A 919,386-nucleotide genomic window follows, 5' to 3' on the forward strand; every position below is an offset into this window, starting at 1 on the left:
ACGGTGAATGGCCGTCGACTCGGCAGTCGAATCCTGGTCATAGCGGTTAAAGACCCACCGGTCGTAGGCGCTGGAGTAATAGAGCTGGAACGCGCCGACCTTCGCACCGTTTTGGTTGAGGACAGTCGCAGTCGAAGACTTCGAGTCGAGCTTGGCCCACGCCGAGACGGCAAAGCTCTTCGTGGTGTCGACCATAGGGCCCGAAGTGGCGGCGGTCGCCGTGCCGTCGGCCTTGAACCCGGCGCCGTTGCGTGCCTTGGCCGTCCATGCCGCCTTGCTCAGACGCAGAGCGTTGCCATCACCTGCGGCATTCGCTGCTGTGGTCCCGCTGTTCTCGTCGAACTTCCATACACCGACCGGATCAGCCGCTTTGGCGACGTTGAACAGGTAGTCCGTGGTGCTGCCGGCGTTACCTGCCGCATCGAAGGTCTGCACTCGCAGTGTGTTGGTGAGCCGTTTGTCCGGCGTCACTTTGACGTCGTAGACCGGCATGTTGACGGTGAACGTCTTGCTGCCTGCCTTTACCCCGTTCAGCCACCAGTCGTAGCGACGCACATCACCGGAGCCTGTGATCCGGAATGTGCCGGTCATCCCGACACTGCCGTCCTGGGCGTCTCCCTCGCAGGTATCGCCGACGCACTCGGTGTAGACACTCGAAGTGATCTTCGGCGCGGCCGGGCCGTGTGTGTCAGCCCTGAAGTAACAACTGCTGGACCAGGGGCCGTAGAGGTAGTCCGTCTTGCCGCCGTAGCTGTACTTGTACTCCGTGCGGGCGCGGAACCGATACGTGGTGTTCTCGGCAAGGGCCGAGGTGACCACGGTGCCGGCTGTACCACTGGCCGTCCACGCCGAGGGCTTGAGCGTGGTCGCCGTGGAGCTGCCGTCCTTGTACAGCTCGAAGTTGGGCCTCAGAGTTGCATTCGATCCATCGGCCGAGGTCGGAGTTGCTGTCAGTCGCGGCGTTGCGTCCCTGATCATTGCGGGGCTTCCTGACGCCGAGCAAGACACCTTTGGATCGGACATCTTGACTGACGAAGGCTTCGCGGTCGGCACCGAAACATAGGTGATCGACAGGCGGGGCTTCTTCGACGACGTCGCGTCCTTGTCGGTCGGCGACATGAACTGTTTCCACGCGATCGGGTCCGACTCGCTGGCCCGCAGGCCGAGCGTGGTCAGCGTGGCTTTGGCCTTGGCCGTGTACGCCACGGCAGACGTGGCATCGAACTCCACATCGCCGTCCGGACACGACGAGGAGTGGCCCTTCGCGGCCGAGACGGTGTCCACCTCCGACTTCCACGAGGGCTGGTCGCTCCAGGTGGTCGAGCCGTAGATCTGCCCCGTACGCCACAGTTCGACGTTGCGCTTGTCGCAGTTGGCGGACCAGATCTCGTACGCCGTGAACGTGGCGTTGATGATCTTTTTCCCGGACACCTTGCGGGTGTCGAACTGGAAGAACGAGCGCGCCTTTTTGTTGTCCACATAGGCGTCGTAGCCCACCCCCAGCGCGTGGGAGGTCTTCCAGAAGCTCGTTTTCGGGGAATCGGACCACACGGTGGTCCAACTGGTCAGCGTCGCCTTGACCGCAGGCGGATCAAGCACCACCGGAAAGACCCGCTTCTCGTCGGCCAGGAACTGCTGATCCGGCACGACAGTGAGGGAGTCATCCGCAATCGTCACATCCATGACCTCGGTCCGGGAACCTGCACCGGCGCTCAGCGCGTCGGTCGTAGCACCAGTGGCCGCGCTGGACCGCAGGGCCTTGAGTGGAGCCGGAGAAGGAGGAGTAGCGGGAGGCGCGGCCGAGTCCCACATCAATGCCGCACCGCTGTGCACCACAGGCCGGCCGCCCGAGTCGACGAACGCGGCGGACCCTTCCGACGTCGCACGGGACGAGAGGCCCTTGGCCGTCACGGGGAACTTGACGGACTTCAACTCCGCATTGGCCGCTGCCTTCCGGGAGTGCACGACCAGGTGATACGTGAAGCCATCGGAGGTGACCGTCACGGCAAGGTCCACGTCCGGCAGCACGGAGGCATACACCGCGGTCGCCCCCTGAACTGTCGGCTTCGGCAAGTCCCACGGCGCAGAAACCGCAAATTCCTTGCCGTTGGCTGCCAGCCGGGCCAGTGGCTCGCGAGTGCCGCCACCGGACAGTTCGATGTCCTCGCCCGCTCGCGGGGCGAGAGAGCCGTCTTTGCGCTCGATCAACGTGGTGTCGATCGGTACCCATGCATCGCCCTGACGGACGCGCTCCGGTTCGGCAGACGCCTCCACCGTGAATGTGCCATCAGGATTGGCGAAGAGCTGACTCGTTGCCGTGGTCAGCGACTTGACCTCAGCGCGCTGCCCTGAGGAGACGGCAGCCCGAGACGCCTTCTGCTCCTCGGACACGGGCGGAAGCCCGTCATCCTCCCAAAACGCCTTGCCGCGATGCGCGGCGTCAGCGGGATCGCGCGAAGCCGGCTCCGCGGCCTCCGCTCGCTCATCGGCGGCACTTGCCGCAGAAGCCGCGCCCATTGCGGCCTCCCCGGTGAGTCCAGCCAGCGCGAGCAACGCCGCGGCCGTCACACCCCGCGACGCTCCCCAACGGCGTCTTCGCCGTGCCATGTTCCCCCACAATCTGAGAATTTAATGAAGATCACTCGAAGATGTGAAGATATCTGGGAGGATGGGTCTAGACCAGATGCCAGTTTGTGGATCAAGGGATGCGGAGGGGGCCATTCCGGACACGTGGTCCGCGTGACGTGCACCACGGTCGTATATGCAGGCGGATGTCTGACGTTTTGGTACGCGCGGCCACACTGCCGCCATCGGCGTCGTCGCGCGTGACTGACCCTGGCAGCGCTGGAAGTGGACGGTCAACTGACGTCTCCGCGTCGAGTCCTGCGGGGGTCGATTCCCTGAGGTTCCCGCTCGGTCCCGGCCATCGGCCGCGAAGAACGCGAACAGCAGTCGGCCGGGCCCGCCATGCATCCCGATGCCCAAGCTCAGGACTTGATGGCGGCAAGCGCCCGTCCAGCACTACCTCAGCACCGGCGCTCCGTAGTTCTTCCGCGGTGCTGCGCCCTGTGGCGACCGCGACGATCCTGGACGCCGGCGTCCATCTCTCCCGCGACGTCCGCCGTTGTATGCCCAGCGACACAGCACGCTCAGGCCTGGTGGATGAGCGTGCCAGGGCCACGCGCAGCAATTCCTCCGGCGTGACCGACGAGGGGTAAGGGTTCATTGGGCCTGTGCAGGCAGTCCGCCGTTACCTGCGGCGGGTGTGTCTGGGTGCGCGTGGATCCAGGACAGGCCACCGAGGTCGAGGCATCTCCGGGCTCGGGTGACGGCGACATAGGCGAGGCGGGCTTCGTCTTCGTCGATCGGGCCGGGCAGAGGCTGGCCTTGGTCGTCGCGCTCCTGGCTGTCCTTGGGCGGGGCGAAGTCGTCTGCCACTTTTACCTCTGCCCATTCGCGGCCCTTGGCCTTGTGGGCGGTCGAGACGGTGACGTCTGCCTGCTCCTCGGGGGTGAGCTGGGCGACGGCGGTGAGGATGGCTTCGGGGCCGTGGGTGTCGATGAGGTCGACCAGTGGCTGTAGGTCGCCTCCGGCTGGGTCGTATGCGGCGTAGTCCTGCAGTTCGCCCCAGCAGCTGAACAGGACTAGTTCGGGGTGGCCGGTGCGGCGTCCTTCCTTCAGGTCGCGGGCGGCCAGGGCTAGGGCGCGCAGGCCTTCTCCTCCGCCGACTAGTGCCACGCGGTGTCCAGCGGTCAGCAATGTCATCACTTCGGCCAGGGCGCCGACGTTGGTGCGGCACAGCACGGCGTCGGGCCGCGAGAGGGGGCCGAGTTCGGTGGGAACGGTGTCAGTGCCGGTCAGACGGATGGGGGCGCCGACGATCTGGAGCCAGCGGTTGGCTTCGGCGGCGAGGTGAGGGCCGAAGCGGAAGGACTGCGACAGGGTCAGGGCGGTGCCGTCGAAGCCGGTCATGACGTCTTTGGCGCCGCGCCAGCCGTAGATGGCCTGAGCAGAGTCACCGACCATCACCAGCTGAGCGTGACTGCGCTGGTTGAGGAAGACCTGCTCGACGACGGGGTTGGTGTCCTGGGCCTCGTCCAGGAGAAGGTAGTCGGCGCTCAGGGTGGGCTGGGTGAGGGCCCAGATCTTCAGGTAGTGGTCGTGCTCGAAGCGGACCACTCCGTCGTCGGGATGCTGCAGGTCGGCCCAGGCTTTGCGGGCGAACGGCACGATCGCGTCCGTGAGTTGGGCGTGGTGGTCGGGGTCCTCCAGGCCTCGCAGGCGGGGTACGTGGTGGCGGGTGATGGCCGGGTCGGCGGAGTGGCAGAAGCGGGTGACGGTGCGCAGGGTGGCGTAGGAGAGGGTTCGTGGTGTCACGTCGCGCTCTCCCAGGCGGGTCGGTTTGGTGATGCCGAGGGCTTGGCCGATCTGTCCGGCGGGGCGGCGGGGCGCGTTCAGGCGTCGGGTGTAGCGGTGTCCGAGGGCGGCGTAGGCCAGGGCGTGGGCCGTCTTGCAGGTGACGGTGGGCGGGAAGCGTGTGGTGGCGTCGCGGGCGATGGCACGGTTGTAGGCGAGGTAGCGGCCGCGGCGTCGGGTGGCCTGGGCAAGCAGGGTCAGGGTGGTGGTCTTTCCGGTTCCGGCGCCGGCCTGCAGGACCAGGTGGTCCCCGGCGTGGAAGGCATCAGCGGCGGCAGTCTGCTCGTCGGTCAGGGTCAGCACGGCGGTGCTCCGGGGTGAGGTGAGGCGGGCGGGAACGCCTGGAGTTGAGGGTTGTTGGCAGCGCTGGGGCATGTCGCGTGTCCCGCGGTCGAGAACGGCGGGGTTCAGGCAGTGCTGCCTGCAGTGGGCGTGCGGTCTTCACCGGGTCAGCGGGGCCGGGCAGGCCAGGAGGGTCTTGAGGGCTCGCGGCACTCCCCCGCCGTACGGCGGCCGCTGGGCGGAGGCGCGGGCAGGTGGGTGTGGATGAGGTGGTGGTGCAGCAGAGGGTCGAAGACCTGCCATGTCGTCAGGGCGAGGTCGGCGGCGCTGTGGGCGGTGGCATGTGCGGGGCAGCGTTGGGTGCGCCAGCGCAGTTGTTCGATGTAGGGCAGGTGGCTGAGGTCGTAGATGGCCATGAGCCCGTCGGCCAGGGCGAGTTGGCGGCGGGTGGAGCGAGGGTTGGCGGGCAGGAGGGTCCAGGCGCCGGCCGGGGCTGTGGGGTCCAGGATGGGGTGGGGGCAGCGGTGGCGGGTGCGGGTCTGGGCCACGCACCGGATGGTGTGGAGCGGGTGGTCGGCGAGGTAGCGGGTGTAAAGGAGCTGGACGACCGGTCGGGTGATGTGGCTGTCCGGGGCCGTTTCGCGCGGGGTGAGTGTGGGTGCCGGTGCGGGTGGGGTGAACAGACCGGTGTCAATCAGGGTGCGGGTGCGGACGGCGAGTTGGCGACGGACGTTTTGCAGGTGGGGTGTGAGGCGGGTGGTGATGGTGCGCCGTGGGCACAGGATGGCGTGCGGGGTGCGGCACCAGGCGCTGTGGTCGCTGTGGCGGTAGGCGATGCCGCCGCTGAGGTGCCACCGGCAGGAGTCGGGTACGTCGGTGTTGGCGAACTCGGTCGGGTGCAGGGCGATGGGGCGGTGGTTGTTGCGCTGGTACCACTCGATGCGGTTGCCGCATGTGTGGCAGCGGCTGTGCTGCCCGGTGCGCAGCAGTCGGCTGGGGCTGGTTGCGGACACGCGTAGGGAGCGGTGGCGGCGGGTGGCGAGGGGGCTGCCGTCCCAGTGGCGGGCCACGGTTGGGGGGTGGGGATGCATGGGAGGGAACGTGCCAGGCGGCGCGCCGCGGACCTGGGGGCGGCGGTGGTATCTCCTGCGAATGGCCCAGCGGATGGGGGCGGGTGTACGAGATGGGGAGTGTTTGTTCTATTGCGATTGCCCGTTTGGGTGGCGTCTTGACGGCTCCGGCCAGGGCGGGGGGCCAGCCGGGAGGTCAGGTGCCGGGTGGGGTGTGGTCGTCGCAGAGGGTGCCCAGTAGGCGGTCGACGGGGACGTCGAGGGCGTGGGCGAGGGCGTGCCAGGTCTTGAGGCTGCCGATGGTGCGGCCCTGCTCGATCTCGATGAGGGTGCGGCGGGCCAGGCCACTGCGTTCGGCGAGTTCGTCGTAGGTGAATCCCCGCTCGGCCCTCAGGCGTGCGAGTTCCAGGCGCAGCGCGGTGAGGTTCGGGTCGGGCGGGAAGATCGTCACTCCACCATCCGAAGGTGCAGCACCCTGCCCTGTCAGTGCAGACCTCTGCCCTATTTCCGCAGGTCGGCACCTCTGCAGCAGGGCAGAGGTCTGCACTAGCGTGTGCGCTCGTCATCCGATGGCGGCGCGATCAGGCGGGAGGAGCGCACCCAATGAGGCTCTGCACGACGCATGTGAGGGTGCGGCGCATCTGGAGCGTGGAGCTGCGGCCCGGGGCAGGCGGGCCGGTACTGGTGTGCCCGCACTGCCCCCATGACTCGCGGCCCCTTGCGGCCGGCTCGGCACGCCCGGCAGTGCTGGCTCATCTGGCGCGGCACGCCCGGCGTGACGTGCTGCCGTCGCATCTGCGGACCTGCCAGTGCCACGAGCGGGGCTGTCGGTGGCATCCACGCCATCGCGGCTGCTCCGGCTCTGTACGACTGGTGCTCACACGAGCCCAGGGCGGGCGCCTGTGGCGCCTGGCCGATACCTGCGCAGGGTGTGCGGGCGCGACTGCGCAAGCCGCGGTGGTTCCCGACGCCTTGCTCTCCGCCGCCCCGCCTGTCACGGTCTCTCCCCCGCCGCGTGGGCGTTCGACCGCCCCGTCACCGGGTGCTGACGCGCGCGTGCGCGTAAAGGAGATGCTTACCTATCTGTCCGCAGCGCTGCCCCCCTTCTCCTCCCCCACGGCTCGCCTTCTGGCTCTGCAGTGTGCACTGCGCTCCGACAGCCAAGGACGCGTTGATCTGCCGGCCGGGTTCCTGCGCAGCATGCGCCTGGCTTCCCACGCCACTCCCTGGCATGAACTCGAGCACGCCGGATGGCTGCGCTGCACCCAACGCGGTCATGGATCCGCCGAGGCACAGCTGCTGGACGTAACGGTCCTGGCTCAGGCGCCCGGCCGTGAGCGGCGGGCACGCGCCGCCCACTGGGCACTACACCCCATTCCCCTGGCGGCGCCTCGCCGGGCTCCCCCGTCTATCCATCTGGCCGCCCTGGCACTGGCGGCGCACACCGAGTCCCGCAGCGGGAGCGCCGATGCCGAGGTCCTCACCCGGCTCTGCGCGACCGCGCCCCTATCCCTTCAGGACCTTCTCGACCAACTCGTCCGCACCAGCGCTTTGGCTTCTTGGCGCCCCGACATCGAGGCGGGCGAAGTCTGCTGGCAACTACCGGAGCAGGCCTGAGCGCGGTCACCGGATTGCCGCGGACATTCTGCCCCCGGTGACCGCCCACGAGCCCGTCCCACTAGCCGGCCCGGAAGCGACAGCCAGATGTCACTCCATGAGCGCAGCGGACGGGTCCTGCGGCGGTCACCGGAGGCGGGAGGGGTCATCGGGCTTTAGAGGATGTCGTCGTTGGAGTCGAACTCGTGCTCGTCGGGGGGGAACTCGTCGAAGTACACCGAGTCCGTCTCTCCTGTCAGGACGGACAGGAGGAAGGGCACGCACTGGGTCGGGTGGTGTTCCCATTCGGGCCCTCGTCCCTCGTTGAACAGGACCGTCCACTCCTCAGGGCTCTGCCCCGGCCTGCGCAGCCAGTACAGCATGGCGCCGCTTCCCTCGATGTAGGCCCAGGGCAGAACCTCGGCCCCCTCGTCCTGCAGAAAATGCGGCTTGGATCCCACCTGCCACAGCTTGGCAAGGATCTCCGCGCTCTCCTTGGCCTGGTCGATGAGGTTGTAGCCCGGTCGAGGGCATGCGGGGTCCAGGAGCCAGACGGTCTCGTCGAAGACTCCGCCCCCGTAGGTGTCGACGAGCTCCTTGTAGTCCTGTGGCAGGGCAGTGCCCAGCTGCTCCTCTACGGCGGCCCAGTCGCGTGAGCGTTGGGGACCGGCCGGAGGGACGAGTGCGGTGAGGCGAACTACAGCGGAGTGCATCCGGTTCGGTGTCCTTGTCTCTTCGGTGTCAGGTGGGCTTGGCGACGTTCAGGATGGTGACGCTGTTGGTACTGCTCCCGCCTTCATAGGGGGTGAAGGAGAAGCCGCGGTTCCCCTGCGCCTCAAGGTGGAGACCGAGTGGGGTGACGTCGCTGGGGTCATTGGTCCGGTAGATGGGCGTGACCTTGTAGTCGATTTTCTCACCTGAGTCGACTGCCCTTCTGATCTGCTCTTCGACGTGCTTCATGACCGGCGTGTTGGCGTTTCGGTGCATGGTGACGAAGTTGCGCAGGTCCTTGTTGGAGCCGCCGATCTGAGCTCCCAGCAGATGCGTTTTGTGTAGTTCTTTGTACTTCTCGTAGCCAGGGATCCACTTGGGGGGCTTCGTTCTCCCTCCCGTCATGTCGGACTCGAGCCGGGCTTGCATGCCGGTGGCCCGGCCGCCCGGGCCAGGTGCGCCGTACTGGACGCGGCCGCCCCAGGTGACGTCGGCCTCGTCGCAGGGCGAGAGCCCGAGCGGATCGCACTGGGTGTTCGGGTTGTCGACGTAGGTGGCCGGGTTCGGTGCAGGGTCCACGCCCAGCGGGTCCAGCGTGAGGTAGCGACCCGTCTCAGGGTCGTAGTGCCGGAAGTAGTTGTGGTGCAGACCGGTTTCGGGGTCGTAGTACTGGCCCGGGAAACGCAGCGGGGTGTAGGCCGTCGCGTCCTGGTTCCAGGCAGTGGTACCCCAGAGCGTGGCCCGGGCCCGCCAGGCGACGTGGCCGTCCTCGTCGATGAGTTCGGTGGGGGTGCCGATCTGGTCGGTGACGATGGCGAAGAACCGCTGATCGATGACGTGCTGCGGCGCCTCGGCCAGGGACTTTGTCTCTGTCTGGGAGAGGGGCGCCAGGCCGTCGTGGTCCCAGGTGAGAGTGATGAGTTCGGTGGAGCCTGCGACCTGGGTCGACTGCTCGGTGAGGGTGCTGCCGTCCCAGGTGAACCGGGTGTCCTCCTCGACACTTCCGTCGGTGGCGAGCCGCTGTTTGGCCAGGCGGCGTCCGAGCGGGTCGTAAAGGTAGCGCCACCGGATACCGTCTGGGGTGGTGACGAAGGTGAGGCGGTCCTCGGCATCCCACGCATAGCGCCAGATGTCCGGTTTACGCGAAAGGCGGTGCTTGCGCCGCTGGATGGTGCGCCCTGCCGCGTCGTATTCGAAACGGGTGTAGCCGGCGTTTGTCAGGCGTGTTCCCTGGTAGGTGCGCTCGCCGCGGGACTGGCCTGCGGGGTGCTGGTCCGGCCAGGAGGCGTGAACCTGATTGCCCGCCTCGTCGTAGGCGTAAGTCTCCCTCCAGTTCGCCGCACTGACGGTGGTGACGCGTCCGGCCTGGTCGAGTGTGAAGGTGCGGTGGCCGGTGTCCTGGTCGGTGATGGCGGTCAGGTGCCCGTCTTCGCGGTGGGTGAAGGTCCGCTGGATCCGCGGCCGGACGGTGCCGGGGACGGTGAGGGTCTGGCCGGCCAAGTGGTTCTGCCCGTCCCAGGCGAAGGCGAGCGTGAAGCGGTCGCCGAGGCTGCGCTGGATTTCACGGCCCACGGCGTCGTGCTGGAGGGAAAAGACACGGCCCGCCACAGTGAGGGCGTCATAGTTGCCGCAGGTGTCGTAGGAGTAGGTAGTCGTGATGCCGGCGGGCGTGGTGCGCCGGGTGCGGCGTCCCGCAGCGTCGCAGGATGTGGCGAGAGTATGGCCGTTGACGGTTTCCGCCACGAGGCGGCCCACAGCGTCATAACGGAACTCGAGGACGGCCTCAGGGCTGGCGGCCCGCAGCAGGCGGCCGCACAGGTCGTTCTCGAACACGGTGACCTGACCGTCGATGGATTTCTCGACCATCTGACCGATGGGGTCATAGCGGTAGGTGACGGTCTGCCCGGCGGCGTTGTTGTTCCGGGTGAGCCGGCCGCCCGCGTCGTATGCATAGGCCCTGGTGTGACCGTCGAAGTCGCTCTCCCCGACGAGTTGCCCGGCGATGTCGTAGTGGTAGGCCCAGGTCAGTCCCTGCGGGTTGATAACGGCGGTCAGCCGCCGCTCGGTGTCGTAGGTGAAGGTGAGGCGCGTGCCGTCCGGTCCGGTCTGGGCCGTCAGCAGGTCGAAGTGGCTGAACTCGGAGCGGACCGTCGCACCGAGCGGATCAGTGTGGCGCACGCAATTGCCCTCGCCGTCGAAGGCCCAGGTCTCAGTCGTGCCGTCCGGGCGGGTGCGGGACAGGAGCTGGCCCTCGACCGACCACGTCAGCCGGGTCTGCCCGCCTGCTGGGCCAGTGGTGGTTACGACCCGTCCGAAGGCGTCATAGGAGTGGTGGCTGACCGCGCCGGCGGGGTCAGTGACCCTCACAGGCAGTCCGGCCGCGTTGCTGATGGCCTCCACACGCTCGCCGAGCGGGTTGGTGACGGCCTGCACCGAGCCGCGGGGCCCGATGGTGTAGCGCGTGGTGTCCCCGTTGGGGTCGGTGAGGGCGGTGCAGTTTCCCGCCTCGTCATAGGTGTACTGCCATATGGTGCCGTCGGGCAGCTGGACGGCGGTGGTGAGGTGGAGGTCGTTATAGGTGAAGCGGGTCGTGCCGCCATCGGGCCGGGTGACCTTCACCGGCATGCCCAGATCGTTGTTTTCCAGTCTCGTGGTGTACCCGAGCTGATCTGTCGAGGCGATCACGTGCTGGTGGGCGTCGTACTCCGTGATGACGGTGGCACCCAGCGGATCGGTCTCAGCCACAACCAGGCAGTCGTCGTTGACCACGTACCGCCAGGTGGCGCCGCCGGAAGTGGTGACGGCGGTGGTGCGGCAGTCCGGCCAGCCCTCATCGATTCCGTCATAGGTAAAGGTGTTGGCGAGGTGACCGGCCTCCCCGCCCTGGGCGACGCAACGGTCCTGCTCGTCGTAGCGGTAGTAGTAACGGCTGTGGTTGGTGTCCTCCCACGATGTGACCCGCAGACGCTCGTCATAGGTCAACTGCAGCGGCAACCCGGCGGAGTTGGTGACCTCGGTGAGGTTGCCGTCGGTGTATCCGTACCGCTTGATCACGGTGTCGGAACCGTCCTCGCCCGCACCCGCCAGGCTCAGGGCAGTGACCCGTTCATCCTCGACTGCGAGGACCAGGTGGTAGCCGCCACTGTGGCGGATCGCTAGCGGGGTGCCCTCGGCGTCGTAGTCGAAGTCAACGGTGTTGTGGTTGCGGTCGGATATTCGCCTCAGGAACGCCACGTCGTCAACAGGTGGCGCGAAGTAGCGGCAGTGGCCGGCGACGGGGTCGGTGAGGCGGTAGCCGCCGTCGTCGAGACGCTCCAGCGGCCATCGGGGACCGCCGTCAGGCAGTACGGATGCATCCGAGCCCTCAGCATGGGGGTAGGCCAGGAGCATGCCGTCCTCGGTGACGAAGACGACGCCGTCCTCGTCGACTTCGAGGCGCTGGTCGAGGGTGGAGGTCCAGGTGGGGCCGAACCAGCCGCCGCTGCGGTAGCCCGAGGCGACCCGGCGTGTGAAGACCAACGGCAGGGTGCCGGGCAGCATGACATCGGCCGCGGCCAGGAACATCTGGCCGGTGGCCACGTCCACCGGGTCGCCACAGCCCTTGACCTTGCTCTTGACCCGGCTGTACGCGCCCTTCGCACCGTCCTTCAGCGCGGTACGGGCCGACTTGAAGCCCTTCAGCCCACCCTTGAGACCCTTCAGCCCCTTGCCGAGCTTGGCGGCGGTAGTCAGGCCCTTCATGCCGGGAACGCAGTCCAGGGCGGCGAATGCGACATCCATCAGGCCTGCTTGGCCTTTTCGGTACTTGTTGAGGGTGTCGGCCAGGACGATGGCTCCGGCGACGATGACAATCGCGGCGAGGATCGGCCCGCCAACGATCATCGCGATGATGCCGACGACGGCGACGACGACCTTGCACACCGCAACGATGGTGTCCCAGTTGTCGGAGACCCAGTCCCCGACCTCCTCCCACCACTTGCGGTTGGGGATCCCCGCGTCGGACGCTTCGTCGATCCTCCGCTTCGCCGTCCCGGCGGCCTCCTGACGCATCGTGCGCGCGTCCTCGGCCATCTTCTTCGCCGCGTCCAGCGAGCTTTTGGCGGCATCCACATCACCCTGCGCCGACTTCTGAGCCTTCTCGGCGGAGGCCGCGTTGCGGGTAGCGGCGCGGACCTTCGACTCATCCGGCTTCGGCACATCCTTGCCCGAGCCCTTGTCGTCCTTGTACTTGTCGGCCTCTTTGCCCGCCTTCTCCACCCAGGAATCAGCCGACGACAGGCTGGACTTGGCGGAGGCGAGATCGGCCTGCGCCTCGCGTCCCTTCACCAGCGCCTTGTCCGCCAGGGCCTGGGCGCGCTCCAGCTCCGGCCAGTACGCGGCCAGCGCGTCACCGGCCATCCCGTAGGACTTCTTGAGCTTCTTCAGCTTCTCCGGCGCCTTCTCGAACTTCTCCGTGAAAGCGTCGGCCGTCTTGCCCGCCCACCGCAGGATCGCGTCCTCGCCCGCCATGCCCTTGATGTCACGCAGCACCTTGCCGACATCATCGGAGAAGTCATGCAGATCCTTGGCCAGCTTGCGCACCCGGTCGGGATCACCCGGCGTCGGATCCTTGTCCAGATCCAGGACATGCCAGTCCTTCGGGCGGTGTGCCACGTGCAATCCCCCGTTGTATCAGCCCTTTGCGATCAGGGCACCTGCTGTGGTGATGTCAGTTCAGCGGTTGATGGACTGGATTTCCTGGACGTTGATGTCCTGGGTGGCCTCGAAAGTGCCGTTGGGCAGGTCGCCCTTCGCTCCCCCGGTTCCCCTCCAGGAAATTTCCCAGGTGACGGAGGCCTTCAGCTGGTAGGGCTCACCGCCAGTGGCGCGGAGGTAGGCGATACCGCACGGCGGTTCCTGCTGAGATGCACCCTTGGTGTAGGGGGCGCCGACGGAGCCGTCCTCGTTGACCGGACAGTCGCCGGAGGCAGGAAAGGTCTTCGCGTCACTCGTGCCCGGATCCAGATGCAGCGTCACCGGCTTGGCAGTCGTCACCGCATACAGGTCGGTGTGGGGCAAGGAGGCGCGCACTGTGACGTCCTTGAAGACGGCCTTGTCCAGCCACACCCAAGTGGGCAGGTTCACCGTCGACTTGCCCTGCGGCTTGAGCTCCACTTCGGTGTCCGGGACCCGGATCTTGTCGTAGGCGTAGGCCGCGAGCACTTCGGGGGTGGGGGCGTTCGGGTCGTCGGGGACGGTGCCGGCCTTCTGCCAGAACAAGTTCTTCGAACAGTCCAGGATTTCTGGGTCGTTCGCGCGGTCCTCGCGGGCCACTGCCCGCCAGAACATGCCCTTCTTGCCGACGTTGTAGTTCTTGGTCGGAGTGTCGGTGAAGGTGGCATCGCCTTTGTCGAACGCGTCGACGAGGAGGTCCTTGCCCCAGCGGCGCCCGAAGTTAACGGAGAACAGGTCGCCTTTGTTCATCTTCTCCGTCGCGTCCTTGAGCTGTCGCGAGGTGGCAAGCGGTTCGTACCAGCAGGCCGGGGGCTTCCAGTTAGGGTCGACAGCGGTCAGTCCGCCAGCGGACGGCTTAACCGTGCCACCGCCGGACTGCGTGACGACGATGCGGGTGCGGGTGACCTCGGCCCCCAGTTCCGTTCCGCTGGCCGTGCCCTTGGCACTGTCCTTGGCGGGCGGTTTGGCGCCCTCTCCCGGGTCCGTTCCCCAGGCGAAGGCGGCCGATGGTGTAAGCAGCGTGATCGCCAGGGACGCTGCGGTGAGCGTCACCGCGCGAGGGGGCGGCGTCCTCACTTGCAGGCTCCTCGCTCCGTCTGAACCATCGTGGTCTTCCAGACGCCGTCCTTGGTCTTGCGCAACTTGGTGCGGTAGAGCACAAGGGCGTCATCGGCGAGGGTGGCGGTGACCTTGCCGGTCTTGGTGTCCTTGGTGGATCCCTTGCCCTCGTCCACGCAGTAGAAGAGCGTTCCGGAACCGTCCGGGCTGATGCGGGGCTGCGGCTGGAAGACCCGGCCCTTGCCGATCAGGACGAGGTTCTTGTCCGTGAACCCCTTGATCCACTCGGTGCCGGTGCGCAGCGCGTCGCTTTCGCTGTAGAAGGTGAAGGCGTCGTCCTGCGGGTCCTTGTTGTTGATCGCGGCGTAGGAGGCACGGAGTCGTTCCTTGCCGTCGTTCAGGATGGCCTGGAGTTTCGGATCGCTGTTCGTCCAGCCGTCGAAGGTGACTTGGAAGGCCTTGGGCAGCGTGATGTCCGGTCGCTTGGCTGCACCCGGCTTCGCCGACGGGCCGGCGGATGCCGAACTGTCCGTGTCTGCCCCGGCACCCTTGATCTTGTCGGGTGCGTCGTCGTCACCGTCGCCCGAGCTGCAGCCGGTCAGCAGCAGTGCGGTACTCGCGGTGATGGCGACCGCAACGGACAGGAAACGGCGAGTCACGTCTGAACTCCTGGGAGGTGTGGGGTTTGTGGGTAGCTGACGCTACCTGCGGTGCAGATGGTTTCACGAGGGTTTTCCCCCGCCCGAAGCCGGGGTCGCAGAGTGGCCGAGAACCGTCGCGTCCCAAGTGCACAACCCGCTCATCACCACTCGGACGGGACAACAACGTTCCAGAAGCGAACGACTCAGCAGGCCGTGTCAGTGAGAACCGGGCGAGACCGGCTGACGATCTGGTAGCGGTCGTCCTGCGCCCACTCGGTGGTGCTCGCCTCGGCGGGGACGGGCCGTCCGGCCAGGCGGGAGTGGCGGAAGATCTCTCCTGTGCCGGTCCACTTCACCGTGGTCCGCCAGCCGTAGTCCATCCAGCGTTCGGCGGCCTTCTCGTAGCGGGGCCGGTGAAGCCGTCACGGCGCGGAGCCTCCTCGATCCGCCGGTCGGTCTCCAGACGGGCGGCACGGGGCCGACGGCTGTTCTCGGGTAGAAGTGGTACCCACCAGGGCCTGTTCAAGACTCATCAGACCGGCCGGCCCAAGCTCCGCCGACTCCGGTTCCTAGCCCGGCGACCTTCCGGCGGTGCTTCTCTCCTAGCCTTATCCGGCACATTCGCTCCCTCGCGTCGGTCACTGTCCCGCGGCTCTCGCCCTTGCCTCACGCACGAGGTCTTAGACACGCCCCATGGATCTCCCCCACCTCGGAGGCGCCTGTCTTGCCGCTACTCTCCATGATTCACATCACGCGGGGGCAGTCGGCGGGTCAGCCGCTACAGCATCAACGACCACGGCAGGCAGCCTCCCAGGCTGACCAACACCCCAATACACGCTCGGAGTTGATGTTGAATCCCCTGGAGCGGAACCAGCCACTGCTCGGCGCACGTGCCGCGATCATCCTGCTGCCCGGTGTCCTTGCCGGACTCGGTGCGGGCATCCTGACCGTCCTGGACAGGAAGAGTCCCGTCCACGGCGTCCTCGCCGACGGAGCCGCCTTCGCCGCAGCGGATCCCATGCAGTACTTCTGGGAGCAGTTCTAGTGAGACCACGCGAAGGCGATCTGGTATCGCAGTTCCAGCGCGTGGCCCGGGCAGCGGGGCGGGTCAACCCCCCGTTGCCCGGGGCTGCCCTGCGAAGCTGGGACGAAGTGGTGAAGCTGTGCACGGAGGGCTACGACCTCGACGTATCCGAATACCTCAACGACCTGTCCATCCGCGAGCTGCTGCAGCACGTCATCGATGACCCGGTCGTGCGGTCGCTGCCTGAGTACTCGTGGTTCTCAAACGAACTCTCCCGTATCGACGAGGGGTTTCGAGCACTCTTGCAAGATGGCCCGTCGGTTCGGCCCAATGAGAGCCGCTGGTGGTTCCGCTCACTCCCAGCACGGGGACAGCAGGAGTTCGCGGACGATGTGCTGGAGCGGTACGGCGTCGAGCTCGAAGTGATCGAACCGGACGGCTGAAGGCCTCTCTGTAGGCATCCGTTTGACGGCCGCGGGCGGGATACTTCTGCCCGCGGCCGTTGTCTTCCGGCATACGTCAGACCGCCCGCTTCTTAGGAAAGCTCCCAGGGCAGCAGTCAGGCCAATGAGCTGTTGGCATGTAGTCAGCGCGGGCGCCAGGTGCGTACCTCGAGGTGGTTGATGTGCGCGTCTGGGTTGATGCGGCCGCTCTCCGCGAGCCATTGGTGGACCGCAGCGGTAACGTCGCCGCCTGCCGCGTCCACCCGCCGGGCGAAGTCGGTGGCGTCGAAGCCGCCGGTGGCGGCTGAGCCGTAGGAGCGTTCTTCGGTGTGGTCGGCGCGCTGGATGACGTCGCGGCGGATGCCGGGTGAGTCGGTGCGGCTGCCCGAGGCGTGGAGGTAGCCGGTTTTGGCGAGGCGGACGGTGAAGGCCAGGCGGAGGTTCTGGCGGGCTGCTTCGGCGATCAGGGGGCGCAGGCGGGTGGAGCCGGAGGCGATGGCTTGGGCACCGACGCGGCCGGTTCCGGTGCCGGTGGGGGTGATGAGGACGGCTTTGGTGCGCACGCGGGCGCGGTTGCCGGAGGTGGTGGTGCGGCGGGTGATGTGGGGTGCGGCGAGGGCGGCGAGTTCGTTGGTGTCGGTGATGCCAGCGGTGTGTACGGCGGTCAGGACGTGGGTGAGGGCGGGGACGAAGGCGGCGCCTTTGTTCTTTGTGTAGAACTGGGAGACCAGGGAGGGGTCACGGTTGATGATGCGGGCGATGTCGCGTTTGGTGTAGCCGGCGGCTTGGAGCTGGTCGGCTAGTTGGGCGGCTTCGTTGAGTTGCCGCGGAGGGCTGGGGCGGCGGGTGCTGGGTGGCATCAGGCCCCCGTGGTGGTGTGGGTGAGGGCGGTGCGTCCGGCGTCACGCAGCGCGAGGAGGTCTTCTTCGCTGGTGGGCGCGGTCAGGGGGCCGGTGAGGTGGCCTTTGAGGAGGTAGTCGCCGGGCTGGTGGTGGTAGGGCCAGTTCTGGAGCTGGGTGAGGTAGAGGGCGTCGGTGCGGAAGGCGATGACGCTGCCAGGTGGGGCGTGCAGGGCTCCGGCGTGAGTGTTGTCGTCGCGGTGGCGTTGGGTGAGTAGGGCGGCGCGGGCGCCGGACCAGATGGCAGCTGCCCATTCGGGGTGTGCGTTGGGGTCGCGGGAGAACCCGGTGGGCTTTTGCCAGGTGATCAGGTCGTCGTCGAAGCCGATGATTTCGGCGTCTGCTGGGACGTCGCGCTCCAGGTGGCGGGGAGTGGTGCCGGTGACCGTGCGGGGGCGTTGGGCGAAGGAGCCGATGCCGTACAGGAGGATGGCGCGTACGGCGCGGGAGGCGAGGTGGGCGGCGCGGGATTGCTGGGGGTCGGTGTGGAAGTGGGCCTGGGTGGCGAGGTTGGTCCAGGCGTCTTTGAGTTTCTTGGCCCAGTCGTCCAGGGGTTTGCCGTCGTCCCACAGGATGCCGTCGAGGATTTCGACCTTCCATGGGGTGAGGGGGTTGGTGAGGGCGGTGTGGATTTCGGGGCCGCCGGCCCAGGTGGTGAAGGTGGTGCCGGGGGCGGCCGGGTAGTGCCATGCGCGGTCGCCGGGGGCGGGCGCCGGGAGGAGGCCGACGTGGTTCCAGCCGTCGGGGACGGTGACGCGGACGTGCCAGTGGCCGCATCCGTACAGGGCGCGCATCTGTTCCTTCTCGCTCCAGGCGGCGAAGGTTGGGGCGGTGATGCGGCGGGGGGTGCCGACGGGGGATTTCCAGGTGTGCTTGGCGTAGGCGAAGGTGCGGTCGTACTCGACGAGTTGGGGCAGTTGCTCAGGGACGCGGGGCGGGGTGAGCAGTTCGTTGCGTCCCTGTCCGGCGGTGGTGTGCAGCAGGCCGCGCAGTTCCTCCGACAGCACGGGGAAGCCGTCGGACCACTGGCCGCGGGTGGGGATGGTGCGCGTCCACAGGTCGCGGCCGGTCTGCGAGGGGGAGCCCATGAGGACGGCGTCGCTCCAGTGGCGGCGCAGGGCCTGCCACAGCAGCACGAATGCGTCGCGGACGGTGTGCGGGTCGTCTCCGTCGATGTCGAACCACTCCCCCACCGAGCGGATCTCCACGTGGCTGTCGCCGATCTCGCGCTGGTAGCGGCCGACGGGGTTGCGGGCGTGGACGAAGTGGCCAGCCATCCGGTCGCGGCCGCGGCCGGTGTCGGTGCGCCAGCCCGGTGTGGGCGCGTTCAGCCAGGCGGCGACCGCGTCGCGCAGGTAGGGGTAGCGGTCGGTGTCGCGGTGCCAGGGGTCGCCGGCGGTGATGTAGATCCGTTCCACGCCCTTGGGGAGGGTGTGGAAGACGGCGGTGAGGATGTCCGCGGCGGAGGCGGCGCCGAGGTCCAGGTGGTGGGTCTCGTTGCGGTGGACCAGGATGCCGGTGTTGGTGTCGAGGAAGACGGTGGAGCGGGCCTGCTGGGTGAAGTTCGGCCGGGTGGATGCCAGGCCGGGCGTGTGGGTGAACCAGGTATCGCCTGCGGTGCCTTCGGCAATGGCGGGCAGGCTGCGTGGCGTCTGGGGTTCTGCAGGCGGAGCCGGGGCTGTGGCTTCGGCCGGGGTTGGTGAAGCAGGGCGGGGATGTTCGGTGCTCTTGGCGGGCGCTGCGGCTTCGGGTTGCGGGGCTGGCTTGGGGCCGGTCTCGTCGGCGGCCGTCGTGATCGCCTCGGAGGGGGCCGGGGACTGCGGCGCGGTTTCGCTGTCTGCTGCCAGGCGGTCGGGGGCCAGTGCCGGGGCAAGGGTGACGACGTCGGCCACGCTCAGCCCGGACGCCGGGGCGATCCGCTCCGCCTTCGCCTTCTCGTAGGCGGCCAATTGGACGACTCGCTTGTCCCGGTCGCTCTCCAGTCTCGTCAGTTCTGCCCGGGCCTTTTTGATCGCATCCCGCACGGTCCGCAGCTCGGTGAGGGCGGCGCTGTAGCTGTGGGCGTCCATCGGGGCTTCCTTGTCCGGCCGGTTTCAGTCGGCGGTGTGCGTGGTGACGTAGGCGATGGCCCCGCCCGATTGAGAGGCGAGCCGGGTGCCCAGGAGAAGTCCGGCGAGCCGGCGGTCGCCGTCCTGGCCAGAGGTGATCACTGTATGCGGGGCGGCGAGGTCGGTGACGTATCCGGCCAGGCGGGCATCGGGGAAAGCGTGGCGGCCATCGGCGTTCTTCTCCCACCGCTCGAGCCCGGTCAGCACGGCTACCACATAGCCGGACAAGGTGACCGGGAGTACTCCCCCGGCTGCGACGCTCGCCGCGTCGCACCGCCACCAGCCCCGCAGCGCCTTGATAAGGGCATCGGGGGTGAGGCTGGCTGCGAAGCCGATCCAGTCGCGGTCGGGGTCCTCGGAGGGCTGGGCGGTGTCCACGCGCAGGACGGCTATCTCCCTGGTGTCCAGTTGCTGCAGCGGGGCAGTGCGGCGTGCGCTGAGGGCCTGGACCGCACTGAGGGGAATCATGACTCGCACTCCGCGGCGGGACAGCCCGGGAAGCAGTCCGGCCCGCACAAGACGTCTGAAGGTCGTGATGGCACAGCCGAGTTCTTCGGCTGCCTGCCCGGTCGTCAGCAGCAACCCCTTCAACCTCCATCCCTCATCTGATATCTGATTTGGCATGCAGGTTACTCAGTGGGTGAGGGGGCGTCAAACCGCTACCGGCAGCGCCGCCGCAGAACACGCACCGGGCGGACGGTTCGGCCTGGCCGCCTGCTAGCGCTCGTCAAGGCCCGCAGGTGCGGCCGCCGACCGCGGCGGCCGCACCGACGACGGTGGCGACGCCCCTGCCTGATGCGAGGATGCGAACCTCGTCACTCCAGAGCAGCCCGCCGGCGTCCACCACCCCTGGGGCAAAGGTCACCACTGCGGCGACGGGGAAACCGTCAGGGCGTGAGGCCGCAGGAGCCGGCGGCCAACGGTGGGGCTGACCTCGCTGTGGCCGGCCCGCACAGCGCATCGAGCGGATCTTCGCCAGATCTTCCCCGCCCCTCCGAGGGGGCGGCCGGGTGGTGCAGCAGGCCGGGCGCGCGCCCGCAGCCGCGCCAGTGCGTCCTATCTGATTTTTCACGCGGCAGCAGACGGTGTATCAGAAACCTTTCAGGCAGGACCGATCATTTTCGATCACGCCTGGCCGCCTTTCGGCTTTGGGCAGGCTTATTCGAGCAGATCCTTGCATTCCAGGGTTATTTCGCACATCGATACGGCTGGATCTTCGGTTAAGGCCTCACTCTATTGGCCGCGCGATCCATGAGCACGCTAGGGTCACGGCGAGATAGGGGCCCTGGACCAAAGGATGGCACCAGCAGACCAGGACCCCTTCGCATTTTGACCAGCCGTCAATTCTGTAAAGGGAGAACGATGACTGACCCCAATGTCGCCCGGGGCACCGTGGTGTCCGGGACGCGTCTGGACGGTAGCAATGCCGACCGGCATTACGCACGCTTGCGTGCCCTGGTTGTCACGGTCGGCCTGGGCCCCGTCGTGGTGCTGGCTCTGCCCTTTGTCCTGCCATCCGCCGGCCAATGGACCGCTGCCGCATCTGTGGCGTTCGCCGCGGTCGCGGCGGGAGCAGCGCGCACTTCGCGGGTCGAATTCCTCTGGGCACGACGGGACTGATCTCCATTCCGGGTGGCCGGCCTGCGAAAGCCGCCGTCGGCCACCCGGAGCCCGGTGTTCAAAAGCGTCGGCGGTGCGGTCCGCCCGTGGGGGATACAGGAGAGGGGTTTCGAAGGTGCCTACTGATCTGTCGCAGCCGGAGCGGTGTCCGGTTTGTGAGGGCCCGATGGTGCAGAACACCGGGGCCGGGCGGCGCCGCCGCTATTGCAGCACCGCCTGTCGTCGGCGGGCCCAGCGCAATCGGCAGGCACGCAAGGCTCCGGTCGTCGCCGTGCAGGGGCCTGTCGGCACCGCGGTGGCGGCCGAGGTCCGCAGGCTGGCCCAGCAGTTGCTGGACAGCGAGATGCGCCAGGAGGAGCTCGGCACGCTTTTGGAGAGAGCCGAAGCAATCCGCCGGGAGCTGGATATCTATACCGCGGCTGCGGTGCAGGACGCCCGCCACCGGGGTGAGAAATGGGAATCGGTAGCTAAGGCCGCACACGTAGCTCCGGAGACAGCACGGGCACGGTGGGGACCCGAGCGGGTGGCCCGGATGATGGATCTCCACGCCAACGAAAAACGGGCCGCGCCCGCCCGGTGGCGTGGCTTGCAGACTGCCCGGCCTGCCGACGGACCCGAGGACACGGCCGACGACCTTGGCGGTGAAGTGGTCTCCCCCGCCAGCCAGCTGGCGTCAGCCCTGACGCAACTGCAGACGGTCAGCGGCCTGACAATCCGGGAAGTGGCCGACTCCACGATGCTCTCGCCGTCGTTCATCTCCCGCGTCCTGTCAGGAGACCGGCTGCCCACCTGGGACCTGACATGCTCTCTGGCGATCCTCTTCGGTGCTGACCCGGCCGAACTGCGCGTGCTGTTCGAAGCGGCCCACGGCATGACGGCGCACGGGCGCCAGCCCGTTGCTGCCGCCATCGCGCAGTTGCACGCTGCCGTACGCGGGCTCTACCTGGCGGCCAAGTCACCCCCTGCGGAACGGATCGAACGCCTCAGTGCGAAAACGGTGAGCGCGCTGCAGGCGCGTCGCGTCCTGGCGGGCATCGACGTGCCGGAATGGGAAGTGCTGGCCTCCCTCGTGTGCGTGCTCGGGGGCCGTCCGCTCGATTTCAAGCCGTTGTGGGAGGCAGTGCATTACACGTTCCTGATGTGCGACGACCCCCGCCTGCCGGAAGGCAGAGCGCACATCGTCGTACCGGAAGAGGAGCCGTGAACGGGCCCCGCCCTGTCGACCGCTGCCCGGAGGCGGCAGCGGTCAGCGCAGGGCCGCACACCCGTATTCGCCCGTCACAGGACCGGACCCAGCGCACCGCGCTGACGGCTTATACAGCCTTCCGTGAACGCCACTACGAGCCGTATCTGCAGTACGCGGCGCTGCGCATCGGCCGGAGCGCCGCGGCCGAAACGGCCGTCCTCGCGGCGTTCACCGAACTGGCGGTGTCCTGGACCGCGATCCTGGGCGGCACCGGCCCCGCCGCCGCAGCCTGGCGCATTCTGCACGACCACGTCGACCGCGCCCTGGGACGTGGCCCGGCCACCGTCCCGGCCAGTCAGCTTGTCCAGACACTGCAGCACGATGCGCACTTTCTGCACGAGCAGATGCAGCTGAGCCCCGAGCGCATCGCCGAGGTGCTCGGGGTACGCCCGGGCGACCTTCCTACTCTGCCGCCGCGCTCCCCGCAGGAGTGAGTTCCGGCCGTTGCCCAGCGTGCCTCCGCGGCCTGTCCCTACACTCCGTCGATAAGGGAGCACGCCCTGAGGGCGTGTGGGGGCAGGAGGGAATGCGCGTGAGCTTGCCGTACGGGGTGGACGTGACGATTCCGAGTGTGGCCCGCATGTACGACAGCCTCCTGGGCGGGCAGGACAACTACCCCGCGGACCGCGCGGCCTGCGAAGAGCTGCTGCAACACGTGCCCAGCATGCGGGAACTGGCCTTGAACAACCGGGAGTTCCTGCGCCGCGTGGTGCAGGTGCTCGCAGCTGAATACGGCATCCGGCAGTTCATCGACCACGGCTCGGGACTGCCTACGCAGGACAACGTCCACGAGATCACCCAGCGGGTGGACCCTGCCAGCCGGGTGGTCTACATCGACAGCGACCCCATCGTCCGCACGATCGGCGGCGTGCTGCTGGCGAGCAATGAGAACACCGCTGTACTCCAGGCGGACATGCGGGATACCGACGCCATCTTCTCCAGCGAACCGGTGTGCCGGCTCATTGACCCCACCCAGCCGGTAGCGGCGCTGTTCGTGTCAGTGCTGCACTGCATCCCGGACCGCGACCGGCCGGCGGAGCTCATCGCCCGGGTCGCCAACCGGCTGCCGCCCGGCAGCATGATGGTGGTCTGCCAGCTCGTCAGCGACTCCGCCCAGGTCCGCGACTTCGTCAGCCGTTTCATGGACGAGCAGACCCAGGGCCACTGGGGCCGGGTGCGGGAGAAGAAGGACGTGGCCGACTTCTGCGCACCTCTGGAGTTGATCGAACCGGGCCTGGTGGAGGTCTCCACATGGCGCTCCCGCCCGGACGACGTGCCCGCCCAGCTCAGCTGGGAATGGGAGGAGTACGGCGGAGTGGGCTTCGTCAGGCGCTGAGCCGGGTCGAACGCAAAGCTGGCCTGCCGCGCGTGGGTGTCAGCGCCAGGAAGCCAGTGCCTGTTCCAGCAGCGCCGGTGTCTGTTCGGCCGGGTTGGCCACGCCGCACAGGTTGTTCAGGATGGCCTGGTAGCGCTCGGACTCCGAGGGTTTCTCCCGGTAGACGGCTCCTTCGTACTGCTCGAGGTAGACCAGGTCGGGCAGGTATTCCGGGGTGAAGAACCGCAGGTGTACGACCGGGTGCCCGATGGCCCCGGCGGCGCCCACGCTCAGCGGTGCGATCTGGAGATGAAGCTGATAGGGCAACTCCTCCAGCAGTGCGAGCAGATGCTTGATCTGCCGGTACATCACCCCTGGCGTGCCGACCTGGCGGCGGAAAACCTCGGAGTCCATCACGGCCAGCAGGACCGGCGGTGTCTCGGCGCGGCGCAGCATCTCGACACGCTGCATCCGCAGGGCCACCCGTTCGGCGATGTCCCTGGCCGGCTTCGTCGGGTGGGCGGCTCGGATCACGATCTCGGCGTACTCCTCGGTCTGCAGCCAGCCCGGCACCAGTTGAGGTTCATAGGAGATGATGCGGCGGGCGGCCGGTTCCATGGCCAGCAGCGGACGCAGAGCCGGCGGTGCTGCATTGGCGTAGGGCTGCCAGACCTCCGGTTTGGCCGCTTCCTGGACCAGGTCGGCGATCCTGGCGCGTTCGAGCGGATCGCTCACGCGGTAGGCGTCGAGGAGCTGCTCGACCTCTGCTTGCTTGAAGGCTATCCGGCCGGTTTCCATGCGGCTGATCGTCGCTTCAGAGGTGTGGATGCACCGGGCGGCCTGTCGGGGCGCGATCCCGGCGTGGTCTCGGCAGCGGCGCAGGTGCCCGGCGAGCGCCTTGCGATGTGCTGCAGGCCCCCACTCCGGGCGGTGCTGGAATCCGAGGATCGACGGCGCCTGACGGTCGGCTGCCATACGGGCACTCCTATGGGACTGTTGAGAGCCTTGAGTATGGCAGCCGGAACTCACCCCTGTCAGCGAGTGGCCATATCTCTACTGTCGGTCACGCAAGGGTGAAGTCGAACTCGCCGTCCTTGACTCCACCGAGGAAGGCCTCGATCTCCCCACGGGTATAGACGAGGACCGGACCGTCGGGGAACCGGGAATTGCGCATCGCCACCTGCCCGCCGGAAAGACGGGCTACTTCCACGCAGTTGCCGTTTCCGCCGCTGCGACGGCTCTTATACCAGCGCGCCCCTTCGATCACGCCTGCACTGACACCGTTTTCCAACCGTTGCATATTTCACCGTGCCCCTCCGAGCCATACCCGACGCCGACAGGCACTCGTCCGTCGCGGTCGACAGCCGGGCCGACTGTCTGTACGAATATCCGGGCTCTGCAATTGCAGAGCCGCGCTTGCAGGAACGAGGAGCGGGCCGGAATAGTGACGGGTACGACGGCACGTCGTGCTATCAAGCACGGCACCAGTTCCGGGGGACGGACGATGACGCCACCACACGAGGGCACATTCCAGCCACAGTCCACACCTGCCGCGCACGAGGGCCGACGACGGCAACTGCTGTTCCTCGGCGAACCACTGGCCCCCACGCCCAACCTCGCCGTCCGTTCGGGCCTGGGCAGCACGCCCTTCGCCGCCCGCCGCATTCCCGTCGCCTCCCACCACTGCTGCTACATTGCGCGGCAGTTCACCCGGCAGACCGTGCGCCGCTGGAACCTGCACAGCATCTGCGACGACGCGGTCCAGATCGCCTCCGAGCTCGTCGCCAACGCCGTGCGCCACGGCCGGCCAGACACGGCCACAACCGACAGTGAGCAAGCTGGGGTATGGCTGGCTTTCACTCTGCGTCCGCGCACCCTGCTGTGTGTCGTACGCGATCCCAGCCAACTCAGCCCCAGACTCACCTCTCCTCAGCCATTGGCCGAACGCCACCGCGGACTGCCCATCGTGAACGCCCTCAGCCACACCTGGGGCTGGACCACAGCCCCCCAAGCCCAGGGAAAATCGGTCTGGGCACGCGTGGCACTGCCAGCGGCATAACGGGCTGGGAGTCAGCCCGGCACATCGGGGTACCGAAGACCGTCACGTTGTCAGGCCCCAGGGCCGAGGAGTTACGTCTGGGAGCGGTAGCGCGCCAACCGCTGGCGGAAGGCAGCGGGGCGGCCGGTGGAGCAACTGGCCCAGGCGCTGATGTCGCTGGCCGACAGTCGGGTCAGCGCCCGGGCCCGCCATCAGGTGCAGATCGAGCCCGGCGGAAGGCCAACTGGCGGTGCAGGCCTGCGCGCAGTGATCAGCCGGTGGCGGGTGCCGTCGGAGCGGTGGCGGTGTGTGCCTTCCACGGGCTGCGGACCTCGACGGCCCCCGGGCTTCTTGTCCCGATCGTCCCGTGCGGTGAGGATTTCGTATCCTCTGGGCCTCAGCAACCGGGCTAGAACTTTCTTGAGAAGCCACCCACGCAGGGCAGCCTCTATGATCGCTCCCGGACCTTATCCGCCTGGCGGCAGCGGCCCGTTGCAGGCACGCGAGGCCCCTGAGCTTGGTCCCTGCCTATAAAGACGGCCGCCCTACACCAGCTCTTGCTGTGGCGGCCTCGGAGGTTGACCCCATGGCTGTTGCCGTTGAGCCGCCTATCGGCATGCAGGGCACACGTTGTCGTCGTTGTCCTCGTATGGAATGTCGGACGGAGCAAGGTGGGTGGTTCGGCACGAGGTGCACAGGTCTCCCCCGCAGCTGCGACAGCCCACGTAGCGCCCGCCCGCGTACTCGTAGCGCCGCTTCTCGATATACGGGTCGTTGCAACTCTCTTGAGGTTCCGGGGCGGCCTCGGGGTATAGCGCTGCTACTTCGTAGGTGTCCTTCAGTTTGACCTGGCCCAGGTCTCGGCCTTCCCGGAAAGCACGTCGCCACTCTCCTTGCAGGTGCAGCTCGGCAGTGCCGCACACCCGAACGAGCGTCAGACCTTCGGTGTGTGCGTTGTAGGCCTTGGACCACAGATTGGCGAAGGCTTGTGAGCGGATGATGTGCATCCAGTCGGGGCGGCGCAGACCCCTGTTGAAGGCCGAATCACCTAGGGCGGAGACGAACTTGACGTACAGGGCCTTGACATACTCCAGTGTGACGGTGTCACCGTCGCCGAGGGCGCGGGCCCGGGCATCGCGCAAGGTGGTGCGGAACTTGTCAAGCAGGTTCTCGGTGGATCCGGACGTGTAGGACTCGTGGATAACCGGCGGGTCGCACAGCGCGTGCCGGGAACTCGATAGGCGCAGCAGGAGACGCAGGGTGGGTTCAGTGATCCAGACAGGTCCGGGCTCAAGGCGCGGGCCGAGGGGGTTTGGCAAGTAGGTGCCGTGTTCCCAAGCTGGCGGGGTGATGAGGTGGAGACCGGCACGACGCCGGTCGTGACGGCAAGGGTCAGCGGGTTGGAGCTGGCCGAGCGGAAGATGAGTCTTGAAGGCGGCCAAGTAGGCACCGCTGACGTCGAGTGCTGCCACCGGGTCCTTCTGTTCTGGCGCCTGCGGGCGCTGCCACTCGGGGCGCGCCTCCCAAATGCGGTCAGGTGCTTGCGGGGACAGCTTGCGGAGTATCTCGGGTAGTGCAGGGTGGCGGACAATGTCGTACCGGGCACCGACTCGGCACGCCTCGAGCAGACGCAGCGCGTCGGGAATTGCGCGTGCGGTAAGTGCTGCGATGGCTCGGCGCTGATCTCCGTCGTGGACAGTCAGAGCCGCGGCGACCGTCTCCCCGATCGGGTCCTGGCGGGTGCTGGAGTGTTGCGAGGCGCCTGAGCTTGAGTACGCGATAAGGCGCTCGGGTGTCGCGTCGGACCGGGGAGGACTGTGGGCCGGCGCGGTGGTGGCTGCCTCGGCGCACTCGGCAGCGGTGAGGTGTTGCGGATAGCCGTCCACTTGTTGGGTGGCCGGGCTTCCGCACAGCACGCAAGAAGCTTGCGGTGGCGAGATTTCGGTGGAGGTGTCGGCTGCCGGTTGGTTGGTGGGGTGCGGCTCGGCGGCGGCGCAGGTGCAGGCGCGAGAGAGGAAGTAGGCGTAGGCGTCGTGGGCAGCTCCCTGCGGTTCGGCGTGTCCCTCTTCCCACGCATGGAGCGTGGCGGGGCTGACACCGAGCGCGTGGGCTACTGCATCAGCAATGAGGTCGAGGCTGGTGCGCAGACGCCTGCGTTCAGCTGGCGCGGGCAGAGGACGGCGCGTGGCGAGGAGGTCGTCGATCGCGGGGTATCCGCTCATCATCTGGTCTTTCTCGATACAGCGGGGCGGCCGGGTTGCAAGGAGTGTTGGTGGCGTGGGCGGTGCCGCCCCTGTCTCAGGTCATCACCCGGAATCTCTTGTCGGCGCCGCTCACCAGGACTCGTCGGTGGTGCTGGTCCACCAGGGCGGGTCGGTGTCCGGGGCGGGAGGTGCTCGCCGAGGACTCGGACGAGGTGAGGTAAACGGGCGCGGCAACCAGGGAGTAGATGGTCTATGGCCGGGGTAGCCCGCCTCGCTGGCTTCTATCGACTTCCTCGCATTGTTGCCGTCGCGTACAGCGCTGCCAGGGGCGAATCTGTCACGGGGTAGTGAGCCGGCGTGTAGGCCAAAGATGAGGGCCAGGGCCGCGGTAGCGGCCTTGGTGCCCATCGGGCGGACGTGTCAACGCACGTACGGATCCGACGTGCCCTGGCACGGGTGACGTGTCGAACACGTCTCGAATTTAAGGCGGCTCGCAGTGCACCGTGATCCTTTCGGTCATTTGCCCGCATGGAATTGCCGGGACTCAACGCGTGTAGCACGACGTCATCCGCCGTCTGTCTTCCGGTTGCCGGGCCCTTGTCGGATGTCCGTCTCGCCGTTGGCCACCGGCGGGATGTTCGCCTCGTCGCGTTGCTTGCAGCACCATCGATGCAGGTTGCAGCACTCTTTTGCCGGGCAGGCTGCGAGCTCAGGCCCGCGTCTTCGCGGAGGGGCCGGGGCACTGTAGGGGCAGGGTCTGACAATGCGGCCGCGCGCGGCTGGTGCGGCGAGATGGCGTGAAGTTTCGGCTACCGCTCGGTACCAGACTGGACGCCGCATGCACTGCCCGGCAGGTGAGCCAGGATGCGTTCATGAGTCTCACCTCGTGCCTCAAGGACCCGATGTCGCCGATGTCGCGGTTCCTCACCGAGCATCTGCCGGACGTCGATGGTCTGTTGTCCGACTACCGCAAGCGCCTGGCCCGCTATCCGGCACCGGTGCACCCTCCTACCAGGGCGGGGCAGCAGCCGGAGTACCGCATGCTGGGCCACACGATCGACCACCGGCTGCGGATCAGCCTCGGAGCACCCACCGGCCAGCCGATCAAAGAAGGCCTCGTGCGGGCGGTCATCGACGACGGCGGCTGGCCGGACCCCGATGTCATCGACACGGTGCAGGCAGCAGGGGCGGTACTGCTGAAAGAACTGGAACAGTACGAAAGCAGCGACGGTCTGCCGTTGGCGCTCGACTCCGAGAGGGAGGAGCGTCTGGTACGGCTGTGTCACGTCGCCTCGAGCTTTGAGGCGATCTTCCGCCACGTGGGATGGGTTCGGGGCAACAGCCTGGGCTCCAGTCGGCCCGGAGCGACGCTGGACGAAATCGTCGATGCCGTGCCGCCCTACGTCACCGACGACATTGGCCAGCAGAAGGCGTTGGCGGCGCATCCCGGGCCCTTCGACGGCCTACGGCAGCTGCCCGCCGCGCAGCGCGTCTGCGGGCCCGTCTTCGACGGCAGCCCCCATGTGGGAGGAGCCGATGCCGACTTCATCCTCCGCGGCCAGTTGATCGACTGTAAGGCCACTATCCGCCCCGAGCGGATGGGCCGCGCTGAGCTCTACCAGCTTGCTGGCTACCTTTTGTTGGACTACAGCGACAGCTACTCCATCGAATCCGTGGGGCTGTATTTGTCCCGCCAGGGCGCCCTCATCGACTGGAACGTCGCGGACTTCCTTGGCTTCATGGGCGCACAGCTCGAGCTGCCCAATCTGCGCGCTGCTTGCCGGTACGCGCTCACTGACGGCGCGGCCGGCACACCCCCACCGCCGGAGGACCAGCGTCGACCGCTCCCCCGCTCGCGCACTGCACCGCCAGTCCAAGACACCCTCTTTGGCGACCTGGCCTGATCCACTGCGGGTACTCCAGCTGACCCTACGGCAGCTGACCAGCATGAATGGCAGCGAGTGGAATGGCCCTTGCCTGCCTCCCGTGAACGCTCAAGCCGACGGCCGTTGCACGACAGGAGCTGCTGGGCGCCCGGTCCAGGACGAGGAACTCACGAGAGCGAATGCCTTGGCGGGCATGCCCCATCGAGTGACGCGCAAGGTCCGTCACGAACGGTGTTATGCCGTGCTCAGAACTCATCATGTCTGATCCTGCTCCAAAGGCCGCGGCCGGTATGCGGCTGAAGGAAGGCACCACTGCGGCAAAGGCGATTGGGCGCAACCTGCAGCCGATCAGACGGAAATCCTGCCCGGTGATCCGGGCGGCGACAGCGCTCCCATCGGTGATGGCGCTGGTGCCGCTCTGCTTCCGCCTTCGTGTAGCCGCGCGCCTTGTTGGTGTGAGCGTGGCATGCGAGCCACGGCTCGCCGTCGCGGGTCCGACTGACGTCTCCACTGAGTGTGTTCACACGCCTGTCCCGCCTTCCAAGCGGTGCCCTTTGTTCCGATCGCCCCTGCATACATGAGAGTTGTTAGTGATCCCTCTGTCTTTCGAAGCACACCAGCAAGCTGATTCCCCACCGTCACTGAGCATCGGTCGTCGCTTCGCTGATCCGGCGCACATGACCGCACGGTTCATCCGCCCCGACGGCACCGAGTATGAACTGCCCTGGCTGGAGACAGCTGGAGAACAACGGCTGGAGGAGTGCCTGCCGGTACGCCGGTTCCCCGTCTGCAAAGGACGGCGTTCGGCGCCGGGTTGGTACTGGTCCGCGACCGACAGGCGCCTGGTGCACCACGGGTTCAAGGCCATGCGCACACAGCTCATGATGCTAGACCACGATCCGGTGGTGACGGCTCTGGCCTGCCGGCCGGTGGAGCTGACGTGGCGCGGCCGGGGCGGCAGGGCCGTGTCGCACGCGCCGCACCTGATGGCGCGTCTGGCGGACGGCAGCGGACTACTGGTGGACTGTGCGAGCCGGTTCGGGGCGGGACGGCGACTGGTTTGGCGGGCCGCCCACCTGGAGGTTGCTGCGGCCGCCGCAGGCTGGGCCTATCGTCTGATCGGACCGCCGCCGCCGGTGGTGGAGGCGAATGTGCGCTGGCTTGCCGGTTATCGGCATCCGCGGTGCGCGCAGGACCGGTTGCCGGACGTGGCCGAGTGTTTCCGGACGCCGACGGCGCTGGCCGAGGGGGTGCGGCTGCTGGGTGATCCGATCGCGGTGTGGCCGTCGGTGTTCCACGCGCTGTGGGTGGGCGTGCTGAGCGTGCCGCTGGAACGCCCGCTGCACGAGCGGACCGTCGCGGTGGCATGCGCGGAGGACGGGCGGTGAGCCAGCACCTGCTCAGGCCCGGCACCGGCGTGCGCTTCGGGGGCCGGGAATGGACCGTCACGGGTATCGAGGGAACCTCGGTGTCCGGTGCGCGGATCTGGCTGTCCGGGACGGAGAAGAAAGACGGGCAGGACACGCTGGCGGTGTTCGGGCTGGCGGAGCTGCTCGACCATGCGTCGTTCGAGCTGGTAGGAGGGCCGCCGCGTCTGCGGGTACCGCAGATGGGCCTGCTGTCGACGGTGTCCGAGGGCGAGCAGCGGCGTGCGTTCGAACTGGAGCGGCACGTCCGTGAGGTGGAGACGGGGCGCCCCACCCCGGACGGGACGGCGTCGGTGAGACCTGAGTACGATCCCGCATCCACCACGCTGGCCCAGCGTGAGCAGGCGAAGGCCGATGAACTGGTCGGGCAGGGCTGGACGGACGTGAGCCGGGCGACGGTGCGCAGGTGGCGTGCGCGTTACCGCGCCGACGGGGTGTGGGGGCTGGTCAAGAAGCGTCGCAGATCGGCGCGGCTGGTCCGCGCCGATCCCCGGGTGGTCGAGGCGCTGCGCGTCCTGCTGTCTGTGGAGGCTTCCCGCTCCCGGTCGCGAGGGTGGAAGACGCGGATGCGGGGGGAGGTGCAGTGGTGGCTGGACGAGCGCCACGGTGAGCCCAGCCAGCGGACGGTCGAGGTGCCGCCGCAGTCCACGTTCAACAGGCTCCTCGACACGGTGGAGGCATCCCTCGGGTTGCAGGGGACGGTGGCGCAGCGGCGTGCCCGCGCCGCCCGTCCGGTCCCGCCGTTCACCCCGACGCTGGCGCTGCGTCCGGGTGAGATCGTGATGCTGGACAGTTCGCCGCTGGACGTGTTGGTGGTCCTGGACGACGGGGTGGTGGGGCGGCTGGAGCTGACCATCGCCGTGGATGTGGCCATGCGCGGTCTGTGGGGGGTGCTGCGGCCGGTAGGGAGCAAGCTGACGGACGTAGCGGTGTTGCTGGCGCAGATGATGACGCCGATGGTGATGCGGCCCGGCTGGTCCGCGGCGCTGTCGATGGCCTCTTCGGTCGTGCCGTACGAGCGGCTGACCGGCATCGACGAGCGGGTGAAGGACGCGGCAGCCCGTCCGGTGATCCTGCCCGAGACGGTCGTGGTCGACCAGGGCAAGGTGTTCGTCTCCCCCGCTACCCGGGCCGCGTGCGAGAGCCTGGGGATCTCGCTGCAGCCGGTGCCTCCGGCCAACGGACCGGCTAAGGGCCATGTGGAGAGGCCCTTCGGTTCGATCAATTCGCTGTTCTGCCAGTGGCTGCCCGGTTACACCGGCTCGAACGTCAGCGAGCGCGGTTCCAAGGTCGAGCAGGAGCCGCTGTGGAGTGCGGCTGAACTCCGGGCCCTGTGGGAGGAGTTCCTCGTCCACTGGCACCACCGCCCGCACGCGGGACTGCGGCATCCACTGATGCCGAAGAAGGTTCTCACCCCGAACCAGATGTGGGCGGCGCTGCTGCCCGTCGCCGGATACGTGCCGGTGCCTTTGTCGTCGGACGACTTCGTGGAGCTGCTGCCGGTGCGCTGGCAGCCGATCACCGATGCCGGTATCCGGTTCGACTACCGCACCTACGACGGCAACTGCCTCAACGGACACCGCGGGCAGCACTCCGAGGTACTGGCGCAAAAGGGCCTGTGGGAGGTGCATTACAACCCCTACGACCCGGTCCGCATCTGGGTCCGGCTGCCGGAGGGCTTCCGTGAGGTGGCGTGGATCCACACCACCTCGGTCGCCCTCCCGTTCACACACCACGTCTGGGAACACATCTGCAAGGTGGTCGAGCGCACCGGCTCACGTGAGGAACACGAGGCCGAACTGGCCCTGGCCCTAGACGCCTTCCTCCGGCGGGCCGCAGGTAAAGAGGAACTGTCCACCGTGGAGCGGCGGGTGATGGCGAAGTCCCGCGCCTCTGAGACCACTGTGCCGGTGCCCGCGGGAGAGATCAACGTACTGGACGTGCTCGCCCCGTCGTTCGGGCTGGCCGGCGTGTACGCGGCGCCCGATCCCGACGACGAGACCCTGCCGGACGAGGACGAGGACGAGGACGAGGACGGGCTGGAGGCCGGCCATGTCCCGGGAGGGTCTCTCGTCCTCAGCGACCAGGACCTTGAGGAGGACCAGTGGCTGCCGTAACTGCTCTCGTAGGCGGCGACTTCTCCGACGGCGATGCCACTCCCGGCGCGGTCACGGACTGCGTCCGGTGGCAGGAGTACGTCTGCCATCTGCGAGTAACCGCCGCGCCGGTGGAAGACCCGTCCTGGAACCGTACGAGGCTGCTGGATTACCACTCGGAGTTCGTCACCCTCAAGACGCCCTCCATGGAGCGGGCGATGGCGGAGCTGAGAGTCACGCTGCTGGTGAACAACAAGCAGCCGGGCACCGCCCGGCGCGGATTGATCGTGTCCGGCCCGCCGGGGGCGGGAAAGTCGACCACGCTCATGGAACTCGGCCGATCCTTCGAACTGAGCGAACGGCGCCGCCGGCCGGGACTGGAGGGCTCCATGCCCGTGCTGTTCGCTTCCGTCCCGCCCACCTACACGCCCAGGAACCTGGCCAAGGTCCTCGCTCGGTTCGCCGGTATTCCCGTCCACGACCGGATGACCGAACACACCATCACCAACGCCGTGTGCCACGTCATGTTAGAGCGGGGTACCCGGCTGGTGTTCATCGATGACGTACACCTGCTCAACACCCGTACCCGGCCTGGCGCTGACACCTCCGACCAGGTCAAGACCCTGATGGAACGAGTACCCGCGACGTTCGTGCTGGCCGGTGTCAACGTGGAGGACTCACCGCTGCTGACAGGGCCCCGCGGTGCCCAGCTCGCCGCCCGCTGCAAACTCCTGCGCACTCCCCCGCTGCTCAACGGCACCCCGGAGCAGAAGAAGATGTGGCACTCGCTCCTGGGCGACATGGAGGGGGCGCTGCGGCTGGCCCGCCACCGGCCCGGAACCCTGGTGCGCCACGCCGCCTACATCCATCTCCGCACCGGCGGCGTGATGGCCAGTCTCTCCCTCCTCGTCAGGGAGGCCGCGATCCGTTCCATCCTGGACGGAAACCTCGCGATCACGAAGAAACAACTGTCGCAGGTACTCCTCGACGTCCAGGCCACGAACGCGGCGCGCGCCGCCCTGCGGCAACGCCCCGGCAGATGACCGGCGTGGCGGAAGGCCCCGCCCATGCCTCCCCGCCACGGGCCAGCCCAGCCCCCTGCCCGTGCCGACGGGCGCTGCTCCATGACCGTGCTCCATGCCCCGCCTTCACCCCCCACACACACCAAAGGACGATGCCGGTGCAACCCTCCGCCTCCACGCTTGTTCGTATCCCTCCCGTGGCGAGGGAACTGACCGGCTCCTGGTTCCGGAGGATGGCCGCCCCTTACGGTCTGCCCGCGCAGGACTTGCTGCGGGGCATCCTGAGCGGCGCGCACCGGGTGCAGGTGAGGGGCACCCCGGGCAAGGGACTGGAACTGTTCCTCAACACACCCGCGCGAACAGCCCTGGCCCGCTCCACCGGTCTTCCCCTGACCCGGCTCACCCGCCTGCTGCCCTCTCTCGCCGCCCCACACGGACGGCTCGCAGATGACGAGAACCTGCGGGCGGCCTGGTACATGCCAGGCGAGGCATGGGTGGGGACCTGTCCTGCGTGTACCGGGCGGGCCTGGCGGCCCGGACGACCGGTGCTGGTGTACCCGGGAACGGCCGGGCACGTCTGCCGACGTCACCGGCGCTGGCTCCTCGCACATCCCGGGAGGCCGGCGAGCATTCCGCTGGAGACTCTGCCCGAGGTCCTCACCGCTCACCGACACCACTCCGCGCTCGCACGGGCCCATCCGCACGCGGCGGACGTGGTTGCCCTCGCCGCGGCGGTGGTGTGGTCGTGGCAAGTACAAGGGTGGAGATCCGAGACGGTCTGGCAAGACCGTGTACACCGGCTGGCCGCAGCCACGGGATCCATACCGACGGCGGTGGTACCACACGCGCTGGTGTCCTACCCCGAGACGATCGCCGTGGCCCGGCTGCTCGGCGCTCGGCACTGGCAGCAGCAGTTGCGCCAAACCGCCGCAGCCAAAGGGGTAGGCGCCGCAAGAGAATTGCTGCTCCAGGAAATCAGCCGCCGGGCCGACAGGCCATGGCTCGCGGACTGGCTGATCGCCTACACCCGCACCAGGCCCAGGACAGCCGCACAAACCGATCCCCTCGAACAGTGGCTGCGCAGGCTCACCGCTGCGGACAGCCCCGAAAGCAACGGCTTGTGGGCGGTGCACGGGACAGCTGTACGGCCCAGCGAATACAGCCACCGCGTCGGCTTCCTCACCGACCGCCGCCCCCGCAGCCTCTGCGAAGAGGCCGGGGCGGCCTTCCTCACCGGTGGCTGGGAACCGGTGCCCTTGCCACGGCCCGAGCCGGCGCCCTGCCCGTGACATCTCCTCAGCGGAGCGGTCGCCCCGTCGGCCTGCTCGGTGACTCGTCCATTGTCTCTATCAGCGATTTCAAGGAGCTGTGCCTCATGTGGCTTTCACTCCAGGCAGCACACCAAAGGCTTGCCGACCTCACCCACCACACGGCAGTCCCCGCCTATCTGGATCATGTGAACCGCTACACGTTCTCCGCTACCAGCCACGTGCTCATCGGTGATATGGCCGTGCCCGGCTACAAGTACCGGCAGCAATGGCGCTTCCTTGACCGGGACATCCAGAAGTCCGGCAAGCGGCTCGCCGGACTCGAGATCGACCCCGGCGACCTGGTCGACGCCGGTCTGGAGGCCAGCGAGCCGCACACCTGGCGCTCTCGCGTCTGGCAGTGGATCTCTCAGGCCACCTATGAGTCCGAGCTTCCTCGGATGCAGGGCCCTGGTGTCCTATCCAAGAATTTCACCGGGCAGCAGCTGCCCGAAGCTTTCACTCAGCGGACCATCGCGAGCACCCGGCCGTTGCCGCTGATGGTCTGGTCGGGGAAGGAGTGGCTGGTTCCTCGCGCCTATGCTGCTGTGCTGGACCGGGCCGAGGAGGTCGAAGCCGGCCTCGCAGCGCAGGACGACGTGTGCAGCGGCTGCGGAACGCCGGCCGGCAGCAAGCAGTGGCGTTCCTCCAGCGCCTCAGGATTCGTCGTCCTGTGCCCGTCGTGTGCTGCCCAGGCCGCCAGGCCCTACACCGGCCATCTGCGAGGCCGCCAGTACACGAAGGCGTTCGCCAAACGCTCTCCCGCCGAGGCTTTCCTGTGCCGGATGTGTCCTGAGCCTCGGCGAGCCCTGTACTGGGACCATTGCCATTCCCACGGTCTGTTCCGCGGGCCGTTGTGCGTGAAGTGCAACAACTCCGAGGGCACTCGTGGGTTCATCGACCGTCCTGGAGCGGTCGATCACCTTCTGCAGTGCACGGACTGCCGCGCTCAGCGGACCCTCCCCCTTCAGCACCACGCCGACATCGTCCGCTGCCTTGCCGTATTCGAACCACACGCGGCATGCACGCACGAGCTGTCCTGGAGGTGGTTCTACGTCGAGGACGACGGATCGGTTTTGGCCCGGTTCCAGTGCTATCAGCATCAGCCAGAGCTTGTATGGTCCGTCACCGTCCCATCGGACGAAGTGAAGCTTCTCGTACGCCAATTCATCGACGAAGTCATCGGCCCCGGCCTGTAGCAGGGACGTCGGGCATGTTGTTCGCGGCCGCCACCGGAGGCGTCTGGAAGTGGCGCACGTCCAGCAACAGCGGCTACACCGCCCTGTGCCCTACGTGCGCCTCCTCCATCGCCCACCCCTCAGGTGATTGGCCCCGCAGTCGGTGCACAGGTCTCCACTCCTGTTTCTGCAGCCGACGTATCGACCGCCGTCGTACTCGTAGCGTCACTTCTCGATCCCTGGATCGTCACAAGCCATATTCAGTCTCACTTGCGTCAAGATCGTCTCTACTTGGCCCAGCTCAACGAGTACACCCATGGGCGGTCACACGGTCTCGGGGCTGGATCCGAGGTCCTGGGATGGTTCGCCGGAACCCCATCCTGAGCAAGCCGGACAATCCCGCGTAACTCTGTCTCGCAGCCTGTACACCGCAGGCGATACTGCCGAGGGTGCGTGGAGCCAGCAGGACAAGGAGCAATGATGAGCGAGCGGACCATCCACCTCGATGCCGACCAGCGTGACTGGCGCTGCCGCAAGATCCGTATCCGGGCACATCGCTGGTACGCCCGGGTCGAACTCGAGCGTGACGGGTACGTGGACGCCGTGTCCTCACGAGGCGACACCGCAGAGTTGCCCACTGCGTACACCGATGTTGTCGAGAAGGTTCAGGACGCGGCCGTCGACCGCCTCTGGTACGACGGCTACCCGGGCAGCTTCACCTGGAGCAACGGGAGTCGCTGGGTCACTTTACCCGTTCCGTTCACGGAGGTTGAGGCTGCGGTCGGAGCGCTGCGTGAGGCGGAACTCCAAAACGACTACAGCGGGCTTGCGGCACTGGCCGGTCGGCTGACGCTGCCTATAGAGGACTGGCTGGCTCCGGGCGAGCGGGAGTTGCTGCGTGGAGTGGACTTCCATTCGCCGCCTGCCGTGTTTCTGCGGTTCCTGCGGGGCAAGGCCAGGAGCAGCGGGCTGCGTCTCAATGGCCGGGCTACGGCTGGGAGTGTGTGGGTGCGCCCCACACTGCCGACGGCCGAGAAGCAGCTGCGGGAGATGTTCCCTGAGCAGTATCCGGGTTGGGTGGACCGGTGGAGCGGTCATGTCGACTCGGGCGACACGCTGCACCGGCCCTGGGTGGGAGGCCGCGACCAGGACCTCAGTCAGCATGCCGCCCCCGTCCAGTTCCGCCTGCTGCAGCTTTCACTCGATCATGAGTGCCGGTGCGGGTACCGGGGGCAGAGCGGCAATGACGGCCGTGAGCACGCCGGCCACCACGCGACATGGGCGCTTGGTGTGCGGGTTCCCAAGAACCTCTCCTGGCCGGGTGACCTGGCCGTGGTGACGGCTCAGTCCCCCATCGCGTGGCGCAGGCTCGCCTACAAGGTGGCGGGGATGCCGCAGAGGGAGAATCACTACGACTTCCGCTCCTGGTCTCACCTCGGCGAGCCCGAAGAAACAGAAGACAACGTTCGGGCGTACTTGCTGAAATCGAACGGGCACGTTGTCGGCTACTTAGCAGCCCATGACACCGGTCACCATCGGCCCTGGGACCTCGTCGACGAATCCCCGCTCGGCGACGCAGACGACACCCTGCGGCCGCGGATCGACCTGATCTGGGTGGCGGCCAACTATCGGCGCCAAGGGGTGGGTGCCATGCTCGTCCAGGCGCTCGCCGACGACTTCGGCTCCCCCGTCGCTGAGGTGTCCTGGTCTACGCCGATCAGCCGGTCAGGGCTGCAGCTCGCGCGCCGCCTCTCGCCCGACGGCATCTGGGTGGGCTGAACCGCGCTGGCGAGCGCGTGACGGCGAAACCCAGGAGGCGCCTACTTGTTAGTTCTGCTGCTGGTCATGGTGTCGGTGGGGGAACGTAGGCTCTGCTGTTTCTCGTGGGGCTCCACGGGGCTGGTGCATCACAGACAAGGGGGCGGATCGGTTGTCCGGGGAACACGGGGAGGCGCAGTCGGTGGAGGAGAGGCTGCGGGAGTCGGTGGCCTGGGGGCGGCAGAGGCTGGAGGAGATGGAGGTCTTCGCAGCCGAAGACGGTCTGCGATGGGCTGCTGCTCATGGGCTGGTTCTGTCGGTGTGGCGGAACGGGCCGATCGAGGACGCGCACGCCGCACGGCCCACCAGCCGCCGCAAAGGCCTCTCGGACGGGGCGATGTTCGCCCGGAACACATGGCTCACGCGGCAGGCGTTCGATGTCCTGGGATCGGACGACCGGTACCGGCTGTACAAGCTGGAGGATCTGATTCTGGACCGTGAAACTGTCTGGCCGGGGTGTGGCGGAACGCTCACGGACTTCGGGTGGGGGTTCCTCGGGGAGATCCAGAAGCATGTGAAGAAACGAATCGACCAACTCGCCTACGTCGAAAAGGAAGCGGGGCCGGAAGACTTCCTGGTCTTCGCCGGCGCTCCCCAGATCGGCACGCATACCGATCACTACGGGATGCCGCTGTGGCCAGCATGCGTGGAAGCGGCCCTGCACCGGTTGCGGGGCGGGGACGCGGAGTTCTGGCGTGAGTGGGGTGAGCTGATGGAACGTGTCGGACCGGCCCCGGACAGCATCACCGCAGATCTCGAAACGGCAGGCAAACTCATGCTGGAATCTCCCTGGGAGCTCGGTTCCGAGGTTCTGGGCTGGTTCGCCTGGAACCCCATCCTGAGCAAGCCGGACACGACAGCCTAGCCATCTCCGCAACCAGCCCGGATTCTGACGGCGGCTACGCGCCTCCGTCAGAATCCGGGCACGGTCGGAAGTCTCATGCGCTCACGCACACCGGCGCACGGTGCCTGTCGTCGAGAACTCGTCCTCGTCTATCGCCATGCTTCCGGATCCGCCTTGACCGCGTCCCGAGCCGCCTGCAGGAATGCCTCTGTCTGCCGCTGAACGGAGCCCGGTCCCAGCGCGCTCAACGCCGCCTCGCCCCCAACCGCGGCCATGCGCTGATGCATCTCCACAGATGCCGACATGGAGTCCACCTCCAGGGCGTCCGTGAACTCCGCGGGCACGTCGCGCACGTCCTGGATCACCAGAACGAGCCGCTCCCGGGCGTAGCCTACGGTGCGGACCCGCCATCCGAGTTGGCGTGCCGCACGCCGCATCGCGGCACGGATCAGTTCCATACCTCCCAGCGCCTGGGCGTCCGCAGGGTGAAGACGGGCCTCCAGAGTCCCGCCGTAGCCGCCGGCCCCTTCGGGGCAGCTGGCCTGAAGCACCGGCGTCAACGCTACGGCCAGAGCAACACACCGCGGGTCCTTCGACAGAGCAGGCCGTTTGACCGGCACGGGTTCGGCTGTCTCCGTTGCGACGGCGGCCGGCTCGGCTCCGGAAGGGGTCCGCTTCGGCACCAGGTCGCCAAGGTTCTGCCGCAGGACGACCAAGGCCAGCTGCATGCCGGCATCGTCGAGCCGGGTCGGGAGAAGTCCCGCCTCGCTGCAAGCGATCACATGACTCAGAGCCTTCTGATAGGCCATGGGCTGGGCAGAGGCGAAGGCCCGGGCCAGGCGCGTGCGGTGAATACGACCGGACATCACGATCCCATCAAGGCCCGCACCATCGGATACACCCCACCGCACTCCGTACCCAGCAGGCCGTGGACGTGAAAGGTCAGATCCGAGCCGGAGTACATCACTGTGGTCCTGGCGGCGGCCGGGTTCACCCAAGGCGGTGGCCCTACGGGGTGGCATGCGCCCACAAGCGCAAAGCCAGTATGCCACCCCGGCTTCCCCTGCCGGGTCGATGGGCGCGCAGCGTTGTCTGGTGCTGATCTCGCGCGCCCAGGGCGGGACTCACGTTGTGACGTGGTGGACGGTCGGCACGTGTCCTTGGGGGTTGGTTTGCCGTTGCAGCAGCAGGGGGCTGAGCGAATGGGCAGGCGCATGTCGTACGGATACGGTGGCGGGCGGTCCTGGCCGAGATCCAGACCCGGCGGCGGGCTGAGGAGGACGCGGCCCGCGCGTACCGTGCGGCTGCGGCTGGCCGTGCCACGGCTGGTCGCTGGCAGGAGGCGTTCGAGGCTCCGGCGGTCCGGTTCGGGCGGCGGCTGAGCGTGGTGGCGCCGAGCACCGTGACGGTGGCCGGCGGTGTTCGCGCGGTCTCGGATGTGCCGGTCCAGAGTTTCGGCGAAAGCCTCGCACGCCGAGGAGGTCAGCAGGTGCTGCCAGCATGGCGCAGCGGCCGCAACACGCCAGGACCCTCGCAAGGGAGAGTCGCGGTGCCTCGGTCGGGGCTGCCGGGAGCGCGGCGGGCCGTACAACTGCCGGGCCGGGGCATGTCTCACACTGTCGAGGAGATGTGCGATCCGGACCAGGCATCCAGAATTCCGGCGACGCGGCCAGTGTGGCTCGCGAGACCTTCGTGCAGAAGGCGGGCGTCCGCCTCGGAGAAGTATGCGTCCAGCAGCCCGTAGAGCGGTTGGTGGAGCGACAGTTGCTCGTGCACGTTCCGTAGCGGCACGTAGTGGACCAGGGTGTTCCTGAAGCCGCCGTGGGCTTTCAGGATCAGACCCGTCATGGGGGCGTCGAGGATCTCATTCAGCACAGAGCGGTCGGGCAATCGAAGGCTGGCTCCGTACTGCTCATTGAGCTTGCTGAGACTGGAGAGCACATGGTGGAGCGTGATGTAGCGCAGTTTCCACAAGCTGACCGCTGAAGACTGCTCGGGCTCCTCGGCCAGGAGGATATCAAGGGTGTTCAGCGCGCAGGTCATGGCGGTCAGGGAGGCCTTGACCTCCTCAGGCAGAGAGGGGGCGAAGCCTCCCCGGTAGTGCTTCTTCGCCCGGACATTGTTCGCTGTCAGGTCCGGCTCGGCCACCGTGTCGAGGAAGGAAGGGCCTTGCCAAGGGAATCCGTCGGCCATGGTACTCACGTAGCGGCTCTGTTCCACTGCGATGTCGTATAGCACCGGGCCCAGTACTTCGGGTTTGAGGGACCGGGGGGGAAGGGCGAGGAAGAAGCTGACTGTGTGGGAGGTGGAGATGAGCTTGCCGCGGAAGCGCCAGAGGGCGAGGTCTGTCTCCAGTGGTCGCGCCAGCGGCAGCCACGTGTTGTTGAGATGCTCATGCCGGTGCTGCTCGATGATGCGCCGGAACTCAGCGCTCACCGCCACTGGCGTCTTGGCCTTGTCGTCGTAGAGCTTGACCGAGTTCCGTGCGCGCTCGATCGCCGGGGCGTGGTTGTAGGCGAGTGCGGCCGCGAGGTCGGGATCGATACGGCGGAGAGCCTTGTGGGACTCGTGGATGATCAGGCACATGTAGTTGTACAGGCAGAAGATCGGGACGACGGCCCGGTCTTGTGAGGTGGCGACCGCTTGGAAGAATCGTCGCAGGAACATGAGGTCCTGCGCGATCAGCTGCAGGGCGATGTCGTTGCCGGACGGGCGCGTGGTCATGAGTGCGCTGTACTCCCATTGCGTGTCGGGGGTCGCCTTCTACGGCATGCCAGAACCCACGCAGTCGAGAGCCAAGCAGTCGTTCCGAGGCATCGTGTCAGCAGTCCATGCCGGCGTACACCTGGTTTCTCGCGAGCATGAGTGGTGGCTGGTGAGGAGTTCGCCCCAGTGCACGGGCGGAGTGATGAAGTACTCCAGCCAGGTGGGGGTGTCTCTCACAACGCAGGCCGTCGGCCAGGTGTGGCCATCGATGTTGTCGAGGTTAGGGCTCCTCCTCCGGCAGTGACGTGCCGATGCAGGCCAGCTGGGGCACCCTCCGACCACCGAGACCCCTTACTCAAAACTACTTCTCGCACGCTCCGCGCCCGCAAGGACTGCCCTACGGCGCCGCGGTACTCATCCAGTGGCTTCTGCCGGCACCACCGCCCCGCCGGACGAAGAAACTGCGTCCCGTACACCGTGCCTCCCTGGCCCCCCACAACGTGCCAGCCGGCTGCGATGCGGTTTCGACCACTACACCGACGGCTCGGTAAAGCTGCGCAGCGTCCGCTCTCTGTGAGCAACACAGGCTGTACCAGCTCACAGGTCACAGAACGCAGGCCAACGGCACCACGTGTAACTCCATCGAAGGCCAGTCGAGGCCACCGCCAAGAACTCCTACCTAGGGGGTGCGCTCACAGACGTTGAGCAATGCCCAGCTCGGATTCCCCCACCTGCTCACCTTCACCCGAGCCGCCACAGCGGGCGCCGCGTCCGCCGCCGACATCGACGCGCTGTGCGAGCAGGGGCTGGGACATGCCGTGGGGCCGCTGCGCGCGGCTGATCGTGTGGGGCTCGACGTGGTGCACCAGGCACTCAGCCACCGTAGCCACACGGGCGGTGGAGGCGCCTTCGCCCCGCCGCCCGTGCTGACAGAGCTGGTCCGTGCCGGCCGTCTGGGACGCAAGTCGGGCAGTGGCTTCCACGACTACACCGCCACCGGTCCTGTCGCAGCAGCGCATGCCGCGTCCCCGCCAATCCCAGGAGATGTCTCCGCCCTTCCGGCAGAAGGCCCCGGTCGCCGATGAGCGAGGACACCCGCTACGACGCGGAGCGCATCCGGCGCCTGCTGGCGATGGACGGACTGGCCATGGTCTCCTCACTGATCGCTGACGGTGTGCCGCACTCACCGTTCACTGCCGGACTGTCGATGACGGTGACGGACGTCCGTCGTGGCCGGGTGGAGATGACGCTCGTGGCGCAGGAGCGGCACACCACGCATTCCGGGATCGTGCACGGCGGAGTCCTTGCCACGCTGTGCGATTCCGCCTGCGGCTACGCGGTGCAGTCCCTGCTGCCCGCGGGCCAGTACGCCCTCGGTGCCGACCTTCACCTGCGCTTCCTGCGGCCTGCCCGCACCGGTCCCGAACCGCTGCGGTGCATCGCCACGGCACGGCAACCGGTGGGGTCGAGCATCTTGGCCGAGGCCGAACTACTGGGGCCGCAAGGGGCCCTGCTGGCCCACGCGACCGCCACCATCCTGCCCCGCCATCCGGGGACGAACCCGGCCTGAGGGCCGCCGCCCCTGAGCCGAAGGATTCCCTGAAGTGACCACAGACGCCCTCCCCTTCCCGTACGCCGTCACCGGATCAGCAGTGGAACTCAGCGACCCTGTGCCGATTGCCGCATGGGCCGAGCAAGCGAAGATCCCCCACCGCAAGCACCCCGGCACCACCCTCGACGGTGCTCAGATCGAGGGAATGCTGGGAGTGCGGTCCAAGAGTTGGGACCGCGAACGCTTCGCCGGTCTCGGCGCGGTCAGTGACACCGCACGCGAGGTACTGGCAGCGACCGCGGCGGCACCCGCCGATCTAGACGCCGTGTTCGTCGTCACCTGCTCGCCACACCAGGTGATGATGGACCAGGACGCCTTCACCCTGATGCGCACCCTCGGCATCCCTGACCACATCCCGCCCCTGCAACTGGGCGCGGGCTGCGCCGGAGTGGCCCGAGCAGCCGCCCTCCTGGCCCGCTCCAAGGCCGACCGCGCCCTGATCCTGGCCTACAACCTCGCCAGCACTCACACCACCGACGCCGAAGGACAGGTCCGCCCCCATTACCTGCACAACGACCGCCACCCCTACGGGGCAGGTCTGTGGTCCTCACCCGCCCTCTTCTCCGACGCGGCCGCGGCGATGGTGCTGGAACGCGACGAGAACGCCGACGGCGTCCTGATCTATTCGCGTGACAGCCAGCACTTCGGTGACGGCCCGGGCCTGAGCGACCCGCTGGTGCACTACCCCGGGGGCGGCGCGGGCATCCCGCCGGGCGATGAGGCGGCAGCCGACATGTCCTGCTACGGAATGAACGCCAAAGACATCCGCCCCTACTACACCAAAGCCATGACTCTCAACCACCACGACCTCGAACACGCCCGGCCCGGTTATCTCGACCAGGTCCGACGCCTCTACACCCACCAGGCCAATCCTGCACTCGTCGCCACGTTCCACGACTGGCTCGGCCTGGGGCCGGACAAAGCGCCGAGCAACGCCGCGCGGCTGGGCAACACCGTCTCGCCCTCCACCATCGCGCTTCTCCAGGAGGACTGCGCCAACAGCGCTGTAGAGGACGGAGACCTCGTGTGCTTCTCTGTGGTGGGCTCCGGGCCTGAACGCGGGGCCTTTCTCGCTCCGGTCCGCCTGTCGGCACCGGCGCGCTGAGAGGTCTTTCTCAGCTGATCTGCTCCGCCTCGTCCATCTCGCGACTATCGCGCCACGCGGCGCTGCTCCGCCGGTCCGGGTAGTCCCACAGTTTTGCGACAGGCCGTGCCTGGGTGGTGCCGGGCGAGCGCGGCGCACAGCTCGGCGAGCGTCTGCGGGCCCTCGTGCGCCTGAAACGCACCGCCCGGCTGACGTGGCACCGATAGCGTCTGGGGCTCGGGCCTGCGCCGTACGCAGATGGCATAGTTCCGTGGCACGGACAACAGGTCTGCGTCCGACCGCACGCGCGTTCCAGCTTCCGTCCACGGAGTGGTCCGCCATTGAGCGTCTGTATGGACGCCTACGCGGTGATCTTGGCTCCGGATGGTCAAAGGTGGTGTGGGGACGGGAGATCGTCAGCGAGCGGGCGCACGGGGTGTCTACCGGTGGGGCGGTGATGCCCGGCAACCCGCGGCGCTGTCTCTGGCTGTGCGGCCCTTGACCCCGTTCGCCCTGGCCGAGGCGCTCCGCTCCGCAGATCGCGCTGATACGCCGTTCACGAGGACGGCTGCGGGCGTGGGAGGGGTCCCAATGCGGTGCCGAGCGCATGTGCGGCCCGCAGAACGAGGGCGTCGTGGTGACGGGCCCCGATGAGTTGCAGGCCGATGGGGAGACCTTCGTCGTCGAGGCCGCAGGGCAGGGTCGCGGCAGGCTGTTGGGTGAGGTTGAAGGGGTAGGTGAAGGGGGTCCAGCCCAGCCAGTCGGCGTGCTCGGTGCGCTGTGGCACGTCCGTGCCGGTTTCGAAGGCGGTCAGGGGCATGGTGGGGGTGACCAGCAGGTCGTATGTGGTGTGGAAGTGACCCATGCGGTGGCCCAGGTCGTGGCGGGCTTCTTCCGCTTCGAGGTGGTCGAGCGCGCTGAGGCCCGCGCCGCGTTCGGCCGCCTCACGCAGCCCCGGATCGAGCAGGGCACGCCGTTCGTCGTCCAGGTGGCGTGTGGCCCGCGCCGAGAAGCCTGACCACAGCGTGCGGAACGCGTCCTCCACGTCCGGGATGCCGGGGTCGGTCTCCTCGACCTGTGCACCGAGACCCGCCAGGTGTTCCACCGCGCTGCGGACTGCCAAGGCGACCGTCGGATCCACCGCCGCCTTGCCCCCCAGCGAGGGTGAGTAGGCGATCCGCAGACCCTGCACACCCCGGTCCAGGCAACCCGACACGGGCGGAACAGGGCCCATCTGGGTGCCGTCGCGCCAGTCCTCGCCGCTGATCGCGTCCAGGAGAAGCGCCGCGTCCGCCGCGTCGCGTGCCATCGGTCCCAGGTGTGCCAGAGCGCCGTAGGGGCTGTGCGGGTGGATCGGGACCCGTCCATAGGTCGGTTTGAGTCCAAGGACACCGCAGAAGGAGGCGGGGATGCGGATCGATCCGCCGGCGTCCGTACCCACCGACAAAGGACCCGCGCCCAGCGCGACGGCGGCACCGCTGCCCCCGCTGGAGCCACCGGATGTACGTGTCAGGTCATAGGGGTTGCGGGTGAGACCGGTCAGCGGCGAGTCGGTGACCGGCTTCCAGCCGAACTCGGACGTCGTCGTCTTTCCCAGCAGCACCGCCCCCTGGGCACGCAGCCGTGTCACACAGGGAGCGTCCTCGTCCCATACCTGCTGCGGGGAAAGGGTGCGCGAGCCGCGCAGGGTCGGGCCGCCCGCCTGAAGCAGCAGGTCCTTGACCGAGACGGGCACTCCGTCGAGCAGCCCCTGCGGCTCGCCCTTGCGCCAGCGTTGCGTGGACGCCACAGCCATGCCCAGGGCTGCCTCGGCGTCCACCCGCACGAACGCGTTGACCAGCGGCTGCATGCGCTCCATCCGGTCCAGGACCGCGCGGGTCACCTCAAGGGGGGAGAAGTCGCCGCGCCTATACCCGGCCAGCAGCTCGTGGGCCCTCAGGTCGGTCAGCTGTGTCGGCTCACTCATGTGACGAGAGGTACCACGTGGCACGGCCGCGTACGCTCCGCCGGGCGTGGCCACCCGGCGCCGTGTCAGTCTCCGGCCCCCCCCCGGCCGACGCCGCACCGGTGTGCGAGAGCCTGTCCGAGGCGGCCATGACTGTCGGTCATCTTCCTCGGGACATCGCAGACGTCGAGTCGCGGAAGATCTTCTCGCGGGTCCGAGCCGCCACGAATGCCCCTCGTGGCCCGGTCCAGCATGAAGTCACAGTCCTTCGGCGGCATGCCCTGTGGTTGAGCCGCCCAGGTGGTTTCTACGGTGTCTGCGGCCGGCCCCGCATCCTCCGGCGCGGGCGGGTTGTTAGCAGGGCCCGCTGTCTGGTTCGGGTGGCGGCTGCAACGGGTGCGTGGAGGTTGTCGGATGGGTGTGTCACGGCGTGCGCTGCTGCTTGCCGGCGCGGGAACAGCTGCCGCAACGACGGCGGGTGCGGCCGGGGCTGCGAGCCGTTCCCTCGCGGCTCCGGCTGCCGAGGGGGCGGGGCGTTCCGCCGGGGCGGAGCAGGCCACGGAGGACGACCTCTCGGACCGCTATCCGGATGAGCGCGGCTGGGTCAATGACCGCATCCGGCGGATCAGGGCTCTTACGTACGAGCCGACGCCGATGCTGGAGCTGGAGTTGCCGGGGCGCCTGCGTGGATCGCGGCTGCTGGTGAAGAACGAGTCGGTGCACCCCTCGGGGAGTCATAAGCACCGATTGGCCGAGGCGCTGTTCCTCAACGCGCTGGCCAACGGGTGGCTCAAGCGCGACAGCCCGGTCGTGGAGGCCTCCAGCGGGTCGACGGCCATCTCTGAGGCGTGGTTCAGCAAGTTGCTCGGCATCAAGTTCGTCGCTGTGGTGCCCTCGGGCACCACAGCGGAGAAGAAGCAGGCGATTCGCGAACTGGGGGGCGAGATCGTCGAGGCGACCGGCGCGACCATCTCCGAGCGGGCCAGGCAGGTGGCCCGCGATCGTCGCGGTCACTTCATGGACCAGTTCACCTACGCCGAGCGCGCCTACGACTGGCGCGGTGACCACGGAATGGCGGGCGAGATCCTCAGCGAGACGGACCCGGACTGGTTCGTCATGGGAGCCGGGACCGGCGGCACCGCGGCCTCGCTGGCCCGCTACGCGCGCTACACCGGGCACCGGGTGCGGGTGTGCGTCACCGACCCCGAGGGCTCCGCGTTCTTCCCCGGCTGGCGGGACAACAACCGTAAAGCGACGGCGAAGGGCTCTCGCATCGAGGGCATCGGCCGGCCCACCGTCGAACCTTCTTTCCTCTTCCCGCTGGTCAACCGGATGATCCGGGTTCCGGACCCCTGCTCCATCGCCACCATGCGCGTGGCCCGGGAGCGGCTCGGCCTCGCTCCCGGAGGCTCCACCGGCACCGGGCTGTACGGCGCTCTGAAGGTCCTGCGCGGACTGCACCGGCGCCACGAGAGCGGCACGGTCGTCACGGTGCTCTGCGATTCCGGCCAGCGCTACCTCGACACCTACTACAACGACGCATGGCTCAAACAGCAGGGAATCGACTTCCGTCCCTGGATGGACACCGTCGAGCGCTTCCTCGACACCGGTGACTGGACCCCGCCCAGATCCTGGAAGAAGCCCTCCGCGCCGCGCGGCCTCATGTGGAACATGTGACAGGCCCAGCCGTAAGCGCTCCGGGTACGGGTCACGGTGGGTGTAAGCACCACCATCGCGGCGTCGATGCCGCACGGAGGGCGAACTGCCGCCTCACGAGCGGTCACCCAGGACCGTATGGTCGGCCTGGTGCCGGTCGTGGTTGTGGTCTGCCGGGTGGTGAGGGTGATCGCTCCATGCCGCAGCCATGCCGTTGAGCTCTTGGCTTGTCATTTATGGTCCGACGTTGCACGCGACTCTAACTTGATCGGTGTTTTGGCAGTTCAGCGGACATGTAGGCGGCCTCCGTCTGATCCTGTGCTCCGTCGGTCGGGGCTTCTGCCCGGGTGGGTGCGCCGCCTCGCCGGACCATGTGACCAGAGTGCTCCAACGGCTGCGCCGCATCGGGCGCTCACGGCCGTCGGTGTCCTTCGCCCGGTGGCGCGGAGGAAGCGAGCGTACTTCGCCAGCTTGCCGGCGAGTTCCTCGGCCGTCTCGTGGCAGTTGTCGGCCTCGATGAACAGCAGCGGCACCCGGTCCTGCGGAGCGGTCACGACGGTGCCGGCCTGACCGCCGCCCTTGCCGGGCTTTCCACATGCCGGTGGCGGGCAGCGGTACTTCGGTCCGTACACGCGGTGCCGTTGGAGTGGCGCAGTAGTGGGAGGTGGCGCAGTACCTGGCCGACCAGTTGGGGTCGGGGCGTCTCGGTGCTGGCGGGGTACGGCGAGCGGGACGGTGGGGCCCGCTCACAGGCCGGGATGCAGCAGGACTGCGGTTGGAGCTGGGCGGTATGGCGCCAGACTCTCGGGGGCCGCAGCCGGGCACCTGGGCGCAGCTCCTCCCCGAGCAGCAGGAACGACTGACCAGGCTGGGCGTCAAGCCGCTTGAGGAGCCGTCTGCCGCCCGGCGGCCGAGCGCGCGGTGAGGACGCGCATGCCGAGCGCGTGCACCTTGACGATGGCGCCACGGTGGACTGGAACAGCCTCTACGGCTTCCCCGGCGAACGCGAGCAGGACTGCCGGCCCATCCTTCAGCAGATGCCGGCCCTGGCCCACCTCCAGCCGCCCGCGGACGCCACCCGTTGTCGCGCTGGAGCGGTTCAGCCCCTACTTCGAGCGCCCGGAACTCGGCTTCCCCCACCGCACCCCCGCCAGCCTCTACCAGCACGTCTACGACCTGCCCGAGGCCGAACCCGCCGCTGTCGCCTACCTCTTCGACACGCCCGCACAGGGCATCACCGGCCGGACCGAAGCAACGCTCCACGAGTGCGTGCGGCAGTGGCGAGCCGCCCTCCCCCCACTCAAGCCTGCTGCTCGCCGGCCAGGACACCGACCGGTACGTCATCCACGACCGCCGACACGGATGGCCCGAGCGCGACCACACACTCACCGGCTGGTAGGCCGCGGCCTACCACCTGCTAGAGCCCGGCCGCACACCCGCTGCCCTGACCCGCGCTCTGGCCGACGCCGGTCACCCGGCCCCCGACCAGGACACGAGCGCCTGGCTGCGCCGCATGCTCCGCCACGGCCTGGTCTTCGAAGACGGCAACCAGTACGTCACTCTCGCCCATCCCGCCACACCCGTACGCGTCCGGCCCAACGTCCCCGTCCCCGTCCCCGGAGGGGCCAGCCCATGACCCACTCCTCCCCCAGCCTCGACCACCTCACGGCCATGGCACGCGCCGCCGGCCTCACCGCCCGCCCGCGCCCCGCCGTAGGCCCTCACCGGCACAGCCGGATCTCGGTCGCCGCCGGTATCACCATCGGCACCGGCAGTGCGCCTCCCATCAGGTCGGCGTCGACTGGTCCTGCCCACCCGCCGCCGATCTCACCGGCCCCGCCCTACACCACCTCCCGCCTCCCGCAGCCCCTAACCACGCCAAGGCCCCGGACCCGCACGACACCTGGCGTCAACGCCACCGCTACGGCCTGTGCTACTTCCGCCGCGGCCCCGGCTGCGTGTCCGTCAAGGACTCGCGTGCCCCCGACGCGACTGCCCACTTCACCCTCGACGATCCCGGCCTGCGCACTGGCTTCCTGCACGCGCTGACCCCGCGGCCCGCACACCACCTCACGCCGCGCCAGCGCGAGGCCGCCCGACTCCTTGTGCACGAGAACCTCCTGTGGCAGTCCCCCGGCGGCCACCTCGTCACCCTGCCCACCAGGATGCTGCGCTGGCCCATCCCCGCCACCGCCGCCTGACCGCCACCTGTCAGGCCACCCCCTGTCTTTCGCGTGGATGGCGACGGAGATGGGTAGCTGCCGTGGGGACGGAGCTTGTGCGGTTCGTTCTTGTGAGCCCCCGCCGTATCTCAGAGGGGATACCGGCGCCGCTCTGCCAGCAGCAGAGCAGTGGCCGAACCGGGCCCGACGATCACTACAGTCCGGTCCCATGACGACGATTACGACGCGTCCGGTCGAGTATCCGGCCGACGGCCTGACGATGATCGGGCACCTCGCGCTCCCGGCCGGTGCCGACCGCCGTCCCGCGGTGCTGATCGGACCAGAGGGCATAGGGCTCAGCGATGTCGAGCGCCGCCGGGCCGACGCTCTGGCCGAACTGGGTTGCATAGCGCTGGCCTTCGACCTTCATGGCGGGTGCTATGTGCGCGACCCCGAGGAGATGCTGGCCCGGTGCCTGCCGCTGCTCGCTGATCCCGACCGGATGCGGGAGATCGGCCACGCGGCGCTCGACGTGCTGCGCGCCGAACCGCGGACCGACCCCGACCGGATCGCCGCGATCGGCTACGGCACCGGGGGCGCCATCGCCCTGGAACTCGGGCGCGACGGCGTGGACCTGCGCGCGATCGGGACAGTCAACGCAACGATTACGGGCCGACCGGGCGAGGCAGCACGCATCCGCTGCCCGGTGTGGGCCGGGGTCGGGTCGGAAGACCCGATCATGTCGCCCGCGCAACGGGAGGCGTACACCGCCCAGATGCAGGCCGCGGGCGTCGACTGGCGTCTGACGGTCTACGGCGGCGCCCTGCACGCCTTCCACCACCCACCGGTCGACCACACTGTGCGTCCCGGCGTCGGCTACCACCCGCGGCACGCGCGACGAGCCTGGCGCGACATCCTCGACCTGCTCACCGAGTGCCTGCCCGTGACGGAGGGGCTGGAGGCATGACCGCGGCCACGGCCTGGAACTCGTCCTTCCCTGCCTCCTGGACCAGATGGGCGCAGGATGAACCTAAGTCTCGTAAAACAAAGAAGTCCGTACACGCTGTGCGCGTACGGACTTCTGATCGAGCGCCGGGCAGGCCTTGCACCTGCATTTCCCCGCAGGAAGCGGGGCGTCTTTCCTTGGACCACCAACGCAACGCCGGTACCCCTGTGTTGGGGCGACCAGTTCAAGATCTACTGTATCCCATGATGGGCTGGGTACGGACACCGAGTGGTGCTGGGGTGTGCGGCCGGCAGGGCGGGTGCCGGCGGTCGCCTTCTCCCGGCGTACAACAACCGCTCCTCCGGTCGCGGTTTGCAGCCACACGTACTCCGGCAGCGGCTCGCGGCCGCCCCGGTCGCCGATCGTTCCGATCGGTGGTGTGATGCTGTAAGGACTCAGCCGCGCGCTGTGCGCGCCCGGCCGCGGATACCGCGGACGTCGATGTGCGGCCCGTGACCATAGCGCTCGCTTCGAATGAGCGGTGCAAGGCGGGGTATTCGAGCGCCCACGTAGCGGTTCGTACGGCATGAGAGGTCAAAATGAGCGAGCAGACCCCATCACAGGCTGAGGGCGAACGAGAGCAAGACACGCCGACGGAACAGTCGGCGTCTGACACCTCTGAAACACCCCGCACCACCCCCTCGCAGACAGAAGGCGAAGACACGGAAGAGGAAAGCCGCGACGCCCCGGAGCAGGACTGAGGGCGGGAGCCACAGCACCACGTCCACGCATACGAGCATCCAGCACCGGACGGTCGAGCAACCGGGGGGCAGCGCCAGCAAAGAGCGCCCCTACACATCCCCACCCCCGCCGTCCCCGGCGACCACCGGGTAACGCGCTGCTCGGGGTGCCGCTGAGCGGTTACGACCGTGCACGCGACCTGTTCGGCCTCAGCACTTCCGCAGCTGTGAGCAGAGCCGAAGCCGCCATGCTGACCGGTGTGCTCCTTTGCGTCGCCGCTGCCTGCGTGGCGGTGCGACGCAAACGGCAATGAGGTCGCCCATGGATGAGCCGCTCATGGATAAGTCGCCCATGAATGATGAGAGGAGGGGAGCTGCGGGTGGGAGGCCGGTTGAACGCGACAGGCGCCGCATCGCCCCGTGACGGCACCGGGGCCGCCGCAGAGCACCGGCGGGGGAAGCTGCCCGGAACCTGGCCGGTCTCCATGGAGGCCACATTCCGCCTGGTGGCCCGGCTGCGCGGGGCCCCGGCGCTGCATCCCCGGGGGCTGACGTGCACGGGCGATCTGGACGTCGTGGATGACGGGGGCGGGCCCTGGGATGTGCCATGGCTGGATGACGCACGCAAGCGGTACACCGCGACGGTCCGCCTCTCGCGAGGAGCCGGCCTGCCCCGGCGCATGCCCGACGCGCTGGGGCTGGCCGTACGGGTGGAACAGGTCGACGGCCCCGGCAGCCTCCTTGACCTGCTCCTGACGAGTAGCGGCCGGGGCCGGGTCACCCGCCATCTTCCGCTGCCGCGCGCGGATGCCCTCGGCGGTCCCTACTCCAGTCTGCTCACCTACCGGGTAGGTGGCGCCAGCCGCACCCTGGCCGCCTTTCCCCGTCGTACCCGCCAGGCGTCCGTTCACGGCGACCCCGAGAGTCTGGCCGAGGCGCTGGCCGCCGGGCCACTTGTCTTCGACCTGTGCGCCGAGACCACCGACCGGGCCTGGCGTCGGTTCGCCGTGCTCACGGCACGTACTCCGCTGCCCGTACCGCAAGAACAGAGCCTCGGCTTCGACATCTACGCGCACAGCGCTCCCGGATTCACACCGGGCAACGCCTTGGCCGCCACCCGCCGCGCCGCCTACCGGGGCTCACGCGCAGGCCGCCTAGGAACGTCCAGCCCGCCCCCTCGCGTTCCCTGACGGGGCAAACCCGTGGTCACAGCGTGCGGCAGTCCGCCACGCTGCTGCCGACCGACGCTGCCGCGCCGGAGCAGATGGAGGTCGCGCGATCGTCCGACGGCCCCCGGCGCCATGCACCGCGCGGCGGCCTCCCGTGCCACGGCCGTGACCAGGCCGAGCGGTACGGAGCCGCCCGGAACCACCTCGCCGAGCAGCTCCTCACCGGCCTCGAACTGCGCGCCACCCACCTCACCGTGAAGGTTGCCGTGCTCGCGCGTGACGCCGACGCTCCGCGCGGCCCGCTGTCTGCGATCTGCGCGCCGAGGCCCGTGACGCCGGTAGCACCGCGGATTCAGTTCGTCCTGCCCTGGCCTTCCACCACGGCGTCCTCGGTGAGGTGAGCGGGACACGGTCCGCGCCCTCATCGACCGCCCGCACGAGCTCGCGCCACCGGGCGATTGCGCCTACTACGCCGACATCGCCCGCTACACGGGCGGCCCGCCGGTAGTGGCGATGACCGTCACCTCGGAGTGGCCGGCCGCGTATTGGCAATGTGCCGCCGCCCAGGTGGCGTGCCGGGCCACGGCCAGGGCAGCCGAGAGGTCCAGCCCGAGCACGGTGACGCCCGGCATCGCGGCCAGGTGCTCCGCCTGCCCGCGGCCGGGCACGGCCGGTTTCCGCGAGCGCGCACGCTGGGGCGTACAGGTGCCAGCCGGCCTGGGCGGCATGGGGATAGCCGCCTCGCCAATCGCGAGCTCGGTGACGACTGGTCTAGACATTCGAACACATGCTCTATTGACGGCATGGTGCACAACAACCACTCCCCCGAACTCGTACAGACCCAGCGCGACTGGACCCGCACCTACCAGGCCCGCGCCGACCGCAACACCGTCCTGCGACGGCGGCTCATCGGCCTCTCCCGCCGCCTTGTCCAGGACGTACCGCGTGCCGAGCAGGCCGACCTGCGCCGCCGCGCCCAGGAGCCCTCATGACCCGCCGCTCCTGGACCATCACCGCCCGCCAGAGTTCGGTCCTGATCTACGGCAACAACGCGGGCCCGACCAGGCATTTGGTCCCGCTGCCGCTGTCCGTGCGCCGGGGTGGCTCTCACAGTTCGTCGCGCGTCACTCTCCGTCGGGCCAGACAGCCCACTCCCCAGATGACCGCGAAGATCGCCACTGTCCCCAGGCCTGCTGGCTTTCCGGCCACGGTCAAGGCGAGGCCGGAATTCAATGTGCCCCCGGGCTCACGGTCGAAGCCCACCGGCCGAGCCGCCGAGGCCTGCCCTCGACCGCGACGGCACCGAAGACGGCGAGAACAACTAGGGCTGGGCCGGGCCCCGGCCGGCTTGGTGACCGGGGCCCGGGAGTGGCTCAGTCGTCCTGGCTATTCGCGTGCCGAGGCAGGCAGAACATCAGCACCCACATCAGGGTCAGCAGGCCGCTGGCCCACCACAGCACGGTGACGAACGCGTCGCGGTTGACCGTGGCGTCGGGAGAGCCGCCGGTGATGGCGAAGAACAGCACGGCGGTCAGCGCGGTGCCCAGTGCGATACCCAGGTGAATGGCGGTGTTGAACAGGCCCGAGGCCGAGCCGGCGTCCTCGTGCGGGACTCTGGCCAACGACAGATCGGCGAGCGGCCCGGAGACCATGCCCAGGCCGAAGCCGATCAGCGTCACCGGAGCGGTCATCGCCAGAAGGGTCAGGTCCCCCTGGTGGCTGCCGACCTGAAGCCCGTAGGTGACCATCGCGGCGGTCGCGACGAGGGCTCCGGCCTGTGGCAGGCGGCGGGCGAAACGTCCGGCGGTCTTCGCCGCGACCGTCGCGCCGCCCAGTTCTCCCACGGAGAGCAGCACGAAGGCCAGGGCCGCGTGGAACGGGCTCATGCCCAGTCCGTTCTGCAGGTACAGCGTCCAGGTCATGAAGAACAGGCCGCACAGCAGGCCGTGCAGCAGGTCCGCGGCCATGCCCCCGGAGAACTGCCTGAGCCGGAAGAGGGTCAGGGTCACCAGCGGGGCATTGCCCTGCCTGCGCCGCTGGTGACGCAAGAAGACACCGAGGACGAGGACGCCGGCGGCGAGCACGACGAAGCACCACAGCGGCCACCCCTGAGCGGGGCCCTCGGTGAGCGGGAAGAGGACCAGGATGATGGCCAGGCCGGACAGCAGCATGCCGGCCACGTCAAGCCGGTCGGCCCTGCGGACGGTCGATTCGGGGACATATGTGCGTCCGAGGAGGAGTACGGCCAGTCCGACGGGCACATTGACCAGGAAGATCGGCCGCCAGGACAGCCCGAGCAGGTCGGCCTGGGTGAGTACGCCGCCCAGGACCGGGCCCAGGACGTTGGCGATGGCCAGGACGGCCCCGTACAGGCCGAACGCCTTGCTGCGGTTGTGGCCCTCGAAGGTGACATGCATGGTCGCCAGGACCTGCGGGATCATCACGGCCACGCCGACGCCCTGGAGCAGACGGGCGCCGATCAGCATGCCCGGGCCGGTGGCCAGACCGCACAGCAGCGATGCGGCGGTGAACACGACGGTGCCGATGAGCAGCATCCTGCGACGGCCGTAGATGTCGCCGAGCCGTCCGCCGGTGATCAGTCCGACGGCGACGGGCAGGGAATAAGCGGTGGTCAGCCACTGCACCGCGACCGGCCCGGCGCCGGTCGACTCCTGGATCGCGGGCAGGGCGGTCAGGACGACCGACTGGTCGAGCATGTTCATCAGCTCGGCGGTCAGCAGCGCCAAGAGGGCGATCCAGGCCGGCAGGGCCATTTTCGGCCGGTGAGGTGCTGGGTGTGGGTGAGGGCTTTGGGTGGTGTGCTGCGGCTCGTTGTCGAGCGCGGAGGAAGACACGACGGGAAACTCCTGATCCAAAGGAATCGGGGAGCCCTGCCGACAGCCGCACCGGGGCCGGAAGACACCAAAGCCCGGGGCAGACGGCAGAGCTGCACCCGGGAAAAGAAGACTGCGGGGATGGGTGACGCAACTCAGACCAAGCGCGACGTCCGCCCCCGGACACGTGCGACAACACAGCACGTGGGGAACACGGACGACTACATGGCCTGGTTGATAAGACGTCACCTCAAGATCGACACAGCGGGAACAGGGAGTCCGGTTCGCTGCCACCGACACGTCGGCACAGGAACCGAACCATCATACTCCGAGCCAGCCTTCGTCGCCGGCTCCGGAGAGCTTGCGGCGTAGGCCCGGTGGGCCTCCGGCCGGGCTTGCCGTCGGGGCTGCGCTCGGTGTCACCCGTCCGGAGCCCATGTGTTCGCCGTTCGCGTGCCCGGAACGCAATCTGACCATGGACGGGCCCGGGCCGACATGTGAGGGCCGAGTCTCACCGTGCAGCGGAGGAAGCCGGACGACTCAGTCGCAGGACGGGGCGCCCGAGGCAGTCCGGCGAGCCGCGGCGGCAGCCGACGCGGGGCGAACGGAGGAAGCTCGGAAGCTGCTCGGGGCAGCGCTCGCCCAGGATCGTGACCATGAGCCGGCCTGGCTGTGGCTGGCCGCGCTCGTCGACGACGACAGTGAGCGCCGCTACTGCCTGGAGCGGGCGGTGCGTGCCAATCCGGAGAGCACCGCCCGCACCCAGCTGCACGACCTGCGCCGGGTCGAGCCGCACCCGCCGGATGAGGCCGCCCCCTTCGCCGACCCTCCTCTGCCGCCCGACCCCGTCGGGCGGCGGCTCCCGTGGCGGCCCTGGCGCTCGCGCTGGGTCATGGCGCTCCTCGCCGCCGCCGTCACGGCGACCGCCGTCCTCGGCGTTGCGGCTGCTGGATTCAGGGGAGAAGCCCGTTCACATCGCCGTGGTGACGAGCACCAGCCCGTCCGGCGCCACCGGTGGGCAGGAGGTGTTGCAGGGCGTTCGCTTTCACGTGGACCGGATCAACGAGAACGGCGGCGTCGACGGCCATCCGATCGAACTGCTGATCTACGACGATCACGACGACCCGGGCAGAGCCCGCACGGTGGCACGTGACATCGTCGACGACGGTCGGCCGGCCGTCGTCATCGGACACACCAGCAGCGACACCTCCATCGCGGCCGGTGAGGTCTACCGGAACGCCGGGCTGCCCGCCATCACGCCCACCGCCACCGCCGAGAAGATCACCGCGGGCAACCCGTGGTACTTCCGCACGGCCTTCAGCAATCACGCACAGGGCACCTTCATCGCCGCGTACCTGCGTCACGCGCTGGACAAGTCGAAGGCCACCGTCATCAGGGCGGACACCGACTACGGCCGCAGCCTCGCCGACGGGTTCACCACCGCCTTCGACAAGACCGGCGAGGTACACCGGACACTCACCCTGGACGACCGGTCCGCGGACCCCGCGGAAGTGGCGCGGGCCGTGCGGGCGGCGCGGTCCGATGGTGCCGCGGGCGCCGTCGTACTGGCCCTGAACGAAAAGCCGGCCAAGGCCGTCCTGCGCGGTCTGCGTACAGCGGGGGTACGGGCCCCGGTGGTCAGCGGTGACATCCTGAACAGTGACCGTTTCGCCGACGTGCTCGCCCGAATATCGCGGCGGGAGCGGCCGCGAGTCCCCCTGACCGGCGGGTTCTACGCGGCGTCTCCGTTGATGACCGACAGTCTCAGCGGTGCCGCGCTGGAATGGGCGCAGTCGTTCCGGTCCGAACACGGAAGGCTGCCCTCCTGGCGGGCCATGGCCGCGCAGACCGCCGCCGATGTCGCGGTGCGGGCCCTCGCGCGCTCCGGCATGGACGCCTTGCGCCCCGACGCCCGCGAGCGCGACGCGGTCCGTGCCGCCTTGGCAGCGATGGACAGCCCGGCCCACGGGGTCCAGGGCATCCACGGCACGGTCTACTTCGATGCCACCCGCTCGCTGCGGCAGCCCGTCACCATCGCCGTGGCGGAGGACAACGCCATGGTCTCCGCCCCGCTCCAGCTCCAGCCCTACGCCGGTGATCCCGGCGTCGATCCCAAGGCGGAGGTCGCCGCCGGACGGGCGGTGGACTTCGACGGCCAGGTCCTGATGCGTCAGCAGATCGTGTCCACCGGCATCAACGTCAATGAGGTGAATGCCCTCGAAACACGCGCACGGACGTATCAAGCCGACTTCTTCCTGTGGTTCAGGTATTCCGGCAGCGACGACGTGACGGAGGTAGAGTTCGCCAATTCCATCGACCCGGACCTGGACAAAGGAAAACCGGTGCGGTCATCGGACGAGAACGGCATGAAGTACCGGCTCTACCGGGTCACCGGAACCTTCAAGGTCACGCTGGACTTCCATGACTTCCCGTTCGATCGACAGCACCTGACCCTCGCCATGCGCAACCGCTCCCTGCCCGACTCCCGCGTCATCTACACGATCGACCGCCGCCTGCTCGAACTGGACCTGAAAACTTCTCTGCGCAGCGGAAGCGACACCAACGTGTGGGCCGAGCGGCTGCCGGGCTGGACCGATCGGCCAGGGCACTCCCGGCATCGACTACGACCAGTACACGGCCGACATGACCATCGAGCGGGACGTCGCACCCTTCCTGGTCAAGAACCTGCTGCCCCTGCTCCTTCTGGTGCTGGTGACCTACATCCCGCTGTATTTGCCGCGTAGTTCGGGATACACGGGCGTCAGAGTCGCCTCCGGCACCACCGCCATCCTGTCCACCGCGGTACTGCTCACCACCGTCACCAGTTCCTTGCCGGATGTGGGCTACGGCGTGGCCATCGAATGGTTACTACGCGTTCATCCTGCTGGCCGCGCTCTGTGTGCTGCTCGCCCTGGTCAGCGGCCGGCTCGCCGAGGGAAACAACGTCGTGGGCTGGCGCAACCTCACCTTGGCCGCTCGGATCGCCTACCCGCTCTACTGTGCCGTCGTCGTCCTGATCTACGTATGGCGGTACTGCTGAGCACCGCTCGCAGGGGCCCCTTCCGGATCTTCCAGCAGGTGCCCTGTCTTACGGTGGGCCGATACCGGAGAAATAGTGCACTGCTGGGTCTTTGCGGTCAGCTGACGAGCACTCACTCCCTAACCGACACACCGGGCAAGTGACTTAGCATCTGCCCTGCCCTGGATCAGGCACTCAATCAGGTAGTCGCCCGTGTCCTCATCGATGGTCACGCCGTGGGTCTCGCTGCGGAAGCCCGGGAAGCGGCGGTCGAAGGACTCCAGAGCGGTGAGATAGCGCAGCAGCGGGCCGTCGGGTGCGCCGATGGACTCACCCGGCATCAGGACCGGGATGCCAGGCGGGGTAACCGTCACCATGGCGGCCGCCACCCGGCCCGCCGCCTCCGAGATCCGGACCCGCTCGGTGTCACCCCGCACCAGCCGCTGGTAACAATGCTGAGGTGGTGCCACGGGCTGTGGGAGCTGCTGGAAGGCCGTGTCCAGAAGCTCCACCAGGCGCGCTGAGCGCAGTTGCTCGTGCATCTCCTGGCACAGCCCGCGCAGGGTCAGACCCGCGTACCGGCGGGGATGAGCGGCGACGGCCTCCGGCAGGACGCGCTCCAATGGGGCGTCGGCGTCGTAGAGGGCCTTGAAATCCGTCAGGGCGTCCAGCAAGGTGCCCCACTTGCCCTTGGTGATGCCCATGGAGAACAGGATCAGCGTGGTGTAACTGTCGGTCTTCTCCACCACAATCTTCCGGGTGGCCAGATAGGCGGTGAGCACCCGGGCCGGGATGCCCTCCTCAGCCATCTCGCCGGTGGCGCTGATCCCCGGACAGGTCAGCGTGACCTTGACGGGGTCCAACATGCAGTGGTCCTCGGTCAGCCCGGGAAACCCGTGCCAGTCGGCGCCGGGCTCCAGCAGCCAGCAGGACTGCTCGGTGCGCAGCAGCTCCGGCGGGGCCTTCTCGAACGGCAGCCGTTCGCCGGTCGCCGGATCGGTGACCGTGTCCGGCTGCCACACCCCGAAGAACCACGGCGGCCGGTCCCCGGCGCTCTCGATCCGCCGTCGTAGGCGCACCATCTCCTGACGGAAGCGGATCGCCTCGGTCACCGCCTCGTCGATCAGCCACTCGCCCTGCGGGCCGTCCATCATCGCCGTCGCCACGTCGAGCGAGGCGATCATCGGGTAGAGGGGCGAGGTGGTGCCGTGCATCATCAGCGCCTCGTTGAACCGGCCATGCTCAACCGGTGCCCGCGGTGCCGATCGCATGTGCACCATCGCGCTCTGCGACAGCGCCGCCAGCAGCTTGTGCGTGGACTGGGTGGCGAACACGGTCGGGCGGTCCGGGCCGGGGAAGTTGACCTCGTCCACCGACATGCCGTAGCGGCCGGCGTAGAGCGGGTGGAAACGGGCGTACGCGAACCACGCCTCGTCGAAGTGCACCCGGGGCGTACTGGCGGCGAACGCGCGAGCGGTGGCTACGGCGTCGTAACTCAAGCCGTCGTAGGTGGAGTTGGTGAACACCGCGTACTGCGGGTGCGGGGACACCGCGCCCTCGGCGAGCGGATGCGCGGCGATCCGGGCCGCCACCGCGTCCGCGGCGATCTCCGCCGGGGGCAGCGGTCCCGCCAGGCCGTAGCCGTTACGGGTGGGGACCAGGTAGACCGGCCGGGCACCCGAGACGACCAGGCCGTGCAGCACGGACTTGTGGCAGTTGCGGTCCACCAGCGCGATCTCGTCGCGGGTGACACTGAAATGACCTACCAGGCGATTGCACGTCGAGTCGCCGTGCAGCACGAAGTAGGTGAGTTCGGAGCCGAACACACGGGCCGCGTTGCGCTCCGCCTCGCCGATCGGGCCGGTGTGCTCGAACAGCGAACCCAGCTCCTCGACCGAGATCGACAGATCGCTGCGCAGCAGCCGCTCTCCGAAGTAGTCGTGGAAGGCGCGGCCCGCCGGCGACTTGAGAAAGGCGACACCGCCGGAGTGGGCCGGGGTGTGCCAGGAGTATTCGTGGGCGTCGTCGAAGCGGCGCAGTGCCCGGAAGAACGGCGGCAGCACGGATTCCCGGTATGCGTGGGCGGCGGTGGTGATACGGCCCGCGATGAAGCCTGGGGTGTCCTCCAGCGGCCAGACGTAGCCCACGACCGACTCGGACACCCACAACGGAAGGTCCCCCAGGCCCTCGTCGGCCATCACCAAGAAGACGGGCAGGTCCCGGAACCGGTGCCCAATCCGGCGCAGCACAGCGCCGCCGCCCGGGGTCCCGTCGAGGGTGCTGCCCGGCCGGGCGAGTGTGCCTCCCGGCGCGGCGAGCGCGGCGCCGGGCCCGTCACCGGCGACCCTGGGGAGGTCCCAGGCCACCAGCGCCGCCGCCAGACCAGCCTCGGTGCGCAGTACCGCGTCCGCGTCCTTTGCCGTTACCGCCCACCGAACTTCGAAGCCGCCCGCCTCGATCGCATCCCGGATCTTCCGTAACTGCTGGGGTCCGGCGCCCTCTCCCCGGGGGTGTTCCGGTACCGCGACCAGGACCCTGCTGTCGGCCATGCGCTCTCCCGCCCTCCACGGCGGCGCCCCCGCCGCCCCCGCCAGTGTTCTGGCTGCGCACAGGGCAGAACGGCGGCCGGGAAGGCAAACCACCGTTATGGCGGAAACAGCCGTCTCGACGTTGACTTTCGCAACACGCCCAAGAACCCCCGCCCCCGCATCCGTGGCCCCATCCAGCCCGCCGAGGCCGAGGTCCTGCTGCGCGTCGGGAGCGACGGCGGCATCAACCCAGACGACGCCGCCCGGCGACAGGCCCTCCAAAACCTCGCAGCGATCCCGCTGTCATAACTTTGCGCACCCCGCTGACATCTACTCTGCGCATGACAGCCGCCGCATGGCCCCGGCCGTGCGTGAGGCACTCATGACGGTGACCGCGAGCACGCCGGCCCGGGCGACACGCAGGCGGCCGCGTGGCTGGACGCGCTGAAAGAACCCGGTACGTACGTCGAGGATGTGTGGGCGGGCTGACGTTCCCTCTTAGGACGGGGGCCGGTCCCCGCTTCGTACGGTGCGAAGATCCCGCGCCCGGTGATCGCCGGGCGCGTACCCGCTCAGACGGCGGGGCGGCGGGACACCTCCGGGGTGCCGCCGGCCAGCGCGACGGTGCTCGACAAGCACCTGGAAGCAGTGCCGTTCGGTCTCCCCGGCGGGGAGGTGAGTCCGTCGAAGGCGCCGAGGAAATAGGGGGCGACGACGACCCTGGCGCGCACCAGGCGGTGCCCCGTCCGTTCTGCGACCTCTTCGATCAGCGTGACGTCACCACCTCCACCTGATGGTGGTGGCTGTGCACAACAACTCGCCACCGCCCTCTGGATTACGGCCCGCGACAGCCCGCTACCCAGCAATCCCCCCACGAACGCGGCCTGTTCGCCCCTGGCCACCCGACGCTGCACGCTCTGGACGCTCTGGAGGCGGTCGACGAGGTACTGCGTGAGGGCGCACTGTACCGACCTGGTCGGTCGAAAAAGTCAGCCGCTCGGCCGGCAGGCGCTCAGGCCGTCCTCGCGGATTCTTACACCGCTTTGTCGTTGCTCTGCCGTCGCTGTGAAACGGGCCCGGCAATGTCGTTCTCGCAGCCGCGGGGCCCGTCCCGAGGCGCAGGAACCACAGCGAGCAGGAGCGGACATGACGTACACGAACAAGAAGACGGGGAGGCGGGCGGGGTTGGCCGTCGCGGCCACCGCACTGCTGGCCACCGCCGCGACCACCCTGCCGGTGAGTACACCTAGGGCCGCCCCGGTGGCCGCTTCCCGGACCGCGAGCGCCCCCACGTGGTGCCCCACCGTCCCCGGTCACCGGGTCGACTGCGATGCCCTCGACCGCCCGCTGGTCGCCGGCGAACCCGCCCTCGGCAGGGTTCAGGTGAGCTACGCGGTCGTACGGCACAGCGGCGCAGGCCCCGCCAAGGGCACGGTGGCCGTCAACACCGGCGGCCCCGGCGAGGTCGTCATCGACCGCGCCCCCGTCTTCGGTCACGCGCTGGGCGACCTCCTCAAGGACCACGACCTCCTCCTCGTCGACCCCCGGGGCGCCGGCCGCTCCGAACGCATCCCCTGCGGCGTCACGGACGCGGAGTACCGCTTCGGCACCCGCGCCCAGCAGCGCGCCGCCGTCGAGCGCTGCGCGGAGAACCTCGGGCCCAGGGCGGCCGGCTACACCAGCGCGGCCACCGCCGACGACATCGACGCCGTCCGCGCCCGCCTCGGCGTGCCCCAGCTCTCCCTCTACGGTCTGTCCTACGGCACCTACCTGATGCCGGTGTACGCCTCCCGGCACCCGGAACGGGTGCGCTCGATCGTGCAGTCCGGGGCCTACCCCCTGGGCTTCGACCCGCTGTCGCGCCCTCAGGCGCAGGCCGTCTCCCTGTCCCTGCACCGCGTCTGCGGGCGCAGCCCGCGCACGGCCTGCGACGGGAAGCAGGCCGTGAACGACCTCAGGACCGTCGCCGCCCGGCTGCGGACCCGGCCGATGACCGTGCCGGTGACCACCGGGCACGGCACGTACTCCGTACGGTTCACCGAGGGCAAGCTCGCCAATCTGCTGTACGAGGCGGCCAGCCGCGAGGTCGGGGCCGCGCCCGGCGAGCCCTCGCTGCTCGGCCGGCTGCCCGCGGCTCTGTCCGCGTTCACCCGTGGTGACACCACTCCCCTGCGCACGCTGGTCCAGGAGGACGGGGCGTCCGGCAGTACGGAGGACCAGGCGCCGTACATCGGGGTGGTGTGCAACGACTACCGTCAGGCCTGGTCGGCGAAGGCGCCGGTGGCCGAGCGATGGCGGCAGTACCGGGCGGCGCTGGCGGGTGCGGGACGCGGCGAGCACGGCGCGTTCAGTGCCGAGGGGTTCAACGAGGGGCCCACGGACGGCGGGGACGTCTGCATCGGCTGGCCGCGCGAGAACACCGCGCCGCACCGGCAACCCACGCACCCCAAGCTGCCGGACGTCCCGGTGCTCGTGCTCTCCGGCGACCTCGACGCCAACACGCCGGATGCCAACGGCATCCGGGCGGCACGCCAGTTCGACGACAGCAGGTTCTTCTCGGTGCGCAACACCGGGCACGTCCCGGAGTGGGAGCCGACCGGCTGCGTGACCGGCGTCTCGACCCGTTTCCTGCGCACCGGCGGCCCCGGTGACACCTCCTGTTTGCGCGGCCTGGAGCCGATCGCCGTCGAGCCCGTGCGCGAGTGACCACCACAGAGGGCCGGTACGGGCAACCGGACAGTCCCGTCGCAGTGGGGCGGCCCGACGCCGTGGCCAGGCACGGCACCGGTGAAGATGATCACATGAGAGACGCAACGGAGCACCCCCGCACGGTGCTCGTCGCCGAGGACGACCCCGGAGTGCGCAGCACCCTGGACCAACTGCTGCGCTTCGAGGGCTACAAGGTCCTGCTGGCCGCCGACGGCCTGGAGGCCCTCGGCCTCCTCGAAAGGGAGCGCCCCGACGTGGCGGTGCTGGACGTGGTCATGCCGAACCTGGACGGTCTGGGCCTGTGCCGGATGCTGCGCAGGCGCGGAGAGCGGCTGCCCGTACTGGTGCTGACGGCACGACACGAGGTCGGCGACCGGGTGGCCGGTCTCGACGCGGGCGCCGACGACTACCTGGCGAAGCCGTTCGCCACGGAGGAACTCTTCGCGCGGATACGGGCGTTGCTCCGCCGCGCCGAACCCGCCGAGGCCGGCGGAGCCCTCTCCCTGGGGGACCTGACCCTGGATGCCGAGGCACGCCAGGCCTTCCGGGGCGAGCGCCGACTCGACCTCACCAAGACCGAGTTCGACGTGCTGGAACTGCTGCTCCGCCACCCGGGCGTGGTCCTCACCCGCTCCCAGATGTACGAGAGCATCTGGGGCTACGACTTCGACACCACCTCGCGCTCCCTGGACGTCTACATCGGATACCTCCGCCAGAAGACCGAGCAGGCGGGCGAGCCCCGGCTGATCCACACCGTGCGCAGCGTGGGCTACACCCTGCGGGCCGCCTGATGGCACGGACACCGTGCCGGGCACGCCGCACGCTCCGTACGAAGATCACCGCGGTCGTGGTCGCGGCCGCCGCGCTCGCCGTGACCCTGGCGGCGGCCATGTCGTACCGCGGGGTCAGCGACCTCGTGGGCGAGGAACTCGAACGCGGCCTGGAGGACCGCATGCACACCGTCCACACGCTGGTCGCGGCGGGGCTGACCCCGCCACCCCAGCGGGGCGGCGCCGACCAGGTGGTGTCCGGTCAGGGGGCCGTACGCCGCCTTACCCCGTCCGGTCCGCGCCTGCCCGTCTCGGCGGCCGCCCTGCGAGTGGCTCGGACGGGGAAGGGCGGGCACCGGGAGGACCTGGTCGTCGACGGCACCGAGTACGGGGTGCTGACCCGGCCGCTGCCCGGCGGGGGCGCGGTGATGGTGGCCCAGAGCTACGAGGGGGCGGCACGGGTCGACGACGCGTTCCTGTGGCGCGTCACCGGCACGACGGCCGCCGCCCTGGCCCTGTCCGCGCTGTTGAGCTGGTTCGTCGTGGGCCGGGTGCTGCGGCCGGTGCGCAGGCTCGCGCGGACGACCGCGCACATCACGGCCACCCGGGATTTGACCACCGAGCTGCCGCCCGCCGGTTTTGACGAGGTGGGCCAGCTCACCCGGAGCTTCGCCGCCATGCTCGCGGCGCTGCGCCGCTCCCGGGACCAGCAGCAGCGCCTCGTCCAGGACGCCAGCCATGAACTGCGCACCCCGCTCACCTCGGTGCGCGGCAGCGCCGAACTCCTGCAACGGGGCCGCGGCAGACTCACCGCCGAGGACGAGGAGCAGATCCTGGGCACCCTGGTCACCGAGACGGCCGCCCTCGACTCCCTGATGCGCGAACTGGTCGAGCTGGCCACCGACCGGTACACCGACGAACCCCCGGCGACCGTCGACCTGGCGGTCCTCGCCGAGGACACCGCGCTCCGCCACCGTGCCCGTACCGGCCGCACCATCGCCGTCACCACGCAGGCCCCCGTCCCGGTACGGGCCCGGCCCGGGGCTCTCCAGCGCTGCGTGGACAACCTCGTGAACAACGCGGTGAAGTTCAGCCCCGCGGGCACCCCGGTCACCCTCCACGTCGAAGGGTGCCGTCTGTCCGTCCGCGACAGGGGCCCCGGCATCGACCCAGCGGACCGCGAGGCCGTGTTCGACCGCTTCTACCGGGGCTCGCGCACCCAGTCCACGCCGGGTTCCGGCCTCGGCCTGGCGATCGTGCACGACAGCGTCACGGCCGACGGCGGCACGGTGTTCGCGGCGGACGCCGAAGGGGGCGGAGCGGAGGTGGGCTTCGTCCTTCCGCCGGCCGAGCAGGCTTCGTACGCACCGCTCGACAGACGGCGGCTCCGGAAGGGGCCGAAGTCACATGCCCAACCAGTAGCTCGACCAGCACAACAACCAGACCACGGACCTGGACGGCCGATCCTGTGACTCGAAGGACCGCGTGACCGTGGGGGACTCCGTACGTTTCAGCCGAGCCACCGGACCAGGCAGCGGTGCTCCGCTGTAAGCCAACCCGTTCGGCTCGTGCACCCCCGACAGGGGCCATCGTAGTCCCGCGCCTTGCGGCGGGCGTTCATGCACCAGTCGATCGTACGCTCGACTATCCAGCGGCGGGGTAGACCGACGAGGCCCTTTGCGCCCTTGGGCGGAAACGATGAGCAGACTCAGCCGGAGGCGGTCGCGGGCCCAGTCCACGAGTTCGTCGGCGTAGCCGCGGTCAGTCCAGACCTGGGTCATCTGGTGCAGTTCGGCACCGTGGCCAGCATCCCGAAGGCCGACTCGTATGGCTGACCCATGCAACTGAAGTCGTGCAACGTCTGCGCCACGGATAAGCCCGCGACCTCCGCCATCATCGGCTTCTTCACCATGCTTCGAGTTGTCAGTGGTGATGATTCAGTTCCGTGATTTCGACCGTCAGAAGCGGAGTTGGATGAGAAATGCGGTCCTCTGGGTCCTCGTCCGCGACGGATGGACGGAGCTACACGTTCGCCCCGCTCACCGCTCTCACTGCTCTTGACAAACAGCGTGAGGAATCAGTCAGGCTGGCGCCGGGCGCCCCCAGTGACGCTGTGACGGAGCGGTGGGAAGCACCGCCGACGGTGCCCTCACTCCAAGGTGTCGAGGACCTCTTTCACAATGCCGGTGGTGGTGTCGGGGTGCAGAAAGACGAGGCGGGCCGCCGTCTGTCCCTCCCACCGGGTCGGGCATACGAAGGCGATCTGCCGGGCCAACAGGTCGGCACACCACCTCCGGTGATCGTCGGCGGACCAGCCGCGACGGCGGAACAGCACCACGGACAGCTCCGGTTCCCGTAGAAGCTCCAGCCGTGGATGTTGATGGATCAGGTCGGCGGTGTGCCGGGCGAGCCGGGATTCCGGCCTCCACCGCCCTGGCGTAGGCGTCGGTGCCGTGTACGGCCTAGGGAGAACCACAGTGGCAGTCCGCGGGCGTGTCGGCTGAGGTGGTGCGCGTAGTCGCTCGGGTTCCAGCGGACTGTGTCGTGCGCGTGGAAGATGTCGAGGTATTCGGCGTCCTGAGCGTGCACGGCCCGGGCGAGTTCCGGGTTGCGGTAGAGCAGGGCGGCGCAGTCGTATGGGGCCATGAGCCACTTGTGCGGGTCGACGACGAGAGAGTCGGCGCGTTCGATGCCGGCGAGCCTCCTCCGTACGCTCGGCGCGAGCAGGGCAGCCGCGCCGTAAGCGCCGTCCACGTGGAACCACATGCCGTGCTCCTGGGCGATGCGGCCCACGCCGTTTAGGTCGTCCACGATGCCGGCGTTGGTGGTTCCCGCGCTGGCCACCACGGCGATGACCGTGCCGGTGTCCCGTTCCGCGGCATCCAGGGCGGCACGTAGGGCGGGGCCGGTGAGGCGGTGGTCCTCCTCGGTGACGAGCAACGAGTCGAGGTCCAGCAGGCGGAGGGCGGACATGATCGAGGAGTGCGCCTGGTGACCGACTGCGACGCGCATCGGAGCACCGGTGGTGGGCCGGTCGCGCCTTTCTCGCGCGGTCTCCCGGGCGACTGCGAGCGCCGAGAGGTTCGCCGCGGTGCCCCCGCTGACGAAGCAGCCGCCGGCCTCGCGCGGCAGACCGGCCAGCCGCGCGAGGAGCGCCAGGACCTGGTTCTCCGCTGCCACGGCACCGGAGGCCTCCAGCCAGGACGCGCCCTGGACGGATGCGCTGGAGACCACCATGTCGAAGAGCACAGCGGCTTTGGTGGGGGCGGCCGGCATGAGGGAGAGGTAGCGGGGACTGTCGCAGGAGATCACCGCCCGGGACAGGTGCTCGTCGTAGATGCGCAGCACCTCGGCCGCGTCATGGCCCTGTGCCCCGATGAGTCCTGCGAGTCGGCCATGCAATGCGTCCTCACCGACAGGCTGGTCCAGCGGCACCGGGTCCAGCGTCAGCCGCTTTCGCATATAGGCGAACAGTAATTCCGCCAACCAGGGGTCGTAGGAGTGCATGCTCGGTCCATCTCCTTCCGAAACATTCGGCTAAGGCATTCGAGCACGGACGATCCCCTGCTACCCGGGTGACTCGCGCCCGCCCCACTGAACTTCCTGACTCGCCACAGGAGACAATGCTCCATTCCGTATGCCCAGAACGCTATGGTGCTGACCGCGCGCAGGGGAACGGAGGAGAAACCACTTCCCTTTCTCCACCTGACCGCGATCGACGATTACCCCATTCGCCGCCGCCGAAGTCGTTGGGCGACACCATGCTGACATCACACATCGAAGACCAGCAGCCCGTCACCGTCTGCGCCCGAGCGCTCGTCGTGGAGGACGGGTTGGCCTTGATGGTGCGCAACCACGCCCCCGAGATCGGCTACTGGTACGTCCTTCCCGGCGGAAAGCAGCACCGTGGTGAACGTCTCGACGAGACGGCGTGCAGGGAGACCCGTGAAGAGACCGGCATGAGTATCCGTGTAGGGGCGTTGTGGTGTGTCTGGGAATATCTGCCCGAGCGGAACACCATGCCGCACGGACAGCCCGATCAGCAGATCCACTTCGTCTTCCATGCCACCCGCCACCGGCCGTCCTCCTCACTTCCTGCGCGGGGGGCCGCTGTCTCCTCCCGCCCGGATGCACGGCAACAGGCGGTGGAATGGGTGCCATTGCGTGACGTGACCGCGGCTCAGCTGTATCCCGGCGCCCTGGCCGCGCGACTGCGCGAGCCGGATGCCGTCACCCGCGAACACGTCTACTTGGGGGACATGTGCTGAACCCCGTAGCCACCGCCTCTCGCCGATCCCGCGCCAGACAGCTGGGCAGACCCTCTCCGAAAGGCAGATCACTCACATGACCCGCACCGACGACTCGGCGAATCCTGCGCAACTCGTCCTCTTCAGCGGGGGCAGGGACAGCACACTGGCCGCTGCCTCCCTGATGCTCCAGGGCATCCCTGTCCATCTCTTCCATGTGAGCAGTGGACCGCCGGGCTCCACGCTGACCGCATTCCGCGTGGAAGAGCTCCGCCAGCGTTTCGGGGACCTCGTCGAGAAGTTCTTCATTGCGGATGTCGAGGGCACTTTCCGCAGCTTGGCCATGGAGGACCTCGAACAGGACATTCTCACCCATCGCAAGAATCTGATCCTGCTCGGCGACAAGCTGGCCATCTACGTGCACGCCGTCGACTACTGCACACGCAACGGGATCAGCGTCATCAACGACGGAATCGTCCGCTACCAACAGGATTTCCCCGAACAGCGCAACGTGTCCCGCGAGTTCTTCGAAAAATTCGTCGCGAGTTACGGCATCACCAGCCACAGCCCCATCTACGAGTACGCAACCTCGCAGGACCTCGTCAAGTACCGGCTGATGCAGCTGGGGTTGTCCACAAAATCCCTTGAGGAGAACTTGCTGTTCGGCGACTGCGCCTCCACTCCTTCTGACGACGTGGTCCAGGCATATCTCCGGCAGAAGGAGCCGAAGGCGAGAGACATCGTCGATTTCCTCATGGGAAAGCACATGTCGGCCCACACGCACGCACGTTGAAGTACAGCTCCACCGAACCGGTGGGAGCAACAGGCCCTGCCCGCCATCCGCACCGCGGAGGTTCGCGCGCAGGTGGCTTCGACGGTGAAGGGACGGCAACAGCCATGCCCCAGGACGGCCGCACGCCGACAGGAGGCGAAGGCCCGCAGACGGAATCGTCACCGGGGAGCGATCCAGGACATCTTTCGGCTCCCCAGCGACCGCAGGACGAGAGCACCGTCTTGCGGAGCCTGTGCGTGTTCTGCGGCGCCGGCACCGGGGCACGCCCCAGCCACGCACAATTGGCGGCCCAACTCGGCCGCACATGCGCAGGGCAGGGCATCCGCGTCGTCTACGGCGCCGGCGGTGTCGGCCTCATGGGCGCACTGTCCGACGCCGTGCTGGCGGAGAAGGGAAAAATCGTGGGGGTGATCCCGCAAGCGCTGATGGACCGCGAGTACGGCCGCACCGACTTGACCGACCTGCGCATCGTGCAGTCGATGCACGCCCGTAAAGCCCTGATGCACCGCTTGAGTGACGCCTTCATCGCGCTGCCCGGGGGCTACGGCACCCTGGAAGAACTCTTCGAGATCACCGCCTGGGCACAGCTCCGGTTGCATCAGAAGCCGATTGTCCTGCTGGATTGCGACGGATTCTTCGAACCGCTGCGCCGCATGCTCGATCACGCCCGCGACGAAGGCTTCATCTCCCCCGCCGACCGACTGCTCGTCCAGCATGCCTCCACGGTCAAGGACGCTCTGCGCAAGGCGGCCCAACTGCCGTACGCGTCCGCCGCGGCGGAGGGAGCACCGAGGCTCACACTCGACCAGACGTGAAGCCCTACGTCGTTGCCCTGCCCCCGGAGTCGGCACCAACTTCGTCTCCGACGTCATCGGCGGAACCCGCAGGTCGTCAGGCGGGCAGACCCCGTCAGAGGCGCCCTGCCACGGGCCGCGGCACGCACCGGCATGGCTACACGCACTGCCGTCGGTGATGACGAATTCGGTCCGCTCAACCTCCAGCCCCGGCTGGGCCGGCAGTGGGCCGAACAGGAGCGGAGTCAGTTGAGGGATGTGGTTGCCGTGACGGTGCCACGGCAGACGCAGGCGTGCTTTTCTTAGCGCGTGGTGACCGACCTGAACTGCTTTAATTCGTTGATCGCCCGTTCCGCCGAATTCCGTGCCCGGGAGCGGGGGCCTTGCCGAAGCCAGTGCACATCTCCGTGAGCGCGGTTCTCTCCCATTTCCCTGAAGGGGACGGCGGCTCCGCATCCCACACCTCGATGGTCAGACCTGCAGTATGAGTGTGCCCGCCGCTCGTGATATCCAGGCCCGGTCTCGCGCGCAGGACCGAACCTGCCTCCCGCCCCTCGGGAAACGGGACTGGAACTCACTCCATCCCCCTCCACGTGGTCGCCGGCAACCTACCGAGGAGGACCTGGGGTGCCCTCGGTCCGGTCAGGAGGCTGCTACGAGCCGGCCACCCGGCGTGGCCGGGTCAGCCGAATGCTGATCTCCTGCTCTGTGGAGAAGGGCACGACAGGCTGAAACATCCGCGAACAGCCTGTACTTGACCGGCAACTCCGCCACCATCCTCGATGATGGGGACCGCCCACGGCAACAGACCAAACAACGCTGGAAGGTACGCACATGACGGTGGATGCCGACACGCAGCAGGAGCGCGTCGCGGGACGGGTGTGGACGGTACGCCTGGACCCCTACGGCCGTCCCTCCGCCGGCACGGTCCGGCTCTCCTGCTCCCGCCCGGCCTGCCCCGATCAGCGTTTCACCGACGGCGCCGCCGCGGCCCGCAAAGCCGCGGTCGCCCACGTCAACCTGCACCTGGCCCGCATTCGCGCGGGCGGCGGGCCGCGCGACGAGGCGTGGTGCGCCTGCCGCGCCGCCGACTGCGCCTGGCACACCCCCGATGCGGCCGTTGGACCGCGCGGCAGCACACGGCCGACGGCCGAGTCGGGGACAGCACGGTGCGGCGGCCCGGTGGCCCTGACCGTGTACGCGGACCGGACCGGAAGGCTGTGGCGGATCGCGGAGATGTGCGCACGGTGCGCGGCCGCCATCGGTGACTGCCGTGTCCTGGACACCGCCGTACCCCCGGCCCGCACCATCCCGGCCGGGACGGACCAACCGGCACCGACACCGGCCGCCACGACGGGCGGTGGGGTGGCGGCGGTCTTCTCCGACCACCACCGCTCCCCCGCGACCAGTGCCTCCCCCGCCGCCACACCGGTCCCCTGCGCCCGCACCACCTCACCGGGCAAGGCGCCCCGGCGGGCGAAGAGATGGGGGAAGATCGCGCAGCGGATCGTGCCGCACGACCTCGAACCCGACGTCCTGCGCCTGGAACTCATCGACCTCGGGGACGCCTTCCGCGCCTACCAGAAGCGCACCGAGCCCGACCTCGCCCTCCTCGCCGACCTCCACGAGCGCAAGGCCCGCGCCTTCCGCCTGTGGGCCGACGCCAGCGGCGACGGCTCCCTGCGGCACGAAGCAGAACGAGCCGAGAAGGCCGCGCAGACCACCCGCGAGATGCACGCCAACCGTGGCGGCTGGCCCGCCGACGCCACAGCAGACGACGCCGGCCCGGTGGTGGAACGGCTGCTGACACGGCAACAGGCCGTGCATGCCCGTGCCGTGCTGGACTACGCCCAGGCGTATGCCCCGCGCCCGGAGGCCGAGGTGCACCTGGCGGTGCTCATGCTCACCCTGCGGGCCGCCCGCGCCGGCGTCGGGAACATCACCGGCCAGGACCTCACCGGCTGGCTCCAGGACGATGCCGAGCGGGTGCTGCAGCAGCTGGTCGACGCCGACTGGCTGCGCCTGCCCGGCACGGTCCCCGAGGTGATGGCCTCCCGCCCCGAGAACCCCGTCGCGGTCACCGTCCCCACCCTGCTGCCCGACCAACCTCGCCCTTTCACCTTCGGCAAGATCACCCGCGCGAGGATCTCCGGCTGGGCCCAGAAAGCGGCGGGCGACCGAAAGCTCCGCAAGAAGAAGGCCAGCGCGGCGACCCGGCTCCTGGCGCTGTACACCGCCGCCCACACCCGCCCCGGCGGACACCTCGGGCACGCGGAAGACGGAGGACTCCACCTGGACAAGGCCGCCGTGTTCTGCGCCCTGCCAACCGAACAGGTGGGCGACCACGTCGAGTTGCTGGTCGCTGCCGACTGGCTCGCTGAGGTCGACATGTCCGAAGGACGGCTGCGTGGACAGCTGGCCGAGCGCGTCCTGCCGCTGGCAGGACTCCTGTAGTACGCGCATCGGGGTCGGTCAGCCGTGTGAGCGACCGGATCGTGTGGGCTTCTCATGGTGGGGGCGCGAAGTCGGTGAAGCGTGCGTAGTGGGGCTGGAAGGCAATGCCGGCTGCGATCGTAGGCCGGGAGTTCCGTGCCTTTGCGACCACGAGGTCGCCCTCCATGGGCCGAGCCGTCCGGCGTACGCGTCCTCGCGGTGGACCAGGGCCGGGCCACGCTGTCCGTGGTGAAGGCGACTCCATGCTGTCCCATGGCCCTGCAGCTACGCGACCAAGAAATGAGCCTGCGCGACACATCAGGAAGCGGCTCGTCATCGCCACCGGAGCCGAGAAGGGGCAGCATCACTCCCCGGCGACCGTGCCGAGGATGTTGCGCGAGCACGACGAACACGGCGCAGCGATCTTGGCACCGCAGTAGACCCGTCAGTCGCCCAAGAGCTCTGAGGAGGACGCCGGGGGCCCACGTGGACATGTCGAAGGTGTACTCGAAAGGCTCCACCGCGCGGTACGGGCCCTCGGCCCGGACCGTGAATATGTAAACGCTCGGAAAACCGGTCTTCCACCGGTCGTGATCGTCGAATAGGAACGTCAGCGCCTCCCTGGCGGCATCGGGATGGGATGAGTCAGCACTCGCTGGAGCATTTCGGCCGACTCCCCCACCGCCCCGGGTCGCCCCCGAAGTCCGGGCCCAGACACCGGGGGGCAAGAAACCCGCCGGTAGTTCCGGGACTCCGCATACGCCGTGTACGACAGCAGTTGTAGCCGCCGCGTGCCTACCGCGCTGGTATGACTCCAAAGCCAAACCAGTGCGGGATGACGTCGCGCGAGGCCTATCGGTAGCTTCCTGGACCAGTACGACCACGGGCCGGCCGACCGCCGGCCGTTGCGTCCCGGAAGGAAACGGCACTCATGAAGATGCGTACGACCTTTGCCGCCGCCACTGCGGTGATCGCTCTCGGTGGCGGGTTGGCCCTTGCCCCCGCGGCCTCTGCCGCCTCCGCCGACGAAGTGGGCGCCCAAGCCATGTCGTGCTCGACGACGAGGATAAGCGACTATCGCGCGTCCGGCTGGTGCTCGGGTGGCAGGGACTGGCGTGTGGGCGTCAAGTGCACCGACGGTCAACACTATTACTCCGTGGTCAACAAGATCCGCGGAACGAAGTACGCCGCGTGTGGCAACGGAAAGATGACCCACCGGTGGATCGACCAGTGGTGACGTAGCACTTCGCATTCGCTCATGGCGACGAGATCCCGTCCGATCTGAATTGTCGGACGGGATCTCGCCGCTGTTGAAGCGGTAGCTCCTGATATTCAGTACACCGCGGGGACTTTACCGCCCCGCCACGGCATGCAATTCCTCGCCGGCGGGACAGGCCGTTTGGCCCCACGACAACCTAGACCGCGCGGCCTGCCGCCTACGCCACAGCCCGGGACCAGGCCGAGCAGCACGATAACGCCGGCGAGCGCGCCACCAGCCAGACCCAGCGCGTTTTCGTCTTGGCCCTCACCGACCCGGATGCCGCCGACGAACGCTCAGGGCCCTGTCTGCGCCCGGGTGCCGGAGCCGCCTTCAGATCTGCCGAGCCCACCAAGGCGCCGGCGGGTGCTCCGGGCGTCAGTGTCACGGCGTCAGGTTCAGGACGCGGACCGGCTCGCCGATCCGCCGGTCGGGGGCGGGGGTGGCGATGACCGCTCCGTCGGGGCGGGCCGGGGGGGCGGTCGGTCCGCGTACTGGCAGTGTGCTGCCGCCCAGGCCTCGTGCCGGGCCACGGCCAATGCCCCCGAGAGGCCCAGCTCGGGCGCGGTGACACCCGGCAGCGCAGCCAGGTGCTCCGCTGAACGCAGCCGGGCGGGGTCGGTTTCCGCGAGCGCGCACGCGGGGGCATACGGGTGCCAGCCGGCCTGGACGTGCGCGCTCGTGGATGAGGCGGGAGGCGAAAACGTTGCCCGGCCGCGGCCATCGCGGTGTCGTCCAGCACGAGGTGCGTGGCGTCGCTCGCCGGGGGCCGTCTGGGCCAGGCGGCGGTCCAGCTCGCTGCCGAGGTCCTGCTCCTCAGCATGGGTGGGCGCGTAGCCGTCGCACTCCTTGAGCGCGGCCCGGGCCTGCTCGGCCCGCGCGGCAGCTCGTCAGGAGCGAGGTGGGTCTTGGCGAGCCGGGCCAGGTAGGCGCGCAGCGACATGCCCTCCGCCGCTGCCAGCGCCGCGAGCCGGTCCCGGGCTGTCTCGGGAATGCGGGCCTGGGCGCCGGACACCACACCTAAGCACGATGCCCGTTTGCCTATAAGGCGTAGGTAGGTGCATGCTGCCCGTAGGCAACTCGAAAGAAGGTGATGGTCGTGGTTCGGGCGGGACTGACCCCGGAGCGGCTGACGCTCGCTGGTGCGGAGCTTGCCGATGAGGCCGGTTTCGGCGAGGTGACCCTGTCCGCGCTCGCGCGGCGTTTCGGCGTGAAGCCGGCGAGCCTGTACGCGCACGTGAAGAACTCACACGATCTCAAGACCCGGATCGCGCTGTTCGCGCTGGAGGAACTCGCCGACCGGGTCGCCGACGCCGTGGCCGGGCGCGCGGGGAAGGACGCCCTGACGGCCTTCGCGAACGCCTACCGTGACTACGCCCGGGCGCACCCCGGCCGGTACGAAGCAGCCCGCTACCGGCTCGACCCGCAGACCGCCGCGGCCAGCGCCGGCGTCCGGCACGCGCAGATGACGCGGGCGATCCTGCGTGGCTACGAACTGGCTGAGCCGGACCAGACACACGCGGTCCGCATGCTGGGCAGCGTCTTCCACGGCTACGCCTCCCTGGAGGCAGCCGGCGGCTTCGACCACACGGACATCGCCGCACAGCAGTCCTGGGCCTGGACCCTGGACTGCCTCGACACCGCGTTGCGGAGCCGGTCCGCCTCCTGACCTGTCGCGTCACCCGCGACGGCTGCTCTGTACCGACCCGGCAGCACCCCCACCCCAGAATGACAAGGCTTGAAGGCAATGAGCACCGAACAGAAGCTGATCACCACCCCCGTCACCGCCGACTTCCTGCGCGGGCACCTCGACGTGGAAGAGACCGCCCATGGCCTGCTGCCCCACCGGCTGCCTGCCCGGGCGCGCCGCCAGATCCCCGACGACCAGCTGGCCGTGGCCGAGGCCCAGCCTTCCGGTGTCCGGCTGGCTTTCCGTACCAACGCCACCACCATCCACCTGGACACCCTGCCCACCAAACGCGTCTACCGGGGCTTCCCGCCCCCGCCGGACGGCGTCTACGACCTCCTGGTCGACGGCCGACTCACCGCCCAGGCCACCGTGGACGGCGGGAACCTGCGCACCGTCACCGACATGCTGACCCAGACGGCGGAATTCACCCCGGGCCCGGTCGGCACCGCCCACTTCACCGACCTCCCCACCGGCGAGAAGGACATCGAGATCTGGCTCCCGCACGCGGAGATCACCGAGGTCGTCGCCCTGCGCAGCGACGCCCCCGTCGAGCCGTCCCCGGACCAGGGGCGCCGAGTGTGGCTGCACCACGGCAGCTCGATCAGCCACGGCTCTAACGCCGCCACCCCGAGCACCACTTGGCCCGCGCTGGCCGCCTCCGCAGGCGATGTGGAGCTGATCAACCTCGGCCTCAGCGGCAGCGCGCAGGTCGACCCCTTCACCGCCCGCGCGATGCGCGACACCTCAGCGGACCTGATCAGCCTCAAGCTCGGGATCAACGTCGTGAACGGGGACACCATGCGCCTGCGCGCCCTCGCCCCCGCCATCCACGGCTTCCTCGACACCATCCGCGAAGGCCACCCCGAAATCCCTTTGCTCCTGGTCTCCCCCGTCCTGTGTCCGACCCACGAGAACACCCCCGGACCTCTCATGCCGGACTTCTCCAGTGGAACCCTGAAGTTCAAGGCCACCGGCGATCCGGAGGAGACCGCCGCCGGACGGCTGACGCTCTCGATCATCCGCGACGTCCTGGCCGACATCGTCAAACAGCGGGCCGCCGAGGACCCCAACCTCCACTACCTCGACGGACTCGACCTCTACGGCGAGAGCGACCACGAGGAGTTTCCCCTGCCGGACGGGATACACCCCTGCCCCGAAGGACACCGCCGCATCGGCGAGAACTTCGCCAAGCTCGTCTTCACACACAACGGGCCCTTCGCCATCACGACTGGCTGAGCCAGAAACCTATGGCCGACAGGGAGAGGGCTCCGGTCGACCGACGGCCACGGCGCACACGTATCTCAGGAACCTGCGGGCCCGCCAGCCCCACCCCCGGAATCAGCCCAGGGCGGTGAGGTGCTTGATCCGGAGCAGTCGGACGAGGTGGCTGACGCCGTACCGTTTTGTATCCGTCGGAGCGGCGCTCCGGCTCGTCGAGCAGGCCGAGGTCGTGGTAGCGCCGTACGGCCCTGAGGCCGGTGCCGGCCAGCTCCGCCGTCTCCCGGGTGCTCCACGCCATGATCGGTGTCTCCCTCGCCGTCCGGTGCCGTCGGCGCGGTCGCGCCAAGGGCCCATGGAACCGTGACGCAACGGCAGACCCGTACAGGGGAGGGCGTATCGGCCGCGCTCGGCACGCTCTCGGTGATGGGTGCGTACGACGCCCACCGGAGCCTTCACCCAGTTCAATGGCCCGCTGCGGAAGCCAGTACGCAGTAGTGGAGATCCAGGTCGCGCACTCCTACGGGCCGAACACCGAACGCTTGCTCGCTGTGAAGTCCGCGGTCGACCCGGACTTCGTCTTCGCCGCCACTCCGCTCCCCGTCGGGAACGCCTACGCCGGTTCCATGCCTGGGTGAGGCGCAGCCGAGATCGCGGCCCCGCGCAGCGCCACCGCCCTCCTGACCGTGATGTCGCCTCGGTCAGGAGGGCGGCCGCCCGCTGTCACGGGTGATGCACGGAGATCAGGACGGGTCGCCGTACTGGAGGCCGCGGCCGTTGGTGCCGATGTAGACGCGGCCGTAGGTGTCGGGGTCGCCGGTGATTACGCCCTGGCTGCCGATCGCGCCCCACTGGTGGGCCTTGTCGTTGACGCGGGTCCAGGTGGCGCCCTTGTCGGTGGAACGGAAGACACCACCGGTGATGCCCTTGACCGTGCCGATCAGGTACAGCGTCTGGTACGAGGCGCGCGGCGCGGCCTTGCCGAAGCCGACCGCCGAGGCGGATGTCACCGAGGTGAGCCGGGTGAACGTGCCGCCACCGTCCGTGGAGTGGAACAGGCCCTTGCCGCCGGCCGCGATCCACAGGTCGCCGGCCCGGCCCGGGAGGGCCTTGAGGCGGCCGTCGGCGGGCAGGCCGGTCGCGCGGGCGGTGAAGGTCGCGCCGCCGTCGGTGCTGGCGTAGAGGGTGCCGCCGGTCAGGGAGTAGAAGGTGCGGGCGGAGGAGCGGTCGGCGACGACCTCTGCCCCCGTGCCGAGCCCCCGCACCTTCGACCAGGTCGCTCCCTTGTCCGTCGAGCGGTACGGGGACTGCCCGGACTGGGTCCACACCAGCGTGGAGCCGTCCGCCGCGAGGGCGATACGGCCGCTGTGGGCGTCGGCCACCGGTTCGGTGGCGAAGCCCCGCCAGGTGACGCCGCTGTCGGTGGAGTAGGCGCCGTCCTGCTTGCCGCCCGTACCGACCCGCGCCATCACCGACGGCTTCGACGCGGCGTAGTCGATGTCGGTGCTGTTGCTCATCAGCGGGTCCTTCATCCGCCCGGACGGCACCCGCGTCAGGTCGGTGTGACGGAATCCGCCCTGGTCGCCCATGGCGGTCAGGACGGTCGCGCCGCCGGGCGGGGCGATGGCGTCGAGGATCGCCGTCTCCTCAAGTCCCTTGGCCCCTGCGGTCCAGTGGCTCGTCCCTGCGTCGGCGTCCTCGCTCCGCCAGATCCCGTTGCCGGTGCCGTACAGCACATGCCCGGAGTCGAACGGGTCGATCGCGAGGGCCGTCATCCAGTGACCGGTGTGGGTGCCGACGTACGGCGCGCCGGAGGCATCCCGTACCGACTTGCCGGCGAGGGCCTTCCAGGTCGCACCGCCGTCCGTGGTGCGGTAGATCTCGTCCTCGGGGTACCAGCGGCCCAACGTCGTGACCATCACCGTGGACGGCTTGCGCGGGTCGACCGCGAGCCCCGAGAAGCCGTACGAGCCCTGCGAGGGAGATATGTCCTTCCAGCCCCCGCTGCTCGGCGTGTACTTACGGACCGAGCCGCCGGTGACGCCGTTGGGTCCGAGGTTGTCGGTGTACGTCACATACAGCGTGCCGTCGCCCGTGACGACACCGTGCTGTGGCAGCTGGCCGGTCGGCTGCCCGGCGACCGGCTGCCATGTGGCACCACCGTCGGTCGACCGGTAGAGGGACCGGTTCCTGTCGGCGACGCCGACGTACACGGTGCCGCTGCCCTTCGGCCCGTACGTCACGAAGGAGATGCCGGCACCGCTGCCCGCCCCGTCCTTGACCGGGAAGGACTCGACCTGACGCCAGGTCGCACCGTAGTCGGTGGAGCGCCACAGGCCGTTCTTACGGGAGCCGAGGAGCAGGGTGGAGTGGTTCGACGGGTCGATGACGAGGCGTTCCCCGGCGCCGCGGCCGTCTTCGTTGCCGCCGAGCTTGAAGGGCAGCTCGGTGCGCTTGAAGGTGCGGCCGCGGTCGGTGGAGCGGAGGATCGCGCCGTTGCCCGCCCAGTCGTTGGTGTACGTGCCCGCGCCGAGGTAGAGCCGGTCGGGGTCGACGGGGTCGGTGGCGAGGGAGTCGATGCCGAGCAGGTTCCAGTCCTTCTCGCCGAGCCAGTCGGTGAGCGGAATCCACTTCTCGGCGCGGGCGTTCCAGCGGTACGCGCCGCCCATGTCGGTGCGGGCGTACAGCAGGCCCCGCTCACGTTGGTTGAAGACGAGGCCGGAGACGTAACCGCCGCCGACGACCTGCGCGTTCTGCCACTTGTACGGTGCTGTCGCGGACGTCGGGGCCTTCGCGGCCTGTGAGTCGTCCTGCGTGAGGACCAGGTACGGCACGGCCGCGGCGGGCACCGCGAGCAGCAGGGCGATGGCGCCCCGGCGGCGGCGGTGCAGACCGCGCCGCCGGGAGCCCGTGCGGGTGGGGGGTGAGGTGTTCATGGAGGGGACTTGTGCTCCTGGTACGTGATGGGCCGGCTGTGCGCGGAATTGCTCAGCGCTTCAGGGTCAGAAGGCCCGGCCGGTACGGCAGCGCGTCGTAGGGGGCGTCCGACTTGGGGTCCTTGCCCTGGTAGAGCAGTTGGAGGTTGCACGGGTCGACGGTCATGGTCTGGTCCGGGTTGGAGCGGATCAGGTCACCGTGGCTGATGTCGTTGGTCCAGGTCGCACCGCTGTTGGCCTTGCCCGCGAAGGGGTTGGACTCGGTGGCGGCCTGCGGGGTCCACGTACCGTTCAGGCTGGTCGCCGTGAAGGAGCGGAAGTAGCGGTTCTCGTTGGCACCTCGCGCCTCGACGATCATCAGGTACTGGTTCTGGCCCTGGACCTTGTAGACCTGCGGTGCCTCGAAGAGGTTCTTGACCGTGTCGCTCATGACCGTCGTGTACGACGAGCCGAAGTTGCCGGGGAAGTTCCCGATCGGCATGGACGCCCGGTAGATCTTGCCGTTGTCACCGGCGAAGAAGAGATACATGTTCTTGTCGTCGCCGATCAGCGTCTGGTCGATGGGACCGGTCCGGGAGTCGGGCAGGCTGCCGGTGAACAGGGGCTTCGGCGCGGACCAGCCGTTGGGGTCGGTCGGGTCGGCGGAGGTGCGGTAGCTGAAGGGCGAAGCCCCCCACTGGTAGGTCAGCACCCAGATGTTCTTCGGCGCGAAGTAGAAGAGGGTGGGCGCGACCGCGTTCTGGCTCATCTTCGTCTGCTTGGCCGCCCCCATGCCGGACCAGTCGCTGAACGGGGCGAACGCCATCGAGCCGTACGAGGTGCCCGTCGACATCGAGCCGTAGACGAGGTGCTTGCCGTTGTATGTGGCGTGGGTGAAGTCCTTCAGCGAGGCCCAGCCGTTCGCGGGCTGCGCGAGGGCGCCGGTCGAGTTCCACTTGTACGTGGACGGCAGCGCGCACGTGCCACCGGCCGACCCGGAAGGGGCGGTCCATTTCTGGTTGCCGACGTCGGCGCAGGTGTACAGCTGGAGCTTGGTGCCGTTGGACGTGTCCGCGCCGATCGCGTCCACGCACTTGCCGGACTCGACGCCGGAGATCGAACCGTTGGTGTTGATGTTCCACCGCTGGTTCGTGCCGCCGTTGCAGTCCCAGATGACGACCTCGGTGCCGTTAGCCGTGCCCTTCGCCTTCGCGTCCAGGCACTTGTCGCCGAGCACCTTCAGCTGCTTGCCGGCGGTGTACGTCCAGCTCTGGTTCGACTGCCCGTCGCAGTCCCGCAGTTGTACGCGAGTGCCGTTGGCGGTCGAGGAGTCGGGGACGTCGATACAGCGGCCGGAGGGCACGCCCTTGATCTCACCGGTGCCGTCGCCACGGTCGGCCGGGGTCGTACCCGATCCGGCGCCGAACGCTCCCTTGACGGCGTCGTATGCGGGCTTCGGCTTGCCCGCCGCGTCGAAGAGCAGCGGCTTCTCGTCCGCGCGCCACGAGTCGCTGTCGCGGACGCCCCACACCGTGATGCCGGTGCAACGCCGCACGCCGAGGCAGGCGTTGACCGCGCTCGCGTAGTGCCGGGGGGACGCCTGGGCGATGTCCAGCTCGGTGATCTGCACGTCGACGCCGAGGGCTGCGAAGCTGTCGAGGGTCTTCTTGAAACTGGCCGGCGGCCCGCCCGCCCCGAAGTGGCTCTGGAAGCCGACGCAGTCGAGGGGGACACCGCGCGCCTTGAAGTCCTTCACCAGGCGGTACACACCCTGGGTCTTGGGGGCCGACCAGTCCTCGATGCTGTAGTCGTTGTAGCAGAGCTTCGCGGCCGGGTCGGCCGCGCGGGCGGTGCGGAACGCCTCCTCGATGAAGCCGCTGCCGAGCACCTTCTTGAACACCGACTCGCGCAGCGCACCGCTGCCGCCGTCCTGGAAGGCCTCGTTGACGACGTCCCAGGCGTAGATCTTGCCCTTGTAGCGGCCCATCGTGGTCTTGATGTGGTGGTTCGTGACGCTGCGCAGCGTGCCCGGGTCGTTGATCGCTTTCACCCAGTCCGGCAACTGCGAGTGCCACACCGTGGTGTGACCGCGCAGCCGCTTGCCGCGCTCAAGGGACCGGTTGACGATCCGGTCCGCGGCATCGAACCGGAACGTGCCGCGGGACGGCTCGATCGCGTCCCACTTCATCTCGTTCTCCGGGGTGATCATGTTGAACTCCCGGTCGGCGATCGTGGTGTACGTCGCGTCGCCGAGCCGCCCCGCGGCTATCGCGGTGCCGAAGTACCGGCCCGACGACGATGCCTCGGCCTCCAGGCTCGCGGCCCCGGCGGAGGTGGGGAGCAACGTCACGACACCGGCCACCAGTGCCGAGGCTGTCACGCCGATCGCCAGTGCCCGGCGGGGCCGACGGAGGCGGTGCAGACCTTTGCGGGGTTCGTCGGTGTGTCTGGTCATGGGGAGTGGCCTTCTTCAGGGGACAGGTCAGTGGGGGACGCCCGTGAAGGGGCACCCCTGAAGAGGAGGCTGGCGAAGGTGGGACGGCGTAACGAAAAATGTGCGCGCCCGCGCAGTGAGGGATCTCGCAGCGGAAAAACGTAATGCGGGGGGTGGTTGTGAAGTCAGCGGGTCCCCGCGCTCACCTCTGCGGCGCGCGGACGACGAAAGAGGCCTGGCCGGTGAAGGTACGTGTGCCGTTGAAGCCGTCGAGGCGGATCGATCCGTCGCGGGGGCGCAGGGCGGAGCCCGGGTAGTTGTGCGCGTGCAGGGTCACCGATCCGTCGACCGTCCCGGGACGCGGGCAGAAGGTGGCGTCCTCCCGGAACAACTGGCTGCCGTCGTCGGCGCTGAGGCGCAGCCGCAGATAGTGGTGGCGCAGATACCGGCCGTCCGGTGCCCGGAACGTGACACACCGGCTGTCGGCGAGCCCCTTGCTGACGGTGAAGGTGGCCGCACCGCTACTGAGCGTCGCGAAGTCTCCTTCGTACGTGAGGAATTGGCCGGGCCGGTCCACGGATTCGAGGGAGCGCACGCCCAACGGGACCACGGCCGGGTCCGACGGTGACGGCGTGACCGACGGAGCCGGGGTAGTCGATGGGGCCGGTGTGGCGGAGGGAGCCTGGGTGGCTGACGGAGTCTGAGTGGCCCAGGTGGTCGTACCGGCCGTCGGGGCGGCGGCGACACCGGGCGCCCGGGGTTCCGGTTCGGGCCAGGCGACGTACGTGGCGGCCCCGGTGACGAGCACCGCGCCGGTGGCGAGGGTCGCGATCGGATGGGCGGCGACCGCGTGGAGCTTGCCGAGCAGAGCGCCGCCCCCTGCCGACGTACCCGTGGCGCTCGCGGTCGCTGCTGCCGTCGTCACCGTCGTAGCCGTCATACCCGACAGCAAGCCCTTCGCGACCAGCGCGCCGAGCAGCGCCGTCGGCACCGCCAGCGGTGTGAGGCCGGACAAGAGCAACTCGGCCGGTACCCGATCGGCCGCCGTCGCCGTACATGTCGCGCAGTCGCGCGTATGCCGAGCGATCCGCTTGCGCCACACGGACGTTCGCGCACCGTCCCAGCCGGAGACGGTCGCGCTCAGCCCCGGACAGCGCGGGTCGGCCGCCAGCGCGGTGACGATCGTCCGGCTCAACTCCAGCTGCTCGCGCATGCGTTGCAGGCGAACCCCTGTGTGGGAGACGCCGAGGCCTGTCGCATCGGCGATGTCCTGGCGGCTGAGCAGCCCGGCGCACTCCTGCCACCACAGCGAAAGGAGCACCCGGTGTTCCGGGTCGAGCCACCGGCTGGCTTCGACCGCCTGTCCGCGCTCGTCCGACATGCGCAGCCGCAGGATCGTCGTGTCCTCCAGAGGGGCGGTGGTGTCCGGCACCGGGAGCGCCTCGTCGAGGAGCGTGGTCCGGTCGGCGAGTGTGCGCTGCCGCTGCCAGTACGTGTTGACCTGCCGGAGCGTGATCGACACCAGCCAGGAGCGGAAGCTTTCCGGGGCGCGCAGGGCGGGCAGGTCGCGCACCGCGCGCAGCAGCGTCTCCTGGACCACGTCGTCCACGTCGGCATGGCCGCTCAACGCCCGTCCCACGATGTTGTACAGCAACGGCAGGTACGCGGAAACCAGCTCCTCGCGCGCTCGCTCGTCACCGCGCTGCGCCGCGACGACCAGCCTTACGTGATCCGCGTCCATGAGCCCCAGTCCCATCTCTTCAGGGGAGTGATCCGCCGAGTTCGGCGGATCACCCTAACCGTGGGGAGCACGAGGTCATCCCCAGGGGTGACGATCGCGTCCGCCCGTGGCGGACAGGGAGTGGCTCTGAGAGGCCGGGGTTCGGGGGCGAGCCATGCAGTCAAAGACGTCCACGCCCCAACTGGCGCTACGGCGTTCGTCCACGCAAGAACTGCGGGCTACTGAGGCAGCGCAGTCGCGACCGGGTGGGCGTCTGTCCGGTGTGTTGTCCCACGGTACGGCGCCGATGTAGGCGCGGTCAGCAGGGATCGGGACGCCTTGGCCCCACGGTGCAGTGGATCAGAACGTCCTGGACGAAGCACTCCAGGGGCGGTGCGGCTGCTACCCGCAGGAATTCGGCGCCTACGGGGTTCCTGGTGTCACCGGTGCCGTCTTCCTTCGCCCAGGTTATCCAAATGTCCGAGCGTGACGGTTTTAAGCCGTACGAGAGCGAGAGGGACTTGCGCCAGGTCGGACTCAGTTTGCGCGACGAGGGCGATCGGCTCCGGGTGCTGGCACGTGTGGAGCCGTTGTTCGGATTGCCGCCGCGCCCGCGGCGGCCGCCGGCAGTGTGTCTGGTCCCGGGGCAGCGGGTGCGTTGGCAGTTGAACTATCGGTTCAGTAGTGCCGCCGGGATACGGGACTGGTCGTACTGGCTCGACACGTACAACGTTGCTTACGGGCCCGTCGACCCGAACGTGTTCCTGTCGGAGCCGACCGTTCTGGTCGATGAGTGTGGCCCTGTTCGATAGCCGTCCGTCAGTGATCGGCTGGTCATGGGTTCGACACGCAGACGCCGGAACCTCACTCGACGTGCTGCGCGACCTCATCGATCACGGCGGCCCCGCACAACTTAACCTCGAGGTCGTCGGCCGTCACGGAGCAGACTCCCCGTGCTTCCCGCCGACCTACGAACAGCGGTCGGCAAACCGTCTATTTCGGAGGCTGCACCGAACCCTCCTACGTCAGCCGGCGGTCACACCTGCCCGATCCGCTTCCATTGCTCCGGCTGCGGCCTCTACCGCCCCGACCCGTCCCACCGGTCATCGACAACAGCACCGCTCAGATCACCTCGTATGGGGAGGCCTCCGAAAAAATGCGCAAGCACAGGGTCGGCATACCGCATGACGAACGTGCCGAGCTGTAAAGAGCCGCTACGGCCCTCGCCGGGCCCGGGCTGGTGACAAGCGCAAAATGCTGCGCCTGACCGTGATCCAAGGGTCGTCCTCAGGCCGGGCACATGCCCTCGGGTTCTCGACGTGGGACTGGACGCACCAAACGTGCTCCAGCGGACCGTGGATGACGAGGCGGCCATCCCGGTTGACGCCCGGGGCCGTCTCGCCGATGCCGCTCGATACGGACCGCCGGCGTTTCCGGCGGCCAAGGGCAGCGCGGTGAGGACGGGGTACTTCAGGTCTCCGAATACCACCCGCCCGAGGCACACGCTTGACACCCGAAGAGTATGAGTGGTTGAGTACTCACATGGAGATGGAGCGACGCCGCCAACTGTCCACGGCCGACGAGCGCCGGGAGACAGTCCTGCGCACCGCCATCGGAGCCTTCGCGGCCCGGGGGTATTTCGGGACCACCACGTCCGAGGTGGCCAAGGCCGCCGGCATCTCGCAGGCGTACGTCTACCGCCTCTTCCCCAACAAGGAAGCCCTGTTCACCGCGGTCGTCGAGTACTGCTTCGTCCGGGTGCGCGCCGCGCTCGAAAGCGGCGCGGCGAAGGCCGAGAGCAGCGCGCCCGAAGCGGTGCTCGCCTCGATGGGCGACGCGTATGCGCACCTGATCAGCGACAACAACCTGATGCTGGTCCAGCTCCACGCCCAGGCGGCCGCCGTGTCCGAGCCGGCCATCCGCGAGGCGGTCCGGGCAGGGTACGCCAGGACCGTCGAGTACGTCCGCAGCGCGTCGGGAGGCAGCGAGGCGCAGGTGCAGGAGTTCTTCGCCGTGGGCATGCTCTGCCATCTGCTGGTCTCCATCGACGCCGGGGCCGTCTCGGCGCCCTGGACCCGCACCCTGACGGCCGGCATCATGCATTACTGATCCGGCCCCCCGAAAGGCGGCCGCCCAGGTCTGCGTACCAGCGGTCGCCTCTTTTGGCCCCAAAGAGTGAGTGGCTAACCACTCATACACTACCGTTGTTACTTCTCACGAACTTGAGGTGCGTGATGACGAGCAAGCCCTACCTGACCGGCCACTACTCCCCCGTCGCGGACGAGATCACCGCGACCAGGTTGACCGTGGAAGGCAGCCTGCCGCCCGACCTGACCGGTCGACTGATCCGCAACAGCCACAACCCCAAGCCCGGCATCGCCCCTACCCACTGGTTCAAGGGCAGCGGAATGGTCCACGGCGTCCGCCTCAGCGAGGGGCACGCCGAGTGGTACCGCAACCGGTGGGTCCACACCCCCGCGCTGGAGGGCGCCCCCTACATGACCGAGCGGGGACCGGATCTGACGGTCAGCACTGCCGGCACACACATCATCGAGCACGGTGGGCGCCTGCTGGCCCTGTCGGAAGCGGCCCTGCCCTTCGAGCTGACGGCCGACCTGGAGACGGTCGGCTCCTACGACTTCGGCGGCAAACTCACCTCCGCCATGACCGCCCATCCCAGGGAGGACCCGGCCACAGGCGAACTGCACTTTTTCGCCTCCTCGCCCTGCCCCCCGTACCTGATTCACCACGTCGCCTCCGCCGACGGCCAGGTGCTGGACAGTCAGGAGGTGCCTGGCGCGAGCGCCGCGCTGAAGCACGACTTCGCGATCACCGAGCACTACGTGGTCTTCCTGGAGGGCTCGGTCACCTTCGATCCCGCCGAACACTCCGGAATTCCGTACGGGTGGAACGACGCGCAGGCCAGCCGTATCGGCGTCATGCCGCGTGGAGCGGGCGGGGCCCGGCAGATCCGCTGGTTCGAGATCGGTCAGGGCTACGGCATGCACTTCGCCAACGCCTATGAGGACACCCGCGGACACATCGTCGTCGAGGGCCCCACGGTGGGCCGCGTGGGCTGGCAGCGGTCCTGGAACTGGTGGGTCGGCGCTCAGGACCGGGGCGCCGAACCGAACTCCGGTTCCCGCGGCCGTCGTTGGACCGTCAACCTGGCCGCCGGAACCGTCCGCGAGCAGCAGACCGACGACCTGACCGTGGAGTTCCCCACGATCAACGACAACTTCACCGGCAGCGAGCACCGCTTCCAGTACGCCCTGTCGTTCCCCGATGACCTCGGTGTCGGCAACCACGCCCTGGTGAAGTACGACCGCGTCACCGGCGGCCGCCAACTGCTGCCCTTCGGCACCGGCCAACTCCCCAGCGAGGCGGTCTTCGTCCAGGCGGACGGCACCACCGGCGAGGACGAGGGATACCTCCTGACCATCGTGAGCGACCTCAACACCGGCGCCTCGAAGATGCTCGTCCTCGACGCCTCCGACCTCACCGTGGCCCCCATCGCCACGGTCCACCTCCCCCGACGGGTACCCGCCACGATTCACGGCTCGTGGGTCCCGGACACCGCCCTGTGACCTTCCCTCCGCGCCCGATCCGACCCCGTACCGCCTTCCCCGCGACAAGGAGCTTTCCCATGAGCGACTCCCCCGCCCACACCCCCGTCTTCGCCTCGACCGTCACCGAAGCGGTGCTGCCGGGCGTGGTCGGCCCGGAGGGCATCCAGGTCCGCGTCCGGCCCGCTCGTCCGGCCGGCCCCGGCCAGGTGGTCCTGGCGATGGAGGCCACTGGAGTCTCCTTCGCCGAGCAGCAGATGCGCCGCGGTAAGTACTACGACCAACCGCCCTTCCCCTTCGTCCCCGGCTACGACCTCGTCGGACGGGTCGTCGACGTGGGAGAGGGCGTCCCCGGCGAACTGCTGGGGCGTCGCTTCGCAGCTCTGACCAAGATCGGGGGGTGGGCCGGCCACGTCACCGTCGACGCCGGCGACCTCACCGAGATACCCGAGTCCGTCGACTCCGCCGAGGCGGAGACCCTCGTGGTCAACGGCATCACCGCCTGGCAGATGCTCCACCGTCTCGCCGAGGTCCAGCCCGGCCAGGTCGTCCTGGTGCACGGCGCGAACGGTGGCGTCGGCTCCACCTTGGTCCAACTCGCCCGCATCGCCGGTGCCCGGGTCGTCGGCACGGCCTCGGCCAGGCACCACGACGCCGTCCGGGCGCTGGGCGCCGTCCCCGTCGACTACCGTGCCCCCGATCTGGTGGACCAGCTGCGTGCACACGCTCCGCAGGGCTATGACGCGGTGTTCGACCACGTCGGAGGCGAGGGGGTCGTCGCCTCGTACCGCCTGCTCGCCGCTCAGGGCACTCTGGTCTCCTACGGCACCGCCTCGACCCGCGACGTCCGGGGCTCGTCGAAGGCGCCGGTCCTCAAGTTGTTCACCCGCCTGATGTTGTGGAACGCGCTCCCCAACGGCAAGAGCGCCCGCTTCTACAACATCTGGGCCGGGCGGCGCCGACTCGCCCCTTTCCGGGCCAGGCTCCACGCCGACCTGGCCCAGGTCTTCGCCCTGCTCGCCGACGGCGCACTCCTCCCCCAAGTCGCCGCGCGCGTGCCGCTCACCGAGGTCGGCGAAGCGGTACGGCTCGCGGAGTCCGGCACTGTCGTCGGCAAGGTGGTCCTGGTGCCGTAGCACTATGGCGCTCGTAGCCACCGCCCCCTGGGGGGTTCGTCATCGCAGGCCAGGCGGCGGTGAGGTGTCAGCCGTCTGTTCCACCGGCCCAGGCGGCACGTTGCGCAGCCGTTCGCTCTCTGGTCACCGCTCTGCGGGACAGCACTATGGACAGCGCCGTCACGGCGGCCCATATCGGGCCCATGAGGACGTGCAGGAGCCCCAGCCAGGCGACCTCTCCCCAGTGGTACAGCCACACCTGTGCGGCCAGGCTCGCCAGACTCACCAGGGAGATCAGCATCGTGATCACCGCGTAGAAGCGGTGCAGTTTCCGGTGGGAGCGCCACTGCGATGGCCCGCCGACGATCCGGTTGGCCACCAGGCCGGCCAACGGTCGGCCGGCTACGAGCGACAGGAGGCACGCCGCCGTGGCAAGGGCCGGGAGCAGCATCGGCAGCAGGAAGAAGCCACGTGTCTGTCCCGTCCCGGCGGCGACTGCCGCACAGGCTGTGGCCAGCAGGGCACCGACGATGGCCTCCCGGACCTGCTGCCGGGCTCGTAGCCGCCAGGCGAGTACGAGCAGCGCGGTCAGGGTCGTGGCGGCGACCGCTGGCAGCAGGCCGCTGACCTGGTTCACGCAGAGGAACACGAGCGTGGGGGCCGCTGCCGCCACAGCAGCAGTTGTGGACGTCCCGCTTGGTGTTCTCATCGCTCGTTCCTGTCCGCGCCGACTGATGGACGCCGGCCGGTGACCTTGCGGGTGTGGAGGCGACCGGCCTTCGAGGTGTCGGTGAGCGTGTCGCCGCCGTCGCCAGTGAGACGAACGCCAACTCCAGGGGCACGATGACGCCGACGACCGGATTCAACCCGGCGGAAAACGCCACTGCGAACGCACATATGAGAAACCTTCGTCGGACCGTCAGGGACGGGGAGCCGACGACCGCCGGTTCCCGGTCCGACGCTACGAGCCAACAGGCGGGGCGTTCATAGGCGTAAGCGACACGTTGTGACGGGATCTCGCCATGGTGTGCCTCAACGGGCATGCGGGCAGCCCTTCCTACCTGTCGCCGAGACCGACGTGGAACCGTTCGCGGATGTCGGCCGTCAGCCCCGCAAGGGGTCAGCTGAAGGTGCGGCGATAGGTGTGGGGGCTCACACCGGTGGTGCGTTTGAAGCGGTCGCGGAAAGCTGTGGGTGAGCCGAAGCCGACCTGGGCGGCGATGCGTTCGACGGAGTGGTGGGTGGTCTCCAGGAGGTGTTGGGCCTGGCGGATGCGGGCCCGGTGGAGCCACTGGAGCGGGGTGGTGCCGGTCTGTTCGCTGAAGCGGCGTATCAGGGTCCGGGTGCTGAATCCGGCCCGGGCGGCAAGGTCGGCGAGGGTGAGGTCGCGGCCAAGGTTGTCCTGCAGCCAGGTGAGCAGGGGCTCGAGGGTGGAGCCCTGTGGAGTGGGCGGGTGGTCGTGGACGATGAACTGTGCTTGCCCGCCTTCGCGTTCGAGCGGCATGACGGACAGGCGGGCGGCGTCGGCGGCGACGGCTGAGCCGTAGTCGTGGCGGATCATGTGCAGGCACATGTCCAGGCCGGCGGCGGCGCCGGCCGAGGTGAGGATCTGCCCATTGTCGACGTACAGGACGTCCGGGTCGACGTCGACGTCCGGGTGTGTGGTGGCCAGAAGCTCCGCTGCGGCCCAGTGGGTAGTGGCCCGCAGGCCGTCCAGGAGTCCGGTGGCGGCCAAGGGGAAGGTGCCCGAGCAGATGGAGGCGATGCGCGTGCCGCTCTCGGCGGCTGCTCGCAGCGCCTCGCAGACGCTTGAGATGAGCGGGGCCGATGGTGTCGCGGTGCCGGGCACGATGATCGTGTCCGCGCCGCTGAGCCCGTCCAAACCCCAGGGCGCGCGCAGGGTGAAGGCACCGGCGTCGATCTCCGGTCGTTCGGCACACACGCGGATCTGGTAGCCGGGGCGCCCGTCCGGAAGCCGGGTGCGGGTGAAGACCTCGATCGGCGTGGAAAGGTCGAACGGGATCACCTGGTCCAGCGCGAGAATGGCGATGGTGTGCATGGCCGGACCATACCGCCCCGCAGGGCGCCAGATCCGGCCCTGGGTTCGCCCAGAACCCCACTTCGCCGCAGGTCAGCGACGCCACCTCCGCATTGGCACTTTTCCGTTGAAGGATGTCACTTACGCCACTGGGTGACGGGGCAGGAGCCCACTACGTTCGAAACGTATCCGGCGACCGGCCGGACCTCCCGGACCCCGAAGGGCCCCCTCAATGCACGTCCAGATCGTCTTGTTCGACGGATTCGATCCGCTCGATGTCATCGCTCCCTACGAGGTGCTGTACGCCGGCGGCACCGCGTCCGCAGGTGCGGTGAGCGTGGAACTGGTCTCCGCCGAAGGGCCGCGCGAGGTGGTCAGCGGCACCGGCGGGCTGGCCCTGCGCGCCACCGGCGCTCTCGACCCCGGGGTTGCGGGACTGGTCCTGGTCCCCGGCGCATCGGGCCGCATCGGAGAGCCCGGCGACGTCCCTGACCATGACGCGGGGGACGGGGAGTGGCAGCGGGACGAATCCATCCCCGTACTGCTGGGCCGCACCCTGACCACCGAGCTGCCCGTGATGCTGAAGGCCGCAATGGAGAATCCCGAAGTGACGGTCGGCGCCGTCTGCGGTGGCTCACTCGTCCTGGCGATGGCCGGCCTGCTGGAGGGTCGTCATGCCACCACCCACCACATGGGCCTGGACATGCTCGACGCCACCGGCGTCCACGCGGTGAACGCCCGCGTCGTCGATGACGGCGACCTCGTCACCGGCGCCGGCGTCACCTCCGGGCTCGACCTCGGCCTGTACCTGCTGGAGCGCGAGGTGGGCCCTCGGATCGCTCATGCCGTGGAAGGGCTGTTCGCCCATGAGCGCCGCGGCACGGTCTGGCGCAACAGGGGGCCGGTGCCCGCCCGGTTCTGATCTGATCCGACCTGACGCCCCCCTCCTGAACTGCCCTCTGTCACCAAACCCGTTAGGAAGAGCAGCAACATGTCCGTCGAAGGCACCTGGGATCTGTCCATCTCCACCCCCATCGGCAGGATCAAGGCCGTGACCGAGTTCCGACGTAAGGATGGTGTCCTCGTCGGGACTGCCCACGCGGCGGGAGAGGAGGTACCGCTCAGCGACGTCGTCCTCGACGTCGACCGGCTCACGTGGAGGCAGGCCACCACCAAGCCCATGCGGCTGAACCTGGCCTTCGCCGTCACGATTGACGGCGACACTCTGACGGGCGTCTCCAAGGCCGGACGTCTGCCCGCTTCGAAGGTTACCGGGGAACGCCGCAGCCTCCGCCAAGCGGGGACGGCGCACTGACCAGGGCGAATCTCTCTTCCTCCTTGCGCCTCCCGGCCGCCGGTGTGGCGCGGCGCGGCGCGCGACTGGGGCACCTCTCGAACCTTGCCCGGGTCCCACCGTCTCGGTCGGCTCGCCGTTCAGCAAGGGGCACATCGCTCCGACTGCCCGGCTGACCCAGCTCCTGGACATCCCGTACCCCTCCGTCCAGGACATCGGCGCCATCACCAACAAGGACCTTCGGCGCGAGCGCCTGCGGGACGGGGGCGTGGAGTCGGGGCGGGTTCGCGAGATGGCCCGGGTGGCGTACGTCGGTGACGCCCCTCGACCCTGTCGGACTGCCCGCGATCATCAAACCCACCACCGGCGCCGCCAGCAGCCACACCCTCTCGGCCGCCACCGAGTCGCAGTGCACCGCGCCCGTCGCCGCGCTCCTGGCAGACGACCGAGCCGGCAGCCCCTCGGCGCCAGCGACCACCATCGTCGAGTAACTCCTTGCCGACCGCCTTGTGGAGGCACCCTGGGGCCACTACCTCGCCGTCGACTGCCTCACGGCCGGCGACGACGTCCGCCCCGTCTCCGTCACCGGCAAGTTCGCGCTGGCCGAGCCCTACCGTGAGAGCGGCGAGTACGGGCAGCCATCCACCGTGCCCGCGCCCGAACTGGACGCCGCGCGTGACCACGCCCGCACGCCCTCGGCATCCGCACGGGCATCACCGACGTCGAACCGAAGCTGACCCTCGACGGCCGAGACGGCGCGCGAAGTCGGCGCGGAGCCGGAGCGCCTCGGGGTCGCGGCCCGCAACAACCACGCGGTTGGTCGCCGGATCGCAGGCGGGAGCAGAGGTGTCCCAGGCCCATCAGCACGCTCGGGCCGGTCGGCCGCCGCATGCCGCACGACGTCATCCAGTACCTGCTCGAGTCCGTCCGCCACGGTGTACACGCCGAGGTCGCACAGCAAACCACGCTGGTGCAGGCTTTCGATCAGCGCGACGAACGGGGGTTCCACGCGTGATCCAGGTGCACCAGGACGAGGGGGCACGCTCAGGACGCCCAGGACCTTCATGGAGATCACTTCGAGGACCTCGTCGAGCGTTGCCTAACCGCCGGGGAGCGCGGCGAACCCGTCGGCCGCCTCGACCATGCGCAGTTTGCGTTCCAGCAGGTCACCGGTGAAGACAGCCACTGTCCGGCAGTTCGTCCGCCGCCTGCTCCCGTACCTGGACGAAGTCCGGTATCAGTCCGATGATCGACCCGCCTTCCCCCGCGCCCACCAGAGGCCACCGCTCCCAGCAGGCCGCCCTTTCCGGCGCCGTAAACCATTCGGTGGCCGCGTCGGCCGAGGGTGCGCCGAGTTGTCCGGCCGCCCCCAGGTACCGAGGTCCCGCCCCGGGTGAGAAGCCGCAGAAGACGCAGATGGAGAGGGAGGCACTCATCGGTTCTTTTCACGCAGCGGCTCGCTTCCGTACGGGAGTCAAACGGAGGCTTGGCACCCCTCCTGCTCCGAGATTCCTCCGTCACTGTCACACCCGGCGCCTACGCTGTTCCCGACACTTGATCAAGGAGCAGCGCAGTGCGAATAGAGCGTCATCGAGTGGACCCAGCCGTCGTATCGGCTGCGCGCGAGGACTTCACGAACCGGATCGGTGGTCTGGTGCGGTCCATGTCGCGGGCCGACCGAATGGCCACTTACGAATGGCAGATGATTGCCGAGGAGTTCCTCGACTACCTCGGCGCCCTCTCCGTCGAGACACCCGACCTCGATACTCCGGAAGCCAGGGCCGCGCTCAAAGACGCCGCCGAGGCCGCGGTCGGCGCCGTCGCCTACGCCGCGTATCACCCGCACTGCACCTTCCAGGTCACCTTGCGATACGTGAACTTCGGCATGAGCTACGACCCGGGCGTGGACGCCCCAGCGGAGAGCGTCACGCCCTGGGAGTGGATCGACGCGCTCTGCTTGGCCGCGCTCGGGGACAAAGCCAAGTGGCACGGTGAAGCCTTCCACTTCGCCCGGCAGAAGTTCGCCGAACAGATGAGGGGAACGCCTGCTGGTGAGCTTGCCACCGGGCTGACGGCCGTGGTCCTGGGCGACACCGGCGACGACGAGGAATACCCACCGAGTGCCCAGGCCACGCTGGACGCCGTCGATGCGGCCCTGGCTCGGGTCCGTATCCGTGCAGAGGAAACCGACGAGCCGCTGATGGACCGGCCGGACAGCGTGGCGCTGCGTGCGTTGCGCGCCTTGGCCGCGGTGGACCGGGATGCCTTCAATGGCGCGCTCTACGAACTCCTGGTCAAGCACGCCTCCCTGCACGGCCCGTCGACCTCACCGAGATCATCCGGGTCACCAAGGTCACCAAGGACCCTTCTCCCGCTGGTTCCCCTCGCCCTTGCGGCGCTGGCTCACCGGACCCTGAGCTGGGCGCCTGCCGTTGACACCGACTACCTCCCGCACGCCTTGCTCACCGGCTTCGCGACCCGAGGGCCGCGAGTCGCGGGCTTCGGCCGTGGCCGGCGCCCGGACGCGGTCGCCGCGCTCGCCGTCGGCGCCCTGGTGGTGGAACGGCCGGACTGTGAGCGGACCGTGGACCCGGAGACCGAGGCCATGTATGAGGAGGAACTCCGCGAGGCGTTCACGTCCGCCGAAGGAAAGCCCCTTGACGTCTCGCAGCTCGCCTGGGCCCTGAGCGATCAGGAATGCCTGTTCAAGTGGCGCGCGGGTGACCCCGGCGGCGGTGTCACGGACGCCCAGCTCGCGACCTTGCGGCTGGCTTCCCAGACGGGGGCGGCGCTCTTCCGCATCGCCCTGGCGGAGCCGGGCACCGAGGTAGAGGTGACGATCGACGGCCGTACGTTGCGTTATCCGGCCGAACGGGGCGAAGAAGCCGGCGCCCACAACTGGCACAGAGCCACCGCCCTCGCCCTGATCACAGGGGTACGTGAGGACCTGGCTCCGCTGGTCCTGACCGGACCCGCCTTCGTCCGGCCGGACGGCTCCGCCTTCGCCGCGTACCGTGAGGCCCTCCACGCCTATCTCAAGGGCACCGAGCCCGAAGCGGCCGCTCGGCGGGCACTGGAGCAGGCGGAGAACGCGGAAGACTGGGGCTTCGCCATGCCGCCGGCCGTGCTTCTGTCGCAGCTCGTGGAGGGCGACGAGGAGAGCTTCAACCTGGCCTTGGCCGACGCGCTCGAAGCCCACCGCGACTACTACGAGGTCGCCGACCGCGCCGACCGCCCGGATGTCTCCATCAACCTCGACATCCTCGCCCTGACCTGCCACGCGCGTCGACGCGGATGGGCCATCCGCGTCGAGTCCCCCTATCTTCCGCAGAGGCTCCTGCGGCTCGCTCAGCCCCTTTGACACTCCAGCCACACGTCGTGATCTTCATGTCTGATTCGTCGTTTCTGATTCGCCGTTTTTCGACGGTAACGGCTGACGTGGGCGCGAACCTGGGCGCAGCGTCACCAGGCAGAGAACGGTGCCGGCACATTTCCTGACCCATGAGTGTGGCCGTGGCCTCCTGCAGCCATCGCCCGCGGAGAACTTGGCAGGGTGCCGCATCGCCAGACCCAACAACCCTTGGGGGTGTACGTGCGGACCGCTCGGCCCGATAGCCGTTGGCGCTTCGCAACGCGGGTATATCCGGGCCGACATCGGGGATGCCGCTCGTGTGCTGCAGCAGCTGCCGCACGGTGATGTGGCTGCCGCCGTTGCCCCGGACCACTCTCGGCAGCCACTAATCCACTACTCGACGGTGTCTTCCCGGGATCGTCATCCTTCGCCGACGAGTTGCAGCACAACTGTGGCGGTGAAGGTTTTGATAACCCTGCCGATCCGGGAGCTGCCGGTCCCTCCGCCAGCGTCGGCCTCCTTGTATTCAACGCCGCCGTCCCGGCGTACGCGTTTCAGGGACCGCCAGGCTGTGGCCCGACAACTAGGTCACACCCTGAACCGACAGTCGACGGCCATCCCACCAGCGGAGGGGGGATGCTGGGCCTCCCCCGGCCGGCCCCCGACCCGCAAGGTCACCCTCGACGGCTGGTGAGCGGGATCAGCACTCGTACGGTGGGAGGTCCCGCACGGTCAACAGCCCCCGAACGGAGCCCATCGCGTCCCGCGACGCCTCCGTGAGTTCATCGACGACAACGCTGCAGCCCAACCAGGTGGCACCGCACTCCTCGACCATGCTTCGAACGGCCGTAGCCTGGCTTCCGGTCTCGATCCAGTCGTCAACCAGAACGACACGGTCTCCCGGCGCCAATGACGAACGTTGGAGCCGCAAGGTGTGCCGAAGGTTTCTGTAATCAGGGGTAGATTTCCGCAACGGCAGCGGCACCACCCAGCAGAAATCCCCGCGACTCGATACCCGCAACGGCCGTGACCTGCTCGTCCCGGAACGATGCAGCGAGGGCCGTTACCACCACGGCCAGAGCCTCGGCGTCCTGGAAGATCGCCCACACATTCGCGTGACCGCCGATCCAACGGAAGTGCTGAAGCGCCAGATCACGTGCCGTCGTAGACATGAGCGGCAGTCTTGCGGTCGGCCGAGCATGACAGCAAATCGTTATCGAGCGTCAAAAACCCGGCGACGTCAACGGTCATCCCCGGGATACTGGTCGCCCGTGGATGAGGTCAAAGTCGTCGTCGCCCATTCCGAGCGCGCGACCCTGCGCGTCGGTGATGTGTTTCTGAAGGTGGACGCCGATCAGTCGCGCATCGACGTCGAGGTCGAGGCGATGTCCCTGGCGCCGGTCCCGACCCCGGAGATCCTGTGGCGCAAGCCGCCCGTGCTCGCGCTCGCCGCACTTCCGGGGACGACGCTCGGGCGCCTCGGTGGGCCGTCGACCGGGTCGCCGGCGGCGTGGGCCGCGGCAGGTGCCGCCATCCGGAAGCTCCACGAAGCGCCCCTGCCGCCCCGGCCGGGCCGAGCAGGCCGGAGCATCGCCGCGCTGGCGGCGGAACTCGACGCCGAGTGCGAGCTGCTCGTGACGAACGGTGTCCTGCCCGTGGACCTGGTCACCCGTAACCGCCAGGTCGCCGAGGCCGCACTCCGGCCGTGGACTGCGGCGTTCACGCACGGCGACCTGCAGATCGCACACGTCTTCGTCGCCGGCGACGAGGTCACCGGCATCATCGACTGATCCGAGGCGGGCCGAGGTGACGCCCTGTACGATCTCGCCACCTTCACGCTCGGACATGAGGAGCACCTCGAGGACGTCCTCGCCGGGTACGGCACCGACATCGACCTCGGTGTGATCCACGCGTGGTGGTCGCTGCGATGCCTGTTGGCGGTTCGCTGGCTGATCGAGCACGATTTCGACCCGTTCGCGCCGGGGTGCGAGGTCGACGTGCTGCGATCCCGCATGTGAGACGACGCGGACCTCCCACCTGCTGCGAGTGCGATCTGACGCATCGAGCAGCACCCCATCGACCGCCGTATCTCCTGCCGTGCGTCACCCGCCCTTACTCTGGAGGAAGTGCGGTGGGGAGCGTACGGCTCCGCACCGCGGAAGACCTAAAGCCCGTCCCACAGCGCGGCGGGCGGCAGCGAGCGCCCTCTGGAGCCGCCACGCCTCCAATTCCCTCACCTCGCCCGTCGCCCAGGGGCGGCGACTTGCTACCACGTATGCGGCGAGTGCGAGGACGCCCTGACGGCCCTGACGTGGGCCGCCACGACACGGGCCGCCACCGAGTGGCGCAGCCGGGCGCGATAGTTTCATGGCCGTGACGACGAACTCCCGCAGGCACACCGTGGATTCCGCCGACCATCCCGCCATATCCGCAGGCCAGGGGCGCACCGCCCGGGTGGCCGCCGATGTCACCGTCGCGCTGGCACCTGTCGTGATGTTCGCGGTACCCGTGGTCCTGGTCCGGGCCGAGGTGATCAGTGACGCATTTCTCTTCCTGAACATGGTGTCGCTGTTCGTCAGCGGCCTGGTGGCGGCCTATGCCCATATGGGCTGGCACGCCGGCCCGCACGACGGCGACCTCCTCTCCGCCCGTACCCTCACCGGCCGGCACACCGTCGACCTCGCCCGGCTCACCAAGGTCGGCCGCCTCGAAGTGCCGGGCCAGACGCGCACGGATGACCGGCTGATCCTGACGGACGCCCACGGCGTGCGGCTCATCCTGAACAACCTGCGCGGCGGAGACGACACCGTCGACACATTGGTACGCAACGCGCTCCTGAAGCGGCCCCCAGGTGCGGGAGTGGTCATATCGGACCGAGCCGCCGAACGCCTCGACCTGCAGGCCGAAATGGACCGCCCACACGGCCGCTTCCGGAGGGGCCGCAAGATCCGCGAGGGGCTCATCGGCTTCCTGCCCCTGCTGTCCGTCTTCGTGGTGGCCCCGGTGGCCATCGGCCTTCTTGCTCTGGCCCTGACGCTTGCCGACGTCATCTGAGCCGGGGCAGCACGCGCAGCGGGACCCGTGCCTGAGGGAGGGGTGGAGGTCGTCTGACCCAAGGCTTCCAAGAGTGAGGTGCGTTGCTACATGAACCTCACTCCACCAGAGCCGCACGGAGGAACTCGAGGATCTCGGCCTGTGGTTCCATGCCGTGGTCGACGTTACGGAGACGATGTTCGACTACGCCTCGATGGCGGAGTACGCGTACACCCCCACCCGGGCTCTGCCGCTACTGCGGTTCTTCCAGCAGCTTGGATACCCGGGCGTGAAGCACGGGTTCCTCGCCTTGCCCGGAGGTACAGATGCCTTGACATTGCATGCCGGGTCGTCGGCGCGCAGTCCTCGGGTTACGAGACGGCAGGGCTGGGCGCGGCGTCCGGCGACTCCGCGGAGAACACCTTCGGTGAGGTCGCTGCGTCGCGCTGACCCGCTTACCCGCAGGCCCCGGGTTCTCCGATCAGCACGCCGCCACCCTCCCTGGTTCGACGGGGGGGCACCCCACCGCCCCACACATGTGTCCATGCACGCTGCGGAGGTCTCAGGTTTCCACAGCGGGCCGCCGCTCCGTTCCGCTCTCTCCGCGCAGCCGACGGCGCAACGCCGCGAGCCGCGGGTAGCGCTCGCTGCGCTCCGCCGAACTGCGGTCCAGCTCCTGCATGAGACGCTCGGTGCGCTTGTCGAGGTCCAGTTCGTCGAGGATGCGGTCGACCTCCGCGAGCAGCGCGCCGTGCAGCTGCCACTGCCTGGGGTGTTCCTGTACGTCCTCCAGCAGCATCTCGGCGACCCGGTCACGGGTGGCCCGACTCGCGGACAGGGCGGCGGTCAGCCGCTCCTCGGCCTGCTCCGCGTTGGCGGCGACCTGGGTGGTGATCAGCCGGGCGAAGCTCTCGATGGCGTCGGCCAACTGCTCGAACAACTCCTGCAGGCCCTCCGACACGTCCGGCGGGAACAGAGACTCGTTCGTACGGAACTTCGCCAGGTCGGTCAGGCTGCGGGTCAGCACCCGCAGCACCACCGCGCAGATCTCCAGGGTGTCCAATCCCGTCCGTAGCACCACCCGGGACAGCAGCCCCTCCCGTACGCGCGGGTTCATCCGCAGGCTGTCCTCCGCCTGCCGCAGTGAGGCGTCGACCTCCACGATGTCGTGGTCCAGCCGCCGCGCCTCGTGCAGCCGGGCCGCAGCGTGCGGGAACGGGAGGTGGCCCTTGGCGATGTCCGCGCCCATGGAGCGGAACATGCTGCCCATCCCGCGGGCCAGCCCGTCGATGGATGCCCCCGCCGGCTGCGTCCACACCGGGGGCGCGAACAGCAGATTGAACAGCAGGCCCACCCCGGCGCCGATCAGCGTCTCCAGGACCCGGTGCCAGGCCGCCGATGTGGCCTGGGAGACGCCCAGGACCAGCATCGCGCTGATCGCCACCTCAGGAACGAACTCGTTCACCCGTACGAAACGACCGATGATCAGCGAGGTGAAGATGGTCAGCCCCAGGCTCCACCAGGTCAGCCCGACCAGGGCGGTGAAGCCGATGGCGATGAGGACACCGACGACGACGGAGTTCACGCGCCGGATACCGGTGGTGAGGGTCGCGTACAGAGTGACCTGCACGACGAGGAGTGCGGTCAGCGGGGCCGTCAGAGGAGCGGGTTGCGCGGGCAGGACCATCAAGGCGACGCTGAAAGAGATGACGGCGGCGGCCGTGGAACGCAGCGTCTGCACCGCGACGGGCTCGGTGGTCCGCCGCACCAGTTTGATTACGGGGGCTGATACATCCGGCATCCCATTCAGGTGCCCGATCATGAGCCCCTCACCACACTTCAGCCCCAGGAACCCCTCGAACGCCGTTTCGCACCACCCGTCACGTGTGGTCACGGCCAGGCGACGGCCGACACCTGATAGCCGGCCGCCCCCGGCCTCCTCACCACGGAGGCACGAGAAAACCGCCCGTGGGCCAGGGCGCCGCGGTGCCCCTTGATGCATCTCCTCCACACGCATCCGGCGCAGGCCCCGGGCCGAAACCGACGCCGAGCCCTCACATGTCACGTCGGCTCCGGCCCGAGGCGGGAACACCACGATCTGGTCCTCACGCCGGCAAGGAAGATGGCCGACATGGACATCCACGGAAGCCGGCCTCTCGAAGACCTCGTGCACTGGAATGGCGACCTCAGCGAACTCACCCGAAACACCCGGAGCGCCCGCCATCGCGGCGCCACTCCAATGGTCACCTTCCGTCGTGACCACGCCGTGGCCGCCGTGGAGAAGGTCCTCGCTGGACTTGCCAATCCGAGCCAGCTCGTCGATTGGGCGCAGGCCGCGCACTTCGAGGATCAGATGGATGTCGAGGAAGAGCACCAGGACCTGCTGACCCAGTTCCTCGTCGAAATTTCGACTCCGGAGCTGTTCGTACCGGTCACCCGTGAAGTCTGCCGGCGATGGCTGCACGTCCTACAGGCATCAACAGCTTTCGGTCGCGGGTCAGCCCAGGATGCGCTCGTCCGCCCACCTGCGCGGCAGGACCACGCGGTGGCCCGTACGCCTCTCCCGCCACGGTGAGCGGCGCTGCGGATGCCGCGCACGGCGGCGCGTAGGAGCATGACGCATTGGTTCAGGCAGTGCGTGGAGACGTCACCGGCCGCGGCTGACACCTGACTCCTCCGACCGCGGTCTCGCAATGTGTGAGCGCCGATCCTGCCGTGTGGGAACGGTTCGCCGCACACTGGGAAGGCCTGGCGACAGATCCGTACGCGGCAGAGAAAGGTACGCGCCGTCTCCGGTGTTACGGACGGTTCCTGCTGTCCCGGGCCGGGGGGGGCACGCCCTCGGACCACGAGACGTTCGCGCAGCCCGAGAACAGCAACCCCCTTCACATGGATGTCGACCCCGATCGTCGGTACGGCAACGGACGGGTCGCAAGGCGGTGGGGATACGTTCACGCCGTCCAGCATCGCGACAACACGGCGCCGCAGGGGCCGCCACGCGCATACAGGCATGGTGACGGCTTCTGCCGGCCGGGGGACTACTTCGTGCGGTGGAAGCCCGGCTCGATGTCCTCCTCGCGGCGGACGCTTGCGGGTCGTCATCGCTGGTGACGACCCACAAGGGCGCGCCGCCTAGCGTGTTCTACGTGATCGGGGGCGCCCGGTGGCGGCCTCGCGTTCAGCGGCAGCCCCGGCCTTCGGCGGGCATCCCGCCTTCCGGTCGCTCCCTTCACGCCGACACGGAGACCCCGCAGGCACATGACCAGATTTGGCATGCTCAGAACACTTCCAGGTCCGGTCGCCCCGGTGGCCCCCACCCTGCTGCTCGGCCTGTGGGGGATCACGCGCGAGAACAGCATGTGGCGCGACGAGGCTGCGACGTGGCAGGTGGCCCACAGGACCGTCCCCGAGATCTGGCATCTGCTGCACCAGGTCGATGTCGTCCATGGCCTCTACTACCTGTTCATGCACGGCGTGTTCACTGTTTGCGGAGACAGCCTCGTCGCACTGCGGCTGCCCTCCGTCCTCGCCACGGCCTGCGCCGCGGCTCTCGTCGCCTCGCTGGGCGCCCGGCTGGCCGGCCGGTGCGCGGGGCAGGCCGCGGGCCTCGCCTTCGCCCTGCTCCCGGCGGTCCAGCGGTACGCGCAGGAGGGACGGTCGTACGCTCTGGTCACGGTCTGCGTGGCCGCGGCCTGCTGGCTGCTCGTCGCGGCGGTCGACAGTCCGGGCACGGGCCGCTGGGCGGCCTACGGCGCGGCGGTGCTCGTGGCCGCGCTGCTCAACTGGTTCTCGCTCCTCGCACTGTGCGCCCACGCGGTGACGATCGCTCTCGCCCGGCCGCCCCGCGCGACCGTCCTGCGGTGGGCCGGCGCGGCCTCCGCCGCCGTCACCGGCGCGCTGCCCCTCATACTCGTGAGCGGGCAGCAGTCACAGCAGGTCGCCTGGATACCCCCCATCAGCCGCAGCACACTGCTCGGGCTGTCGCTGACGCTGCTCATGGGCGCGCTCTGCGCCTGGGCCGCACGGCGAGGACTCCGCCCGCCCAAGGGCACACGGCTCCCGCTCACCGCGCTCGCCCTGCCGCTGCTCGCGCTCCCTCCACTCCTGCTGCTCGGCGCCTCTCTTTCCCGCCCCATCTACCTGGACCGCTACGTCCTGTTCGCCCACCTCGGCCTCGCTCTGCTCATCGGCGCGGCCTGCCAGACACTGGCGTTGCGCCTGCGCACCCACCTGCCGCCCTACCGAACGACCGCCGTGCTCGTTACCCTCGCCTTTCTCGGACTGCTCCCCTCTCAGTTGTCGCTGCGCGGTGCGAGCGGCCGGATCGACGACGTCGTATCCACGGCCGAGAACGTCGCCGCGGTCCGGCGAGCGGGCGACGCCGTGCTGTTCATCCCTGCGGCCCGCCGCGACACGGCCCTTATCTCGCCGGGCGCCTTCACCGGCGTTAAAGACGTGGCCCTTCGGCACCGCCCTGTGGAATCCGGAACCTTGAACGGACAGGAGGGCACCCCTGACCAGATAACGCGCGCCCTGCTCACGGCAGGCCGCGTCGTGGTCATCAGTGACGCGGGCGCCGCATCGGCCGCCACGTCTCGCGACCGGGCCAAACGGCGCGCACTCGATGCACACTTCGTCCGCTGCGCCCAAACCAGCGAACGCGGGCGAACGGTGACGGTTTTCGAGCGCCGCGACAACAACCTCCCCATGAGGACTCATGAGGACGAGGGCGCGCACATCACTTCACGGAGCGTTCGTTCGGTCCGCGTGCCGCCTTTCCCATACGGGTGATCTCTGTGCACCCGAATGCCTCCCCGCCGGAATTCCCGCTGGTGGCAGTGGTGCTGGTCAGCGGGCGTGCCATGCCTTCGCGACCGACCTCGGCGGGCCATAAGTCTGTTCATCACCGCGCATGGCAGGCAGTCACTCCTGACAGCATCCGTGCTGCCGATGACGCCGCGCCGACCCACCCGAGGAATTCCCCATGGAGCGAAAGCCGCCGACTCAGGGGCTGAGCGAAGTCGGCCTTACCGCTCTCTGGGTCCTGCATCACCGCAGCGTGTACCTGCACGACCCCGTGGCCGAGCGCGTCCTGCGCAGCATCGAGGGCAGACAGGAAACCCTGGGGCCCGCCATGGGCGGTCGTACCGCGACCATGACCCACTACTTCACGCAGCGCGCCGCGCTCTTCGACGCCGAAATCCGACAATTCGCGTCCCTCCATTCAGATCCCCAGGTCATCGCCTTGGGAGAGGGGCTGGAGACGCAGTTCTGGCGGGTGGACGACGAAAGGCTGCGCTGGATCAGCGTCGACCTGCCTGACGTCATCCGCTTGCGGCAGACCGTGATGCCACCCTCGGAGCGGATCACCCACGTGGCCTGTTCCGTGCTCGACACACGCTGGATGGACCAAGCCCGGTGCGACCGGCCGCTGTTGATCACCGCCCAAGGGCTATTCATGTACCTGAAATCTCGTGAGGTCACGGAGTTGCTCCGCGCGTGCGCGCACAGGTACCCCGGTAGCACTTTCCTTTTCGACACCTCGCCGTGGTGGTTCCTCGCCCTGTCCCGGGTCGGCGGAGTGCGCTGCGGGCAGTTCCGCATTCCCCCCCTGCGCAGCAGCCTGTCACCGGCCGGCCTGGCGCGGCTGCGGTCACGTCTGCCTGCCGGCACTTCCGTGACGCATGTACCCGCGCAGAAGAGTCGTGGCCCCTTCCGGGTATTTCACCGCCACGGCCACCGAATTCCCCTCGTCAGTGGGTGCGTACCCGCGACCGTACGCATCAGATTCCCGGGAGTGTGAGGGATAAGGGGGGTGGGGCGTCCACTGTGGTCAGGCCGGTGCACCGCAGGTTGCCTGTGCGCCGGACTCAGCAGCACAGCCAGGTGCCCGCTCAACTCCCGTTCCCGCGCGGTCGCCACTTCCCATTGCCGATACGGCAACAATGCGATTGACGCCGCAGTGTCGTTCCTGAACCATTCTCGGCCGTGACGACGCACACCGTTCATGACGAATCCGCCCACGGGCAGAGTCCTTCTGCCGACCGCCCGCTCGCCCTGATCACCGGGGTGGGCCGCACCGTCGGTATCGGCGCGGGCATCGCTTGCCGGCTGGCCGCAGCGGGCTGGAACATCGCCTTCAGCTACTGGACCCCCTATGACGACCGTATGAGCTGGGGCAGCGAGCCGGGTGCGGCCGAAGTGATCAGCCGCACTCTCGCCGGACACGGCGCCTCCACCACCGCGATCGAGGCGGATCTCGCCGACCCGGAGACCCCGGCACGTGTCTTCGACGAGGTCGAGCAGCGGATGGGCGGTGTCACCGCGCTGGTGATGAGTCACTGCGAGTCCGTCGACTCCGGCCTGCTCGACACGACCGTCGAGAGTTTCGACCGGCACTTCGCCGTCAACGCGCGCGCCACCTGGCTGCTCATCCGCGAGTTCGGACGCCGCTTCGCAGCAGAACGGGGCACCGGCCGAATCGTCGGCCTCACCAGTGATCACACCCTCGGCAACCTGCCCTACGGGGCCAGCAAGGGGGCCATGGATCGCATCACCCTGGCCGCCGCCCACGAACTCGCCCACCTCGGCGTGACCGCCAACGCGATCAACCCCGGGCCGGTCGACACCGGCTGGATGCCCGAGGACGTCCGGGAACACTGCATCCGCAGCACCCCGCTCGGCCGACTGGGCACTCCACAGGACACCGCGCACCTCGTGGACTTCCTGTGCTCCACAGAGGGCCAGTGGATCAACGGTCAGCTCTTGATGAGCAACGGTGGCCTCGCGTAGCAGGGCCGGAACAAGGGCCGTACGTGTGTGCCTGTGTGCCTGCGTATCGAGCGCGTGTGGGTGGTCGGTGGCCAGGCCCACACGCCCTTCAGTGCCCTTCAGCACGTCTTCCTGTACGGGACTTCCGGAACGTACGTCTTCCAGTCGGCGGCCGGGACACCCCCGCCGGAGCGCTCGCACACGGCCTTGGCGACGAGACCGGGCTCGACGGGATACGTGTGGGGCCGGGTGTGCGTGCCGCGCGCCGTCAGGGTTCGTCCGTCGTCACTGAAGGTGAGGGACGTCGCCGTGTCCCCTGTGGTGAGCAGGCCACCGCCCAGGGGTTGGGTCGATGCGGTGTCCCAGAGTTGTACCGTGCTGCCGGCCGCGACGGCCAGGATGCGGCCGTCGGGTGAATAGGCCAGCGCGGAGATCGGCCGGGGTCCGTCCTGCCCCGCGTCGTCGGGGGTTCCGGCGAACATGCTGAGACGTCGTTCGACCGCCCGGTCCCAGAGCGTGACCCAGCCCGTCTCATCCCCGGTCGCCACCCGGTCGACGGTGTCCGGGCCGACCGCGACGGAGGTCAGCCGGCCGTCGGACAAGTTGCCCGCGCCATGGCGTGGGGGTGTGGTCTTCTTGTGGGCGAGGCTCCGCCAGCCGGGGTCCAGGGCGTCTCCGAGGTGGAGGGTGCGCGCCACCGAGGCCGAGGCGGTCTGTCGCTCCATGTAGCGGATCATCCTGCGGTTCGGGTCCAGACGTACCTCGTTGACGCTCCGGCCCTTGAGGGGGTATCGGTAGACCGGTTCGGCGAGGTCGCTGACGCGTCGTACGAGGATGTGCCGGTCGTCCACGGTGATCAGGAACTTCCCGCCGGGGGTGATGTGGAACGACCCGGTCTTCGGAACGGACGGCAGCTCTGTTCGCGTGGCCAGGTTCCAGGTCCGTATCCGGTCATCGAGGACGATCATCAGGGTGTCCCTGCTCGGGTGGAGAGGGAGAGGGGGGAGGGACGGTGCGCTGGAGGCATCGGCGTCCGCGCGGTCCCGTGGGCCGCAGGCGAGGCGGACGACGGAGGCCCACCGCCCGGTGGTGCGCAGCCGTCGGGTGCTGCGGCCGTTGACGACTTCCAGTTCACGCGGACCCGTGCAGACGGCGCGGAGCCGGTCGCCGGGGTGGTCGGCGGAGCGCAGGGCTTCTTCGGTCTCGCTCCGGGAGAGCTTGCGGTGCCGCCGCAGGTCCCACAGCCCGGTCCGACGGCTTTCGGACCAGAGGCTGAGCGTGTCGGTGGTCGGTCCGAACGTCACCCCGAGGTCGGAGAGGGAGGCCGGGAGACGGGTCGACGCGCCGGACGTCACGTCCAGCAACTCCCACCCGGCGTGCGAGAACAGCAGGAGACGCCGGTTGTCGGAGGAGACGCCGAACACGCCCTGCTGCCTCTTGATGCGTGCCGTGCCGGTCAGTTGCCGGGTGTCCAGGTCCCACACGCGTACCCGCCCCGAACCGCCAGAGACCATCGTGCGGCCGTCCGAGCTGAGCTGGCGGAGGTCGGCGGCACGTGCGCCGGGTTCGGCGAAGGCGTCCTGTTCGCGCTGGGTCATGGCGCCCATGAGCGCGGCTCGCGCCTCCAGCGTGGGGCTGATCCGCCACGCGGCGACGCTCAGGCGCATGGCGGTCAGCGGATCGGAGTAGCGCATGCTCTCGGCGGCCGACGCGAGACGGCGGGACGTGGCCTCGGCGAGCCGCTGCTCGCCGTCCTGGTTCCGCTGCCATGCCACCGCCCCCGCGAGTACGGCGAGCACGGCTGCCACGGACAGGGCCGCACGCAGTCGGCGCAACCGTCTGACCGTACGTCCTGCCAGGTGCTGCTCCTGAGCGCGCTGAGCGATGCCGGCCCTGAGGAACTCCCGCTCCACCGGCGTCAGTTCGGACAGGTCGAGCTGTTCCTCGGCCATGGTCAGACGGCTGCCTCGGTACAGCGCGCCCGGGTCCTTGCCGAGATCGGCCCAGGCCTCGGCCGCCTCGGTCAGCCTTCGGTGGACGCGCAGGCGTTCGCGGTCCCGCTCGATCCAGTCGCGCAGCCGGGGCCAGCCGGTGATCAGCGCCTCGTGGGCGAGGTCGACGGTGTCCTCGTCGAGGATGATCAGGCGGGCGCGGGCCAGCCGGTCGAGGACGAGTGGGACCTCGCCCGGTTCGTCGGCCAGGTCGAGTTCGGCCCGGGCGGCGGGGCGGCGGGTGTCCGGTGTGCCCTCGCCCGGGGTGATCAGCCGCAGCAGAATCCTCCGGGCGCACTCGGCCTGCCGGTCGGAGAGCTGGGTGCAGAGGTCGTCGGCGGTGCGGGCGAGGGCGCCCTGGATGCCGCCCGCCGCCCGGTAGGCGGCCAGGGTGAGCGCGCGGCCCGTGCGGCGGCGCCAGGTCTCCAGCAGGGCGTGGGACATCAACGGCAGGCCGCCCGGTGTGTCGCCGACGTCGTCGGTGATCCTCGCGGTCAGTTCGCGCTCGACGATCAGCCCCATGGCGGTGGCCGGTCTGACGACGGCCTGGCGGAGTTCGGCCGGGCTCATGGGTCCGACGAGTACGGTGGCGTCCCGCAACACCGCGGCCAGCGCGTGGTGTTCGGCGCAGCGGCCGAAGAAGTCGGCCCGCACCGCGAGGATCACCCGCAGCCGACGGGCGGGTTGCGCCGCCTGTACCAGCAGGTCGAGGAAGGCCGTGCGCTCACCGAGGTCGGCGCAGAGGGTGAAGAGTTCCTCCATCTGATCGACCACGACGACCGTGTCCCCGGGGCCCTGGGCTGCCGTCATCAACCCGGCGTGGGCGGCGAGAGGGTGAGGTCCCGGAGTCAGGATTCTGATGGCCGCCGGTCGGCGGTCCGGGGAGTCTTCCTGCTGCAGGGCGGGGATCAGTCCCGCGCGGAGGAGGGAGGACTTGCCGCTGCCCGAGGCCCCGACGACCGCGACCACCCGGTGGGCGCGCACCCGTTCGACGAGTTGAGCGACCAGCTGGTCGCGGCCGAAGAACAGTTCCTGGTCGCCGGGTTCGAACCGTGCCAGCCCTCGGTACGGCGCCCGCGCTTCCTCACCATGCGGGGGCTCCGCTGCCTTCTCCTCGGCCGCCGCGTGCCAGCGCCGCTCCCACTCGGCGGCATCCGCGTCACACGCCCGTACGTAGGCCAACGCGACCGGCAGGGACGGCAACCGCTCCCCGGCGGCTGCCCGCGACAGCGTGGCGACCGAGTAGCCCGTGCGCCGGGCCATGTTCCGGTATGTCAGCGCCCCGGCCTCCTGGCGCAGCTTGCGCAGCTCGAACGCGAAACGCTGCACCGATCCGGCCGCCGGGTCCAACTCGCCTTCGCGACGCCCCATCTCGACCTCCCCCGTGGTCAATACGCGCATGAGAGCGAGCGGCCACCCTCCCACCCCGTGCGGCCGGCCGCAAAGCTCTGAGCAGCGTGTTCCAGCCTATTGCGGCCGGTGATCGCGGGCGCCGGCTCTTTGTTGCACACGGCGCGAGGGGGCTGCGCAACAACGAACCTACGGAGAAACCTGGTGCCTGCCTCCCCGGATGCCCCAGGGAGGAATCCGTCAGACACGGGGGACGCCGTTCGTCTCCGCGGCCGCGATCCCCGCGTCGATGAGAAGGAAAGAGGAGAACCATGCGCTCTCACAGGAAGATCGCCACGGCTCTGGCCGTCGGCACTCTGGCCGCAGGTCTGCTCACCGGCGGCGCCGGTACGGCCTCGGCGGACGTCTCCCCGATGGCCTGCTACGACGGGGCGAAGAACTTCAGCACGACCAACAAGGTCTGGCCGGCCTACCCCAACTGGGCGACCACCACCACTGCCTGCGCCGACGTCAACGTGAAGGCGACGATCGGCGCGAACGTGCAGGCCTGCTTCTACCAGGGCGAGGGCGTGCCGCACAAGTGTTACCCGCAGCGCTGGCTCTCGCAGGGCGTGTGGGACACGGCCGTGACCGACGTGGCGAACGGCAAGAAGTTCTACCTGAAGTTCGACCGCAACACGAGCGGCAAGATCGCCTACTGACACACCCGGGGTGAGGGCTGTCGCGCGGCGGGCATGCGGCCGCGCGACAGCCTGCTGCGCGCGGCCGAGGATCCGGCCGCGCAGTCGGCCGAAACCCGCGGCAAAGCCGGTCAAGGCCCGCCGCTGTGGCCCCGGTTGGCGTCAGGCCGGGTGGCCGGCGGTGATATCGCCCGCGTCGTGCAGCGTGAGAGCGGCCTGGACGCTCTGGTCGTCCGCGGCCGCCTTGGTGTGGGCGGCGATCGGGTCGAGGACGAAGGCGACGTGGTCGCCTCCGTCGTACCGGTCGTGGATGCGCCCGGTGAACCACGCGAGGGCATCGGTCAGTACGAGGGCCCCCTCTGGGCCTTCGCGCCACGCGAGGCCGTCGAACTTGTCGGTTTCGGCGCTGCAGAGGGAGCCGAAACGCGTGGCGAGGTCGTGGCGGTTGCGCGGCAGCAGGTGGACGGTGAGACTGCGTGCCGCCAGGGCGACGCGATAGGTGTGGTTGGCCTTGGAGAGCCATACGGCGAACCGCACGGGCTGCAGCGAGCACTGGCTCGCGAAGCCGACCAGGCAGCCGGCTCGCTGTCCGTCCGCGGCCGCCGCGGTGACCACGTACACGGAGGGGTCCGCGAGTGCGGTGAAAGCCGCCATGTCCTCGTCGTCCATGTCCACCTGTCCCAAGGGTCGTTTCCGCCCGCCCGCTGACGGGCCGTTCACCGCCTACGATCTCAGCGTCCGCACGCCGGCGACGCCTGACACCCTTGTCACTCGGCTCACGTGGACGCTGGTGAAAGACGGTTGCCCCGGTCAGGCGTGGTGATGCGTACCGATCCGACAAAGGCGCCCCTCCCCAGGACGCAGTCGGACGACGTCATGTCCGGCGCTTGCGCGCCGAATCCGCGCCTCGCGGCGGTGTACGGGGCTATCCGGGAGGGCCCTGAGGGAAGCTTGACTCGTATTGACCCCTGTTGCGGCAGAGTTACTGCATTAGCATTTGCTTCATGAATGAATTAGATCTGCGGCAGGTTGAACGGAGGTACGGTGGTGCGACCGGTGCTGGATCGGCGCACCCGCTTGATTCGGCCAGACGTTGCCGCAGGGGTGACGAAATCGGGTCGGGCATAAATCCGCGATGTTCCCCGCCCTCTGCCCGCGACGGACGGGATCACTGCACGTGCCTGCGGGTTTTTCTCGTGGACAAGTATCCGGCCTTCCGGGCCGGAATTCGCGTCGGGATGGAGAGCGTTCCCGACATGGATCTGACGGGCGAGGCGCCGACCGGTGAACAAGCGCTGCGTGCGCTCGAAGACGACCCTCGGCTGCGGCCCGACGTGGTCCTTGCGGACCTCCAGTCGTCGGGCATGACGGAGAGCGCATTCCTGCGGGCCGCGGGTGAGTTGTCGGTCAGCAGCCCGATGCGTCTCCTGGTCCTCTCCGGCGAGGGAACCGATGATTCCGTGATCACCGCCATGAGCGCCGGCGCGCACGGAGTCATCGGGAAGACGGCACCGTGGGACGAGTTGATGCGGGCGATCCGGCTGGTCGCGGCAGGTGGAGCGGTGTTCGGGCCGGTCGTCGCGGCACGGATGCCGGTGTACTTCTCCGCCGTGCGCGAGGTGTGCGGGCAGTCCGCCTTCCCGGAGCTGACCGCACGGGAAAGGGAGGTACTCGACCTGCTGGCGCGCGGGCACGGGAACCGGGAGATCGCCCGGAGGCTCGTCCTCTCGGAGAAGACCGTCCGTAATCATGTGACGCATATTTTCGCGAAACTCCAGGTGCACGACAGGGCAATGGCGGTGGCTCGGGCGCGGAGTGCGGGCATGGGGCAGTAGTCCGCCTTCCGGCCACCGGTCATTTCCGCCTTCGGACACCGGAAATTCCACAGGAGGAAGTATGGCCGCGCAGGATCACAGTCGGCGACGCGCTCTCCAGATCTGCCTGGGAGCAGTCGCCCTGTCCGGGTATGCGACCGGTGGCACCACTGCTTTCGCGGCGGGTCGTCACCCAGAAGGGCATCACTTCCCCGAGGTCCCCGGAATGTCCGGTGACCGTCGGGCGAACGAACTGTGGTACCGGTTCAATGTGGCGACGCTCTATGAACAGTCCGCCGACGTCAAGGAGGCGTACGCCCAGATCAACGGTCACTTCGGCGGAAACCTCCCGGTGACCCTGCGCGAGAACTGGGCCGCCATGTACAAGGAACCTGAATATCCCCGCAACTACGCCGCTTTCATGGCGCCGGTGACACGGGCGCTGCGGATACTCTCGCGGGTGCAGCTGGAGGTCTTCGACACGTACTACCCGCACAGTCGGCGCTTGGTGGGGGCGTTCTCGGACTTCGGGCAGGGAACTTTGTTCGACCCGAGGGAGCGCCCGGGGCTCAGGGTGCACACCATGGACGCCCGCCCGGGCCAGGCACCCACGGCGTACCACACCTGGTATCTCTTCATGCGCGCGATGATGCTCCTCGGCGTCGACGTCGACCGCTGGCGGAGGACGGCCCCGATGCTGGCGTTCGCCTGGGCGGTGCAGAACACCGCCCTTCCGGCCATGGACGAGGTCAACCCTCCGCTGCCCGTGAACACCTTGCGGCGTCTCGCACGGACCTGGCTGCCGACCGGTTCCCGGCAGCTGGACGCGGCCTTCCAGTCGTTCCCCGCTCCGCCGGAGACGGTCCCGCGGCCCTGACCCGTCAGCCGGCCCGGCCCGGGGCGCCGCCCGCACGCGGCGACGCCCCGGGCCGGTGCCACGCCAGGAGGTCGGCGTCGATACGCCGCACACCCCGCGGCAGCCAGGAGGCCGCCACTTGTGCCACCGTCTCGCGCGGGAGGGGCGGGTTGACGGTCCGTGTGTCCGGTCTGGCGATCAGCTGGAGGGCCCACGCGAAACCGTTGACGGGGATCAGCGCCGTCCAGAACCGCCGGTCGATGTCGAGCAGGACGCTCGCGAACTGGTAGGCGTGCCAGGTGTGGTAGGCGAGAGGCGGGTCGCCGTTCATGGTGTGCACCTCCGACTGGACCGGTGCCCGGCGCGGGTCGAAGAGCACGCCCTGCGCGAAGTCGGACATCGCCCCGAAGATGCGGTCGTAGCGGTGGCCGTAGAAGAAGCGGAAGACCTTCACCTGGGCGTCGGAGATCACCCGCAGCGGGTCGCGGACCGGCCGCAGGAAGGCGGCGTAGGTCTCGGGGTATCCGGCGGTGGCCGTGCCCGTGCGGACCCAGGCGTCGCGTACGCCCGTCAGCGGATTTCCGCCGACGTGGGCGGCGACCGCCGCGTAGGCGTCCTTGAGCTGCGGCGTCTGCTGGAAGTACGTGGCCTCGTCGAACTGGTACCAGAACTCATTGGCCACCCGGTCCCCCAGCATCCCAGGGACGTCAGGCAGCCCGTCGGCGCCCGGGCGGGGAACCGCCGCCCGGGCGAGCGGGCCGGGTGCCGCCAGCGCCGTTCCGGCCGCGCCCGCGAGCCCGAGCGCACTTCGCAGCGCCCATCGGCGCCCGTACCGGTGGGGCGTACACCCGTGGGGCCCGTACCCGTCGGACCCATTGAGCCCACACCCGTCGGTCCCACGCCTGTTGGGCGGCGCAACGTCCATGGAAAGGTCCGTCCTTCCGGTCCGGGGGGAGGCAGCCCACCGGCCGCCGTGGCCATGCTGTGGTCGCCGCCTGTGCCGTGTCCACGCCGACGGCAGATCCGGGACATGGTCGGGACCGCTGACTCAGGCGTCCGGGACCGGCCGCCCCATACATTCGTTCGGCCTGCCGGGGCGCTGAACGTGGCGTGCCTGACGGCGTTCTCACACCGTTGCCGAGAGGAAGGGACAGGGAAACCATGAGCGACGACACGATGTACGAACCGCCGGCCCTGGTAGAGGTCGGGGACTTCGCGGAGATCACGCTGAGCCGTGGCACCTGGGGCTGGGACGACTTCAATCAGTGCTGGTTCCTGGGCTGCTGATCTCGTGGTGAAGGGTCCCTCCCGCCGTCGCTGACGGCCGCTGGAGGGAGGAGCCGTGTGTGTGGGGCGACGTCCGCGCCGCCCAGCACACACGGATTTCCTTGAGGAGTTCCGTCGTTCCGGCCAGTGGGGGGCAAGTGGAGTTCGTCGTTCTTCCCGACAACCAGGACGGTGCGGCGGTGGGCCGCGCGCTGCTTCCGGACCCCGAGCAGGCGAAGGTGGTCACCCACGCTTCCGGGCGTCCGTGGATCATGGGGACGTGGGGTGCCGAAGACATACTGACGGTCTCGCTCGGCCGCAGGAACCTGGTGCTGCTCGGCTGCTTCACCACGACCTCGGCGCAACTCCTGCGCTCCCTCTCGGGCAGCGGCGACGTCACCGCGCTGGACGTCTTCCTCCGGTCCGTCCCCGGAAGCCACCACTCGATCGCCTCCTTCGACGGGGAGATACGTGTGCAGGGTGCCCTGTCCGGTGTACGGGAGGTCTTCTACGCCACGATCGACGGTGTCACGTGCGCGGCCGACCGCCCGGACACCCTCGCCGCCGGGATCGGCGGTGACGTCGACGAGCGGACCCTCGCGGGACACCTCCTGTCGTACCGGCCCTGGCCGCTGTCCGGACGCCCGGTGTGGCGGGGCGTCGAGTGCCTCGCCCCAGGCCACTACCTGCGGATACGCCCCAACGGCAGCCACAGGGCGATGCGTTGGTGGGCTCCTCCCCCCGCGGAGCTTACGCTGGCGGAGGGCGCGCGCCGGGTGCGGGGCGCGCTGGACGGCGCGGCCACCGCGCGCACCAGGAACAGCCCGACCCTTGGCTGCGACCTCTCCGGCGGCATGGACTCCACGAGCCTCGCCTTCCTCACCTACCGTCAGGAGGGCTGCGGGCGGTTGGTGACGGTGCGCAGAGAGGCTCTGGACGCCGCCCACGACGACGCCCGGTGGGCTCAACGCGCCGCCGCGTCGATGCCGGACGCCGAGTCCGTCGTACTGGCCGCCAAGGAGCTTCCCCTGTCGTTCACCGGCCAACTCGCCTACGACGACGACCTGGAGGCACCGTACCCGTGGAGCCGGGTGAAGGCGGTCGCCGCCCACGTCGCACGGCAGCTGGCCGACCACGGCGTGTCACTTCAGCTCACCGGCCACGGGGGCGACGAACTCTTCAGCCCGGCGCCGTCGTTCTACCACGCGCTGGCCCGCAGTGAGGGGCTCCGCTCCGTGCGGAATCTGCGGGCAGCCCGCAGCATGTACCGCTGGCCGCTCGGCGCGATGGTGCGCAACCTGCTCCGTGCCCCGTCCTACCCCCAGTGGCTCGCGACGGCGTCCACATCTCTGACGCTGCCCGTCGGCGGGCCCACCGAGCCCTTCACCGGCTGGGGAGCCCATCCGAGGCTGCCGTCGTGGGCGACCCCCGAGGCGGTCGAACTGGCCGCCGGTCTCCTGCGGGAGGCTGCCGCCGGGAAAACCTCGCCGTACGCTCCGGAGGCCGTGCAGCACGAACTCTTGGAGGGCGTGCGGCAGTGCGGGGCGAAGATCCGCCTCACCGACCGGCTCACCTCCCGGTCCGGCGTGGCGTACCACGCCCCCTTCCTGGACGATCAGGTCGTGGACGCCGCTCTGTCCGTGCGTCTCGCGGACCGCGTCAGGGTCGAGCGCGCCAAGCCGGTCCTCGCGGCCGCGATGCGGGGTGTTGTGCCCGACCCGCTCCTGGACCGCACCACCAAGGGCGAGGCCAGTGCCGAGGTGTACGCAGGGGTCCGGCGCCACAAGGCCGAACTGCTCGCGCTGACCGAGGACATGCGCCTGGCCCGGCTCGGCCTGGTGGACGGCGCCGCCGTGCGCGCCGCGCTGCTGACGCCGCACGCCATGTCCCGCACGTTCATTCCCGTGGTCGCCACCCTCGCCTGCGAATCGTGGCTGCGCTCGGTCGAAGCGGCGCGGACACGTGTGCGCCGACAGCAAGGAGCCGCATGAGCTACTCACTCGCCCCGCATGTGACGGCGGCCGACACCGACGACGGCATGGTGCTGCTCCACGAGACCACCGGCCGGTACTGGATGCTCAACGCCACCGGAGCCGCGGTCGTACGGTCCCTGCGGGAGGGCAAGGGCATCGCGGAGGTCGTCGACGAACTCGGCGTCCGCTTCTCCCAGGACACCACGCGTCTGACCGCCGACGTCAACAGATTGCTCGAACACCTCCTCAAGGCAGGGCTGGTGACGGCATGAGCTTCTCGGTCGTACCGGAGCGGCGGACATGTGTCCCGCTCACCACACGTCTGCTCGCCCGAGCCGCCGTGACCGCGGCGTGGTTCCTCATCAGGCTCTCGCCCGCCAGGCTCCGTCGCGCCCTCGGCACCGCCGCGCGCGGGGCGCGTCCCGCCACCCAGGTGGAGGCGTTGCGCTGCCGCCAGGCCGTGGTGTCCGTGAGCAGCAAGTGCGCCGGCCAGGGCTGCCTGCAGCGCTCCGTGGCCACCGCGCTGATGTGCCGTGCCGCAGGGCACTGGCCGGACTGGTGCACAGGTGTGCGTACGCAGCCCTTCCGTGCCCACGCCTGGGTCGAGGTGGCCGGCCGGCCCGTGGGCGAGGGTGAGGACATCCAGTACTTCCGGACACTGATGCGGGTGCCCGCCCCCAGCGGGAACCGGGGGGACGCATGACGGACGAGCGAGAAGGCCTCAGGTTCGGCGTCACCCTGGCCACCGACCGGCACCCCGGTCAGTCGCCGGCCGAGGTCCTGGCCCGTACCGTGGAGGTGGCACGGCGGGCGGAGGAGCTGGGCCTGGACGACGTATGGGTGACCGAGCACCATTTCCTCGACACGGCCGTCAACCCCTCGGCGCTGACCCTCGCCGCGTACCTGCTGGCCAAGACCGAAACCCTGCGTGTGGGCACCGCGGTGACAGTGCTGCCGCTGCACTCGCCGGTGCACACGGCTGAACAGGCGGCGCTGCTGGACCAGTTGTCCGGCGGCCGGTTCTCGCTCGGCGTGGGTCGCGGCTTCCCGGGCGTGGAGTACGACGTGCTGGGCCCTGGGCTCGCGGCCTGGCGGGCGGGGCTGGCCGGTCCGCTGGACCGCCTCTTGGGCGCGCTGCGCGGCGAGGTGTCCGCGGACCCGGCCCTGAGTGCGGTCCGCCTCACACCTCCCGTGCACACCTCGTCAGGCCCTCCGGTGTACGTGGCGGCCGGCTCCCCCGCGTCGATAGAACTCGCCGCCGACCGGGGACTTCCCCTCATGCTGTTCTTCGACAAGAGCGCCGAGGCCAAGGCGGAGATGGTGGCCCTCTACGAACGCCGCCGGCTGAGCGGCGGACACCCGAAACCAGCGGCGGGTCACGCGTTCGCCGTGTTCACCCAGGTCTGCGACGCACCCGAGAACGCCAGGCGGCTCATGCGGGACCGTGCGCGCTTCATCCTCTCGTTGAACAACCACCCCAGCCGCCTCCTGGGGGACGCCGTTCCCGCACCGCCACCGGTCTCCGCCGCGAACATCGAGCACCTCGCGGACACACTCCTGTCGACACACCCCGTCGGCTCCGCCGAGACGTGCGTCGAACGGTTGGCGCACCACATCCGCACCTCCGGCTGCACGCGGGTGATGTGCCAGGTCGAGGCCGCGGCGGACACCGGAGACGTGCTGCACAACCTGGAGCGGCTGGCCACCGAGGTCTTCCCGGCCGTACGGCACCGGGTCGGCGCCGCCCGCGCCCGGATCACGGTCTGAGGTCCGGTCACCGTGACCACACACGTACGTGACACGGCGCCTGGTCCCACGAGGGCGGCGGCGCGACCGACGCCCGTACCCGCTCGTCTGACGGGCCGTGTGCTGCTGGAACACATGCGTCCGCACGGCCGACGTATAGCCCTGGGCGGGCTGCTCGGGCTCGCCGGGGCGGCGGCGGTCCTCACCCAGCCGCTCGCGGCGAAGGCGCTGATCGAGGACCTCTCACGACACGACCAGGTCGCGGGCACACTGACCCTGCTGACCGCGCTCGTCCTGCTGGGCGCCGCACTCAGGGCGCTCAGCCAGTACGTCCTCGCCCATACCGCCGAGTCGGTGGTGCTGCGGGCCCGCCACCAGCTCATCGGCAGGCTGCTGCGCCTGAAGGTGCCCGACTTCGAACGCGCCGAGCCCGGTGACCTCCTGGCCCGCGTCACCTCGGACACCACGCTGTTGCGGCAGGTCACCACCCAGTCGGTGATCTCGGCGGCCAACGGCACCCTCACTCTCGTCGGCGTGCTGGTCATGATGGGCCTGCTCGACCCCGTCCTGCTGTGCGTCTCGGTCGGCGTGACTCTCTTCGTCAGCGCGGTGGTCACCACGGCCATGCCCCGCATCTCCCGTGCCACCGTCCGGGCGCAGACCGCGGTGGGCGCCATGGGCTCGGCACTCGAACGGGTCCTGGGGGCGCTGCGGACGGTGAAGGCCTCCGGGGCGGAGGAACGCGAGACCGCCGCCGTCCGCCGGGCGGCCGACGAGGCGTGGCGGCACGGCGTGCGGGCGGCCAAGTGGCAGGCGGTGATGGGCACAGCGGCCGGGCTGTCGGTCCAGCTCTCGTTCCTGTCCGTCCTGGGAATCGGCGGAGCCCGGGTCGCCTCGGGTGCCATCGACGTGTCGACCCTCGTCGCCTTCCTGCTCTTCCTCTTCTACCTGACGGAACCGGTCTCCCAGCTCATCCAGGCGGCCACCCAGTTCCAGGTGGGAGCGGCGGCCGTCGCCCGACTGCGCGAGGTGGACCAGCTGGCCTGCGAGGGCGATGCCCCGGTGGCGTACCGCGGGCCGACCACGACCGCGGCGGCCGCCGTGACCGGTGCCCCGGTGGCCGTCGTCTTCGAGAAGGTCGTCTTCCGCTACCGGCCCGACCTGCCCGACGTCCACCGCGGCGTAGATTTCGCGGTGCCCGGCCGAGGCATGACCGCCGTGGTCGGTCCTTCCGGCGCGGGCAAGTCCACCCTCTTCGCGTTGCTGGAGCGCTTCTACGAACCCACCTCGGGCAGAGTGCTCCTGGACGGCAGGGACATCCTGGACATCCCGCTGCCGGAACTACGCGCCCGCATCGGATACATCGAGCAGGACGCCCCGGTGCTCTCCGGCAGCCTGCGCGACAACCTCGTGCTCGCCGCACCCGACACCACCGACGAGAAGATATGCGACGTTCTCGTCCGCACCCGCCTGGACATGTTCGTACGGTCGCTGCCGCAGGGGCTCGACACCCCGGTAGGTCACCGGGGAACGCGGCTGTCCGGCGGTGAACGCCAGCGTGTCGCCATCGCGCGGGCCCTGCTCCGCGGTCCGCGACTGCTCCTCTTGGACGAGGCCACGTCCCAGCTGGACGCCGCCAACGAGCAGGCGTTGCGCGATGTCATCGTGGAGGTGGCGCGCGAGACGACGGTCCTCGTCATCGCGCACCGCCTGTCCACCGTGACCAAGGCCGACCGCATCGTGGTCATGGAGTCCGGCCGGGTACGTGCCACCGGCACCCACGAGGAGCTGCTCGTCCAGGACACCTTGTACCGACGTCTCGCGGGCACCCAACTGCTTGTCTGATCCGTTGTCGGCCTTCCTCCTCACGTGCCTAGCGGACGGCGACGATCAGTATCGTCACCGCCGCCGCCAGCATCACCACGCCTGTGGCGCGCATCATCACGTACCCGGCGTGGGAGGGCTCGGTGGCGTCGTAGTCCTTGACGAAGGGGGCCTGGAGGGGCCGGTTCATCCTCCACAGCCACTGCGGCTTGACGACCTGCACCAGCCCCATCACCACGAACAGACTCAGGAACACTATGGTCAGCGCGCTCATCGAAGGTCCCCCATTCTCGCTCAACTTTCTTCCCGTATAACCAGGTTGAGCAGAACGCATGCCTCCGAAGGTTGGCTGGTTCTGTCGGGTGCCGGCTTCTGGGCACGCCTACCCGCTGTCGAATGGCGGGACTTCACCTACCCGCCCACCGCCCGGTGCGGCTCGATGTCGCCGGACCGGGCGTGGGGCGCCTGCCGCGGGTCAGGTGCCCGGCTTGCGGCCGTAGACGAAGACCTCGTCGCCCTTGCGCAGCGTGTTCCAGTACTTTACGGCGTCCTTCTTCGTCATGTTGACGCAGCCGTGGGAGCCCGGCGGGGACCATACGCTGATGCCGACCGAGTGGAAGGCCTGGCCGCCGTCGAAGAACTGGCTGTACGGCATCGGGACGTCGTACAGGCTCGACACGTGGTCGATGTCCCGCCAGTAGACCTTCTTGAGGCCCGTACGGGTCTCGTGGCCGTTGCGTCCGGTGCGTACCGGGACCGGGCCGTACTTGAGGTTCTTGCCGTCCTGAATCCAGCTGAGCTGGAGCGTCAGGTCGACACAGGCGATGCGCCCCTTGTCGGTCGGGCACTTGCCCGCCTTGTTGGGGTTGTCGCCCACCGCCTTCTGCTTGTTCATGAGGTCCATGACGCCCCAGGTGACGGGGCCCGCGTACCCGATGTTCGGGGTGATCTTGTGTGTCGTCTGGAAGGCCTTGATGGCCTTGCAGTCGGCCGCCGACTGCCTGCCGTCCACCGGGCGGCCCAGGAACTTCTCGATCTGCTTCTGGTACGGCCCGGTCTGCGTCGAGCACGACGCGGCCTGCGCGCTGCCCGCGCCGAGCGCCACCGTGAGCGGGGCCACCAGCGCGGTGATCCCCAGGGCCACGGCTCCTCGTCTGCGTATGTCCCCCACTGCTGCCTGCCCCTCGTTCGTCATTCATCCGCGGGTCGATCCCGCCTGTTGGACAACGAGTACCCACGGTTCGTTGCGCGACAAATTGAGACAGGTGTGTAACGGGGGCGATTTGCCGCCAGGCGCCGAGGACCGCATCGGCCGCCGGCCGTACCGGGGTCCGGCCACGCGTTCCGGCCCCGGGCGACCACGCGTAGCGACCTTGGTCGAACATGTGCGCTCCGGCCTGTGTCAGAACGCCCGCTTCCGCGCTCACCCGTCCTGTCCGTCCGCTGCCCACGGCTGTCGGCTCGGGTACCAAGCGACGACCAGCACCCCGACCGCCACCACCAGTACGGCCAGCACGCGCATCGCGGTGTCGAGGGCGTCCGTAAAGCCCGTGACGACGGCGTGCCGTAGGCCGGGCGAAGTCAGCCCCTGCGCGGCCAGGCGCTGCTCGGCGGCGGGAACGGTCGTCGGCGCTCCGGGCCCGCGCAGGGATGCGGGGAGGCCCGCGGTGAACGCCCCGGCCACCACGCTGCCGCTGACCGCCACGCCCAGCGCGCTGCCCAGCTCCCGCGCCAGGCTCTGCAGCCCGGAGCCCACCCCGGCCCGGTGCGTCGGCAGCGCGGACATCATGCCGTGCGACAGCAGCGGTGTCGCCAGGCCACAACCGGCCGCCGTGAGCGTCACCCCGAGCGCGTACAAGGAGTACGGGGTGCTCGGGCCGACCAGCGACACCGTGCCCAGCCCGGCCGCCAGCACCGCCAGTCCGAAGCCGAGCGTCCCCCGCGCGCCGGCGCGTCGCTCCAGGGCCGCCGTGCAGCGCGGCGCGAGCAGCAGCGCACCCGCCATCGGCAGCAGCCGCACCCCCGCCCCCAGCGGGGAGTAGCCCTTGGCGTACTGCAGATACTGCCCGTTGACGTAGAACAGGCCGAACATCCCGACGAACGCCAGTGCCATGCCGACCGCCCCTGCCCGCACCACCGGCACGGTGAACAGCCGGGGGTCCAGCATCGGATGCTCGCGCCGCAGCTCCCAGCCGGTCCAGGCCGCCAGCAGCACCACCGCCGACCCGAACCCGGCCAGTACGCGCGCGCTGCCCCAGCCGGACTGCGGACCGGAGACGATGCCCGACAGCAGCGCGAGGAACCCGGCCGTCAAGAGGCCCGCGGACACCATCGACACCGGCCGGTCATGCCGCGGTGGCGCCGGGGAGAACACCACCACCAGGATGAGTGCCGCCACCGACAGCGGTACCACACACCAGAACAACGCCCGCCACGAACCGAGCTGCACCGCCGCCCCACCGCCGACGTTGCCCAGCACGGCCGCCACACCTGTCATCGACGCCCACACCGCCACCAGCCGCGGCCTGCGGTCCGCCGCCGCACCGCCCACCATCAGCGCCAACGTCGTCGGCAGCACCGCCGCGGCACCCACGCCACTGACCACCCGGCCCGCGATCACGGTGCCGATACCCGGCGCCACGGCACACAGCATGCACCCGGCGGTGAACAGGCCCATGCCCGCGGCCAGCACCGGTTTGCGGCCGAGCCGGTCGGCGAGCGCGCCGCCCGGGATGAGCAGGCACGCGAAGAACACCACGTACCCGTCGACCACCCACATCACCGACTCGGCCGACGGGTGCAGCGCGCTGCGCGACAGCGCGGGGATCGCGAGGTTCACGGCCGAGACCATGCCCACGACCAAGGTGACGCACAGACACATCACGGCGACGGTTGACGGGCCGGGGCCTTGATGTGCGGGGTGTTGGGGCTGGGGGGTTTGGTTGCCGGGGGCGTGGTGGGCGGGGTTCTGGTGGACGGGGTTCTTGTGGGCGGGGGCGGGGCTTGCCGTGCCTTGCTCCGTAGGTTCGACGGGACCGGGCGGCGCCCCGCCTGTGGTCTCGGGGTCGGGATTCACCGTTCGGTTCCTGTCTGCCGTACGGCGCCGTTCTCCGGGGCGGCGGCGCGCACGAGTTCGGCGCGGAACGCCAGCCGGTCGCCGCGGATGCGCAGGTACTCCAGGTCCACCGGACGCCCGTCGGGCAACCGGGTCAGCCGTTCGACGGTGAACAGCGCCGAGCCGGCCGGGATGCCCAGCAGCTCACACGTGTGCGGGTCACCGCCCACCGCGTGCACGGTGACGCTCGCCGAGCCGAGCCGACCGCCGGTGGACTGCTCGATGAGTCCGAACACGTCCCGTCCGGCCAGGTCGGCGGCGAGCAGCGGCTCCCCGATGTCCGCGGCCAGGTAGGTCAGGTCCAAGGAGAGCGGCACGCCGTCCAGCAGCCGCAGCCGTTCGATGTAGACCACTCGTCCGCCGTCGGGTACGTGCAGCTTGCGCGCCACCTCGCCGGGCGGACGCATCAGGTTCGCGACCCGCACCTGATTGACCACCTCGCCATGGGTGCGCAGCGTTTCGGCCAGGCCGGTCAACCGCTCCAACGTGTGCTCGTAGGGCCGCCGCACGATCACCGTGCCCACACCCTGGCGCCGCTCGATCACTCCTTCGTCGCGCAGCACGCCCAGCGCCTCGCGGACGGTGTTGCGGGAGACCGCGAAGTCGGCGATCAGCACCCGCTCGTTCGGCAGCAGGCCTGCGGCGAAGGCTCCGGAGGCGATCTGCCGGCGCAGCACCTCCGCGACCTGCCGGGCGCGGTCCGCCCGGGTGCGTCGCCGGTTCTCCGGTGCCGAACCGGGCGCGGAGCGGCCGCTCTTGTCGGTGCCCAGAGGCGCGGGCTCGGTGGGCGAGGCGTTCATGGGACCTCCCTGCGCGTCGGGGCCGGGGACGGACGGGAGAGCACGCCGGGGCCGGTGCCCCTCGGCATCCGCCGGCCGTACCGGCCGGGCGTCCGGGATCGTGCCCGTACTCGGGGTGAAGCAGCATGGCCGACGGGACGGTCCGTCTTCGGCGGAGGGCCCGGCCCGTTCGGCGTCCGCTCAACCTAGGGCGCCGATGTTTCCTGGAAGTTACGCCACCCATTCTGACCTGCGGCGATGCTCGTGACGTGCGGCGCGGCACGCTACGCGGACCCGTTGCGCCACCCAGCCGCCACGTCGGCGCCATGGAGTGTGGCCGGTCAAGCGCTCGCCTCGAACCTCGCCCTCCATTTCCTTGTGTCGAAACTCTTGTTCCGCTTCCCGGACTTCACTTAGGGTCGGCGCCCCGGCTCGGCCGCCCGCGCGGCCGGGCCTCACCTGTGCGGAAACGAAGGAGCGTGCGGTGGTGCAGGAGGCGTGGCACAACGGGCGGTTGGACAAGGACGCGAGGCAAAGGGCCCAGGCAGCGGGCACAGGAGAGCCGTCGTCGACTGACACGAGATGCGGGAGCCAAGGGGCGGGTTCGGGACGGGGAGGCCAGGCGGTGGGCGCGGGGCCGACGCCCCCCGACTTCGAAGCGGCGGACGCGGAGGCAGGGGCGGGCGTGCGGCCGGAGGTGGAACGCGCGGATGGCGGGACGCGGGGCCTGGGGCGTCGCGGCTTCGTCGTCGGGGCCGGGCTGGCCGGGGCCGGCGGTCTACTGGGCGCCACGGGGGCAGCACCGGCGGCCGCCGCTGGAGGAGAACGTAAGGGCGTTCGCGAAGGTCGCGCTGACCGCAATGGTCACGGCGATCGCTACGCCCGTGGCGACGACGGCGCCCGTGCCGACGGCGGCGATCACGCCGACCAAGGCGCCTTCACCCCGGAGGACTTCCGTGCCAAGCGGCTGCTGCTCGTACCGGATGTGGTCCTGCTGCCGGAGGGCCCGGTCGAGGGCCGTGCGGTGCTCGTCCAGGACGGCACCTTCCGGGCCGTCGGGCCGGTCAGCAAGCTCACCGACGCGCACCGGGACGCCCGTACGGTACGGCTGAAGGGCCACCTGCTCATGCCCGGCTTCGTGGATGCCCACCACCACCTGACGCAGAGCTTCGGCAAGGCCCAGGCGTTCGGGCAGCCGTCGGAGATCTTCAAGACCGTCTGGGAGCCGCTGGAACACGCCCTGGACGAGGAGAGCGCCCATCTCTCGGCGAAGCTCGCGGCCTTGGAGGCGTTGCGCGGCGGGTTCACCACCGCCGCCGACGCGGGGACCCGCGCACCCGTCGACGTGGGCGTCGTCGCGAAGGCCACCGAGGAGGCCGGGTTGCGCTGCGTGCTGTCAAAGGTCGTCTCCGACGGCGAGGGCGGCAAGGAGCACCTGGAGCGCTTCCACGGTTCCCGGCTGATCCATCCCTCGCTGGCGATACCCGTCCCCGAGAACGCCACCGCCGAGGTGCTGAAGAAGACAGCCGACCTGTGTGCGGACGCCGGCGCGGTCTTCCAGATCCACGTCAACGAGCACCTGGCCTCCGTGGAACGCTCACTCAAGAGCGTGGGCCGCCGCCCGGTGTCCTATCTGCACCACATCGGCGCCCTCAACGCGCACACCCTCGGCGCCCACGCCACCCTCCTCACCCCCGATGAGATGCGCATGCTCGCCGACACCGGCGCGGCCCTCAGTTACAACCCGGTGGCCAGCGCCTGGAAGGGCAACGCCGTCGCACACGCCCTGATGTGGCGGGCCATGGGCATCCGCTTCGGTACCGGCACCGACGGCACCCGCGGTGACGGCTTCCGCCTGGTCGACGCCGCGGAGAGCACCCAACGCCTGGCCTACGGCATGATGTCCGGCGATTCCTCGTGCGGCGCCGGCAGTACGTGGCTCACCCACGCCACCGGCCTGAGTGCCGACGCCCTCGGCCTCGGCGAGGTGACGGGCGAGGTCGCCGTCGGCAAGGCGGCCGACTTCCTGCTCGTCGACCTCCGGGTGCCCGAACTCACGCCGTCCTACGACCTGTCATGGGAACTGGTCCGGCTGGCCGGCCGCGACCAGATCACCGCGGTCTTCGTGGACGGCAAGCTGCGGCTGTGGAACGGCTGGCCCACCGACTGGGACGGGCCCGCACTGGTCCGCGAGGCCGCCGAGGTGGGCCCGAGAGTCGTGCGGCGCGCCCGCATCCAGCGGGTCGACCCGGACCCGGACGGCACCTCCCGCCACCCACGGAGCCCCCGCCCCTGACGCTGGCCCCCAGCCTGGCCCGGCCGCCGACGCCCGCCTCGGCGACGCCCAGCCGGGCGAGGATCGTTGCCGTGTCCCGCCGAAAAATTGTCGCGACAGTCGGAGACCCGGCACGCTAACGTCCCCAGGCATGACCCCTGCACTTGAACGCCCTCCTTTTCATGCCGACGAACGCACCGCACTCATAGGCTGGCTGGACCTCCAGCGGCAGATTCTGCGATACAAGTGTGAGGGGCTGAGCGAGGCGGATGCGCACCGCTCCGTCGTACCGACCTCGCCGGCAATGACGATGGCCGGGCTCATCAGCCACATGCGATGGGTCGAGCACACCTGGCTGGAGGTGCTGTTCCTTGGTGGCGACGAGACGCGGAACCCGGCCTTCGACGAGACGGATGAGGACGCCGACTGGCGTACCGACGACGGCGTCACGCTGCAGCAACTACTGTCGGAATACGAGGTCCAGTGCGCCCGAAGCAACGAGATCGTGGCCGCGGCCTCCCTGGATGACATCGGTCGCCACCCGGGCTACCGCTCCGCCAACGCCAACCTCCGCTGGATGCTCATTCACCTCGTCGAGGAGACCGGACGGCATGCGGGGCATGCGGACATCGTGCGGGAATTGCTCGACGGCACGAAGGGGTACTACTAGGCCGTGTCCGGTGGGTCAGGGGCGGGCGTGCTCCCGGATCGTTCTGTCCCACATGGGGCGGGGCGATCTGACAGACCTGGAGTGGGTTCGACTGGAGCCGCACTTGCCGAAGAACGCAGGACGGGGCGGGCGGTGGAAGAGTGTCGCGTACCACGCCCGGCCGGCGGTCATCCTCGCACTCGGCGCGGCTACCTGAGCGTCGACAAGGCGTACAGCTCCCGCCGCAACCGACGTCACCTGCGCCGCCGACACATCAAGCACACCATTCCCGAGCGCCGGGAGCAGCGCACCCATCGACAGAAGCGTGGCAGCAAGGGCGGGAGACCTGCCGGGTTCGACCGGGCCAGTTACGCCCGCAGGAACGAGGCAGAACGAACGATTGATGCCCTCAAGGGATCACGCGCCGTAGCGACACGCTTCGACAAGCGCGTCTACGTCCTCCACGGCACGGTCACTGCCGCAACGATTCGGCTCAGGCTCCATTGACGACGCTCAGTCGAGAAGACGCATCACATGCCCGGAGCCAGCAGCCCGTCCGCGGTGCCGAAAAGCAAAGGACTGCCCTTCCTCCAGGGCAACAGGCCGTTCAAGCGTGATCGTCACGTCACCCCGGTGGAGAGGATGCAAGACATCCAATCTCCCGGCAAGCATCACGTCACCCGCTACAGCGGCGGTGCCGAAGTGGAAACGGAGTCGCTCACCAGTGCGAACTTCAGCAGCAACATGTTCGTCGGACAAGAGCGTGATGTCCGCAGCAAAACGGGCGTGTCCACTGATTGAACCAGGTGCCGCCAGCACCTGCCCCCGCTCCACCTCGCCGAACGCCGTCCCACGTATCAACAGGCCCACACTCATGCCTGCACTCGCCTTGTCGACATACCGGTGAAAAGCTTCGATCTGTTCGACGGCGACGAGTGCGGTCCCACCGAAACCGACGATCTCCACCGCATCGCCCTTACGAACCCGCCCGCGCTCGATCAGGCCGGTCAGTATGACCACCCTGCCCTGGCTCTGCCAGAAGATATCTCCGATATGCATCAGGAACGGCTTGCCCGGCGCTTCCATCTGGGCTCCCTTCCCAACGACCAGCCATCAACGGACTGCCGAGGCTAACAGCGATCAGCGGCCACCCTGTGCCCGATCGGCGCTGCGTCCCATCGGGCAGGCCCTAGCAACGACACACCGTGTGCGGCGCGTTCCGCGCGGCATGTCAGACCTCGGGGCCGCCTTCAAGCCCGTACAGGTAGGCCGCAGCCTCAGGAATCTGGTCCTCGCTGGAGGCCCGCACACCCGCCCGCGCGAGCAGCGCCGTGGTGACGCCGCGGCCGGGTACGCGCGTTCCCGCGAAGCTTCCGTCGTAGACCCGGAGGCTTCCGCAAGAGCGGCTGGATTCCTTCAGCAGTGCGACACGTACACCGGCCCCACGCGCCGCATCCAGCGCCCGGTGGGCGCCACGGACGAAGTGCTCGGTGACATCCGAGCCGGTCTCGGTGAGCACCCGGGCGATACCGTCCAGCACCGCCGAGCCGTCACCGCCGCCGATCTCCGCCGGCGGGCGCGGCACCGGCAGGCCGCCGGACAGGCACGCCTGGCAGCCAGAAGCCAGGAGCTGCACGGCAGCACACCAGGCAGGCAAGAGCATCTGTTCGCCTGCGGGCGGATCAACGCCGCGCGTGCCCCGCTAGGACGCGTCTCGCGGGGCACTCCTGCCCGGTGCGGGGATCGTCAGCCGGTCTTCGGCGTGACGCGCATGCCTACGTACACGCACCGCGTGCCGTCGGTGAGGGTGGAGAAGACGACCGGCATGTGGGCCCCACTGAACGCCGGACCGGCCCCCGCTCCCGCGAAGACCGTCTCACTGACCGGTATCAGTTCGATGTCGAGCGGCGGTGACATGTCCTTCATGCCGTCGACGAATTCGTACAACAAGTGGAGGCCCCCGTCCTCCTTCTGGCTGACCGTCAACAACACGCCTGCCCGCTGATACGTGCCCACCAGCGGCGCCATGTCCACGACGGGCGGGTGCGCGGCCGGTGCAAAGTCGTCCGGCATGCGTACGTCGGCCAGCTCGGCGAGGAGTTCCCGCAGCAGGTCCGCGTAGAGCATGCGGGCGCCGCCTCCGTTGGTCAGCAGCGCCACGGCGACGCCCGCGTGCGGCACGATGCGCAGGTAGGACTGCTGGGCGACGGCCGAGCCGTCATGACCGTAGCCGGTGATGCCGTCCCAGTCGTACAGCGTCCAGCCCAGGCCCCAGCCGTCGGAGCTGACCGTCCACTTGTCCGGGCAGTCGACCTCGCGGTGCTGCATCGCCGCGACCGACTCGGCCGACAGGATGCGGGTACCGTCGGGGGCGGCGCCGCCGTCCAAGTGCATCCGGGCGAACCGGACCGCGTCGCCCGCGGAGTAGATCACACGGCCGTACGGCCCCGCCGAGCGCGGCATGAAGTCCCAGACCGGCGCCGGGTCGGGGTCGACGCCCGGGTCACCCAGATGCCCCATCGCCACCCGGAACCGCAGCGCCTCCTCGGGCAGCGTCATGGTCTGCGCAAGGCCGAGCGGGTCCAACAGCCGCTCCCGCAGGGCCTCGTCCCAGGTCTGCCCGGTCAGCACCTCGATGAGGCGCCCGAGGACGACGTACCCGAGGCTGCTGTACGAGATCGCCGTTCCGGGCGGGCAGTCGAGGGCGACGCCCCGGGCGGCCTCGACGTACTTGGCGAGGCAGTCGTCGCCGCGTCCGGAGTCGTAGGTGAAGTCACAGGTCAACCCGCTAGTGTGGCTCAGCAGTTGACGTACCGTGATGGCTTTGGTGGCCTCCGCGTCCGGGGTGGCGAACTCCGGAACAAGGTCCGCGACACACGCGTCGAGGTCCAGTACACCGGAGTCGACGAGCTGCATCACCACCGTGGCGGTGTAGACCTTGGCGACCGAGCCGCTCAGGAACACCGAGTCGGTCGTGGCCTCCACTCCGGTACCGCGGTGCAGGACTCCACTGGCCAACTCGTGGACCTCGCCGCCCGTGAGTACGGCAAGAGTCGCACCCGGTACGCGATGAGTCTCGCGCAGCTCGTCGAGACGTGCCTGCCAACGGTCGAGCGAGAAGCCCTTCCCGCCCGAACCCGCGGTCCCCCAACCGCCCTTCGCCGTCCAGTTGCCCTCGGAATCCCAGCTGACATTGCTCGACAAGACGTCCTCCGCCGTGTTGCACATTCGGTCGAGACCGATCCTTGTCTGCCACTGGCAAGCGATCAACAGAGTTGTCGACAAAGTGGGAGCCGCGGACACCTGCCCACGGTCGGAGCCGCGGGAGTCGGCGCCGACGTATATGCGGGGGCTGATCGCTCCGTGGACGCGAACAGGCCGCCCCTCCGGGAAGGAAGGGCGGCCTGGAAGCGGGAAGCGTGCTGCGGGGTCACTTGCTCGGGCAGGTCTCCTGGGTCACCTTGCCGCCCGACTTGCCGGCGGTGGCCGGGTCCATCGACAGGCACAGGCCCGTCCAGTTGTTGACGAACTTGTAGGCCTGCTGTTCACCGTTCGAGGTGGTGACCTTGACCGGGACGATGTTCCACATCTGGCTGCCGGAGAACCAGCGGGTCTCGCAGTCCCACCAGAACATCTGGGTGCCGGAGCCGGGCGGGGTGCCGTTGTTGTAGGGCACGGTCAGGCACTTGCCGTTGCTCGCCTTGATCCAGAAGTGGCCCTTGTTGTCGAACGAGGAGGGCTTCTCGGCCCCCCACTGGTGGCTGCTGGGCGGGCTCGACTGGCACTCGCGCTGAGTGACCAGACCGCCGGACGTGGAGTCTTCGAACTCGGGGCCCCGCACCATGCAGCGGCCGTACAGCGTGTTCACGTAGGTCTTGTCGCCCTTGACCTGCCAGAGCATCCGGTTGCCGCTGCTGCGGGCATCGTCCTTGTTGTGGTCGATGATCGCGTTCACCAGGCCCCAGCCGGGAAAGTCCATCATGACGATGCCGACGCGGCCCTGGGTCTTGTTGAGGTACTTCATCAGGTGGTAGTTCACCCCCGGGACCTCGGTGCTGACGCCGCTCTGGACCTTCGTGTAACCGCCGGCGTAGTGACGCGGCGACCCCCCGCCGGGGACCTTGTTCGCGGACGTATACGTCACGTACAGGCCGGAGGTGGCGGACATGGCCTCGTCGACGTTCTTCTTGACGTAGTTCCACTTCTCCGTGATGTCCGAAGCGTTGTAGTGGTCCTCGTTGTGGCCGTTGAAGCCCGCGAGCCCGTAGTTCGAGTCCTCGACGCTGTCGAAGCTGCCCAGGACCAGCTTGCCGCGGACCTCCCCGAGCCTGGGGATCTCCGCCGGGCCGCTGCCCGTGATGGAGGGCGCCCAGAACAGGCCGGCGTATTCACTCTTCTTCGCGTAGGCGGCGAAGATGTTTTTGACGTCTTTCGGGGTCATCGAGCCCGGGTCGTGCTTGCACTCGTGCAGCGCGGCACCCGAGTAGGGGCACTCGGACTTCAGTCGCATCACGACCGTCTCGGTCGGGTGCGCCTTGAGGAAGGACTGCGTCTTTTCCAGGACGTCGTCGAAGTTGGCGTTCTGGTAGAACGCGGCGTGGTGGATCGCGAAGTCCTGGCCGCCGTTGACGACGCGGACCCGGATGTCGAGGGCGCGGATTCCGCGTTCGTACTGGGCCGCCAGCGTCTTCGCGCTGTCGCCGTAGTCCTCCTGCGTCTGCACGGCCGAGCCGCCGTGGAGGGAGAGCGTGTCATGGGTACCGGGGATGGACATCGCCGACAGCCGGGTCTCGCTGGCGACGCCCGACATCCACTCGGCCCGGTCCGGCTGCCCGAGGTTCTCGAAGGCGTCCCTGTTGGTCGACCCGGCCGCCCCTGCGGTCGTGGGCGTCAGAAGTGCCGCGCCCAGCGCGACACTGACCGTGATCAAACCTGCCAGTGTGCGGGACCGTCTGCGCGATCCCGCGCCGGCGGCGCGGGGGGTGGGGCTGGGCATGGGACTCCTGTCAGAGCGGGACGATATGTGCCCAGCTTCAGCCCTGCCGCTCACGTTTCTCTCATGTTTCGCTTACGTCCGCCTCAGAGATCCTCACAACGACGTCAAACGTGTCTGTGTGATGAGGAACGTGGCGAGGCCGAGCAAGGCCTCGTGGTTGTCATCGCGTCGTACTCGGCGAATCCGTAGGCGGCGGAAGCCGTGCCATCAGGCGGTGGTTCTCTCGCCGACACGTCGTCCAGGACCTCATCCGCGTCCCACTCGATCCGGTTCAGCATCCGCTGGATACGGTCCCGGCCGTCGTCACCGGCCTCCTCGGTCGGCGTCCAGCCGTTCTTGCGCTCGAGCGAAGCGACCGTTGCGGTACTAGTCTTCTGAGTCAGGAATTCTGTTCAGATATGAGGCGAGGCGTTCGAGGATCTCGTCTGCGGTCTTGGTCCAGATGGAGGGCTTGGGGTCGGTGTTCCATGCGGCGATCCAGGTCCGGATGTCCTGCTCCAGGGCTTGGACGGTCTTGTGGACGCCTCGCCGTATCTGCTTGTTGGTCAGCTCGGCGAACCACCGCTCCACCAGATTGAGCCAGGACGAACCGGTCGGTGTGAAGTGCAGGTGGAACCTGGGGTGGGCCAGGAGCCAGGTCTTGATGGCAGGGGTCTTGTGGGTGGCGTAGTTGTCCAGCACCAGGTGGACCTCGAGGCCGGCCGGGACTTCCTTGTCGAGCTTGCTGAGGAACTTCTTGAACTCCTCGGCCCGGTGGCGCTGGTGCAGTGAGCCGATCACCTTGCCGGTCGCGACCTCCAGAGCGGCGAACAGGGTGGTGGTGCCGGCCCGGACGTAGTCGTGGGTGGTCCGCTGCGGGACTCCGGGCATCATCGGCAGCACCGGCTGCGAGCGGTCCAGGGCCTGGATCTGTGACTTCTCGTCCACGCAGAACACCAGGGCCCGCTCGGGCGGGTCCAGGTAGAGGCCGACGACGTCGTGGACCTTGTCGACGAAGTACGGATCGGTCGACAGCTTGAACGTCTCCGAGCGGTGCGGCTGCAGGCCGAACGCCCGCCAGATCCGGGACACGGTCGACTGCGACAGGCCCAGTTCCTTCGCCATCGAGCGCGTCGACCAGTGGGTTGCGTTCTTCGGGGTGGACTCCAGCGTCCTGGTGACCAGTGCGGCCACCTGCTCGTCCGTCACTGTGCGAGGACCGCCCGGGCGGGGCATGTCGCCCAGGCCGGCGATCCGGTGCTCGACGAACCTCGCCCGCCAGCGGCCCACCGCGTGGGGAGTCGAGCCGAGGCGAGCCGCCACGTCTTTGTTTGAAGCACCTTCGGCGCAGGCCAGGATGATCCGGCACCTCAAGGCCCACGCCTGCGGTGTGGAACGGCGCCGCACCCACCCCTCGAGGGCGGTCCGTTCCTCACCCGACAGGATCAATTCGGCCTTCGGCCGCCCGGTACGTGCCACAGGCCAAGCTTATACATCTGAATAGAATTCCTGACTCAGAAGACTAGGGGGTGTCTGATAATTCCGGTCTGATCAGCGAGATTCGGCTGAGCTGGCAATCCGGAGGTGCGCCGATCGGCTGGGGGGATTGGGCAGTGGCTACGAACGGCGGGCCAGTAGATGGGCGTCGAGGAAGCCCCGGTCAGAGGATGGATCGTGGAGCAGCCGGGCGAAGGGATCGAGCCCAGCATCGCCCAGCAGTTCGGCGAGGCGATCCACCGGCCAGCTGTAGGCGGGCGCCACCTTGTGGTCGAACCGGACCGGTTCTTGTCCGTCGGTCCCGAAGAAGGAGACCAGGAGCAGACCGTCCGGTGCCAGGACGCGTATCTGTTCGGCGAGCAGCTCCGGTAGTTCCCCCGGAGGGGTGTGAATCATTGAGTAGTGGGCCAGTATGCCGCCGAGCGCGGCGTCCTCGATCGGCAGGGATTCCATCCGCGCCTCTTGGAAGCGCAGCGCCGGATGGGCCTGCCGGGCGTGGTCGACCATGCCGGGGGCAAGGTCTAGTCCAAAGGCGTCCAGGCCGAGTTCGTGCAGCATGGCTGTCAGATGTCCGGGCCCGCACCCGACGTCCGCTGTCCGCAGGTTGCCCGTCGCGCGCACCAGTTCGGCGAAGGTGCCGATCATCGCCCGGGAGAAAGGCTGTGTTTCCAGCCGGTTTGCGAACAGCGATGCGTACAGCTCGACGACACCGTCGTAGGCCGTCCTGGTCTCGTCCTGATAATTCGCCACGGGCAGGACTCTATAGCCGGTCTGATAATTGATCTTGTGGCAGGTCGAGGTGAGTTGACGGATGCGGCATGGAGGCGGATAGAGCCCCTTTTGCCTCAGGTGGACGGACGGGGCCGTCCGTGGCGTGATCACCGGCAGGTGGTCAGCGGGGTGCTGTGGCGGCTGCGGACCGGGGCTCCGTGGCGGGATCTTCCCGACCGGGTCGGGCCGTGGCAGACCGTCTACGAGCGGTTCGCCCGCTGGGAGGCGGACGGCACCCGGGCACGGTTGCTGGAGCACGTTCAGGTCCGCGATGACGCGGTGGGCCGGGTGGAATGGACCGTCTCCGTCGACTCCACCATCAACCGAGCCCACCAGCACGCAGTCGGCGCCCGCAAAAAGGGATGTGAACGGGGACGAACTGGAAGATCCGGGCCGCTCGCAGGCGCGCCAGGCCCTCGGCCGCTCCCGAGGCGGACTGACCACCAAAGTCCATCTCGCCGTCGATGGCCGGGGCCTGCCCCTGTCGATTGTGCTCACGCCCGGCAACGTCAACGACGCGACGGCGTTCGGCCAGGTCCTCGACGGCATCCGCACCCCGCGCCTCGGCACGGGCCGCCCGCGCACGACACCGGACCGTGTGCTGGGTGACAAGGCGTATTCCAGCAGGTCCATCCGCCATCTGCTGAGGCACCGGGGCATCGCTGCCACGATCCCCGAGCGCCGCGACCAGGCGGCGAACCGCCACCGACGCGGAGCCCTCGGCGGCCGGCCGCCGGCCTTCGACAAGGTCACCTACCGCGACCGCAACGTCGTCGAACGATGCTTCGCCCGCCTCAAGCAGCTCCGCGCGATCGCGACCCGGTTCGACAAGCTCGACGACCGCTACCGTGCCGGAGTTGTCCTGGCTTCCTTGATCCTCTGGCTCCGCGAGTCCACGGGGTAATCATTTGTCAGACAGGCCCTAGTCCCTGCGGTACTGCGCGGGCGACCTCTTCGTCCCCTCGTCCTCGTACGAACCGGCCTTGCCGCGGTCCACGTGGAACTTCGTCAGCGTCGTCACCGGGGAGTTCGGGTCGCGGCGGTCGCCGATCACGCGCATGTGGGTGGTGAAGCGCTCGGGCGTCACCTCGTACACGTCGTAGCCGTACCGGTTGCCCTCGAAGTACTTCAGGTGCGGGTTGGCCTTGCCCATGAGGGGGCCGTTGGCCGTGTTCCACTCGGGCGAGTACGCGCCGGAGGTCACCGAGTGCGCGGTGAACTCCGTGCCCACCAGCGGCGAGTCGGGCTGGTCGAAGTCGGTGCGGACGTCGTCGACGAACGCCGAGTGCCAGTCGCCGGTGATGACGACCAGGTCCTCCAGGCCGCTCTTGTGCACGTGTCCCAGGACCTCCTTGCGCTCGGCGAGGAAACCGTCCCACTGGTCGGTGAACATGTATGAGCCGCCCGGCCTCCCCCGCAGCTGGCTCAGCATGATCGAGTTGGCCCACACGTGCCAGGAGTCCGGGGCGCGGTCGACGGTGCGCTTGAGCCAGGCCTTCTGTTCGGCGCCGAGGATCGTGCCGTCGGGCAGGTTCTGCGCGGAGCGGTACGAGCGTAGGTCGAGGATGCTCAGTTCCAGCAGATCGCCCCAGCGGCGTACGCGGTGGATCTCGGGGTCGGGCAGGGCCATGCCGCCGAAGGAGTCGCGGTGCGGCATGTGCTCGAACCACGCCTGGTAGGCAGCTGCCCGGCGGCGCATGAACGGGGCTCCTCCCCCGGTCCCGCTGTAGTCGTTGACGACCTCGTGGTCGTCCCAGGTGAGGAACCACGGGTGGGCGGCGTGTGCCTCGCGCAGCGACTTGTCGCCCTTGTACAGGGCGTGGCGCTTGCGGTAGTCGGCGAGTGTGAGGATCTCCGGGCCGTCGTGGTCGCGTACGTGTGTCTCCGGTACGCCGCCGACCTGACCGTGCTCGTAGATGTAGTCGCCGAGGTGTACGACGAAGTCCACGTTCTCGCGGGCGATGCCGCGGTGCGCGGCGTAGTAACCGTCGTGGAACGCCTGGCAGTTGGCGGCGGCGAAGGTGACCTTGGAGACGCGGCCGCGCGGCGCGGTCCTCGTACGGCCGACGCGGCTGGTCCTGCCGAGTGCCTTGAACGCGTACCAGTAGTGGCGGCCGGGCGCGAGGCCGTCCACCGGCACGTGCACGCTGTGGCCGAGTGTCGCGGACGCCGGGGCGGTGCCGCGGGCGACGACGTGTCGCAGCCGGGCGTCCTTGGCGACCACCCAGTCGACCTCGACGACCTCGGGAAGTCTCTGCTCGGCGGCGAGGGGTTCGGGGGCGAGTCTGGTCCACAGGAGCACCGAGTGGGGCTGGGGGTCTCCGGAGGCCACCCCGAGGGTGAACGGCGCCCGGTCGTACTCCGCGCCCAGGTGCTCGGCGGCCTCCCGGGCCTGTGCGGGGGTGAGTCCCGCGGCCAGCGGCCAGGCGAGGTTCAGCGCGCCGGCGGCCGCGGCGGCCTTCAGCAGATCACGGCGGTTGACGGTCATCGGTGGCCTCCGTCGGCGTCGAGGGTGAGGGAGAGGGCGTCCGCGTAGCCGTCGTTGGAGGTGCCGCCGCCGCTGCGGGTGAACACGAGGAGGAGCCGTGCCGAGCGGGCCGTGGGCGGCACCGCGGCCTCGGCGGTGCGTTCCAGCAGGCCGGTGCGGCCCTCCCGGTCCGCGGCGCCGACGGGGCCGAGCACGCTCAGGGCGACCGGCGTGCCCTGGGCGTCACGGAACTCCACGGAGAGCCGTGCGCCGTCCTCCTGCCCGGCGTAGCCCCCGAGCCAGGCGGACAGGGTGTAGCGCACCCGTCCCGCGTCGACGGCCCGGCGCCCGGTGGGGCCGGTCCTGGGCAGGGAGATGTCCTGGACCAGGGCGGTACGCGCGCTGTTGCCGCCCGAGAAGAAGCGGCTGCCGCGCCGGGCGGGCCCGGGGTCCGACGCGGTGGGGTAGCCGCCGCCGAGGCTGTAGGCGACGAGCGCCGGGGCTCCCTGGGCGACCTGCCAGCCGCGGACCTCCGCGACGGGGTCGGCGGTGCCGCCCGCCCCGCTCTCCGCGTCGCCGTTGACGACCAGATTCACGCATGCCTCCTGTGATCGTTGGGGTGAGCGCGGTCAGCCCACCAGCCGCGCGTGAACCAGGAGAAGCGTTTCGGCGAATTCTGTTACGTACGCACTCGCGACGGCGGGCGGGCAGCCCTCCCCCCTAGGGCTTCACACCCGGACTCGTCCGTCCTGGCCTCGCCGTGCACCCAAGCCCCGCAGACGGCCTCCCACCCTCTTGCGCGCCGGCCACCTGCCCTGGCGGCGCCGCCAGTTGCCTCTTCCTGATCACGATTCCGCCCAATTCCCGGCGCCTGACAACCTCCACGCTTCGGCGCGCCTCCTTAAGGTCAACGGCTCTCGCTGACTGACCACCTGACCGGAGAGCCGAGGACAAGGAGGGGAACTGTGCGTACGCACAGATGGAGAAACGTCGCTCTCGCGACCGGTATAGCCGGGGTGCTCGCGGCCACGGGAGCCACGGCCATGGCCGAAGCCGACACCCCGGACGCACCGGCCCAGGTGCCCGATCTGCGCGCCGACGTGAACCGGGACGGCGGCGTCGACGTGGAGGGTACGAGCGACGCGGCGGGCGAGAACGCCTGGACGGCGCGGCGCGGTGCGATCGTGCTGCCGAACGTCGACGACGACGCAAAGCGCTGCCCGGTCAAGGACGCCCGTGGCAGGCCGCTGTCGGACAAAAAGCTGGCCCAGTGCAACGACGGGTCCGACACCAAGATCAACGGAACGCGTGACGCCGCCGACCTGGCCCGTCTGCGGACCGTGCCCCTGGCCGGGACTGCGGCGGGCAGCCACGGCACCGTCAAGGCGATCGGCGCCGGTGTCCGAGCCGGGAAGGCGCGCCTGTTCATCAAGCGCGACGGCCGCTGGTCCCTGCTGCGGCCCACCGACCGGTTGTCGGCCGCGGAGCTGCGTACCGGTGTCGAGTTGGGCGTCGAGGCCACGGACGTGGTGCGCGACGCGCGGAAGTGGAACGGCGAGGTGAAGGTCCGGTTCACGGTGACCGGCGGCGGCACGTCCCGCTCCGACGACGTCGTGCTGCGCACCGCGCCCGTCCTGACCCACCATCACCTTCAGCGGGCCGAGGAGGTCCTCGTCACCAAGGTGAAGGGCGCCGGTTCCTACGGCCGTGACCAGCGCGCGTTCGTCAAGGAACTGGCCGCGCAGGTGAAGGACGCCGGCATCGGCAAGCCGCTGACGACCTTCACCGAGTACGGCGACCCGTGGGCGCAGGACTTCGTCGAGCCGGCCTACGCGAGCATGCCGGGCCCCGGCGGGAAGCAGCACACGATGCGGGTCATGATCCGGTCCGCGCAGCCCGACCGTCCGGCGGGCCGCGAGCTGTTCGAGAAGCTGCGCGGCCCGGACGTGGGCGTGGTGCAGGTCGGCAAGCCGGCGGCGAACGAGGAGTGGACGCTCAACTCCATGGGCAACCTGGAGACCATTCCGCCGTACACGCTGAACGGCAAGAGCTACCCGGCGGGCCGCATCATCCAGGGCTACCGGGCGGACTCCGGAGCCAAGCCCGCCAAGTCGATGCGTACGTTCCTGTCCTCGCAGGGGGTGCAGGCGCCGCTGCTGCTCGACACGTCGTGGCTGTCGGTCGGGCATGTGGACGAGTTCGTGCAGTTCCTGCCCGCCGACACCGAGCGCGGCTGGCGCATCGGTGTCGCCGACCCGACCGCGGGGATGGAACTCCTGCGCAAGGCGAAGCGGGACGGGCACGGCGCCACGAAGATGTTCTCCGTCCCGCGCGGCAGCGACGTCCCCGCCCCGAAGGAAACCATCGACCAGGTGCTCGCCAAGGCCTCGTTCCGCTCCGACAACAAGGTGGCGGCCGAACGCATCGAGGCCAACCTGGCCATCCTCAAGCGGGAGACCGGCGTCACCGACGCGGAGATAGTGAGGGTGCCCGGCCTGTACACGCGGGACTCCTACGAGAGCGAAGGCCTCAGCGGCAGCCGCAAGCTGCGCCGCATGGGCCCGCAGACCCTGGAGCAGTTCAGCCAGCTGCGTGGCGCCGACGAGGCGCGCGGCGGCCGGGGCTCCGCGGACGGTGCCAGGGGCGCCGCCGCCGTCCGGCCGAACAGCGCCTATGTCCCCGGCGCGGTCAACGGCGTCCTGTTGAGCCCGACCCGCTATCTGGCGCCCAAGCAGTGGGGGCCCGTCGTCGGCGGCAAGGACATCTTCACGGAGGCGGTGAACTCCGTGTACGCGAAGGCGGGGTTCACGACGGCCTACATCGACGACTGGTACACGTACCACCTCGGCATGGGTGAGGTGCACTGCGGCACCAACACGCTGCGGGACGCCCGGGCCCCGTGGTGGCCCACGGCGTAACACCTTTCGGCGGGGCCGGTACACCGACATCGACATGGTTACCGGTCCCGCTCCAGCTGCACGGCTATGGGGCAGGTGTGTAGCCCCGGGTGCGGACGATGTCGTGGGTGAGCTGCGTGAAGGCGCGGGTGGCAGCGCTGCGGTAGGCCCCTTCACGGTGCTGGAGGGTGACGGTGCGGGCGGGAAGGGGCGGATCGAGGGGGACAGGGGTCAGGTGGGGGTGGTCGTGGGTGATGGCGTCGGGCAGAACGGTGGCCAGGCCGGTCCGCTGGACGATCTCGGTGAGAGCCTGGATGGAATTGGCCTCGACCGTGATACGTGGGGTGGCCCGGTGGCGGGTGAAGTACGCGTCGATGTGACCACGTGTGGCGAAGTCGCCGCTGAGCAGGGCCAGTTGCCGACCGGTGAGTTCCCTTACCGGTAGCGGCGAGGCGGAGTCGGCGCCGGGCTGACGGGTGCCGGTGACCAGTGTGAGTGTCTCGGTGAACAGCGCGGTGGCCCCGATGCCGGGGAGGTGGGGGCCGGCGAAGGCGATGCCGAGGTCGAGGTCGTCGGCGAGCAGGGCCGCTTCGATGCGGTCCTGGGTCGTCTCCACCAGGGAGAGGCTGACGCCGGGGTGGCGGGTGTGCAGCTCGGCGAGGAGTGGGCCGATCAGATAGGCGGTGAACGTCGGGGTGACGCCCAGACGCAGGTGGCCGCGGGAGAGATCTTGGACGTCGTGGACGGCGCGTTCCGCGGCGGCCAGGTCACGCAGTGCGCGCCGGGCATGGTCGGTGTAGACGACACCGGCGTCGGTGAGCCGCACCGTGCGGCCGGTGCGGTCCAGCAACTGCACGCCCAGGGACCGCTCCAGCTGCTTGATCTGCTGGGAGAGCGTGGGCTGGGAGATGTGCAGCTCTTCGGCGGCGCGGGTGAAGCTGCCGTGTTCGGCCACGGCGAGCAAGTAACGCAGGTGACGTAGTTCGAGAGCAGCCATGGACTCGACTATAGATGGGGTCGATGACTTCCATGCCCAGCATCTCTTGGACACTATAGACCCAGGTCATGCAAGGTGGTTGCACCGGCCCAGACGGGTCGGCACCACCCGAGGAGAGTGACCATGCAGGACCTCACCGAGGGCGTCGCCCGATTCCAGCGGGAAACCTTCCCGGCCAAGGCGAAGCTCTTCACGCGTCTGGCCACACATCACACCCCCCACACCCTGTTCATCAGCTGCTCCGACGCCCGCGTCGTCCCCGAGCTGATCACCAGCGCCGAGCCGGGCGACCTGTTCGTCATCCGCACCGCCGGCAATCTCGTGCCCGCCTATGCCCCCGGCGCCGACGGTGTCGCGGCGAGCATCGAGTACGCCGTCGCCGCGCTGGGCGTCAAGGACATCGTCGTCTGCGGTCACTCCGCGTGCGGCGCGATGACCGCCCTCGCCGAGGACCACGACCTCAGCGGTGCCCCGGCGGTCGCCGACTGGCTCCGGCTCGCCGCTGCCTCGGTCGCCCGTACCGCCGCGGACGGCGGCGTTCCCGCGCTGGTGCGACAGAACGTGCTCGCCCAGCTGACGAACCTGGCCACCCACCCCTCGGTCGCCAGGGCCCTGGCGGACGGGAAGGTGGCCTTGCACGGCTGGGTCTACGACATCCCCGCGGGCCGCGTCGACGACCTGACCGCCGCCCACGCCGCGTCCGCGGCCTGACCCCTCCCCCACTCCAGCACTCGTACCTGAGTGACGTTCCCCCGAAAAGGATGTATTGATCATGGTGCAGGCACAGTTCGAGCAGACCGCGCGTGAAGCCCTCGCCGCCGAGGCCGTCGCGGCGAAGACCCGCAGGAACCTTTCCTGGAAGCAGATCGCGGAGGCCTCGGGCCTGTCGGTGGCCTTCACCACCGCCGCTGTCCTCGGCCAGCACCCGCTGCCGGAGAAGTCCGCCCAGGCCGTCGCCGAGCTGCTGGGCCTGGACGACGACGCGGTGCTCCTTCTCCAGACCATCCCGGTGCGTGGCTCGATGCCGAACCGGATTCCGACCGACCCGACCATGTACCGCTTCTACGAGATGCTCCAGGTCTACGGCACCACCCTCAAGGCCCTGGTCCACGAGGAGTTCGGCGACGGCATCATCTCCGCGATCAACTTCAAGCTCGACGTGAAGAAGGTCGCCGACCCCGAGGGCGGCGAGCGCGCCGTCATCACGCTGGACGGCAAGTACTTGCCGACCAAGCCCTTCTGACTCGCGAAGCCGCCTGCCCTACTCTCCCCCGGAGGACCCCCATGGACTTCGTCCAGCGCACCATCGACATCGCCCGCCAGAACGTTGCCGAGGGCGGCCGCCCGTTCGCGACCGTCATCGTCAAGGACGGCGAGATCCTCGCCGAGAGCCCGAACAGGGTCGCCCAGACCAGTGACCCCACCGCGCACGCGGAGATCCTCGCCATCCGCGAGGCCTGCACCAAGCTGGGCACCGAACACCTGACCGGCACCACCATCTACGTCCTCGCACACCCCTGCCCGATGTGCCTGGGCTCGCTGTACTACTGCTCGCCGGACGAGGTCGTCTTCCTCACCACCCGTGACGCCTACGAGCCCCACTACGTCGACGACCGCAAGTACTTCGAACTGGACACTTTCTACGACGAGTTCGCCAAGCCCTGGCAGGAACGCCGGATGCCGATGCGCCACGAGGAGCGCGAGGACGCCGTCGAGGTGTACCGCCTCTGGCAGGAGCGCAACGGCGGCGAGCGCCGCGTGGCGGGCACTCCCACCGCCGCGTGACCCAGGTGATCGGGGCCGGGCGCCCACCGTCGTTGCTCGCGCGGCAAGCCACGCCAAGAGGCGATGAAGGGCATCCAATTCGCCAACAGGTCGAGATCAGCGGCGGAGAGGGGGTCCGGGAAGTCGAGAGCGAGCTGGAGTTCGTAAAGATCACTCATGCGGCAAAGCTACGTGTCGCCACCGCCATGAAGGGCTCGACACCCCCCGTACGCCCGCCGCCGAGCCCCGTCCCGTGAACACCACATGTCGCTCGGATCACAGACGTTCCCCCACACTTCACTTGGCACCGGAACAGCAACCTCCGTATCCCACTCGCGCACCGGTTCGTCGGAGAAAGTTGGCTTGCTCGTCCCTGCCCCTGCCCGGCCGGGGCCCCTACGGTCCCTGTGACCAGTCGGCGACGCCCGTCAACTCATCGTTCGTTTCCCGGTGTAGGAGTATCTGTGGACCGTCGCAACTTCCTGCGTGGTGCGGTGTTCGGCACCTCTGCCGCCGTCTTCGGAGGCACGCTCATGCACGGCGCCGCCTACGCGGCCCCGGCTCAGAACGGCCCCGGCCCCTACGGCGGCCTGCTGGCCGCCGACAGCAACGGCATCATGTTGCCGTCCGGCTTCACCAGCCGTGTCATAGCCCGCTCGGGCCGGACGGTTTCCGGCACCTCGTACACGTGGCACGGAGCCCCTGACGGCGGCGCCTGTTTCGCCGACGGTACGGGCTGGATATACGTGTCCAACTCCGAGCTCGCCACGGGCGGCGGGGCGAGCGCCGTCAAGTTCGACTCCTCCGGTTCCGTCACGAGTGCCTACCGGGTCCTGGCCAACACCCGCAACAACTGCGCGGGCGGGGCCACCCCGTGGAACACCTGGCTGTCGTGCGAGGAAGTCAGCCGCGGCTACGTCTACGAGACCGACCCGTGGGGCACGAAGGCCGCCGTCCGCCGGAGCGCGATGGGCCAGTTCAAGCACGAGGCGGCGGCCGCCGACCCGGTGCGCAAGGCGATCTACCTGACCGAGGACGAGTCGGACGGCTGCTTCTACCGGTTCACCCCGACCACCTGGGGTGACCTGTCCTCCGGGACCCTCCAGGTGCTCGTCGCCGGCGGCGGCACCTCCGGCTCCTTCACCTGGGCGAACGTGCCCGACCCGGACGGCTCTCCCACCTACACCCGCGACCAGGTGTCCGGCGCCAAGATCTTCAACGGCGGCGAGGGCTGCCACTACGCCTCCGACACCGTCTGGTTCACCACCAAGGGCGACAACCGCGTCTGGCGGCTCAACCTGCGTGACAGCACGTACGAACTCGCCTATGACGACAGCCTCGTCACCAACGGCAGCGCGCCCCTGACCGGTGTCGACAACGTCACCAGCAGCTCCTCGGGAGACCTGTTCGTCGCCGAGGACGGCGGCAACATGGAGATCTGCGTCATCACCCCCGCCGAGACCGTGGCCCCCTTCCTGCGCGTCACCGGCCAGTCCAGCTCCGAGATCACCGGCCCGGCCTTCTCCCCCGACGGCAAGCGGCTGTACTTCTCCAGCCAGCGCGGTACGTCCGGCAGCTCCTCCGGCGGCATCACCTACGAGGTCACCGGCCCCTTCCGCACCACCGCCTGAGCGGCCCCGCGCCCGGGTCAGCGGACGCGGCGGATACGGATCGGGCCACGGGCGTCCGCCGGGTCCACGGCCTGACCCCGCTGGGTGATCTCCACCTCGCCCGCGGTGACCAGGCGGCGGGCGGCGCGGCGGGCCGGCTCCATGAGGGCGCGCCAGCCGTCGCCGTCCCCTTCGTACACCGCCCGGGCGGCGTCGGAGGGGCAGATCGTCGCGGTGGGGCCGCGACGCGCCAGCAGCTCCAGGATGGCCCGTTCCAGGCGCCGGTCCGTCTGCCGCTCGCTGACCGTCTCGTTCACCTCGCCCGCCCCATCCGTCTCGTATGTTCCACCTGTCACGTCTGCCAGGGTACGAGCACCGTCGGCCTCGCGCCGCCGGTGTTCCGTACCCTGGCGGCATGCGTATGCGTCCCACTCTGAGCTGGACCCCGGACGAGGATCTGCCGCCGGGTACGACGGATCTGGAGCCGGTCGTCGAGATGCTGGGCGGCGGCGGGGTGCTGGTGCTCAGCGGGGCGGGCATCTCCACGGAGTCGGGTATTCCGGACTACCGGGGTGAGGGCGGAAGCCTGAGCCGGCACACCCCGATGACCTACCAGGAGTTCATTGCGGCCCCTGAGGCCCGGCGGCGGTACTGGGCCCGCAGTCACCTCGGCTGGCGCACCTTCGGCCGGGCCCGGCCCAACGCCGGGCACCGCGCCGTGGCCGCGTTCGCGCGGCATGGGCTGGTCGGCGGGGTGATCACCCAGAACGTCGACGGTCTGCACCAGGCCGCGGGCAGTGGGGAGGCCGTGGAACTTCACGGCAGCCTGGACCGGGTCGTCTGCCTGTCCTGCGGCGCCTTCAGCCCGCGCCGTGAGCTGGCCCGGCGGCTGGAGGAGGCCAATCCGGACTATGCGCCGGTGGCCGCCGGCATCAATCCGGACGGCGACGCCGACCTCACCGACGAACAGGTCAAGGACTTCCACGTGCTGCCCTGCGCGATCTGCGGCGGCATCCTCAAGCCGGACGTGGTGTTCTTCGGCGAGGCGGTGCCGCCCGCGCGGGTCGAGCGCTGCCGCGAAGCCGTCCGTGAGGCGGCTTCGCTCCTGGTCCTCGGCTCCTCGCTGACGGTGATGTCCGGGTTGCGGTTCGTCCGCCAGGCGGCCGAGTCCGGCAAGCCCGTGGTGATCGTCAACCGGGACGCCACCCGGGGCGACCGTTACGCCGTCACGCGGGTCGCGCTGCCGCTGGGCCCGGCGCTCACCTCCGTGGCCGACCGGCTGGGCGTCTCCGTCCCCGGTCCGGCCTGAAGAACGGGGCACTGAGCGGCGGGGCGCTGAAGGGCGGGGCACGGAAGAGCAGGGCGCTCCGAGTCGTCGGCCCGCCCTGCTCTCTGCCCGCGGGGGCGCTTCGGATCGGATTCAGATGACGCCCTGCGCGGACATCGCGTCCGCCACCCGCTCGAAGCCGGCGATGTTCGCGCCCGTCACGTAGTCGCCGGGGGTGCCGTAGCGCTCGGCGGTCTCGTGGCAGGTGCGGTGGATGTCGTTCATGATGCGTGTCAGTTCTTCCTCTACGCGCTGTGCCGGCCACGACGTACGGGCGTGGTTCTGGGCCATCTCCAGGGCGCTGACCGCGACGCCGCCGGCGTTGGCGGCCTTGCCGGGCCCGAAGGAGACACCTGCCTGCCGGAAAAGGCGTACGGCCTCGGGGGTCGTCGGCATGTTGGCGCCCTCCGAGACCGCCTTCACGCCGTTGCGGATGAGAGTGGCGGCATCGTCGGCGTCCAGTTCGTTCTGGGTGGCGGACGGCAGCGCGATGTCGGCCGGTACCTCCCAGACGCGCCTGCCGGGCACGAAGCGGGCCGAGGAGCCGCGGCGCTGGGCGTAGGTGTCCACCCGGGCGCGTTCGACCTCCTTGACCTGCTTGAGGAGCTGCAGGTCGATGCCCTTCTCGTCGACCACGTAGCCGGAGGAGTCCGAGCAGGTCACGGCGTTGGCGCCCAGCGCGGCCAGCTTCTCGATGGTGTAGAGGGCGACGTTTCCGGAACCGGAGACGACCGCCGTCCGGCCTTCGAGGGCCTCGCCGCGCTCGCGCAGCATCGCCGCCGTGAAGAGGACGTTGCCGTACCCGGTCGCCTCCGGACGGATCAGCGAGCCGCCCCAGGTCTGGCCCTTGCCGGTGAGGACGCCCGCCTCCCAGCGGTTGGTGATGCGCCGGTACTGGCCGAAGAGGTAGCCGATCTCCCGGCCGCCGACGCCGATGTCACCCGCGGGTACGTCCGTGTGCTCGCCGATGTGCCGGTACAGCTCGGTCATGAACGACTGGCAGAAGCGCATGACTTCCGCGTCGCTGCGGCCGCGCGGGTCGAAGTCGCTGCCGCCCTTGCCGCCGCCGATGCCGAGACCCGTCAGCGCGTTCTTGAAGATCTGCTCGAAGCCCAGGAACTTGATGACGCCGAGGTTCACCGACGGATGGAAGCGCAGGCCGCCCTTGTACGGGCCGAGCGCGCTGTTGAACTCCACTCGAAAGCCGCGGTTGACCCGTACGTGGCCGTGGTCGTCCTGCCACGGCACCCGGAAGATGATCTGCCGCTCCGGTTCGCACAGTCGCTCGATCAGTCCGGCTTCGGCGTACTCGGGGCGCGCCGCGATGACCGGTGCCAGTGTCTCCAGCACCTCGCGGGCGGCCTGGTGGAACTCCGGTTGGGCCGGGTTGCGGTGTTCGATCTCGGTGAGCAGCTGCGAGAGTGCCGGCTGCGCTGTCTTCGTGTCGGGTCGCGTGGTCAAGGGGGACCTCTCTGGCACGGCTGGCACCGGCGATCCGGTACGGGGCGCCGGTCGCCTCTGGTGCAGCCCAGGTGGGCGCTCGGCGCCGTTGCCGTGCGCGGGACGCTCAAGCCGCAAGTATGACGCGCATGTGAACACAGTGACCAGCCCTCAAGTCCAGAGAGCGCCCACTATGCGAGATCCGGCTTCCGCACGGCGACGCGGGCGGCCGGCTCGGCCGCCTCCGGAGCCTAGAGCCGACGCGCCTGGGGGCGGGCGCCGGACACGCTGCTCGTCCGGACCCGTGTCACCGTCGCGCCACCTGGGCGCGCAGTGCCGTCGCGGTCCAGGTCAGCGCGGGTGCCGGACTCTCGGGCGCGGGCCAGTCGTTGACGATCGCGAGCAGGGAAAGGTAGTGGTCCCGGCGCGGATCGTTCATCTGGTCCAGCCGGTCCGCGAGGCGGAGGCGAAGGTCATCAGGGTTCCGCGGGGCCGCGTCGCCGAGGATGTGCGCGTAGTGGGCCGCGAGGGCCGTGATGACCGGTGCCGCCTCGGGTGCGTCGGGCGCGATGCCCTCCGCGAGCGCCGGAGTGGCCTGTGCGCGGACCGCTTCGGCGAGGAGCCGGGGCAGGCCCAGGGAGTCGTCCGGAGCCCAATCGGCCGCCAGGTCCCGCGCCACGCCGTGCAGCGTGGTGCGGAAGTCGGCGTCCCGCATCAGTTCGGCCAACTCGACCCACGCCTCTATCTGTTCCGGTTCCGGTTCGTCCGGCAGCAGCGGGGTCAGCGAGCAGGTGACCGCCGCGAAGGCGGGATGCCGTCGCAGGCCACCGAACACCGAACCGAGGAAGTCGTCGACCAAGTGCTGCCGCTCGGCCTCGGACAGGCCGGCCAGTCGGTGCATGGCATCCATCTCCTGGGGGGTGGAGCCGCGCCTGGCCACGGCCGTGAGCACCGCGCGGCGGTGCCGCAGAATGCGGATCTGTACGTCCAGGGCCTCGGCGTGCGTCGCCGCGACGCGCGCCAGGGAGGCCTCCTGGGCCACGACCTGGCGGACCGCGTCCAAGCCGATGCCCAACTCGCGCAGCGTGCGCACGAGTTCGAGGCGGGCGGCGGCGTCGGAACCGTACAGGCGGTAGCCGGCCGCGGTGCGTTCGGTCGGTCGGTGGCACGATTCCCGTGTCGGAGTAGAACCGGATGGCCTTCACCGTCAGTCCCGTCCGCCGGGCCAGATCACCGATGGAGTAGAGCGTCGTCTCGCCGTTCATGCCCCTAGCCTCACCTCTCCCCCGACAGGAGACTCAAGTCCCTGCGGGGGCGGCACGGGTGCGGACCCGTGCTTCAGGTCTCTCCCTCACCGGCCCTGCGCCGAGCACGGTGCTGCCGGACGAGAAGGATGACGTACGCGGCGAGGGCGGCGGTGAACAGGGCTGCGGCCACGGTGTGCGCCGTGAACCACACAGGGCCCGAGAGATGCCAGATGGCGTCGATGAGATACAGCAGGACCGCCAATGAGAACGTGGCCCTCAGCCGGTTCTTCGCTCTGACTCTCGCTCTGATCCTCGCTGCGGCGATCTTGGAGGTGGGCATCGCGCGGCGATCCGTTCGACACATCGGTCGAGTATGACCGGCCCGGCCCCGGCGGTCAGCGGTGCGGACCGGTCGTTGTGGCCATCGCTCCTTCGCTGTACCGGACCGCTCGGCGGACCGATTCGGCGGAGGCGGCCAGCAGCGGCAGGCGAACGGCCGGGCTGAGGATGCGGTTCTGAGCGTGCAGAACTCCCTTGATCACCGTCGGGTTCGGTTCGGCGAAGAGTGCGGTGGACAGCCGGGCCAGCTCGGCTCCGAGGCTGCGGGCGGGTGCGGCGGAGCCGCGGCGCCACAGCGCGATCATCTCGGCGAAATCGGCGGTGCGCACATGGGCCGACGCGACGATTCCGCCGTGGGCGCCCGCCGCGACGAGCGGCGAGAGGACGACGTCATCACCGCCGAGCAGGGCGAAGCCCGGCGGGGGCGAGCCGAGCAACGCCATGGTGGTCGCGTCGATCGCGCCGGTCGCGTGCTTGATGCCGACGACCTCCGGCAGGCGGCCCAGTGCGGCGATGGTGTCGGCGCCGAGGGTCTGCCCGGTGCGATAAGGGATGTCGTACACGATGAGAGGGAGGCCGCCGTGCTCGGAGAGCGCGGTGAAATGCGCGAGGGTCCCGGCTTCTCCGGGGCGGATGTACGGCGGCGCGGGAACCAGCGCGGCGGCGACATCGCCTCGGTCCGCCAGTTCTCTCAGTGACGTGATGGCGGCGGCGGTGTCGTTGGTGCCGACCCCGACGATGAGCGGCGCCCCGTGGGCCCGGCAGGCGGACGCGCAGACGCGTACCACCGTCTCGCGCTCCTCCGCGCTCAACGTGGCGGTCTCGGCGGTCGTACCGAGGGCTACGAGGCCGGAGGCGCCGGCCGACAGTGTCTCGTCGGCGAGCCGGGCCAGCGCGTCGGGAGCCAGGCGCAGGTCGTCGGTGAACGGGGTCACCAGGGGGACGTACAGGCCGCTGAAGATCGGTTCGGGGTTCATGGTCCCACCCTGGACCACCTCCACCCGGTAGTTCCATTTCAGATTTCTGCCTTCACACCTAAGCTGAACTTATGCTTGATGTCCGTCGTCTTCATCTGCTCCGCGAACTGGACCGGCGGGGCACCATCGCCGCCGTGGCCGAAGCGCTGACCTTCACCGCGTCCGCCGTCTCCCAGCAGCTCGGGGTGCTGGAGAGGGAGGCGGGCGTGCCCCTGCTGGAACGCAGCGGCAGGCGCGTGATCCTCACGCCCGCGGGCCGCTCCCTCGTGGCGCACGCCGACGCGGTGCTGAACCGCCTCGAACAGGCGGCGGCCGAGCTGGCCGGTGCGCGGGACGGCATCGGCGGACCGCTGCGGATCGGGACGTTCCCCTCCGGCGGTCACACCATCGTTCCCGCCGCGCTGGCCGAACTGGCGCATCGGCACCCGGCGTTGGAACCGATGGTGCGGGAGATCGACTCCGCGCGTGTCTCCGACGGTCTGCGAGCCGGTGAGCTGGACGTGGCCCTTGTCCATGACTACGACTTCGTGCCCGCGACCCCGGATACGACCGTGGACGAGGTGCCCCTGCTCGAAGAGCCGATGTACCTCGTCTCCCATGCCGGGGGCGAGGCCATGAGCGCAGGCGATGCCGAGGCCCTGCGTACAGGCGGGGCCGAGGCTTTGCGTACAGGCGGGGCCGCGAAGTCCGGCTCGGGGGACACGCTGGCGGCGCTGCTCGGGCCCTGCGCCGAGGTTCCGTGGATCACCGCGCGGGACGGCACGACCGGTCACACGATGGCCGTACGCGCCTGCCAGGCCGCCGGGTTCCAGCCCAGGATCCGCCACCAGGTCAACGACTTCCGTACCGTGCTGGCTCTGGTCGCCGCCGGACAAGGGGCCGGGTTCGTGCCGGAGATGGCCGCCGTGCCGAGCCCCGCGGGTGTCATGCTGACGAAGCTGCCGTTGTTCCGTCGTTCGAAGGTGGCGTTCCGCGCGGGCGGTGGCGCCCATCCGGCGATCGCCGCTTTCGTGGCGGCGGCGACCACGGCGGTCGACGCCATGGCGGGTTCAGGAGGTCGGGTGAGAAACCCTGCGTGAACCGGCCGACCTCCGGGAACGTGTGTGCCGGGGCCGCAACATCCGTGCCCAGCTGTTGACGTCCGAACGAGAAGGCGATTTTCCGCGATGGCCGATGACGCATACCTGTTCCTCCTTCCTGACCGGCACCCTCGACTGGGAGCGGCCCTCGCTTCCGTCGGCGCCCCGGAACTCACGGAAACCCCTGCCGTGCACGGCTGGCTGCAGGCCCACAACGTCTCCGCCTCCTCCGAGCAGGTCAGGATTCTGCCCGCCGAGGCGGAGTCGCTCATCCCTGCGGACGCCGAGCGGTTGCCGGTGCCGTTGAGCGAGGAGGAAGCGCTGAAGGTGCAGCAGGAGTGCGCGCCTCAGGCCGTCACGGACATGGAGAGCGAACTGCTCGACTTCCGGGAGACGACCCAGGACTGGGAGGCTCTCGTCCACCGGGCCCTGACGGCGGGGATCGCCCCGCAGCGCATCGCCCAGCTCACCGGCCTCGACCCGCAGGAGATCGGCCGCCTGACGGCATGACCGGCTGACCGGTTGGCGGGTTGACCGGCTTCGGTACAGGTGGGCCCGGCCTGTGGTGCGAACGCAAGGCGAAGGGCGCTCGGCAGCCGCCCTTCGCCTCCGGAACCGAAACCGCCACTCACGAGCGTGTGGCGGTTCCGCACCCCGCTTCGCCGGCCTTCCGCTCGCGCGCGTCCATCGACGTGCTCCGGTCGTACGGGTCGACCTCTGGGCCCTTGCCCGAGTCTGCGGCAGCGCCATCCGCGCCGAACTGGGGGTTGAAGTATCCGGTGACGGCGCCGCAGCCGCCGTTGGTGTAGTCGACCTTGTACGAGGCAAGGGAGAACGTCCCCGGCTTGATGGCCACCTTCGCCGGGTCGTCCCAGCTCATCACGATCTCGCGGCGCGCGATCGTACGGGTGACGTCCTCGCTGCCCGCCTCCGCGCGTACGACGGGGTAGACGAAGGTGACGTCGGCGGTCACCTCGACCGCGCCGCGCTCGCCTTCCCGGAACGTGAGCCGTCCGCGCGTCTTGACCACATCTCCGTTGAGCCGCGCCTTCGACTTCTCGAAACGGCTGAACAGCAGCAGCGGATCGTTCTTCCGGCTGGGTGCGCGGAACGTGGCGGCCAGGTAGCCCTGGACGTCCTCCTGTCGCGGATTGATCAACGCGATCGCCTTGTCGGGCCGCTCCCCGCGCAACACTCCGGGGTCCAGACTGGACGCGGCGAGAAAGTCCCGGGACCGGTCGAGGGCCTGCTCGACCTGCGTACGGCTCATCCATCCGGTCGCTCGCGCGGCCGGCAGATGGATTCCGTCCACGCCGTCACGCCACCGCGCGGCGGGCGATCCCCTGAACGGCTCGTCCAGCGTGGGCCGTTGGGCTGCCGACATCGCCGGAGCCTGCCTCGGGCGCTCCGACTCGGCAGGGAGCGACGTGCCCCCGCCGCTCCCGCCGCCGAACCACCCCGTCACCCTTCCCGGATTCAACGCCACCACCAGGAGTCCGACCGCGACCAGCAGACCGACCACGTACCGCGCCTTGCCCCGTCGCCGCTGGGCCGGTCGGTACGTCCGCCACCCCTCCGGCCGATCCGGCTCGTCCCGCAACCGCCGCGCCACGAACCGGGCCCGCGCCGAAGGCTCCTTGGGGGCGCCCTCGGTTCCGGCCTCGGCTTCCTTCAGAAAGCGCTCCCACTCCTCGTCCGATATGGACCCATCCTTACCCACGCCGCGTTCCCGCCCCTTCTTCTGCGTCCGGTCCCTCCCGGGCCCAGACCGTCGTCACTGCATCATCACACAGCTCAACCGCACGCTTGTGCGGGCCAAACGGGGGGCAGAGGCGTCGGCGGCAACCGGAGTGACCCTGTGGGTGAAGGCGGCCAACAGGATGCCGTCCGAGGCCTTCAACGGCCATGTCGGCCAGCGGTCGTCGTGCCGCAGGAACGTGTCAGGACTGGGCGTCCAGCCATTCCTGAAAGGTGGGACCGGCGAGCTTGGCGTGCGGGCCGGGCAGGAACCCACCCGCCGCCGCGATCTCGGCATCGGGTACGCCGGAGCCGTCGACCTCGACGACCTTGACGCCCCGGCGGGCCCCGAGGAGTCCGGCCGCGTCGGCCATGGTCTCCCTGCGCGGCCCGGCGACCTGGGGAATCGGCGTTCCGGGGCTCGGCCGGGCGGGCGCGTCGGGGTCGGTGGCCAGGTCGACCAGCGTTTCGGCCACGGTGCGGCACGCCACGAGCTGGGTGGGCAGCGCCGGGACATAGGCGGTGTCGCCGTGCCGCCAGTCCAAGAGCTGCCCGACGAACTCGTGGAACTGCGCGGCGCGCAGGATGCGAGCGGGCAGCGGGCCGGACAGGTGGGCCTCTTCGTGCACCTGCTGGGCCGCGACGAACCCGGCGGTGGCCTTGTCCGCGCCGATGATGGACACGGCGACGATCCGGTCGACTCCCGCCTGTCGGCCGGCCTCGTGCAGGTTGCGAGTGGCGGTGCGGAAGAACTCCGTGGCGGCCTCTTGGTCGGAGGCGTGCCATGACGCGACGTCAAGGATGACGTCGACCCCGGTGAGCGCCTCGGCCAGGCCGTCTCGGGTGACGATGTCCACGCCGGTGGCCCGGGACATCGGCACGACCTGGTGCCCTCGTTCCGCGAGGACGTCCACGACGTGACGCCCCAGCCGCCCGGTCGCTCCTGCCACCGCGAACTTATAGGTGCTCATGCTCATGCTCGCGGGCATGCCCATGTTCGTACCTTTCGTAGGTGCTTACGTCTGCTACGGGCGCCACGGGGGGTTCGTTCCTTCGGCGCCCTGACGACCACGAGACGCCGCCGCCCCGCCACCCGTAACAGTCACCCGCGTGTGACACAGGCCACTGCGCGCGGGTGTTACGGAGCGGAGAGGGCCGGCGTCTAGTGCGTGGGACAGGGCCAGGAAGGAACGGGCAGGAGCCGGGCATGAGCGAGTGCGGCGAACGAACCACGGGCACAGCCGAACCGCTTGACTCTGCCGCCCGCGAGCAGGTCGACCCCGCCACCGAGGTGTTCGTCGCCCACCGCAATCTGCTGTTCACCGTCGCCTACGAGATGCTCGGTTCGGCCGCCGACGCCGAAGACGTCCTTCAGGAGACCTGGCTGCGATGGGCGGGCGTCGATCCGACCACCGTGCGCGAGAAGCGTGCCTACCTGGTGCGGATCGTCACCCGGCAGGCACTGGACCGGATGCGTGCGCTCGGCCGGCGCAAGGAGTCCTACGTCGGACCATGGCTGCCCGAACCGTTGCTGACCGCGCCGGACGTGGCCGAGGACGTCGAACTCGCCGACAGCATCTCGATGGCGATGCTGCTGGTGATGGAGACACTCGCACCGGTCGAACGGGCGGTGTTCGTGCTCCGCGAGGTGTTCGACCTCGGGTACGACGAGATCGCCGAAGCCGTGGGCAAGAGCCCGGCCGCGGTCCGCCAGCTCGCCTACCGGGCACGGGCACACGTCGCCGCCCGCCGACCACGCGGTGCCGTCTCCCCCGCCCAGACCCGGGCCGCGCTCCAGGCCTTCCAACGAGCGGTCGAAACCGGGGAGTTTCAGACCCTGGTCGACATCCTCGCGCCGGACGTCGTCGCTCTCAGCGACGGCGGCGGAGTCAGACACGCCCTGCTGCGGCCCATCGTGGGCGCGGACAAGGTGGCCCGCCTGCTGGCGGGCGGCTGGTGGCAGCGTGAGGCGGAAAGGTCCGTCGAGCCGGTGCAGATCAACGGCGGTCCCGGACTGCTCGTCCGCGTCGACGGTGAGGTCGACGGTGTCGTGGCCGTGCGGGTCGAGAACGGTTACGTCACCGGGGCCTACCACGTCCGAAACCCCGAGAAGCTGGCACGTGTGGCACGGGAGACCGCCGTCAGCCGCTGACTCCACTTCATCAACCGGTGGCGTCACTGGGTTTCGCCGCCCGCGTGCCCTCATCGCCGGCCCCCCGTAGAGGCGCTCGAACCCGGTGCCTAAGTTGCGGCTGCCGGCAGGAGCGCCGAGGAGTCGGGTTCCAGGCCCGTGGCGAAGCCGCCGAGGACGGCGAGCCGGTCCAGGTCGACGACGGCGATCCGGTTGGCGCCCAACAGGGATACGTAGGCCAGGGGCCGGGTCGGGTGCAGTGACACGGCGGCGGGGGTTCCGTCGAGTTGCAGGGAGCGGATGCGGCGCAGGTCGGTGCTCCAGACGGTGAGGGTGTTGCCGGCGATGTCCGTCACCAGCAGCCGTTCGTCGTCGAGGGTGTAGACGCGCAGGGGGTCTCCGCCCACGTCGCGGCGCCGCCGGATCTTCAGGGTGCGGGCGTCGAGGGCCACCAGCGAGGAACTCTTGCGCGCTCCGACGAACAGCGTCTTCTCGTCCCGGCTCAGGCAGCTGCTCTCGGGCAGCTGCCCCGGAGTCGCCAGGAGCGGCGGGGCGGAGGTGTCATGGGGGCGTACGAGGCTGACCGTGTGGGACAGGAGTCCGGTGACGTAGGCGCGTTCGCCGTCGCGGCTGAGTGTGAACAGGTGGGTCTTCACGCCGTGCGTGGGCACCGCTCTGGTCGGCCCTTGATCGGTGGCCGGGTCGTCGAAACCGAGCAGTACGGCCTTCTCCTCGCTCAGGGCGTACAGCCGGTCGTGTCGGTCCATGCACATTCCGTGGACGCGGTTGAACGGCCGGGTGTCGATGGTCCGGGCGAGGGAGCGCTCGGCCAGGTCGATGACGAAGACCGCGGCGCCGCCCTCACCGACGGTGGAGGACATGCGTACGCCGTAGTGCCCCACATAGGCGAACCGCCGGCGCGTGTCGACGACCATCTCGTGCGGGTGGTCGGGCAGGGGCACGGTCCGCAGGCGCTGTCCCGACGTGGTGTCGTAGAAGCTGACCGCGTGGCCGCTCTTCTCCACCACCACCAGGACGTCGGCATGTGCCGGCCGCGAAGCACCCGTCGCGTCCGCCGCACCGGCGGCGGGCGTGGTCAGGCCGCCCGCCAGGGTTCCCGTACCAGCTGCCTTGATCACCGTTCGACGTGTCACCACAGCCCCACACCTCGGTTTCTCGACAGTTCGCCGTCGCCGCCTGCACCGCCATGCCCCCCCGCCTCGAAGTGCGGTGGAGCGGGCCGGGTGAAAAGAATAGGGAGGGCGGGGCCGGCGTCGACAGGAGATGAGGAGCAGCGTGGAGATCGGTTACAAGCTGGCCGCCGAGGCGTTCGGGCCGGCGGAGCTGGTGAGGCAGGCGGTTCTCGCCGAGGAGGCCGGCTTCGACTTCGTCGAGATCAGCGACCACTACCACCCCTGGCTCGACAACCAGGGCCATTCGCCCTTCGCGTGGACGGTGCTGGGCAGCATCGCGGCCAAGACCTCCCGGATCGGGTTGGCGACCGGCGTGACGTGCCCGACCGTGCGCTACCACCCCGCGATCATCGCGCAGGCGGCCGCGACGCTCGCCCTGGTGTCGGACGGCCGGTTCGTGCTCGGTGTCGGTTCGGGCGAGCGGCTGAACGAGCACGTGGTCGGCCAGGGCTTCCCGGACTCGGTGCGCGTCCGGCACGAGATGTTCAGGGAGTCGCTGGAGATCATCCGGCTGCTGTGGAGCGGTGGGTACCGGTCCTACGACGGCACGTACCTGCGGCTGGAGGACGCCCGGGTGTTCGACCTGCCCGAGGAGTTGCCCCTGATCGCGGTGGCCGCCAGCGGCAAGGCGTCCGCACGGATCGCCGCCGAGCTGGGCGACGGCCTGTTCGCGACCGAGGACAAGCCGGAGATCGTCCGGCACTACCGCGACGCCGGGGGCAACGGCCCGCGCTACGCGGAGGTGCCGATGGCCTGGGCACCCGACGAGCACACCGCGGCGAGGGCCGCGCTGGACACCTCCCGGTGGGCCGTGACCGGCTGGAAGGTCATGAGCGAGCTGCCCAATCCGGTCAACTTCGACGCCGCGACGACGACCGTGCGCGAGGAGGACATCCTGGAGAAGTTCGCCTGCGGCACCGAGCCCTCCCGGTATCTGGAGGTGGCGCGGAAGTTCGTCGACGCCGGCTTCGACAGGCTGGTCATGCAGAACGCGGGGCCCGATCCGGACGGCTTCATCGACTTCTACAAACGCTCGCTCGACGGCCCCATGCGGCAGCTGAAGCCGGACAGCACGGAGAGCTGAGCCCCGCCGCTGGGTCTCGCCGGCGCATGGGGTCACGGGGGCGCCGGTCGGCGCGCCGCACGCATGCGGTACGAAGTCTTCTGTGAACGAACAGATTCAGCCCGCGACCGTTCGTGTGTTCATCGCCCTGGCCCCACCGGACGAGGCGAAGCAGGAACTGGCGCGGGCGCTCGGGCCCGCCTGGGACGACCATCCGCGGATGCGGTGGAACCGCATCGAGGACTGGCACATCACCCTGGCGTTCCTGGGCGAGGTCCCCAGGGCGGTCGTGCCGTCGCTGTGCCCGCCGCTCGCGGACCTCGCGGCGGCGCGTCGTCCGCTCACCCTGTCGCTGCGCGGTGGCGGGCACTTCGACGAGCGGGTGCTGTGGAGCGGGATCGACGGTGACGTCGAGGGGCTGCGCCTGCTGGCCGCCGACGTGCGTGCCGTGGTGAAGGGGTGCGGGGTCAGTCTCGTGGAGCGGGAGTTGCGTCCGCATCTGACGTTGGCCCGGGCCCGCCGGAACACTCCGTCGTGTGCGGTACGGGCGGCCGAGGGTCTCGCCGGGTTCACCGGCCGCCCGTGGCGTGCGGAGCGGCTGCATCTGGTCGCCAGCAACTTCGGCCGCGGGCCTGGGCCCATCCGCTACCGCGACGTCGACGCCTGGCGGTTCGGCGACGGCGCCGGGCGTTCTGCCGGCTAGGGCCTGTCTGACAATTCCCGTCGTCGCCCGGAGGGCGGCCTCGCGGCGTCAGGTGCGTGCTCTCGGCGTGCCGGGCGTAGGGCCTCGTACTGGATGTACTTGGCTCTGCGCCCGGTGCGGCGAGTGGGGGCACCCCCTGCTCGAAGAGCTCGGGGGAGCGTGCATGGCGTCGCGAGGCAGACGGGAATTGTCAGACAGGCCCTAGTCTTCTGAGTCAGGAATTCTGTTCAGATATGAGGCGAGGCGTTCGAGGATCTCGTCTGCGGTCTTGGTCCAGATGGAGGGCTTGGGGTCGGTGTTCCATGCGGCGATCCAGGTCCGGATGTCCTGCTCCAGGGCTTGGACGGTCTTGTGGACGCCTCGCCGTATCTGCTTGTTGGTCAGCTCGGCGAACCACCGCTCCACCAGATTGAGCCAGGACGAACCGGTCGGTGTGAAGTGCAGGTGGAACCTGGGGTGGGCCAGGAGCCAGGTCTTGATGGCAGGGGTCTTGTGGGTGGCGTAGTTGTCCAGCACCAGGTGGACCTCGAGGCCGGCCGGGACTTCCTTGTCGAGCTTGCTGAGGAACTTCTTGAACTCCTCGGCCCGGTGGCGCTGGTGCAGTGAGCCGATCACCTTGCCGGTCGCGACCTCCAGAGCGGCGAACAGGGTGGTGGTGCCGGCCCGGACGTAGTCGTGGGTGGTCCGCTGCGGGACTCCGGGCATCATCGGCAGCACCGGCTGCGAGCGGTCCAGGGCCTGGATCTGTGACTTCTCGTCCACGCAGAACACCAGGGCCCGCTCGGGCGGGTCCAGGTAGAGGCCGACGACGTCGTGGACCTTGTCGACGAAGTACGGATCGGTCGACAGCTTGAACGTCTCCGAGCGGTGCGGCTGCAGGCCGAACGCCCGCCAGATCCGGGACACGGTCGACTGCGACAGGCCCAGTTCCTTCGCCATCGAGCGCGTCGACCAGTGGGTTGCGTTCTTCGGGGTGGACTCCAGCGTCCTGGTGACCAGTGCGGCCACCTGCTCGTCCGTCACTGTGCGAGGACCGCCCGGGCGGGGCATGTCGCCCAGGCCGGCGATCCGGTGCTCGACGAACCTCGCCCGCCAGCGGCCCACCGCGTGGGGAGTCGAGCCGAGGCGAGCCGCCACGTCTTTGTTTGAAGCACCTTCGGCGCAGGCCAGGATGATCCGGCACCTCAAGGCCCACGCCTGCGGTGTGGAACGGCGCCGCACCCACCCCTCGAGGGCGGTCCGTTCCTCACCCGACAGGATCAATTCGGCCTTCGGCCGCCCGGTACGTGCCACAGGCCAAGCTTATACATCTGAATAGAATTCCTGACTCAGAAGACTAGCGCGCCCCCGCCCGCCTTGGGCGACCACCGTGCGTGATCGCGCTACGTCCGCGCCGCGTGCGTCTCGGTCACGCGGCGGCGTACGGAGAAAGTCGGCTGTCGGTACTGACCATGGGGCAGTGGGGGCGGGAGAGTTGAGTTACGAGCTGAGGGCAGTGATCGCGGAGAGCGCTCTGCTGGCCTCGGTGACCAGGGGTATGGACGCCGCTCGCGTTGTCGTTCTGCGGCAAGGTCTGGCGCTGCTGCCCATGTCTGCTGCCTTGTCGAAGGCGGTCACCGATGCCGCCCAGGCTCGTCGTGCCGACTTCTGGAATCTGCCGGCCGGCTTCGACCGCGTACTGGCCGACTGGTCGGAAGAAGGCCCCGTCGCCTATGTCGAGTCCGAGTACTTCGGTGGCGTGGGCGAAGAGAACGTGGCGGTCTGGCGCGACGGGCACCTCACTCTGGGACCGCTTCACCTCCTGGAGGATGAGCTGATGCCGCCCGAAGGCACCCCGGTCTGCCGGGCCTTGCGTGCACTCGGTGCCGTCGCCGGTGCCGGGGGCGATGAGTTCACGAGCGTAGGCCTTGGCGAGCACCGGTGGACCGAGAAGTGGCCGACATGACGGCCTGAGCGTTGCGGCTGCCCCGGTCCGGGTCGATCTGCCCTGCCGCGCCCGCCGTCCCCCGCAGGAGGCGTTTGTCCCCAAACCCTCGCGGATTTGTCCGTGATCGGTAACGAACGGAGCCCTCGGCCACCCCACCTCGTCCTGACATGTGGTCGCAAGGTGACCGGGGATCAGCGAGGGAATGCGCGAAAGGGGCGGACATGGCACGGCACGGTGGCGGGCGGAGCTGGTACGGCAAGGTCATCGGGGCGGCGCTGGGGGTGACGGTGCTCGCCACCGGTGCCTCGGTGTGGACCGCGCAGGCCGGCCCGGAGAGTGACTCCTCGTCGAAGGCGACCGCGCCGGCCAAGCCGGGCGGTGACGTCGAGCCGGTCGCGGCGACCATCGCGCACGCCTCGGAGCAGGGGAAGCGGGGCGTCAACATCACCATCGACGACGGCCCCGACCCCGTATGGACTCCTCAAGTGCTCGACGTGCTGCGGGAGTACGGGGTGAAGGCCACGTTCTGCATGGTGGGGACGCAGGCGCAGGCCCACCCCGACCTGGTGAAGAAGGTGGTCGCGGCCGGGCACCGGCTGTGCGACCACTCGGTGTCGCACAACACCGCCATGGACAAGGACACCGAGGCCTATCAGTCCCGGCAGATACTCGACGCCGAACGCATGATCACCAAGGCGTCCGGGGGTGTGCGACCCATGTATTACCGGGCGCCCGGCGGTGCCTTCACCCCGCACAGCCGCAAGCTCGCCGCCTCCCGTGGCATGCGCCCGCTGGGCTGGAACGTGGACACGAAGGACTTCGAGCGTCCGGGTACGGACGCCATCGTCGCCACCGTCGAGCGGGAGTTGCCCAACGGGCCGACGCTCCTCTTCCACGACGCGGGCGGCGACCGCACCCAGACCGTCGAGGCCCTGCGCCGACTCCTCCCCCGGCTCAAGGGGCAGGGCTACTCCTTCGGCTTCCCGGTGCGCTGAGCCAAGCCCTGAGCCCCGGCCGTGGTCGGCCTCCGCGAGCCCCGCGAGTTCCGTCCTCGCCCGACGGCATCCATCAGACGCGGGGCCCGAGGCACAGCAGCACGACCCGACGCCGGGTTGAGTATGCCTGCTCATCACGGCCTCACGAGCTACTCAACTCACACCAACACCTCGCGCTCCCACCCCACACGACCGAAACCCGGGAGCCCGCCGATACATACGTGTCAGCGGGCCGTCAGCACGAGCTGCGACGATCCGGTCCGGTTCGTCCGACGACCAGGGGTGGTCACCATGCGCAGTGGCAGTGTCCGTGCACGCCGATGGCCGCTCGTGTGGCTCGTTGTCACGGCGCTGTCCGTCGTGGCCGCCCTGCTGGCACCGCCGAGGGCCGCGACGGCCGCCCCCGCGGAGGCCGACGCGCCGGTCAACCTCCTCAACGTCCACAGCGGCAGGTGTATGGAGGTCGAGAACTCCTCCAGCGCCGACGGGGCGAAGGTCCGGCAGTGGGACTGCGACGGCCAGCCCGGCGCACGCTGGCTGCTCCGGCCCTCGGCCGCCTCCTCCGAGGCGGTCAACATCGTGAACGCCCACAGCGGCAAGTGCCTGGCGGTACGCACGGACACACCCGCGGGCGGCACGTCGGCGCCACGTGTCGAGCAGTGGGGCTGCGCCGGCTCACCGGGGATCGACTTCGTGCTGGACAGCCATGCGGAGTCCGCGTGGGTTCTCTCCCGCGCGACCACACCGACGCGCTGCCTGGAGGTGGAGAACTCCTCGGAGCGGCGGGGCGCGCCCATCGTGCTGTCGGCGTGCGCGAACCAGAAGGGGATCGCCTTCCAGCAGCGGCCGGCCCGCGCCGGCAACGACATCCGGCGCGACGACCTCTTCGCCCTGTACGGCTACGACAACGCGGCGGCCTCGCTGTTCCGCTTCCCCACGAACACGGCGGGCGGGTTCGAGCTCCCCGACGTGGCGTGGCACTCCCCCGCCAGTACGTGGAACTTCCCGCTGAGCCATGTCACCGCGGGGGACTTCAACGGGGACGGCCGCCGCGATGTGGCCCTGCTGCGCGGTCAGGGCGACGAATCGATCGCGCTGTTGACGATGCTCGGCACCGCCTCCGGCGGGTACGCCACCCCGTTCAAGTCGTGGGAGCGGCCGCCCGGCAACTGGTGGGGCGCCGCCGTGCAGTTGACCGCAGGCGACTACGACGGCGACGGCCGCGACGAGGTCATGGCGCTGTACGGCTACCACGACGGCAGCGCCGCCCTGTTCCGCTTCCGGACCACGGCCGAGGGAGCCTTCCAGGTCCCCACCACCCCCTGGAAGGTGCCTGCCGGTACCTGGAACTTCGCCCAGAGCCGGCTCACCACGGGTGACTTCGACGCGGACGGGCGCCAGGACGTGGCGTTGTTCAAGGGCACCGCGGACGGCGCCGCCGAACTGATCACCCTTGTCGGCAGGGCGGACGGCGGACTCGGTGCGCCGCTCACGTCCTGGCGGCGGCCGCCGGGCAACTGGTGGGGGGACCACGTGAAACTGACGGCCGGGGATTACGACGGCGACGGCACCGACGAGTTGGTCGCGATGTACGGCTACGACAACGGGGCGGTCTCCCTGTTCCGCTTCGCGACCACCACCGACGGCGGTTTCCAGGTGCCCACCGTGCCCTGGAGCGCCCCGCCCGGCACCTGGGCGTTCGCCCACAGCCACATCGCCTCCGGCGACTACGACCCGGACGGGCGGCGGGACATCGCGCTGTTCAAGGGCACCGCGGACGGAGCGGCCACGCTGCTCACGCTGTCCGGCACCGCGGACGGCAGGCTCACCGGACCGCTCACGTCATGGCAGCGGCCACCGGGCAACTGGTGGGGGGACCACGTGAGGCTGACCTGAACTGACGCCGTGGCCGGGATCGGTGACGTCGAGGTCGTCGTCTTCGACGTCCTGCCGGCCGGCCACGACGGGTCAGCGCTTGCCTCCTTGGGCGTGAGGGTGCACGCCCACCCCGGAGCGGCTGCCTTCGCGAGCGTGGTCCGGCTCCGGTAGGGGGTTTTTGGGCTTTCCGCCGGGGCGCAGGGCAACCACCAGCACGGCTGCCCCGCAGAGGGCGATGAGCATGATCCAGGCCGCGCCGACGTGCATGGCGTGGACAAACGCGTCGTCGGCGGCACCTGCGAGAGCGGGCCGGTGTGCTTCGGTGGCGACGCGCCTGGCCTGTTCGGCGGAGACCCGGGCCCGGTCCTGCACCGAAGCGGGCACGTGGTTCAGCGAGGGTTCGATCGCGTGCCGGTACACGATCGACATGATCGTGCCGCCCACCGCGATGCCGATCACGCTGCCGGTCTGCCGCACGGTGTTGGTGACGGCCGAGCCGGCCCCGGCGCGCTCCAAGGGCAGGGTGCTGATCAACGCCGCCGTCACCGGCCCGAGCACCATGCCGATCGTGAGCCCCTGGACCAGCAACAGGATCTCGATCCAGATGAGGGGGGTGTGCAGTCCGAACAGCCCGTACGCGCCCATGCTGAGCGCCGCCACCGTGAAGGCCGGTCCAGAGACGAGGCGCAGCGACCAGCGGCGGACCAGCCGCGCCCCGAGAGGCGCCCCGAGGACCGCGCCGAGCGCGGTCGGGAGACTGGCCAGACCGGCCTCCATCGGCGAGAGGCCACGCGCGCCCTGCATATAGAACGCGCTGTAGAAGGTGACGGCGGCGACGGCGAAGAGGAGCAGTCCGAGCGCCGCGTTGCCGCCGCCGAAGGCACGCTGCGCGAGCAGGCGGGGGTCGAAGCTGGGCTCCTTGCTGCGCAGTTCGACGAGTACGAAAGCCGTCAGCAGGACCAGTCCGACGGCGATCGGCGCCCAGACGTCCGTACGGCTCCAGGCGGTCACCTGCCCGGCGCGGATCAGTCCGTAGGCCAGCGCCGCGAGACCGCTGATCGACAGCAGCATTCCGGCCGGGTCCAGCGGCCGGGGGGCGGGGCTGCGGAAATTCGGGACCAGTGTGGCGATCCCGGCCAGTGCCAGGGCAGCGACCGGGACATTGACGAGAAAGACCGAACCCCACCAGAAATGGTCGAGGAGCAGCCCTGCGAGCACCGGGCCCGCCGCCATTCCCACACCGGCGGAAGTCGAGGATACGGCGATCGCGCTGGTCCGCGCCGGTCCTGTGAAGGTCCACATGAGGAGGGCCATATTGGCGGGCATGATCAGCGCGCTGCCCATTCCCATCGCGGCGCGAGCGGCAATCAATTGGCCTGCGTCGCTCGCGTATGCCGCCCACATCGACGATCCGGCGAAGACGAGGAGTCCGGCGACGAGCACGGTCCGATGGCCGAAGCGGTCACCCAGTGCGCCCGCGGTGAACATCAAGGTGGCGAAGGTCAGCGTGTAGGAGCCGGTGGCCCATTGCAGCTCGGCCGGGCCGGCGTCCAGGCCGCGGACCGGGTCCGCGAGGGTCTCCAAGGTGGTGCTCAGGACGGTGTTGTCCAGCCAGATGAGCAGCGAGCACAACATGAGTACGGCAAGGATCAACTGCTGCCTCGACTTCGGCAGCGTTGGAGACGCGGTCATGAATACCTTCGGGTGCGATCGGCAAAAGTGACGACTGGACCGTAGGCAATCGCCGCATCCTTGTCAATTAAAAAATTTGCGTTTCGAGTGGAGAGCTGGGGTCATATTTTTGCATCCCAGTCAATTCTCGGCGGGGCATAGTGAGGCGCCTCTGTCAATTTCTGCTCCCATTGTTTATGGGCATGAATTGCGGCGCGCTTCTTCGAGCTGGTCCTCGAGGACGATGATGCGGCAGGCGGCCTCTATGGGGGTGCCCTGGTCGACGAGTTCCCGGGCGCGGGCGGCGATGCGCAGCTGGTGGCGGGAGTAGCGGCGGTGACCGCCCTTGGAGCGCAGCGGGGTGACCAGGCGGTGTTCCCCCAGGGCTCGGAGGAAGGCGGGGGTGACGCCGAGCATGTCGGCGGCCCGGCCCATGGTGTACGCCGGATAGTCGTCATCGTCGAGATGGTCGACGGGACGGGAACGGGCAGGGGCCACAGAACCTCTCCTTCCGGAAACACGCCGACGGGCCCGGGCGCCGTACCGGCACCCGGGCCCCGGGATTTCACCGCCGTCCGCCGGCCGGTCTCGGCCGGCCTTCGTTTCTCCGCTGCCCTTCGCCGGGGGGAGACAGAGGGCAGCGGGAGGATCGCGGATGCGTGACCAGAGACCGGCACGGCAGTTCACCTCTGCCGTGCCGTCTTCGACCGGCCTCCTGACTGACTGCAAGAAAACGTTAGCCCCGGCGGAGCATGATGTCTACTGCGGCCACAGTAGATTTCCTTCACCCGGTCAGTGTTCCGCAAGGGAGTGGCCGGTCAGCAACTCAAGGCGCTGATACAGCACTTGGTGCCCTTCGGGCGTGGGGTGCAACCTGCCCTGCAGCAGTTCGGGGTGCCCCCGCAGCGGTTCCCACAGGTCGACGTGGTCGACCTGGTTCGCATCGCACCAGGCCTGGAGGCACTCACGCAGGGCCAGTGCTCCAGCGTCAGGTGTACGTCGAGGCCGCTGGCGGCGATCACGGCTTCGTCGGTGATCCGCAGCGGCCTGGTCGTGTAACCGTCCAGCGTGGCGGGGTGGTGGGGACGGCTCGGCCGAAGAGCGTCTTCTGGACGCGCTCGTCCAGCAGTGTGCCGAAGGAGAACAGGGTGTGTGAGCGAGATGCGGACACGGTGAGCCGCAGGGCCTTTCTTCAGGGAATGATCACCTCACCCTAACGGCCGGTATGTGTCGTCCCCGTTCGCGCTGCTCCATACCTGCCTACGTGTGCTGCGTGCCTGCGCATGTGTGCTTTCTGCCGAGGGCCGTCACGGCCCGGCGTGTCCGCGAAGGCCCCGCCCGACGCGCCCCCGCACCGGGTCGGCCGTAGCGTTACTGCCATGTGCTGGAGCGCGACGGCCGATCTCGTGGCGGGTGCGGGCATCGCCGCCGTGGGCGTCATCAGTACGGCCCTCGCCGTCCGGCGCCCCCGCGACCTGCCGCTGGCGGCGCTTCCGCTGCTCCTCGGCGTTCACCAGCTCGTCGAGGCAGCGGTCTGGCGCGTCGGCGGCGGTGCGGGGCCCGCCACCGTCGCCTGGGCCGTGATCGCCCTCCCGCTGCTCGCGCTGTGGGTTCCGGCGGGCGTGCTGTGCGCGGCGCCACCGGGCGCCCGCCGCCGCCTGCTGTTCCCGCTCGCCGCGGGGACCGTGACGGCGACGGCACTCGCGTACGCGCTGGCGACCCGTACCGTGACGGCCGACATCCGTGGCCACACGGTCGGGTACGCCCTCGGGCTGCCGCGGCCGGAACTGGTCGTCGCCGGTTACCTGCTCGCCACCATCGGGTCCCTGCTGCTGTCCGGCAACCGCGGTCTTGTCCTGTTCGGCGTGCTGGTCGCCGTCGGGGCCGCGGTATGCGTGGCGCTGTGGCGTCAGGAGTACATCTCCACGTGGTGCGCGTTCGCCGCCGTGTGCTCGGTGGTCCTGCTGGCCTGGGTCAGGAGACGCCGTCCGCCCGCGCCCGGGGCGTCGCCGCCTCGGAGTTACCGAGCTGCCTGAACCACGCCTGTGCCGTGGGTCGTTCGCGTTCCGGAACCGGTTGGCCCGGTGGGAGCAGACGCTCCCCGCGGGGCTCAGTCCTGCGCGGCGGCTTCGAACGTCGCCGCGCGGACCGCCTCGAACAGTGCGGTCACGTCCTGGCCGGTGAGCCCCGCCGACCGCGCCTGACGCATCCACTCCGCCAGGGCGGTCTGCAGCGGTGAGTCCGGCCCGGCCTGGGGGCGGGCGAGGGAGCGGGTGATGAAGGTGCCCGCCCCCTGGCGGACCTCGGCGAGGCCGGCGCGTTCCAGCTCGCGGTACGCCTTCAGCGTCGTGTTCGGGTTGACCTTGGTGGCCGCCGCGACCTGCGCCGCGGTGGGCAGACGGTCGCCCTCGACCAACGCACCCATGCGCAGGGCCTGTTCGACCTGCCGGACGATCTGCAGATACGTGGCCACGCCGCTGCGCCGGTCGATACGGAATTCGACCACTGTCCCCACTCTCTGCTCGCCTGCCGACACCTTACGTACCCGCTGCCCCGGCTCGCCCTAGAGGGGCCGCCGCGTCGCCCACCACAGGATAAAGACGGCCACGACGGCGGTGCCGCCGAGCAGCAGACCGGCTCCGGTCCACTGCATGCCGGGCATCTGGTCGTAACCGAAGTACTCGATGACGTTGTTGACGATGCCGTGCTCCTTGATGCAGGCGTTGGTGGCCCGCTCGGTCTGCTCGGCGCAGGTGCCCCATCCGTAGAGCTGTCCGTCCGCGGTGCCGATCCACCGGTCGGACTCGACCGCCTGGTCGAGGAAGGCCGGGCTGTCGGCGTTCAGCGGGTAGGTGAACAGCCGCGGTGTGGCCAGCCGGCCGCGGACCTCGCTCCAGGCGAGTTCGACGGCCATGGAGAAGAGGAAGGTCACCATCATCGCCGGCAGTACGCGGCGCAGGAGCATGCCGATCGCGATGCCGCAGGTGGTGAGGAAGAGGGAGAGCGCCGTCGGCATCGGTCCTGTCGAGTCGAAGACCTCGCCCTGCAGCCACTCAGCGGGGAGGGCCTCGCGGTAGGGCTCCCACCACCAGGTGAACAGCGCGCCGAGCACCGCCGTGGACACGAGCACCACCGAGAGGCAGCCGATCAGCTTGGCCGCGAGCCAGCGGCGGCGCGGCACCGACTGGGTGGTGACCAGTTGGGCGGTCCCCTGCTCCTGGTCACCCGCGATCAGCGGCGCGCCCAGGAAGACGCCGAGGATCACGGGCAGGCCGCCCAGGACCCCGGTCATGTACTGAAATCCCTTGGGGTCATTGGGGAGATGGACGTCCTTGCCGGGCCAGCCGAGCCGATCCAGCATGGAGACCATCTCGCCGCGCTGGTAGACGATCATGGCCGCGCCGAGCAGGGTCGCGGCGCCGATGAGCCACAGCGCGGTGCGGTGCTGGCGTGCGACGAGCCAGGTGACGCCGTGCAGCAGGCCCGGCCTCTTGGCGGACTTTCCGGTGCGCGGCCCGGCGGTCTGGGCGGTGGTGCTCATGCGGCGTGGATTCCTTCGGCCTCGATACGGGCGGCACGGGTGAACAGCGGTTCCGTGCCCGGTGAGCGGAGGTGGGCGAGCAGGACTTCCTCCAGGCTCGGCTCGGAGACCTCCCAGTCCGGGGCGAGCGGGCCGTGGGGCCGCAGGAGGGCACGGAACTGGCGCCCCGACACCCGGAATTCGACCACCGTGTGAGGGCTGAGGTCCGCGGGCGGCTTGCCGTCGGGCGCGAGTCCGGTCACCAGGGCGTGGGCCGGGACGAGTTCGTCGGCGTCGCCGGCCATCCGGAGTTGGCCGTCCGCGATGACCAGGAGGAAGTCGCACATGTCCTCCAGCTCGGCGAGCATGTGGGAAGACATCACCACCGTGGTGCCGCGCTCGACGGCCTCGGACAGCAGCAGGGAACTCATCTCGTCGCGGGCCACCGGGTCCAGGTCGGCCATCGGCTCGTCGAGCAGCAGGAGGTCGGGCCGCTTGCCGAAGGCGAGGGCGAACGCGACGCGGGTGCGCTGACCGCCGGAGAGCGTACCGACCCTGGCGTCCATGGGCACCGGCCCCGCCCGTACGATCCGCTCCGCCGCGGCCATGTCCCAGCCGGGGTTCAGCTCGGCGCCCATCCGCAGGGTCTCGGCGACGGTGAACCGCTTGAACAGCGGCTTGTCCTGAGAGAGGAACGCGTACCGGGGCATCGCGGCCGGGTCGTCCACGGGCACGCCGAAGACGCGGAGTTCGCCCTCGGTGGGGGTCACCAGGCGGGTGGCGAGCCCCAACAGGGTGCTCTTTCCGGCGCCGTTGGGGCCGACGAGCCCGCAGATCCGCCCGGCGGGCAGCCGGAAGGAGCAGTCGCGCAGCGCCCATCCGCGTCCGTAGCGCTTGCCCAGGCCGCGGGCCTCGAGCGCGGCGGCGCTCAAGGGGTCGCCGGCCTCGGTGATGTCGGCAGGGGTCATGTGCACCAAGCGCCTCTCTCGATTCCATTAAACAATTAATGGAATGATGATCTGTGGCGCCGTGTCTGTCAAACAGCGTCGGCAGCGGGCGCGGTGGCGGCGCACGCCTCGGCTTCCGCGCGATAGCGCTCCACCGGGCCGAGCGTCAGAAGGCCGCTTGCGGCGCCGGCCTCCTCGTCACGGGCCGCACCCAGGGCCGTCGCGGCACGCGCGGCCGTCTCGCGGTCGCCGAGGCGCACGGCGGCACGGGCGGTGAGGCACCAGAGGGCCTCCTGGAGGTGTCCGCGTGGCGGTTCGGGCGCCGCGGCGAGGGCGGTGCGCGCCTCCTCCGGCCTGTTCCGGGCGAGGAGTACGAGCGGTGCCGCCCAGGGCAGGTGCGGACCCCAGTCGTACTGGGGGTCGGTGGGAGCGGGGCGGTCGTGCAGCAGGCGCAGCCCGAGCAGGGCGAGCGGGAGGAGGCCGTGACGCAGCCCCGGCATCCCACCCGTCCTGAGGGCCTCGTCGGCGGCACGGTAGGCGGCCGCTGCCGCCGCGGCGGTGGGTCCGCCCGCTTCGGTGCTCCGGGCGGCGGTGACGCGGGCCCGGAACCACCGGGTGAGGACGGACACGAGAGGGGACTCGTGGACGGCGGCCAGCTCTTCCGCGGCGGTCGCGTGCGCGACGCCGCCCGTGAGGTCACCGCGGGCCGACGCGGACTGCATCCGTACGAGCCGACCCAGGATCGCGAAGGTCGGCAGGGCGTGGCGGGTGGCGAGCGAGACGAGTTCGGCCCCGATCTCGTCCCGTTCCTGCGCGAGCCCTGGACGCGCGAAGGACTGGAGGAACACGCCGTTGAGTGCGAAGGCGAGCAGCGCGGGATCACCCAGGTCCCGCGCCAGGGCTTCGGCCTGGTGTGCGGCTCGGCGCGCGTTCTCGGCGGCAGCTCCGTGGGTGTCCGCGCTGCGGCTCTCGACGGCGATGGTGGCGAGGAGCCGGGCTCTCAGGTCGGCGGGCCCGCCGGGGCCGAGCGCGGTGAGCGTGCGCTCGGCGGCCGACACGACGGCGCGCGACTGCTCGGGGTCGTCCGCGCGGCTCCAGATGGCGGGCACGTCGTAGGCGCCGATGACGCGGGCGGTCAGCGCGACGTCCCCGGTACGTTCGGCCGCCTCGATCGCCGCGAGGCGGTTGCGCCGGGAGAGGACGAGGGCGTCGCTGCCCGCGAGGGCGAGCGTGCGGGCGAGGTCCACGGTCGTACGGGGGCCCAGCCGGACGTCGGCGCCCGGCCAGACGCGAGGCGCCGCTTCGAGGCTCGTGGACCGGTTGAGGATGTCGGCCTCAAGGCGTCGCAGAGCGGTGCCGGGGTCGAGCCCCAGTTGCTCCACGAGCATCGTGCGGGCCCGGCGCAGCGTGGCCAGGGCGTCGGCCTGCCGCCCGGCGCGGTAAAGGGCGCGGGCGAGCAGCCCCCAGGCGGGTTCGCGCCATGGGTGCTCGGCGACGTGTGCGCCCAGTTCGGCGACGAGGTCGCAGCCCTGGCCGTCGTCGAGGAGGATGCCGGCGCGCAGTTCCACGGCCTGAAGCCGCAGCTCTTCGAGCCGGGTCCTCTCCCGCTGGGCCCATGCCGCGTCGGGCAGGTCGGCGTAGGCCGGCCCGCGCCACGGGGACAGTGCCTCGCCGAGGGCGGTCACACCTTCGGGAGATCGGCGTGCCTCTGCCAGGGCGTCCTCGAACCGGTGGACGTCCACGGCCGGGCGGGGCAGGCGCAGCGCGTAGCCCGTGCCTTCCGTGACGAGCACGCGGGGCGGGGTCCGGGGCGGCCGGTCGGGTTCGATGGCGCGGCGGAGCGCGGCGACGAACGTGCGCAGTGCGCCGAGGGCGCGGGCGGGGGGCGCGGGCCAGAGGTCGTCGACGAGGGTGTCCGCGGTGACCATCCTGCCCTCCGCCGCGACGAGCCGGGCGAGCACTTCGCGGTGCCGGGGTCCGCCGAGGTCGATCGGGCGGCCGTCGTCGTCCCACGCCCGTACCGCGCCAAGTACATCGATCCGCATGCCTCCATCGTCCGGCATCTGGTCCGAGCCGAGGCGCGGCGCTGATCGGCTGCTGATCGACGCCTCGCCACGCCGCTGCTGATCGCCGTCCCGCCATGCTGATCGGCTGCTCATCGCCGTCGCCCACCCTGAGCCCGTCAGTCACCACCCGGCTCGGGGAAAGGACCCCCACATGACACTCGGTATTCCCGGCTTCCGACACGTGCGCCTGCCCGGCGCGGACGGCGTGGAGCTGTCCGCGGCGATCGGCGGCGATGACAACGGCAGCCCGGTCGTCCTCCTGCACGGCTTCCCCCAGACACATCTGATGTGGCGGCACGTCGCGGCAAAGCTGGCCGCCGAGCACACCGTCATCTGCCCTGACCTGCGCGGTTACGGTGCGAGTGACAAGCCGGCGGCCACGAGTCCCGACGTGTACGCGAAGCGCGCGATGGCCGCCGACACCGTGTCGCTCGCGGCGGCGCTCGGCCACGACCGCTTCGCCCTGGTCGGCCACGACCGCGGTGCCCTTGTCGCTTTCCGGGCCGGGCTGGACCACCCGGAGACCGTCACACACCTCGGCGTCCTCGATGTCGTACCGACACTCGACATGTGGAAGGTGCTGCACGGCGTCTCCGCCGCCGTCGGCTACCACCTCTTCCTCATGGCGCAGCCACCGGGACTGCCGGAGACCATGATCGCCAACAGCGCGGACGCGTTCTTCGGCTCCTTCCTCGATGCCTGGGCACGCGACCCGGCCGCGATCCCGGACGGGGTGCGCGCCGAGTATCTGCGGGCGAGCGCCGCGGCCGTGCCCTCGATCGTGGCCGACTACCGCGCCTCCGCGGGCGTCGACGTCGCGCACGACCAGGCGGACTTCGACGCCGGTTCCCAGTTCGCGATGCCCGTCACGGTCATCCAGCAGGACTGGGGAGCCCGGCTCGGTTACGACGCCGCTCAGGTCTGGCAGGCCTGGGCGCCGGACCTCGATCACCGGCTCACCCGCGCGGGGCACTTCATGGCGGAAGACGCTCCCGACGAGATCGCGGAAGCGATCCGGGAACTCCTGCGGCGCTGACACCCGCTCATCCGCGCCGCCGCCGCCCGTGCACCTGCGCCGCCCCGCGCACATGCGCCCCCGTTCATATGCGTCCCCCGTTCGCGCCTTTGGTGAAGTTGATCCGGTTTTCGAACAGGCTCTACGCTTCCGGGCGGAACAACGGCTGCCGCGGGGACGCGGTGCTGCGGGGGTGGTGAGGGCATGGTCTGCGCGGAAGACGCCTGCCGGGACCGGGGGCGGCCATGACCCTGCCTCCGGCCGAGGACGGCACCGGGCAGGCGCTGCTCGGGCGGGACGACTTCCTGCGTTCGGTGCGCGCCCAGTTGGAGCGGACGCGTGGCGGTCACGGCGGTCTGCTGCTGATCACCGGCGAGGCGGGCATCGGCAAGACGGCCCTCACCGGTCGCGTGGTCCACGAGGCGGGGCGCGCGGGCATGACCGTCCTGCGCGGGGCGTGCTGGGGCGCCGACGGCACCCCCGGTTACTGGCCCTGGACGCAGGTCATACGAGGTCTGCGCAGGTCCATGCCGGCCGAGGCGTGGGAGGCCGCGCCGGAGGCCGCCCGGGTGGTGGGGCAGGTGCTGCCGGGCGGCGGCAAGGCGGAGGAGACGGGCCGGTTCGAGCTGTTCGACGCGGTCACGACCCTGCTGGTCACCGCCGCGCAGCACCGGCCGGTGCTGGTCGTGCTGGAAGACGTGCACTGGGCGGACACGGCATCGGTCGCCCTCCTGGAGTTCGCGGCGCAGCACGTATCGCTGGAGCGGGTGCTGATCGTGGCGACATGCAGGCTCGTGGAGGTCGAGCGGCCGGACCATCCGCTGCGCGACCGGCTCCGCTCACTGGTGACCCGGGCCACGACGCTCACGCTGACCGGGCTGGGAGCCGCGGACGTCGCCGAACTGATGCGCCGTACGGTGGGGTGCGCGCCGGACGGCGCGCTCGTGGCCGATGTCCTGCGGCGGACGGGCGGCAACCCCTTCTTCGTCCAGGAGACGGCACGCCTGTGGGCGGGCGGCCACCAAGTGCGCGGAATGCCGCCGGGCCTGCACGCCTCTCTGCAGCAGCGGTTGCACCTGCTGGACGGCGACGTCGCGGACTGCCTGGGGGCGGCGTCCGTGCTGGGGCGGCGGTTTCGCACCGACACGCTTGCGTCCCTGACGGGTACCTCGTCCGAAGAAGTACGCCGGTGGCTGGCTCAGGCCGCGGACGCCCAACTGGTCGCGCACGAACGCTCCGGAGACGTGCTCTTCAAGCATGACCTCGTACGTGAGACGCTCTACGGCGCCCTGGACGCGCGGCGCGTACGCCGGCTGCACGCGGCCGCCGTACGCGCGCTGCGGAGCACGGCGGTGCCGCAGGACGCCACTCTCCCGGTGGAACTGGCCCGCCACGCCCACTTGGCCTTCGAGGAGCTGGACCGCGACGAGGCCGTGGAACTGCTGCTCTCCGCGGCGCGGCACGCGGAGAGCCGGATGGCGCACGAGGAAGCGGCGGGCCACTACGAGCGCGCCATGGACCGCCTCGGCGAGGAGGCCTCCGCGCGGCGCGTGCTGCTCGGGCTCCACTTCGGTACAGCGCTCCAGATGGTCGGTGAGCACGAGCGTTCCTGGCGGGTGTTCACCGACGCGGCCGCCCTGGCGCGGAGCCTGGGCGATCCGCTGCTGATGGGGCGGACCGCCCTGACCCTGTACGGTTCCGACGGGCTCGGTGACACGACGGTGCTGAAGCCTCGTGTGCTGCGCTGGGCGTACGAACAAGGGCGCACCGCCTCTGAAGACACCTCCGAACTGCCCCTGTCGCAGACGTCATTGGCCCGGCACGTGGCGGCCGCGGTGGTCGCCGGGGCCCGCGCGGCGGGCGACGACGACACGTTGCACATCGGGTTGTGGGCGCGGCTGCAGTCGGAGTGGGGGCCGCGGGCGGCGGTCGACCGGCGGGCTCTGGCGGGTGAGCTGGTCGCGGTGTCCCGGCGCCGCGGCGACCGGTGGACGGAACACGTGGCGATGTCCATGCGCTGGGTCGCCGCACTCGAAGTGGGTGACCCGCGGTTCATGGAGGACTTCCACGCGATGGTGGCCCTGGGCGCCGCCGACGGCTCGGCCCGCCTGCGGCTGCACTCGGTGATCGACCACAGCATCATCCACGCCCTGACCGGCAGATTCGCCGAGGCGACACAGCTGCTCGACGCCTCGGAGTCCATGAACACCCCGGGCGCCAACTACTACCGGTACTTCAGCTCCCACCACCGCTGGAGCCTGCTCGTCCTGCGGGGCAGGTTCGCCGAGGCGAGGCGGCTGCTGGGCACGATGCGGGCCCAGCAGCATCCGTACGTCGACCTCGTCGAGGCCCTGACCGACCTGGAGGCCGGCGAAGGCCAGGGGGTGCCCGTTCCCCGGCCGGGGGCGGGCGCCGGCGGTGACACGGTGCTCCACCGCAGCGTCACCCCGCTGTGGCTGCGCCACCAGGCCCAGGCGGCCGCCGCGTCGGGCGACCCGGCGTGGTGCGAGACCGTCCGCGCCGCCCTGACCCCGTACAGCGGCCAGTGGCTGGTCTCCCTCTTCGGGTGGGACATCAGCGGCCCGGCGGCACTGTGGATGGGCGTCCTCGATGCCGCGCAGCAGCGGTGGGAGGCCGCGGTGCGTCACCTCACCGAGGCCCGCCGGTCCGCCGACCAGTTGCACGCGCTGCCCTGGTCACTGCGGGCCCGCCTCGAACTGGCGGCCGCGGTCTCGGCGCAGGAGGCCCACGACGAACGGTACGTGGCCGCCCTGCTGAGCGAGGCCGAGGCGCAGGCGCGCGAGCTGGGCATGACCCATCTGCTCGCCCGCGTCGGGCCCGCGGCCGCGCACCACCTGGGCGCGCCATCCGGCCGGGCCGCAGCGCCCCCCGCGTCCTCCGCGTCCTCCGCGTACGAGTTCCGCCGCAACGGCGAGGTGTGGCGGCTGACGTACGAGGGCCGCACCGTGCACATGCCCGACGCGAAGGGCCTGCGCGACCTGCACTGCCTGCTGAGCCGGCCCGGCCGGGACATCGCGGCCGTCCGGCTGCTGAACCCGGACGACGACACCGTCGCCACCGTGCACGGCATGGGGGCCGACGAGGTGCTGGACGACGAGGCCCGCAGCCGGTACCGACGTCATCTGGAGCGGTTGGAGGCCGAGATCGACCGGGCGGTCGAGCAGGGGGACGATCAGCGCGCGGCCGCTTACGACCGGGAGCGCGCCGACCTCCTGGAGGAACTGCGCCGCTGTGCCGGTCTCGGAGGGCGCCCGCGCCGCCTGGGCGACTCGCGCGAGCGGGCCCGCAAGAATGTCACGGCCCGCATCCGTGACACCTTGCGCAAGTTGGACCAGCGCCACCCGGAGCTGGCCGTCCACCTGCGCGGCGCTGTCTCCACGGGGACGATGTGCCGGTACGCCCCCGCGCGGGATCTCCGATGGCAGCTGTGACGGCCGGCCAGTCGGCCGACCGTCACGGAGGTGGCCGGGTCACATCGGTTGCCAGTCGTGCCAGGTGCTGCCCGGCTGGTGCTGCCAGCGGTGGTGTACGCCGCCGGGGTTGTTGGCGAAGATCTCCAGCCGCCCGTCGCGGTTGCGCAGGGCCTGGATGAAGTAGCCCCCGCCGCCGAAGTCCTGCCAGGTGCGCCACGTGCCCGAAGCGTCGACCTGGTAGTTGTGCTGGAGGACGTCATCGTTCATGGCGAACACCTCGATCCGCTCGTCATGCGACTCCACGACCGCGAGACGCGCACCCGCGGGACCGCCCAGCGGCCGCCACTCGTGCCAGTCACCGGCAGGCACGTTCTGCCAACGGTGGTGCACCCCGGACGAGTTGGTGGCGAACACCTCCAGCCGGCCGTCACGGTTCTTCCCCACCGTCAGTTGCTCGCCCCCCAGACCGAAGTCCACCCACTGACGCCACGTCCCCGCCAGATCGGTCTGACACGTGTGCCGGAAGATGTCATCGGTCAGCGCGAACACCTCGATACGGCCGTCCGACGCGGACCCCACGGCCAGCCGCGCGCTCGCGGGGCCTCCCAGCGGCCGCCAGTCATGCCACGGCCCGCCCGGTGTGTCATGCCAACGGTGGTGCACTCCCCCGGCGTTCGAAGCGAAGACCTCCAACCGGCCGTCATGGTTCCGCCCCACCGCCAGATGGTCTCCACCACCCCCGAAGGCATACCAGTCCGCCCACTCCCCCGACGCCTTCGTCTGGTACCGGTGCGTGAACGTCTCCGCGTTCATGGCGAACAGCTCCAGCCGTCCGTCCGGGGACGCGGACAGTGCGATCGTCGCCGACGCAGGACCGCCGAAGGCCCGCCAGCCCGACCACGCACCACCCGGCTGATGCTGATACGTGTGATAGATCTGATCGACCGCCGCGTGGAACACCTCCACACGACCGTCCGCCGACGTCCCCACCGCCAGCCGCTGCCGCCGGTCCGGCACCACGGACCCCTTCCACCAGCTCGTCTCCCTGCGGGCGCCGGCCCACGAGAAGCTGAAGTGGATGTGGTTGGTGTGCGGGTTGGCGCCCCGGTACGGCTGCCAGCCGGCGGCCGGGCGGTTGGCCATCCAGATGCGCCGGTTCCAGATCATGTACATGATGCCGAAGCGGCGTGCGAGAGCGTGCATGTTGCCGTGCCGGTCGGTGGCGTGCAACCAGTTGATCAGGTCGTCGGCCAGGTGCGCCTGCCCCTGTACGTTGACACCCCAGTCCCAGGCCCGTCCCTCCTTGTGCTCGCTCTGGCCGCCGCTGCCGCAGGCCCTGCTGATGCCCATGTCGGTCGTACCGGCGTAGGCGGCGAGTACCAGATCGCGGAAGTCGATCAGGCCCGGCTTGGCGTCGGGGTCGCAGTCGCGCTGCGGTTCGTAGGGCGCGTAGGGGTCGATGTCACGTGCGAAATCGGGTGCGGTGGGTGCCATGTCCGGCTCCTTCGGCCTGGCCCCTCGCCCGGTGCGAGAGGCGTCGTACCCGTAGGGCGCGTGATCGGAACGCGCGGCCGCCAGACGTGATCACGCGCCTGTTCCGTGGCAGGGCCCGGACAGCGGAGCCCGTGCCTCGTTCAGGTCGTCCCCGGTGCGTCCGCGCGCGGAGACGGGCGCCCACAAGGAAGGCTTCCGCCGTGACCCATCGCAGAACTGCCCCTCGGGCGGCCGTCGCGGCGACGGCCACCGCCCTGACGTTCACGGTGCTGGCATCCGCGCCGTTCGCCCCCACCGCGCGGTCCGGCCCGGCAGCGGTCGCCGAGGAGGCCCGGCGCGGCACTCCGGTCGACGCCACGACCGACGAGACGGTGCGCACCGACGCGGGTGTCGTCCGCGGCACCCGATCCGGCGCACACCGGATCTTCCGGGGCATCCCCTACGCGGGCGCCCCCAAGGGACGCCACCGGTGGGCGCCGCCCCGCCCGGTCCAGCCGTGGAAGGGCGTCAGGGACGCGAAAAAGCCCGGGCCGCTCTGCCCGCAGGTGCCGTCCGCCTACGCGCGCATCTCCAGCACGGAGGAGGACTGCCTGGTCCTGAACATCACGACGCCGCCGGTCACGACCCGGCGGCAGGCCGCGCCCGTGCTCGTATGGATTCACGGAGACGGTTCGGTGGGCGGGGGCGCCTTCTTCGACGGACGCCGCCTGGCGGAGCGGGGCCTGCTGGTCGTCACCGTCAACTACCGCCTCGGGGTCTTCGGCGGCCTCGCCCTGCCGGGTCTTGGTGGGTCCGGCACCTTCGGCCTCCAGGACCAGCGAGCCGCCCTCACCTGGGTACGGAACAACGCGCGCGCTTTCGGCGGTGATCCCGGCAACGTCACCGTGGCCGGTGTGTCGTTCGGCGCGTCCGCCGTGGCGGGACACCTGACGTCGCCCGCTTCCAGGGGCCTGTTCCACCGGGCCGTGATGGCGAGCGGTGAGGCCGTGATGGACATGCCGGCCGGTGCGATGGGGCCGGGCGTCCCGGGATATCCCTGGTACGTCTGGCGGACGGGCCGCGAGATGGAGGACATCACGGCCGAGATGACCTCCTCCCTCGGCTGCCGGGACCGCCGACCGGAGCGCACCCTCGCCTGCCTGCGGGCCCTGCCCGTGAAGACGATCCTCAAGGTGCCGCACATCATGAACGCCTTCCAGGCATTCGGATACGGCAACCCCACCCTCCCCGAGCTGCCGCCGACGGCCCTGCGCGCCGGACGTTTCCACCGCGTGCCCGTCCTGTCGGGCGCGACCCGCGACGAGCACCGGACGTTCGTCGGGATGACGTACGACGCGGTGGGCAGGAAGTTCACCGAGGCCGACTACCGGCGTGCGCTGCGCACCGCGTTCGGCGAAGCGCGGGCCGAGCGGGTGCGGTCCGAGTACCCGACCTCCGCGTTCCCGTCTCCCGCTCTGGCGTGGGCCACCGTGATCACCGACCGCATGTGGGCGCGCGGCACACACGACCAGCACGAGGCACTGGCCCGGCACACCCCTGTGTACGCCTACGAGTTCGCCGACCGCGACGCCCCGATGTTCCTGCCGCTGCCCGGCGACTTCGACTTCGGCGCCTTCCACTCGGGCGACATCCCCTACCTCTTCGAGGACGAGACGGCCGAGCCGCTGTTCACCCCGGCGCAGCGCCGCCTGTCGGCCACGATGAGCGGATACTGGGCCGCCTTCGCCCGCACCGGCACACCACGCGGGGCCGGTCTGCCCGCCTGGCCTTCGTACCGGCCGGGCCACGCCCGCCACCCGCACACCCAGTCGCTGGCACCGCGGCGGATCGGCCCGGTCGACTACTACCGGGAGCACAATCTCGGCTTCTGGCATCGCGAGCGCTGACGGATCGGGGGCTCGGAGTGGTCATGCGCACCCGTTCACCTGACGTAGGGTGGGGTTCACCGACGCGGGGTGGAGCAGCTCGGTAGCTCGCTGGGCTCATAACCCAGAGGTCGCAGGTTCAAATCCTGTCCCCGCTACGAGAACCGGCCCCTTCCGATACGACATCGGGAGGGGCCGGAAGCATCTGGTGTCCCTGATGTCCCGGCTGCGGGCTCTTCTGGTTCGAGGAACGCCGCACCCCCGAAGCCAGGTTCGCCAAGGCCATGGACCGGTTGCAGCCACTTCTTCGCAACTGGATGGCGCGCGATGGCACCTGGCGCACTCCAGGCGTCACCACCGCCGAGGTCCGGGTGGGGACATTGCTCTCAGCCCTGGGCGCGGGTGTCGGCCAGGCGGATACCCACCCCCCTGCGCGCCACCTGCTCAGCTCTCGCCCCGGTCCGCCTTGGAGGCGCGCCGTCCCCTCGTCATCGCCAGGACGCTGCCCGCGACGGCGATCACCGCGATGGCCAGGGCGATGCTGACGCCGCCCTCGGTGTCCCAGTACACGTCTTCCAGGCTGATCAGCAGCGCGGCCTCGTCGACGATGAGGGCGAGGCCCACCCCGTAGGCGAGGCCCATCCAGGCGCGCGCCCGCGCCGAGCGTTCGGCGAGGCCCGCCGCGCCCACCGCCGCGAGCAGCAGGATGCCCCACACGTAGTGGTGGAGGTGCACACCTCCGGCCTGGAGGTCCCCCACCCCGGCCACGTCGATGTGGATGAGCCAGGTGAGCAGGCGCATCCCGCCGAAGGTGAGGGCGAAGCCCCACCAGGCCAGGATGAATCCGCGGCGCTTCGGGGAGATGCCGGGCAGCAGGCGCAGCCAGGGCGAGGGGCGTTCCGAGCGCCGGGGCCGTGCCGGGTCCGACGTCGTTGAGGGCTTCATGAGGGATCTCCCAGCGTGAACTTCTCGATGAGCGCCGCCATGGCGTCCGGCGCGCTGTAGTGGGCCGCGTGGGCCGCGCCCGGAATCTCGGCCGTTCGGCCGTCCTGGACCGTACGCGCCACGCGCCGGACCCAGGCGGCGGAGGCGATGGTGTCACCCGCTCCCCGGACGACGAGCGTCGGCACGTGGACCTGGGTCAGGTTCCCCTCGAATGACTCGGCCGCGTCGCGCAGGGCGGTGCGGAATGAAGCTGCACAGCGCAGGAGCCCGGTCAGCAGGTAGTCCGTCGCGGCCAGCGGAATCAGGGAGAGGGGTTCTCGGGGCGCGTCCGCGAGAAGCCGGCCGACCTGGCGCCGCCCGGGTGTCCCCGGTTCGAGCGCCGGGCCGACCATGACCAGCCGGCTCACCAGGCGCGGGTGGCGGGCGGCGAGGGCAGCGGTCACTTGGCAGCCGACCGAGTTGGCCACCAGACAGGTCGGCCCCAGGGCCAGCCGCCGGTGCCAGTGCGCCAAGGCGTCGGCGAGCCGCTCGCCGTCGAGCGCGCGGCGCGCGGCGGCCCGGGAACGCGCGTTGCCCGGCAGGTCGGGAACCAGGACGGTCGTCCCGCTCGCGGCCAGGCGGCGCGCCAGGGGCACGAAGTACCGCCCCGAAAGTCCAAGTCCGTGTACGAGCACCACGTTCGGGGCACCGTCGCGCGGTGGCGCCCCGAACCCGCGGCTGAAAATTCCGGCGTCTATCCTTTGATCCACTCCTCCACCATCACATGGAACGCGTCGGCGTGGCCGACACGGCCCCGAGCCGGTGGACCGGCCCGCGCCCTCCCGTCCGGCTGTGGGCGCTGGCCCACCGGTTGCACCTGGCCGCGGCGGGGTGACTTCAGGCGAAGTCGACGGCGGCCAGCATGGGGCCGCCGACGGCCAGCACGTACTGCGCCCGGACCGTGCCGCGCCGGGCCGCGTGGCTCATGGCGGTGCCGGGCAGGCACAGCGCCGACAGCCCCGCGATCGCGGACAACGCCATCGCCAGCTGGGCCACGTCCACCAGGGGACCGCTCGCCCCGTCTCCGCTGTACGCCTGCCTGAGGACGATCGTGACAAACAGCACAGAAGTGACGGCGAGCAGCAGAAGGCCGAGGGCGGCGAAGACCCTGATCACTGACGTGGACGGCATGAACGGGTCGGTCGCCGCCGCGGCCGGAGCGACGCGGGAGGTGGTGTCGGGTGCGGTCATGACCACCACTGTGTCGCCTCCACACGGCCCGGGGCATGGGGGCGGGTACTCATGAGCAGAGGAACGCCGTACTCAGCGCTTCCGTGTGCTTTCGACTGCGACGCTCTGCCAGGAGGCCGTTTCGCCCAGGTATCGCAGGAACGAAACCTGTCGTGCGGTTGCCGACGACTTCGTCTGCGCAGGGCGGGGACGCTGCGGGCGGCCGCCACCAGCTCTTCTTCGGGGTGGGCGGAAGCGCTACCCGGTGGGCGTACCCGCCGCCGCGATCGCCTTGAGGTCCTGGGCCACGGCCTCGCCGAGCATCCGGGCGTCCCCCGGGCCCAGGTGGCTGACGACGGTGAGCGTGTAGGCGTCGGCGGTGTGGACGAGGCAGAGGTTCGCCGTGCCCGGCGGGGCGAGCTGGGACATGGGGACGACGCGCGAGAGGGGGCGGCCGAGGAAGTGGCTGGGACTGCCCCGCCACTTGAAGGCGGTGCACAGGCTCGTGGTCGCCTCGGGTCGGGCCAGGTTCCTGGCCATCACCCCCGCCAGCCACGGCACGGTACGGGCGATGGCCTGGAGTGTGGGCAGGATCGTGCGGTGGGCGTCGCTGCGGTGCTGGAACGCCGCGACCAGTTCCTGGCACGTCTCCAGGCGGGCGACGGGCGACTCGGTGTCGACGGGCAGCGGGACGCGCAGCGCGGTCACGCCGTTGCCGAGCCGTTGGGCGTCGGCTCGGGTACGCAGGTCCACCGGGACGGTGGCGTAGAAGGGGGTCGGTCCCGCGGGCCAGGAGCGCAGGGGGCCGTAACAGGCGCGGAGGGCACCGGCGTACGCGCTCAGCAGCAGTTCGTTGAGCGTCGCCCCGCGTCCGCCGGCCGGCTGGCAGCGCGCGGCGCGCATCACCTGCGGGTCCAGTTCGACCACGGCCACCGACGGCCGCGCCGCACCGTGGGGAACGACGGGGAGGCGCTGGCCGGGCACCCCGATGCGGCGCAACTCCCTGCCGATGCCGCTGTACTGGCCGCGCGACCGCTGCCGCGGCATCGCGGGCGGGTGTGCCGCGGCCTGGCCGGAGGCGGGGGGCGGTACGGCATCGTCCATCAGCGCCCGGAAGAGGGTCTCCAGGGACCGGCCGTCCAGCAGGGCGTGATGGGCGAGCAGCACGATGGCGTCCGGTGTGACCAGCAGCCGCCAGGGGGGTCGTCCGGGCGGCAGCGGGTGACCGACGCCGTCGGCGAACACGGATTCCAGTTCCTGGTCCGTGGCGGTGATGTGCGCGGCGGGATCGAACGGCCGGCCCACGGCCCACCGGTGGCCCAGCAGTGCCGATGGCCCGGTGGGGAGCTCGACGACCAGCCCCATCCGGTCCAGCCCGCCCCACCGCTCCTGGACGCGGGAGCGGACCTGCGCCAGGTCGAACCGCGCTCCGGGAAACACCGCGGCGATGCCGATCGTGCCGGGCAGTCCGTTGCGAAGGTGCCCCTCTTCGACGGCCGTCAGCCTCATGCTCCGCAGTCTCCTTCAGTACTCAGTCATGGGGTGCGTCGAACACGACGCAGGCGTTGTGGCCGCCGAAGGCAAAGCTGTTGCTGATCACCGGCCCGTTCGAGATCTTGCGCGGCTCAGTGGTGACGACGTCGATGGCGCACCGGGGGTCCTGCCGGGTGAGCGACGCGGTCGGCGGCGCGAGCCCTTCCCGTACGGACAGGGCCGTGATCACGGCCTCCAGCGCCCCCGCCGCCCCCAGGGCGTGCCCGGTCACCGCCTTCGGAGCGGTGACCGGCACCGCGGCGGGGCCGAACAGGGCGGCGATGGCCCGGGCTTCCGCGAGGTCGTTCAGCTCGGTGCCGGTGCCGTGCGCGTTGACGTGGGTGACGGCGTGCGCCGTCGTACCGGCGTCCGCGAGGGCCTGCTCCATGCAGACCCGGGCGCCCTCGCCGTCGGGGTGCGGTGCCGTGAGGTGGTGGGCGTCGGAGTTGCGCCCGTATCCGGTCAGGGTGGCGTGGACCCGGGCGCCCCGTGCCCGGGCGTGGTCCAGTCGCTCCAGGACCAGGAACGCGGCCCCTTCGGCGAGGACGAAGCCGCGCCGCGCGACGTCGAACGGCCGTGACGCGGCAGCGGGTTCGTCGGTCTCGGTGACCATCGCGCCGGATCGCCCGAAGGCCTGGGCCGTCGTGGGGGTCAGCGCGCTGTCATGTCCTCCCGCCAGCACGACGTCCGCGCACCCGGACCAGATCATCCGCATCGCCTCGCCTACCGCGTGCGTACCGGAGGCGCAGGCGGTGGAGAGCGTCAGGCTGGGGCCGGTGATGCCGAGCCGGGCGCCGACCCAGTAGGCCCCCGCGTTGTTCATCAGCCGGGGCACGTAGAGGACGTCGGGCCGCCCGATGCCGTCCTCCTGGCTGACCACCCCGCCGTAGGCCGTCCCGGTGACCACGGCCCGCCGCCCGGGCGGTACTTGGAGTCCTCCGGCGTCCTCCGCCGCGTCCGCGGCCGCGCACACCGCCAGCTGCGCCGACCGGTCGGCCCGCCGCACCTCCTTGGGCGAGAGGTAGCCGGCCGGGTCGAAGCCGGTCATCGCGGAGGCCGGGCCCACGACGGTGCCCTCGTCGTCGAACGTGTGCAGCGAGATCGCCGGACGGCGCGCGAGCAGGCTCTCCCACAGCGCCGCCGGAGTCGCACCGGCGGCGCAGCGGACGCCAAGTCCTGTGACGGCGACGGCCGGTCGGCGGCTCATCGGGCGAGGGGGCTGTGGGCCTCACACGCGCGCAGCCGCACGATGAGGTCGGCGACGTCGCCCACGGTGGACACCCCCGACTTGTCGGTGCCCTTGAGGGAGACCCCGAAGACCTCTTCGGTCGCCGCTTCGAGTTCGGTGATGTCCAGGCTGTCGGCGCCCAGGTCGGCGACGAGCCGGGCCTGCGGCACGACCGCCTCCAGCGGCACCGACATCACCCGCGCGCTGAGCGGGCGCAGCGCCGCCCATACGTCGCCGTGTTCCCCATCCATGCAACTGCCTCCATCCTCTGGTGCTGTCAGGGCCGGCTCAGACCGACGGTGTCTCCGCCGTCCGAGCCCATGTCTCGAATTCCGTGATGACCGCGCCGGCCAGTCGTCTCGCCTCGTCCGGGCGGGCGTTGCTCACCGCGGTGAGCGTGATCGCGTCCCCTGCCTGTACGAGGGCGAAGCCGGCGGTGCCGGGGTGCCGCAGAGGCGGCAGTCCCACCGTGCGCACGAGTCGGCGTCCCTGGAAGGTGCTCGCCCCGCCGGACCACTTCATGGCGGTGGTCGTGGTCGCCGCGAAGCATGAGCGCCGTCCGCTGCCGGTCATGAGCCTGGTCACCCATGGCCCTGACCGCCGAACCGCTTCCGCGGCGGGGAACAGCACGTCGGCGTGGACGGCGGCCCGTTGGGGGACGGTCGCCAGCGCCGCCTGGCCCGCCCTCAGCCGTGCGACGGGGCTGTCCACCCCGACGGGCAACGGAACCCGGACTGCCGTGAGGGTGTTGCCGAGCTCTCCCGGGTTGGCGCGGGTACGCAGGTCGCACGGTACGGCGGTGTAGACGGGCTGCTCGCGCTGCCGCCACCCGGGCACCGGCCCGTACTCGGCTCGCAGGGCGCCGGCCACCGCGCCGACCAGCAGTTCGTTGAGCGTGGCGCCGCGGCCGTCGGGGGGCTGTCGGCGGGCGGACCGGACCGTGTGCGCGGGCAGTTCACATACGGCCACCGAGGCGTACGTCTCCTGGGGCGCCCTGGCGGGCAGGGCCTGTCCGGTGGCTGCCATCGCCCGCAGCTCCTTGCCCGCGGCGCGCAGCCCGGTGCGGGTGAGCGGCGCCGGTCGCGCCGGTTCCCGTGTGGTCGCGGAAGTCGTGGAAGTCGCGGGAGTGTCCATCAGTGACCGCATCAGCGTCGACAGGGACCGTCCGTCGAGCAGTTCGTGCTGGGCCAGGAGCGCCAGGGCGAAGCTGCCGCCGTGCGCCGTGTCGGGCACCACGAAGAGCCGCCAGGGCGGGGCCGCTCCCCCGATCGGCCGGTCCACGCTCTGCGCCCACAGGTCGTCCAACTTGCAGGGGGCCACCTCGACTTGCACGGCCGGGTCGAAGGGTCCGGGCACGGCCCACCGTGCGCGTCCCCGCCGTCCGAGCAGTCCGCCGCGCCGCGTACCGGCGTCGCCGGGCGCGCGGTCGAGCACACAGTTCATCCGTTCCAGGCCGGTCCATCTCTCGGCGACGCGCGCCCGCGCCTGCTCCACGTCGGGCTGCTCACCGGCGAAGACCACCGCCAGCCCGATGACGCCGGGGCATCCGTTGAGCAACAGCATCTCGTCGGCACAGGACAGTCTCATGCGAGAGGTCGCCCTCCTTCCTGGGAACGAGAGCAGCCTACACGCACGGTTACCGTGCTTATCCGGTGAGTAACCTCGCTGGCGGGATGCCCGTTGTACAGGGCTGGCTCAACTGCCGCTCCGCGCCCGCGAGGTGGGATTCAGGGGCCGCTGATCCGCGCCCCGCACCTTCCCCACCAGGGCTGACCTGCCCACCGGGCCCGTCGGATCAGCACAACCGTCCGAGCCGTACGCTGCGTCGGACGGCAGAAGGGCCGCTCCGGTGGCGGCAGTTCGCGTACTCGTACTCATATGCGCGCCCGTGCGCGGTGGGAATCATGCCGCGGCCGGATTTCCGAGGCGCAGGAATTGCCCCGTACTCGGACCCCATGGATCGAGGCGCGGTGCCCATGGCAATCGGTCGGCGTGTAGTGCTTTTGGGCCCCTCCCGCGCCGAGTACGCTGCGCTTCGCGCGGTAGCCGCCTATCCTCAATTTCGCCGTTGCCACGGGGGGTTGATATGAGCAGGGGGCGGAACAGCAAACCACGGGAGTGCCGAGCGGGGCATTCCATGTCGACCGAGGCCGGAATCGACGTCCAGCAGGAGCTGGAGGACCGGATTCACGAATTCCGGACCAGTGACCCGCCGATGCCGGTCGTCGTGGTGCATGCCGAGGACGACGCGGACGACAGGGCCGTCTTCTCTCTGGTCAAAGAGCTGGCGGAGGTGCAGCGGGAGCACCGGAGCTGGTGTGCCGTGGTCGACCCCGAGGCGCGCGGGGAAGGGGACGATCCGACGGCGCGGGCGGCCTCGTTGCTGCGGGACCTGAGCGGCTGGGACCGCACCCGCACCCCCGGCCGCCGCTCGGCCCTCTACCGCCGCTACGCCTTCCCGCGATTGCACCTCATCCAGGCCATCGAGGACGCCGCCCGCAGCGAGGGCGGTGAGTGGCCGCGCGGCGAGGACGGGCGCCAGCCCCCCGAGTCGGCCGAGACACAGCGCAAGCTGCTCAAGCAGCTGGCGAAACAGCGGTGGCGCCCGGTCGCCGTGCCCGGCTCCCGCGCCCGGCTGCGCACCGGCTTCGGGCTGCGTTTCGTGGACATGGGGAACGTCCTGCCGGCGAGCGTGGTGGCCGGCCTCGGGGCGCTGTTCGCGCGCAGCGAGTGGTACGCCTCGCTGGCCTGGGGCCTCGGCATCCTGCTGGTGCTGATCCTGCTCAACCACGTGCCCGGCCGTGCGCCGCTGTTCCTCTGGCTGCGCAGGGAGAGCAAGTGGTTCCTGACGACCACCTTCCTCTCGGTGGCTTCGCGCGAGCAGCCCACGGACACGTCGATTCTGCGACCGGTCCGCTCCTGGAAGGCGATCGCGTCGCGTGCCTACGACGTCGCGGGGTGGCTCCTCGACGAGCGCGAGGGGTCCAGGATTCAGCTCTACGTCCTGGCCATGCTGGAGGATCTGCGCGACGGCCACACCCGGTGGAGCTGGGACCTGCGCGGATTCAAGCGCTCGCGTCCGCCGCTGCTGTTCCTGCCGCGCATCAGCGCCTCCAACGGGGGCATCGAGCTGATCCGGGCCATCAGCGACGTACGCAGTCGACGCAGCGAACTGGACCCGTTGCTGGTGCTGGCCGGGGTGGCGGTCCGCGACGTCGAACGCCTCAAGCCCCGCAGGGGGACCACGGGTGCCCCGGGGCTCGGGGTGGCGCGAGCCGAGGGGCTGAGCCGGATGCGCGTCCGGTACCGGGACTGGGCGGCGAGCCTGCGGAGCACTCAGTCGCCCAGCGGGGGGAGCACCCTGCCGTGGGTGCTGACGCTGCCGCTGCCGTCGCACGAGCTGCGAGTGCTGCGTGAGCGCGACCGGCACTGCGTCAAGGCGTCGAACCGCCCCACGGTGGCCCGAGTGGTCTGGGCCCTGCATTCGCTGGCACTGGTCGCGTGTGTCGCCGCGGCTCTGATGGGCTGGCGGGCCCTCTCGTTGGACAGGGAACACTGCTCCGCCGCATTCCTCACGGCGAACAAGTACACGGAGAAGAAGGAATCCGGGCGGGGCAATCAGATGGAGTGCATCGGGCTGGCCACCGGTGAGGTGCGCTTCGCCGACTGGCTCTCGGACAAGCAGGACGAGAAAGCGCCCGGGAGTGCCGGGGCCGGACCCGTCGCGTGGACCGTCGCCGAACTGGAGAAAGCCGTACGGGACGAGAACGAGGAAGTGGAGGAAGGCTCGGGTCCATTCGTGACCGTGGTGTACGCGGGCCCGCTCAGTTCCGATCCGGACGGTGCCCCTTCGCCCGTGAAGGGCATCGAGGAATTGGCCGGGGTGCATGTCGCCCAGAAGGCGATCAACGACACGTCGTCGCGCAAGCTGCGTGTCCTGGTGGCCAACGGCGGCGTGGACATGCAGCACCAGGTCACCATGGCCGACAAGATCGCCGCCTATGCGGACACCGACTCCTCCCTGATCGGGGTGGTCGGCATGGGGCGGAATCTGCGCTCCGGCAAGGAGGCCGTCGAACGTCTCGCGGAAGCCGGGCTTCCCGTGGTGTCGGGCACCAATTCCTCTTCCGAGCTGCCGAGGAAATTCGCCAACTGGTTCAGTCTCGCCGCGCCCGACGACTGGCAGGCCAAGCAACTCAGCTTGATCGCCCAGCAGTTGCGCAAGCACCGCAGTGAGCAATTCGCGCTCGTGCTGGCCCGGAAACAGCCCAACAAGGGGAACGGAACGCGCAAGGAGAGGGAGGGACGTACAGACGCCTACACACGGGACCAGGCCACATTCGGACGGCGGATGCTGGCCGACGAGGGTTTCACGATGCAGGCGACCCTCGAATACGAAGTGCCGAACGGCACGCCCCAGATGGGTGATCAGGCCGCGACCATTTGTCGAGGCCAGGAGCGAAAGGTTCCCACGGTCATCTACTTCGCCGGACGTGTCGAGGATCTCCGGTCGCTGATGAGTGAGCTGAGCGAGGAAAAGGGCTGCGACAAGGACATGACGATCCTCACCGGGGACGACCTCTCCAAGGCCCGATTCGCTCCTGACAGGGACCGGGTGGGCCCCAACGTGACGCTGTACCACGTGACCCTGGCGAAGTTGAGCGGCCGGGGGGAAACGGACTTCTACGCGGACACCGAGAAGGCGTTCCCCGAGACCTTCAGTGGCGAGGTCGACGAGAAGAACCCCCTGCTCTCCAGCGGACAGGCGGCCCTCTCGCACGACGCGACCAAGGCCCTGCACACCGCGGCCGGCAAAGCCCCGCACAACCGCGCGGCGACCTGGGTGAACCTGCGCAACGTCAGCGTGAAGTCCCTGGCCACGGGCACCATCGACTTCACCGAGGCCCCGCTGTACAAGGAACGCGAGGGGCACAGCATCGCGCTGGTGGAGGTCCGGCGCAAGAAGGGCAGCGACATGTACGACTCCCAGGAGGTGTGCAGCCGCAGTGCGGGCGACATCAGGCCGCTCACGCTGAAGCAGTGCCGCATCCCGGCGACGACGTCGCCCAAGTGATCGACACCGGAAGCGCGCGGGCCGTCTTGGATCAGGCGGGGCCGTGATGGTCGGGGCCGTGGTCAGGGCGTGTCGCCCGAGTGGTAGAGGCGGCACGTCGCCCCCGGGCCCGGCGTGCGGGGCTCGCCCGGGCGCGGGTCGTACAGCGCGCGGCCGCCGGGGAAGCGTCCGAGTTCGGTGGGCAGGGCGACGCCGTCGTCGATCTCCTCCGGCCGCCGGTCCTCGATGTCCAGCAGCAGCCCGTCCAGTGGCCCGCCGACCAGCGCGGCATACGCCCGGTCCGGGAGTGGGCCCGGGTCGTCGTCCTCATGATCACGGCCGTAGACCCGGCCGCGCAGCAGTTGCTCGTCTCCGTTCATCGCTCCAGCTTTACAGCCGCCACTGACAACCGGTCACGCGCCGTGAGCGACGGATCTCCTAGAACACCGACCAACCGGTCACCGTGGTGAAGTGGTCGAGTGCCGCCACTCCCGCCACGGAGTTGCCGTATGTGTCCAGGCCCGGACTCCAGACGCACAGGGTGCAACGGCCCGGGATGACCGCGACGATGCCGCCGCCGACGCCGCTCTTGCCCGGCAGGCCGACGCGGTAGGCGAAGCTGCCCGCCGCGTCGTACGTACCGCAGGTGAGCATGACCGCGTTGACCTGTTTCGCCTCGCGGGCGGGCAGCAGGCGCGTGCCGTCGTTGCGTACTCCATGCCGGGCGAGGAAGGCGGCCGCGAGGGCGAGGTCGCGGCAGCTCATGCGGATCGCGCACTGCCGGAAGTAGTGCTCGAGGACGGTGGTCACGGGATTGTCGAGGTTGCCGTAGCTGGCCATGAAGTGCGCGAGCGCCGCGTTGCGGTCGCCGTGCTCGGCCTCGGAGGCCGCCACGACTGGATCGAAGGCGACATCCGGGTTGCCGCTCTCCGCGCGCAGGAACTCCAGCATCGTGGTGCCCGCGTCTCCGGTGAGGCTCTGCAGCCGGTCCGTGACGACCAGCGCACCGGCGTTGATGAAGGGGTTGCGCGGGATGCCGTTCTCGTACTCGAGCTGGACCAGGGAGTTGAAGGGGTTGCCGGACGGCTCCGTGCCGACCCGGTCCCAGATCCGCTCGCCGCCTTCCGCGAGGACGAGCGCGAGGCTGAATGCCTTCGAAATGGACTGGACGGAGAACGGCTCCTGCCAGTCCCCCACCCCGTGCACCTCGCCGTTGACGTCGGCGACCGCGATGCCGAAACGTTCGGCGTCCACGTCCGCGAGTGCCGGGATGTACTGAGCCACCTGGCCGCGGCCCACCAGCGGCCGGGCGAAGGCGGCGACTTCTTGGAGAACGGCCTGGTAGTCCACAACCTGCGCTTTCTGCACGTACGACGCGGCCGATCCGACGGAAAAACCGCTGGTCGCGGGGTGGCGCCGTCGGCCGCGGCCACAGGATAGCCCCTGGCCGAGAGCTTCTTTTGTCCGGGATGTCGACTTCCGGCGTCAGGCGCCCGGCCTGACCTTCATCAGGCGGGTCAGGGCGGCGTACCCCGTGAGCGTCCCGGCGCCAAGCACGACGGCGGTCGGGCACGGGCCGCCGTCTACGTGAAGCTGCTGTGCCCTGCGCAGCAGGTGTGCGGTGAGTACGAGGGCGGCCACATAGGAGAGGGTGCAGGCCCCGCCATGCCGACCACCGCCCCTGTTCTTCTTCTGCCGGGCGGCGGTCCGTCCCGCCGGTCAGGTGGCGGCCGGTCGTACGATCTACTGGTGAATGAAACCCCGCGGCATTGGACCGTGCGCCACTTCTCGCAGGCCAACCCCGCCGGCCCGGGCTGCGACAGCGTTCCGGCGCTCTTGCGGCGGCTGGCCGATGCCATCGAGGCGTTGGGGCCCGTCGAGGTCCAGGACGTGGTGATCGAATCGGAGGCGACCGAGCACGGCCCCTGGCGGTCGGGGACCGTCTACTTCCGCCTGCCGGGAGACAGCTGAGCACCGGCCCCGGCGCCTACCGATGACCGCATCCCTGCCGCCCGGCGGTTCCGCACCCGATCCGCGCGAACTCGACGCCCGGTGGGTGGACGCCTGGCGCCCCGAGCAGGTCGCGGAGCGGTTGCGTGGGGTGAACGCGCCCTGGTGCGTCGCGGCGGGGTGGGCGCTGGACCTGTTCCGCGGGGAGCAGACGCGGCCCCACGGTGATCTGGAGATCGCGGTGCCCGCGGCGGCGTACCCGGAGATCCGGGACCGCTTCCCGGAGTACGTGTTCGACGCGGTGGGTTCCGGTCGGGTCTGGGCGGCAGCGGGAGCCGAGGCGCTGGCGGCAACGCACCAGACGTGGCTCCGCGATCCGGCGACCGGTCAGTTCCTGTTCGACGTCTTCCGTGAGCCGCACGAGGGAGGGACGTGGATCTGCCGGCGGGACGAGAGCCTGCGCCTGCCCTACGACGCGATCATCGAGCGTACGGCGGAGGGGGTCCCGTATCTGATGCCGGAGCTGGTGCTGTTGTTCAAGGCGAAGGCACGGCGGCCCAAGGACCAGGCGGACTTCGAAGGTGTGGTGCCGCTGCTCGGCCGGGCGCGGCGACGTGTGCTGAGGGAGTGGCTGGAGCGCGTGCACCCCGGCCATCCGTGGCCGGCCGAGCTGGGGACGTAGCCAGGCGAGCGCGGTGGAGAAAACGTGATCTTTCGGTGAATCTGTCCGGCGCGCGGTGGCGGCAGGACGCTGCCCGCCGCCGGGCGTCGAGACCGGTCTCGACGTACCGAAATGAGTCGAACTCCTCTACCACTGACACTTGTTCGAGGGGGCGAGATCACGACGAACTCGTCACCGGAGCGCGCTGTTCCACCTCCCCGGCCTGAGCGCTGCCCGGCATCGCTAGCATGGCGTGATGTGTGGTCCGGAAGATCGACGTCCTCTTGACGTTCCCCTCCGGTCCCGCGACCGACGCGGAGTCGGTCGGCCCGTTGTTCTCCTGCACTCAAGGACCGAGGGACCGCTGAATGTCAGTGCCTGCTCCTCCCAGCCCGCGCCGAATAGCGAAGGCGCGGCGCCCCGCGTGGACCGTGCCTCTGGTCGTGCTGGTCGTGACCGGTGGGGCCGGTGCCACAGCGGGTGCCGTCGCGCCCGCCGACGCCCGCGGCTGGACCCTGGCCTCGATCCTGGTCGGCTGGGTCTGTCTGGCCATCTGCCTGATCGTCAGTTCGTCGGCCGTCCGGCGGAGCCGTCGGACGGCCGAGGACGAGCGCGCCGACGCCGACGCGGTCAGGGCCCAACTGGGGCGCCAGGGTGCCGAGGCCGCGCATCTGGTGAACGTCACCCTCCCGACGCTCGTGAAGCAGCTTCGCGACGGCGTGGGCTCGGCTGAGGCCCTCGCGCACACCGTTGTGCCGTCGGACGCCCAACTGCGGCAGATCCTCCAGGTGTTCGCGTCCGTGGTGGAGGAGTCCGTACGGCAGGCCGGTGCCGTCCAGGCGCAGCGCGATCAGGCGCAGGGGCAGCTGGCGCAGTCCACCGAGGAGTTCGAGGAGCTCACCAAGGTCACGATGCCCGCCGCGATCGAGCAGCTGCGCGAGGGCGCCTCCGCCGACACGGTCCTGGCCGGGCTGCGGTGGCCGCGGAACCCGCTGCTGCGTGTGCCCGCCGAATCGTTCGTCCGCGAACTCGCCCACAGCGAGCGCCGCGCCGCCGCCGCGCAGGCCGCCTCCGCCAAGGCGCTCAGCCGCGTACAGGCCAAGTCGGTGAGCATGCTCGCCGACCTGCGCGACATGCAGGAGCGCCACGGCGTCGAGGTCTTCGGCGACCTGCTGCGGCTGGACCACAGCACGTCCCAACTCGGTCTGATGACCGACCGTTTGGCGCTGCTGATGGGCGGCCGGTCGAGTCGCGCGTGGAACAAGCCGATCGTGATGGAGAGCATCCTGCGCGGTGCCGTGGGCCGCATCTCCGCTTACCAGAGGGTGCGGCTGCACTGCTCGACGACCGTGGCGGTCGCCGGGTTCGCCGCGGAGAGCGTCATGCACCTGCTCGCCGAACTCATGGACAACGCGGCGAACTTCTCCCCGCCCATCGACGAGGTGCACGTCTACGTCGAGGAGCGCAGCGCCGGGATCGTCGTGACGATCGAGGACAGCGGTCTGAAGATGGCCGACGCGGCGATGCGCCGGGCGGAGGAGGCCGTCTCCGGGCAGGTGACGGACCTGGCCTCGCTCCAGGGCACCCGCCTCGGTCTGGCCGTGGTCGGCCGCCTCGCCGCCAAGTACGGCATGAGCGTCAACTTCCGCCCGTCCTCGCGCGGCGGTACGGGCGTCGTGGTCCTGCTGCCCCCACAGCTCCTCGCCCAGCAGCGCGATCCCGCCCCGCAGCAGCCCGCGGTCCGCAACGCCGGGCCGACGCCCGCGCCGCTGCCCGCCGAGCCCGCCCCGGCGGCCGAGGAGATCCCCGTGTACCCGCAGGCCAGCCCCGCCCCCGAGCCGCCGTCGGCCCCGGTGGCGCCCCCCGTACGGCCCGCCGTCCAGGCGGCCCCGCAGCCGCCGCAGGTCCGCCCCGCCGCCACGCCGAACGGCCTGCCGGTACGCGCCCCCGGTCGCACCATGGCCGAGGCGGACCTCGAACGCCGGCAGCGCAGGGCGGCTTCCGACGCGGCCGCCGCGCCCGAGGGCGGCGAGGCCGGGCGGCAGCCCCGTGACGCGGGTTCCCGTTTCGGGGCCTTCCACCGCGCGCGGCGTGCCGGTGGCGCGGCGCCCGGTTTCCCGACGGCGCCCGAAGCCCCGGCCGAGCCCGGTTTCCGCACCGAGCCCGGTCCTTCGCCCGCCGAGTAGAGCCAAGCCCCCGCACGGCGCCCGGGTCCGGCGCCGCCCCCTTCCCCCGCTCAAGATCGTAAGATTGGAGGCACGGGCCGGTGCCCGGGCATGCCCGCCACACCGCGCCCCACCTACCATGCAGACCACCGACAACAGCCTGACCTGGCTCCTGCAGAACCTTCTGAAGCGCACTCCCGGTACGCGGCACGCCCTGGTCCTCTCCCGGGACGGCCTGAAGCTGTGCTGGAGCGAACACCTGACGCTCGACCAGGCCGACCAGCTCTCGGCCATCTGCTCCGGTATCCAGGCCCTGGCCCAGGGCGCGTCCGCGGAGTTCGGCGACGGAACCGGTGGCGTCCGGCACTCCATGACCGAGTTCCACGGTGGACTGCTCTTCATCGTCGAGGCGGGCCTGGGAGCGCACCTGGCGGTCATCGCGGACGAGAACGCCGACCCGGGAGTGGTGGGCCACCAGATGACCGAGCTGGTCGAGCAGATCGGGGAGCACCTGCGTGCCGAGCCGCGCGCCCAGGACGCGGACAGCGGGGCCTCGTGACGCCGCGCAGGCCCGTGGACACCGGTGATCCGGACCGGCTCTACACCGTCACCGGTGGCCGCAGCCGTGCCGACGACGACTCCTTCGACCTGGTCACGCTGGTGGTGAGCGAGTGCGAGCCCACCGCCGGCATGCAGTCGGAGCATGTACGCATCCTCGAACTGTGCCGGCATCCGTCGGCCGTGGTCGAGATCGCCGCGGAGCTCAAGCTGCCGATCACCGTGGTGCGGATTCTCCTCGGTGACCTGCTGGCGATGGGCCGGATCACCGCTCGTCACCCCCGCGCGGCCGACTCGGTCGCCTCGATGCCCGATTCCGCCCTTCTCAAGGAGGTGCTCCATGGACTCCGCAATCTCTGAGCTGCCCTCCCGTACTCCTCTCTCCGACACGGCCGAGACCGGCTTGAAGATCGTCGTCGTAGGCGGGTTCGGGGTCGGCAAGACCACGCTCGTGCGGTCCGTCAGCGAGATCCGTCCGCTGAACACCGAGGAAGTGATGACGCAGGCCGGCGTCGGCGTCGACGAGACGTCCGAGGTGACGGGCAAGACCACGACAACGGTGGCCTTCGACTTCGGCCGGATCAGCCTCAACGAGCGCGTGGTCCTCTACCTGTTCGGGGCTCCCGGCCAGGAGCGGTTCTGGTTCCTGTGGGACCGGCTCTTCTCCGGCACGCTCGGCGCGGTGGTGCTGGTCGACACGCGGCGGATGGACGACTCCTGGTACGCGATCGACCGTCTCGAACACCACAAGACGCCGTTCCTGGTGGCGGTGAACCGGTTCGACGACGACCCCTTCACGCATTCGCTGGACGAGATCCGCCAGGCGCTCGCGCTGCCCGACCATGTGCCGCTGATCGACTGCGACGCACGGGTGAGGTCGTCGGGCAAGGACGTCCTGATCACCCTCGTGGACCACCTCTACGAACTGGCCATGGCCCAGGAGATGACACCGTGACCGAGCCGACCGGATTCCCTTTCGAGCAGAGCGCCCCACCCCCGGGGTGCCCCGCTCACGCGGGCGGCGTACGCCTGGGCGGGTTGGAGTACCAGCAGACGCCCGCGCAGTTGTACCGCGCCCTGCGCCGTGAGCACGGCGCGGTCGCACCGGTGCTGCTCGACGGGGACGTGCCCGCGTGGCTGGTGCTCGGCTACGCCGAGGTCAGCTATGTGACCAGCCATGACGAGCTGTTCGCGCGGGACTCGCGCCGCTGGAACCAGTGGGAGAACATCCCCGCCGACTGGCCGCTGATGCCGTTCGTCGGCTACCAGCCCTCGGTGCTGTTCACCGAGGGCGAGGAGCACCGGCGGCGGGCCGGGGTGATCACGGAGGCGCTGGAGGGGGTCGACCAGTTCGAACTCGCCCGGGACAGCGGGCGGATCGCCGACCGGCTGATCGCGGAGTTCGCCGGCAGCGGCCAGGCGGAGCTGATGAGCGCGTACGCGCATGCCCTGCCGATGCGGGCCGCGGTGCAGATGTGCGGCATGCCGGAGACGGGTACCGACACGCAGCAGCTCGTGGAGGACCTGCGGATCTCGCTCGACGCGGCGGAGGGCGACGACCCCGTGGCGGCGTACATGCGCGTCGGCGAGCGCATCCAGCGCCTGGTCAAGGAGAAGCGGGAGCAGCCCGGCGCGGACGTCACCTCGCGGATGCTGCTGCATCCGGCGGGCCTCACCGACGAGGAGATCGTCCAGGACCTGATCTCCATCATCGCGGCGGCCCAGCAGCCGACGGCCAACTGGATCTGCAACACGCTGCGGTTGATGCTGACCGACGACCGCTTCGCCCTGAACGTGTCGGGCGGGCGGCTGAGCGTGGGCGAGGCGCTCAACGAAGTGCTGTGGCTCGACACCCCCACGCAGAACTTCATCGGCCGCTGGGCGGTGCGCGACACCCAGCTCGGCGGGCGGCAGATCCGGGCCGGTGACTGCCTGGTGCTCGGTCTCGCCGCGGCCAACACCGACCCGCAGATCTGGCCCGAGTCACACGTCGGCCCGGAGAACTCCGCGCACCTGTCCTTCAGCCACGGCGAGCACCGCTGCCCCTATCCGGCGCCGCTGCTGGCCGACGTCATCGCCCGGACCGCGGTCGAGACGCTGCTGGAGCGGCTGCCGGATCTGGTCCTCGCGGTGGAGCCGGAGGAGCTGACGTGGCGGCCGTCCATCTGGATGCGCGGACTGACGTCGCTGCCGGTGCAGTTCACACCTGTGACGCACTGACGTCGGGCGGGGCGCCGCCCGCCGCGGATGGCAGGCGCCCCGCCCGCGGTCAGACTGCCGCGGGGGTGAACCGCACCGGCAGTGACTGCGGTCCGCGGGTGAACACGCCTTGTTCCACGGGGTCGAAGCCGTCGGCGAGCCGTACATCGGGCATGGCGTCGAGGAGTTGGCCGACGCCGATCTCCACCTCCGCCTTGGCCAGCAGGGCGCCCACGCAGAAGTGCCGGCCGAGGGCGAAGGCGAGGTGGTCGGCGGCGGCGGAGAACGCCGTCGTGGTGGTCAGGTCGTCGCGGAAGATGTCGAAGCGGTCCGGGTCGCGGTAGCGCCGCTCGTCACGGTTGGCCGCGCCGATCAGGCAGGTGACGGTGGCCCCGGCGGGGACGGTACCCCCGGACAGCTCCACGTCGGTCGCCGACTGCCGCATGATCATGTGGACGGGCGGGGTGTACCGCAGCGTCTCGGCGAACGCGCGGGCGATCAGCGTGCGGTCCTGCCGGACGGCTTCGAGCTGTTCGGGGTGGAGCAGGAGGTTGGCGAAGATACTGGCGATCGCCTTGTCGGTGGTCTCGCCCCCGGCGGCGAGCAGCAGACTGCAGAAGGCCTTGATGTCCTCGTCGCTCATGCGGACGCCGTCGACCTCGGCGGCGCACAGCGTGGACAGCAGGTCGTCGCCGAGGTGGTCGCGGCGCTCCCGGATGATCGGGATCATGTACTCGGCGAACTCCACCCGGGTCCGTTCGCCGGCCGCCGCGATCTCGGGGTCGCCCGCCAGGTTGCCGAGGAAGGCGATGACGGTGGTGTACCAGCCGTGGAACCGCGCGTGGTCGGCCTTGTCGAGGCCGAGCATGTCCGCGATGACGTTGACGGGAAAGCGGGTGGCGTACTCCTCGACCAGGTCCACGGTGCCGGTGTGCCGGAAGGTGGCGATGAGTTCGCGGGAGTTGCGCTCGATGACGGGCAGGAACTTCTCCTGCAGATCGCTGCCGCGGAAGGCGGGCGCGACGAGGGCGCGGCGCACGGCGTGCTCCCGGCCGCTGAGCTGGAGGATCGTCTTGCCGTGGACGGGTTCGATCTGCCAGTCGTAGTTGTCGGTGGTGAACTGCGCACCCTTGTCCTTGAAGACGCGCTCGACGTCCTCGTACCGCGAGATGATCCAGCTCTGTGTCGCCTCGTGCCAGAAGAGCGGTGCGCTTTCCCGCATCTCCCGGTAGGCGGGGTACGGGTCCCGGGCGAACTCGGGCGAGAGGATGTCGGGGGCCTTCTCGGGGACCTGCTGCGCGGCGGACATAGAGCTCCTTGGTCGATACAGGCAACGCGCACCAGGCTATTGATCACCACGGGGGCCAACCAGCCTTGTCCTGGCCGACTGTTGAGCACTGCACTAACGTTGGCCGAAAATCGCCCCCCGTTCTTCCCCTGCCGCTTGCCCTTCCTAGGGGCCCTAGGTTTAACCTAAGGCCCCTAGGAAGGGTGGAGTGCGCATGGTGCGGGCCGGACTGACGGCGGAGCGGGTGACGATCGCGGGCGCCGAACTCGCGGACGAGGTCGGCTTCGAGCGGGTGAGCATGTCTCAGGTCGCGCGGCGACTGGGCGTGAAGGACGCGAGTCTCTACTCGCACGTCCGCGGCCTGGAGGAGCTGCGCGGGCGGATCGCGCTGCTCGCCGCGGACGAGAAGACCCTCCGCATCGCGGAGGCGACCGCCGGGCGCGCGGGCAGGGAGGCGCTGGCCGCCTACGCGAACGCCTGGCGGGAGTACGCCCACCGGCATCCGGGGCGCTACGCGGCGACCCAGGCCGCGCTCCGGATCGACCCCGATCTGGCGGCGGCCGCACCCGGCCCGCGACGCGCGGTGGAACTGACCTACGGCATGCTGCGCGGCTACGGACTGAGCGAACCCGATCTCACCGACGCGGTGCGGTTGCTGCGCAGCACGTTTCACGGATTCGTCGCTCTGGAGGCCGCGGGCGGTTTCGCGCAGCAGCGCTCGCCGCAGCACTCCTGGGTCCGCTCCCTCGACGCCCTGCACACCCTCCTTGAGCACTGGCCCCCATCCCGAGACGGAGACTCCTCATGACCGCCCCTGCCACCGACAGCCTGCGGGTGAACGGCGCGACCCTGCACCACGAAGTACGGGGCAGTGGCCCGCTCCTGCTCCTGATACCGGGAGGGACGGGCGGCGCGGCCGCATTCGACGGCGTCGTGGACCGCTTGGCCGCCGCGCACACGGTGGTGACGTATGACCCGCGCGGCATATCCCGAAGCACGCTGGACGACCCCGAGGCCGAGCAACATGTGGCCGAACACGCCGACGACGCCCTGCGCCTGCTGGACCTGCTGTCGCCCGACGCTCCCGCGAAGGTGTTCGGCACCAGCTCGGGCGCGATCGTCGCCCTGCACCTGCTCGCCACCCGGCCCGAGCGCGTCGAACGTGTCGTGGCACACGAACCGCCGGTGGTGGAGGTCCTGCCGGACGTCGCCGCACATCGCGCGTTTCTCACACGTGTGCGAGAGACATTCCGCACGCAGGGGATCATGCCGGCGATGACCGTGTTCGCCGCAGGCCTGAAGAAGGAGAGCGACAGCACCGAGCCGGAGCCCGACCTCGAACTGCCGCCCCGGGCGGCGGCGCGCGCCGAGCGGACGGTGGGAGACCTGCCCTACTTCGTCGGCCGCATCGTGCCGAGCTTCATGGCGTACGCCCCGGACATGGACCGGCTGCGGTCTCTCGCGGACCGGATCGTGCTCGCCGGCGGCCGGGACTCGGAGGGCGAACTGCCCTGGCGCGCGACCGCGCGCCTGGCCGAACGGCTCGGTGTCCCGCTCCAGCGCTTCCCGGGCGGGCACGTCGGACTGACCACGCACCCGGCCGCGTACGGCGAGTTCCTCGCGGCAAGCCTCCGTACGCCGGTCCGAACCTGAGCGCACGCATCGCGGTCCGGCGAGCACGCTGCCCGGGAGGGGAAGTGGTCAGCTGCGCGCGGCCAGTCGGCGCAGGTGGCGGTTCAAGCTGTGCTGGACCGCCGTGGCGTGCTCGAAGAGGTAGAAGTGGCCGCCGGGGAACGGGGCCGTGCCGAGGAAGTCCGGGCAGTGGTCCTCCCAGGTGGCCATGCCGGAGGGCGGCGCGATCGGGTCCAGGGCCCCGCAGTACGCGGCGACCGGGCAGGGTGCCGGTTCGCCGTCCTCGCGCAGACTGCCGGCGACCAGGAAGTCGCCGCGCAGCGCGGGCATGATCGAGGCCAGGGTGGCGGGGTCGAGCGTCGTACCCTCCGCCATCAGGCCGAGCTGCGCCACCCGGGCGAGGAGTTCGGCGTCCGACATGCTGGCGACCGGGGCCAGTTCGGCGGCCGGTTCCAGGCCCGGGGCCCAGGCGGAGACGGCGAGGAGCGCGGGGGCGGGCAGCCCGTTCCACGCGGCGGCCACCGCCAGCCGGTAGGCGAGCAGCCCGCCGAAACTGTGGCCGAAGAGCACATACGGCCGGCCGTCGAGTTCGGCCTCGAACGCCTCAAGGAGCGCGTCCAGCAGCGGTTCCACCTCGGTGAACGGCGCCTCCCCCAGCCGCTCCTGACGGCCGGGCAGTTGCAGCGTGCGCACCTCCATGGTGGAGGGCAGGGTGGCCGCCCAGCTCTGGTAGGCCGGGGCCGTGCCGCCGGCGTGCGGGAACAGGAACACCTGGTGGTCGGCGTTCGGGTCGGCCCCGGCGGTGGCGAACCAGCGGGCCCGTCGGGTGGTGCCGGTGGGCGTCATGCGCTCTCCTGATCGGTGTGGCGGGCCGTGGACATGAGGACGTCCGCGATCTCCCGCAGGTGTGTCTCCGGTCGCAGTGATCCGATGCGGAGCACGATGTGGCGGGCGCCCGCGCGCACATAGTCGGCGAGACGCTGGGCGCAGTGCTCGCTGGGACCCCAGGCGCAGGCCTGGACCGCCGCCATCTGTTCCAGGGTGCGGCCGTGGCAGTGCTCCAGGTAGTCGTCCAGTTCGACCCTGGCCCGTCGCTCGTCCGGGCCCGGAGTGACCGTCAGATACAGGGCCGGGGTGACCACGCCCGGCCGGCGGCCCGCGCGTCGGCAGAGGTCCTCAAGGCGTCGCCGGGCGCGGCCGTAGGCCTCGGCCGAGGTGAGGAACGACAGCCACCCGTCGTAGAGGCGGGCCGTCCGTTCGAGCACCGGGGCGGTGTCGTCGGCGGCGAGCCACAGCGGCGGCCCGTCGGGCGCGGCGGGGCGGACCAGCCGGTCCAGGCCATCCGCCTGCCAGTGCCGGCCCGTGAAGCGGTGGGGCGCGCCGGGCCGAGAGCTGCTCCAGGCCGTCCGCCACAGCGCGGTGGTCTCGTCCAGCAGCTCGGCTCGGGTGGCCTGACCGGCCCCGGCGACCGCGGGGGCGCCCACGGCGGCTGTCTCCTCGTCGGTCTCCGGTCCCGGGAACCCCGGTCCCACGCCGATGACGAGCCGCCCCGAACTGACATGGTCCAGACTGCTGACCATGCTCGCGGCGACGAGCGGGTGGCGCAGCGCCGGGGCGAGGGTCGCGGTGCCGAGGAGCAGCCGTCGCGTCGCCGTGCCCACGGCGGAGAGCACCACGAGGGGGTCGAGGCGGGGGCGCGCGATGAGCGAGTCGCCCGTCCACAGGGAGTCGAAGCCGAGCGCCTCGGCCCGTCGCGCGAAGTCCAGCAGGGCCGAGACGCCGTACTCGCCGAGGATCGCCTGCTCCCGGGTCGGCAACAGGACGCCCACGCGGAACGGCTGACGGGCAGCCCCCATCGCACACCTTCTCTCTTGAATTTCTCGGGCCTCTTGGGTCTCTCGGTCTCTCGCGATGCAACCAGTGGCGCCTGACAGGTTCCTGATCGTCCGATGAAAGACGGCCGTGCACCACCATCGAGTTACTGAAAAATTGTTGATACGACGACCAAATCAGCCATGAGTGAGATCGAACGCGCCGAGCCCGGGCATGGAAAACGCGCACATTTACTGTCCGGTATGCACCCATCCACCCCGAGATCACCGACAGAAATCAAGCTTTGCCACCAGAAACGCACACTGGCGCGGAAACGACGCCTGTCGCTATGGGGCACTTGCGGCAGAGAAGGGTGCCGTAGTCAATTAAAGGAACCGCGCCAGCAGGAGGAAAAAGTGATCGCATATTCGCAGTTCGAGGATGCACGCCGGAAGAACGGTCAGAAGCGGTCGTCCGCGTCCGAGGCGCCGACCGCTTCCGGATCGACCCCGGCCTTCGCGTTCCTGGGCCCCTTGGAGGTACGTGCCAACGGCCGCACGCACACCGTCGGCGGGAACCGGCAGCGCACCCTGCTGGCGGCGCTGCTCGTGACGCCGGGCCGCCTGCTCTCCGCCGAGCAGCTGTACAACGAACTGTGGGGTGAGAACCCGCCGCCCACCTTCGAGAACTCCCTCCAGGCACACGTCTACCGGTTACGCCGGACCCTCCAGCAGGCGGCGGGCCAGGACGGGGCGGCGCCCGAGCTGCTCACGCGCTCGTCGGGGTACGTCCTGGAGCTGGGCGGCGCCGAGACCGACGCGGCGGCCTTCCGGCGGCTGACCGGCCAGGCCCGCGCGTGCACGCGGCACAGTCCCGCCGAGGCGCACCGGCTGCTCGACGAGGCGCTGGCGCTCTGGCGCGGCGCGCCCTTCCAGGACGTCACGCAGGGGCCGATGTCGCAGAGTGTGGCGCTGGCGCTGGAGGAGGAACAGCTGTCCGCCGTCGAGGACAAGCTCTGGCTGCAGATACAGCTGGCCGATCCGGTGAACATCATCAGCGAGCTGAAACGCATGCGCACCATCCACCCCTGGCGGGAGCGCCTCACCGAGATGCTCATGCTGGCCCTGTACCGGACCGGACGCCAGGCCGAGGCGGTGGAGACGTACAACAGCACGCGGCGCAGACTCTCGAGCGAGCTGGGTGTGGAGCCCTCGCTCCGGCTGCGCGAGCGGCTGCGGGAGATCCTCAACCAGGCCCCCTCGCTGGACGCGGCCGTGCCCGCTTAGCGCGCGGGGGACCGCGACGCAGGACGAGCTGCGGCAGTACGGACGAGGCTGCGGCGGTACGCCGGGAACCACCGGGGCGTACCGCCGCAGCCTCTTTCTCTGCCGCGTCAGCCGCGCGTCAGCGCGGCGCGGCAGAATATTCCACGGACAAACTCCCCGCAGAAAGTGGGACCCGAGAATAAGAAGCAGGACGGGAAGAGCTGATATCGGCGCCCCTCCTCCGTCTCGAAGAGACGTGTATTTCTCGCTGCCTTTTCTCAAGCAAACGCATCGTAGGCGTATTTGCGGCCTGCCTCGCGTGGCAGACAATTCCGCCCGTCCCAGTCGTCGCCCCAGTCGCCCCCCTGTCGAATTCCGGTCCATCAGCTGCCCTTCAGCCGTCGATCAGTCCCGCTGGCCAGGGTGGGTCACGGAAGAGGCAACCGTGAGGGAAAGGCATGACTATGGACGAGGACTTCGAGGTCGTCATCATCGGTGCCGGGATGTCCGGCCTCGGCATGGCCGCCCGTCTCAAGGAGGCCGGGCGGCACGGGTTCACGGTTCTGGAGAAGGCCGACTCGATCGGCGGGACCTGGCGCGACAACACGTACCCCGGTGCGGCCTGCGACGTGCAGTCCCACCTGTACTGGTACTCCTTCGGCGAGCAGCCCGACTGGAGCCGCACCTACGCCGGGCAGCCGGAGATCCTGCGCACCCTCCAACGGTTCGCCGCGCACCACCGGTTGGCCGAGCACATCCGCCTCGGCGTGGAGGTCACCCGGGCCACGTGGTCGGACGAGGACGGCCGCTGGCTCCTGCGCACCTCGCGCGGTGAGCGGCTGCGGGCCCGCGTGCTGATCACGGCGTGGGGGCAGCTCGACCGGCCGGCCTGGGCGCGCGTCGAGGGCGTGGACACGTTCGCCGGGACTCAGGTGCACACGGCGCGCTGGCCCGCCGACCTGGAGGTGACGGGCAAGCGGGTCGCCTGTATCGGCAGCGCCGCCAGCGCCGTCCAGTTGGTGCCCGCCCTCGCCGGGGCCACCGAGCGGCTGACGGTGTTCCAGCGGTCCGCCAACTATCTGCTCCCCCGCCAGGACCGGGCGCTGACGGACGACGAGCGCGCCGCGCTGCTCGCCGCACCGCACCGCTACGCCGCCCTGCGCGAGGACATGTACCGCGAACGCGACGGCTGGGCCGCCGGGCTGCGCGACGACGGCAACCCGGTGCGGGACGAGTTCCAGCGGGTGGCGGGCGAACACCTGGCCGCGCAGGTCGCCGACGACGGACTGCGCGACCGGCTCGCCCCCGACCACGCGTTCGGCTGCAAGCGGGTGCTGATCAGCGACGACTACTACCCGGCGCTGACCCGCGACGACGTCGAGCTGGTGACGGAGCCCATCGCCCGGATCGAACCGGAGGGCATCCGGACCACGGACGGACGGCGGTACGACGTCGACGTCATCGTGCACGCCACCGGCTTCCAGCCGCTCGACCGCACCGGCGGCGTGGAGATCGTCGGACGGAACCTGCTGGCGCTGCGCGAGGCGTGGAAGGAGGGACCGGAGGCGTATCTGGGCATGGCGGTCAACGGTTTCCCCAACATGTTCATGCTGTACGGACCCAACACCAACCTGGGGCACCACTCGATCCTGTTCATGGTGGAGTGCCAGATCGATTACGTGCTCCAGGCGCTCGGGGCGCTCGGCACCGGCGACACCGGCGGGGCCCGCACCCTGGACGTCATCGCGGAGGTGCAGCGGCGCTACAACGACGAGCTGCGGCGGGACCTCGCGGGTACGGCCTTCGCCGCCGGCTGCGGAAGCTGGTACACGACCGACCAGGGCCGCGTCGTCAACAACTGGCCCTCCAGCATCGAGAGTTACCGGGAGCGGACCGCGGTCTTCGCGCCGCAGGACTACCACGGATAGGTCGCCGTGGCTGACGAGCCACACACCAATGGCGGTGGCCCGCCCCCCTTCCGTGAGGGGGGGCGGGCCACCGCCATGCAAGCGAGCCGGTCAGCCTTTCGCGGCGGCGGCGAGTTCGTCGCGCACCGCCCGCCGCAGAACCTTCCCGCTGGGATTGCGGGGCAGCGCCTCGGCGAAGTCGTACGACGTGGGCATCTTGAAGTCCGCCAGGCGGCCCCGCAGGAACAGCAGCAGGTCCCGGGCCCCGGCCCGCTGCCCCGCCTCCAGGACCACCCGGGCGTGCACGGACTCCCCCCACCGCTCGTGCGGCAGGCCCACCACGGCCGCCCCGGCCACGGCGGGATGCCGGGCGAGGGCGTCCTCGATCTCGGCCGGATAGACGTTCTCCCCGGCCACGATGATCATGTCGTTGACCCGGTCGCGTACGTGGACGTATCCGTCCTCGTCCAGGTATCCGGCGTCGCCCATGTGCACCCAACCGTCCACCACCGTGCGCTCCGTGGCTTCGGGCAGCCGCCAGTAGCCGAGCATCCGGGCCGGTGTGCGCACACATATCTCGCCGACCTCTCCGGTCGGCAGCTCCTTGCCCTCGGGGTCCTCGACACGTATCTCGATGCCCGGGTACGGCCGGCCCGCGGCGCGCAGCAGCGGGCTGCCGGGGACGTGATCGGCGGGCGGCAGGCAGACGGCGAAGTTGCCGGTCTCGCTGCTGCCGTAGATCTGGAGGAAGTCGCAGTCCAGGACGTCGATCGCCCGGCTCAGCAGCTCCTCGCCGATCGGGGAGCCGCCGTAGACGACCTTGCGCAGCGAGCCGAGGGCGCCCCTGCCCGCGGCCGGTTCGGCAAGCATCAGCTCCAGCATGGCGGGGGCCACGATGGCGGTGGTGACCTGCTCCTCCTCGATCACGCGCACCGCGTCGGAGCTGATGAAGGCGGGCAGGGAGACCACCGTGGCACCGGCGTTGAAGGCCTGCATGCCGTAGGAGAGACCGCCGATGTGGAAGCCGGGCAGACCGATCAGGCTGCGGTCGCCGGGCCGCCAGTCGAGCCAGTCGAGGTTGTGGTCCTCCATCGCCTCGGCGACGTTGAAGAAGCTGCGGTGGGCGAGGACGACGCCCTTGGGCAGGCCGCTGGTGCCGCTGGTGTAGATCTGCACGACGGGGCTGTTCTCGTCGCCGCCCGCCGCCCCGTCCGTCGTCCCGCCCCCGGATGCCTCCGCGGTGGTCGCGGCGGACAGCGCGCTCTTGCGGGCGGCCAGGGACTCGGCGTCGGGGGCGTGGGCGTCCAGGCAGAGCACGGTGCGCAGCGTGGGCAGCCCCTTGCGCACCTCGGCGGCCACGGGCAGGTGCTCTTCGTCCACGAACAGCACCTCGGTGGTGGAGTCGCGCAGGATGTGGTCCACCTCCTGTGCGGTGAGGCGCCAGTTGACGGGGACGAGGACGGCGCCCGTCCGGGCACAGGCGAAGGCCAGCTCCCAGTACTCCACGGCCTCCTTGCCGAGGTAGCCCACGCGGGAGCCGGGCCCGGCCCCGGACGCGCGCAGCACCCGGGCCGTGCGCTCGCTCTCGCGGTCCAGCTCCCGGTAGGTGAGCGTCCGGCCGGAACAGACGACGGCTGGCTGGTCGGGACGGAGGGCCGCCTGCCGTGTGATCACTTCGTGCAGGGTCCGCGATCGCGGCGTCGCGGTCAGCGGTGCGTTCCCGGTGGTCATCGGTGTGTTGGCGGTGGTCATCGGTGTGTTGCCGGTGGTCGTCCAGGTGGTCCCGCTGGTCATCCGTGTGCTCCTGTTCGTGCCTCGTGTGCCGGTGCCTCCGCACCGGACAGCAGCTCTTCGATGTACTCGGTGAGCAGGTCCACGCTGGGCCGGTCGAAGGTGAGGGAGGCCGGCAGCGTGACCCGGAAGGCGGCCTCCAGCGAGCCGCGGATCTCGACCGCGTTGAGCGAGTCCATGCCGAGCGCGGCCAGTTCGGCGTCGGGTTCGAGGTCGTCGGCCGACTCGAAGCGCAGGACGTCCGCGAGCCGGGTGCGTACGATCGCGTTGATCCCGGCCGAGCGGGCAGCCCCGGAGGCGTCGGTCAGCGCGCCGGCGTCGGTCTGCGCCCCGTCCGCGGCAAGGGCCGGGACCAGCTCCGCGAAGAGCGCGCTCGGTGCCCTGCGGGCCACGAAGCGGTGCCAGTCGCAGTGGCCCATGAGGACGTGGGCACGCCCGGCGTCCAGCAGCTGAGGCAGCGCCGCGGTGGCCTCGTCCTCGTCCAGGAGTGTGATGCCCTGGCCCTCCCAGCTGCGGATCAGGGACGCACTGAGCTGCCGTCCGGGCTCCCGGGGCGCCCAGGGGCCCCAGTTGACGGCGGTGGCGGGCAGGCCCGCTCCGGCGCGCTGTGCCATCAGGTGGTCGAGGAAGGCGTTGCCGGCGCCGGCGCCGCTCTGGGTCGCCGCGCCGAGCAGGGTGCCTGCCGTGGAGCACCCGAGGAAGAAGTCGAGCTCGGGCAGGTGGGCGGTCGCCTCGTGCAGCAGCCAGGCGCCGTAGACCTTCGTACGGAAGACGGCGTCCAGGCTCTCCCAGGTCTGCTCGGTGAGCGGCAGGTCCCGGGCGGTCTCCTGCGCGGCGTGGATCACGCCGCCCACCGGGGGCGCGGTGTCGGCGAGTTGGGCCAGGACGCGGGTCACGTCCCGCTCGGAGCCGAGGTCGCAGGCGTGGACGGTCGCGGTGACGCCGTCCCCGAGGGCGGGCGCCGGGCCGCCGGTGCGGCTCAGCAGGGCCAGGTGGCGGGCGCCCAGGGCGGCGAGGCGGCGTGCTAGGGCCCGTCCGACCATGCCCGTCGCGCCGGCCACCACGTAGGTGCGGTCGGGGCGGACGGTGAGGGGCCGGGAGTCCGCGGGGACGGGGTCGGCCGTGCGCAGGCGGCGCACCCAGCGCTCGCCGTCGCGGTGGACGATCTCCGGTTCGCTCTCCCCGGCGGCCAGCCACTCCTCCACCAGACCGGAGGCGGTGCCGTCGTTGCCGTAGGCGCCGGGGTGCAGGTCCACGAGGGTCGTCCGGTATCCCGGGTACTCCAGGGCGAGGGCCCGGCCGAAGCCCCAGAGGGTGGCGGCGGCCGCGGGCTCGGTTCCCTTGTCGCCGGGCAGGTGTTGCGCGCCCTCGGTGACCAGCCACAGCCGCTGGCCGCGGCCGAAGCCCTTGCGGGCCAGGGTGTCCAGTACGGAGAGCAGTGTGCGGTAGTTGGCCTCGCACTCGGCGCGCAGCTGGGCCGCTCCGTTGTCGGCTGTGCCCTGGTCGGCCGCGCTCGTTCGCCACAGCCAGCACACGTCGGTGGGCGACTCGCCGTCCAGCGCGTCGGCCAGGGCCGTCGGGTCGGTGGCGACGGTGAGGGCGACACCGTCCGCGGCGGCCGCTTCGGCGAGCCCGCGAGGCAGCCGGGCCGTGTCGCCCACGACGAGGACGCGGCGCCCGTCGCGCCGCGTCTCGGGCAGGGCCTGGGAGACCCAGTGCTGCTCGTAGAACAGGCTGTCGTGCGCGCCCCGTTCGCCCTCCGGAGTCCGCGCCGCCTGCCGGGCGGCCTCGGCGGCCCGGCGCTGCGGGGTGGGCAGCCAGTACCGCTTGCCGTCGAAGGCGTACGTCGGCAGGGGGACCCGGTGCCGCGGCGCGCCCTCGTGGTAGCCGGCCCAGGAGACCGGGACGCCCGCCTCGTACGCCTTGGCGAGGGAGCGGCGGATCATGTCACCGTCGTGGTCGTCGCGGAAGGTGCTGCTCAACCAGACGTGGTCGGCGTCACCGGCCGAGGTCCTGACCAACGCGGTGAGCGCGGCGGAGGGGCCGAGTTCGACGAAGACGTGGCGTCCGCGCTGGTCGACCGCCTGGACGCCGGCCTCGAACCGCACCGGTTCGAGCAGATGCCTGATCCAGTACTCGGGGTCCGCCATCTGCCGGCCGCGCGCCACGCGTCCGGTCACGTTCGACACGACGGCCATGGTCGGCGTACGGAACTCGACGGTGGCGAGGACCTCGCGGAACGCGTCGACGATCTCGGCCATCAGCGGCGAGTGGTAGGGCACCGCGCCGCGCAGCGGGGTGACCTTGACGCCGCGTTCGGTCAGGCGTCGGCCCGCCTCCGCCAGCGACGCGTGGCCGCCGGTGAGCAGGCACTGGCCGGGACCGTTGACGGCGCCGATCGACAGGTCGGGGTAGTCCTCGACGAGGGGGGCGACCTCGGCGGCCGGTGCGCCGATCGCCGCCATGCCGCCCTTGTCGCGCACCGCTTCGCTCAGCCGTCCGCGGGCGGCCACCAGCCGGGCGCCGTCCTCGAGTGAGAACAGCCCGGCCACCGCGGCCGCGGCGAACTCGCCCAGGCTGTGGCCCATCAGCACCGAGGGGCGCACGCCCCAGGAGAGCCACAGCCGGGCCATCGCGTATTCGAGGCTGAACAGGGCGGGCTGGAGGTAGCGGGGTTCGTGGATGCGCTCGGGCGCCTCGCACTCGCCGCGGATCAGTGCACCGAGGGGTACGCCGAGCAGCGGGGTCAGGATGGCGTCGCACTCGTCGAGGGCGGCGCGGAAGACCGGGTACTGCCGGTGGAGCGAGGCGCCCATGCCGGGGTACTGCGTGCCGGTGCCGGAGAAGAGGAAAGCCACCTTCGGGACGCCGGCCGAGCCGCCGCCTCGGGTGGTGCCCGCCGTCAGGGACGCGGCGCGCCTGCCCAGCGCCCGGACGGCGTCGTCCCGGTCGCCCACGACTTCGGCGATGCGGTGACGGAAGTGCGCGCGGCCGGTGTTGGAGGTCCGGCACAGATCGGCGAGCGGGGTGTCGGGGTGCTGCTGCAGGTGGTCGAGGTAGCGCTCGGCGAGCTTGCGCAGCGAGGTGCGGCTCTTGGCGGAGAGGGTGAGTACGTCGCTGGGGCGCGCGTCGGCGGTCTCCTCGTCCGGTGCCGTGGCCGTGGCGGCCGGCGCCTCTTCGAGGATGACGGAGGCGATCGTGCCCGTGACCCCGAAGCCGTTCACCATGGCGCGCCCGGTGCCCGCGCCGGGCCAGGGGCGCAGTTCGGTCGGGACGGTGACGGGCGCCTCGTCCCAGGCGATGCGCGGGGAGGGGGTGACGAGGTTCAGGTGGGGGAAGACCGTCCGCTCCCGCAGCTGGAGGGCCGCCTTGATGAGCGAGCCGACGCCGGCCGCGCCCTCCATGTGGCCGATGTTCGTCTTCAGCGACCCGACCACCACGGGCCGGGCGTTGGTGTGCGAGTCGGCGAACACGTCGCTGATGGCGTCCATCTCGGTGGGGTCGCCGAGCGCGGTGCCGGTGCCGTGGGCCTCGACGTACTGGATGTCGCCGGGTTCGAGGCGGCAGCGGGCCAGGGCGGAGCGCATCACCTGTTCCTGGGCGGCGCCGTTGGGGGCCACGAGGCCCGCGCTCTCGCCGTCCTGGCCGACCGCGGAGCCCCGGATCAGGGCGTGGACGGTGTCGCCGTCCCGTCGCGCGTCGGACAGCCGCTTGAGGACGAGGACGCCGCAGCCCTCGGCGCGGGCGTAGCCGTCGGCCCGTTCGTCGAAGGTCTTGCACTGCCCGTCGGCCGCGAGGACGCCGCCGAGGGTCAGGATGGTGTGGTTGTGCGCGTTGTGGATGACGTTGACGCCGCCGCTCAGCGCGACCCCGCATTCCCCGCCGCGCAGGGCCTGCACGGCGAGGTGGGTGGCGGTCAGCGACGAGGAGCAGGTGGTGTCGACGGTCATGCACGGCCCGCGCAGGCCGAGGAAGTACGAGAGGCGGCCCGAGACCGCGCTGTGGGTCAGTCCCGGCGCGAGGTAGCCGTCGACGTCGGCGGGGGCGAGGTCGGTGGACTCGAAGATGTAGTCGAGGGTGGTGACGCCCATGAACACGCCGGTGTCGCCGTGCCGCAGGGAGACGGGGTCGATGCCCGCGTGCTCCAGTGCCTCCCAGGCCGTGTGGAGTGCCAGGCGCTGCTGCGGGTCGATGTAGGGGGCCTCTTTGGGCGAGACCGAGAAGAAGGCGGCGTCGAAGTGGTCGATGTCGCGTACGAAGCCGCCGGGCGGCGGGTCACCGGCGTGCTCTCCGCCGCCGGAGGCGCCGTCCTCTGCCTCGCGGTCCACGCCGTCCTGGGCCAGCTGACGGCGTTCGTCGGCGGGCAGCGGTCCGACGCCCGAGCGGCCCTCGCGCAGGAACCGCGCGAACGTGTCGACGTCGTTGTTCCCGCCCGGAACGCGCAGCCCCATTCCCACGATGGCTATGGGTTCGTATTTCTCGCGTTCCAGGGCGGCGAGCGCTTCCTCCTTTCTCCGTAGCGTTTCCTCCTTGCTCCGTAAATCGGCGAGTACGGCGGCCAGCTCGGCCGCCGTCGGGTTCGGTGCGTCCGACATTTTCCCTCCGGTCAGGAAGCGGTTCACGCGCAGAGATGGTCTATCAACTGACCGGCGGTCGGGTGACCGAAAAGAGCGGCCGTCGAAATCTCGCACTCCAGTTTCTTCTCCAGGGAAAGCTTCACCTCGCTCAGCCGAAGCGAGGTGAGACCCATGTCGAGGAAGCCCGTGTCCAGCGGGAACTCATCCTGCGGGGTCATGAAAAGAGCGCTCCTGAACTCCTCCACGACCAAGGTCTCCACGAGCTCCCGACGCTCGTGTTCGGGCAGGAGCCTCAGCTCCTCCATGGCGGGAAAATCATGCGACACCCACGTCACCGCCTCTCTGCGAATCGACTGCTGACCAAAATCGAAACAGCCGCCCCTGATCGTGACCTGATAGCCGACTGATGACGCCGGATGACGGCCGCTTCACATCCTCCGACTGGTTTATCCCTGTCGAATCGGTGTTATGTTTCCGGCATGAACGAAAATGAATTCGACTTGGTCGATGAATTAGACAGGACCCTCAAGACGCTGGGCCTCTCGCGCCATGACGCGGTCAGTGAACTCGTCGTGGACGGACAGGACCCGCTGGTGCCGTCCACCATTCGGCTCGGCTCGGCGATGGGCATCGCGCTGCTGTCCTCCGCCGTCGGAGCGGCCCAGATCTGGCAGGCCGCGACGGGCCGCCAGCAGCGGCTGGGGCTCGACCTCGGGCAGGCGCTGCACCAGCTCACGCCCTACCTCGGCGGCGGCAACACCCTGAACGGCTACGGCTCCAACATGGGCAGCGTCCTCGGGCTCGGCGGCACTCCCGCCCCCGCCCTGTGGGACCTGTACCGCACGGCGGACGACCGCTGGGCCATCCCGATCGCCTGCTACCCGCACACCCGCGACACGTTTCTCGACCTGCTCGGCACCGCGCACACCCGCGAGCACATCGGCGCGGCCATCGCGGGCCGGGTCTCGTGGGAGCTGGAGGAGGAGGCGGCCGCCCGGGGTGTACCCCTGGCGATCGTCCGCAGCCGGGAGGAGTTCCTCGCCCATCCGCAGGGCCGGGCCGTCCTCGACGAACCCCTCGTGGCCGTCGAGCGCGTGGGCGACGCCCCGCCGCGTCCGCTGCCGGCCGGTGACCAGCCGCTGTCCGGTCTGCGCTCCCTGCAGTTCACCCACGTCTTCGCGGGCACCGCGGCCGGCCGGGTCCTCGCCGAGCAGGGCGCCGACGTCCTGCACGTGTGCGAGCCGAACGCCTTCGACCACGACCTGTGCTGGAACGAGACCGGCGTCGGCCTGCGCTCGGCCCGGCTCGCCCTGGACGCCGACGGCGACGGCCGCCACGCCTTCGACCAACTGCTGCGCACCGCGGACGTCTTCGTGCACAACCACCGCCCCGCCAAGATGGCCCGGCTCGGACTGACCCCCGAGGAGTGCGCGGAGATCTCCCCCGGCATCATCCACGTATCCGTACGGTGTTACGGCCACAGCGGCCCCTGGCAGGACCGCGGCGGCTTCGACCAGCACGCCCAGGCGCTGACCGGCGTCAACTGGAGCGAACGGCGGGACGGGCGCCCTCAACTGCCCCCCGGCCGCATGCTCAACGACTACCTGGCCGCCTATCTCGCCGCCGCCGGCGTCATGAGCGCCGTCCTGCGCCGCGCGCGCGAGGGCGGCAGCTACCGGGTCCGGGTCTCGCTGGCAGGTGTCGCCAACTGGGCCTGGCAGCTGGGCACGTTCACGCGCACAGAGGCCGAGCGGCTGCTGCCCCCGACTCCGCTGCCGCCGCCCCGCCGCCTCACCCGGTCCACCCCGCTCGGCGACCTCTCCCTGGTCGCACCGCCGGTCAGCCTGAGCGACACCCCGCCCGCCTGGCGCGGCCACCTCCTGGTCCCCCGCGGCTCGTCGCAGCCGCGCTGGTACGACGACCGGGCAGCCTGACCCACCCACACCCGCCTGACCCACCCATCCCCCGCGCCGGCTCCCTCACACGCCGGCCCCTGCCAAGGAGTCCCCACATGTCCCGCATCCCGTGCCTCGACACCGAGGCCCTGCCCGAAACCCTGCGCTCCCTCAGCCAGGGGCGCGTCATCAACGTGTACCGGATGCTCGGCCACGCGCCCCGGTCGGTGACGCAGATAGCCCGCCTGGGCGCCGCGCTCTTCGCCGACGGCAGCCTCGGCGCGGTCGACCGCGAGCTGCTCATCCTCACCTACGCCACCGCTTTCGAAGCCGAATACGAGTGGGCGCAGCACGTCCCGATCTCCCGGGCCGCGGGTGTCACGGACGCGCAGCGCGAGGCCCTGCGCCACAGCCGGTACGACGCGGAGGTGTTCACCCCGGCCCAGCAGGCGCTCCTGGGCTTCGCCGCGGCCGCGGCGGCCTCGCCGCACGTGGACGACGCCCGCCACGCGGCCGTGGCCGCCCACTACACCGAGGAACAGATCGTCGAGACGCTCGTCCTGGCCGGTTTCTACTACCTCCTGGCCCGCGTCTGCACCGTCCTGGACATCGAGATCGACGCCCCGGAGACCGACGAGCTGGTCCGCATGGCGCAGACGATGCACAGTCACTGATCGTCGGGTGCGGCGCGGAGGCGGCCCCGGCGCGGGGCGGTGCGCGCGGGTTGAGTAGTTTTGTCGATCATCGACCCAGGAGACACCCGTGTACCGCCGCCCCAGCGTTCTGTTCGTGACCGATCTCGCCTATGAGGCCCGGGGGCGGCGCTACTGCGACGAGGACATTTTCCTGTCGTCGCGGCTGCGGGACGACTTCGACATCGCCTTGTGCCACCCGCTGGACGCCGCCGCGCTGATGGACGCCTTCGACGCGGTCGTGGTCCGCAACAGCGGCCCCGTGCTGCACTACCAGAAGGAGTACGACGCCTTCCGCGAGCAGGCCGCGGCACGCGGGACCCGGGTCTACAACCCGCTGTCCGGGCGGGCCGACATGGCCGGCAAGCAGTACCTGCTGGACCTGACGGAAGCCGGATATCCCGTCATCCCCACCATCGACCGGTACGAGAACCTGGGCGCGCTGCCCGAAGCCGACCAGTACGTGGTCAAGCCGAAGGCGGGGGCGGACTCCATCGGCCTCGACTTCGTCTCGCGGGAGCAGCTGGACGGCCTCGCCTACGGCGGCATCCTGGTCCAGCCCCGCGTCGACTTCCGCTACGAGGTGTCGTTCTACTACGTCGACGACGCCTTCCAGTACGCCCTCCACGCCCCCGACCCCGAGCGTCGCTGGGTCCTTGAGCCCTACCGGCCCACGGACGCCGATCTCGGTTTCGCCCGCCGTTTCATCGACTGGAACACCCTTGATCACGGCATCCAGCGCGTGGACGCCTGCCGTACCCAGGAGGGGGATCTCCTTCTGGTCGAGCTGGAGGACCTCAACCCCTACCTGTCCTTGGACCATGTCGACGACAGGACCCGAGCCGCCTTCGTCACGAGCACGACGGCTTCCCTCCACCGGTTCCTGGACGCCCCTCGCGCAGAGTGACGGTCAGCTGACGGAACGTAGTACTCTGACTTGCCGTCAGCGTCTCACCCGGGCCCGCCCCGTGGGCCCCGCTCGGAGGAAATCCTCATGCATCGCTCCCTCGTCAGTGCCTGTGCAGTGGTGTTCACCTTCGCGGCGGCCGTGCCGGCCGCCGCGGGTGGCGGGGCACAGGCTCCCCGAGCCGCCGAGTGCGGAAGCCACAAGGCGGCCTGGGCCGGGACGTACAAGGACGGGACACAGCGCGGCACCTTCGAGTTCCGGAAGAACGGCACGGCCACGCTCACCGCACGCAGCGGAGCCGCGCGCCCCTTCACGTTCCGGGTGGTCAAGTACGCGAACGACGACTGGCGCGCCCGGCTCTCGTTCGCCGACAACGGCAGGCACCTGGCGGACCTCGTCCCCCGGTGCAACTCCCGGCGCGCGCCCGCACTCGTCACCAAGTTCGACATGCTCGGCCGGGCCGACTTCGTGCGCGTCTGAGTCCGGGGCCGTCTCTTTTCGGCCCTTGCCGAATCCGGGCCACCGGGGCGGACGGCGATCGCGCAGAGTACTCCGTATGACGACACCCGCGGAGCTGCTCCGCTCCTTCGCCCGCACCCGCGCCTCGCTCGACGGTGAGGAGACCACGTACTGGTGGTGCGGAGACGTGTACTCCTGGGCGCCCGACGAGCCCTACCAGCACCTCTTCGGCTTCGAAGGGCTGAACGTCGCGCGCCTGGTCCAGGACGCCGAGGCAGGTCCCGATGCCTACCGGCTGCTCACCCGCGAGGCCGGCTTCTACCTGGACCCCATAGGCCGCGAGATCCTGGAGACCTGGCGGGACCTGCCCGTGGTGCACATATGGAACGACCCGGCGAACCAGAAATGGCGCCCCTTCCCGATCCCGACGACCGAACTCGGCGAACAGGTCTGTTTCAGCCTGGAGATACCGCTCGCCTACCCCTCACCGCTGCCGGTGGCGCAGTACCCCGTCCACTCGGCCGGTGACACGTACAAGGCCCTGGAGCTCTTCCAGTTCTTCGCCGACCGCACCGACCTGGCGGGACCGGCGCCGAGCGTGCCGGCCACCATGTCGTGGACCCGGATGTCCCCCTGGCTCCCGTGGATGGCGCGCGGCCAGCGGCCCGGCGGCCTCACCTTCCACTGCCGGGGCCGCAAGCTCGGCTCGTACGCCGAGGTCCCCGAGCGGACCCGGGCCTACGTCGCCGACCACCACCCCGAGTTCGCCCACGCGCCGGAACAGTGGAGTGAGCCGAACGAGACCAGCTGGACGTACTTCCGCAAGCTCAACCCGCCCGAGTGACCGGCGGGTTCCGCCCGCCGCCCGGCCGATGACGGCGGCTTCGCTCCTGCCTCAGGCGCGCTGCGCCCGGTCGTACACCTTCTTCGCGGTGGCGCCGAGCACCTCCGCACGCATCTCGGTCGGCGTCAGGGAGTCCAGCGCGCTGTTCACCGAGATCAGCACGCCCTTGCCGGTGGCTGCCTTGAAGTCGGCCAGCCACGGGCCGCCGCTGGAACCGCCGCTCATGTCGCAGGGGATGGCCTGCAGGCCGCTCGTCTTCTTCGCCGTGCCGACGCAGCGCAGGAGTTCCTCGCCGAGCTGCGGGCGCGTCGCGGAGTAGCCGAAGGCGGAGACCTTGTCACCGACGGGGCGGTGGAAGGCGACGGCCTGGCCGCCCACGACGTCGGTGAGCTTGCGCCCGTTCTTGTCGGCGTCGACGACCAGGGCGGACATGTCGTGGGTGGAGTCCGTCTGCCAGGTGCGCGGGGTCAGGGCCTGGCGGACGGCGAACACGCCGTGCGGCTTGTGGCCCTTGTGGTAGCCGGGGACGAACACCATCGAGCTGTTGGTGTTGTACGGGGACGAACCCCGCCGCACGCAGTGAGCCGCGGTCATGACGGCGGAGCGGTTGGCGCTCTTCACGGCGGTGGCCGTGCACCAGGTGTCGGCGCCGTTCGCGTTGACGAAGAAGAGCCGCCCGATCGTCTTGAGGGGGGTGCCGCGCCACGGCTTGGCCTTCGGTCCGGTCGGGCCGAGGTCCACGGACTTGCCGACGGCCTTCATGCGGGCGGGCGTCCAGTACGCAAGAGCGTCGCGGCGTTCGGCGACGGTGTACTTCATGACGGAGACGGGATCGGCCGCGGCGGCACGGGGGTGGCCGGCGAGGGCCGTCGCCGGGGCGGCCGGAGCGGCGAGGGCGAGCACCATGCCGGCCACGGCGAGCCCTGTGACCCGGTGGCGCGGACGTCGGGTCACGGAAGTGGGTGTCTCGGTCACAGCGAATGTCTCCTTGTACGGGCGCGGGGAGCGGACGTGGCCGTCGGGCCGCCCTGCAAGAGGAGGGAATGCGTCTGTTCGGTTCCGTTGTCGACGACCTGTGACCTGCGCGCCCGCGACTCGGTGCGCGGCTTCGGGCCCCGGCCCGTGTGCCGCCTCGGTTCAGGCTGTCCGGAGGTCGCCGGTGACGCGGAGCCCCTGCGCTCCGCCCGGTGTGACGACGGCGAGTTCGTAGTCGTGCCGAGTGCCGGGCTGCCACTGTCCGCCGGCCAGCGGCACGGTGGCGATGTTGGGCACGGGCCCGCTGGTCCAGTCGAGAGGTCCTGCGATGGTGTCCAGGCGGCTTCTGCCCAGGGCGGCGGCCACGGAGCGGCGGTCGGTGGGGTCGTCGGCGGTCGTCAGGGCGTGTGCGGCGACCTCGAACAGGGCGTAGGCGAGGCCGAGCGGCTGGAGCCACTGCCGTCCCGTCATCTGCTCGTAGGTCTCGGCCAGTTGGGCCGGGGTCGTGCCGTCGAGGGAGGAGCGGTAGGGGTGGCCCGGGGTCCAGTACACGAGGGTGGCGACATCGGCCTGGGCGGACTGGCGGCCGCTGATCGTGGAGGACGGCGGGTAGGCCAGCCAGCGTGAGCAGGTGATCAGACGGGGCTGCCAGCCGGTCTCGGCGGCCTGGGCGCGGAAGAGGGCCAGGTCCTGGCCGGTGGCCGCGCTGGTGACGACGGCGGCTCCGGCGTCCCGGAACTCGTTGATGTGCCGTCCGAGGTCCACGGCCGGCTCGCGGTAGGGCACGGGCTCCACCAGTCGGTGCCCGCGGTCACGGGCGGCCGGTGCGAAACCGTGCTCGGGGTGGCGCGACCAGTCCCCCTGGGGCCCGTCGTTCCACAGGCAGCCCACGGTCTGCCGCCCCGCGCCGCAGGCCTGTTCCCACAGGTCGGCGAAGGTCTCGGCGATGTCGTCCAGTCCCCAGCAGAAGTGGTACGTCCAGTCGAAGGGGCGCGCCGCGTCCGCTCCTCGCCCGTAGTAGTAGACCTGCCAGGGGAAGGTGCTCGACAGGCAGGGAACCCCGACGGACTCACAGGCGTCCGCGACGGCCGGCAGGACCTGTGTCCCGGCCAGGGTCACGATGATCGCTGCGTTCTCGTCCTGGACGAGTTCTTTCACCGCCTGCCGCGCGCCGTCGGCGGACGAACGGCTGTCCCGTCCCGCCAGCCGGACCCGGAAGCCGCGCGGGCCTGCCGCGGCCAGTTCGGGTGCCAGCAACGTCATGACGAAGTCCAGGGGGTCACCCAGACTGGTCAGCCGTCCCGTGCGGGCGACGACGACACCCACCGTGAGGACCCGCTCCCGCCCCACGCCCCAACCGCTGTCGCTCATGCTGCTTCCTCGCTGTGTGCGTCCCGTTCGACCCCACACTCCCCAGCGGCCGGCAGGCGCAAGAGGGCTGAACGAGTGATACATGGGGGATACGTGGGTGAGGGACGGGAGTGAAAGCGCAGGTCCTGGGCACTCGCGGAAAGAGGAAACGACGCACTGCGCGACCCCGGCGGACAACAGCCGGGGCGAGTTCCACGAGGAAAGGTGTCATCCGTGTCGCAAGTCGAGGAATCCATCGAGGTCGACGTGCCGGTCCGTACGGCGTACAACCAGTGGACCCAGTTCGAGACGTTCCCCGAGTTCATGGAAGGCGTAGAGCGGATCGAGCAGCGCACCGACAAGCTCACCCACTGGGTGACGAAGGTCGGCGGTGTGGAGCGGGAGTTCGACGCCACGATCACCGAGCAGATCCCGGACGAGCGCGTGGCGTGGACCACGGTCGACGGGGAGGCCAAGCAGGCCGGTGTCGTCACCTTCCACCGCCTGGACGATGCCCGTACGAAGGTCATGCTCCAGATGGACTACGACCCCGAGGGCCTGGCCGAGACGGTCGGCGACAAGCTCGGCTTCGTCAAGCGGCAGGTTGCCGGTGACCTGAAGCGGTTCAAGAAGTTCATCGAGCAGCGCGGCGGCGAGACCGGCGCCTGGCGCGGTGCGGTCTGACCGCTCGCCCACAGCAGAGGACACGACGTGAGGGGCCCGTCCGCGGTGAACGCGGACGGGCCCCTGTTCGAGCGCCGGGCAGGCCTTGCACCTGCATTTCCCCGCAGGAAGCGGGGCGTCTTTCCTTGGACCACCGACGCGCGTCCGGTCTCCGCGAGCCGCGGTGACCAGTGCATGATCAACTGTAGCGCATCGCCCGGCGGACGATTTGCCGCCTCTTCCGGTTCGGCCTAATTTGCGGTGATACAGCTTTTTCTCGGCCGACCAGAGGAGTAGAGCTCCATGGGGAAAGGCCTTCCGCGGGGAAAGGCCCGCCAGCCTCGTGGGCCGGAGGCGGATGCCACGCGCTCGTCACGATCGGCGACGGACCGCATGGCGCGTACGCTGCTGCGCCGCCGGAAGAAGGCGCTCAGCGCCGAGGACGTGCTGGTCTCGGACCGGCCCAAGGTGCGACGCGCGGTGACAGCCGCCGCGCTCGGCAACACCATGGAGTGGTTCGACTTCGGCGTCTACGCCTATCTGGCGGGCACGATCGGCAAGGTCTTCTTCCCCTCCAGCTCGCCCGGCGCCCAGGTCGTCGCCACCTTCGCCACCTTCGCCGCGGCGTTCCTCGTCCGGCCTCTGGGCGGCCTGGTGTTCGGGCCGCTCGGCGACCGCATCGGCCGGCAGCGGGTGCTCGCGGCGACCATGATCATGATGGCCGTGAGCACCTTCGCGGTCGGGCTGCTGCCCTCGTACGCGTCGATCGGATTCGCCGCCCCGCTGCTGCTCCTCGTCTGCCGACTGGTCCAGGGGTTCTCCACGGGCGGCGAGTACGCCGGTGCCACCACCTACATCGCCGAGTACGCGCCCGACCAGCGGCGCGGATTCCTCGGCAGCTGGCTCGACTTCGGCACCTTCATCGGTTACTCGCTGGGCTCCGGCCTGGTCACCGTCCTCACGCTGACGCTCGGGACGGACGGTATGGAGAGCTGGGGCTGGCGCATTCCCTTCTTCGTCGCGGGGCCGCTCGGGCTCATCGGCCTGTACATGCGCGTGAAGCTGGAGGAGACGCCCGCGTTCCAGCAGGAGGCGGCATCCGCCGCGGCCGAGCGGGAAGTCGTCCATCAGCGGGGCGAGAGCGACCCGGTCGAGCAGGCCCGCCAGTCCGGCCAGGGCCGCCTCAAGGAGATCTTCACGCGCCACTGGCAGGCGGTGCTGATCTGCATGGGTCTGGTGCTGCTCTACAACGTCACGAACTACATGGTGACGTCGTATCTGCCCACCTTCATGACGGTGACGCTGGGAGAGGGGCACACCACGGCGCAGTTGCTGGTGCTCGGCACCATGCTGCTGGTGGCGCTCGCCATCACCACGGTGGGCCGCAGTTCGGACCGGTGGGGCAGGCGCCCGATGTTCATGGCCGGCAGCATCGCCATGATCGCGCTCGCCGTCCCCGCGTTCCTGCTCATCCGGGAAGGCGGCATCCTCCTGCCCGCCTTCGGGTGCGTGATCCTCGGTCTGCTCCTGGTCTGCTTCGCGGGCACGGCCGCGGCGACACTGCCCGCCCTGTTCCCCACCCGGCTGCGGTACGGCGCCCTGTCGATCTCGTACAACATCTCCGTCTCCCTCTTCGGCGGCACCACCCCGCTGCTCGCCTCCTACCTGGTCGACGCCACCGGCAACACCCTGGTGCCCGCCTTCTACTTGATGGTGGCCGGCGCGATCGGCCTGGTGTCGACGTTCTTCCTGCACGAGACCGCCGGCCGGCCGCTGCGCGGCTCCGGGCCCATGGTGGAGACGCAGGACGAGGCCCGCGAGATGGTGGCGCGCAGCCGTGCGGAGGCGGGACGACACGCGCGTGACGTGTGGCTGCGGCTGTGGCATCCGCGGGGCGGGCGCGGGCGGAACGGCGGCAAGGGGTCCGGTGGGCGCGAGGAGTGACGGGGAGGGGCGGGTGTCGTCTAGCGCGGTTCGCCCGCGTCGATCCGCCATTCCTGACCGCGGTCGGGGCTTCGCTCCCAGAACTCCGCGAGTGCCGCGTCGGCGGTGACCGGCGGGCGGACCCCGAGGTACTGCCGCAGGAAGTGGTTGCTGAGCGCGTAGACCCCCGGGCTCTGTTCCTCCAGGGACCACCTCTGGTACGAGTAGCCGTCACACGTGGCCTGTTTGGCCTGGCTGCCAGGAGCGCCGTTCGTGTCCCGGGTGGCCATCAGGCACTTGTCGCTGTTCACGTTGACGATCGCCACGCTTCCACCGTCCAGCGCGACGATGCGCCAGGTCTCGTCGGCACTGCCCGAACAGGTCCGCTGCACGGCCCATTCCAGCTCCACGTGGCTCGCGTTGCGCATCCCCAGACACTTCCCGCTGGTGGAGTTCACGATCGTGGTACGCCACTCGTGCGGCGGCCTGCGCTGCTGGAACCGGATGCCCGCCGTGCCCGTGCAGCTCCACTGCCGCAGCTCCGCCCGGTCGGCCGTCGACGAGTCGGTGATCCCCACGCACTTGCGCGGGCTCGCCGTCATCGGCTGGAGCCAGGCGCCCTCCCCGCTGTCCACCATCCGGAAGTCGACGCCGGGTTCCGCACCGCAGCTCCCCTGCCGGACCGCCGCGCCGTCAGCGGAGCTGGAGTCCGCCACGGCCATGCACAGTCCGCTGGAGGGGTTGACGATGCGCACCAGGTCCGATCCCATGGGCGACTGCCGCAGCGTCCACAGAGCCCCGCGCTTTCCCGCACAGTTGCGCTGGCGCACCGGTTCGCCGCTCGCCGTGGAGCCGACTTCCAGACACATGCCGCTGTGCAGCGCGACGATGTTGATGTCGGCGTGGCTGTCGGCCGCGAGGGCGGAGCGGTCCGCGGCGGCCGCCGGGACGGACGGGAACACGGTGAAGGCCGCGAGGAGCCCGCCGACGACCCAGGCGACCATGAGGGCCCGACCGGGCGGTGACTTCCTGTGCTGCTGGTGCGTGTGCCTGCGCATCAGTGCGTCCCTTCGTCGGTTCGCCCCGGATCGGAACGACCCGGACCGACGCGGAGCGTAAGGGAGACCGTTGACGAGCCGCTGACGTCACCTCTGCCTGCGCACCGTCCTCAGGCCCGTCAGCCTCGGGCGACGTCCTCCGGTGCCGCTGCCCGGCCGAGTGTGTCCGCCACCGTCGTGCGGGCGAGGCGGGCCACGGAGCGCAGCTCGGTGTCCGAGGCGCCGGCGCGGCTCAGTACGGCCAGCGACTGGTTCACGGCGACGACGAACGTGGCGAGTTCGTCGAGCGTTCGGGCGTCGGCCGAGGGGTGCGTCAGCGCCGTACGCACTCGTTGGCGCTGGAGGTCGAGCAGGCCGCGTACCCGAGCGTTGTTCTCCTCCTTCAGGGTCGGGGACTGCGCGGCGGACTGTGCGATGAGGCATCCCATGGGGACGGAGGGGTCGGCGATGCGGCTCAGGGTGACGTCGAAGAATGCCTCGACCGCACGTACCGGATCACCGGAGTGGGCGGTCAGTGCCTGCTCGTACCGCGCGCCGTGAACCGACGCGTAGCGGTCGAGGCACTGGCGGAAGAGGGCGTCCTTGGTGCCGAAGGTGCCGTAGAGGGAGCCGCGGCCGAGGCCGGTGGCGGAACCGAGGGCGTCGAGCGAGGCGTCCGCGTATCCGCGCTGCCAGAACACGTGCATGGCCTGGTCCAGGGCCACGCCGACGTCGAACTGCTTCCGGCCGGACATGGCGTGCACCTCCCGTTTCACGGCTCGGCCCCGACCTTACCCACATCTTGGATCGATCGGTCACACTATCTTTGACCGATCGATCCAAGATGGCTAGCGTGGCGACGTGGCCCGTTCCTGAAAACCCGTCAACCACCGCCGCAAAGGATGACCGTGCGTCTGTCGTCAGCCCACCTGCCCACTCCCGAAGGGCTCGGTTCCGTCTTCGAGGCGCCCCACCTCCCGGCCGGGTTCACCGACACCTTCACCAGTCGGTACGTCGACACCGGCGATCTGCGCCTGCACGCCGTGACCGGCGGCGAAGGCCCCCCGCTGCTGCTGCTCGCCGGCTGGCCTCAGACCTGGTACGCCTGGCGGCTCCTGATGCCCGCCCTGGCCCGGGACTTCCGGGTCGTCGCGGTCGACGCGCGCGGTGTCGGACTGTCCGACAAGCCCCTGGTCGGGTACGACACCGGCACGCTCGCACGCGACATGGTGGCGCTGATGGACGCGCTCGGACATCAGCGCTTCGCCACGGTCGGTCACGACGTCGGGATGTGGACCGGCTACGCCCTGGCCGCGGATCACCCTGACCGGATCGAACGCTTGGCCGTCGCCGAGGCCGCCATTCCGGGCCTTTCCGCGACACCGCCTCTTTTCGGCAGCCGGGAGGCCAACGACCGCCTCTGGCACTTCGCCTTCAACCGCCTCGGCGACGTCAACGAGCAGCTGGTCCGCGGTCGGGAACATCTCTACTTCGGCCACCAGTTCGCCACGAAGTCCGCGAAGGCACTGCCTGACCACGCCGTCCAGTACTACGTCGACGTCCTCGCCGCCGACCCGGAAGCCCTGCGGTGCAGCTTCGAGTTCTACCGCGCACTCGATACGACCATCGAGCAGAACCAGCGGCGCAGGACCCGACCGCTGTCGCTGCCGGTCCTGGCGATCGGGGGTGCGGAGAACTTGGGCGCGTCGGTCGGCGCGACGATGCGGCTCGCCGCCGACCGCGTGGAGAGCCTTGTCCTGCCCGAGTGCGGCCATTACCCCGCCGAGGAAGCACCGGAGGCGATGCTGGCGGCGCTGACCGGGTTCCTGGCACCGTACCGTGACAGGCCGACCGCGTAGGGCTCGCGCAGACCCCCGCCAGACCCCGTATTAGGCTCCGTTGGATGCATGTAGTCGCGGTCCTCGCGCTCGACGGGGTGTCGGCCTTCGACCTCTCCATACCCTGCCAGGTGTTCGCCCTCGCGACCCGGCCCGACGGCTCGCCGGCCTATGAGGTGCGTGTCTGCGCCGACCGGTCCGTGACCGCCACGGCCGGCCCCTCAGAACCTTTCCGGCTCTCCTCCTCGTACACCTTGGACGACGCGCTCGGGGCGGACACCGTCGTCGTGCCCGGGCTCCCCGCCGAACGGGTGCCCGATCAGCGGGCGGTCCAGGTGCTGCGGGGAGCCGCGGCCCGTGGAGCCCGGATCGCGTCCATCTGCACCGGCGCGTTCATCCTCGCGCACGCCGGGCTGCTCGCGGGGCGGCGCGCGACGACACACTGGCGGTTCGCCGACGCGCTGGCCGAACGGTATCCGGATACACACGTGGACCCGGCGGTGCTCTACGTCGACGACGGGCAGGTGCTCACCTCGGCCGGCATCGCCGCGGGCCTCGACCTGTGTCTGCACATGGTCGGAGCCGACCACGGCGCCGCCGTCGCGGCCCACGCCGCGCGGATGCTGGTCATGCCACCGCAACGGGCCGGTGGCCAGGCGCAGTTCATCGAGTACCGCACCCCCGAGTGCGACTCCTCGGATCTGGGCCCCACGCTGCAGTGGATGCGGGACGAACTGAGCAAGCCTCTGGGCCTCGCCGACATCGCCGCCCACGCCATGATGAGCCGGCGCAGCCTGGCACGCCACTTCCGCGCCCAGACGGGCACCACGCCGTTGCGGTGGCTGCTCGCCCAACAAGTGCAGCGTGCGCGGGAGTTGCTGGAGACTACAGCGCTGCCGCTGACAAGAGTGGCGCAGGCGTGCGGGTTCGGTTCCCTCGAAAGCCTCCGTCACCACTTCGCCCGCCAGGTCGGCACGACGCCGTCCGCCTACCGGGCCGCCTTTCGGGCCGCCGTTCGGGGGTGAGCCGAACCCTCCCGTGCGGCCTGGCCGTCGCGCCTTGGCGCTTGGCCGTATCTTGCGCGCCTTGGGCACGCGCACCGGTGTCGTCGATCACCGGCCGCCGACAGACTGAACGCGTTCCAGCGTCCCGATGTTCCAGGTTCCACGTATCAGCGTTCCGATGTCCCAGTGGTCCAGTGTGTTTTCCGGAGGCTCCGTCGTGCCCACCCTGTCCGCGCCCCGCACATCCTCCTCGCCACCGCCGTCCGGTTCCCGCCGCTCACGGCCCCTGCGGGTGCACACCGTGCTCTATGACGGCGTCGAGGAGCAGGACTTCGCCGGTCACATCGAGGTGTTCGGCATCGCCGGGCAGGACCGGATCGCCCAGACCTTCATGACCGTGGACGGTGTCCGCCGCGTGCGAACGGCCTCCGGGATGGAGATCATGTGCCGGGCTCCGTGGGCGCCCCGTACGGCTGACGTGATCATCGTTCCCGGCGCGGGATACGGCGACGGCTCCGGGCTCCAGCGGGAGGTGCGGCGCGGTGTCCTGCCCCGCGCCCTGGCGGCGGCCCGGCGGGACGGTCTGGTGCTGGGCGCCGTCTGCTCCGGCACCATGCTGCTGTCCGCCGCCGGGATCACCACCGGACGCCCCTGCACCACCCACCACATCGCCCTGGACGATCTGCGGGCCCAGGGCGGGCGCGTGGTCCCGGGACGGGTCGTCGACGACGGCGACCTCGTCACGTGCGGAGGCGTCACGTCCGGCATCGACCTCGGGCTCTGGCTCCTCGAACGGTTCTTCGGGGCGGAGACGGCCCTCTTCGCCGAGGAGGTCCTCGAATACCAGCGCCGGGGAACCGTCCACGTGGCGTGAACCCCGCCCCGGCGCATGCCCGTTCCACCAAGTCCATCCCCTCGCGAAACGAGACGGCTTCATGAACCGACGTACTCTGCTGCGCACCACCGCGGTCCTGGGTGCCGCGGGCCTCACGACCGGCGCCTCCCTCGACGCGGCCACCGCGGCCACCGCCACCGGCACGTCCGCACCTCGACGCGGTGATCCGCTCCGCGTGCACGTCGTCCTCTTCGACGGCGTGGAGGAACTCGACCTCGCCGCCCCCTACGAAGTGCTCTCCGCCTCCGACCACTTCACCGACCGCGACGTCGAGGTCCAGTACGTCACCCTGGACGGCCGCCGCACCATCACCGCCGCCTTCGGCACCACGCTGCGCGTCGACCGGGGCTGGGCCCCGGAGAAGGCCGACCTCCTCGTCGTGCCCGGTGGCGGGTACGCCCGCAAGGAGGCCCCCGGGGTCTGGGCGGAGATCCGGCGCGGCGCCCTGCCCCGCGCCCTGGCCGAGGCGCGGCGGCCGGGGCTGACCATCGCCGCCCTGTGCACGGGCGTGATGCTGCTCTCCGCCGCCGGTGTCACGCGCGGCCGCCCCTGCACCACCCACCACAAGGCGCGCGACCTCCTCCAGGAGCAGGGCGGCGTGCTGAAGAACGCGCGCGTCGTCGACGACGGCGACCTGGTGACCGCCGGCGGCGTCACCTCGGGCCTCGACCTCGCGCTGTGGCTGGTGCGCCGCGAACTCGGCGTCGACGCGGCCCTGGGGCTGGAGGCCATGCTGGAGTACGAGGCCCGCGGAACGGTCTGGACGTCCGCCACGCGTTCCTGACCCGGAGCGGCTCCGCCGTCGGCGGAGCCGCGTACCGCGTGGTTCATCCCGTGACCGCCTCCTGGCCCCCTGGCGCACGTCCCGTTGGACGCGGCGGCCGAGCGCGACCTCGATCCGCACAAGCCCGTCGGCTCCGTCGGAGGCGAGCAACGGGCAGGCCTTTGCGGTTTCCGCAACTTCACTTGCCGTATACGTATCGCACGCGGCACGGTACGTCGTGTCAGGAACCCCACGGAAAGCATGCAGGAGGCCACCCGATGACCCTTCACGACACCGCTCGGTCCGCAGCCCGCGCCGACGGCGAGACGCCGCCCGGCAACCGTGTCCACCTGGTGCGGTCGACCGAACTGGACGGCTTCGCGGCCATCAGCGGCGGCACCGTCGGCTCCAAGAAGCTCTGGATGGGCAGGGTGGTGAACCCGCCGATGAGCGCGACGGACAACCACCATCACGGTGACTCCGAGGCGGGCATCTACGTGGTCAGCGGCCACCCCGTGTTCGTCTACCACGACGGCACCCGGGAGGTCCGTCTCGCCGGGAACCCGGGCGACTTCTTCCTCGTCCCCCCGTTCGTCCCGCACCGCGAGGAGAACCCGCACCCGACGGAACCCGCGGTCGTCGTCATCGCCCGTACCACCCAGGAGCCGGTCAAGGTGGCGGTGCCGGAGCTGTACCGGCACACGGTGGGGGAACCCGCCTAGCAGTAGCACCACCGGTCGAGGGGACGGCGCGCAACTCGACTGCCGTGGGGGCCGCCGAGGCCAGGGCCAGGACGTGGGCGTGGGGAGCGTCGGCGAGCAGGGCCGCGCAGGACAGGTCCGGGTCGGCGGCAAGGGGGGTGAGAGCGGGCAAGGCGCCACGTACGGGCGGCGGCCAGTGCTCGGGGACCGGCACCGGGCGGCGGAGGCCGCCGTCGCGGAGCCCTTGGCCGCGCGCCTTGCCGACCGCCTCTTTCTGCGTCCACAGCCACAGGAACGCCGTGGCTCTCGCGGCCGGGGGAACGCCCCTCAGCCACGTTGCCCCGGCGGCGTCCAGCCAGCGTTCGGCCAAGCGCAGGGCCGGGACGGGACGTACGGCCTCGACGGTCTCCACGTCCACGCCGACCGGCCCCGCCGCGGCGAGGGCCACGGCCCAGATGCCGCGGCCGTGACTGACGCTCACATGCGGCGGGGCGGCAGGGCCGGTCAGCCGGGGGCGGCCGCCCGGTTCGTGCGTCAGGCGGAACGCGTCGGCCGGCTTCCCGGTCAGCCGGGCCGCACCATGGAGCAGGGCGGTGTGTGCCGCGGCGCGCGCGTCACCGGCCGTGAGCCCCCACAGCACGGTCGCGCCCGCGTCTCCCACGCCGGCCTCAGGCTTCCCGGTGGATGTGTTCCAGTGCCTTGACCGCGTTCTCCGCCCCGTTCTCCCCCCGCAGACTCTCCGCCAGGCGGCGGGTGTTGGCGGCGATCTCCGGGTCGGTGAGCGTGTGCCGCACCGCCGCCACGAGCCCTTCCACGGTGAGGTCGTTGTACGGCAGGGGCGCCGGGGCGACACCGAGGTCCCGCAGGTGGTCGCCCCACATCAGCTGTTCCTTGTGGAAGGGGCAGGCGACTTGCGGGATGCCTGCCTCCAGGGCCGCGTTCAGGGTGCCGGGGCCTCCGGCGTGCACGGCGGCGCGGACCCGGGGGAACAGCCAGTCGTACGGCACGTCGCTCTCGACCAGGACGTTCGCGGGCGGGTCGGTGATGCTGATGCCTCCCCAGCCGGTGACGACCACCGCGCGCACGTCCAGGCGGCGCACCACCTCAAGCACCAGTTGCCCGGCCTCGTCCGGGTCGCCGTGGGCGAGGCTGCCGAAGCCGAAGAAGACCGGCGGCTCGCCGGTCTCCAGGAAGCGCAGCAGTTCCGCCGAGGGCGGCTGGTTGGCGGGCAGGGTCCAGAAGCCGGTGGTGTGGACCCAGTCGGGCCACTCCGGGGCCGGTTCGAGGACGTGCGGGCTGAAGCCGTGCAGGACCGGGGTGGGCCGGCCGTCGGGGCGGTGCCGGAAGTCCAGGTAGTCCTCGCGGGGCGGCAGGCCCAGCGTCTGCGTACGCCATGTGGAGATCATCTCGGCCAGCAGCGGATTGAGGGGTTCGCTGTGCGCCCGGGCGTGCTGCTCCAGGTTGTCCGGCCTGGCCTCCAGCGAGCCGAGCTGCGGGGGATAGCGGCGGGACGGGACGAGGTTGGGGTGGAGCGTGGCGAGCACGTTCGGGATGCCCAGTTTCTCGGCCATCTGGTGCATGACCTGACGTGAATGGTGCGAGTGGACGAGCAGATCGGCCCCGCCGCGTGCCGCGTCCCAGAACTGCCCGAGCAGGATCGGATACGTCCTGGGCATGAATTCGCGGAATATCGCCTCGCGGGCCTTTCGGTATTCCTCGGATTCCGGGTCCGTCGTCAGCAGCAGTCTGCGGACGTCCGGCCGCTGGAGGAGTTTCACGCCCTCGTCGGTCACCGGGGCGAATGCCACACCGTACGACTCCGCGAAGGGTGCGAAGACGCTCGGGCCGACGAGGGTGGCGGTGTGCCCGGCGCGGTTGAGGGCGTGGGCGACGGCCAGGTAGGGCTGCAGGTCGCCACGCGTGCCATGGGAGTAGATGAGCACCTTCACGCCGGTGACCTTAGGGGCGCCGGGCCGTGGCCGGCTGGACGCCGTCTGCACGCGCAAAGCTGCCTCTTGTCGGTGTCGTGGCGGTCGATGAGCATGACCGTGATCCACGTCGTCCACCAACGGAGGAGGCCGAATGAAGGCTCTGGTGTACTGCCACGGGAGCCGTGGGGACGTACAGCCGTATCTGGCCCTGGCCCACGCCCTGAATCAGGCGGGGCACTCCGCGACCCTGGTGGCGCCGAGGCTCTTCGCTCCTTTCGCCGCCCAGTACGACGTGGACTTCGCCGGTCTGGACGACTGGTCCATCACGCTGTGGCGCAGGCCCGAGGTCCGCAGGCTGCGCTGGACGAGCGACCGCCGCACGCCGGAGACGGAGCGCCGAAGGGCCGCCCTCAAGCAGGAGGCGATGGACCGCTATCCGATCATCCTGAAGGACATGTGGGAGGCGGCGGCCGACGGCGCCGACATCATCGTCCACTCGCAGGCGTCACGCGAACAGATAGCCCAGATCGCGGAGAAGCTGGGCGTGCCGAACGTGTTCGCGGTGCTCTACCCCAACTTCGTGGTCTCGCGCCGGTATCCGGCCTTCGGCCGGCTGTCGGACGTCTTCAGCGACCAGGTGGACGAGAGCGGGGCGGACCCGTACAGCTACATCCCGCCCCAGCTGATCACGGCGATCGAGCAGTGGCGGTCGCAGACGCTCGGGCTGCCGCCCCGCGAAGGGTTCCTGGACTTCCGCCACCGGGCCGACGGCAGTCCCACCCCGGTGCTGCACATCTTCAGTCCGCACGTGATCCCGCCCGCGGACGACTGGCCCGACACCGTGCACACCGCGGGCTTCTGGCATCTGCCGCCGGCTCCCGGCTGGCGGCCGCCGGACGATCTGGTGCGTTTCTTGGAGGCCGGTGAGAAGCCGGTGTTCGTGGGCTTCGGCAGCACCCTGAGCCCCGATCCGCAGGCGACGGCCAGGGTCGTCCTCGAAGGTGTCCGCGCGTCCGGGCAACGGGCCGTGGTCGTCGAGGGCTGGGGCGGCATCCAGGTCACCGACTACGGCGACGACATCCTCACCGTCAAGGACGTGCCGTACGCGTGGCTGCTGCCCCGGGTGCGCGCGGTGGTCCACGCCGGCGGGCCCGGCTCGTACAACGACGCGCTGCGCGCCGGAATCCCCCAGGTCATCTGCGCGTTCGAGACGAACCAGCGGATGTGGGGCGAGCACCTGCACCGCCTGGGCGTCGCACCGCCCCCTGTCATGCAGCGCGAACTGACGCCCGAGGGGCTCGCCGCCGACATCCGGCACGCGGTGACGGACCCGGGGATCGCGGCCGCGGCCGCCCGCTTCGGCACGCTGCTCGGCGCGGAGGACGGGCTGGGGGCGGCGGTCCGCGTCCTGGAGAAGGTGCACGCCGAGGGGGTACGGGGGCGCTGACGCCGCCCCGCCGTGAGCGTCAGGCCGCACGTCAGGCGGGCGTCCGTACCCGGTGACCTTGCAGGGACCCCCCGGCCGCCCCGCCCGTGACCGGCCTGACGCTCACGGGGAGAGCTGCACCTTGCAGTGGTCGCCGAGGACGAGGCGGTGCGTGGCGGGAGCGGCGGGGGTGACTTCCACATGGCGGCCGATGAGGGACGCCTCGATGCGGCCCACGCCGGTGATCGAGGAGCCGGGAAGCACGATCGAGGACTCGATCTCGCTGTCCTCGACGTGACACCGCTCGGCGATCGCCGTGTACGGGCCCACCCGGCATCCGGTGATCACCGTGTCGGCGCCGACGGCCACCGGGCCCACGATCCGCGAGCCGCGCACCACGGCGCCCGCCGCGATCCGCACCCGGCCGACGAGTTCCGTGGCCGCGTCCACGTCACCGGCCACCAGGGGCTCCACGGACTCCAGGGCGACCCGGTTGGCGTCGAGGAGGTCCGCGACGTTGCCGGTGTCCTTCCAGTAACCGGCGTGGGTCGTGGAGCGGACGTCCGCGCCCTGGTCGATCAGCCACTGGAGGGCGTGGGTGATCTCCAGTTCGCCGCGCCAGGAGGGGACGATGGCGCGCACCGCCTCATGGACCGCCGGGGTGAACACGTACACGCCGACGACGACGTGGTCCCCCTTGGGCGCGGCCGGCTTCTCCTCGAGGCCCCTCACCCGTCCCGCCGCGTCCAGTTCGGCGACGCCGAAGCCGGCCGGGTCGTCCTCGCGGGCGAGCAGCAGCTGCGCGGCCGGCCGTGCGCGGCGGAAATCGGCCACGAGGTCCGTGATGCCGCCGCGCAGGTAGTTGTCGCCGAGGTACATCACGAAGTCGTCGTCGCCGAGGAAGTCGCGGGCCGTGAGCACGGCGTGGGCGAGTCCCAGCGGCTCCCCCTGGGGGATGTAGGTGATGTCGAGGTTCACCGAGTCGTCGGCCGCGACGGCGGCGCGGATCTCGGCCGCCGTTCCCCCGACGACGACACCGACCTCTTTGATGTCGGCGTCCGCCACGTCGCGCAGGACGTGGAAGAGCACCGGCCGGTTGGCGATCGGGACCAGTTGCTTGGCGGACGAGTGGGTGAGCGGCCGCAGCCGCGTGCCCGAGCCGCCCGCGAGGACGAGGGCCTTCACCCGTGGTTCTCCCCGCCGCGCCGGTGCCGGGGAGTCACGTCCATGAGACCACCGTGTGGTCGTCGATGAACCCGAAGATCCCCGCCAGCGACGTGCGCCTGCTGCCGGGGTCGGCGTTGGGCTCCACGGCGTGCACATGGGAGCCGTTGAAGATGTAGACGTCTCCCGGGTGGACGTCGATCCGCCGGCACTCGATGCCCTCGAGGGTCCGGGGCGGGTACGGGGAGCCCGTGTGATGCAGGCCCAGCCGCCGCTTGGACGCGTCGTCCGGCTGGATGTTCCACACCAGCAGCCGGCCGCCGTCGCCGTTCTCCAGGCAGATGTTGAGGGCGCAGACCTCGTGGTCGACCACCCGCTGGATCTCGAAGTCCGCCTGCCGAGGCTCGGTGCACTGGGAGCGGTCCTCGTGCGGGTCCAGGGCGTACCGGCCGTCGCCGTGCCAGGAGCGCAGCAGGCCGCGGGAGGCGGCGCGTCCCCGGTGACGGGCGAGCCGCACGTCCACGCCTGCGGGGGCGAGTTCGTCGGCCAGCCCCGTGTAGAAGACGGTCAGCGGGTCGTCGGGCAGGTCGAGCACCTTGTCGAGGGCGGCGGCGGCGCGTTCGGACTCGTCCAGGTAGTGCTCGGTGGTCTTGTGGTAGTGGTACGCCCCGAGGTGGTGGCTGGGCGCCTCGGTGCTGCGCCGCTCCCGGTCCGGGCTGTCCCAGAACCGGTCGGCGAGTTCGGCGCAGAGGTCGCGCGCGACCATGCCCCGGAAGATGACGCCCGCGCGGCGGCCGCGCAGGACGTCGACGACCAGCCGGGGGCGGAAGTCGCGGTGTTCGGGGAAGCTGAAGTAATCGGCGTCGCCGCTCCAGCCGGTGACGGTGCGGCTCGGCGGGGCCTGGAGCGGCCCGTCCCCCGCCCCTGTCATCGGCCGCCCATCTGCTCGATGAGGCTCTTGGGCCGCATGTCGGTCCAGTGCTCCTCGATGTAGTCGAGGCAGGCCTGGCGGCTGTCCTCCGCGTGGACGACCGTCCAGCCGTCCGGCACCTCGGCGAAGACCGGCCAGAGCGAGTGCTGGCCCTCGTGGTTGACCAGCACAACATACCGGCCGTCAGGGTTCTCGAACGGGTTCGTCATGCGGGCACTCCCTTGGGTCTGTGTCCTGATATCGCGAGAGTCATGGAACGCGAGGGTCGTGGAACGTGATGGTCATGGAATTCGAATGGTGCCCGACTCGGGTGTGTTCCGGCTGTACCCGGCCTGTACGCGGAACTGCCGTCGAAATCCATCGACATTTCTGCCAACATGACGCTCCGGTACGGGAGTTGCCGCCCCGTGGGCTCTGCCGCCCCTCCCATTCCGCGATCAGTGCGACCGCGGCCGCGTGGAATGGAAAGGCGAATATACAGGGGAGCGTTGTGAAACTGACCACCGGCGATCTCGCGATATTCGGCGGCGTGCACGCCTTTCTGCGGCCCTTGTACGTCGGCTCCCCCAACGCGGTCGACCGTGACCGTCTGTTCGACCGGATCAGCTGGGCGCTGGACAACCAGTGGCTGTCCAACAGCGGTCCGCTGGCCGTGGAGTTCGAGGCCAGGACCGCCGAACTCGCCGGTGCGCGCAACTCCGTAGCCACCTGCAACGCGACGGTCGCGCTCCAGATGCTCTGCCATGCCTTGGAGCTGACCGGCGAGGTGATCATGCCCTCGCTGACGTTCGCCGCGACCGCGCACGCCGCGCGCTGGGTCGGGCTCGACCCGGTGTTCGTGGACGTCGACCCGCTGAGCGGTCAACTGGACCCCGCGCTCGTGGCCGAGGCGGTCGGCCCGCTCACCTCGGCGATCCTCGGCGTGCACCTGTGGGGCCGGACCTGCCGGGCCCCGGAGCTGGAGAAGGTCGCATCCGACCACGGCCTTCCGCTGTTCTTCGACGCGGCGCACGCCATCGGGTGCACGCTCGACGGGCAGCCGGTCGCCTCTTTCGGCGTCGCGTCGGTCTTCTCGTTCCATCCGACCAAGGTGGTCGCCGGGTTCGAGGGCGGCGCGATCGTGACCGACGACGACGCCCTGGCCGGGCGGTTGCGCAGTCTGCGCAACTTCGGGCTGGGGCCGGGGGCCGGAAGCCCGGCGGGCGGCACCAACGGCAAGATGAGCGAGGCCGCCGCGGCCATGGCGCTGACGTCGCTCGACGGGTTCGAGCGGGCGGTGGCCCACAACCGGTCGAACTTCGACTCCTACGCCGCGGGCCTGGACCGCGTCCCCGGCGTGCGGCTGCTCCCGCACGACCCGTCGGAGTCACGCAACTACCAGTACGTGATCGTCGAGATCGACGAGTCCGTGGCGGGGATCGACCGGGACCTCGTCCTGAGGATTCTGCAGAGCGAGAACGTCATGGCGAAGCCGTACTTCTCCCCCGCCTGCCATGAACTGGAGCCCTACCGGTCCGGCCGCACCTTCCGGCTCCCGCACACCGAACGGTTCGCCGGGCGCGTACTGGCCCTGCCCACCGGCACCGCCGTGTCGCGCGAGAGCATCCGCAGGATCTGCGACGTGCTGCGGCTGGTCGTCTCCCGCAGCGATGAAGTGACCTCCCGTTGGCAGCAGATGAAGGGACGACCCGCATGACGTCGGCACTCGATCCGCGTACCGGGGCGGTGGCGCTCTGCGCGTCCCCCGGTCACGACCCGGAAGCGGCGGCGGCCGCCGTGCGGCACCTGCTGACGGAGCGCCGCCTGTGCCCGGCGGACGAGGCGGACGGCGCCGCCGGACATCTCGTCGCCCTGGCGCGGCACTACGGCAACCGGCCGTTCACGCCGCTGGACGCGGTGCGGCGGGAACGGGGGCTTGACACCGACCGGTTCCGGCGGCTCCTCGACCTCTTCGAACGGCTTCCCGAACTGCGGGAGGCGGTGATCGCGGGCCCGTCGGGCCAGTACTGGTCGAACACCGTGCTGCCGCTGGAGCGGCGCTCGGTGTTCGACGCCGTCCTGGAGGGCGCCCCCGTCCACCCGCACATCGTGGGCCTGTACCCGGGGCCGAGCTGCATGTTCCGGTGCCACTTCTGCGTACGGGTGACGGGGGCCCGCTATCCGGTCTCCGCGCTGGCCGACGGCAACGCGGCGCTGGCCTCGGTCATCGACGAACTGCCCGCCGGTTCCGCCGAGTCGCTGTACGTCTCCGGTGGCCTGGAGCCGCTCACCAACCCCGGGCTCGGCGACCTGGTGCGGCGGGCGGCGGGGCGCGGCTTCCCCATGACGCTGTACACCAACTCCTTCGCCCTCACCGAACAGACCCTGGAGCGCCAGCCGGGACTGTGGGACCTCGGCGCCGTCCGCACCTCGCTGTACGGGGTGTCCGACGAGGAGTACGAGGCCACCACCGGCAAGCGGCGGGCCTTCGGCCGTGTGCGGGCGAACCTGCTGCGCTTCCAGCGGCTGCGGGCCGTGCGCGAGGCTCCGGTGCGGCTCGGGCTGAACCACATCATCCTGCCGGGCCGGGCCCGGCGGCTGCTCGACGTGCTCGACTTCGTCGCCGAGCTGGACGCCGCCGCGCCGGGCAGGCCGGTGGATTTCCTGAACCTGCGCGAGGACTACAGCGCCCGGCCGGACGGGGCGCTCTCGGCGGCCGAGCGCACGGAACTCCAGGACATCCTGCTCGCCTTCGAGGAGAAGGCCCGGCGCCTGACCCCCGCCCTGCGGATCGACTACGGCTACGCGCTGCACGCCCTGAAGTCGGGCACCGAGGCGGAGCTGGTGCGCATCCGGCCGGAGACGATGCGGCCCCGCGCGCACCCGCAGATCGCCGTCCAGGTCGACGTGCTGGGCGATGTGTACCTGTACCGCGAGGCGGGGTTCCCCGGCCTCGAGGGCGCCGACCGCTACATCGCCGGACGGGTGGGGCCGGGCCGTTCCCTGTCCGACGTGGTCGGGGAGTTCGTCACGGCCGGAAGGTCGGTGGCGCCGCGGGCCGGTGACGAGTACTTCATGGACGGCTTCGACCAGGTGGTCACGGCGCGGCTGAACCAGCTGGAGGCGGACATCGCCGCCGGCTGGGCGGCGCACCGCGGGCTGCTGCGCTGACGGCGAGCGGGGCTCAGGTGCCGGTCATGCGCCGCACGACCGGCACGAACTCCTTCCACCGCGCGGCGGGCAGCACCCAGTAACTGATCCCGAACCGCTCGCGGCGCTCCCGCAGCCGTGCGCAGATCTCGTCGGCGGTGCCCGCGAGGACCACGGGCGAGTCGAGCACCTCGCCGGGCGGCAGGCCGAAGCGGGGGGCGAGCCGGCGTGTGGCGTACTCCTCGGCGTCGGTGACGACCGCCGCGTCGATCAGCAGGCACTGCAGCTCCGGGGCGCGGGCGCGGCCGGCCTCGGCCGCGAACTCCCGGACCCAGCGCACCCGTTCGTCGAACCGCTCGGCGCGGGCATTGTCGCCGAGCGGCGTGTCGCGGCGGCCGGAGGAGAGCCGCGCGGTCAGCGAGACGATGTCCGCGTGTGCCACGGCGGTGCGCAGCATCCGGGGGCCGCCGCCGCCCATGACCCAGGTGGCCGGGCCCGGCCGGGGCGCGCCGATGGCGTCCACGGCCGAGCAGTGGCGGCCCTCGTAGGAGATCGCCCCCTTCTCCCACAGCTCCTTGAGGATGTGCGCGGTCTCCGCCAGGCGTTCGATGCGGATGCCGGGCGGGGCCATGGGGAGGCCGGCGCGTGCGAAGTCGGGGGGGTACCAGCCCGCGCCGAGGCCGATCTCCAGGCGGCCCGGTGCCGCTTGGTCGAGCGTGGCCAGGTCCTTGAAGAGCACGGCGGGGCGCCTCAGGTCGGCGGCGAGCATCAGGGTGCCGAGGGCGATGCGTGAGGTCCAGCCGGCCGCGAGGGCCAGCGAGACCACCGGCGACCAGCGTTCGTCCAGGTGGTCGGGGACGAGCAGGGAGGCGTAGCCCGCCTCCTCGGCGCCCACCGCCAGCGTGCGCAGGGCGTCGATGCCGGAGAGCGCCCCCGCGTACACGCCGAACCGGAACGGGTGCCGTCCGGCCGGTGGGCCGCCGGTCACGGCATGCCCGTCAGGCCGGGGCCCGGGGCGTTCACGAGGACCGCGGTGTTGCCCGCCGCGTGCCGGTTCTCGTACACCTGCTGGTGGGCGCTGCCGATCTCCTCGAAGGGGACGGTCTCGCTCAGGCAGGGATCGACGCGTCCGGCCGCCACCAGGTCGATGATCGCCCTGGTCTCGCGCACGTTGGCCGCGTGCGAGCCCTGGAGCCGCTTCTGGAACATCCACAGGAAGCGCAGGTCGATGTGGCCGAGGTAGCCGCTGGTGCCCGCGCAGGTCACCACCATGCCGGCGTTGTCGCAGACGTACACCGACGTGGCGAGCGTGTCCCTGCCCGGGTGTTCGAGGACGATGCGCGGTGAGCGGCGCTCGCCGAGGACTTCCCAGAACCGCCGGCCGAAGGAGCGCGCGCCGTCCAGCCACGCGCCGTACGCCGCCGTGTCGTCGGGGTCGGGCAGGCCGCCCCAGTGGGTGAACTCGCGCCGGTTGACCACGCCGTGGGCGCCGAGCCGCATGCAGTGGTCGCGCTTGGCGTCGTCGGAGACGACGGCGACGGGTATCCCGCCGAAGTGGTTGACGATCTGGATGGCCATCGAGCCGAGGCCGCCTGAGCCGCCCCAGATCAGCACCGGGTCCCCGGGCCGCACATGGTGCGGGTGCCAGCCGGTCAGCATGCGGTACGAAGTGGAGCCGCCGCCGAGGAAGCAGCCGGCCTCTTCCCACGTCAGCCGCGGCGGCTTCGGGTGGCACTGGTACTCGTCGACGACGGTGAACTGGGCGAAGGAGCCGTGGTTGAGTTCGTAGCCCCAGGCGCGCTGCGAGCGGGAGGCGGTGGGGTCGGTGCCCAGCCGGATGTCGGGCGCGGACTCGTCCCAGCGGACGCCTCCCACGATCACCTCGTCGCCGACTCCGTACTGGGTGACGCCCTCGCCGACCGCCCACACCACGCCGGCCCCTTCGGAGCCCGCGATGTGGAAGTCGTGCGGGTCGCCCTGTTTGCGGCGGGCCGCGATGACGTCGGCGGGCGCGCCGAGCGCGGCCCACACGCCGTTGTAGTTGACCCCGGCCGCCATCACCAGGAGCAGGATCTGCCCCCGGCCGACCGGCGGCACCTCGGTCTGTTCGATGCGGATGGCGTCGGCGGGCGCGCCGTAGCGCTCCTGGCGGATCATGGCCGCGTGCATGTACCGCGGTACCTCGCCCAGTGGCGGTATCTCGCCGATCCCGTAGATGTCCTGGCCCATCAGCGGTCCGTTCCCCTCTCGGTGCGACGCAGCCGCGTGGTGACGATCCGCCCGATCTCGGCGAGCGGCTCCGGATTCATCATGTGTTCGTGGGTGCAGCGCACCGGGTGGGCGTGCACCCGCCCTGCGACGTACGGCTGCCAGCGCTCGGCACGGCCGCGGGCGTCGGTGCCGTCGGGCAGGGCCGCGAAGAGCAGCGCGTCCCCGCGGAACACCCTTGGCACGAAGGCGTGGCGCAGGTCCACGTGGTCCTCGAAGGCCTGGAGGACCGTGTCGAGCCGGTCGGCGAGCAGTTCCATGAGCGGGTCGCCGAGGGCGCGCAGCGCCTCGGCCGCCTCCTCGCGGGTGATGGCTTCGCCGCCGGGTGCGGAGGGCGCCGCGTGCGTCACCTCCAGCAGGGCGCGCAGCAGTTCGCCGCCGTCACCGGCCTGCTGGGGCGGCGCGGTGCCGGCTTCGGCCGGGTAGGCGTCCAGCAGGGCGAGGGTGGCGACCTCGTCGCCGTCGTCCTGGAGCCGGGCGGCCACGGCGTGGGCGACGAGGCCGCCGAAGGACCAGCCGATCAGGTGGTAGGGGCCGGTGGGCCGTACCTTCCTGATCTGCTCGGTGAAGTCCGCGGCGATCTCCTCGATGTCGGCCGGCCGGTGGCCCGGCGTGCTGTAGGCGCGGGCCTGGAGTCCGTAGACCGGGTGTTCGGGGGGCAGGTGCCGCAGCAGGCCCGCGTACCGCCAGCTCAGTCCGCCGCCCGCGTGGAAGCAGAAGACGGGGGCCGCGTCCCCGGTGGTGCGCAGCGGGAGCAGGACCTCCAGGCCGCCGTTCTCGTCGGGGCCGGTGTCCGGCTCCAGCCGACGTGCCAGCGCCGCGACGGTGGGCGCGGTGAACAGCGCCTGCACGCTCAGCCCGGAGCCCAGGGTGGCGCGGATGCGGGTGACGAGCGCGGCGGCGGTCAGGGAGTTGCCGCCCAGCATGAAGAAGTCGTCGTCGAGGCCGACTTCGGGCACGCCGAGCGCGTCGGCGAACAGGCCGCACAGCACCTCTTCCTGCGGGGTGCGCGGCGGGCGGGTGCGCTCGGCCCGGTGGTCGGGGGCGGGCAGCGCCGCCCGGTCCAGCTTGGTGTTGTCGGTCAGCGGCAGCCGGTCCAGGACGACGAACGCGGACGGCACCATGAACTGCGGCAGCAGACCGGCCAGCCGCTCCCGCAGAGCGGCCGGGTCGGGGTCCGGTGAGCCGGTGTCCGGCACGACGTACGCGACCAGGCGCTTGTCGCCGGGGCGGTCCTCCCGGACGAGCGCGACGGCCTGGCCGATGCCGGGGTGGCCGGTGAGGGCGACCTCCACCTCGCGCAGCTCCACCCGGAACCCGCGCAGTTTGACCTGTTCGTCGGCGCGTCCGGCGAACTCCATGAGGCCGTCCGCGCGCCACCGGACGAGGTCGCCGGTGCGGTACATGCGGGTGCCGGGCGGGCCGTAGAGGTCGGCGACGAAGCGTTCGGCGGTCATGGCCGGGTTGTTCTCGTACCCCCGCGACACCCCGGAGCCCGCCAGGTACAGCTCGCCGACGACGCCCACCGGCACGGGTTCGAGGCCCGGGCTGAGGACGTGGGCGCGGGTGCCGTCCAGGGGGCGCCCGATGGGGACGCTCTCCGGCACGGGGTCGCCCGCGCGCATCGAGTGGCGGGTGGAGAACACGGTGGTCTCGGTCGGCCCGTACCCGGCGGTGACCACTGTGTCGGGGCAGGCGCGCAGTGCCCTGCGCACCGCGTCCGCGGGGACCACGTCGCCGCCGGTGCGGACCTCGTTCAGGCCCGCGAAGCACTCCGGGTGTTCCTCGGCGAGCAGCCGGAACAGGCCACCGGAGGCCCACAGTCCGGTGATGCGCTCCTGGACGACGAGGTCGGCGAGGGCGTCGAGGTCGAGTTTGCCGGGCGGGGCGACGACGATCTCGCCGTGGTCGAGCAGCGGCACCCACCACTCCAGGGTGGAGGCGTCCCAGGCGTGCGGGGAGTGGAAGAGCACCGTCGGGCGGCGGTCGAGCCCCCACCAGCGGTCCGCCGCGAGTTCCACGACGTTCTGGTGGGTGACGGCGACGCCCTTGGGGGTGCCGGTGGACCCGGAGGTGTAGATGACGTAGGCCAGTTGGCCGGGTGCCACCTCGATGGGCGGTGCGGTGGTGTCCTGGCCGGGCAGCCGGGGGTCGGTGTCGACCGCGACGACCCGTACGTGCGCCTCGGGTCCTGCGGTCCAGGCGGGCGTGAGGTCCTCGTGGGTGAGCAGGACGGGCGCGGCGGTCTCGGCGACGAGCAGTTCCTGGCGCCGCTCCGGGGTGTCGGGTTCCAGCGGTACGTACACGCCTCCGGCCTTCAGGACGGCGAGGACGGCGACGACGAGGTCGACACCCCGGTCGAGGAGCACCGCCACGCGGGTCTCGCGGCCCACCCCCAGCTCGCCGAGGAGCCGCGCGAGCCGGTTGGCGCGCTCGTCCAGTTCCCGGTAGCCGAGCTTCTGGTCGCCATGGCGGATGGCGGTGTCCTGCGGTCCCTGGGCCACGGCGTCGGCGAACCGGCCGTGGATCGTGGCGGGCCGGGCGGCCGCCGGGGTGAGGGCCTCGCCGTGCCAGCCGCCCAGGAGCTGTCGCCGTTCGGCCGGGCCGAGGACGTCGATCCGGCCGACGGGCCGCGCCGGGTCGCCGACGACCTGTTCCAGGACGCGTACGAGGCGGTCGAGCAGTTCCTCGGCGCGTGCGCGGGCGATGAGTTCGGGACGGTACTCCAGGCGCAGCCGCAGTCCGCCCGGTGTCATGTTGGCGATCAGGGCGAGCGGATAGTGCGCGGCCGCGCGGCCTTCCCTTGCCTTGGCCCTCAGCCCGGTCTCCTTCGACTCGCGGGAGGCGGGGGCGGGGAAGTTCTCGTAGACCACAAGGGCGTCGAAGAGTTCGCCGACGCCGGCCAGCTGCTGGATGCGGGCGAGCCCGAGCTGGTGGTGGTCGCCGAGCGCGCTCTGCTCGTGCTGGATGCGGGCCGTCAGCTCCTGCCAGGTCTCGTCGAGGCGCAGGCGGACGCGGACCGGGATGGTGTTGATGAACAGGCCGAGCATGGACTCGATGCCGGGTATCTGCGGCGGCCGGCCGGAGACCGTGGTCCCGAAGACCACGTCGTCGCGGCCGAGGAGCCGGCCTGCCAGCACCGCCCACGCGCCTTGCAGGAAGGTGTTGACGGTGGTCGCGGAGGTCGCCGCCTGCTCCTGGAGCGCCGTGGTGAGCGCGGCGGGCAGGTCACGGGCCACGTTGCGGGGCATCTCGGTCGGCGGGCCGGGCTCGGCGCCCGCGAGGAGCGTGGGCTCGCCGACACCGGCCAGGGCCTCGCGCCAGGCCGCCTCGGTCGCCGCGCGGTCCTGGCGGGAGAGCCAGTCGAGGTAGCGGCGGTAGGGGACGACCGCGGGCAGCGCGTGCCGGTCGCCGTGCCGGTAGAGCGCGAACAGGTCGCGCATGAACAGCGGCACGGACCAGCCGTCGAGCAGGATGTGGTGCTTGAGGATCAGCAGCCGGTGCTGTTCCTCGCCGAGCCTGATCAGCGTGAACCGGATCAGTGGTGGCCGGCCGAGGTCGAACCGCTCGGCGCGTGCGTCGTCGGTCAGCCGGGTCAGCTCGGCCTGCCGGGCGGTCTCGTCGAGCCCGGACAGGTCCACCCGCGTCCAGGGCAGCTCGGCCCGGCGGGGGATGATCTGGACGCTGTCACCCGCGCCGCGGTGGCGGAACCCGGCGCGCAGGTTGGGGTGCCGGTCCAGGAGGCCCTGTCCGGCGGCCCGCAGCGCCGTGGCGTCCAGCGGGCCCGTCAGGTCGAGGGTGGTCTGCATGGTGTAGACGTCGGGGCCGGTGCCCGCGAACAGGGCGTGGAAGAACAGTCCTTCCTGGAGCGGTGAGAGGGGCAGGACGTCCTCGACGCCGTCGGGTTCGGCCTCCCAGGCGTCGATCTCCTCCTGAGTGACGGTGACGAGCGGCAGGTCGGCGGGGACGAGGCCGCCGCCGGACCGCCCGGCCGCGTCGGCCAGGGCGTGCAGCGCCCGCAGCCAGGTGTCGAGCAGGTCCTTCGTCTCCTCGGCGCGGAACAGGGCGGCGGGCCAGGCGCAGCTCACGCTGAGCCGCGGCCCGTCGGCCGACTCCCTTACAGCGGCCGTCAGTTCGAGGGCGTGGGCGAACGGCAGGTCGCCGTCGGACGGGTCGACGCCGGCGGTGAGGTCCGTGCTGACCGACCATTCCGTGGGGGCCGCGTGCTCACCGTCGAGGGCGGTGCCGTTCATCCGGCCCAGGTAGTTGAAGCCGATCTGCGGGGTGCCGAGCGGGGCGAGGGCACCGGCCGTGTCCGGGTTGAGGTAGCGCAGCAGACCGAATCCCAGGCCGTTGTCGGGGAGTTCCCGCAGGCGGCTCTTGACCCGCTTGAGGGCGTCGAGCACCGCGGACTCCCCCGTCGGCGCCTGGTCCGGGTCCGGCTCGCCGGGGTCGAGCCGCAGCGGGAACACGCTGGTGAACCAGCCGACGGTGCGGGAGAGGTCGATCTCCTCGGCGATCTCCTCCCGGCCGTGGCCCTCCACGTCCAGCAGGACCGTGCGGTCGGCGTGGTCGGTGCTCCAGCCGTGCCGCTCCCGCCACTCGGCGACGGCGTGCGCGAGCCCGGTGAGCAGGATGTCGTTCATGCGGACCTGGAACGCCTCCGGTACGGAGGTGAGCAGCGTGCCGGTGAGGTCCGCGGGGAGGGTGGCGCTGACGAACTCGGCCGTGCCGCGGGTGTCCCGGGCGGGCCTCGGCACTCCCGTGCCGATGCGGGGGTCGTCGCCGTCGAGCATGTCGGCCCACAGGTCCAGTTCGGCGGCACGCTCCGGGTCCTGGGCCTCGGCCAGGAGGAGTTGGGACCAGCGCCGCAGCGAGGTGCCGACCGGGGCGAGCCCCGGTTCGCCGCCGGTCGCGGCCGCCCGGTATGCCTGGGCGAGGTCGGGCACCAGGATGCGCCAGGACACGCCGTCGACGACCAGGTGGTGGGCGACCAGCAGCAGTCTGCCCGGGCGTTCGGGTCCCGCGTCGAACCACACCACCTGGACCATCGCCCCGGCCTCCGGGTCGAGGCGGTCCCGTGCGGCCTCGCCCTCCCGGGCGAGGAGGGCGGCCAGCTCCGGGGAGGTGTCCAGGTGGGCGGTGATGTCGACCCGCCGCACGTGCTCGCGTGCCGGGACGGCGCCGCGCGGGGCGATCTTCAGGCCCCAGGTGACCTTGGTGGCGCCGCCGACCAGGGTGGCCCGCAGCGCGTCGTGGTGGTCGAGCAGACTCTGCACGGCGGTGACGAGTGCCTCGGCTCCCAGGGCGGGCACGGTCAGCAGGACCGACTGGTTGAGGTGCTTGACCGGGCCGCGCCGCTGGGCGAGCCAGCGCATGACGGGCGTGGCAGGCACCGCGCCGACGCCGTCGTCGCGGTGCCCGTCGTCCTGTGGCGCGGACTCGCGTACGGCGGCGGCGAGTTCGGCCACGGTCTGGTGCCGGAAGAGGTCCCTGGGGGTGAGGGCCAGCCCGGCGGCGCGGGCCCGGCTGGCGACCTGGAGCGCGGTGATGCTGTCGCCGCCCAGGGCGAAGAAGTTCTCGTCGACACCGACCCGGGGCACCGCGAGCACGTCCGAGACCACCTGGCAGAGGAGTTCCTCGCGGGGGTCGCCGGGGCGGCGTCCGGTGCCGGCCGTGACCGGTCGGACCGCGGGCAGGGCCGCGTGGTCCACTTTGCCGTTCACGGTCAGGGGGATGCGGTCGAGCACGACCACCGCGCCCGGCACCATGTGCGCGGGCAGGAGGTCGGCGACCCGGGCACGGATCTGCTCGGGGTCGACGTCCGCTTCGGTGCCCGGCGCCGCCGGGGTCACATAGCCGACCAGTTGCCGGCGGCCGGGCCGGTCCTCCCGTACGACGGCGACGGCCCGGCCCACGCCGGGGCAGGACGCCAACGCGCTCTGCACTTCCCCCGGTTCGATCCTGAAGCCACGGATCTTCACCTGGTCGTCCGCGCGGCCGGCGAACTCCAGTTGGCCGTCGGCCCGTCGGCGCGCCAGGTCGCCCGTGCGGTACATGCGGCTTCCGGCGGGGCCGTAGGGGTCCGCCACGAAGCGTTCCGCGGTGAGCGCCGTGCGTCCCAGGTAGCCGCGGGCGACGCCGAGACCGGAGACGTACATCTCGCCGGGTACGCCGACCGGGACGGGCCGCAGCCGGTCGTCGAGGACGTACACGCGGGCGTTCGGCAGGGGTCCGCCGATGGGCGGTACGCCCGGCACGGCGGGCAGTGGTCCGGCCATGGTGCAGGAGACGGTGGTCTCGGTGGGGCCGTACGCGTTGAACATCCGGCGTCCGGTGGCCCACTTGGGCACCAGGGAGGCCTGGGCCGCCTCGCCCGCGATGACCAGGTTCTCCACGGCGGGCAGGCTGCCGTCCGGGAGCTGGGCGAGGACCGCGGGCGGCAGGGTCGCGTGCGTCACCCCCAACTCCGCCATGAGGGAAGGCAGTTGGTCCGCCTGATCGAGCAAGTCGGCGGGGCCGAGCACGAGACAGGCCCCGGCGCTCAGCGGTGTGCAGATCTCGGAGACGGCCGCGTCGAAGCTGAGCGAGGCGAACTGCAGCGCCCGGCTGCCGGGGCCCATGCCGTACGCCCCGATCCTGGCCAGCACGATGTTCGGGATGGAGCGGTGTTCGACGACCACGCCCTTGGGCCGGCCGGTGGAGCCGGACGTGTAGATCACGTAGGCGGGGGTGCGCGGGGTGAGCGGGGCCCGCCGGTCGGCGTCGGTGAGGTCGGCGGGCGAGCGGCGCGACAGTTCCTCGGCGGTGGCCGGGTCGTCGAGGACGATCCGGTCGACGGCGGACGGCAGGCGGTCCGCGTTCGCGCGGGTGGTCACGGCGAGGACCGGACGCGCGTCGCCGAGCAGGTAACGGACCCGGTCGGCGGGGTACGCGCTGTCCACCGGCAGGTACGCGGCGCCGGACTTCAGCACGGCCAGGACGGCGACGATCATCTCCACGGAGCGCGGCACCATCAGGGCGACGACGCTCTCGGGTGCCGCGCCCCGCTCGACCAGGAGGCGGGCCAGCCGGTTGGCGCGGGCGTCGAGTTCCGCGTACGACACGGATTTCCCGCCGCGGGTGACGGCGGGGGCGTCCGGAGTGCGCGCCGCCTGCTCCTCGAACAGATGCGGCAGGAGCAGTGGGGGCAGCGGGCGTTCGGTGTCGTTCCAGCCGTGGAGCAGCCGGTCCCGCTCGGCCTCGCCAAGGATGTCCGCCGCGCCGATGGGCCGGCCGGGGTCGGTGACCACGGCTCGCAGCAGCCGGACGAAGCGTTCCGCGATCGCCGCGACCGTGGGCCGGTCGAAGAGGTCGCAGGCGTAGGCGATCGATCCGGCCAGCCCCGCCGCCTCTCCGTCGGCCGCCCGCTGTCGCTGCACCAGGCGCACGGAGAGGTCGAACTTGGCCCGGCCGGTGGACGCGGGCGGCGGCTCCACGGCGGAGGGGGCGGGAGCGTCGTCGTTCGCTGAAGCGGTGCCGCCGAGCCCGTCCGGTCCGGTCTCGGGGCGGGTGAAGTCGTCCAGGACGAGCATGACCTGGAAGAGGGGGTGCCGGGCGAGGGAGCGCGCCGGGTTGATCTCTTCCACGAGCCGGTCGAAGGGGACGTCCTGGTGGGCGTAGGCGGCGAGGTCCGACTTCCGCACGCGGTCGAGGAGTTGGGCGAAGGCGGGGTCGCCCGAGGTGTCGGTGCGCAGCACCAGCGTGTTCACGAAGAAGCCCACGAGGTCGTCGAGGGACGCGTCGCCGCGCCCGGACACGGCGGCGCCGATGGGCAGATCCGTTCCCGCGCCGAGGCGGGTCAGCAGCGCGCCGAGCGCGGCGTGCAGCACCATGAACGGGGTGGCGCCGTGCGCACGGGCCAGGTCCAGGAGCCGCTTGTGCAGTTCCGGGTCCACCTCGAAGGGGACGACGCCGCCCTCGTGTCCGGCCTCCGCGGGGCGGGGGCGGTCGACGGGCAACGGCAGCTCCTCGGGGAGGTCGGCCAGGTGCTGTCGCCAGTGGGCGAGTTGGCGGTTGAGTTCGCTGTCCGGGTCGTCTTCGTCGCCGAGCATGTCGCGCTGCCAGAGGGTGTAGTCGGCGTACTGGACCGGCAGCGGCTGCCACCGCGGGGGCTCGCCCGCCCGGCGTGCCGCGTAGGCCGCCGACAGGTCGCGGACCAGCGGCCGCACCGAACCGGCGTCCCCCGCGATGTGGTGCAGGACCAGGACCAGGAGATGCTCCTCCGGTCCGAGGGCGAGCAGTCCGGCCCGCAGCGGAGGTTCGGCCGTGAGGTCGAAGGGCTCGGCGCGGACGGCGTCGACCGTGCGCTCGGCCTCCTCGGGCCGGACCTCCAGGACGCCGAGGCGCGGGCGCGCGGTGTCGGGGTCCAGGATCACCTGGTGCGGCACACCGTCCGTTTCGGGATGGATCGTGCGCAGGCTCTCGTGGCGTGTCACCACGTCGGCGAGCGCCGCCTCCAGGGCGTCCCGGTCCACGGCGCCGTGCAGCCTGGTCGCCAGGGAGAGGTGGTAGAGGGGGCCCGTGTCGGCCAGCTTGCCGAGGGCCCACAGGCGTCGTTGGGCGTACGACAGGGGAATCACCGCCGGACGCTCCCGGACCCCCACACCCACACGCCCACCGACCACTCCCGACTCCACCCACCGGGCAAGGCCCGCCACCGACGGCGCCTCGAACACCGCCCGCACCGGCACCTCCACCCCGAACACACTCCGCACCCGCGACACCAACCGCGTCGCCAACAACGAATGACCCCCCAGAACAAAGAAATCATCCTCAGGCCCCACCACACCCACACCCAACACCTCACCGAACAACCCGCACAACACCTCCTCCACCACCGACCGCGGACCACGCCCCACACCCACACCCACACCTGACATCACCGGAACCGGCAACGCCGACCGATCCACCTTCCCGTTCGGCGTCAACGGCAACTCCTCCAACCCCACCACCACCGACGGCACCGCATACCCCGGCAACACACCCGCCACCACACCCCGCACCACCAACGGATCCACCCCACCCGACACAAACCCCACCAACCGACCCCCACCATCCGGACCCACCACCACCGACGCCACCGCACCCGACACCCCCTCAACACCCCGCAACGCCGCCTCCACCTCACCCAACTCCACCCGGAAACCACGCACCTTCACCTGACCATCCACCCGACCCACGAACTCCAGACCACCCACCGTCCACCGCACCAGATCCCCCGTCCGATACAACCGCCCCCCACCCCCACCAAACGGATCAGCCACAAACCGACCCGCCGTCACACCCGCACACCCCACATACCCACGCCCCACACCCACACCACCCACATACAACTCACCCACCACACCAAACGGCACCACACCCAACCCACCATCCAGCACATACACCCGCGTATTCCACAACGGACCACCCACCACCACGGGTTCACCGGACACCACGGGAGCGGAGGTGGACCAGACGGTGGTCTCCGTCGGGCCGTACATGTTCCGTACGGACAGCGCCCTGTCCGAGAGGCGGGCGGCGAGGGTGTCGTCCAGGGCCTCGCCGCCGACCAGCACGCGCAGTCCGTCGGCGGCGTCCGGGGCGGCGTCGAGCAGCGTCCGCCACAGGCTCGGGGTCGCCTGCATCACCGTGACACCGGCGGTGCGCAGCAGCCCGGCCAGTTCCGAGGGGTCGCGGACGGCGTCGCGTCCGGCGATCAGTACGGTCGCTCCCGAGAGCAGCGGCAGGAAGACCTCCAGCAGACTGATGTCGAAGCCGAAGGTGGTCACGGCCAGCCAGCGGTCGCGCGGGGCCAGCGGCACCAACGCGCCCATTGACGCCAGGAAGTTGTTCAGGGCGGCGTGCGGGATCACGACGCCCTTGGGGCGGCCGGTGGAACCCGAGGTGTAGAGGATGTACGCGGCGCTCTGCGGGAGGGCCGGGGCCGTGGCCGTCCAGTCGGGGCGCGGCCGGGCGTCCTCGATCAGGACCGTGGGGACGGCCGGATCGGCGGGCAGTTCCGCGGCCGTCTCGCGCGTCGCGAGCACCAGTATGGGAGCGGCGTCCTGGAGCACGAAACGCACCCGCTCCGCGGGGAAGTCGACGTCCACCGGCAGGAACGCGGCACCGGTCCTGGCGACCGCGAGCATCGCCACGACCGCGTCGACGGTCCGCGGCACGGCGAGTGCCACCACCGCCTCGGGGCCCGCGCCCCGCTCGGCGAGCATGCACGCCACGCCGTTCACCCGCTCCGTCAACTCCGCGTACGTGAGCGTGATCTGTCCGTCCGTCACCGACTCGGCGTGCGGGGTTCGCCGGGCCTGCGCCTCGACGAGCCGATGCACCGGTGTCCGCGGCACCGGGTGGGCGGTGTCGTTGCGGGTCACCAGCAGCTCGTGCCGCTCGGCCGGGTCGAGGACGTCGAGGGCGCCGAGCCGGATGCCCGGGTCGTCCGTCACCGCGACGAGCACCCGCTCCAGGCGTCGGAGCAGCGACTCGACCGTCGAGGCGTCGAAGAGCTCGGCGGAGTACTCGGCGACGCCGTCGAGTCCGGCGGGCGCGCCCTGCGCGTCGCGGCGTTCGCCCAGGGCCAGGGAGAGGTCGAAGCGCGCCCACAGGGTTTCGTTCGCCACCGCCTCGACCGTGAGGTCCGGGAGCGCCAGCTCGGCGCCGGCGCCGCTCTGCACGGTCAGGGCCACCTGGAAGAGCGGGTGCCGCGCGAGTGAGCGCGCCGGGTTCAGCTCCTCCACCAGCCGCTCGAACGGCAGTTCCTGGTGGTCGTACGCGGCGAGGTCGGTGTCCCTGACCCGGGCGAGCAGTTCGCGGAAGGTGGGGTCGCCCGAGGTGTCGGTGCGCAGCACCAGGGTGTTGAGGAAGAAGCCGATCAGGTCGTCCAGGGCCTCGTCGGACCGTCCGGTGATGGGGGTGCCGATCGGGATGTCGTCGCCGGCGCCGGTCTTGCCGAGCACGGTCGCGAACGCCGCCTGGACGACCATGAACAGGCTGGTGCCGGTGGCGCGGGCCAGGTCGAGGAGCCGCCGGTGCAGGGCGGCGTCGCAGGAGAAGGGGGCGCGGGCTCCGCGTTGGGGGCCGGTGGCGGGGCGCGGCCGGTCGGTGGGCAGTGCCAGTTCCTCGGGCAGGTCCGCCAGCGCCTCCTTCCAGTGGGCGAGCTGGCGTGTCAGCTCGCTGTCCGGGTCGCTCTCGTCGCCGAGGACCGCGTGCTGCCAGAGCGTGAAGTCGGCGTACTGGACCGGCAGCGGCTCCCACCGCGGGGCGCCGCCCTCGCGGCGCGCGGCGTAGGCGGTGGCCAGGTCCGCGCCGAGCGGGCGCATCGACATCGCGTCGCCCGCGATGTGGTGCAGGACGAGGACGAGCACGTGGTCGCGCTCGCCCAGCGCGAGGAGGGTCGCGCGCAGCGGCGGGCGGACCGTCAGGTCGAAGCCTTCCCGGGCGGCCTCGGCGACGGCTTCGCCGAGGCCGGCCTCGGTCACCGTCGTGGTGCGCAGCAGTGTGCCCGCGAGGGACGCGGGGTCGAGGATGCGCTGGCCGGGTTCGCCGTCCCGCTCGGGGAAGACGGTGCGCAGGCTCTCGTGGCGGGTCACCACGTCGGTCAGCGCGGCCTCCAGGGCGGCACGGTCCAGCGGGCCGCGCAGCCGCAGCGTGATCGGCAGGTTGTACAGGGGGCTGTCGGGGTCGAGGCGGTTGATGAACCACTGGCGGCGCTGGGCGTAGGACAGCGGGAGCGGGTCGGGGCGGTCGGCGGGGGCGAGCGCCGGGCGGGGGCCCGGGCCGGAGCCGCGGACCACCTCGGCGAGGCCCGCCGGGGTGGGCGTCTCGAAGAGGGTGCGGATGGTCAGCTGGACGGAGAAGACCCGGCGGATCTGGCTCAGGAGCCGGATCGCGAGGAGCGAGTGGCCGCCGAGCGCGAAGAAACCGTCGTCCGGGCCGACGTCATCGGTGCCGAGGACGTCGGCGAAGAGGCCGCGAAGGATGTCCTCGTGCGGGGTGCGCTGCCCCGGGGTCCGCTCCCCCGTGCCGTGGCGCGGCGCGGGCAGGGCGGCGCGGTCCAGCTTGCGGTGGGCGGTGAGCGGCAGCTCGGCGAGGACCATGACCGCGGCGGGGACCATGTACTCCGGCAGCTGCGCGGCGGCGAAGCGGCGCAGGACAGCCGGGTCCGGCGCCTCCTGCCGTCCCGCGCCGGTGGCGTCGGCGGGGACGCAGTACGCCACCAGGCGCTTGTCCCCGGGGCGGTCCTCGCGCACCGTCGCCACGGCCCGGCCGACCGTGGGGTGCGCGGCGAGCACGGCCTCGATCTCGCCGAGTTCGACGCGGAACCCGCGGATCTTGACCTGGCCGTCGGCCCGGCCGACGAACTCCAGGTTGCCGTCGGCGCGCCAGCGCGCCAGGTCCCCGGTCCGGTACATGCGCTCGCCGGGGCCGTCGGGGCCGGTGAAGGGGTTGGCGACGAACCGCTCGGCGGTCAGCGCCGGCCGGCCCAGATAGCCGCGCGCGAGCTGCGGTCCGGCGAGGTAGAGCTGTCCCACGGTACCCACGGGCGCGGGTTGGAGCGCGTCGTCGAGGACCAGGACCCGGCAGGTGCCCCGCGGCCTGCCGATGGGGACGTTCCCGTCCGGCAGGGCGTCGCCGGGCGCCACCCGGAACTCGGTGCAGTTGACGGTGGCCTCGGTGGGGCCGTAGGCGTTGACGACGGTGGCCCGCGGGTGGCGGCGGCGCCACTCCGCGAGGTCACGGCCGGTCAGTGCCTCGCCTCCGACGACCAGTTCCGCAGAGGGGGAGAAGCCGTCGTGGAGGGCGGTCAGCAGCGGAAGATGGCTCGGTGTGACCTTCATGAAGGAGGTGAAGCCCGGCTCGGGTGTCACCTCGGGTCCGGGGCCCGAGGCGCCGAAGAGATCGACGACGCGTACGCGGCCGCCGCGGACCAGGGGCGTGTACAGCGCCGTGACCGTGAGGTCGAAGGAGACGGGTGAGTGCACCGCCGCCACCCCGCGTGTGCCGGGGTGCCGGGCGGCGGCCCAGCCGACGTACTCGCGCAGCGAGCGGTGTTCGATCACCACGCCCTTGGGGCGGCCGGTGGTTCCGGAGGTGTAGATGACGTAGGCGGGGTGGCGCTCGGTGAGCGGCGCCGTCCGGTCGGCGTCGTCCGGGTCGTCCGCCGGTCGGGTGGCGAGCGCGGCGCGGGTCGCGGGCGCGTCCAGCCGGATCGCGGTGTCCGGCAGCGGCACGGTGACGCCGTCGGCGGTGACCACCTGGACGGGCGTGGCGTCGCCCAGCATGGCGGCGACGCGTTCGGCGGGCAGGTCCGGTTCCACGGGGAGGTACCCGGCGCCGGACTTCAGGACCGCGAGCAGGGTGACGACCAGGTCGGCGCTGCGGGGCAGTGCGACGGCCACCAGCCGTTCGGGGCCCGCGCCCCGGTCGATGAGCAGTCGGGCCAGCCGGTTGGCGCGGGCGTTCAGTTCGGCGTACGAGAGTGTGGTGTCGCCGTCCGTGAGCGCGGGCGCGTCCGGTGTCCGGCGCACCTGTCGCTCGAAGCGGGCGGGGAGCAGGGCGGCCGGGTCCGCGTCCTGCGGGCCGCCGTCCCCGGTGCCCCATTCGGTGAGGAGCCGGGTGCGCTCGTCCGGGTCGAGCAGGTCGAGGCCGCTGAGGGGGCGGCCGGGCCGGGCCACGGCGGCGCGCAGCAGCCGCCGCAGGCGTTCCATGAGGGCTTCCACCGTGGCGTGGTCGAACAGGTCCGCGTTGTACTGCGCGATGCCCTCGATGCCTTCTGGGCTGCCGTCGGCGCCGCGCCGTTCCCGCAGGTTGAACAGGAGGTCGAGCTTGACGGCGGCGCCCGGCAGCGGCTCGGCGGCCACCTCCAGGCCGGGCAGGGCCAGGTGCGCGTCGGGGGCGTTGTCGAGGGTGAGCGACACCTGGAAGAGCGGGTTGCGGCCGGGCACGCGGTCGGGGTTGAGCACCTCCACGAGCCGCTCGAAGGGCAGGTCCTGGTGCGCGTAGGCCGCCAGGTCGACGGCGCGCACCCGGTCCATCAGCTCCCGGAAGCTCGGGTCGCCGCTGGTGTCGGTGCGCAGGACGAGGGTGTTCAGGAAGAGCCCGATGAGGTCCTCGGTCGCCTCGTCCGTGCGCCCGGCGATTGGGGTGCCGATCGGGATGTCGTCCCCCGCGCCCAGCCGGCACAGGAGTGCGGCCAGACCGGCCTGGAGCGTCATGAAGACGGTCGCGCCGCGGGCGCGGGCGAGCGCGGCCAGGCGGCCGTGCAGCTCCGCGTCGAGCGTGAAGCGCACGGTGCGGCCGGGTGTGCCCTCAGCGGCGCGCCGGGGCCGGTCGAAGGGCAGGTCCAGGCTGTCCGGGAGGTCCCGCAGGGTCTCGGTCCAGTGGGCGAGCTGGCGGCTGACGCGGCTGTCCCGGTCGTCCTCGGTGCCCAGGTGGCGGTGTTGCCAGAGCGTGTAGTCGGCGTACTGGACGGGCAGGGGGCGCCACGCGGGGGCACGCCCCTGGCAGCGCGCGGCGTAGGCCGTCCCGAGGTCCCTGGCGAGCGGCGCCGCCGACCAGCCGTCGCTGACGATGTGGTGGGTGACGAGGACCAGGACGTGCTCGTGCGGCGCGAGGGCGAGGAGCCGGGCGCGCAGCGGGAGTTCGGCGGCCAGGTCGAAGCCGCGGCCGACGCACTCGGCCATCTCCCGGGAGAGCCCGGCCTCGTCCGTCTCGACCACGTCGAGGGCGGGGACGGCGTCCGCGGGGTCGAGGATCACCTGGTGCGGTTCGCCGCCGGTCTCCTGGAAGAGGGTCCGCAGCGTCTCGTGCCGGGCCACGACGTCGGCGAGCGCGGCGCGCAGCGCGTCCGGGTCCAGCGTCCCGCGCAGGCGGACGGCCACGGGGATGTTGTACGCGGAGGCCTGGCCGCCGAGCCGGTCGAGGAACCACATGCGGCGCTGGGCGGACGACAGCGGCACCACCTCGGGCCGGGCCACCGGCACCACGGGGTCGGCCGTTCGTTCGTCGGCGTGCGCGAGCCGCTGTGCGAGCGCGGCCACCGTGGGCGCCTCGAAGAGCGCGCGGACCGGCAGTTCGGCGCCGAGCGTGGCCCGGACCCGGCTCACCAGACGGGTCGCGGACAGCGAGTGCCCGCCCAGGTCGAAGAAGCCCTCGTCGACGCCGACCCGGGCGACGCCGAGGACCTCGGCGAACAGGCCGCACAGCGCCTCCTCCCGCGGGTCGCGCGGGGCGCGGGCGTCGCGGCTGCCGGTCAGCTCCGGCGCCGGCAGGGCCGTGCGGTCGACCTTGCCCGTGGCGAGCTGCGGCAGGGCGTCCAGGGGCATGACGGCGGCCGGGACCATGGGGGCGGGCAGCGCCGCGGCGGCGGCCCGGCGCAGCGCGTCGGGGTCGAGCACGGCTCCGGGGCGCGGTACGGCGTAGGCGACCAGCCGCCGGTCGCCGGGGGCGATTTCGTGGGCCACGACCGCGACCTGGGCGAGGTCGCCGAGGCCGCGCAGGGTCTCTTCGACCTCGCCGAGTTCGACGCGGAAGCCGCGGATCTTGACCTGGTCGTCGGTGCGGCCGAGGTACTCCACGACGCCGTCGGCCCGCTGGCGCACCAGGTCCCCGGTGCGGTACATGCGCTCACCCGGGCCGTCGGGGCCGGTGAAGGGGTTCGCGACGAACCGTCCCGCGGTCTGCGCCGCGCGGCCGAGGTAGCCGCGGGCCAGTCCGGCGCCCGCGATGTACAGCTCGCCCCGGGTGCCCGGCGGCACCGGCTGGAGCCCGCCGTCGAGGAGGTACACCCGGGTGTTGTCGATGGGGCGTCCGATGACGGGCCGGTCGTCGTCCTGGAGGGAGGCGACGAGGGAGTCGACGGTCGTCTCGGTGGGCCCGTAGAAGTTCCCGCCCAGGACGCCCGCGGCCCGCAGGTCGTGCCAGAGTGTCTCGCCGACCTGTTCGCCGCCGACCATGACGCCTCGCAGGCCCGATTTCAGGAGCCCCTGGGAGAGCAGGAGTTGGGCGTAGGTGGGGGTGACGTCGACGATGTCGGCCCGGTGGTCGGCGACGTACCGGCAGAGCGCCTGGGCGTCGCGCCGTACGTCCTCGGGGACCAGGTGCAGTTCGTGTCCGGCGATCATCCACAGCAGGGGCGGCCAGAGCGCGTCGGAGGAGAGGCCTGCGGTGTGCGCGACCCGCAGCCGTTCCCGTCCGGCGCCGGCCGCGGTGGGCGCGAAGACGTGCCGCTGGTGGCTGAGGAAGAGGTTGGTGAGGGCGGCGCGGGGCACGACGACGCCCTTGGGGGTGCCGGTCGAGCCCGAGGTGTAGTGCACGTAGGCGGCGTGGCCGGGGTGCACGGGGCGGACGAGGTGGGCGGGTCCGGGGTCCGTGGCGGCGCACCGGCCGAGGGCGGCGGCGGTGTCCGGGTCGTCGAGGAGGGTGACGGGGATGGCGGTGGCGGGCAGGTGGCGCAGCGGCCCGGACTCGGTGAGGAGCAGGGCGGGGCGGGCGTCGGCGAGGAGTGCAGCGACACGGTCCGCCGGGTCGTCGAGGTCGAGCGGCAGGTACGCGGCACCGGTCTTGAGCACGGCGAGCAGGGCGGCGACGGAGCGCGGGGAGCGGGGCAGGGCCAGGGCCACGATGTCCTCGGCGCCGATGCCGAGGCCCGTCAGGTACCGGGCGAGCCGGTTGGCGCGGGCGTTGAGGCCGGCGTAGTCGGTGCTCTCGCCGTCGTGCACGACGGCCGGGGCCGTGGGGGTCCGCGCGACCTGCCGCTGGAAGAGCTCCACGAGCCCGTCGCCGGGCAGGGGGCACGCGGTGTCGTTGAAGTCGTCCACCAGGACCCGGTGTTCGTCGGCGCTGAGCACGCCGACCCGGCCGGTGGGCAGGTCGGGGGTGTGTGCGAGGGCTTCGAGCAGCAGCCGCAGGCGCTCCATGAGGGCCTCGGCGGCGGCGCGCGGGCAGGCGTCGGGGCGGTGCTCCAGGCGCAGTTCCAGGCGTTCGCCGGAGAGCGCGGCGATCAGGCCGAGGGTGTAGTGGGTGGCGTCGTGCCCGTCGGCTGAGGTCAGCCGCACGCCGGCGACGGAGCGCTCCAGCGCCTCCCGTTCGACCAGGAAGTTCTCGGTCACCACGGTGGTGTCGAAGAGGTCGCCGTGGCCCGCCGTCCGCTGGATGTCGCCGAGGCCGATGTGCTGATGGTCCATGAGCAGCGCTTGTTCGCGCTGTACGCGGGTGAGGAGGCCCGCGAAGGTCTCGGCGGGCCGCAGCCGTATCCGGACGGGCACGGTGTTGATGAACAGGCCCACCATGCTCTGTACGCCGTCGATCTCCGGAGGCCGGATGGAGACCGTGGCGCCGAACACCACGTCGTCCCGCCCGGTCAGCCGGCCGAGGAGCAGCGCCCAGGCGGCCTGGACCACGGTGTTGAGGGTCACCCCGTGCTCGGCCGCCCGGCGCTGGAGGGCCGCACCGAGCCGGTCCGGCAGCTCCGCGGTGAGCTGCTCGGGCGGGACCGGGGGCGCCGCCTCGCGCCGGGGGGCCAGCAGCGTCGGCGCCTGGAGCCCGTCCAGGGCCTCGCTCCAGACGCGCAGCCCCCTTTCGGTGTCCTGCCCTGCCAGCCAGCGCAGGAAGGTGCGGTAGGGGGTGACGGCGGGCAGCCGCGCGGTGTCGCCCCGGTGTTCGTACAGCGCCATCAGATCGCGCAGCAGCAGTGGGCCCGACCAGCCGTCCATGAGGATGTGGTGGTTGGTGAAGATCAGGCTGTGCAGCTCCGGTGCCTCCCTGACCAGCAGGAAGCGGATGAGTGGCGGCCGGTCGAGGTCGAAGCGGGTCGTGCGCTCTTCCTCGCGCAGGGCGTCGAGTGCGGCCGCGCGCCGGCCGGGGGCGAGGCCGGTGAGGTCGGTGCGGCGCCAGTGGGGTTCGGTGCCCCGGCGCAGGTACTGGACCGCCTTGCCCGAGCCGGTCACCCGGAAGCCGGCCCCGAGGTTGGGGTGACGGCGCAGCAGCGCGCGGGCCGCGTCGTGCAGCCGTTCGGCGTCCAGGGGTCCGGCGAGGCCCACGGCGAGCTGGACGGTGTACACGTCCGGCCGCCGGTCGTCGTACAGGGCGTGGAAGAGCAGACCCTCCTGGAGGGCGGTCAGCGGCAGTACGTCGTCGAGTGCGGGCCGGGCGTCGCCGGAACGTGTCTCGCGGGTCACTTGTCGTCCTCCAGGCAGTGTCGCACTCGGCGGTACGTCGTGGTCGGGCGCACGGGCGCGGGTCCGGCCCCCGCCCGCCCGCGGTGGGCGGGCCAGGGGCCGTGGCCCAGGCGGGGTGCGGGATCAGAGGTAGGCGTTGGCGGGGTTGAAGCGGTCGCCGAACAGGCGGACGCAGCGGTGGCCGCTGATGTCGAGGTTCGAGCCGTCGAAGGTGTCGCCCGTGACGCGCTGCGGGTACACCCAGGTGTCGCCGAGGGTGTAGCGGGCGTTGACGGCCAGGCGCATCTTGGCGTTCGGCAGCGAGGCGCGGGAGCGGTGCATGCAGCGCTCGCTGAAGATGACGTACTCCCCCGCCTTCATCGGCATGGTCTGGGTGTCGCCGGGCTTCAGTTCGAAGGGCTCGGTGACGACGGCCCGCAGCTGGTCGACGTGTGCGGTCAGGATGTCGAACAGCTCGTCGAGCGAGTGCCGGCGCGGATCGACGCCCTCGTAGACGCGGCGGGTGTCGATGTCGAGGACGAGGCTGTTGTCGGCGGCGCGGGCCAGCAGCTCCTCCTTGGTCCTGATCCGGTTGCGCGGGTCGACGAAGGCGCCGGAGTCGGTGAGCTTGACCATGCGCTTGGGGTAGGCGCTGCGCTGGGAGCCCTTGACGTACTCCATCACGCCGTCGTCCTCCGACACGTCGGTCAGCGCGAGCCAGAGCGTCCAGTCCCACTCGCCGGACGAGCCGAAGGGGAAGAGGGCCGGGCGGTGGCCGCCGACCTCCTCGCCGTCGAAGTAGCCGTACTCCTGGTGCCAGTCGATCGCGCCGTCCCCGGGGTACTTCTCGAAGAGCTTAGTGCGCCAGAGGATCATCGACTCGGCACCGGTGGCGCGTTGCAGGTTGGCGAGGAGTTCCGGGGCGGTCAGCAGTTCGCGCACCTTGTCGTTGACCAGGTGCCAGTCGCGTACGGAGTACCTGTTGTAGAGGGGCTGCACGGGCGGGTTGTCGAGCATGTCCTGGTAGAACGCGGCGATCTCGGCGATCGTGTCCTCGTCGGCGAAGCGCGGGAACGGGCCCACGAAGCCGTCACGGGCGAGCGCCTCACGGGGCGTCGGGGCGGGCGAGGTCGGTGCTGACACGTGCGGTCCCTTCTTCATGGTCGAGCGGGTCGACCGGTGCGGTCTTCGGGGGGAGCGGCGATCGGGGCCGCCCGCTCCCCGGTGGGTGGCGCGTCCGCCGGGCCGCGACGGCGTTCGAGCCGGGCCGTCAGGGCGAGCCCGGGCGCCGTCAGGACGGTGGACAGGACGGCCACGATCACGAGCTGGGTGAACAGCGTCTGCGTGAGCAGCCCGGCCTCCAGGCCGATGTTGAGCGCGATGAGCTGGACGAGGCCGCGGGTGTTCATGAGGACGCCGACCCGCAGCGCCGGCAGCCAGCCGGGGTCCTGGAGCCGGGCCGCCACCGTGCAGGCGCCCAGCTTTCCGACCACCGACGCGGCGAGGAGCACGCCCACGCCCAGGAGCAGCGGGCCCGCGTCGAGGGCCTGGATCTGGGTGCGCAGCCCGGTGTAGACGAAGTAGAAGGGCAGCAGCACGCCGACCGCGAACGGCCGGACGGACGCCTCCCAGCGGGACAGCGCCTCGCTCTTGGGGAAGGCGAGGCCCAGTACGAACGCGCCGATCACCACGTGCAGGCCGAGGAACTCGGTGGCGGCGCAGGCCGCGAAGAGCAGGGCGCACACCAGCGGGAGGAAGCCCTGCCCGCCCCGGCCCAGGGAGGTCGCGAGGAAGCTGCGGAGCCCGCGGCGCACCACGGTGAACAGGAGGGCGACGAACACGGCGAAGCCCGCCACGGTGAGCAGCGGGTCGGTGTGGCCCGCCCCGGTGAGGGCGAGCATCAGCCCGATCCCCACCCAGGCGACGACGTCGTCCACGGCGGCCGCGCCGAGGGCGACCGTCCCGGCGCGGGAGCCGAGCAGCCCCTCCTCCTCGATGATGCGCGCGAGCATCGGCAGGGCGGTGACGGAGGCGACGACCCCGGCGTACAGGGTGCCTTCGATGAGGCCCTTCTCCGGTACGGCGGCGGGCTGGGCCCTGAAGACCGCGTAGGTGGCGGCGATCCCGAGTACGAACGGGGCGGCCATGCCCGCGAACGACACCGACACGAAGCGCCGGGCCAGGCCCGAGCCCCGGACGAGGGAGCCGCTGAACTCCAGCCCGACCAGGAACATGTAGAAGGCGATGCCCAGCTGGCCGAGCGCGTACAGCACCGGTGTGTTGGCGGCCGGGAAGACCCATGCCTGGGCGTCCGGCAGCACCAGCCCGAAGAGTGAGGGCCCCAGAGCGATGCCCGCCACCATCTCGGCGACGACGGGCGGCTGGCCCACGCGGGCGGCGAGCGCCGCGAGGACCCGGCAGAGCACCATCATCACGGTGGCGCACACCAGAAGGCGGGTCAGCAGGTCGCCGCTCACAGCTCCGCCTCCAGTGCGTCGATCTCGTCCTGGGTGAGGTCGACCAGGGACAGGTCGGAGGGGGTGTGTCCGCCCGCGGCCGGGTCCGCCGCGTGCCGGCCCAGCGCGGCGAGTGCGGCGAACCAGAGGTCGGCCAGGGCCTGGACCCGGGGCTCGTCGAGGAGGCCCGCGGGCCAGGTGAGCGTCGCCCGCAGCCGCGGCCCTGACGGGGTGTCATGGGTGATCGCGCTGATCTCCAGCGCGTGGGCGCACGGCATCTCCGGGTCGGCGGAGGCGATGCGGACGTCCTCGGGCGCGCCTCCCCAGCGCTCGGCACCGGCGTCCACCCGCACCCGCCCCAGGTAGTTGAATCCGATCTGCGGTGTGGCCGCCCCGGCGAGCCGGTCGGCCGACTCCGGGTCGAGATGGCGCAGCTGGCCGTGGCCGAGGCCCTTGCGCGGCACCGCGCGCAGCTGCTCCTTGACGGCGCGCAACCCCTCCCCCGCGGCCGCGGCGTCGCCCGCGCGCCACAGGACGCCGGGGTCGACCGCGACCGGGTACAGGGTGGTGAACCAGCCGACGGTGCGGCTCAGGTCCGCTTCGTCGTCCGTCACGTCGCGGCCGTGGCCCTCCAGGTCGACGAGGGCCGCGGTGTGCCGGGCCGGGCCCCGCGTGCGCGGGGTGGAGTCGTCGTCGGCCCGCCAGCGCCCGAGGGCCAGCGCGAAGCCGCTCAGCAGGACCTCGTCCACGGTGGCGCGGAGCACGGTGGGCACCGTCGTCAGCAGCGGCGCCGTGTCCTCGGCGGACAGGACGGCGGTGACCCGGCGGGTGGTTCCGACGGTGTCCCGCGCGGGGTCCAGCGGCCGGTGGCCGAGCAGCGGGTCGGGGGTGGCGGCCACCGCCTGCCAGAAGGGCAGCTCGTCGCGCACCTGGGGAGTGGGCGCCTGCTCGGCGAGGCGGTGGGACCAGCCGCGGAACGAGGTGCCGACGGGGGCGAGTGCGGCGGCCGCGTCCGCCGTGCGGTCGTGCCAGACCGACATCAGGTCCGGGGCGAGGACCCGCCAGGACACTCCGTCGACGACCAGGTGGTGGGCGATGATCAGCAGGCGGCCCTCGTGGTCCGGGCCCGCGTCGAACCAGACGACGCGCGTCATGACACCGGCGTCGGGATCGAGTTCGCGCCGTGCGGCCTCGCCGTGGTCGGCGATGATCCGGGCCCGATCGGCCTCCGCGTCGGCGGGCGGCAGCGCGACCCGGCGTACGCACTCCTCGGCGCGCACCGCGCCGACGGGCCGGGTCTCCAGCGCCCACCGCCCGTCCTGCGAGCGGGACAGGACGGCGCGCAGCATGTCGTGCCGGTCGAGGACCGCCTGGACGGCGCGGACCAGCCCGGCACGGTCCGGGGCGGGCGGTACGCGCAGCAGCAGGGACTGGTTGAAGCCGGCGTAGGGGCCGCCGCGTTCGCGCAGCCACGCCATGATCGGGGTGACGGGGACGGTGCCGACGCCGTCGTCGGCCGGTGTCCGGGCGGTGCCGACGTCCCTGGCCGCCCGCGCCAGGGCGGCCACGCTCTGGTGCTGGAAGACGTCGCGCGGCGTGATGAGCAGGCCGGCCTGCCGGGCCCGCGCCACCAGTTGGATGGAGACGATGCTGTCGCCGCCGACGGCGAAGAAGTTGTCGTCGACGCCGACTTCCGGGAGGCCGAGCAGTTCCGCGACGAGTGCGCACAGCACACGCTCACGGGCGTCGCCGGGTGCTCGCCCCACCCCTGCCGTGAACTCCGGTGCGGGCAGCGCGGCCTTGTCGAGTTTTCCGTTGCGGCTGAGCGGCAGGGCGTCCAGGCGGACGAAGGCGGCGGGGACCATGTAGTCGGGCAGCTCCGCCGCGACCCGGCGGGCGAGCGCGGCCTCGTCGAACGCGGCCGGTTCGGCCACCACGTACGCGACCAGCCGCCGGTCCCCCGGCCGTGCCTCATGGGCGACCACCACGGCCTGGGCCACCCCGGGGCAGGCGGCGACGGCGGACTCGACCTCGCCGGGTTCGATGCGGAACCCGCGGATCTTGACCTGGGTGTCGGTGCGCCCGGCGAACTCCAGGACGCCGTCGTGGCGCCACCAGACGCGGTCGCCGGTACGGTACATGCGGCTTCCGGCGGGTCCGAACGGGTCGGCGACGAAGCGTTCGGCGGTGAGCCCCGGTTGTTCGGCATAGCCGCGGGCCAGGCCGGAGCCGGCGATGTGGAGTTCGCCGGTGACACCTGGCGGCACCGGGCGCAGGCGGTCGTCGAGGACGTAGACACGTGTGTTGTCGAGCGGCCGTCCGATGGGCATGGAGCCACGCGCCACGTCTTCTGCCGTCAGGGCGTGGTGGACCGCGCACTGGGTGCACTCGGTGGGTCCGTATGTGTTGGTCAGCCGCGCCGTCCCTGCGTGGGTGAGGACCTTGCGCACGGCGGTGGCCGATACGGCGTCACCGCCCACGTAGATGTCGCGCAGGCCCGCGAAGCACTCCGGGTGGTTCTCCGCGAGGAGCCGGAACAGCCCCTCGCCGAAGAGGCCCGCCGTCACGCGGTGGGCGGTCATGGTGCGGGCCAGGGCGTCGATGTCGCCGGCCTCGCCGTCGAAGGCGATGATCCGCGCGCCGCGCAGCAGCGGCCCCCACAGCTCGTACGTCGAGGCGTCGAAGGAGACCGGCAGATGCATCAGTACGCGGTCGTCGGCGCCGTGCCCCCACCAGCGGTAGTGGACCATGTCGACGACGCTGCGGTGGGAGACGGCGACCCCCTTCGGCACACCGGTGGAGCCCGAGGTGTGGATGACGTACGCGAGCTGGTCGGGGTGGACGGGCACACGTGGTCCGGGGCTCTGGGCGGTGGGCACATCCGGTTCGTCGGCCCGGACGAGCGTGGCCTCGCCGTCCGGGACGTCCGCGAGGGTCGTGCGGTCGGCGACGACGGCCACGGCCCGGGCCGCCGCCAGGATGTGCCGCAGCCGGGCCTGGGGGCTGCGGCCATCCAGCGGGACGTACACCCCGCCGGCCTTGGCCACGGCGAGGACCGCGACGACGTGCCGGGCCCGGCTGCCGAGCAGCAGCGCCACCCGGTCCTCCGGGCCCACGCCGCGGGAGGTGAGCGTGGCCGCGAGGCGGTCGGAGCGCTCGTCCAGTTCGCGGTACGTGAGTGTGGTCGTCCCGTCCTCGAAGGCGACGGTCTGCGGGGTGCGCGCCGCCTGGGCGCGGAAGAGGTCGGGCAGGGAGCCGTCGGGGCAGGCGTGCGCGGTGTCGTTGCGGACGGCCAGCAGTTCGTGCCGCTCCTTCTCGTCCAGCACCGGGAGCGCGTCGACGGTGAGGCCGGGGTCGTGGGCGGCGGCGGTGAGCAGCCGTTGGAAGCGGGCCGCGAGAGTGGCGGTCGTGGTCCGGTCGAACAGGTCGACGGCGTACCGTATCTGGCCCTGGATGCCCTGTGCCTCGCCGTCGTCCCCGTACCGCTCCCGCAGACTGAACGACATGTCGAACCTGGCCACCGGGGCCTGTGCCCCTTCGACGTGTGCCGCCAGCCCCGGCAGGTCGACGTCCGGCTCCGCGGTGTTGTGGAGGATCAGCATGACCTGGAAGAGGGGGTGCCGGGCGAGGGAGCGCGCCGGGTTGATCTCTTCCACGAGGCGGTCGAAGGGGACGTCCTGGTGGGCGTAGGCGGCGAGGTCCGACTCCCGTACCCGCGTGAGGAGTTGACGGAAGGTCGGATCGCCCGAGGTGTCGGTGCGCAGCACCAGGGTGTTGACGAAGAAGCCGACGAGTTCGTCGAGCGCGCTGTCGGTCCGGCCGGCGGTCGGCGCGCCGAGCGGGATGTCGGTCCCGGCGCCCATGCGGGTCAGCAGTGCGGCGAGGGCCGCCTGGAGGACCATGAAGACGCTGACTCCGTTCGCCCTGGCGAGCTGGACGACGGCGGCATGCTCGGCGGGGCCGAGTCGGATCGGCACGCTGTCGCCGCGGTGGGTGGCCAGTTCGGGGCGCGGGCGGTCGGTGCGGTACTCCAGCCCTTCGGGGAGGCCCGCCAACCCCTGTCTCCAGTAGGCGAGTTGGCGGTTGAGTTCGCTGTCCGGGTCGTCTTCGTCGCCGAGCATGTCGCGCTGCCAGAGGGTGTAGTCGGCGTACTGGACCGGCAGCGGCTGCCACTGCGGGGGCTCGCCCGCCCGGCGTGCCGCGTAGGCCGCCGACAGGTCGCGCAGCATGGGTGCGTGTGACCAGCCGTCGCCGGTGATGTGGTGCATGACCAGGACGAGGGCGGCGGTGTCCGGGCCGGTGGTGAGCAGCCGGACGCGCAGCGGCGGTCGCGTGGCCAGGTCGAAGCCGGGCAGGACGGTTTCCTCGACGGCCGCTCGGAGCGCTTCGGGAGCGACCTGTGCCTCTTCGAGTTCGGGGGCGCCTGCCACCGGGTCGAGGACGTGCTGGCAGGGCACTCCGTCGTGCTCGGGGTAGACGGTGCGCAGGCTCTCGTGACGGGTGGTGAGGTCGCGCAGGGCCGCGCGGAGGGCGGGGCGGTCGATCTCACCGGTGAGACGCAGGACGAGCGGGACGTTGTAGGTGGCGCCGGGACCTTCGAGCCGGTCGATGAACCACAGGCGTCGTTGGGCGTACGACAGGGGAATCACCGCCGGACGCTCCCGGACCCCCACCCCCACACGCCCACCGACCACTCCCGACTCCACCCACCGGGCAAGGCCCGCCACCGACGGCGCCTCGAACACCGCCCGCACCGGCACCTCCACCCCGAACACACCCCGCACCCGCGACACCAACCGCGTCGCCAACAACGAATGACCCCCCAGAACAAAGAAGTCATCCTCAGGCCCCACCACACCCACACCCAACACCTCACCGAACAACCCGCACAACACCTCCTCCACCACCGACCGCGGACCACGCCCCACACCCACACCCGACATCACCGGAACCGGCAACGCCGACCGATCCACCTTCCCGTTCGGCGTCAACGGCAACTCCTCCAACCCCACCACCACCGACGGCACCGCATACCCCGGCAACACACCCGCCACCACACCCCGCACCACCAACGGATCCACCCCACCCGACACAAACCCCACCAACCGACCCCCACCATCCGGACCCACCACCACCGACGCCACCGCACCCGACACCCCCTCAACACCCCGCAACGCCGCCTCCACCTCACCCAACTCCACCCGGAAACCACGCACCTTCACCTGACCATCCACCCGACCAACAAACTCCAGACCACCCACCGTCCACCGCACCAGATCCCCCGTCCGATACAACCGCCCCCCACCCCCACCAAACGGATCAGCCACAAACCGACCCGCCGTCACACCCGCACACCCCACATACCCACGCCCCACACCCACACCACCCACATACAACTCACCCACCACACCAAACGGCACCACACCCAACCCACCATCCAGCACATACACCCGCGTATTCCACAACGGACCACCCACCACCACGGGGCCGTCGTCGAGAGGTGTTCCCGCGGGGATGGTGTGGTCCAGGCAGCCCACGGTGGTCTCGGTCGGACCGTAGTGGTTGACGACATCCGCCTCGGGGTGCGCGGCGCGCCACGCGGCCAGCTGGTCGGCGCGCAAGGCCTCGCCACCGATGACGAGTTGGGCGGTGGGCGCGAACGCCTCCGGTGTCAGTTCCAGGATCGGCAGGTGTGACGGGGTGACCTTGGCGAAGGTGAGGCCGCCGGGTACGTCCAGCCGTTCGTCGAGGTCGGCGACGTACAGGCAGCCGCCGGCGAGCAGTGTGCCGTACAGGGCGGTGAGTCCGAGGTCGAAGGAGAGCGGCGAGTGCAGCAGGGTCCGCCCGGCGAGGCCCGGGTAGTCGGCCGCGCAGTGCAGCGCGTAGTTGACCAGGGAGCGCTGTTCGATCACGACGCCCTTGGGGCGGCCGGTGGAGCCCGAGGTGTAGATGACGTACGCGGCCTCGTGCCCTCGCCCGCTCCCCCGCGGCGGGGCGTCGGGCCGCCCGGCCGGCGCGGCATCCGGGTCCGTGACGTCGGCTTCCTCCACCGCCCCCTCTGCGTCCTCCGTGTCCAGAAGGTTCTCCGTGTCCAGGAGCAGCAGCGGCACGTCCGTCTCGGTCAGCGCGGGTGTGCCGGCCAGCGTCCCAGTGGTGGTCACCAGGAGCGCCGGCCGGGCGTCCGCGAGGATCATGGCCAGTCGGGGGCCCGGCTGGTCCACGTCGAGCGGCAGATACGCGGCGCCCGCCTTGCCCACGGCCAGCATCGCGGCCACCGCGTCGGCGGACCGCGGCAGCGCGAGGGCGATCAGTGTCTCGGTGCCGGCGCCCCGCCCGGTCAGCTGCCGGGCGAGCCGCTCGGCGCGCGCGTCGAGCTGGGCGTACGTGAGGCGCAGCGGGCCGTCCACGACGGCGGGGGCGTCCGGGGCGAGTGCCACCCGCTCCTGGAACAGCTGCGCCAGCGTGGCGTCCGGCACCCGGTGGGCGGTGTTGTTGCGGGTCACGAGCAGCTCGTGCCGCTCGGCCGGGTCGAGGACGTCGAGGGAGCCGAGCCGGATGCCCGGGTCGGCAAGGACGGCCTCCAGGAGACGGACCAGGCGGGACGCGAACGACTGGGCGGTGGAGCGGTCGAACAGGTCGGCCGAGTAGCCCAACGCCCCTTCCACGCCGGAGGGTTCGCCGCGCTCGTCGTACGTCTCGGAGAGGCTGAACTGGAGGTCGGCCTTGGCCGTGTCCGGGTCGTGGTCCAGCGCTTCGGCTGCCACGTGCGGCAGCGTGAAGTCGGCGCGGGTCAGGTTCTGCAGCAGCAGCTTCACCTGGAAGAGCGGGTGCCGGTTGAGCACGCGCGGCGGGTTGAGGGCCGCGACCAGCCGTTCGAAGGGCAGCTCCTGGTGGGCGAAGGCGGCGACGTCGGTCTGCCGGACCCGCTCCAGAAGCTGCTCGAAGGTGGGGTCGCCCGCGCTGTCCACGCGCAGCACGAGGGAGTTGATGAAGTAGCCGACGAGGGGGTCGAGGGCCTCCTCGCCGCGTCCGTGCACGGAGGTGCCCACCGGAATGTCGGTTCCGGCGCCGAGCCGGGAGAGCAGCGCCGTGAGCGCGGCGTGCAGGACCATGAACGGGGTGGCACCGCGGTCCCGGGCCAGCCCGAGCAGCGCGCGGTGGGTCTCGGCGGTCAGCCGGAAGGCGACGCGGCCGCCCGGCAGCCCGGCACCGGTCGGCCGGGGCCGGTCGCGGGGCAGCGGGAGTTCCTCCGGCAGGTCCGCCAACGCCTGCTTCCAGTGCGCGAGTTGGCGGCTGAACGCACTGTCGGGGTCCGACTCGTCGCCGAGCAACTCGTTCTGCCACAGGGCGTAGTCGGCGTACTGGACCGGCAGCGGCTCCCAGGCGGGTGGCGTGCCGTCGAGGGCGGCGGCGTACGCCTTTGACAGGTCGTCGGCCAGCGGCGCCGCCGACCAGCCGTCCCCGGCGATGTGGTGCACGACGACGACCAGCACGTGTTCGCGCTCGCCCGTCCTCAGCAGAGTGGTGCGCAACGGCGGTTGCGTGACGAGGTCGAAGCCCTCCCCGGCGGCCCGGGCGATCGGCGCGGCCGGGTCCTGTCCCACGGCGTCGACGACGGTCAGGGCGGGAGCGGCTTCGGCGGGGTCGAGGACGACTTGGCGGGGTTCTCCGTCGACCTCCGGGAAGACGGTCCGCAGGCTTTCGTGGCGGGCCACCACCGCGGCGAACGCCGCTTCGAGCGCCCGCGTGTCCAGCTCGCCGGTCAGCCGCACCACGAAGGGGATGTTGTAGGTGCCCTGCGCGGTCTCCAGCCGGTTGATGAACCACAGCCCGCGCTGGACGGGCGAGAGCGGCAGCGCCTCGGGCCGCTCGCGGCGCGCCAGCGCCGGGCGGGGCGCGCCGGTCGCGCCGAGGCGCGCCGCCAGGGCGGCCGGGGTCGGTGCCTCGAAGACCGCGGCGACGCGCGCCTCCAGGCCGAGTGCCGACCGGATGCGGGAGACCAGGCGGGTGGCGAGCAGCGAATGTCCGCCCAGTTCGAAGAAGTTGTCGTCGGCCCCGACCCGGCCGACGCCGAGGACGTCGGCGAAGAGCATGCACAGCAGTTCCTCCTGTGCGGTCCGCGGAGCCCGGCCCGCCGCGGTCGGCGCTGTGGGTCCGCCGGCCGTCACCAGCGCCTTGCGGTCGGTCTTCCCGTTGGGGGTGAGCGGTATGGCGTCCAGCGCGTGCACCGCCGAGGGCACCAGGTGGTCGGGGAGGGCGCGGGCCATCGCCTCGCGGACCGCGCGGGGGTCCGCGTCGCCCACCACGTGGGCGATGAGCCGCGGGAGGCCGCCGGGGCCCTCCGTCACGGTGGCGACGGCGTCCTTCACACCGGGCTGTTCGCGCAGCCTTGCCTCGACCTCGCCGAGTTCGATGCGCCGTCCCCGGATCTTGACCTGGTCGTCCCGGCGGCCGAGGAACTCCAGCCGGCCGTCCGGCAGGTACCGCACGCGGTCTCCGGTGCGGTAGAGCCTGCCGCCCTCGCCCCCGTACGGGTCGGCCACGAAGGTGTACGCGGTCTTGGCCGGGTCGCCGAGATAGCCGCGCCCCACGCCGACGCCGGCCACGTACAGGTCGCCCACCACGCCCACGGGGACGGGCTGGAGCCGGTCGCTGAGCACGTACAGGCGGGTGTTGCGGATCGCCCGGCCGATCGGCGCGGTCGTGCGCCCTGTGTCCTGGTCGCGGGTGAGGACGGCGTGGGTGACGTCGTCGGAGCACTCGGTGGGTCCGTAGGCGTTGACGACCGGGATCGCCGGGAAGCGGGCGGACCAGCGGCGGCACAGCTCGCCGGGCAGTTCCTCGCCGGTGACGACGAGCCACCGCAGGTCCGGCAGGGCGGGCACAGGGGTGTCCTCGTCCCAGGCCTCCAGCGCGGCGCGCAGCAGCGAGGGCACCACTTCCAGGACGGTCGCCCGCTCGCGGACCACGCGCCGGAAGAGTTCGTCGGGGTCCGCCGCGACCGCCCGGCCCACGGCGAGCGTCCGGCCGCCGACGAGCAGCGGGGAGATCATCTGCCAGATGGAGATGTCGAAGGTCAGCGGGGCGTTCTGCACGACGGTGTCCGTCGCGGCGAGCCCGAGGTCCACGACCTTGGCCAGCAGGTGGTTGTTCATGCCGCGGTGGTGCACCATGGCGCCCTTGGGGCGGCCCGTGGAGCCCGAGGTGAAGAGGGTGTACGCGAGCTGATCGGCGGCCGGGGCCGCCACTGATCGCGCCGGGGCGGTGGTGGCGGCCTCGTCCGGCCGCAGGACCGTCACCGGGCGCCCGGCTGCGGCCGCGATGGCGTCGGCGAGGCCGGTGTGCTCCGGACCGGCCAGCAGCAGGGGCGCGTCCGCGTCGGTCAGCAGCTCCGCCGAGCGTTCGGCCGGCGCGTCGGTGTCCAGCGGGAGGTAGGCGGCCGAGGCCGCGAGGGCCGCCAGGAGACCGATGACGGGGAGGCGGCCGCGTTCGGCGAGGACGGCGACGTGGGACTCCGGGGCGGCGCCCGTCTCCTGGATGCGGGTGGCCAGGGCGTCGACCTCGTCGATGAGTTCGCGGTAGGTCAGGTCGCCTTGTCCGTCGGTGACGGCGACGGCTGTCGGTTGTGCGGCGGCCAGCGAGCGGACGCGGGCGACCACGTCCTGGAGGGTTTCGGCCGCGGCGGTCTCGTTCCACTCCCCCAGCACGCGTCGGCATTCCTGTGCGTCCAGGAGGGGGACATGGCCGATCCGGGCGTCGGGGTCGGCGGCCACCGCACGCAGCAGGCGGCCGTACCTGGCCAGCAGCCCTTCGGCGGTGTCCTGTTCGAAGACGTCGGCGCGGTACTCCAGGGCGATCAGCAGACCGTCCGCGGCGCCGTCGGCGGTGAGTTCGCGGACGTTGAGCGACAGGTCGAACTTGGCGTTGCCCGCGGGCAGGTCGAGCAGGCCCAGTTCCAGGCCGGCGACGGACGGCAGTGCGCGCCGGGAGCTGTCCATGGCCAGCATCACCTGGAAGAGCGGGTGCCGGGACATGGAGCGCGGGGGGTTGAGGGTCTCGACGAGCCGTTCGAACGGCAGGTCCTGGTGGTCGTAGGCGGCGAGCGCGAACTCCCGTGCCCGTGCCAGCAGTTCGCGGAAGGTGGGGTCACCGGAGGTGTCGGTGCGCAGAACCACCGTGTTGGTGAAGAAGCCCACCAGATCGGCGAGCGTCTCGTCGGGGCGGCCGGCCACCGGGACGCCGACCGCAATGTCGTCGCCCGCGCCGTGCCTGCTCAGCGTGGCCGCCAGCGCGGCCTGGAGCACCATGAACGTACTGGTGCCGGTGGCGCGGGCGAGTTCGGCGATGCGGCGGTGCGGCTCCGCGTCCAGGCGGAGCAGCAGGTGCCCCGAGGGCACGGCGCCCGCGCCCGCGGGGTGCGGCCGGTCGAAGGGCAGGTCGATGTGGTCCGGCAGCCCGGCCAGTGCCCGCTTCCAGAAGTCGGCCTGACGGGCGACGACGCTCTCCGGGTCCCTCTCGTCGCCGAGGACACGGCGCTGCCAGACGGCGTGGTCGGCGTACTGCACGGGCAGGGGCGCGAGGTCCGGCGCGTGGCCGTCGCGGCGCGCCGTGTAGGCGGCGGTCAGGTCGCGCAGCAGCGGGCCGAACGACTCGGCGTCGGCCGCGATGTGGTGCAGCAGCAGGAGCAGCACATGCCGTTCGGGGGCGAGGGAGAACAGCGCGGGACGCAGCGGGGGTTCGGCGGCGAGGTCGAAGGGGCGGGCCGCGGCCGCGGTGAGCGCGTCGTACAGCCGGTCGTCGTCGGCCTCGACCCGCGGCAGCCGCGGCCGGGACGCGGGGCCCGCGGCGAGGATGTGCTGGACCGGTACGCCGGCCCGCTCCCGGTAGAGGGTGCGCAGGCTCTCGTGGCGGTCGGTGAGGTCGCCGAGCGCGGCTTCCAGCGCGCCGGTGTCCACGGGGCCGTCCAGGGTGAGGACGAGGGGGATGTGGTAGGCGGCGCTGGGGCCGTCGAGGCGGCTGAGGAACCACAACCGGCGCTGCGCGTAGGAGAGTTCGAGGTCGCCGTCGCGCGGTACGGGCACCGGTCCGGTGGGCGCGTCCGCCGCCTTCTCCTCTCCCGTGAGCCGGGCGGTCAGCTGACGTACGGTCGGCGCGTCGAAGACCGCCTCGACGCCGCAGTCGACGCCGAGTTCGGAGCGGATCAGCAGGACCAGGCGGGCCACTTGGAGGGAGTGGCCGCCCAGATCGAAGAAGTTGTCGTCGATGCCGACCCGGTCGGTCTTGAGCACACGGGCGAAGAGGGCGCACAGGGCGCTCTCTTGTGCGGTGCGCGGCGCGGTGGCGGAGTGGCTCTCCGCGGTGAGCGGGTCGGGGAGCGCCTTGCGGTCGGTCTTCCCGTTGGGGGTGAGCGGTATCGCGTCGAGGACCGTGCAGGTCGCGGGGACCAGGTAGGCGGGGAGCAGCTCGGCGAGTGCGTCCCGTACCGCGCCGGGGTCGAGGGTGGCGCCGGCGTTCGGCACGACGTACGCGGCGAGCGCGGGGGCACCGGTCGCGTCCGGGCGTACGACGACGGCGGCCTGAGCCACGCCGGAGAGTCGCAGCAGGGCGTTCTCGGCCTCGCCGGGCTCGACGCGGTAGCCGCGGATCTTCACCTGTTCGTCCGCGCGGCCGACGAACTCCAGGTCGCCGTCCCGGCGTTGGCGCACCAGGTCTCCGGTGCGGTACATGCGCTCGCCGGGGGTACCGAAGGGGTTGGCGACGAACCGCTCGCCGCTGAGGGCGGGGCGGCCGAGGTAGCCGCGGGCCACTCCGGGGCCCGCGACGTACAGCTCGCCCGGCACGCCGGGGGGCACCGGGGCGAGCCCCGTGTCGAGCACGTGCAGGCGGGTTCCGTCGAGGGCGCCGCCGATGGGCGGCTCGCCGTCACCGGTGAGCGGGCCGCTCATGGTGGCGGCCACGGTGATCTCCGTCGGGCCGTAGGCGTTGACCATCAGGTGCCGGGCCGACCAGCGGGCGGCCACTTCGGCGGGGCATGCCTCGCCGCCGACGAAGAAGGCCATGCCCGGCGGCAGGTCGTCGCCCTCCGGGTCCAGTACGGCCAGGGAGGACGGCGGGAGCAGGGCGTGCGTGATGCCCGCCTGCCGGGTGAACGCGGCCAGCGGGTGGCCTGGCAGCAGCGTCTCCCCCGGGGCGAACACGAGCGTCGCCCCGGTCAGCAGGCTCATGCACAGTTCGAGGACCACGGCGTCGAAGCCCATGGACGCGAACTGCAGCACCCGGCTGCCGGGCCGCACCCCGAGGTGTGCGACGACGGCCCGGGTCAGGTGCGGGATGCCGCCGTGGGTGACGACGACGCCCTTGGGCCGCCCGGTGGAGCCGGAGGTGTAGATCACGTACGCGGGGCAGGCGGCGGTCAGCGGGGCCGTGCGCTCCGTGTCGGTGAGGTCGTCGGCCGCGTACCCGGCGAGCGTGGCCCTGGTGTCGGGGGCGTCGAGCACGAGGGCGGGGGCGGCCGTCCCGTGCGTCAGGGAGGCGGTGCCGTCCGCCACCACGACACAGGTGGGCGCGGCGTCGTCGAGGATGTGGCCGATGCGCTGCGCGGGGTAGCCGGGGTCGACGGGCACGTATGCGGCGCCTGCCTTCAGCACGCCGAGCGCGGCGACGGCGAACAGTTCCGAGCGGGGCAGGAGCAGGGCGACCCGGTCCTCGGGGCCGATGCCCCGGGCGGCCAGCAGACGGGCGAGCCGGTTGGCGCGGGCGTTGAGTTCCGCGTAGTCGAGGGTGGTGCCCTCGCACTCGACGGCGGTGGCCGCGGGTGCCCGGCGCACCTGCCGCTCGAACAAGGCGGGCAGGGTGGGGTCCGGCTCCCGGGCGGCGGGGAGGCGCGGCACCGCGGCCGTGCGCTCCTCGCCGGCGAGGAGGCCGACGCGGCCCACGTAGGTGCCGGGTGCGGCGCACGCGAGCGCCATGCGCCGCAGGAAGTCGACGTAGCGGTCCTGGTGGGCGGCGAGTTCGTCGGCGTCGTACAGCTCGGGGTGGACGTCGAAGTCGACCCGGATGCCGTGGTCGCCGACCCTGTCGTAGACCGATATGGCCAGGTCCTCGATGAGGCGCTGCGACATGTTGTAGGCGTCCGCCCGGCTGCCGGCGAAGCGCACGTCGTAGTCGAACGGCACGATGTTGAGCTGCGGTCCGAAGTACCTGCGGTGGTCCCTGGGCAGGCCCAGGTCGGCGCGGAGTTCCTCGCCCCGGTAGCGCTGGTGGCGCATGACTCCGCGCACGGCGGACCGGGCACCCTCCAGGAGCGCCCCAATGGTCGTCGCGGGGTCGACCGGGACGCGCAGCGGCAGGACGTTCGCCGCCATGCCGGGCGCCTTGAAGGACCGTTCGCTGGTCCGGCCGGTCACCGACAGGCCGAGGATCACGTCCGGGTTCCCGGTCATCCGGTGCAGGAACGCGGCGGTCGCGGCGACGATGATCCGGGACCGGGAGACACCGGCCCGCTCGGCGGCCTCCGTCAGGGCGCCCTGGACCTCGGCGGGCAGCTGGACGCTGCGCCGGACGAAGTCGGCGGTGGGCCGCAGCGGGCGGGGCGCGAGGGCCACCGGGTCGGGCCGGTCGGCGTACTGCCCGAGCCAGAACTCCCGGTCGGCGGCGAACTCGGGCGACCGCCGGTAGGCGAGGTCTTCGGCGAGCAGGGTGCGGACGGACTCGAAGGGCGCGGGTCCGGGGTCCCGGCCCTCCGCCAGCGCCGTGTAGACCTGCGCGACCCTGCGGACGAGCAGCCCGGCGCCCACTCCGTCGAGGAGGATGTGGTGGTAGGCGTGATACCAGTACCAGCGGTCCGCGGCGAGCCGGAAGAGCGCGTAGGTGAACAGCGGCGGCTCGGTGAGTTCCATCGGCCGGCCGAGGTCCCGCTCCATCCACTCCACGGCGGCGCGCCGCGGGTCGGGTTCGGCGGAGACGTCGACGACGTGCAGCCGCCAGTCGGGCCGTACGCCGATCCGCTGCCGCGGTCCGTCGGCGGTGTCCAGGAACGCGATGTGCAGGGTGTCGGTCTCCTCGACCACCTGGCGCAGGGCCCGTTCGAAGAGCACGGGGTCCACCGCCCCGTGGATGTCCAGGTATTCGGAGGCCCGGAATATCACCAGGTCCGGATCGACCCGCTGCGCGAACCAGACGCCCGCCTGTGCACCGGTCAGCGGGAGTTCCCGCGCATCGGCCGGCGTGAGTTCCTGCTCGGCATCGGCGAAAGACCGCGATCGATCCATAGCTCCTCGACATTCACCTGATGGAGGGGGCAACTCAAGGATGACGGGGGCTTTCTCCGCCGTGGCCACGCGCACGGTGTGGAGCGGGAATCAACCGTGCCGCGTCACGCGGCCCGGTCATTCGATTCGAACTCGCGCCGACCGGCGCCCGTCCACCCCATGACGCACTGCCGTGACACTATCCAGGGGGTGATCTGTATATCTGGACAGCCGCTATACGGATATCTGCCGCGCCGGGAATTCCACGCGGCGTTTGCCGGGCCGGGGCGTCCGGCTAGTCCGACATGGCCACCAGCACACGGCGTCGCCCGCTGTAGGGCCGACGGCCGTGTGCCGCGGCCACGTTGTCGACCAGGAGCAGGTCTCCCCGGCGCCAGTCCACGTCGACCGCCAGGCGGAGTCCGGTCTCCTGGACATGGGTGATGTACGCGGCGGGGATGGGGCTGCCGTCGGCGAACCCGACGCTCTGCGGCAGCTCCTCCTCGGGCAGCATCTCCGCCAGCAGCGCCGCTTCCTCACCGGTGCCGGCGGGGTGCCACTGGTCGGCCTGGTTGAACCACACCTCGGCTCCGGTGACGGGGTGTTCGACCGTCGCGGGCGCGGTCCGGGTGATGCGCAGCGATCCGTCGGCGCGCCACTGCCACTGGGCGCCCGTGCCGTCGAGGAACGCCTCGACCTCGGCGCGCTCCTCGGTCTCGAAGGTCGCCTGCCAGCTCTTGCCGAACCCCATCCCGTCGTGGAGGTTCTGCGTGTAGCGCACGCCGGACGCGAAGGCCGCGCGCACCTGCGGGTCCAGGGACGCGAGCCAGAGCGCCCCGTCCACGACGGGTGTGGCCCCGCCCGTCGCGGCGGGCAGGGCACAGCAGAACAGGATGCGCCGGGGCCACCTGTGGCTGTACGACATCTCGTTGTGCATGGAGATCTGGAACTCGGCCGGGTACTCGGTCGAGGTGTAGACGTTCCTGCCGACCTTGGTGCGGGGCGAGTTGCCGTGCACGTACGCCAGCCGGTTCGCCAGCAGCAGATCGGCGGCCATGTCGTACGACGCCGACTCCGCGTCGATCCCGAATCCCCGGAAGATTACGGCTTTCTCCCGGGCCAGCAGCCGTGTCACGTCCTGTCCCCGCAGGAACTCCGCCAGCCCCTCGGGGTTCGACGGCACGCCGGCGCCGCCCGGGTCCACCTCCAGGGGCCGCCAGGTCTGGGCGGTGTCGACCATCAGTTCTCCGTAGGTGTCGTTGATGCAACCGGTGTCGTGGGTGTCACCGGTGTCATGGGTGCCGCAGGTCCGCCGGGCCGCGTCGAACGGAAGGCGGCGACGGCCTGGCGGAGCCCGGGGGACCCGGCGGCCACGGTCTGGAGCGGCGCCTCCCGTTCGAGGGCGACGGCCAGCGACGGCGCGTCGGCGTTGGCCTGGAGGACGCGCTTGGTCAGGGCCACGGCGACAGGGCTGTGCGCCGCGATCCGCCGGGCCAGGCCGAGGGCGGTGGTGTGGAGTGCGTCGGGGGCCGTGACGGTGTTCGCCAGGCCGTGGCCGAGGGCCTCGTCCGCGGCCACATACCTGCCGGTGAGCATCATCTCCGAGGCGAAGCCGAGGCCGGTGAGCCGCGGCAGCAGCCAGGAGGCGCCCATGTCCCCGCCGGACAGGCCCATGGTCACGAAGGAGGCGCGCAGCCGGGCGCGGGTGGTGACGACCCGCAGGTCGGCGGCGAGCGCGAGGGAGAGCCCCGCCCCGACCGCGACGCCGTCCACGGCGGCGACCACCGGCTGCGGGATGTCGCGCAGCCCGGTCACCGCGGCCGCCTGCCGTTCGAGCAGGCCGAGCAGTTCGGCCGGGGGCAGGGCGGCGATGCGCCCCGCCTCGTCGAGGTCGTAACCGGAGCAGAAGTCGGCCCCCGTCCCGGTCAGGACGAGCACGCGCGTGCCGGTGTCCTTCCGCAGCCCGGCGCACAGCTCCGCGAGCGCCTGGAACATCTCTTCGGTCAGGGCGTTCTTCCGATGCGGCCGGTGCAGCGCGGCGACAACGATCTCCGGGGAGGGGCGGGTCACCTGGAGCGGGCCCTGTCCCTCGGTCGCGCCGCTCATACCTGGGGACTGAAGAAGTAGGTGTCGCGCCGGCGGATGAGACCGTCCTCGGCGACCCGGAAGAAGTCGGCGAACCGCACACGCACATCTTTTCCATTCTTCAGCAGACCCGCGAAATCACCGTGCACCGCGATCAGTTCGCGGTCGGTCACGACATCGCGCAGAGAATGCCTTCCGGATTCGATGACACGGTCCTTCCGGTAGAACCGCTCCAGTTCCCCGATTCCGCGCAGCGGCGGATATCCCGGCCGTTCGTACACCACATCCGCCGCGAACAGCGAAACGAGGCCGGGAATGTCATTCCGGTCGACCAGGTCGTAGTACCGCTCGACCATGTGTATGGCTTCTTCGACGGCGATCACGCGGCAAACACCCCGTTCACAGTTGTTCCACAGCAGTCGCTCCTGAAAGATGACGCGTCACGAAGGCCAGCGACGCGGGCAGCGCGCGGTTCACGAAGTCCCAGTCGTGGCCGCCCCGCCGCTCGTGGTACTCCGGCCGCCAGCCCCGCTCGCGCAGCGCGTCGCGTGTGCGGCGGTTCATCCCGAGGACGCGGGCGTGGTCGCCGCTGCCCACGTCGAGGTAGAGGGCCGGGCGGGGGCCGTCGTGCGGCCCGTCGGCCAGCCGGCGCGGGTCGTAGAACCGGCGGGTGGCGCTGCCCGGCGGGCCCCAGACCCGCTCGTGGACTTCCCGCGTGGGCATGGCGAAGCCGGGGTCCCCGCGGAACGCGGCGTACGGGTCGCCGACGCGCGTGCCCGCCTCGAAGGCACCGGCGTGCGCGGCGGCCGCGCCGAAGAGCCCGCGGTGTCGCAGCGCGAGGAACAGCGCGGCGGCGCCTCCCATGGAGAACCCGCCGACCGCCTGGCCCTCGCGGCGGCCGACCGTGTTGAACTCGTCGTTGACGCGGGCCAGCAGGTCCTGGACGAGGTAGTCCTCGTACCGCTGCCCGGCGTGGTCGTTGATGAACCAGCGGCGGCCGCTCTCCGGCAGGATGACGATCAGCCGGCTGCCCGCCAGGGCCCGGCACAGCACGGAACGGCGCAGCCAGGTGTCCCGCCCGCCGCCGTAGCCGTGCAGGAGGTACAGCACGGGGTGGGCGGGGCCGCGCTCGGTGTAGGTGTCGGGCAGCACGACGTTCACGCGCTTGGCGCGGCCGAGGGCCCGGCTCGGCCAGCACGGGGTCAGGACTCGGGTGGGCACGGCCCCTCCTCGCTCCGGGCGGCCGCGTCGGCGAGCGCCCTGCGGTCGGCCTTGCCCGTGGACGTACGGGGCAGACCGTCCACGACGGCGAAGCGGGCCGGGACCATGTAGCGCGGCAGGGTCAGGGCGCAGTGGTGGCGCAGCCGTGCCTCGTCGGCGGACGCCCCGGACCGCGGCACCACGAACGCCTCCAGGCGTACGTCGTCCTCCTCCGCCCCGACGGCCACGCAGACCGCCTCGTGGACCTCGGGCAGGGCGAGGAGCGTCGCCTCGATCTCCCCCGGCTCGATCCGGTAGCCGCGGACCTTGACCATGTGGTCGCGCCGTCCGGCGAACGTGTAGGTGCCCGCTCCGTCGGACCTGACGATGTCTCCGGTCCGGTGGACCGGGGCGGGTTCGGCGGGCGGGCCCGCGGGAGTCCAGTAGCCGAGCATCACCGAGTCGCCGCCGACCGCGAGTTCGCCCTCGGCGCCCGCTGAGTCCGGCACGACCCGGCCGTTGGCGTCGAGCACGGTGGTGGTCGCGTACGGGCAGGGGGTGCCGATGGGGGGCGGCGCGACGCGGTCGGGTGCCAGGTCGGCGTCGGTGACCCGGTGGAAGGTGCAGACGTTGGTCTCGGTCGGCCCGTAGAGGTTGTACAGCTCCGCGCCGGGGAGCGCGCCGCGCAGTCTCCTGAGGTGTTTGAGCGGGAACGGCTCACCCGCGAACAGCACCGTCCGCAGCCCGCTGGAGGCGAGTTCGGCGCTGTTGCGCGCGTCGAGCATCCGCACCAGCGCGCCCGGCACCGAGTACCAGACGCTGATCTTCTCGGCGACCACGAGCCGGTTCAGCGCCATGCCGAGGGCCTTGTGGTTCTCGGGGACGAGGACGAGACAGGCTCCGGTGGCCGCCGCCGCGAAGAGGTCGAGGACCGACAGGTCGAAGTGGACGGGTGCGTGGGAGGCGAGCCGGTCCTCGGAGGTGACGCGGAACTCCTCGACGGCCCAGTCGACGAAGGCGCGGGCGTTGCGGTGGGAGAGCATGACGCCCTTGGGGACGCCGGTCGAACCGGAGGTGTAGAGGATGTAGGCCAGGTCGCCCGGGGTCACGGGGGTGGGCCGGAACCCCGCGGGAACGGGCCGCAGGGCCGCCCGGGCCCAGCCGAGGCGCGGGAGGACGGCGGCGGGCGGTGCGGCGGAGTCCGCGGCCTGCCGGTCCACGGTGTCCACGGTGTCCTCGGAATCGCCGGTGTCCTCGGCGGTTTCGCCGTCGACGACCACGACGAGCCGTACGGCGGCCGACCAGTCCCCCGTGCCCGGCCGTTCCCCGCCCGGCCCCCGTGCGTCCGGCGCGAGCAGGTCGAGGCGGCCGCGGTCCGTGATGAGGCAGGCCACGGCGCAGTCCTTGAGGAGGTACGCGGCACGGGCCGGCGGCACCGCCGGGTCGACCGGCACGTACGCGGCGCCGCACTTGAGCACGGCGTGGACGGCCACGACGGTCTCCACCGACTTGCCCAGCCACAGCCCGACCCGGTCGCCGCGCACCACGCCCGCCTCGCGCATCGTGGCGGCGAGGGCGCTGCTGGCGCGGTCGAGACCGGCGTAGTCGAGGGAGCGGCCGCGCAGTCTGACCGCCTCGCCCGTGGGGTGCTCGGCCGCCGAGCGCGCCAGGGCGTCAACGAGCGTCGGCACGCCGCTCACCCCCGGCCCCGGTAGTGGCCGGTCGCCGCGGCGGCTGCGTGCGGCGTGCCCGGGCCGTGATGCCCATCTTCTCGGCCATCAGCACCCGTTGGAGGTCGGAGGTGCCCGAGGAGATGCGGGTGCCCAGGGCGTCACGGAGGTTGCGCTCGATGTCCGTGCCGGTGGTGTAGCCGAGCCCGCCGTACACCTGCATGGCGTCGAGGAAGGTGGCCACGGCCGCTTCGCTGGTGGTGAGTTTCGCCGCCTCGGGGGCGTACGAGGCGTCCGCGCCGCCCAGCTGCGAGGCCGCCCGGTGCGTCAGCAGCCGTGCCGCGTCCAGCCTGAGCTGCATGTCGACGATCCGGTGCGCGACCGCCTCGAAGCGGCCGATGTTCTTGCCGAACTGGCTGCGGCTCCTGGCGTACTGCACGCACTGCTCGATCTGGCGCCGCATCGTGCCGAGCAGCGGGGCCAGGATGAGCGAGCGCTCCCAGGCCATCGCCCGGGCGAGGATGCGCGAGCCCTGCTTCTCGGCGCCGAGCCGGGCGCCCGCCGGGACACGGCAGTCGCGGAGGGTGATCTCTCCCCACGGCGAGGTGCGCATCCCCGTCTTCTCGAACCGGCTCTCCACGGTCAGTCCCTCGGTGTCCCGGTCGACGAGGAACGCGGTCACGCCGGTGAACCCGAGAGCCGGGTTGACTGTGGCGTAGACGAGGGTGACGTCGGCGATCGGCGCGTTGGTGACGAACCGCTTGGTGCCGTCGAGCACATAGCCGTCCCCGTCGCGGCGGGCCCGGGCCGTGAGCGCCATGGCGTCGGAGCCGGCCTCCTGCTCGGTGAGCGCGTGGGCGCCGACCATCCGGCCGTCGCACAGCGCGGGCAGGTAGCGCTCCTTCTGTTCCTCGGTACCGAACTCCAGGACCGGGATCTCGACCGCCCAGATGTGCGCGCCGAGGGAGAGCAACAGGCCGTTGTCCCGGCAGCCGTGGCCGAGGCCCTCCATGGCGACGGCGCAGCTCAGCGGATCGAGGCCGAGCCCGCCGTACGCCGTCGGCAGGGGCAGGGCGAGGATGCCGGCCCGCGCGCACCGCTCCCAGTCGCCCGGCTGGAGGCGGTGGCTGCGCTCCCGTGCCTCGACGTCCGCGCCCAGCCGTGCGGCGCCCAGGTCGCGCAGCCGCCCGGCGAGAGCGAGTTGCTCCTCGGTGGGGCTGAGGTTCATGAGGCCGCGCCGGCGGGCTCGGTGTCCGGGAGGGCTGCCAGCGAGGCGGCGATCTGCTCGTCGGTGGCGGTGTGGTCCTTGAGCGTGCCGGCGAGGTACTGGTCGTAGGCGGACAGGTCGAGCATGCCGTGGCCGCTGATGTTGCACAGGATGACGGTGGAGCGGCGCTCCTCGCGGGCCCGCAGCGCCTCGTCGATCACGCCGCGGACGGCGTGCGCGGACTCGGGGGCGGGCACGAGGTTCTCGGTGCGGGCGAAGAGGGCGCCCGCCTCGAACGCGGCGTTCTGCCCGACGGCCACGGCCTCCATGCGCCCGTGCCGGTGCAGCAGGCTGACCAGGGGCGCGGCCCCGTGGTAGCGCAGTCCGCCGGCGTGCACCCCGGGGGCGACATACGTGTGCCCCAGGGTGTACATCTTCGTCATCGGTGTGGTGCCGGAGTAGTCGTTGTAGTCCCAGGCGTAGCGCCCTCGGGTCATCTTCGGGCAGGCCTCCGGCTCCACGGCGACCAGCCGGGTGGCCGCCCCGGTGCGCAGCTTCTCCCGGTAGAAGGGGAAGGCCAGTCCGGCGAAGTTGCTGCCCGCGCCCATCGAGGCGATGACCACGTCGGGGAACTCCCCCGCCATCTCCATCTGGCGCAGCGCCTCTTCGCCGATGACGGTCTGGTGGAGCAGTACGTGGTTCTCGCCGCTGCCGACGGCGAAGCGTCCGCCCGGCACGGACCGGGCGTGCTCGATCGCCTCGGCGTTGGCGATGGCGAGGCTTCCCTCGCTGTCGGGGGTGGCGGCGAGCAGGGCGCGGCCCGCCTCGGTGGTGCCGCTCGGGCTCGGGATCACCCGGGCTCCGTTGAGTTCCATGAGCACGCGGCGGTACGGCTTCTGCTCGAAGCTGCACCGGACCATGAAGACCGTGCAGCCGAGGCCGATCGCCTGGCAGGCCATCGACAGGGCGGTGCCCCACTGCCCGGCCCCGGTGCCCGTGGTCAGTTCCTGTACGCCCGCCTTCTTGTAGTAATACGCCTGCGCCAGCGCGGAGTTGAGCTTGTGGCTGCCGGCCGCGTTGGCGCCCTCGTACTTGTAGTAGATGTGCGCGGGGGTGTCCAGGGCCCGCTCCAGCGCGTGGGCGCGCACCAGCGGGGTCGGGCGCCAGCGCTGGTACTGCCGGCGCACCTCGTCGGGGATCTCGACGTGGCGCCTGCCGCCGACGCTGTCCCGGTACATGGACAGGGGCAGGTTCGGCGCCTGCCGGTCGGCGGCGGCCGTGGGTGCGTTCGGGGCGGGACGCGCCTTGCGCACGCCCTCGGTCGGGACGTCGAGGTCGGCCAGGATGTTGTACCAGTGGGTGGGTACGTCGCTCTCGTCCAGCAGGTACTGGTTGCGGTCCGCTGTCACGCGCCGGCCTCCGAACGGTTCTCCCGCACCTGCCGGGACACCAGGCCGATGAGGTCGCCGACGGTCTCCAGATCCGCTTCCATGACGTCCTCGTCGTCGATCTGGCCGCCGAACTCGTCCTCGACCGCCAGCAGCAGTTGCAACAGGTTCAGGGAATCGAGCTGAATGGTCGGGGAGTAGAGCGACATTCCGTCCTTGATCTCCTCCGGACTCAGCCGAAGGTCGAGCACGTCCACCATGAGCTTCCGTACGACGCCCGCCAATTCGTGGTCATTGCTTTCCATCGTGGGTTCCCTTCGCACTACCGGGCGCGGACCGAAGTCAGCCGTGCAGCGATATCGGCGACGAGTTCCGCCTGCCGATCCTGCAGATAGAAATGACCGCCGGGAAGTGAGCGCGCCGTGAATTCCGCCGCGGTGAGGTCACGCCATGCCTGGATGTCGCCGAGGGAGACCTCTGGGTCGGCATCGCCCACGTACGCCGTCACCGGAATGTCCACCCGGTGCGCCTGGGTGCGCCGGTAGTTCCGGATGAGCCGCATGTCGGACCGCAGTGAGGGAATCACGAGTTGCCGCAGGTCAGGGTCGGCGAACACCTCCTCCTCCACGCCTCCGAGGGCGCGCAGCCCCGCCAGCAGGCCCTCGTCGTCCCGCAGATGCAGGTCCTGGCCCTCGCTCCGGCGCAGCGGTGAGGCCTGTCCGGACACAAACAGCGCGACTGGGCGCATCTGGTGACGGAATATCAGGCGTAGTGCGACCTCGTAGGCCACGCTCGCGCCCATGCTGTGCCCGAACAGCGCCAGCGGCCGGTCGGCCAGGGGCAGCAGTGCCCGCGTGATGTGGTCGGCCAGCGTGCCCATCTCCGTCACGCACGGTTCGCCGAACCGCTCCTGGCGGCCCGGGTACTGCACGGCGACCAGCTCCACGTCGGCGGGCAGGTCCCCGGTCCAGGCGTGGTAGGCGCCCGCCGTGCCCCCCGCGTGCGGCAGGCAGACGAGTCGGACCCGGGGCGCCGGTACCGGCTCGAACCGCTTGAGCCAGGCGCTTTCGGAACGCTGAGCGGGAATTGCGGATGAGGACACTGGTCGCCTCTCCATCGGGCGGCAAACAACCGTCGTTCACTTCCGAATCGGCACCCTAGCCTGTTCTTCGAGCGGCGTCACCGCCCTTTGTGACAGGGGCAGTTGGCCGTACAGATTGCTTCCAGTCCCGGGCACAGTGCTCCCGTAGGCTGTCATCGCCCCGCATGGAATCTCTCGCCGGAATTCCGATTGCGGGGGCGTGTGGCGCATCCGCGGACGCGGACCGGTTCACCTTTTCGGAATTGCTTCTCCCCGGTGCCGCCCGTGCCTGCCCGTTCCGCCGCTGTCCTCTCTGTCCGCTCCTTCGACCCCGGAGTCATCGTGACCCTCCGAATGCCCCAGATCCGGGTGGACTTCGCCACGGAGATCAGCCCTTTCCGGGACCAGGTGGAGGTGAGCACCCGGGCGTTCGTCCGGCGGTTCGGCCTCGTGCCCGACGAGGTGGCCCGCCGGCATCACGAGCGGTCGCTGCTCGGCACCCTGATGGCGCGCGCCTATCCGCACGCGGGCCACACCGAACTGGCCCTGGTCACCGACTGGATCAGCTGCATGCTGGTGCTGGACGACCAGTTCGACGAGACGGACCTCGGCAAGGACCCCGAGCGGCTGCGCGCGGTGTGCCGCGAGGTGCTCGGCTGGCTCACCCCGGACGGGTCCGTCGCCGACGCCCCGCCCGGCACGGCAGGACACCCCGCGGAGCACTCGGTGATCACGGCCTTCCGCCCCGCCTTCGCCGACCTGTGGCGCCGCACCCGTCCGTATGTCTCCGACACGTGGCGGACCCGGTTCGCCGGGCACATCGGCGCGTTCTTCGACACCTGCGCCTGGGAGGCCGAGAACCGGCTCTCGGGACGCACGCCGGAGCCGGCCGAGTACATCGCGATGCGCGGTCGCGCCCTCATGCCGTACCTGGATCTCATCGAGGTCACCACCCACTTCGAGATCCCGCCGGAGATCTACCGTCTGCCGGTGTTCACCGAGTTGAACCAGTCGCTCTCCGACGCCGACCTGTGGACGAACGACCTCTTCTCGTGTGAGAAGGAGGCCCTGCTGGGCGACCCGCACAACCTGGTGGCCGTCCACCGGCACGCCCACGGCACCGGCCTGCAGGCCGCCGTCGACGCGGTGGGCGAGATGGTGCAGGACCGCGTCACCACCTTCACCGGCCTCAGCCGTACGTTCCCCGACGCGGCGCTGCGGGACTCCCTCGACCCCTCGCTGCTCGCTCCGCTGGCCCGGCACGTCACGGGCCTGCGCAGCTGGCTGACGGGCCAGCTCCAGTGGCGCTACGAGACCCGCCGCTTCGACCCCACGCGCCCCGAAGTGACCAGCGCCGCCGGAGCCACCCCGCTGTAGTCCACGGCCCCCACCACACGATCCGGATCGAGGAGCGTCATGCGGAACCGGTATGCCACCGTTGAGTACCTGCGGTCCCTCGACCCGAAGGCGGACCACGAGACGATCCACCGCACCTCCTGCGACCGGGAGTTCCCCTGGGACTACGGCCGGGGCCTGGAGGTGGCCATCTGGCGGACCTGCTGCATACCGAGCATCTCCGAACTCCTGGACGGGACGGGCGAGTTCGCGCGGCGGGCGCAGAAGCGCTACGACGACACACGCATCCTGCTCGGCGAGATCGTGCACCACGGCTACGCCTCGGAGCGGGGCCGGCAGGCCCTGCGCCAGATCAACCTCGCGCACCGCCGCTACTCGATCTCCAACGACGACATGCTGTACGTCCTGTCCACGTTCGTCTTCGAGCCCATCCGGTGGATCGACCGCTGGGCCTGGCGCCGGACCATCGAGACGGAGCGGCTGTCCGCCTTCTACTTCTACCGGGAGGTGGGGGCCCGCATGAACATCCAGGACCTGCCCAGCGAGTACACGGAGTTCGAGCGGTTCAACGCGGAGTACGAGCGGGCGAACTTCCGGCTGACCCCGAGCAGCGCACGCGTCGGTGCCGCCGTCATGCGGCTGTACTCCTCGTGGTATCCGCGTCCCGTCTCCGACCTGGTGGCCGCCACGCTGCCGTGCCGGCTCGACACCACCGCCCGGCAGGCGCTGGGCATTCGGCGGGCGCCCGGCCCGGCCCGGGCCCTGCACCGGATCGGGCTGCACGCCCACGCGCGGGCCGAACGGGCGGCGCCCGCGCTGATGGCGCGGCTCATGACGCGACCGACGGCGAGGACGTACCCGGGCTATCCGCGCGGCTACCGGATCAGCGACATCGGTCCCGAGCACACGCGGGCGCCGCACCAGGAGGGCCCCCTCGCCCTCGGCCCGGCCTCCTCCGCCGAGAACCATGAGGGCTGACCGGACCGTGCCCCACCCCCCGACTCCTCTGCTGCCCGTCCGGGTTCCCCTGCCCGGGCGGTCCTTGCGGCTGTGGCTCAAGCTGGAGTCGCTCGGCCCCTACGGTTCCATCAAGGCGCGCACCGCCGAGGCGCTGCTCGACGCGCTGGAGGAGGCCGGCCGGCTGCGTCCCGGGGACCGGGTGGTGGAGTCCACCTCGGGGAACCTCGGCATCGCGCTCGCCGGGCTGTGCGCCTCCCGCGGCTACCGGTGCACCCTCGTCGTCGAGCCCAGCACCCCGCGCGCGAGCGTCGCGCTGATGACGGAGTACGGCGCGGACGTGGTGACCGTCCCCGAACAGCCGTCCGGACGCACGCTCGACGCCCGGCTGGCAGCGGTCCGCGACATCCTGCGCCGGGACGGCACCGCCGTGTGGACCGATCAGTACGGGAGCAGCGCCAACCCTCGCGTCCACACCACCGGGACCGCCGTGGAGCTGGCCGGCGCCGCCCCTGACGCGGGCTTCGACGCGGTCGCCGTGGCGGTCTCCACGGGCGGGACGCTGGCCGGGGTGGCCGACTACTTCCGGGCGCACCGGCCCACGACCCGGATCATCGCGGTGGACGCCGTGGGGTCGGCGGCGCTGGGCGGGGCGGCGGCGCACCGCCCGGACAAGCTCGCCGGGTTCGGCTCCGGCCGTGCCTCGCGGTTCGTGGCGCGTCACCACTGGGACCGCCGGGTGCGCATCCGCGACCTGGACGCCGTCGCGGCCTGCGCGCGCATCCGGGACCGGACCGGCCTGTCGCTCGGCGGCAGCGCGGGCGCCTCGGTGCTCGCCGCCGTCATAGATGCGGCCGGGCATCCGGCAACGGCCGACGCCGCCTGCGTCTGCCCGGACGGCGGCGACAAGTACCCGCAGCTCACCGGTGTCGTGGCCCGGGACCCGGCAGGGGCCACCGCCGAGGTCGCGGCGGCACTCGACGCCCTGGGGCACACCCGCCGCGACGCGTTCGCGCACCCCGGCACATCCCCGGTCACCGAAGGAGTGGCGAAGCCATGACCGCGCATACCCCGCCTCCGATCACCTACCTCGCGAGCGCCGATGTGGCACGCGTCTGCGCCGAGTTGTCCGTCGTGGACCTGGTGCGCGAGACGCTGCTCGCCGTACGGGCGGGCAAGGCCGGGCTGACCCCCGAGGCCGCCCTGCGGTGGACCACGCCCTCGGGTGCCTCCGCCCGGAGCCTGATCCTGCCGGGCTGGGCGGGCGACAGCTACGGCTGCAAGATCATCAACGCCTCGCTGGGCAACCAGGCGCTCGGGCTGCCGCGGGCCGCGGGGCTGATCGTGCTCGACGACCCCGAGACGGCCCGGCCGCTGTGCATCATGGAGGGCGCCCTGATCAGCGCGCTGCGGACGGCCGGTGTCTCGCTCGCCGCGGTGGGCGCGGTCCGTGACCTCGCGGGGATCGGCCGGGTGGCCTTCCTCGGCTGCGGCCGCCAGGCCGAGGTCCATCTCGGGCTGTTGGCGCCCGGCGCTCCCGGGCTGCGGGAGGTGGTGCTGTACGACCGGGACGGCGCCCGCGCGGAGCAGGCCGCCGCCACCTGGGCCGCCGCGCGACCGGGGGTGACGGTCTCGGTGGCCGACCGTCCCGAGGAGGCGGTGTCCCGCGCCGAGCTGACGTTCGCGGTGACCACCACGACCGAGCCGTACGTCGAGCTCGACTGGGTGCCCGAGGGCGGCACCTTCGTCAACGTCTCCCTCGACGACGCGGCCGAGAGCCTGCTGCTCGGCTGCGACCACCTCTTCGTCGACGACTGGCAGCTGGTCGCCGAGGACGACCACCGCCTCCTGGGCGTGCTCGCGGGCGAAGGCCGGGTCACCGCTCCCGGCACGCGTGCCCCCGACGGCGGCCGGTCCGTCGACGCCGCCCTCCCCGACCTGCTCGCGGGCGCCTACCGACGGCAGGTGGGCGCCCGGGACCGCGTGGTGATCAACCCGTTCGGCATGGGCGTGCACGACATCGCGGTGGCCGCCGCCGTGCACGCCAGGGCGGTTGCCCTGGGCCTCGGCACACGGCTGCCGCACTGAACTGGACGGGGGAAAGCCATGGATGACGCGACGCCAGGAGCGGCCGGGCCCACGGGGCCGGCGGGGTGGCCCGGCCTGGCCGGGCTGCGGGTGCTGGACCTGTCCCGCCTCCTGCCCGGCGGTTTCGCCACGCTGCTGCTGGCCGACCTCGGCGCCGACGTGATCAAGGTCGAGAGCCCTGACGGCGGCGACTACGGCAGACTCGTCGACCCCGACACGTTCGCCGCGCTCAACCGCAACAAGCGGTCGGTGATCCTCGACCTCCGGCAGCCCGAGGGCCGCGACACGCTGCTGCGGCTGGTCGCGCGCAGCGACGCCGTCGTGGAGAGCCACCGGCCGGGCGTCCTGGAGAAGCTGGGGCTCGGCTACGCGCGGCTGCGCGCCGCCAACCGCCGGATCGTGCTCTGCTCGATCAGCGGCTTCGGCCAGAGCGGGCCGTACGCATCGCGCCCCGGCCACGACCTCAACTTCCTCGCCCTGTCCGGCTTCTTCGCGGTGCCGCACCGCGCGGTGGGCCCGGTGGACCGGGTCGGTGTCCGGGTCGCCGACACGGCGGGCGCGATGTACGCGGCGCTCGCCACGGCCGTGGCGGTCTTCGGGGCCCGGGCCACGGGCGAGGGCCAGCACCTCGACGTCTCCCTGCACGAGGCCGCGGCCGCCTGGGCGGCGCCGTTCGCCCTGTCGCGGCACGGTCGCGCGGGGCCGGGTGGCAACCCGCTGGTCACCGGGGACAACGACGTGTTCGTCCTGGCCTGCGGCCGGCGGCTCACCCTGGCCACCTTCGAGGACAAGTTCTGGATCGCCTTCCGGCAGCGGTTCGCCGGGCGGTTCCCCGCCCTCGCCGACGACGCGTACGACCGGCGGGCCGACCGCACCCGCGCCAAGGAGAAGGTCCGGGCGCTGCTCGCGGACGTGTTCGCACGGCACGACCTCGCGTGGTGGTCGGCCGCCCTCTCCGGTCTCGACGTGCCCTGGGCCCCGGTCCACGAGTCGGCGGAGGAGTTCCTCGCCGACGAACACGTGGTGGCCCGCGGCCTCGTCGGCACCGTTCCCGGGCCGCCCGGCAACGACCCGCGGCCCCAGGTCCGCTTCCCCGTGCTCTTCGGGTCGGGCCTGGACTCGCTGCGGGGCGCCGCTCCCGCGCACGGAGAGCACACCGCCGAGGTGCTGGCGGAGATCGACGCCGCAGACCGACGACATGAGGAGCCACAGTGACCGGCCGAACCGTACGGGCAGTGAACGGGAGCCGGCCACCGCGCGCCGGCTCGGTCCGGCGCGCGGACGGGCGTGGCCCGCTCGCCGACCGGACCATCGGCGCCCTGCTCCGGGAGACCGTGGCCCGCCGTCCGGACGCCGTCGCCCTGCGCGGCGTCCCGGACGGCGGCGGCCCGCCCCGGCAGTGGACGTACGCGGAGCTGTTCGCCGAGGCGCGGAGCGTCGCGTCCGGCATCCTCGCCCGGGTCCCGCGCGGCAGCCGGGTCGCCATCTGGGCGCCCAACGTCCCCGAGTGGCCCGTGTTCGCGTACGCGGCGGCGCTCGCCGGGGTGACCCTGGTGACCCTCAACCCGGCGTTCCGCGCCGCCGACCTGACGCACGCCCTCGGTGTCAGCGAGGTCCAGATGCTGGTCCACGCCGACCGCAGCCGCGCGTACGACATGGCGGCCGTGGTGTCGTCGGTCGCCGCCACACTGCCGCGGCTGCGCCATGTCGTCTCCCTCGGCGACTGGGACCAGCTCAAGGAGGGTGGGCCGCTGCCCGGGGAGCACGGGCCGGACCCGGCCGCGCCGGCCCAGATCCAGTTCACCTCGGGGACCACGGGCGCCCCGAAGGCCGTCCTCCTCTCGCACCGTGCCGTGGTGAACGTCCCCCGGCTCACATTCGAGGCGCTCGGGGTGCGGCCCGGCGCGACGGTCGTCAGCCCGCTCCCCATGTTCCACACCGCCGGCTGCGTCATCTCCTGTCTGGGCCCGCTCTGGCGCGGCGGCACGTTCGTGCTGCTCGAACGGTTCGACCCCAAGGTGCTGCTCGGCACGCTGGGCGAGGCACCCGGCGCGGTGCTCACGAGTGTTCCCACGGTGCTGAGCACGCTCAACGAGGCGGCGCGCGACGTCCCGGACCGCCCGGTGCTCTCGTCCGTCCTGACCGGGGCCGCGCCGGTCCGTCCGCAGCTCATCGCGGAGACCGAACGGCTCTTCTCCACCACCGTGTTCAACCTGTACGGCCAGACCGAGCTGGCCTCCGTCCTCACGCTCACCCGGCCCGAGGACACCGTCGAGGACAAGACCAGCACCGTCGGACGGCCGCTCCCGCACGCCGAGTGCAAGGTCGTCCACCCCGAGTCGGGCGCCGTGCAACCGCTCGGCGTCCAGGGGGAGATCTGCGCCCGCGGCTACCAGCAGATGATCGGCTACTACGGCGACCCGGCCGCCACCGCGGGCAAGGTGGACGCGGAGGGCTGGCTGCACACCGGCGACCTCGGATCGATGGATGCCACGGGGGCCCTGCGGATCGACGGGCGGATCGACGACCTGATCATCCGGGGCGGCGAGAACATCGCGCCCGCCGCCATCGAGGAGGTCCTCGCGGAGGTCCCCGGGGTGCGGGAGGCCGTGGTCGTGGGGGTCCCCGACGACGTGTGGGGCGAGGAGGTCGCCGCCGTCGTCCAGCCCGTACCGGGTGCGCGGCTTGGGCTGGCGGCGCTGCTGGCCCAGTGCGAGGGGCGGCTCACGCCGTACACGATCCCGGTCCACTGGTTCCTGGCGGCGGATCTGCCCGTGACCGCCTCCGGGAAGATCCAGCGGTTCCGCGTCGCCGAACTCGCCGCCGCCGGCCGCCTGGAACGTCTCGACAGCGGCGCCCCCACCGCCTGACCCCCGAACCCGGAGCCTCCCATGCGGATTTCCATGCAGTTGCGGTACGACGGCGACATCGTGGCCGCCGCCGAGCAGGTGGCGGAGCTCGAACGCGCCGGCCTCGACCTGATCTGGGTGCCCGAGGCCTACGGCCACGACGCCCCGAGCTTCATGGGGTTCATCGCGGCGCGCACCCGGCGGGTGGAGATCGGTTCGGGCATCATGTCCGTCTACACCCGCACGCCCGCGCTGCTCGCGATGACGGCTACCGGAGTCGACGCCCTGTCAGGCGGCCGCGCCCATCTGGGGCTTGGTACGTCCGGACCGCGCGTGGTCGAGGGGCTGCACGGAATCCCGTACCGCGAGCCGGTGGCGCGGACCCGGGAGACCATCGCGGTGCTGCGCGCCTTCTGGCGGCGCGAGAAGCCGGTGAGGTACGAGGGACGGGTGCACCGGCTGCCGTTGCCACCGGGCGAGGGCGGCGGTACGGGGCTCGGCACCGCCATGAAGCTGCTGGCCGCGCCGGTGCGGCCGGCCGTCCCCGTCTGGGTGGCGGCGCTCGGCCCGCGCAACGTCCGGATGACCGCCGAGGTCGCCGACGGCTGGCTGCCGATGTTCTTCGACCCCGAACGGTACGACGAGGTCTGGGGCGAGGACCTGCGGGCCGGGGCGGCGCGGCGGGACCCGGGCCTCGGCCCGCTGCGGATCTCCGCGGGCGGGCTGCTGGCGATCGGCCCGGACGCCGCCCGGGCCCGTGAGCTGGCCCGCGCCCAACTCGTCCTGTTCATCGGAGGGATGGGCGCGGTGGGCCACAACTACTACTACGACCTGGTCTGCCGGTACGGCTACCGGGCCCAGGCCGAGGCCGTGGCGCGGCTGTTCCGGGCCGGTGATCGCGCGGGGGCCGCGGCTGCCGTCCCGGCGGAACTCCTGGAGGCCACCACGCTGTGCGGGCCGGAGGGCTACGTGAAGGAGCGGGTGGCGGCGTACCGCGCGGCCGGGGTGACCGAACTGCAGGTGGTCCCGGTGCCCCAGGAGGGCCAGACGGAGGCCGGGTTGCTGTCACGGCTCAAGGAACTCTGCGGCTGACGGGCCCGCGTCGGGTCCGGACCCGGGTGTCCGCGCGGCCGTGGCCGCCGGCGCCTCTCAGCCGTAGCGGCGGCGGTACTCCGCCAGCTGTTCCGGGTCATCCTGCAGAAACGGCAGATCTGTGGGCACCATGTGACGTATCGCCAGCAAGGGCACGGGGCTCTTCAACGGGCGGAATTCCGGATTCCATAAGCCGCCCTTGGCCGGTGGGCCGTCATGGAACTCGCCTATCATCAGGCCATGCGAGACATAGTCCGCTTTCAGCAATACCTGGGTGTTCTCAATAATTTCGGCCACCCTGTCCGAAGGTAAGTCCGGAAAGAGCACGAGAATCGTCGTGTACTGCGCGGCGCCCCCATACTGGCGGGCGAGCTCGACGAACCAGTCACGGTATACGCGAAGCACCTCGGCGGTCTCCGCCGAGCTTTTCGGAGTCCCTGGTTCCACCGCGAGATAGAACAGGCCTCTGTTCATCGACGTCTTGACGAACGGACAGACATGCCCCTTTCGCCCTACTTCGGGGTGGGGTCGTGCGAGGTAGCTGGACGCCCACTCGACTATTTCACGTAGCGACTCCTCGTGCTTCCCGAGCCACGGAGGAAGATCATTTCGCGCGAGGTCGTCCAGCTCGACCAGGGCCGGCCGCGCACTGCTTTCGCGAATCAGCACCGCTGAGTCACTCCCACCCGGGCACGCCCACCCTGACGCTTCGCTTATAAGGGATCATCCAGCACATTCGATTTCAAAGCGGATCTTCGTCGTCCGCGCAGAAATATTTCCATGGCGCCCGGGCGTCCCGCTGGATAGACACTGGATGAACGATCTGCCTCTTCCGCAGCGTCGTACAGGCGTGTGAAATACCTAGCTGGAATGGGTGTAAGGAACGGCTGCTCGTCGACGGACGGGGATTTGATGGCGGTCCAAGGCGCACTGCACGACCAGACCGACGATCTCGGGGAGGTGGTGAGGGACGCGAGAGACAGAGCCCGGCTGAGTCAGCGGGTGGTGGCCGAGCGCTCCGGAATCAGTCTCAGAACACTGCGGGAGATCGAGAACGGCCGGGTCCGCATGCCGCGGCGGCACTCCATCCAGCGCCTGGCCGAAGTCCTCCAGGAACCCCGCCTGCTCGACCAGGCCGCCGCCAGGTCCCTCCTGGACGAGGACGCGTACGGCGAGGACGACCGGCTGATGATCCAGGTCCTCGGCCCGCTCAGCGCGGTCCGCGGCCGGAGCGTGCTCAACGCCGGCACCCCGATGCAGCAGAGCCTGCTCGGCCTGATGGCCCTGCACGCGAACGAGAGCGTCTCGCAGGCGGAGATCGTCGACGTCCTGTGGGGCGAGGCGCCTCCGAACTCCTTCAACCAGCTGGTCCATACGTATGTCTCGCGGCTGCGCGCCCTCTTGGCGAAGCACAGCGACCCGGGCTCGGACACGTCGGCCATAGTGCGCCGGAACGCGGGATACGAACTGCGCATCGGCGCCGACCAGTTGGACCTGCTGCGCTTCCGTGAACTGGCCACGGAAGCCGAGAACGCCCGGGCCGGCGGGGACCTCACCCTTGAGGTGCGGCTCCTCACGGAGCTGCTGGCCCTGTGGTCCGGCCCGGTGCTGCACGGCTCCTCGCCGCGCCTGGAGCAGCACCCCCTCGCGCTGGACGCCAACCAGCGGCAGATCACCGCCGCCCTGCGTCTCGCGGAACTCGCCGTCGCCTACGGCCAGTACGAGAAGGCCGTCGACCAGCTGCAACCCCTCGTACGGCACCATCCGCTGCACGAGGGCCTGCACGCCCAGCTGATGGTCGCGCTGGCCGGAGCCGGTCAGCAGGTCGAAGCGCTCGGCCTGTTCAGCAAGTTGGACCGCACCCTGCGGATCGACTTCGGCATCGACCCCGGACCCGAACTGCGCGCCGCCCAGCTCTCCGTACTCCGCGGCGTCAACCGCGCCGCGGAGGACAAGGCCGTTCAGGCCGCCCCGCCCCGGGCGGAGGCCGAGCGGCCGTACGGACTGCCGCCGGACACCCCGGACCTGGTGGGCCGCAGCGAGCACCATCAGGTGCTCCAGCACCTCACGCAGAGCAACGCGCCCGGCGGTCTGTTCGGCCCCTCGCCGGTCGCCTCCATCTACGGCCCGCCGGGCGTCGGCAAATCCGTCCTCGCGGTCCGCGTGGCGAACTCGTGCAGGCTGCGGTACGTGGACGGGGTGCTCTACGCCGACCTGCGCGGCGACACCGGGGCCGACTGCCACGCCTCGTACACCGTGCTGCACCGCTTCCTGCGGGCGCTGGGCATGGGCGAGGGCGAGATACCGCGCGGGCTCACCGAGCGCGTCGGCGCGTACCGCAGTCTGCTCGCCGAGCGCCGGGTCCTCGTCGTCGTGGACAACGTCGTACGGGACGAGCAGTTGCAGCCGCTGCTGCCCGGCGGGTTCACCAGCGCCCTGCTGTTCACCAGCCGGGCGCCGCTGTCCACGATCCCGGGAGCGCGGCACTTCCCGCTCTCCCTCTTCACCGCCGAGCAGTCGCTCCGGCTGCTGACCCGGATCGTGGGCGAGGAACGGGTGCTCGACGAGCGTCTGATGGCCGAGGAGATCGCCGAGCTGTGCGGCCATCTCCCGCTCGCCATCCGGATCGTGGGCCAACGCCTGGTCACCCGGCCCCACTGGTGCCTGTCCCGCATGGCCCACCGGCTCACCGACGAACGGGGCCGGCTGTCGGAACTGTCCCACGGCGAGCTGGACGTCCGGGCCCGCCTCGACGCGCACCTGGTCTCCCTGGCCGGGGCCTCCCGGCGGGCCCTCGCGGCGCTGGCGCGGGCCTGCGGGGGCTCCTTCACCCTGCGGGCCGCCGCCTCCTCGCTCGGCTGCAGCCTGGTGGCCGCCGAGGACGTCGCGGAGACCCTCGTCGACCACCAGCTCCTGGAGGGTCCGGACTCCGCGGGCCGCTACGCCTTCCCGGTGCTCACCAGGCTGCACGCCCGCGAGCGGTTCGCCTGACGCGCGCGACGCCCCGGCCGGCTCTCAGGCCGGGGCGAAGGCGACCGGCAGGGTGCTGAAGCCGTTGAGGAAGTTCGAGTGGACCCGATGCGGCTCTCCCGTGAGCTCCAACGCCGAGGCGTGGGTGCGCAGGGCGCCCAGGACGGCACCGACCTCGGCGCGCCCCAGCTGGGCCCCGATGCAGAAGTGAGGGCCGTAGCCGAAGGTGAGGTGGCGGTTGGCCGTACGGGAGAGCAGGAAGCGGTCGGGCTCCTCGAACACCTCCTCGTCCCGGTTGGCCGAGGTGTTCCAGAGCACGACGACGGAGCCGGGCCCGACCGTGCGGGGGCCGATCGTCACCTCCTCCAGCGTGGTGCGGCCGAAGTGCATGGCCGGGGTGGTCCACCGCAGCACCTCGTCCACGGCGGTGTCGGTGCCGACCTCCCCCGCGCGCAGCAGCCGCCACTGCTCCGGGTGCTCCGCCAGCGCGTGGACCGCGCCGATCATGGAGAGGCGGCTGGTCTCGTCGCCGCCGATGACGAGGCTGTAGCAGTTGAAGACGATCTCCTCCTCGGTGAGCGGCCGGCCTCCGACGGCGCCGTCCGCGAGGGCGGCGATGGCGCCCTCGCGGGGCGTCTTCCTGATGCCGTCCAGGAGGTCGAGGAAGTAGAGGAGGATCTCGTTGCGCGCGCGTACGGCGGCCTCCTCGGTGGCGTCCTCGTGCTCCGAGCTGAGCGCCGACTTGGTGAGGGTCAGCAGGTACGCCTGGTCGCTCTCCGGGACTCCCAGCAGGTGGCAGATCGTCCCCATCGGGATCTTCTCCGCCACCTCCGCCGCGAAGTCGCCTCCCCCGTCCACCACTTGGCGGACCAGCCGGTCGGCCATGTCGCGCACGCGCAGCTCCACCGACCGAAGGAACCGGGGCGAGAACGCCTTCAGCATGACGTTGCGCAGCTCCCGGTGGCGCTCGCCGTCGCTGACCGCGAGCATCATCCCCGCCGCGGAGTCGCCGCCCGCGAGCAGTGTGGTCAGCACGTTGCCGCGCTCGGAGGTGAAGCGCCGGTTGTCGCGGTAGACGCGCTGCACGTCCTCGAAGCGCGTCACCGACCAGAAGCCCGGCCGGTCCTCCCCCGGCTCCGTCCAGAACACCGGGTGCTCGGCCCGGAGCCTGCGCCACAGCTCGTACTGGTCGTGGTGCCGGAAGAACCAGGGATCGGCGAGGTCCACCGTGGTGCAGTCCTCCGGGAGCTCCCGCACACCGTTCATCCGCTTCCTCACGTGTCGCGTTCGTGGGCTCGATGGACTTGGGAGGCTAGCGGCGCGGGCGGGCGCGGTTCTGTCACCGGACTACATGGACAAGTGCCCCTGCGCACGCCCCTTGGGGCTGCGGCGGTCGGTGCCGCTACGTGTCCGCGCCCGCGGTGATGAAGCCGGACTCGTACGCCGTGATCACGGCCTGGACGCGGTCGCGCGCGCCGAGCTTCGCCAGCACCGCGCTCACGTGCGTCTTCACCGTCTCGGTGCCCAGGTGCAGTTCGGCGGCGATCTCCGCGTTCGTCAGGCCGCGCGCGACGGCCCGCAGCACCTGGCCCTCGCGTTCGGTGAGCGCGGCCTTGGCCAGGGCGCTGCGCGCGGACGCGTTGCCGTGGGCGACGGCGAGGGAGCGCAGCGCGGGCGGGAAGAGCAGCGACTCGCCTTCGGCGACGATCCGCACGGCGTGCACGATCTCGGTGGGCCGGGCGCGCTTGAGGAGGAACCCGTCGGCGCCGGCGCGCAGCGCCCCGTAGACGTACTCGTCCTCCTCGAACGTGGTGATGACGAGGATTCTCGGCGGGTCCGCGACCGTCCGCAGCACGGCCTTGGTCGCCTCGATGCCGTCCATCAGGGGCATGCGTACGTCCATGGCGACGACGTCCGGCCGCACCTTCCCCACCAGGGGGATGACGGCGGCGCCGTCCGCCGCCTCGCCGACGACCTCGATGTCGGGCTGCGCCTCCAGGATGGCGCGCAGTCCGGCGCGTACGAGCGCGTCGTCGTCGACGAGCAGGACAGTGATCGGCATGCGGATCACTGTAACGGCAGGCTGACGTGCACCCGCCACACTCCGTCGTCCGGTCCGTACGCGGCCGCACCACCGAGCAGGACGGCCCGCTCGCGCAGTCCGCGCAGCCCCGTGCCGCCGCCGGGGGACGCGGCGGGCTCGGCCGGCTGCTTGTTGCGCACCTCCAACTCCAGCCAGTCGTCGAGGACTTCGACGCGTACGCTCACCGGGACCGGGCCCGCGTGCCGCAGTACGTTGGTCAGGCACTCCTGCAGCATGCGGTAGCCCTCGCGCGAGACGGGGCCGGGTACGGCGCCGAGGTCCCCGCCGATGTGGGCGCTCACCTCGGCCCCGGCGCCGCGCGCCGACTCCACCAGCCGTCCGGCGTGCGCGAGCGTGGGCCGCTGCGCCGTCGGGTCGGCGTCCTCGCGCAACAGCCGCAGCACGCGGTCGAGTTCGGTGAGGGCCTCGCGTCCGGTGTCCTCGATGGCGGCCAGCGCCCGGTCGGTGAACTCCGGTGTCCCGGCCGCACGGGCCGCGCCCGCCTGCACCACGGCGATGGTGAGCGCGTGGCCGATGGTGTCGTGCAGTTCACGGGCGAGCCGGGTGCGCTCCAGCAGCCGCTCGGTCCGCGCCTCCAGTTCCGCGAGCCGTTCCGCCGGTGAGGGGCCAAGGAGCCGGGGCGCGAGGCCGGCCATCAGCGTGCCGGCGCCCCAGACGACGGCGACCAGCACGGCGCCGGACACGGGCGCGAGCAGCGGGTACCACCAGCCCCATCGCCCGGGCAGCAGCACGGGCCCCGCACCGAACGGCGGCCACAGGGAGGGCATCAGCAGCCCCAGCGTCAGCACGAGGCCGTTGAGCGTGACGACGGTGGCCCCGAAGCCGAGCCACAGCCGCAGCGTCAGCCAGACGAACACCCGCCACCGGTCGCCCCACGACTTCGAGGGCGAGCCGGCGATCTCCGGCGCCGGATGCTCGTGCGGTGCCTGCGGTCCGGGGTAGAGCAGCAGCCGCGCCTGCATCGCCTCGGCGACCCGGGTGCCGGGGACGGACGCGGCGAGCGCGAGCAGCGGGAGCGGCACGAAGAGCAGCAGCAGCCACATGCCCGCACTGGGGTCCGTGAGGCCCGGGAAGGCGACCCCGACCACGACGACGGCGGCCACCGCACCCATGAACAGGTGCAGCCACCGGGTGTAGGTGACCGCGCGCGACAGAGGCCGCACCAGCCGCCAAAAACTGCTCATGAACGCCATGGTCCCAGCGGCGCACGGGAGTTGCCTCCCCCACGTGGGGGAGGGCTTTCCCTCCGCCGGGGGAAGCGGGCACGTGGCGGCGAACGGCAGTGTCGTCACCATGACAGCCATCGATGTGAAGGACCTGACCAAGGTCTACGGGCAGGTGCGGGCGGTCGACCACCTCACCTTCTCCGTCCGGCCCGGCCAGGTCACCGGGTTCCTCGGCCCCAACGGCGCGGGCAAGTCGACCACCATGCGTCTCATTCTCGGCCTCGACCGGCCCAGTTCCGGGACGGCGACGATCGGCGGCCGGCCGTTCACGCGGCTGGCCGAGCCGCTGCGGCATGTGGGGGCCCTGCTCGACGCCCAGGCGCCGCACGGTTCCCGCACCGCCCGCAGCCACCTCCTGGCCCTCGCCGCGAGCAACCGCATCCCGGACCGGCGGGTGGACGAGGTCCTCGAACTGACGGGTATCGCGAGCGCGGCCTCCCGACGGGTGAAGACGTTCTCCCTCGGCATGCGCCAGCGCCTCGGCATCGCCGCGGCCCTGCTCGGCGACCCGCAGGTGCTGCTGCTGGACGAGCCGTCGAACGGTCTGGACCCGGAGGGCATCATCTGGATTCGCGAGCTGATGCGCGGTCTCGCGCGGGAGAACCGCACCGTGCTGGTCTCCAGCCATCTGATGGGGGAAACGGCATCCTTCGCCGATCACCTGATCGTCCTGGGCAAGGGCAGGCTGCTGGCGGACACGCCGACGAAGGACTTCATCGCGGCCCGGATCAAGCCGCGTGTCCGGGTCCGTACGACGGAGCCCGCACGGCTGCGCGAGGTGCTGCTGCGGCACGGCCACACCCCCGTCGACTCGGACGACGGCCGCATCCTGATCGACGACGCCCGGATCGAGGCGATCGGGCCGCTCGCCGCCCAGGAAGGCATCGTTCTGCTCGAACTCGCCTCCGAGGAGGCCACGTTGGAACAGGCCTATCTCGATCTCACCGCCACCGCCACGGAATTCACCGCACGCGCCCCGCAGGAGGCCTGAACCATGTCCACCGCAGCCGTACTCCGCTCCGAGTGGATCAAGATCAGGACCCTGCGCGGGACCGCGTGGTCGCTGCTCGCCGTCTTCCTGCTCACGGCGGGCTTCGCCATCGCGGCCAACGCGGCGATCGGCGACTCCGAGGCGGACAGCGCCGACTTCGACGCCCTCTTCTCCGTCTTCCTCGGCCTCAACCTCGGCCAGATCGCGGCGATCTCCTTCGGCACGATGGCCATGTCGTCCGAGTACCAGGGCGGAGCCATCCGCGCGTCGCTGACGGCGGTCCCGAACCGGGGCCTGTTCTACGCGGCGAAGCTCGCGAACGTGGCGGGGCTCGCCCTGGCGATGGGCCTGGTGACGACGTTCGTGTCGTTCCTGGGCGGCAGCGCCTTCCTGGGCGACGCGGCGCTGAGCCTCGGTGACGGGGACGCGCTCCGCGCCTGCCTGGGCGGGGCCGTCTACCTCGCGCTGATGGCGCTCTTCGCGGCCGGCCTGACGGCGGTGCTGCGCAGCGGCCTCGCCGTGCTGAGCATCCTGATCCCGTTCATCCTCATCGTCTCCATGATTCTGGGCGAGACGTCGGGTTCCCTCGCCGACTACCTCCCCGACCGCGCCGGCCAGCAGGTCCTGTACGTGGACCCGCCCAGCGACCTGGCGCCGTGGGCGGGCCTCGGGGTGACGGCGCTGTGGACGGGCGCGGCGGTGCTGGCGGGGTGGTGGTCGCTGCGCCGCAGGGACGCGTAGGTCGCGCGGGGCCCGGTCGGGCGGTCGGGCGTGCGACGCGGTGCCACACCCGCCCCGCAGCAGTGGAGACCCCATTGGTCGGAGAAGAGGATGAGCCGCCTATGGCGCCGTCGGCGTGGTCTCCGCGGGCCATCGCAACCGCACGGGGGCGAAGTCGGCTCTTCTCCCGCACATCCACCCGCTGCCGGTGAGGAGACCGACGTGACCGCCATCGCCTTCGAACACCCCACGCCCCAGGCTTTCGTGGACCTCTACGCCGCCCATTCGGCGGAGGTCACCTGGCCCGCCCCGGCCGGGCCCGAGCAGGACATGGACTACCTGCTGCCACCGCCGAACGCCGCCGAGCGCCTTCACGCCCCGATCGCCCCGCGCGATGCGCGCCGCCTGGATCTGCTCGCCGCTCTGACGGCGGCCGGCATCCCACCGCGCCCCGAGGACCGCGCCGCCATCGACCAGCTCAGCGCCCTGCCCGTGGAGATCAACGCCACCCTGCGGCGCTGGCTGCACCACACCATGTGAGACCAGCACATGCATGAGGGGCCCGTCCGCGCTGTACGCGGACGGGCCCCTGTCGAGCGCTGGGCAGGCCTTGCACCTGCATTTCCCCGCGGGAAGCGGGGCGTCTTTCCTTGGACCACCAACGCATCGCCGGCCACCGTGACTTGCTGCGACCAGGTCAAGATCGACTATACCCCATGGCCGCCAGCGGCGGCGCCCCCGGCCCCCGGCTGCCGCGGGGGGGTGTGCGCGACCACCGGCGAGGCCGAAAGGTTGTCGCCGCGACACCTCCCCGAGCGCCGCGCCCGAAGGCCCGGCTCGCTCAGTCGTCCGCCGACGCCGCGGCCGGATGCCCGCGTTGCAGCGTCAGCGTGAGCACCAGGGCCGCGACGATCAGGCCCGCCACCCACCAGAACGTGTGGCTGAAGTCCGCGGGCGTGGCGTCGTCGTGCGCCCCCGCCTGACTCGTCAGCACCACGGCGAAGAGAGCCGTGCCGAACGAACCGCCCACGCGCTGCAGGATGTTCACGGCCGTCGTGGCCCGCGGTATCGACGCCTTCGGCAGTCCGCCCTGGAAGACGGCGGCCATCAGCGGGCCGACGCACAGCCCCACGCCCGCGCCGCGCACCGCCAGCGCGGCCAGCAGGAGCCACATCGGCGGGTCGGCGGGCAGCTGCGTGTACACGAGCGTGCCCAGCGCGAGCAGGCCGAGGCCGCCCAGCATGGCCGGCCGGGGGCCCAGCTTGTCGGCCAGGGAGCCGCCCAGGAACACCATCAGCAGCAGGCCGATGCCCTGGGGCGCCACCTCAAGGCCCGCCTGGAGCGCCGAATGGCCCCTGGCCTGCTGGAAGTAGAGCGGGAAGAGATAGACCGCGCCGAAGAAGAAGCCGCCGTACACCAGCATGATCGCGGCCAGCGTCCGGAACCAGCGGGTGGAGAAGAGCCGCAGGTCGATGACGGGAGGGTGGGGGGTGGTGCGGGCGTGCACCACGTAGCCCGCCAGGAGTACGGCGCCCGCGGCGACCGGGACCAGTACCGCCGTCGTGCCGTCGGCCACCCGGGAGACGCCGAAGACCAGCAGGGCGAGTCCCGGGGAGAGCATCAGCAGGCCTCGGAGGTCGAGGCGCGCCTCGCGCTGGGGCTCGTCGGGCGGGAGGAGACGGGCCGCCAGCACGCCGGCGATCAGGCAGATGGGCAGGTTGAGGTAGAAGATCCAGCGCCAGGTCGTCGTCTCCACCAGCAGACCGCCGAGGGTCGGGCCGATGACGGAGGCGAACTGGGTGGGGATCGTCACCAGGGCCATGATCCGGCCCACCCGGGAGGGGCCCGCCGCGCGGGCCAAAACGGCTTGGGCGATCGGCACGATCATGCCGCCGCCGAACCCCTGGAGCACGCGGGAAGCGATCAAGGAAGGAGCGGACCAAGCAATTCCGCAAAGGAGCGAGGCGCCGAGAAAAAGGCCCATCGCCGTCAGCCACATGGTCCGGGCGCCGAAACGGTCGACGGCCCAGCCGGTCATCGGAATTACCGTCGCGATTCCCAGGAGATAGCCGGTGATAATCCATTGGATCGTCTCAATCGGAGTGTTGAATTCCGAACGAATACTGTCCAGTGCCAGCGAAACGATGGTCGCGTCCAAAGCGGCCGCGAACGTGCCCGCGGCCGTGAGAGCGCCCAGCACCAGCAGTGACCGGTCCAGTCGCGCATCGACCTGCTCGGAAGTGTCCGCACTGGTCACACGCGTCCTCCATTGGTCGGATCTACGGCATTGGAGCGCCGAACGGCGGCAGAATGCCGTCGCGGCGCGGCGGGCACTGGAGCTGGTGACCGCCGCGCGGGGCGCGGACAGCGAGGCGTACGCGTGGGCGGTGCAGCACGCCCGGAACATCGCGCAGACCTTCGCGTTCGCCGCCGTCGATGCTACCGACCCGGCCTCGGTGACGGCGGCGGAGCACCTCCGTGACCGGGCGATGGCCGACAACGTCGCCTGGTGGCACCGCCGGACGGGTGGCAAGGTGCTGTTGTCCGCGCACAACGGCCACGTCGGCTTTCTCTCCACGCACCCGCGGATGTACCCCAAGACGCAGGGGTCCTGTCTGCGTGACGCCCTCGGCGGGAAGTACGTGGCCATCGGCTTCACCTTCGCCGGTGGCTCCTTCCTCACCAAGGACATCTCCCTCGGCGGCGACTGGAGGAAGATCACCGTGCCGCCCGCCACGCGCGGGATGAACGAACACACCCTCGACCAAGTGCGCCACCGCGACTACTACGTGGACCTGCGCGCCGCCCCGCCCACGGCACGCGCCTGGCTGAACACGGCCCGCCCCACCTATGACGCCGGCTCGGTGTTCGAGCCCGACGCGCTGCCCACGCTCGCCCTGGGCCGGGCCTACCACGTCCTGATCCACCTGCACCGCGTCCGCGAGGCCGAAAAGCTCTGAGCGGCCGGCTCACATCCGAGGGCCGGGGCCGGTCCGCCAGACGAAGACGTCCGTGCTCGGCCCCCGTTCGGAGAACCGGCCCCGCGGGGAGGCCTGCCGCAGCAGCTCCCGCAGGGCCGCCCCGAACTCCTCGCGGCGCGGGCCGAAGAGGTGCGGGGCCGAAAACGACATACACCAACGCCTGACCGCCCGGCACGACATGGCGCCGCGGGCCGGAGAACCCCGCCCCGGTGAGGATTTCCCTCTCACCACTCGGCAGCCCCGCGTCAACACCCCTTGACCGGCCCGCCTCACCGGTCCGAGGTAACGTCGCACCAGCTCGTCGATCTCCGCGTACGGCAATGCTGGCCCACTTGTTCGGCGGGGTCATGGGCGTGGCCCACAAGACACGGTGGTCGCAGGCGGCGACCACCGGGGACCTGCTCCGGCCCGGCGGCGCGCTCGTGCACCTGTCCGATGCGAGGACCGGGTCGCGCGGCGTCGACGGGCTCCCGCACCCAGCGGTCCCTACGGGTCCCGTCAGGCCGTGGCGTGCGGCCGGTTGCCCGCGTCGGTGCGGTCGGCCTCGTCGCGGGCCAGGAGTGAGAGCAGGGACGCCACGGCCAGCCCGGACTCCGCCGGGTGACGCAGCACCTTGCTGGGGTCGATCCGGTAGGTGTTGGTGCGTCCCTCCCTCGTGTGGGAGAGATAACCGTCCTGCTCCAGGTCCGCGATGATCTTCTGCACCGCGCGTTCGGTGAGTCGGCAGTGTGCGGCAATGTCGCGGATGCGGGCGTTGTGATCGTCCGCGATCGCTGCCAGCACCCGCGCGTGGTTGGTGATAAACGTCCATCCGGTGTGTGGCTCGGGCACTCCATCCATGCCCCAACTCTAGCGACTCGCCATACGCGTTTTCAAAAACACGTACTACATTTCCGGTATTAGTTGACGTGTGTACGCCGCGCCCGGCAGCCTGGGGGCGGCGGTAGGCGATGACGAGAGGGAGAGGCCATGCCGGAGCCTGCACAGTCTGAGCGTTCCCTCGTGGGGCAGGGCGGCGGGACACGGGTGGCGCTGCCGCCGATGTCGTCCCCGTCGTCCTTCGAGACGGTGGCGGACAGTGACGACCGGATCACGCTGGCGCTGCGCGGGGATCTCGACCTGGAGGCCGGTCGCACGCTGCGGCCCGGCCTGAACCAGGCCCTCGGCAGTCCGGCCCGCGCCGTCGAGCTGGACCTGAGCGGGGTGGGGTTCTGCGACTGCTCCGGCCTGAACCTCCTGCTCGGCCTGCGGCAGCGGGCCCTGCTCCTGGGCAAGGCCGTCCGCATCACCGCCGGGAGCCCGGCGGTCGACCGCATCCTGGACCTGACCGGCACCCGTTACCTCTTCACTCCCGAGGGGCAGGAGAACGGCCCCGCACCGGCGGCGGCCGATGACCCGGACCGGGACGAGGAGTCCGGCCAGGATCTGCGGACCGTCGTCGCCCAGCTGCGCAGGGCCATGCAGACGCGGCCCACCATCGACCTGGCCCGGGGCATCCTGATGTCCTCCTTCAGCCTGAGCCCCGAGGCGGCCTGGGAGGTGCTGGTCACGGCCTCGCAGAACACCAACACGAAACTGCACCGCCTGGCCGGCGACCTGGTCGGCACCGTCCAGGGGAGCACCCTGCCGGAGGGCGTCCACCGGCAGCTCGTGGACGCCGTCAGCAAGACCCACTCGGCCCGCGCGGCGCCCGTGCCCGACGGAGCCGGCCCCTCCGTCCCCTCGCGGAACACCCGTTGACCTGCCGGCGCGGGCCGTGCCACCGCTCGGGGCGGTACGGCCCGCGTCCGACGTGTCAGCGCCATGTCAGCGCCGCCCGGCAGGCTGCCGCGCACCAGCGGGAAGGACGAGGTCCATGCGCCAGCAGCGATGGCGGTACCGGGTGTTCGCAGCACTGGCCGCGGTGTGGGGCGTCGCGGCGGCCTCGGTCGGCCTGGGCGCCCCGGCAGCCCACGCCGCCTCGGCGGTGAACGTGATCGCCGTACACAGCGGCAAGTGCCTGGAGGCCAAGGACTCCTCGCAGTCCTCCGACGCGCCGGTCCTCCAGGCCGACTGCGCGGGGCAACCCGGCGCCGAGTGGTACGTGCGCGAGTCCTCGACCGGCGGCCACACGATCCACATCGTCAACGCGCACAGCGGCCACTGCCTGACCGTGCCCGGCCCGGCCTCCGCGCGCGTGGGGACCCAGACCCGCCAGGGGACGTGTTCCGTCACCGCGGGGGCCGATTTCCGCCTCGTGGACACCGGCACCGCGTACATCCGGATACAGGCCGCCGCGCCCGCCCCGGCCCTCTGCCTCGATGTCGCCTCGGGGTCGCACGCGTCGGGCGTACCCCTGCAACTCGGCACCTGCGACGGGCAGTCCGGCACCGGCTTCGCGCAACGGGCTCCGCGCGTCGGCAACGACACGCCACTGGACCCGCTGCCGCCGGGCACTCCGACCGCGCCTCCCGAGCGGGTCAGCGTCACCTCGGGCGGCGCCCAGACGAAGCCCGCCTCCGACGCCCACGGCGCTTCGGCCGTCAGCGCGGACGGACGCCGCGTCACCTTCGTCTCCCACGCGGCGGACCTGGTGCCGGGCGACACCAACGGCTACAGCGACGTGTTCGTCCGCGACCTCCAGACCGGCACCACCCAGCGCGTCAGCGTCACGGACAGCGGCGGCCAGGGCAACTCCGGTTCGTCCGAGCCGTCCATCAGCGCCGACGGACGCCACGTCGCCTTCGAGTCCGGCTCGTCCAACCTGGTGCCCGGTGACACCAACAACTCGGGGGACGTGTTCGTACGCGACCTCCAGACCGGCACCACGCAGCGCGTCAGCGTCGCGAGCGGCGGCGGCCAGGGCGACTTCGGGGCGTCCGAGCCGTCCATCAGCGCCGACGGACGCCACGTCGCCTTCGAGTCCTTCTCCACCAGCCTGGTGCCGGGCGACGTCAACAACGAGTGGGACGTCTTCGTGCGGGACCGGCAGTCCGGCACCACCCAGCGCGTCAGCGAGACCGGAGAAGGGAACGACGGCTACGACAACTCGACCTCGCCCGCCATCAGTTCGGACGGCGGCCACATCACCTACCTCTCCAACTCGGCACGCCTCGTCCCGGGCGACACCAACAACCAGCACGACGTCTTCGTCTGGGACAGGCAGTCCGGCACCACCGAACGCGTCAGCGTCGCCGGCAACGGCAGCGAGGGCAACGGATACGCCTCCGACCCGTCGATCAGCTCGGACGGCCGTCACGTCTCCTTCGCCTCCCACGCGTCGAATCTGGTGACGGGCGACACCAACGGCAAGCAGGACGTCTTCCTGCGGGACCGGCGCACGGGCACGACCGAACGCGTCAGCCTCTCCGGCGGTGGCGGCCAGGGCAACGGCTACGCGACCGCTCCCGTGGTCGGCGGCGACGGCCGGTACGTCGCCTTCACGTCCGGCGCGACCAATCTGATCCTGCGCGACACCAACGGCGTGGCGGACGTCTTCGTACGGGACCGCGAGACGGGCGCCACCCATCGCGTCAGCACCTCCGGCAGCGGGATCGAGGCGGACGGCCTGTGCGGCTCGCCGTCGATGAGCGGTGACGGGCGCTCCGTCGCCTTCGCCTCCGCCGCGGCCAACCTGGTGAGCGGGGACACCAACGGCCGCCCCGACGTCTTCGTCCGCCGCATCGCTCCCTAGCGCCGCTGTCCGGCGCCGCCCCTTCGCCCGTCGTCGCCCGCCTCGCAGAGTCGTTACCGTAAAAGGAGTCTGGTCGTGCGTCAGCTCGTGTGGTCGCGTCGGATGCGGTTACTGGTCGTCCCGTGGACGGCGGTGGTGGCGATGGCCTCGGTGGGCCTGAGCGCTCCGCGGGCTCACGCGGCCTCGGCGGTGAACATCGTCGCCGTGCACAGCGGCAAGTGCGTGGAGACCGAGGACTCCTCGCAGTCTCTCGACGCACCGGTCGTCCAGGCGGACTGCACCGGGCAGCCCGGCGCGGAATGGTATCTGCGCGAGTCCCCCACGGGCGGCGGCACCCACCAGATCGTCAACGCCCGGAGCAACCACTGTCTGGTCGTCCCCGACCCGGGTGCCGCCGGTGTCGGCACGCGGACGCGCCAGGGCGGGTGCACCGCGGCGGCCGGCGCCGACTTCCGTCTCGTCGACAGCGGAGCCGAGCACGTCGGGCTCCAGGCCGCCGCCCCCTCCCCCGCCCTGTGCCTCGACGTCACATCGGGCTCCCACGCGTCGGGTACACCTGTCCAACTCGCCCAGTGCTACGGGCAGTCGGGCAGCGGCTTCGTCCAACGGGCTCCCCGGGCGGGGAACGAGACCGCCCTCGACGCCCCGCCCGTGCTGCCTCCCGCCACCGTGGCCGAGCGGGTCAATGTCGCCTCCGGTGGCGCCCAGACGTCCATGCAGTCGATGGACAGCGCGCCGGTCCTCAGCGGCGACGGGCGGTACGCGGCCTTCACCTCCGACGCGGCCTCCCTCGTACCCGGCGACAAGAACCTCGCGCCGGACGTCTTCGTGCGCGACCGGTCGGCGGGCACCACCGAGCGGGTCAGTCTGACCGACGGGGACGCCGAGAGCGACCCGGCCGAGTGGTCCGACGAGCCGTCGATCAGCGGCGACGGACGGTACGTCGCCTTCGAGTCCGTGGCGCGCGCCCTGGTGAACGGTGACACCAACGGCCAGCGGGACGTCTTCGTGCGGGACCGCGTCGCCGGCACCACGCAGCGCGTCAGCGTCGCGACCAACGGCACCCAGGGCAACAGCTGGTCGTTCGCCCCGTCGGTCAGCGCCGACGGCCGGTACGTGGCGTTCACCTCGGGCGCGTCCAACCTCGTGGCCGGGGACACCAACGGGGCCGACGACGTCTTCGTCCACGACCGGCAGACCAGGACCACGCAGCGCGTCAGCGTCGCGAGCGGTGGCGCGCAGGGCAACGCCGAGTCGACGACGCCGTCCCTGAGCGCCGACGGGCGGCACGTGGCCTTCACCTCGGCGGCGTCCAACCTCGTGGCGGGGGACACCAACGGGGCGGAGGACGTCTTCGTACGTGACCTGGGGTCCGGCACCACGCAGCGCGTCAGCGTGACGGGCGCCGGGGCGCAGGGCGACCGCGGCTCGTCGTGGCCCTCGCTCAGCGCCGACGGCCGCCATGTCGCGTTCTCCTCCAGTGCCGCCAACCTGGTGTCCGGCGACACCAACGGGCGCATCGACGTGTACGTACGGGACCGCCAGGCGGGGACCACGCAGCGGGTGAGCGTCGCCGACAACGGCACGCAGGGCGACGGGCACTCAGGGGGAGCATCGGTCAGTGCCGACGGACGGCACGTCGCGTTCTCCTCCAGCGCCACCAACCTCATCGCCCGGGACGCCAACGCCGTGGGTGACGTCTTCGTCCACGACCGTCAGACCGGGAAGACACAGCGCGTCAGCACCGCTTATGCCGACGGCGGGGACGGTGACCACTACTCGTCGGAGGCGTCCCTCAGCGCCGACGGCCGCCTCACCGTCTTCTCCTCCGTCGCCTCGGACCTCGTACCCGGCGACACCAACGCCACATACGACGTGTTCGTGCGGCGCAGCGTCGCCTGACATACCGGCGGTGTCACCCGCACGCTGCCGCTATCCGCTGATGGTGGCCGGGGGCGGGGTCCAGCGGCTGGTGGGCGGCACGGCACTGCTGACGCCGAACTCCTTCTTGAGCTGTTCGGGGATGGCGTAGTGCATGACGCGGCCGCGGGTCAGCGCGCTGAGTTCGAAGAGGGTGGTGAAGTGGCCGAGACGGTCCAGGGCCCAGGCTCCGAAGGGGGAGCTGTCCTCGATCGTCTCGAGGACGTTGAGCAGGGCGGGCGCGGCCTTGACCGCCGTGTCCCACGGCGTGCGGGGCACTTGGAGCCAGTCGGCGCAGGTGTCGCCGATGAGGTAGCGGATGAGAGCGCCGACGACGGGGTCGAAGAAGGTGCCGGGGACGACTTCTTCGTAGAGGTCGATGAGTTGGCGGGTGAGCTGGGCGCCTTCCTCGGACGGGCCCATGTGCCGGGTCATGTACAGATCGGAGAACTCCCTGGCTGTCCGCAGATCCTTGGGTACGTGGTCCTGGTCGATGCCGAGCATGGCGCCGACGACCCGCCAGGCGTAGTAGTAGGCGTCGGCGCCTTCGTTGCTCATGTGGATGCCGAGGCGATGCAGGGCGTCGAGGACCTGGATGGAGAACATCATCTGGCCTCCGATCATGTCCTCCTGACAGATCGGGGTGCCGAGGCCGGCGATGTCCCAGCGGCCCTCGCGCGCGAGGTGGTGGCGGATGGAGGCGTGCAGCAGGCGGACCTTCTGGGCGGCCGGGATGAAGCGGCTGCCGGCTTCGAAGGCGTCGGGCTGCATGAGGTAGACGGTGAACTGGCCCGTCTCGGCCATCCGCTTGGACGGGTATTTCAGCGAGTGGGTGGCCGACAGGAGTTTCGCGACGTGCGGCAGGACGTAGCAGGCGGGCATGGAGGCGAAGGACAGGGCGGTGGAGATGTGCACGTTGTTGTCGATGAAGAACAGCCGGGCCTTCTCCATCTCGCCCCAGTCCACCCAGGCCGGCGGCGTGCTGGTCTCGTGCAGGTACTCGCGGGCCACGGCCGGCAGGCCATCGGGCAGTTCCTGGCCGACGGTGGAGACGTACCGCATGAGGGTGTTGAACGTGCCGACCTCGCCGCGCTCGAACAACGTCGACACGGTCGCGTCGGCCAGTTCGTCGCCGGCCGACCGCAGCGCCTCCATGGATGCTTGGGTGTACGTCATCGGTGCTGCTCCCAGGGGTGCGGCGGTCAGTGGTGGCGGGCGGTGGCGAAGGTCGCCAGGCCGGACAGGGCGTGGTGCGCTTGCGCGGGCAGATTGGCGTCGGCCAGAGCCTCGTGCGCTTCGCGCAACCGGGCGGTGATCATGTCTTCGACGCGGGCGACGGCTCCGGTGCGGCGAGCGATCTGCCGGACCCGCTCCACCTGTGTCTCGCTCAGTTGTCCCTGCCCCAGCAGACGGCGCAGTTCGCGGCGTTCACCCGGGGCGGCGGACCGCAGGGTGTGGGCCATCAGGGCGGTGGGCCGGTTGCCGGACAGGTCGTCGGCGGGGTCCTTTCCGGTGCGTACCGGGTCACCGAACAGGCCCAGCAGGTCATCGCGCAGCTGGAACGCCTCGCCCAGCGGCAGGCCGTAGCCGCTGTAGGCCTCCAGCAGCCGCGGCGGGGCGCCGGCCAGGAGGCCGCCCATGTGCAGAGGGTGTTCGACGGTGTACTTGGCGGTCTTGTAGCGGATGATTTTCACCGAGGCCTCCGGGTCCGGCTCGCCGCCGGTGCCAAGGATCTCCAGACACTCCCCCGCCACCAACTCCCGGGCCAGCACCGCCCACAGCGGCCGGGCTCTGTTCAGGTAGGCCCCTGGCAGGCCGCAGCCGGTGAACAGCTGCCCGGCCAGCGCCATCAGCAGATTGCCCGTCAGCATGGCCAGGGCCCGGGCGCCAGCTTTCGGCCGCGCACGGTCGGGCAGCGCCTGGCACAGGGCGATGTGTGCGGTGGGGCGGCCGTGCCGGGTACGGCTGCGGTCGATCAGGTCGTCATGGACGACGGCGGCCGCGTGCACCAGCTCGACCGCGGCGGCGGCGCGTACCAGGGCCTCGTTGTCGGGCTGGCCGGTCCCGAGCCAGCCCCAGTAGCAGAACACCGCCCGGAACCGTTTGCCGTGCTCCGTCGCCGCCCGCAGCTGCTCGGCGACCGGCGCCAGGGAGGCGTCGATGTCGGCCAGCGCCTGTGCCTCAGCGCTGACGAACTCGTCGAGGACCTGGTCGATGCGCTTCTTCAGTAAGGCGTGCTCGTCCAGTTCACTCACGGCCGCTCTCCGCCCGGGTGCGAGCGGTGACGGTACGCGCGAGGACCTCCAGGTGGGCCGGCGGCGGGGCCGCGTACCGGGCCAGGACCAGGCGGCCGCGCGCCTTGGCCTCCTCCTGGCCGTCGGCCAGCAGATCCCCCAGGTCGGCTCGGCGCAGCAAGCCGCCGACGCCGCCGAGGGCGCTGCTCAGCCCGCAGACCGCCAGATCGGCGAGGCCGGCCACCAGAGCCGCCGCGTCTTCGGTCAGGCCCGGCTTGCGGCCGTCTTGATGTGTCACAGCACGTCCCCCTGCATGCGATGCCCGCCCCGGCTCCGGCCAGTTGGCGCGCAGCAGGGTTCCGACGGTGTTCGGCACGGTGCGCTTCGAGTGTGAGCGCCGAGCACCCCCCATGCGGCCCATATGCACTATCGAGTGATCTTTCTGCAAAAGCACCACTCTTCCGAAAATCTCAGTACCGGCAGCAGCCGTGCGCGGTGCCCACGATCCGCGCGGTCTGCTTCGGGGTGGTGCCGAGTTCCTTCATCGTCGTCTTCGCCTGGTCGGCGAGCGCCTGACCTCGGGCGGCGCAGAAGGCGTTGCCGCGCCTGAGGAGCGTGTCATCGACGAGGTCCACCATGTCCGGGCAGTGGTCCCGGATGCTCTTGAGGTAGAGCTTGGCCAGGATGCCCGTCAGCGACTTCCGCACCGCCGACCCGGCGACGCTCGCCGCCTTCAAGGAGGCCCTCGGCGCCGACCTCACCGACGACGAGTTCCGCGCGTTCCTCCTCAACACCTTCCAGGTCGACGTCCGCACCCTGGAGAGCGGCCACCTGCGCTGGCTCGTCCATCCCCGGCCGGCCGCCGAACTCCTCGCGGGGCTCGCGGAGTCCTGAGGAGGGGGGCCGGGCCGCCCGGTCGGCTAGCGGGCCTTCTTCTTGTCGAACCAGATGGTCGCCGCCGTCGGCACGAGTCCGGCCCAGAACAGGAGTTGCGGCACGGCCCGGTCCGTCCACGGGATCTCGGCGATCAGTAGGGCGCACACCATGGCCCAGCCCGCCTGGGCCAGGACGACGCGGGCCCAGCGGCCGCGGCGTACCAGGGAGCGGACGTGGAGCTGGACGCCCGCGCGAAGCCTGCGGTAGCGGCGCCATGCCCCGAAGGCCCAGATCACGGCCATGATGAACAGGAACCACAGGCGCTGGCCGACGGGGATGGGCAGTTCCGGGGCGGGCCGGTCGTCGGCGGGGAAGACGTCGACCATGGCGCCCGCCAGGACGACGCAGAGCACCGCGAGCCAGCGCGTGCCGCGCAGCAGGCGGTAGGTGGCGTGGTCCAGTTCCCGGCGCATGGACGGGGATTCGGGGTCCGCGGCGAGCGCGTCCGCGTACAGCTCGGTGGCCCGCGCGGCCCCGACGCCCGGTGCCCGCGCCGCCTTCCTCGTCTGGCGGGCGAGGGCCTCGGCGTGGTGGGGGTCGATGCGGAGGATGGCCTCGTCGAGCATGTCGGAGACCGTGCCGTTGCCGGCCGTGGCGGCGATGCGGTGCGCGATCTCGTGGGCGTAGACGTCCTCGGGGCCGAGCCGGAGGGCCTCCATCGCCAGGTCGGCGGCCTCGCGGGTGACGCGGTCGGCGGCCTCGGGGGTGAGCTGCCCGGGGCCGCTCTCGCGGGCGTACCGGACCAGCGCCTCGCGCCACACGGCGTCGGCGAGCATGGCGTGCGCGAACGAGTCGTCGGGCGCGACGCGGATCAGCTCCCGCAGCACGGGCTGGACCTTCAGCCAGCCGTTGTCGTGCGTCATCGCCTGGGCGCGCAGCCGCAGCGCGCCGTAGTCCTCGGGCGCCAGTTCGAGGGCCGCGTCGGCCGCCGCCAACGCCTGTTTCGGCTGTTCGGTGTTGAGGTGGCAGTAGCCGATCTTGACCCAGGCGCGTACGTCGCCGGGGTCCTCCGCGAGGCGGCGTGCCAGGAGGGTCCGGGCCTGGTCGTAGCGCTTGAGTTCGATCAGCGCCTGGGCCTGGTCGAGGGTGGGGTTCGTCGTGCTCACAGCTTCCGCTTCTTCTTCAGGTAGGCGACCAGGTCGTCGTACGTGCCGCCCTCGTTGGCGTACATGGCGACGTTCCGTGCGGAGGCGAACCACGGCTCCGTCGAGGGCACGGTCTGACGCGCGGCGGCGAGCAGGTCCCGCATGCCGATCATGCGGACCGTGCCGGTGCGCGCCGAGTCGAGCAGGGCTTTCTCGGCCGCGGCCTCGCACAGGTGGGCCAGGTCGGCGCCGGACAGGCCGTCGGTGGCCTTGACGAGCTTGCCCAGGTCGACGTTCTCGACGGGGCGTTCCTTCAGGTGGTAGCGGAGGATGCTCTCGCGCGCGGGCGCGTCGGGCGGCAGGACGAGCAGCGTGCGGTCCAGGCGTCCGGGGCGGCGCAGGGCGATGTCCACGTCCCAGGGGGCGTTGGTGGCGGCGAGCACGAACACACCGTCGTTGGCCGCGGAGTCGATGCCGTCCAGCTCGGTCAGGAGCTGGTTGACGGTGTTGCGCATTCCGCTGTGCTGGGTGCGGCTGCGCTTGGCGCCCAGCGCGTCGAGTTCGTCGAGGAAGACGACGCAGGGTGCCTGGCGGCGGGCGGTCTGGAAGATCTCGTGCATGTTGCGCTCGGAGTTGCCGATCCACATGTCGAGGACGTCGTTGACCGACACGGAGAGGAAACCCGCCCCGAGTTCACCGGCGATGGCCCGGGCGATGAAGGTCTTGCCGCAGCCGGGCGGCCCGTACAGGAGGAGGCCGCCGCGCAGGCTCTTGCCGTACAGCTTGCGCAGTTCGGGGTTGCGCATGGGGGCGAGGAACGCCGCCTCCAGCCGCTCCTTGACCTCCCGCATGCCGCCGACGTCCGCCAGGCGGATCGTGCCCGGGGTGTCCACGTCCCAGGCGGCTGCGTCCCCGGGGTCACCGCTGCCCTCGGTGGTCAGGGGTGCCTCGACGAAGCGGGGCGGGATCACGTCACCCACCTGGTCGGCGGCGGCCCGCCAGTCGAAGGCGCCGGTGCGGGGGTCGGGGACGGGGTGGTCCGTGGGAGGGGTGGGCGCGGAAGGCTGGTCCACGGCGGGCGCGGAAGGCTGGTCCGCTGCATGGGTGGAAGGTTGGCCCGCGGCGGGGGCGGGTGCGGGCACGAAAGCGCCCATCGCGCGGGCCATCAGCGCCCGGGCCTCGCCGTCGCCCGGCGCGTGCTGCAGCGCGACGGCCACCTCCGCGACCGCGGCGTCCGCCTGCCCGGCCTCCAGCAGCAAACCGGCCAAATGCAGCCGTAGCGGTACGTCGGTGGGGGCCGACGCAACGGCCGTGCGCAAGCTTCGTATCAGGGGGGAATCCTCGGACATGCGGCTACCTTATGTACCCGTCGTGCCTGGTCCGGAGCCGGGCCACGGGTGCCTCGACCGCATCGGCCGCGGCCCGGTCGGATCAGTCAGCGCGCCGTCAGTGGCCCCCGTCAGACTTCGGCCATCAAAGCGATGCACCGGGATGTACAGGGATGTACACGGATTCTCAGGGATGCACAGAAGGGCGGGAGTTTCGATGAGGCGAAGTACCGGTGGTGCGCTGCTCGCGGCGGCAGTCGCCGCGACGGGCCTGCTGAGCACGGCGGCCGTCCCGGCCCACGCCGGGGGCGCGACCACGGCGTGCGTCATGCGCGAGGGCAGTGCGCACACGGACTGGACGGGGATGACGTGGGACGCGGACATCCTGTGCGACAACGCGCCCGGTGACGTACGCCTCCAGTCGTTCAAGGACAGCCCGGTGGTCGGCCGGATGGTGACGACCCGCAGTTGGTTCGTCTGCTGGAAGGTCGGTGACCCGCACGCCGGGGGCAACAACATCTGGTACTACACCCAGGCCGACGAGGTCGTCTCGCGTCCGACGGCGCAGGGGTGGGGCTACATGCCCGCGGTGATGCTGGAGACGCCGCAGGACCCGGTTCCGGGCCTGCCCAAGTGTTCGTGGGGGTGACCAAGATGCCGGGAATGCCGGGGATGCCGGGGATGACGAGCGTGACGCGAAGGACCGGAGCGTCGAGCGGTGGGACGTCGGGGCCGCGGGGCCGGCTCGGCGGAGGACTCCGTGTCGCCGGGGCCGCGCTGGCCGCGGCGATGGCCGCGATGTGCCTGCCCGGGACGGCCGGCGCGGCGGACGCGCAGGACGCGGCGGGGCCGGTCTGCCACGTCCGTGAGGGTGTGCGGCACACCGACATCAACGGACGCACGTACACCAAGGACTTGTACTGCGAGAACGCGGTGGCCGACGTCTTCGCCACCCCGGAGGTCTACGGAACGGTCATCGCCAAGCTGAAGACGTCGCCGAGCTGGTTCGTGTGCTGGGAGAGCGGTGACCTGCACCAGGGCGGCAACCGCATCTGGTACTACACGCAGGGCGACGAGGTGACCAACTGGCCGCTGTGGAAGGGCTGGGGGTACGTGCCGGCGTTCCGCATCGAGACCGAGCCCGACCCGTTCCCGGGCGTACCGGCCTGCCTGCCCAGCTGACCCACTGCCCCGCCCGCCCCCGATCCGCCCATCGACTCCCAGGAGTGAACTCATGGCCCTTTCCCAGGTGATACGACGCGGCCGTACCGTCGCCGCGGCCCTCGTCCTCGCGGCGGCGGCCGCCGTGCCCGCCACCGCCCCGGCCTCGGCGGCGGCCTCCACCACCGCCACGCCGGCCGCCGACGAGGTGACCTGTGTCCTGCGGCCCGGCGTGGTCCACAAGGACACGCTCGGGAACACCTTCACCGGTGACCTGTACTGCGCCAACGCCCCGGGCGACCTGTACGGCCGTCCGGCCTTCGACGCCCCCGTGACCGGGCGCCTGAAGACCACCCAGAGCTGGTTCGTGTGCTACTCGATCGGCGAGGCGCACAAGGGCGGCAACAACGTCTGGTACTACACGCAGGGCGACGAGGCCGTGAACCTGCCCGGCATCCAGGCCTGGGGCAACATGCCCGCGAGCAGCGTCCTCACGAGCACCGACCCGTTCCCCGGCCTGCCGCGCTGCCCCTGGCACTGACCGTGGGCCGGGCCCAGCACCGGCCACGGCCGGAGGGGAGGAGCGGCACGCCGGGCGCCTGACGCGGGGGCCCGCGGCCCGTGCCCTCTGATCACCTAGAATCGGCCAATGGCGAAGTACTTCGACGTGCACCCCGACAACCCCCAGCGGCGCAGCATCACGAGCGTGGTCGACAGCATCCGCTCCGGCGCGCTCATCGCGTACCCGACGGACTCCTGCTACGCGCTGGGATGCCAGCTCGGCAGCCGCGACGGCATCAACCGCATCCGGACGATCCGCGACCTCGACGAGCGCCACCACTTCACCCTCGTGTGCCAGAACTTCGCACAGCTGGGTCAGTTCGTCCATCTCGACAACGACGTGTTCCGTGCCATCAAGGCCACCACTCCCGGCCGCTACACGTTCATCCTGCCGGCGACCAAGGAAGTCCCCCGCCAACTGCTCCACCCGAAGAAGAAGACCGTCGGGGTCCGCATCCCCGACCACACGGTCACCCAGGCGCTCCTCGCCGAACTCGGCGAACCCCTGCTGTCCAGCACCCTTCTGCTGCCCGAGGAGGACGAGCCGCTCACCCAGGGCTGGGACATCAAGGAGCGGCTCGACCACGTCGTGGACGTCGTCCTCGACTCGGGTGACTGCGGCACCGAGCCCACCACCGTCATCGACTTCTCCGGCGGAGAGGCCGAGGTCGTGCGCCACGGCGCGGGCGACGCCTCACGCTTCGAGTAGCCGGGGCCGAAGGGGTACGGGGCGCCTTCCCCGTACCCCGGCGGGACGCCCGTATCAGCGGGCGGCGTCGGCGAGCAGCTTCAGCGCGAGTGCCCGCGTGGTGGCGTCGGCCTTCTCCGGGCTCCCGGTGTCGTACGGCGGGTCGGGGTCGTACTCGACCGCGAGCTGCATGGCCTGCGCCACCTTGTCGTCGGTGAGACGGCTCACCAGGTGCAGGCCCATGTCCATCCCGGCGGAGACACCGGCCGCCGTGATGATCTTCCCGGTCTCGACGAAGCGACCCGGGGTGTAGACCGCGCCCACGTCCTTCAGGTACGGGCGGGAGGCCCAGTACGTGGTCGCGGGCAGGCCGCGCAGCAGTCCCGCCGCGCCGAGGATCAGCGAGCCGGTGCACACGGAGGTCGTCCACACCGACCGGCGGTGGATGCGGCGAATCCACGCGTGCGCGTCGGCGTCGCGCATCATCGCCTCGGTGCCCCGCTGCCCGCCGCCCGGCACCAGCAGCACATCGGCCCGGTGCACGTCCCGCATCGCGCGCTCCGCGACCAGGCTCAGCTCACCGGTGTCCGTACGCACCGGACCGGCCTCCCGGGCGACCATCGTGACGCGCGTGTCCGGTACCCGGCACAACATCTCGTGGGGCCCCACCGCGTCCAGCGCGGTGAAGCCGTCGTAGAGCAGAATCGCCACCCGCACCTGGCCCCGCCCTGAAGCGGCTCGCACCTGCCCGCTCCCTGACGCTGCCCGTGCCGGCCCGCCCATCCCGACGGCCGCGCCCGCCGCGCCCGCGGCCGTGCCGCGCAGCAGACCGCGACGGCTCGGCGCCCGCTTGCCACCATCTATGCCCATGTCCCACCAACGCCCCTCTGTTCTCCAGCGGTTGACGTCTCAGAAGTCGTGCGCCGGGGCGGCGGAGTTCCCGCCTCTGGCCGGGGCGAGGCGGTGCGGGGTGAGCGGCAGCGGACCGGGGTCGCTTCGGGCGTCGCGGGGGTACCGGCGCCGGGGGCTCAGCGGCGCCGGCGGCGCTGCGGGGTCCAGCCGGCGCCGAATCCCGCCAGATGCGTGGCCGTCAGCGTCAGGCCCAGCAGCATCAGACTGGTGGTGCCGAAGAAGAGGTTGGTGGAAGTCTCGGTGAGGTGCAGAATCCAGGCCGTTGCGAACACGACGGCTGCGCCGACAGCGAGCACGGTGACTCCTTCGGGGAGGGTGGTCCGGCACCGTGCGGCGGTGCCGGGGGGGCGGCTCACCCGGCTAGTTCCCCGGCGCGCGCCGTCCATGCTTGCGCGCCGGACAGCGCTGCACAGCGCCGTCTGAGCCGAATCGTGTTGTGCCGTGCGGCACAGTGCCGGGCCGTGTGGGACGTACGCCTTCTCGGCCGACCTTCGGGGGTGCCATGACGGTTCCGGACCCGGCGGGCTACTGTCACCCTCGGTGCCGGGGAGCGGGCCTCACCAGGGGGTCCGCGGGGCGAGGAATGGGGGTCGTCGCAGGCGACCACTGCTCGTCGAACCACGACGAGACAGCTCCTGGCACGCCCGCGGGAGAAAGAAAGCATGGCGGATCACCAACTTGTGCCCCACCCTCAGGACGAGCAGCCCTCCTCGGGGCATGAGGCGGCAGAGCGGGCGGCAGAACGGCTCGCGGCCCGGGCGCAACAGCTCCAGGAGCAGGTGTTCGAGCTGGAGGTGCAGCTTCGCGCCCGCCCCAAGATCGCGCTGGCCGAAGGGGTGCTGGTCGAGCGGTACGGCCTGCCGGACGCGGACGCGGCGTTCGCCCTGATGCGCCAGGCCTCCCAGCGGGCCAACATCAAACTCCACCAGGTGGCGGTCGCCGTCGCCCGTCTGCCGGGACCGGACCAGGGTGCCTCCCTGTGGTTCGGCGAACGGCCGCAGGAGCCGGCTCCGCCCCTGACCGGCCTCGGCGCCGGAACGCTCGACGCGCGGAACCAGGGCGAGGTGCTCGGCGCCGCCCTGCGCCGCGTCCTGGAGATCACCAGGACGCACATGGGCAACGTCCAGCTCGTCGAGGACGGCACCCTGCGCATGGAGAAGCACACCGGTCTGCCCCGGCAGTTCACCGACCACTTCGCGTTCGTCGACGGGCAGACCGCCTGCTCGCGGGCGGCCGTCGGCGGCAACCAGGTCACCGTCAGGGAAGTGGCCTCGTCGCCCGGTTTCGACGAGGTCTCACGACGCGTGATCCTCTCGGCCGGCTGCCGCGGCGTGCACAGCGTCCCCCTCGTGGACGACGCCAAAACCGTGCGCGGCGTCATCTCCTCCCACCACCCGCACCCCCTGGACGGTTTCGCCCGGCCCCAGCTCCAGGCCCTGCACCGCACCAGCCGTGCCATCGGCAGGTGGATCGACTGGCACCGGCGCACTGTGCTTCTCGACGCGCTGGAGGATCTGCATCAACTGGGCCTCGCGCGTCGCCAGGAGTAGCCGCGCGGGAGCAAGTACCGGTTTGTTGCGGAATCTTCACGCCAGAACGCCCTTGCCCGCCGGTTTGACGGGCACCCGCACCCCATCCGCAACGGAAAGGGGAGCGGCATGATCGCGGTCGCCGTCCTGCTCCTGCCGGGGCTGGCGGTTCTGCTGTGTGTGGTGGTGCGTCTGGAAGACGGACTGTACAACGCCAAAGGGCGGGATTCTTCCGTCCGTCACGCCCGGCACGCCCGTCGGCATCACCTGCGTCTGATCCCTGGCGGCAGAAGTGACGTTTCATCGGCCATGGCGCCGACACCGGCACCGCTAGCAGCAGGGGCATCCGCGTCCAAGGGCTTCGGGCCGCGGATGCGGGACAGGGACGCCGCCTGACCGCCCTGATCACCCGGAGGGCGGAGCCGGAGGCGGGGACGATACGCGGTCGGGGTCCGGACGACATTCGTCCGGACCCCGACCGCGGTCATGCCCAAGATTCCTGCCGACTTCCCAAGAGAGGCAGGGCCAGCAGCAGAACAATCAGAAGGGTAAGCCCAGGGGCACCGCAGGGACGGCCGCCGCTTTGGTGTGCGGGTGAGGTGACATGAAAGTCTACGGACATGACGATGAATGATTACGACCGCGTGCGCGCCGGCATTGAAGCCATGACGGCGTACATTTCCGGCGAACAGGTAATGGAGGAATACGTCGCGGAGAAACGCGCCGCCGACGGAAATCTCGACCAAGTCGCCGACAGCGCGACGGCGTTGTGTGCCGCACTGCTCTTCCAGATCGCCGAGATGACCGGAAAGACACAGCACGAAGTGCTGCAAGAACTGGCGCACGGACTCAACCGCAACGAGGCCGAGCAGCGGGACTGATCGGCGCCCCCGCGGGAAAGGCGGTACCTGGCGCGGAAAGCGGCCCCGACGACCGACGCGGCGCCCGCGCCGCACATGCGAGAAGGAGCAGCCCCATGGACAGTCCACCGCCGCCCACACAGGGAGCGTGCGCCGGGCTCCCCCACGGGCATGGGGCGGCCTCCGCTCCCGTGGCCGCGTCCGCCGGGGCCCGGTCGGCATGGGCGCGCAGACGGACCGCCTTGCGCCGTACCCCCATCTCGATGTGGAACGACGACATCTCGGACTGGGCCGCGGCGTTGACGTACTACGCGATCCTCGCCCTGCTCCCCGCCCTCCTCGTCACGGTCAGCCTCATCAGCCTGGTCAGTCCCGGTACGACCGAGGACCTCATCGCCGAGGTCACGGACTGGGCCCCTGCGGAGGCGGGCCGCTCCCTGCATCAGGCGCTCAGCGAGATGGCCGAGGCCCGTTCCGCGGCCCTCACGGTGGTGATCGCCGGTGGGGTCAGCGCGGTGTGGTCCGCGTCCAGCTACGCGGCGGTGTTCCGCCGGGCGCTGCACGCGATGCACGGCGTGCCGGACTGCCGGCCGGCCCTGCGCAAGGCGCACCGCGTGCTCATGACCGCGGTGACGCTCCTCGCGCTGCTCGTCGCCAGTGCGTTGCTCCTGGTGCTGAGCGGTCCGTTCGCGGAGGGGCTCGGGCGGCGCGTCGGTTTCGACGACGCGGGACAGACCGCCTGGAGCGTCCTCAAGTGGCCCGCCCTGGTCTGTCTGGTGGCGCTGCTCGTCCTGGTGCTCTTCCGCAACGCGCCGCCCGAGGCCCGCGGTTGGCGGCAGATCATGCCGGGCGGCCTGCTGGCCGCACCGCTCTGGCTGCTCTCCTCGGGCCTGTTCACCTGGTACGCCTCGGGCGTCGGCTCCTACGGCAAGCTCTACGGCTCCCTCGCGGGCGTCGTCGTCTTCCTGGTGTGGCTCTGGGTGTCCAACCTGGCGCTGCTGGCCGGAGCGCAGTTCACCGTGGAACTGGCTCGCGCGCGGGCCGCCGTGGCGTGACGCAAGCCGTCAGGCGGCGCCGTGCAGTGACGTAGGCCGCGTCAGGCGGCGCCGTCGTACGGAGTGACGCGCCGGTACGCGGCGCGCGCGTACAGCAGCCGGGCCGTCGCGGTGCCCATGAGGGCCGCCACCAGCAGGCACGCCATCCAGGCGGGGTCGCGGTGGCCCGCCCAGGAGATCTCACCGGTGGGGTGGGTGGCGAAGAAGTTGAGCAGCGCCCAGCACAGCAGCGCCGTCCCCGGTGCCGCGACGAACCGGCCCAGCATGCCGAGGACCGCTGCCAGCAGGGACAGCGCGGTCAGGGCGAGGCTGGTGCGGTCGAGGGCGCCGAGCAGGTCGAACGTGGCCACCAGCACCAAGGAGCCCCAGGAAGCCGCCGTCCAGATCAGGGGGGTGGCCATGGGTTCGGGGACCGCTCTCGCGCCCTTGGCTATGTACCGCCACTCCATCACCGTCGGTTCCTCCCCACCACCGGGCGCCGGGCAGGGCAGCGCCCCGGGCCCCTCGCAGTCAATACATCGGATGACGAGACCCCCGCACCGGTCAAGGTCACGGCCGTGGTCCGTCAGCAGATTGTCGCACCCTCCGAGAAACACCCCTCCGGGAAGGCGGTGAGGCCTCTGCCGCGCTTGGGACGCGCGGTGTGAGGAACCCGTCGCCCGCGGGCGTCGCTCACCGCGTCACCCCGCCTACATCGCCTGTATTGCACATATAGCCCACATCGCCCGCTTCGCCCCAAGACCCTTCCAGGAGGCACTGATGGCACGAACGGACCGCTACGCGAAACCGGATGAGGGGGACGTCACCGCCCACCCGCGCCGTACGACACTGTCCCCGCTCGTGCGGGCGGTGACGATGCTGGTCGCCTTCGCCACGATGGTCGCCTTCGCCGTCGTCCTCGCCCGGTTGACGTTGCAGCCGTCGGCGGCTTCCGAGGCGCTGACGCACAGCAACTTCCGGCCGGGTGACTCCATACGCGAGTACCTCGGCCAGCCCGCCTTCCGCGACACGGTCAAGCAGATCGGCGGCAACATCCTGTTGGGCGTGCCGTTCGGAATGCTGCTGCCGGTGCTGCTGCCGCGGACGCGCGGTCTGGTGCGGGTGGCGGTGGCCACAGCGGTGACCATGGTCCTGGTCGAGCTGGTCCAGGGGGCCTTCGTGACCGGCCGGACGTTCGACATCGACGACGTCATCCTCAACACGACGGGCGCGCTGCTCGGTTACCTCCTGCTGGGGCGCCGGCTCGGCCGGGCCGTGCACCCTCGCCGACGGCACTGGTGGCACCGGTTCACCCGGCGCGGCCCGGCGGGCGCCTGACAGAAGGACAGGGCGGGAGGACAGGGCGCGATGCGGCGCGACGAGGGCTTCTCAGGCCTGGAAAGGTGAATCGCCGCCGCGGATGTCACGCCATGCGTTTATGTCATCCCCTAAATGGTAACTCGCTGTAGCGAAAGCCTCGCGTGAGGAATCCTCTGCGGAAGGCAGGCACATGTCCGCAAGCATGCTGGCCGTCCTGGGCGCCGCGGTGGCGATCGTCACCGCCCTGCTGCTCGCCCGCCCGCTGAACCAGACGACCACCGACGACCTCCGGCGCCGCTTCGGTCCCGAGTTCGACCGCGCGGTGGCCCGGCACCAAGGGGATACAGAGGCAGCCGAGCGAGAGCTGAGCGAGCGGCTGCGGCGCTTCGGCGGCCTGAGGGTCAAAGGCCTGACAAGCGTGGCCCGGGAGCGGTACAGCGCCGAGTGGGCCCTGCTCCAGGCGCGGTTCGTCGAGGCCCCTGGGCAGACGGTCGCCCAGGCCAACGCCCTCCTCAACCGGCTGGCCGCCGAGCGCGGTTTCCCCGCCGAGTCGCGCGAACGCCAGGCCGAGGCCCTCTCCCTGCACTGTCCGCGGCACGCGCAGGGCGGCCGGGAGCTGCACGAGGCCGCGCTGCGCGCCGCAGCCGGCGAGATCGACACCGAATCCCTGCGCCGCGCCATGCTCGCCGGGCACGAGCTCTTCCATGAGCTGCTCGTCCCGCGCCCGCAGGACCGCAGGGCCGACGCCCTGGCCGGCCACACGCGGCCGCATCGCCCCTTCCGGGTTCCGCCGCAGCGGTCCGCGCACTCCAGCCGGTACTGATCCGGCGACAGCGCCCCTTGCCGCCGGGACCGGTGGCAAGGGGCGCCGTGCGGGCGTGACTTCACGCCCCCATACGCTGTGCGGATGTTCGTCTATATCCCCGCGGCCCTGCTCTTCCTCGTCTTCTGCTGGCGCATGCTGCGTGAGCGCCGAAGGTTCGGCAACGCGGTGATCCTCGGGCTGGCCGTGCTCTGCGGCCTGGTCGCCTGGGTGTCCCGCCTACTCCGGTCCGGTTCGACGTCCGGCCTGGTCATCGCCTTCTCGCTGCTCGCGGTGGGCGCGCTGGGGATTCTCGTTCTCACGTACCTGCTCTTCGTCAACGGCGTGCGGATGCTGCGCAAGGAGGGCAGGAGCCCGGCCAATCTGCTCTCGCTGCTGGCCGCCCTGAGCATTCTCGGCGTCATCGCCCTGGTGATCACGGCCGCCGTCGTGCGCACACCGGTGCTGCTCGGGGTGGGCGCGGCCGCTCTCGGACTGTCGGGCTACGTCTCGTTCCTCTTCCTGAGCTTCGTCTGTTACGCGTTCCTCTACGGCCGGTTGCAGGTCCGCCGCAAAGCCGACTTCGTGGTCGTCCTCGGCTCGGGCCTCGTCGGTGGTTCGACGGTGCCGCCGCTGCTGGCCAGCCGGCTCAGGCGGGCGCAGGAGGTGCACGCCCGGCTCGCCGCGCGCGGGCGTCCTCCGGTGCTCATCACCTCGGGCGGTCAGGGGCCGGACGAGGACCTGCCGGAATCGCACGCCATGGCCGACTACTTGACCGACCACGGCTTCCCGGCCGAGCTGATCGAGCGTGAGGACCGGTCGACGACGACGGAGGAGAACCTCCGGTTCAGCGCGGCCATCATGGAGAAGGCGAAGCCCGACTACCGGTGCGTCGTCGTCACGAACAACTACCACGCCTTCCGTGCCGCGCTCACCGCGCGCCGGACCGGGGTCAGGGCCCAGGTGGTGGGCGCGCCCACGGCCTCGTACTTCTGGCCCAACGCGACGATCCGTGAGTTCGCCGCCGTGCTCGTGGCCTACCGCCGGATCAACGTCTGCATCGGGCTGCTGTTCGTCCTGGGCGGGGTGCTCGTCTGGGCCGTCCGGTAGGCGGCCCGGCGCACCGCGGTCGGCGGCTACTCCGCGTGGCCGTGCCCGGCGCGCCGACGGCGCCGGTGGCGCCTTGCATGGGGAACAGCGCGGACTCCGCAGGGACGGCATGCTCCCGGCCGCGCGAAGGATCGAGGTCTGTCTCCCATGCGCGTCCGTCGTCCCACCGCCACCGCAGCCGTCTGCACCGTCGCGGCGTTCGCCTTGATGTCGCCGCGGGCGGCGGCTGACGTCGAACCCCCGGTGGAGCCGCCGGCGCAGGTCGAGGCCGAGACGGAGGACCACACCGAGGCCCGGACCGAGCCGTCGCTGTCGATCACCCCGAGCCCCGGCAGGCCCGGGCAGTCGGTGGTCGTCTCCGTCAGCGGCGGCTGCACCGCCCCGTCGGCCACCGCCCGTTCGAACGTCTTCACGCAGAACGTCCACCTGTCGACCGGCTCGGCCGGTGTCTACACGGGCACGGGCACCATCCGCGCCGACGCGCGCGCCGGCACCCACGCGGTGAGCGTCTCCTGTCCCGGCGGCGCCACCTCCACGTACTCGATCACCGTCGCCGGGGTGACGGCTCCCGAGCGGGGTGTGCGCGCGGGGGCCGGAGGTTCGTACGGCGTCGACACCGTCTGTCTGGGCGCGGGGATCGCGCTGGTCCTCGCGGCGGGCGGGTACACCGCGTACCGGCTGCGGCGTCGGCAGTACTGACGCACGCACGCCGACGGCCGGGAGGTCCGCCCTCCCGGCCGTCGGCGTTCTCCGCGTTCGCGCGTTAGGCGGCCGCGTCGAGCACGGAGTCGATCTCGCGGAGGAAGTCGTCGAGATCGTCCGGGGTGCGGGAGGTGATGAGCTCCCAGCCCTGCGCGCCGCAGCGCATGACGGACTTGTCGACCCAGGTGCCCTTGGCGTTGCGGATGTCGGTGGCGACCGAGGCGTAGGACGTCAGGGTCTTGCCGTCCAGGACACCGGCCTCGACCAGGAGCCACGGGCCGTGGCAGATCGCGGCCACCCTGCGGCCGGACTCCGCGAAGGAGCGGACCATCGCGACGGCGCTCTCCTCCAGGCGCAGGGTGTCGGCGTTGACCGTGCCGCCCGGGACGAGCAGCAGGTCGTACGAGGAAGCGTCGGCGTCGGCCAGGGTGAGGTCCGGGTCGACGGTCTTGCCGGGGTCCTTGTCGCCGACGAGGGTGCGGATCTCGTCCCTGGAGACGGCGGCCACGTCGACGTGGGCGCCCCGCTCACGCAGGTGCTGCACCGGCACCACCAGCTCGTCCTGTTCGACTCCGTAGTTGGTGACGATCGCCAGTACGCGGCGGCCGTTCAGGGTGTTCTCAGCCATGACGTTGCCCTTCCTCTCCGTCTGAGTGCTCTGCGTCTGTGTGCTCTACGTATGCGTGCTCGGCGTCTGCTGTCGCGCTCTTGCGGCGCGGCCGGCTCAGCGGGCGGACCGGCCGGTCACCATCCGGTACAGGAACAGGACGACCACCGATCCGATGACGGCCGCGATCCAGGTCGACAGGTGGAAGAAGCCGTTGATCGACTCCACGCCGAAGATCAGCTTGCCGAGCCAGCCGCCCAGGAGTCCGCCCACGATGCCGAGCAGCATGGTGACGATCAGCCCTCCCGGGTCCTTCCCCGGGGTCAGTGCCTTGGCGATCGCTCCCGCGATCAAGCCGACCAGAATCCAGGCGATGACGCCCACGGTGCTACCTTCCGTTCACTTTCGAGTCAATCGGTCGCTCCGGTACCCGCCTTCAGCATGACTACTCGGCGGGGCTCCGCCAGACGGGTCCGGCGACCGGCGTAAGGAACGGTTGCCCTGGCGGCCGGGCGTCACTCAGGACCAACGGCCCTCACGGGCGGGAAGGAAGTCCTCAGGACGTCCGCCGGGTCAGGGCAGCGGCATCAGGCGGTAGAACACGGTGGCGACGAGGTCGCGGGCGTACTGGGCGTCGAGCAGGCCGGGGCGGAAGAGGATGCGGTACATCATCGGGGCCACCACGTGGTCCATCACCGTGTCGGTGCCGGGGACGTGTTCGCCGCGCTCGGCCGCGCGGCGCAGGATCGTCTCGACCTGTTCGACGGCGTAGGCGGAGCACTGGCCCGCGTTGCCGCCGTCGGGGTCACCGGCGAGGGCGTCGCGGATGTAGGAGCGGCCCGGCGGCGAGGACATCTCCTCCAGGAAGTCCGCGGCCCAGCGCTCCAGGTCCTCGCGCAGGTTCCCGAAGTCGCCCGGAGGCGCCTCGGGGCGCAGCCGTTCCACCGCGACGTCCGCGAGGAGTTCCTGGAGGTCTCCCCATCGGCGGTAGACGGTCGACGGGGTGACGCCGGCGCGCGCGGCGATCCGGGGGACGGTGAGGTCGCCGCCCTCCGCCTGCAGTTCGCGCACGGCGGTGTGCACGGACTGCTGGACTCGGGCGCTGCGTCCTCCGGGACGGACGGCTGGTCTGGGGCTCACCGCTCCACCTTAACGCAAAGACATTGCTTGAGCTGTTGGCGCCGGGCGCGTCCCAGCGGCATGCGGTGGCGTCCCGGTGGCGTGTGGCGGCATCCCCTTCCCCCGCTCCCCCGGCTTCAGGGAGCGGGTCATCTCGTACGCGCGACCGACCCGCACCACCGTGGCCTCGCCGAAGGGTTCGCCGATGAGCTGCATGCCGATGGACAGTCCTGTGGTGTCGGCGCCGACCGGCAGGGTGAGGGCGGGCATGCCGGTGATGTTGGCCGGGGCCGACAGGCGTACGTACGCGTCGGAGACGCTCTCCTCGGAACCGTCCGGCCAGCGCATGGTCTGCTGGTCGCGGCGGGCGGCGGTGGCGGGCACCGTCGGCGCGGCGATGACGTCGACGGTCCGGAAGAGCCGCGCCCAGGCGGCGCGCATGAGCGTGCGGGACCGCCGGGCGCGCAGGTAGTCGCCCACCGGGACGAGTCCGCCCGCTTCGAGCAGCGTGCGGACGTCGTCGGCGTACAGCTCGGGGGAGGTCCGCAGGGTCCGTTCGTGGTACGCCGTGGCCTCGGGGACCATGAGCCCCCACTGGGTGGCCTGGAGGTACTTGGTCATGGGGATGTCGACGCCGACCAGTTCGGCGCCGAGTTCGCCGAGGGTGCCGATGGCGGCGCGGACGGCCTGCTCCACTTCGGGGTGGACCCGGTCGAAGTAGTGGTTCCGGGGTACGCCGACGCGCAGGCCGGTCAGGCTTTTGTCGGATGGGCGAGGGGCGGGGCCGGGCGCGGCGCCGGTGTCGGCCGCGCCGCCGAGGAGCGCTGCCAGCACGAGCCCGGCGTCCTCGACGGTGCGGGTGATCGGACCCACGTGGTCGAGGGACCACGACAGGGGTGTGACGCCGCGTGCGGGGACGAGTCCGTGGGTGGGCTTGAGGCCCACCACGCCGTTCAGTGCCGCGGGGACGCGGATGGAGCCGCCGGTGTCCGTCCCCAGGGCGAAGGTCGCCTCGCCCGCCGCGACCGCCACCGCCGAGCCGCCGCTGGAGCCACCGGCCACCCGGTCGTGGGACCAGGCGTTGCGGGTCTGGGGCGTGGTGAGTCCGTAGGCGAACTCGTGGGTGTGGGTCTTGCCGAGCAGGACCGCTCCGGCTGCGCGCAACCGGCTCGCGACCGTGCTGTCGCGGTCGGCCGCGGGGGCCGCGGCACGGACCCGGGAACTGGCCGTGGTCGGCAGACCCGCGACATCGATGAGGTCCTTGAGGCCCATGGGGACACCGTGCAGGGGGCCGCGGCGCCGCCCCGCCGCGATGTCCTCCTCGGCCCGGGCGGCCGCCTGGCGCGCGGCGTCGGCGAGGACCGTGACGTAGGCACCGAGGTCCCCTTCGACGGCGTCGATGCGGTCCAGCACCGAGGCCGCCAGCTCCACGGGCGAGAGTTCCCGCGCCGCGATCGCCCGCGCCGCTTGGGCGAGCGTCAGCTCATACGGCCGCATCGCCCCGCCCCTCCTCCGCGCCCCGCACCGGGTACGCCGACGCCGGCGCCTGCATGGCCTCAGCGGGATCGATATCGGGATCGAGGTCGGCATCGAGGTCGGCATCGAGGTCGAGATCGCGCAGTACGGCGATGACGCTCCGGATGTGGTTGGCGGTGGCCGTCACGAGGTCGAGCCGTCCGGGGTCGAGCGGAAGCCCCGCCCCTCGCGCCCACTGGGCCACCTCGTGCGGGAGCAGACGCGGATCTTCTGGGGTCGTCGCCATGGCCAAGGGAGTTCCTTCCCTGTAAAAGCTCAACATTTGCGTTAGTGGACCGTACGGCATACCGTCGCCTAAACGCAAAGAGATTGCTTTTACTTCTCCTCGTCCTGGAGGGACCGACCCGAGATGGCCCAGAACACCGCCTCCCCGCAGCCCGCCGACTGCCCCGCACCCCCGAGCTGGGCCGTGGGCGATCTGCTCGTGCACCGCATCGACGAAGTCGCGCTCCCCCCGCAGACCGGCCCCTGGCTGCTGCCCGCCGCCACTCCCGGCGTCGTGGGCGGCACCCCGTGGCTCCGGCCGGACTTCGCCACGGCCGACGGCGTCCTGCGTCTGGCCAGCCACACGTTCGCCGTCGAGGCGAACGGACTGCGCGTACTCATCGACACGGGCATCGGCAACGGCAAGACCCGGGCCAACCCCGCCTGGCACGGCCTGGACACCGACTACCTCCACCGGCTCACGGCGGCGGGCTTCGCGCCGGAAAGCGTCGACCTGGTCGTCCTGACCCACCTCCACACCGACCACGTCGGCTGGAACACCCGCTACGAGGACGGGAGTTGGGTGCCCACCTTCCCCCACGCACGCTACGTGACGTCCCGCGCCGAATGGGACCACTGGGCCGGCAGCGACCTGGAGGAGCCGCGCCGGCAGATGTTCCGCGACTCGGTCCACCCGGTCCGGGACGCCGGACTGCTCGACCTCGTCGACATGACCGGCCCCGAGGCTGAAGTGGCCGACGGCATCCGTCTGTTGTCCACCCCCGGGCACACACCGGGGCACGTCGCCGTGCGGCTCCAGGGAGGCGACCGGGACGCCGTCGTCACCGGGGACTGCGTGCACCACCCGGTGCAGATGCGTCACCCCGGCATCACCAGTTGCGTGGACACCGACCCCGGCCAGGCCGTCCGCAGCCGCCGGGAACTCCTCGCGGGGCTCGCCGGCACCGGGACGCTGCTGCTGGGCGGCCACTTCCCGCCGCCGACCGCGGGCCACGTCGTCGGGGAGGGCGACGGATACCGCCTACGGAGCGCCGCCCCTCGCCGGAACGGCGCGGCCTCGGCTCCGGACACGCGGGTCAGGAGCCGAGGCAGCGGGGCGGTGTGATGGGCCGAGGGTCAGTAGAGCTTGTTGACGGCCGTGGCGGTGGTGGTCTTGAAGTCGCTGACCTGCGCGTCCGCGAAGGTGCCCATCTGCCCCCACGTCACGAGCGTCACCGTGGTGCCGTCGCGTCCGACCGCGAACATGTTGATGTCGTTGGCCCCCCAAGAGGCGACCGTGTGGACGCCGTAGACGTGTGCGCCCTCCTCGGCGTTCACCTTGCCGTAGTACTTCTGCGAGGCGGTGATCTCGGGGTTCTGCTTCATCACCGTCTCCGCGCACCCGTCGAGCTTCTTGCGCAGCAGGGCCGCGAACTCCTTGGCCCGCTGCTCGCTGCGCTCGACCACGGTCACCTGGAGCGCCCCGGTGTCGAGGTCGGTGCGGTACGTGCGGTGCACCGAGGTCGACGGCAGGCCCTCACCGACGCACATCGGCAGCGGGTCGGGCTGCCCCGACGTCACCGGCCCGGCGTGCCAGGGCGACGACGCGTGCGGCGGCAGCTCGGAAGGCGCCAGGAAGCGGGGCGTGTCGGCCGCGGAGGCCGGCACCGTCCCGGCGGCGACCCCTGCGACGGCCACCACTGCCGCCGCGGCGAACAGGCCCTTGTTCTTGCGTACGTTCGTCCTCATCGTTCTCCCCCACATGGTTCGCTCGGTCTGCTTCGGGCAGGTCCGTCCGCCCTTCGACCTCATGCCCCATACGACCCGCGACGCCCCTGGGCCGTTGCCCTCGCGCACGTCACAGCTCTGTCTTCCATGTCACCGAACGGCAACACGCCACCTCAGGGCCTCACACCAGCCCCGTCACGGTCACGGACACCCGAGGCGGGCTGCCCACCTCCCCGCGCAGGGCCTCGGTGACGGCGGCGCGCACCGCCCGGGTCACGTCCACGGCGCGGCGGCCCCGGTGCAGGACGAGGTGCACCTCCACGTGCCACCGCCCGGTGCCGCCGAGCCGTGTCACGCGGACGCCCGAGGAGTGCGACGGCCTGCCGGTGCCCCCAGCCCGTACGCGGGCCAACGGGCCCGACGTGCGCAGGAGTTGGGCAAGGCCCGGCCGCAGGAAGGCGACCCCGGCCGTGTCGAGGACCGCCCTCGCGACGGTGTCGGTCAGGTCTCCGGTTGCGCGCTGCTCCGTCACGGCCGCCACCCTTCCACGCCGTCGCCGATGTCGTCGCTGTCGTCGGTGTCGTTCATGTCGTCGATGAGGTCGCTGATCGTCACGTCGACCGTCGCGACCGGCATGCCCAGCTCGGTGGTGGCCGCCTCCAGCACCCGCCGGCGGACGCGCTCGGCGACCTCCTGGAGGTTCCGGGTGAGGGCCACCTGCACTTCGAGGCGGATCTCGACCGGGCCCCGGGGCAGGCGCCCCGTCGGGGCGGGGGGCGCGCCGTCCTGGGGGCGGACCTCGATGCGGCAGCTGCCCGCACGGACCCCGGTCAGGGTCTCCGCCGCCGCGCGAACGGCCCGGGCGGCGGCGGCCTCCACGATCCAGGCGTCCTCGTCCTCCTCGCCGAGCGGCAGCGTCCGGCCCGGCCGCAGTTCGAGCCGGACGACGTCCATGACGCGGCCGACGAGCGCGGAGGCGTCGGCCTCCTCGGGCTCCCGCGGCTCCGACGCCCGCGCGGCGGAGACGACGTCCTCCAGATGGCGCAGTGTGTTCAGCGCCCCGGTGCAGTGCGGGCAGCCGTCGGCGTGCGGATCGGGCTCGCCGCTCTCCCGGCGCTCCCACACACTCCACAACTCCCGCCCGCACGGCAGCGGTTCCCGCTCCGCGCGGTCGTCCGCCGGGCTCTCCCCGGTGGCCGCCTCGCGCGTCTCGCCCGGTCCGGTTCCCTCGTTCACCGCCATGCGGCCATCGCCTCCGTGAGATAGCGCCGCGCCCTGAAGACGCGGCCGCGCACCGCCTCCGGGCTGATCCCGACCGACTCGGCGATGGTTTCGTAGGGAAGGCCGTTGAGTTCGCGCAGCACCCAGCACACCCGCTGTTCCGGTGACAGTCCCGCCATCGCCCTGCTCAGGTCCGCCACCGCCGCGTGCCCCTCGGCGACCCTGGCGGGCGATGCCTCGTGCTCGGGAGCCTGCGGCTCGGGCACGCCCTCCAGGTCCACGACGGGACGGCGGGCGCGCAGCACGTTCAGGCACCGGTTGGTGACGATGCGGTGTATCCAGGTGCCGAACCGGGCGTCCCGCCGGAACTCCGGCAGCTTGCGCCAAGCGCTCACGAACGACTCCTGCACGGCGTCCTCGGCCTCCGTCCTGCTCCCCAGCAGCCGCGTCGCCAGCCGCAGCAGGCCGGGCGCGTGGCGTCGCACCAGCTCCTCGAAGGCCTCTTCGTCACCTTCCCCGGCCCGTACCGCCAGCAATCCGTCCTCGCGCCGCGCGGACTCCTCCGCTGGGTCCTGCGGCGCTCCGCCCCGGTCCCCGGGCACACGCGGCTCCTCTCATCCAGGTCGTGCTCGTACGACACACGGACGGCCGCCGACGTTACGCGGCGAGGGCACGTTACCTCCCGGAACGAGCAGTTCTTCCGAGGCGCGTAACGAATCCCCGCCGTCCGTGTCAGACAAGCACGGAGCAGGGCACCCGGTCCGGGTACCGAACGCTCGGCGGAGCGGCAGGCCGCCGGACGGCCGATCGACCGTTCAGTCACCTGCCCCGCACAGGACTTCGACGACGAGGAGATGCCGGTATGGCGACTCAGGACATCCATGCGAACGTGGCCACGTCCGGTGGCAGCGACAGCGGCGCCACGGGCGCGGCCCAGAAGAGCGCGGGCATCGCCCCGGTGGCCGGGACCACCACCGTGACGGGCGGCACCGGGGCGGGCGAGCCGGCCGCGACCCGGGGGAAGACCTCCATCGCCGACGTGGTGGTCGTGAAGATCGCCGGGATGGCGGCGCGGGAGATCCCCGGCGTCTTCGACATGGGCGGCGGCCTCTCGCGGACCATCGGCGCGGTGCGCGACCGGGTCCCTGGCGGGCGCCCCAACGTCGGACGCGGCGTGAAGGTCGAGGTCGGCGAGCGGCAGACGGCGATCGACCTGGACATCGTCGTCGAGTACGGCGTGCCGATCACCGACGTCGCCCATGACGTGCGCGAGAACGTCATCGGCGCCGTGGAGCGGATCACCGGCCTCGAAGTCGTCGAGGTCAACGTCGCGGTCAACGACGTACGGCTGCCCGACGACGACACCTCGGAGTCCGCCGGCGAGACGCGGGTGGAGTAGCGGGGCAGCGGGTGCGGCCGTGACGTCCCTGTTCGCGTGACGTCTCCTTCTGTGGGGTGAGGTGAGTGGTGAGCACAGCTCTGGTGGGCATGATCGCCGGGATGGCCCTGGGGTTCGCCGGCTGGTTCGGCGGCTTCGGCGCATTCCTGGTGGTCGCCGCGCTGGGCGCGGTCGGCTTCGTCGCGGGGCGTCTCGTGGACAGCGGTACGGACCTGCGGGACTTCCTCGGCGGCCGTGACCGGGGGCGGCGATGAGCGCGACCCCCGCGGCCGAGCGCGGCACGACGACGGTGGCCGAGCGGGCGGTGCGCCGCATCGCGGAACGGGCCGCCACCGAGGCGCTGGCCCCGGGCGAGGTCGAAGTGCGCCGGGGTTCGGCCGTGGTGCGCGGCCGCCGGGCCGAGGTGGGTGTCACCGTGGCCCTGCCCTACCCGGCGGTGCTCGACGAGGCGGGTGAACGCGTACGGTCGAATGTCGCCGACCGCACGGCCCGCCTCACCGGTCTCGCCGTGCCCTCGGCGCGCGTCCGCGTCCGCGAACTGCGCGTGCGGGTGGGTGAAGAGGCCGAGGCGACAGCGGCCGGGCCGCCTGCTGCGTACGAGGCGGTGGCCGCGGGGTCAGAGCAGGCGGCGGAGCAGGTGGTGGAGCCCACGGGCGGGAACCGGGCGCGGCGGCCCTGGTCCCCGCGCCGGTTCCCCGTCGCGGCGATGGCGTTCGGCGGCGCGGCGGTCTGCGGTCTGTTCCTGTACGACGTGGTGTCCGTCCACGCGGCCGGACATCCGCCCGCACGGTGGCGCGGCCGGCTGACGGAGTGGCTGACCACGCACGGCCCGGACAGCGGCACCTGGCCCGGCGCGGCGGTGGCGGCCGCCGTCTTCCTGCTCGGCGTATGGCTGCTGGTCCTGGCCCTCACGCCGGGGCGGCGCCGTGCGCTGCCCATGGCGGGCCCGGCCGCGGGGGTCCGGGCGGTGCTCGACCGGCGGGCCGTGGCCACGCTGCTGCGGGACGCCGTGGCGGAACTGCCCGGCCTCACCCGGGTACGGGTCGGTGTCGGACGGCGCCGGGTGCGCGTGCGTGCCGGGCTGGCCTTCGGCGACCTGGAGTCCGCGCGCCGTACGGTGGCCGAGACCGCTGAGGAGGCGTTGGCCGCCTGCGGTCTGGCGAGGCCCCCGCGGCTGCGGGTCCGGGTGCGCGCCGAGCCCGCCTGGCGTGCTCCCGTGCCACCGGAAGCGGACGTACCGCCCACGGCTGCCGGTGCGAGCCCCGGGGGCACCCCGCGATGAGCCGCCTCCGTCACGGCACCAACCGCGCGGTCCTGCTGGGGGTGGGGGCGGTGCTGCTGGTCTCGGGCGCCGCGCTGGCCTCGGCGACCGGCCTCGTCCGCGACCGGCTGCCCGCGCGGTGGCCGCGGCCCCCCGCGGGCAGGACCTGGCTCGACGGGGAGGCGCTCGGCCGCTGGCGTGACCAGGGCTGGTGGCCGGCCCTGGTGATCGCCGCGCTCTGCGCCGGCGTCCTGCTGTTCCTGTGGTGGGGGTGGGCGCAGGTCCGTGCGGGACGCCTGCGCGAGATGCCGCTGGGGCAGCCGGGTGTGACCTTGTCCGGTCCCGCGCTGGCCGCGGCGATGGCCGAACGGGCGGAGGCCGTCGACGGCGTGGCCCGCGCCCAGGTGACGCTGCTGGGCCGCCCCCGGAGGCTGCGTGCGCGCGTCACGCTGGTCCTGGCCCCCGACGGCCGCCCGGAAGCGGTGCTGCGCGACCTCGCGCGGCGGGCCGTCACCGAGGTGAGGGCGGCGGCCGCACCCCGCTCTGTGGAGGTCGACGCGCGTCTGACGGTCCGACAGCACAAGGCGCGACGACTGCGCTGATGCGTTCGGGCGCGGCCACCGCCCGAACGTCCCTACCTGACCTGGGGTTTCGCGGGCGCCGTGCCTCTCCCGGGTGAGGGCCCGGAACCTGACGCGGAGTCGGGGGCCGATGACTCCGGGAGCGCGGGCCTGGCCCCTTCCTTCGCCAGGGCGTTGATGATCCTGCGGGCGAGGAGCGGGTCGGCCGGGAGGGTGTGCGAGGCGAACCACCGGGCGGCCGACGGATCGGGGGACGGTTCGACGAACTCGGCGCCCGCGTAGTCGTCGAGCGGAGGGTCGTAGACGTATCCGCAGACCACGCCGTGGTCCACGAGGCGGTCGAGGAGAACGTCGCGGTCCTCGACCAGGAGCGGCACGCGGAAGAGAGGGAGTGGACCCTCCTTCGCCGTGCGGTCGCGCAGCGCCCGGCCCGCCCAGGCGGTGCCCGCCAGCAGGGAGACGCCCGCGCAGCGCCGGGTGAGATCTCCGTCGAGCCGGTCCATCCGCACCTTCAACTGGCCGCGCACCAGGGTCCCGTGGCGTTCGCGGAAGCCATGGAGGTCGACGCGCACCCATGGCTCGTACGCCGACAGGCTCGGCGCGTGGCGCGCGCACTCCGCGAGCCGCCGCGGCCGCAGGTCCATGCGGAACGTGTCGCGTTCGAGCAGCCCGAGGTGTTGCATCGTCCGCCACACCGGGCGCACCAGGTGCAGGCCGCGTACGGCGGAACGCGCCAGGGGGCGGAGCGTGGTGGCGAGGTCGCCGTGGAGGCGGCCCGGCACGAGGAGGTCGTCGCGCAACCGCTCCATCTCGCGCCGCTCCTGGGCGTCCTCGACCGCGAGGAAGCCGCCGGCCATCCCCGCCACGTGCTTGGACAGGCTGAACGCCGCCGCCGTCCCGAAGGTGCCGATGGGCTGCCCCTCGACGCGTGTGCCGATCGCGTGCGCCGCGTCCTCGAAGAGGGGTATGCCCAACTGGTCGCAGTGGCGGCGCAGTTCGACCACGCGGTCCGGGACGCCGTACAGGTTGGTGGTCAGTACGGCGTCCACGTTCCGCCAGGTCGACTCCGGGACCGCGGCCGGGTCGATGTTGCCGTCCCACACGGAGACGGGGGCCTGGACCGGGCGCAGCCCTGCCGCGAGGACCACGAAGAGGATGACGTCGTCGTTGACCGGTGACATCAGGACACGTGCACCCGGCGCGCACCAGCGGCGCAGCGCCAGGTAGAGGGCCAGCCGGGCCGAGGGTGTGTACAGGCACGGGCGGCCGAGCCGTCGTGTCATCTCTGCGGCGAGCCGTGATCCGTACGGCATCGGCACCCTTCGCTTCCGCTGGTCCGGAGGTCGTCGCGGTGAGGAGTCGCCGGGCCCGGTCATCCGGCTCGGCGGGCCCGGGCCGACGTGCGCAGCGCGCCGACCGTCTTCAGGAGCCGGTCGGCGGGTTCCCGGAGCCTGGGGTGGGCCAGCACGGTGTTGCGCAGGCCGCGCACCGGTCTGCGCCACATGCGGTGCGCCGCGGCGACCGGGTGGGGGCGCGTCGCGAAGCCCTCGCCCACCCGCAGCTCCCGCGTCTTGAGCCAGTCCTTGTACTCCTTGTCGCCGCGCCCCAGGTCCATGGTCCGCATGCCGTGCCGCCCGGCCGCCTCCGCCATCCGCAGATGCATCAGCGTCCCGGGCGAGTAGTAGCGGAACTCGGGGTCGTACGCCGTGAACCACGCGGCGAACACCGTGCGGGAGGCCGGCCCGAAGTGGGCGGCCACCGGCCGGTCCCCGGCGTACACCGCGGAGAGCACCCCGGTGAAGTGCTCCTCGCGGACCTGGAAGAGGTGCTCCACCAGGTCGACGATCCACGGCCGCGCGAACCGGTCCATGCGGCCCGTCCTGCGGTACTGGGCGGACTTCCAGCGCATGAGGGCACGCAGCACGCGCGGGTCGCGCTCGTCGTAGACGAACCGCATCTCGCCGAGGTCGCGGACCAGCCGGCGCTCCTTCTTCAGCGTGGTCCTGGCCAGCCTCGGGTAGGCGCCGCGCAGCCACTCGGCGTAGTCGCCCTCACCGGTCGTCAGGTCGAGCACCGGTGAGGCGAACGTGCCGGTGACGTGGGCGCCGAACGGCTTCTGTTCCTCGACGAGGTGGTCGAACTCGAAGACGGAGAGCCGGCAGGCCTTCAGCAGCTCCTCGGTGTCCCACACGACTCCGGGACGGTGCACGAGCGCCTGGCAGTCGGAGAGTCCGAGGCCGATCGCCCGGCCGACGCCGAAGGAGTTGCGCTCGTACGGGAAGAAGCCGACGGGCTCACCGCCGTCCCGCAACACCGCCACCTGGGCGCCGCCGCGGAACCTGCCGACGCCCTCGGCGAATTCGGGCGCCAGGAACGGGTTGGCGTACTCGGGTGACTCGTCCATCGCCCGGTGCCAGGCCGTGCGGAGCGGGTCGCTCAGCCCGTCGAGTGTGTGGATGCTGATGTCCACCTCAGCCCGCCCGCCTTGGTACGGCGTGCGGGTCATCGCTTGTGGATCGCATGGGCGACCGCTCCCCCCAATGACGCGCTGTCGGCGTCGGCGTCCTGCCACTTCTCCGGGTTGCTCGGCGATGCTCAAAGGTCGCGAAACAGTACGCACGTGTCAAGGGTGCCGACGCGTTTCGCACGTCAACCGCGTTGTCGCACAGCCGTGTTGGAGCGATCGCCGCACACCTTGCCGATCTGTGTCAGCGCTTCCCGGAGGGTGGTCGGCCGCAGGGCGCCGCGCACCGCGGGGCCCGCCCAGCCCGGCCCGCCGAGCATGACGACGGGCCTGCCGCGGGCGCCGCGCACGCCCCAGCGGGTGTCCGCGATGTGCCGGGCCAGCGGCACGCTCGCCGTGGAGCGGGCCTGCGACCACAGGACGACGACCGCCGGGCCCGTCCTGCGGACCGCCGCCGAGACCGCCTCGACCGGTACGGCGGCGCCGAACATGCGCTGGCGGACGCCCAGTTCGCCGAGGGCCGCGCTGAGTGCTTCCAGGGGCAGCGAGTGCTGCTCGCCGGGCACGCAGGCCAGGACGAGCGTCGCCGTCGGAGGCGGGGCGGTCGCGGCGGTGTCGGTGGCGGGGGCGCAGCGGTGCAGGGTGCGGGAGACGTGCCAGGACAGCAGGTGCTCCACCTCCACGTAACGGTCGCCCGCCTCCTCCCACTTGCGGCCCACCGCGTGCAGCGTCGGCACCATCACCTCCTGCCACGCGGCGATCAGGCCGTGCCGCTCCACCGCCCCCGTCAGCAAGTCCTGGACGACGGGGGCGTCGAGGCGGACGGCGGCGCGCGCCAGGCCCCGCCGCTCCCGCACGAAGACGTCGGGTGATGCCGCGCGGGCGCCGGGGGCCTCCCGGGGCGACGGCACGCCTGGACCGGCGGGGTCGGAGCCGCGCTTGAGCGCCGTACGGGCGGCGTCGGCCGGCGGCACCCCGAGCGAGGTGAGGCGGCCCATCTCCTCGACCACCGCGATGTCCCGCTCCGACCAGCGGCGGTGGCGGCCGGGCTCGCGGGTGGCGGGACCGAGGCCGTACCTGCGGTCCCAGGTGCGCAGCGTCGTCGGCGACACGCCCAGCCGCCTCGCCAGAGCGCCGGTGGTGACTGCCGCATCGTTCATCCGCTCACGATACGACGCACAAACGACGCGGGTTGCCGGGTGCGCGAAGCTGCTCCGACTATGGCCCAGCCGTGACCCGGGCCGCGACCCGCCTGACCGATCGCCGCCTGGGGCAGAGCGGTTGACAGGGGCGACAAGGAGGTGACGGGCGTCGATGAGCACAGCGGTGCCGCATCCCTCACGAGCCGAAGTACCGGCCAGCGGTGAAGCTCCGGCCGCCGAACCGGCCCACGGCGACGAGGCGTGGCTCGCAGCGGTGTACCGGCAGTGGGCGCCCCGGGTGCGGGACCAGGCCAGGCGCGCGCTGGGGGACAACCGCGAGGCCGAGGACGTCGCGCAGCAGGTGTTCCTCGCCGCGTGGCACGGCCGGACGGGTTACCGCCCCGAAGCCGCCACTCCCGCGGCGTGGCTGCGCGGCATCACCCGGCGGAAGATCGCGGAGGCCCTGGCCGCGCGGTCCCGCGGGGCGGCCCTCGCCGAAGGCGCCGGGACGCGGTTCGCCCGGGAGCGGCCATACCGCGAGGAGGCCGACGTGGTGCTCGACCGGGTGCTGGTGGCCCAGGAGTTGGCGTTGCTGCCGGTGCCGCAGCGGACGGTGCTGTGTCTGACGTTCTACGAGGAGCTGACACAGGCACAGATCGCCGAGCGCACCGGGTGGCCGCTCGGCACGGTCAAGAGTCATGCGCGGCGCGGCATGCGTCGGCTGCGCCCGCTCTTGCGGGAGGCGGCGGGCGACGCGTAGGGCCCGCCCCTTCCGCGGGCAGCCACCCTGCGTGCCGCGCCTTGCCTGCGCCTCCTGTGCGCCTCAGCGGGGTCGGCGCCGCTGAGGACGCCGCTGTCACCCCCGAGACGGCGGCCAAAGGCCGTGGGCGGAGGACACGTCGCGCAAGCGCGGCCCCGCCCACGGCCGCCCTCGTCGACCGACCGCTCCCGGCCTCACCCGGACGTGGCCGTGTCCCGCCTCCTACCAGGAGCTGACAGTCACGTACCTCTACGGTCTGGTCCCTGTCCGCCCATGGGTCGACGCGCCCCCTCCCCCGCCGCTCTAGCCTCCTGTGACATGACCCTTTCCCGAACTCCGCTGCGCAGACATGCCGTTGTCGCCGCCCTCACCCTCGCGCTCATCGCGCCCACCGTCGGCACGGCGACGGCCCACGCCTCGCCCTCCGACGGCGCCGACCGCGTCGGCGCCGCCCGCGCCACGTCGGCCGACGCCGCGGACACGGCTCCGCTGCGTCTGCCGCGCCCCACCGGGCCCTACGCGGTGGGGCGCGACACGCTGCACCTCGTCGACGAGAGCCGCCGCGATCCGTGGGTGCCCTCGGCGGGCGCGCGGGAGTTGATGGTGTCCGTCCACTACCCGGGCCGCCACGGTGGAGGGCACCCCGTCCCGTACACCTCCGAGGAGGAGGCCCGGCTGTCGCTGGAGGCCTGGCAGGTGGACGGGCAGATGTCCCCCGCCGCGTACAGCTCCACCCGTACCTTCGCGCGCTCCGGGACGCGGCCCGCGCCGGGGCGCTTCCCGCTGGTCGTGCTCTCCCCGGGATTCACCGCGCCCCGCTCCACCCTGACCCACCTGGCGGAGGACCTGGCCTCGCGGGGCTTCGTCGTCGCCACCGTCGACCACGCGTACGAGTCCGTGGGCACGGCCTTCCCCGGCGGCCGAATGCTCACCTGCCAAGCCTGCGCTCCCGCCGAGCAGCCGGGGATGGGAAAGGTCGTCACCGAGGGGCGGGCCAAGGATCTCTCGTACGTCATCGACCGGTTGACCGGCGGTGAGTCCTCCTGGCGGCACGCCCGGATGATCGACGGCCGGCGGATCGGGGCCGGCGGGCACTCCATCGGAGGCGCCGCCGCGCTCGCCACCATGACCACCGATCCCCGGGTGCGGGCGGGCCTGAACATGGACGGCAGTTTCCACACGGGTCCCGACGGGATCGACGGCCGCCCGTTCCTGATGCTCGGAACGGAGGCCGAGCACACCCCGGGCCACGGGGACGGCAAGAACTGGGACCGCACCTGGCAGGGCCTCGACGGCTGGAAGCGCTGGCTCACCGTGCGGGGCTCCGGGCACTTCACCTTCACCGACCTTCCGGTTCTGGCCGGGCAGGCCGGGGTGGTCGACCCCGAGGTGCCGCTCTCCGGTGAGCGTTCCCAGGAGATCACCCGTACGTACGTCGGCGCCTTCTTCGAGCAGTGGCTGCGCGGCGAGCGGGAGCCACTCCTCGACGGGCCGGCCGCGCGCCACCCCGAAGTCGTCTTTCAGGGCGTCGGTCCGTCGAAGACCGGTGATTTCGCCGATGTGCCCGGGACGGGTGCGCCCGGACAGTAGCCGCTGCCAGTCATCGCGCCGTCGAAAGGATGCGACCGTCGTGCAGCAGCTCAGTGTCGAGACCCCCGGCAGCCCTCCGTCCCCGCGCAGGTCACGGCTGCGGCCGCGCCTCCTGCGGGCGTCGCTCGCCGCCTTCCTGGCCGTGGGCGGGCTGGTCACCGCCCAGTCCGGGAGCGCGGGCGCCGCGGAGAATCCGTACGAACGCGGTCCCGAGCCGACCGTCTCCAGCATCGAGGCCCCCCGCGGCCACTACGCCGTGTCCGAGACCCGCGTGCCGTCCTTGGGCGTCACCGGGTTCGGCGGCGGCACCATCTACTACCCGACGAGCACCGCCGACGGCACGTTCGGCGCCGTGGCGATCTCCCCCGGCTTCACCGCCACCCAGTCGTCCATCTCGTGGCTGGGGCCGCGGCTCGCCTCGCAGGGCTTCGTCGTCTTCACCATCGACACCCTCACCACGGTCGACCAGCCCGACAGCCGCGGCGATCAACTCCTCGCGGCTCTCGACTACTTGACGCAGCGCAGCACCGTGCGCGGACGCGTCGACAGCAGCCGGCTCGGCGTCATGGGCCACTCGATGGGCGGCGGCGGTTCACTGGAGGCCGCCAAGAGCAGGCCGGGACTTCAGGCGGCGATCCCGCTGACCGGCTGGAACCTCGACAAGACGTGGCCCGAACTGCGGACGCCCACCCTGGTCGTCGGCGCGGACGGCGACACCGTCGCCCCGGTCTCCTCGCATTCCGAGCCCTTCTACGAGAGCCTTCCCGGCTCTCTCGACAAGGCGTATCTGGAACTGAACGGCGCGAGCCACTTCACGCCGAACACCTCGAACACCACCATCGCCAAGTACAGCGTCTCGTGGCTCAAGCGGTTCATCGACAACGACGTGCGCTACGAGCGGTTCCTCTGCCCCCTCCCCCGGCCGAGCACGACGATCGAGGAGTACCGGGGCAACTGCCCGCACACCTCCTGAGAGGCTTCCAAGAAGTTTTACGTGGAAGTAACGTGACGGTCGTGGCCGGACTGACGACTGTGACGGGTCCCCTCCGGATGTACGGCCGGAGCGCTCAACTGCACGCCATCGACGCCCTGTTGACCGGCGTGCGCGACGGGCGGGGCGGAGCCCTGATGCTGGTGGCGGCGCCGGGGCTCGGCCGGACCACGCTGCTGGCCCACGCCGTCCGCTCGTTCCGTTCCCTCCGGTCGGGGACGGCGCTCAGCACGCGCGCCGTCCCCGCCGAGAGCCTGATCCCGTACAGCGGCGTCCACTCCCTGTGGTGTACGGGGGCGGCGCCGCGCCCGCTGCCGAAGGAGCCGGGGGCCCTGCTCGCCGTGGTGCGCGAGCTGGCGGGCGGGCGCCCGCTGCTGGTCTGCGTGGACGACGCCCACCTGTGGGACGCGGCTTCCCGCGCCGCCCTGGGGTTCGCCGCGCGTCGCCTCGGCGGACCGCATCCGGTGGGTCTCATCCTCTCCGTCGCCGCCCGCCGCGCGGACGATCCGCACTTGGCGGGGCTGCCCGTCGTCCACCTCGACCCCCTCGCGCCGCCCGAAGCCGCCGCGCTCTTCGACGACGTGACGCGGGGCGGCGCGGACACCGTCGTACGCAATGAACTCCTCCACGCGGCGGCCGGCAACCCGGGGGCGCTCCGCGCGCTCGTCGCCGCGCTGACGCCGGATCAGCTGGCGGGGCGGGCCCCGCTGCCCCGGCGGCTGTGTGCCGGTCCCGCGCCCGCGTACGGCGGTGTCGATCCCTCGGAACTCCCTGCGGAGACACGTGAGTTGCTGCTCCTGGCGGCCGCCGCGCATGAGCCCGGGGCGGCGGGTTCGGGCGCCGACGCGGAACTCGTCCTGCGGGCCGGTGCGGCGGCCGGGCTCGACGTGGCGGCCCTGCTCCCGGCGGAGGCGGCCGGGCTCGTGCGCCGCACGGCCGACCGGATCTGTTTCGACGTGCCGGGGCTGCGCCGCGCCCTGTACGCCGGTGCTCCGCCCGCCCGGCGCCGCGACGCCCACCGGCTGCTCGCCTCGGCCCTCGACGAGGCCCGTGCTCCGGCGCTGCCGCGTCGGCTGCACCGGGCCCTGGCGGCCACGGGACCGGACGCCCGGCTCGCGGCCGCGCTGACCGTCGCGGCGGAGGCACCGGGGGCGGCGCCGTCCCCGGCCCTGCGCGCGGCGGCGCTCTCCGCCGCGGCCGACCTCACCCAGACCGCCCGGGACCGCGCCCTGCGCCGGGCGGCCGCGGCGGACCACGCCCGGCTGGCGGGGCGGCCCGGACAGGCGCGGGAACTGCTCGCCGCCGCCGCGTCCGAGTCGGCGGACACCCGGGTGCGCGGCACCGTCGAGCTGATCCGCGGCCGGCTGGCGCTGGGGGACGGCCCGGTGGCCGACGCCCGCGAAGCCCTCCTGCTCGCGGCGGAACTCCTGGCCCCGCACGACCCTGAGAGCGCTCGGGAGGCCCGCCTGGGGGCCATGGCGGCGGCGTGGGACATGGGGGACGCCGAGGCGTACCTGGCGGCGCTGGGCACTCCCGCCGACTGCCCGGATGCCGCGCAGCCGACGTCGGCCGACGCCGGCCCGCGGGCCGAGAGGACACGGACCGAGGAGCCGCCACCCACCCGGCCGTCGCCCCCGGCCCCGCTCCCCCACCCGCCACCTCACGCGTCCCCCTCCGAAGCCTCCCCCTCCGAAGCCTCCCCCGCCGAAGCTTCCCTCGCCGAGGAGTACCGCGCCGCCATGGCCGTCGTCATGCGCGGCCGGCTCCGTGCCGCGCGTCACGGGCTGCGCGGGGTCGTGGCGCTGGGGCAGGGCGCGGAGGAGCCGTCGCGGTTGTTGCGGGCCGGGGTGGCAGCCCTGGTCGTGGGGGATCTCGCGGCGGCCTCCCGGATCAACGCCCGGGCGCTGGCCGCCGCGCGGGCCTCGGGTGCGGAGATCCACGTACCGCAGGCCCTGGAGTACCTGGCCTACGCCGAACTGCGGGCCGGGCGGCATGCCCGGGCCCGAGCCCACGCCGAGGAGGGACTGCGCGCGGCGCGCTGTACCGGCCAGCGCAACATCGCCGCGCGGCACCACGCGATCCTCGCCCTGGTGGCGTCCATGGAGGGCGAGGACGAAGCCGTCGACGCGCACGCGGCCGCCGCGGCGCGCACCGCCGACCGGCACGGCCTCGCGCAGGCCTCGACGCTGGTGCAGTGGGCGCTGGCCCGCGTGGACCTGGGCCGCGGCCGGGCGCCGGAGGCCGCCGCGCGGCTCGGCCCCGTGGTGCGCCCGGGGCCGCGCCGCGGTCACTTCGCCGTACGGATGCTCGCGGTGCCCTGCTTCGCGGAGGCGGCCGCCCTCGCCGGGGAGCCGGAGGCGGCCCGCGGCTGCGTCGCGGAGTTCGCCGCGTGGGCCGCCCAGGGCGCCGACCCGCAGGCCCCCGCGCAGCTGGCCCGCTGCCACGCCCTGCTCGCCGCACCCGAGGACGGTGACGCGCTCTACGCCGTGGCGCTCGCCCGCCACGAACTGGTGGGCGGTGACTTCGAGAGCGCCCGCACCCAGCTCCTGTACGGGAAGTGGCTGCGGCGCAGGCGCCGTCCCGGGGAGGCCAGGGGCAGGCTGCGGGACGCCCTGGTCTCCTTCGAGCGGTGCGGCGCCCGCGCCTGGGCCGAGCAGGCGCGGGCGGAGCTGCGCGCCACCGGGGAGGCCGGCGCCCCCGAGCCGCCGGGGGGTCTGTCGGGTCTGACTCCGCAGCAGCTGCGGATCGCCCGCTGCGTCGCGGAGGGCGCCACCAACCGGGAGGTGGCGCGGCGGCTGTCGGTGAGTCCGCGGACCGTCGACCACCACCTCCGCAACGTTTTCGCGCTGCTCGGGGTACGCTCTCGCGTCGAACTGTCCCGGCTGGTGGCCAGGTCCGAGCAGCTCACCGCCCACGACGAGCCGTGAGCCCGACCGGCGCCCGTCGTCGGGACCGGGATTCTTCTCGTCCGGTCGGCGGGTTTCTGTTATCCGGGCCCGGGCCGCGCGTCTCCCCTGTGTCGGAGGAGACAGGTCCCCACACAGAAAGTGGTCTCAGCGTGAGCAGCGAACGCCAAGTCGCGATGGTCAGGGCGGCGCAGGACGGCAACCAGGGGGCGCAGGACGCGCTCGTGGCGGAGTACCTTCCGCTGGTCTACAACATCGTCGGGCGGGCCCTGAACGGTCACGCGGACGTGGACGACGTGGTGCAGGAGACCATGCTCCGCGTCCTCGGGGGCCTGGACGGCCTGCGGGAACCGGAGAACTTCCGCAGCTGGCTGGTGGCCATCACCATGAACCAGATACGCGGGCACTGGCGGGAGCGCGCTTCGGGTGCGATACCCGCCGGTGGTGGTCTCGCGGACGGGTACGACGTGGTGGACCCGGGCGCGGACTTCGTGGATCTGACCATCACGCGGCTCGGCCTCTCGGGGCAGCGCAAGGAGACCGCGGAGGCGACGCGGTGGCTGGACGAGGACGACCGGGCCCTGCTGTCCCTGTGGTGGCTGGAGTCCGCGGGCGAGCTGACGCGGGCGGAGGTCGCCGAGGCCCTGGAGCTGTCCCCGCAGCACGCGGCGGTGCGGGTGCAGCGGATGAAGGCGCAGCTGGAGACGGCCCGGGTGGTCGTCCGTGCCCTGGCGGCCGAGCCGCTCTGCAAGGGGCTCAGGGAGCTGACGGCGGGCTTCGACGGCGTGCCGTCCGCGCTGTGGCGCAAGCGGCTGGCCCGGCATGCGCGTGACTGCGCGGTCTGCGCGGGGCACTGGTCCAATCTGGTGCCCGCCGAGCGGCTGCTCGTGGCGCTCGCTCTCGTGCCCGTGACAGCGGCCCTGACCCAGCGGGTGGCGTCGCCCGATCTGGTCGTGGTCGGCTCGGCCGCCCCCTCGCACGACGGTGGAGCCCCCGTCTCGGCACGGACGCTGGCCCGGCAGGAACGCGCCAGGCGCCGGCGCCGCACCGCCGGGGTGGCCGCGGCGGTCGCCGCGCTGGTCGCCGGTGGCGCGGCGGTGCATCTGCTGACGGGGCCGGAGTCGCAGGAGACCTCCCCGGCCACCGCCGCCGCCCCCGGCTCCGCCATCCCCTCGGCGGCGGAGTCGGCCTCGAAGAGCGCGTCCCCCTCCCCCAAGCGTTCGGCTTCCCCCTCGGCCAAGCCGAGCACCGACAAGAAGAAGCCGAAGAAGAAGGCGAAGAAGCAGCCGACGAAGAAGCCGTCCGCGACGCCCGTCAAGACCAGGCCGACGGCCGAGCCGAAGCGGAAGCCGCAGGCGCCCGACCCGGCTCCCGCGGCGCCGAACGGCACGGCCGAGCAGGTCGTCGCGCTGGTCAACACCGAGCGAGCCAAGGCGGGTTGCGGCCCGGTCCGCTCCAACGGCAGGCTCGCCACGGCCGCCACGAAGCACTCCGCCGACATGGCCGCGCGCGACTACTTCGACCACACCAGCCCGGACGGCACGGACCCCGGCGACCGCATCACGGCGGCCGGGTACCGCTGGAGCACGTACGGCGAGAACATCGCGCGGGGCCAGCGGACCCCGGCCTCGGTGATGGAGTCCTGGATGAACAGCGCCGGCCACCGCGCCAACATCCTCAACTGCGACTTCAAGGAGCTGGGGGTGGGCATCCACAATGCCTCCGGCGGGCCTTGGTGGACCCAGGCGTTCGGCACGGCGGGCTGACCCGCGGGGCGCCGGGCGCCGGGCGCCCGGCGCCGGCCTCAGCCGACCCGCTGTCCGTGGAACTGCTCCAGGCGGCGCTGGGCCAGCGTCAGCGTGCCGCGCTGGCGGCCCGGGACCTGACGGCGCAGGCGGATCAACGCGGGGCCGAGGGCGCGGACGGCCTCAGGGTCGCGTACGCGGTCCCAGAGGTGGTGGGCCCGGTCGGCCGCGGCTTCGACCTCCGGGGAGTCCGGGGCCTGCCCGGCCGTGAGGCGGGCCGTCGCGACCGCGAGCCACGTCTCGCAGCTGCGCGCCGGATCTCCGGCGAACCGCGCGAGGTCGGCGCGGACTTCCATCCAATGGATGACCTCGTTCGAGCCCGGACCGTGCATGCGCAGGGCGGTCTGCTCCCAGGAGGCCGCGAGCGCCGCCGCCTCGCCGTGGCGGCCCGCCTCGACCGCCGCCGTGATCGCCGCGTGCGGGTCGGTGTGCGGGTCGCTGTGCGGGATGCCGGGCTGATCCGGCCCCGGCGGGTGCACGGCCGGTGCCTGCGGGAGATGCGCTGCGGCGGCCGACGGCGGCGGTGCCGCGTGGGGGTCGAGCGCGAGGAGCAGGTCGGGGGCGTCGTCGCCGAGGGACTGGGCGGCGGCCTGCTGGTGGAGCGGGAGCAGCGGGGGGCGGTGGCCGCTGCGCAGGATGGTGGCGAGCGCCTTCATGTAGGCGGGCGCCGCCGGGGTGCGGCGCCGGGCGGGCGGGGCGACGCGGCCGTAGAGGGCGACGCCGGGCCCCGCGTCGAGCGGCTGCTCACGCAGGGCCTGCCAGCTCTCGGCGTCGGTGTGCAGGTCGGCGATGAGCGCGGTGCTGCCCGCCGGGCGCAGCCGCAGTTCCTGGGTGAACCAGTCCCAGGGGAAACCTGTGTAGCGCATGGTGGCGGGGGTGGCCCGGGCGAGCGCGAGGTGCAAGTGGCGCTGGCGGCGGTCGAGATGGACCTGCCCGACGAGGTAGATCGTCAGCGGTCCGGGCGCCATGGCGGCGGCCCGCAGCCGGGTCAGGACCGTCTGCGGGTCCAGTGGGTCCGCCAGCTCCACCACGCTCGCGGTGTCCGTGCCGGCGAGCGTGGCCGGCGCGACCGCCGCGAGCACGGGCAGCACGGAAGCCGCGTCCACGAGACGGCTCTTGGTCACGGGGGCCGCCGCGATCAGCAGCGCAGTACCGGGCACCGGCCCCTCCCTATCGATCACCACGCCAGCACCGTATCCGCTGCTCGCCCCGCGCACGACAGCATGCCGACGATCCGTACGAATTGCCCGCGCTTCTCGGAGTAGGTGGTTTTGCCGCGTTTTCAGGGAGTTGGCGCCCCGCGACCGCTCACCGAGGGACCGCTCCGCCCGTACGTCGCCACCCTCCCGACCAGCAACTACACTACGTAATCGACGTCATGGGCCCTGATCGGTGCGAGAGTTCGCTCAAACTACCGCCCACACAAGGGTACGAACGGCTCTGAGCGGGAACGATGGACATAAGACCTCGGTGCCGCCCCTGACTCCGGTGGCGTCAGGCGCCGGTCCCGGAAGGCCGCGCCACCCTCCGTCGATTACTCTCCGTGAAGGAGGCAGGACACTGCTGGACTGGGAAACGGGCACCGCCGACTTCACCTTCGGCCTGCGTCACCGCGTGGTGAACGGCACAGATGTCCTCGCGTTCTGGGGTGAGCTCGACGCCTGGGCCGACCAGGAACTCACCCCCCGTGTGACGGCGCTCCTCGACCAGGCCGGCCGCCACGTCGTGGCCGACCTGCGAAAGGTGACGTTCCTCGACGCCGGCGGCCTGCGGCTGCTGGTGCGCATCCGGCAGTACGTGGCCGCGGGCCAGGGCACCTTGTGGCTCGTGCCCGGCACCGCGCGGAACTGGCGCGTGCTCCGCATCACCCGCCTCGACCGGACGTTCACGATCCCGGCCAGCGCCCCGTACACGGGCGGGCGGCCGGGAGCCCGCACCGGGTAACCACTGACCACTGATCCGGACCGCCCCGACCGTTCGCGCGACGCGTCCCGTACGACGTACGGTGTACAGAGGGATAGACCCCGCTGCGACCTGCGAAGACGCGCACGAATCGCATAAGCCGGTATCGCGGGGGCACTTGGAAGCCATGCATCTGCCTTCGGTGACAGCGAACGGGAAGGGCCGGGCCCGGCGGGCCGCCAAGGGACGTACCGCCGAGGCGGTGGCGCGTGCCGGGTTCGTCGGCCGCGGAGTGATCTACCTCCTCATCGGGGTGCTGGCCCTGCGTATCGCCTTCTCCGACGGCGGCGGCCGCCAGGCCGACCGTGGCGGCGCCGTGGCGGAACTCGCCGACCGGCCGTTCGGGAACATCCTGCTGTGGCTGCTCGGCATCGCCCTGGCCGGGATGGCGCTGTGGCGGCTCTCGGAGGCCCTCTTCGGGCAGGCGGGGCCCGATGGCCACAAGCCGGGCAAGCGGGCACTGTCCGGGGCGCGCTTCCTCTTCTACGTCTTCGTGTCGTACTCCGTCCTCGCGTACGCGGCGGGCGACGAGGGCAGCGGCAGCGGCGCGAGCGACCGGCAGACCAAGGACGTGACCGCGAAGGTCCTCGACTGGCCCGCCGGGCAGTGGCTCGTCGCCGCCGCGGGCATCGGCGTGCTCATCGCCGGGGTGTGGATCGCCGGGCGGGCGCTGATGCGCAAGTTCCACAAGCGGCTGCGCCTGTCGGAGATGCCGCGCCGGATGCGGCAGCTCACGGATGTCCTCGGGATCGCCGGCGGAGTGGCCCGGGGCACGGTGTTCGCCGTGGCCGGCGGGTTCGCCCTCACCGCCGCGTTGCAGCACGAGCCCGGTGAGGCGAAGGGCATGGACAACACGCTGCGCTCCTTCACCGAGACCGGCTTCGGGCCCTGGCTGCTCGCCCTCATCGCGGTCGGCCTCGTCGCCTTCGGCCTCTTCTCCTGGGTGAACGCGCGCTGGCGCAGGGTCTGACGGCCGTTCTCCCCGCCAGGCCGGGGAACGCGGTGAGGGAGCGGCCTCAGACCGAGGCCGGGAACTCGTAGCGCACTCCGGTCAGTTGTTCCGACAGGTCCCACAGCCTCTGGCCGGTCCCGGCATCGGTCGCCGTGGCCGACAGCGCCACCCGCTTCGGCGCGCCCCGCAGTTCGGCCGGGCCACCGGGCCCGATGAACTCGCCGCCGCGCACGCTCGGGTCGGTGGCCGCGTACAGCTGCGGCCGGGCGCCGTCGGCCGGGCGCTGGGCGAACAGCGGGTTGCCGACGCGGCCCAGCAGGAAGCGCCACAGGCCGGTGGGGCCGTGGAGCTGCAGGTTCGTGGCCGTGTAGCCGGGGTGGGCGAGCACGCTGCGGATCGGGCTCTTCGCCTCGGTCAGGCGCAGGTGGAGTTCGTGTCCGAAGACGGCGTTGGCGAGCTTCGACTGGTTGTAGTAGGCCATGGGTTTGTAGCCGCGCTCGCCATGCGGGTCGTCGAAGAAGAGGCGCCCTTGCCGGTGGTTGACCGAACTCACCGTCACCACGCGCGGCTCGCGGCCCGCGCCCAGCAGGCCGAGCAGTGCCGCCGTGAGCGCGAAGTGCCCGAGGTGGTTCACGGCGAGCTGCAGCTCGTGGCCCTGCGCGCTCAGCGTGCGGGGCGGCGCCAGCACCCCCGCGTTGTTGACCAGGACGTCCACCCGGTCGTGGTCGGCGCGCATACGTGCGGCGAAGACGCCGACCGAGTCGAGGTCGGCCAGGTCCAGGTGGCGCACCTCCAGCTGCGCGTCGGGGTGTTCGGCGGTGATCGCCGCGACGGCCCGGCGGCCCTTCTCCTCGTCGCGCACGGCGAGGATCACCCGCCCGCCGCGGCGGGCGAGCCCACGGGTGGTCGCCAGGCCGAGACCGCTGGCGGCCCCGGTGACGACGAACAACCGCCCGGTCTGGTCCGGGACTTGATCAATGGTCCAGTGCTGCTGCGTCATGCGGCACATCGTGCACCGCGTGACACTCAGTGTCAATGCGCCTCTGAGTGTCACGCAAGGCATGGCGTGTACGATGATGAGGTGAACCGGCCCCCGGAAGTGAGCTGTCCCACAGTGAGCCGTCCAGAAGCGAGTGACCTGAGATGAGTCGCCCCGAAGTGAGCATGGCCGAGCGCAAGCGTCGCCTCGTCTCCGACGAACTGACCGAATCCGCGCTGCAGTTGCTGGCGGTGAAGGGGTACGACGGAGTCACCATCGACGAGATCGTGGCCGCGGCCGGTGTCTCCCGGCGCACGTTCTTCCGGTACTTCGCGTCCAAGGAGGACGTGGTCGTCCAGTTCCTGGTCGACATGGGCTCGGACATGCGTGCGGAACTGGCGGAGCGCCCGGGTGACGAGCCCACTTCGCAGGCGCTGCTGCACGCCGTCCGTATCCCTCTGCACGCCTGCGCCGTCGACTCCGAGAGGGCGCTGCGCGTCGTGCGGCTGATCCTGCGCACCCCCGCCCTGCACGCGCGCTTCCTGGAACGGCAGGCGCACTGGCGCAACGGTTTGACCACGCAGTTGGGGCAGCGTCTCGGGCTCGCCCCCGAGACCGAGCTGTATCCGGGGCTGGCGGCCGGTATGGCGCTGACCGCCTTCGACGCCGTGCTGCGCCGGTGGTGCGACAGCGACGGCGCCGAGGACCCGGCCGCGCTGCTCGACGAGGCCTTCGCGGTGATCGCCCCCGCGTTGGACGGCGCGGCGGGGCGGTAGCCCGCGACGCCGGGCCGGTCTCCGCGCCTCCGCGCGTCATGGGGGCCTGGCAGCGTCGGCCGCGCGCGGGCGGCCCGACAACGTCTCGCCAGGCCGCCCGCGCGACCGTCTCAGACGACCGCGCCCGTCCCCCGCTCCTTCCTCCTGCGCGCCTCCAACGGGCTGTACGCATCAGCCGCTTCGGCCCCGCGCTCCACCCGGCCGGACGGCGGCGGCGCCGGGTTGCGCCGCTCCAGAGCGACGGCGATGGGGACGGCCGTGAAGACCGTCGAGGCCATGCCGACCACCACCCCGGCGATCAGCGCCAGGGAGAAGTCCGCGAGGGAGTCACCCCCGAGCACGAAGAGCGCGCTCAGGATGAACAGCGCGCCCATCCCCGTGTTCACCGTGCGCGGCAGCGTCTGCACGACAGCCCGGTTGGCGACGGCCGCCAGGTCCGCACGCGGGTCACGGCGCCGGCCCTCGCGTACGCGGTCGAAGACGACGACCGTGTCGTTGACCGAGTAGCCGATCACGGTGAGGACCGCCGCGAGGAAGACGCTGTCGATCGGCTTGCCCAGCCAGGCGAAGAGGCCCACCACCAGCAGCACGTCGTGGACCATGGCCGACACGGCCGCCGCCGCGAGCGTCCAGCGGAAGCGCACGCTCAGGTAGACCAGCTGGGCGGCGACGGCGATGCCGAGGGCGATCAGGGCCTTCTGCCGCAGCTCGGCCCCGAGGCTCGGGCCGATCAGTTCGTCGCGCTCGACGGTGACCTTGCCGCCCGGTTCCTCCAACGCCCGCATGATGCGCCGCTGTTCGTCGTCGGTGAGCCGTTCCGTGCGTACGGTGATGTCGCCGTCGCCCGACTCCTGCACCACGGCACGCGGGAACCCGGCGTCCGACACCGCGTCGCGGGCCGTGTCGGCGTCGACGGACCTGCTGGTGCTGTACTCGACGAGACGGCCACCGGTGAACTCGACGCCGAAGTCGAGCCCGCGCAGGACGATGCCCGCGACGGCCACGGCGACCATCAGCGCACTGGCACCGAGCCGGCGGCGGCGGTGCCGCACCAGGTCCGGGTCGCGACGGGCCAGCCAGGTGCGGACGCGGCCCGTTGAGGCGATGCCGGTCAGGGCGGGGCGCCGGCGCACGAAGGGGCGGGCGACGGCGAAGTCGGCGAGGACCCGGGTGATGACGAGCGCCGTGACCATGGACGCGAGGACACCGACACACAAGGTGACGCCGAAGCCCTTGACGGGCCCGGTGGCGAAGAAGAACAGCAGTCCGGCGGCGAGCAGTGTCGTCACGTTCGAGTCGATCACCGCGCTCCACGCCTTGGCGAACCCGGTGCGCACCGGTTTGGCCAGGTCCGTGGAGCGGCCGCCGGGACGCCCGAGGTACTCCTCCCGCGCCCGTTCGAAGACGAGGACGTTGGCGTCGACGGCCATGCCGATGGCCAGGACGAAGCCGGCGAGGCCGGGCAGGGTCAGCGTCGCGCCGAGCGCGACCAGAGCGGCGTAGGAGATGAGTCCGTAGAGGGCGAGGGCGAGGGCCGCGAGGGCGCCGAGGAGGCGGTAGACGACGGTGATGAACAGCGCGGTCAGGGCGATGCCGATGAGGGCGGCCTCGGTGCTCGCGGCGATGGCGTCGGCGCCCAAGGTGGGGCCGATGGTCCGCTGCTCGACGATGTCGACGGGCACCGGCAGGGCGCCGCCCTTGATGAGCGCGGCGAGGTTCCGGGCCTCGGCCTGGCCGAATCCCCCGGTGATCTGGGTCTCGCCGCCGGTGATGCCGACATCGCACCGCACGTCGGGGTTGACGCCGGGCGCCGAGATGATCTTGTCGTCGAGGGTGACGGCGACGCGCCGCTCGGGTGCTCCCTGGGGTGCGCACGCCGCCTTGCCGGTCACGCGCGCCCAGGCGTCGCCGGCCTTGTCGCGGAAGTCGAGCGAGACGGTCCAGCCCGCCAGGGTCTGCTGGTCGAGGCGCGCCTCGGCGTCCTTGACGCCCGCCCCGGAGAGCACGGTGGGGCCGAGGACGAGGTGGTTCCCCGGCCGGTCGGGGTCGGGCAGGGTGCGCGAGCCGTCGGCCGCGGGCTTCATCCCGCCCGGTTCGGGGCGCTCCCCGGTCACCGGGTGGACCGTCAGCTGGGCGGTGCGGCCGATGACGTCGGCGGCCTTGCGGGGGTCCTGAACGCCGGGGAGTTCGACGATGATCCGCTTCTCGCCGGAGCGGGCGATGCCGGGTTCGGCGACACCGAGCGCGTCGACGCGCTGCCTCAGCACCTCCAGGGCACGGTCGGTGGACGCGGCGTCGGCTGTGACGGTGGGCGAGTCCTTGGTCTCCAGGACGATGTGAGTGCCGCCCCGCAGGTCGAGGCCGAGGCGGGCGGTCTGGGTGAGGGCGACGTAGAGCGAGAGGGCGACGACGCACAACGCGACGACGGCCCGCCACAGGGGCGCGCGGGAGACGGGCTTACGCGGCTGGGGCGCACCGGAGTTGGGCGCACGGGACATGGGTTCTCCACGATGAGGGCAGGGCGGAAGGACACGTGACCGGGCGGCGCGGTCAGCGCCGGGTCACGCGTCGGGGACGGTCTGCTTGCTCATCGGTGGGGCGGGGCCCTGGGGGCGGCGAGGTCGGCCGCCTGATGTGCCCGTATGCGGAGGGCGGTCGGGTGCGTGGCCGGGCCACCCGTGGCGCGGTGCGGCGCCGGGTCGGGGGCCGTGCGCGCGGCCCCCGCCGGGTGCGGCGCCGGGAGGTGGGTGTCGAGGCGGTGCGCGGCGACGCGCAGGGCGGGAACGTCCTCGGGCCCGGTCTGCTTGCCCGCGTGAGCCGCCACCGTGTGGTGGGTGAGCGGCTCGGGGGCAGGCGTGCCGTACGCCGTCGCGGCGGACGGCGCGAAGAGGGCGAGGACGGTGACGACGAGGGAGAGCGCGGAGGCGGCCAGGCGCGCGGCACGGCTCTGCTGCGACACGCGTGCCCTCCGTCCCCTCGTCCGCGCCCCCCACCGCTCGGTGCGGTGACCGGCGGCCATCTGCTCGGCGGCCATCTCCTCGACGGCCATCCGCTCGGCGGCCACGCGAGACGCGACCCGCCCCGCTCAACGTACGGGCGCCATGGGCGGTTCCGCCCCGCGCCGAGACTTCCGGAGTTCTGCCGCTCCCCCGGCCCGCGGGCTACCGCTACCCCCCGTACTCCACCAGGCTCGTCGGCACCACGATCTGCCGAGGCGGTGGCCCTGGGCGCCTGCTGGTGGCCGCGCCGGGTTCGGCGGTGTGCAGGCGGGTCGCGAGGAGCCGGGCGGCGGCACGGCCGAGTTCGTCGCTGTCGTAGGCGACGAGGGTGAGGGGCATCCCCAGCGCGTCGGCCAGTTCGAAGTCGTCGAAGCCCGCGAGGGCGACATCGGCGCCGCCGCAGGACCGCAGGGCGCGGATGGCGCGGAACGCCCCTATCGTGTTGCGGTTGTTGGAGCAGAACAGCGCGGTCGGCGGGTCGGGCAGCGCGAGCAGGTCGGTGGCGGCGCGCGTGGCCTCGTGGGGTTCCGTCTGGCCCTGGCGCACGAGGCGGTCGTCGACGGCGAGCCCCGCCGCGGACAGGGCTGCCGCGTAACCGCGCAGCCGTTCGATGCCGGTGTGTACGGCGGGCGGCGAGCCGAGGAAGCCGATCCGGCGGTGCCCCCGCTCCACGAGGCGGGCCGTGGCGTCATGGGCGCCGCCGAAGTCGTCGACCAGAACGCAGTCGGCGGCGAAGCCTTCGGGCGGGCGGCTGGCGAGGACCACCGGCACCCCTTCGGCCACCGCCGCGGCCAGGTGACGCTGGTCGGCCCCCGCGGGCACGGCGATGATCCCGTCGACGCGGCGGGCCACGAGGTCGGCCACCAGTTCCCGTTCGGCGTCCGGGTCCTGCCCGGTGTTGCCGATGACCGTCTTCAGTCCGTCCTGGACGACGACGGAGTCGACGCCGAGGGCCAGCCGTGAGTAGAAGGGGTTGGCGAGGTTGGTGACGACGAGCCCGACCAGGCCCGAGCCCCGGCCGAGCCGGAGGCTGCGGGCCGCCGCGTTGGGGCGGTAGCCGAGCGCGGTCGCCGCGGCCCGGACCCGCTCGCGCGTGGCGGGCAGCACCTGCGGATCGTCACGCAGGACCCGGGACGCGGTCATCGCGCTGACGCCCGCGCGTTCGGCGACGTCCCGCAGGGTGGGCTGGCCGCCCTTTCTGTACCGTTCCGTTCCGTCCAACACCCCACCGATCCCGCCGTGTTCGGCGTGTCCGTCACGCCTTCGTGCCCACCGTCTCAGGTCACGTACGCCGCCGCCCCGATCAGCGCCGCGTTCTCGCCGAGCGCGCCGGCGCGCAGCGCGACCGGTGTGTCCCCGAGTCCGGCGCGCAGGGCCGGGCGGATCAGGTCCCATGAGGCCGCCATGGCGCCGCCGACGACGAGGACCGTCGCGTCGAAGGCACGCAGGCAGGGGGCGAGGACGGCGCCGAGGAACATGAAGGTCTCGTCGAAGACCAGGCGCGCGCGCCGCTCCCCCGCCCGCGCCCGGCCTGCGATCTCCCGCACGTCCACAGCGCCGTCCAGGGAGCCGTCCGGAGCACCGTCCGGCCCACCCGGCGCGTCACCGCCGTAACGTGCCAGGATCGCGCGGCGCGACACCGAGTCCTCCAGCGGTCTGCCGCCGACCCTGAGCAGGTCGACGCGGCCCTGCGGCGGCACGCCCGGCCCCGTCCGCCGTACGTCGCCGTCGACCGCGAAGGCGGAACCGACGCCCGTCCCCAGGGTGATGCCGACGCAGCGGTGGTGTCCGCGCGCGGCGCCCGCGTGCCATTCGCCGAGGAGGAAGGCGTGGGCGTCGTTCAGGAACACCGTCTCCGCCGGGCGCGGCCACACGCCGTCCAGGAGCACGGACCGCACGTCGATGCCGTACAGGTCGTCGAACTTGCCGACGCCTTCGAAGCGGGCGATGCCCTTGTCGTGGTCGAAGGGGCCCGGCACCGCCACGCCCCAGACCTCTCCGGGTGCCGCCTCCAGGTCTCCGGCGCAGCGGACCACCGCGCCGAGGATGTGTTCGGCGGTGCCCCGGGCGTCGAGGGGCCGCCGCACGCTGCGGGCGACGGTCGCGGTGTGCGCGTCGGCGAGGGCGGCCGTCACATGCGTACCGCCGATCTCCAGGACGGGTCTCAGGGCGGGTCCCGGGGCGGGTCTCATGCGTCACCGCCGCAGGAGTCGGGCCGGACCAGGGCCTTGACGACCTTGACGGGGCGTTCCCCGATCGCCGCCAGCTGGTAGCGGCCGACGGCGGCGGGCACCGTCAGCGTCTCGGCGAACGACAGGGTGTGCCGCTCCCCCGCCGCCGTGCGCACCAGGACGCCCTCGCCCTCCACCACGTTCAGGACGTGGAAGCGGCCCGCCGTGTCGTCGTCGGCCACCGCGCCGGCGTCGAGGACGTGGCGCCGCACCTCGTAGAACATCTCCTCCAGGGCGCCGAGCAGTTCCTCGCGCCAGCCCGCGCCCCGGCGCAGGGTGCGCGGCTCCTGGACGAGATCGCGTCCGACGGCCGCGCCGCGCCGCTCGGTCTCCAGGTTGGCGAGACCGTGTTCGTACGGGAGCGGGCGGGGCTCGCCGTTCGCGTCCGGGCGCAGCCAGTCGTAGAAGCGCAGGGAGTAGAGGTAGGGGGTGGCGCTGATCTCCAGGACGACGCTTCCGGTGCCGGAGGCGTGCGGGGTGCCCGCCGGGATCATGAAGAGGCGGCCCGGTGCGGCGGGGAAGGTCATCACGTGGTCCTCGGGGTCCATCGGCACGCCGTCGTGCGCGGCCTCCTCGATCTCCTTGCGGAAGAGGTCCAGGTCGGCGTCCTCGCGCAGGCCCAGGAAGACGCGCGCGCCGGGGCGGGCCAGGGTCAGGTAGTACGTCTCGTGCTGGGTGTAGGGCCAGCCGAACCGCTCCCGCATGTATGCCTCTTTGGGGTGGCAGTGCACCGAGAGGTTGCCGCCGTCCACGGTGTCGAGATAGTCGAAGCGGATCGGGAAGGACGTGCCGAAGCGGGCGCTGACCTGGGGGCCGAGCATCGCCTCGGGGTGCAGGACGCACAGCAGTTGGAAGGGGATCTCCGCCTGCTGTCCCGGGTGGGTGCCGATGAGGACGCCGGCTTCGGGGGCGATGAGTTCGTAGCCGAGGGCGGTGTTGCGGGCCGCGCGGTCGAAGCCGAGTGCGCGTTGGGCCCAATGGCCGCCCCAGGGCGTGGAGTTGAAGTACGGGCGGGTGCGGACCGGGCGCCGGGCCAGCGCCGCGAGGGTGGCGCGCAGGCCGTCGCCCTCGATGTAGGTGGGGTGTTCGGGGTCCTGGACGTCGAGCCAGCCGTCGAGGCGGGGGGCGAGGGCGTCGCGGTGCCGGTCGAGGACGGGCCAGTCGATGTAGAACAGCCGCCTCAAGTCACCTCGTGCGTGCGGCAGTCCGAGGTTGCGTCCGGTGCCCGCGGCCACCGCGGCTTCGGCGTGGCGTTTGGGCAGGTCGGCGTACCAGAGCAGGTCGTGCGGGAGGAGGGACGCGCCGGGCCCGTGCACGAGCAGCAGTTCCTCGGCCGCGGGCGGCGTCGGATCGGGCAGGTCGTCGAAGAGGTCCCGCAGGGGGTTGTCGGCGAGCCTCGCGTAGTAGGGGTCGTCGGTGGTGTCGGTGCGGCTGCGCACGGTGTCGGGCGGGGCGTGGTGGGCGCGCAGGTCCAGGGTCCGCGCGGGCGTGCCGAGCGCGGCCAGTTCCTCGGTCAGGCGGCTGGCGAGGCGGTCCCAGTCGACCGTCGGCGGGCCGTCCACCGCGACGGTGGCGGGGCCGTGGGCCAGCAGGGCGGCGACGGCCCGCCAGCCGGTGGCGAGGACGGCGCCCGGGGCCGGGGCGTAGCGCGGGTCGAGCCGGTACACACGTTCTCCTTCGTGCGGGCGTCCGGGAACACCTGGGGAGGCCTTCAGGGGCGTACGAGAAGCAGGGCGGCCGTTCCGAGGGCGGGCAGGTCGACGCGCACCTGCCCGTCCTCCAGCGGCAGTCGGGCACCCGCCGTGCCGAGGTAGTCCGCGCGGTGCGCGGCGGCCGCCGGGAAGTGGACGCGGACCGGGCAGGACAGCGGCTCCTCGGCGAACGACTGGAGCCGCAGCAGGACGTGGCCCGGCCGGGGCGTGGTGGCGCCGACGAGGCGGACACGCGGGTCGCCGACGGCGGCGAAGGCGTGGTGGGAGGGCGCGCCGTCCGAGACCCCCTGGCTCGGACGGCGCGCAGGGGGCGGCTCCAGGCGGCGGCCGTGTGCGGACCGAGGCCGTCCGGGGTGGAGCCGCGGGCCAGGCTGTAGCGGTAGGTGAACGCGAAGCCCTGGGCGCTCGGGAAGTTGGTGTCCCAGAGGTTGTTGTGAATCCAGGAGTAGACGGTGGCGGGCTCGTCGTGGTCCATGGTCTTCGGGAACGGCGCGTACGGCAGGGCGATGGTGCCGAACTGCACGAGCGGCGCGTCCTGCGTGGACCAGGCCACCGCGAGAGCGCCGTCGTGGAGCGTCACCCAGCGCCGCACCGCCCGCATGTGCAGCGCGGAGCCCGGCACCACGGGCAGGCCGCTGCCGGTGACGCCGCCGGAGGCCTCCATGCGCACGGTCGGGTCGTCGAAGGCGAACGGGAAGGCGAAGTAGGCGCTCTCCTTGCCGAGCGTGGCGTCCTTGTCGAGGCGGTTCTCGATGTCGAGGCGGGCCACGCCGTGCGGCAGGGTGAGCGTGGTGCGCAGCCGGTTGGCGCCCACCGGGCGGGTCTCGTACGTGAGGGACTCACCGGTGGCCGTGGAGCGGCGGGCGATCAGCGCGGCGGGCGGGGCGACCGCGCGGGCGCCGAGGTGCTCGAGCCGGTCCGAGGCGGTCGTACGGCTGGAGTTGTGGTTGAAGGCCCCGGCCGTGGTGTAGCTGTCGTGGAGGTAGGCGTTGAAGCCCACGAAAGCGTCCTGGCGGACGAGTTCGCGGCCGGTCGCCTTGTCGGTGATCGAGGCGACGCAGGCGTGGGCGAGGTCGACGCGGACGGTGAGGTGTTCGTTCTCCAGGAGGGTCGGGGCGGGGTGGGCGAAAGCCGCGGCGGCGCTCTCGGCGGGGTCCTCGCGTTCGGTCCCGCCGGTCGGGTTCCAGCCGGTGGCGGCCTGCACCGTCGTGCCGTCCGCGTCCCGATCGCCGCGGTCCGGCCCGTCGGCGGTGATGTCCAGGCGCACCGAGCCGACGGGCGGCACGTCGTCGACGCGGACGAGCAGGAAGCGTCCGGCGTCGCGGTGGTCGTCGTTCGTCTGCGGCCGTTCCTCGTGGGTGAGGCGGCGGCCGTCGCGGGCGTCGCGCACGGTCACCGGGGACTGGAGCGACACGGTGCTCTCCGGCAGGAAGACGCGGACGACGTCGGTGCGCGGCCACGAGCAGGTGTTGACGACGTGGTACGAGGCGGTGGCCTCCGGCGGGGCGGTGAGGCGCTGCCCGAGGCGGGCGCTCGCGCGGGCGAGGAGGGCGTTGCCGTCGTCGTGGGCGCGCAGCGCCTGGCCGTACTTCCAGTGCCACTGCTGCTCGCCCGAGTGGCCGCCTTCGTCGCCGTGGGTCCACGGGTCGCCGGCGCCCCAGGTGTGCTCGTCGAAGAGCGACACCGCCTCGTAGACCCCGGCGGCGTCCGCGCTGTCGTCCTCGGCCCCCGTGGCGCCGAGGAGGGCGGCGAACGTGCCGGTGGTCTGGGCGTCGGCGACCACGGACTGGGCGGTCCTGGCGAGGGAGAGCGGGCGCGCGCCCGACCCGACGCCGTCGACCCACCAGTCGGTCCAGTCGCCCTCGAAGGTGCGGATGTCGTCGCCGAGCCGCGCCTCGGCGTCGGTGAAGAAGTCCTCGTTGCGGGAGAGCCGCAGTTGGGGGTGGGCCCAGGTGTCGTTCCAGCGGCGGACGGTGTCGGCGATGACGCGGCGCGGCGGCGCGTTGTCGCCGAACTTGCCCTGCACGCGCAGGTGGAGGATGTCCCAGGGGTACGGTTCGCGCTTGATCTCGGTGTGGTCCATCGCCCAGCCGAAGATGCCGCCCCGGTAGGGGTAGGGGTTCGTGGCGAGGGAGGTCAGGTAGGCGGGCAGCAGGTCGTCGACGTCCGCGTAGCTCGTGTCGAAGCCGAGCAGGGGGCCTTCCATGTAGGCGAGGCCGTGCGGGGTGTCGGTGACCCACACCAGGACGCTGTTGCCGCTGGGCGCGCGCCAGCGGAAGAGGCGGGGCAGCTTCTCGCCGCCGACGAGGTGGGGCACGGAGCGCCCGGCCCAGTTGTGCGCCACCGAGAGGTACGTGACGCCTGCCGCGGCGAGCGCGTCGACGAGCCCGACGACCGCGCCCGGCACGTCGGTCTGCATGGCGGAGGTGATGTCGACGCCGTACTCGTCGCGCACCTCGCGGGCGAGGCGCAGGAGTTCGTGCAGTTCGTCCGTGGAGCACGTCTCGGTGTGCAGGTTGAACGGCATCGCGGTCAGCTCGATGCGCCCCTCGCGGACCCGGCGCACGAACTCCGCCACCTGCTCGGCCGGGCGGGCCTTCGCCCACTGCCGGAAGGACCACAGCGACTCGACGCACCAGCGGAACCGGGACCGCTCGGGCCAGTCGTCGGTGGCGCGGGTCAGTTCCAGGCAGGAGTCGAGGAAGGACAGGTGCTCGGCCAGCACCTCGCCCTGCGGGTCGGTGTAGCCGATGTCGAGGTGGGAGTGGTGGATGAGGTGCAGGGTCCAGCGGCGCTGCGGGGTCAGTCGTACGTCGATGCCGTCCCGCCCGTCCACTAGGCCGACGGTGACGCGGGTCGCCGTGTCGACGGCGGGCAGCAGGAGCCGCACGGACCGGCCCGGCCCGGCGACGCGCTCGACACGCGGGGTGGCGCCGGATTCCGTGCGGACGCTCAATTCGGCCGGCACCGCCGAGCCGTTGGCGGGTTCGACGCGGAGGGATTGGAGGAGGGTGCCGTCGTCGGCGTGGCGCAACAAGGGCTCCTCGGTGAGCTTCAACGTGCTGCCGTCCGCCAGGGTTCCCTCGGCGCTCACCACGCCGGAGCGCAGGCTGTCGCGTATCCGGTCGTTGTCCCAGTCGGTGGTGCGGACCAGAGCCCGTGTCGTCATGCGGATCGCTCCCGGGGGCGGTGGGTGGTCGGGTCAGCGGGCGGAGGCGGTGACGCCGCGCAGGAACAGGCCGCGGAACACCAGGAAGAGGGCGAGGGTCGGCGCCGAGACGATGAGCGCGCCCACGAGGACGACGGGCGGGCCGGTGGAGGCGTAGGCGTTGTTGAGGGTGGTCAGGGCCGCCATGACCGGCTGGACGTCGGGGCTGCGGCTGAGGGTGATGCCGAGCAGCAGGTCGTTCCAGACGGCCGTGAACTGGAAGATGAAGGCCGCGCCGAGTCCCGCCCGCATCAGCGGGACGTGGACGTGCCAGAAGACGCGCCGGAAGGAGGCACCGTCGAGCAGCGCCGCTTCCGTCAGCTCGGGCGGCATGGTGGCCATCTGGTTGCGGATCAGGAAGAACGCGAAGGGCACCGCCCAGGCCGTGTACACGAGCATCAGGCCGATCCTGGTGTCGTACAGTCCGGCGTCCGCGTAGAGGCCGAAGAGCGGGGCGAGGAAGATCTGGAGGGGGAAGAGCGTGCCGGAGTAGATCAGCCAGAACCAGAACGCGGGCCGCGGGATCGGCAGTACGACGACGGCGAAGGCCGCCATGGCCGCCACCAGGACCGCGGCGAGGCCGCAGACCACGGAGTAGAGCAGCGAGGCCTGGAAGCTGTCGCCGATGCCGGCCACGTCCCAGGCGGTCCTGAGGTTCTCCCCCAGAGCGAAGCCCTGGACGGTCCAGCCGGGCCTGCCCGCGTACTCGGTGGCCGGCGTCAGGGCGTTGACGACCAGCAGGTACAGCGGGATCAGCCAGAGCACCACGCATCCGGCGACGAGGACGTTGCGCGTCAGGCGTCCCATCACGCTCCTCCCCCTCTCAGCCCTTGACCGTGCCGGTGCCGGCGCCGCTGTCGGTGTCGGTGCCGGGCATCTGGCGGCGCAGGTACATCCAGGACGAGGCGACGACGATCACCGTGAGGACCAGCGCGATCGCCGAGCCGTAGCCCACGTGGAAGAGGCGGAACGCCTCCCGGTACATGCTCAGGGCGAGGGTCTCCGAGGAGCGGGACGGGCCGCCCTTGGTGAGAATCCAGATCATGTCGAACGCCTTGAGGCTGTTCACGATGGCCATGCCGACCACGACGACCGTCACGGCGCGCAGTTGGGGCAGCGTGATGTGCCGGAACATCCGCCAGCCGCTCGCCCCGTCCAGCGCGGCCGCCTCGACGGTCTCCCGGGGGATGGCGCGCAGGCCGATCGCGAAGAGGACGACGTTCAGGCCGGTCGCCTGCCACGTACTGGCGACGATCATCGAGAGGGTGTTCTGCGGCCACTCCAGGAGCCAGGTCCGTGTCCAGCCGTCGAGGCCGATGCCGCGCAGCACTTGGTTGACGGTGCCGTCCGAGGTCAGCATGAAGTTCCACAGCACGGCGGTGGCCGTCGACGAGATCGCGAACGGCAGCACGATGACGAGCTGCACGATGCCGCCGAAGCGCATCCGGTGGGTGGTGACGGCGAGGAGCAGTCCGGCGAGGACGGGCAGGAGCAGCGTGCCGGCCACCCACATGAGGGTGTTGAGCAGCGACCTGCCGAAGATCGGGTCGTCGGCGAGGCGCGCGTAGTTGTCCAGACCGGTGAAGCGGCTGGTGAAGCCGTTGTCCTCGAAGAAGCTGCCGTAGACGCTGCGGAGGAACGGGTAGACCAGCAGGACACCGACGAAGGCGAAGGCGGGCAGCGCCCAGGGCAGGGCGGCGAGGGGGCCGCCGAGCCTGCCGCCGCCCGCTTGCGCGGCCTGATGGGGGCTGCGCACAGGCGCCTTGCGGCGGACCGGCATCCGGCGGCGTACGCGGTCCGACCGTACGGTGCCGTGTCCGGAGGCGGGGGCGGCGGTCCCGGTCATGTCTTCTCCGCCTCCCGCCACACGCGCCACGCCTCGTCGGCGCGGCCCTGCATGGTGCGCAGCGTCTCGCGGGCCGAGGAGGGGTTCAGGAGGAAGCCGGCGAGGTCGTCGACGGTCGCCTCGACGAGTTCGGGCGGGCCCTGCTCCCAGAAGCGGTTGAGCAGCCACAGCTTGTCGCCGCGGACCTTCTCGGCGAGGGAGCCGATGACGGGGTTGGCGGCCGCCACCCGCGGGTTGGGGCAGCCGTCCTGGAGTGCGTGCGAGAAGGCCTTCATGACGGCGGGGTGCAGCCAGGTGCGGGTGGCCCGCAACGCCTCCGCGCGGTCGGGTCCCTTGACGGTGGCGACGAGGGCGCTGGACTCGAAGATGACGCTGGGCCGCGCCTTCGGGTCCGCCATCGGGAGGACGAACGCGGCGAGGTTCTCGCCCGGCCTGCCGCCCGCCGCCGCCAGCGTGGAGCCGAGCCAGGTACCACAGGGCACCATGCCGATGTCGCCGTGCAGCATGGCGGCGGCCGCGTCGGGGTGGTTCATGTCCATGGGTGTGAACCAGTCCTTGTCGAAGAACGACTGGAGGGTGCGCAGGGCGCGTTCGGCGCGGGGGTCGGTGTACCGCTCGCGGCCGTTCATCAAGTCGTCGTAGAACGTGGGGTCCTGGCGGCTGAGGATCTCCTGGAACCAGATGAAGGCGGGCCAGCGGCCGTCGGCCGTGCCGTGCAGCGGGGTGACGCCGCCCCGCTGCAGACGCGTACAGGCGGCGAGGAAGTCGTCCCAGCTCTCCGGGGCCTTCAGGCGGTGCTCGCGGAAGACCTCGGGGTTGTAGAAGAACACCCAGTACGCGAGGTTCATCGGCAGGCCGTAGACGCGCCGCCGGTAGGTGAAGGCCTCGCGCAAGGAGGCGTCGACCCAGCCCTTGGCGACGGCGCGGTCCCACTGCCGGGTCAGGTCCTCGATGCCGCCGGTCCGGGCGAGGTCGCGCAGGCGGTAGCCGGACCAGTACTTGAGCATGTCCGGCGTCTTGCTGGTGCGCAGCGAGGACTTCACGACCTGTTCGAACGACTCCAGTGACGGGTTGACCTCGGGGACCATGCGCAGTGCCGCCACCGTCTTCATGGCCGTGCCCGCGGCGGCCATCGGCTTCTCCCACGCCGCGCTGTCGCCGAGCACGGCGACCTCGCCGGGGGGTCGTCCCTCGGCGGTGCCGCAGGCGGTGGCGAGGGCACCGGTCGTGACGGCGGTCGCGGCGGCGAGGAGGAGGGTGCGGCGGGCGGGGGCGGCGGGCGGTGTGGCCGGCCCCGGGTGACGACGACCTGACATGGATGGCTCCCTCAGGTGTGCGTGACGCGCCCCGTGCCGACGCTCTTGTTAGCGTTAACACGGACGTCATGGAGCTTCACCGCGGGCGCCCGGGATGTCAATGGTTCGAGAGCCGCGCGTTCGGCCAACTCCCCTTCCGTGTACGGCTCGTACGGCGTTTCAGTCGCGCGGGAGCAGCCGTTCGATCTCCCGCATGACGTACTCGGCGTGTGGCTTCACCTGCGGGGAGAGTGGGCCCCAGCACTCGTGCTCCTCGCCGAGGTGGACGGCACGGGCGTGCGCCAGGACCGGGCGGTGCCGTTCGGGAAGCCGGTCGAGCGCCCAGGCTGCGGCGCTGTCCTTGGGCTTGATGTCGCCCGTGGCCAGCGTCACCCAGACGCGGGCCAGGGTCAGGAGGACGTTGCGGGTGTCGGTGTCCAGCTCGGCGAGCAGGTCGGGGACACCGGCGGCCATCGCGCGGATGACGTCATCGAACGGCACCGGGTCGAGCACCTGGCCCGGCTCCGGACCCACCAGCGGCGTCCGCCCGCGCAGCACCATGGTGACCAGCAGCGCCAGGTCGGGGCTCGGCCCGGGCCCGGGTGTCTGCCCGCGCTGGTACGCCTCGCGCAGCCACTCGCCGTACTGGAACTCGTGGCGGGGCGGGTACGTCCAGGGGCGGATGTCGCTCTGGACGGCGACGGTCACCTCGACCGGCCGTCGGGTTCCCCCGGGGCCGCCGCTCCCGGAGACGGCGAGCAGGGCGTCGGTCAGGGCCCGGCGCCGCGCGGCGGTCGTGCGCCGTCGGACGAGGACGAACACGTCGAGGTCGCTGTACGGACGCAGACCGCCGAGGACGGCCGAGCCGTGCAGATAGACGCCGATGGTGTCGTCCGGGCCGAACACGTCACGGACCAGACGGACGACATCGTCAAGCTGAGTCACCAACCCTCCTGGACGATCGCGCGGGAGCCGGGGCGGCGCGGGGCGGGCCAGCAAGGGTAGTACGGGGGAACTCCGGCCGGGAGTTCCCCCGTAGACGTACGACGGGCCCAGCAGGAGGCGGCCGTGCAGCGGTGCACGCCGGTGCAGATTCCCACGCCCCACCCAAGCACGGCCGGCCCAGCACGTGGCCCGCCGACACCGGGGTCAGGACACCGTCCGCCCCTTGCCGACCAGCCGCCGCGACAGCATGTGGGCCCCGACGGTGGCCGCCCCGGCGAGCGCCAGGCCCTGCACGGCGTCACGGGGGCGGGTGGGACGCAAGACGCCTGCGGCCCGTAGCCTGCCGCGGGCCCAGAGGGTGAAGGGGATCACCACCAACGGAGAGGTGACGGAGCCCGGTGTGTACGCGCGTACGACGGCCGCCTGGGCCAGGTGCACCACGCCGTGCAGCCCGAAGCCGTTGAGCGCGCTCTGGTAGAAGGCGGAGCGCCCGCCGGTACGGTGCCCGTCGGCGGCCGCCGCGGCGACCACGACGCCCATCGCGGCGACCGCGGCCGTGAACTCACGCCGGTCGACGGACTCCAACCGCCGCCATATGCGCTCCGGTACGCCGGGGAACCGCTCGCGCAGCCCGGGCACCCGGGCAGGGGCCCAGCCCGGCACCAGGGCCACTTCCTCCGCGTCGTGCAACGCCCACGCGGCCAGCAGCCCGAACGTCACGTAGGCACCGACTCCGCTGCCATGGACAGCCGTCTCACTTCTGCTCATGGTCAGGGAGTCTGCCAAACGCGCGGTCCTTCCCCCAGGCACATCGGGCATCTCCCGGCCTCCGAAGCCACTGGCCCTCTCCTCGCCCCCTTTGTCACACGGATGCCAAAGGGCCGCCCCGCGATACGCACTCCCGCACATAGTGGGCGGTTGAAACGTGCACTAGGTTGCCCGAGCCCTGGGAGCCCAACCCCCCACCTGCCCGGAGGAGTTCGTCCATGCGGATACCCGCACAGCATCGGACCGTCGCCGCCCTCGCCGCCGTCACCGGAATCGCCGCGCTCGGCCTCGGCGCCGGCCCGGCCGCCGCCGACGCCCCGGACCCCCTGCGTTACGTCGCGCTCGGCGACAGCTACAGCGCCGGGTCGGGCGTCCTGCCCCTCGATCCCGGGGCACCGCTCCTGTGCGCCCGCACCTCGAAGAACTACCCGCACCTCCTCGCCGCCTCCCTCGGCGCGAAGCTGACGGACGTGACCTGCGGCGGAGCCCGGACCAAGGACTTCACCACGGCGCAGTACCCGGGCGTCGCCCCGCAGTTCGACGCGCTGAAGAGCGACACGGACCTGGTCACGCTCACCATCGGCGGCAACGACAACAACACGTTCATCAACGCGATCCTCGCCTGCGGCAGCTCCGGCCTCCTCTCCGGCGGCAAGGGCAGCCCCTGCGAGGACACGTACGGCACCACCTTCAAGGACCAGATCGAGACCAAGACCTACCCGGCGATCAAGGCCTCCCTCGACCGGATCAAGGCCAGATCGCCGCGGGCGAAGGTCGCGATCCTCGGCTACCCGTGGATCGCCCCCGCGAAGGCCGTACCCGGCTGCTTCGCCAAGATGCCCATCGCGGAAGGCGATGTCCCCTACCTCCGCGATCTCCAGACCCGCCTGAACGGGGCCGCGCGACGCGCCGCGTCCGAGACCGGTACGACGTTCGTCGACATGGCGGCCGTCTCCGACGCGCACGACGCCTGCCGTCCCGCGGGCGAGCGGTGGATCGAACCCGTGCTGTTTGGTACGAACTTCGTGCCCGTGCACCCGAACGCCGCCGGGGAGGCCGGCATGGCCGCGCGGACGGCCGAGGTGCTGAACCTGCCCTGACCGACGTGACGACGGCAGGACCACCGGACGCCGCACCTCACGCTCGACGGACCGGCCCGCCCGCGGGTCGGCCGCGCGCTGCTGCGATCCTTGTCCGGTGACCGGAACCAAGTGGCCCACCAGCAAGAACCGCTCCATGCGGACCCTACGAGCCGGTGTCGGCGCCGTCCTGCTCCTCGCCGTCCTCGGGCCTCTCGCCGCCTGCTCGTCGGGCACACCGGAGCGGGACCGGTCCGGCACCGCCACGGACCGCTCCGCCGCGTCCGGCGACGCCGTCCGCCGGCCGCCCGCCGACGCGGCCTTCGACTACCAACTGGGCGGCCCCTACCGGCCCCCGGCGAAGGTACGAGCCGTCTCCCGCGACCGCACCGCCGAACCCGCCCGGGGCCGCTACAACATCTGTTACGTCAACGCCTTCCAGGCCCAGCCCGGCAAGGAGGCGGCACGCTGGTGGCAGCGCGAACACCCCGACCTGCTGCTGCGCGACGAGGACGGGCGGGCGGTCGTCGACGAGGACTGGCAGGAGCCCCTGCTCGACATCTCCACGAAGAAGAAGCGTGCCGCGCTCGCCGATGTGGTCGGCGCGTGGATCGAGGGCTGTGCGCGGGACGGCTTCGACGCGGTGGAGCCCGACAATCTCGACTCCTACGAACGCTCCGACGGCCTGCTCACGGCCGACGACGCGGCGGCCTTCGCCCGCCTCCTGGCCCGTCGGTCCCACGACGAGGGCCTGGCCATCGCCCAGAAGAACACCACCGACCTGCTGGACCGCCACCGCGCCATCGGCTTCGACTTCGCCGTGACGGAGGAGTGCGCCCGCTACAAGGAGTGCCGGGCCTTCCAAGAGGCGTACGACGGGAGGGTCTTCGACATCGAGTACGAGACGAAGGACTACGACGCCGCCTGCCGCTCCTGGGGCAAGGAGCTGTCGGTGACCCTGCGCGACCGCGATGTCCGCCCCGCGGGCGAGGCGGGACACGTGTACCGGCACTGCTAGTCGGTCAGAAGAACTCGTCGAGCAGCCGGTAGTACGCCAGCCGGTCCTCGTCGACGGTCGCCTTTCCGGCGGTCCGCTCGACGTACCGCTCCACGAAGCGCTCGGCGTACGCCGGGCCGAACCACGGGTCTTCGTCGCTCGCCAACTCCCGCAGGATGACGGCGAGATCGGCGTGCCGGTCCGCGCGGCCGAGGCGGACCACGTCGATCACCCCGGTGACCCGGCAGGTCTCCGGGTCGATCAGCACGTTCTCCGGGGTGAGGTCGCCGTGGGTGACCACCAGGTCCTCCGTGGTGGGGCGGGTGCGGCGCAGGGCGTCCAGGAGCTGCTGCCCGGACCAGCCGGCGCGCTCCTCGTCGATGTCGTCCAGATCCACGAGGCCCTCGTGGAGGGAGCGGGCGGCCTGCGCCTCCGTCACGGCCAGGCTGCGGTCGAAGGGGCAGTCGGCGGCGGGCAGTTCGTGCAGGGCGGCGGTGAGGTCGGCGAGCGCCTCGGCCACGGCGGCACGCCGGTTCTCGGGGCAGCGCGCGGCGGCCGGTGTGCCCGGCACCGCCTCCGTCACCAGCCATGCCGCGTTCCCGTCGGTGCCCCGCTCGACGACGCGGGGCACCGGGATGCCCCGTCCGGTGAGCCAGAGCAGGCGGTCGGCCTCTCCCACCAGGTCGGAGGGCGAGCCCCCGGTCGTGGCGGCGGCCACCTTGACGTACAGATCGGGTCCGGCACCGCCCGGGTCGGTGAGGCGGTGCACCTCGGCGCCCGACGCTCCGCTCGTCGCGGGGGTCCATCGATACGCGGCGTACCGCGCGCGCAGGTCATGTACGGCACTGTCCATGATCGGGATCATGGCAGGCGGGCGGGCGGAGTCCCACCGGTTTTTTCCGCCCGGGCTCCGCCGTCAGGCCCCTCCTTCCCTCTCCGGCGGTGGAGGTGGCTTCGGTGCGCCGCGCGGCGGGGCGATCTTGCCGTACGCCACCGGAGTGCCGGTCGTGGTTCCGCCCGCGGTGTCCGGGGCCCCGGTGGGCGGGAGCAGGGCGTCGCGGTGGGCGCCCGGGTCCCAGCCCGTCTCCACGACCCGCTTCTGGACGACGATCGCGCCGAGCAGGACGGCGGCGCCGATCAGCAGCATCAGGACGACGCCACCGGCCTCGCCCGCCTTGGCCGCGTAGCCGATGAGCGTGCCGAACCAGCCGAAGTCCGCGTCGCCGAACGTGGTGTTCTCCTCGCCGAAGGCGCCGAGGACCTTCAGGAGCAGCGCGGGCAGGAAGGTGATGAGGACGCCGTTGACGAAGGCGCCGAGGGCCGCGCCGCGGCGGCCGCCGGTCGCGTTGCCGTAGACGCCGGCCGCGCCGCCGGTGAAGAAGTGCGGGACGAGGCCGGGCAGGACGAGGGCGAGCCCGAAGGCGGGGTGGAAGATCCAGGCGAGCAGGCCGAGGCTGACGAGACCGCCGAGGAAGCTGGAGACGAAGCCGACGAGGACGGCGTTCTGCGCGTAGGGGAAGACGATCGGCGCGTCGAGCGAGGGCACCGCCCCGGGCACCAGTTTGCGCGCGATGCCCTGGAAGGCGGGGACGAGTTCGCCGAGGATCGTGCGGACGCCGAAGAGGATCACGGCAACGGCGATGCCGAACTGGAGGCCCTGCATCACGGAGTGCATGACGTAGTCGCCGACACCGCTCGCGCCCGCCGCGCCGTTCTCACCGAACGCCTTGAACGCGGTCTCCTTGCCCGCCTTGGCGAGGAAGACGAGCGACACGATGACGTGGATCAGCACCATGGACAGGGCGGTCGCCACCATGGAGTCGCGCAGGAACCGCAGCCCTTCGGGGAGGTTCATCTCCTCGGTGGAGCGGCTGCGGCGCCCCACGAGCCGGCCCGTCACGCCCGCCGCGATGTAGCCGGCCGTTCCGAAGTGGCCGATGGCCACACTGTCGTTGCCGGTCACGCGCTTCGTCCAGGGGTGCGCGAAGGCCGGCATCGCCACCAGGAGGATGCCGAGCAGGACGCCGCCGACGACGACCACGACCCAGGACGTCTGCCCCGAGATGGCGAGCACCACGGTCAGCAGGGTCGCCATGAACAGCATGTGGTGGCCGGTCAGGAAGACGTACCGCAAAGGTGTGAAGCGGGCCAGGAGCAGGCTGACCGCGAAGCCGAGGATCATGAGCCAGGCGACGCGGGCACCGTACTGCTCCTGGGCGATGCCGACGATCGCCTCGTTGGTGGGGATCACGCCGTGCGCTCCGGTGGCGCCCTGGATCATCTCGCCGAGCGGGGCCAGGGCGCCGACGACGAGGGTGGCACCCGCCCCGATCAGCAGGAAGCCGAGCGTCGCCTTGATGGCGCCGCCGACGATCTGCCCGGCGGACTTCTTCAGCGCGATCAGTCCGGCGGCGGTGATGAGGCCGATGAGATACGCGGGTTGGCTGAGGACTTCGTTGACGAGGAACTCGGCGGTCGACACGAGCCAGTCCATGGTGGTTCTCCCTCCTTGCCCGGGCCGTCAGACGTCGTAGGTGTCGCGCAGGACGCGGTCCGCCTCGGCCGCGCTGGTGAAGTCCTCGACGACCTTCACCGGGACGCCCACGTCGCCGAGCGTCCGGGCGATCTCCCGCGAGGTGAGGATGGCGACGGCCTCGTTCGCCTTGCCCTTGGCCGAGATGGTGTCCGTCGCCTCGACGGTGACGTACCCGCTCCACCCCCAGCGGTCCAGGACGCCTTCGAGGGTCTGTTTGAGGAACAGGCTGGTGCCGACGCCGTTGCCGCACACGGTCAGGATCTTGTGCGGGCCGTCGGCTTGGCGTACCGCCGTCCGCCGCGGGTGTGCGTCCTGGGGTTCGCCGGACAGGAGGGCGTGCACGGCCTGGGGCGTGGGCGCCTCGCGCAGGGCGCGCGCGGTGTCCGGGTCCACGAGCAGCCGGGCGAGCGCGCCCATCGCCGCGGTGTGTGCGGACGTGTCCTGCGCGGCGAGGCCGACGACCAGTTCGACGGGGTCGTTGCTCTCGTGCCCGAACTCCACGGGCTCCACGAGCCGCACCCACGACATGCCGGTGCCGAGGACCGCCGGCGAGGGCCGGGCGTGCGCGAAGGCGAGGCCCGGGGCGATGACGATGTACGGCCCGTTCTCCTCGACGTTCCTGATCATCTCGGCGGTGTACGTGTCCGTGGCGGCGCCGGTCGCGACCATCAAGTCACCGGCGCGCCGCACCGCTTCGCGCCAGTCGGCCGCCGGGACGTCGATGAGGACGGCTGCCACGGGGAGGATTTCGTTCAGCGCTGCCATGTGCGTGATTCTCGCCGACGGGCGCCGGCCGCACCTCGCCCGGCACCGCCGCGCTCACGGTGGCCCGCATCACGCAGACACGGGAGTCCGCAGCACCCGGGTACCGGAGGCGCGCGGCTAGCGGCCCTGGAGCCGGGCCGCCGCCTCCCTGATGGCGGGCAGCCGGGCGGTCAGCGCGGCGCCGGGGCAGTGCGTGGGGTAGCCGTCCGTGTGGCCCGCGACCGTGGGCAGGACGGCGTCGGTGCCTGCGGGGAACCGGCTCATGTCGTGGCTGGAGACCAGCGGCACCGAGCCGCGCGGATCGAGGCCCGCGAGGCCGAGCTTCCAGGCCGCCAGGGCCGCGATGGCGTCGGCCATGGCTCGGGGCACCGGCGTCCCCGCGGTGAACGTGCCGATCGCCGCGACACCCGCCGAGCCCTGGTTGAACCCTTGCGTGTGCGCGCCCACGACCGGCCGCTCGGCGCCGCCCGCGCGCCCCTCGTACAGCGTGCCGCAGCGGTCCACCAGGAAGTTGTAGCCGATGTCGTCCCACTTCCGGCTGCCCGCCTGACCCGCGTGCAGGGAGCGGATGATGCGCGGCGCGTCGGCGCAGGAGTAGCGGTTCGGGGAGTCGGTGTGGTGGACGAAGAGCGCCTCGACCCGTCCGGCGTAGCGGGCGGGCGGCGGCGCGGGGGCGCCCGGGGCCAGCCAGGCCTCACGCGGCACGATGCGCGGGCGCGCCGCCCGGAACGCCGTGGCCGCTCGGCGCGCGGGCACGGCGGCGGCGGGCATCACGGAACGGCGCCCGGAGACGACCGTCGGCGTGGAGGCCCTGACGTCCCCTGCCGAGGCCTGGGACGCGGCGGGCTCGATGCCCGCCGCGCACGCCAGCAGCAGCCCGACGGCGGCCGTGCCCGGCACCCAGCACAGCACGACGCGTACGGCGCCGGGGACGCGGTGCGCGGGGGCTGCGGGGAGGGCACGCATGGCACCACGCTCTCCCGGGACCGGCGGTCGCGCCTGTCGGGATGCCCCGTATGGGGCAGTGTGCCGCGGCCGGTGGGCTCACGCCGGGGCGGGGCGGTCGGCCGCGGGCAGCAGGGCGGTGAGCCACGCGTCGGCGAGCAGGTCATGCCCGAGGGCGCTCGGATGGACCCCGTCCGGGGCCAGCGCCGCCGCCCCGTGCCGCTCGGCCGCGCGGGCCATGACGAGGTCCGCGCGCACCACCTCCGCCCCGTTGGCACACGCCGCGCGCAGGACCGCTTCGGTGCGGGGCGCCAGGTCCTCGCGCCAGCGCTCCTGGTGCGAGGTGACCGGGAGCAGGAAGGGCGTGACGACGACGAGCCGGGCGGCGAGCTTCTGCGCGGTGTACGCCAGGAGGCGGTCGAGGCACGCCTCGAACTGGACGACGGGGCTGGCCAGTCCCCGGTCGTAGCGCCGCCAGGTGTCGTTGATGCCGATCTTGACGGTGACGACGGTGGGCCGCTGCGCGAGGACGTCGGTGGCCCAGCGGGCTTCGAGGTCGTACACGCGGTTGCCGTTGAGGCCCTGGTTGATGACGGCGGCGGGGGCGGCACCCGCCCGGGCGCGCAGGGCTCGCGCGATCCGCTCGACGTAGCCGTCGCCGAGCGAGGTGCCGTCGGAGCGGTCGCGGCCCGCGTCGGTGATGGAGTCGCCGATGAACAGGAGTCTGTCGGCCGAGGTGATGTTCATGTCCTTGTCCTTGCTGCTGCGGGGAGTCCCTGCTGCTGCGGGGAGTTGGCACTGCCTGGTGGCCCTGAGGCCCGGCCCGGCTCCGCGGGGCTCCGAAGAGCAGCGCGGCGCGGGCGAGCGCGGGGCACGCGGCCATGTCACCGGGACCGGCACGGAAGTACGTCCCGTACGAGCGGCAGGCGAGGCGCTGCCGAAGGTGACGGAGCGCAGCCCCAGCCTTCTCGTCGTAGGGGCACCCGCGTTCACGGGGCGTTCGGGCCCACGTCCGCCGCTGTGAGGGGACGGCGCAGCGGTGCCGCCGGCGTGTATTCGTCGGCGCCGATGTCGCGTGCGCTGCCGCGCGGGTGGCCGTCGATGTCCTCGGTGACGGCCGGGCGCGTCAGTGTCGCCCTGCCGATCGCGGGGCTGCCCGCCGTCAGCCGGAAGATCCCGTCGGCGTCCCGGCGCAGGGCGGGGTCGAGCCGGGTGTAGCCGCCGGTGGGGATGTCGCCGTCGGCCGCCGCGCCCCAGAGCATGTTGCCCTGCCAGGTGAAGCCGGTGGTGGCGCCCATGGCGACCAGCTTGCCGAAGTCGCCGACCAGCAGGTTGTCGGCGACGACGACCTGCCGCGGCTCGTGGGTCCTGGTCTCGCCGAGGAGTGTCTCGGCGTTGCCCAGCAGGGTGTTGTGAACGATCACCGCGCGGTCGCAGGCGTCGTTGCCGCGCCGTTCCTCCGCCGTCTCGCCGCTGTGGTGGTCGCGGGTGCTGCCGCCGCCGATGACCAGGGCCCGGCCGGACAGGCCCGCCAGGTAGTTGTTGGCGATGAGGTGGTCGTTGCCGTAGACGCGCAGGCCGTCCTTGCCGCCGAGCAGGTAGTTGCCCTCGACGCGGGTGCGGTTGCCGTGGCGCAGGACGATGCCGCCGAGGCTGTCGCGGACCGTGTTGTACCGCACGGTGTTGTCCGAGGACTTCACCGAGACGGCCTCGGGGTCTCCGTCGCAGCGTTCGAAGAGGTTGTACTCCACGGTGGCGTGGGCGGCGGACAGGGCGCGGGGGCTGACGCCGAGCCGGATCGGTTCTCCTCCGTTGTCCCCGGCGAAGGTGTGGTCGGAGAAGTGGTTCCGGAGGATGTGCGCGCGCTGGGCCATGGCCGTGCCGCCCGCGCCCTCGACGCAGAGGTAGACGCCGAGCGTGGTCTTGCCGTGGAAGTGGTTGCGGTCGACCTTGGTGTCGTCGGCGCGCACCATCACCCAGTGCAGGCCCGCGATGTCGGCGAGCCGGAAGTCGTTGCGGGTGAGCCGGATGCGCGAGCAGCTCGCCGGTATCTCCAGGGTCGTGCTCTGGCGGAAGGAGAACCCGCTGACGGTGATGTTGCTCGACGTGTCGAAGACGAAGCCGCGCTCACCGCGGAGTACGACGCCCCCTCGGGACGCGGCGGTGATGGTGATGGGCGCGGCCTGGATGCCGTGCTTTCCCGTGACCTTGAGGGAGCCGCCCGGCGGCACGGTGTAGTCGCCGTCGGCCAGGACGATCCGCGCGCCGGGCACGGCGCCGTCGATCGCCTTCTGGAGGTCGTGCAGGGAGCTGACCGCGGCCGTGGCGGAGGACGCGCTCTCCGCCGCGTCGGCCCTGCGCGGGGCGCCGAGCGGCACGGCGGCGAGCGCCGCTCCCAGGGCGGTGCCGGTGAGGAACGTGCGGCGTTGCATGGTGCCTCCGGGGGTGGGGGGTCGGGTCGGTCCGTGGCCTCAGCTGTCCGCCGGGCTGTCGAGGAACAGCTCGATGACGGGAACAGGGGTGTCGGGGCGCTGGACGGGGAGTTGGAGGGTGAGGGTGCCGGCGGGCGGGCCGCCCATCTCGGTGTTGAGCGCGGGCCGGCCGGGGGCGATCTCGACGCGGGTGATCTCGGACGCGTCGTTCAGGAGTTGGGCGTAGCGCACCCGTCCTGCGAGGTCCGGCAGGTGCAGGTGGCGCAGCGGCCAGGAGAAGAGGTGGAGGTAGAGCCGGTCGCCGCGCTGGGTGTAGCGGCAGTCGGCGGGCGCGGTGAAGGGCGAGGGGCCGCAGCCGCGGATCGACCGCTCGTGCAGCTCCGTCCAGCGGCCCAGTTCGCCGAGGACGGCGACGTCCCGCGGGTCGAGGTCGCCGCGGCCGGTGGGGCCGACGTTGAGCAGGAGGTTGCCGCCCTTGGACACCCCGTCGACGAGCATGCGGATGAGCAGGTCGGCGCTCTTGCGGTCGAGGTTGTCGCGGTCGTAGCCCCAGCTTCCGTTGAGCGTCTGGCACGCCTCCCAGACCACGGGCCGGCCGTCGTCGTCGTACATCGGACCGGCGGGCTGGTACTGCTCGGGGGTGAGGAAGTCGCCGGGCAGGCCGGTGCGGTCGTTGACGAGGATGTGGGGCTGGAGGCCGCGGATCAGCTCCAGCAGCTTCGGCGCGTCCCAGTCGGCGGCGCCCTTGCCGCCCCACCAGCGGCGTCCGGCGTAGGAGAAGTCGAAGAAGAGGTAGTCGACGTGTCCGAAGCGGGTCAGCAACTCGCGTACCTGGCCGTGCAGATAGCGCCGGTAGTCGCGGATGTCCCGGCCGGCGGCGGCCGCCTTGAACTCCTCGTCGTCGCGTTGCGGGTGGATGCCGTCGACGGGGAAGGACGGGTGGTGCCAGTCGATCAGGGAGTAGTAGAAGCCGACCTTGAGGCCCTCGGCGCGGCACGCCTCGACGAACGGTGTGACGAGGTCGCGGCCGTGCGGGGTGTTGGTGGCCTTGTAGTCGGTGAGGTCGCTGTCCCAGAGGCAGAAGCCGTCGTGGTGCTTGGTGGTGAGTACGGCGTACCGCATGCCGGCGGCCTTGGCCGTCCTCACCCACTGGACCGGGTCGTAGCGGTCGGGGTCGAAGTGGTCGAAGTAGACCTGGTACTGCTCGTCACTGAGCTTCTCCCGGTTCTTGACCCACTCGTGCCGGGCGGCGAGGGAGTACAGGCCCCAGTGGACGAACATCCCGAACCGGTCGGTGGTGAACCAGGAGGTGTCGGCGCGTGCAGTCATGGGGGGGTTTCCTTTCACGGCGGGGCCGGGTCAGCCCTTCAGGGCGCCGGACGCCAGTCCGTGCACGAAGGAGCGCTGGAAGAAGAGGAAGACGATGACGGAGGGCAGCAGGGCCAACAGGGAGGCCGCGAGCACCACGCCGGGGGTGACGTCGGGGTCGATGCGCAGGGTGCGCAGCGCCAACGGCAGGGTGTAGGACGAGGAGTCGGTGGCGACGAGGAGGGGCAGCAGGTACTGGTCCCAGATCATCGTGAAGCCGAAGACCCCGATGACGCCCAGCGCCGGCTTGCACATCGGCAGGATGATCTGGGCGAAGATGCGCAGGTCACCGGCGCCGTCGAGGCGGGCGGCCTCTTCGAGTTCCTTGGGTACGTCCTTCATGAACTCGGTCATCACCAGGATGGAGAACCCCCAGGCGCCGAGCGGCACGATCATGCCGGCGAGGGTGCCGATGAGGTTGAAGTGGACGACCGGCAGGTCGGCCAGGATGAGGGACAGCGGGAGGGCGAGGATCTCCTCGGGCAGCATCAGGGTCGCCAGGATCGCTACGAGGACCAGCGTCATCCCGGGGAAGACCTTGCGGGCGAGGGCGTAACCGGCCAGGACGGAGACGGCCACCTGGAGCAGCAGGCCGAAGCCGACGACGAAGAAGGAGTTGAGCAGGTAGGTCAGTACGCCCTGGTCGAAGGCGGTCCTGAAGTTGTCCAGGGTGGCGCCCGAGGGGATGACGCTCAGCTGCGTGGGGTCCTTGACCCTGCTGAAGGCGCTGACCAGCAGGGCGAGCAGCGGTCCCGCGAAGACCACGAGGACCAGCAGGTACGTGAGGGCCTTCAGGAGCCGCCCGCCCGGGCTCCTGCTCTCGGTCAGGCCGAGCGCGGTCTCGGTCGGGGCGTTCATCTACTCTCCCTGCGTCGCACCAGGTGGACGACGATCGTCAGGACCAGCGTCGTGAGGAACAGCAGGACGGCTCCCGCCGCTCCGACGCCGAGCCGGTTCTGTTCGAGGCCCAGCTTGTAGATCAGGGTCATCACGACCTCGGTGGAGCCGTCGGGGCCGCCGTTGGTGAGCAGGAAGACCTCGGTGAAGACCCGCAGTCCGCGGATCGCGGCGAGGATGAAGAGGATCGAGAACACCGACCGCAGTCCGGGCACCGCCACATGCCACACGCGCTGGAGCCGGGAGGCGCCGTCGACCTTCGCGGCCTCGTACAGCCCTCGGTCCACGCTCGCGAGCCCGGCGAGGAAGATCATCATGTCGTAGGGGGCGCCCCGCCAGATGCCGGTGACCATGAGGGAGACGAGCGAGGAGTCGGGGTCGTTGATGAACCCTGAGGGGCCGGACCCGACCAGGCCGAGGAGGGAGTTGACCATGCCGTCCTCGGTCGGGTGGTACATGATGCGCCACAGTTCGGCGACGACGGCGACGGGCACGACGACCGGCAGGAACGCGGCGGAGCGCACGAACCCCAGGCGGCGGCCCCGGCCCTCCATGAGCAGCGCGAGCGCGAGGCCGAGGAGCATGGAACCGGCGGTCTGGCCGGTGGCGAGGACGACGGTGTGCCAGGCGGCCTCGCGGAAGCCGTCGGAGCCGAGCACGGTGGCGTAGTTGTCGGTGCCGACCCACCGGTTCCCGAGGTAGGGCTGGACCTCCTGGAAGGACATGGTCAGCGCGTTGGCCATGGGGATGAACTTGAAGTACAGGAAGAGGAGCAGTGCCGGCGCCAGGAACAGCCAGGGCGTCCACCACCCACCCGCCCGCCGGTCGCGGCGGCCGGTCGCGGCCCTGTCGGCCCCGCGTCCCGTGGCGTGTGGGGCACGCCGCTCGGGCCGCGGGGCCCGCTTCGCCTGGTCGAGGCTCATGACGCGGCGATTCCCTGTTCCTCGAGGAGGGCGGCGAGCTTCTTGTCGAGGTCCCGCAGCTCGCCGCGGGTGTCCAGGTCGCAGTCGGCCATCAGCGCGTTGACGGTCTCGGCGGTGGTCTGCCGCACGGCGGACCAGTTCGGGATGGAGGGGGCGTAACGGCCGGATGAGCGGTAGGCCTCGGCGTAGGTCTGCCAGCGGGGGTCGGGGCGGACCTCGGAGATGTCGACCGTCTTGTTGACGGGCAGTTGCACGGTGAAGCCGGTCTCTCCGCGCATCCCGGTCCGCTGTCCCTCGGCGGAGACGGCGAAGTCGGCGAAGGCGTCCTGGCCCGCCCGGTTCTCGGAGCCCGCCATCAGGTAGACGGTGCCGCCCTCGGCGAGCACGGTCGCGTCCTTGGGGCCCTTGGGCATCGGGACGGCCTCGTACTTGTCCTTGCCGAGCACCTCGTCGAAGCGGGGCAGCAGGTAGGGTCCGACGGCGAACATGCCGGTGCGTCCCGACTCGAAGGTCTCGTTGGTGGGCGGGGTGTCCATGGTGCCCGCGCCGGGCTGGATGGCCTTGTCCTCGCAGCCGAGGTCGCGGAACCACTGGACGGCCTGCACCGACTCCTTCGTGCTCATGGCGGGCTTGTACGTGCCGTTCCCGGCCTCGGTGATGAAGTCGCCGCCCGCGGCCCACAGGAAGTTGGAGAAGTACCAGGAGGCGTAGCCGCGCTTGGTGGAGAGCGGGGCGGCGAGGCCATAGGTGTTCTTCTTGCCGTCGCCGTCGGGGTCCTTGGTGGTGAAGGCCTCGGCCATCGCCGTGAAGTCGTCCCAGTCGCGCGGGATGTCGAGCTTCAGCTTCTGGCGCCAGTCCTTGCGGATGAGCAGCGCGGTGGCCTGCGCCGAGTACGGCAGGCCGTACTGCTTGCCGTCCACGCTCTTTCCGGAGTCGAGCCCCTGTGCGACGAGCTGATCGCTGTGCTGGATCTCGTCGAGGTCGATCTCCCGGAGCAGGCCCTGGCCGTGCATGGCGCCGAGTTGCGTCACGTCGTTCATGACGATGTCGGGAAGGTCCCGCTGCGCGGCCCGCTGCTGGAGCTTCGTCTCGAAGTCGTCGAAGATGGCGGTGACCTCGACCTTCTGGCCGGTGGCCTTCTCGAAGGCGGCGGCGAGCGCGAGCGTGCCCTTCTCTCCCGGGCCGCCGGGAGTGGTCCTGGTCCACAGCTGGAGCGCCGCCTCGGAGTCCTGCTCCACGTCCGCTCCCGCGGGGCCTGAGGTACAGCTGGTGAGGACCAGTGCCGACGCGAGGAAACCCGCACCGATCCACCGCGATCTCCGCATCACAACTCCCGTTCCGCCGCAGGGCGGTTGGCTCCGGTAAGCGCTTGCCGGGGACGCTAACGGGCCCCAAAACCCAGGGTCAATACTCCGATGAATACAAAATTTTTCTCGCCTCTCTCCGAACAGCCGCCGCTCACCCGCCACCCCGCCCCTCCCTCGTCGGCCGCGACCGCCCGGAGCCCGAAGACACCCCCACCCGCCCTCGCATGCCCCGACGGCACGTGGTTCCGGCTGCACAGGACGTTGCCACCCCTGTTCACGTTGGTCGCGTACGATGCCGCCACCCCGCCCGGGTGACGGCCCGCGGGTGTCAACTTGCGCGCTCCCAGGGCTCTCGCAGTCATCCGATGTATGGTCCACTGCGGGCGGTTCGTCCGAAATTTCGGACGGCCGGCCACCGGACCCCGGGCACCGCTGACGGCCCGTCAGCGGCAGCAGCACTGAGCCGAGGAGAGTCATCGACATGGCCGAGACGGCACCCGGAGCCACCGCACTGCTCGTCATGGAGGAGGCCCGCAGGCCGGACGTCTATCCACCCGAGGTGCTCGCCGGCATCGACCGGCTCGTCGACCGGCAGGGCCCGCCCCTCACCCGGGAGCAACTCGACGCGCATCCCGAGGCGTTGCGCCGCGCCGAGATCCTGCTCACCGGCTGGGGCGCCCCCGTCCTCGACGAGGCCTTCCTCGCCCGGGCGCCCGCGCTGCGCGCCGTCCTCGTCGCGGCGGGCTCCGTACGACACATGACCACGCCCGCCTTCTGGCAGCGCGGCATCCCCATCGTCTCCGCGGCGGCGGCCAACGCGACGCCGGTGGCGGAGTTCGCCCTCGCACAGATCCTCCTCGGGCTGAAGCAGGCGCACCGCCTCAGCCGCGAGGTGGCGGCCGCCCGCCGGTTCCCGCGCGGGGTCGAGGTCCCGGGCGCCTACCGCTCACGCGTGGGCCTGCTGGGGCTCGGCCACATCGGCAGGCTCGTCGCGGACCATCTCGGCCGCTTCGACGTCGAGGTCCTCGCCACCGATCCCCTCACCGACGCGGGCAGCGCCCGGGAGATGGGCGTACGACTCGTGGACGTCGAGGAACTCTTCGCCACCTGCCACGTGGTCAGCCTCCACGCGCCGCTCCTGCCCGAGACCCGTGGCGCGGTCGGGGCGCGGCTGCTGAACTCCCTGGCGCCGGGCGCGACGCTGATCAACACGGCCCGGGGCGCGCTCATCGACGAGGAGGCGCTGGCGGAGGCCTTGCGGGCCAGGCCGGACCTCACCGCCGTACTCGATGTCACGCACCCGGAGCCACCGGTGCCCGACTCCCCGCTGTACACCCTCCCCAACGTTGTTCTGACCCCGCATGTGGCCGGCGCCCTCGGCCGCGAATGCCACCGGCTCGGGCTCCTCGTACGCGATGAACTGGAACGTTTCGTACGCGGCCGCCCCCTGCGGCACGCCATCGACCCCGCCCGTGCGGCGTCCCTGGCCTGAGGGCGCCGACCTGCCCGCGCCGCACTCCCCGGCCGGACGACCTCTACGCCGTCGCGCCCCGCACCGCCCGCGCATACGCCTCGATCGCCGGGCGCGGCTCGTGGCCGAGCAGGGTGCGCAGGTCGTTGCGGCCGACGGAGGTGCCGTCCAGGAAGCCGCCGGTGATCGCCCCGTACGTGCTCAGGAGCATCGGCACCTGGAAGGGCTGGGCCCGGCCCGCGCCGGAGACGGCGGCGCGGGTCGCGGCGAGGGTGGCCGGTTCGTAGGAGCCGCCGAGGGCGGCGGCCAACTCGGCGCCGCCCAGTGCGCGTTCGCCCACCAGCTCGTACGTGCGGCCCGCGTGCTCGGCGGGGTCGGCCGCTACCCGCGCCGCGACCTCCGCGAGGTCCTCGCGGGCCACGGCGGCCAGGCGTCCGGTCCCGAGCGGCGCGGTGATCGTGCCGTCCGGCCCGGGTGCGGCGATGGCGGCAAGGAACTCCGCGTACAGGCCGTTGCGCAGCACCGTCCACTTCAGGGAGGAGGTGCGCAGCCTGCGTTCGGTCCAGCGGTGGGCCAGCGCGTAGGTGAGGTGGTCGCCGTCGCCGCTGAGGCTGGTGTAGACGAGGTGGCGCACACCCGCCTTCTCGGCGGCGGTGATCGCGGCGTCGTGGCGGGCGATGACGACGTCGTCCTCGGCGGCCCCCGCCGAGATCATCAGGAGGGTGTCGACGCCGGTGAAGTCCAGTGCGGCCGGGTCGTCGAAGTCGACGCGGCGCTCGCCGGGCGCCGGGCGGCGCGTGCCGAGCACCAGGTCGTCGCGGTCGGCGAGGCGGGCCGTGACGAGCCGGCCGAGGGCGCCCGTGGCGCCGGTGATCATGAGCATGGGATGGTTCCCCCGTCGTGCGTGGTTCCTCTTGGAGCCGCTGGTCAGCGGCCCGGAACCATCTTCATCGGCGGCAACCCCGCCGCGTAAGGAGGCACTTGAATGTCAGCAGGGCACACCGCGGTAACCACTCCCCCGGCCGGGCGGCCGGTGATCGCCTGTGAGACGCCGCAGGACGAGTGCGGGGTCAGGGACGTCCTCGACCGGCTCGGCGACAAGTGGTCCGTGTACGTGGTCGTGGAACTCGCCGCGGGCGTCCTGCGGTTCAAGGAGTTGCAGCGCAGGATTCACGGCGGCATCTCGCAGCGGATGCTCACCGTGACGGTGCGCCGCCTGGAGCGCGACGGTCTGGTGAGACGCACGGTGTATCCGACGATCCCGCCCCAGGTCGAGTACGAGTTGACCGAGATGGGCCACAGCCTCACGCACCTCGTCAAGGCGCTCGCCGACTGGTCGATCGACCACCGGCCGGCCATCGCCGCCGCGCGCGCCGCGTACGACGCGGGGCGGCAGGACGTCTGACGGCGCCGGAGCGGGCCGAAAGACCGAGCGGCCCGAAAGGGCAGAGCGGACCGGAAAGACCGAGCGGGCCGGTCGGGGCGCTCCCCCGAAGGGGTGCCCCGACCGGCCCGCTCGGCGGTACGGCGGTGTCACCTGCCGACAGGCTGGAGTTCCCGGTCGGTCTCCGCCTCGGGCGAACCCGTGTCGCCGAGGACCTTGTGCAGCTTCTCGCCCTCCACGTCGACGTTCGGCAGCGCCTTGTCCAGCCAGCGCGGCAGCCACCAGGCGGACTTGCCGAGCAGCGCGAGCACGGCGGGGACGATCGCCATGCGGACGACGAACGCGTCGAAGAGGACGGCGACGGCCAGACCGAAGCCCATCATCTTGATCATGTCGTCGTTCTCCATGATGAAGCCGGAGAAGACGCTCATCATGATGATCGCGGCCGCGGCCACGACCCGTCCGCCGTGGGTGAAGCCGGTGACGACCGACTCGCCGGGGCTCGCCCCGTGGACGTACGCCTCGCGCATCCGGGTCACGAGGAAGACCTCGTAGTCCATCGCGAGGCCGAAGACCACGCCGATCATGAAGATCGGCATCATGCTCATGATCGGGCCCGGCTGGTCGACGCCCACGATGTCCGCGAGCCAGCCCCACTGGAAGACGGCGACGACTGCGCCGAGCGCGGCGGCCACCGAGAGCAGGAAGCCGAGCGCGGCCTTGAGCGGGACCAGGATCGAACGGAAGACCAGCATCAGGAGCAGGAACGCGAGGCCGACCACCAGGCCCAGGTAGGGCAGGAGCGCGTCGTCCAGGGTCTGCGAGAAGTCGATGGTCATCGCGGTCTGGCCGGTGACCAGGATCTCGGAGCCGGTGTCCGCGCCGATGTCGTCGGCGCCGGACCGGATCGTCTTGACCAGTTCCTCGGTCTTGTGATCGCTCGGCCCGGTCTCCGGGACCACGGTCATGATCGCGGTGTCGTCGGCCTTGTTGGCGGTGGGCGGCGTCACGGCGACCACGCCGTCGACCTTGGCGAGTTTCTCGCCGACGGTCTTGGCGGCGCCCGCCACCCCGGAGTCCTTGCTGACGGTGACCATCAGGGGGCCGTTGAAGCCCGCGCCGAAGGACTCGGACAGCATGTCGTACGCCTTGCGCTGGGTGCTGTCCGGTGCCGCGGTGCCCTCGTCGGGCAGGCCGAGTTCGAGGCTGGTGGCCGGGACGGCGATCGCGCCGAGTCCGACGACCGCCACGAGCAGGACCGCGAGGGGGCGGCGCAGCACGAAGCGTGCCCAGCGGGTGCCGAGCCGCGGCTTGGCGTCGGGGTCCTGGAGTTCGCTCGCGGACTTCTTGCGGTCCTTGCGGCGCAGCACCTTGCGGCCGGCGAAGCCGAGCAGCGCGGGGATCATGGTGAGCGCGATGAGGACGGCGATCACCACGGTGCCCGCGGCGGCCAGGCCCATCTTGGTGAGGATCGGGATGTTGACGACGGCGAGGCCGGAGAGGGCGACGACGACGGTGAGGCCGGCGAACACCACGGCGGAGCCCGCGGTTCCGGTGGCGCGGCCCGCCGCGTCCTCCGGGGTGCGGCCCTCGGCTATCTCCGCGCGGTAGCGGGAGACGATGAAGAGGGCGTAGTCGATGCCGACGGCGAGGCCGATCATCATCGCCAGCGTGGAGGTTGTGGCGGACAGGTCCAGGACGCTGCCGAGGGCGCCGATGGAGGAGATGCCGATGCCGACGCCGATGATCGCGGTGAGCAGCGGCATGCCCGCGGCGACCAGCGAGCCGAAGGTGACGAGCAGGACGATCGCGGAGATCGCGATGCCGATGAGTTCGGCGGTGCCGCCCATCTCCTGCTCGGCCATGACGGCGTCGCCGCCGGTCTCGACGGTCAGGCCCGCGTCGCGGGTCCGGTCGGTGGCCTTGGTGAGGGCGTCACGCGACTTGTCGGTGAGTTCGGTGGCGACGACCTTGTAGGTGACCGCGGTGTAGGCGGTGGTGCCGTCCTTGCTGACGGTCTTCGCCTTGTACGGGTCCTCGACGCCCGCCACCTGCGGGCCCTTGCCGATGGCCGCGACCATCTTCGCGACCTCGGCCTTGGAGTCGGCGGAGGTGATCTTCTCGCCCTTGGGCGCCCGGATGACCACGCGGGCGCTGGCGCCGTCGGCGCTTGCGTCGGGGAAGCGCTTCTCCAGGACGTCGAAGGCCTTCTGCGACTCCGTGCCCGGCATCGAGAAGGAGTCCTCGGGTGGTGCGGGAGCGGTCGACGCAGCGACGCCCGCACCGACGAAGAGCGCCACCCAGAGCAGCGCCACATAGCGGCGTCGCCGGAAAGCGAGGCGACCTAGTTTGTACAGGAACGTAGCCACGGCGAAAGGGACCCCCGTCGGGTTGGGCAGGCAGGAAACGGCCCCCCGCCCGCGCGGTCGCCGCGCGTCAGGGGGTCCAGCAGGATGCCTCTCCATACTCACCGCCGATCCGGGGGCGGGAGTCCGCCTGCGAGCCGGACTGTCGGCCCACGGTCGCTGTACTGCGTGCGGTGGAGTGTCATCCCCTGGGAGGAGGGCCGACGGTCCCGTCTAGTTCACAGGGTGCAGTCACGTGTCAACGCTTTCGTCGGCATTGGCGCGGAATCATCGGCTCCCCTTCACCGTGCACCTGCGGGGTGTCCCGGTTCGTCCGTCGGCACCGGTCCGCGGCCGCCCTCGCCACCGGCCCCGCACGCCGAGATGCGCCGCGGGTCAGGGTGCCGCCCCCGGCGACGAGTCCCCCGCGGGGAGCTTGCCGAGAGCCGCCGGGTGCGGTCCGGTGGCCGGTTCATCGAGGGTGCGTGTAGACCACTTCTCTGCCAGGTGGATGGCGAGTTTCAGCCGTTGGCACTCGTCGGCGGAGAGGGTGCTGAGCGCCCATCGGGCTCGCCTCCTGGTTCTCCCACGTCGTGACGCGCCCGGCGGGGCGCGTGTGTCACCGGTGGCTAGACATACGTACTGGTGGGCGGCACGCGGGAGTTGATACGTGCGCGGATGAAACATCGCGCACAGCCACGGTTCCCGACCTTGGTCACCCCGGCTGTCGCAAGCGCCGCCTGCACACCGCACACCTGCGAGTCCTGCACACCGCACACCTACGAGTAGGTTCTTCAGCATGCGCACAACACCGCCCGGGATACGCCGGGTCAGCCTCCGCGCCGCCCTCGGGGCCGGGGTGGTCCTCACCGCCGCCGCGTTCGGCGCCGGGTTCACCCTCGCCGCCGACCGGAGCGGCGACGAGGGCCCGGACGACATCGTCGTAGAGCACTCGGTCGGGTCTCGCCACGGCACCGGGAACCAGTCCATGACCGGGGGCCCGCTGCCCGACGTGTGCACCGGCCCCTCCGCGGCCATGGGGAACGGGGCCGTCATGCGGGAGGAGGCGCTCTCGACCGCCTGCCAGTTCCTCCGCGACAGCCGGGCCAAGGACAGCGAGGCCGCGGTCCGGGCGCTGCGGGACGCCGCCCGTGTGCTGGAACGGGGGCGCCGGTGAACACCCCCCGCCGGGTCACCCCGCGCCGCCTCGGCGCCGCCGCCGCGGTCTACGGCGTGTTCGTCGCGGGCTGGTACCTGGGTCAGCCCGTCACTCCCGAATGCCGCGCCGACCGAGCCGTCCTCGACCGGTTCGCCGAGGAGTACGAGCCCGAACCGTCCCCCACTCTCACGCGGATGCCGGTCCCGACGCCGGACCCGTCCTACGACCCGCGTGACGGCGCCCGCGACACCGTGACCCAGACACTCACCGCTTACGCCGCCGCCTGCACCAACGACACGAGCGAACGCCCCCGCATGCACGTGTAGTTGGACGGCCACTGGCAGTAGGGAGGCGGCGTGGCCTGGTATGTCCGCCGACGCGGGCGTTGGCCTCGGGTCGTGCGACACTCCCCGGATGCCTGCCTGGATAACCCTGCGGCGCCTCGGCGTCGTCACCACTCTGTACGCCGTCTTCCTGGCCGGGTGGTGGCTGGGCCAGCCCGTGCGCTCCGACGGCTGCCTTGAGGACCGTTCCACCGGCGGGGCAGGCGTTCGTACCGCATCGGTGGAACCGGCCGACCCCGACCGGTACTTTCGAGCACCTCGACCTCGGTCTCCTCGACTGGGCCGACGACATGGACGGCCACCGCGACGGCGAATACGGCCCCGCCGACGTCGGGCACGACCTGCGCGGCGGGCCCGACACGGGCGTCACCTCCGGCGCCGCCTACGCGACGTGCTCCTACAAGAAGCGCGCCCGCCTGCTCGCGTGGGTCAACGGCGACTGGGGCTGACCACGCACCAGGAGACGCCCGGCTCAGCGGATGGTCCGCACCGACAGAACCGGATCGACAGGCGGAACCAGCTGCGCGGTGACGACGTCCACGAGATGCGCCGGGACGTCGCCGTCGCCGTCGCCGTCTCGTATGACCTGTCCGCGCATACGGACGCGGTAGTCCGCCTCCCACGCGCCGCCCACCGCTGAGAGGACACCGATCTCATGCAGGCTCCCGTCGAGACGGTCGACCAGGTACGGTCCGCTGCCGATCCAGGAACCGCGGATTCCCGGTGGGCAGGTACGCCTCGGACGTCTGGGGCCCCGGCGCTCCGCCCCTAACCCAGGCGGCCAGCCCCGCGCCGCTCCTCCGGAACCAGGAATGCGCGCAGGTCGACCACGCCATAGCCTCTCGCCCGCACCGCGTCGAGGATCCGGGGCAGCGCCTGGGCGTCCAGCACGACGCCGTCGCCCGTGCTTCCCACATGCATCTGGATGATGGCGCCCGGGGCGAACGCGTCGACGGCCCGTTCGACCACGCGTTCCACGGTCATGCCGGCCCCCGGCCCGAGGTAGCCGTTGGTGTCGGTGGTGAACTCGATCGCCGCGTACCCGAGCCTGTTGATGTCGGCGACCGACTCCGCCGTGGTGGAACTGTAGGGGAAGCGGAAGAACGGCAGCGGCTCGGTCCCCGCCGCGGCCCGGATCGCCGTGTCGGCGCGCCGCACCTCCCGCTCCCGCTGCCCGGTGCTCAAGCCGTCGAAGTACGGGTGGCTGTAGGAGTGGTTGCCGAGCCCGTGCTCGGCGCCCATGGCCCGGACAGCCCTGGGACGGTCCCTGGCGAACCGGCCGGTCGGGAAGAACGTCGCCTTGAGCCGCCGGCGCCGCAGCTCGGCCAGGACGGTGTCGACACCGCTGTCGTCCCACGCGGCGTTGAAAGTGAGCGCGAGCACCTTGCGCGAGGTGGGCAGTCGGCGGATCTCGTGCCCCAGCAGCGAGGCGGGCGGGCGGGGCCCCACCGCCACCGCCCCGCCCCCACGGCCCCACCCGCCGCGCCGGGCACCAGCCCCGCGGCCAACAGCCCTGCCAGCACGCCCCGTCGTGTCGATTCCATCCTCCGAGTCTGCGGGGCGGCCCCCTCCCGCCTCCCTCATCCCGCGCCGTGCGCCCGGGTGATCCTGCGCCGCGAACGGCCTAGGTCGGAGGTCCGAGAGGGTCGCGTCCCGTGGTCCGTGGTCCGCCTCCCGCTCCCCCACCACACTGGTCCCATGAACACCGAACAGACCGACGCCTACCTGCGGCGCATCGGCGCCGCGCGCCCCGCCGCCCCCACCGACCAGGCGCTGCGCGAGCTGCATCTCGCGCATCTGCGCGCCATTCCCTTCGAAAACCTGTCGGTCCACCTCGGTGCGGAGATCGAACTCACCGCCGAGGCACTGGTGGCGAAGGTCGTGGACGCCCGCCGAGGCGGCTTCTGCTACGAACTCAACGGTGCCTTCGCCGCCCTCCTGACCTCCCTCGGCTTCGACGTCACGCTGATGCAGGCCCGGGTGTACGACGACACGGGGCGGCCCGGCATCCCGTACGACCATCTGGCGCTGCGTGTGGGCACGCGGGACGGCGGCGACTGGCTCGCGGACATCGGGTTCGGCGCGCACAGCCATCTGCCGCTCGCCTTCGGTGAGCGGGGCGAGCAGGCCGACCCCGGCGGCACGTTCCGCCTCGTGGCGGCCGCGGCGGGCGATCTGGAGGTGGTCATGGACGGCAGGCGGCAGTACTTGATCGACCCGCGGCCGCGCGAGCTGGCCGATTTCAGGGCCGGTGCCTGGTACCACCGCACCTGCCCCGACTCCCACTTCACCCGCTCCCTGGTCTGCTCGATCGTCACCGATGACGGTCGGGTCACCCTCAGCGGCCGCACCCTCACCACCACCGTGGACGGCGAGCGGCACATCACCGAACTGGCCACGGAGACGGAGGTGCTCGCGGCGTACGAGCGGCACTTCGGCATCCGTCTGGAGCGGGAGCCGAGCGTAGGGAGCGTACGGACAACAGGGTGACCGTGTGGCGATGAGTTCCGTGCGGTGCGACGGTCCCTCTAGAGAGAGAACGCCACAGAACGTCCCGGAGCGCCGCAGAGCGCGGACAGGCCCGGCGCGTACGCGACAGGAGAGTGCCATGCCCACGATCACACCCTGCCTCTGGTTCGACACCGAGGGCCAGGAGGCGGCGGAGTTCTACGTCTCGGTCTTCCCGAACTCGGAGATCAAGAACATCTCGTACTACGGAGAGGGCGCCCCGCGCCCGGCCGGCACCGTGCTCACCGTGGAGTTCGGGCTGGACGGCAAGGACTTCATGGCTCTCAACGGCGGCCCCGAGTTCACCTTCGACGAGGCCGTCTCCTTCACGATCGACTGCGCCGACCAGGAGGAGGTCGATTACTACTGGGCGAAGCTCTCCGAAGGCGGCGCGGAGGGGCCCTGCGGGTGGGTCAAGGACAAGTACGGCTTGTCCTGGCAGGTCGTGCCCACCGCTCTCAACGAGCTGCTGTCCGACCCGGACGCCGGGCGGGCCCAGCGCGCCATGCAGGCGATGCTCGGCATGAAGAAGCTCGACGTGGCCGCGCTGCGGGCGGCGGCCGACGGCAAGGCGTAGAGGGGGGCGCGGCGAGGGCAGGGCAGCGGGCCGCGGGCCCGGTGCCCGGCCCGAAGTGGCACACGGCCGCGGCGTGTGATTGGCCCAGCCGTGGCCGTCACCGGCCGCATAGCGTCGACGCGTCGAAACAGGGACGGCCGCCAGGCCGCCGATCCGGGGAGCGTCGTGCCGATCCGTGTCCTTCCGCCGTCGGGGGCGCCGCGCGTCCTCGCGGCCGCCCAGCTGAGCAACTCCGTGGGCGACGGCGCGTACTACGTGTCGTCGGCGCTGTACTTCACCCGGGTCGTGGGCCTCTCCCCCACCCAGATCGGACTGGGCCTCGCGGTGGCCTGGGGGATCGGGTCGGTGACCGGGGTACCGCTGGGCACGCTCGCGGACCGGTGGGGGCCACGCGCCGCTTCGGTGCTGCTGGCCGTGGCCACGGGTGCGGCCGTCGCGTCGTTCCTCTTCGTCGGGTCGTTCGCACTGTTCCTCACGGCGGCGGTCGTCTACGCCGTCGCGCAGTGCGGTCTGGCCGCCGCCCGGCAGGCGCTCCTCGCGGGGCTCGTGGCCCCGGCGGAGCGCACGGACGTGCTGGCGCACCTGCAGTCGACGCTGAACGCGGGCCTCGCGGTCGGGGCCGCCCTCGGCGGTCTGGCCCTGCGGTACGACACCGCCGAGGCCTACCGCGCGGTGCTCGCCCTGGACGCGGTGAGCTTCGTGCTCTGCGCGGCCGTGCTGCTGCGCCTGCCGGTGGTGGCGCGGTCCACGGCGGCGCGCGGTGACGGCGAGCCGCGGCTGGCGGTGCTGCGTGACCGGCCGTACGCGGTGGTCACGCTCCTCAACGCGGTGCTGCTGCTGCGGATGCCGCTGCTCAGCCTCGCCATCCCGCTGTGGACGGCGGAGCGCACCGACGCCCCGGGGTGGCTGGTCTCGGCGCTGTTCGTCCTGAACACGCTCGCGGTGATGGTCTTCCAGGTGCGGCTGGCCCGCGGCGTCACGGGCCTGGTCGCGGCCGCGCGGGCGGTGCGGCACTCCGGGCTGGTCATGTTCGGCTCGTGCGCGGTCTTCGCCGTGTCGGCGGCGCGGCTCGCGCCGTGGGTGGCCGCCGCGGTCCTGGTCGTCGGCGCGGCGCTGCACGTGGTGGCCGAGATGCGGCACTCCGCGGGGTCGTGGCAGATCGGCCTCGCGCTGGCGCCCGCCCGGCACGTCGGCCAGTACCAGGGCTTCTACGGCACCGGCGTACCGGTCGCCCGCACCCTGGGCCCGCTCCTGCTGACCTGGCTCCTGGTGGTGGGAGGCGTGCCCGGGTGGCTGGTGCTCGGGGCGGTCTTCCTCGCGGCGTCGCTGCTGATGGGCCCGGCGGTGCGGCGGGCGGAGCGGTCCGTGCGGCCCGGCGGGGTGCCGGGCACCGCGCGGCCGAGCCTGGTCTGACGACTCACCGGCGGCCGGCGGGCCCTCACACCTTGCGGGCCACCACGAGACGCCACCGCGGGCTGCCGTCGGGCCGGCGGCCGAACTCCTCCAGGGGCAGCAGCGACACGTCGAACCCGGCGTCGGCCAGGTCCTCGCGGACGCCGCCCAGGGCGAAGGTGCGGTAGTACATGACGAACCGGGGCCGCCACAGGAGGTTGCGCACCCGCATCATCCCGTCGAAGCCGAGCAGGGCCCAGTGCCACGGGGAGGTGACGGGCTGCGGCGCTCCGATCGGGAAGGCGAAGAGGCCTCCGGGGCGCAGCGCCCGGTGGACGCCGCCGAACAGAGCGGGCCGCTCGGCGGGCAGGAAGTGGCCGAACGCCCCGAAGCTGACCGCCAGGTCGAAGCCCCCGGTGAACGGCAACGCCCGGGCGTCGGCGCGCACCCACTCCACCGCCGGGCCGCCCCCGGCGCGCGGCGCCCGTACGGCCCGGTCGGCGGCGGCGAGCATCCCCGCGCTGAAGTCCACGCCGGTGACCCGCTCCCGGCACAGCGGCAGCAGCGTCCCCACTCCCGCTCCGGTCCCGCAGCACACGTCGAGGCCGGCGTCGAAGGGGCCGAGCGGGCGCAGCGCCTCGGCGGTCGCCGCCAGGAACCGGTCAGGGGTGCGGAACGGCGTGTGGTCGAATTTCGGGGCGAGCAGGTCGTAACCCCGCTCGGTGGAGGAGAGCGCCTGAACGGCCAGCTCGCGCAGCGTGGGACCCTGGGAGGAGAACATCGGCTCCAGGGTAGCCAGCTCCGGGGCGGAGGCGGCCGACGGACGGCGCGGCCGTTCGGTGCCGTGGCCGGATACCGCCAGGAGGCCTACCGGGGGGGTGGCACGGGTCGGGTAGAGGTGCACGTCCGCCTCGTATCCGGCCCTCTCAGTCCCGGAGGTGCTCCATGGCCACTGACCGGCACAGGACGGCGACCGCGTCGGGCAAGACCCGGTTCGACGACATCTACGACCAGCCGGACCCGCGCGCCTACTTCCGGACGCTGGCGCCCTACGAGTACGAGATCCCGCACCACGCCCAGGCGGTCTTCCGCCGCACGCGGGAACAGCGCTCCCGGACGGCCGGCGACGAGGGGCCCGTGACGGTCCTCGACGTGTGCTGCTCCTACGGCATCAACGCGGCGCTGCTCAACCACGACCTCACGCTCGCCGATCTGTACGCCCGCTACACCTCCGTCGCGATCACCGCGCTCACGCCGCAGGAACTCGTCGCGTGCGACAAGGAGTTCTACGCCGGGCGGCGGCGCGCGGACGCCACGCCGGTGATCGGGCTCGACGTCGCGGCAAACGCCACGCGGTACGCGCTGGACGTGGGCCTGCTCGACGAGGCGTACACCGAGGACCTCGAACGGTGCCCGCCCGGTCCCGGCCTGTGCCGCGCGGTCGCCCGCGCCGGACTGATCACCGTCACCGGAGGCACCAGCTACATCACCCACCGCACCTTCGACGCGCTGCTCGGCTGCGCCCGGACGCCGGTGTGGGTGAGCGCGTTCGCGCTGCGGACCGTGCCCTACCGGCGCATCGCCGCCACGCTGGCCGCGCACGGCCTGGCCACCGTCACGGACTTCTCGCGGACGTATCCGCAGCGGCTCTTCACCAGCGAGCAGGAGCGGCGGGACGCCGTGCGGCAGGTGATCCTGGCCGGTGAGGACCCGACCGGCCACGAGTCCGAGGGCCGCTACTACACGCGGCTGTACGAGTCCCGTCCCCGCACCGGCTGACACGCGGCCCTTCCCGGCGGGGTGCCGCGGTGCCCGGGGCTCGACCGGGGGACATTTCCGGGCATATCGTGAGAGCAATGGCCGACTCGGATGTCAGGGGGGTCGCCATGGTCGATGAGCTGCTGACAGCAGGCGCCGCGCTCGCCTCGGGCTGCTTCCTGTACGCCGTGGCGGCGGCCCGCGTGATCAAGCAGTACGAGCGCGGAGTGGTCTTCCGTCTGGGCCGACTCTCGGGCCAGGTGCGGGGCCCCGGCTTCACCATGATCGTGCCGGGCATCGACCGGCTGCGCAAGGTGAACCTGCAGATCGTGACGTTGCCCGTGCCCGCGCAGGACGGCATCACGCGGGACAACGTCACGGTGCGGGTGGACGCCGTCATCTACTTCAAGGTCGTCGACGCGGCGAACGCCGTCGTCCAGGTGGAGGACTACCGCTTCGCGGTCTCGCAGATGGCGCAGACGTCCCTGCGGTCGATCATCGGCAAGAGCGACCTGGACGATCTGCTGTCCAACCGCGAGAAGCTCAACCAGGGCCTGGAGCTGATGATCGACAGCCCGGCCATCGGCTGGGGCGTGCAGATCGACCGCGTCGAGATCAAGGACGTGTCGCTGCCGGAGACCATGAAGCGGTCCATGGCCCGCCAGGCCGAGGCGGACCGCGAGCGGCGGGCGCGCGTCATCAACGCCGACGCGGAGCTCCAGGCTTCCAAGAAGCTCGCCGAGGCCGCGAAGGAGATGTCGGCACAGCCCGCCGCGCTCCAACTGCGCCTGTTGCAGACGGTGGTGGCCGTCGCCGCCGAGAAGAACTCCACCCTCGTCCTGCCCTTCCCGGTGGAGCTGCTGCGCTTCCTGGAGCGGGCCCAGCAGCAGGCCTCCCCGGATCCGCAGCGCTCAGAGGCTGAGCACGTAGCTGCTCCCCGGGCGGCCGTCGAGCCTGATGTCGCCGGTCGCCACGAACCCGGCGCGGGCGAGGACGGCCCGTGAGGCCGCGTTGTCGTGCGTCGTCACGGCGCGCAGTTCGGTGAGGCCGTACGCGGTGGCGGCGAGTTCGCGGACCTGCCGGACGGCCCGGGTGGCGAGGCCCTGTCCGGCGGCCCGCTCCGCGACGCGGTAGCCGAGTTCGGCGCTGCCGTCCGCCACGTCGATGAGGTTGACCCGCCCGAGCACCTCGCCCGCGTCGTCCACCAGTACGTGGAAGAAGCAGATCCCGGCCTCCTGCTCGGCGAGCCGGGCGCTGTGCAGGGCCGCGAACTCCCGGAAGTAGGCGTCACCCCGGTCGGGGATGGAGGCGGCGAAGTACGCGCGGTTCTCCTCCTCGAAGGCCAGCAGGGCGGGTGCGTGGTCGGGGCGCAGGAGCTGGAGTTCGGCGTTGCTCACGTCTCGGGACATGACCGCACTCTACGTACGCCCGTTCGAGTCGCGCCACGGCCGCCGTCGTCCCCGTACTCCTGGCCGCCCCGTACCACGCCGGCCCGTGCTACTGCCTGTTCACGACCGTGCCGGTGATCACCGGACCGGGCTGCGGCTCCCAGTTCTGATCGTAGACGGACAGCTGGGCCTTCAGGGACTCGTCCGGTTCACGGGCGTTGTCCTTGATGGTGGGGACGCGTATGTCGACGCTCTTCTTGCCGGCGGGCAGGGTGAGGTAGAGCGACTCGCCGTCCACCATCTTGGAGAGCGGGCGCCCCGGCCGGGGCGACTGACCGATCTCGTCCGTCAGCCAGCGCGGGTCCACGTCGAGCGTGGAGAGTTCGGTGCCGCGATCGACCGGCAGGAAGGTGAGGCTCGCGCTGATGTCCACGTCGACGGGTTCGGCGATCTTCAGCCGCCACTTCAGCGGCTTGCCCTCGGTGACGCGGTCGGCGACGGGCTCCAGGGTGAGCTTCGGCATCGGGTCGTCGTTGCGTGCCGTCACACCGCCGTGGTGGGAGCCGACCACGGCACCGCGCACCGCCTTGACGAACGCGTCCTGCGCGAGGTCGTAGTTGTAGCGGGTGTCACCTCGGACCTCCACCGGTACGTCGATGTCGTGACCGCCCGGCCGCACCGTCACCAGGCGGGACCTGACCTCGTCCGAGCCGGGCTCGGGCGCGAAGAGCCGGACCTGGCCGCTGCCCTCGCCGGAGACGCGGACCGGAACGTGGTAGGTCCGCGCCCCGGAGTCCCCTTCGTCGACGGTCAGCCGGCCGATGTCGACCCGGGGCAGGGCGGTGGGCTTGACGTCGGGTGTGCCGGGGCGCCAGCCCCAGGCGTCCACCAGCCACACCTTGCCGGAGCGGCTGCGCGGGGTGAGTTCGAGGGTCTTCACCCGCTTGAGGTCCAGCGCGTCCTTCGCCCGCGCCGTCAGCGGCAGGCGGACCTCGCGGCCCCAGTAGGAGGCGGTCCGGTCGCTGCCCGGCAGCCCGTCGACACGGGCGGTGCCGAGCTTCGCGCGGTGGCCGGCCTTGTCGACGAGTGTCACGTCGAGCCGGGTGCCCTTGGAGTTGGGCGGCACGATCACCCGCAGCGCCACGTCCTTGGCGTCGGCCAGGGAGACGGGACTGGCGGGGCTCAGCCGGGCCGGGGTGCCCGGCCGTGTCCAGCGCATCGCCACCGCGTCACGGCCCGGCTCCGGGGAGATCTCCCAGCCGGCGAAGTGCGGTGACGCGCCCGCCGCATCGGGCGGCAGACAGGAGCGGGCGGCGTCCGGGGACACCTGGGCGCAGAGCCGGGCGCCCTTGACCGTGGCCGTGGCGTCCGGCAGGAAGGCCTCCGTGCGGCGGGCGCCGACGGCGTGGGACAGGACCCGCGCGGGGTCCGCCGAGGGAGCGCGCCGGTTCGAGCCGTCGAGGAGCGGGCGCACCCGGTCGTCACCCGCGACGAACAGCCGGGCCGCCGCGGCTATGTACGTGGCGCCCGCGGCCTGCTGCTGCTTGGCGGTGAGGCGGGTCTTCTTGCCCGGGGAGCACACGGGGTCGTTTCCGTCGGCGTGGAAGTCGTCCTCGGCGGGCGCCTTCGCCTGCCCGGGCGTCCATTCGCTGTTGAAGAAGTTGTGGTTGGCGCCGACCATGTAGAGCGCGCTGTGCAGGGCGGTGCCGCCGCCGACGCGGCGCGTCCCGTCGGCGTAGATCTCGCCCTGGAGGTCGGAGACGTCTCCGTCGCAGCCGGGCAGGATCGTCGCCGAGGGCACGTCCGGGACCGGGTTCTGCCCGAAGATAGTGGGGCCTATCAGGACGTTGCCGCGTATCTTCCAGCGCACCGGGCCGTGGTAGCCGTCCTGGTCGGCGGGCGGCGCGTAAAGGCTGTCGAGGGCGGCCCTGTTGACGCCCTCGCCGCCGCGCGAGTGTCCGACGAGCAGTACGCGCGACAGGTCGGCCGGGGCGACGGCGCGCACGGCCGCGGGGGCGTCGGCCGGCTTCTGGGCCCAGTCCGCCCAGTGGCCGAGGTGCAGTCTCACGAGGGAGGAGCGGGCCTGCGCGCCGGCGTCCTCGGCGAGGTGGTCCTGGCCGTTGATGCCGTTGGCGGCGATGGACACGGTGACGTAGCCCTGGGAGGCGAGGAGCTTCTGGGCCCGCTGGTAGCCGTCCTGACTCGGGATCGGCTTCATGCCGGCCTTGCAGGGCCAGTCCCCGTTCGCCTGGTCACCGGCGTAACAGGTGGAGTGACGGCCGTGCAGGAAGAGCGCCAGTGGCCGTTTCCCCGGCGCGTCGGCGGGCCCGACCACGTCGGCCCGCATCTCCACCGGCTCCGGATAGCCGGGCAGCCACACGGACTTGAGGGTGTACTCGCCCCTGACGGTGCGGTAGCGGCCGGGCTTGCCGGGGTCGACCGCGCCCGCGGGCGGCAGGGCCACGGGGGAAGCGGTGCGCGGGGCGGCCGACTCCCGGCCGGCGCCTGCCGCGTCCAGGCGGCGCCCGCCGGCCAGCACACGCAGCTTCTTCGGCGGGCCGACGGTGCCGTCGAGCGGCAACCGGAAGGAGCGGCCGTCCCGCGCGGCGGCGGGCCTGCCGAGGAGCTTGTCCCCGGAGTAGAACTCGACCCGGGCGTCCCCCATGGGCACCGGCTCGGGCGAGGCCCACACCAGTGCCCTGCCGCTTCCCTCACCGGTCAGCCGCCAGCCGTCGGGAAGGTCTTCGTCGCTGCTGGACGGCGCGGTCGGCGGGGCGGTGGGCGGCAGCGCGTGTGCCGCCCCCGGGGCCGCCGCCGCGAGCGCGAGTACCGCGAACGCCGTGGTCGCCACTCGTGAGACACGTCTCAAAGTGGTCCTCCTCCTCATCATTCGTCTCAGGACACAAACGAACTCATGTGCCCCTCTTGCCCCTTGGAGGACGGCAACCGGAGGCTTCGCGTTGCCTCGCCACGCCCCCTCTGTCCGCGGCGGCGGACGACCTGCCAGGATTCGGCCATGCACATCTACGAAGAGCGGTTGAGCGTGCCCCGCTCCTGGTGGGCCCTGGTCGCACTGGGCGGAGCCGGACTGGGGCTCGGGGCCATTCCCTTCGGCGTGATGGCCGCGGCGATCACGGCCGCGGTCGGCATCGCGGTGGCCGCCGCGATCGTGCACGCGCACGGCAGGGTGCGCATTCTGGTGACACCGGGCTCGCTCGTCGTCGGCGGGCGGACCATCCCGATCGAGGCGCTCGGAGCCACCGAGATCCTCGACGAGCGGGAGGCCTTCGAGTGGCGCACCGTGCGGGCCAACCCGTACGCGTTGTTGCTCCTGCGCTCCTACGTCCCCACGGCCCTGCGCATCGAGTTGCGGAACTCCTACGGTGGCGCGCCGTACATCTACCTCTCGACGCGGCAGCCCATGAACCTGGCGGCGGTGCTGGCCTTCTCCCGGAGCTGACGGCCGGCCGGGTGACGCCCCGTCACCCTTCGGCCGGGCCTGCCGCCTGACGGAGCGCGCGGCGGCAGGCGACGATCGCCGGGTGAGTGCTGCGGCCCGTGCGGACGGCGGTGAACAGACGGCGGGCCCGCCGGCCTCGGGGCAGCGGCACGAGCCGCACCGACGGTTCGCGGTCGCCCCACACCAGGTCGGGCAGGAGCGCCACCGCGTGGCCCTGCTCGACCAGGCGCAGGTGGAGCAGGAGGTCGGTGGAGTCGAAGCGCACGTCGGGTTCGAACCCCGCGGTGCGGCACAGTGTGGTCGCCCAGCGCCGGGCCGCGCTGCCGGGCGGTTCCATGACCCAGGGCCGCTCGGCGCAGGCGAGCAGCGCGGACCGGGCACCGCTCGTCCGTGGCGCGGCCTCGTCCGGCAGGGCGGGCAGGGCGAGACGCAGGGGGTCCTGGCGCAGGTCTTCCTGGTGGAGTTCGGCGAGGCGGGCGTTGGGCTCGCCCGGATACTCCTCGGCGACGACGAGATCGAAGTCGCGGGCGAGCAGGGCGGGCAGCGCGGTCTCCGGTTCGGCCTGGGTGACGTGCACGCGCAGGGCGGGGTGCTCCGCGCGCAGCAGCGACAGCGCGGTGGGCACCAGGGCGAGGGCCGCGGTCTGGAACGACGCGATCCGCAGGGTTCCGGTCAGGCCGGAGAGCGAGGTGGCGATGTCCGCCTCGGCGCGTTCCAGGCGGGCGAGGACCGCCTCGGTGTGGGCGACGAGGATCTCGGCCTGCGGGGTCAGGCGCACGCGCCGGCCGACCGGTTCCAGGAGCGGGACGCCCACCTCCGTCTCCAGGAGCGAGAGTTGTTGGGAGACCGAGGAGGGGCTGTAGGAGAGGGCCGAGGCGACGGCGGCGAGCGTCCCTCGGTGCTTCAGTTCGCGCAGCAGTCGCAGCCGGTGCAAGTCGAACACGCCCGCCCTCCCGTCCCCCGGCTCCGCAACCGGCTCCCCGTCGGCATTCATCGGCTTCTCCGAACATTACCCGTCGGAAACAATCGCTGGACCGAAGGGAGGCGGGCGCCGCAAGGTGGTCTCGTGATGGAACAAGAGACGTGCCCCGTGGCCGATTTCCCCGCCTGCCCCGGCTCCCCCGCCGCCCCCGCCACCCCCTCCTCCTCTTCGCCTCGCGTCGGCTCGCCGCTCCCCCGGCCGCCATGGTTCGCGCGGCCCGCGGCGCGGTCGTGGACCTGCGCCCCGCCCTCGGCGGACGCCCGCGCCTTCCATGCCGCGCTGCCCGGTTACACCCCGACCCCTCTCCATGAACTGCCGTCCCTCGCGGCCGAGTTGGGTGTCGCGCGGGTCTTCGTGAAGGACGAGTCGGAGCGGCTCGGCCTGCCCGCGTTCAAGGCGCTCGGCGCGTCCTGGGCGATCCACCGGGTCCTGGCGCGGCGCGGGAGCGGAGCGGCGGGGGCCGTCGACGGCCGACGGCTGTGTCTGGTCACCGCCACCGACGGCAACCACGGGCGGGCCGTGGCCAGAATGGCGCGGCGGCTCGGTCAGCGCGCGCACGTCTTCGTCCCCGAAGGCGTCCACCCGGCGGCCGTGGCCGCCATCGCGGGCGAGGGCGCCGAGGTCACCACCGTGGTTGGGTCCTACGACGCGGCGGTGCGCCGGGCGGCGGAGGCGGCCGGGGCGCCGGACGCCGTGCTCGTCCAGGACACGGCGTGGGACGGCTACGAGGAGATTCCCGCGCTGATCGTCGAGGGGTACGCCACGCTGTTCGCCGAGATCGACGCCCAACTGGCCGCGGCGGGCGCCGGGTCGCCGTCACTCGTCGCCGTCCCGGTGGGCGTCGGGTCGCTCGCCCAGGCCGCCGTGGCGCACTACCGGGGCCGGCGGCCCGCCGCGACCGCCTCCGGTGCGGCGCCCGCCGCGCTCCTCTCCGTGGAACCGGAGGTGGCCGCGTGCGTGCTGACGAGCCTCCGAGCGGGGCGGCTGACCGGCGTGGAGACCGGCGCCACCGCGATGGCGGGCCTCAACTGCGGAACTCCGTCGGCGCTCGCCTGGCCCGTGCTGCGCGACGGCCTGGACGCGGCGGTCGCCGTGCGCGACGCCGACAGCGCGGCGGCCGTACGCGACCTCGCGGAGTTGGGCGTCTCGTCCGGTCCGTGCGGCGGCGCAGCCCTCGCGGGGGCGCGCGCCGCGCTCACCGGAGCGGGCAGCGCCGGGCGCCGGGCGGAGCTGGGCGTCGGAGCCGCCTCGACGGTCGTACTGATCAGCACCGAGGGCGCGGCCGCCAACCCCGCACAAGCTCCCGAGGGCCCGGTTTAACCGCCCGAGAGCGATGATTTCCGGTCGATGCGGGTTGTCGAAAAAAGAACCAATTTCGCGACGATGCAGGTCAACGGGTCGTTGGCGTTTATACCAATGCCGATTGTCCATATGCTGGACAGGCGCCGCGCGGCCGAGTCACTGCTTCTGAGCTGCCCGAACGGCCGTACGGGCACCGTCCACCGAACGCACACATCCGGAAATCGACCATCCGCCTGGCACTCACTCTCCGCACCGGCAAGACTCCCCACCGCAGTCACCAACCGCAACCAGCGAAGGAGAGTTCACCATGCGTCGCACCCTCAGGACGATAGGAGCAACCGCCGCGGCGGCCACCTGCGTCCTCGCCGCGACATCAGGCACCGCGCAGGCCGAGGCTCCCAAGCCCACGAGCCTCTACGCGCCGTCCGCTCTGGTGCTCACGGTCGGCCAGGGCGAGGACGCCAGCTCCGCGGCGGTCGAACGCGCCGTGACTCTGACCTGCGCGCCGCGCCCCGCCGGGACCCACCCGGCGCCGGAGGCCGCGTGCGCCGAACTCACCGAGGTGGGCGGCCAGTTCACCCGCCTGGTGAGCAACACGTCCGACGTCGTCTGTACCAGGGAGTGGCAGCCGGTGACGGTGACCGTCACCGGCGTGTGGAACGGCAAGCACGTCGACTGGTCCACCACCTTCGCCAACCGGTGCACGATGAAGGCGGGTCTCGGGGAGGGTGCCGTATTGACCTTCTGACGAGATCTCACCCTGATCCACACTCAGGGGAGTCCTGGTGACCTTTCGTGGGGGAAGGCTGCCGGGATGCGGGGCGGCCCCCGGTGTCCTCGGGCACCGGGGGCCGTAGTGTTGTGCGCACGGCCGCCGTCCCGCCGCCGGCCCGCTCACGGGCCAGCTCGTCCAGTCTTCTCAGCACGCGGGAGCGCAGCAGTTCGTACTCCTCGCGGCAGCGGCGGATCTCCGGAGGCCGGACGACGGTGACGCCCTCCGTCACCGTCTCGCCCGGCAGGAACTGGCCGCGGGTGAGGTCTATCTCGAACCCCGAGGCCCAGCGGTTCCACCAGTGGTACCCCGTCCGCTCACCGTCGACGTGGACCTCGCCGAGTACCAGATCACCCCCCAGCAGGTCGTTCACCACGAGCGTGGTGACACCGCACTGGTCCCGTTCTGGATTGTCCGGCGCCCATGCCTCGCTGGACCCGGGGTCGGCCGTGTCCGCGCCCCAACTGTCCCGCAGCGCCGCCTCGATGTCGCTCAAGAGAAGTGGTGTCATGGCGATCACTCTCGCACCGGCCACTGACAATCACGCGTCGTCGCGGCTCAGGGGCGTCTCGGCCCGTACGACACCGTCCGCGACCGCCTGGGCGATCGCGTCGCCGTCGTACCCGGCCGCGCCCAGCACCTCTCGCGTGTCCGCCCCGGCTCCCCGCACCTCGGGCCGCACCCGGGCGGGCGTACGGGAGAGCGACACGGGTGAGGCGAGGCCGCGGTAGTCGCCGGACTCGACCACCAGGCCTCGGTGGCGCACCTGCGGCGCGGTCAGCGCCTCGGCCACGTCGTGCACCGGGGAGGCCGGGACGCCGCGGGCGGTGAGCCGTGCCGCGAGTTCGGCGCGGGGGACGTCCGCGATGGCCGACTCCAGCGCGGCACGCAGCTCCCCCTGGTGCCGTACGCGGTCCTGGTTGGTGCGAAAGCGCGGGTCGTCGGCGAGCCCGGGCACGCCGAGCACATCGGTGAGCGCGCCGAACTGCCGGTCGTTGCCCACCGCGATGAAGACCGGCCCGTCGGCGGCGGTGAAGGCGTCGTAAGGGGCGATGGTGGGGTGGGCGGAGCCGGTGCGCCGCGGCACGGTGCCGTTCGCGAGCCAGGAGGCCGAGTGCGGGTGGAGCAGGCTGATCGCGGTGTCCAGCAGCGTGCAGTCGACGAGTTGGCCGAGGCCCGAGCGGTGCCGTTCGTGCAGGGCGAGCAGGATGCCGGAGAAGGCGAGGATGCCGGTGACCTGGTCGACGACCGGCACGCCCACCCGCAGCGGTGGCCCGTCCGGCTCGCCGTTGACGCTCATCAGGCCGCCGTAGGCCTGGAGCACGGCGTCGTAACCGGGCTGTCCGCCGAGCGGGCCGTCGGCTCCGAAGCCGGTGACGCGGCAGTGGATGAGCGCGGGGAAGCGGCGGCGCAGTGCCTCGTCGGGGTAGCCCCACTTGGCGAGGGTGCCCGCCTTGAAGTTCTCGACGAGGACGTCGGTGTCGCGCAGCAGCGTGTCGAGGATGTCCCGCCCCTCGGGCACGGACAGGTCCACGACGATGTTCTTCTTGGCCCGGTTGAGGTTCTGGTAGTACGCGGAGGTGTCCGGCGCGACGAAGGGCGGCCCCCAGCCCCGGGTCTCGTCGCCGGCCGGTGGTTCGACCTTGATGACGTCGGCGCCGTGGTCGGCGAGCATCTGCGCGCAGTAGGGGCCGGCCAGGACCCGGGACAGGTCGAGCACCTTGAGCCCGGCGAGGGCGGGCGCGGGCGGCGGAGTCGTCATCGGCGGGACCTGGGCAGACCCGGGGCCTGCTCCTCGGTCGGCGCGAAGTCCATGGATCACTGCCCCAGTTTCGTCCATACGATCGCGGAGTCGGATATCCGTGAGGCTAGGAGCCGCTTGATCCACCGGTCAAGGCGGCGCCACGGGCGGCGCTTCGGAGAGACGGCCGTGCCGGACGCCGTAGTGGGTGGCTCCCTCCCGGGGGCGAACTCCGCCCGGTGGCAGCCCGGTAGCGGCTTCCCGCGAGGCGAGACGGAACCTAGTAAGGACGGTCGCCCGCGATCGCCACCCGTTCCGCGACGCGGCGGTGCGGCGCGTAGTCGTCGACCGCGTAGTGCTGGGTCGCCCGGTTGTCCCAGAAGGCGACATCGCCCGCCTGCCAGTGGAACCGCACCTGGTACTCCGGCACATGGGCCTGTCGCACGAGGAAGCCCAGCAGGCGGTCGCTCTCCGCCCGCTCCATGCCGACGATGTGCGTGGTGAAGGAGGTGTTGACGAAGAGCACCCGCCGCCCGGTCTCCGGGTGCGTGCGAACCACGGGGTGTGTGACGGGCGGGAAGAGGTCCTGGAGCGGGGCCAGCCGTTCGGGCCCGTAGAAGCGGGCGAAGCCGGGGATGAAGTCGTGCACGGCCCGCGCCCCGTCGATGCGCTCCTTCACCGAGTCGGGGAGGTTGTCGTAGGCGGCCGCCATGTCGGCCCACAGGGTGTCACCGCCGTACGGCGGCACCTCGCGCAGCTGCAACACGGCGCCGAGCGCGGGGCGTTCGCGGAAGGTGACGTCCGCGTGCCAGACGTTCTCGTACGTCGGGGTGGCGCTGCCGCCCTTGTCGAAGCGGACGACGTCGTCGGCGGAGCCGCGGGCGAGCAGCGGATTGGTCTCCAGCTCGCCCCAGTTGCGGGCGAAGGCGCGCTGCTGCTCGGCCGTGATGGCCGCGCCGCGGAAGAAGAGCACCTTCCACTCCAGCAGCGCGCGGTTCAACTCCTCGCGCAGGGCGGGCGTGAGAGGCCGCGCGAGGTCGACGCCGCGGATCTCGGCGCCGATGAGCGGGCCCTGGGGCACGACGTCGATCAGTTCGTACGGCCGCTCCCGCCACCCCTCGGGCAGGCGGCGCAGGGTGCGGCGGCCTTCGTACATGCCGTCGGCGGGGACGCGGGCTTCCCGCAGCGGGGCGTGGGGCAGAGCGGTGTGGTCGGTGACGACCGGGTCCGTGACAGCCATGGGGCGATGATCCTTCGGGACGCGAGGATGCGAGGACGGGCAGGCCGGGCGGAGAGGACTCCGTACGGCTGGAGAGGACTCCGTACGGCTGGAGAGGACTCCGTACGGCTAGCGGCCCGATCGCTCGCACCCGCGCCGCCACGGGACGCCGAACCTCCGTACGGCGGCGGTCAGGTGCTGGATCATGGTCGTCATTGTGCGGCGCCCCTCACCCCGGGTCAACCGCCCGGCTGATTCAGCCCCCCTCGGTGCCCGGCACCCGCAGCACTCCCCCGTATTCGTAGATGCCCTTGTTGAGTTCGGTGGCGCCGAGGTAGGGCACGAGTGCCGGGTCGACGGGCGCGAGCGGCGGCTGGTCGGCGTCGGGGCGCCAGTCGACGAGGTTCACGAGGCCCGGCTCCAGCGGTTCGAGGCCCTCGAAAAGGGCGTCGACCTCGGCGGGGGTGCGGGTCTGCCACGGGACGCCGCCGCCGGAGATGTGCGCGGTCATGGCGGCACCCCGTACGGGATCGTCCGCGACGACCTGCGAGAAGCCGAGGAGGCTGCCGGGCGCGGCCCGCTCGATGGCGGTCCGCAGCACGCGGGCCGGTCCGTCGGCGTCGGTGAGGTGGTGCCCCACGGAGAGGAAGAGCACGGCGAGCGGCTCGTCGAAGTCGATGAGGCGGACGAGGTCGGGGTGGTCCAGGATCGCCTTCTGGTCGCGCATGTCGCCGGTGATCACGGTGGTGGAGTCGTCGTCGGCGAGCAGCGCGCGGCCGTGCGCGAGGACGATCGGGTCGATGTCGACATAGACGACGCGGGCGTCCGGGGCGAAGCTCCGCGCGACCTGGTGGACGTTGTTGTCGGTGGGCAAGCCGCAGCCCATGTCGATGAACTGGCGGATGCCCGCCTCACGCGTCAGGTACCGCACCACGCGGAAGAGGAACTCGCGGTTCTGCCGGGCGATGTCGACGCACTCGGGGAACGACGGCAGCGTGGAGAGCAGGAAGCTGCGGTCCACCTCGTAGTTGTCCTTGCCGCCCAGCATCCAGCCGTAGGCGCGTGCGGAGGTGGGGATGTCGTACGGGATGGGGATGGACGGGCCGGCCGCCGCCCCGGGCTGGTTGTCACTGTGCACAGTGCGCTCTCCACCTCTCGCGCGGGTTCACCGAATGTGCGCCGTCGGCGTGTGTGCCGTCGGTTCGGACACTATCCGGTGATCCACGTTCGGGTGAACGAGCGGAGGAATTCACAACGGGCCTTTTGCGGGCGGCGGTTGAGTCGTCGGCCGGACGTCCGCCCCCGGGGCGGACAGTGGTGTGCGCCACCCGCCCGCCATCCCGGCCGCCGCATGGCGCATGATCGTGGCCAGAGCCATCCGTACCCTGAGAGGACCTTCCATGGAAGACCGCTTCGACGTCGTCGTACTCGGAGCAGGACCCGGCGGCTACGTGGCCGCCATCCGCGCCGCCCAGCTGGGCAAGCGGGTCGCGGTCGTCGAGGAGAAGTACTGGGGCGGTGTCTGCCTCAACGTCGGCTGCATCCCGACGAAGGCGCTGCTGCGCAACGCCGAGCTGGCCCACCTCTTCACGCACGAGCAGAAGACGTACGGCATCAAGGTCGACGGCCAGGTGTCCTTCGACTACGGCCAGGCGTTCAGCCGCAGCCGCACCGTCGCGGACGGCCGCGTCAAGGGCGTCCACTTCCTGATGAAGAAGAACGGCATCACGGAGTTCGACGGCCGGGGCACGTTCCTGGACGCGAACACGCTCCAGGTGGCGAAGTCCGACGGCACGACGGTCACGATCGGCTTCGAGAACTGCATCATCGCCACCGGCGCCACGCCCCGGCTGCTGCCCGGTACGAGCCGCAGCGAGCGCGTGGTGACGTACGAGGAGCAGATCCTCGCCGATTCCCTGCCGCGTTCCATCGTGATCGCGGGCGCGGGCGCGATCGGCATCGAGTTCGCCTACGTCCTGCACAACTACGGCGTGAAGGTGACGATCGTCGAGTTCCTTGACCGGGTCGCGCCGCTGGAGGACGCGGACGTGTCGAAGGAGCTGGCGAAGCAGTACCGCAAGCTCGGCATCGACGTGATGACCTCGACGCGCGTCGAGTCGATCGACGAGTCGGGCGAGCAGGTCCGGGTGACCGTCACGGGCAAGGACGGCAAGCAGCAGACCCTGGAGGCGGACAAGGTCCTCCAGGCCATCGGCTTCGCGCCGAACGTCACGGGCTTCGGTCTGGAGGCCACGGGCGTGCGACTCACCGAGCGCGGCGCGATCGACGTCGACGGCCGCTGCCGTACGAGCGTCCCGCACATCTACGCCATCGGTGACGTCACGGCGAAGCTGATGCTGGCGCACACCGCCGAGGCCATGGGTGTCGTCGCCGCCGAGACCCTCGCGGACGCCGAGACGATGGAACTCGACTACCCGATGATCCCGCGCGCCACCTACTCGCAGCCGCAGATCGCGAGCTTCGGCTGGACGGAGGCGCAGGCCAAGGAGAAGGGCTTCGACGTCAAGGTCGCCAAGTTCCCGTTCCAGGCGAACGGCAAGGCGCACGGCCTCGGCGACACCGTCGGCTTCGTCAAGATCATCAGCGATGCGAAGTACGGCGAGATCATCGGCGCCCACCTGATCGGCCCGGACGTGACCGAGCTGCTTCCCGAGCTGACCCTGGCCCAGCAGTGGGACCTCACCGTCCACGAGGTGGCGCGCAACGTCCACGCGCACCCGACGCTGGGCGAGGCCGTCAAGGAAGCGGTGCACGGCCTGGCCGGGCACATGATCAATTTCTGACGGCGCCGGACACGGCCGGGACAGACCCAGGGAAGCCGGGGCAGCCCGGGATGCCGGGAAAGCCCGGACAGCCCACGGAAGCCAGGGAAGCCGGGGCGCCCCGCCGCTGAGCGAGTGACTGAAATCGAGTGGCTCGAGTGGCGGGGCCGCCCGGACCGGCCGATGCTGGGCGGAACACGACTGTTGTGCCTCGGGGGCGAGGAGAGGCAGTAGCCGATGTTCTCTGGTCTGGGCCGATTCGTGGTTCGCCGCCCTTGGTGGATCATCCTGGCGTGGGTGGTGGCGGCCGGCGCGGTGATCTCACTGGCGCCGAAGCTGACCTCCAGCAGCGACGAGGCGAGTTTCCTTCCCGACCACTACGAGTCGATCCGCGCGGCGGACGTACAGGAGAAGGAGTTCCCGAAGCAGCAGAACATCGGCGCCATCATCGTCTTCGAGCGGTCCGACGGCGGGAAGCTGACGGCCGCCGACTCCGCCGACGTGGTCCGGGTCTCCAAGGACCTCCAGGCCAGGAAGATCGAGGACGTGCAGGGCGTCGTCCCCGGTGAGGTCTCGCCCAACAAGCTGGTGCAGACGTCGGTCGTCGCCATGCCGAGGATCACCGACCCCGAGGACACCTCGCAGCAGGACGCGGTGGAGCGGCTGCGCGAGGACCTCGGACCGGAGCTGAAGGGCACGGACCTGTCGGCCGGGATCACCGGTTCCGCGGCCCAGGCCCTCGACGAGCGGGACGCCTCCGAGCGCGCCGGTCTGCTCGTCGGGGTCGGCACGATCGCGATCATCATCGTGCTGCTTCTGGTCATCTTCCGCAGCCCGATCATCGCGCTGCTGCCGGTCGTCCTCATCGGCCTCATCTCGCCGATGGCGACCGGGTTGATCGCCTCCGCCAACAAGGCGTTCGACATGAAGGCGGACTCCTCCATCCAGGAGCTGCTGACCGTCGTCCTGTTCGGTGTCGGCACGGACTACATCCTGTTCCTGCTCTTCCGCTACCGGGAGGCGCTGCGGGCGGGCGAGAATCCCAAGGGCGCCATGGTGCACGCCGTGGAGCGGGTCGGGGAGGCCATCACGTCGGCGGCGGGCGCGGTCATCGTCGCCTTCGCCGCGCTCACGCTCTCCTCACTCGGCATGCTGCGCTCGATGGGCCCGGCGCTCGCCATCGCCGTCTTCGTGACGCTGCTGGCCGGGCTCACGCTCGTACCGGCGGTCGTGTCGCTGCTCGGCACGAAGGTGTTCTGGCCGTCGAAGTCCTGGCAGCGGGAGCCGCACGGCAGCGGTTTCGCCCGGCTCGGTACGTCGATCGCCCGCAAGCCCGCCGTGTGGGCGGTGGTCTCGGCCCTGTTCATGGGCGCCCTGACGCTCGGCGCGCTCGGCTACAAGGCCAACTTCGACCTCGCCGGGTCCTCGCTGCCGAAGGACAAGGAGTCGATGGTCGCCATGCGGGACCTGGAGAAGGGCTTCCCCGCCGGTGCCACCGACCCGACCTCCGTCTACCTCTCCTCGACGGACGGCGAGCCGCTGACGCGGGCGGAGGCCGCCGCCTTCCGCGAGCGGCTCGGCGATGTCCGGGGCGTGGGCGAGGTGGGGGCGCCCCGCCTGAACCCGGGCCGCACGACGGCCTCGTACTCGGTGGTCCTCTCGGACCCGCCCGCCTCCGACAAGGCGCTCTCCACCCTCAAGGACCGGCTGCGCCCCGCCGCCCACGACGAGGCGCCGGACGGCTCGGAGGCGCTGGTCGGCGGCACCACGGCGGTGTACGTCGACATCAACAAGGCCGTGGACCGCGACTACTCGGTGGTCTTCCCCGTGGCGGCCCTCGCCATCATGGTGATCCTCGGCCTGCTGCTGCGCAGCCTCGTGGCGCCCTGGTACCTGATGCTGTCGGTCGCGCTCGGTTTCGGCGCGACGCTCGGCGCGACCTCGCTGCTCTTCCAGCAGCTCGGCGACCAGCCGGGGCTGATGTTCATGCTGCCGGTGATCATGTACTTGTTCGTGGTCGCGCTCGGCACCGACTACAACATCCTCATGGTGTCGCGGCTGCGCGAGGAGGCCCGCGAGGGCCGTGATCCGCACGACGCGGCCGGTACGGCGGTACGGCACTCGGGTCCGACGATCGGCTCGGCCGGCGTGATCCTCGCCGGTACGTTCGCGACACTGATGCTGGCGGGCAACTCGACGCTCTCCCAGATGGGTTTCTCGCTCTCCTTCGGCATCCTCATCGCCGCGTTCGTCATGGCGGCGGTCTTCACGCCCGCCCTGACGGCTCTCATCGGACACGCCGCCTGGTGGCCGGGTCACGGCGACCAGAAGCGGAAGGGCAGCGGCGGGGCGGCCCCGCCGGGCCCGGAGGAGGAGCGGGTGGGGGGCGCGTCGCGGACGGGGTGAGCCCGGTACGAGGTCCGGGGCGCCGCCCGCGCGGCGCCCCGGGGCAGGCGGCACCCCGAAGGCACGCCGGCCCGCCCGCCGCTCCCCCGCCGCCCCCTCAGCCCCGCGCGATCCCCGTGAGCGTCCCGCTCAGCGCCACGCACACCACGCCCGCTCCCACGGCCACGCAGACCTCAGCGACACCGAACCCGGACGCCGCGGCGGTGACCGCGGCGGCGCCCAGCGGGCCGAGGGAGTCGTGCGTGGTCCAGAACGCCGCGGTGACCCGGCCCAGCAGGTGACTGGGCGTCACTTCCTGGCGCAGGGACATCGAGCAGATGCCCGCGACACCGGTGGCGAGCAGCATGCCCGCCGCGAGCGCGCCGATGACCGGCACGTTCTCGGTCAGCCCGAAGCAGGCGACGGCCACCCCGCCCAGCGCGGTGGCGCCGATCCAACTGGGCCCGAAGCCCAGCCGCTTGCGGATCCTGGTGACCATGGACGCCGCGAGGACGGTGCCGATCGTCCCCGCGCTCAGCACATAGCCCACGGTGTCGTCCCCGTGGCCGAGGTCCTCCTTCACGCGGAAGATGATGACGTCGGTCATGCCGTGCGTGAGGAAGATGAACAGGGACAGCAGGACGGTCAGCGGCCGCAGGACGGGGTGTGCCCAGAGAAAGCGGATGCCCGCGAGGAACTCGCCCCGCACACCGCCTCGTCCGGTCTCCCCGCCCTCCCCCCGCTCCTCGGCGGGCGGTGCCGGCGTCGGCCGCAGCTTGACCAGCAGCAGCCCCGCGGCGGAGAGGGCGAACGTCGCGGCGTCGACCCCGATCGCGGCGACCGGTCCGGACGCGGCGGTCACGAAACCCGCGAGCGTGGGTCCGCCGACCGCCGCGACGGCGTACGACCCGAAGAGATGGGCGTTGGCCCTGGTGATCTGGTCGGGCTCGACGATCGCGGGCACCACGGTGACGTACGCCACCCGGAAGAGCATCGCGAAGCCTCCGGCGAGCGGGACGACCGTGTAGATCAGCCACATGGGCTGCGCGAAGAGCCAGACCAGCGGGATCGTCGCGTACAGCAGACACCGCGCGACATCGGTGACCATGAGGAGCCGGCGCCGGTCCACGCGGTCGGCGACGACCCCCGCGAAGATCCCGGTGACGATGGAGGAGACACCCGTCAGGCCGGTGACCAGACCCATCTGCACGATCGAGCCGGTGCTGTGCAGCACGAGCAGCGGAATCGCGACGAAAGAGAAGGAGTCCCCGAGAGCGGAAAGGGTCTGGGTGACAAGGAACGCGCGGTAGTTGGGGTTGGCCCACAGGGCGGCCTTCGGGCTGTCGCGGCCGGTCATCGCCCCGCGGCCTCGGCACGTTCGGCAGCCAGTGCGGCCAGCGCCTCGGTGACCGCCGTGCGGCCCGCCGCGCGGAACACCCGTGGGTGGGCGTCGACTTCGTGCACCCACGCGCGGTGCACCCGCACGACATGGGCCTGCCCCGCGAGCCCTTCGCGCACACCCTCCTCCAGTGCCTCGGCGAGGTCGGCGGGCAGGGCGTCGTCGCCGAGAGGGTTGGTGAAGGCGTACGTCCCCGTCGCCCGCTCGACGTCGAGCGTGACGCGGGCCCAGCCGCCGCAGCTCGTCTGGCTTCCGGCGGTGGCGGTCCGCCGGACCGGGAGGACGGCCCGTGCCGACTCCATGGCGCGGGCGGCGAGTTCGTACTGCGTACGCCAGTCGGCGTCGGAGAAGCTGAGGACGATCCGGTCGGCCCCTGCCCGCGCGAACTCCACGAGCTTCTCGGCGGCCCGCTCCGGTGTGCCCTCGACGAGCGTGGCCGCGGCGCGCTCGGCGTCGATGCCGTAGCGGTGCGCCACTGCGTCGACCGGGCCCGCGCGGCGTTCCCCGGTGCCGGTGGCATCGAGGGTGGCCGGGACGGCGACGCTCACCCCGGGCGTGGTGTCGCGGCTCTCGGCGGCCCGTGCGCGCAGGCGCGGGACCATCCGTGCGAGATACGCCGGAGGGGCGAGGTTCGGGAACCAGCCGCCGTGCCGGACCGCGCGCCGCAGGTCGGCCGCGGACTCGCCGCCGATCAGGAAGGGCGGCCACCCCACGCGGGGCCGAAGGCTCAGTTGCGTGTCACCGACCTGCGTCGGGTACCCCACCAGCAGGCTCCGCAGCTGCTCCAGCGCCCGGTCGGTCCGCTCGTCCCGCTCTTCGTAGGGGACACCGGCCGCCGCCCACGCGGGCGTGTCCACCAGTCCGCCGCGCCACTGCGCCCAGGCGCTGCCGCCCGTGTCGACGCCCAACAACAGCCGCCCCCGGGAGAGGTATTGGAGGCTCGCGAGCTGCTGCGCGAGGGAGGCGACCTGGTGGACGGGGAGGGTGAGGACGCCGTGGCCGACCCTGATGCGGGTGGTCACCGCGGCGGCCGTGGCGAGGGTGACGGTGGCGTCCAGCATCGGGGCGCGTCCCGTCAGGTGGCCGCTCGCCCACACGGACTCGAACCCCAGCTCCTCGGCCCGGCGCGCGGCCGCGGCGAACTCGGCGGCCTGCCCCTCCCCGTCCGCCCGCAGCATGGGCAGGAACACCCCGACGTCGACAGCCACCGCCGCCCCACTCTCCCCCTGCGTCCCCGGGCTGCCCGCGGGGTGTCCGCGGGCCCGGAGATCACGCTAGTCCAGGGGCGCCGGCCGGGGCGAGGCGGTTATGCCGGTGCCGGTGGTGTTCAGACCGTCGGCTTCCAGTCGCCGAACCAGTCCGCCCTCTCCTGGGCGGCGGCCTGGGCGTCCGTCAGATGCGGGCGGTCACCGCCGGCGGGTCCGGCGCCCGGGCCCTTGTTCTTGTACTCGGCGAACCGGTCGTCCTTCCAGGAGAAGCCGCCCATGTCGGTCCACGGAGCTGTCTTGACGGCCACGCCGAGGGTGGTGTCGCGGACGGTGGTCTGCGGGTCGAGGCTCGCGTCGCCGCCCGCGTGCCAGGGGCGGCCGAGGTGGAAACTGCGGGCGGACACGTCACCGTCGACGGTCGAGCGGGTGATGAGGAAGCCCTTGCGTCCGGCCGGGGTGCTGGGCGCGGTGACGTAGCCGGCCGAGGTGCCGTTCCAGCGCTTCTTCAGGGTGAGGACGGACCTGTCGATCACCGCGGTGGCGCGGCCGAAGACGAAGTCGGTGTTGCCGATCACATAGGAGTCGGTGAGAAGGACGCGGCCCGTCCTGTCCTTGGCGGCCGTGTCCAGGAGCAGTGTGTCCTGGTCGCCGCTGATGATGAGGTCGTCCAGGCGGACCCGGTCGGCGGCGGTGCGCAGCGCCACCGCCTGCTGGCCGTCGATCTGCTGGTTCCTCGCCTCGTCGAAGTCGTTGGAGAAGGTGAGGTTGCGGGCCTGGAAGTCGTCCGCCTCCACGGCGACGGTCGCGCTGCCGCCGGTGCCGTACGTCCCGGAGCCGTCCGGCTTCGGCATCCCCGCGGCGTGGCCCTCGACGATGACGGTGTCCTTGCGGCTGCGGCCCGTGCCCTCGAACGTGACGCGGGGCTTGTTCGCCGGGACCTTGACCGTCTCGCGGTAGGTGCCGGGGGCGATGCGGATCACCACGCGCGCGGTGTTGCCCGCCGGGACGGCGTCGACGGCCTTCTGCACGCTGGTGAACCGTCCGCTGCCGTCCTTCGCCACCGTGAGGGTGGTGCTCGCAGCGGCCGGGGAAGCGGCGGTCGTCCCGATCGAACCGCGCGGCCCGGCGCCGGACTTGAGGAGCGCGGGGACGTCGGCGGCCCTGTCGGGCGTGTACGTGTAGTACGCCTTCGGGTCGAACGCCGTGCCACCGCTCTCGTTGCGGCCGCTGGTGCGGGAGAAGACGTTGCCGCGCTGCACGAGGGAGGCGGTGGCGTCCTTGATGACGGGGTCGCGCATCCCCTCGAAGTAGCTGTGCTCCAGGACCATCTTCGTCCTGCCGCGCGCGTAGTTGCCGTAGGACGAGGTGATGTCCGTGCCCGGGGCGTCCTGGAGGTAGTTGTTGTAGAGGTGGGCGTGGGCGACGTTGTCGGTCGACGGGTTGCGCTGTTCCGTCTCCCGGAACCAGTTGTGATGGATCGTCAGGTCAGCCGTGGCGTTCTCGGTCCAGCCGATGCCGAAGGTCTTGTTGTTGTCACTGAGCTTGTTCCAGGACACGGTCACATAGGTGGTGTCCTTGCGGCTGTCGATCAGGCCGTCGGCCATGTGCCGCAGGTCGTTGTGGTCGATCCACACGTGGTGCGCGCCGTCCATCTGGACGGCGTCCCAGTCGTGCTCCTTGTCGTTCCAGACGCCGTGATACGAGTCCCGGATCGTGAGGTTCCGGATGATCACGTTGTGTACGCCCCGGCCGAGGAAGAACCCGCCGCCGACGATCTGCCCCGAGGTGCCCGCGCCCACGATCGTCTTGTCGGAGGCGACCTTGATCTCCTTGCCCTTGGGGTCCATGGAGATCGTCGCGGCCACGACGATGACGTACGGCTCCGGGGCGGTCGCGTACTTCTCCAGGTCGGCGAGGGTCCGTACGGTGACCGTCCTGCCGTCCCGCCCGCCGTACGTCCCCTTCTGGCCGAGCGCGTGCACCGAGGCGAAGCCGTCGGCGGTGTCCTTGGCCCAGGACGGCGCGGCGGCGGCCGCGGCCCTCGGCTGCGCGTCCTCGCCGAACACCCCGAAGGCCGTGCCGTAGGCCAATGCGCCCGCGGCGGCCAGCGCGAGCGGAACGCCCGCCGACAGGGCCCTCTTCCTTCTGCGGTGTCGCGCCTTGCCGTGGCCGAGCAGCTCACTCATGCGTTGCTTCCCATCTGTACGTACGTGGGGGGGGGAGCCCGCGGAGGACGGGCCGCTGAGCGGTTGCCGCGCGGCCGGGAAAGGTTGCCGCCTTCACCGAGACGCCTCGGCGGCCCGGCAGCTCGGCGGCTCGGCGGCTCGCCAGGAAGCAGCCGCCGTGCCCCGATAGCATGCTGGTGACGTCCAGAGCGAGGTGTAGAGAACGCGCCGCCCGCCTGCTGCTGCCCCGAGACGGCGCGGTGACGGGTCTGCTGGCGCTGATGCTGCTCACCGAGGCGCGCAGCGCGGCCAGGACCGGGCGGCACGGCGAGCTGATCCCGCTCGACGAGCAGGACCGCGCCCTGTGGGACCGCCGGGCGATCGTCGAGGGCACCGCGCTCGTCGAGGAGGCGCTCCGCCAAGGCCCGGCAGGCCCCTACCCGCTGCAGGCGGCGATCGCGGCGCTCCACGACGAGGCGCCGAGCGCCGACGCCACCGACTGGCCGCAGATCCTCGCCCTGTACGACGTTCTCGTGGGCCGCGCTCCGGAGCCGATGGCCGAGCTCGGGCGGGTCGTGGCGTACGCGATGGTGCACGGGCCGCAGGCCGGGCTGGGCGAACTGGTGGCGGTGGAGGGCCGGTTGCGGGGGCACTATCGCCTCGACGCCGTACGGGCGCATCTGCTGGAGCGGGCGGGAGACACCCAAGGGGCGCTCGCCGCCTACCGGTTGGGCGCCAAGGGCACCTTGAGCCGCCCCGAGGCCCACTACCTTCAGATGCGCGCGGCTCGGCTGCTGCCCTGAGCGGAGCGGGCATACGACACCACAGGGCCACTCACCGCACGCCACCAAGGGCACCCTGAGCCGCCCAGAAGCCCACCCCCCTCAGACGCGCGCCGCCCGGCTGCCGCCCTGGGGCGGGGGCGGGGCGAGCGGCGCGCAGTGCTCGGCCACCGTGTCGGCGAAGGCGCGGGCCGGCGGGCTGAGCGCGTCCCAGCGGCGCACCGCCCAGCCGACCGACAGCGGCGGCAGCGCCGGGATCGGCACCATCCGGAGACCGGCAGGAGCGTCGCCGCGCCCTGTCGGCAGTGCGGGGACGACCGCGTGGCCGAGGCCCAGCTCCGCGAGGAGCACGGCGGTGTCCCAGTCGGCGACGCTGGTCCCGGTGGGCAGTGTCACCCCCAGCTCTCCGAGGTGGGCGTCGAGGAGGGCGCGGGAGGTCGAGTTCGCCGGTGGCGTGATGACCGGCCCGGCGGCGAGTTCCGCGGGCTCGACGCGGGGCCGGTCGGCGAGCGGGTCGTCGGCGCGGACCGCGAGGACCCAGGGCAGGGCGAGGACGGTCCGCTGTTCGATGCCCCGCACGGGCTCCCCGAGGGTGATCCAGGCGAGGTCGAGGTCGTTGGCGGCGAGAGCGTCGAAGCAGCCGCTGCTGGAGGCCACGGTCTGGAACTCCAGGCTGACGCGCGGACAGCGTTTACGGAAGGCGACGACGGCCTCGGCCATGAAGTGCCGCACGGTGGTGGCGCCCGTGGTGATCCGCACGGTGCCGGCTTCCCCGCGGGCCTGCTCCCGCAGCCGCCGTACGGCGAGGTCGATGCCGCCGATGCCGTCGGCCGCGGCGGCATGCAGGACGCGCCCGGCCGGGGTGGGCACGACACCGCGCGCGTGCCGCTCCAGGAGGCTCACGCCGAACTCCTTCTCCAGGCGTTTGACGTGCTGGCTCACGGCCGACTGCGTACAGGTGAGGTCGCGGGCCACCGCGCTGAGGCTGCCCGCGCGGCACACGGCCACGAAGACACGGAGATCGTCCAGGGTCACAAGGGGTGAAGCTACCGTTCAGGGTGAGGGTGAAGCCATTCCTTGGGGAGGTGCAAGGAAACCCGAGGATTGACTTGGATTTTGCCCGTACCCCAAGATCGTTGTCGGCCCGGGCGGCGACCCGTGACGGGCGCCGACCCGGGGGCATTCGGGCGCCGCGGGACGACCAGACCCCGTCGGGCGGGCCACGATTGTGCGGGCCGCGGCCGTACGGGAAGGACCGTGCGGGAAAGACCGTAGGGGAAGGGTGACGTGTGGAAGCGCTCGAAATGGCGGCCGTCGGACTCGCCGGTGTCGCGGCCGGCGGGCTGAACGCGGTGGTGGGGTCCGGCACCCTCATCACCTTCCCCACCCTGCTGGCCTTCGGCTTTCCGCCGGTGCTCGCCAACGTGTCGAACAACCTCGGCCTGGTGCCGGGCACGCTGAGCGCCGCGTACGGCTACCGCAGGGAGATGAAGGGGCAGGGCAGGCGCCTGGTGCGATTCGGCACGGCCTCTCTCATCGGCGGCCTCATCGGCGCGCTGCTCCTCCTGAAGCTGCCCGCCGACGCCTTCCAGGCGGTGGTGCCGGTGCTGATCCTGACCGCGTGCGCCCTGGTCCTGCTCCAGCCCTGGCTGAACCGGCGGCTCAAGCGGCGCGGGGAGCGGGGCAAGCGGGACGGTGGTGTGCCGATGTGGTGCGGCGTCCTCGCCGCCGGGGTGTACGGCGGCTACTTCGGGGCGGCCCAAGGGGTCCTGCTCATGGGCCTGTTCGGCGCCTTCCTCCTGGACGACCTGCAACGGCTGAACGCCGCCAAGAACGTCCTCGCCTCGCTCGTGAACGGGGTCGCGGCCGTCGTCTTCATCGCCGTCGCCGACGTCGACTGGGTGGCGGCCGGGCTGATCGCCGTCGGCTCCACGGTCGGCGGACTCGTGGGCGCGCGGTACGGCCGCCGCCTGCCGCCGGTGGCCATGCGCGGCTTCATCGTCGTCGTGGGCGTCACGGCGTCGGTGGCCATGATCGCGAAGGCGTGACGCGGCGCACTCCCACCCCCGCTCCCCCTGCTCCTCCCCGCCCCCGGCCTCCGGGACCCGCGCCCTCCGGTACCCGGTGGCACGGGAACCTCTTTTGATGGTTTATGGTTGAACATGATGTGACCCCGACCGCGATTCCCCCGTCCGGTCGGGGTCACTTCGCGTTCACGTCACCGCCTTCCGCCGTTTTCACGCGTTCGTGGGCGAATATGCCAACCACACCGCGCCCCATCCGTCCGGGCGGCATCATGCGTCCATGGACGGTGCCCAGCCTGTGCAGGTCTTGTTCACGCCCGAGGAGTACGCCTCGGTTTTGCTCCACGCGGACCGGCTCGGCATGCCGGTGGCGGAGTTCATACGCCGCGCGGTGACCGTCCACGCCGATGAGCACCCCGACCTGTGCCATGTCCCCGAAGCCCGGCGCGGGGTCAGCGTGCCGCCGGTCCAGCGGAGCATCGGGACGGACGGGAAGCCGGCGCTGCGGCGGTTCCTCGACACTCTCGCGACCTCGGGCGAGCCCAAGGAGTGAGCGCCGGGGCCTGGGGGCGGGCCGCGCCCCCGCGTCAGGACAGGGCGATGTCCGGCTGATAGAGGTCCAGCCAGAGCGCGAGGTCCAGGGTGCGCTCCAGACCGCGCCGCGAGGCCTGGGTGATCTGCGGCGCCTCCCGCTCGGCGGCCCGCGCCGCGCGCTCGCGGTCCACCAGCTCGAAGACCGGGTGGCCGGGCCGGGCGAGCAGATCCTTGACGTGCCCCTGAAGGGCGCGGGCGTACCGGGGGTCCTGCGTGGAGGGATACGGGCTCTTCACCCGCTCGTAGACCGACCGGGGCAGCAGATCGGCGGTCGCCTCCCGCAGCAGGCTCTTCTCCCTGCCGTCGAAGGACTTCAGCGCCCAGGGCGTGTTGTAGACGTACTCGACCAGGCGGTGGTCGCAGAACGGGACGCGCACTTCGAGGCCGACGGCCATGCTGGCGCGGTCCTTGCGGTCGAGCAGGACGCGTACGAAGCGGGTCAGGTGCAGGTGGCAGATCTTGCGCATCCGGTACTCGAAGTCGCTCTCGCCGTCCAGGCGCCGGATGCCGTCGACGGCCGTCGCGTAGCTGTCCTTGACGTACCCGGTCAGGTCGAGCGCGTCCGTCAGGTCGGGGCGCAGCACATCGGAGTCGTCCCCGAAGTGGTCGGCGAACCGCACCAGCCAGGGGAACGTGTCCGCCGTGCGCGCCCGTTCGTCGAAGAACTGGAGGTAACCGCCGAAGACCTCGTCGGCGGACTCCCCGGAGAGCGCGACGGTGGAGTGCTCGCGGATGGCGCGGAAGAGGAGGTAGAGCGAGGCGTCCATGTCGCCGAAGCCCATGGGGATGTCCCGCGCGCGGATCATCCTGGCGCGTACGTCGGGGTCGGCGAGGGCGTGCGCGTCCAGGACGATGTCGCGGTGCTCGGTGCCCGCCGCCTTCGCGACGTCGTGCACGTACGGCGTGTCGGGCGTGGCCCGCAGTTCGTCGGCGACGAAGTTGTCGGCCTGGCCGACGAAGTCGACGGCGAAGCTGCGCACCGTCTCGCCCGCCTCGGCCAGTTGGCGCGCGGCGAGCGCTGTCATGGCCGAGGAGTCGAGGCCGCCGGAGAGCAGCGTGCAGCGCGGTACGTCGGAGACGAGCTGGCGGCGCACGATGTCCTCCAGGAGTTCGCGCACCTTGGCGATGGTCGCGTCACGGTCGTCGGTGTGCGGCCTCGTCTCCAGCGACCAGTACACGTGCCGGCGCAGCCCCGAGCGGTCGACGGTCACCACGGTGCCGGGCTCGACCTCGCGCATGCCCTCCCACACCGCGTGGCCGGGCGTCTTGACGACGGAGAACAGCTCCCGCAGGCCGTCGACGCCGACGCGCGGGCGGGCCAGCGGGTTGGCGAGGATCGCCTTGGGCTCGGAGCCGAAGAGGACGCCGTCCGCGGTCTCGTAGTAGTAGAACGGCTTGATGCCCATGCGGTCGCGGATCATGACGAGCTTGTCGTGCCGGGCGTCCCAGACCGCGAAGGCGTACATGCCGTTGAGCCGTTCGGCGAGGGACTCGCCCCACTCCAGATAGCCGCGCAGGACGACCTCGGTGTCGGACTCGGTGGTGAACCGGTGGCCGCGGCCCGCCAGTTCGCGCCTGAGTTCGGTGAAGTTGTACGTCTCCCCCGAGTAGACCAGGGCGACGGTTCCGGTCGGCGTCTCGACCGTCATGGGCTGGCGCCCTCCGGGCAGGTCGATGATCGCGAGCCGGCGGTGGCCGAGCCCCGCGGGACCGCCGGTCCACGTGCCGCGGTCGTCGGGGCCGCGGCAGGACATCGTCTCCGTCATGGCGTCCAGGGTGGTGGACGCGGCCGTCAGGTCACGGTCGAAGGAGACCCAACCGGTGATGCCGCACATGCGCTTCCTCCTGCTTCCTCATGCCCCCGCGAACTAGATGTATCTAGCACGTATATAGCGATCGTGCGCCTGGGCTTGCGAACGGTCAACATCCCGGCAACCGGGCGGGAACCGCCACCCCGGCACTTTCGGCCGCACTTTGCCAAGGCCAGAGGGAAGCTCTCAGGCGGATACGGCCTTCAGCCGCACGAAACGAGGGCGCCCACGACCCACAGATGAAACCATTCCGGCCACGGGCAAAGACTTGTCAACGACCGTCGCCCGCCGGCCCCGTGCCCCCGGCCAGCAACCGCTCCGCGTCATCCCGCGCCTGGTCGAGCGCGTCGGGGAAGACGTGCAGGCCGTGCGCGACGAGACCGCCCTCGTGCAGCAGCACCAGGGTCCGCGCCAGGCGTTCGGCGCGGTCGGGCGCGACCTCCCGGGCCAGGTCCGTGAAGAGTGCGAGCATCCACGCCTTCTGGCCGGTGATGATCGGGTACGCGGGGTGCGCGGCGTCGCTGATCTCGGCGTGCGCGTTGACCATGGCGCACCCCTTCTCCGAACGGTCCGCCGCCCAGTCGCGTGAGGCGTCGAACACGGCCAGGACGCGGGCGCGCGACGTGGGCGCCGCCGCCAGATATCCGGCGAGGAACGACCTCCAGCGCTCGTCACGCTCGGCGAGGTACTCCACGACGATCTGCTCCTTGGAGCCGAACCGGTCATAGAGGGTCTTCTTCGTCACCCCGGCCTCGGCCGCGATCAGGTCCACGCCGACCGCGTGGATACCGCGCTCGTAGAAGAGCCGCCCCGCGGCGTCGAGGGCGCGACGCGCCGCCGGTGTCATGGCGATGCGCGGCGGCGCGGCGACCGCGCCTTCCTTCTCGTACGCCTTCTTGCCCATGAGTCCATAGTAGACCGGTCTGCATACTCGGCCCAGAGGTAAACAGATCGGTCTACTCTCGCGTCGTGTCCACTCTCTCGCGTCCTCTCCTCCTGTGGCGGGCGTGGCGGGAAGGAGCACCATGAACGTCCTGCTGTCCACCGCCTTCGTGCTGACCTGGAGCTCCGGGTTCATCGGGGCCAAGCTCGGCGCGGGCAGCGCCTCCGCGCTGACGGTGCTCATGTGGCGGTTCCTGCCGCTGGCCCTGGTCCTCGGCGCCGTCGCCCTCACCCTCACGCGCGACTCCTGGCGCGGGCTGACGGCGCGCGACATCGGACGGCAGGCGCTTGTGGGCGCGCTGTCGCAGAGCGGCTACCTGCTCACCGTCTACTACGCCATCCAGCTCGGCGTCTCCAGCGGCACCACCGCGCTGATCGACGGCACACAGCCCCTGGTGGCGGGAGCCCTCGCCGGTCCGCTGCTGGGACAGTTCGTCTCCCGCACGCAGTGGATCGGCCTCGGGCTCGGGGTCGGCGGCGTCGCCATCGTGACGGCGGCCGACTTCGCGGGCGGCGGCGACACCGCCTGGTGGGCCTATCTCATACCGTTCCTCGGCATGCTGTCGCTGGTGGCGGCGACGTTCCTGGACCGGCGCTCGACGCGCCCGGTCGGCCCGGCGGTCTCCCTGACCGTGCACTGCCTCACAAGTGCCGTCGTCTTCACGGCGCTCGCGGTGGCCGCGCGGTCCGCGGCGCCGCCGGCCGAAGTGCCCTTCTGGGCCGCGATCGGCTGGCTCGTGACGCTCTCCACCTTCGGCGGGTACGGCCTGTACTGGCTGATCCTGCGGCGCTCCGGGGTCACCCAGGTCAATACGCTGATGTTCCTCATGGCCCCGGTGACCACCCTGTGGGGCGCCGTGATGTTCGGCGAGCCATTCGGCCCGCAGACGGTGCTCGGGCTGGCGGTGGGACTCGCCGCGGTGGTCGTCGTACGGCGCGGCGAACGCCCCCGGGCCGCGGGCGCACCGGCGGGTCGGGGCGCTCCGGAGCCGGGAAGGCCCGCGGCGCAGGCGCGCACCGGTCAGTGATCTCGACGACCGTGGCGGCACCCAGCCCCGCGGCCGCGCCTACGCGCCGTCGCCAACAGGCCATTCCCTGCGGGGAGTTCCGACGCCACAGGCCCCTTTCGCACCGCGTCGGCCATACTGCCGCCCATGAACCGTCTTCGCATCGGCCTCGTGGGCACGGGGCCCTGGGCCACCGCCACGCACGCCCCCGCCCTCGCCCGGCACCCGGACATCGATCTCAGCGGCGTGTGGGGCCGCCGCCCGGAGGCCGCCGCCACGCTCGCCTCCGCACACGGGACGACGGCGTACGCGGACGTCGACGCGCTGTTCGCGGCGAGCGACGCCGTGGCCTTCGCGGTCCCGCCCGACGTGCAGGCCCCGCTGGCCACCCGTGCCGCGGCGGCCGGCTGCCACCTGCTCCTCGACAAGCCGGTGGCCACGGCGCCGGACGCCGCGCGCGAGCTGGCCCGGGCGGTCGAGCGCGCCGAGGTGGCGTCCGTGGTCTTCTTCACGCTGCGCTTCGCCACGCTCAGCTCGGCCTGGCTGGCCGAACAGACCGCCGTCGGCGGCTGGTTCACCGGCCGCGCCGACTGGTACGGCTCCTTCTACGCCCCGGACGGAACCGCCGCGTTCCCCTCGCCGTGGCGCGCGAGCCGCGGGGGCCTGTGGGACGTGGGGCCGCACGCCCTGTCGATGCTGCTGCCGGTCCTCGGCGACGTGAGCGAGGTGACGGCCGCGCCGGGACCCGGCGACACGGCCCACCTCATCCTGCGCCACACGGGCGGCGCCTCCAGCACGGCGGCGTTGAGCCTGACCGCACCGGCGAAGGGCGAGGGCCTTGCCGTGGAGTTGCGCGGTGAGCACGGCATCGCCGTGCTGCCGCCGTGGGAGGGCGCCGACGAGGCCTTCGACGCCGCGATCGACGCACTCCTCACGACCGCGCGCACCGGTACGGCCCACCCGTGCGACGCCCGGTTCGGGCTGCGGGTCACGGAGATCCTGGCGCGGGCCGAGGAGCGGATGAGGGCCGCGTGACGCGGCCGGGGACAACCACGGGCGGTCGGTACCGTGGCCGCTACGTAATGGCGAGTGACGGCACCGACCGCAGCCGGTGGACCCACGAAACCGATCCGGGAAGAAGGTCCGCGCGGTCCGGAGCTGCCCTGTTTCCAACCACACGGATCGGAATACGAACAACCGTCCCACGCGCTTCCCGCGTCGGCCCGATGGGCCTAGGGGGTACCCAATGCCGGGGAATTTCAGCCATTCTCAAGCTCCCCGGACAAGATGCCCCACAGTTGTGCCCGCGCACCCGCCGACGATCAAACCTGCAGGTCGGCGAGGTCGCGCACACCATGATGCCGCAGCGACTGATCGTTTTCTTCGGGCAATGTTTACTACCAAAGAAGATGTGAATATTTAGACTGATCACGCTCCAACTCGGCGTGTACCAAGAGGGATTACCCACCATGAACAAGACGGCGCTCCGCGCTCTGCTCCGCGAACGACGCGCCCTCATTGCCCCCGAATCGCACGGCTTCTCACGACCGAGCGGTCAGGGACGGCGGGCTCCCGGCCTGTCGCAGCACCAGGTCGATCAGTTGCTGCACCGCACCTTCGGGACGTACCACCGCCTGGAATCCGGCAATTACCCCAATCCGCCGACGGCATTGCTCCGGGACGTCGCCCGCCTCTTCGGGCTCAATGAGCAGGAGTGGGTCTCCCTCAATCGCTACGCGCTCTTGCAGGACCCGCCGGGACCGCTTCATCTGTCGTCCGGCAAAGAGATCCCCGGCGTGTGGCAGGAGGCGGTCGACGGCATATCCCATATGGCTTATGTCACCGACGCGTCCTGGGACATGCTCGCCTACAACAAGCCGCTGGCCGCCATGTTTCCCGGCGGCAATGTCCCCACCAATGTGATGCGCTGGATGGTCCTCGACCCCGACGGCCGCCGTGCCCTCATGGACTGGCACGCGGCCTGGGCGCCCATGGTCCTCCCCCAGCTGCGGGCCGCGCTCGCCTCCAGGCCCGACGACGACACCCTCCTCCAGATCGAGAAGGAGGTGCTCGCGGAGCCCGACACCGCCGAGCTGTACCGCGCGGGCGTCTCGTATCCGCACCCCGACGGCGACGAACGCCCCCTGCTGCACCCCGAACGGGGCCTGGGCTGGGTCACCATGTGCACCGCCCAGCCCATGACGGCGCCCGGAGCGCGCCTGATGATCCTGGTGTTCCACCCGGGTGAACTCCGCTCCCACCGGCGCGCGCCGATGCTGCGCGCCTGACGGCTCACCACATCTCACCGGGCTTCCACTCACTTCCGAGGGAAGACGGGTTCGTGAGGGTGAAGTACGTTGTGCCGCACCCGAACGCCGTTACGAGCCCGGTGGAGCCGCCTCATGCCCGCTCATGTCTCCAGACCCCAGACCGTCTTCGGTGACCACAAGGTCACCACCTCCGAGATAGCCGAGGACATACGCGCCCATCACGCCGGCCATCCCCGGCTCCGCGCCATCCTCCGTGTCGTCGAGAACTGCGGGGTCCGCACCCGCAACTTCACCCGCCCGCTGGACGCCCCCACGGTCTCCGGCACGGCCGACATCGGGGAGCGCGCCCGTGCCGCGTTCGCCGACGCACTCGTGATGGCCGAACGCGCCGCGCTGGCCGCCCTGGACAGCGCGGGTCTCGAAGCGCACGACATCGACGCGATCGTCACCACGCACAGCACCGGCTGGGCCGTCCCCAATCTCGACGTCAACCTCATCGCCCGGCTCGGACTGCGTCCGACGGTCCGCCGCATCGCCCTGACCACGCTGGCCTGCCCGGGCGGCACCCACTGTCTGATGCGCGCCGCCGAGCTGGTCGCCGCGCGGCCCGGCAGCAAGGTCCTCGTGGTGGCGGCGGAGGTCATCTCCAGCGTCTACCACCACTCCGACACCGGCATCGAGTCGATGATCTACAAAGCGCTGTTCGGGGATTCCGCCGCCGCCGCGGTGGTCTCCGACACCCGGCTGGGCCCCGGGCTCGTGATCGACGACTCCTTCGAGTACGTGCTGCCGGACAGCCTCGACCGCCAGCGCGGCCGGATCTCTCCCGACGGATTCCACTTCGACTCCACCAAGCAGGCCTTGACCGCCGCCGACGACGTCCTGCCCGCGCTCGCCGACTATGTCGGCTCGCAGCGCGTCGACTTCGCCGTCATCCACCCCGGCAGCCTGCGCATCATCAGTGACACCGCGGCCCTCCTCGGCCTCGACCCCCACGCCGCGCGCCACTCCACGGACACCCTCGCCGACGACGGGAACCTCGGCGGGGTGAGCATCCTGCGCGTCCTGGAACGCACGCACGGAGGGCCACCCGCCGATGGTGCGCACGGCATAACCGTCGCGTTCGGCCCCGGCTTCTCCATGGCGGCGCTCCGCTGCCGCTGGCAGGCCTGACCCCCGCGCCCCCACGTAATTCACTTGCCGCCCCCTGCCACCCCTGTTGAAGTGACCGAATGGACCACACCGCGATACTGGCCGCCTATGACCGCCAGCTTCGGCGCGACGCACGGAGCGAAGGGCCCGGCACGCGCGTCGAGCGGGTCGGTGGCGTGGTGCGCCAGACCGGCTCGGAGCATGACTGGAACGGCGTCCTGTGGGCGGACATCGACGCGAGGACGGCGGACGGCGTGATCGCGGAGCAGGTGCGCCACTTCACCGCCGCGGGACGCGCGTGCGAATGGAAGCTGCACTCCTACGACCGTCCCGCCGATCTCGCCGGGCGACTCCTCGCGGCCGGCTTCGCGGCCGAGCCGCCGGAGACGGTCATGGTCGCCGAGGCCGACGGCCTGCCCACAGGGCCGGAGTTGCCCGAGGGCATCCGGCTGCTCCCGGTGACCGACGCGGCGGGCGCCCGGCTCATGGCCGAGGCGCACCTCGCGGCCTTCGGCGAGGGCGACTCCGCGTTGAGCGAGCAGCTGGGCAAGCGGGTCCTGGCCCAGCTGACCGAGGCACCGGACGAGATCGTCGCGGTCGTCGCCATGGCGGGTGACCGCCCGGTGTGCGGCGCCCGGATGGAGTTCCGCCCCGGCACGGACTTCGCCGGCCTCTGGGGCGGCGGCACCGCTCCCCGGTGGCGCGGCAAGGGCATCTACCGCGCCACGGTGGCCCATCGCGCCCGGATCGCCGTCGAGCGCGGCTACCGCTACCTCCAGGTCGACGCCTCCGACGACAGCCGCCCGATCCTGGACCGCCTCGGCTTCACCACGCTGTGCACGACCACGCCCTACGTGTACCGGCCGTGACGCGTCGCTCCGCCCCCGCCGAGGAGCGGCGGAGGCGGATGAGCGGATACGAGGACGGGGTGCGGCCTAGCGGATCGGCATGCCCGACAGGGTCCTCGCGATGACCAGGCGCTGGATCTCGCTCGTGCCCTCGAAGATCGTGTAGATCGCCGCGTCCCGGTGCATGCGCTCCACCGGGTACTCGCGCGTGAAGCCGTTGCCGCCGAGGATCTGCACGGCCTGCGCGGTGACCTTCTTGGCGACCTCGCTCGCGTAGAGCTTCGACATGGAGCCCTCGGCCGACTCGAACTTCTTGCCGGTGCTCGCCATCCATGAGGCGCGCCACACCAGGAGGCGCGCGGCGTCGATCTGGGTGCGCATGTCGGCGAGCTGGAAGGCGACGCCCTGGTTGTCGATGATCGGGCGGCCGAACTGCGTACGCGTCTTGGCGTATTCCAGTGCCTCCTCGTACGCGGCGCGGGCCGTGCCCACCGCCATGGCGCCGACGGCCGGGCGCGACGCCTCGAAGGTGGCCATCGCGGCGTTCTTCACCCGCTCACCGCCGGACTTGGCACGCTCCCGCGCGCGGGCGAGTCGCTCGTCGAGCTTGTCCTTGCCGCCGAGCAGGCAGTGTCCGGGTACGCGTACGTCTTCGAGGACCACCTCGGCGGTGTGCGAGGCGCGGATGCCGTGCTTCTTGAACTTCTGGCCCTGGGACAGGCCCGGCGTGTGCGGCGGGACGATGAAGGAGGCGTGCCCCTTCGAGCCGAGGTCGGGGTCGACGACCGCGACGACGACGTGGACGTTGGCTATGCCGCCGTTGGTCGCCCAGGTCTTCGTGCCGTTGAGGACCCACTCGTCCTTGGCCTCGTCGTAGACGGCGCGGGTGCGCATGGCGGCCACGTCGGAGCCCGCGTCCGGCTCGGAGGAGCAGAAGGCGGCGACCTTGACGTCGTCGGCGTCGCCGTACATCTGCGGTATCCAGGTGCCGATCTGCTCCTCGGTGCCGTTGGCGAGCACGCCGACGGCGGCCAGGCCCGTGCCCATGATGGACAGGCCGATGCCCGCGTCGCCCCAGAAGATCTCCTCGGTGGCCATCGGGATGCCGAGGCCCGTCGGGTCGAAGAACTGCTGGGCGTAGAAATCGAGGGAGTAGATGCCGAGCTTGGCCGCTTCCTGGATGATGGGCCAGGGAGTCTCCTCGCGCTCGTCCCACTCGGCGGCCGCAGGGCGGATCACCTCGGCGGCGAACCCGTGGAGCCAGTCCCGGACCTCCTTCTGTTCGTCGTTGAGCTCCATGGTGAACTCGGCCATGACTCCTCCAGGACCTGCGATCAACTGCGGCGTTACCAGCAGTAACGGAAGTCTGTTACCGGTCAGTAGTCCGTGTCAACTCCCGACAACCCGTTCGATGCGCGCGGCGCCCCGGGTGTTACGTTGCGCGTGCGTCACGCAATCGCACGGGCGGGGAGAAACGCTTATGGGGACCACACAGCCGACCGATCAGCAGAGATCCGCGGACCATCGAGAGCGCCGGCGGGAGCTGCTGGAGGCCGCGGACCGGGTGGTGCTCCGCGACGGCCCCGGCGCCTCCATGAACGCCATCGCCGCCGAGGCGGGCATCACCAAGCCCATCCTCTACCGCCACTTCGGCGACAAGGGCGGGCTGTACGCCGCGCTGGCCAAGCGCCACACGGACGCGCTGCTCGCCTCGTTGCGGGCCGCGCTGGACGCACCCGCCGAGCGCAGGGAGCGGGTGGAGGCGACGCTCGACACCTACCTCGCGGCGATCGAGGCGCGCCCCCAGGTCTACCGCTTCCTGATGCACCCCTCCGAGGCGCCCTCACCGGGCGAGCAGGGCTTCGACGTCGGCCTGCACTCCGCTCCCCTGCTGCGCCGCCTGGGCGAGGAGCTGGCGGAGGTCATCGAGGAGCGCGTCGACCTGGGCCCGCAGAGCGCCGAACTCGCCCGCGTCTGGGGGCACGGCATCGTCGGCATGATGCACGCGGCCGGTGACTGGTGGCTCGGCGAACGGCCGTGCCCGCGCGAGCAGTTGGTGCGCAGCCTGGCCGACCTGCTCTGGGGGCGGCTGGCCGCCGCGGGCAACCGCGTCGGCGGGCCGGGCTTCTGACCCGAGCCCCGGCGGACCGGCCCGCGCCCCCCGCCGGACCCCGGCGTACCTCAGCTGTTCCAGGAGGCCCTGGCGGCGGCCCGCAGCACCCTGCGGCGCCGCCAGCCGGTGACGCGGTCGGTGTAGACGCCGCCGTCCAGGTGGTCGCACTCGTGCTGGAGGCAGCGCGCGAACCAGCCCGTCCCGTGCACCCGCACGGGCTGCCCGCGCAGGTCGACCCCCTCGACCACGGCGTGGTCGAAGCGCGGCGTGCCCGCTTCGAGGCCGGGCAGCGACAGACAGCCCTCCGGCCCGCGCACGGTGTCACCGTCCGCCTCGACCAGCCTCGGGTTGACCACGTGTCCCAGGTGGCGCACATCGTCGTCGTCCGGGCAGTCGTAGACGAACACCCGCCGGGCGACGCCGATCTGGTTGGCGGCCAGGCCCACACCCTGCGCCGCGTACATCGTCGCGAACATGTCCTCGACGAGCCGCGCCAGTTCGGGTCCGAAGTCGGTGACCTCCTCACAGGCCGTGTGCAGCACGGGGTCACCGAGCAGGGTCAGAGGTCGTACGCGCCCCGAGGCGCCCGGGATCGAGCCGTGTCGCATGGCGGCAAGAGTACGGTCCAGGGAGACGAGCGGCATCGACGTGGTGCCGCGGTTCGGGCTTGTCAGCGGATCTCGATAGGCTGAGCAACGAAACGATGCCGGGCAGGCGCGGCGCCGTACGCAAGGAGGATCTCGACAGATGTCAGGCAACACGGACCCGCTGTCGCCGCGGGCCAAGCTGGCCGTGACGGCGGGCAAGGCGGCCGCGGCGGTGTCACGCGCGGCGGGCCGCGGCAGCGGATCGGTGATCGGCGGCAAGGTCGCCCTCAAGCTCGACCCCGAGCTGCTGGGACGCCTCGCCACACACCTGGACGTGGTCCTCGTGTCGGCCACCAACGGCAAGACGACCACCACGCGCCTGATCGCGGAGGCCCTGCGCGCCAGCGGCCCCGTGGTCTCCAACGCCCTCGGCGCCAACATGCCCGCCGGGATCACCTCGGCGCTCGCCGGCGGCTCCGACGCCCGGTACGGCGTGATCGAGGTCGACGAGAAGTACCTCGCGGGCGTCGCCCGTGACGTGGACCCGAAGGCGATCGCGCTGCTGAACCTCTCGCGCGACCAGCTCGACCGCGCCGCGGAGACCCGCATGCTCGCCGAGAAGTGGCGCGAGGGCCTGGCCGGCACCAAGGCCGTCGTCGTGGCCAACGCCGACGACCCGCTGGTCGTCTGGGCCGCCTCCTCCTCGCCGAACGTGGTGTGGGTGGCCGCGGGCCAGGAGTGGAAGGACGACGCCTGGTCGTGCCCGTCCTGCGGCGGCGTCATGCAGCGCCCCGGGGACGACTGGTTCTGCGGCGAGTGCGGTTTCCGCCGCCCCGCGCCCAGCTGGGTGCTCTCCGGCGACCACGTCCTGGACCCGCACGGCTCGGCCTGGCCGATCCACCTCCAGCTGCCCGGCCGCGCGAACAAGGCCAACGCCACCTCATCGGCCGCCGTCGCCGCCGTCTTCGGGGTGCCGCCGCAGGTCGCCCTGGAGCGGATGTACCAGGTGCAGGCCGTCGCCGGTCGCTATGACGTCGTCCAGTTCCAGGGCCGCGACCTGCGGCTGCTCCTCGCGAAGAACCCCGCGGGCTGGCTCGAAACGTTTTCGCTGATCGACCCGCCGCCGACCCCGGTGATCCTCTCCGTCAACGCCCGAGGGGCGGACGGCACGGACACCTCCTGGCTGTGGGACGTCGACTACACCCGCCTCGCGGGTCACCCGATCTTCGTGCTCGGTGACCGCAAGCTGGATCTCGCCGTGCGTCTCGAGGTCGCGGGCCTGGACTTCCGGGTCTGCGAGTCCGTCGACGAGGCGGTGCAGCTGGCCCCGCCGGGACGCATCGAGACGATCGCGAACTACACCGCGTTCCAGGACCTGCGCCGCCGCGTCGGCAACTGACCCCACCGGCCCTTCTAGACCATTCGTAGGGACACATGAGCATGAGCGACAACAGCCTGCGGCTGGTGTGGGTCTACCCCGACCTGCTCAGCACGTACGGAGACCAGGGCAACGCCCTGGTCGTGGAGCGCCGCGCCCGCCAGCGCGGCCTCCAGGTCGAGCGGTACGACGTGCGCAGCGACCAGCCGGTGCCCACCTCCGGCGACATCTACCTCATCGGTGGCGGCGAGGACCGCCCGCAGCGCCTCGCCGCCGAGCGGCTGCGCCGCGACGGCGGCCTCCAGCGCGCCGTGGGCAACGGCGCGATCGTCTTCTCGGTCTGCGCCGGCTACCAGATCATCGGCAACGAGTTCATCAACGACCTCGGTCAGCGCGAGCCGGGCCTCGGTCTGCTCGACGTGGTCTCCACCCGCGGCGAGGGCGAGCGGTGCGTCGGTGACGTCCTCGCCGACATGGACCCGCAGCTGGGCCTGCCCCCGCTGACGGGCTTCGAGAACCACCAGGGCGTCACGCACGTCGGCCCGAACGCACGGCCGCTGGCCCGTGTCACGCTCGGCCGGGGCAACGGCACGGGTGACGGCACCGAGGGCGCGTACAACGGCACGGTCTTCGGCACGTACATGCACGGCCCGGTCCTCGCCCGCAACCCGCTCATCGCGGACCTGCTGCTGAAGCTGGCCCTCGATGTGAACGCGCTGCCGCCCACGGACGACCGCTGGTACGAGGCGCTGCGCGCCGAGCGCATCCACGCCGCGCAGCAGCCCGCGTAACCGCTCCCCGGCACCCCCGGCAGGAGCCCGCTTGACGCCCCGCCCGCACATGTGAGCGGGGGCGTCCAGCCCTCGGACGCCTGATGCGGTACGGCCCCCCGGCGCCTATAGGGTGGCGGGAATCCGGCCGGACGACGTGGTCCGGCCCTTCGGCCCACGTTGCAAAGGTTTCCCGGGCTATGCGCATTGGTGTCCTGACCTCCGGCGGCGACTGCCCCGGACTGAACGCCGTCATCCGCTCCGTCGTGCACCGCGCGGTGGTGGACCACGGCGACGAGGTCATCGGCTTCCACGACGGCTGGAAAGGCCTCCTGGAGTGCGACTACCGCAAGCTCGACCTCGACGCGGTGGGCGGCATCCTCGCCCGCGGCGGCACCATCCTCGGCTCCTCGCGCGTGCAACCCGCCCACCTGCGGGACGGCGTGGAGCGCGCCCGCGGCCACGTCACCGACCTGGCGCTCGACGCGATCATCCCGATCGGCGGTGAGGGCACGCTGAAGGCGGCCCGGCTGCTCTCCGACGCGGGCCTGCCCATCGTCGGCGTGCCCAAGACGATCGACAACGACATCGCGGTCACCGACGTCACCTTCGGCTTCGACACCGCCGTGGGCGTCGCGACCGAGGCCCTCGACCGGCTCAAGACCACCGCCGAGTCGCACCAGCGCGTCCTGATCGTCGAGGTCATGGGCCGTCACACGGGCTGGATCGCCCTGCACTCCGGTATGGCGGCGGGCGCGCACGCCATCGTCGTGCCCGAGCGCCCGTTCGACATCGAGGAGCTGGCCGCCAAGGTCGGCGAGCGGTTCTCGGCGGGCAAGAAGTTCGCGATCGTCGTGGCCGCCGAGGGCGCCAAGCCCCGGGCGGGCTCCATGGAGTTCGACGAGGGCGGCAAGGACGTCTACGGCCACGAGCGGTTCGCGGGCATCGCCCGGCAGCTCTCCCTGGAACTGGAGCAGCGCCTCGGCAAGGAGGCGCGGCCGGTCATCCTCGGGCACGTCCAGCGCGGCGGCACCCCCACCGCGTACGACCGCGTCCTCGCGACCCGCTTCGGCTGGCACGCCGTGGAGGCGGCGCACCGCGGCGAGTTCGGCATGATGACGGCGCTGCGCGGCACGGACATCACGATGGTGGCGCTCGCCGAGGCCGTCGAGACGCTGAAGACCGTGCCCGACGAGCGGTACGCCGAAGCGGAGTGCGTGCTGTAGTCGTTGCCCATTGCACTACCCGCCCCCGGTCGCGGCAGCGGCCGGGGGCGGTTCTACTCTGGTGCCGACGCACGTCGCACAATCCGCACGAATCAGGAGCCACTGGATGGATCACAGCGGGCACGGCATGAACATGGATCTGCCGCCGTTCACGCTGGGGCGAGGCCTGGAGCCCTCGGCCGACCCCTTCTTCCTCATCGGCTGCCTGCTGGCCCTCGCCCTGTACGGGTGGGGCGTGGTGCGGCTCGTGCGGCGCGGCGACAAGTGGCCGGTGGGCCGCACGATCTCCTTCGTGCTCGGCATCCTCACCGTGCTGCTGGTCATGTGCACCAAGCTCAACGACTACGGCATGGTCATGTTCAGCGTGCACATGGTGCAGCACATGGTGATCAGCATGCTCTCGCCGATCCTGCTGCTGCTCGGCGCGCCGATCACGCTGGCGCTGCGCGCGCTGCCGGTCGCGGCGCGCGGCCACAAGGGGCCGCGCGAGTGGCTGCTGTGGCTGCTGCACAGCCGGTACATGCGGATCATCACGCACCCGGCGTTCACGATCCCGCTGTTCATCGCGAGCCTGTACGCGCTCTACTTCACGCCGATCTTCGACACCCTGATGGGCTCCAAGGCGGGCCACATCGGGATGATGGTGCACTTCCTCGCCGTCGGCCTGGTCTTCTTCTGGCCGATCATGGGCGTCGACCCCGGGCCGCACCGCCCCGGCTATGTGATGCGGATGCTGGAGCTGTTCGCGGGCATGCCGTTCCACGCGTTCTTCGGTATCGCGCTGATGATGGCGACCGAGCCGATGATCGGCACGTACATGCACCCGTCGGCCTCGCTGGGCATCGACGCGCTGGCCGACCAGGAGGCCGCGGGCGGCATCGCGTGGGCGTTCAGCGAGATCCCCTCCGTGGTCGTGCTGGTGGCCCTGCTCTTCCAGTGGCGGCGCTCGGAGGACCGTGAGGCCCGGCGCAAGGACCGTGCCGCGGACCGCGACGGTGACCAGGAGCTGGAGGCGTACAACGCCTATCTGGCCTCACTGGCCGCACGCGGACGGTAGCGCCGAAAGGCCCCCGCGGGTCACGATGGTCTTCGGACCGCGGCCTCGGCGCACCCGTGCCGGAGGCCGCCGGGAGGAGGCTGAGCGATGCCCGGTTCCACGAAGACCATGGGTGGGTTCACCGTCGGAGGCCTGATCATGGTGACGGCCTACTCGGTGGCGCTGGGAAGCAACGGCTGGCTGTGGTTCGGCTGGGTCGTGCTCGGACTGATCACGCTAGGGATGGTGCTGTCGCGCGCCACATGAGCGCGCCACGTGAGCGGGCCACGTGAGCGGGCCACGTGAGCGGGCGCGGTGCCGCGCGACAGCCGGGACCAGCGGCCCGTCGACCGGTGTCAGAACCGGAAGACGTGGCCTGTGTCGACATCCATCTCGCAGGCGTTCGGGTAGGTCTTCCGCCAGCTGACCAGCCGGCCCCGGTAGGTCCCGAGCACGCTGGCCGTGACCGGCTCGAACTGCTTGGTGCAGGCGTGCGGGTCGTCGGCGAGGGCGCCGAAGTCGGCCTTGGCCCGGTGGATCGCCCGGCACGCCTTGGCCGCGTGCGGGTGGTGGCCCCCGGGCTCGGGCTCGCAGCGCAGCATCACACCGCGGACCCAGGAGTTCTCGGCGCCCGAGACGGTGAGGAAGAAACCGCGCTCCCGGGTGGGGGCCTCGCCCGCGGCCTGGGCGGGGACGGCCGTGCCGAGGGCGATCAGCGCGGCGGCTGCGACGGTGAACGGACGCATGCGGAACCTCCGGATCGAGTGACGGTGACGTGCTGTGGCGTCGGCGGCGTCGACCCGCGTACCACCGGACGCCGGGGCCCTCGCTCTCGGGACGCGGGGGCGAGGCCAGCGGACCTCCCGTCCGGGCCGGGCGTCGAGCCGCCCCGCCGGTGGATCACCCGCCCGGTGGCGCGGAAGAGCCCGAACGGGCTCTCGCGCCCGCGTCGCCGATTGGCTACTGTGCGTCGGCACCTGGATCAGGGGAAGGCGGCCGCCATGTTCTATCTACTGCTCAAGTACGTGATCCTCGGCCCACTGCTTCGGTTGCTGTTCCGGCCCAGGATCGAGGGTCTGGAACATGTGCCGGAGTCGGGCGCGGCGATCGTCGCGGGCAACCATCTGTCGTTCTCGGACCACTTCCTGATGCCCGCGATCATCAAGCGCCGCATCACCTTCCTCGCGAAGGCCGAGTACTTCACGGGCCCGGGCCTCAAGGGCCGCCTCACGGCCGCCTTCTTCCGCAGCGCCGGGCAGATCCCCGTCGACCGCTCCGGCAAGGAGGCGGGGCAGGCGGCGATCCGCGAAGGCCTCGGCGTGCTGCGCCAGGGCCAGCTGCTCGGCATCTACCCGGAGGGCACGCGCTCGCACGACGGGCGGCTGTACAAGGGCAAGGTCGGCGTCGCGGCGATGGCGCTCAGGGCGGAGGTGCCGGTCGTCCCCTGCGCCATGATCGGCACCTTCGAGGCGCAGCCGCCGGGCCAGAAGGTGCCGAACATCCGGCGTGTGACGATCCGCTTCGGCGAGCCCCTCGACTTCTCCCGCTACTACGGCATGGACGGCGAGAAGGCGGTCCTGCGGGCCGTCACCGACGAGATCATGTACGCGATCCTCGGCCTCTCCGGGCAGGAGTACGTCGACAAGTACGCGGCGGTCGTGAAGGCGGAGGAGGCCGAGCGCGCCGCGGCGCGGGCGAAGGAGTCCCGCCGGTTCCCCCGGGTGCGCCGCTGAGCCGAGCGGCTGATCCGCCGGGCCCGCGGTGCGGCGCCGCGACACTCTGCTGAGAGCAGATGTTCCGGGGCCGCACCGGGGCCGCCACGTACGTTCGCTGCATGAAGAACGCAGTGGTGATCGGCGCGACGGGACAGACCGGACGCGTGGTGGTACGGGCCCTCGCCGAGGACGGCTGGGCGGTGACGGCGGTCTCGCGGACCGGCGGGCGCGACGAGCAGTGGCCCGGTGACGTACGCGAGGAGCTGCTCGACCGGGACGACGACGCGGCACTGGCGAAGGTGGTCGGCGACGGCGTGGAGCTGGTGGTCGACATGGCCGCCTTCCACCGGGGACACGCCCGCCAGTACGCGGCGCTCGCCGACCGCATCGGGTCGGCCGTGGTGCTCTCCAGCGGGGCGGTGTACGAGGACGGGCGGGGCCGCAGCTTCGACACCCAGGACGAGCCGGACGGTTTCCCCGAGTACCTCGTGCCGCTCCCCGAGACCCAGCCGACGGTCGCGCCCGGCGACGCCACGTACGCCACCCGCAAGGTCGCGCTGGAGCGGGAGCTTCTCGCGCTGGGCGAGCGGTTGCCGGTGACGCTGCTGCGGGCCGGGGCGATCCACGGGCCGGGCTGCCGCACACCCCGCGAGCTGTACTTCGTGAAGCGGAACGTGGACGGCAGGCGGGTGCGGGTGCTCGCCCACGGCGGGCGCAGCCGCTTCCACCCGGTGAGTGTGCGCACCCTCGCGGAGCTGGTGCGCCTGGCGGCGGCCCGGCCCGGGTCCCGGGCGCTGAACGCGGGCGACCCCGCGGCGCCGACCGTGGCGGAGATCGGCGCCGCCGTGGACGCGGTGATGGGCGTCGAGACGAAGACGGTGCTGGTGGAGGGCGACCCCCCGGAGCGCGGCGTCGGCCTCACCCCGTGGTCCGTACGGCACCCGGTGGTGTACGACATGGCGGCCGCGGAGCGGGAGTTGGGCTACCGCCCGGTGACGTCGTACGCCGACTCCCTTGCGGAGACGGTCCATTGGCTCGTGGAGCAGCTGGGCGACGGGGACTGGCGGGAGGCGTTCCCGACGATGGCCGAGAACTATGATCCCAACGTCGATCTCTTCGACTATGCGGCGGAAGACGCCTGGTTGGCGCGGCGGGAGGACTGAATGAGCGAGCAGCACGCCCAGTACACGAAGCTGGTGGGACTGCTGGACGAACGGGGGGCGGCCTACCGTGTCATCGAGCACGAGCCGGAGGGCGCCACGGAGGCGGTGAGCGCGCTGCGCGGGAACACCCTGGAGCAGGCCGCCAAGTGCATCGTGGTGATGGTGAAGACCGGCAAGAAGACGAAGCGGTACGCGCTGGCCGTGGTGCCGGGCGACCGGCGCGTCGATCTCCACGCGCTGAAGGCGCTGCTCGGCGGCACGTACGCGGGCTTCGCGACGCAGGAGGTGGCGGAGCGGCTTTCGGGGAGCGTGAGCGGGACGATCCTGCCGTTCTCCTTCGACCCCGAGCTCGAACTGGTCGTGGACCCGGCCCTGTTGGAGCATGAGGAGATCTTCTTCAACGCGGCGCGGCTGGACCGCTCGCTGGCGCTGCGGACGGCGGACTACCGGGAGATCGCCTCGCCGCGGATCGAGACGATCTCCCAGTAGCGGCGGGAGGTGACCCGGTGATCAGCGGAGGCCGCCCCGCCCGTCCTGCGGGACCCGCGGGGCGGTTGTCCCGGGCAGTTCCACGGTGACGCGGAGGCCGCCGGCCGGGCGTGGGGTGAGGGTGAGGGTGCCGTCGTGTGCCTGGGTGATGGTCTTGACGATGGCCAGGCCGAGGCCGACGCCCGCGTGATCGGTGTGGACGCGTTCGGTGCCGCGCCGGAACGGTTCGACGAGCGTCGAGGCCCGCTCCGGGGTGATCGGCTCGCCGGTGTTCTCGACGGTGAGCACCACGGTCCTGGGGTGGACGAAGGTGTCGACCCGCACGGTGCCCTGTCCGGGGATGTTGTGGACGATCGCGTTGTGCACGAGGTTCGTGGTCACCTGGAGCAGGAGTGTCGGTGATCCGGTCGTGGAGGCCGGTTCGCCACTGGTCTCGATGGTGACGCCGTGCCGTTCCGCGAGGGGAAGGAGTGTCTCGGTGGCTTCTTCCGCCAGGAGGGACAGGTCGACGGTTTCCCGGGGGAAGGACCGCTGGCCGGCGCGGCTGAGCAGGAGCAGTGCGTCGGTGAGGTCGATCGCCCGGGTGTTGACGGCGTGGAGGCGGTCGATGAGTGCGCGGGTGTCGCGGTGGGGATCGCTGCGCGCCACGTCGAGAAGCGTCTTCGAGATGGCCAGCGGGGTGCGCAGTTCGTGCGAGGCGTTGGCGGCGAACCTCCGCTGTTCGGCGACGTGTTCCTCGAGCCGTGCGAGCATCGCGTCGAAGGCGTCGGCGAGTTCGCGGAACTCGTCCCTGCGGCCCGGCAGCCGGATGCGGTGGGAGAGCGAGTCGCTCGTGGCCATGCGGGTGGCGTGGGTGATGCGGGTCAGCGGGGCGAGCATGCGGCCGGCGAGCAGCCATCCGCCGAGGAGGCCGAAGACCAGCAGGAACGTCAGTACGGTGGCCGCGATCGGCGCGAAGGCGCGCAGGACGGGCAGGCGGTAGTCGGGGTGGAAGACGAGCCCGACATGGGGCACGCGGGTCAGGAACACCCACCCGGCCACGAGCAGCAGAACGCCGGCGAGCATGACGAACCCGGCGTAGCTGAGGGTGAGTTTGAGGCGCACGCTCAGCCCCGGCACCCTATCCACGGCCCTCCCCCTCATGCCCGGCCAGCGGTGGTGCGTCGATCCGGTAGCCGACGCCGGGCACCGTGGCGATGATCCAGGGTTCGCCGAGCCGTTTGCGCAGGGCCGAGACGGTGATGCGTACGGCGTTGGTGAACGGGTCGGCGTTCTCGTCCCACGCGCGTTCCAGGAGTTCCTCCGCGCTGACGACACCGCCCTCGGCGGCGGCGAGGACTTCGAGTACGGCGAACTGTTTCCTGGTCAGCGCGACATAGCGGCCGTCCCGGTAGACCTCTCTGCGGAACGGGTCCACGCGCAGCCCCGCGATCTCTCGTACCGGCGGTCTGTTGTGGGCGCGTCTGCGGTCGAGGGCTCTGAGCCTCATCACGAGTTCGCGGAGTTCGAAGGGCTTCGTGAGGTAGTCGTCGGCGCCGAGTTCGAAGCCGCTGGCCTTGTCGTCGAGGCGGTCGGCCGCGGTGAGCATGAGGATCGGCATGCCGCTTCCGGAGGCGACGACGCGCCGGGCGACCTCGTCGCCGGACGGTGGCGGGATGTCGCGGTCGAGGACCACGAGGTCGTACGTGTTGACGCCCAGCAGTTGCAGGGCGGTACCGCCGTCACCCGCGATGTCCGCGGCGATCGCTTCCAGGCGCAGGCCGTCGCGGATGGCTTCCGCCATGAAGGGCTCGTCCTCGACGATCAGCACGCGCATGGTCCGAGGCTACGAGGCCGCGCGTATCGTCGGCATATCGAAAACCGCATACGGGCGGGCAACACGGCGCCGCCTTTGCTGGCGGTATGCATCGAACCCACCTGTCAGCGCGGACAAGTACCTTGCGGCTCCGGTGGCTCGCGGTGGTCGGCCTCCTGGCCGTCACAGCGGTGATCGCCGCGGTCCTCGGCCATCTCGTGCCGGCCACCTCGTCCACCTCGGCGTCCCCTGCCGCGTCCCTGCACACGGCACGCGGTGCGCCCCGTGGTGCGCCCGGCGAGGCCGACGGGGCCGTCCCCGACGGCACGACGGTCTTCGACGACTCGCTGCCGGCCGTCGCCCACCTCGATCCGGATCTGCTCACGGCGCTCCGCCGGGCCGCGCGGGCCGCCGCGGTGGACGGGGTCGAGTTCACGGTCAACAGCGGCTGGCGTTCCCCGGCGTACCAGAACCGGCTGCTGCGCCAGGCGGTGGCCGAGTACGGGTCCGAGGAGGAGGCCGCGCGCTGGGTGGCCACCGCGGAGACGTCTCCGCACGTGTCGGGGGACGCGGTGGATCTCGGGCGCTCGCAGGCGCGGGCGTGGCTCTCCCGGCACGGCGCCGCCCACGGCCTGTGTCAGATCTACGAGAACGAACCCTGGCACTACGAACTGCGCTCCGAGGCGATCGACCACGGCTGCCCGCGGATGTACGCCGACCCCACCGAGGACCCGAGGACGCAGCAGTGACCGGCAGTGAGCGAGGACGGACGATGGTGCGGGTGGAGGCGACGGAGACCGGCCGGCGTGCGGCGGCCCGTGGCGGGGCCGGGTCCTCCATAGCCTGGCGTGCGGTTCTCCGCCGGGCGTCCACGCTCGGCTTCCGGCCGGGGGCGTGGAAGCGCGGGCGCGTGCTCTCGGCGTCGGCGCTGGTGCTGGGCCTGATCATGGCGCTGCACGCGCGGATCACGGACCGCTGGGGTCTCGGCAGCCTGGTGGAGACGTTCCTGCCGTGGTTCGGGCTGTTCATGCCGGTGCTGCTGGCCGGGGCGTTGTGGCGCCGCTCCGCCGCCGCGGTGGTCGCGCTGCTGCTGCCCGTCGTGGCGTGGCTGAGCCTTTTCGGCGGGCTGCTCGGCGACAGGTCCGGGTCGGGCGGTGACCTCACCGTGGTCAGCCACAACGTCGGCGCCGACAACCCCGACCCGGCCGGCACCGCCCGCGACCTGGCCGCCTCCGGCGCGGACGTGCTGGCGCTGCAGGAGATCACCACGCGGGCGAAGCCGGTGTACGAGAAGGCTCTGGCCGAGGCCTACCCGCACCACGCGGTGCGGGGCACGGTCGGACTGTGGAGCAGGTTGCCCCTGTCGGACACCGAGCCGGTCGACATCGCGCAGGACGTCGGGCCGCTGGGAGACGCCAAGCCAGCCGAGGCCAAGCTGGCCGACGCCCGGGCGCTGCGCACCACGGTGGCCACCGACCGGGGCCCGCTGGCGGTGTACGTGGCCCACCTGGGCTCCGTACGCGTACATCCCCGGACCGGCTTCTGGACGCAGTCGCGGGACCGCAACGCCCGGGCGCTCGGCGAGGCCCTGGCCGCCGAGCCGAACGAGCGGGTGGTCCTGCTCGGTGACCTCAACGGCACCGTGGACGACCGCGCGCTCTCCGGCATCACCTCGCGCATGGACTCGGCCCAGGAGGAGGCCGGGGACGGCTTCGGCTTCAGCTGGCCCGCGAGGTTCCCGGTGGCACGGATCGACCAGGTCCTGGTCCGCGGCGTGGAACCGGTCGGCTCGTGGGTACTGCCGGCCACCGGCAGCGACCATCTGCCGGTGGCGGCCGGGATCGACTGGTGAGCGTGGCCGGGGCAGGGACGGGGGCGGGCGGCTGAGCGGGCACCACGACCGGGGCTGCCGCGCGGAGCACTCGCCGCCCTCCTGACACGTGACGACGACATCGAGGTCGTCGCGGAGCCCGGGGCGACGGACTGATCCTCGCGCGAGCCCTGTCGTACCGCCCGCTGTGGTCGTCATCGACGTCGACGGCCACCAGGACGAGGCGCTCGCCACGGCGTGCGAGATGTGCGAGCGCCTCCCGGAGTGCCGGACGCTCCTGGCGGCCGGGGCACCGGCGCTCGAACGACTGCGCACGGTGCTGGCCCTGCGGCCGCCCGGGCTCATCGGCAAGGACGGCCCTCCCGACCGACTCCTCGAAGGCATCCGCAAGGTGGTCGACGGTCAGCGCTACGTCGCGCCCGAGCCGGCGCTGCTCGTGCTCGACGCGGTGGAGAACCAGCTGACGCCATGGGAACGGGAAGTCCTGCGGCTGGCCGCCGAGGGCGCGCCGACCCGGGAGATCGCCGACCGCCTGGCACTGTCCGTGGGGACCGTCCGCACCCACCTCTCGGCAATCACCCGCAAGGTCGCCGCCCGAAACCGCGTCGACGCGATCAGGATCGCTCGGGGGTCGGGCTGGCTGTGAAGCCCTCCCGGACCTCCGAGACCTCCGTGGCCCCCGCGCCCCTCTCGCCCTCCCCGCCCTCTCCTCCCCCGGCGCCCTCCCAGTGCCCGACCAGGTCCCGGTAGAGGGCGGAAGTGTCGCTTCCAGGCCGCGCCCGTCGGCTGCTGGGGTCGGAAACCAAATATTGGCCCCCGTGACAGGAACCAATGTGAGGCGTTGGCCCTCATGCTCCATGAGGTCCGGCACAGTACGCAGTGCGCGCCCTTCCGGGCCCGCACGGCACACCGCACGCGTGTGCCGTTTTCCGTTGAGTCGAGAACGAGGAAGCCACGTGCCCCAGTTGACGCACCGCCGTCTGGCCATGAGCGCCACCCTGATCGCCGCCCTCGCCGGCGTTCTCGCCCCCGCCACCGCGGCCTCCGCGGCCCCGGCAGCAGCCCCCGCGGGTCCCTCGGCCCCCGCCGTCCCCGCTCCCGACATGGACGGGGTGAACGCGGCCCTGAAGGCCGCCATGGCCAACGGCGCCCCGGGCGCGATGGCCCGCTTCACCGGCCCCGACGGGGTCCGCACCCGCACCGCCGGCGTCCGCGACCGGGTCTCCGGCGCTGCCATGGACACCACCGCGCGCTTCCGCATCGGCAGCGTCAGCAAGACGTTCTCCAGCGTCGTACTGCTCCAACTGGTCGACGAGGGACGGCTGGAGCTGGACGCGCCGGTCAACCGCTACCTTCCCGGGCTGCTGCCCGACGACCGCATCACGGTCCGCCACCTGCTCACCCACCGCAGCGGCCTGGCCGACTACACCGACGCCATGTTCGCCAAGACCGTGCCCGGCTTCGAGGCCGTGCGCAACCGCGTCTTCACCTACCAGGAGCTGGTCGCCCTCTCCCTGGCCGAGCCCCGCACCACCGAGCCCGGCGCGGCGTACAAGTACTCCAACACCAACTTCGTCGTCGTCGGCATGCTCATCGAGAAGGCCACGGGGACCCCGGTCTCCCAGCAGTACGAGCAGCGCATCATCAAGCCGCTGAACCTGCGGAACACCTCCTACGTCCACCCGCAGGCCCGCATCGCGGGGACACACGTGCGCGGCTACCTCCACCCCGACGAGGCGGGGGCACCGCTCGTGGACTCCACGGAGCAGACCGCTTCCTGGGCCCAGACAGCGGGAGCGGTCATCTCCAACCCGGCCGACCTGAACACCTTCACGACCGCGCTGATGCGGGGCAGACTGCTCTCGCCCCGGATGCTGGACGCCATGACCACGGTCACCCCGACCGACACCACCCAGACCCGTTTCTACGGACTCGGACTGCGCCGCTACGACCTGTCGTGCGGAACCCAGGTCTACGGACACACCGGCACCGTCCAGGGCTACTACACCTACGCCTTCGCCACCCGTGACGGCGGGCGCTCGCTCTCCGCCATGGCGAACACCTCGAACCGCGGCGCGGCGAACACGGCGCTCGGCGGGACGCTGGAAGCGGCCTTCTGCGGGAAGAAGCCCACGTCCGCCACGTCGTCGACGTCGACCAGGGCGCCGCGCACGGCCGCCACCCTGCCGGCCGAGGCGGACCTGCCCGAGCGCCGCTGAAGTCGAGGTCGGCACATAGTTGTACGGGACGCGCGTGGTGATCGACACAATGATGAACTCGGGGTGAAGAACGTAAGGTCATTGCGTTCACAACAACACTGCCGGGCCGCCCACTTGGGGCCCGGCTGTCATCCCGTGGGGGGATTCATGCGACACCGCATCCGTATCGCCGTGCTCGGCTCGGCCCTGGCCGTGACCGGTTTCGCGGCGCCCAGCGCCTTCGCCGCCCCGACCGGCGACGTGACCATCGATCAGGTCACCGTCAACGGCGGCAAGCCGATCGTGCTGGGCACCACCGCCGCGCAGACCTTCTCGGTCTCCGTGACGGCGTCGGACGACTCGGGCATCGACGAGGCCGACATCACGCTGTACGGCCCGAACTCCGCGGTGGCCCTGCCGACGGGGGCGCCCACGTGCGAGGCGTCGAGCGCGACGACCTCGACGTGCACCGCGAAGTTCACGCTCGACCCCGACACCGACTTCTACGACAACAGCCCGGCCGGTGGCTGGTACGTCGACGCGTTGGTGACGGCGAACGACATCGACACCATCTGGGTGCAGAAGGCCGGAGCCTTTAAGGTGCAGCGCCTCGCCAAGCTGACGGCGAACGCCTCGCCGGAGCCGGTCACGAAGGGCAAGACGCTCACCATCACCGGCGCGCTGACCCGCGCCAACTGGGAGACCCACAAGTACGCGGGCTACACCAACCAGTCCGTGAAGCTGGAGTTCAAGAAGAAGGGAACCTCGGCCTACACGGCCGTCAAGACCGTGAAGTCCGACACCAAGGGCAACCTGAAGACCACGGTCAAGGCCGCCAACGACGGCTACTTCCGCTGGAACTTCGCCGGCAACTCGACGACCGGCGCGGTCAAGGCCACCGGCGACTACGTCGACGTGCGCTGATCACCGGCGCGTAGCTCTCGCCACCTCTCGGCAGGTGTGGACGTCCCCGTCCACACCTGCCGTTCGCGTTGCGGAAGGGCGGCCGCCGGTCCGCGGGTGCCTGTCAGGCCTCGACGCCCATCCGCTCCCAGGGGCTGGGGCCCGTGCCGTCGCGCCAGGCTTCCAGTTCCTCGCCGTTGACGCAGACGATGCCGCACTGCTGCGCGTACTCCAGGGCGGGAGCGGTGAAGTCGCTCGTCGTGACGAGTGCGGCCACGTCGGCCTCGTGGACGGTGAAGCAGGTCCCGCCGAAGCGCTGCAGATCCTGTGAGCCGACCCTGTTGCCCTCGCCGTAGCGCTTGCACTGGATGACGACCCGCCGCCCATCCGCGGTCACCGCCAGGACGTCCGCGCCCAAATCGCAGGCCCCTCCGACGACTTCGACGGCCTGGCACGCGTCCCGGGAGCAGAGTTGCGCTATGGCCTCTTCGAAGCCGTCGGCGTCGAGCGCGGCGTAGTCGTGGTCGCAGTCGTAGGCGGCGTCGGGGGCCAGGGGTGGAGCGAGGACGGCGGTCGACTCCTCGCCGTGGCGCACCGCCCGCTCCTCCGCCTCCGCCGCGCCGAGGCTCTCGGAAGCCTGCTCCGCCGCTTCCTCCAGCACCTCGGCGGCGCGCCGCGCGTACCGGGCCGCGGAGAAGCGGCGCCACCTGGACCGGCCCAGCGGGACGGTCGCGAGCGCCACCACGACGAGTACGCCGGCCCACAGCGGTCGGCTCTCGACGATGTCCGCCGCGGTGCGGACCAGGAACGCCATGACGCACAGGATGATCGCGAGCAGGACGAAGAACAGGGCGTTCGCGCGCAGGTCGAAGCGGTCGAAGCGCCGTTCGCCGGCCACACGGGGCGCCGGGCGCGAGGGTACGGTCATTCCGCCCCTTCCTGAGGAGGACTACTGGCGTACGGGCTCCAGGGACCCCGGGGCCACAGGGACCACGCGGTGTGAAGATCACTTGATCTCCGCGTGCCCTGGATCTCCGTCCTCAAAAGATCGCCGCCGGAGACGGCGGGCGCGGACCTCTCCCGCCTACGCCGGGTCGGTCAGCTCCACGTCGGCGTGGAACAGGTTGTGGTCCGAGTACCGCGTGAGGCGCACCTCGTGTCCGACCGGGGCGATGCCCCGCAGGAAGATGTAGTCGAACTTGCTGTACCAGTCGGTGGTCACCTCGCAGGTGCCGGTGCCCGAGGCGCGGCACTGGGGATCGGCGTCCGTGGCGAGCGCCCACATTTCGGCCAGTTCCGGGGCGTCCGGCACGGCGTTGAAGTCGCCGAGGACGATCGCGCGGTCGTGCCGGGCGACGGCCGCGGCGAGCACCTTGGCCTGCTTCGCGCGAAACGCTTCCTGGCGTCGTTGGGCGAGGTGGGTGTTGAAGACCCGGACGGGCCGGCCGTCCACCGTGGTGGTGACCGCCATGTACCCGCGGTCCTCGGAACCGCCGTCGGGGTATTCCACGCTGACCGGGTCCGTCATCGGTGCCGCCGACAGGATGGCCTGGCCGAAGCCCCCCGGCCGCCACGGCAGGCCTCCGCAGCGGCTCCAACTGCGCAGGACGGAGCCGTACTTCACGTGGTAGACGAGCCCGTACTGGTACTCCAGGTGGTCCCGAATCCGCTCGACGTCCCGCACGCAGGCTTCTTGCAGGCCGATGACCTGGGGCGCGTACGTGGCGATGTCCGCCGCCCGGCCGATGTTCTGCCCGCTTTCGTTGCAGGGGTTGCAGATGTTCCACGTCATGACCCGGTTCGGCACGACGTCGTCGGGGGCGCCTGCGGGCAGCGGCCTGGCGAAGAGTGTTCCCTTCGGCGCGCTGGGGCCGACGAGCGTCATGAAGCACACGATCAGGGCGCCCGCGAGCCACCGCGTGCCTGTTCCGGTCACCATCGCCTCCTCGGAGTGGAGACACATCGCATCACATGACGGCCTCCCCACACGAGGTTCGGCACAATGTGTTCCCCGCCCCCGGTATCGAGAGAGGCACTTCTCAGTGAGCAGTGAACCGGCAGACCTCCACGACATAGACACGTCCCTCCCGCACAGCGCACGTGTGTGGAACTACTGGCTGGGCGGCAAGGACCATTACGAGGCCGACCAGAAGGCCGGTGACGCCTACAAGGAGAAATTCCCCCTGATCGTCCCGATGGCCCGGGAGTCCCGCGACGTACTGCGCCGCTCGGTGACCTGGATGGCGCGGCAAGGCGTCACGCAGTTCCTGGACGTGGGTGCCGGACTGCCCACGGCCAACAACACCCACGAGATCGCGCAGCGCGTCGCGCCGGACAGCCGGGTGGTCTATGTGGACCACGACCCGATCGTCCTCATGCACGTCGACACGCTTCTCCAGAGCTCCCCTGAGGGCGCGACCGACTACGTACTGGCGGACATGCGCGACACCGACACGATTCTGCGGGGCGCGGCGAAGACGCTGGACATGTCCCAGCCCGTCGGTCTCGTCATCAACGACGTGCTGGGCCACATCGACCCCTGGGAGGACGTGCTGACCCTGGTGCGCGGTCTGGTGTCCGGTCTCCCTTCGGGCAGCTACGCCTCGTTGACCCACTCCGACGCCGACGACGAACTGCACCGCAGCGTGCAGGAGGAGTACAACAACTCCGGTGCCATTCCCTACATCCTGCGCGGCCCCGAGCAGACGGTCTCCCTCTTCGACGGCCTCGAACTCGTCGATCCCGGCTTCGTCCCGTGGCCGCGGTGGAAGCCGGACGCGGCCATGCCGGGCTCGTTGACCATGCGGGCCGGCTGGGTCGGCGTGGCGCGGGTGCCCTGACGTCACCCGAGGAGATCGCGCAGGGCCGCGTCCAGCGTGCGGCGTACCCGCAGGGCGTCCGGGGCGACGGCGGTGACCAGGACGCCGGGTCCGGCCAGCGGTGTCAGAGCCGCCCACTCCCCGAGCGGCGCGGCCCGGGGTTTGTCCTGCCCGAACTCCGGCCGTACGACGACGAGTTGCCCGACGGCGCGGTGTCCTGCGAGGACCGCGGGGCCGTCCCAGCCGCCGGGGGCCCCGGGGCCGCACGACAGTTCCTGGTCGAGCAGGAGCGTGCCCGCGCGGCGCACGGTGAGCCGGCTGGTCAGACGGCCGGAAGCCTCGCCGGTCCGGCCGAGCACCTGCTCCTCGCGCAGCACCAGCCGGGCCCCCGCGGCGAGGTCCGCGCGCGTCGTGACCCGCAGCTCACTGTCGCGTACGGAGATCAACTGCTCCGGCAGCCAGTGCAGTTCGGCGTCCTCGGCCACGGCGAGGCGTACGTCGTAGCGCGCCGGCTCCCCGGTCTGGCCCGGCAGGGCGAGCGTGGCCGCGGCCGTGGCGATGTGCAGCGCGGACCCGGCCTGCGCGGTGGCCTCGACGGCGAGGTGGTCGCCGCCGAGGGGGCCGCTCATCGCGCCGACCAGCGTGACACGTGCCGCCGGGCCGGTCGAGCGGGTGCGGCGCGGGGCGAGCGGGCCCTCGCCGTCGAGTACGGGCAGGGCGGTGCCGCCGCGGCCGTCGGCGCGGGCCTCGATGCGGGCGGTGGCCCGCAGTCCGGCACCACCGCCCGGCGCCGCGCCGCTCCGGAGGCCTCGCACGCCGGCCGGGAGGCCCTGCTCACTGCCAGTGCCGTGCAGGCCTTGCGTGTCGCCCTGCGGAGCGAGATCGACCGTCACGCCGACGCGGTCCATGCGGCGTACTGCTCACGCACCCAGGCGGCGACCGGCCCGACGCCCTCGTCGGAACGCAACGACTGGAAGATCACCGGGAGTTCGGCGCGCTGCGCCTTGGCGTCCGCGGCCATCCGGGCGAGGTCGGAGCCGACGTACGGGGCGAGGTCGGTCTTGTTGATGACGAGGAGGTCGGCCGTGGTGACGCCGGGGCCGCCCTTGCGCGGGATGTCGTCGCCGCCCGCGACGTCGATGACGAAGATCTGCGCGTCGATGAGTCCCTTGGAGAAGGTGGCGGTGAGGTTGTCGCCGCCGGACTCGACGAGGATCAGGTCGAGCGGCCCGACCTCGTCCTCCAGGTCCTCCACGGCCTCCAGGTTGGCGGAGATGTCGTCGCGGATCGCGGTGTGCGGGCAGGCGCCGGTCTCCACGGCGGTGATCCGCTCCGGCGGCAGGACGGCCTCGCGGAGCAGGAACTCCGCGTCCTCGCGGGTGTAGATGTCGTTGGTGACGACGGCCAGGGACAGCTGGTCGCGCAGTGCGCGGCACAGGGCGGCGACGGTCGCGGTCTTGCCGGAGCCGACGGGCCCGCCGAGTCCGATGCGCAGCGCCCGGCGGCGTCCGTCGGGGCGGATGGCGTCGGCGCTGACCGCGGCGGGACCGTCGTGGGAGTGGTCGAGGTGCATGAGGGCTCCAAGGATGGGTGTGGGGGCGATGCCCCGGGACGGTGTACTGCCCTACGACGCGAACAGCCGCACGGGCCAGGCCGCGTGCGCCTCCGCCCCGACCTCCAGGAGCGGGGCCGAGGCCGCGGGCAGCGCGTCGACGCCTTCGGTTGCGGCCCGTACCGCCGCCGCGGCCGCGTCCCGCGCGACCCGGTCGAGATCGGGGGCGAGCCGCGCAAGGACCGCCGTGGCGTCGAAGGGGTCGAGGCTCAGCAACCGGACCGTGGCGGTCGCCGGGCCGCTGACTCCTTCGTACGCCGAGCAGTACGCGGCGTCGTCGGGCCCGAGGCCGGCGGCGCGGGCGGTGAGTCCGAGGACGACCGGCTGATGGGCGCCCTTGGGGAACTGCCGCGCCAGGGCGTCGAGTTCGGGATGCGGCCAGGTGGCTCGGGCGGCGCGCATCAGCTGCCGCCCGAGCCGCCGCGCCGCTGTCCGCAGGGCGGGCGAGGGGGTGCGGGCGTCGGCCGCCTCATCCAGGGCGGCCGGGTCCACGCCGAGTGCGGCGGCCGCCGCGAGGGCCGCCGTCACCAGGCCGGTGGTCTGGAGCCGCCCCCGGCAGAAGGCCTCCAGGCTCGCGGCCCCGGTGATCCGGCCGGCTTTGACGGCCGCTTCGGCCCCGCCGGAGTGGGCGTGCCCGCCGGCGGGGAAGCGGCCGTCGGCCAGGACGAGGAGTGCTGCGCGTGACATGTGATCGTCGCCAGAGTCGGCCGAGGCCGTCAGAAGAGGAAGTACCGCTGGGCGAGCGGCAGTTCGGCGGCGGGTGACGGTTCGACGAGTTCGCCGTCGATGGTGACGGCGAAGCTGTCGGGGGCGACCTCCACGCGGGGCAGCGCGTCGTTCTCGCGCATGTCCGCCTTGGAGCGGCCGCGCGTGGAGCGGATGGCCAGGAACTGCTTCTCCAGGCCGAGGCGTTCCGGGAGGCCGTCGTCCAGGGCGGACTGGGTCACGAAGTTGACCGAGTTGCGGCCGGGCGCCCGGCCGTGCGCACCGTACATGCGGCGCGGCAGGACCGGCTGCGGGGTCGGGATGGAGGCGTTGGCGTCGCCCATCTGCGCGTACGCGATCTGTCCGCCCTTGAGGACGAGCTGTGGCTTGACGCCGAAGAACGCCGGGTCCCACAGCACGAGGTCGGCGAGTTTGCCGGACTCGACCGAGCCGACCTCGTGGTCGATGCCCTGCGCGACGGCCGCGTTGATCGTGTACTTGGCGACATAGCGACGGGCGCGGTGGTTGTCGGCGCGGGTGTCCCCCGGCAGGAAGCCGCGGCGCCGCTTCATCACGTGCGCGGTCTGCCACGTACGCATGATGACCTCGCCGATGCGGCCCATGGCCTGGGAGTCCGAGGACATGATCGAGATGGCGCCGAGGTCGTGGAGGATGTCCTCCGCGCCGATCGTCGTGGGCCGGATGCGGGACTCGGCGAAGGCGAGGTCCTCGGGGACGGCGGGGTTGAGGTGGTGGCAGACCATCAGCATGTCGAGGTGCTCCTCGACGGTGTTGACGGTGTGCGGCCGGGTCGGGTTGGTGGAGCTGGGCAGCATGTTGGGCAGCGAGACGGCGGTGATCATGTCGGGGGCGTGGCCGCCGCCCGCGCCCTCGACGTGGAAGGCGTGCAGGGTGCGGCCCGCGACCGCGTCGAAGGTCGCCTGGACGAAGCCGGCTTCGTTCAACGTGTCGGTGTGGACGGCGAGTTGGGCGCCGGTCTCCTCGCACACGTTCAGACAGGCGTCGATGACGGCGGGTGTCGCGCCCCAGTCCTCGTGGATCTTGAAACTGACGGCGCCGGCGCGGAGCTGGGCGTGCATCGACTCGGCGGAGACGGTGTTGCCCTTGCCGAGGAAGCCGATGTTGACGGGGCTGGACTCCATGGCCGCGAACATCCGCGACAGGTGCCAGGCGCCCGGAGTGATCGTGGTCGCCTTGCTGCCCTCGGCGGGGCCCGTGCCACCGCCGAAGAGCGTGGTGACGCCGGAGGCGAGGGCCTCGTCGACGATGGTCGGCGAGATGAAGTGGATGTGGGTGTCGATGCCGCCCGCGGTGAGGATCTTGCCGTTGCCCGCGATGACCTCGGTCTCGGGTCCGATGACGAGGTCGGGGTGGACGTCGTCCATGGTGTCCGGGTTGCCGGACTTGCCGATGCCGGTGACGCGGCCGTCACGGATGCCGACGTCGGCCTTGACGATCCCCCAGTGGTCGATGATCACCGCGCCCGTGATGACGGTGTCGGGGGCCCCTTCGGCGCGCGTGGCGCGGGACTGGCCCATCGACTCGCGGATGACCTTGCCGCCGCCGAACACGGACTCGTCGCCGGAGCGGCCGGGGCCGCCCGCGCGGTCCTCCTCGATCTCGATCAGCAGGTCGGTGTCGGCGAGCCGGATGCGGTCGCCGGTCGTCGGGCCGAACAGGTCGGCGTACGCGGCACGGGACAGCTCAGGCATCGAGGGCACCTCCGGTCTCGCCGCGCAGGCCGGGCACGACGCGCTTGCCGGCGAGTGGAACGAGTTCGACGTCGACGGGGATGCCGGGCTCGAAGCGCACGGCGGTTCCGGCGGCGATGTTGAGCCGCTTTCCGTGCGCGGCGGCGCGGTCGAAGTCCAGACCCGGGTTGGCCTCGGCGAAGTGGTAGTGGGAGCCGACCTGGACGGGGCGGTCGGCGGCGTTGAGGACGGTGAGGCGGGTGGCCTCGCGGCCCTCGTTGAAGCGGATGGGCTCGTCGGCGAAGAGGATCTCGCCGGGGACGAGTCCCTGACCTGTGCCGTGCGTGGCGGCATGCATGAGGCGCGGACTCCCGTCAGACGATCGGGTCGTGGACGGTGACGAGCTTCGTGCCGTCCGGGAAGGTGGCCTCCACCTGGACGTCGTGGATCATCTCGGGGATGCCCGCCATGACGTCGTCCCGGGTGAGCACCTTGCGCCCCGACGACATCAGCTCGGCGACCGTACGGCCGTCCCGGGCGCCTTCCAGGATGTGGGAGGTGATGAGGGCGACCGCCTCGGGGTGGTTGAGCAGCAGACCCCGCGCCCTTCGCTTCTCGGCCACGTCCGCGGCCACATGGATGAGCAGTCTCTCCTGCTCGTGCGGGGTCAGTTGCACGCGTCCCACCTCACAGTCCTCGCTCCGAACCGTTCGGGGTCCGGCTGCCGCGGCCACCGCGGCGGGTATAGATGTAACACACAGCGAATGCGCGCGATCGTGCGCACCCTGGTTACGAAAACCCCTGGTGGCGTGGCACGGGAGGGTAGTTGGAAGGAGTTTCAACGAGGTTAACCAGCCGTTGACCGACCCATGACCGTCAACTGGTCTGCGCCATACCCAGCACTGCCGCGAGGCCCTCTTGGAGCGTGGGGGCGCTGGTCGTGGCGGCTGTGCGCGTCGGTGTCGTGGCGGCCGCGCTTGCCCGGGGTTGGCCGGGTGTTGTCACCGGCACCTGGGGGGCGGCGCTCTGACCATGGCGCCGCTCGGCAACTCGTTCTCCGGCGTGACCTCCGCACCGCGACTGCCGCCCGAACCGGGCCGCACCCTCGGCCAGTTGGTCCTCCAGGCGTCGAGGGCTCGACTAGGTGGCGTCGGGCCCGCGGTGCTCGGCCGCGATGCCGAACCTCCGGTGCTGCGAACCGGTCCCGGCGGGCGGCGCGGAACCGATGGAGGTCACGGTGCTGATCGTCTGCTCCTCCGGGGCCTGCGCGGCTTCGGCGAGCGCCTCCAGGCGCTCCAGGTCGGCGGCGGAGACCAGCGCCACGAGCGGCTTGCCGTGGCGCGTGACGACGACCCGCTCGCCGCCGTAGACGACGCGGTTGATCAGCTCGGCGAGCTCTGCCCGGGCTTGCGTCACCGGAATCTCGTAGGCCATGCCGCCCAGCTTAGTGGCTGTTCCGCGAGGTGAGCCGTGGCGCGATGGCGTACGGGCGCATCGCCGCGGCGCCCTGTCTCGGCCTGTCGGCGGGGCAGAATCGGCGCATGCCTGATGCCGGAACAGTGCTGCCGGCGGTCTGGTGCCTGCCCTTCGCCGTGGCGTGGGAGGCGTTCGGGGCGGGCAGCCGGCCCGTCGGAGCCGCGTTGCTCGACGCCGACGGAACGGTGGTGGCCTGCGGGCGCAACCGCAGGGAGGAAGCGACCGCCCCGCCCGGCCGGCTCGCTCTGCCGAGGATCGCGGAGGCCGGGCCGTGACGCCGGACGCCGGGCCGGGGCAGCGCCCCCGGACACCGCTCTCAGGCGTCGAAGTGGCGGCGCGACGCCTCGATGTGACCGAGGTGGCGGTGGGTCCATTCACACATGGCGTCGACCGTGGCACGCAGACCGCGGCCGGCGTCGGTGAGGGTGTACTCGACGCGGGGCGGCACGGTCGGGTGCACCTTCCGCTCCACGAGGCCGTTGCGCTCCAGCATGCGCAGGTTCTGCGTGAGCATCTTGTGGCTGATGCCCTCGACCTCGTCCCGCAGGGCGCTGAAGCGCAGCGTGCCGTCACCGAGCGCCTCGATGATCAGGAGCGCCCACTTGTTGGCGACGTCCGAGAAGATCTCCCGCGCCAGCGAGTCCGCGCGCCTGAGGTCCGCGTCCTCAGGCAGGCCCTTGAGCAGTTGTTTGGTCACCATCAGGTTCCCCAGTCACCGAAAAGTGCGTTCTTCCAGGTCGGCGGTCACTCTCCTACAGTTCCCGGGTAACCACAAGAGAGCACCTCAGGGAGGGGCGGACACCATGACAGCCATCGACGTCTTCGAGCACGGCATTCCGGCCGAGAGCGACTTCGGCTACGCGCAGGCGATCAGGTCCGGCGAGCTGATCCACGTCTCCGGACAGCTCTCACTCGACGAGGCGGGCGCCTTCCGCTATGCGGACGACTTCACCGCCCAGCTCCAGGCGACGTACACCAACCTGGACAAGATCCTGGGCCATTACGGCGCCACCCGGCGCCAGGTCGTCTCCCAGAACCTGTATGTGGTGGACCTTCGGCAGTACGCCACGGCGGCAGCCGAAGGCAACCTGGCCTATTTCGGCGGCCACCGTCCCGCCAGCACGGTCGTCGGCGTCACCGACCTGACCTTCCCCGGCCAGGTCGTCGAGATCAGCTTCGTCGTCGACATGCGGCTGCCCGCCTGATCGCACTCGCCTCGCAGGTGGACCTGGGCATCCCCTCACGCACCGAACGTACGTCCTGTACATTTTTGACGGAGCTGGTCTCGTCCGTCGACCCGTACAAGAGAGGCGTGCCATGTACCGTCCGTCCGCCCGTCATGTCCTGCCCGAGTTCACCGAGCGCACCAGCTCGGGGACGCGGACCATGGACCCGTACTCCCGGCTGCTCGAAGAGCGGATCGTCTTTCTCGGCACGCCTGTTGACGACACGTCGGCGAACGACGTGATGGCGCAGTTCATGCATCTGGAGTACCTCGCGCCGGACCGTGACATCTCGCTGTACATCAACTCCCCCGGTGGCTCGTTCAGCGCGATGACCGCCCTCTACGACACGATCCGGTTCGTCAGCTGCGACGTGGAGACGATCTGTCTCGGCCAGGCCGCCTCGGCCGCCGCCGTCCTGCTGGCGGCCGGCACCCCCGGCAAGCGGTACGCACTGCCCGGGGCCCGGGTCCTGATCCACCAACCCTCCTTCTCCGAGCCGATCCAGGGGCAGGCCAGCGATCTGGCGATCCAGGCCGACGAGATCGCGCGGACCCGGGAACTCCTCGAAGAACTGCTCGCGCGGCACACGGGACAGAGCCGTGAGCGGATCACCGCCGACATCGAGCGGGACAAGATCCTCGACGCCCGGGCCGCCGTGGAGTACGGGCTCGTGGACCGGATCGTCGCGAGCCGCAAGACCTCGTCCGGCACGCACGGGACGAGGTGACCCGCGGATGCTGCCACCCGAGCTGCCCCCGCTGCCCGCTCTGACCCGCGCGGAGGCCGAGCTGATCGACCGTTACCTGGAAGTCGTCGACCTGCTCGGCCGGATCAACCCCGCCCGCACCGAGCACACCTACGGCGGTCTGCGCGCCGCACAGGCCCTGGTCGGCCGGGCGACGGCCCTGCGGGACGCGCTGACCCTCATGCATCAGCGCGGCGAGAACGAGGTCCACGCCGCCACGCTCGCCCGGGCGCTGCGCGTCCTGGACGGCGAGCGGCGGGCCGGGCGGGTGGGCGTGCCGCCGTCGGCGGGCCGGTGAACCGCCCGCCGACGGCCTCCCGCCCGCGGGAGGCGGCCACCCGCTGAACGACGCGTTCCGTTCGGTAGAACGTCCGGTTCCGTTTCGAAACGGACCAGATGGGCTACCTCAGTTGGCGTATTTGGGACTCCCTTATCACGCGGCCGGGAGTTGCGCGAAACACCTACGACGAGAGCGGAATGGATCGTTCCAGTGCTGGTCGAACCGTCGTCAGACACGGCCGCGGAAGGTCGAATTCGGCAGCGTCCACCCGAACAGGTCAGTCGTGAGTAGCCTCACAAAACGTCGTTTCGACTCGGTTTTCGAGCTGTTTTCGGGTCAAGATCCCTTCCGACGACATGCCTCCGCCACAGCGGCGGGGCGATCCGGGCGGACGCCGAGTCCTGCCGCCGCCCGGATGACCGGTCGACATCGGTGCATCGGCAGGAGTGGAGGACCCAATCAAGGCGGGCCCGTCCGGAGAGTCCGGACGACGCCCTTGGGGTGAAGCCGCAGAGCATGACGCGGCCGGGCATCTTCGCCTGCCCGAACCCGACAGGTCATCCTTCACAGGCGGCTGACGAAGGGTTACGCATGACCGCGCTGAATCACGTTCCGTCGCTGCTCGGCAGGACCGGGGCCGTCTCGGCCCTCACCCTCGCCGTTGTGGGCGGCACCGTCATGGCCCCCGGGCTCACGTCGGAAGCCGAGGCAGCCACCCACGGAACGAAAGCGCTCAAGATCGCGGCGTCCAAGAAGGGCTCCCCGTACAGCTATGGAGCGGTGGGACCCCACCGCTTCGACTGCTCGGGCCTGACGCTGTACTCGTACAAGCGCACGGGCAAGAAGCTGCCGCGCACGGCCGCCGCGCAGTACAACAAGACGCGGCACATCGCCAAGTCCCAGCGGGCCCGCGGTGACCTGGTGTTCTTCCACTCGGGCCGCAACGTCTACCACGTCGGGATCTACGCGGGTGACGGCCGCATCTGGCACGCACCGAAGAGGGGGACCGTGGTACGCAAGGACAAGATCTGGAGCAAGAGCGTCTGGTACGGCCGGGTCCGCTAGCCCGCCTGCCGCGCCCGGCCGGCCGCGGGGGTCCGTGGACCCGCATACCGCGCCCGGCCGGGCACACGCCCGGCACCGTCCGCAGTGCGTCCGGCACGGCGGGCGGGGCCGCGCGACGAGAGGCCGCCCCCTCCGCGTGAGGGGGCACCCTCACGTCCGCAGGGGTGCGAGGAGCAGCGCCAGGCCCAGCGCGCCGAGCGCGGCGCCGGTGACGGCTTCGACGGCCCGTGCGGCGCGCGGCCTGCGCAGCCACCTGCCGAGCCGGTCCACCGTGAGGGCCACGACCGGGAACCACAGCAGGGCGAGCGCCACGACGACGCCCGCGAGCAGCAGCGTCCTCGGCATCGCCGGGCTGCCGTCCGGCACGAACTGCGGCAGCACACTGAGGAACGTGAGGGACGCCTTCGGGTTCAGCGCGTTGGTGAGGAAGCCCTCCCGCAGACCGCCGCCCCGCTCCATCGGCTCGTGGCCCGTGGACGGCCGCGGCCGCGTCGCGGAGCGCACTGCGCGCCAGGCGAGATACAGCACATAGGCGCCGCCGACGATCTGCAGCGCCCCGAACAGCGCGGGCACGGCCGTGAGGACCGCCGCGACGCCCGCGACCGCCAGCGCTGTGTGCACCAGCAGCCCCGCGACGACACCGACCGCGCAGGCGACTCCCGCCCTGCGTGAGGAGAGGGCGTTGCGTACGACGACGGTGAAGTCGGCGCCCGGCAGGGCGACGATGCCCGCGGCGACGCCCGTGAAGGCGACCAGTTGTGCGTCCATGCCGCCCAGCCTGCCGGGCGCGAGCCTTCAGCAGGTATGTGGAATATCCTGGGTCTGCCTTAAGCATCCGTTTAGCCCGACCCTACGCGCCCGGTCCTGTGCCCGGCCCTACGCCCGGCCCTGCCGAAGCGCGCGCCGCCGACGGGAGATCCGTATGTACGACCCCACGCGGCTCGCCGCCCTGATCGCCGTCTCCGAGGCCGGTTCGATCACCCGCGCCGCCGAGCGCCTCGGCTACACCGTCCCCGCGCTCTCCCAGCAGCTGGCCAAGCTGGAGCGGGAGGCGGGCGCCGCGCTTCTGGTGCGCCATCACCGCGGGGCCCGGCTGACGGGCGCGGGCGAGCTGCTGGCGGGGCACGCCCGCCGGGTGCTCGACGAGATGGAGCGGGCCCGGCACGAACTGGCGCGGCTCGCCGGGCTCTCGGGCGGGAGGCTGCGCCTCGGCACCTTCCAGACGGCGGGCATCCACCTGCTGCCGCCCGTCCTGTCGGCGTTCCGCAGGGCCCATCCGGAGGTGGGTCTGACCGTGACGGACCGCGAACCACCGTCCGGTGTCGCGGCCGTGGCGGAGGGCGCGGTCGACCTCGCCCTCACCCATACGTACGAGCCCGCCGACCCGGTGCCGCTGCCCGCCGCGGTGTCGGCCGAGCCCGTCCTGGTGGAGGAACTGGTCCTGGTGACCCAGCCGGGGCACGCCCTCACCAGCGGCACGTCACGGCTGCCGCTCACCGGGCTGACCGGTCAGCCGGTGATCAGCATGGCGCCCGATCACCCGCCCCGGCAGGCCGTGGAGCGCGCCCTCGCCGAGGCCGGGGCGGCGCCCGCCGTCGTGGTCGACACGCCCGGCTACGCCTTGGTCTGCGCCCTGGTCAGCGCGGGGCTCGGCGTGGCCGTGGTACCGGAGATGGTGGCGCGCACCGCCTCGACACCGGTCGGCATGCGGCTCCTCGACCCCGGCGACCTGCGGCGGACGATCTCGGTCGCGTACCGCACCGACGAGTCGAACCCCGCGGCGGATTCCTTCCGGGCGCTGCTGCGCGGGGCGTTCGGGCGCTCGGCGGCCGCGGGCTGAGCCGGCCGGGAGGGCCAGGGGCGCGACGTCAGCGGTGCCCCTGCTGGACGGGCACCGTCCAGGGCAGGGAGATCCACACGGTCTTGCCGCCCTCCGCCGTGGGGCTGACGGAGAGCTTGCCGCCGCATTCGACGGCCAGCCAGCGGATGATGACCATGCCGCGGCCGTTGTCCTGCTGGACGGCGGCCGGCAGCCGCCGCGGATGGCGTGGGTGGCTGTCGGTGACGCCGATCCGCAGCCGCTCGTCCCGGTCGAGCCGGACGTCCACCGTGAAGGTGGGCGACTGCCCTTTGGTGTGCTGCACGGCGTTGGTGGCGAGTTCGGAGACGATGAGTCTGATCGAGTCCGCCACCTCGGCCTCGCCCGGCAGGCCCCATTCCGTGAGGACGTGCGCCACGTACGCGCGCGCGGCCGAGACCGAGGCGGGATCGCTCGGCAGAGTGACGGATGCTTCCTGATGATCTGCCATGGCGACGCTGTCCCTTTCCCACCGGGGTCGGTCTCCGACTCGGAGCGGATGACTCGAGGACGGCCCCGGACTGGTGCTTCGCGCCAGCCTCCCACTCCTTTGCCGGTCACGGGTGGCGATCCACCGAGATGTGCATATATCTGTCGCTCGAAGCGGTGAACTCTGCCACGACCGACCGTATTTGGGCGCGCAGACGCCGCTTCCTCTACTGTCGCCCCTGTCCCCCGCTCTGCCGCCGGGAGACGCGACGGCTCGGTCCGGAAGGAGACGGACATGCAGTACGGCCCCGCGGTGCGCCGCCGCCGGCTCGGCGCCGAACTGCGCGCGCTGCGCGGCCGCGCGGGACTCACCAGCAGCCAGGCCGCCGCCAGGGTCGGCTGGCACCAGTCGAAGGTGAGCCGGATCGAGACGGGCCGCAGCGGCGTGAAGGCCACGGACGTGCGCCTCCTGCTGGACGCGTACGAGGTGCGGGACCCCCACCTCGGCGAGTTGCTCGTGGCGCTGGCGGGCGCCGACGACACCGGCGCCTCGGGGCGCCACCACTGGTGGAAGGCCTACCGCGACCTGCTGCCCGCCGCCTACCGCGACTTCATCAGCCTGGAGGCCCAGGCGAGTTGGTTGCGCACCCTGGAGACCTCGGTGGTCCCGGGGCTGCTCCAGACCCCCGCGTACGCGCGCGCCATCACGCGGGCCGCGGTCGCCGGGCTCCCCGACGAGCAGGTCGACGCGCTGGTGGAGGTCCGGCTCGCCCGCCAGGACGTACTGCGCGCGGAGCCTCCACTGCGGCTGAGCGTGGTCCTGGACGAGGCGGTTTTGCGCCGTTCGGTCGGCGGGCCGCAGGTCTTCGCACAACAGCTCGCACGGTTACGGGAGGTGACGCGGTTGCCCCAGGTGCGACTTCAGGTGCTCCCCTTCTCCTGCGGAGAGCATGTGGGCCTCATCGGGCCTTTCGTTATTTTGTCATTTCCGACCATTGCTGATCTGGATCTGGTCGTTCTTGACCACTTGACGAGTAGCCTCTATCTCGAACGGAAAGAAGACCTCCAGGCCTACGTGGAGGCCTTCAACTCCCTTCAGGAACAGGCGCTTTCACCCGAGGAATCAGAGGCTTTCATCGCCGGGCTCAGCGACGGCGCGTAAGGAGGCACCATGACCGCACCGCCTCGGCACGTACCTTCCAGCACCACTCTTCAGGGCGCGCGGTGGCGGCGCAGCAGCCGCAGCAACGGAATGAACAACTGCGTCGAGACCGCCACGCTCGACACGCTCCACTCCGGCGCGACGGCCCGCCTGCTGGCCGTGCGCGACTCGAAGAACACCGCGGGGCCCACCCTGCTCTTCTCCCCCGCCCCCTGGGAGACGTTCGTCGACAGCCTCCGCTGACCGCGGTCAGCGGGGTGCGGTGCGGCTGATCACTCGTACGGCGTCGGCGATCTGGTCGTCGGTGAGATCCGCGCGGGCGGTCAGCCGCAGCCGCGAGATGCCGTCCGGCACCGATGGCGGGCGGAAGCAGCCGACCGCGAGGCCCGCGCCCCGGCAGTCGGCGGCCCAGCGCACGGCCGCCTCCGGTGCCGGGGCGCGCACGGAGACGACGGCGGCGTCGGGACGTACCGCCGACAGCCCTTCGGCCGTGAGGCGGCGGTGCAGTTCGGCGGCGACTTTGCGGGCCCGAGCGGCCCGTTCGGGTTCACGGCGCAGCAGCCGCAGGGCCGCGAGCGCGGCGCCGGCCGCGGCGGGGGCGAGCCCCGTGTCGAAGATGAACGTACGCGCCGCGTTCACCAGGTGGTCGATGACCTTGGCGGGGCCGAGCACGGCGCCGCCCTGGCTGCCGAAGGACTTCGAGAGGGTGAGCGTGACCACCGTGTCGGCCGCTCCCGCGAGTCCCGCGGCGTGCGGCGCGCCCCGGCCGCCGTCGCCGAGGACACCGAGGCCGTGCGCGTCGTCGATGATCAGGCCCGCTCCGAACTCCCGGCATACGTGCGCCAGTTCGGACAGTGGCGCGGCGTCGCCGTCGACCGAGAACACCGAGTCGGACACCAGGACGGCGGGGCCCTCGCGACCGTCGTGGGCGGCCAGCGTCTTGCGGACCGCGTCGGGGTCGCTGTGCGGCACCACCTGGGTCGCGGCGCGCGCGAGGCGGCAGCCGTCGATCAGCGACGCGTGGTTGCCCGCGTCGGAGACGATCAGCGAGCCGTGCGGGGCGAGCGCGGTGACCGCCGCGAGGTTCGCCGCGTAGCCGGAGGAGAACACGAGCGCCGCCTCGAAACCGCAGAAGTCGGCGAGTTCCCGTTCCAGCTCGGCGTGGAGTTCCGTGGAGCCGGTGACGAGCCGGGAGCCGGTGGCGCCGCCGCCCCACCTGCGGGCCGCCGCGGCGGCGCCCTCGGTGACCTCCGGGTGCCGGGTCAGCCCCAGGTAGTCGTTGCTCGCCAGGTCCAGGAGGCCGCCCGCGTCGGCGGGGCGCGGGCGCAGGGTGCGGACGAGGCCGGCGTCGGCGCGGAGCCCGGCCTGCTCGTCGAGCCAGTCGAACGGCGCGCGCGGCGCGCCCGTCACGGGGTGCCTGTTTGTAGACATTGCACAGACCCTAGCCGCCGTGCCACCTGGCCAGGGTGTGGCAATACCCACACCTCAAACCGTTTCTGTTGTGCGAACTCTCCTTGGCCGGGGAGGCTGCCGTACGTAAGGATCAGCGCCATGGATCTGCTGAACACGCTGGTGGACAAGGGGCTTCGGCGCGAGCTGCCGACCCGTGAAGAGGCGCTGGCCGTGCTGGCCACGTCCGACGACGATCTCCTGGACGTTGTGGCCGCCGCCGGGAAGGTGCGGCGGCAGTGGTTCGGGCGACGGGTGAAACTCAACTATCTGGTCAACCTCAAGTCGGGCCTGTGCCCGGAGGACTGTTCGTACTGTTCGCAGCGGCTCGGCTCGAAGGCCGAGATCCTCAAGTACACGTGGCTCAAGCCCGACGAGGCGTCGCAGGCCGCGGCGGCCGGTGTCGCGGGCGGCGCCAAGCGGGTCTGCCTGGTGGCCAGCGGCCGCGGGCCCACCGACCGTGACGTGGACCGGGTGGCGCAGACCATCGCGGCGGTCAAGGAGCAGAACGAGGGCGTCGAGGTGTGCGCCTGCCTCGGCCTGCTCACGGACGGCCAGGCGGAGCGGCTGCGGGGTGCGGGCGCCGACGCGTACAACCACAACCTCAACACCTCCGAGGCGACGTACGCCGACATCACCAAGACGCACACCTACGCCGACCGCGTGGACACGGTGCGCAAGGCGCACGCGGCGGGGCTCTCCGCCTGCTCGGGGCTGATCGCGGGCATGGGCGAGAGCGACGAGGACCTGGTCGACGTGGTCTTCTCGCTGCGCGAGCTGGACCCGGACTCGGTGCCGGTGAACTTCCTGATCCCCTTCGAGGGCACGCCGCTGGCCAAGGAGTGGAACCTCACCCCGCAGCGCTGCCTGCGGATTCTCGCCATGGTGCGCTTCGTCTGCCCGGACATCGAGGTGCGCATCGCGGGCGGGCGCGAGGTCCACTTGCGCTCGATGCAGCCGCTCGCCCTGAACATCGCCAACTCGATCTTCCTCGGTGACTACCTCACCAGCGAGGGCCAGGCGGGCAAGGCGGACCTGGAGATGATCGCGGACGCCGGCTTCGAGGTCGAGGGCACGGACCAGGTGACGCTGCCCGCGCACCGGGTGAACGCGGACGCCGCCGCGGCCTGCGGCGCGCCCGACGGGGGAGGATGCGGTCCCTGCGGGTCGGGCGAGCCCGCGGCGAAGGCGGACGAGGCGCGCACGGATCTGGTGGCGGTACGCCGCCGGGGCGCGGGAACGGACCTCGCGCCCAATGCCTGAGCTTCCCCTCAGCGACCTCATCGAATTGGACCGTCGCCATGTGTGGCACCCCTACGGCCCGATGCCGGGGCGCCAGGAGCCGCTGGTCGTGGAGTCGGCGAGCGGGGTGCGGCTGCGGCTCGCGGGCGGTGCGGGCGAGCTGATCGACGGCATGTCGTCGTGGTGGTCCGCGATCCACGGCTACAACCACCCGGTGCTGAACGAGGCGGTGCGCGGCCAGCTCGACCGGATGAGCCACGTGATGTTCGGCGGGCTGACGCACGAGCCCGCCGTGGCGCTGGCGAAGCGCCTTGTCGACATGTCTCCTGAAGGTCTGGAGCATGTCTTCCTCACCGACTCGGGCTCGGTCTCGGTCGAGGTCGCGGTGAAGATGTGCCTCCAGCACTGGCGTTCGCTGGGCCGCCCCGAGAAGCGGCGGATGCTGACCTGGCGCGGCGGTTACCACGGCGACACCTGGCAGCCGATGTCCGTGTGCGATCCCGTGGGCGGCATGCACGAGCTGTGGCAGGGGGTCCTGCCGCAGCAGGTGTTCGCGGACGCGCCGCCGGACGCGTACGAGGAGACGTACGCGGATCAGCTGCGCGAGCTGATCGAGCGGCACGCGGGGGAACTGGCCGCCGTGATCGTGGAGCCGGTGGTGCAGGGCGCCGGCGGGATGCGGTTCCACTCCCCCGCCTATCTGCGCGTGCTCCGCGAGGCGTGCGACGCGCACGACGTGCTCCTGGTGTTCGACGAGATCGCGACGGGCTTCGGCCGTACGGGCGCGCTGTTCGCGGCGGACCACGCGGGCGTCACGCCCGATGTGATGTGCGTCGGCAAGGCCCTGACCGGCGGCTATCTGACGATGGCGGCGACGCTGTGCACGGCGCGGGTCGCGGACGGCATCTCGCGCGGCGAGGTCCCGGTCCTCGCCCACGGACCGACGTTCATGGGCAACCCGCTGGCCGCGGCGGTGGCGGGCGCCTCGATCGACCTGCTGCTCGGACAGGACTGGCAGACCGAGGTCAAACGCATCGAGACGGGCCTGCGCGAGGGTCTGGCGGAGGCGGCGGCCCTGCCGTCCGTACGGGATGTCCGCGTCCTCGGGGCGATCGGCGTGGTCCAGCTGGACCACCCGGTGGACATGGCCGCGGCGACGCGGGCGGCGGTGCGCGAGGGCGTCTGGCTGCGGCCGTTCCGGGATCTGATCTACACGATGCCGCCGTTCATCACGGGCGACGAGGACCTGGCGCGGATCGCGCGCGCGGTCTCCGCGGCGGCGAGGGAGGGCTGACATGACGGTGATCGTGGTGTCCGGGACGGGCACGGAGATCGGCAAGACGGTGACAACGGCCGCGGTGGCCGCGGTCGCCCTGGCGAGAGGGCGCAGCGTCGCCATGCTCAAGCCCGCGCAGACCGGGGTCGCGCCCGGCGAGCCGGGGGACGCGCAGGAGGTGCGGAGGCTGGCGGGCGAGGGTGTCACCACGCTCGAACTCGCCCGCTTCCCGGAGCCGCTGGCGCCGGACACGGCGGCACGGCGGGCCGGGATGACGCCGGTCCGCCCCTCCGACGTGGCCGAAGCCGCCGCAAAGCTGGCCACGGAGCACGACCTGGTCCTCGTCGAGGGGGCGGGCGGACTGCTCGTCCGCTTCGACGAGGAGGGCGGCACGCTCGCCGACGCGGCGCGGCTCCTGGACGCCCCCGTCCTGCTGGTCGCGTCGGCGGGCCTCGGCACGCTCAACACGACGGCACTGTCGTCGGAGGCGCTGCGGGCCCGCGGCGTACGGCAGCTGGGCGTCGCCATCGGCAGCTGGCCGACCGCCCCCGACCTCGCCTCGCGCTGCAACCTGGCGGACCTTCCGAAGTCGGCGGAGGCGGACCTCCTGGGCGCGATCCCGGAGGGCGCCGGCGCCCTGGACGGCCCCACGTTCCGCGCGGCGGCCGGGGGCTGGTTGGGCTCGGCGCTGAGCGGCACGTGGGACGCGGCCGTCTTCACGCGCCGGGAGGCACCGGGGCCGGTGGGGCGCTGAGGGGTCGGGGCGGGGGTGGGCGGTGCATGGCCCACCCCCGCCCCGCGTTCGCGCGACGGCCGGGGGCTGGCTCGGTCCGGCGCTGGGCGGGACGCGGGACGCGGGGGTTCTCACGCGGCGCGAGGTATCGGGGCCGTTGACGCGCTGAGGCGTCGCGGGGCGGGCAGGGTGGCGGCGCACGGTCCACCCGGCCCTCGTTCCGCGCGGCGACCGGAGGCCGGCCCGGTCCGGCGCTATGGGCGGCACGTGGGACGCGGACCTCTTCACGCGACGGGAGGCACCAGCGCCGCTGGCGCGCTGAGGCGTCGTGGGGCAGGCAGAGCGAGGCGGGGCACCATCCGCCCGGCCCGCCTTCCGCACGGCAGCCGGAAGCTGGTCCGGTCCGGCGCTGGGTGATACATGGGACGCGGGCGTCTTCATGCGGCGCGAGGCACCGGCGCCGTTGGCGCCCTGAGCCATCGCAGGGCGGGCAGGGCGGTGCACGGCCCACCCCACCGCCCCGCTCCCTCCCCGGCGCGACCCGTCGCCGTAGGCAGGAGGGGAATCCCTCCCACCGGGGCACCATTGCCGTATCCGCTCACCTCGCCGAGGAGGGACCGTGTCACCTCTGCCGCGCCCGCGTCCACGAGCAGCCGGGCCGGCGTCCCGCGACGCCGTGCACCACCCCGTCTTCGCCCGCTTCTACGCACGTCAGAGCGTGGCCGTCGAGCCTCTGCTCGCCGGCCACCGCAAGGAACTCCTCGCCGGGCTCTCCGGCCGGGTGATCGAGATCGGCGCGGGCAACGGGCTGAACTTCGCGCACTATCCGGGCACGGTCAGCGAAGTCGCGGCGATCGAACCGGAGCGCCTCCTGCGGAAGCTGGCCCGGTCCGCCGCCCTGCGCGCGGAGGTTCCCGTCGACGTGGTGCCGGGCGCCGCCGAGGCGCTGCCCGTCAAGAGCGAGGCGTTCGACGCGGCCGTCGCCTCGCTCGTGCTGTGCAGCGTGCGCGATGTGCCGCGGGCGCTGGGCGAGCTGCGCAGGGTCCTGCGGCCCGGCGGCGAGCTGCGCTTCTTCGAGCACGGCCGGGCCCCGGGCACCCTGATGGCGGCCACGCAGCGCGTACTGGACCGCACGGTGTGGCCCCCGCTGTTCGGTGGCTGCCACGTCGCGCGGGACACGCTGGGCGCGCTGCGCGAGGCGGGGTTCGAAATCGGCTCGTACCGCCGGGTCCTGGTGCCCGCGAAGGGGCCGCGGCTGCCCACCTCGTACTGCGTGATCGGTACGGCACGTCTCCCGGGCGCCCCGTGACGCCCGGGAGGCGTGGGTCTGTCGTCAGATCGCCTGGGTCAGGTTGACGGCGTTGCCGTCGGGGTCCTTGATGTGGGCGACGCGCTGTCCCCACGGCATGTCGTTCGGCTCGCCCGGCGCCGTGCCGCTCAGCGGCTCGACGCGGCGCAGCACGTCGTCGACGGCGTCCACCGCGACGCTCAGGAGCACCCGTCCCGGCGTGCCGGTCTCGACCTCCGTGTTCGCGACGATGCCGAGCCCCGCGTCCCCGATCCGCAGTTCCACGAAGAAGACCGCGCCGTCCTGCGGATACCGCTCCACCGCTTCGGCGCCGAGCAGGTCGCGGTAGAAGGCGTGGAGGCGGTCGACATTCGGGGTGACGAGGATCGGCTGGACGGCGGCGGGCATGGGATCTCCTTCGGCTGCCGACGGCGGGGTGGTCCAGGCTCGGGCGCGCGCCCCGGCCGGGCTGGTTGCTGGTCACCTCTGATGACCGGCCCCGGGCCCGGAACTCATCGCCCGGCGCCCGCGCGGCGGCTCACAGGCTCCACCGGCGCAGCTGCTCGGCGATGGCGTGGACGCTCGCGCCGCCCTCTTTCACCAGGCGGGCGAGATCACGCACCTGTTCGGGCGAGGTGACCACCTTCATGCCGCTGGAGACGAGATAGGCGTACGCGACGGAGGAGGCGAAGAGCGCGTTGGAGCGTTCCAGGGCGGGGAGGTGGAGCAGCAGTTGGAGGAGCGCCGCGGCCCGGTCGTGCGGGGTTTCGTAGACGGGCATGCCGAATATCTCCGCCTCGTGCCGGCTGATGGCGGCGACGAGCGCTCCCCAGTCGGTGACCTGGGGGTCTCCGGGCGTCTTGTGTTCGGCGATCATCAGGAGCCAGGCAAGATCGATTCTGGGGTTCAACGGCTCAACGACGACCTTGACCGAGCGGGCGCGCGCTCTCGTAGGGCGCGCGTACAGGAGGGGCCGTCTCGCGGACCGGGCGGGTGCCCTCGCGTTCCGTCCCGAACTCCTCGGCGAACACGGACTCGTACTGCTTCATGAAGTCGGCGGCCGCTTCGACGAACGTGTGGCCGACCTCGCCGACGTCCTGTTTCACGAGTTCCTCGATGTAGCGGTTGACGCTCACGCCTCGCGCCAGAGCGCGTTCCCGCGCGGCCCGGGCGGTGTCCTCGTCCACGCGCACGTTCAGCTGAGTCTTCGCCATTCCTTCAAGCTAGCGTCGGTGTGCTAGCACGACAAGGGTGCCGGGAGCGTGCCCCTTACATACGTCTGCGGCCCCGGCCTCAGGGGGGGGTACCGCGGGTTCGGTCCGTCCCACTACTCTCGCCGGGATTACGGGAGTTGGAACGGCCACAACCCAGGAGGCGGCCTTGCCCATACCTGATTCGGCACCGTTCACCGGCCGTTCCGGGGACGCCGGGACCGCCGCCCGCGCCCGCGGCCTGACGAAGGCGTACGGCTCGGGCGAGACGACCGTGCTCGCCCTCGACTCGGTCGACGTGGACATCGCACGCGGGCGGTTCACGGCCGTCATGGGCCCTTCCGGGTCGGGGAAGTCCACGCTGATGCACTGCCTGGCCGGGCTGGACAACGTCTCGGCGGGGCAGGTGTGGCTCGGCGACACGGAGATCACGGGCCTCAAGGAGCGGGAGCTGACCCAGCTGCGGCGCGACCGCGTCGGGTTCATGTTCCAGTCCTTCAACCTCATTCCCACGCTCAGCGCGCTGGAGAACATGACGCTCCCGATGGACATCGCGGGCCGGAAGCCGGACCAGGCGTGGCTGGAACACGTCATCGACACGCTGGGGCTGCGGGACCGGCTGAAGCACCGCCCCGCGCAGCTCTCCGGCGGGCAGCAGCAGCGGGTGGCGTGCGCGCGGGCGCTGGCGGCGAAGCCCGAACTGATCTTCGCCGACGAGCCGACGGGCAACCTCGACTCGCGGGCCGGTCTGGAGGTGCTCGGCTTTCTGCGGGACGCCGTCGACCAGCTCGGGCAGACCGTCGTGATGGTGACCCACGATCCCGGCGCCGCCGCCCACTCGGACCTGGTCCTCTTCCTCGGCGACGGCCGGATCGTGGACGACCTGGAGCGTCCGACGGCCGACGCGGTGCTCGAACGGATGAAGCGGTTCGACGCGATGCACGCGACGGCGCCGCCGGGTACATCCGGCGGGCACGGCGCCGCGTCGCCCTCCGACGGCCCGTCCGGGGCGTCGCCCTCCGACGGCCTGCACGGGCAGAGCTGAGCCGGGGGGCCGCGCGGTGCTGAAGGCGACGCTCAGGAGTTTCCTCGCGCACAAGGGCCGGCTCGTGCTCTCCGCCCTTGCCATCATCCTCTCGGTCGCGTTCGTCGCGGGCAGTCTGATCTTCTCGGACACGGTGACGCGCACGTTCGACCGGTTGTTCGCCTCCACCTCGGCCGACGTGACGGTCGGGCCGAAGGAAGACCTCAAGGAGGCGGTGCCCTCCGGGCGCACGGCGACCGTGCCCGCGAGCCTGCGGGAGCGGGTCGCGAAGGTCGAGGGTGTCGCGGACGCCCATGTCGACGCGTCCGTCGACAACATCACCGTCGTCGACCGCGACAACGAACCCGTCGGCTCGACGACCGGCGCGCCGACCGTCGCGACCAACTGGTACCCCACCGACCGCAGCCCGGTGGAGTTGACCTCGGGCCACGCGCCGCGCGGCGCGGGCCAGGCGATGCTGGACGCGGACACGGCCGACAGGAAGGACGTCGGACTCGGCGACACCCTGACGGTTTTCGCCCGCCCCGGCTCGTTCAAGGTGGAGATCGTCGGCATCGCCACGTTCACCACCACCAATCCCGGCGCCGCCCTCGTCTTCCTCGACACCCCGACCGCGCAGCGGAAGCTGCTGGGCGCCCCGGACGCGGCGACGAGCATCTCCGTGACCGCCGCCCAGGGCGTCGACGACGACACGCTCAAGCGCCGCGTCGCCGCCGAGGTCGGCGCGGGCTACGAACTGGAGACCGCCGACGAGCAGGCCGAGTCCGCCGCCGCCTCGCTCGGCGGCTTCCTGGACGTCATCAAGTACGTGATGCTCGGCTTCGCCGGTGTCGCCGTGCTCGTGGGCATCTTCCTGATCGTCAACACCTTCTCGATGCTGATCGCCCAGCGCACCCGGGAACTGGGCCTGCTGCGTGCGCTGGGCGCCGACCGGGGCCAGGTGCGCCGCTCGGTGCTCTTCGAGGCGCTGCTGCTCGGCCTGGTCGGCTCGACGCTGGGACTGGCGGCCGGCATCGGGCTGGCCCTCGGCCTCATCGAGCTGATGGGCGCGCTCGGGATGAACCTGAAGTCCACGGAGATGGTCCTCAAGTGGGTGACCCCCGTGGCGGCGTACGTCGTCGGGGTCGGCGTCACGTTCGTCGCGGCGTACCTCCCGGCGCGCCGGGCCGCGCAGGTCTCGCCGATGGCGGCGCTCGCGGACGCCGAGATCGCGGGGGTGGGGCGGCCGCTGAAAAGACGGGCCGTGGCGGGTTCCGTCGTCGCGGTGGCCGGGACGGCGGCCCTGGTGGCCTGCGCGGTCGCCGACGAGACGTCCTCGGCGGCGTCGTTCCTCGGGCTCGGCATCGTCCTGAGCCTCGTCGCCACGGTCATCGCGGGGCCTCTTTTGGTGCGCCCGGTGATCCGGGTGCTCGGCGGGGCGTTCCCCGCGATCTTCGGTCCGGTCGGCCGCATGAGCCAGCGCAACGCCCTGCGCAACCCGCGCCGCACGGGGGCCACGGCGGCCGCCCTGATGGTGGGGCTCGCGCTGGTCGGCGGCCTGTCGGTGGCGAGCGCGTCGATGACCGAGTCGTTCGACCGGCAGATCGACGCGACGCTCGGCGCCGACTTCGTCGTACAGAACGCCAACTTCATGCCCTTCTCAGCGGAGATCACGGAGAAGATCGAGGACACGGGAGGCGTGGGCCTCGTCGTGCGCCAGCGCTTCAGCCCCATCGAAGTGGCGCTCCCCGACGGCGAGAAGGCCGAGTCGACGGCGGCGGGTTACGACCCGCGGCTCGACGACGTCGCCGACATCACGTACGCCGAGGGGAGTTCGCGAGCCGCCCTCGCGCCCGGCCGCATCGGCATGGACAAGGACTTCGCGCGCGAGCACGGGGTGCGGGTCGGCGACGCGCTGGCGGTGACGTTCCCCGGCGGGCGGGAGACGAAGCTGACGGTGGGGGCACTCACCGATCAGGACGCGCCCGAGGGGTTCGGCGTCGAGGGCGGGCTCTTCCTCGGGCTGGCGACGGTCGAGAAGTACGTGCCGGACGGGCAGGACTCGGCCGTGTACGTCAACGCGGCCTCCGGCACCGATGCGGAGACGCTGCGCGAGCGGCTGGAGAAGACCCTCGATCCGTATCCGCAGGTCCAGGTGCGCGACCAGGCCGACTACAAAGAGCTGATACGGCAGCAGATCGCCGTGATGCTCTACCTCGTCTACGCGCTGCTCGGCCTCGCGATCGTCATCGCCGTGCTGGGCGTCGTCAACACCCTGGCCCTGTCGGTGGTGGAGCGCACCCGCGAGATCGGGCTGCTGCGCGCCATCGGGCTCGGGCGACGTCAGCTGCGCCGGATGATCCGCCTGGAGTCGGTGGTGATCGCGGTGTTCGGGGCACTGCTCGGCCTCGCGCTCGGCCTGGTCTGGGGCGTCGCCGTGCAGCAGGTGCTGGCGCTCCAGGGCATGAAGGAGCTGGCCTTCCCCTGGGCGACGATCATCGCCGTGGTGATCGGCTCGGTGGTCGTGGGCCTCGCCGCGGCGCTGCTGCCCGCTCTGCGCGCCTCCCGCATGAATGTACTGGCGGCGATCGCGCACGAATGATGGACTGAGGGGCGCCGTCAGCCAATCCGTATAAGCGTGGGGGGAGTTCATGGCCAGGCCGTTCCGTTTCGGCGTCAATATGGTGGCCCTGTCATCGGGGGACGAATGGCGCAAGAAGTGCCGCCGGGCGGAAGAACTCGGCTACGACGTGATCCTCGTCCCCGACCATCTCGGCGCGCCCGCGCCGTTCCCCGCGGTCGTGGCCGCGGCCGAGGCCACCGAGCGGCCGCGCGTCGGCACGTTCGTCCTGAACGCCGGTTTCTGGAACCCCGCGCTGCTCGCCCGTGAGGTGGCCACGGTGGACGCGTTGACCGGGGGCCGCCTCGAACTGGGCCTGGGGACGGGGTATGTGAAGGCGGAGCACGACGCCGCCGGACTGCCGTGGGGTGCGCCCGGCGAGCGGGTGGACCATCTGCGGCGCACCGTCGAGGAGGTGGGGCGGGTGCTCGGCGCCGAGGAGCACCAGCCGCAGCCGGTCCAGAAGCCACGGCCGCCGCTCCTGATCGGCGGCAACGGCGACCGGATGCTGAGGCTCACCGCCGAGCACGCCGACATCGCGGCGTTCACCGGGGCCAAGCCGGTTCCCGGCGACACCGGCAAGATGTTGCACCTCACGCCCGAGGAACTGGACGAGCGGATCGCCGCCTACCGCCGGTTCGCCGCGGGCCGCTCCGAGCCGGCCGAGCTGAATTTGCTGATCCAGCTGGTAGAGGTGACGAACGACCGCAGGGCGGCGATCCGGCCGGTCCTGGAGTACATCCCGCACCTCACCGAGGACGCCGCGCTCGCCCTGCCGCTCCTGCTGGTCGGCACGGTCCGGCAGATCGCCGAGCAGCTGCGCGCCCAGCGGGAGCGGTACGGCTTCTCGTACATCACCGTCCTGGAGCCGTACGCCGAGGCGTTCGGCCCGGTCATCGAGGAGCTGAACGGCAGCTGACGGGTGCCCGCGCCTGTCCGCATCCTGAAAACCCCGGCGGCGCGCCCCCGGACGGTGATGGGATGGACCCATGGATGATCTTCGGATAAGGGCCGCGGGGCCCGAGGACCTGGACGCGGTGCTCGCCTTCTGGAAGGTGGCCGCCGAGGGCACGAGCATCAGCGACGACAGGTCGGGGGTGGAGCGGCTGGTCGTGCGCGACCCCGAGGCGCTGATCCTCGCCGAGCGCGGCGGTGAGCTGGCCGGCACGGTGATCGCGGGCTTCGACGGCTGGCGCTGCCACCTCTACCGTCTCGCCGTTCACCCGGACCACCGCCGCCAGGGCGTGGGGGCGGCGCTGCTGACCGCAGCGGAGGAGCGTTTCGTACGGCTCGGGGGGCGGCGCGGCGACGCCATGGTCCTGGACCGCAACGAACCGGCCCACCACGCCTGGCGCGCGGCGGGCTACGCCCCCGAGCCGCAGTGGAGCCGGTGGGTGAAACCCCTCACGGACTGAGCCCGGCCGTGCGTCCGACGGGGGTTCGAGAGTGGTTTTGCTGATCCTTTACCATGGACGCACCACTCGTATCCGAATGAAAGGTGTGAGCGTCCGCCCATGGGCGAGCCTCCTAGTACCCGACATCGCGCATTCCTCCGGCCTCTGCACGATCATGGGACGGAGGTGACCCGATGACCGAAGTGCTCCTGCTCCTCGCGGCGGTGCTGCTCTGCGTGGCCTGCGGTGTCTTCGTCGCGGCGGAGTTCTCTCTCACGACGGTCGAGCGCAGTGAGCTGGAGCGGGCGGCGGAACGCGGCGAGCGCGGCGCCGCCGGCGCCCTCAAGGCCGTCAAGAACCTCACCTTCCAGCTCTCCGGCGCGCAGCTCGGCATCACCGTCACCAACCTGGTGGTCGGCATGCTCTCCGAGCCGTCCATCGCCAAGCTGATCTCGGGCCCGCTGCGCGACCTGGGCCTGCCCCGCTCGGCGGCGTCGTCGGTGGCCCTGGTCATCGGCACGGCGCTCTCGACGGTCTTCCTGATGGTCATCGGCGAGCTGGTCCCCAAGAACTGGGCGATCTCCTCCCCGCTCGCCATCGCCAAGCGGGTGGCGACGCCGCAGCGCCTGTTCAGCGCCGCCTTCCGGCCGTTCATCGCCCATCTGAACAACACCGCGAACCGTTCCGTACGCCGCTTCGGCCTGGAGCCCGCCGAGGAGCTGGCCTCCGCGCGCGGCCCCAAGGAGCTGATCGCGCTGGCCCGGCACTCCGCGCGGGAGGGCGCGCTGGAGGCGGACACCGCCGAGCTGTTCGTCCGCACGCTGAACCTCGCCGACCTCAGCGCGGAGAACGTGATGACGCCGCGCGTCCAGGTCATGGCCCTCGAAGCGCACGCCACCTGCGAGGACGTCGCGAACGCCACGCGGGCGACCGGCCTGTCCCGCTTCCCCGTCTACCGCGGCAACCTCGACACGGTCGTCGGCGTCGCCCACATCAAGGACGTGCTCGCCGTGCCCGCCGAGCGCAGGCCGCGGGTGTCCGTCGCCGAGCTGATGCGCGAGCCCCTGCTCGTACCGGAGTCGCTGACCGTCGACCGCCTGCTGGACCGGCTCTCCGGCAAGCGCACGATGGCCGTGGTCATCGACGAGTACGGCGGCACCGCCGGGGTCGCCACCCTGGAGGACATCGTCGAAGAGGTCGTCGGCGAGGTGCGCGACGAGCACGACCCGCACGAGACCCCCGACATCGCTCTGGCCGGTGCGGACGACCAGGGCAGGACGCTCTACTCCGCCGACGGCGCCGCGCGCACCGACCAGCTCGCGCGGGTCGGCCTGCGGGTCCCCGACGGGCCCTACGAGACGCTCGCGGGACTCGTGGCGACCGAGCTGGGCCGCATTCCGGCCGTCGGCGACAGCGTCGAGGTCGGCGGCTGGCGGCTCGACGTCACGGACGCCGCGGGGCGCCGCGCCGCGCGCGTACTGCTGCACGCCCCGCTGACCGAGGACGAGGCGGAGGACGCCCGATGATCGCCATCCAGTTGCTGATCGGTTTCGCGACCCTCGTGGTCAACGCCTTCTTCGTGGGCGCCGAGTTCGCCCTCATCTCCGTACGCCGCAGCCAGATAGAACCCCACGCGGAGGAAGGCGACCGCCGCGCCAAGAGCGTGATGTGGGGCCTGAAGCACGTGTCGGCGCTGCTGGCGGCGGCGCAGCTGGGCATCACGCTGTGCACACTCGTCCTGGGTGTCGTCGCGGAGCCCGCGATCGCGCATCTCCTGGAGCCCGTGTTCGACGGGGTGGGGGTGCCGCACGGCCTGGTCCACCCCATCTCGTTCGTCATCGCGCTGGCTTTGGCGACGTACCTGCACATGCTGCTCGGCGAGATGATCCCCAAGAACGTCGCGCTCGCCGAGCCGGTGCGCACGGCGCTGGCGCTCGGACCGCCGCTGGTGGCGCTCGCCCGGGCGCTGCGGCCGGTGATCTTCGCGATCAACGCGTTCGCCAACGGCCTGCTGAAGCTGTTGCGGGTCGAGGCCAAGGACGAGGTCTCGGCGAGCTTCTCGGACGACGACCTGGCCCGCATGGTCAGGGACTCGGGCAACGCGGGTCTGATCGACGACCGCGCTCAGGAGCGGCTGCACGACGCGCTGGAACTCGGCCGCCGGCCGGTCAGGGACGTCGTCCTGCCGCTGGAGGACGTGGTCTACGCGCGCGTGGGCGTCACCCCGGAGCAGTTGGAGAACCTCTCGGCCGAGTCCGGGTTCTCCCGCTTCCCGGTCGTGGACGGCGGCCGTCGCATCGTCGGCTATCTGCACGTCAAGGACGCCCTGGACCGCGCGCCGCGGGATCTGCCGTTCCGGGTCCCGGACATGCGGAAGATCGCCCAGGTGCGCGAGACCACGCCGCTGGACGACGTGCTGACCGCGATGCGGGGCAGCCGTACGCATGTGGCGGCGGTGCTCGGCTCCGACGGCAGGCTCGCCGGGATGGTCACGATGGAGGACGTGCTGCGGGAGCTGTTCGGCCAGCCCGTGTGACCGGGGGTGGCGGTTCGCGGCTTTCGGTGGCGCGGCTTGCGTATAGGGGCGCGGCCGCGGGGGGCCACCCTCACCGAGGGCCGCGCTCGGCGCGTTACCATCGCTTTCGCCATGCAGATGAATGCCAACTACACCAGTCTCGTCGCGGTCGGCGACTCCTTCACCGAGGGCATGTCGGACCTGCTGCCCGACGGCAGCTACCGCGGCTGGGCCGACCTCCTGGCCGCGCGGATGGCGGCGCACAGCCCCGGCTTCCGGTACGCGAACCTCGCGGTGCGCGGCAAGCTCATCGGCCAGATCGTCGCCGAGCAGGTGGACGTGGCAGCCGCCATGCAGGCCGACGTGGTCACCCTGGTGGGCGGGCTCAACGACACCCTGCGCCCCAAGTGCGACATGAACCGCGTACGCGACCTGCTCGAAGAGGCGGTGGAGCGCCTCGCGCCCTCGTGCAAGCAGCTGGTCCTGATGCGCAGCCCCGGGCGGAACGGCCCGGTGATGGAGCGGTTCCGTCCGCGCATGGAGGAGCTCTTCACGCACATCGACGACCTCGCGTCCCGGCACGGCGCGATCGTCGTGGACCTGTACGGCGCCGCCGCCCTCGGCGATCAGCGCATGTGGGACGTGGACCGGCTGCACCTCACGGCCGAGGGACACCGCAGGGTCGCCGAGGCGGTGTGGCAGGCGCTCGGATATCCGCCCGAGGACGACTGGCGGCTCCCCCTGTCGGCCGCCGTCCCGCTGAACTGGGCCGCGCGCCGCGTCGCCGACGCCCGCTTCGCCCGGCAGCACCTCGCGCCCTGGATAGTCCGCCGCCTCACCGGCCGCTCCTCCGGCGACGGGCGCCCGCCGAAGCGTCCCGAGCTGCTGCCCTACGACGGGCCCCTCCCGTAGCGGCCCCCGGGGGGGCTCTCGTAGCTTCCGACGAACGGGGGCGTGGCGCTGGCCTGCACGAATGCCCAGTAGAATCCGTACACGTGACTGCTGCGCCTGCAAAGCCCCGTATCCCCAACGTCCTCGCGGGACGTTACGCCTCCGCCGAGCTCGCCACCCTCTGGTCGCCCGAGCAGAAGGTGAAGCTGGAGCGTCAGCTCTGGCTCGCCGTGCTGCGTGCGCAGAAGGACCTCGGGATCGAGGTGCCGGACGCCGCGATCGTCGACTACGAGCGCGTCCTCGACCAGGTCGACCTGGCCTCCATCGCCGAGCGCGAGAAGGTCACGCGCCATGACGTGAAGGCCCGCATCGAGGAGTTCAACGCCCTCGCCGGGCACGAGCACGTGCACAAGGGCATGACCTCGCGCGACCTCACCGAGAACGTCGAGCAGCTCCAGATCCGGCTCTCCCTGGAGCTGATCCGCTCCCGCACCGTCGCGGTCCTCGCCCGGCTGGGCAAGCTCGCCGGTGAGTACGCCGAGCTGGTCATGGCGGGCCGCTCCCACAACGTCGCCGCGCAGGCGACGACGCTGGGCAAGCGCTTCGCGACCGGCGCCGACGAGCTTCTCGTCGCCTACCGCCGACTGGACGAGCTGGTCGCCCGCTATCCGCTGCGCGGCATCAAGGGCCCGGTCGGCACCGCCCAGGACATGCTCGACCTGCTCGGCGGCGACGCCGGGAAGCTCGCCGACCTGGAGCAGCGCATCGCCGCGCACCTCGGGTTCGAGACGGCCTTCACCTCGGTCGGCCAGGTCTACCCGCGCTCCCTCGACTACGACGTGGTGACGGCCCTGGTGCAGGTCGCCTCCGCGCCGTCCTCGCTGGCCAAGACGGTCCGGCTGATGGCCGGGCACGAACTGGTCACCGAGGGCTTCAAGCCGGGCCAGGTCGGCTCGTCCGCGATGCCGCACAAGATGAACACCCGCTCCTGCGAGCGCGTCAACGGCCTCACCGTCATCCTGCGCGGCTACGCCTCGATGACCGGCGAGCTGGCGGGTGACCAGTGGAACGAGGGCGACGTCTCCTGCTCGGTCGTGCGCCGGGTCGCCCTGCCCGACGCGTTCTTCGCGCTCGACGGTCTCCTGGAGACCTTCCTGACCGTGCTCGACGAGTTCGGCGCCTTCCCGGCCGTCGTCGCGCGCGAGCTGGACCGCTACCTCCCCTTCCTCGCCACCACCAAGGTCCTGATGGCCGCGGTGCGCGCGGGCGTCGGGCGCGAGGAGGCCCACGAGGCCATCAAGGAGCACGCGGTCGCCTCCGCGCTCGCCATGCGCGAGCAGGGCGCCGAGCGCAACGAACTTCTCGACAAGCTCGCCGCGGACTCCCGCATCCCGCTGGACCGCGCCCAGCTCGACGAGCTGATGGCCGACAAGCTGTCCTTCACGGGCGCGGCGAGCGACCAGGTGGCCGCCGTCGTGGCGCGGATCGAGGCCCTCCTGAAGGAGCACCCGGAGGCCGCGGCCTACACGCCGGGCGCGATCCTCTGACCCTGGTGATGTGAACGGCGGCCCGGGGCGCGATGCCCCGGGCCGCCGTCTTCCCCCCGTCCGCCTCCTACAGGCCCACGTCCCTGCCGCGGAAGTCCTCCAGCGACTCGCGGCGCACCAGCAGCCTCGCGTGCCCGTCGGCCACCGCGATGACGGGCGGCCGGCCCACGAGGTTGTACCCGGACGCCATCGACAGGTGGTACGCGCCCGCGACCGGGACAGCCAGCAGGTCCCCGGGGTGTACGTCGCCGGGGAGCCGGACGTCGTCGGCGAGGACGTCGCCCGCCTCGCAGTGCCGCCCCACCACCGTCACCGGTTCCGGGTCGGCCGTAGAGCGCCTGCCGACCAGGCGGGGCGCGTACCGCACGCCGTACAGCGCGGGCCGCGGGTTGTCGCTCATGCCGCCGTCCACCGCGACGAACGTCCGCCCGGACGTCCGCTTGACCGCGAGCACCCGGTAGAGCGCCACCCCGGCGGGGCCCGCGATGGCCCGCCCCGGCTCCACCAGCAGCCGCGGCACGGGCAGGCCCGCCGCCGCGCAGCTCTCGGTCAGCTCGGCGCGCACCTTGCGGGCGAGGGAGGCGATGTCGAGCGCGTCCTCGCCGGGGCGGTACGCGACGCCGTGCCCGCCGCCGAGGTCCAGTTCGGGGAGGGTGACGCCGTGCTGCTCCTTGATCCGCGCCATCAGTCCGACCAGGCGGCGCACTGCGCAGAGGTAAGGCTTCTCCGTGGTGATCTGCGAGCCCAAGTGGCAGTGCAGGCCGACCAGTTCCAGCGTGGGCTGGCCGAGGATGCGGGCGATGGCGTGCTGGGCGGAGCCGTCCGTGAGGGACAGGCCGAACTTCTGGTCGTCCGTGCCCGTCCGGATCTTGGCGTGGCCGCCGGCGGCGATGCCCGGCACCACCCGGACCATCACCTTCTGGCGGCTGCCCGGCGGGACGGCGGCGGCCAGCCGGGCGATCTCGGAGGCGCTGTCGATGACGATGCGGCCGACGCCGAGCCGGAGCGCGGCCCGCAGATCTTCGGGGCTCTTGGCGTTGCCGTGCAGCACGACGCGGTCCGCGGGGAAGCCCGTGGTGACGGCGAGTTCCAGCTCCCCGGCCGAGCAGACGTCGAGGCCGAGGCCCTCCTCGGCGACCCAGTGCGCCATCGCGCGGCACAGGAACGCCTTGGCGGCGTACAGGACGTCGGCGTCCTTGAAGGCCCGCAGATAGGCGCGGCAGCGGGCCCGTACGTCGCCTTCGTCGAGGAGGTAGGCGGGCGTGCCGAAGCGCTCGGCGACCTCGGTGAGCGGGACGCCGGCGACGGCCAGGTCGCCGTGGGCGAGCGGTGTGGTGGAGGCAGGCCAGACGGACAGGTCCGCGGCGGGGGCGGCCGCTGCCGGGACGGCGGCCGGGGGTGACACCGGGGCGGCGGCCGGGGGTGGCACCGGGGCAGCGGCCGGGGGTGAGACGGGGTCGGCGGGGCCCGGGAGCGGGGGTACGTGCAGAGTGGTCATGGCAGGTTCTCTCTCGCCTCGTCTTCTCTCTTCGCCTCGTCCTCAGCCGATCCGCAGGGTGCTCGCGCCCGACGGGGCCACCGCACCAATGACGTGCGGCACGTCCACCGGCATCGGGTCCTGGCCGCGCCACGCGGTGCCATACCGTTCGGCGGGCCGACCCGACGCCACTGTGACGGGGTGCGCGGCCAGCCTCGGGTCGAGGGTGAGGCCGCTGACGCCGAGCGGCGCCGCGAGGGCGCGCAGCGCCGGTTCGGAGAGCCTGATCCACGGCTGCCGGGCGCCGAGGGCGGCGCTCAGGCGCTGCGGGGTGGTGAACGCGACGGCGGTGCGCTCGCCCACGGGAGTGCGGAACAGGCGGGCCACGCAGCCCGCGGGTCCCGGCCGGACAGGGACGAACAGAGGTCCGGCCGGGCCGGGTTCACAGGGCTCGGGGTCCTCGTCGCACAGAAGCTCGGCCATGAGTTCCTCCAGTGGGGAGAAGGGGAGAAAACGTCCTGCCGCAGAAAAAGTCCCGCGGCACGAAGACGTTATGCCCGGCACGGAGTGCCAACCGACCCCCTATAACGCGTTGTTGACGCGTCGACGCCCCTCCCTGACGCGATACTGGCGTCCGCCACCCCGACCCTACGGGCCGCGCCGACACCACCGGGAGCGCACGGCCCGTCCGGCGGGGCGGCGCTTTTCACCCGAAGGTCTCACTCCGCAGGAGCGTTCATGATCGAGCTTCCCCTCCACCACCTGGCGACCGAGCCCCGCTGGTTCGCCGCCGGCGCTCCCGGGCCCGCGTCCCTGCACGAGCACGTCACGGCCACGGGGGTGGGCGCCTGGTGGGGCGACGACCCCCTGAGACCGCGCGCCGTGGCGGTCTCGTGCGCGGGCCACGTCCTGCTGAGCGGTGATCCGGGGAGTGTCGCCCCGGACTTCCTGGCCCCGTTCGCACACAGTCACGTCGAGGCGCCCGCCCGCTTCCTGCCGGTGCTCGGGGCCGCCTTCGATCGGGTGATTCCGGTCGAGCGGATGGTCTACGTCCACCGTGAGCCGGTGGCCCCGCCGTGTCCGCCAGAGGGCGTGACCGTCCGCCGTCTGGCGGCCGACGACGCCGCGGCGCTCGCCGCCCTCACCCCGGACGCGGCGTGGATACACGCCAGTTGGGGCGGCCCGAGGGGGCTCGCCGCCTCGGGGCACGCCTGGGGCGCGGTCGAACGGGACGGCCGGATCGCCGCTGTCGCCTGCGGCTACTTCGTCGGTGCCGCCTACGAGGACGTCGCCGTGCTCACCGTGCCCGAGCGGCGCCGCGAGCGTCTGGCGCTGGCCTGCGTCGCCTCCCTGTGCCGGGACATCGCCGCGCGCGGGCGGACCGCGAGCTGGTCCTGCGGGAGCGACAACCGGCCCAGCCGCCTGCTGGCCTGGAACTCCGGGTTCCGGCTGCACCGCGAGTACGTGCGGTACGCCACCGGAAACCCGGCCGCGCGGCCCCAGCACGCGTCGCGCGTCACCGTCTGACAGCTGGGGGGCCGGATCCCCTTCACCGCCGCCCCGATGCCGCCGCCGGCACTAGCCGCCCGCTCGTTCGAGATCAAGAGCGATCAGAAGAGGGCAAGGTCACAGCCCTTGATGGCACCGCGTGCCATGGGTTGCGCCCTAGCATCGGGGCATGACGGTCCTGCCTGACGACGGGCTTTCCCTGGCCGCCGAGTTCCCTGATGCGACCCATGAGCAGTGGCAGCGCCTTGTGGAAGGCGTGCTGCGCAAGTCGGGTAAGGACGTATCGGGCACGGCCGCCGAGCAAGCACTGTCCACCGCTCTTGAGGACGGGCTCACCACCCGCCCCTTGTACACCTCCCGTGACGCCGCGCCCGCTGTCGGCCACCCCGGATTCGCCCCCTTTGTACGGGGCGCCACACCCGGCGGCAACGCCGCCACGGGCTGGGACGTGCGGCAGCGCCACGCGAGCACCGATCCCGCTCGTGCGAACGAAGCCGTGCTCGGTGACCTGGAGAACGGCGTCACCTCGCTGTGGCTCGGCGTCGGCGCCCACGGCGTACCGGTCTCCGGGCTCACGCGGGCCCTGGACGGCGTCTTTCTGGACCTCGCCCCGGTAGCGCTCGACGCCGGCGCGGAATTCGGCCCGGCGGCGCGTGAGTTGCTCCATCTGTACGAGGTGGCGGGCGTCCCCAAGGAGTCGGCGCGCGGCACCCTCGGCGCGGACTGGCTGGGTCACGAGGCCTGCTCGGGTGAGGAGCTGGACCCGGCGGAGGCCGTCGAGCTGGCCCGGCTGTGCGGGCGGGAGTACCCGGGGCTGCGGGCCCTCGCCGTGGACGCGCTGCCGTACCACGAGGCGGGCGGTTCGGCCGCGCAGGAGCTGGGCGCCTCGCTCGCCACGGGCGTCGCCTACCTGCGGGAGCTGACGGCGGCCGGGCTGTCGGTCGAGGAAGCCTGCGCGCAGCTGGAGTTCCGCTACGCGACGACCGCCGACCAGTTCCTGACCATCGCCAAGCTCCGCGCGGCGCGCCGCCTCTGGGCGCGCGTGGCGGAGGTGTGCGGGGCGGGTGCCGCCGGTGCGCAGCGACAGCACGCGGTGACCTCGCCGGTGATGATGACGCGGCGCGATCCGTGGGTGAACATGCTGCGCACGACGGTGGCTTGTCTGGGCGCGGGGGTCGGCGGCGCCGACGCCGTCACCGTACTGCCGTTCGATCACTCGCTGGGTCTGCCGGACGCCTTCGCGCGCCGCATCGCCCGCAACACCTCCACGATCCTGATCGAGGAGTCGCATCTGGCGCGGGTGATTGACCCCGCGGGCGGCTCGTGGTACGTCGAGCGGCTGACGGACGAACTGGCGCACGCCGCCTGGGGCTTCTTCCAGGAGATCGAGCGCGCGGGCGGCCAGGCGGCGGCCCTGCGTTCCGGGATGATCCGCGAGCGCCTGGCCGCCACCTGGGCCGCGCGCGCCAAGAAGCTCGCCGAGCGGCGCGAACCGATCACGGGCGTCAGCGAGTTCCCCCACCTGGCGGAGCGGCCCGTGGAGCGCGAGCCCGCCCCCGCCGTGCCGTCCGGTGGCCTGCCGCGGGTGCGCCGCGACGAGGCGTACGAAGAGCTGCGCGCCCGTTCGGACGCCCACCTGGCGTCGACCGGCGCGCGCCCCAAGGTGTTCCTCGCCGGGCTCGGCCCGGCCGCGGCGCACACCGCGCGGGCCGCCTTCGCCGCCAACCTCTTCCAGGCGGGTGGCATCGAGGCCGTGCACGAACCGGTGACGGTGGACGCGGCTTCGGCCGCCGACGCCTTCAAGGCCAGTGGTGCGACGGTGGCGTGTCTGTGCTCCAGCGACGCGCTCTACGCCGAGCAGGCCGAAGCAGTCGCCCAGGCGCTCAAGTCGGCGGGCGCGCAGCGGGTGTTCCTCGCGGGGCGCGGTGCCTACGACGGCGTCGACGCGTACGTCTTCGCCGGCTGTGACGCCGTGGCCGTGCTCTCCTCCACCCTCGACCGTATGGGAGTGGCGTAATGCGCATCCCCGATTTCTCCTCCGTCGACCTGGGCCCCGGCGCGGACGCGGAGGGCTCGCACGAGCAGTGGCGCGCCGCGGTGAAGGAGTCCACGGGCCGCTCCGAGAGCGACCTGTTGTGGGAGACCCCCGAGGGCATCGGCGTCAAGCCGCTGTACACGGGCGCCGACCTGGAGGGCCTGGACTTCCTCGGGACGTACCCCGGTGTGGCCCCGTATCTGCGCGGCCCCTACCCGACGATGTACGTGAACCAGCCCTGGACGATCCGGCAGTACGCGGGTTTCTCCACCGCCGAGGAGTCCAACGCGTTCTACCGCCGCAATCTCGCGGCCGGGCAGAAGGGCCTGTCGGTCGCGTTCGACCTGCCGACGCACCGGGGTTACGACAGCGACCACCCGCGCGTGACCGGCGATGTCGGCATGGCGGGCGTGGCGATCGACTCCATTTATGACATGCGTCAGCTCTTCGACGGCATTCCGCTGGACAAGATGACCGTGTCGATGACGATGAACGGCGCCGTGCTTCCCGTACTGGCGCTGTACATCGTGGCGGCCGAGGAACAGGGCGTACCGCCCGAGAAGCTCGCCGGGACCATTCAGAACGACATTCTCAAAGAGTTCATGGTCCGCAACACCTACATTTATCCGCCGAAGCCCTCGATGCGGATCATCTCCGACATCTTCGCGTACACCTCGCAGAAGATGCCGCGCTACAACTCCATCTCCATCTCCGGCTACCACATCCAGGAGGCGGGTGCGACGGCCGATCTGGAGCTGGCGTACACGCTCGCCGACGGCGTGGAGTATCTGCGGGCCGGGCAGGAGGCGGGTCTGGACGTGGACGCGTTCGCGCCCCGGCTGTCGTTCTTCTGGGCGATCGGCATGAACTTCTTCATGGAGGTCGCCAAGCTCCGCGCGGCGCGCCTGCTGTGGGCGAAGCTCGTCAAGCAGTTCGACCCGAAGAACGCCAAGTCGCTCTCCCTGCGCACCCATTCGCAGACGTCGGGCTGGTCGCTGACCGCGCAGGACGTCTTCAACAACGTCACGCGGACGTGTGTCGAGGCGATGGCGGCGACGCAGGGCCACACCCAGTCGCTGCACACCAACGCCCTCGACGAGGCGCTCGCCCTGCCCACCGACTTCTCCGCGCGCATCGCCCGCAACACCCAGTTGCTCATCCAGCAGGAGTCGGGGACGACGCGGACGATCGACCCGTGGGGCGGCAGCGCGTACGTCGAGAAGCTGACGTACGACCTGGCGCGCCGCGCCTGGCAGCACATCGAGGAGGTCGAGGCGGCGGGCGGCATGGCGCAGGCCATCGACGCCGGCATCCCCAAGCTGCGCGTGGAGGAGGCCGCCGCGCGCACCCAGGCGCGGATCGATTCGGGGCGCCAGCCCGTCATCGGCGTCAACAAGTACCGCGTGGACACCGACGAGCAGATCGACGTCCTGAAGGTCGACAACTCCTCGGTGCGCGCGCAGCAGATCGAGAAGCTGCGGCGCCTGCGCGAGGAGCGCGACGACGCCGCCTGCCGGGACGCGCTGCGCGCCCTCACGGCGGCGGCCGAGCGCGGGCCCGGCCAGGGCCTGGAGGGCAATCTGCTCGCGCTCGCCGTCGACGCCGCCCGCGCGAAGGCCACGGTCGGTGAGATCTCCGACGCGTTGGAGAGCGTGTACGGGCGGCACGCGGGACAGATCCGTACGATCTCCGGTGTGTACCGCACCGAAGCAGGCCAGTCCCCGAGCGTGGAGCGCACGCGCGCGCTGGTGGACGCGTTCGACGAGGCCGAGGGGCGCCGCCCCCGCATCCTGGTGGCGAAGATGGGCCAGGACGGCCACGACCGCGGCCAGAAGGTGATCGCGAGCGCCTTCGCCGACCTGGGCTTCGACGTCGACGTCGGCCCGCTCTTCCAGACCCCGGCGGAGGTCGCCCGCCAGGCCGTCGAGGCCGACGTGCACATCGTGGGCGTCTCCTCGCTGGCCGCCGGGCACCTGACCCTCGTACCGGCGCTGCGCGAGGAGCTGGCCGCCGAGGGGCGCGACGACATCATGATCGTCGTGGGCGGGGTGATCCCCCCGCAGGACGTCGAGGCGCTGCACGAGGCGGGCGCCACGGCGGTGTTCCCGCCCGGCACGGTGATCCCGGACGCGGCACACGACCTGGTGAAGCGTCTGGCGGCCGACCTCGGCCACGACCTGTGAGCCGGTGAGCGCCGACCCATGCCTGTGACGATCGACATCGGTACGTATGTGAAGGGCGTCCTCGACGGGAAGCGCGCGTACGTCGCGCGGGCCATCACCCTCGTCGAGTCGACGCGGGCCCAGCACCGGGTGCTCGCGCAGCAGTTGCTGACCGAGCTGCTCCCGCACAGCGGGCGGGCGCGGCGGATCGGCATCAGCGGGGTGCCGGGCGTGGGCAAGTCGACGTTCATCGACGCGCTCGGCTCGATGCTCACCTCGCTCGGCCACCGTGTCGCGGTGCTCGCCGTCGACCCGTCGTCGACGCGCACGGGCGGCTCCATCCTGGGTGACAAGACCCGGATGGAGCGGCTTTCGCAGGACCCCGCCGCGTTCGTCCGTCCGTCCCCCTCCGCGGGGACGCTCGGCGGGGTCGCCAAGGCGACGCGGGAGTCGATCGTGGTGATGGAGGCCGCGGGGTACGACGTGGTCCTGGTGGAGACCGTGGGTGTCGGCCAGTCGGAGACGGCGGTCGCGAACATGGTCGACACGTTCCTGCTGCTGACCCTCGCCCGGACGGGCGATCAGCTCCAGGGCATCAAGAAGGGCGTCCTGGAGCTGGCCGACGTGATCGCCGTGAACAAGGCGGACGGCCCGCACGAGCGGGACGCCCGCTCGGCGGCGCGGGAACTGGCCGGCGCGCTGCGGCTGATGCACCCGGCCGACGCCGCGTGGACGCCTCCGGTGCTCACGTGCAGCGCCCGCGAGTCCAGCGGCCTGGACACGCTCTGGGAGCGGCTCGAACAGCACCGTACGCTGCTCGACTCGACGGGCCGCCTCGCCGCCAAGCGCCGCGACCAGCAGGTCGACTGGACGTGGTCGATGGTGCGGGACGAACTCCTCGGCAGACTGCGCGGCCACGCCGACGTGCAGCGGGTGACGCCGGACCTCGAACAGCGCGTGCGCGAGGGTACGTTGACCGCCACCTCGGCCGCCGAGCAGATCCTGGACGCCTTCCAGGGCCGGCGCCCCCACGGAACGGAGCCATCCGCACCATGAACGCCGCCCCCGACAACGCCGGCTCCGGCGACCCCGCCTCCGGCAACGCGCCCGTCCTGCTCCGCCACGAGGGCCGCGCCGGACACCTCGTCCTGAACCGGCCGCGGGCCATCAACGCCCTCAACCACCCCATGGTCCGGTTCATGGAAGAGGCCCTCGACGCCTGGGAGGACGACGCGTCGGTGGCGACGGTGGTCCTCACCGGCGCGGGCGAGCGGGGGCTGTGCGCGGGCGGCGACATCCGCTCCATCCACGACGACGTCAGAGCGGGCGGCCGGACGGCGTCGGCCGCCTTCTGGCACGACGAGTACCGCCTCAACGCCCGGATCGCGCGCTACCCGAAGCCGTACGTCGCCGTCATGGACGGCATCGTGATGGGCGGCGGCGTGGGCGTGTCGGCGCACGGCAGCGTACGGGTGGTCACCGAGCGCTCCCGGGTCGCGATGCCGGAGACCGGCATCGGGTTCGTGCCCGACGTGGGCGGCACCTATCTGCTGACGCGCACACCGGGCGAGCTGGGCACCCATCTGGCGCTGACCGGCGCGGCGGTGGGAGCGGGCGACGCGGTGCTGTGCGGCCTCGCCGACCACTACGTGCCCTCGGAGCGCCTCACGGAGTTCACCGCCGCTCTCGCTGACCGCGAGGCGTCCGAAGCCATACGGCAGTACGCCGAAGCGGTTCCGGAGGGCGAGCTCGCCGGGCGCCGCGAGTGGATCGACCACTGCTACGCCGCGGACTCCGTCGAGGAGATCGTCGCCCGGCTGTACGCCGTCGGTGACCGGCACGCGAAGGAGGCCGCCGAGACACTCCTGACGAAGTCCCCGACCTCCCTGAAGGTCACCCTCGCCGCACTGCGCCGCGCCCGCGAACTGCCGTCCCTGGAGGCCGTCCTCGATCAGGAGTACCGCGTGTCCTGTGCGGCGCTCGGCTCGCCCGACCTCCCCGAGGGCATCAGGGCGCAGGTCGTCGACAAGGACCGCAGGCCGCGCTGGTCGCCCGCGCGGCTGGAGCAGGTGACGGAGGCGGACGTGGCCCGCTTCTTCGAGGAGGCCGACGCGGAGGCTCCGGGCCGGGGCTGAGGGGCCGTCCGCTCGTCCGCTGGGCGCGCCTCAGGGCGGGTCGATCTCCGTGACCACGGCGAGGAGCTGGAAGGGCAGCTCCTTGTCCCACTGCGCGACGCCGAGGGCTATCCACCGGCCGTCCACGTGCCACAGATGCAGGTCCGGCACGGAGGAACTCAGCTGCGCCCACGGCTCCGGTATCTCCTCGGCCTCGCCCTCGTCGACGGCTCCCAGGGCGGCGTCCATCGTGCGCTCGAAGAGGCTCGCCAGGCTGAACCTCTGGGGCGGCCCCCATCGGTCGCCGAGCAGGACCGTCAGACCATCGCGCTCCGCCTCGTACTGCTCCTCGACGATGTCCCGCCGAGAGCCGTCGTCCTCCCAGAAGGTGTCGCTCGTCAGTAACTCGGCGATGTGATACCCGGGGCCTTCGGAGCCGCACTCCGACCTGCCGTGCTCCGCCGGGAACTCCCGGGAGCGCAGCAGGTCGATCACGGCGAGATGCTGTGCGGTACTCATGACGTCCAGTAAAGCGGGCCCCACTGACAACCGGTCATGCCCTGCGGCCCGCGACGCTTTTCCGGTGTCCGTGCGGCGCGGCTCACCTGGCACGATGGCGCCATGCCGGGCTTCCTGAGACCTCTGACGCGCGCGGTCACCTATACGCGGTGGCTGCACCTCCTCATGGGCTCGGCGGCCGCCTGGAGTTGTGCCGCCATCTACCCCGGGCTCTCCCGGCCCGCGTTCGGTGACTGGGTCCTCCTGCCGCTGCTGCCGGTCCCCTTGGTGGTGGCGGCCGCCATGGTGCCCGCGATGCGGCGTGCCGAAGGGCTGCAGGCACGGATGATGCTGTTCCCCGGTGCGCACACGCGCGTGGCGGACGGCGGCGCGGAGGACCCCGGCATCTCCGTGGCCCCGTCCGCCTCCTGGCGTGACCGCGGCAGGACCGCCGTATGGCTCGTCCTGCGTCTTGAGGCCGGCTGTGCCATGTCTCTGGCCACGGTGCATCTGTTCGGGCTCGCACTGGCCATGTTCGGCACCACCGAGGCGGCCCCGTGGGACGACGGGCCGGTCCGCCGCGTGGCCGCCCTGGGCTGGGCCGGCGCGCCCTTGAGTCTCCTGCCCGTGGCGGTGGAACTCGTCCTCATCGTGGTGGGCGGCCGGTTGATGGCCCGGGCGGCCCGCCGCCTTCTCGGCCCCTCCCCCGCCGAGCGCCTCGCCGCGCTGGAGGAGCGCACCGAGCAGCTCCTCGAACGCAACCGCATCGCACGCGAGTTGCACGACTCCATCGGGCACGCGCTGACCGTCGCGGTCGTCCAGGCCGGCGCGGCCAAGGCCGCGGGCGACCCGGAGTTCACCGACCGTGCCCTGGACGCCGTCGTGGAGACGGGCCGGGCCGCGCTGGAGGACCTCGAACGTGTCCTGCGCGTCCTGCGGGAGGACGGGCGCCCCGCGAGCGGCCGCCCCACCCTCACGGACGCCGAACGTCTCCTGGACTCGGCGCGCGCCTCGGGAGCGACGGTGGACGTGGAGGTCGCGGGCCCCTTGGAGCGGTTGCCCGGGCCCGTGTCCCGGGAGGGCTACCGCATGCTCCAGGAGGCACTGACGAACGTACTGCGTCACTGCGGTCCGGTTCCGGTACGGCTGGGGATCACTGTCGACGAGGCGCGGCTGGTGATGGACGTACGCAACGCGCTGAGCGGCGTGAAGGATGCCACCGCGGGCGGTGGCAGCGGACTGCGCGGCATCCGGGAGCGGGCAGCACTGCTCGGCGGGCGGGCCACCACGGGGCCGTACGAGGGTGAGTGGCGGGTGCGTGTCGAGCTTCCGCTGGGGTGATCGACGCCCGGCGGCCGGCGCCGGGGTCTGGGCCCGTCCCGTCGGGAGGGCGGCTGTGCGCAGGGCGAATGCGGGCCCGGCACTCGCCGCTGCCCGGTCCTACGAGTACGATCCGGCCATCACGCGCACGAGCTGGGAGGACGGACGTTGGGGCAGCTGACCGGCGGGGACCCCTCTCTGTTGCGGCGGATCAACTCCGCGGTGGTGCTGCACGCGCTGCGCGCCGCGGACTTGGCCACGCTCACGGAGATCACCCGGGCGACCGGCCTCTCGCGGCCCACCGTCGAGGGGGTCGTCGAGGGGCTCATCGAGGCCGGGCTCGTGGTGGAGTCCGCGGCCGAGGACAGCGGCGCCCGGCGCCAGGGGCGGCCTGCCCGGAAGTTCCGCTTCCGGGCGGAGGCGGGCCACTTGCTGGGCCTTGAGGTCGGACCGCACCGGGTGGCGGCCGTCCTGTCGGACCTGGACGGCACCCTGCTCGGGACGGCCGCGAAGGACGTCGGCGAGGACGCTCCCGCGGACGAGCGGCTCGAACGCCTGCGCACCACGGTCGCCGAGCTGCTGCGCCGGGCGGGGATAGCCCGCAGTTCGCTGCGGGCCGTCGGCGTGGGCAGCCCCGGCATCCTGGAGGCGGACGGCACGGTGCGGTTGAGCACGGCGCTGCCGGAGTGGACGGGGCTCCAGCTCGGCGAGCGACTGCGCCGCTCCTTCAAGTGCCCGGTCCTCGTGGAGAACGACGCCAACGCGGCGGCCGTCGCCGAGCACTGGAAGGGCGCGGCGACCGACACCGACGACGTGGTGTTCGTCCTCGCGGGGCTGAGCCCGGGGGCCGGGTCGCTGATCGGCGGGCGGCTGCACCGGGGTTTCGGCGGCGCGGCGGGCGAGATCGGCGCGCTGCATCTGCTGGGCCGCGAGGTCACCCCGGAGACGCTGCTCTCCACCACGGGCGAGCCGCTGCACCCACTGGACGAGCAGGCGGTCGCCCAGGTCTTCGCGGACGCCCGTGCGGGGGACGAGCAGGCGCAGGCGGCGGTGGAGCGTTTCATCCAGCGCCTGGTGCACGACGTCGCGGCCCTGGTCCTCGCCCTCGATCCCGAGCTGGTGGTGGTGGGCGGCTGGGCGGCGGGACTGGACGGCGTACTGGAACCACTGCACAGGGAGTTGGCACGCTACTGCCTGCGGCCGCCACGCGTGGCACTGTCGGTGCTCGGCGATGCCGCGGTGGCCACGGGGGCCCTGCGGCTGGCCCTCGACCATGTCGAGGAACAACTGTTCGCCGTCGAGGGCACGGTCACCGCCGGCAAGTGAGGGTGCCGGTGGCGTCGGCGGCGGTGGGGGCACGGCAGGTCAGCAACCGAGGCCGGAGAGCCACAGCCCAGCACCCGGAGCCGGGGAAGCCAAGGTCAGCAACCGGAACCGCAGAGCCGTACCCAACACCAAGAAGCCACAGCCGAGAGCCCAGGCCGGAAAGCCGTAGCCCAGCACCCGGAGCCAGGGAAGCCGAGGTCAACAACCGAGGCCGCATAGCCTCAGCCAGCAACCGGAACCGCAAAGCCACAGCTGGCACCCGCCGCCGAGAAGCCACGGCCGATGACCGCGGCCGCAGAACCACAGCCAGCAGCCGAGGCCGGGAAAGCCGAGATCAGAAGCCGGGGCCGGAAGGCCACAGCCAACACCCAAACGCCGAGAAGCCACGGCCGACGCCCAAAGCCGACAAGCCACCGCCAGGTGACCAAGGCCGGAAAGCCGGGTCAGGAAGCGCGGCGCTCCGGGCCATGGTGGATTTCGACGTTGCCCGAGTCACCGAAGGTGAGGCGGCAGGTGTCGGCGCGATACGTCGCCACCGAGACCGCTGCCGTGCGGCCCTCTGCCAAGAAGCGGGTCGTCACGACGAGCACCGGTGCTCCGGGGAGCCGGTCGAGCGCCTTGGCGTCGTCCGCGCGGGCCGAGCCGAGTTCGACGGCCCGGTCCTGCCCTTCGAGGTCGTGCCGGGCCAGTTCGCGCAGGACGACACGCGCGCGTGCGGCTCCGGAGGGTGCGTCCATGCCGGTCAGTTCGGCGACCGACGACATGGGGACGTACAGCAGCTCGGCGGCGACGGGCTGGCCCTGCGAGACGCGGGTGCGCCGCACCACGTGGACCTGCTCGTCGGGACGGACACCCAGCATGCGTGCGACAGCTGCCGGCGCGGTTGCGGGCGCGCAGTCCGCGGGCTGCCAGGCGTCACCGGCCGCGCCCGGCCAGGTGCCCTGCGCGGAGCCGACGGGGACGCCCATGCGCGGCGGTGCGACGGTCGTACCGACACCGCGGCGGCGCTGCAGCCTGCCTTCGAGTTCGAGCTGTTCGAGTGCCTGGCGGAGCGTGGCGCGGGCGACTCCGAAGCGGGCGGCCAGCTCACGCTCGTTCGGCAGGATCTCCCCGACCGCGAACTCGGAGTCGAGTGCCTCGGTGAGCACGGTCTTCAGATGCCAGTACTTCGGCTCCGGCACCGTTTCGAGCTGCGTGGTCCCCACCCTGTCCTCCGCAATCGCCGTTGACCGGCGGCTTTTAGCGCCCTTGTTTATTAAAGGTTCCTGCACTATCCCTGCGACCATAGGCCTGCACCCACCCTTGGTCAAGACCAATCCTCGATCCGTTACAGCCCGCACAGGAGTGATGCCACAGAGCATTCACACGGAGTTCGCGCGGGGCCAAGCGGGCGTAATCGGCCACGCGCGTGTGCGTAACGTGGCGGCATTCCATGGAAAGAAGCCCCCACCGCCGGGTGGGGGCTTCTTTCCATGGAATCGGGCGGTTCTGGTCGACTTCTCCGCGCCGCCCTACGGGGCGAGCCCCACGAGCTTGTCCGGATTGCGGATGATGTAAATGCGCTGGATCCGCCCCTCGACGACGTCCATCTGGAAGACGCTGTCGGGCTTGCCGTCGACCAGGAGGAGCAGCGACTCCGCGCCGTTGAGTTCGACGAAGTGGAAGTGCAGCTCGGCCCCGGGGGCAGCCACCCCCTTGGTGGCGACGCCGTGCAGGAAGCGGCCCACCTTGTCGGCGGTCTCGATGACCCGCAGCGGGGCCTTGGCCTTGCCGCCGCTGTCGCCGACGAGCCGGACGTCCGGGGCCAGCAGCGACATCAGCCCGTCGAGGTCGCCCTCCGACGCCGCGGCGAGGAACCGCTCGGTCAGGTCGCGGCGCTCGGCGGGGTCCACCTCGTAGCGCGGGCGGCCCGCCTCGACGTGCTTGCGGGCCCGCCCGGCGAGCTGGCGCACCGCGGCCTCGCTGCGGTCCAGGGTGACCGCGATCTCGGCGAACGGGAAGCCGAACGCCTCCCGCAGCACGAACACCGCCCGCTCCAGTGGCGAGAGGGACTCCAGGACGACGAGGACCGCCAGGGAGACCGACTCGGCGAGCACGGCCCGCTCGGCGGTGTCGGGCACCGTGGGGCCGAAGTCGGTGACGTAGGGCTCGGGGAGCCAGGGCCCCACGTACGCCTCGCGCCGGGACTGCACATGGCGCAGCCGGTCGATGGCGAGGCGGGTGGTGACGCGCACCAAGTAGGCGCGCGGTTCGCGCACTTGGTCGTGGTCGGCGGCGGACCAGCGGAGCCAGGCGTCCTGGACGACGTCCTCCGCGTCGGCCACCCGGCCGAGCATGCGGTAGGCGACGCCCATCAGGACGGGGCGGTGCTCTTCGAAGACATCGATCGCGCTCTCGGTGGCCACCCTCCCATCCCAGCTCACGACGCACCCTCTGTCCAGCGGAAATGGGTGCGGCGCGCAGCACATCGACGGCCGCCGCCTGCCGCGGCATCAAGGAGGGACGGTCCGCCTCTTGAACTGGCGCTCACCGAACGGTAATTGTTGCTGACAAGATGTCTAACGTATCCGAGGAACCGTCGCCCCGCGGCGGGGACAGGAGCAGCCATGGCCGCAGAGGTGTCCTTCAGCATCGCGTCGCCCGGCGGCCCGCACACCGTGACGATCGCCTACGAACGGACAGGTGCCGGCGAGCCCTTGCTCCTCCTGCACGGCATCGGCCACCACCGGCAGGCCTGGGACCCGGTGCTGCAGATCCTCGCCGCCGAGCACGACGTGATAGCGGTGGACCTGCCCGGCTTCGGCGCGTCACCCGCGCTGCCGGACGGAATGGCGTACCACCTCTCGACGGTCGTCCAGGCGCTCGGCGGGTTGTGCGAGGCGCTGGAGATCGAGCGCCCCCATGTCGCGGGCAACTCCCTGGGCGGGCTCCTCGCCCTGGAGCTGGGCCGCGAGAAGCTCGTGCGGTCCGTCACCGCGCTCTCGCCCGGCGGCTTCTGGTCGGCGCCCGAGCGCAGATACGCCTTCGGCACGCTCCTCGCGATGCGGCGGGGCGCCCAGCTGCTCCCGCCGCCGGTGATAGAGCGGCTGTCCACCAGCGCGGCCGGGCGCACGGCGCTCACCAGCACCATCTACGCCCGGCCGTGGCGCCGTTCACCGGAGGCGGTCGTCGCCGAGACGCTCGCGCTGCGCCACGCCACGGGCTTCGTCGCCACGCTGACGGCCGGGCGCGACGTCCTCTTCCGCGACGACGTGAAGGGCCTGCCGGTGACCGTCGCTTGGGGCACCCGGGACCGGCTGCTCCTGCGCCGCCAGGGCGTCCGCGCCAAGCACACCATCCCCGGCGCGCGCCTCGTGCGGCTCCCGGGCTGCGGTCACGTCCCGATGAACGACGACCCGGCGCTGGTCGCCCGCGTCATCCTCGACACCTGCCGCTGACTGGCGCCCGCGCAGGACACCGGAGCCGAGGGCCACGCCCGCCCCCACGAGCGCGCTGCCGAGGGCCTGGGCGGCCCCGTACGCGCCCGTGCCGACCAGGGGCGCCGTGCACGCCGCCGCGACGGGGATGAGGCCGGAGAAAAGGGTGGCCCGCTCGGCGCCGATGCGCTGGAGCCCCGTGTACCAGAGCACGAAGCCGATGACCGTGACGATCACCGCCTGCCACACCAGGGCGGCGCCTTCGGTGCGGTCGGGCCACCGTACGAACGCGCTGCCGTCCACGGCGACACCGACGACGGCCGACTCCGCGGCGGCGAGCGCGCACACGGTGGCGGAGAGGAGTTTCGGGCCGAGCGGTCGCACCAGGGGAACCGCGATCACCGCGAAGCCGACCTCCCCGGCGAGCGCGCAGACGGAGAAGGCGAGACCCATGCCGTCGGTGCGCCCCCACCCCTGCACGACGAAGGCACCGCCCGCGACGAGCAGCGCCCCCTGAACCACGACACGCTGAGGAGTACGCCGTTCGAGGAGCGGCACAAGGAGGGCGACGACGACAGGGGCGCACCCTACGAAGACACCCGGTACGGCAGGTTCCGCCGACCGCTCCGCCGCCAGGACGGCCAGGTTGAAGCCGACCATCCCGACGGCCGCCAGGAGGGCGAGCCGTCCCCACTGGCGGCGCGACAGCCGCCGCAGGACGGTGGCAGAGCCTCTTCCCAGCCAGAGCAGCAGGAGCAGGCACGCCACTCCGTAGCGGACGAACTGACCACCGGCGTACGGATAGTCGCCGAGCAGGCTGTTGGCGGTGAAGGAGCCACCGACGAGGAGGCAGGCGAGGGCCGCGAGCAGCGCCCCGCGTGAGGAGTTCGCGTTCATGCCCCGACGCTAGGAAGCGGAGCGGCCCCCCTTAAGGTCCACTTCCAGGTCTGGTTCGGGGACCACTTCCCCTCCCCCTCCTCCGAGGAGAAACCTGTGGGACAGCCCTCCAAGGAGAAACCTGTGGGACAGCGCCCTGTGGACGGCCCGCGCGGGCACGCGGCCTGGGAGTTGCTGCTCCCGGCGGCCGCCGCCCCGGCGCGCAGCCGGGGCCGCAGCCTGCGGTCGGCCCTGCGCGAGGCCGTCAGGTCGGGTCGCCTCGCCTCCGGCACCCGGCTGCCCTCCAGCCGTGCACTCGCCGCCGACCTGGGCGTCTCGCGCGGCCTGGTCACGGAGACGTACGAGCAGTTGACGGCCGAGGGGTACCTGCGCAGCGACCGCGGCTCGGGGACCTGGGTGGGCGGTGCGGCCCGGGCCGCCCCGCCCGTGGTGCGGGACCGCGCCCCCCGGCCCGGGCACGCGCGCGTGGACTTCCTTCCCGGTGTCCCGGACCTCTCGCTGTTCCCCCGCGCGGCCTGGTCCGCCGCCCACCGCCAGGTGCTCGCCGAACTCCCCCACCACATGCTGGGCTACCCGGACCCCCGCGGCCTGCCCCGGCTGCGTACGGTCCTCGCCGGCCTGCTGATCCGGCGCCGCGGCGTCGTCGCGGACCCGGAGCGCCTCCTGGTGTGCTCCGGTGTGGCGCAGGCGATGACGCTGCTGGCCCTTGCCCTCCGCGCGCGGGGGCATACGGCGGTCGGTGTGGAGGCCCCCGGCAGCCCCGAGCACGGGACGCTGGTCGCCGCCGCCGGGCTCACCCCGGTGGGCGTCCCCCTGGACGACGACGGCGTGGCCATAGGTGCGCTGCGGGCACGGGACGTACGCGCGGTCATCACGACGCCCGCGCACCAGTTCCCTTCGGGAATCGGCTATGCGGCGCGGCGGCGTGCCGAACTCCTCGACTGGGCGCGGTCGGTGGACGGCCTCGTCGTCGAGGACGACTACGACGGGGACTTCCGCTATGACCGCGCGCCCGTGGGCGCGCTGCAGGGGCTCGATCCGGAACACGTCGCCTACACCGGGTCGGTCAGCAAGTCGCTCGCCCCCGGGCTGCGCCTGGGCTGGCTGCTGGTGCCGGACGGGCTCGCCGAGGAGGTCGTCGAGCGCAAGCGGGTGATGGACCTCGGCAACCCGACGCTCGACCAGGCTCTCCTGGCCCGCTTCGTGGAGCGGGGTGACTACGACCGGCACCTGCGCCGCTGCCAGCGCGCCTACCGGGACCGCAGGGACGCCCTGGTGTCGGCGCTGCGCGAGCAGCTGCCGGGAGTGCGTGTCACCGGGATCGCGGCGGGTCTGCATGTCATCGCGCGGCTGCCCGGTCGCTGGGGCCCGCAGGACGTCTTCCTGGAGCGGGCCGCCGCGGCCGGGGTCGCCGTCCGGCCGCTGAGCGACTACGGCACACCGGCCGGGACCGGCGTGAGCCTGGTGCTCGGGTACGCGCATTTGCCGCCCGCCCGGATCACCGAGGGCGTCCGGCTGCTGGCCGAAGCCGTCCAGTGACGCCGGGAGCGCGGAGGCTCAGGAGTTGGACCACGCGCGCGTGGAGAGCACCAGCCGGTAGCCGTCGGGGTCCTCGACCGTGACGCCCCATTTGTTCCAGTACGGGTTGGGCGACTGGACCCGCTTGCCACCGTGCCCCTCCAGGCGGGCGATCAGCTCCTCGGGGATCTCGCCGTCGACGTACACGACGAGCAGGTCCTCTTCGGTGGGGCGCGGTTGGACCGGAGCGGCGGCCTCGTGGACGAGTTCGAGGTGCCAGGAGGCGTCCGGCCACCCGACCATCAGCAGGTCGTGCTCGCCCGGAGCGTCGCCGCCCTCGACGCGGTGGACCACCTCCAGCCCGAGTCCGCCGACCCAGAAGCGCTCGGCCGCCGCCAGGTCGCGGGAGGGGCGGGCGACGCGGATGTGGCTCTGACCGTTGACAGGCATAAGGGTCCCCCTTCGGTGCGGCACGCCGTCCGCGTGCCCTGGGCCATGAGCGTAGAGCGGAAGTGATCACGGGCCCATCGGCCGTACGTCCTGGTGCGCGGGTCCCTGGCTCTCCGCCCCGAGACCTCCGCCCCGAGACCTGCGTCCCGGGTCCCGGTCCCGGGCCCGGTGCACCGGCCCGGCCCGGCCCGGCCCGGCCCCAGGTGATCTCCGCACGCCCGTTCCCCCGCGCGCGGAGGAGTTGTTCACTTGTGGTTCGTGTGGACGCTGTGGCGCGCCCCTGGTCAGCCACCCGCACACTGGTCGCACCCGTCAACTGGAGGCGCATTCATGTCACACCGTCAGCCGAGCCCGTCCCCCCGTCGCCGCAGCGTGCTGCGCGGATCGCTGGCCGTACCGGCGGCGCTCGCCGTGCCGGCCCTGGCCGGGGCGGCTCCCGCCTTCGCCCGGTCGGGCCACCCGAAGGCCGGGTGGGGCGTGCAGGCGGGCGACGTGACCGCGCACGCGGGGCTCGTCTGGGTCCGGTCCGACCGCCCGGCCCGGATGATCGTGGAGACCTCGGCGACGGAGTCGTTCCGGAACGCCCGGCGCTGGCGCGGGCCGCTGCTCGGCCCGGGCACGGACTTCACGGGGACGACACGGCTGCGCGGGCTGCCCGCCGGTGAGCAGATCCACTACCGGGTGCTGCTCCAGGACCCCGACGACCCGCGGCGTACGGGAGAGCCGGTCGCGGGCACGTTCCGTACGACGCCCAAGGGCCGCAAGGAGGGCGTGCGCTTCCTCTGGTCGGGCGACATCGCGGGCCAGGGCTGGGGCATCAACCCCGACCGGGGCGGCTACCGCGTCTTCGAGGAGATGCGCCGCCGCGACCCCGACTTCTTCCTGTGCAGCGGCGACACCGTCTACGCGGACGGGCCGATCCAGCCCAGCGTCACGCTGCCCGACGGGTCCGTGTGGCGGAACGTCACGACGGAGGAGAAGTCCAAGGTCGCCGAGTCCCTCGCGGAGTTCCGGGGCACGTTCCGCTACAACCTGCTGGACGAGAACCTGCGGCGGTTCAACGCCCAGGTGCCCTCCCTCGTGCAGTGGGACGACCACGAGGTGCGCAACAACTGGTATCCGGGACAGATCCTGGACGACGCCCGTTACACGGAGAAGGACGTGAACGTCCTGGCGAGGCGCTCGCTGCGGGCGTTCAGCGAGTACTTCCCGATCTCCACGCTGTCGCCGGGCGACGAGGACGGCCGGCTGTACCGCGTGCTGCGCCACGGCCCGCTCCTGGACGTGTTCGTGCTGGACATGCGCTCGTACCGCAACGCCAACTCCCCGAACAGACAGTCGGACGACGCCACCGGCATCCTCGGTGCCCGGCAGCTGGCCTGGCTGAAGCGGGAACTCTCCCGTTCCCGGGCGGTGTGGAAGGTCATCGCCTCCGACATGCCGCTGGGGCTCGTCGTGCCCGACGGCAGGACGAACTTCGAGGCCGTGGCGCAGGGCGACCCCGGCGCCCCGCTGGGCCGCGAACTCCAGATCGCGGAGCTGCTGCGGCACATCAAGCACCGGAAGATCACCGGCACGCTCTGGCTGACCGCCGACGTGCACTACACCTCTGCCCAGCACTACGACCCGTCGCGGGCCGCGTTCCAGGACTTCGCGCCGTTCTGGGAGTTCGTGTCCGGGCCGCTGGCCGCGGGCGGGTTCCCGGCGACGAAGCTGGACGGGACGTTCGGACCGGAGCAGAAGTTCGTCAAGGCACCGAGCCGCGCGAACACCTCCCCGGCCGAGACCCCGCAGTACTTCGGCGAGGTCGACATCGACGGGGACAGCGGCGAGCTGACCGTGCGCCTGCGGCAGGAGGGCGGCGGCGTACTGTTCACGCAGGTCCTCCAGCCGGGGCGGGTCGGCCAGTAGCGAGGGCTCACCCGGCGAAGAGGTGTACGAAAGGGCATGAAGAGGACAGATGACCTCTTAACCCATCAGACACAAGGCGTTCGTGATCACGCAACACCGGTCCCGCACAGTGGCCGTATGCGAGCTGAGATGTCTGACGTGACACGGACCAAGCACGGCCGCCCCGTCCACCACTGGCGGCGCGACGTGGTCGAGTTGGCCGCCCTGTTCACCGCCGTCGCGGTGGCGGACGCGGTGGCGAACACGATCGGGCACGGCCCCGGCGGCCCCACCCTCCTCGTGATCTCGGCCGTGGTGCTGGTCGCCACGGCCGGGTTCCACATCTGGTGGGCACGGCGCCACAACCACGCCCCGCCGCCGGCGCACGATACCGGCCCCCGGCCGCCCGCCGCCGCGGAGCGGGGCGGGACCTCCGCCGCGGGGGCGACGACGCTGTGGCGGATGCGGACGACCGTACGGGACGAGCCGGGCTCACTGGCGGCGCTGTGCGTGGCGCTCGCCGACCGGGGGGTGGACATCCTGAGCCTCCAGGCGCACCCCCTGGCCGAGGGCACCGTCGACGAGTTCCTGCTCCGCGTCCCCGAGTCGCTGCCCGCCGCCGAGCTGACCCGCTCGATCGCCGGGGCGGGCGGCACCGGCACCTGGCTCGAACGCGCCGACGCCCACGACCTGGTGGACGCCCCCACCCGCATCCTGGGCCTGGCCACCCGCACCGCGCTCGACGCCGCCGAACTGCCGCTGGCATTGCGGCAGCTCCTGGGCCGCTGCACCATCCGGTCGCTGCCCGCCGCCTCCCGGTCGGTGCCGCGGCGGGACGAGACCACACCCGCTGCCGAGGACATGGTGCCGGTCGACGGCGTACTCGACGGCACCGTGCTGCGCCTGAGGGGCCCCGACGGTGAGGTGATCACCGTGGAGCGGCCCTACCTGCCGTTCACACCCACGGAGTTCGCCCGCGCGCGGGCGCTCGTGGAGCTGGACACGCGGCTCGGTCCGCGCGTCCCGCGCAGCCAGGACGTGCTGACGCTGCCCGAGGGCAACTCCATCACCCTGCGCCGCGCCGACACGGCCGACCTCGACGCGGCCAAGGCCATGCACGACCGCTGCTCCCGGCGCACCCTGAGCATGCGCTACCACGGCCCCGTACGGGACGCCGACCGCTACCTGGGACATCTGCTCAGCCCCCGGTTCGGCCGCACCCTCGCGGTGCAGACGGCTTCCGGCCGCATCGTCGGCATCGGCCATCTGCTCTGGGACGGCGACGAGACCGAGATCGCGCTGCTCGTCGAGGACGAGTGGCAGCGGCGCGGCATCGGCGGCCAACTGCTCGGCCGTCTCGTCACGATGGCCGTGGAGGCGGGCTGCGAGAGCGTGTACGCGGTGACGCAGGCCTCCAACACCGGCATGGTCGCGGCCATGCGCGGCCTGGGCCTGCCGCTCGACTACCAGATCGAGGAGGGCACGCTGGTGATCACGGCCCGCCTCGACGCGACGACCGTCAGCGCACCGTCGCGCGAGGGCCACACCGAACGGCAGCAGCGGGCGGAGCGCTGACCGGGCCGAGCGCCCGGTCCAGGTCGCGCCAGAGGTCCTCGACGTCCTCCAGTCCGCACGACATCCGCAGCAGGCGGTCGCTGACTCCGGACGCGTGCCGGTCCGCGACGTCCACGACGCGATGGCTGATGGACGCCGGGTGCTGGATGAGGGTGTCGACGCTGCCGAGACTGACCGCCGGGGTGATCAGCCGCACCCCGGCGGTCACCTCGTGCGGGTCGCCGCGGACCTCGAAGGCGACCATGGCGCCGCCGAGCCGCGGGTAGTGGACGCGCGCCACGCGGGGGTCCTGTGCGAGGCGCCGTGCCAGCTCCGCCGCGTTCGCCGACGCCGCCCGCACCCGGACCGGCAGCGTGGCGAGGCCGCGCAGCAGCAGATAGCCGGCCAGGGGGTGCAGCACCCCGCCGGTGGCGAACCGCACCTGGCGCAGCGCCCGGGCGAACTCCTCGTCGCACGCCACCACTCCGCCGAGGACGTCGCCGTGCCCGCCCAGGTACTTCGTGGCGCTGTGCAGCACGAGGCGCGCCCCGCTCTCCACCGGCCGCTGGAGGACGGGCGTGGCGAAGGTGTTGTCGGCGAGCAGCGGCACCTCGCCGCAGGAGTGGGCGACCGCCGGCAAGTCGAGTTCGGCGAGGGTCGGGTTGGCCGGTGACTCGACCATCACCAGGCCGGTGTCGGGGCGGATGGCGTCGGCGATGCCGGCCGGGTCCGCCCAGGTCACTTCGGTGCCGAGCAGGCCGGCGGTGAGCAGGTGGTCGCTGCAGCCGTAGAGCGGCCGTACGGCCACGACGTGCCGCAGGCCCGCGGCGCCGCGGACCAGCAGGACCGCGCTGAGGGCGGCCATGCCGCTGGCGAACGCGACGGCGCTCTCGGTGCCTTCGAGGCGGGCGAGGGCGGTCTCGAAGCGGCCGACGGTCGGGTTGCCGAGGCGGGCGTAGACGGGCGGCCCGTCGTCGAGGACTCCGTCGGCGGCGAAGGTGTCGATGCGGGCGGCCTCGGCCCGGGTGTCGTGGGAGGGGTACGTCGTGGAGAGGTCGATGGGGGGTGCGTGCAGGCCCAGTCCGGCCAGATCGTCCCGCCCGGCGTGGACGGCCTCCGTGGCCAGGGAGCGCGGCATCGAGGGCGGGCCGCCGGGGTGGGCGGCCTGGCGCAGCACTGTCTTCGTCGCCGTCTCCGTGGCTGTCGCCGTGACGGGCTCCGTGTTCGCGTCCATGCTCCCCAGGCTGAACAACAGCCGGGGTCATGGCGGAAAATCCCGTGCTACGTTCGCCCGATGGCCGACTCTGTCGCACTGGACCCGGTGGATCTCCACATTTTGCGCCTGTTGCAGAACGACGCCCGGACCACCTACCGCGACCTTGCGGCGCAGGTCGGTGTGGCGCCCTCGACGTGTCTCGACCGGGTGACGCGGCTGCGGCGCTCGGGGGTGATTCTCGGCCACCAGCTGCGCCTCGACCCGGCACGCCTCGGGCGCGGTCTCCAGGCGCTGCTCTCGGTCCAGGTGCGGCCGCACCGCCGCGACCTGGTCGTGCCGTTCGTGGAGCGGATTCGGGCGCTGCCCGAGGCCCTGTCCCTGTTCCACCTGACGGGCCCCGACGACTTCCTGGTGCACGTGGCGGTCGCCGGGCCCGCGGACCTCCAGCGGCTCGTCCTCGACGCGTTCACGGCGCGGCGCGAAGTGGCCCGCGTGGAGACGAGGTTGATCTTCCAGCAGTGGGAGTGCGGCCCGCTGCTGCCACCCGACGCCCCCGCCGACGTACTGCGCGACGCCGTCGGCGAATCCTGGTGACGCGCGCCCCGCGTTCGTACGAGGATGTGCGCATGTCAGCCACGAATAACCCGCGTCCGAACGCCGGCCCCCTGCCCCGCGAGGTCGCCGACGCGTACGTCGACGAACTCATCGCCCTCGATCCCATCACCGGCACCTATCTCGGCGTCAACGAGAGCAACGGCAAGCTCCCCGACACCTCGCCCGCGGGGCAGGAGGCGCTCGCCCGACTGGCACGGGCGACGCTCGCCCGGCTGGACGAGGCGGAGGCCCGGCCCGGCGCCGACAGTGAGATCGAGCGCCGCTGCGGACGGCTGCTGCGGGAGCGGCTCACCGCGGAGCTGGCCGTCCACGATGCCGGTGAAGGGCTGCGCTCGGTCGGCAATCTGCACACGATGCCGCACCAGGTGCGGGAGATCTTCACCGTGACCCCCATGGAGAGCGAGGAGGACTGGGCGGCGATCGCGGAGCGGCTGCGGGCCGTACCGACCGCGTTCGAGGGGTACCGCGCCTCGCTCGAACTGGGCCTGGAGCGCAAGCTGTTCGGGGCGCCGCGCCCCACGGCCACGTTCATCGAGCAGCTCACCGAGTGGGCGGGCCCGCAGGACGGGCGCGGCTGGTTCGAGGAGTTCGCCGCCGGGGGGCCGGACGCGCTGCGCGCCGACCTCGACACCGCGGCGCGGGCCGCCACCGCCTCGGTCGTGGCGCTGCGCGACTGGATGCGGGACGTGTACGCGCCCGCGATCGAGGGCTCCCCCGACACCGTGGGCCGTGAGCGGTACGCCCTGCTCTCCCGCCACTTCAACGGCACCGACCTGGACCTCGACGAGGCGTACGCGTACGGCTGGGCGGAGTTCCACCGGCTGCTCGCCGAGATGCGGACCGAGGCCGAGAAGATCCTGCCCGGCGCGGCCACGCCGTGGGCCGCGCTCGCCCACCTCGACGAGCACGGGACGCACATCGAGGGCGTCGAGGAGGTGCGCGTCTGGCTCCAGGAGCTGATGGACGAGGCGATCGAGGCGCTGGACGGCACGCACTTCGAACTCGCCCGGCGGGTACGGAAGGTGGAGTCCCACATCGCCCCGCCCGGCGGCGCGGCGGCCCCTTACTACACGGGCCCCTCCGAGGACTTCTCGCGCCCGGGCCGCACCTGGCTGCCGACCATGGGCGAGACCCGCTTCCCCGTCTACGACCTCGTCTCCACCTGGTACCACGAGGGCGTGCCCGGCCATCACCTCCAGCTCGCGCAGTGGGCCCATGTCGCGGAGAACCTCTCCCGCTACCAGGCGACCGTCGGCATCGTCAGCGCCAACGCGGAGGGCTGGGCGCTCTACGCCGAGCGGCTCATGGACGAACTGGGCTTCCTCACCGACCCGGAGCGCAGGCTCGGCTATCTGGACGCCCAGATGATGCGCGCGCTGCGGGTCATCGTGGACATCGGCATGCACCTGGAGCTGGAGATCCCGGCCGACTCCCCCTTCCACCCGGGCGAGCGCTGGACGCCGGATCTGGCCCAGGAGTTCTACGACGCGCACTGCAGCCGTCCGACGGATTTCGTGGTGAGCGAGATGACCCGCTACCTCACGATCCCCGGCCAGGCCATCGGCTACAAGCTGGGTGAGCGGGCCTGGCTCCTCGGCCGCGAGAACGCGCGCCGACGCCATGGTGCCGCGTTCGACGCCAAGGCGTGGCACATGGCGGCGCTGTCCCAGGGCTCGCTGGGCCTGGACGACCTGGTGGACGAACTGTCCAAGCTGTGACGGCTCGCGGGCGGTGGGGCGGGGCCTCCGCCGCACCGCCCGCGACGTATGCCTGTCGGATGGGCGGCGGCTCGCCCCGTCCTGGTACTGGGGAGTTGGGGGGCGCCCGCGTTCCGTCCCCCTGACTCCGCCTCTCCTCCCCGGCCCCCTCAGCAGCCGCACGCGTCCCCGTCGACAGGCGCCGTGAGCGCGTCCGGGGCCCGCTGCTCGCGGCCCTCCCATGTCTCGAACGCGAAGCCCTCACGCGCCCAGTACTCGAAGCCGCCCAGCATCTCCTTGACCTGGAAGCCCAGTTGGGCGAGGGCGAGGGCCGCCCGGGTCGCGCCGTTGCAGCCGGGGCCCCAGCAGTAAGTGACGACCGGCACCGACTTGTCGAGGAGCGCCTCCGCCTGCTCGGCGATGAGGGCGGTGGGCAGGTGGATGGCGCCGGGCACATGCCCTTGGTTCCAGGAGGCGGTGGAGCGGGTGTCGATCACGACGAACCCGGGGTCGCCTCCCCCGGCGAGCGCGGACGCCACGTCGGAGACGTCGGCGTGGAAGGCGAGGCTCGCCCCGAAGTACGCGACGGCCGCGGCCGGGGAGGCGGGCGGAACCCGCAGGACCGGATTCGAGGCGGCGTCGGCCACGGCGGCGGAGGCGGAGGAAGGGGCGCCGAGCTGCACGTTCGTAGTGTTCATGGCAGAAAATCTATGGCCGACGACCGGAAGTCTGAAGCAGTGATCCCCGGCATCCCTCTTGATCAGCCGGGGATTTCCCTGTTACCTCTCGGTCATGACCGGTTATTCCACGGACGCCACCGACTGGCGCATCCTCGACGTCCTCCAGCGGGAGGGCCGCGCCAGCTATGCCGAACTGGCGCGCGCCGTCTCCATGTCCCCGAGCGCCGTCACCGAGCGGGTGCGACGCCTGGAGGAGGCGGGCGTCATCCAGGGCTACGCGGCCGTGGTCGACCCGGAGCGGCTGGGCCTGCCGATCCTCGCCTTCGTACGACTGCGCTACCCGACCGGAAACTACAAGCCCTTCCACGACCTGGTGGAGGCGACACCGGAGATCCTGGAGGCGCATCACGTCACGGGCGACGACTGTTTCGTGATCAAGGTCGCCGCCCGCTCGATGAGCCACCTCGAAGAGGTCTCGGGCCGGATCGGCGCCCTGGGTTCGGTGACGACGAGTATCGTCTACTCCTCGCCTCTGCCGCGACGGCCGCTGGGCCGCTGACGGGCGGCCCGGCCGGCCGTGGCGCCCCGGTCACGGTTCCCGGGTCACGGTTTCCGGGCGACTGCCCCGTACATGGCGATGGCCCGGTCGTCGATGCCGTTCTGCTCGGGGCCGGGCCGCCACTTGTGGACCTGGGTGACGCCCGGGTTCAGCAACTCCAAGCCGTCGAAGAAGGACGTGGCGGTCGGCAAGTCACGCAAGGCCATGCGCATGCCCTGCCTCGCGTACTCCTCCGCCACTCGGCCGACCTCCTCCGGAGCGAAGTCCGCGGTGCCGATGGTCAGCGCCAGGAAGCTGCCCGACGGCAGCGGTTCTAGCAGGCGCCGCACCAGGCGCACGTCGTCCGGGGGCAGGATGAAGTGCAGGATGCCGATGATCATCAGGCCGACCGGTTCGTCCAGCTCGATCAGGGAGCGGAACTGGGGGCTCTCCAGGATGGCGTCCGGGTCGTGCATGTCGGCGTCGACGTAAGCGGTCGCGCCTTCTGGCGCGCTCTGCAGGAGGGCGCGGGCGTGGGCCAGCACGATCGGGTCGTTGTCGACGTAGACCACGCTCGACTCGGGGGCCACCTCCTGCACCACCTCGTGCAGGTTGGGCGCCGTGGGCAGTCCGGTGCCGATGTCGAGGAACTGCCGGACACCCTGCTCCTGAGCGAGGAAACGTCCGGCGCGGTGCATGAACCGCCTGTTCTCCAGCATGTGCACGGGCAGCGCCGGCCAGTGCCGGCACATGGCGTCGCCCGCCTCGATGTCGACGAGGTAGTGGTCCTTGCCGCCCAGGATGTAGTCATACACCCGCGCCGAGTGGGCAGTTGAGGTATCGATCCGATCGTCTGCGCCACGCATGGCCGCTCCGCTCTTCACCGTTGACACTGCGCCCCAGACGCTACGCCATACCGGTCCACGACCGGCCACCGCCTCAACTCGGCTTCCAGGAACGGCTCCAGGGAGCCGTCCGGCGTCCGTCCGTGGACACAGCTGCGCGAGGGGGGTGAGGGGCTTCGTCCCGTCGTAGGCCGCCGCAAGGCGCCTCTTCCCGCGACGTCTTGGCGAACAACTGGGCCAGCGGGAGGAGGGGGATCGGGTCGGTCACACCGAGGCCTTGGACGCGGTGCTCCTGCTGCAGTGCCGACAGCACGGCCAGGTCCCCCGGTGAGGGTCCCGTCCGGGGATGACGGCGCCATGCGTCCTGCAGGATGCGGCGCTCCCGATGTACGTCATCGATGCGCCGCCCTCTGTCCCGTACGTGAGGCTCTCGGCAGGTCGGCCACGGCTCGTACGCGGGCCACAGGAAGGGACCGCCGATCGAACTCTCCGTCGGCTTCGGCACTCCGGAGCGCGGATGGAGCCGCGTGCACGTCTTTCGGTAGCCGGACGGTTCGGGGAAGTGTGCCTCGACGTCCACCGGTCAGGCGGTACAACATCTCCGTCTCGCCTTCCTGACGGAATGGCGAGGACCTGAGAGGCGCTCTACGCCCCTGCGTCCGCAAAATTCAACACCGCAGCGGCACCACCATCAAATCAGTAACGTTGCAGCATGGACGCATTACCGGACTTGGCACCGCTGGAACGTGACCTCTTTCGTCGGTGCTGTGTCTGCCGCGAGGACTGGTGATCTGTGGCAAGGGTTGGGATAGGCGGCCGAGGGCATCGGCGCCGGTGGATGTGGCTGGGCTTCAGCGGTGCGGCGTTGCTGGTAGCCAGTCTGGTTTACGCGGTGCCGCAGCTGCTGGCTGGGCCCAAAGGCATGTCTGCTGCGGATACCGCCGGTCTGCTGGGGCTGCCGGTCGGTGTGGCGGCTCTGGTGGTTTCGGTGTCGGCCCAGCGCCACGCCCCGGAAGGTGGCCTGGCGGATCTTGCACGTGGCTGGGCGGCAACCTTGGCAGTACAGGTCAAGGAGACCGAGGAGCGGCAATGGCGGCAGCTTTTGGGTGACGACATCCAGCGCATCAATCTCGCCTTCACCGTGCAGCCGGTACCGGCTCGCGCCGCGACGGTACCTGCTGACTCGGGGCGCTTGTTCGATGGCACCCCGACCATCCCGGATGTAGTCACCTACTACCGGCAGACGCATCCGCGCCGCCTCGTCGTCACCGGTGCCGCGGGGGCCGGCAAGACCGTGCTGGTCCTGGAGCTGATGCTGGCCTTGCTCGAAGAGCGCGGTGCGGACGATCCGGTACCAGTACGCCTTTCCATGGCCGAGTGGGACACCACCGTCCCTCTGCGCGATCTGCTGGTCCACCAACTCGTTGACGTCTACGACTGGCCCGCCGCGATGGCCGGGGAACTCGTCCGACACAACCGCGTGCTTCCTGTGCTGGACGGGCTTGACGAGATGGATCCCACCCAACCGGACGGCATGCCCTCAGCGGAAGCCGCACGCGCCCTGGCAGCACTGCGCGCACTGAACACCTACCAGGAAGGCCGCACTGCCGGGCCCCTCATCCTGACCTGCCGCACCGCCCACTACGACGCCCTTACGTCTCGAATGCGACTGCTGGACGCCGCACGCATCGACATCGCCCCCGTCCCTCCACAGGACGCCTGCACCTACCTGCTACAACGCGCTGATGACCCCACGCGCTGGGCGCCGGTTCTGGAGGCACTGCGCGATGACTGGGCCGGTCCGTTGACGACCACGCTGTCGACTCCCTGGCGGCTGTGCCTCGCGGCGACCGTGTACGCCCGTGACGGCGATCCCGCCAACCTCCTCCGATACAGCACACCTGACGAGCTCGACGAGCACTTGCTGGCTCGGTTCATCCCCGCCGCCACAGCCCTCTACCCCGACCACTACGACGCTGCCAGGACACACCGGTGGCTCGCACGTCTCGCCACTCACCTCAACGCCCCGAACCCCGGACCCGACGTGAACCCGCCCCCGGACTCACGTCCGGGCACCGACCTGATACTCCACCAACTGTGGCCACTGGCCGGACGCCGACGTGTTCGTGCTGCCGACGCCCTGCTCACCACTTTCGCCGTTCTTCTGCCACCGCTCCTACTCACCCTGGTTCTCTTCGCTGTCCTGCCCGAGGAAGAGACGGCCCCTTTGCTCCTCTCTCCGCAACAGGCGGACCTCGCAGTCCCGGTCAGCGTGGCGCTGGTCTCTGTCTTCGCGGGACTTGGAGTTGCAAGGTCCAGGCAGCGCGCTCCTCGGCACATTCAGTGGTCACTGTTGTGGACACGCGACGGACTGCGGCGCTTCGCGGCAGGGCTGCGGCGTGGTCTGCTGGCAGGTGCCCTGTGGGGGTTGGCGGGCGGTTGCGCCCTCGACCTCCTGGCCTGGAGCTGGGAGGCCCTTCCTCCAGAGCAGTACATCAAGATGATCGGTTTCGGCGATTCCCCAGAGCTGCCAGGCTGGTTAGGGCTCCCCATGATCCTCCTCGCACTCGGAGTTCTGAGTGGGTTCGTGGGCGGCATCCTGAGTGGACTCGTAGACGGAGCCTCAGGTGAACCCTCCACAGCGAACAAGCCGCGCGGGATCATCCGAGGCACGCTCCCGCACGGCACTTTGGCCGGCCTGGCAAGTGGCTTCACCGGCGGGCTCGTAGGCTTTGTCCTAGCGAGCCTCATGATGCTGGTCGATGAAGATGCAAGCGGTTCCGGAGCAGGTATTGACATCCCTTTAGGGTCGATCCTGAGGCTTTTCTTGACCGGTGAATGGACGGAACTGTCGGTGGCACTGGGCGGGACGCACCCCAAGATCAACGGGGTGTATATAAACGAGGGTCTCCAGATTGCCAGCGGCTTGGTATTGGGGCTGACCGCCGCGCTCGCTGCCGGGTTGATCAGGATCGGGCTCACTCGCCGGTATCTGGTCTTCCTCATGTGCACCCGCGGCAAGCTGCCGTGGCGACTCGGTGCGTTCCTCGACTGGTGCTGCTCCGCCGGGATGATGCGTCTGTCGGGAACCGCCTACCAGTTCCGCCATCGCGAGCTTCAGCAGTGGCTAGGAGATCACCCCAGTCCCGGCGATGGCCGGGGGATCTGACAAGCGGGCCCGGAGGTCTGTTGTGCCCCGGCAGTGGCTTCGCGCCGAGGTAAGACGGCCGGGGGTAATAGACCGGGCCGGTAGCCGACGTCAATGACTGCCATCTGCCGCACGCCGGGATGCCCTGTGGTGGGACGACCGTTCACGGCTGCCTGCTCGGCATAGCCCAATCACCACCATCGCGCGTAGGCAGGGGGCGGCTACGATCAGGGTTCACATGCCAGCGGCATGTTCCGTTGATCATTGCAGGGTGATTCGGTGTGCATGCGTGGGATTCGAGGGGCAAGTGAAGATACTCAGGGAACCATCTCTGCCCACGGTCACACGTGTGGGGGTGTTTGCCTCGGACTCTTCTGCTAGATGGCGGTCCTTCACCGGCGTCCAGCTAATCGTCTCGTCTTCCCACTCGGTGCTTGCGATGGTCAGCAGTGGGTTCATTGGCGTGCCGCAGTCGCACACCACCTCGTATGGTCACTCGTCTCCCAGGTCGCATAGCCTCCGATCTTCCACCCAGGTGCCGTGGAGAGGTCAGTCTGATAGCGAGGCGCTCAGAATGCAGGGTTCAGGTACGTACTCGTCGTCACCGACCACCGCGGGGAGCGGGGGCTGTGTCAGGAGCTCACCGACTTGTGATGAGCTACGCCATTTGATGTGGATGCCCGGGGTCGCCAAATCGCCGTGTGCACTGAACGGGCACCACAGGACTTGGAGCAGATCGGCTCCCTCGGGTGCGGGGAGGCTTGGAACGTCCCGAGCGAAGATCTGTGTCAGGGGCAGCAACGGGACAGGAGCGGTGTCAGTAATCCCCGAGACGTGGTGGTGTCGCTCTAGCGTGGACAGCTGCTGGAGTTCTGCCGGGGTCGGTCCGTCACTTGCAGATCTGCGCCAAGCCGCCGCAAGTATGCGGCGCCACTCATGAACGTCTTCAACCTTTCGGCCCCGATCCCGTTCATGCGGTTCCTGACAGACCGGCCACGGTTCGTCGGCAGGCCACAGGAAGGGGCCGCCGACGGAACTGTCAGTGGGTCCAGGACTGCCGGGGCGAGGGTGAAGACGAATGCAGTCCCGTCGGTAGGATCTCAGTTCAGGGAAGACCGCTTCGATGTCCACCGGCCGGGGTGGAGTGGTCCGGGTCATTGTTCGCCTCACTTTACGGTCGGTCTACCTGGGTACAGGGATGCGTACGCCGGCGGCGGGGTTTTCCAGCGGCCGATGCAGGCTGAATCCGCGGTCACCGTGCGCCGAGATAGTGAGCCTGATAGCGCATGATCGGGGTGTTTACCGGGTTCTGCGTCAACGTGACCAGGTTTCGGTAACCGTTCTCCCCCGTTCCCGGCCCGCCGACTTTCTGGCCAGCAGGTGACCACGTACCTCGTTGAAGAGGCGACCGTCCCCGCGCCAGCCGGGCGGCCAGATGGAGGGCGCCGCTCCGGTACCGCCCTTCATTTTGTCCTTGCGGAGTGCCGCCCAAGCTCCGGTGGGGCGCCCGAGGTCGTCCAGTTAGCCAAATCGGACGCTGCCGTCCCACAGGTAGGCGTCCATGTCGAGGCATGCCTTGGGGACTAGCCCGAGCGGGTCGCTCCAGGTGTGGGGGTTGTGCGGGTAGGTGAGAGGGTTGGGGCGGGGGCAAGGCCGAGGGGATCGGGACTGGTGAAGCGGGCCGTGTCGGGGTCGTAGTGACGGAAGAGGTTGTCGTGCAGGCCGGTCTCGTGATCGGCGTGTTGGCCGGGGAAGCGCAGCGGGGTGTAGACGGACGCGTCGCGGTTCCAGGTGGTGGTGCCCCACAAGGTGGTGCGGGACTGCCCGGTGATGGAAGCCGACCTGAACAGCGCCCACATCCAACTCCAGGGCTACGCCGCCCCACCCCACAAGACCGGCATGCTGCCTCGCCTCCACGGCATACGCTGCACATCGTGCGACTCACCGGAGGTGCAGTTCACCGATGGGCCTCGTGCGGACTGCCGCGCCTGCGGAAAGCCCTTAAACACGAGGGGAGGCCACTGACCGCCGCCCCTCCGCGCGTCGCGGCGGAGGCGGAGCCTGAACCCGAGTCCGGGCCCCTTGCCGGAACCCGGGCCCCGACTAGTCCGGAAGACCCTCTGGGGGGGACAGCCGAAGGACACAGGGGCAAGGACAGTTGCGGAAAAGCAGGGATAGACAGCGGTTCGTGCGGCATCGAGGGTCTGAGCCCTCAGACCCCGCCCCGCTGGCGGACGGTAGAACCGCCCCGCCCCTTCACCACCTCCAGCTGCGCGTGCACCCGTCGTCGCAGGTCAGCGACGTGGCTGACGATGCCGACGCTGCGGTCCCGCTCGCGCAGGGAGTCCAGGACGTCGAGGACCTCGTCGAGGGTCTGGTCGTCGAGGCTGCCGAAGCCCTCGTCGATGAAGAGCGTGTCCAGGCGTACGCCGCCCGCCTCGTCCGTGACCACGTCGGCGAGGCCCAGCGCGAGCGCGAGCGAGGCGAAGAACGTCTCGCCGCCGGAGAGTGTCGCCGTGTCGCGTTCGCGGCCCGTCCACGCGTCGACGACGTGCAGGCCGAGGCCCGAACGGCCGCGCCCCGTACGGTCGTCGGAGTGCACGAGGGTGTACCGCCCCGATGACATCTGCCGCAGCCGGACCGTCGCGGCCGCCGCCACTTGTTCGAGGCGGGCGGCCAGCACGTACGACTCCAGGCGCATCCTGCGTTCGTTGTCCGCGGAGGTACCGGCGGCCAGCCCCGCGAGGCGTGCCACGCGGTCGTAGGCGGCGCGCAGCGGCGCGAGCCCGCGTGCCCCCGTGACGGTGCGGGCGGAGAGCCGGTCGAGTTCGGCGCAGCGCCCGACCGCGGCGTCGAGCGCGGACGCGGCGGCGCGCAGACGCCGGCCCGCGGCCTCGGCCGCCGCCCGCGCGCCGGGCAGATCGGCGGGGGGCCGCTGCGCGGCGGCGGCCGTGTCCGGTTCGGCGAGGACGGAGCGGACGGCGGATTCTTCGTGCCGCCAGTCGTCGATGCGGTGCTGGAGTTCGCGGTAGCGGGCGTCGTCGAGCAGGGCGGCGGCCGCGGCCTCCGGCGTGTCGAAGCCGGCGCGGAAGGCGGCGTCGGCGAGGCGCGCGTCCGCCGTCTTGAGCCGCTCGGCGGTGTCGGCCGCGGCGCGGGCGGCGTCCGCGGCCTCGGTGAGCAGTGCGGTCTGCCGCTCCAACTGGGCGGCACGGTCCGCGACGCTGCCGGTCCTCCCGCGCGCGTGGGCCAACTCGGCGCTCAGGGACTCCTGTTCGCGGTCCAGGGCCTCGCGCAAGGTGGCCCGTGACGCGGCGCGCCGCGCGGCCTCCTGCTGACCGGTGACCCGGTGGTCGTACTCACGCTCGGCCTGCGCGAGGGTTTCGCGCGCGGCGTGCAGTGCGGAGGCGCGGTCACGGGCCTCGGCGTGTTCCCGGCGCAACCCCGCGACGCGCGCGGCGAGTTCCTCGACGGTGGGTTCGTCACCCGTGAGTGCCTCGTCCGCACCGCCCCGCGCCGTCTCGGTGGCCGCCGCCAGCGATGCCTGTACGTCGCCGAGCACGCGTTCGGCGGCCGTGCGCGACTCCAGCGCGGCGCGGTGGGCGGCGAGCGCCTCCTCCTCGGCGCCCCGGTCCACGTGCCCGGCGGTCTTGCGCGCGGGGGCCGGGTGTTCCGTCGCTCCGCACACCGCGCACGGTTCGCCGTCCGTCAGGTGCGCGGCGAGTTCGGCGGCGATGCCCGCGAGGCGCTGTTCCTTGAGGGCGATCCAGTGCTCGTGGGTGGCGGTGGCGTGCTCGCGGGCGGTGAGGGCGCGCTCGTATGCCGCGGCCGCGTCCTGGGCCAGCCGGTCGCGGCGGCGGGCGGCGTCCAGACGGGTCTGCGCGGGTTCGAGGCGGCCGGCCAGTCGCTCGGCGTGCGTGGCGGCTTCCTGGGCGGACTCGACGCGGTCCTGGAGGGCGGTCCGGGTCGCCTCCCAGCCGTCGAGCCAGGCGGAGGCGTCCTGCGAGAGGTCGTCGTCGGCGCGCTCCTGCCGGTCCAGCGCGGCGCGTTCGGCGGTGATGTCGGCGAGCCGCTGTTCGGCGCGCCGGGCGGAGGCGAGGCCGCCCAGTTCCTCGGCGGCCTTGCGCGCGGCGGCGGCGAGCCCTGCCGCGCCCGCGGCCTCGAACGTCTCGGGCAGGTGGGCACGCGCGCGTGCCTCCTCCCGCGCCGCCCGGCGGTGTTCGGTCTCGGCGGCTTCACGCAGGGCGAGAGCGGGGGTGACCGCCTCGGCCTTACGGGCCCGCTCCAGGCGGTGCTCGCGCTCCCGCTGCTCCGCCTCGCGCGCGTGGAGCCGCGCGGCGCGCTCGCGCGCCTCGGCGAAGCGGACCTGCAACCGGTCGAGTTCAGCGGCGTCGGCGAGGCGGCGCTCGGCGGCGGCCTGCGCGGATTCGGCGGCGGCGAGCGCGCACTGGGCGATGGTGAGCCGCTCGCGCGCCCCGGTGCGGGCGACGGCGGCCCAGGTCAGGACCTGCGTCGCGAGCCCCGGGTCGCCGGGGGTGAGGGCGGGCAGGGGGATCTCGGTGTCCCGGCCGCCGTCCGCGGCGGCCTGCTGCATGCGGTGCGCGTCGGCGAGAAGCGCCGCGTCGCCCTCCTTGACCTCGGCCTCGGTGGTGCGCCGCTGCTCGGCGAGCCGCTGTTCGACGGCGGCGAACCTGCGGGTGTCGAAGAGGCGCCCGAGCAGCTTGCCGCGGGCCTCCGCGTCCGCGCGCAGGAAGCGCGCGAAGTCGCCCTGGGGCAGGAGCACGACCTGGCAGAACTGCTCCTTGCTCATGCCGAGCAGCTGGGCGATCTCCTCGCCGATCTCCTGGTGGGAGCGGCTCAGGTCCTTCCAGCCGCCCTCCGGCGTGCTCTCACGGAGCCAGCTCTGGGCCTTCTCCGTGGTCGTACCGATGCCGCGCTTCTTGGGTCGCTCCCATGGCGGCTGCCGAGTGATCTCCAACCGGCGCCCGGCGACGGTCAGTTCGAGGCACACCTCCGTGCGCGTGCCCTGCGGGGCGTGGTCACTGCGCAACGTCATGCCCTGGCCACTGCCCTGCCGTGCCCCCGGCACCGAGCCGTACAGGGCGTAGCAGACGGCGTCGAGCACGGACGTCTTGCCGGCGCCGGTCGGGCCGTGCAGGAGGAAGATCCCGGCAGCGGAGAGGGCGTCGAAGTCGACGTCCTGGGTGGTGCCGAAGGGCCCGAAAGCGGTGATGCGGAGCCGGTGGAGTCTCATCGGGCGACCTCGCGCAGGGTGTCTTCGGTGCGGACCGCGTCGAAGGCCGACCGCAGGACCGCCTGCTCGTGCGTGTCGGGCCCCGCGCCGCGCACATGGGCCACGAAGTCCTCGGCGATCTCCTGGTCGCTGCGTCCCTGGAGCCGCTCAGCGTACGAGACGTCCGGGTCGTCGGGTGCCCGGTCCGGGTCGAAGACGAGGCTGAGGGTGTGCGGGAAGCGCACGCAGAGGCGGGCCATGGGGTCGTCGGGCCGCACCGCGTCGGTGAGCGTGGCCTCCACCCATGCCTCCTCGTGCCGGGCGAGGGCCGGGTCGGCGAGCAGGTCGTCAAGGGTGCCCCTGATGCGGGCGAGGGCGCGCGGCACCGGGCAGTCGACACGCTCGGCCTCGATCTGCCCCTCGGGGCCGAGGTCGACCAGCCACATGCTCTTGCGGTGGTCGGCCTCGGAGAAGGAGTACGGGAGCGGGGAGCCGGAGTAGCGCACGCGCGGGCCGAGCGTCTGGCTGCCGTGCAGATGGCCGAGTGCGGCGTAGTCGACGCCTTCGAAGACGGCGGCCGGGACCGCCGCGACGCCGCCGACGGTGATGTCCCGCTCGCTGTCGCTGACCTGGCCGCCGCTGACGAAGGCGTGGGCGAGGACGACGGAGCGGGTCCCGGGGGCACGGTCGGCGAGGTCGGCCCGCACCCGCTCCATGGCGGCCGCGAGGACCGCCTCATGGCCCGCCTTGGCCACGCCGAACTCGTCCTTGACCAGGGCGGGTTCGAGGTAGGGCAGGCCGTAGAACGCCACGTCGCCGTGGCGGTCGGTGAGGAGCACGGGCTCCGCGCAGGCGGCCGGGTCGGTGCGCAGGTGGATGCCGGCGCGGTCGATGAGGCCGGCGCCGACGCCGAGGCGGCGCGCCGAGTCGTGGTTCCCGGAGATCATCACCGTGGGCACGCCGAGGTCCGCGAGCCGGTGCAGCGCGTCGTCGAACAGCTCGACGGCCGCCAGCGGCGGTACCGCCCTGTCGTACACGTCGCCGGAGACCACGACGGCGTCGACGTCGCGCTCGCGCACGGTCGACACCAGGTGACCGATGAAGGCGGCCTGGGCGTCGAGCATGTTCACGCGGTGGAACGATCGGCCCAGATGCCAGTCGGACGTGTGCAGCAGCCTCATGATCCCCGAGACTAACGGGCGGGTCGGACATCACGGGCGGCTACTCCTGTATCCGTCCGCATCCCTGGCCCCGGCGCCGCGGGGCCCCCGCGCGTCAGGCGTCTCCGTACGCCTCTCCCCCGAGCTCGAACTCCGCGCTGCCCGCCGTGACATCGGCCAGCCAGCCCCGGAAGACGTCCACGTCGGCGTCCGGGAGACCGATCTCGAGGGTGACGGCGTCGCCGTAACGGACGTCACGCACCTCGCGGCCCGCCGCCCGCAAATCGTTCTGCACCTTGCCCGCGCGCTGGTGGTCGACGGTGATGGTGACGAGGCGGAAGCGGCGGCGGGTGACGGTGCCGAGTGTGTCGAGCGCCTCACCGACCGCTCCCCCGTAGGCGCGGATGAGTCCGCCCGCGCCGAGCTTGACGCCTCCGTAGTAGCGGGTCACGACCGCGGCGACGTACCGCATGTCGCGGCGCATCAGCATCTGCAGCATCGGGACGCCCGCGGTGCCGCCGGGCTCGCCGTCGTCACTGGCCTTCTGGATCGCCGCGTCGGCCCCGATGACGTACGCGAAGCAGTTGTGGCTGGCCGTCGGGTGCTCCTTGCGGACGCGCGCGACGAAGTCCTGGGCCTCCCGCTCGGTGGCCGCGGGCGCGAGGGCGCACAGGAACCGCGAACGGTTGATCTCGGTCTCGTGCACGCCCTCGCGGGCCACTGTGCGGTACTCCTCCTGCATCACGCCAGCGTAGGCGCTCGGCAGGGGCCGCCCGTGCCGGAGGCGGCGCCGGGTGGCACAGGTCACTGTCCCCGCGCGGGCGCCGTCCGCCCGGTACGGTGATCTCTCGTGACGTCACCCTCGATACCTGTGCGCCAAGTCCCGGGATCTTCCGGCCCCTTGGCATCCCTGCTGTCCGCCGTGCCCGTCACCGTCATCGAGACCCACGATGATCCCGCCGACGCCGTCCTCTTCCCCGAGGAGGAGGCGGTGGTGGCGAACGCGGTGGCCAAGCGGCGCAACGAGTTCACCACCGTGCGGCACTGCGCGCGGACCGCCCTGAAGAGCATCGGCGTGCCGCCCGCCCCGATCCTGCCGGGCCAGCGGGGCGCGCCGCGCTGGCCGGCCGGGGTCGTCGGCAGCATGACGCACTGCGCCGGCTACCGCGCGGCGGTCGTGGCCCGTGCCGACGAGGTGACCTCGCTCGGCGTCGACGCGGAGCCGGGCGAGCCGCTGCGGGACCCCGATGTCCTTGGGCTGATCGCCGACGAGACGGAGCGTGCGGCACTGGCCGACCTGGGCGCCCGCCATCCGGGCACGCCCTGGGACCGGCTGCTGTTCAGCGCCAAGGAGTCCGTCTACAAGACGTGGTTCCCCCTGACCGGCCGCTGGCTCGGCTTCGAGGAGGCGCGGGTGGAACTGGACCCGGCCGGGAGGTTCACGGCGCGGCTGCTCGTGGCGGGGCCCGTGGTGGACGGCGTCGAGCTGAAGATGTTCTCGGGTCAGTGGATCGTCCGCGACGGGATAGCCGCCACGGCGATCGTCCTGCCGGTGCCGCCGCCCGCGGCCCGGTAGGCGTCTCGCAGGCTCAGGGCCCGGTACCGGCGTGGACGACACAGGCACGCGCGCGTGCCTGTGTCAGTGCTCCGCAAGCTCCTCCCGGGATCTGACGTCCTGATCCGTCAGGATGAGGAACTCCCGCTCATGCGCGGTGAGCACCTTGAGGAACCCCGGCTCGGCCTGCATCACGTACCCCCGAAGATCCTCGCCGCCACGCATCTCGATCCGCTCCAGAGGCACCCACGGAGTGGTGATCGTCGCGGCGCCGAGCAGCATCGCCAGACCGGCCAGCGCCACGAGATGCCGAGTGGCCCAGAAGGCGGCCCTCCTCAGCCGTCCCCCGGCCCGTACGCCGTAACCGATCCCGAGGACCAGCCCGCCGACCGCGGCCATCAGCAGCACCACCCACCAGCTGTGGAAGGTCCCCACGTACGCGACGACGGCCACGACCGCGATCAGCAGCAGCATCGCGCCCGCCAGGTCGGGCCGCTCGGCCGGCCGGCCCTCCTCCCGCGCACGGTTCCTGGCCTCCCGCAGGGCCCGCGCCTCCAGGACGAGGCGCAGGACGGCGACCGGCAGGAGGAGGGCGAGGAAGAGCACCGAGGCGAACGAGTCGGCCATCACGGTGCCGAGGACGAGGCCGATGGTGTCGTCGAGATCGAGGGTGTGGAGCACTGCGAACGCGGTGTGCCAGTCGTAGCCGGAGACGGCGAACAGCCGCAGGAGGAGAAAGGCGAACGCGGCAGTGGTCACCGTGAGCCCCGCGCCGTGCCCGTCCGTTTCGGTCTCGTGAGATGCCATGGGTGCCTGAAGGCCTTTCCTGTGCGGTGGCGGGTCGGCGGGGTTCGGCGAGGCCGCGCGGCACCACCGGACGGGTCAGTCGTCCATAGCCTGATACAGCGTCGTCCAGAAGTCGTGGATGAGCCGCGCCGGGTCCGGGGTGGACATCCCCACCTGGGTGAGCAGGATTCCGGTGAGCTGCTGGTCCGGATCGGCGTACGCCGTGGTGCCGGTGCCGCCGTCCCAGCCGAACTGGCCGACGGACGCGTAGTCGCCGCGGTAGGTGCGTACCGCCATCCCGCAACCCCAGCCGCCGTGCTGCCCTTGGCCGAACGACACATGGACGTTGTCGCGGGCCAGTGCCTCTCGTACGGTCTGCTGCTCGGGCGTGAGGCGGTTGGTGGTCATCAGCTGGACGGCCGGCCGGGACAGGACGCGCTCCGTCCCGTGCGTCCCCTGGTTCAGCAGCATCCGGAAGTACGCGTGGTAGTCGTCGACGGTGGAGACGAGCCCGCCGCCGCCCGCGGAGAACGCCGGAGGCCGGCTGTACCGTCCGCCCGCCGCCTCGTCCCACACGACGAACTCGCCGCTTCGCGGATCGGGGGCATAGCTGGGCGGCAGCCGGTCGAGCTGGTCGGCGGGCACGTGGAAACCGGTGTCCTTCATCCCCAGCGGATCAAGGACGCGTTCGCGCAGGAACTGTTCGAACGGCTGCCCGGTGACCCTGGCGACCAGCACACCGAGCACGTCGTGGCTTATGTGGTACTGCCAGCGCTCGCCCGGCTGGTACATCAGCGGAAGCGTGCCGAGGCGGCGCATCCACTCGCCCGGTTCGGGCGCGGGCTCCCCTCCCTGGCTCCAGATCGCCTGCTCGAAAATGGCGGCCTGGATCGGGGTGCCGAGCGTCGTCACGTCCATGCCGAGCCCGAACGTCGAGGTCATCAGGTCCCGCACGGTGATCGGCCGCCGCGCGGGAACGGTGTCGTCCAGAGGGCCGTCGGCACGCTTCAGCACCTGGCGGTCTGCCAGCTCGGGCAGCCAATGATCCACCGGGTCGTCGAGGCGCAGCCTGCATTCGTCGAGCAGGATCATCACCGGCGCCATGGTGACCGGCTTGGACGTGGACGCCATCCGAAAGATGGTGTCGCGGCGCATCGGCGCGCCGCCGTCATGGCGCATCGTGCCGATCGCCTCGACGTGGGTCTCGTCCCCCCGGCCGACCAGGGCGACGAGCCCGGGGATCTTCCCGGAGTCGACGTGCCGTGCCAGCACGTCACGCACTCTGCGCAGTCCTGCTGCGGAGAAGCCGCGGGTGGTTGTTGTCATCAGGAGTCTCCTTGTGCACGCATCACGGCGTGCCGGGTGCGGCGCGCGTGGTGCGGAGTACGGGTACGGGGTGCGGAGTACGGGTACGGGGTGCCGTCACGCGGCGTCGAGAGCCTCGGTGATCTTGCGGGTCATCGCGGTCATGGCGGGGGTGGGCCCACCCTTGCGTGCGCGGGAGGCCGCTTCGAGGGCGACCTCGATGGTGGCGCGGAAGTTGTCCGCCTCCGCCGGGGCCTGCTTCTTGAGCAGGTCCATGGCCGCGGTGAGGGCGGGCAGCACCTGGTCGGCGAGCGCGGCCACGGACTTGCCGTGCAGGTTCCCGATCTTCGACTTCTCGGCGAGTACGTGTCCGACCGGGCCGGTCGCGGAAGCCAGGGCGAGGGAACCGTGCGTGGCGATCTTGTGCGGCGAGCCGGCGGCGTCGGCGGCGGCCAGCAGCGAGACGGCGCCGTATGCGGCGGTCCGCAGGACGTTCTTGTCCTGGACGGAGAGGGTCAGGGGCAGGGTGACAGACATGGTGGCGTGCCTTTCGGTGCGACGAGTGGAGAGTGAGTGCGGTCCCGGGGATCCCTGGAGGGCCGATGACTCAAAGATCTCCGCCGGGCCTGTCAGCCGTCTGTCACGCCTCTGACACGACCACTGACACCGCCCCCGCCGTGTCACGCACCGCCGCGCCTCGTCTCGCACCGCCCCGCCGCGTCACGCTCCCCCGGCCGTCCTGTACGTGGCCCGGCCTGCCAGCCACGTGCCCAGTACGCGTGCGTGGCGGATCGCCATGGGGTCGAGCGCGCGGGGGTCGTCGGAGAGCAGGACCAGGTCGGCGGGGGCGCCGGGCGTCACATGCGACCGGTCGTCGGCGCCGGCCTGGTGGGCCACCCCGGAGGTGGCCGCCGTCAGCGCCTGTTCGACGGTGAGCCGCTGGTGGGGAATCCATCCCCCTTCCGGGTCCCCCGCGAACGTACGCCTGGTGACGGCCACTTGGATGCCTTCCAGCGGGAGGTGCGAGCTGACGGGCCAGTCGCTGCCGAAGGAGAGCCGCACGCCGTCCCGTGCCAGCTCGCCCATGGGGTACTGCAGGCCCGCCCGGTGTGCGCCGATCCTCGGGATGGACAGCTCGGTCTGGAGCGGGTCCGGCTGGGCCCACAGGGGTTCGAAGTTGGCGATGACGCCGAGGGCGGCGAAGCGGGGCAGGTCCGCCGGGTCGACCACTTGAACGTGGGTGATCACCGGGCGCCGGTCCCAGGCGGCGTTGCCGACGACCGCGGACTCGATGGCGTCGAGCGCCGCACGTATGCCCGCGTCGCCGATCGCGTGGATGTGCGTCTGGAAGCCCGCGGCGTCGAAGGCGCGCACGGCCTCGGCGAGCGCGTGGGGCTCCCACACGGGCATGCCGCAACTGTGCGGCGCGTCCACGTAGGGGGCGAGCATCGCGGCCGTACCGCCCTCGATGACGCCGTCGCTGAAGAACTTCACCGTCCGTGCGGACAGCAGGTCACCGCCCTCCGCGGCCACGCGCGCGCGTGCCTCGGCGAACGGCTTCAGTTGCGCACGCCACCGGTCGGGGTCGGCGCGCTGGGCGAGGTCGACGCGGACGGTCAGGGCGCCGCGCCGGGCGGCGGCCAGGTAGGCGTCCACCATCTCCGGTTCCACCCAGGCGTCCTGGACCCAGGTGATGCCCGCGCGCGCGTACGCGTGGCCGGCGCGGCGCAGCGCCTCGACGAGTTCGTCCACCGAGCGTGCCGGGACCTGGTCGAGCACGAGGTCGCAGGCATGCCATTCGCGCAGCGTGCCGAGGGGCGAACCGTCACGGCGGCGCACGATCCGGCCGAGGCGCGGCTCCGGGGTCGTCTCCGTCACGCCGGACCTGCGCAGGGCCTCGGTGTTGCACCACAGGGTGTGGTAGTCGTGGGCCCGCAGGACGACGGGCCGGTCGGGCACCGCCGCGTCCAGCCAGCGCGCGTCGAACTCGCCGTCCGGTGCGAGTGAGGGGTCGTAGGACGCGCCGACGATCCACTCGGCCTCGGGATGAGCGGCCGCCCACCGCCCGACCTCGGCGACGATCAAGTCGACCGAGTCCAACTCCTTGATCTGCGGCCCGAAGCTCTCCAGGCCCCCGAAGAGGGGGTGGGCGTGGCCGTCTCCGAAGGCGGCCATCAGCAGTCCGCCCCCGATGTCGACGACCTCGTCGGCCGTGGCGGCGAGGGCCCGGGCCTCGTCACCGAGCGCGAGAATCCGGCCGTCGCGCACGGCGAGCGCCGGGGTGTCCGTCTGAGGGTCACTGCCGGTGCGGATCGCGCCGAGGAAGACCAGGGTTGTCGTCGCCGTCATGGTCATGGTGTCGCTTCCTCCCGGTGAGGTCAGGTGCATCGCGTGCGGTACCCCCGGTGTAGGTCCGGGTGCGGGCTCAGAGGCGTTCGGCGTCCAGCGTCGTCAGCCGCTCGTAGGAAGCCGGATCGCGCCTCTTGATCCGCAGCGCCAGGGCCACGCCGGCCCCGAACAGCACCGGCAGCGGAAGGATCAGCGCGGCGTTCACTCCCGCGGAGGCTCCGGTGAGGAGATCGAGGTGGGCGCAGACCAGGACGATCATGACCGCGAGGCCCGCACAGGCGACCAGGGGCGCGGCGACGACCCGCCAGGCCGGCATGGCGCGCCGGTCGCGGCGGAAGAAGCCGTGCACGGCGAGGGCGGCGAGCGCCTGCATGAGCATCACGCCGAGGATGCCGGAGCCGTTGCTCCACAGGAACGTGACGCTGTACGGGTCGGCCCCGCCGACCACCGTCGCGACGATCACGGCGAGGGCCGTGGCCGACTGCGTGACCACCGCGGCGGCGGGCGCCCGCGTCTTCGCGGAGACGGTACCGAGGCGGGCCGGCAACAGGTTCTCCCGGCCGAGCGCGTAGAAGTAGCGGGCGGCGCCGTTGTGGAAGGCCAGCGTGGCGGCGAAGGTGCTGGTGATGATCAGCACGTGCATGGAGTCCGCGGCCCAGCCGCCGGTGAAACGTTCGGTGGCGGTGAAGACCATGTCGGCGCCGCCCTTGCCGTTCGCGACCTCTTGGGCGCGATCGCTCTGGCTTCCGTACGCGTTGATGATCATCCAGACGGTGAAGGTGTAGAAGAGCGCGAGGAACGCCACGGCCACGTAGGTGGCGCGCGGCACGGTCCGCTCGGGACGGCGGGCCTCTTCCGCGTAGATCGCGGTCGCCTCGAAGCCGACGAAGGCGCCGATGGCGAGGACGAACATGCCGCCGACCCCCGACTCGCCGAGGCGCGTGGGCGAGAGCGACCCGAGGCCGAGGCCCTGGGGGCCACCGCCGTGCGCGAGGACGCCCGCCTCGAAGGCGAGCAGCACCAGGACCTCCAGGACCAGCGCGGTGCCGAGGACTCCGGCGCTCAGGGTCACCTTGAGATAGCCGAGCACCCCGATGGCGACCAGTCCGCCCAGCGACCAGAGCCACCAGGGAACTCGGGTCCCGGTGAGGTCTTCGAAGCCCGCCTCCGTGAACCAGCCGAAGGCGGCGAGCAGTCCCACCTCGATCGCGTTGTACGAGAAGAGCGCGACGTAGGCGGCGCCCGCGCCCATGGGCCGGCCGATGCCTTTGCCGATGTAGGCGTAGAACGCACCGGCGTTGCGCACGAAGCGGCTCATCGCGGTGAAGCCCGCGGCGAAGACGATCAGCAGCAGCCCGGAGAGCAGATAGCCGAGCGGGGCCGCCCGGCCGGCCATGCCGATGGCCAGCGGGGCGACGCCCGCCATGACCGTCAGCGGGGCAGCGGCTGCCACCACGAAGAAGACCAGGTCGCCGGTACCCACGGCGCCGTCCCTGAGGCCACGGGAGGAGGCGGTGGGAGGCGGGGGCGGTGCGGAGGAAGGGGGTGCGGTCACGCGCCCGCAGAGTACGGTCCCGGCGAAGCGTCTGGGAAGAGGGCGCGGGCCTTGGCCGGACGCCCCCGCGGCACGGGCGCACGCGTACCGCGACGCGTCCGCGCCCACCACGATCACGCCTTCCGCCGGTCGGGAACTTCTCGCCCCGGCTGCTAGTTTCTACTCTGTTGTAGAAATTGGCGAGGCCGCGGTCGCACGTAAGGCGGCCGTGGTGCGCGCCAACCCCCTTGCTACATCGACCTGATACACCGATACATCGATACGTTTATGGAGTTCTCCATGGCCCTGTGGGACCGCGTCAAGGAATCCGCATCGACGATGCAGACCCAGCTGATGGCGAAGAAGAACGACCTCAAGAGCGGCGCCTTCCGCGACGCGAGCATGGCGATGTGTGCCCTCGTGGCGGCCGCCGACGGGACCGTGGACCCGGCCGAGCGCCAGCGCGTGGCCCAGCTCATCGGCACGAACGAGGTGCTGCAGAACTTCCCGGCGGACGACCTCCGGAGCCGTTTCGACGCCTACGTGGACAAGCTGACCGCCGACTTCGCGTTCGGCAAGGTGAGCGTCCTCCAGGAGGTCGCCAAGGCGAGGAAAAAGCCCGCGGAGGCCCGTGCGGTCATCCAGATAGGCATCGTCATCGGCGGCGCCGACGGCGACTTCGACAAGGACGAGCAGGCCGTGGTCCGCGAGGCCTGCTTCGCGCTCGACCTGCCGCCGCACGAATTCGACCTCTAGCCCACCGCCGCGCGGACCGGCTTTCCCGGCCGGTCCGCCGACTCCGCCCCCGACTCCATCGCCGACCCCATCGCCGATGAGCCCGCACGGCGGATCGGAGCGGCACGACGCCTCAAAGGCGGCACGACGCCTTAAAGCGGTGTCGCCGCGCGCAGGATGAGGACCATCGTCACCGCGGAGTTCGCCGACGACATCGCCGACACCACGGTGCCGAACGCCGCGCCCCACAGGGCCAGTCCCACCGCCGTGAACAGGGAGGGCCGGGTGCGGGCCGCGGGCGCCGGGGCGAGCAGCGCGGCGACCCGGCGCGGCACCGGTCCCAGCGCGGCGAGCCCCGCCAGCGTCGGCGCCGGAACGCCGCGCGAGACCAGGGCCGCCTTGCCGATCGCACGGGCGACGACCCGCCGGTCCCGCACGGCCCGCGCCGCCGCCTCGTCGGCCCACCGCTCCGCGGTGAAGGCGACGGAGGTGCGCAAGGGCCGCAGGAAGGGGTTGGCGCGGGCCGCCAACTGCGTGATCAGCAGGTGCCGGTGGTGCCGCGCGGCCAAGTGGGCCCGCTCGTGCGCGAACAGCGCGCGTCGCTCCGGCGCCGCGAGCCGCTCCAGCATGCCGGTGGTGACCACGACCCGGCCGCCGCCCCGCGTCGGCAGGGCGTAGGCGTACGACGCCTCGTCACGGAGTACGGCGACCGAGGTGCCGGGCAGCGTCGCGAGGGCCCGGCGTCCCTGGCGGCGTACCCGCGCGTGCCGCCCCACCGTCCGCGCTGCCGCCGCGCACACGGCGAGCAGCGCCGGGATCGCGGCCTTCCCCGCCACCTCGTCGTAGGGGACGGCGGCCCGCACCTCGGGGTCGGACCAGCCGTCCGGCAGGGGGTTGCCCGGCAGTTGGGCGGTCCCGACGACCATGAGGAGCGCCAGGCAAAGTGTGCTGCACACGGCCATCACGCCGGCGACGGCAGTGAGCACGCGCGTGGCGGTGCGCGGGTGGAGGTGCTGCTCGGCGAGGCGGGCGACGGGCCATGCGGTCAGCGGCAGCACGAGGGGCAGGAAGACGAAGACGCCCATCAGGCAAGAGCTCCCATCGGGCGTCAGTCGTCCGACTCGGCGCCCGCCCGCCCGAGCAGCTCGCGCAGGAGCTGCTCGTCGTCGGGCGTCAGCGTCGTGACGAAGCTGGCGAGGACGGCCTCGCGGTCGCTCTCGCCGTCGAGCACCTTGCGCATGCGGAACGCCGCGAGCCCCGCCTCGTCGGAGGCGGGGGTCCACGCGAACGACCGGCCCGCGCGCTCCCGCGCCACCACGTCCTTGGCGAGGAGGCGGGTGAGGATCGTCATCACCGTCGTGTACGCGAGGTCGCCGCCGATCCGCTCCTGCACCCAGGCGGCGCTGACGGGGCCGCGGGCGGCGTGCAGCGCGGCGAGCACCTGCTGTTCCAGTTCTCCCTGTGCGCGGCGGCGCAGCCGTGGCCGGCGCTCCTCGCGGTCGTCGTGCTGCTCCATGCCCGGGCTCCCTCCGGCCTCCTGGTGCTCCGCGGCGGTCGGGAGCGCCACATCGTAACGGTCCCGTCCCGCCCCATCTCCTTCTACACTCCTGTAGATTCTACGGAACGGGCAGGAACCGAACTTCAGGAGGACATCGTGGGAGTTTCGCTGGCCAAGGGCGGCAACGTCTCGCTCAGCAAGGAGGCCCCCGGCCTCACCGCCGTACTGGTCGGTCTGGGCTGGGACGTGCGCACGACGACGGGCACGGATTACGACCTGGACGCCAGCGCGCTGCTCTGCGACGACTCCGGGAAGGTCGTCTCCGACCAGCACTTCGTCTTCTACAACAACCTCACGAGCCCGGACGGTTCGGTCGAGCACACCGGTGACAACCTCACCGGTGAGGGCGAGGGCGACGACGAGGCCGTGAAGGTGAACCTCGCGCAGGTCCCCGCCGAGATCAAGAAGATCGTCTTCCCGGTGTCGATCCACGACGCGGAGAACCGCGGCCAGAGCTTCGGCCAGGTCCGCAACGCCTTCATCCGTGTCGTGAACCAGGCGGACGGCGTCGAGATCGCGCGCTACGACCTCTCCGAGGACGCCTCGACGGAGACCGCCATGGTCTTCGGCGAGCTGTACCGCCACGGCGCGGAGTGGAAATTCCGCGCGGTCGGTCAGGGTTATGCCAGTGGACTGCGGGGCATCGCGTCGGACTTCGGCGTGAACGTCTGACCGAAGTCCCTGACGGCACGCGGCCGCGACCCTTGAGGAGGCAGGTTCATGTACGGCGACCAGGAGACGGTGCGCAAGATCCTGACGGAGCTGGGGGACACCTGGGCCGTCGTGGGCCTGTCCGCCAACCGCGACCGCGCGGCGTACGGCGTCGCGGCCGTCCTGCAGCGCTTCGGCAAGCGCGTCGTGCCGATCCATCCCAAGGCGGAGACGGTCCACGGCGAGCAGGGCTATCCGTCCCTGTCCGCCGTGCCGTTCAAGGTCGATGTCGTCGACGTGTTCGTCAACAGCGGCCTGGCGGGCCAGGTCGCCGACGAGGCCGTGGCCGCCGGGGCCGCCGCGGTGTGGTTCCAGCTCGGCGTGGTCGACGAGGCGGCGTACGAGCGCACGCGCGCGGCGGGCCTGGACATGGTCATGGACCGCTGCCCGGCCATCGAGATCCCGCGGCTCGGCTAGGCGCGGGGCCCACGGCCCGGCTTCAGAACGGCTTCGCGGGCCAGTCGAGCAGGCGCGCGCCGATCACCGCGGTCTGCAGCGTGTAGCGGTGCACGGGGTCCGACGGGTTGGCGCCCGTCAACTGGTGGATGCGTTCCAGGCGGTAGGTCAGGGCGCGCACGCTCAGCGCCAGCCTGCGGGCGGCCTCCGCCGCGACGCAGCCCGAGTCGAAGTAGGCGGCGAGCGTGTCGATGAGCGGTTGCGCGCCGCCCCGGGCCTGGTGCAGCGGACCGAGCGTATTCACCACCAGGTCGGCCATGGCCTGCCGGTCGCGGGTCAGGACGGGGTAGACGAGCAGGTCGGCGGCGCGCAGGACGGGCTCGTCGATCTCCAGCCGCTCGGCGAGGTCCAGGGCGTTCAGCGCTTCCTCGTACGACTGGACGACGCCGCCGGGGCCGGGCTGCGGGCGGCCGATGGCGACACGTCCACCGCCGGTGGCGGCGTACGCCTGCTTGGCGAAGAACCGCAGCACCTCGTCCTGGTCGCCGGGGGCGACGCACACCAGGCGGCCGTCCTTGGTGGTCAGCAGGATGCTGCGGTCTCCGAACCGGCCGATCAGCGCGCGCTCGACCTCGCGGGGCACGGGGTGTCCCTCTTCGTAGCCGCTCGGGCCCTGCGCGACGGCGACCGCGTGCTCGTAGGACAGGCGCAGGCCGAACCGTTCCGCGCGTTCGGCGAGCAGGCCGAGGTCGCTGCGGCCGTAGAGCAGGTCGTCGATGAACTCCCGCCGGGCCGCCTCCTCTTGGCGTACGGCGAGGCGCTGGGCGCGTTCGTACCCCTCGGCGAAGGCGTCCACGGCCTGCTCGGCTGCGGCCAGCACGCTGTCGGCGCGGACCGTCCGTGAGGCGGGCCAGTGCGCGCGGGTGGCCGCGAGGTGCGCGCCGACCAGGGCCCGCAGGCCGTGCCCCGCGTCGGCCGCCCGCTCCCCCAGCGCGCGCCGCGAGTCCAACTCGTCGCGGGTCAGCCGCCGTCCCGTCGACGAGGCGGCGGCGAGGATGTGGGCATAGCCGTCGAGATACTCCTCCGGTATGTCCTGCTCCGCCATGCCCGCCCCTGTCGCCTCGATGGATCGTTGATGTCTTCAACGGTTGATGCCTTTTTAACGCATACCGGGTGGACGGGCCGAACTGGGCCGGAATAATCGGCGCACGCACGTAGTTGGGCACGGCATGCCTCTGACTGGAGATTACGAGCCCGGTACGTGGGACTGGGCGAGCAAGCAGGCCGAGCTGTACGAGAGCTCCGGCGGGACCGAGGGCACGACGTTGAAGGGCAAGCCCGTCATCGTGCTGACGTCGCTCGGCGCCAAGAGCGGAAAGCTGCGCAAGAACCCTCTGATGCGCGTGGAGCACGGCGGGGAGTACGCGGTGGTGGCGTCCAAGGGAGGCGACCCGGCGAACCCGTCCTGGTACCACAACCTCGTGGCGCACCCGCTGGTGGAGCTGCAGGACGGCCCGGTGAAGAAGGACTACCGCGCGCGGATCGCCACCGGCGAGGAGCGGCAGGTCTGGTGGGAGCGGGCGGTCGCGGTGTGGCCGGACTACAGCGACTACCAGAAGAAGACGAGCCGCGAGATCCCGCTCTTCGTCCTGACGCCCGTCGAGGCCTGAGCCGCGAGCCGTCGCGTCGGCGCCAGGCCTCCTTCTGGCGCCGACGCGCGCGGCAGGCGCGGAGGTTCGCCGCGTTGCCCCAGGCCTTCACTGCGTGCCGGACGCCGCTGTTGGCCTTGAGACGGCGGACGGGGCGGTGTGGTTCCAGGCGTACGATGCCGCCCTCACCGAGCCGAAGCGCGGCCTGCCCGGTGGCCGTCGCCCACGCGGCGGCGGCCTCTGCCGCCGGGCGGCTGTCCGACGCGCCCCGCCCCACCCACCGCCTCGACCCGCCCCGCACCCCTCCCCTCGGCCCACCGGGTCACGACGCGTCCGCCGCCTCCCCCACCAGCTCCTCGACGACACCCTTGTCCAGTGCCGCCCGGACAAGCGCCGCCGCCAAGGCCGCCGGGTCGCTGTCCCCGGCGAGGCGGACCAGTTCGGCCGGATCATCGGGGAGGCCGAGGCGCCGCGCGCCCTGCAAGGCCTTGTCGCCGAGGCGTGGCGCCACGGCCGGCCACACCCGCTGCACCTCGCGCAGGAAGATGTCGGCGCCCATGGGTCCGAGGCCGGGCACCTTCTGGAGCTGCCGGCTCAGTTCCCCGTCGTCGCCCGCCGCGTCCCGCAGGCGGCGCAGGTCGCCGCCGTAGTCCCGCAGGACCAGTTCGGCGCCCTCGCCGAGCTGGGTGGAGGTCCGCTCATCGTAGCGCCGGTAGCCGCCCCGGCCCAGCGCGTCGACGCGGGCCTGCCACGACGCGTCGGCCATGCGCCGCGCGTCGCGCATCCCGGCGTCGAAGAGCTCCCTGGCCGACGCCACCGCCACGGTGCTGCGGATGCGGGCGCTCAGCAGGACGGACAGGACGAGGAGCTGGTACAGCGGCTGCGGCGTGTCCCGCAGCCGGATGCCGGCGTCCTCGGCATAGGTGGTGCCGTGGGCGTCGAGCAGCGCCCGGACGACGGACGGGGCACGGCGGCGTCGGTCGGCCATGGTTCTCCTCACGGTCGGGATCTCCCTCAGCGTTCCGGGTCCCCCTGCCCATGATGGCCGACGTGTGCACCTCTGGCCTGCGGGTACACAGCCGCTTCGACCCCAGCAGAAGGAGCAAACGTGGCTGTACGCCAGAAGAACGTGTTCGTGATCGGTCTGGACGAGGCCAACCTGCCCACCCTGCACGCCGTCCCGCACGCGGAGGACTGCCGTTTCCACCCGCTGCTCTCGATCGAGGAGCTGCAGGGCGGCGAGGTCTCCGTACCGGAGCTGATGGAGAAGGCGCAGAAGATACTTGACGCGTTCGACGGCAGCATCGACGCGATCGTCGGTTACTGGGACTTCCCGGTCAGCACGATGGTCGCGATGCTGGGCGACCGGTACGGCACCCGCAGCACCAGCCTGGAGTCGGTCGTCAAGTGCGAGCACAAGTACTGGAGCCGCCTGGAGCAGCAGAAGGTGATCGAGGAGCATCCGCGCTTCGGCCGGGTGGACCTGGCGGCGGACACCCCGAGGCCGCCGGAGGGCGTGCGCTTCCCGATGTGGCTCAAGCCCGCCCTGTCGTACTCCTCCAAGCTCGCCTACAGCGTGAAGAACGAGGAGGAGTTCGCCGCGGCCGTGGCCAGGATCAAGGAGGGCATCGGCACGGTCGGCCGGCCCTTCGAGCACATACTCGACCAGATCGAGGTGCCCGAGGAGATGGCGGGCATCGGCGCTCAGGTCTGTCTCGCCGAGGAGGCGCTCTCCGGCATCCAGGTCGCGGTCGAGGGGTACGTCCACCGGGGTGAGGTCACCGTCTACGGCGTGCTGGACTCCATCAATTACCCGGACTCCTCGTGTTTCCTGCGCCATCGGTACCCGTCCACGCTCCCGGAGCCGGTGGTGCGGCGCCTGCACGACGTGTCGGAGCGGGTGATGCGGCAGATCGGCATGGACGACGCGACCTTCAGCATCGAGTACTTCTACGACCCCGGTACGGACGAGCTGAACCTGCTGGAGATCAACCCCCGGCACTCGCAGGCCCACGCGGAGCTGTTCGAGTACGTCGACGGCGTCCCCAACCACCACTGCATGGTCAGCCTCGCCTTCGGTGAGGACCCGAAGCTGCCGCACCGCGAGGGGCCCTGCGCGACGGCTGCCAAGTGGTACTACCGGTGGTTCGCCGACGGCGTGGTGCACAACGTGCCGACGCGCGAGGAGCTCGACCGCATCGAGAGCGAGATCGGCGACGTCCGGATCGAGGTGCTGGTCGAGGAGGGCCAGCGGCTGTCCGACGCCGGTCACCAGGACAGCTACAGCTACGAGCTGGCCCACTTCGCCATCGGCGGTGACGACGAGGAGGACGTGCGGCGCAAGTACGACCGGTGCGTGGCCGCGCTCGGCCTCACCTTCGACGAGACGGAGCCCGGCGGCCGCGACGTCACCAACGACTAGCGGCACCCGATACCCCCTGGCCCCGCCTGCCCGGCGGAGGAAGCAACCGAGAGGATGGCACGGCCCCATGCGTTACGTGGGCAATCTCCCGTACGCGACGAAAGAGGAAGAACACGTCCTCATCCCGATGTCCGACGGCGTCCGGCTGTCGGCGCGTGTCTGGCGCCCCGCGTCCTCGGACGACGCGCCGGTACCGGCCGTCCTGGAGTACATCCCGTACCGCAAGCGCGATCTGAGTTCGGTGCGCGACTCGATCCACCACCCCTACATCGCGGGCCATGGCTACGCGTGCGTCCGTGTGGACGTTCGCGGCACGGGCGAGTCCGAGGGCGTCCTGCGGGACGAGTACCTGGAGCTGGAGCAGACCGACGCCGAGGAGGTGCTCGCCTGGCTGGCGGAGCAGCCCTGGTGCGACGGCTCCACCGGCATGATGGGCATCTCCTGGGGGGCGTTCGCCGCGCTCCAGGTCGCCGCGCGACGGCCGCCGAGCCTGAAGGCGATCGTCATCTCGTCGTTCACCGACGACCGGTACGCCGACGACATGCACTACATGGGTGGCGCGATGCTGTCGGACAACCTCGCCGAGGCGGGGACGATGTTCGCGTACGCCACCTGTCCCCCCGACCCGGCGGTGGTCGGCGACCGCTGGCGCGAGATGTGGCACGAGCGCCTGGAGAGCACGCGCCCCTGGGTCGTGGAGTGGCTGCGCCACCAGCGCCGCGACGACTACTGGAAGCACGCCTCGGTCTGCGAGAACTACCAGGACGTACAGTGTCCCGTCCTCGCCTCCAGCGGCTGGGCGGACGGTTACTCCAACGCCGTGACGCGACTGCTCGGCAATCTCGACGTGCCGCGCAAGGGGCTGATCGGCCCCTGGTCGCACAAGTATCCGCACCTGGGCGAGCCGGGCCCGGCCATCGGCTACCTCCAGGAGGTGGTGCGCTGGTGGGACCACTGGCTCAAGGGCGAGGAGAACGGCGTCATGGAGGGCCCGATGCTGCGCGCCTGGATGCAGGACAGCGTGCCGCCCTCGACGGCGTACGAGGAGCGGCCGGGCCGCTGGGTCGGTGAGCCGGACTGGCCCTCGCCGCACATCGAGGAGGTCAGCCGTCCGCTGACGCGGCACCGCATCGTCTGGGACGGGGAGGCGGTCGCCAAGGACGGCTCCGGTGAGGCGATGACCGTGCAGTCACCGCTGTCGGTCGGTCAGTTCGCGGGCAAGTGGGCCTCCTACAACGCGCCGCCCGACCTGCCCTACGACCAGCGCGAGGAGGACGGCGGTTCGCTGGTCTTCGACTCCCCGCAGCTGACCGAGCCGGTCGAGATCCTCGGTTCGCCCTGCGTCGACCTGGACCTGTCGGTCAGCGAACCGGTCGCCACGGTCGCCGCCCGCATCTCCGACGTGGCCCCCGACGGGCGTGCCACCCGGGTGACGTACGGCGTGCTGAACCTGACGCGCAGGGACGGCACGGGCGAGCCCGAACCCCTGGAGCCGGGCCGCCGCTACCGCGCGACGCTCCAGCTCAACGGCGTGGCCCAGTGCTTCCCGCCCGGCCACCGCATCCGGCTCTCGCTGTCGACGTCGTACTGGCCGCTCGCCTGGCCGCCGCCGAAACCCGTCCTGCTCAGCGTGTACGAGGGCACCAGCGCGCTGCGGCTGCCGGTGCGGCCGGTCTCCGAGCCGGACAACGCGCCGCCGCGCCCCTTCGGCGAGCCCGAGGGGACGGAACCCCTGGCGACCACCCGGCTGACGCAGCCGGACCAGCGCTGGGAGGTGCGGCGGGATCTGATCGGCTACAACTCCGCGCTGGAGATCGTCAAGGACCGTGGGACCGTGCGGTACGAGGACATCGGGCTCGATGTCGGCTGCCGCGCCTTCGAGCGGTACACGTCCACGGGCGAGGACTTCACGTCGGTGACCGGCGAATCGGCCTGGACCATGCGGTTCGCGCGGGAGGACTGGGACGTGAGCGTCCACACCCGCACGGTGCTGCGGTGCGACGGGGACGACTTCCTCGTCGAGGCGGCGCTCGACGGCTACGAGGGGGAACGCCGCGTCTTCTCCCGTACGTGGAACGAGACGGTGCCCCGGGACTGGCTCTAGGCGGACATGGGGGTCAGGTCGTCCTTGCGGGCGCGGCGCACCGCGGGGGCGATCGAGACCGTCCCGACGAGGAAGATCAGACAGAGGGTGAGCCAGCCGTACGAGCCGTAGTGGATCACGAGGAAGGAGACCGCGGCCGGGCCGACGGTGGCCTGGATGACCATGTGGAGGTGGAACGCGCCCAGGTACTCCCCCCGCGCCGCCTCGGGGGCGAGTCCGAAGCCTAGGCCGAACGCGCTGGCCGACTGCCCCAGCTCGGCGAACGTGACGAGGAGGACCGCCGTCAGGGCGAACACGCCCGCGACCCAGGCCGTGGTCACGTTGCCGATGGCGAGGGCGAGGCATGCCGCCACGCTGACCAGGCCCGCCTTGCGCGCCGCGCCGACAGAGCCGTCCAGGGTCTCGGACCCCTTGGCGAACTTCACCTGGAGGAGCACGACCAGGATCGTGTTCAGCACGAAGACCACAGGGATGACGCTGCGGGGAAGCTTGTCACTGGTCACGAGCCACAGAGGGATGCCGACCATGAGGACCGCGCTGTGCAGGGCCAGCAGGCTCGACGCGCCGATGACGCCGAGAAAGGGTGTGTCCTTCAGCGCCCGGAAGCGGGACACGCGTTCCGTCTTGACCGGCGAGACGGGCGTGGCGGGCAGCCGCAGCACGAGCCCCGCCGCCAACAGGAACGAGAGGGCGTTGCCGAGGGGCAGCGCCTGCATCGCGGAGCCTCCGAGGGCGATCAGCGCCGCGGCCATCAAGGCTCCGGCCGAGAAGCCGACGTTGAACACCGAGCGCAGGGCCGCGCGTGCGCTGACCCGGTCGCCCTCCGGGACCAACTCCGCGATCAGGGTGTGGAACAGTGGGCCGCTGCCCCATTCGAGCGCGCCCACCACGCCCACCACCGCGAAGAACGCCGGCAGCGAGCCGACCGCCGGGTAGAAGCAGTAGGCCACGCCGATCGCCAGCAAGGTGAGGAACAACAGACGCCGGGCCCCGATCCGGTCGGCGGCCATGCCCATGAGCACGCTGGAGACGAACCCGGAAAGGCCCGCGAGCGAGAGGCCGAGGCCGACCTGGGCGGCGGGGAGGTCGGCGACCACGATGAAGTAGACGGCCGAACCGGAGGTGAAGATGCCGCCGCCCACGCTGTCGAGGAAGTGCAGCAGACCGAGCGTCCTGGCCGGGCCCCGCAACGAGGCGTAGTTGTTCCGCACGAAAGAAGCGATCACGTTCAACTCCGTGGCATGTCAGGCGATAAGGGGCCGCGAGAGCCCGTCCTCACGGAAGCGGGGGGAACTCGTCGTCCGGGAAGGGGACTCCCTCGGTGACGCCGACCGGTTCGATGAGGGGTTCGCCGACAGGGCGTTTGCGGGGGTCGTAGCGCGTCTGCACATCCATGTAGACGACCACGTGGGCGATGCGCGGGTCGTCGGTGAGGTTGGGCGAGGCGCTGTGGGCGGTGAGCGAGTGGTGGAAGGTGCAGTCACCCGCCCGGAGGGGGACGGTGACGCGCGGTTCCCAGACCAGCTCCGGAACGGCCCGCATCAAGTTGTCGGCGTCGCGCAGATCCTGGCGGTGCTGGCCCTCAAGGAGGTGCGAGCCGGGGATGAAGGTCATACAGCCTCGTGGCGCGGGGACGTCGACGAGGGCGACCCAGGCGGACAGGGAGTGCCGGGAGCCGAGGTGGGGCCAGTAGGGCCGGTCCTGGTGGAACTCGGTGGGAGCACCGTTGTGCGGCTCCTTGATCATCAGATGGTCGTGGTACAGCCGCAGCGGGACCCCGGCCAGGGCGGTGGCCGCGGCGGCCAGGGCGGGGCTGAGCGTGAGCTCACGGAGGGTCTCGTCCTGCTGCCACAACTGCATCAAGTGGGTGAACGTCGGATCTGGAGGAACGTCCTTGTTGCGGTCTCTGGCCGCCAGCGCCGCCTTGGCGTAACGGGCGGCGTCCTCCTCGCCGATGATGCCGGGGATGCGGACGAACCCGTCGCGGCGGTAGGCGGCTACCTGTTCTTGGGTCACGGAGTGCGTCATGCGTTCTTCCCTCGTGGGGTGGGACAGTGAAGGCGCGGGTCCTGGCCGGGGTGGTCGTGGCCGGACTGGTCGCGGTCGTCGGCGATGTCCGCGAGGCGCGGCCGGTACCTCAGGACGACAGCGCCGCTCGGACGGCTTCGAGGGCGTCGGCCCGCTTGCGGTCCCAGTGGTCGAGGCGGTCGGCGGCGAAGTGCTTCTCCAGCACCGCCGCGGCGTCCCCGGGAAGCCCACGCTTCCACTGCTTCACCAGGAAGGAGTGCCGTCTGGCCCGGAAGTTCAGGGACCGCGCGATCTCCAGCGCGGTGCGAGCCTCCTCGGGGGTGAGGTCTTCCTCCCTCACCCGTTCCGCCAGCAGCCAGCGGACATTCACCAAGGGGACGGTGACGGGGGTGTAGTCCTCCGGGTCGTAGAGGAGCGCGACCTCGCCGTCGGACTCGATGGAGCCGTTCAGGTACTGCTCGTAGACCCAGCCGCTGCCGGTCATCCCGATCGTCCGGCACTCCACGGCCCGCAGGGCCCCCATCGAGGACGCGCCGGTCAGTGGTTGCCCGGCGAACAGGAGGGCCCGTACCTCGGTCACGCTGACCGCGAGGCTCTGGCCGAACTCCCCGTCCAGCATGACGATCCTGCGGGGAGGCTCGGCGCCGATGAGAGCGGACAGGTCCTGCCGGCGGACCGGCGGGCGCAGGTCGAGCGTCCGGTTGTGCTCCTCGGCGAGCCGGCGCAGGTACGAGAGGTCCGCCGGGCGCAGCGAAGGGCCGGTGAACACCGTGACGGTGGTGGCGGCGCTCATGACAGGGGCTTCGCGAGTCCGGCCCGCACCATCTCACGGTGCAGGCGCGTGCCCAGCCGGGCGGGATCGTTGTGGTGGACCTCCAGGCCGGGAACGATCGCCTTGGTCACCGAGAAGGGCAGGCCGTCGGGGGCCAGTTCCGTCGCGAGCACCAGCGGGAGCCCGGCGCGTTCCAGCCCGGCCAGGACCACTTCGAGGTCACCGTCCGTCGTGCCGGTGCTTACGCTCCGGACCACGTCGAAGTCCGCCGCGGGCCGTCCACCGCTCCACGTCCTGTACATCTCCTGCAGCGCCTCGTAGGACGAGTGCCGGCGATAGGCCTGCCCCGTGAAGTCCTCGCGTGCGCCCGCGATGACCGCGAGCCTCGACTGGGCGGCCTCCGTCAGCGCGCGGGTCACCGCGACGACCGGATCGAGATGGCAGCCCGCGCCGCCGTTGAAGAGCATGCCGTCTCCGGCCTGGGTGTCGTCGGTCGTCGCGAAGAAGGTCGGCACTCCGACGTCGTTGACGTAGGCGAAGACCTGGACCTCGATGCCGATCCGATCGAACCGCCCGACCAGTTCACGGGCGGCGTCCGGCAGTGAGGACAGCCGGATGTGCCAACCGCTCTTCAGGGTCTCGCCGAACGCCGTGCAGTCATGCTCGATGGTTTCGAGCAGCCCGTGCAGCAAGGCTTCCTGCGGGCTGTTGCCCACGGCGAGACCTATGGTGTTCGACCGGAACATCCCGCACTCGTTCGGGAACGGGACGAAGACCGCGAGGGCGGGCACGAGCACCTCGACGTCCGAGGCCAGTTCCCGTACGGGCCACCAGCCGATGGACACGTCCTCGGTCCAGGTGTGGCCCCGCTTGAGGATCAGACGCCGCGGGTCGAGGACCGGGACACCCGCCCCGCGCAGTTCGGCGTACGAGGCCCGGAGCGGAGGTTCGCCCGCGCGCTGCTCGCACCACGTCCGCTCGATCGCCTCCATCATGGCCGACACGCGGGCCGCGGCGGGAGTCATCCCCTTGCCGCTGGTCACCGTGTTGAGGCCGGGGGCCGCGGTGGGACGGAAGCTGTTGAAGACGGGGATGCCGAGGTCGTCGAGCTCCGTGACGTCGGCGATCCGGGTGATGCCGCACCGGGTGAACGAGGCTCGGGCCAGCGCTTCTGTCTCCTCCAGCGTGCGTGTCCGCAGTGAGGTGCCGCAGGCGGTGGCGGGCGCGTCCTCGACGGGCGGGAACCAGTGGGTCCGGTCCAGGCTCGCGGGGACACCGGCAGGAAGGCCTGGGGTGAGGCCCGCGGTGGAGCCCGCGGGCACAGCTCTCGTGGGGGCAGGCGTAGGGGCGTCCGTCGGGACGTCCGTGTGCACGATCGTCATCTGACGCTGAGTTCCTTCCGTGCTGAGCGGCCGCCGAGCGTCTCGCGACACGCCCGGGCCACCCATCGGTGCCAGGCGGCGGCGTTCGCGGGCCTGAGGATGCTGTGCCTCTCATCCGGGACCAGCATGAGTTCGACGTCCACGCCCCGGGCGTCCAACGTCCGGTACATGGCGCGGGATTCGCCGACCGGTACGTGGGTGTCCTCGCATCCGTGGGACAACAGCACCTTCGTCCGGGGGGAGATCGCCTCCAGCGCGAGGCTCTCCGAACGGTAGGAGGGCGATGAGTCCACGGGGCCGTATTCGCGCAGCCAATGCCAGTGCAGGTCGCACGCACGTGACACCGCCGCGAAGTCCGCCCAACCGCAGTGGCTGACGATCAGGCGCGGTGCGCGCAGGAGTGTCCCCAGGGCCAACGACAGGAAGCCCCCGAAGCTCGCTCCCATCACCGCCACTCGATCGGCGTCGAGACGTGGATCGAGCAGCGCGTCCGCGACCTGCTCGGCGGCCACGGCGGCCACCTCGGAGGTCCATTTCCCCCACCCCCGTTCGATGGCGTCCTGGCCGTAGCCGACCGACAGGGGCGGATCGGGCATCAGCACCGCGTATCCGTCGGCCACGAACGGCCACGGGTTCCACCGCCAGGACCAGTCGGTCCAACTGAGCATCGGTCCGCCGTGGCACCAGACCAGGACGGGCAGCTCCCGGTCGACGTCCTCGGGCAGACAGAGCCAGCTGCTCCACTCGGTGCCGTCGGACGCCTTGTGGGTCAGGCGCTCCATCCGGCCTCGGGGAGTGGCGGCGACGGCCGGGGCGAGGATCTCCGCGCGGGGGGCGTCCGGCGTGGTGAGCTCGACGGTGACGACCGAGGGGGGTGAGGCGATGGTGGAGCGGACGACCAGGGCCTCACCGGCGCGGGCCGTCACGGAGCGCACCGAGCCGCCGGTGTCGATCCGCGTGACGACGTCCTCGTCGACAGCGACCCGCCACAGGTACCGTCGCCCGTCCTCCTCGCCGGTGCACAGCAGGGCCTTCGGGTCCTGCCAGGCACGCGGCTGGAGCCAGTCGCGGTGGTCCCGCCCGACCTTGCGCACGACGAGGCCGTCGCTCGACACCAGGGCCGCTTCCTGGCGGGGTGCAGTCCCGGGAACCGCGATCCGTTCCGCGGTGCAGGCGAACCAGGCGCCGTCCGGGGAGGCGATCGTGTCGCTCAGATCGTCTTCGGCCCACACCTGGCGGGCGTCGTCCGGCGCGCCGACGGAGAAGACAAGCAGCCCGTGGCGACGGTGCCCGCCGGGAAGGAAACGGACCAGTCCGGCGGCGCAGCGGCGGCCGTCGGGTGTCAGGGCGAGCTGGCCGGACAGCAGGGTGTCCTGGCCGAGGGGTGTGGGCAACAGTTCCGGTCCGGATGGGTCCTCGGCCGCGTCCAGTGACAGGCCGACGAGCTTCAGCACCTCGGCGCCGAACCGGTGGCCGGAGCGCGGCCAGAGGTCGCCGTCGAGGGTCACCGCGGTCAGGCCCTGCCGTGCCGACTCCTCCCGGAGCGCACGGTCCGAGGCGAAGGAGTCCGCCTCGGCGTGGACCCAGACGGCCGCGACCACCGTCCGGTCGGCGGCGGCGTAGCCGACCACATCGCGGGCGGTGCCGAGCAGCGCCTCCGGCTCCCGCCCCTCGCGGTGCCGCCAGAGCGACCGGCCGCCGACGGGATCCGCCGCTGGCGGACGCCGGTTCGAGAGGAACAGGTAGTCGTCGGTGCCGAGAACTGTCACCGACGAAGCGCCGGCGTGGGCGTGCCGCAGCGTCGGTTCGTCGCCGTCGAAGGAGTAGGCCAGGACGAAAGGTACGAGGTCGGGGCGGTTCTTCCGCTCGATGTCGGATTCGACGAGAAGACGGCTGCCGAGCCGGTGCGCCGACTTGAGCCGCTGCTGGGCTCGGATGAGGTCGAACAGGGCGGCCCCGGCAGCACCTTCGGTGGTGGGCTCGCTCACGGTCCTACGCCCTGCCTTCGCGTTGCCGGAGCCGCACGGCCTGCTCCGCCAGCGCTCCGCGATCGTGGCCGGTCAGATGGTCACGCAGTGCGGTGCCGAGCCAGGCGACCTTCTCCGCCGGGGACAGGAAGTGATGTGTTCCGGCGATCTCCGCCGCGGCGGGGCCCTTGAGGAACTGTGCCAGGGCCAGCTCGGCCAGGTCACGGGCCGTGGGCTGCTGGAGGGAGATCAGGAGGAAGAGCGTGTCCGTGCCGTCCGGGGCTGCCCGCCGTACCTGTCCCGGCGGAACGTACAGTACGTCGCCGGCCTGAAGGACGCTCTCAGAGGCGTCTGCGCCCTCGCCCACGACCCAGCGCGTCCGGCCGTCCACCTGCACGACGAGGGCGTGAGCGCCATCGGCCCTGGCGGGCATCCCGGCGGATCCGGCGGCGCAGAGGTACGCGTCGGTGCCGACCTGGGCACGGCACTCGCCGCGGAGCCCGTCGACCAGGGCGCCGATCCCGGCGTTCCAGTCCTCCAGCTGGCTCAGCACGAAGACGTGGCCGGAGGCGACCGCCTCCCGCACCGCGGTCGGCTTCGCGTACCCCGGGCGGGGCTTCGTCTGGATGATCCGGGTCTCCCGGACGCCCGAGGACGTGGGAGTGGCGTCCTGCCGCAGGACGCCGAAGTAGGGGGCGACCAGCGAGCCGCAGTCCAGCTCGCGCCAGACGTCCGCCATGGAGAGCAGCGCCTTCGCCGGCTCACAGGTGTACGTGGCTGTACGGTTCCCCCACACCTGGGTGAGGAACGACTCGGCGTCACCGACGAGGTCGGCGAGGGTCACGGGCGGCCGCGTGGCCGCGTCGGCCGGTGTGGTCTCGTCCGCTCGTGAGGACGTGTCGATCGTCATGGTTCAGGCCCTCCGGTTCCGCATGCGCGCCACGGCCGCGTCCACGAGTGCGTCCGGGTCCAAACGGTCCAGGTGGTCGAGCAACGCGCTCGTCACCGCCTCGGCCTTGTCCTTTGTGGAGACGCCGGGGGTGGCGGCCTCCAGCCGGTCCGCCTCGTCCCCGAAGCCCTCCATCAAGGACTCGACGAGCTCCAGAGGAGCCGGCTCCGTGAGGGTCAGGGTCAGGTGGAGCGAGGTGCCCGCGCGGGCGGTCGCGACGTGGGGCACGCCGTGGGGCAGGTAGAGGACGTCGCCCGGCTCCATGACAAAGGAGTGCGAGTGGCTGTCCGCGTCCAGTTCGGGCAGGAGCCCGCCGCGCGCGTCGACCTTGTCCGGGGCGTCGTAGATGCGCCACTCCTTGGCGCCCGCGATCTGGAGTGCGAGCACGTGGGACGGGTCCCGGTGCGGAAGCATGCCGGTGTTGTCGCACGGGGTGTAGAAGATGTAGGCCTTGAGCTCGGCGGGCAGCCGGCTCTCGATCTCGTCCATGAGTCGCCGTGTCGGCAGGTGCCAGTCTTCGAGCTGGCTCAGCTTCATCGTGGCGCCGCCGTCGAGGAGCCCACGGACCTTCCGGGCGTCGGCGAAGCCGCTCACGCCCTGGCCTCGGACGTTCCTGGTCCGGGTGAAGTCCGAGATCGCGGGCTGGACCCCCTCCTTCAGGAGCATGAAGTACGGCCAGCGGAGCAGGCCGACGTCCAATATCTCCTGAATGGCCGCCTCATCCAGCATTCCTGTGACGGGAGAGGCGTTCTTGAACAAGCCGTGTTTCTTGTTCCAGAAAGCCCCCATGAGGTCGACTTCCTCAATGAGGCGAACAAGTGGATGCACAGTTTCCACGAGAATCCTTGTCGGTCAAATGACTCCATTCGGAGACGGCCCGAAGGCCGTCTCCGAATGGCGTGCTGTCAGGCCTCGTTGATGACGCCGACGACCATCGGGCGCTCGTGGTCGGAGAGCTCCGCGACCTCGGCCTCAGCCTCGGCGATGATGACCTCTTCGTTGGTGGCGGCAAGCTTGTCATTGATGGACATAGAATTCCCCTTTGCCGTTTCACTAATCCCGCCGAGTGACGGGTCAGGAATTATTAGATAAGAAGAAGGATGGCGCGTCAAGAGGAAAGGAAAGAAGTAATTCGCTGACGCATGCCCGCCGGACCCAAACCGTGAGCGATGGAGTGCTGGCGAGATGATCCGTAGTTTCTCAGCTCTTCTTTGGCAACCCCAAGAGCGAGAATCCGGTGCGGCTCGGCGACCAAGGCGTCGGATATCTCGGTCGTCGACGTCCCCGCGAGATAGGGCTCGACCAGGACGACGGAGGCGGCCACTTGGTCGCGTACAGCGGCGCGCAATCCCTCGGCGTCGAAGGGGCGAATCGTCGCGGCATAAAGGACGGTGACGTCGAGCTGTTCGGTGGCTTGAAGAACGGAGTCGGCCAGGGGGCCCACCGCGATGACCGTGGCCTGTTTCCCTCGGCGCAGGACCCGGAATCCCGGCCCGGCACCCAGACCGTACGGCTCGGCGTTCGATTGGTTGGACAGGCGGACGTAGACGAGTCCGTCGCCCGTCGCGGCTTCGCGCAGCTGTGCCTCGGCCTCGTCCGGGTGGCCCGGCACGTGGATGGTCCAGCGCGGCAGCGTCGACAGCAGGGCGACATCGCCGGGCGACTGGTGGGACCGGCCGCTGCTCGCCATGTCGTAGGAGGCGCCGGCGCTGACCAGGACCGCGCCCACGTCCTGATGGTTCAGGTCCAGTTTGATCTGTTCGAAGGGCCGCTCGACGAGGAAGGGGGCGAAGCTGTGGGCGACCGGCCGCATTCCCGCCAGCGACAGGCCGCCCGCCACGCTCACCAGCAGTTGCTCCCTGATGCCCAGGTTGAGCACCCGATCGGGATGGTTCTTCTTGGCTGTGCCGAACAGGCCTGCGGTGAGGTCGGCGGTCACCAGGGCGAGGTTGTCGTGGGCGTCGAGCAGTTCCGTCGTGATGTCGACGAAGCGCTGACGCATGATGCCGGCCAAGGGCACTCCTCTGGATGGCTCGGGGATCGGGGAGTCAGCGGTCAGCCGCGGCACCCACGTCGGCGACGACCAGACCGGGCCGACCGGGGTGCGGGGTGGCGAAGGCCTTTTCCAGCGCGTCGTGGTCCCGGCCGTCGACCCGCTCGGTCGCCCAGCCCTCGGCCGCGAACCGCGTCTCCAGGCCGCCGGGCCAGCCCTGTGTCGCCGAGTGGTTGTCGATGACAACGGCGTTCAGCCGGTCCAGACCGGCGCGCGCGGCGTAGGCGACCGCTTCGTGGTTGGACCCCTCGTCGAACTCGCCGTCGCCGAGCAGGACCCAGATCCGGGAGTCGGTGAGGCCGCGGGCCCGCAGCCCCAGCGCCGTCCCCACCGCCAGGGGCAAGCCGTGTCCCAGAGACCCGCTGGAGATCTCGACGCCGGGGACGAGCGCGCGGTCGGGGTGGTAGCCGAGCGGTGACCGGAACGCGCCGAACATGTCGAACAGCTCGGGCCCGAAGAAGTTCTTGGCACACAGCACCGCGTAGTAGGCCTGCGGGCCGTGCCCCTTCGACAGATAGAAGCGGTCACGATCCTCGCGCATGGCGGGATCGACCCGCAGGACCCGGTCGTAGAGGACCCAGAGCGCGTCCACCGTCGAGGCCGCGGCCTCGGAGTGCTTCTCGTCCCCGGTCATCCTCGACATCAGCCCCGCCAGGTCCCCGAACCCGTAGGGGCCCGGCACCACGTCCCGTGACCGGGTCAGGTGGTCGCGCATGATCATCCTTTCGACGGCCACGCCAAAACGTACACTCATTTCGAGCAATCGCGACCGGGTGCTTACGAGTTGGCTGGATCTATTCGCCACACACGCAGTTGGCCCTTCAAAGCCGGGCGTACACTGCCGAGCCATGAAGCATCGATCACTGGGCCGCAGCGGGCTGAAAGTCAGCGAAATCGCCTATGGAAGCTGGATCAGCTATACAGAGGGATCTGCCGAACGAATCGCCCGGGAAGCCGTCGAACAGGGCATTACGACCTTCGACACCGCCGATGTCTACGGCGGAACCCGAGCGGAAGTCGTGCTCGGTCGCGCTTTGCAGAACGTGCGCCGGGAGTCCGTCGAGATATCGACCAAGGTCTTCTCCCCCATCGGTCCCGGGCCCAACGATCGGGGTTTGTCCCGCAAACACATCATGGAAGCGGCCCACGGTTCGCTGCGGCGCCTGGGGATCGATTACATCGACCTTTATCAGGCACACCGCTTCGACGAGAAGACCCCGCTCGCCGAGACCTTGCGCGCCTTCGATGACCTGATCCGACAGGGAAAGGTCCTCTATGTGGGGGTGTCGGAATGGACGGCGGCCCAGATATCCGAGGCCCTCGAACTGGCCGACCGGATGGGGCTCGACCGGATCGTCTCCAACCAGCCCCAGTACAACCTGGTATGGCGCGTCATCGAGGAAGAGGTCGTCCCGCTGTGCGAACGCGAGGGAATCGGCCAGCTCGCCTGGTCCCCCCTGGCCCAAGGGCTGCTGACCGGTAAGTACCTTCCGGGCACGCCGCCCCCCGCCGGCTCGCGCGCCACGGGCGTGGCCGCCTCCCAGTTCGCCTCGAAGGCGCTGAGTGACAACGTGCTGAAGCGCGTGGCCGAGCTCGGCGAGGTCGCCTCGGACCTGGGCCTGACCATGCCCCAGCTGTCCATAGCCTGGGTGCTGCGCAACCCGAACGTCTCGTCCGCGATCGTCGGCGCGACCAAGCCCGAGCAGATCGCCCAGAGTGCCGCAGCCTCCGGGGTCGAGCTGGACGACGAGGCCGTCGAGCGCATCGACCGCATCCTTGGTCCGATCATCGAGCGTGACCCGCGCAAGACCCCCTCGCAACCGACCGACTACGGCAGCTGACCGCAGCTGACGGCAAACGACGGCAACTGACGGCAAACGACAGAGCAGCAGAGCACCCGTGAAGTCCACGTTTATCCGCTTGATCGATCCCTCCGACGGCCCCGCGCTGGCCGAGTCGCTCTCCCGGGACAGGCAGGCGTACGCGCGCTGGCTGCCCGCGCGGCCCGAGGAGTTCTACACACCCGAGGGGCAGGCCGCGGTCATCGCGGCTCTGCTGGACTCCCACGGCAAGGGGCTCACGTGGCCCGGCGTCGTGGTGTCCGACGGTGCCGTCATCGGGCAGGTCACCATCAGTTCCATCCTGCGCGGCCCGTTCCAGAAGGGGTTCCTCGGCTACTGGATCTCCTCCCGCCACCAACGGCTCGGCCACGCCGGCCGCGCTGTCGGCCTGGCACTGCGGATCGCCGCGGGCGAACTGGGCCTGCACCGCCTTGAGGCACACACCCAACTGGAGAACCTGGCCTCCCAGGCGGTCCTCCGCAAGCACGGGTTCCGGTCATGGGGCATCGCCCATGAGCACTTCTACGCCGATGGCGCGTGGCACGACGAGGTGTTCTGGGAGCACACGCTGACCTCCGGCCGACCGGGGCATTGACGGTCTCGCCCAGCGGCGCCACCCATCCCACGGGCGCACTATGTACCTTTTGCGTAGCCTGTGGGCAAGATCAGCGTTCCCCCGCCCCGCCGGATTGACCCGGTGGGGCGGGGGAACCCGCACGATCAACGATCGTCGAGCATGGGAACAGGGAGCCGCCATGGCTGTCACACCTCGTACCGGACCGCTGCCGGGCCGACCGGAGTCCTACTGGATGGACAGCACCGGGCCGACGTCCTACCCGCCACTGGCCGAGGACATCGAGGTGGACGTCGCCGTGGTCGGCGGCGGCATCGCCGGACTCAGCACGGCCTGGGAAGTGGCCCGCACCGGGCGCACGGTCGCGGTCCTCGAAGCCGACCGCATCGCCGCCGGGGTGACCGGCTACACCACCGCCAAGCTGTCCTCCCTGCACACCCTCGTGTACGAGCGGCTGCGCAGCACACGAGGGGCGGAGGCCGCCCACCTGTACGCCCGCTCCCAGCAGGAGGCGGTGGAGCACGTCGCGGCCGTCAGCGCGGAGGTCGGCATCGACTGCCAACTGGAGCGCGCGCCCGCCTACACCTACACCGTCCGTCCCGAGGACACCGACCAGCTGCGGGCCGAGGCGGCGGCGGCCCGTGAAGCGGGCCTGCCCGCCGAGTACACCGAGGTCACCGGTCTGCCCTTCGACGTGGCGGGCGCGGTGCGCGTGGAGGACCAGGCGCAGTTCCATCCGCGCGTCTACCTCCTCGCGCTCGCCGCCGACCTGCTCGCGCAGGGCGGTGTCATCCACGAGCGCACCCGGGTGACCGGCCTGCGCGAAGGCTCGCCGTGCCGGGTGACCGCCGAGTCCGGGCACACGGTGACCGCGAAGTCCGTCGTCGTCGCCACGCACTACCCCGTCTTCGACCGCGCTCTGCTCTTCGCCCGGCTGTCGGCCCAGCGCGAACTGGTCGTCGCCGCGCCGCTGGCCCCCGGGCAGGACCCCGGCGGCACGTACATCACGCAGGACGAGGGCAAGCGGTCGGTGCGCACCGCGCCGTACGGCGACGACGGCGGGCGGCTGCTGATCGTGACGGGCGAGGGTTTCACGCCGGGCACGGGGGATGCCGCCGCCGGGTTCCGGGCGCTCGACGCGTGGATGCGGGAGCGCTTCGACGTCGGGGAGACGGCCTACCGCTGGGCGGCCCAGGACAACTCCGTGACCGACGGCGTCCCGATGGTGGGCCCCTTCCATCCCGGCGCCCGGCACACCTATGTGGCCACGGGGTTCGGCGGCTGGGGCATGAGCGGCGGTGTCATGGCCGGCGCCCTGCTGGCCCGGCTGATCCAGGGCGAGAAGTCCCCGTGGGCCGACCTGTACGACCCGCGGCGGCTGCTGACCACCGTCCGGGAGGTGCCCTCGCTGCTGGGCCAGCAGGCGGAGGTGGCCAAGCACTTCGTCGGTGACCGGCTGCGCAGTCACGTCGATTCGGTGGACGAGATCCCCCCGGGCTCGGGCGCCGTGGTCCGGGTCGAGGGGCGCCGCTGCGCGGTGCACCGCGACGAGGACGGCGGACTCCACGCCGTCTCTGCCCGCTGCACCCACATGGGCTGCCTGGTGGCGTTCAACGAGGCGGAGACGACATGGGAGTGCCCGTGCCACGGCTCCCGCTTCGGCACGGACGGTGAGGTCCTCCAGGGGCCCGCGACCCGTCCGCTGGAGCCCCGCGAGCTGCCCGGCTCATGAGGTCACCGGCGCCGCTCCCCGGCTGAGCGGCGCCCCCAGCGGGCCGGGCGTCCCGGTGGGGGCGAAGTCGGGCCAGGCGTCGCGCGGACGCCCTGGACCCCACGGGTCCCGGCATCCGCGTGCCCGGCCGGGGCGCGGTCGGCGCCGACAGCGCGTTCCACCACCTGCCGTTCCATCACCTGCCGTCCCGCCCGCCCGCGCCGGTCGGGTGAGGACGGCCCTAGCGTGCTCGGGGCACGTGACAAGCGCCCGGCGCCTTCCCATGGCCACGTGACAAGGACCCCGCCGCCGTCACAAAGGCCAACTCGCGCCCTTCTGCTCCCCCCTCCCCTCTCGTAACGTCGGCACGGCTTGTCCTGGCCATGACGAAGAAGAGGGTGCCCATGCGCAGACGCCTGCTTCATCTGGTCCTCGCCCCGCTCGTGGGCGTCGTCCTCCTGGCAACCGCCCCGGCGGGCGCGGCGCCGCCGGGGCCGGGTGACGTGTACCGCCCCGTCCGCGGCCCCGCCGCACCGGCCGAGTACCGCTACCTCCAGAAGACCGTGCCGGGTGAGCCCATCCCCCGGCACGCGCACGAGAACGCCGCCGCCCAGGCACGCGAACTGCCCACCACGGGCGGGCGGTGGAAGGCGGTCGGTCCCACGAACATCGGCGGGCGGATCGTGTCGCTCGCCCTGGACCCGCAGCGGGCCGACACCCTGTACGCCGCCGCGGCCAGCGGCGGGATCTGGCGCAGCACGGACGCGGGCCGCACCTTCGCCTCCGCCTGGCCCGACAGCTGGACCCAGGCCATGGGCGCGGTCGCGACCGGGCCGGACGGCGCCCTGTACGCGGGCACCGGTGAGCCCAACCCCGGTGGCGGCAGCATCACGTACGAAGGGACGGGCCTGTACCGCAGCGCCGACGGCGGCAGGCACTGGCGGCGGATCGGGCTGCGGGACTCCGGGGCCATCAGCGCGATCACCGTGGACCCCCGCGACCCGCGCCGCATCTACGTGGCCGCCGCAGGGTCGCTCTACAACGGCGGCGGTGACCGCGGCGTCTACCGCTCGGAGAACGGCGGGAAGACCTGGCGGCGGATTCTGTCGGGCGCCAACGAGTTCACCGGCGCGACCGAGATCATCGTGCGGGGCAAGCGGCTGTACGCCGTGCTGTGGGACCACCGCCGCACGCCCGAGCTGCGCACCTACGGCGGCGTGGGCTCCGGCGTCTTCAGAAGTGACGACGACGGGAAAAGCTGGCGGCGGCTGGGCGGCGGGCTGCCCGGGCAGGGGCCGGACGTGGGGCGGATCGGCCTCGCGGTCGCGGGTGAGAAGGCGTACGCGATCGTCAACAGGACCGGCGGCTCCTTCGAGGGCTTCTACGCCTCCACCGACGGCGGCGACCACTGGCGGCGCACCCCGGCCGACCAGCGGCTGACCGACTCGCAGTCGTCGTTCGGCTGGTGGTTCGGGAAGGTGTGGACCGACCCGAAGGACGCCGACCACGTGCATGTGGCGGGCGTTCCCCTGATGACCACGAAGGACGGCGGCGCCACCTGGAGCGCCGACGACACGAGCATCCACGTCGACCAGCACGCGATGGTGTGGGACCCGCGCAGGCCGGGACGCGTCTACCTCGGCAACGACGGCGGCGTCTACCGCTCCGACGCGAACGGCGACGGCGGCTGGACCAAGGCCCGCCACGAGCCGTACACCCAGCTCTACAGCGCGGCCCTCACCCCGCAGGACACGGGCCGCATCTCGGGCGGCTCCCAGGACAACGGCTCACTGCGCTCCTGGGGCGGGCCCCGCTTCAACGAGTACCTCGGCGGCGACGGCGAGGAGAACCTGATCGACCCCACGGACGTGGACAACGTCTTCGCCTGCTACCAGTACGGCAACTGCTTCCGCTCCACGGACGGCGGCGACACCCTCACCTACTTCGCGGACAGGACGACGTACAAGCGCCGCAACTGGTTCACGCCCGTGGTCTTCGACCCCAAGGACCCGAGCGTCCTCTACTACGGCTCCGAGGTGGTCAACCGCTCCACGGACGGCGGCGTGACCTGGCGGCCCATCAGCCCCGACCTGTCCGGCGGCCCCGGCCCCGACCCGCTCTACACCAACTACGGCACGATCACCTCGATCGCGCCCGCGGGCGACGGCCGCACGCTCTACGCGGGCACCGACGACGGCCGGGTGTGGGTCACCAAGGACCTCGGCGCGCACTGGACGAAGCTGGTGGAGGGCCGCTCCTGGGTGACCCGCGTGGTGGTCGACCCGCGCGACCCCGACCGCGTGTACGCCACCCACTCCGCCTACCGGTCGGGCTCCGGCAAAGCGTATGTGTACGGCAGTTCGGACGGCGGCAGGACGTGGCGGAACCTGTCCGGCGACCTCCCGGACGCACCCGTCAACGATCTCGTCCTCGGGCACGGCGGGCGGCTGCACATCGGCACCGACCAGGGCGTGTTCACCTCCCGTTCCGGCAAGCCGGTGTGGTCGCGCCTCGGCCGCGGCATGCCCGCGGTCCCCGTGGACGACATCGAGTACGACGCGGGACACCGGCGCCTGCTCGCGGCCACGTTCGGCAGGGGGTTCTACGAACTGGCTACGAACTGACCACCCGCTGAGGGCGGTTCACGGGCGCCTCGCGGTGGATCGGCGTCCGTGAACCGGTGAGCGGCAGGCCCGTGCCGCCCTGTCGGGCCGCGACGATCTCCGCCGCGATGGACAGGGCGGTCTCCTCGGGCGTGCGGGCACCGAGGTCGAGACCGATCGGCGAGCGCAGCCGCGCCCGCTCCTCGTCGGTGACGCCGACGTCGCGGAGCCTGCGGTCGCGGTCCTCGTGGGTGCGGCGCGAACCCATCGCGCCGACGAACGCGACGGGCAGCCGCAGCGCCTCCGCGAGGAGCGGCACGTCGAACTTGGCGTCGTGGGTGAGCACACAGAGCACCGTGCGCTCGTCGGTCGCGGTCCGCTCCAGGTAGCGGTGCGGCCACTCGACCACGATGTCGTCCGCCTCGGGGAAGCGGACGGGCGTCGCGAAGACGGGGCGGGCGTCGCAGACCGTGACGTGGTAGCCGAGGAACTTCCCGGCGCGGACCAGGGCCGCCGCGAAGTCGACGGCCCCGAACACGATCATGCGGGGCGGCGGCACGCTCGACTCGACCAGGAAGGTCAGGGCGCTCCCGCAGCGCGAGCCGCTCTCCGAGACGACGAACTCGCCGGTGCGGCCGGCCGCCAGCAGGGCGCGGGACTCCCCCACCGCCGTGCGGTCCAGCTCCGGGTGCCCGCCGAGGGTTCCTTCGTACGTCCCGTCGGTGCGGACCACCAGCGCCCTGCCGAGGAGGTCGGCGGGGCCGCGCGTGATCCGGGCCAGGGCGGCCGCCTCACCGCGGGCGGCCGCCGACAGGGCGGTGGCGAGCACCGCCCTGTGCGGCGCGTCGCGGGTCACCGGGGTGACGAGCACCTCGATGACGCCGCCGCAGGTGAGACCGACCGCGAAGGCGTCCTCGTCGCTGTAGCCGAACCGTTCGGAGGTGGTCGTGCCGTCCTGGAGGGCCTGGACGCACAGGTCGTACACCGCGCCCTCCACGCAGCCGCCGGAGACCGAGCCGATGGCCGTGCCCTCACTGTCGACGGCGAGGGCGGCGCCGGGACCGCGCGGTGCGCTGCCGCCGACGTTCATGACGGTGGCGACCGCGAAGTCCCGGCCTTCCTCGACCCACTGGTGCAGGTCGGCGGCGATGTCAAGCACCGCTGCCGCCCGCCTCGCTCACCGCACCGTCGAGCCGCCCGTCCTCGATCACGCGGTCGGGGCGGATCGGCAGGTTCCGGTGGCGGACACCGGTCGCGTGCCAGACCGCGTTGGCGATCGCCGCGGCGGCGCCGACGATGCCGATCTCGCCGATGCCCTTGATCCCCACGGGGTCCTCGGGGTCGGGGTCGTCGACCCAGTCCGCCTCGATGTGCGGCACGTCGGCGTGCGCGGCGACGTGGTAGCCCGCGAGGTCGGGGCCGACCGGTGCGCCCGACGCCCGGTCCCTGACCGCCTCCTCGTGCAGGGCCATGGACAGGCCCCAGGTCATGCCGCCGACCAGCTGGCTGCGCGCGGTCAGCGGGTTGATGATCCGGCCGGCGGCGAAGATGCCGAGCATGCGCCGTACGCGGACCTCGCCGGTGGCCACGTCCACGGCGACCTCGGCGAACTGCGCGCCGTAGGAGTGACGTTCCTTCTGCGACAGCGTGCCGAGGAGGGCGCCGGTGTCGAAGCGCGCGGTGATGCCCTCCGCCGGGATGTCGCCGCCGGGGACCAGCTTCTCGCGCAGCTCGCGCGCCGCGCCCGTGACCGCCCAGCCCCAGGACCGGGTGCCCATGGAGCCGCCCGCGATCATGGCCGGGCCGAAGTCGCTGTCGGCGATGTGCACCTTGACGCGGTCCGGCGCCACCTCCAGGGCGTCGGCGGCGATCAGCGTGAGCGCGGTCCGCGCGCCGGTGCCGACGTCCGCCGCGGTGATGCGCACGGCGAACGTCCCGTCGGCCTGGGCCGTCACGGCCGCCGTGGCCGGGCCGAGGAGCACCGGGAAGGTGGCGGCGGCCGTGCCGGTGCCGATCAGCCAGCGGCCCTCACGGCGCCTGCGGGGGCGCGGGTCGCGGCCGGCCCAGCCGAACCTGCGGGCGCCCTCGTCGAAGCAGGCCGTGAGGTTGCGGCTGCTGAACGGCAGCCCGGAGACGGGACCCACCGCGGGTTCGTTGCGGGCCCGCAGCGCGATGGGGTCCATGCCGCACTTCTCGGCCAGTTCGTCGAGCGCGGACTCCAGGGCGAACGACCCGGGGGCCTCGCCGGGCGCGCGCATATAGGTCGGCGTCGGCACGTCCAGGCGTACGACGCGGTTGACGCTGCGGTGTGCGTCGGCGGCGTACATCGGGCGGCCGAAACCGGCGCTGGCCTCGACGAACTCGTAGATGGTCGACGTCAGGCTCTGGCCCTGGTGGTCGAAGGCGCGCAGCCGTCCGTCGGGCTCCGCGCCGAGCCGCACGCGCTGCGTGGTGGGGCTGCGGTAGCCGACGAGGGAGAACATCTGACGGCGGGTCAGCACGACGCGGACGGGCCGGTCCAGGACGGTCGCCGCCATCGCGGCGCAGACCTGGTGGACCCGCAACCCCTTGGAGCCGAAGGCGCCGCCGACGTGCTCGGAGCGCACCCGCACCGAGGCCGGGTCGAGGGAGAACACCTTCGCCAGTTCGCCGGCGATCCAGGTGCTGCCCTGGTTGGAGTCGACGACGTCGAGCCTGCCGCCCTCCCACCGCGCGGTCGCCGCGTGCGGCTCCATCGGGCTGTGGTGCTCCTCCGGCGTGGTGTACTCGGCGTCCACCACGTGGGCGGAGGCGGCCAGTTCGGCCTCCAGGTCGCCCTTCTCCACCCGCATGCCGTCGGTGTCCGGCGTGTACGCGCCGGGGCGCCCGTGGGAGAACTCGATGTCGTGCGGTTCCTGGTCGTAGTGGACGACCAGGGCCTCTGCGGCCTCCCGCGCCTGTTCGGAGGTCTCGGCGACGACGAGCGCCACGGGCCAGCCCGAGAAGGGCACCTGGTCGTGCTGGAAGACGCCGATGAGCGGGTCGGGGCGGCCCAGCATGCCCTCGTAGTCGATGTCGACGCGCGGCGCGTTGCCGTGGTGCAGGACGGTCAGGACGCCGGGCATCGCGAGGACGGGCTCGGCGTCGACGGAGCGGACACGGCCGCGGGCGATCGTGGACAGCACCAGCCAGCCGTGGGCGAGGTCGGTGAAGGGGATCTCGCCGGCGTAGCGCGCCGCTCCGGTGACCTTGTCGAGGCCGTCGACGCGGGTGTGCGCGGTGCCGACGGAGCCCGTCACCGCGGTGGATCCGGTCGTCGTGGTCATCGGGCGGCCTCCTCGGTGAGTTCGGTCAGCAGGGCCACGACGAGGTTGCGCAGCAGCGTCACCTTGTACGCGTTGTGGGGCAGCGGCCGCGCTGCGGCCAGTTCGGCGTCCGCGGCGGCGGCGAACGCCTCGGCGTCCGCCGGGCCCCCGGTCAGGACCCGCTCGGCCTCCCGGGCCCGCCACGGCCGGGACGCGACGGCCCCGAAGGCGAGGCGCACCTCGCGCACGACGCCGTCGCGGACGTCGAGTGCTCCGGTGATGGAGCCGATGGCGAAGGCGTAGGAGGCGCGCTCGCGCACCTTGCGGTAGCGGGAGTGCGCGGCGACCGGGGCGGGCGGCAGGACGACGCCGGTGATCAACGCGCCGGCCGGCAGCGCGGTCTCCAGGTGCGGGGTGTCCCCCACCGGGAGGTAGAACTCGGTGAGCGGCAACTGGCCGGTGCCGTCGGCCGATTCGTACGTGACGACGGCGTCGAAGGCGGCGAGCGCCACCGCCATGTCGGAGGGGTGGATGGCCACGCAGTGCTCGGTGGCTCCGAGGATCGCGTGGTTGTGGTGTTCTCCCTCGACGGCCGAGCAACCGGTGCCGGGGGCGCGCTTGTTGCACGGCTTGCTCAGGTCGGTGAAGTAGCCGCAGCGGGTGCGCTGGAGGAGGTTGCCGCCGACGGTGGCCATGTTGCGCAGCTGGCCGGAGGCGCCCGCGAGGACGGCTTGCGCCAGCGCGGGGTAGCGGCGGCGCACCTCGGGGTGGGCGGCGAGGTCGCTGTTGGTGACGGTCGCGCCGACGCGCAGGCCGCCGTCGGCGGTGGACTCGATGCCGTCCAGGGGCAGTTCCCGTACGTCGACGAGGCGCGCGGGCCGCTCGACGCCGGTCTTCATCAGGTCGACGAGGTTGGTGCCGCCGCCGAGGTAGCGGGCGTCGGGGTCGGCGCCGAGCAGGGCGACCGCTCCGGACACGTCGTGCGCGCGCTGGTACGCGAAGTCCCTCATACCGCTTCCTCCTCGGCGCGGGCGGCCTTGGCGACGGCCTGCACGATCGACACGTAGGCACCGCAGCGGCAGAGGTTGCCGCTCATCCGCTCGCGGATCTCCTCCGGGGTGAGTTCGGGCACGCCCGCCTCGGGCCGCACGTCCTCGGTGGCGGCGCTCGGCCAGCCCGCCGCGTGCTCCTCGATCATGGCGAGGGCCGAACAGATCTGTCCGGGGGTGCAGTAGCCGCACTGGAAGCCGTCGAGGTCGAGGAAGGCCTGCTGCACGGGGTGGAGCCGGTCGCCGTCGGCGACCCCCTCGATGGTGGTGATCTCACGCCCTTCGGCGGCGACGGCGAGCTGGAGGCAGGAGACGGCGCGGCGGCCGTCGATCAGCACCGTGCAGGCGCCGCACTGGCCCTGGTCGCAGCCCTTCTTGGTGCCGGTGAGGTCGAGCCGCTCGCGCAGCGCGTCGAGCAGGGTGGTGCGGTGGTCGACGGACAGTGTGTGCTTCTCACCGTTGATGTGGAGGGTGAGGGCACTGGTCGTCGATGGAGCCATGAGCAGCCTTCTTTCGCGAATCGCTCGAACGAGGCGGTCCCGGCGTGAGGTTCGGGAGACGGTGGCGCTGTACAGGAAGAGGGAGGGCGACGCGGCGTGCGGGCTGTCCCCGGCGGCCGGTTCTGGCGCTATGGTTGCCCTAAGTGGACAGCTGTCCAGTTGCCATCAGTCGTCGAACTTAGTGGACACCTGTCCGGTTAGCAAGGCCGCTTCGGCCGCGAGGCGCGGAAGGAGAGCGAGTGGGACACCACAAGGACGCGCCCATGCGCTCGGACGCGCAGCGCAACCGCGAACGCATCCTGGAAGTCGCTCTGGTGGAGTTGACGCGGGCGAGCGACGCGCCGTTGAGCGCGATCGCGAAGAAGGCGGGTGTGGGCCAGGGGACGTTCTACCGCAACTTCCCCAACCGCGAGGCACTCGTCCTGGAGGTCTACCGCTACGAAGTCCAGCAAGTGTGCGACGCGGCCTGCCAGTTGCTCCGGACCCGCGCCCCCGACCAGGCGCTGCGGGAGTGGATGGACCGCCTCGTCCGCTACGCCATGGCCAAGGCGGGCCTGGCCGACGCCATACGCCGGGCGACCAGCGCGCTCGTGAGCCTGTCCGGCGTGGGCCACGGACCGTTGACCGAGGCCGTGGCCCACCTGCTGCGGGCGAACGAGGAAGCGGGCACCATCCGCCCGGGGGTGACACCCGACGACTTCCTGCTCGCCATCGCCGGACTGTGGCAGATCGACCCGCACGGCGACTGGCAGACGCGCGCGGGCCGGCTCATGGACCTCGTCATGGACGGGCTGCGGGCGGGCGCTCCCGGGCGCTGAGCACCTCCAGCAGGTGGGCCGCCCCGTCGCGCAGCGAGGCGGGGGCCCTGGCCCGCCGGCGCAGGCGGAGCGCGGTGGCGGCGAGCGACTCGACCGTGCGGGCCGACCCGGTGTGCGCGGCACGGTCGGCGAGGTCCACCAGAAGCTCTTCGGCGTCGCGCCAGGCCCCGGCACCCGCGAGCGCCGAGAGGAGCTCCGCGCCGAACAGGTCCCGGTACGCGGGGCCGCCGGGGGCCGTGGCGGCTGCTCGCAGGAGCGGGATCGCGCGGTCCCAGCGGCACAGCCGGGCCAGGACCCAGCCCTCGTGGCCGAGGAGTTCGGTGCCGTCGAGCCACCATGCCCAGGGCGGGTCGTGGCGCGAGACGCCGTCCAGGAAGCGGCCGCGGGCCCGGCCGATCAGCTCGGCGGCCTCGCGGTGGCCGCCGAGCAGGGCGGCGGCGTGGGCCCGCCGGATGAGGACGAGGGCGTCGATCCTCGGCGGGAGGGGGCGCGGGCCCCGTACGCGCGAAGCGGTCTCCAGGGCGGCGCGGGGGCGGCCGGTGTGGGTCTGGAGCATGCTGTGGTTCAGGAGCACGAGACGCCCCGTCCAGCGGTCGCCGCAGAGCTCCGCGAGGGCCAGCGCCCGGGCGTTCGCCCTGCGGGCCGGGCCGTGCAGACCGGCGTCGAAGAGGAGCCAGCCGATGACCTCGCACAGCTCGGCGAGTGCCGCGAGGAGGTCCCGGTCCTGACCGCACAGGCTCGCGGGCCCCCTGGACAGCTCGGGCACGCGCCGTACGGCCTCGCGCAGGGCGGGCACCACGGCCCGCGCGCCGTGCGCGGCCTCCAGGCCGAGCAGGCCCCGCTGGACACGGATGACGCCCTCTGCTCCGCGGTCCTCCATCGGTTTTTCGATACCTCCCATTGATTTCCGCATTGGATAGTTATGTCCGATCGGTCTACCGTCGAGTTGTCGCCGTACTGACGATCTGAGCACAGAACGTCAGACTCTCGGAACTCTCGGAGTGAGACCCCACATGTCGAAGATCCTTTTCGTTGTCACCGGTGCCGACCACTGGACGCTGGCCGACGGCAGTCTCCACCCGACCGGCTTCTGGGCCGAGGAGGCCGTGGCCCCCTACGAGGCCTTCAAGGCCGCCGGCCACGAGGTCGTCGTCGCCACCCCGGGCGGCGTGGTCCCCACCGTCGACCGCGGCTCCCTCGCCCCCGAGGCCAACGGCGGCCAGGAGGGGGCCGACAAGGTCGCCGCCTCGCTCGCCGCCTTCACCGAGCTGCAGGGCCCGATCAAGCTGGAGGACGTGGACCTCGCCGACTACGCCGCCGTCTTCTACCCCGGCGGCCACGGCCCCATGGAGGACCTCGCCGTCAACGCCGACTCCGGCAGGCTCCTCGCCCTGGCCCTGGAGATCGGCATGCCGCTGGGCGTGGTCTGCCACGCCCCGGCCGCCCTGCTCGCCGCCACGAAGGACGACGGCTCGAACGCCTTCGCCGGGTACCGGCTGACCGGCTTCACCAACGCCGAGGAGACCCAGGCCGGCCTCGCCGAGCGGGCCAAGTGGCTGCTCCAGGACCGCCTCGTCGAGGCCGGTGTCGACTTCCAGGAGGGCGAGCCCTGGGCCCCGAAGGTGGTCGTCGACCGCAACCTCGTCACGGGCCAGAACCCCGCCTCCTCCGCCCCGCTCGCCGCCGAACTGCTGAAGAAGCTGGCCTGAGCCATGGGCACCGACCGGCTCGACGAGGTCCTCGACGCCGCCTACGCCTGCCTGACGCGGTACGGCGCCCGGCGCACCACGATGGACGACATCGCCTCCGCCATGGGCGTGTCCCGGTCAGCGGTCTACCAGTACGTGCGCAACAAGGACGATGCCTTCCGCCGCCTCGCCGGACGCCTCCACGAGGAGGCGCTCCGGCGGGCCCGGGCCGCGGCCGCCTCCGACGCCCCGTACGGCGAGCGGCTGTACGGCGTCCTGGCCGCCAAGCTCGACCTGGTGCTCCAGCTGGCCGGCGACTCCCCGCACGCCACGGAGCTGCTCGACGGCAAGGCCCGGCTGTTCGGCGAGATCTGCACGACGTTCACCTCCGACCTGCGCGATCTCCTGACCGCGCTGTTCACCGAGGCGGGCACGGCAAGGGGCGTCGAGCCGCGCGAGGCCGCCGACATCTGTGTCGCCCTGGTCGTCGGCCTGGAGTCGATGCCCGGCGCCCGTGACCTGCTCGCCCCGGCGACCGCCGCGCTCGCGACGGGCCTGCTCGCAGCCCCCGGCACTCCCCCCACCCCCAGCAACCCCCGAGGAACCCCCTGATGACCACCACCGTCACCCCCACCGAAGACACCGCGGCCCTCGTGGCCCGGCTGCGCGCCACCTTCGCCACCGGCCGCACCCGCCCCCTGGCCTGGCGCGTGGAGCAGCTGACCCGGCTGCGCGCGCTGTTCACGGAGAACCGCGAGGCCATAGCCGACGCGCTCCACAGCGACCTGCGCAAGCCGCGCCCCGAGGCTTACGCCGCCGAGGTCGACCTCCCCGTACACGAGATCGACCACACGCTGACCCATCTGGAGCGGTGGCTCGCCCCGACGCAACTCGACCGCGAGGCCCTCGCCGGGCTGCCGGAGGGGTCCACGGCCGGTACGCAGTACGAGCCGCTCGGCACCGTCCTGGTCATCGCGCCCTGGAACTATCCGGTCCAGCTCTCGCTGGTCCCGATGGCCGGTGCGCTCGCCGCGGGCAACGCCGTCGTCCTCAAGCCGAGCGAGCTGGCCCCGGCGACCTCCGCGCTGATGGCCCGCCTCGTGCCGCGGTACCTGGACCCCGAGGCGGTTGCCGTCGTCGAAGGCGCCGTCCCGGAGACCACGGAGCTGCTCGCCCAGCGCTTCGACCACATCTTCTACACCGGGAACGGCACGGTCGGCCGCATCGTGATGCGGGCCGCCGCCGAGCACCTCACTCCCGTCACGCTCGAACTGGGCGGCAAGTCACCGGTGTTCGTCGACCGGGACGCCGATGTCACCACGGTGGCCCGGCGCCTGGCGGACGCCAAGTTCCGCAACGCGGGGCAGACCTGCGTCGCGCCGGACTACGTCCTGACCGACCCGGCCACCGCCCGCGCCCTCGCGGCCGCGCTCGCCGAAGCCGTGGAGAACATGTTCGGCGCGGACCCGCAGGCCGGTGAGGGGTACGGCCGCATGGTGAACCAGCGGCACTTCGACCGCGTCGCGGCGCTGCTCGACTCCGGGACGGTGGCGTTCGGCGGGCAGACGGACCGCGACGACGTGTACATCGCGCCGACCGTCCTGACCGGTGTGACGGGGGACGATCCCGTCATGCGGGAGGAGATCTTCGGACCCGTCCTGCCCATCGTGGAGGTGGCGGACCTGGACGAGGCCATCGCCTTCATCAACGACCGCGACAAGCCGCTGGCCCTCTACGGCTTCACGGAGAACGACACCACCCGCCGGCGCCTCGCTGCGGAGACCTCGTCCGGCGGGCTCGGCTTCGGGCTGCCGATGGCCCACCTGCGCATATCCGACCTGCCGTTCGGCGGCGTCGGCGAGAGCGGCATGGGCAGCTACCACGGCCCGCACTCCATCGCCACGTTCAGCCACCGCCGCGCGCGCCTCGACGTGCCGCTGGCCTAGGGGGAGCCGCCCCGCCCGCCGTTGCGCGCGCCGAAGGCCGCCGGGCCGTAGCGGGCGGCGGGGGTGCCGGTCTGGTGGGCCCAGTAGCGGTCGCCGTAGGACCAATGCCACCACTCTGTGGGGTAGTTGACCAGGCCCGCCGTGGCCAGGGCCGCGCTCAGCGTGCGGCGGTTGCGGCGGGCCTCGGCGGAGATGCGGTCGGTGTCGGTGTAGCAGGCGCCGTCGCTCTCCTCCGGGCTGGCGTTCACCGGTGTCCCGAGGTCGAGTTCCTCCCCGGCCGTGGTGCACAGCGTGACGTCGACGGCGGCGCCCGCGACGTGCGGGCCCACCTCGGGCGGCGAGAGGGAGCGGCTCGTCTGCCGGTGGAGGTGGTCGGCCGACCACTCGGGGTGCGCGCGTCTGAGTTCGGCGGCGTACTCCTCGAAGTACTGGATCTGCAGGTCGAGCGGGCGGTAGCCCTCGGTGACCAGCAGCCGCAGCCCCTCGGGCAGCAGCCGGGCGGCGCGGGCCAGGCGCCAGGCGACGCCCTCGCGCAGCTGGGCGTAGGCCCCCGCGGGGTCGGCGAGACGGTCGTCTACGTCGACGAAGGGCAGGTGGCGCAGGTCGACCAGGGCCTCGCCGCATTCCTGGACCGGGATGTCGACGATCCGGGGATCGCTCATGAGGATGATCGGCGGCACGCTCGGCCCCTTCGTGGCGGAAGTGACGGGCACAGCCCCGGGGGCGGGCTCCCACCCGCCCCCGGACTCCCCCTTGTGGCAGTGGCTCCGTGTCGCTGTGGCGCCTCGGGCGCCACGCGGCGACGGCCCACACGGCCGACTGTCGCGGTCGTATGGGCCGTGCTGGGCAACAGTGGCCTTCCCCCGTTGGTCCCCCGTTGCTGTCGGCCCCTTGGTGCCGCCGACCCTCAGAGCATGGCGCGGGCCGCTGCAAGTTCTCTGCAAAACCACGGCAAGAGTTCCTGAGCCGCGGCAGCGGGAGTCAGATGCCCGGTTCGTCCCGCTCCCGTGCCTCATACGCGATGAAGACCTCCCGGGCCTCGGCGCGCAGCGCGCGGGCCTCTTCCCGGCCGCCCGCCGCCTCACGCGCCGCGGCGAGGTCGCGCAGGGTGCGGGCACGGGGCAGCGGCAGGTCCAGGGCGGCCCAGAGGGCGGCCGCCTTCCTCAGATGCTGCTCGGCGGTGCCGGGGCGGCCCGCGGCCAGCTCGCACTCGCCGAGGGTGCGCAGGGCGAGGGCCTCGCCGAAGCGGTCGTGGTGGGAGCGGCAGGTGTCGAGGACGTCCCGCAGCTCGGCCGCCGCCTCGGCGCACCGACCGAGCCGGAAGCGGCACTTGGCGCGCGCCTGCACCGCGTACGCCGACATGAGCGGGTCACCGATCAGGCGCAGCGATTCCACGGCTTGGCCCGCGAGCCTCTCCGCCTCCTCGTACGCCCCGAGCGCGCGGTGCACGAGGCTGAGGGAGCGCAGCGTGAGCGCTTCGCCGCGGCGGCTGCCGAGGCTGCGGTAGGCCCGCAGGGATTCGTCGAGCAGGTCGAACGCCGCCCGGTGCTCGCCCAGTTCGAGGTGGACGGTGCCCGCGAAGCGGCAGGAGAGTCCGAGCCCCGGGTCGTCCTTGAGGCCGCGGAAGCCTTCGACCGCCCGGGTGAGGACATCCAGCGCGGCGCGCAACCGGCCCGCCTCGCGCAGGGCGCTGCCGAGTCCGGCGAGGGCGGCGGCCCGGCCGCGCGCGTCGCCGAGTTCGGCGCAGATCCCGGCCGCCTGGCGGAAGTACGCCTGCGACTCGTCGAACCGGTCCTGTTCGTAGCGGAGCTGGCCGAGGCCGATGAGCAGCAGGGCCTCGCCGGAGCGGTCCTCGGCGCGGCGGGCTGCGGCCAGGGCGGCGTCATGGCTGCGCCACCAGGCCTCGAAGCGGTTGCCGACGGCGTACGCGGACGAGCACAGGGCGGCCGCGGCCTCGCAGGCCAGGCTGTGCAGGTCGTAGGCGGCGGCCCGCTCGACGGCGGCGGCGAACGCGTCGGCCTCGGCCTCGAACCAGGCGGAGGGGTCGGCGAGCGCCCGCCGGGTGGCCTCGGGTCCGACGGGCCGCACGAGCCGGCGCATGGCGTCGGAGGCGGCGCTGACCGGGCCGCCCGAGTCCAGGAACCCGCGGTGCAGTTCGACGGCGCCGGACGGCGTGGCGGACGCGACGCGGCCGGTGAGCCAGAGCCCGGCGCCGAGTGCCCTGCCGACGGCGGCGGAGCGCTCGGCGGGCGTGTCCTCGGCCTCGGCGCGTTCGGCGGCGTACACCTGCACGAGGTCGTGCGGTCGGTAGCGGGGCTGCCCGGCGCGGTCGACGACCGTGCAGTGCAGCAGCTGGGCGTCGATCAGCTGCTCCACGACGCGTTCGGCCTCGGTCTCGCTCACGTCGAGCAGGGCCGCGACCACCCAGGAGGCGACGTCGGGCGCGGCGAGCAGGCCGAGGCGGCGCAGCGCGGTGCGGGCGGGCAGGTCCAGGGCCCGGTAGCTGAGGCCGAGTCCGGCGCGGACCTCCAGGTCGCCCACGGCGAGTTCGTCCAGGCGGTGGCGTTCGTCGGCGAGCCGCTCGGCGAGCGTGCGCGCCGTCCAGTGCCTGCGGGTCGCGAGGCGGGCCCCGGCGATGCGCAGGGCCAGCGGGAGGCCGCCGCACAGCTCGACGATGCGGCGGACGGCGTCCGGCTCGTCGCGTACCCGCCGCTCACCGGCGATACGCGCGAGGAGGCGGGCGCCGGGCTCCGTGTCGAGCACGTCGAGGTCGGTGCGGTGCGTGCACGGCAGGGCGGCGAGGCGGGGGCGCGCGGTGATCAGCACTCCGCAGGTGGCGCTGCCGGGCAGCAGCGGACGGACCTGCGACTCGCTGCCCGCGTCGTCGAGCACGAGCAGCATGCGGCGCCCCGCGACCAGGCTGCGGAAGAGGTCCCTGCGCTCGGCGTCGCCCTCGGGCGGGTCGGCGCCCAGGGCGCGCAGCAGCCGGCCGAGGACCTCACCGGGGGCCACGGGGTCGGTGGCGCCGCGCAGTTCGGCGTAGAGCTGTCCGTCCGAGTAGGCGTCGGCCACCCGGTGTGCGGCGGTGACGCCGAGGACGGACTTGCCGACGCCGCCGGGGCCCGTCACGGCGACGACGGGCATGGCCTCGCGTGGCCCCGGCCCCGTCAGCGCGGCCCGGATCTCGCTCAGCTGTGCCTCGCGTCCGGTGAAGTCGCCGATGGCGGGCGGCAGCAGGGCGGGGGCGAGGGGCGGGGGCGCGCCGTCCCCGGCGGGGGTGTCGGTGCCGGCCGGTGTGCTCCGCGCCGCGGGCAGCAGTTCCTCGTCGCCCCGCAGGATGGCCTCGTGCATGGCCCGGAGGCCCGGCCCGGGGTCGATGCCCAGCTCCTCGGCGAGTACGGCGCGGCCTTCGGCGTAGACCGCGAGGGCGTCGGCCTGCCGGCCCAAGCGGTAGAGGGCGAGCATGAGTTGGCCGCGCAGCCGCTCCAGCGTGGGGTGGGTGGCGACGAGGGCGGTGAGTTCGGCGACCAGTTCCGTCTCGCGGCCCGCCTGCGCGAGGTCCGCGGCGATCCGCTCCTCCAGGGCCGCCTGGCGGGCCTCCTCCAGTTGGTCGGCCATGGCGCGCAGGGTCTCGCCGATCCCGCCGAGGGCGGGGCCTCGCCAGAGCGCGAGGGCCTCGCTCAGGAGCCGGGCGGCGCCCGCGTGGTCGCCCGCGGAGGCCGCCTTCCGGCCCTGGGCCGTGAGCCGCTCGAACGCGGCGCGGTCGACGACGTCGGCGTCCGCGTGGATCAGATAGCCCGGTGGTTGTGTCTCGATGATGTCGGGGGACAGCGCGCGGCGCAGCGCGGACACGTACGACTGGATCAGGGAGCGTGCCGTGTCGGGCGGGTTGTCGCCCCAGATCGCGTCGATCAGGGCGTCGGCGGAGACCACCCGGCCGGGTTCCAGGAGCAGCGCCGCGAGCAGCGCCCGGGGTTTGGGGCCTCCCAGGGCCAGACGGCGGCCCTCGCGCCACGCCTCGACCGGTCCCAGCAAGCGGAAGTGCATGTCCGTGTCCACGCCCGTCTCCATGGGTCCTTGCCCCGCACCGCCCCCGCTCCCTGCTCCCCGCCGTACCCGCTCCCCTGCCCCGCCCGGCCCCCGATCGACTGGTCATGGTACGTCCGCTCGGCCCCAACTGGCCGCTGAGCACCAGGAATCAGCCACGCGTGGCACGCGCATGACGCAGAGTGGACGTCTGTGGACACCGCTACGGAAGGCAGACACACATGCGCAGCTTGTACGTCGTCGCTCACCCGGAGGCGACCCACCATGTCGAGCGTGTGGTGGGCGGCTGGCACGACTCGGAGCTGACGGCGGCCGGGCTGAGCGCGGCGGCCTCGATCGCCGGGGCCCTGCGGCAGCGGGTCCCCGAGGGCGAGGGGGTGGAGGTGGTCTCCTCGGACCTGCGCCGCGCCCGGCAGACGGCGCAGGCGGCGGCCGACCTCTTCGGCGTGCCGCTGCTCCTGGAACGCGGCCTGCGGGAGAAGTCCTACGGACAGGCGGAGGGGCGCCCGCAGGAGTGGCTGGACCGGCGGTTCGTCCCGCCGCCGGCGGCCGGGGACCGGATGGGCCACCACGAGGGCGTGGCGGGTGCGGAGACCAGGGGGGAGTGCGCGCGGCGCGTCTACGACGTCATGGACGGGCTGCTGCGCCGCCCGTGCGCCCACCAGATCGTCGTCACGCACGGCTTCGCGCTGACGTTCGTCGTGGCGGCCTGGATCAAGATGCCGTACGAGACGGTGGGCTCGGTCAGTTTCCGGGCGCCCAGCGGCAGCATCACCGTGCTGCGCGAGGACGACTTCTTCCACAACCGGCAGGTCGTCAGCCTCGGCGACACGCGTCACCTCGGCTGACGACCCGCGGCCGACCGGGTCAGGCGCCGCTCGCGTCCAGCATGTCCTCGCGCTCGACGATCTTCACGCGCTCGCGGCCCTGCGGCTCGCCCAGCGCCTTCTCGGCGGCGTCGAGGCGGTACCAGCCGTCCCACGTGGTGAAGCGGACGTTCCGCTCCTTGAGGAAGGCGTCCACGGCCTCCGGGGCGGGGGCCTCGGGGGTGAGCAGGCGGCCGTTCTCGTGGTCGTTCAGGAGGCTCGCGACCGTCTCGTTGGCGTCGCCCTTGGTGTGACCGATGAGGCCGACGGGGCCGCGCCGGATCCAGCCGGTGACGTACGTCGACGGCAGGTGCTCCCCGGTCTCCTGGATGACCCGGCCCGCCTGGTCGGGGACGGTGCCGGAGGCGACGTCCCAGGGCAGCTTGGGCAGTTCGTCGGAGAGGTAGCCGACGGCGCGGTAGACGGCGCCGAGGTCCCAGTCCTTGAACTCGCCGGTGCCCTTGACGTTGCCGGTGCCGTCCAGGGCGGTGCGCTCGGTGCGCAGGCCGACGACCTTGCCGTCCTCGCCGAGGATCTCGACGGGCGACTCGAAGAAGTGCAGGAACAGCTTGTGCGGGCGGTCGCCGATGTCGCGGATGGCCCAGTTCTCCAGGGTCTTGGCGACCATGTCGGCCTGCTTGTTGCCGCGCCGCGTGGCGATCGAGCCGTCGTCGTAGTCGATGTCCTCGGGGTCGACGATGACCTCGATGTTCGGGGAGTGGTCCAACTCCCGCAGCTCCATCGGGCTGAACTTCGCCTGGGCGGGGCCGCGGCGGCCGAAGACGTGGACCTCCCGTGCCTTGTTGGCCTTCAGGCCCTCGTACACGTTGGCCGGGATCTCGGTGGGCAGCAGTTCGTCGGCGGTCTTGGCGAGGATGCGGGCCACGTCGAGCGCGACGTTGCCGACGCCGAGGACGGCGACCTTCTCCGCCTCCAGCGGCCAGGTGCGCGGCACGTCGGGGTGGCCGTCGTACCAGGAGACGAAGTCGGCGGCGCCGTGCGAGCCGTCGAGATCGATGCCGGGTATGTCCAGGTCCCGGTCGGCGGTCGCGCCGGTGGAGAAGATCACCGCGTCGTAGAAGGTGCGCAGGTCGTCCAGGCTGATGTCGCGCGGGTAGTCGACGTTGCCGAAGAGGCGGATCTGGGGCTTGTCGAGCACCTGGTGCAGGGCCGTGATGATGCCCTTGATCCGCGGGTGGTCGGGGGCGACGCCGTAACGGATCAGACCGAAGGGGGCCGGCATCCGCTCGAAGAGGTCGATCGACACACCGGGTTCGACAGCCACCGCGGACTTCAGCAGCGCGTCGGCAGCGTAGATCCCGGCCGGACCGGCTCCGACAATGGCTACCCGCAGAGAGCGTGGCATGTTCAGGTTCCCTTCGAGCGGTGATGGGGTACTCACCGGGGAAGCCTAAGCTAAGGCAAGCCTAAGTATGTAGCCGGGTCAGGTTTATGACCCCATAAGGCGGCCTTATGAGTCCCGCGACGGCCCGGCCGGCCCTCGCGGGCCGGCCGGGACGGTCAGACCAGGTCGAACCGGTCGAGGTTCATGACCTTGTCCCAGGCCGCGACGAAGTCCTTCACGAACTTCTCCCGCGCGTCGTCGCTCGCGTACACCTCCGCGACCGCCCGCAGCTCGGAGTTGGAGCCGAAGACAAGGTCGGCACGGGTGCCGGTCCACTTCACCTCGCCCGTGGCGATGTCGCGGCCCTCGAACGTGTCCTGGGCCTCGGACGTCGACTTCCACTCCGTGCCGAGGTCGAGGAGGTTGACGAAGAAGTCGTTCGTCAGCGTCCCGGGCGTGGCCGTGAACACGCCGTGCCGTGACCCCTGGTGGTTCGCGCCGAGGACACGCAGCCCGCCGACGAGGACCGTCAGCTCGGGGGCGCTCAGGGTCAGCAGGTTCGCCTTGTCGAGCAGCAGGTACTCGGCGGGGAGGCGGTTGCCCTTCCCGAGGTAGTTGCGGAACCCGTCGGCGGTCGGTTCGAGCGCGGCGAACGACTCCACGTCCGTCTGCTCCTGCGTGGCGTCCACGCGTCCCGGCGTGAAGGGCACCTCGACGTCGAAGCCGGCGTCCTTGGCGGCCTGTTCGACCCCGGCCGCACCGGCGAGCACGATCAGGTCGGCGAGCGAGATCCGCTTGCCACCGCTCGGCGCGGCGCTCTGCGCGGCGTCGAAGGACTCCTTGATGCCCTCCAGGGTGCGCAGCACGGTCGCCAGCTGATCGGGCTGGTTGACCTCCCAGCCGCTCTGCGGCTCCAGGCGGATGCGGGCGCCGTTGGCACCGCCGCGCTTGTCGCTGCCCCGGAAGGACGAGGCCGCGGCCCACGCGGTCGACACCAGCTGGGACACCGACAGGTCCGAGGCGAGGATCTGCGCCTTGAGGGCGGCGACGTCCGCCGCGTCGACCAGCTCGTGGTCGCGCGCGGGCAGCGGGTCCTGCCACACCAGCGTCTCCTGCGGGACCTCCGGGCCGAGATAGCGGGCGACCGGGCCCATGTCGCGGTGGGTCAGCTTGAACCAGGCGCGGGCGAAGGCGTCCGCGAACGCCTCGGGGTCGGCCAGGAAGCGGCGCGAGATCTGCTCGTAGGCCGGGTCGAACCGCAGCGAGAGGTCGGTGGTGAGCATCGTCGGGGCGTGGCTCTTCGACCCGTCGTGGGCGTCGGGGACGGTGCCCGCACCGGCGCCGTCCTTGGGCCGCCACTGGTGTGCGCCCGCCGGGCTCTTGAACAGCTCCCACTCGTAGCCGAAGAGGATCTCGAAGAAGCTGTTGTCCCAGGTGGTCGGGGTGTTCGTCCAGATGCCCTCCAGACCACTGGTGATCGTGTCGGCGCCCTTGCCGGTGCCGTACGTGTTCCGCCAGCCCAGGCCCTGCTGCTCCATCGGGGCGGCCTCGGGGTCGGGCCCCACGTGGTCGGCGGGGCCCGCGCCGTGGGTCTTGCCGAAGGTGTGGCCGCCTGCGATCAGGGCGACGGTCTCCTCGTCGTTCATCGCCATGCGGCGGAAGGTCTCGCGGATGTCGCGGGCCGCGGCGAGCGGGTCCGGGTTGCCGTTGGGGCCCTCGGGGTTGACGTAGATGAGGCCCATCTGGACGGCGCCGAGAGGGTTCTCCAGCTCGCGGTCGCCGGTGTAGCGCTCGTCGCCGAGCCAGGTGGTCTCGGGGCCCCAGTAGACGTCCTCGTCGGGCTCCCAGACGTCCGCGCGGCCACCGGCGAAGCCGAAGGTCTTGAAGCCCATGGACTCCAGGGCGACGTTGCCGGTGAGGATCATGAGGTCGGCCCACGAGATGCTCTGGCCGTACTTCTTCTTGACCGGCCACAGCAGGCGGCGGGCCTTGTCGAGGGAGGCGTTGTCCGGCCAGCTGTTGAGGGGCGCGAAGCGCTGCTGACCGGCGCCCGCGCCGCCGCGGCCGTCGCTGATGCGGTAGGTGCCCGCGCTGTGCCAGGCCATGCGGATCATGAACGGGCCGTAGTGGCCGAAGTCGGCGGGCCACCACTCCTGCGAGGTCGTGAGGACCTCCGCGATGTCCCGCTTGACGGCCGGCAGGTCGAGGGATGTGAAGGCCTCGGCGTAGTCGAAGTCCGCACCGAGCGGGTTGGCCACGGCGGGGTTCTTGGCGAGGATCTTCAGGTTGAGCCGCTCCGGCCACCACTGGCGGTTTCCGCCGCCCTGGGTGGGGTGCGGGGCGCGCTGGTGCGCGACGGGGCAGCCGGTCACCTCCTCCGGCTTCGGGTCGGTGACGATCGCGTCGTGGTTCTCGGTCATGCGAATCCCTCCGGACGGGGCGGATCACACTGCTCGGGAGCTGCGGACGTCACCAAAAACGGGGCGGTGCGCTCGCCGCATGGATCGCCCGTGACCGGGGTACCCGGCTCCGCGACGAACGGACCCGTCCCCTGAAGTCACGTACTTTTCCCTGCTGTTGCCCTGTCCCTTGGCTACGGCCGGAGCCGATCCTACGATGGACCAAGTCCAAGTCAATACGGCGGACAAGCCCATGAGAAGTCAGTTGTCGGACGACGCACACGAAGGCTGGTGGCCATGAGTGACCTGCTGGAACGGCTGCGCGGGCGCGGCTGGCGGATGACCGCTCAGCGCCGGGTGGTCGCCGAGGTGCTCAACGGCGACCACGTCCATCTCACCGCGGACGAGGTGCTCGCGCGCGCCACCGACCGGTTGCCGGAGATCTCGCGCGCCACGGTCTACAACACCCTCGGCGAACTGGTCTCGCTCGGCGAGGTCCTGGAGGTGGCCACGGACGGCCGCGCCAAGCGCTACGACCCCAACGCCCACCGCCCCCACCAGCACTTGATCTGCTCGGACTGCGGCGCGATCCGGGACGTCCACCCCACCGGCGATCCGCTGAGCGCCCTGCCGGCCGCGGAGCGGTTCGGCTTCACCGTCTCCGCGGTCGAGATGACGTATCGGGGCCGCTGCCCGGAGTGCGCCCGCGCCTGAGGCACGGGCGCGGGCCGGCTGCCGCTACGGCGCCATCTCGTAGGCGCCCGCCAGCGACTCGACGGCCTGCCACACGCGCGCAGAGCGGGCCTCGTCGACGACCGGACGCCGCACGGCGCCCAGTGCCCAGCGCTGCTGCTCCTCGGTGGCGGAGTCCTTGCCGTGCAGTTCGACGGCGTGCGCGGAGAAGTCGCGTACGAGCACGGCGAACAGTTCGTCGAGGACGTCCTCGTCGAGCCCGGTCAGGCGCGCCTGCTCCAGGATCAGCTGGCCGTGCACGACCAGCGCGAACAGCTGGCCGACGGCGAGGAGGAGGTCGAGGTCGCGGCTCTGCTCCTCGTCGGGCGCGGCCGTGGTGACGAACTCGCACAGGGCGTCGGCCTGCTCGCGGAAGCGGGCGACGTTGGCCACGCGGGCGTACGCGTCGAAGGCGGGACGCCAGTCGTGGAAGCGTACGGAGCCGAGGCCGCGGGCCGGTCCCTGGCGGAAGAGGAACGCGTCGTCGGCGGCGTCGCGGCGGGTCGGCACGGGTGCGTACTCGGCCGGGTCCAGGAGGTGGTTGCGCATGAACTTGAGGATCAGCGCGAGGTTGACGTGGACCGTGCCCTCCAGCTTGGGCAGCCCCCGGATCTCGATCGCGGCCTGGGCGAAGTAGTTGTCCTTCTCGAAGCCCTTGGCGGCGATGACGTCCCACATCAGGTCGATGACCTTCTCGCCCTCCGTGGTCACCTTCATCTTCGTCATCGGGTTGAAGAGGAGGTAGCGGCGGTCGTCGGGCCCGGCGGTGCGGAAGTAGTCGACGGCGCGGTCGCTGAACAGCTTCATGCCGACGAGACGGACGTAGGCGTCGGTCAGCTCGCGGCGCACGTGCGGGAAGGCGGTGACGGGACGCCCGTACAGGATGCGGTGGTGGGCGTGGGTGACGGCCTCGTACATCGCGTGCTCGCAGATGCCGATCGAGGCGGTGCAGAGGTTGAACTTGCCGACGTTGACGGTGTTCAGCGCGGCGTCGAAGGCGGCGCGGCCGGTGTGCAGGACGTCCTGGGGGCCGACGGGGTACTCCTCCAGGCGGAACTCGCTCACGTACTTCGAGGAGTCGACGACGTTCTTGACCAGGTGGTACGCCTCGTGGCGGCTGTCGGCGGCGAAGAAGACGTACCCGTCGGGGCCCTCGACGTCGGTGCGGCGGCCGAAGACGGAGACGAGTCCGGCGGCGTTGCCGTTGCCGATGTAGTACTTGGAGCCGCTCGCCCGGAAACCACCGGCGCCATCGGGCTCCAGCAGCATGTCCGTGGAGTAGATGTCGGCGCCGTGGGCCTTCTCCGACAGGCCGAACGCGAACACCTCACCCTGGTCGAGGAGTTCGGCCGCCCGCTCGCGCGCCGCCGCGTTGTCGCTCTGCCACACCGGGCCGAGACCGAGGATGGTCACCTGCCAGGCGTACCAGTAGTCGAGCCCGTAGAAGCCGAAGATCTCGTTGAGGGCGGCGATCCGGGCGGTGTCCCACCGCTTGTCCGGGCCGTCCTCGGCCGCCGAGGCCGGGGTGAGGAAGGTCGCGAACAGCTTCTCCTTGGCGGAGAACTCCAGGAAGTCCGCCAGCCAGGCGCGGGAGCGGTAGTCCTCGATCAGCCTGCGCTTGCCGCGGGCCTCGAACCAGTCGACGGTGGCGCGCAGCAGCCTGCGGGTCTCGGGGTCGAAGTGCGTCGGGTCGTAGGTGCGGGGGTTGAACAGCAGCGCGTCGGCCATGAGGGTCCGCCTATTCCTGAGGGGTGAGGGGTACGGGGCGGCTCAGCCCTGGGGGCCGAGCCGGTGGAGGGTGTCGATCACGTCGTCGAGCCAGGCGAGCGTCATGCGTTCGTACGCGATGCCGCCGCGCAGCACGACATGCTGGAGCTGCTGCCCGGCATCGGGCGGCGCGGGAGCGTCGGGGCCGGTGAAGTCCCGCCGCTCCCCCGCGAGATAGCGCGCGAGCCGCTCGGCGTGCTCCTCTCGGTACCGCTCGACCTCGCGGATCAGCGCGACCGGGTCGTCGAAAGCCGCACCGCGGATCTTCACGGCGAGTTCGTGCCGGACGCTCTCGGGCGCGATGGGCTCGTGCAGCCACGCGGACAGGGCGGAGCGGCCGAGGGCGGTGACGGAGTACTCCTTCTTGTCCGGCCGCGCCTGCTGCTCCACCTCGCGGGCGTCGATCCAGCCGTCGCCCTCCATCCGCTTGAGGACGCGGTAGATCTGCTGGTGGGTGGCGGTCCAGAAGTAGCCGATGGACCGCTCGAACCGCCGGGCCAGCTCATAGCCGGAGCCCGGCTTCTCCAGCAGCGAGACGAGGATCGCGTGCTCTAGCGCCATGCGCCGATCCTTCTATGCAACTCGTTGCATGGACAAGAGCCACCGGCCCGGTGAGACGCGCCTCACCTGGAACGACGGCGGTCCCACGTGATGCCCCCCTCGCTCACCCCAGGAAACTCAACCGCACCCGGCGGTCCGGGTTGTCGACGTTCGTGTCGACCAGGCAGACCGACTGCCACGTGCCCAGCTCCAGGCTCCCTCCCACCACCGGCAGGGTCGCGTGGGGCGGGACGAGGGCGGGCAGGACGTGGTCGCGGCCGTGGCCGGGGCTGCCGTGGCGGTGCTGCCAGCGGTCGTCGGCGGGGAGCAGGGTGTGCAGCGCGGCGAGGAGGTCGTCGTCGCTGCCCGCGCCCGTCTCCAGGATGGCGACGCCCGCCGTGGCGTGCGGGACGAAGATGTTGAGGAGGCCGTCGCGGCCGGCCGCCGCCTCGCTCAGGAAGGCTTCGCAGTCACGGGTGAGGTCGAGGACCCGCTCGCTCGAACCGGTGGTGACTCGCAGGACTCGGGTGGTGAACGCATCGGACATACCCCCCATCATCCCTCACCCCGCCTTCCGTCCCGCGATACGGGATGTCCGGCTTTCGAGACACCGTTGACCCTGCGTACGCGATCTCGCTACGTTCTGCGGCATGTCGCGTTCAGCCCTGCTCACCACGCGCGGTCACATCGACCTGCTGCGGGTGGCCTCCTCCGCGTGTCGCCGCGGCTGCTGACGCCTCCTCATCCGCTGTTCTCTTGTGCGCGGGCCATCCGTGTCCCGTTGTCCCGCCCGACCTCACGCGGGTTCCGGGCGTACGTCGTCTGACCCGTAGACCCGGACGAGCCGGACGACCCGGACACGGTTGAGGCACGCCTGTGCCGACCGCCCCCTCCCTTCTCCCCCCACCTTTCCCCTTCTCCCTGCCGTGGAGCGCCTATGAGCGTCAGCCATGCCTCTCCGCATGCCTCGACCGACATTTCCCCCATATCCGCCGCTCCGGAACTCGAAGCCCTCGTCCCCTCCTCCAGCCGCCGGACCCGCCTCCCCCGCTGGCTGCGCCGCACCTCCGGGCCGGTCCTCGCCCTCGCCCTCTGGCAACTCCTCAGCGCCACGGGCGTGTTGACCGGCGACGTACTCGCTTCACCGGGGACCATCGCCCATGTCGCCGGTGATCTGATCCGGGACGGCTCGCTGCCGTCCGCCATGGGCGTCTCTCTCCGCCGTGTCGCTGTCGGGCTGCTGTTCGGCATCGTCGCCGGTACGGCACTCGCCCTGGTCTCCGGGCTCTTCCGGGTCGGCGAGGACCTCGTGGACGCCGGGGTGCAGATGCTGCGCACCGTGCCGTTCGTCGGGCTCATCCCGCTGTTCATCATCTGGTTCGGCATCGGCGAGACGCCCAAGATCGCCATCATCGCGCTCGGCGTCTCCTTCCCCCTCTACCTCAACGTGTACGCCGGCATCCGGGGCGTGGACGCGCAGTTGATCGAGGCCGGGGAGTCGCTCGGCCTGTCGCGCTGGGGTCTCGTACGGCATGTCGTGCTGCCCGGCGCGCTGCCGGGGGCCATGACGGGACTGCGCTACTCCCTGGGCATCGCCTGGCTCGCACTCGTCTTCGCCGAGCAGGTCAACGCCGATTCCGGCATCGGGTTCCTCATGGTCCAGGCCCGTGACTTCCTGCGGACCGACGTGATCGTGGTCTGCCTGATCGTCTACGCCTTCCTCGGCCTCCTCGCCGACTTCATCGTCCGCACCCTCGAAAGGCTCCTGCTGCAATGGCGACCGACGTTCACCGGCCGGTGACCCCGACCGACGCCACCGCTTCGCACCCCGGCCCGAGCCCTGTCCCGGGCCCCGCGTCCGCCGTACGCGTCCACGGCCTCACCCGCTCCTTCGACGGGCGCCCCGTCATCGACGATCTCCATCTCGACGTCCGGCCGGGCGAGTTCGTGGCGCTCCTCGGCCGCAGCGGCTGCGGCAAGTCGACGCTGCTGCGCATCCTCGCGGGACTCGACCGTGACATCGAGGGCACCGTCCTCGTGCCGCGCCGCAAGGCCGTGGCGTTCCAGGCGCCCCGCCTCCTGCCGTGGAAGCGGGTGTGGCGCAACGTCCTGCTCGGCCTGCCGGGCAGGCCCGGGCGGGCGGTCGCCGAACAGGCGCTCGCGGAAGTGGGCCTGCGGCACCGCACCGGCGCCTGGCCCAAGACGCTCTCCGGCGGCGAGGCCCAGCGCGCCTCCCTGGCCCGGGCGCTGGTACGGGAACCCGACCTGCTCCTGCTCGACGAGCCGTTCGGCGCGCTGGACGCCCTCACCCGCATCAAGGCGCAGCGGCTCGTCGACGAGCTGTGGCAGCGGCGCGGCTGCGCGGTCCTGCTCGTCACGCACGACGTGGAGGAAGCGGTGCTGCTCGCCGACCGGGTCCTCGTGATGGACGGCGGCGTCATCGCGTACGAGAGGCGGATCGACCTGGAGCGGCCGCGCGGCATCGCCGACCCGCGCTTCGCCGGACTGCGCGAGGAGCTGCTCCATCGCCTCGGCGTGGAGGCGCCCGCCGAGACCGCCACCGCCTGACCCCGGCCCGGCAGCCCCGCCTGTCAGCCCCGCCTGTCAGCCCCGTCTGCCAGCCCCGTCTGCCAGCTCTATCCGCCGGCCCTCTGCGGGCCCCTCCCCTCGCCTTTCCCGCATCGACCGACCGAACGGAACACGCCATGCCACGACGACCACATCACGCCCCCGCCGCCCTGCTCCTCCCCCTGGCCCTGCTGCTCGCCGCCTGCTCCGGTACCTCGTCGGCCGGCACCTCGGTCGGCGGCGCGGGCGGCGGCACCGACGGCAAGGGGTCGCTCACCCTCAACGTCGGGGACCAGCGCGGCGGTTCCGAAGCCGTGCTGCGCGCGGCCGGGGAGCTGGACGACCTCACGTACAAGATCCGCTGGTCGACCTTCACCTCCGGGCCACCTCTCCTGGAGGCCGTCAACGCCAGGGCCGTCGACATCGGCGCGGTGGGCAACACCCCGCCGGTGTTCGCGGCGGGCGCGGGCTCGAAGATCTCCGTGGTCGCCGCGACACACGGCACGGCGGCGGGCGAGGCGATCCTCGTCCCGGACGGCTCGCCCCTGAAGAAGCCGCGGGACCTCAAGGGCAGGTCCGTCGCCGTGGCCCAGGGGTCGTCCGCGCACTTCCAGCTGATCGCCTCCCTGGAGAAGGCGGGCCTCGGCATCAAGGACATCGAGGTGAAATACCTGCAACCTGCCGACGCGCTGGCCGCCTTCACCGGCGGCAAGGTGGACGCCTGGGCGGTCTGGGACCCGTACACCTCGCAGGTGCTGCGGGCGGGCAAAGGCCGGGTCCTGACCGACGGCGACGGTGTCGTGAACGGCCTGAGCTTCCAGGTCGCGGCGCCCGGCGCGCTGCGGGACAAGAAGAAGTCCGCGGCCGTCGCCGACTACCTCAAGCGGCTGCGCAGGGCGCAGGACTGGGTCCACGAACACCCTCGGGCGTGGGCGAAGGTCTGGGCGAAGGACACCGGCCTGCCCTACGAGGTGGCGCTCGACGCGGTCAAGCGCACCAACGGCACGCGGGTTCCGGTGGCCGTGGACAAGAACGCCGTGGCCTCCGAACAGAAGATCGCGGACACCTTCACCGAGCTGAAGCTGATTCCGCGCCGCATCGACTTCGGCGACTTCGTCGACACCCGCTTCAACGGCGACCTGCCGCCCTCCACCAGCAAGCCGCGCACGTACGACGAGCGCACGAACCGCGAGGAGTCCTGACCATGACCGTCCACCTGCACTGGTTCCTGCCGACCGGCGGCGACGGCCGCACCCTCGTCGACCGGCACGCCTACACCGACGGCGGCATCACGCGCTCCCGCGTGACCCCGGTCAGCGGCATCCGCGCGCCGGACATCGAGTACCTCGCCCAGGTCGCCAAGGCCGCCGAGCAGTTGGGCTTCGAGGCGGTGCTCACGCCGACCGGCACCTGGTGCGAGGACGCCTGGCTGACGACGGTCGCGCTCGCGCAGCACACGGAGCGGCTCAAGTTCCTCGTCGCCTTCCGTCCCGGTGTCCTCTCCCCCGTGCTCGCGGCGCAGATGGCGGCCACGTACCAGCGCATCACGCGCGGGCGGCTGCTGCTCAACGTGGTGACGGGCGGCGACGCGACCGAACAGCGGCGGTTCGGCGACCACTTGGACCACGACCGCCGCTACGCCCGCACCGATGAGTTCCTCTCGGTCGTCCGAGGGGTGTGGAGCGGCCGGCCGTACGACTTCGACGGTGAGTACTACCAGGTGGCGGGCGGGCTGACCGCGCTGCCGCCCGACCCGCTGCCGGAGATCTTCTTCGGGGGCTCCTCGGCGGCGGCCGGTCCGGTCGCGGCCCGGCACACGGACGTGTACCTGACGTGGGGCGAGCCTCCGGAGCAGGTCGAGCAGAAGATCGACTGGGTCCGGGGGCTGGCCGAGCGGGAGGGGCGCACCGTCCGCTTCGGCATCCGGCTGCACACCATCTCCCGCGACTCCTCGGCCGAGGCGTGGGCGACCGCGAACCGGCTGCTGGACGACCTGGACCCGGACACGATCGCCGCGGCCCAGGAGGCGCTCGGCCGCAGCGAGTCGGTCGGCCAGCAGCGGATGCTGGCGCTGCACGGCGGCTCCCGCGACAAGCTGGAGATCGCGCCGAACCTCTGGGCCGGGGTCGGCCTCGTACGCGGGCGCGGGCACCGCCCTCGTCGGCAGTCACGCGGACGTCGCCGACCGGATCGAGGAGTACCACGCGCTCGGCATCGAGCATTTCGTGCTGTCCGGCTACCCGCACCTCGAAGAGGCGTACTGGTTCGGCGAGGGCGTCATCCCCGACCTGGCGCGGCGCGGCCTGCTGGCCCGCATCCCCGCCTCGCCGCTCACCGGGGTGCCCGCGGCGAACGGCCGCCCCGCGTCGGCTCCCGGCGGTGCTCCGCTGCTGGTGGCGGGCGGACGCTGAGCGGCGGAGGGCCACCGGGAAGATCTCGACCCCCGACACAGTTAGTAGAACTGTGAACTACATCGGGGTACGAGACACGGTCGCCGCCGCGGCGGCGCACGACGTGGACGTGGTGGTCATCGGCGCGGGTCAGGCCGGCCTCTCCAGCGCCTACCACCTGCGGCGGGTGGGCTTCGCGCCGGGCCGGGACTTCGTGGTCCTCGATCACGCGCCCGGGCCCGGCGGCGCCTGGCAGTTCCGGTGGCCCTCGCTGACGTACGGCAAGGTGCACGGCATGCACGCCCTCCCCGGCATGGAGCTGACCGGCGCCGACCCCGCGCGCCCGTCCTCGGAGGTGATCGGGGAGTACTTCACGGCGTACGAGGACCGCTTCGACCTGCGGGTGCGGCGCCCCGTCGACGTACGCGAGGTGCGGGAGGGCGAGGGCGGGCGGCTGCTCGTGGAGACCTCGGCCGGCACCTGGTCGACGCGCGCGCTGATCAACGCGACAGGCACGTGGGACCGGCCGTTCTGGCCGCGCTATCCGGGCCAGGACACGTTCCGCGGACGGCAGTTGCACACCGCGGTCTACCCCGGCCCCGAGGCGTTCGCCGGTCAGCGGGTGATCGTCGTCGGCGGGGGCGCGTCGGGCACGCAGCACCTGATGGAGATCGCTCCGTACGCGGCGCAGACCACCTGGGTCACCCGGCGCCCGCCGGTGTTCCGCGAGGGTCCGTTCGACGAGAACTGGGGACGCTCCGCGGTCGCCATGGTGGAGGAGCGGGTACGTCAGGGGCTGCCGCCGCGCAGCGTGGTGTCGGTGACCGGGCTGCCGGTGAACGACGCGATCCGGCGGGCGCGGGCCGACGGGATCCTCGACCGGCTGCCGATGTTCGACCGGATCACACCGGTCGGTGTCGAGTGGGACGACGGGCGGCGCGTCGACGCGGACGTCATCCTGTGGGCCACGGGCTTTCGCGCGGCGATCGACCACCTGGCCCCGCTGCGGCTGCGCGAGCCGGGCGGCGGCATCCGCATGGAGGGCACCAGGGCGGCCGCCGACCCCCGCGTCCACCTGGTGGGGTACGGGCCCTCGGCCAGCACGATCGGCGCCAACCGCGCGGGGCGCGCGGCGGTGCGTGACATCCGTCGGCTGCTGGAGGGGGCGCCGGTCGCGGTCTGACCGCCTCGTGGCCGGGCCGGTTCTCGGGGACGGCGGGTGGCCGGCACCGGTCTCTCGACGTCACACGTGTGATGCCGGGTCACCACTCGACGAGCACCATCCCGGCCGCGGCGCCGCTGGCGAGTCCGAACAGCGCCACCAGGTCACCGGGGCGCAGCCGGGCCTGCCGCCTCGCTTCGACCAGTTGGAGGGGCGCACGGTCAGCGTGCCGAAGGCCGGCGTGAAGTAGGGGGTTGCTGACGGTGGCGGCCGTCGGCCCGCGGAGTTGGCCCTGAAGTGACCCGCAGATATCGCGCCGCGGCGTTCGTGGGTCCAGGCTGGAGAGAGAAGGTCCTCCCGGGTGTTCCTCAGCAGGTGAGCGTGGAGGAGCCATGAAAGCGACCAAGCGCGATGACATTCCCGTCGCCATCGAAGGGGACGGTGTGGAGCTGCGTGTTCAGGACATCGGCGGAGACATGTCCGTCGCCTTCGTGAGGTTTCCCGAGGGCACCGACATGGGGCCCGCCCTCAAGGGTCTGGCGGGTGACCTCTGCCCGTGCCCGCACTGGGGCTATCTCTTCAAGGGACGGCTGAAGATGCGGACGCCGGACGGCGACGAGACCTACGAGGCGGGTGACGCCTTCTACTGGTCGCCCGGCCACGCACCGTTGGCGCTCGAGGACTGCGAGTACATCGACTTCTCGCCGGCAAAGGACTTCGACAGGGTGGTCGAGCACATCAAGGCGCAAGGAGGCTGACGGGCGCGCGTCGGGCGCGCCCGCCCATCAATTCCGCCGCCCGCCCGGCCCACCGTGGGGAAAGACGCTCAGTCGAGGCAGAACTCGTTGCCCTCGATGTCCTGCATCACGATGCACGACTCGTTCTCCTCGTCGGCGGGCAGCACCTGCACGCAGACCGCGCCGAGCGCGACCAGCCGGTCGCGCTCGGCCTCCAGCGCGGCGAGGCGCTCGTCGCCCACGAGCCCGGTACCGACGCGCACGTCGAGGTGCACCCGGTTCTTGGCGACCTTCCCTTCCGGTACGCGCTGGAAGTACAGGCGCGGGCCGACGCCCGACGGGTCGCTGCACGCGAACCATGCACCCCGTTCCTCGGCGGGCAGGGAGCGGTTGTACTCGTCCCACGTCGGAAAACCCTCCGGCGGCGGCGGTGCGACGTACCCCAGCACCTCGCACCAGAAACGAGCGACGCGTTCGGGCTCCGCGCAGTCGAAGGTGACCTGGAATTTCTTGATCGAAGACATCGGCGCACCATAGCAGGACCGTCCCCAACGACCGCCTGGCACCCGGAGGTTGTTGGCTAGGGTGTGGAGCAGAGGCTCACGGCCGCCGCAGGGCGACCGGTACACCACGGGGGTACGCGTTGGATCGCCTGGGCGGAACGGCCGCGGACGTCGGTCCGGTGGGGCGCGGCGGGCCTGTGACCGGTCGGCCGACGCCCGCCTTGCTGCCGGCGCCGTTGCGCGGGTGGCTCGGGCCGATCGGGGGCCTCGCCGCCCTGCTGGTCGTCGCGCTGGGGGTCCTGTACGCCGATGACCGTCGGCCCGGCGCGGTGGACGCGCGGATCTGGGCCGCGGTGGAGGGCGTGAGGTCGCCGTGGCGGGGTGTCGCCCTGGCCACGGACTTCCTGGGAGAGCCCGTGGGCGCGGCGGCGCTGGTCGCGGTCGCCGTGACGGGCTGCCTGCTGCTCCGGTGCCCTCGCGCGGCGGTGCTCGTGGTGGTCGGCCCCGGTCTGGCCGTGGGGGCGACGAAGCTGCTCAAGCCACTGGTGGGACGCACCATCCACGGAGACGGCAATCTGTCCTACCCGAGCGGGCACACCGCCTTCCTCACGGCGCTCGCGCTCGCGGTGGCACTGGTCGCCACCGGACGGCTGGGTCTCGGAAGGATGACCGGCACCGTACTCGTGCTCGCCTCGGCGCTCGTCGCCGGCGCCGCCATGGGCTGGGCGCAGGTCGTGCTGGGCGCGCACTACCCGACCGACGTCCTCGGCGGCTGGTGCACCGCGCCGGCGGTGGTACCGGCGACCGCGTGGCTGGTCGACGGGGCGGCCGGCCGGGTCGCCGGTCGGTCGGCGGACTAGGCCGACGCCGGTCGGCCCGACCGCTCCTGACGCCACGTCACTTCAGCCGGTGCGGCGGAACACGGGTTTCACCGGCCGCCCGCCGAGCCAGGGCGTGGGGTCACCGGCGTCCAGCGCCTTCCGGTACACCGCGCACGCCTGCGCCACCACCGCGACGGTCTGATCGATGTCGGCGTCGTCGAGCGCGCTGCTCACCACGAACGACGGGGCGAGCACCCCGCCCATGAGGAGCCGGCGCAGGAACAGCGTGCGGTACGGCTGCGACGGCCGCCCGTGTTCGTCGAGGGTGGCGAAGACCAGGTTGCTGGCCCGGCCCCGGACGAGGACGTGGTCGCCGACGCCCATGGCGGCCGCCGCCTCGCGGACCCCGGCGGCCAGCCGCTCCCCGAGGGCGTGCAGGCGCGCGGTGACGCCCTCCTCGACGTAAGTGGCCTGGACGGCCATCGCGGCGGCCAGGGAGTGCGTCTCCGCGCCGTGCGTGGTGGACAGCAGGAACACCCGCTCGTGGGAGTGGCGCGGGCCGCCCCGCTCCATCAGGTCGCGGCGTCCGGCCAGCGCGGAGACGGCGAAGCCGTTGCCCAGCGCCTTGCCGAACGTGGAGAGGTCGGGGACGACGCCGTACAGCCCTTGCGCGCCCGCCTCGGACCAGCGCAGGCCGGTGATCATCTCGTCGAAGATCAGGACGCAGCCGTGCCGGTCGGCCAGCTCGCGCAACCCCGCGAGGTAGCCCGGTGGAGGCTCGGTATGGGTGGCGGGTTCGAGGATCAGGCAGGCGATGGCGCCGGGGTGGCGGGTGAGCAGCTCCTCCGTGGCGGCCAGGTCGCCGTACGGGAAGGACAGGGTGAGGTCGGTGGTCGCCGCCGGGATGCCTGCGAACATCGGTGTGGTGCCGATGAACCAGTCGTCGACGGAGAAGAAGGGGTGGTCGGCGCAGACCGCCACCCGCGGGCGGCCGGTGACGGCGCGGGCGAGGCGCACCGCGGCGGTGGTGGCGTCGGAGCCGTTCTTCGCGAACTTCACCATTTCGGCGGTGGGCACGGTCGCGAGGAAGCGTTCCGCGGCCTCGGCCTCCACGATGGACGGCCGGACGAAGTTGCCGCCGCGCCCGATCTCCCGCCGGACCGCTTCGAGCACGCGCGGGTGGGCGTGGCCGAGGCTGACCGACCGCAGCCCGGAGCCGTACTCGATGTAGCGGTTGCCGTCGACGTCCCACACGTGGGCGCCCTGGCCGTGGCTGATGACCGGGGCCAGGTGCTCGGGGTACTGGTCGTCGCCCTTGGCGTAGGTGTGCGCGCCCCCGGGGATCATGGCGTGCAGCCGCTCGTTCGCCCGCCGTGACCGGGGCAGGGCGAACTCCTCGGGCGGCGTGCCCTGTTCGGTGTTCACGTCGGCCTCAACTCTCCACGCGCTTGAGGGCCTCGGCGAGGCTGGGCGCCTCCCGGTCCCGCTGGGACATCGAGGTGACCGGCAGGGGCCAGGGGATGGCGAGGTCCGGGTCGTCGAAGGCGATCGTCACGTCCTCGGCCGGATCGTGCGGGCGGTCGATCCGGTAGGCGATGTCGGCGGTCTCGGTCAGCGCCTGGAAGCCGTGCGCGCATCCCGCCGGGACGTACAGGGTTCTCTGCGTCTCGCCGGACAGCTCGAAGAAGGCCCGGTTGCGGTACGTCGGCGAGTCCGGCCGCAGGTCCACGACGACGTCGAAGATTTTCCCGTACGAGCACCGCACCAGCTTGGCCTCGCCGGCGCCGGAGCGCAGGTGGAGCCCGCGCAGCACGCCCCGGACCGAGCGGGACAGGCTGTCCTGGACGAAGCCGGCCGGGTCGAGGCCCACCGAGCGGATCACGTCGGCGTCGAAGGTGCGGCAGAAGAAGCCGCGTTCGTCGGCGTACGGCGTGGGTTCGAAGAGGAACGCGCCCGCGATCTTGGGGACTTCGGTGGCTTTCATGGTGTCTCCTGCCGGATCTGGGCCCGCGCGGGGTTGGTGGTGGGGAACAGGGCCGCGGTCAACTGCGCGAACTGGCCCCTGAGTTGTCGTTCAGCGGTGCGGTTCCGCTCGGTGAGGGTCTGCCGCAGCTCCGCCGACCGCCGCTCCAGCTCACGGAACTGCGCGAGCAGCCGGTCGGCGTCGACCTCGCGCGCCGGGTGGCAGTACGCGGCAAGGCCCATCCGGTCCATGAGCGCGTCGCTCTTGGCCGCGTAGCTCAGCGCCAGCGTCGGGGTGCCGGTCTTCAGGGCGCAGACCAGGTTGTGGTAGCGGGTCGCCACGACGGTGTCGGCGGCCGCCGTCTCCTTCATCAGGTCGGCGAGCGAGGCGGTCTCGGCCGCGGTGACCAGCGGCGAGTCCACCGCGGCGAGGATGGCGGCGACCACCGGCGCGTCGCACGCGTCGCCGGTGAGCAGCCGCACCGGCCTGCCGTCCGCGGCCAGCGCGCGGACGAACCGGGTCGTCCCGTCGAGGTAGCGGCGGTGGATCTCCTCGGCTCGGGCGCGGTCGTCGTCACCGCCGTGGAAGGCCATGACGCCGACGCAGACCGCACCCGGCCGGCCCGGCGGACGCGGGGGCGCGCTCCCCGGCGGTGCGGGCAGGGCGAACGCGAGGTCCGGGTAGACCTCATCCCGCGCGGTGTCCACACCCATCGCCCGCATCGCGTCGCGGGACGGGGCGTCGCGGTACGACCGGTAGGCGGCCAGCCGCGCCGACCAGCGCACCAGGGTCCGGGTGGCCCGGTTGCCGATCGGGGCGGCGCCGACACCGACCAGCGCGACCCGGGTGCCGAGGAGCCGGCCGGACGCGCAGAGCAGGAACAGGGAGTACGGGAAACCCCACGGCCGCAGCGGCAGCGTGGCCTCCAGGACGCCCATGCCGGGGACGATCACCACGTCGTGCCGGCGCACCCAGGCGGCGGTGCGGACGGCGTCGACGACTTTGCCGAGGCACTTGCCCGCGAGCGCGCCCGCGCGTGACGCGGTGCGGTACTCCCCCCGGTACCAGTGCAGCCGGGTCGCGGGGATCGCGTACCGTGCCGTGACGGTCTCGGGGCCGCCGCACAGCGCGTCGACGGCCGCCTCCGGGTGTGCGGCGCGCAGGTACCCGAGCACCGCTTCGAGCGACCCGTCGTTGCCGAGGTTGCCGGAACCGAGCAGGCCGAAGAGCCCGACGCGGGCAGCGGTCACGCCTGCCTCCCCGCACGGCCTTCGCGCCCGGCGACGAGGGCGTCGACGGAGACGGTGAGCCGGGCCGGGTCGACCGGCGCGCGGTCCTCGACCCGCTCCCCGGCGCCCGGCCGGGCCCGGCTGGTCAGCCACGCGGCCAGGTGGCCGTAGCACGCGCGCCGGTCGGCCGAGGAGAGCGGCGCCCGCCGGATCGCCGAGGCGAAGCCCCAGACGTACTCGGCGAGCAGCCGGGGCGTCGGGTGCAGCGGGCCCGCCCGGCGCGGGTCGAGGTTGACGCACCGGGAGCGCTTCGAGGGGTTGGCCCGCTCGGCGCGGGTGGGGTGGTCGCGGCGGAAGTACAGCAGTTCGGGGACCTGGTGGAAGGGTCCGTGCAGGGTGATCTCGGCGACGAACGTGCGGTCCGCGTGGTGGTAGCTGTCGTGCGGTTTCACCCGGCGCAGCACGTCGGCCCGCATCACCCCGTAGAAGTCGTCGCCGCCGGGCTCGAACAGCAGGCTGCGGAAGCGCTCCGGTGCGTGTGGCGAGTCGGTGGCGAGCCCGTATTCGTAGGGGACCTTCACCTGGCCGTCGCCGTCGATGACCGCCTGGCCGCTGTGCGCGAGGACCACCTCCGGCCGCTCGTCCAGCACCTCGACGCAGCGTCGCAGCAGGTCCCGGGCGTACAGGTCGTCGTGCGAGGCCCACTTGAACAGTTCGCCGCGGCACTGGGTGAAGACGTAGTTGTGGTTGGGGGCGGCGCCGATGTTCCGGAGCAGCCGGATGTAGCGGATGCGGGAGTCGCGCGCGGCGTACTTGCGGCAGAGGTCCTGCGTTCCGTCGGTCGAGGCGTTGTCGGTGATGACGAGTTCGAAGTCCTCGTAGGTCTGGCCGAGCAGGGCGTCGAGCGACTCGGCGAGGTACTCCTCGCCGTTGTACACGGGCAGGCCGATGCTCAACCGCGGTGGGGCGGTCATGGTGTCCTCACTTCGGGAAGGGGGTTCTGGTGGTGCTCGCGCAGGGCGGCCCGCAGGTGCAGCCACCACACGGCCGAGGCGCCGAGGGTCGCGGCGGCGACGCCCCAGGCGGAGCCGACCGTGCCGGCCACGGCCGCGCCGCCGAGGCCGCCGCCGACGTAGCAGGCGGAGGCGAACAGCTGGCCGCGCAGGCTGCGGCGGGCCGCGGCGAGCGCGCGCAGCCCGGCCGCGGCGCCGGTGCCGAGGCCCGCGCCCGCGACGCCGAGCGTGGCCGGGACGATGAGTTCGGAGGCGGTGCTCCAGACGTCGCCGAGCACGAACGCGCCCGCCCGGTCCGGTACGAGGAGGAGCGCCGCGCCCCAGAGCAGTGCGGCGACGGCCTGCGCGCCGCCCAGGACGAGGCAGAACAGGCCGAGGCGGTGCGGGGCCTGCCGCAGTACGCGGGCCGCCTCCGCGACGGTGACCAGCGAGAGGCCCATCAGCACGGCGAGGAAGGGGCCGAGCAGGAGTTCGGCGCCCCGGATCGCGCCGACCGCGCCGACCCCGACGATCGCGCCGAGCCCGTAGGCCCGCAGCTGGCTCGCGCCGCTGGTGCTGACGTTCTCGGCCACGTACCGGTAGCCGAGGTCGTGGTGCGCGCGCAGCCACTCGCGGGCACCGGTCGGGCGGGGCCGGACCCGGGACTGGAGGCAGCCGTAGAGCGCGGCCACCGCGGCGGACGCGCCCCAGGCGAGCACGAAGGCGGCCACGGTGTCCACACGGGCGGCGATCACCATGGCGGGGACGAGTGCGGCGCCCCACACGAGGTCGTTGACGAACGCCTTGCGCCCGTTCCCGGCGGCGAAGAACGAGTACCGCCAGGCGTCCTGGAGCAGCAGCCCCGGCAGTACGGCGCCAAGAGCGGCGAAGGCGGGCCCCACGGAGCCGCCGAGGGCTAGCCCCGCCACCAGACAGGCCGCGCCGATGGCGCCTCCGACGCCGAGCGCTGCGCCCGAGGAGCGGGCCACCGCCCCGCGCCAGGAGGCGTCCGGTACGCCGCTGAAGCGCACCACGAGCGGGTCGGTGGCGAGGCCGCGGGAGACGCTGAGCACCACGCCGTAGGTCACCCAGGCCAGGCTGAAGACGCCGAACGCGGCTAGGCCGAGCGAGCGTGCGACGTAGATGCCCACCGCGAAGTTGGTCATGCTGGAGGCCGCCTGGTCGGCGAGGCCCCAGGACAGCCGGCCGAGCATGGCCCGCTTGGCGGCGGGCCGCGCCGCCTCCTCCCGCACCGTCTCCTCCCCTGCCGCCTTCTCCCGCCCGGTGGTCATCGGCGTCACGCCTTGACGAGTCCGGCGCCGCGCAGGGCGTCGGCCGCGGCGGTGACGGTGTCGAACGGCAGCCCGGCCCGCTCGGCGATGTCCAGCAGACTGTGCGCGCCGTCGGAGAGGCTGAGCACCCAGAGCATCGCCATCTGCGCCTGTTTCGCGTCGCTGCGGCCGCCGAGCGAGTCGTACAGCCCGCGCCTGCCGAGCTGTGGTTCGCCGTAGGGACTGAGGTTGAGGTACCGGCGGTTGCGGTCGAGGACGGTGAACGCCTCGCGGCAGACGGCGAGGGTGTCCGCCATCGCCTCCGGGGAGACGAAGTCGAGGTTGTCCGCCGACGTGTGGTATTCGGGGTAACCGGCGTACGGCGTACGGCTGAGCGAGCCCACGCCGAGGTCGAAACCGGGCGAGCAGTACTGCCGTTCGTCATAGCCGTACGGAGTGAACTCCCGTATCTCGTGCGGACGTTCGGAGGCGGTCAGTACGTGCCGCATCACCTGGTCGATCTCCGCGTCACCGCGCCTGCTCCGCTTGTACGTCAGCCGTCCCGAGTCCCCCGCGCAGGCCAGGACGAGCCCGTGTTTGACCCGTTCCACCCGCTCCTGGTTGCGGGCCAGCCAGGTGATCGCGCCGATGGTGCCGGGGGCGAAGATGAACCGGTAGGTGTAGTACGGCGTCTGCTCCGCCAGCGCCCGCGCCAGGTAGGTCGCCACCGCGATGCCCGCCAGGTTGTCGTTGGCCAGCGACGGGTGGCACACATGGCAGGAGACGATCACCTCGTCGGGGACCTGGCCGGGGACCACGTGTTCGGCGTAGGTGAGGTGTCCGTCGGCGAGGGTGGAGTCGATACGTATCTCGTACTCGCCGTCCGGCAGCGCGTCCAAGGTTTCCTGGGAGAGGCAGAAACCCCAGTCCGGCTTGTAGTAGCTGGTGCGGTACGGCACCCAGGTGGGGTGGTCCGGCAGCGTGTGCAGGTGTGCCCGCAGCTCGGACAGGGGCATGGTCTCGGACACCGGCACGCTGTAGCCGAGGACGTGCAGGCTGGACGCGGCGAAGTCGACGACCCGTTTTCCGGAGGCGTCGGCGATGTACGCGTCCCGGATGTTCCACTCCTGGGGCACCGTCCAGTCGAGCACCTGCGTCCCGGTGGGCACCTCGTGCAGCTGGAGCGGAAGGTACTCGTCGACGATCTTCAGGGTGGCCCGCACCCCGTCACCGGTGATGCTCCTGCACAGCGGGTACAACCGCTTCACCAGCGCGTACATCTCCTCACCGCAGACGGCCCCGGTCACCGGCGCCACCGCAGCGTGTCGTCGACGGTGCCCGCGTCGGACGCGGCGCGCAGCACGGCGAGCCGGGTGAAGCGCTGCTCGAAGTCGTCCTGCGTGAGGCCGAACTTCCGGTAGGCGTCGGCGAGTTCGAGTGCTCCCCGCGTGACCGTCCATGCGCACTCGAAGCCGGGTATCGCGGCGCGGAACCGGGAGAAGTCCACGCGGTAGGAGCGCGGGTCGGCGCCGGTCTCCCCGGTGATCACCACCTTCGCGCCGGTCACCGCCTCCGCGACCTGTTCGGCGATGTCGGCGACCGTGACGTTGTTGGTCTCGCTGCCGATGTTGAACGCGCGGTCGTGCACGGTGTCGCGCGGCGCGGTCAGCGCGGCCGCGAAGGCCCGCGCGATGTCGGCGGCGTGCACCAGCGGGCGCCAGGGGGTGCCGTCGGAGAGGACGAGCACCTCACCGGAGAGCAGCGCGTGCCCCACCAGGTTGTTCAGGACGATGTCGGCGCGCAGCCGGGGCGAGTAGCCGAAGGCGGTGGCGTTGCGCATGAACACCGGGGTGAAGTCGTCGTCGGCCAGGGCGTGCAGGTCGTCCTCCACGCGCACCTTGGACTCCGCGTACGGCGTCACGGGGCGCAGCGGGGCGTCCTCGCCCACCAGGTCTCCGCCGCCGGCGGCGCCGTAGACCGAGCAGGTGGACGCGTACAGGAAGCGCCGTACCCCGGCGTCGCGGGCCAGCCGGGCCAGGCGTACGGAGGCGTGGTGGTTGATGTCGTAGGTGAGGTCGGGCGCCAGCGAGCCCAGGGGGTCGTTGGAGAGCGCGGCCAGGTGGATCACGGCGTCCACCCCGGCCACGTGGTCGGCGGTGACGTCGCGCAGGTCCACCCGGTGCCCGTGCGGGTCGGCGGGCGGCGGGCCGAGGACGCAGTCGGCGAACAGGCCGGAGTCGAGGCCGACGACGTCGTGTCCGGCGGCCGTGAGGACCGGGGCCATCACCGTGCCGAGGTAGCCCTGATGGCCGGTCAGTAGTACGCGCAAGGTTCAGTCTCCCAGGTCAAGAGTGCCGAGATCGAGCGTGAGTTTGGTGACGGCGAACGCCTCGGCGTAGCGCGCGTGGCATTCGATGCCGCGAATCCGGGCGAGGCCGAGGAAGGCCTCCCGGTCGTACCAGGGCCGGTGCCGCTGTGACGGGTAGTGGTCCTGGAGCAGCCGCACCTTCTGCTCGGCGGTCCGTGGCGTCAGCGGCTGGTAGGCCGCCGGGCGGCCGAGGTCGCCGTCCCATTTGACGATCTCGTAGCCGAGCACGAGGTGGTCGCGGAACGCGGTGGGGACCAACTGCGCCAGGCCGCGGTGGTCCTGGTGCGCGTCGTCGGTGCGCGGGGCCAGGATCAGGTCGGGGTCGGTCTGCCCGCGCAGTTCCTCGACCGCGGCCTTGGCCTCGTCCCAGTGCGTCGGCATGCGGCCGTCCGGCAGTTTGAGCACGGTCAGCCGCAGGTCGGCGCCGGGGCAGAACGCGGTGAGCGCGGCCTGTTCCTCCTCTTCCCGCTCGCTGCCGCCGCCGGAGAGCACCAGCGCGTCGACGCGGATGCCGGGGTGTGCGCGGCAGAGCGTCAGCAGGGTGCCGCCGGCGCCGATGGCGATGTCGTCGCAGTGCGCGCCCACGGCGGCGATCCGGTGCAGGCGCCCGGCGCCGAGCCCGATCACGCGCTCACCCGCGCGGTGTCCCGTTCCCACACGGCCCACGGCCGGTCGCCCTGGGCGTAGGCGGCGTCGAGCGCGGCGCGCTCCTTCACGGTGTCGGTCGGCTTCCAGAAGCCGCGGTGCCGGTGCGCCACCAGGCGTCCCTGCTTGGCCAGTTGTGCGCATCCGTCGGCGACGAGGTCCCCGTTCTCCGGGATGTGGTCGAAGACCTCCTGGCGGAGCACGAAGTAGCCGCCGTTCTCCCACAGCGGCAGGTCGCTCACCGCGGTGATGCCGCCCACCAGCCCGTCCTCGCCCAGCTCCACGCAGTGGAACGAGGACTGCGGCGGCACCACCATCATCGACGCGCCGGCGTCGCGCCGGGCGAACCGGTCGATCATCTCCGGCAGCGGGGCGTCGGTGAGGACGTCGGCGTAGTTGGCGAGGAACATCTCGTCGCCGTCCAGGTGGTGCCGCACCCGGCGCAGCCGTTCCCCGATGGGGGACTCGATGCCGGTCTGCGCGAACGTGATCGTCCAGTCCGAGATGTCGGTGGACAGCAGCTCGGTCTTCCCGCCCCGCAGCACGAAGTCGTTGGACGTCGTCTCCTCGTAGCGGAGGAAGAAGTCCTTGATGTGGTGGGCGCCGTAGCCGAGGCACAGGATGAACTCCGTGTGCCCGAAGTGCGCGTAGTAGCGCATGACGTGCCAGATCAGCGGCCGCGGCCCGACCATCGCCATCGGCTTGGGCACGTCGTCAGCGGCGCCGTTGCGCATCCGCATCCCGTAACCGCCGCAGAACAGTACGACCTTCATCGCTCGACCTCGACAATGCTCAGTTCCGGGATGGGGAAGACAAGGCGGCCGCCCCAGTCGTGCACGTAGGACAGTTGCTCGACCAGCTCGGCCCGCAGGTTCCACGGCAGGACGAGGACGTAGTCCGGCCGGTCGGCGGCTATCCGCTCGGGCGGCAGGATCGGGATGCGGGTGCCCGGGGTGAACCTGCCGTGTTTGTAGGGGTTGCGGTCGACGGTGTACGGGAGCAGGTCGGGCCGGATGCCGCAGTGGTTGAGCAGGGTGTTGCCCTTGCCCGGGGCGCCGTACCCGACGACCGTCTCGCCGCGCTCGGCGGCCTCGATGAGGAACGTGAGGAGGTCCCGGCGCACCTTGGCCACGCGGGCGGAGAACTCGGTGTACCCGGACAGCTCCTGGAGCCCGGCGGCCTTCTCCCGGTCCAGTACGTCGGCGACCCGCTGGGAGGGCTCGCCCGCCACCTCGGCGGGCCGGGCCCACAGGCGGATGGAGCCGCCGTGCGTGGGCAGCAACTCGACGTCCACGAGCGTCAGTCCACCGCTCGCGAGCGCCCGGGTCGCGGAGGCGACGGTGTAGTACTGGAAGTGCTCGTGGTAGATCGTGTCGTACTGGTTCTCCTCGATCAGGGTCAGCAGGTGCTGCACCTCGATGGAGACCCAGCCGTCGTCGGCGACCAGGGTGCGCAGCCCTCGCGTGAACCCGACCACGTCGGGGATGTGCGCGTACACGTTGTTGGCCACGACCAGGTCCGCCGGGCCGTGCTCCTCGCGGACGGCGGCGCCGGTGGCCGGGTCCAGGAACGCGGTGAGCGTGGGCACGCCCGCGTCCCGCGCCGCGGCGCCGACGTTCACCGACGGCTCGATGCCGAGGCAGCGGATGTCCCGGTCCACGAGGTGCCGCAGCAGGTACCCGTCGTTGCTCGCCACCTCGACCACGAACGCGTCGGGGCCGAGCGGAAGCCTGCGCACGGCGTCGGCGACGAACGTGCGCGCGTGCTCCACCCAGGACGTCGAGAAGGAGGAGAAGTACGCGTACTCGCTGAACGTCTCCTCCGGCGTGATCAGCGGAGGGATCTGCGCGAGCCAGCAGTCGGTGCAGACCCGCAGGTGCAGCGGGTACGCGGGCTCCGGCAGATCGAGTTGGTCCGCGGCGAGAAAACTCTCGCACGGTGGCGTCGCCCCGAGATCGACGACGCTCGCCATCGCCGCCGAGCCGCAGAGTCGGCATCGTGTCATGTGCTGCCCCCCATGGTTTCCGTCCCCCTTGGTTGCGTCCGCGCCGCGATCGCGGTGCGGTACTCCTCCACCAGGCGCTCCAGCCCGACGGCCGGGCTGAAGTCCTGCTCGTAACGGCGCCGGGCCGCCCGCCCCATCCGCTGGTTGCGGTCCGGGTCGGCCGTGACGCGGCGCAGGCACGCCGCGAGCGAGACCGGGTCGCCCGGGCGGTGCAGCAGCCCGGCCACCCCGTCCTCGACCAGCTCGACGAAGGCGCCGTGGCCGGCGGCGACGGCCGGGACCCCGGCCGCCATCGCCTCCACGACCACCAGGCCGAACGCCTCCAGCCACGTCGAGGGAGCCACCACGGCGACCGACCGAGCGATGGCCCGTCGGCACTCCGCCGTGTCCAACAGGCCGACGCAGCGCACGTCGTCCCGGCCCGACGCCCAGGCGGTCACCTCACGCTCCAGCGGCCCGGCGCCCGCGATCACCAGCGGTACGCCCACACCGCCGTCGGCGGCGATCTCGTCCCAGGCGGCCATGAGCAGCCGTACGCCCTTGGTCTCCGCGAGGCGGCCGAGGTAGAGCAGATGCTCGCCGGGGGCCGATCGGCGGTCGTCGGGGGCGGGGTCGGGCACGAAGTTGTGCTTCACCGCGAGGCGTTCGCCGGGCATGCCCGCCCGTACCAGCACGTCGCGCTGCGCGGCGGAGATGCACAGGAACCGCTCCACGCCGGTCCACCAGCGCCGCCGGTTGACCGCCATGCTGACCGCGAGCGGCACCGTGGCCAGACGTGAGCCGCGGTAGCAGCCGTGCCGGACGGCGGGCAGCGGCGCCGCCGACCCGACGCACTCGGTGCACGGCCGGCCGGCCCGCTGGAGTGTGCCGGGCGGGCAGACCTGGGTGTAGTTGTGCAGCGTGGCGACGGCGGGCACGCCCGCGTCGGCGCAGGCGGCGAGGACCGCGGGCGACAGGAGCGGGAAGACGTTGTGGACGTGGACCACGTCGGGCAGCGCGGCGCGCAGCCGGGCGGCGAGTTCCGCGCGGACCGCGGGATTCCACGGTACGAGGAGCGGTACGGCGGCCTTGGCGGGGAGGGACCGGGCGGCGATGTCGTCGCTGCGCCGCTCGAACACCTCGACCCGGTGGCCCGCCGCCCGCAACAGCTCCACCTCCTGGTCGACGACCTTGTTCTCGCCGCTCGGCTGCGCCGAGGCGTAGCGGTTGTGCACCACCAACACGTGCATGCCGTGCATCCTCAGGTCATCTCCGATCTCGGGGCCCAGCGCGGGACACGTCGTCGAGGGGCTTCGGGCGTCGCCGGAGGCGGGGCCGCGGCGGGTGCCGCCAACAGGGAGGCGGCCACGGCCAGATGCAGCAGATACGGCGAGGCGTCGCCGAGCCCGGCCTCGGTGTACGACGCGATGGCGCAGTAGCCGATCAGGAAGATCGCGCAGGCCCGCGACAGCGACGGCGGGCGCAGCAGTGCGACACCGGCGAGGACGACGATGATCGCCGCCACGATGGCGGCTCCGGTCAGGCCCTGCTCGTGGTAGACGGCCAGCCAGCTGTTGTCGATCGGCAGCCCGCCGAAGGACTTGTCGCCCAGGCCCATGCCGAACAGCTGCTCCGAGGTCGTCCGGGGCGCCGCCAACAGGGCGTCCCACACCTTCTCCCGGCCGGTGAGGCTGGTGAAGTGCTCCTGGCTCTGGCCGCGCAGGAACCACGCCCGCAGCGCGGCGGCGAACCCCACCCCGGCCACCACGGCGCCCAGCACCGCCCAGGCGAAGAAGCGGCGGGCGGCGGCGCTGGTCAGCACGAGCGAGCCGATCGCGGCCGCGAGCCCGACGAGCAGGCCGAGCGTGGCCGTACGGGTGTGGGTCAGGGCGAGCAGGACGAGTGACGGCACGATGACCACCGCCGCGCTGCCCTTGTCGGTCCGGCGGCCGAGGACGAGCAGGACGGTGAGGCCGATGACGACCGCGGCGTACTGTCCGATCTGCGGCGGGGTGAGCGGCCACAGCGCGCCGACGAGCCGTCCGCCGTACAGGTCGGGCAGGGCGGCGCCCGGCGAGACGGCCAGTCCGACGGCGACCGAGCCGAGCACCGCGAAGTACATCCGGATGTGGTGCCGGACGAACGTGACGCCGCCGTCCCACCAGCGGCTGAGCAGCCACAGCGTGCCCACGAAGAGGGCGAGGCGGGCGCAGCGGAACAGCGCGCCGAACCCGGACCCCAGGTCCGCGCTGGAGATCACGCTCGGTACGAGCAGCAGGGTGAGCAGGAAGACGTAGGCGCTGGGGCGGACGCGCAGCCGGAGGTTGACCGCGAGCGCCAGCGTGAACGCGGCGACCAGCGCGCCCATGGTGACCATCTGGATGAGGGAGCGGGGCAGCGGGACGATGGTCTTCGCCCCGGTGGAGCCGAGCGTGTTGAGGACGAGCAGTCCCCAGACCGCTCCGACGGTCTTCGGCGGCGTGCGGTCCGTGTCAGGTATGGGGCCGGTGCGCATCTCAACCACCGTCCCGCGCGCGGAAGGTGCTGCCCGCGTCCTGCCGGTACGGATCGCCCTGCCACTGCCCGAAGTCGAGCACCCGGCTCGGGTCGTGGGCCACGAACTTCCAGGGTCCGACGTAGGTGTTGTCGTGCCAGCGGTTGTGCTGCTTGCGGGTGATCGCCCGGGCCACCCGCTCGCCCTGGTACGGCGACCAGTCGGGGTAGGTGCCGTAGTTGGCCAGGACCGCCATGCGGTCGCACTTCACCGTGCAGTCGACAGTCGACTTGTCGAGCACGAAACGGTTGTCGTGGATGTCCACCCGCTGGGTCTTCCACCGGCAGTCGGCGTACAGCGGCGCTTTGGCGATCGCCGGGCGCGCGCAGCGGTCGGTGTCCTTCACCAGCAGCGTGCAGTCGCCGGAGGAGGTGTTGGCCGGGCTGTTGCAGAAGCGGTCGGCGTTCTCCCACAGGGTGATCCCGGACCAGTTGTCCTCCAGCACGTTCCGGTGGATCTCGATCTTGTCGGTGCGGGCCTTGACGCGTGGTTCGCCGCCGGACTCGGACACGTAGACGGTCGCGAAGGGGAAGGTGTCGCCGCGGTCGGCGTATCTGCGGCCCTCGACCCAGTTGTTGCGCCGGATCGTGTTCTTCCGGATGACCGCGTTGTAGCTGGTCTCGTAGATCAGCGCGGCACCGTCGTTGGCCTCCAGGAGGTTGCCCTCGACGCGGAAGTCGTTGTTGTTGGTGTCCGCCCACAGCCCGGTCCCGCGGTTGTCGTGCACCCAGTTGCCGCGCACGTCGGCCCCGTCGACGGCCCAGAACTTGATGCCTCCGGTGCAGCCGCAGCCCTTGCGCCGCCGCTCCCAGTCGCCGGTGTTGTTGCCGACGATCTCGTTGCCCTCGACCACCAGGCCGCTGATCTTCCCTCTGGCCTTGTACGCGTTCATGCCGTACTGGCCGTTCTCGCGCAGGCAGCTGGCGCGGACCCGCTGGCGGGCACCGGCCATCAGCCCGGCACCGGAGTTGTACTGGATGGTCGCGTGCTCGATCACCCACCCGTCGGCCGAGTCGTGGTTGACCACGCCCTCGTCGGGCGGCGCGACGAAGCGCTGCACGGTCAGGTGGCGGATGGTGACGTCGCGGGCGGTGCCGCCGAACGCGTACTGGTTGGTCTTCCGGCCGTCGAGCACCGCGCCCGGCGCGCCGAGGTAGCGGTTGCCGTTCTTCGGGATGACCTGGGCGTAGCGGTCCGATGCGAGCCGGTGCTTGCCCGGGCGGAGCCAGAACGTGGTGCGGGGCGGGCTGTTCTTCGTCTTGGCGGCCAGGTCACCGACCTTCGCGGGGTCGACGGTCACCGCGCCCGCCGGTGCCTTCGCCGGTCCGGCGGCAGGCTCGGCGCACACCCGGGCCACGGGCGCGGCCGGCGCGGCGGTCGGCCGCGCCTTGGCGTCCGGGGTGTCCGGCGTGCGCTCGCAGCCGGCCGCCAGCAGCGCCAGCGCCACCACCGGAAGCCCCCACTTCCGCCACGTCTTTCCCACGCGTCCCCCTAGTCCCGGAACCTGAGTACGGTGGTGAATCCCTCGGCGCCGTCGGTGACACCGGTGCCCAGCAGCGTGGTGGCGGGTTCCTTGCGGCCGAACCCCGCGGAGTACCAGCCCAGCGGCGGCTCGGTCTCCCCGCGGTGTGCCCGCCAGCTCAGTTGCCCGGGCAGGTCCAGCACGGCGGAGCGGTCCTCCCCGTCCCGGTTCCAGGTGAGCACGGCCCGGTCCCCCGCCAGTTCCGCGGTGATCGCCGGGCCGAGGTGGAACGCCAGGCGCACGGAGCGACGGGGGCCGCGCACCTCGTCGATCACGCGTAACTCCCGCTGGGCAGCGGCCAGTTCCACCCGGCGGCGGTGTACGGAGGGCGCGTATCCGTCGTGCTCGGCGCACCAGCGGGCCACGGCCTGGCCGGAGGCGCCCGCTGTGTTCGCTGGGCCCGCTGTGTCCGCGGCCAGGACGCGGCTGCGCGCATGCCGGGTCCACAGGAACGGGCCACCGGAGACGGACTGGTCGACGCCGTCCAGTTGCAGCGTGTTGTGGCCGAGGGTCGACCGGAAGTACTGCCGCCACACGGGCTGCCCGTGGTAGCAGAACGTCCCCGGGTCGGCGAGCACGTCGACCCCGTCGTGCCGCACCTCCACGGACAGCGCGTCCGCGTGGGCGTGCGCGGCGATGGACAGGAAGCCGTGCGGACCGCCGTCGCAGCGGCACCAGATCTCCTTCGGGCCGCGCAGGTCCGGGCCGCGCAGGATGGTGAGCCCCGCGTCGGCGAAGTGGTCCGGTCGGCTCGCCGGGCGGGAGACCGGCAGGTGAGCGGGTTCGATGAGCGCGGCGAGCAGCGGGGTGCGTACATCGGTGCCGGTCACCTCCGGCCACCAGTCGAGACGGCCGAACACGGCGTCCCCGGTGGCGAGGAGCGAGGCCCAGCGGTCGGTTCCCGTACCGTCCAGGACCAGGCCGTGGCCGTCGTCCGCGTCCCCCTGGCGGGGTGGCCGCAACCGGTTGTCGACGACGGCCGCGAGCGCGTCGGTCATCCGCAGCAGCGTCGACCGGACCGGGGCGGGGACCGGTACGCCCGCCGCGTCCGCCTCGGCCACCGCGGCGAGCCCCAGCTCCAGCACCAGGCCGTGGTACTCGGTGGCCAGCTCGCGGTTGAGGCCCGAGGCGAAGGTGTTGCCGCCCAGGTGCCGCTCCAGTGACCGCAGCGCATCCGCCCGCCAGCGCGCCGAGGCGGGGAACCACCCGAACGCGCAGGCCGCGGCGGCCTGCCCGGCGGCCTCGGCGATGACGTGGTTGTTCGCCGACGACCCCCGGCTGGGGAAGGCGGCCAGCCAGCGCTGGTGGTGGTAGATCTGGCTGTGCGCCACCGGGTTGTCCTCGAACAGCTCCGCCGCGCCCGGCCAGCCGTCGAGCAGCCGGCGGACCCACACCCAGGACAGCAGCCGGATGCCCAGCTCGATGCCGCTGATCCAGTGCACCCCGCGCAGCGGCGCGTTCGCCGACCACCACGCGCGCAGGTGCTCGGCCACGCGCTCGGCGTACCGGTCGTTCCCGGTGACCGCGTAGGCGGCGGCGAGCACCGTGAGGTACTGGTGCCGGGACAGCTCCCAGATCTGCTTGATGTCCCCGATCACGTCCTCGTCCCGGTACGGCACGTCGAAGGCGTACCCCCACGGGGCCCGGCGTCCGGTCTTCGGGTCGTACCACCAGTCCGGGTCGGCCAGGTCGTCGCGGGCCACCCCGAAGTACTCGATGTGCCCGGCCATCAGCCGGTCCGCCTCGGCGACGAGACGTTTCGCGGCGTCCGGCGGGACCGCGGCGATCGCCCCGGCGGGCAGGACCGCGGTGAACCGGGCGCCGGTCACGCTCGGGCGGCTCGGCCGCGCCGACCGCCACCGCCGTCTGCGCACCGCGTCGCCCGCCCGGCCCGCGACCTCACGCGGGCCCATCCGGGAGAGCCGCCGCAGGTACCAGCCCGCGCTCCCCGCGCTCACGGTCATCGCGCCCTCGTCAGCGTCACCGGCGCGCCGCTCGCCAGGCCGGTCCGGACGGCGAGGGTGGCCGCTGTGGTGGCGACCAGCGACTCCAGCGGCACGGGCATGGGTCCGCCGGTCCGCACGGCCTTGACGAACGCGGCCAGTTCGGCGTTCTGGCCCTTGTCCCTGGCCTTGGGGAGCCGGGAACTGACCCACCGCTTGCGGCTGTCGTGGACGGAGGCGCGGACGAAGTCGTCGAGCCGCAGCGCGCGACCGTCCGCGACGAGGTCCAGTGTCTCCTTGGGGAAGCCGGCCGGGCCCGTGGTGACATAGCTGAGGGTGGCGGTGGACCCGTCCGGGTAGCGCAGCACGGCGTGGAGGTCCTCGTGGCCGGGCGTGGCGACCGCGTACACCGAGTCCGGGTCGGCGCCCAGCAGCCAGCTCGCCGTGTCGATGAAGTGCCCGCCCTCACCGGCGAACCGCGACCCCTCGGTGCCCTGGCGGAGGTACCAGCTGCCGTGCTGGAGGCGGCCCGCGTTGACCAGGTACCGGAGGTTCGCCGGTCCGCTGCGGGTGCCGAACCGCTGCCGGGCCTCCCGCAGCAGCGGTGCGAACCGGCGGTTGAAGCCGACCTGGAGCCGGTCGTTGCCGGACTCCTCCACGGCGGCGAGCACGCCGGTCAGTTCGTCCTCGGTGAGGGCGAGCGGCTTCTCGACGAACACCGCCTTCCCGGCGAGCAGTGCCTTGCGGGTCAGTTCGGCGTGTGAGCTGTGCCGGGTGACGACGAACACCGCGTCGATGGAGTCGTCGCCGAGGACGGCGTCGAGATCGGTGGTCGCCTCGGCGAAGCCGAACTTCCGCTTCGCGTTGGCCGCGGAGAGCGCCGTCGTGGTGACGACGGTCGACAAGGTGACGCCGTCGCGCTGTGCGAGGTGGGGCAGCAGCATCGACGTCGCGTAGTTCCCCGCGCCGACGAAAGCGACGCGTACCGGTGGCCTGGCGGCCCGTGCCGGACTCCGCCGCGCGGTCACGGCGGGCACGGTCACCGAAGGGGCCGCTGTCTGCGCCTCCCCCGTCTGTCCGGGGTAGCGGAACAGCACCGCCACCGCCTTCAAGTCGCCGTCCTTCAGGCGCTCGTACGTGGCCACCGCGTCGTCGAAGTCGGCGATGTGGGAGATGAGGGGCTCCACGTCGACACGGCCGCGGGCGACGAGGTCGAGGAAGCACGCCAGGTTGCGGCGTTCGGTCCAGCGGACGTAGCCGATCGGGTAGTCCCGTCCCTCCAGCTCGTACTCCGGGTCGTAGCGCCCGGGGCCGTAGCTGCGGGAGAACCGGACGTCCAGCTCCTTCTCGTAGTACGCGTTCCACGGCAGGTCCAGGCGGCACTTGCCGATGTCGACGACCCGGCCGCGGTCGCGGCAGAGCCGGGCGGCCAGCTCGACGGGTTCGTTGCTGCCGCCGCCCGCGGCCAGGTACACCTGGTCCACGCCGTGGCCGTCGGTCAGCTCGGCGACGGCCGCTTCCACGGCAGGCGAGGAGGGGTCGCCGCAGGCCGCGGCGCCGAGGCGCTCCGCCAGTTCGCAGCGGTCCGGGGCGGGGTCGACGCCGACGACGCGGACTCCGGAGGCGGTCAGGAGTTGCACCACGAGCTGCCCGATCAGCCCGAGGCCGATGACCAGCGCCACATCGCCGAGCTGCGACTCGCCCCGCCGCACACCCTGCAGGGCGATCGACCCGACGGTGCCGAACGCCGCGTGGCGCGGTGCGAGGCCGTCCGGCACCGGGGCGCAGAGGTTCTTCGGCACCCAGTTCACCTCGGCGTGCAGCGCGTGTTCGTTGCCCGCGCAGGCCACGAGGTCGCCGGCCTTCACGCCGTCGATCCCGGCGCCGACCTGCTCGACCACCCCGCACAGCGAGTAGCCGAGCGGCGTGTAGGAGTCGAGCTTCCCCATCACCTTGCGGTAGGTGGCGGGCACCCCGTTGGTGGCCACGCTCTGCATGACCTTCGCCACCTGGTCCGGCCGGGAGCGGGCCTTGCCCACCATCGACATGCCCGCCTCGGACACCTTCATCAGCTCGGTGCCGGTGGAGATCAGCGAGTAGAGGCTGCGGACCAGTACACCGCCCGGCTTGCACCCCGGCACCGGCACGTCGAGCACCGCCAACTCGCCGCTCTTGTAGTTCTGTACGACCTGCTTCACCCGAACTCCTCTTGTTTCCACGTCTTTCAGGGCCCCCTCAGGGGGCGGTCCGGCCGGAGCCGGAGGTCGCGCCGCGGTACCAGTGCTCAAGGGTCAGCACGTGCCACAGGTGTTTGGAGAAGTCCCGCTGCCCGGCGGCGTCCTCGGCGACCATCCGCATTAGCGCGTCGCGGCGCAGAATCCCGGAGTTGACGAGCAGGCCGTCGTGCACCACCTCGCGCACCAGGGGCGCCAGGTCCCGGCTCATCCAGGCCCGCAGCGGGGCGCTGAACAGGCCCTTGGGCCGGTACACGATCTCCCGGGGCAGGACGGAGGTGGCCGCCTCCTTGAGGACGGCCTTGCCCTGCCGTCCGGCGATCTTGCGGTCGCCGGGCACGGCGAACGCCGCCTCGACCACCTCGACGTCCACGTACGGCACCCGTACCTCCGTCGACGCGGCCATGCTGGAGCGGTCGGTGTAGGCGAGGTTCAGGCCCGGCAGGAACATCCGGGCGTCGCCCAGGCACATGCGGTTGACGAAGTCGTCGAGGTCGTTGTCGTGGTAGATGTCCGCGTGCTCGGTGAGCACGTCCTCGACCGTCCCGGCCAGCTCCGGGTCGACCAGGGCGAGCAGTTCGGCCTGGTCGTACATGGTGTAACTGCGCCGGAACGCGGTCTCCTCCGGCAGCTCGGCGAAGGAGAGGAACCGCTTCGCGAAGCGCACCGAGCGGTACCCGCGGCGGGCCGTCGCGACCGGCAGCCGGTCCACGGCCGCGAAGACACCGCGCCGCAGGGGCCGCGGGATGCGCTGGTAGCGCAGGGCGAGCTGGTTGGCCAGGTGCTTGCGGTACCCGGCGAACAGCTCGTCGGCGCCCATCCCCGAGAGCATCACCTTGACCCCGGCCTCCCGGGCGGCCGAGCAGATCAGGAAGGTGTTGATCGCCGCGGGGTCGCCGATCGGCTCGTCCAGGTCGTACGTCATCCGCGGCAGCAGCTCCAGCACGTCCGGGGCGATCTCGATCTCGTGCAGGTCGACGCCGAACCGCTGGGCCACCTGCCGTGCGTAACGCAGGTCGTCGGGCATGGCCTCGAACTTGGCGTCCTCGGCGCGGAACCCGATGGTGTACGCGGAGATGCCGGGCCGGTGGCGGGCCGCCAGCGCGGTCAGGTAGCTGGAGTCGAGGCCACCGGAGAGGAAGGTGGCCACGGGTACGTCGGAGAGCAGGTGCCGCCGGGTCGACTCCTCGACGACGGCGGCGAGGTCCGGCCGCTCGCCGCTGCGGGCCCGCTCCTGGCCCTCGGCGGCGACATCCTTGAGGTTCCAGTACCGGCCGCGCTCCACCCGGCCGTCGGCCCGGCACCTGAGCCAGCTCCCCGGCGGCAGCTTCTCCGCCTCGCGGAACGCGCAGCGCGTGTCCGGCACCCAGTAGTACAGCAGCGAGGCCACCAGCGCCCCGTGGTCGACCTCCAGCGTCCCGCCGGTCGCCGCGGCGAGCGCCTTCAGCTCGGAGGCGAACATCAGGCCGGTGCCGCGCCGCAGCAGGAACAGCGGCTTGACGCCGAGCTGGTCGCGGGCGAGCACCAGGTCACCGGTGCGCTCGTCGAAGATCCCGAACGCGAACATGCCGCGCAGCCGCGGCAGGCAGTCGGTGCCCCAGCGCCGCCAGGCCTCGAGGAGCACCTCGGTGTCGGAGGTCCCGCGGAAGCACACCCCCGCGGCGGCCAGCTCGGCGCGCAGCTCGGGCGCGTTGTACAGCTCGCCGTTGTACGTCAGGGCGAGGCCGCCCGAGACCATCGGCTGGGCGCCGGTCCCGGACAGGTCGATGATGGCCAGCCTGCGGTGTCCGAGCTGTACTTCGCCGTCGCCGACGGGGTGGTCGTACCGGCCCGCCCCGTCCGGGCCGCGGTGGGCGAGGGTGTCGGTGAGCCGGTCGGTCACGGCCTTCCCGTCCGGCCATAGGTAGGTGCCTGCGATGCCACACATGTTCTACGGGGCCTCCTGGTCGGTGTCCGGGACCCGTGCGGCCCATGTCGGCGGCCGCTTCGCCCGCGGCCGGTCCGTCCCGTTGTGCCGGGGCGGCCGCTCGGCGTGGCCCCGCGGCGCGGTGTCCGTCCCGTCCCAGAGCGTGCCGTCGGTCCGGTCACGCGGGTCGGGGTCGATCAGCACCACACCGATCACCGCGACGCGCTGGTCGGCGAGTTGCCGCGCCACGGTGTGCAGCCAGGCGGCACTGGCGTGCCCGGCACGCACGACGAGCACGGTCCGGCTCCCGAGGTACGGGAGGTCGGTCCACGCGGTGCCGGGCGCGACCGAACCGACGCCGAGCCGGCGTACCTGGCGCGGCAGGGCCGCGGCGTCCTCGCCGCTGACCACGTCCGGGTCTCCCGGCTTGCGGCGGCTGGCCGCGAGGTGCGGGCCGGGCAGTCCGTCGACGACGGCCACCGGCCCCTGTGCCGCCAGTGCCCTGGCGACGTCCAGGGCGAGCACGCTCGTACTGCGCGCACAGCCCAGTTCGAGCAGTGACACCGGTTCCGCGGAGCCGCGTACGGCGCGGGCCAGGGTCGTGGTGAGCCGTTCGCCCGCCAGCCGGGTCCGTCGGCGCCGCCACGGCCAGGCCGGCCGGCGGGGTGCGCGGCGCAGCTCCGCGATGACGGAGGCGCCGAGGTTCGCCGCGATCTCCCGGCGCAGCACGGGCCGGTCCGCCACCACGGCGCCGACCGCGGCCACCGCGAGCCCGAGGACGAGTCCGAGGAGGAGCCCGATCGCGGCGTTGGTGGCGGCCGCCTTGGGCAGGGAGTGGCGCACCGCGCGGGGGGCGTCCACGATCCGGGTGCCGGCGACGAGCCGCGGTGTGCCGATGCGCGCCTCCTCGGCGCGCTGGTCGAAGTCGGCGATGCGCGAGTTGAGTTCGGCGCGGCGGGCGAAGAGCGTCTCGATGCCCGCCGCCGCCTCCGGGTCGGCCTGTGGCGAACGGTCTCCTATCGCCTTGTCGACCTTGGCCAGCTCGTCCCGCATCCGGTCACGCTGGTCGAGCAGCGCCTTGGCCTCGGCCTTCGCGGTCTCCCGCATCCGCTGCACATGGTCGGCGACGAACGCGTCGGCCAGTGCCTTGGCCCGGGCCACCGCCTGCGCGTCGCTGTCACCGGTCACGTCGATCTGGAGCAGGTTGTTGGTCAGGCCGGTGCCCCGGTACTCCCGCATGAAGTCCTCGGACTTCTCCGGGGAGCCGAGGGACCGCAGGGCCTTGTCGGCGATCCGCGTGGTGGCCAGCAGCTCGACGTCGGTGCGGATCAGCGTTCCGGTGTCGTTCGGCTGGTCCTCCTTGTGCGCGACCAGCACCTTGGTCACCGCGCTCGGCGGCGGCGGCCGCAGCACCGCCACCGCCGCGCCGAGCAGCAGCCCCGCGAGGGCCAGGGAGCACCAGAGGCGGCGGCGCCTGCGTACCGCCACCACCAGCGCGTGCAGGTCGATGAGTGGAGCGGCGGCGGACGGCTCCGGAGTTGTCCTGCTCGTCGTCGTCATCGCGCACCTCCCCTCGCGTGGTCGCCCACCGCGGTCCCAGGGCGCGGAGAGGGGCCGACGGTCCGTGGCGTACGGGTCCGGACCGCGCAGGCGACGACGGTCCCGACGACCTCGTGCCCCGCGTCCGCACAGGCCTCCGTGATGCCGGACAGCTCCTCCGCCGTCCAGCTGCCCAGGCTGAGTACGACCAGGGCACCGGACTCGGTGTCGCGGTCCGGGACCAGCGGCCGGGACACCGGGACCTCCACCACCCGCGGCGTGGGGGCTGCTTCCCCGCTCGTAGAGGTGCGGGCCGGATCACCCCCGGACTCGGCGACGAGCTGCCCGGCTGCCCGGCGGGCGATCTCGTCGCCTTCCGGTACGACGACCAGCAGCCGCTGGGGGGCGGGAAGTTGGGCTTGGAGGCGGGCCCACACCCGTCGGTGGCGGAGCTGTCTGTCGGCCTCGTCGCCGGAGGGGCGCGGGGGTGCCGGTATGTCCCACCGGGTGTCGACGCCAAGGAGCCGACGGGTCCAGGCCCGCGGGTCGCGTCCTTGTGGCCGGTACGCGGGCCGTTCTTCGGGCACGTCGACGGTGCCGAGCAGCGTCGAGCCGAGCGCGGCGGCGGCGTCCTGTTCGGTGCGCGGTCGACGGCTCGCCCGTGCGGCGACGAGGTGGCCGATGACCGCGAGCAGGAGGAACGCCAGCGCTCCGCCGGCGATGAGGTGCGTCCTCGTCGGCGGTGCCTCGCCGGTCGGTCGGGCCGCGGGGCCCATGACGACCATGCCGGCCTTGTTGGCCGCCGGGTCGGCCTCGTCCAGCTTCTTCATGGCTTCGTGCAGGGCGGTGCGCAGCTTCTCCAGCTCGGTGCGGGCCTGCACGCTTTCCACGGTCCGCCCCGGATCGGCCGCGGCGGCCAGGTCGCTGATGCGGCGGTTGGTCTGCACCACCTTCTCCCGCAGTGTCTCGGGCGCCGCCGCCTCCTCGGAGTCGGTGGTCTCGCCCGCGATCCGCGCGGCGAAGGAGACGAACTGCCGGGCCACCTGGTCGGAGAGCCGCTGGGCGCGCTCCGGGCTGTCGGCCGTTCCGGAGATCTTGATGATGTTCCCGTCGGCGGCCTCGGCGCGCACGCGGTCCCGCAGTTCGCCGCCGCTGACGCCGCTCCAGTCGAGCGCGGCGGCCGCGCGGTCGACCACGGCCGAACTGGCCGCCACCTCCGCCTGCGTGAGCAGCTCGCGCTCCTCCCACTGCCCGGCCAGCAGTATCGAGGCCGACGTGGTGTACCTCGGCGGGAACAGCAGTGAGGCGCCGTAGCCGACGAGCGCGCCCGCCACGGCGACGACGACGAGCAGCCGCGCGCGCCGACGGAAGATCCGCCCGATGGTGGCCAGGCGTATCGGGTCCTCGCTCAACGGCGCTGCCTCCTCGGGGCCCGGTCCGGGCCGCCCGGCGCGGCCGGGGCGTCGTCACGGCAGGCGGCGGCGTAGGCGGCGAGCAGGGAGGCCTGCGAGTTCCGCCAGGAGAGCTGTCCGTTGATCCGCTCCTGGCCGATCTCGCCCATCCGGGCCCGCTGCTCGGGATCGTCCAGCAACTTCCCGATGAGCCCGGCGAATTGGGCCTCGTCGTTGGCGGGCGCGTAGACGGCGGCGTCACCGGCGGAGACCCTCGCCTCGCGGAGGTCGAAGGAGACGATCGGGCGGCCCATCACCATGTACTCCAGGACCTTGTTCATGGTCGACAGGTCGTTGAGCGGGTTGCGCGGGTCCGGGGAGAGGCATACGTCCGCGGTGCAGAGGTAGCGCGCCAGGTCGGCGTCCGGGATACGGCCGGTGAACTGGACGTGTTCCGTGAGCCCGAGCCGCCGGGACAGCTCCACCATCGCGTCGAAGGTGTCGCCCCCGCCGACGAACACGGCATGCCAGTCGGTGCGCCCGAGGTCGTCGCGGAGCTTCGCCAGGGACCGCAAGGCGTAGTCGACGCCGTCCTGCGGGCCCATGACACCGAGGTAGCAGAGCAGATGGGGCTTGCCACGCTTCAGTTCCGGCTCGGGCGGTACGGGGCGGAACCGGCCGGTGTCCGGTGCGCTGCGCACCACGAAGACGTCCTCCGGCCGCCGGCCGCCGCGGCGCACCGCGACGTCCCGGTAGCTCTCGTTCGTGGCCAGCACGACGTCCGCGGCCCGGTAGGTCAGCCGTTCCAGCGCGCACACGGCGCGGTAGAGCAGGTCTTCGCCGCGGTCGAACCGGGAGAGGTACAGCTCGGGCACCAGGTCGTGCTGGTCGAAGACGAACCGCGCGCCACGCCGCTTCAGCCACAGGGCGGGCAGGAACAGCAGGTCGGGCGGGTTGCAGGCGTGCACCACGTCGACCGGGCCAACCTTGCGGGCCAGCCGGAACGTATGCCACAGCGCCGATCCGTACTCCCGCGGGTAGCCGGCCGGGCCACCGGTCGCCGCGCGCAACGGGTAGCGGTGAATCCGCACCCCGTCGATCTCCGCCTCCGGCTCCGTGTCCCGCTTGGTGCCCCGGGGGCAGATGACGTGCACTTCCCAGCCCGCGTCGCGCAGCGTCGTGCACTCCTGCCACACCCGTCGGTCGAACGGCACCGACAGGTTCTCCACCAGGACCAGCGCGCGGCGGCCGGGCCGGTCGCCGCCGGCGGTGTCACCGGACGACGCGCCACCGGACGACGACGCGTCACCGAACGTTCTGTCACCAAGCAAGGCCCACGTACCCCGGGTCGGTCCGGCGCGCCTCGGCGTCGGGAAGGCGGATGAGGTCGACGACGACCGGTCCCTCGCCGCGCGGCAGCGCCGCGAGCACGGCCGGGTCCCTGGTCCCGACCAAACACACCTCGGCGTGGTCGAGCACTTCCTCGACGGAGTCCGCGAGCAGCTGCGCGAGGTGCGGCAGCCGGGTCTCGATGTACTCGCGGTTCGCGCCGAGCAGCCGGGAGAGGCTCACGTTCGCGTCGTAGATCTTCAGGTCGTACCCCTTGCCGAAGAGCCGCTCCGCCAGCTCGACGAGCGGGCTCTCGCGGAGGTCGTCGGTGCCGGGTTTGAAGGAGAGCCCGAACAGGCCCGCCCGGCGCTTGCCGGTGCGTTCGACCAGCTCGACCGCGCGCTGGAGGTGGTCGGCGTTGGAGGGCAGCACGTGGGCGAGGATGGGCACCGACACGTCGGCCCGCTGCGCCGCGTGGACCAGGCTGCGCAGGTCCTTGGGCAGGCAGGAGCCGCCGAAGGCGAAGCCGGGCCGCAGGTAGGCGGGGCTGATGTTCAGCTTGCGGTCGGCGAGGAACACGTCCATCACCTGGTGCGAGTCGACCCCGAGCGCCTGGCACACCGCGCCCAGCTCGTTCGCGAAGCCGATCTTGAGGCCGTGGAACGCGTTGTCGGCGTACTTGATCGCCTCGGCCGTCGGGACCGGCACCCGGAACACCTCACCGGGCAGGCCGTCGTAGAGCGCCGCCACCGCGTCGCCGCTCGCCGGTTCCAGCTCGCCGATGACGGTCTTGGGCGGGTCGAAGAAGTCCCGCACACTCGTGCCCTCGCGCAGGAACTCCGGGTTGACGGCGACCCCGAAGTCCACCCCGGCCGTGCCGCCGACGTACTTCTCCAGGATCGGCACGAGCAGGTTCAGGCAGGTCCCCGGGAGCATGGTGCTGCGGAACACGACGGTGTGCCGCCCGCCGCGCTCCGCCAGCGCGGCACCGATCTGCTCGGTGACCCGCTCCAAGTACGTGGTGCACAGGCTGCCGTTGGGCTCCGACGGCGTGCCCACGCAGACCAGCGAGACTTCGCTGTTCATGATCGCGTCACGGACGTCACCGGTGGCGCGCAACGCTCCGCCCGCCACGGCCTCGGCGACGAGTTCGCCGATCCGCTCCTCGACCACCGGGGCCTTGCCGTCGTTGACCAGGTCGACCTTCACCTGGTTCACGTCCACCCCGATGACCTCGTGCCCCTGGCCGGCCAGGCACGCGGCCGACACACAGCCCACGTAACCGAGCCCCAAGACGCTGACCTTCATGTCCCGTCCCTCCCCCCGGGCAGGCCCTGATGGCCTGCCGCCCGTGCGCCGATCGGACGACGCCCCCCACGCTTCGACAGATCACGCGTCGACGGATCGCGCTGCGACAGATCACGCGTCGACAGAGCGCGCTGCGATGCGCACATCAGTAGGCCCCCTGCCCGTGGAGCACCGCACGCAGCGTCTTCCACAAGATCACCGTGTCGAGGGCGAGCGACCAGTCCTCCACGTACCGCAGATCGAGGCGGACCGCCTCCTCCCAGGGCAGGTCGCTGCGTCCGCTGATCTGCCACAGTCCGGTGAGTCCGGGCTTGACCAGCAGCCGCCGCCGGATGTCCGGGCCGTACGCGGCGGACTCCTCCGGCAGCGGAGGCCGCGGGCCGACCAGCGACATCGAACCGGTGAGCACGTTGAACAGCTGCGGCAGTTCGTCGAGCGAGTACCGGCGCAGCACCGCCCCCACCCGGGTCACACGTGGGTCGCGGCGCAACTTGAACAGCAGACCGGCGCCGTCGTTGCGGTGGGCCAGCGCGGCACGTGCCCCGTGCGCCCCGGGGACCATGGTGCGGAACTTGAAGATGGTGAACTCGCGGCCGTCCTTGCCGACCCTGCGCTGGCGGTACAGCGCGCCGCCCCGGCTGTCCGCCAGCACGAGCAGCCCGACGAGCACCATCAGGGGAGCGAAGAGCAGCAGCAGGATCGCGGCGCCCAGGCGGTCGACGACCTCTTTGACCACCCGGCGGCCCCCGGTGAAGGTCGGCAAGCTGACCCGCAGCAGGGGTATCCCGAGCACCGCGTCGACGTGCAGCCGTGGGCCGGCCACCTCCATCAGCACGGGGGCCACGACCATTTCGGCATCGCTGCCCTCGAGGTTCCAGGCGAGCCGCTGGAGCCGGTCCGGTGACCAGTGCGGGTCCGGGGTGATCGCGACGACGCGGTAGCCGTCGCGGCGGACGTGGCCCGCGACGTCCGCCAGCCGGCCGACGACCGGCACTCCGTCCAGCTGGTCGCCGTCGAGCCCGTGGCCGTCCGCCGTGCACACCGCCTCCACCCGCCAGCCGAGGTGCGGCAACTTGCGTGCCCGGGTGATCAGATCGCGTACGGAGTCGGGGCTTCCGGCGGCCAGGACCGGTCTCAGGCAGAGCCCGTCCTTCCGCTGTCTGTGCAGCCGAAGGCGCAGCAGATACCGGGCGATCATGGTGGTGAGCGCGATCGCGGGGATCGCGACGAAGATCCAGAGTTTGATGTTGCGCGAGGTGAGGGCGATCCCGCCGAGCGCCAGTACCACGACGGCCGCGAACAGCGAGCGGCCGAGCCGGCGGAATTCCTCGGCTCCCTGGCCGAGCACGGCCGGGGCCCACGCCCGGCTCGCCGCGAGTGCTCCCAGCACCAGCAGTTCGGTGCCGAAGGCGAGGATGCCCCATTTCTCGTGCCAGTTGGCCGCGTCCCTGGCCCCGAAGAAGATGCCGATCGCCGCCACCACGCAGGCGGTGACCGCCGTATCGGTGGTGATCACGGTACGGCGGTACCGCTGTTCCCAGTCGGTCGCGGTTCTGCCGATCACCTCGTCCGGCAGCCGCCCGCGCGCCGACGGAAAAGGGCTGACTAACTCCCCCTGCTCCACAGAACCCCCCAGGTCGCCAGTGGTTCGACGCTTTCGCCTCGCACTGTCTGCTCGCCCAGGGGGCACCCCCGCCCCCCGCGCCGCGCCGTTCTCCCCCTCGGGAGGCCCCCGCCTCCCAGGCATGACATGTCCGACCGTTTCAGCGCTGCGTACGCAACGCGCCCTGGCGGCAGCCGACTCGGATGCTCCCCGCACCCGAGCCCTCCGCTTCGGGCTCCAGGAACTGATGACTGCCATGTCTGACACCGTGGACGCCCTTACCGGCCGTCCACGGCCTCGGACTCAAAGATCACCTTTTGTCGCCCCGTGTCCGCTGCGAAGCACGGTCAATCTAGACCATCGGCGCCCGCCTGGAGAGGGGATGTGTGGAACTTGTGCCCAAGATCGGGAGAGGGAATGACTGATCAGCGACTGCCCGCCGGTGCCCTGAGGCGTGGGCAAGCCTTGCGACCTGCAAGGACGCGAATTCTCCGAGCCGCCGAAACCGTCGGCCACAGGTCCACTTGGCCGGATCGCACGCCCGTGCCCACCCTCCGAGCGACCGAGACCGCTCCACGGGAAAAAGAAGCAGCGCGGCGCACTGACCCTCGGACCGGCACGGCTCGATGGCCTGACGGCCGGGGCCGCCCTCGCGGCCGCCCCGGCCGTCGGAGCACGCTTCCCACCGCTCAACCCATAAGGTGCATTCATGCATATACGCTCCTCCTCCCGCCCGGGTGCCGTGGTCGCCCTCGCGGCCGCCCTTCTCGTCGGCTGTGCCGGACAAGGGAACGGTGACAGTGGGGGGAACCCCGGCGAGAAGAGGGCCACGCCGCCCCCGTCCACCTCTCGCCCCACCTCGGACACGCCGTCCGGGAACGGCCGGAGCTGGGAACCCGACGACGCCCTCCAGCGGGCGCAGCGGGCTCTGGACGCCTACGCCGACGACGGAACCGACCCCAAGCTCGTCGACAGCGACACGTCGTACATCGCGTCCGGCGCCGACAAGACCTACGCGACCCCCGGCGACAGGCCGTACCGCCTCGACATCACCTGCGACACCCGTGGCGTCGACGAACTCACCCTCACGCTCTCCCGCGGAGAAGACGAACAGGCCTACGGCATCGGATGCGGTGACCCGGAGGCGGACCAGTTCAACATCCCGTCGGGCACGTCATTCAAGATCGGCGTCGATCCGGTGAAGGACGGCACGGGCCTGATCCTGTGGCGCCTGAGCACTATCGCCCCGGACGACGTCGAGGGATGCGACGACGACATCACGGCGTGCGAGGACTGACGATCCCTGCCCCTGCCCCTGCCCCTGCCCCTGCCCCTGCCCCTGCCGGACAAGGTCCCACTTACGGCGGCTTCGTCAACACCGCACCCGTCATTCCCTCGTGAGGGTGGCCGATCTTCCGGTCGTGTGTCTGCACGTAACTCACCCTGCGTAGGAGGCGCCCCATAGGCCGCACATGGGTAAACGCTCCGTTTCAGGACAAGGGTGTGATCCGGCGTTCTGCTTCTCGCTCTGTTCGTCCGCTCTCGCCGTCACCATCAGGTCGGCGGTCGTGTGAACGGGTGAAGGGACGAAGATGATGAGCACGGACACGGGAACTGCGGATGGCGAGCAGGCTGCTCGCCGGATCAGCACAGTTGCGGGAACAGCTACCCCAGAGGCGGCCAAACAGGGTGTGGAGCTGGCCCGTTCGACCAAGTTGAACGGGCCGTACGGGGTCGCGGTGGACCGCGACGGGACCCTCTACATCTGTGAGCACGCCGGCCATCGGGTCCGGAGGGTCACGTCTGACGGAAAGATCAGCACGGTCGCGGGGACCGGGAGTCCGGGACGTGGAGCAGAGGGGGTCTCCGCCCTTTCGGCCGCGCTGCAACACCCGCGTGGGATTGCCGTGGACAGCGCGGGCGACCTCTACATCGCCGATGCGGGTAACCACCGTATCCGGAAGGTCACGATGGCCGACGGGAAGATCCATACGTTCGCCGGGACGGGCACCGGGGCCACTGACCGCACCTTGGCCACCGCTACCTCTCTGAGCACGCCGCACGATGTCGCGGTGGACAGCGCGGGCGATGTTTACATCACCGACCACGGCAACCACCAGATCAGGAAGGTCACGGCCGACGGGAAGATCAGCACGGTGGCCGGGAAGGGCACCCCTGGCTTGGCCCCTGACGGTACCCTCGCCACCGACGCCCAGCTGAAGTTCCCGAGCGCCGTGGCGGTGGACAGTGCAGGCAACCTCTACATCGCCGATTCCGGCAACCAGCGGGTCCGGAAGGTCACGAAGGCCGATGGGAAGATCCGCACGCTTGCCGGGACGGCCACGGCCCCGTTGAACACCTCAGTGGGGATGGCGGTGGACAGCGTGGGCGACCTCTATGTCGCCGACTACGGCAGCCACCGGATCACGAAGGTCGCGGCTGACGGGAAGGTCAGCACGCTTGCCGGAACTGGCGCCCCGGGCTTCGATGGTGACGGCGAGTTGGCCGCCAAGGACGCCAAGCTGTACAACCCGTACGGGCTTGCTGTGGACTGCGTGGACTCGCTCTACATCGCCGACTACAGCAACGCCCGGGTCCGGAAGGTCACGTCGGCGAAGTTGGCGGGGCTGCCCGATTCGGGCACGGTGGTCTCCTGGGCCAACGTCCGCAGCAAACTGCGGATTTCAGTCGTGCATGAGTCGACCAAGGACGGGGCCGAGGTTCAGCAGACGCTCACCGTCCCCAGGGATCACCAGCGGTGGCGGCTGGTCGCGGCGGGGCAGGACGACGGCGACGTCCTGTACCGGATCGAGAACGTGCGCAGCGGCAAGGTCCTGGAGGTCGTGGGAGCCCACAGGGCCAAGGGGGCGGTGGTGGCGCAGCGCGCCTACGAGGGTGCTGACGCGCACCACCAGCAGTGGCGGCTGATCCCGGTGGGCCCGGTGACCGATTCCCCACGGGTGTACGAGATCGCGAACCGCAACAGCGGTCTGCTGCTGCGGGTCGACACCAACGCCCGCACGGTGATCAAGCAGTACGAGGCGGAGGGCGACCCTCGAAGCCGTCAGTGGCAGTTGCTCCCGGTATGACGCAGGAGGGGGCAGGGGCGGTCATGCCCCTGCCCCCCTTGCGACGTGAGCGCTACCGGGAACCGGATGCTCCGTCGGTGGTCGTCTCGGTCTTCTTGGTCTCCCCCAGCTTCTGCGGAGTCTCGGCGGTCGCTGGTGGCGGCTTGGCGGGCTCCGCGGCCTTGGGTGTCTTCGGCGCCTCGGGGGTCTTGGCGTATGCCGCCCTGTCCGGGTCGCTCTGGAGGCCCCCGTGCTTTTGCAGCCCGTCCTCCTCCTTCACGGTCTCCTTCGCCTTTGCCATGCCGGCGGACGCCGTGCCGGAGACCGTTCCGGCATGGGCCGAGTCCTTCTCCGTCTGGGCCGAGTCCTTCGTCGTCCGGATGAAAGAGCCGAGGATGCCCATGATGACCCGCGCTTCAGGTGACTGCTCCCGGACGACTTTTGCCCGGGAGGAAGCCCCGTGGAGATCATTGATGAACAGGTCCGCGCTCTTGTCGTCGTACGCGCCCTCTGCGACGTCCTCGAAATCGGCGTCCGCAGCCCGCCGCGAGTCGGTGGTGCCGGGCTTCACCGAGAAGAGCGCCGCGCTGTCTTCCGCGAAACCGAAAATGTTGTTGAACACCATGGCCATTGCCTCTCGTCGTCGTGGATTTGGCGTCGCGGCCCGGTCAAGGACCCTTGTGCAGGGCTCGCTGGCTGTAGACGAGGCGCTCTTCCTCGAACATCGTGTGATGGACGTCCAGGGCGGAGACGACCTCCATCCGTCCTTTCATGCGGAATCCGCCGCCGGCCAGATTGATGCCGGCGATGTCGTAGGCGACCACCTGGGCGAGCCCGGGATTTCCGGGCTGCGGGGGAGAAAGGACCGGAACCGGTACGGCGTACTGCACCGCGAGGTATCCGGCGAAGGTCACCGGGATCTCATACTCGTAGTGCCGGTGGACGCGCCGCTGCGTGGCCATGGTCTCCACACGGGAGTCCGCCGGGACCGTGCCGCCGATCTGCGATTTCGAGGTCCAACTGGTCGTCAGGGACCCGCCGACGGTGGCCGCGAGGCCCAGGGCCAGCTGCGCGTTGAGCGACGCACTGCCGGTGGCACTGCCTTGAGTCGTGAATGCCACCGAGTCCGTCACCGAGTTCGACGTGGAGTTCCCCGTCGAGTTCGTCGTGGCTGTCTCCGTGGCGTTGGCGTTGTCGACCCCGACGCTGTCCTTGCTGTTCTTGTTGGTCACCGTGTTGGCGTTCTTGTTCGCCATGTCGTTCCGCATCTGCGTGCCGAACTGCGCCTGGAGATCCATCTTGAGCTGGTTCTGCAACTGCAACTGCAGCTGCGCGCCGATGGTGCCGCCGAAGGTGAGCTTGGCATCCCCGTGAAGCGACCACGTCACCCCGTTCGACACGGTGAATTCGACCGAGTCGGTGAAGGTCATCGAGTTCTTCTGGCTGCGGTTCACGTAGGCGCGGGAGGAGAACGTGTCGGGCCGGGGCGGAGTGATGTCACCCCGCTCCTCGATCAGTGGCTCCCCGAGGTTCATGTAGGCGAGCCAGCCGCGATCGAACGCGGAGTCCGGGAAAGCGTCGGAGGATTTCTCCTTGTTGATCGAGACGCCGACGGGCCTGTGCTGCACGCCGTTGTTGTCGGTGTAGACCAGGTTGGGGTGGTTCAGGATGGCCGACAGGTCGATGTTGAGTTCCCGCAGGTTCGTTTTCGTCAGCGGATGACGCTTGAACCGTTCCAGGTTGTATGCGGTGGAAGGCATTCCCCGTCCTCGACTGATCTGTCCGAAACGCGCTCGATGGAATGGAACAGATAACCGCGCGCTTGCCGAAATTCGAAGCTAGCAGAGGCCTAAATTCCTGGGAAGACTCCCTCGGGCATCACGCTCAATCGAGTGAAAACAAATCATCGACCGCCCCCAACTCACCGCAGACTGCGGTAAGTTGAGGCACTGCCGGCCACTCGATCGATTTCTTCGCGAATTTCCGTACGCGCATGTCGTACTGGCACCCGCTTGCCGGACGGTGGCATTGGATTTGATTGCCCCCTAAAATGCCGGAACCGCGTCGATGCAGGTCGGGTAAATGTGGCGGTAATGCCGTACGGAAAAACGCTGCTTTTGTGGCTGGTTTCTCGTTCTCCACTTCGACAACAGGTGAGGTTCCGCGATGTACACCCAAGAACGCACGGCGATGTCGAACCTGGTGGTGGGCGGCCCGGTCGCGGTGAACAGCTACGACAACGCGATCGTGGCCGCACTGGTCGAGAACCGGCCAGTCATGCTCGTCCACGCCTTCAACGGAGGCTTCCTGCAGCCTGCCGAGCTGAAGGGCAGCGTCCACGACAAGGGAGTCCAGCTGTCCACCACGCTCGACACGGCCGTCAAAGAGGCGCAGGGCCACCTCTGGTACATCACCCCGGCAGGCTTCTTCGGGCAGCGACCGCTGTACTTCATCGAGAGCGCCGCGGGCCAGGAGCCCCCCAAGCCGCCCGCCGCCGGCCAGGCCGATCCGGGGCGCGGCGACGACGGCGTGCCCAAGCCGCAGCGCCGGCGGATCACCGTCCACCAGGACGCCCCCACGGGCACCACGGGCGACACCGTCCAGGTGGGCCTGCCCGACAAGGTCGGCGACCTGTGGCGCGGGAAGAACGGCGCGCCGGAGGACACGCAGATGTGGGTCGTCACGGTGACGCCGTGGGGCGGCATCACTTTCGTGCCGATCACCCACCCGGACACCATCCTCGGCTTCAAGGACCACGCGGTGACGGCCAAGAGCGAGGTGCGCGTGACCTACAACTGGGGCGGGGACTTCACCGGGACGGTCATCAACACGTTCTACCCGCGCCTGCCCAACGAGTGGAGCGTCCCCTACCACCACGTCTTCACGTGACCCGCGGCCGTCGCCCCACCGCACCTGTCCCGAGCCCCCGCCCGCACCGCCCGGAAGAGGCACCACGATGCCCGTGCCCACGCAAGAACTGAAACTGGAGATCGTCAACGCGGCCACGGGGAAGATCCTCGGCGCCAGGTCCACGCCGGGAACGGACGGGACACTGGTCGTACGCGACTTCCCTGACGGGCGCCCGGCCCCGGAGCAATGGCAGCTCACCCCCGTGCAAGCCCCGGGCGGACAGACACCAGATGAGCAGACCTACGTGATCCGCAACGCGGTCAGCAGCAAGGTCCTCCACAATCCCGCCACCGCAGACCGCGGCATCCGCCAATCGGATGCCGCCGCCGGCAACAAGGCCCAGCGCTGGCGGCTCGTCCCTGTCGAGGACGAAGCGGGCCTCTACCTCATCGAAGACGCCACCGACGGCGCCGTTCTCGACCTCGCCGACCCAGCGGCCGACGAGATCCGGGTCCTCCTGAGCGAGTACGACGACAGCGCGGCAAGCCAGCGCTGGCGGTTCGTCACGGCCGAGCCCGAGCGCACGAGCGATCCCGTGCTGCGCTTCGCGCCACTGAGCCACTGGAACAGCCGCCAGTCCTGGCGGCTTGTCCGCTCGGCCGCGCTGCGCCCGGCACCTGACGCCACCCCCTCCTTCAGCGACATGCTGCTGGTCCTGAAGCGCTTCGGAAGCGGGCAGGACGCCGGCGCCTGGCAGAGCGTCGGAGCCGGCAGCTCAACCGGCGGGCAACCGGGCGCCCTGGAGCCAGGCCGGTGGGCCGGGCTCGGTGACCGGTTCCTCGCCGACACCACCGGTGACGGCCGAGCCGACATTGTCGGGCTCAAGCCCGCGAAGGGGCCGGTGACGGCCGCCGGGCAGGGCGACGGCACATTCAAGGACGACGAGCGCGTCCTGCACCCACCCACGCCCTCCCCGAGTCCCAAAGATCTGTGGACGCTCGTGGACACCACGGGCAACGGCAAGCCCGACGCCGTCGCACTCGCCGCCGACGGTGTCCGCGTGTTCCTGCAGGACGACACTGGAAAGTTCGCACCCGCGAGCGGCGAGCCGGTCATCAAGGCGTTCGGCCACGGCCAGTCGGCGGGCGGCTGGGCTGCCGACAAGCACCCCCGCTTCCTCGCCGACACCACCGGCGACGGCCGCACCGACATCGTCGGCTTCCACGACGACGGCGTCTGGATCTCACTCCAGGACACGGAAGGGAAATTCGCCTCCCTGGCAGCCGAACCGGCTCTCCCGGCGTTCGGCCACGGCCAGTCGGCGGGCGGCTGGATCGCCGACAAGCACCCCCGCTTCCTCGCCGACACCACCGGCGACGGCCGCACCGACATCGTCGGCTTCCACGACGACGGCGTCTGGATCTCACTCCAAGACGCGGAAGGGAAATTCGCCGAGCCCCTGTGGGTCCTCGACGACTTCGGGGTCGACCAGGGGTGGAGCTCGGCCGCGGAGCACCCCCGCTCCCTGATGCCGGTCACCGGCGGCGGAGCTGTGGACATCATCGGGTTCGGCCCGCAGGGCGTCGTCGTCGCCCGGGGACGCGGCGACGGCACGTTCGAGCCCCCCAAGCTCGTCCTGAACGACTTCGGGGACGCCCAGGGGTGGACGAGCAAGAAACACCTCCGGCTCCTCGCCGACGTCACCGGCGACGGCAACCCCGACCTCGTCGGCTTCGGCGACGAAGGGGTCTGGGTGGCGCACAGCTGCGGCGACGGCCGGTTCGAGCAGGCGCAGCTGGTGTGCCGCGGCTTCGGCCACAACGACGACGCGGGCGCCTGGCGGGTCGGCCACCACCCCCGCTTCGTCGCCGACATCACCGGTGACGGCCGCGTCGACATCGTCGGCTTCGGCGGCCCAGGCGTGTACGTGGCCCGCAACCTCTTCCGCCGCTTCAAGACCCGATGAACCCCAGCGCCTCCACGGCACGGCCCAGTGGTTCTCCGTCACGTCGAGAACACGGACACCCAGCAAAGAACCGGGCCCCGGCCGACGGACCCGACCACCATGCCATCCGGCGCTCCCGCGGCGGGCCGACCACCACGCCTCACCTCGCCGCGGACAGCCGCTACGCCTTCTTGTTGAACTCCGCCACGTTCCTCTGGTGCTCCTCGAAGTTCGCCGTGAAGCGAGTGTCACCCGGCTTCACCGTCACGAAGTACAGCCAGTCCCCAGGAGTCGGGCTGGTCGCCGCCCGCATCGCCTCTTCACCCGGGTTGCTGATCGGCGTGGGCGGCAGGCCCATGCGCGCATAGGTGTTGTAAGGGCTGTTGATCTTCGTGTCCCGCTCGCTGGTGGTCAGCGTGGAGCGGTTGAGGGCGTAATTGATGGTCGAGTCCATCTGCAGCGGCATGCCCTTGTCGAGGCGGTTGTAGATGACTCGGGCCACCTTGCCCATGTCCGCCTTGGAGTCGACCTCCGCCTCGATCATGCTTGCGATGGTGACGGTCTGGTAGACGCTGACGGCGTTGCGGTCGGCACCCGCCGTCACACGGCTGTTGCTGAACTTCTTGTTCGCCGTCTCCACCATGTACGACAGGACCGATGCCGGGGTCGACTCGGAGCTGATCGGGTAGGTCGCCGGGAAGAGATACCCCTCGGGATTGCCCCCGGCGTCTCCGGGAAGCTGCAGATCAGCCTTGGGCAGGGCCTTCTTCGTGGTGCCCGCGGGCACCTTCAGGGCCTTGTCCACGGCTGCGTACACCTGACCCGAGCGCCACCCCTCGGGGATCGTCAAGGACTCGGGGCGCGCATCGTCGTCCGGGAGCAGCAGCGGCACCGTCACGGCGGCGGCCGCCACGAGAGCTCCGGTCGCGATCAGGGCGATCCGGCCCCGCCGCGTCAGTCGAATCCTGCCCCGTCGCGGAATCTTGGTCTGCATGGGGGCACGTTAACCCGTAAATACGGTTATTCCCGGTATATCCTCATGGCGTCGGCTCCAGTTGGGCGTCTCTGCGGACGAGAGCGGCGTACCGCCCGTCGCGCGCCATGAGTTCCTCGTGTGTGCCGCGCTCGGCGACGCGCCCGGCGTCCAGGACCACGATCTGGTCGGCTCCGCGGACGGTGGAGAGCCGGTGGGCGATGGTGAGGGTGGTCCGGTCGGTGGACAGGGCGTCGATGGCTTCCTGCACGGCCCGCTCGGTACGGGTGTCCAGGGCGCTGGTCGCCTCGTCGAGGATGAGGACCGGCGGGTCGCGCAGGATCGTGCGGGCGATGGCGAGGCGCTGCTTCTCGCCTCCGGAGAAACGGTGGCCGCGCTCGCCGACCACGGTGTCGTACCCCTCGGGCAGGGAGGCGATGTGGTCGTGGATCTGGGCGGCGCGGGCCGCGGCCACGAGTTCCTCGTCGGTGGCGTCGGGCTTGGCGAAGCGGAGGTTCTCGGCGACCGAGGCATGGAAGAGGTACGTCTCCTGCGAGACCACGCCGATGGCGCGCGCGAGGGTGTCGAAGTCCAGGTCACGCACGTCGACGCCGTCGAGGGTGACGCGGCCGCCCGTGACGTCGTACAGCCGGGGGACGAGGTGGCTCAGGGTCGACTTGCCGGAACCGGTGGGTCCGACGACGGCCAGGCTGCCACCGGCTGGTATCGCGATGTCGATGCCCTGGAGTGTGGGTGCCGCCTTCTCGTCGTAGCGGAACTCGACGTCCTCGAAGCGGATCTCTCCCTTGATCGAGTCGAGGCGCACCGGCTTCTCGGGCTCGGTGATGTCGACCGTCAGATCGAGGTACTCGAAGATGCGCTGGAAGAGCGCGAGCGAGGTCTGGATCTGCACGCCGGTCGAGAGCAGGCTCACGGTCGGTCGGAAGAGGCCCTGCTGGAGGGAGACGAAGGCGACGAGCGTGCCGATGGAGACGGTGGGGCCGCCCATTTGGAAGGCAAGGCCCGCACTCCAGTAGATGACGGCGGGCATGGCGGCCATCACGATCGAGATGACGGCCATCCGCCAGCGGCCCGCCATGTTCGACCGGATCTCCAGGTCGACCAGCCGCTCGGACTCGTCCGCGAAGGACCGGGTGAGGGAGTCGGCGCGGCCCATGGTGCGGCCGAGGACGATGCCGCTCACGGAGAGCGACTCCGTGACGGTCGCGGCCATCGCGGCCATCTGTTTCTGGCGCTGGGTGGCGATCTTCTTGCGCTCGCGGCCGACCCGGCGGCTGATCCACACGAACACCGGGAGCAGCAGCAGGGAGACGACGGTCAGGCGCCAGTCGAGGGCGAGCATGGCGACGACCGTCGCGATCACGCTCGTGAGGTTCGAGACGAGGGAGGTCGCGGTGGAGGTGACGGTCGCCTGCATGCCGCCGATGTCATTGGCGATGCGGGACTGGACCTCGCCCGTGCGGGTGCGGGTGAAGAAGGCCAGGGACATGCTCTGCAGCCGGCCGTAGACAGCCGTGCGCAGGTCGTGCATGACGCGCTGTCCCACGGAGGTGCTGATCAGGGTCTGGAGGACGCCGAAGACACTCGTGACCACCGCGCTGAGGATCATGCCGAGCGCGAGCAGACTCAGCAGACCGGTGCGCCCTTGCGGGATCGCGGTGTCGAGGATCTCCTTCAACAGGAAGGGCGTCGCGACCGAGACCAGGGACGCGGCGCAGACCAGTAGTCCCACGATCGCGAGGCGGCCTCGGTAAGGGCGGAAGAGCCGCAGGATGCGGCGCATCTGCCGCGGTTGCGGCTCCTCACCCGGCTCCGGGGCCGGGGGTGTCCAGGTGGGTTCGTCGTGACGCATGGGCTCCTACGGGATCTAGAGGACCTACGGACGTACGGGGCCTACGGGGCTGGCCGAGCCTGCCGGGGTCGCCGAGGCCGCCCGGTCCGTCGGGCCTGTCGGGCCCGGAGAGACCCGCAGGCTTTTCTGGTGATGATGACTCAGGGAGCATAGCTCACTGTTACCTATACTCACAATGCACAAGGTCCTGATAATGTTCCCGCATGAACACCCCGGACCCCGACGGCCTGCTCGCCGAACAGCTGCTGCGGCTGACCCGCAGGCTGCAGCGGATTCAGAAGCGCCATCTGGTACCGATCGGCATCACCCCCGCCCAGTCGCGCCTGCTGCGCACCCTCGCGCACTGCGAGACGCCGCCCCGCATGGCCGACCTCGCCGACCGTCTCGAAGTGGTCCCGCGCGCCGTGACGACGCTGGTCGACGCCTTGGAGGCCGGTGATCTCGTACGCCGTGTTCCTGACCCGACCAACCGCCGGGTGATCCGCATCCAGCTCACCGACGCGGGGCTGAAGACCCTCGGCGAGCTGCGCGGCGCGCGCCGGGCGGCCGCGGAGGACATCCTGGCCCCCTTGGACACCGAGCAGCGCGCGCAACTGGGCGGTCTGTTGAACGCTCTGTTCGATGTGCGGGACGCTCAGGAGGGCCGCCGCCGCTGCTGACCACCGGGCGCACCGCGGGCACCGTCGCCGGGTACGCCGCCGCCACCGCCGAGGAGAGCCCATGCCCCTGCTGGAGCCCGACCCGGAAGCCCTGCGTCCCACCAGGCGCGCTGAAGGGCCCGCCCCCGACCGTGTCCCGGACGGCCGGGCCGCGGGTACCCCGGAGCCGCTGAAGTCGGACCTGATCGCGCTGCTCGGGGCGGACAAGGTCCTGACCAAGGTCTCCGACCTGGTGCGGTACGCCTCGGACGCGAGCCCCTACCGCTTCCTGCCGCAGGTCGTGGTGGTCCCCGAGGACATCGACGACGTCTCGGCCGTCCTGTCGTACGCGCACGGCAAGAGCCGCGAGGTCGTCTTCCGCGCCGCCGGCACCTCGCTGAACGGCCAGGCGCAGGGCGAGGACATCCTGGTCGACGTGCGCAGGCACTGGGCGGGCGTCGAGGTGCTCGGCCAGGGTGAGCGGGCGCGCATCGGGCCCGGCACCACTGTCGTGCGCGCCAACACCGCACTCGCCCGGTTCGGCCGGGTGCTCGGTCCCGACCCGGCGAGCGCGGTCGCCTGCACGGTCGGCGGCGTCGTCGCGAACAACGCCTCGGGCATGACGGCGGGTACGACCCGCAATTCCTACCGCACGCTTGCCTCGCTGACCTTCGTGCTGCCCTCCGGCACGGTCGTGGACACCGCGGAGCCGGACGCCGACGACCGGCTGGCGCGCGCGGAGCCCGCCCTGTGCGCGGGGCTCCTGGCGATCAAGCGGGAGATCGAGGCGGACGCCGACCTGGTGGCCCGCATCCGCGCCAAGCACCAGATCAAGAACACCAATGGCTATCGTCTCGACGCCTTCCTCGACGGTGCGACGCCCGTTCAGATCCTGCGTGGCCTGATGGTCGGCTCCGAGGGCACCTTCGGCTTCATCGCGGAGGTCGTCTTCGACACGCTGCCGCTGGACCGGCACACCAGTACGGCTCTGCTCTTCTTCCCCTCGCTGCCCGCGGCCGCCGCGGCGGTGCCGCTCTTCAACGCCGCGGGCGCGCTCGCCGTCGAGCTGATGGACGGCAATACCCTGCGCGCCTCGGTCAGCGTGCAAGGGGTGCCCGCCGACTGGGCCGCGCTCCCGAAGTCGACGACCGCGCTCCTGGTGGAGTTCCGTGCACCGGACTGGGCCACACAGGAGGCGTACGAGACCGCCGCGGCCAAGGTCCTGGAGGGGCTGGAGCTGGTGGCGCCGGTGCCTTCGGTGACGAACACGTTCACCCGCGACGCGAAGACGATCGGTGGCCACTGGAAGGCGCGCAAGGCGTTCGTCACAGCCGTGGGCGGCTCCCGCCCCCCAGGGACGACACTGATCACCGAGGATTTCGCGGTGCCCCCTGGCCGGCTCGCCGAGGCCTGTGAGGCCCTGCTGGACCTCCAGACGCGACACGGCTTCGACGCCGCCGTGGCGGGTCACGCGGCGCACGGCAATCTGCACTTCCTGCTCGCCTTCGACGCGTCGCTCCCGGCGGACGTGGAGCGGTACGCCGCGTTCATGGACGCGTTCTGCCGTCTCACCGTGGAACGGTTCGACGGCTCCCTCAAAGCCGAGCACGCCACGGGCCGCAACATCGCGCCCTTCCTGGAGCTGGAATGGGGCCCCAGGGCCACCGAGTTGATGTGGCGCACCAAGCAGGTCATCGACCCGGACGGGGTGCTGGCACCGCGCGTCGTGCTCGACCGCGATGCGAAGGCCCACCTGCGAGGCCTGAAGACCATCCCCCAGGTGGAGCTGATCGCGGACCCCTGCATCGAGTGCGGCTTCTGCGAACCGACCTGCCCCAGCGAGGACGTGACCACCACACCACGTCAGCGCATCGTGCTGCGCCGCGAGATGGTGCGCCAGACCCCCGGCTCCCCCGTCGAGGACGGCCTCGTCGAGGCGTACGGCTACGACGCCGTGGACACCTGCGCGGGTGACTCGACCTGCAAACTGGCGTGCCCCGTCGGCATCGACACGGGCGCCCTGATGAAGAACTTCCGGCACGCGCGGCACTCGCCTCGCGAGGAGAGGATGGCCGCGCTCGCCGCCAAGAACTTCAAGGTCGTCGAGACGTCCGCGCGGCTCGCGGTGGCCGCTGCCGACAGGATCAGCGACCGGCTGCTCACCGCGGTGACCCGCACGGCTCGCAAGGCCGTGCGATCCGACCTCGTGCCAGAGTGGCTGCCGCAGATCCCCGGCGCGGCGGCCCGCCGACTGCCGCGCACCGCGCGCGTGGGCGCCTCGGCCGTCTACTACCCGGCATGTGTCAACCGCATCTTCGGCAGCCCGGGCGACCGCTCCCTTGCCGAGGCCGTCGTCGCCGTGTCCACGCGCGCGGGCAAGCCGGTTTGGATTCCGAACGATGTCGCGGGTACGTGTTGCGCGACGATCTGGCACTCCAAGGGGTACGCCGCGGGCACCACCCTCATGGCCAACCGCATCGTCGAGGCGGCCTGGGGCTGGACCGCGGGCGGCCGGCTGCCACTGGTCGTCGACGCCTCTTCCTGCACCCTCGGCATCGCGCACGAGGTGGTGCCGTATCTGACGGCCGACAACCGCGCGCTGCACCGCGAACTGACCGTCGTCGACTCGATCGTCTGGGCCGCCGACGAGCTACTGCCCCACCTGACGGTGCACCGCACAGTCGGCTCCGCCGTCCTGCACCCCACGTGTTCGATGCGGCATCTGGGCGACGAGGCCCACTTGCGTACGGTCGCGGAGGCCTGCGCGGACGAAGTGGTCGTACCGGACGACGCCGGGTGCTGCGCGTTCGCGGGAGACCGCGGCATGCTGCACAAGGAACTCACCGAGTCGGCCACCCGCAAGGAAGCGGCGGAGGTCACCGCCCGCCCCTACGACGCCCACCTTTCCGCGAACCGCATGTGCGAGGTCGGCATGGACCATGCGACGGGCCGCGGCTACTACTCCGTCCTCCTCGAACTGGAACGCGCGACGCGCCCTGCGGAGCCGCCGCCCCAAGGCCTCTGAAAGCGCCCCCCGTTCAGCTCCGCCGCCCACCCTCCGTGGCCGCAAGGAAATCCAAGTCCCCGACCACCTCAGCCTCTTGCATCCCCGCCGTAGCCCCATCAGGGTGGCTTCCGCCCCAGTGGTAGAGACCACCCGACATACAGCTACGGAGGTCCGATGCACGACGAGAACGCGACACCGACTCCTGACGGCGTCACCCCTGACGGCATCACCCCTGACGAAGGCGCCACCGGCTCGCCGGGAGACGGCCGTTCACGCCGTACGGTGCTGCGCACGGCGGGGCTCGCCGGGGCGGGGCTCGGGCTCGGCGCCTTCGCGAGCGGCACGGCGCACGCCGACGCCCCGGGCACCGCACCCGCCGAGGCCGCGGACACGACCGCCCAGGCGCCCGCCCGCAAGGGCCGGACGATGATCGGTGTGCCGTTCCAGCGCCGCTCCACGGTGCGGGTCGGGATCGTCGGCCTCGGCAACCGCGGCGGCTCCATGATCGACCTGTTCCTCGCGATACCGGGCGTGCGCGTCGTGGCGCTCTGCGACCCGGTCAAGGAGAAGACCGCGGCGGCGGCGAAGAAAGTCACCGCCGCGGGCCAGCCGGCCCCGGCGACGTACACCAAGGGCGAGGACGACTACGAGAACCTGTGCAAGCGCGGGGACATCGACTTCGTGTACGTGGCGACACCCTGGGACTCCCACTTCGCCATCTGCAAGGCGGCGATGCTGAACGGAAAGCACGTGGGTGTGGAGTGTCCCCTCGCCATGCGTCTGGACGAGCTGTGGGAGCTGGTCGACCTCTCGGAGCAGGCCCGTCGGCACTGCATGCAGCTGGAGAACTGCTGTTACGGCAAGAACGAGATGCGTGTCCTGCGCATGGCGCACGCGGGCAAGTTCGGCGAGCTGCTGCACGGCGCCGGCGCCTACAACCACGACCTGCGCGGCCTGATGTTCGACCCCGACTACTACGAGGGCCCGTGGCGCCGCCTGTGGCACACGCGCCTGCGCGGTGACCTCTACCCCAACCACGGCTTCGGTCCGGTCGCCAACTACATGGACGTCAACCGCGGTGACCGCGTCACGCACATATCCAGCTTCGGCACGCCCGCCCTGGGCCTGGCCGAGTACCGCAGGGCGCACATGCCACCCGGGGACCCGAGCTGGAAGGAGACGTACATCGAGAGCGACCGCACCATCAGCCTCGTACAGACGGCGAAGGGGCGGGTGATTCGCTTGGAGCACGATGTCTCCACACCGCACCCCTATAGCCGCATCAACAGCCTCGGCGGCACGAAAGGTGTCTTCGAGGACTACCCGCCGCGCATCTACATCGAGCCGGACCACACGGACGACAAGTGGGCCGACTTCTCCAAGTACGCCGACTTCGACCACTGGCTCTGGAAGGAACACGCCAACCCGCCGGGCGGCCACGGCGGCATGGACTACATCATGATCTTCCGCCTGATGCAGACCATGCAGCTCGGCCTCGTCCCGGACTTCGACGTGTACGACGCCGCGACATGGACGGCGCCCGTGCCGCTGAGCCACCTCTCGATCAAGGCGAAGGGCGCGCCGCAAGCGATCCCCGACTTCACGCGCGGACTGTGGAAGAAGGCGCGTCCGGGGATGGACTCACCGAAGCCGGAGGCGTAGCGGACAGCCGGGGGGACGGGAGGGGGCGGGTTCGGGCGAGGGCGCTCAGGTCACCACCAGCCTAGGATCTCGCTCCGAACCGCCCCCCGCTTGCGAACCTCAGCAGCGCAGCCGGTCCTCCGTCAAAGTCCCCTGGACGGTGGCCAAGGTGCGGTCGTGACAGCCACCGCCGCCGAACTGCCGGTGGCGCTCACGCGAGGTGCCCACCGCGTGCCGTTCCTCGCGCGGGACGTTGGTGAGGTAGGAGGCGTCCCCGTCGTACCGGTCGTCGATCAGCGTCCCTCCGACCCGTCGGCCGCCGTGGGTCGTGACGCTCTCGGCACGGTCGTCGAGGGAGATCTCGGTGCGCAGTCGGTCATCGGCGCCGAGCGTCGTGGTGCCGTCCATCGTGTACGTCCGGTCGGTGCGCACCGACCGGCCACCGGTCGTGACCGTCTCGCGGTCGTTCCAGGTAGCTTCGAGCGCGTCCACCGTCTCCCCCTCGGTCCATCGGTGCATGGATGTGTTGGCGAGGCTGCGCGTCACGGTCGTGGTCACACGGCCGTGCGAGGTGTTCACATGCCCGGAGACGCTCAAGCGGTGGCCGCCCTTGGTGTCGAGCCGGTGCGGGGTCTGTCCTGAACCCGGCCTGTGCCTCGACTTGTTCGAGAGGGCGCCCTCCGTGTGCCGGGTCAGCTTGCCCGTGACGCGCTCGCTCTTCTCGTCCTGCCAGACCAGGACGTTGACCGGAGTGCTCCAGCCCGTCTGCGCCTTCGGGACCCCGACGACGGAGACCTCCACGTCATGCGGGCGGCCGTCGTTGAGGATGCCCGCGAAGGGCGTCAGGTCGTACTCGATGGGCTTGACGTCGAAGGCTCGCGGGCCCGGGATCACATACCACAGGAAGGGGTTGGACCAGCCGCCGGTCCATACGGTCGGGTACGGCGCGGCGATGCCCGCCAGTTGGCCGTCCACCTTCACCTGCACCTCGCGGTAGGGGCCGTTGTCCGCCTTGCAGGAGTAGGGCACCGCGTCGGGAACCGTCATGTACCAGTACTCTTCGCAGCCGCCTCCGGAGCCGGTGGCGTAGACCTCTGCGACGATGCGTTCGCTGTTGCGCGGCGTGGTGAGCGTCGTGCCGTCACCAAGCGGAAGGACACGGTCGGGTGTCGTCCGCCCAGAGATGGGCCCAGAGGTGCCCGTCTCCGGCCCGACTGCGCTCTTCTCCCGCGCGTCAGCACCCTTCTCCCGCGCGTAGAACGTCAGCGTGACCTTGACGTCGATGACTCCGGTGTACGTGTCGTTGACGACGTTGCCGATGAGCATCTCGATCCGCTGCTCGCGGCTCAACGTCTCGCTGTAACGGGTGACATCCTTCTCCACAGACCAGCTGATGCCCTCGGGGGACGGCTGCGGCGTGGACGTGCGGAACACTTCTACGCCGCCGACGCGCAGGAAGCCGAGACGGTCGTACTGCCGCCCCTTCACCTTGCCGTCCAGCCGCAGCACCACCTTCCCCCAGCGGTCGCCGCAACCACGGGGCGGCGCGTAATGACCCTCGTACGGCGTGAAGTCCTTGAACTTCGCCTCGACGACGGTCACTTCGCAGGCCTTGGTGCGCGGCTTCGAGACTGGGGGCGCGGCTGTCACCGGGTCGTGCCAGTCCGTCCCGAACTCGGGCGGGGGTGTGGGGGCAGGTGCGGAGGGGGGCGTGGCTGCGGCTTGGCCCGCGCCGACGAGCGTGCTCGCGGCGAGAGCCACCCCCACGAGCATGGACATGACCTGTCTTCTCATGGGGGATTTCTATGGCCAGTCGCCGATCATCGCAATGGGCCCTCTACGCGGCGTGAGGCTGTGCGGCCCCGCGCGCGCCCGGAGGGGACACGGCGTCTACGCCTTGAGGTTCGCCTTGTCCCCCATCACCACGACCGGGTGCTGCTTCGGGTCCAGCGTGCGCAGCAGGTGCTGCATGCCCGACTTGGACAGGCTCACGCAGCCCGACGTGCCGCTGCCGTGGTCCATGTGCAGCCAGATGCTGCCGCCCTTGGCCTGGCCCTGGGGACGCGTCGGATCGTTCGGCGGGGTCCCCTTGGCGCGGTTGTAGTCGATGGCGATGACGTAGTCGAAGTCATGCCAGTGCGTCTTGGGCCAGTAGTGGGGGGCCTGCATGGAGTCCGACTTGGTGTACGGGAGCTTGGCGTCCGGGTCCGCGAGGACACCGCCCGCATCGGTGAGCGTGAAGAGGCCGACGGGGCTGCGCTTGTCGTTCTCGTGGTGGTCGGTCGTCCAGCCCTTCTTGCCGTTGTGCGCGGGCCAGCTGCGGTTCTTCTCCCAGGTGGCGTCCGCCTTCCCCGACTTCGTGTAGAGGACGACGGTCGACTTCGCCGAGTCCTCGTCCTCGCCGTAGACCGCGACAACCTGCCGCGAGTCCTTCGGGATCTTCGACTGGAGGCGATCACCCACCTCCGGGATGCGCTTGAGGTCGGCGGCCCGGCCACGGTCGCTCCCCGCGCCGCCCGCCCCCTTGCCGTGCCCGGCGTCGGCACCGTCGTTCTTCGCCGAACTCCCGGCCCCGCTCCCGCAGGACGTGAGAAGGACACCGCAGGCCGCTGCCGCGACCACCATTCGCACCGCACCGGCTATCCGCATCCGTCCATGGTCGCACCCGGCCCACCCTTCCCTCGTCCAGCCTTGCGTCACCGTCGAAGACGGACCGATTCTTTACCCCGGGACGGAAAATCGTTTGCTTCGTGCCACCGTCCGAGGCGAACCTTTCACGGTTTGTTATCGCCGCGCGCTCCTCCTGACCCTCGGCTTGACCGCGATCGCGCCTGACTTGCACCTGCACTGCGCTGCATCCGCACCCGCGCCTGTACCCGCACGTGCACTGCACCCATGCGCTGTCGCGCCGAGTCCGATGTCCGTGGAGCCGACGGCGCCGCCGCACCGAGTCCTGGGACGTCATGCAGATTCACGATCTTCCGTACTCCGACCCCGGCCTCCCCGACGCCCGGTCAGGTCCGCGCTTCCTGCTCTGGCTGGGCCGGAACCAGCTCGGGGGGCAGCTCAAGGCCCTCGCCTGGGGCCTGCTGCACTTCGGCTCCATCGCGGGCCTGCCGTACGCGGTCGGCGTCGCCGTCCAGGCCGTGCTCGACCGGTCCGGTGGTCGGCTCGCCCTCGCGGGCGCGTTGATCGGTCTGCTCGGGGTGGCCATCGCCCTGGGCGACACGATGCTCCACCGCACAGCGGTGACCAACTGGGTGACGGCCTCAGCCCGGGTGCAACAACTCCTCGCGCGCAAGACCGCCCGGCTCGGCTCCGCGCTCACCCGGCGGGTGGCGGCCGGTGAAGTCGTCGCCGTCTCCACTGGTGACGTCGAGAAGATCGGTTGGTTCGTGGAGGCGCTGTCCCGGTTCGCGGCGGCGGCCTCCACGGTCGTCCTGGTCTGCGTCGGCCTTCTCGTCTACCAGCCCGCGCTCGGTGTCGTCGTCGCCGTGGGCATCCCGGTGCTCGCTTTCGCCGTGCTCCCCCTGCTTCCCCGCGCGACGAGCCGGGCCGACTTCCAGCGCGAGAAGGCGGGGCGGGCCACCGAACTGGCGTCGGACACCGTCGCCGGACTGCGCGTGCTGCGCGGCATCGGCGGCGAGGAACTCTTCCTCGACCGCTACCGCCGCGCCTCGCAGGAGGTCCGCGCGGCGGCGGTACGCAGCGCCCGGATGTGGGCCGCGATCTCGGCGATCCAGGTCCTGATGCCGGGACTGCTGCTCATCGCGGTCGTCTGGCACGGCGTGCACCTGGCCCGCGAGGGCCGGATCACCGTCGGCGAACTGGTCACCGTCTACAGCGCGGTGATGATGCTCAACTATCCGCTGCGGCACTTCGAGGAGATCGCCATGGCGTACTCCTTCTCGCGTCCCTCCGCGAAGCGGGCCGCACGGGTGCTGTCCCTGGAGCGGACGGTGGAGCCCGCTGCTGTGCCGCGGTCCGCGACCCCGGGCTCTCGTACGACCCCGAACCCACGTACGGCAGACCAGGCCGAGGAGCTGCCCTGCCTTACCGCGTCCGAGCCGCCTACCGAGGGCTCGGGGGTCCCGCCGACCGGAGCCCGAGATACAGCGGTCCCGCCGAGCGGAGCCCGAGATTCGAAGGTGCCGCCCATCGGCGGCCGCGGCTCGGAGGTGCCGACCACTGGTGTCCGTGGTTCGGAGGAGAGGCCGACCGGCTGCCGTGGTTCGGGGAGCGCGGTTGCGGGCGCTGCCGGGCAGGCCTGGACGGGCGGTGCTCGTCCCACCGGTGACCTGTACGACCCCGTGACAGGGCTCCTCGCCCCTGCCGGTCGCCTGACCGCCGTGGTCTGCGGCGACCCGGACGAGGCAGGGCGGCTCGCCGAACGTCTCGGCGGCCACCCCGCGTTCGAGGACGCCGCGGGCCTGCCGTCCGTACGCCTTGGAGCCGTGGCGCTCGATGACCTGCCCCTGTCGGAAGCTCGCGCCGCCGTCCTGGTCCAGGACAAGGACCCTGTGCTTCTCTCCGGGACACTCCGCGCGCTCCTCGACGTACCCGCTTCCGGAGCCGTCACCCCCGAGGAAGCACTCGCGGCGGCGCAGTGCGCGGATGTCCTGGACGCACTGGCCCAGGCATCGGTGGACGACGACCCGATGTCCGCCCACCTCACGGAACGCGGCCGCTCCCTCTCCGGCGGGCAACGCCAACGCCTCGCCCTCGCCCGCTCCCTGGTCACCGACCCCGAAGCACTGGTGCTCGACGAGCCGACCTCCGCCGTCGACTCGCACACCGAGGCCCGGATCGGTGACGGGGTTCGCAGCCTTCGGACCGGACGCACCACCGTGCTGCTCACCTCGTCCCCGCTGCTCCTGGACCGCGCCGAACACGTCGTCTTCCTCTCCGACGGCGAAGTCGCTGCGGTGGGCACGCACCGCGAACTGCTGCACAGCGAACCGCGGTACCGCGCGGTCGTGACCCGCGAGACCGATGAGGAGCGCGCCGGCGTCGGCGCCTCCGCGCATTTCGACATCGAGGAGACGGCATGATCGGCCTGGCGCCCCCGGATTACGACCCGGCGGCCCCCACGACCGCGGAGACCCTGCCCGTCGGCGCGAGCGCGACCGTGCGCGCCTACGTCCGCGAGCTGTTCCGACGCCACCGCAAGGCCTTCGCCCTGCTCATCGCGGTGAACACGCTCGCCGTGATCGCCTCGATGGCCGGTCCCTATCTCCTGGGTGACCTCGTGGAGAAGGTCTCGGCCGACGCCCGGGACCTGCACTTGGAGCGCACCATCGCCCTGTTCGCGCTCGCACTCCTGGTGCAGGCCTTCTTCGTACGGGAGGTGCGGCTGCGTGGTGCGATGCTCGGCGAGCGGATGCTGGCCGACCTGCGGGAGGACTTCCTCGTTCGGTCCGTCGGCCTGCCGCCGGGAGTCCTGGAGCGGGCCGGGACGGGTGATCTGCTGTCCCGGATCACCACGGACATCGATCGCCTGGCCAACGCCATGCGCGAGGCCGTGCCGCAGCTCGCGATCGGCGTGGTGTGGGTGGTTCTGCTGCTCGGCGGGCTCGTCGTGACCGCGCCGCCGCTGGCGCCGGCGGTCCTCGTCGCCGTGCCGCTCCTCGTCGTGGGCTGCCGCTGGTACTTCAAGCGGGCGCCCGCCGCATACCGTTCGGAGGCCGCCGGATACGCCGCCGTGGCCGCGGCCCTGGCCGAGACCGTGGACGCCGGGCGCACCATCGAGGCCCATCGGCTCGGCGAGCGCCGCATCGAACTCTCGGAACGCCGCATCAAGGAGTGGACCGCCTGGGAGCGTTACACCCTCTATCTGCGGTCGGTGCTCTTCCCCGCGATCAACCTCACCCACACCACCGTGCTCTGTTCGACCCTGATGATCGGCGGAGTCTTCGTCCTCCAGGGCTGGATCAGCGTCGGACAGCTGACCACGGGCGTGCTCATCTCTCAGATGCTCGTCGATCCGCTGGGGATCATCCTGCGCTGGTATGACGAGCTGCAAGTGGCCCAGGTTTCGCTGGCCCGGCTGGTCGGCGTGCGTGACATCGAGCCGGACGCGGGCGATGCCTCCGTCGTCCCGGAGGGGCACCGCGTCCTCGCGGACGACGTGCACTTCGGGTACCGCGCGGGCGTCGACGTACTCCGCGAGGTGTCCCTCGCCGTCGAGCCCGGTTCGCGCGTCGCCCTGGTCGGCCCGTCGGGCGCGGGGAAGTCGACGCTGGGCCGACTGCTCGCCGGCATCTACGGACCCCGTACCGGCCAGGTCACACTGGGCGGCGCCGCTCTGTCGGCGATGCCCGCCGAGGAGGTGCGCTCCCAGGTAGCCCTGGTCAACCAGGAGCACCACGTCTTCGTCGGCTCCCTGCGCGACAACTTGCTCCTTGCGCGGACCGGAGCGCGGGACCCCGAGCTGTGGGCGGCGCTGGGCGCGGTCGACGCGGCCGACTGGGCGCGTGGCCTCGCTGACGGGCTGGACACCGAGGTCGGCTCCGGTGGGTTCTCGCTGACGCCCGCGCAAGCGCAGCAGATCGCGCTGGCGCGTCTCGTGCTCGCCGATCCGCACACGTTGGTCCTGGACGAGGCGACCTCGCTGCTCGACCCCCGAGCCGCGCGACACTTGGAGCGCTCGCTCGCACGCGTCCTCGACGGCCGCACGGTCGTGGCGATCGCCCACCGCCTGCACACCGCCCATGACGCGGACGTCATCGCGGTGGTCGAGAACGGCCGGATCAGCGAACTCGGCAGCCATGACGAGTTGGTCTCCGCCGACGGCGCGTACGCGGCGCTGTGGCGGTCCTGGCACGGGTAGGGGCTGCCCCGAGGAGGATGAGCGCCGCGGTTCCGGCATGACCGGAGCGGGCCGCCCCGCGGGCGGCGAGCCCCATGGCCCTGGCATAGACGGGCCCGGCGTGAGCGGAGCCGACGTGAGCGGATTCGCCGCCCTCGCGCCGGAACCAGGCTCAGCCACCCGGGCCTGACCAGGTCCGGTCGTCCTGATCGTTCTGCCCTGGGCTGGGGCGCCCGCTCTGGCCCGAGCAAGGCCCTCCGCCCATGTGCGAGAAGGGGCGGACGCCTCCGCATGGGTGGGACCGGCGGCGGCCGCCCCCGATGTGATCACCGTCGGCCCCTCGGGTGCGGTCGAGACCGCTCCGATGAGCCCGCTCAGGCACAGCAACGCGCCGCCCAACACCGCGGCAGCCATCGGAAGGGGCCCGGGCCACCACCCGACCGGGGCGCGTCCGCCACTGGCGCGTGCCTCCCTCGTACGAAGGCCGGCCCTCAGATGACGTTGAGTGCGGCCGCGCCGCCCACTCCCCCGAGGAGCATGAACACCGGCATCAGCACCTTCAGCTCGACCCAGCTGCCGGCCCGGAACCGCAGTGCCTTCGGGGGCCCGACCGGATACCAGCGCTTGCGCCCGATGGGAATGGGCCACAGGACCGGGCACCCGGAAACCGTCAGGGCATCCCCGAGGTCGTGGACCAGTGCTCCGAGCACGATCGGCAGACCCAGCCACAGGTACTCCTGGCCAGGTGCGGTGAACAGCCAGTCCGAGCCGTTGCCGGGCTTGTCGAGGACCCCGGCGAGAATCCAGGCGCTCGTCGCGGCGAGCAGCCACACCAGCACATCGCTGCTCGATCCGCGTGCGGCCCGCCACAGCAGGCCTTCGATGGCGAGCACCATGTGGACGAAGAGGATCGCGAGGACCGCCCAGCGCCCGCCGGATATCGCCAGGGTCGAGGCTCCCGCTCCGATCAGCACCGCCCACAGCCAGGTGTGCGTGAGCGTGCGGTGCCCGCCCGAGCGGCGCGGGTCCCCCTGCTTGCGCGTCGCCTTGTAGACGGCGTACGAGAGCTTGTCGACGATCTCGCACAATCCGCGGGACACCGGCCCGAAGGCGCGCGAGATGGTGGCCGACTTGTGGTCGAGGTCGGGCGCGAGCGCCGCCCCGGCACAGATCAGGGCTCCTACGAGGAGGACCGGCCAGGGCATCGTGTGCCCCGCGGCTGCGGCAGCCGCGCCGACTCCGAGCCAGGCCGCCGCTCCCGACAGTGAGTGTGCCGGTCCCATCATCGCTGTCGCCCGCCCCATTTCGATCGTTCTGACGCCCCGTCGGCGACACAGCGTAGCGTTCGTGATCTTCGTCGAGGCCTCCGGTTCCCTGGTCGGGTGAGAAGGAAGGCAAGATGGGGGTGTGACCCTTATTGATCAGCTGCCGCCGGATGCCGACCCCGATGCCCTCTTCGAAGCCTTCTCGTCGTGGGCCGAGGATCAGGGGATCACTCTCTACCCGGCCCAGGAGGAGGCGCTGATCGAGGTGGTCTCCGGGGCGAACGTGATCTTGTCCACGCCCACCGGCTCCGGCAAGAGCCTGGTGGCGGCGGCCGCTCACTTCACGGCCCTCGCCCAGGACAAGGTGACCTTCTACACGGCGCCCATCAAGGCACTGGTCTCGGAGAAGTTCTTCGACCTCTGCAAGCTCTTCGGCACCGAGAACGTCGGCATGCTCACGGGCGACGCGTCGGTCAACGCCGACGCCCCCGTCATCTGCTGCACCGCCGAGGTGCTCGCCTCGATCGCGCTGCGGGACGGCAAGGACGCCGATGTCGGCCAGGTCGTGATGGACGAGTTCCACTTCTACGCCGAGCCGGACCGCGGCTGGGCCTGGCAGATCCCCCTGCTGGAACTGCCCCAGGCTCAGTTCGTCCTCATGTCGGCGACGCTCGGCGACGTCAGCATGTTCGAGAAGGACCTGACCCGCCGCACGGGCCGACCCACCTCGGTGGTGCGTTCCGCAACGCGCCCTGTCCCGCTCTCCTATGAGTACCGCCTGACGCCGATCACCGAGACGATCACCGAGCTGCTCGAGACCAAGCAGGCGCCGGTCTACATCGTTCACTTCACGCAGGCCCAGGCCGTCGAGCGAGCACAGTCGCTGATGAGCATCAACATGTGCACGCGCGAGGAGAAGGACAAGATCGCCGAGCTGATCGGCAACTTCCGCTTCACCACCAAGTTCGGCCGCAACCTCTCGCGCTACGTGCGCCACGGCATCGGCGTGCACCACGCCGGCATGCTGCCGAAGTACCGCCGCCTGGTGGAGAAGCTCGCGCAGGCGGGTCTGCTCAAGGTCATCTGCGGCACGGACACCCTCGGTGTCGGCGTCAATGTCCCGATCCGTACCGTGCTCTTCACCGCGCTCACCAAGTACGACGGCAACCGCGTCCGCACGCTGCGCGCGCGGGAGTTCCATCAGATCGCCGGACGCGCCGGGCGCGCGGGCTTCGACACCGCCGGCTTGGTGGTCGCCCAGGCACCCGAACACGTCATCGAGAACGAGAAGGCGCTCGCCAAGGCGGGCGACGACGCGAAGAAGCGTCGCAAGGTGGTCCGCAAGAAGGCTCCCGAGGGCTTCGTCGGCTGGACCGAGAACACCTTCGAGAAGCTCATCGCCTCCGAGCCCGAGCCGCTGACGTCCCGCTTCCGGGTCACGCACACGATGTTGCTCTCCGTGATCGCTCGCCCCGGCAACGCCTTCAAGGCGATGCGTCACCTCCTTGAGGACAACCACGAGCCGCGCAGGCAGCAGCTCCGGCACATTCGCCGGGCCATCGCGATCTACCGCTCGCTCCTCGCCGGCGGCGTCGTGGAGAAGCTCGACGAGCCGGACGCAACCGGCCGCATCGTGCGCCTGACGGTCGACCTCCAGCAGGACTTCGCGCTCAATCAGCCGCTGTCGACGTTCGCCCTCGCCGCCTTCGAAGTGCTCGACCCCGAGTCCCCCTCGTACGCCCTCGACATGGTGTCCGTCGTCGAATCCACCCTCGATGACCCGCGTCAGATCCTCGCGGCCCAGCAGAACAAGGCACGCGGCGAGGCCGTGGCGCTGATGAAGGCGGACGGTGTCGAGTACGAGGAGCGGATGGAGCGGCTCCAGGACATCACGTACCCGAAGCCCTTGGAGGAGCTGCTCTTCCACGCCTACAACACGTACCGCACCAGTCACCCGTGGGTCGGCGATCACCCGCTCTCGCCGAAGTCGGTCATCCGTGACATGTACGAACGGGCTCTGTCCTTCACCGAGTTCACGTCCTTCTACGAGCTGGCCCGCACCGAGGGCATCGTGCTGCGTTACCTCGCGAGCGCGTACAAGGCGCTGGAGCACACCATCCCGGACGACCTGAAGTCCGAGGACCTGGAGGATCTGATCGCCTGGCTCGGTGAGATGGTCCGCCAGGTCGACTCCAGCCTCCTCGACGAGTGGGAACAGCTGGCCAACCCCGAGGTCATGACGGCCGAGGAGGCTCAGGAGAAGGCCGACCAGGTCAAGCCGGTCACCGCCAACGCCCGCGCCTTCCGTGTCCTGGTGCGCAACGCGCTGTTCCGCAGGGTCGAGCTGGCCGCCCTCGATCACATCGAGGAGCTGGGCGAACTGGACGGCGAATCCGGCTGGGACGCGGACGCCTGGGGTGAGGCCATGGACAAGTACTGGGACGAGTACGAGGATCTTGGGACCGGCCCCGACGCGCGTGGCCCCAAGCTGTTGCGCATCGAGGAGGACCCGGAGCACGGTCTGTGGCGCGTCCGGCAGACGTTCGCCGACCCGAACGGCGACCATGACTGGGGCATCAGCGCTGAGGTCGATCTCGCCGCCTCCGACGAGGAGGGCCGCGCCGTCGTCCGGGTCACGGACGTCGGCCAGCTCTGACCGCCTGCAGGAGCCACGCGTCCCGGACAGGAGTCGAGGAACTGTCATGAACAACCCCGCCGACCGGCTGGTCGATCTGCTGGACCTGGAGCAGATCGAGGTCAACATCTTCCGGGGCCGCAGCCCCCAGGAGTCCCTCCAGCGGGTGTTCGGCGGGCAGGTCGCCGGACAGGCCCTGGTGGCAGCGGGCCGCACCACCGAGGGCGACCGCCCGGTGCACTCCCTGCATGCGTACTTCCTCCGTCCGGGCCGCCCGGGCGTGCCCATCGTGTACCAGGTGGAGCGGGTCAGGGACGGGCGCTCCTTCACCACGCGCCGCGTCACCGCCGTCCAGCAGGGCCGCACCATCTTCAATCTCACCGCCTCCTTCCATCAGCCCGAGCAGGGCGCCTTCGAACACCAGCTGCCGCCACGCATCACGGCTCCCGCCCCCGAGTCGCTTCCGACGGTCGCCGAGGAGATCAAGCAGCACCTCGGCGCGCTCCCGGAGCAGCTGGAGCGCATGGCCCGGCGCCAGCCCTTCGACATCCGCTATGTGGACCGGCTGCGCTGGACCGCCGAGGAGACCAAGGACGCGGAGCCGCGTAGCGCGGTCTGGATGCGCGCCGTCGGCCCGCTGGGTGACGACCCGCTCGTGCACACCTGCGCGCTCACCTACGCGAGCGACATGACGCTCCTCGACGCCGTGCGTATCCCGGTGGAGCCCCTTTGGGGCCCCCGGGGCTTCGACATGGCCTCGCTCGACCACGCCATGTGGTTCCACCGCCCCTTCCGCGCCGACGAGTGGTTCCTGTATGACCAGGAGTCCCCCATCGCGACGGGGGGCCGCGGTCTCGCCCGGGGCCGTATCTACGACACCGAAGGCCGGCTCCTGGTGTCGGTCGTCCAGGAGGGGCTGTTCCGCCCGTACGGGGAGCGCCACATGGACAGCCCGACACCAGAGGCCTGAGCAGGGGGCCCTTGTGGGAGGCATGGTGCGACACATAGGTGTGGCCGAGCGGCGGGCACGGCTCGCACTTCGTCATCGGTTGACAGCCGAGACCAGGGCGGACGATCCGACCGAGGTGGCACGCTCTCTGCTGGCACTGCACGGCACGGACCCGTCGTCGGTCTACGTAGGTGCCTGGGCCCGTATGCGGGACGGGCGGGTGGCGGACGTGGAGCGGGCGCTCTATGCGGACCGGTCGTTGATCCGGTTGCTGGGGATGCGTCGCACGGTCTTCGTGACGTCTCTCGATGTCGCTCCCGTCCTGCAGGCCGCGTGTTCCCGCGCGGTGGCCGCCCGGGAACGCCGCCTCCTCCTCGGGATGCTCGCGGAGACCGGCGTCGCCGAAGACGCGGGCGGGGTGACGGCGTGGCTGGCGGAAGCCGAGGAGGCCGCTCTGCGTGCCCTCAAGGAACGCGGCGAGGCAACGGCGGCCGAGCTGGCGAGCGACGACCCACGCCTGAGCACGGAGCTGGTGATGGCCCGCGGCAAAAGCTACGAGGGCCGGCAGAAACTGGCCAGCAGGCTCCTTCTGCTGCTCGCCGCCGAGGGCCACGTCGTACGTGGGCGCCCCCGCGGCACGTGGACCTCCCACCAGTACCGCTGGGCCCCGCTGACGGACTGGTTCCCTGGCGGGCTCGCCGACTGGGACACCCAGGACGCCCAGACCGAACTGGCCCGGCGTTGGTTGCGAACGTTCGGTCCAGCCACCGCGGAAGATCTGCGCTGGTGGACCGGGTGGACCAAGACCCAGACGAAGCGGGCGCTGACGGAGCTGCGCCCTGTCGAGGTCGACTTGGACGGGGTGGCCGGGCTGCTGCTGCCCGACGACGTGGACGAAACTCCTCCACCGGAGCCGTGGGCAGCGCTGTTGCCGGCGCTGGATTCGACTCCGATGGGCTGGCAGAACCGGGGTTGGTTCCTCGGCGATCACGGCCCCTACCTGTTCGACAGAAACGGCAACATCGGACCGTCCCTGTGGTGGAACGGCCGCATCGTCGGAGGGTGGGCTCAGGACAGCCGGGGTGAGACCGTGTGCAGGTTCCTGGAGGACGTGGGAGCGGACGCGCGAAGGGCTGTGCAGGTCGAGGCGGAGCGTCTTGCCGCCCGCCTGGGTGGGGTACGACTCACCGCACGCACGCGTGGCCGCACGTGGCTCGAAGAGGAACTGGCCTGTTGAAGCACGCCGGGCGTGCCTGGAGCGAGAGCGGGCCAGGTCGGGCATCTGCGCCTCCGTTCAGAACAGGATCAGGGTGTGTCGAAGTGGGCCCGAAAAGCTCCGGCCTGGAATGTGGGCAAAGTGACGAGGGGGATGGGCAGTTGAGCGAGAACACGGCCGAGGACAGGGATGGGCTGCTTGCCGAGGCGGTCCGACTGCGCGAGGCAGGCCGAGGGGAGGAAGCGCGGGAGCGACTGGTCACCCTCTCGGCACGGTGGCCTCAGGACGCGGAGGTGGCGTACCAGACCGCGTGGGTCCACGACACGTTGGGCCTGGAGGCCGAAGCAGTCCCTTACTACGAGAGCGCGCTCGCCGGAAAGGGTCTTTCCGACGACGACCGCCGGGGAGCACTCCTGGGTCTGGGCAGCACCTACAGGATTCTTGGCCGCTACGAGGAAGCGGTCGCCACGCTCAGTGGTGCGGTGGCCGAATTCCCCGACGACGGCGGACTCAAGACGTTCTTGGCCATGGCGCTGTACAACACAGGTCGGACCCACGACGCGATGGAGTTGCTCCTGACGCTGCTGGCCGCCACTACCAACGACCCTGAGATCGCCGGCTACCGACCGGCCATCGAGGAGTACGCCAAAGACCTTCATGCCACGATGTAGCGGCAGCGATACGGGTGGCCTGAGGCCCCGGCCTATGCTCGCCTGCGGCGCAGCCATTTCCGCAGGCCCCGCGGTTCCTGTACGGAGGCGTCGATCACCGTCTCCGTGTCCTTCGGGAGTTCGGGCTCCGCGGTCGGATGTGCCCGTTCAGGGACCGGCGGGGGCATGGGGCGCTCCGCGGGTCGGGGCGCCGGGCGCTGTGCGCGGGCCTGGACCAAGCCGATCAGCAGGCTGGAGCGCAGCCAGCGGATCTCGTCCGGGTCGTCCGCGGTGGTGATCCGTTCGACGATTCGCGCCACGGGCGAGTCCGGCGCTCCGTGGGCGCGCGGCGCGGGCTTGAGCCGGTTGAGGTATGCGCGTTCGTACGGGTCCCTGATGATCTCGGCGGTCTGCAGCGGGTCGAGCAGTGAAGCCATGGCGGCGGCGCGCTCCCATGGGTCCTCGCACTGACGCAGCAGGAAGTCCGCGTACCGGCCCCGCCAGTTGCGCGCCCTCAGGTCCTGCCCTTCGTCCAGTCGTGCGCGCATCGCTCCCGGCATGCGTCCCGTGAGGAGTCCGGCGTTGGCCTCGATCTCGGCGAACTGCCGCAGCTCTTCGGAGAGATAGAGCCATACGACTGCCCTGTACCGGTTCAGGTAGAATTTCGCCGGCGTCAGCGCACCGGCCCGGGCGAGCCGGGTGAAGCGGGCCGGGCTGATGCCCATGAGTTCTGCGCCCTCCGTGGTCCCCACAGCTCTGACGACCTTGCGCAATGACTCAGGGAAACCTTCACTTCCGCGCACGCGGTCGATCTCCTCACGCGCCACGCGGCGCTGGCCGCCGTTGCCGTCACCGACGGTGCGGATGTGCCCCAGCATCACCGCGAGATCGAACTCGCCGCGTTTCAGGCCCAGCTCCCTGGCAGCACTGCTCTGCGTCATCGATGGCCGGACGGCCGCCGCGGTGGTCGTCTGCGTAATGGTGTCACCGGTCATGGTGGTTCTCCCCCGTGAGGCGTGCTTGCTCTCGGGAAAAACCGTAGCCCGACCACCGCGATCCTCGCTGGGCCTGTGGATAACTCTTGTCGTGGCAGCGTCAGTGCTGGTCAGAGGTCTACGATCGGCGTGCGTTCCGGTTGCCGGGCGCCGACTCCCAAGTGCTCGCCGACGCGGTTCACGAGCAGCGTCATCTCGTAGGCGACCTGGCCGATGTCGGCTTCCGCGGCGCTCAGGACGCACAGGCAGCTGCCGTCACCCGCCGCGGTGACGAAGAGGACGGCGTCGTCGAACTCGATCATCGTCTGTCGTACGTTGCCGGCGCGGAAGTGACGCCCCGATCCCTTGGCAAGGCTGTGCAGTCCTGAAGAGACCGCGGCGAGATGCTCCGCGTCCTCACGCTTCAGGTCCGAACTCGCGGCCGTCACCAGGCCGTCGTTGGACAGCACCAGCGCATGCCGTACGTGTTCCATCCGCTGCGTCAGGTCGTCCAGCAGCCAGCCCAGCCCCGTGCTCTGCCCCATGGTCCTGTCTCCCCGTTTTCACTCCCCCTGGCTGGAGGATCTGACCTGCCAGCCTTCCCCACGACCGGCCCCCCGGCAAGCATGATGGGGACATGGCACAGAAGATGACCGATGACCAGTGGCGGGCTTTCGTCTCGCACGGCACACGGACCGGCAAGCTCTCGACCGTCCGGGCGGACGGCAGCCCGCACATCGCCCCGATCTGGTTTCTGCTCGACGGGGACGACCTGGTGTTCAACACCGGCAAGGAGACGGTGAAGGGCCGGAACCTCGCACGCGACGGACGCGTGGCCCTGTGTGTGGACGACGATCAGCCGCCCTTCGCCTTCGTCGTCCTGCAGGGCCACGCGGAACTGATCGAGGATGTCGACCAGGTCCGCCATTGGGCGGCCCGGCTCGGCGCCCGGTACATGGGCGAGGACCGGGCCGAGGAGTTCGGCAAGCGCAATGGCGTGCCCGGCGAACTCCTGGTGCGCGTGAAAATCGACAAGGTGCTTGCCTACGCCGCGGTCTCCGACTGAGAGACGGCCCGCGGAGTCGAGCAGCCGGGCGGCCTGCGCGCCGCCCGGGGGGCTCGACCAGACGCATCGGCATCTTCTCTGCACGCTCGATGCAGCGGCGCGCGGAGTCCTCTGCGTCGGAGACCGCAGTGCGGACGCGTCACGCCCGAACGACTGCTCCCGGCGCGCATACGCTTCTTGCGGAATCATGGGGCGTATGAGCAACGACCACACGCAGGTCCAGGACTTCTTCACGGCCCGCGCGGCCGACTGGGACTCCCGGTTCCCCGACGACGGGCCCGCCTACCAAGCTGCCGTGGATGAACTCGGACTGCGCCCCGGTTCTCGGGTGCTCGATGCGGGCTGCGGCACCGGGCGCGCCCTCCCGGCCCTCAGGGACGCCGTGGGGACCTCAGGAGTCGTGCTCGGCGCGGATCTGACGCCCGCGATGCTGAGGGCCGCGAAGAAAGCGGGCAGGGATCGCGCCGGTCAACTCCTCCTCGCCGACGTGGCACGGCTGCCGCTGCTGACCGAGTCCCTTGACGCCGTCTTCGGCGCCGGGCTCATCGCGCACCTGCCGCATCCGGCGGAGAACTTGCGGGAGTTGAGGCGGGTGGTGCGCCCTGGAGGGTTGCTCGCCCTGTTCCACCCGATCGGCCGGGCGGCACTCGCCGCCCGGCAGGAACGTCGGATCACACCGGATGACCTGAGGGCGGAGGCCAACCTCGGCCCTCTCCTTGCCGGTTCGGGCTGGCGCATGACGTCGTACGTCGACGAGGATGCCCGCTTCCTCGCTCTGGCCGTACGCGAGGTCTGACCGAGCCCGCGCCTTCAGGCCGACGGTCACCGTCGCCCCGCGACCTCCCCGGCGAACACGTCCGCGTTGTCAAACATGACGTTGTGCCCCGCACCCGGCACGGTCACCACCCGCACGCCGGAAGAGATCAGCGCGTCCTGCCCCAGGAGTTCACCGCTCGACGCGCCCTGCAGGTACACGCGGTCCACTGAGAGCGCCATCAGCATGTGGCGCATCGTGGGCCGTGTCCCCGCCATGAGACCGATCGCGCTTCGATGCAGGGCCCTCGGGTCGGTGAGCCGCATGGTCGCTGCCCATGTCGCCCCCACTTTCTTCAGCACGCGCGCGTGTCCGCCCCGCTTCACGAAATCCTCCTCTTCGTAGGCGGCGATACCGCTGCTCCCAGCCGTCAGCGGCGGGCTCGGGTCCAGGTTCGCTTCGGTGATGACCAGGCGCGACACCAGGTCGGGCCGCCGGTATGCGAGCACGATGGCGACGGACCCGCCCATGCTGTGCCCGATGATCTCCGCGCCCGTCACCTGAGCCTCGTCGAGAACCGCAGCCAGCGCCTGTGCGTGGTCCTCGAGCGTGTAGCCGAAGTCGGCAGGCCGGTCACTGATGCCGTGCCCCGGAAGGTCCACGAACAGCGACCGGCGTCCCACCAGTTCGGGCTTGGCCGCGATATGTGCGTGATAGACGGTGGATGCGGCGCCGAGGCCGTGCACGTACACCCTCGCCGGCTCGGCCCCGCCGCTCTCCGTCCATCGCACACGGCTCCCCCTCACATCGAATCACGCCTCACGCATGACGGTGCCCCCACCCCTCTTCGTCAGGTCCGGCGCCGCGCCCCTCGCTCGCCGGTATCTTGAATATTCATGCCTATACATCGGCCACGATGTATAGCATACGTGATGTACCGCGAAGGCGAGGACGGTGCGGCAGAATACGGGGCATGCTCGAACTGGCCATCCTCGGTTTCCTCTGCGACACCCCTCTGCACGGCTACGAACTGCGCAAGCGCATCACCGCGCTGACCGGACACGTGCGGCCCGTTGCCGAGAGCACGCTTTACCCGGCCATCAAACGGCTGGAGAAGGCAGGGCTGCTGGCCCGTGAGACGCAGGCAGGGGCCGTCGCGGCGCCGCGCCACGTCCTCACCCTCACGCCAGAGGGCAGGGAGGAACTGCGTAAGCGGCTCGCGGAACCAGCGCGAGGCGACATCACCGACGAGAACCGCTGGTTCACGCTGCTGGCGTTCCTCCGTCATCTCGACGACGAGGCAGCCCAGGCGGCGGTGCTGCGCAGGCGGCTGGCCTTCCTTGAGGAGCCTGCGAGCTTCTTCTACGACGGTGATCGGCCGCTGCGCGCGGAGGAACTGGACGACCCCTTCCGGCGCGGCATCCTCACGATCGCCCGTGCGACCAGCCGGGCCGAACGGACCTGGCTGCACGAGACCCTGGCTTCACTCAGCGGGAGCACCCGCTGACCTGCCCTTGTGCGGCACAGGGCAACCACGGACGCCGGGCACCGGGAAGGAGCCGAGTTCCGCTACCTCGTAGCCGTCCGGGTAGCCCTTGATCTCCCAGTTCTGCCGGGCGTAGTGCGGCGCCCTGCGCGGCGGCATCAGTCGGACGGCACGCCCGCGCAACCGCACCGCGCCCCTCACCAGCGACCGTGTGACCGGGCCGGGCGGGGCGTAGCGGAACGCTTGCAGCAGGGGCTCGTCCAGCAGGGCAAGGGTGGCGGAACGCAGCATGGGCGCCAAGGGGCGGGGGTACCACGAGGCCATCAGGTCGAGCGTCGCGTCGGACACCTCACGCGCGCCCTGATCCCAGCCGAAGTTGGCCTCTTCGTAGTCGTCGAGGCAGCGCTCGAACTCTTCGTAGGAGCCCGGGATCTCTTTGATGCCCATGTGTTCCCCGAGAGTGCGGTAGTACGTGACGGCGGCGACCGTCTCGTGACGGGAGAGCCTGCGCCAGCCGTAGGAGTCGATCCATCGCTTGGGCATCACCACGAACGTGCACAGCACGTAGCACATGTCGTCATTGCTGATGTCATAACTGCGATGCATCTGGTTGATGCGGCGGATGGCGGTGCGGCCCTGATCGCTTGTGAAACCATGCTCGAGGACAGCGTCGAGGAGCAGAGCCGTGTCGTCGTACCTCTTCTGCGTACGGTCTGTCAGTTCGGCCGTCTCGGCGAGCAGGCGGCCGATGCTGGGCACCGCGTAGGTGCGGTAGAGAGCCAGCTCGAGTGCGCGCGTGTAGTCCCACGGGAATTCGAACGTCGCGGTGAGCCGATAGATCTCGAAGAAGTCTTTCTCCGGATCGAGACGCCTGATCCGTTCAAGCCGTTCGAAACGCTTCACCGCGCAGTCCCCCTTCTGTGACTGAAGCACTAACTCTACGTTGGGGAGCGGAAGATGAGTGGTTCAGCGGCGCAAGCCATGCCCCGGGGGGAAGGTCGACCGTATGTTTGACAAGTTCCGCAAGTTATGGCGCACAGGAGAGCGTGATGGGGGCGAGCGCACGCCGGGCCCCGTGAAGCGCGAGCGCGCCCACAATCTCTTCGAAGCGGCCGCCGTCTATGTGGCGGCCTGCGCCGAGGACGATCAGGACGAGATGGATAAGGCCACGGGGTGGGTCTCCCCGGAGGCGTTGTCCTTCGGCGTCAGTGAGCTGGCGTGCAGGGCCGTCATCGCCCTCGCACGGGAACGTGACGAGTCGCCTCGGGACGTAGCTCGTACGCTGCTGGGGCTGCCCGCGGCTTGAGCCACGGTCCGCCTCGTGGGGAGCGGATCGACGACATCGCGTTCGTACTCCTGGACGAGGAGCCCGGCGAAGTGCTGCCAGTGGGCCGGGGAGCCGAGCTTCCCGCGCTCCTGGAGGCCCTCGACAAGGAGGCTGGCCGCCCCGCTTGAACGGGTCCCACGAGCACGATCAGTGGCACGACGCGCTGTCCGGTTCGCCGGCGGACCCAACGACGCCCGGCCCGCGAGCGAACAGGGACCCCGAAGCCGCACAGCGGCCTCAGCGGCCGAGTTCCTTGCGTGTGACGCGGCGCAGTCTGCGCCGCTGCCCCGGGTCCAGCATCAGATAGGCCGCCGCGGGGACTCCGAGCACGATCAGGAGCGCGGCCCACCAAGGCAGCCAGATCAGCATGATGAGCCCGGCCGCCACACCTCCTGCGGCGATCTTCGCATTCGTCGACATGTGTTGCCTCCTTCGCGGCGGGTGCCGCTCTCTGCCTGAATGAACGGCGTCGGGCTTCGGACGGTTCCTGATCGCGACCCTGAGAGACCCCTGAGTCGGCCCCCTACTGGATTCCGGGATCAGGAGCGACCGTCCGGGCCGTCAACCCGTCAACCCGTCAGCCCGGCGACGCCCCGAACCCGAAGTGCGTACTCAGCGTCCGCCGCCTACTCCACTCGCAGGGGCTCGCCGACTTCGTACATGTGACGCAGCACCTGACGGTAGGAGTCGACGAATCCGGCCTCCGCGTAGGACATGTCCACCGCTGCACAGTGCGCGCGCACGGCCGGCTGGGCACGTCGCAGGTTCGGGCGGGGCATACTGGGAAACAAGTGGTGCTCGATCTGGTAGTTGAGCCCGCCCAGGAACCAGTCGGTGAGCAGCCCGCCGCGTATGTTGCGGGAGGTGAGCACTTGGCGGCGCAGGTGGCCCCAGCGCTCGCCGTCCGGGTCGGGCATCTCCATGCCCTTGTGGTTGGGCGCGAACGCGAGTCCGAGGTGCAGGCCGAACAGCGCCTGGTGGATGGCGGCGAAGGCGATCGCGTGGCCGAGAGGCATGGTGGCGAGCAGCAGCGTCACATAGCCCACTACGTGAGCGACGAGGAGCGTCCCTTCCGCCACGCGCTCGCGCGGCGACTGCCGGTGCAGATCCTGGAAGCCGTAGATCTTCATGGCTATGCCCTGGAGGAGCGTCAGCGGGAAGAACAGCCAGGCCTGGTTGCGGGTGAGCCACCCCCGAAACCCCACACGGAGCTTCGCCTGGTTGCTCGTCCACACGAGGACATCCGCCGCGACATCGGGGTCCTTCTCGACGTGGTTGGGGTTTGCGTGATGCCTGTTGTGCTTGTCGTTCCACCAGGCAGAACTCATCCCGAGCAACAGGTTGCCGTGCACGAGGCCGAGGACCCGACTGACGGAGCGGTTGCCGGTGATCTGCGAGTGTCCCGCGTCGTGGCCGATGAACGCCGTCCTCGCGCACAGGATGGACAGGGCGGGGGCCAGCAGCAGCACCCACCACGAGGCTCCTATGAAGAACATTCCCGCGCCTACGGCGATCAGCGCCAGGGCGTTGATGACGATGGAGCGTGTGTACCAGCCGATGCGACGATCCAGGAGACCCTGCTCTCTAATGGTGCGCAGCAGGGGCGCGAAATCACTTCCGGCGGGCTGCTTGCCGACTGCGGCTGGGGGCCGTTCCGCGACTGCTGCTGCGACTTGGGGCATGGGTGGGTCTCCGGTCTCCGGGTGATGAGGCTTGACCTGTCACAACGTACGGAGCAGTGACCTCCGGCAACCATGGCGCCACCCACCGTGTCGAACCGGGGGGCAGCACCACCGGAGGGAGGGGCTGGCCCCACCACACGCCAGACGAAGTGACGGGGATCACGGCCCGCATCAAAGCGGCTAACCCTCTTCGTGATGTACTCTCGGCCGCTCCGGTCTCAGTAGTCAAATTTGAGGAATGCGCCATCGCTGTGCACAAACGCCCTGTCGTCTCCCCCGACGAGATCTCTGAACTGTTGCGCTGTTCCGTTCTCTTCGTGCCCGCCGACCCTGCGCGGGGCGGCAGGGTCGCCTTCTGGTCCCCGGACGGCACCGAGCTGCCTTCGATCGTTGGCGGCACCTGCGAGGAGCTTTCCCTCGCCCTTCCGGGGGACGACGGCGTCGAACTGAGTGCCGTGCCCGCGGTACTGCTCCCCGTACGCGCGGCTTTGCCGGTCCTCACACGCGCGCGTGCCACGTCGGGAACCCATCCGACAGCTGCCTTCTGGGGCACGGCAGGGGTACTGGCGCTGCAGTTCGCCGCCCGCGGTCTGCTCCTGCCGGGACTGACGGCCACTGATCACGACTCCTGGCGCACGGGGCCGTTGGGAGCACCGGATCTGCAGAGACTTCGTGACCTCGCCGCGGCGATGCCACCGGCCGCCCACGCCCTGCCGTTGGACGGCGGCACACCGCTGCGCCTGCCCGAGCCGGAGCGGCTGCTGCGCCAGTTCCTCGATGCCGTGGCCGATACGCTGCCGCGCGCCCCCGCTGCCGCGCTGGCCGCGGGGGGCCCGGTCTTCGCGTCGTCGGAGCCGCAGCACGTTCCCGAGCAGCGGGCGTGGGCCGCGGACGTGGCGGCGGGGCACGACGCCGGGGTCCGGATCTCGCTGCGCGTGGAGATCCCCGGCCTCGTCTCGGTTACCGAGGGCGGTACGCGGCTTCCCTTCCGTGCCGTTCTGCAACTGCACAGTGTCAGCGATCCCTCTCTCGTCGCGGACGCGGCCGAGGTGTGGGCCGGGGTCGGCCCGACCGCGCAGGCCTTCGGGTCGCGCTCACGTATGGATGCCCTCCTGGCGCTGCGTCGCGCCACGCGCGCGTGGCCTCCGCTCGCGCCGCTGCTCTCCGCGACCGTGCCCGATGCGATCGAGCTGGCCGACGAGGAAGTCACCGAACTCCTCAGCGAAGGAGCCCGGATGCTCGCGGTCGCGGGCGTCGACGTGCACTGGCCCAAGGAGCTTGCACGCAGCCTCACCGCGCGCGCCGTCATCGGCCCGCCTGACGACGATCGACAGGACGACGCCAAGAGCCCGGACAAGCTGTCCTCGGACACGCCGTCGTTCCTCTCCGCCGATGCTCTGCTCGCCTTCAACTGGCGCTTCGCACTGGGCGACCAGCAGCTGACGCGCGACGAATTGGACCGCCTCGCCGAGTCGAACCGCCCCGTGGTGCGCCTGCGTGACCAGTGGGTCCTGATCGATCCTGATGAGGTCCGCCGCGCCCGCGACCAGCAGGACCGGAAGGTCACCGCGATCGACGCCCTCGGCGCGGCCCTGACGGGCACCACCGAGGTCGGGGGGCGACACGTCGACGTCGAGCCCACAGGCTGGCTCGCCACGCTGCGTGAGCGGCTCGCGGACCCCGAAGGCATGGAGCCCGTCGATCAGCCCGAGGCGCTCGCCGCGGAGCTTCGCGACTATCAGTTGCGCGGCTTGAACTGGCTGGCCCGGATGACGTCGCTCGGCCTCGGCGGCTGCCTCGCCGACGACATGGGTCTCGGCAAGACGATCACACTGATCTCGCTGCACCTGCACCGCCAGACCCAGAAGGAGACCGCGGGCCCCACTCTCGTGGTGTGCCCCACGTCACTGATGGGGAACTGGCAGCGGGAGATCGAGAAGTTCGCACCCGGCACGCGCGTACGACGCTTCCATGGAGCCCAGCGCAGCCTGGACGGCCTGGTGGACGGCGAGTTCGTGCTCACCACCTACGGCACGATGCGGCTCGACACGGAGCGGCTGAACCAGGCCTCCTGGGGCATGGTCGTCGCCGATGAGGCGCAGCACGTCAAAAACCCGTACTCGGCGACAGCGAAGCAGTTGCGGGCCATCGGCACACGCGCGCGCGTGGCGCTCACCGGCACACCCGTGGAGAACAACCTCTCCGAGTTGTGGGCCATCCTTGACTGGACCACGCCCGGCCTCCTCGGCAAACTCGGTGCCTTCCGTGCTCGCTACGCCAAGGCGGTGGAGGGCGGTGCGGACCCCGGCGCCGCGGAGCGGCTCGGGCAGCTCGTCCGGCCGTTCCTGCTGCGCCGACGCAAGTCGGACCCAGGGATCGCGCCAGAGTTGCCTCCGAAGACGGAGACCGACCGCGCCGTGTCACTCAGCGCGGAGCAAGTCGGCCTCTACGAAGCAGTGGTGCGGGAGACCCTCGCGGAGATCTCCGGAGCAGACGGTTTCGCGCGACGCGGGTTGATCGTCAAGCTCCTCACCGGCCTCAAACAGATCTGCAACCACCCCGCCCAGTACCTCAAGGAGGACAAGCCCCGGATTCCCGGCCGCTCCGGAAAGCTGGAGTTGCTCGACGAGTTGCTCGACACGATTCTCGCCGAGGGTGCGAGTGTGCTCGTCTTCACGCAGTACGTCCAGATGGCGCGGCTCATCGAACAGCATCTGGCGGCCCGCGGTGTCCCCTCGCAGTTCCTGCACGGCGGCACGCCGGTCGCGGAGCGTGAAGCGATGGTGCAGCGCTTCCAGGACGGTGTGGTGCCGGTCTTCCTGCTGTCTCTGAAGGCGGCGGGTACAGGCTTGAACCTGACCCGCGCCGAGCATGTCGTGCACTACGACCGCTGGTGGAATCCCGCCGTCGAGGCGCAGGCGACCGACCGCGCGTACCGCATCGGGCAGACACAGCCGGTGCAGGTGCACCGGCTGATCACCGAGGGCACGATCGAGGACCGCATCGCCGACATGTTGGTGCGCAAGCGGGAGTTGGCCGACGCGGTCCTCGGTTCGGGTGAGGCCGGTCTCACCGAGCTGACCGATGCCGAACTGTCGGACCTGGTGGAGCTGCGAGGGGGCACGCGATGAGTGACAGCCACGCCGAGACGTACAGGGCCGAGGACGGCCACAAGCACACCGGCGGCACCACGGACGAGCGTACGTTCGAGGCGCTGCCACCTCCCCACGGGCGCGGTTTCGCACAGACCTGGTGGGGTCAGGCCTGGATGAAGGCGCTGGAGGACACAGCCCTGGACCTCGCTCAGCTCAAAGCCGGACGTCGACTCGCGCGCGCGGGTGCCGTGGGCGCGGTCTCGGTGCGGCCTGGCCGGATAACGGCAGTCGTCAAGGACCGCGACGGCACCCCGCATCGCTCCGATGTGCTGCTGCAGGAGTTGAGCCCGGAGGAGTGGGATCGCTTCCTGGCGATGGCCATCGAGCGTGCCGGGCACATCGCGGCTCTCCTCGACCGGGACATGCCGCCCCATCTGGTGGAGGACTCCGCGGCGGCAGGCATCGAACTCCTGCCCGGCATCGGTGACCTGGAGCCTGAGTGCGACTGTGACGCATGGGACCACTGCGGGCATACGGCCGCGCTCTGCTACCAGGTGGCGCGGTTGCTGGACCAGGACCCCTTCGTGCTCCTGCTGATGCGGGGCCGTGGGGAGCGTGAGCTCCTCGACGAGCTGCACGAGCGCAGCGTCGCGCGTACCGAGGCCCCGGAGGCCGGTGAAGAGGCCGAGGACGGAGCTCCAGAGGGCGTCAGCGCCGCGGAGGCGTACGCGGAGGGCGCCATCCTGCCTCCGTTGCCCGCTCTGCCCATGTTGCCGCCTGAGCCGGGTCTGCCGCCGACGCTCGACACGGAGGCTGAGCCCGCGCCCGGGCTCGATGTGGCCGCCGTGGAGTTCCTGGCGGCGCAGGCGGCCGCCGAGGCGCACCGTCTGCTGGCCGACGCGCTCACCCCCGGCCATGAACAGCAGGCCGTCGAGCACGAGTTGACCACCGAGGAGGACGCCGTACGCCTGGCTGCCGCGGCTCCGGCACCCGCCATTGAGGCCCGGCTCGCGGCGGCCTCGGAGCGCGGCCGTGACGGTCTCGCTCTCGCCGTGCAGGCCTGGCGGTACGGGGGCCGGGCCGCGCTGCATGTACTGGAAGAAGAGTGGACGCCGAAGGATGACGCACTGGCACGCGCGCGTGCCGCGCTGGAAGCGGCCTGGGACGAAGGCGAGCGCCCACAACTGCAGGCGGCCCGCAATCGGTGGACCGTGATCGGCTCGGACGTTCAGCTGCGCCACGGGCGGGACGGCCGTTGGTGGCCCTATCGCAAGGAGCGTGGCCGCTGGACTCCGGCGGGGCCGGCGGCCCACGACCCGGCGACGGCTCTGGCCGTGGCGAGCGGCCGCGAGTGACAGGGCCGCGCTCGCCTCGTGGGTGATGTGCTGGGGCAGTGTGCTCCTCAGTGGGTGACGTGTTGCGGCGCGGCGGTGGGGGGCGCGGGCGGCGTGTGACTGGGCATGGGTCGGCCATGACGGGCGAGGAGGCGCCGGCGCGTACAGCGGTCCGGTGGCCTGTGGCGGCGCACCGATCGGCCCTTGGCCGAAAGGCATGCGGCGATCGCCGACGCCTTGGCCCCGGGCGCCACCCATGCGCGCCGAGAACACCGGAGCGCGCACTCGCCGTACCGACCACGCAGTACGGGCCAGTGCACGTCGATGGCGCCTCCTGCCCTCGCAGGAGGCGCCATCGGTGCGTACCCCGCCGTTCACCTCGGGGCTTCTTCGTGTTCTTGGCACCGGCTAAGTCTGGCCGCTGTGACCGAACTTGTGCCCCAGAAGACCCCGAGGTCCCCGCGCGCCGCTCGCAAGCGCCGCGTCCGCCGCTCCATGGCCATCGGCATCCCGCTCGCCGTGGTGGCAGGGATCGCCGCGGCCGGCACCGCGTCCGGCAGCCAGACGAGCATGAACCACAAGGAGGCGCGGATCACCGATGTGGCCACTCTGGGAGACATCCCTCTCGCAGAGTTCAGCAACGCCCTCCTGCCCGGGACAGTGAACGACGACCGCGGTGTAGACCTCGGCGGCATCGGAAGCGACCTCTACCCCGCCGACCGCAAGGGCGAATTCTGGACGGTCACCGACCGGGGGCCCAACGGTCAGATCAAGGTGGACGGCAAGAAGCGCCGCACCTTCCCGGTTCCCGGTTTCGATCCGGCCATCGTGAAGATCCGGGTCTCTGGGGACGGGTTGAAGGTGGTCTCCGCCCTGCCTCTCACCACGTCCTCCGGGAAGCCCGTCACTGGTCTGCCCAACCAGGAGGGGCGCGATGAGGCGCCGTACTCCTTTGACGCGAGAACCCCGGTCTCGTATGACCAGAACGGCCTGGACACCGAGGGCATCGTGCGGGCAGCCGACGGCAGCTTCTGGCTGGTCGACGAGTACGGGCCCTCTCTGGTCCACGTCTCCGCGCGCGGGACGGTGCTCAAGCGCTTCGTTCCCCAAGGGCTGAAGCTGCGCGGCGCCGACTATCCGGTGGTCGAGGCACTGCCCGGCATCCTGCTGCACCGCAAGACGAACCGCGGCTTCGAAGGCCTCGCCCAGCTTCCCGGTGGCGACCTGGTGATGGCCGTGCAGAGTCCGCTGTCTCTCCCCGACGAGGACGCGGGCGAAGCGTCACGCACGGCGCGGCTGCTGCGCTTCTCGCCGAAGAAGCAAGCGGTCACCGCCGAGTACGCCTACCGGTTCGACGCGGTGGACGTCGTGGACCCTGGCGAGGACGACACCTCCGAGTTGAAGATCTCCTCTGTGGTGGCTGTCGGACGTGACCGGCTGCTCGTACAGGAGCGCACCGACAAGGCGCCCGACTTCAGGCCGTCACGCTGAACCGCCGGGCCGACATCCGCGGCGGCAAGTGGGACAAGGCCACGACGCGACCCTCTTTGGAGCAGCTCGACGATCCCGCGGCCGCCGGGGTGCCCGTCCTCGGTAAGCGCCTGGTCGTCGATCTGGGCACCGTAAGCGGCGTACCCGACAAGATCGAGGGCGTCGCCCCAGTCGACGGGCGCACGCTGGCGCTCATCAATGACGACGACTTCGGGATGACGGACGGAGCGGAAGCGTTCGACAAGCACGGGCGGCTGGTGGACAGCGGCGTCGAGACCACCGTGACGTACGTGCGGCTGCCCCGGAGGTGCTGATGCAGGGGGCGTGGGGAGGGTCACCCGCGCAGTGCGGCCTAGTGCGGAGCTTCGTCCGGGGGCGGAGGGGTGAGCGAGCCGAGGCCGAGTAGGACCACGCGTCCAGGGCTGACGCCCTCCTTGGGCATCCCCTTGCAGCTTCCGAGCCAGCTCCCCACCGAGTGGCCCAGCGGGTCCCGTCCCGGCCCACCGACTTTCCGAGCGAGGACCGCGAGCAACGCGAACAGTCCCCTGCGCCGCCCTGAAGGCCCTCCAGGCGGGTGGACGGCAGCCATCCCCTGGTTCCGGAAGGCGGCCCGTAGCCGCCCCCTGCGGGCGGCCCGGCCCCTCCGCCGCTCCCTGGCGTCGGGCCACTGGGCGGAGGAGCTGGGGTGGTAACGGCGCATGGTCATACCGTCAAGAGTCGCCTCGAACCAGTCATGAGGCGATCCCGGTGCGTGAGTTGGCGTGGCCTCGGTGCCGCGCCGTCAGCCGCGCACGCCCAGGAGGTGATCCATCGCCAGCTGGTCGAGGCGCTCGAAAGCCATCCCGCGCGCGGCGGCCGCCTCCACATCGAAGGCCTCGTAGGCACTCCGGTCGGCGAGCAGTCCCGAGAGCCCGTCCTCGGCCGTGGGGAGTGCCAGCTCGTCCAGGCGAGAGGCGGTCAGCGCTTCACGCACCTCGGGGTCGGCGCGGAAGGCGGCGGCCCGCTCCCGCAGGATCAGGTAGTTGCGCATGCAGCCGGCGGCCGATGCCCACACCCCTTCGGCATCCTCCGTGCGGGGCGGCTTGAAGTCGAAGTGCCGCGGGCCTTCGTAACCGCCCCTTTCCAGGAGGTCCACCAGCCAGAAGGCGCTGCGCAGATCTCCTGCGCCGAACCGCAGGTCCTGGTCGTACTTGATGCCGGTCTGGCCGTTGAGGTCGATGTGGAAGAGCTTGCCCGCCCACAGTGCTTGGGCGATGGAGTGCGGGAAGTTCAGCCCCGCCATCTGTTCGTGGCCGACTTCGGGGTTGACGCCGAACAGTTCGGGCCTCTCCAGCCGCTCGATGAAGGCGAGGGCGTGGCCAACGGTCGGCAGCAGGATGTCGCCGCGCGGCTCGTTCGGCTTCGGCTCGATCGCGAAGCGCAGGTCGTAGCCCTGGGAGGTGATGTACTCGGCGAGCAGGTCGAAGGCCTCCTTCATCCGATCGAGCGCATCACGCACATCCTTCGCGGCACCCGACTCGGCTCCCTCCCTGCCACCCCACGCCACGTAGGTGCGTGCGCCCAGTTCCACCGCGAGGTCGATGTTGCGGATCGTCTTGCGCAGCGCGTAACGACGTACGTCCCGGTCGTTGGCGGTGAAGGCGCCGTCCTTGAAGACGGGGTGGGTGAAAAGGTTCGTGGTCGCCATGGGCACGACCAGGCCTGTCGCGTCCAGCGCCTGTCGGAAGCGCTTGATGTGGCCTTCCCGCTCTGTGTCGGACGACCCGAACGGGATCAGGTCGTCGTCGTGGAAGGTCACTCCGTAGGCGCCCAGTTCGGCCAGGTGGCGGACCGAGTCGGCGGGGTCGAGCGCGCCCCGGGTGGCGTCGCCGAACGGGTCACGGCCCTGCCAACCGACGGTCCACAGGCCGAAGCTGAACTTGTCCTCAGGAGTGGGCTGGTAGTTCATGTGCGGCTCCCTCACCTATTTCGTCATGGCTCTTAACAAATTAGTATCCGAGGGCGCCGCTGGGAAGGTCGGGGAGGGAACTCCGGGGCACGCCCGGGGTGAGCCGCAGGAATGGAGACCCGCATGTCATCAGCGCCATCGGTCCAGGGGCCCCTCGTCGTCGGAGTGGACAGTTCCACGCAGTCCACCAAGGCTCTGGTCGTCGACGCGGCCACCGGGCAGGTCGTGGCACGCGGCCAGGCGCCGCACCGGGTCACCACCGGTGAGGGGCGCGAGAGCGACCCTCAGGAGTGGTGGGAAGCGCTGTGCACGGCGCTACGGCAGTGCGGGCCTCTCGCGCGGGAGGCATCGGCGGTGTCGGTGGGTGGGCAACAGCACGGCCTGGTGACGCTCGACAAGGAGGGCAAGCCGGTGCGGCCCGCGCTCCTGTGGAACGACGTGCGTTCCGCCGCACAGGCCCGAGGGCTCCTTGAGAGGCTCGGAGGTCCCAAGGAGTGGGCCGATCGGGTCGGCAGTGTGCCGGGGCCTTCGTTCACCGTCACGAAGTGGGCCTGGCTCGCCGAACACGAGCCGGCCTCCGCGCGCGCGGCGGCCGCCGTTCGTCTGCCCCACGACTACCTCACCGAACGCCTCACCGGGCTCGGCACAACCGATCGCGGTGACGTCTCGGGGACGGGCTGGTGGGCGTCGTCAACGGAGACGTACGACGAGGAGATCCTCGGCATGGTCGGCCTGGACCCGGCGCTGCTGCCCCGCGTGGCACGCCCCGGCGAAGTCGTCGGCACCGTACGCGGGGGCAGTGAACTGCCCTTCTCCAAAGGCACACTGGTCGCCCCTGGAACCGGCGACAACGCCGCGGCCGCACTGGGGCTCGGGCTGCGCCCCGGCACCCCAGTGCTGAGTCTCGGCACCTCGGGCACGGTGTACGCGGTCTCGGAGCGCCGCCCCGCGGACCCGACGGGCACAGTGGCGGGTTTCGCCGACGCACGAGGCGCATGGCTTCCGCTGGCGTGCACGCTCAACTGCACCCTGGCCGTCGACCGGGTGGCCGCCCTGCTGCGCCTCGACCGTGAGGAGGTGGCCCCCGGTGGCACGGTGACCCTCCTGCCGTACCTGGACGGCGAACGGACGCCGAATCTCCCGCACGCCACCGGGGTGGTGCACGGCCTGCGGCACGACACGACGCGCGGACAGTTGTTGCAGGCCGCGTACGACGGGGCTGTGCATTCGCTGCTCGGCGCCCTCGACCTCGTCCTCGACAGGGACGCCGACAGGTCGTCCCCGCTGCTGCTCATCGGAGGCGGAGCGCGCGGTGCGGCCTGGCAGCACACCGTACGTCGCCTCTCCGGCCGTCCCGTCCAGGTGCCCAAGGCCCAGGAACTGGTCGCGCTCGGTGCCGCCGCGCAGGCGGCGGGCATCCTGACCGGAGAGGACCCGAGCGCCATCGCGCGGCGCTGGGGCACCGCCCAGGGGCCCATGCTCGACCCGGTGGAGCGTGACGACGCGACGCTGTCGCGGATCTCCGGGGTACTCTCCGACGCGGCGCCGCTCATGGACAGGGCGCCCCATGGGGAGTGAGGGCTGACCGAGGCATGACCGCACCGCTGCACGACAAGCGCCCGGGGACATCGGGTGCGCGGCTGCCCGACACTCAGCACGGGATGCGCCGCCGCAACCTCTCCCGGGTGATGTATGCCGTGGCCGCGCACGGCCCCCTGTCGCGGGCAGCCGTGGCCTCCCGGATCGGGCTGACGCGGGCCGCCGTCTCCACCCTCGTGGAGGAGTTGATCCGATCCGGGTTCTTGGACGAGCTGGGCCCGGAGCGCCCGGGCCGGGTGGGCCGCCCCGGTTCCGCCCTCGCGGTCAGCGCGCGGGGCCCGGTGGGCGTCGGGGCCGAGGTCGGCGTCGATCATCTCGCGGTCTGCGCGGTCGACCTGCGGGGAGAGGTCCGTGCCCGTGCCGTACGCCGGGTCGGCAACCGTGGCCGGTCGCCCGAGCCGGTGCTGCGGGAACTGACCGCCATGGTGCAGCAGGTCTGCGACGACGCCCGTCGGGCGGGGATGAGCCCGGCAGGCCTTGCGGTAGCTGTGCCGGGCCTCGTCGCCACGGACACCCGCACGGTCGTCCGCGCGCCCAATCTCGGCTGGCGCGACACCGACCTCGAACCGCTGCTCCTGTCCGGGCTCCCGCTGACCGTGGACAACGAGGCCAACTTCGGCGCGCTCGCCGAGCTGTGGCTCGGCGAGGGCATACCGGAGGACTTCCTCCACGTCTCGGCGGAGATCGGCATCGGCGCCGCGCTCGTCGTGGACGGCCGACTGCTGCGCGGAGCACGGGGTTTCGCGGGCGAGTTGGGGCACGTACCGGTGCGGGCCGAGGGGCCGTCCTGCCCCTGCGGGGGCCGTGGCTGTCTGGAGCAGTACGCGGGTGAGGTGGCGGTGCTCCGAGCGGCGGGGCTGGAGCCCGGCGAGGGCCGACTCGGGCTCCTCGCCGAGCGGGCCGCCGGGGGCGACAAGGCGGTGCGACGGGCCTTGCGTGGCGCGGGGACCGCCTTGGGCATCGCCCTCACGGGGGCCGTCAATCTCCTCGACCCCGAAGCCGTGGTGCTCGGCGGTGCGCTGTCCCGCCTCGCGCCGTGGCTGCTGCCGTCGCTGGAGCTGGAGTTGACGGGGCGGACAGGCGGCCGGGCCTGCGGAGTGACCGTGTCGGGGCTCGGGCCGGACGGGCCTCTGCTGGGGGCGGCGCACTCGGTGGTGCGGGCTGTGCTGGACGACCCGGTGGGAGTGTGCGCGGCCGGGTAGTTCGGTTGCGGACTGCGCGGTGCGTCCGTCGACCGCCGGGGCAGGCCGATGCGGGCTACGCGGGTCATACGTCGAGATCAGGGCGGGCCCATGCGGGCTGCGCGGCACCATGGGCAGGACCGCAGAGCCGACGCGCGGCGCGGGATCGATCCGGGGACCGGATCAGGCTGCCGGTCGGGTCGAGGGCGCGTAAATCCGCCACCCCCGGAAGGCGTTCGCCGGCCTTCCCCTCCCCCGTTCGAGTGGCCGAGTTTTCCACAATCGCGCGACTGTACACAGATGCGAGCTATGCCCTTCCGCCCCAACCAGCGGGCGCCGTACCGTAATTCACGCGGGAAGCCGTTGGCCGGACGGCGACGGCGTCCCTGCGGATCGGGGGTTCATGCCGATGTCGGTCCGGATCGGGCTGGTGGCTTGGCTTGCCACGACACCGCGAGCAACAAGAGCGACTAGGGCGACTAGGGCGACTAGGGCGACTAGGGCGACCGAAGCAGCAAAAGCGATGAGAGCGGCAAGAGGCCCGGGAAGGCAGTCCCGCCCAAAAGCAGCGGCCCACCGGGCCAGAGTGGAGCAGTGCAGCGATGAGCGACCCCCGCATTCTGACCGTGCGGCCCGAACCGAGCGAATACGCCTGGACCTTCGGCGGCGCCCCGCCAGTGGCGCGCATCGTGCCGGGTACGGTCCTTGACCTGTTCACCGAGGACTGCTTCGCCGGGAACGTGCGCTCGGAGAAGGACCTCGTCTCTGAGGTGTGCGAGTTTCCCTTCCTCAACCCGCAGACGGGACCCTTCTACGTGGAGGGCGCGGAACCCGGCGACACCCTGGCCGTGCACTTCGTGTCGATCGAACCGGCCCGGGACTGGGCGGCGTCCACGACCGTCCCGCTCTTCGGCGCCCTCACGTCCACTCACTCGACCGCTTCGCTCCAGGCGCCGCTGCCGGAAGCCGTGTGGATCTGGCAGTTGGACAGGGCTCGCCGCACCGCACAGTTCAGCGCGCGGGACAGCGAGTTCGAGATCGCCCTGCCGATGGACCCGATGCACGGCACGGTCGGAGTCGCACCGGCCAATCTGGAGGTGCGCTCGGCACTCGTGCCCGACGCCCACGGCGGCAACATGGACACACCCGAGATGCGAGCGGGAGTCACGTGCTATCTGGGCGTGAACGTCGAGGGTGCGTTGCTGAGTCTGGGTGACGGGCACGCGCGCCAGGGTGAAGGGGAGACCTGCGGGGTCGCTGTCGAATGCGCGATGAACACCGTGGTGATCGTCGAACTTCTGAAGGGCGTGGCCACGCCTTGGCCGCGCCTGGAGTCCGACACGCACATCATCTCGACAGGGTCGGCACGCCCTCTGGAGGACGCGTTCCGCATATCGCAACTCGACCTGGTCCAGTGGCTGGTGCGTGACTACGGGTTCAGTGAACTGGACGCCTATCAGTTCGCGACACAGACCGTCGAGTCGCCGCTCGCCAATGTCTGCGACACGAACTACACGTGCGTGGCCAAGCTCCGCAAGGAGTGGCTGCCCGCGCGCGAAACGCACCGCGGTATGCACACGCGGCTGCGGGAGACAGCCGCCGTGCTCCCTTACGGCGCAACTCGCAGCCCCTCCCAGGCTTAGCCCGGGCTGTACTCCCCCGGTCTTCGTCCCAGCTGTCTTCTCCCGACCCGAGTCCCAACTGTTTCTCCCGGCCGGAGCCCCTCCGCCATGGCAGTAGTCGCAGCGGCTCTCTCCCGTGCAGCGCGCCAGTCCAGCCGTTCCCCTACCGAGAGGCAGGTCAGTCATGGATGGAACGAGACCTTTCCCGAGTCGGCGCCGACTGCTCCAGGGCGCGGTCGCCGCCGCTTTTCCGGCGGCGCTCGCGAGCACGAACCGCGCGACCGCTCAGGCAGGGGCGGTCGACTACCCCTTGGCCGAGTGGGTTCCGGCCAGTACTTCCAACTACACGGCCTCCAGCCGCCCCACCAGCTATCCCATCGACTACGTGGTCATCCACGTGACCCAGGAGACATACGCGGACACGCTCGCCATCTTCCAGAACCCGGCGAAGAGGGTCTCGGCCCACTACGTGGTGCGTTCCCGTGACGGCCACATCGCCCAGTGCGTGCGCGACCGCAACATCGGCTGGCACGCCGGCAACTGGACCTACAACACGCGCAGCATCGGCATCGAACACGAAGGGTGGATCGACAAACCGCAGTACTTCACCAACGCGATGTACGAGCAGTCCGCAGCGCTGACAGCCGCCATCTGCGCGACGTACGACATCCCCATGGACCGTGAGCACATCATCGGGCACCACCAGATACCCGGTTCGGACCATACCGACCCCGGCCCGTACTGGGACTGGTCGCGCTACATACGCCTCGTCAACTTCGCCTGAGGGTGGCTTCGCCCCACCTCGGCCAGAAGCAGGGCGCCTCACCCGTCACGGCACGCTTGTCGGTCACAGTGCCCGGAGCGACGATGGCACCACCGCATCACCGTCTCGGGAGGCCGAGTTGACCAATCCATGGGTGGCTCTTGAACCGGGCGCGGACCCTGCCGAGCGGGTGCGGGTGCTGCGACGGGCGCACGAGAGGTTCACCGCTGCCGGGACAGTGGTGCGTCCGGTGCGTCCGGTCGTGGCCGACTCGTGGCGAAGGTCGGCCAGGGCCCACGTCAGCCCGGAGGGCACCGGCGCGGCGGTGGAGCCGTCCGACGGCGACCTCGGGGCATATCGGGCGGAGCATCCGCTGGCCAGGGTGATGCCCTTGTTCCGGGAGTTGATGGGCACCTTTGCGACGGACGGAGAGCACTTGCTCGCCGTGTGTGACGCGCGGGGCCGGCTGTTGTGGGTCGAGGGTCACGCGGTGGCGCGGCAGCGCGCGGGGCGGATCAACTTCGTGCCGGGCGCCCGGTGGGCGGAGTCCGCGGTCGGAACCAACGCGCCGGGGACGGCGATCGCCGTGGACCGGCCGGTGCAGGTCTTCGGCGCCGAACACTTCATGCGGGGCGTGCAGCCATGGACGTGCGCGGCGGCTCCGGTGCACGACCCGCGGACCGGGAGGCTCATGGGGGCGGTCGACATCACGGGTGGGGACGGCCTCGCACACCCGCACAGCCTGGCTTTCGTGCAGGCGGTGGCGAGGGCCGCGGAGTCCCAGCTCGCACTGCTCGCGCCGCCGACGGGAGCGGGGGAAGCGGTGGAGATATCGGCGCTGGGCAGGGACGAAGCGCTGCTCGTGGTGGACGGGCGGAAGGTGCGGCTCAGCCGCAGGCACAGCGAGATCGTCGTGCTGCTCGCCCACCATCCGGAGGGGCTGAGCGGGGACGAGCTGTTGTGCGCGCTGTACGAGGATGAGTCGGTGCCGCAGGTGACGTTGCGGGCGGAGATGGCTCGGCTCAGGCGAGTGGTCGGGGCGGAGTTGCTGCGGTCTCGTCCGTACCGCTTGGCGATGCCTGTCGCATGCGATGCCGGCCTGGTCGAGCGTCGGCTGGGGACCGGTGCGGTGGCGGCGGCAGTCGCCGCGTACGCCGGGCCGCTGCTCCCGCAGTCGCAGGCGCCCGCGCTGGTCCGCCTCCGTCGCAGGCTGGCCGACCAGTTGCGGGCGGCGCTGGTCGCTCGCGGCGACCCCGACCTGCTGGCGGACTGGGCGCACGCTCCCTGGGGCGAGGACGACCTGGTGGTGTGGCGGGCGCTGGCCGCGCTGCGCCCCACGCCTCCCGTTCTGGCGCGCCTGCGTGAACTCGACACCGAGCTGGCCTTCGCCGGGCACGGCTCTGGCCATGTCTACGGGCACGGCTCCGGCCCCGGCCCCGGCTTCAGGCACGGCCACGGCTCCGGGCACGGCCACGGCCGCAGCTCCCAGCGACCGTACTGAGGAGGACCTTCGCAACGTACATGCAACGTCCGCGTTCTTAGCCTCCGGGCGAGAGCTGCCCGACCGTGGGCAGCCTTCCCCGGGAGGCCAGCCAAGATGACCCGTTACGCAGCGCCCGGCTCCGAGGGCGCGATCGTCGACTTCCAGGCGCGCTACGACCACTTCATCGGTGGCGAGTATGTGGCGCCCGCACGTGGGCAGTACTTCGAGAACCCGAGCCCGGTCAACGGCCAGCCCTTCACCGAGGTGGCCCGGGGTACCGCCGAGGACGTCGAGCGGGCCCTCGATGCGGCGCACGCGGCCGCGCCTGCGTGGGGGCGGGCGTCCGTCACCGAACGGGCCGATGTCTTGCGGAAGATCGCGGACCGGATGGAGGCCAACCTCGAACAGCTCGCGGTGGCCGAGAGCTGGGAGAACGGCAAACCGATCCGCGAGACCCTGGCAGCGGACATTCCGCTCGCCATCGACCACTTCCGGTACTTCGCGGGGGTCATCCGCGCCCAGGAGGGGTCGCTGAGCGAAATCGACGAGGACACCGTCGCGTACCACTTCCACGAGCCGCTCGGTGTGGTCGCACAGATCATTCCGTGGAACTTCCCAATCCTCATGGCGACGTGGAAGCTGGCACCGGCACTCGCTGCCGGAAACGCGGTCGTCCTCAAGCCCGCCGAGCAGACGCCCGCCTCCATCCACTATTGGATGAGCCTGGTCGCCGATCTGTTGCCGCCGGGCGTGGTCAACATCGTCAACGGTTTCGGCGTGGAGGCGGGCAAGCCGTTGGCCTCAAGTCCGCGTGTCTCGAAGGTCGCCTTCACCGGGGAGACCACCACGGGCCGGCTGATCATGCAGTACGCCTCCGAGAACATCAAGCCGGTGACATTGGAGCTGGGCGGCAAGTCGCCGAACATCTTCTTCGACGACGTGTGCGCCGCCGACGACGACTTCCGTGACAAGGCGCTCGAAGGCTTCACGATGTTCGCGCTCAATCAGGGTGAGGTCTGCACCTGTCCGTCGCGGGCGTTGGTGCAGCGCGGCCACTACAGCGATTTCCTCGAAGCGGCGATCGCCCGCACCGAGCAGATCAAGGCAGGGCATCCGCTCGACACCGACACGATGATCGGCGCCCAGGCCTCCAACGACCAGTTGGAGAAGATCCTCTCCTACTTGGACATCGGCCAGCAGGAGGGCGCCAAGGTCCTGACGGGCGGCCAACGCATTGAGTACGACGGCGAATTGGCGGGCGGCTACTACGTCCAGCCGACCATCTTCGAAGGTGACAACCGCATGCGGATCTTCCAGGAGGAGATCTTCGGCCCGGTCGTCTCGGTCGCGTCGTTCAACGACTTCGACGACGCCATCAAGGTCGCGAACGACACGCTGTACGGGCTGGGTGCCGGGGTGTGGACGCGGGACATGAACACCGCGTACCGGGCGGGCCGTGCGATCCAGGCGGGCCGCGTCTGGACGAACTGCTACCACGCGTATCCGGCGCATGCGGCGTTCGGTGGGTACAAGCAGTCGGGCATCGGCCGAGAGACGCACAAGATGATGCTGGAGCACTACCAGCAGACGAAGAACCTCCTGGTGTCGTACTCGGCGAAGAAGCTCGGCTTCTTCTAGACGCACGAAAAGGGGCGCCTGACCTGGGCTTTTACCAGTCAGGCGCCTTCCGCTCGGCCCGCTCCGGTCTACTTCCGGTCCAAGTCCCCGACTCACCCCTCAGACGCCCCGCCCTGGCTGACGCGGTCCCACTCCGCCATGGACTGCTCGATGAGGCGGTTGGCCTGCTTCCGGACGCCGTCCAGGAACTTGGCGTAATGACGGAAGAGGACCTCGATGCTCTGCCCCGCACGGCGAGCGCATTCGGCCGGGTCCATCCCGGAGTACAAGCAAGAACGAGATCCCGGCGTGCCGCAGATCGTAGGGCCGCTTGGCTAGAACGGAGGCGAGTTCCGTGCGAGTCAGGACATGCTTCCGTGCCCGCGCCCACGTAATGCCGTACGCAGACGCGGCCACGTAGTTGTCTGCCTGGCTCCGGAAGAGCCGACCGTCCGGTGCCACGCCGAACTGTTTGATGTGCGCGCGCAGGATGCGCACGAACTGCGGCGGGACGGGCACCGGCCGGGTCGCGGTAGCCGCACGGCGCTTGAGCGAGTGCACCTCGTGCACCGCGCCGTCGTCCGTCCACTCCTTGCCCGCGGTGATGACGCCGCCCGACAGGTTGAGCATCCCCCAACCGGCCTCGGGCAGATGGCACTGTTCGAGCCAGAGGTGAATGACCTCCGCCGGCCGCATGGCCGCGTAGTACATACAGCCGAAGACGCCTCCAAGTGGGAGCCGCGCCCGCACTGCTGAGCAACCGCGCCAACGCCAAGCAGACGGGCGACTTGGGTTGGATTGGGGACGGCAGCCGGGTCCACCTCCTCGCTGACCGTCGGAGCGTTCCACCTGTGCAGCGCCGTCTTGGCCGCAGCCGGAAGTCGGCGCGGGACGGGTACGCGGCTCGGTGGCGGGGGCTGCCGCGCCGCGCGCCGGACCAGGAGTGGCTCTCGGCGGCGCAGCACATGGCGTTGTTTGTCGCAGCCCAAGGGGGTTATGCATGAGTCATGCATGATGAATTACGTACGGCGAATCTGCTGGGGGCACTCTCGCTTGCTCTCAGTGACGTGGTGACGGCGGAGGCGACCGCTTCGGCCGGTACCAGTTCGAGCGGGGCGGCCGCGTTGGTGGTGTTGTCCACGACTTCCGGCTTGAGCGTGACCGAGCTGGGACGGCGCGTGGGACTGAGCCAGTCCGCCGCGGCCCGCATGGTCGAGGGACTGGAGAAACAGGGACTGGTCCGCAAAGAGCCCAGCTGGGGAGGGTGGGTCCGCCTCCAGCTCACCGATCTAGGCGAGGAAGCGGCACACCGCCTCCTCGTCTCCCGGAGCGAGGCGCTGCGCCAGGCCCTGCACCACCTCGACCCCCGCGAGCAGGAACAGCTCGGCGGGTTGTTGAGCAAGCTTCTGACAGGTTTGTACCGGCAGCCGGGTGACGCCGAACGCATATGCCGGTTGTGTGACCGATGTGTCTGCGTCCAGGGCGGTGCGATCTGTCCGGTGGGGCAGGCGGACCGGGACCACCGAGCGAGCGGCGAGCGTGACCATGGGTGAACTGCTCGCTCTGCTGTCCGCTCTGTGTTTCGGTATCACGCACTTCGTCAACGGCTTGGTCTCGCGCAGACACGACGGACTGACCGTGGCTCTCCACGCGCAACTGGGCGGCACCGTGCTGGGGCTGATTCTTGCCCTGTCCCTGAACGGCGGTTCCGCCACGCTCGCGGACTACGGCTGGGGGGCCCTGTCGGGGGTGGGGACAGGAGTGGGAGTGGCCTTCCTCTACCGGGCGATGTCGAAGGGGGCGATGAGCGTGGTCGTCCCGGTCAGCGACGTCGGAGCCGTGGCTCTCCCGGTACTGGTCGGGGTGGGTTTCTTGGGGGAACGCCCGCGAGTCCCCGCCTGGTTGGGGATCGCCGCTGTCCTGCCCGCGCTGTGGCTGGTCTCGCAGAGTTCGCCGGAACCGGACGGCACACGTCAGCGGGGGACGGTGTCCGCAGGAGTGCCCAGCGCCTTGGTCGCCAGCGTGGGTTTCGGTGTGCAGTTCCTGGCGATGGCGCAGGTGGACAAGGACAGCGGCTTGTGGCCCGTCGTGCTGAGCCGCGTGGTCTCGGTCGCCGTCATCGCGGTGGTCCTGGGAACGTACGGTGCGAGCTGGAGGCTGAGGGGATGGCCCTGGGCGGCCACGGTGGCGGCCGGCGCCCTGGGCACTCTGGCGATCGTGCTGTACCTGGAGGCCACCAGGCAACAGCTCATGGCCATCGCCACCGTGCTCTCGGCGCTCTACCCCGCCATCCCTGTCCTCCTCGCCCTGGTGGTACTGAAGGAGCGCCTGAACCGGGGTCAGGTGGCGGGGCTGGTCTGTGCGGCGCTAGCCATCGGGCTCATCGCGCTGCGCTGAGCCCGACGACCCTCCGTTCCGGGGCCGAGGGGCCCCGAACGGAGGCGCCCGGGGCGGAGGGGCCCGGCTACGTCGAGGGGCCCGGCTCCCCCAGGTAGGTCATGACGTGCTTGACGCGGGTGTAGTCCTCCAGGCCGTAGGACGAGAGGTCCTTGCCATAGCCGGAATGCTTGAACCCTCCGTGCGGCATTTCGGCGGCGACCGGAAGGTGGCAGTTGATCCAGACACATCCCGCGTCGATCCTCCGGGCCAGGGTCATCGCGCGTCGGTGGTCCCGCGTCCAGACCGAGGACGCGAGACCGTACCGCACGCCGTTGGCGAGGCGGACGGAAGGGGCCGCCGGCCTCGTGTCGATCGATCTGCCGCGCCGACGTGAGTCCCTGCCGAGGCAGTCGCCGCCAAACGGCCAAGGGCTGCGGATCACCGACCCGGTGGTGGCGGGCCCTTGGTCTCCATGCCACTGCGGACGATGGTGACGCCACCGCACGGGGGCGCTCGGTGGCCCGCCGGGCCGGTGCGGCCGCGGTCGCTTCCCGGTGCGGGGCGGAGCCACCGTCATCCCGCTCTTGACCAGCTCTTCCGTTCTATTTCCGGCCCAAGTCCCGACACACCCCTCAGGAGCCGTACCGGGCCCGGAGGCGGCTCCGCCATCGATCCCCGTATATGTCTTCGGTCGAGGAAAGCCGGGGAGGCCATGTCATATCCCGACCGCCGACCATCCCGGCAGATTCCTCCATGCCTTGGCGGATTCGGCGAGTTCGCGCGGCTGCGTCACCCTGATCTACGCCGTCAGCGTCTCCGCCACGGCCACGTCGCAGACGGCAGCATCCGAGGGAGGCGGGGAATAGGGGCTCCTGCCCCTCGCGGTCCTCGGCCACGGACGTACTTCAACGGGGATGCTGTGCCCCCACGTCCAGTGACCGGACCTTCCTGTGCTCCCTGCTCCCTGCTTGATCGCATGTCTCCGGCATCCGTTTGCGCGGTCCCGCAGAGAGCTGTTCCGGCGGGACCGCACCGCAGGTCAGCCCTCGGCGGCCTCCAGGAAGTACTCGTAGGAATCCAGGTCGAGACGCACATCGGCAAGCCGGCCGAGTGCCGCCGCCTGGTTCTCCTCAAGGGGGTACACGTCGACGAGACGGTCGGCCGGGATGCCCACCACGTCGGCTGCAGCCTCCAGGCCGATCCCCGAGACAACCAACTCCCGCTCAGGAAAGTCGGAGTCCTTTCTGTAGACGGTGATCAAAATCTTCACGGGGCCACCTCTCGTGACTTGGCCGCGGGCTTTGTCTCGGCGACCGTTGTGGGGTCGTACTCGCCGAGATGTTTGCCTCGCTTGTTGCACTTCTCGACAGTGCCATGCGGGAAGTCCCACTCATAAATGTTGCCCTTTGGGCACGCACCGGGCCGGGGTCCGCTTTTCTGGTGACGCCCCCCGTGCCCTGAGCGTCCCGCAGCGCCGCTCTGAGGTCCTCGTCGATGCGGCCGATGCCGTCGGCGGACGTGAACGCGCCGCATGGGCGGCGGTCCATGACTCGTCGGCCGAACCACGGGCCCATTCGGCCGAACTCTGCGCCAGTGTCCCTGAGTTGGCGGCAGCAGCCGCAGCTGCGTGCCTTGTCCGCTTCGGCGACGGCCTTGTCGGCCACGGCGGCGGCGCGTGCGGCGAGCCCGCTTCGAACGAGGACAACTCGTCGAACGAACCGCCGCTCTCGTGGCATGGGTAACCCATCCTTGCCGCTGGGCCTGCGGGTTGCGAGTGAGTGTTCGTCAGGGCAGCTCGCGCACCCGGTCCGCCTGGATGACGAGATCGGCTCCACCGTCCGACGGAGGTGGACGCTCCCCGTGGTGGACGTACACGAGCAGGGTGATGTCCGAGGCTGGAGTACCTGCGGGGAGAGGGGCATCCAGGTGGAACGCTGGGACCGGGTCGGACGGTGCGCGGGATACGGGGCGGCGCTGGCCATAGCGCCCTACTTGTTGATCAAAGTGTCGTGGGTCGTCGGCTCGCTGCTGGGACTGGCACCGATCGGGAAGGGCTTCAACCTTGCCAGTTGGGTCCTCCTCAATACCGTGACCATCGGCATGGCCGCGACCGGTATGGCCCTGGCGCTCGCCTTGGTGCGGCCCTGGGGCATGCGGACACCGGGGTGGCTGGCGGCCTTCTGCGCCTGGACGGGGACAGGATTCCTCGTGTCGATCCTGCCGTACGCCGTGCTCAGCACGGTGCTGGATGCCGTGCGCGGCGACACAGCGAACAGCGGGGGCGACGACTCTGCCATGCCCGGCTGGGAAGGCGCTCTGATCCAGTGCAGCTTCATCGGGATGGGACTGGGGCTGACCCTCGCCCTCCCCGCCTACCTGCGGCGGCGCTGGCCGGAAGTTTTCACCGCGCGAGCCGGGGGCAGCACGCGTACCGCTGTGCCCTGGTCCGCGTTCGTCGCGGCCGTCGTCGGACTTGCGTGGCTGTACTGGGCGGTTGGCGGCACCCTCGGAGTCGCACACCCGGCGGAACAGGACACCAAGTGGTACCTGCTGACGGGTGTGGGTGCGTTCTGGGCACTGGCCGGAGCCGCCGCCATCCGAACGCTCGCCCGATCACGTCCCGCCCGCGTACCCCACCCCCTCCTGCTGACGCTCGGCTGGCTCGGGTCGGGCTCACTCTTCGCGTGGAGCGGCTGGAAACTGCCACTCACCCTGTTCGTAGCCCTGGCCCACCCGACCGACGTCACCCTGCCGGAAGACCTCGCCGTCGCCGCGGTACTGCACCTCGCCGCCGTTGTGGCGGGGGCCGGCATGCTGAGATCACTTGTCGGCTCACACCCTCGCACCACCGCCGGCGCCGGCCCGACACTCCTGCACACATAAGAGCTGGGTTGATACGACAAGCCCACCCAGGCGACGTTCACCGATGTTCGCCGACCTGCCTGGCCGGGTGGAGCCGTCGTTGTTGATGACACGACGACCGGCGGTTCACGCGTCCCTCATGTGTGACTGCCGGAGGCCGGGGTGAGGACGCCCTCCGACTGGAGGCGGGCCAGGAGGTGGTCGCGCTGGGCGGGGTCGAGGGGCGGGGTGAGGCCCTTCGGGCGGAAGCGGTCGCGGGACAGGAGGTCGGCGAGGATCGGGGCCATCGTTGCCGGGACGGTGAGACCGCGAGCGCCAAGAGTGAGGACCAGGCGGTCTCCGCGGATCTCGGCTCCCAGTACGGCGTGTGCGTTCACCGCGTACTCGGTGTCCTCGTCCACGCCGTCGGCCAGGGCCTGCCGGAACGGGTGGCGCAGCGGGGACGGAAATTCGGGGGCGCCCGCCGCGCGGACCAGATCGACCAGTGCGGAGTCGTCCGCCCCGGTCAGCCAGTCGATCAGTTCGGCGCGCAGGGTGGCCATGTCCTTCTCGGCGGCCGACCGGTCCCGGAAGAAGTCCGTGCTGAGCGGGAAGCGGCCGGGCAGGTCCGTGGCCCGGTCGGCGATGCGGGTCCAGGCCCAGTGCCCGGTCCACTCGTAAAGGCTGATCGTGAGGTGGACGGAAGCGGTGTCGGTGCTGCGCGCCGAGTGGACCCAGCCCCGGGGGAGCCAGAGGCAGTCACCGGGTGTGAGGGTGAGGGTCCGGCCGGGCGCGCCGGCGGTGACCTTCCTCCCCGATTCGTGGCTGAGTGGTCGCGCGACCACGGGATCGCTCAAGGTCCAGCGCTTGCTGCCGTGGATCTGGACGATGAAGGAGTCCTGGGTGTCGTAGTGGTCGCCGAAGCCCTGGGAGCCGGCCGGTGTCACGTACGCGTTCACGTTGACCGGGCGGCCCAGGTCGTGGGCCAGGCGGCGGGCGAACTCGGCCAGGGGACCGGTCAGTTCCTGCAGGCCCTGGAAGACCAGCGTGGCCCCCTCGGCGAGGAGGCGGGAGATCTTGTGGGGGTCGGCGACGTCCGGGTAGAGCAGGCTCCGGTGCAGGCAGGCGGTGTCGGGCACCTGTTCGCCGTCGCGGATCACCCGGAACGCGGGTCTGCGCAGCGCTCGGTCGGTGAGCAGTTCGTCGATCGTGCCCAGGTCGAACAGGTCGGAGAAGTCGTCCGCGGCGCGGCGCATCCGGGGCTCCTCGGGCAGCCGTACGGCAAAGGCGGCCGGGTCCTCGACCAGGCGGCGGAGAGCGGTGTGGCGGGGCGCGGCCAGCGTCGGCTCGGCGCTGTCGGTGGGGGTCATCGGATGCTCCGGTCGGGGTCGGTGGTGTGGTGGGGCGCGAGCCGTGCGTAGGTGAGAAGTTCGTCGGCGATGCCGAGGCCGAGCCGGTTGTGCAGCATGTGGAGGTGGGAGAAGAGAATCCGGCCCGGCTGAACGTCCGGGCTCTGCCGCCAGATGCCGAGGGACGCCGTCAGCTCCCGCTGCCAGAGGGCCAGCGGTCCGGTGCCGGCCTCGGCGGAGGCGAGGGCCGCCCGCGTCTGCTCCGCCTCGCCGGGTCCGCTGCCCGCTGCCGCCGTCCAGCGGTCCACCTCGTCGGCCGGATACCCGTAGCCCAGCAGCCAGCGCCGCCACGAGGCGAGACCGTGTGCGCAGAAGGCGTCCGCCTCGGAGCTGCCGCCGAGTGCGGCCGTGGCGCCCGCGGCCGCGGTGAGAGCGAACAGGGCGCGGGCGCGGCGTCCACGCGGCCGGGAAAGGAAGGCCAGGACGAGCGTGCTGGAAAGGGTGAACAGGGATTCGGACAGGGGCATCAGCGCCTCGCCGCCGTAGCGTTCGTACTCGGGTTCGTAGACGGCCTCGTACACCCCTGCGGGCAGCGGGGGTGCGCCTGGGGGCAGGGCGGAGCCGGCCTCGCCGGCCGAGGCGAGGCGCTGTGCCTCTTGCCCGAAGGCGGTGTCGGTCAGCGGTTCCTCGCCGTCCCGCAGGACCGTGGTGTCGGTCAGGGCCTCCCGGAGGCGGAGTTCCGTCGCGCGTGCCCGCTCCGGTTCCAGGCCGGCGATGCGCAGCCGCAGGTGCGGTCCGGCTTGCCAGTAGCGTACGAAGAACCAGGGCAGGCCCGGGAGTTGCTCGATGGCGGGGGCGATGGCTTGGCTCAGGACGCGGTCGTGGACGGATTGCGCGGTCGAGGGCAGGTGGAGGTGCCAAGCCGTCCATGCGGGACGTTCGGCCGTGTGGGTCGAGTGCGCCGCGCTGCGGCTCGCTTCGCTCACAGCCGCATGTCCCATACCTGCTCGGTGAAGCGGCCGGTGCCGCTGATGACGGAGAGCAGGATGGTCTCGTCGGGCTCCAGACCGAGGAGTCGCTGGGTGGGAATCTCGTCGAAGGCGCGTGCCGGGCGCGCGTACAGGCCGTGTGCCGCGGCGGACAGGGACAGGCCCTGCGTCATCCAGCCGGCCGCGTACTGCGCGAGCGGCCATCCGGCGGGGCCGAACTCCTCGACGAGGTGGCGGGGGCGGGCGGTCAGGAACCACAGGGTCGTGGCATGGCGTACGTCGCAACCGTTGCCCGGGGTGAGCGGATAGCCGTACTCGCGCTCCAGTCGGGCGTGCAGTCCGGGACCCGTGGTGTCCCGGGCCGAGATACCGGTGTCGTGCACCTCGTAGTGGCCGTCCTCGAAGCCGTCCACGTCCTGGACGACGGCGGTGACGCGGATCGCGTCGGCCACCGCGCGCAGCAGCCCCGGTGGTGGCACGCGGAGCCAGGCTGCGGCGTCGGTGAGCGCGGTGGACGGGACGCGGCGGCGTCTGCCGTTCATTCCGGAGAGGCGGCGGGGCATCCGCCCGGCCGTCCGTTCGAAGAACACCTCGGCCCAGGAGAGATCGTGCCGGTCCGGCAGGTCGGGTATCGCCCCGGTCAGGGGCGCGGCCGGCACGGCGGCCTGTTGGGCGCGGTTGACGGAGACCACCTCGGCGAGGGCCGGGTCCGGCGGGACGGGCTCGGTCGCGGCGACGGGCGGGGAGCCTTCCGGTCCCACACCGGCAGGCAGGGAGCCTTCCGGTCCAGTGCCCGCAGGCCCCGCCGTCTCGACCACGAGCGGCAGGGTCCACTCCCATGTGGGGGCCAGTCCGAGCCGGGCCAGCAGCTCCGGGCCATCGGCGCCCGGGAGCCGCAGGGACCCGTTCACGGCGAACAGCTCCATGCCGGCGGCCAGGGCCCGTAGGTTGATGCCCAGTTCCAGCTCGGTCAGCGGCCCGCGCAGCGGACGGTAGTAGTCGGGCAGGTGTGTGAACCGCCCGGCGAGAACGACCGACGTGGGCTCGTCGGCCGGGCCGGGGGCCGTCATCTCCAGCAGGGCGTGCCGGCCCACGTCCACCAGCTGTCGGCGGCCTTGCCCGGTGACGAAGGCGTGGACGGGGAACTTGCTGCGCACCGAGGCGTAACCACGGTGGTCGTTGTACGGGTTGGACGGCTCGCGGCGCTGGATGCCGAAAGCCGCGACGAGCGCGTGCCCGAGCCGCTGGTCCGCCGTGGCCGCCGGGTCCGCCGCGACCCCGCGCCGTGGGTAAGGCAGGTCCGCGAGGTAGTCGTGGGTGCCCCGGGGCAGCGGTGTCCGGCGTTCGGGCAGAGCACCGGCCGGCAGCAGGCCTGCCGTGGTCACCGGGTTCTCGGTGACTCGGATCGGGGCGGTGACCAGGGCGTTTCCGGCGCCTTGGGAGAAGGCGAACCGCAGGACGTCCCGGGGTGACGGGGACAGGGCAGCCATGAACGATCTCCTGGAGGTGTGGTCCGGTCGGGGCGGTTCGATGTCAGGGGAAGGGGTGGGGGTCGTAGGGGGCGGTGGCTCCAGAACGCCCCTCCTCGGCCAGGGCGCGTTCCAGCCGGGGAAGACCCGTCAGCCTTTGCTGGGCGTGGCCGAAGCACATCGGGACGATGCCGGGCACCACCGCTTTGGCCACCGCCAGCCCCAGGTCGGCGTGTTCCCGGGTGGTCTGGTCGACGACTACGACGGTGTCGAGTCCCGCGGCCGCGAACAGCCGCTCCGTCCACCGCAGGGCGCCGAGCACGTCGCCGCCGGCCTCCGAGCGGAACCGCTCCGCCGCGCCGGGGAACGCCTCGTCCAGGCCGACGGCCGGACCGCCCAGCACCGAGGTGATCCGGGGCAGCGTCTGCGGCAGGGAGTACAGGACGTAATGGTCCTTCAGTACGTCGACCTGGTAGGGGTCCGCCAGCAGCCGTTCGGCGTCCGCCCGTTCCCAGTCGACGGGTTCGCGGACCAGCTGGGCCAGTTCCCACAGTGCGCCGCGCACCGCGTCGGCCGGGTCGATGCCCGAGCCGGCCGCGGACCAGGTCGCCGGGAAGCCGCCCTCGCGGTGCACGGCCAGCGCCCAGACGGCCGGTATCCCGATGTCCTGGGTGATCACCAGCAGATGGGCGTCGTAGCCACGGGCCTCGATGCTGTCGAGCAGCATCCGGCTGACCGGGTCGTCCAGGGACCTCGGGTCCACGGCCGGCAGCGGTCGGGCGCGGTGGAAGGCCAGCAGGAAGGCGTCACGCTCCGCCAGTTCGAACAGTGAGTGCAGCGTGGCCTCCTCAAGGCTGGCTCCCAGGGCGCAACCGCTGGAGGACTCGGGCTGGAAGTGCCTGCGGCGGCGGTCGGCCGGGGCCCGGCGTGCCCGGTGGCGGGCCATCCGCTCGGTGTACTCGTACTGGTAGAAGCCCACTTCGGCCGGGACGAGCAGGGGTTCGCCGTCCCTCAGCCGGTGGCCCCACACCCAGTCGCGCGGGGTGGTCGCGTCGCCGGGCAGCACCCGGCTCATGGGGTGTGCCAGCTGTTGGGGCGTGTACTGGCCGAGGGAGGCGGGGTCCAGGGCCCGGTCGCGCAGGTCCTCGTAGGGGGTGTCGGTCAGCACGGCGCCGTGGTGGGGGAAGCCCGCGAGGCGTTCGTACACCTCCAGCACCGCGAGCGGCTCCGACCGGTCGAAGTGCGGGGCGCGCCCGTACCCCCAGGCCTTCGCGTCGGGGTGGACGGCGCTGCTCATCGCGAACGGCGCGTTCGTGTCCCGGATGACGCCGAGGACCGGTCCGAAGCGGGGGTCGACGACTTGTTCGCGCAAGGAGGAGCGGTCGAGCAGGGTGCGGCCCCGCAGGCTGCGAACCGGGTTGTGCGGTTCCGCCGGGCGGGAGGCCGGCTGCCAGCGCGGCGGCGGGCAGGATACGTCGACCGGGACGGCCGGTGGACCGCCGCACACGGGACACGCGAGGCTGCGGCGCACCCGGTGACGACCGCTGCGCGGGCCGCCGACGGCGCGCAGCTCGCCAGGGGCGGGCAGCGTGTCCAGCAGCGACCGTACGGCCGCCTCCAGCAGTTCGGGAAGGAAGGGGGACTCGTCGCCGGGCAACCGGCACGGCACCTCGAACTCCTCGACCAGCGGGTGGTCGGCGGCGATGCGCAGCCGCGCCTCGGCGCAGCCGGCGCAGCCGGAGGGTGTGCCGGGTACCCACAGGGGTCCGACGAGCGCCTCGGCGCCCAGGAGTCGCACAGACAGGTGTGGGCGGTGCGCTCGGGCGGCTGCCGCCCACTGTGCCGTCTCCCATGCCAGGTCCCAGCCGGCGTTCACCGACACGGTGGCCCCGGTGCGTTCCGCCAGCGGGTGCAGCATGGCCACGAGGTGCGCGGTGCGGCCGGGGTCGGCCGTCAGGCCGGGGCCGGCCTCGACCCGCGGGGCCGGTGCGGGGGCGATCATGCGGCGCTCACCCGGCCGTGCCGGAACGGAAGGTCCCCGAGTACCGGGTCGCGGCCCGCGGGGCGCCCGGTGAACTCCAGGCCGGTCGCGGCGGCGTACGCGGTCACCTCGGCCCGCAGCGCGGCCACGGCGGAGCTCTCCGCGCTCTCCAGGGCGTCGGTGGCGGGTCCGTCGCCGACGAGGTCGGTTCCGCGCGCCGCGCGGGTGCGGACCCGGGCCAGCGCGTCCGCGAGGGCGTCGGCGACCGCGTGGTCGGCGTCCGGCCCCCAGGCGGCGGACAGCGGGGCGCCGTCCTGGGTGCGGACCCGGGCCAGCGGCCAGGACAGCCCGGGAAGTTCGTACAGTTCGATGTCGGGTTCGACGCCTTCGTAGTCCGCCAGCACCCGCCACAGCCCTCGGGGGTGGGCCCCGAGCGCGTCGAAGTCCACCGGGCGGGCCGCCGGTCCGGTCCGGGCGGCCAGCAGGCGCAGGGCGCCGTCCAGGAGCCAGCGCTCGGCGGTGGTGCCCGCCGCCGCTACGCCCTCGGAAAGGCTCTCGGGCACGGCGTCGGACACGGTGGCGCGCAGCACCGCCAGCGCGGCCTGGAGGGCGGCCTGTTGCTGGTTGCCGCCCCGGCCGACGACGGTCCGCGTGCCGCCGGAGCAGGGCCGGGCCTCGGCCAGCGCGACGGGGAGTTGCGGCAGGTCGTAGGCGGTGGGCAGGGAGTACAGGCCGGTCCATGGACGGGCCAGCGATGCGACGGCTTCGGCGGTCGCTTCGGCTGCCGGGGCGGGTTCGGCGGGGACGTCTGTGAGGGCGTGGCGGCGGGCGTCCGGGTTGTTCGGGTGCGCGGGCGCGTCGAGGCGGTCGGCGGCCGGTTCGTCGCCGTGCACGATGTACGCCTCTCCTGGGTCCGCCCCGGTGGTCAGGGCGTGGAACACCGCCCGCCCGGCCAAGGCTCCGGCGAGGGCGTCCCCGACGGGGCGGATGACCGGTACGGCCCGCTCGGCCGCGGCCCAGTCGGCGGCGCGCCGGTGCAGGGCCGTCCGGTGCGCGGCTGCCACCGGACCGTCGAGCACCGGGCCCACCAGCGTGAACGCCTCGGCGAAGGCGACAGGCACCACCGGCCGCCCCGGGGGCAGCTGGGCGAGCCGTGCTGCCCAAGCGTCCGTGGTCTCGGCGTTCCCGGTGGTCTTGCTGTTCTCGGTGCTCTCGGTGCTCTCGGTGCTCTCGGTGCTCTCGGTGCTCTCGGTGGTCTTGGTGTTCTCGGCGTTCTCGCCCGCCACCGCGTGGCACAGGACGTACGCGTCCGCCTCCCCGCCGAGGGGCAGCGGGCCGTCCGTCGGCGCGCCGGTCAGCTCGTAGGTCGCGGCCCCGAGCCGGCGTGCCGTCGCCGCGACGGCCCGCGGGTCGGGAACGGCGAGGACCAGCCGGCCGACACCCGCCCGCGCCAGGCCGCGGGCGGCCGGTTCTACGGCTTCCGGCGGCCCGCACAGCACGACGGTCGCGGCCCTCAGCGTCGCGAAGTGACGGTAGGGGTCGTCGCTCACCGTCTCCAGCTCGGCCAGCGCGCCCGCGTGGCGTCGGCGCTCTTCGGCCGAGGGCGGCTGCGCGGTGAAGCGGGCCGGGTCGAGCAGCAGGCCGTGGCCCTCGAAGGTCTTCAGCAGCAGCTGCACCACCGGCCGGGCCCGCTCGGTGCCGAGCGCGGCGACCAGATCGTCTTCCGTCGCGCCGTCCTCCAGGGCGGGCACGCACACGTCGGCGACGCCGAACAGCGCCTGCGGCCCCCGCAGGACGAACTGGCCCCGGGCCGAGCCGAAGTAGACGCCGCTCTGCACGGGTGCGTAGTGCAGCCCAGGACGCAGTTTTCTCAGTTTCCTCAACGTGTTTCCTCCGCCATGTACGTGAACCGGCCTCCCGGGTCCCGTCCGATCTCCACCACCCACTCGAAGGCGTGCGCCGACGCGCCGACCCCCGGCAGGGCTTCCTCCACGAAGCCCGTCCCGCCCCGCTCCAGCATTCGGGGCAGCACCCGCGCCATGAGCGCGCTGCGCAGGTCGGCGTATTGCGGCTTCTGCCTCCGGCGGTCCTGCGCCGCGGCTCGCCGGGTCGGGTCGGCGACCGTCTTGAAGACCACCTCGGGCGGTACGCCGTGCCGGGCCCGCCATGCGCTCAGCGCGAGCAGCCGGTCGGCGTCGCCGGGGCCGGCCGCGAGGGCCTCGCCGAGGTCCTCCCCCGCGTACCAGCGGCGCCTGGACAGCACCACGTCGCCGGCGGCGAGCCGCGGGTAGCCGTGCGTGGCGCGTGGGTCGGCGCCCGCGAGCCGGTGGCGGGCGCCGACCACGTCGTTGACCAGCCGGCCGCCGCTGAGCAGCCAGGTCGCGATGCGCAGCGGGGCCGGGTACAGCTCAGGGAACCCGGCGCCCAGGGTGACGACCCGCAGCTCGCGGCCGTCAGGGCCCTCCACCAGCAGTCGGCCTGCCCCCGGGTCGTGGACCAGGCGCAGCCCGTACCAGTCGTCCGCGCGCAACCCGTCGGGGAGAACGGGCGGGTGCGCGTTCACGTTGAGGCGATGCAGGCCGAGATCCTCGACGACGGCCGCGCCGTCGTGGCCGTAGCGGGCGGTGAGCCGGTCCCTCAGGCGGCGGGCGGCCCGGCCGCCGGCTTCGGCGTCGGCGGCCAGGAACCGTCCGTAGAGCATTCCGTGGCCCGCGTAGGCGTCGTTGACGACCAGCCGGTCTCCGGCCGGCTGGACCAGAACTCCGTACGAGACGGGGTCCCGGCGCAAGGGTTCGGGCAGGTCGGCGGCGAGCCCGGACAGTTCGGAGGGCTTCCACAAGAGCTCCTCGTCGGCCGGGCGGCACCGCGCCAGGTCCGAGTGGAGTGCGGCCATGGCCTGTTCCCGCAGGTCGCGCAGGGCCTCCAGGCATCCGTCGGCCGGTCCGAGGCCCCGCTCGCCGTGGACCCGGTAGCGCATCTCCCGGTCGTACACCTCGCGCACCAAGCCGTCGGCGTGTTCGCACAGAGGCACGCTTGCCCCGGCACCGAAGCGCGCGGTGAACGCGGCCGTGAGCAGTTGCCGCACGTCGTGCATGCGGTCGAACAGGCTCTGGAACTCCACGATGTGGGCCAGGTCGGCCAGCTGCGGCCGCCACTGCCGGGTGGTGAGCGCGACCGGGGGTGCGACGTAGTCCTCCTCGACGAGCGCGGTGGCGGGGCGGCCCGCCGCACGGCTCAGCTCCGCTGCCGCTCCCCGTACGGCGGACAGGAGCGCTGCCCGTTCGGCGGCGGGGGCGTCGGCCAGCCGCGGCAGTTGCTCCCGGACGGTGGCCAGGTGTCCGTGGACCTGGTCCGCTCCGGGCCCCTGCGGCGGGGATAGCGGATCGGCGTGCCACTCCTCGGGGCCCGCGGCGGTGCACAGGATGCCGACGCGCAGGGCGCCCATGACGGTGCTCAGCGCCTCGGGGATGCTCAGGTCGAGGACGCGGGCCGCGTCGGCGGCGACCGCGGAGATGGGGCGGGGGCCCATGGCGGTGATCCGGAGCATGACGTGCAGGGCGTCGCTCGGCGGGGCGGCCAGCAGCCGCACTCCCCCGTCGGTGGCGCGCAGGAAGGTGTAGCGGCCCGTTTCGGGGTCGAGTTCGGCCGTCGGGGGCCGGCAGACCCAGCTGTCGGGTCCGGGCAGGCGGCTCGTCGCCCCCGGCAGCCCGGCGGCGACATGGTCGGCCATGACCCGGTCCAGGGACAGCTGCGGTACGGCGCCGGTGAAAGCGACCTGCTCCGGGCCGTTGCCGTGTTCGCCGGGCACCGCGAGGGCGACGGCGGTGAAGCGGGAGAGCGGGCTGGTGCGGACCAGAGCGCGGGTGACGTATTGCAGCAGGCCCCGTTCGGACTTGCGCACGCGGGCGGCGGGTGTGCCGGGCAGGGTCATGGCCTGCCGGTAGCGCTCCGCCGCGCTGTCGACCTCGGGGGCCAGCAGCGCCAGGGAGCGGCGCAGGTCCTCGTCACCCAGGAACCCGGCGAGTACGCGACGTTCGCGTGCGATGGCTTCGTCGTGCGTGTCGCGTACCTCTTGGCGCAGCCGTGCCAGCCGCGTCCGGGCGGCCTCCCACCGGGATATGGCCGGTGCGAGGGACGGGTCGACAGCTCGTGCGAGTGAGCCGGGGGTTCGGCCGTTGTGGATGGCTCGGCGCAGGGCGACGAGCCGGGCCCGCTTCTCCCCAGGTGTCCGGCCGATGCGTGCGTAGAGCTGGTCGGAGCAGACGTCTGCCAGCGCGGCCGTCTCGCGTTCCGCCTCGGTGAGCCGGGAGATGAGGGCCGCCAGCGCTTCGTCGGCCAGGGAGGCTCTGCGCAGGGGGTTGATGCGGAGCATCCATACGGGCTCGGCGCCGGGGCCGGTGGATGCGGGGTGGGTTGCGGTCATGACAGGCCCTTTCGCAAGAGGCGCCGCTGCGCCAGGACGCACAGCACGAGCCCTCCCACCGTCCAGGCGAGGAGTGCCAGGCTCAGGCGCTCCAGTTCCCAGGCGTGCGCCGGCTCCGCGGCGGCCAGGGTGTCGGGCAGCAGGGCCGCGCGCATGCCCTGCGCCAGCCACTTGAGCGGGAACAGCGCGCCCACCTGCTGGAGCGCGTCCGGCAACTGCCCGAACGGGTAGTAGACGCCCGAGACGAACTGGAGGAGGACGAACGGGAACTGGAGCACGGCGCCGATGCCCCTGCGGTCGGTGACGAGGGAGCCCACCCCGATGCCGAGGAAGCAGTTGGCCAGCACTCCGAGGACGAACACCCACAGCAGGAGCGCCCAACGGCCGGGGGACGCGGGCGGGACGAATCCGAAGGCGGCCCAGGCCACCGCGAGCACGAGGACCAGTTGCACGGCGCAGAGGGCGAGCACCAGCAGGGCCTTCGACCAGAAGTACGCGCTCGGGCTGAGGGGTGTGCCGCGCAGCCGCTTGAGGGTGCCGTCACCGCTCTCCAGGGCCGTACCGATGGCGAGGGTGTTGAAGGCGGCGGACATCACGCCCGAGGCCAGCACACCCGCCACCACCACGTCGTGGACGGGTACGGAGGTGCCGGGCACGGAGCCCTTGAAGAGCGTGCCGAACAGCAGCATCAGGGCCAGGGGCAGCAGCGTGCCGAAGACGAGGGCGGTGCGGTTGCGGAAGAAGACGCGGATCTCCGCCCGGCCGCGCAGCAGCCCGGTGCGGACAGCGCCGGGAAGGGGGCGGTCCCGGGCAGCCCGGTGGGCGGCGGGGAGTGTGTTCATGTGCCTGTGCTCTCAGACGAGTGGTCGATCAGTCGCAGGTAGCGGTCCTCCAGGGACGGCCGCCGGATCTCCAGGTCCGGTACGTCGGCCCCGAGCCGCGCCTGGAGAGCGGCAAGGAAGCCGGGGACGTCGTGGGTCACCGCCCGGTGTGCCCGGCTCCCCTCCCGCCAGCGGATCTCGCTTCCCGCGTCGGCGGAACCGAGATCCCGCGGTGCGGAGACGCTGATGACCCGGCCCGCGCGCAGCACGGCGACGCGGTCGGCGAGCCGTTCCGCCTCGTCCAGGTAATGGGTGGTCAGCAGGACGGATGTGCCCGCTTCCTTGAGCCGCTTGATGACGCTCCACAGCTCGCGCCGGGCCTCGGGGGCGAAGCCGGTCGTCGGTTCGTCCAGGAAGAGCAGCGCGGGCCGGCCGGCGAGGGCCAGCGCCACGTCCAGTCTGCGGCGCTGACCGCCCGACAACGTGGCCACCAACTGCTTGGGCCGGTCGGCGAGGCCCACGAGGTCGAGGAGTTCACCGACGGGGACGGGGTCGGCGTAGTACCGCCCGATCTGGTCGGTCAGTTCACCGACGCGCCAGTACCCGTGGTCGGTGGAGTTCTGCGGGACGATCCCGATCCGGTTGCGCCAGGCACGGCCGGCGGTCGCCGGGTCGGCTCCGAGCACGTGGACGGTGCCGGCCGTGCGCAGCCGGTGGCCTTCCAGGATCTCGACGGCGGTGGTCTTGCCCGCCCCGTTGGGGCCGAGCAGACCGAAGACCTCGCCCCTGCGGACCTGGAAGGAGATGCCGTCCAGGGCGGTCCGGTCGCCGTAGCGTTTGACGACGTCGATGACCTCGATGGCCGCCTCGCAGGGGACGTTCTCCGCACTCACGCGGCGGCCTCCGCCCCATGCCGCTGGCGCCCGGAGAGGCGTTCCTGCCAGGTGACGCCGGTGACGTCGTCCACGGTCTCGGCGATCGCGTGGCACAGGTAGTACCGCATCATCGGTGAGACGCCGAAGAGGGGCAGTTGACGGTAGAAGAGGTTGATCATCAGCCGGTACGCCAGGAACCAGGGGGCACCGCGATCGGTGACGCCCGCCTCCGCGACGGCCGTGTGGAAGGCGCTGCGCGGTTCCTCCTCCCCGGCGTCGTCCTGGACGCCGGCCAGGGAGTCGAGCAGCGCCGGGGTGGTCTCCCCGTGCACGGCCGAAGCCTCGAAGAGGCCGGCACCGTACGACAGCGCCGAGCGCCACAGGGCTGCCTCGGCACTCTCTCCGCCGGACAGCGCCCGTTCGACGACGGGGCGCAGGACGCCGCTCTCCGCGTCGAGCCGCCGCCGGAACGCGGAACGGGGGTCCGCTCCAGGACCCGCCCAGACGAAGAAGGCCTCCGCGTGGGAACGGAAGGAGAAAACGCCGTGCGGTGCCCCGAAGGGGTGCACCGAGGCGAGCGCGGTGAAGGCCTCCGCCATCCGCTGCAGCGCGGTCCCCGGGTCCCGGGACAGGGACTCCAGGCAGTGCACGACGGGCGCCGTCATCCGCGCCAGGGCCAGCTCCCGCAGCGGCATGACCCGGTCGGGCCAGCCGAGCCCGGCTTCGGCCGCGGGCACGTAGGTGACCGTGCCGTGCGCCGCCAGGGGGAGGTAGGGCGGCCCGACCTGTTCCAGCCGACCGAATTCGCGTGCCTGTGCGAGATAGGCCCGTTCGGTCAGGGGCTCCTGGGTGCCGATCGCGGGAGCCTGGGGGCGGTCGGCCAGGGCCTTCCAGGGGAGGGGGCCGGACGGGCCGGGGCGGGCGATGACGTCGACGTGCGGCCCGTGCAGCCAGCCGCGTTCGAGATATACGACGGGTGCGCCGTGCACTGTCCGCAACTCACGGACCAAAGGCACGAGCTGGGCCGCCGCCCATCTCGGAGTCATGGGAACCCTGCTGTACAGACGAATTCCTACGGGGTCCTCGACACCGTCTTCCATGTTCACCGTCACGCCTTCCTCTTTCACGGCGAAATTGTGTCCGCCGGGAAGAAGGAGACTCGGCCGCTTCTTGATTTCCCTGACACTTGTCACGGAGCGCGTGACAAGTGTCATTTGGCCAGGAAGTCCGGCAGGGGCGGCGATTACCCCTGCCGACGGGCCGGCGCCCGCAGTCCGGTGGCCAGGACGGCTGCCCACAGCGCTCCCGCGCAGCCGAGGCCGGGCAACGCCTGCCAGATCCACGGGGTCGTGTCCGGGGCCGCCAGGGCCAAAGTGATGGTCACGGCGACCACCCCGACCATCACCGCGCCCAGCAGGCGCAGCAGGGGTGCGTCGAGCACACGGGCCAGCGGGAAGAAATGTCCGCCGACGACGAGAGCAGCCCAGGAGAAGGCCAGTTGGGGCGTGTCGAGCCGACTGTTCATCAGCCCGGCGCCCACGCCGAGCAGTACGGCTTGGACCACGATCAGCCGGACGAACGCGCGTCCGCGCGGCTGCGGGGCACCGACCGGAGGTGAGGCCGGCCGGCTGCGGGCACGCAGTACGGCGAAGGCCACGGCGACAGCGAGCACGGTCCCCGCCGCCGCCACGGCTCGGCGGGGGCCACCATGCAGCGCACCGAGGCCGACGAGGAACCACACCCCTCCGAAGACCGCCCCGACCAACGGGCCACGACCTGCTCCGGGATTTCGCCGGGCCGGTGCGACCGTCACGCCGCGAGGAGCGCGTCCGGTGTGAGAATTCAAGTCCATAGGGGGCCTCCTGTTCGCGGGTCTGCGCGTCACTCTAAGTCCCCGGCCGCGCTCCCCTACCGCAGAAAAATCCTTGGGGAGGATTTCAATGACGTTTGTCATGCAAGTCGTGAGCAATGTCAGAAAAACCTTCCCGCTCGTTTCGGCCGGGCCCGTCGCCGGTGCACCATCGGCTCGCCGGTCCGAATACGGGCCGCATTCGAATGATTGAAAGGAACACCGTCATGGCGAACACCGCCGCGCTTGCCGACCTCGACCAGCTCTTCACCTCGTTCGACATCGAGGAGCTCGAGGTCCTGGACGTCGCCGACGGCGTCGCACTGCCGGAGATGGGCGCTTCGTCCGGCAACGCGCTGTGCTGCTCCTCGTCCTCCTCCTCGTCGTCGTCCTGCTGCTGACCGAACGACCCACTCCGGACCGTCCGGCGGCTCCGCCCGCCGGACGGTCCGGACACCGGAGCCCGGAGGAGAAACGTGATCCCGCAGTCGTCCGCCCGGGAGCACTACGTCTGCCGCATCCTCGACGTGCTGGCCGCCGCACCGGACAGCGTCGCGGTGCGTTGGCGCCGGCTGGAAGTGACAGGGCGCCGGCTGCGCGCGGCGGTCCTGCGCTGCCGCGACGAGCTCATGGCAGCCGGCCTGGCTTCCGACCCCCCGGCAGGGACGGCGGCGCCCGCCGTCGGCCTCCTCGCCGAGAGCAACCACCCGGCCCTGCTGTCCAACCGCTACGCCGCCCACCTGCTCGGTGCCACCGTGGTCCACCTGCGCTCCACCAACCCCGGACCCGATGGCCCGGCGCTCGACGCGGACGCCCAGGCGGCCATCCTCGCGGAGAACGGAGCGGGCATCCTCGTCGTGGACCCCCCGCACGTCGAGCACGCCACCGCCATCCGCGCCCGCCTCCCCCACCCCCTGAAGGTGATCGTCACCGGGCACTTCCCGGACGCCGACGGGCCACGGCCCGTACCGGACCCGGCGCCGGCTCCCGTCCCCGGGGCGCTGCACCGGGCCACCGTCGTCACGTACACCAGCGGCAGCACCGGGCTGCCCAAAGGCGTGTGCCAGCCGCTCACCGCCTGGAACGACCTGGTCCTCGACGACGCGGTCCAACTCGCCGCCGAGAACCCGGTGATGCTCGTCGTGACGCCGCTGAGCCACGCGGCGGGCCCCATGGCCGACAGCGTGCTGTGCGCCGGCGGGTCGCTGGTCCTGCACGAGCGGTTCGACGCCCGAGCGGTGCTCACCGCCATCGGCGCGTACGCGGTCACCCGCACCTATCTGGCCGTGCCGCACCTGTACGACCTGCTGGACCACCCCGACCTGCCGCACACCGACCTCGGCCCGCTCCGCGCGCTGATCTACAGTGGCTCACCCGCCTCCACCGAGCGGCTCGTCCGCGCCCGGCAGGCCTTCGACGCGCGCCTGGTGCAGTGCTACGGCACGACGGAAGCGGGCCGCATCACCGTGCTCGAACCGGTGGACCACTGGGAACGAGAGCTACTGCCCTCGGCCGGCCGGCCGTTCCCCGGGGTGGACGTCCGAGTCTGCGCCCCGGACGGTGACACCGAGCCGCTGCCCGACGGGAGCACGGGCGAAGTGCTGGTCCGGTCACCGCAGATGATGTCCCATTACCTCGGCGACCCGGAGCTGACCGGCCGGGTCCTGCACAACGGCTGGCTGCGCACGGGCGACCTCGGCCGCTGGGACGTCTTCGGCTACCTGCACCTGGTGGGCCGGCTGGGCGGCGTCATCAAGACCGCCGGGGTCAAGGTCCGCCCGGACGAGGTGGCCCGGGCCCTGCTCGCCACCGGGGCCGTTGAGGCGGCCGAGGTCCACCGGGTGGTGGACGCGGACGCGGGCGAGCACGTCGGCGCCGCGGTCACGGCCTCCCGTCCGGGCGAGGACCCGTACGCGCTGCTGGCCCGCCTCACGGCAGCTGTGGCGGAACGCCTGTCACCGGCGCACGCGCCCTCCCGGATCGCCCTGTGGTCCCGGATACCGCTGACCGACAACGGCAAACCCGACCGGTGGCGCATCGGCGCTCCCGAAGGCGACCCGGACGTGATCGCCGTGGCGGGACCCCTGACCCCTCTTGCTCGCACCACCCGATACACCCAGAACACGAGGTAAGACATGCCATCGCCGCTCACACCGGCGCAGCGCGCGCTGCTCGTCACGCTCGTCTACGGCCGCCACCAGGACTCCCCGGAGCTGTACAACCTGCAGCTCGTCCTGCGGCTGGACGGTCCGCTGGACGCGGCACGGCTGCGCGTGGCCGGCGACCGGCTGCTGTCTCGCCACGCTGTTCTGCGCACCCGGTTCACTCTTGGGGAGGCCGAACCGGAGGCTGTCGTCGCCCCCGAGGGCCTCGCCCTGCCCTGGCGCGAGGTCGATCTGCGCGGCCTGGACGCGCAAGCGCGGGAGGAGGAGGTCGCCCGCCTCACGGAGCAGCAGCGCGGCACTCCTTTCGAACTGGACGCCCCGCCGTTGGTGCGGCTGTTGCTGATCAGGACGGGCGAAGAACGCTCCGTACTCGCGCTCACCCATCACCATCTGGTGTGCGACGGGTGGTCGCAGCCGCGGCTGCTGCGGGAACTCCTCGCCGGATACGCCGGCGCACCGGGCGCGGCACCGGCACCGGAGCCCGGAGTCCTTCCGACCGCGGTGGACGGCTCCGTCGCCGAGCGGGGCTGGCGCACGGTCCTCGCCGACAGCTCCCCGCTGCTCCTGGGGGCCGGCACCACGGCGCCCGTCCGACTGGTCCGCCATCTCGACGAGGAGCGCAGTCGCCGTCTCATGGCGCGGGCCGAAGCTGCCGGGGTGACCCTCGACGCCGTGGTCCAGAGCGTCTGGGCGGTCCTTCAGGCCCTGTCGGCCGGCCGGGACCGCGTGATCGTCGGTGGGCTGCCGACCGCCCGGGAAAGGGGGGCCGCCGAGCCCCCGATCGGCGCCCACGCGACGGTCCAGCCCATACCGGTCACCGTCCACCCGGGCCACTCCTGGATGCGGCTGGTGACCGCGGTCCAGGACCGGCTGGACGAGCTGGCGCCCTGGTCGGCGACGCTCGGCCCCGCCGATGTCCAGCGCATCGCCGGGTGCGGTCCGCTGTTCGACACGGTCGCCGTCGTGGAGCGCGCGCCGCTCTCCGCTGCCGAGTTCGACGCTCTCGTGCCGGGGCTCCGTCTCCGGTCGGCGGCCTCGTACGACGCCAACCACTATGCCGCAGGCTTCTCCGTGGTCCCGGAGGACCGTTTCGCCCTCCGCCTCGACCACCGCCCGGGTGTGCTCGGCCCTCTGGACCCGGAGCGTCTGCTGGACTGCCTGGAGGCGGCGTTGGGCGAGTTCACCGAGCACCCGGAACGGCCCGTCGGCCTGCTGGCCCTCCCCGGCGCCGCAGGTACGGCCGCCGCGGACGTCGTCGCATCGGCCGGCACGCCCGCCGGGCCCGCGTTCACCCTGGCTTCCGCGGTGGCCCGGCACGCGGCCGCGACCCCCGGGGCCCTCGCGCTGTCCTCCCCCGAGGGCGACCTGACGTACGCCCAACTCGACGCCGCCGCCGCGCGGTTCGCCCTTCGGCTCGCGGCGGCGGGTGCCGGGCCCGGCACCGTCGTCGCCCTGTTGCTGCCCCGCTCACGCGCCATGACCGTCGCCCAGCTCGCGGTCCTGCGTACGGGCGCCGCCTACCTCCCGGTGGACCCGTGCTACCCGACGGCGCGCGTACGGTACATGCTCCGCGACGCCGCACCGGGACTCGCTGTGGTCGACGCCGGGACCCTCCCTGTCCTTCAGGCCGACGCCCCGTGTCCCCACGTCCTCCTGGGGCCCGCCGACTTCGACGCGACCGCCCATGCGGACGTTCCCGGAGCGGCCGGTGCCCCGCCGCCCGCCGAGGCCGATCCCGAGGCGCCCGCGTACGTCATCTACACCTCCGGGTCGACCGGTGAGCCCAAGGGCGTCCTCGTCCCCCACCGGGGCCTGGCCGACCTGGCCGCCACCCTTGTCGACCGCTGCGCGGTCGGCCCCGCCGACAGGGTCCTGCAGTTCTCCTCCCCCAGCTTCGACGCCGCGGTACTGGAGAGTGTCCTCGCCTTCGCCGCGGGCGCCACCCTGGTCATCCCGCCCGTGGGCACGTCCCTGGTCGGTGAGGCGCTCGCCGGCCTCCTCGCCGCCGAGCACGTGACGCACGCCCTGATCCCGCCGGCCGTCCTGGCGACGCTCCCGACCGGCCTTCCGCTGCCCGACCTCGCCACGCTGATCGTCGGCGGCGATGCCTGCCCCGGCGACCTCGTGGCGGCCTGGTCGCGCGGGCGGCGCATGATGAACGCGTACGGCCCGACCGAGACGACGGTGGCGGCCACCCTGCACGGGCCGCTGTCCGGTGACGGCGCCCCGCCGATCGGCCGTCCCATCAGGGGCACCCGCGTGCACGTGCTGGGGCCCGGGCTTCAGCCGCTGCCACCCGGCATGACCGGTGACCTGTACGTCGCCGGCCGCGGCGTCGCCCTCGGCTACCTGGGCCGGCCGGCCCTGACCGCGCAGCGCTTCGTCCCCGCCCCCTACGGCCCGCCCGGGGCGCTGATGTACCGCACCGGGGACCGGGCCCGGTGGACCGAGGACGGAGTGCTGGCCTACGAAGGCCGCGACGACGACCAGGTCAAGGTCCGCGGGTTCAGGATCGAACCCGGCGAGGTGGAGGCCGCGCTGGGCGGTCACCCGGCCGTCGCGCACGCCGCGGTCGCGGCGCGCCCGGAGCCCTCCGGGGACCGGACTCTGACCGCCCATCTGGCTGCCCGGCCGGGGGCGCCCGGCCTGGACGCCAAAGCGTTGCGGCAGTACCTGGTCGCGCTGCTGCCCGGCCATCTCGTGCCCGCGGAGTTCCACTTCTGGGACGCGCTGCCACGCACCGCGAACGGCAAGCTCGACCGCGCGGCGCTGCTGGCCCGCCGTCACCGCGGCGCGCAGGGCGGCGTACCGGGCACGGCCGCGGACACCGGGCACGCCGTACTCAGCTCGCTCTTCGACGAGGTGCTGGGGATCTCGGGCACCGGCCCCGACGACGACTTCTTCGACATGGGCGGGAACAGCATCCGCCTCGTCCGACTGATCACACTGGCCCGCCGGGCCGGCTTCGGCATCGGCCCGCGCGACGCGCTCGGCGGCTGTACGCCGCGAAGCCTGGCCCGCGCGGCGCGCAAGGAAGGGAGCACCGCCTCGTGAAGAGCGCCTTCGACAGGGAGGACGACCTGTTCCTCGTACTCTGCGGCCCGTCCGGCCGTCAAGCGCTGTGGCCCTCCTTGGTGCCCGTGCCGCAGGGCTGGCAGGTGCTCCACGGGCCCGCTGGACAAGCCGGCTGCCTGGACCACATCACCCGTGGCATCACCGCCGCCGCTCCCGGCGAGGTCCTGCGATGAGCGCTCTCCGGCCGAGCCCGGCCGACGCGCCGCCGCAGCTGTCGGCCGGACTCGACCTGAGCGATCCGGCCCTGCACGCCGAACACGACCTCACCGAGGTCTGGCGCACCCTGCGCGCCGAACGTCCCGTGCACTGGCAACCCGCCCGGCACGGCAGACCGGGTTTCTGGGTGGTGACCCGGTACGACGACGTATCCGCCGTGTACCGGGACGCACGGGCCTTCCGCTCCGACCGGGGCAACGTGCTCGACACGCTGCTGGCGGGCGGCGACTCGGCCGGCGGCAGCATGCTGGCCGTGACCGACGGCGCCCGCCACGCGAGGCTGCGCGCAGCCTTGATGAAGTCGTTTTCCCCCCGGGCACTGGACGGTGTCGTACGCAGTGTGCGCACCGCCACCCGCGGCCTGTTGGAGGACGCCCTCGAACGCGGTACCTGTGATTTCGCCCAGGACGTGGCGGCGCGCATCCCGCTGCGCGCCATCTGCGATCTGCTCGATGTGCCCGAGGCGGACCGCGGCGAAATCCTCGCGCTCACCTCGGCCGCGCTCGGGTCCGAGCACGCGGACGCCGGGCCGGACGAGGCATGGCTGGCGCGCAACGACATCCTGCTGTACTTCGCCGATCTGGCGGCAAGGCGCCGCGCCGAGCCGGGTGACGACGTGATCAGCGTGCTGGCCGCCTGCCGGCCGGGCGGCCTACCACTGACCGACGAGGAGATCGTCCTCAACTGCTACAGCCTGATCCTCGGAGGTGACGAAACGACCAGGCTGTCGATGATCGGTGGAGTCGAGGCCCTCCTCGCGCACCCCGAGCAGTGGCGCCGGCTGCGGAGCGGGGAGGTGACCACGCGGTCGGCGGTGGAGGAGGTGCTGCGCTGGACGACACCGGCGCTCCACGCCGGCCGGACCGCCGCCGTGGATGTGACCTTGCGGGGCCGGTCCATCGCCGCCGGGGACATCGTCACCGTGTGGAACGCCTCCGCCAACTTCGACGAGCGGGTCTTCGACCGGCCCGGCCGCTTCGACCTGTCCAGGACACCGAACAAGCACATGTCCTTCGCCTACGGCTCCCACTTCTGCCTCGGCGCGTATCTGGCGCGGGTCGAGATCGAGACCCTGCTCGACGGCCTGCGCACACTGGTCGCGGAGATGGAGGCGACCGGGCCGAGCAGCCCGGTCTACTCGAACTTCCTGAGCGGCTCGGCGCGGTTGCCGCTCAGCTGGTCCAGGGTGTGAGGCGCCGGGTGAGGGGCAGCGGACGCCGCCCCTCGCCCGGCGGTCACAGCCAGCCCTGCTCGGCGGCGATGCGGGTGGCGTCGTACCGGTTGCGCGCCCCCAGCTTCTTGATGGCGCTGGAGGCCACGTTGCGCACCGTCCCCTGGGCCAGGTTCAGTTCGGCAGCGATCTCACCGATGGACGCGCCGGTGGCCACGACCCGCAGGACATCGCGCTCACGCTCACTGAGCAAGCAGTCACTGCCCTGGGTGACCCAGGGCAGCACCTCCTCGTCGAGGGTCAGCTGCCCGGCCGCCACCCCGCGCAGGGTAGTGATCAGCTGGGAGAGCGGGGCGCTCTTGGACATGACGGCCAGGGCCCCGCGGGCGATGGCGTCGCGTACCACGGACCGCTGGCGCATGGCCGTCATCATGGCGACGCGACAGGCGGGGTGGGCCGTACGGATGTCACCGAGCAGCGCCAGGCCGTCGCGTCCGGGCAGTCCGTAGTCCAGCAGGACGACCGTGGGGCGGTGCCTGACCACGGCGGGCACGACGTCCTCGCTGCGGCTGACGGCGGCGACGACTTCGAAGCCCTCGGTGGCATGCAGTGCCGCGGCGAGGCTGCCGAGGACCATGCGGTGGTCGTCCACGACGACGATGCGCGTGGCCGACGTGGTTCCGGTGCCCTGCGGGTTCACAGGGCCTCCTCCCGCGAAGCGGGGCCGGGCCGGACGGCCAGGGGGACGTGTCCGGTGAGGGCGAAGTGGCCGGCGGGCGTGATGTCCACGCTGAGTTCGCCGCCCGCCTCCGCCAGCCGGTCGCGGAGCCCGGTCAGGCCCATGCCGGGCCGTGGCGGGAGAACGGACCCCCCGTCGTCGACGGCGGTGAACCCGACGCCGCGCGGGTGCTCGGCGACCGAGAAGCGGAAGGTCCGGGCGGCCGGGGCGTGCCGGAGCACGTTCGTCATCGCCTCCCTCAGCACACAGCCCAGGACTTGGTCGGCCTGGGGCGCGAGCTTCTCCGCAGGGACGTCGCACTGCACGGTGATGGCGAGGCCGACTGCCGTGCAGGCCTCCTCCGCGCGGCGGCGCTCCTCCGCGAGTGATGTGCCGCGCAGGGTCAACAGCTCGGACTCCATGCGGGAGAGCAGTGTGCGGGCCCGTACGCTCACCGACTGGATCGCGGTACTCCCGTCCGCGGGCGCCGGCCCGCTGCCCGCGGCTGCGGGCTGTGCGAGGGCCCGCTCGGCCTCCATGGCGATGAGCGTGAGTTCCTGCCCGACGATGTCGTGCACCTCGCGCAGCAGCCGGTGGCGTTCCATGCCGCGGGAGGCCGACGCCAAGTCCCGTTGGGCGGCCCGGGCTTCTCCTGCCCGGACCGCGGCCGCCCGCAGGATGTGGTTCATGGTGACGGCCACCGCCGTCCCGAGCAGGGCTACGGCGGTTCCCGGATCGGCTCCCTCCACGTACCAGAGCGCCATCCCGAGGAGGGCGAGCAGGACGGACCAGGCGGCCCGGGCCCGAGCCGGTCGGCAGATCCAGACCGAGACGATGGCGGGGTAGGACAGCATCACCGTCGCGTTCTCGCCGTCGGTGAGCACCAGTCCGATCGCGATGGCGGCCACTCCTGCCACCCAGAGGTTCGCCTGCCGGGGCGTGGTGCCCTGGTCCTCGCTCAAGTCCGACACCCACGGCACGGCGAGGAAGGCCAGTGCGAGGGCGGCTCCGCACACCCAGGCGGCCGGCCCGGCGTCGGTGCCGGTGAGAAGGAGGACGAGCCACAGGAGGTTGAGCAGGATGAGTACGGTGACGGCCGGGCGCGGCAGGGTCCGGCGTGCCCGGACGGCGTTGAGAAGCGTTTTCCACATGGCGTCAGCCGTCGTGCCGTACCTCGCCCGGTCTGCCCGCGGATCTGTCCCCTCCACCGCCGTCGGCGATGCGACAACTCTCCGATGTCCAGCTCATGGCCGTACCCCCAGTTTCCCCGTGGGACTGCGGCGCTCAGGAGGCCGTGCGATCCGGCCTGTCCTGGAGCGACGCGTCAAACGTTCACCCAACTCGGTGCACATTACATGGTCATATCGAGCCGTCAACGTGGAGAAGTCGTGCCCATGGTCCACGGTCGGCGCATCGTTATATGCAGCGAATTCACGCCCAACGACAAGTTCGACGAAGCCCTGTCAAGCTGTGCGCCGCCTATGCGCAAGGCCCGATAGCGAGCTTCTCAACTCCCGGGGGCTGGGCACCAATTCGGTGCCGACCACTCTGGTCGCCGTATATGGGCACAGCGCGTCAGGGCGCGGCGGCCGCAGGTGGCGGTCCAGCACCTCAGCAGGTCCTGAAGGACGTCCAGGGCCTGGTAGAGGGTCAGGCGGGTGAGACGAGGGATTGGCCAGGAGCCGGGTGTTTCGGCCCACTCCGTCGCCCCACTCGCCCTTAGGGCTGTCACGCAATTGCAGACCAGGTGTTGAACAGGTGTTACGGAATAGTGCGCGGGCTCGTATGCACGTCGGAGTGCACCTGCCGCCCGACTTGATTCATGGCCATTTGAGGATGCGGACCACGACAGGGGGCGATGGCATGGCCCATGTTGCTGGCACGGCTATCGCCATGCGTGCTGCGATCATCTGTCGGCCCGTGTAATCACGGCGTCGGAGCCGTCCTGGATGAGCCGGTGACGGTACCGCGCGGACATCGGGCGCCGCTGGTCGGCTCCTGGCATACCCCCTACGTCACTTCGGGGACCTTATTGCACACTGTTTGCAACAACGTCTACATTGCAGGAAAGGGAAGGTTCTTGTGAACTCTCCATCGGTTCCCGACGTGCAGGTGCTGCGCGGCGGCGATGTTCTCGCCCACTCCGACGCCCTGCGCTCGGTCTACCTCGACGCCTTCAGCGCGCCGCCATGGAATGAGGACGAGGAGCAGGCCGCCGAGTTCGCCGAGCGCCTCCGTGATGACGCGCGGCGCCCCGGTTTCACCGCCGCGCTGGCCGTCGCCGGCCGGGACGTGCTCGGCTTTGCCAGCGGGTGGACGACCCTCACGCCCTTCCCCACGGACCGCTGCTATCCGCAGGTCGCCGCGGGTCTTGGCGCTCGCCGCACGAACGACTGGCTGTGCGGCGCCTTCGAAGTGGACGAACTCGCCGTCCGGCCCGGCGCGCACGGCAGCGGGCTCGCCGGGAGACTGCTGGCGGCGGCCACCGAGGGCGCCCCCGATGGCCGCTCCTGGCTGCTCACCTCCGTGCGGACGCCGCGGGCCATGGCCTTCTACCACCGCCAGGGCTGGGCTCAAGCCACCCATCCCTCCGCCGACGGCAAGGGCATCGTCGTCTTCCTCGGCCCGCGCCATCCCGCCCGGGGTCTCGTCCCGTTGCCTCTCTGAACGCCAACGGTCCTTGCCATCAGGAACTCGTGCGGCGGCACGGCGGGTTGGAGGTGTACAGGGCGAGGATTTCCGGCCGAGGAGCGATGCCAGTGCCGCCCGCCCGTACTCATCCAGGCGGCGATGTCCTCCGTAGCGGCCTTTGTGCCGGGTACGCCGAACCACCCCTCTCTCCAGGGAGACCCGCCCACAGTGGCGGGACAGGACCGCGCCGGATTCGCACCGGCACCCGCCGGCCGCCGTGGATCACTCGGGCTCGTGGGTGTGCGGACTCGTCGAGGGCGGCTCGGCCGGCCGTTCCCGGCCGCCGTCATGGCCGGACGCCACCACGACGAGCAGACCCACCACCACGGCCCCGGTGGCCACTCGGCCGACGGCTCGCCCCGCCCAACCCAGCAGCGACACGCCCTCGCGTCGTTGCCATGGGCCCAGTCGCTCAGACCGCCGAGAGGGCCGCATCAGACGTAGCAACAGCAGCGCGGCGACGGGGAGTTGCAGGAGCCACAGCACGGTGCGCGGCCACTCGCCGTACCAGACGTTGGTGCCGTACAGCAGGGTGTGCCACACGCTCAGGACGTACACGACGATCACGAAACGGTGCAATCGCCGCCAGGTGTTCGCGCCGATGCGGTGCCGGACGTAGAACAGCAGTCCGAGCGGGACGGCCAGGTACAGGGCCCCTTGTCCGATGGGGATGGCGATCCGGCCGGTGCCGGAGTCGTACCAGCCGGGCACGAAGGTGTCCGCGAAGCCCGCCCACAGCCGTTCGGCCCACGCCAACTGGGCTTCGTACCGTACGAGTTCGGCCGCGAACATCAGGGCGTGGGCGCACATCAGGGCCATGGTGGTCAGGCTCGTGGTGCGGTGCCAGCGTTCCAGGGCCTGCCGGGTGGCGGGCAGGCTGTCGGGGCGCGGCCCCGACAGCAGCAGACCGAGCATGACCGTGCCCCAGGCCCACAACAGGCCCGACCAGCCGAACGCCTGGCTGAGCAGGTACATCCAGTACGTGCCCGGGTCGTCCATGAACGGCATGACCGCGACCGTCGCCGAGTCACCCGACTCCATGCGCGCGTACAGGAACGCGAAGACGGCACCCGTGACCAGGACCGCGGCACCCGCGTCGGGCAGCGCGGCCCGCAGATCGGCGCTCAGGGCGACGCGGTCGGGCGGGCGCCGGTCAGGAGCGGGCGGCGCGGTCGCACCGTCGTCCCCCTGCGTCATTTCTGGCAGCATCGCGGGCCTTCCGGGGCGCGGGACACCGACGGGGCGGTGTGCGCGTGTGATGGGAGAAACCAGTGTGGCCGAGGCGGCTGCGAATACCGAGGCCGCATCCGGCCAGAGCGGCTTCCGAAGCCGACCGATCCGTCCCGGAGCTCTGAACAACAGGCCGTGAAACCGACCGATCCGTCCCGGAACTCTGCACAACAGGCGGTGACCGATCGCATTCGGACAACTGGTGATACGCCCCCTGCCGCAGGAGCACGAGCCGCCCTACGCTGAGCCTGCAGTCGGTTCGTGCCTCCTGTCCCCGACCGGGCATTCGGCGCGACGCAAGAGGGAACCCGGTGGGAATCCGGGACTGTCCCGCAGCGGTGAGTGGGAACGAAAGCCGTCAACAGCACTGGGCCCGTGTCTGGATGGGGCCGGGGAAGCGACGGCCGGTAGGTGCCCTCCGGATCTCCGGTGAGCGAGCCCACGAGTCCGAAGACCTGCCACTGCGCCCGCGCCTGAAACGCGGGCAGTGCACGGTGACCTCGAGGACTGGGTTGGCGGTACGGACAGCTGCGCGGCGTTGGCCGCGCCGCGCCTCCTTCCCGGACACGTTCGGGGCTCGGGACCAGGAGGGGACATGTCCGTGACCACGCGAACTCTCGCCATCCGTGCCGGATGCCGGTCTGCCTGCCCATCGGCGGACCGGACAGGGCGGTGCTGATACCCGCCCGGGAGCCCGGCAGGACGCGGCGGCAGCCGGGCCGCACGGTGTCGGGCGTCTGTCACGGCACCCTGGGCGAGCTGTACCAGGGCCCGCTGCGGGCGGGGCCCGATCCGGACATCGCGGTGGTGTCCTTTCCCGTGGACCGTCATTCCTGGGTGCACTTCACCCCGGGAACGCATGCGCCGAACCGGCTGCCCCTCGGAGAGAAGACCGCGACCGCGGCCCGGCTCTTCCTGGAGCACTTCGGCCTCACGCTGCCACCGGGCCACTGGGATACCCACTCCGACCTCCGGGTGGGCGTGGGCATGGCGAGTTCCACCGCCGACATCGTGGCGACGCTGCGCTGTCTGTTCAGGATTTTCGCCCTGCCGTACGACAAGGACGTGGTGCTGCGGATCCTGACGGCGATCGAGCGGGCCGACAGTGTCTTTCTCGACGAGTTCGCGCTGTACCTCAGCGGCCGGCACCGCGTGATCCGGCGGCTGGGCACGGACATCGGCTTCCACACCGCCTACATCACCGAGCCCGGGACGGTGGACACCGCCGCCGTCACCGGCCTGCTGCTGGAGCACTACCGGCGGCACGGGGAGGAGTACGAGCACTGCCTGACGGACCTGCTCAAAGGCTTCGCCTCCGGCGACCCGGCCGCCGTCGCACGCGCGGCCACCGCCAGCGCCGCCCTCTCCCAGAACGTGCTGCCCAAGGCGGCGTTCGACAGCATGCTCGCGCACCGCGAGCGGTTCGGCGCCGACGGCGTCTTCGTCGCCCACACGGGCTGCCTGATCGGCTACCTCTTCCCCACCCGCCTCGACGCCGACACCAAGTCGGACCTGTCCGCCTACTTCCACACGCTCGGCCACCAGTGCTCTTTCACCCATGGAGGTTACGGGTGATCCACCCCCACATCGCCGACGCCCTGAAAGTCCCCGATCTCGTCCGGCTCACCGACGGCCTCGTCCTGATCAGGTTCGAGTCGATGAAGATCTACTCGGCGCTCGCCGCCGTCCGCCACCTACTGGAGCGGGGCACGATCCGCCCGGGACAGACCCTGATCGACAGCTCCAGCGGCATCTACGCCTACGCCCTGGCCTTGGCCTGCCACCGCTACGGCATGCGCTGCCACATCGTCGCGTCCACCACCGTCGACACCACCACCCGTACCCAACTGGAGATTCTCGGCGCCACGGTCGAACAGGTCAGCCCCTCGAAGAACCTGAAACTGGACCAGGAGCTGCGCGTGCGGCGCGTGACGGAAATCCTCGCCGAACACCCGGGCTGGCACTGGATGCGGCAATACCACGACGACGTCCACTACCTCGGCTACCACGAGGTCGCCGACCGCATCAGGACCACGTTCCCCGAGGCCGCGCTGACCGTCGTCGGAGGCGTGGGGTCCGGGGCCTCGACGGGCGGTCTCGTGGAACGCCTGCGCGCCACCGATCCGTCGGTACGGCTGGTCGGCGTGCAGCCCTTCGGGAGCGTCACCTTCGGCAGCCAGGACCACCACGACCCCGAGGCGATCATCGCCGGCATCGGCTCGTCGATCGTCTTCGACAACGTCCGCCACCACCTCTACGACGCCCTCCACTGGCTGGACTTCACCCACGCCATGTCCGGCACGGTCGCGCTGCTGCGCGAGCACGCCGTCTTCGCCGGGCTGTCCACCGGCGCGGCCTACCTGGCCGCGACGCACGAGGCGCGCCGCCACCCCGACCGGCTGCACCTCGTGATCGGCGCCGACACCGGACACCGCTACGTCGAGCGCGTCTTCGCCAGGCACACGGAGGCCCTGGACCCCGCCGCCCTGAAACCCTTCGAAGCAGCCGGTCCCGAGGGGATGACCATGCCCTGGACCACGATGTCCTGGCGACGCGCTGCCTGCCCGGCGGACTGGAAGGAGCGCGCGGCATGAGCGTCGTCTGCCTGGAGTCCCTCACCTTCGGACTCGGACACCTGGTGCGCGCCGCCGACGCGCTCGGCGAGCGGCTGGTACTGCTCACCCGCGATCCTGTGTACTACGCCCATGAGTTGGAGCGGCTTGCGTCGGATGCCCTCGACGTCGTGGAGATCGACACCTTCGACGTGGAGCTGGTGGCGGATCGGTTGCACCGGATTCCCGGGCTGCGCGGGCTGATCAGCTCCACCGACACCTGGACGCTGATCGGCGCCGGACTCTCCGAACGTCTCGGCCTGCCCGGCCTTGATCCGGCCGTCCTGCGGCTGACCCGGGACAAGGCGGCCGTACGCAACCGGCTGCACGACGCCGGGCTGACGCGCGGACGCGCCATGGACGTCACGGGACGCGGCACCGAAGAGGTGCTGCTCAAGGAGGTCGGTCTGCCCGCCGTCCTGAAGGACACGGCGGGCACCGGGAGCCAGAACGTCTGGCTGGTCCGCGACGAACCGGAACTGGCGGCGGCGCTGGACGAGGCGGCCGGGCGGGAGCTGAAAGGGCGGCTGTTCGCGGAGCCGTACTTCAGCGGACCGGTGTACAGCGCCGAGACCCTCACCTGGGCGGGCCGGAGCCGGCTGCTGGGCGTCTCCAGCCGGCTGATGTCACCGGAGCCGCACTTCCGGGAGGAGATCACCGCGTTCCCCGTGGCTTTCCCGGAGGCGCGGCGGGCCGTGCTGGAGCGGTGGCTCGGTGAGGTGCTCGCGGCGATCGGCTACACCGACCGCTTCGCGCACGTGGAGTTCGTCCTGACCACCGGCGGCCCGGAGGTCGTCGAGATCAACCCCCGGATCGGTGGCGCCCTGGTCGGCGAGGGCATGTGCCGGGCGCTCGGTGTCAACGTGTACGAGGCGATGATCGAGACGGCGCTGGGCCGCCGTCCCCGCCTGATGGACGCGGAACTGCCCGGGGGCCCGGCCGTCGCCTTCGTACTGGGCTACCCGGCCGCGCCCGGGGTGTTCACCGGCGTCGCCGGGCTGGACCGCCTGACCGACATGCCGGGGTCGCCGGCCTGGTACCCGGTCAGGTCTGTCGGCGACGCGATCGAGCACCTGGCCGACAGCCGCGGTTACGCGGGCATCGTCTACGCGGAGGCCGAGACCGCCGAACTGGCCACGCACCACGCGGTGGCCGCCGCCAACGCCGTACGGGTGCTCACCGAGCCGCTTCCGCCGCCCGGGGCCCCCGACCGCGAGGCGTCCGGTGGGTGAACGCGTACCAGGCGGGGAAGGCGTGCGGGCCACGCTGTTCCCGCTCGACGGGCCGCTGCGTTTCCTGCTGCTCAGCTCGTTCCTGATCCCTCTCGGCAGCTTCATGGTCCTGCCGTTCATGTCGGTGTTCCTGCACGAGCGGCTCGGGATGGGGCTCGGCGCGGTGGGTGTCGTGCTGGCCGCGGCGTCCCTCGTGCAGTTCTCCGGAGGGATCGTAGGCGGGGCCCTGGCGGACCGGATCGGGCTGCGCCGCACGATGCTGTGGGCTCTGATCATCCGCACCGCCGGATTCGTCGGCCTCCTGTTGGCCTTGCGCTGGCCGCCGTTGGCTGTCGGGGCGCTGGTGCTGACGTGCTGCGGCGCCGCGCTGTATCTGCCCGCCAACAAGGCGTACCTCGTGCACGGCGTGGACGACGAGCGCCGTCCGGCGTTCCTGGCCGCGGGCAATGCCGCCCTCAACGCGGGCATGGCGGTGGGGCCGCTGGTCGCCGGGCCGTTCGTGCTGTCCTCGCCCGGCTGGCTGTTCGTGTCCGTCACCGCTCTGTTCGTCCTGGTCGCCGCGGGCCACGCGCGGCTCCCGGCGGCGGGGGCCGGGGAGTCAGGCGGGCAGCCGGCCGGGCAGGGGCTGCTGGCCGGGGTGGCGGCCTTGCCGTTCGCCGCCAACGCGCTCGCCTTCTACCTCTACTTCCACTTCCAGCACTTCCTGGCGGTGTACGCCGTCGAGCGGGCCACCAGCACGTTCTACAGCCTGGTCCTGCTGCTCTGCTTCACGCTGGTCATCGTCGTACAGCCCCTCGCGTCCGGCCTGATCCGGCGCATGCCCTACGCGACGGCCCTCGCGGTCGGCTTCACGGGTCTGGCCGCCGGGCTGGCCGTCCTCGCGATCGGCACCCGGCCCGCGCTGCTGGCGGGCGGGGCGCTGATCACCCTGGGCGACATCGTCCTGTTCCTCAAGAACGACCTGGAGGCGCTGCACCGCAGCTCACGCTCGGACGCCGTGGTCTTCGGCCAGCAGCGGCTGGCCGCGGGGCTCGGCGCCTGCGCGAGCGGAGTGCTCGGCGGACAGGTGTACGGGCTCACCGAACAGGCGGGGAACACCGGCTGGTTCTGGCTCCTGGCCGCCGCACAGTGCGTACTGCTGCCCCTGCTTCTGCTCCTGCTGACGCTGCGCGAGCGCCCGGCGAGACACCCCACCCGCATGATGACGACGACGAAGGAGCACTGAGACCGCATGGCACGAACGGGCGGCTTCCAGGACGATGACTTCTGGACCGAGTTCCACGACTTCCTCTTCTCCGAGCAGCGCCACGCGCAGGCCGAGGAACTGCTGGCGACCTCTCCCCTGCTCTCCTTTCCCACCGGTGCCAGGGTGCTGGACCTGTGCTGCGGCACCGGCGTGTTCACGGTCCCGCTCGCACGCTGCGGCCACGACGTCACCGGGGTGGACCTGAGCCCGGCCATGCTGGACCGGGCGCGCAAACACACGGCCGACTCCGGGGTGCGGGTCACATACGTGCGGGCCGACGCACGCGACTACGAGCCACCGGGCGCCTTCGATGTCGTCCTCAACATGTTCACCTCCTTCGGGTACTTCGAGGACCCCGCCGACAACGCGCGCATGCTGCGCACCATGTACACCTCCCTGGCGCCCGGAGGCACCCTCGTCCTGGACCTCGCCGGAAAGGAGCTGCTGGCCCGCAAGGTCACTCCGCCGAAGGTGGTCCAGCGAGGCGATGACCTGCTGGTGCAGACCGACACCGTGCTGGACGACTGGGCGCGGCTGCGCAGCGACTGGGTTCTGGTCCGCGGCGAGCGGGTGACGCGGGCCACCCTGGTGTGGTTCGTGTACAGCGCGGTGGAGTTGCGGCACATGGTGGAGGAGGCGGGGTTCGGCCGGGTGGAGGTGTTCGGCGGGTTCGACGCCCGCCCCTACGACCAGGACGCCGAGCGCCTGGTGCTGCGGGCGGTCCGGGAGGAGTGAGCGAGGCCCGGGGGGGGGGCGTGCGAAGGGGCCCGCACGCCCTTTTGAGCGGCGCCCGGCAGATCGTAGGATCACCAGGTCATCACCGCGACGGGGAACAGGAAGCCGGTGCGAATCCGGCACGGTCCCGCCACTGTGACCGGGGAGTGCACCCTTCGGCATGCCACTGCGCGCCACGCGGGAAGGCAAGGGGAGCGTCGATCCGGGAGTCAGGACACTGGCCTGTCGCGGGCCCGATCCGAGGAGCGCGGACTCCCCAGGAGGCTTCACGTGCACACCCGTCCCCCGTTGTTCACCCCTGTCCGCAAGCGCGGGGCCCGCTGCACCGCGGCCCTCGCCCTGTGCGCGGCCTTGCTGGCCGCCGGATGCGGCTCGTCGCAGGACACCGCCCGGAACGGGAAGGCAACGGCTTCCCGGGCGGCGGGCTTTCCCGTCACCATCGACAACTGCGGCGTGAAGACGACGTATGACAAGCCGCCGTCCCGCGTCGTCACCATCCACCAGCACCCGGCCGAGCTGATGCTCTCCCTCGGCCTGAAGGACCGCATGGCCGGCACCGCCTTCCCGGACTCCGCCGTCCTGCCCGAACTGGCGAAGGACTTCGCGTCCCTTCCGGAACTGGCCAAGAAGGAGCCGTCGTTCGAAACCGTCCTGGACAAGGAACCCGACCTCGTCTACGGCGGCTACGGCAGCGCCTTCGACGAGAAGGAGGGCCGCTCCCGCAAGGCGTTCCGGGACGCGGGCATCGACACCCACCTCAACCGCGAGTACTGCGGAAAGAAGCGGGTGACGATGGACGACACGTATGAGGAGATCCGCACCGTCGGAAAGATCTTCGGCGTGTCCGACCGGGCGGACCAGCTGGTGTCCGACCTGAAGGCCCGGGTCGACAAGGCCGCGAAGACCGTCGCGGACGAGCCCGACGTGCCCGTCTTCGTTTACGACAGCGGCGACAAGACCGCCTTCACCGCCGGTGGCAAGAGCCTCGGCACCGAACTGATCCGGCTTGCCGGGGGCAAGAACGTCTTCGCCGACCTCGACGACGTCTTCGGTGACGTCTCCTGGGAACAAGTCGTCGAGCGCAAGCCTGAGGTCATCGCGATCTACGACTACGCCGGCGCCGGCAGCATCGAGCAGAAGAAGGAATTCCTGCTCGCGCAGCCCGCTCTCAAGGACGTGCCCGCCATCAGGAACAAGCGGTTCGTCGTGCTGCCCCTGACCGCCACCCTGGTCGGCGTGCGCTCCGCGTACGCGGTGGAGGACCTGGCCCGCGGCATCCACCCCAAGAGCTTCGGGTGACGGCCTCCGCCACCGACACGGGAACCGGCGCCGAGCGGACCGTAAGAGGAGGCCAAAGGGACGTTCGCAGAACAGGCCCGGGCCTCGTCGTCACCCTCACCGCCCTGACCGTCCTCCTCGTGCTCTCCGTCATGGCGGGCCTTGCCATCGGCTCCGTCCAGGTGCCGCCCGGCCAGGTGTGGGGCATCGTCACGCAGGCGCTGGGCGCCGACGGGGCGGAGCCGGGCTGGTCCCGCGCGCGCGAGACCATCGTGCTGGACGTCCGCGCGCCTCGGGTGCTCCTCGGCGCGGTGGCCGGCGCGGGCCTCGCCGTGGTCGGCACCGCACTGCAGGCCCTGATCCGCAACCCGCTCGCCGAGCCCTACCTGCTCGGCGTCTCCTCCGGCGCCTCGCTCGGCGCCGTGACGGTGATCGTGTTCGGGGTGACCCTCTTCGGCCCCGTGTCCCTGTCGGTCGCCGCGTTCGCCGGCGCGCTGGGTGCCCTTCTCCTCGTCTACGCCACCGCCCGCACCGGCGGCCGGATCACCTCCACGCGGCTGGTCCTCGCCGGTGTCGCCATCGCCGCCGTCCTCACCGCCGTACTCGACCTGCTGCTCCTCACCACCGACCGGGGCAACGAAGCCCGCGCCGTCCTCGCCTGGACCCTCGGCGGCCTCGGCGGGGTCAGCTGGGACACCCTCTGGCTCCCCAGCGCCGCCCTGCTCCTCGGCACCGGGGTCCTCATGGCGCAGGCCCGCAACCTGAACCTGCTGCTGGCCGGCGAGGAGGCCGCGACGACGATGGGCCTGGACGTGGCCCGGTTCCGCGCGCGGATGTTCGTCCTGCTGTCCTTGGTGACCGGCGTCCTGGTCGCCGCGGCCGGTCCCATCGGATTCGTCGGCCTGATGCTGCCGCACACCGTCCGGCTCCTCGTCGGCGGCGACCACCGCCGCGTCCTGCCGACGGCCGCGCTCGGCGGCGCGGTCTTCCTCATCTGGGCGGACATCGCCGCCCGCATCGTCGCCGCACCCCTGGAGATACCCGTCGGCGTGCTCACGGCCCTGTGCGGCGGCCCGTTCTTCCTGTGGCTCATGCGCCGAAGCGCCCGCCGGACCGACGAGCGAGGCACAGCATGACCGCCACCGAACTCGTCATCACCGGCATCACACTCACCGCCGGCGCCCATCGGCTGGTCGAGGACGTCTCCCTGACCGCCCGTCCGGGCGAGGTCATCGGCCTCGTCGGCCCCAACGGCAGCGGCAAGTCCAGCCTGCTGCGCGCCGTCTACCGCGTCCTGCGCCCCGAAACCGGCCGGGTCAGCGTCGACGGCACCGACGCCTGGTCCCTGCCGGTGCGACAGCTCGCCCGTACGGTGGCGGCCGTCGTGCAGGAGTCGGGCGCCGGCTTCGACCTCTCGGTGCGGGAGGTCGTCGCGATGGGCCGCACCCCGCACAAACGACTGCTCGACGGGGACACCGCCGAGGACGCGGCCCTGATCCAAACGGCGCTCGCCTCCGTGGACGCCACCGGCCTGGCCGACCGCCCCTTCGACCGGCTCTCCGGCGGCGAACGCCAGCGGGTGCTCATCGCCCGCGCCCTCGCCCAACAGCCGTCCCTCCTCGTCCTGGACGAGCCCACCAACCACCTCGACGTCCGACACCAGCTGCAGGTCCTCGGCACCCTGCGAAAACTGCCGACCACGGTCCTGGTCGCCCTGCACGACCTCAACCTGGCCGCGTACTACTGCGACCGCCTCTACGTCCTGCGCGACGGCAGGGTCACCGCCTCGGGGGCGCCCGCGGAGGTCCTCACCCCGCGGCTGTTGGAGGAGGTGTACGGGGTCGCGAGCGAGGTCACCGTCCACCCCCGCACAGGCGCGCCGCAGGTGACCTTCCTGCCCGCCGAGTCACGTGATCCTGATCGGTGACCACGATCCCCGATGGCCCGAGCGGTTCGAGGATCTGCGACAGCGCCTGGCACCGCACGTCGCGGATCTGCCGGTGGCCATCGAGCACGCGGACCACGCCCTAGAGCAGCGCTTCCGAGCCGTGCAGTTCCACGAAGCCGACCACCTGGCGCAGCCTGTCGAAGCTCGTGACGTTGTTGCCGATCAGGCGGACCGTCGCCGGGCGGCCCTGGCGCCAGCTGTGGGCGGCTCGGGACAGGGCGCCCCACTGGTTCTCCATGTCGGCGTAGTCACGGCTCAGTTGGTAGTTGGTGAAGCCGTTGATGTTGCCGTAGACGCGGTTGAAGATCGGGCCGAAGCGGGCGGCTTCCGAGAAGATGGTGATGGCCATGAGCATGCCCCGGTCCACGCGCGTCTCGTTCCACTCGCGGACGTTGTGCAGGTCGTAGAGCGCGTTGAAGATGTTGGTGGACCCGAGGTAGAGGTTCTCGCGCGAGGTACCGCCGTTGAGACTGAGATAGCTGCCGTTGCGGGGCATGAACCGCACCGGCACGCCCAGGTCCTGCTGGAACTGCTGCTGGCGGCCGTCCTGGAAGGCCCAGTGGATGCCCGCGCCGGGCGAGTAGAAACCCGCGACATAGAGGTTGTCGGCCCACAGGTAGACGGAGACGAGGTCACGTCCTTCGTTCCGTACCCGCACCTCGATCAGCCGATTGGTGTTGCGAGTGGTCTGCTGGACCAGCCCGCTGCCGGTGTTGGTCGCGTCGCCGTAGCTGTTCTGGTGCAGTGCGTCGATCAGGTTCCAGTAGCGCGTCGCGTGCTCGCCCCGGCCCGCGGTGATGTTCGTGATGTCCCAGTCGATGACGGGCCAGCTCTGCTGGGCCGCCATGCTGCTCTTGGCCGCGGGCTGGACCCCTCGGGCGACCGCCGTGGCCCTTCCGTCCGGGCCGGTCGTCGCCGAGGCGGTGGCGGCCGACGGGGCCAGCAGTGCGGTCGCGGCGGTGATCGAAACCAGTGCGAAACCAGTCCTTTTGAGCACGGCGTTTCCTCTTCAGTCCGTTCGGGTCGCGCGGGGGCGGGTGCGGCGCGACGACACCGAGGCTCCGCAGGTCCCCCTCGCATGTGGTTTCACCATGCACGTGTTTTGTGGTGGGCTGTTGTCGCGCAGTGCATGCCGACTGGTCCGTGCGTGTATTCGGGTCAGCTGCCCGATGGCCCGCTACGGACGCGGCAGCGCGTATCGCGCCCTGAGGCGTTCGCGGGCGCACCAGATGGCGTCCCAGCCGTGCGTGGCGGCCTCTTCGCAGCATCTTCACGAATGGGCGACCGTGCGGAGCCTCGGGCCCCGCTTGTCGGGCCGGTTGGAATATGCCAGGGCTTGACCTGGGCGTTTTCCACGCGGCTGCCCGGTGACGGGCGGCTCGATGTGATGTTCCGGTGTGCTTCGGCGCATGGGAGGGCGTTTTCCGCACCTGTGGGGGCATGCGGCCAGGGGGCGGCTTGCCACAGTCGGAGGCGGTGGTGGACTGTTGTCGTACGACAACGGTTTCCGACTGATTGAGGTGAGGGGTTCGCTTCGCGGGCCCTGCTGCTTGTGACTTCCACACGAGAAGAACACGCTGCGAGCACCACCGCTCCGGCGTCTTTGGCGTGGACGTCCGTGCCCTGCCCCGTCCTGATCGTAGACCGCTCGGGCACGGTGCGGCACGCCAACGATCACGCCCTCGCTCTCTTCCCCGCCGCGGCCCCGGGGCTTTCCCTGGCGGACTGTGCGGCTGCATGGCTGGCGGACGCCCACGAGCAGAGAGCGGCAGCGGACGCACGGGGCGCGAACACGGTCGTGTCGGGATACGTCGCGGGCAGATCGTACGAGGCACATCCCACGGCGCAGGACGACGGGGACGTGGTGTGGTGGCTGGTGGACGACACCGACAACCGGCTCGCCCGCGAGGCCCTGCACATCGAGCAGGAGCGGACGGCCTTCCTGGCGGAGGCGTCCAACGCTCTTCTGTCCTCTCTTCATCTGGAGCGGTGCATGGACGTCACCGCGCAGCTCGCGGCCGAGCACCTCTCGGCCGCCGCCCTCGTGATCGCGCCCGGCAGCGGTTGCCGACTGCCGGTGGTCACCTGCGTACGCGGGCAGAAGCCGGTGCGCGACCAGTGGGAGATCGACCCGCAAGAAGTCCCCGGCCTGGCCGAGGCGTTGCAGGGTTTCCCGCCGGTGCCCTCCCGCTGGATCGATCCGGTGACCGCCCCCGAGTGGCTGATCCCCGAGGGCTTCGGCGAGGTCGGCTCGATCGTGGTCACCCCTTTGCCGGGACACGGCGTGCCCGCGGGGGCGCTGGTCCTGCTGCGTCACAGCGGTGAACCCGCCTTCAGCGAGGAGGAGGAAGTGTTCGCCCGCCTCTTCGCCGCACGGTCGGGGGCGGCGATGTCCGCTGCCCGCATGTACGCGGAGCAGTCGTCGGTGTCAAAGGTGCTGATGCGGGAGCTGCTGCCGCCGGTGCTGCACCAGGTCGCCGGCGTGGAGTTCGCCGGCGGCTACCGGCCCTCGAAGGACCGCGAGCGGATCGGCGGCGACTTCTATGACGTCCACCCCGCCGGCGCCGAGGGCGAGCCCTCCTTCGCGGTGCTCGGAGATGTGAGCGGCAAGGGCCTGGAGGCGGCCGTGCTCACCGGCAAGATCCGCAACACGCTGCACGCCCTGCTGCCGATGGCGGGCGACCACCAGCGGATGCTGGAACTGCTCAACGGAGCCCTGCTGAACTCCCACCACACCCGTTTCGCCACCCTGGTACTGGTGTCGGCGGTGCGGGAAGGAGGGGCGGTGCGGTTGCGGGTGACCAGCGCCGGGCATCCTCCGGCGCTGATCGTGCGCGCGGACGGCTCCGTCGAGGAGAGCGCGTCCCGCGGGACCCTGGTCGGCGCGTTCCCCCGGGCCCCTGCCACCACTGTGTGCGAGACCTTGGCGCCGGGGGACTTCTGTGTGCTGTTCACCGACGGGTTCACCGAGGCCAAGGGCGGGCCGCTGGACGAGGAGATGTACGGCGACGAACGCTTCCAGGACGCGCTGTCGCGGTGTGCGGGGATGCCCGGCGAAGCCGTGGTCGAGCACGTACAGATGCTCGCCTCGCAGTGGGTGGGCTCCGGCCAGCACGACGACATGGCGGTCATGGTCATCGCCGCTCCGAAGTCCCATCACCTGAGCATGGTGGGCGGACACACCAAAGGCAGGTTCACCGCATGACGCACCGCACCCTCTCCCTGTCCCCGCAGGACCTGTTGTGGCAAGCGGTGTCCACCGGCGACGAGCACGCCGCGACCAGCACCGTCTTCGACGCGCTCGAACACGGCCTGCCCGCACAGGAGGTGCTGCTGGAGCTGATCGCCCCGGTGCAGCGCAGGGTCGGTGAGGAGTGGGCGGCCAACCGGCTCACCGTGGCCCAGGAGCACGCCGCCTCCGCGATCAACGACCGGGCCATCGCCGCTCTGTCCCATCGCACCGCCGGCGCCGCCGGGACCGGCGCGGCGGGCAAGGGCAGAGTGGTGGTGGCGTGTGTGGACGGCGAGTGGCACGGGCTGCCCGCCCGGCTGCTGTCCGAAGTCCTGAAGCTGCGCGGCTGGACGGTGGACCACCTCGGCGCCCAGGTCACCACCGACCACCTCATCGAACACATCCATCAGACGGGGCCCGACCTGGTGGCGCTCTCCAGCTCCATTGCCACCCGGCTTCCCACCGCGCACGCCGCGATCACCGCTGTCCAGGCCACCGGCACCCCCGTCCTCGTCGGCGGAGCCGCCTTCGGGCGACACGGCCAGTACGCGGCCCTGCTGGGCGCGGACGCGTGGGCACCCGACGCGAAGGCGGCGGCGGACCGGCTCGACCAGGGACCGCTGAAGCGCCCCGCTCAGGCGCACCAGCCCATCGATGACTTGCCGCACCTGGACGACCAGGAGTACACGATGGTCGCCCGCACCAAGAGCCGGCTGGTGCGCACGGTGATGGCCGGGCTCGAAGACCGCTTCCCCGCCATGCGCGCCTACACCCCCGCCCAGCGCGGACACACCGCCGAGGACATCGCGCACATCACCGACTTCCTCGCCACCGCCCTCTACACCGACGACCCCGAATTGTTCACGACGTTCCTGACCTGGACAGCCGAGATCCTCACCGCCCGCGGTGTGCCCGCCCGCTCCCTGATCCCCGCCCTGGACATCCTGGGTGAGGAACTCAAGGACTTTCCCCGCGCCGCCGGAATGCTCGCCCAGGCCACCGACCGTCTCGCCCAGCCGCACGGCGGCCGCCTCGCCCGGGAGCAGGCATGACGACGCCCTACCGCTTCGGACCGCCCCTGCGTCTGGAGGCCGTCGCAGGCGCCGATGTCCAGGTGCTGAAGCTCGCCGTGCACGGGTATTTGGGCTACGACAGCGCCGACGAGTTCCTCGACCAGACGTCCCGGCACCTCGAAGACCGGCCGCACGCCACCGCTCTGCACCTGGACTGCGCGGGCCTTGAAGGCATGGACTCCATGGGCCTGTCCGCCCTTTTGATGCTGCATCGGCGCACCACCGCCGCCCACGTCACCCTGCGTCTCGACGCCCGCCCCGCACCCGTGGACCGGGTCCTGGAGCTGACCGGCGCGCTCGCCTATCTCGATCCCGAAGCGGCCAGTGGCGACAATGGGGAGCACCGCTCCCAGGAAAGGGCCTATCGTCAACCGTCGGAGGAGGCCATGTCCGCCGCTCTCCCGTCCGGACCGACGCCGCGGCCCACGCAACCGGAGAGCAGCGCCTGACCGCCCCAGCCACCATGATGAGGAACCCGTTCCTCGGACGGGTATCGCCATGACCGAGTGCACCGACCACGCTCGCCACACCGTCCACCGGACGGCCCGCCTCGCCGAACTGCTGGACCTGCTCTTCGAGCAGAGCCGCCACGACGCCCCCAACCCGCTGCTGCCCGCTCCGCAGCTGCGGGCCATGGGTGTCATCGACGGCCAGGACCACATCCCCATGCGCACCCTCGCCCACCGGCTCGGCGCCTCCCCGCCCTCGGTGTGTCGCCTCATCGACCGCCTCCAGGCCGCCGGATTCGTCCAGCGCCACCCCCACCCCGACAGCGGACGCGAGGTCACCCTCACCCTCACCCCGGCCGGCCGCGTCCGCCTGGCCCGCGTCCGCGAAGGCCGCGAAAACCTTCTCCACCAGGCCCTGCAAGGTCTGCCCGAGGCGGAGCACACCGCCCTGAGCAGTGCCCTCGACACGCTCCACCGCGCCCTGACCACCGTCCGCCCCCACCTGCACGCGCTCCCCGCCGATACGACCACGTCCGCGCCCCTGCCCGGGCGGCGCATTGCCCGGCCGGCCTGAACGGTGTCCTTGACCGTCAGGTCGTTGTCACCCTCGTGCGGGTTCTTGGCCCCCTCGCGTGACCTGGAGCCCTCCTCGACCGGTGGCCGGCTCCCCTGTGGCACCGCGAGTTGCGCTCGCTGCTGCAGCGCGACCCGGCCGCGGCCGAGGAGTTGCGGGCCCTGGTCGAGGAGATCCGGCCCGCCGGGAACAGCGAGCCGAAGTGGGTACAGGACGTCGTCGTACGGGACACCGGGAGGGCATGCCTGGTACAGGGCGGAAACATCGTCAACCACCACCACGGCGCCGAGTCGGTGACGGACCGGACCGCCGAACGCCGCAAAGCGAACGGGAGTCCGGAAGTGAAGGCACTGGTGGGGCCGCTCGGTGACAGGGGCTGACGAGGGCACCCGGCCGGGACGGCGGGCCACCACGGACGGCGGTGCAGCGCTGCCGCCCGCCCCTGTCGCAGAGGCGGCCGTCCACCAGACGATCCGTGTGGAGAGCGGCTTCGGGTACGGCGTCGTCGGCGCCGACCTGCATGTTTTCCCCGATCGTGGTCCCCTTTACCTGCTCGGCGAGCGCCCCGCGGTCCCCGTGCCGGACGGCACCTGGCTGCTCGACCAGCCCAGCCGGATGCTCAACGCCCGTTACCGGCTGGTCGACTTCACCGGACGGGAGCGGGAGCGCGCCGAGCTGGCCGCCTGGCGGGACTCCCCCGGGCCGCGCCTCTCGGCGACGTGGCCGCACGGCCCCGGCGGGCAGGGGAAGAGCCGCCTCGCGGACGAATTCGCCGCCTGGCTCGACGTGCCGCCGGAGGCCCTCGGCCTGACCGCCGGCGACGACGCGGCGTCCTGGCTGGAGCGCCAGCCCCTGATCGTCGCCCTGGCCCGGCGCGCCCGGGGCGAACCGACCTGGCCCGAACTGCCACTGCGGTTACCCGGTGGCCCCGGACTGGCACCACGAGCACTGCGGTCCGGGGATCATCGTGGACTGACCCGGACGAGGCGGTGCGGCGGTGCCGGGTGGGCCCGGGTCAGCGACGACGTCGAGCGCCTCCCACTCCGTACCGGCGCCCCGTACATCGCGGCATGGTGGCGCAGTTGCCCTCCCGGCCGCCACTCTTGGCCCATGTCTGTCGGCGACGCGCGCCTCGCCCGCCGTCCATCGTCCGGCGTTCCCTTGTCCCGCACGGAAGGATCGCCTTGAACGCTCCCCCATCGGCCGGCCGTACCGTCGGCCTCGTCGTCGGTGCCGTCCTCGTCATCGTGGGCGCCGTCGTCGCCACGATCGCGGTGTTCGGCGGCAGTACGGCACCCGGTCCCGCTTCGTCCCGCCCGCCCTCCGCCCAGCCGACCAAACCGACCAAGTCGGCCACTTCGACCAAGTCGGCCGACAAGTCGGAGTCGGCCGGGCCGAGCACCGCCCCGTCGCCGGAGGCGAGTTGTCTGCTCTACGACTTCGAGTGCCAGGCCGAGGGCGGCTCCGCCGTCGTCACCCGGCAACCGCCCGTCCCGTCGGCACGTACGGGTCGGTGAGCTGCCTGTCACCGGTGCGGTCGACTGAGACGGGTCCTTCGATGTCGTGCACAGCAGGTATTCATCTGGGCGGCGTCGCGCGTCTCGTTCACGCCCTCGCTTCCGGCCGCGCCGGGGCGATCTCGGCGATCAGGCCCTCGACCAGGGTCTTGATCTCGTCGCGGATCGGGCGGACGGCCTCGACTCCTTGGCCGGCCGGGTCCTCCAGCTTCCAGTCGAGGTAGCGCTTGCCGGGGAAGACGGGGCAGGTGTCGCCGCAGCCCATGGTGATGCAGACGTCGGACTCCTTCACCGCGTCGACGGTGAGGAGCTTCGGCGTCTCCCGGGAGATGTCGATGCCGACCTCGGCCATGGCCTGAACAGCGGCCGGGTTGACGGCGGTTCCGGGGGCGGAGCCGGCCGAGCGGACCTCGACGCGATCGCCGGCCAGGTGGGTCAGCCACGCGGCGGCCATCTGGGAGCGGCCGGCGTTGTGGACACAGACGAACAGGACGGACGGCTTGTCGGCCATGGTGATCGTTCTCTCTCGTCGCAGGGCGGAACCCGGCCGCCGATGACTTCAGCCCCCGCCTGTATCAGTGGAGCCCCCGCCTGCATCAGTGGACGGTGGTATCAGCAGGCGGTGATGTGACAATATCAGCGTATGCTGACTTCAGTCGATCCTGATGTGGTCCGGGCGCTGGGCGATCCACTCCGCCTGAGGATCGCGACCCTGCTGGCGCGCGAGACGCTCTGCACGACGCACCTGGTCGAGGAGACCGGAGCCAAGCAGACCAACCTCTCCAACCACCTGAAGGTGCTGCGCGAGGCGGGGCTGGTCGAGACTGAGCCGTGCGGCCGCTTCACCTACTACAGGCTCAAGGCCGAGGTCCTCGCCGGGCTCTCCGAGCAGTTCGCCGAGCTGGCCGCCTCCGCCCGTACCGCCGCCGAGAACAAGAGGGCCTGCCCGTGACCTCCGCCGAGCCGACCACCGCCTCCCCCCAGGGCACCGGCCCGGCCGGGGACGGTTCGATCGTCAGGAAGCTCTCCACCCTCGACCGCTACCTCGCCGTATGGATCTTGCTCGCCATGGGCATCGGCCTCGGTCTCGGCCGCCTCGTTCCGGGCATGAACGACGCGCTCGCGAGGATCGAGATCGGCGGCATCTCCCTGCCGATCGCGCTCGGCCTGCTGGTCATGATGTACCCGGTCCTCGCCAAGGTCCGCTACGACAGGCTCGACCGCGTCACCGGCGACCGCAGGCTGCTGGTCTCCTCGCTGGTCATCAACTGGATCGTCGGGCCCGCGGTGATGTTCGCGCTGGCCTGGATCTTCCTGCCGGACCTACCCGAGTACCGCACCGGCCTGATCATCGTCGGCCTCGCCCGCTGTATCGCCATGGTCATCATCTGGAACGACCTCGCCTGCGGCGACCGCGAGGCCGCCGCCGTCCTCGTCGCGCTCAACAGCGTCTTCCAGGTGCTCGCGTTCGGTCTGCTGGGCTGGTTCTACCTCGACCTGCTGCCGCGCCTGCTGAACCTCGGCGACGGCCAAGGCCTGGAGGTGTCGGTCTGGCACATCGCGCTGAACGTCGTCATCTTCCTCGGCATCCCGCTGCTGGCCGGCTTCCTCACCCGCCGCCTCGGCGAGCAGAGGCTCGGCCGCGACCGCTACGAGCAGCGGTTCCTGCCGAGGATCGGCCCGTGGGCGCTCTACGGGCTGCTGTTCACGATCGTCATCCTCTTCGCCCTCCAGGGCAGGACGATCACCTCCCAGCCACTGGACGTCGCCCGGATCGCGCTGCCGCTGCTGGTTTACTTCGCGATCATGTTCTTCGGCACCTTCCTCCTCGGCAAGGGCCTCGGTCTGGCCTACGACCGCACCACGACGCTGGCGTTCACCGCGGCGGGCAACAACTTCGAACTGGCCATCGCGGTCGCCATCGCCACCTTCGGTGTCACTTCCGGCCAGGCCCTGTCCGGCGTCGTCGGGCCGCTCATCGAGGTGCCGGTCCTCATCGGCCTGGTCCACGTCGCGCTCGCCTGGCGCCGGAAGTTCACCGCCGACGCGGTGACGACGGCCCCATGACCCAGTACGCGGATGTGGTGGTGGTCGGCGGCGGCCAGTCGGGGCTCGCCGCCGGCTACCACCTGCGGCGGCGCGGCCTCGACTTCGTCATTCTGGACGCCGGTCCCGCGCCGGGCGGGTCCTGGCAGCACATGTGGGACTCGCTGCACCTGTTCTCCCCCGCGGAGCACTCCTCGCTGCCCGGGCGGCTCATGCCCGCCCAGCCGGGCGAAACGTACCCGGACGCCGGACACGTGGTGGACTACCTCAGCGAGTACGAGAAGCGTTACGACCTGCCCGTCCAGCGTGGGGTCCGCGTGGACGCCGTACGCCGCGACGGCGACCGGCTCCGGGTCGAGACCGGCTCCGGCACCTGGCGGGCCCGCGCGGTGATCAGCGCGACCGGCACCTGGTCGCGGCCCTTCCTCCCCGCCGTGCCCGGCCGCGGCGTCTTCACCGGTCGGCAGCTGCACACCGTCGACTACCGCTCGCCGGCCCACTTCGCCGGGCAGCGCGTCCTTGTGGTCGGCGGCGGGAACTCCGGCGCCCAGATCGCCGCCGACCTCGCCCTGGACGGCCACGCCGAGGTGACCTGGGTGACCCGGCGCCCGCCCCGGTTCCTGGCCGACGACATCGACGGCCGCGCCCTGTTCGACGTCGCCACCGCCCGCCGCCACGCGCTCGCGGCAGGCCGTGACGACACCGGCGGGGTGGCCTCGCTCGGCGACATCGTGGCCGTGCCCCCGGTCCGCGCCGCCCGTGACGCCGGTCTCCTCGCCGCCAAGCCCCTGTTCTCCCGGCTCACCGCCGACGGCGCGCGGTGGGCCGACGGCAGCGGGACCGGCGCGGACGTGATCATCTGGTGCACCGGCTTCCGCCCGGCGCTCGCCCCTCTCGCCCCGCTGCACCTGCGCGGCACGCGCGGGCACATCCGCACCGCGGGAACGCGCGCGCTCGACGAGCCGCGTCTGCACCTGATCGGGTACGGGGACTGGACCGGCCCTGCGTCGGCCACCGTGATCGGCGTGGGACGCACAGCCCGGGACGCCGCCAGGGAGATCGCTCACCTTCTGCGCGGCTAGCCGCTGCCACCGTCCTGCGACAACCGCCGGGCTTGCCGTACGGCTGTGAGCTGGACGCGTGGCGCCTGGCCCCCGCCTCGTCGGCCTTCAGGCCTCAGCGGGCGGCGTCAGCAGTCGGCCCATCGCGGCCAGCACCGACGGCTCCACGCGGTAGTACACCCACGTACCGCGCCGCTCGGAGGTGAGCAGCCCGGCCTCCTTCAGCTTCTTCAGGTGGTGGGAGACCGTGGGCTGCGAGACGCCGACGTCGGAGATGTCGCACACGCACGCCTCGCCACCCTCGTGCGAGGCGACGGCGGAGAACAGCCGCAGGCGCACCGGGTCGCCGAGCGCCTTGAACATCCGCGCGGCCCGTTCGGCTTCCTCGGCGTCCATCGGGCGTTCGGTCAGCGGCGGGCAGCACGGCACCACGCCCTGAACATCAGGCGAGAGCAAGGGCAGCGCCTTGGCGTTCGACATACGTCTATGTTGACACACGTCGAACCAGTCGGACGGGAAGGCCCCTCAGCTTCGACACACGTCTATGTTGACGGGTATCGAAGCAGGTGCCATGCTGGCCGCGCCAGCCATCGACAGGTGTCGAAACACGCAAGGAGTCGCCATGCAAGCGTCCGTCACCGCCGAGCTGCCCGTCGTGGTGATCGGAGCCGGTCCCACCGGCCTGGCCGCCGCCGCCCACCTGGTCGACCAGGGCATCACCCCGTTGGTCCTGGAAGCCGGGCCCACCGCCGGTGCCGCGGTGCGCGACTGGTCGCACGTGCGCCTGTTCTCCACCTGGGGCGAGGTCGTCGACCCGGCCGCCGAGAAGCTCCTCGCCCCCACCGGCTGGACACGGCCCGACCCGGCCACCTACCCCTCGGGCGGCGACTGGGCCGAGCGGTACCTCCAGCCGCTCGCCGACGTCCTGGGAGAGCGCGTCCGCCTCGGCGCCACCGTCACCGGCGTCTCGCGCAGCGGCCGGGACCGGGTCGTGGACGCCGACCGGGAGCAGCAGCCGTTCGTCGTGCACGTCGCCCATGCCGACGGCCACGAAGAGCGGGTCCTCGCCCGCGCCGTCATCGACGCCTCCGGCACCTGGGCCACGCCGTCGCCCGCGGGCGGCAGCGGCCTGCCCGCGCTCGGCGAGAAGGCCGCGGCCGACCGGATCACCTACCGCGTCCCCGACCTGACGGACCCCGCCGTGCGCGCCCGGTACGCGGGCCGGCGCACCGCCGTCATCGGCTCGGGTGCCTCCGCCTTCACCGCCCTCGCCTGCCTCGCCGACCTCGCGACATCCGATGACGGCGCGGGTACGAAGGGGGTGTGGGTCCTGCGCCGGGGCATCTCCGGTTCCACCTTCGGCGGCGGCGAAGCGGACCAGCTCCCAGCCCGCGGCGCGCTGGGCCTCGCCGCGAAGGCCGCCGTCGACGAGGGCCACGCGGACGCGGTCACCGGCTTCCGCACCGAGGCGATCGAGCGCGCCGCCGACGGCCTTCTGGTCCTGGTGGGCGAGGACGGGCGGCGCCTGGAGCCGGTCGACGAGGTGATCGTGCTGACCGGCTTCCGCCCCGACCTCACCTTTCTGGACGAACTGCGCCTCACCCTCGACGAGCGCCTCCAGGCGCCGGTCGGGCTGGCCCCGCTGATCGATCCCAACCAGCACTCCTGCGGCACGGTCTACCCGCACGGCCACCGCGAACTGTCCCACCCGGAGCGGGGCGTGTACCTGGCCGGCATGAAGTCCTACGGCCGCGCCCCGACCTTCCTCGCGATGACCGGGTACGAGCAGGTCCGCTCGGTCGCCGCCGCGATCGCCGGTGACCTCGCGTCCGCCGACCGCGTCGAACTCACCCTGCCCGAGACGGGGGTCTGCGGTGGAGCCGGCCTGTTCGACGCCCCCGCAGCAGTCGGCGCGGCCGCCGAAGAGGCCCCGGCGGAGGGCTGCTGCGGCTCGTGACCCACGTGGGCGCCCCGACGCGCGGGGTCGCGGCTGGAACAGGGGACCGGCCGCGACCCCGCGTCGTGCTGCCTCTGGTACGTGTTCCGCGCGTACGGCATCTCAGGCGCCGACACGTTCCGGTCACCATGCTGTCCGCCGCTGTTCATGAGCCGCCGGGCAACTCCGTTCCCGGGCCTCCTGTCTAACCGGGTGACCAGAAGCACCACTGCCCACGTACGCCTTGAAGGGTCACTTCCGCATGCGCATGCACCGGACCATCGCAGCCGCCACCAGCACCGCCGCCGCACTTGCCCTGGCTCTCGGTACGGCCGGCTTAACGGCGTCGGCGGCCCAGGCCGCCCCGGCGTCCACCGCTCAGGCCACCGCCTCCGTCGTCGTCGCGGACGGCGAGCTGTGGTACAAGGCGGCACCCGGCCAGCAGAACACGCTGACAGTCGACGAAGCGATCGACCACCGCGGCGAGCACGACTCCTACTACGTCCTCACCTTCCACGACCGGTACGACATCTCCATCTCCGCCGACGCCGCGGAGTGGGACGAGTGCGCGTACCCCGAGGAGGGCGACCGCACCGCCGTACGGTGCGCCGTCAAGATCCCGGAGAACTCGGACGACTCCGACAGCTACGACGTCGACCTCGGCGACGAGAACGACACCGCGACCCTCGCGCCGCACAGCCAGGCCTGGGCGGGGATCTACGGCGGCAAGGGCAACGACGTCATCAAGGCGTCGGAGTCCGCGCTCCTGCACGGCGGCGACGGCGACGACCGACTCGACGGCGGCGGCGGCCCGTTCGGCTTCGGCCCGTGGGGCGACGCCGGGAACGACACCCTCACCCGCTGCAGCCAGGACTGCTTCGGGGGTCCCGGCAACGACTCCCTGACCGGCACCGGCGAGGCGAACACGCTGCACGGCGAGGACGGCAACGACGTCCTACACGGCAAGGACGGCGCCGACACCCTGTACGGCGGCAAGGGCAACGACAAGCTGTACGGCGAGGCGGGCAACGACACGCTGTGGGGCAACAGCGGTGACGACGTTCTGTGGGGCGGCACGGGCACCGACACGCTCTCCGGCGGCCCGGGCCGCAACGAGGTCCACCAGGACTGACCTCGGCGCTGACACCTGAACTGACGCCAGGGCTGAACTCCCCGCGACCGCACCGTAGTTCTGGCCACGCCCGGACCGCGGGTCACCCCTCGACCCGGCCATCGGGCCGGGGGGTGCCCCCGGCCGCCGAACGAAGACCGCATGTGTCCGGCCGGTCCAACAGCACCGTCATCGCGGCACACCCTCGGCGTTCCGGCCCGACCCACGTGCCGACGATCCGCGCCATTGCGAAGCCCATGTGAACAGACCGGCCCCTTCGTTGACACGTACTTGACTCCTCGGCCAAGCTCCCGGCCATGCAGCCTCTCGCCGACCCGACGGTCACGCTCGTGGCGCGCCGCCACGTCGACCTCGTACGGGTGGCGAGCGCGATCTGTCGCCGCGCCTCCTGAACCCTGCCCCCTCTTCTCGTCATCTCCGGGCACGTGACGCCTTGGCGCGCCGTGCCCGTTCAGGAGCGCACTGTGTCTTCGTCACCCTCGTACCCTTCGGCATCCCCTTCGGCGTCCTCGTCGTCCTCACCCAAGCTGTCCCGACGTGCCTTCGCCGTTGTCGTCAGCGCCACCGCCGCGGCCGTCGGGCTTCCCGCCGCCGGGGCCGAAGCCGCGGACGCGCCCCGGGAGCAGCCGTTCCGCGCCGCCGCGCACCGCCGTTCCCGGCGCCCCAACATCCTTTTCATCCTCGGCGACGACCTCGGCTGGGCCGATCTGTCCGTCTACGGCTCGCCGCACATCAAGACCCCGCACCTGGACCGCCTCGCGCGCCAGGGTGTGCGGTTCACGGACGCCTACTCCGGTTCGGCGACCTGCTCGCCCACCCGCTTCAGCCTCTACACCGGGCGCTTTCCCGGGCGTACGGAGGGCGGCCTCGCGGAACCCATCGCGGACAAGTCCACGGGCCTCGAACCGACGCACCCGACGCTCGCCTCGCTGCTGCGCGACGCCGGGTACGCGACCGCGCTGATCGGCAAGTGGCACTGCGGCTACCTGCCGGACCACTCCCCCACGAAGTCGGGCTGGGACGAGTTCTTCGGGAACTTCGGCGGAGCCCTGGAGTACTACTCGAAGCTGGGGCTCGGCGGGGAGTACGACCTCTATGAAGGTGACGTCGCGTACAAGGACCTGCGGTACTACACGCGGATACTGACCGAGCGGGCCGGTGAGTACATCCGGCGCGAGCACGGCCGGCCGTGGCTGCTCAACCTCAACTTCACGACGCCGCACTGGCCTTGGATCGCCGAGGGCGACGAGGAGGAGAGCGCCGAGATCGTGCGGCGGATCAAGGCGGGCGAGAAGGGCGCGCTGTGGCACCAGGACGGGGGTTCCGTGGCGAAGTACACGCAGCTGGTGCAGGACCTGGACCGGTCGGTCGGTGAGGTGCTGCGGGCACTGAAGGCGTCCGGTCAGGAGCGGGACACCCTCGTCTTCTTCGCCTCGGACAACGGCGGTGAGCGCTTCTCGTACAACTGGCCGCTCTCCGGAGGCAAGGGCTCCCTGAAGGAAGGCGGCATCCGCGTGCCGACCCTGGTGCGGTGGCCCGCGCGGATCGACGGCGGGCAGGTGAGCCATGAGCCCGTCTTCACCCCTGACTGGACGGCCACGCTCCTGGAGATCGGCGGGGCGCGGCCGCACGCCGCGTATCCGCTGGACGGCACGAGCCTCGCCCCGTATCTGCTCCAGGGCGCGGAACTGGGCGAACGGGAGCTGTTCTGGCGGGTCAGGGGTGAGCGGGCGCTGCGGCGCGGGGAGTGGAAGTACTACCGGGGCAAGGGTGGCGCGGACCAGTTGTTCCACCTCGCCGAGGACCAGCGGGAGCAGGCCGACCGGGCCACCGCGCGACCCGGACTGCTGGCCGAGCTGCGCGCGGCGTGGGAGCGGACGGACGGGGAACTGCTGCCCTACCCGGCGCGCCCCTGACACCGGCGCCCGGCCGGGCGGGACGAGCCGGGTGTGCCGGGCCGCCCCGGGGTACCTTCCACCCGGAGGTCTTCCACACTCCCGACGGTGGTTCCGGGCCCAAGGCCGCCCCCGAGAGCGTGGCGGAGGAAGCCTGCGGGGTACGGTGGGCGCGGCGTACCAGGGGGGCGAGAAGTCCGGTACGTACGTGGCGGGTTACGTCCAGACGGGCAGCGACGATCAGGAGGTCGAGCGGCACGCGCAGGACCTGGCCCGGTGGTACGCCGCGGAGAGCCAGGGAGCGCACATGCGGTACATCATCATCGGGTCCGGAGCGGTCGGCGGTTCGATCGGGGGGCGGCTGCGCGAGAGCGGCCGGTCCGTCGTCCTGGTCGCCCGCGGTGCGCACTTCGAGGCGCTGCGCGACAACGGCCTGCGGCTCATGGTCCCCACCGGCACCCTCACCCTGGACGTGCCCGTGGTGGCCCGGCCCGAGGACGTCGAACTGCGCGCCGACGACGTGCTCGTACTCGCCGTCAAGACGCAGGACAGCGTGGCCGCCCTGGACGCGTGGGCCGCGCGGCCGGTGGCGGGCGGCGGCACCGCGGGCGAACGCCTGCCTCTGGTGTGCGCCCAGAACGGCGTGGAAAACGAGCGCCTGGCGCTGCGCCGGTTCCGCAACGTGTACGGCGTCTGCGTCATCCTGCCCAGCACCTACCTGAAGCCCGGCGAGGTCGTCGCGCCCTGCGGCCCGTACACCGGCGCCCTGGTCATCGGCCGGTACGGGACAGCCGCCGACCGGCCCGGGGCGGGCGTGGACGACACCGCGCGGCGGATCGCGGGCGACCTGGAGGAGGCGCGCTTCCTGGCTCCGGTGGTCGCGGACGTGATGCGCTGGAAGTACGGCAAGCTCCTCGGCAACCTCGCCAATGTGGTCGAGGCCGTGTGCGGCTCCGCCTCGGACGCCGCCGCCAAGGACCTGATCGCCCGGGCCAAGGCCGAGGGCGCGGCGGTCCTCGACGCCGCGGGCATCGCCTACGCGAGCGGCGCCGAGATCACCGAGCTGCGCGAGGGAACGGTCGACCCGCAGCCGATGCCCGTCGAGCGCACCCGCGGGTCGTCCTGGCAGAGCCTCGCGCGAGGCGCGGGTTCGATCGAGACGGACTATCTCAACGGGGAATTGGTGCTGCTCGGCCGGGAACACGGCGTGCCCACCCCGGTGAACGCGGCGTTGCAGGACGCCGCCCGGGAGAGCGTGCGCGAAGGGCGGGAGCCGGGCGGCCTGACGGCGCAGGAGCTGAGCGGACGCATAGCCGCGGGCGCCACCGGCTGAGGCGCGGGGCCTCGTCGTGCGGGCCAACGGGCTCGGTCAGTACGACGTGCTGTGCCGGGACTACAGGGCGGGCGGACCCTCGCCGGCCGGGTGCTGGCCGGGGCCTTCGTCGGTGTCGGCGAGCCTGCTGGGCGAGAGGTCCGTCGGGTCCTCCCCGGCTCCAGAAGCGTGTCGGCCGCGCCGATCACCAGCGGGTCGGCCTTGCCCACCGCCGCTTCGTCCCTCGCCTCGTAATCGACCCGCAGCAGGAGGTGGCGCATGGCTTCGAGGCGGCCGCGCCGCTTGTCGTTCGTCTTCACCACGGTCCACGGCGCGTGTTCCGTGTCCGTGGCCCGGAACATCTCCACCTTGGCGCGGGTGTAGGCGTCCCACAGGTCCAGCGAAGCGACGTCGGTGGGAGAAAGCTTCCACTGGCGGACGGGATCGACCTGGCGGATCGCGAAACGTGTGCGCTGCTCGGCCCGGGAGACCGAGAACCAGAACTTCACCAGAATGATGCCGTCCTCGGTCAGCATCTTCTCGAACAGCGGTGCCTGGCGCAGGAATTGGCGGTGCTGCTCGGGCGTACAGAATCCCATGACCGGCTCGACTCCCGCGCGGTTGTACCAGGACCGGTCGAAGAACACGATCTCGCCCTCGGCCGGAAGGTGCGCGACGTATCGCTGGAAATACCACTGGCTCGCCTCGCGCTCGGTGGGTTTGTCCAGCGCGACCGTCCGCGCCCCGCGGGGATTGAGCCGCTCGGTGAAACGTTTGATGGTGCCGCCCTTGCCGGCGGCGTCGCGCCCCTCGCACAGCACGACGATGCGCAGCCCCTGGTCACGAACCGACTTCTGCAGCTTGAGGAGTTCGATCTGAAGGACCCGCTTGCGGCGCTCGTACTCCTTGCGCTGCAGTTTCTGCGAGTACGGATAGTTCTCCTGCCACGTCCGCAGCGGACGCCCCTGCTCGTCCAGGAGCACGGGGCGTTCCGGGCGGGACTCGTCGACGCTCAGTCCGTCGAGCAGATTCTCCGCGTCCTCGTCCTTCAACGGCCCCTCCTCGACGGCAAACACGACAGGAAACAGACAGCCCGACCCTAACCCACACATCACCGTGCTCGGGGTGCGAAGCGCAGGCCGGCGGTATGGCGGAGTTCACCGAAAACGGCACGGCAAACCTGCCGACCGTGATTCCTGTCGCCGCCTTATGTTGTCCCGGACGACCTTGCCCGTTTCGCCGCCGAACGGCCTTCGTTCCTGGAGACAACGGCCTTCGTTCCTGGAGACAGACGACATGAGCAGTGCCCTTCTCGTGATGGACGTGCAACAAGCCATCGTGGACATCGCCGACGACGGTTCCGGATACCTGCCGCGCCTGCGCAGGGCGATCGACGGGGCCCGGGCCGCGGACATACCCGTCATCTACGTGGTCATAGCGCTGCGCCCCGGCTTCCCCGAAGTCGGCACGCGCAACAAACCTCTCGCGGCCATCGCCCGGGCCGGCCTCTACGTCGAGGGCGCCCCCGGGACCGAGATCCACCCCGAGGTCGCGCCCCGGCCGGGTGACGTCGTGGTGACCAAGCGCCGGGCGAGCGCGTTCTCGGGCAGCGATCTCGACGTGGTGCTGCGGGCGCGCGGCATCGACAGCCTCGTCCTCACCGGTATCGCCACCAGCGCCGTGGTGCTGTCCACCCTGTGCCAGGCGAACGACATGGACTTCGGCCTCACCGTCCTCTCCGACGCCTGCCTGGACACCGACCCCGAGGTCCACCGCGTCCTCGTGGAGCGGCTGTTCCCGCAGTGGGCGGACGTCGTCACCGTCGACGAGTGGCTGACGAGCGGCCTCGGTCAGGGGCCCGCACGCCCCTGACGGGGTCGCACGTCAGTCCGGCGTCAGCTCACGCGGGCAGCATCTGCGCCGCCATGCCCGCGGCCCCGGCGGGCTCGTTCCCACAGGGATGGAGAACTCCATGCTGAGGTTCCGTTCACCCCGTCCATACGCGGCCGCGCCACCCCTGGTCCTGTCGCTGGCTCTGGCGCTGCTCCTGGCCCTGCTGACGGTCGGCGGCCCGGCGGCCGCGCCCGCCGGCGCCGCCGCGGGCCAGGGGATCAACATCGCCGCGACGCACACCGGCATGTGCCTGGAGGTGGCCACGTCGGCGACCGGAGAGCCCGTCAAACAGCGCCGCTGCGCCGGGCGGGAGGGAGCCCTGTGGACGCTGAGGATGTCCTCGACGCACGGCGACGCGGTGCAGATCGTCAGCGCCCTCAGCGGCAAGTGCATGGCGGTGGAGAACTCCAGCGCCGACAACGGCGCCGCCGTCGTACAGGCGGACTGCGGCAATCAAAGCGGCACGAGCTTCCGCTTCGAGGACCACGGGGACGCGGCGCTGATCCAGCCGATGACGGCGAGCCCGCGCAAATGCCTTGAGGTCACTTCCTCCGGCACCGCCGACGGCACGGCACTGCGCCAGTGGTCCTGCGACCGCCAGCCCGGTGCGAGCTTCGTGCAGGGGAACTTCCGGGGGCTCCAGGAGGGCTGGATCAAGATCCGTCCGGCGAGCGCGCCCGGGCTGTGCCTGGCCGAGGGCCGCGCCGGATTTCTGAGCGTGCCGGTCGCGGTGCAGCGTTCCTGCGCGCAGGCCACGTCGCCGCGCACCTATCTGGCGCCGCAGGGCAATGGGCTGTTCAAGCTCCAGTGGCACAGCACCCAGGCAGGCATCCGCTGCCTCATGGTGTTCCCGGTCAGCACGGTGCCCGACATGCTGGAGACCACGACCGACTGCGCGGGGGCCAACGTGTTCTACATCGAGGCGGTGGACACGCCCGTGCCCAACACCTTCCGGATCTACACGCTCTACGCGCCCGACCGGAAGTTCTGCGTGGGAATCACCGACAGCTCCACGGCCGAGGGCGCCACAGCCAAGCAGGCGCCCTGCGCGGCCGACCGCGCCGACCAGGTCTTCTTCATCGACTCCGTGTGAGCCGTACCCCGCAAGCGGATCAGCTGTGGCGGATGCGGCCGCTGGGCTGAATCCGAAGGGAATGAAGCGAGCGGACCGGGGTAGTCGCGGCTCATCGGGCCCCCGCACGCACCCGGGGGCCGATCGGACAGGGAGGGAAAACTCGACACCATGGCGACCACCACGCAGGCTGTGACCGCAAGCGAGCACTTGCCGCAGATCACCGCACCGCAGTCAGTGGCGCCGCAGGATGCCCGAGCTCTGTCGAAGCTGTTCTTCGGCCGGCTCGCCACGGTGGAGGAAGGCACCGCCGAGTACCAGTACGTGCGGAACACCCTGATCGAGATGAACATGTCGCTGGTCCGCTACGCGGCCGGACGCTTCCGGAACCGGGCCGACGACATGGAGGACATCGTCCAGGTCGGCATGATCGGTCTGATCAAGGCCATCGACCGTTTCGAGCTGTCCCGCGACACCCAGTTCGCCACCTTCGCGGTGCCGTACATCGTCGGCGAGATCAAGCGGTTCTTCCGTGACACCTCCTGGGCGGTGCACGTCCCGCGCCGCCTCCAGGAGGCCCGGGTGGAGCTGGCCAAGGCCACGGAGGAGCTGAGCACGCGGCTGGGCCGCGCCCCTCGGGTCGCCGAACTGGCCGCCCTCATGGACCTGACCGAGGACGAGGTCGTCGAGGCCCAGGTGGCCGCCAACGGCTACCACTCCACCTCCCTGGACGCGGCCGTGCACGGTGACCCCGACGAGGGCGAGGCGGCCCTCGCGGACTTCATCGGGGAGGAGGACCGCGCGCTGGAGCTCGTGGAGGACTTCCACACGCTGGCGCCTCTGATCGCCGGACTCGAGGAGCGCGACCGGGAGATCCTGCGGCTGCGGTTCGTCGACGAGCTGACGCAGTCGCAGATCGGTGACCGCCTCGGCGTCTCGCAGATGCACGTCTCCCGGTTGCTGACCCGCACGCTGAAGCGCCTGCGTGCGGGCATGCTCACCCCTGCCGGGTGACTCACCCCTGTCCGGCTGCCCCATCCCTGTCCGGCGCGGGCCGCTCGGCTCAGCGCTTGCCTCAGGGGCGGCCCCGCCAGTCGAGGCACACGATCATGGCGTCGTCGTCGGCGGGAGTGGCCGTGCCGCGGTGCCCGGTGAGTTCATGGAGCACCGCGCGCGGGACCTGCGACGGCGGCAGGAGGCGCGAGTTGGTCATCGCCCGGGTGAGCGCGCGCTCGCTGTAGCGCTCCCCCGTCGGCGACGCCACGTCGTACACCCCGTCGCTGACGAACAGGAGCCGGTCCCCCGGTTCGGCCCGGAAGTGCTCCGCGGTGTAGGGAGTGTCCTCGGCCATGCCGAGCGGGAGCTGCGCGTCCAGGCCGACGGGTTCGGTCCTGCCGTTGCGGATGCGCCACATCTTCGGGGAGCCCGCGTCGATGATCTCCGTCTCTCCTGTGCTCAGGTCGAAGCGCAGGAGCAGCATGGAGAGGTGGACGGCGCCCTGGTAGTGACCGTAGACGGCCTGGTCGGCCAGGCAGGCCTGGTCGCTCAGCGAGAGTCCGGCGCGGCGGGCGTTGCGCAGCGCGTTGACGGCCAGGTTGGTGAGCAGGGCGGCTTCGATGCCCTCGCCCATGCCGTTGGTGACGGTGAGCGTGAGGTGGTCGGCGGAGGCCGACCAGTCGAAGTTGTCGCCGTGGATGGCGTAGGCCGGTTCGAGCTGGGCGCCGATCTCGTACTCGGGGCGGGAGCAGGACCGGCCCGGCAGCAGCTGCCACTGCATCTCCGCGGCGAGCGTGAGCCGGTCGGCGCGCCGCGCCTGGAGGTAGAGGTCGGTGTCGCGCTCGGCCACGACGATCTCGTGCCCGAGGACTTCCGCCACGTCGGCCAATTCCCGCAAGGTGGCGGGGTCGCAGGCCGCGGCCGGCAGCCGGACGCTGAGGATGCCGATGCGGTCGCCGCGCACGCTCACCGGGAGGTGAGCGGTGCACAGGTCCCCCTGGCCGTCGGCTTCGACGTAGGGCTCCTGCGCCCCGAAGGCCCGGCCGGGGGCGCTGGTGTGGATCGGTACGGGGGCCGCCGTGTACGGAAGGGCGTCGACCGGCTGGAGTATGGTCATCGCGTAATCGGCCATGAGCAGGTCGACGTCGCGGGCTGTGTAGTGCACGGTGAGCGCCTCCTGCACTGCTTCGAGAAGAGCGTGCGGTGCGGAGTTGCGCAGGGCGCGCTCCACAGCCATGAATCTGTCCACCGGTCGGGTACCACCTGTTCCTGTTCGGGATGGAACTGCGAGAGTTCGGGACGTGAGTCCCGGACGTGAGTGCGGAAGGAGCCGAGGGCCTGCCATGTCGCAGCGACTGACAGGACCACTGCGAAGTGTCACAGTTGAGGGCATGGATTCCGAAACTTCCGTCAGGGGCGACCAGGATGCGGCCGCGCATGCTGCCCGGGAAGTCATCGAAGTGCTTGAAGTGCTGTGGAGCAGGGGCAGGGACATCGCCCCGACGGCACCCGTGTCGTCGTCGCAGCTGCGTGTGCTGTACGCGCTGGACGGCGCTCAGGGGATCAACCTGCGGACGCTCGGTGAGTTCTTGGGATCGGCGCCATCCTCGGTCAGTCGTATGTGTGATCGCCTTCACGCTCTGGGCTTCATCGAGCGGTCCCTCAGCCCGGCGAGCCGCCGCGAACTCGAACTGCGCTTGTCGAGCCGGGGAGAAAATTACCTCACCGAGCTGCGGGCCCGTCGCGAGAGCGCGCTGCTGGAAGCCATCTCGGCGATGCGTCCCGCGGAGCGCTCCGCGCTGGTGAAAGGCCTGGACGGCTTCCACCGCGCGGTGGAGCACACCACGCCGGGGCGCACGCCGGCGGGCGACCGCCCGGTCGAGTCCGCCTGAACCCCCGCGCTGTCCGGCCCGTGGGGCGTGTGCGGTCAAAAATGGCCCGATCACGTGGGTTTACTTTCCACGCTCCCAGGTACACACGGACGGTTATGGAGGATCGACCAAGAAACGGTTCCTGCGAGGTGCAGGTTCGGTCAGCGGCGCGGCACGGCCGACAGTCGGACACGGGCGGCAAGGGTGCAGGTCGGCGACCCGGTTGACGCGTCGTCACGGTCCGCCTTCTGAAGATCGCGACCCTCGGTTAACATTTGCCGTGCGACAACAATTGCTAAGGTGGATGGAATGAACACCAGTGAGTCCGAGGCCCGGCTGCGCGTCAGCTCCGCGCTGCGCGAGCAGGGCGAGAAGGTGGCCGACCGGTGGGTGCAGCTTCAGGCGGAACAAGCGGTTCTGGAGACGGGCATCACCGAGGCGGAGCTGAACGAGGAAGCCGATTCCTTGGTCGAAGCCCTGCTCGCCGGTCTTGAGACCGATCTTCCGGTACAGGACGTGGTCACCTCGCACCCCGGCCTGCGCCAAGCCGTCACGGACCTGTCGCTGCGCCGCGCGCGGGGCGGCGCGACCCCCACGGCCACTTCCCCGGCCATATTGGCCCTCAAGGAAGCGCTGTTGGAAGCGGTGCAGTCCGACACGCGTGACGTGAGCGCGCTCTACCACGCGGCGCTGTTCATCAACCGCCTGCTGGACACCGCGGGCGCGATGTCCTTCGAGATCTACGTGGAGGGCCGCGAGGAGATCATCCGCCGCCAGAGCCGTCAGCTCCTGGAGGTCTCCACGCCCGTGGTGCGCATCTGGGACCGGGTCCTCGCCGTGCCGCTGATCGGCACGCTCGACACCACCCGGACGCAGGTGGTGATGGAGAACCTGCTGGAGGCCATCGAGCGGGACGAGGCGCAGGTCGCGATCATCGACATCACGGGGGTGCCGACGGTGGACACCGCGGTCGCGCACCACCTGATGCAGACGGTCAACGCCGTACGGCTGATGGGCGCCGACTGTGTGATCAGCGGCATCCGCCCGCCGATCGCGCAGATCATCGCGCAGCTCGGCATCGACCTGTCGGCCATCCTGACCCGGGCGACGCTGGCCGACGCCCTGGCCGCCGCCATCCCGTTGCTCACGGATCAGCCGGCCCACCAGTCCCCGTTCGCGGACGTGCGGTGAGCGGCGCGCGGAGCGGCGTCCCGATCCTGCGGCTCGGTGACGTGCTGGTCACCGGTCTGCTCAACGAACTGGACGACAAGGCCGCGATCGCCTTCACCGAGGAGCTGACGGAACGCATCGTCGGTGACCGTGCCAGCGCCGTCCTCATCGACATCTCCCGGCTGGAGATCATCGACTCGTTCGTGGCCCGCACGCTCATGGAACTGACCACCACGGCACGTCTGCTGGGAGCCAGGGTCATAGTGGCCGGCATGCGACCCGCGGTCGCGATCACTCTGGTGGAACTGGGACTGGAGCTGTCCGGCGTGGAGACCACCCTCAACGCCGAGCAGGGCATGATGGCGTTGGGCTGGCGGCCGGCCTCCCGACCCCCAAAGGGGGGCCCCGTTGTCCCTCTACGGTGACCTCGAAGAGACGGCGGCCCGCCCCTCCCCCACGCGCGCCGAGACCTACTCGGAGAGCGAGGGCCTGCGCGCCGTCCACGCCATCCGGGCCGAGGAGGACTTGCTGGCGGCGCGGCACGCGGTGCGCGAGGCGACCTTGCGGGCCGGGTTCGGACTCGTCGACCAGACACGCATCGTCACGGCCGCCAGTGAGCTGGCCCGCAACGCCTATGTGCACGGTGGCGGCGGCACGCTCACCCTGGAGATCGTGCGGCAGGGCGGCCGCCGGGGCCTGAAGCTCGTGGTGAGCGATCAGGGACCGGGCATCGCCGACATCGAGCAGGCGTTCATCGACGGGTTCACCACCGGTGCGGGCCTCGGGCACGGTCTGGGCGGCGCGCGGCGCCTCATGGACGAGTTCCATGTGTGGTCCTGCCCCGGGCAAGGCACGACCGTGACCGCCGTGCGCTGGAACGGACGCGGGTGAACAGCGGCGTCGCGGCCCGTACTCAGCACATCGTCATCGACCATCCGAGCGCTGTGCAGAGTGCGGCCGACCATGCCCGTTCCCTCGCCTCCGCCTGCGAGATGCGGGGCGTGCTGCCCGACCAGGCGGCCGTCCTGGCGAGCGAGTTGGCCAGCAACATCGTCAAGCACGCCCGCAACGGCGCCTTGTTCGTCCACCCGGCGCCGCTCGGCGGCGGCCTGGACGTCCTGGCCGTCGACACCGGCCCCGGCATGTCCGACATCGGCCTGAGCCTCAGGGACGGGTACAGCACCACCCGGACGATCGGGGCGGGCCTCGGCGCCGCGCGCCGGATCGCCACGGACTTCGCCATCCGCTCCGAGGCGGGGCTCGGCACACTCATCCACGCCCGCCTGGCCGGTCCGGACGCCCCGCCGCCCGCGACGGCCCTGGGCGCCCTGTGCCTGCCCGCCGACGGAGAGGAAGCGAGCGGCGACGGATACGCCGTCGCCGAGGACTCCGGAGTCCGCACCGCGCTGGTGATCGACGGCCTCGGCCACGGCCCCGAGGCCGCCATGGCGGCCCAGCGTGCCGAGCGTACGTTCCTGGCGGACCCGGCCGCCCCGCTGGCGACCATCCTGGCCGCCCTGCACAAGGCGCTGCGGCACACGCGCGGCGCCGCCGTGGCCGCGCTGCGCGTCGCCGAAGGGCGGGCCGAGTTCTGCGGGGTGGGCAATGTGCGCGCGGTGGCGCTCTCCCCCGAAGGCGTACACCACCAGTTCAACGGGCAGGCAGGGATCATCGGATACACCCTGCCCAAGCCCAGGAGCCGGTTCGTGGACCTGTCCGACCACACCACCGTGGCCGTGCACACCGATGGCATCGACCACCGGTGGACGCAGGCCCCCACCCCCGCGCGTCTCACGCTGCCCCCGGCGCTGCTGGCCGCCTCCCTGACCCACACCCATCGCCGGCGTCGTGACGACGCCACCGTCCTTGCCCTTGGCCCCCACCTGGGAATGAGATGACCCGCGAAACCTTCCGTACGCTCACGGCTCTGCGGCACACCGTGCGCAGCATCGCCCTGGGGCACCGGCTGCCGGCCGACGACCGGGCGCGCCTCGTCCTGTCGCTGAGCGAGGTGGCCGCCCCGGCCCTGGGTGGCGGCCGCCCCGTCACCCTGATGAGCGGACGCGAGACGGACGAGGACGGCGCCCACCAGCTGACGCTGGCCCTGCGGCTGCCGCAGCAGAACTCCGTCCCCGTCGTGGTGCCGGAGCGGCTGCCGCTGCGCGCGCGGACCCGGTCGGACGGCACGGTGGTGTGGAACCTCCCGCTGCCGTCCACCGGCACGAACGGCCATCCGGTGCCGGCCATCGGGCAGCAGGCGTGCCGTTCCACGGCGCCCTCCGCCGCGGCGGCGCAGAGCAGCGAGGCGGACATCGCGCTCCTGGAGGAGGAGCTACGGGCGGCGCTGGCCCGCGCCGACGCCTTGGCGGACGAGCACCGCATGCTCAAGCACGAACTGGCCGAGACCAACAGCGGGGTCCTGGCCCTGTACGTACAGCTGGAGGAGCGCGACGAGCAGCTGCGGACGGCGCACGGCCGCACCCTGCGCGCCCTGGAAGACGCGCTGCGCCCCAGACCCCTGCACGTCGACGGCCTGGAACTGGCCGTGCACTACGCTCCCGCGAGCGACGAGGCACCCACCGGCGGCGACCTGTACGACTGGTTCACCCTGCCGGACGGCACGGTCCACATCACCGTCGTCGACGCGCTCGGGCACGGCATCACCAGTACGCGCACCGCGCTGACCGTCACGCACGCGGTGCGCACCCTCGCCCTGGAGGGGCACCCGCTGGAGAGCATCGTGGCGCGTACCGACAGCGTCCTCGCGCCCTTCGACCAGAGCGTCATGGCCACCCTGCTGCTGGCCCGGCTGAACCTCGCCGACGGCCGGCTCACCCTGGCCAACGGCAGCCATCCGCCCGCCCTCCTCGCCCGGCGCGACGGCACCGCGAGCTATCTGGAGGTGCGCGGACGGGGCGTCGGCTTCCCCATGCCGGGCAGCGACCGCGTCCTGACGGCGACCATGGAGCCCGACGATGTCCTGCTGCTCTACACCGACGGTCTCACCGAGAGCCGCAGGGACCCGTGCGAGGGCGAGGCCCGGCTCAAGGAGGCCCTGTGCCGCCATCGGGCGCGCCCTACCGAGCAGATCCCCGGCCTGCTGGCCGAGGATCTGCTCAGCGACGTCCTCCATCAGGACGACACCCTGGCGATCGCGGTGCGGCGCACGGCCGTGTGAGGCGGCCTCAGAGTCCGGCCAGCCGGCTGTGGAGAGCGCTTGCCGTCGTGGCGGCGTGTTCCTCCAGGACGCTGAAGTGGTCGCCGGGCACGGTCACTTCGGCGTGCGGCAGGCTCCAGGGCGGGGCGGGTTCCGCGCCGGGCAGCGGGTCCCTCGCCCGGAGGTACAGGGTCGGGGCGGCGAGCTGTACGGGCTTCCAGTCGGCGAAGAGCGCGAAGTAGCCGGCCATCGCCGTGAGCCGGTGGGGGTCTGCCGAAGGGGACTCCGCGGCTCGTCGCAGCATGTCCGACGTCATCGCGGAGAGCGACTGCCCGGCCTGGTCCGCGTCGTGCGGGTAGGTGTCCACCAGTACGAGCACGGCCGGGGCGGAGCCGTCCGCCGCCAGCCGCTCGGCCACCGCCTGGGCCACCCAGCCGCCGGCGGACCGGCCGAGCAGCACCGGCCGCGCCCGCCCCGCGACAGCGCGAACCGCGGCGACGTGGGCGGTGACCAGGGCGTCCAGCGCGGCCGGCAGCGCCTCGCCCGGCGCGAAGCCCAGGTGCCGCACCGCCGAGACCGGACGCAGATCCCGCAGTGCGGCGCCGAGTCGCTCGTACTCGTGGGGTCCGGAGAGTGCGCTGAGGGACGGGAAGCAGATCAGCGGGGCGCCCGCGCCGCCCGGTGTGAGGGTGACGGGTTCGAGGGCCGCGCGGGCGGCCTCGGTGACGTCGAAGACCGGCCGCAGGCGTGCCGCGACGGTGAGCAGCGCCATGCCGTCCCAGGCGCGGCCCCGGAGGCAGGCGTTGCGGAAGAGCGTGCTCAGGGAATCCGGCGTGTCCTCGGCGTCCGGTGCGTCGCCTGCCCGCGTTACCTCGGCGCCCGGTGCGCTGTCGCGCCCGCCGTCCCGCGCGTACCGCTGCGCCAGTTCGCCGGCGACCGCCCGTGGCGTGGGGAAGTCGAACAGCAGCGTGGACGGGAGTGCCAGCCCGGTCGATGCCGCGAGCTGGTTGCGCAGTTCGACGGCGGCCAGGGAGTCGAGGCCCAGGTCCGCCAGCCGGTCGCTCGCGTCGATCGCGCTCGCTCCCTCGGGGTGGCCGAGGACGGCGGCCGCCTGGGAGCGCACCTCGGTGAGCAGCAGTTCTGTCCGCTCGTTCGGGGAGGAGGCGGCCCAGCGCCCGGCGAACCCGGTCGCGCCGCCCCCGCCCGCTTCCGCGGCGCCGGGCTCGGGCGTCCGGCGGCTGGTCACGGCGGGTGCGGTAGCGCTGGAGGCGGCCCGGGTGATGCGGGCCGCGACCACGTCGGGGGCGTCCCCGGCCACAGCGGCGTCGAAGAGCCTCAGGCCCTCCTGCGGCGCGAGCGGGACGAATCCGGAGCGGGCCATCCTGCGCAGGTCCACGTCGGTGAGGTGCGCCGTCATGCCGTCGCGCTGCCGCCACGGTCCCCAGGCGATGGAGACGCCCGGCAGACCGCGTGCTCTCCGGTGCCGCGCGAGCGCGTCCAGGACGTGGTTGGCGGCCGCGTAGTTGGCCTGGCCCGCGGAGCCGAAGACACCCGCCACGGAGGAGAACAGCGCGAACAGCGCCAGGTCGTGCCCCTGGGTCAGTTCGTGCAGGGCGAGAGCGGTCCCGGCCTTGGCCCTCAGTACGCGTGCCAGGCGGTCGGGGGTGAGGGCGGCGACGATGCCGTCGTCCAGTACGGCGGCGCTGTGGACGACACCGGTCAGCGGATGGGCCTCCGGTACGGAGTCGAGCAGGGCGGTGAGTTGCACCCGGTCCGTGAGGTCGCATGCCCGTACGGTCACTTCGGCGCCGGTCGCGGCGAGTTCGGCGAGCAGCGCGTCCGCTCCGGGGGCCTGCGGTCCGCGTCGGCCCGCGAGGAGCAGATGCCGTACGCCGTGGCCGGTGACCAGGTGCCGGGCCGTCATCATGCCGAGTGAGCCGGTGCCGCCGGTGATCAGGACGGTGCCCTCCGGATCGAGCCGTCGTCGCGGGGCTCTGCGTTCGTCCAGCCCGGCCAGTTCCGGTACGAAGGCGCTTCCGTTCCGTACGGCCGTTTCGGGCGCCGGGGCGGCCAGGAGCGTGGGGACGAGCCGCCAGGAGTCGGGGTGGTCGTCCACGTCGAGCAGGGCGAGGCGGCCCGGATGCTCGCGCAGGGCCGAGCGGACCAGACCCCACACCGCGGCGTGGGCCGGTGCGAAGTCCTCCGCGTCCGTGGCGTGACCGGCCGGGGAGACGGCGCCCGAAGTGACGAGCACGAGGCGCGAGTCGGCCAACTGGGGCTCGGCGAGCCACTCCTGGACGAGCCGCAGGGCCCGGCTCGCCGTCTCCAGCACCGGCGCCACCGGGTCCTGTGTGCCGAGCGGCGTCTTGGGCGGCGACGGGCACGAGGCGACGACCACGGCGGGCGAACCGTCGCCCGCCGCTGCCGCGTCGAGGTAGGTCGGGACGCCGGAGCCGGGGGGAGCGAGGACAGCGGCCAGCCGTGTGCCGACCGGCCCCAGGACGCCCCAAGCCGGCGCCGTCGTGGGTACGGGCGGCGCAGCCGAGGGCACCCAGTCCAGCCGGTGGAGAAGCCCGGCGTCCGGGGCAGTCGGGTTCATGGCTGCCGCCTTCGGTCTTACCTCAGGACCGGTGCTCGGAAGCGGCCGCAACGTAAGCGACCGCACCGTCGCCACCAAGGCCCCATCCCCGTCGGTCAGTTCCACCTCGGCCCGGCCGTTCGGCCCGGGAGAGATCCGTACCCGCAGCCGCTGCCTGTCGGCGACGGCGGCGGTGTACAGCGTCACTCCTTCGAAGGCGAACGGCAGGTGCACCCCGCTGCTGTCGCTCTCGCCCGCCCCGGCACGGTCCGCCAGGCGGCCGTCGAGCGCGAGGACGTGCAGGGCCGCGTCCAGCAGCGCGGGGTGCAGGAGGAAGTCCGGGCCACTGCCCTGGAGGGGCGGAGCCTGCGCGGCCTCGGGGAGCGCGACGTCGGCGTAGAGATCCGTCCCGTGCCGCCAGGCGCCACGCAGGCCCCGGAACGAGGGTCCGTACTCCAACCCGGCCCCGGCCAAAGCCTCGTACGGGCCGCCGGCCGCGTCGTCGTCGGCGTACAGCGGGACGGCGTCCGAGGGCGGCCACGCGGATGTGCCGCGCGTGGCGCGGTCCCGCGGCTCAGGTCCCCGCTCCGGTACGAGTGTCCCGGAGGCGTGCAGGCGCCAGGGGTGGTGACCAGCCGGCGCGGGGGGCCGGCCGTGGAAGAGGACGGTCCGGCGTCCCGCGCCGTCCGGGGCCGACACCGTGACCCGGAGGTCGACCGTCGCGTCCGGGGGGAGTACCAGCGGCGCGGTCAGGGTGAGTTCGGCCAGGCCGGGTGCGCCGGCCGTCGCACCGGCGTACAGGGCCATCTCCACGAAGGCCGTGCCCGGCAGCAGCACCGCCCCTGCCACGGCGTGGTCGCCCAGCCAGGGGTGGTCGTGGACGGAGAGCGGCCCGCCGAGCAGCAGCCCGCCGTCGGCCTTCGCGGTGCGGTGCGTCAGGAACGGATGGACGGGCTCGCCCGGCACCGGAGCGGGCCGCCGGTGCGGGGAGGCGTCGAGCCAGTACCGGCGGCGCCGGAAGGCGTAGGTGGGGAGGGGAACGCGCCGGGGGCGGTGACCGGCGAAGACGGCTTCCCAGTCGACGGGCACCCCATGGCTGTGCAGGGCCGCCACGGTCTCGGTCAGCGCGTCCGCCTCCGGCCGGGCCTTGCGCAGGGTCGGCAGGACCAGCGGCGCCGGGGGCCGGCCGGACTCGGGGCCGGGGTTGGGCAGGGGCCCGGCATCAGGGTCGAGCGTGGGCCCGGCGAGGCAGTCCCGTACCAGGCCGGAGAGCACCGCGTCCGGGCCGACCTCCACGAAGTGCGCCGCGCCGCGGTCCCGCAGGTGGGTCACCGTGTCGGCGAAGAGGACCGGGCGGCGGACGTGATCCACCCAGAACTCCGGTGAGCGCACCTCCTCGTCACCGGCCGCCCCTCCCCGCACGGCGGTGACCAGGGGAAGCCGCGGCGCGGTGAAGGTCAGGCCGCGCACCGCCTCCGCGAAGTCGGCCAGCATGGGTTCCATCCGCGGGGAGTGGAAGGCATGGCTCACCCGCAGAGGTGTCGCGGACCGGCCCCGCTCCCGGAACTCCGCGACGGTCCGTGCCACGTCCGTCTCGTCCCCGGAGACGACCACGGAGGAGGGCCCGTTGACGGCGGCGATCTCCACGGCCCGCCCCGTCTCGGCGAGATGGGCCGCCACGTCCTGCGCACGCGCGTCCAGGGAGGCCATCGCACCGCCCGGGGGCAGCGCGTCCATGAGCCGGCCCCGGGCCGCCACCAGCGCGCAGGCGTCCTTCAGGGACAGCACTCCGGCGGCGTGCGCCGCGGTCACCTCGCCGAGCGAGTGCCCGGCCACCAGATCGGGGAGCACACCCCACTCCCCCAACAGCCGGAAGAGGGCCGTCTCCAGGGTGAAGAGCGCGGGCTGAGCGAACCGGGCCGTCTCCAGGAGCGCGCCCTTCTCCGTGCCGGGACCGGCGAACACGACGTCGCGCAGCGGCACCGGGAGCCAGGGATCGAGCAGGGAGCACGTCTCGTCGAAGGAGCGCGCGAAGCCTGGGTACATCTCCGGCGACGCGTACAACTCCCTTCCCATGCCGAGACGTTGGCTGCCCTGGCCGGTGAAGAGGAAGGCCAGCGGGCCCCGGCTGCGGGAGGTGCCCGTCCGCACCCCGGGCGGGCTCGCACCTTCGGCCACCCCGTGGAGGGAGGTGAGCAGGTGGGCGCGGTCGCGGGCCACCACCACGGCCCGGTGTTCGAAGGCCGTCCGGGTGGTGGCGAGCGCGTATCCGATGTCCCGTGGGGTGGCGTCCGGGTCGGCGGCCACCCGCGCGGCGAGCCGACGGGCCTGGGCGCGCAGCTCGGACGTGCTCCTCGCCGACACCGGGGCGGCGAAGGACACCCCCGGCGTGCCGTCGCCGTCGAAGTGGCCGCTGCCGACCGGGCTTTCGGCTTCCCGGCCGTCCGTCACGGGGGCCGACGGCGCGGTGTCCGGGTCGGCCGGTGGCTCCTCGATCACCACATGGGCGTTGGTGCCGCTGATGCCGAACGAGGACACACCGGCCCGGCGCGGGCGGCCCGTCCTCGGCCACGGTACCGACCGGGACAGGAGCGCGACCCGTCCCGACGACCAGTCGACCCGGTCCGTCGGTACGTCGGCGTGCAGTGTGCGCGGCAGCAGACCGTGGGCCATCGCCTGCACGGTCTTGATCACTCCCGCCACCCCGGCCGCGGCCTGTGTGTGACCGATGTTCGACTTCACCGAGCCCAGCCGGAGCGGACGCCGCCGCGGCGTCCGCCCGTACGTCGCCAGGAACGCCTCCGCCTCGATGACGTCACCGAGCCGGGTGCCGGTGCCGTGCGCCTCCACCGCGTCGATGTCGTCGGGCGTCAGCCGGGCCTGCGCGAGGGCTTGCCGGATCACCCGCTGCTGCGCGGGTCCGTGCGGTGCCGTCAGGCCGTTGCTCGCTCCGTCCTGGTTGACCGCCGAGCCGCGCACGACGGCCAGCACCGGAAGCCCGGCGCGGCGCGCCTCGGACAGCCGGGCCAGCAGCAGCATGCCGGCGCCCTCGGCCCACCCGGTGCCGTCGGCGGCGGCCCCGAACGCCTTGCAGCGGCCGTCCGGGGCCAGCGCCCGCTGCCGGCTGAACTCCACGAACGACGACGGTCCGGACATCACCGTGACCCCGCCCGCCAGCGCGTACGAGCACTCCCCGCGCTCCAGCGCCTGGGCCGCGAGGTGCAGGGCCACCAGGGACGACGAACACGCCGTGTCCACCGTGAGGGCCGGTCCCTCCAGGCCGAAGGTGTACGCGACGCGGCCCGAGGCGACACTGCCCGCGTTGCCCAGACTGAGGTAGCCCTCGACCTGCTCGGGCGTCTCGGCGAGGCGGTTCGCGTAGTCGCTGTACATCATCCCGACGTACACGCCGGTCGACGAGCCGCGCAGGGTGCGCGGCACGATTCCGGCGTACTCGAAGGCCTCCCAGGCCACTTCGAGCAGCAGCCGGTGCTGCGGGTCCATGGCCAGGGCCTCTCGGGGCGATACGCCGAAGAAGCCGGGATCGAAGCGGTCGACGCCGGAGAGGAAACCTCCCTCGCGCACGTACGTCCGTCCGGGCCGCCCGGGGTCCGGGTCGTACAGCGCCCCCGTGTCCCAGCCACGGTCGGAGGGGAACGGGCCGATGGCGTCCCTGCCCTCGGCCACCAGCTCCCACAACTCCTCGGGGGTGGTCACGCCTCCGGGGTAGCGGCAGGCCATCCCCACGATGACCACGGGGTCGTCGTCCGGCCGGGCGTCACCCGGCCGGGTGGTGCGGGCGGCGGGCCGGGGGGCGGCGCCGCGCGTGCGGAGGTGGGCGGCCAGTGCCGCGGCGGTGGGGAAGTCGAAGGCGACGGCCTCGGAGAGGGGCAGCCCGGTGGCCGCCGACAGGCGTTCCCGGAGCGTGGTCGCCGTCAGCGAGTCCATGCCCAGGTCGCGGAGGGCGGTCTCGGGCTCCACCTCCTCCACCGTGCAGCCGACGAGTGCCGCCGCCTCGCTGCGCACCAGGGCCAACAGGTCGTCCGTGGGGGCGGCCTCGGTCCCGTCCGGGGGGCCGGTGTCCGTGCCGTTTGTGGGGCAGGTCTCCGTCCCTGCGCCCAGCGTCCGCGCGTTCAGGTCCGCCAGGGCGTGCCGCTGGACCTTTCCGGAGGCGGTACGGGGGATGTGGTCCACCTCGTACAGCTCTGCGGGCGCCTTGTGGGCGGACAGTTCCGCACGGCACGCTGCCAGCAGGGCTGCGCGGTCCAGTGCGCCGCCGTCGGCCCGCGGAAGCACGTAGCCGACCGGCACCTCGCCGAAGACGGGGTGCGGGCGGCCGGCCACGGCGGCGTCCGCCACGCCGGGCAGCCGCCTCAGCACCGCCTCCACCTCCGAGGGGTGGATGTTCGTGCCGCCCCGGATGATCAGGTCACTCGCCCGGCCGGTGATGACGAGCCGGCCGGACGGCTCGATCCTCGCCAGGTCGCCGGTACGGAACCAGCCGTCGCGCAGCACCTCGGCGGTGGCCTGTGGAGCGCCGTGGTAGCCGGTCATGACGCCGGGTCCGCTGACCCACAACTCGCCCTCGCCGACGTCCTGTCCGTCGGCGCCGCCCCCGACCCGGATGCGGGTGCCCGGCAGCGCACGGCCGCAGGACTCCCCCGCCGACGCCTCGCCGGGTGCCGTCATGGTGACCGGGCCGGCCTCGGTGCTGCCGTAGTGCTCCAGGTAGGGGACGCGGCAGACCGCCTCGAAGGCCTTGCGGAAGGCGGGCCCCGCGGCGGCGCCCGCGCTGATGCAGCCGCGCAGCGCGGACGCGCCGAGAGCGCCGGCGTCGTGCTCGTCGCCGATGCCCCGCACCTCGTCGAGCAGGGCCGAGTACGTGGTCGGCACCCCGCCGAGGAGAGTGAAGGGGGCGTCCGGGCGGCGCAGTTCACCGAGGACGTCCCGGACCGAGAACCGGGGCAGCAGCATGACGCTCGCCCCGGTCACGGTCACCCCGAGGACGCAGACCACCTGGCTCATGGCGTGGTGCAGCGGCAGCGGCCACAGCAGCCGGTCCCGCTCCGAGAGGCCGAGCACGCCGACGAGGCCCGTCTCGACCGGCGTCAGACGGTTGCGCTGCGTGGACAGCACGCCCTTCGGGGTTCCCGAGGAGCCGGAGGTGTACAGCATCCACGCCACCTCGTCGAGCCCCAGGTCGTCCCGGGCGGGCGTCGCGGCCTCCGTGCCCGCCAACTCCTCGTACCGCACGACGTCGCCGCCGCTCCCCTCGCCGTCGCTCCCGGCCACCACCAGTGCCGGCCCGGGGCGGGAGAGCAGCCCGGGATGACGGTGCAGCCGCGCCTCGTCGGTGACGAGCAGCCGCGCGCCGCAGTCATCCAGCAGGCGGTCGAGTTCCGCTGCCGGGAGATCCGCGTCGAGCGGTACGCCCACTCCGCTCGCCCGGGTCACGGCCAGCAGGCTCTCCACCGCCTCGACGCGGTTGCCGAGCAGGACGGCCACCCGCTCACCCCGCGCCAGCCCGAGCCCGGCCAGACGACCGGCCAGCCGTCCGGTCCGCCGCTCCAGGTCCCGGTAGGTCCTGCGCACCCGGCGGTCCTGGAAGGCGACCTTCTCCGCGCGGCGCGAGGCATGGTCCCGAAGAATCTCCGCGATCGGCCTGATGACGTCTTCGCCTGTGCTCACTGGCTCGAACTCTTCTCTCTCAGCGCCTCGTTGAGGGCGGTGGCGCGGCGCGCGGCACGTCCAGTATCGGCCTGGCCCGCCCTCTCTCCCGCCCCTCGGCCCGGGATTCCCTGCGTGCCCCGCGCTCTGCGGGGCACACAGGGAGAGGTAGCGACACGTAGAGACAGGACGAAGGACGCGCAAGCGCAGGACGAAGTCGAAGGAGGGCTGATGGAGGAACAAGTCTCGCTCACCGCGGTGGGCTGGGCGCGGTCGTTGCCGGTCAGCAGCGGCGTGAAGGCCGCTCGCGACTGGACCCGTGAGCATCTGCGGTCGCTGCACTGGTCGCAGACGTCACCCGAGGTGGTGGACGCCGTTCTGTTGACCGTGTCGGAGCTGGTCACCAACGCGCATGTCCACGCGCACACCGACGCTCAGCTCATCCTCACCTGGGATCACGAGTGCCTGCACGTCACCGTGCACGACACGGCCCCCGGTCTGCCGCGGCCGCGCGACGCCTCGGACGACGCCCTCGGCGGGCGCGGCCTCATGCTGGTCGACGCGATGGCCGACGACTGGCAGGTCAGGCCCTGCCGCAAGGGCAAGGCCGTCATCGCCTGCTTCCAGCCCCCGGCCGAGACGTAGCGGCCCCGGGTCTACTTGGACGGCGCGTCCCGGGTGAACTCCGCGATCATCGCCTGGATCGGGTCCTTCGCCGATTCGGTGTCGGTCCCCTGGGCCTCGGCGCCTTCGAACAGGGCGGCCTTGGCGCTGCGGGGGAACATGGCCTGCTCGTACTCGTCGAGCGCGGTCTCGATGTCGTCGGGGTACGCGGCGATGGCCTCGCCGAGTTCGGCGCCGTCGAGCATGGCCAGGTTGGCCCCTTCGCCGTTCGGGATCGAGAGGTGGGCGGCGTCGCCGAGCAGGGTCACTCCCGGCACGCGGTCCCACCGGTGACCGTGCGGCAGTGCGAAGAGGGGCCGCAGGACCGGTGCGATGTCGCCGTCGGTGATCAGCGCGGTGAGTTCCGGTGCCCAGCCGGCGAACTCCTTCGCGATCCGGGCGGCCGCGGCGGGGCCGTCGATGAAGTCGATGGCGGCGAACCACTCCCGCGGCTCGGCCAGCCCGACATAGGCGTGCAGCGTGTCGCCCCTTTCCCGGTGGGCGAAGATCTCCCTGCCCGGGGTGAGCGCCATCATCGTCCCGCCGCCGACGGCTTCCGCGGTGGCCGGGTGCCGGGTGTCGGCCTCGAACAGGTATGTCTCCACGAGGGACTTGCCGCTGTACTCGGGCGTGGCGGAGGAGAGCAGCGGCCGGACCCGTGACCAGGCGCCGTCCGCGCCGACCAGCAAGCCGGTGACGAGGGTGCGGCCGTCGGCGAACGTCACTTCGTGGCGCCCCTCGCCGAGGGTCCGGGCACCGGTGACCTTCTGTCCCCACCGGACGGTGCCGGCCGGAAGCGAGTCGAGCAGCATCTGCCGCAGCTCGCCGCGTTGCACCTCGGGGCGTCCGCCCGTGCCGTCGTCGGGCTTGTCGAGCAGGACGGTCCCGTCCGGGTCGAGGATGCGCATCGCCTGGCGGCCCTCCAGGATGAGGGCACGGAACTCATCCATCAAGTCGGCGGCTTTCAGGGCCAGTTGGCCGTTGTAGTCGTGGATGTCGAGCATCCCGCCCTGCGACCGCGTGGCCGGGGACGCCTCCGCCTCGTGGACGGTGACCGGTATGCCGTGCAGGTGCAGGACGCGGGCGAGCGTGAGGCCGCCGAGTCCGGCGCCGATGATCGTGACGTCGGTGGTCATGAAAGTTGCCTTCCTGGACATGAACCGCTGGACGGCGAGCGTTGTTCCAGCCGGTCACGCGGTGGTGCGGTCGTGTGATCCGGTGGCCGGCCCGTCGGGGGCCGACCGCGACCACGGACCCCAATCTCCCGGCGCCCGTCGACAGATCACCGACAGATCACCGATCGCCACCGACAGGCCCGCCTGCCGGGGAGACGGAATCGCCTGCGGAGGTCAGGCGTCCGCGGGCGCGAGCCGGCCGCTCTGCGCCAGGTGCCGCACGGTGTAGCGGCGGAAGGTGTCCGTCGCCGGATGGGAGGACCGGGCGGGCCAGGCCAGGCGGACGGTGACCGGGTCGGCGTCGCGCACCGGCAGGTAACGCACCCCCGCGTGCGGGTGCTGGTGCATGGTCCCCTCGGCAGTCACCCCGACCGCGGCGCCGGTGGCGATGGTCGTCAGCCATTCGTCCACGCCCGGCACGGTCACCGTGGGGGGCCGCTGCCCCGCGGGCCAGAGTTCGGCCGTGGTCGTCGCGGCGGTCGCGCACAGCGCCACCGTCTCCGCGCCCAGCTCGGCCAGCGTCACCTCCGCGCCGTCCGCGAGCGGGTGGCCCACGGGCACGACGGCCAGCCGCCGCTCGCGGATCAGCGGCTGGTGGAGCACCTGAGGGTCGTCCGGCCCGGGGCTCAGCCGCAGGAAGGCGAGATCCGCCTCGCCGCGGCGGAGCAGCGCCGCGGGATCATCGGCGCGGCGGATCTGCACCGGGGTCCCGGGGTGCTGCTCGCGCCAGGCGCGCAGCAGCGGAACCGTGTGACGGCCCAGCGCCGCCCAGGCGAAGGCGAGCCTCAGCGGGCGCGGCGTGCCGACTTCCGTCACGTCGGTGAGGGCGTCGTCGAGGTCCCGGAGGATGCGGTGCGCGTTCTCCCAGAGCCGCTTTCCCGGCGCGGTCAGGGACAGGCTGCGCGTGGTCCGCTCCACCAGGCGTACGCCGAGACGCTGTTCCAGCTGGGCGAGGGTCCGGGAGAGCGCGGGTTGCGTGAGGTGCAGGACGCGGGCGGCGTCCGTCAGCGTGCCCTCGTCGCCGATCGCCGCCAGGGCGCGCAGATGGCGCAGCTCCACATTCATGAGCGGCAAGCATAACTGGTCGGCCGAAGGCATTTCCCCGGTCCGGGGACACGTGCCTAGCGTGGTCTCATGACGAACCACCGGCAGAACATCCTCCTCATCGGCGCGAGCGGGACGCTCGGCACGGCCGTGCACCGGGCGCTCGCCGCGCGCGGCCACACGGTCCGCACCGCCGGCCGCGGCTCGGGCGACCTGCGCTTCGACATCAGCGACCCGGAGCAGATCGCCGCGCTCTACACGGCGGCGGAGGCGGACGGGCGGCTGGACGCCGTGGTCAGCGCGGCGGGCTCGGTGCCGTACAAGCCGCTGACCGAACTCGGCCCGGGCGACTGGCAGTCCGCCTTCACCGGCAAGGTCCTCTCCCAGGTCGAACTGGTCCGCCAGGGCCTCGCCCGCCTCACCGAACACGGCTCCTTCACGCTGATCACCGGCGTCCTCGCCCATGAGCCGATCCACACCGGAGCCGCCGCCTCCCTGGCCAACGGCGCCGTCGAGGCGTTCGTCCGCGCCGCCGCGATCGAGATCGCGCCGCGGCGGGTGAACGCCGTCTCCCCGAACGTCTTCACCGAGTCCCTGGACACCTACGGGGACTGCTTCCCGGGCATGGGCTCGGTCCCGCTGGAGCAGGTCGCCCAGGCGTACGTGCGTTCGGTGGAGGGCGCGCAGACCGGGCAGGTCTACCGCCTGTGAGCCGCCGGTGCAACACACCGGTGGCCTCAGCAGCCGGACAACACCTCCGCGGTCCCGCAAAGTAGGGCGATACAGGGGCGTACACGGAGTTTCCGCGCAGGGCTCGCGCCGCGCCGTACGAGCGTCCGCGCCTCGGGACCCGCCGCTCGCGGAACCGGCCGTGAAGAGAGGAACCGATGAGGCGTCTGGCAGGGCGGACGGATCACGTGGTGGTGGTCGGGGCCGGGCTGGCGGGGCTCTCCGCCACCTTGCACCTGCTGGGCGCCGGGCGGCGGGTCACGCTGATCGAGCGGGGCCACGGGCCGGGCGGCCGGGCCGGTCTGCGCGAACAGGGCGGGTACCGCATGGACACCGGGCCCACCGTCCTGACCATGCCGGAGCTGGCGGAGGAGGCGTTCGCCGCGGTGGGCGACAGCCTCGCCGGCCGCGTGGAACTCGTCGCGCTCCACCCCGCCTACCGGGCGCGGTTCGCCGACGGCAGCAGCCTGGACGTGCACACCGGGGCGGAGGCGATGGAAGCCGAGGTCGAGCGCTTCGCCGGGGCGAGGGAGGCGCTCGGCTACCGGCGGCTGCGTGCCTGGCTGCGCCGCCTCCACGAGGTCCAGATGCGCCGGTTCATCGACGCCAACTTCGACTCCCCAATGGCGCTGCTGACCCCGGACCTCGCCCGCCTGGCCGCACTCGGCGGCTTCGGACGGCTGGACGCCCGCGTCGCCCGCTTCCTCTCCGACGAGCGGCTCCGCCGCGTCTTCACCTTCCAGGCGCTGTACGCGGGCGTGCCCCCGGCCCGTGCTCTGGCCGCGTACGCCGTCATCGCCTACATGGACACCGTCGCCGGTGTGCACTTCCCGCGCGGCGGAATGCACGCCCTGCCGCGCGCCATGGCGGCCGCCGCCTCCGCGGCCGGCGGTGACCTGCGCTTCGGGCAGGACGTGACGCGGCTCGAACGCTCCGGGGGCCGCGTCACGGCCGTCGTCACCGACCGGGAACGCGTTCCGTGCGACGCCGTCGTCCTGACCCCGGATCTCCCGGCCGCCTACCGCCTGCTGGGGCGGCAGCCGCGCCGCCCCCTGCCACTGCGTCACTCCCCGTCGGCCGTCGTCCTGCACCTCGGCACCGACCGCACGTGGCCCCAGCTGGCCCATCACACCCTCTCGTTCGGCGCGGCCTGGAAGCGCACCTTCCACGAGCTGACCCGGGGCGGCACCCTCATGTCCGACCCGTCGCTCCTGATCACCCGGCCCACGGCGACCGACCCCTCTCTCGCACCGCCGGGCCGCCATCTGCACTACGTCCTGGCCCCCTGCCCGAACACCCGCGTCGGCCCGGACGCCCGCGCGTGGCGCGACCTCGCGCCCCGCTACCGGGACAGCCTGCTGGCCGAGCTGGAGCGGCGCGGCCTCGACGGCATCGCCTCCGCCGTCGAGGAGGGGTGCGTGGTGACGCCCGCGGAGTGGACCGCTCAGGGACACGCCGCCGGTACGCCGTTCTCCGCCGCGCACACCTTCGCCCAGACCGGCCCGTTCCGCCCGCGCAATCTCGTACGCGGTGTCGAGAACGTCGTCCTCGCGGGCTGTGGCACGACCCCGGGCGTCGGCGTGCCGACCGTCCTGATCTCGGGGAAGCTGGCCGCGGCGCGCGTCACCGGCCTGCCGCGGGCGGCGCTCGCACGCCTTCGGCCCCCCACCGACACGAAGGGCACCGCCCCATGACCGCCCGGGAACTCGACAGCGCGGGCATCACCGACCCGGCCCTGCGCGCCGCGTACGCCCACTGCCGTCGGCTCAACGCGCGGCACGGCAAGACGTACTTCCTCGCCACGCGCCTGCTGCCCGTCGAGCGCAGGCCCGCCGTGCACGCCCTGTACGGGTTCGCCCGGTGGGCGGACGACATCGTCGACGATCTCGACTCCACGGCGACGGCGGACGAGCGGGCCGCGGCGCTGCACCTGCTCCAACGGGACCTGGAGAGCGGGCTCCGCGCCGGGACCAGCGACGACCCGGTGGTGGCGGCGCTCGCCGACACGGCCGCCCGTTACGCCATCGAGCCGCGGCTCTTCACGGACTTCATGACGTCGATACGGCTCGACCTGGAAGTCACCGAGTACGCCCGCTACGAGGACCTGCGGCGCTACATGCACGGCTCCGCGGCCGTCATCGGGCTGCAGATGCTGCCCGTCCTCGGCACGGTCGTCCCCCGCGAGGAGGCCGCCCCGCACGCGGCCGCGCTCGGCGTGGCCTTCCAGCTGACCAACTTTTTGCGGGACGTCGGGGAGGACCTCGACCGCGGCCGGATCTACCTCCCCCTGGACCTGCTGGCCGCGCACGGCGTCGACCGCGCCCTGCTGCGGTGGAGCCGGGACAGCGGGCGGCGCGACCGGCGCATCACCGCGGCCCTGAAGGACGCCGCCGCGCTCACGCGGGGCGTGTACGGCGAGGCGGCGGGCGGCCTGCCGCTGCTCGACCCCGTCTCCCGGCCCTGCATCCGCACCGCCTTCGTGCTGTACGGCGCGATCCTCGACGCCATCGCGGACGACGGCTTCGCGGTGCTGCACCGCCGGGCCGTGGTGCCGCGCCGCCGCCGGGCCGCGGTCGCCTGCGACGGCCTGGTCCGGCTCGCCCTGGCCCGGCTCCGCGCGCCGGCCGCGGGCGGCGCGGTCAGCGGCTCGCCGGGCGCGGCACCGCCCGGGGCCAAGCTCCGCTCCGCGCGGGCGCGAACCCGCCGGCCCAGGAAGGAGACCGTGTGAGCACCGGAGGCCTGCCGGGCGCCGGCCGCTTCCCGCTGCGGCTGCGCCGCCGCCCCGTCCCCTGGGAGCGGCAGGGCCCCACCTGGCGGGAGGCGAGGCCCGCCGTGATCGCGGCGGCGCTCAAGCGGGCCCAGGCCCGTCCGTCGGGCAACTGGTACGTGCTGGGCGGCAGTCGCAGTGTCACGGCCGACCGCCCGCTCGGTCTGACGGTGGCCGGCACGGAGGTCGTCGCGTGGCGCGACGCTGCGGGGGCATTGCGGGCCGGTCCAGGCGTCTGTCCTCATCTCGGGGCGCCTTTGCGGGACAGCCCGGTGCGGTGCGGCACCCTCGTCTGCCACTGGCACGGACTCGCCCTCGACGGCTCGGCGCGCGCGGGCTGGGAGCCGTATCCGGCCTACGACGACGGGGTCCTGGTTTGGGTCCGGCTGGACGCCGTGGGTGGCGAGGAGCCCTTGGAGCGGCCCGTGGTGCCCGCGCGTCCGCGGCCCTCCGAGAGCGTGTCGGCGGTCTGCTCGGTGACCGGGCGGTGCGAGCCCGAGGACGTCGTCGCCAACCGGCTGGACCCCTGGCACGGTGCCTGGTTCCATCCGTACTCGTTCGTGGATTTGCGGGTGGTGGGGCAACCGGGCCCGGGGGACGCCGACGACCGTTTCACGGTGGACGTGTCCTTCAAGGTGGCCGGGCGGGCGGTGGTGCCGGTCCGGGCGGTCTTCACGGCTCCGGGGCCCCGCACCGTCGTCATGCGCATCGCCGGGGGCGAGGGCGCGGGTTCCGTCGTGGAGACCCATGCCACGCCGCTGGCGCCGGACGCGGCGGGGCGGCCGCGTACCGCCGTGACCGAGGCGGTGGTGGCCGCTTCCGGACGGCGGGGGTTCGCGGTCGCGCGGTCGGCGGCGCCGGTGCTGCGGCCGCTCATGCGGGCGGCGGCCGGGCGGCTGTGGCGTGACGACATCGCGTACGCCGAGAGGCGCTGGGCGCTGCGGACCAGCGGGCGGTTCCCGGGCTGAACCCGCGCGGGGCATCGGCCGGTTCAGTCGCCGACCAGCCGGTTCAGCGCGCGCAGGGCCGCCGTCCTGCCCCTGACCGGCACGGTCCACAGCGTCTGCCCCCGCAGACCCCAGCGTTCGAGCAGGGCGTTCGCCGCGAGGAATCCCGTCGTCGCCGCCCGCTCCATCAACGCGACCGGGAGGGCACTGCGCACGATGTCGCCCGCCACGGTGACGGCCGGGTCCGGCGTCCGTACCGTCGGCCTGTTCCGGTGGCCGCCGACGGGGAAGAGCGGGCAGTCGGCGTGCCACGCGTGACGGGCGTCGACGATCCGGGCGTCGCGGGTCTCCGGGTAGAGCCGGTGCAGTTGGGCCAGCAGGCCTCGCTGCTCCGCCGCCCGGTCCGCGGCCGGGTCGACGGCGTACGCGTGCAGTTCGACGACCGAGCCGCCGGTGCGGGCCGACCAGCGGGCCGCCTCGCCCTCCCAGCGCTCCAGGACGCTCACGTTGTCCAGGGCGCCGTACCCGCTGGTTCCCAGGAAGCCGGGCCGGTCGGGGGCCACACGGCGGTCGAGCCAGAGCCGGGAGACGAGGAAGGGCGGCGCGGTGCCGAGGCCCATGATCCGCGCCCGCCACGCGGCGTCGTCGACGAACCGCGGCGACTGCCCCACGACGTGCCGGAGGCCGTTGACGTCCAGGGCGAGGACGACGGCGTCGCAGCGCTGCCGGCCGTCCCCGGTGACGACGTGGAAGCCGCCTCGCCGCGCGGGCTCCACGCGCTCGACGGCCCGGCCGGTACGGAGGTCGGCCCCGTGCCCGGTGAGATAGCGGGCGAGCGGCTCCCACAGCGCGGCGGGGAACGGTTCTCGCGGCACGTCGAACAGCAGGCCCTCACTCGACCCGAGGAAGTAGATGTGGAACATCAGGGCGAGTTCGGCCGCGGAGAGGTGGCGCGGGTCGGCGAAGAAGCTGCGGGAGAACACCTCGAACGCCAAGTGGTGGGCCGCCCGGGGGAAGCGGATGCGCTCCAGGAACTCCCAGGCGCTGAGGTGGTCGAGCCGCCGGTAGATGTCGGGCACGCGTACGTCGAGCAGGGGCAGCGCGGCGCGGGCGTTCATGCGGGTCAGGTCGCGCCCGCCGAACGTGGGGCTGAGGGCCGCGAACCCGAGGGCGCTCCACGGTGGGGTGCGCGGCACCCGCGCGAAGCCGTCCTGGAGGCCGCCGCTGTGCCGCAGCGGGTAGTCGGGCAGGCCGCGCAGCGTGCGCAGGGCGGGGTCGGTGCGGCGCAGGAGGCCGCGCAGGTTGTAGTACTGGCGGAAGAAGGCGTGGAAGCCGCGGCTCATGGTGATGGTGGAGCCGTCGGCGAGCTCCTCGGGCCAGCCCCTGAGGCGGCCTCCGAGCTGGTGTTCCCGTTCGTACACCGTCACGTGGACGCCGCGCTCCGCCAGCGCGGTCGCGGCGGCGAGACCCGCGATGCCACCGCCGATGACGGCGACGCGGGGCGCGGTGCCGCAGACGCGCGGCGCGCCCTGCGGGCCGTGGACGACGTGGGCGCGCCGGTCCCGCCCGTGGCGGGTGGCGGGGGCGCTCGCGTGTCCGCTCATCGCCCGGTGTCCGGGGCCGAGGCGGTCACGGTGTGCGCGATGCCGGTCTGCCAGCCGGGCATCGGCAGGATGCGCACGTCGCGGAAGCCCGCGCGCCGGACCCGCGCGGCGAAGGCGGCCGCCGTGTCGAAGTCGACGACGCTGCGGAACAGGTGCCGGTAGAGGCGACGGTCGCCGGTCAGTGTCCCGGCGGGCAGCACCACGCCGTTGCAGACGGCGGTCCACACCGCGCGGTCACGTGTCCGGCCGCTGAGCGTGTACTCGTGTACGCCCAACCGGCCGCGCGGGGCGAGGAGTTCCCGCGCGGCGGCCAGGACGGCGTCCGGGTCGGCGAGGTTGCGGAAGAGGTACGCGGCGAAGACCGCGTCGAAGGGGCCCTCCACCCCGGCCCGGTCCAGGCTCTCGGCGGCCGCGTGGACGAAGCGCACTCCGGGGGGCCACCGTTTGGCCTCGGCCCGGTCGAGCATGCCGCGCGAGGCGTCCACGGCGACGATCTCGGCCAGGGGTGCCGCGCGCAGGAGGGCGGCGGTGGAGGCCCCGGTGCCGCAGCCGAGGTCGAGGACGCGCAGCCCGGCGCCGCCGTCCGGGAGTCCCAGGCGCCGGGCGGAGCGCCGGAGGTGGGCGTGGTAGCCGGGGTTGGCGGCCACCAGGCGGTCGTAGGTGCGGGCGGCGTGGTCGAAGGCGGCGGAGAGGGTTTCGTCGCGCGGCAGCGTCATCTCGGCGTCTCTTTCCGTTCGTCGCCGGTCGCGGTGCCCGGCGGTGCGGTGGTGGTGTGCCTCGGCAGCCGGGCGGCTCGGGGCAGCAGGGGCAGTTCCGCGACGGTGCGGAGCATGGGGCGGACGGGGGTGCGCAGGCCGACCCTGAAGTCCTCGTGCCACCGGGTGCGCCCGTCGAGGAACCGCAGCAGCCGTTCCATCGGGACGGTGCGGAAGAGGCCGGTGAAGAACGCCGCACCGTCCACGCGCCCGGCGTCCAGGGCGCGGAGCATGACGGCGTCCATCGCCAGGGCGCGCCGCGCGTGGGCCGGCGGGGGCACGGGTGTTCGGCCCCGGTGGTACGCGCTCGCGATGGCGCGCGCCTGCCGCTGCACCGTCGCGAAGGTGTAGCCGGTCGAGGGCCGGGTCGCTCCGCCGGCGGTTCCGATGCGGAAGACCGAGCGGCCGGCCCGGCGGGGGAAGCGCGCGTCGGTCATGGGGATGACGCCCTGCTCGACGCGGACCACCTCGAAGCGGCCGGCGCCGAGCCGGTGCGTCACGTGGGCGCGCAGCGCTTCGTCGTACGCGTGCTCGTCGAGGGTGGCGCGGGAGAACTCCGTGTACTCGACGAGGGCGTCGTACGGGGTCGTGGGCAGTACGTACGCGAAGGAGAGACCGTGTGCGGGCTGGGGGGTGCGGAAGTCCATCAGGTCCGCGAGGCGCGGTTCGAAGACGGGGCGGTCCGTGTGGAGGAACCAGCCGCGGAAGTGCTGGAGGAGGGTGGTCCGGGCGGGGGGCAGCGTGCGGAGCGGGCGTGAGTCGAACACCCATCTGGCGCGCAGCGTCAACGGGTTGCCGTGAGCGGTGACGCCGCGCACCTCGGCCCCGCCGGGCAGGTCGCGTACGTCGATGACCTCGGCCTCCAGGCGCCGCACGCGCGGCTCGCGGTCCAGGCGCGCCGTGACCAGGTCCTCGAAGGAGCCGGAGCGGAGCATCTTGTAGCGCAGCGGGGCCGGGGAGCCGACCACGGCTGTCCCGTCGGGGGCGCGCACGCGCAGGGTGTCCCAGGCGCCGGACAGCGCCGCGTCGAACTCGCCGTCGCGCTCCTCCCAGAAGCACCAGGTCCGCTCGGGTGGCCGGGCGGGGCCCGGTGGGGCGTCGATGAGGGCGATCGAGGGGCAGGTACGTCCGGGAGGGGCGGCGCAGAGCCGGTGGGCCAGGGACAGCCCGGCCGCTCCGGCGCCCACGATGGCGATCTCCGCGTCGTGCATGCCACCCCTCGTCGGTCGTCTCGTGCGGCCAGCATTCCTCACGGATGGGGCCGTGGCGCGCAGGGACATGGGGTCGGCTCCTGGGCTCGCGGGCACAGGTCCGGCGCGGCGGCGTCAGTTGGTGTGGGCGATCTGGATCAGGTTGCCGCAGGTGTCGTCGAGCACCGCGGTGGTGACCGTCCCCATGTCGACCGGCTCCTGTGTGAACCGCACGCCGAGGCCGCGCAGGCGGGTGAACTCCGCGTGCACGTCGTCCACGGCGAAGGAGGTGACCGGGATGCCGTCCTTGACCAGTGCCTCCTTGTACGGCTTGACGGCGGGGTGCTCGTCCGGCTCCAGCACCAGTTCCGTGCCGTCGGGGTCGTCCGGCGAGACCACGGTCAGCCACCGGTGCTCGCCGAGCGGGATCTCGTGCTTCTTCCGGAAACCCAGCACGTCCGTGTAGAAGCGCAGGGCCTTGTCCTGATCGTCGACGCAGACGCTCGACAGGTGGATTTTCATTCTCCGGGCTCCCGTACATCGGGGTTGAGCCATCGGGCGACGATGCGCTCAAGCGGTTCGGTGGTCAGGTCGTGGAATTTGCAGCGGCCCTCGCGACGGGTCCGTATCAGACCCGCGGACTCCAGCACGGCGAGGTGCTGGCTGATCGCCTGACGGGACGATCCCAGGCCATGCCTGGTCGCGAGCCGCGCGCAGATCTCGAACAGGCTCTGGCCGTTCCGCTCCGTCAGCTCGTCCAGGATCTTTCGGCGGGTGGGGTCGGCCAGGGCCTTGAAGACATCGTCCGGCATGGCACCACCATAGGCAAGCAGTGACTTGCCTATCAAGCTGTCGCGAAAGGGGCTTGCCCGCCTTTGCCGGGTCGACCCACGCGCCCGCACTGGTCCAGACCGGCCTGTTTGATCATGTGAGGGGCCGCAAGTCTACGCAGAACGCCACACTCTGCCGACGCCGGACCTCCGCACCCCTCCCTCGCGTCCCCCACGCGCACCGCCCGACGGCCGGAGCCACGGCGCCCGGGTCGGCGACAGAGCCTGACTCACCCTGACGAAGCGGGCGATTGACGGCTAACTCCCGCCAGCTGGCTGCGAAATGACCGCCAGGCACTCCCCGGTCCGGCACGGCGCCGGAATTCCGGTGCCGGCCTCTTGCGCCGCCGACAACTCCTCTGCCACATTCACCCAAGCCAGCGATGGCATGCACGCGTCATGAGCAACCCCGCCTCTGGCGCGCGTATTTCGACTGCATAGATATGCAGTTTCGTCCTCATCACAGGACGTCTCATCCCCACACAATGGAGACGAACGTGCGAATAACCAGACTCGTCCCCGCGCTCGCGGCCACCGCACTCGCCGTACTGGGGCTGGCCCCCACGGCAGCCGCCCAGAGCGCGGCCGGCGCCCGTGCCGACGCCCCCGCCGTGGCGTCCACCAACGGTCCCCAGCCGATCATCGGCGGCGGTTACGCCAGCAACGCGCCCTGGGCGGCCCGGCTCTTCTCCAACGGCCGCCAGACGTGCAGCGCCTCGATCATCGCCCCCACGTGGATTCTCACCGCGAAGCACTGCGTCAGCGGCGGCGGCCTCTCCTTCCGCATCGGCAGCCTCGACCAGACGTCCGGCGGCACGCTGGCCAACGGCGTCAGCGTCTACAACCACTCCGGTTCGGACCTCTCCCTGGTCAAGCTCGACCGTTCCGTGGCAGGCACCTACGCCCGTCTCGGCAACCCGGGCTCCGTGTCGGTGAACCAGACCGTGCAGGTGTACGGCTGGGGAGCGACCTCCCAGTGCGGCTCGGAGATCAACTGCCAGTCCCGGCTCCTGAAGGTCGCCAACGTCGTCGTGACCGGCGGCTGCCGTGACGCCTACCAGGGCCAGGCCATCTGTGCCCGGCGCGGCGACGGCATCACCGCGGGCGGCGACTCCGGCGGCCCGATGATGGCCAACGGCGTGCAGGTCGGCGTCGCCTCCACCAGCGACCGCCAGACCACGACCGCGTACACGAACGTGACGGCGTACCGCTCCTGGATCCAGAGCGTCGCGGGCGTCTGACAGGCCGTCCGTTCCGAGGCTGCCGCCTCCGCACCGCCCCACCCTCCGTCGCCTCCGCGCCCTCAACCGCGCGGGGGCGACGTCGCGTTCCCGGCACCTCCGGTCGCTCCCACCGCCGCAATCCCCGGATCGGGTGGTGCGCCCCGTGCGGGTGAATCGAACGCAAGATCACGACCCGACACCCCGGCATTCCAAGGCTCTCTGCGGAGACCGAACTTTCATCCGAGAATTCGCCCCCGCGCCACCGTTACGGACGGCCCTCAGGCCCCGTTTTCCGAGCACCTGTCCGTACCGAGACCGCCGGGGAGCTCCTTTGGAACCACACCGCACCATCATCGGCGTACACATGTTGTTCGAACCGGTCGGCCGGCGCGCGGCTCACATGGCGGCGGAGGTGAGCGCGTGACCACGGTACCGCCCCCTCCCCCGCCGCCTCCCGCGGAGATCACGTACTCCGGGGAGTACAGCGTCAACCCGCTGGGCGAGGCCTCGTTCGCCGATCTCTGCCGGCGGCTGCCCGCCGTGCTGCGGCGGATCGCACGCATGGCGTGGGCCGTCGACCGCACGGCCGTGCTGCTGCTCCTGGCCTGCCAGGCGGCCACCGGTGTGGCCGCCGCCGTCCTGCTGACGGGGACCGCCAAGGCCATGCAGGGCCTCCTCGGCGCGGGTGCCGTGCCCGAGCGTCTGCGGGAAGCGCTGCCCGCCCTGCTCGTCGTCGCGACGGCGGCCGGGCTGGGGCGCATGTCCGCCGCCGTCGCCTCCTACGCCGAGCGGCGCCTCACGCCCCAGGTCATCACCCGAGCCGACAACGGGCTCGTCGAGGCCGTCTGCCGGGTCGAGGCCGCCGCCCACGCCGCGGAGGGCTTCGCCGACCGGCAGGAGGCCGCCGAGATGGGCGTGACGCGCACCCACGTGATGATCACCGACTCGCAGCGGTTCATGTCCGCGCTGGTCAAGATGGTCACCGCGTGCGGGGTGCTGTCCTTCCTCCATCCGCTCATGCTGCCGCTGCTCATCCTCGCGGTCCTTCCCGCAGGCGCCGGCGCGATCATGACGGCCCGGGTCGACTACCAGATCCACTACGCCAACGTCAGCGACCGCAACGTGCGGCACATGACGCGCTGGTGGGCCACCACACCCAAGTTCGCCGACGAGGTCCGCGCCAACGGCATGACCTCCTACCTGCTGTTCTGGTACCGCTCCTTGTCGGAACGGATCGACCGGCGCACGCTGGCCGCCGCGCCCCGCACGCTGCGCATCGCCCTGGCCGGAGCGCTCCTGGGCGGCGTCTTCCTCTCCGGGACGTGGGCGGGCCTCGCGTGGCTCGCGGTGACCGGCCGCGTGCCGCCGGCGGTCGCCGCCACCGCCATCGTCGCCGTACAGACCGCCCTCGCCGCGCTCTCCCAGGTCGTCATCAACGGAGCGGCGGTCTTCCACACCAGCCTCTACCTCACCGACATGGAGACGTTCCTGAGCGACGCCGCCGCTCGCGCACCCCGGCGCGGGCGGCACGAGATCGCCGCGCCGGTCGAGGAGATCCGGCTCGACCAGGTCACCTACCGGTACCCCGGCAAGGAGCGGCCCGCGGTCGAGGGTGTCTCCCTGACCCTGCGGCGCGGGGAGGTGATCGCCGTCGTAGGGGAGAACGGTTCCGGGAAGTCCACCCTCACCCGGCTGATCACCGGCATCTACCTCGCGGACAAGGGACGTGTGCTGTGGAACGGCCACGACCTCGCCTCGGTCGATCCGGACTCCGTGTGGAGCTGCACCGGGCTCGTCCCGCAGATCTTCGCCCAGTGGCCGCTGCGCGTCCGGGAGAACGTCACGCTCGGGCAGCCCCGTACCCACGACGACGTCCCGGTCTGGGAGGCCGTCGACGCCGTCGGCATGCGCGAAGCGGTGGAGGAACTGCCGCGCGGCCTGGACACATTGCTCGCCCGTGAGGTCTTCGGCGGCGCCGAGCTGTCCGGCGGGCAGTGGCAGCGGCTGGCCTGCTCTCGGGCGCTGTACCGGCGCCCGCCGCTGCTGATCCTGGACGAGCCCACGTCGCAGATGGACGCCCGGGGCGAGCGGGACATCTTCAGCCGGATCAAGGGCATCGCCGCGGACCGCATCACGATCGTAGTCACGCACCAGTTGGAGAACACCAGGGTGGCGGACCGGATCATCGTCATGGAGAACGGCCGCATCACCGAGCAGGGCCACTACGACGAACTGTCGCACGGCGGGGGCCTCTTCGCGGAACTGCTCGCCTTGTCCAAGGACAGATAGCAGCCCTTGGCCCGGTCACCACCGGATCACCGCCCGCGCTGCTGGGCCCGCTTCGGCACTTCGTATACTCGTACGAGATCACGACGTACGGGACCGGACGAACGGGACAGTGGGACAGTGAAGCTTGCCGAGGCGTTGGCGGAACGGGCCGACGCGACACGCCGCGTGGAGCAGTTGCGCGCGCGCATCGTCAGCAGCGCGCGTCACCAGGAGGGCGAGACGCCCGCCGAGGACGCGGCGCAGTTGCTGGCCGAGGCTTCCGAGGTGCTCGGCTCGCTGGAGGATCTCATCCGGCGGATCAACCGGACCAACGCCGCGACCGACCTGGGCGAGCACGGCACCCTCACCGACGCGCTCGCGCGGCGGGACGTCCTGCGGCTGCGGCACTCGGTGGTCACCTCGGCGGCCGACGCGGCCGCCGGTACGGGCGAGCGGGGGTATGGCCGGCAGCTCCGTTCCGAGCTGATGATGCTCGCCGCGCTGCCGGTCGCGGAGCTGCGCGGGCAGGCGGACGCGCTCGCGCGGGACATCCGGGAGATCGACGTACGCATCCAGCGCGCCAACTGGGAGGTCGACCTGCTGGACTGAGAGGTCCAGCGGGTGTTGACGATGTGGAGCAGGTAGCCGTCGTGGAGGCGTGCACAACCGAGAGCCGGCGGTTTCCGGCTCACTCCTGGCGCGTGAGGAGCAACGCGGGGGTTCGATTCCCCATCAACAGCGCAGCTCAGCACAGCGCACAGGTGACAGTGCACAGCGCACGGCACATCACCACGTGCAGATCCACGACGGCGAGGGCGGGCTCGGGGTTTCCACATCGCTCGGCGTCTGAGGCGTCAGTCGGAGACGGCGCTCGGACGCGTCGACCGCTGCGCACCTTTCCTGGTCAGAGCCTCCGCGGAGCGTCGGCCGGCGCCGGGCCGTCGGACGCCTGTCCGTCGGACGCCTGTCCACCGCGCGGTTCCGGAAGATGGCGCGTCACGAACGGCGTGTTGAGGGTGAACTCCCGGAACTTCAGGGCCGCTTCGGACAGATACGTGTCGCGGTTCCACACGAGGGTGAGGACGCGGTGGCAGTCCGGCGCGTCGACGTGCACCCAGGCCACGGGGACGCGCGTCTCCGTGCCTGCCTGACGGGACACCGCCGGGATGAGCCCGATGCCGAGGCCCGCGCTGATCATGTCCTGACTGGCGGCCGGTTCGTCGCTCTCGCAGGACAGCAGCGGCGTGAGCCCCTCCGCCGCGAACAGCTGGTCAAGCAGGGCGCGTTGCCAGTGGCCGACACGCGTGGAGACGAAGGGCTCGTCGGCGAGTTCCGGGATGGTCACGCGCTCCCGCCCGTCCAGCCAGTGTCCGTAGGGGACGGCGAGCAGCACTTCCTCGCGCTTCAGCTCGACCGACTCGAAGTTCGTTCCGGTCAGCGGCTGCGACGCCACGCAGAAGTCGACCTCCCTGGCCCGCAACCGGCGGTCCATCTCCTCCGCGTTCGACTGGTAGAGCCGTACGTCGGCACGCGGGTGGGCGGCGCGGAAGCGGCCGAGGAGCGGGGTGACCGTCAGCAGGGTCTCGGAGGCGACGCTGACCCTGCCGAGGCCCGTGTCCCGGGCCTCGCGGACGGCCCTGCGCCCGTCGTCCAGTTCGCTCAGGGCACGGTCGACATGGCGCAGGAAGATCACGCCGTACTGGTTGAGCCGGACGCGCCGGCCCTGGCGGTCGAAGAGCGTCGCGCCGAGGTCGGCCTCCAGGCGCGCGATGGCGCGGCTGAGTGAGGGCTGGGCGATCCGCAGCTCCTCGGCGGCGCGGCTGATGTGTTCGTAGCGGGCGACGGTCTGGAAGTAGCGCAACTGCAGAAGATCCATGGTCCATCTTCTCCCACTCATGCCTTCTGGGTCATCTGCACATGACCAAACCGGTCTTGGAATGCATGAGCAATGTTCTCTAGCGTCGTCTTCGTCGTCCTCTTCGTCTTCAGGACCCGTTTTCGTCTTCAGGACCCGTTTTCGTCTTCAGGACCCGTTTTCAGAGAATCCCAGAAAGGCCGTCTCATGAGCGCTGCGGATCTGGCCCGACTCCAGTTCGCGGCCACGACCGGCATCCACTGGCTGTTCGTGATCCTCACCATGGGCCTCGTCCCTCTCGTGGCGATCACGCACACCCGGGCCGTGTTCACCCGCGATCCCGTCAAGAGAGCCCTCCTGGAGCGCGCCACCCGCTTCTGGGGGCAGCTCTACGTCATCAACTACGCGGTCGGCATCGTCACCGGCCTCGTCATGGAGTTCCAGTTCGGGCTGAGCTGGAGCGGTCTGAGCAAGTTCGCGGGCAACGTCTTCGGCGCCCCGCTGGCGCTGGAGACCCTCATCGCCTTCTTCGCCGAGTCCACCTTCCTCGGCATGTGGATCTTCGGCTGGGGCCGGCTGCGCGGCGGCGTGCACGTCACGCTCATCTGGCTGGTCACCGCGACCGCGTACGCCTCGGGGTACTGGATTCTGATCGCCAACGGCTTCATGCAGCACCCGGTGGGGTACGAAGTGCGGGACGGCGCCGCCTACTTGACCGACTTCGGGGCGCTGCTCACGAACTCCAGCGCCCTGGTCGCCCTGCTCCACCTGACGTTGGGCGCCCTGACCACGGGCGGGGTCTTCGTCGCCGGTGTGAGTGCCTACCACTTCCTGCGGCACACCAAGGAGACCACGCTCTTCCGCTCCTCCCTGAAGCTGGGTCTCTGGGTGTCGGCGATCGCCTCCTTCTTCGTCGTGGTCGTCGGCGAGATGCAGCGGCCCGTCATCGAGCGCACCCAGCCCATGAAGCACGCGGTGCTGGAGAACAGCGGCGTCGCCGAGGCACAGGCACAGCTCGTCAAGGAGCACGGGCCGGGCGACTACGTGCCCTGGCAGGACACCGTGCGGATCTCGATGGACGTCATGACCCTCATCGGCAACACGGTGTCCACCATCACCCTCATCGCCCTCGTCCTCCTGTGGAAGGACCGCTTGATGCGTCTGCGGTGGGCCTCCTGGGTGCTGGTGGTGATGGTCCCGTTCCCCTTCATCGCCTCCGTGGGCGGCTGGGTCGTCCGCGAGCTCGGACGTCAACCGTGGATCGTGTACGGAGAGTTGACCGTCGAGGACGCCCTCTCCCACGTCGGCAGGACCTCGCTGCTCGTGTCCTGCGTCTTGTTCATCGCCGTCTTCCTCGCCTTGGCCGTGACGAACTGGACCCTCATCACACGCTTCGCCCTCCGCGGCCCCAAGGCCACGCAGCTCGGCGCCACCGAGCCGCTCCCGGACGACGCGCCCGAGGGGCCGGCGGGCAGCGCCGACGAGAAGCGGCCGCTGCCCGCCTTCTGAGCCGGGCGTGGGCGCGCGTCCCGAACCGGACGCGACCCACGCTCCGAGGCGCCGCCCACCGAAGCCCTCTTTCCTCCCTGCTGTCCCCACCCCGACCGAATCCGACGGAAGTTGAGCGAGATGAATCTGGAGACCACCTGGCTGTGCCTCCTCGGCCTGCTGCTCGCCGGGTACTTCGTGCTCGGCGGCTACGACTACGGCGCACAGATGCTGCACCCCTTCCTCGGCCGCGACGGTCACGAGGAGAAGCGCACCCATCCGAACACCGCCCTCGACGCCATCGCACCGTTCTTCCTCGGCAACGAGGTCTGGCTGGTCGCCTTCACCGGCGTCCTCTTCGGCGCCTTCCCGCACCTGGAGGGCACCCTCCTGTCCGGCCTGTATCCGCTGATCGTGGCGATCCTCGTCGGCCTGGTCCTCGGCAACGCCGCGATCCAGCTGCGCGGCCGCGCCCGCAGCTCCGCCGGGCGCCGGCGGTGGGACGCCCTGATCGTGTTCGGCGGCGCGCTGCCCGCCGTGTGCTGGGGGCTCGTCCTCGGGCTGCTGCTCCACGGCGTGCCCCGCCGCGCCGACGGCAGCTTCCACATCGGGCCCGGCGACGTGCTGACACCCTTCGTGCTGGGCTGCGGCCTGACCACCGCGCTGCTCTTCGCGGCGCACGGAGCCGCCTTCGTCGCCCTGCGCTCGCATCCCGAAGCGGCCCGTAGGGCACGGCAGTACGGGGCGCTCCTGCTGCGGGCGGCCGGAGCCGTCGTCTGCCTCCCGCTGCTGCTCACGCTCTTCGGCGCGGGTGCCTCGATGAACAACCGCGTGACCTCGGCGGTGCTCGCCGCCCTGTTCGCGGCGGCACTGGCCTGCGCCTGGTGGGCCCTGGCCCACGGGCACCACGTCCGGGCGTTCGCTGCCACCTCCTGCGCGGCGGTGCTGCCGGTGCTGCTCGTGGGGGCCGGGCACTACCCGTACGTCCTGGTCGACTCCTCCGGCGGCGGCATGACAATCAGTCAGGCGGTCACGGACGGCGTCACGTTGAAGCTCCTCACCGCGTTCGGTGTCGTGGTGATCCCGGTGATCCTCGCCTACCAGGCATGGAGCTGGTGGGTGTTCCGGGGACGTACGGGCCGCCGCCACCCCAGCTACTTCTGACGCTGACGAGTGACGAGTACGCCCTGACGATCCACGCGGACCACCCATGCCATCCGACCGACGAGAGGCACCGAGATGAAGCCGGCCGAACACCGCCTGTTGCGCGAACTGCCCGCGCTGCGGCGCCACATGACGCGGTCCGCGACGCTGGCGCTGCTCGGCACCGGGCTCGTCGTCGCCCAGGCGTCGCTGCTCGCCGGGCTGCTCGCGGACGGATTCGCGGGGCAGCGGATACGGACCGGGCCGCTCGCCGCGCTGGGCTGCGTCATGGCGCTGCGTGCCCTGCTGACGTGGGCGCGCGGCACGCTCGCCCAGCGCGCCGCGGCCGACGCCAAGCGGGCTCTGCGGGAGCGGATCACCGACCGGTTGCGGCACACCGGGCCGCTGCGGCTGGCGGCCCGCCGCCACGGCGAGACGGCCACGCTGCTCACCCGCGGCCTCGACGCCCTGGACCCGTACGTCGTCGGCTACCTGCCCACGATGACGGCCACCGCGGTGGTGCCGGTGACGGTCGTCGCCTGGCTGGCGTGGACCGACTGGACGTCGGCGCTGATCGTCGCCGTGACGCTGCCGCTGATCCCGGTGTTCGGTGCGCTGGTCGGCCTGCACACCGCCCGGCGCACCGCGCGGCAGTGGTCGCTGCTGGCGCGCCTCGGCGGCCACTTCCTGGACGTGGTCACCGGACTGCCGACGTTGCGCGCGTTCGGCCGCGAGGGGCATCAGACCCGGGTGGTGGGCGACATGGCGGACGCGCACCGGCGGGCCACGATGCGGACGTTGCGCGTCGCGTTTCTCTCCTCCTTCGTCCTGGAGACGGTCGCCACGCTCTCCGTGGCGCTGGTCGCCGTACCGGTCGGACTGCGGCTGCTGGGCGGCGGGGTGGACCTGCGGACGGCCCTGACCGTGCTGTTCCTCGCTCCGGAGGCGTACCTTCCGCTGCGTGCGGCGGGCGCCGCCATCCATGACAGCGCCGAGGGCATCGCGGTGGCCGAGCGGGTCTTCGCGCTCCTCGACGACAAGGACGAGGACGCATCCGCTGCGGGCGTGGCCGCCCCCGTCCCCGTGCCCGCGGCCCGCACCGCTCACCTGCGCCTCGACGCGGTCACCGTCCAGTACCCCGGCAGGACCGCGCCCGCCCTGCGGCGGGTCTGCCTCGACGTACACCCGGGCGAGCATGTGGCGCTCGTCGGCCCGAGCGGGGCCGGCAAGTCCACGCTGCTGGCGCTGCTCCTCGGCTTCGTCGCCCCCGCTTCGGGCCGCGTCGAGGCCGGCGGCACCGACCTCGCGGACCTCGACCTCGACGCGTGGCGTACGCAGGTGGCGTGGGTTCCGCAGCGCCCTCACCTGTTCGCGGCGTCCGTCGCCGACAACATCCGGCTCGGGCGCCCCGACGCGAGCGACGCCGAGGTGCGGGAGGCGGCGCGGGCGGCCGCGGCCGATGTCTTCGTTGAGCGGCTGCCGCAGGCGTACGAGACGGTGCTCGGCGAGCACGGGGCGGGGCTCTCGGCCGGGCAGCGCCAACGCGTCGCCCTGGCCCGCGCGTTCCTCAAGGACGCGCCCGTCCTGCTCCTCGACGAACCGACCGCCCACCTCGACCCCGAGAGCGAGGCCGCCGTCACGCGCGCCACGGTCGCGCTCATGCGCGGCCGGACCTCGCTCGTGGTCGCACACCGCACGAGCCTGCTGCCGTACGCCGACCGGGTCGTGACGGTACGCGCGGGCAGCCTGGCGCCGGCGCGAGGGCTGGTGGCGTCGTGACGGGGCGAGGCGGGCGGGCGCGTGGTGCCGTACGCCGTCCGGGGCCCACATCCGCCGGGCCGGCCGGTGTCCCCGCGCGCCGCTCCCGTCCCACCCTGCGGCTCCTGCGGCACCTCCTGCCGTACTGGCGCCGGCTGCTGCCCGCCGTGCTCGCCTCGGTCGGCAGCGAACTCGCCGCCGCCGCGCTGATGGCGACCGCCGCCTGGCTGATCACCCGTGCCGCGCAGCAACCGCCGCTCGCCTCCGTGGCTTTGGCGATCGTCGCCGTACGCGCGCTGGCCCTGGGGCGGGGAGCCCTGCGCTACGCCGACCGGCTCCTCGGGCACGACGGCGTGCTGCGGGCCGTCGCGGGCTTCCGCACCCGGGTGTACGAAGCCCTGGTGCCGCTCGCCCCCGCGGGCACCCCCGCCTTCCGCAGCGGCGACCTGCTGACCCGGCTGGTCGACGACGTGGGCGCCGCGCAGGATCTGCTGCTGCGGGTGGTGTTCCCGGGGGTGGCCGCCTGCGCGGTGGCCGTCGCCGCCACCGGGACGGCCGCGGCGCTGCTGCCCCAGGCGGGCCTCCTGCTCGGGCTGCTCCTGGCCGTGGCGGGGCTCTGTGTACCCGCCCTGGTGCTCGCGCTGTCCCGCCGCACGGGCCGCGCACAGACGGCCGCCCGGGGCGAACTGGCCGCCCTGGCACTGGACTTGACCCAAGGCGCGGCGGACCTCGCCGCGTACGGCGCCCGGGACCGAGGCGCCGAGCGGGTGCGGCGCGGCGCCGCCCGGATCGCCGCCCTGGAGCGCCGGGCGGCCCTCACCACCTCGCTTGCCTCGGCCGCGGTGACGCTGCTGCAAGGCGGGGCGACGGTCGGGGTGGCCTGGCTGGCGCTGCGCGCGCACGCGGCCGGCGAGCTGGCCGCCGTCCATCTGACCGTGCTCGCGGTACTGGCGCTGGTCTCCTTCGAGGCTCTGGGGCCGTTGCCCGCCGCCGCCGGGCGGCTCGCGGAGGTGCGGGCCTCGGCGCGCAGGCTGGCCGACCTGTTCGACACGCCTCCCCCGGTCGCCGAGCCGCCCTCCGCCGCCCCGCTCCCCTTCGACGAGCCGCTGGGCGTCGACATCACCGATCTGCGGGTGCGCCACCGCGCCGACGACCCCCCGGCCCTGGACGGCGTGAGCCTGCGGCTGCCGCCCGGCCACCGCGTCGTGCTCCTCGGTGCCAGCGGCTCGGGCAAGTCGACGCTGATCGCGGCGTTGATGCGGTTCGTCCCGTACGAGCGCGGGAGCATCCGCGTCGGCGGGCGGGAACTGCGTGACCTCGCGGGCGCCGACGCCCGGCGCGCGATCACCGGCATGACCCAGGACGCGCACGTCTTCCACGCCACGATCCGCGCCAACCTCCTCCTGGCCCGCCCCGGCGCCACGGACGCCGACCTGCGGGAGGCGGCCCGCAGGGCGCGGCTCCTGGAGTGGATCGAGTCGCTGCCCGACCGGTGGGACACCCTGCTCGGCGGGGACGGCGCCGCGATGTCGGGCGGCCAGCGCAGCCGTCTGCTGCTGGCCCGCGCGCTGCTCGCCGACCCGCCCGTCCTCGTCCTGGACGAGCCCACCGAGGGTCTTGACCCGGAGACGGCCGCCGCCGTGCTCGCCGACATCCTCGACGCCACGCGTGGCCGCACCACGCTTCTGGTCACCCATGAGCGGTCGGGGCTCGCCGCCGCGGACCGGATCGTGGACCTGGACGCGTGCACGACTGTGGGGAGCCGTTTTGACAGTGATCCGGCAGTGATCGGGCAGTAAGTCAGCGGTAATCCGAAGGATGTACCGGAATGTCGTCCGGTGCGGCGAGGCGCCGCCCGGGGCGGCGACCCAGCATGGAAGGAGATCCCGGACAAAGGCGGTGGCACCATGCTGCACGACGTATCCGACGGACTTCGACCCCTCCTCGACGAGCTGGCCCGCATCGCCGCGCTGCCCCTGGAACGCGGCGAGACCCTGCCCGCCCGCGCCTACACCGACGAGGACTTCCACCGGCTCGAACACGATCGCGTCTTCCGCGGCGACTGGCTGTGCGTCGGCCACGTCTCCCAGGTCGCCCGGCCCGGCGACTATCTCCGTACCGAGGCGGCCGGTGAGCCGCTGGTCGTCACCCGGGACGAGGAGGGCGGCCTGCACGCGCTCTCACGGGTGTGCAGGCACCGCTTCATGGACATCCTGCCGCCGGAGACCACCCCGGCGCAGGGGTCCTTGCAGCGCCTCATGTGCCCGTACCACACCTGGACGTACCGGCTGAACGGCGAGTACGCGGGGCAGCTGGCCGGCGCGCCGATGATGAACAAGGTCGACTTCGACCGCGCGGCGTGCCGGCTGCCCCGGTACCGCCTGGAGGAGTGGAACGGGCTCCTCATGGTCTGCGCCGACCCCGGCGTGCCGCCGCTCGCCCCGCAGCTGGCGGAGCTGGCCGACCGGCTCGCACCGTACGGCCTCGCGGACCTCGTCGTCGCGTACACGGACCGGTGGGACGGCGTGCCCGCGAACTGGAAGGTCGGCTTCGAGAACGGCTCGGAGAACTACCACCACATGGGGACGCACGCCTCCACGCTCGACACCCTCGTCCCCGGCAAGGACACCGTCGTCGACGAGAGCCAGGGGCGCTGGTTCAGCATGTACACCCCGTTCGCGCTCGACGGGGCGGACCCTGCGGCGGGCGGGGACGCGGCGGGCGTGCCGAGGGTCGGCACCCTGATCCCCGGCCTCGGTGAGCGGGAGCTGTCCGGCATGACGGTCGCAGGCTTCTTCCCCAACCTGGTGATGGCCCTGCTGCCCGACAGCGTCACCTTCGTGCGCTGGGTGCCCACGGGTCCGGCCACGCACGACGCGCTCGTGACGGTGCTGGTTCCGCCGCAGGCCGAGCGGGACCCCGGCTTCGGCGCGTACGTCGAGGCGTCGCGGCGGCAGTTCGAGGTGATCCAGAACGAGGACCTGGTCGCCGTGCGGGGCGTGCAGCGGGGCCTGGCCACCGATCCGGCGCCGTCGGGCGGGCGCTTCTCGCATCTGGAGCGGCCGCTGTGGCAGTTCCAGCGCTATCTGGCGGACCGCCTCTCGGCCACGGCTCCGAAAGGACAGCTCGCCGGCACCGTGCGCGACGTCGCGCCTGCGCGAGGAGACCGCGGTCAGGCCGGGCCGCGCCTCACGCCTGGAACTCGGTGAGGTCGATGGCGTGGACGAACAGCGGGTGGCCGTACACCGGGTGCTCCGTCTCGCGTTCGAGGTGCATGCCGAGCTTGCGCACGACGTTCTCCGAGGCGTTGTCGCCCACCCGGTGGATGCCGACGACCCGGTCGAGTCCACGGTCCTGCAACGCGAACTCCAGCGTGGCCTGGGCGGCCTCGGAGGCGTACCCCTGGCCCCAGAACTGTGCGCCGAGCCGCCAGGCGATGGCCGCGTCGGCCGCCGCCTCCGGCAGGAACTCCGGGACGTAGAGACCGGTGAGGCCGGCCAGCTCGCCCGAGGCGAGGAGTTCGACGGCGAAGAGGCCGTAGCCCTCGTCGTCCCACTCCTCCTCCCAGCGCTCGATGTCCTCCGCCGTCTGCTCCAGGTCGCGGACGCTGCCGTCGTCGACCCAGCGCATCACCCGCGGGTCCGCGTTGATCTCCGCCATGGACGCGAGGTCGTCGTCATGCCAGCGGCGGAGGAGGAGGCGGGGGGTGCGGATCTCGGTCATGGGCCCATCCTGCCCGCGGCGGGGCCCTGATCGTTAATCGGCGGCTCACCGCGCCCCGCGCACAGGTGAAGCGGATCACATCCGCGACCTGTCACGGTTCTCGGGAGCGGGGTGTCTCGATGGGCAGAGGACTCGATGGGCAGAGGAGAGGAGCCGCGTGAGCAACCGAGGATCAGGGCCGGGGCCGGGCGCGGGCCCGGCCGATGCCGCGTTCATCGAGCACCGCCCCCTGCTGTTCACCATCGCCTACGAGATGCTGGGCAGCGCCACCGACGCCGAGGACGTGCTGCAGGAGAGCTACCTGCGGTGGAGCGCGGTCGACCGTGCCGAGGTCGGACATCCGCGCGCCTATCTGGTCCGTGTGGTGACCCGGCAGGCCCTCAACCACCTGCGCGCGGTGCGGGCACGGCGCGAGGAGTACGTCGGCACGTGGCTGCCCGAGCCGATCCGCACCGCGCCCGAGGTGAGCGAGGACGTCGTCCTGGCCGAGTCGGTCTCGATGGCCGTGCTGCTCGTCCTGGAGACGCTGGGCCCGGCCGAGCGCGCGGTGTTCCTGCTGCACGACGTCTTCGGCTACACCCACCCGGAGATCGCCGCCACGGTCGGGAAGTCCGAGGCCGCGGTCCGGCAGATCGCCCACCGCGCGCGGCGGCACGTACACGCGCGGCGGCGCCGTTTCGAACCCGACTCCGACGCCACGCGGGAGATCATCCGGCGGTTCCTGCGCGCGGCGGCGACGGGTGAGATCCAGGCGCTCATGGACCTCCTGGCGCCGGACGTCGTGCAGATCTCCGACGGCGGCGGGAAGGTGTCGGCCGCCCGCCGCCCGATCGTCGGCCGCGACGAGGTGGCCCGGTTCGTCCTGGGTGTGGCCCGCACCGGCGCCGCGGACGCCCCCGTCGAGCACGTCACCTGCAACGGCATGCCCGCCGCGCGGTTCCTCGCGGGCGGCGCGCCGGACTGGCTGCTCGCCTTCGAGATCCAAGGCGGCCGGATCACCGGCCTGTACGGCATCCGCAACCCCGACAAGCTGCGCCGCGCCGACACCGTGCGCGCTCTCGACAGAGGAGGACCCCGGCCATGGAAACCATGACGGTCGAACGTGTCATCGACGCCCCGATCGACGACGTCTTCGCCTGGCTCACGACGACCACGAACTACACGCGCTCCCCCTTGGTGGTCCGGTGCCGGCTGACCCGGCGTGGCAAGGGCGCGCCCTACGGCGTCGGCGCGGTGCGCGGCCATCTCTGGCTGATCGGCTGGTTCGAGGAGCGCATCACCGCGTACGACCCGCCGTACGCCACGGAGTACGTCGTCGACCGCAGCCTGCCACCGTCCCGGCACGAGCTGGGGCGTATGACGTTCGCCGAGGTCGACGGCGGCACCCGCGTCCGCTGGACCACACGTGCCGAGGTGCGGGTGCCGCTGCTCGGCGCGCTCCTGACCCGGCGCGTGGCCCGGCCGGTCATCACCCGCACCTTCGGCACCATCCTCGAAGCCGCGGACACCGCGCTGACGGGCGCGTCGGCCGGGCGGGGGCGGTCGCGCGCACCACGCGCCCACACGGGTGGCTGCCGGGCTCCAAGCGGCTGACCGGGGCCCCGGAGCAGATCACCGGGCCCCTCCTGGGGCCGTGCAGCCAGAGCCCTGCGCCAAGACCGCTCACCCGCCGACATACCGCGCGAGGCGCTGGCCCGTGCCGGCCGTCCGGGTGGCCGCAAGACCGGCCCGGGTGACCACGAAGGACGACCCGGCGGCCGTCATGGCCGGGCGCGCGGGCCGCGCGCCCCGGTCGCCGAGGAACGGACGACTCCTCGCGCGGACCCCCTGGAACCGCGCCATCACACCCCCCGCGCCAGGACCCCTCACCCGCCGACATACTCCGCGAGGTGCTCGCCCGTCAGGCCGTCCGGGTGGCCACAAGGCCGGCCCGGGTGACCACGAAGGACGACCCGGCGGCCGTCATGGCCGGGCGCGCGGGCCGCGCGTACCGGTCGCCGAGGAACGGACGACTCCTCGCGCGGACCCCCTGGAGCCGCGCCATCCCACCCCCCGCGCCAGGACCCCTCAGCCGCCGACATACTCCGCGAGGTGCTCGCCCGTCAGGGTCGGCCGGGTGGTCACGAGGTCGGCCGGGGTGCCCTCGAAGACGATCCGGCCGCCGTCGTGACCGGCACCGGGGCCGAGGTCGATGATCCAGTCGGCGTGCGCCATGACCGCCTGGTGGTGCTCGACGACGATGACCGACTTGCCGGACTCGACGAGCCGGTCCAGCAGGCCGAGCAGTTGCTCGACGTCGGCGAGGTGCAGGCCGGTGGTCGGCTCGTCGAGGACGTACACGCCCCCCTTCTCGCCCATGTGGGTCGCCAGCTTGAGCCGCTGCCGCTCGCCGCCGGACAGGGTGGTGAGCGGCTGGCCGAGCGTGAGGTAGCCGAGGCCGACGTCGGCGAGCCGCTCCAGGATCTTGTGCGCGGCCGGGGTGCGCGCCTCGCCGGCGCCGAAGAACTCCGCGGCCTCCGTCACCGGCATCGCGAGCACCTCGCTGATGTCACGCCCGCCGAGGCGGTACTCCAGGACCGACGCCTCGAACCGCTTGCCCTCGCACTCCTCGCACGGGGTCGCGATGCCCGCCATCATCGCCAGGTCGGTGTAGATCACCCCGGCGCCGTTGCAGTTGGGGCAGGCGCCCTCGGAGTTGGCGCTGAACAGTGCCGGCTTGACGCCGTTGGCCTTCGCGAACGCCTTGCGGATGGGGTCGAGCAGTCCGGTGTACGTCGCCGGGTTGCTGCGCCTGGACCCGCGGATCGCGCCCTGGTCGATGGCCACCACTCCCTCGTCGGCGGCCGCCGAGCCCTTCACCAGCGACCCGTGCACGAGCGAACTCTTGCCGGAACCCGCGACGCCGGTGACGACGGTCAGCACACCGAGTGGAATGTCGACGTCGACGTCACGGAGGTTGTTCGCCGAGGCGCCACGGATCTCCAGCGTGCCGGTGGGCTCGCGCACCGTCTCCTTGAGGGCGGCACGGTCGTCGAAGTGGCGGCCGGTGACGGTGCCGCCGGTCCGCAGCCCCTCGACGGTGCCCTCGAAGCAGACGGTGCCGCCCGCCGCGCCGGCGCCGGGCCCGAGGTCGACGACGTGGTCGGCGATCGCGATCGTCTCCGGCTTGTGCTCCACGACGAGCACCGTGTTGCCCTTGTCCCGCAGGCGCAGCAGCAGGTTGTTCATGCGCTGGATGTCGTGGGGGTGCAAGCCGACGGTGGGTTCGTCGAAGACGTACGTGACATCGGTGAGCGCGGAGCCGAGGTGGCGGACCATCTTGACGCGCTGCGCCTCGCCGCCCGACAGGGAGCCCGCCGGGCGGTCGAGAGCGAGGTAGCCGAGGCCGATCTCCACGAATGAGTCGAGCGTCTGCCGCAGGGCGGTGAGGAGCGGTGCCACCGAGGGGTCGTCGAGGCCGCGTACCCACTCGGCCAGGTCCCTGATCTCCATCGCGCAGGCGTCGGCGATGGAGATGCCCTTGATCTTCGACGAGCGGGCCGCCTCGCTGAGCCGGGTGCCGTCGCACTCGGGGCAGGTGGTGAAGGTGACCGCCCGCTCCACGAACGCCCGGATGTGCGGCTGCATCGCCTCCTTGTCCTTGGCCAGGAAGGACTTCTGGATCTTGGGGATCAGGCCTTCGTAGGTGAGGTTGACGCCCTCCACCTTCACCTTGGTCGGCTCCCGGTAGAGGAAGTCCTGCATCTCGCGCTTGGTGAACTTGCGGATCGGCTTGTGGGGGTCGAGGAAGCCCGACTCGGCGTAGACCCGCACGGTCCAGATGCTGTCGGACTTCCATCCGGGGATGGTGAAGGCGCCCTCGGCGAGGGACTTGGTGTCGTCGTAGAGCTGGCCGAGGTCGATGTCGGAGACCGTGCCCCGGCCCTCGCATCTCGTGCACATGCCGCCGGTGCGGGTGAAGGTCCGCTTGACGGTTCTCGTCTTGTCGGCGCCCCGGTCGACCTTGAACGCGCCGGAGGCCTGGACCGAGGCGACGTTGAAGGAGAACGCCGCCGACGAGCCGATGTACGGCTTGCCCAGGCGGCTGAAGAGGATGCGCAGCATCGCGTTGGCGTCGGTGGCGGTGCCGACCGTGGAGCGGGGGTCGGCGCCCATGCGCTGCTGGTCGACGGTGATCACGGTGGTCAGCCCGTCGAGCACGTCGACGTCGGGCCGTGCCGGTGTCGGCATGAAGCCCTGGAGGAAGGCGCTGTAGGTCTCATTGATCATCCGCTGCGACTCCGCGGCGATCGTGTTGAACACGAGCGAGCTCTTGCCCGAGCCGGAGACCCCCGTGAAGACCGTGAGCCGGCGCTTCGGGATCTCGATGCTGATGTCCTTGAGGTTGTTCTCCCGCGCGCCGTGCACACGGATCACGTCGTGGCTGTCGGCGGCGTGCGGCGCGGCGGACGGGTTCGCGGCGGTCGTGCGGGCCTTGCTCATCGTGTTCTCCATCGGTGGGGCAGGGCCGCCTGCGCGGCCTACGTCGGCGTCGTTCGGCTCGCCGGCGCTCACGCTAGCGGGGGCGCGTGGGCCATGCTTCTTGATTCCTGATCCGTCCGCGAAGAGGTGCCGGGCCGTACGCGCACGACCCCCTGGCCCTTACGCGAAAAGCCCCAGGCCCCCGGCAGCGGCGCCCGGGGCCTGGGGACTGGGACTGGGACTGGGACTGGAGACCGGGGCTGGGGCTTTCGTCGGCGGGACCGGCTTAACCGAACTGGCCGACCCGGTAGTCGCCTGCGGGCTGCTGGACCATGACGTTCAGCCGGTTGTAGGCGTTGATGAGGGCGATCAGGGAGACGAGGGCGACGAGCTGCTCCTCGTCGTAGTACTTGGCGGCGTTCGCCCACGCCTCGTCCGTGACGCCACCGGCCGCGTCGGCGATGCGGGTGCCCTGCTCGGTCAGTTCGAGGGCCGCGCGCTCGGCGTCGGTGAAGACCGTGGCCTCGCGCCAGGCCGCGACCATGGCGAGACGCAGCGCGGTCTCCCCCGCGGCGGCCGCCTCCTTGGTGTGCATGTCGAGGCAGAAGCCGCAGCCGTTGATCTGGCTGGCGCGGATCTTCACCAGCTCCTGTGTCGCGGCGGGCAGCGCCGAGTCCGCGAGCGCCTTCCCCGCCGAGGTGAAGTGCTTCAGGGCCTGGCCCGCGAGGGGGCTGGCGAAGATGTTCAGGCGTGCGTCCATGGTGGACTCCTCTGCCGTCGTCATGTCGTCGTCGATGTGGCCGTCGCCGTTGTCGACGGCCACACCCCTCTGACGGAGCGGACGACGGGGAATGTGACACGCCCGGATGTGACCCGCGTCTCACCCTCCGACGGTCCGACAGCACCGCGGCCCGGCCCCGCCGGCCTGCGCCCCGTGATCGACTCATACGTGGGCCTCGACGACACCGAGGTGGCCATGGCCGCGGCCCCGGCGGGCGGGGACGTCGTACGCGACCTGTACGGACGACGTCTCACCCGGATCGACAGCGGGCGCCACGGTGCCCGCGGCGCGGCGCGCCAGTGGCTGGTGGACCCGCTGTGCGGCACGCTCAACTACGCGGTCGGGAGCGCGCTGGTGGCGGTCAACGCCGCGCTGAGCGAAGGGGCGGCGGCCGTGGTCGACCCCTTCGGCGGCGAGGTGTTCTACACCGACGGCGAGAGCGCCCGGACTCGGCGGGAGGGCGGTGAGGCGCGGCTGTCGCCGTCGTCCGCCACGCGGCTGGCGGACGCCAACCTGGACCCGCCGTTTCCCAACGCGCCCGGTTTCCGCGCGGTGGACCTGCTCGCCCACCCGCGGTTCGTCGCGGACTCCCGCCCCGGGTCGTCTCGACGTCGCTGGCACTGGCCTGGGTGGCGGTCGGCAAGCGTGCCTCGTACGTCACCGACGGCACGAACCTGTGCGGGGGCGTCCACTTCGCCGCGGGGATCGCCGTGTGCCGGGCCGCCGGGTGCGAGGGCACCTCGACGGCGCTCCGATCGGCCCGGACGGCCGGGGGCTCGTGGCCGCCGCGGACGCCGGGACGCACCGACAGCTGATGTCGGTGCTCCGCGACCTCGGCCGGGGCCCGGCCGCGCCCTGAGCCGGGCTACTGGGTGCCGGGGGTCTTGCGGGTGGTGACGTTCATCCGGTTCCAGGTGTTGACCGTGAAGACGAGCGCGATGAGCTGGGCCAGCTCCTGTTCCTCGAAGTGCCGGGCGGCCTCGTCGTACACGGCGTCCGGAACTCCGTCGGGCAGCCGGGTGACCGCCTCGGCCAGGGCGAGGGCGGCCCGCTCCTTGGCGGTGTAGAGGGTGGACTCCTGCCAGGCGTCGAGTTGGTAGACACGGTCCTCGCTCTCGCCCCCTCTGCGGGCGTCTCCGGTGTGGTAATCGATGCAGTACGCGCACCGGTTGATCTGGGACGCGCGGATCTGGACGAGTTCGAGCAGCACCGGGTCGAGGCCCTGGCGGGCGGCGGCGTCCAGGGCGAGGACGGCCTTGAAGACCTTGGGGGCGACGGCGGCGAAGTCCATGCGCTGGGGGATCTGAACTGTTGTCATGCCAAGAACCGTAGGAGCGGATTAGCCCCCCGGTATGGTGCATTCTCATGTCAGATCAATGGGGCAATTCTGTTACCGACCACTCACCGGAGCCGGGGGAGTCGGGCTCCGGGTTCGAGTCCGGGTCCGGGTCCGGGTCCGACTTCCACCTGGAGCTGGACGGTAAGGGCACTCTGCGCGAGCAGATCATGCGGGCCCTGCGCGAGGCCATCGGCTCCGGGCGGCTGGCCCCAGGCACCCGCCTGCCGCCGTACCGGAGTCTGGCCAGGGATCTCGGCCTCGCCCTCAACACCGTCGGCGAGGCGTACGGCGAACTTGTCGCGGAGGGCTGGCTCGTGGCCCGTCAGGGGTCGGGCACGCGCGTCGCGCGGCGCAGCACACCGCTGCCGCCGGACCACACGCGCCGCTCGGCGCCGCCGCTCCGCCGCCCCGTGTACGACCTGATGCCGACCTCGCCGGACGCCGCCACGTTCCCCCGCCCGGCCTGGCAGACCTCGGCGCGGCGCGCGCTGCACGCGGCGCCCAACGACGCGTTCGGGGTGGGCGATCCACGGGGCCGCGTCGAACTGCGCACCGCGCTCACGGAGTACCTGGCCAGGGCCAGGGGCGTACGCACCGCACCTCACCGGATCATCGTCTGTACCGGCTTCGCGCACGCGCTGAGCATGCTCGGGCAGGTGCTGGACGATGCGGTGGCCGTCGAGTCGTACGGCCTGGGCTTCCACCGCTCGCTCCTGACCGGGGCCGGACGGCGCACCGTCCCGCTGTCCGTGGACGCGCGGGGCGCCGTGATCGACGAACTGCCCGCGACGGGCGCGGAAGCGGTGCTGCTCACGCCCGCCCACCAGTTCCCGACCGGGGGGCCGCTGCACCCCGAACGCAGGGCCGCGGTGATCGACTGGGCCCGGGCGGGCGGCGGGCTGGTGATCGAGGACGACTACGACGGGGAGTTCCGTTACGACCGGCAGCCGGTCGGTGCCGTGCAGGGCCTCGATCCCGACCGCGTCGTGTACATCGGGTCGACCAGCAAGAGCCTGTCGCCGGCGCTGCGCATCGGTTGGATGGCGGTGCCCGACCGGCTCGTGGACGACGTCCTTTCGGTCAAGGGCGCCCGCGAACTGTGGACGGGCTCCCTGGAACAGCTCACCCTCGCCGACTTCATCGCCTGTGGCGCCTACGACCGGCACCTGCGCCGCATGCGGCTGAAGTACCGGCGCCGACGCGACCGGCTCGTCGCCACGCTCGGGACGCGGGCGCCCCACATCGGGGTCGGCGGGATCGCCGCCGGGCTGCACGCCGTCCTCGACCTGCCGCCCGGCACCGAACAGGCCGCGGTGCGCGCTGCGTCCCGTCAGGGCCTCGCTCTCGAAGGCCTCGCCGCCTACCGCCATCCCGCCAGCGCCATGCCGCCCCGCGACGGCCTCGTCATCGGGTACGGAACCCCGCCCGACCACGCCTTCGACGGCGCGCTGACGGCCCTGTGCCTGGCCCTGCCGGAGCCGGAGTGAGCCGCACGGACAGGGCCAGGTGCCAAGGGGCGGCCGTCCTGCCGGGCCGTGCGGTGATGAGGCAGAATGCCCCCCGTACCAGTGATGTGGGGGATTCTGTGCTGCTGCTCGACCTGAACGCGGTCCGGCCGCGTGAGCGTCCGGAGGCGTTCCACCACGCGCTGACCGACTCCTCGGTGCCCAACGACGTCGTCCACGAGGAGCCCGCGACCGGCATCCACGCACGCATGGAGGCGTGGCGGGTGGGCGGCCTCGACCTCTTCGCCACCCGCAACTCCGGGTTCGAGGTGCGGCGCACGGAGCGGCATGTACGCCACCACAGGAGCCACCCCGTGGTCTCCGTGTCGCTCCAGACCGAGGGGACGCACCGCGCCGAAGTCGGGGGCGTGCGGCGGCTCCTGGGCCCGGACGACATCTGCGTCTTCCACGAACTGTCCTCCCGCGTCTACGGCTGGTCCGGGGACGGAGCCTCTCAGGCCATGATGCTCGACATGAACCGCCTCGGTGTCCCGCCGGACGTGGTGGTGAAGGCCTCCGCACGCCTGCGCGCCAGCCCGATGCACGACCTGGTCCTGAACCACCTGCGCGCGGTGTGGCGCGATCCGGGACGGCTGGAGGGCGACCCCGGCGCGCCGGCGCTCGCCGCCGCCACCACCGAACTCGTGCGCGCGCTGCTCCTGTCGGCGGCCCACGCCGAGGAGACGCCCGAGGTCAGGTCGGTCATGGACGAGACCCTGCTGACCCGCGTCAAGACGTACGTACGCCACCACCTCGCGGACCGCGAGCTGACGCCCGAGCGGATCGCGGCGGCGCACGCCATCTCGGTGCGCAGGCTCTATCTCCTGCTCAGCGAGGCGGGCATCAGCCTGGAGCAGTGGCTCATCACCGAACGTCTCGCCAAGGCCCGGCAGATGCTGGCCGCCGCGCGCTATGACCGGCTCACCGTCGCCGCCGTCGCCGCCCGCTGCGGTTTCAGCAGCCCGAGTCACTTCAGCCGCCGCTTCCGGGCGGAGTACGGCCGGACGCCGAACGAGTGGCGGCGCACGCGGCAGGAGTGACCCGGCGGGCGGGCCCGGGCGGCGGGCGCGCTCGGCTCAGGCGGCGTGCAGGGCGGCGTACAAGGTGTCCGTCACCTGGATGCGGGCCGCCCGGGAGGCGTCCGTGCCGCGGAGCAGGTCGAACAGCAGGAACGCGTGGATCGTCCCCTGGTAGCGGACCGATACGACGGGGACGTCCGCCTCCCGCAGCCGTGCCGCGTACGCCTCGCCCTCGTCCCGCACGACGTCGGCCTCGGCCGTGAGGACCAGGGCCGGGGGCAGCCACCGGAGGCTGTGGGCGGGTGCGCGCAGCGGCGAGACCGTGGCCTGGGTGCGGGTCGCCGGGTCCGGCGCGTACTGCTGCCAGTAGCCCCGCATGGTGGCGCGGCTCAGGAAGTAGCCCTCGGCGAACTGCCGGTAGGAGGGCGTGTCCATGGCGGCGTCGGTCACCGGGCAGACCAGCACTTGGTGGCGCAGGCGCGGGCCGCCGCGTTCGCGCGCGAGCAGCGCGAGGGAGGCCGCGTGCTGGGCGCCCGCGCTGGCGCCGACCACCGCCATCCGGGCGCCGTCCAGCCGCCACTCGACGCCGTGCCGGGCGATCCACCGGGCGACGGTGTGCGCCCGCTCCACGGCGCCGGGGTGCCGGGCGTCCCGCGGGCCGTCGTACTCGGGGACGACCACGGCGGCGTCCGCGCCGAGCACGAGGTCCGCCACCAGGCGCCGGTGGGCGTACGCGTCGGTCAGCATCCAGCCGAGGCCGTGCAGATACAGCACGACCGGCAGGGGGTCGTCGCTGCCCGCGGGGCGCAGAATCCGTACCCGGATGCGGTGGCCGTCGCCGGTGGGCAGGGCCAGCCATTCCTCCTCGACGTCCGGGTCGTCGCGGCCCTCGCCGTCCCAGAGGGCGGCCATGCGCGCCCTGGAGGCGGCGGCGGTATCGGAGGCGTCGGCGGTATCGGAGGCGTCCGCCGTGCCGGCGGCCGGGGTGCCGGGCCAGGCGTGCTGCCGCAGGAAGTCCCGTGCCCGGCGCTCAAGGGCAGGCGTGTCCCGTACGACCGGGGGGTCTTCTTCCACGGGTTCTCCTGCGCGGGGACGGGACACGGGGCCGATCGAACGCGCCGCCGCACGCCCACGGCCGGGCGAACGGGCGCTCGGTGCCGGACGCGGCTCGGGCGGCACGCGGCACCCACCCTAGGCGGTCACCGCCCGCAGGGGGGCGGGGGGACCGCCCCTGTCCGTGCCGCTGCGTGCACACTTCGCGGGACGCGCGCACCGGGGAGTGCGACCTCACGCGGAGCCTTCGGCGAAGTGCAGTCATATGACCTACCGCCTCCCCCGGCGGCCCCGGAACACTCGGGAAGGGGGCGCACCGTCCTGTCCCCGCCTCGCACCGAGCACAGATCCGGGACGGCTGAAGGGACCCCACGTGAGCACTGGAACCGGGACAGCGGTCTCGCCGGGCGCGGGCGCCTGCACCGAGGTGGCGGCGGCGCTGTCGCTGTGGCTGACGCCCGTCGAGGAGCAGGCGGCGCAGGAGGCCCCGGTGCGTGGCGCCGTGACACTGCACCACTTCGGGTACGTGGACATGATCACCTGCGCCGCCGCAGGACCGCCCGGCCTCACGCGCGGCCCGGGCCCGGCCGGCGAGGACGCCCCGGAGTCGGTCGCCCTGCTGGTCCCCGGGACCGGTGCCGTGCTGGTCGGGCAGGACGGCCGCAGCGCCCGCGTGGAGAGCGGGCACCTCGCGCTGCTCGACCCGGGCCGGGCGTTCTCCGTGGAGTGGGAGGGCCCCGCCCGGTTCCTCCTCTTCCGGCTGCCCGTCCACGCGCTGCACGTGCCGACGGCGGATCTCAGGCGCGCCACCGGACGCGTCCTGACTCCGCCGCCCTCCGTCGACGCCCTCCTGACGCCTCTGCTCCGGTACTTGGACGAGTCCGCTGCCCGGCTGCCCGCAGGTGTCGCGGAGCGGCTCGGAGGTGTCGTCATCGACGCCGTGGCCGATCTGCTCGGCGAGCTGTCCGAAGAGGCCGGGCCGCCCGCGCAGAGCGGTCCCCGGCAGCTGGTCCTGGCGATCCGTCAGTACATCGAGCGGCACCTCGGCGACCCCGAACTGTCGGCCGAGCACATCGCCGCGGCGCACTTCATCTCCGTACGCTATCTGCACCGCCTCTTCGAGGGCGAGGACATCACCGTGAGCCGGCTGATCCAGCGCCGCCGGGTCGAACAGTGCGCGCGCGAACTGTCGCGGCGCGGACGGGTCAGCCCGTCCCTCGCCGTCGTGGCGGCCCGCTGGGGTTTTCGCAGCCCGGCGCACTTCAGCCGCGCCTTCAAGGCCGTCCACGGCCATCCGCCGCAGCAGTGGCGCCGGTTGGTCCTCGGGGCCGGCACCTCCTCCTGAGCGTCGCGCGCCTCTCCTGCGGGCCGCGTTGACGATCAGGGCCGCGTGGTGGCGACCTTGACGCCGAATCCGATCAGGACGACACCCGTGATCCGGTCCATGGCCCGGCGTACCGACGGGCGTTGGAAGAAGGCGCGGGCCTTGGCCAGGAGCAGCACGTAGCCACCGAGCCAGACGGCGGTCAGCACCGCGTGCAGGAGCACCAGGAGCGCCATACCGGTGTGGGGAGACAGCGCGGAGGGGGCCAGCGTCGGCAGCAGACCCGTGTAGAAGACGGCGATCTTGGGGTTGAAGACGTTGCTGACCAGGCCGGTCCGCCAGGGGCTGCCGGGAGGTGCGGCCGGGGGTGTGCCCGCGGTCTGCGCCTGGACGCCCCGGCCGCGGGCCGGCGGCCGGACGCGTCGGCCGCGGGCCAGGGCCTGGACGCCGAGGAAGACCAGGTAGGCGGCGCCCGCCAGCTTGACCGCGGTGTACGCGACGGTGGAAGCGGCCAGCACCGCGGCGAGGCCCATGACCGTGAGCACACCCCAGACCAGCAGCCCTCCGGTGATGCCGCCGACCGTCCGCAGCCCGTCGCGCCATCCGGCGGAGACGGCCCGCCTCGTGACGACGGCCATGTCGGGCCCGGGCACGATGGTCAGGACGGCGAGCACGCCGGCCGCGGTGAGGAACTGTATGAGCATGCCGTCGAGTCTCACATCCGGTGGTGAGGGCCGGCTTTGCGGGTCGGGGCGAAGGCCCGGGCGGCCTGCCCTGACTCCTGCCGTCAAGCCCCGGCGCGGCCGCCACTACGGTCAGCCCCGCCCCGCCCCCGCGTTGGTCCGGCCGTCTCGCCAGTCGCTGGGCGACATGCCGTACGCCGCGCGGAAGCTGCGGCTGAAATGCGTGGCGCTGGCGAAGCCCCAGCGTCTGGCGACCGCGGACACCGTGAGGTCCTCGCGCCCCGGCCGGGCCAGTTCACGCCGTGCCTCCTCCAGACGGCGGTGCTGAATCCACCGGCCGACCGTGCTGCCGTGGCCCTCGAAGAGCTTGTGGAGATAGCGGATCGAGATGTGCTGGGCCTCGGCGACGGCCGCGGGCGTCAGGTTCCGGTCCCAGAGGTGTGCGTCGACGTACGCGCGCAGGCGGCGTACCAGTACGTCGCGGCCCTGTGGCCCGGGGTCGGCTTCCTCGACGGCCAGCAGGTCGACCAGTTCGGCGACGGCGCCCGCCAGCCGGAGTGCCGTCCGGGGCGCCTCCTCGGGCAGGGCGGTGACCAACTGCCGCAGCAGCGTGGCGAGCAGGGAGGCCACCGGGCCTTCGGCGAACGGTGCCCTGCGGGCCAGGTCGCGGACCTGGTCGTCGGTCAGGGTGAGGGCACGCCGTGAGATCCGGATCAGGTGCAGCTCGTACTCCGCCGACTCACGTACGTGGACGGGCTCCGCTCCGTCGCGGACGAAGATCTCGCCGGGCTGGCAGGCCCAGCCGTGACTCCCCGGGCGGACGAGCGTCGCCTCGCCCCGGCTGTGGACGCCCAGCAGCAGATGCGGGCCGCCGGCGGCCTCGGCGGAGGCGTGGACGTCGGCAGGCGCCGCGCCCCGGAACGTGCTCACCCGGAGGAAGCCGAGCGTGTGGTCGTGGGTCGGTCGGGTGGGGTGGTCGGAGCCCTCCACGTCGCCCCGGCCGTCGGCGGCGCGGGTCTCCGCGGCGGTCTGTCTCTCCGTGGTATCGGCGAGGGCCTGTCTCTCCGGGATATCGGCGGGTGCGGGCGTCGGGTTCATCGGGCCCCTCTCTCGGCTCTCTTGGCTCTCGTGGCGTGCGGGGTGTCGCCGTCGGCCTTGGTTCGTCTCTGCTCGTTTCGGCGCGGCGCGGCGCGCGTGCGTCGCCGGGGTGGTCCCGCTGTGGGGAGACCGTCGGGCGCCGTGCCCATGGACCCCAGCCTGGGGCCTTCCGTCCCAGGTGAGGAGGGGTACAGGTACGTTCTGCGGAGAGAGGCACAAGCCGTGCACGCACAGGCAAGACGGCCGTGGCACCGTGACCCGAGGGCCGCGCGGAGGGCGGCTCGTCGACAGGGGGTGGTGGCCATGACGGACGCGGGCGACGGTACGCCGCTCGTCGGCCGGCGACGCGAACGCGCGCTGCTGGCACGGGCGTTGGAAGGCGCGCGCACCGGGAGGGGTGGCTCGGCGACGGTGCTGCGGGGCGACCCTGGCATCGGGAAGAGCGCGCTGCTGGACTGGACGGCCGTACGCGCCGACGGCGACGGCTTCACCGTCCTGCGGGCCGCGGGCCACGAACCGGAGGTGGGCATCGCCTTCGGGGCGCTGCACCAGGTGCTGCGGCCCCTGTGGGAGAACGCGCGCGCGTTGCCCGGCCCGCAACTGGCCGCGCTGGAACGGGTGCTCGGCCTGCGGGAGGGGCTGCCCCCGAGTGGCTTCATGGTCGGCGCGGCAGCACTGGCCCTCCTCGCGGAGGCGGCGCGCCGCGGTCCGGTGCTGATCCTCGTGGACGACCTGCACTGGGTGGACTCCTCCAGCGTCGCCGTCTTCGTCTTCCTGCACCAGCGGATCGCCGAACTGCCGGTGGTCATGGTGGCCGCGAGCCGGGCCGACGGCTCGGTGCCGGAAGGCCTGCCCGCGACGGCGGTCGACGTCGGGGTGCTCTCCGACGCGGACTCCCGCGCGCTCCTTGGGCACTGGCACCCGGGCCTCGCGGCCTCGACCACGGAGCGCGTGATGGCCGAGGCCGCGGGCAACCCGCTGGCCCTGGCCGAGCTGCCCGGCCAGTTGGCGTACGGACATCGCCGGGGCGTCCTGCCCCTGCCCGACCGGCTGCCGCTGGGCCGGCGCCTGGAGACGCTCTTCGCCCGGCGGCTGCGCTCCCTGCCCGCGGACGCGAGGAGGCTGTTGCTGCTGACGGCTCTGGACGGTGTCGAGGCCGCGGGGGGCGGCACGTTCCGCGAACCCGGACAGGGGTGTACGGAACGGCTCCTGGCCCGGATCGAAGCGAGCGGCCTGGCCCGGCTGGACGGCACGGGACGGCTGGTCTTCCGCCATCCGCTGGTGCGCAGCGCGGTGATCGCCTCCGCCGGGCAGGCCGAACTGCGGGAGGCGCACCGGACGCTGGCGGGGCGGCTGCGCACGGACGACCCGCGCCGCCTGCTGCACGAGGCGTCGGCCGCCGAGGGGTCCGACGAGGCCCTCGCCGCACGGCTTCAGGAGGCGGGGGCCCGCATCGCGCTGCGCGGCGGCGACGCGGAGGGGGCTCTGCTCCTCGAGAAGGCGGCGGCCCTGGGAACCGCCCCCGACGCCCGCGCGCGGCGGCTGACCTGGGCGGCCGTGATGTCGGCGCGGGGCGGACGGCTCGCATACGCGGCGAAGCTGGTGCGGGAGTTGCGTGAGGGGCACGTGCCCGACGACGTCGCCCCGCTGTTCGCCTACGCGGTCGTGTACGTCGACCAGAGCCACCACGTCGACTTCGCGTCGTCGATGGCGCTGCTGCCCGACGCCCTGGCCGCGCTGACCGCGCCCGGCGCCCCGGAGAGCGGTGACCTCGTCGAGCAGATGTTCTTCAAACTGCTGCTGGCCGCGTCGTACACGGGCGACCCCCGCGGCTGGGAGGCCCTGGAGCGGTACACGGCGCACGTGTCCCCCGCCGCCCGCCTCTGTCACCGCGCCTGGGCGGACCCACCGCGTACGGCGCACGGGGCCGAGGCGGAGCTGCGCGCGCTGACGGCACGCATGACGGCCGGCCGGGAGGCGGGCGCGGCCTGGCTGGTGCTGTGGGCGGCGGCCGCGGTGGACGCGGCGGACGCCGGTCTGTGGCGGCTCTTCGGCGGCGAACACGCGTACGCCACGCAGGGTTCCGTCGCCAAGGCGCGCTGCCATCAGGCCTTCCTGCGGGGCGACTGGGAGGCCGCCGAGGACTGTCCGGCCGCGGCGGACCTGGCGGAGGAGGCGGGCTATCACTGCAACGCCCTGCTGTTCCGCCACTACTTCGCCCACTTCCTGGCGGGCCGCGGCGACCTGGGCGGGCTGCGTGCGGTGCGGGAGCGGATCGAGCCCGCCGCGGCCAAGGCGCGGATGCGGTTCGTGACGGACCATCTGGACCGGCTCGAAGCGCTCGCCCTCATGGCCCACGGCCGGTACGAGGAGGCGTACGTGCGGCTGTGCGGCCTGCTGGCCCCGGGCGAACTGCCGCGCGGGCTGGCCTGGTTCCATCTGCCGTTCTTCGACCTCGTCGTGGCGTGCGCCCGCACCGGCCGGCGGGCGTCGGCGCGGGCGCACGTGGCCGCGGGCAGGGCGGCGCGGATGGACACCGTCTCCGCGCACCACGCCTTCCTTCTCGCCGCGGCGACGGCGGTGGCGGCCGACGACGGTGAGGCCGAAGCGGCCTACGCGGCGGCGTACGCGGTGCCGAGGTCCTGCCAGTGGGTGTTCGACGTGGCACGGCTGCGGCTGGCGCACGGCTCCTGGCTCGGCGGCCGGGGACGGGGCGTCGAGGCGAGGGAGGTGCTGCGGGCCGCCCGCCGCACGTTCCGCGCGCTGGACGCAGCCCCCTGGGTGGAGCAGTGCGACGCCGAACTGCGGGCGTTGCAGGGCCCGTTGGGCCTGCCGCCGGGCAGCGGGGAACCCGAGGCGCTCACACCGCGGGAACTGCGCATCGCCCGCCTCGTGGCGACCGGGTTGACGAACAAGGAGGTCGGTGCCGCGCTGCACGTCTCCCCGCGCACGGTGGGCGCGCACCTCTACCGCATCTTCCCCAAGCTGGGCATCTCCTCACGGGCGGCGCTGGCCAGGGCGCTGCCGGACGACTGAGGCGGGGGTTCCTGGGGTGCCGCCGACCAGGTCCTCCAGGGCGCGGGCGATGCCGGCGCGGGTGGTGATGCCCAGCTTCGGGAAGACCTTGTAGAGGTGTGCGCCGATCGTGCGCGGTGACAGGCCGAGCCGCTCGCCGATCTGGCGGTTGGTCAGGCCCTGTGCGGCGAGTTCGGCGATACGTGACTCCTGTGCGGAGAGCAGCGGGTGGCGCGGGGGTGCGTCATCCGAAGGTTCTGCCTCGGCCTCGGCCTCGACCCCGGGTGCCACGGCGTCGAGTGCGCGGGCCGCCTGTGCGGCCCAGGCTGTGGCGTCGAGGCGGGTGAACGTGTCGAGCGCGGCGCGGCACCGGGCGGCGGCGGGCCCGTGCAGGCCGCGGCGCCGCAGCCGCGCGCCGTGGGCCAGGCGGGCCCGGGCGAGGGGGAAGGGCCACCGCTCCGCGCCGGGGAAGGCGTACACCGTCTCGAACAGCTGGTCCGCTTCGGCCTCGCCCGCGAGGGCCTCGGCGACGGTCAGGAGGAAGGCATGGTGTGCCGACGCGCGGGCGGCACCGGCGGCCCTGACCGCCCGCAGGTGTCGCAGGGCGTCCGGCCGGTGCCCGCTGTCGACCGCGGCCTGGACCCAGTCGACGAGGGAGAGGTGGAACCACGGGCCGGGCGGCGGGATCTCGCCGGGCGCGGTGAGGGAGCGCGCGTGGTCCCACGCCTCGTCGGCCCGGCCGTGCGCGAGCGCGCACAGCGTCCTGAGGCCGTGGAGCCGCTCGGCGGCCCGGAGCGTGTTCCGCTCCCGCGCGGCCTGGCCGAGCAGGGGTTCCAGCGCGGCGAGGGCGTCGTCGTCACCGCGGGCGGCGAGGACCTGTCCGGCGTTCCGCAGGAAGAGCATCTCGTTGAACGCGTAGCCGTGGGCGGCGGACGTCCTGGCGCCGTCGCGGGCCGTGGCCAGCGCGGTGTCCCAGCGGCCGTGCAGGAAGTCGTCGTGGGCGCGGAGACTCTCGATGAAGGCCTGGGTGACGTAGGCGTGGTGCCGTACGAAAGGACTCGCCAGCGCGTCGTGTTCGCCGACGGCGTCGAGCGCGGCGGCCGTCCACAGCAGCAGCCAGGCGGCGGGGGTCTCGCGGTCGGCCGGCAGCGCGGCGACGGCCTCGCGCAGCCGCCGCGGCACGTCGTCGGGGTCCCCCGTCGGGGCGGCTCCCGCACGGGCCCCGGCTGCGCCTTCTCCCGGCGGCGGGCCGGCCCAGGCGCGGCGGCACAGGGCCACCGGCTCCGTGGCGTCCCCGGCATGCCGGTCGACGGCGTCCCAGGCCCGCTCGTCCCCTGTGTGCACGGCGACGACGAGGAGCAGGAAGAGCATCGGTTCGAGCAGGCAGGCGCGGTGGTCGCGGCCCTCCGGTGACGCGAGGAGATCGAGGGCGCCGGGCAGCAGTTCGAGGGAGGGCGCCGGGTCTCCGTGGAGCTGGAGCCGGGTGTAGGCGAGGGCGAAGGCATAGGGGGCCGCGGGTTCGGGCTGCTCCGGGCGGGCCTCGGCTTCCGCCCCGGCGAGGAGTTCCACGGCCAGGCGGAGCCGTCCGCCGCGGGCGGCCATGCCGGAGGCGGCGACGAGGCGCACCGTCCGGGTCGCCGGGTCGGGGCTGAGGCCGGCCGCGCGCGCCATCATGCCGGCGGCCTCGGCGTCCCCGCCCTGCGCGGCCATGCCGTCGGCCCGCGCGTGGAGGAGTTCCGCCAGCTCGGCGTCGGTGCCGACGGTGGCGGCCGCGAGGTGCGTGATCCGCTGCGGGCTCGCCGCGGGCAGGGCGCGGGCGAGCAGACGGTGGGCCGCGCGGCGTTCCGCCGGTGAGGCGATGTGCACGAGGCAGGCCCGCACCAGAGGGTGGTGGAACACAATGAGGCCCTGTGTCCCCTCTACCCCGCCCGCCCCACCCGTCCCACCCGTCCCATCTGCTCCGTCGAAACGTGCGAGGCCGGACGCCTCGATCCGGCGGCGGATCTCCGTCCAGGGCGTGGTCACCGCGTGGCGCGCCATGTCCCGCAAGACGCTGACGCGTTGGGCGAAGGAGCCGCCGAGGGCCGCCACCAGCAGCACGTGGCGGGTGCTGTCCGGCAGGGCGCGCAGGCTGTCCTCGTACAGGCTGCCCAGGCGGGTGCCGAGCGGGAGTTCGTCGAAGGGTTCGGTGCCGTCGGCCGCGGCGGGGGCCGCGAGGAGGGCGGGGTGGTCGGGGGCCGCTCTCCTTATCTGCACCGGGAGTTCGTGCAGGGCGAGGGGGTTGCCGCCGGCCGCGCGCAGCACCCGGTGGTGGGCGGTGTCAGGGAGCCAGGGGTGGCGTGTGCGCAGCAGGCGTCTCGCCTGCCTCTCGTCCAGCGGCTCCAGGTCGATGACCCGGCCCGGCAGGCCCTCGGCGTCCCCGCTCTCCTCCGGGGCGTGGGGCTCGTCGTCCGGGCGGGCCGTGGGCCGGGTTGCGCCGACGATGACGACGGGGAGCGGCGCGAGGTGCCGCCGCAGGTACCCGAAGACGGCGGCGCTGGAGGGGTCGGCCCACTGCAGGTCGTCCAGGAGTACGACGACGGGGCGCCGCCCGGCGGCGTGCGCGAGCAGGGTGAGCGCGGCCCCCGCCACGGTGAACCCTTCGGGCGGCATGTCCTCGCGTACGCCCAAGGCGCTCTCCAGGGCGTCGCGTTGTTCCGCCGAGAGGGCCCGGGTGTCGTCGAGCAGCGGCCACAGCACCTGGTGCAGGGCGGCGAAGGGCAGCCCGGACTCGGCCTCGGCGCCGGTCATCCGCAGGACGCGCAGACCGGCGTCGCGCGCCTTGGTCTCGGCGGCCTTCAGGAGCGCGGTCTTGCCCATGCCGGGGTCGCCGCGCAGGAGGACGGACGTCCCGGTGGCGGCGATGCCGGCCAAGGCCGCGTCGATGGCGGTGAGCTGCTCGTCCCGCCCCGCGAGGACCTCGGCCCCGCGTTCGGCCCCGGCCACCGGGCCGCCCGGCATGTCATCGGCTTCCACACGCTCTCCCGCGCCCTCAGGCGGCGCCGGTCAGTGCGCCCGCCGGCTGGAGTGCGACAGCTCGCCCTCCAGCCAGGTGAGCACCTCCGGGGTCACCGGGTCGGTGATGTCGTCGAACTCGGCGTGCTTCGTCAGGAACTTCGCCACGTAGGGGCAGACCGGCACGATGCGCCTGCCCGACGCGCGTACGTCGCTCAGCGCCTCCCGCACCAGGACCGAGGCGAGGCCCTGGCCGGCGAAGTCGTCGCCGATCTCGGTGTGGTGGAAGACGCGGCGGTCCCCGCGGTCGCGGTAAGCGGTGAACCCGGCCGACGCGCCGCCGACGAGGATCTCGTAACGGTGCCGGGCGTCCACGCGGCGGACGGCGGGGGTGAGGGAGGAGGTCATGGAACGGCCTTTCGACAAGCAAGGATCGTCTCACGTGACGCGAGCGTCATGTGAGACGAACGGGTGGGAGCGGGGCGGGGGGTCGCCGTCTGCCGGGGTGGCGCTGGGCCGGGGGCCGACGGGGCGGGGGCGGGGCGGAGAGCAACGGGACGGAAAGGGACGGGACGGGCGGGACGGAGAGGGACGGGACGGGGCTGGCGGGGACCCGGGTCGGTCCAGGCCCCAGGGCAGTCCACGCTCCAGGCGGGTCTTGCCCGGTCCGAGCCGGTCCGGGGCAGTCCAAGCCGTTCCGGTCCAGGCCGCTCCGGGCCGGCCGGAGCGGCCAAAGGGTCCGATCCGGTCGATCCGATCGCGCCCGGCCCGGTAGCTCCAGTTCAGTCCCACCGGCCCCGCTCGGTCCCGTCCTGGCCAACACGGGCCGTCCGGTCCAGTTCCGCCCGGCCCTCCCCGGCCCGGCCCGTTCCGCTCCAGCCCGATGATCACACCCTACGTGCCCTCCGAGCCGCCCTCCCCGGATCGCGCGGCCACCGCCGCCTCCAGCAGGGGCCAGCCGTCGACCTCCACCGCCTGCCGCTCCCCCGGCCGCCACCCGTGGGCCGACGCCGCGTCGAGCAGGGCCCGGACGGCGCCCGGTTCATGGAGGTTCAGCGAGCCGCCGTCCACGTATCCCGCGTCCCCGGAACCCAGGGGGAAGCCGCCGGGGACGTATCGCCCCGGGCCCTCGTCGAAGACGATGCGCAGCGGGCCGCCGGTGCCGGGCGGCTGCGGGTGCAGTGTGAGGGTCTGACGGCAGCCCGCGGACCGGCCGCTGTCCGGCACGCGGCGGTGGGTGTGACGGAGCGTCCACAGGTACACGTGACCGCCGGCGACCAGGCGGCGGGGCTTCTTCGGATGACGGGGCACGGGGTCGAGCGTACGCAGTCCGTCCGGAGCACCAACGGGCCTGGTCCGGATGCCGCGTCCGGATGCGCCGCGTACGAAACCACGATCGACTGCCGAGGGGCCGGTGGAACCGGTGGAGCCGGTGGCCTGGAACGGCGGCGAGGAAGGAGCCGGGCTCGTGGCGGAACAGGGCAAGGTCGTGGTCATCACCGGGGCGTCGAGCGGCGTCGGGCGGGCCTGCGCGCGGCGGTTCGCGTCCCGGGGGTGGTCGGTGGTGCTCGCGGCGCGGCGGGCCGCGGAGCTGGAGGAGGTCGCCGCCGCGTGCCGCAAGCACCGCGGCGCCCGGGCACTCGTCGTGCCCACGGACGTGACGGACGCCGAAGCGGTCGAGCACCTGGCGCGCCGGGCGGTCACGGCGTTCGGGCGGATCGACGTGTGGGTGAACAACGCTTCGGTGGCCGCCTTCGGATCGCTCGACGAGATCCCCCCGGCGGTCTTCCGGCGGGTGCTGGACGTCGACGTCATGGGGTACGCGCATGGCGCGCGCGCCGCGCTCGGCGTGCTGCGCGAGCAGGGCGACGGCACTCTGATCAACGTGTCCTCGGTGGTCGGGGCGGCCGTCGTGCCGTACAACATCCCCTACGTCATCTCGAAGGCGGCGGTTCGCGCGCTGAGCGGCAGCCTCCGTCAGGAGCTGCGGCTGGCGGGGCAGCACGGCGTCCACGTGTGCACGGTGCTGCCCTCGACCATGGACACGCCGTTCTTCCGGAGCGCCGCCAACTACTCGGGCCGCAAGGTGCTGCCCATGGCGCCGGTCTACACGGCCGAGCGGGCGGCGCGTACGGTGCTCCGGCTGACCCGCAGGCCGCGGCGGGAGACGTATGTGGGTCCGGCGGGCCGCTTGCTCGGCATCCAGTCGAAGGTGGCGCCCGGTCTCGTGGAGCGGCTGCTGGCCCGCCAGATGGACCGCTCCCACCTCTCGCGCACAGAGCCCGCCGCACCTACCTCGGGCAACGTACTGCGGCCGCTGCCCGAGGCGGCGGCGGTGTCCGGCGGGTGGCACGGGCGCAGGCGCACGGCGGTGCGGCGGCTGGCCGTGGCGACGCTGGCCGTGGGAGCCGTACTGGCGGCGGGCCGGCGGGCCCGCTGCGGGTGCGGGCGGAGGTAGCCGCCCGCGGACACACCTGGGACGGCGGACGCGCGGGATACGTGTGGCCGCGCTGAACGCCGCCGCGCGGGCCCTCAGACGTCGGTGAGCCGCCCCAGGCCCAGGCAGCGCAGCGTGGCAGCGGATCGAGGACAGGCTCCTTGGAGCGCCATGGAGCCCTCGACGTCCTTGAGGGCCCGCAGGGCGCCGAAGAAGACACCCGCGCTCTCCCGTGCGAGATACGTGACCTCGGACAGGTCGACGACGAGGTGACGGCAGCCGTTCTGCACCAGCCGGCGCAGCTGTGCGGCGAGTTCGTCGGCTTCGCGGCCGGTGATCTCGCCGCGCAGGGCCACGCGGGCCAGGCCACCGGTGACGAGCACGCGCGCTATGCCCGCGCGCCGCAGCCGCAGCGCCGCGCCGGGGTGCAGCAGCCGGGAGGCGCTCAGGGCGCGGCGCGCTCTCACGGCAGGGGGAGGGTGATCAAGGGCATGCACCAGGACAGACCTTCCGGCGGTGAGCCGCCTGTCGGCCGGGTCGGACCGAGAGGGCATGTGGTTGTTTCATATGTCTATACCATGCCCGTTTCGCCACCGCCAGACCCCTGCCCTCTCCCCTGACGCGACCGCGGCAGGGGCGGAGCGGCATCACCGCAGGCGGGGGGCCGTACGGCGGGGCACCGCCTCGCATCCCGCCGCAGGACATTTCTATCATTGGTCTACTCCAATTCCCTCCCCGGTCCGGTGGACTGATGGACGTCATCACGCACACCTTCGGCCAGGGCCTCGCCTCTTCCGTACGCGGCGTTCGTTCGGCTGACAGACTCGGGGCATGGCGGACAGTGGACTGTGGATCGGCGTCCTCACCGCGCTGACCGCACTCGGAGCCAGCTGCGTCACCGCACGGGCGACCTTGCGCGCGGCGCACGCCCAGGCCCGAACGGCCGCGCGCGCAGAGGCACTTCGCGAGCAGCGCGACCGGCGTCGGTCCGCGTACCGGGAGATGATGGGCTGTGCGCACGCGTTCAGCGCGGCCACCTGGGAGATCGACGACGTCGACGCCGCGCGTGACCGTGCGGCCAAGGACCGGCTCCTGACGCAGATGTACGAGCGCCTCGGCCCGGCCATCGGGGACATGAACAGAGCCATGCACGAAGTCCGGCTCGACGGCCCCGAACACGTCTCCGACGCGGCGGATCACGTACGGAACATGGCGCGGCGCGTGCAGCCGTTGCTCAAGGCACTCATCGGTGACGACAGCCCTGAGCGGCGGGATGCGTACGACGCCGCCTACCGGGACTTCCGGGCGGCCTACGTCGCGTTCATCGCCCTGGCCCGAGGAACGCTGGAAGTCGCGGACGAGGACGAGTAACGCGCCGGTCCGGCCTTCCGTCCCCCGGCCGGACGGGCGCGGGGTCGCGGGCGGGCGCGGCGCCGACGAACGCCGGTCGGCTGTCAGCAGTTGCGGACATACCAGACAGGCGTCCAGTCGTGGTGGGTGCTCGCGGAGTAGGCGCCGGGCGTGGTGTGGATGACGTTGTGGTTCTGGTCCAGGAACTGGGCTCGCGTGCCCGGGGTCTGGTTGTTGACCCAGGAGCCGTGGCCCTCCCAGCCCTGGAGGGAGTATGTGTCGCATCGGTACAGGTTGAACTGGCTGCCGGTGAAGTCGGGTCCGGAGAACAGGCAGAAGTTCCCGGCCGGGCAGTCGGCGGCGGCCGCCGGGGTGGCGAGGCCCAGCAGGGCCGCGGCGGCGAGTGTCGAGGTCGCGAGCAGTGCCGCGACAGGCTTGCGCAGTTTCATGTGAGGTCTCCCTCGGCACACATGGCGATCGCACGTGCCTCGCCCTTGTCCATGCGCGCCATCCATGTGTTGGGGGTCTGGGCGGCCGGGGCGTTGATGACGATCTCGTCCTTGTTGTCGTTCATGCCGTTGACGGCCGGCCGGGAGTCGTAACCGCCGCCGGTCAGTTGCGTCCCTGCCGGGCAGGTGGCCTTCGCCGTCATGTCCTTCTGGGCCCATGCGGAGACCACCACGGCCGGTGCCTGCGCCGCTGACGTCGCACACATGGCGTAGGCCCCGGCGCGGCCGAAGAGCGCACGGACCTCCCAGGTGTTCGGGACCGTTGCCGAAGGAGCATTGGTCGCGATGAAGTCGGCCACCTCGCCGAGGCCGTTCTTCACCGGAAACACCCGGTAACCGCCGCCGACGAGCTGCGTGCCCTCGGGGCAGGTGGCCTGTGAGACCTGGCCGGGCAGGCTCGCGGTCCCGGCGTTGACCACGACCGGGGGCTCGGCGGCCGCCGACGCGGAGGAGGCGGAGCTGAGGGCGCCCGCCGCCACGGCGAGGGCGGACAGGACGGGCAGTCGACGACGGAGCATGAACATGGCGCCTCCGAAATCAGTCATTGCGTGCGGTTCAGACTGTCCGCCCGGCGGCCGAAGGCGCACCGGAATGGCCTTTCAATCCCCACGATCGAATGACGCGGGCCTCGCCTGTCACCGCAGATTGGCCGGTTTCCGCCGTCGCGCGAAGCGGCTGAACCACGGAAGAGTTCACCGTGCGGCAACGCCCCCGAAGGGCGGCGCACCGTCTGAACCCGGCCGGCTCCGGCCCTCGGGGAAGCCCGGGGCGGAACGCCCACCCGCCCCGGGGTGCGGCTGCCCGCGTCCGCCCGCCCCACCACCACCGCCACACCCGTCCGCCACCGCCCTGCCCGTCCGAAAGGACCTTTCGCCGTGACGCTCCAGCCCACCGCTCCCGTCGTCCTCGACCCCACCGGCGTCGGTCTGCACGACGAACACCGGCGCTTACGCGCTCATGGACCCGCCGTCCGCGTGGACATCCTCGGTGTGACCGCCTGGTCCGTCACCGACCCCGCGCTCCTGAAGAAGTTGCTGACCAGCGAAAACGTCTCCAAGGACGCCCGCGCCCACTGGCCCCGGTTCGAGGAGGTCGTCCAGAGCTGGCCGCTCGCCCTGTGGGTCGCGGTCCAGAACATGTTCACCGCCTACGGAGCCGACCACCGCCGACTGCGCCGCCTCGTCGCACCCGCGTTCAGCGCCCGCCGCATCGCCGCGTTGGAACAGGTCGTCGAGACGATGGTCACCGGCCTCCTCGACGACCTCGACACCTTGCTGTCGCCCCGGTCAGGCGAACCGCACGAACCCGTCGACCTGCGCGAGCACCTCGCGTACCCGCTGCCGATCTCCGTCATCGGCCACCTCATGGGCGTCCCCGCCGAGCGGCGGAGCGCCTTCCGCGCTCTCGTCGACGGTGTCTTCGACACCACGCTCACCGCCGAGCAGTCCACGGCCAACACCGGCCGGCTCTACGAGGCGCTCGACCAGCTCATCGCCACCAAACGCGCGGAGCCCGGCGAGGACATGACGTCCCTGCTCATCACCGCGCGCGATGAGGAGGGCGACGGCAGCCGCCTCTCCGACGCCGAACTCCGCGACACCTTGCTGCTCATGATCAGCGCCGGGTACGAGACGACCGTCAACGTCATCGACCAGGCCGTCACCCAGCTGCTCACCCACCCCGACCAGTTGGACCACATCCGGGCCGGCCGCGCCGGCTGGGGCGACGCCGTCGAGGAGACCCTGCGCCACGAACCGGCCGTCAAGCACCTGCCCCTGCGGTTCGCCCTCAGCGACATCAGCCTGCCCGGCGGGCAGATCATCGCCAAGGGCGAAGCGATCCTCGCCTCCTACGCCGCCGCCAACCGGCACCCCGACTGGCACGGCGAGACCGCGGACGCCTTCGACCTCACCCGCGCGCCGAAGGATCACCTTGCCTTCGGACACGGCATCCACTTCTGCCTCGGCGCCCCTCTCGCCCGCCTCGAGGTGGCCACCGCCCTCCGGATGCTCTTCGAGCGGTTCCCCGGCATCGAACTCGCCGTACCTGTCGAGGAGTTGAAGCCGCTGCCCTCCCTGATCAGCAACGGTCACCAGACCCTGCCCGTGCGCCTGCGCCCCTCGGCCGCTTGAGTCACCCCGAGTGAGAGCGAGCGCGGGAAGGGGGGAACGGAACGGTCACCGGGCCGTGGACGGCTCCCCGTACCAGCGCCAGGTCGTCCGGCGGCGCCGGTCGGGCATCTCGATGCGTCCCGTGGCCCAGAGCAACGTGGACGCGGCGGTGCCCGTCACGGTCACGTCGGGGAAGAGCCGCGCGAGGGCCCGTCGGCTCAACTCCTCCGGGGGCGCACCGTCGTACGGAAGTCCTTGGACGATGTCATACGTGTGAACGAGGGTCTCCACCACACCCATGGCCGCGAAACCCTCCGGATCGGAGGCGCCGAACACGTGCGGGGCCAGCGTCGTGGGAGCGGCGTTGTCCACGGCGGTGGCGAGCAGCCCGCCGCACGCCTGGACCACGGTCAGCAGCCCTTCCGGCCCCGCGGACCGGTCACCGAAGATGACGTTGCCCGGCCCGCCGGTTCGGTCGCAGGAGATGCGCAGGGGCACCCGCGGCACCTCCATCGGCCGCGCGAGCCCGAAGCGCAGCGCGTAGGTGAGCAAGTCGTCCGCCAAGTGCTCCAGGGTCTCCCAGCGGGTCCACTCCAGGCCGTCGGCGCGGGCGGACCAGTCGACCGGAGGGACAGCGGAGAGGGTCGTGACGCAGTGCGCGACGCTCTCGCGCACGTGCACACCACTGACCGGGGTGTCTGCGGCGTCGGAAGATGTCATCCGGTCAGGCTACTCACCGGCCCCGGCCGAGCAAGGCGCGCCGAACCTCGCCCCGGCCATCTTCACCGGACGGTCCCACGACCCAGCCGAACCGAGGCCCCGCCCTACTCCTCCAGATACGCCGCCACCCCGTCGAGCGCGCGTTGCAGCCCGAACGCGAAGTCGTCGAAGTCGGCGGACTCGCCCGCAGTTTCCGCGTCCATGTCGTCGAAGGCGCCGTCGGCCACCGCCGCCCGCAGCGCGGGCAGCCGCCCGTCCTCCGTCACCCTGCGCAGGAACTTCCCGTACCCCGCCATCCGCCGCTCCGCCCCCGCCGGGTCCTGCCGGAGCAGGGCGACGATGGTGAGTTCGCTGCGGACCTGGCCGCTGACCAGCAGCGAGACCGCGATCTTCTCCCCGGGGTCCAGACGCGTCTCCGAAAGCACCTGAAGGCACTGGTCCAGCCATGCCAGCTGGTTCGGCGTCACCGGGGGTCCGTGCGCCGCCACCAGGGAGACCGCCCACAGGTGCCGGCTCAGCGCCGCGCGCATCATCACCGCCCAGTGCTCCAGACCGGCACGCCAGCCGCGCACGTGTGGCGGCAGCGGCACGGGCGGCCCGATCGCGGCGTCCACCATGAGCATGACCAGCTCGTCCTTGGTCGCCACGTAGCGGTAGAGCGCCATGGTCGAGGCGCCGAGCTCCTTGGCCACCCGGCTCATCGACACCGCTTCGATGCCCTCGGCGTCCGCGACCACGATAGACGCCGTCACGATGCCGTCGAGGGTGAGGCCGCGCTTGGGGCCCTTGTGCGGGCGCTCGCGCAGGCCCCACACGGTCTCCAGGCTGGCCGGGAAGGGCGCGGGGGATTCGCTTTCCATGGCGTGGAGTTTATCCCGTACGCAGTTCCGTGTATGGCCTACGCAGTCTCGTGTACGCCCTACGCAGTGTCGTGTATGGTCTACACAGTAGCGCGTATGTCATACGCAGAAGACCTAAGAGAAAAACATGACATAAGGAGAGCGGGACATGCAGCCACCCGCCATCGAGGCCCGAGGCCTCGCCAAGTCCTACGGGAAGGTCGCGGTCCTGCGCGGCATCGACCTGACCATCGCCCCCGGCACCGTCTTCGCCCTCCTCGGGCCCAACGGCGCCGGAAAGACCACCACCGTCCGCATCCTCGCCACCCTCCTCACGGCGGACACGGGCACGGCCCGGGTCGCCGGGCGCGACGTACGCACCGAACGGTCGGCCGTGCGCCGGGCGATCAGTCTCACCGGGCAGTACGCCGCCCTCGACGAGCAGCTGACCGGCGCGGAGAACCTGCGGCTGGTCGGCCGGCTCGCGCGCCTCTCCCGAGCCGCCGCCCGCGCCCGCGCCGACGAACTGCTGGCCCGCTTCCGGCTCATGGATGCCGCGGGCCGCCGCGTGGGCACGTACTCCGGCGGCATGCGCAGGCGCCTGGACCTCGCCGCCTCGCTCGTCGGCGAGCCCGGCGTCGTCTTCCTCGACGAGCCGACCACCGGACTCGATCCGCGCAGCCGGCAGGAGGTGTGGGACCTGGTGTCCGGGCTGGCCGACTCCGGGGTGACGGTCTTCCTCACCACCCAGTACCTGGAGGAGGCGGACCGGCTCGCCGACCGGATCGCGCTCATCGACGGCGGACGGATCGTCGCCGAGGGCACGGCCGCCGAGCTGAAGCGGCTCGTCGCCGCCGAGCGCCTCGACCTGACCCTCACCGGGCCCGAGGCGTACGCCACGGTCGAGCGGCTCCTCGGCCACCTCGTCGTCCGGCGCGAGCCCGCCGAGCGGAGCCTCGGCGTCGCGACGAGCGGCCGCGCGGACCACATCCGCGAACTCCTCGACACCGTGGACCCGGAGCGGAGCCTCGTCGAGCGCTTCACCGTCCACGGCGCCACCCTCGACGACGTCTTCATGACTCTCACCGACAAGGAGCCGTCACATGTCTGACGCCCTCACCATGACCGGGCGGTCCCTGCGGCTCAGCGCCCGGACTCCCGACGCGCTGATCACCGCGCTCGCGATGCCGGTGATGCTCATGCTCGTCTTCGTCTACTTCTTCGGCGGCGCGATCGACACCGGCGGGAAGTACGTGCAGTACGTCGTGCCCGGCGTGCTGGTGCTCTGCGCGGGCTTCGGCGCCGGGAACACCGCCATGAGCGTCGCGCACGACATGCAGAGCGGGATCATCGACCGCTTCCGCGCCATGGATGTCCGCGGCGCGGCGGTCCTGTCCGGACACGTCGCCGCCTCGCTGGCCCGCAACCTCGCCGCCACCACCGTCGTCCTCGGCGTGGCCACCGCCATCGGCTTCCGGCCGCAGGCTTCGGCGGCCGGGTGGCTCGCGGCGATCGGGGTGCTGGTCTGCTACATCGTGGCGCTGTCGTGGCTGTCGGCGGCGGTGGGGTTGATCGCCAGGTCGCCGGAGGCCGCCGGGGGGTTCACCTTCTTCATCGCGTTCCTGCCGTATCCGTCCAGCGGCTTCGTGCCGGTCGACACCATGCCGTCCTGGCTGCGCGGCTTCGCCGAGCACCAGCCGCTGACGCCGGTGATCGAGTCGATCCGCGGGCTGCTGCTGGGCCGGCCGGTGGACGGCAGCGGGTGGCAGGCGCTCGTCTGGTGCGCGGGGATCACGGTGGTGTCGGTGACCGCGGCGGAGGCGCTGTACCGAAGGCGGACGCGCTAGGGCCTGTCTGACAATTCCCGTCTGCCTCGCGACGCCATGCACGCACTCTCGCCGCACCGGGCGCAGAGCCAAGTACATCCAGTACGAGGCCCTACGCCCGGCACGCCGAGAGCACGCACCTGACGCCGCGAGGCCGCCCTCCGGGCGACGACGGGAATTGTCAGACAGGCCCTAGGCGACTTTGGTCTACGGGTACGAGCCCTTCGGCCGACGTTCCGTCGACCGTGCTCCCCGCAGGCTGAGCGCATGACGACTGACGGAACGACGCCCGACCGAACTGCCCCTGGCCAAGAGGCGCCTGACGGTATGAGGGCTGACGAGACGGCACCTGACGGAACGACGCCCGACGGTACGACACCCGCACCGATCCCCCGCCGGGCCCTACTCGCCAGTGCCGCCGCCACCCTGTCCACCGCGGCCCTGACCACCGTCTGGGTCGCCGACAGCGCGCCCGCCCACGCGGCGTCCGCCGATGCGGAGGCGTCAGCGCGCGCCTCCGGACCACTCGGCCACGCCGGACCGCTCGCCCACAAAGGGGTCAACTTCGATACGGACAGGGACGTCTGGCGGACGGAGTACGTCCGTCGGGAGATGGCCGCCATCAAGAAGCAACGGCACTGCAACGCGGTCCTGTTGCTCGGCCACGACCTCGACCGGCTGACGGAGGCCGCGTCGATCGCGGCCGCGCACGGCCTGTTCGTCTGGTTCGAGCCGCGACAGTTCGACAAGGACGCCGAGCGGACCCTCGCCTTCCTCGGCTCGGTGGCCCGCGCCGCCGAGCGGCTGCGCGCCCGGCACCCCGGGGTGCGCTCCTTCGCGGCGGTGGCCCACCGGTTCCGGTGACCCGCCACCAGGCCGCGCCGGCCGGGCGGGAGGGTCAGGCGACGGCGGTTCCCTCCAGTTCCACCAGCTGACCCGGGATCGCCAGCCGTGTCACGCCGAGCATCGTGGTGGCCGGTGCCACTCCGGCGGCGCCCAGCCGGGCCGCCAGTACGCCGTAGTGCGGGAAGAGGAGATCGACGTCGGTGGTGTAGACGTTGAGCCGGACGAGGTTCGCGAGGGACATGCCGGCCTCGCCGAGCACGGCCTCCAGGTTGTCCAGGCTCAGCGCCAGCTGCGCCGCCATGTCACCGTCGTGCCGGGGTCTGCCGTCACCACTTGTCGCGGTCTGCCCGGAGCAGTACAGGGTCCGGGTGTGCCCGGAGACCACCTCACCCTGATTGAACCCCAACTCCTTCGACCACGACACCGGGTTGACCGCCGTGCGTTCCATCGCCACATCAGCTCCGTTTCAGTCGGACGTTCCGTCGAGAGTCCGTACGCCCATGAGCCTGTCAACAAATCACGACACCCTTGGTCACGTATTCCGATAGGTTTCCCGCATGCGCGCCGACCGGCTGGTCTCCCTGGTGCTGCTGCTGCGACAGCACGGCCGACTCTCCGCGACCACGCTCGCCCGCGAGCTGGAGGTCTCCACCCGGACCGTGCTGCGCGACATCGAAGCCCTGTCCACCGCCGGTGTTCCCGTCTACGCCGAACGCGGCCGGCACGGCGGCTTCGCGCTGCTGCCCGGTTTCCAGACCGAGCTCACCGGTCTGAACCACGACGAGGCACTGGCCCTGCTGGTCGCCGGATCACGGCGCGGCGCCCAGGTGTTCGGCCTCGGCGCGGCGCTCGCGTCGGCCATGCGCAAAGTGGTGGACGCGCTGCCCGAAAGCTCTCGGGCCACCGCGGCCGGCGCGGCGCGACGGCTGCTCATCGACCCGGAGACAGACCTTCTGGCGCGCCGTGAGGCCGCCGAGGAGGTGCCCGACTCCACCGTGACCGAGGTCCGGCGCGCGGTCTTCGCGGGGCACAAGCTGCGTATCCACTACGCGGCGGTGGGCCGCGCGCCGACGTGGCGCACGGTGGACCCCATCGGCCTGGTGACCGTGCGCGGCCAGGGCTACCTGCTGGCCACGCGGTCCGGGGCGGACCGCACCTACCGGCTGTCCAGAGTTCTGGCCGCCGAGGAACTCCCCGAACCCGCACAGCGACCGGACCGGGTCGACCTGGACCGGGCCTGGCAGGAACGGAGCACACGGTTCCGGACCGGCGGCGACCAGGTCTCCGTGCGGGTACGGGTGGACCCGGAGCGGCGCGAGGAACTGGTGGGGACCGCGCTCGCCGTCCACGCCGAAGAGACCGAAGCGGACGGCTGGTTGCGCCTGGAGGTGTCCTTCCAGGACGCCAGACACGCGGAATGGGCACTGTGGCATCTCGCCACGAGCGCCGAGGCCCTGGCCCCGGAGTGGTTGCGCACCTCCCTGCACCGCCGCGCCGCCGCCATCGCCTGCTGCTACGAACAGCCGTCCTGACGTCGGCGTACGGCACGCTCCGGGGCGGGGCGGGTTCCGCGCCGGACCGCACGCAGCCCCGGCAGGGAGACGCCAGGCCCGGATGAGCGGGCCCACGCCCTGGACTCCGCCAACGGTTCGGTACAGGAACGACGTTGCCCGCCGCGTCGCACCGCACGGTCCAGGCCGTCGAGTAACCCGCCTCGTAGACCCGTACGTCCACGTCGGGCGGCTGCTTGTCGCCGGGTACGTCGGCGTTGGCCACCGTGCAGACGATCTGGCTGAGGCCGAGGCCGCCGCCGGACATCTGGGCCACGGGCACCGGGAGGCGCAGGTCCACGGCGCCCTCGGCGGCCCGTGCGATGACGCGGCCATGGAGCCGGGGCACCTCCGTGATCAGGCCACGGGCCCGTTCCGCCGTGACGGGGCCCTTGAGGAGGAGGTCGAGGGCCCGTTGCGGAGTCGCGGCGGTGTCCACTGCGCGGGGCACGGCCTGGATGCCGTACCGGCCGACGAAGTAGAGGCGGGCGTAGTGGAACACGGTGCCCGCCTGCAGTCCGGAGGCCGGGGCGCCGGCCGGGACCGGACCGGTGGCCCCGACGCCGCAGCCCATCACCAGGGAGGCCAACAGGACCGCCGGCAGGACCGGCACGCATACGAAGGGGCGTTTCACGAGGGGTCCTCCTGTGCGGGCCCGAGCGGGAGAGTCACGGTGAACGCCGCGCCGCCGCCCGGGAGGTTGGCGGCGGTGAGGGTGCCGTGGTGCAGTCGTACGTTCTCCCTGGCGATGGCGAGCCCGAGCCCGCTGCCCTCGGAGCGGGCCCGCGCGGCATCCGCCTTGGAGAAGCGCTCGAAGACGTGCGGCAGGACGTCGTCCCGGAATGCCGGGGCCGCGGTCGGCGACCTGGATCACGACGGCTTCCCGCGTGGCGGTCGCCCGGACGGTGACGGGCGCGGCGCCGTGCCGCAGCGCGTTGCCGCAGAGCAGGGCCACGATCCGTTCGCCGTACCGGACCCGGGCCGTCACCGCCACCACCAGCGACCAGGCCAGGTAGAACTGCCACTCCACGCCGATGCTCCACAGGTGGGCGAAGACGCGGGTGTCGGAGGCCGCTGCCCTCCCCTGCCGTTTTGCCGGAACAGCAAAGACCGTCACGTCAGTCGGCCGCCGCGGCGCATGATCGGTGTGCACCCGAGGCCACCCGGAACCGGAGGAGACACCCATGCCCCAGCCCACGCCGTCGACCGCCCCGCGCCACCGCACCGTCGAGGCACCCGCCGGGCGGCTGCACCTGGTCGAGCAGGGCACCGGGCCGCTCGTCCTGCTCGTGCACGGCTTCCCCGAGTCCTGGTACTCCTGGCGTCACCAGCTGCCTGCCCTCGCGGCGGCGGGATACCGGGCGGTCGCCCTCGACGTGCGCGGTTACGGCCGCTCCTCCAGACCCGCCGCAACGCACGCGTACCGCATGCTCGACCTGGTGGCGGACAACGTCGCCCTGGTGCGCGCCCTCGGCGAGGACACGGCGGTGATCATCGGCCACGACTGGGGCGCGAACATCGCGGCGACGTCAGCCCTGCTCCACCCCGAGGTGTTCCGCGCGGTCGGGCTGCTGAGCGTTCCCTACGCCCCGCCCGGCGGCCCCCGCCCCACCGACGTCTTCACCGGGATCGGCGGCCCGAAGCAGGAGTTCTACGTCTCCTACTTTCAGGAGCCGGGCCGCGCCGAGGCCGAGATGGAACCCGACGTCCGGGGCTGGCTCGCGGGGTTCTTCGCCGCCATGTCCGGTGACACCATGCCGGGTCCGGGCGAGCCCGACCCGCACTTCGTGAACCGGGGCGGCGGGCGCGGTGGACGCCTGCGCGACCGCTTCCCGAAGGGCCCGCTTCCCGCCTGGCTGACCGAGGACGACCTCGACGTGTACGCCGGGGAGTTCGAGCGCACCGGCATGACCGGGGCGCTCAACCGCTACCGGAACATGGACCGCGACTGGGAGGACCTCGCCCCGTACAACGGCGCGTCCATCAAGCAGCCGTCCCTGTTCATCGGGGGTGGCCTCGATGCCTCCACGACCTGGATGGGCGACGCGATCGACGCCTTCCCCGCCACGCTCCCCGGCCTGCTCTCCTCGCACATCCTGGAGGGCTGCGGCCACTGGCTCCAGCAGGAACGCCCGGCGGAGGTCAACCGCCTGCTGACCGCGTGGCTGGCCTCCCTCACCGACACGCGTTGACCTCCTACGACTCCGATGACGCCCGACGACGGACGCGCCCCCGTCGGGCGGTGCGCCGACGGGTCAGCCCAGTGGCCTGGTCCAGTCCGCGGCACGCCTCGACAGACGCCACGTCAGCGCACCCGCGAGGACGAGCAGCAGCAGCGCGAGTCCGAGGGTGGCGGCCAGGCCGGCGTGGGTGAGGAGCAGGGCTCCGGTCAGCGCGCCGAGGAACATCACCAGGACGGAGAGGACGCGGCGGCCGGGCCGGGGAGCCGCCCCGCCCGCCGGGGTGGAGTCCGCCGCCAGACCCGTAAGGGTCAGGGTGAGCACCGTGGTGGTCAGGTCGGGGACGCCGAGCCGCCGGGCGACGGCGTTCTGGAGCCCCATCGCGAGGCCGAGCAGCACGATCAAGGAGTAGCGGGCCGGGGCCGCGGTCGCCCCGTGCGCCACCGCGGCCGTGACGGCGGCCGCCGCGACGAGCGCCGCCTGCAGCCCGGCGGCCACGGCCAGCAGCCGACCGCGGTGCGCGGCGAACCGGGTGCCGAGCCGGCCCCCGGCCAGCGCGCCGGTGAGGAACGCGGCCATCGACACGACGGAGGCGGGGGCGGACAGCCCCGCGGCGCCCGCCAGGGCGAAGCCGAGGAAGACCACGTTCCCGGTCATGTTGGCGACGAAGACGTGCCCGAGGGCGAGGTAGCTCACGGCGTCGACCACGCCGGTCACCAGCGTCAGCGTCAGCAGGAGCGGCGGCAGCGGCCCGTGCCGGTCGCCCTTCGGCGGTACGAGGGTGCGGGCGGCGTCAGCGAGCAGCTCGCGCATGCGGGCCCCTCCCTTCGGCGGCGTCCCCGGTGGTGTCCTCGGCGGCGGGCCCGCGGTGCAGCACCGCACGGGTGAGCAGCCCGCTGACGGGGCCGATGACGACGGCGGCGACCGAGACCCACAGGGGCCAGGGCGTCAGGCCGAGGGCGTGGTCGGCGGACCAGCGCCCCGGTCCGGTGAGCGACAGGACGGCGGAGACCACGACGAGGACGAGCGGGTACTCATAGCCGTCGTTCTGCACCCACAGCCCCTGGGGCCACTTGACGGAACCGGCGACCGTCATCACCCCCATCGCCGCCATGGCGGCCGCGGGGGTGAGCAGCCCGGCCGCCAGGAACAGGCCGGCACCGATCTGGCTGCCGCCCGCGGCGACCGCCGTCAGCCGGCCGCCGCGGAAGCCGTCGTGCCGGAACTCCCGCGTCCCGCCCGCCAGTCCGTCGCCGCCGAGCCGGAAGCTGACCTTCTGCACCCCGTGCCCGGCGATGAGGAGTCCCACCACCAGCCGGAGTACGAGCAGTCCCGTGTCCATGCCTTGCCCCTGCCTGTTCCTGACGTTCCGTCAACCACCGATGTGCCGCGCCGGTCAGCCGGCGGCGTGCTCGCCCATGACGGCCTGCGCGTACACGAGGCCGAGGCCGTAGGCACCGCCGTGCTCCTTCACCACCTCGGTGACGGGCACGTACGTCTCGGTGCGCGCCCAGTCGCGCTGGAGCTCCAGGAGCACCTGCACCCAGGTGACCGGGATCGCGCCGCCCTGGACCATGCGCTGGACGGCGTGCTCGTGGGCCTGCGGGCTGACGCCGCCGGACGCGTCCGTGACGACGTACACCTCGTAGCCCTGGGCGATGGCGGAGAGCGCGGGCAGGACGACGCAGACCTCGGTCCACAGACCGGCGATCACGAGCTTCTTGCGGCCGGTCGCCTTCACCGCCTCGACGAAGGGCACGTCCTCCCAGGCGTTCATCGAGGTGCGGTCGATGACCTGCTGGCCGGGGAAGACCGCCTTGAGCTGCGGCATGATCGGGCCCGAGAAGGACTCGGCGGCCACGGTGCTCAGCACGACCGGTACGTCGAAGACCTTGGCGGCCTTCGCCAGGCCGGTGGCCGCGTTGATGATCGCGGTGCGGTCGCCGCTGCCGGTGCCGAAGAACATCTGCGGCTGGTGGTCCACGAACAGCACGGCGCAGTTGTCGGGGGTCAGCAGGTCGGGGCCGGGAGCAGCGGTGACCTGGGAGAAGTCGGTCATGGGAGTGCCTTTCGACGGTGTTGAGGCGCGCGGACGGGTGTCCGCTGGCGGAAGCGGCCGTCCGGGCGGACGGCGCGCGTGGGGTGTGCCCGGGAGGGGCGGTTCACCTCTCCCGGGAAGATCGGAACGGGGAGGGGCTCAGAGCGAGAAGCACGGGTCGAAGAACGGCCGCGCGTCCTCGGACGTGAGGCCCCGGCGCGCCCGCCACTGGCGGTGCTGCTCGGACTCGGCGACGGCCTGATGGAGCAACTCGGCCTGGCGGGCGCCGGACAGGCCCGGGCGGGGCGTGGCCTGGTAGCCGCCGAAGTGGGCGACCGGGCTCCAGGCGGGGCTGACCGGGGGCAGTTCCTCGTCGAGGCCCTCGTACTCCCCGGCGGCGTAGACGATCCGGCCGCCGACGACGGTCAGCAGGGATTCGATGTGGGCGATCTCCGGTTCGGGCACCGCGAAGTAGTCATCGGACAGGATCGCGAGGTCGCCGAGGTGGCCGGGCCGCAGGGTGCCCTTGCGGTCCTCCTCGCCGGTCAGCGCGGCGCCCGCCGAGGTGAACATCGCGAGCGCGGTCTCCCGGTCGACGCGGCCGAGCGGCGGCCGCAGCACCAGGTCGCCCACGGTGCGGCCGGTGACCAGCCAGTGCAGGGCGACCCAGGGGTTGTAGGTGGAGACGCGGGTGGCGTCCGTGCCGCCGCCGACGGTCAGGCCGCGCTCCAGCATGGCGCGGACCGGCGGGGCGTCGGCGGCGGCGCCGATGCCGTAGCGGCGTACGAACGCCTCGCCCTGGAAGGAGAGCCGGTTCTGCACGGACATGGCTCCGCCGAGGGCGGCGACGCGGTCGAGGCTGTCCGCCGAGACGGTCTCCGCGTGGTCGAACAGCCAGCGGTTCCCGGCCGGGAAGAGCCCTTCGGCGGCGAGTTTCTCGAACACCGTGAGGTCGCGGCGGATGGTTTCGTCGTAGGTGGCGTGCAGCCGGAAACCCCAGCCGTTCTCCATGAGGAGGCGTACGGCTCTTTCGAACGCGACCTCGTAGTCGGCGGTGAGTTCTGTGCGCGGCTGGGCGAAATTCTCGAAATCGGCGGCCGCCCAGGTGAGGTTCTCGCCCGCGCCGTTCAGACGCAGCCAATCGTCGCCGTCCTGCGGGCTCGTCATCCCGATCCAGCGGGCGAGATCGTCGACTTCTTGTCCGGCGGTCTGCGGGAAGAGGTGATAGGCGATGCGCAGGGAAAGCTGTCCGTCGGCCGCGAGTTCGGCGACAGTGCCGTAGTTGTCGGGGAAGTTCTGGAATCCGCCCGCCGCGTCGATCGCCGAGGTGAGGCCGAACCTGTTCAGCTCCCGCAGGAAATGCCGCGTCGAGGTCTTCTTGTCCTCCCCGTCGAGGACCGGGGCCTTGGCCAGGGTCGAGTAGAGGATGAGCGCGCCGGGTGCGGCCAGCAGCATGCCCGTCGGCGCGCCGTCGCGGCCCCGCACGATCTGGCCGCCCTTGGGGTCCGGGGTGTCCTTGGTGTAGCCGGCGGCCTTGAGCGCCGCCCTGTTGAGCACCGCCGACTGGTACAGGTGCAGCACGAACACGGGGGTGTCCGGCGCCGCCGCGTTCAGTTCGGCGACGGTCGGCAGCCGGCGTTCGGCGAACTGTTCGGCGGACCAGCCGCCCACCACGCGCACCCACTGGCCCTTCGGGGTGCGGGCCGCCTGCTCCCGCAGCATCGCCAGGCCCTGGCGGAGCGTGGGCACGCCGTCCCAGCGCAGCTCAAGTACGTAGTTGAGGCCGCCGCGGATGACGTGCAGGTGGGAGTCGTTGAGGCCGGGGACCACCCGGCGGCCGAGGGCGTCGACCACCTTCGTGGCGGGGCCGACGTGGACGGCCATGTCCCTGTCGTCGCCGACGGCCGCGATGACGCCGCCGCGGATGGCGAGCGCCTGGCCCTGGGGACGCCGCGGATCGCCCGTGTGGATCTTCGCGTTGCGGACGACGACGTCCGCGGCGTGCTGGGCGGCGGTGCTGGGCACCAGCCCACCGACCGGGATCGTGGACACGTGGGGACAACCTCCTGCGACTTGGCCCGAATTGTTTTCCGGCTCACAACTCCTGCGCTTCGCCCTCACGTTATGGCGGCACGTGCCGCACAAGTGGCCGCCCAGTGCACCGCATGCGTTCCGACAGTGCACTGCCCCGTTTTCCATGCGCTGAGGGACCACGTCCGGTGCACTCGGGGTCAACTGCCGCCGCCGGGCAGGTTTTAGACATGTCCTGTAAATGCCTTGCCCCGAGATCAGGAGAAACTCGTGTCCGACGTCGTAGAAGTCATTCGCCCGGTTCTGGAGCCCGCCGCCGCCGCTTTCGCCGAGGCGACCGCGAACCCGCCCTACCTGTTCGACCTGGCGCCCGCCGAGGGCCGCAAGGCCGTGGACGAGGTGCAGTCCGGGGAGATCGAGAAGCCGGACGTCGACGAGGAGTGGGTCACCGTCGAAGGCGGCCCCACCGGCAGCGTCCGGGCCCGCGTCGTGCGGCCCGCGGGCAGCCGGGGCCCGCTGCCGGTGATCCTCTACATCCACGGCGCGGGCTGGGTGTTCGGCAACGCCCACACCCATGACCGGCTGGTGCGCGAACTGGCCGTCGGCGCCGAGGCAGCCGTGGTCTTCCCCGAGTACGCCCTCTCCCCCGAGGCCCGCTACCCGGTGGCCATCGAGCAGAACTTCGCCGTCGCCCGCTGGATCGTCGAGGAAGGCACCGCCAAGAACCTCGACGGCTCCCGCCTCGCCGTCGCCGGTGACTCGGTGGGCGGCAACATGAGCGCCGCCCTGACCCTGATGGCCAAGGAACGCGGCGGCGTCCCGCTGGTCCAGCAGGTGCTGTTCTACCCCGTCACCGACGCGAGCTTCGACACCGGCTCCTACCACCAGTTCGCCACCGGCTACTTCCTGCGCCGCGACGGCATGCGGTGGTTCTGGGACCAGTACACGACCGACGAGGCCGAGCGCGCCCAGATCACCGCCTCCCCGCTGCGCGCCACCACCGAGCAGCTGACCGGACTGCCCCCGGCCCTGGTCATCACCGGCGAGGCCGACGTCCTGCGCGACGAGGGCGAGGCCTACGCCAACAAGCTCCGCCAGGCCGGCGTGCCCGTGACCGCCGTCCGCTTCCAGGGCGTCATCCACGACTTCGTCATGCTCGACGCCCTGCGCGAGACCCACGCCGCCGAAGCCGCCATCGGCCTCGCCGTCACCACCCTGCGCACGGCCCTGCACAGGAGCTGACGGACGAAGCCGACGGCACTCAGCGGCGCGCCGCCGAGTCCACGGCGATCAGCACGACCAGCAGCGCACCCGTGGCGAGGGCCGGCGCCGGCGACCAGGTGCCCAGCAGGATCGCGCACGCCGTCAGCGGGTACGGGACCCGCTCGGCGGCCGTCCGCTGATGGGGCCGCAGATGGACGGCCCAGACGGCCGTCAGGAAGACGGCCGCGGGCACGGTGACCGCCGCGCCGACGCCCGCCGCCGGGACGGCGGGCCCGAGCGTGACGTGATCGGCGTACGCGGCGAGGCCGGCCCCTTCGGCGGCGGCCGAGGCGAAGATCAGGTAGTGGCCGTACGCCCAGCCGAACCGGCGGCGGTGCGCCCGGTGCGTCGTGGCGAGCAGGGTGTGCGCGGGCCTGCTGAAGTACAGCCACCACATGGCGAACGCCGTGACCAGGCCGCCGGCCGCGACGGCGTACAGCGGGCCCACGCCGTGGTGCCGGTCGAAGGCGCCGCGGACCGCGACCGTGACGGCGGCGACCAACTCCCCGATGACGATGAGGGTGAACAGCTCGTAGCGCTCGGCGATGTGCCGCGGGTGCCACGGCGTCATCCCCGCGGACTGCGCCCACACCGGCACGGCCAGCTCGGCGACGACCAGGACGGCGATGCCCGGCAGCCGCGCCGCGTCCGGAAGCCCGAGGAGCGCGATCCACCCGGCCTGACACACCGTCACGCCCCCGGCGAAGCGCAGGGCGGTCCGCCGCCGGGCCTCGTCCGAGCGCGCCGCGCGCAGCCACAGGGCGGCCAGCGCGGTGCGCGACACGACGTAGCCGAGGGTGATGACGCGCAGGTCCCCGTCGTGGAACGCGCGCGACACCCCGGCGGCGAGGACGAGCGAGCCGGTGATCTGCACGAGCACGGTCAGCCGGTACGGGACGTCGCCCGGGTCGTAGGCCGAGCCGAACCAGGTGAAGTTCATCCACGCCCACCAGATGGTGAAGAAGATCAGCGCGTAGTGCAGGGCGCCCGCCGCGAACTCCCCCGCCATCAGGGCCTCGTGCAGGCTCTCGGACGCCTGCGCGACCGCGATGACGAAGCACAGGTCGAAGAGGAGTTCCAGGGAGGTGGCCGTGCGGTGCCGCTCCTCGGGGTCGCGGCCGCGCATGGCCGGGGTCCTGGAGGAGTGCCTCGGTGGCGCCGTCGGTGTCGTGCCGCGCCCGTTCGTGCTCATGCCGTCTCTTCTCGTCGGTCGGACCCACGGCGTGGGCCGGCCGCCGACGCTAGGTCGGCCGCGCCAGGGCTCCCTGCGCGTCGGCGCACGGGTACTGGCCCGAGAGTGAACGAACGGCGAAAGGGCGCGCGCAGTGCGCTGACGGGCACTCTCGCGTGCACTGACGGTCAAGGCGGCTCCTCGCGGCGCGCCTAGCGTCGCCCGGGTACAGACAGCACAGCCCCCCAGGAGGCGGACATGACCAGCGCGCACCGGCACAAGAGCGGCAGCCAGCCGTGGCTTCACCAGAAGGGAGCGGAGATCCAGCCGTTCGGCACGGTCAGGCAGCTGCCGATCGGCCTGTCCTACGAGGCGCGGATGTACGCCTGCCAGCGGCTGAACCATCTGCTCGCGGACACCCAGATGCTCTACGCGCTCTACAAGAAGCATCACTGGCTGATGCGGGGCGCCACCTTCCACCAGCTGCACTTGCTGCTCGACCAGCACGCGTCGGCGCAGCTCGCCGTCGTCGACGCGCTCGCCGAGCGGGTGCAGAGCCTCGGTGGGGTCGCGGTGGGCGACCCTCGGCACGCGGCGGAGATCACCTCGGTGCCCCGCCCGCCGGACGGCGTCGAGGAGGTCCCCGCGATGCTGTCGCGGCTCCTCGAGGCCCACGAGACGATCCTCGTCAACGCCCGCGACGCGGCGCACCGCCTGGCGGAGCTGGGCGACGACGGCAGCAACGACCTGCTCGTGTCGGAGGTGATTCGCGGGGGTGAGGCACAGGCCTGGTTCCTCGCCGAGCACCTGGTGGAGACGCCCCTGGTGCGCCTGCTGCCCGACGCGGAGCCGGAGGCCGCCCCTATTCGTGCGTGAGCAGGCCCGTGCGCAGCTCGGCCAAGGTGCGTGAGAGCAGCCGGGACACGTGCATCTGCGAGATGCCGAGGGCGGCGCCGATCTCGGCCTGGGTCATCTCCTGGCCGAAGCGCAGCTCGATGATGCGGCGCTCCCGCTCGCCGAGTTCCGCCAGGAGCGGTGCCAGGGCGTGGAGGTGCTCGAAGACCTCGATGGCGGGGTCGGGGGCGCCCATGACGTCCGCGAGCGAACGGCCACTGCGGTACGTCTCGCCCTCCTCGGCCGAACCGTGCGGGGCGTCCAGGGACCCGGCCGCGTAGCCGTTGGCGGCGACGATCGCCTCCAGCGCCTGTTCCTCGGTCACCTTCAGGTCGGCCGCGAGTTCCTTGACGGTGGGCTCGCGGCCGAGCGCGGAACTCAACTTCTCCTGGGACTGCGAGAGTTGCGTACGGAGTTCCTGGAGCCTGCGCGGTACGTGCACGGCCCAGCTGGTGTCCCGGAAGTGGCGCTTGATCTCGCCGAGGATGCAGGGCACCGCGAACGAGACGAACTCGTGGCCGCGGCTCATGTCGAAGCGGTCGATCGCCTTGATCAGGCCCACGGTCCCGACCTGGACGATGTCCTCCAGCTGGCCGCTGCCGCGATGGCGGAAGCGGCCCGCCACGTAGTGCACCAGCGAGAGGTTCATCTCGATGAGGGTGTCGCGCGTGTACGTGTGCTCGGGCGTGCCCTCCTCCAGTGCCCCGAGCCGGTCGAAGAAGAGCTTGGACAGCTCCCGCGCGTCCTTCGGCGCGACCTCGGAGGCGTCGATCCGCGGCAGCGGCACCCGCGCGTCCGCTGCTCCCTCGGCCGGCCCGAAGCCCTGTCCGACGCCCTGGTACTCATCGATGGTCCGAACAAACATCCCTGGTCCCCACAGTCTCGACATGCACGGCTCAGCTCGCGGTGACCGCGAACACGGTCCCTTCGGGGTCCGCCAGTACGGCCTCCCGCCGGGACCCGAGCCCTCTCGGCGCCGAGACGAGACCACCGCCCCACCGCACGGCCGCGGCGGCGGTCGCGTCGACGTCGGCCACCCGGAAGGACGTGTGCCAGCGGTGCCGTCCCCCGGCACCGGGCGCCGCCCCGTCCACGAGCGCGGCGACCGCGCGTGGCCCGTCCCGCACCACGATCCGGTCGTCCACGTACTCCACGGAGCAGCTCTCGCCGGGCTCGCCCGCCCAGCCCAGTACGCCGCCGTAGAAGAGGGCCGCGGCGAAGATGTCCCGGGTGTACAGCTCCAGGCGGGCGACCGGGCCCTCGCCCACCCTCCACTGCTCGTCGGGGGCGTGGTGCCGCAGCCCGAAGACCGCGCCCTCCGGCCCCGCCGCCATGGCGGCCCGGCCGCTGCCGGTGGTGAGCGGGCCGACCGCCACGGTGGCGCCGCGCTCGCTGAGCCGGCCGACCGCGCGGTCCACGTCGTCGACGGCGAAGTACGGCGTCCAGCCCAGGTCGGGGCCCGCGCAGTGGCTCTGGCCGAGGGTCGCGACCGGCGCCCCGGCCTTCAGCATCAGGGAACGCGCCCGGCCCTGCGTGCCGATCAGCGGCACGTGGCACCAGCCGAGCACCCGGCCGTAGAACTCCTCGGCGGCGCGGAGGTCCCGCACGGCCAGGCTCAGTCCGCACGGCGCGCCGAGCCCCTCCCGGGAGCCGCCGCCCGGCGGGGCGCCCGGGCCGGGCCGCGCGGACGGCCGTCCGGAGGGCGCGGTCGGCCGCGGTCCCTGTCCGCCGGGCGGTACGGGGGCGGGTGAGCCTGCCTCGGGACCTGACGCGGCGGGCCACTGGCCGCCGGGCCGCACGAGGCGCAGCTTCCTGTTCTCGCGGGGCGTCCCGCCGCCGGTCCACGCGGTCCGGAGTCCGGGGGCCTGCCCGGATCGGAGTCCCTCGCGCGGCACCGGCCCCTCCTCCTCGGCCCGCCGCCTGCTGCTGGTCACACCGATGTCCCTTGGCACAGCCTTCTCCTCAGCCGGTTCCTGCGGTCAGTCGTGTGATTCCGCGGACGGAGGCCCGTATACCGGGACCTTTTGCGCTCGTGGCCGGGACCAAGGCCACTTCTTGGCCGGACCTCAGGACCCCCGGGCGGGTACGCGGGCGGGATTCCGGCCCCGGTGTGAGACTGCCTGTGAGGTGGTGATCACAGATGTCGACCCAGTCCAGGGTGCCCGGTCCCGGAGAGCAGCTACTCGAACAACTGCTCGCCGCCGCGCACGCGGCGACCCCCGGGGAGCTGCCCGCCCTGGTGCAGCAGTTCGCCGAGGTCTCCGGGCTCGACCGGATCGACGTCTATCTGGTCGACCTCCAGCAGCGGTATCTCGTGCCGCTGGCCGAGGGGCCGTCGGCCCTCGCCGTGGACACGACCGTCGCCGGTTCGGCCTACCGGGCCCATGAGCTGCGCCTGGAGGAGCTGCCGCACAGCCGGATCACCACCTGGCTCCCGCTGATCGACGGCGTCGAGCGCCTCGGCGTCCTCGGAGCCACGGCGTCCGGCCTCGACGGATCGCTGCTGCGGCGGTGCCGCACGCTCGCCTCCATCCTGGCCATGGTGATCACCTCGAAGCGCGCCTCCAGTGACACCTTCGCCCGGCTGACGCGGTCCGAGACCATGAGCCTGCCCGCCGAGATGCTCCGGGCGTTCCTGCCGCCCCGCACGATCGGCAACTCCACCGTCATCTCGACCGCCGTCCTCGAACCGGCCTACGACATCGGCGGCGATGTCTTCGACCATTCCCTGACCGCCTCCACCCTGCACGTGAGCATCCTCGACGCCATGGGCCACAACCTCCTGTCCGGCCTGACGACCGCCGTCGCGATGGCCGGCTGCCGCAACGCCCGCCGGGCCAAGGTCGAGCTGCCGGAACTCGTCGACAACGTCCAGGAGGCGCTGGCCCGGTGGCTGCCGGAGCAGTTCTGCACCGGAATCCTCGCCCAGCTCGATCTGGCGGGCGGTGTCCTGCGGTGGTGCAACTGCGGCCATCCGCCGCCCCTGCTGATCCGCGACCACCGCGTCCTCGACCACGCCCTGGAGCGGTCCCCGCAGCCGCCCCTGGGGACACCCGCCGCTCTGGCCGGCGCCAAATGGGACGTGCACGAGGAGGCGCTCCAGCCGGGCGACCGCGTGCTGATGTACACCGACGGCGTGACGGAGCTGCGTACGGGCGGCGGCGCCGAGTTCGGCCTGGAGCGGTTCACCGACAGCATCATCCGCGCCACGGCGGCGGGCGAATCGGCCCCCGAGGCGCTGCGCCAGCTCATCCACTCCATCCTCGACCGGCAGGACAACCAGCTGCGCGACGACGCGACGCTGCTGCTGCTCGAATGGCTGCCGCCGGACACCCGCTGACCGACTGCCGCTGCGGGCGCGGGGCACTGCCCGCGTGCCGGAACGTGTGTTCTGGATCAGGGTGGATACACGGCATGACGACGGCACCGCCGCGCGTGAAGGAGTGCGAAGACCATGGACGACGACGGCGTCATGGGTGACGAGGTCTACCAGCCCGATGGGGACGGGATCCGTGAGGACGCGGGCATCCTCGACGCCGAGGACACGCTGAGCGACCGCGCGTCGGACCCCTACGACGAGGGGTGGTCGCCTCCCGAGCGCCCTCTCGGGGTCGATCACACCGGGGTCACCGCCGAGGAGCGGCGCGAGGGCGAGAGCCTCGACGAACGGCTCTCCGAGGAAGTGCCCGACCCCGCGCTCCAGGTCCCGGGACCGGCCGAGTACGACGACGGCATCGGCGACACGGTCGACACCGACGGTGAGCCGATCGACGAGGCGGAGGTGGGCGTCGTGCGAGCCGGGCGCCTGTTCGCCCCGGACGAGGGCGCGGCCGAGGACCCGGAGGATGTCGCCGCGCAGGACATGTTCGGCGAGGACATGGGCGTCGACGGCGGGGCGGCCTCCGCCGAGGAGGCCGCGGTGCACGTCGTCTCCGACTTCAGGGAGTCCGGCGACTGAGCGGTCCGCCACGGCGGTCACCGGGAGGGACGCATGTCGATCCGGTCGCGCATGTCGATCCGGACGAATTGGGATGACTTGTCATAACTTATGGCCGATCCCGTTCCGCTGGCTCCCCCTCCCCTGGAGATCTCATGAACCCTGCCCTGACGCGTGCCCTCACTCTCGGCGCGGGCCTGCTGCTGGTGACCTCCCCCCTCGCCGCGGCGTCCGCGCTCGCCAGCTCCTCCGACACCCCGCCGCGTCCGGCCGCCCAGGCGGCACCGCGGCCCGCGCTCCTCGCGAAGACCACGGTGAACTCGGTCAGGAGCTGGCAGCAGTTCCGCGTCCACGGCACCGACAGGCACCTGCGCGCGGGCACACGTGTGACCCTGCAGCAGCTCCAGCACAACAAGTGGGTCAGCCTGCCCGCCCAGATGAACACCAGCCACACCCACACGTACAACCTGCGCGTCATGCTGGGCATGAAGGGCGTCAACAAGCTCCGCGTCATCGGCGGCGGCGCCACCTCCAACATCGTCCAGGTCAACGTTCGCTGACGCCCTTTCAGGTGCGACGGCAGCCGCCTGCCGTCACTCCGGACGCAGCCACACCGTGGCGAGCGGCGGAAGGGTGACGCGCAGGCGGGCCGGACGGCCGTGGGCGCCCTCCGGCTCGGGCTTCAGCGGGTCGGCGTTGCGGATGTCCCCGCCTCCGTAGCGGGCGGCGTCGGTGTTGAGAACCTCGTGCCAGGCGTGAGGCTCCTCCGGGACACCCAGTACGTACTCCCGGCGGACCACCGGCGCGAAGTTGCAGACCGCCAGCAGCGGGCTGCCGTCCTCCGCGTGGCGCAGGAACGCCAGGACGTTGTCCTGGGCCGCGTCCGTCACGATCCACGAGAACCCGGCCGGCGACGTGTCCTGCTCCCACAGGGCGGGCGTGGCCCGGTAGTGGTGGTTGAGGTCCCGTACCAGCAGCTGCACGCCGTGATGGTCCGGCCGCGCGGGATAGGCGGGGTCCAGGAGGCCCCAGTCCAGGCCGTCTTCCTGCGACCACTCGGCGCCCTGTGCGAACTCCTGCCCCATGAAGAGGAGTTGCTTGCCGGGGTGGGCCCACATGAAGCCCAGGTACGCGCGGTGGTTGGCCCGCCGCTGCCACCAGTCGCCGGGCATCTTGGAGACGAGCGACTGCTTGCCGTGCACCACTTCGTCGTGCGAGAGCGGCAGGACGTAGTTCTCGCTGTAGGCGTACACCATCGAGAACGTCATCTCGTTGTGGTGGTACTCCCGGTACACCGGGTCACGGCTGATGTACTCCAGCGAATCGTGTGACCAGCCCATGTTCCACTTCAGGCCGAAGCCGAGGCCGCCGAAGCCGTCGGGGCCGGTGTGGTGGGTGGGGCGGGTGACGCCGTTCCAGGCCGTGGACTCCTCGGCGATGGTGACGACGCCGGGGTTGCGGCGGTAGACGCTGGCGTTCATCTCCTGGAGGAAGGCGACCGCGTCCAGGTTCTCCCGGCCGCCGGACTCGTTGGCGGCCCACTGGCCCTCCTCGCGTGAGTAGTCGAGGTAGAGCATCGACGCCACGGCGTCCACCCGCAGCCCGTCGACGTGGAACTCCTCGCACCAGTAACTGGCGTTGGCGACGAGGAAGTTGCGCACTTCCTTGCGGCCGTAGTCGAAGATGAGGGTGCCCCAGTCGGGGTGTTCGGCGCGCCGGCGGTCCTGCGGCTCGTACAGGTGCTCCCCGTCGAACGCCGCCAGCGCCCAGTCGTCCTTCGGGAAATGGGCGGGCACCCAGTCCAGGATGACGCCGATGCCCGCCTGGTGCAGCGTGTCGACCAGGTACCGGAAGTCGTCCGGTGTGCCCATGCGGGACGTCGGGGCGTAGAAGCCGGTGACCTGGTAGCCCCAGGAGCCGCTGAAGGGGTGCTCGGCCACCGGCATGAACTCCACGTGGGTGAAGCCCGCCTCGGTGACGTACTCCGTGAGCTGCTCGGCCAGTTGACGATACGTCAGACCGGGCCGCCAGGACGCCAGATGCACCTCGTACACCGAGAAGGGGGCACGGGTCACCGGGCGCTCGGCACGCCGCGCCATCCAGGCGTCGTCGCCCCACGCGTACGACGACCGCGTGACCACCGAGGCGGTGTTCGGCGGGACTTCGGCGCGACGGGCCATCGGGTCCGCGCGCAGCGTGTGCGTGCCGTCGGCGCGGGCGATGTCGAACTTGTACAGCGTCCCCTCGTCGAGCCCGGGGACGAACAGCTCCCACACGCCGGTCGAGCCCAGCGAACGCATCGGGTACGCGGAGCCGTCCCAGCAGGAGAAGTCCCCGCAGACCCGCACACCTCGCGCGTTGGGCGCCCACACGGTGAAGCGGGTGCCGGACACCCCCTGGTGGATCATGGGGTGCGCGCCCAGCGCCTTCCACAGTTCCTCGTGCCGCCCCTCGCCGATCAGGTGCAGGTCCAGTTCGCCGAGCGCGGGCAGGAAGCGGTAGGGGTCCTCGTACTCGTGTACGGCGCCCGGCCCGTCGTAGGTCACACGCAGCCGGTACGCGGGGATCGAGTCGAGCGGCAGCACACCGGAGAAGAGGCCCTCGCCCATGCCGGTCAGCGGCACCTCCCGCTCCTCGGTGAGGAGCGTCACCGCTCGGGCGTACGGGCGCAGGGTGCGGAAGGCGATTCCGCCGGGCACCGGGTGTGCGCCGAGCAGGGCGTGCGGGTCGTGGTGGGTGCCCGACAGCAGGCGCCGCCGGTCCTCCGCGGCGAGCGGGGCCGCGGGGACGCGGCCGGTGCCGGTCGTGGGCGTGGGAGCGGGTGTTGCGGTGGTGTCCACGGTTCAGCTCTCCTCTGCGAGGCGGGCGATCGCCGCCATCGGGACGGCCAGCCAGTCGGGGCGGTGCCGGGCCTCGTAGAGCGCCTCGTACACCGCTCGGTCCGTCTCGTAGGCCCGCAGCAGCTCCGGTTCCGCGTGCGGGTCCCACGTCGACTCGGCGGCGTACCCGGCGCAGTAGGCCTCCCGGCACCGCCGCACCCACTCGGAGCGCCACGGGGGGCGGGAGTGGGCCGCGTAGTCGAAGGAGCGGAGCATTCCCGCGATGTCGCGTATGGGTGCCTGGACGCGGCGGCGCTCGTCGAGGGGCCGGGCCGGTTCGCCCTCGAAGTCGATGATGAACCAGCGCTCCTTGGCCCTGAGCACCTGCCCGAGGTGCAGGTCACCGTGGATGCGCTGGGCCTGGCGGCCCTGGCCGCGGGCCGCGACGGCGGCGTAGGCGGCCTTCAGGCGCGAGACGTACGGGACGAGTTCCGGCATCTGATGGGCCGCGGTCTCCAGACGCCCGGTCATGGCGGCGGCGAGCCGGCCGCAGTCATAGGGGTCCGGCGGCCCCGACCCGAAGGCCTGGGCGAGGGCGAGGTGGACCTCGGCGGTGGCGCGCCCCAGTTCGTAGGACTCGTCGGTGAAGTTCTCGCCCCGGCTGAGGGACTGGAGTGCCAGGGTCCAGCCGTCCGTCGCCTCGGGCAGGAACGGCTGGAGGACGCCGAGGGTCGCCTTGTGCGGCTCGGTGGTCCAGAACCAGGCCACGGGGGCGGGGACGCGGGGGCAGTCGACGCGGGCCAGCGCCCAGGGCACCTCCAGGTCCGGGTTGATGCCGTACTGGACGCGGCGGAACAGTTTGAGGATGAAGGCGTCGCCGTAGACCAGTGAGGTGTTGGACTGCTCTCCGTCGAGCAGGCGGGGCGGCAGGCCTTCGGGCACGACGGTCCGCGCGTCCCGTTCGAAGCGCAGGGGGCCCATCTCGCCGGGTGTGCGCAGGCGTTCGAGGAGCAGCCCCGCCGACCAGGGGTCCAGGAGGGCGTCGTACACGGTCAGGCCCGCGAGCGGCCCGGCGTCGGGGCGGCCGACGACGGCGTGGTGGAGCCGGGGCGGCAGGTGTTCGCGGACGCCGAGAACCAGTTGGTAGCAGTCCTCGGGCGGTCCCGCGGGGCCCGAGCGGATCAGCAGGTGCAGACAGCCGGGGTGCAGCTCGGTCACGGACAGCACGGCCAGGTCGGTGACGGGACGGCCCTTGCCCGCGAACCAGCGCTGCCGGGGCAGCCAGTCACGGAGGAGCCCCGCCAATGAGGTCAGCAGCCGAGGAGGGCTGAGGCTGCCGGGCGACTGTGATGCGGTCTTCAGCATGCGACACGTCCCTTCAAAGGCGCACCGCGGGTGCGGCCGGACGTCGTGGCTGTTCGGTCAGCCGGAACCAGTAGAAGCCGTGGCCCGCGAGGGTGAGGAGGTAGGGCAGTTCACCGATGGCCGGGAAGCGCACCCCGCCGATCAGCTCGACCGGGTGGCGTCCGTCGTAGGCCCGCAGGTTCAGCTCGGTGGGCTGCGCGAAGCGGGAGAAGTTGTGCACGCACAGGGCCAGGTCGTCCCCGTACTCGCGGAGGAAGGCGAGGACGGCGGGGTTGGTGGAGGGGAGTTCGGTGTAGGTGCCGAGGCCGAAGGCGGGGTTCTGTTTGCGGATCTCGATCATCCTGCGGGTCCAGTGCAGGAGGGAGGAGGGCGAGGACATGGAGGCCTCGACGTTGGTGACCTGGTAGCCGTAGACCGGGTCCATGATCGTGGGGAGGTAGAGGCGGCCGGGGTCGCAGGAGGAGAAGCCGGCGTTGCGGTCCGGGGTCCACTGCATGGGGGTGCGCACCGCGTCGCGGTCGCCGAGCCAGATGTTGTCGCCCATGCCGATCTCGTCGCCGTAGTAGAGGATCGGCGAGCCGGGCAGGGACAGCAGCAGGGCGGTGAAGAGTTCGATCTGGTTGCGGTCGTTGTCCAGCAGGGGCGCCAGACGGCGGCGGATGCCGATGTTGGCGCGCATGCGCGGGTCCTTGGCGTACTCCGCGTACATGTAGTCGCGCTCTTCGTCGGTGACCATCTCCAGGGTCAGCTCGTCGTGGTTGCGCAGGAAGATGCCCCACTGGCAGCCCGAGGGGATCGCCGGGGTTTTCGCGAGGATTTCGGAGACGGGGTAGCGCGACTCACGGCGTACGGCCATGAAGATGCGGGGCATCACGGGGAAGTGGAACGCCATGTGGCACTCGTCGCCGCCCTTGGAGAAGTCCCCGAAATAGTCGACGACGTCCTCCGGCCACTGATTGGCCTCGGCGAGCAGGACGGTGTCGGGGTAGTGGGCGTCGATCTCGGCGCGGACCCGCTTGAGGAACTGGTGCGTCTGGGGGCGGTTCTCGCAGTTCGTGCCCTCTTCGGCATAGAGGTAGGGCACGGCGTCCAGGCGGTAGCCGTCGACGCCCAGGTCCAGCCAGAAGCGGAGGGCGGCGAGGATCTCTTCCTGGACGGCGGGGTTCTCGTAGTTGAGGTCGGGCTGGTGGGAGAAGAAGCGGTGCCAGAAGTACTGCTTGCGCACCGGGTCGAAGGTCCAGTTGGACGCTTCGGTGTCGACGAAGATGATGCGGGCGTCGCCGTACTGCTTGTCGTCGTCGGCCCAGACGTAGTAGTCGCCGTAGGGGCCGTCCGGGTCGGTGCGCGAGGCCTGGAACCACGGGTGCTGGTCGCTGGTGTGGTTCATGACGAAGTCGATGATCACGCGCATGCCGCGCTGGTGGGCGGAGTCGACGAACTCCACGAAGTCGGCGAGGTCCCCGAACTCGGGCAGGACGGCGGTGTAGTCGGAGACGTCGTAACCGCCGTCGCGCAGCGGGGACTTGAAGAAGGGGGGCAGCCACAGGCAGTCGACCCCGAGCCATTGCAGGTAGTCGAGTTTGGCGGTGATGCCTTTGAGGTCGCCGATGCCGTCGCCGTTGCTGTCCTGGAAGGAACGCACGAGTACTTCGTAGAACACGGCGCGTTTGAACCAGTCGGGGTGCCGGTCCTTGGCGGGCGTGTCCTCGAACGTGTCCTGGACGGGCTCGTTGACGATCATGATGTGGGTGACCCTCCGTTCTCCCCCGGCTCCGGCCGGACCAGCACGTGCGCGCCGCCCGGGCGAAGACGCACGTAGTTGGTGCTGCCCCAGTGGTAGGTCTCGCCGCTCAGCTCGTCGCGCACCGGCACGCCGACGTGCGAGTCCAGGCCGAGCTGCGGCATGTCCAGGGAGACGGTGCCCTCCTGGGTGTGGTGCGGGTCGAGGTTGGCGACCACCAGGACCACGTCGTCGCCGTCGCGCTTGCTGTAGACGATGAGCGCGTCGTTGTCGGCCCGGTGGAAATGGAGGTTCCTGAGCAGGTGCAGGGCGCGGTGGCGGCGTCGCAGCGCGTTGAGCGTGGTGATGAGGGGGGCGATGGTGCGGCCCTCCCGCTCGGCCGCCGCCCAGTCCCGCGGGCGCAGTTCGTACTTCTCCGAGTGCAGGTACTCCTCGCTGCCGGGCCGCACCGGGGTGTTCTCGCACAGCTCGAAGCCGCTGTAGACGCCCCAGGTCGGTGAGAGCGTCGCGGCGAGCACCGCGCGCACCTCGAAGGCCGGGCGCCCGCCCTCCTGGAGGTATCCGGGGAGGATGTCGGGCGTGTTCACGAAGAGGTTCGGGCGCAGGTACGCGGCTGTCGCGACGGAGAGGTCGGTCAGGCACTCGGTGAGTTCCCGCTTGGTGTTGCGCCAGGTGAAGTAGGTGTACGACTGCTGGAAGCCGACGCGGGCCAGCGCCCGCATGATCTCGGGACGGGTGAAAGCCTCGGCGAGAAAGATGACGTCCGGGTCGGTGCCGTTGATCCGGGCGATCACCTCCTCCCAGAACACCACCGGCTTGGTGTGCGGGTTGTCGACCCGGAAGATCCGCACGCCGTGCCCCATCCAGAACCGCAGCAGCCGTTCCGTCTCCGCGACCAGCCCCGGCAGGTCCTTGTCGAAGGCGATCGGATAGATGTCCTGGTACTTCTTCGGCGGGTTCTCCGCGTACGCGATGGAACCGTCCGCCCGCTGCCGGAACCACTCCGGGTGCTTGTCCACCCACGGATGGTCCGGCGAGCACTGCAACGCGAAGTCCAGCGCCACCTCAAGGTCCAGATCCCGCGCGCGCCGCACGAACGCGTCGAAGTCGTCCAGCGTCCCGAGGTCCGGATGCACGGCGTCGTGCCCGCCCTCCGGTGAACCGATCGCCCACGGCACGCCGACATCCTGTGGGCCCGAGGAGAGGGAGTTGTCGGGGCCCTTGCGGCATGTGACGCCGATCGGGTGAATCGGCGGCAGGTACACCACGTCGAAGCCCATGTCCGCGATGGCCGGCAGGCGCTCGGCCGCCGTGCGGAACGTCCCCGAGACCGGGGGCTCGCCCTCGCGGACCACCGCGCCCTCCGAGCGCGGGAAGAACTCGTACCACGACCCGAACAGCGCCCGCCTCCGCTCCACGAGCAGGGGCAGGGCGTGCGAACGGGTGACGCGTTCCCGCAGGGGGTGCCGCGCGAGGACGGCCTCCGTCTCCGGTGTCAGCGCCGCCGCCAGGCGGGCGGCGGGCGGGCGCGAGGTGTCCCGCAGCGCGTCGGCGGCGTCCCGCAGCGTCCGGCGGCCCGTGCCGTCCGGCACTCCGTCCGGCCCTCCGTCCGGCACTCCCTCCGCGGCGCGCTCGAACAGCAGCGCCCCTTCCTCAAGGGTCACTTCGGTGTCTAGACCGGCCGGGATCTTGATCTCGGCGGCCCTGCGCCATCCGGTCACCGGGTCCGCCCACGCCTCCACGGCGTACGTCCAGTGCCCCTCGGCGTCCGGGGTGACCTCCGCGCCCCAGCGGTCGCTGCCCGGCGACAGTTCACGCATCGGGGTCCAGGTGCCGCCGCGGCCGTCGGGGCCGCACAGCACGACGTTGGCGCCGACCGCCTCGTGCCCCTCGCCGAAGACCGTGGCCGTGACCTGGAAGCTCTCTCCGGGTACCGCCTTCACGGGGCGCCGGCCGCAGTCGAGCACCGGGCCTACGTCGAGGACGGGCACGGTGAGGACCGGCGGCACGGCGCGGGGAGCCGGTTCCCGCACCCCGGATGAGCGCGCAGGCGCGGAACGCGCCGCCGAGGAACGTGGCGACGCGGCCGGGCCCGACTCCGGAGCTGGGGTCATCGCTCTCTCCTCTGCCACGCTCGGCCGTACGGGTCGAAGACAACTTCCGCGCACCGACGACGCCTTCACGCCGGGCGCCGTCACGCCGGGCGCCTTGTGCTCCTGCCGTCGCGTCGGCCGCAGCCCGAGGTAGTGCTCGGCCGCGTCGGCGGCGGTCCGTGCGGTCAGCTCGCCCATCAGCACGCACAGGGTGTACGCGGTGTTCTCGAAGTGCGTCCGCACGGTGCGGTCCGCCGGGTCCGCGAGCAACAGCCGCTCCCAGGCCCGGTATTGGTCCAGATGCCGCGCGACCTCAGCTTTCGTAGGCAGCAGCATCACGCTGGTCACCTTCTCGTTCTCCGGACGTGTGCACGGCGCACCTGGCTGGTGCCGGGCCGTGGCACACGTAGAGGAATGGGCGTGTTTCGCCGGTCAAGCTTCCCGACCCATGGTGCACGTGTGAACACGCAGCGTCCTGTTGGATCTTCAACGACCGGGGCTGACCTGCTCGTGTTGCACGGATGGAGCAGTGCTCTCACCCTGAGACTGACTCAGAAGCGATCACTGCTCACGCTTCGTGCTCGGGGCTCGGCTCACAGAGCCGATGAAGGGCTCACAGAGCCGATGAGGACCGGGGCTTCGCTGAGAGGAGCCAAGCGCGATGAAGACTGCAATCCCCTGCTATTACCACCTAGAGGTGGAGATCAGCCCGGAGAGGATCGACCAGGTCAGGCGCATTCTGGCCGCACATCTCCGGCACTGGGGTCTGGGGATTCTCGCCGAACGGGTGTGCCACTGCGCCGGTGTGCTGCTCGGCGCGATCGAGGAACACGGGACGGACAAGAACGCCGTGGTCGAGATGTGGTGGAACGGACAGCACCTCATCACCGCCGTGTCGGACAACGAACCCGACCTGCCCCGCCCGCACTACGGGCCGCAGGGCTGCCTGGCGCAGATCGCGGCGCTCAGCGACGGCTGGGGCAACTACCCGGGGACCAACGGCAAGATCATCTGGTTCTCGCACCGCGCCCGGTGCCCCGAGCGCGCCCCGCTGGCCCCGACGCCGCCCGCGCCCACGCTGCGCACGGCGCGTCAACTGCCGCGCGAGGTGCCCGTCTCCGCGCTCGCGGCGCCGCCCGAGGAGGAGCCGGTGACCATCGGCTCCGCTCCGGGCGCCGCCCAGCGGTCCGGCGGATCATGGCCGAAGATGGGGGAACGAACCACAGCGTCGTCTCCCGAGTCACGTACGCCGTCCGCCAGGTGAGCGCCCCGCTCACGCGGCGGCACGCCACAGGCCGCGGCGTCCCCCGCCCGGGAAGCCGCGGCCCGTCGGCGTCTTCGGACGTCATTCGGGCGTCCTTCGGGCGCTGAGGCCCGACCCGAGACCACGTTCACCCGTACGGAGGCAGCAGCGTGCGCACCTGGACCGGACGCCCTTTCCCCCTGGGGGCCACCTACGACGGCGAAGGCACCAACTTCGCCCTGTTCAGCGAGGTCGCCGACCGTGTCGACCTCGTACTCATCCACGAGGACGGCACCCACCGCGACGTCACCCTCTCGGAGGTCGACGGCTTCGTCTGGCACTGCTACCTGCCCGGTGTCGGGCCGGGCCAGCGCTACGGCTACCGGGTGCACGGCCCGTGGAACCCCGCCGCCGGCCACCGGTGCAATCCCGCGAAGCTGCTCCTGGACCCCTACGCACGGGCGCTCGAGGGCCAGGTGGACAACCACGCGTCTCTCTACGAACGCGCGGCGGACGGACCCGATCCGGCCGACAGCGCCGGTCACACCATGCTCTCGGTGGTGACCGACCCGTCCTTCCCCTGGGAGGGCGACCAGCCGCTCAGGCGGCCGTACGCCGACACCGTGATCTACGAGACACATGTGCGCGGCCTGACACTCACCCATCCGGGGGTCCCCGACGAACTTCGCGGTACGTACGCGGGTCTCGCCACGGAGGCGGTCATCGACCACCTGCTCGCGCTGGGGGTGACCGCCGTCGAGCTGATGCCGGTGCACCAGTACGTGCAGGACGGCTTCCTGCGCGACCGGGGCCTGTCCAACTACTGGGGCTACACCTCCATCGGCTTCTTCGCCCCGCACAACGCCTACGCGGCGCGCGGCTCCCGCGGCGAGCAGGTCACCGAGTTCAAGTCGATGGTCAAGAAGCTGCACGCGGCCGGGCTCGAAGTGATCCTGGACGTGGTCTACAACCACACGGCGGAGGGCAACGAGAACGGTCCGACCCTCGCCTTCCGCGGCATCGACAACGCCTCGTACTACCGCCTGACACAGGACGACCCGGCGCACTACTTCGACACCACCGGCACCGGCAACAGCCTGCTGATGCGCCACCCCAACGTCCTCCAGCTCGTGATGGACTCGCTGCGGTACTGGGTCACGGAGATGCACGTCGACGGCTTCCGCTTCGACCTGGCGGCCACGCTCGCGCGCCAGTTCTACGAGGTGGACCGGCTGTCCGCCTTCTTCGACCTGGTCCAGCAGGACCCGGTGGTCGGCCGCGTCAAGCTCATCGCCGAACCGTGGGACGTCGGCGAGGGCGGCTACCAGGTCGGCAACTTCCCGCCGCTGTGGTCGGAGTGGAACGGCAAGTACCGCGACTCGGTGCGGGACTTCTGGCGCGGCGAGGAGCACTCCCTCGCCGAGTTCGCCTCCCGGCTGACCGGCTCCTCCGACCTGTACCAGCACGACCGCCGCCGACCGCGCGCCAGCATCAACTTCGTGACCGCGCACGACGGCTTCACCCTGCGCGACCTCGTCTCGTACAACGACAAGCACAACGAGGACAACGGCGAGGACAACCGGGACGGCGAGAGCATGAACCGGTCGTGGAACTGCGGCGTCGAGGGGCCCACCACCGACGAGGCCGTCCTGGAGCTGCGCGCGCGCCAGCAGCGCAACTTCCTCGCCACGCTCATGCTCTCGCAAGGCATCCCGATGCTCGCCCACGGTGACGAGCTGGGCCGCACCCAGCGGGGCAACAACAACGCCTACTGCCAGGACAACGAGATCTCCTGGATCGACTGGGACCTCGACGACGAACAGCGCGACCTGATCGAGTTCACCCGGCGGGCGATCGCGTTGCGCGCCGCGCACCCGGTGCTGCGCCGGCGCCGCTTCTTCCGCGGGGAGACCGCGACGCACGACGGCCAGCCGCTGGCGGACCTGGTGTGGCTGCGGCCCGACGCGCGCGAGATGACGGAGGCCGACTGGCAGCGGGGCGACGCCCACGCGGTCTGCGCCTTCCTCAACGGTGACGCGATCGCGGAGCCGGACTCGCGCGGCAGGCCCGTGGTGGACGACTCCTTCCTGCTCCTGCTGAACAGCTACCGGGAGCCGGTCGTCTTCCGGCTGCCGGGTGCCACGTACGGGGAGCGCTGGTCGTCGCGGATCGACACCACCGACCCGCTGGGCGTCTCGGACGAGACGGAGCACAAGGCGGGCGGCGTGGTCACCGTCGAGGCGCACAGTCTGCTGCTGCTCTCGCGGCCCTCCCTCTCCCGGCGTCGTATCACCGGATCGGCGGACCGGGCGGCGAAGGCGCGCTGAGATCGCGCCGAGTGGCGCGGCGCCCACCCCTTTGCCCACACTGAAGGGCGGCAGGGCGCCGAGCCTCCCGCTGAGCCCGAAAGCACAGGTGCCAGGCTGTTCTCTCCAGGGCACCTCGATTTCCAGGACGGGTCGCACATGCACCACGACAACAGGATTCCGCCGGCTCCGGACGCCTCGACGGCCCCGGACGGGGGCACCCGCCGTTCCCGGACCGGGTCGGTGCTGAGCGAGGCGGCGGTCGGGGCGCCCTGCTGGGTCAGCCTGACGGCACGAGACCTCACCACCGCACAAAGGTTCTATGGGGCCGTGATGGGCTGGCGGTTCCGCCCGGCCAAACTCGGCGAGCAGTTCTCCGTCGCGACGGCCCACGGCGACCCGGTCGCGGGCGTCGGCGCCATCGCGTCCTCCCTCCAGATCGCCGCCGCCTGGACCCCCTACTTCGCCGTCCTGAGCGCGGACGAGACGGTGAGCCGCGTGCGGGAGCGCGGCGGGACCACCGCGGTCGGGCCGATCCCCTTCCCCAACGGACGCGCGGCCCTGCTGTCGGACCGCGACGGCGCCGTCTTCGGCATCTGGGAGGGCGAGATCCTCACCAGCTGGCGCAGCGAGGTCCACTCGGCGCCCGCCTGGCTGCGGCTGCGCACGCGCGACGCCTTCGACGCCGCCATTTTCTACGGCGAGGTCCTGGACTGGGCGTGCGGGCGTCCCGAGTGCTGCGAGGTGCTGTACGAGCAGGACGAAGTGGTGGTCTACAGCGGGGGCCGTCCGGCGGCCCGGCTCAGTTCGGGGGCCGTCGAGGCCGACCCCGACCCGGCCGTACGCCCGCACTGGCAGGTCCACTTCACTGTCCCGGACGTCGAGGCGTGTGTGCGGGCCACGGCCGAGAACGGCGGGCACGTGGTCGACCAGGACCTCCACGCCCGCCCGCCCTGGGCGACGCTGCGGGACTCGGACGGCGCGCAGTTCAGGGTCGTCGCGGGAGAGAGCGGCACGTCGGCGCAGCCGCGGGCCTGACCGCGCGGCTCACGTGTGTCACGACGGCACACGTGTGTCCCAACGGCTCACGTGTGTCCCGACGGCTTATGTATGTCCCGACGGCTCACGTATGTCCCGACTCCTGGCCCCTTCGGTCGCGGCGGCCCAGCGCGCGCTGAGCCGTGCAGAGGAGACCCGCTCCGAAGCGGGCGCGCAGGGCGGCCCGCGCGGCGTTGGCGCCCGGCGCCCCGTGCACTCCGCCGCCCGGGTGTGCCGAGGCGGACGCGAGGTAGAGACCGGGCACCGGGGTCTCCGGGCGGCCGGTGCCGGGCACGGGCCGGAAGACGAGCTGCTGGTGGATGCTGGTGGTACCGGAGTTGATCGCCCCGTTCCGCAGGTTCGCGTTCATGCCTTCGAGGGCGGGGGGCGTCAGCACGCGCCGGGCGATGATCTGTTCGCGGAAGCCGGGGGCCAGCCGCTCGATCTGCGCCTCCACCCGGTCCGCCATCGCCGCGGCCTCCCGCTCGTCCCAGGCACCCGTCACGGCGTCCTCCCCGGCGTCGCCCTTGATGCGCTGCGGCACATGGGTGTACGCCCACGCCGACTCGGTCCCGGCCGGCGAGCGCGCGGCGTCGGACGTGGTCATCTGGCCGACGAGGGCGAACGGCCTGTCGGGCACCAGGCCCCGCGCGATCTGGGCGGCGAACCGCGTCAACTCGTCCACCCCCTCGGCCACATGGACCGTGCCCGCCCCGTGAGCGCCCTCCGCCGACCACGGAATCGGCCGGCTCAGGGCCCAGTCGACCTTGAACGTGGCGAAGTCCCACTGGAAGCGGCGCAGATCGTCCAGAAGGCGGGACGGCAGGTGGGCGGCGTCGACCAGGCGTCCGTACAGGTCGGGGGCGGCGACGTCGGCCAGCACCGCCTTGCGTGCCACGACCCCCTCCCCCGAGGCGGTGCGCACGCCGACCGCCCGGCCGCCGCGCACCACCACTTCGGTGACGCGCTCGCCGCAGCGCACCTCCACGCCCCGCCGGTTCAGCCGCCGGACCAGGGCGTCCGTCAGCGCGCCCGAGCCACCCGCGGGGACGGGGAAGCCGTGCGTCTGGCCGAGCATGGACATCAGCCAGCCGAAGCCGCCGCTGCCCGCCGCCTCGGGGGCCAGATCCGCGTGCAGGGCGTTGCCCGCCAGCAGCAGCCGGCCGCCCTCCCCCGCGAACTCCTCCTCGCCCAGCCGACGCACCGGCAGCACGAGGGAGCGGGCCACGCGCAGACCGCCGCCCGCCCTGACCCGCGCGGCGAGGCCGAGCCCGGCGCGGACCGGCGGGAACGGCGTGAACAGGGCGCCCATCAAGGGCTCCTGCAGGTTCTCCCACATGCCGTAGAGGCGTTCCCAGCTCGCTCCGTCGCCGGGGGCGAACGTGTCGAGCGAGGCACAGGTCAGGTCGCGGTCGCGGCTCAGCACCGCGCAGCGCCCGTCCGCCAGGGGGTGCGCCAGTACCCGCTCGGCGTGGGACCAGCGCAGGCCCTCGCGCTCCAGCTCCAGGGCGGCGAGGACCGGCGAGGCGGCGGCGAGCGGGTAGAACGCGCTGAACACGTCGCTGACGTAGTCGGGGTGCACGCCGCGGTCGCTGCGTACGGCACCTCCCGGCTCGTCCTGGGCCTCCAGGACCACGACGCTCCAGCCCGCGTCGGCCAGGAGGTTCGCCGCCACCAGTCCGTTGGGCCCCGCGCCGATCACCACTGCGTCCGGCATGTCCACTCCCCTTTACGTTCGATCCGCCGGTCCGTCGGGCGGCGGGCTATGCCTCGGCGGTCCGCTGGGCGCTCCCGTGCCTGCGGGGGCCGCCCTCACCTTGTTCGACGAGCTTCGCCAGGCGGCTCAGCATGCTGCGGTGCCGGACCTGGATGAGGGCGTCGACCGCGGCGTTGTGCAGGACGCCGCCGGGTCCCTGGAGGGGGTGTTCGTCGACGATCACCAGGGTGTGGTCGCCCCAGGGCCGCACCTCGATGGCGATGCGGGCGGTGCCGAGCGCCCCACTGAACGCCTCCAGTTCGAGGCGGTTCGGCTTGTCCAGATGGCGCACCACGGTGTTCCCGGCCACCTGCCAGGGGCCGACCCGGACGGTGTACTCGATGCGCGAGCCCACCGCCGGCCACGTGGTGTCCAGCGGCCGGGAGTCGTGCGTGCCGACCACCCAGTCGGCGTACCGGTGCCCGTCCTCCAGCACCTCCCACACCTTGGAGGGCGGCCTCTTGACCAACTGGTGGCGTACGGCCACGTCATGCCTCCTTGTCCAGGACCGGCCTGTGCGGCCGGCGCGTGCGCGGGGTCCGCGCGCTTCTCGCTGCTGTTGTCCATCTGTTCTCGGTCATCAGCGCTGCTCTTGGTCATCAGCCCACCGCAATCTCGCGCGGCACGCCACACGAGGCCGTGGGCGGCGGTCACCTGCCCGCGGCGTTCGGGGAGCCCACGCTGTCTGTGCTGTCGGTCTCCGGGTTCCCCCCGATGGCCGCGAGGTCACTCAGAAGGCGTTGTGTGTCCGCCGTCAGGCCGCCGAGGGCAGGTGTCACCTCGTAGCGGCTGTCCGTGAGCAGCTCCGCCAGCCGGGCGTGCGCCGCCCTGGCCGCCCTCATGGCACGGCTGCGGTCCCGCACTCTCTCCGGGGGGCTCTCCTGACCGGCGGGGCGGGTGTCGCTGTCGTCGAGTTCGCACACGTCGCCCGCCGCGCGCAGCAGCTCCGCGAGGATGCCCGGCGCGTCCCGCGGCAGGTCGCCGAGGGACGGCCGGTCCTCGCGCGTCTCGGTGACGGTGCGCACGGTCGTCCTGATGTGCTCGGTGATCCTGTCCCACGTGAAGTCCCAGTCGGCAGGCGGCGGGTGCGGCACGGAGCGGCGCAGTTTGCGGCCGGGGTTGAAGCGGTAGCTCTCGTCGGACCAGCGCCGCGCGGTGCGCAGATCCGTCATGAGGTCGGTGAGCCGCTGCGCCCGGTCGTACCAGCCCTGGGCCTTCTTCGGGTCATACGTCTCCTTCTCGATGCCGTCCGCGACGGTGTGCAGCAGGTCGGCGCTCTCCTGGGGCAGCCGCTTGCGCAGATGCCATACGTCACGGCCGTGCACCGGCGGTAGCACCAGCGCGTTCACGGCGATGCCGATGACGGCGCCGAGCAGGGTCTCGAAGAGGCGGTGCAGGATGTCGAGGCCCGAGTAGGTCCCGTACGCGAGGACGAAGAGAGCCGCCGTGGGGGCGTAGACCCCTTGGGTGCCGAAGCGGGCGTACGTGCTCAGGAGCACGGTGATGGGCAGGACGATCGCCATCGCGGCGAGCGAGTTGTTGCCGGTCAGGACCGCCGCTCCGGCGGCCAGCAGGGTGCCCAGCATGACCACCGCGAGTTGCTGCGTCGCGGAGCGCACCGAGCGGTAGACGGTGCTCTGCACGAGGAAGAGCGCCGTCCACGGTGCGAGGAGGGCCATCGGCGCGCTCCACCACCATCCGGCCAGCGCCCAGGCGAGCACCCCGGCGCCGGCCGCCTTGAGCGACTGCACGGTCGTGTCGCGTTCCGGACCCGAGGTCGTGACGGCCCTGCGGGCGGAGCGCCACAGGGCCGAGGCGTCCTGGCTCAGCGCGTTCCACCGGATGGTGGTCGCCTCCTCCTGTTGTCCTCTTGTCGTCGATGGGTTCGTCGGTCGGTTTGTCGGTCGGTCGTCGCGGCGGCGCGGCGAGGGCCTGTCGGCCGACGGAGAAGGCGGCGGGTCACGGCAGCGGCGTTCCGCCCGTGGCGTTCATGATCTCGGCGGTGATGAAGCTCGCGTGGTCGGAGGCGAGGAAGACGTACGCGGGCGCCATCTCGGCGGGCTGCGCGGGCCGTCCCAGCGGCGCCTGCTTGCCGAACTCCTTGGTGTCGGGCAGCGTCGCGGGGATCAGCGGCGTCCACACCGGGCCCGGGGCGACGGCGTTGACGCGGATGCCGTCGTCGACCAGCATCTGCGCGAGCCCCTGGGTGAAGGTGACGATGGCGCCCTTGGTCATGGCGTAGTCCAACAGGTGCGGGCTCGGCTTGTACGCCTGCACGGACGTGGTGTTGATGATGGACCCGCCCGCCGGGATGTGCGGCACGGCCATCTTGCAGAGCCAGAACATGCCGTACAGGTTCGTCTTGACCACCTGGTCGAACTGTTCCGTGGAGATGTCACCGATGCCTTCCGGCTGCGACATCTGGTAGGCGGCGTTGTTGACGAGGACGTCGATCCGGCCGAACTCCTCCACCGCGCGCTCCACGAGCCTGCGGCACTGCTCCTCCTCGCGGATGTCGCACGGCACGGCGATCGCCCGCTGCCCGGCCTCCTCGACGAGGCGCACCGTCTCCCGGGCGTCGCCCGCCTCCGAGGGCAGGTGGGTGAAGAGCACGTCGGCGCCCTCGCGTGCGAAGGCGAGCGCGACGGCCCTGCCGATGCCGGAGTCACCGCCCGTCAGCAGCGCCTTGCGGTCCTTCAGCAGGCCGCTGCCGCGGTACGACTCCTCGCCGTGGTCCGGCGGCGGGTCCATCGCGCCCGTCCAGCCCGGCGGCTGCTGGTCCTGCTGGGGGAAATCGGGCTGGGGGTGGCGGGTGGTCGGGTCCTGCCCGCCCTGTGCGCCGGGGGTGTCACTCATCTGCTGTGCCTCCTGCTCGTCCTTACCACCCTCCGTCGCGAGGGCGGCTCCCACCACTTGAGCCGGGGTGGGAGCCGCGCTCGGGTGCCCGTGTGCGCGGCCGTGAAACAGATGGGGCCGGACGTGGCTCAGTGGCCCCCGGTCAGTCCGCCGCTGAGCTTCTCGTGGATCTGGGCGCTGGGCTGGTTCAGGCCGACGATCTCGACCGTCTTGCCGCGCTGCTCGTACTTGGTCTCGATCGCGTCGAGGGCGGCGACGGAGGAGGCGTCCCAGATGTGTGCGGCGGTCAGGTCGATGACGACCTTGTCGGCGCCGGTGGCGTAGTCGAACTGGGTGACGAGGTCGTTGGAGGAGGCGAAGAACAGCTCGCCGGTGACCACGTAGACGACCTGGGCGCCGTCGGGGGCCTCGACCGGGGTGACGGTGGCCAGGTGGGCCACGCGCTTGGCGAAGACGACCATGGCGGTGATCGATCCGACGACGACGCCGATGGCGAGGTTGTGGGTGGCGATGACGCAGGCCACGGTGACGGCCATGACGGTGATCTCGCCGGCGGGCATCCGCTTCAGCGTCCTCGGGGCGATGGAGTGCCAGTCGAAGGTCGCGAACGAGACCATCACCATCACGGCGACCAGGGCGGCCATGGGGATGTCGGAGACGACGGGCCCGAAGACGATGCAGAGCACCATGAGGAAGGAACCCGCGAGGAAGGTCGACAGGCGTGTGCGGGCGCCGGAGACCTTTACGTTGATCATGGTCTGGCCGATCATGGCGCAGCCGCCCATGCCGCCGAAGAAGCCGGTGACGATGTTGGCGATGCCCTGGCCGATGGACTCGCGGGTCTTGGAGGAGTGGGTGTCGGTGATGTCGTCGACCAGTTTGGCCGTCATCAGCGACTCCATCAGGCCGACCAGCGCCATCGCGAGCGCGTAGGGGGCGATGGTGGTGAGGGTGTCGAGCGTGAAGGGCACGTCGGGCATGCCCGGCGCGGGCAGCGACGACGGCAGCTCCCCCTTGTCGCCCACGGTCGGCACCGCGATCCCGGCGGCGACCGTGATGACCGTGAGGACGGCGATAGAGACGAGCGGGGCCGGGACCACCTTGGTGACCTTCGGCAAGAACACCATGAGCGCGAGGCCGCCGACGATCAGCGGGTAGACGGCCCAGGGCACGTCGCGCATCTCCGGCACCTGGGTCATGAAGACGAGGATGGCCAGGGCGTTGACGAAGCCCACCATCACGCTGCGCGGCACGAACCGCATCAGCTTGGCGACGCCGAGGGCGCCGAGGGCGATCTGGATGACCCCGGCCAGGATGACGGCGGCGATCAGGTGGCCGAGGCCGTGCTCGCGGTTGAGCGGGGCGATGACCAGGGCGACGGCACCCGTCGCGGCGGAGATCATGGCACGGCGCCCGCCGACGATCGCGATGGTCACGGCCATGGTGAAGGACGCGAACAGGCCGATCGCCGGGTCGACTCCGGCGATGATCGAGAACGAGATCGCCTCGGGGATCAGCGCGAGGGCGACGACGAGTCCGGCCAGGACCTCGGTGCGCCACACCTTCGGGTCCGACAGCCAGTCGGGCTTGAGGCCGCGCAGGCGCGCGGCCGGGGACGGCGTGGACGGGGTCGGCGTGGACGTGGTCGGCGTGGACGTGGTCGGCGTGGACGTGGTCGGCGTGGGCAAGAAGAGTTACCTGTCGTGCTCGGGCACGCCTGGCATCACCGTGGACGTGCGGAGAGGTGCGGGGAGGTGCGGGAGGCCGGGGCGGCCGGCCAGGGAGCCCGCGTGCGGCGGGCCGAGGACCAGGAGCCTGGCGCGCACGCCGGGCGCCCGCGCGGCTCTCAGGGGCGAAGCGTCACGGCGGACAGACAGCGGCGCCTGGCTTCCTGGGCGTGCGCACGCTGTCTCCTACGGCCGGGGGGCGTCGTCGGCCCCGAGGAACTTCTCACTCTACCCGGCGAGGTCTGCCGACACCCGATCTGCCAGCGCCCGAGCGGAACGTTCGGGACCGGTAAATCGTCGCTGCCGCAGGGACATGCGAACGGAATCGCCCCGCATGCTCCACATCATCTGCACGCAAGCCTTGACCAACGGTTGATGGCTGTACGAGTTCCCAGCTCAGGGACTCTTATTACTCATTCTTTGGCAAGAATTTGCTCTGTCATCTGTCCGTAATGCAATGGCAAAGTGAGAGTCACACCGGCCGTCCAGGCTGTGTTGCACCGGAGTGACGAGCAACCACTGTGACCCAGTGGCTCGTTCGGCCCCGTTCTCACCATCGACCCGACCACACCGCGTCCCGGCGCCGCCGGAGAGACGCAGGAGGCAGGCCACCATGAAGTCCCTGATCGACAACGCCCGTTCCTTCGCCGCGACGCACGTCGCGGACCCCCGGAACGCCGCGGCCTTCGAGGCCCTCGGCGCCGGGCAGTCCCCCGAAGCCCTGTTCGTCACGTGCTCCGACTCGCGCGTCGTGCCGGCTCTCATCACCGGAGCGCGCCCCGGCGAACTCTTCGAACTCCGTACGGCGGGCAATGTAGTACCGCCCTACCCCTCCGCCGGTCTCCCCGACCGCGTCGGCCACCCCATGAGCGAGGCGGCCACCATCGAGTACGCGGTGTGCGTGCTCGGAGTCCGCGACATCGTCGTCTGCGGGCACTCGCACTGCGGCGCGGTGGGCGCCCTGGTGCGCGGCGAAGACCTGTCGGCCGTCCCGGCCGTGCGCGACTGGCTGGAGCACTCCGTCGCCCCCGACGACGCCCTGCGCTCCCTCACCCCCACCTCACCCGACGTGGCGGAGGCGGTCCAGACACATGTCCTGTCGCAGGTGGAGAGGTTGCGCGCCTACCCGTGCGTGAGCGAGCGCGTCGCCGACGGTTCACTCACCCTGCACGCCTGGTACTACGAGGTGCACACCGGCATCGTCTCCGCCCACCGCCAGTCGTCCGACGGCCGCTCGGCGTTCGGCCCGCTGTGAGTTCCGCAGCGCCCCTCCGCCCCGCCCGCTCCCACGACAGGACTCCCCACCCTCATGTCCTCCACGAAGTCTTTCCTCTCGCTCTACCGCCCGCTGCGTGAGCCAGGTGTCCTGCGCCAGGACATCCTCGCCTCGCTCGTCGTCTTCCTCGTGGCCGTGCCGTTGTGCGTCGGTGTGGCCGTGGCATCCGGTGTCCCCGCCGAACTCGGCCTGGTCACCGGCATCGTCGGCGGCCTCGTCGTCGGCTTCCTGCCGGGCAGTGCCATCCAGGTGAGCGGGCCCGCCGCCGGACTGACCGTGCTCGTCTTCGAGGCGGTCCAGGAGTTCGGGCTCGGCATGCTCGGTGCCATCGTGCTGCTCACCGGCATGCTCCAAGTCACCCTTGGCCTGCTGCGATGCGGCCGGTGGTTCCGCGCGATCTCCGTATCCGTCGTCCAGGGCATGCTGGCGGGCATCGGACTCGTGCTGATCCTCGGTCAGCTCTACACCATGGCCGAGGTGGCGCAGCCCCGCTCCGGGCTCGACAAGATAGCCGGGCTGCCCGGGCTCGTCTCCGACATCCTGGGCAGCACCACATCCCTGACCGCCGCCGCCGTCGGCCTCGGCACGATCGCCGTCCTCGTGCTGTGGCCGAAGGTGCCCGCGGCCGCGAAGCTGGTCCCCGCCCCGCTGGCCGCCGTCGCGCTGGCCACCGCCGCTGTCGCCGGGCTGAGCCTGGACGTGGCGACCGTGACGGTACGCGGCCTCGTCGACGCCGTTCAGCCGCCGGGTCTCGGGGACCTGGCGGACCTCGGCAGTGTCGCCGTGCTCGGCACCGTGCTGGCGTTCACCCTGATCGCCTCCGCCGAGTCGCTGTTCAGCGCGGCGGCGGTGGACCGTATGCATGACGGTCCCCGTACGCAGTACGACAAGGAACTCGTCGCCCAGGGCGTCGGCAACACGGTGTGCGGCGTGCTCGGCGCGCTGCCGATGACCGCGGTCATCGTCCGCAGCTCCGCCAACGTGCAGGCCGGTGCCCGCACTCCGCTCTCCCGCATCCTGCACGGCGCCTGGCTGCTGCTGTTCGCCGTACTGCTGCCCGCCGCGCTCGGCATCATCCCGCTGGCGGCCCTCGCCGGTGTCCTGGTGCACGCGGGCTTCAAGCTGATACCGGTCAAGGAGATCGTCCCGCTCGCCCGTGCCCACCGCGGCGAGGCCATCGTCCTGGCCACCACGGCGATCGCCATCCTGGTCACGAACATGTTCGAGGGCGTGGTGCTCGGCCTGGTCCTCGCGGTGGTCAAGTCCGCCTGGGACACCTCCCACGTCCAGGTGGACCAGCGGGAGCTGCCCGACGGCCGGCTGATCGTGACCCTGACCGGGAACGCCACGTTCCTGAGGCTGCCGCGCATCCTGGAGACCCTGGAGGCCATGCCCAAGGACCGGCCCATCGAGCTGGACCTGACCGTGGTGCGCCACCTGGACCACGCGTGCCGTACGACGCTGGAGAACTGGGCGCTGCGGCACAACGACAGCGGCACGGAGGCGGTCCGGATGCGGACGCGTCCGGCGGATGCCGACGCCGATGCCGATGTCGACGCCGAGGCCTCCGCACTCACGGGCGAACGGGCGTGCGGGTCCGACTCCGGGCACGAGCACAAGCCCGCCGAGGCCCGCGCCCGGAGCTGAACGCCAGCTGTCCCCGCACGACGTCCTGTCTCGCCGTGCGGGGATGCGGTGCTGTGCCCAACAGCCCGCTTTTTCCCTCAAGTAGCGATCACCTATGGAGGTTTCACCATGGAGCAGCTCATCAAGCGCATGACGGAAGAGTCCGTGTGGCAGAAGTGGGTCGCCGCCAACTCGGCCTCGGGCGGCGCCACGCAGTCCGCGAAGAACGGCTGCATCAGCGCGACGCCGAAGAGCGGGTGCATCAGCGTCACCGGCAAGACCGGCTGCATCTCCTGACCCGCTGAACCCCGCGGGGCCGCCGCCACGGCCGTCCACGCCGTGGCGGCGGCCCCGCCTCTTGTCCTTCTGGCCCCCGTCCCGCCCCGCCCCCGGAGCCGCCTTGAACCCCGTGCCGAGCGCCGACGTCCTGGACCGCATCCGCGACATCCCCCTCTACCGCGCGTCACTCGACCGCGGAGACTTCCCGATCCTGGAGAAGCCGGAGATCGCCCGGGGCTTCCCCGACAACTGGATGACCCCCGAACTGGCGCGCGCCCTGGAAACGGGCGAGGCGGAGTTCGTGCTGTCCACCGGGACCAACCACGCCCGCATGCAGCTCATCCGGCCGCCGTACTTCCTGCTCCGCTCCTACTACCGCCTGTGGAGCGAGCACCCCGACCTCGGCCCGCTGTGGCACGACGGTGCCCGGCGGATCTCCTTGACCACCGTTCTGGCCACCGAGCACGTCGCCCGCGTCAACTCCCGTAAGCCCGGCGCGACTCCGGGAGAGCGCTGGCTGGACGACCGGACGCTCTACCTCAACCGTCGCCTGGACCCCGCCGAGTGGGAGCGCCCGGAGGTCGAGCGGATGCTCGCGGAGATCCGTGAGGTCAGCGCCGCGCACCCGCGGGGCTCGTACCTCCTGGACTGTTCCGGCTACCACCTCGCCCATCTGGTCGGCAAGGTCACCGAGTGGGACCTGTGGGACGCGTTCCCGCGGCCCTCCGGGATCATCCACGCCTATGAGTACACGCCGGCGAACGTCCGCGCCCGCCTGCGCGACCGCTTCGGCTGCCCCGTCGTCGACCTCTTCGGCAGCACGGAGCTGGGCTACCTCTTCTACAGCGACGCGCAGGGCGCCTACCGCCCCTATCTGCACGACATGAGCGTGGAGTTGATCCCGGTGACACCGGGCAGCGGCATCCACAGCCTCATCGTCACCAGCGTCCGCAACCCGTACATGCCGCTGGTCCGCTACCGCTCCGGTGACTGTGTCCGCACCCACGACGGAAGCGACGACCCGCGGCGGATCGCCTCCTTCTGCGGCCGTGAGAAGGAGTTGCTCGCCACGCCCGACGGCCCTGTCGCCCAGGCCGACCTGGACGCCCGTATCGCGGCCGTGAGCCCCGAGGTCTTCCTCCACCAGCTCCATCTGCTCGGTGACGACCGCTGCCGACTGTGGTTCACGACGTTCGACGGGGCGCCGCTCACCTCCACCCAGGAGGCCGAACTGACGGGTTCCGTCAGCGCGTTGACGGGACGCGCCGCCGCCGTCGAGCACCGTACGCACATCCCGATCGGCCGCTCCGGCAAGTACGCGTGGCTCACCACCGCGGACCCGGCCTGACACCCCACCGCAGCCCTGCCCGAAACCGCAGCCCTGCCCGAACTCACGCCCGACAGGACTCCGCCATGCACCCCACCACGACGCACCCGTCCCCCGCCCTCTCCCCCGAGGCGGCTCCGACCGCCCCGGAGCTGCTCGGCGAGGCCCTGCACGACGAGGTGGTCCGGCACTTCACCGCGAAGCCCGGCGCGCCGGACGCCACCCACGTGACGTACCAGGTCCGCGAGTGCCTCCGCTACCTCTACCTGATCTCCCGGCACCCCGACCGGCTCGGAGGTCTCTTCCTCCCGGTCGAGCAGGACATCGACGAGATCTGGCACTACCTCATACTCCAGACCCGCGAGTACCGCGAGCTGTGCGAACAGCGGCTTCCCGGGGGCCACTTCATCCACCACCGGAGCATCGCGTACGACGCCTACCAGTCGGCGCCGGGCCGCGAGAGGGCCGCCGAGGAGGCACTGCGGTGGATTCCCCTGTACACCGCGGCGTTCGGCCCGTTCGACGAGCACGCCCTGCCCCACTGGACGGTCGTACGGTTCCTGCACGACGAACTGGGCCTGTCCCTGGCGGAGATAGCCGCCCTGGAGGGCTGACCTCCGGCGCTCGACGCGCGCGGCCGTCGAGCGCCCCGGGCCTCTCCCGCCGTTCGGAGCACCGGAAAACGTACTGTACGATTTCTCTTGAGCTCGCCACCGGGAAGCCGGTGACAGGCCCGGCGTTGGTGGTCCAAGGAAAGGCGCCCCACTTCCTGTGGGGAGATGCAGGTGCAAGGCCTGCCCAGCGCTCGCGACAGACCCCGGTCTCCGCCATGGAGGCCGGGGTCTTCTTGTTTCCTGGGGCCTATCGCTTGCGGGCACAGTCCTGGGTGTCGAGGAGTACCCATGTCCCGTTCTTCTCGATGTGCTCCGCGATGGTGAAGTGGTCCTCGTCGATACGCGTGATGTCGCTCCTGATGACCGCGTGCTGTTGCAGCTCGCCGAGGACGAAAGACCCGGTGAGGACGAAATGGCCGTCCAGCCATCCGGGGGACGTCGAGGTGCCCTGTATGCCGGCGTCGTCGAAGTAGTAGGAGACGAACGCGGAATCGACCCGGTCCCAGCCGAGCACCCAGCTGCCCCGGATTCTCTCCTTCTTCCGGGGCCGTACGTGGGTGAGGTCCAGCTGGTAGTAATGGCCGCCCAGGATGGGGCGGACGCGGGCCGTGCGGACCGCTCCCGTGCGGAACAGGCAGCGCAGCGACCCGAGCAGGAAGTCCAGGTCATGCATGCGCTCCGAGGGCGGCGGTCCGCCCGTCGGCGCGGGCCTGGCCACCGCACCGAAGGGCGCGCTCCTGTTCCACCCGGTGGAGCCGGTCCGCCGCCGGGCCGGGGAAAAGCCACGCGCCGCGAGGAGACCCCTGTTCTCAGCAGTCATCATTTCCGCCCATCCAGAAGTCGACCGGAAGGTGCATCCGTACGCAGGTGGCACGTCGGGAAAGGATCACCGACCCGTGGCCGATCGCAGCGCTCTTCGAACAGGAAAGGGCCATTTGCTGCAGCGGTTCTCCCCTAAAGGCGTCCGGCGCCCTCGCGTGGCGCGGCGGCAGCAGGGCGTCCCTTGATGCTGGCATCGCGACGACGGGGACCATAAGGCCGCTTTCCGGCCATACCGGGGTGAAGGGTGTCGCGTGCGCCCCCCGACACCATTTGTTCACGCCCCGCATTAATTCCGGACGCGTTACCTGGCGGTAAGTCTTCATGCGGAAACCACACGCTCTGCACGTCCTCATCCCTCAACTCCCCCACCCCGAGGAGCCCTTACGTGGTCACGTCCCGCAACGCACGGTCGACGGCGCTCGCGCTCGCCACAGCTGTCGTGGCGCTCACCGCGGCCGCCCTCCCCTTCCAAGCCTCGGCCGCCCCGAGCGGTTCGCGCGCCGCCCCGCCCGCCGTCACCGCGCACGCCGAGACCCCGGCCCTGCACGACGACGAGGCGGGCGGCGACGCCGACGCGGACGACCCGGCCATCTGGCGCGACGCCGCCGACCCGGAGCGCAGCCTGGTCGTCGCCACCGCCAAACAGGGCGGCCTGCGCGTCTACGACCTGGCCGCCCGCGAGGTGCAGTCCGTGCCCGCGCCCGCCGCCCCGGGCCCCGGTCACGCGCCCGGCCGCTTCAACAACGTCGACCTGGTGCACGGCCTGCGCCTGCCCTCGGGCCGCGCCGACCTCGCCGTGACCAGCGACCGCGGTGGCGACCGCCTCCGCTTCTACCGCATCGACGGGAGCCGCGCGGGCCGTCCCCTCACCGACGTCACGGACCCCGCCGTGCCGCCCGTCTTCTCCTCCTCCCAGGACGAGATCGACGAGCAGCGCACCGCGTACGGCCTCGCCACCTGGACCGACAAGGCCACCGGCCGCTCCTACGCCCTGGTGAGCCGCCGCGAGCGGACGACCGTCGCCCTGCTCGAAATCGTGCCCGGCGCGGGCGGCAAGGTCGGCTACCGCAAGGTCCGCACCCTCGATCTGCCCGCCGACTTCCGGCTGCCGAACGGCACTTCGTGGTCGCCCTGCGGTGAGCCGGGCGAACTCCCGCAGGTCGAGGGCATGGTGGTCGACCCGGCGAACGGCATGCTGTACGCGGGACAGGAGGACGTCGGCATCTGGCGGATGCGCGCCGACCTGACCGGCACGCCGAAGCTGGTGGACAAGGTCCGCGAGTACGGCGTCCCCGGCACCTACGACGACGAGACCGAGGAGTGCGTCGCGGGCGCCGATCCCGGCTACGGCGGGACCCGTCTGGCCGCCGATGTCGAGGGGCTGACGCTGCTCACGGAGGCGGACGGCGACGGTCACCTCCTCGCCTCCAGCCAGGGTGACGACACCTTCGCCGCGTATGACCGCGAGCTGTCCGACGACAACGAGTACGAGGGCGGGTTCCGCGTCACCGCGGCGTCCGCCGCCCTCGACGGCTCGGAGGAGTGCGATGGCGCCGCCGCGCTGGCCGCGCCGCTGGGCCGTGCGTATCCGCGTGGGTTGCTGGTCGTGCAGGACGGTCATGATGCCCCCGGGGATGGGGAGCGGCCCTCCACCAACTTCAAGTTCGTGGACCTGGGTGAGGTGAGGGAGGCCGTCGACGACTGACGGCTTGGCGCGCTGCGGGGCGGGTTCGGCTGGGCGCGCGTCGTTGGGGTGCGGGTGTCGGTGCGGTGCGGGGCCGATTCGGCTGAGCGCGCAGTTCCCCGCGCCCCTTACGGGGCGCGCTGAGTGGTCAGTGGCGCAGGCTCATCCGGTTTGACCTGGCCGTGGCCACGAGTTCGGCCACCGTGGCCAGTTTGACGCGGGGGCGGCCCGTCTCCTTGCCTCGGGTGCGTTCGGCTCGGTCGATCGCGGCCAGGCCCCGGGCGTCGATCACCCGGCGGTTGCGGCGGCGGGCCAGGCGGTGGAAGGAGCGGGGGGTGCGCCGCGGCGCGGGGAGCGCTCCGGCGACCGCGTCGGCCAGGAGGGTCGTGATCGTCTCGGCGGCGCAGGTGCGGTTGGCGCCGATGCCTCCCGTGGGGCCGCGCTTGATCCAGCCCACGACGTACGTGCCGGGGTGCCCGGTGACCCGGCCGGCCTCGTGCGGCACGGTCCCGCTGTTCTCGTCGAAGGGCAGGCCCGCCACCGGTACGCCGCGGTAGCCGATCGCGCGCAGCACCATGCCCGCGCGCACGGTCCGCTCCCCCGCATCCGAGGCGACGCGTACGGCCTCCACGCGGCCCTCGCCGAGCACTTCGCGGGGTGTGCAGTGGAAGCGCAGCACGATGCGCCGCCCGGGTGCCGGCGGCTCGTCCCAGTTCGGCCGGCGGCGTGCGACGCCGCGCAGGGCGGCGGCCTTGCCGTGCGGGTCCGCCGCGTCGAGGGCCGCGGCGGTCCGCGGGTCGTGGTCGTCGACGACCAGCTCGACGCCCGGCACGTGCTTGAGGGCGAGCAGTTCGGAGGTGGTGTAGGCGGCGTGTTCGGGTCCGCGGCGCGCGAGCAGGACGACCTCGCGGACCTTGCTGCCCCGCAGCGCCGCCAGGGCGTGGTCGGCGATGTCGGTGCGGGCCAGGGTGTCCGGGTCGGCGAGCAGGATGCGGGCCACGTCGAGGGCGACGTTGCCGTTGCCGACCACGACGACGCGCTCCGCCGACAGGTCGACGGCGTCCGGCGCCGCGTCCGGGTGGGCGTTGTACCAGGCGACGAAGGCGCTCGCGGAGAGGCTGCCGGGCAACTCCTCGCCCGGGATGGACAGGCGGCGGTCGGCGGACGCGCCGACGGCGTAGATCACCGCGTCGTGGTGGGCGGCTATCTCCTCCGGGGTGACGTCGGTCCCGACGTCGAGCCCGAGGTGCATCCGCACCCTGGGGTGGGCGTGGAAGCGGGCGAAGGTGTCGCCGACCTTCTTGGTCGCGGGGTGGTCGGGCGCCACGCCGTACCGCACGAGGCCGCCCGCCACCGGCAGCCGGTCGATCAGGGTCACCTCGGCGCTGGTGTGCAGCAGCAGGTCCTGCGCGGCGTACATGCCGGCCGGGCCGGTGCCGACGACGGCGACCTTCAGCGGGGCGAAGTCCGCGGGCAGGACGCGCGGGAACTCCGGCTCGCCCCAGGCGTGGAAGTTCGGCCCGTCGTGCTCCGGTCGGGCCGCCTCGGCCTCTTCGTAGTACGCGGCGTTGATCGCGGCGTACTCCTTCTGCGCGGCGGGCAGCCGGTCCACCGGGAAGATCGCGTCGACGGGGCAGGCGTCGGCGCAGGCGCCGCAGGCGATGCAGGTCGCGGGGTCGATGTGCAGCATCTCCGTGCTGCCGAACGCCCGCTCCTGCGGCGTGGGATGGATGCAGTTGACCGGGCAGACGGCGACGCAGGTGGCATCGCTGCAACAGGTCTGGGTGATGGCGTACGTCATGTTCGTGGACTCAGCTCGGCTCAGATGAGGTGGGCGCGCTTGTAGAAGACCAGCGCCGGCCTGGTGAGCAGGCGGCACGAGGCGAGGAACTCCATGAGGCCGGCGCAGCTGGAACGCATCATGGACTTGTGGTGCTCGTTGGCCTTCGCCTCGGCGAGCGCGCGCTCCTCGTCGAGCCCCGCGGTCGCGTACACCCTGCGGTTGACCATGCTGGTGACGATGACGTACGACGCGATGGCGATGACCAGGGCGTTGATCTGGCGGCGCACGCGGCCCGCGCCCGCGAGGCGCTTGCGCGTCTGGTCGCGGGCGAACTTCATGTGCCGCGACTCCTCGACGACATGGATGTTGTTGATGGTGCGGACGAACGGCACGACCCGCTCGTCCCGCATCCAGTCGCGCTGCATGACGTCGAGGACCTCTTCGGCGACGAGGATCGCGGCGTAGGCCGCCTCGCCGAAGGCGACCGACTTGAAGACCCTGCCCAGTTCGACGGCGAGGCGGTGCGGCCGGTAGGCGGGCGCGCCGAGCTTCTGCGCGCCGCGGGCGAACATGATGGAGTGCCGGCACTCCTCGGCTATCTCCGTGAGCGCCCACTGCACCTCGGCGCTGGTCGGGTCCTTCGCGTAGACGTCGCGCAGCACCATCTGCTGGAGGATCATCTCGAACCATATGCCGGTGCTGGCCACCGAGGCGGCTTCCTGGCGGGTCAGCTCCTTGCGCTGCTCGTCGGTCAACTCCTGCCAGTACGCGGTGCCATAGAGGGTGCTCCACTCCGGGCTCGCGCCGTGGCAGTTCCGGTCGAGCGGGGTCTCCCAGTCGACCTCGGTGGCGGGGTCGTACGCCAGGACGGCGGCCGAGTCGAGCAGCCGCCGGGCGATGTCGCCCTCCGGGGAGTGGTCCTGTGTGCTCGGCCGAACAGTGCTGCTTGCCATGGAGCGGCTCCTTGACTCGGACGTCAGGGCAGGGCCCGCGGCAACGCCACGCGGCACGCCACGACCCCCTTGTTAGACAGACCGTATAACAAGGGGGTCGGATAGGCCTACCCCCCGGTAAATACGAGCGGGGGCGCGGGCGGTGGGCCATGTGGTGCGTGCCGAGCGGGGCGTTACGAGCGGGTCACCTCCTCCGCGGCGGGCGTCCACCGAATCCGCGTACTGCACACGGCGACGACGAGCGCCGAGGCGGCGACGGCCGCGAAGCCCCACACCAGGCTGCTCGCGTGGGCGATGAAGCCGATCAGCGGCGGCCCCGCCAGCAGGCCCGTCGTCCCCATGGCGGCGACGAGCGTCAGCGAGTCCGAACCCTGCCCCGCCGCCGCCACGTACACGCACGGGGTGACGGCCGCGATGCCGAGGCCGACGCACGCGAAGCCGAGCAGGGCCGGTACCAGGCCGCCGCCGAGCAGGGCGAGGATCAAGCCCGCGCCCGCCAGCACGCTTCCGGTCAGCACGACGCGGCCGTCGCCCCAGCGGCCGCGCCAGCCGTCGGCGAAGAGGCGGGCGACGACCATCATCCCGGAGACGACCGCGATGCCGAGGGGCGCCAGCTCCGCGGAGGCCTCGGCGACGTCTTCCAGATAGAGGGCCGACCAGTCGTTCATGGCCCCCTCGGTCACGGTGCCGAACGCCATCGCGACGCACATCCACAGCGTCATGCGGGAGGGGATGGACCACTTCCCGGCACGTTTCTTCTTCTCCTTCTGCGCTTCCGGCTCCGGGAGTTGCTCCTCCGCCAGCAAGCCGGTGCGGGCGTACGCCACGAGGAGGAGCAGGGCCGCCGCGGCCACCCCGAAGTGCGCGGTGACCGATGTCGTCACCGTGGTCATGCCGGAGGCGAGCAGCGCGGCGAGCAGGGAGCCGCCGCTGAAGGTCGCGTGCAGCCGGGCCATGGCGTTGCGTGCGAACGTCGTCTCCAGCGCGGCTCCTTGGGCGTTCATGGCGACGTTGAGGCAGCCCACGAGGACGCCGTCGACGCACAGGACCAGCAGCGCGACGGGGTAGTTCGGGGCGGCGGCCAGCGCCGGGAGCACCAGGGCCAGACAGAGCGCCGACCAGAGCGCGAGACGCTGTGAGCCGAGGCGCCGCATCAGCGCGGCCACCACGGGGAACGACACGGCGGCACCGACGCCCGCGGCCATCAGCAGGACGCCGACCTCCGCCGCGCTCAGGCCGAGTTCGTCCTTGAGGGCGGGAATCCGTGCCGCCCAGGTGGCGTACTGGAAGCCGAGCGAGCAGAACAGCGCCGCGATCGCCAACTGGCTCCGATGGAAAGGATCACGCACGTGCGGCACCCGCCTCAGCCCACTTCTCTGTCTCTTCGCGCGGGACCGGCCGGGCCGGCACCGCCTGGTACATGTACACGGCGGTCGGGCCGTAGCCGGTCGGGGTCACGGGGCTCGCGGTGAACCCGCGGGCCGCCCAGAACGTCTCGCTGCCGCCGACGGCCACCAGTGAGATCTGCTCGTACCCACCGGTGCGAGCGGTCGCCGTCAGGTGGTTCAGCAGGTGCCGGGCGAGGCCGCGGTGCCGCAGGTCCTCCGCGATGACGATGTCGTGCAGATGCAGATTGCGCGACGGGGGTGCGGGCTTCTTTTCGGTCCCCCGCAGGTCCGGGTAGGCGGACTCCGGGTAGGGCAGGGCCAGCAGGTAGCCCGCCAGTCGGCCGCCAACCTCCAGCGCGAAGCACGTGGCTGGGGACGCATGCGCCTTGGACTCCAGCGCGGCCCGGCCCTCCGTCAGGCCGAGGCGGCTGTAGGCGTGGGACTCCAGGGCCACGATGGCGTCCCAGTCCCCGTCGGCGACGTGACGTATCCGTATCTCGTGGTTCACGTGTCCCCGCCGTCCGTCCAGCTGTACGGAAGCGGGCTGAAGCCGTTGAAGCCCTGCGTCATGTAGCTCGTCGCGTACGCGCCGCAGGACATGACCCAGACGGGGTCGCCGGAGGCCAGTGCCTTGGGGACCGGGACGAGGCCGTGCTCGTGGGAGAAGGCGTCGTCGCTGTCGCAGGTGGGGCCCGCCACCACGGCCGGGACGGACTCGGCGTCTCGGTGCGAGGGGAAGACGAGGCGGTACTGCACCTCGTCCATCTCGTACAGGCCGTTGAACTTGCCGCAGCTCAGGTAGAGCCAGTACTGGCGCTCGCCGTCCGGTCCGCGTCGCGCGGACAGCCGGGAGACGTGGGCACGGATCGCGCCCTGGTCCGCGATGAGATAGCGCCCCGGTTCGACGACGAAGCCGAGCCGGTGGCCCGGGATCTCGCGCAGGCGTGCCATGCCTTCGCGGATCACGGTGAAGATCTTGTCCATCGGCGGGTCGAGCGCTCTGCCGTGCTTGTCGCGGTAGCCGAGCGCGGGCAGGCCGCCGCCCAGGTTGACGTGGTCGAGGTGGATGCCGCGCCGGTGGAGGGCTTCGAGCGTGTCGGCGATGCCGTCGAAGGCACTGCGCCAGGCGTCGGCCGTCATCTGCTGGGAGCCGACGTGCACGGACAGGCCCGCGGGGGTCAGGCCGAGGTCACGGGCTCTTTCCAGGATGGCGACGGCATCGGCGGGCGGGCATCCGTACTTGTTGCTCAGTCCCCACAGGGCACCCTCCCCGGTGGTCGCGAGGCGGCAGAACACCCGGGAGCCCGGGGCGCGTTCGGCGATCGCGGTCACGTCCTCCAGGCTGTCGGTCGCGAAGTCCGTGATGCCGAGGCGGTGTGCGGCGGCGATGTTCTCGTCGGACTTGACGGTGTTGCCGTAGTGCATCGCGGTGACGGGGAAGCCGGCGTCCAGGGCCTGCTCCACCTCGCGGGGGCTCGCCGCGTCGGCGCCGCAGCCGCGTGCGGCCAGGCGGGCCAGCACCTCGTCGACCGGGCAGGCCTTCATAGCGAACCGGACGGCCACGCCCGGCAGTTCGCGGCGCAGCGTGTCGTAGCGCTCCTCGATGCCGGGGAGGTCGAAGACGATCTGGTCCTCGGTGGCGGCCGCCAGGGCGGCGAGGAGGCGCCCGGCTTCCTGCGGGTTTCCGCGTGCTTGGCGGGCAGCGGGCTGTGGCAGGCGTACGGCCTCGTGGGTCAGCGCGGCGTTCACGTCGGCCGTCCCGCCGACAGGAGCGGTCCGGCTTCGCGGCTCGCCCGCACCAGGGGCTCCCAGGCCTCGGTCAGCAGCGCGAAGTCCTCGATGTCGCTGCGCGCCTCGTCCAGGAGGCGCTCGCGGCGCGTGGCCAGGATGTCGGCGAACCGGGCGTACCTGCCGCCGAGTCTGCGGTAGGCGGCGTCGACGCGGTCCAGGCGCCGGACGTTCTCGGCGCGGTCGAGCGTGGCGCTCTCCCTGGCGAGCGCGCTGATGACGGAGGCCCGGACGTGGCCCTGGCCGTCCAGGAGCGTCTCCCCGGCGGCGGCCATCCGCTCGTAGACGTGGTGGAAGTAGAGCATCGACAGGAAGAACTTGACGAAGCGCGTCTGGTACGCGATGAAGCCGGCGTCGGTCCTGCGTTCCGCGGTGTAGTAGTTCACGATGTTGCGGTTGTGCAGGACGCCGGGCAGCGCGGCGTCGTAAACCAAATGAATAAGGAAGTAGTCGCTGCCGATGGTGTCGGTGGCGGGCGGCAGCGGCACATGTTCGTGCACGCCGTGGAAGCTGATGTTGCACATGTCGACGCGCATGGGGTCGACCAGGGTCAGCGTCGCGCGGTCGCCGGTGAACGGTTCCGTACCGGCGCCGCGGAAGGAGTCGTCGACGAGTTCCCGCTTCTGCTCGTCGGACCAGTGGTCCGGCGCCCAGAGGCTGACGACGTCGTAGTAGACCTCGGGGTCGAGCCCGCGTATCTCGCCGATGTCCACGGACAGCTCCCCCACGAACGAACTGCCCACCATCGCGACGCGCTTGGCGGCGTGGCGTTCGTCGAGGACCGTCGCGACGGGGCCCCGCGCCGCGTCGGCGGCGCGCTTGCCGAGGGACATCAGCTCGTGGTGGATGGGGTGGGCGGGCTCGCCGTCGAGGGTCTGGTACCGGCTGTCGGAGTCCCTGCGGTGCACGGACTCGCAGCCGAGCGCGGCGGCGATGAGGAAGGCGCGGTTGGTGCACGCGCCATAGGAGAGCCCGTCCGGGAGCATCAGCTCCAGCATCAGTTCGGGCTTGGCGACCTCGGCCCGGCCGATCACGTGGCGCAGGAAGTCCCGCTGCTGCGGCTCACCGAGGTGGTGCGTGACGACGTGCGGCACCTCGCCGAGCGCGTGGACGGCGTCCGCGTGGGCGGCGAAGGTGTCCGGGTCGGAGGAGTCGAGGATCAGCAGGTGCACCTCGACGTCGAAGTGCGCGGCGGCGTAGGCCGCTTCGCCGCCGATCGCGGCGATCGTCTCGGGGCAGGCCCGGTTGGTGGGAAGGGTCAGGCAGATGCGGCGCATGCGGCGTCCCCGATCGGCTGGTCGAAGTCCTGGCCGGTCCACGAGGTGAGACCGAGCAACTTCTCGCCCAGGTCGTTCAGCGTGGCGGTGCCGTAGCGCAGGGACTCGTGCTTGTCGCGGTCGCCCAGGAGCGTGGCGTTCCAGTCGGGCGTGGCGAGGGTGCGCCAGGACTCGACCCGGGAGCGGCGCAGCTCCTCGTGGGTCTCCAGGGCGGGCATCATCGACAGGTACTGGACGGCGCGGACGCCGCTCGCGGAGGTGTTGGGGGCCACGCCGTGGGCGAGCAGGCCGTTCCAGATCAGCAGGTCGCCGGCTTCCAGCTCGGGCCGTACGACCGGCATCTCGTCCCGGTCGATCGCGGGGCGGATCGGGTCGCGGTCGTCCGGCTGGAGCGCCTTCCACCGGTCGAAGCGGCGGAACAGCTCCGGGCAGCACTGGAAGCCGCCGTGCTCGTCGCGGGTGTCGTCCAGGGCGATGATCCCCTGCACCCGCTGGGGCAGCACGCCGAGGGTGGTGTCGACGTCCCAGTGGAGGTTGATGTCGAAGCCGCGCTCGGTGGGGGCGATCAGGGAGCGGGAGCGGTTCTTGACGTTGGGGGGATTCAGGTTGAGCCGGTCCAGGGTCACCCAGAGCTCTTCGCAGTCCCATACGTCGGTGAAGGCGTCGTAGACCCGCCGCGTCTGGCGGCTGTCCCAGATGAGCTGGTGGTGGTAGGCCTCGACGAAGCCGTAGACGTGCAGCTCACGGTCGAGGTCCGAGCGGAACTCCCGCTCCTCGTACCAGGTCTCCGGCCGCCCCCGGTCGAGCCCCTGGAACTCCCAGGCGAAGTCCAGCAGGTTCTTGGCCGCCTCGGCGGGGATCGCCTGCTTGACGACGACGTAGCCGTACGTCTGCCAGAAGGCGAAGTCCTCCTCGGACAGGACCTTCAGCGGCCGGGTCTTCTTCAGGTCCCGCAGCTGGGTCTGCGCCAGGTACGTGTCTCCGTCGGAGCTGAAGTACGGGACGGCACTGGCGGCTCGGTGGAGGTAGCGGTCGGAGGCTGGCATGGCGTGCTCCAAGGTTGGTCTGTTTCGGGGCGGCACGGCGGCGGAGGCATGCGTCCCCCGGGAAACTCCGCGCCGGACCGGCGGGGCCGCTTCAGGTCGGCCGGGGCGGCGGGTGACACATCCGCCCCACGTCGAACTTGCGTACCATCAAAATGGACTAGACCAACGACCGCTGTCAACAATTGACTTGGGCGTCTTGTCGAGGAAAACGCGGATATTTGCCCCTGGTTCACGCGCGCGCCACGTCAAGGCGGCGGGAAAATTTGCTGTTCAACCGCCGCACCCGGCAGGCGAGTTGACCGCCTAGAACTGGCATCCGCGTGCATTGACGCCGTGCCGCCCCCGGTTCAGGGTGTTGCCCACACCGAAGCCACACGCAACGCCACCCTCCCGAGGAAGGCCTCTCATGCGAAGACGCGTCTTTGTCCGTGGACTCGCCACCACCGGAGCGGGACTGGCCCTGCCCGCCGCCCTCCCCGCGGGCCTGGCCGGCACGGCCGCGGCCGCGCCGCGCCCCGCGTCGGCCGCCGCGTCCTGGCGGGAAGTCCCCGCCCCCGGCGGGCAACCGGCCTCGCGCCTTTACGGCGTGGCCGCCGCACGGCCTGATCTGGCCTGGGCCGTCGGCACCCAGGGCCTCGACAGCACCAGTGACGGCACCGCCATCGCCCTGAGCTGGGACGGCACCGCCTGGTCGGCGACCGATCTGTCCCACCTGACCTACGCCACCCTGCGGTCCGTCGCCGTCAGCCCGTCGGGCGGGGCGGCCTGGGCCGTCGGCACCGACATCGCGGGCCACGACCAGCTCCTCACCTGGGACGGTACGACCTGGCGCGAGGCCTCGTTCCCCGGGCGCGGGGAGGCCGGGACGCAGGTGACGGATGTGGCGGCCGGTCCGGACGGCCGGTTCTGGGTGTCGGGGCGGCACGGCGGCCGGGCGGGGCTGCTGCGCGGCGACGGCAAGACGTGGCGCTGGTGCCGGCCGCTGCCTGACGAGGCCGCGCCCACGCCGAGCGGCGTTCATGTGACGCCCGGCGGCGAGGTGTGGGTCTTCGGCGACGTCATCGCCCGCTGGGACGGCGCCTGGACGGTGATCCCCCGCCTGCTCGGCATCCGCGCCTCGGTCTCCGGCCTGCTGCCCGTCGCCCACGACGACATCTGGCTGACCGGATGGGGCTACGGGATCGGCGGACCGGCGGACAAGCCGCCGTCGGTCCGCCTCGAACACTGGGACGGCACGAAGTGGAACGGCGTGAAGGGGCCGTTCGGCGTCGGCATGCTGACCTCGATCGTCGGCGACGCGCACGGCAGGCCCGACCGGATCTCGGGCTGGGACTTCTGGGACCAGAAACGCGCTCACTACCTGCGCTGGGACGGCACGGGCTGGGTGAGCGAGCGGGGCCCGGAGACGCCTTCCGTGGCCCTACCCGTGGCGCTCGCGCGGATTCCCGGCACGGACGGCGGCCTCTGGTCGGTGGGCACGACCTCCTTCTATCCGTACCCGCCGGCCCGGAACCGCGTCGAACGCCTCGGCTGAGGCCACGGTCCCAAGCTGCCCCGCAGAGGGCCGTCAGCCGCGCGGGACGATCCCGTAGTCGAACGCGACCGTGCCCGGGTCGACGGCCGTCACCCCGCCGTCCACGGTCAGCGCCGCGCCGTTGACGAACGACGCGGCGGGCGAGAGCAGCCAGGTGATCGCCTCGGCCACCTCCTCCGGCCGGCCAGGCCGGCCGGAGGGGATCAGCCGGGTCGCCTCCTCGTACGCCGCTTCGGCCCCCCGGTCCCCCAGCCCCGCTTCGTCGGCGAACCGCGTCATCCGCCGGTCGGCCATGTCCGTCCGCACCCAGCTGGGGCAGACCGTGTTGGCGCGCAGCCCGTCCCGGCCGTAGTCGACCGCCAGCGAGCGGCACAGCTGGAGGAGCGCCGCCTTCGACGTGGCGTACGCGGCGTTCGCCACGCCGTTGCGCAGCGCGGCGACCGACGCGACCGCGACGACCGAGCCGCGCGCGGCCAGCAGATGCGGGAGGGCGGCGCGCATCAGGAGGAAGGGGCCGGTGAGGTTGGTGCGCAGCACCGTCTCCCAGTCCTCGTCGGACAGGTCGCCGACGGCGCCGCCGCGCCCGAGCCCGGCGTTGAGCACGAGCCCGTCGACGCGGCCGTACGCCGTCACGGCCGCGTCGACCAGACCGGCGACGGCGTCGCGATCACCCGTGTCGGCGGGGTGGGCCAGCGCCCCGGTCTCCTCCGCGACGCGGCGCAGCGGTTCGGCGCGGCGGCCCGAGACCACCACGCGGTGGCCCTCGGCCCGCAGTCGCCGCGCGGTGGCGGCCCCGATGCCGGTCCCGCCACCGGTGATGATGACAACGCGGCTCTCTGTCATGCCTGTTCAGCCTCCGGACGCAGTCGTGAGCACGTGGCGCGATTCCCCGTGATGATACGGAGACGCCCGCTCACGGCCGCGTCCGGACGGTACGGTCCAGCCATCCGGCCCGACGGGGCCGGATGAAGGGTCAGGCGGGGCCGGATGAAGGGTCAGGCGCCGCTCACTCGTCGATCGCCGCGCCGAACGCCGCGCCCGTGCCCGGCGCGCCCAGCGACGACGCGCCGTACGTCCAGGAGCCCGACGCGACGACGCCGCCCGAACCGGCCGACAGGACCCACACCACGCCGTCCCCGGCGTTCTCGCCCGGCGCGGCCGCGAGGAGGCCGAAGCGGCCGTCGTTGTTCGGGTCCGTGAGCCGCACCTGAGCACCCCACTTGTCGCCCTTCTCGGGCACGCCCGGGATGTCCGCGGAGTCCTGGTCGAACGACTTGGCGCCGGTCGCCGTCATCCCGTTCTCCGAGCCGCGCAGCACCCACACCGCGCCCGCGTCGGCGACGGTGCCGATGTCCTCGCCGGGCGCGCCGATCGCCACGTCCGCGTAGCCGTCGCCGTCGGTGTCCGCGACGGACAGGTCGGCGCCCCAGCCGTCCCCGCGCTCGGGGTTGCCGGGCACGCCCGCGGAGCCCTGTGTCCACCACTTGGCCTCGGTGCCGAGGCCGTCCGCGGTGCCGTAGCGCACGCCGACCAGGCCGCCGGTCATCGTCTCGCCGCCGTCGTCCGGCGAGGCCGGCTCGCCCGTCACCAGGTCGTCGTAGCCGTCGTTGTCGATGTCGCCGGAGGCCGCCGCCGGTCCGCCGCGCAGCTCGCCCTTGAACGTGAGGGCGTCGGCGCTCCCGGCGAAGTGCAGGGACCAGCCGTGCCCCGGCTCCTCCGGTCCCGTGGTCACTCCGGAGACGACGAGGTCGGCGTAGCCGTTGTCGTCGTAGTCGCCGGTGGTGAGGGACTTCGGCTCGATGGGGCGCTGCTCGGCGGCCGCGGCGAGCCGCTGCGTGTCCTTGCGGCGCAACGGGGCCTCGCCGGGCTGCGGGGAGGCGTCGTACACGAACAGCTGCAACCCGGCGCGGTCGAGTACGGCGAGCACGTCGCCCGGCGTGTCGCCGGTGAGGTGGGCGGCGGCGAGACCGCGGCCGAACTGGGCGCCCTGGGTGGGGTCCTGGGTCTGGAGCCAGTCGCTGGCCGCCCCGGTGAGCCCGTCCTTCGAGCCCCACAGGACCGCGACGCCACCGGCGTCCGCCTGGTCGCCGAGGTCCTCGCCGGGGATGCCGACGATCGCGTCGTCGTAGCCGTCGGCGTCCAGGTCGCCCGTGGCGAGGGCCTTGCCGAAGGCGTCGCCCGCCTCGGCGGCGCCCGCCATGCCGGCCGTCGCCTGGCTGAACCGGTCGACGTTCGTGGTGCCGATGCCTCTGGTCGAGCCGTACTGGACCGTGACGAGCCCCGCGCCCTTGTGGCCGCTGACCGTGGCGCCCGGGGCGCCGACGAGTACGTCCTCGTATCCGTCGCCGTTGAAGTCGCTGTTGCGGTCGTCGGCGTGCGTACCCCCAGGGGTGCCGGCGAAGGCGGCGGGGGCGGCGGCGATACCGGCCCCGGTCAGCAGAAGGAACGAGGCCGCGGCGAGGGCGGCCGAACGGTTCTTGCGCACGAGCGGCTCCTGTGAAGGAAGGTGGCCGGGCTGGCGCGGGGGTGTCCGGAAAGGGCCCGTTCCTTGTCCGGCGCCCTGTTCGACACGGCATGCGCGCAAAGGGTTGTACGGGGCCTGCAACCCCGTCGCAACGTGCCGACGGGAAGCATCGCCGCATGGACCGCCATGAGAGCCACGAAAGCCATGAGGGTCGTGAAGGTCATGAGGGCCGCGAGAGCCACGTGGGTCCTGACGGGCTCCCCCGCGTGGAGCTGACGCCCGCCGCGGCCGACCTGCTGCGGGTGCTGCGGGGCAGGCACGGGCCGCTGATGTTCCATCAGTCCGGTGGCTGCTGCGACGGCAGCGCGCCGATGTGTTACCCGGACGGGGAGTTCCGCACCGGCGATTCGGACGTACTCCTCGCGTCGCTCACCGTGCCAGGTGTGGCCGAGCCCATACCCTTCTGGATGTCGAAGATCCAGTACGAAGCGTGGCGCCACACCCGGCTGATCGTGGACGTGGTGCCCGGGCGCGGCGGCGGTTTCTCGCTGGAGTCTCCCGAAGGCGTACGTTTCCTGATCCGTTCCCGGGTGGTCGGTGCCTGGTCACCGACCCCTGGTGAACTCCGTTGACCGCTGGGAGAGTTGGGGCCCGGCCGACCCCAGGGGGGAATCTGTGACGCGGTGGAAGCGGCAGAACTTGCAGACACGGCAGACACGGCACACACGGCACACACGGCAGGCACCGCGGACCCGGCACGGCAGACGGCGCAGAACGGCCCTCGCCCTCGTCTCGACGCTCGGCACGCTGGCCGGTGCGGCTCTCACGGGAGCGGCACCGGCCAGTGGCGTCGACGGGGACACCCGGCGGGTGGCGGCCACCCGCCTCGCGCCGGGGGTGCAGTACCGGTACTTCGACGTCCCGGCCTCGCGCGGCACCGCCCGCGCCCATGTGCTCGACGTCGACCTGCGCGATCCGCGCACCGCCGTCGGCCTGCTGTACCCGGGCAAGATCGCCGCGCGCTCGCCCGTCTCCGCCCTCGCGGACCGGGTCGGCGCGGTCGGCGGCATCAACGGCGACTTCTTCAACATCACCGAGACCCAGCACCCCGGCGTCGAGGCGACCGGCGCGCCCGTCGGACCGGCCATCGCCAACGGCCGCGCGCTGAAGGCCGCCGTACCGGACGGGCAGCGCTTCGGGCCCGCCATGCCGCCGGGCGTCACCACCGAGGCCGTCCTCGGGGTGGGCGTGGACCGAAGGGCCCGGCTGGACAAGCTGACGCTCGACGGTGAGGTGCGCACCCGGGACGCGCGGCTGCCGCTGGGCGGACTCAACCAGTACGCGCTCCCGGTGGGTTCCGTCGGCGCCTTCACCGGCGACTGGGGGGCCGCCTCGCGGGTGCGCGCGACGTGCGGCACGGACACGAACCGTGGCGCGCCGTGCAGTACCGACACCCATGAGGTGACGGTCCGTCACGGGCGTGTCGTGGCCTCGGCCGACACGCCGGGCAGCGGTCCGATCGCCGACGACAGCACGGTCCTGGTCGGCCGTGAGGCGGGCGCCCAGCAGCTGCGGAAGCTGTCGGCGGGTGACCGTGTGCGGGTCAGGCACCGCCTGGTGGCCGCCGAGTCCCGCATGCCGCTGCGCTTCGCGCTCGGTGGCTATCCCGTACTGCGGGACGGCGCGCCGCTGCCCGGCCTGGATGCCACCACCTCGGCGGTGCGGACGGCCGCCGGGATCGCCGACGGCGGCCGTCGCCTGCTGCTGCTCTCCCTGGACGGCTCCCCGGAGTTCCGTACGGGCCTGACGGTCGCGGAAGTGGCGCGGACACTGCGCGGCCTGGGTGCCGAGGACGGTTTCAGCCTGGACGGCGGGGGCTCCTCCACGCTGGTCTCGTCCACGTCCACGCTGGTGGCGCGGGCGCCGGGCGCCGATGCCGTGACGGTGCGCAACAACCCCAGCGGCGGGGTGGAGCGCCCGGTGCCCAACGGCATCGGCGTGTTCTCCCGGACGTGAGCGGCGCGCCCCGGCGGTTCACTCCGTGTCCCGCACCGCCACCAGGCCGTTGAAGACACCCACGTACGCCGTGCCGTCGGGGCCGAGCGTGACGGGCGCCCAGTTGTTGTCGTACGCGATGCCCGTGCCGGTGAGCCGCTTCCACCGGGTCTCGCCGGTGCGGAAGTCGACGGCGGTGAGGTACCAGGCGTCGACGCCGAGGCTGTTGGGCTCCTTCGTGTAGAAGTACAGCAGGCCGTTGGCGGTGGAGAGTTTGGGCACGGTGGAGGGGGCGCGCACGTCGCTCTCCCATGCCGTGTCGCAGCCGCTGCCGTCCTCGCGCACGTCGATTTTGGTGACGCCGCCGACGACGCTGCGGCCGAGGGCGAGCGAGGTGATGTTCTCGTAGCCGTAGTTGTTCTCGACGATCAGGCTGTCGCCCCAGGTGATCAGTGAGTTGTCGGTGGTGGACGCGCCGGAGCGGAAGACGGGGATCTTGCAGACGAGCCGCCGGCCGTCGGGCACGTCCGCGCCGCGCCGGTAGACGAGGACGTTCATGCGGTCGTCGGCGTTGTCGGTGATCGCCACGTAGTCGTCGTGGGCGCCGAAGAGGTCGGGGGTGGTGCCCGAGCCCTGGTTCACCGAGCCGGGTTTGGTGCCGGTGCCGCGGTCGTACGTCTCGCGCCAGACGATCCGGGGTGTGCCGTCCGGGGCGGCCCGGAAACTGTAGAGGGCGTGGTCGGAGACGATGGAGACGCCGTCCTCGGCGACGGAGAAGGAGTTCTGGATCTCCTCGCCGTCGAGCCGGATGGAGCGGATGGCGCCGGTGCCCGGATCGGCGGTGCCGACGCGGCCCTGCCGCGTCACCCACCAGATGCGCCCGTCCCAGTCCGGCATCACGGACGTGACCGGGTCACATTCGCCACTCGGGTAAAGATGTGACCAGGTCACGCAGTCGTGCGGGACGTGCGCCGTCAGGTCCCAGTCCTTGTCGACGACGAAGCGCCACCCGCCGTCCGCCATCCGCTCGTGCGCGAGCCGGATGACGTGCTGCCGGGAGTCGGCGAGGACGAGCCGGTCCTTGTCGTCGAGGTAGGAGTAGGCCCCGCCCGAGGTGTCCTTGAAGATCTTGGAGAAGTCGAGCCGGGTGATGGCCTCGATGGTCGAGGGCCGTTGCGGGAGCTTGTACTCGGCGAGCGTGTCGAGCGTCCTGGGGTCGAGCAGTTTGACCAGGAAGCCGGTGAAGGTGCCGCAGACGGTGACGATCCGTCCGTCGCGGTCGAAGGTGACGGTCGCGCACTCGCCGCCGAGGGCCGCCATCTTCTCGCTGTCGACGTCGGGCCGCTTCCCGAGCGGGCCGCTCCAGGGGTACGTGCCGCTGCCCGCCGCGTCGGCGTGCATGCCGCTGCGGCCGTTGGCGGCGAGGTGGGGGTGCTGGGGCGGCGGGGTGCCGGGCAGCGGCCGGGCGGTGGCGGGCGCCCCCTCGTAACTCTTGACGAGCCGGTGCCCCGGCGCCTTGGGGATGTCGTCGGCGCGGGCGGGGCCGGGGGCCACGAGGGTGGCCGCGACGGCGGTCGCCGTCACGGCCAGGGCGAGGACACTGCGCGGGATGGCGCGGGGCATGCGTGGCATGCGCCGAAGCTAGGACCACTGCCTTGAAGTGTCCATGAGGGGACGTCAGTTGTTCATGGAAGTGGTCAGTTGTTCATGGAGCCGCAAAGAACGCTCACGGCTGGAGCCCGCTGACGATGTGGGCGGTGGCCGTGAGGCCGTCGTGGATGGTCGGCGCCATGCTGGAGCCGGCCAGGTAGAACCCGAGCAGGGCACAGACGATGGCGTGCGAGATCTTCAGCGCGCCGTTGCGCAGAAAGACCACCGCCAGGATGAACAGCAACAGCACCACAGAGATCGAGACAGCCATGGAACCTCCTCCGCCACGCGACGCCGCGGCTCTCGGCCGTCAGTGTCGCGTAGCGGAGGGTGCGTCCGGGCCTCTGACCTGTGCTCCGAACGGGTGCTGCTTGTCCGGGCGTTGATCGCCGGGGTCAGCGGCCGTGCGCGTCGAGGAAGGCTTCGAGCCCCGCGAGGTCGTCGGTGTTGAGGTGATCGACGCCGGCGGCGAGCAGTTCCGCCCAGACCGCGTCGCGCCGCGGGCCCGGCAGGTCGGGCGTCGCCCAGAAGCGGACGCGCTGCCCGCGCGCGTGGGCGGCGGAGACGACGCCGCGCAGCTTCTCGCGCTCGGCGGCGGGCATCGGCCCCCCGCCCTGCCAGGTGAAGTTGAGCGACCAGTTGTCGCTGATCAGGGGAATGAGGGAGGCGGGCGCCGGGGTCCCGAGGTCGGCGAGGCGGCCGTCGTAGAAGGCGTACCGGACCCGCTGCGCCTCCATCGGGGCGCGGGCCGCGCGGTGACCGGAGACGACCGCCGTGACCGCGGAGCGGCGGACCTTGCCGTGGACGTACGAGGTGAACAGGTGGCGGTAGGGCCGCAGATGGCGGTGGAGTTCGGCGTACGTGGCGGCGCCCTCGGTCTTGATGTCGATCAGGAGCTGGAAGGGGATGCGGTGGTGGCCGCGGTACACGGAGCCGTGGTGGGCGCGGACGCGGGCGGCCAGCGGGTCGAGGTAGAGGGCTTCGAGGGTGCGGGCGGGGTCGAGGTCCTCGGGGTCGTGCGCGACGAGGAGTTGACCGTCGACGAGGTAGATGTCGGCCTCGACGCTGCCGAAGCGGTGGTCGAGGGCGTCGAGGAGGGGCCTGGGGTGCTCGTAGTCGTTGTGCGCGTGGGCGCGTACGTGAGGGTGGCGGTGCCGGGGCCACGGCCGGCGCCCGCGCCCGGACGCGTCCGCCTGCCCGGGTATCGCGACGCCGCCGGCGAGGGCGGCGCCGAGGGTGGTCAGGGCTCTGCGACGGGTGGTGAGGGCCATGTCTTCCTCCGGGACGGTGGGACCGAAGTGAGCGGTGAGTACGAATCCTGCCCCACGCGACGAAACAACAGACGTCCATGCCCCGTCAGGGGCGCGGGGAACTCCCCACCACCCGCGCAACCCCGCCCCGTCAGGGGCGCGAGGAACTGCGCGACCAGCCACACACCACCCGCACCCCGCAACCAACCCCCACCGCACCCCCCTACCCGGCCACCTCCCCCCACCCCACCGTACGATCACACCACCGCTCAAGCAGCACCCGATCATGCCCCACGGCCAACAACCCCGCCCCCGACTCCGCCCGGTACTCCTCCACGACGTGGACCAACGCCGCCGTCGTCGACGCGTCCAGCATCGCCGTCATCTCGTCACAGATGAGCCACCGCGGACGCAACACCAACGCACGCGCCAGACAGGCCCGCTGCAACTGCCCGTCACTGACCTCGTGCGGCCGGCGCCCCATGAGGTCCTTGCCGAGGCCGACCCGCGCCGCCAGCTCCGGAACGACCGCGGAGACTTCGGCGGCGCGGCCCACCGCCCGTAGCGGCTCGGCCACAAGATCCCGCAGCGCCAGCCGAGGGTCGGCGGAGAGCCTCGGCTGCTGGAAGACGACACCGAAGGCGGTGCGCTGCTCGCGCGGCGCCCGGTGCCGCCAGCCGCCCGCGACGGTGCCGTCGATGACGACCTGCCCGGCGTCGGGCCGGTGCAGCAGCGCCGCGACCCGCGCCAGGGTCGACTTGCCGCAGCCACTGGGTCCAAGGAGCCCCACCGACTCGCCGGGGGCGATGGCGAGGTCCGCCGAGCGGACGACGGGAGCGCGCCGGTCGTACCCGGCGGTGATCGCGCGCAGTTCAAGCACGGGGCGCCTCCAGCACGTCCACATGGGGGTGGTGACACGCGGCCCCACCGCTGAGCGCCGGCACGGCACCGCACACCTCGTCGGCCCGGTCGCAGCGCGCCGCGAACGCGCAGCCCGCCGGCAGCGCGGACAGCTCGGGCGGCAGGCCGGGCACGGGGGTGAACTCCCGTTCCGGCAGGGCGTTGAGGAGCCCCCGAGCGTACGGATGGCGGGGGCCGCGCGCGCCGAAGAAGTCGGGGGCGTCGGCGATCTCGACGACGCGGCTGGCGTACATCACGGCGACGCGGTCGGCGATGCGTTCGGCGGCGGCCAGGTCGTGGGTGATCAGGAGCAGCGCGCGGTCGTCCCCGACGTGCCGGCGCAGTTCGTCGACGGTGCGGTCCACGAGGTCGCGGTCGAGGCCGGTCGTCGGTTCGTCGGCGAGCAGCAGCGGGGCGTCGCCGATGAGGGCGAGCGCGGTGGCGGCGCGCTGGGCGAGACCGCCGGACAGTTCGTGGGGGTAGCGGTCGAGGTGCCCGGCGGGGAACGCGGCGCGCGTGGCGGCGGCTTCGGCGGCGGCCCGCACGTCCGCTCTGCGTACCCCCGTCAGCTCCCGCAACGTCTCCTCCAGCTGGGACCGCACGGTCCGCACCGGCGTGAGGTGCGCGGCGGGGCTCTGCGGTACGAGGCCGACGCGCCGCCCGCGCACGGTGCGGGCGAGGGTGCGCTCGTCGGCGGTGAGCAGATCGGTGTCGCCGAGCAGCGCCGAGCCGGCCGTCTCCGCGTTCTCGGGGAGCAGGCCGAGCAGCGCGGAGGCCAGTACGGACTTGCCACAGCCGCTCTCGCCGACCAGGGCGAGGCACTCCCCCGCGGCGAGGTCGAAGGTGGCGTCGGTGACGGCGGAGACATGGCTGCCGCCGCGCATGCGGAACCGTACGGACAGACCCTTGACGGAGAGGACGGGGACCGTCACAGCATCAGCTCCGATCGGCGCCGGGGATTGATCCGTTCCCGCCAGGCGCCCGCGAGGCCCGCGATCGCCAGGGTGGGCACGATGATGAACAGGCCGGGGAAGAGCGTCGGCCACCAGTCGCCCGCGAGGAGCGAGCCGCGCGCGCTCTGCACGAGTGTGCCGAGGCTGGCCTGGTGGGTGGGGAGTCCGAGGCCGAGGAAGGACAGCGCGGACTCGTGCCAGATGGCGTGCGGCACCATCAGGACGGCGGCCAGGCCGGCCTGGGGCAGAACGCCGGGCAGCAGGTGGCGCATCGCGACGCGCAGCCGTGAGGCGCCGCCGGAGATGGCGGCGTCGACGTAGGGCCGCGAGCGCAGGGAGAGCACTTCGGCGCGCACGATGCGGGCGGTGGAGAGCCAGTGGGTGAGCGCCACGGAGACGACGACGGGCCACACCCCGGGCCGGAACATCGCCACGATGAAGATGCCGAGGAGCAGGTGCGGCACGGACGAGAAGACGTCGACGAGCCGCATCACGATCCGGTCCACCCATCCCCCGGAGGCGGCGGCGAGGGCACCGACCGCCGTACCGATGACGGTGGCGACGACGGCCGCCACGACACCGACGAGCAGCGAGACCCGCAGTCCGTACACGCAGCGCAGCAGCAGGTCGCGTCCCACGTCGTCCGTCCCGAAGGGGTGCTCCCAAGACGGCGGCCGAAGCTTCGCCGCCAGGTCGACGGCCTGCTCGTCGAGGTTGACGAGGGGCGGGACGACGAGGACGGCGAGGACGACCGCGGCGACGATCACCGCGGAGGAACGCACGCGCCACGCGCGCGTGGAGCGTCGTACGCCTCCATGGGCGCGCCAGGCGATGTCAGCCATCGAATCCCACCCTCGGATCGGCGAGGCCGTACAGGAGGTCGGCCACGAGGTTGCCGAGCAGCACCGCGGCGGTGGCGAGCGCGGTCAGCGCGGCCAGCAGCGGGAAGTCGACGGAGGTCGCCGCCTGGACGGTGGCCGCGGCGATGCCGGGCCAGCTGAAGACGGTCTCCACCAGGAGCGCTCCGGTGATCAGTTCGGGTACGCGCGAGCCGATGAGCGTGAGCACGGGCAGCATCCCGGAGCGCAGCGCGTGGCCGAGGAGGACGGTCCGTTCGGCGAGGCCACGCGCGCGTGCGCCGCGCACGGGGTCGTCGCCGAGCGCGTCGCCGACGCCCTGACGTACGTAGAGGACGAACCAGGGCAGCTGCGAGACGGCGAGTACTCCGGCGGGCAGCACCAGGTGGCTCGCGACCTGTCCGGCCGTGACGGTCGAGCTGGCGGTGTCGGTGAGGCCGCCCGAGGGCAGCACGCCGAGCTTCAGCGCGAAGAGCCAGACGGCGAGCAGGCCGAGCCAGAACGGCGGCGCCGCTTCGAGCGTGTACGCGAGCGAGGTCACCGCCCGGTCGACCCAGCCGCCGGGGCGGCGCGCGGCGAGGACGCCGAGGGCCGTGCCGAGCAGGATGGCGACGAGGAAGGCGGTGGCGGCGAGCAGCACCGACCAGCCGACGCGTTCGCCGATGACGTCGGCGACGGGCTGGCGCAGGGTGCTGGAGTCGCCGAGGTCGCCGGTGAGGGCCGAGGTCAGCCACTCCCACCAGCGGGTGGCGAGCGGCCGGTCGACGCCGAGGTTGGCGCGCAGCTGGTCGAGGTTCTCCTGCGAGGCGGTGAGTCCGGCCGTGCCCGCGTACGCCTTGACGGGGTCGAAGGGCGAGGCGGCGGCGATGGCGAAGACGCCGAAGGTGACGACGAGCAGGACGGGCACGGCGAACAGCAGCCGCCGTCCCGCGAGGCGCGCCATCGGACCCCAGGGGAGGCGGCGGCGTGCCGCCTTCCCCGGGGTCTCGCGTATCGCGGTCGTCACTTCTTCGGCTGCCAGTCCTCGACGTTCCACCAGGGACCGGAGGCGAGGCCGTGGTCGTGCGGCTCGACCTGCGTGGTCAGGTCGCCGAACCTCTTGTCGACGACGTAGAGGTGGTCGATGTGGGTGAGGAAGGTGTAGCCGGGGTTCTTGACCAGCTCGCGCTGGATGGTGTCGTAGGCGGCCTTGCGCTCGGCGTGGTCGCCGCTCTTGCGGGCGTCCTCCAGGGCCTTGTCGACCTTGGAGTTGTCGTAGTGCGCCATGTTGTTGAAGCCGTCACCGGCGAGGGAGGACTTCAGGAGGGTGTACTGGTCGAAGTCGGGGTCGGCCGGGGAGCCGCCGCCCGCGAGGACGGCGTCCTTGGGCATGCGCGGCTCGATGACCTCCCAGGTGCCGGAGTGCACCTGGACCTTGATGCCGAGCTTCTTGGCGTCGGAGGCGTAGGCGAGGGCGTGCTCCTGGCGGAGCTTGTCGCCGGAGAGGTACCAGAGCGGGAACGTCGCCTGGACGCCGTCCTTCTCGCGGATGCCGTCCTTGCCCGGCTTCCAGCCGGCGTCGTCGAGGATCTTCTTGGCCTTGGCGGCGTCGAACTCGCGCTCGGTGCCCTTGGTGAACCAGGGGCTGTCGGTCGGGACCGGGCCGTAGGCCTCCTTGCCCGCGCCGTCCAGGATCGAGTCGACCATGGCCTTGCGGTTCACGCCGACGTCCAGGGCGCGGCGGACGGCGGTGTCGCCGGCGACCTTGTTGCCGGTGGGCAGCGTCACCACGCGGTAGTCGAAGGTCTTGGCGGCGTACGTCTTCTTGCCGCTGTCGCCCCGGTACTTCTTCGCGAGGTTCGGCGGCAGGATCGCGCCGTCGAGTTCGCCGGCGTCGAGCCGGGTGGCCCGCACGTCGTCGTCCTTGATGATCGCCATGGTGAAGTTCTTGATCTTCGGCGCGCCGCCCCAGTAGTCGGGGTTGGCCTTGAAGGTCAGCTTCTCGCCCTTGGACCACTTGACCAGCTCGTAGGGGCCGGTGCCCACGGGCTTGGTGGTGAAGGCGCCGTTGTTCACGTCCTGCTTGCCCGCGATGTGCTCGGGCGCGATGGGCAGGACGGTGCGCTCGACGAAGGGCGCGTAGGGGTACTTGAGGTGGAAGACGACCGTGTCGTCCCCCTTCGCCTCGACGCTCTTGACGGCGTCCAGCTCGGTCTTGGAGGCGTTGTTGGTCTTCTTGTCGAGGATCGTCTCGTACGTGAAGACGACGTCCTTGGCGGAGAAGGGCTTCCCGTCGCTGAACTTGACGCCCTTGCGCAGCTTGTACGTGTAGGTCTTGCCGTCGTCGGTGACCTTGGGCAGCGCGGCGGCGAGGGCGGGCCTGAGCTTCATGTCGGCGTCGTGCGTGAGCAGGCCGTCGAAGATCTTGGAGTTGCCGTCCTTGCCGTAGCCCAGGAGGGGGCTGAGGGTCTCGGGCTCGTAGGCGATGCCGACGACCGCCGAGTCCTTGGCGCCGCCGCTGCCGCCGTCGCCCGGCGCCGAGCAGGCGGAGGCCGCGACCGCTATCGCGATGGCCGCGGCCAGGCCGCCCGTGCCCCGTATCGATCGGGCCCTCATGCTCCACACCCCTACTGAAGATCAAGCGTTGTTGCGAACGGCTCGCAATTATGCCTTACCCGGACAGGGCGCCGCCGCCTGGCCCACACGGGGTACGTGTGGGCCACATCTTGTTCGGTCGGGGTATGTACGCAGGTCAGGGCGCCGGCAGCGCGACCAGTTCCGCCACGGAGGTGCGGTGGTGTCCCGCCGTGCCGTAGGCGATCGAGTCGGCCTTGGCGCGCTTGAGGTAGAGGTGCACGGGGTGCTCCCAGGTCATGCCGATGCCACCGTGCAGCTGCACCGCCTCCTCCGCGGCGCGCACCGCCACGGGGGCGGCATACGCCTGCGCCACCGCCGCGGCGAGGGAAGGCTCGTCGCTCCCCCTGGCCAGGGCGTCCGCGGCGTGGCGGGCGGCGGCGCGGGTGTTGACGACCTCCAGCCACAGCTGGGCGAGGCGGTGCTTGAGGGCCTGGAAGGAGCCGACGGGCCGGTTGAACTGGTACCGCTCCTTCACGTACCGCACCGTCTCGGTCAGGCACCATTCGGCGGTGCCCAGCTGTTCGGAGGCGAGCAGTCCGGCCCCTGCCCGCAGCCCCTGTGCGACGGCGTGCCGCGCGTCCTGCGTGAGGGCACGCCCACGTGCCCCGTCGAAGGTGACGGTGGCGAGCGGGCGGGTGAGGTCGAGCGAGGTCTGCGGGGTGACGGTGACGCCGTCCTGGCCGGTGTCGACGGCGTACAGCCCGCCGCCCGCCGGGACGAGCAGCACATCGGCGCCCGCCGCGTCCGCGATGCCGGTCAACTCCCCGTGCAGGGCGCCGCCTTCGTGGCGTACGTCCTTGAAGGGGGCGCCGGGAGCGGCGGCGAGGCTCACCGCGAGCGCGCCGACCGTGCGTCCGGAGGCGAGCGCGCCGAGCAGTGCGGCGGCCTCGCTCCCGTCGCAGGCGAGCAGGGCTTCCGTGGCGACGACGGCGCTGGTGAGGTAAGGCACGGGCGCCACGGCGCGGCCCAGCTCCTCCAGGACGACGGCGGCCTCGCGGTGGGTGGCGCCCTGGCCGCCCAGCTCCTCGGGCACGAGCAGGCCGGCGAGGCCCATGTCCTCGGCGAGCGCCTTCCACAGCTCCGCGTCGTGCGGGGCGTCGGACTCGGCGCGGGCGAGCACGGACGCGGCGTCACAGCGGTCGGTGAGCAGATCGCGCACCGCCGAGCGCAGTGCCTCTTCCTCTTCGGAGTAGAGCAGGTCAGTCATCGCGCGAGGTCCTTCCAGGCGACGTCCTTGTCGGTGCGCGGCTCGGAGGGCAGCCCGAGGACGCGCTCGGCGACGATGTTCAGCAGGACCTCGCTGGTCCCGCCCTCGATGCTGTTGCCCTTGGAGCGGAGGTAGCGGTAGCCCGCGTCACGGCCCGTGAAGTCGACGATCTCGGGCCGGCGCATCGTCCAGTCGTCGTACAACAGCCCTTCCTCGCCGAGGAGTTCGACCTCCAGGCCGCTGATCTCCTGGTTGAGGCGGGCGAAGCCGAGCTTCATGCCGGAGCCCTCGGGGCCGGGCTGGCCCGCGACGAGCTGCTGGCGCAGCCGCTCGCCGGTGAGCCGGGCGACCTCGGCGTCGACCCAGAGTTTCATCAGGCGCTGGTGGAGGTCGTGGGTGCGCAGCTCGGGTCGCTCGCGCCAGGCCTTGGCGACGGGCCCGATCATGCCGCCCTCGCGGGGGATGCGCATGCCGCCGATGGAGACGCGCTCGTTCATGAGCGTGGTCTGGGCGACCTTCCAGCCCTCGCCGACGGCGCCGAGGCGGTGCGCGTCGGGGATGCGTACGTCGGTCAGGAAGACCTCGTTGAACTCGGCCTCGCCGGTGATCTGGCGCAGCGGCCGCACCTCGACGCCCGGGTCGGTCATGTCGCACACGAAGTACGTGATGCCGCGGTGCTTGGGCTGCTCGGGGTCGGTGCGGGCGATGAGGATGGCCCAGCGGGCGGTGTGGGCGCTGGAGGTCCACACCTTCTGGCCGTTGACGATCCAGTCGCCGCTCGCCTCGTCACGGACGGCGCGGGTGCCGAGCGCGGCGAGGTCGGAGCCGGCGCCCGGCTCGCTGAAGAGCTGGCACCACACCTCCTCGCCGGTCCACAGCGGCCGCAGGAAGCGGCGCTTCTGCTCCTCGGTGCCGAAGCCGAGGACGGTGGGCGCGGCCATGCCGAGGCCGATGCCGATCCGCCGCGGGTCGTTGTCGGGCGCGCCCGCCGCCTCCAGCTCGGCGTCGACGACGGCTTGCAGGGAGCGCGGCGCGCCGAGGCCGCCCAGGCCCTCGGGGTAGTGCACCCAGGCCAGGCCCGCGTCGAAGCGGGCCTTGAGGAAGTCGGCGCGGCCGGTGCTCGCGGGCGGGTGCGCGGCGAGGAACTCCCGGGTACGGGCGCGCAGTTCGGCGGCGTCGGTCATGCGGCACCTCCCTGCGGCAGGACGGCGACGCGTCCGGTGGTGACACCGTCGGCGACCCGCTGCACGGCCGCGGCGGCACCGGCCATCGGCACGCGCTCGCTCACCAGCGGCTTGATGGCGCCCTTCGCGGCCAGCTCGGTCAGCTCCTCGTGGCAGCGCCGGATCGCGCGCGGGTCCTTGGTGTTGTACAGGCCCCAGTGCAGGCCCATGATCGTGTAGTTCTTCACCAGGGCGTGGTTGAGCGCGGGCGAGGGGATGGAGCCGCTCGCGAAGCCGACGACGACGATGCGCCCCTCGAAGGCCACGCACTTCGCGGACTTGGCGTACGCGTCGCCGCCCACGGGGTCGTAGACGACGTCGGCGCCACGGCCGCCGGTGGCCTCCTTGACGGCGGCGACGATGTCGTCCGTACGCCGGTCGATGACGAGGTCGCAGCCCAGCTCGCGGGCGACCTCCGCCTTGTCCGCGCCGCCGACGACGCCGATGACCCGGGCGCCAGCGGCCTTGCCGAGCTGCACGGCGGCGCTGCCGACGCCGCCCGCCGCCGCGTGCACGAGGAGGGTCTCGCCCTCCTGGAGGTGCGCCCTGCGGTGCAGGCCGAACCAGCCCGTCTGGTAGCCGATGTGCAGGGCGGCGGCCTCCGCGTCGTCCAGCGCGTCGGGCGCGGGCAGCAGGGCGGCCTCGTCCGCGACCACGTACTCGGCGAATCCGCCGTGCGGCAGTGCGGGGGTGGCGAGCACGCGCCGCCCGTCCTCGGTCTCGCCGCAGATCTCGACGCCCGGCGTGAAGGGCAGCGGGGGCCTGACCTGGTAGTGGCCGCGGCAGAGCAGCGCGTCCGGGAAGTTGATGTTCGCGGCGCGGACCTTCAGGAGCACCTGCCCGTCACCGGGCTCCGGGCGGTCGGTCTCCACGAGGCGCATCACCTCGCCCGGCTCGCCGTTCTCGTGCACTTGCCATGCCTGCATGCGGGGCCTCCACGGGGCTGTCGTAGACCGGGCTCGACCGCATACTAAGCGGTCGCTTGCCGCAGGGGAACCGTCAGTCGCCCCCGTCCTTGCGGGCGGGCCGCGCCCGTACGTGCATCCGCTCGCCCTGGGGTCCGAAGAGGCTCAGGAATTCCGCCCCTCCCTCGCTCGTCGCCCCGAACCAGTGCGGGACGCGGGTGTCGAACTCGGCGGCCTCGCCGGGGCCGAGCACAACGTCGTGGTCGCCGAGGATCAGCCGCAGCTTGCCGGAGAGGACGTACAGCCACTCGTACCCCTCGTGGGTCTGCGGGTCCGGGGCGGGGGCGGTGCGAGCGGGCTCGATCACCTTGTACGCCTGGAGGCCGCCGGGCTGGCGGGTGAGGGGCAGCATCGTGCGCCCGTGCCGGACGATCGGCTTGGCCCGCACGCGCGGGTCGCCCACCGGCGGGGCTCCCACCAGCTCGTCCAGTGGGACCTGGTGGGCGCGGGCGATGGGCAGCAGGAGTTCGAGGCTCGGCTTGCGGTTGCCGGACTCCAGGCGGGACAGGGTGCTGACCGAGATGCCGGTGGCGGCGGAGAGCCCGGCGAGGGTGGCGCCGCGCTCCCGGCGGATGCGGCGCAGCCGGGGCCCGACCTCGGTGAGGACCTGGTCCATCTCGTGCGGAACTTCGGTCTCGTCGCTCATGCCCCCCATCATGGCGCCTCTTTGCGGTACCAGCAAAGCCATTTGTCGAAAATGCAGCGTCGGCGGGAGAGTGCTCGTGGAGGTGGTCACCATGACCCACAACAACGGATACGACGTCGTGGTCGTCGGGGGCGGCACGGCGGGCCTGAGCGCGGCGCTCGTGCTCGGCAGGTCGCGGCGGCGGGTTCTGGTCGTCGACGCCGGGGAACCGCGCAACGCGCCCGCCGCGCACATGCAGGGATACCTGTCGCGGGACGGCATGCCGCCCGCGGAGTTCCTCGCCGAGGGGCGACGGGAGCTGGCACGGTACGGCGTGCGGGTGGTGCGGGGCACCGTGACGGAGGTGCTGCCGGACGGGCGCGGCGAGTTCGGGGTGCGGCTCTCCGACGGCCGGGCGGTGCACGCGCGCCGGGTCGTCGTGGCCACGGGCCTGGTGGACGAGGCGCCCGCGGTGCCGGGGGTCGCCGAACGCTGGGGCCGCGACGTGCTGCACTGCCCGTACTGCCACGGCTGGGAGGTGCGGGACCAGCCCTTCGGGGTGCTCGCCCCGGAGCCGTTCACCAGCCACCAGGCGCTGCTCATCACCCAGTGGTCCAAGGACGTGACGCTCTTCCTGCACACCGTGCGGGAGGTGCCCGACGCGGAGTGGGAGCGCCTCGCGGCCGCCGGTGTCTCGGTGGTGGAGGGCGAGGTCGCCGGCCTGGAGGTGACCGACGACCGGCTCACCGGCGTGCGGCTCACCGACGGGCGGGTGTTCCCCCGGTCGGTCCTGTTCGTCGCCGCGCGGCCGGTGCCGCGCGACGGCCTGCTCGCCGCGCTCGGCGCCGGGACCAGGGACACCCCGTTCGGGCCGTACCCGGCGGTGGACGAGACGGGCCGCACCACGGTCCCCGGCGTGTGGGCGGTCGGCAACGCGACCGGCCCCGCGGAGCAGGTGATCAACGCGGCGAGCGCGGGCTACCGGGCCGGCGTCACGATCAACGCCGAGCTGGTCATGGCGGACATCGACGCGCGGGCGGCCCGCCGCCGGGCCGGAGTCTTCACACCGGAGGCGGAGGCGGCGGTGGCCCAGGTGGTGGCGGGCGGCCGCGAGCATGGGCTTGTCGGATAGCTCACGCCACCGAGGGGCGGGCGCCACGGCCGCCGTGAGCCCGGCGGGCGCCGACCGGGCAGGCCGCAGACCGGTGCCGCGGCTCCTGCCCGAGGCCCCCACGGAGACAGGGCCGAAGCCGAGCGGGCCGGTCAGCCGCGGCGCCCCTGTGCGGCTTCTCACGCCATGAGCCCACGAAGCGCTGTTCCGGCTGCGCGGCGCCGGCTGCGCGCCTGCGACACTTCGCTGATGGACATCGAACACAGGAACAACATCACTGTCACCGGCAACCCGCGCGGACGGACGGTGGTGCTTGCTCATGGGTTCGGCTGCGATCAGAACATGTGGCGGCTCACGGTGCCCGCCCTGGTCGACGAGTACCGGGTGGTGATGTTCGACTACGTGGGCTCGGGCCGCTCGGACCTGTCCGCGTTCTCGGAGGATCGTTACTCCTCGCTGGAGGGCTACGCGCGGGACGTGGTGGAGATCTGCGAGGGCCTCGACCTGCGCGACGCGGTATTCGTGGGGCACTCGGTCAGCGCCATGATCGGCGTGCTGGCCGCCGACATGGCCCCGGAGCGGATCGGCGCCCTGGTGATGGTCGCCCCTTCTCCGCGCTACATCGACGACGAGGGGTACCGCGGCGGTTTCAGCGCCGAGGACATCGACGAGCTGCTGGCGTCCCTGGACCTGAACCATCTGGGCTGGTCGGCGGCGATGGCCCCGGTGATCATGGGGAACGCCGACCGCCCCGAACTCGGTGAGGAGCTGACGAACAGCTTCTGCGCCACCGACCCGGACATGGCGCGCGTCTTCGCCCGCACCACGTTCCTGTCGGACGCACGGGACGACCTGAAGAAGGTGCGGATACCGACGCTGGTGCTGGAGTGCAGGCAGGACGCCATCGCCCCGCGCGAGGTCGGCGCCTACGTCCACGCGTCGATCCCCGGCTCGACCCTGATCACTCTCGACGCGACCGGGCACTGCCCGCACCTGTCCTCACCCGAGGCCACCAACGAGGCGATCACGAACTTCCTGGCGGTCGTACGGTGATGGGCCGCGCAGGGCAGCACTCCGAACCGCCCGACCGCGGCGACCCCGAGCCGCCCGGCCACGACGGCGCCGGGTCACCGGACGCGGCGTTCGCGGCGCTGCTGGAAGACAGCGCCGAAGAACTGTACGAGAGCGCGCCGTGCGGCTATCTGTCCACGCTGATGGACGGCACCATCGCGAGGATCAACGCCAGGCTGCTGGACTGGCTCGGCCTGGAGCGCGAGGCGGTGGTGGGCCGGAAGCGCTTCACCGACCTGCTGACCGTGGGCGGCAGGCTGTACCACGAGACGCACTTCGCCCCGCTGCTGCGCATGCAGGGCGAGATCAGCGGAGTGGCCCTGGAGATCAAGCAGGCCGACGGCGGCCGGATGCCCGTACTGGTCTCGTCCGTGGTCAAGCACGGCACGACCGGTGAGCCGCTGCTGATCCGCACCACCTTCTCCGACGCCCGGGACCGCCGCGCCTACGAGGAGGAACTCCTCCGCCGGCGGAGGGCGGCCGAAGAGGCGCGCCGGCAGGCGGAGGCCGACCGCGCCCGGCTGCAGGAAGCCCTCGCCGTGCTCCAGCAGTCACTGCTGCCCGCCGCCCTGCCGCCGGTCCCCGGCGTGGAAACGGCCGTTCGGTACCACACCGCCTCTCCCGACCGGCTCGGCGGCGACTTCTACGACGTCTTCGCCCTCGACGGCAAGCGCTTCGGGTTCTTCCTCGGCGACGTCTGCGGAAAGGGCCCCCAGGCGGCGGCGGTCACCTCGCTCACCCGCTACACCCTGCGCGCCGCCGCCCTGCACGATCCCGACCCGGTGTCCGCCCTGACGACGCTCAACACGGTGCTCCACGACCGGTACACCGGCAGCGGCGACCCGCGCTACTGCACCACCATCTTCGGCAGCCTCGATCCCGACCCCGTCACCGGGCACGTCACCGTGCACCTCGCCTCCGGAGGTCACCCCTCCGCCCTCACGCTGCGCGCCGACGGCACGGCCGCTTTCCTGCCCACCCCGGGCGGTCTCCTCGTCGGCATCCTGCCCGAGGCCGAATTCGCCACCGCAACCACCGTCCTCGCCCCCGGCGACACCCTGCTCCTCTACACCGACGGCCTCACCGAAGCGCGTACCGGCGAAGGCCGCGGCACCGTGTTCGGTGAGGAAGCCCTGCTCGCCTTCGCCACCGAGCACGCCGGGAAATCCCCGCAGGACCTCATCGACGCACTGACCGGCCTGCTCGACGACTTCGGCGACGGCCTCGACGACGACACCGCCCTCCTCGCCATGGGCGTCCCCGCCCCGGCCCCGGCAGCGAAGAACCGATCATGAGCGCGCTGACCATCACGATCCACGATGCCGCGACCGGCCCGGTGCTGGAGATCAGCGGCGCACTCGACTACCACCACGCCCCCGAGCTGCGGGAACGGGTCACCGCCCTGCCTCTCCGGCCCGGTCAGCGACTCGTCCTTGACCTGTCCGGCATGGACTTCTGCGACTCCAGCGGCATCACCGCCCTGATCGCCGCCCGTCACCACGCCCACGCCGCCCGCGCGGACATCGCACTCGCGGCCGTGCCCGCCAACACCCTGCGCATCCTGCGCATCGTGGGCCTCGACCGGGTCTTCACCCTCCACCCCGACAGCGACGCCGCCACGCGGCAACCGGGACCTGACGCCCCGTCAGGTCACGAGCGGGGGCTCACCGGCTGAAGACCTCGAACCCCACCGCGGGCTTCCCGCCGAAGCGCGGGGCCAGTGCCTGAGCGTTGGCCGTCAGGAACGTACGGCAGTACGTCTCGGGGTCCTCGTCCGTCAACGCCTCGATGTAGGTGCGGTGTTCGAGGAGCGAGGCCACCGATCGGTCGAGTCCGGCGGAGGCGTCCGCCGCGTGCGTGGGGGTCGACGAACCGGCGACGGCGACCCACCGCACGCCGTTCCACGGCTCCAGGCCCTGCTCCTCGATCAGCTCGGGGAAGATCCAGCGGTTGCCCGCGTCCGACGCGGCGTCGAGCGTGGCCCGGCCCACCGCCACGTGGTCGGGGGTGTTCCAGGCGACACCGCCCCAGGTGTCGCGGTGGTTGAGCGTGATGACGAGTTCGGGCCGGTGCCTGCGGATCGCGGCGGCGATGTCGCGGCGCAGCGCCGTGCCGTACTCGACGACGCCGTCCCGGTGGTCGAGGAACTCCACGGTCCCGACGCCGACGACCGCAGCGCTGGCCCGCTGCTCCCGCTCGCGCAGCGGCCCGCAGGTGGCGGGGTCCAGTGTGTCGATGCCCGCTTCCCCGCGCGTGGCGAGCAGATAGGCGACGTCGCGGCCCGCGTCCGTCCAGGCGGCGATCGCCGCAGCGCAGCCGTACTCCAGGTCGTCGGGGTGCGCCACGACGGCGAGCGCGCGGTGCCAGTCCTCGGGCATGGGGGCGAGCTGGTCGGGCGCTGCGGCCTCGGCTGCGGTCTGCGACTCGGTCATGGCCGCAGCCTAAGGCCCGCGTCGGGCGGCACGACTCGATGGGTCACGCCGTGGGGTGCGGGTGCGCGAGGCGGGTGAAGCCGGCGAGGCGGGGCGTGTGGGTGACGGGGAAGGACTCGCCGTCCGGGGTCTTCAGGGCCGCCATGATGTCGTCGTCCGGTTCGCCGTAGATCTCGAAGTGCCGCACGGTGCAGTGCTCCATCACTTCACGGATGTACGGGTCCGACAGCCGCCAGTGGGCGCGGATCGCGTCGGAGTCGCGGTAGAGCTGGAAGCTGTACGCCAGCATCCGCTCCTCGTCGATGAAGACCTCCACCATGAGCTGGGGGCCGTGCTCCTCGGTGAAGGCCACCGCCTGGGCGATGGCCTTCCGGAAGCCGTCGAGGTGGCCGTCGGTGATGCTCATGGTGTTGCGGAAGAGGATGGTGCGGCTCTCTGTGATCTTCATGCGCCCAGAGTTGTCCGCCGCCCGCGCGCGGGTCAAGGGTGCGGCCGTGCCCGTCGCAGACGAAGGGAGCCGCGCCTCACACCTCGCCGCGGGCCAGCGCGAGCAGCCGGTCGAGGACCCGCGGTCCGCTCACCCGCAGCCCGTCGTGCTCGAACTCGTCCGTGACCCAGGTGCGCAGCCCCCGGATGGCGCGGGCGGTCCGCAGCGCGTGCCCGGCGTCGACGTACATGTCGTCGTGGTAGACCGAGGCGGCGGCCGGCACGTCGTTCGCCGCCAGCCGGTCCTGGTCGTACAGGCGCGGCCAGTCGGTGCGCTCCGCCAGCAGGTCCGCGGTCTCGCGCAGCGGGCGCAGCGCCGGGTCGCAGTCGAACATCCAGCGCTGCACGGCCTCCCCGGTGAACAGCAGCGGTTCGTCGCCCGCCAGCGCCTTGTCCGCGTCGAACTGCGGGAACTCGGCGCGCACCCGCTCGGCCGACCAGGCGGTGGGCCGCTCGCCCTGGCCGTAGATCGCCTCGTGCAGCAGGGCGTAGAGCGGATTTCCGGCGTACGACAGGACGGCCTGGACGTTCTCCTGGAACGCGTCGGAGAGCGCGGTCCCCGACGCCGTGCGCACGAAGGCGTCCTCCAGGAGGTAGTGCAGCCGGTGGCTGCCGTCGCCCGTGCCGAGGAGGATGCCGAGGGACTGGAAGGCGGGGACGGTGAGCCGGTAGTCGCCGTTCAGGACCGGCTCGTGCTCGGCGAGGTGGGCCGCGACGCGGCGGGCGCGCTCGATGTCCTGCGGGTAGCGGGCGTAGTGCGCGATGCTCTTGCGCGCCATGCGCGGGTACGTCGCGCGGTACACGTCGTCGGCGTGGCCGTCCAGGGCGGGCAGGCCGCCGGTGATGAGCGCCGCGGCCAGCCCCTCGGGCGCCGCCGACAGGTAGTGCGTGGCGCAGAACCCGCCGAAGCTCTGGCCGAGGACGGTCCAGGGCGCGCCGCCCGTCACCTCGGGGCGGATCGCCTCGCAGTCGCGGACGATGGAGTCGGCCCGGAAGTGGGCGAGGTAGTCGGCCTGTTCGCGGGGACCGCCGCGCAGCGGGAGCGTCTGCCGGTTGGCGGGGGTGGAGCTGCCGGTGCCGCGCTGGTCGAGGAGGAGGACGCGGAAGTCCCGCAGGGCGCGGTCGAGCCAGGACTCCCGGCCGTGGAAGCGGGTGGCGCCGAAGCCGGGGCCGCCCTGGAGGTACACCAGCCAGGGCAGGTCGGCGCCGCCGCGCGCGGCCGGGACGACCTCGCGGGCGTAAAGTTCCATCCGCTCCCCCGCCGGATCGTCGTGGTCGAGCGGCACGCTGAAGCGGCGGTCGGTGAGGACGACTCCGGGCTGGCGGTACGTGACGGTCAAGGCTGCTCCTGGGCGCTGGTCGTGAGCGGGTCCGCCCCATCCTGCCGTGTGTCGTCGCCAAGGGGCGGGGCGAAGGGCGTCCCGCCCGGCCCCCGTGCGGGCGACCACTGCCGTACGCCGCCCCTGCCACGTACGCTGCGTCCACCCGATGATCGGCAAGGAGGAACTCGCCATGCGTGTCGCCCTGTTCCTGACCTGTGTCAACGACACGCTCTATCCGGACACGGGCCGCGCGGTGGTGAAACTGCTGACCAGACTGGGCGTCGACGTCGACTTCCCGATGGCGCAGACCTGTTGCGGGCAGGCGCACTACAACACCGGGTACCGGCATCAGGCGGAACCGCTCGCCCGGCAGTTCTCCGATGTCTTCGGTTCGGACGCGTACGACGCGATCGTGACGCCCTCCGGGTCGTGCGGGGCGATGGTGCGCGAGCTGTACCCGCGCATGGGAGAGCGGGCGCGGGCGGAGGGCCGCGGGGACGCCCTCGCGCGCAGGCTCGCCCCGGTGGTGCCGAAGACGTACGAGCTGACCGAGTTCCTGGTGGACGTCCTCGGCGTCACCGACGTCGGGGCGTACTACCCGCACAAGGTCACCTACCACCCGACCTGCCACGGCCTGCGGAGCCTCGGCCTCGGTGAGCGGCCGGCCCGGCTCCTGCGGGCGGTCAAGGGCCTTGAGCTGGTGGAGCTGCCCGGCGCGGAGGAGTGCTGCGGCTTCGGCGGCACGTTCGCCGTGAAGAACTCCGACGTCTCGGCGGCGATGGGCGCCGACAAGGTGCGCCACGCGGAGTCGACAGGGGCCGAGGTGCTGTGCGCGGCGGACAACTCCTGCCTGATGCACATCGGCGGCACGATGGCCCGGCTGCGCACGGCCGTGCGGCCCGTCCACATCGCCGAGATCCTCGCGAGCACGCAAGAGGAGCCCCTGTCATGAACGGCCCCGCCATGAACGGCCCCGCCACGAACGGCCCGGGCGGAAGCGGCACGTATCTCGGGATGCCGGCCTTCCCGAAGGCCGCGCACGAGGCGGTCGAGAACGCCACCCTGCGCGCCAACCTCCGGCACGCCACCCACACCATCCGCGACAAGCGGGCCCGCGCGGTCGCCGAGCTCGACGACTGGAACGCCCTGCGCGAGGCGGGACGCCAGATCAAGGACCACACGCTCCGTCATCTGAACCACTACCTCGTCCAGTTGGAGGAGTCGGTGACGGCGGCGGGCGGCACCGTCCACTGGGCCGCCGACGCCGACGAGGCCAACCGCGTCGTGACGCGGCTCGTCCGGGAGACGGGCGGGACGGAGGTCGTCAAGGTCAAGTCGATGGCCACGCAGGAGATCGGGCTGAACGAAGCCCTCGAAGAGGCGGGCATCCGCGCGTACGAGACCGACCTCGCCGAGCTGATCGTGCAGCTCGGCGAGGACCGCCCCTCGCACATCCTCGTCCCGGCCATCCACCGCAACCGCGGCGAGATCCGTGCCATCTTCGAGCGGGAGATGGGCCGTTGGGGCCGCCCGGCGCCGGACGGTCTCACCGACAGCCCCCGCGACCTCGCCGAGGCGGCCCGCCTCCATCTGCGCGAGAAGTTCCTGCGTGCCAAGGTCGGCGTCTCCGGCGCGAACTTCATGGTCGCCGAGACGGGCACCCTCGTCGTCGTCGAGTCCGAGGGCAACGGCCGCATGTGTCTGACGCTCCCGGAGACCCTGATCTCGGTCGTCGGCATCGAGAAGGTGGTGCCGACCTGGCGCGACCTGGAGGTCTTCCTCCAGACGCTGCCCCGCTCCTCGACGGCCGAGCGCATGAACCCCTACACCTCGACCTGGACGGGTACGACGGACACGGACGGCCCCCGCGCCTTCCACCTGGTCCTGCTGGACAACGGCCGCACCGACACCCTCGCCGACGAGGTGGGCCGCCAGGCCCTGCGCTGCATCCGCTGTTCGGCGTGTCTCAACGTCTGCCCGGTGTACGAGCGGGCGGGCGGGCACGCGTACGGCTCGGTCTATCCGGGCCCGATCGGCGCCATCCTCAGCCCCCAGCTGCGGGGTACGGAGAGCGAGATCGACGCCTCGCTCCCGTACGCGTCCTCGCTCTGCGGCGCCTGCTACGAGGTGTGCCCGGTGGCCATCGACATCCCCGAGGTCCTCGTGCACCTGCGCGAGCGGATCGTGCAGGGCGGCGAGGTGACGCGGCGCGGCGTGAAGGTGACGCTGAAGCCGGCGAAGGGGCACGCGGCGGAGCGGGCGGCGATGCGGGCGGCGGGCCTCGCGTTCGCCCGCCCCGGCGTGCTGCGCGCGGGGATGCGCCTGGCGTCGCGCACCCGGCGCTTCCATCCGCGCACGCTGCCGGGGCCGGGCCGCGCGTGGACGGCGACCCGGGAGCTGCCCAAGGTCCCCGCGGAGTCCTTCCGCGAGTGGTGGCAGCGGACCGGCGGCGGCAAGGACGACGGAAGGGGCGGCAAATGAGCAGCAGGGACGTGATCCTGGGCCGGGTGCGCCGGGCGCTCGGCGGACCGGGCGGGGCCCCGGCCTCGTACGCCACGGACCTCGACCGCGGTTACCACCGCCGGCACGGGGAGCGGACCGTCGAGCAGACGGTGGACCTGCTGGCGGAGAACCTCGCGGAGTACCGGGCGATCGTGCACCGTACGGACGCCGGGGAGCTGCCTCTCCTGCTCATGCGGCTGCTCGCCGAGCGGTGGCCGGACACCGTGCTGGTGCCTCCGGGGCTGCCGCCCGGGTGGATGGCGGCCGTCGACGCTCCGCTGGTCCACGACCGCGCGGTGAGCACCGCGGCCGAGCTGGACCGGTCCGGGGCCGTCGTCACCGGCTGCGCCGTGGCCGTCGCCGAGACCGGCACGATCGTGCTCGACGGCTCGCCCGATCAGGGGCGTCGCCGCATCACCCTCATCCCGGACCATCACATCTGCGTGGTGCGGGTGCCGGACCAGGTGGTCTCCTCCGTTCCGCAGGCCCTCGAACGGCTCGATCCGGCGCGCCCGCTGACCTGGATCTCGGGGCCCTCCGCGACCAGCGACATCGAGCTGGACCGGGTCGAGGGGGTCCACGGGCCGCGCGTCCTTCAGGTCGTGCTGGTGAGCGGGGAGTGACGGGCGCGGCTAGCGTGAGGGCATGATCCGGTTCGAGCAGGTGACCAAGCGCTACCCGGACGGCACGACGGCCGTGGACGACCTCTCCTTCGAGGTCACCGAGGGCGAACTGGTCACGCTGGTCGGCCCGTCCGGCTGCGGCAAGACCACGACGATGATGATGGTGAACCGGCTCATCGAACCGACGTCCGGCCGCATCTTCGTGAACGGCGAGGACATCGCCGGCGTGGACCCGGTGCGCCTGCGCCGCCGCATCGGTTACGTGATCCAGCAGGTCGGCCTCTTCCCGCACCGCACGGTCCTCGACAACACGGCGACCGTCCCCGCGCTGATCGGCTGGAAGAAGGCGAAGGCCCGGGCCCGGGCGGCGGAGCTGCTCGACCTGGTGGGCCTGGACCCGAAGACGTACGGCTCCCGCTACCCCGAGCAGCTGTCGGGCGGTCAGCGCCAGCGGGTGGGTGTGGCGCGGGCGCTGGCGGCCGATCCGCCCGTCCTTCTGATGGACGAGCCGTTCGGCGCGGTCGATCCGGTGGTGCGCGAGCAGTTGCAGGACGAGTTCCTGCGGATGCGGCGGGCCGTGCGCAAGACGGTCCTGTTCGTCACGCACGACATCGAGGAGGCGGTCCGCCTCGGTGACCGCATCGCGGTGTACGGCCAAGGCCGCATCGAACAGTTCGACACTCCGGGCGCGGTGCTCGGGGCGCCCGCGACGCCGTACGTCGCCGAGTTCGTGGGGGCCGACCGCGGTCTGAAGCGGCTGTCGGTCACCGAGATCCAGCCGGACGACCTGGAGGAGCCGCCGGTCGCCCGGCTGGACGAACCGGCCGCGCAGGCGGCGGCCCGGCTGCGTGGGGAGGGGGCGCGCTGGGCCGTCGTCCTGGACGCGGACGGTGACCTGCACGGCTGGGTCGGTGTCGACGAAGTGGCGCCGGCCGGTGCCGGGGGCACGGTCGGTGACCTGGCGCACCGGATGAACTCGTGGGTGCCGGTCGGGGCCCCGCTCAAACAGGCGTTCGGTGTGATGCTGCAGCATGACGCGGGCTGGGTCGCGGTGCTCGACGGGGCGCGTTTCCTCGGCGTCCTGACCCCGGCGAAGCTGCATGAGGCGCTGCGCCGTTCGGTGGACGCGGACGCGCAGGGCGTGGCGCGCGACGAGGTGGAGTTCGACTCGGTCGCCGACGCGTGAAGCGCCCCCGTCAGGGGCGCGGGGAACTGCGCGACCAGCCACGACGCGCCCGCGGCTGAGGATTCACAGCAGCCCCTTGTCCTCCAGATAGTTCCGCGCCACGTCCTGAGGCAACCGCCGCCAGCTGTCCACCTGCTCGTTCATGGACGCGAGGTCAGCGGTCGTCAGCACGGAGTTGAGCCGCCCGAGGGCCGCCGCGACGCTCCCGCTGCCCGCCTGGGAGCGGTTGACGACGGGCACGATGTAGTCGGCGTTCTGGAGGTGCTTGTCGTCCTTGAGGAGTACGAGACCGAAGTCGTCGAGGGTGGCGTCGGTGGACGTGGTGAGCACCATCTGGTCCTGGCCGTTCTGCACGGCCTTCTTGGCCTGGGTCGTGCCGACGCCCTTCGGGTCGACGCCGGTGACGTCGATGCCGTAGACCTTCTTGAGGCCGGGGGCGCAGTAGGGGCGCCGGACGCACTCGTCACCCGCGGCGAGGCGCACCTTCAGGCGAGACGTGCCGAGGTCGCTCAGTGTCTTCAGACGGTGCCGGGCGGCGTACGCGGCGGTGACGGCGAAGGCGTTCTGGTCGACCGCCTCGCCGGGGTCGAGGACGGTCAGGCCGCGCGGTGCCGCGAGGCGGCGCAGGGCCTTCATGGTGGTGGCGAGGTCGGGCGAACCGACGGGCGGGGCGTCGGCGCCGTTCTTCTTGGCGTTCAGCCAGTCCGCGAAGGTCGCGGCGTACTCGGGGACGACGTCGATCTGCCCGGACTCCAGGGCGGGTTCGTACAGCTCGCGGTTGGCCACGGAGAGGATCTGTGTGCCGTAGCCGGCCTTTTTCAGGAGCAGCGCGTACATCTGGGCGAGCAGGTCGGACTCGGTGAAGCCCGCGGAGCCCACGACGAGGTTCTTGTTGTCGCCCGGGGGCGCGGTGACCTGGCCCCGGTCCTCCAGCGAGGGCCCGGAGGCGCAGCCCGTCACCAGGGCGAGGAGGGCCGCGGCCAGGGCGGTGCGGCGGCCCCTCATCCGGCGCTCCCCCGGCCCCGCGTCCAGGCGGGGGCGATCCGCTCGGCCACCTCGAAGACGCCTTCGACCAGGAGGGCGAAGAGGGCCACGAGCACGGCGCCCGCCACCACCTGCGGGGTGCTCGCCAGGTTGAACCCGGCCGTGATGATCCGGCCGAGCCCGCCGCCGCCGGCGAGCGCGGCGATGGTGACGGTGGCGACGAGTTGCACGGCGGCGAGGCGGACGCCGCTGAGCACCAGCGGCAGGGCGAGCGGCAGTTCGACCCGCCAGAGCATCTGCCGCCCGGTCATCCCCATGCCGCGCGCGGCCCGCACCACGTCGCGGTCGACGCCGCGCATGCCGACGTAGGCGTTGGTGAGCAGCGGCGGCACGGCGAACAGCACGAGGGCGACGACGGTCGGCCCGTCGCCCCACCGGCCGAGCGGGGTCAGGAGCAGCAGGACGAGCACCGCGAAGGTGGGCACCGCGCGTCCGACGTTGGAGATGTTGACGGCGAGCGCGCCGCCCTTGCCGAGGTGGCCGAGGACGAGTGCGACGGGCAGCGCGATCAGGCAGCTGATGACCAGGCATACGACGGTGAGCACCAGGTGCTGGGTGAGCCGGTGCCAGATGCCGTCGTCGCCGGCCCAGTGCGCGGAGTCGGCGAGCCAGGCCCAGGCGTCGGCGAGCGTCCTCATGAGCGGGCCGCCCCTGCCGCTCTCTCCCAGGGCGTGAGGAGACGCTGTACGCCGAGCAGCAGCAGGTCGGCGGCGACGGCGATGACGACGCAGAGCACGGAGGCGGTGAGTACCTGGGCCTTGAAGTAGGTGTTCATGCCCGTGTAGATGAGGTTGCCGAGCCCGCCGAAGCCGACGATCGCGCCGATGGTGACCAGGGAGACGGCGGAGACCGTGGCGATGCGCAGCCCGGCCATGGCGGCGGGCAGCGCGAGGGGCAGCTCGACGGTGAGCAGGAGGCGGATCGGCCCGTACCCCATGCCGCGGGCGGCCTGCCGGGTTTCGTCGGGGACGGCGCGCAGTCCGGCGAGGATGTTCCGGATGAGCAAGGTGAGCGAGTAGAGGACGAGGCCCGCGACGACGAGCGACGCGGAGAGCCCGTACACCGGAAGGAGCAGCGAGAACATCGCGAGCGAGGGGATGGTGTACAGGATCGTGGTGAGGGCGAGGACGGGCCCCGTGGCCCACCGCCAACGGCGGGCGAGCACGGCGAGGGGCACGGCGACGACGAGCGCGATCAGGACGGAGACGGCCGTCAGTTCGAGATGCTGTACGACCGCGTCGAGGACGATCCGGCGGCGGGTGCTCAGGTACTCACCGCAGATCCACTCGTTGCGCGCGAGGCAGTCGTCGGGAGGCGCGGTCACCTGTCCATTCAAGGCGGGACGGCGGTGGACGGCGCGTTCTGGTGACCCGTACGGGGGCACGGGCCCCCAGAACGCGTCGCGAGGCCCGGCACCTGCTCGCGTTTCACGGTGTTCTACGGCTGGAGCACTAGGTCTCGCGCCCCATGCGCGCGGCGCCCCCGCTGGCTAACGTCGGCGTCCATGCACGCCACGAAGATCACTCGCCGCGATCCGGCGCAACGCAAGCGGGACACCCTGCGCCGGCTCGGCGCGGAGCGCGACATATGGCTGTCGACGGCCCACCCCGACCACGGCCCGCACCAGCTGCCCCTGTGGTTCCTGTGGGACGGGCAGGCGGTGTGGATGTGTACCGGCGCGAACTCCGCCACCGCGCGCAACCTACGAGAAGAACCGCGCGTACGGCTGGCGCTGCCGGACACCTTCGACGTGGTGCTGCTCCAGGGGGAGGCCGAGTGCTGGCCCGCACGGGACGTGCCCAAGGAGGCCGCGGACGCGTTCACGGCCAAGTTCGGCTGGGACCCGCGTACGGCAGAGACCCCCTACGTGTACGTGCGCGTCGCGCCGCGGACGGTACGCGCCTGGCACGGAGAACCGGAGCTGCGGGGCCGGGTCGTCATGCGCGACGGGGTGTGGCTGGCGTGAAGCCTGACCCGCCAACTCGGGCAGACTTCCCCCTCATGACCACCCCGGACTTCAAGACCGACCTCCGCGTCTACCTCCAGGACGCCCGCGACGCGCTGCTGTGGAAGCTCGAAGGCCTCTCCGAGTACGACATACGCCGCCCCATGACGCCGACCGGCACCAACCTCCTCGGCCTGGTCAAGCACGCGACCGGCGCCGAGGCGCTGTACTTCGGCGCCACGTTCGGGCGGCCCTTCGACGGAGCCCCCCTGTGGATCACGGGCGATGCCGAACCGAACGCGGATCTGTGGGCCACCGCCGACGAGAGCCGGGAGTGGATCGTCGGGCGCTACCGGCAGGTCTGGGCCCACTCGGACGCGACGATCGAGTCACGGGAACTCGACGCGGTCGGCAGGCTCCCCGGCGCCGAGGTCCGCGAGATCACGTTGCACCGCGTCCTCGTCCACATGATCGCCGAGACCGGCCGCCACGCGGGCCACGCCGATGTCGTCCGTGAACTGGTCGACGGCACCGCCGGGTTGCGGCCGGGCGACGACAATCTGGCTCAGGGCGACGCCACTTGGTGGGCCGGGCACCGCGCGCGGGTGGAGCGGGCGGCACGGGAAGCCGGACGGTGACCGGGCGGCCCGGGCGGTCGCCGCGGGACGGATCAGCCGTCCCTGAGCGCTCCGGGCGGGCGTCGGCGCCGGGGAGATCTGCCGCGCCCGCCCGGAACGCCACCGCTCACGCCGATACGGACGGCCTGTCCAGCGCCCCGCTCGCCCACGCGGCGCGCAGCGCCTTCTTGTCCACCTTGCCGACCTTGGTCATCGGCAGCTTGTCCAGCAGGATCGTCCTGCGGGGGGTGTAGAGGTCCCCCAGCTCGGCGGTGACCGCCGCGGCGACCTCGTCCGTGTCGATGGCGGCGGGCTCGGCCGTGGCCAGGAAGACCTGCACGGCCTCGCCGTACTCCTCGTCGGGCACGCCCAGGGCCGCCGCGTTGCGCACGCCGGGCAGGGTGAGCAGGAAGTCCTCCAGGACCCGGGAGTAGACGTTGTCGCTGGTGCTGCCGGTGACGATGATGTCCTTGGCCCGGTCGACGAGATAGAGGTAGCCGTCGGCGTCGAGGTAGCCCATGTCGCCGGTGCGCAGCCAGCCGTCGTGCAGCGCCTCGGCGGTGCGCTCCGGGTCCTCGTAGTAGCCGAGCATCACCGTCTCGCCGCGCACGCACACCTCGCCGACCTGCCGGGCGGGCAGGGCCGCCGTGCCGCCCTCGCCGCGTATCTCGATCTCGACGTCGGCTATCGCGCGGCCGCAGCTGCGCCACAGCTCCGGCCGGCGGGCCGCCTCCGCCGCGAGTTCCTCCGCGCCGAACGCGGCGATGCCGAGCGCCTCCGACTGCCCGTACCCCTGGCTGAGCACCGGCCCGAAGACCTCGACCGTCTGCTGAAGCCGGCTGGGCGAGGTGGCCGCGCCGCCGACGACGATCCGCCGCAGTTCGGGGAGCGCGCCGGGCTCGCACTCCGGGTGGTCGAGCAGGGCGTACAGCATGGGCGGCACGAACATGGTGGCGGTGATCCGCTCCTCGCGCAGCACCGCCAAGGCCGCGCCCGCCTCGAACTCGGGCAGGACGACGAGGGCGGAGCCGGTCACCAGTGCCTGGATCGACGTGAGGTGGCCGCTGCCGTGGGTGAGCAGCGTGGCGGCGAGCACCCGGTCCGTGCCCGGGTCCAAGGCCGGGAAGACCTCGGGCCCGGCCTCCTGCGTCCGGTCCACCGCCAGGTCCACCAGCGTGTCGTAGAGCCGGTGGCTGTGCGCGGCGAGCTTGGGGCGCCCCAGGGTGCCGCCGGTGTAGAGGACGGTGACGGCCTCGTCCGCCGCCGGGGCGGGCACGCCGTCCGGGCGCGTCGCGGGGCAGTCGGCGGCCAGGGCCAGCAGGTCCGCGCAGGGCTGCTCGCAGGGCCCGAGGCTGAGCAGGGCGGGTGCGTGGACGCTGCGGCGGGCGGCGTCGGCGGCCCGCCGCGCGAAGAGCGGGTCGGTCACGACGACGCGCGCCCTGGACTGCTCGACCAGCGCGGCGAGTTCGCCGGGCCCTGGCTCCGGTGGCAGGAACACCACGCGGCAGCCGATGAGATGGACCGCGAGCTGTACGAGGACGGAGTCCACGCGGTTGGCCAGGAACAGCCCCACTCCGTCGCCCGGCCCGAGCCCCTGCCCGCGTAGCGCGTGTCCCAGGCGGAACAGCCGCCGCCGGGCCTCCCCCCGCGTCAGCCGCTGCGCGCCTTGGACGAGCGCCTCGGTCTCCTCGTCCTGGTGCCAGTGCTCCAGGACGCGGTCGAGGTAGGTCCGGGGCTCAGAAGTTCCCTGTTCGTTGATGATCATGAACACATGCAAACACGCCACTGAGGGGCCACCGTCTCACAGGGGGCGACTTCGGCCATCGGCGGGCGGAGTACCATGCCCCCGCCTGCGACGAGTGACTTTCTGTCCGGAGGCCGCGACCACGCCGGGGCGAGCCGCCGCCCGAATCGGCCTGGTTACGCCTTGCACATTCCGGGCCCCGCTCCCCGACACGGCCGAAATGGCTCGTTCCGCGGTCGGCTCGGCCTGCCCTTCGGGGCGGAGGGCCGTCGCGATGCGGTGGTGTGACCAACCCGGACTACTGAGACGACCCCAACGGTCCTATATTCATACAAACACTTCACACGCGGCCCTGCTGCGATGAACACGGGGTAGGACCGCAGTGATCGAACCCGACGGCACCAAACCCGCCCGCACCGAGTCCCGCGCCGCCCGCAAGACGCGCGAGAAGGCGCGGAAGCGCAAGCGCCTGGCCATAGGTGCGGCTGTGCTCGGTCTGAGCGGGGTGGCCACCACGTGTGTGATCGCCCTCGGGGACTCCTCCGGGAGCGGGAGCGACACGCGGCACAGGGCGGCCACATCGCAGGGCGGCGCCGCGGAGAAGGCCCGCTCCGCCAAGGGCGCGAAGAAGGGTGAGGAGAAGTGGGACGGCAAGGTGCGGGTGCTGGGCGACGGCTCCACCTCGTACAGCGGGCCGCCGCGCGGACAGCTCAAGCCCAAGAAGCTCAAACCCGGCGAGAAACCACCGCAGTTCGTGGTGTTCTCCTGGGACGGCGCGCTGGAGGGCGATGACCGCCGCTTCTCCCACTTCCGCCGGGTGGCCCGCGAGAGCAAGGCCCACATGACCTTCTTCCTCACCGGCATCTACCTCCTGCCGGAGAGCAAGAAGTCGCTCTACCGCCCGCCGCAGCACAACCCGGGGTCGGCCGCCATCTCGTACCCGACCGTCCCGCACATCCAGACCACGCTGGAGCAGTTGCGCGGCGCCTGGAAGGACGGCCACGAGATCGGTTCGCACTTCAACGGCCACTTCTGCGGCCCCAAGGGCGGCGGCGACTGGAGCGTGGCGGAGTGGAAGAGCGAGATCGAGCAGACGTACGCGTTCATGAAGAAGTGGAAGACCAACACCGGCTTCACCCAGGAGGCACCCCTGCCCTTCGACCCGGACCGGGAAGTGGTCGGGGGCCGCGCGCCCTGCCTGGAGGGCCAGAAGAACCTCCTGGCCGCCATCAAGCCGTTCGGCTGGCGCTACGACGCGAGTTCCTCGGGGGACTTCCAGATATGGCCATCTAAGGTCGACGACATATGGAACTTCCCTCTGCAACTCCTGCCACTTGAGGGCAAAGAGGTCCAAGTCCTCTCCATGGACTTCAACTTCCTCTACCACCAGTCCGGCGACAGCACCCAGGGTGACCCGGAGAAGTTCCCGCAGTGGGAGGCACAGGTCCGCAAGTCGTACATGAACGGCTTCAACCGCGTCTACAACGGCAGCCGGGCGCCGATGTTCGTCGGCAACCACTTCGAGGACTGGAACGGCGGCATCTACATGAACGCCGTCGAGGACGTGATGCGGGAGGTGTGCCCGCGCAAGGGCGTCCGCTGCGTGTCCTTCCGGGAGCTGGCGGACTGGCTCGACGCCCAGGACCCGCAGGTCCTGGCCCGGCTGCGCCTGCTCGACCCCGCGCAGGCACCGGACTGGAAGTCGCTCGTCAAGTAGCGCGGGCCGGACCGCCGCACCCCGCCGAGGGGCGCGGCGGCCTCTCCCGCTCAGCGCCTCGGCGGCCTACCGCACCGCCTTGATGTAGTCGGCCCACAGGCCCACCGCCCGCTCGCTGCCGAGCCTCCCCGGGGCGTCGCCGCCCAGTCCCTTCAGCGGCAGCGGCACCAGGTCCTTCAGCGACATACGGTAGACGACCACGGCCGTGGTCTCGTCCTCGGTGCCGCCCACGAACCAGCCCGCCGTGTTCTCGGCGGTCGTCCCCGTCTTGCCCACGGCACCGGCGTGCGCCGCGCCCGCCGCCTTGGCCGACCCGTCGGTCATGGTGGCCCGCAGGGCGTCCGTGACCGCCCGGGCGGTCTTCGTCGACACCGCGCGGGCGGGCTTCGGCTTGTCGAGCGGCACCGCGTCCCCGGCCCGCTTGACCGAGAGCACCGAGTAGGGGTCGGTGTGCATGCCGTCGGCGGCGAAGGTCTGGTACGCGCCGGCCATCCGGATGGCGCTGGGCGTCGAGTTCTCCCCCAGCGCGAAGGTCGGCACGCGCTCACCGAGGCTCGATTCGAGCAGCCCGGCCCGCAGGGCGTACTTCTCCACCCGGTCGAGCCCGACGTCGAGGCCGAGTTGGAGCATGGGCGTGTTGACGGAGTTCGCGACGGCCCGCCGCAACGTCACCTGGCCCCAGTCCCGGCCGCCTTCGTTGCGGCCCTTCACCACCTTGCCGCTGCGGTCCCAGTACGGCCCCTCCGGTGTCCGTACGGCGATCCGGTCGTCGCCGTCGTAGACGCTGGCCGGGGAGACCGGTGTGCGGCCGCCGTCGCGGGTGCGCTGCACGCCGTCCTCCAGCGCGGCGGCGTAGACGAAGGGGGTGAACGTCGAACCGGCCGGAATCGTCGTCGCGTTCGACTGGTTGAACCCCTGCTTCAGGAAGTCGTGGCCGCCGTACACGGCGAGCAGCCGGCCGTCCCTGCCGACGCTCGCCGCGCCGATCCTGGCGTGCTTGTCGGTGCCGGGCCGCCGCTTGGCGTCGAAGCCCTTGTCGACTCTGCGGACGGCGGCGGTCAGGGCCTTCGTGCGCTTCCGGTCGAAGGTCGTACGGATCTGGTAGCCGCCGAGGTCGTAGTCGGCGGTCTTGATGTGCCCGGCCTTGATCGCGTGCCGCTTGGCCAGCTCCACCAGATAGCCGGTCTGCGCGCCCGGGATGGTGCCGCCCGACCCCGGCTTCGTCGGCTCGGGGAACTTCTTGTACGTGGCGCGCTCGGCCTGCGTGAGGTGGCCGGTCGCGACCATGCGGTCCAGAATCCAGTTCCACCGTTCGACGGCCCGCTCGCGGTTCTCCTTGCCGAGGGCCGGATCGTAGAGGCCCGCGCCCTTGAGGAGAGAGGCCAGGAAGGCCCCCTCGCTGGGGTTGAGCCGCGAGACGTCCTTGCCGTAGTACGCGTGCGAGGCGCGCTGGATGCCGTATGTGCCACGCCCGAACCAGCTGGTGTTCAGGTAGTCCTGGAAGATCTTGTCCTTGCTCGTGTGGTTGTCCAGCTTCACGGCGAGCAGGGCTTCGGTGAACTTCCGGGACAGGGTGCGGTCCTGGCTGAGGTAGACGTTCTTCACGTACTGCTGGGTGATGGTCGACCCGCCCTGGGTCTCCCCTCCGGTGACCGCGGCGGTCGCGGCCCGCAGGAAACCGGTCGGCGAGACGCCGGCATCCGAGTAGAAGCTCGCGTTCTCGGCGGCGAGGACGGCCCCCCGGACTTTCGGCGGCACCTTCTCCAGCGGTATCTCCTGGCGGATGACCCAGCCGGTGCGGGCCATGACGGTGCCGTCGGACCAGTAGTAGACGTTGTCCTGTTGTGTGGCGAAGGAGTTGAGGTCGTCCGGTATGTCCGTGGCGGCGTACGCGATCGCGACGAAGCCGGTCAGACCGAGGACCACATACCCGAAGGCGCCCAGCCACTGACGCCACGAAGGCACCCAGCGCCGCCAGCCGCTGCGGCCCGGCCGCGGGTACGCGGGACGCAGGCGCCGCAGTTGCCCGCCCGCCCGGACGAGGACGCCGGATATGCCACCGGCCGGCTGTGCCCTGCGCCGCTCCCCGGACTTCCTGCGCCGACCCGTCGCCGCGCGGCGGCCCCCCGGTGCCGCCCGCCGCCCTCCGGAGCCCCCACCTGCGGCCTTCCTGCGCCCACCCACCCCGTACGCCTCCTCTGCTGCGCCTTGCCGCACACCCTAGAGGTACGCGGGGCGCCTCCGCCGGGCCTCTTGCGCCCCGGTCCGGCGGCCTTCGGGACCCGGGAGCGAGGAACGGCACGGCGATGGCACGGAGTTGTGCGAAGATTCCGTGCCCCCGTTGGGGATCGAGCGACAAAAGAGGAAACAGAGTGATACCCAAGAGATACAGACCCGCCGTCGTCGCGGGTCTCACCGCGGCCGTGGCGTCCGGCTCCCTGCTGGCGCCCCCCGCGCACGCGGACGCCCCCAAGAGCGAGCCGCGCAAGGCCGACCGCAAGGCGATGGCCACCTTCGCCCGCATCGCCGATGACGTCCTCTCCCGGCGCACCCAGGCCCTGGTGGAGGAGCACGCGGGCCGCGGCGGCTCCGGTGACGGCGCTGCCACGACGCGCATGTCCGGCCGGCTGAAGAAGGACGAGGACGCCGCGCTCCGGTCGTTGCGCGCCCGCAAGGCCCGGCTGGCGAAGCTCGGCGAGGCCTACACGAAGGCGGACACCCGCGTCGTCGTGGACCGCGCCACCGTCACCGGCGGCACGGCGACCGTCCAGGTCACCTCGTCGTCGACGCTCACCTACAAGAAGGTGCGCGGGGACGAGCCGGCCACCACCGCGTTCTCCACGCGGCAGGAGCTGAAGCTCGCCGGCACGAAGGACGGCGGCTGGAAGCTGACCGCGATCACCTCGCGGGACGACGGCCCCGGCGCGGTCAACGAGCCGTCGGTGGCCCGGGTGAACACCGTCCCGGACGACGGCAACCAGTACCCGGACGGCACCCCGGCCTCCACCAAGCGCCCCTCGACGCCGACGCCCTCGGGGAAGACGGCCACCACGTACGACTACGCCGCCATGGCGCGGTACGCGGAGAAGTACTGGTACAGCTACAACCGCGCGTACCGGAAGTTCAACGGGGCCGGCGGCGACTGCACCAACTTCGTCAGCCAGGCGCTGCAGGCGGGCGGCTGGAAGCCCGTTCCCGGCTCCGCCCAGGACTACCGGAACTGGTGGTACGGCAGCACGAGCCAGAGCACCTCCTGGGTCGGCGTGAACGAGTGGGCCTGGTTCACGCTGTCCAACCGGCGGGCCCCCAACCTGGCGAACGTCTACCAGCTGGACGTCGGCGACGTCCTCCAGGTGGACTTCGACAAGAACGGGTCGAAGGACCACACCATGATGGTGACGTACCGCAACGGGCGGGGCATGCCGTACCTGACGTACCACTCGACCGACACGTACCGCAGGTCGCTGGCGAGCGTCATCGCCTCCTACCCCGACGCGCGTTACTTCGCGTACCGCACCTGACGGACCGGTATCCCCACGGGACCGGCGCGGGCTGCCGGCGGAGCGATCCGCCAGGACCCCCGCGCCGGTCCTTCCACGATATGCCTTCCGTGAGGTGGGCCAGGTGGTTCACCCGGCCGGCCGCACCCGTGGCAGCCCGCCGTTTCCTTCTCCAGGGGCGAGGGCAACCGCACCCTATGGACCACTCGAAAGCGCCGGTACTCGAAGCCCTGGCCGCCTACCACGCCGAAGGGCAGACCCCCTTCACCCCGCCGGGCCACAAGCAGGGGCGCGGCGCCGATCCCCGGGTCCGTGAGGTGCTCGGGGACGCGGTGTTCCGCTCGGACGTCCTGGCGACCAGCGGCCTCGACGACCGGACGTCCTCCCACGGCGTCCTCGAAGAGGCGCAGGCCCTCATGGCGGACGCCGTCGGCGCCGAGCACACGTTCTTCTCGACCTGCGGCAGCTCCCTGTCGGTCAAGTCGGCGATGCTGGCGGTGGCGGGGCCGCACGAGAAGCTGCTCGTGGGCCGCGACGCCCACAAGGCCGTGGTCTCCGGACTGATCCTCTCCGGCATCCGGCCGATCTGGGTCACGCCGCAGTGGGACCCCGAGCGGCATCTGGCGCACCCGCCGTCCGCCGAGGCCTTCGAGGCGGCCTTCGCCGAGCATCCCGACGCCAAGGGCGCCCTCGTGACGACGCCCACGCCGTACGGCACGTGTTCGGATCTGGCCGCCATCGCGCAGGTCTGCCACCGGCGGGGCAGGCCGCTCATCGTGGACGAGGCCTGGGGCGCCCACCTGCCCTTCCACCCGGACCTGCCGACCTGGGCCATGGACGCCGGAGCCGACGTGTGCGTCACCTCCGTGCACAAGATGGGCTCCGGCCTGGAGCAGGGTTCGGTCTTCCACCTCCAGGGCGACCTGATCGAGCCCGAGGTGCTCAAGAGCCGCGAGGACCTCCTCGGCACCACCAGCCCCTCCGTGCTGCTGTACGCCGCCTTGGACGGCTGGCGGCGCCAGATGGTGGAGCACGGCCGCGCCCTCTACGACGACGCGCTCGCCCTCGCCGCGTCCCTGCGGACCCGGATCGCCGGCATCGACGGGATGCACGTCCACGGGCGGGACGACTTCTGCGGGCCCGGCCGCGCCGCCGACATGGACCCCCTCCAGATCATCGTCGACATCACCTCGCTCGGTACGACGGGCTATCGCGCGGCCGACTGGCTGCGCGAACACCACCAGGTCAACCTGCATCTGTGCGACCACCGCCGGATCAGCGCCCAGCTGACCCACGCCGACGACGAACGCACCGCCCGGACGCTTCTCACGGCGCTGCGGGACGTCGCCGCGCACGCGGATGAGCTGCGGCCCGCGGAGCAGGTCGAGGTCCCGGACCCCGGGCAGCTGCGGCTCGAACAGGTGCTGCTGCCGCGCGACGCGTACTTCGGCCCGACCGAGCAGGTTCCATGGGAGAAGGCCATCGGCCGGATCACCGCGGAGATGCTCACCCCGTATCCGCCGGGCATCCCCGCCGCGCTGCCCGGCGAACGGCTCAACGCGGACGTCGTGCGCTATCTGCGCACGGGCGTCGACGCCGGCATGGTCGTGCCGGATGCCGCCGACACCGAGGTCAAGAGCGTGCGGGTGGCGGTCGAGGACTGAACTCGCGGCGCGGGTCCAGGCATGAGAGCGCGATGACGGGGAACCCGTAGGCCACCGGAGTGTGTCCGACAGGAGGGGTTTGTGGTCGTGCTGAAGCCGGAGCCGCGCTCAGTGAGAACTCTGCTCGCCCGTTACGCCTGCGCGCGCATCGCGCTCGTGGAGAAGGCCGACCCCGCGTGGCAGCGGGAGTTGGAGGATGTCACCTACACGCTGTGCGTGGTGACAGGCACGCAGTCGGTCACAGACGCGATCGCGGCTGCCGACGAGATCCTGGCGGCGGCCGAGCGCCCCGACATACGACCGGCCACGCCTCCGGCGCAGGACACGGTCCTGGCGGCCTGACAGGCCCACACGCGACGCCGGACGGCGACGGCCCACCGGTTTCACCGCCGGTGAGCCGTCGCCGTTCCGCGTGCGATCCGGTGGCTTTCGGTCACTCGCCGGCTGCGGCCTTGCGGTGGTGGGAGGTCCAGGCCTGCTCGGGTACCTCCGGGCGCAGCAGGATGTCGGCCGCGGTGCTCGCCAGTGCGTTCGCCGCCGCCAGCATGACCTCGCGGCCCCGCGGTCCGGCTGCCGCCCGGGCGAACTCAGGGGTGTGGTCCGAGCCGTCCGACCCCATGATGGCGACGAACGGGTGGATCGCGGGCACCCGGGTGCTGACGTTGCCGATGTCCGATGAGCCGAGGTAGACCCCCGCCGCGGGCTCCGACAGCCGGATGCCCGCCTTCTCCAGGTGCCCCGCGAACAGCCCGGAGAGCACGTCGTTGTCGCGGAAGTGCTCGTACCGTGCGGCCACCTCGGCGACCTCCGCCCGCGTCCCCGTGGCCAGCGCGACGCCCTGGGCGCACGAGCGCAGCTCCTCCACCAGGTCCGCCAGGGCGGACGTGGTCGCGCCCCGCAGTCCGAAGAGCCCCTCCACGTACTCGGGGACGATGTTCGTCGCCCGGCCCCCGTCCGTGACGATGCCCTGGATGTGCGATCCGGCGGGCAGCCGCCGGTCCAGGACGCCGAGCGTGTTGAACAGCTGGATCAGCGCCCCCAGCGCGTCGATGCCCTCCGTGGGGTTGCCCGTCGGGTGCGCGGCCCTGCCGTGGAATCCGATGCGTACCTGCGCGCTCGCCGTCAGGGGCGCCCACGCCCAGTCGTACACGCCCGGGTGGAACATCAGCGCGGCGTCCACGCCGTCGAACAGGCCCGCCGCCACCTCCGCGACCTTGCCGCCGCCGCGTTCCTCCGCCGGCGTCCCGACGGCCAGCAGGGTCCCGGCGGTGTCACCGAGCGCCGCCCGCGCGGCGAGGGCCGCTCCGAGCCCCGCCGCCGCGATGAGGTTGTGGCCGCAGGCGTGTCCCAGCTCCGGCAGCGCGTCGTACTCCATCAACAGGGCGACGCGCGGGGCCCCTTCGGGCGCGGCCGCCGTGTCCGTGCGGGCGACGAAGGCGGTCGGCAGTCCCGCGGCGCCCCGCTCCACCAGGAACCCCTCGTGCTCCAGCTCGTCCGCCAGGAGCCGGGCGGCGCGGTGCTCCTCGTAGGCGGTCTCGGGTTCGTGGTGCAGCGCGAGGCTCACGTCCCAGAGCCGCTCGGCGCGGGCGGCGACCTCCCGTTCGATGCGGGCGTACACGGAATCCATGTCCGTGTCCCTGGGGTGCGCATCCCTGGGGTGTGACACGTGGCCTCCTCGGACTCGGACCGGGCCTGCCGGGTTCCCCGGCGGCGACACGGGACGTGTTCCACGGATGCGGGCGGCTCACACGGGCCTTCACGGTGCCGTCCCGGTCCTCGTGCAGGGTGCCCGGGGGTCAGCCGAACCACGCTTGGGTGGAGAGTTCCGGGCGGGCTCCGTGCAGGGCGCGGCCGAGGACGATCGCGCTGGAGACGAGTCCGACGTGGCTGAGCCCTTGGGGGAAGTTGCCGAGGAAGATTCCGGTGCCCGGATCGATCTGCTCGGGCAGCAGCCCGAGATCGTTGGCGTAGGAGCACAACTGGTCGAAGAGTGCGTGCGCTTCCTCGACGCGGCCTTGGCCGACGAGGTTGTCCACCAGCCAGAAACTGCACAGCAGGAACGCGCCCTCCGGCTGCCCGATGCCGTCGGGCGAGTGCTCGGGGAGGTAGCGGTAGAGCAGTCCGCCGCCGGCGCCGAGCCGTTCGGAGATGGCGCGGGTGGTGGCGACCATGCGCGGGTGGTCGGCGGGCACCACGCGCCGCAGGGGAAGGGCCAGCAACGCGCTGTCGAGGGCCCCGCCCGCCCCCAGGTGTTCGGTCAGCGCCCCCGCTTCGGCGTCCCACGCCGCGTGCAGGATGTGTTCCGTGAGACGGCGTGCCTCTTTGGCCCACGTATCGGCCTCTCCCGGCAGGTCGAGTCGACGGGAGAGGCGGGCGGCGCGGTCCAGGGCGACTTGGCACATGGCGGCGGAGTACGTGAAGGGCCGGCCTGGTGTGCGCACCTCCCAGATACCGTGGTCCGGCGTGTTCCACGCGGTGCGTGCCTTGTGCGCGAGGCCGGCCAGGCGCTCCCAGAGTTCGGGGGCCAGCGTGCCGCCGGTCGCCGACCACTGGAAGGCGCAGTCGAGGATCTCGCCGTAGACGTCGTGCTGGATCTGTCCCGAGGCGGCGTTTCCCCAGCGCACCGGGGCGGAGGCGCGGTACCCCGACAGCTCCGCGTCGATCGTCTCGGGCGCGGGGGCGCGGCCGTCGACGTCGTACAGGACACGGGGCCGGTCCTGCCACTGCGCGGTGTTCAGCGCCCAGCGCAGGAAACGCCCCGCTTCCTGCGGCAGCCCGATGCGGCGCAGCGCGAACACCGTGTAGGCCGCGTCCCGGACCCAGGTGTAGCGGTAGTCCCAGTTGCGGGTGCCGTTGATGCATTCGGGCAGCGAGGAGGTGGGGGCCGCGACGATGGCCCCGTTGTCCATGTGGTCCAGCAGTTTCAGGGTGATCGCGGAGCGGCGTACCAGCGGGGGTTGCGGTACGGCGGTCACGACGCGGGACGACCAGCGCCGCCACACCCGCTCGGTCTCCGCCAGGGCCGTCTGCGCGTCGTCAGGCGGGCCGGGGCCGAAGGGTTGCTCCCAGTCAAGGGTGAGCGAGAGCCGCTCCCCGGCTCGCATGTGCAGGGTGCTGTCGCTGCCGGTCAGGGGGTGGGAGCAGGTGAGGCCGAGCGAGAACCGCCGGTGTGCGCAGTCGACCCTCCACCTGTACGGGCCGCCGGTGAGGTGTGCTCCTCCGCGGGGGTGCAGCGTGACGTCCAGGTCCACCTCGCCATGGGTGACGCGAGCGGTGCGCAGCAGAACTCCCGCTCCGGGCCGCCCGCTCTCTTCGAGCCGCGCCGCGGGGTGCAGCGCGAAGGCATCGGTCAGTTCGACGGTGCCGGTGGGTGTGCGCATGTGGGTGACGAGAACCGCGGTGTCCTCCGCGTACCGCTGGAAGCTGTGCCGGAGGTCTCGCGGGGCGACGAGGAAGCGGCCGCCGCGGTGCCGGTCGAGGAGAGCGCAGAACAGCGGTGGGGAGTCGAACCGCGGTACGCACATGAAGGTGATCGCACCGTCGTGCCCGACCAGGGCGGAGCCGCGGCCGTCACCGATCAGGCCGTGCTCGGCGATGGGCAGGTAACCCTCGTGCCGGTGCACCGGCCTCCATCCACCTGCGGCCATGGTCGGCTCTCCACCACTCGTCTATGGCGTACGTAAGGGAGATACCCATATACATTTGTCGGATACCCCTACGAATTGGCACGAATGGGCCTGGCGCGCACCTGGCGGGGGCTGTTAGCCGCTCACGTCGGCCGCGGCGGCGGGATGCGGCGCGGCCGGCCAGGCCGCCATCGCGGCGTCGGCGATGTGCTGGAGCGTGGCGCGGTCGGCTCCGTCGCAGGCCTGCTGGTGCATGCCCTGGACGACCGCGGCGTAGAACGCGGCCAGCTTGTCGGCGTCCGCGGTGGCGGCGAGTCGCCCCGCCTCGATGTCGGCGCGGATACGGGAGGCGAACGCGGCCTTGGTGTCCTCACGCATGGCGCGCAGTCTGGCCTTGATGTCCTGGGATTCGCGGCCGCAGTTGGTCGCCGCGCTGATGATGAGACAGCCCGGCGGATGACTCGGGTCGGTGTAGTCGGCGGCGAGGTGTCGGAGCATGGCGGCGATCGCCGAGCGGGCGTCCGGCCCCCGCAGCGGCGCGGCGCCATAGGTGCGCTTGTAGAGCTCGACGGCCGCCTCGAACAGCTGCCGCTTGTCGCCGAAGGCGGCGTACAGGCTCGGCGGTCTGATTCCCATGGCCTCGGTCAATGAGGCGATGGACGTCGTCTCGTACCCGTGCGTCCAGAACTCCCGCAGGGCGGCGGCCAGGGCCTGGTCGCGGTCGAACGCACGGCGGGTCGGCCTGGTCCGTCGCTCAGCGGTCTCGGGCGTGGTGTTCGTGCGGCTCATGGCCTCAGCCTACCGCTCGACTGTAGCGATCGCTAAAGACGTTCTGGTACGGTCACGCCACACCTTGGCTTTAGCGATCGCTAAAGCCAGAGGCCGCAGCCAGCCACGCGCCTGAAAGGGAACTCCTCATGACCACGCCGACCCGCGCCCCCTTCGCCCGTACCGTCCAGGGCGAGGGCCCCGGCCTCCTGCTCGCCCACGGTGCCGGCGGCGGCATCGAAGCCAACTACGGGCCGATCATGGAAGGGCTCGCCGCGCGGCATACCGTCGTCGGGATCGACTACCCGGGCTCCGGCTCCACGCCGGTGGCGCAGGGGCGGATCGAACTCGACGCGCTGGTGGACCAGCTGATCGCGGCGGCCGACGACGAAGGGCTCGGCACCTTCGCCGTCAGCGGGTACTCGCTCGGCGGACCGGTCGCGATCCGGCTCGCCGCGCGCCACCCGGAACGCGTCAGCGCACTCGTACTGAGCGCGACGTTCGCCCACGCCGACACCCGTACCGAGCTGGCCGCCTCCATCTGGCAGCAGCTCTACGAAACCGGCCGGCACACCGTGCTCGCCGCCTTCCTGAACCTGATGGCGCTCGGCGAACCGGCCCTGAACGCGCTGACCCCCGCTCAGGTGCACACCGCTGTCGAGCAGCTCGCAGCCTCCCTGCCCGCCGGAACCCCGGAGCAGGTGGACCTGGTGCGCAGGATCGACGTCCGCGACGACCTCGCCCGCATCACGGCACCGACCCTCGCCATCGTCACCACCGCGGACCCCCTCATCTCCCCGGCCCTGCAGCGTGAACTGGCCGCCGCCGTCCCCACCGCCGAGACAGCCGAAATCCCCACGGGGCACCTGCCGTTCGCCGAGCAACCGGAGCAGTGGCTGAAGCTCATCAGCGACTTCCTCGACCGGACGGCCAAGGGCTGACTCGTTCCGATCGCCCGCCCAACGGCTGCTGCCGCTCGCCCTCGCGGGCTTCCTCCCTACATAGCGGCCGGCCGCCCGGAACGGTACGGGACCTCGGTGGTCAGTGAAAGCGTCGCGGGACCACACGTACTCAGGGGGCCGCTACACCCCCGACAGATGGCTGCCCTTGCGGGAGGGCACGTTCTTGCCGGGTCCGGGCCGAGAGTCGAATGAGCAAGGCCCCACCTCTTGATGTGCCCCCGCCACCTGTGCATGAAATAGGTCCGGACCAATTGAGGTCCGGACCTATTCCGTCCAGTGGAAGGCGGCCCCGTGCGACGGACCTCCCAGCTGTCCGCCCCCCTGGCCCTGATGACCCTCGCCGCCGCGTTGAGCGGCTGCGCCTGGGGCGGCCAGGGCGACCGGCAGGACGTGCGGCCGCCCGCCGCGCCCCGCGGTCTCACCGTCCAGGCGGGCAGCGCCACCACCGCCCACGTCATGTGGAACCAGGCCACCGACGACACCGAGGTCACCGGCTACGTGGTGTACCGCGACGCCAAGAAGGTCAAGGAAGTCCCGGGCAGGCGGCACATGGTGGACGTCACCGGCCTGAAGCCGTCGACCTCCTACGCCTTCACCGTGCGCGCCCGCGACGCCGAGGGGAACCTCAGCGAGGACAGCAGGAGGCTGACCGTCACCACGCCCGCCGCGGCCGCCGCCGACCACAGGCCGCCGACCCGGCCCGCCCGGCTGCGGGGCGAGGCCGAGGGGAGCCGGTCGGCGATGCTGTCCTGGGGGAAGTCGACGGACGACCGGGCCGTGGCCTCGTACGAGATCTATCAGGGCGCCTCGAAGATCCACAGCGTGGGCGGCGGGCAGACCGCGACGCTGGTCACCGGGTTGCGGCCGGGCACCGACTACACGTTCACGGTCAAGGCGCGCGACGCCGCCGACAACTTCTCCCCCGCGAGCCCGGCGGTCCGCCTCACGACCGCCGCGGGCAAGGACTCCGGGCGCGGCACGGCGCCCGCCGGTTTCCGCGCCACGACGCACCGGGCGGACGGGGCGTACTACATCGACCTGACCTGGACGCCGCCACGGACGGGTGGCGCGGTGACGGAGTATCAGATCCAGCTGGACGGCCGCACCGCCACCTCGCTCGTCTTCGGCGGCACGCCACCGAAGGACAGGGCCGAGCACAGCTTCTACATCGGCAGGAAGGCGGGGGAACGGCACCGGGTGCGCATCCGCCCCAAGCTGCCGGACGGGACCTGGGGCGCCTACTCCCCCACGCGGACCGTCACCACGGGCTGACGCGGGCTCAGTCCCGCTGCCGCGCGGCGGCGGCCGCCCGTTCGGCCAGCAGGGCCGCCGCGCGCCGGCACCAGTCGCGGGACTCGCGTTCGAAGGCGAGCCCGCGCAGGCAGGTGAGGTAGGGGCCGACGCGCTCGCCGGTGCGCAGGAAGTCGTCCTCGTCCGCGCCGCCGCGCAGCTTCACCAGCAGCTTCTCCAGGACCTCGATCTTGGCGTCGGCCACCTCGGCGCGCTCGGTGAGCTGGCCGATCACCGGCGCGGCGTCGACGCCGTCCACGGCCTGCACCTTGACCAGCAGGTCGTCGCGGATGAAGGACGGCTTGGCGGCGCGCGCGGCGAAGCGCTCCATCTCGGCGAGGCCCTCGTCGGTGACGCGGAACAGCCGTTTGTTCGGCCGGCCTTCCTGGACGACCTCCCGGCCGGTGACCAGCCCCTCCGTCTCCAGCTTGGCGAGTTCGGCGTAGAGCTGCTGGGGCAGGGCGTGCCAGAAGTTGGCCACGCCGATGTCGAACCCCTTGGCCAGCTGATAGCCGCTGTACTCGCCGTCCAGCAGTGCCGCGAGCACCGCGTGCCGCAGAGCCATCGCCCGGACCCCCTTCCCTTCCGCCACCTCGCCCCCTCATCATAGTCATGAATATGACTAGTCAGATTGATGACTATGCTCCACGGACGACTACGGCGCCCTCGGCATCCCCTGCCGTGCGTGCCCTCGGGAGGACCCTCATGCACCCCACCGCCGAACGGTTCCGCTCCGTCGTCGAGAAGCGCGACCTCGACGCCCTGACGGAGCTGTTCACTCCGGACATCCGCTTCTACAGCCCCGTGAAGTTCACGCCCTTCGAGGGCCGCCCCATGGTGCTCGGGCTCTTCGGCGTCCTGCTGCGCACGTTCGAGGACTTCCGGTACGTCGGGTCGTACGCCGGACAGGCCCGGACCAGCACCGAAGGCGACGAGGCCGAGTCGGCCGTCCTCCTCTTCCGGACGACCGTGCGCGGCAAGGAGATCCACGGCATCGACCTGCTGCACTTCGACGAGAAGGGCCGGATCAAGGAGTTCACCGTGATGGTGCGCCCGCAGTCCGCGGTCCAGGCCCTCGGCCAGGCCGTGTACGAGGGTCTCGTCGCCGACGGGCTCGCCCCCGCCCCCCGGTGAGGCGCCCCGGAGCAGGTGACGGGCGGTCAGCTCCGCTGCGCCGGACGATGGATTCCGTCACCTGCCCGGAGGCAGTCCGCATGCGGTACGCGCCCGCGGCACGTTGGCTCGTCGTCAGGTAGCACGGGCGTTCCCCGACTCGCGGCGGCGCATGGGTTGTACCGCCTCCCGTGCCACCGGAGGGCAGACTCATGCGTAGCACTCAGATATATGTCCGTGCCGGCCTGACCGTTTCCGCCGCCGTGCTCCCGCTGGCGCTGGCCGCGCCGGCGGCGTTCGCGGGCGGCGGGATCTCCGTGACCGCCACCGGCTCCACCGTCCGGGTCACCACCGCCGCGTGCTCGGGCGGCGGTACGGCCTCGCTGATGGACGCCGCGAACGCCAGCTTCGCGGGCGGTCGACAGGTGCAGCTGACGAACGGCAGCGGCACCTGGCGGAATGTCAGCGCCGGCACCTACACCGTTCTGGTCGCCTGTCAGGACGGCTCGCAGGCCGGACCTCAGACCGTCACCGTCGGCAGCATGCCGACGGCGTCCTCGACGGCCGCGCCCTCGCGCGGGGTCCGTGGAGGGCTCGGGGGCGGTGCCGAGGACCGGGGCGCGCTCACGCTCATGACCGGCGGGGTCCTCGTGGCCACGGCGGCCGCGGGCGGCGGCGTCTGGTACCTGCGGCGGCGCGCCGCGGGCGACCGGGGCTGACCCGGCACCACCCGGCCACGGCGACACCACGGCTGCCGCTCCCCCGTCCGACACGGCGGGTGGGCGGCAGCCGCCGTGTCCGCACCCGCTCCGGCGGCACCCTTGCCCACCCAGGGGAACCGCCTTACCGTCCTCCCAGCCGACAGGGAGGGCGCGTTCATGTCACGACCGCTCAGCGTGCAGCTGTACTCCGTGCGCGATCAGCTCACGGCCGACCCTGAGGGGACGCTGCGCCGCCTCGCGGACCTCGGATACGGCGCGGTGGAGCCGTACGACGTGCTCGCCGACCCCGGGGGGCTGCGGAAGAGCCTCGACGGACTCGGCCTTTCCGTGTCCGGCGCACACGTCGTCCAGCTGCTCGGCCCGGAGCCCGGCCCCGCGCTGGACGCGGTGGCCGTACTCGGCTGCGACCTCGCGATCGTGCCGGCGGGCATCCCGCCCGAGGACTTCACCACGTACGAGGGTCTCGCCCGCACCGCCGACCGTCTCAACGCCCTGGTCCGCGCGGCGGATCAGCGTGGTCTGCGTATCGGCTACCACAACCACTGGTGGGAGATCGAGCCCCGCTTCGAGGACCGCGACGGCCCGCACGCCCTGGAGGTGCTGGCCGGGCTGCTCGACCCCGCCGTCTTCCTGGAGGTCGACACGTACTGGGCGGCGGTCGGCGGCGCCGACGTGCCGGCGCTGCTGCGCCGCCTGGCCGGCCGGGTGCGGGCGCTGCACCTCAAGGACGGGCCCGGCACCAAGGAGGACCCGAACGTGGCCCTCGGCGGGGGCACCATGCCCGTGCCCGAGATCCTCGCCGCGGCCCCCGACGCGTGGCGCGTCGTCGAGTTCGACTCCTGCGCGGGCGGCCCGGACACCCTCTTCGACGCGCTGGCGGCGAGCCGCGCCTACGTGACTTCCCTGGCGGCGGCGTGAGTTCGGGCGGCGTGGGGCCCGTCGGGGTCGCGGTGGTCGGCGCGGGCGTGATCAGCGCCGAGTATCTGCGTACGTTGAGCCGCTTCCCGGACGTCCGGGTGGTGGCCGTCGCCGATCTCGACGAGCGGCGGGCGGACGCCGCGGCGCGCACCCACGGCATCCCCGTCTCGGGCGGCCCGGAGGCGGTGCTCGCCCTGCCCGAGGTCGAACTGGTCGTCAACCTCACGGTGCCCGCCGCGCACGCCCAAGTGGCGACGGCCGCCCTGCGCGCCGGCAAGCACGTGTACGGCGAGAAGCCCATCGCCCTGGCCCCGGCCGAGGCGGAGAAGCTGCTCGCCGAGGCCTCCGAGCGGGGGCTGCTCGTGGGCAACGCGCCGGACACGTTCCTCGGCGCGGGCCTGCAGTCGGCGCTGCGGGCGGTGGCGGCCGGGCACATAGGTGTGCCCGTGGCGGCCACGACGGTGACGCAGGGCCTGGGCCCCGAGTCCTGGCACCCCGACCCGGCGTTCTTCTACCAGCCGGGCGCGGGCCCCCTCTTCGACCTCGGCCCCTACTACCTGACCTCGCTCGTCGCCCTGTTCGGCAGCGTCTCCCAGGTGGCGGCGACCGCCGCGCGCGCCCGCGCGGAGCGGACCGTCGCGTCCGGTCCGAAGGCGGGGCAGGTGTTTCCCGTGGGTGTCCCCACACATGTGTCGGCGCTCGTGGAGTTCGACTCGGGTGTGCGCGCCACCTCGACGTTCAGCTTCGACTCGGCGCTGCCACGCGTCCGCTTCGAGGTCACCGGGACCGAGGGCACCCTCGCGGTGCCCGACCCGAACACCTTCGGCGGTCCGCTGAAGCTGCTGCCGAGCGGCGAGGACACGTGGCGGGAGCTGCCGGTCCGGGGACGGACCGACGGGCGCGGCCTCGGCGTGGTCGACATGGCCCGCGCCGTACGCGGGGGCGGGCCGCACCGGGCGTCCGGCACGCTGGCCCTGCACGTCCTGCACACGATGACGGCGATCGCGGACTCCGCCGAGCACGCCCGCTTCGCACCGCTGCCCTCGCGGGTGGTACCGCCGCGGCCGCTGCCCGAGGGGTGGGACCCGCGGGAGGCGACGCTCGGCTGACGCGGACGGAGCCCCGCCCAAGGGCGCCCGCACCCGGAGGCGGTCACGGTGCCTGGAGTTCCTCGATCGCGTGCGTGAGCCACTGGGTCCAGAACGTCTCCAGGTCGATGCCCGCGCGGAGCACGACATGGCGCAGCCGGTCCTCGACCGTGTCCTTGCCCGGCGGGAAGTCGCGCCGCTCAATCTCCTCGTACTCCGCCAACTGCCGCCGGTGGAGGTCGAGATGGCGGTGCAGTTCCTCGTGGATGCCCTCGGTGCCGACGACCGCGGCGGCGCGCAGGCGCAGCAGCAGGGTGTCGCGCATCGGCTTCGGGTCCTGGCTCGCCGCGGTCCAGCGGGCCAGTTCGGCGCGGCCCGCGGGCAGGACCTCGTACTCCTTCTTCTGTCCGCGCGTCGCCCCCTGCCGCGGCAGCGCGCGGATGGCCCCCTCGCGTTCCAGCCTGCCCAGCTCGCGGTAGATCTGCTGGTGCGTCGCCGACCAGAAGTAGCCGATCGACTTGTCGAACCTGCGGGTCAGTTCGAGGCCCGACGACGGCTTCTCCAGGAGGGCGGTGAGGATCGCGTGCGGGAGTGACATGGGGGCCATCCTAGGGACGGGTCACAGCGCGGCGGCCAGCTCCGTGCCCTGCTTGATGGCGCGCTTGGCGTCCAGCTCGGCGGCGACGTCGGCGCCGCCGATGAGGTGCGCGCTGCGCCCGGCGGCGAGCAGCTCCTCGTACAGGCCGCGGCGCGGTTCCTGGCCGGTGCACAGGACGACGGTGTCGACGGGGATGACGGAGGACGCGCCGTCGACGGTGATGTGCAGGCCCGCGTCGTCGATGAGGTCGTAGCCGGCGCCCGCGACCATCGTGACGCCGCGGTGGCGCAGTTCGGTGCGGTGAATCCAGCCGGTGGTCTTGCCGAGGCCCTGGCCGACCTTGGACGCCTTGCGCTGGAGGAGGTGGACGGTGCGCGGCGGCGTGGGCCGCTCGGGCTTCGTCAGGCCGCCGCGTTCGCGGTACTCCATGTCGACGCCCCACTGGCGGAAGTACATCGCCGGGTCCAGGCTCGCCTTCTCGCCGCCGTCGGTGAGGTACTCGGCGACGTCGAAGCCGATGCCGCCCGCGCCGATGATCGCCACCCGCTCCCCCACGGGCGCGCCGTCGCGCAGCACGTCGAGGTAGCTGACGACGCTGGGGTGGTCGATGCCGGGGATCTCGGGGGTGCGGGGGGTCACGCCGGTGGCGACGACGACCTCGTCGTACGCGGCGTCGGCCAGCTCCTCCGCGGTGACGACGGTGTTCAAGCGGACGTCCACGCCGCGCAGTCGCAGCTGCGTGCGGAAGTAACGCAGGGTCTCGTCGAACTCTTCCTTGCCGGGGACCTTGCGGGCGACGTTGAGCTGGCCGCCGATCTCGGGGGCCGCGTCGAAGAGCGTCACGTCGTGGCCGCGCTCGGCCGCCGAGACGGCGAAGGCGAGGCCGGCGGGGCCCGCGCCGACGACGGCGACGCTCTTCTTGGTGCGGGTCGGCGCGAGCACGAGCTCGGTCTCGTGGCAGGCGCGCGGGTTCACCAGGCAGGAGGTGATCTGGAGGTTGAACGTGTGGTCCAGGCAGGCCTGGTTGCAGCCGATGCAGGTGTTGATGGCCTCGGCCTGCTCGGCGCGCGCCTTGGCGACGAAGTCGGGGTCGGCGAGGAGCGGGCGCGCCAGGGACACCATGTCGGCGGCGCCGTCGGCGAGGAGCTGCTCGGCGATCTCGGGGGTGTTGATGCGGTTGGTGGTGACGAGCGGGACGGAGACCTCGCCCATGACCTTCTTGGTGACGAAGGTGTAGGCGCCGCGCGGCACGGAGGTCGCGATGGTGGGGATGCGGGCCTCGTGCCAGCCGATGCCGGTGTTGATGATCGTGGCGCCCGCCGCCTCGATCTCCTTGGCGAGGTGGATGACCTCGTCGAGGGTGGAGCCGCCGGGGACGAGGTCGAGCATGGAGAGGCGGTAGATGATGATGAAGTCGGTGCCGACGCGTTCCCGGACGCGGCGGACGATCTCGACGGGGAAGCGGATGCGGTTCTCGTAGGCGCCGCCCCAGCGGTCGGTGCGCCGGTTGGTGGGGGCCGCGATGAACTCGTTGATGAGGTAGCCCTCGGAGCCCATGATCTCGACGCCGTCGTAGCCCGCGAGCCTGGCCAGCTCGGCGGCGCGCACGAAGTCCTCGATGGTCTGCTCGACCTCGTCGTCCGTGAGGGCGCGGGGCACGGAGGGGCTGATCGGCGCCTGGATGGCGCTCGGCGCGACGAGGTCGGGGTGGTAGGCGTACCGGCCGAAGTGCAGGATCTGCATCGCGATCCTGCCGCCCTCGGCGTGCACGGCCGCGGTGATGCCCGCGTGCTGCGCGGCCTCCGCCTCGGTGGTCATCTTGGCGCCGCCGGGGTAGGGGCGGCCCGCGTCGTTCGGGGCGATGCCGCCGGTGACGATGAGGCCGACGCCGCCGCGGGCGCGGGCCGCGTAGAAGGCCGCCATCCGCTCGAACCCGTTCGGCGCCTCTTCCAGGCCCACGTGCATGGAGCCCATCAGGACCCGGTTGGGCAGGGTCGTGAAGCCCAGGTCGAGCGGGTTCAGCAGGTTCGGGTAACGGCTCATGCGGGCGGCCTTCCGTACGCGGTGTCTACAGGACAGTTGTAGACGACGCGCGAAGCGTTGTGCAACTAGTTGCATAAAGCGTGAGTGGCGTCTCACGGGCCCGGCGTGGCGCCCCCACGCCATGTCCGAATCCCGCCAGCCGCCGCCGCGCGGGCGGCGCAGACTGGAGATCGGTCAAGAACGCCGGAGTCCCATGAACGCCGCAGGAGAGTCGGATGAGCGCCGGAGGAGAGTCCCATGACCGTCCACACGACGATCGACAGCCCGCTGGGTGACCTGCTGCTGGTGGGCGAGGCCTCGCCCACCGCCACGGGCGGCACCGCGCTCGCCTCCCTGTCGGTGCCGGGGCAGAAGGGCGCCGCCGTCGTCCTGGACAGCTGGGTCCGTGACGACGAGGCGTTCGCGGTGATCGCCGCGCAGCTGCGCTCGTACTTCGCCGGGAGCCTGACCCGCTTCGACATCGAGTACACCGCCGGGGCGGGCACCCCGTTCCAGCGCAAGGTCTGGCAGGCCCTGGACACCCTTCCCTACGGCACCACGACCACCTACGGACGCCTCGCCGAACAGCTCGGGCTCTCCCGGGCCGCCGTGCGCGCCCTCGGGACGGCCATCGGGCGCAACCCGCTGCTCGTTGTGCGCCCCTGCCACCGGGTGATCGGCGCCGACGGCTCCCTCACGGGCTACGCGGGCGGCCTGGAGCGCAAGCGGCTCCTCCTCGATCTGGAGGTGGCGTGACCGCCTCCCGACAGGCGACTGAAACGCCCTGCACCGCAACGCCATGGGGATATCCCCCGGTTGATCAACCACCGGATGGTCCCGGAGCGGGCCGATCGGGGATCGTCGCTTCTCTGACGCAAGGCGCGTACAGGGAGAGGAAGACCGTGCGACACAGGAGCCCCAGGGCCGCGACGGCAGCCGTGGCGCTGGCCCTCGCGGCGGGCGCGATCGCGCCCGCCGCGGCGACGCAAGGGAATCAGGCGGCTCGACCGCCTGCGTCCGCCGACGGCGTCTGGCGCGTGGAGGGCTACGGCACCGTCCTGTCGATCGGGCACGGACGCCTGCAGGAGCACCAGACGACGGAGATCAGCTGCCTGAAGGGCGTCTCCGCGAAGCGGACGGCGTCGGGCGCGTACCGCGCGGCCGACAGGACGGTCCTCACCGTGCTGCCGGAAGGCTCTCTGCGGGTGTCCGGATCGGCGGGTGAGCGGAGACTGCGGCGCATCGCGGAACTCCCCGCAACCTGCGACCGCGACCGTCCGATGCCCAAGGACCCCGTGACGGCATTCGACGTCTTCTGGCAGTCCTTCGAGGAGAACTACCCCTTCTTCGCCGCCAAGGGCATCGACTGGCACTCCGTACGGGAGAGATACCGGCCCAAGGTGCACGCCGACACGACGAGGGACGAACTCTTCGCCGTCTTCGGCGAGATGGTGGCACCGCTGCACGACGCACATGTCACCGTCTTCGACGGCGAGCGCAGGTTCTACCGCGTCCGCCCGGGGACGACCGTGCCCGGCGCAGAGCTGGACAGCAAAGTGAAGAACCACATCGTGCGGCGCGACCTCAAGGGCAGGAAGCCGCAGGAATTCGCCAACGGCCGGATCAGCTACGCGGATCTGCCCGGCAGACAGGGCTATCTGCGCATCTCCGGATTCGCCGCCTACGACCCGAACGATCGCTCGTACGCCGCCCAGCTCGCCGAGCTGCGCACGGCCCTGGACACCGTCCTCACCCGTGAGCGCACGGCCTCCCTCAAGGGACTGATCATCGACCTGCGGATCAACGGCGGCGGCTCCGACGCCCTCGGTCTGCACATCGCCGAGCGCCTGACCGACACTCCGTACCTCGCCTACCGCAAGCGCACCCGGTACACCCGCCCGCAGCCCGTCCCCGTACGCCCCGCCAAGGACTCCCCCCGCTACACCGGTCCGGTCGCCGTGCTGACGGGCGGCTCGACGTTCAGCGCGGGCGAGACCTTCACCCAGGCCCTCATGGACCGGCCGGGCAGGACGGTCCGCATCGGGGAGCCCACGCAGGGCGTCTTCTCGGACGTGCTGGACCGTCGGCTCCCCAACGGCATGGCGGTCTGGCTCCCGAACGAGGAGTTCCTGACCCGCTCGGGCCGCACCTTCGACGGCGTCGGGATTCCGCCGCACCTGCGTACGCCGGTCTTCACCAAGGAGGAGTTCGAGAAGAATCGCGACGCGGCCTTCGACAAGGCGGTCGCGGTGCTCCGGGACCAGTGACGGAGCGGCGGCGTCTGTCACCTGCCCCGCAGGTCATCCGAGTGGCGCCCGCGAGGGTGCACCGTCGGCTGGAGCCCCGTCCGGGGGCCCGCCCTCCTCCGTCAGACCGCTCACGCGCAGCGTCACGTTCAGCCGCCCCGTCAGACCCAGCTCCGGCGGGGCCGTGCCGGGGAGGACGCGCGGCACCCCGTGGTAGGCGAGGCGCGACGGGCCGCCGAAGACCAGCAGGTCGCCGCTGCGCAACTCGACGTCCGTGTACGGCTTCGTCCGCGTCCGCGTGTTGCCGAACCGGAACACACACGTGTCGCCGAGGCTCAGCGACACCACCGGGGCGGACGACTTCTCGTCACTGTCGCGGTGCATGCCCATGCGGGCGTCGGCGTCGTAGAAGTTGACGAGCGCGATGTCATACGTGTCTTCGACGGCATGACCCGCCGCTTCGGCCGCCGCGGCGCCCAGCGCGGCGAGCCACGGCGGCATCGCCTTGACCGGCGCCCCGTCCCCGTCGACGACGGTGCGCGCGTACCCGTACGGGTACCAGTGCCAGCCGAGACAGAACTGCCGCGCGGTCATGGTCCCGCCGCCCGGCGTCCTGACCAGCCGCAGCCCGGCCGGCGGCTTCGCCCACTCCCGGCACGCCTCGACCAGCCGCAGCTGCGCCCCCGGCGACAGCCACTCCGGCAGGTGGACGGCGCCGGGGGCGAGTTCCGTACGGGCCCGGGGAAACAGCTCCGGGGCGAACGGCTCACCGTCCGGCGGCATCCGGCCACGTCCAGTCGGCGACCTCGGGCAGGTCGGTGCCGTGCTCGCGAATCCAGGCGTGGTGCCGGGTGCGGGCGTCGGCCATCGCCTGGCGCACGGCCGTGGCGCGCACGGCCAGGCCCGGGACGCGGTCGATGACGTCCATGACGAGGCGGTAGCGGTCCAGGTCGTTGCGGATGACCATGTCGAAGGGCGTGGTGGTCGTGCCCGCCTCCTTGTAGCCGCGTACGTGGAAGTTCTCGTGGCCGGTGCGGCGGTAGGCGAGGCGGTGGATCAGCCACGGATATCCGTGGTAGGCGAAGATCACCGGCCGGTCCGGGGTGAAGAGGGCGTCGAACTCGGAGTCGGGCATGCCGTGCGGATGTTCCTCCCGCGGCATGAGGCGCGCGATGTCGACGACGTTGACGACGCGGACGGCCAGCTCGGGCAGGTGTGCGCGCAGCAGGCCCGCCGCGGCCAGGATCTCCTGCGTCGGCACGTCACCCGCGCAGGCGAGGACCACGTCGGGGTCGCGTGTGCCGTCGTCCGTGCCCGCCCACTCCCACACTCCCGCGCCGCGCGCGCAGTGGGCGCGGGCCTCGTCGAGGGTGAGCCAGTCGAAGCAGGGCTGCTTCCCGGCGACGACCACGTTGACGTAGTCGCGGCTGGCGAGGACGTGTTCGGTCACCGACAGGAGGGTGTTGGCGTCCGGCGGCAGGTAGACGCGGACGACATCGGGGCTCTTGTTGAGCACGTGGTCCACGAAGCCCGGGTCCTGGTGCGAGAAGCCGTTGTGGTCCTGGCGCCACACGTGTGAGGTGAGCAGGTAGTTCAGGGACGGCACGGGCGCGCGCCACGGCAGGGTGCGCGAGGTCTTCAGCCACTTGATGTGCTGGTTGACCATCGAGTCGACGATGTGGACGAAGGCTTCGTAGCAGGAGAAGAGGCCGTGCCGACCGGTGAGGGTGTACCCCTCCAGCCAGCCCTGACAGAGGTGTTCGGAGAGGACCTCCATGACGCGGCCGTCGCGGGCGAGGTGCTCGTCGGTGCCGAGGGTCCGCTCCTGCCAGGCCTTGCCGGTGGCGCCGAAGAGCGCGCCGAGGCGGTTGGACTCGGTCTCGTCCGGGCCCACGACACGGAAGTCGCGCCGCCGCCCGGTCTCGGCCATGACCCGCGCGAGCAGGGCGCCCGTGACCCGGGTCGGCTCGTGCAGGGTGGCCCCCGGCTCGTCGACGGGGACGGCGAAGTCCTCCAGCGGCGGCAGGGGCAGCGCCCGGCTGAGCAGGCCGCCGTTGGCGTGCCGCGTGGCGCCCAGCCTGCGCTCGCCCTCGGGCACCCAGGCCAGGACGTCGCCGGTGGGGACGCCCTCCGCGTCGAAGAGTTCCTCGGGGCGGTAGGAGCGCAACCACTCCTCCAGCTGCCGCAGGTGGTCCGGGTTCTCGCGTACTCCGGAGAGCGGGACCTGGTGGGAGCGCCAGGTGTTCTCGACGGGCTCCCCGTCCACGCTCCGCGGCCCTGTCCAGCCCTTCGGCGTACGCAGTACGACGACGGGCCAGCGCGCCCGCTGGTGCGCGCCGCCGTCGCGGGCGGCGCGCTGGATGGCGGCGATGCGGTCGAGGGCCTGGTCCAGGGTGTCGGCCATGGCCTGGTGGACCTGGAGCGGGTCGTCCCCGGTGACGTACAGGGGGTCGTGGCCGTACCCCTTGAGGAGGGCGTCCAGTTCGGCGTCGGGGAGCCGGGCGAGCAGCGTCGGGTTGGCGATCTTGTAGCCGTTGAGGTGGAGGATCGGCAGGACGGCGCCGTCGTGCACGGGGTCGAGGAACTTGTTGGAGTGCCAGGAGCCGGCCAGCGGTCCGGTCTCCGCCTCGCCGTCGCCGATGACGCAGGCCACGACGAGGTCCGGGTTGTCGAAGGCGGCTCCGTAGGCGTGGGCGAGGGAGTAGCCCAGTTCACCGCCCTCGTGGATCGATCCCGGCGTCTCGGGTGCGACATGGCTCGGGACGCCGCCGGGGAACGAGAACTGGCGGAAGAGCCGCGCCATGCCCTCCGCGTCCCGCGTGACGGCCGGGTACGTCTGGGTGTAGCTGCCCTCCAGCCACGAGTTGGCGAGGACCGCCGGTCCGCCGTGGCCGGGCCCCCACACGCACAGCGCGTCCAGGTCGCGTTCCTTGATGACGCGGTTGAGGTGCGTGTGGACGAGGTTGAGGCCCGGCGAGGTGCCCCAGTGGCCGAGGAGGCGCGGCTTGATGTGCTCGGGCCGCAGCGGCTCGGTCAGCAGCGGGTTGCCCATCAGGTAGATCTGGCCGACGGACAGGTAGTTGGCGGCACGCCAGTGGGCGTCGAGTGCCGCCAGGTCCTCCTTCGCCATGGGCGCCATGAGGTCTCCTCGCGAGGGTTCGGGGTCGTGCGGCGGGACCACGGAGCAGTACGTGGCTGAGGCACGGGTTCCACGGGAGCGCCGGGTCACTCGTCCCGGTGCCGAATCAGTCGTGGGGGGGGGGGGGAACGGACCGGCCCGGCGTTCTCTCCCCCGACGCTGCCACCGCCCGGCCGCCGCCGCGAGTGCAGGGCAGCCCGTTCGGCCCTGGGCCGGACTCAGCGGTCGCCCTTGACCGCCCGCAGCACGACGAACTTCGGGTCGCTCGCGACGACCTCCGCGTTGCCGAAGAGCTTGCGGAGCTTCACGTGGTACCCGAGATGGCGGTTGCCGATGACCCACAGTTCGCCGCCGGGCCGCAGCGCGGCGCGCGCCCCGCTGAACATCCGCCACGCGGTCGCGCCGGTGGTGGCGTGGTGGCTGTGGAACGGCGGGTTGTTCAGGACGAGGTCCACCGTCCCCGGCGCCACGGCGGCCAGCGCGTCACCGGCCACGAAGTGCGCCTTGGCGCCCTCGGCGGCGTTGGCGCGGAAGGTCGCCTCGGCGGAGGCGACGGCCTGGAACGACTCGTCGACGAAGGTGACCGTGGCGTCCGGGTCCGCGACGGACGCGGCGGTGCCGAGCACGCCGTTGCCGCAGCCCAGGTCGACGACGTGCGCGCCCCCGCGGGCGCGCGGCAGGTGCTTGAGGAAGAAGCGGGTGCCGATGTCGAGCCGGTCGGCGCAGAAGATGCCGGCGTGGTTGACGACGGTCAGGCCCGCACCGGCCCCGGAGTCGGCGGGCAGCACATACGTACGAGGCCACGGACCGGGAGCCGTGGTGCGCGAAGGATCAGGGGCGCGCGAAGGATCGGGGGTGCTGAAGATGAGCCGCGCCTTCTGCCGCGCCAGAGAGGTCCTGGTCGGTCCGACGAACCGCTCGAAGAGCTCCAGCGTGGAGGTGTGGATCTCGGTGACCATGCCGGTGCCGACGACGACGGTGCCCTCGTGCAGGGCGGGCGCCAGCCGGTGGAGCTGGTCCTCCAGGAGCGCGAGGCTCTTGGGCACGCGGACCAGGAGTACGTCGATACGGGTCGGCGGGGTGTCCCTCGTCGTCAGGAGCCGCGCGGCGTCCGGCGCGTGACCGGCCCGCGCGAGGTTGGCGCGGGTGGCCTGCTGGGCGAGGAACGAGTCGGTGATCTGCACCGGCACGCGCGCGTGCCCGGCGAGCACGGTGGTCAGCGCCCCCCACCGGTCACCGACGACGGCCACGGTGCCGCTCAGGTCGACGGCCGCCCCGGTCTCTCCTCGGGGGCCCTCCTCGCCCGCGAGGTGCCGCAGCAGATAGGCGTCGGCCGCCGACCAGGCGCGCAGCTGGTCGCGGGGGTCCTCCGGGAAGCGGGTGAGGTCGTACGCGCCCCATGACGTGCTCAAACGGTTCATCGTGCCCTCAGGCTAACGGAGGGCCGGCCGGGCGCGGGGGTCAGCCCGTGCGCCTCAGTGCCCGGTGGGCGGCTCGAACCAGGCGGGTTCGTCGGCGAGGGCCTGCTTGATGCGGGAGAGCGAGAACTCGTGCAGGTCGGGCAGCGCGTCCACGGCGAACCACCCCACCTCCAGCGACTCGTCGTCGTTGACGCGCGCCCCGCCGCCCACGGCCCGGCAACGCAGGGTGATGTCCATGTACTGGCAGGTGTCGCCGTTGGGGTAGGTGACCGGGTCGAGCGCCTGGACCAGGACCAGGCGCTCGGGCACGCAGCGCACCGCCGTCTCCTCGTACACCTCGCGCACCGCGCAGTCGGCGGGCTGCTCCCCCGGGTCGGGAATCCCGCCGATCACCGACCACCTGCCGTTGTCGGAGCGCCGTCCGAGCAGCACGCGGCCCTCGTCGTCGAAGACGATGGCGGTGACCCCGGGGAGCCAGAGCAACTGCTGACCGGCGTCGGCCCGCAGGGTGCGGATGAATTCGGGAGTAGCCATGGTCCGACCCTAGCGGCGTCCCGTCACCTTCCGTGACGGGAGCGCGTGTCACTCCCCCGCACCCGCGCCCCGTCGGGTCCGCGCCGACGCCACGGCCCAGCCGAGTCCGCCGAGCGCGACCAGCACCAGCATGCCCTCCGGCAGCGTGCCGAGGCGGGTGGCCGGGGTCTGTGACGAGCGCAGCGGCACCTCCTCGACGAGCGAGTCGGCGGTGAACCACTTCGTCTTCGCCCTGACCGTGCCGTCCGGCATGATGACCGCGCTGACGCCGCTGGTCACCGGGACCGCGACGGCGCGGCTGTGCTCGACCGCGCGGACGCGGGACATCGCGAGCTGCTGGTACGTCATCTCGCTGCGGTCGAAGGTGGCGTTGTTGCTGGGTACGGAGATGATCTGGGCGCCGTTGGTCACCGTGTCGCGCACGGCCCAGTCGAAGGCCGCCTCGTAGCACGTCGCGAGGCCCACCTTGGTGCCCGCCATGGTGAAGACACCGGGCCGGGAGCCCCGGCTGAAGTCCTGGCGGACCATGTCGACGTCGCTGCTGAAGACGCTGATGAGGCCGCGCAGCGGGATGTACTCGCCGAAGGGCTGGATCTGCCGCTTGTCGTAGGTGCCGGTGGGGCCCTTCTGCGGGTCCCACAGGATCTGCTCGTTGTAGAGCTTGCCGTCCTTGCCCTCGACGACACCGCCCACCGAAAGGGGCACCCCGATGGCCTCGACGGCGTCCTCGATCTCCTGGCGCGCGTCGGGGTTGGTGAAGGGGTCGATGTCGGAGGAGTTCTCCGGCCACAGCACGAGATCCGGGCGCTCGGCCTTGCCTGCCTTCACCTCGGCGGCCAGCCGCTTCGTCTCGCGCACATGGTGGTCGAGGACGGCGCGCCGCTGGGCGTTGAAGCCGAGCCCCGCGCGCGGGACGTTGCCCTGGATCGCGGCGATGGTCGCGGTGCCGTCCTCCGCCTCGTCGCTGACGAGCGGCCGCGCGGCGAAGGCGCCGAGGAGCGGGACGAGCACGCTGAGCCCGGCCACGGCCGCCGCCCCGCGCCGCACGACTCCGGTGGCGCGTACGTCACGGGCCTGGCGCACGGCCTCGTACAGCCCGAAGCCGCACAGGACCACCGCGAACCCGAGGACGGGGGTGCCGCCGAGTGCGGCGAGCGGCAGGAAGACGCCGTCCGCCTGGCCGAAGGCGATCTTGCCCCAGGGGAACCCGCTGAAGGGCACGCGCGCGCGTGCCGCCTCTCCCGCGATCCACAGGGCGGCCGCCCAGAGCGGGTAGCCGGGCAGACGGGAGACCACCGCGACGCCCGCGCCCACCAGGGCGACGAACACGGCCTCGACGGCGGCGAGCGCCAGCCACGGGCCGGGGCCGACCTCGACGCCGGTCCACACCAGCAGCGGCAGCAGGAAGCCGAGGCCGAAGAGGTAACCGAGGCCGAGGCCCGCCTTCCAGGTACGGCCGTGCAGGCACCGGGCGAGGACGGCGAAGGCGGGGAGCGCGAGCCACCACAGGGTGCGGGGCGGGAAGCTGACGTAGAGCAGCACTCCGGAGAGGGCCGCCGCGGCGGCGGGCACGAGCCGCCGCAGGGCACGCCGGGCGCGGGAGGCCCGCGCGGGCTGCGGATCGAGCTGTGCCGGCTCGTCTACGGGAGTGGTGGTGGCGGTCACCCGGGGAGTGTACGGCGCGTCACCGGGGCGTTGACAGCGCGGTCAGGGGGCGCTCGCGCCGGGTCGTTCCCGCGCGCCTGGGCGGCAGGGCGCGGTGCCTGCCGTCAGCGTGTGACCGGGTCAGAGCGACGTTCCCCTGACCTTCAGCCGGGCCCGGATGGCGCGTACCGCGGATTCGGCGTTGTCCACGGTCACCGTGAACTTGTGGCCGTCGCCCAGGCTGAGCACCAGGCCCTCGCCGCGCCGGACCACGACGGCCGTGCCCTTCTCGGGCCGCCAGCGGTAGCCCCAGCCGCCCCACTGCCGCGGTGTGACGCTCGGCGCGAAGTCCGCGCCGACGACATGGGAGAGCGGGATGTGCCGGCGCGGCAGGCCCAGATGGCCGCAGCGGACCTCCAGGAAGTCCTTGTCGACCTTGACGGCCACATGGACGAAGGCCAGGGTCCCGAAGAGCATCAGGAGTCCGACGGCGATGCATCCCACGACGGACATGAGCAGCGGCGCGAAGCCCGAGGTCCATATCGAGCCGACCGCGAGTTCGATGCCGAGGGCCAGGCAGGCGGCGCCCGCGCAGGCCAGCAGCCACTGGACGCGGTTGGTCGCGCGGCCGGTCCAGACTTCGGGCGGGGCGTCGGGCACGGCACTCGCGCCGTGGTCGCCGGGCTCCTCGTGGGCTGGGTCCCTCATGCCATCGACATTACTCACGTTCCGCCGCGAAGGCACCGCGTCGCGGACCGTGACCGGCTCCGGCGCCGCGAGGGCTCAGAGCGCGGGGCTGACCGCCGCGAGCAGCCGTCCCTCGGCGTACGTGAGGGCCTCTCGCGGCAGCGGCTCCTCGCGCCCGCTGAGCAGCACGGTGAGGCCGGGCGCCGCGCCGCCGTCGGTGCCGGGGCCCGCGCCGATCCTGCGCAGCGCCTGGGCCGCGACCGCGCCGGCCGAGCCGTGCAGGACGAGCGGCGGCAGCTGCGGCTGCTGCACGGCGGCGCGGATACGCTCGGCGACCAGCTCGTAATGGGTGCAGCCCAGGACGACGGCCCTTACATCGGGCGGGGTGAGGGCAGCGGCGGCGGCGACGGTCTCGTCGATGGCCTTCTCGTCCGCGTACTGCACGGCGTCGGCGAGGCCGGGGCAGGGCACCTCGGTGACGTCGACGCCGCTCGCGAACCGCTCGATGAGGTCCCGCTGGTAGGGGCTGCCCGTGGTGGCGGGCGTGGCCCAGATGGCGACGGGTCCGGCGCCCGCGGCGGCGGGCTTGATGGCCGGGACGGTCCCGATGACCGGGATGGCGGGCTCCAGGCGGGCCCTGATCGTGGGCAGCGCGTGCACGGAAGCGGTGTTGCAGGCCACGATCAGCGCGTCGGGGCGGTGCGCGGCGGCGGCCTCCGCGACGGCGAGGGCGCGCGCGGTGAGGTCGTCCGTGGTCCGCGGTCCCCACGGCATGCCGTCCGGGTCCGAGGAGAGCACGAGATCGGCGTCGGGCCGCAGGCGACGCACCGCGGCCGCCGCGGCGAGCAGTCCGATACCGGAGTCCATGAGCGCGATCTTCACCCGGTCACCATAGTCGATGGGCCCCACAGGCTCCCTTGCGTGGGGCAGACTTCGGCGGATGAGCGCCGTTGCGTGGATCGCCGCCGGCTCGCTGGCCGCGTGGCTGTGGCTGCTGCTGGGGCAGGGCTTCTTCTGGCGCACGGACGTGCGCCTGCCGCCGCGCCGGGAGCCGGAACGTTGGACGCGCTGGCCGGAGGTCTGTGTCGTGGTGCCCGCCAGGGACGAGGCCGCGATGCTGCCCGAGAGCCTGCCGTCGCTGCTGGCACAGGACTATCCGGGACGGGCCGAGGTCTTCCTTGTCGACGACGGCAGTACGGACGGCACGGGTGAGCTGGCCCGCGCGCTGGCCGAGCGGCACGGCGGGCTGCCGCTGACCGTCGGCTCCCCCGGTGAGCCGCCCCCGGGGTGGACCGGCAAGCTGTGGGCGGTGCGCCATGGGATCACGCTCGCCCGCGCGCGGGACCCCGAGTACCTGCTCCTGACCGACGCGGACATTGCCCACGCGCCCGGGAGCCTGCGGGAGTTGGTGGCCGCCGCGGAGACGGGCGGTTTCGACCTGGTCTCGCAGATGGCCCGGCTGCGGGTGCGCAGCGTGTGGGAGCGCCTGGTGGTCCCGGCGTTCGTCTACTTCTTCGCGCAGCTCTACCCCTTCCGCCGCATCGGCCGGAGGGGGGCGCGGACGGCGGCCGCGGCGGGCGGCTGCGTCCTGCTGCGGGCCGACGCCGCCGAGCGGGCGCGGGTCCCCGACGCCATCCGGCACGCGGTGATCGACGACGTGGCGCTCGCGCGGGCGGTCCGGCGCTCCGGGGGCCACATCTGGCTGGGGCTCGCCGAACGCGTCGACAGCGTGCGCCCCTACCCCCGCCTCGCGGACCTGTGGCGGATGGTCTCGCGCAGCGCGTACGCCCAGCTGCGCCACCATCCGCTGCTGCTCCTCGGCACGGTCGCCGGGCTCGCGCTGGTGTACCTCGCTCCCCCGGTCACCCTGGTCGCGGGACTCGCCGCGGGCGACGCCCCGGCCGCCACGACGGGGGGCCTCGCCTGGCTGCTGATGACGGCGACGTACCTGCCGATGCTCCGCTACTACCGGCAGCCCCTGTGGCTCGCCCCGCTGCTGCCCGGCACCGCTCTCCTGTACCTGCTGATGACGGTGGACTCGGCGGTGCAGCACTACAGGGGGCGCGGGGCCGCGTGGAAGGGGCGTACGTACGCGCGTCCGGACACCGCCGCGGAACCGGCACCGGAGCAGCGCTGAGGGGTCGGGGTCACTTCCGGCCGGGTGTCCAGTTCATGCCCCAGCCGTAGGCGTGGTCGATGGTGCGCTGCGGGCTCACTCCGCGGTCCGGCACGAGGTAGCGGGCCTCGCGCTGGACGACGAGGTCGCCGCCGTTGTTGGTGAGCAGGGCCAGCGCGCACACCGTGGACGGGACGGTGCACTCGTCGAGCGAGAAGTCGACCGGGGCGCCGTGCTGCGGCTGGAGGGTGACGGTGGCGTTGAGGTCGGCGAAGCTGCGGGCGCCTTCGTAGATGGTCACGAAGATGACGATGCGGCGGAAGTCCTTGATGTGGTCGAGGTTGATGGTGAGGTTCTCGCCACTGGCCACCGCGCCGGTACGGTCGTCGCCGTCGAGGAGCATGTACGGAGGCCGGTGCAGCGCGCCGAAGGCGTTGCCGAGGGCCTGGACGACGCCCTTGCGGCCGTCGGCGAGTTCGTAGAGCGCGCACAGGTCCAGGTCGAGGCCGGCGTGCAGGGCGACGGCCCTGCCGAGCTTCGCGCCCCACCCCTTGGTCTGCTTGCGCATCTCCCAGTTGAGGTTCACGCGCATGGCGCCCGAGGTACCACCCTGCTTCGTCAGCGAGACGGACGGGGCGTCCTTCGTCAGGGTGACTTTGGTGAGGCGTACGGGCTCGGCGGGTGGCGGGGACACGGGCGCGGCCGCGGCGACGGGTGCGGCCGCCGGGGGCGGTGGGGTGAGCGCGGTGGGAGCGGCGGGCGGCGCGGAACGTTGCGGTTCGTCCACCGTGATGCCGTAGTCCGTGGCGAGCCCTTCGAGACCGCTGCCGTACCCCTGCCCGACGGCGCGGAACTTCCAGGCGCCCTGGCGCCGGTACAGCTCGCCGAGGACGAGGGCCGTCTCCACCGTCGCGTCCGTGTTGTCGTAGCGCGCCAGTTCGGTGCCGCTCGCCGCGTCGAGGACACGGATGTACAGGCCGGGGACCTGTCCGAAGGTGCCGCCGTCGGCCGAGGCGGCGAGCACCACGGTCTCGATCGCGGGCTCCACGCGCGCGAGGTCGACGGTGAGCACGTCGCTGACGCCGTCGGCGGAGCGCTGTTTGCCCTCGTACCGCACCGCTCCGGAGGAGTGCGCCGGCTGGTTGTAGAAGACGAAGTCCACGTCCGAGCGCACCTTTCCGGACGAGGTCAACAGCAGGGCGGACGCGTCGGCGTCGGGCACTCCGGCGCCTGAACCCCACCCCAGTTCGACCCGCACGGCAGGTGCCGGCACGGGAACGTTCGATCCTTTAGGCATGGTCATGTCCGCCCCCATCGCAAGTCGCCGCGTCCGGCAGGGCCGCCGATTCCGTTCGCGGCCAACCTATTACCCGGATCACCGCGAGGCCCATGACCGCGCCCGACGGCCTCCCGGCCGCGCCACGGCCGACCGCGGGTAACCCCGCCAAGACCGCCGCTTTTACACGATTCCTACGCCACTTGACGACCGATTTTCCCAAGTTCGCTCGCATTGGGGACACCTGACCCCTGCCGCCACGCGAAACAACCCGCTTATCGGTCTCCCCAACCAGCACATCAAGGGCTTAACTTATGGAGTATGACCTCCCCCCGCTCCACCTATGGCGGCGGTTACTACTCCGCGCCGTCCTTCACGGACACTCCGATCTACGACTCCCTCGTCGCAGAGCGGGGCACCCCTCAGATCGCCCCGATCCGGGTTCCGTCCGCGTACGACACGGGCAGTCACCTGCCCGCCCTCCCGGCCGCGCTGCCCGCCCTGCCGGCCGCCCCTTCCCACCACAACCCGGGGTACGGCTACCCCCAGGCCCAGCAGCCCGCCCCGCTGCAACAGGCCCCCGCGCCGTACATCCCGCAGCAGGCCGCGGGCCCGCGCGGCTACCCCGGCGCCCAGCCCCAGCGGCCCGCGGCCGGTACGGGGTACGAGGCGATGCGCCCGGCCTCGCCCCGCCCGGCCCCCGCGCCGTACGAGGACCCGTACAACCGCCCCTACCGCGGGTACTGACCGCCCAGGTCGCCATCCGCACGTGGCGTCGGCCGCCGTCGGGCTTCTGCCCGGCGGCGGCGCTCGCATGTCCGCGCCCGGTCGGCGGCCGGCACAGGAGTGCTTCGGCGATGGCTCGCCTTCGGGCAGAATCCGGTTCCACGATCCACCGGGACGGCCCGCTTCGGTGATGGCCTCATGATCCTCGAATGACGCGCCTGCGGTGGGGGAACTCCTTGACGGAGCACGGACGTTGAGCCGTTGAGCTTCACGGACATGTGCCGTTCCCTGTCGAGACGGACGCGGAAGGGGGTGCAGGGCTGTGCGGGCGATCGCCGGACTCTGGCGCTGGCGGCGCAACCCGCTGCGCCGCGGGACCGACCTCGTGGAGGCCTGGACGGCCCTCGCCGCCCTGGTGCTGATCGCCGTCGCCGTGCCCGTCGTCGGCACGGTCACCGCGGGCCTCTCGCGGGACGCCCTGCTCACCTCCGTGCGGGAGCAGCGCGAGGCCCGCCACGCGACCGTCGGCACGGTCGTGCGGAAGGTCTCCACTCCCCCGCTCGACCCCGATCCCGAGACCGCGTCGGCACGCGACGCCCACAGCCGCGTCCTCGCCCGCTGGACAGGCCCGGACGGCATCGACCGCTCCGGGGTCGTCGTCGCCCGGCTCGGCGCCCCGCGGCCCGGTGACCACTTCCGGCTCTGGACCGACGAGCGCGGCCGGGTCGTCGGCCGTCCACTGGACACCGCGACCGCGACCACCCACGCCGCCCTCGCCGGACTCGGCGCCGCCGCGGCGAGCGTCGCACTCGTCGAGGGCGCGCGCAGGCTCGTCCTCTGGCGCCTCGTCCAAGGGCGTCACGCCCGCCTGGACCGGGCCTGGGCCGCGGTGGGCCCCGACTGGGGCAGGACCGGCACCGGCTCCTGACCGGCCCCGCGGCCGGGCCGCGCGGGCGGAGCCCGCCGATCGGGTCAACTGCCCCTGCCCACGCGCGCTACGGTGGACCGGCCGAACTCTTCGGCTCCTTGCGCGGCGCCGCGGCACATCGCGGCACGTCGGCGCAAGACCCGCGTACGACGAGGTGGGGGCAGAGCAACTCCATGGCACAGGGCACGGTCCAGGTGACGCACACCGGCACGTCGCGGTGGCGGCGCCGCACCGGCGAGTACGCATCGCTCGCCGCTGCCTTGGAGGCCGCGAGCGACGGCGACATACTCACCGTCGCCGCCGGCACCTACCGCGAGAACCTCGTCGTCCAGCGCGCGGTGACCCTGCGCGGGCCCGACGGCTCGGCGGGCTCCGTGCGCATCGCGCCGTCCGAAGGGGTGCCCCTGACGGTGCGCGCCTCCGCGATCGTGCAGGACGTGCACGTCGAGGGCCAGGACTCCTCGGCGCCCGCGCTGCTCGTCGAGGACGGCGCCCCCGAGCTGACCGACATCCGTGTCGTGACCCGCTCCGCCGCCGGCATAGAGGTGCGCGGCGGCGCGCGCCCGACGGTGCGCCGCTGCACCGTGGACAACCCCGGTGGCATCGGCATCGCGGTGCTCGACGGCGGCGGCGGCGTCTTCGAGGAGTGCGAGATCGTCGCGGCGGGCCAGTCCGGTGTCGCGGTGCGCGGCGGCGCGCACCCCCGCCTGGAGCGGTGCCGGGTGCATCACGCCTCGGGCGCCGGACTCTCGGTGACGGGCGAGCACACCGGTCTGGAGGCCATCGGCTGCGAGATCTACGAGATCAAGGGTTCGGGCGTCCAGGTCACCGGTCGGGCCTCGGCCCATCTGACCGACTGCGACGTGCACCGCACCACCTCCGACGGCGTCACGCTCGACACGGACGCCGTGCTGACCCTGGCCGACTGCCGCATCCACGACATCCCGGAGAACGCGATCGACCTGCGCTCGCGCTCCGTGCTCACGTTGACCCGCTCCACGGTCTGCCGGTTCGGGCGCAACGGCCTGTCGGTGTGGGACCCCGGCACGCGCGTGGACGCCAACCAGTGCGAGATCCACGACAGTACGGGCGACTATCCGGCGGTCTGGGTCAGTGACGGCGCGACGGCCGTCCTGGAGTCGTGCCGGGTGCGCGAGGTGCCGGACGCGCTGTTCGTCCTGGACCGCGGCTCGCGCGCCGACGTCGTCGACAGCGACCTCTCCCAGGTGCGCAACACGGCGGTGTCGGTGAGCGACGGCGCGACCGCGCAGCTCGACGACTGCCGCATCCGCGAGGCCGCCACGGGCGCCTGGTTCCGCGACCACGGCAGCGGCGGCACCCTCGCCAACTGCACGATCGACGCCGTCCAGACGGGCGTGATCGTCACCAAGGGCGCGGACCCGACCATCGAGCGCTGCACGGTCACCTCGCCCGCCGAGGCCGGCTTCTACGTCTCCGCGGGCGGCCGCGGCACCTTCCACGGCTGCCGGGTCAGCGGCAGTGGCGGCTACGGCTTCCACGTCATCGACGGCTGCCGTACGACACTGAAGAAGTGCCGCACGGAGCGGTGCGCGCGCGGCGGCTTCGAGTTCTCCGAGGAGGGCCCGCTCGTCGAGGACTGCGCGAGCGACGAGAGCGGCGGCGGCCCGCGCACCCCGGTGGCACCGCAGGAGGTGCCCGCCGTGCAGACGGCCACGCAGACCGCCGGGCTGCTCGGCTCGGTCCCCGCCCAGCAGGCTCCGCGGCCGGCGCCGCCCGAGAAGGCGGCCCGCGCCTCCAAGGAAGTCCTGGGCGAACTCGACGCCCTGGTCGGCCTGGACAGCGTCAAGCGCGAGGTCCGCGCCCTCACCGACATGATCGAGGTGGGCCGCCGCAGGCAGCTCGCCGGACTCAAGGCCGCGTCCGCCCGCCGCCACCTGGTCTTCACCGGCTCGCCGGGCACGGGCAAGACGACGGTCGCGCGGCTGTACGGCGAGATCCTCGCCTCGCTCGGTGTCCTGGAGAGCGGCCACCTCGTCGAGGTCTCGCGCGTCGACCTGGTCGGCGAGCACATCGGTTCGACGGCGATCCGCACCCAGGAGGCGTTCGACCGGGCGCGCGGCGGTGTGCTGTTCATCGACGAGGCGTACGCCCTCTCGCCCGAGGACTCCGGGCGCGACTTCGGCCGGGAGGCCATCGACACGCTCGTGAAGCTGATGGAGGACCACCGCGAGGCCGTCGTGGTGATCGTCGCGGGCTACACGGCGGAGATGCAGCGCTTCCTCTCCGTCAACCCGGGTGTGGCGTCCCGCTTCTCACGGACGATCACCTTCAGCGACTATGCCCCCGAGGAGCTGCTGCGGATCGTCGAGCAGCAGGCCGAGGAACACGAGTACCGCCTGGGCACGGGCACCGGTGAGGCGCTCCTGAAGTACTTCACGGCGCTCCCGAAGGGGCCCGCCTTCGGCAACGGCCGCACCGCTCGGCAGACGTTCGAGGCGATGGTGGAGCGGCACGCGGGCCGGGTCGCCCAGCTCCCCGAGCCGAGCACGGACGACCTCACCCTGCTGTATCCGGAGGATCTGCCGGAGTCGGCGTGACCGCTTCCGTCGCCGCGGGCCTCGGCGCGGGAACGGCGGCCTTGAGGCGCGCGAGGAGCCGTGCGCGTTCCTCGGCGAACGCGGGGTCGGACTGGTAGTCGCCGTGGCCACGGATCGGCGCGGGGAGCGGATGGTCCTCCGTACGGCCGTAGGCGAGGGGGTCCTTGAGGGCGGCGCGGTCCACCTGGGGGCCGCAGTCGCCGCGCAGGCCGATGGGGCCGCCGATGGGGTCGGTGGGGCGGTGGAGGTTGCGCCAGCAGTCGACCTCGCGGTGCAGGGAGGTCAGTGCCGCCGGGCCGAAGTGGGCGGGGAACCAGCGGCCGTAGAGGCGCTCCAGGGGTGAGCCGTAGGTGAGCAGGGCGACGCGCCTGCGGACCGACGGGCGCAGCTGCCAGGCTGCCGCCGCCGCGAGGACGCTGCCCTGGGAGTGCCCGGAGATGACGAGGCGGCCGCCCGTGGCGCTGGTGGCGCGGGTCCAGGCGGCCATGCGCCAGGTCAGGTCGGGGACGGCGCGCTCGGCGTAGCAGGGCGGGGCGAAGGGGTGGGCGGCGCGCGGCCAGAACGTGCCGACGTCCCAGAGGATGCCGATGGTGCGCCGGGCGGAGGCGTCCTTGTAGGCGCGCCGGCCCCAGGTGACGAACAGTATGAAGCCGAAGCCGATCAGCCAGGAGCCGAGCGCCTGCGAGGTCTCGGCGGCGCCCTCCACGACGTCGGGTGCGCCTTGCGCGGCCTTGGCCGGGACCTTCTCCGTCAGCCACGCGCCGACGAGGGCGCCCGCGCCGAGCAGCAGGGTGACGGCGGAGATGACGCCGACGAGGAAGGGCGCCCGGTCGGTGAGCGCGGCACGCGCGCGGGTACCGGCGATGCGGCGGGTGCGGGTGGGGTCCTGCGGTTCGTCGGCGTAGTCGGCCGCCACCTTCCTCATCTCGCGGCGCTTGCGCTGGAGGGTGCGGGCGCCGAACCAGGCGCAGAGCACGGCGACGACGACCAGGAGCGGCGGGATCGCGGACGCCTGCCAGGTGAGCAGGACGGGCGGTCCGGGGATGGAGCCGTGGGTGCCGTCCAGCCAGTCGGCGACCCGCTGGGCGCCGCCGCCGGACATCACTCCGCCCAGGGCGCAGGAGAGCATGGCGGTGGCGGGGCCGCCGAGGCCGCGGATGGCGGTGCGGGAGTTGGGCGAGGTGCGGTACAGGCAGTGCGCGGTCACCGCGAGGGCGACGACCAACAGGCCCTGGACGAGCGCGATGCCGCCGAAGGTCGCGTCCCCCGGCAGTCTGCCCTCGGAGCGCCAGCCGGGGCGGGACCAGCCCGCGTACAGCAGGGTCAGGACGAGCACGGCCAGAGCGGCCAGCGGAAGCCGGCGCACGAGGGCGCGGTCCAGCCTGCGGTCGAGCCTGTTCTCGCTGCGCCCCCTGCGGCACACCACCCAGACGATGACCACCGCGCCCCCGAGGAGCGCGGCGTGCAGGCTCCAGCCGACGATGTTGAAGAAGGCGGGGCCTCCGGGGCGCCGGTCGTGCCGCGCGGCGGAGGCGCCGACCGCGGCGGCGACGGTGAGCAGGCCCGCCGCGGTGTGGGCGGCGCGCAGCCGGGCGACGAGGCGGCGGCCGTACCAGAAGCCGGGCCTGCCGAGCGCGGTGCGGCTCGTCTCCTCCTCGGGGTCGGGCTGGTGGGGCAGCGGCTGCTGGGACTCGTACGCACTCCAGGTGCGGTGGGAGAGGTACCAGAGCAGGCCGGTGAGGGCGCCGGGGAGCAGGGCGGCGAGGGCGAGGCGGCGGCCGGGCTGCGACCACCAGCCGCCGTGGCCCGCCTCGTCGGTGGCGAGGAAGCCGAGCCAGGCGCGGTCGGCCGCGCACGCGGGGCTGCCCGCGCACTGCCAGGCCGTGAGGTCGAGCGCGACCTCGCAGGCGGCGGCGACGAGCAGCACGGTCAGGGTGAGCCCGGTCAGCCGCACCAGGAGTCCGTACGTACGGACGAGGTGTCGGCGGTGGCGGGAGGTGGGGCGCATCCAGTGGGCGAGGTTGACGACCATGAAGGGCAGCAGCAGGAGCCACAGGGCGCGGGAGCCGTTGCCGGAGGTGAGGTTGCACCAGACGTACGCCTCGGGGACCGGTTTGCCGCGGTAGTCGTCCGGGCGCCGCTCCGCGTCGGCGTCCTCGGTGCGGCGGAAGACGGCCGCCGTGTCGTCGCCGGAGATCCGCACGGTCCGCGGATCACCCAGCATCTGTTCCGGTGTGGTGCCCCCGACTCCATGGACCAGGAGTTCCAGGGCGGTCTCGTCCTGCGTCGCACGCTCCACTGTTTTCGCTGCCCCCCGAGATGTGCGTGGTGAGAAAACAAGGATCTCGGCCCGCGGCTCGCCGCGCACCCGTCGTTACGTAATCTCCCCCTTCCGAGGCGTGCGTACCCGCGCGCGGGTGGTCGCACGGCTGTCAGTGACGCATGCGAGGATGAGCCTGCGCGCCGGTCGGGGGTGACGGGTGTGACGGGTGTGACGGGGCAGAACGAGGCGGAAAGGCCGGGCCGGGCGTGAGTGAGAACCAGAACCTTCTCGCCGAGCAGCGCCGCGCCCTGATCCTCGACGAGGTGCGCCGCCGGGGCGGGGTCCGGGTCAACGAACTCACCCGGAAACTGGGCGTGTCCGACATGACCGTCCGCCGCGATCTCGACGCGCTGGCCCGCCAGGGTGTCCTGGAGAAGGTCCACGGCGGCGCGGTGCCGGTCGCCGAGGCGAGCGCGCACGAGCCGGGGTTCGAGGCGAAGTCGGGGCTGGAGCCGACGGCCAAGGAGGACATCGCGCGCGCCGCGGCGTCGCTGGTGGCACCGGGTTCGGCGGTCGCGCTGTCCGGCGGCACGACGACGTACACGCTGGCGCACCATCTCCTGGACGTGCCGGATCTGACGGTGGTGACCAACTCGGTGCGGGTGGCCGACGTCTTCCACTCCGCGCAGCGCGCCTCCGGGCCGCGGCAGGGCTCGGCCACGGTGGTGCTGACCGGTGGGGTGCGCACGCCGTCGGACTCGCTGGTCGGGCCGGTCGCGGACCAGGCGATCGCCTCGCTCCACTTCGACGTGCTCTTCCTCGGTGTGCACGGCATATCGCCGGAAGCCGGTCTGTCGACCCCGAACCTGGCCGAGGCGGAGACGAACCGACGCCTGGTGCAGTCGGCGCGCCGCGTGGTCGTCGTCGCCGACCACACCAAGTGGGGCACGGTGGGGCTGAGTTCGTTCGCGACGCTCTCCCAGGTCGACACGCTGGTGACGGACGCGGGGCTGCCCGCGGAGGCGCGTGCGGAGATCTCCGAGCATCTGAACCGGCTGGTGGTGACGGGTGAGCGGGAGTGCGGCGACGGCCTCCTGACCGACGCCGAGGCCCCGAGCCCCGACAGCACGCCGGACTCCTCCGAGGGCTCCTTCAACTCCGAGGACCCCGCAGACATCTGACGACCCGCCAGCTATCGTGTCGGTGCCCGGGCAACCGCCGTACTCCGCTGGGGGGGAAGTTCGATGGCACGCCGACTGAGTCCCGTGGGCCTCGACTTCATCGAGACCGCCGCGCTGCGTCATGTCTTCGCACGCGAGGTGAGCGCCCCGCCCGAAGCGGTCTACCACGCCCTCGTCGACGACCTGGCCGGCTGGCCCGCGTGGTTCACCGCGGTCACGCGGTGCCGCCCGACCGATGACGGCAAGGGCCGCGAGGTCCGGCTCAAGGGCGGCACGCGCTTTCGGGAGACGATCCTCGCGGCCGACGGACAGGGGCGGTACGCCTACCGCGTCGACGTCACGAACGCGCCGGGGCCGCGCGCCCTCGTGGAGGAGTGGCGACTCACCCCGGCGGGCACCGGCACCCGCGTGCAGTGGACGTTCGCCGCGGACGGCACCCCACCCTTCCGCCTCGTCCTGAAGCTGAGCCGCGCGGGCCTCGGCCGGGCCTTCCGGGACGCGGTCACGGCACTGGACCGGCGGCTCATGGCGGCCGCGGCGTAGGCGGTGGCAGAGCTGGTGCCGGCCACCCCGACCGGTCACCTGGGCCATTCACCCGTCGCGAGCAAGGTGTTGATCGCCTCCGCGTACGGCGCGATGTCCAGGCCCTGTTCGGCCAGCCACGCGTCGGAGTAGTACTTGTCCAGGTAGCGGTCGCCCGGGTCGCAGATCAGGGTGACCACACTGCCCGTGCGGCCCACGGCCACCATCTCGGCGACGATCTTCAGCGCGCTCCACAGACCCGTGCCCGTGGAGCCGCCCGCCTTGCGGCCGATGGCGCGCTCCAGGGCGCGGACGGCGGCCACGGACGCCGCGTCCGGGACCTTCATCATGCGGTCGATGGCGCCGGGTACGAAGCTCGGCTCCATGCGGGGGCGGCCGATGCCCTCGATGCGTGAGCCGCAGTCGCTCGTCGCGTCCGGGTCGTTCTTCGTCCAGCCGTCGAAGAAGCAGGAGTTCTCCGGGTCGGCGACACAGATGCGGGTGTCGTGCTGCATGTAGTGGACGTAGCGCGCGATGGTCGCCGAGGTGCCGCCGGTGCCCGCGGTCGCGACGATCCACGCGGGCTCGGGGTACCGCTCCAGCCTGAGCTGCTGGTAGATGGACTCGGCGATGTTGTTGTTGCCGCGCCAGTCGGTGGCCCGCTCCGCGTACGTGAACTGGTCCATGTAGTGGCCGCCGGTCTCGACGGCGAGGGCGGCCGACTCCGCGTACATGGTGCGCGGGTCGTCCACGAAGTGGCATCGGCCGCCGTGGAACTCGATCAGGCGGATCTTCTCGGCGCTCGTCGTGCGCGGCATCACCGCGATGAAAGGCACTCCGGTCAGTTTCGCGAAGTACGCCTCGGAGACGGCCGTGGAGCCGCTGGAGGCCTCGATGACCGGGCGGCCCGGCCTGATCCAGCCGTTGCACAGGCCGTAGAGGAAGAGGGAGCGCGCGAGGCGGTGCTTGAGGCTGCCGGTGGGGTGGGTCGACTCGTCCTTGAGGTACAGGTCGATGCCCCAGAGCTCGGGCAGCGGGAAGCGCAGCAGGTGGGTGTCGGCCGAGCGGTTGGCGTCGGCCTGGACCTTGCGGACGGCTTCTTTGAGCCAGGCGCGGTACTCGTCGTCGCTGTGGTCGACGTCGAGCGTGGGCATCGGTTCGTCGGCTCGGTCCTGCTGTGTGGTGCTCACCGCGGGGCTCCTTCGCGTCGTGCCGGACGCGATTCGACGCGGCCGTACCCCTCGATCTTAAACACCCTCAGCACCCTCCCCACCTGCATAAACACACCTTTGGGCACCTCAAAGGCACCGCTGGCGCAGTGGCCGGTCAAGCCCTGTGAGGCAGCATGCGGGGGCGCGTGGGCGCGTGGGCCGGACGTCTCCGTGCGCACTGGTGCTCCCCGCTTCGCGCGGGCAGACTGCACCGCACGGGGCACCTGTCCCGGACGGAGGGACCTCACCGAGCGGACAAGGGGGCGGAGCGTCATGGCGGAGCCGGAGTTCACGGCCACGGGTGTGCGGATCGGGCGGCGTCTGCGCTCCCTCACCCGGGCCGGGCAGGTCCGAATCGCCGACGGCAGGCTGGAGTTGCTCACCAGTTACGGCAAGGAGATCGACAGCGCCCCGGTGCAGGCGGTGCGCACGGGCAAGCCGTGGTTCGCCGCCGAGGACCGGGCGCTGGCCGAGGTGAACGGCAGGCGGTACAGCCTCACGCTCGGCGAGCGCGATCCGGGCCCCGGGCAGGGCGGACCGCCGACCGTACGCCGGTTCATCGAAGCCGTGGGCAGGGCCGCGGAGCGCCGCCGACGCGGTTGAACGGCGGGAGCGCGGCGCGACGCGCGAGTTGCACCCCCGCACCCCCTGGGTCACTCTGGTCTCACATCACTCTAGGTTTACCGGCGATGACGCTGAAGAACCAGCCCGCCGCCGGCCACGCAGCAGGCGGCAGACCAAGCGGCCCCCTGCTCGATCCGAACGTCGTCTTCTTCCGGACCTCAATTCGGGGAGTCGCAGCCGTGATCAGCCAACAAAGCAGGCATTGCACGGTGGAGCTCCAAGCTCTGCCGTCGCGGATTCGCCAGGTTCGCAGAATCGTCTCTGCGCAGTTGCGCTACTGGCATCTCGATCCCTTGATAGACCAGGCCGCCCTCGGTGTGACCGAGTTGCTCAGCAACGTCCATCGGCACGCCGAGCCGGACAAGGAGTGCACCGTGGAGATCGAGCTGATGCTCGACCGCCTCACGGTCTCCGTCCACGACCACGACCCGCGGCTTCCCGAGGTTCACGACGCCGATCCCTTCGCCACCTGCGGCCGCGGCCTCGCGATGGTCGCGGCGGTGAGCGAGAGCTGGGGCGTGTGCCCGCAGGGCGACGCCGGGAAGACGGTGTGGTTCACGCTTCCCGCGCCCTCGCCCACCGCGACCGTGCCGTCGTACCCCGTGTACGACTCGGCCGCGAAAACTCCCGCCCGGTCGGCCGTTGCCGGCTGACCGGGCGGTGACCATCCACCACGGTCGCAGGCGGTGCCGACGGCCCGTGGGCCTCACCCGGTGGCGACGCGCCGCGGCACGACGAGGCGCGCCGCCGCCCGCCGAGCGGGACGCGGGCCCGCCAAGGCTCCCGCGACCGCACCCACCAGAGCGACCACCGCGAGCCGCGCTGTCGGACGTAGATCTCTGTACCTACTAGTATGTACAGTGCTCGCATGAGTACTCCGGAGCGTCTGATCGAGTCCACCCGCGAGCTGCTGTGGGAGCGGGGTTACGTCGGCACGAGCCCCAAGGCGATCCTGCGGCACGCGGGCGCGGGACAGGGCAGCATGTACCACCACTTCGCGGGCAAACCCGACCTCGCGCTCGCCGCCATCCGGCGTACGGCCGAGGAGATGCGGGCCACCGCCGAGGCGGTGCTGGGCGGTTCCGGGTCGGCGTACGCGCGCGTCGAGGCGTACCTCCTGCGCGAGCGCGATGTGTTGAGGGGCTGCCCGGTCGGGCGGCTCACGATGGACCCGGACGTCATCGCGAGCGACGAGCTGCGCGCACCCGTCACCGCCACCCTCGACTGGCTGCGCGACCGCCTCGCCGGAATCCTCCAAGAGGGCGTGGACCAGGGCGAGTTCGCGCCCACGCTCGACCCCATGGAGACCGCTTCGGCGATCGTCGCGACCGTGCAGGGCGGCTACGTCCTGGCGCGCTCGTCAGCCACCCCCACCGCCTTCGACGCGGCGGTACGCGGCCTGCTCGCACTCCTTCGTGGCATGACCCCCGGTTGCGGTGCCCCGGTCGATGCCCCTGCCGCCACCACGTCGTCCAACTAGGCCTGCCACAGGGACATACGCGATGCATGCCATGCAGTACGAGATCACCCTGCCCGCCGACTACGACATGGACGTCATCCGCCACCGCGTCGCGTCGAAGGGCCATCTCCTCGACGCGTTCCCCGGGCTCGGCTTCAAGGCCTATCTGATGCGCGAGCGCGGCCGGGACGGCGGCTCGCCCGTCAACCAGTACGCGCCCTTCTATCTCTGGAACACCGCCGCGGGCATGCACTCCTTCCTCTGGGGCCCCGGTTTCCAGGGGCTCTCCGACGATTTCGGACGGCCCGTCGTACAGCACTGGCCGGTCCTCGCGTACGAGGAGCAGGCCGCGCCAAGGGGCACGGCGAGGGCGGCGGTGCGCCGCCGGCAGAGAATCCCCGAGGCCGCGCGGCTGCCGCAGGTCGCTGAGGAACTGGCGGATGGGGCACGGAAGTTGGCGGTGGAGGAGGGTGCGGTGAGCGCGTTGGCCGCCGTCGACCCGCACACCTGGGAGGCGGTGCACTTCTCGCTCTGGGAGCACGAGGCACCCGAGGGGCTCGGTGACGTCTTCCAGGTGCTGCACCTGTCGACGCCCGAGGGCGAACAGCTGAGGAACGGACGGCAGTGGTGACCGCGCGGCTGCCGGGCGCCACGCGCACAGGCCGCACAGCCGCCCCCGCGGTCCGCACGGTCCTCGGTGACATCGCCCCGGCGCGGCTCGGGGTCTGCGACGCCCACGACCACCTCTTCCTGCGCAGCCCTCAACTCCCGGGCCAGGAGCTGGATTCGGCACGGGCGGCGGCCGACGAGCTGGCGGCGTTCCATGCGGCGGGCGGGCGGAGCGTCGTGCAGTGGACGCCGCACGGCATGGGTCGTCAGGCGGGGCGGCTACCGGAGTTGTCCCGGGCGGCGGGCGTCCATGTCGTCGCCGCGACGGGGCTGCACCAGGCCGCGCACTATGCCACGGAGGCGTTGGAGCGGCTCCGGAGGGAGGGCCTGGCCGATGTGTTCATCCGTGAACTCACCGACGGCATCGGGCACTCCGGTGTCCGGGCCGGGCTGATCAAGGTCGCGGGCGGCTTCCACTGCCTCGATGCCCACGCCCGCTGGACGATGACCGCCGCGGCCGAGGCCCACCACGCGACGGGCGCGCCGATCGCCGTCCACCTCGAACTGGGCACCGCCGGCATGGACGTACTCGACCTGCTCTGCGCGGAGTTGGAAGTGCCCGCGCACCGCGTGGTCCTCGGCCACCTCAACCGCTCCCCCGACCTGGTGGTCCACCACAGGGCCGCCGAGGCGGGCGCCTTCCTGGCCTTCGACGGCCCGTCCCGCGCCCATCACGCCACGGACTGGCGCATGCCGGACGCGGTGCGCTCGCTGGCCGACGCCGGCTTCGGCGACCGCCTGCTGCTCGGCGGCGACACGACCACGGCGGACGCGCGCTCGGTGCGGGGCGGCCCCGGCATGCCCCATCTGCTCCGCGGGGTGCGCTCCCGGCTCGAACTGGCCGTGGGTGCGGAGCTGACGGAGCGGATGCTGACGGTCAACGCGGGGCGGGCGTTCGCGGTGGAGTGGTCCGGGGGCAACGCCTGACAGGGCTGGTCAGCGCCGGTGAACGCAAGAGCGCCGAGCCAACCGCCGACTAGCCGGCCGAGCGGACGTAGACCCGATAACCGTATTGCACCGCACGTTCCAAAACCGGTACGGTTCCCTCATGGCCCGACCGAGGACTTTCGACGAGGAGCGGGCCCTGGACGCGGCGATGCACGCCTTCTGGGAGAACGGCTACGAGGCCACCTCCACCCAGGACCTGTGCGCAGCCACCGGCCTGGGCCGCAGCAGCATCTACAACACGTTCAGCAGCAAGCACGACCTGTTCCGGCGCGCCCTGGCCCGCTACATGGAGACCATGAACGCCCGGCAGCTCGACATCCTGGAGGACGTGGAGCGTTCCGGCCTGGAGCGCGTCCGCGCCCTCCTCGCCCTGATCGTCGAGGGCGAGTTCGAGCACCGCAAGGACGGGCACAGCATCGGCTGCCTCACCGTCAACACGACCGTCGAGCTGGCCGCCCGCGACCCCGAGGCGGCCGCCATGCTGGAGCGGGACCTCGCGGCGCGGCTCACCATGCTGCGCACCGCGATCCGCTCCGGCCAGCGCGCCGGCGACATCACGGTCGAGCGGGGCGCGGACACCCTGGCCCGTTACGTCAACGCCGTCATCGGCGGCATGCGCGTGGCCGCACAGGGCGGCGCCGACCGGGCCACCCTGGAGGTCATCGCGGAGACCGCGCTCGACGCCCTGCTCCCCCGCTAGCGACACCCGGGGCCCGCCCCGCGGCCGCCCCACCCTCACGCACACCTTCGTCACGCCTTGATGCACACCGCCTTCGCGCTTCACGGCTTCGTTTTGTACCGATCCATCTAAAACAATCCATCCGACAGGAGCACACCACCATGCCCCGTGCCGTATACGTACTGGCCCTAGGCATTTTCGCCATGGTGACCAGCGAGTTCGTGGTCGCAGGACTGATGCCCCAGATGGCCGCGGGGCTGGACGCCACGATCCCCGAGATCGGTTACCTCATCACCGCCTTCGCCGCCGCGATGGCTTTCGGTGGCCCCTTCCTGACGATCGCCCTGCTGAGGATGCGTCAGAAGTCCGCCTTGCTCCTGCTGTTCGGCATTTTTCTCGCCGGGAACGTGCTCGCCGCGCTCGCGCCCGACTACCGCACGATGCTCGTGGCCCGCGTCCTCACCGGTATCGCCTCCCAGGCCTTCTTCGGCGTCTCCATCTCCCTGGCCTCCCGGCTCACGCGGCCCGAAATACGCGGGCGCGCCGTCGCCGTGGCCCTCAACGGGCTGATGCTGGGCACCCTGCTCGGCCTGCCGCTCTCCACCGTCATCGGTGAACACCTCGGCTGGCGTGCCGCGTTCTGGGCCATCACCGTCCTGACCGTGCTCGCCGCCCTGGCCACGCTCGCCGGAGTGCCGAGCGCCGACGGGGACGCGGAGGAGAGCGGCGGGCTGCGCCAGGAGCTGAGCACCTTCCGCAACCCGCGGCTGTGGCTCACCCTCACCACCAGCACCTTCGTGATCGGCGCCACCTTCTCCGCCTTCAGCTACCTCAACCCGATCCTCACGCAGATCACGGGCTTCTCCACCGGCACCGTTCCGCTGCTGCTCATCGCGTACGGCGCCGCGACCGTCGTCGGCAACACGCTCGTCGGGCGGCTCGCCGACCGCCGCACCATCCCCGTACTCGTCATCGGTCTCGCGCTGAACCTCGCCTTCCTGACCGGGTTCGCGCTCCTCGCCCGACTGGCCGTGCCCGCCGTCGTGATGATGCTGGGCATCGGCCTCGTCGGCGTCACCATGAACCCGGCCCTGGTCACCCGCGTCCAGCGTGCCGGCAACGCCCGGCCGCTGGTGAACACCGTCCACTCGTCGTTCATCACCCTCGGCATCATCATCGCCACGTCCGTGGGCGGTCCCGCCATCGACGCCTTCGGGCTGCGGGCACCGCTGTGGATCGGCGCGGGCCTCGCCGCGCTCGGCCTCGTCACGCTCCTGCCGGACGCGCTGCGTCGCCGGGCCGGGGCGCGAACGCGAACGGTCGAAGCCGTGTCGGACGCGGCGGTGTCGGCGGAAGCGGTGTCGGCCGAACCCGGGCGGCAGGCCTCGCGTGAGGTGCCCGAGGCGGTCTAGCCGAGCGCCCCGAGGGGGTCGTCGAGCACGGGCTGCCAGGCCAGCTCGGCGGCTCCCACCAGGCTGTTGTGGTCCAGCGTGCAGGCGAGGATCGGCACGCTGCCGCTGCGCCCCCAGAGGCTGCGGTCCGCGACGACGGCACGCAACCGCTCGGGGTCGGCCTCCAGGAGGGCGCGGTGCAGGCCGCCCAGGATGATTCGGTCCGGGTTGAGGATGTTGACGAGCCCCGCGAGGCCCAGACCGAGCCGGTCGATCAACGCCTCGGCCGCGGAACGCACAGCCGGATGACCCGCGGACCGTACGGCCGAATCCGCCGCCCCCGCCCCTGCGGCCGGGCCCGCGTACGCGTCCCGGAGCAGCGCGCGCGCCTGCACGAGCAGCCCCTCGGGGCCCGGCTCTCGGCCCGCCTCCGTGAGGAAGGCGAGCGGGTCCGTCTCGACGTCCAGGCAGCCGCGGCTGCCGCAGTGGCAGGGGCGCCCCTCGGGGTTCACCGTGAGGTGGCCGACCTCCAGGGCGAGGCCCGAACTCCCGGTGTGCAGACGGCCGTCGAGGACCAGGGCGCCGCCGACGCCGCGGTGGCCGGTTGCCACGCACAGCAGGTCGCGCGCACCGCGGCCCGCGCCGTGGCGGTGCTCGGCGAGGGCGGCGAGGTTCACGTCGTTGCCCGCGAAGGCCGGCCCCTCGATGCCCGCGGCGCGCACGCGCTCGGTGAAGATCTCCCGGACCTGCGCGCCCGCGGGCCACGCCAGGTGCAGCGGATTGAGGGCGGTGCCCTCCGGCTCCGCCACCGCGGACGGCACCGCGAGACCCGCCCCCACGCAGCGCCTGCCGGTCTCCCGCAGCAGCTGCGCGCCCGCGTCGACCACGGAGCCGATGACCTGGGCGGGGTCGGCGTCGACGGTCTCGCAGCCGGGGGCGGTCGCGACGGTGCGCCCGCCGAGCCCGACGAGCGCGGCCCGGAATCCGTCGGCGTGCACTTGCGCCGCCAGCGCGACGGGCCCCTCCTCCGCGACGGAGAGCCGGTGCGAGGGCCTGCCCTGCGATCCCGCGGCGGCGCTCGGCCTGGCGTCGATGCGGATCAGGCCGAGCGCCTCCAGCTCGGCGGCGACGGCACCCGCCGTGGCGCGCGTGACGCCCAGCTCGGCGGTGAGCACGGCACGGGTCGGGGCGCGCCCGGTGTGGACCAGTTCGAGCGCGGGACCCAGCGCGCCGCGCCCTCGCTCCAGGCGGGTACGCGTGGTCACTTCCCCCGCGGCACGGGGGTCAGCCTTGCCGTTCATGAGGGCGAGTCTCCCATGATCCGTACACGGCATCGCCGCTCCCGCTTCATCCGCTCGTTCCGTTCCGCTTCTGGGCCGTCGGACCACCTGAGCCGTCGAACCGTCTCAGCCGTCGGACCGCCTGAGCCGTCAAACCGCCTGGGCGGTCAAACCGTCTTGTACGCCGCCGGTGCGCACCTCTACTCTGACTTTGTGCCGCCACTAAACAAACTCGGGACCGCAGCGTCGCGGCCCACCGCCCCCGGCCTCCGCCGCCTGCGCGCGGCGCTCACCGTCTTCTTCGCCCTCGACGGCTTCGTCTTCGCCGGCTGGGTCGTCCGCATCCCCGCCATCAAGGAACAGACCGGCGCCTCGGCGAGTCAGCTCGGGCTGGCGCTGCTCGCGGTCTCGGCCGGCGCGGTGGTGACCATGACGCTGACCGGGCGGCTCTGCGAGCGCTACGGCAGCATCCCGGTCACCGTGGCCTGCGGTGTACTGCTTCCGCTGAGCGTCGCGCTGCCGCCGCTGACGGACTCCGTGCCGGTGCTCGGGCTCGTCCTGCTCTTCTTCGGGGCCGCGTACGGCGGTATCAGCGTGGCGATGAACAGCGCCGCCGTCGACCTGGTGAGCGCGCTGCGGCGGCCCGTGATGCCCAGCTTCCACGCGGCGTTCAGCCTGGGCGGCATGCTCGGCTCGGGCCTCGGCGGCCTCGTCGCGGGGCACCTCTCCCCCACCCCCCACCTCCTCGGCATCACCGTCATCGGCCTGGTGATCACCGCGGTGACGGCCCCCGCGCTGCTGCGGTACGGGGCGGCGGACCGGACACGGCCACACACCGCCGCACAGCCGAAGCCGAAGCCGCAGTCAGAGCCGAAGCCGCAGCCACAACCGAAGCCGCGGGCCGTCACAACCGCCGCGCGCGGCCACAGCACGCCCCGCATGGACCGCCGTACCCGTGCCCTCGTCCTCGTGTTCGGCCTCATCGCGCTGTGCACCGCGTACGGCGAGGGCGCCATCGCGGACTGGGGCCCGCTGCACCTGGAGCAGGACCTGCACGCGCACCCGGGCATCGCCGCCGCGGCGTACGCGTGCTTCGCCCTCGCCATGACCGTCGGCCGCCTGATGGGCACCACGCTCCTCGAACGGCTCGGCCGCACCCGCACCGTGGTCGGCGGCGGCGCGACGGCGTGCGCCGGGATGCTGCTGGGCGCCCTGGCACCCTCGACGGGTCTCGCCCTGGCGGGCTTCGCCGTCACCGGGCTCGGGCTCGCCAACATCTTCCCCGTGGCGGTCGAACGCGCGGGCGCGCTGGCCGGTCCCGGCGGGGTCGCCGCCGCGTCCACCCTCGGCTACGGCGGCATGCTCGTGGGGCCGCCGCTCATCGGCTTCATGGCGGACTGGTACTCCCTGCCCACGGCACTGACGAGCGTCGCCGTGCTGGCAGGGGTCGCCGCCTGCGTCGGCTTCGCGACGCGGCGCACGGAACACGCGGCCCTCACGGCTCATACGCCACACACGGAGGACGTGGGCCATACGGAAACGGTCTGACATCTTCCGGAGGCTGGGGTTCGACCGCACTCCATCCGACAGACTCTCCGCATGAACATTTCCCGCTACATCCAAGTGATCAGCGCCGAAGGGCAGTTGCTCGCCCGGGCCGCCGAACAGGCGGAGCCCGACGCCAAGGTTCCCACCTGCCCGGACTGGGAGGTGCGGGAGCTGCTGCGGCACACCGGGATGGTGCACCGCTGGGCGGCGGCGTTCATCACCGAGCGGCGGACCGAGTTCCGGCTCGGCGGGAAGCTGCCCGAACTGGACGGCACAGCGCTCCTCGACTGGTTCCGCGAAGGCCACGCCGCGCTGGTCGACACGCTCACCACCGCGCCGCCCGACGTCACCTGCTGGACCTTCCTGCCCGCCCCCTCACCGCTGACCTTCTGGGCCCGGCGGCAGGCGAACGAGACCACCGTCCACCGGGTCGACGCCGAGTCCGCGCGCGGCGGCGCTCCGTCGCCGGTCGCCGTCGAGTTCGCCGTGGACGGGATCGAGGAGCTGCTGCTCGGCTTCCACGCGCGGGAGAAGAGCCGGGTGCGCAGCGCCGTCCCGCGGGTGCTGCGGGTGCGGGCGACGGACACGGCCGACGAGCGGGTCTGGACCGTACGGCTCTCCGAGGGGCCGCCCGTCACGGAGCGCGGCGCCGCGGCCCCGGCCGACTGCGAGATCTCCGGCCCGGCCGGGCGGCTCTATCTGGCCTTGTGGAACCGGCTGCCGTTCCCCCAGGTGACCGGCGACCACTCACTCGCCGCGCTGTGGCGGGAGAGGTCCGCCATCGTCATGCGCTGACCCGCGACCGGCAGCGGCGGGTTCAGGCGGAGTCGGACTTGGGGCCAGGCTTGGGGCCGGCGCCGCACTCGGAGCCGGCGAGCATCCGCCTGAGCACCGCCCGCTGCAACGGCCGCACCTCGCGGTGGAGTTCACGCCCCTTGTCGGTCAGGGAGACCCGCACCCCTCGCCGGTCCTCGCTGCACATGCCGCGCTCGACGAGGCCGTCCTTCTCCAGGCGCCCGATGAGACGCGAGAGCGCGCTCTGGCTCAGGTGGACCTGCGAGGAGATCTCCTGGACGCGGAACGCACAGCCGCCGTCGTCCGAGGCCCCCTCGGCCAGGACGTCGAGGACCTCGAAGTCGCTCGCCCCCAGGCCGTGCGGATGCAGCTCACGGTCGAGTTCGCACAGTGTGCGCGCATGCACCGCGAGGATGTCCCGCCATTGATCCACGAGCCCCTGCTCGGCCGTATTCGCCGCCATGACATGCGACGGTAGCAGAAAGCACCCCTTTTGTTGCATCGTAATTAAATGCACTTGCAGTCAATGCATGTGCATGTATCTTGCTGCGCATGACTTCTCCGCTCACAGCTGTCTCCGCGTCCCCGGAGCGCTGGACCCCCCGCCTGTGGGGCACCCTGCTGGTGCTCTGCGCCGCGATGTTCCTCGACGCGCTCGACGTATCGATGGTGGGCGTCGCCCTGCCCTCCATCGGCTCCGAACTGAACCTGACCACCTCGACCCTCCAGTGGGTCGTCAGCGGCTACATCCTCGGCTACGGCGGGCTGCTGCTCCTCGGCGGACGCGCCGCCGACCTGCTGGGCCGCCGCCGCGTCTTCCTCATCGCGCTCGCCGTCTTCGCGCTCGCCTCGCTGCTCGGCGGCTTCGTCGACTCCGGGCCGCTGCTGATCGCCAGCCGGTTCATCAAGGGGCTGAGCGCCGCCTTCACCGCCCCCGCCGGCCTGTCGATCATCACCACCACGTTCGCCGAGGGCCCGGTGCGCAACCGCGCGCTCACCATCTACACCACCTGCGCCGCCACCGGCTTCTCCATGGGCCTCGTCCTGTCCGGACTGCTCACCGAGGCCAGCTGGCGCCTGACCATGCTGCTGCCCGCGCCCATCGCGCTCCTCGCCCTGATCGCCGGCCTCAAGCTGATCCCGCGCAGCGCCCGCGAGCAGAACAAGGGCGGGTACGACATCCCGGGCGCCGTCACCGGCACAGCCGCCATGCTGCTGCTCGTCTTCACCGTCGTGGAGGCCCCCGAGGCCGGCTGGGCGTCGGCCCGCACGCTCCTCTCCTTCCTCACCACCGCCGCCCTGCTCGCCGTCTTCGTCCGCATCGAACTGCGCTCCGCGAGCCCGCTGATCCGCCTCGGCGTCCTGCGCTCCGGACCCCAGCTGCGGGCGCAGCTCGGCGCGATGACGTTCTTCGGCGGCTATGTGTCCTTCCAGTTCCTCGCCACGCAGTACTTCCAGTCGCTGCTCGGCTGGTCCGCCCTGGAGACCGCGCTCGCCTTCCTGCCCGCGGGAGCCCTGGTCGCCCTCTCCTCGACGAAGGTCGGCTCGGTGATCGACCGGTTCGGCACGCCGCGGGTGATCGTGGCCGGGTTCGTCCTGCTCGTCGCCTCGTACGTGCTGTTCCTGCGCATCAGCCTCACCCCCGCGTACGCGGCCGTGGTGCTGCCGTCCATGGTCCTGCTCGGCTTCGCCTGCGCCCTGGTCTTCCCCTCGCTCAACATCCAGGCCACCAACGGCGTGGACGACGACGAGCAGGGCATGGTCTCCGGGCTGCTCAACACCTCGATCCAGGTGGGCGGCGCGATCTTCCTCGCGATCGTCACGGCCGTGGTCACCGCGTCCTCCCGCTCCGGGGACTCCTCGCCGCAAGCCGTGCTGGACAGCTTCCGGCCGGGGCTGATCGTGGTGACCGTCATCGCCTTCGCCGGACTGCTCATCACCCTCACCGGGCTGCGGACACGGCGTACGAAGGAGACGATCGTCGTCACGAAGTCGGTGCCGTCCCCCGAGGCCGCCCGGGAGCACGTGGCCGTAGGTGACTGACGCGGTGTGAGCCGGGGGCCCGGCGGCCATCCCTTGCCCGCCGGGCCCCCGGCTGTGACACTCCCTCGCATGGCACCTACGGGGTATGGGGGGCGGCGGTCGGCCGCCGAGCGGGACGCGATCACGATCGAGATCGGCTACGCGCTCGTCAGCGGGGTGGTCGTGGCCCTCGCGGTGTTCGGCGCGGTGACGGCCGGTCCGCTGCTGGCGTTCGACCCGCCGCGCGCCGTCGCGAGCGCGCTCATGACGGCGGGTCCCGTGCTCGCCGCGCTCGTGTTCGTGGTGCGGGTGGCCACCGTGCTGTGGCGGTTCCACGGGCAGGCGCGGGCGGCGACTCAGCCCAGCCAGCCGGGGCGGACCAGCCCCGACTCGTAGGCGACGACGACGAGTTGGGCGCGGTCGCGGGCGCCCAGCTTCACCATCGTCCGGCTCACGTGCGTCTTGGCGGTGAGCGGGCTGACGACCAGGCGGCGGGTGATCTCCTCGTTCGACAGGCCGATGCCGACCAGCGCCATCACCTCCCGCTCGCGCTCGGTGAGTCCGCTCAGGGCGTCGGCGGCGGCCGGTTCCTTCGAACGCGCCGCGAACTCGGCGATGAGCCGGCGGGTCACGCCCGGCGAGAGCAGCGCGTCACCGTCGACCACCGCCCGCACCGCGCGCAGCAGTTCGTCCGGCTCGGTGTCCTTGACGAGGAAACCGGAGGCTCCGGAGCGGATCGCCTCGAAGACGTACTCGTCCAGTTCGAAGGTGGTGAGCATCACCACCTTCACGCCGGCCGGGTCCGGCTCGCCGGTGATCCGGCGCGTCGCGGCGAGCCCGTCCAGCAGCGGCATGCGGATGTCCATCAGGACGACGTCCGGGCGCAGTTCGCGCACCGCCCGCACGGCTTCCTCGCCGTCCGCGGCCTCGCCCGCGACCGTGATGTCCGGCTGGGCGTCGAGGAGCGCCTTGAACCCCGCCCGGACCAGGGACTGGTCGTCGGCGAGCAGTACGCGAATCACTGGTCCTCCCGGGGTGCCGTGCGGTCCGTGCCGTCCCGGCCCGCCGCCAGGGGCAGTACGGCGGTCACCCGGAAGCCGCCGTCCGGGCGCGGGCCCGCCTCGATCGTGCCACCCAGGGCCGCGGCGCGCTCCCGCATCCCGGCGAGTCCGCTGCCGCTGCCGCCCGCCTCGGCCCCGGTGGCGGGTCCGTCGTCGTCGACGCGCAGCGTGAGCGCCGCCTTCTCGCGGCGTACCCGCACGCGCGCATGGCGCGAGCCGGAGTGGCGTACGACGTTCGTCAGCGCCTCCTGGACGATGCGGAACGCGGCGAGGTCCGCGCCCGGCGGCAGCTTGGCGCGGGTGCCCTCGGTGGTGACGTCCACGGTGAGGCCCGCGCTCCCGGCCTGCTCGACGAGTTCCGGCAGGCGGTCGAGGCCCGGCGCGGGGGCGCGGGGCGCCTCGCCGGGGCCGCGCAGGGTGTCCAGGACCTGCCGCACCTCACCCAGTGCCTCCTTGCTGGCGGTCTTGATGGTGGTCAGCGCGGTGCGGGCCTGTTCGGGGTCGGAGTCGAGCAGGGCGAGGCCCATGCCGGCCTGGACGTTGATGACGGAGATGCTGTGCGCGAGGACGTCGTGGAGTTCCCGGGCCATCCGCAGCCGCTCCTCGTCGGCGCGCCGCCGGGCGGCCCGCGCGCGCTCGGCACGCTCCTTGGCCCACTGCTCCCGGCGTACGCGGCCGACTTCGGAAACGGCGACGATCGCCACGACCCAGACGGCGACCACCGCCTCCCCGCCCCACGGCCGGGCCCCGTCGCCGTCGGGCGGCAGCCACCGGAAGAGCCAGTGCGCGAGGAGGAGATGCCCGGCCCAGAGCGCGCCGACGGCGCCCCACGCCGCGCGTCGGTGCCCCGCGACGACGGCGGCGAAGCAGGCCACGGCGACGGCGAGCAGGACCGGGCCGTACGGGTATCCGGCACCGAGGTAGACCAGCGTGAGCCCGGCGACGGCGTACGCGACGGGCACGGGGTGGCGGTGCCGGAACAGCAGGGCCGCCGTGGCCAGGAGCAGCAGCACGCGGGCGGCGGGTGTGAGACTCTCGCGGTCGCTCTGGCCGTGCCCGGCGAAACCGGAGCCGATCTGCACGAACGCGGTGAGCGCGACCGTCGTGAGCCAGGGCAGCCGCCCCGCCCCGTCTCGCGCCCCGGGGTACCACCAGGGCGCCCCGTACCGCCACGTCGGCGCTCCGTCCCACGCCGGGAACCCGCCCGGCCCGCGTTCGCGCTGCTCGTCCATGCCGGTCACGCTAGACGGCGGGCAGTGGAGCGGGCGTCCGCCAGGCGTGGTGATCAGGCGTACTCCCGGGGGAGTACGGGCGGCCGGTGCGATCCGGAGGGAGAGCGGGCGGCCGGTCGGCCCGGAGGCAGAGCGGGCAGCCGGTCAGCCCAGGGGACCTACGCGGGGCCGGTCGGCCCAAGGTGAGCAGGACGACCGCCGCGGCCGCGTCCGCCGGGCCGGTGGCCTGCGCCCGGGTGACCTTCTCGCCGAGGACGGACTCCAGGTGCCCCGCCAGGCGCTCTCGACCCACGCGCCGCTCCTGTGGCACGGCGGCGCGATACGTCGGCCCGCGGTGGCAGCCCTAACGGTCCATCGCGCTCAGCGCGCGGCCCGCCAGCGGATGTGTCCGTACCAGTTCCCCGAGCGTCGTGGAGCCGCGCGTGATCTTCGCGAAGGCGTTCCACGCGGGGCGGAAGCCCGTGATCGCCGCGTGGAACATGCCGGGGCGGCGCTCGAACATCTGGAGCAGGCGGCGCCCCACGCTCATCTCCACGCCGAGGCCCGCCTTGATCGCGAAGGCGTAGTTCAGGGCCTGGCGGCGGGCGTCCACCGCGTCGTGGGCCTCCGCGATCCGCACCGCCCACTCGCCCGCGAGCCGTCCGGAGCGCAGCGCGAACGAGATGCCCTCGCGGGTCCACGGCTCCAGGAGCCCCGCCGCGTCACCGCAGACCAGGACCCGGCCGCGGGAGAGCGGCGAGTCGTCGCTGCGGCAGCGCGTGAGGTGCCCGGAGGAGATGCTCGGCTCGAAGCCGGCGAGGCCGAGCCGGGCGATGAAGTCTTCCAAATACCGC

General features: G+C 71.8%; 779 protein-coding genes, 1 tRNA gene, 25 pseudogenes and 3 riboswitches (1 of these 808 only partly in view). Of the genes and pseudogenes, 410 read left to right on the forward strand and 395 right to left on the reverse strand.

Annotation, left to right across the window (positions count from 1 at the left end):
- The 4 genes from J2N69_RS00005 to J2N69_RS00020 form a co-directional block, all read right to left on the reverse strand.
- Positions 1-2,568: LamG domain-containing protein (locus J2N69_RS00005; RefSeq protein ID WP_230898810.1), on the reverse strand; the 2,568-nt coding region annotated here is incomplete at its 3' end.
- A gap of 654 nt (positions 2,569-3,222) precedes the next feature.
- A complete protein-coding gene (locus J2N69_RS00010) occupies positions 3,223-4,716 on the reverse strand; it encodes a UvrD-helicase domain-containing protein (protein WP_230904518.1) in 1,494 nt (497 codons plus the stop codon).
- A 149-nt stretch (positions 4,717-4,865) separates the two neighbouring features.
- Positions 4,866-5,789, reverse strand: a complete 924-nt coding sequence (locus tag J2N69_RS00015) for a DUF6083 domain-containing protein (protein WP_230898811.1) — start codon at positions 5,787-5,789, stop codon at positions 4,866-4,868.
- A gap of 175 nt (positions 5,790-5,964) precedes the next feature.
- Positions 5,965-6,219: a helix-turn-helix transcriptional regulator gene (locus J2N69_RS00020; protein ID WP_230898812.1), complete on the reverse strand. Its 255-nt coding sequence runs from the start codon at positions 6,217-6,219 to the stop codon at positions 5,965-5,967.
- A 620-nt stretch (positions 6,220-6,839) separates the two neighbouring features.
- On the opposite strand from J2N69_RS00020, the gene J2N69_RS00025 reads away from it, so the two are divergent.
- Positions 6,840-7,385, forward strand: coding sequence for a hypothetical protein (locus J2N69_RS00025; RefSeq protein WP_230898813.1), 546 nt, complete (start codon positions 6,840-6,842; stop codon positions 7,383-7,385).
- A 155-nt stretch (positions 7,386-7,540) separates the two neighbouring features.
- On the opposite strand, the gene J2N69_RS00030 is transcribed toward J2N69_RS00025, so the two are convergent.
- From J2N69_RS00030 to J2N69_RS00060, 5 genes are all read right to left on the reverse strand, one after another.
- Positions 7,541-8,077, reverse strand: a complete 537-nt coding sequence (locus tag J2N69_RS00030) for an SMI1/KNR4 family protein (RefSeq protein ID WP_230898814.1) — start codon at positions 8,075-8,077, stop codon at positions 7,541-7,543.
- A gap of 28 nt (positions 8,078-8,105) precedes the next feature.
- A complete protein-coding gene (locus tag J2N69_RS36365) occupies positions 8,106-12,728 on the reverse strand; it encodes a DUF6531 domain-containing protein (protein WP_230904516.1) in 4,623 nt (1,540 codons plus the stop codon).
- A gap of 60 nt (positions 12,729-12,788) precedes the next feature.
- A complete protein-coding gene (locus J2N69_RS00050; protein ID WP_230898815.1) occupies positions 12,789-13,841 on the reverse strand; it encodes a hypothetical protein in 1,053 nt (350 codons plus the stop codon).
- A gap of 20 nt (positions 13,842-13,861) precedes the next feature.
- Positions 13,862-14,506 carry a hypothetical protein gene (locus J2N69_RS00055; protein ID WP_230898816.1) on the reverse strand — a complete coding sequence of 215 codons (645 nt, stop codon included), beginning with the start codon at positions 14,504-14,506 and terminating at the stop codon, positions 13,862-13,864.
- A gap of 185 nt (positions 14,507-14,691) precedes the next feature.
- Positions 14,692-14,868, reverse strand: coding sequence for a hypothetical protein (locus J2N69_RS00060; RefSeq protein WP_230898817.1), 177 nt, complete (start codon positions 14,866-14,868; stop codon positions 14,692-14,694).
- 467 nt (positions 14,869-15,335) lie between these two features.
- Between J2N69_RS00060 and J2N69_RS00065 the strand changes: the two genes are divergently transcribed.
- Positions 15,336-15,533, forward strand: a complete 198-nt coding sequence (locus J2N69_RS00065) for a hypothetical protein (RefSeq protein ID WP_230898818.1) — start codon at positions 15,336-15,338, stop codon at positions 15,531-15,533.
- Positions 15,533-15,955: a hypothetical protein gene (locus J2N69_RS00070; RefSeq protein ID WP_230898819.1), complete on the forward strand. Its 423-nt coding sequence runs from the start codon at positions 15,533-15,535 to the stop codon at positions 15,953-15,955. Before J2N69_RS00065 ends, J2N69_RS00070 begins: the two co-directional genes overlap by 1 nt.
- 143 nt (positions 15,956-16,098) lie before the next feature.
- Here the strand turns inward: J2N69_RS00070 and J2N69_RS00075 are convergent, their stop codons facing one another.
- Genes J2N69_RS00075 through J2N69_RS00085 form a run of 3 tightly spaced genes read right to left on the reverse strand, consistent with a single transcriptional unit; the run spans position 16,099 to position 19,586 of the window.
- A complete protein-coding gene (locus J2N69_RS00075; RefSeq protein WP_230898820.1) occupies positions 16,099-16,815 on the reverse strand; it encodes a helix-turn-helix domain containing protein in 717 nt (238 codons plus the stop codon).
- Complete coding sequence (locus tag J2N69_RS00080; protein WP_230898821.1) at positions 16,815-18,923, reverse strand: coiled-coil domain-containing protein; 2,109 nt, start codon at positions 18,921-18,923, stop codon at positions 16,815-16,817. The genes J2N69_RS00075 and J2N69_RS00080 overlap by 1 nt, the downstream gene beginning before the upstream one ends.
- A gap of 24 nt (positions 18,924-18,947) precedes the next feature.
- The gene (locus tag J2N69_RS00085; protein WP_230898822.1) at positions 18,948-19,586 is read right to left on the reverse strand and encodes a helix-turn-helix domain-containing protein; all 639 of its coding nucleotides are present in this window, start codon (positions 19,584-19,586) and stop codon (positions 18,948-18,950) included.
- A 738-nt stretch (positions 19,587-20,324) separates the two neighbouring features.
- Here J2N69_RS00085 and J2N69_RS00090 point away from each other — a divergent pair.
- From J2N69_RS00090 to J2N69_RS00105, 4 genes are all read left to right on the forward strand, one after another.
- Positions 20,325-20,582: a hypothetical protein gene (locus tag J2N69_RS00090; protein ID WP_230898823.1), complete on the forward strand. Its 258-nt coding sequence runs from the start codon at positions 20,325-20,327 to the stop codon at positions 20,580-20,582.
- A gap of 166 nt (positions 20,583-20,748) precedes the next feature.
- Positions 20,749-21,786 carry a helix-turn-helix domain-containing protein gene (locus tag J2N69_RS00095; RefSeq protein ID WP_230898824.1) on the forward strand — a complete coding sequence of 346 codons (1,038 nt, stop codon included), beginning with the start codon at positions 20,749-20,751 and terminating at the stop codon, positions 21,784-21,786.
- On the forward strand, positions 21,783-22,262 hold the full coding sequence (locus J2N69_RS00100) for a hypothetical protein (protein WP_230898825.1): 480 nt from the start codon (positions 21,783-21,785) through the stop codon (positions 22,260-22,262). Before J2N69_RS00095 ends, J2N69_RS00100 begins: the two co-directional genes overlap by 4 nt.
- A gap of 92 nt (positions 22,263-22,354) precedes the next feature.
- Positions 22,355-23,164 (forward strand): SAM-dependent methyltransferase, encoded by an 810-nt coding sequence (locus J2N69_RS00105; protein ID WP_230904521.1) that lies wholly within the window; start codon positions 22,355-22,357, stop codon positions 23,162-23,164.
- A 39-nt stretch (positions 23,165-23,203) separates the two neighbouring features.
- Here J2N69_RS00105 and J2N69_RS00110 read toward each other — a convergent pair whose 3' ends face one another.
- Both J2N69_RS00110 and J2N69_RS00115 read right to left on the reverse strand, forming a co-directional pair.
- Positions 23,204-24,118, reverse strand: coding sequence for a helix-turn-helix domain-containing protein (locus tag J2N69_RS00110; protein ID WP_230898826.1), 915 nt, complete (start codon positions 24,116-24,118; stop codon positions 23,204-23,206).
- Positions 24,119-24,206: 88 nt separating this feature from the next.
- Positions 24,207-24,443 carry a DUF397 domain-containing protein gene (locus J2N69_RS00115; protein WP_230898827.1) on the reverse strand — a complete coding sequence of 79 codons (237 nt, stop codon included), beginning with the start codon at positions 24,441-24,443 and terminating at the stop codon, positions 24,207-24,209.
- Positions 24,444-24,647: 204 nt separating this feature from the next.
- On the opposite strand from J2N69_RS00115, the gene J2N69_RS00120 reads away from it, so the two are divergent.
- Positions 24,648-25,202 (forward strand): ATP-binding protein, encoded by a 555-nt coding sequence (locus J2N69_RS00120; protein WP_230898828.1) that lies wholly within the window; start codon positions 24,648-24,650, stop codon positions 25,200-25,202.
- Between the two features lie 587 nt (positions 25,203-25,789).
- Here the strand turns inward: J2N69_RS00120 and J2N69_RS00125 are convergent.
- Positions 25,790-27,406 (reverse strand): helix-turn-helix domain-containing protein, encoded by a 1,617-nt coding sequence (locus J2N69_RS00125; protein ID WP_330166786.1) that lies wholly within the window; start codon positions 27,404-27,406, stop codon positions 25,790-25,792.
- A gap of 851 nt (positions 27,407-28,257) precedes the next feature.
- On the opposite strand from J2N69_RS00125, the gene J2N69_RS00130 reads away from it, so the two are divergent.
- The 9 genes and pseudogenes from J2N69_RS00130 to J2N69_RS00170 all read left to right on the forward strand — a co-directional run bounded on the left by J2N69_RS00130 (position 28,258) and on the right by J2N69_RS00170 (position 38,984).
- Complete coding sequence (locus J2N69_RS00130) at positions 28,258-29,289, forward strand: hypothetical protein (protein WP_230898829.1); 1,032 nt, start codon at positions 28,258-28,260, stop codon at positions 29,287-29,289.
- Positions 29,290-29,948: 659 nt separating this feature from the next.
- Positions 29,949-30,659, forward strand: a complete 711-nt coding sequence (locus J2N69_RS00135) for a TnsA-like heteromeric transposase endonuclease subunit (RefSeq protein ID WP_230898830.1) — start codon at positions 29,949-29,951, stop codon at positions 30,657-30,659.
- On the forward strand, positions 30,656-32,815 hold the full coding sequence (locus J2N69_RS00140; RefSeq protein WP_230898831.1) for a transposase: 2,160 nt from the start codon (positions 30,656-30,658) through the stop codon (positions 32,813-32,815). The genes J2N69_RS00135 and J2N69_RS00140 overlap by 4 nt, the downstream gene beginning before the upstream one ends.
- A complete protein-coding gene (locus tag J2N69_RS00145) occupies positions 32,803-33,837 on the forward strand; it encodes an ATP-binding protein (RefSeq protein ID WP_230898832.1) in 1,035 nt (344 codons plus the stop codon). The genes J2N69_RS00140 and J2N69_RS00145 overlap by 13 nt, the downstream gene beginning before the upstream one ends.
- Before the next feature lie 131 nt (positions 33,838-33,968).
- Positions 33,969-34,397, forward strand: a pseudogene (locus tag J2N69_RS00150) (TniQ family protein); the annotation flags it as partial.
- A 270-nt stretch (positions 34,398-34,667) separates the two neighbouring features.
- Positions 34,668-35,105: a hypothetical protein gene (locus tag J2N69_RS00155; protein ID WP_230905021.1), complete on the forward strand. Its 438-nt coding sequence runs from the start codon at positions 34,668-34,670 to the stop codon at positions 35,103-35,105.
- A gap of 86 nt (positions 35,106-35,191) precedes the next feature.
- Positions 35,192-36,322, forward strand: coding sequence for an endonuclease domain-containing protein (locus J2N69_RS00160; protein ID WP_230898833.1), 1,131 nt, complete (start codon positions 35,192-35,194; stop codon positions 36,320-36,322).
- A gap of 459 nt (positions 36,323-36,781) precedes the next feature.
- Entirely contained in the window at positions 36,782-38,080 is a 1,299-nt protein-coding gene (locus J2N69_RS00165) for a GNAT family N-acetyltransferase (RefSeq protein WP_230898834.1), read from the forward strand.
- Positions 38,081-38,261: 181 nt separating this feature from the next.
- Entirely contained in the window at positions 38,262-38,984 is a 723-nt protein-coding gene (locus J2N69_RS00170) for a hypothetical protein (RefSeq protein ID WP_230898835.1), read from the forward strand.
- A gap of 128 nt (positions 38,985-39,112) precedes the next feature.
- On the opposite strand, the gene J2N69_RS00175 is transcribed toward J2N69_RS00170, so the two are convergent.
- Positions 39,113-39,829: a hypothetical protein gene (locus J2N69_RS00175; RefSeq protein WP_230898836.1), complete on the reverse strand. Its 717-nt coding sequence runs from the start codon at positions 39,827-39,829 to the stop codon at positions 39,113-39,115.
- Between the two features lie 745 nt (positions 39,830-40,574).
- A complete protein-coding gene (locus J2N69_RS00180; RefSeq protein WP_230898837.1) occupies positions 40,575-41,687 on the reverse strand; it encodes a hypothetical protein in 1,113 nt (370 codons plus the stop codon).
- A 668-nt stretch (positions 41,688-42,355) separates the two neighbouring features.
- On the opposite strand from J2N69_RS00180, the gene J2N69_RS36600 reads away from it, so the two are divergent.
- Genes J2N69_RS36600 through J2N69_RS00190 form a run of 3 tightly spaced genes read left to right on the forward strand, consistent with a single transcriptional unit; the run spans position 42,356 to position 44,386 of the window.
- Positions 42,356-42,754 carry a 3-hydroxyacyl-CoA dehydrogenase family protein gene (locus J2N69_RS36600; protein ID WP_408056654.1) on the forward strand — a complete coding sequence of 133 codons (399 nt, stop codon included), beginning with the start codon at positions 42,356-42,358 and terminating at the stop codon, positions 42,752-42,754.
- On the forward strand, positions 42,751-43,239 hold the full coding sequence (locus J2N69_RS00185) for a PaaI family thioesterase (protein ID WP_230898838.1): 489 nt from the start codon (positions 42,751-42,753) through the stop codon (positions 43,237-43,239). The genes J2N69_RS36600 and J2N69_RS00185 overlap by 4 nt, the downstream gene beginning before the upstream one ends.
- Positions 43,240-43,273: 34 nt before the next feature.
- Entirely contained in the window at positions 43,274-44,386 is a 1,113-nt protein-coding gene (locus J2N69_RS00190; protein ID WP_230898839.1) for a 3-oxoacyl-[acyl-carrier-protein] synthase III C-terminal domain-containing protein, read from the forward strand.
- A gap of 535 nt (positions 44,387-44,921) precedes the next feature.
- Here J2N69_RS00190 and J2N69_RS00195 read toward each other — a convergent pair.
- Positions 44,922-46,400, reverse strand: a complete 1,479-nt coding sequence (locus tag J2N69_RS00195; RefSeq protein WP_408056866.1) for an amidase — start codon at positions 46,398-46,400, stop codon at positions 44,922-44,924.
- A gap of 324 nt (positions 46,401-46,724) precedes the next feature.
- Between J2N69_RS00195 and J2N69_RS00200 the strand changes: the two genes are divergently transcribed.
- The 6 genes from J2N69_RS00200 to J2N69_RS00225 all read left to right on the forward strand — a co-directional run bounded on the left by J2N69_RS00200 (position 46,725) and on the right by J2N69_RS00225 (position 53,384).
- The gene (locus J2N69_RS00200; RefSeq protein WP_230898841.1) at positions 46,725-47,987 is read left to right on the forward strand and encodes a PLP-dependent cysteine synthase family protein; all 1,263 of its coding nucleotides are present in this window, start codon (positions 46,725-46,727) and stop codon (positions 47,985-47,987) included.
- Positions 47,988-49,534: 1,547 nt separating this feature from the next.
- A complete protein-coding gene (locus J2N69_RS00205; protein ID WP_230904523.1) occupies positions 49,535-50,167 on the forward strand; it encodes a DUF5825 family protein in 633 nt (210 codons plus the stop codon).
- 190 nt (positions 50,168-50,357) lie between these two features.
- A complete protein-coding gene (locus tag J2N69_RS00210) occupies positions 50,358-51,095 on the forward strand; it encodes a dienelactone hydrolase family protein (protein ID WP_230898842.1) in 738 nt (245 codons plus the stop codon).
- Positions 51,096-51,673: 578 nt separating this feature from the next.
- The gene (locus J2N69_RS00215) at positions 51,674-51,835 is read left to right on the forward strand and encodes a hypothetical protein (protein ID WP_230898843.1); all 162 of its coding nucleotides are present in this window, start codon (positions 51,674-51,676) and stop codon (positions 51,833-51,835) included.
- A gap of 371 nt (positions 51,836-52,206) precedes the next feature.
- A complete protein-coding gene (locus J2N69_RS00220) occupies positions 52,207-53,004 on the forward strand; it encodes a phosphodiesterase (RefSeq protein ID WP_230898844.1) in 798 nt (265 codons plus the stop codon).
- A 23-nt stretch (positions 53,005-53,027) separates the two neighbouring features.
- A complete protein-coding gene (locus tag J2N69_RS00225) occupies positions 53,028-53,384 on the forward strand; it encodes a hypothetical protein (protein ID WP_230898845.1) in 357 nt (118 codons plus the stop codon).
- 84 nt (positions 53,385-53,468) lie between these two features.
- Here J2N69_RS00225 and J2N69_RS00230 read toward each other — a convergent pair.
- Positions 53,469-53,706, reverse strand: a pseudogene (locus J2N69_RS00230) (hypothetical protein); the annotation flags it as partial.
- Positions 53,707-53,786: 80 nt separating this feature from the next.
- Between J2N69_RS00230 and J2N69_RS00235 the strand changes: the two are divergent.
- The gene (locus tag J2N69_RS00235; RefSeq protein ID WP_230898846.1) at positions 53,787-53,975 is read left to right on the forward strand and encodes a hypothetical protein; all 189 of its coding nucleotides are present in this window, start codon (positions 53,787-53,789) and stop codon (positions 53,973-53,975) included.
- 381 nt (positions 53,976-54,356) lie between these two features.
- Here J2N69_RS00235 and J2N69_RS00240 read toward each other — a convergent pair whose 3' ends face one another.
- The gene (locus tag J2N69_RS00240; protein ID WP_230898847.1) at positions 54,357-55,757 is read right to left on the reverse strand and encodes an MFS transporter; all 1,401 of its coding nucleotides are present in this window, start codon (positions 55,755-55,757) and stop codon (positions 54,357-54,359) included.
- 863 nt (positions 55,758-56,620) lie between these two features.
- Here J2N69_RS00240 and J2N69_RS00245 point away from each other — a divergent pair.
- On the forward strand, positions 56,621-58,561 hold the full coding sequence (locus J2N69_RS00245; protein WP_269075583.1) for an ABC transporter substrate-binding protein: 1,941 nt from the start codon (positions 56,621-56,623) through the stop codon (positions 58,559-58,561).
- A gap of 92 nt (positions 58,562-58,653) precedes the next feature.
- Positions 58,654-58,857, forward strand: coding sequence for a hypothetical protein (locus J2N69_RS00250; protein WP_230898849.1), 204 nt, complete (start codon positions 58,654-58,656; stop codon positions 58,855-58,857).
- A 119-nt stretch (positions 58,858-58,976) separates the two neighbouring features.
- Here J2N69_RS00250 and J2N69_RS00255 read toward each other — a convergent pair whose 3' ends face one another.
- Positions 58,977-61,385 carry an Orn/Lys/Arg family decarboxylase gene (locus J2N69_RS00255; protein ID WP_230898850.1) on the reverse strand — a complete coding sequence of 803 codons (2,409 nt, stop codon included), beginning with the start codon at positions 61,383-61,385 and terminating at the stop codon, positions 58,977-58,979.
- A gap of 1,125 nt (positions 61,386-62,510) precedes the next feature.
- On the opposite strand from J2N69_RS00255, the gene J2N69_RS00260 reads away from it, so the two are divergent.
- From J2N69_RS00260 to J2N69_RS00270, 3 genes are all read left to right on the forward strand, one after another.
- Entirely contained in the window at positions 62,511-64,070 is a 1,560-nt protein-coding gene (locus J2N69_RS00260; protein ID WP_230898851.1) for an alpha/beta fold hydrolase, read from the forward strand.
- Between the two features lie 95 nt (positions 64,071-64,165).
- Complete coding sequence (locus J2N69_RS00265; RefSeq protein WP_230898852.1) at positions 64,166-64,864, forward strand: response regulator transcription factor; 699 nt, start codon at positions 64,166-64,168, stop codon at positions 64,862-64,864.
- Complete coding sequence (locus tag J2N69_RS00270; protein ID WP_230898853.1) at positions 64,864-66,315, forward strand: HAMP domain-containing sensor histidine kinase; 1,452 nt, start codon at positions 64,864-64,866, stop codon at positions 66,313-66,315. Before J2N69_RS00265 ends, J2N69_RS00270 begins: the two co-directional genes overlap by 1 nt.
- 677 nt (positions 66,316-66,992) lie before the next feature.
- Here the strand turns inward: J2N69_RS00270 and J2N69_RS00275 are convergent.
- Positions 66,993-67,181, reverse strand: coding sequence for a hypothetical protein (locus J2N69_RS00275; RefSeq protein WP_230898854.1), 189 nt, complete (start codon positions 67,179-67,181; stop codon positions 66,993-66,995).
- A gap of 47 nt (positions 67,182-67,228) precedes the next feature.
- A complete protein-coding gene (locus J2N69_RS00280) occupies positions 67,229-68,350 on the reverse strand; it encodes a pyridoxal phosphate-dependent decarboxylase family protein (protein WP_230898855.1) in 1,122 nt (373 codons plus the stop codon).
- 254 nt (positions 68,351-68,604) lie between these two features.
- Here J2N69_RS00280 and J2N69_RS00285 point away from each other — a divergent pair, with 254 nt between their 5' ends.
- The 5 genes from J2N69_RS00285 (at position 68,605) to J2N69_RS00305 (ending at position 74,347) form a co-directional block, all read left to right on the forward strand.
- On the forward strand, positions 68,605-69,111 hold the full coding sequence (locus J2N69_RS00285; protein WP_230898856.1) for an NUDIX domain-containing protein: 507 nt from the start codon (positions 68,605-68,607) through the stop codon (positions 69,109-69,111).
- Between the two features lie 76 nt (positions 69,112-69,187).
- Positions 69,188-69,883 (forward strand): adenine nucleotide alpha hydrolase family protein, encoded by a 696-nt coding sequence (locus J2N69_RS00290; RefSeq protein WP_230898857.1) that lies wholly within the window; start codon positions 69,188-69,190, stop codon positions 69,881-69,883.
- 221 nt (positions 69,884-70,104) lie between these two features.
- On the forward strand, positions 70,105-70,698 hold the full coding sequence (locus tag J2N69_RS00295) for an LOG family protein (protein ID WP_269075662.1): 594 nt from the start codon (positions 70,105-70,107) through the stop codon (positions 70,696-70,698).
- 813 nt (positions 70,699-71,511) lie between these two features.
- Complete coding sequence (locus tag J2N69_RS00300) at positions 71,512-73,131, forward strand: hypothetical protein (RefSeq protein WP_230898859.1); 1,620 nt, start codon at positions 71,512-71,514, stop codon at positions 73,129-73,131.
- A gap of 910 nt (positions 73,132-74,041) precedes the next feature.
- Positions 74,042-74,347 carry a hypothetical protein gene (locus J2N69_RS00305; RefSeq protein ID WP_230898860.1) on the forward strand — a complete coding sequence of 102 codons (306 nt, stop codon included), beginning with the start codon at positions 74,042-74,044 and terminating at the stop codon, positions 74,345-74,347.
- A 405-nt stretch (positions 74,348-74,752) separates the two neighbouring features.
- On the opposite strand, the pseudogene J2N69_RS00310 reads toward J2N69_RS00305, so the two are convergent.
- A pseudogene (locus J2N69_RS00310) lies at positions 74,753-75,092 on the reverse strand (hypothetical protein).
- Between the two features lie 49 nt (positions 75,093-75,141).
- Positions 75,142-75,383 (reverse strand): annotated as a pseudogene (locus tag J2N69_RS00315) (hypothetical protein); the annotation flags it as partial.
- An 84-nt stretch (positions 75,384-75,467) separates the two neighbouring features.
- Between J2N69_RS00315 and J2N69_RS00320 the strand changes: the two are divergent.
- Both J2N69_RS00320 and J2N69_RS00325 read left to right on the forward strand, forming a co-directional pair.
- Positions 75,468-76,037 carry a TetR/AcrR family transcriptional regulator gene (locus J2N69_RS00320; RefSeq protein ID WP_230898861.1) on the forward strand — a complete coding sequence of 190 codons (570 nt, stop codon included), beginning with the start codon at positions 75,468-75,470 and terminating at the stop codon, positions 76,035-76,037.
- Positions 76,038-76,115: 78 nt separating this feature from the next.
- Positions 76,116-77,294: a GDSL-type esterase/lipase family protein gene (locus J2N69_RS00325; protein ID WP_230898862.1), complete on the forward strand. Its 1,179-nt coding sequence runs from the start codon at positions 76,116-76,118 to the stop codon at positions 77,292-77,294.
- 105 nt (positions 77,295-77,399) lie between these two features.
- On the opposite strand, the pseudogene J2N69_RS00330 reads toward J2N69_RS00325, so the two are convergent.
- A pseudogene (locus tag J2N69_RS00330) lies at positions 77,400-77,577 on the reverse strand (MerR family transcriptional regulator); the annotation flags it as partial.
- A 166-nt stretch (positions 77,578-77,743) separates the two neighbouring features.
- Between J2N69_RS00330 and J2N69_RS00335 the strand changes: the two are divergent.
- A complete protein-coding gene (locus J2N69_RS00335; RefSeq protein ID WP_330166787.1) occupies positions 77,744-77,914 on the forward strand; it encodes a BBE domain-containing protein in 171 nt (56 codons plus the stop codon).
- Positions 77,915-78,019: 105 nt separating this feature from the next.
- On the opposite strand, the gene J2N69_RS00340 is transcribed toward J2N69_RS00335, so the two are convergent.
- The 3 genes from J2N69_RS00340 to J2N69_RS00350 form a co-directional block, all read right to left on the reverse strand.
- Entirely contained in the window at positions 78,020-80,212 is a 2,193-nt protein-coding gene (locus J2N69_RS00340) for a beta propeller repeat protein (protein WP_230898863.1), read from the reverse strand.
- Positions 80,213-80,264: 52 nt separating this feature from the next.
- Positions 80,265-82,646, reverse strand: a complete 2,382-nt coding sequence (locus J2N69_RS00345; protein ID WP_230898864.1) for a non-reducing end alpha-L-arabinofuranosidase family hydrolase — start codon at positions 82,644-82,646, stop codon at positions 80,265-80,267.
- Between the two features lie 181 nt (positions 82,647-82,827).
- A complete protein-coding gene (locus J2N69_RS00350; RefSeq protein WP_230898865.1) occupies positions 82,828-84,381 on the reverse strand; it encodes a sigma-70 family RNA polymerase sigma factor in 1,554 nt (517 codons plus the stop codon).
- Between the two features lie 314 nt (positions 84,382-84,695).
- Between J2N69_RS00350 and J2N69_RS00355 the strand changes: the two genes are divergently transcribed.
- From J2N69_RS00355 to J2N69_RS00370, 4 genes are all read left to right on the forward strand, one after another.
- Positions 84,696-85,157, forward strand: coding sequence for a hypothetical protein (locus tag J2N69_RS00355; RefSeq protein WP_230898866.1), 462 nt, complete (start codon positions 84,696-84,698; stop codon positions 85,155-85,157).
- Positions 85,158-85,887: 730 nt separating this feature from the next.
- Positions 85,888-86,454, forward strand: a complete 567-nt coding sequence (locus J2N69_RS00360) for a TetR/AcrR family transcriptional regulator (RefSeq protein WP_230898867.1) — start codon at positions 85,888-85,890, stop codon at positions 86,452-86,454.
- Positions 86,455-86,579: 125 nt separating this feature from the next.
- Positions 86,580-87,932, forward strand: coding sequence for a carotenoid oxygenase family protein (locus J2N69_RS00365; RefSeq protein ID WP_230898868.1), 1,353 nt, complete (start codon positions 86,580-86,582; stop codon positions 87,930-87,932).
- 59 nt (positions 87,933-87,991) lie between these two features.
- Positions 87,992-89,047, forward strand: coding sequence for a medium chain dehydrogenase/reductase family protein (locus J2N69_RS00370; protein WP_230898869.1), 1,056 nt, complete (start codon positions 87,992-87,994; stop codon positions 89,045-89,047).
- 67 nt (positions 89,048-89,114) lie between these two features.
- Here the strand turns inward: J2N69_RS00370 and J2N69_RS00375 are convergent, their stop codons facing one another.
- Both J2N69_RS00375 and J2N69_RS00380 read right to left on the reverse strand, forming a co-directional pair.
- Positions 89,115-89,699: a DUF3159 domain-containing protein gene (locus tag J2N69_RS00375; protein ID WP_230898870.1), complete on the reverse strand. Its 585-nt coding sequence runs from the start codon at positions 89,697-89,699 to the stop codon at positions 89,115-89,117.
- 447 nt (positions 89,700-90,146) lie between these two features.
- Entirely contained in the window at positions 90,147-91,085 is a 939-nt protein-coding gene (locus J2N69_RS00380; RefSeq protein ID WP_230898871.1) for a GlxA family transcriptional regulator, read from the reverse strand.
- A 211-nt stretch (positions 91,086-91,296) separates the two neighbouring features.
- Here J2N69_RS00380 and J2N69_RS00385 point away from each other — a divergent pair, with 211 nt between their 5' ends.
- The 5 genes from J2N69_RS00385 to J2N69_RS00405 all read left to right on the forward strand — a co-directional run bounded on the left by J2N69_RS00385 (position 91,297) and on the right by J2N69_RS00405 (position 95,719).
- Positions 91,297-91,986: a DJ-1/PfpI family protein gene (locus tag J2N69_RS00385; RefSeq protein ID WP_230898872.1), complete on the forward strand. Its 690-nt coding sequence runs from the start codon at positions 91,297-91,299 to the stop codon at positions 91,984-91,986.
- A 69-nt stretch (positions 91,987-92,055) separates the two neighbouring features.
- Entirely contained in the window at positions 92,056-92,379 is a 324-nt protein-coding gene (locus J2N69_RS00390) for a hypothetical protein (protein WP_230898873.1), read from the forward strand.
- A gap of 293 nt (positions 92,380-92,672) precedes the next feature.
- A complete protein-coding gene (locus J2N69_RS00395; protein ID WP_230898874.1) occupies positions 92,673-92,849 on the forward strand; it encodes an ATP-grasp domain-containing protein in 177 nt (58 codons plus the stop codon).
- Positions 92,850-92,867: 18 nt separating this feature from the next.
- Positions 92,868-93,095, forward strand: a complete 228-nt coding sequence (locus J2N69_RS00400; protein WP_230898875.1) for a hypothetical protein — start codon at positions 92,868-92,870, stop codon at positions 93,093-93,095.
- Positions 93,096-93,952: 857 nt separating this feature from the next.
- Positions 93,953-95,719 carry an immunity 49 family protein gene (locus J2N69_RS00405; RefSeq protein ID WP_230898876.1) on the forward strand — a complete coding sequence of 589 codons (1,767 nt, stop codon included), beginning with the start codon at positions 93,953-93,955 and terminating at the stop codon, positions 95,717-95,719.
- A 944-nt stretch (positions 95,720-96,663) separates the two neighbouring features.
- Here the strand turns inward: J2N69_RS00405 and J2N69_RS00415 are convergent.
- Complete coding sequence (locus J2N69_RS00415) at positions 96,664-96,882, reverse strand: type I phosphoribosyltransferase (RefSeq protein ID WP_230898877.1); 219 nt, start codon at positions 96,880-96,882, stop codon at positions 96,664-96,666.
- A gap of 99 nt (positions 96,883-96,981) precedes the next feature.
- Between J2N69_RS00415 and J2N69_RS00420 the strand changes: the two are divergent.
- Both J2N69_RS00420 and J2N69_RS00425 read left to right on the forward strand, forming a co-directional pair.
- Positions 96,982-97,728, forward strand: a pseudogene (locus J2N69_RS00420) (phosphotransferase).
- 355 nt (positions 97,729-98,083) lie between these two features.
- Positions 98,084-98,764, forward strand: a complete 681-nt coding sequence (locus J2N69_RS00425) for a hypothetical protein (protein WP_230898878.1) — start codon at positions 98,084-98,086, stop codon at positions 98,762-98,764.
- A gap of 541 nt (positions 98,765-99,305) precedes the next feature.
- Here the strand turns inward: J2N69_RS00425 and J2N69_RS00430 are convergent.
- A complete protein-coding gene (locus J2N69_RS00430) occupies positions 99,306-100,544 on the reverse strand; it encodes an FUSC family protein (RefSeq protein WP_230898879.1) in 1,239 nt (412 codons plus the stop codon).
- A 330-nt stretch (positions 100,545-100,874) separates the two neighbouring features.
- On the opposite strand from J2N69_RS00430, the gene J2N69_RS00435 reads away from it, so the two are divergent.
- The 5 genes from J2N69_RS00435 to J2N69_RS00450 all read left to right on the forward strand — a co-directional run bounded on the left by J2N69_RS00435 (position 100,875) and on the right by J2N69_RS00450 (position 105,535).
- Entirely contained in the window at positions 100,875-101,318 is a 444-nt protein-coding gene (locus J2N69_RS00435) for a hypothetical protein (protein WP_230898880.1), read from the forward strand.
- A gap of 140 nt (positions 101,319-101,458) precedes the next feature.
- Entirely contained in the window at positions 101,459-101,854 is a 396-nt protein-coding gene (locus tag J2N69_RS36605) for a 2OG-Fe dioxygenase family protein (protein ID WP_408056867.1), read from the forward strand.
- Between the two features lie 195 nt (positions 101,855-102,049).
- Entirely contained in the window at positions 102,050-103,534 is a 1,485-nt protein-coding gene (locus J2N69_RS00440; protein ID WP_230898881.1) for a glycosyltransferase family 39 protein, read from the forward strand.
- 193 nt (positions 103,535-103,727) lie between these two features.
- Positions 103,728-104,546 carry a class I SAM-dependent methyltransferase gene (locus J2N69_RS00445; protein ID WP_230898882.1) on the forward strand — a complete coding sequence of 273 codons (819 nt, stop codon included), beginning with the start codon at positions 103,728-103,730 and terminating at the stop codon, positions 104,544-104,546.
- Positions 104,547-104,731: 185 nt separating this feature from the next.
- Positions 104,732-105,535, forward strand: a complete 804-nt coding sequence (locus tag J2N69_RS00450; protein ID WP_230898883.1) for an SDR family oxidoreductase — start codon at positions 104,732-104,734, stop codon at positions 105,533-105,535.
- 98 nt (positions 105,536-105,633) lie between these two features.
- Here the strand turns inward: J2N69_RS00450 and J2N69_RS00455 are convergent, their stop codons facing one another.
- A complete protein-coding gene (locus J2N69_RS00455) occupies positions 105,634-108,876 on the reverse strand; it encodes an nSTAND1 domain-containing NTPase (protein ID WP_230898884.1) in 3,243 nt (1,080 codons plus the stop codon).
- Between the two features lie 290 nt (positions 108,877-109,166).
- On the opposite strand from J2N69_RS00455, the gene J2N69_RS00460 reads away from it, so the two are divergent.
- Positions 109,167-109,556 (forward strand): hypothetical protein, encoded by a 390-nt coding sequence (locus J2N69_RS00460; protein ID WP_230898885.1) that lies wholly within the window; start codon positions 109,167-109,169, stop codon positions 109,554-109,556.
- A gap of 141 nt (positions 109,557-109,697) precedes the next feature.
- Here the strand turns inward: J2N69_RS00460 and J2N69_RS00465 are convergent, their stop codons facing one another.
- Positions 109,698-110,204, reverse strand: coding sequence for a flavin reductase family protein (locus J2N69_RS00465; RefSeq protein WP_230898886.1), 507 nt, complete (start codon positions 110,202-110,204; stop codon positions 109,698-109,700).
- A 527-nt stretch (positions 110,205-110,731) separates the two neighbouring features.
- Here J2N69_RS00465 and J2N69_RS00470 point away from each other — a divergent pair.
- Together J2N69_RS00470 and J2N69_RS00475 are read left to right on the forward strand one after the other, a co-directional pair.
- The gene (locus tag J2N69_RS00470) at positions 110,732-111,370 is read left to right on the forward strand and encodes a LuxR C-terminal-related transcriptional regulator (RefSeq protein ID WP_230898887.1); all 639 of its coding nucleotides are present in this window, start codon (positions 110,732-110,734) and stop codon (positions 111,368-111,370) included.
- A 205-nt stretch (positions 111,371-111,575) separates the two neighbouring features.
- Positions 111,576-112,226 (forward strand): hypothetical protein, encoded by a 651-nt coding sequence (locus tag J2N69_RS00475; protein WP_230898888.1) that lies wholly within the window; start codon positions 111,576-111,578, stop codon positions 112,224-112,226.
- Between the two features lie 4 nt (positions 112,227-112,230).
- On the opposite strand, the gene J2N69_RS00480 is transcribed toward J2N69_RS00475, so the two are convergent.
- Complete coding sequence (locus tag J2N69_RS00480) at positions 112,231-112,902, reverse strand: hypothetical protein (RefSeq protein WP_230898889.1); 672 nt, start codon at positions 112,900-112,902, stop codon at positions 112,231-112,233.
- Positions 112,903-113,366: 464 nt separating this feature from the next.
- On the opposite strand from J2N69_RS00480, the gene J2N69_RS00485 reads away from it, so the two are divergent.
- The 6 genes from J2N69_RS00485 (at position 113,367) to J2N69_RS00510 (ending at position 119,035) form a co-directional block, all read left to right on the forward strand.
- Positions 113,367-113,492 (forward strand): lasso RiPP family leader peptide-containing protein, encoded by a 126-nt coding sequence (locus tag J2N69_RS00485; protein ID WP_230898890.1) that lies wholly within the window; start codon positions 113,367-113,369, stop codon positions 113,490-113,492.
- Positions 113,493-113,629: 137 nt separating this feature from the next.
- Positions 113,630-115,462 carry an asparagine synthase-related protein gene (locus tag J2N69_RS00490; protein WP_230898891.1) on the forward strand — a complete coding sequence of 611 codons (1,833 nt, stop codon included), beginning with the start codon at positions 113,630-113,632 and terminating at the stop codon, positions 115,460-115,462.
- Positions 115,459-115,716: a lasso peptide biosynthesis PqqD family chaperone gene (locus J2N69_RS00495; protein ID WP_230898892.1), complete on the forward strand. Its 258-nt coding sequence runs from the start codon at positions 115,459-115,461 to the stop codon at positions 115,714-115,716. The genes J2N69_RS00490 and J2N69_RS00495 overlap by 4 nt, the downstream gene beginning before the upstream one ends.
- Positions 115,713-116,147 carry a lasso peptide biosynthesis B2 protein gene (locus J2N69_RS00500; protein ID WP_230898893.1) on the forward strand — a complete coding sequence of 145 codons (435 nt, stop codon included), beginning with the start codon at positions 115,713-115,715 and terminating at the stop codon, positions 116,145-116,147. The genes J2N69_RS00495 and J2N69_RS00500 overlap by 4 nt, the downstream gene beginning before the upstream one ends.
- Positions 116,144-117,211: an LLM class flavin-dependent oxidoreductase gene (locus J2N69_RS00505; protein ID WP_230898894.1), complete on the forward strand. Its 1,068-nt coding sequence runs from the start codon at positions 116,144-116,146 to the stop codon at positions 117,209-117,211. Before J2N69_RS00500 ends, J2N69_RS00505 begins: the two co-directional genes overlap by 4 nt.
- Positions 117,212-117,325: 114 nt before the next feature.
- Positions 117,326-119,035, forward strand: coding sequence for an ABC transporter ATP-binding protein (locus J2N69_RS00510; protein ID WP_230904524.1), 1,710 nt, complete (start codon positions 117,326-117,328; stop codon positions 119,033-119,035).
- A 28-nt stretch (positions 119,036-119,063) separates the two neighbouring features.
- On the opposite strand, the gene J2N69_RS00515 is transcribed toward J2N69_RS00510, so the two are convergent.
- The 4 genes from J2N69_RS00515 to J2N69_RS00530 form a co-directional block, all read right to left on the reverse strand.
- Complete coding sequence (locus J2N69_RS00515) at positions 119,064-119,288, reverse strand: DUF6199 family natural product biosynthesis protein (protein WP_230898895.1); 225 nt, start codon at positions 119,286-119,288, stop codon at positions 119,064-119,066.
- A 201-nt stretch (positions 119,289-119,489) separates the two neighbouring features.
- A complete protein-coding gene (locus tag J2N69_RS00520; RefSeq protein WP_230904525.1) occupies positions 119,490-120,185 on the reverse strand; it encodes a L,D-transpeptidase family protein in 696 nt (231 codons plus the stop codon).
- 252 nt (positions 120,186-120,437) lie between these two features.
- Positions 120,438-121,895 carry an MFS transporter gene (locus J2N69_RS00525; RefSeq protein WP_230898896.1) on the reverse strand — a complete coding sequence of 486 codons (1,458 nt, stop codon included), beginning with the start codon at positions 121,893-121,895 and terminating at the stop codon, positions 120,438-120,440.
- Between the two features lie 191 nt (positions 121,896-122,086).
- Complete coding sequence (locus tag J2N69_RS00530) at positions 122,087-122,929, reverse strand: GntR family transcriptional regulator (RefSeq protein ID WP_230898897.1); 843 nt, start codon at positions 122,927-122,929, stop codon at positions 122,087-122,089.
- A 946-nt stretch (positions 122,930-123,875) separates the two neighbouring features.
- Here J2N69_RS00530 and J2N69_RS00535 point away from each other — a divergent pair.
- The 3 genes and pseudogenes from J2N69_RS00535 to J2N69_RS00545 form a co-directional block, all read left to right on the forward strand.
- The gene (locus tag J2N69_RS00535; RefSeq protein ID WP_230904526.1) at positions 123,876-125,204 is read left to right on the forward strand and encodes an amidohydrolase family protein; all 1,329 of its coding nucleotides are present in this window, start codon (positions 123,876-123,878) and stop codon (positions 125,202-125,204) included.
- 130 nt (positions 125,205-125,334) lie between these two features.
- Positions 125,335-125,853, forward strand: coding sequence for a DinB family protein (locus J2N69_RS00540; RefSeq protein WP_230898898.1), 519 nt, complete (start codon positions 125,335-125,337; stop codon positions 125,851-125,853).
- Between the two features lie 132 nt (positions 125,854-125,985).
- A pseudogene (locus J2N69_RS00545) lies at positions 125,986-126,339 on the forward strand (IS5/IS1182 family transposase); the annotation flags it as partial.
- 6 nt (positions 126,340-126,345) lie between these two features.
- Here J2N69_RS00545 and J2N69_RS00550 read toward each other — a convergent pair.
- The 8 genes and pseudogenes from J2N69_RS00550 to J2N69_RS00585 form a co-directional block, all read right to left on the reverse strand.
- On the reverse strand, positions 126,346-126,918 hold the full coding sequence (locus J2N69_RS00550) for an EF-Tu/IF-2/RF-3 family GTPase (protein WP_230898899.1): 573 nt from the start codon (positions 126,916-126,918) through the stop codon (positions 126,346-126,348).
- 145 nt (positions 126,919-127,063) lie between these two features.
- A complete protein-coding gene (locus tag J2N69_RS00555) occupies positions 127,064-127,468 on the reverse strand; it encodes a 2-thiouracil desulfurase family protein (RefSeq protein ID WP_230898900.1) in 405 nt (134 codons plus the stop codon).
- A gap of 110 nt (positions 127,469-127,578) precedes the next feature.
- A complete protein-coding gene (locus tag J2N69_RS00560; RefSeq protein ID WP_230898901.1) occupies positions 127,579-129,036 on the reverse strand; it encodes a serine hydrolase domain-containing protein in 1,458 nt (485 codons plus the stop codon).
- A 226-nt stretch (positions 129,037-129,262) separates the two neighbouring features.
- On the reverse strand, positions 129,263-130,762 hold the full coding sequence (locus J2N69_RS00565) for a phosphatidylinositol-specific phospholipase C domain-containing protein (RefSeq protein ID WP_230898902.1): 1,500 nt from the start codon (positions 130,760-130,762) through the stop codon (positions 129,263-129,265).
- Positions 130,763-130,921: 159 nt separating this feature from the next.
- Positions 130,922-131,032 (reverse strand): annotated as a pseudogene (locus tag J2N69_RS00570) (IS5/IS1182 family transposase); the annotation flags it as partial.
- 26 nt (positions 131,033-131,058) lie between these two features.
- Positions 131,059-131,184, reverse strand: a pseudogene (locus J2N69_RS00575) (IS701 family transposase); the annotation flags it as partial.
- A gap of 10 nt (positions 131,185-131,194) precedes the next feature.
- Positions 131,195-132,286 (reverse strand): IS630 family transposase, encoded by a 1,092-nt coding sequence (locus J2N69_RS00580; RefSeq protein WP_230898903.1) that lies wholly within the window; start codon positions 132,284-132,286, stop codon positions 131,195-131,197.
- A 138-nt stretch (positions 132,287-132,424) separates the two neighbouring features.
- Entirely contained in the window at positions 132,425-133,054 is a 630-nt protein-coding gene (locus tag J2N69_RS00585) for a class I SAM-dependent methyltransferase (protein WP_230898904.1), read from the reverse strand.
- Between the two features lie 36 nt (positions 133,055-133,090).
- Here J2N69_RS00585 and J2N69_RS00590 point away from each other — a divergent pair.
- Positions 133,091-134,001: pseudogene (locus tag J2N69_RS00590) on the forward strand (IS5 family transposase).
- Here J2N69_RS00590 and J2N69_RS00595 read toward each other — a convergent pair.
- Both J2N69_RS00595 and J2N69_RS00600 read right to left on the reverse strand, forming a co-directional pair.
- Positions 133,998-135,563 (reverse strand): alkaline phosphatase D family protein, encoded by a 1,566-nt coding sequence (locus tag J2N69_RS00595; RefSeq protein WP_230898905.1) that lies wholly within the window; start codon positions 135,561-135,563, stop codon positions 133,998-134,000. The pseudogene J2N69_RS00590 and the gene J2N69_RS00595 overlap by 4 nt on opposite strands.
- Positions 135,560-136,138, reverse strand: coding sequence for a phosphoesterase (locus tag J2N69_RS00600; RefSeq protein ID WP_230898906.1), 579 nt, complete (start codon positions 136,136-136,138; stop codon positions 135,560-135,562). Before J2N69_RS00600 ends, J2N69_RS00595 begins: the two co-directional genes overlap by 4 nt.
- A gap of 447 nt (positions 136,139-136,585) precedes the next feature.
- Between J2N69_RS00600 and J2N69_RS00605 the strand changes: the two genes are divergently transcribed.
- Positions 136,586-138,460, forward strand: a complete 1,875-nt coding sequence (locus J2N69_RS00605) for a protein-arginine deiminase domain-containing protein (RefSeq protein WP_230904527.1) — start codon at positions 136,586-136,588, stop codon at positions 138,458-138,460.
- Positions 138,461-138,524: 64 nt separating this feature from the next.
- Here the strand turns inward: J2N69_RS00605 and cynR are convergent, their stop codons facing one another.
- The gene (cynR, locus tag J2N69_RS00610) at positions 138,525-139,436 is read right to left on the reverse strand and encodes a transcriptional regulator CynR (protein ID WP_230898907.1); all 912 of its coding nucleotides are present in this window, start codon (positions 139,434-139,436) and stop codon (positions 138,525-138,527) included.
- A gap of 123 nt (positions 139,437-139,559) precedes the next feature.
- Between cynR and J2N69_RS00615 the strand changes: the two genes are divergently transcribed.
- From J2N69_RS00615 to J2N69_RS00630, 4 genes are all read left to right on the forward strand, one after another.
- A complete protein-coding gene (locus J2N69_RS00615) occupies positions 139,560-140,147 on the forward strand; it encodes a carbonic anhydrase (protein WP_230898908.1) in 588 nt (195 codons plus the stop codon).
- Between the two features lie 61 nt (positions 140,148-140,208).
- Positions 140,209-140,679 (forward strand): cyanase, encoded by a 471-nt coding sequence (cynS, locus tag J2N69_RS00620; protein ID WP_230898909.1) that lies wholly within the window; start codon positions 140,209-140,211, stop codon positions 140,677-140,679.
- Between the two features lie 41 nt (positions 140,680-140,720).
- Positions 140,721-141,221, forward strand: a complete 501-nt coding sequence (locus tag J2N69_RS00625; RefSeq protein WP_230898910.1) for a nucleoside deaminase — start codon at positions 140,721-140,723, stop codon at positions 141,219-141,221.
- Between the two features lie 443 nt (positions 141,222-141,664).
- Positions 141,665-142,831 carry an alkaline phosphatase PhoX gene (locus J2N69_RS00630; RefSeq protein WP_230898911.1) on the forward strand — a complete coding sequence of 389 codons (1,167 nt, stop codon included), beginning with the start codon at positions 141,665-141,667 and terminating at the stop codon, positions 142,829-142,831.
- Between the two features lie 17 nt (positions 142,832-142,848).
- Here the strand turns inward: J2N69_RS00630 and J2N69_RS00635 are convergent, their stop codons facing one another.
- Positions 142,849-143,127 (reverse strand): DUF3253 domain-containing protein, encoded by a 279-nt coding sequence (locus J2N69_RS00635; RefSeq protein WP_408056868.1) that lies wholly within the window; start codon positions 143,125-143,127, stop codon positions 142,849-142,851.
- A gap of 98 nt (positions 143,128-143,225) precedes the next feature.
- Between J2N69_RS00635 and J2N69_RS00640 the strand changes: the two genes are divergently transcribed.
- On the forward strand, positions 143,226-144,119 hold the full coding sequence (locus tag J2N69_RS00640; RefSeq protein ID WP_230898913.1) for an NAD-dependent protein deacetylase: 894 nt from the start codon (positions 143,226-143,228) through the stop codon (positions 144,117-144,119).
- 111 nt (positions 144,120-144,230) lie between these two features.
- On the opposite strand, the gene gdhA is transcribed toward J2N69_RS00640, so the two are convergent.
- The 4 genes and pseudogenes from gdhA to J2N69_RS00660 all read right to left on the reverse strand — a co-directional run bounded on the left by gdhA (position 144,231) and on the right by J2N69_RS00660 (position 148,140).
- A complete protein-coding gene (gene gdhA, locus J2N69_RS00645) occupies positions 144,231-145,598 on the reverse strand; it encodes an NADP-specific glutamate dehydrogenase (protein ID WP_230898914.1) in 1,368 nt (455 codons plus the stop codon).
- 286 nt (positions 145,599-145,884) lie between these two features.
- Positions 145,885-146,842: pseudogene (locus tag J2N69_RS00650) on the reverse strand (MerR family transcriptional regulator).
- Positions 146,843-146,915: 73 nt separating this feature from the next.
- Positions 146,916-147,164, reverse strand: a complete 249-nt coding sequence (locus tag J2N69_RS00655) for a hypothetical protein (RefSeq protein WP_230898915.1) — start codon at positions 147,162-147,164, stop codon at positions 146,916-146,918.
- Positions 147,165-147,219: 55 nt separating this feature from the next.
- Positions 147,220-148,140, reverse strand: a complete 921-nt coding sequence (locus J2N69_RS00660) for a 4-hydroxy-tetrahydrodipicolinate synthase family protein (protein ID WP_230898916.1) — start codon at positions 148,138-148,140, stop codon at positions 147,220-147,222.
- 71 nt (positions 148,141-148,211) lie between these two features.
- On the opposite strand from J2N69_RS00660, the gene J2N69_RS00665 reads away from it, so the two are divergent.
- Entirely contained in the window at positions 148,212-149,219 is a 1,008-nt protein-coding gene (locus J2N69_RS00665; RefSeq protein WP_230898917.1) for a LysR family transcriptional regulator, read from the forward strand.
- An 87-nt stretch (positions 149,220-149,306) separates the two neighbouring features.
- The gene (locus J2N69_RS00670; RefSeq protein ID WP_127909369.1) at positions 149,307-149,729 is read left to right on the forward strand and encodes a DUF6003 family protein; all 423 of its coding nucleotides are present in this window, start codon (positions 149,307-149,309) and stop codon (positions 149,727-149,729) included.
- Positions 149,730-149,847: 118 nt separating this feature from the next.
- Here J2N69_RS00670 and J2N69_RS00675 read toward each other — a convergent pair whose 3' ends face one another.
- Positions 149,848-150,939 carry a hypothetical protein gene (locus J2N69_RS00675; RefSeq protein WP_230898918.1) on the reverse strand — a complete coding sequence of 364 codons (1,092 nt, stop codon included), beginning with the start codon at positions 150,937-150,939 and terminating at the stop codon, positions 149,848-149,850.
- Positions 150,940-151,159: 220 nt separating this feature from the next.
- Complete coding sequence (locus tag J2N69_RS00680) at positions 151,160-151,945, reverse strand: SDR family oxidoreductase (RefSeq protein WP_230898919.1); 786 nt, start codon at positions 151,943-151,945, stop codon at positions 151,160-151,162.
- Positions 151,946-152,163: 218 nt separating this feature from the next.
- Here J2N69_RS00680 and J2N69_RS00685 point away from each other — a divergent pair, with 218 nt between their 5' ends.
- Positions 152,164-153,108 carry an RNA polymerase sigma-70 factor gene (locus tag J2N69_RS00685; protein ID WP_230898920.1) on the forward strand — a complete coding sequence of 315 codons (945 nt, stop codon included), beginning with the start codon at positions 152,164-152,166 and terminating at the stop codon, positions 153,106-153,108.
- 89 nt (positions 153,109-153,197) lie between these two features.
- Here the strand turns inward: J2N69_RS00685 and J2N69_RS00690 are convergent, their stop codons facing one another.
- Positions 153,198-154,244 (reverse strand): YncE family protein, encoded by a 1,047-nt coding sequence (locus J2N69_RS00690; protein WP_230898921.1) that lies wholly within the window; start codon positions 154,242-154,244, stop codon positions 153,198-153,200.
- A 139-nt stretch (positions 154,245-154,383) separates the two neighbouring features.
- On the opposite strand from J2N69_RS00690, the gene J2N69_RS00695 reads away from it, so the two are divergent.
- Positions 154,384-155,364: a TIGR03557 family F420-dependent LLM class oxidoreductase gene (locus tag J2N69_RS00695; protein ID WP_230904528.1), complete on the forward strand. Its 981-nt coding sequence runs from the start codon at positions 154,384-154,386 to the stop codon at positions 155,362-155,364.
- 82 nt (positions 155,365-155,446) lie between these two features.
- Positions 155,447-156,046, forward strand: a complete 600-nt coding sequence (thpR, locus tag J2N69_RS00700) for an RNA 2',3'-cyclic phosphodiesterase (RefSeq protein ID WP_230898922.1) — start codon at positions 155,447-155,449, stop codon at positions 156,044-156,046.
- 201 nt (positions 156,047-156,247) lie between these two features.
- Here the strand turns inward: thpR and J2N69_RS00705 are convergent, their stop codons facing one another.
- On the reverse strand, positions 156,248-157,339 hold the full coding sequence (locus J2N69_RS00705) for an IS630 family transposase (RefSeq protein WP_230898903.1): 1,092 nt from the start codon (positions 157,337-157,339) through the stop codon (positions 156,248-156,250).
- Positions 157,340-157,520: 181 nt separating this feature from the next.
- Here J2N69_RS00705 and J2N69_RS00710 point away from each other — a divergent pair, with 181 nt between their 5' ends.
- The 3 genes from J2N69_RS00710 to J2N69_RS00720 all read left to right on the forward strand — a co-directional run bounded on the left by J2N69_RS00710 (position 157,521) and on the right by J2N69_RS00720 (position 160,864).
- Complete coding sequence (locus tag J2N69_RS00710; RefSeq protein WP_230898923.1) at positions 157,521-157,991, forward strand: hypothetical protein; 471 nt, start codon at positions 157,521-157,523, stop codon at positions 157,989-157,991.
- Positions 157,992-158,194: 203 nt separating this feature from the next.
- Positions 158,195-158,968 (forward strand): polysaccharide deacetylase family protein, encoded by a 774-nt coding sequence (locus J2N69_RS00715; protein WP_230898924.1) that lies wholly within the window; start codon positions 158,195-158,197, stop codon positions 158,966-158,968.
- 291 nt (positions 158,969-159,259) lie between these two features.
- Positions 159,260-160,864, forward strand: a complete 1,605-nt coding sequence (locus J2N69_RS00720; RefSeq protein WP_230898925.1) for an RICIN domain-containing protein — start codon at positions 159,260-159,262, stop codon at positions 160,862-160,864.
- A 72-nt stretch (positions 160,865-160,936) separates the two neighbouring features.
- Here J2N69_RS00720 and J2N69_RS00725 read toward each other — a convergent pair whose 3' ends face one another.
- Positions 160,937-162,538 (reverse strand): MFS transporter, encoded by a 1,602-nt coding sequence (locus J2N69_RS00725; protein ID WP_230898926.1) that lies wholly within the window; start codon positions 162,536-162,538, stop codon positions 160,937-160,939.
- A 174-nt stretch (positions 162,539-162,712) separates the two neighbouring features.
- A complete protein-coding gene (locus tag J2N69_RS00730; protein ID WP_230898927.1) occupies positions 162,713-163,015 on the reverse strand; it encodes a helix-turn-helix domain-containing protein in 303 nt (100 codons plus the stop codon).
- A gap of 297 nt (positions 163,016-163,312) precedes the next feature.
- On the opposite strand from J2N69_RS00730, the gene J2N69_RS00735 reads away from it, so the two are divergent.
- Positions 163,313-163,576 (forward strand): hypothetical protein, encoded by a 264-nt coding sequence (locus tag J2N69_RS00735; RefSeq protein ID WP_230898928.1) that lies wholly within the window; start codon positions 163,313-163,315, stop codon positions 163,574-163,576.
- 320 nt (positions 163,577-163,896) lie between these two features.
- On the forward strand, positions 163,897-164,553 hold the full coding sequence (locus J2N69_RS00740; RefSeq protein ID WP_230898929.1) for a DUF6629 family protein: 657 nt from the start codon (positions 163,897-163,899) through the stop codon (positions 164,551-164,553).
- Between the two features lie 74 nt (positions 164,554-164,627).
- Here the strand turns inward: J2N69_RS00740 and J2N69_RS00745 are convergent, their stop codons facing one another.
- The 4 genes from J2N69_RS00745 to J2N69_RS00760 form a co-directional block, all read right to left on the reverse strand.
- On the reverse strand, positions 164,628-165,032 hold the full coding sequence (locus J2N69_RS00745; protein WP_230898930.1) for a GntR family transcriptional regulator: 405 nt from the start codon (positions 165,030-165,032) through the stop codon (positions 164,628-164,630).
- A 48-nt stretch (positions 165,033-165,080) separates the two neighbouring features.
- Positions 165,081-166,058, reverse strand: a complete 978-nt coding sequence (locus J2N69_RS00750; protein ID WP_230898931.1) for an ABC transporter permease — start codon at positions 166,056-166,058, stop codon at positions 165,081-165,083.
- Positions 166,055-167,005: an ABC transporter ATP-binding protein gene (locus tag J2N69_RS00755; protein WP_230898932.1), complete on the reverse strand. Its 951-nt coding sequence runs from the start codon at positions 167,003-167,005 to the stop codon at positions 166,055-166,057. Before J2N69_RS00755 ends, J2N69_RS00750 begins: the two co-directional genes overlap by 4 nt.
- A gap of 68 nt (positions 167,006-167,073) precedes the next feature.
- Positions 167,074-169,029 carry an AfsR/SARP family transcriptional regulator gene (locus J2N69_RS00760; protein WP_230904529.1) on the reverse strand — a complete coding sequence of 652 codons (1,956 nt, stop codon included), beginning with the start codon at positions 169,027-169,029 and terminating at the stop codon, positions 167,074-167,076.
- Positions 169,030-169,201: 172 nt separating this feature from the next.
- Between J2N69_RS00760 and J2N69_RS00765 the strand changes: the two genes are divergently transcribed.
- Together J2N69_RS00765 and J2N69_RS00770 are read left to right on the forward strand one after the other, a co-directional pair.
- Positions 169,202-170,086 (forward strand): alpha/beta fold hydrolase, encoded by an 885-nt coding sequence (locus J2N69_RS00765; RefSeq protein WP_230898933.1) that lies wholly within the window; start codon positions 169,202-169,204, stop codon positions 170,084-170,086.
- A gap of 224 nt (positions 170,087-170,310) precedes the next feature.
- Positions 170,311-173,517: an ATP-binding protein gene (locus J2N69_RS00770; RefSeq protein WP_230898934.1), complete on the forward strand. Its 3,207-nt coding sequence runs from the start codon at positions 170,311-170,313 to the stop codon at positions 173,515-173,517.
- Positions 173,518-173,556: 39 nt separating this feature from the next.
- On the opposite strand, the gene J2N69_RS00775 is transcribed toward J2N69_RS00770, so the two are convergent.
- Positions 173,557-174,993 (reverse strand): PLL family lectin, encoded by a 1,437-nt coding sequence (locus tag J2N69_RS00775; protein WP_230898935.1) that lies wholly within the window; start codon positions 174,991-174,993, stop codon positions 173,557-173,559.
- Positions 174,994-175,193: 200 nt separating this feature from the next.
- Between J2N69_RS00775 and J2N69_RS00780 the strand changes: the two genes are divergently transcribed.
- The 3 genes from J2N69_RS00780 to J2N69_RS00790 all read left to right on the forward strand — a co-directional run bounded on the left by J2N69_RS00780 (position 175,194) and on the right by J2N69_RS00790 (position 177,403).
- Positions 175,194-176,879 carry a carboxylesterase/lipase family protein gene (locus J2N69_RS00780; RefSeq protein ID WP_230898936.1) on the forward strand — a complete coding sequence of 562 codons (1,686 nt, stop codon included), beginning with the start codon at positions 175,194-175,196 and terminating at the stop codon, positions 176,877-176,879.
- 63 nt (positions 176,880-176,942) lie between these two features.
- Positions 176,943-177,016: transfer RNA gene (locus J2N69_RS00785), tRNA-Met, on the forward strand.
- A 126-nt stretch (positions 177,017-177,142) separates the two neighbouring features.
- A complete protein-coding gene (locus J2N69_RS00790) occupies positions 177,143-177,403 on the forward strand; it encodes a hypothetical protein (RefSeq protein WP_230898937.1) in 261 nt (86 codons plus the stop codon).
- Here the strand turns inward: J2N69_RS00790 and J2N69_RS00795 are convergent.
- The 7 genes from J2N69_RS00795 to J2N69_RS00825 form a co-directional block, all read right to left on the reverse strand.
- Positions 177,303-177,803 carry a hypothetical protein gene (locus J2N69_RS00795; protein WP_230898938.1) on the reverse strand — a complete coding sequence of 167 codons (501 nt, stop codon included), beginning with the start codon at positions 177,801-177,803 and terminating at the stop codon, positions 177,303-177,305. The genes J2N69_RS00790 and J2N69_RS00795 overlap by 101 nt on opposite strands.
- On the reverse strand, positions 177,800-178,480 hold the full coding sequence (locus J2N69_RS00800; protein WP_230898939.1) for an alpha/beta fold hydrolase: 681 nt from the start codon (positions 178,478-178,480) through the stop codon (positions 177,800-177,802). Before J2N69_RS00800 ends, J2N69_RS00795 begins: the two co-directional genes overlap by 4 nt.
- Before the next feature lie 199 nt (positions 178,481-178,679).
- Complete coding sequence (locus J2N69_RS00805; protein ID WP_230898940.1) at positions 178,680-179,033, reverse strand: hypothetical protein; 354 nt, start codon at positions 179,031-179,033, stop codon at positions 178,680-178,682.
- A gap of 237 nt (positions 179,034-179,270) precedes the next feature.
- Positions 179,271-180,521, reverse strand: a complete 1,251-nt coding sequence (locus J2N69_RS00810) for a wax ester/triacylglycerol synthase domain-containing protein (RefSeq protein WP_230898941.1) — start codon at positions 180,519-180,521, stop codon at positions 179,271-179,273.
- A gap of 22 nt (positions 180,522-180,543) precedes the next feature.
- Positions 180,544-181,752 carry a beta-ketoacyl-[acyl-carrier-protein] synthase family protein gene (locus J2N69_RS00815; RefSeq protein WP_230898942.1) on the reverse strand — a complete coding sequence of 403 codons (1,209 nt, stop codon included), beginning with the start codon at positions 181,750-181,752 and terminating at the stop codon, positions 180,544-180,546.
- Entirely contained in the window at positions 181,749-182,024 is a 276-nt protein-coding gene (locus J2N69_RS00820) for an acyl carrier protein (RefSeq protein WP_230898943.1), read from the reverse strand. The genes J2N69_RS00815 and J2N69_RS00820 overlap by 4 nt, the downstream gene beginning before the upstream one ends.
- A 37-nt stretch (positions 182,025-182,061) precedes the next feature.
- Entirely contained in the window at positions 182,062-183,360 is a 1,299-nt protein-coding gene (locus tag J2N69_RS00825; RefSeq protein WP_230898944.1) for a wax ester/triacylglycerol synthase domain-containing protein, read from the reverse strand.
- A gap of 550 nt (positions 183,361-183,910) precedes the next feature.
- Between J2N69_RS00825 and J2N69_RS00830 the strand changes: the two genes are divergently transcribed.
- Positions 183,911-186,847 carry a type 1 periplasmic-binding domain-containing protein gene (locus tag J2N69_RS00830; protein WP_230898945.1) on the forward strand — a complete coding sequence of 979 codons (2,937 nt, stop codon included), beginning with the start codon at positions 183,911-183,913 and terminating at the stop codon, positions 186,845-186,847.
- A 62-nt stretch (positions 186,848-186,909) separates the two neighbouring features.
- Here the strand turns inward: J2N69_RS00830 and J2N69_RS00835 are convergent, their stop codons facing one another.
- The 3 genes from J2N69_RS00835 to J2N69_RS00845 all read right to left on the reverse strand — a co-directional run bounded on the left by J2N69_RS00835 (position 186,910) and on the right by J2N69_RS00845 (position 188,467).
- The gene (locus J2N69_RS00835; RefSeq protein ID WP_230898946.1) at positions 186,910-187,206 is read right to left on the reverse strand and encodes a hypothetical protein; all 297 of its coding nucleotides are present in this window, start codon (positions 187,204-187,206) and stop codon (positions 186,910-186,912) included.
- Between the two features lie 58 nt (positions 187,207-187,264).
- The gene (locus J2N69_RS00840) at positions 187,265-188,176 is read right to left on the reverse strand and encodes a glutaminase (protein ID WP_230898947.1); all 912 of its coding nucleotides are present in this window, start codon (positions 188,174-188,176) and stop codon (positions 187,265-187,267) included.
- Positions 188,177-188,311: 135 nt separating this feature from the next.
- Positions 188,312-188,467 carry a hypothetical protein gene (locus tag J2N69_RS00845; RefSeq protein WP_230898948.1) on the reverse strand — a complete coding sequence of 52 codons (156 nt, stop codon included), beginning with the start codon at positions 188,465-188,467 and terminating at the stop codon, positions 188,312-188,314.
- Positions 188,468-188,575: 108 nt separating this feature from the next.
- Here J2N69_RS00845 and J2N69_RS00850 point away from each other — a divergent pair, with 108 nt between their 5' ends.
- From J2N69_RS00850 to J2N69_RS00880, 7 genes are all read left to right on the forward strand, one after another.
- Complete coding sequence (locus J2N69_RS00850; RefSeq protein ID WP_230898949.1) at positions 188,576-188,797, forward strand: hypothetical protein; 222 nt, start codon at positions 188,576-188,578, stop codon at positions 188,795-188,797.
- A gap of 22 nt (positions 188,798-188,819) precedes the next feature.
- A complete protein-coding gene (locus tag J2N69_RS00855; protein ID WP_230898950.1) occupies positions 188,820-189,458 on the forward strand; it encodes a nucleotidyltransferase domain-containing protein in 639 nt (212 codons plus the stop codon).
- Positions 189,459-189,805: 347 nt separating this feature from the next.
- Entirely contained in the window at positions 189,806-191,623 is a 1,818-nt protein-coding gene (locus J2N69_RS00860) for a sensor histidine kinase (protein ID WP_230898951.1), read from the forward strand.
- 118 nt (positions 191,624-191,741) lie between these two features.
- Positions 191,742-192,161, forward strand: coding sequence for a roadblock/LC7 domain-containing protein (locus tag J2N69_RS00865; RefSeq protein WP_127912618.1), 420 nt, complete (start codon positions 191,742-191,744; stop codon positions 192,159-192,161).
- Positions 192,158-192,520 (forward strand): DUF742 domain-containing protein, encoded by a 363-nt coding sequence (locus J2N69_RS00870; protein ID WP_127912619.1) that lies wholly within the window; start codon positions 192,158-192,160, stop codon positions 192,518-192,520. Before J2N69_RS00865 ends, J2N69_RS00870 begins: the two co-directional genes overlap by 4 nt.
- Complete coding sequence (locus J2N69_RS00875) at positions 192,501-193,115, forward strand: GTP-binding protein (protein WP_230898952.1); 615 nt, start codon at positions 192,501-192,503, stop codon at positions 193,113-193,115. Before J2N69_RS00870 ends, J2N69_RS00875 begins: the two co-directional genes overlap by 20 nt.
- A complete protein-coding gene (locus tag J2N69_RS00880) occupies positions 193,112-194,380 on the forward strand; it encodes a cytochrome P450 (protein ID WP_230898953.1) in 1,269 nt (422 codons plus the stop codon). The genes J2N69_RS00875 and J2N69_RS00880 overlap by 4 nt, the downstream gene beginning before the upstream one ends.
- A gap of 49 nt (positions 194,381-194,429) precedes the next feature.
- On the opposite strand, the gene J2N69_RS00885 is transcribed toward J2N69_RS00880, so the two are convergent.
- The gene (locus J2N69_RS00885; RefSeq protein ID WP_230898954.1) at positions 194,430-195,668 is read right to left on the reverse strand and encodes a cytochrome P450; all 1,239 of its coding nucleotides are present in this window, start codon (positions 195,666-195,668) and stop codon (positions 194,430-194,432) included.
- Between the two features lie 193 nt (positions 195,669-195,861).
- On the opposite strand from J2N69_RS00885, the gene J2N69_RS00890 reads away from it, so the two are divergent.
- Complete coding sequence (locus tag J2N69_RS00890) at positions 195,862-196,455, forward strand: TetR/AcrR family transcriptional regulator (protein WP_230898955.1); 594 nt, start codon at positions 195,862-195,864, stop codon at positions 196,453-196,455.
- Positions 196,452-197,300: an alpha/beta fold hydrolase gene (locus tag J2N69_RS00895; RefSeq protein ID WP_230898956.1), complete on the forward strand. Its 849-nt coding sequence runs from the start codon at positions 196,452-196,454 to the stop codon at positions 197,298-197,300. The genes J2N69_RS00890 and J2N69_RS00895 overlap by 4 nt, the downstream gene beginning before the upstream one ends.
- 48 nt (positions 197,301-197,348) lie before the next feature.
- Here the strand turns inward: J2N69_RS00895 and J2N69_RS00900 are convergent, their stop codons facing one another.
- A complete protein-coding gene (locus tag J2N69_RS00900; protein WP_230898957.1) occupies positions 197,349-198,125 on the reverse strand; it encodes a thioesterase II family protein in 777 nt (258 codons plus the stop codon).
- Positions 198,122-199,135 carry an LLM class flavin-dependent oxidoreductase gene (locus J2N69_RS00905; RefSeq protein WP_230898958.1) on the reverse strand — a complete coding sequence of 338 codons (1,014 nt, stop codon included), beginning with the start codon at positions 199,133-199,135 and terminating at the stop codon, positions 198,122-198,124. The genes J2N69_RS00900 and J2N69_RS00905 overlap by 4 nt, the downstream gene beginning before the upstream one ends.
- A gap of 372 nt (positions 199,136-199,507) precedes the next feature.
- On the opposite strand from J2N69_RS00905, the gene J2N69_RS00910 reads away from it, so the two are divergent.
- Positions 199,508-200,377 carry an AfsR/SARP family transcriptional regulator gene (locus tag J2N69_RS00910; RefSeq protein WP_230898959.1) on the forward strand — a complete coding sequence of 290 codons (870 nt, stop codon included), beginning with the start codon at positions 199,508-199,510 and terminating at the stop codon, positions 200,375-200,377.
- 437 nt (positions 200,378-200,814) lie between these two features.
- Positions 200,815-202,284, forward strand: a complete 1,470-nt coding sequence (locus tag J2N69_RS00915) for a flavin-containing monooxygenase (RefSeq protein WP_230898960.1) — start codon at positions 200,815-200,817, stop codon at positions 202,282-202,284.
- Between the two features lie 90 nt (positions 202,285-202,374).
- Here J2N69_RS00915 and J2N69_RS00920 read toward each other — a convergent pair whose 3' ends face one another.
- The 3 genes from J2N69_RS00920 to J2N69_RS00930 are packed head-to-tail and all read right to left on the reverse strand — an operon-like array spanning position 202,375 to position 208,936.
- Entirely contained in the window at positions 202,375-204,057 is a 1,683-nt protein-coding gene (locus J2N69_RS00920; protein ID WP_230898961.1) for a long-chain-fatty-acid--CoA ligase, read from the reverse strand.
- Positions 204,054-208,649: a type I polyketide synthase gene (locus tag J2N69_RS00925; RefSeq protein WP_230898962.1), complete on the reverse strand. Its 4,596-nt coding sequence runs from the start codon at positions 208,647-208,649 to the stop codon at positions 204,054-204,056. The genes J2N69_RS00920 and J2N69_RS00925 overlap by 4 nt, the downstream gene beginning before the upstream one ends.
- Positions 208,650-208,672: 23 nt before the next feature.
- Positions 208,673-208,936, reverse strand: coding sequence for an acyl carrier protein (locus J2N69_RS00930; protein WP_127910776.1), 264 nt, complete (start codon positions 208,934-208,936; stop codon positions 208,673-208,675).
- A gap of 174 nt (positions 208,937-209,110) precedes the next feature.
- Between J2N69_RS00930 and J2N69_RS00935 the strand changes: the two genes are divergently transcribed.
- From J2N69_RS00935 to J2N69_RS00955, 5 genes are all read left to right on the forward strand, one after another.
- Positions 209,111-210,565, forward strand: coding sequence for a CoA transferase (locus J2N69_RS00935; RefSeq protein ID WP_230898963.1), 1,455 nt, complete (start codon positions 209,111-209,113; stop codon positions 210,563-210,565).
- Between the two features lie 77 nt (positions 210,566-210,642).
- Positions 210,643-211,200: a carboxymuconolactone decarboxylase family protein gene (locus J2N69_RS00940; RefSeq protein ID WP_230898964.1), complete on the forward strand. Its 558-nt coding sequence runs from the start codon at positions 210,643-210,645 to the stop codon at positions 211,198-211,200.
- 109 nt (positions 211,201-211,309) lie between these two features.
- Complete coding sequence (locus J2N69_RS00945) at positions 211,310-212,125, forward strand: ATP-grasp domain-containing protein (RefSeq protein WP_408056869.1); 816 nt, start codon at positions 211,310-211,312, stop codon at positions 212,123-212,125.
- 87 nt (positions 212,126-212,212) lie between these two features.
- Complete coding sequence (locus tag J2N69_RS00950; RefSeq protein ID WP_230898966.1) at positions 212,213-212,605, forward strand: hypothetical protein; 393 nt, start codon at positions 212,213-212,215, stop codon at positions 212,603-212,605.
- Between the two features lie 76 nt (positions 212,606-212,681).
- On the forward strand, positions 212,682-213,428 hold the full coding sequence (locus tag J2N69_RS00955; RefSeq protein WP_230898967.1) for a DUF1838 family protein: 747 nt from the start codon (positions 212,682-212,684) through the stop codon (positions 213,426-213,428).
- Between the two features lie 51 nt (positions 213,429-213,479).
- Here J2N69_RS00955 and J2N69_RS00960 read toward each other — a convergent pair whose 3' ends face one another.
- Together J2N69_RS00960 and J2N69_RS00965 are read right to left on the reverse strand one after the other, a co-directional pair.
- Complete coding sequence (locus tag J2N69_RS00960) at positions 213,480-214,403, reverse strand: trypsin-like serine peptidase (protein ID WP_230898968.1); 924 nt, start codon at positions 214,401-214,403, stop codon at positions 213,480-213,482.
- Positions 214,404-214,565: 162 nt separating this feature from the next.
- Positions 214,566-215,774: an ABC transporter substrate-binding protein gene (locus J2N69_RS00965; protein WP_230898969.1), complete on the reverse strand. Its 1,209-nt coding sequence runs from the start codon at positions 215,772-215,774 to the stop codon at positions 214,566-214,568.
- A 213-nt stretch (positions 215,775-215,987) separates the two neighbouring features.
- On the opposite strand from J2N69_RS00965, the gene J2N69_RS00970 reads away from it, so the two are divergent.
- Both J2N69_RS00970 and proP read left to right on the forward strand, forming a co-directional pair.
- Positions 215,988-216,437, forward strand: coding sequence for an SRPBCC family protein (locus tag J2N69_RS00970; RefSeq protein WP_230898970.1), 450 nt, complete (start codon positions 215,988-215,990; stop codon positions 216,435-216,437).
- A gap of 372 nt (positions 216,438-216,809) precedes the next feature.
- Complete coding sequence (proP, locus tag J2N69_RS00975) at positions 216,810-218,360, forward strand: glycine betaine/L-proline transporter ProP (RefSeq protein WP_230898971.1); 1,551 nt, start codon at positions 216,810-216,812, stop codon at positions 218,358-218,360.
- Between the two features lie 20 nt (positions 218,361-218,380).
- Here proP and J2N69_RS00980 read toward each other — a convergent pair whose 3' ends face one another.
- Together J2N69_RS00980 and J2N69_RS00985 are read right to left on the reverse strand one after the other, a co-directional pair.
- A complete protein-coding gene (locus J2N69_RS00980; RefSeq protein ID WP_230898972.1) occupies positions 218,381-219,397 on the reverse strand; it encodes an RICIN domain-containing protein in 1,017 nt (338 codons plus the stop codon).
- A gap of 119 nt (positions 219,398-219,516) precedes the next feature.
- Positions 219,517-220,131: a TetR/AcrR family transcriptional regulator gene (locus tag J2N69_RS00985; protein ID WP_230898973.1), complete on the reverse strand. Its 615-nt coding sequence runs from the start codon at positions 220,129-220,131 to the stop codon at positions 219,517-219,519.
- A gap of 147 nt (positions 220,132-220,278) precedes the next feature.
- Between J2N69_RS00985 and J2N69_RS00990 the strand changes: the two genes are divergently transcribed.
- From J2N69_RS00990 to J2N69_RS01010, 5 genes are all read left to right on the forward strand, one after another.
- Entirely contained in the window at positions 220,279-221,235 is a 957-nt protein-coding gene (locus J2N69_RS00990; protein ID WP_408056655.1) for an alpha/beta fold hydrolase, read from the forward strand.
- Positions 221,236-221,279: 44 nt separating this feature from the next.
- Complete coding sequence (locus J2N69_RS00995) at positions 221,280-222,239, forward strand: GlxA family transcriptional regulator (RefSeq protein WP_230898975.1); 960 nt, start codon at positions 221,280-221,282, stop codon at positions 222,237-222,239.
- Positions 222,240-222,435: 196 nt separating this feature from the next.
- The gene (locus tag J2N69_RS01000) at positions 222,436-223,092 is read left to right on the forward strand and encodes a DJ-1/PfpI family protein (RefSeq protein WP_230898976.1); all 657 of its coding nucleotides are present in this window, start codon (positions 222,436-222,438) and stop codon (positions 223,090-223,092) included.
- 61 nt (positions 223,093-223,153) lie between these two features.
- The gene (locus tag J2N69_RS01005) at positions 223,154-223,897 is read left to right on the forward strand and encodes a DJ-1/PfpI family protein (protein WP_230898977.1); all 744 of its coding nucleotides are present in this window, start codon (positions 223,154-223,156) and stop codon (positions 223,895-223,897) included.
- Between the two features lie 257 nt (positions 223,898-224,154).
- Entirely contained in the window at positions 224,155-224,598 is a 444-nt protein-coding gene (locus tag J2N69_RS01010) for a cupin domain-containing protein (protein ID WP_230898978.1), read from the forward strand.
- Here the strand turns inward: J2N69_RS01010 and J2N69_RS36610 are convergent.
- Both J2N69_RS36610 and J2N69_RS01015 read right to left on the reverse strand, forming a co-directional pair.
- A complete protein-coding gene (locus J2N69_RS36610) occupies positions 224,546-225,238 on the reverse strand; it encodes a 4'-phosphopantetheinyl transferase family protein (RefSeq protein WP_408056656.1) in 693 nt (230 codons plus the stop codon). The genes J2N69_RS01010 and J2N69_RS36610 overlap by 53 nt on opposite strands.
- Positions 225,239-225,245: 7 nt before the next feature.
- Complete coding sequence (locus J2N69_RS01015) at positions 225,246-226,526, reverse strand: glycosyltransferase (protein WP_230898979.1); 1,281 nt, start codon at positions 226,524-226,526, stop codon at positions 225,246-225,248.
- A gap of 133 nt (positions 226,527-226,659) precedes the next feature.
- Here J2N69_RS01015 and J2N69_RS01020 point away from each other — a divergent pair, with 133 nt between their 5' ends.
- Positions 226,660-227,955: a glycosyltransferase gene (locus J2N69_RS01020; RefSeq protein WP_230898980.1), complete on the forward strand. Its 1,296-nt coding sequence runs from the start codon at positions 226,660-226,662 to the stop codon at positions 227,953-227,955.
- Positions 227,956-228,057: 102 nt separating this feature from the next.
- Here the strand turns inward: J2N69_RS01020 and J2N69_RS01025 are convergent, their stop codons facing one another.
- The 3 genes from J2N69_RS01025 to J2N69_RS01035 are packed head-to-tail and all read right to left on the reverse strand — an operon-like array spanning position 228,058 to position 230,238.
- On the reverse strand, positions 228,058-229,119 hold the full coding sequence (locus J2N69_RS01025) for a glucose-1-phosphate thymidylyltransferase (protein ID WP_230898981.1): 1,062 nt from the start codon (positions 229,117-229,119) through the stop codon (positions 228,058-228,060).
- A gap of 34 nt (positions 229,120-229,153) precedes the next feature.
- Entirely contained in the window at positions 229,154-230,029 is an 876-nt protein-coding gene (locus J2N69_RS01030) for a hypothetical protein (RefSeq protein WP_230898982.1), read from the reverse strand.
- Positions 230,026-230,238: an MbtH family protein gene (locus J2N69_RS01035; protein ID WP_127910791.1), complete on the reverse strand. Its 213-nt coding sequence runs from the start codon at positions 230,236-230,238 to the stop codon at positions 230,026-230,028. Before J2N69_RS01035 ends, J2N69_RS01030 begins: the two co-directional genes overlap by 4 nt.
- Before the next feature lie 281 nt (positions 230,239-230,519).
- Between J2N69_RS01035 and J2N69_RS01040 the strand changes: the two genes are divergently transcribed.
- Entirely contained in the window at positions 230,520-231,725 is a 1,206-nt protein-coding gene (locus J2N69_RS01040) for an aminotransferase class I/II-fold pyridoxal phosphate-dependent enzyme (protein ID WP_230898983.1), read from the forward strand.
- On the forward strand, positions 231,722-233,179 hold the full coding sequence (desII, locus tag J2N69_RS01045; protein ID WP_230898984.1) for a dTDP-4-amino-4,6-dideoxy-D-glucose ammonia-lyase: 1,458 nt from the start codon (positions 231,722-231,724) through the stop codon (positions 233,177-233,179). The genes J2N69_RS01040 and desII overlap by 4 nt, the downstream gene beginning before the upstream one ends.
- 13 nt (positions 233,180-233,192) lie before the next feature.
- Here the strand turns inward: desII and J2N69_RS01050 are convergent, their stop codons facing one another.
- The 15 genes from J2N69_RS01050 to J2N69_RS01120 form a co-directional block, all read right to left on the reverse strand.
- A complete protein-coding gene (locus J2N69_RS01050; RefSeq protein WP_230898985.1) occupies positions 233,193-234,146 on the reverse strand; it encodes a TIGR03621 family F420-dependent LLM class oxidoreductase in 954 nt (317 codons plus the stop codon).
- The gene (gene ccrA / locus J2N69_RS01055; RefSeq protein ID WP_230898986.1) at positions 234,143-235,387 is read right to left on the reverse strand and encodes a crotonyl-CoA carboxylase/reductase; all 1,245 of its coding nucleotides are present in this window, start codon (positions 235,385-235,387) and stop codon (positions 234,143-234,145) included. The genes J2N69_RS01050 and ccrA overlap by 4 nt, the downstream gene beginning before the upstream one ends.
- The gene (locus tag J2N69_RS01060) at positions 235,387-253,638 is read right to left on the reverse strand and encodes a non-ribosomal peptide synthase/polyketide synthase (RefSeq protein ID WP_230898987.1); all 18,252 of its coding nucleotides are present in this window, start codon (positions 253,636-253,638) and stop codon (positions 235,387-235,389) included. The genes ccrA and J2N69_RS01060 overlap by 1 nt, the downstream gene beginning before the upstream one ends.
- Before the next feature lie 123 nt (positions 253,639-253,761).
- Positions 253,762-254,760, reverse strand: coding sequence for a phytanoyl-CoA dioxygenase family protein (locus J2N69_RS01065; protein ID WP_157996686.1), 999 nt, complete (start codon positions 254,758-254,760; stop codon positions 253,762-253,764).
- Between the two features lie 14 nt (positions 254,761-254,774).
- Entirely contained in the window at positions 254,775-256,094 is a 1,320-nt protein-coding gene (locus J2N69_RS01070; protein ID WP_230898988.1) for a cation:proton antiporter, read from the reverse strand.
- Positions 256,091-270,343: a non-ribosomal peptide synthetase gene (locus J2N69_RS01075; RefSeq protein WP_230898989.1), complete on the reverse strand. Its 14,253-nt coding sequence runs from the start codon at positions 270,341-270,343 to the stop codon at positions 256,091-256,093. The genes J2N69_RS01070 and J2N69_RS01075 overlap by 4 nt, the downstream gene beginning before the upstream one ends.
- 274 nt (positions 270,344-270,617) lie before the next feature.
- The gene (locus tag J2N69_RS01080; RefSeq protein ID WP_230898990.1) at positions 270,618-271,562 is read right to left on the reverse strand and encodes a TauD/TfdA family dioxygenase; all 945 of its coding nucleotides are present in this window, start codon (positions 271,560-271,562) and stop codon (positions 270,618-270,620) included.
- On the reverse strand, positions 271,562-272,428 hold the full coding sequence (locus J2N69_RS01085) for an enoyl-CoA hydratase/isomerase family protein (protein ID WP_230898991.1): 867 nt from the start codon (positions 272,426-272,428) through the stop codon (positions 271,562-271,564). The genes J2N69_RS01080 and J2N69_RS01085 overlap by 1 nt, the downstream gene beginning before the upstream one ends.
- A complete protein-coding gene (locus J2N69_RS01090) occupies positions 272,425-272,790 on the reverse strand; it encodes a nuclear transport factor 2 family protein (protein WP_127909098.1) in 366 nt (121 codons plus the stop codon). The genes J2N69_RS01085 and J2N69_RS01090 overlap by 4 nt, the downstream gene beginning before the upstream one ends.
- 16 nt (positions 272,791-272,806) lie before the next feature.
- The gene (locus J2N69_RS01095; protein WP_230898992.1) at positions 272,807-273,628 is read right to left on the reverse strand and encodes an alpha/beta hydrolase; all 822 of its coding nucleotides are present in this window, start codon (positions 273,626-273,628) and stop codon (positions 272,807-272,809) included.
- Positions 273,610-275,298, reverse strand: a complete 1,689-nt coding sequence (locus J2N69_RS01100; RefSeq protein ID WP_230898993.1) for an amino acid adenylation domain-containing protein — start codon at positions 275,296-275,298, stop codon at positions 273,610-273,612. Before J2N69_RS01100 ends, J2N69_RS01095 begins: the two co-directional genes overlap by 19 nt.
- Positions 275,282-276,505, reverse strand: a complete 1,224-nt coding sequence (locus J2N69_RS01105; protein WP_230898994.1) for an acyl-CoA dehydrogenase family protein — start codon at positions 276,503-276,505, stop codon at positions 275,282-275,284. Before J2N69_RS01105 ends, J2N69_RS01100 begins: the two co-directional genes overlap by 17 nt.
- Positions 276,502-277,893 carry a TrpB-like pyridoxal phosphate-dependent enzyme gene (locus J2N69_RS01110; RefSeq protein WP_230898995.1) on the reverse strand — a complete coding sequence of 464 codons (1,392 nt, stop codon included), beginning with the start codon at positions 277,891-277,893 and terminating at the stop codon, positions 276,502-276,504. The genes J2N69_RS01105 and J2N69_RS01110 overlap by 4 nt, the downstream gene beginning before the upstream one ends.
- A complete protein-coding gene (locus J2N69_RS01115) occupies positions 277,890-278,177 on the reverse strand; it encodes a phosphopantetheine-binding protein (RefSeq protein ID WP_230898996.1) in 288 nt (95 codons plus the stop codon). Before J2N69_RS01115 ends, J2N69_RS01110 begins: the two co-directional genes overlap by 4 nt.
- Before the next feature lie 17 nt (positions 278,178-278,194).
- Positions 278,195-278,974 (reverse strand): thioesterase II family protein, encoded by a 780-nt coding sequence (locus J2N69_RS01120; protein WP_230898997.1) that lies wholly within the window; start codon positions 278,972-278,974, stop codon positions 278,195-278,197.
- 321 nt (positions 278,975-279,295) lie between these two features.
- Between J2N69_RS01120 and J2N69_RS01125 the strand changes: the two genes are divergently transcribed.
- From J2N69_RS01125 to J2N69_RS01155, 7 genes are read left to right on the forward strand one after another with little or no spacing between them, the layout of a single operon-like run.
- Positions 279,296-280,330 carry a terpene synthase family protein gene (locus tag J2N69_RS01125; RefSeq protein WP_230898998.1) on the forward strand — a complete coding sequence of 345 codons (1,035 nt, stop codon included), beginning with the start codon at positions 279,296-279,298 and terminating at the stop codon, positions 280,328-280,330.
- 39 nt (positions 280,331-280,369) lie between these two features.
- The gene (locus J2N69_RS01130; protein ID WP_230898999.1) at positions 280,370-281,287 is read left to right on the forward strand and encodes an oxygenase MpaB family protein; all 918 of its coding nucleotides are present in this window, start codon (positions 280,370-280,372) and stop codon (positions 281,285-281,287) included.
- A 7-nt stretch (positions 281,288-281,294) separates the two neighbouring features.
- Entirely contained in the window at positions 281,295-282,326 is a 1,032-nt protein-coding gene (locus J2N69_RS01135; RefSeq protein WP_230899000.1) for a cysteine synthase family protein, read from the forward strand.
- On the forward strand, positions 282,323-283,354 hold the full coding sequence (locus J2N69_RS01140; RefSeq protein WP_230899001.1) for an ornithine cyclodeaminase: 1,032 nt from the start codon (positions 282,323-282,325) through the stop codon (positions 283,352-283,354). Before J2N69_RS01135 ends, J2N69_RS01140 begins: the two co-directional genes overlap by 4 nt.
- Before the next feature lie 18 nt (positions 283,355-283,372).
- Positions 283,373-284,569 carry a CaiB/BaiF CoA transferase family protein gene (locus tag J2N69_RS01145; RefSeq protein ID WP_230899002.1) on the forward strand — a complete coding sequence of 399 codons (1,197 nt, stop codon included), beginning with the start codon at positions 283,373-283,375 and terminating at the stop codon, positions 284,567-284,569.
- Between the two features lie 20 nt (positions 284,570-284,589).
- Positions 284,590-286,224 (forward strand): AMP-binding protein, encoded by a 1,635-nt coding sequence (locus J2N69_RS01150; protein WP_230899003.1) that lies wholly within the window; start codon positions 284,590-284,592, stop codon positions 286,222-286,224.
- 21 nt (positions 286,225-286,245) lie between these two features.
- Positions 286,246-287,295, forward strand: coding sequence for an LLM class F420-dependent oxidoreductase (locus J2N69_RS01155; protein ID WP_230899004.1), 1,050 nt, complete (start codon positions 286,246-286,248; stop codon positions 287,293-287,295).
- A gap of 57 nt (positions 287,296-287,352) precedes the next feature.
- On the opposite strand, the gene J2N69_RS01160 is transcribed toward J2N69_RS01155, so the two are convergent.
- A complete protein-coding gene (locus J2N69_RS01160; protein WP_230899005.1) occupies positions 287,353-287,964 on the reverse strand; it encodes a DUF6875 domain-containing protein in 612 nt (203 codons plus the stop codon).
- Positions 287,965-288,207: 243 nt separating this feature from the next.
- On the opposite strand from J2N69_RS01160, the gene J2N69_RS01165 reads away from it, so the two are divergent.
- Positions 288,208-290,286, forward strand: a complete 2,079-nt coding sequence (locus tag J2N69_RS01165) for a BTAD domain-containing putative transcriptional regulator (protein ID WP_230899006.1) — start codon at positions 288,208-288,210, stop codon at positions 290,284-290,286.
- 24 nt (positions 290,287-290,310) lie between these two features.
- Here the strand turns inward: J2N69_RS01165 and J2N69_RS01170 are convergent, their stop codons facing one another.
- The 3 genes from J2N69_RS01170 to J2N69_RS01180 form a co-directional block, all read right to left on the reverse strand.
- Complete coding sequence (locus J2N69_RS01170) at positions 290,311-291,531, reverse strand: cytochrome P450 (protein WP_230899007.1); 1,221 nt, start codon at positions 291,529-291,531, stop codon at positions 290,311-290,313.
- 136 nt (positions 291,532-291,667) lie between these two features.
- Positions 291,668-292,327, reverse strand: coding sequence for a response regulator transcription factor (locus tag J2N69_RS01175; protein ID WP_230899008.1), 660 nt, complete (start codon positions 292,325-292,327; stop codon positions 291,668-291,670).
- Positions 292,328-292,332: 5 nt separating this feature from the next.
- Positions 292,333-293,553: a sensor histidine kinase gene (locus J2N69_RS01180; protein WP_230899009.1), complete on the reverse strand. Its 1,221-nt coding sequence runs from the start codon at positions 293,551-293,553 to the stop codon at positions 292,333-292,335.
- Between the two features lie 109 nt (positions 293,554-293,662).
- Between J2N69_RS01180 and J2N69_RS01185 the strand changes: the two genes are divergently transcribed.
- From J2N69_RS01185 to J2N69_RS01195, 3 genes are all read left to right on the forward strand, one after another.
- Entirely contained in the window at positions 293,663-294,586 is a 924-nt protein-coding gene (locus tag J2N69_RS01185) for an ABC transporter ATP-binding protein (RefSeq protein WP_230899010.1), read from the forward strand.
- 3 nt (positions 294,587-294,589) lie between these two features.
- Positions 294,590-295,327 (forward strand): ABC transporter permease, encoded by a 738-nt coding sequence (locus tag J2N69_RS01190; RefSeq protein WP_127909083.1) that lies wholly within the window; start codon positions 294,590-294,592, stop codon positions 295,325-295,327.
- 201 nt (positions 295,328-295,528) lie between these two features.
- Positions 295,529-295,846: a hypothetical protein gene (locus J2N69_RS01195; RefSeq protein WP_230899011.1), complete on the forward strand. Its 318-nt coding sequence runs from the start codon at positions 295,529-295,531 to the stop codon at positions 295,844-295,846.
- A gap of 301 nt (positions 295,847-296,147) precedes the next feature.
- Here J2N69_RS01195 and J2N69_RS01200 read toward each other — a convergent pair whose 3' ends face one another.
- Positions 296,148-297,563, reverse strand: a complete 1,416-nt coding sequence (locus tag J2N69_RS01200; protein ID WP_230899012.1) for an MDR family MFS transporter — start codon at positions 297,561-297,563, stop codon at positions 296,148-296,150.
- Between J2N69_RS01200 and J2N69_RS01205 the strand changes: the two genes are divergently transcribed.
- The gene (locus J2N69_RS01205) at positions 297,451-298,266 is read left to right on the forward strand and encodes an erythromycin esterase family protein (RefSeq protein ID WP_230899013.1); all 816 of its coding nucleotides are present in this window, start codon (positions 297,451-297,453) and stop codon (positions 298,264-298,266) included. The two genes, J2N69_RS01200 and J2N69_RS01205, sit on opposite strands and share 113 nt — an antisense overlap.
- Before the next feature lie 9 nt (positions 298,267-298,275).
- Here the strand turns inward: J2N69_RS01205 and J2N69_RS01210 are convergent.
- A pseudogene (locus J2N69_RS01210) lies at positions 298,276-298,614 on the reverse strand (SAM-dependent methyltransferase); the annotation flags it as partial.
- A 171-nt stretch (positions 298,615-298,785) separates the two neighbouring features.
- A complete protein-coding gene (locus tag J2N69_RS01220) occupies positions 298,786-299,127 on the reverse strand; it encodes a helix-turn-helix transcriptional regulator (RefSeq protein WP_230899014.1) in 342 nt (113 codons plus the stop codon).
- Between the two features lie 129 nt (positions 299,128-299,256).
- Here J2N69_RS01220 and J2N69_RS01225 point away from each other — a divergent pair, with 129 nt between their 5' ends.
- From J2N69_RS01225 to J2N69_RS01235, 3 genes are all read left to right on the forward strand, one after another.
- The gene (locus tag J2N69_RS01225; RefSeq protein WP_230899015.1) at positions 299,257-300,027 is read left to right on the forward strand and encodes an ANTAR domain-containing protein; all 771 of its coding nucleotides are present in this window, start codon (positions 299,257-299,259) and stop codon (positions 300,025-300,027) included.
- A gap of 115 nt (positions 300,028-300,142) precedes the next feature.
- Positions 300,143-301,960 (forward strand): RICIN domain-containing protein, encoded by a 1,818-nt coding sequence (locus tag J2N69_RS01230; RefSeq protein ID WP_230899016.1) that lies wholly within the window; start codon positions 300,143-300,145, stop codon positions 301,958-301,960.
- Positions 301,961-302,035: 75 nt separating this feature from the next.
- Positions 302,036-303,862 carry an RICIN domain-containing protein gene (locus J2N69_RS01235; RefSeq protein ID WP_230899017.1) on the forward strand — a complete coding sequence of 609 codons (1,827 nt, stop codon included), beginning with the start codon at positions 302,036-302,038 and terminating at the stop codon, positions 303,860-303,862.
- A gap of 30 nt (positions 303,863-303,892) precedes the next feature.
- On the opposite strand, the gene J2N69_RS01240 is transcribed toward J2N69_RS01235, so the two are convergent.
- From J2N69_RS01240 to J2N69_RS01255, 4 genes are all read right to left on the reverse strand, one after another.
- The gene (locus J2N69_RS01240) at positions 303,893-305,056 is read right to left on the reverse strand and encodes an oxygenase MpaB family protein (RefSeq protein ID WP_230899018.1); all 1,164 of its coding nucleotides are present in this window, start codon (positions 305,054-305,056) and stop codon (positions 303,893-303,895) included.
- Positions 305,057-305,082: 26 nt separating this feature from the next.
- A complete protein-coding gene (locus J2N69_RS01245) occupies positions 305,083-306,135 on the reverse strand; it encodes a polyprenyl synthetase family protein (RefSeq protein ID WP_230899019.1) in 1,053 nt (350 codons plus the stop codon).
- Positions 306,128-306,412: a polyprenyl synthetase gene (locus J2N69_RS01250; protein ID WP_230899020.1), complete on the reverse strand. Its 285-nt coding sequence runs from the start codon at positions 306,410-306,412 to the stop codon at positions 306,128-306,130. Before J2N69_RS01250 ends, J2N69_RS01245 begins: the two co-directional genes overlap by 8 nt.
- Positions 306,413-306,584: 172 nt before the next feature.
- Entirely contained in the window at positions 306,585-306,821 is a 237-nt protein-coding gene (locus tag J2N69_RS01255) for a hypothetical protein (RefSeq protein ID WP_230899021.1), read from the reverse strand.
- Between J2N69_RS01255 and J2N69_RS01260 the strand changes: the two are divergent.
- Positions 306,808-307,008, forward strand: a pseudogene (locus tag J2N69_RS01260) (hypothetical protein); the annotation flags it as partial. The gene J2N69_RS01255 and the pseudogene J2N69_RS01260 sit on opposite strands and share 14 nt — an antisense overlap.
- Before the next feature lie 26 nt (positions 307,009-307,034).
- Here the strand turns inward: J2N69_RS01260 and J2N69_RS01265 are convergent.
- Together J2N69_RS01265 and J2N69_RS01270 are read right to left on the reverse strand one after the other, a co-directional pair.
- Positions 307,035-308,156, reverse strand: coding sequence for a tetratricopeptide repeat protein (locus J2N69_RS01265; RefSeq protein WP_230899022.1), 1,122 nt, complete (start codon positions 308,154-308,156; stop codon positions 307,035-307,037).
- A complete protein-coding gene (locus J2N69_RS01270) occupies positions 308,153-309,484 on the reverse strand; it encodes an ATP-binding protein (RefSeq protein WP_230899023.1) in 1,332 nt (443 codons plus the stop codon). The genes J2N69_RS01265 and J2N69_RS01270 overlap by 4 nt, the downstream gene beginning before the upstream one ends.
- A gap of 196 nt (positions 309,485-309,680) precedes the next feature.
- Here J2N69_RS01270 and J2N69_RS01275 point away from each other — a divergent pair, with 196 nt between their 5' ends.
- The 4 genes from J2N69_RS01275 to J2N69_RS01290 all read left to right on the forward strand — a co-directional run bounded on the left by J2N69_RS01275 (position 309,681) and on the right by J2N69_RS01290 (position 311,894).
- Entirely contained in the window at positions 309,681-310,112 is a 432-nt protein-coding gene (locus J2N69_RS01275) for a hypothetical protein (RefSeq protein WP_230899024.1), read from the forward strand.
- Positions 310,113-310,153: 41 nt separating this feature from the next.
- Positions 310,154-310,645: a hypothetical protein gene (locus J2N69_RS01280; RefSeq protein ID WP_230899025.1), complete on the forward strand. Its 492-nt coding sequence runs from the start codon at positions 310,154-310,156 to the stop codon at positions 310,643-310,645.
- Positions 310,646-310,697: 52 nt separating this feature from the next.
- Entirely contained in the window at positions 310,698-311,165 is a 468-nt protein-coding gene (locus J2N69_RS01285) for a hypothetical protein (RefSeq protein ID WP_230899026.1), read from the forward strand.
- 108 nt (positions 311,166-311,273) lie between these two features.
- On the forward strand, positions 311,274-311,894 hold the full coding sequence (locus J2N69_RS01290; protein WP_127911488.1) for an L-threonylcarbamoyladenylate synthase: 621 nt from the start codon (positions 311,274-311,276) through the stop codon (positions 311,892-311,894).
- Between the two features lie 54 nt (positions 311,895-311,948).
- On the opposite strand, the gene J2N69_RS01295 is transcribed toward J2N69_RS01290, so the two are convergent.
- Both J2N69_RS01295 and J2N69_RS01300 read right to left on the reverse strand, forming a co-directional pair.
- Positions 311,949-312,743 carry a DJ-1/PfpI family protein gene (locus J2N69_RS01295; RefSeq protein WP_230899027.1) on the reverse strand — a complete coding sequence of 265 codons (795 nt, stop codon included), beginning with the start codon at positions 312,741-312,743 and terminating at the stop codon, positions 311,949-311,951.
- A 158-nt stretch (positions 312,744-312,901) separates the two neighbouring features.
- A complete protein-coding gene (locus J2N69_RS01300) occupies positions 312,902-313,081 on the reverse strand; it encodes a hypothetical protein (RefSeq protein WP_230899028.1) in 180 nt (59 codons plus the stop codon).
- A gap of 366 nt (positions 313,082-313,447) precedes the next feature.
- On the opposite strand from J2N69_RS01300, the gene J2N69_RS01305 reads away from it, so the two are divergent.
- From J2N69_RS01305 to J2N69_RS01320, 4 genes are all read left to right on the forward strand, one after another.
- On the forward strand, positions 313,448-314,335 hold the full coding sequence (locus J2N69_RS01305) for an ANTAR domain-containing protein (protein ID WP_230899029.1): 888 nt from the start codon (positions 313,448-313,450) through the stop codon (positions 314,333-314,335).
- 108 nt (positions 314,336-314,443) lie between these two features.
- Positions 314,444-314,710: a hypothetical protein gene (locus J2N69_RS01310; RefSeq protein ID WP_230899030.1), complete on the forward strand. Its 267-nt coding sequence runs from the start codon at positions 314,444-314,446 to the stop codon at positions 314,708-314,710.
- 224 nt (positions 314,711-314,934) lie between these two features.
- Entirely contained in the window at positions 314,935-315,195 is a 261-nt protein-coding gene (locus tag J2N69_RS01315) for a hypothetical protein (protein ID WP_230899031.1), read from the forward strand.
- A gap of 242 nt (positions 315,196-315,437) precedes the next feature.
- Positions 315,438-316,229 (forward strand): YihY/virulence factor BrkB family protein, encoded by a 792-nt coding sequence (locus J2N69_RS01320; RefSeq protein ID WP_408056658.1) that lies wholly within the window; start codon positions 315,438-315,440, stop codon positions 316,227-316,229.
- A 41-nt stretch (positions 316,230-316,270) separates the two neighbouring features.
- On the opposite strand, the gene J2N69_RS01325 is transcribed toward J2N69_RS01320, so the two are convergent.
- A complete protein-coding gene (locus tag J2N69_RS01325) occupies positions 316,271-316,678 on the reverse strand; it encodes a hypothetical protein (RefSeq protein WP_391942213.1) in 408 nt (135 codons plus the stop codon).
- A 310-nt stretch (positions 316,679-316,988) separates the two neighbouring features.
- Between J2N69_RS01325 and J2N69_RS01330 the strand changes: the two genes are divergently transcribed.
- From J2N69_RS01330 to J2N69_RS01345, 4 genes are all read left to right on the forward strand, one after another.
- The gene (locus tag J2N69_RS01330; RefSeq protein WP_230899032.1) at positions 316,989-317,546 is read left to right on the forward strand and encodes a VanZ family protein; all 558 of its coding nucleotides are present in this window, start codon (positions 316,989-316,991) and stop codon (positions 317,544-317,546) included.
- A 172-nt stretch (positions 317,547-317,718) separates the two neighbouring features.
- Positions 317,719-318,351 (forward strand): hypothetical protein, encoded by a 633-nt coding sequence (locus tag J2N69_RS01335; RefSeq protein ID WP_230899033.1) that lies wholly within the window; start codon positions 317,719-317,721, stop codon positions 318,349-318,351.
- 84 nt (positions 318,352-318,435) lie between these two features.
- Positions 318,436-319,440, forward strand: a complete 1,005-nt coding sequence (locus J2N69_RS01340; RefSeq protein ID WP_230899034.1) for a YdcF family protein — start codon at positions 318,436-318,438, stop codon at positions 319,438-319,440.
- Between the two features lie 147 nt (positions 319,441-319,587).
- Positions 319,588-320,139 (forward strand): hypothetical protein, encoded by a 552-nt coding sequence (locus J2N69_RS01345; protein WP_230899035.1) that lies wholly within the window; start codon positions 319,588-319,590, stop codon positions 320,137-320,139.
- Positions 320,140-320,203: 64 nt separating this feature from the next.
- On the opposite strand, the gene J2N69_RS01350 is transcribed toward J2N69_RS01345, so the two are convergent.
- The 5 genes from J2N69_RS01350 to J2N69_RS01370 all read right to left on the reverse strand — a co-directional run bounded on the left by J2N69_RS01350 (position 320,204) and on the right by J2N69_RS01370 (position 323,630).
- On the reverse strand, positions 320,204-320,770 hold the full coding sequence (locus J2N69_RS01350; protein ID WP_230899036.1) for a type 1 glutamine amidotransferase domain-containing protein: 567 nt from the start codon (positions 320,768-320,770) through the stop codon (positions 320,204-320,206).
- A 96-nt stretch (positions 320,771-320,866) separates the two neighbouring features.
- Positions 320,867-321,133 (reverse strand): GlsB/YeaQ/YmgE family stress response membrane protein, encoded by a 267-nt coding sequence (locus J2N69_RS01355; RefSeq protein WP_127911475.1) that lies wholly within the window; start codon positions 321,131-321,133, stop codon positions 320,867-320,869.
- A gap of 189 nt (positions 321,134-321,322) precedes the next feature.
- Complete coding sequence (locus J2N69_RS01360; RefSeq protein WP_127911474.1) at positions 321,323-321,889, reverse strand: TetR/AcrR family transcriptional regulator; 567 nt, start codon at positions 321,887-321,889, stop codon at positions 321,323-321,325.
- Positions 321,890-321,898: 9 nt separating this feature from the next.
- Entirely contained in the window at positions 321,899-323,365 is a 1,467-nt protein-coding gene (locus tag J2N69_RS01365) for an amidase (protein WP_230899037.1), read from the reverse strand.
- Positions 323,352-323,630, reverse strand: coding sequence for a hypothetical protein (locus tag J2N69_RS01370; RefSeq protein WP_230899038.1), 279 nt, complete (start codon positions 323,628-323,630; stop codon positions 323,352-323,354). Before J2N69_RS01370 ends, J2N69_RS01365 begins: the two co-directional genes overlap by 14 nt.
- A 123-nt stretch (positions 323,631-323,753) precedes the next feature.
- Between J2N69_RS01370 and J2N69_RS01375 the strand changes: the two genes are divergently transcribed.
- Entirely contained in the window at positions 323,754-324,734 is a 981-nt protein-coding gene (locus tag J2N69_RS01375; RefSeq protein WP_230899039.1) for an MBL fold metallo-hydrolase, read from the forward strand.
- An 11-nt stretch (positions 324,735-324,745) separates the two neighbouring features.
- Here the strand turns inward: J2N69_RS01375 and J2N69_RS01380 are convergent, their stop codons facing one another.
- The 4 genes from J2N69_RS01380 to J2N69_RS01395 form a co-directional block, all read right to left on the reverse strand.
- Complete coding sequence (locus tag J2N69_RS01380) at positions 324,746-325,357, reverse strand: hypothetical protein (RefSeq protein ID WP_230899040.1); 612 nt, start codon at positions 325,355-325,357, stop codon at positions 324,746-324,748.
- 160 nt (positions 325,358-325,517) lie between these two features.
- A complete protein-coding gene (locus tag J2N69_RS01385; protein ID WP_230899041.1) occupies positions 325,518-325,868 on the reverse strand; it encodes an Asp23/Gls24 family envelope stress response protein in 351 nt (116 codons plus the stop codon).
- Entirely contained in the window at positions 325,865-326,578 is a 714-nt protein-coding gene (locus J2N69_RS01390) for an Asp23/Gls24 family envelope stress response protein (RefSeq protein WP_230899042.1), read from the reverse strand. The genes J2N69_RS01385 and J2N69_RS01390 overlap by 4 nt, the downstream gene beginning before the upstream one ends.
- Positions 326,569-327,159, reverse strand: a complete 591-nt coding sequence (locus tag J2N69_RS01395; protein ID WP_230899043.1) for an RNA polymerase sigma factor — start codon at positions 327,157-327,159, stop codon at positions 326,569-326,571. Before J2N69_RS01395 ends, J2N69_RS01390 begins: the two co-directional genes overlap by 10 nt.
- A 260-nt stretch (positions 327,160-327,419) precedes the next feature.
- Here J2N69_RS01395 and J2N69_RS01400 point away from each other — a divergent pair, with 260 nt between their 5' ends.
- From J2N69_RS01400 to J2N69_RS01415, 4 genes are all read left to right on the forward strand, one after another.
- Positions 327,420-327,956, forward strand: coding sequence for an Asp23/Gls24 family envelope stress response protein (locus tag J2N69_RS01400; RefSeq protein WP_230899044.1), 537 nt, complete (start codon positions 327,420-327,422; stop codon positions 327,954-327,956).
- A gap of 68 nt (positions 327,957-328,024) precedes the next feature.
- A complete protein-coding gene (locus tag J2N69_RS01405) occupies positions 328,025-328,210 on the forward strand; it encodes a hypothetical protein (RefSeq protein WP_127911471.1) in 186 nt (61 codons plus the stop codon).
- Positions 328,207-329,238 (forward strand): DUF6286 domain-containing Asp23/Gls24 family envelope stress response protein, encoded by a 1,032-nt coding sequence (locus tag J2N69_RS01410; RefSeq protein ID WP_230899045.1) that lies wholly within the window; start codon positions 328,207-328,209, stop codon positions 329,236-329,238. Before J2N69_RS01405 ends, J2N69_RS01410 begins: the two co-directional genes overlap by 4 nt.
- Positions 329,235-329,819 carry an alkaline shock response membrane anchor protein AmaP gene (locus J2N69_RS01415; protein ID WP_230899046.1) on the forward strand — a complete coding sequence of 195 codons (585 nt, stop codon included), beginning with the start codon at positions 329,235-329,237 and terminating at the stop codon, positions 329,817-329,819. The genes J2N69_RS01410 and J2N69_RS01415 overlap by 4 nt, the downstream gene beginning before the upstream one ends.
- Before the next feature lie 32 nt (positions 329,820-329,851).
- Here the strand turns inward: J2N69_RS01415 and J2N69_RS01420 are convergent, their stop codons facing one another.
- The 3 genes from J2N69_RS01420 to J2N69_RS01430 all read right to left on the reverse strand — a co-directional run bounded on the left by J2N69_RS01420 (position 329,852) and on the right by J2N69_RS01430 (position 333,422).
- The gene (locus tag J2N69_RS01420; protein WP_230899047.1) at positions 329,852-331,111 is read right to left on the reverse strand and encodes a DegT/DnrJ/EryC1/StrS family aminotransferase; all 1,260 of its coding nucleotides are present in this window, start codon (positions 331,109-331,111) and stop codon (positions 329,852-329,854) included.
- A gap of 59 nt (positions 331,112-331,170) precedes the next feature.
- Complete coding sequence (locus J2N69_RS01425) at positions 331,171-332,304, reverse strand: GNAT family N-acetyltransferase (protein ID WP_230899048.1); 1,134 nt, start codon at positions 332,302-332,304, stop codon at positions 331,171-331,173.
- A 143-nt stretch (positions 332,305-332,447) separates the two neighbouring features.
- A complete protein-coding gene (locus J2N69_RS01430) occupies positions 332,448-333,422 on the reverse strand; it encodes a MerR family transcriptional regulator (RefSeq protein ID WP_230899049.1) in 975 nt (324 codons plus the stop codon).
- 154 nt (positions 333,423-333,576) lie between these two features.
- Between J2N69_RS01430 and J2N69_RS01435 the strand changes: the two genes are divergently transcribed.
- From J2N69_RS01435 to J2N69_RS01455, 5 genes are all read left to right on the forward strand, one after another.
- Positions 333,577-334,164, forward strand: a complete 588-nt coding sequence (locus J2N69_RS01435; RefSeq protein WP_230899050.1) for an RNA polymerase sigma factor — start codon at positions 333,577-333,579, stop codon at positions 334,162-334,164.
- 318 nt (positions 334,165-334,482) lie between these two features.
- Positions 334,483-335,754, forward strand: coding sequence for an alpha/beta hydrolase family protein (locus J2N69_RS01440; RefSeq protein ID WP_230899051.1), 1,272 nt, complete (start codon positions 334,483-334,485; stop codon positions 335,752-335,754).
- A gap of 40 nt (positions 335,755-335,794) precedes the next feature.
- On the forward strand, positions 335,795-336,727 hold the full coding sequence (gene bdeA, locus J2N69_RS01445) for a bis(hydroxyethyl) terephthalate hydrolase (protein WP_408056659.1): 933 nt from the start codon (positions 335,795-335,797) through the stop codon (positions 336,725-336,727).
- A gap of 41 nt (positions 336,728-336,768) precedes the next feature.
- Positions 336,769-339,672 (forward strand): helix-turn-helix transcriptional regulator, encoded by a 2,904-nt coding sequence (locus tag J2N69_RS01450; RefSeq protein ID WP_230899052.1) that lies wholly within the window; start codon positions 336,769-336,771, stop codon positions 339,670-339,672.
- 131 nt (positions 339,673-339,803) lie between these two features.
- Positions 339,804-341,417, forward strand: coding sequence for a sigma-70 family RNA polymerase sigma factor (locus J2N69_RS01455; RefSeq protein ID WP_230899053.1), 1,614 nt, complete (start codon positions 339,804-339,806; stop codon positions 341,415-341,417).
- A gap of 38 nt (positions 341,418-341,455) precedes the next feature.
- Here the strand turns inward: J2N69_RS01455 and J2N69_RS01460 are convergent, their stop codons facing one another.
- Entirely contained in the window at positions 341,456-342,616 is a 1,161-nt protein-coding gene (locus J2N69_RS01460; protein ID WP_230899054.1) for a hypothetical protein, read from the reverse strand.
- Positions 342,617-343,070: 454 nt separating this feature from the next.
- Here J2N69_RS01460 and J2N69_RS01465 point away from each other — a divergent pair, with 454 nt between their 5' ends.
- Entirely contained in the window at positions 343,071-343,400 is a 330-nt protein-coding gene (locus J2N69_RS01465; RefSeq protein ID WP_230899055.1) for an STAS domain-containing protein, read from the forward strand.
- Between the two features lie 145 nt (positions 343,401-343,545).
- Entirely contained in the window at positions 343,546-344,388 is an 843-nt protein-coding gene (locus tag J2N69_RS01470) for a DUF1206 domain-containing protein (protein WP_230899056.1), read from the forward strand.
- A 46-nt stretch (positions 344,389-344,434) separates the two neighbouring features.
- On the opposite strand, the gene J2N69_RS01475 is transcribed toward J2N69_RS01470, so the two are convergent.
- A complete protein-coding gene (locus J2N69_RS01475) occupies positions 344,435-345,370 on the reverse strand; it encodes an oxidoreductase (protein WP_230899057.1) in 936 nt (311 codons plus the stop codon).
- Between the two features lie 143 nt (positions 345,371-345,513).
- Here J2N69_RS01475 and J2N69_RS01480 point away from each other — a divergent pair, with 143 nt between their 5' ends.
- Positions 345,514-346,125: an acyl-CoA-like ligand-binding transcription factor gene (locus J2N69_RS01480; protein WP_230899058.1), complete on the forward strand. Its 612-nt coding sequence runs from the start codon at positions 345,514-345,516 to the stop codon at positions 346,123-346,125.
- Between the two features lie 110 nt (positions 346,126-346,235).
- Here the strand turns inward: J2N69_RS01480 and secD are convergent, their stop codons facing one another.
- The 11 genes and pseudogenes from secD to J2N69_RS01535 all read right to left on the reverse strand — a co-directional run bounded on the left by secD (position 346,236) and on the right by J2N69_RS01535 (position 361,129).
- Positions 346,236-348,623 carry a protein translocase subunit SecD gene (gene secD / locus J2N69_RS01485; protein ID WP_230899059.1) on the reverse strand — a complete coding sequence of 796 codons (2,388 nt, stop codon included), beginning with the start codon at positions 348,621-348,623 and terminating at the stop codon, positions 346,236-346,238.
- Positions 348,624-348,712: 89 nt separating this feature from the next.
- A complete protein-coding gene (locus J2N69_RS01490) occupies positions 348,713-349,189 on the reverse strand; it encodes a hypothetical protein (protein WP_230899060.1) in 477 nt (158 codons plus the stop codon).
- Positions 349,190-349,292: 103 nt separating this feature from the next.
- Positions 349,293-350,267, reverse strand: a complete 975-nt coding sequence (locus J2N69_RS01495) for a LacI family DNA-binding transcriptional regulator (RefSeq protein ID WP_230904532.1) — start codon at positions 350,265-350,267, stop codon at positions 349,293-349,295.
- A gap of 134 nt (positions 350,268-350,401) precedes the next feature.
- Complete coding sequence (locus J2N69_RS01500) at positions 350,402-351,292, reverse strand: ROK family protein (RefSeq protein WP_230904533.1); 891 nt, start codon at positions 351,290-351,292, stop codon at positions 350,402-350,404.
- 20 nt (positions 351,293-351,312) lie between these two features.
- Entirely contained in the window at positions 351,313-353,022 is a 1,710-nt protein-coding gene (locus J2N69_RS01505; RefSeq protein ID WP_230899061.1) for a class I mannose-6-phosphate isomerase, read from the reverse strand.
- Positions 353,023-355,018: 1,996 nt separating this feature from the next.
- A pseudogene (locus J2N69_RS36615) lies at positions 355,019-356,236 on the reverse strand (glycoside hydrolase family 38 N-terminal domain-containing protein); the annotation flags it as partial.
- Between the two features lie 33 nt (positions 356,237-356,269).
- Positions 356,270-357,082, reverse strand: a complete 813-nt coding sequence (locus J2N69_RS01515; protein WP_230899062.1) for a carbohydrate ABC transporter permease — start codon at positions 357,080-357,082, stop codon at positions 356,270-356,272.
- Between the two features lie 16 nt (positions 357,083-357,098).
- Positions 357,099-358,055, reverse strand: a complete 957-nt coding sequence (locus tag J2N69_RS01520; protein WP_408056870.1) for a carbohydrate ABC transporter permease — start codon at positions 358,053-358,055, stop codon at positions 357,099-357,101.
- A 62-nt stretch (positions 358,056-358,117) separates the two neighbouring features.
- The gene (locus J2N69_RS01525; protein WP_230899064.1) at positions 358,118-359,437 is read right to left on the reverse strand and encodes an ABC transporter substrate-binding protein; all 1,320 of its coding nucleotides are present in this window, start codon (positions 359,435-359,437) and stop codon (positions 358,118-358,120) included.
- Positions 359,438-359,596: 159 nt separating this feature from the next.
- Positions 359,597-360,364 (reverse strand): aminoglycoside adenylyltransferase family protein, encoded by a 768-nt coding sequence (locus tag J2N69_RS01530; RefSeq protein WP_230899065.1) that lies wholly within the window; start codon positions 360,362-360,364, stop codon positions 359,597-359,599.
- Between the two features lie 201 nt (positions 360,365-360,565).
- Complete coding sequence (locus tag J2N69_RS01535; protein ID WP_230899066.1) at positions 360,566-361,129, reverse strand: HXXEE domain-containing protein; 564 nt, start codon at positions 361,127-361,129, stop codon at positions 360,566-360,568.
- A 218-nt stretch (positions 361,130-361,347) separates the two neighbouring features.
- Here J2N69_RS01535 and J2N69_RS01540 point away from each other — a divergent pair, with 218 nt between their 5' ends.
- Both J2N69_RS01540 and J2N69_RS01545 read left to right on the forward strand, forming a co-directional pair.
- Positions 361,348-362,229, forward strand: coding sequence for an SGNH/GDSL hydrolase family protein (locus J2N69_RS01540; protein ID WP_230899067.1), 882 nt, complete (start codon positions 361,348-361,350; stop codon positions 362,227-362,229).
- Positions 362,230-362,365: 136 nt separating this feature from the next.
- On the forward strand, positions 362,366-363,226 hold the full coding sequence (locus tag J2N69_RS01545; protein ID WP_230904534.1) for an endo alpha-1,4 polygalactosaminidase: 861 nt from the start codon (positions 362,366-362,368) through the stop codon (positions 363,224-363,226).
- A gap of 4 nt (positions 363,227-363,230) precedes the next feature.
- Here J2N69_RS01545 and J2N69_RS01550 read toward each other — a convergent pair whose 3' ends face one another.
- From J2N69_RS01550 to J2N69_RS01595, 10 genes are all read right to left on the reverse strand, one after another.
- On the reverse strand, positions 363,231-364,058 hold the full coding sequence (locus J2N69_RS01550; RefSeq protein WP_230899068.1) for an APH(3') family aminoglycoside O-phosphotransferase: 828 nt from the start codon (positions 364,056-364,058) through the stop codon (positions 363,231-363,233).
- A 63-nt stretch (positions 364,059-364,121) separates the two neighbouring features.
- A complete protein-coding gene (locus tag J2N69_RS01555) occupies positions 364,122-365,699 on the reverse strand; it encodes a PTS ascorbate transporter subunit IIC (protein ID WP_230899069.1) in 1,578 nt (525 codons plus the stop codon).
- A 27-nt stretch (positions 365,700-365,726) separates the two neighbouring features.
- Positions 365,727-366,506, reverse strand: coding sequence for a PTS sugar transporter subunit IIAB (locus J2N69_RS01560; RefSeq protein ID WP_230899070.1), 780 nt, complete (start codon positions 366,504-366,506; stop codon positions 365,727-365,729).
- Positions 366,507-366,623: 117 nt separating this feature from the next.
- A complete protein-coding gene (locus tag J2N69_RS01565; protein WP_230899071.1) occupies positions 366,624-367,472 on the reverse strand; it encodes an N-acetylmuramoyl-L-alanine amidase in 849 nt (282 codons plus the stop codon).
- Positions 367,473-367,550: 78 nt separating this feature from the next.
- On the reverse strand, positions 367,551-368,198 hold the full coding sequence (locus J2N69_RS01570; RefSeq protein WP_230899072.1) for an SGNH/GDSL hydrolase family protein: 648 nt from the start codon (positions 368,196-368,198) through the stop codon (positions 367,551-367,553).
- A gap of 242 nt (positions 368,199-368,440) precedes the next feature.
- Complete coding sequence (locus tag J2N69_RS01575) at positions 368,441-369,883, reverse strand: polysaccharide lyase 6 family protein (RefSeq protein ID WP_230899073.1); 1,443 nt, start codon at positions 369,881-369,883, stop codon at positions 368,441-368,443.
- A gap of 39 nt (positions 369,884-369,922) precedes the next feature.
- The gene (locus J2N69_RS01580) at positions 369,923-371,212 is read right to left on the reverse strand and encodes an alpha-L-fucosidase (protein ID WP_230899074.1); all 1,290 of its coding nucleotides are present in this window, start codon (positions 371,210-371,212) and stop codon (positions 369,923-369,925) included.
- A gap of 30 nt (positions 371,213-371,242) precedes the next feature.
- Complete coding sequence (locus J2N69_RS01585) at positions 371,243-372,109, reverse strand: carbohydrate ABC transporter permease (protein WP_230899075.1); 867 nt, start codon at positions 372,107-372,109, stop codon at positions 371,243-371,245.
- A complete protein-coding gene (locus tag J2N69_RS01590) occupies positions 372,106-373,071 on the reverse strand; it encodes a carbohydrate ABC transporter permease (RefSeq protein WP_230899076.1) in 966 nt (321 codons plus the stop codon). Before J2N69_RS01590 ends, J2N69_RS01585 begins: the two co-directional genes overlap by 4 nt.
- On the reverse strand, positions 373,068-374,309 hold the full coding sequence (locus J2N69_RS01595) for a sugar ABC transporter substrate-binding protein (RefSeq protein WP_230899077.1): 1,242 nt from the start codon (positions 374,307-374,309) through the stop codon (positions 373,068-373,070). Before J2N69_RS01595 ends, J2N69_RS01590 begins: the two co-directional genes overlap by 4 nt.
- A 550-nt stretch (positions 374,310-374,859) precedes the next feature.
- Between J2N69_RS01595 and J2N69_RS01600 the strand changes: the two genes are divergently transcribed.
- Positions 374,860-375,870 carry a hydroxyacid dehydrogenase gene (locus J2N69_RS01600; RefSeq protein WP_230899078.1) on the forward strand — a complete coding sequence of 337 codons (1,011 nt, stop codon included), beginning with the start codon at positions 374,860-374,862 and terminating at the stop codon, positions 375,868-375,870.
- Between the two features lie 43 nt (positions 375,871-375,913).
- On the opposite strand, the gene J2N69_RS01605 is transcribed toward J2N69_RS01600, so the two are convergent.
- Entirely contained in the window at positions 375,914-376,732 is an 819-nt protein-coding gene (locus J2N69_RS01605; protein ID WP_230899079.1) for an NAD(P)H-binding protein, read from the reverse strand.
- 102 nt (positions 376,733-376,834) lie between these two features.
- On the opposite strand from J2N69_RS01605, the gene J2N69_RS01610 reads away from it, so the two are divergent.
- Positions 376,835-377,254 (forward strand): winged helix-turn-helix transcriptional regulator, encoded by a 420-nt coding sequence (locus J2N69_RS01610; RefSeq protein ID WP_230899080.1) that lies wholly within the window; start codon positions 376,835-376,837, stop codon positions 377,252-377,254.
- A gap of 128 nt (positions 377,255-377,382) precedes the next feature.
- Here the strand turns inward: J2N69_RS01610 and J2N69_RS01615 are convergent, their stop codons facing one another.
- Positions 377,383-379,602, reverse strand: coding sequence for an MMPL family transporter (locus tag J2N69_RS01615; protein ID WP_230899081.1), 2,220 nt, complete (start codon positions 379,600-379,602; stop codon positions 377,383-377,385).
- Between the two features lie 775 nt (positions 379,603-380,377).
- Between J2N69_RS01615 and J2N69_RS01620 the strand changes: the two genes are divergently transcribed.
- From J2N69_RS01620 to J2N69_RS01630, 3 genes are all read left to right on the forward strand, one after another.
- Positions 380,378-380,755, forward strand: a complete 378-nt coding sequence (locus J2N69_RS01620) for a hypothetical protein (RefSeq protein ID WP_230899082.1) — start codon at positions 380,378-380,380, stop codon at positions 380,753-380,755.
- A complete protein-coding gene (locus tag J2N69_RS01625) occupies positions 380,752-381,063 on the forward strand; it encodes a hypothetical protein (protein ID WP_230899083.1) in 312 nt (103 codons plus the stop codon). Before J2N69_RS01620 ends, J2N69_RS01625 begins: the two co-directional genes overlap by 4 nt.
- A gap of 194 nt (positions 381,064-381,257) precedes the next feature.
- Entirely contained in the window at positions 381,258-381,530 is a 273-nt protein-coding gene (locus J2N69_RS01630; protein ID WP_230899084.1) for a hypothetical protein, read from the forward strand.
- A gap of 23 nt (positions 381,531-381,553) precedes the next feature.
- Here J2N69_RS01630 and J2N69_RS36370 read toward each other — a convergent pair whose 3' ends face one another.
- Together J2N69_RS36370 and J2N69_RS01635 are read right to left on the reverse strand one after the other, a co-directional pair.
- Positions 381,554-381,679, reverse strand: a complete 126-nt coding sequence (locus tag J2N69_RS36370; protein WP_269075585.1) for a hypothetical protein — start codon at positions 381,677-381,679, stop codon at positions 381,554-381,556.
- Positions 381,680-381,849: 170 nt separating this feature from the next.
- Positions 381,850-382,536 carry a polysaccharide deacetylase family protein gene (locus J2N69_RS01635; protein WP_230899085.1) on the reverse strand — a complete coding sequence of 229 codons (687 nt, stop codon included), beginning with the start codon at positions 382,534-382,536 and terminating at the stop codon, positions 381,850-381,852.
- A gap of 243 nt (positions 382,537-382,779) precedes the next feature.
- Here J2N69_RS01635 and J2N69_RS01640 point away from each other — a divergent pair, with 243 nt between their 5' ends.
- From J2N69_RS01640 to J2N69_RS01650, 3 genes are all read left to right on the forward strand, one after another.
- Complete coding sequence (locus J2N69_RS01640) at positions 382,780-383,571, forward strand: arylamine N-acetyltransferase family protein (RefSeq protein ID WP_230899086.1); 792 nt, start codon at positions 382,780-382,782, stop codon at positions 383,569-383,571.
- A 118-nt stretch (positions 383,572-383,689) separates the two neighbouring features.
- Positions 383,690-384,166: a VOC family protein gene (locus tag J2N69_RS01645; RefSeq protein WP_230899087.1), complete on the forward strand. Its 477-nt coding sequence runs from the start codon at positions 383,690-383,692 to the stop codon at positions 384,164-384,166.
- A gap of 165 nt (positions 384,167-384,331) precedes the next feature.
- The gene (locus J2N69_RS01650; protein ID WP_230899088.1) at positions 384,332-385,579 is read left to right on the forward strand and encodes an MFS transporter; all 1,248 of its coding nucleotides are present in this window, start codon (positions 384,332-384,334) and stop codon (positions 385,577-385,579) included.
- Positions 385,580-385,604: 25 nt separating this feature from the next.
- Here the strand turns inward: J2N69_RS01650 and J2N69_RS01655 are convergent, their stop codons facing one another.
- Entirely contained in the window at positions 385,605-386,339 is a 735-nt protein-coding gene (locus tag J2N69_RS01655; protein ID WP_230899089.1) for a class I SAM-dependent methyltransferase, read from the reverse strand.
- A 164-nt stretch (positions 386,340-386,503) separates the two neighbouring features.
- Here J2N69_RS01655 and J2N69_RS01660 point away from each other — a divergent pair, with 164 nt between their 5' ends.
- Both J2N69_RS01660 and J2N69_RS01665 read left to right on the forward strand, forming a co-directional pair.
- Positions 386,504-387,337 (forward strand): hypothetical protein, encoded by an 834-nt coding sequence (locus J2N69_RS01660; protein WP_230899090.1) that lies wholly within the window; start codon positions 386,504-386,506, stop codon positions 387,335-387,337.
- A 107-nt stretch (positions 387,338-387,444) separates the two neighbouring features.
- The gene (locus tag J2N69_RS01665) at positions 387,445-388,320 is read left to right on the forward strand and encodes a slipin family protein (protein ID WP_230904535.1); all 876 of its coding nucleotides are present in this window, start codon (positions 387,445-387,447) and stop codon (positions 388,318-388,320) included.
- Here the strand turns inward: J2N69_RS01665 and J2N69_RS01670 are convergent.
- Together J2N69_RS01670 and J2N69_RS01675 are read right to left on the reverse strand one after the other, a co-directional pair.
- A complete protein-coding gene (locus tag J2N69_RS01670; RefSeq protein WP_230899091.1) occupies positions 388,228-388,725 on the reverse strand; it encodes a GNAT family N-acetyltransferase in 498 nt (165 codons plus the stop codon). The genes J2N69_RS01665 and J2N69_RS01670 overlap by 93 nt on opposite strands.
- 88 nt (positions 388,726-388,813) lie before the next feature.
- Entirely contained in the window at positions 388,814-391,591 is a 2,778-nt protein-coding gene (locus tag J2N69_RS01675; RefSeq protein ID WP_408056871.1) for an alpha/beta hydrolase, read from the reverse strand.
- A gap of 129 nt (positions 391,592-391,720) precedes the next feature.
- Here J2N69_RS01675 and J2N69_RS01680 point away from each other — a divergent pair, with 129 nt between their 5' ends.
- Positions 391,721-392,164 carry a DUF3093 family protein gene (locus tag J2N69_RS01680; RefSeq protein ID WP_230899093.1) on the forward strand — a complete coding sequence of 148 codons (444 nt, stop codon included), beginning with the start codon at positions 391,721-391,723 and terminating at the stop codon, positions 392,162-392,164.
- A 22-nt stretch (positions 392,165-392,186) separates the two neighbouring features.
- On the opposite strand, the gene J2N69_RS01685 is transcribed toward J2N69_RS01680, so the two are convergent.
- Entirely contained in the window at positions 392,187-393,107 is a 921-nt protein-coding gene (locus J2N69_RS01685) for a LysR substrate-binding domain-containing protein (RefSeq protein WP_230899094.1), read from the reverse strand.
- A 126-nt stretch (positions 393,108-393,233) separates the two neighbouring features.
- On the opposite strand from J2N69_RS01685, the gene J2N69_RS01690 reads away from it, so the two are divergent.
- Positions 393,234-394,466, forward strand: coding sequence for a diaminopropionate ammonia-lyase (locus tag J2N69_RS01690; RefSeq protein ID WP_230899095.1), 1,233 nt, complete (start codon positions 393,234-393,236; stop codon positions 394,464-394,466).
- Positions 394,467-394,755: 289 nt separating this feature from the next.
- A complete protein-coding gene (locus tag J2N69_RS01695) occupies positions 394,756-395,196 on the forward strand; it encodes a subtilase-type protease inhibitor (RefSeq protein WP_230899096.1) in 441 nt (146 codons plus the stop codon).
- A gap of 7 nt (positions 395,197-395,203) precedes the next feature.
- Here J2N69_RS01695 and J2N69_RS01700 read toward each other — a convergent pair whose 3' ends face one another.
- The 4 genes from J2N69_RS01700 to J2N69_RS01715 form a co-directional block, all read right to left on the reverse strand.
- Positions 395,204-395,731: a YunG family protein gene (locus J2N69_RS01700; protein ID WP_230899097.1), complete on the reverse strand. Its 528-nt coding sequence runs from the start codon at positions 395,729-395,731 to the stop codon at positions 395,204-395,206.
- Positions 395,732-395,761: 30 nt separating this feature from the next.
- Positions 395,762-396,982, reverse strand: a complete 1,221-nt coding sequence (locus J2N69_RS01705) for a CaiB/BaiF CoA transferase family protein (RefSeq protein WP_230899098.1) — start codon at positions 396,980-396,982, stop codon at positions 395,762-395,764.
- A gap of 259 nt (positions 396,983-397,241) precedes the next feature.
- Positions 397,242-398,117: a TauD/TfdA dioxygenase family protein gene (locus J2N69_RS01710; RefSeq protein ID WP_408056872.1), complete on the reverse strand. Its 876-nt coding sequence runs from the start codon at positions 398,115-398,117 to the stop codon at positions 397,242-397,244.
- Positions 398,118-398,436: 319 nt separating this feature from the next.
- The gene (locus tag J2N69_RS01715) at positions 398,437-399,318 is read right to left on the reverse strand and encodes an SAM-dependent methyltransferase (protein WP_230899100.1); all 882 of its coding nucleotides are present in this window, start codon (positions 399,316-399,318) and stop codon (positions 398,437-398,439) included.
- A gap of 262 nt (positions 399,319-399,580) precedes the next feature.
- Here J2N69_RS01715 and lpdA point away from each other — a divergent pair, with 262 nt between their 5' ends.
- Both lpdA and J2N69_RS01725 read left to right on the forward strand, forming a co-directional pair.
- Positions 399,581-400,984 (forward strand): dihydrolipoyl dehydrogenase, encoded by a 1,404-nt coding sequence (gene lpdA, locus J2N69_RS01720; protein WP_230899101.1) that lies wholly within the window; start codon positions 399,581-399,583, stop codon positions 400,982-400,984.
- Between the two features lie 216 nt (positions 400,985-401,200).
- Complete coding sequence (locus J2N69_RS01725; RefSeq protein ID WP_230899102.1) at positions 401,201-403,369, forward strand: MMPL family transporter; 2,169 nt, start codon at positions 401,201-401,203, stop codon at positions 403,367-403,369.
- Between the two features lie 97 nt (positions 403,370-403,466).
- On the opposite strand, the gene J2N69_RS01730 is transcribed toward J2N69_RS01725, so the two are convergent.
- The 3 genes from J2N69_RS01730 to J2N69_RS01740 all read right to left on the reverse strand — a co-directional run bounded on the left by J2N69_RS01730 (position 403,467) and on the right by J2N69_RS01740 (position 408,141).
- Positions 403,467-404,705 carry an MFS transporter gene (locus tag J2N69_RS01730; RefSeq protein ID WP_230899103.1) on the reverse strand — a complete coding sequence of 413 codons (1,239 nt, stop codon included), beginning with the start codon at positions 404,703-404,705 and terminating at the stop codon, positions 403,467-403,469.
- Positions 404,702-405,955 carry an LLM class flavin-dependent oxidoreductase gene (locus J2N69_RS01735; protein WP_230899104.1) on the reverse strand — a complete coding sequence of 418 codons (1,254 nt, stop codon included), beginning with the start codon at positions 405,953-405,955 and terminating at the stop codon, positions 404,702-404,704. The genes J2N69_RS01730 and J2N69_RS01735 overlap by 4 nt, the downstream gene beginning before the upstream one ends.
- A 119-nt stretch (positions 405,956-406,074) precedes the next feature.
- The gene (locus J2N69_RS01740; RefSeq protein ID WP_230899105.1) at positions 406,075-408,141 is read right to left on the reverse strand and encodes a pectinesterase family protein; all 2,067 of its coding nucleotides are present in this window, start codon (positions 408,139-408,141) and stop codon (positions 406,075-406,077) included.
- Positions 408,142-408,344: 203 nt separating this feature from the next.
- Here J2N69_RS01740 and J2N69_RS01745 point away from each other — a divergent pair.
- Positions 408,345-408,923 (forward strand): annotated as a pseudogene (locus J2N69_RS01745) (DUF6596 domain-containing protein); the annotation flags it as partial.
- 81 nt (positions 408,924-409,004) lie between these two features.
- Here the strand turns inward: J2N69_RS01745 and J2N69_RS01750 are convergent.
- The gene (locus tag J2N69_RS01750) at positions 409,005-409,937 is read right to left on the reverse strand and encodes a LysR family transcriptional regulator (RefSeq protein ID WP_230899106.1); all 933 of its coding nucleotides are present in this window, start codon (positions 409,935-409,937) and stop codon (positions 409,005-409,007) included.
- A 254-nt stretch (positions 409,938-410,191) separates the two neighbouring features.
- On the opposite strand from J2N69_RS01750, the gene J2N69_RS01755 reads away from it, so the two are divergent.
- Positions 410,192-410,950 carry a sulfite exporter TauE/SafE family protein gene (locus J2N69_RS01755; protein WP_230899107.1) on the forward strand — a complete coding sequence of 253 codons (759 nt, stop codon included), beginning with the start codon at positions 410,192-410,194 and terminating at the stop codon, positions 410,948-410,950.
- Between the two features lie 256 nt (positions 410,951-411,206).
- The gene (locus J2N69_RS01760; RefSeq protein WP_230899108.1) at positions 411,207-411,479 is read left to right on the forward strand and encodes a hypothetical protein; all 273 of its coding nucleotides are present in this window, start codon (positions 411,207-411,209) and stop codon (positions 411,477-411,479) included.
- Between the two features lie 34 nt (positions 411,480-411,513).
- On the opposite strand, the gene asnB (J2N69_RS01765) is transcribed toward J2N69_RS01760, so the two are convergent.
- Positions 411,514-413,355 carry an asparagine synthase (glutamine-hydrolyzing) gene (gene asnB / locus J2N69_RS01765; RefSeq protein WP_230899109.1) on the reverse strand — a complete coding sequence of 614 codons (1,842 nt, stop codon included), beginning with the start codon at positions 413,353-413,355 and terminating at the stop codon, positions 411,514-411,516.
- 247 nt (positions 413,356-413,602) lie between these two features.
- Complete coding sequence (locus tag J2N69_RS01770) at positions 413,603-414,235, reverse strand: TetR/AcrR family transcriptional regulator (RefSeq protein ID WP_230899110.1); 633 nt, start codon at positions 414,233-414,235, stop codon at positions 413,603-413,605.
- Between the two features lie 121 nt (positions 414,236-414,356).
- On the opposite strand from J2N69_RS01770, the gene J2N69_RS01775 reads away from it, so the two are divergent.
- The 5 genes from J2N69_RS01775 (at position 414,357) to J2N69_RS01795 (ending at position 419,571) form a co-directional block, all read left to right on the forward strand.
- Positions 414,357-415,301, forward strand: coding sequence for a DMT family transporter (locus J2N69_RS01775; RefSeq protein WP_230899111.1), 945 nt, complete (start codon positions 414,357-414,359; stop codon positions 415,299-415,301).
- A gap of 126 nt (positions 415,302-415,427) precedes the next feature.
- The gene (locus tag J2N69_RS01780; RefSeq protein ID WP_230899112.1) at positions 415,428-416,315 is read left to right on the forward strand and encodes a Gfo/Idh/MocA family protein; all 888 of its coding nucleotides are present in this window, start codon (positions 415,428-415,430) and stop codon (positions 416,313-416,315) included.
- A gap of 434 nt (positions 416,316-416,749) precedes the next feature.
- Positions 416,750-417,568, forward strand: coding sequence for an MmyB family transcriptional regulator (locus J2N69_RS01785; protein WP_230899113.1), 819 nt, complete (start codon positions 416,750-416,752; stop codon positions 417,566-417,568).
- Positions 417,569-417,682: 114 nt separating this feature from the next.
- On the forward strand, positions 417,683-418,723 hold the full coding sequence (locus J2N69_RS01790) for a 3-oxoacyl-[acyl-carrier-protein] synthase III C-terminal domain-containing protein (RefSeq protein WP_230899114.1): 1,041 nt from the start codon (positions 417,683-417,685) through the stop codon (positions 418,721-418,723).
- Between the two features lie 59 nt (positions 418,724-418,782).
- Positions 418,783-419,571 carry a GNAT family N-acetyltransferase gene (locus J2N69_RS01795; RefSeq protein ID WP_230899115.1) on the forward strand — a complete coding sequence of 263 codons (789 nt, stop codon included), beginning with the start codon at positions 418,783-418,785 and terminating at the stop codon, positions 419,569-419,571.
- Positions 419,572-419,637: 66 nt separating this feature from the next.
- Here J2N69_RS01795 and J2N69_RS01800 read toward each other — a convergent pair whose 3' ends face one another.
- On the reverse strand, positions 419,638-420,864 hold the full coding sequence (locus J2N69_RS01800) for an acyl-CoA dehydrogenase family protein (RefSeq protein ID WP_230899116.1): 1,227 nt from the start codon (positions 420,862-420,864) through the stop codon (positions 419,638-419,640).
- Positions 420,865-421,030: 166 nt separating this feature from the next.
- On the opposite strand from J2N69_RS01800, the gene J2N69_RS01805 reads away from it, so the two are divergent.
- On the forward strand, positions 421,031-421,681 hold the full coding sequence (locus J2N69_RS01805; RefSeq protein WP_127912577.1) for a TetR/AcrR family transcriptional regulator: 651 nt from the start codon (positions 421,031-421,033) through the stop codon (positions 421,679-421,681).
- A gap of 50 nt (positions 421,682-421,731) precedes the next feature.
- Here J2N69_RS01805 and def read toward each other — a convergent pair whose 3' ends face one another.
- Entirely contained in the window at positions 421,732-422,271 is a 540-nt protein-coding gene (def, locus tag J2N69_RS01810; RefSeq protein ID WP_230899117.1) for a peptide deformylase, read from the reverse strand.
- Between the two features lie 139 nt (positions 422,272-422,410).
- On the opposite strand from def, the gene J2N69_RS01815 reads away from it, so the two are divergent.
- The 5 genes from J2N69_RS01815 (at position 422,411) to J2N69_RS01835 (ending at position 426,927) form a co-directional block, all read left to right on the forward strand.
- Positions 422,411-423,649 (forward strand): MurT ligase domain-containing protein, encoded by a 1,239-nt coding sequence (locus tag J2N69_RS01815; protein ID WP_230899118.1) that lies wholly within the window; start codon positions 422,411-422,413, stop codon positions 423,647-423,649.
- Positions 423,650-423,690: 41 nt separating this feature from the next.
- Complete coding sequence (locus tag J2N69_RS01820; protein ID WP_230899119.1) at positions 423,691-424,419, forward strand: type 1 glutamine amidotransferase; 729 nt, start codon at positions 423,691-423,693, stop codon at positions 424,417-424,419.
- Between the two features lie 179 nt (positions 424,420-424,598).
- Positions 424,599-425,624 carry a 6-phosphofructokinase gene (locus tag J2N69_RS01825; RefSeq protein ID WP_230899120.1) on the forward strand — a complete coding sequence of 342 codons (1,026 nt, stop codon included), beginning with the start codon at positions 424,599-424,601 and terminating at the stop codon, positions 425,622-425,624.
- A 106-nt stretch (positions 425,625-425,730) separates the two neighbouring features.
- Positions 425,731-426,681, forward strand: coding sequence for a cytochrome c oxidase assembly protein (locus J2N69_RS01830; protein WP_230899121.1), 951 nt, complete (start codon positions 425,731-425,733; stop codon positions 426,679-426,681).
- A gap of 87 nt (positions 426,682-426,768) precedes the next feature.
- Positions 426,769-426,927, forward strand: coding sequence for a hypothetical protein (locus tag J2N69_RS01835; RefSeq protein WP_167515926.1), 159 nt, complete (start codon positions 426,769-426,771; stop codon positions 426,925-426,927).
- Between the two features lie 89 nt (positions 426,928-427,016).
- Here J2N69_RS01835 and J2N69_RS01840 read toward each other — a convergent pair whose 3' ends face one another.
- The gene (locus J2N69_RS01840; RefSeq protein ID WP_127911563.1) at positions 427,017-427,406 is read right to left on the reverse strand and encodes an SSI family serine proteinase inhibitor; all 390 of its coding nucleotides are present in this window, start codon (positions 427,404-427,406) and stop codon (positions 427,017-427,019) included.
- 255 nt (positions 427,407-427,661) lie between these two features.
- Between J2N69_RS01840 and J2N69_RS01845 the strand changes: the two genes are divergently transcribed.
- The 3 genes from J2N69_RS01845 (at position 427,662) to J2N69_RS01855 (ending at position 430,027) form a co-directional block, all read left to right on the forward strand.
- Entirely contained in the window at positions 427,662-428,393 is a 732-nt protein-coding gene (locus tag J2N69_RS01845) for a lysophospholipid acyltransferase family protein (RefSeq protein ID WP_230899122.1), read from the forward strand.
- Positions 428,394-428,494: 101 nt separating this feature from the next.
- On the forward strand, positions 428,495-429,538 hold the full coding sequence (locus J2N69_RS01850) for an NAD-dependent epimerase/dehydratase family protein (protein WP_230899123.1): 1,044 nt from the start codon (positions 428,495-428,497) through the stop codon (positions 429,536-429,538).
- Positions 429,539-430,027: a YbaK/EbsC family protein gene (locus J2N69_RS01855; protein ID WP_127911561.1), complete on the forward strand. Its 489-nt coding sequence runs from the start codon at positions 429,539-429,541 to the stop codon at positions 430,025-430,027.
- 21 nt (positions 430,028-430,048) lie between these two features.
- Here J2N69_RS01855 and J2N69_RS01860 read toward each other — a convergent pair whose 3' ends face one another.
- Complete coding sequence (locus J2N69_RS01860) at positions 430,049-431,155, reverse strand: sensor histidine kinase (RefSeq protein ID WP_230899124.1); 1,107 nt, start codon at positions 431,153-431,155, stop codon at positions 430,049-430,051.
- On the reverse strand, positions 431,148-431,843 hold the full coding sequence (locus tag J2N69_RS01865) for a response regulator transcription factor (protein WP_230899125.1): 696 nt from the start codon (positions 431,841-431,843) through the stop codon (positions 431,148-431,150). Before J2N69_RS01865 ends, J2N69_RS01860 begins: the two co-directional genes overlap by 8 nt.
- A gap of 86 nt (positions 431,844-431,929) precedes the next feature.
- On the opposite strand from J2N69_RS01865, the gene J2N69_RS01870 reads away from it, so the two are divergent.
- The 5 genes from J2N69_RS01870 to J2N69_RS01890 all read left to right on the forward strand — a co-directional run bounded on the left by J2N69_RS01870 (position 431,930) and on the right by J2N69_RS01890 (position 436,775).
- On the forward strand, positions 431,930-432,571 hold the full coding sequence (locus tag J2N69_RS01870; protein ID WP_230899126.1) for a M15 family metallopeptidase: 642 nt from the start codon (positions 431,930-431,932) through the stop codon (positions 432,569-432,571).
- A gap of 23 nt (positions 432,572-432,594) precedes the next feature.
- Positions 432,595-433,674: an endonuclease/exonuclease/phosphatase family protein gene (locus J2N69_RS01875; RefSeq protein ID WP_408056873.1), complete on the forward strand. Its 1,080-nt coding sequence runs from the start codon at positions 432,595-432,597 to the stop codon at positions 433,672-433,674.
- A gap of 166 nt (positions 433,675-433,840) precedes the next feature.
- A complete protein-coding gene (locus J2N69_RS01880; protein WP_230899128.1) occupies positions 433,841-434,299 on the forward strand; it encodes a response regulator transcription factor in 459 nt (152 codons plus the stop codon).
- A 340-nt stretch (positions 434,300-434,639) separates the two neighbouring features.
- Positions 434,640-435,872 (forward strand): serine hydrolase domain-containing protein, encoded by a 1,233-nt coding sequence (locus J2N69_RS01885; RefSeq protein ID WP_230904536.1) that lies wholly within the window; start codon positions 434,640-434,642, stop codon positions 435,870-435,872.
- Between the two features lie 147 nt (positions 435,873-436,019).
- Positions 436,020-436,775, forward strand: coding sequence for a calcium-binding protein (locus J2N69_RS01890; protein ID WP_230899129.1), 756 nt, complete (start codon positions 436,020-436,022; stop codon positions 436,773-436,775).
- Positions 436,776-436,878: 103 nt separating this feature from the next.
- On the opposite strand, the gene J2N69_RS01895 is transcribed toward J2N69_RS01890, so the two are convergent.
- Together J2N69_RS01895 and J2N69_RS01900 are read right to left on the reverse strand one after the other, a co-directional pair.
- The gene (locus J2N69_RS01895; protein WP_230899130.1) at positions 436,879-437,682 is read right to left on the reverse strand and encodes a restriction endonuclease; all 804 of its coding nucleotides are present in this window, start codon (positions 437,680-437,682) and stop codon (positions 436,879-436,881) included.
- Positions 437,683-437,838: 156 nt separating this feature from the next.
- Entirely contained in the window at positions 437,839-438,693 is an 855-nt protein-coding gene (locus J2N69_RS01900; RefSeq protein ID WP_230899131.1) for an endonuclease/exonuclease/phosphatase family protein, read from the reverse strand.
- Positions 438,694-438,796: 103 nt separating this feature from the next.
- Here J2N69_RS01900 and J2N69_RS01905 point away from each other — a divergent pair, with 103 nt between their 5' ends.
- Positions 438,797-439,594: an SAM-dependent methyltransferase gene (locus tag J2N69_RS01905; RefSeq protein ID WP_230899132.1), complete on the forward strand. Its 798-nt coding sequence runs from the start codon at positions 438,797-438,799 to the stop codon at positions 439,592-439,594.
- Between the two features lie 2 nt (positions 439,595-439,596).
- Here J2N69_RS01905 and J2N69_RS01910 read toward each other — a convergent pair whose 3' ends face one another.
- From J2N69_RS01910 to J2N69_RS01945, 7 genes are all read right to left on the reverse strand, one after another.
- Entirely contained in the window at positions 439,597-440,481 is an 885-nt protein-coding gene (locus tag J2N69_RS01910; protein ID WP_230899133.1) for an urease accessory protein UreD, read from the reverse strand.
- Entirely contained in the window at positions 440,463-441,146 is a 684-nt protein-coding gene (gene ureG, locus J2N69_RS01915) for an urease accessory protein UreG (RefSeq protein WP_230899134.1), read from the reverse strand. Before ureG ends, J2N69_RS01910 begins: the two co-directional genes overlap by 19 nt.
- Positions 441,147-441,197: 51 nt before the next feature.
- Positions 441,198-441,872, reverse strand: a complete 675-nt coding sequence (locus tag J2N69_RS01920) for an urease accessory protein UreF (RefSeq protein ID WP_230899135.1) — start codon at positions 441,870-441,872, stop codon at positions 441,198-441,200.
- Between the two features lie 29 nt (positions 441,873-441,901).
- Complete coding sequence (locus J2N69_RS01925) at positions 441,902-443,623, reverse strand: urease subunit alpha (protein ID WP_230899136.1); 1,722 nt, start codon at positions 443,621-443,623, stop codon at positions 441,902-441,904.
- Positions 443,616-443,960, reverse strand: a complete 345-nt coding sequence (locus J2N69_RS01930; protein WP_230899137.1) for an urease subunit beta — start codon at positions 443,958-443,960, stop codon at positions 443,616-443,618. The genes J2N69_RS01925 and J2N69_RS01930 overlap by 8 nt, the downstream gene beginning before the upstream one ends.
- Positions 443,961-443,976: 16 nt before the next feature.
- Complete coding sequence (locus J2N69_RS01935) at positions 443,977-444,279, reverse strand: urease subunit gamma (RefSeq protein WP_230899138.1); 303 nt, start codon at positions 444,277-444,279, stop codon at positions 443,977-443,979.
- A 463-nt stretch (positions 444,280-444,742) separates the two neighbouring features.
- Positions 444,743-445,036 (reverse strand): type II toxin-antitoxin system Phd/YefM family antitoxin, encoded by a 294-nt coding sequence (locus J2N69_RS01945; protein WP_230899139.1) that lies wholly within the window; start codon positions 445,034-445,036, stop codon positions 444,743-444,745.
- Positions 445,037-445,143: 107 nt separating this feature from the next.
- Here J2N69_RS01945 and J2N69_RS01950 point away from each other — a divergent pair, with 107 nt between their 5' ends.
- Positions 445,144-445,353, forward strand: a complete 210-nt coding sequence (locus tag J2N69_RS01950) for a cytidine/deoxycytidylate deaminase family protein (protein WP_230899140.1) — start codon at positions 445,144-445,146, stop codon at positions 445,351-445,353.
- Positions 445,354-445,394: 41 nt separating this feature from the next.
- On the opposite strand, the gene J2N69_RS01955 is transcribed toward J2N69_RS01950, so the two are convergent.
- Entirely contained in the window at positions 445,395-445,778 is a 384-nt protein-coding gene (locus J2N69_RS01955) for a winged helix-turn-helix transcriptional regulator (RefSeq protein WP_127911550.1), read from the reverse strand.
- Positions 445,779-445,881: 103 nt separating this feature from the next.
- Here J2N69_RS01955 and J2N69_RS01960 point away from each other — a divergent pair, with 103 nt between their 5' ends.
- The 4 genes from J2N69_RS01960 to J2N69_RS01975 all read left to right on the forward strand — a co-directional run bounded on the left by J2N69_RS01960 (position 445,882) and on the right by J2N69_RS01975 (position 448,394).
- Positions 445,882-446,283, forward strand: a complete 402-nt coding sequence (locus J2N69_RS01960) for a RidA family protein (RefSeq protein WP_230899141.1) — start codon at positions 445,882-445,884, stop codon at positions 446,281-446,283.
- Positions 446,284-446,395: 112 nt separating this feature from the next.
- The gene (locus tag J2N69_RS01965) at positions 446,396-447,031 is read left to right on the forward strand and encodes an ATP-dependent Clp protease proteolytic subunit (protein ID WP_230899142.1); all 636 of its coding nucleotides are present in this window, start codon (positions 446,396-446,398) and stop codon (positions 447,029-447,031) included.
- Positions 447,032-447,038: 7 nt separating this feature from the next.
- On the forward strand, positions 447,039-447,347 hold the full coding sequence (locus tag J2N69_RS01970; protein ID WP_230899143.1) for a hypothetical protein: 309 nt from the start codon (positions 447,039-447,041) through the stop codon (positions 447,345-447,347).
- A gap of 402 nt (positions 447,348-447,749) precedes the next feature.
- Positions 447,750-447,917, forward strand: a riboswitch (cyclic di-AMP (ydaO/yuaA leader).
- A gap of 3 nt (positions 447,918-447,920) precedes the next feature.
- Entirely contained in the window at positions 447,921-448,394 is a 474-nt protein-coding gene (locus tag J2N69_RS01975) for a C40 family peptidase (protein WP_127912890.1), read from the forward strand.
- A 150-nt stretch (positions 448,395-448,544) separates the two neighbouring features.
- Here J2N69_RS01975 and J2N69_RS01980 read toward each other — a convergent pair whose 3' ends face one another.
- Positions 448,545-449,162 carry a LysE family translocator gene (locus J2N69_RS01980; protein WP_230899144.1) on the reverse strand — a complete coding sequence of 206 codons (618 nt, stop codon included), beginning with the start codon at positions 449,160-449,162 and terminating at the stop codon, positions 448,545-448,547.
- Between the two features lie 154 nt (positions 449,163-449,316).
- Here J2N69_RS01980 and J2N69_RS01985 point away from each other — a divergent pair, with 154 nt between their 5' ends.
- Positions 449,317-450,234 (forward strand): LysR family transcriptional regulator, encoded by a 918-nt coding sequence (locus J2N69_RS01985; protein ID WP_230899145.1) that lies wholly within the window; start codon positions 449,317-449,319, stop codon positions 450,232-450,234.
- 28 nt (positions 450,235-450,262) lie between these two features.
- On the opposite strand, the gene J2N69_RS01990 is transcribed toward J2N69_RS01985, so the two are convergent.
- The gene (locus tag J2N69_RS01990) at positions 450,263-450,703 is read right to left on the reverse strand and encodes an ATP-binding protein (protein ID WP_127913140.1); all 441 of its coding nucleotides are present in this window, start codon (positions 450,701-450,703) and stop codon (positions 450,263-450,265) included.
- Between the two features lie 273 nt (positions 450,704-450,976).
- On the opposite strand from J2N69_RS01990, the gene J2N69_RS01995 reads away from it, so the two are divergent.
- A complete protein-coding gene (locus J2N69_RS01995) occupies positions 450,977-451,843 on the forward strand; it encodes a helix-turn-helix domain-containing protein (RefSeq protein WP_230899146.1) in 867 nt (288 codons plus the stop codon).
- Positions 451,844-451,852: 9 nt separating this feature from the next.
- Complete coding sequence (locus tag J2N69_RS02000; RefSeq protein ID WP_230899147.1) at positions 451,853-452,086, forward strand: DUF397 domain-containing protein; 234 nt, start codon at positions 451,853-451,855, stop codon at positions 452,084-452,086.
- Between the two features lie 6 nt (positions 452,087-452,092).
- On the opposite strand, the gene J2N69_RS02005 is transcribed toward J2N69_RS02000, so the two are convergent.
- On the reverse strand, positions 452,093-453,274 hold the full coding sequence (locus J2N69_RS02005) for an 8-amino-7-oxononanoate synthase (protein WP_230899148.1): 1,182 nt from the start codon (positions 453,272-453,274) through the stop codon (positions 452,093-452,095).
- A gap of 120 nt (positions 453,275-453,394) precedes the next feature.
- On the opposite strand from J2N69_RS02005, the gene bioB reads away from it, so the two are divergent.
- From bioB to J2N69_RS02025, 4 genes are all read left to right on the forward strand, one after another.
- Positions 453,395-454,555 carry a biotin synthase BioB gene (bioB, locus tag J2N69_RS02010; protein ID WP_230899149.1) on the forward strand — a complete coding sequence of 387 codons (1,161 nt, stop codon included), beginning with the start codon at positions 453,395-453,397 and terminating at the stop codon, positions 454,553-454,555.
- On the forward strand, positions 454,548-455,828 hold the full coding sequence (locus J2N69_RS02015; protein ID WP_230899150.1) for an adenosylmethionine--8-amino-7-oxononanoate transaminase: 1,281 nt from the start codon (positions 454,548-454,550) through the stop codon (positions 455,826-455,828). Before bioB ends, J2N69_RS02015 begins: the two co-directional genes overlap by 8 nt.
- A gap of 1 nt (position 455,829) precedes the next feature.
- The gene (gene bioD, locus J2N69_RS02020) at positions 455,830-456,564 is read left to right on the forward strand and encodes a dethiobiotin synthase (RefSeq protein ID WP_230899151.1); all 735 of its coding nucleotides are present in this window, start codon (positions 455,830-455,832) and stop codon (positions 456,562-456,564) included.
- Positions 456,565-457,162: 598 nt separating this feature from the next.
- Positions 457,163-457,852, forward strand: a complete 690-nt coding sequence (locus tag J2N69_RS02025; RefSeq protein ID WP_408056660.1) for a class I SAM-dependent methyltransferase — start codon at positions 457,163-457,165, stop codon at positions 457,850-457,852.
- A gap of 24 nt (positions 457,853-457,876) precedes the next feature.
- Here J2N69_RS02025 and J2N69_RS02030 read toward each other — a convergent pair whose 3' ends face one another.
- The 3 genes from J2N69_RS02030 to J2N69_RS02040 all read right to left on the reverse strand — a co-directional run bounded on the left by J2N69_RS02030 (position 457,877) and on the right by J2N69_RS02040 (position 459,045).
- Positions 457,877-458,239: a VOC family protein gene (locus J2N69_RS02030; RefSeq protein ID WP_230899152.1), complete on the reverse strand. Its 363-nt coding sequence runs from the start codon at positions 458,237-458,239 to the stop codon at positions 457,877-457,879.
- Positions 458,240-458,369: 130 nt separating this feature from the next.
- The gene (locus J2N69_RS02035) at positions 458,370-458,741 is read right to left on the reverse strand and encodes a fic family toxin-antitoxin system, toxin component (protein WP_230899153.1); all 372 of its coding nucleotides are present in this window, start codon (positions 458,739-458,741) and stop codon (positions 458,370-458,372) included.
- A 4-nt stretch (positions 458,742-458,745) separates the two neighbouring features.
- Positions 458,746-459,045, reverse strand: coding sequence for a toxin-antitoxin system HicB family antitoxin (locus J2N69_RS02040; protein WP_230899154.1), 300 nt, complete (start codon positions 459,043-459,045; stop codon positions 458,746-458,748).
- A 166-nt stretch (positions 459,046-459,211) separates the two neighbouring features.
- On the opposite strand from J2N69_RS02040, the gene J2N69_RS02045 reads away from it, so the two are divergent.
- The 8 genes from J2N69_RS02045 (at position 459,212) to purB (ending at position 469,033) form a co-directional block, all read left to right on the forward strand.
- Positions 459,212-460,087 (forward strand): ABC transporter ATP-binding protein, encoded by an 876-nt coding sequence (locus J2N69_RS02045; protein WP_230899155.1) that lies wholly within the window; start codon positions 459,212-459,214, stop codon positions 460,085-460,087.
- 16 nt (positions 460,088-460,103) lie between these two features.
- The gene (locus tag J2N69_RS02050; protein ID WP_230899156.1) at positions 460,104-462,668 is read left to right on the forward strand and encodes an ABC transporter permease; all 2,565 of its coding nucleotides are present in this window, start codon (positions 460,104-460,106) and stop codon (positions 462,666-462,668) included.
- A 49-nt stretch (positions 462,669-462,717) separates the two neighbouring features.
- Complete coding sequence (locus tag J2N69_RS02055) at positions 462,718-463,605, forward strand: LLM class F420-dependent oxidoreductase (RefSeq protein ID WP_230899157.1); 888 nt, start codon at positions 462,718-462,720, stop codon at positions 463,603-463,605.
- Positions 463,606-463,675: 70 nt separating this feature from the next.
- Positions 463,676-464,101 carry a GNAT family N-acetyltransferase gene (locus J2N69_RS02060; protein WP_230899158.1) on the forward strand — a complete coding sequence of 142 codons (426 nt, stop codon included), beginning with the start codon at positions 463,676-463,678 and terminating at the stop codon, positions 464,099-464,101.
- Positions 464,102-464,274: 173 nt separating this feature from the next.
- The gene (locus J2N69_RS02065; protein ID WP_230899159.1) at positions 464,275-465,606 is read left to right on the forward strand and encodes a hemolysin family protein; all 1,332 of its coding nucleotides are present in this window, start codon (positions 464,275-464,277) and stop codon (positions 465,604-465,606) included.
- Positions 465,603-466,616, forward strand: coding sequence for a hemolysin family protein (locus tag J2N69_RS02070; protein ID WP_230899160.1), 1,014 nt, complete (start codon positions 465,603-465,605; stop codon positions 466,614-466,616). Before J2N69_RS02065 ends, J2N69_RS02070 begins: the two co-directional genes overlap by 4 nt.
- A 111-nt stretch (positions 466,617-466,727) precedes the next feature.
- The gene (locus tag J2N69_RS02075; RefSeq protein WP_230899161.1) at positions 466,728-467,507 is read left to right on the forward strand and encodes an SGNH/GDSL hydrolase family protein; all 780 of its coding nucleotides are present in this window, start codon (positions 466,728-466,730) and stop codon (positions 467,505-467,507) included.
- A gap of 83 nt (positions 467,508-467,590) precedes the next feature.
- Entirely contained in the window at positions 467,591-469,033 is a 1,443-nt protein-coding gene (purB, locus tag J2N69_RS02080; protein WP_230899162.1) for an adenylosuccinate lyase, read from the forward strand.
- 67 nt (positions 469,034-469,100) lie between these two features.
- On the opposite strand, the gene lysA is transcribed toward purB, so the two are convergent.
- Entirely contained in the window at positions 469,101-470,531 is a 1,431-nt protein-coding gene (gene lysA, locus J2N69_RS02085; RefSeq protein ID WP_230899163.1) for a diaminopimelate decarboxylase, read from the reverse strand.
- 42 nt (positions 470,532-470,573) lie between these two features.
- On the reverse strand, positions 470,574-470,993 hold the full coding sequence (locus J2N69_RS02090; protein WP_230899164.1) for an SAV_915 family protein: 420 nt from the start codon (positions 470,991-470,993) through the stop codon (positions 470,574-470,576).
- 255 nt (positions 470,994-471,248) lie between these two features.
- Between J2N69_RS02090 and J2N69_RS02095 the strand changes: the two genes are divergently transcribed.
- The 5 genes from J2N69_RS02095 to J2N69_RS02115 all read left to right on the forward strand — a co-directional run bounded on the left by J2N69_RS02095 (position 471,249) and on the right by J2N69_RS02115 (position 478,351).
- Positions 471,249-472,037, forward strand: a complete 789-nt coding sequence (locus tag J2N69_RS02095; protein ID WP_230899165.1) for a GNAT family N-acetyltransferase — start codon at positions 471,249-471,251, stop codon at positions 472,035-472,037.
- A gap of 151 nt (positions 472,038-472,188) precedes the next feature.
- Positions 472,189-474,036, forward strand: coding sequence for a methylmalonyl-CoA mutase small subunit (mutA, locus tag J2N69_RS02100; RefSeq protein ID WP_230899166.1), 1,848 nt, complete (start codon positions 472,189-472,191; stop codon positions 474,034-474,036).
- Complete coding sequence (gene scpA / locus J2N69_RS02105; protein ID WP_230899167.1) at positions 474,036-476,237, forward strand: methylmalonyl-CoA mutase; 2,202 nt, start codon at positions 474,036-474,038, stop codon at positions 476,235-476,237. Before mutA ends, scpA begins: the two co-directional genes overlap by 1 nt.
- 18 nt (positions 476,238-476,255) lie before the next feature.
- Positions 476,256-477,272, forward strand: a complete 1,017-nt coding sequence (meaB, locus tag J2N69_RS02110; RefSeq protein WP_230899168.1) for a methylmalonyl Co-A mutase-associated GTPase MeaB — start codon at positions 476,256-476,258, stop codon at positions 477,270-477,272.
- Positions 477,269-478,351, forward strand: coding sequence for an enoyl-CoA hydratase/isomerase family protein (locus J2N69_RS02115; protein ID WP_230899169.1), 1,083 nt, complete (start codon positions 477,269-477,271; stop codon positions 478,349-478,351). The genes meaB and J2N69_RS02115 overlap by 4 nt, the downstream gene beginning before the upstream one ends.
- Before the next feature lie 30 nt (positions 478,352-478,381).
- Here J2N69_RS02115 and J2N69_RS02120 read toward each other — a convergent pair whose 3' ends face one another.
- Positions 478,382-478,849: a hypothetical protein gene (locus J2N69_RS02120; protein WP_230899170.1), complete on the reverse strand. Its 468-nt coding sequence runs from the start codon at positions 478,847-478,849 to the stop codon at positions 478,382-478,384.
- A 102-nt stretch (positions 478,850-478,951) separates the two neighbouring features.
- Here J2N69_RS02120 and J2N69_RS02125 point away from each other — a divergent pair, with 102 nt between their 5' ends.
- The gene (locus J2N69_RS02125; RefSeq protein WP_230899171.1) at positions 478,952-480,169 is read left to right on the forward strand and encodes a sensor histidine kinase; all 1,218 of its coding nucleotides are present in this window, start codon (positions 478,952-478,954) and stop codon (positions 480,167-480,169) included.
- 147 nt (positions 480,170-480,316) lie between these two features.
- Complete coding sequence (locus J2N69_RS02130) at positions 480,317-481,474, forward strand: ROK family transcriptional regulator (RefSeq protein WP_230899172.1); 1,158 nt, start codon at positions 480,317-480,319, stop codon at positions 481,472-481,474.
- Between the two features lie 443 nt (positions 481,475-481,917).
- On the opposite strand, the gene J2N69_RS02135 is transcribed toward J2N69_RS02130, so the two are convergent.
- A complete protein-coding gene (locus J2N69_RS02135) occupies positions 481,918-482,679 on the reverse strand; it encodes a GntR family transcriptional regulator (RefSeq protein ID WP_230899173.1) in 762 nt (253 codons plus the stop codon).
- A 306-nt stretch (positions 482,680-482,985) separates the two neighbouring features.
- Positions 482,986-483,879, reverse strand: a complete 894-nt coding sequence (locus tag J2N69_RS02140; RefSeq protein WP_230899174.1) for an RNA polymerase sigma-70 factor — start codon at positions 483,877-483,879, stop codon at positions 482,986-482,988.
- Between the two features lie 201 nt (positions 483,880-484,080).
- Between J2N69_RS02140 and J2N69_RS02145 the strand changes: the two genes are divergently transcribed.
- Positions 484,081-484,911 (forward strand): alpha/beta fold hydrolase, encoded by an 831-nt coding sequence (locus J2N69_RS02145; protein WP_230899175.1) that lies wholly within the window; start codon positions 484,081-484,083, stop codon positions 484,909-484,911.
- Positions 484,912-485,379: 468 nt separating this feature from the next.
- On the opposite strand, the pseudogene J2N69_RS36810 reads toward J2N69_RS02145, so the two are convergent.
- Positions 485,380-485,787 (reverse strand): annotated as a pseudogene (locus J2N69_RS36810) (EamA family transporter); the annotation flags it as partial.
- 123 nt (positions 485,788-485,910) lie between these two features.
- Here J2N69_RS36810 and pdxR (J2N69_RS02155) point away from each other — a divergent pair.
- Entirely contained in the window at positions 485,911-487,326 is a 1,416-nt protein-coding gene (pdxR, locus tag J2N69_RS02155) for a MocR-like pyridoxine biosynthesis transcription factor PdxR (protein WP_230899176.1), read from the forward strand.
- A gap of 18 nt (positions 487,327-487,344) precedes the next feature.
- Here pdxR (J2N69_RS02155) and J2N69_RS02160 read toward each other — a convergent pair whose 3' ends face one another.
- Complete coding sequence (locus tag J2N69_RS02160; RefSeq protein ID WP_230899177.1) at positions 487,345-487,755, reverse strand: VOC family protein; 411 nt, start codon at positions 487,753-487,755, stop codon at positions 487,345-487,347.
- A gap of 330 nt (positions 487,756-488,085) precedes the next feature.
- On the opposite strand from J2N69_RS02160, the gene J2N69_RS02165 reads away from it, so the two are divergent.
- The gene (locus J2N69_RS02165) at positions 488,086-489,666 is read left to right on the forward strand and encodes an alkaline phosphatase D family protein (RefSeq protein WP_230899178.1); all 1,581 of its coding nucleotides are present in this window, start codon (positions 488,086-488,088) and stop codon (positions 489,664-489,666) included.
- Positions 489,667-489,795: 129 nt separating this feature from the next.
- Entirely contained in the window at positions 489,796-491,220 is a 1,425-nt protein-coding gene (locus J2N69_RS02170) for a GNAT family N-acetyltransferase (protein WP_230899179.1), read from the forward strand.
- Here the strand turns inward: J2N69_RS02170 and J2N69_RS02175 are convergent.
- Positions 491,165-492,337: a trans-sulfuration enzyme family protein gene (locus J2N69_RS02175; protein WP_230904538.1), complete on the reverse strand. Its 1,173-nt coding sequence runs from the start codon at positions 492,335-492,337 to the stop codon at positions 491,165-491,167. The genes J2N69_RS02170 and J2N69_RS02175 overlap by 56 nt on opposite strands.
- A 156-nt stretch (positions 492,338-492,493) precedes the next feature.
- Here J2N69_RS02175 and J2N69_RS02180 point away from each other — a divergent pair, with 156 nt between their 5' ends.
- The gene (locus tag J2N69_RS02180; protein ID WP_230899180.1) at positions 492,494-493,009 is read left to right on the forward strand and encodes an Lrp/AsnC family transcriptional regulator; all 516 of its coding nucleotides are present in this window, start codon (positions 492,494-492,496) and stop codon (positions 493,007-493,009) included.
- Positions 493,010-493,041: 32 nt separating this feature from the next.
- Entirely contained in the window at positions 493,042-494,748 is a 1,707-nt protein-coding gene (locus tag J2N69_RS02185; protein WP_230899181.1) for a DUF885 domain-containing protein, read from the forward strand.
- Positions 494,749-494,897: 149 nt separating this feature from the next.
- Here J2N69_RS02185 and J2N69_RS02190 read toward each other — a convergent pair whose 3' ends face one another.
- Entirely contained in the window at positions 494,898-495,425 is a 528-nt protein-coding gene (locus J2N69_RS02190; RefSeq protein WP_408056661.1) for a rhodanese-like domain-containing protein, read from the reverse strand.
- A gap of 94 nt (positions 495,426-495,519) precedes the next feature.
- Here J2N69_RS02190 and J2N69_RS02195 point away from each other — a divergent pair, with 94 nt between their 5' ends.
- Positions 495,520-495,966: an Lrp/AsnC family transcriptional regulator gene (locus J2N69_RS02195; protein ID WP_230899182.1), complete on the forward strand. Its 447-nt coding sequence runs from the start codon at positions 495,520-495,522 to the stop codon at positions 495,964-495,966.
- 44 nt (positions 495,967-496,010) lie between these two features.
- Here J2N69_RS02195 and J2N69_RS02200 read toward each other — a convergent pair whose 3' ends face one another.
- Positions 496,011-496,811 carry an SAM-dependent methyltransferase gene (locus J2N69_RS02200; RefSeq protein WP_230899183.1) on the reverse strand — a complete coding sequence of 267 codons (801 nt, stop codon included), beginning with the start codon at positions 496,809-496,811 and terminating at the stop codon, positions 496,011-496,013.
- Positions 496,812-497,628: 817 nt separating this feature from the next.
- On the opposite strand from J2N69_RS02200, the gene J2N69_RS02205 reads away from it, so the two are divergent.
- On the forward strand, positions 497,629-499,959 hold the full coding sequence (locus tag J2N69_RS02205; RefSeq protein ID WP_230899184.1) for an NACHT domain-containing protein: 2,331 nt from the start codon (positions 497,629-497,631) through the stop codon (positions 499,957-499,959).
- Positions 499,960-501,516: 1,557 nt separating this feature from the next.
- On the opposite strand, the pseudogene J2N69_RS02215 reads toward J2N69_RS02205, so the two are convergent.
- The 4 genes and pseudogenes from J2N69_RS02215 to J2N69_RS02230 form a co-directional block, all read right to left on the reverse strand.
- Positions 501,517-501,761, reverse strand: a pseudogene (locus J2N69_RS02215) (RHS repeat-associated core domain-containing protein); the annotation flags it as partial.
- 389 nt (positions 501,762-502,150) lie between these two features.
- Positions 502,151-505,189: an AAA family ATPase gene (locus J2N69_RS02220; protein ID WP_230899185.1), complete on the reverse strand. Its 3,039-nt coding sequence runs from the start codon at positions 505,187-505,189 to the stop codon at positions 502,151-502,153.
- A complete protein-coding gene (locus J2N69_RS02225) occupies positions 505,186-506,349 on the reverse strand; it encodes an exonuclease SbcCD subunit D (protein ID WP_230899186.1) in 1,164 nt (387 codons plus the stop codon). Before J2N69_RS02225 ends, J2N69_RS02220 begins: the two co-directional genes overlap by 4 nt.
- 94 nt (positions 506,350-506,443) lie before the next feature.
- Positions 506,444-507,070 carry a YigZ family protein gene (locus J2N69_RS02230; protein WP_230899187.1) on the reverse strand — a complete coding sequence of 209 codons (627 nt, stop codon included), beginning with the start codon at positions 507,068-507,070 and terminating at the stop codon, positions 506,444-506,446.
- Between the two features lie 159 nt (positions 507,071-507,229).
- Here J2N69_RS02230 and J2N69_RS02235 point away from each other — a divergent pair, with 159 nt between their 5' ends.
- Positions 507,230-507,904: a 4'-phosphopantetheinyl transferase family protein gene (locus tag J2N69_RS02235; protein WP_269075586.1), complete on the forward strand. Its 675-nt coding sequence runs from the start codon at positions 507,230-507,232 to the stop codon at positions 507,902-507,904.
- 63 nt (positions 507,905-507,967) lie between these two features.
- Here the strand turns inward: J2N69_RS02235 and J2N69_RS02240 are convergent, their stop codons facing one another.
- The 5 genes from J2N69_RS02240 to J2N69_RS02260 all read right to left on the reverse strand — a co-directional run bounded on the left by J2N69_RS02240 (position 507,968) and on the right by J2N69_RS02260 (position 513,878).
- A complete protein-coding gene (locus J2N69_RS02240; protein ID WP_230899188.1) occupies positions 507,968-508,690 on the reverse strand; it encodes a hypothetical protein in 723 nt (240 codons plus the stop codon).
- A gap of 75 nt (positions 508,691-508,765) precedes the next feature.
- Positions 508,766-509,995 (reverse strand): serine hydrolase domain-containing protein, encoded by a 1,230-nt coding sequence (locus tag J2N69_RS02245; protein WP_230899189.1) that lies wholly within the window; start codon positions 509,993-509,995, stop codon positions 508,766-508,768.
- A 96-nt stretch (positions 509,996-510,091) separates the two neighbouring features.
- A complete protein-coding gene (locus J2N69_RS02250) occupies positions 510,092-510,511 on the reverse strand; it encodes a hypothetical protein (protein ID WP_230899190.1) in 420 nt (139 codons plus the stop codon).
- Positions 510,512-510,694: 183 nt separating this feature from the next.
- The gene (locus tag J2N69_RS02255) at positions 510,695-512,329 is read right to left on the reverse strand and encodes an amidohydrolase (RefSeq protein ID WP_230899191.1); all 1,635 of its coding nucleotides are present in this window, start codon (positions 512,327-512,329) and stop codon (positions 510,695-510,697) included.
- Positions 512,330-512,399: 70 nt separating this feature from the next.
- A complete protein-coding gene (locus J2N69_RS02260; protein WP_230899192.1) occupies positions 512,400-513,878 on the reverse strand; it encodes an APC family permease in 1,479 nt (492 codons plus the stop codon).
- A gap of 279 nt (positions 513,879-514,157) precedes the next feature.
- On the opposite strand from J2N69_RS02260, the gene J2N69_RS02265 reads away from it, so the two are divergent.
- Positions 514,158-514,613 (forward strand): tellurite resistance TerB family protein, encoded by a 456-nt coding sequence (locus tag J2N69_RS02265; RefSeq protein ID WP_127911840.1) that lies wholly within the window; start codon positions 514,158-514,160, stop codon positions 514,611-514,613.
- A gap of 131 nt (positions 514,614-514,744) precedes the next feature.
- On the opposite strand, the gene J2N69_RS02270 is transcribed toward J2N69_RS02265, so the two are convergent.
- The gene (locus J2N69_RS02270) at positions 514,745-515,677 is read right to left on the reverse strand and encodes a M56 family metallopeptidase (protein ID WP_230899193.1); all 933 of its coding nucleotides are present in this window, start codon (positions 515,675-515,677) and stop codon (positions 514,745-514,747) included.
- Between the two features lie 23 nt (positions 515,678-515,700).
- Positions 515,701-516,108 (reverse strand): BlaI/MecI/CopY family transcriptional regulator, encoded by a 408-nt coding sequence (locus J2N69_RS02275; protein ID WP_230899194.1) that lies wholly within the window; start codon positions 516,106-516,108, stop codon positions 515,701-515,703.
- A 138-nt stretch (positions 516,109-516,246) separates the two neighbouring features.
- Here J2N69_RS02275 and J2N69_RS02280 point away from each other — a divergent pair, with 138 nt between their 5' ends.
- Both J2N69_RS02280 and J2N69_RS02285 read left to right on the forward strand, forming a co-directional pair.
- Positions 516,247-516,822, forward strand: a complete 576-nt coding sequence (locus J2N69_RS02280) for a TerD family protein (RefSeq protein ID WP_127913281.1) — start codon at positions 516,247-516,249, stop codon at positions 516,820-516,822.
- A 48-nt stretch (positions 516,823-516,870) separates the two neighbouring features.
- Positions 516,871-517,278 (forward strand): CoA-binding protein, encoded by a 408-nt coding sequence (locus J2N69_RS02285; protein WP_230899195.1) that lies wholly within the window; start codon positions 516,871-516,873, stop codon positions 517,276-517,278.
- Positions 517,279-517,300: 22 nt separating this feature from the next.
- Here J2N69_RS02285 and J2N69_RS02290 read toward each other — a convergent pair whose 3' ends face one another.
- Positions 517,301-518,362 (reverse strand): PucR family transcriptional regulator, encoded by a 1,062-nt coding sequence (locus J2N69_RS02290; protein ID WP_230899196.1) that lies wholly within the window; start codon positions 518,360-518,362, stop codon positions 517,301-517,303.
- A gap of 124 nt (positions 518,363-518,486) precedes the next feature.
- Here J2N69_RS02290 and J2N69_RS02295 point away from each other — a divergent pair, with 124 nt between their 5' ends.
- Complete coding sequence (locus J2N69_RS02295; RefSeq protein WP_230899197.1) at positions 518,487-518,927, forward strand: nitroreductase family deazaflavin-dependent oxidoreductase; 441 nt, start codon at positions 518,487-518,489, stop codon at positions 518,925-518,927.
- Between the two features lie 301 nt (positions 518,928-519,228).
- On the opposite strand, the gene J2N69_RS02300 is transcribed toward J2N69_RS02295, so the two are convergent.
- Positions 519,229-519,894 carry an endonuclease gene (locus tag J2N69_RS02300; protein WP_230899198.1) on the reverse strand — a complete coding sequence of 222 codons (666 nt, stop codon included), beginning with the start codon at positions 519,892-519,894 and terminating at the stop codon, positions 519,229-519,231.
- Between the two features lie 120 nt (positions 519,895-520,014).
- On the opposite strand from J2N69_RS02300, the gene J2N69_RS02305 reads away from it, so the two are divergent.
- Positions 520,015-521,328, forward strand: coding sequence for an ATP-grasp domain-containing protein (locus J2N69_RS02305; protein WP_230899199.1), 1,314 nt, complete (start codon positions 520,015-520,017; stop codon positions 521,326-521,328).
- 67 nt (positions 521,329-521,395) lie between these two features.
- A complete protein-coding gene (locus J2N69_RS02310) occupies positions 521,396-523,432 on the forward strand; it encodes a CocE/NonD family hydrolase (RefSeq protein WP_230899200.1) in 2,037 nt (678 codons plus the stop codon).
- Here the strand turns inward: J2N69_RS02310 and J2N69_RS02315 are convergent.
- The 10 genes from J2N69_RS02315 to J2N69_RS02355 form a co-directional block, all read right to left on the reverse strand.
- The gene (locus J2N69_RS02315; protein ID WP_230899201.1) at positions 523,429-524,658 is read right to left on the reverse strand and encodes an MFS transporter; all 1,230 of its coding nucleotides are present in this window, start codon (positions 524,656-524,658) and stop codon (positions 523,429-523,431) included. The two genes, J2N69_RS02310 and J2N69_RS02315, sit on opposite strands and share 4 nt — an antisense overlap.
- 49 nt (positions 524,659-524,707) lie before the next feature.
- Positions 524,708-525,460: a phytanoyl-CoA dioxygenase family protein gene (locus J2N69_RS02320; RefSeq protein ID WP_230899202.1), complete on the reverse strand. Its 753-nt coding sequence runs from the start codon at positions 525,458-525,460 to the stop codon at positions 524,708-524,710.
- Positions 525,461-525,569: 109 nt separating this feature from the next.
- A complete protein-coding gene (locus tag J2N69_RS02325) occupies positions 525,570-526,253 on the reverse strand; it encodes a TfuA-like protein (RefSeq protein WP_230899203.1) in 684 nt (227 codons plus the stop codon).
- Positions 526,250-527,614: a YcaO-like family protein gene (locus tag J2N69_RS02330; protein ID WP_230899204.1), complete on the reverse strand. Its 1,365-nt coding sequence runs from the start codon at positions 527,612-527,614 to the stop codon at positions 526,250-526,252. Before J2N69_RS02330 ends, J2N69_RS02325 begins: the two co-directional genes overlap by 4 nt.
- On the reverse strand, positions 527,611-529,602 hold the full coding sequence (locus J2N69_RS02335) for a S9 family peptidase (protein WP_230899205.1): 1,992 nt from the start codon (positions 529,600-529,602) through the stop codon (positions 527,611-527,613). Before J2N69_RS02335 ends, J2N69_RS02330 begins: the two co-directional genes overlap by 4 nt.
- Before the next feature lie 4 nt (positions 529,603-529,606).
- Positions 529,607-530,491: a cupin domain-containing protein gene (locus J2N69_RS02340; protein ID WP_230899206.1), complete on the reverse strand. Its 885-nt coding sequence runs from the start codon at positions 530,489-530,491 to the stop codon at positions 529,607-529,609.
- 3 nt (positions 530,492-530,494) lie between these two features.
- Positions 530,495-531,259 (reverse strand): cupin domain-containing protein, encoded by a 765-nt coding sequence (locus J2N69_RS02345; RefSeq protein WP_230899207.1) that lies wholly within the window; start codon positions 531,257-531,259, stop codon positions 530,495-530,497.
- A 176-nt stretch (positions 531,260-531,435) separates the two neighbouring features.
- On the reverse strand, positions 531,436-531,561 hold the full coding sequence (locus J2N69_RS36375; protein WP_269075588.1) for a hypothetical protein: 126 nt from the start codon (positions 531,559-531,561) through the stop codon (positions 531,436-531,438).
- Positions 531,562-531,638: 77 nt separating this feature from the next.
- A complete protein-coding gene (locus tag J2N69_RS02350; RefSeq protein ID WP_230904541.1) occupies positions 531,639-532,532 on the reverse strand; it encodes a transketolase family protein in 894 nt (297 codons plus the stop codon).
- Positions 532,533-532,578: 46 nt separating this feature from the next.
- Positions 532,579-533,298: a thiamine pyrophosphate-dependent enzyme gene (locus J2N69_RS02355; RefSeq protein ID WP_230899208.1), complete on the reverse strand. Its 720-nt coding sequence runs from the start codon at positions 533,296-533,298 to the stop codon at positions 532,579-532,581.
- 133 nt (positions 533,299-533,431) lie between these two features.
- Here J2N69_RS02355 and J2N69_RS02360 point away from each other — a divergent pair, with 133 nt between their 5' ends.
- The 4 genes from J2N69_RS02360 (at position 533,432) to J2N69_RS02375 (ending at position 539,333) form a co-directional block, all read left to right on the forward strand.
- The gene (locus J2N69_RS02360; protein WP_230899209.1) at positions 533,432-534,424 is read left to right on the forward strand and encodes an aldo/keto reductase family protein; all 993 of its coding nucleotides are present in this window, start codon (positions 533,432-533,434) and stop codon (positions 534,422-534,424) included.
- A 79-nt stretch (positions 534,425-534,503) separates the two neighbouring features.
- Positions 534,504-535,019 carry a GNAT family N-acetyltransferase gene (locus J2N69_RS02365; protein ID WP_230899210.1) on the forward strand — a complete coding sequence of 172 codons (516 nt, stop codon included), beginning with the start codon at positions 534,504-534,506 and terminating at the stop codon, positions 535,017-535,019.
- Positions 535,020-535,179: 160 nt separating this feature from the next.
- Positions 535,180-536,730: an FAD-dependent oxidoreductase gene (locus J2N69_RS02370; protein WP_230899211.1), complete on the forward strand. Its 1,551-nt coding sequence runs from the start codon at positions 535,180-535,182 to the stop codon at positions 536,728-536,730.
- 383 nt (positions 536,731-537,113) lie between these two features.
- Positions 537,114-539,333, forward strand: coding sequence for a WD40/YVTN/BNR-like repeat-containing protein (locus tag J2N69_RS02375; protein ID WP_230899212.1), 2,220 nt, complete (start codon positions 537,114-537,116; stop codon positions 539,331-539,333).
- Here J2N69_RS02375 and J2N69_RS02380 read toward each other — a convergent pair.
- Genes J2N69_RS02380 through J2N69_RS02395 form a run of 4 tightly spaced genes read right to left on the reverse strand, consistent with a single transcriptional unit; the run spans position 539,323 to position 544,145 of the window.
- Positions 539,323-540,471: an XdhC family protein gene (locus tag J2N69_RS02380; protein WP_230899213.1), complete on the reverse strand. Its 1,149-nt coding sequence runs from the start codon at positions 540,469-540,471 to the stop codon at positions 539,323-539,325. The genes J2N69_RS02375 and J2N69_RS02380 overlap by 11 nt on opposite strands.
- On the reverse strand, positions 540,464-542,617 hold the full coding sequence (locus tag J2N69_RS02385; RefSeq protein WP_230899214.1) for a xanthine dehydrogenase family protein molybdopterin-binding subunit: 2,154 nt from the start codon (positions 542,615-542,617) through the stop codon (positions 540,464-540,466). The genes J2N69_RS02380 and J2N69_RS02385 overlap by 8 nt, the downstream gene beginning before the upstream one ends.
- On the reverse strand, positions 542,614-543,606 hold the full coding sequence (locus tag J2N69_RS02390; protein ID WP_230899215.1) for an FAD binding domain-containing protein: 993 nt from the start codon (positions 543,604-543,606) through the stop codon (positions 542,614-542,616). The genes J2N69_RS02385 and J2N69_RS02390 overlap by 4 nt, the downstream gene beginning before the upstream one ends.
- Entirely contained in the window at positions 543,603-544,145 is a 543-nt protein-coding gene (locus J2N69_RS02395) for a (2Fe-2S)-binding protein (RefSeq protein ID WP_230899216.1), read from the reverse strand. Before J2N69_RS02395 ends, J2N69_RS02390 begins: the two co-directional genes overlap by 4 nt.
- Before the next feature lie 263 nt (positions 544,146-544,408).
- On the opposite strand from J2N69_RS02395, the gene J2N69_RS02400 reads away from it, so the two are divergent.
- Positions 544,409-544,963: a TetR/AcrR family transcriptional regulator gene (locus J2N69_RS02400; RefSeq protein WP_230904542.1), complete on the forward strand. Its 555-nt coding sequence runs from the start codon at positions 544,409-544,411 to the stop codon at positions 544,961-544,963.
- Here the strand turns inward: J2N69_RS02400 and J2N69_RS02405 are convergent.
- Positions 544,926-545,843: a DNA-binding protein gene (locus tag J2N69_RS02405; RefSeq protein WP_230899217.1), complete on the reverse strand. Its 918-nt coding sequence runs from the start codon at positions 545,841-545,843 to the stop codon at positions 544,926-544,928. The genes J2N69_RS02400 and J2N69_RS02405 overlap by 38 nt on opposite strands.
- Positions 545,844-545,976: 133 nt before the next feature.
- Here J2N69_RS02405 and J2N69_RS02410 point away from each other — a divergent pair, with 133 nt between their 5' ends.
- Genes J2N69_RS02410 through J2N69_RS02420 form a run of 3 tightly spaced genes read left to right on the forward strand, consistent with a single transcriptional unit; the run spans position 545,977 to position 548,597 of the window.
- The gene (locus J2N69_RS02410; RefSeq protein ID WP_230899218.1) at positions 545,977-546,672 is read left to right on the forward strand and encodes a type 1 glutamine amidotransferase domain-containing protein; all 696 of its coding nucleotides are present in this window, start codon (positions 545,977-545,979) and stop codon (positions 546,670-546,672) included.
- Positions 546,673-546,675: 3 nt separating this feature from the next.
- Positions 546,676-547,263 (forward strand): TetR/AcrR family transcriptional regulator, encoded by a 588-nt coding sequence (locus J2N69_RS02415; RefSeq protein ID WP_230899219.1) that lies wholly within the window; start codon positions 546,676-546,678, stop codon positions 547,261-547,263.
- Positions 547,263-548,597 carry an aldehyde dehydrogenase family protein gene (locus J2N69_RS02420; RefSeq protein ID WP_230899220.1) on the forward strand — a complete coding sequence of 445 codons (1,335 nt, stop codon included), beginning with the start codon at positions 547,263-547,265 and terminating at the stop codon, positions 548,595-548,597. The genes J2N69_RS02415 and J2N69_RS02420 overlap by 1 nt, the downstream gene beginning before the upstream one ends.
- On the opposite strand, the gene J2N69_RS02425 is transcribed toward J2N69_RS02420, so the two are convergent.
- Both J2N69_RS02425 and J2N69_RS02430 read right to left on the reverse strand, forming a co-directional pair.
- On the reverse strand, positions 548,594-549,277 hold the full coding sequence (locus J2N69_RS02425) for a M15 family metallopeptidase (RefSeq protein WP_230899221.1): 684 nt from the start codon (positions 549,275-549,277) through the stop codon (positions 548,594-548,596). The genes J2N69_RS02420 and J2N69_RS02425 overlap by 4 nt on opposite strands.
- A 301-nt stretch (positions 549,278-549,578) precedes the next feature.
- Positions 549,579-552,656: an AfsR/SARP family transcriptional regulator gene (locus J2N69_RS02430; RefSeq protein WP_230899222.1), complete on the reverse strand. Its 3,078-nt coding sequence runs from the start codon at positions 552,654-552,656 to the stop codon at positions 549,579-549,581.
- Between the two features lie 209 nt (positions 552,657-552,865).
- Here J2N69_RS02430 and J2N69_RS02435 point away from each other — a divergent pair, with 209 nt between their 5' ends.
- The gene (locus J2N69_RS02435) at positions 552,866-553,492 is read left to right on the forward strand and encodes a histidine phosphatase family protein (RefSeq protein WP_230899223.1); all 627 of its coding nucleotides are present in this window, start codon (positions 552,866-552,868) and stop codon (positions 553,490-553,492) included.
- 19 nt (positions 553,493-553,511) lie between these two features.
- Here the strand turns inward: J2N69_RS02435 and J2N69_RS02440 are convergent, their stop codons facing one another.
- Both J2N69_RS02440 and katG read right to left on the reverse strand, forming a co-directional pair.
- Complete coding sequence (locus J2N69_RS02440) at positions 553,512-554,876, reverse strand: FAD-dependent oxidoreductase (protein WP_230899224.1); 1,365 nt, start codon at positions 554,874-554,876, stop codon at positions 553,512-553,514.
- A gap of 155 nt (positions 554,877-555,031) precedes the next feature.
- Positions 555,032-557,275 (reverse strand): catalase/peroxidase HPI, encoded by a 2,244-nt coding sequence (katG, locus tag J2N69_RS02445; RefSeq protein WP_230899225.1) that lies wholly within the window; start codon positions 557,273-557,275, stop codon positions 555,032-555,034.
- A gap of 276 nt (positions 557,276-557,551) precedes the next feature.
- Here katG and J2N69_RS02450 point away from each other — a divergent pair, with 276 nt between their 5' ends.
- A complete protein-coding gene (locus J2N69_RS02450; protein ID WP_230899226.1) occupies positions 557,552-557,968 on the forward strand; it encodes a Fur family transcriptional regulator in 417 nt (138 codons plus the stop codon).
- A 24-nt stretch (positions 557,969-557,992) separates the two neighbouring features.
- Here J2N69_RS02450 and J2N69_RS02455 read toward each other — a convergent pair whose 3' ends face one another.
- The 3 genes from J2N69_RS02455 to J2N69_RS02465 all read right to left on the reverse strand — a co-directional run bounded on the left by J2N69_RS02455 (position 557,993) and on the right by J2N69_RS02465 (position 560,840).
- A complete protein-coding gene (locus tag J2N69_RS02455) occupies positions 557,993-559,714 on the reverse strand; it encodes an acyl-CoA dehydrogenase family protein (RefSeq protein WP_230899227.1) in 1,722 nt (573 codons plus the stop codon).
- Between the two features lie 42 nt (positions 559,715-559,756).
- Positions 559,757-560,314 carry a PadR family transcriptional regulator gene (locus J2N69_RS02460; protein ID WP_230899228.1) on the reverse strand — a complete coding sequence of 186 codons (558 nt, stop codon included), beginning with the start codon at positions 560,312-560,314 and terminating at the stop codon, positions 559,757-559,759.
- A 103-nt stretch (positions 560,315-560,417) separates the two neighbouring features.
- On the reverse strand, positions 560,418-560,840 hold the full coding sequence (locus J2N69_RS02465) for a YjbQ family protein (protein ID WP_230899229.1): 423 nt from the start codon (positions 560,838-560,840) through the stop codon (positions 560,418-560,420).
- A 103-nt stretch (positions 560,841-560,943) separates the two neighbouring features.
- Here J2N69_RS02465 and J2N69_RS36620 point away from each other — a divergent pair, with 103 nt between their 5' ends.
- The 7 genes and pseudogenes from J2N69_RS36620 to J2N69_RS02495 all read left to right on the forward strand — a co-directional run bounded on the left by J2N69_RS36620 (position 560,944) and on the right by J2N69_RS02495 (position 567,171).
- Positions 560,944-561,027: a putative leader peptide gene (locus J2N69_RS36620; RefSeq protein WP_358229513.1), complete on the forward strand. Its 84-nt coding sequence runs from the start codon at positions 560,944-560,946 to the stop codon at positions 561,025-561,027.
- 203 nt (positions 561,028-561,230) lie between these two features.
- A complete protein-coding gene (locus tag J2N69_RS02470; protein ID WP_230899230.1) occupies positions 561,231-562,094 on the forward strand; it encodes an ABC transporter permease in 864 nt (287 codons plus the stop codon).
- The gene (locus J2N69_RS02475) at positions 562,067-562,861 is read left to right on the forward strand and encodes an ABC transporter ATP-binding protein (RefSeq protein ID WP_230899231.1); all 795 of its coding nucleotides are present in this window, start codon (positions 562,067-562,069) and stop codon (positions 562,859-562,861) included. The genes J2N69_RS02470 and J2N69_RS02475 overlap by 28 nt, the downstream gene beginning before the upstream one ends.
- Before the next feature lie 137 nt (positions 562,862-562,998).
- Positions 562,999-564,063 (forward strand): ABC transporter substrate-binding protein, encoded by a 1,065-nt coding sequence (locus J2N69_RS02480; RefSeq protein WP_230899232.1) that lies wholly within the window; start codon positions 562,999-563,001, stop codon positions 564,061-564,063.
- A 2-nt stretch (positions 564,064-564,065) separates the two neighbouring features.
- Positions 564,066-565,272, forward strand: a pseudogene (locus tag J2N69_RS02485) (LLM class flavin-dependent oxidoreductase).
- A gap of 52 nt (positions 565,273-565,324) precedes the next feature.
- A complete protein-coding gene (locus J2N69_RS02490) occupies positions 565,325-566,434 on the forward strand; it encodes an NAD(P)-binding domain-containing protein (RefSeq protein ID WP_230899233.1) in 1,110 nt (369 codons plus the stop codon).
- 371 nt (positions 566,435-566,805) lie between these two features.
- Positions 566,806-567,171, forward strand: a complete 366-nt coding sequence (locus J2N69_RS02495; RefSeq protein ID WP_230899234.1) for a cupin domain-containing protein — start codon at positions 566,806-566,808, stop codon at positions 567,169-567,171.
- Positions 567,172-567,239: 68 nt separating this feature from the next.
- Here the strand turns inward: J2N69_RS02495 and J2N69_RS02500 are convergent, their stop codons facing one another.
- Entirely contained in the window at positions 567,240-567,674 is a 435-nt protein-coding gene (locus tag J2N69_RS02500; RefSeq protein WP_230899235.1) for a VOC family protein, read from the reverse strand.
- A 176-nt stretch (positions 567,675-567,850) separates the two neighbouring features.
- Between J2N69_RS02500 and J2N69_RS02505 the strand changes: the two genes are divergently transcribed.
- The gene (locus J2N69_RS02505) at positions 567,851-568,513 is read left to right on the forward strand and encodes a phosphatase PAP2 family protein (RefSeq protein WP_230899236.1); all 663 of its coding nucleotides are present in this window, start codon (positions 567,851-567,853) and stop codon (positions 568,511-568,513) included.
- Between the two features lie 42 nt (positions 568,514-568,555).
- Here the strand turns inward: J2N69_RS02505 and J2N69_RS02510 are convergent, their stop codons facing one another.
- The 21 genes from J2N69_RS02510 to J2N69_RS02610 form a co-directional block, all read right to left on the reverse strand.
- Complete coding sequence (locus J2N69_RS02510; protein ID WP_269075589.1) at positions 568,556-569,899, reverse strand: glutamate-1-semialdehyde 2,1-aminomutase; 1,344 nt, start codon at positions 569,897-569,899, stop codon at positions 568,556-568,558.
- A 7-nt stretch (positions 569,900-569,906) separates the two neighbouring features.
- Positions 569,907-570,458, reverse strand: coding sequence for a dTDP-4-dehydrorhamnose 3,5-epimerase (rfbC, locus tag J2N69_RS02515; RefSeq protein WP_230899237.1), 552 nt, complete (start codon positions 570,456-570,458; stop codon positions 569,907-569,909).
- The gene (locus J2N69_RS02520; RefSeq protein WP_230899238.1) at positions 570,455-571,687 is read right to left on the reverse strand and encodes a polysaccharide pyruvyl transferase family protein; all 1,233 of its coding nucleotides are present in this window, start codon (positions 571,685-571,687) and stop codon (positions 570,455-570,457) included. The genes rfbC and J2N69_RS02520 overlap by 4 nt, the downstream gene beginning before the upstream one ends.
- Positions 571,684-572,640, reverse strand: a complete 957-nt coding sequence (locus tag J2N69_RS02525; protein WP_230899239.1) for a glycosyltransferase family 2 protein — start codon at positions 572,638-572,640, stop codon at positions 571,684-571,686. Before J2N69_RS02525 ends, J2N69_RS02520 begins: the two co-directional genes overlap by 4 nt.
- Positions 572,637-573,950: an MATE family efflux transporter gene (locus tag J2N69_RS02530; protein ID WP_408056662.1), complete on the reverse strand. Its 1,314-nt coding sequence runs from the start codon at positions 573,948-573,950 to the stop codon at positions 572,637-572,639. Before J2N69_RS02530 ends, J2N69_RS02525 begins: the two co-directional genes overlap by 4 nt.
- Positions 573,951-573,955: 5 nt before the next feature.
- Entirely contained in the window at positions 573,956-575,245 is a 1,290-nt protein-coding gene (locus J2N69_RS02535; protein ID WP_230899240.1) for a DUF4910 domain-containing protein, read from the reverse strand.
- Positions 575,233-576,258, reverse strand: coding sequence for an NAD-dependent epimerase/dehydratase family protein (locus J2N69_RS02540; protein WP_230899241.1), 1,026 nt, complete (start codon positions 576,256-576,258; stop codon positions 575,233-575,235). The genes J2N69_RS02535 and J2N69_RS02540 overlap by 13 nt, the downstream gene beginning before the upstream one ends.
- A gap of 3 nt (positions 576,259-576,261) precedes the next feature.
- Positions 576,262-576,924, reverse strand: coding sequence for a PIG-L deacetylase family protein (locus J2N69_RS02545; RefSeq protein WP_230899242.1), 663 nt, complete (start codon positions 576,922-576,924; stop codon positions 576,262-576,264).
- On the reverse strand, positions 576,921-577,715 hold the full coding sequence (locus tag J2N69_RS02550) for a glycosyltransferase family protein (protein WP_230899243.1): 795 nt from the start codon (positions 577,713-577,715) through the stop codon (positions 576,921-576,923). Before J2N69_RS02550 ends, J2N69_RS02545 begins: the two co-directional genes overlap by 4 nt.
- Positions 577,712-578,947: a class I SAM-dependent methyltransferase gene (locus tag J2N69_RS02555; RefSeq protein WP_230899244.1), complete on the reverse strand. Its 1,236-nt coding sequence runs from the start codon at positions 578,945-578,947 to the stop codon at positions 577,712-577,714. The genes J2N69_RS02550 and J2N69_RS02555 overlap by 4 nt, the downstream gene beginning before the upstream one ends.
- Positions 578,944-580,176, reverse strand: a complete 1,233-nt coding sequence (locus J2N69_RS02560; RefSeq protein WP_230899245.1) for a glycosyltransferase — start codon at positions 580,174-580,176, stop codon at positions 578,944-578,946. The genes J2N69_RS02555 and J2N69_RS02560 overlap by 4 nt, the downstream gene beginning before the upstream one ends.
- Before the next feature lie 11 nt (positions 580,177-580,187).
- The gene (locus J2N69_RS02565; protein ID WP_230899246.1) at positions 580,188-581,441 is read right to left on the reverse strand and encodes an O-antigen ligase domain-containing protein; all 1,254 of its coding nucleotides are present in this window, start codon (positions 581,439-581,441) and stop codon (positions 580,188-580,190) included.
- Between the two features lies 1 nt (position 581,442).
- Entirely contained in the window at positions 581,443-582,963 is a 1,521-nt protein-coding gene (locus J2N69_RS02570; protein ID WP_408056663.1) for a right-handed parallel beta-helix repeat-containing protein, read from the reverse strand.
- Positions 582,964-582,971: 8 nt separating this feature from the next.
- Positions 582,972-584,966 carry a heparinase II/III family protein gene (locus tag J2N69_RS02575; protein ID WP_230899247.1) on the reverse strand — a complete coding sequence of 665 codons (1,995 nt, stop codon included), beginning with the start codon at positions 584,964-584,966 and terminating at the stop codon, positions 582,972-582,974.
- Positions 584,963-587,143, reverse strand: a complete 2,181-nt coding sequence (locus tag J2N69_RS02580) for a bi-domain-containing oxidoreductase (protein WP_230899248.1) — start codon at positions 587,141-587,143, stop codon at positions 584,963-584,965. The genes J2N69_RS02575 and J2N69_RS02580 overlap by 4 nt, the downstream gene beginning before the upstream one ends.
- Positions 587,144-587,180: 37 nt before the next feature.
- Positions 587,181-589,106 (reverse strand): asparagine synthase (glutamine-hydrolyzing), encoded by a 1,926-nt coding sequence (gene asnB / locus J2N69_RS02585; protein ID WP_230899249.1) that lies wholly within the window; start codon positions 589,104-589,106, stop codon positions 587,181-587,183.
- 3 nt (positions 589,107-589,109) lie between these two features.
- On the reverse strand, positions 589,110-590,645 hold the full coding sequence (locus J2N69_RS02590; protein WP_230899250.1) for a Wzz/FepE/Etk N-terminal domain-containing protein: 1,536 nt from the start codon (positions 590,643-590,645) through the stop codon (positions 589,110-589,112).
- On the reverse strand, positions 590,642-592,036 hold the full coding sequence (locus J2N69_RS02595; RefSeq protein WP_230899251.1) for a polysaccharide biosynthesis protein: 1,395 nt from the start codon (positions 592,034-592,036) through the stop codon (positions 590,642-590,644). Before J2N69_RS02595 ends, J2N69_RS02590 begins: the two co-directional genes overlap by 4 nt.
- Positions 592,033-593,346: a glycosyltransferase family 4 protein gene (locus J2N69_RS02600; protein ID WP_230899252.1), complete on the reverse strand. Its 1,314-nt coding sequence runs from the start codon at positions 593,344-593,346 to the stop codon at positions 592,033-592,035. Before J2N69_RS02600 ends, J2N69_RS02595 begins: the two co-directional genes overlap by 4 nt.
- On the reverse strand, positions 593,336-594,652 hold the full coding sequence (locus J2N69_RS02605) for a nucleotide sugar dehydrogenase (RefSeq protein WP_230899253.1): 1,317 nt from the start codon (positions 594,650-594,652) through the stop codon (positions 593,336-593,338). Before J2N69_RS02605 ends, J2N69_RS02600 begins: the two co-directional genes overlap by 11 nt.
- 145 nt (positions 594,653-594,797) lie before the next feature.
- Positions 594,798-596,276: a sugar transferase gene (locus J2N69_RS02610; RefSeq protein ID WP_230899254.1), complete on the reverse strand. Its 1,479-nt coding sequence runs from the start codon at positions 596,274-596,276 to the stop codon at positions 594,798-594,800.
- 688 nt (positions 596,277-596,964) lie between these two features.
- Here J2N69_RS02610 and J2N69_RS02615 point away from each other — a divergent pair.
- Both J2N69_RS02615 and J2N69_RS02620 read left to right on the forward strand, forming a co-directional pair.
- Positions 596,965-597,552, forward strand: coding sequence for a hypothetical protein (locus J2N69_RS02615; RefSeq protein WP_230899255.1), 588 nt, complete (start codon positions 596,965-596,967; stop codon positions 597,550-597,552).
- Positions 597,553-597,850: 298 nt separating this feature from the next.
- Complete coding sequence (locus tag J2N69_RS02620; RefSeq protein WP_230899256.1) at positions 597,851-599,344, forward strand: NHL domain-containing protein; 1,494 nt, start codon at positions 597,851-597,853, stop codon at positions 599,342-599,344.
- Between the two features lie 52 nt (positions 599,345-599,396).
- Here the strand turns inward: J2N69_RS02620 and J2N69_RS02625 are convergent, their stop codons facing one another.
- Together J2N69_RS02625 and J2N69_RS02630 are read right to left on the reverse strand one after the other, a co-directional pair.
- Positions 599,397-599,954, reverse strand: coding sequence for a hypothetical protein (locus J2N69_RS02625; protein WP_330166790.1), 558 nt, complete (start codon positions 599,952-599,954; stop codon positions 599,397-599,399).
- A gap of 37 nt (positions 599,955-599,991) precedes the next feature.
- Positions 599,992-601,083: a hypothetical protein gene (locus J2N69_RS02630; protein ID WP_230899257.1), complete on the reverse strand. Its 1,092-nt coding sequence runs from the start codon at positions 601,081-601,083 to the stop codon at positions 599,992-599,994.
- A 406-nt stretch (positions 601,084-601,489) separates the two neighbouring features.
- Here J2N69_RS02630 and J2N69_RS02635 point away from each other — a divergent pair, with 406 nt between their 5' ends.
- Together J2N69_RS02635 and J2N69_RS02640 are read left to right on the forward strand one after the other, a co-directional pair.
- Entirely contained in the window at positions 601,490-602,212 is a 723-nt protein-coding gene (locus tag J2N69_RS02635) for a hypothetical protein (RefSeq protein WP_230899258.1), read from the forward strand.
- Between the two features lie 67 nt (positions 602,213-602,279).
- Positions 602,280-604,139 carry an FG-GAP-like repeat-containing protein gene (locus J2N69_RS02640; protein ID WP_230899259.1) on the forward strand — a complete coding sequence of 620 codons (1,860 nt, stop codon included), beginning with the start codon at positions 602,280-602,282 and terminating at the stop codon, positions 604,137-604,139.
- Positions 604,140-604,299: 160 nt separating this feature from the next.
- Here J2N69_RS02640 and mltG read toward each other — a convergent pair whose 3' ends face one another.
- Complete coding sequence (mltG, locus tag J2N69_RS02645; protein ID WP_230899260.1) at positions 604,300-605,112, reverse strand: endolytic transglycosylase MltG; 813 nt, start codon at positions 605,110-605,112, stop codon at positions 604,300-604,302.
- Between the two features lie 43 nt (positions 605,113-605,155).
- Entirely contained in the window at positions 605,156-606,964 is a 1,809-nt protein-coding gene (locus tag J2N69_RS02650; RefSeq protein ID WP_408056664.1) for an ABC transporter ATP-binding protein, read from the reverse strand.
- A gap of 203 nt (positions 606,965-607,167) precedes the next feature.
- On the opposite strand from J2N69_RS02650, the gene J2N69_RS02655 reads away from it, so the two are divergent.
- The 3 genes from J2N69_RS02655 to J2N69_RS02665 all read left to right on the forward strand — a co-directional run bounded on the left by J2N69_RS02655 (position 607,168) and on the right by J2N69_RS02665 (position 612,271).
- Positions 607,168-607,623 (forward strand): MarR family winged helix-turn-helix transcriptional regulator, encoded by a 456-nt coding sequence (locus tag J2N69_RS02655; RefSeq protein ID WP_230899261.1) that lies wholly within the window; start codon positions 607,168-607,170, stop codon positions 607,621-607,623.
- 61 nt (positions 607,624-607,684) lie between these two features.
- Positions 607,685-610,627: an FAD-binding and (Fe-S)-binding domain-containing protein gene (locus J2N69_RS02660; RefSeq protein ID WP_230899262.1), complete on the forward strand. Its 2,943-nt coding sequence runs from the start codon at positions 607,685-607,687 to the stop codon at positions 610,625-610,627.
- 156 nt (positions 610,628-610,783) lie between these two features.
- Entirely contained in the window at positions 610,784-612,271 is a 1,488-nt protein-coding gene (locus tag J2N69_RS02665; protein WP_230899263.1) for a Gfo/Idh/MocA family protein, read from the forward strand.
- 99 nt (positions 612,272-612,370) lie between these two features.
- Here the strand turns inward: J2N69_RS02665 and J2N69_RS02670 are convergent, their stop codons facing one another.
- Together J2N69_RS02670 and J2N69_RS02675 are read right to left on the reverse strand one after the other, a co-directional pair.
- Positions 612,371-614,044, reverse strand: coding sequence for a peptide-N4-asparagine amidase (locus J2N69_RS02670; protein WP_230899264.1), 1,674 nt, complete (start codon positions 614,042-614,044; stop codon positions 612,371-612,373).
- A gap of 96 nt (positions 614,045-614,140) precedes the next feature.
- Positions 614,141-614,899, reverse strand: a complete 759-nt coding sequence (locus J2N69_RS02675; protein WP_408056665.1) for a L,D-transpeptidase family protein — start codon at positions 614,897-614,899, stop codon at positions 614,141-614,143.
- Positions 614,900-615,213: 314 nt separating this feature from the next.
- On the opposite strand from J2N69_RS02675, the gene J2N69_RS02680 reads away from it, so the two are divergent.
- Positions 615,214-617,301: an ABC transporter transmembrane domain-containing protein gene (locus tag J2N69_RS02680; RefSeq protein WP_230899265.1), complete on the forward strand. Its 2,088-nt coding sequence runs from the start codon at positions 615,214-615,216 to the stop codon at positions 617,299-617,301.
- The gene (locus J2N69_RS02685) at positions 617,298-619,079 is read left to right on the forward strand and encodes an ABC transporter ATP-binding protein (RefSeq protein WP_230899266.1); all 1,782 of its coding nucleotides are present in this window, start codon (positions 617,298-617,300) and stop codon (positions 619,077-619,079) included. Before J2N69_RS02680 ends, J2N69_RS02685 begins: the two co-directional genes overlap by 4 nt.
- A gap of 470 nt (positions 619,080-619,549) precedes the next feature.
- On the opposite strand, the gene J2N69_RS02690 is transcribed toward J2N69_RS02685, so the two are convergent.
- Positions 619,550-620,344, reverse strand: a complete 795-nt coding sequence (locus J2N69_RS02690) for a metal-dependent hydrolase (RefSeq protein ID WP_127908840.1) — start codon at positions 620,342-620,344, stop codon at positions 619,550-619,552.
- Between the two features lie 121 nt (positions 620,345-620,465).
- Here J2N69_RS02690 and J2N69_RS02695 point away from each other — a divergent pair, with 121 nt between their 5' ends.
- From J2N69_RS02695 to J2N69_RS02710, 4 genes are all read left to right on the forward strand, one after another.
- On the forward strand, positions 620,466-622,979 hold the full coding sequence (locus J2N69_RS02695; protein WP_230899267.1) for a DEAD/DEAH box helicase: 2,514 nt from the start codon (positions 620,466-620,468) through the stop codon (positions 622,977-622,979).
- A 46-nt stretch (positions 622,980-623,025) separates the two neighbouring features.
- Positions 623,026-623,928, forward strand: a complete 903-nt coding sequence (locus J2N69_RS02700; protein ID WP_230899268.1) for an acyl-CoA thioesterase — start codon at positions 623,026-623,028, stop codon at positions 623,926-623,928.
- A gap of 22 nt (positions 623,929-623,950) precedes the next feature.
- Positions 623,951-625,144, forward strand: coding sequence for a winged helix DNA-binding domain-containing protein (locus tag J2N69_RS02705; protein WP_230899269.1), 1,194 nt, complete (start codon positions 623,951-623,953; stop codon positions 625,142-625,144).
- Positions 625,145-625,284: 140 nt separating this feature from the next.
- On the forward strand, positions 625,285-625,794 hold the full coding sequence (locus J2N69_RS02710; RefSeq protein WP_230899270.1) for a tetratricopeptide repeat protein: 510 nt from the start codon (positions 625,285-625,287) through the stop codon (positions 625,792-625,794).
- A 32-nt stretch (positions 625,795-625,826) separates the two neighbouring features.
- Here the strand turns inward: J2N69_RS02710 and J2N69_RS02715 are convergent, their stop codons facing one another.
- Together J2N69_RS02715 and J2N69_RS02720 are read right to left on the reverse strand one after the other, a co-directional pair.
- The gene (locus J2N69_RS02715) at positions 625,827-626,768 is read right to left on the reverse strand and encodes a DUF6397 family protein (protein WP_230899271.1); all 942 of its coding nucleotides are present in this window, start codon (positions 626,766-626,768) and stop codon (positions 625,827-625,829) included.
- A 110-nt stretch (positions 626,769-626,878) separates the two neighbouring features.
- Positions 626,879-627,292: a roadblock/LC7 domain-containing protein gene (locus J2N69_RS02720; RefSeq protein ID WP_127908836.1), complete on the reverse strand. Its 414-nt coding sequence runs from the start codon at positions 627,290-627,292 to the stop codon at positions 626,879-626,881.
- A 92-nt stretch (positions 627,293-627,384) separates the two neighbouring features.
- On the opposite strand from J2N69_RS02720, the gene J2N69_RS02725 reads away from it, so the two are divergent.
- Positions 627,385-627,813 carry a PPOX class F420-dependent oxidoreductase gene (locus J2N69_RS02725; RefSeq protein WP_230899272.1) on the forward strand — a complete coding sequence of 143 codons (429 nt, stop codon included), beginning with the start codon at positions 627,385-627,387 and terminating at the stop codon, positions 627,811-627,813.
- A gap of 196 nt (positions 627,814-628,009) precedes the next feature.
- Positions 628,010-628,609 (forward strand): class I SAM-dependent methyltransferase, encoded by a 600-nt coding sequence (locus J2N69_RS02730; RefSeq protein ID WP_230899273.1) that lies wholly within the window; start codon positions 628,010-628,012, stop codon positions 628,607-628,609.
- Between the two features lie 26 nt (positions 628,610-628,635).
- On the opposite strand, the gene J2N69_RS02735 is transcribed toward J2N69_RS02730, so the two are convergent.
- Positions 628,636-629,358 (reverse strand): alpha/beta fold hydrolase, encoded by a 723-nt coding sequence (locus J2N69_RS02735; RefSeq protein ID WP_408056666.1) that lies wholly within the window; start codon positions 629,356-629,358, stop codon positions 628,636-628,638.
- Positions 629,359-629,540: 182 nt separating this feature from the next.
- Between J2N69_RS02735 and J2N69_RS02740 the strand changes: the two genes are divergently transcribed.
- Positions 629,541-630,074 (forward strand): PadR family transcriptional regulator, encoded by a 534-nt coding sequence (locus J2N69_RS02740; RefSeq protein WP_230899275.1) that lies wholly within the window; start codon positions 629,541-629,543, stop codon positions 630,072-630,074.
- On the opposite strand, the gene J2N69_RS02745 is transcribed toward J2N69_RS02740, so the two are convergent.
- Entirely contained in the window at positions 630,051-630,956 is a 906-nt protein-coding gene (locus J2N69_RS02745; protein WP_230899276.1) for an oxygenase MpaB family protein, read from the reverse strand. The two genes, J2N69_RS02740 and J2N69_RS02745, sit on opposite strands and share 24 nt — an antisense overlap.
- Before the next feature lie 103 nt (positions 630,957-631,059).
- Between J2N69_RS02745 and J2N69_RS02750 the strand changes: the two genes are divergently transcribed.
- Both J2N69_RS02750 and J2N69_RS02755 read left to right on the forward strand, forming a co-directional pair.
- On the forward strand, positions 631,060-631,359 hold the full coding sequence (locus J2N69_RS02750; protein ID WP_230899277.1) for a hypothetical protein: 300 nt from the start codon (positions 631,060-631,062) through the stop codon (positions 631,357-631,359).
- Positions 631,323-631,508 (forward strand): annotated as a pseudogene (locus J2N69_RS02755) (hypothetical protein); the annotation flags it as partial. The gene J2N69_RS02750 and the pseudogene J2N69_RS02755, both read left to right, overlap by 37 nt.
- Before the next feature lie 109 nt (positions 631,509-631,617).
- Here the strand turns inward: J2N69_RS02755 and J2N69_RS02760 are convergent.
- Positions 631,618-631,800 carry a hypothetical protein gene (locus J2N69_RS02760; protein ID WP_127908830.1) on the reverse strand — a complete coding sequence of 61 codons (183 nt, stop codon included), beginning with the start codon at positions 631,798-631,800 and terminating at the stop codon, positions 631,618-631,620.
- 206 nt (positions 631,801-632,006) lie between these two features.
- Positions 632,007-633,062: a fatty acid desaturase family protein gene (locus J2N69_RS02765; protein ID WP_230899278.1), complete on the reverse strand. Its 1,056-nt coding sequence runs from the start codon at positions 633,060-633,062 to the stop codon at positions 632,007-632,009.
- 251 nt (positions 633,063-633,313) lie between these two features.
- Between J2N69_RS02765 and J2N69_RS02770 the strand changes: the two genes are divergently transcribed.
- The 3 genes and pseudogenes from J2N69_RS02770 to J2N69_RS02780 all read left to right on the forward strand — a co-directional run bounded on the left by J2N69_RS02770 (position 633,314) and on the right by J2N69_RS02780 (position 639,296).
- Positions 633,314-636,193 (forward strand): DEAD/DEAH box helicase, encoded by a 2,880-nt coding sequence (locus J2N69_RS02770; protein ID WP_230904549.1) that lies wholly within the window; start codon positions 633,314-633,316, stop codon positions 636,191-636,193.
- On the forward strand, positions 636,190-637,512 hold the full coding sequence (locus J2N69_RS02775; protein WP_230899279.1) for an SWIM zinc finger family protein: 1,323 nt from the start codon (positions 636,190-636,192) through the stop codon (positions 637,510-637,512). Before J2N69_RS02770 ends, J2N69_RS02775 begins: the two co-directional genes overlap by 4 nt.
- Positions 637,513-637,986: 474 nt before the next feature.
- Positions 637,987-639,296 (forward strand): annotated as a pseudogene (locus J2N69_RS02780) (esterase-like activity of phytase family protein).
- A 467-nt stretch (positions 639,297-639,763) separates the two neighbouring features.
- Here the strand turns inward: J2N69_RS02780 and xylA are convergent.
- Positions 639,764-640,930 (reverse strand): xylose isomerase, encoded by a 1,167-nt coding sequence (xylA, locus tag J2N69_RS02785; protein ID WP_230899280.1) that lies wholly within the window; start codon positions 640,928-640,930, stop codon positions 639,764-639,766.
- 123 nt (positions 640,931-641,053) lie between these two features.
- Here xylA and xylB point away from each other — a divergent pair, with 123 nt between their 5' ends.
- The 6 genes from xylB (at position 641,054) to exaC (ending at position 649,216) form a co-directional block, all read left to right on the forward strand.
- Positions 641,054-642,508, forward strand: coding sequence for a xylulokinase (xylB, locus tag J2N69_RS02790; RefSeq protein WP_230899281.1), 1,455 nt, complete (start codon positions 641,054-641,056; stop codon positions 642,506-642,508).
- A 14-nt stretch (positions 642,509-642,522) separates the two neighbouring features.
- On the forward strand, positions 642,523-643,731 hold the full coding sequence (locus tag J2N69_RS02795; RefSeq protein ID WP_230899282.1) for an ROK family transcriptional regulator: 1,209 nt from the start codon (positions 642,523-642,525) through the stop codon (positions 643,729-643,731).
- 581 nt (positions 643,732-644,312) lie between these two features.
- Complete coding sequence (locus J2N69_RS02800) at positions 644,313-645,353, forward strand: acetamidase/formamidase family protein (RefSeq protein ID WP_230899283.1); 1,041 nt, start codon at positions 644,313-644,315, stop codon at positions 645,351-645,353.
- A 163-nt stretch (positions 645,354-645,516) separates the two neighbouring features.
- A complete protein-coding gene (locus tag J2N69_RS02805; RefSeq protein ID WP_230899284.1) occupies positions 645,517-646,116 on the forward strand; it encodes an N-acetylmuramoyl-L-alanine amidase in 600 nt (199 codons plus the stop codon).
- Between the two features lie 118 nt (positions 646,117-646,234).
- Positions 646,235-647,596, forward strand: a complete 1,362-nt coding sequence (locus J2N69_RS02810) for a helix-turn-helix domain-containing protein (protein WP_230899285.1) — start codon at positions 646,235-646,237, stop codon at positions 647,594-647,596.
- Between the two features lie 96 nt (positions 647,597-647,692).
- Positions 647,693-649,216 (forward strand): acetaldehyde dehydrogenase ExaC, encoded by a 1,524-nt coding sequence (gene exaC, locus J2N69_RS02815; RefSeq protein ID WP_230899286.1) that lies wholly within the window; start codon positions 647,693-647,695, stop codon positions 649,214-649,216.
- Positions 649,217-649,308: 92 nt separating this feature from the next.
- Here exaC and J2N69_RS02820 read toward each other — a convergent pair whose 3' ends face one another.
- Positions 649,309-649,485, reverse strand: coding sequence for an integrase (locus J2N69_RS02820; protein ID WP_230899287.1), 177 nt, complete (start codon positions 649,483-649,485; stop codon positions 649,309-649,311).
- Positions 649,486-650,202: 717 nt separating this feature from the next.
- On the opposite strand from J2N69_RS02820, the pseudogene J2N69_RS02825 reads away from it, so the two are divergent.
- Positions 650,203-650,439: pseudogene (locus J2N69_RS02825) on the forward strand (MarR family transcriptional regulator); the annotation flags it as partial.
- Between the two features lie 45 nt (positions 650,440-650,484).
- Here the strand turns inward: J2N69_RS02825 and J2N69_RS02830 are convergent.
- Positions 650,485-650,742, reverse strand: a complete 258-nt coding sequence (locus tag J2N69_RS02830; RefSeq protein WP_230905022.1) for a hypothetical protein — start codon at positions 650,740-650,742, stop codon at positions 650,485-650,487.
- Between J2N69_RS02830 and J2N69_RS02835 the strand changes: the two genes are divergently transcribed.
- Positions 650,741-651,592 (forward strand): EamA family transporter, encoded by an 852-nt coding sequence (locus J2N69_RS02835; protein ID WP_230899288.1) that lies wholly within the window; start codon positions 650,741-650,743, stop codon positions 651,590-651,592. The genes J2N69_RS02830 and J2N69_RS02835 overlap by 2 nt on opposite strands.
- Before the next feature lie 67 nt (positions 651,593-651,659).
- Here J2N69_RS02835 and J2N69_RS02840 read toward each other — a convergent pair.
- From J2N69_RS02840 to J2N69_RS36625, 3 genes and pseudogenes are all read right to left on the reverse strand, one after another.
- A pseudogene (locus J2N69_RS02840) lies at positions 651,660-651,923 on the reverse strand (aldehyde dehydrogenase family protein); the annotation flags it as partial.
- A gap of 690 nt (positions 651,924-652,613) precedes the next feature.
- Positions 652,614-652,844 carry a DUF7683 domain-containing protein gene (locus J2N69_RS02850; protein WP_230905023.1) on the reverse strand — a complete coding sequence of 77 codons (231 nt, stop codon included), beginning with the start codon at positions 652,842-652,844 and terminating at the stop codon, positions 652,614-652,616.
- Positions 652,841-653,107, reverse strand: coding sequence for a colicin E3/pyocin S6 family cytotoxin (locus tag J2N69_RS36625; RefSeq protein WP_408056667.1), 267 nt, complete (start codon positions 653,105-653,107; stop codon positions 652,841-652,843). Before J2N69_RS36625 ends, J2N69_RS02850 begins: the two co-directional genes overlap by 4 nt.
- 393 nt (positions 653,108-653,500) lie before the next feature.
- Here J2N69_RS36625 and J2N69_RS02855 point away from each other — a divergent pair, with 393 nt between their 5' ends.
- Positions 653,501-654,457 (forward strand): hypothetical protein, encoded by a 957-nt coding sequence (locus J2N69_RS02855; protein WP_230899289.1) that lies wholly within the window; start codon positions 653,501-653,503, stop codon positions 654,455-654,457.
- A gap of 116 nt (positions 654,458-654,573) precedes the next feature.
- Here the strand turns inward: J2N69_RS02855 and J2N69_RS02860 are convergent, their stop codons facing one another.
- The 10 genes from J2N69_RS02860 to J2N69_RS02905 form a co-directional block, all read right to left on the reverse strand.
- Positions 654,574-655,785 carry a cupin domain-containing protein gene (locus J2N69_RS02860; protein ID WP_230899290.1) on the reverse strand — a complete coding sequence of 404 codons (1,212 nt, stop codon included), beginning with the start codon at positions 655,783-655,785 and terminating at the stop codon, positions 654,574-654,576.
- Positions 655,782-656,750, reverse strand: coding sequence for a thiopeptide-type bacteriocin biosynthesis protein (locus tag J2N69_RS02865; protein ID WP_230899291.1), 969 nt, complete (start codon positions 656,748-656,750; stop codon positions 655,782-655,784). The genes J2N69_RS02860 and J2N69_RS02865 overlap by 4 nt, the downstream gene beginning before the upstream one ends.
- Positions 656,747-658,243 carry a nitroreductase family protein gene (locus tag J2N69_RS02870; protein ID WP_230899292.1) on the reverse strand — a complete coding sequence of 499 codons (1,497 nt, stop codon included), beginning with the start codon at positions 658,241-658,243 and terminating at the stop codon, positions 656,747-656,749. Before J2N69_RS02870 ends, J2N69_RS02865 begins: the two co-directional genes overlap by 4 nt.
- A gap of 43 nt (positions 658,244-658,286) precedes the next feature.
- Entirely contained in the window at positions 658,287-660,224 is a 1,938-nt protein-coding gene (locus J2N69_RS02875; protein ID WP_230899293.1) for a TOMM precursor leader peptide-binding protein, read from the reverse strand.
- Positions 660,221-662,086, reverse strand: coding sequence for a hypothetical protein (locus tag J2N69_RS02880; protein ID WP_230899294.1), 1,866 nt, complete (start codon positions 662,084-662,086; stop codon positions 660,221-660,223). Before J2N69_RS02880 ends, J2N69_RS02875 begins: the two co-directional genes overlap by 4 nt.
- On the reverse strand, positions 662,083-664,626 hold the full coding sequence (locus J2N69_RS02885) for a lantibiotic dehydratase family protein (RefSeq protein ID WP_230899295.1): 2,544 nt from the start codon (positions 664,624-664,626) through the stop codon (positions 662,083-662,085). Before J2N69_RS02885 ends, J2N69_RS02880 begins: the two co-directional genes overlap by 4 nt.
- A complete protein-coding gene (locus tag J2N69_RS02890) occupies positions 664,623-665,468 on the reverse strand; it encodes an ABC transporter permease (protein ID WP_230899296.1) in 846 nt (281 codons plus the stop codon). Before J2N69_RS02890 ends, J2N69_RS02885 begins: the two co-directional genes overlap by 4 nt.
- A complete protein-coding gene (locus tag J2N69_RS02895) occupies positions 665,465-666,340 on the reverse strand; it encodes an ABC transporter ATP-binding protein (protein ID WP_230899297.1) in 876 nt (291 codons plus the stop codon). The genes J2N69_RS02890 and J2N69_RS02895 overlap by 4 nt, the downstream gene beginning before the upstream one ends.
- Complete coding sequence (locus J2N69_RS02900; RefSeq protein WP_230899298.1) at positions 666,337-667,311, reverse strand: hypothetical protein; 975 nt, start codon at positions 667,309-667,311, stop codon at positions 666,337-666,339. The genes J2N69_RS02895 and J2N69_RS02900 overlap by 4 nt, the downstream gene beginning before the upstream one ends.
- A 254-nt stretch (positions 667,312-667,565) precedes the next feature.
- Positions 667,566-668,174, reverse strand: a complete 609-nt coding sequence (locus J2N69_RS02905; protein WP_230899299.1) for a hypothetical protein — start codon at positions 668,172-668,174, stop codon at positions 667,566-667,568.
- Between the two features lie 224 nt (positions 668,175-668,398).
- On the opposite strand from J2N69_RS02905, the gene J2N69_RS02910 reads away from it, so the two are divergent.
- From J2N69_RS02910 to J2N69_RS02935, 5 genes are all read left to right on the forward strand, one after another.
- Positions 668,399-668,572 (forward strand): thiazolylpeptide-type bacteriocin, encoded by a 174-nt coding sequence (locus tag J2N69_RS02910; protein WP_230899300.1) that lies wholly within the window; start codon positions 668,399-668,401, stop codon positions 668,570-668,572.
- 75 nt (positions 668,573-668,647) lie between these two features.
- A complete protein-coding gene (locus tag J2N69_RS02915) occupies positions 668,648-670,303 on the forward strand; it encodes a class I adenylate-forming enzyme family protein (RefSeq protein WP_230899301.1) in 1,656 nt (551 codons plus the stop codon).
- Positions 670,304-670,306: 3 nt separating this feature from the next.
- A complete protein-coding gene (locus J2N69_RS36380; RefSeq protein ID WP_269075590.1) occupies positions 670,307-673,390 on the forward strand; it encodes a non-ribosomal peptide synthetase in 3,084 nt (1,027 codons plus the stop codon).
- Complete coding sequence (locus J2N69_RS02930) at positions 673,387-673,584, forward strand: MbtH family NRPS accessory protein (protein ID WP_230899302.1); 198 nt, start codon at positions 673,387-673,389, stop codon at positions 673,582-673,584. Before J2N69_RS36380 ends, J2N69_RS02930 begins: the two co-directional genes overlap by 4 nt.
- The gene (locus J2N69_RS02935; RefSeq protein WP_230899303.1) at positions 673,581-674,819 is read left to right on the forward strand and encodes a cytochrome P450; all 1,239 of its coding nucleotides are present in this window, start codon (positions 673,581-673,583) and stop codon (positions 674,817-674,819) included. The genes J2N69_RS02930 and J2N69_RS02935 overlap by 4 nt, the downstream gene beginning before the upstream one ends.
- 43 nt (positions 674,820-674,862) lie before the next feature.
- Here J2N69_RS02935 and J2N69_RS02940 read toward each other — a convergent pair whose 3' ends face one another.
- Positions 674,863-675,498, reverse strand: a complete 636-nt coding sequence (locus tag J2N69_RS02940) for a response regulator transcription factor (protein ID WP_230899304.1) — start codon at positions 675,496-675,498, stop codon at positions 674,863-674,865.
- Positions 675,495-676,667, reverse strand: coding sequence for a sensor histidine kinase (locus tag J2N69_RS02945; protein WP_230899305.1), 1,173 nt, complete (start codon positions 676,665-676,667; stop codon positions 675,495-675,497). The genes J2N69_RS02940 and J2N69_RS02945 overlap by 4 nt, the downstream gene beginning before the upstream one ends.
- A gap of 931 nt (positions 676,668-677,598) precedes the next feature.
- Between J2N69_RS02945 and J2N69_RS02950 the strand changes: the two genes are divergently transcribed.
- On the forward strand, positions 677,599-678,183 hold the full coding sequence (locus J2N69_RS02950) for a GNAT family N-acetyltransferase (RefSeq protein ID WP_230899306.1): 585 nt from the start codon (positions 677,599-677,601) through the stop codon (positions 678,181-678,183).
- Between the two features lie 246 nt (positions 678,184-678,429).
- On the opposite strand, the gene J2N69_RS02960 is transcribed toward J2N69_RS02950, so the two are convergent.
- Positions 678,430-679,416, reverse strand: a complete 987-nt coding sequence (locus J2N69_RS02960; RefSeq protein ID WP_230899307.1) for a ferric reductase-like transmembrane domain-containing protein — start codon at positions 679,414-679,416, stop codon at positions 678,430-678,432.
- A 259-nt stretch (positions 679,417-679,675) separates the two neighbouring features.
- A riboswitch (cobalamin riboswitch) is annotated at positions 679,676-679,913 on the forward strand.
- Between the two features lie 196 nt (positions 679,914-680,109).
- Between J2N69_RS02960 and J2N69_RS02965 the strand changes: the two genes are divergently transcribed.
- From J2N69_RS02965 to J2N69_RS03000, 8 genes are all read left to right on the forward strand, one after another.
- Positions 680,110-681,012, forward strand: a complete 903-nt coding sequence (locus J2N69_RS02965; protein ID WP_230899308.1) for a GHMP family kinase ATP-binding protein — start codon at positions 680,110-680,112, stop codon at positions 681,010-681,012.
- Positions 681,009-682,031, forward strand: coding sequence for a cysteine synthase family protein (locus J2N69_RS02970; RefSeq protein ID WP_230899309.1), 1,023 nt, complete (start codon positions 681,009-681,011; stop codon positions 682,029-682,031). The genes J2N69_RS02965 and J2N69_RS02970 overlap by 4 nt, the downstream gene beginning before the upstream one ends.
- Positions 682,028-683,281, forward strand: a complete 1,254-nt coding sequence (locus J2N69_RS02975) for an ATP-grasp domain-containing protein (RefSeq protein WP_230899310.1) — start codon at positions 682,028-682,030, stop codon at positions 683,279-683,281. The genes J2N69_RS02970 and J2N69_RS02975 overlap by 4 nt, the downstream gene beginning before the upstream one ends.
- Positions 683,282-683,303: 22 nt before the next feature.
- Positions 683,304-684,506: an MFS transporter gene (locus tag J2N69_RS02980; protein WP_230899311.1), complete on the forward strand. Its 1,203-nt coding sequence runs from the start codon at positions 683,304-683,306 to the stop codon at positions 684,504-684,506.
- A 6-nt stretch (positions 684,507-684,512) separates the two neighbouring features.
- Positions 684,513-685,262, forward strand: a complete 750-nt coding sequence (locus tag J2N69_RS02985) for a class I SAM-dependent methyltransferase (protein WP_230899312.1) — start codon at positions 684,513-684,515, stop codon at positions 685,260-685,262.
- 43 nt (positions 685,263-685,305) lie between these two features.
- A riboswitch (cobalamin riboswitch) is annotated at positions 685,306-685,502 on the forward strand.
- A gap of 30 nt (positions 685,503-685,532) precedes the next feature.
- Positions 685,533-686,561: an ABC transporter substrate-binding protein gene (locus J2N69_RS02990; protein ID WP_230899313.1), complete on the forward strand. Its 1,029-nt coding sequence runs from the start codon at positions 685,533-685,535 to the stop codon at positions 686,559-686,561.
- Positions 686,558-687,676, forward strand: coding sequence for a FecCD family ABC transporter permease (locus tag J2N69_RS02995; protein ID WP_230899314.1), 1,119 nt, complete (start codon positions 686,558-686,560; stop codon positions 687,674-687,676). Before J2N69_RS02990 ends, J2N69_RS02995 begins: the two co-directional genes overlap by 4 nt.
- Positions 687,673-688,467 (forward strand): ABC transporter ATP-binding protein, encoded by a 795-nt coding sequence (locus J2N69_RS03000; RefSeq protein ID WP_230899315.1) that lies wholly within the window; start codon positions 687,673-687,675, stop codon positions 688,465-688,467. Before J2N69_RS02995 ends, J2N69_RS03000 begins: the two co-directional genes overlap by 4 nt.
- Before the next feature lie 100 nt (positions 688,468-688,567).
- On the opposite strand, the gene J2N69_RS03005 is transcribed toward J2N69_RS03000, so the two are convergent.
- Entirely contained in the window at positions 688,568-689,485 is a 918-nt protein-coding gene (locus J2N69_RS03005) for a ribosome-inactivating family protein (protein ID WP_230899316.1), read from the reverse strand.
- A 606-nt stretch (positions 689,486-690,091) separates the two neighbouring features.
- On the opposite strand from J2N69_RS03005, the gene J2N69_RS03010 reads away from it, so the two are divergent.
- The 7 genes from J2N69_RS03010 to J2N69_RS03040 all read left to right on the forward strand — a co-directional run bounded on the left by J2N69_RS03010 (position 690,092) and on the right by J2N69_RS03040 (position 695,333).
- Positions 690,092-691,693, forward strand: coding sequence for a PP2C family protein-serine/threonine phosphatase (locus J2N69_RS03010; protein WP_408056668.1), 1,602 nt, complete (start codon positions 690,092-690,094; stop codon positions 691,691-691,693).
- Complete coding sequence (locus J2N69_RS03015) at positions 691,690-692,772, forward strand: cobalamin B12-binding domain-containing protein (protein ID WP_230899317.1); 1,083 nt, start codon at positions 691,690-691,692, stop codon at positions 692,770-692,772. The genes J2N69_RS03010 and J2N69_RS03015 overlap by 4 nt, the downstream gene beginning before the upstream one ends.
- Positions 692,769-693,242, forward strand: a complete 474-nt coding sequence (locus tag J2N69_RS03020; RefSeq protein ID WP_230899318.1) for an STAS domain-containing protein — start codon at positions 692,769-692,771, stop codon at positions 693,240-693,242. The genes J2N69_RS03015 and J2N69_RS03020 overlap by 4 nt, the downstream gene beginning before the upstream one ends.
- Before the next feature lie 49 nt (positions 693,243-693,291).
- Positions 693,292-693,816: a MarR family winged helix-turn-helix transcriptional regulator gene (locus J2N69_RS03025; RefSeq protein WP_230899319.1), complete on the forward strand. Its 525-nt coding sequence runs from the start codon at positions 693,292-693,294 to the stop codon at positions 693,814-693,816.
- Between the two features lie 110 nt (positions 693,817-693,926).
- On the forward strand, positions 693,927-694,196 hold the full coding sequence (locus tag J2N69_RS03030; RefSeq protein WP_230899320.1) for a hypothetical protein: 270 nt from the start codon (positions 693,927-693,929) through the stop codon (positions 694,194-694,196).
- Positions 694,183-695,004 carry an ATP-binding protein gene (locus tag J2N69_RS03035; protein WP_230899321.1) on the forward strand — a complete coding sequence of 274 codons (822 nt, stop codon included), beginning with the start codon at positions 694,183-694,185 and terminating at the stop codon, positions 695,002-695,004. Before J2N69_RS03030 ends, J2N69_RS03035 begins: the two co-directional genes overlap by 14 nt.
- On the forward strand, positions 695,001-695,333 hold the full coding sequence (locus tag J2N69_RS03040) for a hypothetical protein (protein WP_230899322.1): 333 nt from the start codon (positions 695,001-695,003) through the stop codon (positions 695,331-695,333). Before J2N69_RS03035 ends, J2N69_RS03040 begins: the two co-directional genes overlap by 4 nt.
- Positions 695,334-695,421: 88 nt before the next feature.
- Here J2N69_RS03040 and J2N69_RS03045 read toward each other — a convergent pair whose 3' ends face one another.
- Positions 695,422-695,844 (reverse strand): arsenate reductase ArsC, encoded by a 423-nt coding sequence (locus J2N69_RS03045; protein ID WP_230899323.1) that lies wholly within the window; start codon positions 695,842-695,844, stop codon positions 695,422-695,424.
- A 132-nt stretch (positions 695,845-695,976) separates the two neighbouring features.
- On the opposite strand from J2N69_RS03045, the gene J2N69_RS03050 reads away from it, so the two are divergent.
- Genes J2N69_RS03050 through J2N69_RS03060 form a run of 3 tightly spaced genes read left to right on the forward strand, consistent with a single transcriptional unit; the run spans position 695,977 to position 698,461 of the window.
- The gene (locus J2N69_RS03050) at positions 695,977-696,285 is read left to right on the forward strand and encodes an ArsR/SmtB family transcription factor (RefSeq protein ID WP_230899324.1); all 309 of its coding nucleotides are present in this window, start codon (positions 695,977-695,979) and stop codon (positions 696,283-696,285) included.
- Complete coding sequence (gene arsB / locus J2N69_RS03055; protein WP_230899325.1) at positions 696,282-697,400, forward strand: ACR3 family arsenite efflux transporter; 1,119 nt, start codon at positions 696,282-696,284, stop codon at positions 697,398-697,400. The genes J2N69_RS03050 and arsB overlap by 4 nt, the downstream gene beginning before the upstream one ends.
- On the forward strand, positions 697,397-698,461 hold the full coding sequence (locus J2N69_RS03060) for an ArsO family NAD(P)H-dependent flavin-containing monooxygenase (protein ID WP_230899326.1): 1,065 nt from the start codon (positions 697,397-697,399) through the stop codon (positions 698,459-698,461). Before arsB ends, J2N69_RS03060 begins: the two co-directional genes overlap by 4 nt.
- An 87-nt stretch (positions 698,462-698,548) precedes the next feature.
- Here the strand turns inward: J2N69_RS03060 and J2N69_RS03065 are convergent, their stop codons facing one another.
- Positions 698,549-698,920: an ArsR/SmtB family transcription factor gene (locus J2N69_RS03065; RefSeq protein ID WP_230899327.1), complete on the reverse strand. Its 372-nt coding sequence runs from the start codon at positions 698,918-698,920 to the stop codon at positions 698,549-698,551.
- A 142-nt stretch (positions 698,921-699,062) separates the two neighbouring features.
- On the opposite strand from J2N69_RS03065, the gene J2N69_RS03070 reads away from it, so the two are divergent.
- The 5 genes from J2N69_RS03070 to J2N69_RS03085 all read left to right on the forward strand — a co-directional run bounded on the left by J2N69_RS03070 (position 699,063) and on the right by J2N69_RS03085 (position 704,736).
- Complete coding sequence (locus tag J2N69_RS03070; protein ID WP_230899328.1) at positions 699,063-700,397, forward strand: NAD(P)-binding domain-containing protein; 1,335 nt, start codon at positions 699,063-699,065, stop codon at positions 700,395-700,397.
- Between the two features lie 241 nt (positions 700,398-700,638).
- On the forward strand, positions 700,639-701,508 hold the full coding sequence (locus J2N69_RS03075; RefSeq protein ID WP_230899329.1) for a calcium-binding protein: 870 nt from the start codon (positions 700,639-700,641) through the stop codon (positions 701,506-701,508).
- Positions 701,509-701,804: 296 nt separating this feature from the next.
- Positions 701,805-701,900 carry a putative leader peptide gene (locus tag J2N69_RS36490; RefSeq protein ID WP_320591742.1) on the forward strand — a complete coding sequence of 32 codons (96 nt, stop codon included), beginning with the start codon at positions 701,805-701,807 and terminating at the stop codon, positions 701,898-701,900.
- Positions 701,901-701,972: 72 nt separating this feature from the next.
- Complete coding sequence (locus tag J2N69_RS03080; RefSeq protein ID WP_230899330.1) at positions 701,973-703,424, forward strand: sulfatase family protein; 1,452 nt, start codon at positions 701,973-701,975, stop codon at positions 703,422-703,424.
- A gap of 286 nt (positions 703,425-703,710) precedes the next feature.
- Positions 703,711-704,736, forward strand: a complete 1,026-nt coding sequence (locus J2N69_RS03085) for a ketopantoate reductase family protein (protein ID WP_230904552.1) — start codon at positions 703,711-703,713, stop codon at positions 704,734-704,736.
- A 60-nt stretch (positions 704,737-704,796) separates the two neighbouring features.
- On the opposite strand, the pseudogene ppk2 reads toward J2N69_RS03085, so the two are convergent.
- Positions 704,797-705,827 (reverse strand): annotated as a pseudogene (gene ppk2, locus J2N69_RS03090) (polyphosphate kinase 2).
- A gap of 184 nt (positions 705,828-706,011) precedes the next feature.
- On the opposite strand from ppk2, the gene J2N69_RS03095 reads away from it, so the two are divergent.
- From J2N69_RS03095 to J2N69_RS03105, 3 genes are all read left to right on the forward strand, one after another.
- Entirely contained in the window at positions 706,012-706,587 is a 576-nt protein-coding gene (locus J2N69_RS03095) for a cysteine hydrolase family protein (RefSeq protein ID WP_230899331.1), read from the forward strand.
- 100 nt (positions 706,588-706,687) lie between these two features.
- Positions 706,688-707,701, forward strand: a complete 1,014-nt coding sequence (locus J2N69_RS03100; protein ID WP_230899332.1) for an RICIN domain-containing protein — start codon at positions 706,688-706,690, stop codon at positions 707,699-707,701.
- A gap of 150 nt (positions 707,702-707,851) precedes the next feature.
- Positions 707,852-708,694, forward strand: a complete 843-nt coding sequence (locus J2N69_RS03105) for an RNA polymerase sigma factor SigF (RefSeq protein ID WP_230899333.1) — start codon at positions 707,852-707,854, stop codon at positions 708,692-708,694.
- A gap of 61 nt (positions 708,695-708,755) precedes the next feature.
- On the opposite strand, the gene J2N69_RS03110 is transcribed toward J2N69_RS03105, so the two are convergent.
- Complete coding sequence (locus J2N69_RS03110) at positions 708,756-709,913, reverse strand: PP2C family protein-serine/threonine phosphatase (protein WP_230899334.1); 1,158 nt, start codon at positions 709,911-709,913, stop codon at positions 708,756-708,758.
- A 154-nt stretch (positions 709,914-710,067) separates the two neighbouring features.
- Here J2N69_RS03110 and J2N69_RS03115 point away from each other — a divergent pair, with 154 nt between their 5' ends.
- From J2N69_RS03115 to J2N69_RS03140, 6 genes are all read left to right on the forward strand, one after another.
- Positions 710,068-710,568, forward strand: a complete 501-nt coding sequence (locus J2N69_RS03115; protein ID WP_230899335.1) for a MarR family winged helix-turn-helix transcriptional regulator — start codon at positions 710,068-710,070, stop codon at positions 710,566-710,568.
- 288 nt (positions 710,569-710,856) lie between these two features.
- Positions 710,857-711,738, forward strand: coding sequence for an STAS domain-containing protein (locus J2N69_RS03120; protein ID WP_230899336.1), 882 nt, complete (start codon positions 710,857-710,859; stop codon positions 711,736-711,738).
- On the forward strand, positions 711,735-712,142 hold the full coding sequence (locus J2N69_RS03125; RefSeq protein WP_230899337.1) for an STAS domain-containing protein: 408 nt from the start codon (positions 711,735-711,737) through the stop codon (positions 712,140-712,142). The genes J2N69_RS03120 and J2N69_RS03125 overlap by 4 nt, the downstream gene beginning before the upstream one ends.
- On the forward strand, positions 712,126-712,608 hold the full coding sequence (locus tag J2N69_RS03130) for an anti-sigma regulatory factor (protein WP_391941075.1): 483 nt from the start codon (positions 712,126-712,128) through the stop codon (positions 712,606-712,608). The genes J2N69_RS03125 and J2N69_RS03130 overlap by 17 nt, the downstream gene beginning before the upstream one ends.
- Positions 712,605-713,615, forward strand: a complete 1,011-nt coding sequence (locus J2N69_RS03135; RefSeq protein WP_230899338.1) for a SpoIIE family protein phosphatase — start codon at positions 712,605-712,607, stop codon at positions 713,613-713,615. Before J2N69_RS03130 ends, J2N69_RS03135 begins: the two co-directional genes overlap by 4 nt.
- Entirely contained in the window at positions 713,612-714,895 is a 1,284-nt protein-coding gene (locus tag J2N69_RS03140; protein WP_230899339.1) for a PP2C family protein-serine/threonine phosphatase, read from the forward strand. The genes J2N69_RS03135 and J2N69_RS03140 overlap by 4 nt, the downstream gene beginning before the upstream one ends.
- Positions 714,896-714,902: 7 nt before the next feature.
- Here J2N69_RS03140 and J2N69_RS03145 read toward each other — a convergent pair whose 3' ends face one another.
- Complete coding sequence (locus J2N69_RS03145) at positions 714,903-723,140, reverse strand: type I polyketide synthase (RefSeq protein WP_230899340.1); 8,238 nt, start codon at positions 723,138-723,140, stop codon at positions 714,903-714,905.
- Between the two features lie 210 nt (positions 723,141-723,350).
- On the opposite strand from J2N69_RS03145, the gene J2N69_RS03150 reads away from it, so the two are divergent.
- A complete protein-coding gene (locus J2N69_RS03150; RefSeq protein ID WP_230899341.1) occupies positions 723,351-723,764 on the forward strand; it encodes an ATP-binding protein in 414 nt (137 codons plus the stop codon).
- An 11-nt stretch (positions 723,765-723,775) separates the two neighbouring features.
- Here the strand turns inward: J2N69_RS03150 and J2N69_RS03155 are convergent, their stop codons facing one another.
- Both J2N69_RS03155 and J2N69_RS03160 read right to left on the reverse strand, forming a co-directional pair.
- Entirely contained in the window at positions 723,776-724,918 is a 1,143-nt protein-coding gene (locus J2N69_RS03155; protein ID WP_230899342.1) for an FAD-dependent oxidoreductase, read from the reverse strand.
- 213 nt (positions 724,919-725,131) lie between these two features.
- Complete coding sequence (locus J2N69_RS03160) at positions 725,132-726,022, reverse strand: LysR family transcriptional regulator (RefSeq protein WP_230899343.1); 891 nt, start codon at positions 726,020-726,022, stop codon at positions 725,132-725,134.
- Between the two features lie 69 nt (positions 726,023-726,091).
- On the opposite strand from J2N69_RS03160, the gene J2N69_RS03165 reads away from it, so the two are divergent.
- The 4 genes from J2N69_RS03165 to J2N69_RS03180 all read left to right on the forward strand — a co-directional run bounded on the left by J2N69_RS03165 (position 726,092) and on the right by J2N69_RS03180 (position 730,465).
- Entirely contained in the window at positions 726,092-726,712 is a 621-nt protein-coding gene (locus J2N69_RS03165) for a short chain dehydrogenase (protein ID WP_230899344.1), read from the forward strand.
- Between the two features lie 176 nt (positions 726,713-726,888).
- Positions 726,889-728,424 carry a phytoene desaturase family protein gene (gene crtI / locus J2N69_RS03170; RefSeq protein WP_230899345.1) on the forward strand — a complete coding sequence of 512 codons (1,536 nt, stop codon included), beginning with the start codon at positions 726,889-726,891 and terminating at the stop codon, positions 728,422-728,424.
- Positions 728,421-729,458 carry a phytoene/squalene synthase family protein gene (locus J2N69_RS03175; RefSeq protein WP_230899346.1) on the forward strand — a complete coding sequence of 346 codons (1,038 nt, stop codon included), beginning with the start codon at positions 728,421-728,423 and terminating at the stop codon, positions 729,456-729,458. The genes crtI and J2N69_RS03175 overlap by 4 nt, the downstream gene beginning before the upstream one ends.
- Positions 729,455-730,465 carry a DUF5914 domain-containing protein gene (locus J2N69_RS03180; RefSeq protein ID WP_230899347.1) on the forward strand — a complete coding sequence of 337 codons (1,011 nt, stop codon included), beginning with the start codon at positions 729,455-729,457 and terminating at the stop codon, positions 730,463-730,465. Before J2N69_RS03175 ends, J2N69_RS03180 begins: the two co-directional genes overlap by 4 nt.
- Before the next feature lie 23 nt (positions 730,466-730,488).
- Here the strand turns inward: J2N69_RS03180 and J2N69_RS03185 are convergent, their stop codons facing one another.
- From J2N69_RS03185 to J2N69_RS03210, 5 genes are all read right to left on the reverse strand, one after another.
- On the reverse strand, positions 730,489-732,048 hold the full coding sequence (locus J2N69_RS03185; protein ID WP_269075591.1) for an FAD-dependent oxidoreductase: 1,560 nt from the start codon (positions 732,046-732,048) through the stop codon (positions 730,489-730,491).
- On the reverse strand, positions 732,045-732,764 hold the full coding sequence (locus J2N69_RS03195) for a class I SAM-dependent DNA methyltransferase (RefSeq protein ID WP_230899348.1): 720 nt from the start codon (positions 732,762-732,764) through the stop codon (positions 732,045-732,047). Before J2N69_RS03195 ends, J2N69_RS03185 begins: the two co-directional genes overlap by 4 nt.
- Complete coding sequence (locus J2N69_RS03200; protein WP_230899349.1) at positions 732,761-734,014, reverse strand: lycopene cyclase family protein; 1,254 nt, start codon at positions 734,012-734,014, stop codon at positions 732,761-732,763. Before J2N69_RS03200 ends, J2N69_RS03195 begins: the two co-directional genes overlap by 4 nt.
- A gap of 114 nt (positions 734,015-734,128) precedes the next feature.
- Positions 734,129-734,515 (reverse strand): VOC family protein, encoded by a 387-nt coding sequence (locus J2N69_RS03205; RefSeq protein ID WP_230899350.1) that lies wholly within the window; start codon positions 734,513-734,515, stop codon positions 734,129-734,131.
- Positions 734,512-734,805, reverse strand: a complete 294-nt coding sequence (locus J2N69_RS03210; protein WP_230899351.1) for an ArsR/SmtB family transcription factor — start codon at positions 734,803-734,805, stop codon at positions 734,512-734,514. Before J2N69_RS03210 ends, J2N69_RS03205 begins: the two co-directional genes overlap by 4 nt.
- Before the next feature lie 515 nt (positions 734,806-735,320).
- Between J2N69_RS03210 and J2N69_RS03215 the strand changes: the two genes are divergently transcribed.
- The 3 genes from J2N69_RS03215 to J2N69_RS03225 all read left to right on the forward strand — a co-directional run bounded on the left by J2N69_RS03215 (position 735,321) and on the right by J2N69_RS03225 (position 738,923).
- Complete coding sequence (locus J2N69_RS03215) at positions 735,321-736,064, forward strand: S1 family peptidase (protein ID WP_230899352.1); 744 nt, start codon at positions 735,321-735,323, stop codon at positions 736,062-736,064.
- Positions 736,065-736,607: 543 nt separating this feature from the next.
- Positions 736,608-738,335, forward strand: a complete 1,728-nt coding sequence (locus tag J2N69_RS03220; RefSeq protein WP_230904555.1) for an ATP-binding cassette domain-containing protein — start codon at positions 736,608-736,610, stop codon at positions 738,333-738,335.
- 117 nt (positions 738,336-738,452) lie between these two features.
- Positions 738,453-738,923 carry a DIP1984 family protein gene (locus tag J2N69_RS03225; RefSeq protein ID WP_230899353.1) on the forward strand — a complete coding sequence of 157 codons (471 nt, stop codon included), beginning with the start codon at positions 738,453-738,455 and terminating at the stop codon, positions 738,921-738,923.
- 295 nt (positions 738,924-739,218) lie between these two features.
- Here J2N69_RS03225 and J2N69_RS03230 read toward each other — a convergent pair whose 3' ends face one another.
- Complete coding sequence (locus J2N69_RS03230; protein WP_230899354.1) at positions 739,219-740,190, reverse strand: LysR family transcriptional regulator; 972 nt, start codon at positions 740,188-740,190, stop codon at positions 739,219-739,221.
- Positions 740,191-740,376: 186 nt separating this feature from the next.
- On the opposite strand from J2N69_RS03230, the gene J2N69_RS03235 reads away from it, so the two are divergent.
- The 5 genes from J2N69_RS03235 to J2N69_RS03255 all read left to right on the forward strand — a co-directional run bounded on the left by J2N69_RS03235 (position 740,377) and on the right by J2N69_RS03255 (position 747,767).
- The gene (locus J2N69_RS03235) at positions 740,377-741,678 is read left to right on the forward strand and encodes a cytochrome ubiquinol oxidase subunit I (protein ID WP_230899355.1); all 1,302 of its coding nucleotides are present in this window, start codon (positions 740,377-740,379) and stop codon (positions 741,676-741,678) included.
- Positions 741,679-741,798: 120 nt separating this feature from the next.
- On the forward strand, positions 741,799-742,821 hold the full coding sequence (cydB, locus tag J2N69_RS03240) for a cytochrome d ubiquinol oxidase subunit II (protein ID WP_230899356.1): 1,023 nt from the start codon (positions 741,799-741,801) through the stop codon (positions 742,819-742,821).
- Positions 742,822-742,896: 75 nt separating this feature from the next.
- Positions 742,897-744,579 (forward strand): thiol reductant ABC exporter subunit CydD, encoded by a 1,683-nt coding sequence (gene cydD, locus J2N69_RS03245; protein ID WP_230899357.1) that lies wholly within the window; start codon positions 742,897-742,899, stop codon positions 744,577-744,579.
- The gene (cydC, locus tag J2N69_RS03250) at positions 744,576-746,357 is read left to right on the forward strand and encodes a thiol reductant ABC exporter subunit CydC (RefSeq protein WP_230899358.1); all 1,782 of its coding nucleotides are present in this window, start codon (positions 744,576-744,578) and stop codon (positions 746,355-746,357) included. Before cydD ends, cydC begins: the two co-directional genes overlap by 4 nt.
- A gap of 108 nt (positions 746,358-746,465) precedes the next feature.
- The gene (locus tag J2N69_RS03255; protein ID WP_230899359.1) at positions 746,466-747,767 is read left to right on the forward strand and encodes an aromatic ring-hydroxylating oxygenase subunit alpha; all 1,302 of its coding nucleotides are present in this window, start codon (positions 746,466-746,468) and stop codon (positions 747,765-747,767) included.
- Here the strand turns inward: J2N69_RS03255 and J2N69_RS03260 are convergent.
- Positions 747,748-748,281 carry a GNAT family N-acetyltransferase gene (locus J2N69_RS03260; RefSeq protein WP_230899360.1) on the reverse strand — a complete coding sequence of 178 codons (534 nt, stop codon included), beginning with the start codon at positions 748,279-748,281 and terminating at the stop codon, positions 747,748-747,750. The genes J2N69_RS03255 and J2N69_RS03260 overlap by 20 nt on opposite strands.
- Before the next feature lie 253 nt (positions 748,282-748,534).
- Between J2N69_RS03260 and sigJ the strand changes: the two genes are divergently transcribed.
- Together sigJ and J2N69_RS03270 are read left to right on the forward strand one after the other, a co-directional pair.
- The gene (sigJ, locus tag J2N69_RS03265) at positions 748,535-749,374 is read left to right on the forward strand and encodes an RNA polymerase sigma factor SigJ (protein WP_230904556.1); all 840 of its coding nucleotides are present in this window, start codon (positions 748,535-748,537) and stop codon (positions 749,372-749,374) included.
- Positions 749,362-749,874, forward strand: a complete 513-nt coding sequence (locus J2N69_RS03270) for an SRPBCC family protein (RefSeq protein ID WP_230899361.1) — start codon at positions 749,362-749,364, stop codon at positions 749,872-749,874. Before sigJ ends, J2N69_RS03270 begins: the two co-directional genes overlap by 13 nt.
- A 474-nt stretch (positions 749,875-750,348) precedes the next feature.
- Here the strand turns inward: J2N69_RS03270 and J2N69_RS03275 are convergent, their stop codons facing one another.
- Together J2N69_RS03275 and J2N69_RS03280 are read right to left on the reverse strand one after the other, a co-directional pair.
- Positions 750,349-752,763: an ATP-binding cassette domain-containing protein gene (locus tag J2N69_RS03275; protein ID WP_230899362.1), complete on the reverse strand. Its 2,415-nt coding sequence runs from the start codon at positions 752,761-752,763 to the stop codon at positions 750,349-750,351.
- A gap of 265 nt (positions 752,764-753,028) precedes the next feature.
- Positions 753,029-753,502 (reverse strand): carboxymuconolactone decarboxylase family protein, encoded by a 474-nt coding sequence (locus J2N69_RS03280; RefSeq protein ID WP_230904557.1) that lies wholly within the window; start codon positions 753,500-753,502, stop codon positions 753,029-753,031.
- A 174-nt stretch (positions 753,503-753,676) separates the two neighbouring features.
- Here J2N69_RS03280 and J2N69_RS03285 point away from each other — a divergent pair.
- Positions 753,677-754,382: pseudogene (locus tag J2N69_RS03285) on the forward strand (inositol monophosphatase family protein).
- A gap of 6 nt (positions 754,383-754,388) precedes the next feature.
- Here the strand turns inward: J2N69_RS03285 and J2N69_RS03290 are convergent.
- On the reverse strand, positions 754,389-754,841 hold the full coding sequence (locus J2N69_RS03290) for a carboxymuconolactone decarboxylase family protein (RefSeq protein WP_230899363.1): 453 nt from the start codon (positions 754,839-754,841) through the stop codon (positions 754,389-754,391).
- 47 nt (positions 754,842-754,888) lie between these two features.
- Between J2N69_RS03290 and pdxR (J2N69_RS03295) the strand changes: the two genes are divergently transcribed.
- Both pdxR (J2N69_RS03295) and J2N69_RS03300 read left to right on the forward strand, forming a co-directional pair.
- Positions 754,889-756,349: a MocR-like pyridoxine biosynthesis transcription factor PdxR gene (gene pdxR, locus J2N69_RS03295; RefSeq protein WP_230899364.1), complete on the forward strand. Its 1,461-nt coding sequence runs from the start codon at positions 754,889-754,891 to the stop codon at positions 756,347-756,349.
- A 98-nt stretch (positions 756,350-756,447) separates the two neighbouring features.
- Positions 756,448-757,407: an AraC-like ligand-binding domain-containing protein gene (locus tag J2N69_RS03300; RefSeq protein WP_230899365.1), complete on the forward strand. Its 960-nt coding sequence runs from the start codon at positions 756,448-756,450 to the stop codon at positions 757,405-757,407.
- Between the two features lie 36 nt (positions 757,408-757,443).
- Here J2N69_RS03300 and J2N69_RS03305 read toward each other — a convergent pair whose 3' ends face one another.
- Positions 757,444-758,460, reverse strand: a complete 1,017-nt coding sequence (locus tag J2N69_RS03305; RefSeq protein WP_230899366.1) for an alpha/beta hydrolase — start codon at positions 758,458-758,460, stop codon at positions 757,444-757,446.
- A 352-nt stretch (positions 758,461-758,812) separates the two neighbouring features.
- On the opposite strand from J2N69_RS03305, the gene J2N69_RS03310 reads away from it, so the two are divergent.
- Entirely contained in the window at positions 758,813-759,784 is a 972-nt protein-coding gene (locus J2N69_RS03310; protein WP_230899367.1) for a helix-turn-helix domain-containing protein, read from the forward strand.
- A gap of 35 nt (positions 759,785-759,819) precedes the next feature.
- On the opposite strand, the gene J2N69_RS03315 is transcribed toward J2N69_RS03310, so the two are convergent.
- Together J2N69_RS03315 and J2N69_RS03320 are read right to left on the reverse strand one after the other, a co-directional pair.
- Positions 759,820-760,467, reverse strand: coding sequence for a LysE family translocator (locus J2N69_RS03315; protein WP_230899368.1), 648 nt, complete (start codon positions 760,465-760,467; stop codon positions 759,820-759,822).
- Between the two features lie 111 nt (positions 760,468-760,578).
- On the reverse strand, positions 760,579-761,544 hold the full coding sequence (locus tag J2N69_RS03320; protein ID WP_230899369.1) for an AraC family transcriptional regulator: 966 nt from the start codon (positions 761,542-761,544) through the stop codon (positions 760,579-760,581).
- Positions 761,545-761,847: 303 nt separating this feature from the next.
- On the opposite strand from J2N69_RS03320, the gene J2N69_RS03325 reads away from it, so the two are divergent.
- The gene (locus J2N69_RS03325) at positions 761,848-764,580 is read left to right on the forward strand and encodes an AAA family ATPase (RefSeq protein ID WP_230899370.1); all 2,733 of its coding nucleotides are present in this window, start codon (positions 761,848-761,850) and stop codon (positions 764,578-764,580) included.
- Here the strand turns inward: J2N69_RS03325 and J2N69_RS03330 are convergent.
- The 3 genes from J2N69_RS03330 to J2N69_RS03340 form a co-directional block, all read right to left on the reverse strand.
- Positions 764,542-767,574: a helix-turn-helix transcriptional regulator gene (locus tag J2N69_RS03330; protein ID WP_230899371.1), complete on the reverse strand. Its 3,033-nt coding sequence runs from the start codon at positions 767,572-767,574 to the stop codon at positions 764,542-764,544. The two genes, J2N69_RS03325 and J2N69_RS03330, sit on opposite strands and share 39 nt — an antisense overlap.
- 30 nt (positions 767,575-767,604) lie before the next feature.
- Complete coding sequence (locus J2N69_RS03335; RefSeq protein WP_230899372.1) at positions 767,605-767,961, reverse strand: GNAT family N-acetyltransferase; 357 nt, start codon at positions 767,959-767,961, stop codon at positions 767,605-767,607.
- Between the two features lie 486 nt (positions 767,962-768,447).
- On the reverse strand, positions 768,448-768,864 hold the full coding sequence (locus J2N69_RS03340) for a hypothetical protein (protein ID WP_230899373.1): 417 nt from the start codon (positions 768,862-768,864) through the stop codon (positions 768,448-768,450).
- Between the two features lie 103 nt (positions 768,865-768,967).
- Between J2N69_RS03340 and J2N69_RS03345 the strand changes: the two genes are divergently transcribed.
- Positions 768,968-770,011 (forward strand): SDR family oxidoreductase, encoded by a 1,044-nt coding sequence (locus J2N69_RS03345; RefSeq protein ID WP_230899374.1) that lies wholly within the window; start codon positions 768,968-768,970, stop codon positions 770,009-770,011.
- 74 nt (positions 770,012-770,085) lie between these two features.
- On the opposite strand, the gene J2N69_RS03350 is transcribed toward J2N69_RS03345, so the two are convergent.
- Entirely contained in the window at positions 770,086-770,457 is a 372-nt protein-coding gene (locus J2N69_RS03350; protein ID WP_230899375.1) for an STAS domain-containing protein, read from the reverse strand.
- A 364-nt stretch (positions 770,458-770,821) separates the two neighbouring features.
- Here J2N69_RS03350 and J2N69_RS03355 point away from each other — a divergent pair, with 364 nt between their 5' ends.
- Positions 770,822-771,361, forward strand: coding sequence for a hypothetical protein (locus tag J2N69_RS03355; protein ID WP_230899376.1), 540 nt, complete (start codon positions 770,822-770,824; stop codon positions 771,359-771,361).
- A gap of 83 nt (positions 771,362-771,444) precedes the next feature.
- Here the strand turns inward: J2N69_RS03355 and J2N69_RS03360 are convergent, their stop codons facing one another.
- Together J2N69_RS03360 and J2N69_RS03365 are read right to left on the reverse strand one after the other, a co-directional pair.
- Positions 771,445-771,789, reverse strand: coding sequence for a peptidase inhibitor family I36 protein (locus J2N69_RS03360; protein WP_230899377.1), 345 nt, complete (start codon positions 771,787-771,789; stop codon positions 771,445-771,447).
- Complete coding sequence (locus tag J2N69_RS03365; protein ID WP_230899378.1) at positions 771,786-772,394, reverse strand: hypothetical protein; 609 nt, start codon at positions 772,392-772,394, stop codon at positions 771,786-771,788. The genes J2N69_RS03360 and J2N69_RS03365 overlap by 4 nt, the downstream gene beginning before the upstream one ends.
- A 330-nt stretch (positions 772,395-772,724) precedes the next feature.
- Here J2N69_RS03365 and J2N69_RS03370 point away from each other — a divergent pair, with 330 nt between their 5' ends.
- On the forward strand, positions 772,725-773,981 hold the full coding sequence (locus J2N69_RS03370) for a cytochrome P450 family protein (RefSeq protein ID WP_230899379.1): 1,257 nt from the start codon (positions 772,725-772,727) through the stop codon (positions 773,979-773,981).
- Between the two features lie 45 nt (positions 773,982-774,026).
- Here J2N69_RS03370 and J2N69_RS03375 read toward each other — a convergent pair whose 3' ends face one another.
- Positions 774,027-774,680, reverse strand: coding sequence for a maleylpyruvate isomerase N-terminal domain-containing protein (locus J2N69_RS03375; RefSeq protein WP_230899380.1), 654 nt, complete (start codon positions 774,678-774,680; stop codon positions 774,027-774,029).
- 104 nt (positions 774,681-774,784) lie between these two features.
- Positions 774,785-775,540 (reverse strand): TetR/AcrR family transcriptional regulator, encoded by a 756-nt coding sequence (locus J2N69_RS03380; RefSeq protein WP_230899381.1) that lies wholly within the window; start codon positions 775,538-775,540, stop codon positions 774,785-774,787.
- Between the two features lie 148 nt (positions 775,541-775,688).
- Here J2N69_RS03380 and J2N69_RS03385 point away from each other — a divergent pair, with 148 nt between their 5' ends.
- The 3 genes from J2N69_RS03385 (at position 775,689) to J2N69_RS03395 (ending at position 778,209) form a co-directional block, all read left to right on the forward strand.
- Positions 775,689-776,630, forward strand: a complete 942-nt coding sequence (locus J2N69_RS03385) for an ABC transporter ATP-binding protein (RefSeq protein WP_230899382.1) — start codon at positions 775,689-775,691, stop codon at positions 776,628-776,630.
- On the forward strand, positions 776,623-777,366 hold the full coding sequence (locus J2N69_RS03390; protein ID WP_230899383.1) for an ABC transporter permease: 744 nt from the start codon (positions 776,623-776,625) through the stop codon (positions 777,364-777,366). The genes J2N69_RS03385 and J2N69_RS03390 overlap by 8 nt, the downstream gene beginning before the upstream one ends.
- Positions 777,367-777,672: 306 nt before the next feature.
- A complete protein-coding gene (locus J2N69_RS03395; RefSeq protein ID WP_230899384.1) occupies positions 777,673-778,209 on the forward strand; it encodes a hypothetical protein in 537 nt (178 codons plus the stop codon).
- A 34-nt stretch (positions 778,210-778,243) separates the two neighbouring features.
- Here J2N69_RS03395 and J2N69_RS03400 read toward each other — a convergent pair whose 3' ends face one another.
- The gene (locus tag J2N69_RS03400) at positions 778,244-778,639 is read right to left on the reverse strand and encodes a RidA family protein (protein WP_230899385.1); all 396 of its coding nucleotides are present in this window, start codon (positions 778,637-778,639) and stop codon (positions 778,244-778,246) included.
- A gap of 109 nt (positions 778,640-778,748) precedes the next feature.
- Here J2N69_RS03400 and J2N69_RS03405 point away from each other — a divergent pair, with 109 nt between their 5' ends.
- On the forward strand, positions 778,749-779,723 hold the full coding sequence (locus tag J2N69_RS03405) for a helix-turn-helix transcriptional regulator (RefSeq protein WP_230899386.1): 975 nt from the start codon (positions 778,749-778,751) through the stop codon (positions 779,721-779,723).
- A 648-nt stretch (positions 779,724-780,371) separates the two neighbouring features.
- Here the strand turns inward: J2N69_RS03405 and J2N69_RS03410 are convergent.
- Positions 780,372-780,699: pseudogene (locus J2N69_RS03410) on the reverse strand (sensor histidine kinase); the annotation flags it as partial.
- A gap of 226 nt (positions 780,700-780,925) precedes the next feature.
- Between J2N69_RS03410 and J2N69_RS03415 the strand changes: the two are divergent.
- Positions 780,926-781,933: an alpha/beta fold hydrolase gene (locus J2N69_RS03415; RefSeq protein ID WP_230899387.1), complete on the forward strand. Its 1,008-nt coding sequence runs from the start codon at positions 780,926-780,928 to the stop codon at positions 781,931-781,933.
- Between the two features lie 63 nt (positions 781,934-781,996).
- Here J2N69_RS03415 and J2N69_RS03420 read toward each other — a convergent pair whose 3' ends face one another.
- The 4 genes from J2N69_RS03420 to J2N69_RS03435 all read right to left on the reverse strand — a co-directional run bounded on the left by J2N69_RS03420 (position 781,997) and on the right by J2N69_RS03435 (position 786,011).
- The gene (locus tag J2N69_RS03420) at positions 781,997-782,734 is read right to left on the reverse strand and encodes a YoaK family protein (RefSeq protein ID WP_230899388.1); all 738 of its coding nucleotides are present in this window, start codon (positions 782,732-782,734) and stop codon (positions 781,997-781,999) included.
- The gene (locus tag J2N69_RS03425) at positions 782,715-783,263 is read right to left on the reverse strand and encodes a DoxX family protein (protein WP_230899389.1); all 549 of its coding nucleotides are present in this window, start codon (positions 783,261-783,263) and stop codon (positions 782,715-782,717) included. The genes J2N69_RS03420 and J2N69_RS03425 overlap by 20 nt, the downstream gene beginning before the upstream one ends.
- A 54-nt stretch (positions 783,264-783,317) precedes the next feature.
- Entirely contained in the window at positions 783,318-783,980 is a 663-nt protein-coding gene (locus J2N69_RS03430; protein ID WP_230899390.1) for a hydrolase, read from the reverse strand.
- 138 nt (positions 783,981-784,118) lie between these two features.
- The gene (locus tag J2N69_RS03435; protein WP_230899391.1) at positions 784,119-786,011 is read right to left on the reverse strand and encodes an amidohydrolase; all 1,893 of its coding nucleotides are present in this window, start codon (positions 786,009-786,011) and stop codon (positions 784,119-784,121) included.
- Between the two features lie 249 nt (positions 786,012-786,260).
- Here J2N69_RS03435 and J2N69_RS03440 point away from each other — a divergent pair, with 249 nt between their 5' ends.
- Entirely contained in the window at positions 786,261-787,232 is a 972-nt protein-coding gene (locus J2N69_RS03440) for an alpha/beta hydrolase (RefSeq protein WP_230899392.1), read from the forward strand.
- A 19-nt stretch (positions 787,233-787,251) separates the two neighbouring features.
- Here the strand turns inward: J2N69_RS03440 and J2N69_RS03445 are convergent, their stop codons facing one another.
- A complete protein-coding gene (locus tag J2N69_RS03445) occupies positions 787,252-788,445 on the reverse strand; it encodes a low temperature requirement protein A (protein ID WP_230899393.1) in 1,194 nt (397 codons plus the stop codon).
- 237 nt (positions 788,446-788,682) lie between these two features.
- Here J2N69_RS03445 and J2N69_RS03450 point away from each other — a divergent pair, with 237 nt between their 5' ends.
- A complete protein-coding gene (locus J2N69_RS03450; RefSeq protein ID WP_230899394.1) occupies positions 788,683-789,300 on the forward strand; it encodes a Dps family protein in 618 nt (205 codons plus the stop codon).
- On the opposite strand, the gene J2N69_RS03455 is transcribed toward J2N69_RS03450, so the two are convergent.
- Both J2N69_RS03455 and J2N69_RS03460 read right to left on the reverse strand, forming a co-directional pair.
- Positions 789,287-790,183 (reverse strand): SigB/SigF/SigG family RNA polymerase sigma factor, encoded by an 897-nt coding sequence (locus J2N69_RS03455; protein WP_230899395.1) that lies wholly within the window; start codon positions 790,181-790,183, stop codon positions 789,287-789,289. The genes J2N69_RS03450 and J2N69_RS03455 overlap by 14 nt on opposite strands.
- A gap of 31 nt (positions 790,184-790,214) precedes the next feature.
- Positions 790,215-791,252 carry a VOC family protein gene (locus tag J2N69_RS03460; RefSeq protein ID WP_230899396.1) on the reverse strand — a complete coding sequence of 346 codons (1,038 nt, stop codon included), beginning with the start codon at positions 791,250-791,252 and terminating at the stop codon, positions 790,215-790,217.
- 206 nt (positions 791,253-791,458) lie between these two features.
- On the opposite strand from J2N69_RS03460, the gene J2N69_RS03465 reads away from it, so the two are divergent.
- The 3 genes from J2N69_RS03465 to J2N69_RS03475 all read left to right on the forward strand — a co-directional run bounded on the left by J2N69_RS03465 (position 791,459) and on the right by J2N69_RS03475 (position 793,815).
- Positions 791,459-792,658: a PP2C family protein-serine/threonine phosphatase gene (locus J2N69_RS03465; protein ID WP_230899397.1), complete on the forward strand. Its 1,200-nt coding sequence runs from the start codon at positions 791,459-791,461 to the stop codon at positions 792,656-792,658.
- A gap of 114 nt (positions 792,659-792,772) precedes the next feature.
- Positions 792,773-793,276: a DUF5709 domain-containing protein gene (locus tag J2N69_RS03470; protein ID WP_230899398.1), complete on the forward strand. Its 504-nt coding sequence runs from the start codon at positions 792,773-792,775 to the stop codon at positions 793,274-793,276.
- A gap of 134 nt (positions 793,277-793,410) precedes the next feature.
- Complete coding sequence (locus tag J2N69_RS03475) at positions 793,411-793,815, forward strand: hypothetical protein (protein WP_230899399.1); 405 nt, start codon at positions 793,411-793,413, stop codon at positions 793,813-793,815.
- A gap of 33 nt (positions 793,816-793,848) precedes the next feature.
- Here the strand turns inward: J2N69_RS03475 and glgB are convergent, their stop codons facing one another.
- The 4 genes from glgB to J2N69_RS03495 are packed head-to-tail and all read right to left on the reverse strand — an operon-like array spanning position 793,849 to position 801,612.
- Positions 793,849-796,095, reverse strand: coding sequence for a 1,4-alpha-glucan branching enzyme (gene glgB, locus J2N69_RS03480; protein WP_230899400.1), 2,247 nt, complete (start codon positions 796,093-796,095; stop codon positions 793,849-793,851).
- A 3-nt stretch (positions 796,096-796,098) separates the two neighbouring features.
- Positions 796,099-797,439 (reverse strand): maltokinase N-terminal cap-like domain-containing protein, encoded by a 1,341-nt coding sequence (locus tag J2N69_RS03485; RefSeq protein ID WP_230899401.1) that lies wholly within the window; start codon positions 797,437-797,439, stop codon positions 796,099-796,101.
- A gap of 13 nt (positions 797,440-797,452) precedes the next feature.
- Positions 797,453-799,180 carry a maltose alpha-D-glucosyltransferase gene (treS, locus tag J2N69_RS03490; protein WP_230899402.1) on the reverse strand — a complete coding sequence of 576 codons (1,728 nt, stop codon included), beginning with the start codon at positions 799,178-799,180 and terminating at the stop codon, positions 797,453-797,455.
- Positions 799,177-801,612 carry a maltotransferase domain-containing protein gene (locus J2N69_RS03495; protein ID WP_230899403.1) on the reverse strand — a complete coding sequence of 812 codons (2,436 nt, stop codon included), beginning with the start codon at positions 801,610-801,612 and terminating at the stop codon, positions 799,177-799,179. The genes treS and J2N69_RS03495 overlap by 4 nt, the downstream gene beginning before the upstream one ends.
- A 322-nt stretch (positions 801,613-801,934) precedes the next feature.
- On the opposite strand from J2N69_RS03495, the gene J2N69_RS03500 reads away from it, so the two are divergent.
- From J2N69_RS03500 to J2N69_RS03510, 3 genes are all read left to right on the forward strand, one after another.
- Positions 801,935-802,537, forward strand: a complete 603-nt coding sequence (locus tag J2N69_RS03500; RefSeq protein WP_230899404.1) for a pep a2 — start codon at positions 801,935-801,937, stop codon at positions 802,535-802,537.
- A 149-nt stretch (positions 802,538-802,686) separates the two neighbouring features.
- Positions 802,687-804,843, forward strand: a complete 2,157-nt coding sequence (gene glgX / locus J2N69_RS03505) for a glycogen debranching protein GlgX (protein WP_230899405.1) — start codon at positions 802,687-802,689, stop codon at positions 804,841-804,843.
- A gap of 138 nt (positions 804,844-804,981) precedes the next feature.
- Entirely contained in the window at positions 804,982-805,860 is an 879-nt protein-coding gene (locus J2N69_RS03510) for a VOC family protein (RefSeq protein WP_230899406.1), read from the forward strand.
- A gap of 85 nt (positions 805,861-805,945) precedes the next feature.
- Here the strand turns inward: J2N69_RS03510 and J2N69_RS03515 are convergent, their stop codons facing one another.
- The 5 genes from J2N69_RS03515 to J2N69_RS03535 all read right to left on the reverse strand — a co-directional run bounded on the left by J2N69_RS03515 (position 805,946) and on the right by J2N69_RS03535 (position 812,073).
- Positions 805,946-807,577 (reverse strand): phytoene desaturase family protein, encoded by a 1,632-nt coding sequence (locus J2N69_RS03515; RefSeq protein ID WP_230899407.1) that lies wholly within the window; start codon positions 807,575-807,577, stop codon positions 805,946-805,948.
- Between the two features lie 46 nt (positions 807,578-807,623).
- Positions 807,624-808,103, reverse strand: coding sequence for an SRPBCC family protein (locus tag J2N69_RS03520; protein ID WP_230899408.1), 480 nt, complete (start codon positions 808,101-808,103; stop codon positions 807,624-807,626).
- A gap of 163 nt (positions 808,104-808,266) precedes the next feature.
- Complete coding sequence (locus tag J2N69_RS03525; protein ID WP_230899409.1) at positions 808,267-809,367, reverse strand: FUSC family protein; 1,101 nt, start codon at positions 809,365-809,367, stop codon at positions 808,267-808,269.
- A 208-nt stretch (positions 809,368-809,575) separates the two neighbouring features.
- Positions 809,576-810,472 carry an SDR family oxidoreductase gene (locus J2N69_RS03530; protein WP_230899410.1) on the reverse strand — a complete coding sequence of 299 codons (897 nt, stop codon included), beginning with the start codon at positions 810,470-810,472 and terminating at the stop codon, positions 809,576-809,578.
- 128 nt (positions 810,473-810,600) lie between these two features.
- Complete coding sequence (locus tag J2N69_RS03535) at positions 810,601-812,073, reverse strand: SulP family inorganic anion transporter (protein ID WP_230904558.1); 1,473 nt, start codon at positions 812,071-812,073, stop codon at positions 810,601-810,603.
- Between the two features lie 739 nt (positions 812,074-812,812).
- Between J2N69_RS03535 and J2N69_RS03540 the strand changes: the two genes are divergently transcribed.
- The 5 genes from J2N69_RS03540 (at position 812,813) to J2N69_RS03560 (ending at position 817,321) form a co-directional block, all read left to right on the forward strand.
- A complete protein-coding gene (locus tag J2N69_RS03540) occupies positions 812,813-813,454 on the forward strand; it encodes a carbonic anhydrase (RefSeq protein ID WP_230899411.1) in 642 nt (213 codons plus the stop codon).
- A gap of 54 nt (positions 813,455-813,508) precedes the next feature.
- Positions 813,509-815,122 (forward strand): SulP family inorganic anion transporter, encoded by a 1,614-nt coding sequence (locus tag J2N69_RS03545; protein ID WP_230899412.1) that lies wholly within the window; start codon positions 813,509-813,511, stop codon positions 815,120-815,122.
- Between the two features lie 108 nt (positions 815,123-815,230).
- Positions 815,231-815,398 carry a hypothetical protein gene (locus J2N69_RS03550; protein ID WP_167516016.1) on the forward strand — a complete coding sequence of 56 codons (168 nt, stop codon included), beginning with the start codon at positions 815,231-815,233 and terminating at the stop codon, positions 815,396-815,398.
- A gap of 103 nt (positions 815,399-815,501) precedes the next feature.
- Positions 815,502-816,728: a phenylacetate--CoA ligase family protein gene (locus J2N69_RS03555; protein WP_230899413.1), complete on the forward strand. Its 1,227-nt coding sequence runs from the start codon at positions 815,502-815,504 to the stop codon at positions 816,726-816,728.
- Between the two features lie 65 nt (positions 816,729-816,793).
- On the forward strand, positions 816,794-817,321 hold the full coding sequence (locus J2N69_RS03560) for a glycine-rich domain-containing protein (protein ID WP_230899414.1): 528 nt from the start codon (positions 816,794-816,796) through the stop codon (positions 817,319-817,321).
- Between the two features lie 247 nt (positions 817,322-817,568).
- Here J2N69_RS03560 and J2N69_RS03565 read toward each other — a convergent pair whose 3' ends face one another.
- The gene (locus J2N69_RS03565; protein WP_230899415.1) at positions 817,569-817,994 is read right to left on the reverse strand and encodes a DUF1579 family protein; all 426 of its coding nucleotides are present in this window, start codon (positions 817,992-817,994) and stop codon (positions 817,569-817,571) included.
- Between the two features lie 534 nt (positions 817,995-818,528).
- Here J2N69_RS03565 and J2N69_RS03570 point away from each other — a divergent pair.
- On the forward strand, positions 818,529-819,848 hold the full coding sequence (locus J2N69_RS03570; RefSeq protein WP_230899416.1) for a phytase: 1,320 nt from the start codon (positions 818,529-818,531) through the stop codon (positions 819,846-819,848).
- Between the two features lie 127 nt (positions 819,849-819,975).
- Here J2N69_RS03570 and J2N69_RS03575 read toward each other — a convergent pair whose 3' ends face one another.
- The 7 genes from J2N69_RS03575 to J2N69_RS03605 form a co-directional block, all read right to left on the reverse strand.
- Complete coding sequence (locus J2N69_RS03575; protein ID WP_230899417.1) at positions 819,976-821,628, reverse strand: FAD-dependent oxidoreductase; 1,653 nt, start codon at positions 821,626-821,628, stop codon at positions 819,976-819,978.
- A 20-nt stretch (positions 821,629-821,648) separates the two neighbouring features.
- Positions 821,649-822,563, reverse strand: a complete 915-nt coding sequence (locus J2N69_RS03580) for an AurF N-oxygenase family protein (protein ID WP_230899418.1) — start codon at positions 822,561-822,563, stop codon at positions 821,649-821,651.
- 173 nt (positions 822,564-822,736) lie between these two features.
- Complete coding sequence (locus tag J2N69_RS03585; RefSeq protein WP_230899419.1) at positions 822,737-823,921, reverse strand: MFS transporter; 1,185 nt, start codon at positions 823,919-823,921, stop codon at positions 822,737-822,739.
- Positions 823,905-824,459 carry a GNAT family N-acetyltransferase gene (locus tag J2N69_RS03590; RefSeq protein ID WP_230899420.1) on the reverse strand — a complete coding sequence of 185 codons (555 nt, stop codon included), beginning with the start codon at positions 824,457-824,459 and terminating at the stop codon, positions 823,905-823,907. The genes J2N69_RS03585 and J2N69_RS03590 overlap by 17 nt, the downstream gene beginning before the upstream one ends.
- Positions 824,456-825,667 (reverse strand): type III PLP-dependent enzyme, encoded by a 1,212-nt coding sequence (locus J2N69_RS03595; RefSeq protein ID WP_230904559.1) that lies wholly within the window; start codon positions 825,665-825,667, stop codon positions 824,456-824,458. The genes J2N69_RS03590 and J2N69_RS03595 overlap by 4 nt, the downstream gene beginning before the upstream one ends.
- Positions 825,668-825,696: 29 nt before the next feature.
- Complete coding sequence (locus J2N69_RS03600) at positions 825,697-827,016, reverse strand: DUF6271 family protein (RefSeq protein WP_230899421.1); 1,320 nt, start codon at positions 827,014-827,016, stop codon at positions 825,697-825,699.
- Entirely contained in the window at positions 826,998-828,062 is a 1,065-nt protein-coding gene (locus J2N69_RS03605; protein ID WP_230899422.1) for a phytanoyl-CoA dioxygenase family protein, read from the reverse strand. The genes J2N69_RS03600 and J2N69_RS03605 overlap by 19 nt, the downstream gene beginning before the upstream one ends.
- Positions 828,063-828,468: 406 nt before the next feature.
- On the opposite strand from J2N69_RS03605, the gene J2N69_RS03610 reads away from it, so the two are divergent.
- Entirely contained in the window at positions 828,469-829,596 is a 1,128-nt protein-coding gene (locus J2N69_RS03610) for a WD40 repeat domain-containing protein (RefSeq protein WP_230899423.1), read from the forward strand.
- Between the two features lie 33 nt (positions 829,597-829,629).
- On the opposite strand, the gene J2N69_RS03615 is transcribed toward J2N69_RS03610, so the two are convergent.
- Together J2N69_RS03615 and J2N69_RS03620 are read right to left on the reverse strand one after the other, a co-directional pair.
- On the reverse strand, positions 829,630-830,439 hold the full coding sequence (locus tag J2N69_RS03615) for an SDR family NAD(P)-dependent oxidoreductase (protein WP_230899424.1): 810 nt from the start codon (positions 830,437-830,439) through the stop codon (positions 829,630-829,632).
- A gap of 163 nt (positions 830,440-830,602) precedes the next feature.
- On the reverse strand, positions 830,603-832,081 hold the full coding sequence (locus J2N69_RS03620) for an integrin alpha (protein WP_230899425.1): 1,479 nt from the start codon (positions 832,079-832,081) through the stop codon (positions 830,603-830,605).
- 155 nt (positions 832,082-832,236) lie between these two features.
- On the opposite strand from J2N69_RS03620, the gene J2N69_RS03625 reads away from it, so the two are divergent.
- Positions 832,237-832,692, forward strand: coding sequence for a DUF779 domain-containing protein (locus J2N69_RS03625; protein ID WP_230899426.1), 456 nt, complete (start codon positions 832,237-832,239; stop codon positions 832,690-832,692).
- A 175-nt stretch (positions 832,693-832,867) separates the two neighbouring features.
- Positions 832,868-834,076, forward strand: a complete 1,209-nt coding sequence (locus J2N69_RS03630) for a phosphodiester glycosidase family protein (protein WP_230904560.1) — start codon at positions 832,868-832,870, stop codon at positions 834,074-834,076.
- Between the two features lie 18 nt (positions 834,077-834,094).
- Here the strand turns inward: J2N69_RS03630 and J2N69_RS03635 are convergent, their stop codons facing one another.
- From J2N69_RS03635 to J2N69_RS03690, 12 genes are all read right to left on the reverse strand, one after another.
- Entirely contained in the window at positions 834,095-835,678 is a 1,584-nt protein-coding gene (locus tag J2N69_RS03635; protein WP_230904561.1) for a hypothetical protein, read from the reverse strand.
- 103 nt (positions 835,679-835,781) lie between these two features.
- Positions 835,782-835,976 carry a hypothetical protein gene (locus J2N69_RS03640; RefSeq protein ID WP_127912292.1) on the reverse strand — a complete coding sequence of 65 codons (195 nt, stop codon included), beginning with the start codon at positions 835,974-835,976 and terminating at the stop codon, positions 835,782-835,784.
- Between the two features lie 124 nt (positions 835,977-836,100).
- Positions 836,101-836,976: a phosphatidylinositol-specific phospholipase C/glycerophosphodiester phosphodiesterase family protein gene (locus J2N69_RS03645; RefSeq protein ID WP_230899427.1), complete on the reverse strand. Its 876-nt coding sequence runs from the start codon at positions 836,974-836,976 to the stop codon at positions 836,101-836,103.
- Between the two features lie 202 nt (positions 836,977-837,178).
- Entirely contained in the window at positions 837,179-837,835 is a 657-nt protein-coding gene (locus J2N69_RS03650; RefSeq protein ID WP_230899428.1) for an ABC transporter ATP-binding protein, read from the reverse strand.
- Positions 837,828-838,739, reverse strand: a complete 912-nt coding sequence (locus J2N69_RS03655; RefSeq protein WP_230904562.1) for an ABC transporter ATP-binding protein — start codon at positions 838,737-838,739, stop codon at positions 837,828-837,830. Before J2N69_RS03655 ends, J2N69_RS03650 begins: the two co-directional genes overlap by 8 nt.
- A gap of 44 nt (positions 838,740-838,783) precedes the next feature.
- Positions 838,784-839,650, reverse strand: a complete 867-nt coding sequence (locus tag J2N69_RS03660; protein ID WP_230899429.1) for an ABC transporter permease — start codon at positions 839,648-839,650, stop codon at positions 838,784-838,786.
- A complete protein-coding gene (locus tag J2N69_RS03665) occupies positions 839,643-840,608 on the reverse strand; it encodes an ABC transporter permease (protein WP_205036171.1) in 966 nt (321 codons plus the stop codon). Before J2N69_RS03665 ends, J2N69_RS03660 begins: the two co-directional genes overlap by 8 nt.
- Positions 840,609-840,667: 59 nt before the next feature.
- Positions 840,668-842,260: an ABC transporter substrate-binding protein gene (locus tag J2N69_RS03670; protein ID WP_230899430.1), complete on the reverse strand. Its 1,593-nt coding sequence runs from the start codon at positions 842,258-842,260 to the stop codon at positions 840,668-840,670.
- Positions 842,261-842,396: 136 nt separating this feature from the next.
- Positions 842,397-843,488 carry an acyl-CoA dehydrogenase family protein gene (locus J2N69_RS03675; RefSeq protein WP_230899431.1) on the reverse strand — a complete coding sequence of 364 codons (1,092 nt, stop codon included), beginning with the start codon at positions 843,486-843,488 and terminating at the stop codon, positions 842,397-842,399.
- Positions 843,485-844,672 carry an acyl-CoA dehydrogenase family protein gene (locus J2N69_RS03680; RefSeq protein ID WP_230899432.1) on the reverse strand — a complete coding sequence of 396 codons (1,188 nt, stop codon included), beginning with the start codon at positions 844,670-844,672 and terminating at the stop codon, positions 843,485-843,487. Before J2N69_RS03680 ends, J2N69_RS03675 begins: the two co-directional genes overlap by 4 nt.
- Positions 844,669-845,637 carry an NADPH:quinone oxidoreductase family protein gene (locus J2N69_RS03685; RefSeq protein ID WP_230899433.1) on the reverse strand — a complete coding sequence of 323 codons (969 nt, stop codon included), beginning with the start codon at positions 845,635-845,637 and terminating at the stop codon, positions 844,669-844,671. The genes J2N69_RS03680 and J2N69_RS03685 overlap by 4 nt, the downstream gene beginning before the upstream one ends.
- Positions 845,638-845,710: 73 nt before the next feature.
- Positions 845,711-846,322: a helix-turn-helix domain-containing protein gene (locus tag J2N69_RS03690; RefSeq protein WP_230899434.1), complete on the reverse strand. Its 612-nt coding sequence runs from the start codon at positions 846,320-846,322 to the stop codon at positions 845,711-845,713.
- Between the two features lie 91 nt (positions 846,323-846,413).
- Here J2N69_RS03690 and J2N69_RS03695 point away from each other — a divergent pair, with 91 nt between their 5' ends.
- The 4 genes from J2N69_RS03695 to J2N69_RS03710 all read left to right on the forward strand — a co-directional run bounded on the left by J2N69_RS03695 (position 846,414) and on the right by J2N69_RS03710 (position 850,158).
- Positions 846,414-847,433: an NAD(P)/FAD-dependent oxidoreductase gene (locus tag J2N69_RS03695; RefSeq protein ID WP_230899435.1), complete on the forward strand. Its 1,020-nt coding sequence runs from the start codon at positions 846,414-846,416 to the stop codon at positions 847,431-847,433.
- A 228-nt stretch (positions 847,434-847,661) separates the two neighbouring features.
- Positions 847,662-848,465, forward strand: coding sequence for an alpha/beta fold hydrolase (locus J2N69_RS03700; RefSeq protein ID WP_230899436.1), 804 nt, complete (start codon positions 847,662-847,664; stop codon positions 848,463-848,465).
- Complete coding sequence (locus tag J2N69_RS03705) at positions 848,465-849,778, forward strand: PP2C family protein-serine/threonine phosphatase (protein ID WP_230899437.1); 1,314 nt, start codon at positions 848,465-848,467, stop codon at positions 849,776-849,778. Before J2N69_RS03700 ends, J2N69_RS03705 begins: the two co-directional genes overlap by 1 nt.
- Positions 849,775-850,158: an STAS domain-containing protein gene (locus tag J2N69_RS03710; protein ID WP_230899438.1), complete on the forward strand. Its 384-nt coding sequence runs from the start codon at positions 849,775-849,777 to the stop codon at positions 850,156-850,158. The genes J2N69_RS03705 and J2N69_RS03710 overlap by 4 nt, the downstream gene beginning before the upstream one ends.
- Here the strand turns inward: J2N69_RS03710 and J2N69_RS03715 are convergent.
- From J2N69_RS03715 to J2N69_RS03725, 3 genes are all read right to left on the reverse strand, one after another.
- A complete protein-coding gene (locus J2N69_RS03715) occupies positions 850,148-850,915 on the reverse strand; it encodes a PIG-L deacetylase family protein (RefSeq protein ID WP_230899439.1) in 768 nt (255 codons plus the stop codon). The genes J2N69_RS03710 and J2N69_RS03715 overlap by 11 nt on opposite strands.
- A gap of 43 nt (positions 850,916-850,958) precedes the next feature.
- Entirely contained in the window at positions 850,959-851,363 is a 405-nt protein-coding gene (locus J2N69_RS03720; RefSeq protein WP_230899440.1) for a hypothetical protein, read from the reverse strand.
- 76 nt (positions 851,364-851,439) lie between these two features.
- A complete protein-coding gene (locus tag J2N69_RS03725; protein WP_230899441.1) occupies positions 851,440-852,741 on the reverse strand; it encodes an alpha/beta fold hydrolase in 1,302 nt (433 codons plus the stop codon).
- 172 nt (positions 852,742-852,913) lie between these two features.
- Between J2N69_RS03725 and J2N69_RS03730 the strand changes: the two genes are divergently transcribed.
- The 4 genes from J2N69_RS03730 to J2N69_RS03745 are packed head-to-tail and all read left to right on the forward strand — an operon-like array spanning position 852,914 to position 857,034.
- Complete coding sequence (locus J2N69_RS03730; RefSeq protein WP_230904563.1) at positions 852,914-853,675, forward strand: (Fe-S)-binding protein; 762 nt, start codon at positions 852,914-852,916, stop codon at positions 853,673-853,675.
- Entirely contained in the window at positions 853,672-855,204 is a 1,533-nt protein-coding gene (locus J2N69_RS03735; protein ID WP_230899442.1) for a LutB/LldF family L-lactate oxidation iron-sulfur protein, read from the forward strand. The genes J2N69_RS03730 and J2N69_RS03735 overlap by 4 nt, the downstream gene beginning before the upstream one ends.
- Positions 855,201-855,848, forward strand: a complete 648-nt coding sequence (locus J2N69_RS03740; RefSeq protein ID WP_230899443.1) for a LutC/YkgG family protein — start codon at positions 855,201-855,203, stop codon at positions 855,846-855,848. Before J2N69_RS03735 ends, J2N69_RS03740 begins: the two co-directional genes overlap by 4 nt.
- 22 nt (positions 855,849-855,870) lie before the next feature.
- Complete coding sequence (locus J2N69_RS03745; protein WP_230899444.1) at positions 855,871-857,034, forward strand: betaine/proline/choline family ABC transporter ATP-binding protein; 1,164 nt, start codon at positions 855,871-855,873, stop codon at positions 857,032-857,034.
- Positions 857,035-857,097: 63 nt separating this feature from the next.
- On the opposite strand, the gene J2N69_RS03750 is transcribed toward J2N69_RS03745, so the two are convergent.
- Genes J2N69_RS03750 through J2N69_RS03760 form a run of 3 tightly spaced genes read right to left on the reverse strand, consistent with a single transcriptional unit; the run spans position 857,098 to position 859,402 of the window.
- The gene (locus J2N69_RS03750) at positions 857,098-858,039 is read right to left on the reverse strand and encodes an ABC transporter substrate-binding protein (RefSeq protein ID WP_230899445.1); all 942 of its coding nucleotides are present in this window, start codon (positions 858,037-858,039) and stop codon (positions 857,098-857,100) included.
- Entirely contained in the window at positions 858,036-858,716 is a 681-nt protein-coding gene (locus J2N69_RS03755; protein WP_230899446.1) for an ABC transporter permease, read from the reverse strand. Before J2N69_RS03755 ends, J2N69_RS03750 begins: the two co-directional genes overlap by 4 nt.
- Positions 858,713-859,402, reverse strand: coding sequence for an ABC transporter permease (locus J2N69_RS03760; RefSeq protein WP_230899447.1), 690 nt, complete (start codon positions 859,400-859,402; stop codon positions 858,713-858,715). Before J2N69_RS03760 ends, J2N69_RS03755 begins: the two co-directional genes overlap by 4 nt.
- Before the next feature lie 180 nt (positions 859,403-859,582).
- On the opposite strand from J2N69_RS03760, the gene J2N69_RS03765 reads away from it, so the two are divergent.
- Both J2N69_RS03765 and J2N69_RS03770 read left to right on the forward strand, forming a co-directional pair.
- Positions 859,583-860,044 (forward strand): pyridoxamine 5'-phosphate oxidase family protein, encoded by a 462-nt coding sequence (locus J2N69_RS03765; RefSeq protein WP_230899448.1) that lies wholly within the window; start codon positions 859,583-859,585, stop codon positions 860,042-860,044.
- A 35-nt stretch (positions 860,045-860,079) separates the two neighbouring features.
- Positions 860,080-860,661, forward strand: coding sequence for a DinB family protein (locus J2N69_RS03770; protein ID WP_230899449.1), 582 nt, complete (start codon positions 860,080-860,082; stop codon positions 860,659-860,661).
- 106 nt (positions 860,662-860,767) lie between these two features.
- Here J2N69_RS03770 and J2N69_RS03775 read toward each other — a convergent pair whose 3' ends face one another.
- Positions 860,768-862,405, reverse strand: a complete 1,638-nt coding sequence (locus J2N69_RS03775) for a class I adenylate-forming enzyme family protein (RefSeq protein WP_230899450.1) — start codon at positions 862,403-862,405, stop codon at positions 860,768-860,770.
- Between the two features lie 361 nt (positions 862,406-862,766).
- Between J2N69_RS03775 and J2N69_RS03780 the strand changes: the two genes are divergently transcribed.
- On the forward strand, positions 862,767-864,101 hold the full coding sequence (locus J2N69_RS03780) for a polysaccharide deacetylase family protein (protein ID WP_230899451.1): 1,335 nt from the start codon (positions 862,767-862,769) through the stop codon (positions 864,099-864,101).
- 66 nt (positions 864,102-864,167) lie between these two features.
- On the opposite strand, the gene J2N69_RS03785 is transcribed toward J2N69_RS03780, so the two are convergent.
- Positions 864,168-866,285, reverse strand: coding sequence for a transglycosylase domain-containing protein (locus J2N69_RS03785; protein WP_408056669.1), 2,118 nt, complete (start codon positions 866,283-866,285; stop codon positions 864,168-864,170).
- A 188-nt stretch (positions 866,286-866,473) separates the two neighbouring features.
- On the opposite strand from J2N69_RS03785, the gene J2N69_RS03790 reads away from it, so the two are divergent.
- From J2N69_RS03790 to J2N69_RS03800, 3 genes are all read left to right on the forward strand, one after another.
- Complete coding sequence (locus J2N69_RS03790) at positions 866,474-867,622, forward strand: amidase domain-containing protein (RefSeq protein WP_230899452.1); 1,149 nt, start codon at positions 866,474-866,476, stop codon at positions 867,620-867,622.
- A gap of 176 nt (positions 867,623-867,798) precedes the next feature.
- Complete coding sequence (locus J2N69_RS03795) at positions 867,799-869,265, forward strand: aminotransferase class I/II-fold pyridoxal phosphate-dependent enzyme (RefSeq protein WP_230899453.1); 1,467 nt, start codon at positions 867,799-867,801, stop codon at positions 869,263-869,265.
- A gap of 87 nt (positions 869,266-869,352) precedes the next feature.
- Positions 869,353-869,607, forward strand: a complete 255-nt coding sequence (locus J2N69_RS03800; RefSeq protein WP_230904565.1) for a DUF5133 domain-containing protein — start codon at positions 869,353-869,355, stop codon at positions 869,605-869,607.
- Between the two features lie 91 nt (positions 869,608-869,698).
- Here J2N69_RS03800 and J2N69_RS03805 read toward each other — a convergent pair whose 3' ends face one another.
- From J2N69_RS03805 to J2N69_RS03815, 3 genes are all read right to left on the reverse strand, one after another.
- Positions 869,699-870,892 (reverse strand): amidohydrolase, encoded by a 1,194-nt coding sequence (locus J2N69_RS03805; protein ID WP_230899454.1) that lies wholly within the window; start codon positions 870,890-870,892, stop codon positions 869,699-869,701.
- 169 nt (positions 870,893-871,061) lie between these two features.
- Positions 871,062-872,912, reverse strand: a complete 1,851-nt coding sequence (locus J2N69_RS03810; RefSeq protein ID WP_230899455.1) for a glycoside hydrolase family 15 protein — start codon at positions 872,910-872,912, stop codon at positions 871,062-871,064.
- Positions 872,913-873,026: 114 nt separating this feature from the next.
- Complete coding sequence (locus J2N69_RS03815) at positions 873,027-873,680, reverse strand: TetR/AcrR family transcriptional regulator (RefSeq protein ID WP_230899456.1); 654 nt, start codon at positions 873,678-873,680, stop codon at positions 873,027-873,029.
- A gap of 128 nt (positions 873,681-873,808) precedes the next feature.
- Between J2N69_RS03815 and J2N69_RS03820 the strand changes: the two genes are divergently transcribed.
- Together J2N69_RS03820 and J2N69_RS03825 are read left to right on the forward strand one after the other, a co-directional pair.
- Positions 873,809-874,600, forward strand: coding sequence for an alpha/beta fold hydrolase (locus J2N69_RS03820; RefSeq protein WP_230899457.1), 792 nt, complete (start codon positions 873,809-873,811; stop codon positions 874,598-874,600).
- 351 nt (positions 874,601-874,951) lie between these two features.
- On the forward strand, positions 874,952-875,893 hold the full coding sequence (locus J2N69_RS03825; protein ID WP_408056874.1) for a fibronectin type III domain-containing protein: 942 nt from the start codon (positions 874,952-874,954) through the stop codon (positions 875,891-875,893).
- Positions 875,894-875,900: 7 nt separating this feature from the next.
- Here J2N69_RS03825 and J2N69_RS03830 read toward each other — a convergent pair whose 3' ends face one another.
- A complete protein-coding gene (locus tag J2N69_RS03830) occupies positions 875,901-876,476 on the reverse strand; it encodes a PadR family transcriptional regulator (RefSeq protein ID WP_230899459.1) in 576 nt (191 codons plus the stop codon).
- A 140-nt stretch (positions 876,477-876,616) separates the two neighbouring features.
- On the opposite strand from J2N69_RS03830, the gene J2N69_RS03835 reads away from it, so the two are divergent.
- From J2N69_RS03835 to J2N69_RS03850, 4 genes are all read left to right on the forward strand, one after another.
- Entirely contained in the window at positions 876,617-877,045 is a 429-nt protein-coding gene (locus J2N69_RS03835; protein WP_230899460.1) for a nuclear transport factor 2 family protein, read from the forward strand.
- 191 nt (positions 877,046-877,236) lie between these two features.
- Positions 877,237-877,743, forward strand: a complete 507-nt coding sequence (locus J2N69_RS03840; RefSeq protein WP_230899461.1) for a hypothetical protein — start codon at positions 877,237-877,239, stop codon at positions 877,741-877,743.
- Positions 877,744-877,902: 159 nt separating this feature from the next.
- Entirely contained in the window at positions 877,903-878,664 is a 762-nt protein-coding gene (locus tag J2N69_RS03845) for a sugar phosphate isomerase/epimerase family protein (RefSeq protein WP_230899462.1), read from the forward strand.
- Positions 878,661-879,773: a Gfo/Idh/MocA family protein gene (locus J2N69_RS03850; RefSeq protein WP_230899463.1), complete on the forward strand. Its 1,113-nt coding sequence runs from the start codon at positions 878,661-878,663 to the stop codon at positions 879,771-879,773. The genes J2N69_RS03845 and J2N69_RS03850 overlap by 4 nt, the downstream gene beginning before the upstream one ends.
- A gap of 43 nt (positions 879,774-879,816) precedes the next feature.
- Here the strand turns inward: J2N69_RS03850 and J2N69_RS03855 are convergent, their stop codons facing one another.
- Together J2N69_RS03855 and J2N69_RS03860 are read right to left on the reverse strand one after the other, a co-directional pair.
- A complete protein-coding gene (locus tag J2N69_RS03855) occupies positions 879,817-880,350 on the reverse strand; it encodes a PadR family transcriptional regulator (protein ID WP_127910533.1) in 534 nt (177 codons plus the stop codon).
- A gap of 21 nt (positions 880,351-880,371) precedes the next feature.
- The gene (locus J2N69_RS03860; RefSeq protein WP_230899464.1) at positions 880,372-882,393 is read right to left on the reverse strand and encodes an NADPH-dependent 2,4-dienoyl-CoA reductase; all 2,022 of its coding nucleotides are present in this window, start codon (positions 882,391-882,393) and stop codon (positions 880,372-880,374) included.
- Positions 882,394-882,630: 237 nt separating this feature from the next.
- On the opposite strand from J2N69_RS03860, the gene J2N69_RS03865 reads away from it, so the two are divergent.
- Together J2N69_RS03865 and J2N69_RS03870 are read left to right on the forward strand one after the other, a co-directional pair.
- Positions 882,631-883,128 (forward strand): methylated-DNA--[protein]-cysteine S-methyltransferase, encoded by a 498-nt coding sequence (locus J2N69_RS03865; RefSeq protein WP_230899465.1) that lies wholly within the window; start codon positions 882,631-882,633, stop codon positions 883,126-883,128.
- A gap of 146 nt (positions 883,129-883,274) precedes the next feature.
- A complete protein-coding gene (locus tag J2N69_RS03870; RefSeq protein ID WP_230899466.1) occupies positions 883,275-884,639 on the forward strand; it encodes a S41 family peptidase in 1,365 nt (454 codons plus the stop codon).
- Between the two features lie 33 nt (positions 884,640-884,672).
- Here the strand turns inward: J2N69_RS03870 and J2N69_RS03875 are convergent, their stop codons facing one another.
- From J2N69_RS03875 to J2N69_RS03905, 7 genes are all read right to left on the reverse strand, one after another.
- Positions 884,673-885,401, reverse strand: coding sequence for an alpha-ketoglutarate-dependent dioxygenase AlkB family protein (locus J2N69_RS03875; protein ID WP_230899467.1), 729 nt, complete (start codon positions 885,399-885,401; stop codon positions 884,673-884,675).
- Positions 885,385-887,757 (reverse strand): phosphoketolase family protein, encoded by a 2,373-nt coding sequence (locus J2N69_RS03880; RefSeq protein WP_230899468.1) that lies wholly within the window; start codon positions 887,755-887,757, stop codon positions 885,385-885,387. Before J2N69_RS03880 ends, J2N69_RS03875 begins: the two co-directional genes overlap by 17 nt.
- Positions 887,758-887,975: 218 nt before the next feature.
- A complete protein-coding gene (locus J2N69_RS03885; RefSeq protein ID WP_230899469.1) occupies positions 887,976-889,178 on the reverse strand; it encodes a methyltransferase in 1,203 nt (400 codons plus the stop codon).
- Between the two features lie 54 nt (positions 889,179-889,232).
- Positions 889,233-889,712 carry an NUDIX hydrolase gene (locus J2N69_RS03890; protein ID WP_230899470.1) on the reverse strand — a complete coding sequence of 160 codons (480 nt, stop codon included), beginning with the start codon at positions 889,710-889,712 and terminating at the stop codon, positions 889,233-889,235.
- A gap of 48 nt (positions 889,713-889,760) precedes the next feature.
- Entirely contained in the window at positions 889,761-891,377 is a 1,617-nt protein-coding gene (gene lnt / locus J2N69_RS03895; protein WP_230899471.1) for an apolipoprotein N-acyltransferase, read from the reverse strand.
- A gap of 120 nt (positions 891,378-891,497) precedes the next feature.
- Positions 891,498-892,064, reverse strand: coding sequence for a hypothetical protein (locus J2N69_RS03900; RefSeq protein WP_230899472.1), 567 nt, complete (start codon positions 892,062-892,064; stop codon positions 891,498-891,500).
- A gap of 75 nt (positions 892,065-892,139) precedes the next feature.
- The gene (locus J2N69_RS03905; protein WP_230899473.1) at positions 892,140-892,925 is read right to left on the reverse strand and encodes a glutamate racemase; all 786 of its coding nucleotides are present in this window, start codon (positions 892,923-892,925) and stop codon (positions 892,140-892,142) included.
- Between the two features lie 58 nt (positions 892,926-892,983).
- Between J2N69_RS03905 and J2N69_RS03910 the strand changes: the two genes are divergently transcribed.
- Positions 892,984-894,180 (forward strand): glycosyltransferase, encoded by a 1,197-nt coding sequence (locus J2N69_RS03910; RefSeq protein ID WP_230899474.1) that lies wholly within the window; start codon positions 892,984-892,986, stop codon positions 894,178-894,180.
- Positions 894,181-894,190: 10 nt separating this feature from the next.
- On the opposite strand, the gene J2N69_RS03915 is transcribed toward J2N69_RS03910, so the two are convergent.
- On the reverse strand, positions 894,191-895,474 hold the full coding sequence (locus J2N69_RS03915; protein ID WP_230899475.1) for a TerD family protein: 1,284 nt from the start codon (positions 895,472-895,474) through the stop codon (positions 894,191-894,193).
- Between the two features lie 282 nt (positions 895,475-895,756).
- Here J2N69_RS03915 and J2N69_RS03920 point away from each other — a divergent pair, with 282 nt between their 5' ends.
- The 3 genes from J2N69_RS03920 to J2N69_RS03930 all read left to right on the forward strand — a co-directional run bounded on the left by J2N69_RS03920 (position 895,757) and on the right by J2N69_RS03930 (position 899,668).
- Positions 895,757-896,182: a DUF6643 family protein gene (locus J2N69_RS03920; RefSeq protein WP_127910528.1), complete on the forward strand. Its 426-nt coding sequence runs from the start codon at positions 895,757-895,759 to the stop codon at positions 896,180-896,182.
- Between the two features lie 301 nt (positions 896,183-896,483).
- A complete protein-coding gene (locus tag J2N69_RS03925) occupies positions 896,484-897,089 on the forward strand; it encodes an Rv1733c family protein (RefSeq protein WP_230899476.1) in 606 nt (201 codons plus the stop codon).
- Between the two features lie 173 nt (positions 897,090-897,262).
- The gene (locus J2N69_RS03930) at positions 897,263-899,668 is read left to right on the forward strand and encodes a right-handed parallel beta-helix repeat-containing protein (RefSeq protein WP_230899477.1); all 2,406 of its coding nucleotides are present in this window, start codon (positions 897,263-897,265) and stop codon (positions 899,666-899,668) included.
- Here J2N69_RS03930 and J2N69_RS03935 read toward each other — a convergent pair.
- Complete coding sequence (locus J2N69_RS03935) at positions 899,628-901,892, reverse strand: hypothetical protein (protein WP_408056875.1); 2,265 nt, start codon at positions 901,890-901,892, stop codon at positions 899,628-899,630. The two genes, J2N69_RS03930 and J2N69_RS03935, sit on opposite strands and share 41 nt — an antisense overlap.
- Before the next feature lie 305 nt (positions 901,893-902,197).
- On the opposite strand from J2N69_RS03935, the gene J2N69_RS03940 reads away from it, so the two are divergent.
- Positions 902,198-903,112: a DeoR/GlpR family DNA-binding transcription regulator gene (locus J2N69_RS03940; protein ID WP_230899479.1), complete on the forward strand. Its 915-nt coding sequence runs from the start codon at positions 902,198-902,200 to the stop codon at positions 903,110-903,112.
- Between the two features lie 63 nt (positions 903,113-903,175).
- Complete coding sequence (locus tag J2N69_RS03945; RefSeq protein ID WP_230899480.1) at positions 903,176-903,655, forward strand: SRPBCC family protein; 480 nt, start codon at positions 903,176-903,178, stop codon at positions 903,653-903,655.
- Positions 903,656-903,690: 35 nt separating this feature from the next.
- On the opposite strand, the gene cds1 is transcribed toward J2N69_RS03945, so the two are convergent.
- Positions 903,691-904,788, reverse strand: coding sequence for an L-cysteine desulfhydrase Cds1 (cds1, locus tag J2N69_RS03950; protein ID WP_230904566.1), 1,098 nt, complete (start codon positions 904,786-904,788; stop codon positions 903,691-903,693).
- 330 nt (positions 904,789-905,118) lie between these two features.
- Here cds1 and J2N69_RS03955 point away from each other — a divergent pair, with 330 nt between their 5' ends.
- The 7 genes from J2N69_RS03955 (at position 905,119) to J2N69_RS03985 (ending at position 910,636) form a co-directional block, all read left to right on the forward strand.
- Positions 905,119-905,448, forward strand: a complete 330-nt coding sequence (locus J2N69_RS03955; RefSeq protein WP_230899481.1) for a hypothetical protein — start codon at positions 905,119-905,121, stop codon at positions 905,446-905,448.
- Positions 905,449-905,648: 200 nt separating this feature from the next.
- Entirely contained in the window at positions 905,649-906,122 is a 474-nt protein-coding gene (locus tag J2N69_RS03960; RefSeq protein ID WP_230904567.1) for an ATP-binding protein, read from the forward strand.
- A gap of 215 nt (positions 906,123-906,337) precedes the next feature.
- Entirely contained in the window at positions 906,338-906,949 is a 612-nt protein-coding gene (locus J2N69_RS03965) for a TetR/AcrR family transcriptional regulator (protein ID WP_230899482.1), read from the forward strand.
- A gap of 22 nt (positions 906,950-906,971) precedes the next feature.
- Positions 906,972-907,559, forward strand: a complete 588-nt coding sequence (locus J2N69_RS03970) for a DUF4865 family protein (protein ID WP_230899483.1) — start codon at positions 906,972-906,974, stop codon at positions 907,557-907,559.
- Positions 907,553-908,524: a phosphotriesterase family protein gene (locus tag J2N69_RS03975; protein ID WP_230899484.1), complete on the forward strand. Its 972-nt coding sequence runs from the start codon at positions 907,553-907,555 to the stop codon at positions 908,522-908,524. The genes J2N69_RS03970 and J2N69_RS03975 overlap by 7 nt, the downstream gene beginning before the upstream one ends.
- A gap of 121 nt (positions 908,525-908,645) precedes the next feature.
- The gene (locus tag J2N69_RS03980) at positions 908,646-909,245 is read left to right on the forward strand and encodes a TetR/AcrR family transcriptional regulator (protein WP_230899485.1); all 600 of its coding nucleotides are present in this window, start codon (positions 908,646-908,648) and stop codon (positions 909,243-909,245) included.
- A 140-nt stretch (positions 909,246-909,385) separates the two neighbouring features.
- A complete protein-coding gene (locus J2N69_RS03985; RefSeq protein ID WP_230899486.1) occupies positions 909,386-910,636 on the forward strand; it encodes an MFS transporter in 1,251 nt (416 codons plus the stop codon).
- Here the strand turns inward: J2N69_RS03985 and J2N69_RS03990 are convergent.
- A complete protein-coding gene (locus J2N69_RS03990; protein WP_230899487.1) occupies positions 910,633-911,916 on the reverse strand; it encodes an ROK family protein in 1,284 nt (427 codons plus the stop codon). The two genes, J2N69_RS03985 and J2N69_RS03990, sit on opposite strands and share 4 nt — an antisense overlap.
- A 192-nt stretch (positions 911,917-912,108) precedes the next feature.
- Here J2N69_RS03990 and J2N69_RS03995 point away from each other — a divergent pair, with 192 nt between their 5' ends.
- Together J2N69_RS03995 and J2N69_RS04000 are read left to right on the forward strand one after the other, a co-directional pair.
- Positions 912,109-913,443, forward strand: a complete 1,335-nt coding sequence (locus J2N69_RS03995) for an MFS transporter (protein WP_230899488.1) — start codon at positions 912,109-912,111, stop codon at positions 913,441-913,443.
- A gap of 51 nt (positions 913,444-913,494) precedes the next feature.
- On the forward strand, positions 913,495-914,238 hold the full coding sequence (locus tag J2N69_RS04000; protein WP_230899489.1) for a maleylpyruvate isomerase family mycothiol-dependent enzyme: 744 nt from the start codon (positions 913,495-913,497) through the stop codon (positions 914,236-914,238).
- Between the two features lie 22 nt (positions 914,239-914,260).
- Here the strand turns inward: J2N69_RS04000 and J2N69_RS04005 are convergent, their stop codons facing one another.
- On the reverse strand, positions 914,261-914,701 hold the full coding sequence (locus J2N69_RS04005; protein WP_230899490.1) for a MarR family winged helix-turn-helix transcriptional regulator: 441 nt from the start codon (positions 914,699-914,701) through the stop codon (positions 914,261-914,263).
- An 89-nt stretch (positions 914,702-914,790) separates the two neighbouring features.
- Between J2N69_RS04005 and J2N69_RS04010 the strand changes: the two genes are divergently transcribed.
- Both J2N69_RS04010 and J2N69_RS04015 read left to right on the forward strand, forming a co-directional pair.
- Positions 914,791-916,281, forward strand: coding sequence for an MFS transporter (locus J2N69_RS04010; RefSeq protein ID WP_230899491.1), 1,491 nt, complete (start codon positions 914,791-914,793; stop codon positions 916,279-916,281).
- A gap of 69 nt (positions 916,282-916,350) precedes the next feature.
- Entirely contained in the window at positions 916,351-916,656 is a 306-nt protein-coding gene (locus tag J2N69_RS04015) for a DUF6332 family protein (protein ID WP_230899492.1), read from the forward strand.
- Here J2N69_RS04015 and J2N69_RS04020 read toward each other — a convergent pair.
- The 4 genes in view from J2N69_RS04020 to J2N69_RS04035 are tightly spaced (at most 51 nt apart) and all read right to left on the reverse strand, a layout consistent with a single transcriptional unit that may run on beyond the window.
- Positions 916,617-917,282 (reverse strand): response regulator transcription factor, encoded by a 666-nt coding sequence (locus tag J2N69_RS04020; protein WP_230899493.1) that lies wholly within the window; start codon positions 917,280-917,282, stop codon positions 916,617-916,619. The genes J2N69_RS04015 and J2N69_RS04020 overlap by 40 nt on opposite strands.
- Positions 917,279-918,553 carry a sensor histidine kinase gene (locus tag J2N69_RS04025; protein ID WP_230899494.1) on the reverse strand — a complete coding sequence of 425 codons (1,275 nt, stop codon included), beginning with the start codon at positions 918,551-918,553 and terminating at the stop codon, positions 917,279-917,281. Before J2N69_RS04025 ends, J2N69_RS04020 begins: the two co-directional genes overlap by 4 nt.
- A gap of 10 nt (positions 918,554-918,563) precedes the next feature.
- A complete protein-coding gene (locus J2N69_RS04030; RefSeq protein ID WP_230899495.1) occupies positions 918,564-918,845 on the reverse strand; it encodes a hypothetical protein in 282 nt (93 codons plus the stop codon).
- A 51-nt stretch (positions 918,846-918,896) separates the two neighbouring features.
- On the reverse strand, positions 918,897-919,386 hold the 3' portion of the coding sequence (locus tag J2N69_RS04035; RefSeq protein ID WP_230899496.1) for a geranylgeranyl reductase family protein. It continues 713 nt past the right edge of the window; the window shows 490 of its 1,203 coding nt (coding positions 714-1,203); the start codon falls outside the window, past its right edge; it ends in the stop codon at positions 918,897-918,899.

This window comes from Streptomyces huasconensis, assembly GCF_021028635.1.
GTDB lineage: Bacteria > Actinomycetota > Actinomycetes > Streptomycetales > Streptomycetaceae > Streptomyces > Streptomyces huasconensis.

Coding starts and splice junctions, on each gene's coding strand:
- J2N69_RS00015 (WP_230898811.1), bottom strand. CDS start 5,789: ATGCATCCCCACCCCCCAACCGTGGCCCGCCACTGGGACGGCAGCCCC.
- J2N69_RS00025 (WP_230898813.1), top strand. CDS start 6,840: ATGCTTACCTATCTGTCCGCAGCGCTGCCCCCCTTCTCCTCCCCCACG.
- J2N69_RS00030 (WP_230898814.1), bottom strand. CDS start 8,077: ATGCACTCCGCTGTAGTTCGCCTCACCGCACTCGTCCCTCCGGCCGGT.
- J2N69_RS00060 (WP_230898817.1), bottom strand. CDS start 14,868: ATGGACTACGGCTGGCGGACCACGGTGAAGTGGACCGGCACAGGAGAG.
- J2N69_RS00065 (WP_230898818.1), top strand. CDS start 15,336: ATGTTGAATCCCCTGGAGCGGAACCAGCCACTGCTCGGCGCACGTGCC.
- J2N69_RS00075 (WP_230898820.1), bottom strand. CDS start 16,815: ATGCCACCCAGCACCCGCCGCCCCAGCCCTCCGCGGCAACTCAACGAA.
- J2N69_RS00080 (WP_230898821.1), bottom strand. CDS start 18,923: ATGGACGCCCACAGCTACAGCGCCGCCCTCACCGAGCTGCGGACCGTG.
- J2N69_RS00085 (WP_230898822.1), bottom strand. CDS start 19,586: ATGCCAAATCAGATATCAGATGAGGGATGGAGGTTGAAGGGGTTGCTG.
- J2N69_RS00090 (WP_230898823.1), top strand. CDS start 20,325: ATGACTGACCCCAATGTCGCCCGGGGCACCGTGGTGTCCGGGACGCGT.
- J2N69_RS00095 (WP_230898824.1), top strand. CDS start 20,749: ATGGTGCAGAACACCGGGGCCGGGCGGCGCCGCCGCTATTGCAGCACC.
- J2N69_RS00105 (WP_230904521.1), top strand. CDS start 22,355: ATGCGCGTGAGCTTGCCGTACGGGGTGGACGTGACGATTCCGAGTGTG.
- J2N69_RS00110 (WP_230898826.1), bottom strand. CDS start 24,118: ATGGCAGCCGACCGTCAGGCGCCGTCGATCCTCGGATTCCAGCACCGC.
- J2N69_RS00115 (WP_230898827.1), bottom strand. CDS start 24,443: ATGCAACGGTTGGAAAACGGTGTCAGTGCAGGCGTGATCGAAGGGGCG.
- J2N69_RS00120 (WP_230898828.1), top strand. CDS start 24,648: ATGACGCCACCACACGAGGGCACATTCCAGCCACAGTCCACACCTGCC.
- J2N69_RS00125 (WP_330166786.1), bottom strand. CDS start 27,406: ATGATGAGCGGATACCCCGCGATCGACGACCTCCTCGCCACGCGCCGT.
- J2N69_RS00130 (WP_230898829.1), top strand. CDS start 28,258: ATGAGTCTCACCTCGTGCCTCAAGGACCCGATGTCGCCGATGTCGCGG.
- J2N69_RS00135 (WP_230898830.1), top strand. CDS start 29,949: ATGACCGCACGGTTCATCCGCCCCGACGGCACCGAGTATGAACTGCCC.
- J2N69_RS00160 (WP_230898833.1), top strand. CDS start 35,192: ATGTGGCTTTCACTCCAGGCAGCACACCAAAGGCTTGCCGACCTCACC.
- J2N69_RS00165 (WP_230898834.1), top strand. CDS start 36,782: ATGAGCGAGCGGACCATCCACCTCGATGCCGACCAGCGTGACTGGCGC.
- J2N69_RS00175 (WP_230898836.1), bottom strand. CDS start 39,829: ATGTCCGGTCGTATTCACCGCACGCGCCTGGCCCGGGCCTTCGCCTCT.
- J2N69_RS00180 (WP_230898837.1), bottom strand. CDS start 41,687: ATGACCACGCGCCCGTCCGGCAACGACATCGCCCTGCAGCTGATCGCG.
- J2N69_RS00185 (WP_230898838.1), top strand. CDS start 42,751: ATGAGCGAGGACACCCGCTACGACGCGGAGCGCATCCGGCGCCTGCTG.
- J2N69_RS00200 (WP_230898841.1), top strand. CDS start 46,725: ATGGGTGTGTCACGGCGTGCGCTGCTGCTTGCCGGCGCGGGAACAGCT.
- J2N69_RS00210 (WP_230898842.1), top strand. CDS start 50,358: ATGACGACGATTACGACGCGTCCGGTCGAGTATCCGGCCGACGGCCTG.
- J2N69_RS00215 (WP_230898843.1), top strand. CDS start 51,674: ATGAGCGAGCAGACCCCATCACAGGCTGAGGGCGAACGAGAGCAAGAC.
- J2N69_RS00235 (WP_230898846.1), top strand. CDS start 53,787: ATGGTGCACAACAACCACTCCCCCGAACTCGTACAGACCCAGCGCGAC.
- J2N69_RS00240 (WP_230898847.1), bottom strand. CDS start 55,757: ATGGCCCTGCCGGCCTGGATCGCCCTCTTGGCGCTGCTGACCGCCGAG.
- J2N69_RS00245 (WP_269075583.1), top strand. CDS start 56,621: ATGAGGCCGCCCCCTTCGCCGACCCTCCTCTGCCGCCCGACCCCGTCG.
- J2N69_RS00250 (WP_230898849.1), top strand. CDS start 58,654: ATGTGGGCTACGGCGTGGCCATCGAATGGTTACTACGCGTTCATCCTG.
- J2N69_RS00255 (WP_230898850.1), bottom strand. CDS start 61,385: ATGGCCGACAGCAGGGTCCTGGTCGCGGTACCGGAACACCCCCGGGGA.
- J2N69_RS00260 (WP_230898851.1), top strand. CDS start 62,511: ATGACGTACACGAACAAGAAGACGGGGAGGCGGGCGGGGTTGGCCGTC.
- J2N69_RS00265 (WP_230898852.1), top strand. CDS start 64,166: ATGAGAGACGCAACGGAGCACCCCCGCACGGTGCTCGTCGCCGAGGAC.
- J2N69_RS00270 (WP_230898853.1), top strand. CDS start 64,864: ATGGCACGGACACCGTGCCGGGCACGCCGCACGCTCCGTACGAAGATC.
- J2N69_RS00280 (WP_230898855.1), bottom strand. CDS start 68,350: ATGCACTCCTACGACCCCTGGTTGGCGGAATTACTGTTCGCCTATATG.
- J2N69_RS00285 (WP_230898856.1), top strand. CDS start 68,605: ATGCTGACATCACACATCGAAGACCAGCAGCCCGTCACCGTCTGCGCC.
- J2N69_RS00290 (WP_230898857.1), top strand. CDS start 69,188: ATGACCCGCACCGACGACTCGGCGAATCCTGCGCAACTCGTCCTCTTC.
- J2N69_RS00300 (WP_230898859.1), top strand. CDS start 71,512: ATGACGGTGGATGCCGACACGCAGCAGGAGCGCGTCGCGGGACGGGTG.
- J2N69_RS00305 (WP_230898860.1), top strand. CDS start 74,042: ATGAAGATGCGTACGACCTTTGCCGCCGCCACTGCGGTGATCGCTCTC.
- J2N69_RS00325 (WP_230898862.1), top strand. CDS start 76,116: ATGAGCACCGAACAGAAGCTGATCACCACCCCCGTCACCGCCGACTTC.
- J2N69_RS00335 (WP_330166787.1), top strand. CDS start 77,744: ATGGCCCGCTGCGGAAGCCAGTACGCAGTAGTGGAGATCCAGGTCGCG.
- J2N69_RS00340 (WP_230898863.1), bottom strand. CDS start 80,212: ATGAACACCTCACCCCCCACCCGCACGGGCTCCCGGCGGCGCGGTCTG.
- J2N69_RS00345 (WP_230898864.1), bottom strand. CDS start 82,646: ATGACCAGACACACCGACGAACCCCGCAAAGGTCTGCACCGCCTCCGT.
- J2N69_RS00350 (WP_230898865.1), bottom strand. CDS start 84,381: ATGGGACTGGGGCTCATGGACGCGGATCACGTAAGGCTGGTCGTCGCG.
- J2N69_RS00360 (WP_230898867.1), top strand. CDS start 85,888: ATGGAGATGGAGCGACGCCGCCAACTGTCCACGGCCGACGAGCGCCGG.
- J2N69_RS00365 (WP_230898868.1), top strand. CDS start 86,580: ATGACGAGCAAGCCCTACCTGACCGGCCACTACTCCCCCGTCGCGGAC.
- J2N69_RS00370 (WP_230898869.1), top strand. CDS start 87,992: ATGAGCGACTCCCCCGCCCACACCCCCGTCTTCGCCTCGACCGTCACC.
- J2N69_RS00380 (WP_230898871.1), bottom strand. CDS start 91,085: ATGCACACCATCGCCATTCTCGCGCTGGACCAGGTGATCCCGTTCGAC.
- J2N69_RS00385 (WP_230898872.1), top strand. CDS start 91,297: ATGCACGTCCAGATCGTCTTGTTCGACGGATTCGATCCGCTCGATGTC.
- J2N69_RS00390 (WP_230898873.1), top strand. CDS start 92,056: ATGTCCGTCGAAGGCACCTGGGATCTGTCCATCTCCACCCCCATCGGC.
- J2N69_RS00415 (WP_230898877.1), bottom strand. CDS start 96,882: ATGTCTACGACGGCACGTGATCTGGCGCTTCAGCACTTCCGTTGGATC.
- J2N69_RS00430 (WP_230898879.1), bottom strand. CDS start 100,544: ATGCCGGATGTATCAGCCCCCGTAATCAAACTGGTGCGGCGGACCACC.
- J2N69_RS00435 (WP_230898880.1), top strand. CDS start 100,875: ATGGACATCCACGGAAGCCGGCCTCTCGAAGACCTCGTGCACTGGAAT.
- J2N69_RS00445 (WP_230898882.1), top strand. CDS start 103,728: ATGGAGCGAAAGCCGCCGACTCAGGGGCTGAGCGAAGTCGGCCTTACC.
- J2N69_RS00455 (WP_230898884.1), bottom strand. CDS start 108,876: ATGGGGCGTCGCGAAGGCGAGTTGGACCCGGCGGCCGGATCGGTGCAG.
- J2N69_RS00460 (WP_230898885.1), top strand. CDS start 109,167: ATGCGCTCTCACAGGAAGATCGCCACGGCTCTGGCCGTCGGCACTCTG.
- J2N69_RS00465 (WP_230898886.1), bottom strand. CDS start 110,204: ATGGACGACGAGGACATGGCGGCTTTCACCGCACTCGCGGACCCCTCC.
- J2N69_RS00475 (WP_230898888.1), top strand. CDS start 111,576: ATGTCCGGTGACCGTCGGGCGAACGAACTGTGGTACCGGTTCAATGTG.
- J2N69_RS00480 (WP_230898889.1), bottom strand. CDS start 112,902: ATGCTGGGGGACCGGGTGGCCAATGAGTTCTGGTACCAGTTCGACGAG.
- J2N69_RS00485 (WP_230898890.1), top strand. CDS start 113,367: ATGAGCGACGACACGATGTACGAACCGCCGGCCCTGGTAGAGGTCGGG.
- J2N69_RS00495 (WP_230898892.1), top strand. CDS start 115,459: ATGAGCTACTCACTCGCCCCGCATGTGACGGCGGCCGACACCGACGAC.
- J2N69_RS00500 (WP_230898893.1), top strand. CDS start 115,713: ATGAGCTTCTCGGTCGTACCGGAGCGGCGGACATGTGTCCCGCTCACC.
- J2N69_RS00505 (WP_230898894.1), top strand. CDS start 116,144: ATGACGGACGAGCGAGAAGGCCTCAGGTTCGGCGTCACCCTGGCCACC.
- J2N69_RS00510 (WP_230904524.1), top strand. CDS start 117,326: ATGCGTCCGCACGGCCGACGTATAGCCCTGGGCGGGCTGCTCGGGCTC.
- J2N69_RS00515 (WP_230898895.1), bottom strand. CDS start 119,288: ATGAGCGCGCTGACCATAGTGTTCCTGAGTCTGTTCGTGGTGATGGGG.
- J2N69_RS00525 (WP_230898896.1), bottom strand. CDS start 121,895: ATGTGTCTGTGCGTCACCTTGGTCGTGGGCATGGTCTCGGCCGTGAAC.
- J2N69_RS00530 (WP_230898897.1), bottom strand. CDS start 122,929: ATGAACGCCTCGCCCACCGAGCCCGCGCCTCTGGGCACCGACAAGAGC.
- J2N69_RS00540 (WP_230898898.1), top strand. CDS start 125,335: ATGACCCCTGCACTTGAACGCCCTCCTTTTCATGCCGACGAACGCACC.
- J2N69_RS00550 (WP_230898899.1), bottom strand. CDS start 126,918: ATGGAAGCGCCGGGCAAGCCGTTCCTGATGCATATCGGAGATATCTTC.
- J2N69_RS00595 (WP_230898905.1), bottom strand. CDS start 135,563: ATGACCGTCAACCGCCGTGATCTGCTGAAGGCCGCCGCGGCCGCCGGC.
- J2N69_RS00605 (WP_230904527.1), top strand. CDS start 136,586: ATGGCCGAAGCCGACACCCCGGACGCACCGGCCCAGGTGCCCGATCTG.
- cynR (WP_230898907.1), bottom strand. CDS start 139,436: ATGGCTGCTCTCGAACTACGTCACCTGCGTTACTTGCTCGCCGTGGCC.
- J2N69_RS00615 (WP_230898908.1), top strand. CDS start 139,560: ATGCAGGACCTCACCGAGGGCGTCGCCCGATTCCAGCGGGAAACCTTC.
- cynS (WP_230898909.1), top strand. CDS start 140,209: ATGGTGCAGGCACAGTTCGAGCAGACCGCGCGTGAAGCCCTCGCCGCC.
- J2N69_RS00625 (WP_230898910.1), top strand. CDS start 140,721: ATGGACTTCGTCCAGCGCACCATCGACATCGCCCGCCAGAACGTTGCC.
- J2N69_RS00640 (WP_230898913.1), top strand. CDS start 143,226: ATGCGTATGCGTCCCACTCTGAGCTGGACCCCGGACGAGGATCTGCCG.
- J2N69_RS00655 (WP_230898915.1), bottom strand. CDS start 147,164: ATGCCCACCTCCAAGATCGCCGCAGCGAGGATCAGAGCGAGAGTCAGA.
- J2N69_RS00660 (WP_230898916.1), bottom strand. CDS start 148,140: ATGAACCCCGAACCGATCTTCAGCGGCCTGTACGTCCCCCTGGTGACC.
- J2N69_RS00665 (WP_230898917.1), top strand. CDS start 148,212: ATGCTTGATGTCCGTCGTCTTCATCTGCTCCGCGAACTGGACCGGCGG.
- J2N69_RS00670 (WP_127909369.1), top strand. CDS start 149,307: ATGGCCGATGACGCATACCTGTTCCTCCTTCCTGACCGGCACCCTCGA.
- J2N69_RS00680 (WP_230898919.1), bottom strand. CDS start 151,945: ATGCCCGCGAGCATGAGCATGAGCACCTATAAGTTCGCGGTGGCAGGA.
- J2N69_RS00685 (WP_230898920.1), top strand. CDS start 152,164: ATGAGCGAGTGCGGCGAACGAACCACGGGCACAGCCGAACCGCTTGAC.
- J2N69_RS00715 (WP_230898924.1), top strand. CDS start 158,195: ATGGCACGGCACGGTGGCGGGCGGAGCTGGTACGGCAAGGTCATCGGG.
- J2N69_RS00720 (WP_230898925.1), top strand. CDS start 159,260: ATGCGCAGTGGCAGTGTCCGTGCACGCCGATGGCCGCTCGTGTGGCTC.
- J2N69_RS00725 (WP_230898926.1), bottom strand. CDS start 162,538: ATGACCGCGTCTCCAACGCTGCCGAAGTCGAGGCAGCAGTTGATCCTT.
- J2N69_RS00740 (WP_230898929.1), top strand. CDS start 163,897: ATGTGCTGGAGCGCGACGGCCGATCTCGTGGCGGGTGCGGGCATCGCC.
- J2N69_RS00750 (WP_230898931.1), bottom strand. CDS start 166,058: ATGAGCACCACCGCCCAGACCGCCGGGCCGCGCACCGGAAAGTCCGCC.
- J2N69_RS00755 (WP_230898932.1), bottom strand. CDS start 167,005: ATGACCCCTGCCGACATCACCGAGGCCGGCGACCCCTTGAGCGCCGCC.
- J2N69_RS00760 (WP_230904529.1), bottom strand. CDS start 169,029: ATGCGGATCGATGTACTTGGCGCGGTACGGGCGTGGGACGACGACGGC.
- J2N69_RS00765 (WP_230898933.1), top strand. CDS start 169,202: ATGACACTCGGTATTCCCGGCTTCCGACACGTGCGCCTGCCCGGCGCG.
- J2N69_RS00770 (WP_230898934.1), top strand. CDS start 170,311: ATGACCCTGCCTCCGGCCGAGGACGGCACCGGGCAGGCGCTGCTCGGG.
- J2N69_RS00775 (WP_230898935.1), bottom strand. CDS start 174,993: ATGGCACCCACCGCACCCGATTTCGCACGTGACATCGACCCCTACGCG.
- J2N69_RS00790 (WP_230898937.1), top strand. CDS start 177,143: ATGGACCGGTTGCAGCCACTTCTTCGCAACTGGATGGCGCGCGATGGC.
- J2N69_RS00795 (WP_230898938.1), bottom strand. CDS start 177,803: ATGAAGCCCTCAACGACGTCGGACCCGGCACGGCCCCGGCGCTCGGAA.
- J2N69_RS00805 (WP_230898940.1), bottom strand. CDS start 179,033: ATGACCGCACCCGACACCACCTCCCGCGTCGCTCCGGCCGCGGCGGCG.
- J2N69_RS00810 (WP_230898941.1), bottom strand. CDS start 180,521: ATGAGGCTGACGGCCGTCGAAGAGGGGCACCTTCGCAACGGACTGCCC.
- J2N69_RS00815 (WP_230898942.1), bottom strand. CDS start 181,752: ATGAGCCGCCGACCGGCCGTCGCCGTCACAGGACTTGGCGTCCGCTGC.
- J2N69_RS00820 (WP_230898943.1), bottom strand. CDS start 182,024: ATGGATGGGGAACACGGCGACGTATGGGCGGCGCTGCGCCCGCTCAGC.
- J2N69_RS00825 (WP_230898944.1), bottom strand. CDS start 183,360: ATGAGACTGTCCTGTGCCGACGAGATGCTGTTGCTCAACGGATGCCCC.
- J2N69_RS00830 (WP_230898945.1), top strand. CDS start 183,911: ATGTCGACCGAGGCCGGAATCGACGTCCAGCAGGAGCTGGAGGACCGG.
- J2N69_RS00835 (WP_230898946.1), bottom strand. CDS start 187,206: ATGAACGGAGACGAGCAACTGCTGCGCGGCCGGGTCTACGGCCGTGAT.
- J2N69_RS00855 (WP_230898950.1), top strand. CDS start 188,820: ATGACCGCATCCCTGCCGCCCGGCGGTTCCGCACCCGATCCGCGCGAA.
- J2N69_RS00860 (WP_230898951.1), top strand. CDS start 189,806: ATGTCAGTGCCTGCTCCTCCCAGCCCGCGCCGAATAGCGAAGGCGCGG.
- J2N69_RS00865 (WP_127912618.1), top strand. CDS start 191,742: ATGCAGACCACCGACAACAGCCTGACCTGGCTCCTGCAGAACCTTCTG.
- J2N69_RS00875 (WP_230898952.1), top strand. CDS start 192,501: ATGGACTCCGCAATCTCTGAGCTGCCCTCCCGTACTCCTCTCTCCGAC.
- J2N69_RS00885 (WP_230898954.1), bottom strand. CDS start 195,668: ATGTCCGCCGCGCAGCAGGTCCCCGAGAAGGCCCCCGACATCCTCTCG.
- J2N69_RS00890 (WP_230898955.1), top strand. CDS start 195,862: ATGGTGCGGGCCGGACTGACGGCGGAGCGGGTGACGATCGCGGGCGCC.
- J2N69_RS00895 (WP_230898956.1), top strand. CDS start 196,452: ATGACCGCCCCTGCCACCGACAGCCTGCGGGTGAACGGCGCGACCCTG.
- J2N69_RS00900 (WP_230898957.1), bottom strand. CDS start 198,125: ATGACGCCCACCGGCACCACCCGACGGGCCCGCTGGTTCGCCACCGCC.
- J2N69_RS00905 (WP_230898958.1), bottom strand. CDS start 199,135: ATGGGGGCTGCCCGTCAGCCGTTCCGCGTGGGCGTCCTGTTGCCGACC.
- J2N69_RS00915 (WP_230898960.1), top strand. CDS start 200,815: ATGACTATGGACGAGGACTTCGAGGTCGTCATCATCGGTGCCGGGATG.
- J2N69_RS00920 (WP_230898961.1), bottom strand. CDS start 204,057: ATGACCAGCGGGACCACCTGGACGACCACCGGCAACACACCGATGACC.
- J2N69_RS00925 (WP_230898962.1), bottom strand. CDS start 208,649: ATGTCGGACGCACCGAACCCGACGGCGGCCGAGCTGGCCGCCGTACTC.
- J2N69_RS00930 (WP_127910776.1), bottom strand. CDS start 208,936: ATGGAGGAGCTGAGGCTCCTGCCCGAACACGAGCGTCGGGAGCTCGTG.
- J2N69_RS00935 (WP_230898963.1), top strand. CDS start 209,111: ATGAACGAAAATGAATTCGACTTGGTCGATGAATTAGACAGGACCCTC.
- J2N69_RS00940 (WP_230898964.1), top strand. CDS start 210,643: ATGTCCCGCATCCCGTGCCTCGACACCGAGGCCCTGCCCGAAACCCTG.
- J2N69_RS00950 (WP_230898966.1), top strand. CDS start 212,213: ATGCATCGCTCCCTCGTCAGTGCCTGTGCAGTGGTGTTCACCTTCGCG.
- J2N69_RS00955 (WP_230898967.1), top strand. CDS start 212,682: ATGACGACACCCGCGGAGCTGCTCCGCTCCTTCGCCCGCACCCGCGCC.
- J2N69_RS00965 (WP_230898969.1), bottom strand. CDS start 215,774: ATGAGCGACAGCGGTTGGGGCGTGGGGCGGGAGCGGGTCCTCACGGTG.
- proP (WP_230898971.1), top strand. CDS start 216,810: ATGGCGCGTACGCTGCTGCGCCGCCGGAAGAAGGCGCTCAGCGCCGAG.
- J2N69_RS00980 (WP_230898972.1), bottom strand. CDS start 219,397: ATGCGCAGGCACACGCACCAGCAGCACAGGAAGTCACCGCCCGGTCGG.
- J2N69_RS00985 (WP_230898973.1), bottom strand. CDS start 220,131: ATGTCCGGCCGGAAGCAGTTCGACGTCGGCGTGGCCCTGGACCAGGCC.
- J2N69_RS00990 (WP_408056655.1), top strand. CDS start 220,279: ATGACCGTGCGTCTGTCGTCAGCCCACCTGCCCACTCCCGAAGGGCTC.
- J2N69_RS00995 (WP_230898975.1), top strand. CDS start 221,280: ATGCATGTAGTCGCGGTCCTCGCGCTCGACGGGGTGTCGGCCTTCGAC.
- J2N69_RS01005 (WP_230898977.1), top strand. CDS start 223,154: ATGAACCGACGTACTCTGCTGCGCACCACCGCGGTCCTGGGTGCCGCG.
- J2N69_RS01010 (WP_230898978.1), top strand. CDS start 224,155: ATGACCCTTCACGACACCGCTCGGTCCGCAGCCCGCGCCGACGGCGAG.
- J2N69_RS01020 (WP_230898980.1), top strand. CDS start 226,660: ATGAAGGCTCTGGTGTACTGCCACGGGAGCCGTGGGGACGTACAGCCG.
- J2N69_RS01030 (WP_230898982.1), bottom strand. CDS start 230,029: ATGACAGGGGCGGGGGACGGGCCGCTCCAGGCCCCGCCGAGCCGCACC.
- J2N69_RS01035 (WP_127910791.1), bottom strand. CDS start 230,238: ATGACGAACCCGTTCGAGAACCCTGACGGCCGGTATGTTGTGCTGGTC.
- desII (WP_230898984.1), top strand. CDS start 231,722: ATGACGTCGGCACTCGATCCGCGTACCGGGGCGGTGGCGCTCTGCGCG.
- ccrA (WP_230898986.1), bottom strand. CDS start 235,387: ATGGGCCAGGACATCTACGGGATCGGCGAGATACCGCCACTGGGCGAG.
- J2N69_RS01075 (WP_230898989.1), bottom strand. CDS start 270,343: ATGGATCGATCGCGGTCTTTCGCCGATGCCGAGCAGGAACTCACGCCG.
- J2N69_RS01080 (WP_230898990.1), bottom strand. CDS start 271,562: ATGGTCGACACCGCCCAGACCTGGCGGCCCCTGGAGGTGGACCCGGGC.
- J2N69_RS01085 (WP_230898991.1), bottom strand. CDS start 272,428: ATGAGCGGCGCGACCGAGGGACAGGGCCCGCTCCAGGTGACCCGCCCC.
- J2N69_RS01105 (WP_230898994.1), bottom strand. CDS start 276,505: ATGAACCTCAGCCCCACCGAGGAGCAACTCGCTCTCGCCGGGCGGCTG.
- J2N69_RS01115 (WP_230898996.1), bottom strand. CDS start 278,177: ATGGAAAGCAATGACCACGAATTGGCGGGCGTCGTACGGAAGCTCATG.
- J2N69_RS01130 (WP_230898999.1), top strand. CDS start 280,370: ATGCGGAACCGGTATGCCACCGTTGAGTACCTGCGGTCCCTCGACCCG.
- J2N69_RS01140 (WP_230899001.1), top strand. CDS start 282,323: ATGACCGCGCATACCCCGCCTCCGATCACCTACCTCGCGAGCGCCGAT.
- J2N69_RS01145 (WP_230899002.1), top strand. CDS start 283,373: ATGGATGACGCGACGCCAGGAGCGGCCGGGCCCACGGGGCCGGCGGGG.
- J2N69_RS01155 (WP_230899004.1), top strand. CDS start 286,246: ATGCGGATTTCCATGCAGTTGCGGTACGACGGCGACATCGTGGCCGCC.
- J2N69_RS01165 (WP_230899006.1), top strand. CDS start 288,208: ATGGCGGTCCAAGGCGCACTGCACGACCAGACCGACGATCTCGGGGAG.
- J2N69_RS01170 (WP_230899007.1), bottom strand. CDS start 291,531: ATGAACGGTGTGCGGGAGCTCCCGGAGGACTGCACCACGGTGGACCTC.
- J2N69_RS01175 (WP_230899008.1), bottom strand. CDS start 292,327: ATGCCGATCACTGTCCTGCTCGTCGACGACGACGCGCTCGTACGCGCC.
- J2N69_RS01180 (WP_230899009.1), bottom strand. CDS start 293,553: ATGAGCAGTTTTTGGCGGCTGGTGCGGCCTCTGTCGCGCGCGGTCACC.
- J2N69_RS01185 (WP_230899010.1), top strand. CDS start 293,663: ATGACAGCCATCGATGTGAAGGACCTGACCAAGGTCTACGGGCAGGTG.
- J2N69_RS01190 (WP_127909083.1), top strand. CDS start 294,590: ATGTCCACCGCAGCCGTACTCCGCTCCGAGTGGATCAAGATCAGGACC.
- J2N69_RS01205 (WP_230899013.1), top strand. CDS start 297,451: ATGGTCGCGTCCAAAGCGGCCGCGAACGTGCCCGCGGCCGTGAGAGCG.
- J2N69_RS01220 (WP_230899014.1), bottom strand. CDS start 299,127: ATGGATGGAGTGCCCGAGCCACACACCGGATGGACGTTTATCACCAAC.
- J2N69_RS01225 (WP_230899015.1), top strand. CDS start 299,257: ATGCCGGAGCCTGCACAGTCTGAGCGTTCCCTCGTGGGGCAGGGCGGC.
- J2N69_RS01230 (WP_230899016.1), top strand. CDS start 300,143: ATGCGCCAGCAGCGATGGCGGTACCGGGTGTTCGCAGCACTGGCCGCG.
- J2N69_RS01240 (WP_230899018.1), bottom strand. CDS start 305,056: ATGACGTACACCCAAGCATCCATGGAGGCGCTGCGGTCGGCCGGCGAC.
- J2N69_RS01270 (WP_230899023.1), bottom strand. CDS start 309,484: ATGTCCGAGGATTCCCCCCTGATACGAAGCTTGCGCACGGCCGTTGCG.
- J2N69_RS01275 (WP_230899024.1), top strand. CDS start 309,681: ATGAGGCGAAGTACCGGTGGTGCGCTGCTCGCGGCGGCAGTCGCCGCG.
- J2N69_RS01285 (WP_230899026.1), top strand. CDS start 310,698: ATGGCCCTTTCCCAGGTGATACGACGCGGCCGTACCGTCGCCGCGGCC.
- J2N69_RS01290 (WP_127911488.1), top strand. CDS start 311,274: ATGGCGAAGTACTTCGACGTGCACCCCGACAACCCCCAGCGGCGCAGC.
- J2N69_RS01295 (WP_230899027.1), bottom strand. CDS start 312,743: ATGGGCATAGATGGTGGCAAGCGGGCGCCGAGCCGTCGCGGTCTGCTG.
- J2N69_RS01305 (WP_230899029.1), top strand. CDS start 313,448: ATGGCGGATCACCAACTTGTGCCCCACCCTCAGGACGAGCAGCCCTCC.
- J2N69_RS01310 (WP_230899030.1), top strand. CDS start 314,444: ATGATCGCGGTCGCCGTCCTGCTCCTGCCGGGGCTGGCGGTTCTGCTG.
- J2N69_RS01315 (WP_230899031.1), top strand. CDS start 314,935: ATGACGATGAATGATTACGACCGCGTGCGCGCCGGCATTGAAGCCATG.
- J2N69_RS01320 (WP_408056658.1), top strand. CDS start 315,438: ATGTGGAACGACGACATCTCGGACTGGGCCGCGGCGTTGACGTACTAC.
- J2N69_RS01325 (WP_391942213.1), bottom strand. CDS start 316,678: ATGGAGTGGCGGTACATAGCCAAGGGCGCGAGAGCGGTCCCCGAACCC.
- J2N69_RS01330 (WP_230899032.1), top strand. CDS start 316,989: ATGGCACGAACGGACCGCTACGCGAAACCGGATGAGGGGGACGTCACC.
- J2N69_RS01335 (WP_230899033.1), top strand. CDS start 317,719: ATGTCCGCAAGCATGCTGGCCGTCCTGGGCGCCGCGGTGGCGATCGTC.
- J2N69_RS01340 (WP_230899034.1), top strand. CDS start 318,436: ATGTTCGTCTATATCCCCGCGGCCCTGCTCTTCCTCGTCTTCTGCTGG.
- J2N69_RS01345 (WP_230899035.1), top strand. CDS start 319,588: ATGCGCGTCCGTCGTCCCACCGCCACCGCAGCCGTCTGCACCGTCGCG.
- J2N69_RS01350 (WP_230899036.1), bottom strand. CDS start 320,770: ATGGCTGAGAACACCCTGAACGGCCGCCGCGTACTGGCGATCGTCACC.
- J2N69_RS01365 (WP_230899037.1), bottom strand. CDS start 323,365: ATGCGGCCGTATGAGCTGACGCTCGCCCAAGCGGCGCGGGCGATCGCG.
- J2N69_RS01370 (WP_230899038.1), bottom strand. CDS start 323,630: ATGGCGACGACCCCAGAAGATCCGCGTCTGCTCCCGCACGAGGTGGCC.
- J2N69_RS01375 (WP_230899039.1), top strand. CDS start 323,754: ATGGCCCAGAACACCGCCTCCCCGCAGCCCGCCGACTGCCCCGCACCC.
- J2N69_RS01380 (WP_230899040.1), bottom strand. CDS start 325,357: ATGAGGACGAACGTACGCAAGAACAAGGGCCTGTTCGCCGCGGCGGCA.
- J2N69_RS01390 (WP_230899042.1), bottom strand. CDS start 326,578: ATGGCGGTGAACGAGGGAACCGGACCGGGCGAGACGCGCGAGGCGGCC.
- J2N69_RS01400 (WP_230899044.1), top strand. CDS start 327,420: ATGGCGACTCAGGACATCCATGCGAACGTGGCCACGTCCGGTGGCAGC.
- J2N69_RS01410 (WP_230899045.1), top strand. CDS start 328,207: ATGAGCGCGACCCCCGCGGCCGAGCGCGGCACGACGACGGTGGCCGAG.
- J2N69_RS01415 (WP_230899046.1), top strand. CDS start 329,235: ATGAGCCGCCTCCGTCACGGCACCAACCGCGCGGTCCTGCTGGGGGTG.
- J2N69_RS01420 (WP_230899047.1), bottom strand. CDS start 331,111: ATGCCGTACGGATCACGGCTCGCCGCAGAGATGACACGACGGCTCGGC.
- J2N69_RS01425 (WP_230899048.1), bottom strand. CDS start 332,304: ATGACCCGCACGCCGTACCAAGGCGGGCGGGCTGAGGTGGACATCAGC.
- J2N69_RS01430 (WP_230899049.1), bottom strand. CDS start 333,422: ATGAACGATGCGGCAGTCACCACCGGCGCTCTGGCGAGGCGGCTGGGC.
- J2N69_RS01435 (WP_230899050.1), top strand. CDS start 333,577: ATGAGCACAGCGGTGCCGCATCCCTCACGAGCCGAAGTACCGGCCAGC.
- J2N69_RS01440 (WP_230899051.1), top strand. CDS start 334,483: ATGACCCTTTCCCGAACTCCGCTGCGCAGACATGCCGTTGTCGCCGCC.
- J2N69_RS01470 (WP_230899056.1), top strand. CDS start 343,546: ATGCATCTGCCTTCGGTGACAGCGAACGGGAAGGGCCGGGCCCGGCGG.
- J2N69_RS01475 (WP_230899057.1), bottom strand. CDS start 345,370: ATGACGCAGCAGCACTGGACCATTGATCAAGTCCCGGACCAGACCGGG.
- J2N69_RS01480 (WP_230899058.1), top strand. CDS start 345,514: ATGAGTCGCCCCGAAGTGAGCATGGCCGAGCGCAAGCGTCGCCTCGTC.
- secD (WP_230899059.1), bottom strand. CDS start 348,623: ATGTCCCGTGCGCCCAACTCCGGTGCGCCCCAGCCGCGTAAGCCCGTC.
- J2N69_RS01495 (WP_230904532.1), bottom strand. CDS start 350,267: ATGACCGCGTCCCGGGTCCTGCGTGACGATCCGCAGGTGCTGCCCGCC.
- J2N69_RS01515 (WP_230899062.1), bottom strand. CDS start 357,082: ATGGGACGCCTGACGCGCAACGTCCTCGTCGCCGGATGCGTGGTGCTC.
- J2N69_RS01520 (WP_408056870.1), bottom strand. CDS start 358,055: ATGCCGGTCCGCCGCAAGGCGCCTGTGCGCAGCCCCCATCAGGCCGCG.
- J2N69_RS01525 (WP_230899064.1), bottom strand. CDS start 359,437: ATGTCAGGTCGTCGTCACCCGGGGCCGGCCACACCGCCCGCCGCCCCC.
- J2N69_RS01535 (WP_230899066.1), bottom strand. CDS start 361,129: ATGAGCAGAAGTGAGACGGCTGTCCATGGCAGCGGAGTCGGTGCCTAC.
- J2N69_RS01540 (WP_230899067.1), top strand. CDS start 361,348: ATGCGGATACCCGCACAGCATCGGACCGTCGCCGCCCTCGCCGCCGTC.
- J2N69_RS01545 (WP_230904534.1), top strand. CDS start 362,366: ATGCGGACCCTACGAGCCGGTGTCGGCGCCGTCCTGCTCCTCGCCGTC.
- J2N69_RS01550 (WP_230899068.1), bottom strand. CDS start 364,058: ATGGACAGTGCCGTACATGACCTGCGCGCGCGGTACGCCGCGTATCGA.
- J2N69_RS01555 (WP_230899069.1), bottom strand. CDS start 365,699: ATGGACTGGCTCGTGTCGACCGCCGAGTTCCTCGTCAACGAAGTCCTC.
- J2N69_RS01560 (WP_230899070.1), bottom strand. CDS start 366,506: ATGGCAGCGCTGAACGAAATCCTCCCCGTGGCAGCCGTCCTCATCGAC.
- J2N69_RS01565 (WP_230899071.1), bottom strand. CDS start 367,472: ATGCGTGCCCTCCCCGCAGCCCCCGCGCACCGCGTCCCCGGCGCCGTA.
- J2N69_RS01570 (WP_230899072.1), bottom strand. CDS start 368,198: ATGAACATCACCTCGGCCGACAGACTCCTGTTCATCGGCGACTCCATC.
- J2N69_RS01575 (WP_230899073.1), bottom strand. CDS start 369,883: ATGCAACGCCGCACGTTCCTCACCGGCACCGCCCTGGGAGCGGCGCTC.
- J2N69_RS01580 (WP_230899074.1), bottom strand. CDS start 371,212: ATGACTGCACGCGCCGACACCTCCTGGTTCACCACCGACCGGTTCGGG.
- J2N69_RS01585 (WP_230899075.1), bottom strand. CDS start 372,109: ATGAACGCCCCGACCGAGACCGCGCTCGGCCTGACCGAGAGCAGGAGC.
- J2N69_RS01590 (WP_230899076.1), bottom strand. CDS start 373,071: ATGAGCCTCGACCAGGCGAAGCGGGCCCCGCGGCCCGAGCGGCGTGCC.
- J2N69_RS01600 (WP_230899078.1), top strand. CDS start 374,860: ATGGCCGAGACGGCACCCGGAGCCACCGCACTGCTCGTCATGGAGGAG.
- J2N69_RS01605 (WP_230899079.1), bottom strand. CDS start 376,732: ATGCTCATGATCACCGGCGCCACGGGCGCCCTCGGCCGGCTCGTCACG.
- J2N69_RS01610 (WP_230899080.1), top strand. CDS start 376,835: ATGTCAGCAGGGCACACCGCGGTAACCACTCCCCCGGCCGGGCGGCCG.
- J2N69_RS01620 (WP_230899082.1), top strand. CDS start 380,378: ATGCGCACAACACCGCCCGGGATACGCCGGGTCAGCCTCCGCGCCGCC.
- J2N69_RS36370 (WP_269075585.1), bottom strand. CDS start 381,679: ATGCGCGGACAGGTCATACGAGACGGCGACGGCGACGGCGACGTCCCG.
- J2N69_RS01640 (WP_230899086.1), top strand. CDS start 382,780: ATGAACACCGAACAGACCGACGCCTACCTGCGGCGCATCGGCGCCGCG.
- J2N69_RS01645 (WP_230899087.1), top strand. CDS start 383,690: ATGCCCACGATCACACCCTGCCTCTGGTTCGACACCGAGGGCCAGGAG.
- J2N69_RS01655 (WP_230899089.1), bottom strand. CDS start 386,339: ATGTTCTCCTCCCAGGGTCCCACGCTGCGCGAGCTGGCCGTTCAGGCG.
- J2N69_RS01660 (WP_230899090.1), top strand. CDS start 386,504: ATGGCCACTGACCGGCACAGGACGGCGACCGCGTCGGGCAAGACCCGG.
- J2N69_RS01665 (WP_230904535.1), top strand. CDS start 387,445: ATGGTCGATGAGCTGCTGACAGCAGGCGCCGCGCTCGCCTCGGGCTGC.
- J2N69_RS01670 (WP_230899091.1), bottom strand. CDS start 388,725: ATGTCCCGAGACGTGAGCAACGCCGAACTCCAGCTCCTGCGCCCCGAC.
- J2N69_RS01675 (WP_408056871.1), bottom strand. CDS start 391,591: ATGAGGAGGAGGACCACTTTGAGACGTGTCTCACGAGTGGCGACCACG.
- J2N69_RS01680 (WP_230899093.1), top strand. CDS start 391,721: ATGCACATCTACGAAGAGCGGTTGAGCGTGCCCCGCTCCTGGTGGGCC.
- J2N69_RS01690 (WP_230899095.1), top strand. CDS start 393,234: ATGGAACAAGAGACGTGCCCCGTGGCCGATTTCCCCGCCTGCCCCGGC.
- J2N69_RS01695 (WP_230899096.1), top strand. CDS start 394,756: ATGCGTCGCACCCTCAGGACGATAGGAGCAACCGCCGCGGCGGCCACC.
- J2N69_RS01700 (WP_230899097.1), bottom strand. CDS start 395,731: ATGACACCACTTCTCTTGAGCGACATCGAGGCGGCGCTGCGGGACAGT.
- J2N69_RS01705 (WP_230899098.1), bottom strand. CDS start 396,982: ATGACGACTCCGCCGCCCGCGCCCGCCCTCGCCGGGCTCAAGGTGCTC.
- J2N69_RS01710 (WP_408056872.1), bottom strand. CDS start 398,117: ATGTACGAAGGCCGCCGCACCCTGCGCCGCCTGCCCGAGGGGTGGCGG.
- lpdA (WP_230899101.1), top strand. CDS start 399,581: ATGGAAGACCGCTTCGACGTCGTCGTACTCGGAGCAGGACCCGGCGGC.
- J2N69_RS01725 (WP_230899102.1), top strand. CDS start 401,201: ATGTTCTCTGGTCTGGGCCGATTCGTGGTTCGCCGCCCTTGGTGGATC.
- J2N69_RS01730 (WP_230899103.1), bottom strand. CDS start 404,705: ATGACCGGCCGCGACAGCCCGAAGGCCGCCCTGTGGGCCAACCCCAAC.
- J2N69_RS01740 (WP_230899105.1), bottom strand. CDS start 408,141: ATGAGTGAGCTGCTCGGCCACGGCAAGGCGCGACACCGCAGAAGGAAG.
- J2N69_RS01760 (WP_230899108.1), top strand. CDS start 411,207: ATGGACGGTGCCCAGCCTGTGCAGGTCTTGTTCACGCCCGAGGAGTAC.
- asnB (WP_230899109.1), bottom strand. CDS start 413,355: ATGTGCGGCATCACCGGTTGGGTCTCCTTCGACCGTGACCTGACGGCC.
- J2N69_RS01770 (WP_230899110.1), bottom strand. CDS start 414,235: ATGGGCAAGAAGGCGTACGAGAAGGAAGGCGCGGTCGCCGCGCCGCCG.
- J2N69_RS01775 (WP_230899111.1), top strand. CDS start 414,357: ATGAACGTCCTGCTGTCCACCGCCTTCGTGCTGACCTGGAGCTCCGGG.
- J2N69_RS01780 (WP_230899112.1), top strand. CDS start 415,428: ATGAACCGTCTTCGCATCGGCCTCGTGGGCACGGGGCCCTGGGCCACC.
- J2N69_RS01785 (WP_230899113.1), top strand. CDS start 416,750: ATGAACAAGACGGCGCTCCGCGCTCTGCTCCGCGAACGACGCGCCCTC.
- J2N69_RS01790 (WP_230899114.1), top strand. CDS start 417,683: ATGCCCGCTCATGTCTCCAGACCCCAGACCGTCTTCGGTGACCACAAG.
- J2N69_RS01795 (WP_230899115.1), top strand. CDS start 418,783: ATGGACCACACCGCGATACTGGCCGCCTATGACCGCCAGCTTCGGCGC.
- J2N69_RS01800 (WP_230899116.1), bottom strand. CDS start 420,864: ATGGCCGAGTTCACCATGGAGCTCAACGACGAACAGAAGGAGGTCCGG.
- J2N69_RS01805 (WP_127912577.1), top strand. CDS start 421,031: ATGGGGACCACACAGCCGACCGATCAGCAGAGATCCGCGGACCATCGA.
- def (WP_230899117.1), bottom strand. CDS start 422,271: ATGCGACACGGCTCGATCCCGGGCGCCTCGGGGCGCGTACGACCTCTG.
- J2N69_RS01815 (WP_230899118.1), top strand. CDS start 422,411: ATGTCAGGCAACACGGACCCGCTGTCGCCGCGGGCCAAGCTGGCCGTG.
- J2N69_RS01820 (WP_230899119.1), top strand. CDS start 423,691: ATGAGCGACAACAGCCTGCGGCTGGTGTGGGTCTACCCCGACCTGCTC.
- J2N69_RS01825 (WP_230899120.1), top strand. CDS start 424,599: ATGCGCATTGGTGTCCTGACCTCCGGCGGCGACTGCCCCGGACTGAAC.
- J2N69_RS01830 (WP_230899121.1), top strand. CDS start 425,731: ATGGATCACAGCGGGCACGGCATGAACATGGATCTGCCGCCGTTCACG.
- J2N69_RS01835 (WP_167515926.1), top strand. CDS start 426,769: ATGCCCGGTTCCACGAAGACCATGGGTGGGTTCACCGTCGGAGGCCTG.
- J2N69_RS01840 (WP_127911563.1), bottom strand. CDS start 427,406: ATGCGTCCGTTCACCGTCGCAGCCGCCGCGCTGATCGCCCTCGGCACG.
- J2N69_RS01845 (WP_230899122.1), top strand. CDS start 427,662: ATGTTCTATCTACTGCTCAAGTACGTGATCCTCGGCCCACTGCTTCGG.
- J2N69_RS01850 (WP_230899123.1), top strand. CDS start 428,495: ATGAAGAACGCAGTGGTGATCGGCGCGACGGGACAGACCGGACGCGTG.
- J2N69_RS01855 (WP_127911561.1), top strand. CDS start 429,539: ATGAGCGAGCAGCACGCCCAGTACACGAAGCTGGTGGGACTGCTGGAC.
- J2N69_RS01865 (WP_230899125.1), bottom strand. CDS start 431,843: ATGCGCGTGCTGATCGTCGAGGACGAGCCCTTCATGGCGGAAGCCATC.
- J2N69_RS01870 (WP_230899126.1), top strand. CDS start 431,930: ATGCATCGAACCCACCTGTCAGCGCGGACAAGTACCTTGCGGCTCCGG.
- J2N69_RS01875 (WP_408056873.1), top strand. CDS start 432,595: ATGGTGCGGGTGGAGGCGACGGAGACCGGCCGGCGTGCGGCGGCCCGT.
- J2N69_RS01885 (WP_230904536.1), top strand. CDS start 434,640: ATGAGCGCCACCCTGATCGCCGCCCTCGCCGGCGTTCTCGCCCCCGCC.
- J2N69_RS01890 (WP_230899129.1), top strand. CDS start 436,020: ATGCGACACCGCATCCGTATCGCCGTGCTCGGCTCGGCCCTGGCCGTG.
- J2N69_RS01895 (WP_230899130.1), bottom strand. CDS start 437,682: ATGACCGTACCCTCGCGCCCGGCGCCCCGTGTGGCCGGCGAACGGCGC.
- J2N69_RS01900 (WP_230899131.1), bottom strand. CDS start 438,693: ATGGTGACCGGAACAGGCACGCGGTGGCTCGCGGGCGCCCTGATCGTG.
- J2N69_RS01910 (WP_230899133.1), bottom strand. CDS start 440,481: ATGGACCGCGTCGGCGTGACGGTCGATCTCGCTCCGCAGGGCGACACG.
- ureG (WP_230899134.1), bottom strand. CDS start 441,146: ATGCACCTCGACCACTCCCACGACGGTCCCGCCGCGGTCAGCGCCGAC.
- J2N69_RS01920 (WP_230899135.1), bottom strand. CDS start 441,872: ATGTCACGCGCAGCACTCCTCGTCCTGGCCGACGGCCGCTTCCCCGCC.
- J2N69_RS01925 (WP_230899136.1), bottom strand. CDS start 443,623: ATGCCTGAGCTGTCCCGTGCCGCGTACGCCGACCTGTTCGGCCCGACG.
- J2N69_RS01930 (WP_230899137.1), bottom strand. CDS start 443,960: ATGCATGCCGCCACGCACGGCACAGGTCAGGGACTCGTCCCCGGCGAG.
- J2N69_RS01945 (WP_230899139.1), bottom strand. CDS start 445,036: ATGGCCTACGAGATTCCGGTGACGCAAGCCCGGGCAGAGCTCGCCGAG.
- J2N69_RS01950 (WP_230899140.1), top strand. CDS start 445,144: ATGCCTGATGCCGGAACAGTGCTGCCGGCGGTCTGGTGCCTGCCCTTC.
- J2N69_RS01955 (WP_127911550.1), bottom strand. CDS start 445,778: ATGGTGACCAAACAACTGCTCAAGGGCCTGCCTGAGGACGCGGACCTC.
- J2N69_RS01960 (WP_230899141.1), top strand. CDS start 445,882: ATGACAGCCATCGACGTCTTCGAGCACGGCATTCCGGCCGAGAGCGAC.
- J2N69_RS01965 (WP_230899142.1), top strand. CDS start 446,396: ATGTACCGTCCGTCCGCCCGTCATGTCCTGCCCGAGTTCACCGAGCGC.
- J2N69_RS01970 (WP_230899143.1), top strand. CDS start 447,039: ATGCTGCCACCCGAGCTGCCCCCGCTGCCCGCTCTGACCCGCGCGGAG.
- J2N69_RS01975 (WP_127912890.1), top strand. CDS start 447,921: ATGACCGCGCTGAATCACGTTCCGTCGCTGCTCGGCAGGACCGGGGCC.
- J2N69_RS01980 (WP_230899144.1), bottom strand. CDS start 449,162: ATGGACGCACAACTGGTCGCCTTCACGGGCGTCGCCGCGGGCATCGTC.
- J2N69_RS01985 (WP_230899145.1), top strand. CDS start 449,317: ATGTACGACCCCACGCGGCTCGCCGCCCTGATCGCCGTCTCCGAGGCC.
- J2N69_RS01990 (WP_127913140.1), bottom strand. CDS start 450,703: ATGGCAGATCATCAGGAAGCATCCGTCACTCTGCCGAGCGATCCCGCC.
- J2N69_RS01995 (WP_230899146.1), top strand. CDS start 450,977: ATGCAGTACGGCCCCGCGGTGCGCCGCCGCCGGCTCGGCGCCGAACTG.
- J2N69_RS02000 (WP_230899147.1), top strand. CDS start 451,853: ATGACCGCACCGCCTCGGCACGTACCTTCCAGCACCACTCTTCAGGGC.
- J2N69_RS02005 (WP_230899148.1), bottom strand. CDS start 453,274: ATGTCTACAAACAGGCACCCCGTGACGGGCGCGCCGCGCGCGCCGTTC.
- bioB (WP_230899149.1), top strand. CDS start 453,395: ATGGATCTGCTGAACACGCTGGTGGACAAGGGGCTTCGGCGCGAGCTG.
- J2N69_RS02015 (WP_230899150.1), top strand. CDS start 454,548: ATGCCTGAGCTTCCCCTCAGCGACCTCATCGAATTGGACCGTCGCCAT.
- bioD (WP_230899151.1), top strand. CDS start 455,830: ATGACGGTGATCGTGGTGTCCGGGACGGGCACGGAGATCGGCAAGACG.
- J2N69_RS02030 (WP_230899152.1), bottom strand. CDS start 458,239: ATGCCCGCCGCCGTCCAGCCGATCCTCGTCACCCCGAATGTCGACCGC.
- J2N69_RS02040 (WP_230899154.1), bottom strand. CDS start 459,045: ATGGCGAAGACTCAGCTGAACGTGCGCGTGGACGAGGACACCGCCCGG.
- J2N69_RS02055 (WP_230899157.1), top strand. CDS start 462,718: ATGGCCAGGCCGTTCCGTTTCGGCGTCAATATGGTGGCCCTGTCATCG.
- J2N69_RS02060 (WP_230899158.1), top strand. CDS start 463,676: ATGGATGATCTTCGGATAAGGGCCGCGGGGCCCGAGGACCTGGACGCG.
- J2N69_RS02065 (WP_230899159.1), top strand. CDS start 464,275: ATGACCGAAGTGCTCCTGCTCCTCGCGGCGGTGCTGCTCTGCGTGGCC.
- J2N69_RS02070 (WP_230899160.1), top strand. CDS start 465,603: ATGATCGCCATCCAGTTGCTGATCGGTTTCGCGACCCTCGTGGTCAAC.
- J2N69_RS02075 (WP_230899161.1), top strand. CDS start 466,728: ATGCAGATGAATGCCAACTACACCAGTCTCGTCGCGGTCGGCGACTCC.
- lysA (WP_230899163.1), bottom strand. CDS start 470,531: ATGACCACTCTGCACGTACCCCCGCTCCCGGGCCCCGCCGACCCCGTC.
- J2N69_RS02090 (WP_230899164.1), bottom strand. CDS start 470,993: ATGGCCGAGCTTCTGTGCGACGAGGACCCCGAGCCCTGTGAACCCGGC.
- J2N69_RS02095 (WP_230899165.1), top strand. CDS start 471,249: ATGATCGAGCTTCCCCTCCACCACCTGGCGACCGAGCCCCGCTGGTTC.
- mutA (WP_230899166.1), top strand. CDS start 472,189: ATGACGGTCCTGCCTGACGACGGGCTTTCCCTGGCCGCCGAGTTCCCT.
- scpA (WP_230899167.1), top strand. CDS start 474,036: ATGCGCATCCCCGATTTCTCCTCCGTCGACCTGGGCCCCGGCGCGGAC.
- meaB (WP_230899168.1), top strand. CDS start 476,256: ATGCCTGTGACGATCGACATCGGTACGTATGTGAAGGGCGTCCTCGAC.
- J2N69_RS02115 (WP_230899169.1), top strand. CDS start 477,269: ATGAACGCCGCCCCCGACAACGCCGGCTCCGGCGACCCCGCCTCCGGC.
- J2N69_RS02120 (WP_230899170.1), bottom strand. CDS start 478,849: ATGAGTACCGCACAGCATCTCGCCGTGATCGACCTGCTGCGCTCCCGG.
- J2N69_RS02125 (WP_230899171.1), top strand. CDS start 478,952: ATGCCGGGCTTCCTGAGACCTCTGACGCGCGCGGTCACCTATACGCGG.
- J2N69_RS02145 (WP_230899175.1), top strand. CDS start 484,081: ATGGCCGCAGAGGTGTCCTTCAGCATCGCGTCGCCCGGCGGCCCGCAC.
- J2N69_RS02160 (WP_230899177.1), bottom strand. CDS start 487,755: ATGCCTGTCAACGGTCAGAGCCACATCCGCGTCGCCCGCCCCTCCCGC.
- J2N69_RS02165 (WP_230899178.1), top strand. CDS start 488,086: ATGTCACACCGTCAGCCGAGCCCGTCCCCCCGTCGCCGCAGCGTGCTG.
- J2N69_RS02170 (WP_230899179.1), top strand. CDS start 489,796: ATGTCTGACGTGACACGGACCAAGCACGGCCGCCCCGTCCACCACTGG.
- J2N69_RS02175 (WP_230904538.1), bottom strand. CDS start 492,337: ATGCCGCGCTCCCTGGCCACGGAGGCCGTCCACGCCGGGCGGGACGAT.
- J2N69_RS02180 (WP_230899180.1), top strand. CDS start 492,494: ATGGCCGACTCTGTCGCACTGGACCCGGTGGATCTCCACATTTTGCGC.
- J2N69_RS02185 (WP_230899181.1), top strand. CDS start 493,042: ATGTCAGCCACGAATAACCCGCGTCCGAACGCCGGCCCCCTGCCCCGC.
- J2N69_RS02190 (WP_408056661.1), bottom strand. CDS start 495,425: ATGAACACTACGAACGTGCAGCTCGGCGCCCCTTCCTCCGCCTCCGCC.
- J2N69_RS02195 (WP_230899182.1), top strand. CDS start 495,520: ATGACCGGTTATTCCACGGACGCCACCGACTGGCGCATCCTCGACGTC.
- J2N69_RS02200 (WP_230899183.1), bottom strand. CDS start 496,811: ATGCGTGGCGCAGACGATCGGATCGATACCTCAACTGCCCACTCGGCG.
- J2N69_RS02205 (WP_230899184.1), top strand. CDS start 497,629: ATGTGGCTGGGCTTCAGCGGTGCGGCGTTGCTGGTAGCCAGTCTGGTT.
- J2N69_RS02220 (WP_230899185.1), bottom strand. CDS start 505,189: ATGAGACTCCACCGGCTCCGCATCACCGCTTTCGGGCCCTTCGGCACC.
- J2N69_RS02225 (WP_230899186.1), bottom strand. CDS start 506,349: ATGAGGCTGCTGCACACGTCCGACTGGCATCTGGGCCGATCGTTCCAC.
- J2N69_RS02230 (WP_230899187.1), bottom strand. CDS start 507,070: ATGCAGGAGGAGTACCGCACAGTGGCCCGCGAGGGCGTGCACGAGACC.
- J2N69_RS02240 (WP_230899188.1), bottom strand. CDS start 508,690: ATGGCATCTCACGAGACCGAAACGGACGGGCACGGCGCGGGGCTCACG.
- J2N69_RS02245 (WP_230899189.1), bottom strand. CDS start 509,995: ATGACAACAACCACCCGCGGCTTCTCCGCAGCAGGACTGCGCAGAGTG.
- J2N69_RS02250 (WP_230899190.1), bottom strand. CDS start 510,511: ATGTCTGTCACCCTGCCCCTGACCCTCTCCGTCCAGGACAAGAACGTC.
- J2N69_RS02255 (WP_230899191.1), bottom strand. CDS start 512,329: ATGACCATGACGGCGACGACAACCCTGGTCTTCCTCGGCGCGATCCGC.
- J2N69_RS02265 (WP_127911840.1), top strand. CDS start 514,158: ATGGCCCTGTGGGACCGCGTCAAGGAATCCGCATCGACGATGCAGACC.
- J2N69_RS02270 (WP_230899193.1), bottom strand. CDS start 515,677: ATGGGCGTCTTCGTCTTCCTGCCCCTCGTGCTGCCGCTGACCGCATGG.
- J2N69_RS02275 (WP_230899194.1), bottom strand. CDS start 516,108: ATGGAGCAGCACGACGACCGCGAGGAGCGCCGGCCACGGCTGCGCCGC.
- J2N69_RS02285 (WP_230899195.1), top strand. CDS start 516,871: ATGTACGGCGACCAGGAGACGGTGCGCAAGATCCTGACGGAGCTGGGG.
- J2N69_RS02290 (WP_230899196.1), bottom strand. CDS start 518,362: ATGGCGGAGCAGGACATACCGGAGGAGTATCTCGACGGCTATGCCCAC.
- J2N69_RS02295 (WP_230899197.1), top strand. CDS start 518,487: ATGCCTCTGACTGGAGATTACGAGCCCGGTACGTGGGACTGGGCGAGC.
- J2N69_RS02300 (WP_230899198.1), bottom strand. CDS start 519,894: ATGGCCGACCGACGCCGCCGTGCCCCGTCCGTCGTCCGGGCGCTGCTC.
- J2N69_RS02310 (WP_230899200.1), top strand. CDS start 521,396: ATGCGTTACGTGGGCAATCTCCCGTACGCGACGAAAGAGGAAGAACAC.
- J2N69_RS02320 (WP_230899202.1), bottom strand. CDS start 525,460: ATGACGCACTCCGTGACCCAAGAACAGGTAGCCGCCTACCGCCGCGAC.
- J2N69_RS02325 (WP_230899203.1), bottom strand. CDS start 526,253: ATGAGCGCCGCCACCACCGTCACGGTGTTCACCGGCCCTTCGCTGCGC.
- J2N69_RS02330 (WP_230899204.1), bottom strand. CDS start 527,614: ATGACGATCGTGCACACGGACGTCCCGACGGACGCCCCTACGCCTGCC.
- J2N69_RS02340 (WP_230899206.1), bottom strand. CDS start 530,491: ATGACGATCGACACGTCCTCACGAGCGGACGAGACCACACCGGCCGAC.
- J2N69_RS02345 (WP_230899207.1), bottom strand. CDS start 531,259: ATGCTGGATGAGGCGGCCATTCAGGAGATATTGGACGTCGGCCTGCTC.
- J2N69_RS36375 (WP_269075588.1), bottom strand. CDS start 531,561: ATGTCCATCAATGACAAGCTTGCCGCCACCAACGAAGAGGTCATCATC.
- J2N69_RS02350 (WP_230904541.1), bottom strand. CDS start 532,532: ATGCGTCAGCGCTTCGTCGACATCACGACGGAACTGCTCGACGCCCAC.
- J2N69_RS02355 (WP_230899208.1), bottom strand. CDS start 533,298: ATGCGCGACCACCTGACCCGGTCACGGGACGTGGTGCCGGGCCCCTAC.
- J2N69_RS02360 (WP_230899209.1), top strand. CDS start 533,432: ATGAAGCATCGATCACTGGGCCGCAGCGGGCTGAAAGTCAGCGAAATC.
- J2N69_RS02370 (WP_230899211.1), top strand. CDS start 535,180: ATGGCTGTCACACCTCGTACCGGACCGCTGCCGGGCCGACCGGAGTCC.
- J2N69_RS02375 (WP_230899212.1), top strand. CDS start 537,114: ATGCGCAGACGCCTGCTTCATCTGGTCCTCGCCCCGCTCGTGGGCGTC.
- J2N69_RS02385 (WP_230899214.1), bottom strand. CDS start 542,617: ATGACCACGACGACCGGATCCACCGCGGTGACGGGCTCCGTCGGCACC.
- J2N69_RS02390 (WP_230899215.1), bottom strand. CDS start 543,606: ATGAGGGACTTCGCGTACCAGCGCGCGCACGACGTGTCCGGAGCGGTC.
- J2N69_RS02395 (WP_230899216.1), bottom strand. CDS start 544,145: ATGGCTCCATCGACGACCAGTGCCCTCACCCTCCACATCAACGGTGAG.
- J2N69_RS02400 (WP_230904542.1), top strand. CDS start 544,409: ATGCGCTCGGACGCGCAGCGCAACCGCGAACGCATCCTGGAAGTCGCT.
- J2N69_RS02405 (WP_230899217.1), bottom strand. CDS start 545,843: ATGGAGGACCGCGGAGCAGAGGGCGTCATCCGTGTCCAGCGGGGCCTG.
- J2N69_RS02410 (WP_230899218.1), top strand. CDS start 545,977: ATGTCGAAGATCCTTTTCGTTGTCACCGGTGCCGACCACTGGACGCTG.
- J2N69_RS02415 (WP_230899219.1), top strand. CDS start 546,676: ATGGGCACCGACCGGCTCGACGAGGTCCTCGACGCCGCCTACGCCTGC.
- J2N69_RS02420 (WP_230899220.1), top strand. CDS start 547,263: ATGACCACCACCGTCACCCCCACCGAAGACACCGCGGCCCTCGTGGCC.
- J2N69_RS02435 (WP_230899223.1), top strand. CDS start 552,866: ATGCGCAGCTTGTACGTCGTCGCTCACCCGGAGGCGACCCACCATGTC.
- J2N69_RS02440 (WP_230899224.1), bottom strand. CDS start 554,876: ATGCCACGCTCTCTGCGGGTAGCCATTGTCGGAGCCGGTCCGGCCGGG.
- katG (WP_230899225.1), bottom strand. CDS start 557,275: ATGACCGAGAACCACGACGCGATCGTCACCGACCCGAAGCCGGAGGAG.
- J2N69_RS02450 (WP_230899226.1), top strand. CDS start 557,552: ATGAGTGACCTGCTGGAACGGCTGCGCGGGCGCGGCTGGCGGATGACC.
- J2N69_RS02455 (WP_230899227.1), bottom strand. CDS start 559,714: ATGGCCGACGCGCTGCTGTTCAACCCCCGCACCTACGACCCGACGCAC.
- J2N69_RS02460 (WP_230899228.1), bottom strand. CDS start 560,314: ATGGCGCTAGAGCACGCGATCCTCGTCTCGCTGCTGGAGAAGCCGGGC.
- J2N69_RS02465 (WP_230899229.1), bottom strand. CDS start 560,840: ATGTCCGATGCGTTCACCACCCGAGTCCTGCGAGTCACCACCGGTTCG.
- J2N69_RS36620 (WP_358229513.1), top strand. CDS start 560,944: ATGTCGCGTTCAGCCCTGCTCACCACGCGCGGTCACATCGACCTGCTG.
- J2N69_RS02470 (WP_230899230.1), top strand. CDS start 561,231: ATGAGCGTCAGCCATGCCTCTCCGCATGCCTCGACCGACATTTCCCCC.
- J2N69_RS02475 (WP_230899231.1), top strand. CDS start 562,067: ATGGCGACCGACGTTCACCGGCCGGTGACCCCGACCGACGCCACCGCT.
- J2N69_RS02480 (WP_230899232.1), top strand. CDS start 562,999: ATGCCACGACGACCACATCACGCCCCCGCCGCCCTGCTCCTCCCCCTG.
- J2N69_RS02495 (WP_230899234.1), top strand. CDS start 566,806: ATGAAAGCGACCAAGCGCGATGACATTCCCGTCGCCATCGAAGGGGAC.
- J2N69_RS02500 (WP_230899235.1), bottom strand. CDS start 567,674: ATGTCTTCGATCAAGAAATTCCAGGTCACCTTCGACTGCGCGGAGCCC.
- rfbC (WP_230899237.1), bottom strand. CDS start 570,458: ATGAAAGCCACCGAAGTCCCCAAGATCGCGGGCGCGTTCCTCTTCGAA.
- J2N69_RS02525 (WP_230899239.1), bottom strand. CDS start 572,640: ATGACCGCCCCACCGCGGTTGAGCATCGGCCTGCCCGTGTACAACGGC.
- J2N69_RS02530 (WP_408056662.1), bottom strand. CDS start 573,950: ATGACCACCGGGCGGGAGAAGGCGGCAGGGGAGGAGACGGTGCGGGAG.
- J2N69_RS02550 (WP_230899243.1), bottom strand. CDS start 577,715: ATGAAGGTCGTACTGTTCTGCGGCGGTTACGGGATGCGGATGCGCAAC.
- J2N69_RS02555 (WP_230899244.1), bottom strand. CDS start 578,947: ATGACACGATGCCGACTCTGCGGCTCGGCGGCGATGGCGAGCGTCGTC.
- J2N69_RS02560 (WP_230899245.1), bottom strand. CDS start 580,176: ATGCACGTGTTGGTGGTGCACAACCGCTACGCCTCGGCGCAGCCGAGC.
- J2N69_RS02565 (WP_230899246.1), bottom strand. CDS start 581,441: ATGCGCACCGGCCCCATACCTGACACGGACCGCACGCCGCCGAAGACC.
- J2N69_RS02575 (WP_230899247.1), bottom strand. CDS start 584,966: ATGACCGTGAGCGCGGGGAGCGCGGGCTGGTACCTGCGGCGGCTCTCC.
- asnB (WP_230899249.1), bottom strand. CDS start 589,106: ATGTGTGGCATCGCAGGCACCTACCTATGGCCGGACGGGAAGGCCGTG.
- J2N69_RS02590 (WP_230899250.1), bottom strand. CDS start 590,645: ATGACGACGACGAGCAGGACAACTCCGGAGCCGTCCGCCGCCGCTCCA.
- J2N69_RS02605 (WP_230899253.1), bottom strand. CDS start 594,652: ATGAAGGTCAGCGTCTTGGGGCTCGGTTACGTGGGCTGTGTGTCGGCC.
- J2N69_RS02615 (WP_230899255.1), top strand. CDS start 596,965: ATGCATATACGCTCCTCCTCCCGCCCGGGTGCCGTGGTCGCCCTCGCG.
- J2N69_RS02620 (WP_230899256.1), top strand. CDS start 597,851: ATGAGCACGGACACGGGAACTGCGGATGGCGAGCAGGCTGCTCGCCGG.
- J2N69_RS02625 (WP_330166790.1), bottom strand. CDS start 599,954: ATGGCCATGGTGTTCAACAACATTTTCGGTTTCGCGGAAGACAGCGCG.
- J2N69_RS02630 (WP_230899257.1), bottom strand. CDS start 601,083: ATGCCTTCCACCGCATACAACCTGGAACGGTTCAAGCGTCATCCGCTG.
- J2N69_RS02635 (WP_230899258.1), top strand. CDS start 601,490: ATGTACACCCAAGAACGCACGGCGATGTCGAACCTGGTGGTGGGCGGC.
- J2N69_RS02640 (WP_230899259.1), top strand. CDS start 602,280: ATGCCCGTGCCCACGCAAGAACTGAAACTGGAGATCGTCAACGCGGCC.
- mltG (WP_230899260.1), bottom strand. CDS start 605,112: ATGCAGACCAAGATTCCGCGACGGGGCAGGATTCGACTGACGCGGCGG.
- J2N69_RS02650 (WP_408056664.1), bottom strand. CDS start 606,964: ATGCGTCACGACGAACCCACCTGGACACCCCCGGCCCCGGAGCCGGGT.
- J2N69_RS02655 (WP_230899261.1), top strand. CDS start 607,168: ATGAACACCCCGGACCCCGACGGCCTGCTCGCCGAACAGCTGCTGCGG.
- J2N69_RS02660 (WP_230899262.1), top strand. CDS start 607,685: ATGCCCCTGCTGGAGCCCGACCCGGAAGCCCTGCGTCCCACCAGGCGC.
- J2N69_RS02665 (WP_230899263.1), top strand. CDS start 610,784: ATGCACGACGAGAACGCGACACCGACTCCTGACGGCGTCACCCCTGAC.
- J2N69_RS02670 (WP_230899264.1), bottom strand. CDS start 614,044: ATGAGAAGACAGGTCATGTCCATGCTCGTGGGGGTGGCTCTCGCCGCG.
- J2N69_RS02675 (WP_408056665.1), bottom strand. CDS start 614,899: ATGCGGATAGCCGGTGCGGTGCGAATGGTGGTCGCGGCAGCGGCCTGC.
- J2N69_RS02680 (WP_230899265.1), top strand. CDS start 615,214: ATGCAGATTCACGATCTTCCGTACTCCGACCCCGGCCTCCCCGACGCC.
- J2N69_RS02685 (WP_230899266.1), top strand. CDS start 617,298: ATGATCGGCCTGGCGCCCCCGGATTACGACCCGGCGGCCCCCACGACC.
- J2N69_RS02690 (WP_127908840.1), bottom strand. CDS start 620,344: ATGATGGGACCGGCACACTCACTGTCGGGAGCGGCGGCCTGGCTCGGA.
- J2N69_RS02700 (WP_230899268.1), top strand. CDS start 623,026: ATGAACAACCCCGCCGACCGGCTGGTCGATCTGCTGGACCTGGAGCAG.
- J2N69_RS02705 (WP_230899269.1), top strand. CDS start 623,951: ATGGTGCGACACATAGGTGTGGCCGAGCGGCGGGCACGGCTCGCACTT.
- J2N69_RS02715 (WP_230899271.1), bottom strand. CDS start 626,768: ATGACCGGTGACACCATTACGCAGACGACCACCGCGGCGGCCGTCCGG.
- J2N69_RS02720 (WP_127908836.1), bottom strand. CDS start 627,292: ATGGGGCAGAGCACGGGGCTGGGCTGGCTGCTGGACGACCTGACGCAG.
- J2N69_RS02725 (WP_230899272.1), top strand. CDS start 627,385: ATGGCACAGAAGATGACCGATGACCAGTGGCGGGCTTTCGTCTCGCAC.
- J2N69_RS02730 (WP_230899273.1), top strand. CDS start 628,010: ATGAGCAACGACCACACGCAGGTCCAGGACTTCTTCACGGCCCGCGCG.
- J2N69_RS02740 (WP_230899275.1), top strand. CDS start 629,541: ATGCTCGAACTGGCCATCCTCGGTTTCCTCTGCGACACCCCTCTGCAC.
- J2N69_RS02750 (WP_230899277.1), top strand. CDS start 631,060: ATGTTTGACAAGTTCCGCAAGTTATGGCGCACAGGAGAGCGTGATGGG.
- J2N69_RS02760 (WP_127908830.1), bottom strand. CDS start 631,800: ATGTCGACGAATGCGAAGATCGCCGCAGGAGGTGTGGCGGCCGGGCTC.
- J2N69_RS02765 (WP_230899278.1), bottom strand. CDS start 633,062: ATGCCCCAAGTCGCAGCAGCAGTCGCGGAACGGCCCCCAGCCGCAGTC.
- J2N69_RS02775 (WP_230899279.1), top strand. CDS start 636,190: ATGAGTGACAGCCACGCCGAGACGTACAGGGCCGAGGACGGCCACAAG.
- xylA (WP_230899280.1), bottom strand. CDS start 640,930: ATGAACTACCAGCCCACTCCTGAGGACAAGTTCAGCTTCGGCCTGTGG.
- xylB (WP_230899281.1), top strand. CDS start 641,054: ATGTCATCAGCGCCATCGGTCCAGGGGCCCCTCGTCGTCGGAGTGGAC.
- J2N69_RS02795 (WP_230899282.1), top strand. CDS start 642,523: ATGACCGCACCGCTGCACGACAAGCGCCCGGGGACATCGGGTGCGCGG.
- J2N69_RS02800 (WP_230899283.1), top strand. CDS start 644,313: ATGAGCGACCCCCGCATTCTGACCGTGCGGCCCGAACCGAGCGAATAC.
- J2N69_RS02805 (WP_230899284.1), top strand. CDS start 645,517: ATGGATGGAACGAGACCTTTCCCGAGTCGGCGCCGACTGCTCCAGGGC.
- exaC (WP_230899286.1), top strand. CDS start 647,693: ATGACCCGTTACGCAGCGCCCGGCTCCGAGGGCGCGATCGTCGACTTC.
- J2N69_RS02835 (WP_230899288.1), top strand. CDS start 650,741: ATGGGTGAACTGCTCGCTCTGCTGTCCGCTCTGTGTTTCGGTATCACG.
- J2N69_RS02830 (WP_230905022.1), bottom strand. CDS start 650,742: ATGGTCACGCTCGCCGCTCGCTCGGTGGTCCCGGTCCGCCTGCCCCAC.
- J2N69_RS36625 (WP_408056667.1), bottom strand. CDS start 653,107: ATGCGGCGCGTTCACGTCCGCCGACGGCATCGGCCGCATCGACGAGGA.
- J2N69_RS02860 (WP_230899290.1), bottom strand. CDS start 655,785: ATGACCCCCACCGACAGCGCCGAGCCGACGCTGGCCGCGCCCCGCCAC.
- J2N69_RS02870 (WP_230899292.1), bottom strand. CDS start 658,243: ATGGCTGCCCTGTCCCCGTCACCCCGGGACGTCCTGCGGTTCGCCTTC.
- J2N69_RS02875 (WP_230899293.1), bottom strand. CDS start 660,224: ATGATCGCCCCCGCACCGGCCCCGCGGGTCGAGGCCGGCCCCGGCCTG.
- J2N69_RS02885 (WP_230899295.1), bottom strand. CDS start 664,626: ATGACCGCAACCCACCCCGCATCCACCGGCCCCGGCGCCGAGCCCGTA.
- J2N69_RS02890 (WP_230899296.1), bottom strand. CDS start 665,468: ATGAACACACTCCCCGCCGCCCACCGGGCTGCCCGGGACCGCCCCCTT.
- J2N69_RS02905 (WP_230899299.1), bottom strand. CDS start 668,174: ATGGACTTGAATTCTCACACCGGACGCGCTCCTCGCGGCGTGACGGTC.
- J2N69_RS02910 (WP_230899300.1), top strand. CDS start 668,399: ATGGCGAACACCGCCGCGCTTGCCGACCTCGACCAGCTCTTCACCTCG.
- J2N69_RS36380 (WP_269075590.1), top strand. CDS start 670,307: ATGCCATCGCCGCTCACACCGGCGCAGCGCGCGCTGCTCGTCACGCTC.
- J2N69_RS02935 (WP_230899303.1), top strand. CDS start 673,581: ATGAGCGCTCTCCGGCCGAGCCCGGCCGACGCGCCGCCGCAGCTGTCG.
- J2N69_RS02945 (WP_230899305.1), bottom strand. CDS start 676,667: ATGTGGAAAACGCTTCTCAACGCCGTCCGGGCACGCCGGACCCTGCCG.
- J2N69_RS02960 (WP_230899307.1), bottom strand. CDS start 679,416: ATGCTGCCAGAAATGACGCAGGGGGACGACGGTGCGACCGCGCCGCCC.
- J2N69_RS02975 (WP_230899310.1), top strand. CDS start 682,028: ATGAGCGTCGTCTGCCTGGAGTCCCTCACCTTCGGACTCGGACACCTG.
- J2N69_RS02985 (WP_230899312.1), top strand. CDS start 684,513: ATGGCACGAACGGGCGGCTTCCAGGACGATGACTTCTGGACCGAGTTC.
- J2N69_RS03000 (WP_230899315.1), top strand. CDS start 687,673: ATGACCGCCACCGAACTCGTCATCACCGGCATCACACTCACCGCCGGC.
- J2N69_RS03015 (WP_230899317.1), top strand. CDS start 691,690: ATGACGCACCGCACCCTCTCCCTGTCCCCGCAGGACCTGTTGTGGCAA.
- J2N69_RS03020 (WP_230899318.1), top strand. CDS start 692,769: ATGACGACGCCCTACCGCTTCGGACCGCCCCTGCGTCTGGAGGCCGTC.
- J2N69_RS03025 (WP_230899319.1), top strand. CDS start 693,292: ATGACCGAGTGCACCGACCACGCTCGCCACACCGTCCACCGGACGGCC.
- J2N69_RS03045 (WP_230899323.1), bottom strand. CDS start 695,844: ATGGCCGACAAGCCGTCCGTCCTGTTCGTCTGTGTCCACAACGCCGGC.
- J2N69_RS03050 (WP_230899324.1), top strand. CDS start 695,977: ATGCTGACTTCAGTCGATCCTGATGTGGTCCGGGCGCTGGGCGATCCA.
- J2N69_RS03060 (WP_230899326.1), top strand. CDS start 697,397: ATGACCCAGTACGCGGATGTGGTGGTGGTCGGCGGCGGCCAGTCGGGG.
- J2N69_RS03065 (WP_230899327.1), bottom strand. CDS start 698,920: ATGTCGAACGCCAAGGCGCTGCCCTTGCTCTCGCCTGATGTTCAGGGC.
- J2N69_RS03070 (WP_230899328.1), top strand. CDS start 699,063: ATGCAAGCGTCCGTCACCGCCGAGCTGCCCGTCGTGGTGATCGGAGCC.
- J2N69_RS03075 (WP_230899329.1), top strand. CDS start 700,639: ATGCGCATGCACCGGACCATCGCAGCCGCCACCAGCACCGCCGCCGCA.
- J2N69_RS36490 (WP_320591742.1), top strand. CDS start 701,805: ATGCAGCCTCTCGCCGACCCGACGGTCACGCTCGTGGCGCGCCGCCAC.
- J2N69_RS03085 (WP_230904552.1), top strand. CDS start 703,711: ATGCGGTACATCATCATCGGGTCCGGAGCGGTCGGCGGTTCGATCGGG.
- J2N69_RS03095 (WP_230899331.1), top strand. CDS start 706,012: ATGAGCAGTGCCCTTCTCGTGATGGACGTGCAACAAGCCATCGTGGAC.
- J2N69_RS03100 (WP_230899332.1), top strand. CDS start 706,688: ATGCTGAGGTTCCGTTCACCCCGTCCATACGCGGCCGCGCCACCCCTG.
- J2N69_RS03105 (WP_230899333.1), top strand. CDS start 707,852: ATGGCGACCACCACGCAGGCTGTGACCGCAAGCGAGCACTTGCCGCAG.
- J2N69_RS03110 (WP_230899334.1), bottom strand. CDS start 709,913: ATGGCTGTGGAGCGCGCCCTGCGCAACTCCGCACCGCACGCTCTTCTC.
- J2N69_RS03115 (WP_230899335.1), top strand. CDS start 710,068: ATGGATTCCGAAACTTCCGTCAGGGGCGACCAGGATGCGGCCGCGCAT.
- J2N69_RS03120 (WP_230899336.1), top strand. CDS start 710,857: ATGAACACCAGTGAGTCCGAGGCCCGGCTGCGCGTCAGCTCCGCGCTG.
- J2N69_RS03140 (WP_230899339.1), top strand. CDS start 713,612: ATGACCCGCGAAACCTTCCGTACGCTCACGGCTCTGCGGCACACCGTG.
- J2N69_RS03150 (WP_230899341.1), top strand. CDS start 723,351: ATGGAGGAACAAGTCTCGCTCACCGCGGTGGGCTGGGCGCGGTCGTTG.
- J2N69_RS03155 (WP_230899342.1), bottom strand. CDS start 724,918: ATGACCACCGACGTCACGATCATCGGCGCCGGACTCGGCGGCCTCACG.
- J2N69_RS03160 (WP_230899343.1), bottom strand. CDS start 726,022: ATGAATGTGGAGCTGCGCCATCTGCGCGCCCTGGCGGCGATCGGCGAC.
- J2N69_RS03165 (WP_230899344.1), top strand. CDS start 726,092: ATGACGAACCACCGGCAGAACATCCTCCTCATCGGCGCGAGCGGGACG.
- crtI (WP_230899345.1), top strand. CDS start 726,889: ATGAGGCGTCTGGCAGGGCGGACGGATCACGTGGTGGTGGTCGGGGCC.
- J2N69_RS03175 (WP_230899346.1), top strand. CDS start 728,421: ATGACCGCCCGGGAACTCGACAGCGCGGGCATCACCGACCCGGCCCTG.
- J2N69_RS03185 (WP_269075591.1), bottom strand. CDS start 732,048: ATGAGCGGACACGCGAGCGCCCCCGCCACCCGCCACGGGCGGGACCGG.
- J2N69_RS03195 (WP_230899348.1), bottom strand. CDS start 732,764: ATGACGCTGCCGCGCGACGAAACCCTCTCCGCCGCCTTCGACCACGCC.
- J2N69_RS03200 (WP_230899349.1), bottom strand. CDS start 734,014: ATGCACGACGCGGAGATCGCCATCGTGGGCGCCGGAGCGGCCGGGCTG.
- J2N69_RS03205 (WP_230899350.1), bottom strand. CDS start 734,515: ATGAAAATCCACCTGTCGAGCGTCTGCGTCGACGATCAGGACAAGGCC.
- J2N69_RS03210 (WP_230899351.1), bottom strand. CDS start 734,805: ATGCCGGACGATGTCTTCAAGGCCCTGGCCGACCCCACCCGCCGAAAG.
- J2N69_RS03220 (WP_230904555.1), top strand. CDS start 736,608: ATGGCGTGGGCCGTCGACCGCACGGCCGTGCTGCTGCTCCTGGCCTGC.
- J2N69_RS03230 (WP_230899354.1), bottom strand. CDS start 740,190: ATGGATCTTCTGCAGTTGCGCTACTTCCAGACCGTCGCCCGCTACGAA.
- J2N69_RS03235 (WP_230899355.1), top strand. CDS start 740,377: ATGAGCGCTGCGGATCTGGCCCGACTCCAGTTCGCGGCCACGACCGGC.
- cydB (WP_230899356.1), top strand. CDS start 741,799: ATGAATCTGGAGACCACCTGGCTGTGCCTCCTCGGCCTGCTGCTCGCC.
- cydD (WP_230899357.1), top strand. CDS start 742,897: ATGAAGCCGGCCGAACACCGCCTGTTGCGCGAACTGCCCGCGCTGCGG.
- J2N69_RS03255 (WP_230899359.1), top strand. CDS start 746,466: ATGCTGCACGACGTATCCGACGGACTTCGACCCCTCCTCGACGAGCTG.
- J2N69_RS03260 (WP_230899360.1), bottom strand. CDS start 748,281: ATGACCGAGATCCGCACCCCCCGCCTCCTCCTCCGCCGCTGGCATGAC.
- sigJ (WP_230904556.1), top strand. CDS start 748,535: ATGCTGGGCAGCGCCACCGACGCCGAGGACGTGCTGCAGGAGAGCTAC.
- J2N69_RS03270 (WP_230899361.1), top strand. CDS start 749,362: ATGGAAACCATGACGGTCGAACGTGTCATCGACGCCCCGATCGACGAC.
- J2N69_RS03275 (WP_230899362.1), bottom strand. CDS start 752,763: ATGAGCAAGGCCCGCACGACCGCCGCGAACCCGTCCGCCGCGCCGCAC.
- J2N69_RS03280 (WP_230904557.1), bottom strand. CDS start 753,502: ATGGACGCACGCCTGAACATCTTCGCCAGCCCCCTCGCGGGCCAGGCC.
- J2N69_RS03290 (WP_230899363.1), bottom strand. CDS start 754,841: ATGACAACAGTTCAGATCCCCCAGCGCATGGACTTCGCCGCCGTCGCC.
- pdxR (WP_230899364.1), top strand. CDS start 754,889: ATGTCAGATCAATGGGGCAATTCTGTTACCGACCACTCACCGGAGCCG.
- J2N69_RS03315 (WP_230899368.1), bottom strand. CDS start 760,467: ATGCTCATACAGTTCCTCACCGCGGCCGGCGTGCTCGCCGTCCTGACC.
- J2N69_RS03320 (WP_230899369.1), bottom strand. CDS start 761,544: ATGAACCCGACGCCCGCACCCGCCGATATCCCGGAGAGACAGGCCCTC.
- J2N69_RS03325 (WP_230899370.1), top strand. CDS start 761,848: ATGACGGACGCGGGCGACGGTACGCCGCTCGTCGGCCGGCGACGCGAA.
- J2N69_RS03335 (WP_230899372.1), bottom strand. CDS start 767,961: ATGACCTCCTCCCTCACCCCCGCCGTCCGCCGCGTGGACGCCCGGCAC.
- J2N69_RS03355 (WP_230899376.1), top strand. CDS start 770,822: ATGGCGGACAGTGGACTGTGGATCGGCGTCCTCACCGCGCTGACCGCA.
- J2N69_RS03360 (WP_230899377.1), bottom strand. CDS start 771,789: ATGAAACTGCGCAAGCCTGTCGCGGCACTGCTCGCGACCTCGACACTC.
- J2N69_RS03365 (WP_230899378.1), bottom strand. CDS start 772,394: ATGACTGATTTCGGAGGCGCCATGTTCATGCTCCGTCGTCGACTGCCC.
- J2N69_RS03375 (WP_230899380.1), bottom strand. CDS start 774,680: ATGACATCTTCCGACGCCGCAGACACCCCGGTCAGTGGTGTGCACGTG.
- J2N69_RS03380 (WP_230899381.1), bottom strand. CDS start 775,540: ATGGAAAGCGAATCCCCCGCGCCCTTCCCGGCCAGCCTGGAGACCGTG.
- J2N69_RS03385 (WP_230899382.1), top strand. CDS start 775,689: ATGCAGCCACCCGCCATCGAGGCCCGAGGCCTCGCCAAGTCCTACGGG.
- J2N69_RS03390 (WP_230899383.1), top strand. CDS start 776,623: ATGTCTGACGCCCTCACCATGACCGGGCGGTCCCTGCGGCTCAGCGCC.
- J2N69_RS03395 (WP_230899384.1), top strand. CDS start 777,673: ATGAGGGCTGACGAGACGGCACCTGACGGAACGACGCCCGACGGTACG.
- J2N69_RS03400 (WP_230899385.1), bottom strand. CDS start 778,639: ATGGAACGCACGGCGGTCAACCCGGTGTCGTGGTCGAAGGAGTTGGGG.
- J2N69_RS03405 (WP_230899386.1), top strand. CDS start 778,749: ATGCGCGCCGACCGGCTGGTCTCCCTGGTGCTGCTGCTGCGACAGCAC.
- J2N69_RS03415 (WP_230899387.1), top strand. CDS start 780,926: ATGCCCCAGCCCACGCCGTCGACCGCCCCGCGCCACCGCACCGTCGAG.
- J2N69_RS03420 (WP_230899388.1), bottom strand. CDS start 782,734: ATGCGCGAGCTGCTCGCTGACGCCGCCCGCACCCTCGTACCGCCGAAG.
- J2N69_RS03425 (WP_230899389.1), bottom strand. CDS start 783,263: ATGGACACGGGACTGCTCGTACTCCGGCTGGTGGTGGGACTCCTCATC.
- J2N69_RS03430 (WP_230899390.1), bottom strand. CDS start 783,980: ATGACCGACTTCTCCCAGGTCACCGCTGCTCCCGGCCCCGACCTGCTG.
- J2N69_RS03445 (WP_230899393.1), bottom strand. CDS start 788,445: ATGAGCACGAACGGGCGCGGCACGACACCGACGGCGCCACCGAGGCAC.
- J2N69_RS03450 (WP_230899394.1), top strand. CDS start 788,683: ATGACCAGCGCGCACCGGCACAAGAGCGGCAGCCAGCCGTGGCTTCAC.
- J2N69_RS03455 (WP_230899395.1), bottom strand. CDS start 790,183: ATGTTTGTTCGGACCATCGATGAGTACCAGGGCGTCGGACAGGGCTTC.
- J2N69_RS03465 (WP_230899397.1), top strand. CDS start 791,459: ATGTCGACCCAGTCCAGGGTGCCCGGTCCCGGAGAGCAGCTACTCGAA.
- J2N69_RS03470 (WP_230899398.1), top strand. CDS start 792,773: ATGGACGACGACGGCGTCATGGGTGACGAGGTCTACCAGCCCGATGGG.
- J2N69_RS03475 (WP_230899399.1), top strand. CDS start 793,411: ATGAACCCTGCCCTGACGCGTGCCCTCACTCTCGGCGCGGGCCTGCTG.
- J2N69_RS03485 (WP_230899401.1), bottom strand. CDS start 797,439: ATGCTGAAGACCGCATCACAGTCGCCCGGCAGCCTCAGCCCTCCTCGG.
- treS (WP_230899402.1), bottom strand. CDS start 799,180: ATGATCGTCAACGAGCCCGTCCAGGACACGTTCGAGGACACGCCCGCC.
- J2N69_RS03500 (WP_230899404.1), top strand. CDS start 801,935: ATGAAGACTGCAATCCCCTGCTATTACCACCTAGAGGTGGAGATCAGC.
- J2N69_RS03510 (WP_230899406.1), top strand. CDS start 804,982: ATGCACCACGACAACAGGATTCCGCCGGCTCCGGACGCCTCGACGGCC.
- J2N69_RS03515 (WP_230899407.1), bottom strand. CDS start 807,577: ATGCCGGACGCAGTGGTGATCGGCGCGGGGCCCAACGGACTGGTGGCG.
- J2N69_RS03530 (WP_230899410.1), bottom strand. CDS start 810,472: ATGAGTGACACCCCCGGCGCACAGGGCGGGCAGGACCCGACCACCCGC.
- J2N69_RS03540 (WP_230899411.1), top strand. CDS start 812,813: ATGAAGTCCCTGATCGACAACGCCCGTTCCTTCGCCGCGACGCACGTC.
- J2N69_RS03545 (WP_230899412.1), top strand. CDS start 813,509: ATGTCCTCCACGAAGTCTTTCCTCTCGCTCTACCGCCCGCTGCGTGAG.
- J2N69_RS03550 (WP_167516016.1), top strand. CDS start 815,231: ATGGAGCAGCTCATCAAGCGCATGACGGAAGAGTCCGTGTGGCAGAAG.
- J2N69_RS03560 (WP_230899414.1), top strand. CDS start 816,794: ATGCACCCCACCACGACGCACCCGTCCCCCGCCCTCTCCCCCGAGGCG.
- J2N69_RS03565 (WP_230899415.1), bottom strand. CDS start 817,994: ATGCATGACCTGGACTTCCTGCTCGGGTCGCTGCGCTGCCTGTTCCGC.
- J2N69_RS03575 (WP_230899417.1), bottom strand. CDS start 821,628: ATGACGTACGCCATCACCCAGACCTGTTGCAGCGATGCCACCTGCGTC.
- J2N69_RS03580 (WP_230899418.1), bottom strand. CDS start 822,563: ATGGCAAGCAGCACTGTTCGGCCGAGCACACAGGACCACTCCCCGGAG.
- J2N69_RS03600 (WP_230899421.1), bottom strand. CDS start 827,016: ATGCGCCGCATCTGCCTGACCCTTCCCACCAACCGGGCCTGCCCCGAG.
- J2N69_RS03605 (WP_230899422.1), bottom strand. CDS start 828,062: ATGCCAGCCTCCGACCGCTACCTCCACCGAGCCGCCAGTGCCGTCCCG.
- J2N69_RS03610 (WP_230899423.1), top strand. CDS start 828,469: ATGCGAAGACGCGTCTTTGTCCGTGGACTCGCCACCACCGGAGCGGGA.
- J2N69_RS03615 (WP_230899424.1), bottom strand. CDS start 830,439: ATGACAGAGAGCCGCGTTGTCATCATCACCGGTGGCGGGACCGGCATC.
- J2N69_RS03625 (WP_230899426.1), top strand. CDS start 832,237: ATGGACCGCCATGAGAGCCACGAAAGCCATGAGGGTCGTGAAGGTCAT.
- J2N69_RS03635 (WP_230904561.1), bottom strand. CDS start 835,678: ATGCCCCGCGCCATCCCGCGCAGTGTCCTCGCCCTGGCCGTGACGGCG.
- J2N69_RS03640 (WP_127912292.1), bottom strand. CDS start 835,976: ATGGCTGTCTCGATCTCTGTGGTGCTGTTGCTGTTCATCCTGGCGGTG.
- J2N69_RS03645 (WP_230899427.1), bottom strand. CDS start 836,976: ATGGCCCTCACCACCCGTCGCAGAGCCCTGACCACCCTCGGCGCCGCC.
- J2N69_RS03655 (WP_230904562.1), bottom strand. CDS start 838,739: ATGCGCGGCGGCAGCCATGTCTCCGCCGTCACCGACGCCACCTTCGAC.
- J2N69_RS03660 (WP_230899429.1), bottom strand. CDS start 839,650: ATGGCTGACATCGCCTGGCGCGCCCATGGAGGCGTACGACGCTCCACG.
- J2N69_RS03665 (WP_205036171.1), bottom strand. CDS start 840,608: ATGGCGCGCCTCGCGGGACGGCGGCTGCTGTTCGCCGTGCCCGTCCTG.
- J2N69_RS03670 (WP_230899430.1), bottom strand. CDS start 842,260: ATGAGGGCCCGATCGATACGGGGCACGGGCGGCCTGGCCGCGGCCATC.
- J2N69_RS03675 (WP_230899431.1), bottom strand. CDS start 843,488: ATGACTGACCTGCTCTACTCCGAAGAGGAAGAGGCACTGCGCTCGGCG.
- J2N69_RS03680 (WP_230899432.1), bottom strand. CDS start 844,672: ATGACCGACGCCGCCGAACTGCGCGCCCGTACCCGGGAGTTCCTCGCC.
- J2N69_RS03685 (WP_230899433.1), bottom strand. CDS start 845,637: ATGCAGGCATGGCAAGTGCACGAGAACGGCGAGCCGGGCGAGGTGATG.
- J2N69_RS03690 (WP_230899434.1), bottom strand. CDS start 846,322: ATGAGCGACGAGACCGAAGTTCCGCACGAGATGGACCAGGTCCTCACC.
- J2N69_RS03695 (WP_230899435.1), top strand. CDS start 846,414: ATGACCCACAACAACGGATACGACGTCGTGGTCGTCGGGGGCGGCACG.
- J2N69_RS03700 (WP_230899436.1), top strand. CDS start 847,662: ATGGACATCGAACACAGGAACAACATCACTGTCACCGGCAACCCGCGC.
- J2N69_RS03705 (WP_230899437.1), top strand. CDS start 848,465: ATGGGCCGCGCAGGGCAGCACTCCGAACCGCCCGACCGCGGCGACCCC.
- J2N69_RS03710 (WP_230899438.1), top strand. CDS start 849,775: ATGAGCGCGCTGACCATCACGATCCACGATGCCGCGACCGGCCCGGTG.
- J2N69_RS03715 (WP_230899439.1), bottom strand. CDS start 850,915: ATGACCGAGTCGCAGACCGCAGCCGAGGCCGCAGCGCCCGACCAGCTC.
- J2N69_RS03720 (WP_230899440.1), bottom strand. CDS start 851,363: ATGAAGATCACAGAGAGCCGCACCATCCTCTTCCGCAACACCATGAGC.
- J2N69_RS03730 (WP_230904563.1), top strand. CDS start 852,914: ATGCGTGTCGCCCTGTTCCTGACCTGTGTCAACGACACGCTCTATCCG.
- J2N69_RS03735 (WP_230899442.1), top strand. CDS start 853,672: ATGAACGGCCCCGCCATGAACGGCCCCGCCACGAACGGCCCGGGCGGA.
- J2N69_RS03740 (WP_230899443.1), top strand. CDS start 855,201: ATGAGCAGCAGGGACGTGATCCTGGGCCGGGTGCGCCGGGCGCTCGGC.
- J2N69_RS03745 (WP_230899444.1), top strand. CDS start 855,871: ATGATCCGGTTCGAGCAGGTGACCAAGCGCTACCCGGACGGCACGACG.
- J2N69_RS03750 (WP_230899445.1), bottom strand. CDS start 858,039: ATGAGGGGCCGCCGCACCGCCCTGGCCGCGGCCCTCCTCGCCCTGGTG.
- J2N69_RS03755 (WP_230899446.1), bottom strand. CDS start 858,716: ATGAGGACGCTCGCCGACGCCTGGGCCTGGCTCGCCGACTCCGCGCAC.
- J2N69_RS03765 (WP_230899448.1), top strand. CDS start 859,583: ATGCACGCCACGAAGATCACTCGCCGCGATCCGGCGCAACGCAAGCGG.
- J2N69_RS03770 (WP_230899449.1), top strand. CDS start 860,080: ATGACCACCCCGGACTTCAAGACCGACCTCCGCGTCTACCTCCAGGAC.
- J2N69_RS03775 (WP_230899450.1), bottom strand. CDS start 862,405: ATGATCATCAACGAACAGGGAACTTCTGAGCCCCGGACCTACCTCGAC.
- J2N69_RS03795 (WP_230899453.1), top strand. CDS start 867,799: ATGGACCACTCGAAAGCGCCGGTACTCGAAGCCCTGGCCGCCTACCAC.
- J2N69_RS03805 (WP_230899454.1), bottom strand. CDS start 870,892: ATGGATTCCGTGTACGCCCGCATCGAACGGGAGGTCGCCGCCCGCGCC.
- J2N69_RS03810 (WP_230899455.1), bottom strand. CDS start 872,912: ATGGCCGCAGGTGGATGGAGGCCGGTGCACCGGCACGAGGGTTACCTG.
- J2N69_RS03815 (WP_230899456.1), bottom strand. CDS start 873,680: ATGAGCCGCACGAACACCACGCCCGAGACCGCTGAGCGACGGACCAGG.
- J2N69_RS03820 (WP_230899457.1), top strand. CDS start 873,809: ATGACCACGCCGACCCGCGCCCCCTTCGCCCGTACCGTCCAGGGCGAG.
- J2N69_RS03825 (WP_408056874.1), top strand. CDS start 874,952: ATGACCCTCGCCGCCGCGTTGAGCGGCTGCGCCTGGGGCGGCCAGGGC.
- J2N69_RS03830 (WP_230899459.1), bottom strand. CDS start 876,476: ATGGCTCTGCGGCACGCGGTGCTCGCGGCACTGCTGGACGGCGAGTAC.
- J2N69_RS03835 (WP_230899460.1), top strand. CDS start 876,617: ATGCACCCCACCGCCGAACGGTTCCGCTCCGTCGTCGAGAAGCGCGAC.
- J2N69_RS03840 (WP_230899461.1), top strand. CDS start 877,237: ATGCGTAGCACTCAGATATATGTCCGTGCCGGCCTGACCGTTTCCGCC.
- J2N69_RS03845 (WP_230899462.1), top strand. CDS start 877,903: ATGTCACGACCGCTCAGCGTGCAGCTGTACTCCGTGCGCGATCAGCTC.
- J2N69_RS03855 (WP_127910533.1), bottom strand. CDS start 880,350: ATGTCACTCCCGCACGCGATCCTCACCGCCCTCCTGGAGAAGCCGTCG.
- J2N69_RS03860 (WP_230899464.1), bottom strand. CDS start 882,393: ATGAGCCGTTACCCGAACCTGCTGAACCCGCTCGACCTGGGCTTCACG.
- J2N69_RS03865 (WP_230899465.1), top strand. CDS start 882,631: ATGACCGTCCACACGACGATCGACAGCCCGCTGGGTGACCTGCTGCTG.
- J2N69_RS03875 (WP_230899467.1), bottom strand. CDS start 885,401: ATGCCGCCGGACGGTGAGCCGTTCGCCCCGGAGCTGTTTCCCCGGGCC.
- J2N69_RS03880 (WP_230899468.1), bottom strand. CDS start 887,757: ATGGCGCCCATGGCGAAGGAGGACCTGGCGGCACTCGACGCCCACTGG.
- J2N69_RS03885 (WP_230899469.1), bottom strand. CDS start 889,178: ATGAACCGTTTGAGCACGTCATGGGGCGCGTACGACCTCACCCGCTTC.
- J2N69_RS03890 (WP_230899470.1), bottom strand. CDS start 889,712: ATGGCTACTCCCGAATTCATCCGCACCCTGCGGGCCGACGCCGGTCAG.
- J2N69_RS03900 (WP_230899472.1), bottom strand. CDS start 892,064: ATGAGGGACCCAGCCCACGAGGAGCCCGGCGACCACGGCGCGAGTGCC.
- J2N69_RS03910 (WP_230899474.1), top strand. CDS start 892,984: ATGAGCGCCGTTGCGTGGATCGCCGCCGGCTCGCTGGCCGCGTGGCTG.
- J2N69_RS03915 (WP_230899475.1), bottom strand. CDS start 895,474: ATGGGGGCGGACATGACCATGCCTAAAGGATCGAACGTTCCCGTGCCG.
- J2N69_RS03920 (WP_127910528.1), top strand. CDS start 895,757: ATGACCTCCCCCCGCTCCACCTATGGCGGCGGTTACTACTCCGCGCCG.
- J2N69_RS03930 (WP_230899477.1), top strand. CDS start 897,263: ATGGCACAGGGCACGGTCCAGGTGACGCACACCGGCACGTCGCGGTGG.
- J2N69_RS03935 (WP_408056875.1), bottom strand. CDS start 901,892: ATGCTGGGTGATCCGCGGACCGTGCGGATCTCCGGCGACGACACGGCG.
- J2N69_RS03945 (WP_230899480.1), top strand. CDS start 903,176: ATGGCACGCCGACTGAGTCCCGTGGGCCTCGACTTCATCGAGACCGCC.
- cds1 (WP_230904566.1), bottom strand. CDS start 904,788: ATGCCCACGCTCGACGTCGACCACAGCGACGACGAGTACCGCGCCTGG.
- J2N69_RS03955 (WP_230899481.1), top strand. CDS start 905,119: ATGGCGGAGCCGGAGTTCACGGCCACGGGTGTGCGGATCGGGCGGCGT.
- J2N69_RS03965 (WP_230899482.1), top strand. CDS start 906,338: ATGAGTACTCCGGAGCGTCTGATCGAGTCCACCCGCGAGCTGCTGTGG.
- J2N69_RS03970 (WP_230899483.1), top strand. CDS start 906,972: ATGCATGCCATGCAGTACGAGATCACCCTGCCCGCCGACTACGACATG.
- J2N69_RS03980 (WP_230899485.1), top strand. CDS start 908,646: ATGGCCCGACCGAGGACTTTCGACGAGGAGCGGGCCCTGGACGCGGCG.
- J2N69_RS03985 (WP_230899486.1), top strand. CDS start 909,386: ATGCCCCGTGCCGTATACGTACTGGCCCTAGGCATTTTCGCCATGGTG.
- J2N69_RS03990 (WP_230899487.1), bottom strand. CDS start 911,916: ATGAACGGCAAGGCTGACCCCCGTGCCGCGGGGGAAGTGACCACGCGT.
- J2N69_RS04000 (WP_230899489.1), top strand. CDS start 913,495: ATGAACATTTCCCGCTACATCCAAGTGATCAGCGCCGAAGGGCAGTTG.
- J2N69_RS04005 (WP_230899490.1), bottom strand. CDS start 914,701: ATGGCGGCGAATACGGCCGAGCAGGGGCTCGTGGATCAATGGCGGGAC.
- J2N69_RS04010 (WP_230899491.1), top strand. CDS start 914,791: ATGACTTCTCCGCTCACAGCTGTCTCCGCGTCCCCGGAGCGCTGGACC.
- J2N69_RS04015 (WP_230899492.1), top strand. CDS start 916,351: ATGGCACCTACGGGGTATGGGGGGCGGCGGTCGGCCGCCGAGCGGGAC.
- J2N69_RS04025 (WP_230899494.1), bottom strand. CDS start 918,553: ATGGACGAGCAGCGCGAACGCGGGCCGGGCGGGTTCCCGGCGTGGGAC.